This window comes from Nocardioides hankookensis, from assembly GCF_042658885.1.
GTDB lineage: Bacteria > Actinomycetota > Actinomycetes > Propionibacteriales > Nocardioidaceae > Nocardioides > Nocardioides hankookensis.
Map to the genome: position 1 here is coordinate 393,335 of NZ_JBHSRJ010000004.1, position 899,752 is coordinate 1,293,086.

The following is an 899,752-nucleotide window of genomic DNA, read 5'->3' on the forward strand; positions in this document are numbered from 1 at the left end:
ACGCGGGGTGGAGCAGCTCGGTAGCTCGCTGGGCTCATAACCCAGAGGTCGCAGGTTCAAATCCTGCCCCCGCTACAAATCCGAAAGGCCCTCACAGTCTGACTGTGAGGGCCTTTCGCTTGTCCGCGTCAGCTGCAGCAGGCCGTGGCGACCTCGGGCAGCGGCGCGTCGGCGAGGACCACGTAGTTCTCCCAGCGCTGGCCGTCGGGGCCGGTGACCCAGTGCTTGTCCTGGCGGGCGTGGCAGCACACCACGTCGCCCTCGACGTCGAGGGTCAGGCCGGCGTCCTCGAGGCGGTCCGCCTCGGCGTGGACCTCCTCGACCGACGTCCGCTCGACGCCGACGTGGTTGAGGGTGCCGGTGGCCGAGGGGTTCTCGAAGAGCACGAGCTTCACCGGCGGGTTCTCGACGGCGAAGTTGGCGTAGCCCGGTCGGCGCTTGGCCGGGGGAGTGTCGAAGAGGGTGGAGTAGAAGTCGACCGCCGCGTCGATGTCGTCGACGTTGAGGGCGAGCTGGATGCGGGACATGAGTACCTCCTGAGACATTGATGAACTTCGATGCGATGAGACTGGACCCAGACATCGGGATCTGTCAATATCGACGCATGTCGAAGTCTCTGCTCGAGCTGACGCCGGTCGAGGCCGTCGCCTGTTGCTCCCCGGTCACCCGCGAGCCGCTGTCGGCCGAGGCTGCCGAGCGGATCGTGCCGTTGGTCAAGGCGATCGCCGACCCGGTGCGGCTGCGGCTGCTGTCGCTGGTCGCGTCGCACGCGGACGGGGAGGCGTGCGTCTGCGACCTCAACGACGCCTTCGACCTCTCCCAGCCCACGATCAGCCACCACCTCAAGCTGCTCCACGAGGCCGGGCTGCTCGACCGTGAGAAGCGCGGGGTGTGGGTCTACTACCGCGTGAACGCGGGCCCGCTCGGCGACCTGGCCGCGCTGCTCGGCGGCGTCACCGCGTGACGGACCTCGCGCGTCGCGCCACGGCCGAGCTGGTCGGTACGGCGTTCCTGGTCGCGGCAGTCGTGGGCTCGGGCATCGCGGCCCAGCGGCTGTCGCCCGACGACACCGGGCTGCAGCTCCTCGAGAACAGCCTCGCGACCGGTGCCGTGCTCGTGGCGCTGATCCTCGCGCTCCAGCCGGTCTCCGCGTCGTTCAACCCCGTGGTCACGCTGGTCGAGCGGGCGTTGGGATCGGTCGACACCGTGGCGGCCGCGGTCCTCGTGGTCGCGCAGGTGGTCGGCGGTCTGGTCGGTGTCGTGGTCGCGAACCTGATGTTCGACCTCGACGTCGTCAGCGTCTCCACCCACGAGCGTGGCGGCTCCGGCCAGCTGGTCGGCGAGGTCGTCGCGACCCTCGGTCTGGTGCTCGTCGTGTTCGGGACGCTGCGCTCGCCGCGGATCGAGACGGTGGCGTTCGCGGTCGGCGGCTACATCGCCGCGGCGTACTGGTTCACCAGCTCGACCAGCTTCGCGAACCCGGCCGTCACCATCGCCCGGATGCTCTCCGACACCTTCGCCGGGATCGCGCCCGCGTCGGTGCTCCCGTTCGTCGGCATGCAGCTGCTCGGTGGCCTTCTGGGTGCCGGGCTCGTGCTCGTGCTGCACCCCCGGACCGGCGCCCCGATCGAGGAGATGCCGTGAGCACCCCCACCGTCCTGTTCGTCTGCGTCCACAACGCCGGCCGCTCGCAGATGGCCGCCGGCTACCTCCAGCACCTCGCCGGTGACCGGGTCGCCGTGCTCTCCGCCGGCTCCCAGCCGGCCGACCAGGTCAACGCGGTCGCCGTCGCCGCCATGGCGGAGGAGGGGATCGACATCGCCAGCGAGCAGCCCCAGCTGCTCAGCGACTCGGCTGTGCAGGAGGCCGACGTCGTCATCACCATGGGCTGCGGCGACGCGTGCCCCTTCTACCCCGGCAAGCGCTACGAGGACTGGGTCCTCGACGACCCGGCGGGGCAGGGCATCGAGGCGGTGCGCCCGATCCGCGACGAGATCCGGCGACGCGTCGAAGCCCTCCTGGCGGACCTCGCCGGGTGACGGTCAGGCCTCGCCGCGGTGCACGGTGAACCCGTGCTCGATGGCCCAGACGGCCGCCTGGCTGCGGGTGGTCACGCCGATCTTGCGGTAGGCCGTGCGGATGTAGGACTTGACCGAGTTGATGCTCAGGAAGAGGCGGTCCGCGATCTCGTCGTTGCCGAGTCCCTGGGCCACCAGGGCGAGGACCTGCGACTCGCGCTTGCTCAGGCCGAGGTCGGTGCCGAGATGCTGGGCGCGCTGCGCGGAGGTGCTCGATCCGACGACCGGGTCGGGACCGTCGTCACCGGGCAGCCAGCCGGTCATCGCGGAGTCGATGGCCGCGAGCAGCTCGTCCTCGGTGACGTCCTCGGAGAAGAAACCGTCGACGCCCTGCTCCAACGCCTGGCTGAGCAGCGCGGGGCGCAGGTCGCGCCCGACGGCGAAGACGGCGGAGCCGGTCTCCTTGACCAAGTAGTCGAGGTCCGATCCGTCCCCGTGGACGAGGCCCAGGACGTCGTACAGCACGACATCGGGCTCCTGCTCCTCATCGAGCTGGTCACGCCAGGTCGTGCTGGTGACCAGCTGGAACCGATCTGGGTGGCGGCTGAGGATGCCGGCGAAGCCCTCCGTCGTGAGCGGCTGCGGACTGATCACCGCAACCTTGGTGTGAACCGCGGACATGACCGTGGATTTTCCCAGGTTTCGGCGGGATCAGACACAGAGGACCTGTGATCTTGGCAGCAGCAGGCGTATTTTCACCCGAACGGGTGAAGAGGCGGCTCAGTCGGCGAGGACCTTCGAGACGTCTACGTTGCCGTGCTCGGCCTCGACGGCCTCGGCCAGCGCGGTGATCTCGCCGTCCCCGAGCTCGAGGCCGGCGTCGGCCAGCCCGCTGCGGAGCTCCTTCTCGACCGTGCCCTCCGGGGCGCCGTCCTGGTAGGACGAGACGCGGTCGACGACCGCCTGGATGGCTTCGGTCCGGTCACTGCTGGTGTTCGCGCTCATGGGAGATGCGTACCCACCACACGACCACGCCATCCGCCCGAAAGGGTGAGTGTCGGGCCGAGCGTTGTGGTTACCGAGGTGTCAGTATCAGCGCGATCTCGGGGCCCGTCCGCTCACGCAGCTCGATCGGCCCCGGGGTCGCGCCGGTGCTCGCACTCGGAGAGGGGACCGACGTGGCTCGACCGATCATGCTGGACCCTCGGGCCGTCGGGCCGGACGAGACGGAGCGTCTGCGCCGGCTGGGAGCGGACGCAGGTGACCTCTCCGGCCGGGGCGTCGAGGCGGCGCTCGACCTCGCCTCCGGGCTCGCGCTGCCCCATCCCGGGGCCGGCCGGACCCGGTTCCTCTGGGAGGCGCTGGCGACCCTCGGCGCCGCCGACCTCCAGGTCGCCCGGTCCGTCGAGCCGCACCTGGACGCGCTCGCGATCCTGCACGAGGCCGGCCTCGACGCGCCGGCCGGATCGACGTGGGGCGTCTTCGCGGCCGAGGGGCCGGGCGTGAGGCTCCGCGCCGAGGTCGCCGACGGCGGGTGGACCCTCCTCGGCACGAAGCCGTGGTGCTCGCTCGCCGACCGGCTGACGCATGCGCTGGTGACGGCCTGGGTCGATGACGAACGGCGTGGGCTGTTCGCGGTCGCCCTCGCCGACGCGACCGTGGACCGGGCGCCGGGACCGTGGGCGGCCCGCGGCCTCACGGACGTCGTGAGCACACCGGTGTCCTTCGACGGGACGCGCGCCTCACCCGTCGGTGGGCCGGGCTGGTACCTCGAGCGCGACGGGTTCGCCTGGGGCGGCATCGGCGTGGCGGCGATCTGGTACGGCGCGGCCGTCGCGGTGGCGGACCGGGTCCGGTCGGTCGCCTCCCACCGCCGTCCGGACGACGTGGCGCTGCTGCATCTCGGCACGATCGACGTCGCGCTGGCGGCCGCCAGGAACGCGCTGCGCGAGGCGGCCAGCCGGGTGGACGCCGGCCACGCCGCCGCCGACGCCGGCGTCGCGCTCGCGCTCCGCACCCGGCAGGCGGTCTTCGACGCGGCCGAGACGGTCCTGCGGGCGGCTGACCACGGCCTCGGCCCCGGCCCGCTGGTCGCCGAGCCCGACCACGCGGCACGGGTGGCGGACCTGCACCTCTACCTGCGACAGCACCACGCCGAGCGCGACCTCGTCGCGCTGGGTCGCGAGGTCGCCGACGGTGAGGAGCCGTGGTAGCCACCGAGTTCCGTCATGACGAAGCCGGTACGCCGCAGTCCGTGTGGGCCGCCGACCCGAGCTGGGCCACGGTGCCACCGGTCGAGCTCGACCCCCAGCTGCAGCGCATCGTCGTGGTTGCAGCCCATCCCGATGACGAGTCGCTCGGCACGGCCGGCCTGCTCGCCACTGCCTCTGACCTCGGCATCTCGGTGGAGCTGGTGCTCGCCACCGCCGGCGAGGCCAGCCATCCCCAGAGTCCGACGCTGCCGCCGGACCGCCTCGCGCGTGCCCGGCTCGCGGAGTCGAGAGCGGCGCTCGCCGAGGTCGCTGCCGGCAGCGCGACGACGTACCTGCGCGTCCCTGACGGACAGGTCGAGGCGTTCGAGGAGCACCTGGTCGACGCGCTGGTCCGCATCGTCGGTGACGGGCGGCACACCCTGATGCTCAGCCCGTGGCGGCACGACGGTCATCCGGACCACGAGGCCTGCGGTCGAGCAGCGGCGGTGGCCGCGCGCCGCTCGGGCGCCGAGCTCCTGCAGTACCCGGTCTGGTTCTGGCACTGGGGGACGTCGAAGCACATGCCGTGGTCGCGGGTGCGCCGGCTCGCGCTGTCGCCGAGCGCCATGGCGGCGAAGCGGGCGGCGATCGGCAGCCACCGCACCCAGGTGCGCCCGCTGTCGCCGGTGGCCGGGGACGAGCAGCTTCTGCGCGACGACTTCCTGGAGCACTTCCTCGTCCCGACGGAGACCTACCTCGACGAGCCGACCGACGACCCTGCCCTCGACGACCTGCACCGGCAGCAGGAGGACCCGTGGGGCGTCGACTCGCGGTGGTACGAGCTGCGGAAGCGCGCCCTCACCACGGCTGCCCTGCCGCGACCGGCGTACGGCCGCACCCTGGAGGTCGGCTGCTCCACCGGCGCGCTGGCGGCGGACCTGGCCGATCGCAGCCGGGACCTCCTCGCCGTCGACGCCAGCCCGGCCGCCGTGTCCGCGGCGACCGCGCGCCTCGGCACCCGACCCGGAGTAGCGGTCGAGCGACGCGACCTGCCCGGGGACTGGCCGCCGGGCGAGTTCGACCTCGTCGTGCTGTCCGAGGTCGGCTACTTTCTCAGCCCCCGGGACCTCGACCACCTGGTGGCGCGGATCGACGCGGCGCTCGCCCCGGACGGGGACCTCGTCCTGTGCCACTGGCGGCACCCGATCGTGGGCTGGCCGCTCGACGGACCGACCGTGCACGACCGGGTCCGGAGCCGGCTGTCCCGTCCCGAGGTCGGGACCTACCGCGAGCGGGACTTCGAGCTGGCCGTCTTCTCCCGAGCACCGCTGCCCGAGGCCGGCGCATGAGCGTGGCCCACGTCGCGGTCGTGGTCCCCGCGCGCGACGAGGGGGCCCGCCTCGGCGGGTGCCTCGCTTCGGTGGCCGCCGCCCGAGCGGTGCTCCAGGACCGGCGACCCACCCTCGTCGTGGACGTCGTGGTCGTGCTCGACCGCTGCACCGACCGGTCCGCCGAGATCGCGCGGTCGGCCGGCGCGACGTGCGTGGTCGTCGATGTCGGATCGGTCGGGGCGGCGAGGCGCGCCGGCGTGGCCCGAGCCGCCGCCCTGGGCGCGGACAGTTCGACCGAGCAGGTCTGGATCTCCACGACGGACGCCGACACGACCGTCCCGACCGGCTGGTTGGTCGACCACGTCCAGCTGGCTGACCTCGGCCACGACCTCGTCGTCGGAGCCGTGCACCCCGAGCCGGACGAGCTGTCCCCGGCCGGCCTGCACGCGTGGCGGTCCCGACACGCGGGGCCGGACGTCCACGTCCACGGCGCCAACCTGGGGGTCCGGCTCACGGCGTACCTGGAGGCAGGCGGCTTCCCCGAGGTGCGCGAGCACGAGGACGTGGCGTTGTTCGAGGCGGTCCTGCGCACGGGCCGTCCGTGGGTGACGGGAACCCGGGTGACGACGTCGGCCCGGCTGCGTGGGCGTACGCCGGGCGGGTTCGCCGGCTACCTGCGCGCGCTCACCCGGGAGTCGGACGGGCGGACCGCCGGCTCACCCGTGGTCGAGCTCGAACCACACTGACTTCCCGGTCGGGACCCGCCGTTCGGTGCCCCAGCGCGTGGACAGCGTGTCGACGAGCTGGAGGCCGCGCCCACCCGGTGCGAGCAGCGGGATGTCGCGCTGCACCCGAGGCATGTCGGGGCTGTCGTCGGTGACCGTGACCCGCAGGACGTCACGATCGATGTCGATGTCGAGGACCGGCCGGCCGTCGCCGTGGACCACCGCGTTGGTGACCACCTCGCTGACGAGCAGCAGGGCCGTCTCCACCATCGGCGGCGGCACCAGTGCCTCGGCGCAGACGCCGCGCAGCACGTCGCGGGCGGTGCGGGCGGACAGCGCCGCGGACTCGAACGTCTCGCTGTGGGAGGTCCGTCGCCAGTCGCTCACTGGGGCTCACTCCCGATGCCGTCGCCGTCCGCACAGTGCTCCGTCCACACCGGTCGTTGGTGGTGGAGTACCCCACGGGCGGCCGGGGAAACGAGATGACCACCCTCCGGGACGATCGGAGGCTCAGGCGATGCCGGGACTCCGCCACCGCGGCCGGATCCGTCGCAGGGCCTGCCTCGTGGTGGTCCGGCCGCCGATGCGCGGAGACTCGGGTCGGAGGGCGAACACGCCGGAGAGCCCGAGCAGCGCGCAGAGGCGGAGCACGCAGGTGCTCGCCGCCACGATCTCTAGGCGTCCGCCGTGCTGGGCGGCGGTGACGCGGAGCCGGACCAGGAGCCCGATGCCGGAGGCGTCGATGAAGGTCACCCCGCTGAGGTCGATCCTGAGGTCGGCGCACCCGTTCGCCACGGCGTCGTTCGCCTGACGGTGGACCTGGAAGGTCGTGAACGCGTCCAGCTCCCCGGTCACGACGAGGAGCGCGGCGGGCGGCTCGACGCGGACCACCGTGACGAAGTCGGAGACATCCATGCTCACGGTGCCCTACCTGCTCCACCAGCGTCGCGGGTACCCGTGTTGGCGACCTCGACGGCTGGTCCCTCCAACGTAGGTGGCGCGGCGCGCGCCCACACCCCCCCTGAGGGTGCACCACGGCACCGGTGTCGCGTCGGGGAAGTGGGTACCGAGCGCGCATGCGGACGCCGACCACCCGTCGGGTCGGCGTCGAGGAGGAGTTGCTGCTCACCGACGCCGCCACCGGCGAGCTCCGACCGCTGGCGCGTGAGGTACTGGCCGCCTGCGAACCCGTACGCGGCTCCGCGCCCGGAGCACACCTCAAGCCGGAGTTCTTCCTCGCCCAGGTCGAGGCGGCCAGCAGCCCGCAGGAGGCGCTGGATGTCGTCCGGGACGAGCTGGTCGACGCGCGGGCTCGTCTCGCGGACGCCGGCCGGCCGCTCGGCGTAGCCCCGGTCGCAGCCGCGGCGCCGGTGCGTGTCGACACGCCCGCCCCGGCCGACGAGCTGTCGCCGGGGGAGCGGTACGCCGAGATCGAGCACCACTACGGGGAGGTGGCGCGCCGGTCGCTGATGTGCGCCCTGCACGTCCACGTCGAGGTGACCGACGACGAGGAGGGCGTCGCCGTGATCGACCGGGTGCGCCCGTGGATCCCGGTCCTGGTCGCCCTCGGTGCCAACTCGCCGTACTGGCTCGGGCGGGAGACCGGCTACGCCAGCTGGCGCTCCCGGCTGTGGAACATGTGGCCGTCCAGCGGGCCGGCCGAGCTGTTCGGGGACGCCGCGACCTACCACGGCGTGGTGCGCGACATGGTCTCCCAGCGCACGGTGCTCGACGTCGGGCTCGTCAACCTCGACGTCCGGTTGTCCCATCGCTACCCGACGGTCGAGTTCCGGGCGACGGACGTGTGCACGGACCTCGACGACGCGATGCTGGTCGCGGCCCTGTCCCGCGCCCTGGTGACCCACTACGCCGACCGCTGGCGGGCGGGCAGGGCCGAGGAGCGGTGGCGGGTCGAGGAGCTGCGGGCGGCTGCCTGGCAGGCAGCGCGCTTCGGGCTCGACGACACCCTCGTCTCGCCGGTCTCGCGCGAGATGACAGCCGCCGCGGACGTGGCGGAGGAGCTCGTGGCCATGCTCGAGAAGCCGCTGGAGCAGACGGGTGACACCGCGCGGGTGAGCCGATCCCTCGCGGAGCTCCGTGCGCGGGGCACCGGAGCGACCCGTCAGCGGACGGCCTTCGCCGAGGCCGGCGGCTTCGACGGCCTGCTCGCTGCCCTCCGCGACCGGACCGCCGGACAATGACGGCGCTCTGAGCCACCCATCCGGGTGGGGTCCGGGACAGCGGCCGAGGGTACGGGCGACTCATCGAGCCCTACCGAGGAGGCAACATGCCTGAGAGCACGCCCACCAAGGCCGTCAAGAGGGCGGTCAAGGCCACGGTCGAGAACGCCGCTGCTCGAGTCGCTGAGAAGCTGGCCGAGGTGGAGAGGCCGGCGATCCCCGGCACTCCCGGGTCGGTCACGCCCAAGGTCGCTGAACCGACGAGGCCGGCCGACCCGGCGCCGCCGAAGCCGGACCAGGCCGGTCCCGAGACGCGGACGCCGACGAGCGTCCCCACCGACGCGAGCCAGACCGATGTCGGCCAGCAGGGCCGGTTCCTGACGACGTCGCAGGGAGCGCGGCTGCGCGACAGCGACCACTCCCTCAAGGCGGGTGAGCGTGGGCCGACGCTGCTGCAGGACCACCACCTGCGCGAGAAGATCACGCACTTCGACCACGAGCGGATCCCGGAGCGCGTCGTGCACGCCCGCGGGGCGGGTGCCCACGGCACCTTCATCGGCTACGGGAACGCCCGCTCCGTCACCCGCGCCGGGTTCCTCGCGAAGGACGCCGAGACCCCCGTCTTCGTCCGGTTCTCGACCGTGCTCGGCTCGCGGGGTTCCGCCGACACCGTGCGTGACACCCGTGGCTTCGCGACGAAGTTCTACACCGACGAGGGCACGTTCGACCTGGTCGGCAACAACATCCCCGTCTTCTTCATCCAGGACGGCATCAAGTTCCCCGACGTGATCCACGCCGGCAAGCCGCACCCGGACCGGGAGATCCCGCAGGCGCAGAGCGCGCACGACACCTTCTGGGACTTCGTCTCGCTGCACACCGAGGCTCAGCACCACACGATCTGGAACATGTCCGACCGGGGCATCCCGCGTTCGTACCGCACCATGGAGGGCTTCGGCGTGCACACCTTCCGGTGCGTCAACGCCGCAGGGGAGACGTCGCTCGTGAAGTTCCACTGGAAGCCGGTCCTGGGCGTCCACTCCCTGACCTGGGAGGAGGCGCAGCTGCTCGCCGGCACGGACCCGGACTTCCACCGGCGCGACCTCGCCGACGCCATCGAGTCCGGCGCCTACCCGCAGTGGGAGCTCGGCGTGCAGGTCTTCCCGGACACCGACGACGAGATGTTCGGGGACATCGACCTGCTCGATCCGACCAAGCTGGTCCCGGAGGAGCTCGCCCCGGTCCAGCCGATCGGCCTGCTCACCCTGACGCACAACCCGACCAACTACTTCGCCGAGACCGAGCAGGTCGCGTTCCACGTCGGCAACCTGGTACCCGGTATCGACGTCACCAACGACCCGCTCCTGCAGGCGCGGCTCTTCTCGTACGTCGACACGCAGCTGACCCGGCTGGGCGGACCCAACTTCAGCCAGATCCCGATCAACAGGCCACATGCTCCGGTCAACGACATGCTCCGCGACGGCTTCCACCAGCAGGCGGTGCACGGCGGAGTCGCGCCGTACAAGCCGAACTCGCTCGACGGCGGCTGCCCGTTCTTCGCCGGTGGCGCCCGCGCCGGGGCCTTCGTCGACGTGCCGGCGCGCGTCGCCGAGGCCGTCAAGGTCCGCGCCAACCCCGCGTCGTACGACGACCACTACAGCCAGGCACGTCAGTTCTGGCTGAGCATGAGCCCGGTCGAGCAGGAGCACATCGTCGCGGCCTACACGTTCGAGCTCGCCAAGTGCTTCGAGCAGGCGGTCAAGGAGCGCCAGCTCCTCGCCCTGGCCAACATCGACCCCGACCTGTGCGCGCAGGTGGCGACCGGCCTCGGTCTGCCGGCGCCGGACCCGAGTGAGCCGCTGCTCGACGTCGAGCCGAGCCCGGCGCTGTCGCAGCTCGGCGCCGTGTGGCCCACCGACGGCCGGGTGATCGGGATCGTGGTCGACCCGCAGGGCGACCTCGGCGGTATCGGCGAGGTCGCGGCCGCGATCTCCGACGCCGGCATGGTCCCGCTCGTCGTCGCACCGCACGGGGGGAAGCTGCCCGACGGAACGACGGTCCAGCGCACCTTCGCGGCCACCCGGTCGGTCGAGTTCGACGCGGTCGTCCTCGCCGGCAGCCCCGTCCCGGCGCCCGACGCCCTCGTCGTCCGCGACGGCAAAGCCGGTGAGGACGGCGTGGCGGCACTCGACCCGCGTGTGGTCCTGCTGCTCCAGGAGTGCTTCCGCCATGCCAAGGCGATCGGTGCGTGGGGCGACGGCGTCGCCGCGCTCGAGCTCGCGGGCGTGGCCGACGCGCCCGGCGTGCTGACCGGCGAGGACCCGACGACGGTCTTCGCCGAGCTGCACGCCGCGCTAGGCGCGCACCGCGTCTGGGAGCGTTTCGGCACGGTGCTGGCTTGAGCCTGCAGTCGGCGGCCGCCTCGGCCGGGGGTGCGATCCTCGCGGCCGCCACGCAGGGCGTCGTCGCGCTGCGGTCCGCGCGCAAGCCGCTGCACCCCCGCGGCGAGGTCCTCGACGGGCGTGTCTACCGGCACGGCTCCGACGAGACGACCGGGGTCGCGTGGTTGGACGACCCGGGCCAGGACGATGCCGTCGTCCGCCGGTCCCGCGCGCTCGGCCTGCCGCGCGGCCTGCCCGACATCCACGGGCTCGCGGTCCGGGTGCGCTTCGCCGGTGGTGACCGGGATCTCCTCTTCGCCACGACGGGGCTCGGCCGCGTCACCCGGTTCGTGCTGACGCTGGCCCGGTCGCCAGACAGCCGGCCCCTGACCACCCTGCTGCCGTACGACACCGACTCCGGCGCCTTGTTGCTCGCGGCGAACGGCGGACCCGAGCGCTACGAGCTCGCGTGGGCCCGGCCGTCGGGGGAGTGGCACTACTTCGGCGTGCTCCTGCTGTCGCGACGCACTGACGAGCCCGAGATCTCGTTCGACCCGCTGATGCACCAGATCGAGGGGCTGCGGCAGTACTCGTCCGTACGCCGACTCCGTGAACCCGCCTACCTCCGCGCTCGACGATCGCGCGCGGACACCGACATCACGACCCAGGAGAAGCAGCATGTCCACTGACGCCATCGTCATGCTCAAGGACGACCACAAGGTCATCCTCCGCGCGTTCCGCGACTTCGAGAACGCCAGCGACAACGCCCACCAGACCAAGGGGAAGCTGGTCGACAGGATCATCGAGCTGCTCACGGTGCACACCTACATCGAGAACGAGGTCATGTACCCGCGCGTCCGTCAGCTCGTCCCCGAGCTCGAGGACGACGTGCTGGAGTCCTACGAGGAGCACCACGTCGCAGACGTCTTGGTCATGGAGCTGGTGGGGATGAAGCCCGAGGACGAGCGGTTCACCGCCAAGACCACGGTCCTCATCGAGAACGTCCGGCACCACATCGAGGAGGAGGAGGCGGAGTGGTTCCCGCAGGTGCGCGACGCCCTCGGCCGCACGGTCCTCCAGGAGATCGGGACCGAGATGGCCGCGGCGCGGGCGAAGGCGCCGCGCAGCCCCGCCCAGCCGAGTGCGCTCAAGAAGGCGATCGACGCCGTCATCTCCTGATGACGTGGCGAGGCCCCGGGCCCGCTCTCCTGCGTAAGGGCGGTGGTCCCCGGGGCCTCGTCGTCGACGGGTCAGGCGTTGATCGCCGCGGGCTCCGAGGCGTTGGTCGACGAGTCGTGCGTGATCGTGATCTTGCGCGGCTTCGCCTTCTCGGCGACCGGCACCACCAGGCGCAGCACGCCGTCGGCGTACCCGGCCTCGATGCGGTCGAGGTCGAGGTTGTCGCCGAGCACCAGCTGGCGGCTGAATACGCCGCGCGGACGCTCGGAGGCCAGCGCCTCCCAGTCGCCGTTGCGCGCCACACGCTCCGCGCGGACGGTCAGGACGTTGCGTTCGACGTCGAGGTCGATGCTGTCCCGGGCCACCCCGGGGAGGTCGAACTCGATGACGAAGCGGTCGCCCTCACGCCAGGCGTCCATCGCCATGACGGCGGGGCGGTTGGTGGTGCCGAGGACCTGCTGAGCCAGGCGGTCGAGGTCACGGAACGGGTCGGTCGTACGGAGCAGCATCACATGTCCTCCTGGTTCATCACGTCCAGGGAAAATCCCCTGGATCTGTACTGACGGTTACAGGTTTTATATATTCAAACCGTGACTCGAAGTCAAGAGGACGATCGCAGCCGCAGTCGGGGTGTGTACGCGATCTCGATCGCGGCCGAGATGGTGTCGATGCAGATCCAGAACCTGCGCGTCTACGAGCGTCGAGGCCTGGTGGCGCCGGATCGCACCTCCGGCGGATCGCGGCTCTACAGCCCCGACGACATCGACCGTCTGCACCGGGTGCGCGAGCTCCTCGCCGAGGGGCTCAACCTGGCCGGCATCGCTCACGTGATCGCTCTGGAGGAGCGGGTGCGGCACCTCGAGGGTCGGCTCCGTCGGCGTGATGACCGCGACCCGTCGGAGCAGTGATCAGCCGGTCGTCTCGACGTCGTCCTGGTCCGGGTGATGGTCCTGCCGCTCGTCGTTGGTCACGGCGTTCGGACCGGTCGGGCCCTCGTCGACGTGACCGCTCTCGCCTTCGGGCGCCCCGGCCACCGAGTCCTCGGGCGAGATCTGCTCGTCGGGGTCCTTCAGGCCGGAGACCTCGGAGACCTGTCCGTCGTCGGCGTCGGGGTGCGACTGCGCATCTGATGTCGTCATGGCCCTCGCAGTACCCACGACGGCGTCCCGCATCCGATGGGCTCTGCGGTGTACCGCGCCGACACCGACGAGATCGACCCGCAGAACGGCGAGGTCGTCACAGGCCTGCTGCTCTGACAGGTGTGTCCGGAGGACCGATCGGCCTGATCTTCGTCATCGCACTGGTCTTCGCCGCGATCACCTGGCTCCGCTACGACACCTGACCGGCGCGCCGTCCGGCGACGTACGGCGTCCGCCCGGCGACCTGGGTGACGACGATGCTCGTCACCGTCATGGCGAGGGCGATGCCGGCGAGCACGACGAGCTGGAACTGGGCGGCCTCGGCCGGGCTCGCGCCGCCGAAGAGAGCGCCGACCAACGCGCCGGGGAGGGTCACCAGGCCGGTGGACTTGGTCTGGTCGAGCGTCGGGAGCAGCGACTCGCGGACCGCCTCGCGGCCGATCTCCTCGTGGGCCCGGGCCGGACTGGCGCCGAGCGAGAGCCAGGCCTCGATCTCGTCGCCGCGCGCGGTCGACCCGCGCAGGAAGTTGCGGCCCGACAACGTCGCGGCGCTCATCGCGTTGCCGATGACGATGCCGGCGACCGCGACCAGGTAGCGGACCTCCAGGTCGACGAGCCGCAACGCGAAGATCGCGACGAGGGTGATCAGCGAGCCGGCGAGCACGCCGACCACGGCCGCCCGGCGCCCGCGCCACAGCTCGTCGAGCCGGCGCACCGAGGTCCAGGAGGCGGTCGTCAGCATCAGCGCCAGGAACAGCACCACGGTCCACGGGACGGAGAGGATGCCGCGCAGCAGCAGGGCCACGACGGTGAGCTGGACCACGGCGCGCAGGATCGCCCAGAACGGGAACAGTCCGAGGCCGACGCCGGCCCATCTCCCGAGGCCCACGGTGAGCGCGGTCATCGCGAGCAGACCGAGGCCGAAGGCCAGGTAGTGCTCGACGTCGCCCACGCGGGCATTCTGCCCTGCGGGCTCCGACGTCAGCGCGTGTCAGGCACCCGGAAGTCGTCGCGGTCGATGGCGCGCTTCAGGATCTTGCCGGACGGTCCCTTCGGCAGGGCCGGCAGCACCTGCACGAGGTGCGGCACCTTGTAGGCGCTGAGCCGCTCCTTGGCCCAGCTGCGCAGCGTCTCGGCGTCGAGCTCGGCGCCCTCGCGCAGGACCACGGCGGCCGCGACCTCCTCGCCGTACGTCGGGTCCGGGACGCCGACCACGGCCGCCTCGACGATGTCGGGGTGCTGGTAGAGCACCTCCTCGACCTCGCTCGGGTAGACGTTGTAGCCGCCCCGGATGATCAGCTCCTTGAGCCGGTCGACGATCCGGAGGTAGCCGTCCTCGTCGAGGGTGCCGAGGTCGCCCGTGCGCAGCCAGCCGTCGCGGATCGTCTCGGCGGTGGCCTCGGGGCGGCGCCAGTAGCCCTTCATCACGATCGGTCCGTGCAGCCAGACCTCGCCGACCTCGCCGGTGGGCACCGGGTTGCCGTGCGGGTCGCGGATCTCGATCCGGTGGCCGTGGATGGCGCGCCCGACAGCACCGATGCGCGGCTCGACGTCGGGTGGTGTGGAGGTCGCCCACCCCGAGGACTCGCTCAGTCCGTAGCCCTCGCGGATGACGGTGCCGAACCGTTCCTCGAAGGCGCGCATGATCTCGGCGGGCAGGGACGCGCCGCCCGACGACGCGATCCGCAGCGAGGCGAAGTCGGCGGCGGTCGCGTCCGGGACCCCGTGCAGGACGGCGATCCACATCGCCGGGACGCCGGCGACGAAGGTCAGCCGGTCGTCGCGGATCATCGCCACCAGCTTGACCGGGTCGAAGGGGTGCAGCAGCGAGACCGGGGTGCCGAAGGACATCGAGATGTGCAGGACCATCAGCTGGCCGTAGACGTGGAAGAGCGGGAGTGCCGTGCCGGCCCGGTCGACGGCGGGGTCGAAGCTGAGCTGGTGGCGGGCCGAGTCGGCGAGCGCCGCGACCCCGCCGACCGAGAGCTCCGCGCCCTTGGGTCGGCCGGTGGTGCCCGACGTGTAGATGATGATCGCGGTGTCGTCGTCGGCCCGGTCGACGGGCGCGTCGACGCCATCACCGGTCGGCCACTCCGCGAGCGGGCCGGCGGTCCACAGCGGGATGCCGCGCTCCTCGGCGGCGGTCGTCGCGGAGCCGGCGCTCCCGTGCCAGGCGACGACCAGGGATGCCTCCGCGTCGTCGAGGACGTAGCCGATCTCGGGGGCGGTGGCCATCACGTTCATCGTGATCAGCACGGCCCCGGCCGCGTGCAGGCCGTAGTAGGCGGCGACGAACTCGACGCCGGTCGGCGCGATCAGCAGCACCCGGTCGCCCGGACGGATCCCGGCATCGGCCACGCGGGCGGCGTACGCCGCCACGAGGTCGCGCAGCTCGCCGTACGTGACGGTGGTGTCGCCGGCCTTGACGGCGACCCGCGTCGGGTCCTCGGCGGCGTGCTGGAAGACGGCGTCGGCCAGGTTCATGCGGATCCTCTCCCTGGAGCTTCAGCTGCGGCGGGCACGGAACGCACCGCCGGCGGCGCCGAGCAGCAGGCCGATGACGGTGGTGATGACGACCAGGAGGCCCGGGGCCGAACCCAGGTCTACCTCGTCGGACCAACCGGTCATCGCGCGCACGACCAGGATCGCCGCGCCGTAGACCGCGCCGGACACGAGCCCGCGGACCAGGCCGGGACGCCAGCCGGTGTGCTCGGCGCCGCCGAGGAAGCCGCCGGCGACAGCGACCACCTGCGCGATCCAGTAGCCGACGGCCGTCGAGCCGAGCAGCAGCCCGGAGACCACCCCCAGGACGACGGACCCGACCAGACCGATGACCACGTTCTTAGGAACCATGCGCGTACTTTTGCACTAGGATCGCTCCGTGTCCACGGTCCTGACGCTGATGCCCGCGCGGCTCGGGCTCCCTCGCGGTCGTGCGGCCCTCCCGGAGACGGAGGTCGCCGCGTCCCAGCGCGGCCGGATCCTCCAGGCCGTCACCGAGGAGGTGGCCGCGCGCGGCTACGCCGCCACCAGCGTGCAGCACGTGATCGGTCGGGCCCGGGTGTCGCGGACCGCGTTCTACACCCACTTCGACGACAAGCAGGACGCGTTCGCGCAGGCGCACCTGGAGGCGAGCCGCCAGCTGCTCGACCTGATCCACGACCGGGTGGCTGACCTCGGCCGGTCCGGGAACGAGGTCGGCTGGCGGACCCGGCTGCGGACCGGCGTCGAGGCCTACCTGGACGGCTTCGAGGGCGCCCCGGCGTACGCCGTGAGCTTCATGGTCGAGCTGCGGGCGGCCGGGCCGCTGCTGCTCGACCAGCGCGACCGGGTGCTGGAGCAGCACGCCCGCACCCTCGCGCGGCTGGCGGAGGAGGCGGCCACCGAGGACCCCGCTGTGAGCCAGCCGCCCGACCTCGAGGTGATCGGCGCGATCGGAGCCGCCGACGAGCTGGCGACGCGCGCGATCCGGGCGACCACGTCCGGCGACGTGCCGGCGGTGCGGGCGCTCGTGGAGCCGATCGTGGCGATCCACGAGGCGGTGCTGCTCCGGAGCCGGTGAGGGCGTAGGAGCTCCGTCAAGAACGCGACCAGGGGCGTCAAGGAACCGTCAAGGGACGGGGGATCGGGCATCCCACGGACCTAGGAATGTCCTCGTGTCCGATCTCCTCTACGTGCTCCTGACTCTCGTGGCCTTCGGGCTGCTCGCTGCCCTGGTGGGCGTCCTCGACCGACGGCTGTCGAGATGAGCAGCCTCGCCCCGGCCCTCGGCCAGGTCGCGGTGCTGGTCGTCGCGCTGGCCGTCACGGTCCCGTTCCTGGGCCGCTACCTCGCCCACGTCTACACCTCCCCGCGGCACCTGGCCGTCGAGCGCGCGTCGTACCGCGTGCTCCGCCTCGACCCGGACGCCGACCAGCACTGGAGGACCTACGCCCTGTCGGTGCTGGGCTTCTCGCTCGTCGGCATCCTCGGGCTCTACGCCTTCGGGCGGCTCCAGGACCTGCTGCCGCTCTCGCTCGGCTTCGCCGGCCTCCCGGCCGACGGCGCCTGGAACACGGCGGTCTCGTTCGTGACGAACACCAACTGGCAGTGGTACTCCGGCGAGGCGGCCACCGGCCACCTCTTCCAGATGTCCGGCCTGACGGTGCAGAACTTCGTCTCGGCGGGCGTCGGCATGGCCGTCGCGGCGGCCTTCGCCCGTGGCCTGGCCCGCAACCTGCGCGACGGCCGGGTCGGCAACTTCTGGTCCGACCTCGTGCGCACCGTCGTCCGTGTCCTGCTGCCGATCGCACTGGTGGCCGCGGTGCTGCTGGTGCTGCTCGGCGTGGTCCAGAACCTCCTCGAGCCCCAGACCGTGCACACGTTGACCGGCGGGACCCAGGACATCACCGGGGGACCGGTCGCGAGCCAGGAGGCGATCAAGGAGCTCGGCACCAACGGCGGCGGCTTCTACAACGCCAACTCCGCGCACCCCTTCGAGAACCCGACGCCGTTCACCAACCTCTTCGAGATCTTCCTGCTGCTCGTGCTGCCGTTCTCGATGGCGTGGGCGTTCGGCCGGATCGTCGGCGACCGGCGCCAGGGCGGCGCGGTGCTGGCCGTGATGGCGCTGCTGCTCGGGGTCTCCGTCGCGCTGCTCACCTGGGCGGAGATGGCCGGGCCGGGAACCGCTCCTGCTCTCGCCGGCGGCGCGATGGAGGGCAAGGAGGTCCGCTTCGGCACGGCCGCCTCGGCGCTCTTCGGGGCCGCCACGACCGGCACCTCGACCGGTGCGGTGAACGCGATGCACGACTCGTTCACGGCTCCCGGCGGTGGCGTCGCGATGTTCAACATGATGCTCGGCGAGGTCGCACCCGGCGGGGTCGGCTCCGGCCTCTACGGGATGCTGATGCTGGCCGTCGTCACGGTCTTCCTGGCCGGCCTGATGGTGGGCCGCACGCCGGAGTACCTCGGCAAGAAGATCGGCCAGCGCGAGATCGTGCTCGTCGCGCTCTACGTGCTCACCACCCCGGCGCTGGTGCTCGTCGGCATCGCCGTCGCGATCACCGCACCCGCCGGGCTGGCCGGCCTCCAGGAGATCGGGCCGCACGGCCTCTCCGAGGCGCTGTACGCCGTCACGTCGGCGTCCAACAACAACGGCAGCGCCTTCGGCGGACTGACCTCGGGCACGCCGTTCTGGAACACGCTGCTGGGGCTCTGCATGCTGCTCGGCCGGTTCGTGCCGATCGTGCTGGTCCTGGCCCTCGCCGGTCGCTTCTCGGCGCAGCGCCAGCTGCCGCCCGGCGCCGGCACCCTGCCCACCCACCGGCCGCTCTTCGTGGCCCTCCTCTCGGGCGTCGCCCTGGTCGTGGTCGGTCTGACCTACGTCCCGGTCCTCGTCCTCGGTCCGATCGTGGAGTCCCTGTCGTGAACGTCGACCTCATGGGTGCCCTGCCCGGCGCCTTCCGCAAGCTCGACCCGCGCGAGCTGCTCGCCACCCCGGTGATGCTGGTCGTGGAGATCGGTGCCGCCGCCACGACCGTGATGGCCGTGCTCGATCCCAGCACCATGGCCGTCGGCGTGACGATCTGGCTCTGGCTCACCGTGCTCTTCGGCAACCTCGCCGAGTCCGTGGCCGAGGGCCGCGGCAAGGCACAGGCGGCGAGCCTGCGTGCGCTCCAGCAGGAGACGACCGCACGGCGACGCCGTACCGATGGTGGGTACGACGTCGTCAGCTCGACCTCCTTGCGCGTCGGTGACGTCGTGGTCGTCGAGGCAGGGGAGCGGATCCCCGGCGACGGCGACGTGATCGAGGGCGTCGCGTCGGTCGACGAGTCGGCGGTGACGGGCGAGTCCGCACCGGTGATCCGCGAGTCGGGCGGCGACCGGTCGGCGGTCACCGGCGGCACCGTGGTGCTCTCCGACCGGATCGTCGTCCGGATCACCTCCGATCCCGGCCAGTCCTTCGTGGACCGGATGATCGCGCTCGTCGAGGGCTCGGAGCGGCAGCGCACGCCGAACGAGATCGCCCTCAACGTGCTGCTCGGGTCGCTGACCGCGATCTTCGTGGTGGTCGTCGGCTCGCTCTACTTCGTGGCCGACTACAGCGACGCCCACCAGCCCGTCGTCGTGCTGACCGCACTGCTGGTCTGCCTGATCCCGACCACGATCGGTGCGCTGCTGTCCGCGATCGGGATCGCCGGCATGGACCGGCTCGTGCGCCGCAACGTGCTGGCGATGTCGGGACGCGCGGTCGAGGCCGCCGGCGACGTCGACGTGCTGCTGCTCGACAAGACCGGCACCATCACCTACGGAAACCGGCAGGCAGCGGCGCTGCTGCCGCTGGACGGCGTACGCGACGAGGAGCTCGCCGAGGCGGCGCTGCTGTCCTCGCTCGCCGACGAGACGCCCGAGGGTCGCTCGATCGTTGCCCTGGTCTCCGGAGGTTTCGAGACAGGCGCAGAGCGCCTTCCTCAACCACCGGAGGCGGCGCTGGTGCCGTTCAGCGCCAACACCCGGATGAGCGGGATCGACCTGCCGGGACGCGAGATCCGCAAGGGCGCGGCCTCGGCCGTGACCGCGTGGGTCGGCGGCTCGAACGCCCAGCTGGACGGCCTGGTCGAGCAGGTCAGCTCGACGGGTGGCACGCCGCTGGTCGTGGCGGAACGCGGTCGTCTCCTGGGCGTCATCCACCTCAAGGACGTCGTCAAGGAGGGGATGCGCGAGCGCTTCGAGGAGATGCGCGCGATGGGCATCCGCACCGTGATGATCACCGGCGACAACGCCGTCACGGCCAAGGCGATCGCCGAGGAGGCCGGGGTCGACGACTTCCTGGCCGAGGCGACGCCGGAGGACAAGCTCGCCCTGATCCGCCAGGAGCAGGAGGGCGGCCGGATGGTCGCGATGTGCGGCGACGGCACCAACGACGCGCCCGCGCTCGCGCAGGCCGACGTCGGCGTCGCGATGAACACCGGCACGACCGCGGCCAAGGAGGCCGGCAACATGGTCGACCTCGACTCCGACCCGACGAAGCTCATCGACGTCGTCGAGATCGGCAAGCAGCTGCTCATCACCCGGGGTGCGCTCACGACGTTCTCGGTCGCCAACGACGTCGCGAAGTACTTCGCGATCCTGCCGGCGATGTTCGTCGTCGCCTTCCCGCAGCTCGACGTGCTCAACGTGATGCGGCTGTCGTCACCGGAGTCGGCGATCCTCTCGGCCGTCGTCTTCAACGCGCTCGTCATCGTGGCGCTGATCCCGCTGTCGCTGCGCGGCGTGCGCTACACGCCGTCCTCGGCTGCCGACCTGCTGCGCCGCAACCTGCTGATCTACGGCGTCGGCGGCCTGGTGGCGCCGTTCCTCGGCATCAAGCTGCTCGACCTCGTCATCTCGCTGATCCCCGGAGTGTGAGTTTCGAGGCTCGCTTCGCCCGCACCTCAACCACCGAGAAGGACATATGAAGGACCTCTACGCCCTCTTCCGCCACAGCCTCGCCGGCCTGCGCGTGCTCGTCGCCGCGACCCTGCTGCTCGGCGTCGCCTACCCCTTCGCCGTGTACGGCGTCGCGGCGGTCGCCGCACCCTGGCAGTCGCACGGGTCGTTGGTCACCGCGACCGGTGCTCACACCACCGACCCCGACGATGCCGTCGGCTCGACGCTCCTCGGCCAGACCGCCGATGACGACCGGCTCTTCTACAACCGGCCCTCTGCGGCCGGCGAGGGCTACGACCCGCTCAACAGCTATGGCTCCAACCTCGGACCCGAGAGCCCGGAGCTGGTCGCGGCCATCCAGGAGCGCCAGGCGGAGATCGCCGAGCGCGAGGGCGTCGACCCCGCCGACGTACCCCCCGACGCGGTCACCGCCTCCGGCTCCGGGCTCGACCCCGACATCTCTGAGGCGTACGCCGCCCTCCAGGTGCCGCGGGTGGCGGAGGCCACCGGCCTCACCGAGGACGCCGTCCGGCGCCTCGTCGCCGAGCACACCTCCGGGCGCACCTGGGGCGTGCTCGGCGAGCCGCGGGTCAACGTCCTCGAGCTCAACATCGCGGTGCTGGCAGGATCATGAGCATGGAGGCTGATCCGTCCCTGGGCAGCCGGGGGCGGCTCACGGTCTACCTCGGCGCCGCGCCCGGCGTCGGGAAGACCTACGCCATGCTCTCCGAGGCGCGCCGGCGGTGCGAGCGGGGCACCGACGTCGTGGTCGGGTACGTCGAGACGCACGGCCGCGAGCACACGGCAGGCATGCTCGACGAGCTCGAGGTGGTGCCCCGGGCGGAGGTGTCCTACCGCGGCACGACGTTCACCGAGATGGACACCGACGCGGTGCTCGCGCGCCGCCCGGCCGTCGTCTGCGTCGACGAGCTCGCGCACACCAACGTGCCCGGCAGCCGGACCGGCAAGCGCGCCGAGGACGTCGAGCGGCTCCGCGCCGCCGGCATCGACGTGATCACCACCGTCAACATCCAGCACCTCGAGTCGCTCAACGACGAGGTGGAGCGGATCACCGGCGTCCGTCAGCGCGAGACCGTGCCGGACGAGGTGGTGCGCACCGCCGACCAGATCCAGCTCGTCGACATGTCGCCCGACGCGCTGCGCCGCCGGATGGCGCACGGCAACATCTACCGGCCCGAGCAGGTCGACGCCTCGCTCACGTCGTACTTCCGGGTCGGCAACCTGACCGCGCTGCGCGAGCTCGCCCTGCTGTGGCTGGCCGACCGCGTCGACGACGCGCTCGGCGACTACCGCCGCGCCCACCGGATCGACGCACCGTGGCCGGCGAAGGAGCGCATCGTCGTCGCGGTCACCGGCGGCGCCGAGAGCGAGACGTTGCTGCGTCGCGGCGCCCGGCTCGCGCAGCGGGCGGCGGGCTCCGAGCTCCTCGCGGTCCACGTGATCGCGAACGACGGCCTGGCCAACCCCGACGAGTCGCGCATCGCGCGGGCCCAGCAGCTGGTCGCGTCGCTCGGCGGGACGTTCCACTCCGTCGTGGGCGAGGACGTGTCGGCCGCGGTCGTCGACTTCGCCGCCGGCGCCAACGCGACGATGGTCGTCGTCGGCGTCTCGCGCCACGGTCGGCTGCGCCGCCTCTTCACCGGTACGACGGGGGACCGGATCGCCTCCCTCGCCGGGGCCATCGACGTGCACCTCGTGACGCACGACCAGGTCGCGCGGACCACCCGGTCGCGGTGGTACCTCTCGCCGCTCAGTCGACGTCGCCAGGTCGTCGGGCTCGTGCTGTCGGTCGTCCTGCCGGTGCTGCTGACGCTGGTGCTGCGCGCGACCGACGACCCCGACCAGCTGCCGCTCGACGTGCTGCTCTTCCTGGCCGTCACGGTGCTGGTCGCCCTCGTGGGCGGGCTGGTGCCGGCACTGCTGGCAGCGCTGGTCGGGTTCCTGCTGATGAACTGGTTCTTCACCCCGCCCGTGCACGGCTTCACGATCTCCGAGCCGGCGAACCTCCTTGCCCTGCTGGTGTTCGTCGCCGTCGCCGTCGGTGTCGCGACCGTCGTCGACCGGGCGTCGCGGCGCGCGACGGACGCCGTGCGCGCGCGGACGGAGGCGGCCACCCTGGGGGCACTGTCGCGGTCGGTGCTCACCGGCCACGACACCGCCGAGGCGATCGTCGAGCGGCTCCGCGAGGTGTTCGGCCAGGAGTCGGCCTCCCTGCTCGAACGCGGCCCGGCGGGCTGGACGGTCATCGCGAGCAGCGGTGAGAGGCCGCCCTGCGAGCCGGAGGCCGCAGACACCCGCGTCCAGGTCGACGACGACCACGTGATCGTGCTCTGCGGCTCGCCGCTGCGCGCGACCGACCAGCGGGTGCTCGACGGGTTCGCGGTGCAGACGGGCCTGGTGCTCGAGTACCGCCGGCTCCGCGAGCGCGAGGAGCGGGCGGCCGCCCTCGAGCGGGCCGAGGCGACCAGCACGTCCGTCCTGCGCGCCGTCTCCCACGACCTGCGCACGCCGCTCGCGACGATACGGGCGTCGGTCGACGGGCTGGTCTCCTCGTCCGTGGACCCGGCGGACCGCGCCGAGCTGGTCGCCGCCGTCGCCTCCTCGACCGAGCAGCTGGAGCGGCTCATCGACAACCTGCTCGACCTGTCCCGGCTGGACTCCGGGCTGCTGCACCCGGTGCTGCGCGACCGCAGCCTCGAGGAGGTGCTGCCGTTGGCCGTGGCGGGCCAGCCGCCCGGCGCCGTCGTGCTGGAGCTCGACGAGTCCGCGCCGTTCGTGCACACCGACGCCGGCCTCCTCGAGCGGGTCGTCGCCAACCTCGTGGCCAACGCCGTCCGCGTCTCAGGAGGTACGCCGGTGAGGGTGCTCGTCCACGCGCTGCCCGACACCGTCGACGTGCTGGTCGTCGACCGCGGCCCCGGCGTACCCGAGGACCGGCGGAGCCGGATGTTCGAGCCCTTCCAGCGGCTCGACGACACCTCCGACGGCGGTCTCGGGCTCGGGCTCGCCGTCGCGCGCGGCCTCACCGAGGCGGTCGGCGGCACGCTCGACGCCGAGGACACCCCCGGCGGCGGGCTGACCATGGTGATCTCCGTGCCGAGGGCCGAGTCGTGAGCAAGGTGCTGGTCGTCGACGACGAGCCCGCACTGGCCCGGGCGCTGGCGATCAACCTGCGCGCGCACGGGTGGGAGGTCGTCACGGCCGCCGACGGACGGTCCGCGCTCGACGCCGCGGCGACCGAGCACCCGGACGTCGTGCTGCTCGACCTGGGGCTCCCGGACATCGACGGCACCGAGGTGCTCGCCGGGCTGCGCGGCTGGACGTCGGTGCCGATCGTCGTGCTCTCCGCGCGCCAGCACGGCGAGGACAAGGTCGAGGCGCTGGACCTGGGCGCGGACGACTACGTCACCAAGCCGTTCGCGATGAACGAGCTGCTCGCCCGGCTGCGCGCCGCCGTACGACGCGGCCAGGACACGACGCCCGAGACGACCGAGGTGGTGGTCGGCGACCTCGTCATCGACCTCGCCCGCAAGCGCGTCGCGCGGGCCGGGACCGACGTACGACTCACTCCCACGGAGTGGTCCTTCCTCGAGCTGCTCGCCCGCAACGTCGGCCGCCTCGTCACCCGCGAGCAGGTGCTGCGCGAGGTGTGGGGCCCGGCGTACGAGCACGAGACGCACTACCTCCGCGTGTACGCCGCGCAGCTGCGCCGCAAGCTCGAGGCCGACCCCGCCCACCCGGTGCACCTCGTGACCAGTGCGGGCCTCGGCTACACGTTGGAGCGTTGACACAACCTTCTGCCGACTCGCGGAGTCAGGATGGGCAGAAGGGGGTTGGTCTCGGATGATGATCCACACGAGCAGCGCGCAGGCGCCCACGTTCGAGGAGTACGCCGGCAGCGCCTGGCCGTCGCTCTACCGCTACGCCTACCTGCTCGCGGGCAACCACGCGGACGCGGAGGACCTGGCGCAGCAGACGCTGCTCAAGGCGTACGGCGCGTGGTCGCGCGTCGAGCTGGCCGACTCGCCGATGGCCTACCTGCGCAAGACGCTGACGAACACCTACCTCTCGCAGCGGCGGCCGCAGAAGCGCCGGCTCGAGGTGCTCACCGACGCGCCGCCGGCGGTCGGGCCGCCGCCGGGCGGCGGACCCGAGGACCTGGCCGAGAACAGGTTGGTGGTCTGGCCGCACGTGACGTCGTTGCCGCCACGGCAACGTGCGGTGGTCGTGCTCCGCTACTACGAACAGCTCTCCGAGCAGGAGATCGCCGACGTCCTCGGGTGCTCGCGCGGGACCGTGAAGTCCTCCGCCCACCACGCGTTGAAGGCGCTCCGCGCCGCGCTCGACTCCGCCACCGATGACCACGGAAGGGGGGTCTGACATGTCCGTCGACCTCGAGGAGATCCTGGGCCGCGAGCTGCACGACGTCGCGACCACGCTGCAGGTCCCGCCCATGCCCGCGCTCCCGCGGGAGCAGCCGCGCCCGTCGCACGGCTTCCGCAACGCGCTGCTGGTCGCCGCCGTCATCGTGCTGGTCGTGGCCGCGGCGGTCGCGATCGAGGCAGTCGGCGGCGGCAGCCGCGAGCCGTCGCCCGCGCCGCCGCGGCTGACGATCCCGACGACGCCCCCGACGACGCCGTACGTGCTGGACGGGAAGCTGTACGTCAGCGGCACCCAGGTGCCCGGCGAGTGGTGGTCGGTGCAGTCCGGCACCGCGGCCTGGTTGGCCCACCGCACCGACGACACCTGGTGGTGGGGCCGTGACGCGACGCCGTACGAGATCCAGGACCTGGACGGTGTGCCGGTCATCTCGCCGAACGGTCGGTACGTCGCAGCCGTCGACGACGCCACGAGCATGCTGACCGGCTTCAGCACCGATGCCGGTGGCGAGGGGTTCGGCGCCGCGCGAGTCGACCTCGGCGACCCGGCGGTGACCGGGGATCCTGTCCACGTCACTGCGGTGACCGACGACGGGCGGGTGATCGCGCAGGGTGCGGCAGCGAGTGTCCTCTGGCTGCCGCTCGTCGACAACAGCACCGTCGACCTGACGACGGGAGAGCCCGACCCGACGGTCCTGGGCAACACTCCCGCCGGGTTGGTCGTCAGCGACGGCGACGGCGGTCCGCAGTACCTCGCCGACGTGACGGACACCGGTGGCCTCGCAGGCAAGGACGTGCTGCCCGGTCTCGACTCGTTCGCGGTCAGCCCCGACGGGCGGTGGCTGGCCTGGACACCCGCGGGCAGCCTCGGTGGCGAGGTCACCGCCGTCTCGTCGCTGGACGTGCAGCAGCTCGACGGCAGCGGTCGCGCGGTGCTCCGGCCGCCGTCGACATGGGCTCTGAAGGTGGGGGCGTGGACCTGGGAGGACGACGACCACCTGGTGTCCGTCGTGGTCCACGACGACGGATCCGCCGGCGAGCGGCTCGTCCGGTGCAGTGCCGAGGCAGCCCGCTGCGTGCTCATCAGGTCGGCAACCTGATCCCAACGTGTGCGCGCGCATGATCGAGGAGTGACGCCCGTCACCACGATCTCCGGGAGGAACCATGCACACACGAGGCGCGATCATCAGGCAGGCACCGGGCACGTACGAGGTCGTCGACCTCGAGGTGGAGGACCCGCGGCAGGGTGAGATCCAGGTGCAGATGACCGCCTCCGGCCTGTGCCACTCCGACGACCACATCGCCACCGGCGACATCCCCGTCGGCATCTACCCCTTCTGCGGCGGGCACGAGGGCGCCGGCGTCGTCCGGGCCGTCGGTCCGCACACGCCGGGGTGGCAGGAGGGTGACCACGTGGTCTTCTCGTTCCTGCCGTCCTGCGGACAGTGCACGTGGTGCTCGCGTGGCATGCAGAACCTCTGCGACCTCGGCGCCACGCTGCTGATGGGCTCGCGGTGGGACGACCCGACGAGCTTCCGCCTGTCGTACGACGGGCAGCCGGTCGGCCAGATGTGCGGCATCTCGACCTTCGCCGAGGTCACCACGGTCGCGGTCGACTCCGCGGTGAAGGTGCCCGACGACGTACCCCTCGACAAGGCCTGCCTCGTCGGCTGCGGCGTCGGCACCGGGTGGGGGTCGGCGATCAACTCCGCCGACGTACGACCCGGCGACGTCGTCGTCGTGATGGGCGTCGGCGGCATCGGGATCAACGCCGTGCAGGGTGCGGCCCACGCTGGCGCCTCGATGGTGATCGGCGTCGACCCCGTCGAGCTCAAGCGCACGAAGGCGCTCGAGCTCGGCGCGACCCACGCCGTCGCCACGATGGAGGAGGCGACGGAGCTCGCCCAGTCGGTGACGAACGGGCAGGGCGCCGACTCGGCGATCGTCACCGTCGGCGTGACCACCGGCGACCACCTCGGTCAGGCGATGGGCGCGATCCGCAAGGCCGGCACCGTCGTCGTCACCGGGCTCGGCGACGTGCAGGCAATCGGGGCACCGATCTCGCTCGCCGACATCACGCTCTTCCAGAAGCGCATCCAGGGCTCGCTCTTCGGCGCCTCCAACCCGAAGACCGACATCCTCAAGCTGCTGCGGCTCTACCAGGAGGGCAGCCTCAAGCTCGACGAGCTGGTCACCCGCACCTACAAGCTCGACGAGGTCGCGCAGGGCTACGAGGACATGCACGCCGGCACCAACCTGCGCGGGGTGATCGTCTACTGACCGCGGGCCAGCTCGGGTCGGCCGCCAGCGGTGGTTGAGGTGCGAGCGGAGCGAGCCTCGAAACCACCTCGCCGTCACTATGAGCGCGGCTTGCTGGTCCGTCGTGGTTGCGCGCCGCCAGGCTTTCTACACAGGTACGGCGGGGCTCGGGTCATCGACGCTTCCCGGCTTCCGGCCCCGGCGACCGGTGGTTGAGGTGCGAGCGGAGCGAGCCTCGAAACCACCCCGTCATCACCATGACCGCGGATTGCGGGTCCGCTCGGGTCGGCCGCCGACATAGCAATTACGCGGGTCCGGCGGGCTCGGGTCATCGCCTCTTCCCGGCCTGCGGGCCGGCATCGGTGGTTGAGGTGCGAGCGAAGCGAGCCTCGAAACCACCCCGGAAGATAGATGATAAAAGTTCCCAGACCCCTGTGAATATGGGGGTTCTGAGCCTCTCACTGTCGGTGGTGCCTGGGAGAATTCTTCTCATGACAGCGATCGCGACCCCCAGGCACCGAGTGTCGGTGGCGGTCGCGCACACCCACGTCGAGCTCGACGCCGTGGCCGATGCATCGACGTGGTCGATGGACGTCGCAGAGACCGCGTCGACGTTGGTCGAGGTCACCAGGCTCGAGGCCCGGGTCGCGGAGCTGAAGGCCCGGGTCGCGATGCACGCCGACGAGATCGAGGTCGGCGACGCCGCCGGTGCGACCAGTACGGCGAACTGGCTGGCGCACGAGACCAAGCAGACCCGCCCGGCGGCGCACCGGGTGGTGAGGTTCGGGTACCAGCTCGACACCCACCCCCAGGTCCGCACCGCCCTCGCTGCGGGTGACGTGTTGGCCGACCAGGCGCACGTGATCATCGACGCGATCACCGCACTGCCCGAGGATCTCGACCCCGACGTCGTGACGCAGGCAGTGGCTCACCTGGTCGGCGAAGCCGCCCATCACGATGCCCGTGGGTTGAAGCGGCTCGGGGACCGGCTCCTCGACGTCATCGACCCCGCAGCCGCCGACGCCCACGAAGCCCGCATCCTCGAACGCGAGGAGCAGGAGGCGGCGCAAGCGTGTCGGCTCACCATGGTCGACGACGGCCACGGCAAGGTCCACGGTCGGTTCACCCTCCCCACCCTCCACGGCGCGCAGCTGAGGAAGATCCTCCTGGCCCTGGCGGCACCCAAGCACCGGGCCGCGACCGAGGGCGCGGGTGTGGAGCGCCGGCCTGGGCCGGAGCGGATGGGCCGTGCGTTCGCCGAGCTGATCGAGCGGGTCCGCGCGAAGGACCTCCCGCAGGTCGGCGGCACCGACGCCGCCATCGTCGTCACCATCTCCTACGAGTCGCTCATCGGACAGCTCGAACAAGCCGGCGTCCTCGACACCGGCGAACGGATCAGCCCTGGCACAGCCCGCCGGCTGGCCTGCACCGCCCGGATCCTGCCCGCCGTGCTCGGCGGCAGATCCGAGGTCCTCGACCTCGGTCGGAGCCGCAGGTTCCACACCAAAGCCCAACGCATCGCGCTCGCCCTGAGGGACAAGGGCTGCACCGCACCGGGGTGCGACTGGCCGCCGGGGCCTGTGTCACGCCCACCACGACCCGCCCTGGAGCCGAGGCGGGCGGACCGACATCGACCACTCTCGACTCCTCTGCCCCCGACACCACGCCCTCGAACACCGCGACACGTCGTAGAGATCACGACCCGCTCACCCACGTGTGGTCCGGGGCCATCCGAGCGACCGCATCTGCCAGCCACCGGCGGGCAGTGACGTCCTCGAGATCCTCGGTGTGCGCTCGGTTGCACCTGTTGGTCCATCTGCCGTCGGCCGCAGGCGTGAACGGGACGTCGAGCACCCACGGCGTCCATCGATCGCCGACGATCCACCACGGACGGTCGAAGCCCCCCATGAAGGCCGCATGGTGCTCGGGTCGAGTGGTTCCCACCCGCCGTACCAGCGGTCGAGCTCGGCGGGAGACAGGTGCGGTGTGGTCGGCGGCCCGACGCCCTCAGTCGGGTCGCTTGACCGCGACGACCGGGCAGGCGGCGTCGAGGATGACCTGCTGCGAGCTGCTGCCGAGGAAGAGCTTGCCGACGGGGGAGCGGCGGCGCAGCCCGATCACGATCAGGTCGGCGCCGACGTCGGTCGCGGCCTGGAGGATCTCCTCCGCGGGGGAGATCGCCTGGGCGGCCTGGCGGATCTCGTGCGCGACGCCGAGGTCCGTCAGCCGCGTGGCGAGCGCGTCCAGGTCGGCCGCGCTGGCGAACGCAGGGTCCGAGTCGTAGCCGCGGACGCCGGAGTTCACGACGACCAGGCGGGCGTCGTCGCGCTGCGCCTGGGTGACGGCGTACTCGACCGCGGCGAGGCCCTCGGGAGTGGGGACGTAGCCGACGACGATGGTGGCGGGGTCGCTCATGGCGACAGCCTGCCACCTGGGGGAGTGGTCAGGACAGGTCCTTGCGCACGTGCACGTCCTCGACGCCGTCGGTGGTGCGGAGGAACTGCTGCCGCGCCCACTCGTCGCGGCCGTAGACGCGGGCGTGGATGTCGGTGACGCCCAGGTGCTCGGCGTTGCGCACCAGGGCCCCGAGGAACGACTTGCTGAGGCCGCGGCCGCGGTGCTCCGCGTAGAGGAACATCGTGTGACCGAAGTAGTCCAACCCGTCGACGCGCGGGACCAGGGTCGCCCAGGCGCTTCCGACGGGCTCGTCGGCCACGGTCGCGGTGAGCAACAGCTCGCCCTCGGGGGCAGAGTCCTCGGCCAGTCGCGCCAACCGGGCGTCCAGCTCGTCGAGCCGGCGACTGGCGGGGTCGACCACCCCCGCGAGCTCCATGCCCGACACCATCACCTCACGTGCCTCGACCGCGAAGCGACGCCGCTCCTCGAGGTCCATGGGGCGCACCGCCACCGTCCGGTCGACCTGGAGATCGGGAGCGTTGTCGCGATCGAGCGGACCGGCCCCGGCGATCATGGTCGCCTGGAAGCCCGCGCGCCCGAAGGCCCCGGTCAGCGCCGGGGCGACCGCTGTGGTCAGCGAGGTGGCACCCCTCGCTCGGGCGTGCTCGCCGAGCGCGCCCGCCACCGCCGTCCAGACCTCGGTGTCGTCGCGCGGCAGCGTCGTCTGGAGCACGCGCACCGAGCAGCGGCGCCCGTCCGGCTCGTCGCCGAACGCGAGGACCGCACCGCCGACGTCGACGCCGTCGACCTCGACGGTGACCGCCTCGTGCTGGTCCTCGGCGTACGGCTCGGGCAGGGGTACGCCGTCCGCCGCCCGCGCCTCGGCCCAGGCGGCCAGCTCGGCGTCCGCCATCGGGCGGACCCGCGCCGAGGTCACTTCAGCTTGAGGATCTTCGAGGTGGTGCTCTTCACCCGGTCGCTGGTCACGATCGTCGCCTTGTAGAGGACGACCTTCGCGCCGTTGGGGTCCTTGAGCGCGAGCTTGAGCCCTGCGGCGCCGAGCCGCTTGGTGACGACGGCGGTCCACTTGCCCTTGCCGACCTTGCGGAGGACGGTGACCTGCTCGCCCTGCACCGACTTCGGGGTGACGACGGCCAGCTTGTCGGGGCCGCCGGCCTTGCTGGCGCCCTTGAGGGTGACCTTCACGCCACCCTTGCCGGACCCGAACTCGGCCGTCGAGGAGGTGCTCTCCTGCGCGTTGCCGGTGACGGTGCTCTCTCCCGAGGCGACGTTGTTGGCCGTCGCCGCGGACAGCTTGCCGCCGGTCTCCGTGGGGTTGCCGGCCTCGGCCGGGTCGTCGACGGTGACGGTGAACGTGCCCTTGGCTCCCGTCGTGACCGTCGCCGACAGCGCGCCGCCGACCCCGGTCATGCCGGCGTCCGCTCCGCTGCCCGGCACCAGCTCGACGCCACGCTTGTACGTGATCGCGACCGCCCGTCCCGGTAGCGGCGAGCCGTCGACGGCCAGGCTGCCCTTGAAGGTGATCTCCCCGCCGGACGCCGCCACACCGGAGCCCGGGCTCAGGCTGAGCGCCGCCTGACCGGCGACGAAGGTCTGCGAGTGCTCAGCGGGGAACGCCGTGCTGGCCGGCCCCGTGAACTCCAGCGTGTACTCGCCGTCGGGACCCGAGGGGGCGAACGGGACGACCAGCCGTCCGTTGGCGTCGGTGGACGCCGTCGTCGGCGCCGGCGGGGTGGTGCCGGTCGGGTAGAGCGTGTAGCTGACCTGGTCGACCCCGGTGAAGGGGTCGCCGTTCTGGTCGACGACCTGGAGCGCGACGTCGCCCGCGGCGTACTCGTCGTCGTCGAAGACGTCGCCGTCGGCCAGCCGCACCTCGGTGTCGGACGCGGTCGGGGTGAAGGCGCCCGTCGTGACCATGCTCGTCGCCTGGTCGGTGCCGCCCTCGTAGGCGTTGTTGTCGGTCGCGTTGACGTAGTAGGTCTCGCTCGAGCTGTTGGGCTGCTTGGCGATCGCGATGCCCTCGCCGTCCGTGTAGCCGACGAGACTGCCGTCCGACTGACGCCGCACCTCGGCGCCCGCGATCGGGTTCATGCTCTGGTCGGTCGCGCGGATCTCCACCGGCGTGCCGGTCGACGTCGGCGAGTCCATCGTCGCGGACGCGGCGGTCAGGGTCTGCGCGTAGAGCGTCACCGGGGGCGAGACGTCGTCCGTGTCGCGGCGGGCGCCGACCAGCAACAGGTCGCCCGGGTCCGCGCCGTACGCCGAGATGTCCAGGGCGCCGTTGAACTCGCCACCGGCGACGGACTCGGTCGACGGGAAGCCGGACGACTTGAGGTCGAGCGGCGAGACCGCGGCGTCGGTCTGGCCCTGGAAGGTGTCGTCGGAGGCGCGCCACCAGGACAGCTCCACCGATCCGCCCGTGGCGGAGGTGGTCCCGCTGACCGGCTTCAGCGTCTTCGTGCGCGACGAGTCGGCGTACGGCTGCACGAAGTAGCCGCCGGTGAGGGAGTCGAGGTGGACTGCGTTGACGGCGGAGGAGTCACCGGAGACCGCAACGTTGTTGCGGATCGCGTAGGAGATGCCGTCGACGGTCTCTGCGACCAGGCGCACCGAGATGCTCCTGCCGTTGAGGTTGCTCGGGCTCCACTCGGCCCGGGCGATCCCGTTGGCGTAGGTGGGAGAGACGCCGATCCCCGTCCAGCCGGCGGTGGCGGGTCCGGCCGCCGGGTCGGTGTTGTACTCGAAGGAGACGGTGGGTGAGTCGGAGTTGTCCGCGGCGGCGACCAGCGTGATCGAGTGGCTCGTGTCGGCGTCGAGGCGCGTGGACACGCGGTGCGTCGGGTTGTAGATGCTGATGAAGGCCACGTCGGGGCCGACGGCGTGGGCGGGCGCCATCGTGAGGCCGGTGACGGCGAGGGCGCTGACGGCGCTGACGGCCAGGCCGCGGCGGAGGATGGAGGGCTGCATCAGGCGGGCTCCCGGGGACTGGCCGCGCGGATCGCGGCCCCTCGACGGTAGGTGACCCAGGTCACGCCCGGAGGAGTTTTGGGTCAACTCACCCGATCGGGTGGTCGCGACCGGCGACCCGCTTGAATGGACCCGTGAACGAGCTCTGGACGGTCCGGCACGGCAAGACCGAGTGGAGCGCCGCGGGGCGGCACACCTCGACCACCGACCTCCCGCTCCTGCCGGAGGGCGAGGAGGTGGCCCGGGGGCTGCGCGAGCGGCTGGCCGGCACCGAGTTCGCCCAGGTGCTGACCAGTCCCCGCGTGCGCGCCCGGCGTACGGCGGAGCTCGCCGGCTTCCCGGATCCCGTGGTCGACGAGGACCTGGCCGAGTGGGCGTACGGCGACTACGAGGGCGTCACCACCGAGGAGATCCGCGAGCGCGACCCCGGCTGGACGATCTGGACGCACCCGACGCCGGGCGGAGAGACCGCCGAGCAGGTCTGCGAGCGTCTCGACCGGGTGGTGGCGCGGGTCCGCGCGACGGAGGGGCGGACGCTGGTGTTCGGGCACGGGCACGCCCTGCGCGCGCTCGCGGCCCGGTGGCTCGGCCGTCCGGTCGAGGCCGGGCAGTGGTTCAAGCTGGACACCGCGACCCTGTCGACGCTCGGGTACGAGCGCGAGCACCCGGTGCTCCAGACCTGGAACGCACCCTGACGATCCGTCCGGGAAGATTGAGAGTTCAACTTTCGTTGGGATGGCCATGAAGAAGATCGGGTTCCTGTCCTTCGGTCACTGGGCGGAGTCGCCGCAGTCCCAGGTGCGCTCCGCCTCCGACGCCCTGCTCCAGTCCATCGAGCTCGCGGTCGCCGCCGAGGAGGTCGGTGCCGACGGCGCCTACTTCCGGGTGCACCACTTCGCGCGCCAGCTCGCCTCGCCGTACCCGCTGCTCGCCGCGGTCGGTGCCCGCACCAGCCGGATCGAGATCGGCACCGGCGTCATCGACATGCGCTACGAGAACCCGCTCTACATGGCGGAGGACGCGGGTGCCGCCGACCTGATCTCGGGCGGCAGGCTCCAGCTCGGCATCAGCCGGGGGTCACCGGAGCAGGTCGTCGACGGCTTCCGCTACTTCGGCTACCAGCCGGGGGAGGGCTCCGACCACGCCGAGATGGCGCGCGACCACACGCGGGTCTTCCTCGACGTCATCGAGGGCAAGGGGTTCGCGCAGCCCAACCCGCGACCGATGTTCCCGAACCCGCCGGGCCTGCTCCGGCTCGAGCCGCACTCGCCCGGCCTGCGCGACCGGATCTGGTGGGGCGCCGGGTCGCGCGCCACCGCCGAGTGGACCGCCGAGCAGGGCATGAACCTGATGAGCAGCACCCTGCTCACCGAGGACACCGGCGTGCCCTTCCACCAGCTCCAGGCCGAGCAGATCCAGATGTTCCGCGACGCCTGGAAGGCCGCCGGGCACGAGCGCGAGCCGCGGGTCTCGGTGAGCCGCAGCATCTTCCCGATCGTGAGCGACCTCGACCGTGCCTACTTCGGCGGCGAGTCCCGCAGCCAGGACCAGGTCGGCCACATCGACGGTGGCATCGCCCGCTTCGGCAAGTCGTACGCCGGCGAGCCGGACCAGCTGGTGAAGGACCTTGCCGAGGACGAGGCGATCGCGGCCGCCGACACGCTGCTGCTCACGGTGCCCAACCAGCTGGGCGTGGACTACAACGCGCACGTCCTCGACAGCGTCATCCGCCACGTGGCGCCGGCTCTCGGCTGGCGCTAATGCTCCGCAGCGGGCCGGCATCGACCCCGCCCGGACCTCCCGAGACCCCCGAGGTCGGCGGGGTCGATGCCTCCCCGGTCCGTCCGTGCACCCCCGAGAACGGTGCCGACCGTGTGCCCAGCGGCGCCTTCCCTGCACGGACCTGGCGTCATCCTGTCACACGGATTGCCCCGATATGACAGAAGAAGGTCACAGCTTCGCGGATCGGCTCGAGGTCGCCGCGACCAGGCCGGCCGCGGCCGCCGACCGGCGGTAGGCGTCGAGGGCACCCGCGGGGTCGTCGACGCTCTCGAGGAGGCCGCCCAGCTCGTACCAGAGCTCGGCGGCCGCGCGGTCCGCCCCGATCCCGCTGAGCAGCAGGACCGCCTCCTGGAAGTGGTCGCGTGCCGCACCCGGCTCGCCCTGACCGATCGCGACCTGGCCGAGCAGGGTGAGCGCCTCGGCGGCCACCAGCGGCAGGCCGGTGCCGGCATCGGCGGCGGTCTGGGCGGCCTCCTGGCGAGCCACGTCGGGGTCGCCGAGCAGGAAGCGCGCCCGCGCCAGGCTCAACCGGTTGATGGCGTAGTCGGACGGACCGGCGCCGGTCGTCGTGAGCTCCTCGGCCGCCTGGGTGAGCACCTCGAGCGCCTCCTCGGCCCGGGGCGGGTCCATCCGCAGCAGGTGGACGCCGAGCTGGCAGCGCAACCGCGCCAGGTTCTTCGCGTCGTCGCCCGCCTCGAGGATGGCGAGAGCGCGCCTCGTCATCGGCAGGGCGACGTCGGTGTTGCCCCGCATCGCCTCGATCACTGAGGTGTTCCAGTAGGCCATCGCACGCGCCATCGGCGCCTCCAGCGCCTCGGCCCGGTCGACGCCGCGTCGGCACAGCCGTGCGGCGTAGTCGACGTCTCCCCGCTCGTAGTACGCCGCGGCCAGGGACAGGGTCAACCGGATCGACTCGTCCAGCCCGTCGAGCCCGAGCTCCTCGATCCGCCGGGACGCCTCGTTGCCCACGTCGATCGCCCGGCCGAGCTCGCCGGACTCGCGGTAGCAGCGGCACAGGCTCGTGACCCCGGCGATCCAGGCGAGGTCGTGTGGCCCCGCCTCGGCGAGGTCCTCGAGCAGCAGGATCGCCGCCTGCATGTCGCCCGTCGCGTCGAGGGAGCGGGCGCGCAGGTACGACGCGTCGCGCCGCAGGTCGTCGAGGTCGGCGAGCGCCGGATCGGCCAGCAGGTCGCTCACCGCGGCCAGCGCGTCGCCGGCCGCACCGGTCCGGAACGCCAGGTGGGCGTGGTCGAGCCGGACCCGCAGCGCGGTGACCCGGTCGGGGGAGACCCCGACCAGGATCTCCTCGACGTCGACACCGAGCCGCTCGACCATCCGCTGGAGCATGTCGGGGTCGGGGCGACGCTGGCCGGTCTCGATCCGGGAGACGTACCCGACCGACATCGTGTCCCCGGCGACCCGCGCCTGGGTGATCCCCGCGCGCTGGCGCGCCGCGCGGAGCCGGTCGCCCAGCACGGTCGGGTCGATGGTGCGGCTCAGCTGCACCAGGTCGTCACGCATGCCGACCATTGTGACCGAAGATGACACCAGGGTGTCAGGCAACGCCGCGGATGCCGAGGTGCAAGAGTTGAGCAAGGGACGAGGAGCAGAGGGAGCGGGCCCGTGGTGGAAGCGATCGACGAGCACTTCGTCGAGCGGGTGCGCGCCCTGCGTGCGGGTGTCGAGGAAGCGGGTGCGTCGGCCGACGCGGACCGGGTGCTGGCGCTCTTCGACGCGCAGCTCCAGAGCCGTCACCTCGACCTCGCCGCCCGCTGGCTCCAGGCGCAGGGCGAGGGCTTCTACACGATCGGCTCGGCGGGCCACGAGGCCAACGCGGCCCTCGGCCTGCTCACCCGCGTCGACGACCCGGCGCTCCTGCACTACCGGTCCGGCGGCTTCTACGCCGCCCGCGCCGCGCGCAACGCCGCCGAGCGTCCGGACGCGGCGACGACGCCGGTCCGCGACGTGCTGCTCGGCCTGAGCGCCGCGGTCGCCGACCCGATCTCCGGTGGCCGCCACAAGGTCTTCGGGCACCCGGCGCTGCACGTCCTCCCGCAGACCTCGACCATCGCCTCGCACCTGCCCCGGGCGGTGGGGCTGGCCTACGCGCTCGGCAACCTCGCCGACCTGGCGCCCGCGCGCCGGTGGCCGGCTGACGCACTCGTCGTGACGAGCCTCGGCGACGCCTCGGTCAACCACTCGACGGCCCAGGGCGCCCTCAACGCCGCGGCGTACCTGACGCATCGCGGGCTCGACCTGCCCCTGCTGGTCGTCGTCGAGGACAACGGCCTCGGCATCAGCACCCGCACCCCGGCCGGCTGGCTGGAGGAGTCGCTGCGGCGGCTGCCGGGGGTGCAGTACGTCGAGGCGCCCTCGCCGCGGCCGGACCGCCTGCTCGCGGACGTCGGCGCCGCGGTCGACCACGCCCGGCACACCCGCCGGCCGGTGCTGCTGCACCTGCGGACCGTGCGCTTCCTCGGGCACGCCGGGTCGGACGTCGAGCTCGGCTACCGCACGGGTGCCGAGATCGCCCGCGACCACGAGCGCGACCCGCTGCTCGCGACCGCGGCGTACCTCGTCGAGACCGGGACCTGCACCCCCGACGACGTCCTCGAGCGATACGAGCGCACGCGTGCCGCGGTGATGGGCGAGGCGAAGTCGGTCATCGGCGAGCGCCGGCTCGAGTCGCGCGGCGAGGTCGTGCGTCCTCTCCACCGGCCGGACACCCGACCGGCGCCGCCGCGGCAGCCGACGAGCCCGCCGACCGCGGACCGCCTGACCCTGGCGCAGGCGATCAACGCGACCCTCGCGGAGCTCCTCGAGGAGCGGCCGCACGCGGTCGTGCTCGGGGAGGACGTCGGCGTGAAGGGCGGCGTGTACGGCGTGACCCGCGGTCTGCGCAAGGCGTACGGCGGCCGCCGGGTCATCGACACCCTGCTCGACGAGCAGACCATCCTCGGCACCGCGCTCGGCGCCGCGCTGACCGGGCTGCTGCCGATCCCGGAGATCCAGTACCTCGCCTACCTCCACAACGCGGAGGACCAGCTGCGCGGCGAGGCGGCGTCGCTCGCGTTCTTCTCCGACGGGCAGTACCGCAACCCGATGGTCGTGCGGATCCCCGGCCTGAGCTACCAGAAGGGCTTCGGCGGCCACTTCCACAACGACAACTCGCTCGCCGTGCTGCGCGACATCCCCGGGCTCGTGCTCTGCGTGCCGAGCCACCCGGCCGACGCGCGCCTGCTGCTGCGCGAGTGCGCCGAGCTCGCCGAGCTCGAGGGCCGCGTGTGCGTGGTCGTCGAGCCGATCGCGCTCTACCACTCACGCGACCTCCACGAGCCGGGCGACGGCGCGTGGACCGCCGAGCACGTCGGCCCCGGGACGCCGCGCGGACCGCGCGCGCACGGCGACGGCACCGACCTGCTCGTCGTCACCTTCGGCAACGGCGTGCCGATGTCGCTGCGCGCCTGCCGCTCGCTCGAGGGCAACGGCGTCCGCGCGACGGTCCTCGACCTCCGCTGGCTCGCACCGCTCCCGGTGGACGAGCTCGCGGCGTACGCCTCCGGCTTCAGCCGGGTGCTCGTCGTCGACGAGACACGTCGCTCCGGCGGTGTCGGCGAGGGCATCGTCAGCGCGCTGGTCGAGCGCGGGTACGACGGCCGCATCGCCCGGGTCGCGAGCGCCGACTCCTACGTCCCGCTCGGGCCGGCGTCCGCCACGGTGCTGGTCTCCGTGGAGGAGATCGTCGAGGCGGCACGCGCCATGTTCGGCGGTGGCGGAGCCTGACCGTCCAGGTGCTCGCCCGTTGCGGGTGAGGACCGGGCTACAGGCACCGCACTACGGTCGAGACGTCCCTCCGTGATAGCGCTCGTCATCTGAAGGAGTCCACATGTCCGACAAGCCGAACATCCTCATCATCTGGGGTGACGACATCGGCATCAGCAACCTCAGCTGCTACTCGGACGGGCTGATGGGCTACCGCACCCCCAACATCGACCGGGTCGCGGCCGAGGGCGTGAAGTTCACCGACTACTACGGCGAGCAGAGCTGTACGGCGGGCCGGGCGGCGTTCATCACCGGCCAGAACCCCTACCGCACCGGGCTCACGAAGGTCGGCTTCCCGGGGGCGGACATCGGGCTGCGTGCCGAGGACCCGACGATCGCGACCGCGCTGAAAAACCTCGGCTACGCGACCGGGCAGTTCGGCAAGAACCACTTCGGCGACCGCGACGAGTTCCTGCCGACCATGCACGGCTTCGACGAGTTCTTCGGCAACCTCTACCACCTCAACGCGGAGGAGGAGCCCGAGCTCCCCGACTACCCGACCGAGGAGGAGTTCCCGAACTTCCGCAAGCGGTTCGGGCCGCGCGGCGTCATCCACTCCTGGGCCAACGGCGACGGCACCCAGCGGATCGAGGACACCGGACCGCTCACCAAGGAGCGGATGAAGACCATCGACGATGAGATCGTGCCGGAGGCGCTGCGATTCATGGGCGACGCCAAGGACAGCGACACGCCGTTCTTCGTGTGGCTCAACACCACCCACATGCACTTCCGCACGCACATCAAGGACGGGTCGCGCGGCCAGGCAGGGCGGTGGCAGTCGGAGTACCACGACGTGATGGTCGACCACGACGAGCTGGTCGGCTCGGTGCTCGACTACCTTGACGAGAACGGCCTGGCGGACAACACGATCGTCATGTACTCGACCGACAACGGCCCGCACATGAACAGCTGGCCCGACGCCGGCATGACGCCCTTCCGCAGCGAGAAGAACTCCAACTGGGAGGGCGCCTACCGCGTGCCCGCCATGGTGCGCTGGCCCGGCCACATCCCGGCCGGCGAGGTCCGCAACGGGATCGTCAGCCACAACGACTGGTTCGTCACGCTGCTCGCCGCCGCGGGTGACACGGACGTCGCCGAGCGACTGCTGGGTGGCACCGAGCTGGCGGGATCGACGTACAAGGTGCACCTCGACGGGCACAACCAGCTCGACTACGTCACCGGGGCTGCCGAGAAGAGCCCGCGGGTGCACTTCTTCTACGTCTCCGACGACGGTGACCTGACCGCGATGCGCTACGACAACTGGAAGTTCGTCTTCCTGGAGCAGCGCGCGACCGGCACCCTCCAGATCTGGCAGGAGCCCTTCACCGAGCTGCGCTTCCCGAAGCTGTTCAACCTCAAGACCGACCCGTACGAGCGCGCCGACATCACCTCCAACACCTACTACGACTGGGTCCTCGACCACATCTGGCTCTTCATCCCGGCGCAGCTGTACGTCGGCGAGATGATCCAGTCCTTCGTCGAGTTCCCGGTGCGCCAGACGCCGCCGAGCTTCAGCGTCGACCAGGTGCTGGCGAAGCTGCAGTCGGTCGCCGGGAGCAGCTGAGTGCGGGTCGACCTGCCCGGCGGCACCTTCCGGATGGGCTCGGACGACCACTACCCGGAGGAGGCGCCGACCCACCAGGTGCGGGTCGGCGCGTTCGCCATCGACGCGCACCAGGTGACGAACGCCGAGTTCGCCGAGTTCGTCGAGGCCACCGGCTACGTGACCGTCGCCGAGCGACCGCTGGACCCGGCCGACTACCCGGACGCGCCCGCGGACAACCTGGTGCCCGGCTCGATGGTGTTCGTCCCGACCCGCGGTCCGGTCGACCTGCGTCACCTCAGCCAGTGGTGGCGCTGGAAGCCGGGCGCGTGCTGGAAGCACCCCAACGGACCCAAGAGCGACATCGACAAGCGCCTCGACCACCCGGTTGTGCACGTGGCCCACGAGGACGCCGCGGCCTACGCCGCCTGGGCCGGCGCCGCGCTGCCCACCGAGGCCGAGTGGGAGTACGCCGCCCGCGGCGGGCTCGACGGCGCGCCGTACACGTGGGGCGACGAGGCGCGCCCCGGCGGCAGGATCATGGCGAACACCTGGGACGGCCCGGACTTCCCGTGGCGCAGCACCGGCGAGAGCGGCTTCCAGCGGACGGCGCCGGTCGGCAGCTTCCCCGCCAACGGCTTCGGCCTGCACGACATGGCCGGCAACGTCTGGGAGTGGACCGACGACTGGTGGACGAGCCGGCACCCCGACGATGCCGCCTCTCCGTGCTGCGCACCGGAGAACCCGCGCGGGGGCGACCTGGAAGCCAGCTACGACCCGGCGCAGCCGCAGTTCCGCGTCGGCCGCAAGGTCGTCAAGGGCGGATCGCACCTGTGCGCCGACTCCTACTGCCTGCGCTACCGGCCCGCCGCCCGGCGCCCGCAGATGATCGACACCGGGATGAGCCACGTCGGCTTCCGGTGCGTGCGACGACCTGAAGGGACCGACGATGACTGAGCTGCTGCCCTCCTGGCGCCCCGGCGCGACCCGCGACGCGATCGTCGCGTTCCTCGACGCGGCCGATGCCGTGCCGGTCGAGCAGCGGGTCGCCTGCTTCGACAACGACGGCACGCTCTGGTCCGAGAAGCCCGAGTACGTGCAGCTCCGGTTCTTCGTCGACGCGATGAAGAGCGCGATCCAGGCGGACCCCTCCGCCGCGGAGAAGCCGGAGTTCGCGGCCCTGATCAGCGGGGACCAGGCGGCGATCGGCGAGATCGGCCTCGAGCGGATCGCCTACGCCCTCACCGGGCTGTTCGAGGGTGAGGAGCCCGAGGAGTTCACCGCCCGGGTCCGCGACTTCATGTCGGGCACGGTGGCGCCGACGTACGCGCCGATGCTCGAGCTGCTCGACGAGCTGCGGCGGCGCGACTTCACCCTCTGCGTCGTGACCGGTGGCGGGACGGAGTTCGTGCGTGCCGTCAGCCAGGAGCTGTACGGCGTACCGGCGCAGAACGTCGTGGGCAGCCTGATCGCCTACGAGTTCGTGCCCACCGCCGACGACGGCACCGGACCGCGCCTGCGGCGTACGACAGAGCTCGTCAACGGCGCCAACGAGGGTGCCATCAAGGTCTCGAACATCCAGACCCAGCTGGGCCGGCGGCCGATCTTCGCGGCCGGCAACTCGGGTGGTGACCGGGAGATGCTCGAGTGGGTCGCGGCCGGTGCCGGGCCCACCCTCGCCGTGCTGGTCGACCACGACGACGCCGATCGCGAGACGGCCTACGTCAGCACCGCGGCGACGTTCGCCGACCCCGAGCCGATCACCGACGTCGGGCACCGGCTGGGATGGACGGTCGTCAGCATGGCGCGCGACTGGGAGACCGTGTTCGGCGCCGCCCGTGACTGACCTCCCTGGGCGGGCCTCGGTCGTCGTCATCGGCGGCGGCGTGATGGGGCTCAGCGCGGCGTACCACCTGGCCCGGTCGGGTGTCGCCGACGTGCTGGTCCTGGAGCGCGACACCCTCGGCTCCGGCTCGACCTGCAAGGCCGCGGGCGGGGTGCGCGCGCAGTTCTCCGACCCCGTCAACATCGAGCTCGGGCAGCGCAGCCTGCGTGCCTACGAGCGGTTCGGCGAGGAGCTCGGGCAGGAGATCGACCTGCACCGCTCGGGCTACCTCTTCCTGCTCGACGACCCCGACCACGTCGCGGCGTTCGAGGCCAACGTCGCGCTCCAGAACTCGCTCGGCGTGCCGAGCCGGATGATCTCGCCCGCGGAGGCGCAGGGGCTCTCGCCGATGGTCGCCCTCGACGGGATCCTCGCTGCGGCGTGGTCGCCCGAGGACGGGCACTGCACGCCGGAGTCCGTCGTGCTCGGGTACGCCGGCGGGGCGCGTCGTGCGGGTGCCCGCATCGCCACGCACTGCGCGGTGACCGGGATCGAGGTCGTCGACGGTCAGGTGCGAGCGGTGGTCACCGACGGTGGCCGGGTCGCGACCGACATGGTGGTCTGCACGGCCGGCGCCTGGTCGGCGGCGGTCGGGCAGATGGTCGGCGTCGACCTGCCCGTCGTACCCCTGCGTCGCCAGATCCTCGTCACCGAGCCGATGCCGGGGCTCGACCCGGCGACGCCCTTCACCATCGACTTCGCCACGTCGCTCTACTTCCACGCCGAGGGACCCGGGCTGCTGCTCGGCATGTCCGACCCCGACGAGCGGCCCGGCTTCGAGCTCGGCCGCACGGACGCCTGGCTGCCCCGGCTCGGCGACGCGATCGCCCGCCGGGCGCCGGCCCTGGCCGAGGTCGGCATCGCCTCCGGCTGGGCTGGCCTCTACGAGATGACGCCAGACCACAACGCGCTGGTGGGGGAGGCCGCCGGGGTCTCCCGCTTCCTCTACGCCACCGGCTTCTCCGGCCACGGCTTTCTGATGGGACCAGCCATCGGCGAGGTCCTCCGCGACCTGGTGCTCGGCCGCGATCCGGTCGTCGACGTCGCCGCGCTGTCGGTCGAGCGGTTCTCCGGGCTCGGCGCCCGCCCCGAGCTCAACATCGTGTAGGAACAGGGCATGACCTCGATCCCCACCCAGTCCGAGCTGTCCGCGCTGGCCCTCGACACCGCCCGCAGGTGCGGCGTCGACGTCGACGGGCTCACGGGGGACGTCGTCACCCGCTCGCCGATCAACGGCCAGCAGGTGACGACGCTCGGCTGGCGCGACGCGGCGTACGTCGACGAGGCGGTCGGCCGCGCCGAGGAGGCGTTCCGGGCGTGGCGTCGGGTGCCGGCGCCCGCACGCGGCGCGCTGGTCAAGCGGTTCGGTGAGCTGCTCGCCGAGCACAAGGACGACCTCGCGGTCCTGGTCAGCATCGAGGCCGGGAAGATCACCTCCGAGGCCCGCGGTGAGATCCAGGAGATGATCGACATCTGTGACTTCGCGGTCGGGCTGTCGCGCCAGCTCTACGGCCGCACGATGCCCTCGGAGCGCGCTGGCCACCGGCTGATGGAGACGTGGCACCCGCTCGGGGTCGTCGGCGTCGTCTCCGCCTTCAACTTCCCGGCCGCGGTGTGGTCGTGGAACACCGCGGTCGCGCTGGTCTGCGGCGACCCGGTCGTCTGGAAGCCCTCCGAGCTGACGCCGCTCACCTCGCTGGCCTGCCACGCGGTGCTGGCGCAGGCGATCGCCGAGCAGGGTGCGCCCGAGGCGCTCTCGCAGGTGCTGCTCGGCGGCCCCGAGGTCGGCCAGGCGCTCGTCGAACACCCGGGCGTCGCGCTGCTCAGCGCCACCGGCTCGACCCGGATGGGCCGCCTCGTCGGTCCGCGGGTCGCCGAGCGCTTCGGCCGCAGCCTCCTCGAGCTCGGCGGCAACAACGCGGCCGTCGTCTCCGGCAGCGCCGACCTCGACCTCGCCGTGCGCGGCATCGTCTTCTCCGCCGCCGGTACGGCGGGGCAGCGCTGCACCACGATGCGGCGGGTGATCGCCCACACCAGCGTCGTGGACGAGCTCACCGACCGGCTCGCCTCGGCGTACGGCCGGCTGCCGATCGGCAACCCGATGGCCGACGGCACCCTGGTCGGCCCGATGATCAACCAGCGCGCGTACGACGCGATGGAGTCCGCGATCTCGGCAGCGACCGGTGACGGCGGCAAGCTCGTCGCGGGCGGCGGCCGGGCGCTCGACGACGTCGCCCCCGACGCGTTCTACGCGCGCCCCGCGATCGTGCGGATGGACGCGCAGACCGAGGTGGTCGCCCGCGAGACCTTCGCGCCCCTGCTCTACGTGCTGCCCTACGACGACTTCGCCGGGGCCATCGAGCTCAACAACGCGGTGCCGCAGGGCCTGTCGTCGAGCGTCTTCACCTCCGACCAGGCCGAGGCCGAGCTGTTCCTCTCGCCGGAGGGGTCGGACTGCGGCATCGTCAACGTGAACATCGGCACCTCGGGCGCCGAGATCGGCGGCGCGTTCGGCGGGGAGAAGGAGACCGGCGGCGGGCGCGAGTCCGGCTCGGACGCGTGGCGCGCCTACATGCGCCGGGCGACGAACACCGTGAACTTCTCCGGTGAGCTCCCGCTCGCGCAGGGCGTCGACTTCACGGTCTGACTCACAGGTCGCCCGTCGTCCCGATGTCGACCTCGCGGCCGAACGTCGAGTCGACCACGATCGCGATCCCGTCCGGCAGCACGCGGTCCAGGTCGGCGAGCAGCTCGTCGTACGGTGGCAGGTCGCCCGTGTGCTGGACGTACACGTAGGCCGTGAGCGCGTGGAACTCCACGTCGGTCACCGCCGCGTCGGGGGTGTCGTCGAGCCACGCGGTCGAGGTGTCCTGCACCTCGGTCTGCCAGCGCTGCAGCCGGTAGTTCGCGTAGGTGTTGGCGGCGAGCGGGACCGTCACGAGCACGGCCACGACCGCGAGCACGACGTACGTGCGGCCGCGGAAGCGGTCGGCGCGGACGATCGCCTCGTTGGTGTAGCCGAGGACCGTGAACATGAGGATCCCGGCGAGCACCAGCGCCAGGGTGTTGGACAGGAACAGCACCAGCGCACCGAGGGCGAGCTCGAGGTCCCCGGCGCCGAGGCACACGCCGACCACCGCCAGGGGCGGGACCAGCGAGATCGCGATGGCGACGCCGGGCAGCACCGCGGCGACGTCACGGCGGGCCAGCGCGACGGCGCCGGCGAGACCGGTCGCGATCGCGGCGACCAGGTCGACCAGCCCGGGGGAGGTGCGCCCGGAGATCTGCGAGTTGTCGAGGAGCACGATGCCGGGCTGGAGCTGGACGGCGATCGCGCCGATCGCGACCACCTCGAGCGAGCCGAGCGTGACGTAGAGCAGCGACCAGTTGCGCTGCTGCTTCACCGCGGCCAGCGCCATGCCCATGATCGGCGTCGAGAGCGGCGCGATGATCATCGCGCCGATCACGGTGGCGGTGGAGTCGGCCAGCACGCCGGCCGACGCGATCACCGCCGAGAGCGTCAGCATCGTCCAGAACGCCGACCGCTTCGCCGACGCGTCGCCCGAGCGCAGGTCGAGGTCCTCGGTCAGCTCGTCGAGGGTGCGTCGCTGGCCCTCGGGCAGCAGCCACGCTCGCAGTCCACGCGCCATGGCTCAGTATCTGCCGACGACTGTCCGCATCGGTGTGCGGCACGCGGGGGCGGCGCGCTACCATGGCGGGGACGTCGGACCCGTCGGGTCCGCGTCTCCCTCGGTCGGCTGCCGCAAACGCCGACCGGTTCGCGTCGGGGAGCCGGCCTGCCGGCCGTCTCGTCCGACGTCTGTACGTCCCGGTCACGGGGCTGGGTGGGTGCGATCCGTCGCCTGCTGTGCCCGTGGCCGCCACTCCGAGGAGGGGTCCTTGGCTCGATCGGGCCAGCAGCAGACGGCCAGCCGCCGTACGTCGCAGCGTTCGTCCAACCAGCGCGGGTCCAACAACCAGCGCAACGGCCGCCGTCGACCGCTCGACAACGACGGGATCATCCCGGTCCTCGCCCGCGCCGTGCGCGAGGTCGAGAACGCCGTGGAGCGACGCTCCGCGATGCCGGGCGTCCGCACCAAGTTCCAGGTCGTCGCGCTCCTCGCGCGCGAGGAGCGGATCCGGGTCAAGGGCGACACCGAGCTGACCGATGCGCAGCGCAACGAGCAGCTCAAGCGGCTCGACGGCATCGCGACGATCCTCGCGAAGACCGCCGCCCGCGACTCGACGCTCTTCACGCTGCTCGCCGAGGACGCCGTCATCTCCGACGCCGCCAAGGAGCTGCGCAAGGAGATGATCGCGGCCGCCGGCCTCGAGGCCGAGGTCGAGGAGGTCCCGGAGGTCGACGAGACCGCCGTCGTGACCCACACCGAGCGCCGGGTGGTCCCGCAGTCCGTGATCTCGCGCCAGCTCGCCAACCCCTTCCTCGCCCCGGACTTCTCCGCGGTCGGCCGCAAGCCGCTCACCCACCGGCTGGCGACCTGGGAGCTGCTCGGCCCGCTCTTCCGGTCCTTCGAGTTCGCCGGTGCCGGTGCGACCTCCTGCATGGCGCTGCCCGAGCCGGCCTCGCTCCAGGCCGCCGGCTCCCACGAGCTCATGCACCACCAGGCGCAGCTGGTCGAGGCCGCGCGCCAGGGCCACCGCACCTTCCTGCTCGCCGACGAGCCGGGCCTCGGCAAGACCGCGCAGTCGCTGCTCGCCGCAGAAGCCGCCAAGGCCTACCCGCTGCTCGTCGTCGTCCCCAACGTCGTCAAGATGAACTGGGCACGCGAGGCCGGCATCTGGACGCCGCACCGTGAGGTCGCCGTGATCCACGGCGACGGCGAGGACATCGACGGCTTCGCCGACATCGTCGTCGTCAACTACGAGGTCCTCGACCGGCACGTCGGCTGGATGGGCGACCACGGCTTCCGCGGCATGGTCGTCGACGAGGCCCACTTCATCAAGAACAAGTCGTCCCAGCGCTCGCAGCACGTGCTGCACCTCTCCGAGCAGATCCGCCAGCGCACCGTCCGGCCGCTGCTGATGGCGCTGACCGGCACGCCGCTGATCAACGACATCGAGGACTTCCGCGCGATCTGGCAGTTCCTCGGCTGGATCGACGACAAGAAGCCGCTCGCCGAGCTGATGGGCCCGCTCGAGGAGACCGGTCTGACGCCCGCCGACCCGGCGTTCTACCCGGCCGCGCGCCGCTGCGTCGTCGACATGGGCATCGTGCGTCGCCGCAAGGTCGACGTCGCCGCCGACATCCCGGCCCGCCGCGTCGCCGACCTGCCGGTCGAGCTGGACGGCGAGGTCGGCCGCTCGATCCGGGACGCCGAGCGCGAGCTGGCCCGCCGGATGGTCGAGCGCTACGAGACGGCGCTGGCCACCCGGACGTCGGGCAGGACGGTCGAGGGCATCGACCACGCGCTGGTGCGCCAGGTCGCGACCTGGGAGCGCGAGGACACCGACAGCTCGTCGGGCGAGAACGTCTTCACGATGATGCGCCACATCGGCCAGGCGAAGTCGGCGCTGGCCGCCGACTACGCGGCCCAGCTGGCCCGCAGCGTCGGCAAGGTCGTCTTCTTCGCCAAGCACATCGACGTGATGGACACGGCCGAGGAGACGTTCGCCCGCCGCGGCATCCGCTACTCGTCGATCCGCGGCGACCAGAGCACGAAGGCGCGCGAGCAGAACATCCACGACTTCGTCAACGACCCGGAGGTCGAGGTCATCGTCTGCTCGCTCACCGCGGCCGGCGTCGGCATCAACCTCCAGGTCGCCTCCAACCTGGTGCTCGCCGAGCTCTCGTGGACCGACGCCGAGCAGACCCAGGCGATCGACCGGGTGCACCGGATCGGCCAGTCCGAGCCGGTCACCGCGTGGCGGATCATCGCGGCACAGACGATCGACACCCGGATCGCCGAGCTCATCGACAGCAAGGCCGGCCTCGCCGCCCGGGCTCTCGACGGCGCCGGCGAGACGGTCGCGACCTCGGTCGACGTCCAGCTCGAGGCCCTGGTCAGCCTGCTCACCGAGGCGCTCGAGGAGAAGCAGGGCTGAACCTTTGCGCCGTACCCTCCGTGTCAGGGGTGGAGGTGGCGATGGCGGAGAGCCCGGGGAGCCCGGTGGCGCTGATGCAGCAGCTGCACGACGAGCACGCTGCTGCGCTGTGGGGCTACTGCCTGCGCCTGACCGGGCACGACCGCGCCCGCGCGGAGGACGTCGTCCAGGAGACCCTGTTGCGCGCCTGGCGCCGGCTGCCGGCGCTCGACGACTCCCAGGGCTCGGTCCGGTCCTGGCTGTTCACCGTGGCGCGCAACATCGTGATCGACGAGTGGCGCACCAAGCGGTCGCAGAGCGAGGTGGCCGTCCCCGAGGTGCCCGACGGTGCCGGCGAGGCCGACCGCACCGACGAGGTGCTGCTCTCCTGGGTCGTCGCCGACGCGCTCGACCGGCTCTCGCCCGAGCACCGGGCGGTGCTCGTGGAGTGCTACTACCGCGGGCTGCCGGTCGCGGAGGCCGCCGAGCGTCTCGGCGTCCCCGCCGGGACGGTGAAGTCGCGCACCCACTACGCGCTGCGCGCGCTGCGGCTCGCTCTCGAGGAGATGGGGGTGGTCGCATGAGCGCCTGCGAGTTCGCCCACGACGACGCCGCCTACGTCCTCGGTGCCCTGCCGCCCCAGGAGCGCCTGGCCTTCGAGCGCCACCTCGCGACCTGCCCCGAGTGCGCCGCGTCGGTGCGCCGGATCGCCGGGCTGCCCGGCCTCCTGGGCCGGCTGTCGCTCGACGAGGTCGAGTCCGCACCCCCGCCCGAGCCGTTGCCCGAGACCCTGCTGCCCCGCCTCGTCGACGGCGTACGCCGTCAGCAGCGGCGCCGGCGCCGGCGCTGGGCGGTCGGCCTGGCCGCGGCTGCCGCTGTGGTCGCGGTGGCCGCCGCGGGTGCGACCGTCCTCGAGGTGACGTCCGAGGACGAGCCGCCCCCGACGGCCCAGGCACAGACGATGACGCCCCTCGACCAGGACCGCGTGGACGCCAGCGTGGCGCTCACGTCGGTCGCGTGGGGCACGCGCCTCGACCTGACGTGCAGCTATGACGAGCCGAGCGGCGGCTACCAGCACGAGGAGGCGGCCCCGGTCTACTCCCTCGTGGTGCGGACGTCGGGGGGCACGGTCGAGCAGGTCGCGACCTGGAAGGCGCTGCCGGGCCGGACCATGCACCTCACGGGCGCGACCGCGCTGGACGCCGCCGACATCAGCTCCGTCGAGGTGCTGACCGCCGACGGCCGGCCGGTGCTCCGCCTCGACGGCTGAGGCTCACGAGTTGAAGGCCTCCAGGAAGCGGTCGCGGACCGCGTCCATCCGCCAGACCGGTGCGTCCGGGTCGGGGTGCAGCCCGGGCTGCCAGCCCCAGCCGGCGATCCGGCGTACGACGGCGGGATCGTGGGCGATGACCGAGACCGGCACGTCGTGGCCGGGGTGGGCACCCGAGACGTAGGAGTGCGGCTGGTGGTCGCCGAGCACCAGCAGGACCAGGTCGGGGTCGGGCTGCTGCTCGAGCCACGAGACGAGCGTGTCCATCGTGTACTCGACGGACTGGCCGTAGAGCGTCTGCACGTCCGAGGAGCCCGGCTGTGTCGGTGCGTCCTCGAAGACGGACCCGTCACCCACCTGGTCCCACGGGACCAGCAACGGCGACGGGGCCCACGGGTGATGGCTGGAGACCAGGTCGATCTCGGCCATGACCGGTGGCCGGTCGGCGGCGTCGAGCTCGAGTCGCTGGAATGCACTCAGCGTGTACTGGTCCGGCATCGGCGCGTAGCCGAACTGCGGGCCGTGGTAGCCGACGTCGCGCGAGTCGTAGAGCTGGTCGAAGCCGTAGTAGTCCTCGCCCTCGGGCCAGTCCCTCGTGTTGGCGGGCACGTCGAAGACGGTGCGCCAGCCCGCCTTCCCGAACGCCGACGTGAGTGTCAGGCGGTCGGAGCCGAGGAGCTGGTCGTAGCGCCTCTGGCTGTCGGTCCACACCCCGGACTGGAGGGTGGAGTGCGCGAGCCAGCTCGCCGCGCCGAACGTCGGTGAGGTCAGGAAGGCGCTCCGGGTCGCGTAGCCGGCCCGGCGGAGACGTCGGGTGCCGTCGTCGAGGACGGCGCCCACGCCCGGTGAGTACGACGTGTCCTGCACCGCAACCCGGCCGTAGGACTCGACGAAGACGACCAGCACGTCCTTGCCCCGCAGGCCTCTCAGCAGCTGCGGGCCGGCGACGTCGGCGTAGGGGTCTGTCGCGATCTCGCGCCCGAACGTCTCCCGGTCGGCCAGGTCGGCGCGCACCTGCACGACCTCGTCGTAGGCCAGCGCGGCGGCGTTGGTCGATCCGACCTGGGTGAGCCCGGCGAGCACGACGACGCCGGCGAGGACGGCGGCCTGCCGCCGGTGGTGTGTGACGGCCCCGGTCACCCGGACGGTGGCGAGCGGCAGCACGACGAGGACGGCGAGCACCAGCACCCCGGCGAGGACCGCCACCGCGCGGGCGGCGGGCACGCCGATCGAGTCGGCGAGCACGCCGACGCCCGGCCCGAGGTAGACCCAGTCGGCCGTGGGGTCGAACGGCCGGTCCAGGATCCGCTCGAAGCCGAGGTCGAGCACACGGAGCACGACGACCACGCCGAGCACGAGGCCGAGCGCGACGGACGCCGTACGACGCGGGCGCCGCCAGGGGAGCAGCGCGAGCGCGAGCAGCAGCACGGCCTCGACCGGCAACCGCACCAGGTCACCGGGGTCCTGCGGGAGGGTCAGCGCCAGCCACACCGCGCCGACCGCGAGCAGCGTGGCGCCGCCGCCGCGGGGGTAGGCGACCTCCGCCGTCCGCGTGCGCCAGAGCCACCACACGTCGCGGCCGAACGACTCGGCCAGCAGCGCGAGCACGCCGAGCAGGGGCACCTGGTCGGCCGCTGCGGGCAGCAGCCCCGAGGTGACCACGGCCAGCACGATGCCGGTCACCGCCGCGACGACCTTGCGCCAGTAGCGTGGCGGCACCGGCCGGCGCAGCCACGGCAGCACGCGCTCGGCGACCCAGAGCAGGTAGCGGGCGGCGCCGATCAGCAGCACCCACCACCCGTGGTCGACCGCGGCGTACGCACTGAGCACGAGGATCAGGAACGCGTCCGTCTCCATGTCGAAGCGGGCGCCGAGCGCGCTGACGGTGCCGGTACGCCGCGCGACCTGGCCGTCGACCCCGTCCAGGCAGAGCGCCACGACGACGAGCGCGAGTCCCCAGCCGGTGGGCCCGACGACCGCGACCACGACGGCGAGGGCGGCCCGGACCATCGTGACCACGTTGGCCGGATGCTGAACCTGGGGCACCGTGCCTCCGTGTGTGGGGGTGTGACCAGCCATACGGCGACCGCGCCACCTCGGTTCACCGGCACCCGCACCGCCGCGGCGTACTGGCTCCGCGAGCCGGGGCGCGGCGAGCTGCGCACCGAGCCGCTGCCGCAGCCCGGTCCCGACGAGGTGCTGGTGCGGAGCCTCCATTCCGGCGTCAGCCGCGGGACCGAGCTGCTCGTCCACCGCGGCGGCGTCCCGGTCGACCAGCACGCAACGATGCGGGCGCCGTACCAGGCGGGCGACTTCCCGGGGCCGGTGAAGTACGGCTACCTCTCGGTCGGCGTGGTGGAGGAGGGGCCGGCCGTGCTGCGGGGGCGCACGGTCTTCTGCCTGCACCCGCACCAGACGGCGTACGTCGTGCCGGCCTCGGCCGTCACGGTCGTGCCCGACGACGTGCCCGCGCGCCGGGCGGTGCTGGCCGGGACGGTCGAGACGGCGGTCAACGCGCTGTGGGACCTCGGGCCCCTGGTGGGCGACCGGGTCGCGGTCGTCGGGGCCGGCATGGTCGGCTGCTCGGTCGCCCGGCTGCTGGCCCGGATGCCGGGCGTCGAGGTCACCCTGGTCGACGTCGACACCGCGCGGGCATCGGTCGCCGCGGCGCTCGGCGCCGACTTCGCGACCCCCGACGAGGCCCCGCGCGGACGTGACTCCGTCGTCCACACCAGCGGCACCGGCGCCGGGCTCCGGCTCGCGGTGGACCTGTTGGCGGCGGAGGGGGAGGTGCTCGAGCTGAGCTGGTACGGCGACGAGCGGGTCGAGCTGCCGCTCGGTGGCGCGTTCCACTCCGGGCGGCTCGCCGTGCGGGCCAGCCAGGTCGGGCGGGTCGCGCCGGCCCGCCGCGCGTCGCGGACCCACGCCGACCGGATGGCGCTCGCGCTGGAGCTGCTCGCCGACCCCGCGTTCGACGCGCTGCTGACGGGGGAGTCCGACTTCGCCGACCTGCCCGAGGTGCTGCCCGCGCTGGCGTCCGGGGAGCTCCCGGCGCTGTGCCACACGATCTGCTACCCGCAGGAGGCCTGAGGTGTTCCCGGCATGTTCTCGGTGACCGTCCGCGACCACATGATGATCGCCCACAGCCTGCGCGGCGAGGTGTTCGGACCGGCGCAGCGGCTGCACGGCGCGACGTACGTCGTGGACGCGACGTTCTCCGGCTCCGACCTCGGCCCCGACGGGATCCTGGTCGACATCGGTCGCGCAAGCGAGGTGCTGCACGAGGTGCTGGGCGCGCTGACGTATCGCAACCTCGACGACGAGCCCGACCTCGCCGACGCCAACACGACGACCGAGGTGCTCGCGCGGGTGGTCGCCGACCGGCTGGCCGACCGGGTCGGCGAGCTCGGCGCCCCCCAGCGGCTGCAGGTGACGCTGCACGAGTCCCACGTCGCGTGGGCGGGCTACGAGAGGTCGCTGTGAGGACCGTCCACGTCGTGGTGCCCGCCGGGATCGACGACCCGGCGCGGCCGAGCGGCGGCAACGTCTACGACCGGCGGGTGATCGCCGGGCTCGCCGACGCCGGGTGGACGGTGCGGGAGCACGCCTCGACGACCACGGTCCCGGACGGTGGCCTGGCCCTGGTCGACGGGCTGCTCGCCTCGCCGGAGCTGGTTGACGAGGCGGCCCGGCTCCGGGTGGTCGTGCTCGTGCACATGCCCCGCGGGGTCGTCGTCGCCTGGGAGCGCGAGGTGCTGCGTGCCGCGGCGGCCGTCGTCACGACGAGCCGGTGGACGCGCCGCCGGCTGATCGAGTGGTACGACCTGGCCCCGTCGCGCGTGCGCGTCGCGGAGCCGGGGGTGGACCTCGCCGCACCGGCGGCGGGCTCGGCCTCGGGAGGGACGTTGCTGTGCGTGGGGGCAGTGACGTTCCTCAAGGGGTACGACGTGCTGTCCGACGCCCTCGACGGGCTGGGCGACCTCGCCTGGACCTGCCGGGGTGTCGGATCCACCGAGATCGAGCCGGCCTTCGCCGCCCGGGTCGGTGACGCGGTGCGGTTGACCGGGCCGCAGACCCGCGCGGAGCTGGACGCGACCTACGCCGAGGCCGACCTGCTGGTGCTCGCGTCCCGTGCCGAGACCTACGGGATGGTCGTGACCGAGGCGCTCGCGCGCGGGGTCCCCGTGATCGCCAGCGACGTCGGCGGCGTGCACGAGGCGGTCGGTCACGCCGGGGTGCTGGTGCCGCCGGGCGATCCCGGTGCGCTGGCCGAGGCGTTGCGCCGCTGGTTGACCGACGACGCGCACCGGGCTGCGCTGCGCGAGGCTGCGCGGGCCCGGCGTACCTCCCTCGGCGACTGGTCGCGCACGGCCGCACTGGTCTCCGGAGCCCTCGCGGAGGTGGTCCCGTGAGCCGCCGCACCCAGGTCCTCGGCGGACTCGTCGTCCTCGCCGGCGTGCTCTGGTGGGTCGGGCCGGAGCCCTTCGTCGTCGCGGTCCGCTCGGCCGGTCCGGGCGCCCTCGTCGCCGCCCTCGTGCTCACCGCGGCCACCACCGTCTGCTGTGCCTGGCGCTGGCGGGTCCTCGCGCGCCGCCTCGGAGTCGACGTACCGCTGCGCGAGGCGGTCGCGGCCTACTACCGCTCGCAGTTCCTCAACGCCACGCTCCCGGGCGGCGTGCTCGGCGACGTCCACCGGGCCGTCCGGCACGGCACCCTGCCGGTGGTCGCCGACCGCGGCTCCGGCCAGGCCGTGCAGGTGCTCGCCGCGGGCGCCGTCCTCCTGGTCGGTCCGGCCCCGTGGGCGAGCGCGCTGCTCCTCGTCGCGATCGCTGCGGCCCTGCTGCGCTGGCCAGCGGTCGTCACGGCTTCGCTTCTCTCGTCGGCCGGCCACGTGCTCGTCTTCCTGGTCGCCGCCCGCGCCGCGGGCACCGACGCGTCCCTCGCCGCGCTGGTGCCGCTGGCCCTGCTCGTCATGCTCGCCGCCGCGATCCCCTTCAACGTCGCGGGCTGGGGTCCGCGCGAGGGCGTGGCGGCGTGGGCGTTCGCGGCCGCCGGGCTCGGCGCCGCGCAGGGCGCCACTGTCGCGGTGCTGTACGGCGTGCTCGCCCTGGTCGCGACCCTTCCGGGCGGCGTGCTCCTCGCGAGAGGAGCCGTGCGTGCCTGAGCGTCCTTACACCGTGCTCAGCTGCGGGATGTCGATCGACGGCTACCTCGACAGCGCCGGCGACGACCGGCTGATCCTCTCCAACGAGGCGGACCTCGACCGCGTCGACGAGGTGCGCGCCGGCTGCGACGCGATCCTGGTGGGCGCGACCACGGTCCGCAAGGACAACCCCCGCCTGCTGGTCCGGCACCCGGACCGCCAGCTCGAGCGGGTCGCCCGCGGTCTCAAGCCGACGCCGCTCAAGGTGACCGTCACCTGTCGCGCCGACCTCGACCCCACCGGGCGCTTCTTCACCACCGGCGACGCGGAGAAGCTCGTCTACAGCCCGTCGGCGCACGTCGCCGCCGCCCGGTCCCGGCTCGGCGCGGTCGCGACCGTCGTCGACGGCGGACCCCGGGTCTCGATGCGCCGGCTCGGCGAGGATCTGCACGAGCGCGGCGTACGCCGCCTCATGGTCGAGGGCGGCGGCACCATCCACACCCAGTTCCTCGCCGAGGACGTCGCCGACGAGCTCCAGCTGGTCGTGGCACCGTTCTTCGTCGGCGACTCCGCGGCCCGCCGGTTCGTCGACGACGGACCCTTCCCCTTCGGCCCCGAGACCCCGGCGACGCTCGCCGACGTACGCCGGATCGGTGAGGTCGTGCTGCTCCGCTACCGGCTCTCCGACCGCTTCGAGGAGTCCGCATGACCGTCCGGATCCGCGCCGAGCTGCCCCTCCCGCTGCGCTTCGCCGACGGCTGGTCGACGCCCGCGCGGGTGGTCACGTTCGACGGGCTCGCCGACGGCCGCGAGCACCTGGCCCTCCGGCTCGGCCCCGCCGTACGCCGCGATCCGCTGGTGCGGGTGCACAGCGAGTGCCTCACCGGCGACGTCCTCGGCAGCGCGCGCTGCGACTGCGGTCCGCAGCTGCGGGAGTCGGTCGAGCGGATCGCCGACGTCGGCGGCTACCTCCTCTACCTGCGGCAGGAGGGCCGCGGGATCGGGCTCTACGCCAAGCTCGACGCCTACGCCCTCCAGGACGACGGGCTGGACACCTACGAGGCCAACGTCGCGCTGGGCTACGGCGAGGACGAGCGCGACTACACCGTCGCGGCGCAGATGCTCGAGGCGCTGGGGGAGCGGCGGGTCGCGCTGCTCACCAACAACCCCGACAAGGCCGGCCAGCTCGCCGCGCTCGGCATCGACGTCGTACGCCGGGTGCCGACCGCCGTGCACCGCTCGGCGAGCAACGCCCGCTACCTGGAGGCCAAGGTGCGGCACGGGCACCTGGTCGGGGTCGCCCCGGAGTAGGACACGTTCTAGGCTGCGCGCGATGAACGAGAACGCGAGCCCGGTGGCGGCACCGGCACCCGAAGCCAGCGCCGGCGAGTACACCCACCGACAGATCCTGACGATCCTCTCGGGCCTGATGCTCGGGATGTTCCTCGGTGCCCTCGACCAGACGATCGTGAGCACGTCGATCCGCACCATCGCCGACGACCTCAACGGGCTGTCGGTGCAGGCGTGGGTGACGACGGCGTACCTCATCACCGCCACCATCACGACGCCGATCTACGGCAAGCTCGGCGACAACTACGGTCGCAAGAAGCTCTTCATGTTCGCGATCACGGTCTTCATCATCGGCTCGGCGCTCTGCTCGTTCGCGACCACGATGTACCAGCTCGCGGCGTTCCGTGCCTTCCAGGGCCTCGGCGCCGGCGGCCTCTTCACGCTGGTGCTGGCGATCATCGGCGACATCGTGTCGCCGCGCGAGCGAGCCCGCTACACCGGCTACTTCATGGCCATGTTCGGCACGTCGAGCGTGCTCGGCCCGCTCATCGGCGGCTTCTTCGCCGGGCAGGCGACCATCCTCGGCATCGACGGCTGGCGCTGGGTGTTCCTCGTCAACGTCCCGATCGGCATCGCCGCCCTGCTGGTCGTCTTCCGCACCCTCCACGTCCACCACACCCCGCGCCACGTCCGCATCGACTGGTGGGGCGCGCTCGCCCTGGTCGTCGGCCTGGTGCCGCTGCTGACCGTCGCCGAGCAGGGCCGCTACTGGGGCTGGGACTCGCCCCGCTCGCTCGCCTGCTACGCGATCGGGGTGGTCGGCGTCGTCGGGTTCGTGCTCGCCGAGCGGATGATGGCCGAGGCCGCGCTGATCCCGCTGCGGCTGTTCCGGATCCGGTCGGCCGCGGTGTGCATCGCGGCCAGCCTCACGGTCGGCGTCGCGATGTTCGGCGGCATCATGCTGCTCCCGCTCTACATGCAGATCGTGCACGGCGCGTCGCCGACCGAGGCGGGCCTGCTCACGTTGCCGATGGTGGCCGGCATGATGGCCGGCTCGATCGGCGCCGGCCAGGTCATCTCCCGCACCGGCCACATCCGGCTCTTCCCGATCGTCGGGTCCGCGCTCGTCGTCGTCGGCCTCGTGCTGCTCTCGCTCTGCGGCGCCGACACCTCGCTGGTGTGGGTCAGTCTGTCGATGCTGGTGCTCGGCCTCGGTCTCGGCAACTGCATGCAGCCGCTGCTGCTGATCATGCAGAGCTCGGTGCCGCCGACCGAGATCGGCGTCGCCACCAGCTCGGCGACCTTCTTCCGCCAGATCGGTGGCACGCTCGGCGTCGCGGTCTTCCTGTCGGTGCTCTTCAGCACCGTCGGCGGCAACATCGCCGACGCCATCAAGGTCGAGTCGCAGACGCCGGAGTGGCAGCAGGCCGTGGCCGCCGGGCACGGCCTCGACCCCTCGGTCGTGGAGAAGGTGCAGGACGACTCCTCGTTCATCGAGCAGCTCCCGGCCGTCATCGCGCACCCGTTCAAGGTCGGCTTCGCCGAGTCGATGGACCAGGTGTTCCTGCTCGCCGCCGGCGTCGGCGTCCTCGCGTTCCTGATCCTGCTGCTGCTCCCCGCCGTCGAGCTGAGGGCCACGTCCGCCAGTGCCGCGGCCCGAGCGGAGGCGGGTGGCGAACCGCCGCTCTGACCCTCCGGTCGTGTTGGATGGACCCATGACGGACCGTGACTACGAGCCCGAGATCGTCGACGCCGTGCAGCACGTCGCCAACAGGTACGGCGTCGCCGGGCTCGAGGACCTGATCACCCTGGCCCAGGAGGAGCTGCCGATCGCGCGGCAGGCGCTCGAGGAGCTCGCGCCCGACGCCGACTGACGGTTCGCTGCGCGGCACCTGCCCGTCGTACGCTGGGTGCTTCCGTCTTCCCAGCCCCGCGAGGTTCTCTGATGTCCGCGCCCGCCAGCGCCCCCGAGTCGGTCTTCGCCCGTCTCGAGCCCCGACTGCCCTCGGTCTCCAAGCCGATCCAGTACGTCGGCGGCGAGCTCAACTCGACCGTCAAGGACTGGGACTGCGCACTCGAGGGGCCGACGGTCCGCTGGGCCCTGATGTACCCCGACGCCTACGAGGTCGGGCTGCCCAACCAGGGCGTGCAGATCCTGTACGAAGTGCTCAACGAGCGCGACTGGATCGTCGCCGAGCGCACCTACTCCGTGTGGCCCGACATGGAGCAGGTGATGCGCACCGGTGACGAGCAGGGCCCGATCCCGCAGTTCACCGTCGACGCCCACCGCCCGGTCCGCGCGTTCGACGTCTTCGGCCTGAGCTTCTCCACCGAGCTCGGCTACACGAACATGCTCAACGCCCTCGACCTCGCGGGCATCCCGCTGCACAGCAAGGACCGCACCGACGACGACCCGATCGTGCTCGCCGGCGGTCACGCGGCCTTCAACCCCGAGCCGATCGCCGACTTCCTCGACGCTGCTGTGCTCGGCGACGGCGAGGAGGTCGTGCTCGCGATCTCCGAGGTGATCCGCGACTGGCGCTCGGAGGGCGAGCCCGGTGGCCGCGACGAGGTGCTGCGGCGCCTGGCCGTCAGCGGCAACATCTACGTGCCGCGCTTCTACGACGTCACGTACGCCGCCGACGGCACCATCGAGGCCGTCGTGCCCAACCGGCCGGGGATCCCGTTCCGGGTCCGCAAGCACACGCTGATGGACCTCGACGCCTGGCCCTACCCGGCCAAGCCGCTGGTCCCGCTCGCCGAGACCGTGCACGAGCGGTTCTCCGTCGAGATCTTCCGCGGCTGCACCCGTGGCTGCCGCTTCTGCCAGGCCGGGATGATCACCCGCCCGGTGCGCGAGCGCTCGATCGAGACCATCGGCAACATGGTCGAGAACGGCATCCGCAAGTCCGGCTTCGAGGAGGTCGGCCTGCTCTCGCTGAGCTCCGCCGACCACACCGAGATCGGCGAGGTCGCCAAGGGCCTGGCCGACCGCTACGAGGGCTCCAACGTCTCGCTGTCGCTGCCGTCGACCCGCGTGGACGCCTTCAACATCTCGCTGGCCAACGAGTTCTCCCGCAACGGCCGGCGCTCCGGCCTCACGTTCGCGCCCGAGGGTGGCAGCGAGCGGATGCGCAAGGTGATCAACAAGATGGTCACCGAGGAGGACCTGATCCAGACGGTCGCCGCGGCGTACTCCCACGGCTGGCGCCAGGTGAAGCTCTACTTCATGGTCGGCCTGCCGACCGAGACCGACGAGGACGTCCTGCAGGTCGCCGACCTCGCCCGCAAGGTGATCGCCAAGGGCCGCGAGGTCTCCGGCCGCAACGACATCCGCTGCACGGTCTCCATCGGCGGCTTCGTGCCCAAGCCGCACACGCCCTTCCAGTGGGCGGCGCAGCTCGACCACGAGACCACCGACGAGCGGCTCAAGAAGCTGCGCGACACGGTCCGTGACGACAAGAAGTACGGCCGCGCGATCGGCTTCCGCTACCACGACGGCAAGCCCGGCACCATCGAGGGCCTGCTCTCGCGGGGCGACCGGCGCGTCGGTGCCGTCATCGAGCAGGTCTGGCGAGACGGCGGCCGCTTCGACGGTTGGAGCGAGCACTTCTCCTACGACCGCTGGGCCGAGAGCGCCGAGACCGCGCTCGCGGGACACGGCCTCGACCTGGCCTGGTTCACCACCCGCGAGCGCGAGTACGACGAGGTGCTGCCCTGGGACCACCTCGACTCGGGCCTCGACAAGGACTGGCTGTGGGCCGACTGGGAGGACGCCCTCGCGGTGGCCGACGGCAGCTCCGACGTCGAGGTCGAGGACTGCCGCTGGACGCCCTGCTACGACTGCGGCGTCTGCCCGGAGATGAACACCGAGATCCAGATCGGACCCACCGGCCGTCAGCTGCTCCCGTTGTCCGTCGTCTGACCGCCGAGTCGTGACTTCTGGTCACCCGAGTCGTGACTTCTGGTCACGACCCTGACCGAGACTCCCGACTCGACTGACCAGAAGTCCCGATTCGGCGGTCCAGCTGGTCCTCGACGTACACCGGCCGCGTGACGTACGCCGCGAGCGCGAACAGCGGCAGCGCGAGCACCAGCAGCATGACCAGCGGGACGGTCCAGCCGCCGCTCGCCGTGTGCACCACCCCGACCGCGAACGGGCCGACGACCGCGATCAGGTAGCCGGTCGACTGGGTGAAGGCCGACAAGGCCGCGGTGCCCTCGGGCGTCCGGGCGCGCAGCCCGATCAGGGTCAGGATCAGGGGGAACGTCACGGTCCCGACGCCGATGACGACCGCCCACAGGATCGCCAGCGAGTGCGGCGCGAGCATCAGTCCGACGTACCCGACCGGGTAGGTCGCGATCACGATGAAGAGCACCCGACGCGGCTGCTTCGCCTTCACGAGCACGTTGGGCAGCCACAGCGAGAGCGGGATGGAGGTGCCGGCGACCAGGCCGGCGAGCACGCCCGCCGCGGTCGCGCCGTACCCGTTGTCGCGCCACAGCGAGGCGAACCAGCCGAAGATCGCGTAGGCCTGGAGCGACTGGAGGCCGAAGAAGAGCGCCATCGCGACGCCGAGCCGGGTGCGGGCGACGTCGCGGAAGGAGATCGTGCGCGGGGTCCGGTCCAGGTGCCGGTCGCGAGTGGACAGGCCGATCCACGGGATGGCCGCGACCGCGGCCACCAGCGCCCACGAGCCGAGGCCCCACCGCCACCCGCCGAGGGCGTCGGAGATCGGCACCGTCAGCACCAGGGCCGCCGTGAGACCGGTCGACAGCGCCGTCGTGTAGATCGCCGTGACGAACCCGATCCGGTCCGGGAAGTGCAGCTTCACCAGCGACGGGAGCAGCACGTTGGCCATCGCCATGCCGCCGAGCGCCACGAGGGACAGGAGCAGGAACAGCGCCTCGCTCCCGGTCAGCGCGCGGCCGGTGAGGCCGATGACGGCCGCGACCAGCGCGAGCAGCGTGACCCGGTGCAGCCCGATCCGGTGCGCCGCGGCCGGCGCCATCGCGCCGAAGACGGCGAAGCCGATGACCGGCAGCGAGGTCAGCAGCCCCGCGGCGGGGCCGCTCATCGAGAACGCGTCCCGGATCTCGTCGAGCACGGGCCCGACACTGACCGCCGCAGGGCGCAGGTTGAGGGAGAGCAGGACGATGCCGACCAGGATCAGCGTCGTCGTACGCCGCGCGGTAGTGCTCACTGGCCTGATGCTCTCACCCGCACCGTCGGCGGTCTTCGGCAGGATGGTCCACATGCGCAGCGTCCCTGACGTCGAAAGACGACGTCGACTCGCGAGACAGCACGCCCTCGCGCCGGCACACCGCGCCGCGGACCCGGTCGCCGCGACCGAGGCGATGACGGTCCTCCACGCCACGGAGGCGCCGTCGGTCTACCTGTCCCTGTGGGCGCGGGTCGACGGGCTGACCGTGGCCGATGTCGACCGGGCGTTGTACGACGACCGCTCGCTGGTCAAGCAGCTCGCGATGCGCCGCACGCTCTTCGTCTTCCCGCGCGACCTACTGCCCGCGGCATGGGGGAGCGCGTCCGCGCGCGTCGCCACCGCACTGCGCACCCGGCTGGCGAAGGAGGTCGTGACCGCCGGGATCGCCACCGACGGCGACGCCTGGATCGAGGCCGCCGCGAGCGCGACCCTCGCCCGGCTGCGCGACGGCTCCGAGCTGTCCGCCCAGCAGCTGCGCGACCAGGTGCCCGAGCTCGCCGGGCGCCTGGACATGTCGCCGGGCAAGTCCTACGGCGCCAACGTCCCGATCGCGCCGCGCGTCCTCACCCAGCTCGGCGTCGAGGGCCTGATCGTGCGCGGCCGCAACGGGGGGCACTGGCGCACCGCGCGGCCGCAGTGGACCGCGATGGAGACCTGGCTCGAGCATCGCGGGGGGAGCGTGCCCGAGCCGCTGAAGGAGCGGGAGGGGTACGCCGAGCTCGTGCGTCGCTGGCTGGCCACCTTCGGGCCCGGCACCGAGGCCGACATCGTCTGGTGGCTGGGCTCGACCAAGTCCGCCGTCCGGGCCGCGCTCGCCGACGTCGCCGCCGTCGAGGTCGCGCTCGAGGGGGGACAGGTCGGCTGGGTGCTGCCCGGCGATCTGGAGATCGAGCCCGACCTCGAGCCCTGGGCCGCGCTGCTTCCCGTGCTCGACCCGACGGTGATGGGCTGGAAGGAGCGCGACTTCTACCTGGGCGCACTCGGCCCGCAGCTCTTCGACACCAATGGCAACGCCGGCACCACCGCCTGGTGGGACGGCCGGATCGTGGGCTGCTGGGTGCAGGACCCCGACGGCGTCGTGGTGCTCAACCTGCTCGAGGACGTCGGCTCCGACGCCCGCGCCGCGCTGGCGGCCGAGGCCGACCGATTGACCACGTGGCTGGCGGGACACCGGGTCAGCACGGTCTACCCGTCGATTGCCATGAAGACCGCCCTCGCCCCGTAACCTTGGCCGGTGCGTGCGCAGCCCGAGCAACAAGCCCCACCCGTCCAGCGGCTCCGGATCCGCTACGCGAAGCGCGGGCGGCTCCGGTTCACCAGCCACCGCGACTTCAGCCGGGCCTTCGAGCGGGCCATCTTCCGCGCCCGCCTGCCCATGGCCTACTCGTCCGGCTTCAACCCGCACCCGCGGATCTCGTACGCCGGCGCCTCTCCGACCGGCGCGGCCAGCGAGGCCGAGTACGTCGAGATCGGGCTCGCCGAGGTCGTCGACCCGGCCGTCATCCACGCCCAGCTCGACGAGGCCCTGCCCGACGGGCTGGACGTGCTCGCCGTGGTGGAGTCGCCCGGCGGCTCCCTCGCCGACCTGCTGGAGGGCAGCCACTGGCTCGTCGACGTCGCCGCGGACCCCGAGGCGGCCGCGAGCGCGGTCGCGACCTTCCTCGCCACCGAGGCCGTGCTCGTCGAGCGGATGACCAAGAAGGGGCTGCGCGAGTTCGACTGCCGGGCCGCGGTCGTCTCGCTCTCGTCGGCCGAGCACGCCGACGGCGCCCGGCTCGACCTGGTGCTGCGACACGCCGTACCCGCCGTCCGTCCCGACGACGTGCTCGCCGGGCTGGCCTCCGTCGCGGGTCTCGCGCCGAGCGGCGCACCCCTGCTCACCCGGCTCGCGCAGGGGCCCCTCGACGCGGCGACGGGGGAGATCGGCGACCCGCTGTCCGCGCGACGGTGATGGTTCCCGGTGTGTCGTGTGCGATACTCGCCGTGGTCGCTCCGGACAGCCGTTCGGGATGACCCGACGACGTTCTCGGCCGGTCCCCCTGTGGCCCGGCACACCTTGAGGCACGATCGTCGCCAGACCGCGACGCGTCCGGCAGGTTGGTGACAGCGACCTGTCGAGTGGTCCTACCGGACCCGGACCAGCGACCGCGGCAGGCGCCGGACGTTGCTCCCGGGTGACGCACCTGCGGAGGGTGTCGCCGCCACACGAAGGCTTTGCGTCTCCCGCCCTGGGTACTCGGGTGGGCGACGTCGGACCGCCCGGCGCGAGCCGCGGGGCGCTAGGAGTGCACCAGATGGCCGACGACCTCCAGGCCGGAGAAGACACCACCACCGCTGCAGCGGCCGACACGCCGGCGGAGAAGCCGGCCAAGAAGGCTGCCGCCAAGAAGGCGAGCGCTGCGAAGACGGCCGCCAAGAAGGCGCCCGCGAAGAAGGCGGCCACCAAGAAGACGGCCACCAAGAAGACGGCCGCCGCGGCAGAGCCCGACGAGGCCCAGCTCGACCTCGGTGTCGAGGCGCCCGCCGCGAAGAAGGCGCCGGCGAAGAAGGCCGCTGCGAAGAAGACGACGGCGAAGAAGGTCACGGCGAAGAAGGCCGCCGCCGAGACGCCGGCAGTCGAGGCGCCGGCCGAGGAGCCGTCGGCGACCGCCCTCCTCTTCCAGGCCCCCGAGCCGACGAAGAAGGCCGCGGCCCGCCGCCCGCGCAAGGCCGCCGCCACGTCCGACGCACCTGCCGAGGCTGCCCCGGTCGAGGAGCAGGCCGACGAGCAGGCCGAGGCCAAGCAGGCCCCCAAGAAGAAGTCGTCCGGGGGTCGCTCCGGCGCCAAGCCCGCTGACGAGCCCGCGGCCGAGACCGACGTCGCCGACGAGTCCGACGACGACACCGCCGAGGGCGACGAGCAGTCCGGCGACGGCTCCGGTCCTGCGCGTCGCCGTCGTCGCCGCGGTGGCCGCCGCCGCCGCAAGCCCGGCGAGAACGCCGGCGACGGCTCCGACGACAGCAACGGTGACGACGACTCGAGCGACGACTCCAGCGACGACAGCTCCAGCGAGTCGGCCGAGGGTGCCGGGGACGGTTCGGGCGAGAGCTCGTCGTCGCGGCGCCGCCGCCGTCGTCGGCGCGCCGGTGACGACGGGGGAGAGGGCGGTGACGACCCGGAGAACACCGTGACCCGGGTCCGCCGTCAGCGCTCCGCCGAGGACGAGATCACCGCGATCCAGGGCTCGACCCGCCTGGAGGCCAAGAAGCAGCGCCGCCGCGAGGGCCGCGAGGCCGGCCGCCGCCGCGCCCCGATCGTCAGCGAGGCCGAGTTCCTGGCCCGTCGCGAGTCGGTCGACCGGGTGATGGTCGTGCGCCAGCGCGAGGACCTCACCCAGATCGGCGTCCTCGAGGACAAGGTCCTCGTCGAGCACTACGTCGCCCGCGCGTCCCAGACGTCGCTGATCGGCAACGTCTACCTCGGCCGCGTCCAGAACGTGCTGCCCTCCATGGAGGCCGCGTTCATCGACATCGGCAAGGGTCGCAACGCGGTCCTCTACGCCGGCGAGGTCAACTGGTCGGCGCTCGGCCACAAGGACGGCCAGCCCCGCAAGATCGAGTCGGTGCTGTCCTCCGGGCAGACGATCCTGGTGCAGGTCACCAAGGACCCGATCGGTCACAAGGGCGCCCGCCTCAGCAGCCAGGTCAGCCTGGCCGGCCGGTTCCTGGTCTACGTGCCCGACGGCACCACCAGCGGCATCTCCCGCAAGCTCCCCGACACCGAGCGCAACCGCCTCAAGACGCTGCTCAAGGAGATCGTCCCCGACTCCGCGGGCGTGATCGTGCGCACCGCCGCCGAGGGCGCCAGCGAGGAGGAGCTGACCCGCGACGTCGAGCGGCTCAAGGCCCGCTGGGAGGACATCGAGAGCAAGGTCAAGGGCAGCGCCCCGCAGCTCCTGTACGGCGAGCCGGACCTGACCCTCAAGGTCGTCCGCGACCTCTTCACCGAGGACTTCTCCAAGCTGGTCATCCAGGGCGACGACGCCTGGGAGACCGTCCAGGGCTACGTCCACCAGGTCGCGCCCGACCTCGAGGAGCGCCTCGAGCGCTACGAGCCCGGCCCGGACGGCCAGGGCGGCAAGGCCGACGTCTTCGCGGAGTACCGCATCGAGGAGCAGATCGCCAAGGGTCTCGACCGCAAGGTCTGGCTGCCCTCCGGCGGCTCCCTGGTCATCGACCGCACCGAGGCCATGACCGTGGTCGACGTCAACACCGGCAAGTTCACCGGCTCCGGCGGCAACCTCGAGGAGACGGTCACCAAGAACAACCTGGAGGCGGCCGAGGAGGTCGTGCGCCAGCTCCGGCTGCGCGACATCGGCGGCATCATCGTCGTCGACTTCATCGACATGGTCCTCGAGTCCAACCGCGACCTCGTGCTCCGCCGCCTGGTCGAGTGCCTGGGTCGCGACCGGACCCGCCACCAGGTCGCCGAGGTGACCTCGCTGGGCCTGGTGCAGATGACCCGCAAGCGGATCGGCACCGGCCTGCTCGAGGCGTTCGGCGAGAACTGCCCGCACTGCCAGGGCCGCGGCATGGTCATCCACGACGCCCCCGTCGAGTCGAAGCACGCCGAGGAGGAGCCCCGCCGTGGCGGCGGTCGCCGCGGACGTGGTCGAGGCCGGGGCCAGGACGACTCCGGCAACGACAACAACAACGGCGGCAACGGCAACCACGGCAACAACGGCGGCGGTGCGAAGCCGCCGTCGCCGAAGGACGTCGCCGCGATGGCCCGCCCGGAGAACGCCGACAAGCCGGCCGAGGACGAGACCCCGGCCGCCGACGCGCCCGTCGAGCCGGCGCCCGTGGTCGAGCAGACCCCCGAGGCCGAGCCCGTCGAGACCCCGGCTGCCGAGCCCGTGGTCGCCGAGGAGCCCGCCGCTCCCAAGGTGACGACCCGCAGCCGCCGGCGTACGGCGCCGCGGCCCGCCGCCGAGCCGGAGCCGATCACCGTCGCCGAGCCCACGCCCGAGGAGCCCGAGGAGGCCGTCGCCGAGGCGCCGGCCGTCGAGCCGACGGTCGTCGAACCGGTGGCACCGCCGGAGCCGCCGAAGGTCGTCACCCGGACCCGCGGTCGCTCCGCGACCCGGCCCGCCGGCCCGCCGGTGGCCGAGGACCTGCCGTCGGCGCCTCCCGGGGAGCTCGGCAGCGTCGGCGCGCCGCCGGAGCACGGTGCGGTGGAGCCCGGGACGGCCGTCGCCGAGCCCGGCGAGGAGCCCGTCGAGGACGAGCACCCGCACGTCGAGCACGTCCCGATCAAGAAGAAGGGCACGCGCAAGCGCTAGGCCCGCGGACCGGGCGGCCGCTGTTTTGCGGTGAGTCGCCCGGATCCGTACTATTGACCCTCGGTGCGCATTCTGTGCGCCTGTCTTCGTGCGGCGCGACCTGGCGTTGTGCCCCGGACAGACATGCCGGACCCAGACGTTCCATTCAGCAAGAGATCGACGAAGGAGACCGCGGTGTACGCGATCGTGCGCGCAGGCGCCAAGCAGCAGAAGGTTGCCGTGGGCGACGTCATCGAGATCGACAAGGTCACCACGGCGGCCAGCGACTCGGTCACGCTCCCGGTGGTCCTCGTCGTCGACGGTGAGACCGTCACCTCCGACGCCAAGGCGCTCGACAAGGCGTCCGTGACCGTCGAGGTCCTCGGCGCCACCAAGGGCCCGAAGATCATCATCCAGAAGTACAAGAACAAGACCGGCTACAAGAAGCGCCAGGGTCACCGCCAGAAGTACACCCAGGTCAAGGTCACCGACATCTCCCTCTGAGCCCAGCTCGAGGTCTCCCGGCACTCACTGAAGGACACATCAGATGGCACACAAGAAGGGCGCGGCGTCCACCAAGAACGGCCGCGACTCCAACTCCCAGCGCCTCGGCGTGAAGCGCTACGGCGGTCAGGTCGTCAACGCCGGCGAGATCATCGTGCGCCAGCGCGGCACCCACTTCCACCCGGGCAGCGGCGTCGGCCGCGGCGGCGACGACACCCTGTTCGCGCTGGTCGCGGGTGCGGTCGAGTTCGGTACGCGTCGCGGTCGTCGCGTCGTGAACATCGTCCCGGGCGAGTGACCTGACGCTCACCCAGCAGCTTTCGCACGAAGGGCGTCCCGGTCTCGGGGCGCCCTTCGTCGTTTCGTACCACTGAGAGTAGGAACCATGGCCGTCCCCACCTTCGTCGACCGGGTGTCGCTGCACGTCAGCGCCGGCCGCGGCGGGCACGGCGTGGCCTCGGTCCACCGTGAGAAGTTCAAGCCGCTCGGCGGCCCCGACGGCGGCAACGGCGGTCCCGGCGGGTCGGTCATCCTGCGGGTCGACCCCGACGTCACCACCCTGATCGACTACCACCACAGCCCCAAGCGCAGCGCCTCCTCCGGCGGCCACGGCGCCGGCGACCACAAGAACGGCGGCCACGGGGCCGACCTGGTCCTGCCGGTCCCCGACGGCACCCTGGTGACCGACCCGCGGGGCAACGTCCTCGCCGACCTCGTCGGTCCCGGCACCGAGCTTGTCGTCGCCCAGGGCGGCCGCGGCGGTCTCGGCAACGCCGCCCTCGCCTCGGCCAAGCGCAAGGCCCCTGGCTTCGCGCTGCTCGGCGAGCCCGGCGACGAGCTCGAGATCGTCCTCGAGCTGAAGGTCGTGGCCGACATCGGCCTGGTCGGCTTCCCGAGCGCCGGCAAGTCCAGCCTGATCGCGGCGATCTCGCGGGCGCGGCCCAAGATCGCCGACTACCCGTTCACCACGCTGGTGCCCAACCTGGGCGTGGTGTCGGCCGGCGACACGACGTTCACCGTCGCCGACGTGCCCGGCCTGATCGAGGGCGCCAGCGACGGCCGCGGCCTGGGCCACGACTTCCTGCGCCACATCGAGCGCTGCGCGGCGATCGTGCACGTCGTCGACACGGCCAGCATCGAGCCCGGCCGCAACCCGGTCGACGACCTCGACGTCATCGAGCTCGAGCTGAGCCGGTACGGCGGGCTCGAGGACCGGCCTCGCCTGGTGGCGCTCAACAAGATCGACGTCCCCGACGGGCGCGACATCGCGGGCTTCGTCGTCGACGAGCTGCGCGGCCGCGGCTTCGCGGTCTTCGAGGTGTCCGCGGCGTCGGGCGAGGGGATGCGCGAGCTGACCTTCGCGATGGCCGCGATCGTCGAGGCGGCGCGGGCCGCGAAGCCCGTCGTCGAGGCGACCCGCATCGTGCTGCGCCCGCCGTCGGCCGACGGCAAGGACGAGTTCACGATCACCTCGACCAGCGACGGCTGGCGGGTGCGCGGCGAGAAGCCCGAGCGCTGGATCCGGCAGACCGACTTCAGCAACGACGAGGCCGTCGGCTTCCTCGCCGACCGGCTCAACCGGCTCGGGGTCGAGTCCAAGCTGGTCGAGCTCGGGGCCGAGGAGGGCGACGCCGTCCTCATCGGCGACCCCGACAACGCGGTCGTCTTCGACTTCAAGCCGGGCATCGACGCCGGCGCCGAGATCCTCAGCCGTCGCGGTGAGGACCAGCGCTTCGACGACTCGCGTCCGGCCGCCCACCGGCGGCGCGCGATCCAGGAGGCGCTGCCCGACCGCGCCGAGGGGGAGACGCGCGCCGACGTGGCCCGGCGGCTCGACCAGCCCGAGGTCTACGGGCCCACGTCGTACGACATCGGCGGCGCCGAGGACCCCGACTGGGCAGAGAACGACCCCGGGAACGACCCCGAGGAATGAGCGCCCGCGCCCAGGTGACCGAGGCGAAGCGGATCGTCGTCAAGGTCGGGTCCTCCTCCCTCACGACCGCGGCCGGAGGCATCGACCCGGAGCGGGTGCGGACCCTGGTCGACGTGCTCGCGAAGCTGCGTGTCGACGGTTCCGAGGTCGTGCTGGTCTCCTCGGGTGCCATCGCCGCGGGCCTCGCGCCCCTCGGGCTGAAGAAGCGGCCGAAGGCGCTGCCGGCGCAGCAGGCCGCGGCATCGGTCGGGCAGGGCCTGCTGGTGCACCGCTACACCGAGGAGCTCGCCCGCCACGGCGTCATCGCCGGCCAGGTGCTGCTGACCGTCGACGACGTCACCCGGCGCTCGCACTACCGCAACGCCTACCAGACGTTCGCCAAGCTGCTCGAGCTCGGCGTGCTCCCGATCGTCAACGAGAACGACACGGTCGCCACCAGCGAGATCCGGTTCGGTGACAACGACCGCCTGGCCGCGCTGGTCGCCCACCTCGTGCACGCCGACCTTTTGGTGCTGCTCAGCGACGTCGACGGCCTGTACGACGCCGACCCGAGCAAGCCCGGCAGCACGCTGCTCTCGGAGGTCACCTCGGTCGACGACCTGGGCGCCGTACGGGTCGGGAAGACCGGCAGCGCGGGGCTCGGCACGGGCGGCATGCAGACGAAGGTCGACGCCGCGCGGATCGCGACCGGCGCCGGCATCCCCGTCGTGCTGACCTCGGCCGACAACGCCGGCGCGGCGCTGTCGGGTGAGCCTGTCGGCACGCTCTTCCACACCACCGGCCGGCGTCGTCCGACCCGGCTGCTGTGGCTGGCCCACGCGACCGAGCCGAAGGGCACCCTGGTCCTCGACGCCGGCGCCGTCCGGGCCGTGGTCGAGCGGCGCGCGTCGCTGCTGGCCGCCGGCATCACCGCGGTCGAGGGCACCTTCCACGCGGGGGAGCCGGTCGACATCGCTGCCCCCGACGGCACGCCGGTCGCCCGCGGGCTGGTGAACTTCGACGCCGAGGAGCTGCCGCAGCTGCTCGGCCGCACGTCCAGCGACCTGAAGCGCGAGCTCGGCGCGGGCTACGAGCGCGAGGTCGTGCACCGCGACGACCTCGTGCTGCTGTGACATCCGCCTGAAACCCGCGCCGCCTACGCTGGCCGGCATGTTCCAGGTGCCTGCCGTCGACATCGCGCCGTACGTCGAGGACGGCGGCCCCGCCGAGCGCGCCGCGGTCGCGGCCGCCATCGACGCCGCCTGCCGCGAGGTCGGCTTCATCCAGGTGCACGGACACGGCATCGCGGCCGATGTCGTCGCCGGTCTGGGCGCCGCCATGGACGCGTTCTTCGGCCTGGACCTCGACGACAAGCGGGCCTACGTGCGGCCGGCCCAGGAGAACCGCGGCTACACGCCTCCGAAGTCGGAGTCGCTCAGCCTGAGCCTCGGGATCGAGTCGGCGACCCGGATGAACGACTTCTTCGAGGCGTTCAACATCGGTCGCGCCGCGAGCGAGCACGCCGGCTCGGAGCTGCCGCTCGAGCACTTCGCGGAGAACACCTGGCCGGAGGTACCCGGCTTCGAGGCGCAGGTGTCGGCGTACTTCGCCGAGGCGGGCCGCGTCGCCCGGACCATGACCCGGATCTTCGCCGACGCGCTCGGGCTGCCCGCGGGCTTCTTCCCGGCCCTCACCTCGCCGTCGATCGACGTCCTCCGGATGAACAACTACGCGCTGCCCGACGGCACCGACGTCGCGCTGGACGGCGACCTCGTCGGGATGAGCGAGCACACCGACTTCGGCATCGTCACCATCCTGTGGGCCGACCGGGTGCGGGGGCTCCAGGTGCTCGGGTCGGACGACCGGTGGCACGACGTCGACCCGGAGGACGGGGCACTGCTCATCAACCTGGGCGACCTCACGGCGCGGCTGACCAACGAGCGCTGGATGTCCACGCTGCACCGGGTCAAGCCGCCGGTGGTCGGCGGCACGATCCAGCGCCGGCGCTCCGCGGCGTACTTCCACGACGGCAACCCGGAGGCCGTGGTGGCGCCGCTCGACACGTGCGTCGACGCCGACCACCCGCGCCTCTACGACCCCGTCACCGTCGACGAGCACATCCGAGCGAAGCTCGCCGGGTCGCGCGCGGGCCGGCGGAACTCCGCGGCAGCCCGGGAAGGTGCCCGGGTCCTCCAGTCCCTGCGGTAGGAGCGACCCCGATAGGTTTGCCCACCGTGCGCGTTCGAGTGGTCGTCTTCTGGGTCGTGGTCGGCCTCTTCCTGCTGCCGGCGCTCGCGCTCACGGTCGCGCGTCTCACCGAGCCCGGCAGCCGCACCGGCATCGGGCTCGTGGCGTTCACGCCGTGGGCGATCCCGTTGTACGGCGTGGGGCTGCTGCTCGTGCTCGTGCGCCTGGCCCTCCGGCGCCGGTGGCGCAGCGCGGCCCTCCCCGTGGCGCTGGTCGCGCTGGCGGGGCTGGTGCTGCACGGCTGGTGGTACGCGCCGCAGGTGACCGGCGCGAACCCGCCCGCGGCCGACGGGGCGACGCCCGTGGTCGTGATGACGGCCAACCTCCGGCTCGGCGAGGCCGACGGCATCGAGGTGGTGGGTGCGGCGACCGAGGCGCACGTGGACCTGCTGGTGGTCGAGGAGGTCACCCCGGCGGTCCTGGCCGACATGGACCGGGCCGGGCTGAAGGAGCTGCTGCCCTACCGGGTCGGCCTGCCCGGGACGATGGCCACCGGCACGATGGCGTTCGCGACCACCCCGCTGACCGACGGCACGCGGCTGTCCACCCCGCTCGGGAGCTGGAGCTTCACGATGGGCGACCTCCGGGTGCTGGCCGTGCACCCGACGTACCCCGTGGACGCCTCCGGCTGGGCCCACGACCAGCAGGTCGTCCGCGACGCGGTGGCCGACGACGAGCCCGACGTGGTGGTGGGTGACTTCAACGCCACGGTCGACCACCAGCCGCTGCGCGACCTCGCCGACCTGGGCTACCGCGACGTCGGTGAGCTCGCGAACGACGGGTGGCACCCGACCTGGCCCGCCTCCGGTGCGTTCGACCTGCTCGGCCTGCCGCTCGCGCAGATCGACCACGTGCTGCTGGGGGACCGGCTGGCGGCGCTCGGCATGCACACCGTGGGGATCCCCGGCAGCGACCACCGGGGCGTCGTCGCGACCGTCGCGCGGAAGTGACCGGCGGGTACAACTGCGGTTTACGGTTCTTTCGGGACGGGTACCGTCCGAGAACCCCGTGCCCCGGGAGGGGGCGCGACATCGGAGGGAGCAACACGTTGTCTGTTGTCATGCGAACCCGTCTGGCCGCCGTCGGCGGCACCGCGGCACTCGCCGCGAGCGCGGTGCTGGTCGCCGCCCCGGCCGCCGAGGCGAAGCCCGCGTCCGTCAAGAGCAGCTACAGCTGCCAGACCGACTTCGGTCCGCAGACCGTCGCGGTCACCACCACGATGGTGCTGCCGGCCAAGGTGAAGAGGAACAAGCCGGTGCCGGGCAAGCCGGTGAAGCTGCAGGTCGTCATCCCCGAGAGCCTGGCCGCCGCGATGCGGACCTTCGGCATCACGAGCCTGTCGGGCTCCGCGAGCGGCGTGAAGGCGTCCGTCGGCGCGACGAAGGTCCCCGTCACGGGCGTCACCTTCCCGACCACAGCCGTGCCGGCCAGCGGCGCGATGAAGATCAACGCCGCGGGCAAGGCCAAGGCGTTCAAGATCAAGAAGCCCGGCAAGTACGCCGTGTCCGTGCCGAAGAAGTTCGCGTTCACCGCGAAGGACCAGAACGGCAACGCGCTCCTCAACAACGCGCCGTGCTCGCTGGTCGCGGGCTCCAAGTCCACAATCACGACGCTCAAGGTCGTCAAGTAGCCACACCACGCGACGTCGTACGACGGCGGTCCGGTGCCTCGGCGCCGGGCCGCCGTCTGGCGTTCCGGCTTGAGTGCGCGCGGATAGCGAGCAACGGTGGAGGCATGTCCACCGACACGAGCATCTCCGTCCAGCGCACCATCGACGCCTCGTCGCAGGCCGTGTTCGACGTCCTGTCGAACCCCGAGCGGCACCCCGAGCTCGACGGCTCCGGGTTCGTCCTCAGCGACGAGAAGACAGACCGGATCACCGGCACCGGCCAGGTGTTCCGGATGAACATGTCCGGTCCGCACATGGGTGGCGACTACCAGACCGACAACACCGTCACCGGCTACGACAAGAACCACCTGCTCGCCTGGCAGACCGCGCCCGCCGACACCGAGCCGCCCGGCTGGGAGTGGGTCTGGGAGCTGACGGCCGAGGGCTCGGACGCCACCTCGGTCCGGCTGACCTACGACTGGAGCAAGGTCACCGACCAGGCGCTGCTCGAGAAGATCGGCTTCCCGCTGGTCCCGGAGTCCGCCCTCGAGGACTCGCTCGGCAACCTCGCTTCGGCAGTCTCGGGCTGACCGCCGTACGCTGGTCGGTGCGATGACCGACCGGACCGTCTACCTCGACCACGCTGCCACCACGCCGATGGTGCCGGCGGCGGTCGAGGCGATGACGGCGCACCTCCTCGAGGTCGGCAACCCCAGCTCGCTGCACGCCTCCGGGCGGCACGCGCGCCGGGTCGTCGAGGAGTCCCGCGAGACCATCGCCCAGGCACTCGACTGCCGTCCCGGCGAGGTGGTCTTCACCTCCGGCGGCACCGAGGCCGACAACATCGCGCTCAAGGGCGTCTACTGGTCGCGCCGCCTCGGCGACCCGCGCCGCACGCGCATCCTCACGACCGCCGTCGAGCACCACGCGGTGCTCGACCCGCTGCACTGGCTCGAGGACGCCGAGGGCGCCTCCGTCTGGCGCCTGCCCGTCGACTCCCGGGCCCGTCTCGACGTCGCCGCGCTCCGCGACGCCGTCGAGCGCGATCCGGCGTCCGTGGCCCTGATCTCGGTGATGTGGGCCAACAACGAGGTCGGCACGCTCCAGCCGATCGACGAGGTCGTGGCGATCGCCGCCGAGCACGGCATCCCCGTGCACACCGACGCGGTGCAGGCGGTCGGCGCGGTGCCGGTCGCCTTCGCCCGCTCCGGCGTCGACGCGCTGACGCTCACCGGTCACAAGGTCGGCGGCCCCTACGGCGTCGGTGCGCTCGTCGTACGACGCGAGCTCGACGTCACGCCGCTGATCCACGGCGGGGGGCAGGAGCGCGACATCCGCAGCGGCACCATCGACCCCCCGGCGATCGCCGGCTTCGCAGCCGCGGTCGAGCTGGCCGTCAAGCAGCAGGCCGAGCACGCCGCACGGGTCGCCGCGTTGCGCGACGACCTGGTCCGCCGGGTGATCGAGGTCGTCCCCGACGCCCACCTCCACGGCGCCGAGACCGGCGCGGAGCGGCTGCCCGGCAACGCCCACCTGGGCTTCCCGGGCTGCGAGGGCGACTCGCTGCTGATGCTGCTCGACGCGCGCGGGATCGAGTGCTCGACCGGCTCGGCGTGCTCCGCCGGGGTGCCGCAGCCCTCCCACGTGCTGCTCGCGATGGGCTGCGACGAGGAGTCGGCGCGGCACTCGCTGCGGTTCTCGCTCGGGCACACCACGACGCAGGCCGACGTCGACGCGGTCGTCGAGGCGATCGTGCCCGTCGTCGAGCGAGCCAGGGCAGCCAAGCGATGAGGGTCGTCGCTGCCATGTCCGGCGGCGTCGACTCCGCCGTCGCTGCCGCGCGCGCGGTCGAGGCCGGGCACGACGTCACCGGGATCCACCTGGCGCTGTCGCGCAACCCGGCGTCGTACCGCTCCGGCGCCCGTGGCTGCTGCACGATCGAGGACGCCAACGACGCGCGCCGGGCCGCCGACGTGATCGGCATCCCGTTCTACGTCTGGGACCTCTCCGACCGCTTCCACGAGGACGTGGTCGAGGACTTCATGGACGAGTACGCCGCCGGCCGCACGCCGAACCCGTGCCTGCGCTGCAACGAGAAGATCAAGTTCGCCGCGGTCCTGGACCGCGCGCTCGCGCTCGGCTTCGACGCGGTCGCGACCGGCCACTACGCGCAGCTGCGCACGGGCGCCGACGGTCTGATCGAGATGCACCGCGCGGTCGACCACGGCAAGGACCAGTCCTACGTGCTCGGCGTGCTCGACCAGGAGCAGCTGGCCCACTCGCTCTTCCCGCTCGGCGACTCGACGAAGCCCGACGTACGCCGTGAGGCCGCGGAGCGTGGCCTGCTGGTCGCGGACAAGCCGGACAGCCACGACATCTGCTTCGTGGCGGACGGCGACAACGCCGGCTGGCTGCGGGAGAAGCTCGGTGACCGCGCGCCCAACCACGGTGGCTCGATCGTCGACGAGGCCGGTGAGGTGCTGGGCGAGCACGAGGGCACCTACGGCTTCACGATCGGGCAGCGCAAGGGGCTGCGGATCGGCCGCCCGGCGCCCGACGGCAAGCCGCGCTTCGTCCTCGACATCGAGCCGGTCTCCGGCACGGTGACGGTCGGCCCGCGCGAGCACCTGGCGGTGCACCGGCTCAGCGGCATCAAGCCGCGCTGGTGCGGCACGGTCCCGCGGTCCCTGTCCGGGACGGTGCAGCTCCGGGCGCACGGCGAGGAGCTGCCGGCGCGGGTGAGCGTCGGTGAGACGGTCGAGATCGAGCTGCTGGAGCCGGCGTACGGCATCGCGCCTGGCCAGGCCGCGGTCCTCTACGACGGCAGCCGGGTCGTCGGGTCCGCGACGATCGCGGCGACTGCATGATCGCGACCGGGATCGGCTCCTACCCGGGTGAGGACCTCGAGGAGACGTTGAGCGTCGTCCTCGGCGAGCTCCCCGACCTGCCGCACCTGCCGGAGCTGCCCGACCGCGGGGTGACCGCGGGCATGGTCGGGCGGGGCCTGGCCGTGATGGCCGAGCTCGGCGCCGACCTCCAGCCCGCCGGGTGGCGGCTGACCGACGCGCCCGGCGTCGACCACCGGCGCGCGCGCAGCCTGCTGGCGCAGGACCTGGACACGGTCGAGGAGCTCACCCAGGACACCCTGTCGATGGAGGGCGGCGCCTTCAAGATCCAGGTCGCCGGGCCGTGGACGCTCGCGGCGTCGGTCGAGAAGCCGCGTGGCGACAAGGTGGTCAGCGACGTCGGCGCGCGCCGGGAGCTGGCCCAGGCGCTGGCGGAAGGGCTGCGCACGCACGTCGCCGACGTACGCCGCCGGCTGCCCGGCGTCGACCGCCTCGTCGTGCAGGTCGACGAGCCGGCGCTCTCGGCCGTGCTGGCCGGGAAGGTGCCGACCGCCTCCGGGTTCGGGCGGCACCGGACCGTGCACCCGCCGGAGGCGTCCGAGGCGCTGGCCTGGGTGCTCGACGCGGTGAGCGACGCCGGCGCCGAGCCGTGGGTGCACACCTGCGCGGCCGGGACGCCGCTGCCGCTGCTCGTCACGTCCGGCGCCCGGGGGATCTCGGTCGACCTAGGCCTGATGACAGCCGCCGACCACGACGCGCTGGCCCAGGCGCTCGAGGACGGGCAGAGCGTCGCGCTCGGCGTCGTACCGTCCCTCGACCCGGCCACGGCGCCGAACGACGTGGAGGTCACCGAGCGGGTGCTGCGCTGGCTCGACATGCTCGGTCTCGACCCCGCCGAGGTGGGGGAGCGGCTGGTGCTGACCCCGACCTGCGGGTTGGCCGGTGCCTCGCCGTCCTGGACGCGGCAGGCGCTCGCCCTGCTCCGGACGTCGGCCGCCAACCTGAGCGGCTGACCGCATCCCGGCGTGCCCGGTGGGTACCTCGTCGGCATGACCGACCTGACCGGGAAGACCGTGGCCATCATCGCGACCGACTTCTTCGAGGAGGCGGAGCTCGTCACGCCCCGCGACGCGCTCCGCGACTCGGGGGCCGAGGTGCGCGTCTACTCGACCGGCACCGACCCGATCCAGGCCGTCGAGGGGGACACCACGCCGACGCAGAAGGTCGACGTGGACGGCACCCTGGACGACCTCGACGTGTCGGCCGTCGACGCCGTCGTCGTGCCGGGAGGCACGGTGAACGCCGACCGGATCCGGGTCGAGGAGCGCGCCCGGGCGATCGCCCGTGAGGCGCTGGACGCGGGCAAGCCGCTCGCCGTGATCTGCCACGGGCCCTGGCTGCTGGTGTCGGCCGGGTTGGTCGAGGGCCGGCGGCTCACGAGCTACCACAGCCTCGCCGACGACGTGCGCAACGCCGGCGGCACCTGGGTCGACGAGGAGGTCGTCGTGGACGGCACCCTGATCACCAGCCGCGACCCCGACGACCTCCCGGCGTTCGTGAAGGCGCTCGAGGACGCACTCGCCTGAAATGCCGAGCCGGCGCCAGTTTGCAGGCAAACTGGCGCCGGCTCGGCGTGATGGGTGGGGTCAGCCGACGTGTACCGGGGCACCCTCCGGACCGTCGGTCGCGAGCTCCTGGTGCTTCACGGTGAGGAAGATCCAGGTGACCGCGGAGGCGACCAGCATCAGCACGGCGCCGAAGAGGAACGCGTCCGTCGCACCGGCCGTGAAGATCTGGTGCGAGGCGATCTCCTGCTGGTCCGGGGTGGCCTGGACGCCGAGCTTGGCGGCCGCCTTGCCGATGCTGGCGACCAGGTCGTCGATGGTCTGGGTGGCCACCGTCGCGAGCAGCGACAGACCGAGCGCGCCGCCGACCTGCTGCATGGTGTTCAGCACGCCGGAGCCGATGCCCGTGTCCTCGGTGCGCAGGTGGTGCACCGCGGTCAGGGTCAGCGGGACGAACGTCATGCCCATGCCGAAGGACATCAGCAGGATGTACGGCAGCAGGTCGGTCGCGTAGCTGCCCTGGAGGTTCTCGATCGGCAGCGTGGTGTCGCTGGGGAGGCGCGAGAAGCCGAAGAGGCCACCGGCCGCCATCAGGGTGCCGATGCCGGCGAGCACGCGGGGGTCGATCCGGTTGATCAGGTTCGACGAGATGCCGGCCGCGAGGACCAGACCCACGCAGAACGGCAGGAACGCGACGCCCGCCTTGATCGGGCTGTAGCCCATCACGGTCTGGATGTACTGGCTCAGGTAGAAGAACATCGCGAACATCGCGGCGGGTGCGAAGAACATCGCCACGAAGCTGGCCGCCCGGGTGCGGTTGGCGAAGACCCGGGTCGGGAGCAGCGGGTGCTCGACCCGGCTCTCGATGAAGAGGAACACCGCGAGCAGCGCGACACCGGCCGCGATGCTGACGATCGTCCAGGTGTCGCCCCAGCCGTCGGTGCCGGCGCGGCTGATGCCGTAGACGAGGCCGAGGAGGCCGAGCGTGCCGGTGACGGCGCCGGGCAGGTCGAGCTCACCGGGGTGCGACTCCGACTCGGCCAGGAAGCGCGGCGCGAGCAGCGCGGTGACGATGCCGATCGGGGTGTTGATCAGCAGGGTCAGCCGCCAGCCCTCGACGTCGAGGCCGAAGACGCTGTCGAGGCCGGTCAGCCAGCCGCCGAGCAGCAGGCCCACGGCCGCGCCGACGCCGGACATCGCGGCGTACACGGCGAAGGCGCGGTTGCGCGCGGGTCCGGCCGGGAACGTCGTGGTGATCAGCGCGAGAGCGGCGGGGGAGGCCAGCGCGGCGCCGAAGCCCTGGAAGGCCCGGGCGGCGAGCAGCAGCCCCTCGTTGGTCGCGAGACCGCCGAGCAGCGAGGCGACGCCGAAGACGATCAGGCCGACCATGAAGACCTTGCGGCGGCCGTAGAGGTCACCGAGGCGCCCGCCGAGGAGCAGCAGGCTGCCGAAGGCCAGCGCGTAGCCGGTGACGACCCAGCGCAGGTTGGCGGTCGAGATGTCCAGGTCGTGCTGGATGAAGGGCAGCGCGATGTTGACGATGGTGCCGTCGAGCACCACCATCAGCTGCGCCACCGAGATGAGCACGAGGGCCCACACCAGGTGTTGCTTCTTGTCCGAGGTGGTCGCCTCGGACGCCGTGACGTCGGTCATCAGTCTTCCTTCTGGGTCGTCTGGGTTCGGGCCGGGTCGCAGGTGGCGGCCGGCAGGATGATCTGGTCGATCACACGGGTGATCACGTCGGGGTCGGGGATCTCGCCCATCACGAAGACGCGGTGCAGGACGATCCCCGCCAGGGCGGGTTCGATGAGGTCGAGGTCGATGTCGGGCCGGAGCTCGCCGCGGTCGCGGGCCCGCTCCCACAGCTGGCGCGAGACCGCGATCTTGGGGCCGACGACGTCGCGTCGGAACGCCTCTGCGAAGGCCGCGTCGCGCGAGATCGCGGTCAGCACGCTGGCGAAGGTGGCGACGCTGGTCGAGTCGGAGAGCCCGCCGACGCCGCAGAACACCTGCTGCAGGTCGCCGCGCAGCGAGCCGGTGTCGGGGACGGGTACGTCGTTCGGGCCCTTGGTGTGCTGGAGCGCCTCGATCACCAGGCTGACCTTGTTGGTCCAGCGTCGGTAGAGCGTGGCCTTGGACGCCTTCGCCTTGGTGGCGACGGCGTCCATGGTGAGGCGGTCGTAGCCCACCTCGGCGAGCACCTCGAGGGTGGCGTCGAGGATCTCCTGCTCACGGTCGCCCTCGATGCGGGGGCGTTCGGTGCTGGGGGTCATCGGTGCCGTCCTCGGCTGGTCGTCTGTCGTTTACCTGGATGAAACGAAACGGTTTCGTTTCATCGACAACAGACTAGGAACGCGGGTTCATTCCGTCCAATCAGATATTTCTCGGACTTTTTCTCCGGCCCGGACTCATCGGTCGCGCCGTCGGTGCCGACGGGCAGAATGCGTCCCATGACCGACCCCCGCGAGGAGCACCGGCTGATCTCCGAGGAGATCGAGGACGCGCGCTGGCGCTACTACGTCCTGGACAGCCCGACCATCGACGACGCGGACTTCGACCGGCGGATGCGACGGCTCGAGGAGCTGGAGGCCGAGCACCCGGAGCTGCGCACGCCGGACTCGCCGACGCAGAAGGTCGGCGGTGCGGTCTCGACCGAGTTCACCGCGGTCGACCACCTGCGCCGGATGGAGAGCCTCGACAACGCGTTCTCCTACGACGAGCTCGAGGCGTGGTACGCCCGGCTGGCCCGCGACGGGGTCGAGAAGCCCGACCTGCTGTGCGAGCTCAAGGTCGACGGCCTGGCGATCAACCTGCTCTACGAGGGTGGTCGCCTGGTCCGGGCCCTGACCCGCGGCGACGGCACGACCGGCGAGGACGTCACCCCCAACGTGCGCACGATCGACGCCGTGCCCGACCGCCTCACCGGCACCGACGAGTTCCCCGTGCCCGAGCTGGTCGAGGTGCGCGGCGAGGTGTTCCTCCCGGTCGAGGCGTTCGAGCGGCTCAACGAGTCGCTCCTCGAGGCGGGCAAGGCGCCGTTCGCCAACCCGCGCAACTCGGCCGCGGGCTCGCTGCGGCAGAAGGATCCCCGGGTCACCGCGAGCCGTGCGCTCGGGATGGTCTGCCACGGCATCGGCGCCCGTCAGGGCTTCGAGCCGCAGGCGCAGTCGCACGCCTACGAGGCGCTGGCCGCCTGGGGGCTGCCGACCTCCGAGCAGGTGAAGGTGCTGGGCTCGCTCGACGACGTCCAGAAGTACATCGAGAACGCCGGCGAGCACCGGCACACGATCGTGCCCTACGAGATCGACGGGGTGGTCGTGAAGGTCGACGACGTGGCGCTCCAGCGCCGTCTCGGATCGACCAGCAGGGCGCCGCGCTGGGCGATCGCGTTCAAGTACCCGCCCGAGGAGGTCAACGCCAAGCTCCTCGAGATCCGGGTCAACGTGGGCCGGACCGGCCGCGTCACGCCGTACGCCGTGATGGAGCCGACGAAGGTCGCTGGCTCGACGGTCGAGAACGCGACGCTGCACAACTACCACGAGGTCGAGCGCAAGGACGTGCGTCCGGGCGACACGGTGATCCTGCGCAAGGCGGGCGACGTGATCCCCGAGGTCCTCGGTCCGGTGCTCGCGCTCCGGCCGGACGGTCTGCCCGCGTGGGTCGGTCCGGAGGAGTGCCCGGCGTGCGGCACGCCGCTGGTGGAGCAGAAGGAGGGTGACAAGGACCGGCGCTGCCCCAACTACGAGAAGTGCCCGGCGCAGGTGCGCGAGCGCGTCTTCCACGTCGCCGGGCGCGGCGCCTTCGACATCGAGGGGCTCGGCTACGAGGCCGCCGCCGCGCTGCTCGACGCCGAGGTGATCGCCAACGAAGGAGACGTCTTCGACCTCACCGCCGACAACGTCGTACGCGCCCCGCTCTTCACGCGAGCTGCGAAGAAGGGCGAGGAGGGTCCGCAGCTCTCCGCCAACGGTCAGCGCCTTCTCGACAACCTGCACAAGGCAAAGTCGGTGCGGCTGTGGCGGGTGCTGGTCGGGCTCTCGATCCGCCATGTCGGGCCGACCGCGGCGCGGGCGCTCGCGACCGAGTTCGGCTCGATGGAGGCGATCCGGGCCGCGACCGAGGAGCAGCTCGCGGCGGCCGAGGGCGTGGGGCCGACGATCGCGGAGGCCGTGATCGAGTGGTTCGGCGTCGACTGGCACGTCGAGATCGTCGAGAAGTGGACGGCCGCCGGAGTGACCATGGCCGACGAGCGCGACGAGTCGGTCGAGCGCACCCTCGCGGGCCTGACGGTCGTGGTGACCGGCTCGCTGGTCGACTTCAGCCGCGACTCCGCCAAGGAGGCGATCCTGTCGCGCGGCGGCAAGGCCGCGGGGTCGGTGTCGAAGAAGACCGACTACGTCGTGATCGGCGACAACGCCGGGTCGAAGGCCGACAAGGCGGAGCAGCTCGGCGTACCCATCCTCGACGAGGACGGCTTCAAGGCACTGCTGGACGGCGGGCCGGCCGCCCTCGGTTGAGCGTCGTTCAGAAGCCGTTCGACGCCACGGCCTCGCCGACGACGGTGAGCGGGCCGCCGACCGTCGTCCCGGTGCCCCGGCAGGTGCCGGTCGTGGGGGCGCACACCTCGACCTCCGAGCGCTGGGTCGGGTACTCCTTGCCGACGAGGTGTCCGTCCGGCGTCCAGCCGTAGTCGCCGACGTCGCGGTCGCCCCCGAGGTGCACGGACTCGCCGCTCGCGACGGCGTACACGTCGAAGCCGTCGTCGCCCTCGCTCGCTGCGGCCAGGTAGCGGCCGTCGGGGGAGAGTGACGCCTGGCCGTAGAACGTGTCGTGGATGGGCACGGTCAGCAGGGTGCTGTCATCGGCGCGAGACCCGACCACCCAGTTCTGCTGGTCGGCATCGGTGCCGAACGTGACCCCGTGTCCGAGCCCACCACGCACGAAGACGAACCCGTCGATCTCCGGGTAGGTCAGCGTCGTGCCGGTGCGCCAGTCGACCATCCGGCCCTCCTGCCCGCCGATGTAGTAGACCTGGTCGTCCCACAGCGAGTAGACGGTGCCGAAGTGGTCGCCCGCGTCGAACGGCTCGCCGACCGCGGTCTCGTCCCCGGTCGTCAGGTCACGCACGGTCAGCTGACCGGTCGTGTCCGCGGTCATCCGGACGTAGGCGAGGTAGGGCTCGGTCACATCGGTCGCGACGGTGGCGCCGGGACCTGGGAACTCGGTGTCGGAGGTCAGGTCGAGGTCGAGCGGCTGCACGTCACCGGCCGGGGTCACGAGCACGAAGGTGTGGTCGTCCGTCTCGACGACCACCCCGGCCGAGGAGTAGTGCAGTCCGGCCGTGCCCGGCACCACCGCGGTGTGGTTGCCGATGTGCACCTCGTCGCCCCGCGCCCACGCACCGAGCTCCAGGTAGGCGGTCTCGTCGGGGGTCCTGGCCGGCTCCGGGGTGTCATCGGCGCGGTCGAGGACGGCGAGGGTGCCGGCAGCCAGCACGATCGCGACCACCGCGCCGGCCACGGCGACCGCCGTACGCCGGCGCCGCTTGATGGCGCGTCCGCCGGCGAGCACCTCCGTGACCGGGGCGGCCGGGACCTCCTCGTCGACGAGGAGCTCGCGCAGCCGGCCGAGCGCGTCGGAGGTCTGGCTCTTCACGGTGCCCTCGCTGATGCCGAGCGCGTGCGCGACCTCGCGGACCGAGAGGTCGTCGTAGTAGCGGAGCACCACGACGGCGCGCTGGCGCGGGGCCAGCGTCGCGAGCGCGTCGACGACGGCCGTCCGGGTGCTGGGGTCGTGCTCGACGCCGACGTCGGGCAGCACCTCGGTCGGGTGCTCGTTGCGCCAGCCGCGGCGGCGGAACCAGGAGGCGGCGGTGTTGGCCAGCACCACCCGGGCGTACGCCGTCGCGGCAGCCGGCTCCTTCACCTTGCGCCACGAGGCGTAGGTCTTGGCGAGCGAGGTCTGCACGAGGTCCTCGGCGAGCTGGTGGTCGCCGAGCATCAGGTAGGCGGTGCGGTAGAGCCCCGGCCAGGCGGCGAGCACGAACTCGCCGAACTCCTCGTCCGTCATCGCTGTCATCGATCCTCCTCGAGCGGGTCACCCTGACAGATGCGCTGGCGGCCGGATCGGTTGGGTGAGCTCAGCTCCCGTCCTCCAGAGGATGCCGGTGCAGCCGGGTCAGCAGCAGTCGCCGCTCCGCGGCGTTGGTGGTCAGCTCGAGCGCCCGCCGGTGCGCGGCGTCGGCCTCCTCGCGCCGGCCCAGCCCGGCGAGCAGCTGGCCGCGGGTGGCGTGGAAGAGGTGGTACGACGTGAGCTCGGCCGCCAGCGCGTCCACCTCGACGAGCGCCGCGGCGGCCTGGTCCGGGCCGAGCTGGGCGCGGGCGACCGCCCGGTTGAGCCGCACGACCGGCGACGCGTCGTACGCGAGGAGCAGGTCGTAGAGCGTGACGATCTGGAGCCAGTCGGTCTCGGCCCACGTCGGGGCGGAGGTGTGGCAGGCCGCGAGCGCGGCCTGGAGCTGGTAGCGACCGGGCGAGCGCAGCGCCGCGGCCCGCTCGAGCAGGTCCTCACCGGCGGCCACGGCGGTCGGGTCCCACGCCGTCCGGTCCTGGTCGCGCAGCAGCACCAGGCCACCCTGGGCGTCGAAGCGGGCGCCGGCACGCGCGTGCTGGAGGGTCAGCAGGGCCGCCAGCCCCCACGCCTCGGCCTCCCGCGGCAGGCTGGTCGCGACCACGCCGGACAGCCAGACCGCGTCGGCGGCGAGGTCGCGGTCCTGGGTCGGGCCGGTGGACGAGACGAAGCCCTCGTTGAACATCACGTAGACGACACGGAGCACGTCGCCGAGCCGCTCGGTGAGCTGGTCCGGCGGCGGCACCGTCAGTGTGATGCCGGCCGTGACGATCTTGCGCTTGGCCCGCACGATCCGCTGGGCGAGGGCGGTCTCGTTGACGAGGAACGCCCGGGCGATCTGCGGGGTGGTCAGGCCGACGACCGCGCGGAGGGTCAGCGCGAGTCGGGCCTCCGGGGCGAGGGCCGGGTGGCAGCAGGCGAAGAGAAGCGGCAGCCGCTCGTCCGTCCCGTCGCCCGGGGCGGCCGGCGCCGGGGCCCGCTCGGCGAGGGCCTGCTGCCGCGAGCTGCGCCGTACGGCGTCCAGGGCGTTGCGCTCGGCGGCGACCTGGAGCCACGCGCCCGGCCGGTCGGGCGCGCCGGCGCGGCGCCAGGTGGTGAGCGCCTCGACGACGGCGGTCTGCACCGCCTCCTCGGCGAGGTCGAAGTCGCCGAAGCGCCGCGAGAGGCGGGCCACGAGCAGGCCGGACTCCTCGCGCAGGGTGCGCGCGAGGAGTCCGTCCGGGTCGACCGTCACTCGAACTGCGAGTAGTCCTCGACCATCGGCCGGATCTCGACCGCGATGCCCGGCAGCTCGAGCTGCGGCCAGGTCTTCGCGATCGCGATGGCGGCGTCCATGTCGGCGACGTCGAGCACCGAGAAGCCCCCGATGACCTCCTTGGCCTCGTTGAACGGGCCGTCGACGACCACCGGGCCGTCGTCGCCCGACTTCACCGTGGTGGCCGTGGCGACCGGGTGCAGCTCGGCCCCGCTGTCGGCCAGGTGGGCGGCGTTGTCGCCGAACCACTGGTAGACGCGGCCGTAGACCTCTTCGGCGCGGGCCGGGTCGACGGACTCCAGCAGGTCGGGACGGGCGGTGAACATCAGGACGTACTTCATGGCAGAACCTTTCGTCAGGAGCAGTGTCACCACCCCCGACGCCGCCCGAGACCGGAAATCGACAGGGTCACCCGGAATTTTCCCGTGGCGCCCTTCTCCTAGGATTGGTCCCATGCCTGAAATCACGCGAGACGAGGTCGCGCACCTGGCGAACCTCGCCCGGATCGACCTCGACGACGCCGAGCTCGACCACCTCGCACCCCAGCTGTCGGTGATCCTGGAGTCGGTGGCCTCGATCAGCGGTGTCGCCGGCGAGGACATCCCGCCCACGTCGCACGCGCTGCCGCTCACCAACGTCTTCCGCGAGGACGTCGTCCGCCCGAGCCTGACGCCCGAGCAAGCGCTCTCCGGCGCCCCGGCCGTCGACCAGCAGCGGTTCTCCGTGCCGCGGATCCTGGGGGAGGAGGCATGAGCGGGTGGATCACGAGGACCGCGGCCGAGATGGCCGAGGCCCTGGCCGCCGGTGAGGTCACCTCGGTCGAGCTGACCCAGGCGCACCTCGACCGGATCGCGGCCGTCGACGGCCCGGTGCACGCCTTCCTCCACGTCGACGCGGAGGGCGCGCTCGCCCAGGCCGCGGAGTCGGACGCGCGCCGCGCTGCGGGCACGCCGGCGTCGTACCTCGACGGCGTGCCGATCGCGGTCAAGGACGTGCTGGCGACCGAGGGCCTGCCCACGACCTGCGGCTCGAAGATCCTCGAGGGCTGGGTCCCGCCGTACGACGCGACCGTGGTCGCCCGACTGCGCGCGGCCGGCCTGCCGATCCTCGGCAAGACCAACATGGACGAGTTCGCGATGGGCTCCTCCACCGAGCACTCGGCGTACGGCGCCACGCACAACCCGTGGGACCTGGACCGGATCCCCGGCGGCTCCGGCGGTGGCTCGGCCGCCGCGGTGGCCGCGTTCGAGGCGCCGCTCGCGATCGGCACCGACACCGGCGGCTCGATCCGCCAGCCGGGCGCGGTCACCGGCACGGTCGGCGTGAAGCCGACGTACGGCGGGGTCTCGCGCTACGGCCTCGTCGCGCTCGCCAACTCCCTCGACCAGGCCGGGCCGGTGACCCGGACGGTGCTGGACTCGGCGCTGCTGCACGAGGTCATCGGCGGCCACGACCCGATGGACTCCACGAGCATCGACCAGCCGCTGCCCGACCTGGTCGCGGCGGCCCGCCAGGGCGCGGCCGGTGACCTCACCGGCGTGCGCGTGGGCGTCATCACGGAGCTGTCCGGCGACGGCTGGCAGCCGGGCGTGATGACCCGCTTCCAGGAGTCGGTCGACCTGCTGGTCAAGGCCGGTGCCGAGGTCGTCGAGGTCTCGTGCCCCCACTTCGTGCACGCGATGGCGGCCTACTACCTGATCCTCCCGGCCGAGGCGTCGAGCAACCTCGCGAAGTTCGACGCGATGCGCTACGGACTGCGGGTCTGGCCCGAGGGCAAGCCCGACGCGAGCGCGGAGGAGGTGATGCGCGCGACCCGCGACGCCGGCTTCGGCGACGAGGTGAAGCGCCGGATCATCCTCGGCACCTACGCGCTCTCCAGCGGCTACTACGACGCCTACTACGGCCAGGCGCAGAAGGTGCGCACGCTCATCTCGCGCGACTTCGAGGCGGCCTTCGAGCAGGCCGACGTGCTGCTGTCCCCGACGGCGCCGACCACGGCGTTCAAGCTGGGGGAGAAGCTCGACGACCCGATCGCGATGTACCTCAACGACCTCGCGACCATCCCCGCCAACCTCGCGGGCGTGCCCGGCATCTCGGTGCCGAGCGGCCTGGCCGAGGAGGACGGCCTCCCGGCCGGCGTCCAGATCCTGGCGCCGGCGCTGGCCGACGACCGCTGCTACCGCGTCGGAGCCGCCCTCGAGGCGGCGCTGCTCGCGCAGTGGGGCGCACCCCTGCTCGACAAGGCTCCTGCTCTGGAAGAGGCGACGGCATGACCGACACCCTGGTGGGCTTCGACGACGTGCTCGCGTCGTACGACCCGGCGCTGGGCCTGGAGGTCCACGTCGAGCTCAACACCAACACCAAGATGTTCTGCGGCTGCCCGGCCGTCTTCGGCGGCGAGCCCAACACCCACGTGTGCCCGACCTGCCTGGGGCTGCCCGGCGCGATGCCGGTCGTCAACGCGACGGCGATCGAGTCGGCGATCCGGATCGGCCTCGCGCTCAACTGCGAGATCGCCGAGTGGTGCCGCTTCGCCCGGAAGAACTACTTCTACCCGGACATGCCGAAGAACTTCCAGACCTCCCAGTACGACGAGCCGATCGCGTTCGAGGGCTACCTGGACGTCGACGTGGACGGCGAGATGTTCCGCGTCGAGATCGAGCGCGCGCACATGGAGGAGGACACCGGCAAGGCGACCCACGTGGGCGGCGCGACCGGTCGCATCCACGGTGCCGACCACTCGCTGATCGACTACAACCGCGCCGGCATCCCGCTCATCGAGATCGTCACCAAGCCGATCCAGGGCGCGGGGGAGAAGGCGCCGGCCGTGGCTCGCGCGTACGTCTCCCAGCTGCGCGACCTGATCCTGGCCCTCGGTGTCTCCGAGGCCCGGATGGACCAGGGCAACCTGCGTGCCGACGTCAACCTCTCGCTGGCGCCGAAGGGGTCGGGCACGCTCGGCACCCGCACCGAGACCAAGAACGTGAACTCGTTCCGCTCGGTCGAGCGCGCGGTGCGCTACGAGATGCAGCGGCACGCCGGCATCCTCGACGCGGGCGGCTCGATCCTCCAGGAGACCCGCCACTGGCACGAGGACACCGGGATCACCACGAGTGGCCGCGAGAAGTCCGACGCCGAGGACTACCGCTACTTCCCCGAGCCCGACCTGGTGCCGGTGGCGCCGTCGCGCGAGTGGGTCGAGGAGCTGCGCGGCACGCTGCCCGAGAACCCGCTGCTCAAGCGGGCCCGTCAGCAGGCGGACTGGGGCTACACCGACCTCGAGATGCGCGACGTGGTCGCCGCGGGCGTCGTCGGGCTGATCGAGGAGACCGTCGCCGCGGGTGCCTCGGCGCAGTCCGCGCGCAAGTGGTGGCTCTCCGAGCTCGGCCGGCGCGCCAACGACGCCGGCGTCGACATCGCCGACCTCGGCGTCTCGCCGACCCAGGTGGCCGCCGTACAGGCGCTGGTCGATGCCGGCACCGTCAACGACAAGCTCGCCCGCCAGGTCTTCGACGGGCTCATCGCCGGCGAGGGCACCCCCGAGGAGATCGTCGCCGCCCGCGGGCTGGCCGTGGTCTCCGACGACGGCGCCCTCGGTGCCGCCGTCGACGCCGCGATCGCCGCCAACCCGGACGTCGCGGACAAGATCCGCGACGGCAAGGTGGCCGCGGCCGGTGCGCTCATCGGCGCGGTGATGAAGGAGATGAAGGGCCAGGCCGACGCGGGCCGGGTCCGCGAGCTGATCCTCGAGAAGCTCCAGTAGGTCCGTGACCCGCGCGGCGATATGCTGCGCGGGCACTTCAACGCACGCCCGTGGTGGGGGAAGCCGGTGAGAGTCCGGCGCTGACCCGCAACCGTAGAGCCGGAGCACCCGCCACGACGCGTCCTGATCACATCGCTGTCGTGGAACACAGCGGGTGGCGACCCGGGGAACGACCTCGAGCACCTCCCGCTGAGCAGCGGGAAGGAAACCATGCGTCACTCCGTACGCCGTGCCGCCGCCCTGGTCGCGGCCCCGGCCCTCGCCACCCTCGCCCTGGTCGCCACGCCGACCTCGGCCTCGGCCGCCCCGGACCCGGCGCCGACCTCGGCCGCGGCCGGCTGGATCGCCGGCCAGGTCCCGGCCGCCGGCGTCTTCCCGGGCTCGTTCGGCCCCGACTACGGGCTCTCGATCGACGTGGCCCTCGCGCTGGACGCGGTCGACGCCGACGCCGCGACGGTGACCAAGGTCCGCGACGCCATCGCCGCCGACGTCAACGGCTACATCGCCTACTCCTACAACGACGGCTCGATGGACCACACGGGCGAGACCGGCGGCGCCACCGCGAAGGCGCTGCTGCTCGCCCAGCGCACCGGCGGCAACCCGGTCGACTTCGGCGGCGTCAACCTGGTCCAGCGGCTCGAGTCGCTGATCGACACGAACGGCCGGGTGATCTCGACCTTCGACGGTGCGCCCGACCCCAGCTACGACAACACCTACATCCAGACCCTGGCGCTCGACGGGCTCGACGGCACCGGCAGCAGCGCGCACGGCAAGCTGCTCGACTACCTGCTCGACCAGCAGTGCACCGGCGGCTTCTTCCGCGGCGACATCGACCAGGCCCAGCAGCAGTGCGGGGCCGACGAGCCCGACACGGACTCGACGGCGCAGGCCGTCGTGGCGCTCCTCGACGAGACCGACCCGGCAGCCGTCACGGCCCGGACCCAGGCCGTGCAGTGGCTGCTGTCGACGCAGCAGGCCGACGGCTCGTTCGGCGGCGGCCCCTCCACGGAGGCGCCCAACGCCAACAGCACCGGCCTCGCGGCCAACGCCCTGCGCCTGGCGGGCCAGCCCGCGGCAGCCGAGAAGGCCGCCGTCTGGCTGCGCGAGCACCAGGTCGTCGCCGGCTCCTGCTTCGCCTCCGCGGCTGCCGACAGCGGCGCCGTGACCTACGACGACGCGGCGTACGCCGAGGCCGCCACCGGCGCGATGGACGCCGATCTGGTCGCCCAGTCCGTCCGGGCGACCGCGCAGGCGCTGCCCGGGCTGCTCTCGGCGCCCGCCGGCACCGGCACCAACGTGCTGTTCACGTCCGAGTACGTTCGCGCCGGCACCAAGCCGCTGGTCGGCGTCACCGGTGCGGCACCCGGCGAGGCGCTGTGCGCCACGGCGGGCGCGCAGAAGGTCGTGACGCACGCCGACGGCAACGGTGAGGCGCAGCTGCGCGTCACCCTGCAGGCGAAGACGGCGATCACCACGGTCGCCGTCTCCGCCGCCTCGGGCGTCGTCGACACGGTCAAGATCAGGGCCCTCGGTGCCGCGAGGCTCAAGGTCGTCGCGCCCGCGAAGGTGCGCTCCGGCAAGGCCGTGCGCGTCGTGGTCCGCGGCCTGGCTCCGGCGGAGTCCGTCAAGGTCGCCGTCCGCGGCAAGTCCAAGGCCGGCCAGGCCACCAAGGGCGGCGTGTTCGTGGCAGTCCTGAAGGTCGCGGGCAAGCCGGGCAAGGCCAAGGTCGCCGTCCGGGGCGAGTTCGCCAACCGGGTCGGCGCGAAGACGGTCAAGGTCGTCCGCTGACCGTGTCCTTCGTCGGCGTACGCCTCGCCGCCGCGTGCCTCCTGGCCGCGGCGGCAGGCGTCGGCGTCCCCGCGTCCGCCGCGTCCGCCGCCACCTGCTCGAGCGCCGACGGTGTGAGTGTCGTCGTCGACTTCCACGAGCTCGGCGGCGGCGTGCAGAGCGCCTGCGTCGCCGACGGTGGCGGGGACTCTGCGACGTCGCTCTTCTCGGCGGCCGGCTTCCCGCTGACCTACGTGCAGCGCCAGGCGGGCTTCGTCTGCCGGGTCGCGGGGCAGCCGGCATCCGACCCGTGCATCAACACGCCACCGGCCGACGCCTACTGGGGCCTCTGGTGGTCGGACGGGACGTCCGGGCAGTGGACCTACGCCACCACCTCCGCAGGCGGGCTGAAGGTCCCCGAGGGCGGGTACGTCGCGTTCTCCTGGAACGGCAGCTCCGCGCGCTCGGCGCCCGGCGCCAGCCCCGCCGTACATCCCGCGGCGCCGACCAAGGCGCCCAGCTCGTCGGCGAGGCCCACGCCGACCAAGCCGACGAGCTTGAAGCCGACGACCACGAAGCCGACGTCGGTCGCCACCCCGAAGGCGACCTCCGCCGGTGGGGCCGCGAGCCAGTCGCCGACGTCCGGCGAGAGTGCGTCCTCGAGGCCGTCGCCGAGCGCGGTCGAGACGACGCCGAGCGGAGCCGCGGGCAAGCCGACCAAGTCGCCCGGCGGCGTGGACGGGGAGATGCTGCCCGCGGACCCGCCGTCCTCCAGCGACGCGACCACGACGGCGTCCGATCCGGTGGAGCCGGCGGACAGCGGCGGCCTGCCGACCTGGGTCGGCCCGGTCGTGGTGGTCCTGCTGTTCGCCGCCGGCGGCACCGTGGCCGTCGTACGTCGTCGGGGACACTCGACGTCGTGAACCACCCCCGCGACCTGCACCCGGTGGCCTGGTGGCTGTGGGCCATCGGGCTGGCGGTCGCGGCGTCGCTGACGACGAACCCGCTGATCCTGCTGATGCTCGTCGGGGTCGCCGCGCTGGTCGTCTCGCTGCGGCGCTCGGAGCAGCCGTGGGGCCAGTCGTTCCGCCTCTACGTGTGGCTCGGCGTGGCGATCGTGGTCATCCGGGTGGCGTTCCGGCTGGTGTTCGGTGGGTACTTCGGCGGCCGGGTGCTGCTCGACCTGCCGTCGGTCCCGCTGCCCGACTGGGTCGCCGGCATCACCCTGCTCGGCCCGATCTACGCCCAGGCCGTGCTCTTCGCGCTGTACGACGGCCTCCGGCTGGCGACCATCGTGATCTGCGTCGGTGCGGCCAACTCGCTGGCCAACCCGAAGCGGCTGCTGCGCTCGGTGCCTCCGGCCCTCTACGAGATCGGCACGGCGCTGGTGGTCGCGGTGAGCGTGCTGCCGCAGTTCGCCGACAGCATGCGCCGGGTGCGCGCCGCGCAGGCGCTGCGGGCGGGGGAGACCGGCCGGGTCGGCCGGCTGCGCCGGCTGCTCGTCCCGGTGCTCGAGGACGCGCTCGAGCGCTCGCTCGCCCTGGCCGCCGGGATGGACGCCCGCGGCTACGGCCGCGCCGGCGACGCCACGCGGACCCAGCGACGCACCACCGGGGCGCTGATGCTGGTCGGGCTGGTCGGCATCTGCGTCGGCACGTACGCGGTCCTCGACCACACCGCGCCACGCGTGCTCGCCCTGCCGATGCTGGTGCTCGGTGTCCTCGCCGCGGTCGCCGGGCTGCGCAGCGCCGGGCGCCGCGTCGAGCGCACCCGCTACCGGCCCGACCCGTGGGGGTGGCCGGAGCTGGCCGTCACGGCCTCGGGCGTGCTGACCGGCGCACTCGGCTGGTGGGTGAGCGGGCACCAGGTGGTGGTGGCCTACCCGCCGCTCGACGCCGTCCCGACGCTCACCATCGCCGCGCTCGTGATGGGTGGCGTCGCGCTGCTCGGTGCCCTCTGCTCGCCCCCGGCCGCCCGGACGGTCACCGCGCCCGCCGTACCCGTGCGCGAGGAGGTGGCCGCGTGATCGAGCTGCGTGGCATCACGTTCTCGTACGGCGGCGCGCCGGTGCTCGACGCCGTCGACCTGGTCGTCGACGAGGGCGAGCTGGTGCTGGTCTCCGGCCCGACCGGGGTCGGCAAGTCCACGCTGCTCGGCGTCGTCACCGGGCTGGTGCCGCGGTTCTCCGGCGGTGCGCTGGACGGCGACGTGCTGCTCGACGGCGCCAGCATCGTGCGGACGCCGCCGCGGGAGCGCGCACACGCGATCGGGTACGTCGGCCAGAACCCGGCCGCCGGCTTCGTCACCGACACGGTCGAGGAGGAGCTCGCCTACGGCATGGAGCAGCTCGGCCTGCCGCCCGAGACGATGCGTCGCCGGGTCGAGGAGACCCTCGACCTGCTCGGCATCGCCGACCTGCGCCACCGCGACCTGCGGACCCTGTCGGGCGGCCAGCAGCAGCGGGTGGCGATCGGATCGGTGCTGACCATGCACCCGCGGCTCCTGGTGCTCGACGAGCCCACCTCCGCGCTCGACCCGACCGCGGCCGAGGAGGTGCTGGCCACGCTTACCCGGCTGGTCCACGACCTCGGGGTCTCGGTGCTGCTCGCCGAGCACCGCCTCGAGCGGGTGATCCCGTTCGTCGACCGGATGTGCCTGCTGACCGGCGACGGCCGGGTGACCGTGGGGGAGCCGGGCGACCTGCTCGTCGACTCGCCCGTGGCACCGCCGATCGTCGAGCTCGGCCGGGCCGCGGGCTGGAGCCCGCTCCCGCTCAGCGTCCGCGACGCCCGTCGGCGGGCACGCGACCTCCGCCTCGCCCCGCCGGTGGTCGCCGACGAGACCGCGGCGGGCACGGCCGTCGCCGTCCGGGCGCTCGACGTCGTGCACGGCCAGACCGTCGCCGTACGCCGCCTCGACCTCGACCTCGGCGCCGGGCGGGTCACCGCCCTGATGGGCCGCAACGGCTCCGGCAAGTCCTCCCTGCTCTGGGCGGTCCAGGGCAGCGGCCGGCGTACGGCGGGCACGGTCGACGTCGGCGGCAGCGACCCGGCCGCGCTGGCCCCGGCGGGCCGGCGGGCGCTGGTCGGGCTGGTGCCGCAGAACGCCGCTGACCTGCTCTACCTCGAGACCGTCGACGAGGAGTGCGCGGCCGCCGACGGCGGCAGCGGCGACGCGCGGGCGCTGCTCGACCGGCTGGTGCCCGGCATCCCCGGCGACCAGCACCCGCGCGACCTCTCGGAGGGGCAGCGCCTCGCGCTCGCCCTGGCGCTGGTGCTCGCGTCGCGGCCGCGGGTGCTGCTGCTCGACGAGCCGACCCGCGGCCTCGACTACGCCGCCAAGCACGTGCTGGCCGGGATCCTGCGCGGCCTCGCGGCCGACGGCCACGCGGTGCTGGTGGCGACCCACGACGTGGAGTTCGTGGCCCAGGTCGCCGACGACGTCGTCGTGCTCGCGGACGGCGAGGTCGTCTCGTCCGGCCCGGTGCGCCGGGTGGTCGCCGAGTCGCCCGCCTTCGCGCCCCAGGTCACCAAGGTGCTCGGTGCCCCGTGGCTGCGCGTCGACGAGGTCGTGGCCGCGCTGTGAGCACTCCGTCGAACGGGCCTGCCGTCCGGATCTCGCCGCGCTCCGCGCTGGTCCTCACCGTCGCCTCGCTCGCCGGGCTGATGATGCTGTGCTGGCCGCTGCTCCTGCGCGCCGGCACCGGCGAGCGCGTCGACCCGCCGTTCGTCTTCCTCGCCCTGCTGCCCGTGGTCATCGCCGTCGTGCTCGCCGAGCTCAACGAGGGCGGCCTCGACCCGCGGGTGCTCGCCGTGCTCGGTGTGCTCAGCGCGGCCAACGCGATCCTGCGCGGCATCTCGCCCGGTGCGGCGGGCGTGGAGCTGACGTTCTTCCTGCTGATCCTCGGCGGGCGCGTCTTCGGGCCCGGCTTCGGGTTCGTGCTGGGCTGCACCTCGCTCTTCGCCTCCGCCCTGATGACCGCCGGGGTCGGCCCGTGGCTGCCCTACCAGATGCTCTGCTCCGCGTGGGTCGGCATGGGCGCCGGGCTGCTGCCGCGCCGGGTGACCGGCCGCGCCGAGATCGCCATGCTCGCGGCGTACGGCGTGGTCGCGTCGTACGCCTTCGGGATCTTCATGAACCTCTCGGGCTGGCCGTTCATCGCGGGCATCGCCGTCGCGGGCCACGAGGGGTCGCTGTCCTACGTGCCGGGCGCCGCGCTGGTCGACAACCTGCACCGGTTCCTCGTCTACACGGTGCTGACGTCGACGGGGAGCTGGGACACCATGCGCGCGATCACCACCGCGGTCGCGGTGGTGGTGCTGGGGCCGGCGATCCTGGCGACCCTGCGGCGGGCCGCCCGTCGTGCGACGGTGACCGGCCAGGTACGGCAGGGCGTCAGGGGCGGATGAGCAGGATCCGGTCGTCGCCGTCCTGCGGGTCGCCGCGACCGTCGGTGTTGCTGGTCGTCACCCAGAGGTTGCCGTCGGGCGCGACCGCGACGGTGCGCATCCGGCCGTACTCGCCGACGAAGAAGTCGGTCGGGTCGGCCGCCCGCTTGCCGGTGACGTCGACGCGCCAGAGCCGCTCGCCCTTGAGCGAGGCCATCCAGAGGTAGCCGTCGAGCCAGGCCAGCCCGGACGGCGACGCGTCGTCGGTGTTCCAGACCTCCTGCGGGTCGACGAGGCCCTGCCCGCCGCCCTTGCCCTCGACCATCGGCCAGCCGTAGTTGGCGCCCTTGGTGATCAGGTTGAGCTCGTCGTAGGTGTCCTGGCCGAACTCCGAGGCCCACAGCCGGTCCCGGTCGTCGAACGCGAGGCCCTGCACGTTGCGGTGGCCGTAGGTCCAGTACGGGTTGCCCGCCACCGGGTTGCCGGGCGCAGCCTTGCCGTCGGTGGTGATCCGCAGGATCTTGCCGGCCGGGGTGTCCTTGTCCTGGGCCAGCTCGCCGGTGCCGGTCTCGCCCGTCGAGGCGTAGAGGTAGTCGTCGGGTCCGAACGCCAGCCGCCCACCGTCGTGGATGAACCCGCGCGGGATGCCGTCGAGGATGGTCGTCGGCGTGCCGAGCTTGCCGCCCTCGAGGGTGGCCTTGACGATCCGGTTCTCGCTCTCGGTGCTGTAGTAGAAGAACAGCAGGTGGTCGCTGTCGAAGTCCGGCGAGACCGCGACGCCCAGCAGCCCCGCCTCGCCGCCCTGGTCGCCCAGCCCGACGGCGTCGTTGATGCTGCCGACCTCGCGGACGTCGTACGACGGGGCTGTCAGGAGCAGGACCTTGGTCGTGTCGCGCTCGGTGACGACCGCGTCGCCGTTCGGGAGGAAGCCGATGCCCCAGGGAGCCTCCAGGCCGGTCGCGACCATGCCGACGACCTTCGGGGGCGTCGTGTCCGTGGTCGGGTCGTCGCTGGGCGACGTGGTCGCTGACGTGGTCGCTGACGGTGTCGCGCTCTCCGACGGCGAGCCGACCACCTTCGCGTCCGGCCCGTCACTCCCGTCGCTGCTGCACGCGGTCAGTGCACCCGCCGTGAGGACGGCGGCACTGGCGAGGGCGACGAGGCGTCTCATGCCGGAACACTAGCGAGTGGGGCTGAACCCACCGGGCGGCCAGGGAGAGGCAGGTCCCGCCCGGCGGGCTCAGCCGTGTGCAGCGTGCGCTGCGACCTCCGGCGCCGGAACTCGGCCCAGTGCATGCTGGAGGTCCAGTGCAGCCAGGAAGTCCTCGACGTCATTGAGCTCCGCACGCCGTTGTGCGAGGGCGGTGGAGGCGATCATGGCGTTGCGCCGGGAGCGCTGCTGGGACTCGACCGGCCACTCTCGCACCGCCGCCACGGCTCGTCCGATCGGACGTGCGGCGCCAGCCGGTACCAGGTGCATCGCAGACTCCCATGTGTGTCCCGAGTGACAACGTGCGCTCCAACCTAGGAGCCGGCCGCTTCGCCCGGGTCAACGACGTGTGACGGTTGCGTGAACTCGTGCGTGGGCCGGGTGGTGGTGGTTTCGAGGCTCGCTTCGCTCGCACCTCAACCACCGAGTCGGTGGTTGAGGTGCGAAGGCCGCTAGGCCTGAGCCTCGAAACCACCGAGCGCCGCGGTGTCAGTCGGGGGCGGGGGCCAGGGTGCGGGTGGAGCGGGTGGCGCCGACGGAGGCGATGACGACGAGGGTCATGGCGAGCCACTGCTCCCAGGTGAGGAACTCGCCGAGCACGACCATCCCGGCGAGCGCGGCGGCGGCGGGCTCGAGGCTCATCAGGATCGAGAAGACGGACGGCCTGATCGAGCGCAGCGCGACCAGCTCGCAGCTGTAGGGGACCACCGAGCTGAGCACGCCGACGGCCGCGCCGAGGAGCAGGATCCGCGGGTCGAGGAGGTCGCCGCCGCCCTCGCCGATGGCCAACGGCGTGAGCAGGACGGTCGCGACGACGCTGGCCAGCGCGAGGCCGTCGAAGCCGGGCCAGCGGCGGCCGGTCTGCCCGGCGAGCAGGATGTACGACGCCCACATCGCGCCCGCCAGCAGCGCGAAGAGGACGCCCGCGACGTTCAGCTCGCCGCCACCCTGGAGGCCGAGCACGGCGACGCCGAGCCCGGCGAGCAGCACCCACAGCAGGTCGCGGAGCCGGCGCGAGCCGATGACGGCCAGGGTCAGCGGGCCGATGAACTCCAGGGTGACGGCGATGCCGAGCGGGATGCGGGCGAAGGCCTGGTAGATCGCCCAGTTCATCACGCCCAGGCAGACGCCGAACGCGACGACGACGAGCCAGTCGGTCCGGGACCGGCCGCGCAGCACCGGCCGCGCGACGGCGACCAGCACGACGGCGCTGGTGACCAGCCGCAGCCACACGATCGACGTCGGCGAGATCTCGTCGAAGAGGCTCTTGGCGATGCCGGCGCCGAACTGCACCGACAGGATGCCGGCCAGCACCAGCCAGACGGGAGAGATTCGCGGTCGCGATGAGTTCCCGTCGGTCACCGAGTCAGGGTAGAAGAGACTGAGGGCTACCCAGGAGGCAGGCATGGCCGACAAGACGCTGCTCATGGTCGGGACCCGCAAGGGTCTCTGGATCGGTACGTCGGACGCGGCGCGCGAGGAGTGGGAGTTCACCGGCCCGCACTTCGACATGGAGGAGGTCTACTCCTGCCTGGTCGACGCCCGCGGGGACGTCCCCCGGCTGCTCGCCGGCGCCTCGTCGAGCTGGCTCGGCCCGCAGGTCTGGCGCTCCGACGACCTCGGCGCGAGCTGGCAGGAGACGCCCAACGGCGCGGTCCGCTTCCCCGAGGACACCGGCGCCACGGTCGAGCGGGTCTGGCAGCTGGTGCCGGGCGCCGAGCCCGGCGTCGTGTACGCCGGCACCGAGCCCGCGGCCGTCTGGCGCTCCACCGACGGCGGCGAGACGTTCGCCCTCGAGCGGGCGCTCTGGGACCACCCGCACCGGGAGGAGTGGGGCGCCGGCTTCGGCGGCCAGGCCTTCCACACGCTGCTTCCACACCCGACCGACCCGCAGTCGGTCACGGCGGCGCTGAGCAGCGGCGGCGTCTACCAGACCGACGACGGCGGCGCCTCCTGGGAGGCGCGCAACCACGGCATCCGGGCCGAGTTCCTGCCGGAGGGCCAGCAGTACCCCGAGTTCGGGCAGTGCGTCCACAAGATCACCCGGCACCCGAGCCGGCCGGAGCGGCTCTACCTGCAGAACCACGGCGGGGTCTACCGCTCCGACGACGAGGGCCGGATCTGGAAGTCGATCGGCGACGGGCTGCCGGCGACGTTCGGGTTCCCGATCGTGGTGCACCCGCACGAGCCGGACACCATCTTCGTCTTCCCGATCAACGGCGGCGACAAGCGCTACCCGCCCGACGCGAAGGCCCGGGTGTGGCGCTCGCGGGACGCGGGGGAGACCTGGGAGGAGCTCGGCGACGGCCTGCCCGACGGGTTCTACGTCGCCGTCATGCGCGACGCGATGTGCGCCGACGACCACGACCGCACCGGCTTCTACTTCGGGGCTCGCAACGGCGCCGTGTGGGCCTCCGCCGACGAGGGCGAGAGCTGGCGCCAGGTGGTCGCGGACCTCCCGGACGTGATGGTCGTCCGGGCGGCCGCGATCTGACCTGCGAGCCGACCCCGACCTACGGCGCCTCGCCCAGGGTCGCCTCCTCGAGCTCGGACTCCTTGCGTGACTCCTCGACGTGCGCCTCGATCTCCGCGGTCGAGAGCGGGAACCGCAGCGCGAGGACGTAGATGATCACGGAGAAGACGAAGATCACCGGGATCGCGGTGCCGAAGGTCAGCACGTCCTGGTTGCCCTTCGCCGGCTCCGGGTAGTTGCCGAGCCAGGAGATCAGCAGCAGCCCGAGCAGCCACGGCACCACCCAGGTGGCGCCGGAGCGGAAGTCGAGCTTGGGGGTGTCCTGCCCGAGCACGTGGTAGATCGGCAGCAGCACGAAGCCGATCGCGACGGCGACGCCGAGCTTCCACACGATGTCCCAGCCGGACCAGTAGATGATCAGGTTCGACGCCCAGAAGGCCAGCAGCGGAATGAGGTGTCCGCCGGGGACCCTGAAGGGACGCTCCTGGTCGGGCAGCTGCTTGCGCAGCGCCGAGAGCACCAGTGGGCCGGACGCGAAGGACAGCACCGTCGCCGACGTGATGAACCCGACCAGCTGCTGCCAGCTCGGGAACGGCAGGAAGACGATCAGGCCGACCACGAACGTCACGATCAGGCTGATGAACGGCACGCCCCGGTCGGTCGTCCTCGCAAGCGCCTGCGGGGCGTTGCCGTTGCGGGCCATCGCGTAGGAGATGCGCGAGGTCACCGTCGTGTAGATCAGGCCGGTGTCGGCGGGGGAGATGATCGCGTCGGCGTACAGCAGCACCGAGAGCCAGCCGAGGCCGAGCAGGGTGGCGATCGCCGCCAGCGGGCCGAAGTCGCCCTCGAAGCTCAGCTGCGACCACGACCCCGAGTCGGCCAGCGTGGACTGCGGCAGCGCCGCGATGAACGCGACCTGGAGCAGGATGTAGATGAGCGCCGTGAGCAGCACCGAGCCGACGACCGCGATGGGGACGTTGCGCCTGGGGTTGTCGGTCTCGCCCGCCAGCTCGATGCCCTGGCGGAAGCCGAGGTAGGAGAAGACGATGCCGGAGGTCGCGATCGCGGTGAAGACGCCGTGCCAGCCCTCGGGCATGAAGCCGTAGTCGGTGAAGTTCTCGGTGTGGAACGCCGAGACCATGAACGCGGCGATCACCAGCAGGATGATCGCGATCTTCCACCAGACCAGCACGTTGTTGATCCGGGCGAACCACTTGATGCCGTAGTAGTTGATGACGACGAAGACCGCCATCAGCACGACCGCCGAGGCGTAGCCCAACCCGGTCAGCGTGTGGACGACCTCGCCGTCGACCATGTGCTCCCTGGTGAAGGGCGCGTACTTGGTCGCGTACTGGAGCGCGGCCTCGACCTCGATCGGCGCCGTCGTGGCGACCGCGACCCAGGTGATCCAGCCGGCGGCGTAGCTCGCGAACGAGCCGAACGCGAGGTGCGGGAAGCGCACCACGCCTCCGGAGAGCGGGAACATCGTGCCGAGCTCGGCGTACACGAGGGCGATCAGCAGGATCATGAAGCCGCCGAGGGCCCACGAGATGATCGCCGCCGGGCCGGCCTCGATGGAGGCGTTCAGCGCCCCGAAGAGCCATCCCGACCCGATGATCGAGCCGACGCTGGCGAACAGGAGCCCGACCACGCCCACGTGGCGCTTGAGTCCGGCTCCTGAGCCGCGTTCTTCGGTCGTCGCTGTCACGGTGCACCCTCCGATTTGGTTGTCGTGCTCAACCAAGATGCGGTGCCCGCGTCCGGCGGGTGCCAAACGTCGGCTCGGGAGCTCAGCTCTGCGGGATGTGCGGCCCCAGCGGCGGCACGTCCTGGTACGCCGGGAACTCGCCGGTGTGCTCGACGTCGTCGGGGTGCTGGATCGGGTCGGGCACGCCGGCGGTGATCGTGCTGCCGTCGGCACGCACGCCGCCGACGACCGGGTGGTCGCCGAGCAGCCCGTCGATGCGCTCGCCCTGGTCGGCGAGCGGCACCACCAGCGGGTGGTCCTGCCCGACGACGTACGAGCGGCCGCGCACCAGCAGCGGCACGTCCTTCTCGCCGTCGACGACGGTGAACCGCACCTCGTGCTCGGTCAGCTCGACCAGCACCCGGGAGCCCTGCCAGCACAGCCGGTAGCGCAGCGCGGCCCACGACTCGGGGAGGCGCGGGTCGAACGCGAGCGCGCCGCCGTGGTCGCGCATGCCACCGAAGCCGTGCACCAGCGCGCTCCAGACGCCGCCGGCCGACGCGATGTGGAGCCCGTCGACCGTGTTGCCGTGCAGGTTCATCAGGTCGACGTAGAGCGACTCGTGGAAGTAGTGCAGGGCCGCCTCGTGGTAGCCCACCTCGGCGGCGATCACCGACTGCACCACCGCCGACAGCGTCGAGTCCCCGGTGGTGATGGGGTCGTAGTACTCGAAGTCGGCGCGCTTCTCCTCGGCGGTGAAGCGGTCGCCCTGGAGGAACAGCGCCAGCACCACGTCGGCCTGCTTGAGCACCTGGAACCGGTAGATCACCAGCGGGTGGTAGTGCAGCAGCAGCGGCCGGGTCTCCGGCGGGGTCTTCGAGAGGTCCCACACCTCACGGTCGAGGAAGAAGTCGTCCTGGGGGTGGATGCCGAGGCCCTCGTCGTACGGGATGGCCATGCCCTCGGCGCAACGCCGCCACTCCTCGACCTCGGCGGGGTCCAGGTCGAGGCGGGTGGTGACCCGCATGTGCTCCTCGGGCCGCTCGTCACGGATCCACTCCATGGCGTCGGCGGCCAGCTCGAGGTTGTAGCGGGCCATCACGTTGGTGAACAGGTTGTTGTTGACGACCGTCGTGTACTCGTCCGGGCCGGTCACGCCATGGATGTGGAACGACGGCTCCCCGTTGCTGCGCCAGAAGCCCAGGTCGGCCCACATCCGCGCCGTCTCGACCAGGATGTCGATGCCCTCGCGGACCAGGAAGCCGCGGTCGCCGGTCGCGCGGACGTACTTCATCAGCGCGTAGGCGATGTCGGCGTCGATGTGCACCTGCGCCGAGCCGGCCGCGTAGTAGGCCGACGCCTCCTCGCCGTTGATCGTGCGCCACGGGAACATCGCGCCGCTCTGCGCCATCTCGCGGGCCCGGTCGCGCGCGGACGGGAGCATCACCGAGCGGAAGTGCAGCGCGTTGCGGGCCACCTCGGGCTGGGTGTAGCTGAGGAACGGGATCACGTAGACCTCGGTGTCCCAGAAGTAGTGGCCCTCGTAACCGGACCCCGTCACGCCCTTCGCGGGCACGCCGAGGCCGTCCGTGCGGCCGCTCGCCTGGGCGAGGCTGAAGAGGTTGAACCGGACCGCTTGCTGCACCGCACGCTGCTCGACGGACCTGCCCTCGACCTCGACGTCGGCCGCGGCCCAGAAGTCGGCGTACCAGCCCCGCTGGTCCTGGCGGTAGTGCTCGAGCCCGTGCTGCCGGGCCCGGTCGAGCGTGCGGTCGCAGCGGTCCGCGAGCTCGCGGACGGGGACGCCGCGCGACGTGTGGTAGCTGATGGTCTTGGTGATCCGCATCGGGCTGCCCTGGGTGGCGTCGACGCGGAAGACCATCTTGGCCTGGTCGTCGTCGTGGCGGGCCAGCACCTCGTGCTTGTCGGCGGTCTCGAGCACGTGGTCGGCCGCGACCGCGATGGTCATGCCCGAGTTGGCGCACTGGTAGCCGAGCAGCATCCGGTCCTCGGTGGCGTAGCTCATCCGCGGCACGAGCACGCGCCCGGCGAACGCCGCAGCCTTGCGCGGGTCGACGGTCTCGCCGGTGAGGTCCTGGGGAGCCTTGTACTCGTCGATGCCGTCCTGGCGGTTGAGGATCTGCGACGAGACGACCACCGGGGCGTCGCCGGTCAGCACCTCGATCTCGAGGGTCATGACGGCCAGGTGCCGCTGGGTCATGGACACCATGCGGGTGGAGTCGATGCGCACCCGCTTGCCGGACGGCGTCCGCCAGATCAGACGGCGGTGCAGCACGCCGTCGCGGAAGTCGAGGCGGCGCTCGTAGTGCTCCAGGTCGGACGTGCCGAAGGTGAGGGGCTCGTCGTCGACGTAGATCTTCAGCACCTTGGTGTCGGGCGCGTTGACGATGGTCTGGCCGGTGCGGGCGAACCCGAAGGCCGCCTCCGCGTGCCGGATCGGCCAGGTCTCGTGGAAGCCGTTGACGAACGTCCCGTGCGCGTACGACGGCCGTCCCTCCTCGGGGTTGCCGCGCATGCCGAGGTAGCCGTTGGCGACCGTGAAGAGCGTCTCGGCCACGCCGATGTCGTCGGCGCGGTAGCTCGTCTCGACCAGGGCCCACTCGTCGACCGGGAACCGGCCGCGGTCCATCGGGTCCGGGCCGACGGACCGCGCGTGCGCCTTCATGCCGGCGCTCCGTCGACCAGCTCGGCCAGGTCCGCGACGACCACCTGTGCCCCGGCGGCGGCCAGGACGTCGGCCCCGGCGCCGCGGTCGACGCCGACCACCAGGCCGAAGCTGCCGGCCGCGCCTGCCCGGACGCCGGACACCGCGTCCTCCAGGACCACGGAGCCGGCAGCGGTCGCGCCGAGCACCTGCGCCGCGTGCAGGAACGTGTCGGGGGCCGGCTTGCCCGGCAGCCCGAGCTCCTCGGCGACGGTGCCGCTCACCACGATCCGGAACCGGTCGGCCAGCCCGGCCGCCTCCAGCACCGCCGGGGCGTTGGCCGACGACGAGACGACGGCCAGCGGCATGTCGAGGTCGCGGAGGTGGTCGAGGAGCAGCACCGAGCCGGAGTAGGCGGTGACCCCGTCGCGCGCGAGCACCTCGTTGAACGCGTCGTTCTTGCGGTCGCCGAGCTCGACCACCAGGTCGCGCGGCGCCGGGATGCTCCGCGAGGCGAGGAAGTCGGCGACGCCCTCGTAGCGCGGCTTGCCGTCGACGTGCGCGAAGTAGTCGGCGTCGGTGTACGCCGCGCGCTCGCCCGGCCCGTCGTACGCCGTCAGGTAGGCGTTGAACATCTCCGACCACGCCCGCATGTGGACCTCGGCGGTCGGTGTCACCACCCCGTCGAGGTCGAAGAGCACGGCGTCGAAGTCTGCCCAGATCACGGTCACGGCAAAAGGCTAGGGCCTCGGGTCCTACCCTTGGGGACATGAGCGAGTCCCGTCACACTCCCGACATCAAGCCCCGTTCCCGCGACGTCACGGACGGTCTCGAGAAGACCGCCGCGCGAGGGATGCTCCGGGCGGTAGGCATGGGCGACGACGACTGGGAGAAGCCGCAGATCGGCGTGGCCTCGAGCTGGAACGAGATCACGCCCTGCAACCTGTCGCTGCAGCGGCTCGCGCAGGCGGTCAAGAACGGCGTGCACGCGGCCGGCGGCTACCCGCTCGAGTTCGGCACCATCTCCGTCTCCGACGGCATCGCCATGGGCCACGAGGGCATGCACTTCTCGCTCGTGTCGCGCGAGGTGATCGCCGACTCCGTCGAGACCGTGATGATGGCCGAGCGCCTCGACGGCTCCGTGCTGCTGGCCGGCTGCGACAAGTCGCTGCCCGGCATGATGATGGCCGCGGCGCGCCTCGACCTCTCCAGCGTCTTCCTGTACGCCGGCTCGATCATGCCCGGGCAGGTCGACGGCAACGACGTCACGATCATCGACGCCTTCGAGGCGGTCGGCGCCTGCCTGGCCGGCAAGATCTCCCGCGAGGAGGTCACCCGCATCGAGAAGGCGATCTGCCCCGGTGAGGGCGCCTGCGGCGGCATGTACACCGCCAACACGATGGCCGCCGTCGCCGAGGCGATCGGCATGTCGCTCCCCGGCTCGGCCGCGCCTCCGGCGGTCGACCGCCGCCGCGACGGCTTCGCGCACCGCTCGGGCGAGGCCGTGGTCAACCTGCTGCGCCAGGGCATCACCGCCCGCCAGATCATGACGAAGCCGGCGTTCGAGAACGCCATCGCCGTCGTGATGGCCCTCGGCGGCTCCACGAACGCCGTGCTGCACCTGCTGGCGATGGCCCGCGAGGCCGAGGTCGACCTGACCCTCGACGACTTCAACCGGGTCGGCGACAAGGTGCCGCACCTCGGCGACCTCAAGCCGTTCGGCCGCTACGTGATGAACGACGTCGACAAGATCGGCGGCATCCCGGTCGTGATGAAGGCGCTCCTCGACGCCGGCCTGATGGACGGCGACTGCCTCACCGTCACGGGCAAGACGATGGCCGAGAACCTCGCCGAGCTGGCCCCGCCGAGCCTCGACGACGACGTGCTGCGCAAGATCGACCGCCCCATCCACGCCACCGGCGGCCTGACCATCCTCAAGGGCTCGCTGGCCCCCGAGGGCGCGGTCGTGAAGTCGGCCGGCTTCGACGACTCGGTCTTCTCCGGCACCGCCCGGGTCTTCGACGGCGAGCGCGCCGCGATGGACGCCCTCGAGCGCGGCGAGATCAAGGCCCGCGACGTGGTCGTGATCCGCTACGAGGGCCCCAAGGGTGGCCCGGGCATGCGCGAGATGCTCGCGATCACCGGTGCCATCAAGGGCGCCGGCCTCGGCAAGGACGTCCTGCTGATCACCGACGGCCGTTTCTCCGGCGGTACGACGGGCCTCTGCGTCGGCCACATCGCGCCCGAGGCGGTCGACGGCGGACCCATCGCCTTCGTCCGCGACGGCGACCCGATCACCCTCGACGTCGCCAACCGGCTGCTCGAGGTGGAGATCACCGACGAGGACGAGTGGGAGAAGCGGAAGGTCGGCTGGGAGCCGCTGCCGCCGAAGTACACCCGCGGCGTGCTCGGCAAGTACGCCAAGGTCGTGCAGTCCGCCGCCCACGGCGCCATCACCAGCTGAGCGCCCGCGAGTTTCGTCGGCCGGCCGATGAAACTCACGCTGGGACGACAAAACTTCATCGTCCCAGCGTGAGTTTCGTCGTCCTGGTCGTCCTCAACCGGCCGGGTGCGCCGTGCTGTCGCCCACCTCGTCGGCTACACCGAGCAGAGCGTGCTGTCGCGCAGCTGTGCCCGATGGTTCGGGACCTCCCCGTCGCAGCACCGCCGGGAGCTCCTGCTAGGAAGGATCAATGACTGAGCGCCAGCCCGACCAGCGAGGACCGGTCCTCTTCCTGGTCCTGCTGGTCATGATCGGGCTGATCGTCATCGCGTGGGGCGTCAACCACCCGTCAGTCATCGAGGACCGGGTGGTGCCGGCGCCGAGCGTCGCCGAGCCGTCCCCCTCGGTGACCGCCCCGGTCGAGACCCCGGCCGTCGAACGCCCGCCGGCGAGCACCACGGCGACCCTGCCCGGCGGCGGCACGAAGGTCTTCGAGGGCAACCGCTTCCTGGTCGCCTACTACGGCACCGGCCAGACGCCGGCGCTCGGCGTGCTGGGGGAGACCGACCCGGACACCATGGACAAGCGGCTGCACCGCGCGGCGCGCCCGTTCCGGCAGCCCGGCCAGCCGCTGCGGCACGTCTACGAGCTGATCGTGACGATCGCCGACGGCTACCCGGGGCGCGACGGCGACTACAGCCACGACATCCCGCGCTCCGAGGTCGTCCGCTACATCCGCGCCGCGCACCGCAACAACGCGCTGCTGCTGCTCGACCTCCAGCCCGGTCGGTCGACGTTCCCCGAGGTGGCCCGGCGCTGGGAATGGGCGCTGCGCGACCCGTGGGTCGGCCTGGCGCTCGACCCCGAGTGGCGGATGCGGCCGCACCAGGTGCCGGCCCACACCGTCGGCCAGGTGCGCGCCGAGGAGGTCAACCGGACCTCCGCGTGGCTCACCCGGATCGTCCGGCAGGACGACCTGCCGCAGAAGCTCTTCGTGCTCCACCAGTTCCGCACCGACATGGTCGAGCGGATCGCGACGGTACGCCGCCACCCGGAGCTCGCGATGGTGCAGCACGTCGACGGCTTCGGCACCCCGCGTCAGAAGCTGGCGACCTACCACGCCGTGGCGAAGCCGCGTCAGTTCACGATGGGCTTCAAGCTCTTCTACGACGAGGACGTGCGCCGGATGCGGTCGCGCGCCGTGCACGCCGTCCGACCGAAGGTCCGGTTCGTCAGCTTCCAGTGACGCCGGCGATCGTGAACGACGCACGGTGGCTCTCGCCGGGCGCCAGGGTCACGAGGTCGACGCCGGTGCGGAACGAGTCGGGCGGGGCGGTCACCGGCTCGACGGCGAGCGCCTCCCGCTCGTGGCCGCGCACGGTGTCGCCGGTGAAGGCGTGCAGCCAGCGGACGCCCTCGTGGACGGTCAGGCTGACCGAGCGCCCGGTGTCGGCGTCGGCCAGGGTCGCGGTCGCCCCGTCGGCGACGCCGCCGAACGGGTGGTCGATGACGAGGTCGCCGATCGCCCGGCCGTCGCGGAAGTCCCACTGCGTGTCGTCGACGGGGACCGCCGGTGACGGGAGCCCGCGCTCGTCCATGGCGCACCACGACTCGGCGGGCAGCGTCAGCACGCACTCGTCGACCCGCCGTCCGACCGTCAGGTACGGATGCAGGCCCGCGCCGTACGGCGCTGCCGTGTCGCCGACGTTGGTCGCGCCCAGCGTGACCGTCAGCCCGTCGTCGTCGAGCCGGTAGGCCACCTCGAGGTCGAGCAGCCACGGGTAGCCGCTCTGCGGGGGCAGCTCGTAGCGCAGCGTCGCGTGGTCGGTGCCGTGCTCGGCGACCGTCCACGGCACCCAGTGCACGAGGCCGTGGATCGCGTTGCCCTTGGCCGGCTCGCTCAGCGCGAGCTGGTAGGTCCGGCCGCCGAGCTCGTAGCGGCCGTCGCCGACCCGGTTGACCCACGGCATCATCACGGCGCCCCGCGAGCTCGCGCACATCTCGCCCGCCGGCCAGCCGGCGACCAGGTCCACGCCGTCGCGGGTGAGGGTGCGCAGGCAGGCGCCGACGGTGACGACCTCGGCCTCGTAGGGACCGTGGGAGAGGGGGAGCGGGAGACCCGCGGCAGGACGCACGAGCACACCCTGGCAGAGACTGACTAGGGTCTGCACCGTGCCACTCGTTGCCGGGATCGACTCCTCCACCCAGTCCTGCAAGGTCGTCGTCTGCGACGCGGAGACCGGGGCGGTCGTCCGCACCGGCCACGCGTCCCACCCGGAGGGCACCGAGGTCGCTCCCGAGGCCTGGTGGGACGCCCTCCAGGCGGCGATCGAGGCCGCTGGCGGGCTGGACGACGTCGCGGCCGTCGCGGTCGGCGGGCAGCAGCATGGCATGGTCTGCCTGGACGCAGCCGGCGAGGTCGTGCGCCCGGCGCTGCTGTGGAACGACACCCGCTCCGCGCAGGCCGCGCTCGACCTGATCGACGAGCTCGGCGGACCCCAGGCGTGGGTCGACGCGGTGGGCCTGGTGCCGGTCGCGTCGTTCACGGTGACCAAGCTGCGCTGGCTGCGCGACCACGAGCCCGACAACGCACGGCGTACGGCGGCGGTGTGCCTGCCGCACGACTACCTGACCTGGCGGCTGGCCGGCAGCCCGGGGCTCCAGGCCCTCGTCACCGACCGCGGCGACGCGAGCGGCACCGGGTACTGGTCGCCCGCCACGGGTGAGTACCGCCGCGACCTGCTCGAGCTCGGCCTCGGGCACGACGTGATCGTGCCGCGGGTGCTCGGGCCGGCGGAGTCCGCGCTGTCCATGCCCTCGGGCGCCCTGCTGGGGCCCGGCACCGGCGACAACGCCGGCGCGGCCCTCGGGCTGGGCGCGGTGGCCGGCGACGTCGTCGTGTCGATCGGTACGTCGGGGGTCGCCTGCGCGGTCGCCGACGAGCCCGTGGGCGACGTGAGTGGCGCGGTGGCGGGGTTCGCCGACGCGACCGGGCGGTTCCTGCCCCTGGTCGCGACCCTCAACGCCGCGCGGGTGCTCGACGCCGCCGGCCGGATGCTCGACGTCGACCACGGCGCGCTCTCCGACCTCGCGCTGTCCGCCCCAGCGGGCGCGGGCGGGCTGGTCCTGGTGCCCTACCTCGAGGGTGAGCGCACCCCCAACAAGCCGGACGCGACCGGCGCCCTGCACGGGCTCCGCCTCGAGACCGCGAACCCGGCGTACCTCGCGCGGGCCGCCGTCGAGGGCATGATCTGCGGCCTCGCCGACGCCGTCGACGCGGTGCGCGCGCTCGGCACGCCGGTCGAGCGGATCATCCTGGTCGGCGGCGCGGCGCGCTCCGCCGCCGTGCGCGAGATCGCCTCGGCCGTCCTGGGGCTGCCGGTCTCGGTGCCCGAGCCGGGGGAGTACGTCGCGCGCGGCGCGGCCCGCCAGGCCGCGTGGGTGCTCGCCGGCGGCGCCGAGCCGCCGCAGTGGCCGCTGTCCGGCGTCGTGTCGACCGAGGCCGAGCCGACCCCCGGCGTCCGGGAGCGCTACGCGAGCGTCCGCGACCTGACGGCGCCCCGGCCGTGACCCGGCCCGAGCACGACCCGCTGGCCTCCTGCCGCGACCTCTTCGTCGGCGCCGACTCGTCGCTGGTCTACTTCGACGGCAACTCGTTGGGCAGGCCGCTGCGCGCCAGCGGCCCGCGGCTCGCGCGCTTCGTCGAGGAGGAGTGGGGCGGGCGGCTGATCCGCGGCTGGGACGAGCGCTGGATGGAGCTGCCCCAGGTCATCGGCGACGACCTCGGCCGGGTCGTGCTCGGCGCGGCCCCCGGCCAGACGACCATCGGCGACTCCACGACCGTGCTGCTCTACAAGCTGATGCGCGCGGCCGTCGCCGCCCGGCCGGCCCGCACCGAGATCGTGATCGACCGCGACAACTTCCCGACCGACCGCTACGTCGCCGCGGGGATCGCGGAGGAGTGCGGGCTGACCCTCCGCTGGATCGACGTGGACCCGGCCGCGGGTGTCACGCCCGAGCTCCTCTACGCAGCCGTCGGGCCGGCGACCGCGCTCGTCGTGCTCTCGCACGTCGCCTACCGGTCGGCCTGGCTGGCGGACGCGCCCGCGCTGACGCAGATCGCCCACGATGCCGGGGCCCTGGTGCTGTGGGACCTCTGCCACTCGGCCGGCTCGGTGCCGCTGGCGCTCGACGAGTGGGGGGTCGACCTGGCCGTCGGCTGCACCTACAAGTACCTCAACGGTGGTCCGGGATCGCCGGCGTTCTGCTACGTCGCGGCGGAGCACCTCGGGTCGCTGACCCAGCCGATCCAGGGCTGGCTCGGCTCCGTCGACCCGTTCCTGATGGGGCCGTCCTACGCGCCGGCGGCGGGCATCCGCCGCTTCATCTCCGGCACCCCGCCGGTCCTCGGGATGCTCCCGGTGCAGGACATGGTCGCGCTGATCGAGTCGGTGGGCATCGAGGCGGTGCGGGAGAAGTCGGTCGCGCTCACGTCGTACGCCGTCGAGGTCGGCGAGTCCGTGCTCGGGCCGCTCGGCGTCGTGCTGGCCTCGCCGCGCGACGCCGACCGGCGCGGCGGCCACGTCACGTTCAACCACCCGCTGATGCGCGAGGTCACCGCGGCGCTGTGGGAGCGCGACGTGATCCCCGACTACCGCGATCCCGGCGGCCTGCGTCTCGGGCTGTCGCCGCTGTCGACGTCGTACGACGAGGTCGAGCACGGCATCGGGCTCGTGCGCGAGGCGCTGGTCGGTCTCGGCTGACCGATCGGCGTACTGGTAGGGCACTTCATCAACTTCTGGGCCTTTGCAGTGCCCGAGAAGTTCAGGGACACCCGGTGTACCGGGTATCCCTGGGGACGCCTACTCGTGGATGTGGTCGCGCCAGTCGTCGGGGACGCGGCCGGCGGGGCCGGGTGCGGGCTGGTCGAGCGGGTGCTCGGTGGCCGGGCACATCGTCGGCCCGAGGAAGCCGGACTCGGTGGTGAAGTCCCAGAACCAGTCCTCGCCGGGCTCGAAGCTGGTGATGACCGGGTGCCCGGACTCGCGCCAGTGCGCGGTCGCGTGCTGCATCGGTGAGGTGTCGCAGCAGCCGACGTGGCCGCACTGCGTGCAGCGACGCAGGTGCACCCACCAGCCGCCGGAGGCCTCGCACTCGACGCAGCCGGTGCCGCTCGGCGGGACCGTGGGGTCGACTCCTGCGCGTTCCGTCATGGGTCGAGAGTAATGCCGCGAGATCCGCCAGCCGGTCCACGCGAACAGCCCGAGCGGGATCGGCAGCCAGAACGAGAAGAGCCGGTAGAGCAGGGTCGCGATCACCGCGGTCTCGGTCGGGACGCCGATCAGGACGAGCATGCCGGTGAGGCCGAGGTCGACGAAGCCGACGCCGCCCGGGGTGATCGGCACGATCGCGAGCGCCTGGGACACGACGAAGGCGAGCAGCACCTCCGACGGCCGGGCGTGCACGTCGAACGCCACGAGCGCGGCGACCAGGGAGGCGTAGTCGAACATCCGCGTCGCCGCGGTCGCGAAGACCGCGCGCAGCCAGCGGCCGTGGAAGCCCTCGGCGATCCGCTGGCGTTGCGTCAGCAGGCCGGTGGCCACCGACTCCGGGGTCGTGCGTCGGCGTACGACGTGCACGACGCGGCCGATGCCGTGCCCCGTCGTGCGCAGCACCGCCGGCCAGGTCAGGGCCGTGACTCCGATGGTGACGATGACCGTGGCCAGGACCACCGACACGACGAGCCCGAGCTGGAGCTGCTTCGCGGGCGGCGGCCCGATGAGCAGCGCGGGGATGGTGAGGATGGGGAGCAGGAAGAGGACGGCGTTCTGGAGCAGCGCGATCGCGCCGAGGCCGGAGGCGACCGTGCCGCTCGGCTGCCCGGCGCCGATCAGGATCCGGGCCTGCACGACGCCGCCGACCGCGCCCCCGCCGGGGACGACCTTGGCTGCGGCGCTCCCGGCCAGCTGGGCGGTCGCGGTCGTGCCCCAGCCCACGCGCGCCGGGGCGAGCGCGAGCTTGGTGAGCCACCAGAGCGACACCAGGCGGCCGGCCTGGAGCGCCAGCAGGACGAAGAACCACGGAACGTCGACGGTCGAGAGCTGCGGCCAGGCCTGGAACATCGTCAGCAGGCTCGGCAGCACGATGTAGAGGCCGACCGCGGTGATGGTCAGCCCGACGGCCCGGCCACCCCAGCGGCGGACGAGTGCGCCGCGTCGTCCGGTCATGGTTGGACACTAGGGTGCGGACGTGCCCCAGGAGAACGACCACGGCCAGCAGGTGGGCGACGAGGTGCCCGGCTGGGCGCCCCGGGCCGTCCCCGCACCCGTCACCCTGACCGGGCGGTACGTCGCCCTCGAGCCGCTCGGCACCGAGCACGCCGAGGCGTTGCACGACGCGCTCTGCAACCCGGGCGACGAGGAGCTCTGGACCTACCGGCCGACCGACCCGCCGCCCGACGTGCCGTCCATGGTGACGCTGGTCGAGCAGCACCTGGCCGCACCGGACATGCTCACCTTCGCGCTTGTGCCGTCGGGGAAGCGGGCGCAGGGGTTGGCGTCGTACATGCGGATCGACGCGAGCCACGGCCAGGTCGAGATCGCCGGTGTGCTCTACGCCAAGACGTTGCAGCGCACCCGTGCCGCGACCGAGGCGATCCACCTGAGCATGCGGCACGCGTTCGACGACCTCGGCTACCGGCGCTTCGAGTGGAAGTGCGACAGCCTCAACGAGCCGTCCCGGCGGGCGGCGGACCGGCTGGGCTTCACCTACGAGGGCCGCTTCCGGCACCACATGGTGACCAAGGGCCGCAACCGGGACACGGACTGGTTCTCGGTCACCGACACGGAGTGGCCGGCGGTGCGCGCCGAGCACGAGCGCTGGCTGGACCCCGCCAACTTCGACGCCGACGGGCGTCAGCTCAGTCGCCTCCGAGTCCCTCGTCCCGCGCCCTGATCATCGCCTGGGCGCGGTCGGGGACGCCGAGCTTGGTGAGCACGTTGGAGACGTGGTTGCGCACGGTCTTGGGGGAGAGCACCATCCGCCGCGCGATGGTGGCGTTGTCGTAGCCGCGGGCCAGCAGGTCGAGGACCTCCCGCTCGCGGTCGGAGAGCTCGGGGAAGGGCACCCGCACCGCCGTACGTCCCGACGTCAGGGTGGCCATCGCGCGGGAGGCGACCTGGGGCCCGAGGATCGCCTCGCCGTTGGCGACCGCGCGGATGCCGCGCTCGACCTCGGCGGGCGAGGCGCTCTTGAGCAGGTAGCCGCGGGCGCCGGCCCGCATCGCGGCGACCACCGACTCGTCGTCCTCGTCCATGGTGATGACCAGGACCGCGAGGCCGGGCAGCGCGCGCACCAGGTCGCGGGTGGTCTCGATGCCGGAGTCGTCGCCGAGGTGCAGGTCCATGAGCACGACGTCGACGGACTCGTCGACGCGCGCCCGGGCCTGGGTGGCGTCCTCGGCCTGGGCGACCACCTCGATGCCGTCGAGGGAACCGAGCAGGCCGGCCATGCCGAGCCGGAAGACCGGGTGGTCGTCGACCACCGCCACCCGGATCGTCTGCTCAGCCATGGCGCACCACGAGAGGGAGGGTAGCGGCGGGATCAGGCGTCCGTCGGCCGTCGACGGTCGCCGAGGGCGAAGCCGAGGCCGAGCACGAGGACCAGCACCGGGCCGCTGAAGCCCGCCATGTACTGCAGCGGCGAGAGTCCGACCAGCAGGGTGACGCCGCCGAGGACGACACCCACCCAGCCGAGCCACGTCGGCGCGGCGGCGTGCCGCAGCGCGGCGACCGCGACGGCGAGCCCGGTCAGGCCGGAGCCCACCCACAGCCACGGAACGGTGCCGACCCAGTGACCGACGACGGCGGCGAACTCCGGGTCGAGGGTGTCGGGGTCGGAGACGCCGAAGACGATCTCGGTGGTGAAGCCGGCGCCCATCAGGCCGGCGACCGCGGTGAGCAGCAGCCCGCCGGCGGCGACGTCGGGCAGCAGGCTGCCGGCCGGCGCCTGGGCGCCGAGCCGTCGGCGCAGGCCGGCCGCGAAGACGACGAGGAGCACGGCGGCGCCGGTCATCGCGAGGTGCAGGGTGATGAGCTGCGGCACGAAGTCGCCGAGGCGGTCCGCGATCAGGTCGGCGTCCCCGGCGTACGACGTGCTGTAGACGGCGTCGATCTGGAGGGAGGCCTGGATGCCGACGACGCCGGCGAGACCGGCCGCGGCGCCGACGAGGGCCCAGGTGCGGGAGGAGGAGTTCACGACGCCACCGTCGTGCGCCCGGCGTCCCGGCCGTCAGGGCGGGGCGTCCCGTCCTCCCGGGCAGCTGTCGGCGTCCTGTGCCAGGGTGGAGGACATGGACCAGCGACTGAGCTTCGTGACGCTCGCCGTCCGTGACCTCGAGCGGTCGAGGACCTTCTACGTCGACGGTCTCGGCTGGGAGGCCGCCGTCCACGTGGAGGGTGACGTCCTGATGATCCAGGTGGGGGAGCACGTGGTGCTCTCGCTCTGGGTCGCCGAGCACTTCGAGGGCGAGGTCGGCCCGATCGTGCGCGGCGAGGGCGTCGCGCCGATCACGCTCTCCCACAACGTGGCGACGGCCGCCGAGGTCGACGCCGTGCTCGAGACCGCGCGCGCCGCCGGCGCCGATCCCGTGCACCCGGGCGAGGAGCGCGAGTGGGGCGGCTACACCGGCTACTTCGGCGATCCCGATGGCTACCGCTGGGAGATCGCGACCAACCCAGGACCGATCGGACAGGTGGTGCTGCCATGACGAACGACCCGAAGGAACGGCTCCGCTACCCGGCCGTCGTGGCCGAGGGCCTCGACGACTGGCGGTTCTTCCTCAACCGTCTCCACGCCCGGTTCCGCACCGGCAGCTTCGTCCAGGGCCTGGCGCTGGTCACCCGGATCACCGAGGCGGCCGAGGAGGCCAACCACCACCCGGACGTGACGCTGACCTACCCGCAGGTCGACGTCGACCTGCACAGCCACGACGTCGACGGGGTCACCAGCCGCGACGTCGACCTGGCCCGGCGGATCTCGGCGATCGCCGCCGAGCTCGGCATCGAGTCCGCGCCGCGGGACGTCTCGACCCTCGAGCTCGCGCTCGACGTACCGGCTCCCGCCGAGGTGCAGCCCTTCTGGGCCGCTGTGCTCGGCTACGAGGACCACGGCGAGTGGCCGGAGATCATGGACCCCGGCGGGCGCAACAACACGCTGTGGTTCCAGACGGCGCCGGAGGCGACGGGTGAGGTGCAGCAGCGCTTCCACCTCGACATCGTGGTGCCGCGCGAGGTCGCCGAGGAGCGGGTGCAGGCGGCCGTGGCCGCGGGCGGCACCCTGGTCAGCGAGGACGCCGTCCCCGCGTTCTGGGTGCTGGCCGACGCGCACGGCAACAAGGTCTGCGTCTGCACCGCCGACGGTCGCCAGCCGCCCGCGGACCCCGCCGCCCCGTAGGACTACAGAGCGAGACGCGCGTCCCGCATGTTGGGACGCCTGTCACACTCGGATGCGGGCGGGAGGCCCGGGCGGCTACGGTGGCGTCATGCGCAAGCAGATTCTTGTACGCACCCGACGTGTGAGCTGACCGGACACCGACTCAGCGCGCACGTCACCCCTCGCCGCCCGCCGGGCCGAGGGGTTTTTTGTTGGGCACGGCCAGGCACGGGACGAGTAGGAAGCAGAACCGATGAGCGAGCAGATGACGGGCGCACAGAGCCTGGTCAGGTCGCTGGAGGCCGCAGGCACCACCGAGATCTTCGGCATCCCGGGCGGCGCCATCCTCCCGGCGTACGACCCCCTCATGGACTCCTCGATCCGGCACATCCTGGTCCGGCACGAGCAGGGCGCCGGCCACGCCGCGCAGGGGTACGCCGCCGCGAGCGGCCGGGTCGGCGTCTGCATGGCGACCTCCGGTCCGGGCGCGACCAACCTGGTCACCCCGCTGGCCGACGCGCACATGGACTCCGTGCCGATGGTCGCGATCACCGGCCAGGTCGGCGCCGCGCAGATCGGCACGGACGCCTTCCAGGAGGCCGACATCCGCGGCATCACGATGCCGATCACCAAGCACAACTTCCTCGTCACCGACCCGGCCGACATCCCGCGCACGGTCGCCGAGGCGTTCTACATCGCCTCCACCGGCCGCCCCGGCCCGGTCCTGGTCGACGTCGCGAAGTCGGCGCTCCAGGCGATGACGACGTACTCCTGGCCGAGCGAGCTCGCGCTGCCCGGCTACCGCCCCGTCACCCGGCCGCACTCGAAGCAGATCCGCGAGGCCGCCAAGCTCATCCTCGAGTCCCGTCGCCCCGTCCTCTACGTCGGCGGCGGCACCATCCGCGCCCGTGCCTCCCAGGAGCTGCGCGTCCTCGCCGAGCTGACGGGCATGCCGGTCGTCACGACGCTGATGGCGCGGGGCGCGTTCCCGGACAGCCACCCGCAGCACCTCGGCATGCCCGGCATGCACGGCACGGTGGCTGCGGTCGCCGGTCTGCAGAAGTCCGACCTGATCATCAGCCTCGGCGCCCGCTTCGACGACCGGGTCACCGGCAACCTCGACTCGTTCGCGCCCGGCGCGAAGGTCATCCACGCCGACATCGACCCGGCCGAGATCGGCAAGAACCGCGCGGTCGACGTGCCGATCGTCGGCGACTGCCGCGAGGTGATCAGCGACCTCGTCGTCGCGCTGAAGGCCGAGGCCGACGCCGGGCACACCGGCGACTACGAGGGCTGGGTGCAGTTCCTGGCCGGCATCAAGCGGACCTACCCGCTCGGCTACGACAAGCCCACCGACGGCGGCCTCGCGCCGCAGTACGTGCTGGAGCGTCTCGGCGCGATCGCCGGCCCCGACTCGATCTACTGCGCCGGCGTCGGCCAGCACCAGATGTGGGCCGCGCAGTTCGTCGGCTACGAGAACCCCAACACCTGGATCAACTCCGGCGGCCTCGGCACGATGGGGTACGCCGTGCCCGCGGCCATGGGCGCCAAGGTCGGCATGCCCGACACGACGGTGTGGGCGATCGACGGCGACGGCTGCTTCCAGATGACCAACCAGGAGCTGGCCACCTGCGCGATCAACGACATCCCGATCAAGGTCGCGATCATCAACAACGAGTCGCTCGGCATGGTCCGCCAGTGGCAGACGCTCTTCTACAACGAGCGCTACTCCAACACCGACCTGCACTCGAAGCGGATCCCCGACTTCGTGAAGCTCGCCGACGCCTACGGCTGCGTGGGCCTCGCCTGCGAGAGCCCCGACGACGTCGACGCCACGATCACCAAGGCGATGGAGATCAACGACGTGCCCGTGGTCGTCGACTTCCGGGTCCACCGCGACGCGATGGTCTGGCCGATGGTGGCCGCCGGCACCAGCAACGACGACATCAAGTACGCCCGCGACCTCGCCCCGAAGTTCGAGGACGACGCAGACCTGGAGCTCCGCCCGTGACGACGACCCAGAACACCAAGCACACGCTCTCGGTCCTGGTCGAGAACAAGCCCGGCGTGCTGGCCCGCATCGCGGGTCTCTTCAGTCGTCGCAGCTTCAACATCGACTCGCTGGCCGTGGGTCCGACCGAGCACCCCGAGGTCTCCCGGATGACCATCGTGGTCGACGTCGAGGACACCCCGCTCGAGCAGGTCACCAAGCAGCTCAACAAGCTGGTCGAGGTGATCAAGATCGTCGAGCTCGACGGCTCGACCTCGGTCAACCGCGAGCTCCTCCTGGTCAAGGTGAAGGCGGACGCCGAGTCCCGCGGCCAGGTGCTGGACGCCGTACAGCTCTTCCGGGCGAAGGTCGTCGACATCGCCCCCGACGCGGTGACGATCCAGGCCGTCGGCAATGCTGACAAGCTGGGCGACCTGCTGCGGGTGCTCGAGCCCTTCGGCATCCGCGAGCTCGTCCAGTCCGGCATGGTCGCGATCGGTCGCGGCTCCCGTTCCATCTCCGAGCGCAACCTGCGCCCGGTCACCATCCCGGCCCCGCCTGCCGCGGGCTGACAGCAAGTAACACAACAAGAAGGAGAAGCCCCAGTGGCTGAGATGTTCTACGACGACGACGCCGACCTCTCCCTGATCCAGGGCAAGAACGTCGCGGTCATCGGCTACGGCAGCCAGGGCCACGCCCACGCGCTGTCCCTGCGCGACTCGGGCGTCGACGTGCGGATCGGGCTCCAGCCCGGCTCGAAGAGCCGCGCGAAGGCCGAGGCCGAGGGCCTGCGCGTCCTCACGCCGGCCGAGGCCGCGGAGGAGGCCGACGTCATCGTCATCCTCGCCCCCGACCAGCACCAGCGGAAGCTGTACGCCGAGGAGATCGCGCCGCAGCTCGCCGCTGGCGACACCCTGGTCTTCGGCCACGGCTTCAACATCCGCTTCGGCTACATCACCCCGCCCGAGGGTGTCGACGTCTTCATGGTCGCACCGAAGGGTCCCGGCCACCTGGTCCGTCGCGAGTACGTCGACGGGCGCGGCGTGCCGGTGCTCGTCGCCGTCGAGAAGGACGCTTCCGGCAACGCCTGGCCGCTCGCCCTCTCCTACGCCAAGGCCATCGGCGGCCTGCGCGCCGGCGGCATCAAGACCACCTTCACCGAGGAGACCGAGACCGACCTGTTCGGCGAGCAGGCCGTCCTCTGCGGTGGCGCCTCGCAGCTGGTCATGTACGGCTTCGAGGTCCTCACCGAGGCCGGCTACCAGCCCGAGGTCGCCTACTTCGAGTGCCTCCACGAGCTCAAGCTGATCGTCGACCTCATGTACGAGGGCGGCATCGCCAAGCAGCGCTGGTCGGTCTCCGACACCGCCGAGTTCGGCGACTACGTCTCCGGCCCGCGGGTCATCACGCCCGACGTGAAGAAGAACATGGAGGACGTGCTCGCCGACATCAAGAACGGCTCGTTCGCCGAGCGCTTCATCACGGACATGGACAACGGCTCGCCCGAGTTCACCGAGTTCCGCAAGAAGGGCGAGCAGCACCCGATCGAGCAGACCGGTCGCGAGCTCCGCAAGCTGATGGCCTGGGTGAAGAGCCACGACTCGGACTACACCGAGGGCACCGCCACCCGCTGACCGCCGACCCGGCACTGGTTTTCAGTCGAGCCGGCGCTGGTTTTCACCTGGAGGTGAAAACCAGCGCCGGCTCGACTCATTGCGGGCTGTAACGCTGACGGCCGGTGGCGCGCTGTCGTGGACATGAGGACTCGGAGCGTGACCACACTGGCCGTGCTGGCGCTCGTCGGTGGGTTCGGCGTATCGGCGGCGTCGGCGCAGGCAGCCGTCGAGCTGTGCCAAGGGCACCCGGTGACGATCGCGGCGACGGCCACGGGCGTTCCGGTCACCGGGACGGAGGGATCCGACGTCATCGGCGTCGGCAGGTTCACCGACGTGCAGATCGACGCCAAGGGCGGCGACGACATCGTCTGCGGGGGCCGCTGGTCGACCATCTACGGCGGTCCGGGCGCCGACAGCTTCTCGGGGGTGCCGTCCACCACGCTCGCCTACAGCGACGCCGCGTCGGGTGTCGACATCGACCTCGCGTCGGGGAGCGTGCTCGACGGGGGAGAGGTCGACACGGTCGCCGGCATCCACCGCGTCCAGGGCAGCCCGTACGACGACACCTTCGTCGGGACGGCCGGTCGCGACGACTACAACAGCGGCGACTACTACACGCCCGAGCTCGAGGACGTGCTCGTCCACGGTGACACCGTCGACGCCGGCGCCGGCGACGACACCGTCCGGGTCAGGCTCGGCGACGTCGACCTCGGCGCGGGCGACGACCTCGCCACGGTTGCGGGCGGCACGGTGAACGGTGGTGCCGGCGACGACGAGCTGTACCTCGTGACAAGCGGGGTGGCGAACGGCGGCCCTGGTGCGGACATCATTCGTCCGAGCGTGAGCACCGAGGAGTTCGGGGAGCCGCAGGAAGACGCCCGACTGCTCGTGAACGGCGGCGCCGGCCGTGACGTGATCGTGCACCCGGTCGCCTACACCGTGGGCGAATTCTGTCCGGGCGTGTGCGCCGTCGGCGACCTCCGCGGTGGCCCCGGCCGCGACGTGCTGACCTTCCTGAGCCGGGGAGCGGTCGACCTCGCCGTCGGGAAGGCCCGCTCCGCCCACAGTCGGTCACAGGTCCGCTCCGTCGAGAGCGTCGTGGGCAGCGACGAGGACGACGTCCTCCGTGGCAACGCGGCCCGCAACCGCCTCGTGGGGAACGGCGGACGTGACGTCCTGGTCGGGCGTGGTGGCCGCGACGTTGCCGTCGGCGGAACGGGTCGCGACCGCTGCGTCGCCGAGGTGCGCCGCAGCTGCTAGCCGGGGAAGCCTCCGGCGCGGCCCAGCATCGCGGGCGCCTGCGGGTAGCCGACCAGCTCGCTGATCCACGTGCCGGTGGCCGCCATCGACGTCAGGTCGATGCCGGTCTCGACGCCCGAGCGCGAGAGCAGGTAGGTCAGGTCCTCGGTGGCGATGTTGCCGGTGGCGCCGGGGGCGAAGGGGCAGCCGCCGATGCCGCCGGCCGACGCGTCGAGGACGCTCACGCCGGACTCGATCGCGGCGAGCGCGTTGGCGTAGCCGGTGTTGCGGGTGTTGTGGAAGTGAGCCCGCAGCGGGATCTCGGCATCGAGCGTGCGCAGGCCGGAGACGATCGACCGCACCTGGGCTGGCACGCCGACGCCGATCGTGTCGGCGATGGCGAGCTCGTCGGGCGGTGACTCGAGGACACCGCGGGCGACCTCGAGCACGCGTGACGTCGGGACCTCCCCGTCGAAGGGACACCCGAACGCCGCCGCCAGGATCACAGTCGTCGCCAGGCCCGCCGATCGCGCGTCGGCCGCCATCGCCTGCCAGGCCGCGACCTGCGCGGCCGTGTCGACCCCCTGGTTCTTGAGGGCCAGCCCGTCGGAGACGACCACGACGACGGTCGCCTCGTGGCAACCCGCCGCGATCGCGCGGTCCAGGCCGCGCCGGTTGAGCACCAAGCCGATCGAGCGCAGCCGCGGGTCGTCGCGCACCTCGGCCATCACCGCCTCGGCGTCGGCCATCTGCGGCACCCGGTCGGGGTGCGCGAACGCGGTCACCTCGACCCGGCGCGCGCCGGCGTCGAGCGCACGGCGTACGAGGGCCGCCTTGTCGGCGGTCGACACGAGCCGCGACTCGTTCTGCAAGCCGTCGCGAGGGGACACCTCGACGATCTGGACGACGTTCACGAGCAAACCCTATCTGATATACGATCTGGCGCATGACGACAGGACCACTGGCCGGCGTCCGGGTGATCGAGGCGGGACAGCTGCTCGCCGGCCCCTTCGCGGGGACGCTGATGGCCGACCAGGGAGCCGACGTCGTCAAGGTCGAGGCACCGGGCGCGGGCGACCCGATGCGGCAGTGGGGGCGCACCGACGGTACGTCCCTGTGGTGGCCGGTCGTCGGCCGCAACAAGCGCTCGATCACCCTGAACCTGCGCGAGGAGGAGGGCCAGGAGCTCTTTCTCCAGCTGGTCGCGAGGTCGGACATCATCGTCGAGAACTTCCGCGCCGGCACCTTCGAGAAGTGGAACCTCTCCTACGAGCGCCTGCGCGAGGTCAACCCCGGCATCATCATGGTGCGCGTCACCGGCTTCGGCCAGACCGGTCCCTACGCCTCCCGCGCCGGCTACGGCTCGATCGGCGAGGCGATGGGCGGCCTGCGCTACATCCTGGGCGACCCCGACCGGCAGCCGTCGCGCGCCGGCATCTCGATCGGTGACTCCCTGGCCGCCATGCATGCCACCGTGGGCGCCCTCTCGGCCCTGCAGCACCGCAACCGCACCGGCGAGGGCCAGGTCGTGGACGCGTCGATCTACGAGTCGGTGCTGGCGATGATGGAGTCGCTGGTGACCGAGTGGGACCAAGCGGGCTACCAGCGCGAGCGCACCGGCGCGATCCTGCCCAACGTGGCGCCGTCCAACGTCTACCCGACCAAGGACGGCCAGCTGATCCTGATCGCGGCCAACCAGGACTCCGTGTCGTCGCGGCTGTTCGCGATGATGGGTCACCCGGAGTGGTCGGAGCCCGGCCACCCGTACTCGACCCACGTCGGCCGCGGCAGCGACCAGGCGCACCTCGACGAGCTGATCTCCGCGTGGACCGCCACCGTCGTCGCCGACGAGCTGCTCGACCTGATGGACACCTGCGGCGTGCCGGCGGGCCGTATCTACAAGGCCGCCGACATGCTCGAGGACCCGCAGTTCCAGGCCCGCGAGTCGATTGTCGAGGTCCCGGACCAGACCTTCGGCACGCTGAAGATGCAGAACGTCGTCCCGAAGCTCTCCGCCACCCCCGGCAGCATCCGGTGGACCGGTCCGGAGCTGGGTCAGCACAACGGCGAGGTGTACGGCGACCTGCTCGGCCTCGACGCCGCCCGCCTCGCCGGGCTCCAGGACGCGGGCATCATCTGATGCCGGTGCCGTCGGAGGGCTTCGGCGCCCGCATCGGGTGGGGCTCACGCCCCGCGGTCGTCGTGGTCGACGTCGTGACGGCGTATCTCGCGGGCGGCCCGCTGACCGACGCGGCCGGGCGCTTCGAGAGCGCCCGCGCGAGCGCGGCGCGCGTCGTCGACGCCGCCCGGTCGGCCGGCCACCCGGTCTTCTTCACCACCGTCAAGCTCGCACCCGGCGGCGCCGACGCCGGTTGGTTCGCGGTCAAGGTGCCCGGGCTCGCGGCGTTCGAGGAGGGCTCGCCGTACGCCGAGTTCCCCGACGAGCCCGCCCCGCTGCCCGGGGAGGTCGTGGTCACCAAGCAGTACGCCTCGTCCTTCTTCGGCACCAGCCTCGCGGCCACGCTGACGGCGGCCGGCGTCGACACCGTTGTGGTCACCGGCTTCTCGACCAGCGGGTGCGTGCGGGCGACCGCGCTCGACGCGCTCCAGCACGGCTTCCGCCCGATCGTGGTCGCCGACGCGTGCGGCGACCGCGAGGCCGCGACGCACGACCAGAACCTCTTCGACCTCGACGCCAAGTACGCCGACGTCCTCTCGGAGCAGGCCGTCATCGACCACCTCTCAGGAGCCGCAACGTGACCACCACCGACCTGAACTCGCCCGACCTGACCTGGCTCACGCACGGCATCGCGGGCTCCGACCTGCCGGCCCGGATGGTCATGCTGCACGCGGACCCCGAACGGCAGACCCGCTCGGTCGTGGTGGAGTTCCCGGACGGCTGGCGCCGCGATGCCGTCGGCCACCAGCCGGCGGGGGAGGACATGGTGCTGCTGTCGGGCGCCCTCACGATCAGCGGCGCGACCGCGACCGAGCGTGACCTGCTGTCGGTGGAGCCGCGGGCGACCCGGAGTGCGACCTCGGTGGCCGACGGCACCCGGGCGGTCGTGTGGTTCTCCGGACCCGGCGGCGGCTGGACCGACGGTCCGGCCGCGGACGCCGGGGCGCTCACGGTCACCCCGCTCTCGGCCGACCTGACCGGTCCCGTCACCGCCCACGACAGGCTGGACGGCACGTCGTACGACCACGACGTCGAGGTGGTCTGGCTCGACAGCCAGCGCTGGGCGCACGTGCCGGCCGGCGCCCCGGTGCCGTCGGTCGACGGACGCGCCGTCGTCCGGCACTGGGACTGACCGCCCCGGGCTTCGGACTCAGCCGGCGAGCGCTCGCCGGGCGTCGTCGTCGTACCACTGCGTGGTGCGGTGCAGCACGACGAGCGTGATGAACATCGGCGGCAGCAGCGCCAGCATCGCCAGCGTGAGCGACCCGACCGCATCGGACGTGAGGCCGATCAGCAGCGGACCGGCGGCGCCGCCGAGGGTCGTGACGAACTGGAGCACCGCGAAGCCGACGCCGCGGCGTCGGGCCGGTACGACGTCCGCCGACGCGGCGGTCAGGTTGGGGATCGCCCCGGCGAAACCGACGCAGGCGAGGGTGATCATCGTCATCCGCAGAGGGAGCCCGGGCAGCAGCACGACGCCGGTCAGCGAGACCGCGCCGAGCGCCAGGAACCCGAGGCCGGTGCGCAGCCGCCAGGCCGGCTTCACGCCGTGCCCGCGGTCGCCGATCCGGCTGCCGAGGATGATGCCGATGACGATGCCGGTGCCACCGACGCCGCCGGCCAGGCCCGCGGCCGCGTCGTACTCGAGCCCCTCGGTGCGCTCCAGCAGGGTCGGCAGCCAGTAGAAGAGCCCGCCGAGGCCGAGGTAGAGCAGCGAGAGGCTGGCGATGATGCCGCGCAGCGCGCGGATCTGCAGCACGTCGCGCGCCTCGGCCACCATCGACGTCGTCAGCGACACGGACTCGTGGGCGCCGTCCGGGTCGGTGGTGCCGCGGAGCTGGTCGATCCGGTCGCCGAGGCCGCGCACCGGCTCGCGCAGCGTGAGGACCAGCAGCGCGACCAGCACGCCCGGCACGGCGACGATGAAGAACACCGAGCGCCAGCCGACCGCGGTCGCGAGCGCACCGCCGAGAGCGACCCCGACCGGGAGGCCCATGTAGTAGCCGGCGCGCTCCAGGCCGTACGCCTTGCCGCGCGCCGATCCCGGGTAGTAGTCGGCCAGCAGGCTCGAGGCCGGCGGGTTGTAGAGCTGCCCGGCGGCGCCGAGCAGGATCCGGCTGGCGAAGAAGACGGCGAACGTCGTCGCGACACCGCTCACCACCGAGCAGGCCGCCCAGGCCAGCACCACCAGGGCGACGATCGTGCGCCGGTGGCCGCGGTCGGCGAGCCGGCCGGCGGGCAGCAGCAGGATCACGCCGGCGATCGCCGAGGCGGTCGGGATCGCGCCGGCCAGGGTGTCGCCGAAGCCGAAGTGGTCCTGGATGGCGGGCAGCGCGCCGGCGACCAGGTTGTACTCGACCCGGTCGATGAAGGCGACCAGCGCGATCACGACCGCGGCCCACCACCCGAACGGCGCGACCCTCGTCAGGTCGATCGGCACCGGCCCGCGGCCGGGGAAGGCCTCGATCTCGATTTTGTCTCGGGTCGCTTCCGACATCCGGCCTGCTCCTAGGGTTCGGGGGACTGGTGTGCGAGGCTTGGGGGAAGCGTAGATCATATACAGTCAGAGATTCAGGGGAGCGTGAATGTCGATCGTGCGTGTGGCAGCCGTCCAGTTCGCCGTGTCGGAGGATGTCGAGGAGAACCTCGCGACCTGCCTGCGGATGACCGACCGTGCGGCCGCCGAGGGCGCGCAGGTCGTCGTGCTGCCCGAGTTCTGCAACCACGTCTCCTGGTACGACGGGCGCGAGCACGCCCGGCGGATGGCGCAGACCCTCGACGGACCGTTCGTCACGGCGCTCGCCGCGAAGGCCCGCGAGCACCGCCTCCACCTGATGGCCAACTGCACCCTGGCCCGCGAGGACGGCCGCACGACCGGCAGCAACATCCTCTTCTCACCTGAGGGCGAGATCCTCGCGGTCACCGACAAGCAGGTGCTGATGGGCAGCGAGCGCGACCACCTCGACCCCGCCGTGGCGGCATCACCGGTCGTCGACGTCGAGTTCGGCCGGGTCGGGCTCTACTCCTGCATGGACGGGGTCATCAACGAGACGCCGCGGATGCTCGCGGTCGGCGGCGCCCAGGTGCTGCTCAACAGCCTCAACTCGTTCGCGCTCGACGAGGCGTCGCTGCACGTGCCGGTGCGCGCGGTCGAGAACCGGGTCTGGGTCGTGGCCGCCAACAAGGTCGGCCCGCTGGTGCCCGCCCGCAGCATCGAGATGGTCGCCGAGCGGGTGGGCGTCCCCGTCGAGATGCTGCACGGCGCGGGGGAGAGCCAGGTCGTGGCGCCCGACGGCACCATCGTCGCGATGGGGCCGCGCACCGGCGAGGCGGTCGTGGTCGCCGACATCGACATCGAGGCGTCCGACGACAAGCGCCGCCCCGACGGCACCGACGTGATGGGCTCGCGCCGCCCCGACCTCTACGGTCCGATCCTCGAGGCGCCCCGTGGCCGGCGGCGCGAGGCGGGCGCCGACGAGCTGCTGGCCGCGGTCGTGAGCCCCGCCGACGGTGACGACGTGCGCGCGCTGCTCGCCGACGCGCTGGGCACCGGCGCCGGCCTGGTCGTGCTGCCCGAGCTCGCCGGCGTCGAGCCGGCCGCGATCGTGTCCGCGCTGGCCGGCTCCTCGTCCTACGTCGCCACCAGCGTCGCCGAAGGCACCTCCCACGTCGGGCTGCTGCTCTCCACCGACGGGGTGGAGCTGCGGCAGCCCCAGCTGCACGCCAGCGCGCAGCACCCGTGGGCGAGCGAGCTCGGCGACGGTCTCGCCGTGGTGGACCTGCCGTGGGGGCGCCTCGCGCTGGTCGTCGGCGACGACGCCCTCTACCCCGAGACCTTCCGGCTCGCGTCCCTCCAGGACGTCGACGTCGTCGCCGTGCCCTTCACGACGCAGGCCGCCGCCGACCTCGACCCGCTGCTGCTGGAGCGGGCGGCCGAAAACCGTCTCAACGTGGCGGTCGCCAGCCGCCGGGGTGCGTACGGCGGGGGCGCGCTCTTCCCGCTGTCGACGGACTTCACGCTGTGGGCGCCGGACCGCGCGCCGTTCAGCGGCATCATCAGCCGCCCTGACCCGGTGCTCGCGTCCGGTGCGGTCGAGGTCGCGACGCTGCGTCCCGCGTGCGCGGTCAACCGCTTCGTGAGCAAGGGGACCGACCTGGTCGACGGCCGCCCGTGGGAGCTCGCCGCGGTCCTGGCGACCCCGCTCTCGGTGGTCGAGTAGCCCGCGAGGTACGAGCGGGCGTATCGAGAGTCAGGCGCGGGCGGCCTCGGTCGCCTCCGGCTGGCGCTCGAGGGCCAGCCGGAGCGCCTCCTCGCTGCTGTCGAGGTGGGCGATCCAGGCGTCGCGCAGCTCCTCGGCCTTGCCGTCCTTGGCGAGGTCGAGCAGGGCACGGTGCTCGCCGATGCGCGCCTCGGTCGTCTCGGGGGCCTGGTCCAGGTTGTCCATCAGCAGGTGCAGGTAGCGGTCGGCCGAGTGCCACAGGATCTCGAGCACCCTGCGGTCCACGGACCCGGTGACGTCGTCGAGGATCGCGGCGTGGAAGGCGTGGTGGGCCGCGGCCAGGGCCGAGGGCTCCCGCTCGATCTCGGCGTACTCGTCCAGCGCGACCTGCGCCTGCTCGAGCCGCTCGGCGGTCATCTGCTCCATCGCGCGCATCGTGAGGTCGCCCTCGATGACCCGGCGCAGCCGGTAGATGTCGGCGAGGTCCTCGGGGCTCAGTGACGCGACCAGGGCGGAGCGGCCGGGGCGGAGGCTGACCAGCCCCTCGCTCTCCAGGCGGCGCAGCGCCTCGCGCACCGGGATGTGGCTGACGTCGAACTGCTCGCAGAGCTCCACGATCGAGACGGCCGCCCCGGGCTTGATGTCGCCGTTGAGGATCGCGCGGTGCAGCTCGTCGGTGACGCGGTCGACGAGAGACAGGTGGGCGATCGGGCGGACCGGTGCTCCCGTGCGGGGGGTGCGGGCCATGCGGGCTCTCTCCTCGGGTTGGCGGCCCGACGATCTCGTCGGCCGGTGGCAATCGTGGCATGTCCGGGGGGCGATTGTCCCGAACGGCTTGCGTCATCACCTATCCGATATTGTATATTCTCTAGTCGAAGGGAGGTGCGAGATGGTCGACCCTGCAACGTTCCGGGACGTCATGGCCCAGTGGCCGAGCGGTGTCACGGTGGTGACGACGCTGGTGGACGGCGCGCACCACGGGATGACGGCGAGCTCGTTCTCGAGCGTGAGCCTGGACCCGCCGCTCGTCTCGGTGTGTCTCGACCGGCGCCTCTACTCCCACCAGCTGATCTCGGGCGCGGGCGTCTTCGGCATCAACGTGCTCGCCAAGGACCAGGCCGAGGTCGCCCGCCGGTTCGCCGGCATGGTGCCCGGCCTCGAGGACCGGTTCGCCGGCGAGGCGTGGACCACCGCGGAGACCGGCGTCCGCCTGCTCGACTCGGCGCTCGGCTGGCTGGACTGCCGGGTCCTGCACGAGTACCCGGGCGGCGACCACACGATCTTCGTCGGCGAGGTCGTCGCCGGCCACGCCGCGCGGCGTACGGCGCCGCTGCTCTTCCACTCCCGCGGCTGGGGACAGTTCGCGGACGTGCTGCCCGACGTCGCCACCCTCGCCGACGGCGGGGTCGTGGCCGCGCTGCGGCACCGCGAGCACCCGGAGGAGCTGGTGCTGCAGACCGCGCACGACATCGCCGCGAGTGGCGTGCGGGTGCGGGTGCTCGACCTGAGCCGCAACGACGGTCACCCGGTCGTCGTCCCCGAGCCGTTGGCCGCCGGCGCGAGCGCCCTGGTCGCCACCCGCGAGCAGCTCGAGCTCGCCCTGGAGCTCAACGTCGACGTCGTCGAGATCGCCGTCGACCCGCTTGTCCCGGGAGGCGTCGACCACGTGCGCCGCGTCATCGACGGGCACCAGGACCGCGCCTCGGTGATCGTCCGGGACGCCTTCTCCGACGACCGGGCCGACGCGGTGCTGGCCGCGGTCGCGGCCTTCTCGGCCGAGCGGGTGCTGGAGATCGGCATGTCCGACAGCCAGGGCGCGGCGACGCCGCTCCAGGTGCGGGCCGTGCTCCAGGAGGCCGTCGGGCTCGCCCGCCCGGTGCCGCTGCGCGCCCGCCTGGGCGACCGCGACCGGCTCGGACTGGTCAAGGCGCTGACCGCGCTGAAGAGCGGGGTCCACCACTTCAACACGACGCTGGCCGGGCTCGACGGCGCGGTCGCGACCGAGGACCTCGTCCGCCTGCTCGGCGAGCTCGACGTGGACACCCCCGCGGACGCCGCGCAGGTCGGCCTCATCGCCGACACCCTCCGGGTCTCCCTGACCCCGTCGATCGACCCACACCTCGAGGCCGCCCTGGCCCCGACGGTCCCCGCACCACACCACGTAGGAGCCGCAGGATGACGGCACAGACGACCGGGCGCATCACGGCGGAGCACCTCCTCCCCGACCTCACCGAGGCGGAGCGGGAGCGTGCCCTGCGGGTCGAGTCCGTGCTGCCGATGATCGCCGCCGCCGCCGAGGCGGCCGACGAGGCCGGCGCCCTGCCCGAGGGTCACCTCAAGCTGCTCGGCGACGCGGGTCTGCTCGGCCTCGTCGTCCCGGAGGAGTACGGCGGCCTGGGTGGCGGTCTGCGCGACCTCGCGGCCACGACGTACACGCTCGGCACGGTCTGCGGGTCCACCGCGCTGGCCTACTTCTTCCACTGCTCGTCGTCCTCGCGCGGCCTGCTGCCGCTGGCGGCGCTCGAGGCGGGGCTGTACGACGAGGAGGAGGCGCCCGTCGTGCGCGCCTTCGCCGAGAAGGTGCTGCACCTCATGGGCACCGACAAGAAGGCGATCGGCAACTTCGCGAGCGAGGCGGTCAAGGCCTCGAACGCCAACGTGCTCATTCGCACCACCGCGACCCGGACCGAGGGCGGTTGGCTGCTCAACGGCGAGAAGTCTTTCGGCTGCCTGTCCGGCTCGGCCGACTACTACCTCGTCACCGCGCGCCGCGACGACGTCGAGGGCCTCGACGCGCTCACGCTCTTCCTGGTGCCGCGGCTCTCCGAGGGCTCGCGACCGCGGGCGACCTGGACCGGCCTGGGCATGCGCGCCTCGGACAACAACGGGCTCGTCCTCGAGGACTGCTTCGTCCCCGACGACCTCTCGCTGGCCGTGCCCGGCGCCTTCACCCGCGCGACGTCGATGTCGCGCGGCTCCTGGGTCGGCAACCAGATCGCGATCGCGGCGATCTATGCCGGCGTCGCCCAGGGCGTGTGGGACTACGCGATGGGCCGGACCATGACCGCGACCTTCGCCGACACCGGCAAGCCGATCGCGTCCAGCCCGATGCACCAGGTGCTCATCGGTGACGGCGAGCAGCAGCTGGCCGAGGCACACCTGTGGCTGCGCCGCCAGATCGAGCTCGAGGCCAGCGACCCGCCGATCCTCCCCAAGGAGGAGGTCGTGCAGAGCTGGAAGCTCGCCAAGGGCGCCATCTGCGAGCACGCCCACGAGGTCGCCCTCGCCGCCCTCAAGATGTGCGGCACGTCCGGTGCGCTGATGGGCAACACGATCGGCCGCGCGATCCGGGACACTGCCATGGGACTGGTCCAGGCCTTCCCGGCCGAGCGCGGCAAGCTCGACCTGGCGAAGATGATCGTCGAGCACGAGGGCTGGGCCGGTCTGACGACCACCGACAGCTTTGCGAAGGGGAAGAGTTGAGCAACCGCATCGAGCTCCCGGAGCCCGGCCAGCTGATCGCGGGCGAGTGGTCGGCGCCCGTCGAGCAGCTCGACCTGGTGCTCGAGGACCCTTTCACCGGACGCGAGCTCGGCAAGGCCGCGGCCAGCAGTGCCGCGGACGTGGACCGGGCGATCGGGGCCGCTGCGGCGGCGTACGACGCGGGCGGGTGGCTCGAGCTCCCCGTCGAGCGCCGGGCCGAGGTCCTCGACGCCGTCGGCGCCGCCCTCGGCGAGGAGGTCGGCCGGATCGCCGCGCTCGAGGCGTTCGCGACCGGGGTGCCGGTCAAGCAGACCTCGATCGTCGGCATGATCGTGCCGGGCGCCTTCCACCTGGCCGCCCAGATGCTGCGCGACGGCGTGCTCCGCGAGGACCGCACCTCCGACGCCGGCAACACCGTCGAGGTGCACCGGCTCCCGCTGGGCCCGGCTGTCTGCCTGGTCCCGTGGAACGCCCCCGCCCCGATGGCCGCGCACAAGGTCGCCAGCGCGCTGGCCGCCGGTGCGCCGACCATCCTCAAGCCGAGCGAGTACGCGCCGTACGGCACCACCGAGCTGGGCCGCGTCATCAGCCGGGTGCTCGCCGAGGCGGGCGTCGACCCGGGCTTCTTCCAGGTCGTCCAGGGCGGCCCGGCCGTCGGCGGCCAGCTGGTGCGCGACCCCCGGGTGCGCGCCGTCTCCTTCACCGGCGGTGCGGTCGGCGGCCGTGCCGTCGCGGCCGCGTGCGCCGAGGACTTCACCGCGCTCCAGCTCGAGCTCGGCGGCAACAACCCGCTCGTCGTGATGCCAGACGCCGACCCGGCCGCTGCGGCGCAGGCCGCGGTCGACCTGCTGACGACGCTCAACGGCCAGTGGTGCCGGGCGCTCGGCCGCCTGGTGCTCCCTGCGTCGATGGCCGACGAGGTCGTCGGTCTCGCGCTCGACCGCCTCGCCAAGCTCAACGTCGGCGACCCGCTCGACCCCGCCACCGACCTCGGCCCGATGGTGCACTCGGTGCACGCCGCGCGGCTGCGCGAGGAGATCGCGCGGCGCGGCGGGACCGCCCACGCCAGCACCGAGGTCCCCGAGGGTCAGGGCAGCTTCCTCGCCCCCACGCTGCTGACCGGCGTCGCGTCCGAGGCGGCGACCGAGGAGATGTTCGGCCCGGTCGCGACCGTGCACACCTACGAGACCGAGGCCGAGGCGCTGGCGCTGGCCAACGGCACGCCGTACGGGCTCGAGGGCTACGTCGTCGGCACCGACACCGACCGTGCGCTGGCGTTGGCGCGCCGGGTGCGTGCCGGCGAGGTGAAGGTCAACGGCTCCACGATCATGAGCCTGCACCTGATGTCGCCGCGCCCGGCCTGGGGCCTCTCCGGTCTCGGCGAGGAGGGCACCGTCGAGACGATCCGGATCTTCACCGGTGCGCGGGTGGTCGGCGTCGAGGGCATGACGGCCCTGCACGAGCAATGAACCAGCTCCGCGCGATCCTCGGCGGACCCGACCTGGTCCACCTGCCCGGGGTGTACGACGCGGTGAGCGCCCGGCTCGCCGCCCGGGCGGGCGTGGCCGGCGCGCACCTGTCGGGTGCGGTCGCCTCGGCCGTCGCGCTCGGCCTGCCGGACCTGGGGTTCGTGCACGCCGCCGACATCGTGCGGGTCGCCCAGTCCGTCGTACCCGCCCTGGACGGACTGCCGCTGCTGGCCGACGCCGACACCGGCTACGGCAACGCACTCCAGGCACGGGCGACCGCGCGGTCGTACGCCGCCGCCGGCATCGCCGGGCTGCACCTGGAGGACCAGGTCGCCCCCAAGCGGTGCGGCCACCTGGGCGGCAAGCAGGTGGTCGACGTCGACGAGGCGGCCGCGCGGGTGCGCGCGGCTGTCGACGCCGAGGCGTTGGTGGTCGTCGCACGCACCGACGCCCTCGGCGTCGAGGGCGTCGCGTCGGCGACCGAGCGGTGCGTCGCCTTCGCCGAGGCCGGCGCGGACGCCGTCTTCGTCGAGGGCGCGGGCCTGCCGGACCTGGTGCGGGTGACCGAGGGGGTCACCCGCGCCACCGGCGGCTGCCCGCCTCTCGTCGTCAACCGGTCCGAGGCGGCCGGCGCCGAGCCGCCGTTGGACCAGGAAGCGCTGCGCGAGCTCGGGGTGCGCGTGGTGATCCACCCGGTGTCGGCGCTGCTCGCGGCGGCGCGCGCCCAGCAGTCGGTCTACGCAGCGATCGCGGCGCACGGTGACGCCGGCCCGGTCGAACGTCTCGGCTGGGACGACCTCACCGACCTGGTCGGGCTCACCGACCAGCTGACCCTCGAGCAGCGGTACGCCGCAGGAGCGACCTCATGAACAAGACGCACGTGATCGTCGCCGGCGCCGGTCCGGTCGGGATGACCGCCGCCCTGCTGCTCGCTCGCGGCGGCGTACGGGTGACCGTCCTGGAGGCGGGGGAGTCGCTGGCCGGGGAGTCCCGTGCCTCGACGTTCCACCCGCCGAGCCTCGAGATGCTCGACGACCTGGGCGTCCTCGAGCCGCTGATGGAGCGCGGTCTGGTGTCGACCGGCTTCCAGTACCGCGACCGGCGCTCCGGCCCGATCGCCGACCTCGATCTCGGCGTGCTCGCCGAGGACACCCGGTTCCCGTTCCGGGTCCAGCTCGAGCAGTCGAAGCTGACCCCGATCATCCTCGACGTGCTCGAGGGGATGGACGACGTGACGGTGCACTTCGGACAGCGCGTCGTGCAGGCGTCGACGGACGGCACGACCGCCACCGTCACGACCGAGGCCGGCGACACGTTCACCGCCGACTGGGTGCTCGGCGCCGACGGCGCCAACTCGCAGGTGCGCCAGACCGCCGGCTTCACCTTCGAGGGGATGACCTACCCCGAGCGGTTCCTGGTCGCCTCGACCACCGAGGACCTCGAGGCGATCCTGCCGGGTATCTCGGCGGTCAACTACGTCTTCGACCCGACCGAGTGGCTGGTGCTGCTGCGCACCCCCGAGCACTGGCGGATCCTCTTCCCGACCGACCCCAGCACGCCCGACGAGGTCGAGAACGACCCGGCCCGCGTGCAGGAGCGGTTGCGCGGCGTCGCCGACCTCGGGCGCGACTGGGACGTCCTGCACACCACGCTCTACCGCGTCCACCAGCGCGTCGCCGACACCTTCCGCCGGGGCCGCCTGCTGCTGATGGGCGACGCCGCCCACATCAACAACCCGCTCGGTGGGATGGGCATGAACAGCGGCCTGCACGACGCGTACGTCGAGACCAGGGCGCTCCTCGCGCTGGTGCGCGGCGACGGCAGCCTCGACCAGCTCGACGAGGCGTGCGAGGCGCGGCGCCAGGTCGCGCTGTCCTACGTCAAGACGATCACCCACGACAACTGGGAGAAGCTCCGCCAGGACGACCCGGAGGCCATCCGCGCCTACCACGACGAGCTGCGCGAGCTGGCCGCCGACCGGGAGCGGATGCGCAAGCACCTGCTCAACACGTCGATGATCAACTCGCTGCGCGGCGGCAAGGTCGTCGACATGGTCGGCGTACAGGCTCCATAGTGGGCGCCGTGATCGAGCGGGAGAACCCCGCGCGCACCGACGAGCTCGTCGGCACCGTCGACGTCACCGACCCGGCCGGCGTCGACGCGGCCGTGGGCGGGGCCCGTTCCGCGCAGCGGGCCTGGGCCGCGACGGACCTCGGGGAGCGCTGCGCCGCCGTCCGCGCGGGCGCCGACCGGATCGCCGCCGAGCTCGACGACCTGGCTGTGCTGATGGCGCGCGAGACCGGCAAGGTGCTTCCCGACTGCCGCGGCGAGCTCGGCTTCGCCGTCACCGTGCTGCGCTGGTCGGCCGACCGGGCCGAGGAGCTGCTCGTCGACGAGGTCGTCGACGACGAGGCCGGCCGCCTGCTCGTCCGCCGTCGCCCGTACGGCGTGGTCGCGGCCGTCACCCCCTGGAACGCGCCTGTCATCCTCGCGGTCCTCAAGCTCGGCCCGGCCCTGGTCTCCGGCAACGCCGTGGTGGTCAAGCCGTCGCCGCTGGCGCCGTTCGCGATCTCCCGGGTGGTCGAGCTGCTCGGTGTCGGCCTCCCCGACGGCGTGGTGCAGACCGTGCACGGCGACGCCGAGACCGCGACCGCCCTGGTCGGGCACCCGGGCGTCGACCGGGTGGCGTTCACCGGGGGCGAGCGAGCCGGCCGCGCCATCGCCGCGCTCGCCGGGCAAGCCCTCACCCCGACCCTGATGGAGCTCGGCGGCAACGACGCGGCGCTGCTGCTCGACGACGCCGACCTGGACCCGGAGGCGATGGACCGCCTGGTGATGGCGACGTTCGCGACGTCGGGCCAGGTCTGCATGGCCGTCAAGCGGCTGCTCGTCCCACGCCGACGTCACGACGAGGTGGTCGACGCCTACCGGGCCGCCGCCGAGCGTGTCCTGCGCCTCGGCGACCCGCTGCACGCCGGCGCGACGGTCGGCCCGGTCGTCACCTCCGCCTCCGCCGCCCGCGTGCGCGGGATGGTCGAGGCGGCCGTCAACCGCGGTGCCGAGGCGTTCGTGCTCGGGAGCATGGACCCGGACACCGACCCGAGCCGCGGCTACTACCTGCGCCCCACCCTGGTCCTCGGCGCGACCGACGCCGACGCGCTGGTCAACGAGGAGCAGTTCGGCCCCGCCGTCCCGCTGCTCGCCTACGACTCGCTCGACGAGGGGGTCGCGCGGGCGAACGCCGGCGAGCTCGGCCTGGCCGCCTCCGTCTGGTCGGCCGACGAGGAGCATGCCTTCGCCGTCGCCGCCCGCCTCGACGCGGGCTTCACGTTCGTCAACACCCACAACCGCACCGGGATGGCGCTGCGTGCGCCGTTCGGTGGGGTGAAGCGCTCCGGCTGGGGACGCGAGTACGGCGACGAGGGCGTCCTCGAGCACACCCAGCCCTGCGTGGTGCACGCCCCCGGGGCGTTCCGGGCCGGGGGAGCCGGGCTCGGCGCCTCGGCCTATCCCGGCTGACGAGACCCCGGGGTGCCGTGGCCGACTTGGTTGTCGACAACCAACCCGGCCACGGCACTCCGGAGGATGCCCGCCGCCGACTCCCAGCTGAGGTGCCGTTCATTAGGTGACGGATCGTCGACCAGCGCCAGGCGGAGCCCGGTCACCAGCGCGTGCACGTGGCATGTCTCCAGATCGGTGACGCGCCTCCCGCAGATCCGGTCCAGCTCAGCGCCGAGCCGGTCCCGCTCGTCATCCACCAGACCGGCGAGGATCGCTGACGGCGCAGGGCGGCCGCGCGCCGCCTCCCCCCGCGCCAGCTCGACGAGCGCGCGCAGGACCTGGACGGCGTGCCTCTCTGTCGCAGACCTGGGAAGGCGGGCGGGCAGGTCGTGCTGGCGGTCGGGCCCGGACCAGGACCGCCATCGCCGACCGAAGACGATGCAGACCAGCTCGATGACGCGGGCGCGCGGATACTCGTTCAGCAGGGCCTGCGGCGTGACGTTCATGGCCCGGGCGAGTGCACCCACGCTCCAGCCGTCCACACCCACCCCGCGCAGCAGGAGCACGGTCTCGTTCGTGAGTCGGTCCGAGACCTCGCCGGCGTACGGGCGAAGGAACGGCTCGTCGTCGGAGAACCAGTCGGCATGCACGGTGCAAGCGTGGTCGCTCCGCGACAGTGCTGCACGCGCCTTCCACAGGTACTGCCTTCCACCGGCGGGCGCCCGACTTTTCGCGGATGCTTGCCCTGATGCCGGACAACCCTTTCGCGATGTCGTAGATTATATATACTTTGACCACCCACCCCGAGCAGAGCCGGCCGAGGAGCACGATGAGCCAGAACCTGAAGTCCGTGCAGGAGTACTTCGACGAGGCGCCGCCCACCGACATCTCGGAGACGTTCGGCACCTGGCTCGCGCTCGTCGAGAAGCTCAAGGCGCGGCTGACGGAGCGGTTCGAGCTGACCCGCGACCCGTCCTCGGAGGTGCTCGAGGCGTTCGGCGGGGAGAACGGCGGGCCGACCGGCCGGGTCCGGACGTACGCCGGTCCGGAGATCGACTGGATGGTGCACTCCCACATGGAGAACGCCGCGATGGGCTTCTGCAACGTGCACCTCACCGTCTGGCTGGGCCCGCAGGTGCGGGTGCCGCACTTCGGGATGGCGCTCGGTGCGTTCCCGCAGGGCTGGGTCTACCTCGACTCGGTGCCGCGGTCCAACCTGCTGACCGACACCGACTCGTTCGACCGCTACTACGGCTCGGTCAACGAGCGGTGGGAGCAGGTCCGGCAGGAGAACACCTTCCTCGAGCCGTTCGTCAGCCGCAGCGCGTTCGTCCGCGCCGGCCTGTCGCCGACGGCCCACTGCTACATGGCGCCGGCCGACCAGCGCACCACCGACCTGGTCGCCGAGCTCGCCGAGGAGCACCTCGAGCGCTGGATCGGCTGGGTCGACGCGGCCGAGCGCGTCCCGGCCGAGGAGCAGGCAGCGCTCTCCGCCCACGACGAGCTGATCCGCCGCAACATCGCGGAGCGCGACCCGGCCAACGAGATGGGTGACCGGTTCTTCGGCCCCGAGATGACGAACACCCTGGTCCGCGCCCTGTGGGGCGGAGACCGCCAGCTCCCGCACGCGCACGAGTCGGCCTGATGCTGGTCCGCACCGTCCGCACCGCGGCGCGCATCCCCGGCGCGGAGCCGCCGTACGACACGGCACACGTCACCGTGCGCTACCCGGCGCTGCCGCCGAGCAACGACGCGGAGCGCATGAGCGGCGCGCTCCGGGCCGACCCGGCCGGCGCGCCGTACCCCGTCGTGGTCCTGCTGCCCGGCGTCAACGTCGCCGCCGACTCCTACCGCTGGCTCGCCTTCGAGCTGGTCGGCGCCGGGTTCGTCGTCGTCGGCTACGACTGGGTCGGCGAGCTGTTCCCGGGGCAGTACGGCCTGACGCCGGGGGTCGACATGCTCGGCGTCGGCCCGGACACCTACGGGTCGCGGCCGACCACCCAGGCGCTCGCGCCCGTGCTGGCGGCGGTCGCCGACCTGAACGAGTCGGGCGCACTGGCCGGGTTGCTCGACCTCGACAACGTGGGCCTGTTCGGCCACTCGGCAGGCGGGACGGTGGCGCTGCAGTCGGCCCGGCCCGAGTGGTTCCCGCAGGTGCGGGCGGTCGTCACGTTCGGCGCGCACACCATGGCGTCCCAGATGCTCGGCCACCCGCCCGCGACGGTGCTGCCGACCGGACTGGCCGCGCCGACCATGATCGTCGCCGGGACCCACGACGGCGTCGTCGCCGCCAGTGCGATCCGGTACGGCGAGGAGGCCGGCGCGCCGGCGCACGACCCCGTGCTGCGGACCTGGGCCGAGGCGATCCCCGCCGCCACGGAGGCGTGGCTGGTCAAGCTCGCCGACGCCGGCCACATGTTCGCCGCGCACCCCGACGACCCGTCCACGGGGCGCGGCTTCCTCGAGGAGCCGACCGCCGCCGACGACGACCGGCTGCGCGAGGTGCTCGCCGACCTCGTGGTCACGTTCCTCCTGACCCACCTGGCGGGGGAGCCCGCCGCCAAGGACCGGCTCGAGCGCCTGGCCGAGCAGCCCCCGACCGACATCGCCGACGTACGTCGACGCTAGGAGAGTCCGATGTTCAAGAACTTCTGGTACGCCGTCGAGTTCAGCTCGGACGTCGTGCCCGGCAAGCCGAAGAAGGTCAAGATCCTCGGCCAGCAGCTGGTGCTCTACCGCAAGACCAGCGACAACTCGGTCGTCGCCATGTCCGACCTGTGCGTGCACCGCGGTGCCGCGCTGTCCGGCGGCGAGATCAAGGGCGACTGCATCGTCTGTCCGTACCACGGCTGGGAGTACAAGCCGAACGGCGAGGTGCAGAAGATCCCCGCCCACCCCGACAAGGGGATCCCGCGCAAGGCCCGCATCGACTCCTACCCGGTGCAGGAGAAGTACATGTTCGTGTGGGTCTACCTCGGTGACCTGCCCGAGGAGGAGCGCCCGCCGATCCCGGACTGGTCCGACATCGACAACACCGAGGAGTACCGCGCCGTCACCGGCGAGTTCCTCTGGAAGTCGAACTACGAGCGGATCCTCGAGAACGGCGTCGACGTCTCGCACACGCCGTTCGTGCACGGCGGCGTCTTCGGCAACAAGGAGAAGCCGGAGGTCCCCGAGTTCGAGATCGAGAGCTCGCCCTGGCACTGCAAGGTGTCGGTGGTCCTCAACCCGCCGAACTCCAAGGGCATCTGGGGGATGCTCAACCCCAACAAGACCAAGGACCTGATGTCGCGCCCGCCGGTCCCGGTCTCGACGACGTGGTGGCTGCCCAACCTGCTGCTGCTCGACGTGAAGACGCCGATGGGCCAGCTGAAGATCTTCGACGTCAACATCCCGATCGACGAGGAGACCACCCTGGTCAAGTTCGTCGCGCTGCGGACGTTCTTCAAGGGCAAGTGGGCCGACGGCGACGCCCGTCGCCGCGTCTTCAAGGTGCTCTACGAGGACCAGGTCGTCGTCGACACCGTGCGTCCCGAGCTGCTGCCCTTCGACCTCTCCGACGAGCTGCACGTGAAGAGCGACTACAACGCCGTGCTCTACCGCCGTCGTCGTCAGGAGCTGATCGAGGCCGGCTGGAGCGTCGAGGGCAACACCATCGTCGGCGAGGGTCCGGCGCGGGTCGAGCAGCGGGTCATCCCGTCGCCGGTCCGCAAGGAGGTGCCCGAGCTCGCGAGCGCGTGGAACTTCAAGGAGGTCCGCAGCCGGGAGATCCTCTCCGGCAACGCCGACCGGGCCAAGCGCGGGGACGTGCCGCGCACCGACACCCTGGCCAACCCCGACTCGACGATCGAGGAGATCAAGGCATGAGCCTGCCCCGCAACCTCTGCCACGGCACGCTGGACGAGATCGTCGAGCGCGGTGGCCTGACCGAGGTCACCGGCGCCGACGGCGGCCCCTACCTCGAGCTCGTGTCCTCGGCGTTCCCGGGCGGCCAGGCGCCGGTCGGCGAGGCGCGCGTCTTCACCGGCGACTCGATCGCCAAGGTCGTGTACGTCGGGCTCGCGGTGCCGCAGATCGGCCTGGACAGCCACATGGTGTTCGCGTTCTGTCCCGCCGACGTGGCGGTCCCGCACTTCACCCTCGACTCGGTCCAGGGGCAGGGCACCTACGCCTTCCACCTCGACCTGATCCCGCGGGCCGACCTCGGCACCCACCTGCCCTACCTCGACTGGGCGCACACGCCGCTGGACGCGACGTACGAGGAGGTCGAGTCCCGGCCGGGCCTGATGAAGACCGCGATCGGCCCGCGCCAGTTCGCGATGATGTCGCCCTGGATGCTGGTGCACCGCGCCGAGGACGAGGCGTTCCGCGGCATCTCGGACGCCGTGAAGGCCTACCTCGACCACTGGTTCAGCCTGGTCGAGGCCGGGGTCCCGGCGGAGGTCGTCGCCGACGTCGCCGACACCGACCTCGCGGCCCGGGACGCCCGCAACCGCACCAACGTCTTCAGCCCGGACGTCGACAAGGTCTGGGCGCAGGTCGAGCGGCTGATCGGCCACGAGCAGACGGAGGCCGTGCGCGGCCTGCTGCTCGACAACTGTCCTCCGGAGGTGTCGGCGTGAGCAGCACCAGTGAGTGGCAGAAGCGGATCGAGGGCGAGTGGCACGGCCGCCCGGGTCTCTTCGACGCCGAGGGCAACCACGTCGGGTTCGAGCGCGTTGACCGGGCGAGCGTCGTCGAGGACGGTGTCTCCCGCTACTGGATGAACACCCAGCTCGAGGGCGCCGGCCCGCTGCGCAACCGGTTCGAGCTCGGCGCCCACTTCGACTTCGGCATCGTCGACTCCGACGAGAACCGCGTCTACTGCGGCCCCGACTTCTACGGCACCGGCCAGCCCTACGGGCTCTTCGTCGAGGCCAACTACTACTCGCCCGGCTGGCAGGCCGACCTGCGCACCTGGAACCAGGTGCTCGCCGACGGGGAGACCCAGGTCTACTCCTCGGTGCTGCACGACGGCTGGGCCGTCTGCGCGGTGTTCAACGGCATCTACAAGCGCACGTTCGACCACCACACCAACCCGGAGACCCAGCAGTTCGTCGACGACTGGATCGCCCTGGAGACCAGCCGGGGCTCGCGCCCGCAGGTGCTGCCCACCAAGGAGAAGGGCGCCTGGACAGGCGAGCTGTTCGTCAACCCGGTCGACCAGAGCGACGCCGGCAAGGTCAGCGTCACGATCGAGCACGACCCGCTCTCGCTGCGGCGCGCCCGCCAGCAGGTGACCTGGTCGGGCGACCTCGAGCGCAGCTACGGCTTCGAGCGGCTGCGTGACGGTGCCCGCACCCAGTACGAAGGCCCCGACGTGTGGGGCAACGCGATCTCGTACGGCCGTGCGCTCTTCACCGGCCAGCACCTGATGAACGCCGACGCCCGTGGCGTCGAGAAGATCCGCGGCCGCGAGGTCCTCATCGACCCCGGCACCCGCGAGCTCGCGGTCGTCTGGCAGCTGCTGCGCGGCGAGACCACCACCCACTTCGTGCACGGGCTCCTCACCTGGGAGTCCGCGTGAGTGCAGGAGGCGGTCGCGTCGTCGTCGTCACCGGCGGCACCCGCGGCATCGGCCTGGGCCTGGCCCGGGAGCTGATGGCGCGTGGCTGCAAGGTCGTCGTGTGCGGCCGCTCCGAGACGAGCGTGCGGACCGCCCTCGACACCCTCGGTGACGGTGCGACGGGGCAGGTCACCGGCGTGGCTGCCGACGTCACCTCGCGGGCGTCGGTGCAGGCGCTGTGGGACCACGCCGTCGCGACGTTCGGGCACGTCGACATCTGGATCAACAACGCCGGCATCTCCGCACCGCGCCGCCCGCTGCCGGAGGTCGCCGAGGACACCGTCGAGTCGGTGGTCGCCACCAACCTGTTCGGCGCCACCAACGGCTGTGTCGTCGCGATGGCCGGCCTGCAGGCCCAGCCGGCCGGCGGCTGGATCTGGAACATGGAGGGCTTCGGCTCGACCGGCCAGGTGCAGCCGGGCATGGCGACGTACGGCGCCTCCAAGCGCGCGGTCACGTACCTGACCGAGTCCCTGGTCAAGGAGACCAAGGGCACCAACGTCAAGGTCGGCTTCCTCTCTCCTGGCATCGTCGCCACCGACCTGCTGATGGACGACTACGCGGGTCAGCCCGAGGCGTTCGAGAAGGCGCAGAAGATCTTCAACATCCTCGGTGACCGGGTCGAGACCGTGACGCCGTGGCTGGCCGACCACCTGCTCGCGGCGAAGAAGTCCGGCACCCGCGTCGCCTGGTTGACCACGCCGAAGGCGATGGGCCGCTTCATGAAGGCGGGCTTCCGCAAGCGCGACATCTTCAGCACCGCCTCGGCACCAGGGGCCGCCTGATGGCGGTCGACCCCTGCACCGAGTACGGCCTCGCGCTCGCGCTCGAGGACTTCGTCCCGGTGCTGCTCGCCGGCGCCGGCACGGTGGTGCTCGGGCAGTACGCCGGGCGCGTGCTGCCCGCCGTACGCGTCCCGGCGCTGCTCGCCGGTGCCCTGGTGTTCGTGGGTGGCCTGGCCAAGGCGACCTGGAAGCTGCTGGTCGCCTCCGAGCCCTGCCGCAACTACCCGTTCCTCGAGAACATGCTCTTCCCGTGCCTGGCGTTCGGCTTCGCAGGCATCGCCTGCGCGCTCCTCGGGGTGTGGCGGCGCCAGCAGGTGCCGTGGTGGCCGTTCCTGGTGCTGCCGGTGCTCGGCGCCGCCGCCGCGGTCGCGGTGTGGGACACCTGGCCGCTGCTCATCGTCGCCGCCCTCGGTGCGGTCCTGGTCGGGGTGCTGGCGATCAGGCTCAGCCTGCGTGACGGTGACCGGCTGGGTGCCGCACTGTTCGTGGTCTACATCGTCGGCACGCTGGTGCTGCCGCCGTTGGCCGGGCGCCCGGACCAGTCCGAGTCGCTCCAGTGGGGGGAGCAGTCGACCAACACCCTGGTGCAGCTCTGCTTCCTGCTCGGCTCGCTGCGGCTGCTGCGTCGTACGCCGGGAGTGCGGCTGTGACCGACCGCCTCGGCTGGCGCCGCAAGTTCGGCGTGATCGCGCCGAGCACCAACACGATCGTGCAGCCCGAGTTCGACATGATGCGGGTCCCGGGCGTCACGTCGCACTACGGCCGGATCCTGATCCGCGACGGCCGGATCGGCGACGACGCGGGCATGGAGGCGCTGCTCGAGCAGATCCGTGCCTCGATGGCCGACTGCGTCGAGGGCATCATGACCATGGAGCCGGACTACATGGTGATGGGCATGAGCGCCGAGACGTTCTGGGACGGCGTCGAGGGCAACCGGCAGTTCGTCAAGCAGATCCAGGGCCTCTCCGGTGGCCTGGGCGTCGCCACCGGCGCCGAGGCGTGCGAGCGCGCCCTGCACCTCTTCGGTGCGAGGAAGATCGGCGTGGTCACGCCGTACACGCCGATCGGCGACGCGAACGTGCGGAAGTTCTTCACCGAGCTCGGCTTCGAGGTCGGCGAGATCAAGGGCCTGAGCTGCCCGAGCGCGGTCTCGATCGCGCACGTCAGCGAGCAGACCCTGCGCGAGTCGATGCTGGCCGTGAACGACTCCGACGTCGACGCGATCGTGCAGTGCGGCACCAACCTCTGCATGACCGAGCTCGCCGACGAGGCCGAGCGCTGGCTCGACAAGCCGGTGATCGCGATCAACGCCGCCACCTGGTGGATGGCGCTGCGCGAGAACGGCATCGAGGACCGGCTGCACGGCTACGGCACCCTCCTGCGCGAGCACTGACCCGGTCCGTACCCTCGACCCATGTACGCCGCCCTCTGGCGCCTGCTCCCCGGCCCGACCTGGCTCAAGGTCGCCGAAGCCGCCGTCCTCCTCGTCGCCGTGGTCTGGATCCTCCTCGCGTGGGTCTTCCCGACGGTCGAGCCGCACCTGCCCTTCGACCGGATCACCGTGGGGGAGTAGCCCCCCGCGACCGCCGGTGATGAGTTCTCGCGCGCGGGCCCGTCACATGTACGACGGGACGTGACGAGAGTGAGGATGCTGCGATGAGCGTGGACCTGCTGGAGGAGCCGGCGTTCGCCGAGGCGACGCAGCGACACCGCCGCGAGCTGCACGTGCACTGCTACCGAATGCTCGGGTCGTTCGAGGACGCCGAGGACACCGTGCAGGAGACGTTGCTGCGGGCCTGGCGCCGGAGGGAGACCTTCGAGGGGCGGTCGACGTTCCGGGCCTGGCTCTACCGGATCGCCACCAACGCCTGCCTCGATCTGCTCGCCAAGCGGCGCCCGCAGCCGGCGACCGGTGGCGAGGTGCCGTGGCTCCAGCCCTACCCGGACCGGCTGCTCGACGAGCTGCCCGCCGTCGGCGCCGACGAGCCCGAGGCGCTCGCGCTCGCCCGGGAGACGATCGAGCTGGCCTACCTGGTCGCGGTCCAGCACCTCGCGCCACGCCCGCGCGCCGTACTGATCCTGCGCGACGTGCTCGGCTGGCCGGCCAAGGACGTCGCCGACCTCCTCGGCGACTCCGTGAACTCCGTCAACAGCGCCCTCCAGCGCGCCCGCGCCGGCATGCGCGAGCACCTGCCCGCCGAGCGCCAGGACTGGACCGGCGGCGAGGAGGACGCCGGCACGCGCGAGCTGGTACGCCGCTTCACCGACGCCAGCGTGGCCACCGACATCGACGTGCTCGCCACGATGCTGCGCGACGACGTCCGCTGCTCGATGCCCCCGACCCCCGGCCTGCACGTCGGCCGCGACACCGTCGTCGGCGACTGGGTGGCCGACGGCTACCCGGAGCTGACCGGCCTGCGCGCCGTACCCACCTCGGTCAACCGCCAGCCCGCGGTCGGCTTCTACCTGTGGCAGGAGCGCGAGGCGGCGTACCTGCCCCTGACCATCGACGTGCTCCGCATCTCCGGCGGCGCCATCACCGAGATCGTCATCTTCCACGCCGACCAGTTCCCGCGGCTGGGCCTGCCGGACCGGCTCCCCGCCTGACCCGCCGGGATCTTCCCGAAACGGCACCTGGGGGAGCAACGGTGGGACCATGGTGCGATGGGAAAGCTCAGCGAGCTGCTCCGCGGATGGCAGCGTGGTCGTGCGGCGTACGGATCGGCGGCCGCGCCCCAGCCGTTCGAGCTCGACGTGCCGGACGACCTGCGCCGAGCCGTCGACGACGAGAACGAACGTCGCGCGGCGGACGAACCGGAGGACTGACACCAAGGCGACAGCCCGGCGCTGCCGCGATCGATCGCGGCTGGAGTCCAGCCGAACTGACTCCAGGACAGCCCACTCGCGGCGGAATGCTCCTACCGGTGGTGTCGATCGACCGGGCGGTGAGCAGGCAACCACATCCGCCCGGAATCGGACGGCATTCGGTTGCTGGCGCACCGGCGCCGTATCGCGCACACGGCCGCTTCGTCGTAGAACTGCGGACCTAAGCGCTCTGCCTCGAGTGCGGCCGCGCTCACTGCCCGGTCCCTGCGGGGCATCAGTCCACACTTCTACGAGAAGCCGCTGCATCCTGGGCGAGATGTCCGCCCAGTCAGCCCAGCTCGGCGGGCGGGCCGGCGTCGGCGCTGCGTCGTTCGACCAGCTGGGCGCCGACGACGAGGCGTTCGGTGGAGCTCCAGCGGGGGTTGCAGGTCACGAGGGTCACGGTGCGCTGCTCGGCCTTCGTGCCGGGGTGGCCGGCGACGGGGGCGAGGACCTCGGTGGCGCTGGGGCTGAGGATGCGGACCCAGGTCACGTCGTAGACGAGCCAGCCGTCGACGGTCTCGACGACGACGGGGTCGCCGACCTGGAGCTTGTCGAGCTCGGCGAAGGGTTCGCCGTGGGTGGCGCGGTGGCCGGCGACGGCGAAGTTGCCGACCTCACCGGGGAGGGCGGTGCCGGGGAAGTGGCCGGGGCCCTTCGCGAGGTCGTCCTCGCTGACGCCCTCGACGACGACCCAGCTCCACTTCTTCCCGAGGGCGGGGATGTGCAGGATGCCGAAGCCGTCACCGGACTTCGGTGCCTCGACCTTGCCGGCGCCGCGGTGGTGGCCGGCCTGCTGTTGGGCGTGGAAGTCGTCGCGCAGGTCGTCCTGGGCGGCGGCGGTGCGGTGGTTGGTCCACACCAGCAGGTAGAAGACGAACGCCGCGAGCACCAGGCCGACGGTGATCGCGAGCTCCGCGACCGCCCGGATGGTGAATCGAGTCACCGAACCCCCCACGCTCTGCACCAAATGAATATATCATCGCCGAAACGTCGGAACGGGTCTTCGCAGGAGGTCGTGGATGAGGTCAGGGGTGCGCGTCCTCGCCGCGCTGCTGGTCGTCGGCTCGGCCGCATCCTATGGACTCGTCGCCGCCGGCACCGCCCAGGCCGTGGCGTCACCGACCGGTGGCTGCTGGACCTACACCCCGAGCGCCGCTGCCCTCGACGCGCCGCCCGCGAGCGACGTCTCGACGTCGCTCGGGCCCTGGACCACCGTGGCCGACGGCGGGTACACGCTGACGACGGCCGGCGCGACCGCGGTCGGCGGCGAACGCACCGTCACCGCCACGATCGGCAGCGGTCCGGTTGTCTCGACGACCGCCGCCGTCACCGGTACGGCGTCCTTCCTGCTCTCCGTCGACGGGACCGCGCTCGCCGACCCGGTCGAGGTCCCGTTCACCGCCGACGCGGGGGACCCGGTGGAGGACCTGGTCGCCGAGGTCGACGTACCGATCGCCGCCGCGGGCGCGCACCAGGTGCGGCTCGACGCGGTCTACCTCGACGTCCCCGGCCAGTCGCTCCGGGTGGCCTGCAACGGCCAGGGCTCCGGGACCGCCGGCGGCCCCAACCCCGCGACGACCCCGCTGCCGACCGACCTCACCTCCAGCTACAACGCCGTGGCCTCGGCGACGGCCGTCGTCACCGCGGTGGCCGACCAGGCGGTCCTCGACGCCGGTCGTCCCAGCGACGTCGTGTCGGTGGACCTGACCGGTCTGGCGTCGTCCGCGGCGGCCTCGCTGCAGCTCTGCAGCACGGCCGATGTCTGCACGACCGTCGGCGACGTCGTGACCGAGCCCGATGGCTCGGCGACCACCACGTTCATGGTGCCGGCGGGGGCACCGGTCGGGACCGGAATCCTGCGTGTCGACGACGGCACGTCCCGCGTCGACACGGGCTTCACGGTCCTCGGCGCCCAGACGGTCGTCGCCGCCGAGGCGCTCGAGACCGACTCCACGGTCGTCACCCTGACCGGCACCGGCTGGGACCCGCAGCGACCCGTCATCATCCGGGGGTACGCCGGGACGGACAGCTCGGCGGAGGCCACCAGCGACCCGGACGTGGTCGTCGACGTCGACGCGACCGGCGGGTTCACCGCCGACTTCGAGGTGTCCGACGAGGACACCGAGTCCGTCATCGCCGACCAGGCCCGCTCGGCCAGCCACATCGGTGCGGTCTACCTGATCTCCGGGGTGATCGGCGGCGCGGTCACCGACGACCCCACCGACCCGGACGAGGACGACCCGACGACGGACGACCCGGCCGGCGACGCCGACACGCCCGGCTCGACGGTGACGACGCCGGGCTCGGTCACGACGCCGGACGTCGTGCCGCCCGACGACATCCCGCTGCCCGGCGACGTACCCGTCGAGGAGCCGGAGTCCGAGACGCCGGCTGCGACGACCGCCGAGGCGGACCTCTCGGTGAGCGAGGCCCACCTCGACGGCCACACGACCCTGGGCGAGCTCTTCGGCGGAGCGCCCGAGCGCGACCTCGTCTTCCTCGTGGAGAACGTCGGCGACACGACCGTCGACAACCCGATCGTCCGGGTGACGGTCGGGCGCACCGACGACGTCGAGCCCGAGGTCGTCCCGGTCGAGGTCAAGGCCCTGGACCCGGGCGAGCAGGCCGTGGTCACCGTCCCGCTCGAGCTGCCGATGGCCGCCTTCGGCACCTACCACGTGGTCGGCCAGGTGGGGGACACCGGACTCGGCGCCTTCCAGGTCGAGTGGACCACCTATCCCTGGGGACTCTTCGCGCTCAACGCGCTCGCCCTGGTCCTGCTCGCCGTCGGCATCCGGCACCGGGTCACGGAGCGGCGGCGGGTCGCGGCGGCCGCGCTACCCGCGGTCGGCGACGCCGACGCGGTGGTCGACACCGAGGCGGCGGAGGCCTGGTGGGCCTACCGGGCCGGCGTCGGCCCGAAGCCGTCGGACCCGGTCGTCGTACCTGTCGGGTTCACGACCGTGGCGCCGCCCCCGCCGCCCGAGGAGCCGATGTCCGGCGAGGCCGTCGTGGACCTGGACGCGGCCGAGACCTGGTGGCGGCGACGTGCCGAGAGGAGCGGTTCTCATGCGTCCTAATATCGTATATGGTGTACGGAATTGCGTTTCCCGAGGTGACCACCGGATGGGGGAGTGACGTCAGTCGTGCCTGGCACAAAGCGGAGCTGGACTCGGGATCGATCGGCGCTGGTGCGCGTCGGTGCCGTGGGAGCCGCCCTCGCGCTGGCGCTCGTCGGCTGCGGCACGATGATGCCGGGCGGCAACACCACGGGCGGCACCACCGGGGCTGACCTCGCCGGCGCCGCCGAGGGCCCCGACGGGCCCGGGGTGAGCGACGACTCCGTCAAGGTGGTCTTCGTCGCGGTCGACCTCGACGCGGTCAAGAAGATCACCGGCTTCAACACCGCCTCGGTCGGTGACCAGGAGGCGCAGGTCCAGGCCCTCGAGGACTGGGTCAACGACCACGGCGGCATCGGCGGCCGCAAGCTCGACGCCGTCTTCCGCCTGTACGACGGGGTGAAGGACACGCCGGCCGCCGAGGAGCAGCTCTGCAACCAGATCACCCAGGACGACAAGGCGTTCGCGGTCGTGATGACGGGGCAGTTCCAGACCAACGCGCGGCCCTGCTACGCCGATCGGCAGACGCTCGTGCTCGATGCCTCGCTCTACGCGATGAGTACCGACTACTTCGACCAGTACTCGCCGTACCTGTGGACCGCCAGCTTCCCGGAGTACGACGCGTTCGTGCGCGCCTACGTCAAGGTGCTCACCGAGCAGGCGTTCTTCGACGGCAAGGACAGCGTCGGGCTGGTCGCCGCGGACTCCCCGGTCAACCGCAAGACCATCGAGAACCTCGCCGTCCCGCTCCTCAAGGACGCCGGCGTCGAGCCCGAGGTCGCGTGGATCGACACGACGGACACCGCCACCCTCTTCGAGGGCCTGACCCAGGGCGCGATCACCTTCCGGAGCAAGAAGGTCGACCGGGTGATGTTCCTGGGCGGGTCGCGGCTCGCCGCCCTGTTCGCCACCGCCGCCGCCACCCAGGGCTACGAGGCGAAGTACGCGATCTCGAGCTACGACAACCCGACGTACTTCATCAACAACAAGAGCAAGGTCCCGCCGGGCTTCACGGACGGGATGGTCGGCATCGGGATCCACCCGCCGCAGGACGTCCCCGACGACGACCTGCCGTTCCCCAGCGGCAAGGCCGAGACCGCCTGCCTGAAGATCTACTCCGACGCCGGCATCACCTTCGAGTCCCGCGAGTCCGCCCGGGTGGCACTGCCCTACTGCGACGCCGCGCGGCTGCTGAAGCTGGGCGCCGACGGCATGGCCGACGGCGCGTCCTTCAACGCGGCGGCGTGGGCGCAGTCCGTGGACGCCCACGGCTCGTCGTTCCAGACCGCCTCGGGCTTCGGCAACGCGCTCGGCGACGGCGGCCGGGCGGCCTCCGGCGCCTACCGGGTGCTCAAGTACGACGAGGCGAAGGGTCACTTCGTCTACGAGGGACCCGAGGTGCCCTTCGATGACGAGTGACGTGACGAGCGCTCCGGCGCTGTCGTGCGCCGGCATCCGGGCGTCGTACGGCCCGGTGCAGGTGCTCTTCGACGCCGGCCTGACGGTGGAGCAGGGGGAGATGGTCGCCCTGCTCGGCCCGAACGGCGTCGGCAAGAGCACCCTGCTCAAGGTCATCGGTGGGCTCCTCAAGCCCGACGACGGCTCGGTGCACCTCGGCGGCGTCGACGTCACGGCACTCTCGACCCGCAAGCGGGTCGGTCACGGCCTGTGCCAGGTGGTCGGCCAGGCGACGTTCCCGTCGCTCAGCGTCACCGAGAACCTCGCCATGCACGGCTACACGTCCGGCAGCAGGAAGTGGACGAAGGAGGCGGTCGAGGCCGCGCTCGCCGTCTTCCCGCGGCTGCACGCCCGGCGCGACCAGCCCGCCGCCAACCTCTCCGGGGGTGAGCGGCAGATGCTCGCGCTCGCGAAGGCGATCGTCGTCGAGCCGAAGGTGCTCGTCATCGACGAGTTCTCGCTCGGGCTCGCGCCGGTGGTCGTCGGCGGCCTGATGGAGCTGGTGCGCCGGCTCAACGAACGGGGGAGCGCCGTGCTCCTCGTCGAGCAGTCGGTCAACGTCGCGCTCTCGCTCGTCCACCGCGTCTACATGATGGAGAAGGGCGAGATCATCGCCGAGGAGCAGGCCTCGACCCTGGCCGCCGACCCCGAGCGGGTGCGGGCGCTGATGCTGGGCGGCCACGCGGCGGGGGTGAGCGCGTGAGCGAGCGCAGCGAGCGAACCATCCAACACAGCGCGGCTAGTGCCTCGTGCGCGCACGGAGCGAAGCGAGTACGTGCATGAGCGAGTTCGACTTCGGGCTCGACCGGTTGGTGATCGGGCTCTTCACCGGCCTGACCTACGGCATGCTCGCCGTCGGCCTGGTGCTGGTCTACCGCTCCAGCCGGTTCGTGAACTTCGCGCACGGCGCGGTCGGCGTCTTCGGTGCCTCGATGCTGGCGCTCTTCGTCGCCGACTGGGGCGCGCCCTACTGGGTGGCCTTCGTCGTGGCGGTCATCGTGGCCGCGCTGCTGTCCGGCCTCATCGAGGTCGTCGTCGTACGACGGCTCGAGGGACGCCCCAGCCTGGTCGGCATGATCGCGACGCTGGGCCTCTCCCAGCTGATCCTCGTCAGCGCGCTGCTCATCAACACCGACGGCGTCAGCGGCTTCACGTTCCCGAAGCCGACGCACCTGCCGACCTTCCAGGTCCAGTCGCTCCCGATCGGCACGCCGTACGTCGCGATGCTGGTGCTCGCGCCCGTGGTGCTCGCCGGCCTCGGCTGGTTCCTGAAGCACCACCGGATGGGCATGGCGATCCGGGCGGCCGCGGACGATCCGGACACCGCCCGGCTCGAGGGCATCCCGGCCCGCTGGATGGCCACCCTGTCCTGGGCGATCGCCGGCGGCATCGCTGCGTTCTCCGCGATCCTGGTGACGCCGACGACCACCGGCGCCGGCATGGACGGGCTCGGACCCGACCTCCTGCTCAAGGGCCTCGCCGGCGCGGTGATCGCCCGGATGTCGTCGATCCCGATCGCGATCGCGGCCTCGCTCGGCATCGGCGTGATCGAGCAGCTGCTGCTCTCCAACCCCGACACCCGCGACCTCGTGACGGTCGTCATCGCGCTGATCATCGTGGTGGCGCTGCTGCGCCAGCCGCAGCTCGGCCGGTCCGGCCAGGACAAGGGCCGCTGGCGCCGGGTCGTGCTGCCGCCGCTGCCCGCGTCGTACCGCACCGTGCGCAGCATCGTCTGGCTCCCGCGGCTGTGCGTGGCCGTCGGCATCATGGTCGCGGTCGGACTGGCGTACGTCGTCAGCAACGACACCGCGTCGGTGCTGACCCTGGTGTCCGGCTACACGCTCGTGGGCCTCAGCGTCGGGCTGCTGACCGGCGTCTCCGGCCAGCTCTCGCTCGGCCAGTTCGCGTACGCCGGCATCGCCGCGGCGGCGTCGGTCCACGTGGCGGCGTCGACCCACAACTTCCTCTTCGGCGTCCTCTGCGGGGTCATCACCGCCGCGCTGGCCTCGGCGATCGTGGGCATCCCGGCCATGAGGCTCAAGGGCCTGGCGCTCGCGGTGTCCACGCTCGCGTTCGCCCTCGCGACGTCGTCGTGGCTCCTGCGCCAGGAGCTCTTCCTCGGCGACGGACTCTCGCCCGCCAAGCCGACCTGGTGGAACTACCCGCTCGAGTACGCCGTCGACTACTACCTCTTCGCGCTCGTCGTGCTGTGCCTCGGCGTGTGGATCGCCAACAACCTGCGCCACGGCGGCTTCGGCCGGATGGTCCAGGCGCTGCGCGACAACGAGCACGCGGCCCGCGCCTTCACGGTGCCCAACCGGCTGCGGATGCTCCAGCTGTACGCCGTCTCCGGCGCGCTCGCCGGGCTCGGCGGCATCGTGATCGGCCACGGGCAGTCGCAGCTGACGGTGAACTCGTTCCCGGCGGACGCCAGCATCGAGGTCGTCGCCGTGACCGTCGTCGGTGGCCTGACCGTCACGCTCGGCCCGCTGCTGGGCGCCCTGATCATCGTGGGTCTGCCCGCGCTGGTCGGGATGGGCATGGTCGGCCAGGCCGTCCTCGCCGTCGCGTGGCTGCTCGTGGTGATCTTCCTGCCCGACGGCCTCGGTGGCGTGCTGGTCCGCGGCCGGGACGAGCTCTACGACTGGCTCGCTCGCAGGCACGGCATCGACCCGCTGCGCGAGCGGCACGGCGTCTTCGACGTGAGCGGCCAGGCCTCCTCGCCGCTGCACGAGAAGCCGCGCCTCGAGGGGCTGGTGCCCCGGGTGGGTGCGAGCGCCCGCAGCGCCGGTCCGATCCTGACCGTCGACAGCGTGTCGCGCCGCTTCGGCGGTGTCGTCGCCGTCGACCACGTGGGCTTCCAGGTGGCGCCCGGAGAGATCCTCGGCGTCATCGGGCCGAACGGCGCCGGCAAGACGACCTGCTTCGAGATCGTCGCCGGCTTCACCGCGCCCGACCGAGGCCGGATCGTCTTCGACGGCATCGACGTCACCGGGGCCACGCCCGAGGAACGCGCCCGCGAGGGCCTGGTGCGCTCCTTCCAGGACGCCGCCCTCTTCCCGACGCTGACCGTGCACGAGACGCTGATGATCGCCCAGGAGCGGGCCGAGCCGACCCGGCTCTGGGCCTCCGCCCTCGGTGTGCGCACCGCGGAGCGGACCAAGACCGAGGCCGCCGACGAGGTGCTCGAGCGGATGCGGCTCACCCGCTTCGCCCGCCACTCGGTCGGCGAGCTGTCGACCGGCACCCGCCGCGTCGTCGAGATCGCGTGCCTGCTCAGCCTCCAGCCGCGGGTGCTCCTGCTCGACGAGCCGTCCGCCGGCATCGCCCAGAGCGAGAGCGACGCCCTCGGCGACCTGCTGCTCGGCATCCGCGACGAGCTCGGGACGACGATGGTCGTCATCGAGCACGACCTGCCGCTGCTCTCGCGGCTTTCGGACCGGATGCTCGCGATGAACCTCGGGCGCGTCATCGCCGCCGGCACCCCGGACGAGGTGCGCAACGACCCGGCGGTCGTCACGTCGTACCTCGGTGCCGACCAGGCCGCCATCCACCGCTCCGGGCTCCGCCTCGCGACCGGTGCCGACGACCCCGACCCCGACCCGCTGGTGACCCGCATCCAGTCGGTGCCCAGCCGATGAACAACCTCGAGGAGCTCCCCGTGAGACGACCGATGTCCCTGCTGGCCCGCGTGAGCGCGGGCGTCGCCGCCCTGGTGGTGGTCCTGGTGACCGCTCCGCCCGGCTTCGCGGCGCCGACGCTGTCGATCAGCCAGACCGACAACCTCACGGACGGCCAGGTCGTGACGATCTCGGCCTCCGGGTTCGAGCCCAACCTGAGCAACATCGCGATCGGGCAGTGCACCGAGGACTACGTGGGTCCCGCCGACTGCAACACCGTCACGGGTGCGGTGTTCAAGGTCGCGGACGCCAGCGGCAACGTCGCGCCCTTCACGATCAAGGTCGCCGAGGTCTTCGGTGGGCACGACTGCACGAAGGAGCAGTGCGTGATCGCCGGCGCACCTCTCCCGACGAACGCCGACGCGGCCACGATCAAGGCGAACACGTACGTCGCGAAGATCAGCTTCGGCGCCGCCGAGGCCGAGCCCACCGCTGCGGCGACGACGGCGGCCGCCGACGGCGGCACGCTGCCGAAGACCGGCGCCGGCGACTCCGTGCCGGTGCTGATGCTCGGCGCCAGCGCCCTGCTGGCCGCCGGCATCGGCGTGATGCTGCTGGTGCCGGGCCGCCGGCGTGGGGAGCACGGCTGATGAACCTCCGGCACCCGCTCGCAGCCGTCCTCGGCGTCGCCGGGATCGTGGTCGGCGCGATCGCGGCGATGGGTGCGCCCGCGACCGCGGCCGGCGACGAGCTGGTCGCCACGACGACCTTCAACTGCACCAGCACGTTCCCGGCGTACAGCTGGAACGGCGAGATCACGCTGTCGGCGGTCCGGCCGGCGAGCTCGACCACGGTGACGGTGACCGCGAGCCTCTCCCAGATGTCCGGCGTCTCGCCGGTGGCGATGACCGACCTGGACTTCACCAACAGCCTCGCCCTCACCCTCGGTGGCACGGCGGTCACGCTGACCGGCAGCGGCAAGGTCAACGCCGCGGCGTCGGCACCCTTCGACATGCCGGACCTCCAGGGGACGTTCACCTCCAGCGCCGACGACGTGGCGGCGGTGGTGACCGGCTACGACTTCGAGGTGGTGCTCTACTCGCTCGCCTTCCACTGCACGCCGACGGCAGGCGCCGCACTCGGCACCCTGACGCTGGCGGAGGGAACGCCGCCCGTCATCACCCCGAGCGTCACGCCGACGACGACCGCCAGCGCCACGGCCACGCCGTCGGCGAGCGCCAGCCCGACCGCGAGCTCGACGGCGACCACCGGCAAGGCCGCCTCGGGCAAGGTGCCGTTCGCGTGCACGCTGTCCATCGGGAGCGAGTTCGACTACGACGCCAAGGTGTCGGTCAGCGGCTACCGCGAGGACGAGGGCGACCCGGTCTCGCTGGTTGCGACGATGAGTGACCTGCCGGGCATCGCGCCGGTCCCGATCATCGGTGACATGGACTTCACCCTCGACGCCAAGGTCGGCGGGTCGAAGACGACGCTCACGAGCAGCGGCTCGATCAACGCCCAGCCGAACGACGACGTACCGGTGACGGACCTGACGGGCGAGGTCGACGAGTCCGACGACGAGCTCCCGGTCTCCATCAGCGCCTTCTCGTTCGACTTCCCGTCGGGAGGTGTCGGTGCGACCTGCACCGCCGACGCCGTGTCGCTGGGGACGATGACCGTCGGCAGCGAGCCGGTCGACGTGGACTCGCCGACCGCCGACGGCTCGACCTCGACGTCGGCGTCCGGCGGGGACCTCCCGAAGACCGGTGGCGGCGACTCGATGCCGGTCGTGGCGCTCTGGGCGCTGGCTCTCACGCTGCTCGGCGCCGCCGGGCTGCTGTGCGTGCCGAGGGCCCGCCGCCAGCACTGAGGCGGCTGCCGTACGTCGGGATAGCCAGCAACAGAACGGCCCTTGGGACACGCTCCCAAGGGCCGTTCTGTTGCTGGCTATCCCCGCGGGCCGCCAGCCAGGCGCCGCGTCAGAGCGCGTACGACCGCCCGGCGACGAACCCGGCGGCGGTGAGCCGGGCGACCGAGATCGGCTTCGTCGGCGACGCGATCTCGTCGCGGTAGACGAGCGCAGGGAGGCCCTGGTCGGCCGAGATCGCGTCGAAGAGCGTCTGGTTGGTCGGCGGCACCTCGGCGTGCGTCAGGTTGTGCACCCCGGTGATCCGCGACTCCAGGGCGTGCACGATCGCGTCGACGGCGTCCTCGACGGCGAGCCGGTAGAACAGCGCGTCGGCGCTGAACGGCACCGAGCCGCCGAGGTACTGGTGCGCCATCGCGATCTTCGCCTCGATCGGCGGGTCCTCGGCGCCGAAGATGTCGCCGCAGCGGAAGACGCAGGTGCGGTCGCCGGCACCGTCCAGGTAGGTCTTCTCCATCGCCAGGAACATGGTCGGGCTCGGGTCCGTCGAGTCGGTGACGGGGGAGTCCTCGGTGACCTCGGGCAGGTGGTCGGCGGCGTTGCCGTAGACGGAGAGCGACGACAGCGCGACGAGGTACGGCGTACCGCCCGCACCGATGACCGACTCGGCCGTGTCGACCAGGATCTCCCGGTACGACGCGGCGCGGTCCTCGGGGGTCATCGCCCGCTGCGCGGACGGTCCGGCGGCGACGACGACCGCGTCGCGGCCCACCATCGCGGCCTCGACCGCCTCGCGGTCGCTGCCGCGCAGCACCAGCACCTCGTCGAGCTGCTCGCGCAGCCCGTCGACCTTGGCCGGCGTCGTCGTCGTGCCGGCCACCTCGTGGCCGAGCTCGCGCAGCCTCGCGCCCACCTGGGTGCCGACGAGGCCGGCACCGATGACCAGGACCCTCATGCGTCCAGCTCCGCGATCTGGCCGAGACCGGCGCGGGTCGCGACCAGCTCCTCGACGCGGGCGGCGCCCAGGAACCGCTTCGACAGCTCGTTCATCGGGTCCATCGTGTAGCCGTAGGTGCGCACCAGGTGGTCGCGCTTGCGCAGCTCGGCGCGCTCCTCGACCGGCACCGGCTGTGCGTCGGCGACCCAGCCCAGCCAGGTGTCGACCCGGTCGCGGACGGCCTCGCCGAAGACCGCGACGGCCTCCTCGTCGCTGCAGGTCGCCATGTAGGAGTTGGCGATCGGCGAGTTGAAGGCCCGCATGTAGGTGCCGTGGCTGACCGACCAGATGAAGCGGTCGTCGCCGCGCAGCCGCAGCCACTTCTCGTTCTGCGGGTCGAAGTAGCGGTTGAGGTAGTCGATGTCGGTCATCGGGTCCCGGCGCGGGACGACGTCGCTGAAGTGGAAGACGTTGGGCACGGTGCCGAAGACCAGCACCAGGTGCGGCACGTCGATGTGCGGGCCGAGCCAGACCTGGAGGTTCATGTCCAGGATCGACGCCTTGCGGTTGCCGATCCAGGAGTGCACCAGCCACTCGACGCCCTCGTCCGGGTCGCCGACGTACGGGTTGAGCGAGCCCTCGTACCCGCCGTCCTCGGAGGCCCAGTACTCGAGGCCGGCGCCGGAGGCGTGCGGGTGCACCTCGAGCGCCGTCGTGATCTTGTCCTTCGCCTCGCTGAGGATGCCCCACAGCGCCGCCCACAGCTCCGAGCGGTCGACGTCGGGGGCCTCGGCCAGGAACTCGTGGATCGTCTTCGTCTGCGTGCTACTCGTCATGCTGGACAGAATATGGATATATGATCTACGAAGTCACGCAAATCGAAGGAGTGCGCATGATCGTGGTGGTCAGCCAGGCGTGGACGAAGCCCGGCGAGGAGCATGCTGCGGCGTACGTCGCGCTGTCCGAGGAGTTCGGCGTCTGCTTCCGCGACCACCCGGGCTACCGCGGCCGGCGCCTGGTGCGCGGGGTGGAGGACCGCACGCACTTCACGCACCTGCGCTACTTCGAGACGGTCGCGGACTACGAGGAGTGCACGCAGCACCCGGACTACCAGGACCACCTGGTCGCGATGTACGAGCACCTCCAGCCCTACGAGTCCTACCCGCGCGAGTTCCTCGAGGTCGTGCTGGACGAGCCCGGCCATTCTCTGCAGAACGCCGGCGCGTGACGACCTTCGTCCTCGTGCACGGCGCGTTCCGCGGTGGCTGGTCCTGGGACCGCGTCGCGCCGCTGCTGCGCGCCGCCGGCCACCAGGTGCACACGCCGACGCTGAGCGGTACGGCGAGCGGGCTGGACGTCTGGGTCGACGAGGTCGCCGCACTGGTGACCGGCACCGACACGGTGCTGGTCGGCCACAGCCAGGGCGGCGTCGTGGTCCGCGAGGTCGCCCTGCGCGCCGACGTGCGCCACCTCGTCTACCTCGACGCCGCGGTGCCCGACCCGGGGGAGCGGGCCGTCGACGTGGCGCCGGAGCCGGTCGACGACGCGCTGCTGCCCCCGCGCGACACCGTGGTCCCGCCGCGACCGCAGGCCGCGGGCGGCGACCTCGACGAGGCCACCGCAGCCTGGATGAACGAGCGCCTCGTGCCCACGCCGTTCGCCCCATCGCTGGACCCCGCGTCGCCGGGGGAGCCCGACGTGGCGACGACGTACGTCTTCTGCACCGGCACGCCCTCGGCGTACCCGTGCGGCACCACCCGCCGTCGGCTCGACGAGCGCGGCACCCCCTACGCCTGGATCGACGCGGGGCACGACGCCCCGCTCACCCGGCCCGACGTGGTGGCCGAGCACCTGCTCGCCGCCGCAGATGACAGGAGCAGAGCAACGTGAGCGTGCAGCCCGGCTGGCAGGGACGGTTCTTCGAGGACTTCGAGGTCGGCGACATCTACCAGCACCCGCTCGGTCGCACGGTGAGCGAGTCCGACAACACGTGGTTCTCGCTGCTGACCATGAACACCAACCAGATGCACTTCAACGCGGAGTACGCCGGTCGCTCGGAGTTCCAGAAGCCGTTGGTCGTCTCGACGCTGACCGTCGCGATCGCGGTCGGCCAGAGCGTCACCGACCTCACCCAGAACGCCTTCGCCAACCTGGGCTGGGACGACATCAGGATGACCCACCCGGTCTTCGCCGGCGACACGCTCTACAGCGAGTCGATCGTCAAGGAGAAGCGGGAGTCGTCCTCGCGCCCGCACGCCGGCATCGTCACGGTCCGCACCCGCACGCTCAACCAGGACGGCAAGGAGGTGTGCTCCTTCCTGCGCACCTTCTACGTCTACAAGCACGGCGCCGAGCAGCTCGAGGGGATCTTCCCCGAGGGCGAGCAGCCGCTGACCCTGGACGACTGATGCGGATCACCTTCGGCCCGTGGGGCGAGACCCTCGACGAGGTCGCCGCGGCGGCCCGCGCGGCGGAGGACGCCGGCGCCGAGGCGCTCTGGGTCCCCGAGCTGCACCGCAGCGCCACCATCTCCGCAGCGGCGGTCGCGGCGGCGACGACCCGCGCCCAGGTCGGCACGGCGATCGCGCTGGCCTTCACCCGCAGCCCGATGGTCACCGCGCTCGAGGCGCTCGACCTCGACGAGCTCTCCGGCGGCCGCTTCGTGCTCGGCCTCGGCACCGGCGTGCAGCGGCTCAACGAGGACTGGCACGGCGTCGACTGGTCGAAGCCGGTCACCCACCTGCGCGAGACCGTCCGCGACATCCGGGCGTTCTGGGCGTCCTGCACCACCGGGGAGCCGATCGACCTCCCCGGCGAGCGCGCGCCGATGCGGATCCGCGGCTACCAGCGGCCGTACCAGCCGACGCGGACCGACATCCCGGTCTACCTGGCCGCGATGGGCCCGGCCCTCACCCGGCTGGCCGGCGAGATCGGCGACGGGTGGATCTCCCACGAGCTCGTCTCGCCGGCGTTCCTGCGCGAGCGGATCCTGCCGGAGCTGGGGGCCTCGGGACGCCGGGTCGACGTGGTCACGTCCGCCTGCTGCTCGGTCGACCGCGACCCCGCCGTCGCCCGGCGCCGCAGCGCCGGCATGGTCGGCTTCTACGCGACCGTGCGGACCTACGCCGACTTCTTCGCCTTCCACGACCTGGCCGAGGAGCAGGGCGCGGTGATCGAGGCCTTCCGGTCCTCCGGCGCCGTCGCGGGCGGCCTGGCCGACGCTGTGCCCGACCGGATGGTCTCGGCGCTGACCCTCTCGGGCACGCGCGACGACGTGGCCGCCGGGCTCGCGGCGTACGAGGGCCTGGCCGACACCGTCAAGCTCACGCCGCCCACCCACGGGCTCACGCCGGAGGAGACCCGGCTCGCGCAGAAGGAGCTGATCGCAGTCATCGAGGAGCTGTGCCGATGAGACCACTGGAGGACGTCCGCATCGTCGCGGTCGAGCAGTACGGCGCCGGTCCGTTCGGCAGCGTCCACCTCGCCGACCTCGGCGCCGAGGTGATCAAGATCGAGGACCCGACGGTCGGCGGCGACGTCGGCCGCTACGTGCCGCCGTACGCCGAGGGCGAGGACTCGCTCTTCTTCGAGGCCTTCAACCGCAACAAGTCGAGCCTCTCGCTCGACCTGTCGACGCCGGCCGGCCGGGCCGTCTTCGAGGACCTGGTCAAGGTCAGCGACGCCGTCTACAGCAACCTGCGCGGCGACGTGCCGGCGAAGATCCGGATCACCTACGACGACCTCAAGCACCTCAACCCGGCGATCGTCTGCTGCTCGCTGACCGGCTTCGGGATGACCGGCCCACGGTCGTCCGAGCCGGGCTACGACTACGTGCTGCAGGCGCTCGGCGGCTGGATGGAGCTCACCGGTGACCCCGACGGACCGCCGTCGAAGTCCGGGCTGTCGATGGTCGACTACAGCGGCGGCTTCGTCGCCGCGATCTCGCTGCTCGCCGGCATCCACGCCGCGCGCCGCGACGGGATCGGCATGGACTGCGACGTCAGCCTCTACGACACCGCGATCGGGATGCTGACCTACCCGGCCACCTGGCACCTCAACGCGGGCTTCCAGCCGACCCGGATGCGGCACTCCGCGCACCCGTCACTGGTGCCCTTCCAGGCGTTCGAGGCCAAGGACGGCTGGCTGGTCATCGGCTGCGCCAAGGAGAAGTTCTGGCAGCGCCTGACCGTCGTCATCGAGCGGCCGGAGTGGGCGACCGACCCGCGCTTCCTGACCTTCGCCGACCGCGACCGCAACCGCGAGGTGCTGCTGCCGCTGCTCGAGGAGGTGATCGCGCAGCGCACCGTCGCCGAGTGGCTGGAGCCGCTGCGCGCCGCGTCGATCCCCAACGCGCCGATCAACGACGTCGGCGCCGCACTGACCGAGCCGCACACCATCGCCCGCGACCTGCTGGTCGAGACCGAGCACCCGCGCTACGGCACGGTCCGCCAGGTCGCGTCGCCGGTGCGGGTCGGCAGCCAGCCGCCGACGTACCGCCGTGCCCCGCTGCGCAACGAGGACGCCGACCGGATCCTCGGCGAGCTGCTCGGGTACGACGCCGCCGCCGTCGCCGACCTCGGCGACCGTGGCGCCTTCGGGGCCGCCACATGACCGTTGCCTCCGACCTCGCCGCGTGGGGCCTGGCCCTGCGTGGCGACGAGCTGCCCGACGAGGTGGTGGTGGCCGCGCGCCGGCACCTCCTCGACGGGCTCGGGACCGCGATCGCCGCGGCCCGACGAGGCGCCGCCGAGCCCGCGCTGTCCGTGGCGTGCGGGCTCGGCGGTCCTCCGGAGGCGACCCTGATCGGGCGCGGCACCAAGGTCTCCGCGCCGGCCGCCGCGCTGGCGACGGGGACGCTCGTGCACGCGCTGGACTTCGACGACACCCACGCCGGCGGCCTGGTGCACGCCACCGCCGTGGTGCTGCCGGCGGTGCTCGCGGTCGGCGAGGAGGTCGGCGCGACGCCGGAGGAGGCGCTGCTCGCGGCCGTCGTCGGCTTCGAGACCGTCTGCCGGATCGCCGGCGCAGCCCCGCACGCCTTCCACCAGCGCGGCCTGCACGCGACGATGGCCTGCGGTGTCTTCGCCTCGGCGCTCGTCGCCGCCCGGCTGATGCGGCTCGACCTCGCGACCACCGTCGACGCCCTGGGCATCGCCGGCAGCTCGGCCGGCGGGCTGCTGGAGTTCCTCGCGACCGGGTCGTCGACCAAGCAGCTGCACCCCGGCCTCGCCTCGCACGCCGGCATCCTCGCCGCGCGTCTGGCGGCGGCCGGTGCGGACGGCCCGGACTCGGTGCTCGAGGGCGGCCGCGGCCTCTACGCCGCCCTCGCCGACGGGCACGCCGACCCGGCCCTGGTGACCGCCGACCTCGGCGTCCGCTGGGAGACCACGCAGATCACGCTGAAGCCCTACCCGGCGTGCCAGCTCATGCACGCGGCGCTCGACGCCGCCCGCCAGGTGCTCCCGCTCGACCCGGCCGCGATCACCGACATCGCGGTCGAGGTGCACCCGGACAGCGCCGCGATCGTCTGCACGCCCGACAAGGTCGACCCGCGCACGGCGTACGACGCGAAGTTCTCGCTGCCGTGGAGCCTGGCGGCCCTGCTGACCGATGGCGAGGTCACCGTCGACACCTACGCGTCCGCGTCGCTCGGTCGACCCGACGTACGCGCCCTCGCCACCCGCGTCCGGGTGACCGAGGTGCCCGACGCCCGGGTCGCCGCCGACGCGCCGAGCCGCGTGACGGTCTCGCTCGCGGACGGCCGGACCGTCGAGGGCCACGTCGACCGCAGTGCGGGCGCCGCGCTCGACGCCAAGCTCGCCGCGAACGTCGGCGGTGCCGAGGCAGCAGCCGAGCTGACCGCCGCCGTCGAGGCCCTGGACCTGACCGCCCTGACCGCCCTCGCCGACCGCCTGGCCAAGGAGAACCGTTGAGCACCGAGTACATCACCGTCGCCGCCCTCGAGCGCTACGACGAGCTGCGCACCGCCGGCGCGACCACGACGATCGTGGTCGAGTCGCTGCCCGGCGACGCGCCGTACGTCGTCGAGGAGGGGGCGCCGCCCGTCGGTGCCGGTGACGTCGTGCTGCCGACGGTGCTCCCGGTCGACGATCGCGGGGACGTCGTGCACGAGGGCGACTTCGTCGGGCAGTACGCCTGGTGCCTCGACGAGGCCGACCGTCGCCTGCGTGGGCTCGGGCTGTCGCTGGACAACGCGGTGACGACGTACGACTACAGCACCCCGGAGACCCGCGACGTCTACCGCCGCACGCACCGCGAGCGGAAGGACCGCCTCGGCGGCGCCGGCGTCTTCCCGGGCGCGGGCGGCATCCTGATGTCGCGGCTGCACCGACCGGGCGTGCTGGTGGCGCTCGACGTGACCGCGTCGCGGCTGCCGCTGACGGCGGTCAACCCGGGGTGGACGCGCTACGAGACGTTGACCTACACGCCGGGCGTGCTCGCCGGCGACACCCTCTACATGAGTGGCTTCGGCGCGCTCGACATGGAGACGCAGGAGGCGCTCTACCCCGACGACTCGGTCGCCCAGGCGGAGTACACCTACGCCGCGGTGCAGCAGGTCGTCGAGGCCGCCGGCTTCTCGGCCGACCAGGTCGCGCACGCGCTGGAGCTGGTCTGTCCGGGCGGCGACGCGGCCGGGATCGCGGCCGTCCGGGAGCGGCTCTTCCCGAACGCGCGGGCCTCGGTCGCCGGGTGTGCCGGGCTGCTGCGTCCGGAGTTCCTCTTCGAGGTCTTCCCGCTGGCGGTGCGGGCGTGAGTGAGCGAAGCGAGCGAACCATTCAATACTGCCGTCCGGGTGCCTCATGCGCGCACGGAGCGAAGCGAGTACGCGCATGAGCCTCATCAATGAGGAGGTGCGGGCGCTGGTCGGGCGCTCACGCACCTACACGGCGCCCGAGCCGCTCGGCCGCGCGTCGATCCGCTACTTCGCGATGGCGACCGGCGACAACGACCCGGCACACCTGGCCGGCGACGTCGCGCCGCCGACGCTCGTGTGCGAGACGAACCAGTTCACCGGGCTGCCGCGCGACGCCAACGGCTACGCCGGCCACGGCTGGGACTTCCACCTCCCCGGCACCCGCGAGGTGCGTGGTGGCAACTCCTACCGCTTCCACCAGCCGGTGCGTCCCGAGGACGTCGTCACCGCCCGCTGGGAGGTCACCGACGTCACCGAGCGCACCACCGGCTCGGGCCAGTCGATGGTGATCGTGACGTCGCTCGCGACGTACACCAACCAGCACGGCGACCTGCTCGTCGAGAACGAGGAGACCCTGATCTACGTCGAGGTGGCCCGATGAGCGACCTCTCGCTGGAGCGCACCATCGAGCTCGCCGACATGGTCGCGTACGCCGGCGCCACGTGGGACTGGCACCGGCTCCACTACGACAGCGCCTGGCTCGCCGAGCGCGGCATCGACCGGCCGGTCGTCGACGGCCAGCTGTTCGGTGCGCTGCTCGCCGAGATGGTGCTCGACTGGGCGGGCCCGGGTGCGTCGCTCACCGCGCTCTCCTTCCGCTTCAAGGGCTTCGTGTACGCCGGCGAGACCGTGCGGTGCACCGGCCGGGTGGTCTCGGTCGAGGACGGCGTGACGTCGCTGGAGTGCTCCGTCGAGGTCGTCGGTGACGACGCCCGGGTGGCCGTGGCACCGGCCGCCGCGGAGGTGCGTCGGCCGTGACCGTTGCGATCGTGGGTGCCGCCGAGTGCGACCTCGGCTTGACCGGGCTGTCGGTCCTGGGTCTCCAGACCCAGGCGGTGACCCGCGCCCTGGCCGACGCCGGGCTGTCGCTGCGCGACGTCGACGGGATCGCCACCACCGGCGTCGCCCGCTTCTCCGCGACCTCCCTGGCCGAGCACCTCGGCCTCCAGCCGTCGTGGACCGACTCGACGTTCGCCGGCGGCAGTGCCTTCGAGATGTTCGTCGCCCGCGCCGCGCAGGCGATCGAGGCGGGCCAGTGCCACACGGTCGTCATCTCCTTCGCGTCCAACCAGCGCTCGGCGCGGTCCCGCTCGCTCGGCGGTGCCTACGAGGCGCACACGCCGGAGGCGCAGCTCGAGCAGCCCTACGGGCCGCTGTACCCGGCGTCCCACTACGCGATGGCTGCCGGGCAGTACCTCCACAAGTACGCCGCGACCCGTGAGGACCTCGCCGAGGTCGCGGTCGCCGCCCGGGAGTGGGCGCTGCTCAACCCTGCGGCGTACCGCCACGGGGCCGGGCCGCTCACGGTCGACGACGTCCTGTCGGCGCCGATGATCTCCACCCCGCTCACCGCTGCGGACTGCTGCCTGGTCACCGACGGCGGGGGAGCGGTCGTGCTCACCTCGCTGGAGCGGGCGCGGGACCTCCCGCGGCCGCCGATCACGGTGCTCGGCTACGGCGAGAGCACCACCAACTCCTCGATGTCGACCGTCGACGACCTGACCGTGACCGGTGCGGTCGCGTCGGGTGCGGCGGCCTTCGGTCGTGCCGGCCTCACGCCGGCCGACGTCGACGTGGCCCAGGTCTACGACTCCTTCACGATCACGGTGCTGCTCACCCTCGAGGCGCTCGGCTTCTGCGGCCCGGGCGAGGCGCCCGGTGTCGTCCGCGACCGCGTCCTGCCGCTCAACACGTCCGGCGGCGGCCTGTCCTACTGCCACCCCGGTCAGCTCGGGATCCTGCTGCTCGTCGAGGCGGTGCGCCAGCTGCGCGGTGAGTGCGGCGCCCGTCAGGTGCCGGGCGCCGAGGTCGCCCTGGCCCACGGCACCGGCGGCATCCTCTCCACCCACGCGACCGTGCTGCTGGGGGTGGACCGATGAACGTCCCCGACGCGGACGAGATGACCCAGGCCTACTGGGACGGCACCCGCGAGCGGCGGCTGCTGCTCCAGCACTGCGGCGCGTGCGGCCACACCCAGCACCCGCCCCGGACGCTGTGCACCTACTGCGGCGAGACCGACGCGCTCGGCCACCGCGAGGCTGACGGCACCGGCGTCGTCGACGCCTGCACGGTCGTGATGCGCAGCCCGGGCCCCGACCACGATCCGCCGTACGTCGTGGCGCGGGTGCGGCTGCCCGAGGGCGTGGTCCTGGTCAGCAACGTCGAGACCGCCGAGCCCCACTCGGTCGCGATCGGCGACGCCGTACGCCTGGCCTGGCGTCCGCTCGACGACGGCCGCGCCCTGCCCGTCTTCCACCCCGACCACCAGGAGAACTGATGGACTTCCAGCTCGACGACGACCAGCGCGAGTTCAAGGCGCTGCTCCGCAGCTTCGTCGACAAGGAGATCGTGCCGGTCGCCCGCGAGTGGGAGCAGTCCGGCCGCTACCCGACCGAGATCGTCGCCGGCATGGCCGAGATGGGGCTCTTCGGCATCACGGTGCCCGAGGAGTACGGCGGCCTCGACCTCGACCCGGTCTCCTTCGCGTTGGTCTTCGAGGAGATCGCGCGCGGCTGGATGGGTGTCGCCGGCATCCTCGGCAGCCACTCGCTCGCGTGCCGCCTGATCTCCATGCACGGCACCGAGGAGCAGAAGCAGGCCTACCTGCCCGGGCTCGCGACGGGGGAGCGGCGCAGCGGCATCGGCCTCACCGAGCCCGACGCCGGCACGGACCTCCAGGGCATCCGCACGACCGCCCGCCTCGAGGGCGACGAGTACGTCGTCAACGGCGCCAAGATGTGGATCACCAACGCCCGCTACGCGAACCCGCTGCCGGTCCTCGTCAAGACCGACCCCACCGCGTCGCCGGCCCACCGGGGCATGAGCGTGCTGCTCATCGAGGCGGGCACGCCCGGCTACGAGGTCACCAAGGACATCCCGAAGCTCGGCTACAAGGGCACCGAGTCCTGCGAGATCTCGCTGACCGACGTGCGCGTCCCGGCGAGCCAGCTCGTCGGCGGCGTCGAGGGCCGCGGCATGCAGCAGGTGCTCTCCGCCCTCGAGTGGGGCCGGGTCAACATCGCCGCCCGGTCGGTCGGCATCGCGCAGCGCGCGCACGAGGAGGCGCTCGCGTACGCCCAGCAGCGCAAGGCCTTCGGCCAGCCCATCGCCGACTTCCAGGCGATCCAGCTCAAGCTCGGCGAGCTCGGCACCCAGGTCCAGGCTGCGCGGCTGATGGCCTACTGGGCGGCCGACGCCGTACGACGCGGTCGTGCGGACGGCGCCACCGGCATGGCCAAGATCTTCTGCTCCGAGGTCGCACTGCAGGCCGCGATCGACGCGATGAAGGTGCACGGCGGCTACGGCTACTCCACCGAGTTCGAGGTCGAGCGGCTCTACCGCGACTCGATCCTGATGAGCATCGGCGAGGGCACCAACGACATCCTGCGCACCGTGGTCGCGAAGTCACTGATCAAGGGGGAGACCCGTGTCGGTTGATCTGAGCAGGTGGCTCGCGCGCTCGGCGCTCTACGTCCCGGGCGACGCGGAGGACAAGCTCGACCGGATCCTGGAGCGGGGCGCCGACGAGGTGATCATCGACCTCGAGGACGCGGTGGCGCCGAAGGCCAAGGACCGCGCCCGCGAGACGGTGCGGATCTGGCTGCACGACCTGCCGGTGCTCGACAACGTGGCGGTCTGGGTGCGCGTCAACCCGGGGGCGCTGCGCGAGGCCGACGTCCGCGCCGTCGCCGGTGCGCCCGCGTTGACGGGCTTCATGGTCGCGAAGACCGAGACCGTCGACGAGCTGGTCGACCTCGACAAGCTGCTGTCGTCGCTCGGCTCGACGGCGGGCGTCGTACCCCTGCTCGAGAGCGCGCGGGCCGTGCTGCGCGCCGGCGAGCTCGCGATGGCGCCACGGGTGCAGCGCCTCCAGATCGGCGAGGCCGACCTGCGTGCCGACGTCGGCATCACCGCCGGCCCCGACGAGCGCGAGCTGCTCTACGCGCGCTCGCACGTCGTGATGGCCTCGACGGCGGCCGGCATCAAGCCGCCGATCGCCCCGGTGTCGACGAACTTCCGCGACCTCGACGCCTTCCGCGCCTCGACCGTCGAGCTCGCCCGGCTGGGCTTCGTGGGCCGCGCGTGCATCCACCCGGGCCAGGTCGCGGTCGCCAACGAGGTCTTCACCCCGACCTCGGAGCAGGTCGACGCGGCCCGCCGGCTCGTCGGCCGGTGGGAGTTCGCCGGGGCCGGTGTGGCCGTCGACGACGACGGTCACTTCGTCGACGAGGCCGTGGTCCGTCAGGCCCGCCTGGTGCTCGCCCGCGCCCGTCACCAGGGCTGAGCAGCGGGCGAAACACGCGGTGACGCAGAGTTAACGCACGGGTTTCGCGAAATCTCTGGACGTCTGGGCGATATCGTATATTCTCGCCTGAGATGTGGGCCACACCGACAGGGGTGCGGTCGATCCGAGGAGGATTTGATGCGTTTTCGCAAGTTGGCCGGCCTCGTCGTCGGCGCCCTCACGGTGGGGGCCATGGCCGGTCCCGGGCTGGTCGCACCGGCCCAGGCGGCTGCCCAGACGACCGAGTCGTACCTGTCCAGCGTGTGCAAGTACTCGAACTACTACGCGGACTTCCGGAGCGACTACGACGTCGTCGTCGACGGGACGAGCGTGTCGGTCACCTTCGACAAGCCGTTCAACCCGGGCGCGACCGCCTCCAACTTCTCGACCATCCAGTTCAAGACGATCACCCCGACGATGGTGCTCAACGTGGACGGCCAGGCCGTCACCGTGCACTCGGACGTGGCCTTCGCCGACGTCGCCTACGGCGCCGAGGGTGCCGTCATGGGCAACTCGGACCTCGGGCTCGGGACCCTGACCGGCACGCTCGCCGAGGCCGACGACAGCGTCAGCTCCGTGTCCCTCACGTCGATGACGATCCCGATGAAGATCAGCGTGAACCCGGCGGTCCAGAACGTCACCGGCACCATGACGTGCACGCCCGACAAGGTCGCCACGCAGGACATGACGTGCAGCTTCGGCGCCTTCAAGATGTTCTACGCGGTCAAGGCCTACACGGGCATCATGAACAAGCCGACCGGTGGCTCCCAGGCCAACGGGCAGTACGTGCGGACCTACCTCGAGAACCCCCTCGTGCCCGGGATGCCGGCCTTCCTGTCGATCGACAGCCAGACCTCGACCCTCGGCCTCACGGTGGACGGCGAGGCGCTGAGCTTCACCGGTACCGAGACCTACTCGCCCGCCCTGCCCGGCACCGCGAGCATGCCGATCGCGAAGCTGACGAGCACCCGCACCGCGACGGCGGCCCTGACGGCCAGCTCCGTCGACAGCTTCGCCACCAACCTGTCCGTGAGCGGTGCCGGCAACGCCATCCCCTGCGTGGCCTACACGCCCACGGAGACGACGACGTCCAACACCGGCAGCAGCGCGCTGACCTGCATCTACGGCACCTTCCCGGGCATGTCCTACGACGCGACCACGTCGACGACGTACGACCACAAGGACGTCTCGGCGACCCTCTCCGACGTGACGTTCGGCCTGATCCCGTCGGACTTCGAGCTGCGCTCGGTCCAGGTGGTCGCGTCGGCGAAGGCCGGCAGCACGGTGGTCGACCTCGCGAGCTCGACGAAGAGCTACGAGTCGCCCTACCCGGCCGGCAACGCGGCGATCACCGACCTGCCTGAGCTGACCGGCACGTCCACCTCGGTGCTCTACCCGACGGCGACCACGATCGACCTGCTCACCTTCAACCTGATGCTCAAGACGCCGTACGGGCCCACCCCCTCGGCTGCGGTCATCAAGTGCGGCCTGGCCGCGGCGACCGCCACCACGGTGACGGCCACCTCGACCGCCGCCAACAAGGTGGACCTGTCCGCCGCGGTCGACAAGACCGCTGCGCCCGGCAAGATCGCCTTCTACGAGGGCGCGACCAAGATCGGCAGCGACGTCACCGTCGCCTCCGGCGTCGCCACGGCGACGGTCACGGGCGTGAAGGCCGGCGAGCACACCTACACCGCAAAGTTCACCCCGACCGAGCAGTTCCGCTACCAGGTCTCGACCTCGGCGGGCTCCACGGCCACCGTGTCGGGTGTCGCCACGGCCACCAGCCTGGTCGCCTCGCCGGCGGGCCCGGCGGCTGCGTCGCTGGCCGCGACCGTCACCCCGGCCACCGCCGGTACCGTCGAGTTCTACGAGGGTGCCACCAAGGTCGGCGAGGTTGCTGCGACCGACGGTGCGGCCACCCTCGCCCTGACGGAGCTCGCGTCCGGTGCGCACACCTACACGGCGAAGTTCGTCCCCACGGACCTCGACTTCTTCGTCGGGTCGACGTCGGCCGCCTCCACGGTGACCGTCGCCCCGTCGGTGGCGTGCACCAACGCGACCGCGTCCGAGAAGGCGGCGGCCGCCAAGGTCAAGACGGCCACGACGAAGTCCAAGGCGGCGGCGGCCAAGGTCAAGACGGCCACTGCCAAGGTCAGCAAGGCCAAGAAGATCAAGGGCGCCAAGGGCAAGAAGGCGCTCAAGGCGGCCCAGGCCCAGCTGAAGACCGCCAAGGCCCAGTCGGCCGCGGCGACCAAGGCGCTCACCGCCGCGAAGAAGGCGCTCGCCACCGCGACCGCCTCGGTCAAGGCGCAGTGCTGATCGTCTGAACCACCGAACACCGACGGTGCCCCGGTCCTCCTCGGAGGGCCGGGGCACCGCCATCTCACCCGTCGAGCAGGAGACCCACATGACCCACGTCGTCGTCACCGGGAGCACCAAGGGGATCGGCTTCGCGCTCTCCCGGGAGCTGCTCCGCCGCGGCCACTCCGTCGCCGTGTCCGGTCGCACCCAGGAGGCGGTCGACGAGGCCGTCGGCAAGCTCGCGCCCGAGGCCACCGGCGGCGCCGAGGTCGTTGGCCTGCCCACCGACGTGACCGATCCTGCGCAGGTGCAGGCGCTGTGGGACTTCGCGGTCGTCGCGTTCGGCTCCGTGGACCTGTGGGTCAACAACGCCGGCGTCGCCTACACGATGCGCACCATCGTCGAGACGACCCCGGACGAGGTCGCGACCATGGTCGGCACCAACATGCTCGGCACGATCACCGGTGCGCAGGTCGCCGTACGCGGCATGACAGCGGCCTCCGGGGGCCAGGTCTTCAACATCCTCGGCGGCGGCAGCGACGGGTCCGTGCGACCCGGCATGGGCGTCTACTCGGCGACCAAGCGCGGCCTCGACATGTTCACGAAGGCCCTCGTCAAGGAGGTGGACGGTACGTCGGTCCGCGTCGGCCAGGTGCGCCCGGGGATCCTGATCACCGACGGCTGGCTCCGCGAGGCGGCCGCGCACCCCGAGTCGGTCTCGAGCCAGCGCAAGATGGTCAACATCCTCAGCGACCACGTCGACGACGTCGCGCCGTACCTCGTCGAGCGGATGCTCGCCAGCACCAAGAACGGTGACGCGATCGCGTGGCTGACCAACGGCCGGATGATGAAGAAGTTCCTGCGCGGTGGCAAGGACGACAAGCTCGCGCGCTACGGCCTCTGACGGGTGACGTCCGGCGGCCGAGCAGGGAGGATGCCGCCATGCAGGTCCTGCGCGCCCTTGGTCTCGCCCTGCTCGTCGGGTCGACCGTCGTCTGGTCGCACACGATCCGGGTCGACGGCCAGGCCTGTGGCACCGTCTACGACCTGTGGCGCGGCCACTGGTCGCCGTCGTCGGTCCCGGGGCAGGACTCCACGCGCGTCTGTCTCGCCGAGGCGAACGTCCCGGTCGTGGCGGCGAACGCGTTGCTGCTCCTCGGGGTCGCGGCCCTGGTGGTCGCGACACTCGGCCTGACGCGCGGGGCGCTGGCCGAACGCCGTGGCTGGTGGGCGGAGGTCGCGATGGCCTCGAGCTGGGGCGTCCTGGTCGCCGCGCTGGTCGCGAGCGCTGCCCTCTACCTCGACCCGGGGCCGATCTGTCCGTCGATCCGAGCCGGTGGCTACGACGAGTACGTGCACCTGGCGCACGAGCTCGAGAAGCAGGGCATCGGCCTCGGGCAGTGCATGGTGGCCGGAGGCGGGTTCGACGGCATCGACTACCCGTTCTTCGCGATCGTGGGCTTCCTCGTCGGTCTGCTGGTGTGGGTCGCCATCACGGTGTCTGCGCGGCTGCTCCTCCGACGAGACGTCATACGGGCAGAGCAAGCGGATGCTCCAGCCGTATGACGTCCGGCGCCAGAGCCTTGAGAATCACGACACGTCGACGAGCACCTTGCCGGTGTTGCGCCCGCTCATCAGCCGGGCGAAGGCGGTAGGAGCGAGGTCCAGGCCGGGGTAGCGGTCCTCGACGGTCACCAGCTCGCCGGCGGCGAGCAGGTCACCGACCCGCTGGGCGTGCTCGGGCGCCAGGTCCTGGTGGTCGTGGACGACGAGCCCGTGCACCTGGGCGCGGGCCGCCATCACGGCGCCGGCGCGCAGCCGGGTGGGCGCGCTGCCGTTGGCCTGGTCGATCAGGCCGCCGAGAGACACCCGCGCGCCGACCGCGAGCCGCTCCATCACGGCGTCGAGCGTCGCCTGGTCGCCGAGGTGGAGGTAGGCGTCGATCCGCTCGGGGCAGGCACGGTCGAGGTCGGCGGCGAGCCCAGGCCCACGGCGTACGACGTCGGCGTAGCCGAGCCGCTCGGTCGCGAGCCGCGCCTTCTCGTCGGACCCCACGACGCCGACCACTCGCGCGCCCGCAATCCGGGCCAGCTGTCCCGCCACCGCGCCGACGCCTCCCGTGGCGGCGCCGACCACGACGGTCGTGCCGGAGCGGGGCCGCAGGTGCCGCACGTGCGCGGCGTACGCCGTGAGGCCGGGCAGGCCGAGCGCCCCGAGCGCCGCCGAGAGCGGCACACCTGGAGGCACCGCCACCGGCCTGACCGACGCACCGTCGACCACCGTCTCGGAGCGCCAGCCGGTCTCGGCGAGCACGCGCTGCCCGGCCTCGACCTCCGGGCAGCGTGACTCGAGGACCTCGCCGACGGAGCTCCCGGGCGGGACGGCGCCGAGCCGCAGTGCCGACCGCGCGTACGGGTCCAGTGACAGGGTCCGGACGGCGATCCGGACCTGTCCGTCCGCGAGCGCGCCGGTGGTGGACTCGACGACGTCGAAGTCGTCCGGCGTCGGGACGCCGTCGGGCAGGCGGTGGACGACGACCTCGGACACGTCGACCCTCAGGCGGTCGGGCGCCGGAGGTAGCGGCCGACCGGCTCGCCGCCGACGACGCCGTCGGTCATCACCCGGTGGCCGCGCACGAAGGAGTCGGTCACCTTGGCGGTGAGCTCGGCGCCCTCGAACGGCGTGTACTCCTGCGTCGACTCCGAGTCCTCGGCACGTACCGTCCAGGTGACGGTCGGGTCGACCAGCGCGATGTCGGCGTCCTTGCCGACCGCGATCGAGCCCTTCGTGGCACCGAGGCCGTAGCGGGTCGCCGGGTTGGTCGAGGTGAGCTCGGCGATCCGGCCCAGCGGCACGCCCCGCTTCGAGCCCTCCGAGACCATGCCGGCGAGCAGGTACTCCGCGCCGCCGAAGCCGGACTTGGCGAGGAACACGTCGTCGCGGTCGGCGCCGAACTTCTGCTCGTCCTTGCAGCACGCGTGGTCGGAGACGACCCAGTCGATCTTGCCGTCGATCAGGTAGGCCCACAGCGCCTCGACGTCCTCGCGCGGCCGCAGTGGCGGGTTCACCTTGCCGCCGATGCCGTGCGCGGTGTCGCAGTCGGCGAGCAGGTGCCCGACGGTGACCTCGCGGCGGAAGTCGATGTGCGGGAACGCGTCCGCCATCCGCAGCGCCGCCTCGACGGCCTTGCGGGAGGTCAGGTGCAGCAGGTTGATGGTCGGGAGCTCGGTCTCGTGCGCGAGGTACGACGCGATCGTGACGGCCAGGCCCTCGGAGTGCGGCGGCCGCGAGGCGTTGTAGGCCGGGAGGCCGGTGAGCGTGCCGTCCTCCTCGACGAGCTTCGTGTACGCCGTCATGATCTCGGCCGTCTCGCAGTGCAGCGACAGCGAGATCTGGTCGGCGATCTCGGGGAACTTCTCGCGCGCCGCCTGGATCCCGCGCATCACGAACTCGAAGTGCGCGTAGTCGTAGCGCTCGCCCTCCGGCGTCATCAGGAAGGAGCTCTGGTCGGCGCTGCGGCCGTGCAGCCCGTGGCCGCCGTAGAACATGAAGATCTTGAACGACGTGACGCCGTGCTCGCCCACCAGGTCGGGGATCTCCTCGATGTGCCGCTTGCTCATCGGGGCCAGGTGGTAGGCGTAGTCGACGTGCGCGCGGCCCTCGGTCAGGGCGAGCACCTCGGGGAAGAAGTCGCCGTAGTCGCCGCCCTTGTTGAGGTAGTACTGCCCCGTGCGCATGTAGGTGATCGCTGTCGTGACGCCGCCCTGCGCCGAGGCCCGGCTCTCGCTCGCCGCGTCCTCGGGGAGCGGGTTGTAGATGCCCCAGTGCTGGTGGGCGTCCACGACACCGGGGAAGGCGATCTTGCCGCCCCCGTCGACCACGGTGTCCGCACCGGTCAGACCCGGCTCGAGGCGGACGATGGTGCCGTCCTTGACGCCGATGTCGAGCGCCTGCGGCTCGGCCTCGCCCGGCACGACGACCGAGACGTTGGTGATGATCAGGTCGAGCTCGGTCATCGGAACTCCTTCTTCAACGGGGACAGCAGGTCGGTGACATCGGTGGCGGTGCGCAGGCCGGCGACGGCACGGCGTACGACGGACGCGGCGTCGGCGTCGAGTCGGCCCGCGACGTTGTCGGCGAACTTGGTGGCCAGCTCGTCGTCGCTCAGCGGCCGGGCCGGACCGCCGCGGTTGGTGAGCACCTCCTCGACGAGCACCTCGCCGGAGGTGGTCGTCAGCGTGACGACGGCCGGGAACTGGAAGGGGTAGATCGCGTCGCAGCGCGGGTCGGGCACCACGTCGACCAGCGCCATCACGGCGCGCCGGGCCGGGTCCTGGGCGAGCTCGTCGGTGAAGTCGTCGAGCCCGAGGCCGAGCCCGCCGCCGCCGAAGAGGCCGGCGGTCACGGCGTACGGGCCGGAGAACTGCGCCTGGTAGCCGGTCTCCGGCGCGCGCTTCACCTCGATCGGCTGCCCGATCGTGCGGATCACCGAGGCCGGGGCGCCGATGACGATCGACCCGACGTCCTCGGGCAGGATGCCGCGCTCGCGGAAGGCGCAGCCGGCATCGATCGACGTGTGGGTGAAGTGGTTGGCCGGGTAGGGCTTGAAGAAGATGCCCGGGACCGACCAGTGGCTGCCGAGGGCGTCGGTCACCGCGTCGGGGAAGAACTGGCCGTGCAGCCACGCCTCGAAGAAGCCGAACCGGCCCTCCAGCACGGTCGGCGGCCCGGTGAAGCCGCGGCGCACCAGCTGGGCCGCGGTCACACCGGCCTGGGCGGCGAGGCCGCAGTGCAGTCGCTTCACGGTGCCGCCGGTGCGGTTGGCCTCGATCACGCCGGCCGCCATCGACGCGGTCAGGCCGAGCGCGTCGACCGGGTCCGCGCCGTACAGCAGGCTCGCGGCCACCGCGGAACCCATGGCGCCGGTGATCGACGTCGCGTGCTGGCCGTGCTCGAAGAACACGGAGTTGCCGAGCTGCTCGTCGTACCCCGCCATGCCGAGGCGTACGGCGACCTCGAGGCCGACCGCGACCGCGCGCACGACCTGCTCGCCGCTCGCACCGGCGTGCTCGGCCGCCGCGAGGGCCGCCGGGACGACGCTGGCGCTGGGGTGCAGCACCGACGGCAGGTGTGTGTCGTCGTAGTCGAGCGAGTGCGCGAGGATGCCGTTGGCGAAGGCGGCCTGGGCCGCGGTCACCCGGGTCGGTACGCCGACCGCCGTCGCCTGCGGGTGACCGCCCTGGTCGAGGACGTGCCCGATCGCGGCCGCGCTGGTGGGCAGGCGGTGGGCCGCGACGCACAGGCCGAGCACGTCGAGGACCCGCTGCTGGACCGAGGCCGCGACGTCGTCGGGCACGCCCCCGGCGTACGACTGCTCGGCGAAGGCGCCGAGCTGCTGGGCGAGCGTGGTCATGCCCCCACCACGGCCAGCGGCCGGACGGGGGAGCCGGTGGCGCCGAAGAGCGGCAGCGGCGAGAGCACGAAGAGGAACTCGTGGATCGCGGCCTGCGCCAGCTCCTCCAGCGCCATCGTCTCGACGATGTAGATGCCGTGCTCGACGAGCAGCACCCGGTGCGCGGGCAGCAGCCCGTGGCCGGCGCCCGGCGAGAGCATCTCGAACGCGATCGTGTCCGCGCCGACCGCGTGCACGCCGTGGTCGGCGAGCCAGGTCGCGCCGGCGGTGGAGACGCCGGGGACGCCGGTGGTCAGGCCCCGGAAGGTGTCGCCGTCGCCGGCGTCGAAGTGCTGGCCCCAGCCGGAGCGGACGAGCACGACGTCGCCGGCGCCGATCGCGACGCCCTGCCGCGCGACGGTCGCCTCGAGGTCCGCGACGGTGATCTCCTGACCGGCCTCGAGCCGGTCGACGCCGAGCGTCGCGGGCACGTCGAGCAGCACGCCGCGCCGGACCATCGGCGTGATCGTGTGCACGCCGAGCTCGACCATCGACCGGTCCTGGTGGAGACGCCCGTCCTGCGACACGTGCGAGAGCGCGTCGACATGGGTGCCCACGTGGGTGCCCATCGAGATCATGTCGTTGGCGGCCGAGCCCCCGTCGGCCCGCACCATGTCGCCGTGCCGCCGCGGGTGGGCGTGCCAGTACGCCGGGTGGTTGGGCGACTGCGGCATGCCGACGGTGAGCATCCGACCGAGGTCGACGACGCGGAGGCCGCCGGCGACAGCGTCGAGCAGGGCTTGGGTCGTCATCGGATCACTTCCTGGTCACGAAGGGCGGAGATCTCGTCGGCGGCGACGCCGAGCTCGTCGAGGACGTCGTCGGTGTCGGCGCCGATCGGGCGTCCGGGGAAGCGGATCCGCCCGGGCGTCCCCGACATCCGCCACATCACGCCGTGCTGGAGGACCTCGCCGAGCGCCGGGTCCTGGACGGGCGTCAGCATCCCGGTCGCTCGCACGTGCTCGTCCTCGACCAGGTCGCGCGCGCTGTAGACCGGCGCGACCGCCGCGCCGGCCTCGGTGAACGCCGCGACCACCTCGTCGCGGGTGCGGGCGCCGATCCAGCCGCCGACGTACCCGTCGAGCAGGTCGGCGTGCTGCGCCCGCGTGTGGCCGGAGGCGAACCACGGTTCCTCGACGACCTCGGGGTGGCCGACGAGGACGAGCACGCGCTCGGCGATCGCCTGGGCGCTGGTCGAGATCGCGACCCAGTGCCCGTCGCTCGTCTCGTAGGCGTTGCGCGGGCTGTTGTTGGTGGACCGGTTGCCGTGCCGGGTGCCGATCTCGCCGGTCAGGCCGTAGACCGAGGGACCGGGGCCGACCGCGGTCATGATCGGCTCGAGCAGGCTGAGGTCGATCACCTGGCCGACGCCGCCGTTGGTCGCCCGGGCGTAGAGCGCCATCGAGATCGCCGAGGACGCCGCGATGCCCGCGATCGAGTCGGCGAGGCCGAACGCCGGCAGCGTCGGCGGCCCGTCGGCCTGCCCGGTCAGGTGGGCGAAGCCGCTCATCGCCTCGGCCAGCGTGCCGAAGCCGGCGCGGGCGGCGTACGGCCCGGTCTGGCCGAAGCCGGTGACCCGGGCGACGACCAGACCGGGGTTGAGCTCCCGGAGCTCGTCGGGGGAGAGGCCCCAGCGCTCCAGGGTCCCGGGGCGGAAGTTCTCCACCAGGACGTCGGCGGTCGCCACCAGGCGCCGGAACACGTCGGCCCCCGCGGGCCGCGAGAGGCTGAGCGCGACGGTGCGCTTGTTGCGGGAGATCTCGGACCACCAGATCGGCGTGCCGTCGAGCGACGGTCCGTGGCCGCGCATGCCGTCGCCGGCGGTCGGGTGCTCGATCTTGATCACCTCGGCGCCGAAGTCGCCCAGGATCTGGCAGGCCAGCGGACCGGCCAGGATCGTCGAGGCGTCGACGACGCGGAGGCCGGTGAGCGGTCCGTCGGAGGTAGTCATCGGCGCGATAATATATGATCTAGGACGTGCCGGAACACCGATACGACGTACTGGTCGTCGGCGCCGGGCCGGCGGGCCTGGGCTGCGCCACCCTGGCCGCGCGCGGCGGTGCCCGGGTGCTGCTGGTCGAGAAGGACCGCCGCCTCGGCGGCACCCTGCACCTCAGCGGCGGCCATCTCTCCGCGGGCGGCACCAGCCTCCAGCGGGCGCGCGGCATCGACGACGACCCCGAGCGCCACCTCGCCGACATCGACCGGATCAGCCACGGCACCGGCCGCCGCGACCTCATCGACCTCGCCGTCCGGCACGCGCCCGGGGTCGTCGAGTGGCTGGTGGCCCGCGGCATGGCGTTCGACCCCGAGACGCCGCGGATCGTCCACGGGCACGAGCCCTACGAGATCCCGCGCACGGTGTACGGCGTGGAGGGTGGCCTCTCGGTGCTCCAGGTCCTCGAGACGGAGCTCGCCGAGGCGCGCGCGGCGTACGACCTGACCGTCTGGACCGACGCGCCGGTCACCGGGCTGCTCCGCGACCACGACGGGGTGACCGGCGCCGAGGTCTACCGCGACGGGGTGGAGGTCCCGGTCGAGGCGGCGTCGGTCGTGCTCGCGACGGGCGGGTACGGCGCGGACGCGGACCTCTTCGCCGAGCGGCACGGGGTCGCGCTGGTCACCGTCGCGGCACGCACGTCGACCGGCGACGGCGTGCACCTCGGTCGCAGCGTCGGCGCCGGGCTCCAGGGCGCCGGTACCTACCTGCCGACCTTCGGCGGCATGCCCGACCCGCAGACGCCGCACCGCGCCAACTGGGCTGAGCGGCTGCTCCTCACCACCGAGCGGCCGCCGCGCGAGATCTACGTCGACCGGGCCGGGCGTCGCTGGATCGCCGAGGACGAGCCGTCGATCGACGCCAAGGAACGCGCCCTCACGGCGCTGCCCGACCAGGTGTTCTGGACCGTGTTCGACGCGGACGCCGTGGCCCGCGCCGGGGTCGACGAGCCCCCGATCGTGCTCGGCTGGGGACCCGACGACCTGCGCCGCCACGCCAACGTCCGGCCGGGCGTGCACGCGGCCGACACGCTTCCGGAGCTGGCCGCGCTGGCCGGCATCGACGCGGAGGGACTGGTCGGCTCGGTGGCGTCGTACAACGTGGCGGTCGCGGCGGGAGTCGACCTGGACTTCGGTCGCACCCACCTGCCCGCGCCGATCGCGGCGCCGCCGTACTACGCGCTGCACAACCAGGGCATCGCGGTCGTCACCTTCGACGGCCTCGACATCGACGACTCGTTCGCGGTCCGCGACGAGGCGGGCGCGACGATCCCGGGGCTCTTCGCGATCGGAGAGGTGATCGGCGCCGGCGCGACCTGCGGCAACAGCTTCTGCTCCGGGATGCTGCTGACACCCGCGCTCGTCTTCGGCCAGTTGTTGGGAAAGAGCCTCGGGGAGCGGCTCGGCGGGCGATAGGTTCGACGGGTGGTGTTCGACGCGTGGTCCGACTCGTCGGCCCGCGCCGTGCTCCAGCTCATGGTGGAGTCGGTGGCCGAGATGGTCGGGTTCGAGGTCGCCGTGCTCTCGGTGGTGATCGGCGATGACCTCGTGACGGTCGCCTACGCCGGTCCCGAGGAGCATCGCGCGCACGTCGAGGCCACCGACCCGGTCTCGGTCATCGAGCCGGTGCTCGCGCGGTCCGAGCCGTGGGGCGAGCGGCTGCGCTTCATCGAGGGAGCCTCCCTCGACGAGCTCGAGGGGCACTGGGTGGAGGTCGACCAGGTCCCGTCCGCCGAGCCCGACGCGTGGCGCGCCGACAGTGGGCTGCTCGCCGTCCTCTCCGACGACGGCGGGACCGTCGTCGGGATCCTCTCCGTCGACCGGCCGTCCTCGGGACGGCGTCCGGGGGAGCGGGAGCGCGCGCTGCTGGAGCGGTACGCCGCGCAGGCCGAGCGCGCCGTGCTGACCGCGTTCGAGCGCGAGGCGATGATCCAGCGGATCAACCACGCCGAGTCCGCGCGCCGGCTGATCCGTACCGCGTCGATGCCCGCCCACCCGTCGCTCGAGGCCGTGCTCCGCGACGCGCACGAGCCGCTGGTCGCCGGCTTCGACGCGCGCGGCACCTGGCTCCACGTGTTCGCCGCGGACGGTCCCGGCACCGGGATGATCCGCAACCACGAGGGCGAGGAGCTGTCGCTCCCCGAGGACATCGTCGAGCTCGCGAAGGCGTTCGCCCCGCAGCTGTGGGCCGAGCAGCGGGTCTTCCTGATCGAGGCGGACGAGCCGGCTCCCGGCGTACCCGACTCGGTCCTGCAGCACCTCGGCGACCGCGGCCTCGCGTCGATGATCGGCGTGCCGCTCGGGGTGGGCGCCGAGTGCGTGGGGTTCCTGGCGCTGTCGCGCCGCCCGTACCAGCCGGCGTGGTCGCAGGCCGAGATGGACTTCTCCCTGCAGGTCGGGCACGACCTGGGTGCGGCGCTGATGACCGCTCGAGCGCTGGAGCGCGAGCGGGCGCTGGTGCGTGAGCTGAAGGAGCTGGACGACTACCGCACCCAGCTCTTCGCGACGCTGTCCCACGAGCTGCGGACTCCGCTGACCGTGATCGCCGGCAACCTCGAGCTGCTCGGTGGGCTCGAGCTCGACGAGGCGGTCGCGCGTCTGCACGGGGCGATGAGCCGGGGCGCCGACCGGATGCAGCGCACCGTGGACGACCTGATGCTGCTCGCCCGGATGAGCCATCCCCGGCATCCCCTGGTCCGGTTGCCGATCGACCTGCGGGCGGTCACCGACGACGTGGTCAGCATGCTCGACTCGACCGCGCGAGCGAAGGGGATCGCCCTCGACACCCGGCTCGCGGACGCGTCTCTCGTCGTGCCCGGCGACGCCACCGAGATCGACCAGCTCGTCGGCAACCTGGTCAGCAACGCGGTCAAGTACACACCTCCCGGCGGCACCGTCGTCCTGTCCGCTGACCGCGTCGACGAGCACGTCGTGGTCCGCGTCGCCGACACCGGCCTCGGCATCGCCGAGGAGGACCAGGCCAGGATCTTCCGCGCCTTCTACCGGACCGAGAACCCCGCGGCCCTCAGCGAGCCGGGCACCGGCCTCGGCCTGGCGATCGTCGCCACCGTCGTCGAACGCCACGGCGGTCGCCTCGACGTCGCCTCCCGCCTCGGCGAGGGCACCACGTTCACGGTCGCCCTGCCGGCCGCTCGGGCCGGTTGAAGAAGGGGCGACGAGCGCTCCCTGCGGGCCGGCATCGGTGGTTGAGGTGCGAGCGGAGCGAGCCTCGAAACCACCCCGCCGCGGCTTGCGGGTCCATCGTGGTTGCGCGCCGACATTGCAATGACGCGGGTACGGCGGTCTCGGGTCGACGCCGCTTCCCGGCCTGCGGGCCGGCATCGGTGGTTGAGGTGCGAGCGAAGCGAGCCTCGAAACCACCCCGGAAGATAGATGACAAAAGTTCCCAGACCCCTGTGGATATGGGGGTTCTGAGCCTCTCACTGTCGGTGGTGCCTGGGAGAATTCTTCTCATGACAGCGATCGCGACTCCCAGGCACCGAGTGTCGGTGGCGGTCGCGCACGCCCACACCGAGCTCGACGCCGTGGCCGATGCATCGACCTGGTCGATGGACGTCGCAGAGACCGCGTCGACGCTCGTCGAGGTCACTCGTCTCGAGGCGCGGGTGGCTGAGCTGAAGGCCCGGGTCGCGATGCACGCCGACGAGATCGAGGTCGGCGAACAGGCCGGTGCCACGTCGACGGCGAACTGGCTGGCGCACGAGACGAAGCAGACCCGGCCCTCGGCGCACCGGACCGTTCGGTTCGGCTACCAGCTCGACACCCACCCCCAGGTCCGCACCGCACTTGCTGCCGGTGACCTGCTGGCCGACCAGGCCGGCGTGATCATCGACGCGATCACCAAGCTCCCCGACGACCTCGACCCCGACCTCGTGACGCAGGCCGAGGCCCACCTCGTCGCCGAAGCCGCCCACCACGACGCCCGCGGGCTCAAGCGGTTGGGTGACCGGCTCCTCAACGTCATCGACCCCGCAGCCGCCGACGAGCATGAGGCGAAGCTGTTGGAACGCGAGGAGCAGGAGGCGGCGATGGCGTGCCGGCTCACCATGGTCGACGACGGTCACGGCAAGGTCCACGGTCGGTTCACCCTCCCGACCCTCCAGGGCGCCCAGCTGAGGAAGATCCTCCTCGCTCTGGCGGCACCCAAGCACCAGGCCGCCACCCACGGCCCCGGTGTGGAGCGCCGGCCTGGGCCGGAGCGGATGGGCCGCGCCTTCTGCGAGCTGATCGAACGGGTCCGCGCGAAGGACCTCCCGCAGGTCGGCGGCACCGACGCCACCATCGTCGTCACGATCTCCTACGAGTCACTCATCGGTGACCTGGAGCAAGCAGGGGTCCTCGACACCGGCGAGAGGATCAGCCCCGGAGCCGCACGACGCCTCGCCTGCACCGCCCGGATCCTCCCCGCCGTCCTCGGCGGCAGATCCGAGGTCCTTGACCTCGGCAGGGCCCGCAGGTTCCACACCAAAGCCCAACGCATCGCGCTCGCCCTGAGGGACAAGGGCTGCACTGCTCCGGGGTGCGACTGGCCGCCGGGCCTGTGCCACGCCCACCACGACCCGCCCTGGACCCGAGGCGGCCGGACCGACATCGACCACGCTCGACTTCTCTGCCCGAGACACCACGCCCTCGAACACCGCGAGACCGACGTCCACCGTCGGGAGCAGGGCCGCGCTCGAGGCCGACCGGGAGCGCCTCCTCGTCAGAACGCCGTCGAGCCCGGCTTGACGACACCGAGGAACGCCGCGACCAGCACCAGCGTCCAGATGGAGTAGACCCACGGCTCGCAGCGTCGGATCGAGCCGAGGATCGCCTGCTCGACCTCGGGCGTCGAGCCCGAGGTGAGGAGCTTGCCGAACGCCGGGCCGAAGGGCACCAGCTGGCGCCGGATCATCACGCCGCAGAAGATGCACAGGGCGTACGCCGTGACCTTGGCGCCGAGCCACTTCGGGTTCGTGTCGACGCCGAAGGGGTCGGTGGCGGCGATCGTGTAGAGGCCAACCGCGACCAGGCCGGCGCTGAGGGCGTAGCGGACCAGCAGGTCCGCCTTCTGCGAGAGCCGGGCGATCGGGGTGTCACCGCCCCGGTAGTCGATCACCGACACGGTGAGCCACGCCAGGCTGGCGGCCCAGACGAGCACCAGCCACCAGCCGTGGACGAAGAACTCGTCGCCGAGCGGTCCCTCCGCCATCAGGGTGATCCCGCTGGGAAGGATCAGCACCAGCGAGACGCGGGGCGCGATGTCGGTGGCGTGCATGATCTTGGTCGCCACCGCCCGGGCCTCGGGACCGACCTCGCTCTTGATGATGTAGCGGCTCGCGTAGTAGACCCCCACGTCGCCCCCCAGCCAGTAGGCGAAGAGGGCGACGTGGAGGAAGACCGCGAGGCTGTGCCCGTTGAACCCGTGGACGCCGGTCGCGACGAGGGCGTCCATCACATCCCGTCGCCGTCCCAGCGGCCGCGGGAGCGGCTGCGGACGGGCAGGCTGGAGATGATCGGGGCCGGGATCGGGTCCCCGTCCTTCCAGGGCACGTTGGTGCCCCAGTTGTGGGCGTGCGCGTTGGTGCGCTCGTCGGCGTGCTCGACCTCGCGGCCCGATGCGCCCCAGTCGAGGGTCGGTCCGTCGTGCGAGTGGTCGTGGTCGTGGTCGTGAGAGTGGTCGTGCGCGTGACCGTCGCCGTGCCCGCCCTGGAGGTTGGCAGCGTCCATCGCCTTCATGAACGCCAGGATCGACGGGTCCGCGCCGGTGCCCTGGTGCTTGATCGGGGAGTTGTCCTGACCCTGGTCGATCTGGAACTGCCAGGACGCCGTCATCTGGCGGAAGTCCTCCTCGCTGCGCCACGGCGTCGCGAGGTCGTGCGTCGACGACGACCAGCGCACCGGCGGGTGCGGCTCCTCCTGCAGACCGGCCGGACCGTAGTTGACGCCGTCGCCGCCCCAGCGGACCCACTCGTTCTGGGTGTACCAGTTCTTCAGCTCGCCGTCCGAGCGCAGGAGCCAGGTCGCGCCGCCCTCCATCGTGGTGAAGTGGCCGTGCTTCACCCGGGCGGGGCGGAAGAAGTAGGTGCCGAGGTCCAGGGTGCCGAAGTTGTACTCCATGTGGCCCTGGGTCGTGTACGCCTCTTCGTAGCAGGGGTGGTGGGCCAGTCGGTGGTCCGACCAGCCCTCCTGTGCGTGCACGAGTCGCGTGTAGAAGCCGGTGACCGGGTCGACGTGGAGGTACTTGATGAAGAGGCCGGGCATCGGGCCGGGGTTGGGGACGGCGTCCCACTGCATCGCCTCGGAGTCGATGACGATGACGTCCTCGCGGGCGTCGTCCCAGCGCTGGGCGCCGCCCAGCTGGTCGACCGGGTCGAAGCCGGCGTCGCCGTACTCGCGGTAGTGCAGGATCTTCGTGCCCTCGGCGATCTTGAGGTAGTCGACCGGCACGCCCTTCGGTGCGTAGACGTAGCCGCCCTTGCCGATCTTCCGGCCGCCGTAGTCGATCTCGCCCTCGACGACGTAGTACTCCGTGTTGGCGTGGTGGATGCCGGGACCGCGACCCCAGTCGGTGTGGAAGTCGACCCGGAGGGACGACGAGCCGTCCTCCTCGTCGACCGACAGCCGGCGCTCGCTCGCGCGGCCCTCGCCGCCGGGCAGCTCGGCGCCGTGCCAGACGTAGTCGTCTTCCTGGATCAGCTCAACATGGGGGCGCACTCAGACTCCTTCATTGACGGGGATGGTGTCGCGCAGCTCGCGCTTGAGGACCTTGCCGCTGGCGTTGCGGGGGAGGGCGGCGACGGCCGTCCACCGCCGCGGGATCTTGTAGCCGGCGAGCCGTGCGCGGCAGTGCGCCTCGAGCTCGGCGGTCAGGGCGTCGTCCAGCTCGACGTCGCGGAGCACGGCGTACGCCGCGACCTCCTCGCCCCAGGTGCTGTGGGGGACGCCGACGACGGCGGACTCGACGACGGCCGGGTGCAGGGCCAGGACGTCCTCGATCTCGCGGGGGTAGACGTTCACGCCGCCGGAGATGATGAGGTCCTTCTTGCGGTCGACGATGTGGACGTAGCCCTCGTCGTCGCGGATGACGACGTCGCCGCAGGTGATGAAGCCGTCGGCGGTCGTGCAGGCGGCCGTGGCCTCGGGGTCGTCGTGGTAACCGTTCATCAGGAAGGGTGAGCGGCTGAAGAGCTCGCCGGGCTCGCCGGCGGGCACCGGGTTGCCCTCGTCGTCGACGACGCGGAGCTCGGTGAGGAACCAGCCGTGCCCGACGGAGCCGGGCTTGCGGTCCTGGTCGACGGGGCGCAGGTTGGTGATGATCCCGGCCTCGGTGGAGCCGTAGAGCTCGTGGATGCCGCACTGCGGGAACTCCGCCATCACCCACTGCTTGAGCGGCCAGGGCAGCGCGGCCGCGTTGAAGTAGAGGGTGTCGAGCGCCGACAGGTCTCGCCGCGCCACCGCGCCCTCCCCGAGGCCGCGCAGCATCTGAGCGTGCGTCGGGACCAGGAACGTGGACTGCACCCGGTCGCGCTCGAGCAGTGCCAGGAACGCCTCGGGGTCCCAGGTCCGCAGCATCGTCACGGTGCCGCCGCAGAAGACCGGTGCGTAGCCGAAGGCGAACCCGGCGCCGTGGTACATCGGCGCGACGGCGGCCGACGTGCGTCCCGGGCCCAGGCCCCACTCGAGCGCGCTGAGGTAGAAGGTCAGCGCCCGGCTGCGGTGCGAGATCAGCACGCCCTTGGGGCGTCCGGTCGTGCCCGAGGTGTAGGCGATGCAGAACGGGTCGAGCTCGTCGACGGGTACGTCGGGGTCGCGAGGATCGGCCTTCTCGAGGGCGGCCTCGTAGTCGCCGTCGATGGTGGTCGCGAGCAGGCCGTGGTCGCCGGCGACCGCCGCGAGCGCCCCGTCGAGCACGATCGCCCGGGCGCCGGAGTGCTCGAGGATGTAGGCGCTCTCGGCCGGGGTGAGGCGCGGGTTGAGCGGCACCATGACCAGGCCGGCCTTGGCGATGCCGGCCGCGACCTCGGGGTACTCGAGCCGGTTGCCCAGCAGCACCGCGACCCGTTCTCCGGGCGCGAGCCCGCTGGCGAGCAGGTGGTTGCCGAGCCGGCTGGCGCGCTCGTCGAGGTCCGCGAAGGTGAGCGTCCGGTCGCCGTCGATGACGGCCGTCGCACGGGGCGTGGCCCGGGCGAACTCCCGGATGCCGCTGGCGATGTTGAGCGGCGCGCCGCCGTACGCGATCCCCATGCCTCCACCTCCACAGAGCCCTATTTCGTATGACTATATACGATATCGGGGAAGTGCTGGAGCGGATCAGGTGCAGGATCCAGACGAACTGGGTACGAACCTCCGCGGCGCGCAGCCCTCCTCCACTCGGGAGGGGGTCGCGGCGCCGCAGAAGGTGCACCGACGCATGAGCGCGACGCAGGACAGCCCCACGGCGGGGCCGCCCACCAAGCAGCGCAACACCAAGCTGCTCCGCGAGGTGGGGCTGATCGGCCTGATGTGGGCCTCGATGGGCTCGATCATCGGGTCCGGGTGGTTGTTCGGGCCCCAGGAGGCCCTCATCGTGGCCGGCCCGGCGGCGATCATCTCGTGGCTGATCGGTGGTGTCGCGATCGTCGTCCTGGCGCTCGTGCACGCCGAGCTGGGCGGCATGTACCCCGTCTCCGGTGGCACGGCCCGCTTCCCGCACTACGCGTTCGGTGGCGTGGCGGGCGCGTCGTTCGGCTGGTTCGCCTGGCTCAACGCCGCGACCGTGGCCCCGATCGAGGTCTCGGCGATGCTGACGTACGCCGGCCACTACGGCTTCGCGGACGGCTGGATCAACCCGGAGACCCAGGTCCTCAGCGCGACCGGCATCGTCGTGGCGATCATCCTGATGGCGATCCTGACGGCCATCAACTTCCTCGGCGTCAAGCGCCTCGCGACGACCAACAGCGCCGCGACGTGGTGGAAGATCGCGATCCCGCTGCTCACCATCCTGGTGCTGGCGATCGCGAACTTCGACACCGGCAACCTGACGGCAGCCAACGGCTTCGCGCCCGAGGGGCTCAAGGGCATCTTCGCCGCGGTCTCGACCGGCGGCATCATCTTCAGCTACCTCGGTTTCGAGCAGGCCGACCAGCTCGCCGGCGAGTCGAGCAACCCCAAGCGGGACGTGCCGTTCGCGATCATCGGCTCGGTCATCTTCGGCACGATCCTCTACATCCTGCTGCAGGTCGTGTTCCTGTTCGCGCTGCCGGCCAGCGCGATCGGCGACACGTGGGACCAGACCGGGGACGGCCTCTACACGACGTTCACCGGTCCCTTCGCCGAGATCGCGACGCTGCTGTCAATCGGCTGGCTGGCCGCGATCATCTACGTCGACGCGATCATCAGCCCGGCCGGCACCGGCCTGATCTACACGACCGGCTCCTCGCGACTGGCGTACGGGCTGGCCCGCAACGGCTACGTGCCCGGCGTCTTCGAGTGGACCAACAAGCGCAACGTCCCGTGGGCCGGCCTGATCGCCGCGTTCGTCACCGGCTGCATCTGCTTCCTGCCGTTCCCGAGCTGGCAGTCGCTCGTCGGGCTCATCACCAGTGCCTCGGTGCTGATGTACGGCGGTGCGCCGCTCTCGCTCGGCGCCTTCCGTCGACGGCTCCCCGACGCGGACCGGCCCTACCGACTGCCGCTGGCGGCCGTGCTGTGCCCGCTGGCCTTCGTGATCGCCAACCTGATCATCCTGTGGACCGGCTGGGACACCATCTGGAAGCTCGGTGTCTCGATCCTGATCGGCTACGCGATCCTGGTCGGCAACCGGGTGCTGAAGCTCAACGAGCACAAGCCGACGCTCGACTGGAAGGCCGCGTCCTGGCTGATCCCCTACCTGGTCGGCATGGGCATCATCGTCTTCATCAGCGACTTCGGACCCGAGGGTGACGACGCGTTGATCCCGTTCGGCTGGGACGCCCTGGTCGTCGCCGCGTGGAGCCTGCTCATCTACTACTGGGCGATGGCCGTCGCGCTCCCGACCGAGCAGATCGAGGAGATGATCGGCGAGGTCGAGCTCCCCGAGGACGACATGGAGCCCGTCACACACTGACCGTCGGGAAATATCCACCGGGCGGGCGGCGTTGCCCCAGCGTGAAGATAGAGATCTGGAGCGACGTCGTCTGCCCGTGGTGCTTCGTCGGCAAGCGCCGTCTGGAGACCGCCCTGTCCACCTTCGAGCACGCGGACGAGGTCGAGGTCGTCTACCGCTCCTTCGAGCTGGACCCGACCGCGCCGCACCACGGCCACGAGCTCTCCACCGGCGTGATCGCCCGCAAGTACGGGCGCAGCGAGGACGAGATGCGCGACATGCAGCAGCAGCTCATCGACCTCGCGGCCGTCGAGGGCTTGAAGTTCCGGCTCTTCGAGACGGTCCACACCAACACGATCGACGCCCACCGGCTGCTCCACCTGGCGCTCGAGGCCGACGGCCCCGCCCTCCAGGTCGAGCTGAAGGAGGCGCTGCTCTCGGCGTACTTCGAGGGTGCGGCCGACATCGGCGACCACGACGTGCTCGCCGCGACCGCCCAGCGCGTCGGTCTCGACGCGGCCCGGGTCGCCGAGGTCCTGGCGGGTGACGAGTACGCCGACGCGGTCGCCGCGGACATCGCCCAGGCCCGCGCGTACGGCGCCACCGGCGTGCCGTTCTTCGTCGTCGACCGGAAGTACGGCGTCTCCGGCGCGCGGCCGGCCGAGGTCTTCAGCCAGCTCCTCGACCAGGCCTGGACCGAGTCCCACCCGGTGCTGCAGATGGCCGGCGGGGACGCCGAGGCCTGTGGCCCGGACGGCTGCGCGATCTGAACCTGCCGACAACCTGACCGCTGTGTGAGAAACCTGATGTTGGTTAGGCAAACCTAAACAGCAGGCGTACGATCGCCGCTTGTGCTCGCGAACTACCTGATCGGCCTGCGTGAGGGCCTCGAGGCGGCCCTGGTGGTCAGCATCCTGGTCGCCTACCTCGTCAAGATCGAGCGCCGCGACCTCCTGCCACGCATCTGGGCGGGCGTCGCCATCGCCGTGCTCGTCTCGCTGGGCTTCGGGTTCGCCCTCTTCTACGGACCCCGAGGCCTGACCTTCGAGGCGCAGGAAGCGATCGGCGGCACCCTGTCGATCGTCGCGGTCTGCTTCGTCACCTGGATGATCTTCTGGATGGCGCGCGCCGCCCGCACGCTCAGCGGTGAGCTGCGCGGCCAGATCGACGAGGCGGTCGAGGGTCCGTGGTGGGGACTGGTGCTGGTCGCGATCCTCGCGGTCGGTCGCGAGGGCCTCGAGACCGCGCTCTTCCTCTGGTCGGCCACCGAGGCGGTCTCGCGTGACACCAACTCGACCTGGCAGCCGCTCGTCGGTGCCGCGCTCGGCATCATGACCGCGGTCATCCTGGCCTACCTGCTCTACCGCGGCGCGGTCTCGATCAACCTCAGCACCTTCTTCACCTGGACCGGCGGCTTCCTGATCCTGGTCGCCGGCGGCGTCCTGTCGTACGGCGTCCACGACCTCCAGGAGGCCGGCGTGCTGCCGGGGCTCAACAACCTCGCGTGGGACGTGTCCGACACGATCGACCCGACCACCTGGTACGCCACCCTTCTCAAGGGCATCTTCAACTTCTCGCCGGCGACGACGGTGCTCGAGGCGACCGTCTGGGTCCTCTACGTCGTGCCGGTGATGTTCCTCTTCATCCGCGGCGCCCGACGCCGTACCTCTCCGCCTGCCCCCGCCACCGTCAGCAACTGACCCGTACGAAGGAACCGAGACACCGATGCGCAAGCCCCTGGTCGTGGCCGCACTGCTGGTCACTGCGCCGTTCTTCGCCGCCTGCACCGAGAACGCCAAGGACTCGGGCGGCGACTCCGGCGACGCCCGCACCGTCTCGGTCACCTCGACCGAGGACGGCTGCGAGGTGTCCTCGACCGAGGTCCCCTCCGGCACCCTCACCTTCGACGTCACCAACGACGGGTCGCAGGTCACCGAGTTCTACCTGCTCGGCGAGGACGGCCTGCGGATCGTCGGCGAGGTCGAGAACGTCGGGCCGCAGCTCTCCCGCCAGCTCGTCGTCAACGCCCCGGCCGGCACCTACACGACCGCCTGCAAGCCCGGCATGAAGGGCGACGGCATCCGCGCCGACTTCACCGTGACCAAGTCCGGTGACGAGCCGAGCGTCTCGGCCGACGACCAGCAGCTGGTCGACACCGCGCTGACCAACTACTCGGCGTACGTCCAGGACCAGTCCGACCAGCTGGTCGCGAAGACGCAGGAGTTCATCGACGACTACAAGGCCGGCGACGACGACGCGGCGCGGACGCTCTACCCCGAGGCCCGCACCCACTGGGAGCGCATCGAGACCGTCGCCGAGTCGTTCGGTGACCTCGACCCGAAGACCGACGCCCGCGAGGCCGACCTCGAGCCCGGCCAGAAGTGGACCGGCTGGCACCTGATCGAGAAGGACCTGTGGCCGCAGCTCGCCGAGGCCGGCTACCAGCCGCTGACCGACAAGCAGCGTGCGTTCTACGCTGACGACCTGATGAAGAACATCACCACCCTCGACAAGCGGGTCCAGAACCTCGACTACACCGTCGACCAGATCGCCAACGGCTCGCGCGGTCTGCTCGAGGAGGTCGCCGCGGGCAAGGTCACCGGCGAGGAGGAGTACTGGTCGCACACCGACCTGTGGGACTTCCAGGCCAACGTCGACGGCGCGCGCGTGGGCTTCGAGGGCCTCGAGCCGATCGTCGAGCAGAAGGACCCCGAGCTCGCGAAGACCCTCACCACCCGCTTCGCCGAGCTCCAGAAGCTGCTCGACGCGCAGAAGACCGACACCGGCTTCACGTTCTACGACGACCTGACGCAGGACCAGGTGAAGGACCTGTCGAACGCCGTCAACGCGCTCTCCGAGCCGTTGTCGCAGCTCACCGCGGCGGTGCTGTCCTGACCGACGACGCGACCGAGGAGCAGCAGGCTCGCGGACTCTCCCGGCGAGGCCTGGTCGGCGGCGGTGTCGCCGCCGCCGGCCTCGCCGCGGGTGCGTTCGCGGCCGGTCGGGCGACCGCGGCCGACGGCAGCCCGCCCGCCGACTCCCGCGACGCGTTCGCGTTCCGCGGCGAGCACCAGGCCGGGATCACCACCCCCGCCCAGGACCGCCTGCACTTCGCGGCGTTCGACGTCACGACCGGCTCGCGCGCCCAGCTGGTCGCGCTGCTCAAGGCGTGGACGGAGGCGGCGGACCGGATGACCCGCGGCCTGTCGGCCGGCGAGATCGGGCCGACGGAGGGCTCGACCAACCTGCCGCCCGACGACACCGGCGAGGCGATCGGCCTCGACGCCAGCGGGCTGACGATCACCTTCGGGTTCGGCCCGACGCTCTTCCGCGACGACGACGGCAAGGACCGCTTCGGCCTCGCCGCGCGGCAGCCGAAGGCGCTGCGCACGCTGCCGCACTTCCCGGCCGACGTGCTCGACCCCGAGAAGTCGTACGGCGACCTCTGCGTGCAGGCCTGTGCGGACGACCCGCAGGTCGCCGTGCACGCGATCCGCAACCTGGCCCGGATCGGCTTCGGCACGGTCGCCGTGCGCTGGTCGCAGCTCGGGTTCGGCCGCACCTCCACGACCTCGACCTCGCAGTCGACGCCGCGCAACCTCTTCGGCTTCAAGGACGGCACCGCCAACATCAAGGCCGAGGAGACCAAGGACGTCGAGGAGCACGTCTGGGTCGCCTCCGGCGCCGACGCCGGCGCCGACTGGCTCGCGGGCGGCTCCTACCTGGTCGCGCGCCGGTTCAACATGAACATCGAGATCTGGGACCGGCAGACCCTGGGCGACCAGGAGGACTTCGTCGGCCGCACCAAGGACACCGGCGCACCGCTGTCCGGTGGCACGGAGTTCACGGAGCCGGACTTCACGATGCCCGGCAGCACCGGCCCCGTGATCGCGAAGGACGCGCACATCCGCCTCGTGCACCCGGACTTCAACAACGGGGCGCGGATGCTGCGTCGCGGCTACAACTTCGTCGACGGCTCGAACCCGCTCGGCGGCCTCGACGCCGGTCTGTTCTTCATCGCCTACGTCACCGACCCCGACACGCACTTCATCCCGATCCAGAACACGATGGCGAAGTCGGACGCGCTCATGGAGTACCTCAAGGTCACCGGCTCCGCGATGTTCGCGGTGCCGCCGGGCATCGGCCCGGGGGAGTACGTCGGTCAGCCGCTGTTCGACGGCTGACCGTCCGCCTCCTGGTCGAGGACGCAGTCCGCGAACGCCTGGTAGCCGGCGTCGTTGGGGTGCAGCGGGTCGCCGGCGTCGTGGTAGCCGTCGCGCAGGCCCGGGAGCTCCTCACCGTCACCCAGGCACGGGTCCAGGTCGATGACGTCGGGCTGGATGCGCAGCCACGAGTTGATCTCTGCGGCCACCTCCAGGGCCGAGCCGCCCGACTCCGTGACGTCCTCGGGCCGGGGCGGGATGGTGGTGAAGACGAGCCGCACCCCGACGGCGGTCGCGATCTCTCGCAGGATCTCGTAGGAGGCGATCAGGTCGTCACGTGCGATCCAGTGCAGGTCGTTCGTCCCGATCTCGACGATGACCGTGCGTACCCCCTGGTCCATGAGCGTCTGGAGGTCTGCTCCGAAGGTGAGGAGGAGCGGTGGGTGCCAGCCCCACATCCGGAGGGCGCCGCCGGGCCGCCCCACCGACGGGATGCCGAGGAGGGCCGGCCACGACTTGGTCGCCGGGTCGGACGAGCCGGTGCCGAAGGTGATGGAGTCGCCGATCGCTCCGTAGCCCGGCAACAGCGAGGGCACCGGGGTCGCCGTCTCGGTGGGCGTCTCGGTCGGGGTCTCGGACGGGGTCTCGGTGGGCGTCGCGGTGGGCGTCGCGGTGGGCGTCTCGGTGGGCGTCGCGGTGGGCGTCGCGGTGGGCGTCGCGGTGGGCGTCGCGGTGGGCGTCGCGGTGGGCGTCGCGGTGGGCGTCGCGGTGGGCGTATCGGTGGGCGTATCGGTGGGCGTATCGGTGGGCGTATCGGTCGGCGTCGCAGTCGGCGTCGCAGTCGGCGTATCGGTCGGCGTCGCGGTCGGCGTCATGGTGGGTGTCGCGGTGGGTGTCGCCGACGCACTGGCGGACACGGTGGGCGTGGGTCGCACGGTCGGGGTGCGCGTGGGTCGCTGCTTGCCGTACGCGAGCCGGTGCGCCCTCGCGTGCGAGATGTAGCGCACCTTCCCGCGCGCGTTGACCAGGAAGGACCGACCCTTGCCGTCGCCCATGTGACGCGCGTCGTAGACGCACGAGCGAGCCCGCGGCGGCTCGCAGTGCCGTTGGTGAGTTCGGCCCTGGGCGGTGCCGACGAGCGCGAGGAGCGAGATGGTCACTGCCATGACCACCGCGATGGCCAGCGCGCTCACACCGCGTCTCATCAGTCTTCCCCCGAAGCCCCCTGGAGCGCCCGCCACGCTTCCGCGGTCAGGATAAAGCAGCGCGACGGCTCGGCGTACCACTTCTCGACGACGCCGCGGTCCTCCATGCCGATCCGCCGCATCACCGCGACCGAGGCGTCGTTGTCGGTGTGCGCCACCGCGATGATCTCGGGCAGCCCACCGGCGAACCCGTGCGCCAGCACGGCGCGCGCCGCCTCCGACGCGTAGCCGTGGCCCCAGGCGTTCGGGTGCAGGTGCCAGCCGATCTCTACCTCGCCGTGGTCGTCATTCGGGAGGGTGAGCAGCAGGACGGTGCCCAGCACGACGCCGTCCGAGCGACGCTCGACCGCCCACATGCCCAGCGGCGGGTCGTCGCGCTCGGCGTACCGATTGACCCGGGTGTGTGCCTCGTCGAGCGTCTTCATCAGCACCGGCTCGCCGTCGCCGAGCCACTTCACGACCTCGAGGCGGCCGAGGAGGTCGAGCAGGCGCGGGGCGTCCGCGTGCCGCCACGGGCGGATCAGCAGGCGTTCGGTCACGAGGTGCACAGGCCCCACCCTGGCAGCACCGATGAGTTCCGGCACCTCGACGGGTCGGCACCTGCATGCTCATTCCAGCGGATGCGTTCCACGGGTTCTCGGTCGACGACACCGAGGCCGCTCGCGCCTTCTATGCCGACGTGCTCGGCGTCGAGGTCACCGACGCCGAGATGGGCGGGATCATCCGCCTGCACCTCGGTGGCGGCGCGCCCACGATCGTCTACCCGAAGGCCGACCACGTTCCGGCCTCGTTCACGATCCTGAACTTCCCGGTCGCGGACGTGGAGGCGACGGTCGACGAGCTGACCGCCCGCGGCGTCGCGTTCGAGCGCTAAGAGGGCACGCCGGTCGAGACCGACGCGAAGGGTGTGTTCCGCGGCGGTGGACCGTTGATCGCGTGGTTCAAGGACCCGGCCGGCAACGTCCTCTCAGTCATCGCCGCCGACTGACCCGAGGTCGATGACCCGCTCGACGCCGACGTCCTCCAGGAACGCCGGGTCGTGGCTGGCGACCACGAGGGCGCCACGGTAGGACTCCAGCGCCGAGACCAGGGCGTCGTACGACGCGAAGTCGAGGTTGTTGGTCGGCTCGTCGAGCAGCAGCAGCTGGGGTGCCGGGTCGGCGAGCAGGAGCGTGGCCAGCGTCGCGCGGAACCGTTCGCCGCCGGAGAGGTCGCCGGCGCGTCGGTCGGCGGCCGCGCCGCGGAAGAGGAAGCGCGCGAGCTGCGCCCGGACGGTGTTGGGCTCGGCGCCGGGTGCCCGCGCGGCGACGTTGGCGTAGACGCTGAGGTCGTCGTCGAGGACGTCGAGACGCTGGGGGAGCAGCGCGACCGGCACCAGGGCCACGCCGGCCAGGCGCCGGAGCAGGGTCGTCTTGCCCGAACCGTTGGGCCCGACCAGCGCGATCCGGTCCGGCCCGGAGACGCGCAGGTCGTCGTCCTCCAGGACGACCCGACCGCGAGGCACCTCGGTGCCCGGGAGGTCGATGCGGATCTCACGGTCCTCGCGCAGCCGCGACTCGGCGGCGTCGAGGCGTTCGCGCGCCTGCTCGAGTCGGTCGTCGTGGACGTTGCGGTACTTCGCGGCCGACTTCTCCGCCTGGTTGCGCTTCGCGTGGATGGCCGCCTTGCCGAGACCTGTCGTGGCCTCCGCCTTCTTCGCCTGGCGCCGACGCCCGGCCAGCAGGCGCTCGGCGTCGGCGCGCTCGTTGCGCTGCCGTCGTACGTCGGAGCGGGCGGTGCTCACCGCCTGCTCGGCGGCCTCCTGCTCGGCCGTCACCTGGGCGGCGTACGCCGAGTAGCCGCCGCCGTACCAGCGCACGGAGCCGCCGCGCAGGTCGCCGATCCGGTCCATCCGCTCCAGCAGCTCGCGGTCGTGGCTGACCACGAGCAGCGAGCGGCTCCAGCCGTCGACCAGGTCGTAGAGGCGCTGCCGGGCGTTGCTGTCGAGGTTGTTGGTCGGCTCGTCCAGGAGCAGGACGTCGGGGCGCCGCAGCAGCAGCCGGGACAGCCCGAGCTGTGTCACCTCACCTCCCGAGAGCTCGCCGAGGCGGCGGTCCAGGACGTCCGCGGGCAGGCCGAGGCGCCCGAGCTCGGCGACGGCCCGGTCCTCGGCGTCCCAGTCGTCGCCGATCACGTCGTACAGCTCCTGGTCGGTGCCGCCGGACTCGACCGCGCGCACCGCCCGGCGGACCGCGCCGATGCGCAGGAAGTCGTCGACGCGCTGCTCGACGTCGAGGGTGAGGTCCTGGGGCAGGTAGGCGACCTCGCCCGCGGTCGACAGGTGGCCGGCGGTGGGCGTGAGCTCGCCCGCGACGAGGCGGAGCAGCGTGGACTTGCCGGCGCCGTTGACGCCGACCAGGCCGGAGCGCCCGGGGGAGACGAGCAGGTCGAGGTCGCGCAGGACGGTGGTGCCGTCGGGCCACGCGAAGGCGAGGCCGGACGCGGCGATGACAGAGGTGGAGGCAGGCATGACGGAGCTCCCTACGAGGGGTGAGGTGGGTGGGGACCGGACCTCAGAGCTCCAACGGGACCTGCCTACGTGAGGGAGTGCGACCCGTCGAGGGTAGGTAAGGGTCGCCGGTGGACGCCACCGGATTTCCGGACGGTCGGGGGGTAGAGTCGCCGGACAGCACAGCGTCGTGCCCGGCCGGTCCCCGGCCACTCAACCCGCACCACCTGCGAGGACTGACTGCTGTGAGCATGCCCGTCGTACTCATCGCCGAAGAGCTGAGCCCTGCGACCGTCGAGGCGCTGGGCCCGGACTTCGAGATCCGGCACTGCAACGGCGCCGACCGTGGCGAGCTGCTGTCGGCGATCTCCGACGTGGACGCACTGCTGGTCCGTTCGGCCACCAAGGTCGACGGCGAGGCGCTGGCCGCGGCGACCCGCCTCAAGGTCGTCGCCCGGGCGGGCGTGGGGCTCGACAACGTCGACGTGCGCGCCGCGACCCAGGCGGGCGTCATGGTCGTGAACGCACCGACCTCCAACATCGTCTCCGCCGCCGAGCTCGCCGTCGCGCTGATGCTCGCCGCGGCCCGGCACGTCTCGCCCGCGCACGCGGCGCTGAAGAACGGCGAGTGGAAGCGGTCGCGCTACACCGGCATCGAGCTCTACGAGAAGACCGTCGGCATCGTCGGTCTCGGCCGGATCGGCGTGCTCGTCGCGCAGCGGCTCTCGGCGTTCGGCATGAAGGTGATCGCCTACGACCCGTACGTCCAGGCCGGCCGCGCGGCCCAGATGGGGGTGCGCCTCGTCGACCTCGACACGCTGCTCGCCGAGGCCGACTTCATGTCCGTCCACCTGCCCAAGACGCCCGAGACGGTCGGTCTGATCGGGGTGGAGCAGCTCGCGAAGGTCAAGCCGTCGCTCGTCCTGGTGAACGCCGCGCGCGGCGGCATCGTCGACGAGCCGGCGCTCTACGCGGCGCTCAAGGAGGGGCGGGTGGCCGCCGCCGGCCTCGACGTCTTCGCCGCCGAGCCGTGCACGGACAGCCCGCTCTTCGAGCTCGAGAACGTCGTCGCCACGCCCCACCTCGGCGCCTCGACCGATGAGGCGCAGGAGAAGGCCGGCCTGGCCGTCGCCCGCTCGGTGCGGCTGGCTCTCTCCGGCGAGCTGGTCCCCGACGCGGTCAACGTCCAGGGCGGCGTGATCGCCGAGGACGTGCGGCCCGGCATCCCGCTCACCGAGAAGCTCGGCCGCGTGTTCACCGGCCTCGCGGGCGAGGTGGCGCAGCAGGTCGACGTCGAGGTCCGCGGCGAGATCACCGACTACGACGTCAAGGTGCTCGAGCTCGCCGCGCTCAAGGGGATCTTCGCCGACATCGTCGAGGAGCAGGTCTCCTACGTGAACGCCCCTTTGCTCGCCGCCGAGCGCGGGATGGCGGTGCGGCTGGTCGTCGACCCGGACAGCCCCGACCACCGCAACCTGATCACGGTGCGCGGCACCCTGGCCGACGGCTCGCAGGTCTCGGTGAGCGGCACCCTGGTCGGGCTCGGCCAGCGCGAGCGGCTCGTCGAGCTCAACGGGTACGACGTCGACCTCGAGCCGACCCAGCACCTCGCCTTCCTGACGTACGGCGACCGTCCGGGCATGGTCGGCACGGTCGGCGTGATCCTCGGCGACGCCGGCATCAACATCGCCGGCATGCAGGTCTCCCGCGACAGCGTCGGCGGTCAGGCCCTGGTCGCGCTCTCCGTCGACACGGCCATCCCGGCCGACGTGCTCGCGGACATCCAGCACGCCATCGACGCTGGCTCCGCCCGCGCCGTCAACCTCGTCTGACCCGGTCTCGCTCAGCTGGCGACCATCTGCGGGATCCGGGACCGGATCGCGTCCAGCTCGCGCTCGTCGGAGATGCCCTGCCAGTCATGGCGTGGGGTGTACGGCGACTCGAGCGCGATCAGCTCGTCCTCGGTGAGCGTGAGATCGAGCGACGCGACCGCGTCGTCGATCTGCTGCGTGGTCGAGGCGCCGACGAGCGGCGCGGTCACGACGGGCTTGCTGTGCAGCCAGGCGAGGGCGACCTGAGCGCGCGAGACGCCGCGCTCGGCCGCGATCCTCCCCACGGCCTCGAGGATGGCGCGGTCGCTGCCCTCGGTCGCAGGCGTGTACAGCAGGTCGGCGTAGGCGCCGTCGGTCGTGGCCCGCGCGGTCGCCCGCGCGTCGTCGTACGCCCGCGCCAGTCGGCCCCGGGCGAGCGGGCTCCAGACGACCGTGCCGACGCCCTCGTCGAGGCAGAGCGGGATCATCTCGCGCTCCTCCTCGCGCGCGAGGAGGTTGTAGTGGTCCTGCATCGAGACGAAGCGCGCCCAGCCGTGCTCGCGCTGCAGGTGCAGCGCCTTCGCGAACTCGTAGGCCCGCATCGACGACGCACCGAGGTAGCGGACCTTGCCGCTCCTGACGACGTCGTGGAGCGCCTCGAGCGTCTCCTCCAGCGGGGTCGCCGGGTCGTTGCGATGGACCTGGTAGAGGTCGATGTAGTCGGTCCCGAGGCGACGCAGGCTGTGCTCGACCTCGGTCATGATCGCCTTGCGAGACAGCCCGCGACCGTTCGGGCCGGGCCGCATCGGGTGGCGCAGCTTGGTCGCGACCACGACGGCGTCGCGGTCGGCGTACTCGCGCAGCGCCTGGCCGAGGATCTCCTCGCTCGATCCCAGCGAGTAGAGATTGGCGGTGTCGAAGAAGTTGATCCCGGCCTCCAGCGCGTGCCGTACGAGCGGGAGGGCCCGGTCCGCGCCGAGGGACCAGGCGGGGTGGCCCCGATCGGGCTCACCGTAGGTCATCGCGCCGATCGCGACCGGGGAGACGTCCAGTCCGGTGGTGCCTAGCTTGGTGTAGTGCACGGGTGCCCCTATCGTTTGTGGAGAATTCTCCACTTCAACGTAGCGGAGAGGTCTCCACTTATCCAGGAGGTTCGGTGCGCGCTGACGCCCGCGACAACCGCGACCGCATCCTCGAGGCCGCCCGCCAGGCTTTCGCGGAGGACGGCGCCATGTCGATGAACCAGGTCGCGCAGCGTGCCGGCGTCGGCGCCGGCACGCTCTACCGCCACTACCCGACGCGCGAGTCGCTGGTGCTGGCGGTCTACCGGCACGAGGTCGAGCGGCTGGTCGAGACGGTGCCTGACCTCCTGGCGTCGCTGTCACCGGTCGAGGCGCTGCGCGTCTGGACCCTCGACCTCGTCGACGCCATGCGGCGCAAGCACGGACTGGGCGACGCGATCAGCGCAGGTGCCCACCAGTCCGTCGCCGAGCAGTCCTACGGTCCGGTCATCGGTGCCATCACCCAGCTCGTGGAGGCAGGCCAGCGCGAGGGCGCCGTCCGCGTCGACGCCGACCCGCGCGACTTCCTCGCCTTCACGGCGGCGCTCTGGCGGGCCGAGTCCGAGCCCGAGGACCGGGCGCCGGTGATGCTGGAGCTCGTCCTCGACGGTCTCAGGACCGGTCGAGCCCAGGCTGAAACCGCTCCGGGCAGCGTGAAACCCGGGTGAAGGTGGGCTGAAGGCGGCCGCTCCTAACGTCAGTGGTGCGTCGCCCGGCACCCCGGGCGCGCCGTACGACAAGGAGGTCGCCATGAGCACCGTCACCACCACTCCCACCCCGTCCCGCACGTACACGTCGCTGGGCGCCGCGTGGATCCCGCTGTCCGCGCTCTGCCTGGCGTTCTTCGTCGAGATGGTCGACAACACCCTGCTGTCGATCGCGCTGCCGACCATCGGCCGCGACCTGGGCAGCGGCACGACCGCGCTCCAGTGGGTCACCGGCGCGTACTCGCTCACCTTCGGTGGCCTCCTGCTCACCGCCGGCTCGATCGCCGATCGGTTCGGCCGCCGCCGCGTGCTCCAGATCGGACTCGCGGTCTTCGGTCTCCTGAGCCTGCTGGTCGTCTTCGTCAGCACCGCCGGCGAGCTGATCGGGCTGCGTGCCGGCCTCGGCATCGCCGCGGCCATGATGGCGCCGATCACGAACTCGCTGGTCTTCCGGCTCTTCGACGACCAGGCGCTGCGGATGCGCGCCATGACCGTGATGATCGTTGTCGGCATGTCCGGCTTCATCCTCGGACCGCTGCTCGGCGGCACCGCCCTCGCCCACGTCGACTGGCAGTGGTTGCTGCTGATCAACGCCCCGATCGCGCTGATCGCCTTTGTCGGCGTACGCCTCGGCGTCGCGGCCGACCACCCCGACGACCTGACCAAGGACCGCCTCGACCTGCCCGGCGCCGTGCTCAGCATCGCCACCATCGGCCTCGCCTGCTGGTCGCTCACCAGTGGCGTCGAGCACGGCTGGACCGCCGCCGTCACGCTCGCCTCGATGGTCGGCGCGGTGGTCGCCGGGATCGGGTTCGTGTGGCACGAGCGCCGCACCTCCGAGCCGATGCTCGACCTGCGCCTGTTCGCGAACGGCACCGTCCGCGGCGCGACCATCGCCCAGGTCGGCACGTCGATCGCGATGGCCAGCGTGATGTTCGGCCTGATCCTGCACTTCCAGTACGCCTGGGGCTGGAGCCCGGTGAAGGCCGGCCTCGCCAACCTCCCGATGATCGCGACCATGCTGCTCGCGACGCCGCTCTCCGAGGGCCTCGCGAAGCGCTTCGGCCACCGCATCGCCACGTTCATCGGCGCGCTCTGCCTGGCCGGCTCGCTGGCGGGCCTCGCCTGGGCCGTGCACCACAGCTACCTCGCGATCGCCGTCTGCATGGTCGTCATGACGATCGGCCTGCGCACCGTGATGACCATCTGCGCCGTCGCCCTCGTCGACGCGATGCCGGCCAACCGCACCTCGATCGGCACCGCGCTCAACGACACCGCCCAGGAGGTCGGCACCAGCGTCGGCACCGCCGTGGTCGGCACCCTGATCGCGGCCCTCGTCACCACCCACCTGCCCGCCGGGGTCTGGAGCAGCGACCTCGTCCAGTCGTTCTTCCACGGCGAGTCGATCACCTACGGCGTGCTGGCCGTCGTGGTCGGCCTGGTCGCCGGGTTCGGCGCCCTCACCCTCACCGACTCGCGTTCGGTGGAGGAGGCGCACTGAGCGACTACCCCGATTGTGCGCGCAGGGTCAGAGGCGGGCAGCGGTGCGCACCAGGCCGGCGACACCGGTCGAGGTGCTGTGGGGCGGCCAGGCGATGACGGTGGTGACCTGCGGCGCGTCGGAGAGAGGTACGACGGCCAGCCCGTCGCGCAGGGTGGCGCGGACCGACTCGGGCAGCACGATCGCCGTACGCCCGAGCCGGACCAGCTGGAGGATCTGGGTCAGGTCGCGCAGCTCCGGCCCGGGGCCGTCGGGGTAGGAGCCGTCGAGGTTCGGCCACCGCGGGACCGGGAGGTCGGGGAGGGAGGTCGCCTCGGCCACGGTCATCGAGGTCCGGGTGCTCGACGGGTGGCCGGCGGGCAGGATCAGCACCTGATCCTCGACCAGCAGGGGGTCCACGTCGAAGCCACTCGTGTCGTCGAACGGCCGGTGCAGGATCGCGACGTCGGCCCGGCCGTCGCGCAGCATCGCGGCCTGGTGGCCCGGCGGGCTCAGCACGACCTCGACGTCGACGGCGTCCGGCTCGGCGGCGTAGGCGTCGAGCAGCTTGACCATCACCTCGCTGGAGGCTCCGGCCTTGGCGGTGAGCACGACCGAGGGCCGTCCGGCGGCCTCGACGGTACGGCGGGTCCGCCGTTCCGCCGCCTCGACCGCGGCCAGCGCCACCCGTCCCTCGTGCAGCAGCGTCTCGCCCGCGCTGGTGAGCGTCACGCCCCGCGGCGTACGCACGAAGAGGTCGGCGCCGAGCCGTCGCTCGAGCTGGGCGATCGCCCGGGACAGGGGAGGCTGGGCGATGCCGAGCCGCTCGGCCGCGCGACCGACGTGCGACTCCTCGGCGACGGCGACGAAGTAGCGCAGCTCGCGGGTCTCCACCTGGTCGAGAGTACGCCGCTCACCTGGGGCGATACCCGTGCGGTATCGGACCCGACCCGATCGGTCTTGGAAAGGTGCGGGCGCGCCTGCCCACCATCGAGGCATGACAGAGAACAAGAGAACTGCACTGGTCACCGGCGCCAACAAGGGCATCGGCTACGAGATCGCCGCGGGGCTGGCCCGCCTCGGCTTCCGCGTCGGGGTCGGCGCCCGCGACGCGGGCCGCCGTGACGAGGCGGTGGCCAAGCTCCAGGCCGAGGGGCTCGACGTGTTCGGCGTACCGCTCGACGTGACCGACGACGCCAGCGTGGCCGCGGCGGCGACCCTGGTCGAGGCGGAGGGCGGGCTCGACGTGCTCGTCAACAACGCCGCCATCACCGGTGGGATGCCGCAGGAGCCGACCCAGGTCAGTGCCGCGCAGGTCCTGGAGGTCGTCGACACCAACGTCGTCGGCGTCATCCGGGTCACCAACGCGATGCTGCCGATGCTGCGCCGCGCGGCGTCGCCCCGGGTCGTCAACGTGTCGAGCACGGTCGGGTCGCTGACGCTGCAGACCGCCCAGGCCGACGCCGTCGGGCCGATCTCCGCGGCGTACTCGCCGAGCAAGACCTACCTCAACGCCGTCACCATCCAGTACGCCAAGGAGCTCGCCGGCACCGGCGTCCTGGTCAACGCCGGCTGCCCGGGCTACGTCGCGACCGACCTCAACAACTTCCAGGGGTTCCGTACGCCGGAGCAGGGTGCCGCGATCTTCCTCGAGCTGGCGACGCTGCCCGACGGCGGCCCGTCCGGCACCTTCCGCGACGACTCCGGGATCCAGCCCTGGTGAGCGTCAGAGCCTGAAGAGGGCCGCCACGATCAGCAGGGCGCGCGACACGGACTCCGGGTCGTGCAGGTCGCCGGGCTCCTCGAGGACCTGCCGCGACCGGCTCCGGATCGCGTCCCCCTGGTCGGGGGCGACCAGGTCGACGCACCTCGCCGAGACGACGGCGTCGGTGTCGTGCTCGTCGAGCCCGTCGAGCGCGAGCCCGTTGTGGAGCAGGGTGGCGGCCTCGAGGAACACCTCACGCGCGAGCTCGAGGTCGACCTCCGGCCGCTCCCGGGCGACCTCCTCGGCCACCCGCAGGAGCTTGTCGTACGGCGGCGCGACGATCGCGGGATCCATGGCGACAGTCTCGTGACCGGTGCCCGTCGTACCAACGGGTTTTTGTGCAGCGCCCCACCGGCCCGGTCGTATCGTGGCCGCATGCCAGACGTGCCCGAGCACCCCATCGCCTACACGGCTCTCGAGCCGGGCACACCCGTGCAGACGGTGGACGGGGTGGAGTTCGCGACGGTCCAGGCCGTGCTCGTCGACGAGCAGGTGTCGGTCTTCGACGGCATCGTCGTCCGGACCGAGGCGGGCACCCGGTTCGTCGACGCCGACCAGGTCGGCACGATCTACACCACCCGCGTCGCCACGACGCTCACGGCTGAGCAGGCGGCGGGCCTGCCGGAGCCGGACGGGTCGAACCTGATCCACATCCGGCCACCGAGGTCGCTGGGCGACCGCATCGGCCGGATGTTCGGACGCGGCAGGCGTTAGGCGACCACGCGCGGCTGCCACCGGTGGTTGAGGAGGGCCGCCAACGATGACCGCACCCTGTGGGTTCGCTCGGCTTGGCCGTCGACAGGCTGGCCACGCGGGTAGGCGGTCTCGGGTCGACGTCTCCTCCCGGCCCGCGGGCGGCCGTCAGTGGATAGCGGGGAAGATTCGGTGCATGGGGTGGATCAGATCTTCCCGGCTATCCACGATCGGTGGTTGAGGTGCGAGCGGAGCGTGCCTCGAAGCCACCTCTTGTCCGTTGGCAGCGTGAACGTGTCTGACCGACGCGAGCAGGACAGGGGTCCGTCGCACCAGGATCGAGGAGTCCACGAAGCACGACCGACTCCCAGGAGATCCCATGTTCATCGCCGTACTCGACCTGCACACCACCCCCGCCGACCGGTCCGCCGCCCTGGCCCAGCTCGACGGCGAGCGTGACGAGATCCGCGCCATGCCGGGCAACGTCGCCTTCCGGGTGTACGCCGCCCGCGACGACGAGAGCGCCGTCACCGTCGTGCACGAGTGGGCCGACGAGCCGTCGTTCGCCGGCTACCTCTCCTCGGAGGCGTTCGCCCGCTCGGGAGCGGTGCTCCGCCCGCTGATGACCGAGCCGCCGGTCAGCCGCCGGTTCCGCGCCGATCTCGTCGAGACGGTCTGACCCCGGCACTGTCTAGGGTGAGCCCCGTGCGAGGCAGAGCGTGACCCGCGAGGCGTACGCCTTCGCCCGCGAGTTCGCCGCCGCGCCGCCGTCCGAGCTGTGCGTCGACCGGCACTACCTGCTGTGCGCTGCGCAGGGCGCGCTGCGTCTCGAGGCGCACGACAGGTCGTGGGTGCTGCCACCCGCGCGGGCCGCGCTGATCGCCGCCGGTGAGCCGATCCAGGTCGCGATCCCGCAGCCGGTGACGACCTCGTCCGTGCTTTTCGACACCGGCTTCGCCCCGGCCCCGCCCGCGCCGCTGACGGTCTTCGACCTCAGCCCGCTGGCGCGGGCACTGGTCTCGGAGTGCGTCGCCTGGCCGGACGCGGCGGAACCGCTCCCGCCGTACGCCCGCAGCATCTTCGGCGCCCTCGCCGCCGTGGCGTGGCAGCTCGCCCTGGAGCCCAGCCCGGTCACGGTGCCTGCCGGCCGGTCGCCCGAGCTGCGTCGGGCGCTCGCCCTCACCGAGGAACGCCTGGGCGAGGACGTCCGCTTCGACGACGTCGCCCGTGACGTCGGTCTGGCGCCCCGGTCGCTGGCCCGCCGGTTCGAGGACGAGTGCGACATGACCTGGCGTGCCGTGCTCCGCCGGATGCGGGTGCGCCGCGCCGTCGAGGAGCTCGCCGCCGGCGACGCCTCCGTCACGACCATCGCGCACACGGTCGGCTACACCTCGTTGTCGGCGTTCAACGCCGGATTCCGCGACCTCACCGGTCGGACGCCGACCGAGTACCGCGCGACGTTCCGGCCGTGACAGGTTGCCGTCAGGCCACCATCACCCGACCGGTGGGGCCGGGGCGACCCGACGGCTGCGACCGGACGACGGCCCACGCCTCGACGATGCGTCGTACGGCGTCGGTGAGCTCGTCCGCTGGGCGGGTCCAGGGGATCCGGACGAAACGGTCGAGGCCGCCCTCGGCCGCGAAGACCGGGCCGGGGGCGATGATGACGCCGCGACGCTCGGCCTCCGTGACCAGCGCCGTGCCGAAGGCACCGGGGAGCTGGCACCAGAGAGCGAGTCCGCCGGTCGGCCGGTGGAAGGTCCACTCCGGCAGGAGCGAGCCGACGGCGCCGACGAGCGCGTCGCGCTGGTCGCGGAGCCGCGCGCGGTTGGCGTCGAGGATCGCCGGGGCGTCGGCGAGCAGCCGCGCGAGCACGAGCTGCTCGAGCACCGGGGCGCCGAGGTCGAGGGAGACCCGAGCCTGGGTGAGCCGCTCCATCTGACCGCGCGGGGCCCGGATCCAGCCGAGCCGCAGGCCGCCCCAGAAGGACTTGCTGGCGCTGCCGATCGTGATCGTCTCGGGCGCGAAGGACGCGAACGGTCGCGGCATGTCCTGGCCCTCCAGCGCGAGCGCCTGGTGGGCCTCGTCGACGATCGCGACGGTGTGAGCGCGGCGCAGGTGCGCGGCGTACTCCTCGCGCTGTGCGTCGGTCATCAGGTGCCCGGTCGGGTTCTGGAAGTCCGGGATCAGGTAGGCCAGCTTCGGCGCCGTCTGCCGCACCACGGCGCCGACGGCGTCGAGGTCCCAGCCCTCCGGGTCGACCGGCGTCGGGGTGAGCCGGGCGCCGCCGTGACGGAGCGCGTCGGTCGCGTTGGGGTAGGTCGGGGACTCGACGAGCACCCGGTCGCCGGGGCTGGTGAACGCCTGCGCCACGATCGAGCCGGCCGAGAGTGCGCCCGTCGTCACCATCACCTGCTCCGGCGCGGTCGGCAGCCCGCGCGCGTCGTACGTCGCGGCGATCGCCCGCTGGAGCTCGGGGAGGCCGGCCGGGAAGTAGCCGTGTCCGCCGAGGTACGCCGGGAGGTCGGCAGCGGCGTCGGCGTACGCCTGGGCGATGCCGGGCGGGGCCGACGGCGCCGCGCAGTTGAGGTCGATCGCGTCGCCGTCGCCGGGCCGGGGGAGCAGGGCGCGGTCGTGGGCGCGGCTGCGTCCGCCCGGCACCCGGGTGAACGTGCCGGCGCCGCGCCGCGCGTCGGCGTAGCCCGCGTCGCGCAGCTCGGCGTACGCGCGGGTCACCGTGGTCCGGGAGACGCCCAGCGCGTCGGTCAGCTCGCGCTCGCTCGGCAGCCGGGTGTCGAGGGCGATCCGGCCGTCGCCGATGAGCAGGGTGAGCGCGTCGCGCAGGCCGGCGTACGCCGGGGAGCGGTCGAAGTCGCCGACGAGGGTGGCCACCCGGCCGGCGCTGATCGTGGTCGACATGCAGGCCACTCTTCCACGATTGGCTATTTCTGAGAAGGCCAATCACCCTCATGCTGGTCCCGTGACCACGATCGCCACCGCCCCGCCCGGACTGAGCGACCTCGGCCCGCTCCAGCAGCTGCGCACCGGGCGGCTGGGCCGCCGGCTCCCGCAGCTGTACGTCGGCCTGGTGGCGTACGGCGTCTCGCTGGCCCTGATGGTGCGCGGCGACCTCGGCCTGGCGCCGTGGGACGTGCTGCACTCCGGACTGATCCGCTACCTGCCGATCACGCTCGGCCAGGCGGTCGTGCTGATGAGCTTCGTGGTGCTGCTGCTCTGGATCCCGCTGCGCGAGAAGCCGGGTCTCGGCACCATCTCCAACGCCCTCGTCGTCGGCTTCTCCGCCGACGCCACGCTCGCGCTGCTGGCCGCGCCGGACCCGATGGCGGCGCGGGTCGCGCTGATGGTCGGGGGGATCGTGCTGTGCGGCTTCGCGAGCGCGCTCTACATCGGCGCCCAGCTGGGCCGCGGCCCGCGCGACGGGCTGATGACCGGGATCGCGCGACGCAGCGGCCGCTCGATCCGCCTGGTGCGCACCGGCCTCGAGGTCACGGTCGTGCTGATCGGCCTGCTGCTCGGCGGCACCCTCGGCGTGGGGACCGTGCTCTACGCGCTCGCGATCGGCCCGCTGACGCAGCTCTGGCTGCCGGCCTGGACCATCCAGCCCACCAGCGCCGAGTGATCTGTATATGATCTATTCATGGCCTACAGCACGATCACGAACCTCGACGCCACCGCCGCCCAGCGGCACAGCCACGAGCTGCTCCAGCGGGTCCTGAGCGCCGAGTCGACGACGTACGTCACCGGTCCGACCGGGCGGGGCAACGGCGAGCGCGTGCTCGTCCTCGGCGGCACCGGCTACATCGGTCGGGCGCTCGTCCCCGAGCTCGCCCGCCGCGGCTACCGCCCGGCGGTGCTCTCGCGGACCGCGGAGGTGAAGAACGAGGAGGCGTACGCCGACGCCGAGGTGATCGTCGGCGACGCGACCAAGGCGGCCGACGTCGCCGCCGCCGTCGCCGCCGCGCCGACCGCCGTCGTCATCTCGCTGCTCAGCGGCCGCAAGCCCAACGACGCCGAGGACTGCCGGCAGGTCGACCACGAGGCGGTCGTGCACGGCATCCGGGCGGCCGTGGCCAACGACGTCCGGCAGTTCATCCACATCAGCGACTACGGCGTCTACCGTCCCGAGCTGATCCCGCAGGTCTACAAGATCCAGGTCGAGGGCGAGCTGATCGGCCAGCACCACGGCTACGTCCCGTGGACGATCATCCGCCCCACGGCGTACTTCCCCTACCTGTCCGTCGCGTTCGGCGACGTGAAGAACGGGCTGAAGTACCGCATCTACGACCACGGCGAGTGGAACGTCGTCAACCCGATCGCGCGCGAGGACCTGGCCGAGTTCATCGTCAACCAGGTGCTGAACGACGACGCGATCGGCCGGATCCTGCCCGTCGGCGGCCCGTGGACGGCCGACAACACGGTCACGCTCAAGGGCGCCGGTGAGCTGATGTTCGAGCTCAACGGCCGCACGCCCGACTGGGAGGTCATCACGATGGCCTCGTGGGACAAGAAGATCGGGCGGCTGACCCGGCTCAGCAGGCTGAGCAAGCAGCTCAAGCCCGTCGTGTTCTACCTCGAGGCCGCGAAGTACTGGTCGGTCGTCGACCACGTCGCGCCGGCGTACGGCACCCGGACGCTGAAGGGCTTCATGGAGAAGCTGGTCGACCGCGACTTCCCGACCGGCAGCTACCGCGAGCGGATGCGCTCCGGCACGAACGTGATGCCGACCGACATTTAGGAACCCGCACCCTGGGCGGATCTGACAGACTTCCGAGCACACCGATCGGGAGGGGACGGGCATGACGGACAACCAGGGCGAGGCCGCGGTCGCACCACTCGCGCCACCGGACGCATCCTTGACCCTGGTCGCGCCCGAGGCGCCCCCCGCGGTCACGACGACGCAGGCACCCCGGATGGCGCCCCAGGTCTCCGCGGAGGCGCTGCCCGAGCTCGACGCCAAGGTAGAGGGCTTCATGACCGCGCTGAGCGCGACGGCCGTGAACAGCCCCGAGTTCGCCAAGCAGGCCGAGAGCGTGCGCACGATGGGCGACGCCGACATCCGCAAGGCGGCCGAGACCTCCAACCGGATGCTCCAGCAGCCGGTGCGCGCGCTCAAGGAGGGCGGCATCGCCGAGGGCTCGGCCGTCGGCAAGACGCTGCTCGAGCTGCGGCGCACCGTCGAGGACCTCGACCCCAGCCAGGCGACCGGCGCGCGCAAGTGGCTCGACCTGCTGCCCTTCGGCGACAAGGTCACCGACTACTTCCGCAAGTACCAGTCCGCGCAGAGCCAGCTCAACGGCATCCTGCACAGCCTGCGCAACGGCCAGGACGAGCTGACCAAGGACAACGTCGCCCTCAACCTCGAGAAGACGAACCTCTGGGCGTCGATGGGCCGCCTCAACCAGTACGTGTACGTCGCGGAGCGGCTGGACACGAAGCTGTCGGCCAAGATCGCCGAGCTCGAGCTCTCCGACCCCGAGGCCGCGAAGACGCTGTCGCAGGACGTGCTCTTCTACGTCCGCCAGAAGCACCAGGACCTGCTCACCCAGCTGGCCGTGTCGATCCAGTCCTACCTGGCGATCGACATCATCATCAAGAACAACATCGAGCTCATCAAGGGCGTCGACCGGGCGTCGACGACGACCATCTCGGCGCTGCGTACGGCGGTCATCGTGGCGCAGGCGCTGGGCAACCAGAAGCTGGTGCTCGACCAGATCACGGCGCTCAACACGACCACCTCCGGAATGATCGAGCGCACGTCGGTGATGCTCCGCGACAACTCCGCGCAGATCCAGGACCAGGCCGCGTCGTCGAGCATCGGGATCGAGCAGCTGCAGGCGGCGTTCGCCAACATCTACGCGACCATGGACTCGATCGACGAGTTCAAGCTCAAGGCGCTGGACTCCATGTCGGCGACCATCGGCGTGCTCGAGACAGAGGTCGACAAGTCGAAGGCCTACCTCGACCGGGTGCAGGCCCACGACGCCCGCAACGCGGCCGGCACCCTGGACCTCTCCACGCTGCCGACCACCTGAGCCCGCCGACCAGATGAGCCTGAAGACGTGGCTGGGTCGCCTTCGTGGTGAGGAGGAGGCGACCGGGTCGACCGTCCCGTCCCCGCCCACCGAGCAGGACATCCTGGCCGCGCTCAACCGGGTCAACGCGATGCTCGTCGAGGGCAACGCGCCGCCGATCGTCACCTCCCGCGTGCAGCGGATCGCGCGCACCATCCGCGACACCCTGCCCCAGCTGCGGCACCTCGGGGTCGGGACCATCGAGAGCTACTCCGTGATGGCCACCGCGACCGACTACCTGCCCGAGGCCGTCGGCGGCTACCTGCGCCTGCCTCGCGAGTGGGCCGACACCCGCCCGATCGATGGCTACAAGACCTCGCTCATGGTGCTGGTCGACCAGCTCGAGCTGCTCGCCTCGACGATGGACAAGATCCTCGACGCGGCCAACCGCGCCGACGCGCAGGCCCTGATCGCGCACGGGATGTTCCTGCAGGCCAAGTTCGGTACGCCGTCCGGCCCGGACCTGACGTTGGGACCGCCCGCATGAACCTCACGGAGGCCCTCAGCGCACTCGAGACCGCGGCCGTCACGGCGGGTGTCGACCCCGCCGAGGCGCGAGTCGAGGGGGAGCGGCTCGCCGCGACCGTCGCCGAGCCGTCGCGCGGCGCCTACGTCGACTGGGTCGAGCAGACCGGCGGCGGACAGGGCGGGCGCGGTGCCGAGGACTTCATGGAGGCGGCGTCGAAGGGCCGCCGCTACCGCGCGGCGCCGACCCCCACGATGAGCGCCCTCGCGCTGGCGGGTTCGCCGTACGCCGCGGCGTACGCCCGCGCGCTCGCCGATGTCGCGATCGCGGGGAGCGGCCTGGGCGAGGTGAACTCCCGGGCGGTCGGCAACGCGGCCACGGCGGCGTCGGCCCAGCTGGTCGAGGCGCCGGCTCCTCCCGCGGCCCCGACCCTGCCCCCGGCCGCGGCGCAGCCGCCTCCGCCGGACCCGGAGCAGGAGCCGGTGCCCGAGAAGGAGCCCGAGCCGGAGCCGAAGACGGTCGAGGAGCTGCTCGCGGAGCTCGACGCGCTGGTCGGGCTGACCGAGGTGAAGGCCGAGATCCACCGCCAGGCGGCCGTGCTGCGCGTCGAGGGACTGCGCGCCGAGGCCGGGCTCAAGGCGCCGACGATCACGCGGCACATGATCTTCAACGGCAACCCGGGCACCGGCAAGACGACGGTGGCGCGCCTGGTGGCCGGCATCTACCGCGCGCTCGGCCTGCTCTCGAAGGGCCAGCTCGTCGAGGTGGACCGCTCGGAGCTGGTCGCCGGGTTCCTCGGCCAGACCGCCATGAAGACCGCCGAGGTCGTGAAGTCGGCCGAGGGCGGTGTCCTCTTCATCGACGAGGCCTACTCGCTCTCCGGCGACCAGTACGGCACCGAGGCGATCGACACGCTCGTCAAGGAGATGGAGGACAAGCGCGACGACCTGGTCGTCATCGTCGCGGGCTACCCGCTCCCGATGGCGGTCTTCATCGCGCAGAACCCCGGCCTCGAGAGCCGCTTCCGCACCACCATCGACTTCGCCGACTACACCGACGACGAGCTCGCCGCGATCTTCCGGGTGATGGCCACCTCGGCGGAGTACGACGTCGACGACGCCGTCGTCGCCCGGCTCGGCGAGATCCTCGCAGGGGTGCCGCGCGGCTCCTCCTTCGGCAATGCTCGCTACGTGCGCAACGTGCTCGAGGCCGCGATCGGCCGTCACGCCTGGCGGTTGCGCGACATCGAGGCGCCGACGGTCGAGCAGCTGCGCACGATCGTGGCCGAGGACCTCGAGGTCTCCGTGGAACCACCTGCCGAACCACCTGCCGAACCACCTGCTGAGGAGACGGCATGACCCAGACACAGCTGGCACCGGCACCGGCCGCGGGGTCACCACCGGCCGTCCGGACCGAGGACACGCCACGCCTCCTCAACCGGTGGCAGCTGGTCGCGGTGCTCGCGTGCCTCCTCTTCGCAGCCCTGACCGCCGGCCTCCAGGTGCTGTCCTGGCAGGCCAACCGCGCGGCCGCCGACAACACCGAGCAGCTGGTCCGGGTGCAGAACATCCAGTCCACGCTCTTCCGCGCCGACGCCCTCGCCACCACCGCCTTCCTCACCGGTGGGCTCGAGCCCGCCGAGCAGCGGGCGGCGTACGACGACGCGATCGAGACGGTCACCCGTCAGATCACCGAGGCGGCCGAGGCCCAGCCCGCCGACCGCGAGGCGCTGGCCGAGCTGAGCACCGCGGTCACCGACTACAACGCGACGATCGCGCAGGCCCGCGCCAACAACCGTCAGGGCTTCCCGGTGGGTGCGGAGTACCTCCGGACCGCGTCCACCGGCCTGCGCGACACGAGCGTCGAGGGCTCCGCGATCCCGATCGCCCAGGCGCTCGTCGCCGCGAACGCCGAGCGCGCCGAGGACGAGCTCGGCGCGCAGCACCCGTTCCTGATCCTGCTGCCCGGCCTGGTCGCGCTGGCGCTCCTCTTCTGGGTCAACCGCCAGCTGGCGCAGCGTTTCCGGCGCCGGATCAACCTCGGCATCGCGGCCGCCGCCATCACGGTGGCCGCCCTGACGCTGGTCGGGTTCGTCGTCGCGGCCGTCCAGGCGAGCGGCAACGCGGACCTGCGCGACGGCGACTACAGCACGTCCTTCCACGAGTCGACGGCGCGCACCGCGGCCAACGACGCCAAGGCCAACGAGAGCCTCCGGCTGATCTCCCGTGGCTCCGGCCAGGTCTACGAGGACCGCTGGGACACCGCGGCCGGGGTGGTCGAGGACAACGCCTCCCGGCAGACCCGCCCGCTGTGGGACGACTACGCGACGGTCCATCAGCAGATCGTCGACCTCGACCAGAAGGGCCAGTACGACGCCGCGGTGCAGCTGTCGACGACCACCGACGAGGACGGGTCGACCGCCAAGCTCGACGCCTTCGACGCCCGGTCCCAGGAGATCATCAGCACCTCCGGCGCCGCGACGGCCGACGCCCTGCGCAGCGGCAACACCGGCATCCTCGTGCTCGGCATGGTGACGCTGCTGCTGGGCATCTCTGCGGCGGGGCTCGCGGTCTGGGGCATCGGGCTGCGACGGAGGGAGTACCTGTGAAGCGCCGTCTGCTGGTGGCGGTCGCCGCCGTGGCCGTGCTGGCCGGGTGCGGCTACTCGGACACGCCGATCCCGAAGGCCGTCGTGCCGGAGCCCGCTGCGCCGGCGTCGTCGACCCCGTGCACCGACACCGGCAACCCGACCCGGTCCTACGCGCCTCCGCCCGGAGGGGTGCCGGCCTCGTCGCTGACCGACATCCAGAAGCGCGGCTTCCTGCGCGCCGGTGTCTCGGCGGACAGCTACCTGCTCGGCTCGCGCAACCCGTTCACGGGAGTGATCGAGGGCTTCGACATCGACATGGTGAACCAGATCGCCGCCGCGATCTTCGGCACGGCGCAGGGCCACGTCCAGCTCCGGGTGATCTCCGCGGCCGACCGGATCCCGCTCCTCCAGTCGGGGGACCTCGACGTCGTCGCCCGCAACATGACGATCAACTGCGCGCGCTGGGACCAGATCGCGTTCTCGGCGGAGTACTTCCACTCCGGCCAGAAGGTCCTGGTCGCGAAGGGCTCCGGCATCCGCAGCGTCGCCGACCTGTCCGGCAAGCGTGTGTGCGCGCCCGCCGGCACGACCAGCCTCGACAACATCCAGGAGATCGCTCCCGACGCGATCCCGGTGTCGGCCGGCAACCACACCGGGTGCCTGCTGAAGTTCCAGAACGGCGAGACCGACGCGATCACCGGCGACGACACGGTGCTCGCGGGCCTGGCCGCCCAGGACCCGTACGCCGAGGTGCTCACCGGTGAGGCCCTGACCGACGAGCCCTACGGCATCGGGGTCAACGCCGACAACGTCCAGCTCGTGCGGTTCATCAACGGCGTGCTCGAGGACATGAACGCCGACGGGTCGTGGCAGGCGTCGTACAAGAAGTGGCTGCAGCCCTCGCTCAAGGCGCCCGCCACCCAGCCGAGCCCGGTCTACGGCCGATGAGCGCTGCCCCCACCCCTCCCGGCGCGCTCGGCACGGCGCCGGAGCCGATCGTCCTCCAGGGCTACCTGGACGACCTGGACGCGTGGGTGCGCGCGCGCAGGCTCGAGCTGGACGAGCTCGACGCCGCCGCGCTCGCGGCCAACCGTGGCGGGGAGGTCGCGTCCGACATGGCGTTGGCGCTCTCGCTCTGGAAGGCCGTGTCCGACCGCTGGCAGCTGATGTGGGCCACGTGGGACGGCGGCCGGGTGGGGGAGGCCGAGCGGGCGCGGATCACCACGCTGGCCTGGGGTCGCCTGGACGGTACGACGGGCGCCGTCTCGGTCCCTGAGGCGTGCCGGCTGTCCGACGCACTGGCCGCGCAGCTGCGCGCGACGCTGTCCCTGGTGCCGGGCGCCGACGCCGCCGCGGCCCAGATCAAGGAGCTCCGCGCCCAGCTCGAGCGGGTCCGCGACCAGGTCGGGCTGGAGCCGGCGATCGCGCGGGACCAGCCCGTCGACCGGCTCGCCGGACTGCTCCAGCGGCTGGGAGACGTCACCGAGCGGGCCCAGCGAGGTGCCGACGTGGGCGGGCTGCTGGGACCGCTGGAGGCGGACGCCTCGACGTTCGAGCGCGACCTGATCGTCGGCAACGCGCGGCGCCGCGACGCCCGCGACCAGCTAGCCTCGGCGCGCGAGCTGCGCGCCGACCTGCTGGCCCGCGCCGAGGCGCTGAGCGCGCTGGCGGCGACCTGCGTCCGCACCGTCGATCCGTCGCCGCGCTACGCCGTTCCCGACGTCGAGGCGCTCGGCCCGATCCCCAACACGCCGGAGGCGCTGGCGCCGTACCTCACCCGTCTCGACCGGGTCTCGCAGGCGCTGACGCTCGCGCAGCAGAAGTACGCCGACGCGCTCGCCGAGCGCACCCAGCTCCTCGACCTGCTCGAGGCGTACGTCGCGAAGGCCGGTGCCCTGGGCGTCGCCGACCGGCCCGACCTGGCCGACAGCGAACGCCGCGCACGCGAGGTGCTGGCCCGCGAGCCGGCGCCGATGGCCGTGTGCCGTCAGCTCGTCAGCACCTACCAGACGTGGGTCGACCACACGGCCAGCTCACAGGAGGAGTCCGCATGAAGTGCACCCAGCCCGGTTGCAGCGGCACCATCGCCGACGGCTACTGCGACGTCTGCGGCATGGCGGCGGAGCCGGGGGCGGCGGCGTCCGCCGCAGCGGCAGCGGCAGCGGCGCCGGCGACCTCGGCCGACGGCACGACGTGCGGGCAGCCGGGCTGCACCGGCTCGATCCTCGACGGCTACTGCGACGTGTGCGGCTCGCCCGCGGTCAGCGTCGCCCACCAGGCGCAGCCGCTGTCGGGCGGCGACGCCTCGGTGGCGACCTCGGCGAGCCGGGTGCAGTCCGCCGCCATCGGCTCGCGGCTCGCGCAGTCGACCGGCACGTCGTCCACCCGGCGTACCCGCACCGGATCCCAACGGGTGCGCGCGGCCCGGCTCGGCGCCGGGCTGACCGTGGTGCCGCCGGCGCCGACCGTCGACGCGAGCAAGGCGATCAACCCGCACCCGGAGGTGCCCGAGAGCAAGCGGAGCTGCTCGAAGTGCGGCAACGCGATCGGGCGCAGCATCGACGGCCGGCCGGGACGCACCGAGGGCTTCTGCCCCCAGTGCGGGCAGGAGTTCTCGTTCACGCCCAAGCTCCAGGCCGGGGACCTGGTGGGCGGGCAGTACGAGGTGGCCGGCGCCATCGCGCACGGCGGCCTGGGCTGGATCTACCTCGCCAAGGACCGCAACGTCTCCAACCGTTGGGTGGTGCTCAAGGGCCTGCTCAACTCCGGCGACCCCGACGCGCTCGCTGCCGCGATCGCCGAGCAGCAGTTCCTGGCCCAGGTCGAGCACCCGCTGATCGTCGAGATCTACAACTTCGTGACCCACGAGGGCGCCGGCTACATCGTCATGGAGTACGTCGGCGGCAAGTCGCTCAAGCAGATCCTCAAGCAGCGGATGAGCGACAACAACGGCGACTACAACGCGCTGCCGGTCGACCAGGCGCTGGCCTTCATCCTCGAGGTGCTGCCGGCGTTCCAGTACCTCCACGACCTCGGCCTCGTCTACTGCGACTTCAAGCCCGACAACCTGATCCAGGTCGGCGACGCGGTGAAGCTGATCGACCTCGGCGGCGTACGCCGCATCGACGACGAGGACTCCGCGATCTACGGCACGGTCGGCTACCAGGCCCCCGAGGTCGCCGAGGTCGGGCCGAGCGTGGCCAGCGACATCTACACGATCGGCCGGACGCTGGTGGTGCTCTGCATGGAGTTCCGCGGCTACCAGGGCACCTACCTGCACACGCTGCCGCCGCCCGAGTCGACGCCGCTCTTCGCCCAGCACGACTCGCTCTACCACCTGATCGCCAAGTGCTGCGCCGCCGACCCGGCCGACCGCTTCGCCTCCGCCGACGAGCTGCGCGGCCAGCTCCTGGGCGTGCTGCGCGAGGTCGTGGCGGCGCGCACCGCGGGCACGGCGCTCACCTCTGCGGCCTCGGTGCTCTTCCAGGCACCGGCGGCGTCCGCGTCGGTGCTCGGCTGGGCCGAGCTGCCCGCCCTGCGTCCGGACACCACCGACGCCCAGCACGCGTGGCTCGCCAGCGTCGGCAGCGACGACCCGGCGCAGCGGCTGAAGGACCTCGAGGCCGCCCCGGAAGCCTCGGCCGAGGTGCTGCTCGCCCGGGCGCACGCCGCGCTCGAGCTCCAGGACCCGGCCCACGCCCACGCGTTCGCCGACGAGCTGCTCGCCCAGGACCCCTGGGACTGGCGGGCGGTCTGGATCGACGGGCTCGCCGCGATGCAGGAGCAGGACTGGGCCTCGGCGCAGTCGTCGTTCAACGCGGTCTACCAGCAGGTGCCGGGCGAGCTGGCCCCCAAGCTCGCCCTGGCCATCGCCTGTGAACGCGGCGGGTTGCCCGACGTCGCCGAGGGGCTCTACCTGACCTGCGTCGCGACGGACGCGACGTACGTCGCTCCCGCGGCGTTCGGCCTCTCCCGGGTGCGCGGGGCCCGCAACGACACCCAGGGCGCGGTCGCCGCGCTCGACATGGTGCCGTCGACCAGCCGCGGCTACCCGGAGAGCCGCCAGCTGCGTGCCGAGCTGCTGCTCGCCGGCAGTGGCCACGACCTCGCCGTGCTCGACCAGGCGATGCGCAGCATCGAGTCCGTGTCGATGGACGGCGCCGCCCGGCAGCGCTACACGGTGCGGATCCTGACCCAGGCGCTCGAGGTGGTGACCGACGGGAAGGCGGCCGGCGGGCCCGCGCCGACGCTGGGGAGCTACACCGCGACCGAGGACGGGCTGCGCGACGGTCTCGAGAAGGCCTTCCGCTCGTTGGCCCGCGATGCCACGGTCGTCGAGGACCGGGTCGCACTCGTCAACCAGGCCAACGCCGTACGGAGCTGGACGCTGACATGACCGACACCACCTGCCCGTCCTGCGGCGCGGTCGCCGCCGCGGGCGCGAGGTTCTGCGAGAGCTGCGGGAGCCCGCTCGACAACGCCGCCCCGGCGGCGCCCGTCGCCGCGGACGCGCTCGACGAGCTCAGCCCGATCAGCGCGCCGACGCGGCGCAAGCCGACCGACGCCCTGGTCGACACCGGCCCGCGGCCGTGCCTGGTCTGCCAGGGCACGGTCGGTCCCGACGGCTACTGCGAGACCTGCGGGGCGAAGGCGCCGACCGAGCGGGACCACTTCCGTGAGACGCCGGCGTCCTGGGTCGCCGGCGTCTGCGACCGCGGCATCGTCCACAGTCGCAACGAGGACGCGATGGCGCTGCTCGCCTCGGAGGCTCCGGGGGAGCGGGCCGTGCTCGTCGTCCTCGACGGCGTCTCCAACTCCATCGACTCCGACGTCGCGTCGCTGGCCGGCGCCAAGGCCGCGCGCGAGGCGCTGCGGACGCCGTTCCCGCAGGGGATGGGTACGCCGGCGAGCCGGACCGGCGCGATCACGCAGGTCTTCGGGGCGGCTGCCGCGGCGGCCAACGCCGCGGTCGTCCAGGTGACCGACCCGGCCTCGCCCAACCCGGCGTCGGCGACCTTCGCGGTCGCGGTCGTCGAGCGGAGCCTGCTCGCCTACGCCAACATCGGCGACTCCCGGGTCTACTGGGTGCCCGACGGCGGTCCGGCCGTCCAGCTGACGGTCGACGACTCGGCCGCCCAGCAGCAGATGGAGGCCGGCGTACCCCGCGAGGTCGCCGAGAACTCGCCCCAGGCGCACGCCATCACCAAGTGGCTCGGCCGCGACGCCCCCGACGTCACGCCGCGGACCGGGCAGCTCGAGATCACCGCACCCGGGTGGGTCGTCGCCTGCTCCGACGGGCTCTGGAACTACGCGTCCGAGCCCGACGCCCTCGCCGCCCAGGTCACCGCCGCCGGGACGAGCGAGCCGCTCGACCTCGCCCTCGCCCTGGTCGCGTTCGCCAACGCCCAGGGCGGGCGCGACAACATCACCGCCGCCGTCGCCAGGGTTTCAGGGCAGAATGCCAGCGCACCCGCGCTCGACCACCAGGAGGAGTCCGATGGCTGAGTTCACCGCCAGCGTCTACCAGAACGAGTTCCTCCCGGACGGAGGCACCGACGTCAACGCGATCGTGACCGTGACCTGCTCCGGGGCCGGCACCGCCGGCCAGACGGGCGGGGGAGCGGCCGGCGAGATCATCATCGTCGACACCTCCGGCTCGATGGGCCCCGAGACGATGGCGGCCGCCAAGCAGGCCGCCCAGGCGGCACTCGCCGAGATCGTGGACGGCACCTGGTTCGCGATCATCTCGGGCTCCGACCACGCCGAGCTGGTCTTCCCACCGGTGGCGTCCGGGCCCGGCATGGTGCCGATGGACTCCAACGCCCGTGAGGCGGCGAGCGAGGCGATCGGCCGCTTCAGCGGTGCGGGCGGTACGGCGATGAGCACCTGGCTCGACCTCGCCGGCACCATCTTCACCTCGGTGCCCGAGGTGACCCAGCGGCACGCGATCCTGCTGACCGACGGTGAGAACCGGGAGCGTCCGGGAGCCCTCGACAGCGCGATCGGCCGGGCCACCGGATTCTTCCAGTGCGACTGTCGCGGCGCCGGCACCGACTGGGTGGTCCCCGAGCTCCGCCGGATCTCCCAGGCACTGCTCGGGACGGTCGACATCATCCCGGAGCCCAGCCAGATGCAGGCCCAGTTCCAGGAGATGATGCGCGCCTCGATGGCGCGCGGCGTCGCCGACGCGCAGCTGCGGGTGTGGGCGCCGCAGGGCGCCCAGGTCCTCTTCGTCCGCCAGGTCTCGCCGTCGGTCGAGGACCTCACCGACCGCCGGGTCGAGGTCAACCCCCTCACCGGCGGCTACCCCACCGGTGCCTGGGCCGACGAGTCGCGCGACTACCACGTCGCCGTACGCGTCGCGGCGAAGGCGATCGGCCAGGAGCAGCTCGCGGCCCGGGTACAGCTCGCGATCGGCGCCGACGTCGTGGCCCAGGGCCTGGTCAAGGCCACCTGGTCGAGCAACTCCGAGCTGACCGCGCGCATCGACCAGCAGGTCGCCCACTACACGGGCCAGACCGAGCTCGCCTCGATGATCCAGGAGGGGCTGGCCGCCAAGGCCGTCGGCGACGAGCGGACCGCCACGACCAAGCTCGGCCGGGCCGTCCAGCTCGCCGCCGAGACCGGCAACGACGAGGCGACCTCCAAGCTGCGCAAGGTGGTCGACATCGACGACGAGAAGGAAGGCACGGTCCGGCTCAAGGCGGCGGTCGCCAAGGCCGACGAGATGGCGCTCGACACCGCGTCGACCAAGACCACCCGGATCAAGAAGTGAGCACCTGTCCCGCCGGGCACGAGACGACGGCCACCGACTACTGCGACACCTGCGGCATCGCCATGGACGCCGCCGCGGCTCCTGCGCCGACCGAGCCGGCGACGACCGTCGAGGCGGCCGCCAGCGGCACCTGTCCCAACTGCTCGGCGGTCAACCCGGCCAACGCGCTCTTCTGCGAGGCCTGCGGCTACGACTTCACCACCGGGTCGATGCCGCGCCCGGCCGCCGCGCCCACGACGCCCACGCCGGCGGCTCCCGAGGCGTCGGCGAACCCGTCGCCCCCGCTGACCGAGAAGTGGGTCGCGGAGATCTGGATCGACCCCGACTGGTACGTCGACCAGAAGTCCACCGACCCGCTCCCGTCGCCGGGCCTGCCCCTCGTCGTACCCCTCAAGAACACCTCGATCCTGATCGGCCGCCTGTCGCGCAGCCGCAACATCACGCCCGACATCGACCTGTCCTCCGACAACGGCATCAGCCGCCGGCACGCCCAGCTCACCACCGACGGCACCCGCTGGTTCGTCGAGGACTTGGGCTCCTCCAACGGCACCTACGTCGGCGGCAACGTCGGTGGCCTGCCCACCACCCCGCTCACGCCGGGCCAGAAGCAGGAGATCTCCGACGACGACCGCATCTACGTCGGCGCCTGGACCCGGATCGTCGTACGCCGCGCCGCCGACGGGGAGTAGCTGCTCTACCGCCGCGTCGCGATGACGACGGACGCGTCGGGGGCGACCATCACCTCGACGGCGGTGAAGCGGTCGTCGGTGAGCCACTGCTCGCGCAGGGTGTCGACGCGGCCGTAGGTGACCGGGGGCCACATCTCGCAGGGGTTGAAGTCGTCGAGCACGACCAGCCCGCCCGGCTCCATCAGGTCCGCGATCGAGTCGACGCTGACCTCGGTCGGCTCGCCCGAGTCGAGGAAGAGCAGCGAGAACGGTCCCTGGTCGAGCAGCGTCGACCAGTCGGCCGAGCGCACCTCCACCTGCGGGTCGTCCTCGAAGATGACGGCGGCAGCGTCGGCGAGCTTGGCGTCCAGCTCGGCGCTGAGGATCGTGGCGTCGCCGCGTACACCGGAGCGCAGCCACGCCGTGCCGACGCCGCAGCCGGTGCCGAACTCGGCCATTGTCCCGGTGCGGGTCGCGGCCAGGGTGGCCAGCAGGCGGCCGGTCTCGTTGCGACAGAACGAGGCGTAGCCGGCCTTGCGGGAGACGTCGAACGCGCGCTGCACGATCTCGGGAAGGTCCGGGGGAGCACTCATGCCTGCGAGTCTTTCATCGCGGGACGACTGTCTCGCATGCCGAACACTCTGTGAAATCGGCTGACCGATCGCGGGAGGGCGCCGTACGGTGGTTCCACCATGCGGAGCGTCTTCGTACTTATCGAATACCGCGGCGAGGCCTGAGAGAGGCCACCTCGCCGCGGTGATTCGGCGTTGACGGCCTCTCGATACATCTGGATCGAAGATGCCTCCGCCGCGATGGAGCGCCCAGCAGTACGGCGCAACCCGCTTCTGATGGTTTCCCTCTCAACTCGTGTGATCCACGAGCCGATTGCTCTCTTGCAACGGGTCATCTTCGTTCCAGGTGTACCGAGACCGTGCGGCACCACCTGACGAACACACACGAGAGAGAGCAGACCGATGTACGACATGTACCCCGAGTGGGGACCGGCCCAGCACCACCCCGACAACCCGCGCAGCCACGAGAACATCAGCCAGGCCGTCCAGGCTTCGCTCGACCTGCGGGACAACGGCGGCCAGCGCCCCGACGACAACTAGTCTCCGGCCCATGACTTCCTCGAACGACACCGGCACTGGCACTGGCACCGGCACGATCAGGCTCGCCGTCATCCCCGGCGACGGCATCGGGCAGGAGGTGACCTCCGAGGCCCTCAAGGTGCTCGAGGTCGCGTCGCCCGCCGGCGTGAAGTTCGAGCAGACCCGCTACGACCTCGGCGCCGAGCGCTACCTCGCCACCGGCGAGGTGCTGCCCGACTCCGTGCTCGGCGAGATCCGCGAGCACGACGCCATCCTCCTCGGCGCGGTCGGTGGCAAGCCCAACGACCCGAACCTCCCCCCGGGCATCCTCGAGCGCGGGCTGCTGCTCAGGCTTCGCTTCGAGCTCGACCACTACGTCAACCTGCGGCCGTCCCGGATCTTCCCGGGGTCGACGTCGCCGCTCGCCGACCCCGGCGAGGTCGACTTCGTGGTGGTCCGCGAGGGCACCGAGGGCCCGTACACCGGCAACGGCGGCGCCCTGCGCGTCGGTACGCCGGCCGAGGTCGCCACCGAGGTGTCGGTCAACACCGCGTTCGGTGTGGAGCGCGTCGTCCGCGACGCCTTCGCCCGGGCGCAGCGGCGACCGCGCAAGAAGCTCACCCTGGTCCACAAGACCAACGTCCTCGTGAACGCCGGCTCCGTGTGGTGGCGGCTGTTCCAGGAGGTCGCGGCGGAGTACCCCGACGTCACGACCGACTACATGCACATCGACGCGGCGATGATCTTCATGACCACCGACCCGGCGCGCTTCGACGTGATCGTCACCGACAACCTCTTCGGCGACATCATCACCGACCTCGCCGCCGCGATCACCGGCGGCATCGGCCTGGCAGCCTCCGGCAACGTCAACCCCGACCGGACGGCCCCCTCCATGTTCGAGCCGGTCCACGGCTCCGCGCCCGACATCGCGGGCCAGCAGAAGGCCGACCCCACCGCCGCCGTCCTCTCCGCGTCCCTGCTGCTCGACCACCTCGGGCACGCCGACGCCGCCGCGGCCATCGAGACCGCGGTGATCGAGGACCTGGCCGCCCGCGAGCCGGGCACGGCACGTCGTACCTCCGAGGTCGGCGACGCCATCGCCGCCCGAGTAGCCGGCTGACGCCCCTCGTCCGATCCTCCAGACGGCCGGGCACCTCTTGGTGTGCCCGGCCATCTGCATTTCGTAGGAAGGCCTACTAAGTTGTCACCCATGGAGATCAGCACGACCCCGTCGACCACGACCGTCGACGACGCCCGGCTCGCGGAGATCCTCGAGAACCCCGGCTTCGGCAACCACTTCACCGACCACATGCTCACGATCGAGTGGACGCCGGACGCCGGCTGGCACGGCGGCCGGATCGAGCCCTACGGCCCGCTCAGCCTGGACCCGGCGACCGCGGTCCTGCACTACGCGCAGGAGACGTTCGAGGGCATGAAGGCCTACCGCCACGAGGACGGCTCGATCTGGTCCTTCCGGCCGGAGGAGAACGCCGCGCGGATGGTGCGCTCCAGCCACCGGCTCGCGCTGCCCGTGCTGCCGGTCGACGACTTCGTGCAGGCCGTCGACGCGCTGGTCGCCGTCGACCAGCGCTGGGTCCCGGACGCGGCGGGGGAGAAGAGCCTCTACCTGCGACCGTTCATGTTCGCGTCCGAGGCGTTCCTCGGCGTGCGGCCGGCGCAGCACGTCACCTTCATGGTGATCGCCAGCCCCGCCGGCGCGTACTTCAAGGGCGGCGTGAAGCCGGTCAGCCTCTGGCTCACCGAGGAGTACACGCGCGCCGGCCGCGGCGGCATGGGTGCCGCCAAGACCGGTGGGAACTACGCCAGCTCGCTCGTCGCGCAGCAGGAGGCGAGCCTGCACGGCTGCGACCAGGTCGTCTTCCTCGACGGCCAGGAGGGCAAGTACGTCGAGGAGCTCGGCGGCATGAACATGTACTTCGTGCACGCCGACGGCCACATCGTCACCCCCGAGACCGGCACCATCCTCGAGGGCATCACCCGCGCCAGCATCATCGAGCTCGCGGGCAAGATGGGCCACCAGGTCGAGGAGCGGAAGTTCTCCATCGACGAGTGGCGCGAGGGCGTCGCGAGCGGCGAGATCACCGAGATCTTCGCCTGCGGCACGGCCGCGGTGATCACGCCGGTCGGTGAGCTCAAGTGGGACGGCGGCTCGGTGCCGACGCCCGACGGTGGGGGCGACCTCTGGCGCCGGATCCGCCAGCAGCTCGTGGACGTCCAGTTCGGCCGCGCCGAGGACACCTTCGGCTGGATGCACCGCATCGTCTGATCGCTGGGTGGTTTCGAGGCTCGCTCCGCTCGCACCTCAACCATCGTGCGGTGGTCGCTGCGCTCGCACCTCAACCATCGTGCGGTGGTCTGGTCGGTGGTTGAGGTGCGAGGGCCGCTAGGCCCGAGCCTCGAAACCACCCTTCGGCGTACCAGGGCTCGGACCCCGGTGGCGCGCCCGGATCGAGTAACGCTAAGGTAAGGCTCACCTAACAAGGAGAGCCTCCGATGCGCCTGCGTTCCCTGGTCGTCACCGCCGTGCTGGCACTGCCGTTGCTGGTCACGGCGTGTGGTTCGTCGGAGTCCGACGGCGGCCTCGGCGCGGACGACGACGTGGCCGCCGGATCGGTCTTCCCCGTCACCGTCGAGCACAAGTACGGCGAGACGGTGGTGCGCGCCGAGCCGAAGCGGGTCGTCAGCGTGGGGGTCACCGAGCAGGACGTGCTGCTCCAGCTCGGGGTCGTCCCGGTCGGCGTGACCGAGTGGTACGGCGAGCAGCCGGACGCCACCTGGCCGTGGGCCCACGACCTGCTCGACGGCGCGCACCCGGAGGTGCTGCACACCGACAACGGCCTCGAGTTCGAGAAGATCGCGGCCCTCGACCCGGACCTGATCGTCGGCACCAACGCGGGCCTGACGAAGAAGGACTACCAGCTGCTGTCGGCGATCGCGCCGACGATCACCAGCGACGAGGGCGCCACCGACTACTTCTCGCCGTGGCAGGACCAGGTCCTCCAGATCGCGCGCGGCCTGGGCCGCGAGGCAGATGGTCAGCAGGTCGTCGACGACCTCGAGGCCGACTACGCCGCGGTCGCCGCCGAGCACCCGGAGTGGGCGGACCTGACCGCGACGTTCTCCCAGGGCGCGCCGTACGACGGCATCCTCTACGTCTACCCGCCCGGGCTGAGCACCGACTTCCTCACCCAGCTCGGCTTCACGATGACGACCGGCTTCGAGGACTACGCGCCGGCGGGCTCCCAGGCCGAGATCTCGGCCGAGAACGTCGGCCTGATCGACGCCGACGTGGTCGTCTTCGCCACCGAGGACGAGAAGGGCTTCGACGCCCTCCAGGACTTCGGCACCATCTCGTCCCTCCCGGCGGTCGACGACAACCGCGCCGTCTACACCGACGGCACCCTCGCGGGCGCCGTCTACTTCGACACCCCGCTGAGCCGCGCCTACGTCCTCGAGAAGCTCACGCCGATGCTCGAGCAGGCGGCCGCCGGCGAGGCACCCCGAGCCTTCCCGTCCTGACCCGTCTCGGACCACCCCCCACCAAGGAGCACGATGAACCCCACCCGCCGCCGTTTCCTCGCCGGCCTCTCCGTCCTTGCCGTCGCGCCCGTCCTCGCGGCCTGCGGCAGCGACAGCGAGGGCGGCACGGCCGGCTCCGGCAGCTCGAGCCCGGCCGCCTCCGGCGGTCCCGAGGAGGGCGCCTTCCCGGTCACGATCAAGCACAAGTACGGCGAGACGACGATCGAGAAGGCCCCCGAGCGGGTGGTCTGCCTCGGGCTGACCGACCAGGACACCCTGATGGCGCTCGGCGTGGTCCCGGTCGGCATCACCTACTGGTTCGGCGACGAGAAGCTCCAGGGCGTCTACCCGTGGGCGCAGGACTACCTCGGCGACGCCGAGCTGCCCACCGTGCTCAAGGACACCAACGGCGTCGAGCTGGAGAAGGTCGCCTCGCTGGCGCCCGACCTGATCATCGGTGCCTACTCCGGCCTGACCGAGCAGGACTACAAGAAGCTGTCCGGCCTCGGCGTGCCGGTCGTCGCGCAGAACGGCGACTACGCCGACTACGGCACCCCGTGGGAGGAGGCCGCGCTCATGCTCGGCACCGCGATCGGCCAGCCGAAGGCCGCGCAGGAGCTGATCGACGGCGCGAAGCAGCTGATCGCCGACGGGGCCGCCACGCACCCGGAGTTCAAGGGACAGACCGCCGCCGTCGCCACGCCGTACGAGGGCCTCTTCCTCTACGGGCCCGAGGACCCGCGCTCGCGGCTGCTGACGGACCTCGGCTTCGACCTGCACTCGCTGATCACCGACGCCGACGACAGCGAGTTCGGTGTCTCGGTGAGCGCGGAGCGGGCCTCGGACCTCGGCGACGTCGGCGTCGCGGTCTGGTTCGACCTGGCGTCGGTCAAGCAGGTCGACACCCTCTTCCAGGGCACGACGGCCGGCAAGGAGGGGCGCTGGATGGACATCTCGGAGGCCGACGGGTCCTTCTACGTCGCCCACAGCTTCGTGACCCCGCTGAGCATCCCCTACACCCTCGAGCGCTACCTGCCGATGCTCGCGGCCGCGGCCGACGGCGACCCGAAGACCGAGGTGCCCAGCCCGGCGGCATAGCCCAGAAACTTGTCCGCCGTCGTCGCCACAACCTCAGCGGACAACAGGCAGGAGCCCGGCGCTCGTCACGGAGAGCCGGGCTCCTGTCATGCTCGCCCCATGCGTCTCAAGCTCGGTCGTCCCGACATCGGCAGGTACGCCGCCCGTTTCGACGTCCCGCCCGCGGACGGGCCGCTCGGCGTGACCTTCCTCGGCGTCGCGAGCCTGCTGCTCGACGACGGCGAGACCCGGCTGATGACCGACGGGTTCTTCTCGCGCCCCGGCCTGGCGAAGGTCGCGCTCGGCAAGGTCGCGCCGGACGTCGAGCGCATCGGCGCCGTGCTGGCGCGGGTCGGCGTGGACCGGCTCGCGGCGGTGGTCCCGGTGCACTCGCACTTCGACCACGCGATGGACTCCGCGGTGGTCGCCGACCGCACCGGCGCCGACCTGGTCGGCGGCGAGTCCACGGCGTACGTCGGGCGCGGCCACGGCCTGCCCGCGGACCGGATCCGGGTGGCGACGCCCGGCGAGCCGATGTCGTACGGCGCGTTCACGCTCACCCTGGTCGAGTCGCACCACTGCCCGCCGGACCGGTTCCCGGGCGAGATCACCGAGCCGGTCGTGCCGCCGGTGAAGGCAGGTGCCTACAAGTGCGGCGAGGCCTGGTCGATCCTGGTCGAGCACGCGAGCGGTGCGACCGCGCTGCTCCAGGGGAGCGCGGGGTACGTCGAGGGCTCGCTGGCAGGTCGACGCGCCGACGTCGCCTACCTCGGCATCGGCCAGCTCGGCGTCCAGAGCGAGGACTACATCCGCACCTACTGGACCGAGACGGTCGAGGCCGTGGGTGCGCGACGCGTGGTGCTGACGCACTGGGACGACTTCTTCCGACCGCTGGACCGCGACCTGCGGGCGCTGCCCTACCTCGGCGACGACCTCGACGTCACGATGCGGGTCCTCGACGAGCTCGCCACCCGGTCGGGAGTGACGGTGCACTTCCCGACCGTGTGGCGGCGCGAGGACCCGTGGGCCTGACGGACCGTCAGGAGGCGACGTCCTGGTCGGAGCCGAGCCAGCCGGCCAGCTCCTCCATGTACTTCGTCTGCGACGGGTAGTCCATCGACGAGGTGTCCCAGTCGTGGACCTGGCCGGCCTTGAACGCAGCGAGCCGGGCGAACGTCGGCTGCTCGCCGAGCTGCTCGATGGAGTAGGAGTTGCGTGTGGCGTTGAGGAGCACGTCGGCCTCGTAGCGGTCGGCGTTCTCCCAGCTGAGGATCTCCCAGTAGTAGTCCTTGCCGCCGATCTTCGTGAAGTTCACGCCCAGGTCCTGGTAGTACTTCAGCGCCGGGTCGTCGGGTGCCTTGGCGAGGTAGAGGCCGTCCCCGTCCGCGTACATCGGGATCACCGAGAGCCCGCTCTTCGCGGCCTCGGCCAGGTCGTCCGACGCCGCCTCGAAGGCGGCCTTGTCCTCGGCGACCTGGCTGCCCTCGCCGGTGTCGACCCCGAGGGAGGTGACCAGCTCCTCGTTGGTCTCGATGACGTCCTTCATCGAGCCGACCTGGGCGACGGCGACGACGGGCGCGATCTCCTTGATCTTGGCCAGCTGGGCCTTGTCCTTGAACCCGTACATCTCGTCGGGGGTGTCGCCGTCGTACGACGTCGCGACGATGAGGTCGGGCTTCGCCGCGGCGAGCTTCTCGAGGCTGATCTCGCCGTACGTCTCGCCGACGACCTCGGTCTGGGACAGGTCGAAGTCGTCGAACATCGAGTCGTCCTGCGGGGCCATCCAGGTGAAGATCGCGACCGGCGTGATCCCGAAGTGCCACAGGGCCGCAGCCGCGTCGCCGTACGCCGCGATCCGCACCGGCGTCTTGTCGAGCTCGACGGTCTGGCCGAGGTCGTCGGTGTAGGACCACGGGCCGGAGCTCGGGGTGGCGCTGCTGCCAGCGGCGGGGGCGTCGCCGCCGTCACTTCCGCAGGCGGCCAGGACGAGGGCGGTCGCCAGGGCGACGCCGCCGGCCAGCAGGCGGCGCCTGCCCAGGGAGTGGGAGCGGTCAGGAGTTCGGCGCATCGGCGAGCTCTTTCTGATCGGTGGTGGGGGACACCTCGACCGTGGCGGCCGAGGAGGTGGGGACGACGATCGGGAGGCCGGTGCGTGGATCGGGCAGCACGTCGGCATCGAGCCCGAAGGTCTCGAGCAGCAGGGCGGGCGTGAACACCTCGTGCGGCGTGCCCTCGGTGACGATGACGCCGTCCTTCATCACCACGATCACGTCGCTGTAGCGGGCGGCGAGGTTGAGGTCGTGGAGGACCATCACCACCGTGCGGCTGCGCTCGCGGTTGAGTCGGGTGACCAGGTCGAGGACCTCCACCTGGTGGGCGAGGTCGAGGTACGTCGTGGGCTCGTCGAGCAGGAGCAGGTCGGTGTCCTGGGCGAGCGTCATCGCGATCCACGCGCGCTGGCGCTGGCCGCCGGAGAGCTGGTCGAGCGGGCGGTCGCGCAGGTCGGCGGTGTCCGTCATCTCCAGCGCCGCGTCGACGATCCGCTCGTCCTCGGGCGACCACTGGCTGAACCAGCGCTGGTGCGGGTGCCGGCCGCGACCCACCAGGTCGCGCACCAGCAGGCCGTCGGGGGCGATCGGGCTCTGCGGCAGCAGCGCCATCGTGCGGGCGACGTCGCGGGTGTGCAGCTCGGTCAGGGGGGTGCCGTCGAGGTGGACCGATCCGCTCGTCGGCTTCAGCAGCCGCGCCATGGTCCGCAGCAGGGTGGACTTGCCGCACCCGTTGGGGCCGACGATGGTCGTCACCTTGCCGTCGGCGAGCGAGATCGAGAGGTCGCGGACGACCGGGTCGGCGCCGTACCCGACGGTGACGGAGTCGGTGCGCAGTCGGGTGCTGGTGGCGGGAGTCATGCGGAGACCTTCCGGTTTCGGCGGAGCAGCAGCCAGATCAGGTACGGCGCGCCGATGGCCGCCGTGACCAGTCCGGCCGGGAGCGGGAACGGGATGACCACGCGGGTCACGAAGTCCGCGCCGACCACCAGGCACGCGCCGAGCACCATCGAGGCGAGCATCGGCGGGCGGGAGCCAGCGGTCAGCCGCAGCGCGATCTGCGGCACGACGAAGGCGACGAACTCGAGCGGTCCGACGGCGGAGACCGAGACCGCGACCAGGCCGACGGCCGCGACCAACGTCATCAGCTGGGTGAGCTGGAGGCGTACGCCGAGGCCGCGTGCCGAGTCGTCGCCGAGCTGGAGCGCGTTGAGCGAGCGGGCGAGCAGGATCGCGACCGGCACGAGCACGGCGAGGGTCCACAGCAGCGGCGTCGCCTGCTCCCAGCCGCGTCCGTTGAGGGAGCCGTTGAGCCAGACCTGGGCGCTCGCCGCGTCCTGGATCCGTGCCTTCACCAGGAGCCACGACGTGCCCGCCGACAGGGCGAAGCTGAGGCCGATGCCGATCAGCACCAGCCGCTGGCCGTCGATCCCGCGCCGCCACGAGAGGCCGTAGAGGAGCACGGCGGTGAGGAGCGCGCCGGCGAACGCCGCGACCGGCAGCCCGACGGTCTGGAGGGTGCCGGCGACCAGGCCGCCGCCGTACCCCGAGGCTCCCGAGAGGACGATGACGCCGACCGCGCCGAGGGCCGCGCCCTCGGTGACGCCGAGGATGTCGGGGCTGGCGAGCGGGTTGCGGGCGAACGTCTGGGTCAGGGCGCCGGCGAGGCCGAGGGCGGCGCCGACCAGGATCGCCACCAGGGTCTGCGGGAGCCGCAGCTCCGTCACGATGAACCGCTGGCCCGGGTCGCCGCCGCCGAGCAGGGTGCGGACGACGTCGGCCACTGGGATCTGGAAGTCGCCCATCGACAGGTCGAGGGCGACCAGCGCGGCCAGCACCAGCAGGGCGCCGACGACCACGAGCCCGGCCCGCATCGGGACCAGCCAGGAGAACGGGCCGACCCGCAGCGGGGTGCTGAGCGTGGGGGAGTAGCGCGGCTTCTCGCGCGTCAGCGTGCTCATATCCGCACCATCCGGGTCCGGCGGACGAGGTAGATGAAGATCGGGCCGCCGATCAGCGCCATCACGATGCCGACCTGGAGCTCGCCGGGGCGGACCACGACCCGGCCGATGATGTCGGCGCCGATGACCAGCAGACCGCCGATCAGGCCGGAGTAGGGGATCACCCAGCGGTAGTCGACGCCGCCGAAGTGCCGCGCGACGTGGGGCACGACCAGCCCGACGAACCCGATCGGGCCACAGGCCGCGGTCGCGGCACCGGTCAGCATCATCACGCCGAGCACGCCGATGATCTTGTGCCGCATCGGGTGCAGCCCCAGCGACGCGGCGACGTCGTCGCCGAGCTGGAGCAGGTTGAGGGTGGAGCCGCTCATCGCGGCCAGCACCAGGCCGGTGACCATGAAGGGCAGCACCTGCCAGAAGACGTCCATGCCGCGCCCGGACACCGACCCGACCGCCCAGAACCGGTAGGCGTCCAGGGTGTCGATGTCGCGCAGGATCACCGCCTGGGTGAGTGAGATCAGCAGCGCGCTGACGGCCGTGCCGGCCAGCACCAGCGAGACCGGGTCGGGTCCGCCCTTGGTCGAGCCGATCGCGAACACGGCGGCGGCCGCGAGACCCGCGCCGGCGAGCGAGAACCAGGCGTAGCCCGTCAGGTCATGGACGCCGAAGACGTAGATGCCGATCACCACGGCGAACGCCGCGCCGGCCTCGACGCCGAGCAGCCCCGGGTCGGCCAACGGGTTGCGCGTGTGGCCCTGCATCAGTGCCCCGGCGATGCCCAGCGAGATGCCCACGGCGAGCGCCAGGACCGTGCGGGGGATGCGCAGGTCGTGCACGATGGTCGAGGCGTCCGACCCGTCGGGGTGGAAGAGCACGTCGATCACCGTGCCGAGCGAGATCGGCCGGCTCCCGATCGCCAGGCTGGCCAGCCCGGCGACCACCAGGAGCAGGACCAGCACGACGAGGCCGCGGACGGAGCCGCGGCGCAACGCCGGCGGAGCTGCGGTCGGCGCGGCCGGACGCGGGGTGGTGGTGGACATGGGTTCCTTCAGGGAGTGGCAGGTAAGCCTTACCTTACTTGCAGTCCGGCTCGCAGAGGCAGCGGGTGCTCACCTCCCGGGCAACCGGCCTGCCCGCAGGTAACCTCGGGCCGTGACGACGTCCCCCTCGCCCGACGGCTCGACCGGGCGGTCGACCGTCGGCGGGTACACCCTGCTGACCAAGCTCGGCGAGGGCGGGATGGGCGTCGTGCACCTGGCTCGGCGGGGCGACGGGGACCGGGTGGCGCTCAAGGTGCTCCGGCCGCACATCGTCGGCGACGACGAGGCCCGCCACCGGCTGGCGCGCGAGGTCTCCTCGCTCAAGCGGGTCACCAGCCCGTGGGTCGCGGGGATCGTCGACGCCGACCCGTGGGCCCCGGTGCCGTACGTCGCGACCCGCTACGTGCCCGGGCTCTCGCTGCACGACCTGATCGTCGAGGAGGGCCCGATCGAGGGCCCGGACCTCTACTGGTTCGCCGCCGGGCTCGCCGAGGGCATCACCTCCGTGCACGCCGTCGGGGTGCTCCACCGCGACGTCAAGCCGTCCAACGTGCTGATGGAGGGCCGCACCCCGATCCTCATCGACTTCGGGCTGGCCCGGGTCGCCGACGACCCCAAGCTCACCCACACTGGCTGGCTGCTCGGCACGCCGGGCTACCTGGCCCCCGAGATCCTGTACGGCGAGGACGCCACGGCCGCCTCCGACGTGCACTCGTGGGCGGCGACCGTCGCGTACGCCGGCATCGGGCACCCGCCGTTCGGCCGAGGCCCCTCGATGGCGATCATGGACCGGGTCCGGCGCGGCCAGTTCGACCTGACCGGCCTGCCCGACGACCTGCGCCAGGTGGTCGCGTCCGCGCTCGACCCGGAGCCGCACCACCGGCCCACGCTCCCGCAGATCCTCGCCTGGCTGCGGCCGCTGACCACCCGCCGCGACGCGCCCCCGGTCGCTCCGCCGGCCGCGGTCGAGCACGACCCCTACACGGTCCCGCTCGCCCTCGCGTCGCAGGCCGGCGCCGACGACGAGACCGACGTCTGGCCCGGCCACAACTCCCCCGAGCCGTTCACGCTCGCGCTCCCGCCCGAGGGGGCGACCGAGCTCGCGCCGGGCGAGTGGTCGACGAGCGAGTGGCAGGAGCCGCCCGTGCCGACGGCCGACCGCCTCCGGCGCGGCAGCCTGCTCGGGGCGCTCGGGCTGGCAGCCGGGGCCGGCGCCGCGGCGTACCCCTGGCTGACGGTGACGCTCCTGCTGGTCGTGACGTGGCTGACCCGCAGCATCTCGCTGGCGGCCTCGGCGCACGGCCAGCGGCGGCAGTTCCGCGGCCGCAAGTGGTACGACGGCGTGCAGCTGCTCGTCGCCGCTCCGTGGCACCTGGTGCAGTCGATCCCGGGCGCGGTGCTGCTCGGCCTCTGGGCGCTCGGGCTCGCGTCGGCGGCGGCACTGATCTGCTACGCGATCGCGACCGGCGTCGAGCTGGCGCTCTTCGTCTGCGGACTGGTGCTCGCCGGCTCGCTGTGGTGGGGACCGGGCGGGTCCCGGCTGCGTGGGCCGGTCGGCTGGGTCGTCAACCCGCTCGCGGCGAAGCCGCGTCGGTGGGTGGTCGCCCTCGTCGTGGTGCTGCTCGGGGCCGGCGTCCTGGGCTTCCGTGCGGACCTCTCCGGCGCGAGCTGGGACCCCGCCGGCGGTGAGCCACATGTCGAGATGCCTGGTCGATGACGCGATCGCCGTGGCACGATGGCGACGTGCATCACAGCGTCATCATTATTTCGTAGCGCGTCGCCGCTCCCGACCGGGAACCCGACGCGCCGACCTCTCGTACTCCGAGAGGTTTTTTTGTGCCCGCAGATGAGTCAGTGAGAGAGAACCGATGGACCTGCACGGCGACTTCCACGTCTACGACACCACCCTGCGTGACGGCGCGCAGCAGGAGGGGCTGAGCCTCTCCGTCGCCGACAAGCTGTCGATCGCGCGCCAGCTCGACGACCTGGGGGTCGGGTACATCGAGGGCGGGTGGCCCGGCGCCAACCCCAAGGACACCGAGTTCTTCCGTCGTGCGGCCGCCGAGCTCGACCTGCGCAACGCCCGGCTGGCCGCCTTCGGAGCCACCCGGCGGGCCGGGGTGCGGGCGGCCGACGACCCGTTGGTCGCGGCGCTCCGGGACAGCAGCGCGGGCGTCGTGACGCTGGTGGCGAAGTCGCACGACCGGCACGTCGAGCTGGCGCTGCGGACCACGCTCGAGGAGAACCTCGCGATGATCCGCGACACCGTCACCCACCTGCGCGAGGAGGGGCAGACGGTCTTCCTCGACGCCGAGCACTTCTTCGACGGCTACCGCGCCAACCGCGACTACGCGCTCGAGGTGCTGCGCACGGCGTACGACGCGGGCGCCGAGGTGATCGCGCTCTGCGACACCAACGGCGGGATGCTGCCCGGCTGGGTCGCCGACGTCGTCCACGACGTCCGGGAGAACGCCCAGGTCCGGGTCGGCATCCACTGCCACAACGACACCGGCTGCGCGGTCGCCAACACGCTGGCCGCCGTCGACGCCGGCGCGACGCACGTGCAGGGCACCATCAACGGGTACGGCGAGCGCACCGGCAACGCCGACCTCGTCTCCGTGGTCGCGAACCTCGAGCTCAAGCTGGACAAGCGGGTGCTGCCGCAGGGCCTGCTCGGCGAGGCGACCCGGATCGCGCACGCGGTCGCGGAGGTCACCAACTTCCCGCCCGCGTCGCGGCAGCCGTACGTCGGCAGCTCGGCCTTCACCCACAAGGCCGGCCTGCACGCGAGCGCGATCAAGGTCGACCCGGACCTCTACCAGCACATGGACCCGTCGGGCGTCGGCAACGACATGAGGCTGCTGGTCTCCGACATGGCCGGTCGCGCCTCGATCGAGCTCAAGGGCCGCGAGCTCGGCTTCGACCTGTCCGGAGACCGGGAGCTGGTCACCCGGATCACCGAGCGGGTCAAGGTGCTCGAGAACAGGGGCTTCACCTTCGAGGCGGCCGACGCGTCGTTCGAGCTGCTCCTCGTCGAGGAGGTCGAGGGCACCCGGCCGTCGTACTTCGAGGTCGAGTCGTGGCGGGTCATCACCGAGACGCGCCCCGGTGACGACGCCGTCTCGGAGGCGACCGTGAAGCTGAAGGCCGACGGCGTCCGCTACGTGCAGACCGGCGAGGGCAACGGTCCGGTCAACGCCCTCGACCAGGCGCTGCGCGAGGCGATCGGCCTGGCCTACCCGGGTGTCGCGAAGTTCGAGCTGATCGACTACAAGGTGCGGATCCTCGACCAGGGCCACGGCACCGACGCCATCACGCGGGTGCTGATCGAGACCACCGACGGCGAGGCGTCGTGGGTGACGGTCGGGGTCGGCGCCAACGTCATCGAGGCGTCCTGGGGTGCGCTCGTCGACGGCGTCACGTTCGGGCTGCGGCGCCAGGAGGCGTGACGATGCGGCCGACCAGGTCGACCCAGCCGTCGTAGAAGCGGTCGACCGGGAAGCCGTCGAGCGAGACCTGCTCGAGGATCGGGAGCTCCAGCGGCGCCAGGATCGCGACCGCGAGCAGGGGTACGTCGCCGGTGACCCCGAGCTGCGAGAGCAGGTAGCGCACGTGGGTCGCCGCGAACGAGTAGGCGCCCGACGCGCGCGCCCCCGAGCGGCCCGCCTCGCGGATCAGGTCGGCGTGCAGCAGGGTGGTCTCGAGCCGGGTCCGGCCGAACGCGAGCAGCCGGTCCCACGCCTCCGCGCCCGGACCGAGCGGAGCCGGTCCGCTCATCACCAGCGCCTGCCACTCGGTCTCGGAGTGGTCGAGCACCGCCGCCATCAGCCCCTCCCGGGACTCGAACCGGCGGAAGAGCGTGCCCTTGCCGACGCCGGCCGCGGTCGCGACCGCCTCCATCGTCACCGCGTGCGCCCCGTCGCGCTCGACGAGCTCCTTGGCCGCGTCGAGCAGGCGCTCGCGGTTGCGCGCGGCGTCGCGGCGCTCCAGCGGGGGAGCGCCGAGGAGCGGGAGCAGGTGTGGCTCGGACATCGTCGGCCGAGCCTAGTGAGCCAGCCCACGGCGCGCCTCGGAATAGAAAACGGACCGTGGTCCGTTTTGCAGGTCATGACTCACACCACGATCGCCGTCCTCGTCGGCAGCCTCCGCAGCGACTCCGTCAACCGCCAGCTCGCCGAGGTGCTGCGTGGCCAGGCACCCGAGGACGTCAGCATCGAGATCATCGACGGTCTCGGCGAGGTCCCGTTCTACAACCAGGACCTCGACACCCCCGACGACATCCCGGCCTCGGCCGCCCGCCTGCGCGACCAGGTCTCGCGCGCCGACCGGGTGCTCGCCGTGACGCCCGAGTACAACGGCCGGATGCCCGCCGTCCTCAGCAACGCGATCGACTGGCTCTCGCGGCCGTACGGCGCGGGCGCGCTGGTCGGCAAGCCGTTCGGCGTCGTCGGCGTGACCCCCACGCCGTACGGCGGCCAGTGGGCGCACGCGGACGCCGTCCGCTCCGCCGGGATCGCCGGCGCGAAGGTCGTCGAGGACGTCACCGTCTCGCAGTCGGCCCTCGAGGTCGACGTGCTGACCGACCCCGACGTGCTGGCCCGGCTCACCAACGCCGTGCGCGTGCTCGTCGACTACGACGCGGAGCAGGCCGCCGCCTGACCGGCTGTCCCCGCAGGAGCTAGCGTCGGGTCGTGGCCGAACTCCATGACCTGACCGCGCTCGAGCAGGGCGACCTGGTGCGCCGACGCCAGGTCTCGCCGCTCGAGCTCACCGAGCACTACCTCGAACGCGCCGACCGGCTCGACTCGGTCGGCGCGTTCGTCACGCTCACCCCCGAGCTGGCGCGGGAGCGCGCCGCCGGTCTCGAGCCCGGTGCCGACGACGGGCCGCTCTTCGGCGTGCCCACCGCGATCAAGGACCTCAACCTGACGGCCGGGGTCCGCACGACCTTCGGCTCCGCCGCGTTCGCCGACCACGTGCCCGAGGTCTCCGACGGTGTGACCCTGTCTCTCGAGGCCGCGGGGCTGGTGAGCCTGGGGAAGACGAACGCCCCGGAGTTCGGCTCGCCCTGCTACACCGAGCCCGACGTGGCCCCGCCCGCGGTGACGCCGTGGGACCGCACCCGCACGGCGGGAGGCTCGTCCGGCGGAGCGGCGGCGGCGGTCGCCGCCGGGCTGGTCCCGCTCGCCCAGGGCTCGGACGGCGGTGGCTCGATCCGGATCCCGGCCTCCTGCTGCGGCCTGGTCGGCCTCAAGCCGACGCGCGGTCGGATCAGCGGTCACCCCATGTACGGCGACCCGGTGGGTTTGGCCACGGCCGGACCGATCACGCGGACCGTGGCCGACGCGGCGGCGATGCTCGACGTGCTCGCCGGTCGTCGGGTGGGAGATCCGTCCTGGGCGCCACCTCCTTCCGAGAGCTTCCTGGCGGCCAGCCGCCGCGATCCGGGGCGGCTGCGGATCGGTCGGTTCATCACACCAGTCATCACCGACACTCCCGTCGACGCCGAGTGCCAGCGGGCCTGGGAGGACGCCTCGCGGCTCCTGGAGTCGCTCGGCCACGAGGTCGAGGACGTGCCGGTCCCGCTGCCGCGCGAGGCGGTGCCGGTCTTCGAGACCTGCTGGGCGGTGCTGACCGCGCTCTCCGCCGTACCTCCCGAGAAGGAGCACCTGCTCCGCCCGCTCACCCGCTGGCTCTCTGCTCGCGGCCGGGCGGTGAGCGGACCGGAGTTCGGGCTCGCGATCGGCGCGATGCGGCGCTTCGCCGCCGACGCCCTGACCGCACTCGCGCCGTACGACGCGGTGCTGACGCCGACCCTGGCGTCGCCGCCGGTGCTGGTCGGCGCGATGCGCGACGACGAGGACCCGCAGGCCGACTTCGACGCGCAGAAGGCCTTCACCCCGTGGACGTCGGCCTGGAACGTCACCGGCATGCCGGCGGTCTCGCTGCCGCTGCACTTCACGCCCGACGGGCTCCCGGTCGGCGTGATGATCGCGGCCCGGCCGGCCGAGGAGGAGCTGCTGCTCGCGCTTGCCAGCCAGGTCGAGGCCGCCGCGCCCTGGGCGGACCGGAGGCCACCCCAGTGGTAGACGCAGTGGTGACGCTGCGTCACACCGCCCAGGTGGACCGGACCGAGCTCGCGGCGGCACGCGAGCTCTGCTTCGCGTCGTTCGACCCGTTCGGCGACGAGGACTGGTCGCACGCCCTCGGCGGCGAGCACGCGCTGGTGCACGACGGCGGATCGGTCGTCGCCCACGGTGCCGTCGTGCTCCGCCGCCTCCTCGTCGACGGACGCTGGCTGCGCTGCGGGTACGTCGAGGCCGTCGCCGTCGACGAGACGCACCGGGGACGCGGCCACGGGCACACGGTGATGGCCGCCCTCGAGGCGCTGGCACCCGGCTACGACCTGCTCGGCCTCTGCGCCTCGCAGGCCGGCCGTCCCCTCTACGAGTCGCGCGGCTGGCTGCGCTGGCGCGGACCGACCTCGGCCCTCACGCCCGACGGCGTGGTGGCCACGCCCGACGAGGACTCCATCTACGTCCTCGGCGGAGCGTTCGACCTCGATGCACCGATCACCTGTGACTGGAGAGAAGGAGACCTGTGGTGAGTGAGCTGACGCCGTACCTCTGCGTGGCGGACGCGCGGGCCGCGATCGACTGGTACGTCGACGTCCTCGGCGCCGAGGTCACCTTCGAGCCGATCGTCATGGACGACGGGCGCGTCGGACACGTCGAGCTGGCCGTCGACGGGGCGAGCTGGATGATGTCGGACGAGTTCGAGTCCGCCGGCGTCGCGCGACCCGACCCGACCCGCGGCAACGCGGTCTCGCTGCACCTCACGGTCGCGGACGTCGACGCCGCGTGCGCCCGGGTCGTGGCCTCCGGGACCGCCCTGGACCGCGGCCCGGAGGACAGCCCGCCCGCCGGTCGGGTGGCGGTCTTCCGGGATCCGTTCGGTCATCGCTGGTTCCTCAACCAACGCCTCTGAGAGGGTGAGGACATGAGTCGTCCTGTCGTCGTCGTCGTGGGTGCGGGCCCGGGGGTGAGCGGTTCCGTGGCGCGCCGCTTCGCGCGCGAGGGGTACGACGTCGGCCTGCTCGGCATCGATCAGGAGCAGCTCGTCCAGCTGGCCGGCGAGCTCGAGGCGCTCGGCTCCGCCGTCGGTCACACCGTCGTCGACGTCACCGACGTGGGCGAGACGACGGCCGCGATCCAGCGGTTCGGTGGGTTCGCCGACCGGATCGACGTCCTGCACTTCAACCCCAGCGCCTTCCGCGAGAAGCACCCGCTGGACCTCACGGTCGCCGAGCTCCTCGACGACGTCGCGCTCGGCGTCGGGGCCCTGCTGACCAGCGTGCAGGCGGCGCGTCCGTTCATGTCGGCGGGCGGCCGGGTGACGGTGACGGGCAGCATGGCCGCCGACAAGCCCTGGAACCAGGCCGCCTCGCTCGGCGTCCAGAAGGCCGGCGTACGCAACCTCGTGCACAGCCTCGACACGACCCTCCAGCCCGACGGCATCCGGGCCGTGTCGGTGACGGTGCGCGGCACGCTGTCGCGCGAGGGCGCGTTCACCCCCGACCGGGTCGCCGAGGCGATCTGGGCCGCGGCCCACCAGGACGAGGCCGACTGGCGCACCGAGGTGCCCTACTCCGGATGAGCAGGCGAGCCCGGGTCCAGGACGTGCACGACGTCGCGCTCGCGATGCCGCACGCTGTCGTCTACGACCCGGACGCCGAGCGCCCCGTCTACCAGGTCGGCGGCAAGTCGTTCGTGTTCTTCCGCTCGCGCCGCCCGGACGCCTTCGACCCCGAGACGGGGGAGCGCTACGACGACGTGATCGTCTTCTGGGTCGCGGACGAGGTCGAGAAGCAGGCGATGGTGCTCGACGAGACCACGCCGTACTTCACGACCCCGCACTTCGACGGGCACCCGTCCGTGCTGCTGCGCGCCAGCCGGATCGGTGAGCTCACCCGTGACGAGGTCGCCGAGGTGGTCCAGGACGCATGGCTCTCGCGGGCGTCCAAGCGGCGTGCTGCCGACTGGCTCGCCGAGCATCCGCCACACTGACCGGCGTGTACTCCCGCTGGCTGGCCCTCGCGGCGGTGACGTACGCCGTGGTCCACCACCTCGGGCTGCTGCCCGACGGGCTCGGCGCCGGCCCCGACGACACCCGCTGGGCCGACTGGCTCGACCTGCTCGTCCCGTGGCTCGTGCTGGTGCCGGCGGCGCTCACGCTGCGCGCGGCACCGGCGTCCGAGCGCACCTGGTGGCTCTTCGGCGCCGGCGCCCTCGCCTACGCGTCCGGTCACGGCATCCACCTCGCCGGCAACTCCGTCGGCAACGCCCACCCCAGCGACACCGCCCACCTCTGGGACGAGGTCGTCGGGCACGCGCTCTGGTACGCCGGGGTCGCGCTGGTCTTCTGCGCCCTCGCCCGCACGATGGTCGACCGGCCGCGACCGGGCTGGGTCGGCTACCTGCTGGCGCTCGCCGTCGGCCTCACCTGGGCCAGCAACGCCCTCGGCGGCGGGCCGCTGGTGCTCGCCGTCGTGGTGGCACTGCTCGCTTGCGGCTTCGGCTGGCGGCACCGCAGCGGACTGCCGGTGGTGCTGCTGGTCGGGTTCGCACCGGTCGTACCCGTGCTGCTGGCGGCTTGGCTCGTCTGAGTCATCCGTCGCCGAGCCCGCGGGCGTGCAGGGCGTCGCCGGTCTCGTGCGCCCGCGCCACGACGCGGATCACGAACGGGGTGAGGAACGCCCGCGGGTGCCGGACTCCCCGGGCTCGGGCGGCGTCGCGGGTCTCGAGCGCCAGCGCCACGGTGCCGGGCAGCGCCTGGATGGCGAGGCCGAAGGCCAGGGCCACCCGCTCCGGGTCCACGCCGACGTGACGCAGGGGAGTGATCCACCGGATGAACGCGTCCAGCATCGCGTTGACCGGCGAGGTCGTGCTGACGACGATCGCGGCCAGGGCCAGCGCCACCAGGTCGACGAGCGTCTCGGTCGCCTTCACGGGTCCGTAGAGCAGCCACTGGAGCGCGGCGAAGATCAGGGCGCCGATCAGGACCGGCCGCAGCGACCGCAGCAGCAGCCGCAGGTCGACCCGGGCGACGAGCGCGGCGACCACCGCGATCGCGAGGAAGCCGAACGCCGCCGGCATGCTCCGCACCAGCACCACGCTCAGGCTGAAGACCGCGAGACCGCCGACCTTCGCCCCGACCCAGGCGCGGTGCAGGGGAGAGGTGCCGGGCTGGTAGACCCCGAAGAGGTACGACGGGTTCACGTGCTCACCCCGGCACCGTCGACAGGTAGTCCGCGACCGCCTCGTCGGCGGGTCCGTCGAAGCGCACCCGAGCGTCCTCGACGACCAGCACCCGGTCGCACCGGCGGGCGAGGTCGAGGTCGTGGGTGACGAGCAGCAGCTGTTGGGGGAGGCCGAAGAGCACGTCGGCCACGCGGCGCGTGTTCGCGAGGTCGAGCAGGGTCGTCGGCTCGTCGGCGACCAGGATCGCGGGCTCGGTCGCGAGCACACCGGCGAGGGCCAGCAGCTGGCGCTGGCCGCCGGAGAGGCTGTGCACGCTGAGGGTCGCCCGCTCGCCGAGGCCGAACCGCTCCAGCACCGCCAGCGCCTGACGGCGCCGCTCGCCGGCGTTGCGGACCGACCGGCGCAGTGACAGCTCGACGTCCTCGACGCAGGTCGGCATCACCAGCTGCGCGGACGGGTCGGTGAAGCAGAAGCCGACCCGGCGGCGTACGGCGGCACCCTCGCGCGCCACGTCGAGCCCGTCGACCAGCACCCGGCCCGACGTCGGCGTCACCAGGCCGTTGACGAGCCGGACCAGCGTGGACTTGCCCGAGCCGTTGGCGCCGATCAGTCCGACGCGCTGCTCGGTGAGGCGGAGCGTGGTCGGCTCGAGGATGACGACGTCGCCGTCGGGTCCCGGAGCGGTGACTCCCGCCGCCTCGAGCTCGATCAGCGGCATCGAGGGGTCAGCGCCGCCCGAGCAGGCGCGGGAAGGCGCGGTGCACCTCGGCGGCCACGAGGGCGACGAAGAGCGACTTGACGATGTCGCCGACCCAGAAGGGGGCGTCGAACGTGATCGCGTCGCTCCAGGTCACGTCGAGGTAGAGCTTCATGCCGACGATGCCGCAGACGTGGTTGAGCACGGTGCCGGCCATCGCGGCGACGAAGACGAAGACCGCGCGGGTGCGGTAGGCGCCGAAGACGTACTGCACGAGGAATCCGGCCAGCGCCGCCGCGACCGGGAACGACCACAGGTAGCCGGCCGAGACACCGGTGAACGCGGCGAGCCCGCCGGTGTGCCCCGCGAAGACCGGCAGCCCGATCGCGCCCAGCACCAGGTAGAGGCTGACCGAGAGGAAGCCGCGCACCGCGCCCAGCACGCAGCCCGCGAGCAGCACGCCGAAGGTCTGGAGCGTGATGTCCACGCCCGCACCACCGACGGGGATGCCGCCGATGACCGCGCACGCGGCGATGAGTGCCGCGAAGGCGGCGATCAGCGCCAGGTCGGTCGCGGTGGACCGCTGGCGCGGTGCCGCGGTCGTGGTCTCGGCGGAAGTGGTGGGAGTCTCGGCCATCGTCATGCTCGGTTCCTTCGGACGGACCTGAACGGTGTTCAGGTGAACGCCGTTCAGGTTAGGGTTCGGACCGTCCCCGGTCAATCGTGACCGAGGAGGAGGTCGACGGGAAGGGTGTGACGTGCGCTACCACCGCGAGGACGTCGTCGACCGCGCCCTGGTCGTGCTCGACACCTACGGTCTCGCCGACCTGACGATGCGGCGGCTCGGCACCGAGCTCGGCGTGCAGCCCAGCGCGCTCTACCACCACTTCCCGAACAAGCAGCGGCTGCTCGCGGCCGTCGCCGACGAGGTCCTGGCCCGCGGCCGCCGCGCGCCGCGCCCCTCCGCCTGGGACGACCGGGTCACGGCCGTCTGTGCCGAGCTGCGCGACGCGATGCTCGCCTACCGCGACGGCGCCGAGCTGGTCGCGACCGTGCGCTCCTTCGGGCTCGGCGCCGCCACGCCGTACGACGAGCTGGCGGCCGCGCTCGAGGACGGCGGCCTCGGAGCGGACCTGGTCCCCACCGCTGCGCGCACGCTGCTGCACTTCGTCTTCGGTCACGCCGTCGACGAGCAGACCCACCTCCAGGCCGGGTCGGTCGGCGCGATCGACGACGCGCCCCGTGACGACTCCGACTTCGCGCTCGGTCTCACCATCGTGGTCGACGGGATCAGGGTCCTGGCCGGTCGACCTACAGTGGCAGGGTGACCACGCGAACCCTCGGCAACGACCTCACCGTCTCGCCGCTCGGCCTCGGCTGCATGGGCATCAGCCAGAGCTTCGGGCCCTCACCGGACAAGCCGCTGATGATCGACTTCCTCCGTGATGCCGTCGAGCACGGTGTCACGTTCTTCGACACCGCCGAGGTCTACGGCCCGTTCGTGAACGAGGAGGTCGTGGGCGAGGCGCTTGAGCCGGTCCGCGACCGGGTCGTGATCGCGACGAAGTTCGGCTTCGCCATCCACGAGGGTGACCACGGTGGCGGCGTGAACAGCCGACCGGACCACATCCGCGCCGCGGTCGACGGCTCGCTCCGGCGGCTGCGCACCGACGTGATCGACCTGCTCTACCAGCACCGGGTCGACCCCGACGTGCCGATCGAGGACGTCGCCGGCACGGTCAAGGAGCTCATCGAGGCCGGCAAGGTGCGCCACTTCGGCCTGTCCGAAGCAGGCCCCAGCACGATCCGACGGGCGCACGCCGTCCAGCCCGTGACCGCGCTGCAGAGCGAGTACTCGCTGTTCTGGCGCGAGCCCGAGGACTCGGTGCTCGCCACGGTCGAGGAGCTCGGGATCGGGTTCGTGCCGTTCAGCCCCTTGGGTCGTGGCCTGCTGACCGGCCAGGTCACCGCCGACGCCACCTTCGGGGAGGGCGACATCCGCTCGACGCTGCCGCGCTTCGCCCCGGAGGCGCTCGCCACCAACATCGAGCTGGTCGACAAGGTGAAGGCGATCGCTGCTCGCCTCGGCGCCACCCCGGGCCAGGTCGCCCTGGCCTGGCTGCTGGCGCAGAAGCCGTGGATCGTGCCGATCCCCGGGACCCGGCGCCTCGAGCGGCTCGACGAGAACCTCGGCGCCGCCGACCTCGACCTCACGGCCGAGGACCTCGCCGACCTGACCGCGGCGTCCGACAGCGTCAAGGTGGTGGGGGACCGCTACCCCGAGGCGATGCAGGCGATGATCGACCGGAGCTAGCCCGACACACAGAGCTCGTTGCCGTCCGGGTCGGCGTACGTCGTGTCGTCGAGACGGGTCGCTCCGAGTGCTGTCAAGGCGTCGGGATCCGGTACGTCGAGGCGCAGTCGCAAGCGGTTGCGGCCCACCTTCGGTCGGTCCGCGGGTCCGCCCCAGCTGATCTTCGTGCCACCCCGGGGCGACTGGATCGCCGTCTCCTCACCCTCGTCCCAGACCAGCGGCCAGCCCAGCAGCCGGTGCCAGAAGAGGCCGACAGCACGGCTGCCGTCGCAGGAGAGGCAGCCGATGACCCCCGTGTCGCGCAGGAAGTCGTTGCCGGGCGGGACGACGCAGAACTCGTTGCCCTCCGGGTCCGCGAGCACGACGTGCTCCTCCTCCGGGAGCTGGCCGACATCGAGGTGCTGGCCGCCGAACGCGAGCGCCCGCTCGACGGTGGCCTGTTGGTCAGCCAGGGACGAGCTCGTCAGGTCGAAGTGCATCTGGTTCAGGCCGATCTTCGGCTCCGGGTTGGGCACGAAGCGGATCGCGAAGCCCGGGTCGCCGACCGGCGGCAGCATCGTCCCGTCGACCTCCCGGCGGAGGACACCGGCCCAGAACTGCGCCAGCCCCCGCGGGTCGGCGGCGTCGAGCTCCAGGGCCACGAACGCTGCGGTCATCGCTCGACGCTAGCGAAGCGGTCAGGAATCGAGAAGCGGTTTGTCCGGCGCCGGTCCTAGCGTCGAGCCATGACCACTCAGACGAAGACCACGACGAAGCACACCGGGTTCACCGAGGCCGAGAAGGCGGCCATGAAGGAGCGCGCCGCCGAGCTCAAGGCGGACGGCAAGAAGGGCGCGAAGAAGGCCGACGACCTCCAGACCCAGCTCGACAAGATCGCCGAGATGGAGGACGCCGACCGCGTCCTCGCCGAGCGCATCCACACGATCGTCACCACCGTGGCGCCGGACCTGGACGCCAAGACCTGGTACGGCATGCCGGCGTACGGCCGCAACGGCAAGGCGATCCTCTTCTTCAAGCCGGCCGCCAAGTTCGGCGCGCGCTACGCCACGCTCGGCTTCAACGACGGCGTCCGGCTCGACGACGGCACCATGTGGCCGACGGAGTACGCGATCACCACGCTGACCGACGCCGACGTGGCGACGGTCGAGGCGCTGGTCAGGCGGGCTGCGGGCTGACCACGGCGTACGTCAGGAACGCCAGCCCGTCGCCGATCATCCGCGCGTCGGTGAGCCGGACGGGCACCGGGGCCGCCGTCTCGCCGAACAGCCGCGACCCCGCACCCAGCACCGTCGGGAGCACGATCAGCCGCAGCTCGTCGACGAGGTCGTGGTCGAGGAGCGTCTGCACCAGCTGGCGGCTGGCGTAGACGACCACGTCGCCCTCGACCTCGTCGCGCAGCCGCTTCACGGCCTCGACCGGATCGCCGTCCAGGACGGTTGTGTTGTCCCAGCCGAGTCCGTCGGTGCGCGACGTCACGACGTACTTCGGTACGGCGCGGAGCCGGTCGGCCCAGGTTCCCGGCCGCTCCTGCCACCTGCTGGCGAACCAGTCGTAGCTGCGGCGGCCCATCAGGATCGCGGCGGTGGCCTCGGCCTCGGCGGCCTCGACCTCGGCCCACGCGGAGCGGTCCGGACCGACGGTGCTGTCGAACCAGCCGCCCCGGCTGAACTCCTCGTCCCCGGTGGGGTCCTGGACGACGCCGTCGAGCGTCAGGTTGGTGTTGACCACGATCGTGCCCATGTCAGCCTCTTTCGTCAGGAGTTGGCTTGCACGGGTTGTGATCCCGGGGCCTCCTGGGACTGATCGGTCCGCAGGGACCACCACGCGAGCGCGAGCGCAGCGACGCCCACGACGACGAGCACCAGGGCGGCGAGGAACGTCGGCGTCACGAGGTGCGGTTCGAACGGGTTCGAGCCCCACGGCTCGTCACGGAACATCACGACGAGCCCGACGACGGCGACGGTGACGCTCGCGCAGGCGGCGGCCAGCTGTCGCCCCGCGCGTGGGTGCCGATCTCCGGCGAAGCGATGGACGACCGCGGCCGTCAGCCAGGCCACCGTCACCACGACCCACGCGAGCTCCACCAGCACGAAGAGCGTCGGAGTCGCGACGACGGAGGAGCCGAGGACGACGGTCCCGCTCCGACCGTCCATGAAGTCGTGCAGGACCCGGTAGTTGTGCCACTCGTTGTAGAGCCGGTCGGCACCGATGGCGATCGCGAGCACGCCCCACATGACGGCACCGACGGCGTACGCCGTGAGCGACGCCGGTCGGAAGCCACTCATGTCAGACCTCGAACTTCCCGCCGCTGCGCCAGTAGATGCCGGCCTCCCGGGTCAGGAAGTCGTTCTCGACCAGGTAGCGCCGCAGCGCAGCGTAGTCGTCGTGGAAGCCCCGCAGGACCAGGTTGACCTCGGCCTCCTCGTAACGCTGCCCGGGCTCGAAGGACTGCGCGAGGTGGTCGAGCACGACGAGGAGCTTGGCGTGCTTCGACGGGATCGTGTGCAGGCGGCCGTCGGCGCCCACGAAGTGGGAGAGGACCCGCTCGTCGGTCACGACTTCTGGTGCGGGGTCAGTGCGAGCAGCTTCCGCGGCCAGGTCGCCGTGGAGAGCCCACCGCCGACGGCCCGCTGCTCGAAGTGCAGGTGGCAGCCGTCGGGCGCGCCGCTGTCGTTGGCCCGGGCGAACATGGTGCCGCGCTTCACGACCTGCCCCTCGCGCACGTAGACCTTGCGGGTGTGGCCGATCACCAGGTCCCAGCCCAGCTTGCGGTTGCGCAGCAGCAGCGGGTTGGTGCCGTACGCCGGGCCGAGCGAGTCGTTCGAGAGGACGCGGAACCGGTGGGCGGCGTACAACGGCGTCCCGCACGGCATCGCGACGTCGAGCCCGTGGTGGAAGCCGCGGTTGCCGCTGCACCGGGAGTCGGGGGAGTAGTACGGCGCGCTGGTGCAGCCGAACGGCACCATGATCCGGTGGGCGCCCTTGAACCACGGCGACTCGTAGCGGGTCTTGTCGTTCGAGTAGAAGACCCACCGCGGGTCGGCGTGGACCGCGGTCGTCAGGGATCCGACGAGGACCAGCCCGAGCAGGGCCGAGAGCAGCAGGCGTCCGAGGCGCATGCCCTCACGCTAACGCGAACTCGCCCGGCGCCAGGCTGCGCAGCACGCAGAACTCGTTGCCCTCCGGATCCGCCAGCACCACCCACGACTCCTCGCCCGTCTGGCCGACCTCCGCATGCGTCGCGCCGAGGGCCTCGATCCGGGCGACCTCCTCGGCCTGGGTGCAGTCGACGGGGGAGACGTCGAAGTGCAGGCGGTTCTTGACCGTCTTCGCCTCCGGCACGCGGCACAGGAAGATCGTCGGCGCCACCGGTCCGCGTCGTACGGCGTCGAGCAGCTCGGCGTCGGGCCGAGCAGGCGGTCCGATCTCGACCAGGCCGTCCTCGGAGTCGATCACGTCGTACCCGAGCACGGCACACCAGAAGGCGGCCAGCCGGTCCGGGTCGGCGCAGTCGATGCTGATCTCGGTCATCCGGGATGTCATGCGATCGGATTATCCAGCGTCCCGGCGTAGATCAGCGACTGACTCTGGTCGGCGATGTCCACCATCTCCAGCGTGTTGCGCAGCTGGAGCCGGTTCAGGCAGCTGTGCCGGAACGTCGGGCGGAAGAAGTCGTACGCCGCCGCCGCGTCCGCGAGCCCCGGGTGCTCGTCGGCGTGCCGGCGCAGGCAGCCGGCGACCTCGGCCCAGAAGTCACCCTCGTCGAGCACGCCGTCGACGTGCAGGATCGCCGCCAGGTGGCGGAGCACGCCGTCGAACACGTCGGTGTGCAGCGCGAGCGCCTTGATGTCGGGGTCGACCTCGACGCGGATCCGCTCGACGTCCTCGGGCATCGGCTGGTCGCCCATGACCGCGACCTCCTCACCGACGTCCTTCATGATCGCCCGCACCGGCACCTGGTCGCGCAGCACCAGCACGAGGTTCTCGCCGTGCGGCATGAAGGCCAGGTTGTGCGCCAGCAGGCAGTGCGCGACCGGCAGCAGGTAGGCGTCGAGACAGCTGCGCACCCAGGCCCGCGCGTCCAGGGGCGAATCCTCGATCATGGCCGCGGCCAGCGACCGGCCGTCGGCGTCGCGGTGCAGCAGGGCGGCCATCGACGCGAGCCGTTCGCCGTCCGCGAGCGCCGGGATCGGGCTCTCGCGCCAGAGCGCCGCGATCATCTTCTGGTGCGCCGAGCGCCCGGCCAGCCGGTGGTAGGCGTCGCCCGTGTAGCCGATCGCAGCACGCTCGCGGAGCACGGTGAACCCGCACCCCTGCAGCGTCGGGTCGCCGGTCACCAGGTCGTGCACCCAGTCGTTGATCGCGGGGGTGGCCGCCATGTAGCGCGGCGACAGGCCACGCATGAAACCCATGTTCTGGATCGACAGCGCCGTCTTCACGTACGGCGCGGTCGGGTCGGTGGTGTTGAAGAAGGTCCGGATCGACTGCTGGGCGCGGTAGTCGTCCGAGCCTTCGCCCAGGTGCACCAGGTCGCGCCGGCCCAGGTCGGGGGCGAACGTGATCGCGATCTTGTTGTCCCACTGCCACGGGTGCACCGGGACCAGCGCGTACTCCTCCGGGTCCAGCCCGTGGTCGACCAGCAGCTGCACGTCGTACGGCGCCGTCATGCCCTCGCCCAGCGACAGCCGCGTGTGCTCGCGGCGGGCGGCCAGCCAGTGCAGGCGCACGGTGCTGCCGGTCTCGGGGGCGTACGCCGCGTAGTCGTCGGCGCCGAAGCCGACCCGGCCGTTGTTGGCGACGAACCCTGGGTGTCCCTCGGTCATCGCTGCCTCGATCGCCTGGTAGTCGGCGCTCAGCAGGTCCTCGACGGTCGCCGTGGAGTGCTGGAGCTTCCAGCACGCGGAGGCCAGGGTGGCGGCGAGCTCCTCGAGGTAGGTCGGCAGCAGCGCGTCGGGGATGCCGAGCACCTCGGCGAGCTCGGCGACGAGCTCCTGCACGTCCAGGTCCGCCGGCTCGTCCTTCACGGTCCGGACCACGGACGCGGCGTCGATGGCCCAGTGGTCGAGGGCGAGCCGCTCGGCGGCGAAGGTGTACGTCGTGTCCCCGGCCGGCGTGGTGACGGCCCACAGCTCGCCGTCGGCGGCCGGTGTGAGCAGCCGCTCGTGGGCGTACTCGCTGATCGCCTTGATCACCAGGTGCCGCTGGGCGATCGCCAGGTTCTCCGGGGTCAGGTGGCTCCCCTTGATCTTGGGGTTGGTGAGGACGGACAAGGCTGCCTCCTTGGTCGGCAGGGTGATCGTGCGCAGCTCGCGGAAGCCGAACTCCCTGTTGAGCGCGCGGATCCGGTCGTTGCGGGCGTCGGGCTCGACGACCACACGGCGTACGGCGGGATCGGCGAAGCAGTGCTCGACGACTGCCGCGAACACGCGACGGGTGAAGCCGTGGACGGGGGTGTCGGTCGGGGCGACCAGCACGTGCATCCCGGTGTCGCCCGGTCGCAGCTCGGGCAGGCCCGCCAGCTCGGAGTGCGCGGGGTCGTAGGTCTCGGCGAGGAACGCCGGCGCCCCGTCGACGCGGCCCAGCCACGCGTGGTGGTGGGGGTTCTCCTCGATCAGGCGGTACTCGGACGCGACCTCGGCGACGGTCGCGTCCTGCATCTCCCAGTAGACGCTGCGCGGGTGCGTCACCCACTGGTGCAGCAGCGCGGCGTCGCGGTCGGCGTCGAGCGGTTCGAGGGTCAGTCTCATCGCGGCACCCCGAAGCTCTGCACGGCGATCCGCTTCTCGATCGGGTAGACCTCGCGGCCGGTCATCGCGGCGATGATCACCGAGTTGCGGTAGGCGCCCATGCCCAGGTCGGGCGCGGCCAGCCCGTGCGTGTGCTCCTCGGCGTTCTGCACGAAGATCTCACGGCCGGCGTGGTCGATCGTGTAGTCGCGGGCCACGTCGTACCGGCCGCGCTCGTCCCACCGGATCCGGTCGCGCACCGGGTCGAGGAAGTCCGGCACCTGCGCGGCGTACCCGGTCGCGAGCACGAGCCCCTCGGTGCGCAGCGTGAAGTCCTCGCCGGTCTCGTCGTGGTGGCAGGCGAGCTCGTACGCACCGTCGTACGTCGCCGAGGTGACCGTCGTGTTGGTGACGAGCGTGGTGTGCGGGCCGTCGCCCTGGACGCGGAGCTGGTAGTGCAGGTCGAAGATCTCGTCGACGAGGTCGCGGCTGATGCCCTTGTAGAGCCCGCGCTGCTCGCGGGAGAGGCGCTCGCGGGTCGCGCCGGGGAGGTCGTGGAAGTACGACGTGTACTCCGGCGACGTCATCTCCAGCGTGAGCTTCGTGTACTCCATCGGGAAGAAGCGCGGGCTGCGGGTCAGCCAGGTCAGGCGGTAGTCGTGGTCGGGGCTCTCGAGGAGCAGGTCGCGGTAGATCTCCGCGGCGCTCTGGCCGCTGCCGACGATCGTGATCGACCCGAGCCGCTGCAGCTCACGCTTGTGCGAGAGGTAGTCGGCGGAGTGGATCCCCATGCCCTGCAGGGGTTCCGGCACCTGCGGTGCCGTGCCGACACCGAGCACGAGGCGGCGGCCACGGTGCCGCTCGCCGGTGGCGGTGGTGACGACGTACGACGCCCCATCGTGCTCGACGCTGGTCACGGCCTGGCCGAAGCGCACGCTGTCGAGGCGCTCGGCGGCCCAGCGGCAGTAGTCGTCGTACTCGCGGCGCAGCGGGTAGAACGACTCCCGGATGTAGAACGGGTAGAGGTTGCCGGTCTCCTTGAGATAGCTGAGGAACGACCAGCGCGAGCTCGGGTCGGCCATCGTCACCAGGTCGGCGAGGAACGGCACCTGGAGGGTCGCGTCGTCGAGCATCATCCCCGGGTGCCAGGCCAGGTCGTCGCGCGCCTCGAGGAAGACGCCGTCGAGCTCGTCGAGCGGGTCGGTGAGGCAGGCGAGGCCGAGGTTGAAGGGGCCGAGGCCGATGCCGATGAAGTCTTTCATCGGGCCACCTCCGCACCACGCAGCTCGGCGACGATCGCCAGGACGTCGTCGACGGTGGCCAGCGGGTTGAGGAGCGTGAGCTTCAACCAGCGGCGCCCGTCGACCCGGGTGGCGGCCACCATCGCTCGGCCGCTCTCGTAGAGACGGGCGCGCAGCACGGGCAGGAGCACGTCGGCCTGCTGCTCGGTGAGGCGGGCGGGACGCAGCACGACGGTGCTCAGCTGCGGACGCGCAGCGAGCTCGATGCCCGGGTCGGCCTCGAGCCGGTCACCCACCTCGGCGGCGAGGTCGACCACCCGGTCGACGTACGACCCGATCGTGTCGGGCCCCATCACCCGCAGCGTCATCCAGAGCTTGAGCGCGTCGAAGCGCCGGGTGGTCTGGAGGCTCTTGTCGACCTGGTTGGGGTGGCCGGTGCCGTGGGGGTCGTGCGGGTTGAGGTAGTCGGCGTGCCAGGTGACGTGGCCGAGGTGGCGCGCGTCGCGGACGACCAGCGCGCTCGCCGAGACCGGCTGGAACCAGGTCTTGTGGAAGTCCACGGTCACCGAGTCGGCGCGCTCGATGCCGGCCAGCCAGGACCGGCGGCTGGGGGACACCAGCAGGCCGCCGCCGTACGCCGCGTCGACGTGCAGCCAGGTTCCGTAGCCCTCGCAGAGCGCCGCGATCTCCGGCAGCGGGTCGATGGCGCCGAAGTCGGTCGTGCCGGCGGTGGCGACCACCGCCATCGGCGTCATCCCGGCGTCGGTGGTCTCGGCGAGCGCCCGGCTGAGGGCGCCGAGCTCCATCCGTCGGTCGCCGTCCGTCGCGACCGTGACGACGGCGGCGTCGCCGAGACCCAGCATGCGGGCGGCCTTCTGCACGCTGAAGTGCCCGTCGCGGCTGGTGAGGATGCGGAGGTCGCCGGCGCTGGCGCCGAGCGAGAGGGCGTGGTCGCGGGCGAGCAGCAGGGCCTGGAGGTTGGACTGGGTGCCGCCGCTGGTGAAGATCCCGTCGGCGCCGGGCCCGAAGCCGATCCGGCCCGCGGCCCAGTCGATCAGGTGCCGCTCGACGAACGTGCCGCCGACGCTCTGGTCGTAGGTGTCCAGGCTCGGGTTCACCGCGCTCACGAACAGCTCCGCCAGCAGGGCCGGGATGACGACCGGGCAGTTGAGGTGGGCGGCGTACGACGGCTCGTGGAACCAGATCGTGTCGTCGAGCCAGAGCCGGCCCATCTCCTCGAGCGCGGCCCGTTGGTCGCCGAGCGGCCGGTCGAGGTCGACATCCGTGACCGCCTTCGCGGCGACCTCCGGGAGCACCCCGGTGGCGGGGCCGTCGACGCGGCGCAGGGCATCGGCGAGGAAGTCCACGCCGAGCCGCATCGACGCGACGTACTCCTCGACCTGGTCGGGGTGGAAGACGTGCTGGGTCGACACCGTGGATCCTTCCGAGAATGGGATTTAGGTAAGCCTTACCTAATCCATCCTCGACGACGATCCGCAACCCGTGACCCGCCATCTGGGACGCTTGTCACAGCCCTCGGGTCGGTGGTTGAGGTGCGAAGGCCGCCAGGCCTGAGCCTCGAAACCACCACCCTCAGACCGCCAGCAGTCGCTCGCACTCCTCGATCAGTCGCGCCCGCAGCGGTTCACCCCGGGCAGCGAAGACCCGCTGGGCCTCGGCGTACTCCGCCTTGCCGGCGGCGGTCTCGACCCGGACGGGGGAGAAGCCCAGGTCCTGCAGGTCGTACGGCGCGGCGCGCATGTCGAGCTCGCGGATATCGCGGGCCAGCTCGAAGCAGTCCGCGACCAGGTCGGAGCTGATCATCGGGGTGAGCCGGAAGGCGTGCTTGTAGAGGTCCATCCCGGCGTGCAGGCAGGCGGGCTGCTCGAACTCGGGCCGGTCCGATGCGGTCGGCGACAGGGTGTTGAGCGGCGCCGCCGCCGGGGTGAAGAACCGGTAGGCGTCGAAGTGCGAGCAGGCGATCCGGTGCGACTCGACGACCTCGTCGGTGCCGGCCGGGCCGAGGCGGAGCGGCCAGTCGGCGTGCCGGGTCTCGTCCTCGGAGAGCCGGTAGACCATCGCCCACTCGTGCATCCCGAAGCAGCCGAAGTTCGCGGGCCGGCCGGCGGTCGCGCGGAGCAGGCGGGACAGGGCGATGAGCAGCGGCTGCTGGGATGCGACGTGCTCGGGCGTCACGGCGCCGTCGGCGTACCCCTTCAGCCCGTCGTACGACGGTGCGTCGAGCAGCCGTACGCCGTAGCCCGGGTGCCAGCGGCGCAGCTGGGCGGGCCGCTGGGCGTAGTAGGTGAAGAGGAAGTCGTGGACGGGGTGCTTCACGCTCTCGGAGCGTCGCGCCAGGTGGGGCGCGACAAAGGCGTCGACCCGCGCGGCGTGCGCGTCGGCAGACGCCTGCCACGACTCACGCTCCAAGACCCGCACAGCCGTCAAGGCTAGGCGAGGGTGATCGCCTCAGCCCAACCCGTGACGAGCACCCGGGCCGACGTGCACGCTGCCGAGGAAGTCGACCATGGACGCCTCGTCCCAGCCGGCGCCCTTCGGGTACTGGATGCGCACGACGCCGGCCGGCTCGCCGGGCGCCGATCGGGTGGCCAGGGTCGTGTAGCCGGAGTCGCCGGACACCCAGAAGCGCCGGCCGTCCTGGTCGACCGCGCGGCCCGACGGCGGGTTGGCGTCGAAGAGGATCACGAGCTTGCCCACGAAGACGTTCGGGTCGTCCGACGTGGAGCCGTCGTCGGGCACGATCGTCACCGCGGTGGGCTGCTGGGCCTGCACCGACCACCCCTTCGGCGTCAGGTCGAAGGTGTACGGCGTCGCGTCGAACGTCTTCGCCACCAGCTCGACGCCGGACGAGGCGGTCACGGCGGGCGCGCCCGGCTCGTCGTCGCCGACGACGACACCCACGCCGACGGCCAGCACGGCGACCGAGGCCACGCCCGCCAGGCCGGCGCGGAAGCGCCGACGGCTCCGGCGGCGCGCGGCGGTGCGCGCGCGGGCGAGGTCGGCGGCGGGGTCGGTCGCGGGACGCTCGCTCCCGGCCACGGACTCGAGCGCCTGCTTCAGGTCGTCGGACGTCACCAGACCTCCAGGGGGAGCAGGTCGAGCGAGCCGAGCTGCGCGCGCAGGTGGGCGAGCGCCCGGGCGTTCTGCGACTTCACGGTGCCGGTCGAGCAGCCGAGGATCCGAGCGGTCTCGGCGACGTCGAGGTCGTGCCAGTGCCGGAGAACGACGACGGCGCGCTGCCGCGGACCGAGCGACGCGAGCGCCGCGCGCACGAGCTCACGTGTCGCGGGGTCAGGGGCTGCGACGGCCGGCTCGGTCGCGAGTGAGAGCGCGGGGTCGGCGACGACCGACTCCCGGCGCCGGTGCGCCCGACGGGCCTCGTCGATGAAGACGTGGGTGAGGCTGCGGCGCGCGTAGGCCAGCGCACTGTCGGCGCGGCGTACGCGTCCCCACGCCAGGTAGAGACGGGTCAGGGTGGTCTGCACGACGTCCTCCGCGAAGGCCTCGTCCCCGGCGCACAGCAGGGCAGCCGTCCGCATCAGGTCGGTCCGGTGGGCGCGCGTGAAGGCCACGAACTCGCTCGATCGCTCGTCGTCGCGCACGCCGCTCCTCTCACCTGGTTGACGGGTCCCGCCGACTGAAGGGTTGCATGCAACCTGTCGTCGCGGCGCACCCGTCAACCGGGCGTGAGGACGAGTACGCCGTGGGCCGTCGCCGCTGTCCTGCTCGCGACGGCCTGCTCCACGCCGTCACCGCCGCAGGGGAGCGCGCCGGTGACACCGCCGGTCGTCGAGACGACCCCGAGCCCGGCGTCGGCCCCAGCGGTCTTCGACCGCACCCAGCACTCGACCACCGACCCGGCCAGCACCTGGGTGGTGGTGAACAAGAAGCACCCGCTCCCGCCCGACTACCGCCCGGAGATCTCCCTGGTCCGCGGCTACCAGGTCGCCACGCCGGCCGCGGAGCCGCTGACCCGCCTGCTCGACGCGAGTGATGGCGTCGGACTGGGCTTCAAGATCGCCAGCGCCTTCCGGTCCTACGGCTACCAGGAGGGCGTCTACGCGAACGTCGTCGCCGCGAGCGGCCCGGCGGCCGCCGACCAGGTGTCGGCCCGCCCCGGCCACAGCGAGCACCAGACCGGGCTCGCCGTCGACCTCGTCACGCCGGCCAGCCCGGGCTGCGACTTCGAGGCCTGCTTCGCGCAGACGCCCGGCGGCCGATGGCTCGCGCAGCACGCCTGGCGCTACGGCTTCGTCGTCCGCTACCAGCCCGGCTCGACGGCCGTCACGGGCTACTCGCCGGAGCCCTGGCACCTCCGCTACGTCGGCCGGGACCTCGCGGCCGAGCTCCGCCGTACGCACGTCGAGACGCTCGAGGAGTTCTTCCACGTCACCGGCGGCGACTACCCGTAGTCCGGGGGTCGATAGGCTCGGTGGGTGCGCATCGCGAGATTCACCACGGGCGAGGACCCGATGTACGGCGTCGTCACCGGCGAGCTGGACGAGTTCGGCCAGCCCGACCCGGAGAGCATGGTCGTGGCCCTGGCCGGCGACCCCCTGTACGTCGGCGTCAAGCTGCTCGACCAGGAGTACAAGCTGGAGGACGTGCGCCTGCTGGCGCCGGTGCTCCCGCGCAGCAAGGTCGTGGCGATCGGCAAGAACTACGCCGCCCACGCCGCCGAGATGGGCGGGGAGCCGCCGACCGAGCCGCTGATGTTCCTCAAGCCGAACACCAGTGTGGTCGGGCCCGGCGACCCGATCTTCTACCCGCGGCAGACCAACAACCTGCACTTCGAGGGCGAGCTCGCCGTCGTGATCGGCCGGATCTGCCGCGACGTGCCGCCCGAGCAGGCGACCGACGTCATCCACGGCTACACGATCGCCAACGACGTGACCGCGCGCGACCTCCAGAAGAGCGACGGCCAGTGGACCCGGGCCAAGGGCTTCGACTCGTTCTGCCCGCTCGGTCCCTGGGTCGAGACCGACCTGGACCCGCACGACTTCGCCGAGGGGCGCAGCATCCAGACGCACCTCAACGGCGACCTCCAGCAGGACGGGTCCACCCAGGACCTGATCTTCGACATCCCGACGCTGATCTCCCACATCACCAGCGTCATGACGTTGCTGCCCGGCGACGTCATCCTCACCGGCACCCCCGAGGGTGTCGGGCCCATGGAGGTCGGTGACGAGGTCGAGATCTCGATCGCCGGTCTCGGCACTCTGACCAACAAGGTGGCCCAGCGATGACCAGCCCCGTCCGCGTCCGGATGGCTCCGAGCCCGACCGGCTCCCCGCACGTCGGCCTGGTCCGCACGGCGCTCTTCAACTGGGCGTTCGCACGTCACCACGGTGGCACCTTCGTCTTCCGCATCGAGGACACCGACAAGGAGCGCAGCACCCAGGAGTCGTACGACGCGATCCTCGACCTGATGCGCTGGCTCGGCCTCGACTGGGACGAGGGCCCCGAGGTCGGCGGTCCCTACGCGCCGTACCGCCAGAGCGAGCGCAGCGACCTCTACACCGACGCGCTGGCCAAGCTCGCCGCGTCGTCGTACACCTACGACTGCTTCTGCACGACCGAGGAGGTCGACGCGCGCCGCAAGGCGACCGGCTCCAAGGTGATGGGGTACGACGGCTTCTGCCGCGACCTCGACCCGGCCCAGCGTGCGGCGTGGGAGGCCGAGGGCCGCTCGTCGGTCGTCCGCTTCCGGATGCCCGAGGGCTCGATCACCTGGCAGGACCTGGTGCGCGGTGAGGTGACCTTCGAGACGCAGTACGTGCCGGACTTCGCGCTCTGCCGCGCCAACGGGGACCCGCTCTACACCCTGGTCAACCCGGTCGACGACGCGCTGATGCGGATCACCCACGTGCTGCGCGGCGAGGACCTGCTGTCGAGCACGCCGCGGCAGATCCCGCTGCACGCGGCGCTGATCGAGCTCGGCATCGGCACCGTGATGCCGGAGTTCGGCCACCTGCCGTTCGTGATGGGGGAGGGCAACAAGAAGCTCTCGAAGCGCGACCCCGAGGCGCACGCCCTGGCTTACCGCGACCAGGGATTCCTGCCCGAGGGGCTGCTCAACTACCTGGCCCTGCTGGGCTGGGCGATCGCCGCGGACCGCGACGTCTTCTCGATGGAGGAGATGGTCGCCGCGTTCGAGATCGGCGACGTGAACCCCAACCCGGCACGCTTCGACCTCAAGAAGGCCGACGCCATCAACTCGGCGCAGATGCGGCTGCTGTCCGTCGACGAGATCACCGACCGGGCGCTGCCGTTCCTCAAGGCGGCCGGCGTGGTGTCCGACCCGGTCAGCGACGCCGACGCGCAGCTGCTCGAGCAGGCGATGCCGCTGGTCGCCGAGCGGATCAACAAGCTCGCCGAGGCCGTCGACATGCTGGCCTTCCTCTTCGTCGACGAGGCGGCGTTCGCCGTCGACCCGGCCGACGCGGAGAAGCTGCTCAACGACGACGGCCGCGCGGTCGTGGCCCGCGCGATGAACCGGCTCGAGACCCTCGAGAGCTGGTCGACCGCCGCGATCCAGGACGCGCTCCAGGCCGAGCTCGTGGACGGCATGGGCCTCAAGCCGCGCAACGCGTTCGGACCGGTGCGGGTGGCCGTCACCGGGCGCCGGATCTCCCCGCCGCTCTTCGAGTCGATGGAGCTGCTCGGCCGCGAGCGCTCGCTGCGTCGGCTCCAGAGCGCGCTCGGCTGACATGTCGGAGGGGTCGGGGCTGCCGTACCACCTGGTCCAGCGAGGTGGCCGGCGCGGCGTGTGGCGCCCGTTCGCGGGCATCTTCCTGCTCGTCGCGTCCTTCCTGGTCCTCGTGCCGTTCCTCGTCCAGCTGCCGTTCGCGGTCGGCTTCGCGGTGTCCGGCAGGGACGTCGGCGACGAGCTCACCCGGATCACCGACTTCGACCACCCCACCCCGCTGGGCCTCGCCTACCTCAACCTGGCGCTGGCCGGCGCGATCCCGGTCGCCTGGCTGCTGACCTGGCTGCTGCACGGGCTCCGTCCCGGCTGGCTCGCGTCGATCGCGCCGCGGATCCGGTGGCGCTGGCTGCTGGTCTGCTTCGGGCTCGCGTTCATCGCCCTCTTCGCGACGCTGGTCGTCTCGGCGATGGTGCCGTCGTCGGCCGACGACCCGCAGATGAGCGGCCAGCTCAACGACTTCACCAGCACGACGCGTGACTACCTGCTGGTCATCCTGCTGCTCACGCCGTTGCAGGCGGCGGGGGAGGAGTACGCGTTCCGCGGCTACCTGACCCAGGCCTTCGGCAACATCTTCGGTGGCGCCTGGGCGGCCGTGCTCTTCCCCGCGCTGCTCTTCGCCCTCGCCCACGGCAGCCAGAGCACCCCGGTCTTCTTCGACCGCTTCGCCTTCGGCATCGTGGCCGGCCTGGCCGTGGTGCTCACCGGTGGGCTCGAGGCGGGCATCGCCATGCACGTCCTCAACAACTGGCTCGCCTTCGGCCTGGCGCTCGCGTTCAGCGACATGGCCTCGACGCTCAACCCGACCGGCGACAGCTGGTGGACCATCCCGGTGACGCTCACCCAGTCGCTCGTCTACCTGGGCCTGGTGCTGGTCGTGGCCCGCCGCCGCGGGGTCCGGACGGCCACCGACACGGCGGCCGAGCCGGGCGTTTTGGAAGGCTCCAGACCTCGCGTGTAAGGTTTCTTCTCGGTTCGGAGACGAGCCGAGCGGCCCTCTGCTGGGGGCCATTGGGATATGGTGTAATTGGCAACACGACTGGTTCTGGTCCAGTTATTCTAGGTTCGAGTCCTAGTATCCCAGCGAAGATCGCGGCCCCCGAGGTTGCTCGGAGAGCCGCGATTTTGTGCGTCACGAAGGCTAACGCTAGAGTTTCGCAGGTTGCTCGGGAGGACATCCCAGAGCGAAGCCCCCGTTGTGTAGCGGCCTAGCACGCCGCCCTCTCAAGGCGGTAGCGCCGGTTCGAATCCGGTCGGGGGTACAGGTGACGGACGAGGGGCCCTGTCCAGCAGAGATGCTGGGCAGGGCCCCTTTGTCGTGGAGCGAGGCTCGACCACGTCATCGATGCGGGGTCTCCCAGAAGGGTCGGACCCCGAACGCCGCGTAGGCGGCGGCGAACGGGACGTTCGCGTGCCCGCTCGCTCGGCCGGGAGCTCGGGCGGCCGGCGAGGTCAGGTGGCGGAGCGGGTGGCCGTGCGCACAGGCATGGGACCACGTGAGACGGACCCGGTCGCCGGTGCGGGCCACCGCCTCCACCGGCACCAGTGACTCGCCCTCCGCCAAGCCGAGGAGACCGCCCGAGGCGACCGAGAGCAGACGCGGTCGGCGCTCGGCGACATCGATCACGAGGTCGGCGATCTCGCCGATTCGGAGACCGTCGCGACCGAGCAGGACGAGACCCCGGAGGTCGTCCTCCGACGAGCTCAGCCGGAGGTCGCTGGCCGACAGGTAGACCAGCTCTGCCGCCGGCGTCGTGGCCCTCCCGTCGGTGTCCGTGCCGCGGAGCGAGTCAGCAGGCACGTCGGACCCGTCGGATGGGCCCGAGCCGCCGCTCCGCGCGCAGCGAAGCCGCCCGTGCCCGTGCGAGGACCTGCTCACGACGCAGCGCTTGTCGGAGCTCGAGTGTCGTGGTGGTCATGCCGCGGTCCTGGAGACGAACTGGACCCGTCCATCGCGATCGGTCACGGCGTCCAGCTCTCGACCCTCGACGCGCTCGAACGCCTCGGGTGCGAGGTAGAGCCGCCCGCCCTCCTGCTCGACGATGCGATCGTTCGTCTGAGGACCCGGCACGATCCGCACGTCCAGGGTCGCGTCTGAACGCGCCGGTCCGTGCACGTCGTCGCGCGGAGCGATGCGTACTCCGGATGTCGGGGCCAGCTTCGGATGAGTGGTGACGCGTCGGATGACGGTCATGGCACGCGGGGTGATCGTGAGCATCGTGTGCTCGCCTCCCTTTGGTGGACGTCTCGGTCTCTCCATCCATGCATGACCCCGTGACCCCGACAAGGCGTTCGCTCGCTTTGACGGAACCTCGCCCACCCACCGTCATGAGATCGCAACATGACCGGTGGGGGAGCTGTCATCTGCGGTGTGGCGATGCCGCCGCGGGGTCAGGGAGCCGGGCAGCCCAGCGACTCGGCCGGCCGCAGCGCGGTCGGGAGGAACTCCTCGTAGTCCCCGGGTCGCACCGGGCCCTCCGTCAGCACGCCTCCGGGCATGGGCGCGCGCACCTGCTCACCATCGTCGACGAACGTCACCGCTTCGACGGCCGGTGCCGTGGTCACGGTGAGGACGACCTGGGCGACCGCCAGGGGCAGCTGCTCGGCGCTCAGCGACGCTCCCGGGTCGATGTCGACCTCCGCGGTCCCCCCGCGGACGGCCACGAGGTGGAGGACGAAGTCCGTCGGGAGGGCCGAGGACCGCCCGGCGGCTCGAGCCTCCTCGGAGGGACCTGTGGTGAGACTCGTCAGGAGGTGCTCGACGAGAAGGCTGGGCGACGAGGTGCAGGAGTCCGCGGTGGCTTCGGGTAGCAACCGGTCCCCGTCGACCCAGAAGACGGCAGGAGCCGTCGCCCGAGTGATCGCTCCCGTGGTGGGTGCTGGCGAGGGCTGGTCGGACTCGAGGAGGCGGTACGGGACGGCGTCGCGATCGACGGTGCGCACGTCGCCGCCGTCGGGCACGCCGCAGGCCGCGAGGATCAGCATGCCTGTGGACACCAGACCGATCGCGCGTGCTGCCGTCCGTGCTGTGGAGTTTGTCGGGCCCCTCATCGCTCGGGCCCGTCGACGATCGGCAGCCTGACGACGAACACCGCCCCGCCGGCCAGGCCGTCGGCGCACCAGACGTCGCCTCCATGGGCTCGTACGGTCTGCTCCACGATGCTGAGCCCGAGACCGCTCCCGGTGCCGTCCTTGTGCCCTCCGGCGCGCGCGAACCGTTCGAAGATCCGGATGCGGTCTGCCACAGGAACGCCGGGGCCTTGGTCCTCGACCCGGACGTCGACGACGTCACCGCCGACGCCGGCGCCGACGTGGACGGTGACACCGGTCAGGCCGCCACCGTGGAGGTCGGCGTTCCGGAAGAGGTTGGTCATGGCACGGAGCATCTGCAGTCGGTCCACATGCACCCAGACCCCGTCGTCCCCGGCCGGTTGCCTGGTGGCCAGGTCCGGGGCGTGGCCGGCAGTCTTGAGTGCCTGGGCGACGAGCTCCGTGACGGCGACGTGCGCGCGGTGGGTCTCGTCGCGACCAGCGTCGAGCTTGCCGAGGGCCAGGAGGTCCTCCAGGGCGCGACGAAAGCGATCGAGCTCGTCGGCCATCAGCTGCACAGCGCGCTCGGTCCGCGGTGACAGATCGGGGCTGTGCTCGAGCAGGCTCAGGCTGGTGGTCAGGGTGGTGACCGGCGTCCGCAGCTCGTGGCTGACGTCTGCGGCGAACCGGGCATCCCGCTGGATGCGGCGATGCAAGGCGTCGACCATGTGGTTGAAGGAGCCTACGAGGGCGGCGAGGTCCGGGTCCTCGGTGGTGTCGAGGCGGGTGGACATGTCGCCCGCCGAGACCCGTACCGCCGCGGACGTGACGTCCTGCAAGGGCGCGAGCACTCGGCGGCTGACGAGCCGACCGACGCCCGCTCCAGCGAGTGTCGTGACGGCGGCGCAGGCAGCCAGGGCCGCGCCCAGGGTCCACAGCGTGCGGTCGAGCTCCTCGGCGGCTGAGACCTCGTAGTACTCGGCATCCACGGCCGGCAGCGGAATCCCGACCACGATCGACGGTGGGTCGGTGTCCCCGGTCCACCCCACGCCGACCGTCCCCTCCGCGACCGCCGGCTGGGCGACGGTGGTCAACGCCGGGCCGGCGCCGTCCAGCGTCGAGGAGTACCACTCTCCGCGGCGACGCACGTAGATGATCGCGCCGGACGGGGGGCTCAGGGCGCCGAGCACCTCGTCGACCTGGGCACCCGACGTCTGCAGGCTGTCTCGCACCCTCGCGCCGTCGGTGAAGGCCTGGCGCAGGGCAGTCCGCTCGCGTTGCTCGACCAGGAAGTGCCGCGACGAGAAGTAGGTACCGATGGCGAGCGAGGCAGACAGCAGCAGCGCGCCGAGGGCGAAGGCGATCGTCACCGACGTCCTCAGTCCTCGGCGGGGGACGATCGTCATTGCACGTCCAGCCGGTACCCGAGCCCGCGGACCGTGACCAGCAGGTCGGGCGAGCTCGGCTCGACCTCCACCTTCTTGCGGAGCCGCCGGACGTGCACGTCGACGATGCGCTCGTCACCGAAGAACCCGCGCTCCCACACGTGCTCCAGCAGCGAAGCCCGGCTCAGCACGCGACCGGCATTGTCGACCAGCACGCTGAGCAGCCGGAACTCGGTGTTGGTCAGGTGGATCTCGTCCTCGCCACGCGTCAGGCTCGCTGCGTCCCGGTCGAACACGAGGCGTCCTCCGCGCGAGTCGAGCACGATTGACTCGGTGCCGGCACGTGCGCCGCTGGCCAGGGAGGGACGCCGTAGCCAGGCCCGGAGCCGGGCCTTGACCTCCTCGACCAAGAAGGGCTTCGTCACGTAGTCGTCGGCACCGGCCTCCAGAGCGGCCACGATGTCCTCGACACCGTCGCGCGCGCTCATCACGAGGATCGGTGCCTGTGTCTGGGGTCGTGCGCGTTGGATGAAGGAGAACCCGTCCATCCCGCCGAGCATCAGGTCCACCAGCATGAGGTCGAAGCCGACGGGGTCGGCCACGAGGACCAGAGCCTGCTCCGCCTCGGCCGCCTCGACCACCTGATAGCCCTCGTCCTCGAGCACCATCCTCAGGGACGCACGCAGGCCAGCGTCGTCCTCCAGCATCAGGAGCCGAGTCATTGCTTCATGCTCTCATTGGCCCGGACGTGGTCGGACGCGGCGGATGGTCCGGGCCGGGAATGTCATGAGACTGCAAAGAACCGGAAGTCCCGATCGTGCCGACCACGGCCCCTGGCGCACGTCAGGGGAGCCCGAGGTCCACCCGGTCGCCGATGGTGACCGTGCCGTCGGTCGCGACCGTGATCGGCACCAGGCCGGTCTGCATCCCGGAGGAGGCATCGACGTACTGCAGCTGGACGCTGAGCGCCTTGAGAGGAGTGGAGACCGGTGTGGAGAAACGGTTGAACGTCGGGTTCTCCTCGACGCCCCCGGCCGTCCCGAGCTGGGTGATCACGGTCCAGGTGACGTCGTCGGTGTCGGTGTTCCAGACGACCCACGGCCCGGCCGGGTCGTGCAGGTGGCCGTAGGTGACGATGCCCGGTGGCAGGTCCGCGATGCCGTCGTCCACGGGAGTGGTCAGGGACGTCGCGGACGCCTTCACGTCCCCGAGGTCGACCCCCAGGTATCCGGCCACCGCCCGGGGCTGGTGCAGCACGACGTCGTACGCCGCGGTCGGATCCTCGCCGTCGACCGACGACCGCAGGGCGGCACCGATGTCGGCCTCCGTCGTCCCGGTGTCGTTGACCACGAGCCCGCCGAAGAGGGCCTTGAACGCCGGATCGCGAGCGCTGGCGACACGGAGTCCTCCGGCCTCGACGATCTCGGTGTCGGGAACGGCGACGCCCGCCTCTTGCAGCTGGTCGACGGTCACGTCGGTGTCGTGATCGCCCTTGGCCGCGACCACGGGGATGCCGGGGCTGGCCGAAGCCTCGCCCGAGACGAAGCCGGCCTCGGCGACGGTGCCGTTCGAGGAGACGTCGCCGGCGATGGTGCGCAGGACCAGTGACCCCTCAGGCAGATGGTCCTGCAGGGCGGCGTACAGGTCGCGACGCACGGCGGTGGCCACCGAGCTGCCCTGGGGGTCGGCTTCGGCGAGGACCACGACCTCGCCGTCGCGGGGCGCGATGCTGTCGGCGCCTGCATCGAGCTCGTCGTCGAGCGACGTGGCGGCCGTCTGCTCGTAGCGCGTCGCGCGCTCCCTGATCCGCGCCGTGTTCTTCACGATGAACGGCTGGATCTGCTCGGCGATCTCGCGGGTCTGCGGGCTGCTGAAGGAGATGTCGTCGTGGTGGGGCAGTGCGTAGCTTCGGCCGATCGGCTGGGTGCCCTCCCAGGAGCGGAACTGCGACATCGCGAGCGAGACGGAGGCGCCCGCTCCCAGCACGACCACGGCACCGACGACGACCCACCTGGCACGGCGGGAGCGGCGCGAGGTCCGGTGCCAGAGGACCACCAGCAGCGCGCCGCCGACCGCACCCGTGGCGAGGGTGAGTCGGACGGTCGTGCTCAGGACCTGGTGGCGCAGCTCCGCGCCGTACGCCGCAGCGACACCGTCGGGGTCGTCGACGAACCTGGTGTTGGCGCGGACGAACGCCGGCGACACGTACGACGCGAGCGTCCCGTCTGCGATCGGAGGCCCGGTCGAGCGCAGCTCGGCACCGAGCCCGCCGCTTGACGTGCGACTCAGGTACACCTTTCCGAGCAGACCTGTGTCGAGCGTCGTGTGGCCGTTGTGCGCCAGCCGCACCTCGACGGGCAAGGTGCCGAGCCGATCCTCGAAGGAGGCCTGCTCCACTGCGCGCTCCAGCGCAAGAGGCGCCGAGATGAGCGCCACCGCGGCCGCGCAGACCAGCCAGCGGAGCAACCACGGCAGGGCGCCGCGCACACGCGCCGCCACCGGTCGGACCGAGGGCCTGCTCGTCCCGGCGCTCATGGACGCACCGTGACCGCGAGTCGTGGCCGGTACCTGGTGCGGGGCATCCCTCCCATGCTAGGCCGGCGCCAGGTCTTCGAAGGTCATGGTCTGCCTCGCCTTCGGTCAGTCGATGCTCAGGATCATCCATTGCCCCCAACCCGTCCCCGTGGTGGAGACATCCCATTCCCGCGCGAGGCCGTCGAAGATCGGGGCTGCCTCCCCGACGTCGTGAGGGTCCGTGCCCGCGAGCGCAGGTGTCGCGGACTCGTTCCAGGTGACGTCGAGCCGAACCAGGTCGACGTCCAGCCACCTGAGGAGGATGGTGAGTCGCGTCGGTCCGAAGCGCAGACCGTGCTGGACCGCCGCGAGCGTGAGGCAGACGAGTCGTTCGCGCCCCCGGGCGCCGAGCGCGCGGTCGTCGGCCCATCGCCGCGTCACTGCCAACGCGTCGTGGTCCAGTCGAGGATGGCACTCCAGGTCGAACCTGGTGACGCCCGGCATCCCTGCGATGCTCGTCTGGACAAGGCTTTTTGTGCTACATCCGGCCATCGCCGTCCTCCTGCCTGTCTCGGCTTCTCCAGCGACCCATGCGTCTCCGGTCAGGCACGCGGCGCCTGAGGACGCCGCAGCAGATCGATGCGCTCGAGAACCTCGCGGCACTGTCGCGTCGGATTCAGCAGCAGGACCTCGATGCCGACGAGCGAACAGCGCCGTCGCGCCCACAACAGCTGGGCGATCGTCGTGGATGACATCCGAGCGATCGCCGACATGTCGAGCACCAGCGCTCGCGGTGCGAGACCGAGAGCGGCGTCCAGCTGCCGGTCCAGAGCAGCCAGCGAGCTCTCCAGGCTGCCCGGCGGCACCAGGACGACCACGTCTGCGTCGCCGACGTCCTCGACCAGCCCGAGAACCGCGCTTCCAGGTCCGGACCGCATGCGTTTCGTTGCGGCTGCGCGAACGCGCTTGTCCCGAGGTGGCATGCCTCTCACGGTGTCGCGGGAACATGACAGTCCCCCGGACTGCAGCATTGCAGTCTGATGACAAGCCGCAGGTGCTGTCGCTCTCAGCGCATCTCGCCGCGTACGGCGCGCCCCGGGTAGGCGTCGAGGTCGAGCCCACCGTCGCGGATCACGAAGCTGCCGCCGACGAGCAGGTGCCGGACGCCGGCGGACGGCCGGATTGGGTCCGTGACGGTCGCCTGGTCCGTGACCGCCGCCGGGTCGAGGACGACGAGGTCGGCGTCGGCACCGGGTGCGAGCCGGCCCTTGGCGCGCATCGCCGGCGCGACGTCGTCGAGCACGCGGGCCGGCAGGTAGGAGCAGCGCCGGAAGGCCTCGGGCCAGTCCCACAGCCCGTGCTCGAGGACCATCAGCCGCAGGCTGCGGGCAAAGGTGCCCGAGGTGCGCGGGTGCGTCGAGGCCCCCGGCGGCAGCGGCCACTCGCGGGTGTCGGCACGGTGGTCCGGCCACTCCAGCGGCATCGCGTCGCTGGCGACGATCGCGTCCGGGAAGGCGAGCGCCCGGCGGAGCAGCTCGCGGTCCCGCTCGTCGCGCTCGTCGAAGAACTCCACGATGCAGGTCGCGCCCGGGTCGAGCGTCCGGACCTCCTCGAGGCGGCGTACGTCGGCGATCCGCTCGCCGGTCCCGACGAGCACGATGCTCGACGGCGTCAGCCCCCAGGCGGGGAGTCGCTCCGGCGCCAGGAAGAACGCGCCGACGCTGGTGCTGCCCATGCCGTAGGGATAGGCCTCGACGGTGACCCGGGAGCCGGCGGCCCGGGCGTCCCCGAGCGTGCCGAGCACCCGGTCGACGTGGCGGCGCGAGGTGCTGTTGACGTGGCAGTGGTGCATGGCCGCCCCGGTCTCCGCGGCCGCGTTCGCGACCTCGCGGGAGCCGTCGACCGGCGTGGTGGGGTCGGCCTCGACGAGCTCGCGCACGTGCGTGAAGGTGGGCGCCCCGGCGGCAGCCGCGAGCCGCGCCACCGCGAGGTACTCCGCCGGGTCGGAGCGGGGTGCGTAGCCCATCAGCACCCCGATGCCGAGCGCTCCGGCGGCGAGCTCGCGCTCCAGCAGCCCGAGCCACGCCGCCAGCTCGGCGGGTGACGACGTGCGCTGCCAGTCCAGGTTGCCCAGCAGGTCGGTCGAGCTGTCGAACCGGGCGTTCGGGACCACGCCGGCCAGCACCTGGCCGCGGGCGTCGGACCAGGACGCCGAGAAGCCGTAGTTGAGGACCCGCCCGGCCGCAGCGGCCTCGTCGTACGCCCGCTCGATCGGCATCAGCCCGGCCTCGAGGTCCAGGTTGGTCGTCACGCCGTCGAAGGCCTGGAGCCGCTGGCCGGCGATGGAGTGCACGTGGCTGTGCAGGTCCACGAAACCGGGCCCGACGACGAGCCCGGTGACGTCGACGACGGTCGCGTCCGCTTCCAGCACCGGCGTCGCCGAGATCTCGGCGACCTTCGCGTCGCGGACGACGACGTCGGCGATCGTCTCCGTCCCGGCCTCGGGGTCGATGACGCGGCCGCCGCGCAGGATCGTCGTGGTCATGCCGTGATTGTCACGGGTGCGGTGCGCCGGCGCTTCGGTCGGGGCTACGAGATGGTGGTCGGCGCCTCGTCGATCTTCACGAGCGAGACGACCGGCGGCTCGGGTACGGCGTCGGCGAGGAACCAGCGGAAGGCCAGGTTGCCGGCCTGCTGGTCCAGCGTGCTGATCGCGTTCGGGTGCGCGAGCTGGGAGCGGGCGATCACCGTGGTGACGGTGCCGTCGGCGTTCGGGACGGCGGTGCCGTGGTTGATCGAGATGCGGCCGTCGGTGACGTTGTGGCCGGCCATGAACTGGTTCCACACGATGACGTTCCAGAACCGGCAGGTCGGCGGCCGGTGCGTGACGACCAGCGCCTCGTCGGGCTCGAGGTCGTAGCTGCCGAAGGAGTAGCAGGCGTCGGTGGCCGACCAGCCGAAGTTGAAGTCGGGCACCTGGTACGGCGTCCCGAACGTGTTCGCGACCTGGGCGATCTCGTGGCCGAGGTCGTGCCGCTCGTCGTCGTTGCGGACCCCGACCGCCAGCGGCACGATCGAGAACATCGTGCGCATCCAGCTCAGGGTCGAGCGCAGCGCCTGCGCGGTGTCGGCATCGGTACGACGCACCGGGTCGGGCTCGTCGAGGGCCTCGACATCCCACTGCACGCGTGCGCCGGTCAGCGGGTCGATCTGGTAGTCGCGGGTGAGCGCGACGGCGGCGTCGGGGGCGAGCTCGACGAAGACACCGTCGTACCCCTCGGGCCGGGCCGGGCCGAAGACCATCTCGAAGCGGCCGTCGGCGTCGAAGGTCAGGTCGCTGTCGTTGACGACGCCGATCACCCGGTCCGACCAGGCGCCGGGGGAGGGCTCGTTGTAGATCGTGATCGAGAAGTAGGCGCTGTCGCCACGGTGGCCGTGGACGCGGTAGGTGCGCGTCGGGTCGAGCACGACGTACGCGTAGTAGGAGTCGGTGTTGTCCCCGCCCCAGCGTCGGTCGCGGCGGAACGGCGTGACGGTGTCGACGAAGACCGGGCGGCCCGGGTCGGCATAGAGGTAGGTGTCGAGGCCGACGCCGAGGATCGTCGTCAGCATCCGGTAACCGTCGACGACCGCGCGCTCGCCCGACACGGCGCGGTCTCCGGCGAGGAAGGTCTGGTCGAGCTCCTTGAGCCCGTCGAGCAGCTCGTGCCAGGCCTGCGTGGACTCCCACGTCTCTGCACTCATGGGGCGATGCCTTTCAGGAGGAGGGTGGTGGTGGTGTCGATCCAGTCGTCGTCGAGCTCGCCGTCGCCGCGGAACAGCAGGGCGAGCAGGGTGGTGCCGGCCATCGCCTCGATGACCGAGCCGGGGTCGACGGGGGCACCGGCGAGCCGTTCGCGCGCTGTGCCCAGCGGCCCGTCCGCGAGCCGCTCGACGAGCGCCGCGTGCAGCGTCGGGTCCGCGGCGAACTCCGCGATCAGCCCGGGCACCGCGGCCCGCGCGACCGGGTGGGCGAACACGTCGACACAGGCGCGCACCATGGCGCGCAGGTCGGTGTCCAGCGCGCCGGTCGACGGCACCTGCACCCGCTCCGCGTCGGTCGGGAACGCCGCCTCGTGCACCAGGTGTGCCTTCGAGCGCCAGCGACGGTAGATCGCCGGCTTCGTCGTGCGCGCCCGTTCCGCGACCGCGGCGATCGTCAGGTCGGCGTACCCGACCTCGACGAGGAGCTCGGCGGTCGCGGCCAGGACGGCGCGGTCGATGCGCCGGTCGCGTGGTCTACCGGGGGCTGTCGTCATTACGAAACCGACAGTAACGTAACCGGCGTCACACCGGCAGAAGGGTGCACCTCATGTCCGTTCGGCTCGTCGACCTCGACCACCCGTCGTTCTCCCCGGAGATCACCGAGATCCGTGGGTTCATGGACCAGATGGCCGAGGCGTGCCCGCTCGACTCGGCGGCGTTGCACGAGCAGGCACGGGCGGAGACGGGGTTCAGCGACTTCGGCGCCCGGGACTACGAGGAGCGGCTCGACCTCCTGCTCGCCGCGATGCGCGACATCGACGGTCTCGACGGCCCCGGCCGGCTGAACCTCTACTCCCAGCTCCTCCAGATGCTGCGCAACCGGCTGCTCCTCACCGAGCGGCTGGCCCGGCACCCGGAGATCCACGAGATCGAGCTGGTCCCGCCGGTGGTCATCGCCGGCCTCCCGCGCACCGGTACGACGCACCTGCACAACCTGCTCGCGGCCGGACCGACGTTCCGCACGCTGCCCTACTGGGAGAGCATGGAGCCGCTGCCGATGCCCGCCGAGGTGGGCGTGGAGCCCGACCCGCGGCGGGCGCGCTCCGACCTGGCCGTCGACTTCATGAACGCCGCGATGCCGCACTTCGCGCTGATGCACGAGATGACGACCGACCACGTGCACGAGGAGATCCAGCTCCTGGCCAACGACTTCTCGACGATGTTCTTCGAGACCGTCGCGGAGGTCCCGGCCTGGCGCGACTACTACCTCGACCACGACCAGACCCCGCACTACCGCTACCTGCGCACCCAGCTCCAGGTGCTCCAGCACGAGCGCGGTGGGCGCCGGTGGTTGCTCAAGTCACCCCAGCACCTCGAACAGCTGCCGGTGCTCGAGGCGGTCTTCCCTGGCCTCACGGTCGTCGTCACGCACCGCGACCCGGTGCCGGTGACCGTCTCCATGGCGACGATGGTCGTCTACTCCGCGCGGATGCACCGGGCGCCGGTGCCGGTCGCCAAGATGGGTCGCTACTGGCGCGACCGGATCGACCTGATGCTCACCTCGCTGGTGCGGGACCGGGACGTGGTCCCGGCGGAACGCTCGACCGACGTGCGCTTCGACGAGTTCATGGCCGACGACCTCGCCACGGCCGAGCGGGTCTACGAGCTCGCCGGCGAGCCGGTGACTCCGGAGGCCGCGGCGGCGATGGGCGCCTACCTGGCCGGTCACGAGCGCGGCCGGCTGGGCACGATCGACTACCGGGCCGAGGACATCGGTCTCGACGTCGACGAGCTGCGCGAGCGGTTCGCGCCGTACGTCGCGAGGTTCCTCGCGTAGCCGTCAGGAGCAGAGCCCGTTCGCGGCGGCCTCCGCCTTGTCGCCGCTCTGGTTCTTGCCGCTGATCGCGCCCTTGCCGAACGTGCCCAAGGGCTCGTCCTTCTTGACCTTCGCCCAGAGGGCGTCGGCCTCGTCGGTGAGCTGGAGCCGCCCCCAGTTGGGGTCGTCGACCGGGAAGTCGGTCGTCGGAGCGGTCACGAACTTGATGTGCGCCAGGTTGGCCCCGCGCAGCGAGGTGGCGAGCTTGACCAGCTTGCCGACGCTCGCGATCTCGGGGTTCGTCTCGATGGATCCGCCGAGGGCCTTCGCGAAGTCGTAGACCTTCTGGGGGTTCGTCAGCGTCCCGGCCGACATCACCGTGTTGAGCATCGAGGAGATGAAGGCCTGCTGGCGCTTCATCCGGCCCAGGTCGGAGTTCGCGGTCGAGTGCCGCTCCCGCACGTACTTCAGCGACTCGTCGCCGTCGAGCTTCTGGGTGCCCGCGTCGAAGTGGATGTGGGCCACCTCGTCGTCGACGTCCTCCGGGATGCAGACCTCGACGCCACCCACCGCGTCGACCATGTCCTTGAAGCCGCCGAAGTCGATGGTGATGTAGTCGTTGACGTAGATCCCGGTCAGCGCCTCGAGCTGGGCGACCGTGCACGCCGGGCCACCGAGCGCGAACGCCTCGTTCCAGGTGGCATCCTCCTGGCCCGGGATCGTGTTCCCGTCGAGGGTGCAGTCGGGCCGGTCGACGAGGGTGTCGCGCGGGATCGAGATCCCGTACGCCGACTTCCGGCCCTTCGCCACGTGGATCAGGATCGTGGTGTCCGAGCCGCCCTCGCCGGTCTCGCTGTCGATGCCGCAGCCGTCGCAGTTGCGGGCGTCGGAGCCCATCACCAGGATGTTGATCGCGGACGTCGGCAGTGGCTTCTCCTCCGGCGGGGCCACCTGGTGGGGGATCTTGTCGCCCTCGGTGATCCCGTTGTTCACCTGGTTGTAGGCGAAGACCACGGTCGCACCGGTGACCATTGCGATGACCAGCTCGGTCGCGATCATGACCCGCAGCGCGGTACGTCGTTGGTGGCGGGTCGCCTTGGCCAAGACCGGTCCTCCTAGGGATGGTGTCCCCGAGACACTTCCGCCCAGCCTACGGGGACGCAGGAAAAGAGCAGGAATGGCGGTGTCCGATTCCCGCCAGATCGTGTCGGTGGCGTGGGGGAGGATGGGGTCATGCCCTCGACCCTCGAGACCCGGATGGCCACCCAGATGGATGGCGAGTCCTGCTACCGCGCCGTGAAGTCGCGGGACCGCCGGTTCGACGGCGTCTTCTACACCGCGGTGCGCACGACCGGCATCTACTGCCGCCCGTCGTGCCCGGCGCGCACCCCGGCCTTCCACAACGTCACGTTCCACCCGAGCGCGGCCTCGGCCCAGGCCGCCGGCTACCGCGCCTGCAAGCGCTGCCTGCCGGACGCGACGCCGGGCAGCCCCGACTGGGACGTCGCCGCGACCGCCGCGGGCCGCGCGATGCGGCTGATCGCCGATGGCGTGGTCGACCGGGAGGGCGTGGAGGGGCTGGCCGACCGGGTCGGCTACACGTCGCGCCACCTCGGCCGGATCCTGACCGCCGAGCTCGGCGCCGGGCCGCTCGCCCTGGCCCGGGCCCGTCGCGCGCAGACCGCGCGGATCCTCATCGAGACCACGGACCTCACGTACGCCGACGTCGCGTTCGCGGCCGGCTTCTCCAGCGTGCGGCAGTTCAACGACACGGTGCGCGAGGTCTACGCCTCGTCGCCGACCCAGCTCCGCGGGCACCGCGGCGGACAGCCGGCCACCGGCACGGTCGTGATGCGGCTCGCCGTACGCACGCCGTACGCCGGGCGCCAGCTGCTCGACTTCCTCGCGCTGCGTGCGGTGCCGGGCGTCGAGGCCGCGGGGGAGGGTTGGTATGCCCGGACCCTGGCGCTGCCGCACGGCACCGGCACGGTCCGGCTGGAGATCCCGGACGAGCCGGCGCCCCAGCAGACCGCGTTCGTGACCGCGTCCTTCGCCCTCGAGGACCTGCGCGACATCGGTGCGGCCACCGAGCGCGTGCGTCGGCTCCTCGATGCCGACTGCGACCCGGTGGCGGTCGGCGACGCGTTCGCCGGCGACCCGCTGATCGGTCCGCTGGTGCGCCGCTGGCCGGGGCTGCGGATGCCCGGGCACGTCGACGGCCACGAGGTCGCGGTGCGTGCGGTGCTCGGCCAGCAGGTCAGCGTCGCCGGCGCGCGCACGGTCGCCGCCCGGCTCGCAGCTCTGCACGGCCGGCCGATCGCACGACCGGTCGACGGCCTGACCCACCTCTTCCCCGACGCCGCGACGCTCGCCGCCCTCGACCCCGAGGACCTGCCGATGCCGCGCGCCCGGGGCCGCGCCCTGATCGCGCTCTGCGCGGCCCTGGCCTCGGGGGAGATCGCGCTCGACCGCGGCCCCGACCGCGACGACGTACGACGCGCACTGCTGGCGCTGCCCGGCATCGGACCGTGGACGGCCGACTACATCGCGCTGCGCGCGCTCGGCCACCCGGACGTCTTCCTGCCGACGGACATCGGCATCCGCGACGCGCTCGTCGGCCTGGGCCGGGACCCGGCCGACGCGGCGCAGCTCGCCGAGGCGTGGAGCCCGTGGCGCTCCTACGCCCAGCTCTACCTCTGGAACAGCTCTACTCTTCAGCCGAACCCGAAGGAGCACTGACATGTGGACCGTGATGGATTCGCCCATCGGCCCGTTGCGCATCGTCGAGCAGAACGGCGCGATCACCCAGATCGAGTTCACGCCCTTTCACGACGCCGATGGTCGGGTGCGCGGCGCCCAGGCGGACTCCGAGCCGGTCCTGGTCGAGGCCGTCCGCCAGCTGACGGCGTACTTCGACCGCGACCTCAAGGAGTTCGACCTCCCCCTGTCGCCCGAGGGCACCACGTTCCAGCGCAAGGTCTGGGAGCAGCTGCTCGGCGTCACCTGGGGTGAGACCGCGTCGTACGGCGAGATCGCGCACCGGCTCGGCATGACCAACGCGGCCTCCCGCGCGGTCGGCCTCGCCAACGGCCGCAACCCGATCCCGATCGTGATCCCGTGCCACCGCGTCATCGGGGCCAACGGCACCCTCACCGGCTACGCCGGCGGCCTCGAGCGCAAGCAGCTCCTCCTCGAGCTGGAGCAGGATGCCTTGTTCTAGTCGGACTGCGAAGCAGTCCGACTGGAGGAACAAAGCAGGTCGACTGCGCCCGCGACCGACGAAGGAGGTCGCGACGGCGTGTATCGAGACCCGGTGAGACGGCAGTCGGCCTGTGGTCTCTCGTCTCACCGGGTCTCGATACGCCGGTCGCGAGCTCGTTCCTCACTCGCGCGGCTACTCGACCGTGATGCCGAGCCTCAGCCTTCGCGAGCTCAGGCTGAGGGCATCTAATCCGCAGCCGCCCGCCGCAGCGACTCCGACAGCCGCTCGGCGGCGGCCAGCACGGCGGGGGCGTGCATCCGGCCGGGCTGGCGCGAGAGTCTCTCGAGCGGTCCGGAGACCGACACGGCCGCGATGATCTTGCCGCCGGGGGAGCGGACCGGTGCGGAGACCGACGCGACGCCCTGCTCGCGCTCGCCGACCGACTGGGCCCAGCCGCGACGGCGGATGCCGGACAGCGCGGCGGCGGAGAACGCGGAGTTCTGGAGGCCACGGTGCATGCGCTCCGGGTCCTCCCAGGCGAGCAGCACCTGTGCGGCGGAGCCCGCGCGCATCGTCAGCTGCGAGCCGACCGGGATGGTGTCGCGCAGGCCGCTGGGCCGCTCGGCGGCCGCGACGCACACGCGGTGGTCGCCCTGGCGGCGCCAGAGCTGCGCGGACTCACCGGTGATGTCGCGCAACCGCGCGAGCACCGGCCCGGCTGTCGCGAGCAGCCGGTCCTCGCCGGCCGCCGCGGAGAGCTCTGCGAGCCGCGGGCCCAGCACGAAGCGGCCCTGCATGTCGCGCGCGACCAGGCGGTGGTGCTCGAGGGCGACGGCCAGACGGTGTGCGGTCGGCCGGGCCAGGCCGGTGCCGGAGACCAGACCCGCGAGGGTGGCCGGTCCGGACTCGAGGGCGGTGAGCACGAGGGCGGCCTTGTCGAGCACGCCCACTCCGCTGGTGTTGTCCATATGGCAATACTGGCGTCTCAGATCATGGGATGCAAGCGGTACGCTCTGTGACGTATCCACCACTGATCAACACCGAGCCGATATCTGAGGGAGTCAGTCATGGGCAAGACCCTGGCCGAGAAGGTCTGGGACGAGCACGTCGTCCGGTCCGTCGACGGAGAGCCGGACCTGCTCTTCATCGATCTCCACCTCATCCACGAGGTGACCTCGCCCCAGGCGTTCGACGGGCTCCGCCTCGCCGGCCGGCAGGTACGCCGTCCCGACCTGACCCTCGCGACCGAGGACCACAACGTCCCGACGCTCGACTGGGACAAGCCGATCGCCGACCCGGTCTCGCGCACGCAGGTCGAGACCATGCGCCGCAACGCGGAGGAGTTCGGCGTCCGCCTGCACCCGCTCGGCGACGTCGAGCAGGGCATCGTCCACGTCGTCGGCCCGCAGCTCGGCCTGACCCAGCCGGGCATGACCATCGTGTGCGGCGACAGCCACACCAGCACGCACGGCGCGTTCGGCGCGATCGCGTTCGGCATCGGCACCTCCGAGGTCGAGCACGTGCTCGCCACCCAGACGCTGCCGCAGGCCAAGCCCAAGACCATGTCGGTCACCATCAACGGCAGCCTCCCCGAGGGCGTCACCGGCAAGGACATGGTCCTCGCGCTGATCACCCACGCCGGCACCGGCGGCGGCCAGGGCTACATCGTCGAGTACCGCGGCCAGGCCATCGAGGAGCTCTCGATGGAAGGCCGGATGACGGTCTGCAACATGTCGATCGAGTGGGGCGCCAAGGCCGGCATGATCGCCCCCGACCAGACGACCTTCGACTACATCGAGGGCCGCCCCGAGGCGCCGAAGGGTGCCGACTGGGACGCCGCCGTCGCGCACTGGAAGACGCTGCGCACCGACGACGACGCGGTCTTCGACAAGGAGATCGTGCTCGAGGCGAGCACCATGACGCCGTTCGTCACCTGGGGCACCAACCCCGGCCAGGGCGTGCCGCTCGGCGCGAACGTCCCCGGTCCCGAGGACTTCGAGGACACCCAGGACCAGATCGCCGCCGAGAACGCGCTGCGCTACATGGGCCTCGAGGCCGGTACGCCGATGCGCGACATCAAGGTCGACACCGTCTTCGTCGGCTCCTGCACCAACGGCCGGATCGAGGACCTGCGGCTCGCCGCCCAGATCATCGAGGGCCACCAGGTCGCCGCCGACACCCGCATGCTCGTCGTCCCGGGCTCCGCGCGCGTGCGGCTCCAGGCCGAGGAGGAGGGCCTCGACATCATCTTCAAGCAGGCGGGCGCCGAGTGGCGTGGCGCCGGCTGCTCGATGTGCCTGGGCATGAACCCCGACACGCTGTCGGTCGGCGAGCGTTCCGCCTCGACCTCCAACCGCAACTTCGAGGGCCGGCAGGGCAAGGGCGGTCGCACCCACCTGGTGTCCGTGCCGGTCGCCGCGGCCACCGCGATCCGCGGCACCCTCTCGTCCCCGGCCGACCTCGAGCCCGCCACCGTTGGGAGCAACTGATGGACAAGTTCACGACCCACACCGGCGTCGGCGTGCCGCTGCGGCGCAGCAACGTCGACACCGACCAGATCATCCCGGCCGAGTACCTCAAGCGCGTCACGCGCACGGGCTTCGAGGACGGCCTGTTCGCCGCGTGGCGCAACGACGCGACGTTCGTGCTCAACAACCCGGCGTACGCCGGCGGCTCGGTCCTCGTGGTCGGCCCCGACTTCGGCACCGGGTCGTCACGCGAGCACGCGGTCTGGGCGCTCCAGAACTACGGGTTCAAGGCCGTCATCTCGCCGCGCTTCGGCGACATCTTCCGAGGCAACTCCGGCAAGGCCGGGCTGGTGGCCGCGCAGGTCGACGAGAAGGTCGTGCAGCGCATCTGGGACCTGCTCGACGAGCAGCCGGGCGCGACGGTGACCGTCGACCTCGAGAGCCGCACCGTGCGTGCGGGTGAGGGCATCGACGCCATCGAGGACTCCTTCGACATCGACGACTACACGCGCTGGCGTCTGCTCGAGGGGCTCGACGACATCGGGATCACGCTGAGCCACGACGCCGACATCGCAGCGTTCGAGGCGACCCGCCCGAGCTGGAAGCCGGTGACGCAGCACGCAAGCTGACGGCGACGCCGACGTCGCGTCGATGCCGAGAATCCCCAACCCTGGTTGGGGATTCTCGGCATCACTGCATTTACGACAGTTGCGTCTCACCGCCCCGCGGATATCGGAATGCCCGTCGCTGAGCGGATCTGGGCGCCGAATGTGCAATTCGAGAACGACGAAAAACACACCGCAAAACGCCGTGTGGTGATTGTGAGTGCCGCCACGTTTACCTAGCGTGCATTGAAGAAAGTCGAGCATGGGCTCGACCACAGCGTTCATTGGAAGGGAAGACAGTGAACAAGTCAGAGTTCATCGAGGCACTCTCGTCTCGTTTCGACGGCAACAAGAAGGCGGCATCGCACGCCCTCGAGTCCGTGCTGGACACGATCACGCGGGAGGTGGCGAAGGGCGAGAAGGTCGCCATCACCGGCTTCGGGTCCTTCGAGAAGCGCGTGCGCGAGGCCCGCTGGGTGCGCAACCCGCAGACCGGCGCACGGATCAAGGCGAAGAAGACCGCGGTGCCGAAGTTCACCGCCGGCGCCGACCTCAAGAACGTCGTCTCGGGCGCCAAGAAGCTGCCCAAGCTGACCGTGACGGCCTCCGCCGCCACGGCGAAGAAGGCTGCGGCCCCCGCGAAGAAGGCTGCCGCCGCTGCCAAGAAGGCGGCCGCTCCGGCCAAGAAGGCGGCTCCGGCGAAGAAGGCGGCTCCCGCCAAGAAGGCGGCTCCGGCGAAGAAGGCGGCTCCCGCCAAGAAGGCGCCGGCGAAGAAGGCTCCTGCCAAGAAGGCGCCGGCGAAGAAGGCTCCTGCCAAGAAGGCGCCGGCGAAGAAGGCGGCTCCGGCGAAGAAGGCGGCTCCCGCCAAGAAGACCGCGCCGGTCAAGAAGGCGGCGGCCAAGAAGGCGCCGGCGAAGAAGGCGGCTCCCGCCAAGAAGGCCCCCGCGAAGAAGGCTCCGGCGAAGAAGACCGCCAAGAAGGCCTGACCCGCACAGCATCATCGCAACGGGCCGTCATCCTCAGGGATGGCGGCCCGTTGCCGTGTCAGGACGCGTCGTCCGCGACGAGCAGGGCCACGGCCGTCGCCGCACCGACACCGAGCGCGACGGCGTCGGTCAGGTCCGCGGGCTCGTCCACGTCGCGTCGTACCGAGGCCGGGGCGTCGACCAGCTCGCGCGCCCCTGCCTCGAGGTGAGCGGCCCGAGACCCCGGCCCGAAGTGCGGGTCGAAGCCGTCGTGGTCGGCGACGTAGACCGTGGTGCCGATGCCGGCGGCGTCGGGGACGAAGCTGGGCCGCTCGGTGGTCAGCGCGGCGAGGACCTCGTCGAGGTCCTCGGGCCGGAGGGCGGGCAGGTCGGCGCACAGGGCGACCGGCACCAGGTCCGGCCACCGGCGCCGGGCCTCGGCCGCGGCCTGGCGCAGCGTCGCGTTGAGGTCGCCCGAGACGCCGTCCGGGATGGCCGAGCAGCCCAACGCGGACAACACGTAGGAGAACTGCGCGTCGTCGGTGACCACGAGCACCTGCTCGACCGTCTCGGCCCGCAGGCACGCGAGCACCGTGTCCTGGGCGAACGACTCCGCGAGCCGGCGGCGCGACGTGCCGTCGCCGAGCCCGGCCAGGCGCGACTTGCCGACGGCGGGTGGCTTGACCGGCACGAGGGCGGCGTAGCGGGGGCGGGGCTGGGCGGACATCGCCCCGATCCTGTCAGGCGGGTGGACTAACCTGCGCACGTGGTTGTTCGGAAGCAGACGCAGAAGCGCGGCTGGGCGTGGTGGATCGCGGAGCCGATCGTCCGCTCGGCGCTGGTGGCGACGACCACCCACGAGTGGATCGACGGAGAGCGCATCCCGGAGTCCGGTGGCTTCATCCTCGTGCTCAACCACGTCTCGCACGTCGACCCGCTGACGGCCGCGCACATCGTCTACGACCACGGCCGGCTGCCCCGCTACCTGGCGAAGTCCGGTCTCTTCAAGAACAAGGCGCTCGGCTACTTCCTGCGCGCGGCCGGCCAGATCCCGGTCGAGCGGATGAGCAAGAACGCCGCGGGCGCCTTCGACGCCGCCGTGGCCGCGGTCCGGGACGGCGAGTGCGTGGTCGTCTACCCGGAAGGCACCATCACGCGCGACCCCGACGGCTGGCCGATGACCGGCAAGTCGGGTGCGGCGCGGATCGCGCTGGAGACCGGTTGCCCGGTCATCCCGGTCGGCCAGTGGGGTGCCCAGGAGATCCTCGCGCCGTACGCGAAGAAGCCGGACCTCTTCCCGCGCAAGCTCATCACCATGAAGGTGGGCACCCCGGTCGACCTCTCCGACCTCGTCGACCAGGAGCGGACGCCGGCCGTCATCCAGCAGGCGACGGACCGGATCATGGCGGCGATCACGGCGCTCGTCGAGGAGGTCCGCGGCGAGCAGGCGCCCGCGGAGCGCTTCGACATGAAGAAGCAGGGCGTACGGCAGATCGGCAACCCCAACAAGTCGGCACCGGAGGATGGCACATGAGCGGCAAGGTCGCGGTCTTCGGCGCCGGTTCCTGGGGGACCGCCTTCTCGATCGTGCTGGCCGACGCCGGCAACGACGTCACCCTCTGGGCGCGCCGCGAGGAGGTCGCTGCGGCGGTCAACGAGCAGCGCGAGAACGCCGACTACCTCCCCGGCGTCGAGCTGCCGCCGGCGATCCAGGCCACCCACGACGTCGAGAAGGCGCTGCACGGTGCCGACGTCGTCGTGCTCGCGACCCCGTCGCAGTCGCTGCGCGAGAACCTCAGCCAGTGGGCGCCGTACGTCGAGCCGGGCGCGACGTTCGTCTCGCTGATGAAGGGCGTGGAGCTGGGCACCCTGGAGCGGATGAGCCAGGTGATCGCCGAGATCACCGAGGCCGGCCCCGAGCGGATCGCCGTCATCAGCGGCCCCAACCTGGCGAAGGAGATCGCCCGTCGCGAGCCGGCCGCCTCGGTGGTGGCCTGCGAGGACGAGGACGTCGCCAAGATGCTCCAGGCGCGCTGCCACTCGCCGGCGTTCCGTCCCTACACCAGCATCGACGTGCTCGGCTGCGAGCTCGGCGGTGCCTACAAGAACGTCGTGGCCCTGTCGGTGGGCATGGCCGTCGGCCTCGGCTTCGGCGACAACACCACCGCCTCCCTCATCACCCGCGGCCTCGCCGAGACCGCGCGGCTCGCGATGGCGCTCGGCGCCAACCCCCTGACGCTGATGGGCCTCGCCGGGCTCGGCGACCTCGTCGCCACGTGCTCGTCGCCGCTGTCGCGCAACCGGACCTTCGGCGAGAAGCTCGGGCAGGGCATGACGACCGAGGAGATCTACGCCTCGACCCGCCAGGTCGCCGAGGGCGCGAAGTCCTGCTCCTCGCTGCTCGCCCTGGCCGAGCGCACCGGCGTGGACGCCCCGATCGCGCACCACGTCGACGCGCTCGTCGACGGCCGGATGACCGCGGCCGAGATGATGGACGCCTTCATCGCCCGCGACACGAAGGCCGAGACGGACTGACCTACTCGACCAGGTTGTCGAGCGCCCGCTCGAGGTCGGCCCACAGGTCCTCGACGTCCTCGATGCCGACGGAGAGCCGCACCAGGCCGTCGGGGATCGTGGCGGGCTCCGCCTTCCAGCGCCGCCGCCGCTCCAGGGTCGACTCCACGCCGCCCAGGGAGGTCGCATGCACCCACAGGCGGGTCTGGTGCGTGAACAGGTCGGCGGCCATCGCGCCGGAGGCCAGCACGACCGAGACGATCCCGCCGAAGCCGGGGTAGCGGACCTCGCTGACCGCAGGGTGGCCCGTGAGCCGGCGGACCAGCTCGGCGGCGTTCTGTTGCGCCCGTTCGACGCGCAGGTGCAGGGTGCGGATGCCGCGCGCGGCCAGCCACGCCTCGAGGGTGCCGGGTACGGCGCCGAGCAGGTCGCGACGGCCCTTGAGGACGTCGTAGAGCTCGTCGTTCGCGGTCACGGCCGCGCCGAGCAGGGCGTCGCTGTGGCCGGCGAGGTACTTCGTCGCCGAGTGCACGACGATGTCGGCGCCCAGGGTCAGGGGCCGCTGGTTGATCGGGGTCGCGAAGGTGTTGTCGACCACGACGTACGCACCCGCCTCGTGCGCGGCCGCGCTGATGGCCTCGACGTCGGCGATCTCGAGGGCCGGGTTGGTGGGCGACTCGAACCACACCAGCGCCGCGTCCTCGACCGCCCCCACGACGGCCTCGGTGTCGGTGATGTCGACCAGCTTGGTGCGCAGCCGTCCGCGGCTCTCCAGGTCGGCGAGCTCCAGCAGCGTGCCGGTGTAGGAGTGCGCCGGCGCGATGACCAGTGCATCGTGCCCGACCAGGTCCAGCACCGTCGTGGTGGCGGCCATCCCGCTCGAGAACGCGAGGGCCCGGCCACCCTCGAGGGCGCCCAGCGTGTCCTCGAACGCCGTCCAGGTCGGGTTGCCGTAGCGGCCGTACTCGAGGTCGCCACCCGCGACGTACGTCGAGGCCATCACGATCGGCTGGTTCAGCGGCTGGTCCGGCTCGTGGGCCGGGCGTCCGGTCGTGACGGCGATGGTGGCGGGCCGCAGGTCGTCGGTCATGGCACGACGCTAGCCGGATAGGGTCGTGCCGATGAACTCTCCCTCCCGCAAGCCCCGCGTCGCCGTCGTGTTCGGAGGTCGGTCCAGCGAGCACGCGATCTCCTGCGTCACCGCAGGCAGCGTCCTCGCGGCCATCGACCCCGAGCTGTACGACGTGGTGCCGATCGGCATCGCCACCGACGGCCGGTGGGTGCTGGAGTCCGGGGACCCGGAGCGGCTGCGGATCGAGGGACCGGACCGGCTCCCCGCCGTCGACGGCGACCGCGCCACCATCGCGCTGGCGCCGGAGGCCTCGTCGACCGGACTGGTCGTCACCGAGCCGTCGCAGCCGCCGCGCATGCTCGGCGACGTCGACGTGGTCTTCCCGCTGCTGCACGGGCCGTGGGGCGAGGACGGCACCATCCAGGGGATGCTCGAGATGGCCGGCGTCCGCTACGTCGGCGCCGGGGTGCTGGCCTCCGCGGTCAGCATGGACAAGGCGTACATGAAGGTCGTGCTCGCGGCCGCCGGGCTGCCCGTCCTCCCGTCGGTCACCGTGACGGCGCGCGAGTGGGAGCGGGACCCGGCCGGGTGCCGCGAGCGGGCGTCGACGCTCGGCTACCCCCAGTTCGTGAAGCCCGCCCGCGGCGGCTCGAGCTTCGGGATCTCCAAGGTGCACGACGCCGGCGAGCTCGACGCCGCGATCGCCGAGGCGGTCCGGTTCGACCCCAAGGTGCTCGTCGAGGTGGCCGCGGTCGATGCCCGCGAGATCGAGTGTGGTGTCCTCCAGGCGCTCGACGGCACGCCCGAGACCAGCCTGCCCGCCGAGCTGCGCGTCGGCGGTGACCACGAGTTCTACGACTTCGCCGCCAAGTACCTGCCCGGCGAGAGCACCGAGATCGACATCCCGGCCGACCTGCCCGACGACATCGCCGCCGAGATCCGTGGGCTGGCCGTGCGGGCCTTCGAGGCCGTCGGCTGCGAGGGCCTGGCCCGCGTGGACTTCTTCGTGCTCGCCGACGGCCGGGTCGTGGTCAACGAGATCAACACGATGCCGGGCTTCACGCCGACCTCGATGTACCCGCAGATGTGGGCCGCGTCCGGGGTCGACTACCCGGCGCTCGTGGACCGGCTGATCCGGCTCGCGCTGGCCCGCGACACCGGCCTGCGCTAGAGGGCGCTAGACGCAGGGCACCATCTTCGTGGTGTGGGCCTTGATCGGCGCCGCGAGCTCGGCGAGCGCGCTCGCGCCCTGCTCGGGGAGGTAGTCCCGCGGCACCTCGAGCTGCACGCGCGGGCTGTAGCCGTCGGCGGTGAAGGTCGCGTCCCGGTCGCCGTCCACCTCGTCGGGTGGCACCAGCCAGCCGACGCCGTCGGCCACCACGCACTTCGGCACGTCGTCGAGGTCGACGGCGCCGACCCCGCAGGTCAGCACGATCGCCGGGTCGCCCCAGGCCGCGCCGTACGCCGTGGCGCCGGTGACCTCCACCGACGCCTCACCGGCGAGGGTGGCGGGCAGGTCGGCGACCAGCGCCCGGCACGCGGCGTCCTCCTCCTTCGGGAGGTCCGGCCGCGGGATGTCCGGCGGCCCGCTGCGGCAGGCCGTCGCCAGCAGCAGGGTCGCGCACGCGACGACGCCCCGGGTCCGGAGGGACACGGGGCGTCGCGAACGCGGTCGGGTCTGCACTCAGATGTGCACGACCGGGCAGGTCAGCGTGCGGGTGATGCCGTCGAGGTTCTGGACCTTGGAGACGACCAGCTTGCCCAGCTCGTCGACGTTGCGGGCCTCGGCGCGCACGATGACGTCGTACGGGCCGGTGACGTCCTCGGCGAGGGTCACGCCCTTGACCTGCGCGATGGCGGAGGCCACCTCTGCGGCCTTGCCGACGTCGGTCTGGATCAGGATGTACGCCTGGACGACCATCGAGCTCTCCCTGGGTTCGGCTACTTCTGCAACTGCCGTCGGCCAACCTACCGTGCGGTACCCGCTGTCGCATCTGGTGGGATGGCCCCATGTCGTTCCCACCAGACGCCACCCTCGCCGACGCCGGCGAGTTCGGACTGATCTCGGCGATCGTCGACCTCTTCCCGCAGGGCGAGCAGGTGCTGGTCGGACCCGGCGACGACGCCGCCGTGCTGCGGGTGCGCACCGGCCACGTGGTCGTCTCGACGGACCTCATGGTCGAGGGTCGCCACTTCCGCCGCGACTGGGCCGAGGCCGCCGACGTCGGCCACCGGGCCGCGGCGCAGAACCTCTCCGACATCAACGCGATGGGCGGTCGCGCCACGTCGCTGACGGTCGGCCTCGCGGCGCCGGCTGACCTGCCGGTGCAGTGGGCGCTCGACTTCGCGCGCGGCTTCGCCGACGAGTGCGCCCTGGTCGGCGCCAGCGTCGTCGGGGGAGACCTCACCCGGGCCGACCAGGTCGTGATCGCGGTGACCGTGCTCGGCGCCTGCACGGAGTCGCCGGTGCTCCGCTCGGGCGCCCGTCCCGGTGACGTGCTGGCCCTCTGCGGACGCCAGGGCTGGGCGGCCGGCGGGCTCGCGGTGCTCGGTCGCGGCTTCCGCTCCCCGCGGGTCCTGGTCGAGGCCTACCGGCGCCCGGAGCCGCCGTACGACGCGGGCCGGGCGGCCGCCGCGGCCGGCGCGACCTCGCTGATCGACGTGTCCGACGGCCTGCTCGCCGAGGCGGGGCACCTCGCCGACGACTCCGGCGTCGCGATCGACGTGCACGCCTCCGCCTTCGACGTCCCGGAGCCGCTGCACGCGGTGGGCGCGGCGCTCGGTGCCGACCCGATGCAGTTCATCCTGGGCGGGGGAGACGACCACGCGCTGCTCGGCACCTTCCCGTCCGTCGAGGCGGTGCCGGACGGCTGGGCGGTCATCGGCGCGGTCTCCGCCGGCTCGGGCGTCACGGTCGACGGCGCGGCGTACGACGGACCGACCGGCTGGACGCACTTTTAGGCGCCCAGGCCTGAGCCTGCGAAGGCCTGGATCCAGCGCCAAGGTCGAGGAGCCGCGCGAGCGACGAAGGAGCTCGCGACCGGCGTCTCGAGACCCGGTGAGCCGAGAAGCAGCCTCAGCCCCGACAGCCACCTGAAATGACGAAGACCGCCACCCTGATGGGTGACGGTCTGCTCTCGCCCTGCTGGATCTCGACCCGGCGGTTCGCCCCGCTTCGCGGTGCGACGCCTTGCTCGATCTCCCGCGCTGACGCGGTGGCGGCTGCGCCGCAACCGCTAGCGCGTGACCTTCCCGGCCTTGAGGCAGCCGGTGCACACGTTGAGACGCTTCGGGGTGCCGTTGACGGTGGCCCGCACGCGCTGGATGTTGGGGTCGAAGCGGCGCTTCGTGATCTTGCGCGACCACGGCCGGTTGTTGCCGAAGCCCGGCTTCTTGGCGCAGATGTCACAGACGGCAGCCACGAGGTACTCCTGAACGAATCGATGGTCTGAGAAAGGGGGCCCGCGAACGGGCAACCGAACAAATGTATCCGACGGGCCGCCGAGGCGGAAATCGTGCACCAGCCACTAGCCTGTGGCACTCATCTCCTCCGAGGACGACTCCCGAGGACGACCGAGCCCGCCCGCACCATTCTCCACGATCGAGGTCGCGATGATGGAAGTACCGATCGAGGGTCGCATCACCCTCGCGGTGGTGCTGCGCTTCGTCGACGTCGCCACCGACGCGCTGGCCGAGGCCCGCGAGGAGATCGATGCGCTCAACGTCTACCCGGTGCCGGACGGCGACACCGGCACGAACATGTACCTCACGGTCTCGGCCGCGCGCGACGCCGTACGCGCCGTGGTGGCGCAGGACCCCGAGGTCGGGCTCGGCCCGGCGCTCGACGCCTTCGGCCGAGGTGCGCTGCTCGGGGCACGCGGCAACTCGGGCGTCATCCTCAGCGAGATGCTGCGGGCGATCGCCCGCCGCATCGTGCAGGCGGAGGCCGACGAGCGCAGCGCTGCCGTGATGGCGGCGGCCCTGGTCGGCGCGGCCGACGCGAGCTACGCCGCGGTCGGTACGCCGGTCGAGGGCACGATCCTCACGGTCAGCCGGGCCGCCGGCGAGGCGGCCGCCAAGGCCGCCGGGGAGCCGGGGGCGCGCTCGCGGGACGTCTTCGTCGCGGCGGCCGCCGCGGCGCGCGAGGCCCTCGCCCGCACGCCCGACCTGCTGCCAGTGCTGCGTGATGCCGGCGTCGTCGACGCCGGCGGTCGCGGGCTCAGCGTGATCCTCGACGCCGCCGAGACCGTCCTGACCGGCCGAAGGCCGGTGCCGGTGACCGCCCCGCTGGGCGCGCGGCACATCCCGGTGCCGATCCAGCCCACGGCCGGAGACCTGACGCCCGACGGACCGTCCTACGAGGTGATGTACCTCCTCGACGCCGACGACTCCGGCATCGCCGACCTGCGGGAGACGCTTGCCGGCCTCGGCGACTCGCTCGTGGTCGTGGGCGGCGACGGGCTCTGGAACGTCCACGTCCACGTCGACGACGTCGGCGCTGCCATCGAGGCCGGCATCGAGGCCGGACGGCCGCACCGGGTCCGGGTCACGCACTTCGCCGAGCAGGTCGAGGCCGCCGGCGCCGCCCGGGTGTCCGCGCGCTCCGGTCGCCGGGTGATCGCGGTCGCCGCCGGACCCGGGCTCGCCGCGCTCTTCGAGGAGGCCGGCGCGGTGGTCGTCTCCGCCGGCCCCGGGCTCCGTCCGTCGACCGGCGAGCTGCTGGAGGCGATCACCGGCTGCGGCGCCGCCGAGGTGGTCGTGCTGCCCAACGACGCCGACTCCGTCCGGGTCGCGGAGATCGCGGCCCGCACCGCCGAGGCCGACCACGGCGGCGCGGTCCGGGTGGCCGTCATCCCCACCCAGGCCCAGGTCACCGGCCTGGCCGCGATCGCGGTCCACGAACCCGGTCGGGCCTTCGACCAGGACGTGCTCGAGATGACCGCGACCGCGCGGCACGCACGCCAGGGGGCCGTCACGATCGCCGCCAAGCAGGCGATGACGATGGCCGGCCCGTGCGAGCCCGGCGACGTCCTGGGCGTCGTGGCGGGCGACTTCGCGGTCGTCGGGGAGGACCTGTTCGCCGTCGCGACCGACGTTCTCGAGCGGCTCCTCGGCGGCGGTGGTGAGCTGGTCACGATCGTCGGCGGCGCCGGCGACGGCGACGGGGCGCTCGCGACCCGGTGCGCGGCGTACGTCGAGGAGCACCACCCCGCTGTCGACGTCGTGGTGTACGACGGAGGTCAGCCGCGCTACCCGCTGCTGATGTCCGCCGAGTGAGCCCCCTGGAAGACGACGCATGATCACCCTCGACTCGCCGGTCGCCACCGTCCTCGGCGACCAGAAGAAGAAGCGCGACGCCATCGTCGAGCGACTCGGCCTGCGCACGGTCGACGACCTGTTGCACCACTTCCCGCGCCGCTACATCAAGACGGGCGAGCTGAGTCGCGTGGAGCAGCTGCACGAGGGGGAGATGCTGACCTTCTCCGGGAGGCTCGGCAGGCCTGAGATCAAGACCTACACGGACCGACGCACGAACCGCCCGGCATACCGCGTCGAGACCGCGGTGCACGCCGACGGCGCCACGCTGCAGATGTCGTTCTTCGCGAAGTCGAAGGGCACCGCGGAGTGGAACAAGCGTCGCCTCGTCGAGGGGCGGGAGGGGATCTTCCTCGGCAAGGTCGGCCGCTTTCGGGACACCTGGCAGCTCACCAACCCGCAGATGGTGCTCTTCGGCGACGGCGGCGAGGACCTCGCGGAGCTGTCGCTGGAGAGCATCCGCGCGTTCTACCCGATCTACCCGCTCACCAAGAGCGTCGACTCGTGGGACATCCAGAAGGCCGTCGCCTTCGCTCTCACGGTCGTCGACGAGGTGCCCGACCTGCTGCCGGACGCCGTGCGCGAGCGCTACGACCTGCTGGCCGCCCGCGACGCCCTCGACCGCGTCCACGCGCCCGACACGTACGCCGACATCACCGAGGCCCAGCGGCGGTTCCGCTTCGACGAGGCGCTGGTCACCCAGCTCGTGCTGGCCCGGCGCCGGCGCGCGGTCCAGGAGCTCGGCGCCCGCGCCCGCACGGGCGACCAGGGCGGTCTGCTCGCGGCCTTCGACGAGCGGCTGCCCTTCGAGCTGACCGCCGGGCAGCGGGAGATCGGAGCGCAGGTCGAGGCGGACCTGGCCCAGGCGCACCCGATGAACCGCCTGCTCCAGGGTGAGGTCGGCTCCGGCAAGACGCTGGTCGCGCTCCGCGCCATGCTGCGCGTCGTCGACTCGGGCGGCCAGGCCGCGCTGCTGGCCCCGACCGAGGTGCTCGCCCAGCAGCACCACCGCTCGATCACCGCGATGCTCGGCGACCTCGCCGCCGGCGGCATGCTCGGCGGCGCAGCCGATGCGACCAACGTCGAGCTGCTGACCGGGTCGATGACCAAGGCCCAGCGGACCGCGCCCATGTCGCGGATCGCGACGGGGGAGGCCGGGATCGTGATCGGCACCCACGCGCTGCTCGAGGAGAACGTCATCTTCGACGACCTCGGCCTCGTCGTCGTCGACGAGCAGCACCGCTTCGGCGTCGAGCAGCGCGCGGCGCTCACCGACAAGGCCGGCACCCCGCCGCACGTGCTCGTGATGACGGCGACGCCGATCCCGCGCACCGTCGCGATGACCGTCTTCGGCGACCTCGAGGTCTCGACCCTCACCGAGCTGCCGGCCGGTCGGGCGCCGATCCAGACCAACGTCGTCCCGCTCGCCGAGCACCCGACCTGGTTCGGCCGGGTGTGGGAGCGGGTGCGCGAGGAGGTCGAGAAGGGCCACCAGGCGTACGTCGTCTGCCCACGCATCACGGGCGACGAGCAGGAGCAGGGCGAGTCCGACCAGCTCGAGCTCGACGAGGACGGCAACACGGTCACCCCGGAGAAGCCCGCGGGAGGCCTCGCCGCCGTCGAGGAGGTCGCCGCCCAGCTCGTCGCGGGTCCGCTCGCCGGGCTCAGGGTGGAGAAGCTGCACGGCAGGATGCAGCCCGAGGACAAGGACCGGGTGATGCGGGCCTTCGCGGCCGGCGACGTCGACGTGTTGGTGGCCACGACGGTCATCGAGGTCGGTGTCGACGTCGCCAACGCGACCGCGATGGTGCTGGTCGACGCCGAGCGGTTCGGCGTCTCCCAGCTGCACCAGCTGCGCGGCCGGGTCGGGCGGGGCGGCCTGCCGGGCCTGTGCCTGCTGGTCTCACGTGCCGAGGCGGGCACCCCGGCGCGGGACCGGCTGGAGGCCGTCGCGTCCACCACCGACGGCTTCGAGCTGAGCCGGGTCGACCTCGAGCAGCGCCGCGAGGGAGACGTTCTCGGCAAATCGCAGTCGGGATACCGCTCGGGGCTGCAGAATCTGCGCGTGCTTCGGGACGAGAAGACGATCGTGCAGGCCCGCGAGGCCGCCGTCGCGCTCCTGGACGCCGATCCCGACCTCGCCCAGGCGAGCGACCTCGCCACGGCCGTCACCCGGCTCGAGGAGTCGGTGCAGTCGGACTTCATGGAGAAGTCGTGATCTCCGCATGACGCGCATCATCGGCGGCCAGGCCGGCGGGCGCCGCCTCGAGACGCCCCGGGGTTCGGCGACCCGGCCGACCAGCGACCGGGTCCGCGAGGCGCTGTTCTCGGCCGTCGAGTCGTGGTGCGGCTCGCTGCACGGGCTCCGCTTCCTGGACCTGTACGCCGGCTCGGGGGCGGTCGGCCTCGAGGGCTGGTCGCGCGGGGCCGGCGTCGTCACCCTCGTCGAGCAGGACCGCCGGACGGCCGCGCTGATCGGCGACAACGCCCGGACCATCGGCTTCGCCAAGGCGGGCGTCGTTGCCGCCTCGGTCGCCGCCACGCTGCGCAAGCCGCCCAGCGCGCCGTACGACGTGGTCTTCAGCGACCCGCCGTACCCGCTCACCGAGGACGAGGTCGCCGCCGACCTCGACTCCCTGGTCGAGCACGGCTGGTTGGTGCCGGGCGCCCTGGTCGTGGTCGAGCGCGCGTCGCGCAGCCCCGAGCCGCGCTGGCCGGAGGGGTTCACCGACACCCGCGCGAAGCGGTACGGCGAGACCACGCTCTGGTACGCCGAGTTCTCCGCGGGGAACCGGTAACCTCCACGCCATGACACGCGCCGTGTGCCCCGGTTCGTTCGACCCGGTGACCAACGGTCACGTCGACATCTTCCGGCGTGCCGCGGCGATCTTCGACGAGCTGGTCGTCGCGACCGGCACGAACCCGTCGAAGTCGCGGCTCTTCGAGCCCGACGACCGGTTGGAGATGCTGCGCGAGGTCTGCGCCGACCTCCCCAACGTCACGGTGATGGGGTTCACGGGCCTGATCGTCGACTTCTGCCGCGAGATCGGTGCCCAGGCGATCGTCAAGGGCCTCCGCGGCGGCAACGACTACGAGTACGAGCTGCCGATGGCGCAGATGAACTCCCACCTCACGGGGGTGGAGACCGTCTTCGTGCCGACCAACGCGGCGCTGGGCTACGTCTCCTCCAGCCTGGTCAAGGAGGTCGCCTCGCTCGGCGGGGACGTCTCGGCGCTGGTGCCGGCGTCCGTGCACGAGCGGCTGGTGGCCCGGATCGCACAGAAGCACGAGTGAGCGGACCACGAGCGAATTGGTCGCGCCCGCGACCGACCGGTACGCTTCTCGCTGATCTGTTTGTGCCTGAACCGGAAGTAGAAACCTGAGCAGCCTGGACCCGAGAGCGCCGCTCGTGCTCGACACCCGCGAGCTCGGCCGCCGCCCGGGGTCCCAGCGACAGGTGGAACGGACGGTCCCGGCACCGGCAGATCTGGGCATCGAAGTCCTTCGTGTCCCCGAAGGTTCGCCGGTCGAGCTCGACCTACGGCTGGAGGCGGTCATGGAGGGTGTGCTGGTCACGGGCACCGCCACGGCGGAGCTCGAGGGTGAGTGCGCACGGTGCCTGGAGCCGATCTCCGATCCCACGGAGGTCACGTTCCAGGAGCTGTTCGTCTACGAGGACCGGGACTACTCCTCCGAGGAGGACGACGGCGTCAGCAAGCTCGAGGGCGACCTGGTCGACCTGGAGCCCCTGCTGCGGGACGCGGTGGTGCTCGCACTACCGTTCCAGCCGCTGTGCATGGAGGACTGCCCTGGGTTGTGCGTCGAGTGCGGCGCCCGGCTCGCGGACGACCCGGACCACGCGCACGAGGCAGCGATCGACCCGCGCTGGGCGGGACTGTCCGCCCTGAGGCAAGATGAGCAAGACCAAGACTGACCGGCACCGCCGGTCCTGGTAGAGGAGATAACTGTGGCTGTCCCGAAGCGGAAGATGTCGCGCAGCAACACGCGCCACCGTCGCTCGGCCTGGAAGGCCGTTGCGCCCAACCTGGTGACGTGCGCGAACCCCGCCTGCGGTGCCAAGCACCTCCCGCACCGTGCGTGCGGCGAGTGCGGCCAGTACGGCGCGCGCGCCGAGCGTCGTCAGGTCCTCTGACCGGTCCCGGTCCGCTGACCAACTACGCCGCGCTGCGAGCAGCACTCGGGGATCCTGAGCTGGACCCCGAGCTGCTCGAGCGCGCGCTCACGCACCGCTCGTACGCCTACGAGAACGGTGGGCTGCCGACCAACGAGCGGCTGGAGTTCCTCGGTGACTCCGTCCTCGGCGTGGTCGTCACCGAGACGCTCTACCGCACCCACCCCGACCTCTCCGAGGGCCGGCTGGCCAAGCTGCGCGCGGCCGTGGTCAACGCCCGCGCGCTGGCCGAGGTCGGGCGCACCATCGGCGTCGGCGAGCACGTGATGCTCGGCCGCGGCGAGGAGGCCACCGGCGGTCGCGAGAAGGCGTCGATCCTCTCCGACACCGTCGAGGCCGTCATCGGCGCCGTGCACCTCAGCGGCGGCGGCTTCGAGACCTCCGCGGTCGTCGTGCACCGCCTGTTCGACCCGCTCATCGAGGCCGCGTCCGCGATGGGCGCCGGCCTGGACTGGAAGACCTCCCTCCAAGAGCTCTCCGCCGAGCACGGGCTCGGCGTCCCCGAGTACGTCATCGCGGACGAGGGCCCCGACCACATGAAGACGTTCACCGCGCAGGTCCGCGTCGGCGCCAACCTCTACGGCAACGGCCTCGGCCGCTCGAAGAAGGAAGCCGAGCAGGCCGCCGCCGAGACGGCGTACGGCGAGATCGTCGCCTCCCTCACCCCGCAGGGCTGACCTCCTCCGGTGCCCGAGCTGCCCGAGGTCGAGGTCGTCCGCGCCGGCCTGGAGCGCCACGTCGTCGGCGCCACCATCACCCGCGTCGAGGTCCTGCACCCGCGCCCGGTGCGCCGCGACCCCGGCGGGCCGGCCGGCTTCGCCGCCGCTCTCGCCGGCCGCCGCATCGAGGCGGCCAGACGCCGCGGCAAGTACCTCTGGCTCCCCCTCGACAACGGCGACGCGCTCCTCGGCCACCTCGGGATGAGCGGCCAGATCCTGGTGCAGCCGGCGGACGCCCCCGCCGAGCGGCACCTCCGGGTCCGCTTCGTCCTGGAAGGCTCCGACGAGGGCCGCCCCTTCGATACGGCTCGTCCCTCGCCTACTCAGGACAAGGAGATGCGCTTCGTCGACCAGCGCATGTTCGGGGGCCTGTCGATCTCCACCGGCGGCGCGGACCTGCCCCCGGAGATCGCGCACATCGCCCGCGACCCGCTCGACCCGGAGTTCGACGACGACCTCTTCGTCCGCAAGGTCCGCAAGCGGACCTCCGGCGTGAAGCGCCAGCTCCTCGACCAGAACCTGATCTCGGGCGTCGGCAACATCTACGCCGACGAGGCGCTCTGGCGCGCCCGGATCCACGGCGAGCGCCCGGGGGACCGGCTCACCGCCGCCCAGGTGCGCGAGCTGCTCGGCCACGCCCGCGACGTGATGGTCTCGGCGCTCGGCCAGGGCGGCACGTCGTTCGACGCGCTCTACGTCAACGTCAACGGTGAGTCCGGCTACTTCGACCGCTCGCTGCACGCCTACGGCCGCGAGGGCGAGCCCTGCGAGCGGTGCGGTACGCCGATCCGCCGGGTCGCGTTCATGAACCGGTCGTCGTACTTCTGCCCGGTGTGCCAGCCCGTGCCGCGGAAGCGGCGGACGCCCGCCCGTCCGGTGCCGATGCCGGACTGACGCGTCCAATTGACCGGAGGCCCGCCTGGTGGGACTCTTGAAGACGGCCCGCCACCGCGAGCCGACCCCCTCTTAGCCCCCGGAAGGCTCATTCATGGCCAAGGCGCTGATCGGATACATGAACAGCGACCTGCGAAGCCCCGCCCTCGCCGCCGAGAACGCTCGGCTGCGGGCCCGCGTGGGTGAGCTCGAGGCGCTCGCCGGGCGCCTGTCCGAGGAGAACGACCGGCTGGCTGAGGCCCACGCCGCCGCGCTCCTCGAGATCGAGACCTCGCACCTCCAGGAGATGCAGCCGGCCTGAGCCGCTGCACGTAAACCGGTCGCGGCGACCCGCCTCGGCCCGTAGCGTCGCGCCCTTGTGAGCACCCTTCTCAACGCCGGCGTCGAGATCGTCGCACCCCGCCGGTTCGGGATCGGCTTCCGCTGGCTGATCGCCTCGTCGTGGGTCTCCAACCTCGGTGACGGGATCGCCCTGGCGGCCGGCCCGCTGCTGGTCGCCTCGCTGACCCACGACCCCATCCTGGTGGCGCTCGCCGCGCTCCTCCAGTGGCTGCCGCCGCTCGTCTTCGGCCTGTACGCCGGCGCGCTCGCCGACCGCCTCGACCGGCGGCTCATCATCGTCACGGTCGACCTGGCGCGGGCGGTCGTGCTCGTGCTGCTGACGCTCACGGTCGCCACCGACGTGGTGTCGATCTGGCTGGTGCTCGTCGCGATGTTCCTGCTCGGCACGGCGGAGGTCTTCGCCGACAACACGGCCGCGACCCTGATGCCGATGCTGGTGCAGCGCGACGACCTCGCGATCGCCAACGCGCGGCTGACCACGGGCTTCATCACGGTCAACCAGCTGGCGGGGCCGCCGATCGGCGCCGCGCTCTTCGCGCTCGGCCACGCCGTGCCCTTCGCGACGCAGGCGGTCGTGGTCGCCCTCGGTGCGGTGCTGATCTCGCGGGTCGTGCTGCCGGAGCACCGGCGCGAGCCCGCCCCGGACACGCACCTCCGCCACGACATCGCGGAAGCGTTCCGCTGGGTGCGCCACCACGCCGCGGTGCGCACGCTGGTGCTGACGATCTTCGTCTTCAACATCACCTTCGGTGCGGCCTGGTCGATCCTGGTGCTCTACGCCACCCAGCGGCTCGGCCTCGGCCCGATCGGCTTCGGGCTGCTCACCACGATCTCCGCGGTGGGCGGGCTGGTCGGCACCCTGTCCTACGGCTGGATCACCCGCCGGGTCAGCCTGGGCAACCTGATGCGGATCGGGCTGGTCTTCGAGACGTTCACGATGCTGTCCCTGGCCCTCACCACGACCGCCTGGGTCGCCATGTGCATCTTCTTCGTCTTCGGCGCACACGCGTTCATCTGGGGAACCACGTCGCTGACGATCCGGCAGCGCGCGGTGCCGACGGAGCTGCAGGGCCGGGTCGGGTCGGTCAACCTCGTCGGCGTGTACGGCGGCCTGGTCATCGGCTCCGGCATCGGCGGCGTGATCGCCCAGCACTGGGGCGTCACCGCGCCGTTCTGGTTCGCGTTCGTCGGCTCGGCGGTCTTCGTGCTGCTGATCTGGGGCCAGCTCACGCACATCGCGCACGCGGACGAGGCCGCTACGCCCAGCGTCGGGTGATCTCGACCGCCTCGTCGAAGCGCTCCGCCTCGGCCTCGGTCTGGTGCGGGTTGGCCCTACGGATCGCGGTCGCCTCCGGCAGCTCCGCGGCGTACGGCGTCGCGACGCGGGCCGCGAACTCCTCGGAGTAGGACAGCAGCACGTCGCGCAGCGTCTCGTCGCCGAGGCCGACCTGGACCATGACCAGGACGGTGACGGCGACGTCGAGCCCCGGCCGTCCGACCCGGGCGTTGGTCCAGTCGATGAGGACCGGGCCGCGGTCGGCCATGATCACGTTGAGCGGGTGCAGGTCGAGGTGCACGAGGCAGTCCCCGGCGGCTGCTCCGGGCCACGTCACCGCGTGCAGGTCGCGGTGCAGTCCGGCCAGCACCTCGGCGCCGTCGCCCGTGTCGACCGCGCCGGTCAGCAGCGCCTCGCCCAGCGTCGGGCCGTCGACCCGGTCCATGACGATCTCGGCCCCCGAGGCCTCGTGCACGCGGGGGAGCGGGTAGCCGAGGTCGGCGAGCTGCCGCATCGTCGCGGCCTCGTGGGCCGTGCTGCGGCCGTCGCGGCTGCGGCGCAGCACCCGGTCGGCGTCGAGGGCGAAGACGTCCGCGTCGCGGCCGGTGCCGAGGAGATCCACGACGCAGACCCTACGGCTACTCGCCGACGCCCTCGCGGGCGAACCGCGGGAGCAGGAAGACGGCCGCGAACGCGAGTGCGTAGCAGCCGATCGTCACCCAGAGGATCGTCCGGGTCGCCTCGAACCAGCCGTCCTCGGGGACCCACTGGAGGAAGAGCGTGCCGAGCAGGGCGACACCGAGCGCTCCGGCGAACTGCTGCACGGCGTTGAGCACGCCCGAGCCGGTGCCGACCTCCCGATCGTCGAGGTCGGACAGGATGATGTCGAAGAGCGGCGCGAAGATCAGGCCGGAGCCGAAGCCGGCGAGCAGCGTCATCGGGGCCAGGTCCCAGCCACCGAGCGAGGCGTCCGCCCCGCCGATCGTCCAGGCGAGCCAGGCGATGCCGGCCGCGGAGATGAGCAGACCGGCGTGCAGGACCCGGCGCCCGAACCGCGGGCCGAGGGCCGCACCCGAGGCGGCGGCGCCGATCGCCATGCCGAGCGCCCAGGGCGTCATCGTGATGCCGGTCTTCAGCGGCTCGAAGCCGAGGCCCAGCTGGAGGAAGAGGTTGAAGATCAGCATCGTGCCGGACATCGCGACGAAGAAGACGCCGATGAAGGTGACGCCGGCGACGTACCCGCGGTGCGTGAACAGCGAGGGCTCGATGACGGGGTTCCGGCTGCGTCGCTCGCTGAGCACGAACAGCCCGAACACCACGGCCGACGCGGCCATCATCGCGAAGCACCACCACGGCCAGTCGTGCTCGCGCCCCTGCACGAGCGGGTAGATGAGCAGGGCCGACGCGACGGTGAGCAGGACCGCGCCGACCGGGTCGAGGCGGGCCTCCGGGTTGCGGGGCACGTCGGGCAGGTAGCGCCAGGCGAGGACCGCGCCGACGACGCCGACCGGCACGTTGATCAGGAAGATCATCCGCCAGCCGGTGCCGAAGAGGTCGGCGTCGAGCAGCACCCCGGCCAGGATCGGGCCCAGCACCGCGGCGAGACCCATGATCGGGCCGAACGGGATGAACGCCTTCTGGAGGTCCTCCGGCGCGAACGACTGCTTCACCATCGCGAGGCCCTGGGGGATCATCACCGCGCCGAAGAGGCCCTGGAGCACGCGGAACGCGATCAGCAGGCCCGCCGTGGGTGCGAGGCCGCACAGCAGCGAGGCCAGCGTGAAGCCGACCATGCCGATCACGAACATCCGCTTGCGCCCGACCTGGTCACCGACCCGGGCGGAGACGACCAGGCCGATCGCGAAGGACATCGTGTACGCCGCGAGCACCCACTGCAGCGTGCTCGCGCTGCCGCCGAGGTCCTCGCGGATCGACGGCCCGGCCAGGTTGGCGATGGTCGCGTCGAGCAGGTCCATGACGTCGGCGATGATCACCACCGCCATCACCATCCAGCGGAAGCGATAGCCCCGCTCGTCGTACAGGTCCGGGTCGCGAACAGTGTTCGTAGTCACGAACAGTGTTCTAAACCCGAACGGTGTTCGTGTCAAGTACAGTGTTCGTCATGGCGGAGCGGAAGCGCGAGAAGTCCTGGCAGGCCGGCCCGGTACGGATCCGGGTGACGCTGCCCGGGGAGCCGGCCGCGGCCCCCAAGGAGCGGCTGACGGTCGACCGGATCGTCGACGCCGCGATGGGCCTGATGGCCGAGCAGGGGTACGACGCCGTCTCGATGCGCTCACTGGCCAAGGCGCTCGACACCGGCCCAGCCTCGCTCTACGCCCACGTGGCGAACAAGGAGGAGGTCGACCAGCTCGTCCTCGACCGGATCAGCGCCGAGCTGGTCGTCCCCGCACCCGACCCCGAGCACTGGGACGAGCAGCTCCGGCAGGTGCTGCGCGACATGCTGGCGCTCTACCGTCGGCACCCCGGCTCCGCCCGCGCCGCCATCGGGATGATCCCGTCCGGGATGGGCGCGCTGCGCACCATGGAGGGCCTGCTCGCCATCTGCGACGCGGGCGGGATCTCGCCCCAGGCGTCCGCGTGGTTCTGCGACCTCGCGGCGGCGTACGTCAGCGCGATCGCCGTCGAGGAGGCGATCTGGATGCAGCGGGCCAACAGCACCCCGCCGGGTGCCGAGCCGGACCACACCGCGATCGACGAGCAGCTGCGCGCGATGATGGAGGCGCTCCCGGCGGCGGAGTTCCCGCTGGTCACGAGCATGGCGGGGGTGATGACGGCGGGCGACGGCGACGACCGGTTCGAGTTCGGCATCGCCGTGCTGGTCGCCGGGCTGCGCGCCGTGTCGGACACCTACCGGTGATGCTCCCCTAATGCCAGGGATCGGGGGTGGCTGCGGGTAGGGTGAGCCTCGCTGAGCTTCCCCCCTTGGCCGGCTGCGATGATGCTGCCTTCGTCCTCAGTCCGACGAGCCGCCTGACGCTGGGAGCCAGACGTTGTACCTGAAGAGCCTGACCCTCAAGGGGTTCAAGTCCTTCGCCTCGGCGACCACCCTCCAGCTCGAGCCGGGGATCACCTGCATCGTCGGGCCCAACGGCTCCGGCAAGTCGAACGTCGTCGACGCCCTCGCCTGGGTGATGGGTGAGCAGGGCGCCAAGTCGCTGCGCGGCGGCAAGATGGAGGACGTCATCTTCGCCGGTACGTCGGGGCGCCCGCCCCTCGGCCGTGCCGAGGTCGTGCTGACCATCGACAACTCCGACGGCGCGCTGCCGATCGAGTACACCGAGGTCACGATCAGCCGCACCATGTTCCGCAGCGGCGGGTCCGAGTACGCCATCAACGGCAACCCGTGCCGGCTGCTCGACGTCCAGGAGCTGCTCTCCGACTCCGGCATCGGCCGCGAGATGCACGTGATCGTCGGCCAGGGCCAGCTCGACACGATCCTGCACGCGACCCCCGAGGACCGCCGCGGCTTCATCGAGGAGGCCGCGGGCGTCCTCAAGCACCGCAAGCGCAAGGAGAAGGCGCTCCGCAAGCTCGACTCGACCGAGGGCAACCTGACCCGGCTCAACGACCTGCTGGTCGAGATCCGGCGCCAGCTCAAGCCGCTCGGCCGACAGGCCGAGGTCGCCCGTCGCGCCGCGACGGTCCAGGCCGACGTCCGCGACGCCCGCGCCCGCCTGCTCGCCGACGACCTGATGACCGCGCGGTCCTCCCTCCAGCAGGAGATGGCCGACGAGTCGATCCTGGTCGCGCGCCGCGAGCAGGTGGAGGCCGAGGTCGCCCGCAGCCGCGAGCAGGAGTCGGCGCTCGAGGCCGCGCTCCGCGAGGACCTGCCGGCCCTGGCCCAGGCCCAGGAGAACTGGTTCGCCCTCTCCGGCCTGCGCGAGCGGCTGCGCGGCACCCAGTCGCTGGCCGCCGAGCGGGTGCGCAACGCCGCCGGCACCGCCGACGTCGAGGAGGCGCGCTCCGGGCGTGACCCCGAGCAGCTCGAGGCGGAGGCCGCCCAGGTCCGCGAGCAGGAGCAGCGGATCACCGCCGAGGTCGACGCCCACCGCGTGGCCCTCGAGGAGGCCGTGACGGCACGTCGTACCGCCGAGGACGCGGCCGCCGAGGAGGACCGCAAGATCGCGGCTCTCCAACGCGCCGCCGCCGACCGCCGCGAGGGCCTGGCCCGGCTGCACGGCCAGGTCAACACGCTCCGCTCCCGCGCGACCGCCGCCGACGAGGAGGTCGGCCGCCTCGGCCTCGCCCGCGAGGAGGCTGTCGCCCGCGCCGACCGCGCGCAGCGCGACTTCACCTCGCTCGAGACCCGCGTCGCCGGACTCGATGCCGGCGAAGAGGGCCTCGACGCCGAGCACGAGGCCGCGACGACCGCCCTCGACGACATCGAGGACCGGCTCGCCAAGGCCCGCGACGAGGCGCTGCAGGCCGACCGCGACCGCACCGGACTGGCCGCCCGCAAGGACGCCCTCGAGCTCGGCCTCAACCGCAAGGACGGCGCGGGCGCGCTGCTCGCGGCGAGCGACGAGGTCTCCGGGCTGCTCGGCTCGGTGGCCGCGCTGGTCTCGGTGCGCAACGGCTACGAGACGGCCATCGCGCAGGCGCTCGGCTCGGCCGCGGACGCCGTCGCGGTCGCCGACGCCGACGCCGCCGTGCGCGCCATCGGGCACCTCAAGGGTGCCGACCTCGGCCGCGCCGGGATGCTCCTCGGCGGGGGTCCCGCCCAGACCCGCGACTGGCCGTCGTTGCCCGCCAGCGCGACGTACGCCGCCGACGTCGTCGACTGCCCCGACACCGTCCGGCCGGCACTGACTCGCCTGCTCTTCAAGGTCGCCGTCGTCGACGACCTCGACGCCGCCAGGGCCCTGGTCGCCGCGCAGCCCGACCTCACCGCGGTGACCCGCGAGGGCGACCTGATCGGCGCCCACTTCGCCTCCGGCGGCTCCAGCAGCCAGCCGAGCCTGATCGAGATCCAGGCCGCGGTCGACGAGGCCGCCGAGCAGCTCGCGGAGGCGGTGGCCGCCTCCGAGCGGCTCGGCTTCGACATGTCCCGCCTCGAGAGCGAGCGGCTCGACGCGCGCAAGCGGGTCGACGTCGCGCTGGCCAAGCTGCACGAGTCGGACGCGACCCTGGCCGCGGTCGCCGAGGAGCTGGGCCAGTACGGCTCCCAGGCCCGCGCCGCCCGCGGTGAGGCCGAGCGGCTCACCCAGGCGATCGAGAAGGCCGAGGAGGCCCGGGTCCAGGCCGTCGCCGGCCTCACCGACCTGGAGACGCGTCTCGCCGCTGCCGAGGAGGCGCCGGAGGCCGAGCCCGACACGACGGCGCGCGAGGAGCTCACCGAGGCCGCCCGCGCCGCCCGGCAGGGCGAGATGGACGCCCGTCTCGCGCTGCGCACGTCGGAGGAGCGGTCCCGGGCCCTGCACGGCCGCGCGGACTCGCTGCTCCGGGCGGCCGAGAAGGAGCGCGACGCCCGCGCCCGGGCCGCCGAGCGCCGCGAGCGGATGATCCGCGAGGGTCGGGCCGCCGAGGCGGTCGGGCTCGCGGTCGGCTACGTGCTCAGCCGTCTCGAGGTCTCCATCCACCGGGCCGCCGAGGCGCGCTCCGCGGTGGAGCAGTCCCGCAGCGGGCGCGAGCAGCAGCTGCGCGACGTCCGCACCTCCCTGCGCGACCTCGGCAAGGAGCACGACGAGCTGGTCAACTCCGTGCACCGCGACGAGATGGCTCGCACCCAGCAGCGGATGCGCATCGACCAGCTCGAGGAGCGCGCGCTGGAGGAGCTCGGCCTCGACGGCGACGGCCTGGTCGCCGACTACGGCCCCGACCAGCTGGTGCCCTTCAGCGGCGAGGTCCCCGAGGGCGAGGAGACGCCCGAGCCCACGCCGTACGTCCGCGACGAGCAGGCCAAGCGCCTGCGCACCGCCGAGCGCTCGCTGCGCGAGCTCGGTCGGGTCAACCCGCTGGCGCTCGAGGAGTTCTCGGCGATGGAGGAGCGGCACAAGTTCCTCACCGAGCAGCTCGAGGACCTCAAGCGCACCCGCAAGGACCTGCTCGACATCGTCCACGAGGTCGACCAGCGGGTCGAGCAGGTCTTCACGGAGGCCTACGCCGACGTGAGCCGCGCCTTCGACGACACGTTCTCGCGGCTCTTCCCGGGCGGCGAGGGCCGCCTGGTGCTGACGACGCCCGACGACATGCTCAACACCGGCATCGAGGTCGAGGCGCGACCCGCCGGCAAGAAGGTCAAGCGGCTCTCGCTGCTGTCCGGTGGTGAGCGCTCGCTGGTGGCCGTGTGCTTCCTGGTCGCGCTGTTCAAGGCCCGCCCGTCGCCGTTCTACATCCTCGACGAGGTCGAGGCCGCGCTCGACGACACCAACCTCGGCCGCCTGCTGGAGATCTACGAGGAGCTGCGCGAGAACTCCCAGCTGCTCGTCATCACCCACCAGAAGCGGACCATGGAGGTCGGCGACGCGCTCTACGGCGTGACCATGCGCGGCGACGGCGTCTCCGCGGTGATCAGCCAGCGCCTGCGCGAGGCCGAGTCGGCCTAGTGGGGGACCGGCCGACCCGCGCCGACTACGTCGCGTGGCGCACCGTCACGACCCGGTGGCGCGACGACGACGCCTACGGCCACCTCAACAACGCCACCTACTACGAGCTCTTCGACACGGCCGTCAACGCGCACCTCTACGAGGCGACCGGTGTCGACGTCCGCAAGCTGCCCCAGATCGGCGTGGTCGCGGAGACGTCGTGCCGCTACTTCCGCGAGATCGGCTTCCCGGCGCCGATCGAGACCGGTTTGGTCGTCGACAAGGTCGGCAGCTCCAGCATCATCTACCGGATCGGCCTCTTCCAGGGGCCGTCGGACGAGGCGGCCGCGGAGGGTCGCTTCGTGCACGTGTACGTCGACAACACCGACCCGGCGCGGCCGTCGACGCCGATGCCCGACGTGATCCGTGCCGCAGTCGAGCCGCTCCTGCGCGGCGATGCCGGGCCGGCCTGACCCGTGTGACACGGTGGAGGAACGGGTAGTCGTGTGACTGTCTGTTTCTCTCGGGAGGTTCGCGCGTGCTCGCAATCGTGGTCGTGATGGTCCTGATCCTCGTGGTCGCCGGTCTGGTGGCGGCGTACGTCGCCTTCCCGCACCGCGGTGAGCGGATGCCCGCGACGCCGTGGCTGGGCGATGCGATGGCCAAGGCGGCCGACGCGGCGCCGGTCCTCGAGGAGGAGGACCAGTCGATCTTCGGCTTCGACGCCGAGTACGAGGACTCCGAGCGCCGCCGTTGACGTAGGCGGGGGAGGCCTCTGGTTGGATTGAGGCATGGCTTCCTGGCTGTACCTGGTCATCGCGATCGCGGTCCTTGCGGTCGTCCTCGTCGTCGCGCTGCTCGTCGGCCGCTCCCGGCAGGCGCCGCCCGCGGCTCCGCAGGCGCCCGCGCCGGACGTCGTCGTCCCGCCGCCGACCGACGCGGACGTGGCGGAGCCGGCGGTCGAGGTGCCCGCCGAGGTCCCGGTCGACGCTGCTCCGACGCTGGAGAAGCCCGAGGGCACTGCCTCCCGCCTGGTCCGCCTCCGTCAGCGGCTGGCCGGCTCGCAGAGCGGCCTGGGCCGCGGCCTGCTCGCCCTGCTGTCGCGCGACCGGCTCGACGAGGACACCTGGGAGTCGATCGAGGACACCCTGATCACCGCCGACGTCGGGGTCGCCCCGACCCAGGAGCTGGTCGAGAAGCTGCGCACCCGGTTGCGGGTCGAGGGCAGCGCCGAGGACCCGCGCACCGTGCTCCGCGAGGAGCTGCTCGCGCTCGTGGATGCCGGGATGGACCGGCGGCTCCAGGTGAGCGGGGCGGACGGCAAGCCCGGCGTCGTGCTGGTCGTGGGCGTCAACGGCTCCGGCAAGACCACCACGGTCGGCAAGCTCTCCCGGATCCTGGTGGCCGAGGACCGGTCGGTGGTCCTGGGTGCGGCGGACACGTTCCGCGCCGCTGCCGTCGAGCAGCTGGCCACCTGGGGCGAGCGGGTGGGCGTCGACGTCGTCCGCGGCCCGGAGGGCACCGACCCCGCCAGCGTCGCCTTCGAGGCGGTCAAGGAGGGCGTGGACACCGGTGCCGACACCGTCATCGTCGACACGGCCGGCCGGCTCCAGAACAAGGCCGGCCTGATGGACGAGCTCGGCAAGGTCAAGCGGGTGATCGAGAAGCAGGCCCCGGTCACCGAGGTGCTGCTCGTGCTCGACGCCACGACCGGTCAGAACGGCCTGATCCAGGCCCGGGTCTTCGGCGAGGTCGCCGACGTGACCGGCATCGTGCTGACCAAGCTCGACGGCTCCGCGAAGGGCGGCATCGTCGTCCAGGTGCAGCGCGAGCTGGGCGTCCCGGTGAAGCTGGTCGGCCTCGGCGAGGGCGCCGACGACCTGGCGCCGTTCGAGCCCAGCGCGTTCGTCGACGCCCTGCTCGGGTGACGGCGGGGGTTCAAACGCCGTTGGGGGAGTCGTAACACCGAAGTAACAAACGGGCCCATCTCGTTTCCTGATCGCAACACGCGGCAACGCGGGTCGAAACCTCGGCCTTCGAAGGTGTCTGGCAATGGGGCGGGTTCCCCGAGCCGACAGTGCGGTCGTCGTCGTACCCGCCCTCCCGAGATGTGATCCCTGGAGGTTCTGTGGACGGCTATTACGCCTTCATGCTGGTGGCGACAGCCCTCGTCCTGATGATGACCGTGCCCGCCCTGGCGCTGTTCTACGGCGGCATGACGCGGTCCAAGTCCGTGCTCAACATGATGATGATGTCGTACGTCGCGTTCGCGGTGGCCGCCATCGTCTTCGTGCTGTGGGGCTGGTCGATGGGCTGGGGCGGTGACGGCGCCGGCAACGGCAACGGCAAGCTGATCGCCAACCCGTTCACGATGTTCGGCCTCGACGGCGTGTCCAACGTCAACCTGATCTACGTCGTCTTCCAGCTGACGTTCGCCGCCATCACGGTCGCGCTCATCTCGGGAGCCATCGCGGATCGCGTCAAGCTGGTCTCGTGGGTCGTCTTCGTCCCGCTCTGGCTGACCGCCTGCTACTTCCCGATCGCCCACAACGTGTGGGGCGGCGGCTGGGTCGCCCAGCAGCTCGCCAAGGGCTCGACGTTCGCGCAGGACTACGCGGGCGGCACGGTCGTCCACATCAACGCCGGTGTGGCGGGCCTGGTGCTCGCCCTGGTCATCGGCAAGCGCGTCGGCTTCATGAAGGAGCCGATGAAGCCGCACAACCTGACGCTCACCATGATCGGCGCCGGCCTCCTGTGGTTCGGCTGGTACGGCTTCAACGTCGGCTCGATCGTCTTCACCTCCGACTCGCTCGCGAGCCCCGAGGCGTTCTCGGCCCAGTTCCAGGGTGAGACCGGCGTGACGTTCATGAACACCACGATCGCCACCTGCGCCGCCATGCTCGCCTGGCTGCTGATGGAGCGGATCCTGCACGGCAAGGCCACCTCGCTCGGTGCCGCGTCGGGCATCGTCGCAGGTCTGGTCGCCATCACGCCCGCGTGTGGTGCGGTCAGCCTGGTCGGCGCGATCGTGGTCGGCGCGGTCGCCGGTGGCGCCTGCGCCGCCGCGGTCGGCCTCAAGTTCATGTTCGGCATGGACGACTCGCTCGACGTCGTCGGCGTCCACCTGGTCGGCGGCCTCGTCGGCACCCTGCTGATCGGCCTCGTCTCGACCTCGAGCGCGCCGGGCGGCATCGACGGCCTGTTCTACGGCGGCGGCTTCGCCTCGCTCGGTGACCAGGCGCTCGCGGCCCTCTTCACCATCGTGTGGACCGGCGTCCTGACGACGATCATCGCGTTCGCGATCAAGTTCACGATCGGCTGGCGGGTCACCGAGGAGGCCGAGGTCGAGGGCATCGACGGCGACCAGCACGGTGAGTCGGCGTACGACCTGCACACCGGTCTCGGTGGCGGCGGCACCTCCGCCTCGTCGGTCCTGGCCAAGAGCACCGTCACGGAAGGGGTCAACGCATGAAGCTCGTGACCGCGGTGATCAAGCCGCACAAGTGGGAGGACGTGCGCGAGGCGCTCGAGACCTTCGGTGTCACCGGCATGACCGTCAGCGAGGTCAGCGGCTACGGCCGGCAGAAGGGCCACACCGAGGTCTACCGCGGTGCCGAGTACGACATCGCGCTGGTCCCGAAGATCCGCATCGAGATCGTCGTCGACGACGGCGACGCCGAGGACGTGGTCGGCATCGTGGTGAAGACCGCGCAGACCGGACGCATCGGCGACGGCAAGGTCTGGGTCAGCCCGGTCGACACGGTGGTGCGGGTCCGCACCGGCGACCGTGACTCGGCCGCCATCTGATCCCTGATGTGTGTCCGGCCCGGCTCCTCGTCGAGGAGCCGGGCCGGTCCCGTCCTCGGGCACCGTCCGTCCGGCATGATCGGACCACGACCCGAGCCCTCTCCCCATCGTGCGCCCAGCCCCAGGAGGCCCCGTGAAGCTCATCACCGCCGTCATCAAGCCCCACAAGTGGGAGGACGCGCGGGCCGCCATCGAGGCGACCGGCGTCACCGGGATGACCGTCAGCGAGGTCAGCGGCTACGGCCGGCAGAAGGGCCACACCGAGGTCTACCGCGGGGCCGAGTACGACATCGCGCTCGTGCCCAAGATCCGCATCGAGATCCTCATCGCCGACGAGGACGCCGCCGCGGTGGTGGAGGCGATCTCCTCGTCCGCGCGCACCGGCAAGATCGGCGACGGCAAGGTCTGGGTCACCACGGTCGAGTCGGTGCTGCGCGTGCGCACGGGCGACCAGGACGAGGCAGCGCTCTGACAGCCTCCGACCGGACCCGGCGGGCCGCCGAGGCCGACGCGCTCTGCGCCGACGCCTACCGCGACAGCGGCGGCCCGGACGTCGGCGCCGCGCTCGTGGCCGTCGGCGGCTACGGCCGCAGCGAGCTCGCGCCGTACTCCGACCTCGACGTCGTGCTCGTCTCCGACGAGGGGGTCGACGTCCGGGCCGTGGCCGAGAAGGTCTGGTACCCGCTCTGGGACTCGGGATCCCGGCTCGACCACTCCGTGCGCACGATGACGGAGATGGTCGCCGCCGCCGACGCCGACCTCAAGGTCGCACTCGGCCTGCTCGACGCGCGCCACCTCGCCGGCGACCCGAACCTCACCCTCCGTCTGCGGACCACGATGCTCGCCAACTGGCGGCGTACGGCGAAGGAGCGGCTGCCCGCGCTGCGCGAGATGGTCCGCGCGCGACACGAGTCGGTCGGCGAGGTCGCCCACCTGTCGGTGCCCGACATCAAGGAGGCGGAGGGCGGCCTGCGTGACGCCACCGTGCTCAAGGCGCTGGTCGCGACCTGGATGGTCGACGTGCCGCACGGCGAGCTGGAGCGGGCCCGGCTGTCGATGCTCGACGTCCGCGACGCGCTCCACGACACGGCCGGTCGCCCCACCGACCGCATCAACCCGGAGCAGTGGAGCGACCTCGGGCACGCGCTCGGGCTGGCCGATGCCCGGGACGCGCAGGTGCACGTCCGCGAGCTCGGCCGCCGGATCGCGCACCTCTCCCACCTGACCTGGCGCCGCGTCGACGCCGCGCTCGCCCGGCCGGCGCCCAACCATCGCGCCCGGCGGCCCGACCTGACTCCGCTGGCCGCGGGGGTCGCGCTCGCCAACGGCGAGGTGGTGCTCGACCGCTCGGCCAAGCCGGCCGAGGACCCGGTGCTGCTGCTGCGGGCCGCGACGGCCGCCGCGGAGAACGACGTGGTCCTGGCCCCGGCCACCGCGGCGCGGCTCGCGCGTGAGGGCGTGCCGCTGCCGACCCCGTGGCCGGCCGAGGCACGACAGCTGCTGGTCCGCCTCCTCGCGTCCGGGCGTGGCCTGCTGGCGGTCTGGGAGACCCTGGAGGAGACCGGGGCCCTCGCCCGGGCGCTGCCCGAGTGGGACCGGATCCGCCTGCTCCCGCACGCGTCCGCGATCCACCGGTTCACCGTCGACCGGCACGTCGTCGAGACCTGTATCGAGGCCTCGCACCTGATCCGGCACGTCGCGCGTCCGGACGTCCTGATGGTCGCCGCGCTGCTGCACGACATCGGCAAGGGGAGCCTGACCGAGCACAGCGTCGCAGGGGAGCCGATCGCCCGCGAGATCGCGACCCGGATGGGCTTCGCCCCCGACGCGGTGGACCTGGTCGCGCGCCTGGTCCGGTGGCACCTGGTGCTCGCCGAGACGGCCACGACCCGCGACCCCGACGACCCCGCCACCGTCGAGATGATCACCCAGCGCGTCGAGACCGCAGAGGCGCTCGACCTGCTGCTCGCGCTCTCCGAGGCGGACGCGAAGGCGGCCTCGCCGAAGGCCTGGTCGGCCTGGCGCTCCGGCCTGATCAACGACCTGGCCAGGCGCGCCCGTGCCGCTCTCGACTCAGGCGTCGCGCTGCCCCCGATCGTCACCGACGACGTCGCGATCCCGAAGGAGGTACGCCGGGGCTCGGCCGCGATCACCGTCGAGCACGACGACGACGGCACCCGCGTCACCGTCATCGCACCGGACCGGGTGGGCCTGCTGGCGGACTTCGCGGCGATGTTCGCCCTCCAGCGGATCCCGGTCCGCGCTGCCCGCGCCTGGGCGCAGGAGCAGTACGGCGTCTCCGTGTGGGAGGTGGGCGTGCCCGACCTCGACGCCGCGGTGCTCCGCACCCGCTACGAGGCGGTCGTGGCCGGACGGGTCGAGGCGGCCGAACGCCTCCGCCGCGCCGCGGCGACCGACTCGCTCGAGCCGACCGTCGCCGTCCGGCCGGAGGCCTCGGACCAGGCCACGGTCCTGGAGGTGCGCACCGGCGACCGGCCGGGCGTCGTCTACCTGGCCTGCGCGGCGCTGGCGGACCTCGACATCGCGGTGCGCTCGGCGCACGTCGACACGCTCGGCCCGCAGGCGGTGGACGTCTTCTACCTGCAGGAGGCGCACGCCGGCGTGCTCAGCGACCAGCGCGCGGCCGAGGCGGCGCACGCCGTACGCGCGGCCCTCACTGCGGTGGCCGGGGGATCTTGACGGTCCCGCGGTGCAGGTCGACCTTCCACCGCGGGTGCTCGTCGTCGTCGTCCGGCGTCGGCAGGATCTCCGCCTGGTTCTTCTTGTCGTCGACCTCCTCGCGCGCCCGCGCGGCGCCGGGGTCGAGCATGCCGAGACCGGCGCCGACGCCGCCGCCGATGGCACCGGCGTTGGGGTCGGGGTGGGAGACCATGTGGGTGCCCATCCAGACGATGACGCCGAGCAGCACCACGGTGCCGAGGCAGATGGCCAGGATGAGCATGCCGCCAGCGTACGGCGTACCAGGGCGTCCCGGTTAGGCTTGGGGCTCAGTCTCTGACCGTCCAGACACTCAGCAGATCACGGGTAGGACCACCACTTGTTCGCCACACTCTCCGACCGGCTCGCCGACACCTTCAAGAACCTGCGTGGGAAGGGCCGCCTCTCCGAGGCCGACATCGACGCCACGGCGCGCGAGATCCGCATCGCGCTGCTGGAGGCGGACGTCGCCCTCCCGGTGGTCAAGGAGTTCGTCGGGGCCGTCAAGGAGCGGGCCCGCGGCGAGGAGGTCAGTGGTGCGCTGAACCCGGCCCAGCAGGTCGTCAAGATCGTCAACGAGGAGCTCGTCAACATCCTCGGTGGCGAGACCCGCCGGCTGCGCTACGCCAAGACCGGCCCGACCGTCATCATGCTCGCCGGCCTCCAGGGTGCGGGCAAGACGACGCTGGCGGCCAAGCTCGCGCTGTGGCTCAAGGAGCAGGGCCGCTCGCCGATGCTCGTCGCGGCCGACCTCCAGCGGCCCAACGCCGTCAACCAGCTCCAGGTCAACGGTGAGCGGGTCGGTGTCACCGTCTTCGCCCCCGAGCCCGGCAACGGCGTGGGCAACCCGGTCCAGGTCGCCCGTGACGCCGTCGCGGAGGCCAAGCGCACGCTCCACGACACGGTCATCGTCGACACGGCCGGTCGCCTCGGCGTCGACGCCGAGCTGATGAAGCAGGCCGCGGACATCCGCGACGCCGTCCAGCCCGACGAGGTGCTCTTCGTCGTGGACGCGATGATCGGCCAGGACGCCGTGTCGACCGCCCAGGCGTTCCTCGACGGGGTCGGGTACGACGGCGTCGTGCTCACCAAGCTCGACGGTGACGCCCGCGGTGGTGCCGCCCTCTCGATCGCGTCGATCACGGGCAAGCCGGTCATGTTCGCCTCCAACGGCGAGAAGATGACCGACTTCGACCTCTTCCACCCCGACCGCATGGCCTCGCGCATCCTCGACATGGGTGACGTGATGACCCTGATCGAGCAGGCCGAGAAGGCGTTCGACAGCGAGCAGGCCGCGAAGGCCGCCGCCAAGCTGACCGGCCAGGGCGGCGAGTTCACGCTCGACGACTTCCTCGAGCAGATGCAGCAGGTCCGCAAGCTCGGCTCGATGTCCAAGATCATGGGGATGCTGCCCGGGATGGGGCAGTTCCGCGACCAGCTCGAGAACTTCGACGAGCGCGAGATCGACCGCATCCAGGCTGTCATCCAGTCGATGACCCCGGCCGAGCGCGCCAACCCGAAGATGATCGACGGCTCGCGCCGGGCGCGCATCGCCAAGGGCTCCGGCCGGCAGGTCTCCGACGTCAACCAGCTCGTCGACCGCTTCTTCGAGGCCCGCAAGATGATGCAGTCGATGGCCAAGGGCGGTGGCATGCCCGGGATGCCCGGCATGCCGGGCATGGGCGGTCCGAAGCGCTCGAAGACCAAGCCGCAGCAGAAGAAGGGCAAGGGCGCGAAGCGGTCCGGCAACCCGGCGAAGGCCGCCCAGCAGGCCGCCGCCGCGAAGGAGAAGGCCGCCAACCCGGGCAACCCGTTCGGCACGCCCGCCTCCGACGAGCCGGTCGACTACGAGAAGGCCGCCGCAGCGCTCAACCTGCCCAAGGACTTCTCCAAGTACCTCAAGTAGACCGTCGCGAGAGTTTCATCGGCCGGCCGATGAAACTCCTCCTTGGACGACGAAGCTTCATCGTCCGAGCGTGAGAAACGTCGGCCGGCCGATGAAACTCTTCCGGAGGCCGGATGCAGACCCTCGTCGTCGACGCCGCCAACGTCGTCGGCAGCCGCCCGGACGGCTGGTGGAAGGACCGCGCCGGCGCCGCTCGTCGGCTGCACGAGGCGCTGCTGGTCGCGGACACGCCGTACGACGAGGTGGTGCTGGTGCTCGAGGGTCAGGCCAAGGGCGGGGTCAAGGTGGGCCGGGACGGGCACGTCCGGACCGTGCACGCGAAGGGCGCCGGCGACGACACGATCGTCGCCGAGGCGCAACGGGCGGCCGAGCGCGGCGACCGGGTCGTGGTCGTGACGGCCGACCGGTTCCTGCAGGCCCGGGTCGGGGGAGTCGGCGCCCAGGCGCTCAGCCCGTCCTGGCTGCTCGACCAGCTCTAGGCCGATCTCAGGCCGCCACCCGCGCGATCGCCAGCGACACGGCGCCGACCACCTCGGACCGGTCGCCGAGCTGGCCGGCGACCACCCGCACGGCGGCGGCGGTGTCGGGCTGGGCGTAGCGGTCCACGGCGGCGCGCACGCCCAGGGCCAGCGACGGCGAGGTCCCGAGGGAGCCGCCGAGCAGGATCGCCTCGGGGTTGAGGCTGTTGCACAGGTCGGCGAGCGCGCGGCCCACGGAGAGCCCCGCGTCGCTCAGCACCCGGCGTACGCCGGCGTCGTCGTGCGCGTCGAGGTCGAGGATGCTCTCGATCGACAGCTCCTCGTCGTACGCCGGCTGCAGCAGCGCCAGCAGGCGGGGCGCCGAGACCACGGTCTCGAGGCAGCCGCGGTTGCCGCAGCGGCAGACCTGCCCGTCCTCGCCGACCTGGACGTGGCCGATCTCGCCGGCGATCCCGGTCGCGCCGCGGTGCAGTCGCCCGCCGAGCACGATGCCCGCGCCGAGGCCGCTGGCGACCTTGACGTACAGGACGTCGGTCATCCCGCGGGCGGCGCCGTGGCCGAGCTCGGCGAGCGCGCCGAGGTTGGCGTCGTTGTCGGCGAAGACGGGGACGTCGAGGCGTCGGTGCAGCTCGTCGCCGGGGGAGAGGTGCCGCCAGCCCGGCATGATCCCGGTACGGATCCGCGCCGATCGTCGGTCGAGCGGTGCCGGGACGCACATCCCGACGCCGTGCAGGTCATCGCGGCCGACCCCGGCGGCGACGAGCCCGTCGCGGACCATCCGCGCGGCCCGGTCGAGCGCGTCGACGCCGTGCTCGTCGACGTCGAGCAGGTCGGTCTCCTCGGTGAGCACCACGCCGCCGCGGTCCGCGACGGCGACCCGCACGTGCCCGTGCCCGATGTCGACGCCGGCGACCACGCCGCGCGGCGTGCTGAGCGCGACGAGGAGCGGCGGGCGGCCACTGCCACCCTTGTGCGGCCGGCCGCGGTCGGCCGTCTCGACGACCTCACCACCGGCGATCAGGTCGCTGACCAGGCTCGAGATGGTGGTCCGCGAGAGACCGGTGCCGCGGGCCAGGTCGGCCCGGCTCATCGGTCCGTCGCCGGCCAGGAGTCCGGTGATCGCGCGCCGGTTGGCCTCGCGCAGCCGTTCCAGCGCTCCGGTGGTGGCCATGGAGGGCAGCCTAGGACCATTCATCCGGAAGATGGACAAACAAGACGACGGAACCCGATCTTTACGCATTGACCCGGACGTATCCGGTTCCTAGCGTGACGGACGTCACCCCACCCTTGATCTCGGCAAGGAGAAGGCATTGTCCACCCACCCCTCTTCACGGCGGCGCGCATCGGTGCTCGCCGTTCTCGCGGGCGGCGCCCTCGCCGTCGCGCTCCTGCAACCCTCGTCACCAGCAGCCGGCGACGACCCGCTGCCCTACCAGGACCCGACCCTCCCGACCGCCCAGCGCGTCAGCGACCTGCTCGGCCGGATGACGCTGGCGGAGAAGATCGGCCAGATGACCCAGGCGGAGCGCATCGACGTCGACGCCGACCCGTCGCTCATCACGACGAACGCGCTCGGCAGCGTGCTCTCGGGCGGCGGATCCGTCCCCGCGTCGAACACGCCCGAGGCCTGGGCCGACATGGTCGACCGCTACCAGCGGGCAGCGCTCGACACCCGGCTCGGCATCCCGCTCATCTACGGCGTCGACTCCGTGCACGGCCACGGCAACCTCCTCGGCGCCACCGTCTTCCCGCACAACATCGGCCTGGGCGCGACCCGCGACCCGAAGCTGGTGGAGAAGATCGGCCACATCACCGCCGAGGAGACCCGCGCGTCCGGCCCGCAGTGGGCCTTCGCGCCCTGCGTCTGCGTGGCCCGCGACGACCGCTGGGGCCGCACCTACGAGAGCTACGGCGAGACCCCGCGGCTCGTGAAGTCGATGGAGACCTCGATCGACGGCCTCCAGGGCAAGCCCGGCCAGCTCGACCACGCCGACCGGGTCCTCGCGACCGCCAAGCACTTCGCCGGCGACGGCCTCACGTCGTACGACGAGTCCGCTGCCGGCACCGGCGCCTACCCGATCGACCAGGGCATCGACCGCGTCACCCGCAAGGAGTTCGACAAGCTCGCGCTGTCGCCGTACGTCCCCGCGATCAAGAAGCACCACGTCGGCTCGGTGATGCCGTCCTTCTCGAGCACGGACTTCAACGGCGGGTCCACCGCCGACGCGGTCAAGATGCACGGCAACAAGCAGCTCATCACCGGCTGGCTGAAGAACCAGCAGAAGTTCAAGGGCTTCGTCATCACCGACTGGCGGGGCATCCGGCAGCTGCCGGGCGACTACCGCGCCCAGGTGAAGGCGGCGGTGCTGGCCGGCATCGACATGTACATGGAGCCGATCCAGGCGCCCAACAACCCGACCGGCTGGGACGAGTTCATCCCGACGCTCACCGACCTGGTCGGCGACGGCGAGGTCCCGATGGCCCGCATCGACGACGCGGTCTCGCGGATCCTGAAGGCCAAGTTCGACCTCGGCCTCTTCGAGCACCCGCTCACCGACCGCACCCACATCGGCGACATCGGCAGCAAGGCGCACCGTGCGGTCGCCCGGCGTGCCGTCGCCGAGAGCCAGGTGCTGCTGCGCAACAAGCAGCGCACCCTCCCGCTCAAGGCCAAGGACACGGTGTACGTCGCCGGCAGCAACGCCGACAACATCGGCAACCAGGCCGGCGGCTGGACGCTCACCTGGCAGGGCGGCTCGACCAACGTCGTCCCGGGCCAGACCATCCTCGACGGGATCGAGAAGGCCGCCAAGGGCGACGTCGTCTACAGCGTCGACGCCAGCAAGCGGGTCCCCCGCAAGGCGGTCGGGGTCGTGGTCGTCGGCGAGACGCCGTACGCCGAGGGCTTCGGCGACGTCGGCGGCCCGCAGTGGGCCTACGACCCGGGCGACGCCGGCCAGCCCCGTCAGAAGCAGACGATGGAGCTGAGCAAGGCCGACAAGCAGGCGGTCCGCACCGTCTGCGCCCGGACCGTGTCGTGCACGGTGCTGGTCGTCTCGGGCCGGCCGATGATCATCCCGCCGGCGCTGCTCACCCAGACCGACGCGCTGGTCGCGTCGTGGCTGCCGGGCAGCGAGGGCGGCGGCGTCGCCGATGTGCTCTACGGGCGCAGCCCCTTCATCGGCAAGCTGCCGGTGACCTGGCCGCGCACGGTCGCCCAGGAGCCGATCAACGTCGGCGACAAGCAGTACAACCCGCTCTACCGCTACGGGTTCGGCCTGAGCACGCGCTAGCGCGGTAGCGTCCGGGAGCATGGCTGCTCCCGTGCTGAAGTTCTCCGGTCCGGTGCTCCCCGACGGCGAACGGCGTGAGCTGTTCGTCGTCGGGGACACCGTCACCTACGAGCCGGTCGCCGGCGCCGAGCGCGCCGTCGACGGCTGGATCGTGCCCGGGCTGGTCGACGCGCACTGCCACCTCGGGCTCGGTGAGCACGGCGCGATCAGCGACGAGGAGACCGAGCAGCAGGCGATCGAGGACCGCGACGGCGGCACCCTGCTGATCCGCGACTGCGGCTCGCCCGTCGACACCCGCTGGGTGCAGGAACGTGAGGACCTGCCGCGGCTGATCCGGGCCGGGCGCCACATCGCGCGCACCAAGCGCTACCTGCGCAACTACGCCGACGAGGTGGAGCCCGCCGACCTGTCGGCGGCGGTCGCCCGCGAGGCCCAGCGCGGCGACGGCTGGGTCAAGCTCGTCGGCGACTGGATCTCGCGTGACGACGGCGACCTGACGCCGTCCTTCCCGGCGGCGGACTTCGCGGCCGCGATCGCGACGGCGCACGAGCACGGAGCGAAGGTCACGGCGCACTGCTTCGGCCGCGACGTCCTGACCGGGCTCCTCGACGCGGGCATCGACTGCATCGAGCACGGCACCGGGCTCGCCGAGGAGCACCTCGAGCTGATGGCCGAGCGTCAGGTGGCGCTGGTGCCGACGGTGATGCAGACGGAGAAGTTCCCGGAGTACGCATGGTCCGGCCGCGAGCGGTTCCCGGCGTACTCGCGCACGATGACCGACCTCTTCGTGCACCGACGCGCCACGCTGATGGCGGCGTACGACGCAGGCGTGCCGCTCTACGCGGGCTCCGACAACGGCGGGGTGAGCCGGCACGGCAACCTCGCCGGCGAGGTGATCGGGCTGGCGGCGATGGGCCTGCCGCGGGAGTACGCACTCGGCGCCGCCTCGTGGCGCGCGCGGGAGTGGCTCGGGTGGAACGCCGACCTCGCCGAGGGCGCGCCGGCCGACTTCGTCGTCTACGACGCCGATCCGCTGGCCGACCTGTCAGTCCTGCTGCGCCCCGCCTGCGTCGTGCTCCGCGGGCGCGTCGTCTGACGTCGGCTTCACCAAGCGGTACTTGGCCCGAGGGAGCACCTCGAACCACCGCGGAGTCGGGCCGTCGTCCTTGACCTGGAAGCGCAGGCCCGTCATCAGTGCGTCGATCCAGCGCTCGTCCTGGCGGTGCGTGGTGGTCGCGGTCTCCTCGGTCTGGTGGCGCACCCGCAGCGCGAGCTGGCGGGCGCTGAGCGTCCGGCTGCCGGCGTACATGAGCACCTCGAGCAGCTCGACCTGCTCGGGCGGCAGGTCGACGAGGCGGTCGTCGACGACGACGATGCCGCGCGCGGGGTTGATCCGCAGGCCGCGGAACTCGATCCAGCCGCCGACGAAGCGCATGCCGATCTCGAGCATGCCCTCGCGGCCGTCCTTGCCCGAGTCCTCCTCCTCGCCCTCCTCGTCGCCGCCGAGCTCCTCGAGCGGCTGACCGGCGACGACCTGTCGCAGGAACTCCGAGCGGGCGGCGTCCTCGTCGGCCGCCTGCCAGCCGGCGGGCACGGCGGCGGGGCCGTCCACGATCTCGCCCGTGGGCCGGCGCGCCACCGCGGCGAGGCGGGCGCGCAGCTCGACCGGCCGGATCGGCTTGGGCACGTAGTCGTCGGCGCCGGCGTCGAAGCCGGCGAGGATGTCGGACTCCTGGGAGCGGCTGCTGATGATGACGATGTACGTCGAGCTGAACTCGCGGATCCGGCGGGTGGCCTCGAGGCCGTCCATCTCCGGCATCGTCACGTCGATGGTCGCCAGCGCCGGCCGGTGCTCGCGCGCCAGCGCGATGCCGTCGGCGCCGTTGTCGGCGGTGAGGACCGAGAAGCCGGCCTGGGTCAGCACCACCTCGAGCAGCGCGGTCGTGTCCTCGTCGTCCTCGACGACGAGCGCGATCGGACCGACGGAGCCCCCGGGTGCTTCAGACACTCGACGGAGTATCACAGCCCGAGCGCGTTCTGTCAGGCTCGCGACACGCCCACCGGGTACTTCACGACCGCCCGGTTGCGGCGTACCAGCTCGGTGCCGACGACCTCTCCGGTACGCCGGTCCGTGGTGGTCCGCCAGATCTCGTTGCTCCGGCGCACCAGCCCGTCGTCACCTCGGTCGAACCGCTCGTCACGAGCCTCGATCGAGTACGACACGGGGAGCTCCCGGTCGGCGCGGAGCTCGCCGCGCAGGTGTCGCTCGCCGACCCAGGTCCGCAGCTGGAACGTCGTCGCGGTGTCGTTGCGGACCACGAGGTCGACGTAGTTGTAGGCGATCGAGCAGCCGACGCCCCAGGGCAGCACCCGGCCGTTGTCCGGGAACGGGTCGAAGCTGTGCTCGGAGCGCTCGAGCACGGTCAGCGGGGAGTGCAGCACCATCCAGTGCAGCAGGTTCGCGAGCTGGCAGACGCCGCCACCGACGCCCGGCACCGGGGCGCCGTCCGAGAGCCGCATGCCCTCGATGTAGCCCTTGCGGCGCGTGCAGTTGCCGACCACCTTGTTGAAGGAGAACGTCTCGCCCGGCCGGAGCACCAGTCGGTCGACGCGCGCGGAGGCGAGCCGGAGGTTCACGACCTTGTTGTGCTGGAGCACCATGTCGGCACCTGTCAGCTCACGCAGCAGAAGCGAGCCGTGCCGCTGGAGCCGCACCGGGAGGTCGTCGGGGGAGCGGTACGACGCCCAGGCGGTGCCGTGGACGGGACCGCTCAGCAGCCAGCTGGCCCGCCGGCGGGTCCGGTGCGCCAGGACCGCCGCGGGTCGCAGCCACGGCAGCCGTTGGGAGGGGGTCATGCCCGTGGGACGCCGCGGGCAGGTCGTTGGTTGTGGGGTCAGCCCTTCGGCCGGGCGGGCCGCCCCGCCCACATGATCCCGGTGACGATCAGCGTCGCGAGGCCGAAGAGCCCGAGCAGGGTGGGGACGGCGATCGTGGCGATGATGCCGCCGACGAACCCCGCGATGCTCGGCGCCGGCCCGATCTGGACCTCGCCACCGGTCGTGCAGGTGATGTCGAGCCGCCCGGAGCCCGGGTCGAAGCGGTACGCCGCGGTCCACTCGCCGTCGCCGGTGTCCTTGGTGAGCTGGCTGGTGACCGGGTGCAGCTCGACCTCGGTGCCCGTCGCGGCGTCCGCGACCGTGCAGCCGGGGTCGAAGACGTCGCTGTGACGCCACAGCATCCGCTCGCCGCCGGTGTCGACCGTGACTTGGTGGGCGGAACCGTTCGCCGGGACCGTCGCGTCGGTCTGGAAGAACGCCGCGAGCGTCCAGATGAAGAGCCCGACGCCGGCGGCGATCGCCACGACGATCAGGCCGCCCCCGAGCACGAACCACCACGCGCTCGGGCGATACTTCTGGGGGATCGGGGGGTGCCCGGGCGGGTAGCCCGACGGCACCGGGTACGACGGCGGCGGCTGGCTCATGGCCACGACTCTGCCCGATTTTCTCCTCGGCCGCGGCGTCTGGCAGACTTGGCGGCTGAGTCCTGCGCGACCGGACCCTCTCACCCGGACGTCGCAGAGCCCATCGAGGTCCCGGCCTGGTGCTTTCCCCACCCGGCTCCCGGACACCTCACCCACACACGAAACTCTGAGGAGACACCACAACCGTGGCCGTCAAGATCCGTTTGAAGCGCCTGGGCAAGGTCCGGGTGCCGCAGTACCGCATCGTCGTCGTCGACTCCCGCAAGAAGCGCGACGGCAAGGTCATCGAGGAGATCGGCAAGTACCACCCCAAGGAGGATCCGTCGTACATCGACGTCGTCTCCGAGCGGGCGCAGTACTGGCTCGGCGTCGGCGCGCAGCCGTCGGACGCCGTCGCGAAGATCCTGACGATCACCGGTGACTGGCAGAAGTTCAAGGGCATGTCCGGCACCGAGGGCACCCTCAAGGTCGCCGAGGCCAAGCCCAGCAAGCTGGACCTCTTCAACGAGGCCCTCAAGGATGCCGCCAGCGCGCCCAAGGGCGACGCGGTGACCAAGAAGGCCCCGAAGAAGAAGGCCGAGGAGAAGCCGGCCGAGGAGACCCCCGCCGCCGAGGAGACCCCGGCCGAGGAGACCCCGGCTGCCGAGGCTCCTGCTGCTGAGGCCACCGAGGCCGACGCCGAGAAGACCGAGTCCTGACCGCCATGCTCGCCGAGGCGCTCGAGCACCTGGTGCGTGGTGTCGTCGAACACCCCGACGACGTGGTCGTGCGCGACAAGCAGCTGCGTCGCGGCTCGATCCTCGAGGTGCGCGTGCACCCCGACGACCTGGGCAAGGTCATCGGGCGTGGCGGGCGCACCGCGTCGGCGTTCCGCACCGTCATCTCCGCCCTGGCGGGACGGGGCGGGGCCCGGATCGACTTCGTCGACGTGGACCGTCGTCGGTAGGTCGTCGTACGAACCGCTTGAATGGGTGTCGCCCTCCGGGGCGACACCCGTTCGGCATTTCAACCTGGGAAGGGAACGCGTGGAGAGCATCGACGTCGTCGTGGGCCGGATCGGCAAGGCCCACGGCCTGCGCGGCGACGTGACCATCAACGTCCGCACCGACGAGCCCGAGCGGCGCTTCGCGCCCGGCTCCGTGCTCGACGTCGAGGCCCCGACGGGATCGGCCAACACGCTGCGGACCGTCACGGTAGCCGGGTCGCGCTGGCACTCCTCGACGCTGCTGGTCCGGTTCGAGGAGATCCCGGACCGCACCGCCGCCGAGGCGGCGCGCGGGATCCTGCTGCACGCCTCCATCCCGGCCGACGAGTCGCCCGAGGACCCCGACGAGTTCTACGACCACCAGCTGGTCGGCCTCACGGCGTACGACCTCGAGGGCACCCTCCTCGGTGAGGTCACCGGCCTGGTCCACGGCGGGGCCCAGGACCTGCTGGCGATCCGGACTCCGGACCGCCGCGACACCCTGGTGCCGTTCGTGAAGGCGCTCGTGCCCGAGGTCGACGTCGCCGGGGGCCGCGTCGTCGTTGCCGACCGCCCCGGCCTGGTCGCGCCGCTTCCCGAGGACGACTGAGCCGTGCGGATCGACGTCGTCACGATCTTCCCCGACTACCTCGCCCCGCTCGAGCTCTCGCTGGCGGGCAAGGCGCGCGACAAGGGGCTGATCGACGTCCGCGTGCACGACCTGCGCGACTGGACGACCGACCGGCACCGGACCGTCGACGACACGCCGTACGGCGGCGGCGCCGGCATGGTGATGAAGCCGGAGCCGTGGGGGGAGGCGTTCGATGCGCTGCTCGCAGACGGCCCGGCGACCGTCGTGTTCACGACGCCGTCCGGGCAGCCCTTCACCCAGGCCGTCGCGCGCGAGCTGGCGTCCGCGGAACGGATCGTCTTCGCGTGCGGCCGCTACGAGGGCATCGACCAGCGGGTGCTCGACGAGGTCGCGACGAGGGCCGAGGTCCGCGAGATCTCGCTCGGCGACTACGTGCTCAACGGGGGAGAGGTGGCCGCGCTGGCGATCACCGAGGCCGTCGTCCGGCTGGTGCCGGGCTTCATGGGCAACGCCGAGTCGCTCGTGGAGGAGTCCCACGCCCTGTCCGGATCTGGGGCGGGGCTCCTGGAGTACCCCGTCTTCACCAAGCCCGCGACCTGGCGCGAGCGCGAGGTGCCGCCGGTGCTGCTCTCGGGTGACCACGGCGCGATCGCGGCCTGGCGGCGCGACCAGGCGCTCCGGCGTACGGCGGAGCGGCGACCCGACCTCGCCCACGGCTCCGTGCTCCTCGAGGACGTAGCGATCCGCGCGGCCGAGCCCGCCGACGCGGGAGAGCTCTACGTGCTCCAGCTCGCGTGCTGGGTCGCCGAGCAGCACGACAACCCGGGGGTGCGCATCCCCGCGCTGCACGAGACCTACGACGACCTGCGCGCCTGGCTCGCCCGCGACACCGTGCTGGTCGCGCGCACGGCCGGCCGGCTCGTCGGCGCGGTGCGGGCCTCGCTCGACGGCGACGAGTGGGAGATCGGGCGCCTGATGGTCGCTCCCGATCTCGCCGGCCGCGGCCTCGGCCGCACCCTGCTGGAGCGGATCGAGGCGCTGGTGCCCAGCACGGCCACGACGTACGCGCTCTTCACCGGTGCGGGCAGCCTCCGCAACCAGCGCATCTACAAGAAGGCGGGCTACCGCCTGCAGCCCGGCGAGCCGTTCCCGGGCGCCGTACGCATGACCAAGCGGATTGGTCCGCGCTGACACCCCTGTGGCAGACTTGCTCCTCGGTCCACCCGGTCAAACAGGGATCGCCCCGAGGACGTCTCCGAGGGGGTTCCGCTCCGGCTCCTGTCACAGGGGGAGTTCGGCGCCGCCGGCCAGCGTGGCTGGACCTACAACTGCACCAGATCACCATGATCCCCGTACCGCGGCTGACCTGTGACATCTGCGAGGAGAGACACCACCATGACGAACGTCATCGCCGAACTCGGCAACTCGATCAAGCGCTCCGACCTCCCCGAATTCCGGGCCGGTGACACCGTCAAGGTGCACGTGAAGGTCGTCGAGGGCAACCGCTCCCGCATCCAGGTCTTCCAGGGCGTCGTGATCCGCATCCACGGCTCGGGCGTCGGCCGCACCTTCACCGTCCGCAAGGTCTCCTTCGGCGTCGGTGTCGAGCGCACCTTCCCGCTGAACTCCCCGATCTTCGAGCAGATCGAGGTCGTGACCCGCGGTGACGTGCGCCGCGCCAAGCTCTACTACCTGCGCAACCTGCGCGGCAAGAAGGCGAAGATCAAGGAGCGCCGCGAGGCCTGAGCCCCGCCGTACCTCTGCGAAGACCGCGATCCCGACACCGGGGTCGCGGTCTTCGTGTGTCTGGGCCGTGCGTCTACTCTGGGGCGTGGCTTCCGACGGACCAGTTCACAGGGACGCTGATCACGATGATGGCGAGGGCATGAGCACCACCGACGAACCCACGGCCGACGCACCGGCGTCCGAGCCCGCGAAGCCGGGCAAGAAGGACAAGAAGCACCTCCCGGTCTGGCAGGAGACGATCCTGCTGCTCGGCATCGCGCTGGTGCTGGCGATCGTGATCAAGGCGCTGTTCGTGCAGGCCTTCTACATCCCGTCGGAGTCGATGGAGCCGGGCCTGGTCAAGAACGACCGGATCCTGGTCGAGAAGCCGTCGTACTGGTTCGACGGTCCCGAGCGCGGCGACATCGTCGTGTTCAAGGACCCGGGCGACTGGCTCAGCGGCGAGGAGGCCGCCGGCCCGACCGGCGTCGTGGCCAAGACCCTGTCGAAGGTCGGTCTCTACCCCTCCGGCGGTCACCTGGTGAAGCGCGTGATCGGCGTCGAGGGCGACGTCATCAAGTGCTGCGACGACCAGGGCCGGATCTCGGTCAACGGCCAGCCGTTGAACGAGAAGGAGTACGCCCGCCTCGGCGGCGCGACCTGCTACGGCCCGATGGTCACCAACTGCAACGGCAACTGGGAGGCCGGTCCGGTCCCGAAGGGCCAGATCTTCGTGATGGGCGACAACCGCAACAACTCCGCGGACTCGTCGTTCCACATGTGCCAGCCCAAGGCGACCGACTGCACCAAGAACCCGTACGTCGACGTGGACGACGTCGTCGGCAAGGTCTTCGTGCTCCTCTGGCCGAGCGACCGGTTCAAGGTCATCCACCGTCCCGACACCTTCGCGGACGTCCCCGACGCTGGCTGAGGTCCACCGTTGAGCGCCCTGCCACGCGGTTCCACGGTCCGGAGGGATGCCGGCCTGTACGGCTACGAGCGTGCCCTGCGGCGGCACGGCATCGAGCCGATCGCCGGCGTGGACGAGGCCGGCCGCGGCGCGTGCGCCGGTCCGCTGGTCGCGGGCGCGGCGATCCTGCCGCCGGGCAAGGCGGGCATCATCCCGGGGCTGGCCGACTCCAAGCTGCTCACCGAGAAGGCCCGGGAGCGCTGCTACGCGCAGATCGTCAAGCGCGCGGTCGCGTGGTCCGTCGTGTCGATCTCGCACGAGGAGTGCGACCGGCTCGGCATGCACGTGGCCAACATCGAGGCGCTGCGGCGGGCGGTGGCGCTGCTGGACCTGCCGCCGGCGTACGTGCTGACCGACGGGTTCCCCGTCGACGGCCTCGGCGTGCCCGGGCTCGCGGTCTGGAAGGGCGACCGCGTCGCGGCCTGCATCTCCGCTGCGTCGGTGCTCGCGAAGGTCACCCGCGACCGGATCATGACCGACCTGGACGCCGACTGGCCGGCGTACGACTTCAAGACGCACAAGGGCTACATCACCGACGTCCACAGCGCCGCGCTCGCCGAGCACGGTCCGTCACCGGTGCACCGGATGCGGTTCGTGAACGTCCGGCGTGCCGCCGGCCTGGAGCCAGGTCCGCTCGCGGAGACGGCGATAGAGTCGCTGTCGTGAGCGCCGAGGACCTCGAGAAGTACGAGACCGAGATGGAGCTGACGCTCTATCGCGAGTACCGGGACGTCGTCGGCATCTTCAAGTACGTCGTCGAGACCGACCGCCGCTTCTACCTGTGCAACCAGGTGGACGTGAAGGCGCGCACCGAGGCCGGCGACGTGTTCTTCGAGGTGTCGATGAGCGACGCGTGGGTGTGGGACATGTACCGTCCCGCCCGCTTCGCCAAGAACGTCAAGGTGCTGACCTTCAAGGACGTCAACGTCGAGGAGCTCAGCCCGACGGAGATCGACCTCCCCAAGAGCTGAGCCACTTCCCGTCCACAGGAGCCCGTCCGACCGGGTGATCCACAGGCGCCGTACCGCGCCCTCCCGAACGTCCCCGCCGACCGCGACGCTGGCGGTCAGGAGGTCTCGGGATGACGAGTTCGGCGACGGTGAAGCAGGCGCTCGGCGCGTACGGCGAGTCGGTGGCGGCGCGCCACCTGGTGGAGCAGGGGCTGGTGCTGCTCGACCGCAACTGGCGGTGCGAGGCGGGTGAGATCGACCTCGTGCTGCGCGACGGCCCGGTGCTGGTCGTCTGCGAGGTGAAGACCCGCACGAGCGTCGACTACGGCACGCCGCACGAGGCGATCACCGACGCCAAGCTCGACCGGCTGCGACGCCTGGCCATGGCCTGGCAGGCCGAGCACGGCCTGGCAGTGCCCGACGTCCGGGTCGACCTGGTGGCGGTGCTGCGACCTCGGCGCGGCCGGTCGGTGGTGGATCACGTGCAAGGGATCGGCTGATGCCGGTCGCGACGACCCGGGCGGTCTCGCTGCACGGGGCGGTCGGGCATCTCATCGACGTGCAGACCGACGTGTCGCCCGGTCAGCCGGGACTGACCCTCGTCGGTCGCCCCGACGCCACCCTCAACGAGGCGCGCGACCGCTGCCGGATGGCGATCATCAACAGCCGGATGCCCTGGCCCACCACCAAGCGGACCACGATCCTGCTGTCGCCGGCCGACCTGCTGAAGCGGGGTACCGTCTTCGACCTCGCGCTGGCGGTCTCCGTGCTGGCTGCCGACGGCTACGTGGCGGCCGACGGGCTCCCGCACACCGCCTTCCTGGGCGAGCTCACGCTCGACGGCAACCTCCGCTCGGTCGCCGGTGTGCTGCCGATGGTGCTCGCGGCGGCCGAGCGCGGCATCCGGCGCGTCTTCGTGCCGGAGCCACAGGCCCGCGAGGCGGCGATGGTGCCCGGCATGGAGGTCTTCGGGATGCGCTCCCTGGCGCAGGTGGTCGCCGAGCTGCGGGGGGAGGAGGTCCCCGAGGCGCCTCCGGTCGCGCCGATGTCGGGGGCCCGGCTGTTGAGCTGGCGTGGTGAGGATCGCCTGGAGGAGACCGACATGTCCGACCTGCTCGGCTTGGCCGACGTGCGGTACGCCGTGGAGGTCGCCGCCGCCGGCGGCCACCACCTCCTGCTCTCGGGCCCGAAGGGCACGGGCAAGACGAGCATCGCCGAGCGCATCCCGGGCATCCTGCCCGCGCTCACCCGCGAGGAGTCGCTCGAGCTCACCGCGATCCACTCGCTGGCCGGGATCCTGGACCCGAGCGGCGGGATGATCGCGGAGCCGCCCTACGCCGCGCCGCACCACGACGCCAGCAAGGCCAGCCTGATCGGGGGCGGTTCGGGTCAGGTGCGGCCCGGCGAGGTGAGCAGGGCCCACGCAGGTGTGCTCTTCCTCGACGAGTTCCCGCTCTTCCGCTCAGACGTCATCGAGGCACTGCGCCAGCCCCTGGAGAGCGGCGACGTCACGATCGCCCGCCAGGAGGAGTCGGTCACGCTTCCCGCGCGGGGAATGGTCGTGCTGGCGTGCAATCCCTGTCCGTGTGGCGACTACGTCAACGATCCGGGCGGCAACCGCTGCCGGTGCAAGCCCCAGCAGCGGCGCGACTACCAGCTCAAGGTGACCGGTCCCGTGGCCGACCGCGTCGACATCGTCCGACACCTGCGCGCGCTGACCAAGGCCGACCGGGGTGACCAGTTCACCCGCCCGGAGTCGTCCGCGGTGATCCGGGAGCGGGTCACGCGAGCCCGGGAGCGGCAGGCGGAGAGGTTCGCCGGGGAGAGCTGGCGGCTGAACGCGCATGCGCCCGGGCCGGTGCTGCGCGACCGCTGGCCGCTGCCGGCGGAGGGACAGCTGCTGGTCGACGACCAGGTCTACGAGGGACATCTGAGTCGGCGAGGCGGCACCCGGGTGCATCGCGTCGCCTGGACGATCGCCGATCTCCGCGGTCTGGATCGCCCCGGGATCGAGGAGGTCCACGTCGCCCTGCTGCTCCGTGGCGGTGGGCCGTTGTTGCTCGAGATGCTCGGACGCGCATCGTGAGCGCCCCGGACGCCGACCGACTCGCCCGCGTGGCGCTGGCCAGGGTGACGGAGCCGGGCAAGCCCACGATGCTCGACCTGGTGGCCGACCTGGGCGCCGAGACGGTGCTGGCGTCGCTCCGAGAGGATCCGCGGACGCGGCACCGGTTCGACGACGTCGACCCCGAGCGCGAGCTCGAGCTCGCCACCCGTCGGAGTCTGCGCTTCGTCGTCCCCGGCGACGAGGAGTGGCCGGTGGGGCTCGACGACCTGGCCGCCGCCGGGACCGTCGCGCCACACGGTGGCGTGCCGCTGGGACTCTGGGTGCGCGGGCCGGCACGGCTCGACGGGCTCGGCGGTTCCTTGGCGATCGTGGGGTCGCGGAGTGCGACCACCTACGGCGACGACGTGGCGCGCGAGGTCGCCGCGACGGTCGGCCAGGCCGGCAGACCCATCGTCTCCGGCGCGGCCTACGGGATCGACCAGGCCGCTCATCGCGGCGCGATCGCCGTGGACGCACCGACGATCGCAGTGCTGGCCTGTGGCGCTGACCGGGTCTACCCGCTCGCGCACCGGGAGCTGATCGAGCACATCGCCGTCGCCGGGGGTGCGGTCGTCTCGGAGACGTTCCCGGACGGTGCACCGATGCGGATACGGTTCCTGGCGCGCAATCGCCTGATCTCGGCACTCACCGCCGGCACCCTGGTGGTCGAGGCGGCGCTGCGCAGCGGCGCCCTCAACACCGCCAACTGGGCCGCCCGCCTCAATCGGACGCTGATGGGAGTGCCGGGACCGGTGACCAGCGCGTCCTCCGCCGGCGTCCACCAGCTCGTCCGATCCGGCGCCGCGACCTTGGTGACCCACGGTGACGAGGTGTTGGAGGTGCTGGGTGCTGCCGGTGAGCACCTGCTCGAGCGTCCGCGCGGCCGCGACCGCCCGCGCGACGCCCTCACTGATCGCCAGCGCCTGGTGCTCGACGGGGTTCCTCTCGCGCGCGGCGCCACCTCTGCCTCCGTCGCCCGGGTCGTGGGGCTCGGCACCGACGCCGTCCACGCGACACTGCTCGAGCTGGAGTTGCGCGGCATGGTCGAGGTGGCCGACGACGGCTGGCGGCTCGCCGCGCTCGCTCACGACTGAGGACGGCGCGCGTTCCTAGAGTGGGGGGATGACGGAGCAGGTCGACGCGGTCGAGGCCGACGACGCGCTGCCGGAGGCGATGGCCGGCGTGCTGGCGGCGTACGAGCGCCACCTCGCCATCGAGCGCGACCTGACGCCGCACACGGTGCGCGCCTACCTCGCCGACGTCGCGAGCCTGCTCGACCACGCCGCGCGGCTCGGTGACACCGACGTGACCCAGCTCGACCTGCGCACGCTGCGCAGCTGGCTGGCGAAGCAGCAGACGATGGGGCGGTCGCGCACCACGATCGCCCGGCGGGCGACGGCGGCGCGGGTGTTCACCGCGTGGCTGGCTCGCACCGGTCGGATCCCGACGGACGTGGGGGCCAGCCTCGGCTCACCCAAGGCTCACAAGTCGCTGCCGCCCGTGCTGCGCGCCGACGAGGCGGCCGAGCTGATCCGCTCGGCCACGGAGCACGCGGACGACGGCAGCCCCACCGGGCTGCGCGACATCGCGATCCTGGAGCTGCTCTACGCGACGGGGATCCGGGTGGGGGAGCTGGTCGGGCTCGACGTCGACGACGTGGACCGCGAGCGCAACGTGATCCGGGTCTTCGGCAAGGGCCGCAAGGAGAGGACGGTCCCCTTCGGGAGGCCGGCCGCCCGGGCCGTGGACTTCTGGGTCCGGCACGGCCGCCCGCAGCTCGCCGTCCAGGGGTCGGGCGCCGCGCTCTTCCTGGGCGCCCGAGGCAAGCGGATCGACCAGCGCGCGGTGCGGACCATGGTCCACCGGCGCATCGCGGACGTCCCCGGGGCGCCGGACATCGGCCCGCACGGGCTGCGCCACACCGCCGCCACCCACCTGCTCGAGGGCGGGGCCGACCTGCGCTCGGTGCAGGAGCTGCTCGGCCACGCCTCCCTGGCCACGACCCAGCTCTACACGCACGTCACCACGGACCGACTGCGACGGGCTTATCAGCAGGCGCACCCCCGAGCATGACGGGCCAGAGGCTGAGGGGAGAGCGCCACCGCTCGTACGGCAGCCGGACAGTGGTCCCGATCGGGAGGTCGCGCCACAGCGGGAGCAGCCGCACCGGCCCGGCGCCCACCAGCCGGAGCGGGTCGAGGTAGGTCTCGCCCTCGATCCAGCCCCAGTGCAGGCAGGCGAGCGGGAGGCAGTGCGAGCCGACGGGGTCGAGGGTGCCGATCGGCTGACCGGCCCGCACGCTCAGGCCGAGGGTTACCGTCGCGTCGACCGGCTCGTACGTCGTCCGCGTGCCGCCGTGGTCCACCACGACCACGCCGCGGCCCGCGAGCACCCCGACCCACGACACCCGGCCCGGGAGCGCCGAGCGGACCGGCTGGCCGGGGCGTCCGAGCAGGTCGACGCCGCGGTGGCCGGCACCCCACGGGTCGTCCGGGGGGTCGAAGCCCCGCTCGACCGACGGCGCGGGCGCGAGCGGCCAGACCCCCACCGGGTCGGTGTCGGCGGCGGCCGCGCGGGGCGGCCAGCAGCAACCGACGAGGAGCAGCAGGAGGGTGGCGAGACGCAGGCGCATGGGTCGAGGCTGCCTGCGGCCCGCGACCGTGGCGAACGCCCCACCCGGGGCTGGGGAACGAGGTGCCCGGAGGGCCTCCTGTGGACGGTTTCGGGCCCGCACGCAGCAATTAGCCCGTCCGGCGGGCGTGGACTACTCTTGTCCGTGCAACCCGCAAGGGTTGACTTCGCACGTCCGCAGACCGCGACGGGACCTGGAGCTCCGAGGACCCGATCACCCGCGGGCGCGTCCCACAGTCCTCCCGAGCGATCGGGGGGTCGGGCCGCGCGCAGGCGTCAGGGCCACCGGCACCCGTCGGCGGCACGAACTGCAAACAACGACAGAGCACGCCCCGGTCGGCCCTGGTTCAAGGACCGACACCAACGGTGCGGGCTCGCACAACAGGAGATCCACATGGCAGTCGTCACCATGCGCCAGCTTCTCGAGAGCGGCGTCCACTTCGGGCACCAGACCCGTCGCTGGAACCCCAAGATGAAGCGCTTCATCATGACCGAGCGCAACGGCATCTACATCATCGACCTGCAGCAGTCGCTGGCCTACATCGACCGCTCCTACGCCTTCATCAAGGACGTCGTCGCCAAGGGCGGCACCGTGATGTTCGTCGGCACGAAGAAGCAGGCCCAGGAGGCGATCGCCGAGCAGGCGACCCGCGTCGGCATGCCCTACGTCAACCAGCGCTGGCTCGGTGGCATGCTCACCAACTTCCAGACCGTGCACCAGCGGATCAACCGCCTCAAGGAGCTCGACGAGATCGACTTCGACGACGTGGCCGGCAGCAGCCGCACGAAGAAGGAGCTGCTCCAGATGCGCCGCGAGCGGGACAAGCTGAACAAGTCCCTCGGCGGCATTCGCGAGATGAGCCGTACGCCGTCCGCCGTCTGGATCGTCGACACCAACAAGGAGCACCTCGCCGTCGAGGAGGCGCGCAAGCTGCGCATCCCGATCATCGGCATCCTGGACTCCAACTGCGACCCCGACCTGGTCGACTACCCGATCCCGGGCAACGACGACGCCATCCGCGCCGTCGGCCTGCTGACCCGCGTGGTCGCCGACGCCGTCGCCGAGGGCCTCATCGCTCGCTCCGGCGCCAAGGCGTCCGAGGGCACCGAGGCCGTGGGTGCCGAGGAGCCGCTGGCCGAGTGGGAGCGGGAGCTCCTGGGTGGCGAGGCCGAGGCTGCCGCCGTCGAGGCCACCGGTGGCGACGCCGCCACGGAGGAGACCCCGGCCGCCGAGGCGACCGGTGCCGCGTCCGAGGCCGCCGAGGCGACCGAGGCCGTCGAGGCTGTCGAGGAGGCGCCCGCCGAGGCCGCCGCCGAGACGACCGACGCCCAGGCCTGAGCACCACCCACCACACTTCGGATACTTCGAGGAAGAAGGATCATGGCTAACTTCTCCGCTGCCGACGTCAAGAAGCTCCGCGAGCTCACCGGCGCCGGCATGATGGACTGCAAGAAGGCGCTCGACGAGTCGGACGGCGACTTCGACCAGGCCGTCGAGATCCTGCGCGTCAAGGGCGCCGCCAAGGCGGCCAACCGCGCTGCCGAGCGCGAGGCCTCCGCCGGTCTCGTCGCGCACGCCCCCGGCGTGCTCGTCGAGCTCAAGTGCGAGACCGACTTCGTGGCCAAGGGCGAGGACTTCGTCGCGGCCGCGCAGCGGATCGCGGACGCCGCGTCCGAGGCCAAGCCGGCCGACGTCGAGGCGCTCCGGGCGGTCTCGCTCGGCGACCAGACCGTCGGCGAGGTCGTCGACGGCCTCGCGGTCTCGATCGGCGAGAAGATCGAGCTCGGCCAGTACGTCTACTTCGACGGTGCGGTCGTGGCCTACATGCACAAGCGTGCGGCCGACCTCCCGCCGGCGGTCGGCGTGCTCGTCGCGTACGACGGCGACGCCGACGCTGCCCGTGCCGCCGCGATGCAGATCGCCGCGATGCGTCCGCAGTACCTCACCCGCGACGAGGTCCCCGCTGACATCGTCGCGCACGAGCGCGACATCGCCGAGAAGACCTCCCGTGAGGAGGGCAAGCCCGAGCAGGCGATCGCGAAGATCACCGAGGGCCGCCTCAACGGGTTCTTCAAGGACGTCGTCCTGCTCGAGCAGCCGTCGGTCACCGAGAACAAGAAGACCGTCAAGGCCGTCATGGACGAGTCCGGCACCACCCTGAAGAAGTTCGTCCGCTTCGAGGTTGGCTCGTAAGCGGATAGGTTTCTGCCAGACGTACGCCGAGGAGGCCGGTTCGATGACAGCAGCACTGATCATCGGACCGGCCTTCTCGCACTCCCAGCACGTTCGCACCGACCTCAGAAGGAGCCGCCCGTGACCGGTTACAAGCGAGTCCTGCTCAAGCTGTCCGGTGAGGTCTTCGGCGGCGGCAAGGTGGGCGTGGACCCCGACGTCGTGCAGAAGGTCGCGCAGGAGATCGCGGCCGTGGCCGAGGCCGGCGTCCAGATCGCGGTCGTGACCGGTGGCGGCAACTTCTTCCGCGGCGCCGAGCTCCAGCAGCGCGGCATGGACCGGGTCCGTGCCGACTACATGGGCATGCTCGGCATCGTGATGAACTGCCTGGCGCTCCAGGACTTCCTGGAGAAGATGGGCGTCGAGACCCGCGTGCAGACCGCCATCACGATGGGCCAGGTCGCCGAGCCCTACATCCCGCGCCGCGCGATCCGGCACATGGAGAAGGGCCGGGTCGTCATCTTCGGCGCCGGCATGGGCATGCCGTTCTTCTCCACCGACACCGTCGCCGTCCAGCGCGCGCTGGAGAGCAAGTGCGACGTCGTGCTCGTCGCCAAGAGCGGCGTCGACGGCGTCTACACCGCCGACCCCCACCTCGACCCGACGGCCACCAAGTTCGACGAGCTGACGTACGCCGAGGCGATGGCCCGCGGCCTGCGGATCATGGACCAGACCGCGTTCGCCCTCTGCGGCGAGAACAAGCTGCCGATGGTCGTCTTCGGCATGGAGCCCGAGGGCAACATCCTGCGCGTGGTCCAGGGTGAGAAGATCGGCACGCTCGTCAGCGCAGGCTGAGGGCACAGGACAACGAAGGAGCAGCGGTGACGATCAACAACATCCTCAACGAGGCCGACGGCAAGATGGACAAGTCGGTCGACGCGACCCGTGAGGAGTTCTCGGCGATCCGGGCGGGCCGGGCCCAGCCGAGCATGTTCAGCAAGATCGTCGTCGACTACTACGGCTCGCCGACCCCGCTCCAGCAGCTCGCGTCGTTCACCGCCCCCGAGGCCCGGATCATCCTGATCCAGCCCTACGACGTGGGCGCGATGGGCAACATCGAGCGGGCCATCCGCGACTCCGACCTCGGCGTGAACCCCTCCAACGACGGCAAGGTGCTGCGCTGCAACTTCCCGGAGCTCACCGAGGAGCGCCGCAAGGAGTACATCAAGGTCGCCCGGGCCAAGGCCGAGGACGGCCGTGTCGCCGTGCGCAACCTGCGGCGTACGGCCAAGCAGGGCCTGGAGAAGATCGAGAAGGACGGCGAGGTCGGCAAGGACGACGTCACCGGCGCCGAGAAGCGGCTCGACGGCATCACCAAGAAGCACACCGACGCCATCGACGAGATGCTCAAGAACAAGGAGGCCGAGCTGCTCGAGGTCTGAGCAGGTCGACATCCTCCATGAGCGAGACCACCACCCCGGCGAAGACCGACCACGGCCGGGCAGGCCGCGACCTGCCCGCCGCGATCACCTCTGCCCTCGTCCTGGTCGGGGCGATCCTGCTGTCGCTGCTCTTCTGGAAGACGGCGTTCATGGTGATCGTCGCGATCGCCGTGGTGGTCGCGGTCTGGGAGCTGCACCGAGGCTTCGGCGCGAAGGGGATCGACCTCCCCGAGCAGCCGCTGATGCTCGGCGGCGTGGTGATGGTCGTCGTCGCGTACTTCTGGGGCGCGCCCGCCCTGGTCACGGCGACCGCGGTCGCCGCGCTGATGACGATGCTGTGGCTGCTGCGCCGCGGCGTGGACGGCTACGTCCAGAACGCCACGGCGTCGGTCTTCAGCCTGATCTACGTGCCGTTCCTCGGCTCGTTCGTCGCCCTGCTGCTCGCCGAGGGCGGGGGAGTGAACGCGCACGGGATCGACGACCCGGGCGTGCAGGGCATCATCACGTTCATCGCGATCACCGTCGCCTCCGACACCGGCGGCTACGTCGCGGGCGTGCTCTTCGGCAAGCACCCGATGGCCCCGGTCATCTCGCCGAAGAAGTCCTGGGAGGGCTTCGCCGGCTCGGTGGTCTTCTGCCTGGTCGCCGGCTGGGCGCTGGTCGTCTACCTGCTCGACGGCGACTGGTGGGTCGGGATCGCGCTCGGCCTGATCGCCGTCGTGATGGCGACCCTCGGTGACCTGTGCGAGTCGGTCATCAAGCGCGACCTCGGCATCAAGGACATGAGCCAGGTGATCCCGGGCCACGGTGGCCTGATGGACCGGCTCGACTCGCTGCTCGCCACGGTCGCCCCGATCTGGCTGCTGCTCCACTACGCGGTCTTCACGTAGTGCTTCACCTGGTCCGGCACGGTCGCCCGCTGGTCGAGCCCGGGCTTCTCCCGAGTGCCTGGGAACTGGACCCGGCTGGCTTCGACGCGATCTGGGCGCTCCGTGAGTCCGGGCGCCTGCCGGCCGTGGCACGGTGGTTCTGCTCTCCTGAGCCCATGGCTCTGGCCACGGCCCAGTTGTTGACGGACGCGGAGGTCGGCGTGGTGGACGGGCTGCGCGAGCAGAAGCGGGACACGCCCGATTGGATCGAGGACTTCGCAGCGACGGTACGCCGCGCCTTCGCGGACCCCGACCGATCGGCTCACGACGGCTGGGAGCCTCTCCGCGTGACTCGTGAGCGAGTGGTGACGACCGTCCGTCACCTCATCGACGAGCACCCGGGCGAGGACCTCGTGCTCGTCGGGCACGGCACGGCGTGGACGGTCCTGGCGGCAGCCCTGAGCGGCACCGAGCCCGACCTGGAGAGGTGGGCGGCGCTGGCGATGCCCGATGTCCTCGAGGTCGTCAGCACGTAGGCCTGCGTAGGATCACCACCCTGTTTCGCCACGAAACTCACGCCTGGACGACGAAGCTTCATCGTCCAGGCGTGAGTTTCATCGGTCGGCCGATGAAACTCCGGGGCCGGCCGCTCGCCGCCGTCTCCGAGGGCGGCGCGCCGCCCCCACTGGCGCGGGTGCGGCTCGGCACGACCTAGCATCATCAGTGATGAGCACGGACCAGGACACCTCACCGACGGAGCCCACGGGGCCCCACGACCCAGCCGGCGAGCCGACCACCGAGCGGCAGCCGGACTGGTGGCACCGTGACCACCCCACGTTCGCGTCCCTGACCGGCTTCTTCACCGGCCTGGCGTTCGTCGTGCTCGTGCCCGGTCTGTTCATCGCCCTGCTGCACGTGCTCGTCGACGACGAGACCGCCGAGGACCTCTTCCCGTTCGTGATCGTCACGCTGGCCGTGCCGATCGGGCTCGTCATCGCTCCGCGCACGCGTCGCTTCGGCATCTACATGCTGATCGGGGTCGTGGCGACCGCGCTGGTCGTCGGCGGCGTCGCGGCGCTGGTCCTCTGGTTCATGATCTCCCGGGACGCCTGAGCCGCCCCGGGTCACGAATCGCCCCGGACCCTCGACGGGTGGGAGAATCGGCACGATGTCTGAGCGCACCCCCCTTCCCCTGGTCTTCGACGAGCCGCGCGGGCGCAAGAAGCCGCCGCCGCACCTCGCCGACCTCACCCCCGACGAGCGGAAGGCGCGCCTCGAGGAGCTCGGGCTGCCGGGCTTCCGGGCCAAGCAGCTCTCGACGCACTACTTCGCCCGGCTGGTCGACGACCCGGCCGAGATGACCGACCTCCCGGCGACCCAGCGCGACGAGCTGGTCGCGGGCCTGCTGCCCGACCTGATGACCCCGCTGCGCACCATGGAGGCCGACCGGGGCACCACCCGCAAGACCCTCTGGAAGCTGTTCGACGGCGCCCTGGTCGAGTCGGTCCTGATGCGCTACCCCGACCGCGCCACCATGTGCGTCTCCAGCCAGGCCGGCTGTGGCATGGCGTGCCCGTTCTGCGCCACCGGCCAGGGTGGGCTCCAGCGCAACATGTCGACCGCCGAGATCGTGGAGCAGGTCGTCGCCGGCGCCCGGGCACTCGCCCGCGGTGAGGTGCCCGGCGGTCCGGGGCGCGTGTCCAACGTCGTCTTCATGGGCATGGGCGAGCCGCTGGCCAACTACAAGGCCGTGATGGGGACCGTACGCCGCCTCACCGACCCGACCCCCGACGGTCTCGGCATGAGCGCGCGCGGCATCACCGTGTCGACCGTCGGTCTGGTGCCGCGGATGCTCCAGCTCGCCGAGGAGGGCATCCCGGTCACGCTGGCGCTCAGCCTGCACGCGCCCGACGACGAGCTGCGCAACGAGCTGGTCCCGATCAACACCCGCTTCTCGGTCGACGAGACCGTCGACGCCGCCTGGAACTACGCCAAGGTCACCAAGCGCCGGGTCTCGATCGAGTACGCCATGATGCGCGGCATCAACGACCAGGCCTGGCGCGCCGACCTGCTCGGCGACGTGCTCCAGGCGCGCGGCGACTGGGGCTGGGTGCACGTGAACCTGATCCCGCTCAACCCGACCCCGGGCTCGAAGTGGACGGCGTCCGACCCGGCCGACGAGCGCGAGTTCGTGCGTCGGCTCGAGGCGAAGGGCATCCCGACCACGGTCCGTGACACCCGCGGCCGCGAGATCGACGGCGCCTGCGGGCAGCTGGCCGCGACCGAGTCCTGAGGACCCGGCCGCGCCAGCGGCCGGCTACTTCTTCTTGGGCTTCTTCTTGGGACGCAGGAACTTCGGCGCGGGCAGCAGCAGCTCCACGTTGCGGGCGTTGCGGGCGCCGCGTCGGTTCTCGTCGTGCTCCTGCCAGTCGTTGGCGGCCAGCAGGCGCGAGAGCCCGGCGAGCTGGACCGGGTCGGTCGACCCCAGGTCGGGCTCGACCGCACCGCCGTGGTCGAGCATCGTGGCGAAGATCGACAGCGAGCCGTCGCGGTTGTTGACGATCTCGAGCAGCCGGGCCTGCTGCGGCCAGTCGATGTGCGAGGCGGTGTTGATCTCCCAGAACCCGCCGACGACCTTGCCCTTCTTCTTGCGGGGGTGCGCCCAGATCTGGTTGGTGTGCGTGTGACCGTTGACCCACGCCACCACCTGCGGGCGGGCGAGCAGCTCCCGGGTGATCAGCGCCGAGAGGTTCTCGTCGGTGAACGAGGAGAGCGGGTGGTGGCTGAACAGCACGACCAGCTTGTCCTTGCTCCGGTCCAGGAGGCGGAGCAGCCAGCTGAGCTGCTTGTTGTCGAGCGCACCCTGGTCCCCGGACGGGGCGACGGTGTCGAGCACCACGGACCGCACCAGGCCGCGGGGGCCCTGGTCGAAGTAGTAGTACGCCGTCTTCTTGGCCTTGTTCTCCTTGGTGAAGCCGTGACCGTCCGGCGTGCCGGTGGTCGTGAAGTGCTCGTCGACCCAGGCGGCCTTGTCGAGGATCCGGCGGTCGGGGTCCGCCGTCACGGTCCGGTTGAGGCCGCCCTTCACCTTCTTGGACGTGCCGATCGCCGTGGCGTTCTGGGCGGGCGAGTGCGGGAAGTTCCCCTGGATGAGGCCGTCGTGGTTGCCCATCACGGCGTACCACGGCATCGTCAGGCCGACGGCGTCGAACGGCTGGCGGGCAGCGTCCAGGAGGCCGGGGATCACCGGGAAGCCGTACGTCGCACGCGGGGCGTCGTCGGCCTTGCCCAGCGGCGTGCCCTCGGGGTGCCAGAACTCCGGGTCGTAGAAGTCGGGGTCCTGGTCCATGACGCCCTCGTAGCGGGTGAGGTCGCCGGAGTCGACCCGGAGCGTCCCGCCGTCGAGCACGTCGATGTTCCAGCGCAGCTCGTTGTACTGCCCGGTGTCGGAGTTGTCACCGGTCTGGATCGTGAAGGCCAGCTTGCGGCCGGTCACCGGGCCCCGGCGGACCGCGTTGATCTGACGCACCATCGCGTCGGCGACGTGCGCGCTCAGCAGCTCCTGGGGGCGGTAGGCGCTGGAGCTGAAGCTCTCGCCGTACTCCGCGCGGATGGGCGACTGGCAGTCCATGATGTGCACGTCGCTGATCTGGGCGAACGCCAGCAGCGAGCCGCGCCGCTTGGCCCGGCCGGCCCGCGCCTTGGCGCCGAGGCCGCCGCGGACGACGTACGACTCACCGGGCTGGGTGACGACGGGGGCGAAGCCGCCGACGCCCGCGGGCCCCTTCCCGAGCACGGTGGTGCGGGTCGTCGACCGGGCGAGGGGGCCGGTGCCGGCGACGGCGGCATCGGCGAGACCGACGCCTCCGGCGGCGATGACGGCGCCGGCTGCGGCGGAGGTACGGATGAGGTCACGGCGTGAGATCTGCACCGCGTCAATCTAGGCTTCGCCGCCGGTTCACGTCCCCGAAACAATCAGGTTCACGGCCTCGGCGAGCGAGTCCACGAGGTGCACGTGCTCCTCCATGGCGCGGCCGCGCGCGATGGTGCGCAGGAGCGGCCAGGCGGGCAGCTCCTCGGTCCAGTACGCCGCGCCGACGAGCACCATCGGCGCCACCGCGTCCTCGGTCGCGTAGTAGTTCTCGCACGCGTCCTGGAAGATCTCCTGGACGGTGCCGCCGAGGCCGGGGAGGAAGACGATCCCGGCGTCGCACACCTCGAGCAGGGTCGCCTCGCGCGTGGAGTTGCGGAAGTACTTCGCGATGGCGGTCGCGAACACGTTCGGCGGCTCGTGGCCGTAGTGCCAGGTCGGGATGCCCAGCGTGTCGGTGTCGGCCGGGAACCGCTCGAGCACCTCGAAGGCCCGCCGCACCCAGGCGTCGACGCTCGGCTGGTAGGACGGGACACCGGCGAGCTGGGCGAGCGCCGCGTCGAGGTCGTCGGGTCGCCCGGCGAACCGGGCACCGAGGTTGGCGGCCTCCATCGCGCCGGGCCCACCGCCGGTGGCGACCACGTGGCCGGCCCCGAGCGCTGCCCCGAGCCGCGCCGCGTCGGCGTACGTCGGCTCGCCGCGCTCGAGGCGGTGCCCGCCCATCACGCCGACCAGTCGCCGGCCGGAGGTCCAGGAGTCGAGGGCGAGGTCGATGGCATGGTCGTGGAGCGCGCGGGCCAAGGTCGCGGCCCGGGTGCGGGGTCGGCGCGACCATGCGTACGCCGACCCGTCGAGCGAGTCGGCGTACGCGCCGTGCCCGTAGAGCTCGGCGGCGGTGTAGAGCGAGGTGCGGGCCGTGTCGACCGGGACGTCCGGCTCGTCGGCCATCCACAGCTCCAGCTGGGTGACGGCCTCGACGGGCTCACCCCGGACGACTCCCGGTCTCTGCACGGCCCGACTCTAGAACGCGTACGCCAGCAGCTCCGCGAACAGCTCGTCGCCGTCGACCTCGAGACCCCGGGAGCGGAACCACGTGCACACGTTCGTGCAGTCGCGGAGCAGGAACTCGTGGCCGGCGAGGTTGCCGGCCAGGTCGACGACCTGGGGCAGGTCGATGATCACCAGGCGGTCGCCCGCGGCCAGGATGTTGTAGGCCGAGAGGTCGCCGTGGACCATGCCGTTGCCGACCAGCGTGACGAGCGCGTCGCGCAGCTGGTCGAAGTACGACGCGAGCAGCGCCGGGTCCGGCCGGGTCTGGGCGAGCCGCGGCGCGCTCTCGCCCTCGTCGTCGGTGATCCACTCCATCAGCAGCTCGACGCCGTCGATCTGCACGGGGTAGGGGACCGGCAGGCCGAGCGCCCAGCAGCGCTTGAGCGCGTCCCACTCGGAGATCGCCCACTCGCTGCTGGCGACGATCTTGCCCCAGGTGCTCTTGCGCTTGAGGGCGCGCTCGTCGCGGGAGCGCTTGACGCTGCGGCCCTCGGTGTAGGACGCGGCACGGTGAAACGTGCGGTGCTCGTTGCTGCGGTAGCGCTTGGCGACCATGATCACCGACTCGCCGGGTGCCGAGCTGCCGGGGACAGCGCGCTCCACCAGGAACGCGTCGGCCTCCTTGCCGGTCTTGAGGATGCCGAGCTCGGTGTCGACCGCGGCCTGCGAGGTCACCACCCAGTCGGGGCGGGGCTGCGGGCCGCGGCACAGGGGCTCGACGTCGAGCCAGGTGGACCAGCGCTGGCCGTCGGCGAGGTCGTCGTACGTCTCGAAGTCGAAGACGAAGGAGGGGTCGAGGTCAGAGATCTCGGAAGGGGTGTCGTGCGTCATCGGTGTGGGTGCTCCAGGAAAGAGAGGAAGAGTGGTCTGCGGACAGGCCAAGGACAGTCATGGACATGTCACGCTCCTCTCGGTCGGGCACCGGTCGCTCCGGACGCTCGGGGCCAACTGTGCAGGCTGCCGCCGGGGGCGGCAACCGAATTAACCGTGGCGCTCTAGAAGTCGCCGCTCTCCTCGACGAAGCAGCGGTGGGGGTCGGCGGTGGCGGGGACGTCGACGACGAACGTGTAGTCGGCCGTCTGGTGGCCCCTGACGTCGACGGTCCTCCCCGCCGTGACGGCGGGCAGCCCCGTGCCGGCGTCGCGGACTCCGGCGGTCAGCGCGACCGCGGTCCGGTTGCGGATGGTGGCGTCGAGGTGGGTGCGGATCGTCGTCTGCCGGGTGCTGGCGTCATAGCTGCACGACGACGCTGCCGGGGTGGCGAGGTCGAAGTCGACCACGTCGACGGTGTCCTCGCGCGGCAGGTGGGTGACCGCCGTGGCCGTGACTGCTGCGACGGCGAGGATGACGACCGTGAGGACCCCGTAGGTCCGGGCCGTGATCCCAGGAAGCCTGGCGTCCCTGACGCCGGGGATGCGCTGCTTGTTCATGGCTGCCTGCCGATGCCGAGAGGTGTGCTCACACCGTGGTGCATCGAGTATGCGCGCGCGCCACCCGACTTGTCAGCAACCCACTCGGAAGCAGGACGCCCCGCCCGGGGGTGCGCCGGGCGGGGCGTCGTTCAGGGAGCGACAGCTCTAGCAGATGCTGTCGCTGGGCTTCGGGTTGGTCAGCCCGAGGAGCGGCCGGAACGCGAGCCCGACGTAGGTGCCGACGAGTGCCATCACGCCCCACAGCCAGCCGTGCAGGCTGAAGGAGGCGATGCCGCCGAAGTAGGCGCCGATGTTGCAGCCGAAGGCGATCCGGGCGCCGTAGCCCATCAGCAGGCCGCCGATGACCGCGCCGACCGCGAGCCGGAGGGGGACCCGGCGGTGCAGCACGAACGCGCCGGCCGCCGCGGAGGCGATCAGTGCGCCGACGATGATGCCGAAGTCCATGACCGAGGTCTTCTCGGCGAAGATGCCGGCGTCGTACTTCGCGAGGTTGGCGGGGTCCTGCCAGAAGCCCCACGACAGCACGTCGACGCCGACGAGGTCGAGGATCTTCGAGCCCCACAACGCGAACGCGAACGTCACGCCCCACGCACCGCCGGAGACCCAGAGGGTCGCGGCGTTCAGGCCGGCGAGGAGCAGCGCCCCGACCCACAGCGGCCAGGAGCCGCGCACGATCCGGGCGGCGCCCTCGGCGACCGGGGCCGGCTCGACGTCCGGCACGGAGCGGTTGCGGGCGAGCAGGTACGTCGCGCCGACGACCAGGCCCATCAGGACCAGCGAAGCCGCCCACGCCCCGGCGTACCCGCCGAACCAGTCGGTCAGCGAGATCGGCGCGTGGCTGGGCAGCTCGTTGGTCCACCACGGGAACTGGTAGGCGCCGAGGGTCGCGCCGCCGATGAAGCCGCCGAGGGTCAGCAGGATCGCGGTGTGGCCGCTGCCGATGGCGAACAGCGTGCCCGACGCGCAGGAGCCGCCGAGCTGCATGCCCACGCCGAACATGAACGAGCCGACGAAGAGCCCGAAGCCGATCGGGGCGAGCGTCGGCAGCGCCGGCACGTCCTTGAAGCCGATGCCGTTGGCGAGGATCGGGGCGAAGAGCGTGCACGCCACCGCGAGCATCAGCATGTGCGCCCGCAGCGCCTTGCCCTGCCGGACCGCGACCAGCTGCCGCCAGGCGGAGGTGAAGCCGAAGCGGCTGTGGAACAGCACGAACCCGAGCGAGAGGCCGAGCGCGAAGAGGATCGCCGGCACCTGGCCGGAGCTGCTGTAGACGAGGCCGCCGAGGACGAGCGCGGCGACCAGGCCGATGACGACGACCCGGGCTTGCGGGGGAGGTTCGGTGGCCGCGACCGGGGCGAGCCCCCGGGAGTGCTGGGTGGACCTGTGGGTGGTGGACATGGTGGAGCCTTTCCGAGAGGTGCGTCAGCTCGCGCCGAGCGAGCCGACGGGGGTGACCGTGCCGCCGGGGAACCAGGCGACGACGGTCTCGTGGGAGGCATGGCCGCTGCTCGCGGGCATGTAGGCCGCGCGGGACGCGGCGTAGAGGCCCAGCGGGCGAGGAGCGTCGCCGCGGACAGAACGCCAGGCGAGGTACGCCGGGCCCGTGGGGAGCTGCCCGGGGAAGTACGTCCCGAGCGTCTGGCTGAACTCCTGCGCGCCCTGGTCGCGGATGTCGAAGTCGAGCGCGAGCATCGCGCCCGCCGTCGAGTCCACGACGCCCGGGCTGAGCAGCCACGGCGCGAGCCAGGTGCCGTCGGAGCGGATCGGCTGCTGCCGCAGCGGACGCGACGACACGTCGGCGAGGTCGCTCGCCGCCGTCGTCCACCCGCCGAGGACCACCAGCGCGTTCCGGTCCCCCGGGGCGTCGTCCGGCCGGACGATACGGACCCCGGCCTCGCCAGCCAGCCCGCGCACCAGGTCGTACGCCGCGACGCTGCGGGCCGACTCGTCGTGCTCGACGGCGATCTCCTCGACGCCGCGGTCGACGAGGGTGTCGACCACGCCGCGCAGGGAGTCCGCGTCGTGAGCGGTGAGCGCCGATGCGGGGCAGTCCGTCGGGGCCTGACCTGCGGCGAGCACCGCCGCCGTGGCGACCGCGACGCACTCGGGCCCGTCGTCCCCGACCCAGTCCGCCGTGTCGACGGGGTCCGTCCCCGTCTCGACGATGAACGGGAGCCGGTGCGTCGGACCGTGGGTGACGAGCACCGTGCCGCTGCCCTCGGGCAGGTCCACGACCGCCCAGAGCCCGTCGGTCCCCGGCCGGGGCCGGGCGCGGACGAGGTCGTCCTCGCTCGTCCCGACCAGGACCGGCGGGGAGCTGCGCCCGTGGTCGTGCGTGCTGTCGACCCGCACCAGGTTGGGCCCGGGTCGCGCCGGGGCGACCGTGATCGTGAAGGTCACGTCGTCGTGACGAAGGCGCTGCACGCTGGGGACGCCGGGTGTGCGGCTGCCGCCGAGCACCTGTTGACCGTCGGTGCGGGCCGACCAGTCCCGGACCAGCTGGTTGCCGGTCCGGTGCTGGTCGTCCGCGCCGAGCCCTGCTGCGTAAGCAGAGACCCCCACGAGGAGGCCGCCGACCAGGACGGCGGCCCCCACGCGCAGAGCGTTCGTACGTGCGTTACTTGATGTCGTCATCGGCCGTGACGAAGAGCATCGAGTGCGGCTTGGCCGGACCCCAGTCGCCGTGCGGCCAGGTCTCCCGGTCGAAGTCGATGCAGGTGTCGCCGGTCGTCTCGTCCTTGAACGACGCGTCGGTCGTGAGCTGCTGGTCGCTCCCGACGTCGACGAGGCAGACCCGGTGGTCACCGTTGAGACCGGTGCGCGCCACGAAGTAGTTCGAGTACGCGATCCGCTTCACGTCCTTGGTCTCGTGGAAGTACCCGTCGTCCCCGACCGCCAGGTTGTCCAGCGCGCCCCAGTGCGGGCCGCCCGGTGCCGGCAGGATGTCGGTGACCGCCGGGCAGTCGCTCTCCGCGCCCCCGTTGACGGTCTCCTCGATCGTGTCGATGGTGCAGGTGGTGTCGGTGCCGGCGGCGAGCAGGTCCTGGATGTCCAGCTTGAGGATGTACGACGGGGACCCCTCGTCGGTGCCGCTGGGCTGGCGCCCGGCGACCGCGTGGTAGAGGTACTTGTCGTCCAGGCTGGTCTGCAGCCACCCACCGTTGGAGCCGCCGCCGTACGGGTTGCGGTCCGGGTCGGCCTGCTTGTTGGACGTCGTGAGGTCGAAGACCTCGCGCCACTCGGGCTTGGCGGCCGTGATGTCGGGGGCGTAGTAGATCGCGCCACCCTGCATCGTCTCGGCGAAGGCGCCCTGGTGGCCGGGCAGGTTGGTGACCGTGGTCTCCATCGCCGCCCGCGGCTCCTCCTGGTGCGGCACCTTGCCGACGCGGGGGCCGTCCGGGAGGAACGACACCGCCTTCAGCTTCGGGTGGTCCTGGTCGGAGATGTCCCAGGTGCGCACCGTCGGCCGGCGCAGGTACGACGAGGGCGCCTGCACCGGGTTGAGGATGATGTTGCGCGGCTCGTTGTAGTCGCTGGTCACCAGCGTGTCGAGGTCCTCGCGGGCCTGGATGCCGTGCGGGTTCGCGCAGGTGGCCGCGGCCAGCTGCGGGATGTTGTCGCAGCGCTGCTCGGTCTCCGCGGTCTCCGGGGTCGCCGGAGCCTCGTAGACGGTCTTGCCGTTCTCGTCGAGGCGGACGACCTCACCGGGGGAGCCGGCGAAGCCGTTGCCGATCCGGGTGGTGCCGTCGGAGTAGGTGCACGGCCCGGGGACGTCGGGCCCACCCATGTAGGTGCCGTACGCCGAGCCGTCCTTGGTGACCCAGTAGGCGTCGGGCACCGAGCCGCAGAGCGTGTCCGTGGGGAGGTTGACGTGCTTGAGCTCCAGGGCGGGGAGCTTGCTGGTGTCCAGGACGTAGGTGACGTCGGTGAAGAGGCCGCCGGCGAAGATGTTGTTGCCCTTGTGCCAGATGTACTGCATGTGGTGCGGCTCGTTCTCGACGAGCGGGCCGACGGTCACGGTGTTGACGACCTTGCCGTACGACGCCGACCCCTTGGTCGCGTCGACGACGGCGAAGAAGTCGGGACCGATCTGGTCGCCCTTGCCGAGCAGGTCCGGCGTGACGACGTCGGGCAGGTTGGTCAGCTGCTTGCCGGACCGGTCGAGCACGTTGTTGTCTCCGGCCCAGACCACGAGGTACTCGTGTCGCTTGCCGTCGTCGGGCACCCCGCCTCCGGCGCTGCCGCCGCCGAGACCGAGGTCCGGGATGGCGTCACCGAGGCCCAGGTCCTGGAGTGCCGTCGTCGGCACCAGGTCGGAGCGCAGGTGGTTGGTGAGCCAGTAGGTCTCGCCGTCGCCGCCCAGGACCTTGGAGGTCTGGCCGACGATGTCGCTGTTGAAGAGGCCCTGGACGAGTGCGTTCAGGGCCTGGATGGCAGGTCCGGCGATGTCGACCGGCTGGCCGGGGTCGTCCTCGGCCTGGACGGGTGCGGCCTGGAGGGAGCAGAGACCGAGCGCGACCAGCGCGGCGCCCAGGGCGGACCGGCGGAGCCGGCGGCCGCGGCTGGGCGCGGTGGATGGAGTGGACACAGAGGTGAACCTTCCCGAGAAGCGGGTCCCCATGAACCCGCATGTTGTCTAAGACAATCAAGTAACTAGATAAAAGTTACGTCCACATCACCACCTTCCTGCATCGTGGACTCGGAGTCGTGGTGTGGTCAGGCGGCGACGGTCGTCGCGATCGCCAGCTCGTCGACCCGGTCCCACGAGTCGTCGACGTGCACGACGCTGCGTCCGCTGCGGTGCAGCAGGCTCGCGGCGATGCCCGCGCGGTAGCCGGAGCGGCAGTGCACCCACAGCTCGCCCGGGGGGAGGTCGTCCCCGTGCCGGTCGACCTCGTGGACGGGCAGGTGCACGGCGCCGGGCAGGTGGCCGGCGTCGTACTCGTCGCGCTCGCGCACGTCGACGACGACCTGGGGCCCGGTGTGCTCGCGGAAGCCGGTCCAGTCGGTGCGTCGGAAGGTCGCGGTCAGGTCCGAGGGCGGGTCGAGGTCGTGGATGCCGGGCCCGTCGATGCCGATCGCCGCGAGGTCGTGCAGGGCGGAGCCGACGTCCGCGGGGGAGTCGTAGAGGAGCACGAAGTCCTCCTCCCACGGGACCAGCCAGCCGACGTACGTCGCGAACTGGTGGGAGTACTCCACGCTGACCGAGCCGGGCAGGTGGCCCCGGGCGAACGCCGCCCGCTGGCGCAGGTCGATGACCCACTGCCCGGCGAGGATCGCGTCGGTCACCTCGTCGCGGGTGACCGGGCGTCCCGGCCGGGGAAGCGCGCGGCCGGCGCCGGCGCGGTTGAGTGGCGCCATGTGGTCGTAGTGGGCCGGGACCGGGCCGAAGCCGGCGACCAGCTCCTCGACGAAACGGTCGCGGTCGAGGAGCAGGGCCGGGTTCACCAGCAGCTCGGCGCCCAGGGTGCCGTCGGTCTCGGTCGCGGCGCCCCCCGCGCAGAAGCTGCCGAAGCCGTGCGTGGGGTGCAGGTGGGTGCCGGGCTCGAGCCGGGCCAGCGTGCGCACGCTCGACCACTGCGCCCGGGCGAGCTCGTGGCTCAGCCGCGGGTCGACGAGGTCGGTGCGACCGACGGTGCCGTGCAGGAGGCTGCCGCCGCTGAACAGTGCGGCGGGGCCGTCCGCCGCGTCGCGGACGACGAAGGACTGGTGGTGGCGGGTGTGCCCGGGCGTGGCGACCACCGTCACCTCGAGCCTCCCGACCGGGACGACGTCGCCGTCCCGGACGCCGAGCCGCTCGAACTGCACCGGCTCGTCGGCCGAGAGCAGGTAGTCGGCGCCGTGCCGACGGGCCAGCGCCAGGGCGCCGGACACGTAGTCGTTGTGGACGTGGGTGTCGGCGACGGCGGTGATCTCGACCCCGGCCTCCTCGGCGGCCGCCTCGATCGGCGCGATGTCGCGCGGCGGGTCGACGACCAGGGCATGCCGGCCGTCGTGGACGAGGTGGGTGCGGTTGCCCAGCTCCGGGATCTCCGTCGTGCGGACCTGCATGCGCGCCTCCGTCTCAAAGTGCAGTGAGTCAGTAGAGTTATAACACAAACGACGGTGCAGGGGACGGGGGCGCGGTCGGGTACCTTGCCCGGGTGCTCCGCTCCCGCCGCTCCCTCGCCTCCGTCGTCGTCGGTGTCGCCCTGACGCTGACCCTCGGCGCCGCAGGCCCGACCGCGGGTGTCGACGGGCCGCCTCCGGGGGCCGCCGGGATCGGCGACTCCTACTTCCCGCTCGACGGCAACGGCGGCATCGACGTGCTGTCGTACGACGTCCACGACCGCTACGGCTTCCGGCACGGCCGCCTGTCCGGCTGGACGGACGTCCGGCTGCGCGGCACGGCCGCGATCTCCCGCTTCGACCTGGACTTCCTGCTGCCCGTGAGCTCGGTGCGCGTCGACGGCCGGCCGGTCCGCTACTCGCAGACCCGGCACGAGCTGGTCGTGCGGCACGCCCTGGAGGCCGGCGAGACCGTCGACGTACGGGTCCGCTACGACGGCCGGCCGGGGCAGTACGCGTACGCCGGGGAGAGCAACTGGCTCGCCGGTCGCGACGAGGTCGTCGCGATGAACCAGCCACACATGGCGCCGTGGTGGTTCCCCGCCAACGACCACCCGCTCGACAAGGCCCGGATGCGCGTCAGCATCACGGTGCCGAAGCAGCACACCGTCATCTCCAACGGCCGGCAGGTGCACCGACGCGCGCAGGGTGCCCTCGCGACCACCACGTGGCGTGCGGACGAGCCGATGGTGCCCTACCTCGCGTTCTTCGCCGCCGGGCCGTTCCGGGTCGCCAGCGGGGTCGACCACGGCCTGCCGTGGCTGGTCGCGGTGTCCAAGGCGCTGCCGACAGTGGCCCAGCCGGGCGCGATGCGGCTGATGCGGCAGACGCCCGCCGTCACCCACTGGCTCTCGACCCAGCTGGGCGCCTACCCGTTCTCGACGGTCGGCGGCCTGGCCACCAGCCTCGAGCCCGGCTTCGCGCTGGAGAACCAGACGCGCCCGACGTACTCACCCGCGAGCCTCGACCAGGTCACCGTGGTCCACGAGCTGGCGCACCAGTGGTTCGGCGACTCGGTCGCGGTGCACCACTGGAGCGACATCTGGCTCAACGAAGGGGCGGCCACCTTCATGGAGTGGCGCTGGTCCGAGGTCAACGGACAGTCGTCGGCCGACCAGCGGATGCGCCGGACGTACGCCACGACCGACGCCGACGACGCGTTCTGGCAGGGCGAGGTCGCCGACCCGTGCCCGACCGGGGTCAGCTGCGTGGACCGGATCTTCGCGCCGTTCGTCTACGAGCGCGGGGGGATGACGTTCCAGGCGCTGCGCAACCGGATCGGCGAGGACGCCTTCTGGCAGCTGCTGCGGCGCTGGGTCGCCGACCACCGCGGCGGCAACGGCTCGACCGCGGAGTTCCAGGCGCTCGCCGAGGAGGTCAGCGGCCAGGACCTCGACGGCTTCTTCGACGCCTGGCTGCACACCGAGAGCAAGCCGGCCGACACGGCCGACAACGGGCTCGGCTGATCCGCCTCGGGGCTACCCCCTGAGCCGGACCGACAGGCAGGTCACGCAGCCCTCGAGCTTCTCGAACTCGGAGATGTCGACGGCCACCACGCGCAGGCCGCGCTCCTCGAAGAGCGCGCGGGTGAGCGGCGCGCTGGTCGCCATCAGCACGCTGGACCCGTCGAGCACGACGACGTGCGAGCCGCCCTCCTCGGGCACGGGGAGGAAGGCGTCCCACGCCTCCGGGTCGTCGACGAGCGGCGCGAACCCGACGACCGTGCCGTCGGGCAGGGCCGTGACGGCCGACTTGAGGTGCAGCACCTTCGCCACCGGTACGCCGATCACGTCGGCGCCGAGCGGGGCCAGGTGCGCCGCGAGCTGCTCCACGCCCTCGGCGTTGGTGCGCCCGCCGAGACCCGCCCAGACCGTGCGCCCGTGCTTGAGCACGTCGCCGCCGTCGAGCGTCCCGGGCGCCTCGATGTGGGCGATCCGGTAGCCCAGCGACCGCAGGGCGACCTCGGTGGCCGCCGTCTCCGGCTTGCGCTCGTCGGCACCCGGGCGGCTGATCACGGCGAGGTCGTCGAGCACCACGACGGTGTCCTCGACGAAGACCGCGTCGGGGCAGTCGTCGGCCGCGGGCACCTCGACGGTCTCCCAGCCCTCGGCCCGCAGCGCTGCGACGTACGACTCCCACTGGCGGAGCGCGAGGTCGAGGTCGACCGTCTGCCGCTCGAGGTGGGTGAGGAGCCCGTCGGCCAGACGGGGTCCGGGACGGCGGACGAGGGCGCGGGTGGTCATGCTCCCCATTCCAACAGGCCTAGCCCAGCAGGGGCGCGACGGCGCGCGCCACCAGGCTCGGCATCCGGGTGAGCGACTCCTCGGCGTCGGCGAGGGTCATCGCGTGCAGGCCGGCGTTGATGCCGAGCCAGCGCAGCGGCTCGCGCTCCCAGCCGGGGGAGCGGTGGCCGACCCACGGGAGCCGGGTGAGCTCGGTGTCGCGGCCGAGGACGAGGTCGCGCAGGGTGCGACCGGCCAGGTTGGTCGTGCTGACCCCGTCGCCGACGTACCCGCCCGCCCAGCCCAGGCCGGTCTCCCGGTCCAGCCCGACCGACGCGCACCAGTCGCGCGGGATGCCCAGGGCGCCGCCCCACGCATGGGTGACGCGGGTGCCGACCAGGACCGGGAAGAGGTCGACGAGGGTGGCGTACAGCCGCGCGAAGACCTTCTCGTCGCGGTCGTACTCCGGCTTGATCCGCGAGCCGAGGTGGTACGGCGCACCGCGGCCGCCGAAGACCAGGCGATCGTCGGCGGTGCGCTGCCCGTAGATGATCAGGTGGCGGTGGTCGGTGAACGTCTCGCGTCGGGCGAGGCCGATCTCGTCCCACACCTCCGGCGGCAGCGGCTCGGTCGCGATGATCAGCGAGTAGACGGGCACCATGGTGCGCCGCTCACCGGCCAGGGTCGCCGTGTAGCCCTCGGTCGCACGCAGCACGGTGCGCGCCCGGACCAGCCCCTGCTCGGTGCGGGCCAGGTGCGGCTCGATCGCCGTGACCCGGGTCTGCTCGTGGATGGCGACGCCGCGGCGCTCGACCGCGCTCGCGAGCCCGCGGACCAGGCGGGCGGGGTGCACGACCGCGCAGTCGGGCGTGTACGTCGCGCCGCGGGTGTGGCTGCCACGGAGGATCGAGGTCGCCTCGGTGGCGCTGAGCAGCCGGACGTCGTCCTCGTCGCGGTCCCAGGCCCGCGCCTCCTTGACCTCGGCCTTCGCCCGGGACCACTGCGCGCGGCTGCGGGCGAGAGAGATGGTGCCGCCCTGCGCGATGTCGGCCTCGATGCCCTCCGCGGCGGCCGCCCGCACCACCTCGTCGACGGTCTCCCGCATCGCGCGGTGCTGGTCGAGGGCGGCCGCGCGGTCGGCGTACCCGGCGAGCGTCGGCAGCGAGGCGGGGAAGAGCGCCGAGCACCAACCACCGTTGCGCCCCGAGGCGCCGAAGCCGGCGGTCTCCGCCTCGAGCACGACGACGCGCAGCTCGGGGTCGGCCTCGGCGAGGTAGTGGGCGGTCCAGAGCCCGGTGAAGCCCGCGCCGACGATGGCGACGTCGGCCTCGACGTCACCCTCGAGCGGGGCCCGCGGCGTCCAGTCGGTCTCGACGGTGTCGTGCCAGAGCGAGAGCCGCTCGTAGTGCGGATCCCTGCGGTCGACGGGGGTCAGCGCACACCCCACGAGTAGGTCTGCTTGCGCAGGCTCAGGTACATGAACGTCTCGGTGGCGACCACGCCCTCGACGGTGCGGATGCTGCCCGAGATGAGCTCGAGCAGGTGCTCGTCGGTCTCGCACACGACCTCGACGAGCAGGTCGAAGGACCCGGCGGTGATGACGACGTAGTCGACCTCGTCGAGCTCGGCGAGCCGGTCCGCCACCGGCTCCAGCGGGCCGGAGACCCGGATCCCGACCATCGCCTGGCGGGCGAAGCCGAGCTCGAGCGGGTCGGTCACGGCGACCACCTGCATCACGCCCGACTCGATCAACCGCTGCACGCGCTGGCGCACGGCCGCCTCCGACAGGCCGACGACCTTGCCGATCGCGGCGTACGAGCGCCGCCCGTCCTGCTGGAGCTGCTCGATGATCGCCTTGGAGACGTCGTCCAACGGAAGTGCTGCCCGGCCGGAGTTCCTGCTCATGGGGGGATGGTAGCGGCGTACCACCGGTGGTCTGGGCAACCTGGGACGAAGGATTTCGTTGCGAGGATGTTTCGTATCGACGGGATCGCTTGTCGAGAGCCCCTCAGCGTGGCACGATCCGAGGCGTCGAGCAGGTTCGAAGGGAGTCCGCATGGTGCAGGGACCCACCGGGGGTGGACGAGGCGGGCTGTCTCGTCGCGGGTTGCTCAAGGCCGGCGGTGGGTTCGCGTTCGCGGGCGTCAGCCTCGCGGCGCTGCAGCTGCCGTTCTTCGGGGTCGACCCCCGCAAGGTCAACCCCGCCGACTGTCGGGCGACCGACCTGTCGGCCAGCCAGAAGAAGCTCATCGTCTCCAACTGGCCGGCGTACATCGACCCGATCAAGAAGCCCACGTCGACCCTGCGGGTCTTCGAGGACCAGACCGGGGTCAGCGTCGACTACACCGACGACGTCAACGACAACAACGAGTTCTACGCCAAGGTGAAGAACCAGCTCGGGTCGTGCCAGACGATCAACCGCGACATGATCGTGCTGACCGACTGGATGGCCGCGCGGATGATCTCGCTCGGCTGGATCCAGCCGCTCGACAAGGGCAGCGTCCCCAACCTGCACGCCAACCTGATCAAGCCCCTCCAGGGCCGGCAGTGGGACCCCGACCTCACCTACCACGCGCCGTGGCAGAGCGGCCTGACCGGGATCGCCTACAACGCGGCGAAGACCGGCGAGGTGAAGAGCTTCGAGGAGCTGCTCACCCGCCCCGAGCTCAACGGCAAGATCAGCCTGCTCAGCGAGATGCGCGACACGATGGGCTTCATGCTCAAGGTGGTCGGCGCCGACCCGAGCGACTTCACCGACGACGACTGGGCCAACGCCATCGACCGGCTGCGGGAGGTCGTCGCGTCGGGCCAGGTGCGCGCGTTCACCGGCAACGAGTACATCCAGGACCTCGCGGCCGGCAACATCGTCGCGTGCGAGGCGTGGTCCGGCGACGTGATCCAGGCGCAGTTCGACAACCCGGACATCAAGTTCATCGCGCCGGAGGAGGGCCTGTCGCTCTGGAGCGACAACATGCTCGTGCCCAACCTGGCCGAGCACCAGGCCAACGCCGAGAAGTGGATCGACTACTACTACGACCCCGAGAACGCGGCCAAGCTCGCGGCCTGGGTCAACTACATCTGCCCCGTGGACGGGGCGAAGGAAGCGATGGAGAAGGTCGACCCGAGCCTGGTCGACAACGTCCTGATCTTCCCGGACGACGAGACCCTCGCCGTCACGTTCGACTTCATGCCGCTCGACGAGAAGCAGATCACCGCCTACCAAGGAGAGTTCGACGATGTCACAGGTGGCTGAGCAGGAGCCGACGGCGACGGACTCCGAGGCGTACGACGGGTTGCGGCTGCGGCAGGTGACCAAGTCGTTCGGCTCGTTCCACGCGGTCTCGAGCCTCGACCTCGACGTACCCCGCGGCTCGTTCATCGCGCTGCTGGGGCCGTCCGGCTGTGGCAAGACGACGACGCTGCGGATGGTGGCGGGTCTCGAGACGCCGACCTCGGGGTCGATCACCCTCGCGGGGCAGGACATCACCTACGCGAAGCCCTACCAGCGGCCGGTCAACACGGTCTTTCAGAGCTATGCGCTCTTCCCGCACCTCGACATCTTCGAGAACGTCGCGTTCGGGCTGCGTCGCCGCAAGCGCAAGGACGTCGAGCAGGCGGTGCGCGAGATGCTCGAGCTGGTCGAGCTCGAGTCGCAGGCCCGCAAGAAGCCGGCCCAACTGTCCGGTGGTCAGCAGCAGCGGGTCGCGCTGGCGCGGGCGCTGATCAACAAGCCCGAGGTGCTGCTGCTCGACGAGCCGCTCGGCGCCCTGGACCTCAAGCTGCGACGCTCGATGCAGCTGGAGATCAAGCGGATCCAGACCGAGGTCGGGCTCACCTTCGTCCACGTCACGCACGACCAGGAGGAGGCCATGACGATGGCCGACACGGTCGCGGTGATGAACGCCGGGGTCATCGAGCAGATGGGCGCACCGGCGGACCTCTACGAGAACCCGCAGTCGACGTTCGTCGCCAACTTCCTCGGCCAGTCGAACCTGATCGAGGGCACCATCCAGAACCGCGCCGCCGACGTCGTCACCGTCGACATGCACGGCATCGGCGTCTCGATCCCGACCGACCGGTGCCACGCCGACGGCGACAAGGGCTGGGTCGGGATCCGGCCGGAGAAGGTGCTCATCGGCGAGCCCGGCGAGGCGCTCGACGCGCCCGGCAACACCATCCCCGGCGGCGTCGTCACCGACGTCAGCTTCGTGGGCGTGAGCACGCAGTACCTCGTGCGGATGCCGTGGGGCCAGGAGCTCGGTGTCTTCGAGCAGAACACCGGACGACGGCGGATGTTCCGCCCGGGTGAGTCGGTCGAGCTGTCGTGGCGCCCGGAGTACGCGTTCCTCCTCGACTTCAGCCAGGACGCCTCGGCCGGCGCGCAGAAGGTCGACGCCGAATGAGCGAGACGGTCCGCAAGCGCGGCTCCACCGGGTACTTCCTGCTGATCCCCGGCGTGCTGTGGCTCGCCCTGTTCTTCGTCGTACCGCTCTACTCCCTGGTCGCGACCAGCCTGTTCGACCCCAGCGGGTCGGACCTCAACGGCTACGAGATGACCTACCACTGGGCCAACTACACGGACGCGATCCAGTCCTACTGGCAGCCCCTGGTCCGCTCGCTCGCGTACGGCGCGCTCGCGACGCTCCTCTGCCTGCTGCTCGGCTACGTGCTGGCCTACGCGATCGCGTTCAAGGCCGGGCGCTGGAAGAACCTGATGCTGGTCCTGGTGATCGCGCCGTTCTTCACCAGCTTCCTGGTGCGGACGCTGTCGTGGAAGCTGCTGCTCGCCGACGACGGCTTCATCGTCAACACGCTGCAGGCGGTGCACGTCCTGGGCGCCGACGGCCGGCTGCTCGCGACGCCGGTCGCGGTGATCGCCGGTCTGACCTACAACTTCCTGCCGTTCATGGTGCTGCCGCTCTACGCGAGCATCGACAAGATCGACCACCGCCTGATCGAGGCGTCCAGCGACCTCTACGCGAACCCCTTCGTCGGGTTCTTCAAGGTCACCTGGCCGCTCTCCCTGCCGGGCGTCGTGTCGGGCACGCTGCTGACCTTCATCCCGGCGGTCGGCGACTACATCAACGCCCAGCTCCTCGGCAGCCCGAACCAGCGGATGATCGGCAGCGTGATCCAGAGCCTCTTCACCGACGCCAACGACTACCCGGCGGCGGCCGCGCTCTCGGTGATCCTGATGGTGCTGATCGTGGGCATGGTCTTGTTCTACGTGCGCCGCGCGGGGACGGAGGACCTGCTGTGAGCACCGCCGTGACCTACAAGCAGGGCAGTGCCGCCGGCCGCTGGTTCCGCGAGCACCTGGTCCTCATCCTCGGGATCGCCGTCCTGATCTACACGTTCGTGCCGATCTTCGTCGTGATCCTGATGAGCTTCAACGACCCGAGCAGCCGGCTGATCTACCGCTTCGACGGCTTCACGCTGCACAACTGGCTGAACCCCTGCGAGCCCGAGGGCATGTGCGGCTCGCTCTGGACCAGCATCCGGATCGGCTTCCTGGCGACGTTGGGCTCGACGATCCTGGGCACGCTGATGGCGTTCGCGCTGGTGCGCCACCAGTTCGCCGGCCGCTCCGGGATGAACCTCCTGATCTTCCTGCCGATGGCCTCGCCCGAGATCGTGATGGGCTCCTCGCTGCTCGCGCTCTTCGTCGCCGCCGGCGTCGGTGGTCAGCTCGGCTTCTGGACGATCCTGATCGCGCACATCATGTTCTGCCTGTCCTTCGTGGTCGTCACCGTCCGGGCCCGACTAGCGGGTCTCGACGACAACCTCGAGCAGGCGGCGATGGACCTCTACGCCACGCCGAGACAGACGTTCTGGCGGGTCACCTTCCCGCTGGTCTTCCCGGGCATCCTCGGCGCCGCGCTGCTCAGCTTCTCGCTGTCGTTCGACGACTTCATCGTCACCAACCTCAACGCGGGCAACACCACGACGTTCCCGATGTACGTCTGGGGCGTCTCCCAGCGCGGCGTCCCGATGCAGGTCAACGTCGTCGGCACCGTGATGTTCCTGATCTCCGTCGCCATCGTCGTCGGCGGCGAGGTCACCAGCCGCCGCCGCGCGGCCAAGCTCACCTGACGCCGACCCGGCGCTCGTTTGCAGCCGACCCGGCACTGGTTTGTAGCCGACCCGGCGCTGGTTTGGGTTCAGACGAAGAAGCGCCGGGGGAGTCCGAGGCGTGCACGCAGGGCCTCGTACGACGTCCGCAGCCGTACCTCTGCGTCCTGCTGCTGGCCGAACACGTGGCGACGGCGGAAGTGCTCGAGCGTCCAGTTCCGCTCGTCCTCGAGCCAGCGGTGGCGTTCGCCGTCGTACGCCGCGCGTTCGGGTCCGTGCCACTGCTCGCCGTCGTACTCGGCGCCGAAGCGGAAGTCCTCGAGTCCCATGTCGATGCGGTAGATCTCGCGACCGTCGTCCCGGACCGAGATCTGGGTGGTGGGTCGCGGCAAGCCCGCGCCGATCCAACGCAGTCGAAGGGCGCTCTCTCCGAACGACTCGGAGCCGCCATCGGCCAGCGGCGCCAGGACGCGCAGCGCAACGACCCCGCGGCGGCGGTTGAAGCGCGGCACCTGTGCGAGAAGCTGTTCGTGGGAGAACTGGCCGAGTCGCAGCATGGCGTCCATGCCGTTGAGCTTCAGGTCAGCGTTCGACTCGAGCCGTCCGAGGTCGAGCGCGGTCCGCAGCGGCGTCGTGACGCAGAGCCCGTCGACTTCCATCAGGTCGCGCGGGAGAATCTCGCGCTCGCCACTCACGACGAGCTTGTTGCGCAGGCGGTGCCCCTCGCTCGGGACGAAGCAGGAGAGCGGCGGCACCTCCAGGTGCTCGTTGGGCGCGAGCGCGCGGTCGCCCGCGTGGAGCCAGGCGGCGGAACGATCACAGACGAACGCGTCTGGAGGCAGGATGAGCCGCAAGGCCCGGCAGCGCAGCTCCAGGCCGTCGGGGAGCGAGGCTGGGATGTAGACACCCGGCACTGGGTGTCGCAGAACGCCGCGGCGTACCAGCTGGAAGAGCGTGCTCGCGTCGAGCCCGAAGTGCCGGGCGTCGACCATGCCGAACGGATGATCAGGCAGGACAGGTGTCTCCATGCCGAAGACACCTGCCCCGATGAGGTCCATCCCAGCGGCGTCGGGCGTGATCTGTGGACAACGTCCACGACCCTGCCAAACCAGCGCCGGGTCGGCTGAAAACTGGCGCCGGGTCGGCTTACAGGAGGGTGGCCGCCTTGTCGAGGACGGTGCGCAGGATCTGCTCCATCTCGTCGAAGTGCGTCTGGTCGCAGATCAGCGGGGGAGAGAGCTGGATGACCGGGTCTCCGCGGTCGTCGGCGCGGCAGTAGAGGCCCTCGTCGTAGAGCGCCTTGGAGAGGAAGCCGCGGAGCAGCTTCTCGGACTCCTCCTCGTTGAAGGTCTCCCGGGTGTCCTTGTCCTTGACCAGCTCGATCCCGTAGAAGTACCCGTCGCCGCGGACGTCGCCGACGATCGGCAGGTCCAGGAGCCGCTCGAGGGTGGAGCGGAAGGCGCCCTCGTTGTCGCGGACGTGCTCGAGGATGTGCTCGTTCTCGAAGACGTCGAAGTTCGCCATCGCGACCGCGGTCGAGACCGGGTGGCCGCCGAAGGTGAAGCCGTGGGCGAACATCTCGGCGCCCTGGAGGAACGGCTCCATCAGCCGGTCCGAGGTGATCATCGCGCCGAGCGGGGCGTAGCCCGAGGTGATGCCCTTCGCCGAGGTGATGATGTCGGGCTGGTAGCCGTAGCGCTCCGCGCCGAACATGTAGCCCAGCCGGCCGTAGGCGCAGATGACCTCGTCGGAGACCAGCAGCACGTCGTACTCGTCGCAGATCTCACGCACCCGCTGGAAGTAGCCGGGCGGGGGCGGGAAGCAGCCGCCGGCGTTCTGTACTGGCTCGAGGAAGACGGCCGCGACGGTCTCGGGCCCCTCGTTCTCGATCTGTACGGCGATCTGGTCGGCCGCCCAGCGGCCGAAGGCCTCGGGGTCGCTGCCGTCGAGCAGTCCGCCGGTGGTCTCGGAGGCCCGGTAGATGTTGGTGTTCGGGACCCGGAAGGTCGACGGCACCAGCGGCTCGAACTGCGCCTTGAGCGGCGGTAGGCCGGTGATCGACAGGGCGCCCTGGGTGGTGCCGTGGTAGGCGATCGTCCGGCTGAGCACCTTGTGCTTCATCGGCTTGCCGGTGAGCTTGAAGTAGTTCTTGGCGAGCTTCCACGCGGACTCGACGGCCTCGCCGCCGCCGGTGGTGAAGAAGACCCGGTTGAGGTCGCCCGGCGCGTACGCCGCGATCCGCTCGGCGAGCATGATCGCGTTCGGGTGCGCGTAGGACCACAGCGGGTGGAACGCCAGCTCCTTGGCCTGCGCGGCCGCCGCGTCGGCGAGCTCGGTGCGCCCGTGGCCGAGCTGGGAGACGAAGAGCCCGCCGAGACCGTCGAGGTAGCGCTTGCCCTGCGCGTCGTAGATGTAGGCGCCCTCACCGCGCACGATGATCGGCACGTCGGAGGTGTCGTACGTCGAGTGGCGCGTGAAGTGCATCCACAGGTGGTCCTTGGCGGCCCGCTGGAGGTGGTCGTAGTCCTGCTGCATACCTCCATGGTGCGCGGTCCGCATGGCGAGAAGCAAGCGAATCCGTCGCTCAAGCGTGTGATTTCTCCGGAATCCGTTGTTGAATTGGGCCCATGACCCGGTACGGACCGCAATTCGGACCCGACATCACCTTCCTCGGCGTCGACCCGGTCGACCTCGACGACGCGACGAGCCTCGCCGCGGCCGACGTCGTGGTCGTCGGCGCCCCGTTCGACGGCGGCACGTCGCACCGACCGGGCACCCGCTTCGGCCCGCAGGCGATCCGGCAGACCGACTACCTCCCGCACGACGGCTCGCGCCCGCACCTCGCGCTGCGCGTCGACGCACTCCAGGACATCCGGGTCGTCGACGCGGGCGACGTCGAGATGCCGCCGGGGGAGATCGAGCGCTCGCTGGGCGCCCTGGAGCAGGCCGTCTACGCCGTCGCCAGCGCCGGCGCGATCCCGCTGATCCTCGGCGGCGACCACTCCATCGCCCTGCCCGACGCGACTGGGGTCGCGCGCCACCACGGCTTCGGCAAGGTCTCGATGATCCACTTCGACGCGCACGCCGACACCGGCGACATCGAGTTCGGCTCGCTCTACGGGCACGGCCAGCCGATGCGCCGGCTGATCGAGTCCGGCGCGCTGCGCGGTGACCGGTTCCTCCAGATGGGGCTGCGCGGCTACTGGCCCGGCCCCGAGACGCTCGGCTGGATGGCCGAGCAGAACATGCGCTCCTACGAGATGACCGAGATCGGCAAGCGCGGTCTCGAGGCCTGCCTCGACGAGGCGTTCGAGATCGCCCTCGACGAGTGCGACGCCGTCTTCCTCTCCGTCGACATCGACGTCTGCGACCCCGGCCACGCGCCCGGCACGGGCACGCCGGAGCCCGGTGGGCTCTCCTCGAGGCAGCTGCTCGACGCCGTACGCCGGATCTGCCGCGAGCTGCCCGTCGCGGGCATCGACGTCGTCGAGGTCTCGCCGCCGTACGACCATGCCGAGATCACCGCGTTCCTCGCCAACCGGGTCTGCCTCGAGGCGCTCTCCGGCCTGGCCGCCCGCAAGCACGGCATCTCGCACGACCCGGCCGGACCGCTGCTGGAAGGTCGCTGATGGCGACGCTCTTCACCAACGGCGCCCTCTTCGACGGGCACCGGTACGTCGGGGCGGGGTCGGTGTTCGTCGACGGCGGTCGCATCGTGTCGGTCGACGGTGGTTTCGAGGCTCGCTCCGCTCGCACCTCAACCACCGAGGTGGTCGATCTGGATGGCGGGCTGGTGGCTCCCGGGTTCGTCGACGCCCACGTCCACGCGGTGCAGGGCGGCCTCGAGCGCACCCGCTGCGACCTGACCGACGGCCACACCCGCGACGACTACCTGCGGATCGTCAAGGCGTACGCCGACGCGCACCCGGAACGGCCCTGGATCCTCGGCGGCGGCTGGGCGATGTCGGCCTTCCCGGGCGGCACGCCGACCGCCGCCGACCTGGACGCGGTCGTGCCCGACCGGCCGGTCTTCCTGCCCAACCGGGACCACCACGGCGCCTGGGTCAACACCCGCGCCCTGGAGCTCGCCGGCGTCGACCGGCACACGCCCGACCCCGCCGACGGCCGCTTCGAGCGCGACGCCGAGGGCCGCCCGACCGGCACGCTGCACGAGGGCGCCATGAACGCGGTCGCGCGGCTGACCCCGCAGACCACCGACGACGAGTACTACGCCGCGCTGCTCGAGGGGCAGCGCTACCTCCACTCGTACGGCGTGACCGGGTGGCAGGACGCCATCGTCGGTGCGTACGCCGGCATGGACGACCCCGGCCCGACGTACCTCCGCGCGGCGCAGGAGGGCGACCTCTCCGCGCACGTCGTCGGCGCGCTCTGGTGGGACCGCACCCGCGGTGCTGAGCAGATCCCGGACCTGGTGGCGCGCCGCGAGCAGTACACGCACGGGCAGTTCCGGGCGACCAGCGTGAAGGTGATGCAGGACGGCGTCGCCGAGAACTTCACGGCCGCCCTGGGTGCGCCGTACCTCGACCGCTGCGGCCACGCGACCACCAATGCCGGCCACTCGTTCGTCGAGCCCGAGGCGCTGCGGGAGTACGTGAGGCTGCTCGACGCCACCGGCTTCCAGGTGCACGTGCACGCGATCGGCGACCGCGGCGCCCGCGAGGCCCTCGACGCCTTCGAGGGCACCGATCCCGAGCGGCGCCACCACGTCGCGCACCTCCAGCTCGTCCACCCCGACGACGTGGGCCGCTTCGCCGGGCTCGGAGTCGCCGCCAACCTGCAGATGCTCTGGGCGTGCCTCGACGAGCAGATGGTCGACCTGACGCTGCCGTTCCTCGGCGAGGAGCGCGCGGCCTGGCAGTACCCCTTCGGCGACCTCGAGCGCGCCGGCGCCCGCCTGGTCGCGGGCAGCGACTGGCCGGTGAGCACGCCGAACCCGCTGGAGGCGATCCACGTCGCCGTCAACCGGACGGCGTACGGCGAGGCGGGCCGCGCCGGGCACGAGCGGTTCCTGCCCGAGCAGGCGATCGCGCTCGAGAGCGCGTTCGCGGCGTACACCTCCGGCTCGGCGTGGATCAACCACCGTGGGCCAGAAGATGTACGGAGCGCCGGGGTGCTGCGCCCGGGCGCGACGGCGGACCTCGTGGTGCTCGACCGGGACCCGTTCGCGGGCTCGGCCGACGACATCGGCGGCACCCGGGTGGTGTCCACCTGGATCGACGGGACGGCCGTCTACCGGGCCTGAAACAACGAAATCAGTGTTCCAGGGTGGCTTACCCCTACAGATTCCGTTGTCGGACCTCTAGGCTCGCGGCATGGCTGACCAGTCTTTCAAGAACGTCGTCAACGGAGAGCTCGTCGAGAGCGTGTCGGGGGAGACCTACGACGTCATCGACCCGACCACGGGGGAGGTGTACGCGCAGGCGCCGAGGTCCGGCGACGAGGACATCGACCGGGCCTACGCCGCGGCCGACGCCGCCTTCGAGGGCTGGGGCTACGCGACGCCCCAGGACCGCTCCAACGCGCTGCTGAAGATCGCGCAGGCGATCGAGGACCGCGTCGACGAGATCAACGCCGTCGAGTGCAAGGACACCGGCAAGCCGGTCCAGCTGACGATGGACGAGGAGATGCCCTACGCCTCGGACCACTTCAAGTTCTTCGCCGGTGCGGCGCGGATGCTCGAGGGCAAGGCGGCCGGTGAGTACATGGCCGACCACACCTCGTGGGTACGCCGCGAGCCGGTCGGCGTCGTCGGCCAGGTGACGCCGTGGAACTACCCGCTGCTGATGATGATCTGGAAGATCGCGCCCGCGCTCGCGGCCGGCAACACCGTCGTCCTCAAGCCCAGCGACACCACTCCCGCGAGCTCGACGCTGCTGGCCGAGATCGCGCAGGAGTTTCTCCCGCCGGGCGTGCTCAACGTGGTCTGCGGCGACCGCGACACCGGCCGCGCGCTGGTCTCCCACAAGACGCCGCAGATGGTGGCGATCACCGGCTCGGTGCGCGCCGGCATGCAGGTTGCGGAGGCGGCCTCGCACGACCTCAAGCGCGTCCACCTCGAGCTCGGCGGCAAGGCGCCCTGCGTGGTCTTCGACGACGCCGACATCGCGAAGGCGGCCGAGGGCATCGCCGGCGCCGGCCTCTTCAACGCCGGCCAGGACTGCACCGCCGCCACCCGCGTGCTGGTGCAGGCCGGCATCCACGACGAGTTCGTCGCCGCGCTGGCCGAGGCCGCGAAGGGGATGCCGACCGGCATGCCCGACGACGAGGCGACCTACTACGGCCCCCTCAACAACGCCAACCAGCTCGCCCACGTCACCGGCATGGTCGACCGGCTGCCCGACCACGCCAGCATCCAGACCGGCGGCACCCGCAAGGGCGAGAAGGGCTACTTCTACGAGCCCACCGTGCTCTCCGGCCTCCAGCAGACCGACGAGCAGATCCAGACCGAGATCTTCGGGCCGGTGATGACCGTGCAGAAGTTCAGCGACGAGGCGCAGGCGCTCACCTGGGCCAACGACGTCCAGTACGCACTCTCCTCCAGCGTGTGGACCCGCGACCACGCCCGCGCGCTGCGGATGTCGCGCCGCCTCGACTTCGGCGCCGTGTGGATCAACACGCACATCCCGTTCGTGTCCGAGATGCCGCACGGCGGCTTCAAGCACTCCGGCTACGGCAAGGACCTCTCCGGCTACGGCTTCGAGGACTACACCCGGATCAAGCACGTGATGAGCTACCACGGTGAGTGATCCGATGAGGATCCTGCTGGTCGGCGCCGGGGGCGTGGGGTCGGCGTTCGCCGCCATCGCGGCGCGGCGCGACTTCTTCGAGACGATCGTGGTCGCCGACTACGACGCGGCCAGGGCCGAGAAGGCGGCTGCCGCCGACGAGAGGTACGTCGGCGCGCAGATCGACGCGTCGTCGGCCGAGTCGGTCGCGGCGCTGTGCCGCGAGCACGGCATCACCCACGTGATGAACGCCGTCGACCCGGTCTTCAACATGCCGATCTTCAACGGAGCGGCCGAGGCCGGCGCCGACTACCTCGACATGGCGATGTCGCTGTCGAAGCCGCACCCGGAGGCGCCGTACGAGCAGACGGGCGTGAAGCTCGGCGACGAGCAGTTCGCCGTGGCGGAGGAGTGGGAGCAGAGCGGCCGCCTCGCGCTGGTGGGCATCGGCGTCGAGCCCGGGCTCTCCGACGTCTTCGCGCGGTACGCCGCCGACCACCTCTTCAGCGAGATCGACGAGCTGGGCACCCGCGACGGCGCCAACCTGGTGGTCACCGACGACGACGGCAACGAGATCTTCGCGCCGTCGTTCTCGATGTGGACCACGATCGAGGAGTGCCTCAACCCGCCGGTCATCTGGGAGAAGGACCGCGGTTGGTTCACGACCCCGCCGTTCTCGGAGCCGGAGGTCTTCGACTTCCCCGAGGGCATCGGCCCGGTCGAGTGCGTCAACGTCGAGCACGAGGAGGTGCTCCTGATGCCGCGCTGGGTCGACTGCAAGCGGGCGACCTTCAAGTACGGCCTCGGCGACGAGTTCATCAACATCCTCAAGGTGCTCAACACCCTGGGCCTCGACAAGACCGACACGGTGCGGGTCAAGGGCGTCGAGGTCAGCCCGCGCGACGTGGTCGCCGCCGTCCTCCCGGACCCGGCGACCGTCGGCGCGCGGATGACGGGCAAGACCTGCGCCGGCCTGTGGGTGACCGGCACGGGGAAGGACGGCGCCGAGCGGTCGACGTACCTCTACCACGTGGTCGACAACGAGTGGACGATGCGCGAGTACGGCCACCAGTGCGTCGTCTGGCAGACCGCGATCAACCCGGTCGTCGCCCTCGAGCTGCTCGCCCGCGGCACCTGGAGCGGCGCCGGCGTGCTCGGGCCCGAGGCGTTCGACGCGGTGCCGTTCCTCGACCTGCTCACGGAGTACGGCAGCCCCTGGGGGATGAAGGAGCTCTGAGCCCCGTGTAACGCATTCGGGGTCTTCGACGCTGTCAGTGGTGAGAGGTACCTCCCCCGCCCAGGAGAGCAGGCTATGAAGCGCATGTCCCGGACCACGACGCTCGTCCGCGCCGTGGTGGCCGCGCTGGTCACGACGGCACTGGTCACGACCGCACTCGGAACGGTCGGCGCCCCGGCGGTCGCCGCCACTGCGGCACCGGCAGCCACGTCGATCTCCATCAGGCCCCTCCAGCCGTCCGTGACGCCGGGCGAGTCCGGCGTCATCGCCGGGAACCTGCAGGTGGAAGGCGCTTCCCCTGCCGACCGGCCGGTCGACCTCGAAGCACAGGCGGCCGGCGAGCAGGTCTTCACGCCGATCGGGACGGCCACCACGGGGGACAAGGGAGGCGTGCGCCTGACCGTGGCGCCAGAGGTCACCACCCGGTACCGCTGGCACTACGCAGGCGCTGACGACGCCAAGCCGCGCTACAGCGGCGTCGCCGTGATCCGGGTGCACGCACCGAGTCACCCGGCTCACCGCCTCCCCACCACCCTCTCGATCCGCGCGATGCGCCCCGTCGTCGGCGCCGACGGCACCGGCGTCGTGCGTGGCAACCTCCGCGTGAACCGCTTCCACCTGCGCGGCAAGTACGTCGTCCTGCTCGCCCGCACCACCCCGGGCGGGAACTGGCAGTACCGCAACGGCCAGCGGACCGACCGGGACGGGCTCGTGAGCTTCCGGGTGCGCCCGGCGAGCCCCACGGCGTACCGTCTCGCCTTCGCCGGCACGTCGAGGTTCCGCCCGGTCCGCAGCGGGACCGTGCAGATCGGAGTCCGGCAGGTCGTCTCGATCTTGGCCGAGCCGCGGCGGGTCGACCCGGGCGGGAGCAGCGTCGTCTCCGGGACCGTGACCTACTCGGCCAGCCCGGTCGCCGGCGTGAGCGTCGACCTGGTCAGCAAGACGGTCCGTCCGAAGACGGCGTGGGCCATCGCCGAGACGGCGACCACCGCCGCCGACGGGTCGGTCAGCTTCACGGTGACCCCGGCCACCGCCTCCCGCTACCGGCTCCGCGCGCACGCCGCCGCGGGGCTGCCCGGCGGGGTCAGCCGGGTGGTCGAGATCGGTGTCCGCGCGCCGAGCTCGCTGTCGATCCGCGGTCGCGACGTCCCGCGGGGCCTGGCCGTCACCGGTCAGCTCCGGGCGCAGAGACACCCCGTCAAGGGCGCACTGGTGACGCTCCAGACGTACGATGCCGGCACGGCCACCTGGACGGTCGTCGACCACGCACGCACGGCACGCAACGGCACGGTCCGTTTTGTGCGGCCGAGCGCGCCGGGGACCGACTACCGTCTGGGGTACGCCGCTAGACGATTCGCCGCGAGCACCAGCGCGACGCTCACGGACTGATGAATCGGAGACCGATCTCGAGGAGCTGCGCTGGACGCCACGAACGACAGACCGCTGCCGCGCGGCGTCCGTGCGGTGACGGCTCTCGACACGGGGGACGTGGACGAGCTGGAGCAGGCGCTGGTCGCCGCTCGCTCGGGGGACGAGCGCGGCTTCGCGACGGTGTGGCGGGAGCTGCACCCGCGTCTGCTGCGCTACCTGCGCGGACGTGGCGAGGAGAGCCCGGAGGACCTGGCCGCCGAGACCTGGATGCACGTCGTCCACGGGTTGTCGTCGTTCGAGGGCGGGGTGCCGGAGTTCCGGGCCTGGCTGTTCACGATCGCCAGGCACCGGGCCGTCGACCGTGGCCGGGCGCGCACGCGCACGCCGGCGCTGGTCTCGGTCCCCGACCCGATCGAGGTCGTGCGCCAGGTGCCCACGACGCCGAGTGCGGAGGACGAGGCCGTCGGGAACGACGCGACGTCCCGCGCGCTCGCGCTGGTCGCCACGCTGCCGCCTGCGCAGGCGGAGATGGTGCTGCTGCGGGTCGTGGCCGGGCTGGACGTCGCGGAGGTGGCGAGGCTGCTCGACAAGCAGCCGGGCACGGTCCGCGTGGGCGTGCACCGCGCGCTCAGGTCGCTGTCACAGACTCTCGGGCACAGAGCGGGAGGCGGTGAGTGATGCCGTACGACGAGATGGACGAGCAGGAGATCGAGCGTGCGCTGAGCGCGCCGGGCACCGTCGCCGAGCTGGCCGACGAGGAGACCTACCTCGCGATGTTCCGGGCCGCCCAGGCCGGTGCGGCCCCGGGCGTGGTGGTGCCGATGACCGGTCGTACCGCCCGGCGGGTCGGCACGACCGCGATCCTCGCCGCCTCGGTCGCCCTGGCGACCACCGGCGTGGCCGCGGCGTACTCCAGCAACCTGCCGGAGCCGGTCCAGCGGGCCGTGCACTCCGTGCTGGCGCCGCTGGGCGTGCCGAAGCCGAAGCCCGACGTGCCGCCGGCCGAGCCGGAGGTCCAGCCGACCCCGGTGGCGCCGTCGCCGACCCCGGTCCCGCCGCCGCACCCGCGGCCGTCGCACAGCCAGGCTCCGCGGCCGTCGGAGAAGCCGTCGCCGACCGCGATCGAGCCCTCCGCCAGCCCGACCGACGAGGCCACCACGGAGTCGCCCTCGGCCGATCCCTCCGCCACGGAGTCGGGATCGCCGTCGGCGAGCCCGAGCACCTCCCCGACGGCTGAGCCCACCCCGACGACGCCGCCGGCGCCGGTGCCCGCCTCGGTCGCGATCTCGTCCGCGGGAGCCGGTCAGCAGGTCGCGCCGGGCGGGACCGCCATCGTCACCGGCACGGTGTCCGCCGCCGACGGCACGCCGGTCCCGGGTGCCCGGGTGGCGCTCGAGGCACGCTCGGGCTCGCAGGGCTGGACCCAGGTCGCGACCGCCCGCAGCGGCTCCGACGGCTCGGTCGCGATGTCGACCGGCCCGGTCCAGCGCAGCACCGAGCTCCGGCTGGCGGCGCAGGGCGTGCGCAGCCCGAGCCTGACCCTGGTCGTGCAGCCGAGCGTCAGTGCGTCGGCCGCGACCAGCGCCGACACGGCGACGGTCACGGTGAGCACCACCGGCGGCCAGAGCGGTGACCAGGTCGTGCTGCTGACCCGGCGCGGCGGCCAGCTGGTGCAGGAAGGCACCGCGCGGCTCGACGGCAGCGGCCGGGCCCGGATCTCGGTGGCGGCCCCGCTGGCGGACCGGACCTACGTCGTCCGCCTGGTCGGCACGCAGGACCACGCCGAGGCGTCCACCCAGGTGCGGGTCATGGCCGCGACGAGTGCCGGCTGACCGGCTGTCACAGCCCCGCGACGGTCATCGGCCACCGGACCCGCGCGAACACCTCCTGCACGACCTCGGTGCGCGTCCGCGTCGGCGGTCGTACGACGAGCGTCCCCGCGTTGCCGCCGTCGACCTCGACCGCGACCTCCCGGACCGCGTCCTGCGGGGTGCCGACGGGCACCGTGAGCTCCAGGTCCGCGGTCAGGGCGCCGGCCGGCACGATCGTGGACGCCGAGCCGAGCTCGCTGTGGGCCTCGACCACGACGTCGCGGTCGCTGGTCCGGTCGAGCCGCACGGGCACCGTCGCGCCCAGCGCGAGCAGCGGTGACGCCTCGGTCTCGGCGGTGCCGACGCTGACGACCGGAGGCGGGTCGTCGTCGATCACCGGCACGGACACCGGGGTGCCCGGCGCGACCCCGCGGAGGCCGTCGAGGGTGAGGTCGAGCCGCCTGTCGTGGTCGTCGGCAGCGTCCTGGGGGGCGCGGACGGCGGTCCGCGCCGACCGCTCGCCGACCCCGAACCGCACGGTCCGGCCCAGCACCCGCACCGCCGTCGGCCGCGACGTCGGCCGGCTCAGGCGGACGGTGACGGCCAGTCGTCCACCCTCGGCGACGCGGCGCCGGTCGGGGGTGACCTCGACGAGCGGCACCGGCGGGGTGGGGGCACCGGCGGCGTCCAGCGCCGCGAAGCAGAACCCGCGCCGACGCAGGTCGGCGACCTCGGTGGGCAGGGCGCGCAGCGTTGCGGGGGAGTTGGTCACGCCGTCGTGCTGGAGCACGAGGTTGGTGCGGTGCGGGCGCACCGCGGAGCCGATGCCGGCCCGGATCTGTCGCGGGGACAGGCCCGTCCAGTCGCGCGAGTCGATGGTCCAGAGCACCGACGTGTAGCCCATGCCCGTGAGCAGCCGCTCGACGTGCGGGTTCGTCGCGCCGTACGGCGGCCGCGCCAGCTCGGTCGGGTGCAGGCCGGCGGCGTGCATGGCCCGGCGCGTCGCACGCAGCGCGTGCCGGACCTCCGCGTCGCTCTGGGTCGTGAGGTCGGTGTGCGCCCAGGTGTGGTTGCCGATGGTGAAGCCGTTGTGCTCGACCAGCCGGGCCACCTCGGGGTACGCCGCGACCCGGGTGCCGACCATGAAGAACGTCGCCGGCACGTCGAGGCGGCGCAGCACGTGCACGAGGCGCGGCGTCACCGTCGGCGACGGGCCGTCGTCGAAGGTCAGCGCGACCAGCCCGCGCGAGCACGGGACGACGCGATCACGGTGCCCCGGCGCGCCCGTCGACGTCGGGACCGGCGTGACGAGGGCGAGCAGCAGCGCCACCACGAGCACCCGACGCATCCACCCACCTCCCGAGACTGTGACGCGCGGTCGGTGGCTCAGGTTGTCACGTGGCTCGCCCGATGACTCGGCCGCCCCGACCGAGTCATACCTGGCATGGACGCCACCAACCTCGCCGAGCTCTACGACCTGCCACCTCTCGAGTGGGCGCCGATCGTCGCGCGCCTCGACGCCGGATTCAGCCAGGCGCCGGGGACCGGGGGGCCCGACCGGCACACCTGCTGGCTGACCACCCTGAACCCCGACGGCAGCCCGCACGTCACGGGTATCGGTGCGATCTGGGCCGAGGGCTCCTTCTGGTTCGAGACCGGGCGTACGACGCGCAAGGGCCGCAACGTCGCCCGTGACCCCCGCTGCGCGATCAGCGTCGCGACCCACGAGTTCGACCTCGTGGTCGAGGGGGACGCCGAGCTGGTCACCGACCCCGCCGTCGTGGCGGCACGCGCGGCCGAATGGGCGGTCGACTGGCCGTGCCGGGTCGACGAGTCGGGCACCGCCCTGACCGCCGAGTTCAGCGCACCCTCGGCGGGCCCGCCGCCGTGGCACGTCTACCGGATCGCGGCCCGCTCGATGACCGCGCTGGCGACCGTCGAGCCCGGCGGCGCGACCCGCTGGACCGCCCCTGCGCGGGGTTCGGCGGTCAGCCGGTGAAACCCGCCGACACGCCGCCACCCCACCCCCACACCCTCGTAAACCGGGCGACGACTGTCGGTGCAGCGACATAGCCTCGACCTCGATGTCCACCACTCTCGGCCCCGACCGGACGGTCACGTCTCCGCGCCTCGATCCCCCCGAGCCGGGACGGACCGTCGACTGGCGTCGCCTGCGTACGCCGGTCGCCGTGTGCGCCCTGGTCGCGTGCGCGGTGGCCGCCCTCGGCACCTCCCTGGGCTCGCTCGTGGCGGGCCGGCTGGCCGAGGACGCGACCGGCCGGCTGGTCGCGCTGCTCGCGCTCTGCGTCGTGGGCGCCGCGGTGCTCGACACCCTCGCGCGCACCCTGTGGGCCGGCACCGTCGACCGGGCGGAGGGGCAGCTGCGCGCCGACCTCCTCGACGCCGCGATGCACCAGCCGCTCTCGGCGCTGACCGAGCAGGCCGTCGGCGAGGTGCTCGACCGGATCGACGACGACACCCACGAGGTCGGCACCCTGCTGCGGCAGAGCGGCTGGATGGCGATCCGCACGGTCTTCGCCTCCGGCCCGCTCTGGATCGTCGCGGGCGTCACCTGGTGGCCGGCGTTCTTCCTCTTCCCGGTGACCGGGCTGGCAGCACTCGCCGTCGTACGCCCCCTGCTGCCGGAGATCTCCACCCGCAAGGTCGTGGAGGAGGCCGCGTGGACCGACCACGCCGCCGCCCTCGAGGAGGGTGTCGCGGGCCGCGACGACCTGCGTGCCAGCCTGGGCCAGTCCCACGTGCTGCGCCGGTGCACCGAGCTCGCCGCCCGCGTCCACGCGCTCTTCGACGCGGTCCTCCAGGTCGAGGCCCGGGTGACGCGACGGGCCGGGTCGATGCTGCACGCGGTGCTGGCCGGCACGGCGCTCGTCGGGGTGACGCTCGTGGTCAACGACCACCTCGACACCTCGTCGCTGGTCACGCTCTTCCTGGTCACGACGATGTTCGTTGGACAGGTCGACCAGCTCGCCCGGCACCTCCCCGACCTCCAGGAGGGGTTCGGCGCCGTCATCCGGCTGCGCGGCGTGCTGGGCGCCGAGCGCGAGCCCAGCGGCGGCCGCCCGGTCCCGGAGGGGCCGCTCGACCTCCGCTTCTCCGACCTGCACTTCTCCTACGTCGAGGGCCGGTTCGCCCTCCAGCACGTCGACCTGCACGTCCCGGCCGGCACCACCTGCGCGCTCGTGGGCCGCACCGGCTCGGGCAAGTCGACGCTCGCGTCCCTGCTCTCCCGCGCCGTCGAGCCCGAGCCCGGCTCCGTGCTGCTCGGCGGGGTCGACGTGCTCGACCTCGAGCTCGGGTCGCTGCGCTCCTCGGTCGGCGTGGTCACCCAACGCACCGAGATCCTCGCCGGCACCCTCGCCGACAACGTCGCGCTCTTCGAGGACGTCCCGCGTGAGCGCGTCGAGGCCGCCGTGACCGAGCTCGGCCTCGACGGTTGGGTCGCCGGCCTCTCCGCCGGGCTCGACACCCTCCTCGGCCCCGGCGGCACCACGCTGTCGGCAGGGGAGGAGCAGCTGGTCGCCTTCGCCCGGCTGCTCGTCCGCGACGTGAGCGTCGTCGTGCTCGACGAGGCGACCGCACGCATGGACCCGGTGACGGAGGCCAACGTGGTCCGCGCCGCCGACCGGCTGCTGTCGGGGCGCACCGGCCTGCTCGTCGCGCACCGGCTCTCGACCACCGAGCGCGCGGAGCAGGTCGCGGTCCTCGACGACGGACGCGTCGTGCAGCGCGGTCCCCGGACCCGGCTGGCCGCCGAGGACGGGCCGTTCCGCACCCTGCTCACCGCCTCGGCCGAGGACGACCGCGGCATCGCGGACGAGGTCGGCTCGACCCAGGTCGGCACCGCCCGCCGGGTCGGAGCACCGCCGCCGGAGCCGGAGCTCGAGCCCGTGCCGAGCCTCGGGCGCGCCACCACGTCGGCGCTCCTGGTCGAGCCCCAGTGGGGCGCGCTCAGCATCGTGATCTTCCTGGCCTCCGCGCTCTGCGGTGCGTTCGGTGCGGTCACCGGTTTCCTCTGGGGCCACGTCGTCGTCGCGCTCCAGCGCGGCGAGACCCCCACCATGCTGACGGCCGCAGTGGTGCTGTCGCTGCTGGCCTCGCCGCTGCTGCTCGCCGAGGCGATCCGCCTCTACCCGCGCTGGTGGATCGCGGTGATGCTGCGGGTGCGCACCGCTGTCCTCGCCGGCCAGACCGAGCAGCACCGGCTCCAGCGCACCCCGCCGGGCGAGGTCGTCGCGCGCACCATGGACGCCGACCGCCTCGCGCGGTACGCCGACCGCTGGGTCGACTTCATCAACGGTCTCGTGATCGCGGCGCTGACGGCAGTGCTGGCCCAGAGCTTCCTGGCGGGCGGCGTGCTGCTCGCCGTCATGGTCGCCTCGTCGCTGGCCTCGACCCTGGGTCGCCGCGTGGCCGGCCGGTCCGCCGCGGCCTCGGCTGCGGCGCGCGCCCGGTTCGGCCGGTCACTGGTCTCGGCCCTCGACTCGATCCGCACGGTCAAGCTCGCCGCCTCGACGCCCAGCGTGCACGCCCACCTGCGCGAGGTGGACGGCGGCCGTGTCGACGCCGCGGTGCGCGAGCACCGGGTGCAGGCGCTGCTCGACGGCGTCCCGATCGTGATGGTGCAGTGCGGCGTGGTCGCCGCCTGGGGCATCCTCGCCGCCGGTGGCTGGGGCCTGGCCACCGCGCTGCTGGTGGCGGGCGCCGTCAACGGCTTCGACTGGTTCGGCCGGGTGGCCGGTGCCGTCATCACCGAGGCGCCCGGCACCCGGGCGTGGATGCAGACCACCAGCCGGCTCGCCGGTGGCGGCGACCTCATGCACCTGCCGGCGGGAGTCGACCTGGTCAGCGGCGCGGCTCCCGCGCCGGTCCCCGGTCCGCGCGACCCGCTGCGCATCCTCGAGCTGCGCGGCGTCTCGGCCGTCCACGACGACGGCACGATCGGTGTGAGCGACGTCGACCTGACGGTCGGCTCCCGCGAGCTGGTGCTGCTGCTCGGGCAGGTCGGTTCGGGCAAGTCCAGCCTGCTCTCGGCCCTGGCCGGGCTGGTCTCCTCGACGGGCGAGATCCGGTGGAACGACGAGCCGGCCGTCGACACCGAGACGTTCCTGCGCCCGGGCCGGGTCGCCCACGTCGCCCAGGTGCCGCGGGTGCTGTCCGGCACGTTCACCGACAACGTCCGGCTCGACCACGCCGACCGGGTCGTCCTGCCGGCCCTCGAGAGCGCCCGGCTGCTGCCCGACGTCGAGAGCGCGGGTGGGCCCGACGCCCTGGTCGGGCACCGGGGCGTCCGCCTGTCCGGCGGCCAGGTCCAGCGCCTCGCCCTGGCTCGCGGTCTGGCGTGCGACGCCGAGCTCCTGCTCGCCGACGACGTCTCCTCGGCCCTCGACGCCGCCACCGAGATCGAGCTCTGGTCCGCGCTGCGCGACCGGGGCGCGACCGTCATCGGGGCGACCAGCAAGCGGGCCGCCCTCGCCCAGGCCGACCGGGTGGTGGTCCTGGTCGAGGGTCGCGTCGCAGCCACCGGTCCGTGGTCCGAGCTGGCCCCGGCCTGGGGCCACCTCGCAGGCTAGGTCGGCTCCATCTTGATCCATCCGGTCCAGCCCCGCTCGGCCATCAGCTCCTGGAGCCGCTCGACCATGGGGTGCGCGTCCGTGGCGAACGCGTCGAGCAGGGCGACGTAGGCGTCGTCGCCCAGCGCCTCCTCCTGTCGGTCGAGGCCACCGTGCGCCGCCGACTCCTCGTTCATCTCGACCATCAGGTCGGCCACCTCACCGAGGCGCTCGTCGTCCATGCCGGACTGGCTGAGCTCGTCGATCAGCAGGTAGAGGCGGACCGTGCGCGGGTCGTCGAGCTGGGTGTTCTTCTCGGCCATGAACCCGGAGATCCGCTCCGGCCACCGCGCCGCCATCAGGATCCAGGCGTCGCGCTCGCCGTCGACCATCGCCGCCGAGACGCCGGTGCCGCGGAGCCGGTCGAGGTAGGTGACCACCTCGGCCGGCACGGCGAGCGTGTCGCCGGCCGCCAGGTGGGCGATCCGGCGCCGGTGCTCCTGGAGCCCGCGGACCTTCGCCCGCAGCTCCGCGTCGATCTGCTCGACGGCCTCGCCGAACTCCGCCGGCGAGGCGTCGAGCAGCTCCTGCACCCGGGCGAGCGGGACCCCGGCCTCGGCCAGCGTCCGGACCCGGATCAGCCGGACCACGTCGGCGGCGCCGTACGTCCGGTAGCCGGAGTGGTCCCGCGCCGGCTCCGGCAGCAGTCCGACCTGGTGGTAGTGGCGCACGGCGCGCACCGTCACGCCGGCGTACGCAGCCAGCTGGCTGATCGTGAGCATGGGGATCAGACTGCCCGAGGCTTCCCGAAGAGCCGCACCGCCCACGCGCAGCACACCACCGAGATCAGCGCACACCACCCGATCGCCCACCAGGCGTCGGAGCCCGGGGAGGTGCCGTCGAGGCAGGCGCGCAGGGTCTCGATGATCGGCGTGAACGGCTGGTGCTCCGCGACCCAGGCGAGCCCGGCCGGCATCGAGTCGGTCGGCACGAACGCGCTGGAGAGGAACGGCAGCAGGATCAACGGCATCGGCGCGTTGCTGGCCGCCTCGACGCTGCCGCTGGCGAGACCGAGGCCGACGCACAGCCAGGTCACCGCGAACCCCATCAGCAGCAGGATGCCGATGGCGCCGGCCCAGCCGACGACCGACGTGTCGCTGCGGTAGCCCAGGCCGAGGGCGACCGCGAGCACGACCACCAGGGCGAAGACGGTCTGCGCCATCGCGGCGAGCACGTGCCCGTTCAGCGGTGCGGACCGGGCGATCGGCAGCGTCTTGAAGCGGTCGATGATCCCCTCGGTCGCGTCCTTGGCCACCAGGATCGCGGTGCTCTGCGCGACCGCTACGACGGTCATCACCAGGATCGCCGGCGTCAGGTAGTGCAGGTAGTCGGCCCGCGGGTCGGCGCTTGCGGCCCCGCCGGGCAGGCCGGCGCCGAGGGTGCCGCCGAAGACGTAGGTGAAGAGCAGCAGGAAGACGACCGGCATCGCGATGATCGTGATCGTCAGCGACGGGTAGCGGAGCAGGTGCTTGAGGTTGCGGCGGAAGAGGGTCGCCGAGTCCTGCACGGCGTAGGTCATCGTGGACATCAGAAGGACTCCTTGGTCTCGGTCAGGGAGAGGAACACGTCGTCGAGGGTCGAGTGACCCGCCTGCGCCTTGAGCTCGGCGGGCGTGCCCTCGGCGACCAGGCGGCCGTCGACGAGCACCCCGACGGCGTCGGCGAGCTGGTCGGCCTCCTCGAGGTACTGCGTGGTGAGGAAGACCGTCACCCCGTCCGCGAGCAGCTCCCGCACGATCTGCCACAGGTCGCGGCGGCTGCGCGGGTCGAGCCCGGTGGTCGGCTCGTCGAGGAAGATCAGCCGTGGGCGGGCGACCAGCGTCATCGCGAGGTCGAGCCGCCGCTTCATGCCGCCGGAGTACGTCGCGGCCCGGCGGTCGGCGGCGTCGGTCAGGTCGAAGGTCGCCAGCAGCTCGTCGACCCTCGCCGCCGCCTCGGGCCGCGGCAGATGGGCGAGGTCGGCCATCAGCCGCAGGTTCTCCCGGCTGGTCAGCAGGTCGTCGATCGCGGAGAACTGGCCGGTCACGCCGATGCTGCGGCGTACGGCGTCGGACTGCTGCGCGACGTCGTGCCCACCGACCCGGGCGGTGCCCGCGTCGGCGGCCAGCAGCGTCGAGAGGATGCGCACGAGGGTGGTCTTTCCGGCGCCGTTCGGCCCGAGCAGGGCGTAGACGGTGCCGGTCGGGACGGTGAGGTCGAGGCCCTGGAGGACGGGCTGGTCGCCGTACGACTTGGCGATCCCGATGACCTCGATGGCGGTCCCGAGGGATGTGGTGGGGGTTGTCATGCGAGCAGCGTGCAGGGTTGACGCTGCGTCAGGGTCAAGCCCTAGATTTCACCGCTCGCGTCGTAGACCCAGGACGTGTCTGCGGTGGCGAGTCCCTCGACCCAGGACGCGGGCGCGTTGTTCATGATCGCGCCGTAGTCCCAGTAGTCCTTCCAGAGGCAGACCCGGCCGTCGCGGACCCTGTGCACGGTCGCGAAGTCGAGGGTGAAGACCTCGCCGCTCGCGAACGTCCAGGTCTCCGAGTGCTCGTACATCACGTCGTCGCCCTCGGCGACCAGCAGGCCGTCGTGGTTCTCGTACGCCGCCAGGCCACCCCAGCCGACCCGCAGGCGCTTCGCGATGTCCTCCGGCCCGCGGGCCGCGAGCGTCGGGCCGACCGGCACGTCGAGGTAGATGCAGTCGTCGGTGACCCAGTCGGCGATGCCGGCGTAGTCGCGCTCGGACAGGGTCCGCCAGAGGCCGAGCACGGCCTCCTTCGGCGTCCGCGTCACGCGATGGCCTCCGACGACCGCTCGGCCGCCGCGGCGGCGACGGGCAGCCCGGCCCGGTCGGCCCGCAGGAACTGCCCGGTCCGCTCGGTGCCCAGCAGGGGAGTGGGCACGCCGTCGGTGACCACCCGGCGGCCGCTCACGAAGACGGCCGGCACGGCCGCGTCGTTGCGGTTGACCATCCGGGACAGGTTGCCGAACTGCTCGACCGGGCTCTCGTGGTAGCTCTCGAGCTCATCGTCGAGACGGGCCGGGTCGATCACCACGATGTCGGCGCGGTCCCCCTTGCGCAGGGTGCCGGCGTCGATCCGGTACCAGGACGCGAGCTCGCCGGTCAGCCGGTGCACGGCCTGCTCGGTCGTCATGAACGGCTTGCCCGCCACCTCGGCGTCGCGGACGTGCTTGAGCAGCCGCAGCCCGAAGTTGTAGAAGGACATGTTGCGCAGGTGCGCGCCGGCGTCGGAGAAGCCGACCTGGATGCCGGGATCGGCGGCGAGCTTCTTCAGCACCGCCGGGCGGTGGTTGCTGATCGTGGTGCGCCACCGGATGTCGGTGCCGTGCTCGAGCACCAGGTCGAGGAACGCGTCGACGGGGTGCTGGCCGCCGCGCTCGACGCCGACCTGCCCGAAGGACTTGCCGACGACGGAGGCGTCGGGGCAGGCGACGATCTCGGCGTCGAAGAAGTCGCGGTGCCAGACCCGCGGGCCGTACTTGCTCTCGTAGTCCTTGCGGAAGCGTTCGCGGTACGCCGGGTCGCGCATCAGCTCGTCGCGCGCCAGCTTCTCCTGCAGGTGCAGGGCCATCGCGCCCGAGCCGAACTCCTCGAAGATCACCAGGTCGATGCCGTCGGCGTACACCTCGAAGGGCACCGGCAGGTGCTGCCAGCGGAAGTCGGCGCCGAGCCGGTTGACCACCCAGGCGACCGGGCGCATCAGGTGGATGACGAACGGGATCGCCTTGATGTCGGCCGCCGAGAGCAGGCTGGTGCGCAGGGCGGGCCGGCCGAAGAGGCCGATCGAGCCCAGCGCCTGGGTCAGGATCGTGTGCGGGTGGCTGGCGTCCGGGCCTGCCTGGAGTGCCCGGCGACGGCGGCGCAGGATCGAGCGCAGGCCGCGCATCTCGCTGCTCTTGGCGTACGTCGAGGGCAGCGTGCGCGATCGGCACAGCTCGCCGTCGATCTTGTCGAAGAGCAGCTGCTGCGCCGACATGCCGACGAAGCCCGCGTCGAGCGCCTCGTCGAGCATCGACTCCATCCGGGCCTGCTCGCGCCGGGTCGGCCGCACCTGCTTGCGGGTCGCGCGGTCGAGGCCCATCGTCGCGGTGCGCATGTCGGAGTGACCGATGAACGCCGCGAGGTTGGGGCCGAGCGGCAGCGACTCGAGCGCGCCGACGTACTCCTCCGCGCTCTTCCAGGTCTTGTGCTGGTCGACGGCACGGATGACGTGCTTGCGCGGGATCGCCTCGACGCGGCCGAAGAGGTCGCCCGCGTCGACGCCCCCGACGTGCACCGTCGACAGGGAGCACGAGCCGAGCAGCAGGGTGGTGACGCCGTGCCGCACCGACTCGGGCAGGCCGGGCCCGTCGAGCACCTCGATGTCGTAGTGCGTGTGGATGTCGACGAAGCCCGGCAGCACCCACTGGCCCCGCGCGTCGACCACCTCCGGGCAGCCGGTCTCGTCGAGGTCGTCGATGGTGACGGCGACGACCCGGCCGTCGCGTACGCCGAGGTTGCGGATCGCGGACTCGGCGCCCGTGCCGTCGAACCAGCGGCCGCCCTTGATGATCGCGTCGAAGGTCATGTGACGCATGCAACAGGTTCTAGTTGACGCGCGTCAAGAGTCAGTCAACGTAGTGCGCCGCCATGTCCTCGAGCAGCCCGATGCCCGTCGGCTCCCACCCGAGCAGCTGCTGGGTGGCGGCGCTCGAGGCCGGCATGTCGGTGGACAGGAGCGCGCCGAGGAAGCCGAAGTGCTCGGGCGCCTGCTCGGCCGCGATGGACCGCACCGGCAGGTCGAGGTGCTCGCCGATGAGCTCGGCGACCTCCCTGATCGTCACACCCTCCTCACCGACCGCGTGCAGCACCGAGCCGGCCGGTGCGTCCTCGATCGCGAGCCGGAAGAGCCGGGCGGCGTCCGTGCGGTGCACGGCCGGCCAGCGCTGGCTGCCGTCGCCGACGTACGCCGAGACGCCCGTGGTCCGCGCGGTGGCGACCACGGCGGGCATGAACCCGCCGTCACCCGCGTCGTGCACGGTCGGCGTCAGGCGGACGACCGAGGAGCGGACGCCGCGGTCGGCGAGCGCGACGGTGAGGGCGGCGTTGGCAGCCCGGGCCGAGATGTGACCGGCGGACACGGCCTGGTCCTCCTCGGTGGCCACGCGCCCGGGCGCGAGCATGGCGGTGCCCGACGCGATCGACAGCGCCTTGCCGGTGCCGGCCAGCGTCTCGCCGAACGCCTCGATGGCCGCCCGGTCGGATGTCGCTGCGCCCTCGAAGTCGCCGGCGAACGCGATGTCGTGGCGGAAGGCGAGGTGGACGACGGCGTCGGCGTCGGTCGCACCCGCGCGCAGCACGTCGAGGTCGTCGACCGAGCCGCGGACGACCTCGGCGCCGAGCCCGGCGACGGTCGCGGCCGCCTCGTCGGAGCGGGCCAGGCCGACGACCTGGTGGCCGTGGGAGAGGAGCTCGGGGACGACCGCCGAGCCGATGAAGCCGGACGCGCCGGTGACGAAGACACGCATGGGAGTACCTCCAGGAGAGTGATGTCAGGATCTGTCATCACGCTAGCACGGTGATGTCAGAGACTGTCATCACGTAGGATCGCGGCATGGGTCGCTGGGAGCCGAACGCGCGTGGCCGCCTGGAGGTCGCGGCGCTCGAGCTGTACGCCGAGCGCGGCTACGACCAGACGACGGTCGCCGCCATCGCCGAGCGCGCCGGTCTGAGCGAGCGGACCTTCTTCCGGCACTTCACCGACAAGCGGGAGGTGCTCTTCGGCAGCGGCATGGTGCTCGAGGAGATGCTGACCGACTCGGTCGCCGGTGGGGCGGCCGAGGCGTCGCCGTACGACCTGGTGGCCGCGGCCCTCGAGCAGGCCGCCGAGCTGCTCGACGGGCGCCGCCCGATCGTGACGCGTCGGCAGGCCGTCATCGACGCGCACCCGGAGCTCCGCGAGCGGGAGCTCGGCAAGATGACCTCCTGGGCGGACGCGCTGATGACCGCGCTCATGGCGCGAGGCGTCGAGGAGCGGCTGGCCTGCCTGGTGGCTCAGACCGGGATCGCCGTCTTCCGGGTGTCCTTCGAGGGGTGGGCACGCGGCGGCGCGACCGAGGAGCTTCCCGCGATCGTGCACACGTCGTTCGCCGACCTCAGGAGCGCGACGGTCACGCCGTCGCGGTGAATGCCTCCGCGACGACGTCGAACGCCTCCTCGAGCAGCGCGTCGCTGATCGAGAGCGGCGGCAGGAAGCGGAAGACGTTGCCCCAGGTGCCGCAGGTCAGCACGACGACGCCCTGCTGGTGGCAGTAGGCCGCCACAGAGGCGGTACGGGCGGCGTCGGGCTCGGTGGTGCCCGGCTTGCAGAGCTCGATCGCCATCATCGCGCCGCGGCCGCGGATGTCGGCGATGACGTCGTGGACCGCGGCGAGCTCGCCGAGACGGGTCGCCATGATCGAGCCGATCTCGCGGGCCCGGGTGTCGAGCGACCCGTCGCGCATCTCCTCGATCGCGCCGAGGGCGGCGGCGCAGGCGACCGGGTTGCCGCCGTACGTGCCGCCGAGGCCGCCGACGTGGACGCTGTCCATCAGGTCGGCCCGGCCGGTGACGCCGGCGAGGGGGAGGCCGCCGGCGATGCCCTTGGCGGTGGTCACCAGGTCGGGCACGACGCCCTCGTCGTCGCTGGCGAACCAGTCGCCGGTGCGGCAGAAGCCGGTCTGGATCTCGTCGGCGATGAAGACGACGCCGTTGGCCTGGGCCCACTCGGCGAGGGCCGGCAGGAAGCCCGGTGCCGGCACGATGAAGCCGCCCTCGCCCTGGATCGGCTCGATGACGATGCACGCGAGGTTGGCGGCGCCGACCTGCTTCTCGATCACGTCGATCGCGCGGGCGGCGGCCTGCTCGCCGGTCAGCCCGTCGCGCAGCGGGTAGGACATCGGCGCGCGGTAGACCTCGCCGGCGAACGGGCCGAAGCCGTTCTTGTACGGCATGTTCTTCGCGGTCATCGCCATCGTCAGGTTGGTCCGGCCGTGGTAGGCGTGGTCGAAGACCGCTACCGCGTCCTTCCCGGTCGCGACGCGCGCGATCTTCACCGCGTTCTCGACGGCCTCGGCGCCGGAGTTGAAGAGCGCCGACTTCTTGGCGTGGTCGCCCGGGGTGAGCTCGGCCAGGGCGGCGCAGACGTCGACGTAGCCGTCGTACGGCGTGACCATGAAACAGGTGTGGGTGAAGGCCGCGACCTGCTCCTGGACGTTGCGCACGACCGCGGGCGCCGCGTTGCCGACGGAGACGACGGCGATGCCGGAGCCGAGGTCGATGAGGTGGTTGCCGTCGACGTCGACGAGCACGCCGCCGCCCGCCTCCACGATGAACACGGGAAGCGTCGTGCCGACGCCGTCGGCGACGTGGGCCTTCTTGCGATCCAGGCGCTCCTGCGAGCCGGGCCCGGGGATGGCGGTGACCAGACGGCGTTCCTGCGCGATGCTCATGAGACGAGAGTAGTGCGCCAGGATGGGGTCGTGAGTGGCCCCCGCAGAGACATCGTCATCCTCGGCAGCACCGGCTCCATCGGCACCCAGGCGCTCGAGATCGTCCGGGCCAACCCGGACCGCTTCCGGGTGGTCGGGCTGACGGCCGGCGGCGGCAACCCGGAGCTGTTCGAGCAGCAGGTCGCGGAGTTCTCCCCGGCGTACTCCGGCCTGGGCCAGGACGCCTCCGTCGAGGCGGCCGGTCAGGACTGCGACGTCGTGCTCAACGGCATCACCGGCGCCGTCGGGCTGCGGCCCACGCTCGCCGCGCTCGACGCCGGCAGCACGCTCGCGCTCGCCAACAAGGAGTCCCTGATCATGGGCGGCCCGCTGGTGCTCGACCGCGCCGAGCCGGGGCAGATCGTGCCGGTCGACTCCGAGCACAGCGCGCTCGCGCAGTGCCTGCGGGGCGGCAGCCCCGAGGAGGTACGACGGCTGGTGCTGACCGCGAGCGGCGGGCCGTTCCGGGGTCGGACCCGCGAGCAGCTCGCCGAGGTCACGCCGGCGCAGGCGATGAACCACCCGACCTGGGACATGGGCCCGGTGATCACGATCAACTCGGCGACCCTGGTCAACAAGGGGCTCGAGGTGATCGAGGCCCACCTGCTCTTCGGCATCCCCTTCGACCGGATCGAGGTCGTGGTGCACCCGACCAGCGTCGTGCACTCGATGGTCGAGTTCGTCGACGGCTCGACGCTGGTGCAGGCGAGCCCGCCGACCATGCTGATCCCGATCGCCCTCGGCCTCGCCTGGCCTGAGCGGGTGCCCGACACCGCACCGCCGGTCGACTGGACGCGACCCGAGACCTGGGAGTTCTTCCCGCTCGACGACGAGGCCTTCCCGGCCGTCGCGCTCGCGCGGACGGCGGGGGAGCGCGGCGGCACCGCCCCTGCGGTCTACAACGCCGCCAACGAGGTGTGCGTCGAGGCCTTCCGCGACGGCCGACTCGCGTTCACGGAGATCGTGCCCACGGTTCAGGCTGTTCTCAGCACGCACGACGTACCCTTTGAGGGGGAGTCGATGACCGTCGAGGACGTCCTCGCTGCCGACGCCTGGGCGCGCCGCACGGCACGCCACCTGATTGACGGAGTGATCGAAGGGAACCGATGACCGGCCTGTTCTACCTGTTGGGCGTGGTGATCTTCGTGGTCGCCATCCTGACGTCGATCGGTCTCCACGAGCTCGGCCACATGATCCCCGCCAAGAAGTTCGGCGGGAAGGTCACGCAGTACTTCATCGGCTTCGGCCCCACCGTGTGGAGCAAGCAGGTCGGCGAGACGGAGTACGGCGTCAAGGCGGTGCCGCTCGGCGGCTACGTCAAGATCGTCGGGATGCTCCCGCCGGGCGCCGAGGACCTGGCTGACGAGGTCACGGTCGACGCCGAGGGTCAGCAGGTCGTGCGGGTGCGCAAGTCCAACACCGGCATGTTCACCCAGCTCATCTCGGACGCCCGCGCGGCCGAGTGGGAGACCATCAAGCCCGAGGACTCCGACCGGCTCTTCTACAAGATGACCTGGTGGAAGAAGGTCATCGTGATGGCCGGCGGCCCCACGGTGAACATCCTGATCGCCTTCTTCATCTTCGCCGGCGTCTTCGCGACGTACGGCAACCCCGGCGAGGCCAAGCCCTACAGTGCCGAGATCAGCGAGGTCGTCGACTGCGTGCTGCCGGCCGCCGAGGTCGACCGCGCCTGCAAGCCCACCGACCCGGTCGCGCCGGCGAAGGCCGCCGGCATCGAGAAGGGCGACACGATCGTCTCCTTCAACGGCGTGCCGTTCACGTCGTGGGAGGCGATGCAGGACGTCATCCGCGCCAACGACGACGGCACCGCCACGATCGTCGTGGAGCGCGACGGCAAGCAGCTGACGCTCACCACGAACACGACCGTGACCGCCCGACCGACCTCGCTCACCGACGACAAGCTGACCCAGGTCGGCTTCCTCGGCGTCAGCCCGACCTTCACCGGCTTCGTCACCGGTGGCCCGCTCTACACGCTCGAGCAGATGGGCGGGATGACCAAGGACACCGTGGTCGCCCTCGGCACGCTGCCGCAGAAGGTCTGGGGCGTCGCCGAGGCGATCGTCGGCGTGCACCCGCGCGACCCCGACGGCCCGGTCAGCATCGTCGGCGGCGGCCGGATCGCCGGCGAGACCGTCTCCCACGAGGAGTTCCCCGTGAAGGAGAAGGCGGTCTTCCTGCTGATGCTGGTCGCCGGCTTCAACTTCTTCATCGGGATGTTCAACTTCATCCCGCTGCTGCCCCTCGACGGCGGTCACATCGCCGGCGCCCTCTGGGAGGCGCTGCGCCGGGCCTGGGCCCGCCTGCGCGGCCGTCCCGACCCGGGCTACGTCGACGTGGCGAAGCTGCTCCCGATCGCGTACGTCGTGGCCGGCTGCCTGCTGGTCATGGGCAGCGTGCTGATCGTCGGCGACCTCGTCGTCCCCGTGAAGCTCCCTTCGTAGCCACGACCTAGGATCGATGCCATGACCGCGATCAGCCTGGGCATGCCCGAAGCACCTCCGCCGGTGCTCGCGCCCCGCCGTACGACCCGTCAGATCAAGGTCGGCAAGGTCGGCGTCGGCAGCGAGTCGCCGGTCTCCGTGCAGTCGATGACGACGACGCTGACGTCCGACGTCAACACCACGCTCCAGCAGATCGCCGAGCTGACCGCCACCGGCTGCGACATCGTGCGCGTGGCCTGCCCCAGCCAGGACGACGCGGACGCGCTGCCGGAGATCGCGAAGCACTCGCAGATCCCGGTGATCGCCGACATCCACTTCCAGCCGAAGTACGTCTTCGCCGCGATCGACGCCGGCTGCGCCGCCGTCCGCGTGAACCCCGGCAACATCCGCAAGTTCGACGACCAGGTCAAGGAGATCGCGCGCGCCGCGAAGGACCGCGGCACGTCGATCCGGATCGGCGTGAACGCCGGCAGCCTCGACCCGCGGCTGCTCGAGAAGTACGGCAAGGCCACCCCGGAGGCCCTCGTCGAGTCGGCGGTGTGGGAGGCGAGCCTCTTCGAGGAGCACGACTTCCACGACTTCAAGATCTCGGTCAAGCACAACGACCCGGTCGTGATGGTGCGTGCCTACGAGCTGCTCGCCGAGGCCGGCGACTGGCCGCTGCACCTCGGCGTGACCGAGGCGGGCCCGGCGTTCCAGGGCACCATCAAGTCGGCCACCGCGTTCGGCGCGCTGCTCTCGCAGGGCATCGGCGACACCATCCGCGTCTCCCTCTCGGCCCCGCCGGTCGAGGAGGTCAAGGTCGGCATCCAGATCCTGCAGTCGCTGAACCTGCGCCCGCGCAAGCTCGAGATCGTGTCCTGCCCGTCCTGCGGCCGCGCCCAGGTCGACGTCTACACGCTGGCCGAGCAGGTGACCGCCGGCCTCGAGGGCATGGAGGTCCCGCTGCGGGTCGCCGTCATGGGCTGCGTCGTCAACGGCCCGGGGGAGGCCCGCGAGGCCGACCTCGGTGTCGCGTCCGGCAACGGCAAGGGCCAGATCTTCGTCAAGGGCGAGGTCATCAAGACCGTCCCCGAGTCGCAGATCGTCGAGACGCTGATCGAGGAGGCCATGCGGATCGCCGAGGGCATGGAGTCGGTCGACGGCGCCGGCGCGCAGGTCACCGTTTCCTGATCCTGGGCCCGCCGTACGGCGTACGCTCCGGGCATGCTCGGGCTCCTGATCGCACTCGAGGACCCCTGGGGTCCTGCCTTCGACGACGGCTCGGCCGACCCGGGGATCCCTGGTTGGTTCGTCGTTCTGTTCGTCCTCGTGCTCGTCGCCGGGGTCGCCACCACGATCTGGCGCGTCAGCACGGCCCAGCGGATGGCGCGCGACTCGGGCATGGACGAGGGCGACGCGGCCACGATGGCCCTGCTCAGTGACGACGGGCTCGAGGCGACGTACCTCGCCTCCAACCTGCGGACGCCGCCCGCGGAGCCCGCGACGCCGTCGGCGCCCGCGACCGGCACGGCCGCCGCGCGGCTCCAGGAGCTCCGGCACCTCCGGGAGCAGGAGCTGATCACCGCGGAGGAGTACGAGGCGCGACGCACGGCGATCATCGACTCGGTCTGATCTCCGTGATCTAGGCTCCAGACGTGCTCACGACCCGCCACGGAGTCCGCCCCCTCGGGGCCGCGGACCTGGACGCCTTCCTGGCGCTCGCGCGCCGGGACCCGGTCGTGAACGTCTTCGCCGACTACCGGGCGACGACGACCAACCTGGAGCCCCGCTGGCTCGGTGGCGAGATGTGGGGCCGGTTCGAGGCCGGCGAGCTCGCCGCTGCCTGCCACGTCGGCGCCAACCTGGTCCCGATCGGCGCGAGCGTCGACGACGCGGCCGCGTTCGCCGAGCGGGCCCTGGCCCGTGGTCGGACCGTCTCGACGATCGTCGGCCCGCAGGACGCCGTACGCACCTTCTGGAACGGCGTCGCCTCCGCCTGGGGCCAGCCCCGCGAGGCCCGTTGGGACCAGCCGCACCTCGAGCTCGCCGCGGGGCCGCTGGTCGCACCCGACCCGCTCGTCCGCCGCACGACCCGCGAGGACATGCACGAGCTCTACCCGGCCTGCGTGGCGATGTACACGGAGGAGGTCGGGGTCTCGCCGGAGTACGGCGGCGGCGCTGATCTCTACCGCGCCCGCGTCACCCAGCTGGTCAACCGTGGGTGGTCGTTCGCCCGCTTCGACGACACGGGCCGGCTGGTCTTCAAGGCGGAGGTCGCCTGCGCGACGCCGTACGCCGCCCAGATCCAGGGTGTCTTCGTGCCCGCCGACCGGCGCGGCCTCGGCCTCGCCACCGCAGGCATGGCCGCCGTGGTGCAGCTGGTGCGCCGCGAGATCGCCCCGGTCGTGTCGCTCTACGTCAACGACTGGAACACCTCGGCCCGGCGCGTCTACGAGCGGGTGGGCTTCTACGAGACGGCGCGCTTTGCGACTGTGATGTTCTAGGGGCATGCCCCTTCCTCGCAGCGTCAAGCTCCTGGCCCTCGGCTTCGCGGCCAGCGGCACCATCCACCTGGTGAAGCCGGAGTTCTACGAGCCGATCATGCCCGGCTGGGTCCCGGCCCACCGCGAGGTGATCCTCGGCAGCGGCGTCGCCGAGCTCGTCCTCGCCGCGGGGCTCGCGGCGCCGGCGACGCGTCGCGCGGCCGGGTGGGGGAGCGTCGCGCTGCTCCTCGGCGTCTGGCCGGCCAACATCAAGATGGCGCTCGACGCGACGAACACCAAGAACACCGGCCTCAAGGTCGGCTCCTGGGCGCGGGTCCCGATGCAGCTCCCCATGATCCGAGCCGCCCTCCGCGCCGCCCGCGGCTGACCGGGCGGGTTCTCCACAGGCGCCCGCCTGACAGTTTCGCCCCGCCGCCGGTCGGGGAATGATCGGCGTCGTGAGCCGTACTCGGGCGGTCCTCACCGCCGCCGTCCTCCTGTCGGCACTCGCCGTCGGCGGGTGCACCGACGACGACCCCGAGCCCAAGTTCGGGCCGACCGAGTCGACGTCACCTGCTTCGCCGACGTCCACGGCTGCGTCAGGCCCAATTGCGCCTTCTTTGCCGGCCGCTGCGCTGGGCTCCGACGCCTCTGCGGCCGAGACCTTCGTTGAGTTCTACTGGGACACCGTCAACTTTGCGCAGCGGACCGGGGACGTCACCAGCCTGCGAAGCCTCGGCGTCAAGTGCACGGCATGCGACAAGGGGGTTGAGTTCATTGAGAACGCCTACGCCGGCGGCGGTCAGATCCGAGGCGGGCATGGACAGGTTTCTGACCTCGAAACCGTATTCATCGATCGCGACGGCGAGAACTGGGCGGTAGTCAGTTGTCGGGTTGAGAGCACCAAGCAGGTGGTCGACATGCCAGGGAGCGACAGGGACGAGCAGTACCAAGGAGGTGCGGCGAACCTTCGTCTGTACCTCCAGCCCACCGATGACGGGTGGGTCGTTCGATCGTTGGCGACGAAATGAAGAAAGCACCCGCTACTTGGATCGTGGCGATTCTTCTCGTGTTAGCGCTGCCCTATGCGGAAGCCCGTAGTGACGATCACGTCTCGCCCGGGCCGACCGGATTCATCGTTTCGCTCTCAGATGACCGTCCCGCTGGGATGACAACTCCTGTGTCGAGCGGCAGCACGTCAATCGTCGAGACGCTTCAGGATCCGGCGTGCGCACTCGGAGGCGCACAGACCTGTACTGAGCCCGCTCTGTGCGATGACGGTCAACCCATGGTCGTGACTACCTACCTCACAAGCACGGGGACGATTCTGGACGGTGGGAACAACTGCCCTATCGATGCTCAGTCTGCAAGCAACCCAGTCGTGACTCCGGGGCTGGTCGCTCGAGCCTTCCGCCGCCTGCCCCTCCCCGCGGCCGACCTGGTGATCCAGCCCCCGAACGGCCGGACCCTGGTCAACTTCGACACGAACTTCTACACCGAGCAGGGAGAGTTCACCCGCACGGTGACACTGCTCGGTCGACAGGTGGAGCTGCGGATCTGGCCGGCGTCGTTCGGGTGGCGGTTCGGCGACGGTGAGAGCAAGGAGTCGACGTCGCCCGGCTCGGCCTATCCCGACCTGGACATCACCCACAACTACACCCGCAAGGGACGGGTCAGCCCGAGCGTGGACACGACGTACGCCGCGCAGTTCCGCGTCGACGGCGGGCCGTGGCGCGACGTCGCCGGCACCGTGACCATCCCGGGCAGCCCCCAGCAGCTGCGGGTCGTGGAGGCGCGCCCGGTGCTGGTCGGCGGTTGATCCGCGTCGGATGACACAGGAGACACCTGAATGGGGTCGGAAACGGTGCGTGGTGTGTCATCGGATGCGAGCAGGGGCGAGAGGGGCGTTACTGGTTCGCAGCAGCCCGGACCCCACAAGTAACCTCTCCGCATGATCATGCGGATGTCGAGCCTGTTCGTACGGACCCTGCGAGAGGACCCCGCGGACGCCGAGGTGCCGAGCCACCGGCTGCTCGTGCGCGGGGGCTACATCCGCCGCGCGGCGCCCGGCATCTACACCTGGCTGCCGCTCGGTCTGAAGGTGCTGCGCAAGATCGAGGGCATCATCCGCGAGGAGATGGACGGCATCGGCGCGCAGGAGCTCAGCTTCCCGGCACTGCTGCCCCGCGAGCCCTACGAGGCCACCAACCGGTGGACGGAGTACGGCGACAACATCTTCCGGCTCCAGGACCGCAAGGGCGGCGACTACCTGCTCGGCCCCACGCACGAGGAGATGTTCACCCTCACGGTCAAGGACCTCTACTCGTCGTACAAGGACCTGCCGCTCTCGATCTACCAGATCCAGACGAAGTACCGCGACGAGGCGCGCCCCCGTGCCGGCCTCCTGCGCGGGCGCGAGTTCATCATGAAGGACTCCTACTCCTTCGACGTCGACGACGCCGGGCTCGAGGCCAGCTACCAGAAGCACCGCGACGCCTACATCCGGATCTTCGACCGGCTCGGCTTCGAGTACGTCATCGTCTCGGCGATGTCGGGCGCCATGGGTGGCTCGATGTCCGAGGAGTTCCTCGCCCGCGCCGACAACGGCGAGGACACCTACGTCCGCTGCTCGACCTGCGACTACGCCGCCAACGTGGAGGCGGTCGAGGTGCCGACGCCCAGCCCCGTTCCGTACGACGACGCGCCCGCCGCCCACGCGGAGCAGACCCCCGACACCCCGACCATCGACACCCTCGTCGACCACCTCAACGAGGCGTTCGCCCGCGCCGACCGGCCGTGGGAGGCGGCGGACACGCTCAAGAACGTCATCGTCGTGCTCCACCACCCCGACGGCACCCGCGAGCCCCTCGCGATCGGCGTCCCCGGTGACCGCGAGGTCGACCTCAAGCGCCTCGACGCGCAGGTCTACCCCGCCGAGATCGAGGCGTTCGACGAGGCCGAGTTCAAGAAGCACCCGAGCCTCGCCAAGGGCTACATCGGTCCCGGTGTGCTGGGGGAGAAGAACGAGTCCGGCATCCGCTACCTCGTCGACCCCCGCATCGTCGAGGGCACCCGTTGGGTCACCGGCGCCGACACCCCCGGCAGCCACGTCCTCGACCTGGTGGCCGGCCGCGACTTCACGCCCGACGGCACCATCGAGGCGGCCGAGGTGCGCGAGGGCGACCCCTGCCCCAACGGCGACGGCACCCTGCACACCGCCCGCGGCATCGAGATGGGCCACATCTTCGCGCTGGGTCGCAAGTTCGCCGACGCCCTGGGCCTCCAGGTGCTGGACGAGAACGGCAAGCTCGTCACGGTCACCATGGGCTCCTACGGCATCGGGGCCTCGCGCGCGGTCGCCGCGATCGCGGAGGGCACCCTCGACGAGGTCGGGCTGTGCTGGCCGCGCGAGGTCGCGCCCGCCGACGTACACCTGGTCGCCGCGGGCAAGGACGAGCACGTCCTCGCCGCCGCCGAGCGGATCGCCCACGAGCTCGGCAGCCAGGGCGTCGACGTCCTCTTCGACGACCGCCTCGGCAAGATCAGCCCCGGCGTGAAGTTCAAGGACGCCGAGCTGATCGGCGTCCCGACCATCGTGGTGGTCGGCAAGGGTCTGGCCGCCGACGGCACGATCGAGGTCAAGGACCGCGCCAGCGGTGCCAGCGAGCAGGTCGCGGCCGAGCACGTCGTCGACCACGTGGTGAGGCTCGTCCGCCGGTGAGCGGGGGCATCGACGCCGTCATCTTCGACTGGGGCGGCACGCTCACCCGCTGGCACGACATCGACTTCCACGCCGAGTCGCTCGCCCTCGCGCAGGCGGCCGTCGGCGCGGACGCCGCCCTTCGAGACGGCTCGTTCCTCGCCTCCTCAGGAACCGAGTTCTCACGCCGCCTCCACGAGGCCAACCAGACGGTCTGGGGGCGCTCCCGCGATCACCAGCAGAGCGCCAGCGTGGCCGACCTCTTCACCGAGGCCGGGCTCGAGCACGACCCGGAGCTGCTGACGGCCTACTACGAGTTCTGGGAGCCGCACACCCTCACCGACCCGGAGGTCTGCCCGCTCTTCGAGGCGCTGCGCGCCCGCGGCATCAAGGTCGGGGTGCTCTCCAACACGATCTGGCCGCGGGAGTGGCACGAGGGCTTCTTCCGCCGCGACGGCGTGCTCGACCTCATCGACGGAGACGTCTACACCAGTGAGGTCCCGTGGACGAAGCCGTCGCCGCACGCGTTCCGCGCCGCCATGGACGCGGTCGGCGCCACCGACCCGAGCCGGTGCGTGTACGTCGGGGACCGGTTGTTCGACGACGTCTGGGGCGCCCAGAACGCCGGTCTGCGCGCGATCCACGTCCCGCACAGCGTGATCCCGACCGAGCAGGTCGGCCACAGCGAGGGCACGCCGGACGCCGTCGTGCACTCGCTGGCCGAGATCCCGGGCCTCGTCGACGGGTGGTCCTGACGCCGCGGATCGCTGCACTTTTGTGCAATGCAGAAACGTGAGGTTGGCGCTCTCTCGCCCTCAGACCCCGCTGTGTTGCATGCTTTTGCAAGAGGGAGAACCGCCAGTCCCCCCACATCCCGGCGGATCTCGCTCGCGGGCCTCAAGTCCAGGCCTCAGCGGTCCGCGTACTCACCCGCTCCGGGGAACATCTCGGGAGTTCCCCGGAGGGTGAGTACGCGGACCGCTGTTTCATTGAGGGCCCTGATCGCCCACTGGCGCATCTCGGTGGTCGTCATCGCCACCAGCCAGGCGTACGTCGTCGCGCACGACTCCTCGGTCTCCCGGGCCACCCGCGCGACCCGCGCCGACCGGTCCAGACCTCCTGGCACGTCGTACGCCGCCTCCGCGGCCACCGGGTCGGCACCCAGGTCGGTGATCGCGGTGCTCAGCTGGTCGCGCCGCAGACGGTGCTCGGCGTACGCCTCGCCGATCGCCGCGCGCAGGTCCTCGTCCTGCGACGCGCGGCCGCCGAGCGTTGCGAGGACGTAGAGGGCGGCGTGCTCCGCGGCGAGGGTCGTCTGGAGCGGCTCGACGTCGTTCGAGGAGGCGTTCACAGGACCGCCACCTGCTGCGAGACGGCCGCCGACATGGAGGCGAGCAGACGTGCGAGGGGGCCGCTCTCGGCGCGGCCCGCGGCGTCGACGAGGAAGTGCTGGAGCTGGCGTTCCGATCGGAGCAGCCGGCCTCGCGGGGCCTTCCCGGCGACCGGCGGCGCGGCGTCGAGGGCGTCCAGGTGGGCGGTGTGCATCGCGACCAGGTCGGGGACCCGCGCGGCGAGCGCGGCCGTCGCCGTGATCCTCGACACCACCTCGTCGACCAGCGCCGTGTCCGGGTCGTCGGCGCTCCGCGGGGCGGGTGAGCGTGCCTCCCCGCAGGCCGAGACGAGCGCCGTACCTGCCAGGCCGGCCGCCAGCAGGACGCGACGGGAGAGCTGTGGATCGGCGGACACGGCATTGACCCTATCGAGCCGCTATCGTGGACGATCGACAACAGCACAAGGAGGTCGCCCCACCGTGAGCAGTGCCAACCAGGACGCCACCCGGGCCCGGATCGAGGCAGAGCTCGGCGACCCCTTGCGCGCCCTGGACCTCGACATCGAGGCCGTCGACATCACGCCGGCCGGCAAGCGCCGGATCCTGCGGATCGCCGTCGACAAGGACGGCGGGGTGACCCTCGACGAGGTCGCCGACGCGACGCGCGAGGTCAACCGGGTGCTCGACGACTCCGACGTGATGGGCGAGCAGCCCTACACGCTCGAGGTGACCTCCCGCGGCGTGGACCGCCCGCTGACCCTCGAGAGGCACTGGCGCCGCAACGCGGACCGCCTGGTGAAGGTCACCTTCACCGACGGCGAGTCCGTGACCGGACGGATCCTGGAGGCGTCCGCCGAGTCCGTGGCGCTGGACGTCAGCGGCCAGCGCCGCGACGTCGCGTACGCCGACGTGAAGAAGGCCCTGGTGCAGGTGGAGTTCAACCGGCGCACGCTGGACGAGGACAACGAAGAAGAGGAGGGGGCCTGATGGACATCGACATGAGCATCCTGCGCATGCTCGAGCGGGAGAAGGAGATCTCGTTCGACGTGCTGGTGGAAGCGATCGAGCAGGCGCTTCTCACGGCGTACCACAAGACCCCGGGCGCCCAGGAGAACGCGCGCGTCGAGCTCGACCGCAAGAGCGGTCACGTCACCGTGATGGCCTCCGAGGTCGACGAGGACGGCACCGTGGTCGGCGAGTACGAGGACACGCCCGACGGGTTCGGCCGGATCGCCGCGACGACCGCGAAGCAGATCATGCTCCAGCGACTGCGCGACGCCGAGGACGACATCCGGTTCGGTGAGTTCGCCGGCAAGGAGGGCGACATCATCTCGGGGATCATCCAGCAGGGTCGCAACCCCGACGACGTGATGGTCGACCTCGGCAAGATCGAGGCGCTGCTGCCCGTCGGCGAGCGGGTTCCGGGGGAGCGCTACGACCACGGCATGCGCATCAAGTGCCTCGTCGTGTCGGTCCGCAAGGGCATGCGCGGGCCCCAGGTGACGCTGTCGCGCTCGCACCCCAACCTGGTCAAGAAGCTCTTCGCCCTCGAGGTGCCCGAGATCGCCGACGGCACCGTCGAGATCACGGCGATCGCCCGCGAGGCCGGTCACCGCACGAAGATCGCCGTGAAGTCCGCGGCATCGGGTGTCAACGCGAAGGGCGCCTGCATCGGCCCGATGGGCTCGCGGGTGCGCAACGTGATGTCGGAGCTGCACGGCGAGAAGATCGACATCGTCGACTGGTCCGAGGACCCGGCCGACATGGTCGCCCACGCGCTCTCCCCGGCCCGGGTCACCTCGGTCGAGGTGATCGACGCCGACGCGAAGTCGGCGCGTGTCGTGGTGCCCGACTTCCAGCTGTCCCTGGCGATCGGCAAGGAGGGCCAGAACGCCCGCCTCGCCGCGCGACTCACCGGCTGGCGGATCGACATCCGCTCGGACGAGGCTGAGACGAGCAGCGACGCCTGAGGGACGAGGGCGGCGCGTGGGCTCGGCCAGATTGAGCAAGCGACGCGACTGAGGGACGAAGTCGCGCGAGCGCGTCGAAATCCATCAGGTGGCTCGAGCATCAGGGCTGTAGGAAGTCCTCGATCGCCTTCCAGTACGCCGGGTCCTCGGACAGGTCCGAGTGGCCGGCGTCCGGGAAGTCGACGACGTGGGTGTCCGGTCGCAACACCCGGAGCAGGGCGTCGGTGCGCGCCGGGCGGACCAGCGCGTCTCGGCCCGCGCGCAGCACCAGCACGTCGGCGGTGACCTCGGGCGCGATCGCGGCCGAGTCCCACCGGTCCTTGACGAGGTGCCGCACGGGCAGCCGCGGGAAGAGGTCGCCGGCGGTCGCCGCGAGGCTGTCGAACGGCGTCACCAGCACCAGCCGCTCGATCGGCCGGTGGGCGGCGACCTGCACCGCGACGCCGCTGCCCAGGCTGCGGCCGAGGACGTCGACGGGAGCCTCGGGGTGCCGGTGCGCGGCGTGGTCGACGAGCGCGAACGCGTCAGCCGTCAGCGCCCGCTGGCTCGGCTTCCCGCTGCTCGCGCCGTACCCGCGGTAGGCGACGAGATAGCTGGTGTGGTCGGGGAAGCGTCGCTCGAGCTCGGGACGCAGCCAGCCCAGGGCCTCCCCGTTCCCGCCGAAGTAGACGAGCGCGTGCTCCCGGCCGGGGTTGAGCACCCAGCCCCGCAGCTGCGCCCCGCGCACGGTCACGTCGTACGTCGTGTCCTCGACCGGGATCCGCGTCTCGCCGCGCGGGTAGACCAGCCGGCGGCTGATCGGGGCGAGCACGGTGGCGAGCACCGCCGCAACCTACTCCCGAATCCACTCCACCGTCAGTGCCGGCACGAGGTGGTCGTCATCGCCGGTCGACCACTCGGGGAAGTCGAAGACGGCGACCATCACCTGCATCGGGTACGTCGGGGGTCCGGGACATCGGCGGACCACCTCGCCGTCCACCGTGAGCACCGCCTCGGCGGCGTCCCAGTCGACGGCGTACGTGTGGGGGTCGGCGACGTCGATCGGCACCCGAGGCGCGTCGAAGTCCTGCCGGAGGGCGGGGTCGCGGAACGCCTTGATGCCGACGCCGACCTCCGCCGACGGCTCCGGACCGAGGTCCTTGCCGAACACCTCGACGACGCAGAGCTCGCCGCACTCGAGCTGCTCCGGGTCGTCCTCGAAGCGAGGCTGCGCCTCGCGCACCACAGACCGTGCTCCGGGGGAATGGACAGCGTCAGCACACCGTTGTCCACGGCGTACGACGCGGCGCTGGCCGCTCACCCCACGACGGCAGGGCGGCGCGCCCCGGTTCGAAATAGGTGGGGTCAGCGCGGTAGGGTTGTCGTCAGTGGCGAGTGAACACATCTCCTCTGCATGCCCGGGCCCCGTCCGGACGTGCATCGGGTGTCGGGCACGAGCCGCGAAGAGCGAGTTGTTGCGGGTGACCGCCGGCTCGGATGCAGACGGTCACCCGGCCGCCGTACCCGATCCGACAGCCACCCGACCCGGCCGGGGAGCGCACCTGCACCCCACCGCCGAGTGTTTCGAGCTCGCGGTACGCCGGAAGGCTTTCGGCCGTGCCCTTCGGGTCACGGCGGGGCTCTCCAGCGCACCGGTGGGTGACTACCTCGCCTCGCACGCACACCAACCCTGATCGACCGACAGAAACTGGAGCAGCAGCTCATGAGCACTCGATGAGTTCTTTCCGATGAGCATGCACAACCACTAACGGTCTGAATCACCCCCCAGCACAGAACTGGACCCGGGTCTCAGGCCAGAAGGAGAAGCGTGGCTAAGACCCGAGTTCACGAACTCGCCAAGGAGTTCGGCGTCGAGAGCAAGTTCGTTCTCGAGAAGTTCAAGGAGATGGGGGAGTTCGTCAAGTCGGCGAGCTCCACCGTCGAGCTGCCTGCGGAGATGCGTTTCCGCAAGGAGTACGGCGACAAGCTGAAGGCCGAGGCCCCGGCGGCTGCCGCTCCGGCGCCCGCCAAGCCGGCCCCCAAGGCACCCGCCAAGAAGGCCGCTGCGGCCCCCGCCCCCGTCGAGGCAGCCGAGCCCGAGGCTCCGGCCGCCGAGCCGGCCGCGCCCGTCGCCGAGCCGGCCGCCTCGACCGCTGCCCCCGAGGCACCGGCCGCCCCGCGCCCCGGCCCGAAGAAGGCCGCCGCCGCCGAGGCGCCCGCTGCCGAGGCACCCGCCGCGACCGAGCCCCCGGCCGATCCCGAGGCGCCCGCCGCCTCGGCGAGCCCGAAGGCTCCCGCCCCCCGCCCGGTGGGCAAGCCCGCCGGCACCCCGCGTCCCGGCAACAACCCGTTCGCGTCCAGCCAGGGCATGGGCCGCAAGCCCGCCCCCGCCCCGGGTGGGGCTCCGGCCGCTCCGGGTGCCCCCGGTGGCGAGAACCGTCCGCCGCGCCCCCCGGGTGCTCGCGACGGTGGCGCTCCCGGTCGCCCGGGCATGCCGCGTCCCAACCCGGCGATGATGCCCAAGTCCCCGGCCGCCTTCGGTGGTGGCCCCGGCGGTCGTGGCCCCGGTGGCCCCGGCGGCGGTCGTGGTCCCGGTGGTCCGGGCGCCCGCGGTGGCGCTCCGGGTCGTGGTGGCGCGCCCGGTCGCGGTGCCCCGGCCGGTGCCGGTGCCGGCGCTCCGGGTCGTCCCGGCGGCTTCGGCCCCAGCGGCGGCGGCCGTCCCGGCGGTGGCCGTCCCGGCCAGCGCGGCCAGACCCAGGGTGCCTTCGGTCGCCCGGGTGGCCCGTCGCGTCGTGGTCGCAAGTCCAAGCGGGCCCGTCGCCAGGAGTTCGAGGCCATGCAGGCCCCGACGATCGGTGGCGTGCGCGTCCGCAAGGGCGACGGCGAGACCGTCAAGCTGCCGCGTGGAGCGTCCCTGACCGACTTCGCCGAGCGCATCGGCGTCGACGTGTCCTCGCTCGTGCAGATGCTGTTCTCGCTCGGCGAGATGGTGACGGCGACCGAGTCGGTCAACGACGAGACGTTCGAGCTGCTCGGTGAGGAGCTCAACTACGTCGTCCAGGTCGTGTCCCCGGAGGACGAGGACCGCGAGCTGCTCGAGTCCTTCGACCTCGAGTTCGGTGAGGACGAGGGCGACGAGGGCGACCTGGCCATCCGGCCGCCGGTCGTCACCGTCATGGGTCACGTCGACCACGGCAAGACCAAGCTCCTCGACGCGCTCCGCAACGCGAACGTCGTCGACAAGGAGGCCGGTGGCATCACCCAGCACATCGGTGCCTACCAGGTCACGGCCGAGGTGGACGGCGACGAGCGTCGCATCACCTTCATCGACACCCCCGGTCACGAGGCGTTCACCGCCATGCGTGCCCGTGGTGCGCAGGCGACCGACATCGCGATCCTCGTGGTCGCGGCCGACGACGGTGTCATGCCGCAGACGGTGGAGGCGCTCAACCACGCCAAGGCCGCCGGTGTCCCGATCGTGGTCGCGGTCAACAAGATCGACAAGCCGGAGGCGGACCCGACCAAGGTCCGTGGCCAGCTGACCGAGTACGGCCTGGTCCCCGAGGAGTACGGCGGCGACAGCATGTTCGTCGACGTCTCCGCGAAGTCCGAGCTCAACCTCGACAAGCTGCTCGAGGCCGTCATCCTGACCGCCGACGCGTCGCTCGACCTGCGGGCCAACCCCCACCAGGACGCCCAGGGTCTCGTCGTCGAGGCGCACCTGGACCGCGGTCGCGGTCCGGTCGCCACGGTGCTGGTCCAGCGCGGCACGCTGCGCGTGGGTGACTCGATCGTCGCCGGTGCCGGCTACGGCCGCGTGCGCGCGATGCTCGACGAGCACGGTGACAACATCACCGAGGCCGACCCGTCGCGTCCCGCGATGGTCCTCGGTCTCACCGCGGTCCCGGGTGCGGGTCAGACGTTCATCGTGGTCGAGGACGACCGGATGGCGCGTCAGATCGCCGAGAAGCGCGAGTCGCGCGAGCGGGCGGCCATGCAGGCCAAGCGTCGCGTGCGCCGGACGCTCGAGGACTTCATGGCCTCCATGGAGAAGGGTGCGAGCCAGGAGCTCAACCTCATCCTCAAGGGCGACGTGTCCGGTTCGGTCGAGGCGCTCGAGGACGCCCTGTCGCAGATCGACGTCGGCGACGAGGTCAGCATCCGCGTCATCGACCGCGGTGTCGGTGCGATCACCGAGACCAACGTCGACCTGGCCGCGGCCTCCGACGCCATCATCATCGGCTTCAACGTCCGGCCCCAGGGCAAGGCGACCGAGATGGCGGAGAAGGAAGGCGTGGAGATCCGGTACTACTCGGTCATCTACCAGGCCATCGAGGAGATCGAGGCGGCCCTCAAGGGCATGCTCAAGCCCGAGTTCGAGGAGTCGACCCTCGGCCAGGCGGAGATCCGCGCGATCTTCCGCTCGTCGAAGATCGGCAACATCGCGGGCTGCATGGTCACCAGCGGTGTCATCCGTCGCAACGCCAAGGTGCGGGTCCTCCGGGACAGCGCCGTGGTCGCCGACAACCTCGACCTCGCGTCGCTCAAGCGCGAGAAGGACGACGCGTCCGAGGTCCGCGAGGGCTTCGAGTGTGGTCTGGTGCTCCGCAACTTCCAGGACATCCGCGAGGGCGACATCATCGAAGCCTTCGAGATGAAGGAAATCCCGCGCAGCTGATCCACCCTTCAGGCGGCGCAGTCCCTTCGGGGACTGCGCCGTCTGGCGTCTAGGAGTAAGAAAGAGACATGAGCAACCCACGCGTGCGCAAGATCGCCGACCGGATCCAGGTCATCGTCGCGGAGATGCTGGAACGTCGGATCAAGGACCCGCGGCTCGGCTTCGTCACCGTGACCGACGTCCGCGTCACCGGCGACTCGCAGCAGGCCACGATCTTCTACACCGTCCTCGACGCCACCGGCGACGACGAGGCGGCCCTGGCCAACACCGCAGCGGCCCTCGAGTCGGCCAAGGGTCTGATCCGTGCCGAGGTCGCCAAGCAGCTCGGCACCCGCACGGCACCGACGCTCACCTTCATCGCCGACGCGCTGCCCGAGTCGGCACGCCAGCTCGACGAGGTGCTCGCCCGGGCCAAGGCCCAGGACGACGCCGTCGCCGCCCAGCGCGGTGCGTCGTACGCCGGCGACGAGGACCCGTACAAGAAGCCACGCGAGATCGTCGAGGACGACGAGCTCGACGAGGATGACTGAGTCCGGTCTCGTCGTCGTCGACAAGTCCGCGGGCATGACGTCGCACGACGTCGTCTCCCGGGTCCGTCGGCTGGCGGGCACCCGCAAGGTCGGCCACGCCGGCACGCTCGACCCGATGGCGACCGGCGTGCTGGTGCTCGGCGTCAACCGGGCGACCCGGCTCCTGGGGCACCTGATGCTCACGGAGAAGGGGTACGACGCCACGATCCGCCTGGGCGTCTCGACGACGACCGACGACGCCGAGGGCGAGGTCACCGCGACCGTCTCGGCCGCCGGCCTCGACGAGGCGACGATCCGCTCGGCGGCCGCCGACTTCGTCGGTGACCTGCTCCAGGTGCCCACCGCCGTCTCGGCGATCAAGGTCGACGGCAAGCGCGCCTACCAGCGCGTCCGCGACGGCGAGGAGGTCGAGCTGAAGGCGCGGCCCGTCACCGTGCACGAGCTGACCGTCCACGAGGTCCGCGTCGAGGGCGAGACCGTCGACCTCGACGTCTCGGTCCGCTGCTCCAGCGGCACCTACATCCGCGCGATCGCGCGCGACCTGGGCGCCCGTCTCGAGGTGGGCGGCCACCTCACGGCGCTGCGGCGTACGGCGGTCGGCCCCTACGACCTGGCGAGCGCCCGGACCCTCGACGAGCTCGGCGACTCCTTTGCGCTGATGCCGATCGCGGACGCCGCCCGCGCCGCGTTCTCGAGCCGGGACCTGGACGACGACCAGACCGCCGACGTACGGGTGGGCCGGGCCCTCGACATCGACCTCGACGGGCTCACCGCGGTGTTCGCGCCGGACGGTGAGTTCCTCGCGCTCTACGAGCCTCGCGGTGAGACGGCCAAGGCTGTCGCGGTCTTCGTCCAGCCCGCTCGATAGGGTGTCGCGCGTGCAGATCTGGCGCTCCCTCGACGAGGTCCCGGGTGACCTCGGCCCGACCACCGTCGTGATCGGGAACTTCGACGGGGTCCACCTCGGGCACCGCCACGTGCTGGCCCGGGCCCGTGAGCTCGCCGACCAGGGGTCGGTGCCGGTCGTGGCGGTCACCTTCGACCCGCACCCGATGGCCGTGCTGCGACCCGAGCACGCCCCGACCACGCTCACCTCGCTGGAGGTGCGTGCCGAGCTGCTCGGCGGTGCCGGCGCGGACGCGGTGCTCGCGGTGCCCTTCGACCGCGACGTGGCGGGCTGGTCGCCGGAGGAGTTCATTGAGCGCGTGCTGGTCGACTGCCTGCACGCCACCGCCGTGGTCGTCGGCGCCAACTTCCGCTTCGGCAGCCGCGCCGCCGGTGACGTCGCGACGCTGCGCGAGGCCGGCGCGCGGCTCGGCTTCGTCGCCGAGGGCATCCCGCTCGACGGGGGCCCGCAGGTGTGGTCCTCGACGTACGTGCGGATGAGCCTGGCCGCCGGTGACGTCGCCGGCGCCGCCGAGGCGCTCGGCCGGCCGTACGCCGTGCGCGGCGTCGTCGTGCAGGGCGACCAGCGCGGCCGCGGTCTCGGCTTCCCGACCGCCAACGTGCCGACCGACGCCATGACCGCGGCACCGCCGGACGGCGTCTACGCGGGCTGGCTGCGTCGCCTCGACACGGGGGAGACCTACCCGGCCGCCATCAGCGTCGGCACCAACCCGACCTTCGACGGTGTGCGCGACCGACGCGTCGAGAGCTACGTGCTCGACCGCACCGACCTCGAGCTGTACGGCGTGGAGGTCGAGGTCAGCTTCGTCGAGCGGCTGCGCGGCATGGTCGCGTTCGAGTCGGTCGAGGCGCTCGTCGAGCAGATGACGGCGGACGTCGACCGCGCCCGCGAGCTGCTGGTCCGATGAACCCGGAGCCCGCCGACCCGCTGGCCGCGGCCGAGGTGTGGTTCCAGCGGCACGGCCTGCCCTACTTCGTGCCGACCGAGCGGGCCGCCGTGCGCGCGGCGCTGCGGCCGGGACGAACGCTCCCGCTGCTGGTCGGGGTCGGCCTGGTCGCGGTCGCCGCCGGCGTGGGGCTCGCGTGGTTCTCCGACGAGATCAGCGCCGGCCCGGGCGTGCTGCTGGCGATCGTGCTCCTTGCGGCGCTCTGGTACGCCCTCACCGCACTGCGTGCCCGCCCGATCGTGGGCTGGGCGCTCAGCCGCACCTCGGGCAGCGTGCGGCTGCTGCTCCCGATGACGACCCGGGCGCTGCCGCTGCTGCTGCTCGCGATCACGTTCCTCTTCATCAACACCGAGATGTGGCAGGTCGGCGGCAACCTCACCGTCGGCTCGCTCTGGCTCGTGGTGCTGCTGTTCGCGGCGCTCGCCGTGGGTTTCCTCTTCGTCCGGCTGCCGGAGGAGGTGGACCGAGCCGACGACGACGTCGACGACGCGTTCCTCCTCCGCACCTGCGCGAAGACCCCGCTCGCCGACGCCTGCCAGGAGCTGGTCGACGACCCGGACGCCGACCCGGCGTCGTACGCCGAGGTCAGCGGCTACGAGCGCTGGAACCTGATCCTCGTCCTGATGATCGTCCAGGTCGTGCAGGTGCTGCTGCTCTCGCTGTCGGTCTTCGCGTTCCTGATGCTCTTCGGGACGCTGATCATGACCGGCAACGTGATGGAGGCGTGGCAGACGGACCCGAAGTTCACCACCTCACGGGCCCTGGTGCAGGTCTCGACGTTCCTGGCCGCGTTCTCCGGGCTCTACCTGACGGTGTCGACGGTGACCGACGACGCGTACCGCGAGCAGTTCTTCGGCAGCGTCGTGCGTGAGCTCGAGCGCGCCGTCGGCGTCCGGGCCGTCTACCTGGCGTTGCGGAACCGCTGACTACTCGGCGTCGAGGTCCTTCTCGACCAGCGCCACGATCGCGTCGAGGGCGGCCTGGTCGTCGCTGCTGACCTCGACCAGGTCGCCGGGGCCGGCGCCCAGGGTCATGATCAGGAGGGACGAGCTGGCGTCGACCGGCTCGTCGCCGGGGATCCCGAGCAGCACCTCGACGTCGAGCTCCTCGACAGCCTCGGAGATGAGCTGGGCGGGGCGGGCGTGCAGGCCGACGGACGAGCCGACGGCGACGGTCTTGCTGGGCATGTGGTTCTCCTTCTCAGACGGCCGCGAGCTCGCGGTCGGCGGACTGGGTGGCCGGCTCCCGGCCGAGGGACTTGAGCACGATGACGCCGATCGCACCGACGACGACGCCGGCAGCGAGGGCGATGAAATAGCCGATGACGTGGTCGACGGCGAAGATGACGAAGATCCCGCCGTGCGGGGCTCGTACGGCGACGTGCATGGCCATCGACAGGCCGCCGGTGACCGCAGAGCCGACCATGATGGCCGGGATCACCCGCAGCGGGTCGGCGGCCGCGAACGGGATCGCGCCCTCGGTGATGAACGAGGCGCCGAGGAGCCAGCCGGCCTTCCCGTTCTCCCGCTCTGCGACGGTGAACAGGCCCGGACGTACGACCGTCGCCAGCGCGAGCGCAATCGGCGGCACCATGCCGGCCAGCATCACGGCCGCCATGATCTGCAGCTCGGGCGCGTCGGAGGCGAGCGCGGCGCCTCCGACGCCCGCGACGGCGAAGCTGTAGGCGACCTTGTTGAGCGGGCCTCCCATGTCGAAGGCCATCATCAGGCCCAGGATCACGCCCAGGACGACGGCGTAGCTTCCGCTCAGCGAGTTCAGGCCGTCGTTCAGCTGGTCCATCAACCAACCGATCGGCTTGCCGAACACGATGATCATGAGAAGGCCGGCGAAGATCGACGTGAGCAGCGGGATGACGAGGACCGGCATCAGTCCGCGCATCCACGTCGGGACCTGCCACCCCGAGATCCAGTGCGCGATCAGGCCGGCGAGGACGCCACCGACGATCGCACCCAGGAAACCGGTGGCGGGGAGGTCGGTGCCGTTGCCGTCGTTGACGAGGAAGACGTTGGCGGCCAGGCCGCCCACGATGAAGCCCGGCGCGATGCCGGGTCGGTCGGCGATGGCGTAGGCGATGTACCCGGCGAGCGCAGGGATGAAGAACAAGAACGCCGTCTTGCCGATGATGAAGAACAGCGCACCGATGTACGCCGCGAGCCCGGAGCCGAAGAGCGCGTGGTCGAGACCCAGCGCCTGGGGGTCGGGCAGGTCGAACAACGTGTTGTTGACGGCGATGTCGCCGTACGGACCGACGATCTCGTAGCCGCCCAGGAGGAAGCTCAGCGCGATCAGCAGGCCACCGGCGGCGACGAACGGGATCATGTAGGAGACACCGGTCATCAGGACCCGGCGAGTGCGGCCGCCCCAGCTCTCGCCGGTCGAGCCGTCGGCGGACTCCTCGGAGCCACCCCCGTCGCCCTCGACGCGCGGGGCGTTCGGGTCGTCGGCGTGGCGCAGCGCCTCGGCGATCATCTGGTCGGCCTGGTCGAAGGGGCGCTTGACGCCCGACGAGACGAGCGGCTTGCCGGCGAACCGGCCGCGGTCGCGCACACCCACGTCGACCGCGAAGATCACGGCCTCGGCGTTCGCGATGGTCGTCGCTGCCAGCGGCTTGGCGCCGGCCGAGCCCTGGGTCTCGACCTGGAGGTCGACCCCGGCGCGCTCGGCGGCGGCCTCGAGCGCCTCGGCGGCCATGTAGGTGTGCGCGATCCCGGTCGGGCACGCGGTGACGGCGACCAGATGACGGCGGCCGGCCGGGGCGGCGGCTGGTGCTTCGGGGGCAGCCGCCGCGGGAGCCTCGCCGACGACCTCGTTGACCAGGTCGGCGACCTCCTGCGGGGTCTGTGCGGCCCGCAGGGCGTCGGTGAACGACGCCTTGACCAGCGACCGGGCGAGCTTGGTGAGCAGCTGCAGGTGGGTGTTGCCGCCGCCCTCGGGGGCGAGGATCAGGAACGCCAGGTCGGCCGGGCCGTCCTTGGCGCCGAAGTCGACCTTCGGGGCGAGCCGGGCGAAGGCGAGGGTGGGCTCCTCGACGCCGGCCGTGCGGCAGTGCGGGATCGCGATGCCGCCCGGCAGCCCGGTCGGGTTCTTGGCCTCGCGCTCGAAGGCATCGGTGACCACCTGGTCGACGTCGGTCGCCCGACCCGCTTCGTCGGCGACCCGGGCGAGCGCCCTGATCGCATCGTGCTTGTCGGTGCCCAGATCGGCGTCGAGGCGCACGAGGTCGGCGGTGATGAGGTCGGACATGCTCACTCTCCCGAGATGATGTCGAGGCTGCGTACGGAGACGAGCTCGGGTCGTACCTGGTGGGGTTGCGGGATGGTCGTCCCGGGCAGTCCGGCGGCGGCGCTGCCGTACGCGACTGCGAGTGCGAGGCGCTGGTCGGGCTCGCGGGCCTGGAGCTCGCCGAGCAGGTAGCCGAAGAGGCTGGAGTCGCCGGCGCCGACCGTGCTGACCACGGTCGTCTCCGGGGGAGTGGCGCACCAGGCGCCGTCGGCGGTGACCAGGACGGCGCCGTGCGGGCCGAGCGTCGCGAGCACGGTCGCGACCCCGGCATCCACGAGCGTGCGGGCGGCCGCGACCGCGGCGACCGGGTCGGACTCCAGCACGTCGGCCTGGCCGCCGGTGAAGGAGGCGAGCTCCTCGCCGTTGGGCTTCATCAGATGAGGGGCGGCGGCGGGAAGGTGGTCGACCAGCGCGCGCAGCGGGGCGTCGCTCGTGTCGACGGCGATCCGGGCGCCGGTGTCGCGCAGCGCGACGACGAGCTCGGCGTACCACTCGGGTGGCGTGCCCGGAGGCAGCGAGCCCGCGAGCACCACCCAGTCGGCCGTCGCGGCGCGGCGGCACAGGGCGTCGCCGAGCTCGAGGCGTACGCCGGGGGTCAGCTCGGGGCCGGGACTGTTGAGCTTGGTGGTGGTGCCGTCGGGCTCGGTGATGGTGAGGTTCACGCGCAGGGTGCCGTCGTGGTGGACCGGCCGGCAGTCGATGCCCGCGGCCAGCAGCTCGTGGACGAACGGGTCGTCCTTGGCGGCCGGGATGACGGCGAGCGTGGGGACGCCCGCGGCCACCGAGGCCCGCGAGATGTTGACGCCCTTGCCGCCGGCCTGGGAGGTCACCGAGTCCGCCCGGATCACGGCGCCGCGCTCGAGGGGACCGCCGAGGTGCACGGTCCGGTCGTGGCTGGGGTTCGCCGTGAAGGTGACGATCACGCGATCACGACCTGTGGCCCGGCGGCCTCGAACTTCTCGCGCTCATCGTCACCGATCCCGTCGTCGGTGACGAGGACGTCGACCTGCTCGAGCGTCGCGAACCGGATCGCCGCCTCCGCGCCGACCTTGCTGGAGTCGGTGAGGCAGACGACCAGTCGCGCGGCGCCGACCATGGCGCGCTTGGCGGCGGCCTCGTCGTGGTCGGGCGTCGAGAGCCCGTGGTCGGCGGTGATGCCGTTGGTGCCGAGGAAGGCGACGTCGACGCGCAGCCGCTCCAGCGCGGTGATGGTGTCGGCGCCGACCGCGGCCTGGGTGGTGCTGCGCACCCGGCCCGGCAGCAGGTGGAGGTCGATGTGCGGCAGGCCGGCCAGCCGGGCCGCGATCGGGACGGCGTGGGTCACGATCGTGAGCCGGTGGTCGCGGGGGAGGAGCTGGGCGAAGCGACCGGTCGTCGATCCCGCGTCGAGCAGCACCGTCCCTCCGGCGGGCGGCAGCTGCTCGAGGGCGGCCTTGGCGACCCGCTCCTTCTCGGCGGTGTTGGCCTGGTCGCGCTCGCCGAGCCCGGACTCGATCACGGCCAGGGAGCTCGCGGGGACGGCGCCGCCGTGGACCCGGCGCACCAGGCCGATCCGCTCGAGGACGGACAGGTCGCGGCGCACCGTCTCGGTGGTGACGTCGAAGCGCTCGGAGATCTCGTTGACCGACAGCCGGCCGCGCTCGGTGACGAGCTGGGCCATAGCCTGCTGGCGCTCTTCGGCGTACATTGCGGTCAGCCCCCTTCGATCTTTGTATCTGTTGTTTTACGCCCGAATGTGTTGACTGTCAAGCGCGCCGAGCGTTTACTTGTGAGCATGGTCACCAGCACCCCCTCCCTGCTCCGCGGCACGCCGGTCGTCCCCGGGATCGCCCATGGGGCGGCCGTCGTGGTCCGCACCGAGATCTCCCCGGACGCCGTCGCCGCCTTCGACGGGTCGGCGTACGCCGACGTCGACGCCGCGCTGGCGGCCTACGACGCCGCGGCCGGTGCCGTCGCCGAGGGGTTCGTACGCCGCGCGTCCGGCGTCACCGGTGACGCGGCCAAGGTGCTGACCGCCAGCGCTGGCCTGGCGCGCGACTCGGGCCTGCGCGGCGCGGTGCGCAAGCACCTCCGCGGCGGCGACGACCTGCTGGCGTCGGTGCACGCGGGGGTCGAGCAGTTCGTCACCGTGTTCACCGGCATGGGCGGACTGATGGCCGAGCGGGTCACCGACCTGCGCGACATCGAGCGCCGGATCACCGCCCACCTGGTGGGCGAGCCGGAGCCGGGGGTCGGCGTCCCGACGACGCCGTGCGTGCTGGTCGCCGAGGACCTCGCGCCCTCCGACACCGCCGGCCTCGACCCGGCGCTCGTGCTCGCGCTGGTGACCGAGCGCGGCGGCCCGACCAGCCACACCGCGATCATCGCCCGCCAGCTGGGCATCCCGTGCGTGGTCGGGGTCGCCGGCGCGATGACGATCGCCGAGGGCACCCGGCTGCTGGTCGACGGCGCCTCCGGAGCGGTCGAGATCGACCCCGAGGACGCCGAGGCGCGGGCCGCGGCCGACGCCGAGAGCAGGGCCGCCCTGGCCACCTGGAACGGACCCGGCCGGACCGCCGACGGCGTGCCGGTCAAGATCCTCGCCAACGTCGCCGACGGCGCGTCAGCGCGCACCGCGGCCGAGGCGCCGGTCCAGGGGGTCGGCCTCTTCCGCACCGAGCTGAGCTTCCTCAACCGCAAGGAGGAGCCGAGCGTCGACGAGCAGGCCGCGATCTACCGCGAGGTGCTCGACGCCTTCGGCGCGGACCGCTACGTCGTGGTGCGGACGCTCGACGCCGGGTCGGACAAGCCGGTCGCCTACGCGACCCTCGACGGCGAGGAGAACCCCGCCCTCGGCGTGCGCGGGCTGCGGCTCTCGTTCGACAACCCCGGGCTGATGGACCGACAGCTCGACGCCGTTGCGCAGGCGGCGAAGGAGGCCGGCACGGAGGCGTGGGTGATGGCTCCGATGGTCGCCACCGTCGCCGAGGCCACCGACTTCGCGGCCAAGGTGCACGAGCGCGGGCTGACGGCCGGCGTGATGGTCGAGGTGCCGAGCGCCGCGCTGCTCGCGCACCGGATGCTCGAGGTCGTCGACTTCCTCTCGATCGGCACCAACGACCTGACGCAGTACACGATGGCCGCCGACCGGATGGCCACCGACCTCGCCCACCTCACCGACCCGTGGCAGCCGGCCGTGCTCCAGCTGATCGCGATCACCGCCGAGGCCGGCCGGCAGGCCGGCAAGCCCGTCGGCGTCTGCGGCGAGGCCGCCGCCGACCCGCTCCTGGCCTGCGTGCTCGTCGGCATGGGCATCACGTCGCTGTCGATGGCGGCGGCCGCCGTACGACCTGTGGGTGCGCGGCTCGCGACGGCGACCATGGACGTCTGCGAGGAGGCCGCGGAGGCGGCGCTCTCCGCGGCCGACCCGACGGCAGCCCGCGACGCGGTCCGGGCGCTCCTGCTCTAGTGGTCCGGCGCGACCAGCGGCGAGTAGTCGTGGTCGGCGAGCAGCCGGGCGACCATCTCGGCGCGGCTCGACACGGCGAGCTTGGCGAAGATGCGGCGCAGGTGCGTCGACACCGTCCACACGCTGATCTCGAGCGACGTCGCGATCGCCTGGTTGGTGCGCCCGTGCGCGACCATCATCGCGATCTGCCGCTCGCGCGGTGAGAGCGTGACGCGGAGCGCGGGCTCCTGCTGCACGAGCAGGCAGCGGACGCGCCCGACGGTCACGTCGAGCAGCACGCCCTCGCGCTCGTCGGTCTCGTAGCCGCCTTCGCGCACCAGCGTGCCGACCTCGCGCAGCAGCAGTGCGAGCCGCTCGCGGTCGACGTCCGCCGACCGCGGTGCGGGGACCGGCAGCGCGTCGGCAACCAGGTCGCCGAGACGAGGTCGGACCGTCATGTCACTCCCGAGAGTCGCTGTGCTTTCCGTTCCCCCGACGCCGCAAGTCTTTGGACGGTAGCAGAGGAGAACGGTCGCCTTCCGTGGCCTGATCGGGGGGTTCCGACGGCAGAAACCCGGTCCAGGAGGACCACGTGCGTGTCGACCTGGGCGGGCCACTCGCGCAGGTCCAGGTACTCGTCCGGACCGTGCGCACCGTCGTCGGCCGGCGCCAGCCCGAGCAGCACCGGATCCTGACCGAGCACCTGCCGCAGCACGCCGACCGCGCCGATCGAGCCGCCGGACGCCGACGACGTCGCCGGCACGCCGTACGCCGCGCGACAGGCGGCGTCGACCGCGGCGCGCACGGGTTGCGACGGCGAGATCACGAGCCCGGCCTCGCCGCGTCCGGGCTCGAACCGGAGCCGTACGCCGGGGGGCAGCTCGCGTCGCAGCGCGCGCTCGAGGCGCTCGAGGACGGCGGCAGGTGCGACGCCCGGTGGCAGCCGGACGTCGACGAGCGCCTCCGCGAGGGTGGGTACGGCGCCGGCCGCCGCGCCGGCGCGGAGCCGGGTCACCGACAGCAGCCCGCGCCGCGTCGCGCGACCGACCGGGTCATCGGCATGGACCGCACGACCCATGGCGGCGGCGCGGATCGCCGCCGTAGTCGGTTCGGGTGGTCGGGCACCACCCGGTTGGGGCACGGTGGCGAGCACGCGACCGGCGCGCGAGAGCAGGTGCGCCAGCACCAGCGACGGATCGACGACCGCACCACCGAGCCGGCCGGCGTGCACCGGACGACCGCCGACGTCGACGACGAGACGCAGCCCGACCGCACCCCGTTGGCTGACGGTGACGGTGGGGCGACCCGGTCCCGCGGCGCGGGTGTCCACGACGACGGCGCCCGAGACGGGACCGGCGAGCAGGCCCCGTCGTTCACGCGCGAGCACCGCGGCCAGGCCGGGGCTGCCGACCTCCTCGGCGCCGTCGACGACCGTGACGACGTCGCCCGGCGGTCCGCCGGCCCGGGTCCACGCGGCCAGGGCGACGAGGTGGGACATCAGCTGGCCCTTGTCGTCGCTCGCGCCGCGCGCCTGCAGCCGGTGTCCGCGCCGCGTCGGGTGGAAGGGTGAGGTGGTCCATCCGGGCCCTGGCGGCTTCACGTCGAGGTGGCCGTAGACGACCGTCGTACCCGCACCGTGACCGGGTGTGCGGGCCACGACGACGGGACCGGCCGCCGCGTGCAGGCGGCGTACGGTCGCGCCGCCTGCACCGAGCCGGCGCGCGACCCACAGGGCCGCCCGGTCGACGTCGTCGGTGTGCGCGGGGTCGCCGCTGACCGACGGGATGCGGAGCCAGGCCTCGAGCTCGACCAGGGCGGTCGGGGCGCTGCGTGCCGCCGCGGCGCGCACCGCCCCGAGCCGCCCGTCCATCGCAGGTCGGTGTCAGCGCCGGCGGCGCGGCACGCCACCGCGACTGCCGCGGTAGGTCCCCCGACCACCACGACGCGGATAGACCGGCGGCGCCATCCGGCGCGGCTGGGCGAACGACGGCGGGACGGTGAGCGGGCTCCGCTCGTTGACCGGCACCGCGATGCCGGACTGGCCGAGCGTCTCCCAGGGGAGCACCCGGTCGGAGCCGGTACGCCGGGCCAGGGTCATCGCCTGCGCCGACGTCAGCCACTCCTCCGCGGGCTCCGCGATGTCCATCAGCATGGTCTCGAACTCGCCGCGGCCGGTCTCCAGGATGTGCGGGCCGGAGAGCCAGCGCAGCACCTCGCGACCGGTGACCGCCATCCGCTGCCGGGGCGAGCTCTGGAGCCGCTCGTCGAAGTAGCGGATCAGGACCTCGTCCACGACGTCCCACGCGTTGTCGGCACCGAAGAGGTCCTTGACGTCCTCCGAGCCCAGGATCCGGAAGCACTCCTCGAGCACCTGCATGACCTCGATGCGCAGCACGTTCAGGTGACCGAACGAGGTGAACTTCAGGTTGTTGCGCAGGTCGAGCCCGGCCCGCCGGACGACGGCGATCGAGCCGAAGCTCGGGTCGAGCGCGCGCTCCCGGATCACGTCCGAGATCCGCTTGTCGCGCCAGAAGAGCGTGACCTGGTTGACGAAGTGTCCGAACAGCATGTGGAAGTCGGTGTTCGGGCGGCTCTGCGCCGACCCGAGCCCCCGTCCGTAGCCGAGCACCCGGCGGTAGGCGTCGTGCCGGTCCTTGCGGGTGTAGCGGAGCACGTCGCGCCGGTCGAACTGGTAGAGCCGGTAGGCGCCGGGCCCCGACGAGAGCCGCACGGCGCCGCTCTCGAAGAGCTCCTTGAGCTTCTGCACGACCTTGAAGACCCCGATGGCCTCGTGCTGGTAGAGGTAGTAGAGGTCGCCGACCGCGACGATCCGCTCGGAGTTGACGTTGTCGTCGTACGGCGTGACGCCCTGGGTGGTCAGCGTCTCGCCGAACTCCTGGGCCGCGTCCGGGCCGATGCCGACCAGCGCCGCGAGCCCGCGGTCCGGCGGCGCGCCGGCGTCGTGGTCGGCGCGGGTGGCGGCGTCGACGAGGTCGTCGATCTGGCCGTTCAGCTCCTCGGCGAGCGCCGGGTTGGAGACGAGGCTCCCGGAGAGCCGGTCGGCGACCTGCTCGCGGAGGGCGTGGATCCGGTCGATCCGCTCCTGGTAGTCCTTCTCGGTCAGCATCTCAGTGCTCCTTCACTGTGCGGTCGACGATGTCGTGGGCTCCGCTGGTGCGCTCGAGGATCGAGGCCAGTGCGTCGACCTGCGTGCCCACGGCGTACATCTCGGCCTGCGTGTGGTCGGCCGACTTCGTGAGGTCGGCGAGGTCCTTGTCCGCCTGCCGTGCCTTGCGCTGCAGCCGCTGGACCGCGGCCCGGTGCTCGGACTGCTTGCTCTTCGAGAGGCCGGGCTTGGCGAGCGCCACCTTGTGCCCGTCGATCTCGTCGTCGAGGACCTGCTTGGTGACCTGGGCCTTCGCCTGCATCTCCTGCTCCTGCTGCACCGTCGCCTGGAGCCGGGCGTAGTGGATCCTCGCCTCGGCGACCAGGCCGCTCGCCACCTCGCGGGCGTCCTTGAGGTAGTCGCTCGCGACGCGGAACGCGCCGGGCTCGCCGAGCCCGTCGTCGTCCACGTCGTCCAGGTCGTCGTCCAGGTCGTCGTCGAGGTCGTCGGGGAAGGGCACCGACCTGCTGCGGAACTCGTAGTCCGCGACCTTCCAGGACTCCTCCTTCTCGGGCCCGCGGTCCTCGAAGCGCCGCGGCCGGTCGGCCCGCGTCAGGCGGGGCCACGTCGCGGGCCACGGGGCGTGCACGACCCGGCCGCTCTCGAGGTCGAGGATCGCGATGGGGACGTCGGACGCCGGCAGCACCGCGCCCTGGAGGCTGACCTCGACGCCGGCCTCCCCGACGACCTGGCTGACGGCCTCGTAGCGGAACGTCGCCGAGATGCTCTCGCCGTCGGCCGTGGCGGACAGGTCCATCGGCAGCACCAGGTCGTCGAGAGTGAGCTCCTCGGCCGTGCAGCAGCTGCGGCCGCGGGCGCGGGCGTCCTGCCGCACGAACGCCGGGATGTACGACGGCCGCATGTTCAGGCCGCGGAACTCCACGTTCGCCGCGCGGGACTGCACGCCGTCGTCGACCGAGTTGTACATCTCGGACACGGTGACGTCGATGACGACGACCCCGGCGTACCGGCCGACCCGCTGCGCGCGCCGCGCCAGCTCCATGAGCAGCCGGCACAGGCTGGAGACGGCGATCGCGACGCGGGCCGCGAACATGCCGGCCGGCCAGCGCTGGCAGCAGCCGGCGGGCAGGTAGCGGATCGGGACCCGGCCGTCACGCGGCTCGCAGGGCACGATCGGGTCGGCGAGGAAGCGCTGGAAGGTCTGGGCGAGCGCCACCGCGGTCGGCGCCAGCGCCGAGACGATGCCGTCGCGCCCGGCGTCCTGGGCGAGCCGCCGGCCCTCGTCGGTGAGGAACGTGTGCAGCCACGTCAGCAGCCCGTCGAGGGTGAGGTTGGTGGCGTCGTGGAGGCGGATGGTCTGCCGCTCCGAGTGCGGGATCAGCACCGAGTCGAGGATGTGCTCGAGCTCGTCGACCTGGTCGGACGCGGCCTCCATCAGTCGCGAGAGCAGGATCAGCTCGGTGCCGAGGAAGCCGGTGCCGTCGCCGCCGGCGAAGTGGTCGCTCTGCGCGTCCCACGCGTCGTTGAGGTCGGTGACCATGTCGACGAGCGTCCAGAAGGCCGTCCGCAGCCCCTCCTCCTCGATCGTGTTGACGTTGTCGTCGATCAGGCCGAAGCGGTCGCGCAGGGCACCGAGCTGGCCGCCGATGGTGTCCGGGGTGTCGCCGTGCTCGGCGCCGGTGAGGCCGGTGAAGTAGGCGTCGACCATGCCGATCCGCGGACCGCCCGGCGCCCCCATCTCGTCGACGAGGCTCTGGACCGCGTTGCGGACGATGGTCCGGTACGCGTCCATGTCGTCGAGGTCGCCGTCGACGCGCAACGGCGTGAGGCCGTCGAGGATCCGCAGGATCTCCGTGCGGGCGATCGACGCCCGGCGGTAGAGCGACGCCTGGCCGCCGGTGACCGCACCGAGGTCGGCCTGGATGGCGTAGCCCCGCGGCACGAACTGCGACTCGACGTGGCCCTCGACCCGGACCAGCCGGAACGCCGCGGTGAGGGCGTCGGTGAACGCCTTCGGGTCCTGCTCACGGCTCCGCACGCCGAGCACGTCCCGGATCGCCGCGCGAACCGTCGGGCCCTGGTCGTACGGCGCCACGGCGGTGGTCCCGATCGAGGTGCCCACCAGTGCCGGGAAGGCCTGGTCGACATCGACGACGGGGATGGTGGCTGACTTCGAGCTCATGTGCTCCTCCTAGTGTTCTGCGATGCCGTGTTCTGCGATGCCGTGTTCTCCGAAGCCGGGACACCGGCGTCGATCGTGGGTGGGTGGGACAGCCACAGCGAGACCAGCTCGGCCAGCTCGAGCCAGACCGTCCGGGCGCTGGCGGCCGCCTCGTCGAGCGGTTGCTCGCACCGCTGCTGGGACTGCTCGATGCTGACCTGCCAGGCCCGCCAGTCGGCGGCACCTCGACGCGCGACCTGGCGCATGGCCGAGGTGGCGGCGTACGAGCGCAGGTCCCGCCAGTAGCAGAGCGAGGCGGCCGCCAGCGCCGCGTCGACCAGGGGCATCCGGGCCGCGACCGCGGCCGGGCCCTCGATGCCTGCGAGCCCGCGACCGGCCGTGACGACGGCCGACTGGAGCTCGGAGACCTGCTCGGCCAGGTGGTCGACGGCCGCGACCTCGCTGTCGTCGGGCCGGTCCTCGTGCGCGATCATCACCAGCTCGGTGACGGCCTCGGACAGGCGTCCGGTCGAGTCGCGGAGCTGCTGGAGCGCGATGCTGATGGTCATGGCGTCAGCTCCCCGACAGTCCCGAGTAGAAGTTGCGCATCGCGGTCTCCGGCGGGCAGAGCCCGCGGTCGACGGCGATCCTGACGGCGCCGATGAGGAAGCGCTCGGGGACCACGCCGGGGTCGATGCCCTTCGCGAGCCGCCCGGCGGCCTCCTCGATCATCGCCTGCTGGCGAGGCTCGAAGGTGATCACCTGACGCAGCGTGCGGTCGCCCACGGACGGGAACTTCGTGTAGCAGATCGCGTCCACGACGAGCTGCGCCGCGTCCTTCTGGGTGGCGAGCATCTGTCGCGGGATCGTGGTGCCCGCCGTCGACGGGTAGAGCTTGCGCCACAGCCGGTCGTAGTCGCCGGCGATCTGGTCGAAGCCCATCCGGCGCAGCAGGTGGGTGGACAGGCCCGTGCGCAGGTACGGCGTGGGGTGCACGCCGTGCGGTGAGAAGGCCAGCACCTGCTCGGGACTGCGGCCGATGACGTCCATCAGCGACGCGACGAACGCCTCGCCGCCGAGCATGCAGCCCATCAGGTCGGCGAAGATCTCACGGTTCCACCGGGCGTAGGTGCTCGCGACCGACTTCGGCAGCCCGGCGCCCCGCAGCGTGCGGTAGACCGAGCGCGGGATCTCGTCCTCGAGCGCCAGCTCGTTCTGGAGGTTGTGGCAGACCTCGTGCAGGACCGCGCCCATCGTCCAGGGGTTGACCATCCGGTGGTAGGGCAGCTGCACGAGCGGGAACGGGTTCAGCTGGCGGCCGAGCTTGCGCAGCGGGATGTTGCGTCGGTACGTCGCCGGCGAGAAGCCGGTCCGCATGTACGCGAACGGCGCGGGGCTCGGGATCGAGCGGGCCTTGCCGAGGTGCATGTGCACGTGCTGGTAGCAGTCGAGCGCGATCTTGTCGCACGCGTAGAGCCACTCGCCGAAGGTGCCCTGGCGTTGGCCGAAGAGCTCGAAGTAGAAGTCCCACACGCGTTCGGTCGCGCGGACCCAGTCGTGGGCCTTCGCCTTGCGACGCAGCAGCTCCGACAGGTCGGCCGAGCCGGGGTTGCGGGCGGCCTGCCGGCCGGCCCGCTCGACGTCGACCACGGCCCGCTCCAGCGGGCGGCGCAGCCGCTCGAGCAGCTCGTTGACCGCCTGGATGTGGCCCTCCGAGGGCCGAGCGATCGACGTACCGAACTCGGTGCGGCGGAAGTCGCGCAGCGCCTCCAGGTGCCTGCGGACGTTGACGCCCTGGCCGGTCGTGAACGAGGCGATCGGGGTGCGCCCGGGTGCGGGGTCGGTCCTCCGCACCCGGGCGACGGGCACGGGACGGACCGCCCGCACGCTAACGGCGGACACGGCGGTTGCTCCGCCGAGCCATGGACCGGTTCACCGGGCGGCGCACGGGAGCGCGGTAGCCCGGGCGGCGGACGCCGCGACCGTGGATGCGGTACGGCCGGCGGCCGCGACCGCGGCCCCGCTGCCACTGCGCGCGCCGCTGCCAGCGGCGGTCGAACGTGTTCACGGCGCGGATCGCGCGCCGGCGACGACGCGGGCCGAGGACCCGGCCGGTCATCGTGCCCAGCGTGCGCACGACGGTGCTCGCGTCGATGTCGCGACCGTTGGCGGCCTGGTCGGCCAGGCTCTGCGCCGTGCGCTGGAGCACCACCGGCAGGCCGCGCACGAGCTTGCGGCCCTGGGGCGAGCGACGCAGCTGCCGCACGATCCGGCTCGCGCCCTTGACCAGGGTCGGGGCGTTGCGCGAGATCAGCTTGGCGGCGCGGGGGATGAGCTTGGCGGCCATGGGCACCAGGGCGCCGATGAACGCCTCGGCCTCGGCCTCGCTCTGCGCGCGTTCGGCGCGTACGGCGAGGTGCGCCATCGACTCGGCGTCGCGGTAGATGCGCCGCACCGGGTTGACGAAGCCCTCGGCCTCCTCCTCGGCCTCGTCCTCGAACTCGTCCTCGAGCTCGAGCTCCGACTCCATCTCGGCCTCGGCCTCCGCCTCGAACTCGAACTCGTACTCGCCCTCCTCCTCGAACTCACCCTCGAGCTCGTACTCACCCTCACCGAGCAGGGAGCCGGCGATCTTGGCGAGCCCGCCGAAGAAGGCCTCCTCCTCGTACTCGTCCTCGAACTCGCCCTCGAGCTCGTCCTCGTACTCCTCCTCGCCGAGCAGGGAGCCGGCGATCTTGGCGAGTCCGCCGAGGAAGGCCTCGTCCTCGTACTCCTCCTCGAGCTCGTACTCGTCCTCGAGCTCGTACTCGTCCTCGAACTCGCCCTGGATGGCGGGATAGCGGTGGTTCAACGTGGTCATGTCGACTCCTGGTTCCGATCGGGATCTCTCTCGTCGTGCGGGTGGGTGGTCAGCGGCGCTTCTTGGCGGTCAGCCCGACCGGACGGCCGGTCGGCACGGCGCCGCGCGGCACCTTGACGTCGCTGACGACCTTGATCGTGCGAGCGGGCTTCCCGTTGCGGGCGGGCACGCGGACCGGGGTGACCACCCGGACGACACCGGGACGGGGTCGCTGGACCCGGGTGCCGGCGCGCTGGGTGTGCACGTGGCTGGGCCGGCGCGTCACGGTGGCCGGACGACGTCCGGTGCGGACCGGACCGCGGGTGACCCGGCGCGGGCCGCCGGTCCGGTAGCCGGTGCGGTAGCCACCGCGGCCGACGCGGCGGACCCCGCCACGGACCCCGGCCCTGCGGTGCCGGCGGTGGTGCACGTGGGCCAGGCCGCGGGCGTGCCTGCGGGCGACGGCCCGCTGCCAGCGCGGGTCGGACAGCACCCGCTGGGCGCTCCCGGCCATGACGGCGCCGACGTCCTCGGGGCGGATCCGCCGTCCGGACGCCTGCATCTGGGCGAGCGTGCTCGCCGTCGACCCGACGATGCCGGGCACCAGGCGGACACCGGGCCGGCTGGCCGGGCTGCGGTGCAGCATCTTGGTCAGCGCGGACGCCCCGCGGAGCAGGTTGGGCAGCAGCAGCTCGAGCTCGCGCCGGTCGCGCGGCGTGATCGTCATGGTGACGGCCGAGCTCACGAAGCTCTCGGCCTCCGACTCGGACTCGGTCGCGGCGGCGCGGGCGGCGAGGTACTCGGCCTCGGCCTGGGAGGCGCTCACGGGTGCGGTGGCCATCTCCTCCAGCTCCGACTCGAGCTCGTCCTCGAACTCGCCCTCGAGCTGCGAGGTGACGGCCCGGGCCAGCATGCCGGCGGCCGGACCACCGACGGCGGTCGCGACCAGCGGGCCGGCGATCTTGGCGATCTTCTTGAAGATCGGGAGGCCACGCTTGAAGGCCCGGCCGATCTTCTTGAAGAAGAACTCCTCCTCGGCCTCGAGCTCCGCCTCGTCCTCGTACTCACCCTCGTACTCGTCCTCCGACTCGTACTCGTCCTCGAGCTCGTACTCGCCTTCGTACTCGTCCTCGAACTCGGCCTCGTACTCCGACTCGAGCTCGTACTCGCCTTCGTACTCGTCCTCGAACTCCGACTCGAGCTCGTACTCGAACTCGTCCTCGAACTCGCCCTCCAGCTCGTCCTCGAACTCGAGCTCCTCCTCGCCCAGCAGGGAGCCGGCGATCTTGGCGAGCCCGCCGAAGAAGGCCTCGTCCTCGTACTCGTCCTCCATCTCGAGCTCGTCCTCGAACTCCGTTGACGCCTGCGTCATCGCACTAGTCCTCTCTGCGCAGCGAGCCGAGGCCCGGATGCCGTCTGATGGCGACCAGTGAACGGTGGGCCGGTGGGTCGGCAGTAGTCCCACGAGCGGGGTCACCGACGCAGGGTCGACCGGATCAGGTCGCTCCACCGGGGTGGCGCGGAGATGTCTCGCCCGGCTCTGCTCGCTCGGCTCGGCTCACCCGGACGTGCGACCCCGCCGGGGCTATGGCGCGGCGGCGCTGACTCAGACCCGCAGCCACGCGAGGACGGCCCGCACGCGGCGGTGGTCGTCCTCGTCGATGGGCAGGTCGAGCTTCGTGAAGATGCTGTTGATGTGCTTGGCGACGGCCTTCTCGGTGACGTGCAGGTGGGCGGCGATCGCCGCGTTGGAGCGGCCCTCGGCCATCAGCCCGAGCACCTCCTGCTCGCGGGGGGTGAGCCGCTCGAGGGGCTCCTCGCGCTGCCGCGCCATCACGGTCGCGACGACCTCCGGGTCCAGCACCGTGCCGCCCGCAGCGACGCGTCGTACGCCGTCGACGAACTCGGCGACGTCGGACACCCGGTCCTTGAGCAGGTAGCCGACCGCTCCCACGCCGCTGGCGAGGAGCTCGCGGGCGTAGAGCTGCTCGACGTACTGGCTGAGCACCATGACGGGGAACCCCGGCCGCGCCGCGCGTACGGCGATCGCGGCACGCAGGCCCTCGTCGGTCTGCGTCGGCGGCAGTCGTACGTCGAGCACGGCGGCCTCGGCAGCCGGGTCGAGCAGCGCCTGCTCGAGGGCGGGCGCGTTGTCGACCGCGTGGAGGATCGTGAAGCCGTTGCCCTCGAGGAGCTGGATCAGGCCGGCCCGGAGGAGGGCGTGGTCTTCGGCGAGGACAAGTCGCACGGAACCTCCAGGGTGATGATCGTCGGGCCGCCGGCCGGGCTCGAGACGCTGAGCGTGCCGTCGAAGGCGGCCAGTCGCCGCATGACCCCCAGCATGCCGGTTCCGGCGCCCGGATCGGCACCGCCACGTCCGTCGTCGCCCACGACGGCGCGCAGGACACCGTCCTCGTGCCGCAGCGTGATCCAGCCGTTGCGGGCGCCGGAGTGCTTGCCGATGTTGGCGAGGCACTCAGCGACCCCGAAGTAGACCGCCGACTCCACGGGCGCGAGCGGGCGTCCCGGCAGCCGCGCGTCGACCGTCACCGGGACGGCCATGTCGAGCGCGAGCGCCTCGACGGCGCCGGACAGCCCGCGGTCGGCGAGCACGGGCGGGTGGATGCCGCGGACCACGGAGCGCAGGTCGCCGATCGCGGCCGTGGTGGTCGCCCGGGCGTCGCGGACCAGCTGGCGCGCCTGCTCCGGGTCCTCGGTGTCGAACGCCGCCTCGGCCATGCCCAGGCTCATCGACAGCGCGACCAGCCGGGCCTGGGCGCCGTCGTGCAGGTCGCGCTCCAGGCGCCGCAGCTCGGCCGCGGAGTGGTCGACCGCGTCGGCCCGGGTCTCGGTCAGCAGCTGCACCCGCTGCTCGAGCCGCTCGGTCCTGCTGTACGCCAGGAACCACCGGTCGACCGAGGCCCGCGCCCGCATCAGCCAGGGCGTCGCGAACCACCAGATGAACCAGGTGACGACGCCCAGCGCCAGGATCACGACGACCAGGTTGATCGTGAACGACGCGACGAACGCGACCGGCATCCACACGAGGTCGCGCCAGGTCATCGGGTCGACCGCATAGGCGCGCAGCCGGGTGAAGAAACCTCCGGGCGCCGGCCGGTACGGGTCGGGCACCGGGCTGCCGAGCGTCCGCGCGGCCATCCTCCGGTGCACGTTCGCGATCGCGCGGGTGGCCGGGATCGCCGCGACCAGGATCACCAGGCCCACCCAGAGCACGGCGAGCACCCCGCCGACCACCCAGACGATGAACAGCGCCAGCAGGGCGATGGACATGCCCAGCTGGGCGACGGCGTACCAGGTCAGCAGGAAGGGACCCGGTCGCCTCGGGGTCTCGGAGGTGACGCTCACCGCTCCATCCTCTCGGGTCGACCCGACGTCGCACAGTGGTGCAGGCACCACTGTCGAACGGGTCCCAGCGCCCCTGACGTGCGCCGTCCGCGATCCGAGGCTGGAGGCATCCCCTTCACACCAACGGAATCCCAGGAGAGACGGCCATGGGCAACCCACTGACAGCAGTACCGATGAACGCTGCGCGCTGGAGCGCGCTGCACCCCTGGCGCGCGATCCTCGGCTGGATCGCGTTCGTCGCGTTCGCGGTCGGCCTCGCGGTCGCCATCCCCACGCACGAGGCCACCGACGCCGACTACCGGATCGGTGAGTCCGGCCGGGCGGACGCGATGGTCGCGCAGGCGCACCTCGAGCAGCCCGACACCGAGAACGTCCTGATCACCGCCACCTCGGGCCGCCTCGACGTACCGCAGGCGGAGGAGGCGGCCGCGGCCGTCGTCGCTGGCGCCAAGACCGCGGACGGCGTCGCCGACGTCGCGGAGCCGCAGTGGAACGAGGGTCGTACGGCGCTCCTCGTCCCGGTCGAGCTCGCCAGCGGCGCCGACGACGAGGCCGACGCGGACGCCGTGCAGGCGGTGACCGACGGCGTCCAGGAGGACTTCCCGGACCTCCAGGTGCGCCAGGCCGGTGACGTCAGCGTCGACGCGGCCATCAACGACCGGGTGGCCGAGGACCTCGGCTCGGCCGAGACGATCAGTCTGCCCGTGACCCTGATCCTGATGGCGCTCGCCTTCGGCGCGCTGATCGCGGCCGGCATCCCGGTCCTGCTCGCGGGCACCAGCGTCGCGGCGACGATCGGGCTGCTGGCACCGCTGTCGCACCTGGTGCCGTCGGAGCCGACGGTCTCCAGCATGATCGTGCTGATCGGCATGGCCGTCGGCGTCGACTACTCGCTCTTCTACCTCAAGCGCGAGCGCGAGGAGCGCGCCAAGGGACACTCGACCCTGGACGCCGTGGAGATCGCGGCCCGGACGTCGGGCCACTCGATCCTGGTGTCGGGCGGCGCGGTGATCGCGTCCATGGCCGGCCTGTTCGTCGTCGGCAACGCGACCTTCAACTCGCTGGCGGTCGGCTCGATCCTGGTCGTCGCCGTCGCGGTGCTCGGCTCCATCACGGTGCTCCCGGCGCTCCTGGTCAAGCTCGGCCGCTGGGTCGACCGGCCTCGCGTGCCGCTGCTGTGGCGGCTCAACCGGCGGATCGGCCGTGGCGGGATCAGCAGCCGCCTCCTGGCACCGGTGGTCCGGCACCCCGTGGTCGCGCTCGCCCTGTCCGGCGTCGTGGTCCTCGGCCTCGCCATCCCAGCGCTGGGCATGAAGACGCACTCCGGCACGCTCGACACGCTGCCCACGTCGATCCCGCAGGTGCAGACGATCAAGGACATCAGCAAGAGCTTCCCGGCCGACGAGGGTGCCTCGGCACGCGTCGTCGTGCGCTCCGACGGCGCCTCGACGCAGGAGGTCGAGGCGGCTCTCGAGGAGCTGACCACGCGAGCGGTCGCCACCGGCGACTTCGTCTCGTCGGGCCGCGGCGTCGAGACCTCGAAGGACGGCACGACGTCGCTCGTCGTGCTGGGCATGCCCTTCGACGAGACCGACCCCCGCGTCGACGACGCACTTCGTGAGCTGCGCGGCGACCTGGTGCCGGCGACCCTCGACGGACTGGGCGAGCACGCGGTCGGCGGCGGCGCCGCGGAGAGCCTCGACTTCGCCGAGCAGCAGGACGGCCGGCTTGTGCTGGTCATCGGGTTCGTGCTGCTGCTGACCATGACGATCATGGCGGTGACCTTCCGCAGCGGTCCGCTCGCGATCATCTCGACCGTCCTGAACCTCGCGTCGATCGGCGCGGCGTTCGGCGTGATGACGCTGGTCTTCCAGCACGGCTGGGGGAGCGGGTTCCTCGACTTCACCAGCCCCGGTTTCGTCATCGACTGGCTGCCGCTCTTCGTGCTGGTCGTCCTGGTCGGGCTCTCGATGGACTACCACGTCTTCGTGCTGAGCCGGATCCGCGAGCACATGGACACCGGACTGCCGACCCGGCTGGCGGTCGAGCGGGGCATCGCCGACACCGCCGGCGTCGTCACCAGCGCGGCGGCGGTGATGGTCTCGGTGTTCGCGATCTTCGCGACGCTGAGCATGCTCGAGATGAAGATGATGGGCGTCGGCCTGTCGGCCGCGATCCTGCTCGACGCCACGCTGGTCCGCCTGGTGATGCTGCCCGCGATCCTGGTGCTGCTCGGCGACAAGGTCTGGTGGCCCTGGAAGCCGCGCCGCCCGCAGGCCGTCGTGGTCCAGGAGCCGGAGCCGGCGTACGCCGTGACCCGCTGACCGGGTTTCGGGGCCGCTCCTTCCGGACACTCTCCGGGGGGAGCGGCCCGCTGCGGGCCGCGGACAGAGGGAGTGCAGACGCAATGGGTTACGGACTCGGCATCTTCTTGCTGGCGGTGGGGCTGATCCTCGCGCTCGCCGTCACCGACCAGCTCGCCAACGTCGACCTCACCATGGTCGGCTGGATCCTGTGCGCCGCCGGCGCGCTCGTCATCGTCCTCACGGCCGCCACGACCGCGTCGCGGCGCCGGTCGACGTCCGTCACGCAGTACTCCGATGGCAGTCGGGTCGTGCAGGAGCGCAACGACCCGCCGCCGTCCGTCTGAGGCGGCCGCTCTAGAGGTCCTGGACGACCCGAGGCCGTGCCTCGGGTCGCAGCCAGGTCAGCAGCCAGCGCATCTGGCGCGGGTTGCCGACCTGCGTGCAGCCGGCCGTGGGCGCCCACCGGTGCCCGGGCTTCGAGGTGTGGAAGAAGATCCCGCTGCCGCGCCCGGGCACCGGCCGCGGCCCGACGCCCGGCTGGAGCCGGACCCGGTTGAAGTCGACCACCCAGCCCGAGCGCATCGACGGCCGGTCGCCCGACGTGACGCCGGGGACCTCCAGCCAGGTGTTGTAGTTCGGCCCGGCGCTGGCCGAGACGATCGATGTCGGCCGACGCCGGCGCCACGGCATCTCGCCCGGGTTGCTCGAGGTGGTCGTGAAGGTGACCTTGATCCGGAAGACCCCTCCGGGGGAGCGGCCGTCGCCTTCCCGGCGCTTGCCCCACCCGTGGACGCCGATCGTGGAACGGAACTCGCGCACCTTCAGCCAGGTCCCGTCCTCCGAGCGCTCCCACGCCTGGGTGACCGTGCACCACACCTGGCGGCAGTACGTCCGGCTCGAGACCGTGCGCACGACCTGGCTGGTCCCGGCCGGCAGCCGGGACGCCCACGGGGGCTCCGCGGACCGTCCGGCGGGGGCGCTCGCCTGGGCGGGGAGCACCGCGCAGGTCGTGCCGACCAGGGCCAGGGTGACGAGGAGCTTTCCGAGACGTTGCAGCACGCTCCGATGGTCGCACGCCCGATTGGGCGCCCGCGCCGCCTGCGCGGTAAGGTTCTTCGGTTGCCTACCCAGGCAGCACTGCCGTCCAACGGCCGCGGAATGAGAGTGCCCCGGTGAACAGGCCCGGGCGCGCCGCGCAACGACTGGGCCCGTGAGGGCCGGAGAAGGAGCCCGCATGTCGATCGGTACCGACGCGGAGACCAAGAAGAAGATCGCCGCCGAGTACGCCACGTCCGAGGGTGACACCGGTTCGCCGGAGGTCCAGATCGCTCTGCTGAGCCACCGCATCAGCCACCTCACGGAGCACCTCAAGACCCACAAGCACGACCACCACAGCCGTCGTGGTCTGCTGCTGCTCGTCGGCCGTCGCCGTCGTCTGCTCAACTACCTGCAGAAGACCGAGATCGCGCGTTACCGCTCGATCGTCGAGCGCCTCGGCCTCCGTCGCTGATTTTCCCGGTCTCCGGGGCGGAGCGGCTGCCCCTCACGGGCAGCCGCTCCGTCGCATTTCGGCCCGACGCCGATAGGCTCGGGACGCAGCACAACTGAATCCGAGTATTACCCCCAGGAGCCGACCGCCTCGGCTGTCCCGGTCCTCGGTAGTGGCTTCCGCTGTAGCAGCGTGGGCCTCGATCGAAGACCGGCAGCAACGGCGGCTCCGTGAACAGAACAGGGAACGACCCTTGACTGAATCCACGTCCAACGAGCCCGTGATCTCTGCCGTCGAGACTGTCCTCGACAACGGCAAGTTCGGGCAGCGCACGGTGAAGTTCGAGACCGGGCTGCTCGCCCGGCAGGCCGCCGGTGCGGTGACCGCCTACCTCGACGACGACACCATGCTGCTGTCGGCCACCACGGCCGGCAAGCACCCCAAGGACCACTTCGACTTCTTCCCCCTGACGATCGACGTCGAGGAGCGGATGTACGCCGCGGGCAAGATCCCCGGCTCGTTCTTCCGCTCCGAGGGCCGGCCGGGCGAGGACGCGATCCTCACCTGCCGCCTGATCGACCGCCCGCTGCGCCCGACCTTCAAGAAGGGCCTGCGCAACGAGGTCCAGGTCGTCATCACCGTCATGGCGCTCGACCCCGACGTGCCCTACGACGTCCTCGCGATCAACGCCGCGTCGATCTCGACCCAGCTCTCCGGCCTGCCGTTCTCCGGCCCGGTCGGCGGCGTCCGCGTCGCCCTCATCGAGGGCCAGTGGGTCGCGTTCCCCACCCACAGCCAGCTCGAGGACGCCGTCTTCGACATGGTGGTCGCGGGTCGGGTCACCGAGACCGGCGACGTCGCGATCATGATGGTGGAGGCCGAGGCCACCGAGCAGACCTGGACCCTGGTCCAGGGCGGCGTGCAGGCTCCGACCGAGGCCGTCGTGGCCGGTGGTCTGGACGCCGCGAAGCCGTTCATCAAGCAGCTGTGCGAGGCCCAGCAGGAGCTCGCCAACGTCGCCGCGAAGCCCGTCCAGGACTTCCCGGTCTTCCTCGACTACGAGGACGACGTCTTCAACGCCGTCGAGGCCGCCGTCAAGGCCGACCTCAGCGCCGCGATGACGATCGGCGACAAGCAGGAGCGCGAGGCCAAGACCGACGAGCTGAAGGCGGCGCTGCTCGAGCAGCTGGCCGGCCAGTTCGAGGGTCGCGAGAAGGAGATCGGCGCGGCATTCCGCTCGGTCAACAAGCAGGTCGTGCGCGAGCGCGTGCTGCGCGACAAGGTGCGCATCGACGGTCGCGGCCTGGCCGACATCCGTCCGCTGCACGCCGAGGTCGGCGTCATCCCGCGGGTCCACGGCTCCGCGCTGTTCGAGCGTGGCGAGACCCAGATCCTGGGCGTCACCACCCTCGACATGCTCAAGATGGAGCAGCAGCTCGACACGCTGTCGCCGGAGAAGCACCGGCGCTACATGCACAAGTACATCTTCCCGCCGTTCTCCACCGGCGAGACCGGCCGCGTCGGCTCCCCGAAGCGTCGCGAGGTCGGCCACGGTGCGCTCGCGCGTCGCGCCCTCCTGCCCGTGCTGCCCGACCGCGAGGAGTTCCCCTACGCGATCCGTCAGCTCTCCGAGGCCATGGGCTCCAACGGCTCGACCTCGATGGGCTCGGTCTGCGCGTCCACCCTCGCGCTGCTCCAGGCGGGTGTGCCGCTCAAGGCGTCCGTCGCGGGCATCGCGATGGGCCTCATCTCCGGTGAGCTCGACGGCGAGACGCAGTACGTCGCGCTGACCGACATCCTCGGTGCCGAGGACGCGTTCGGCGACATGGACTTCAAGGTCGCCGGCACCCGTGAGTTCGTCACGGCGCTGCAGCTCGACACCAAGCTCGACGGCATTCCGGCCGAGGTCCTCGCTGCGGCGCTGAACCAGGCCAAGGACGCCCGGATGACGATCCTCGACGTGATGGCCGAGGCCATCGACGAGCCCGAGGAGATGTCGGTCCACGCCCCGCGGATCATCACGATCAAGGTCCCCGTGGACAAGATCGGCGAGGTCATCGGGCCGAAGGGCAAGGTCATCAACCAGATCCAGGACGACACCGGTGCGTCGATCTCGATCGAGGACGACGGCACGATCTACATCGGTGCCACCAACGGTGAGGCCGCCGACGCCGCCCGGTCCGCGATCAACGCCATCGCCAACCCGACGATGCCGGAGGTCGGCGAGCGCTACCTGGGCACGGTCGTGAAGACGACCAACTTCGGTGCGTTCGTCTCGCTGATGCCGGGCAAGGACGGGCTGCTGCACATCAGCAAGCTGCGCGACCTGGCCGGGGGCAAGCGGGTCGACGCCGTCGAGGACGTCGTCTCCGTGGGTCAGAAGATCCAGGTCCAGATCGCCGAGATCGACGACCGCGGCAAGCTGTCGCTGGTCCCGTTCATCGAGAAGGACGAGGCTGCCTCGGACAGCGCCGACGAAGGTGCGGAAGCCGCCGAGTGACCAAGGCTTCATCGTCGACCCGCTCGAAGTCCGCTTCGGGCGGGTCGACGCCTTCTCAGACTCGGGCCCAGACCACGACCACCCTCGTCACCGAGCGTGACGCGGCGGGTCAGGTGACGTCGCGCGTGCGTCGTACGACGCTGCGCAGCGGTCTGCGGATCATCACCGAGAAGCAGGCCGGCGTCCGCTCCGCCGCGATCGGCGTGTGGGTGGGGGTCGGCTCGCGCGACGAGTCGCCGGCACTGCACGGCTGCTCGCACTTCCTCGAGCACCTGCTCTTCAAGGGCACCCCGGAGCGGTCCGCGCTGGACATCTCCGTGGCCCTGGACGCGGTCGGCGGCGAGTTCAACGCCTTCACCGCGAAGGAGTACACCTGCTTCCACGCGCGCGTCCTCGACGAGGACCTGCCGCTCGCCGTCGACGTCCTCGGCGACATGATCACCAGCTCGACCCTGGCGTCCGAGGACGTCGAGGCCGAGCGGGACGTGATCCTCGACGAGATCGCGATGCACGACGACGACCCCGACGACGTCGTCCACAACCTCTTCGCGACCCAGGCCTGGGGCGACACCCCGCTCGGCCGCTCGATCGCCGGCACCGAGGCGTCGATCACCGCGCTGACGCGGGCCCAGGTCGACCGCTTCTACCGCCGCCACTACCGACCGGCGAACATCGTCGTCGCCGCGGCCGGCAACGTCGACCACGACGCCCTGGTGCGCCAGGTCCGCAAGGCGTTCGGGCGCAACGGCTGGCTGGACGTCGAGGAGACCCCGGTGCCCCCGCGCCACGGTGGCCGCAAGCGGGTCCGGTCCGGCCAGATCGAGGCGACGCGCCCCTTCGAGCAGGTCAACCTGGTGCTCGGCATGGAGGGCCTGGCGCGCGACGACGATCGCCGGTTCGCGCTGGGGGTCCTCAACACCGCCCTGGGTGGGGGTACGTCGAGCCGGCTCTTCCAGGAGGTGCGCGAGCACCGCGGTCTGGCCTACTCCGTCTTCTCGTTCTCGTCCCACCACGCCGACTCCGGTCTCGTGGGAGTCTCCGTCGGCTGTCTGCCCAACCGCCTCGACGACGTGCTCGGCGTGGTGCGCGAGGAGCTGGCCAAGGTCGTGCAGGACGGCATCACCGACGAGGAGCTGGCCCGCGGCAAGGGCCAGCTGCGCGGCGGACTGGTGCTCGGGCTCGAGGACTCGGCGTCGCGGATGTCGCGCATCGGCAAGGCCGAGCTCGTCCACGACGAGCTGCTCGGCATCGACGAGGTGATGCGCCGCATCGACGCCGTCACCGTCGAGCAGGTGCGCGATGTGGCTCGCGAGGTGTTCGGCCGACCCGAGATCCTGGCGGTCGTGGGGCCGGCCTAGTGTCCTGAGCTGCTCGCCGGTCCCTCGGCCTCGGCCGTGATCGCGCGCGCCTGTCGGAGCGCGACGTCGAGGTCGGCGCGCATCTTCTCGAACTGCAGCGGCGTGATGTCGGCACCGCGGACCGGCCCGGTCGGCACCTCGGTCTCCGGCCCCTTGCGGGCGACCGCCGCTCGCACCTTGGCGCCGAGGGTGATCGCGTTCGTGCGCAGCTCGCCGAGTCGGCCTTCGTTCATCACACCGAAGTAGGCGTGGTTCTTCAAGGTGATCGGGTCCTTGCCACCGCCCTTGCCCTTCTGGTCGAGGTGGTGCTCCGCCAGCGTCTGGAGCGCGACCACGTCGGCACTGGCCAGCAGCTCGGTCAGGTCGGCGGTCGCCATCAGGTCGTCGGCGGCACCCGTGGCCAGGTGCGGAAGCGCGTCGACCATGCGGTGCGCGTACTTGCCCATCTTGAACGCGGCGTACCAGTGGTCGGGCGTGCCGTGGTCGGCCTTGCCGTAGTGCTCGAAGTCCTTGAGCACGTCGCCGAGGTTGTCGTTGAATGCGGCGTACCACTGGGGCTTGGGGATGTCGGCCTGGACCTTCTTGCCCCGCTTCTCGGTGAGCGCCTTCGGGACCTGCATGCCGAGGACCGCGTGGACGGTCGCGCCGCCGGAGCCGTAGACCTCGTTCGCGTACAGCTGAGCCATCGACAGCTCACCGTCCAGCCGGGAGATCAGCGTCTGCAGCCGCTGGGCGGCGCCCTCGGGTGGCTTCGGACCCTTGAGGGAGTCCCGCGCGGTCTCGATCTGGAGCCGGATCTCCTTCACCTGCAGGAGCTTGTCCTCGTAGAGTCGGTTGGCCGCCCGCATCCGCAACGCGCCCTCCTCGAAGTGCTCCTCCTCGTGCTTGCCCCACGACGACTTGCCGCCGAGGCGTACGTCGAGCTTCTTGCACAGGTGCTCCATCATCGACAGGAGCCGGTACTCGAAACCCTTGGCCCGGCGTCGTGCGGTCGCCAGCCGATCGCGCTGGTCGGCCTCCTTCTTGCCGCTCAGTCCCTTCACCGACTCCAGGACGTAGGCGTCCCAGTCGGCGTCGGCGGGCATGTAGCGCGCCACGTGGACCAGTGCCCAGATGTCCTGCTCCCGGTCGCGGCCGGCGGCCTTGTCGTCGTCCAGCTTCTCGGCGTTCTCGGCCTTGGGGATGATGGTCGCGCCCTCGTTGGCGTCGTCGAAGCCGTGGATGAAGTCCATCGCGTAGACGTTGAGGTCGAAGACCGTGCCGGGGTCGTAGGTCACGCCGACGAGCTTGCGGAAGGTCTCGTTGTAGGCGCGCACAGCGAGCTCGGAGTTCTTGCCGCCCGTCGACACGTCGACGTCGGATGTGACGGTGTCGGCACCGACGGAACCCTTGTAGACGACCTGCTCGGCGGGCTTGATGCCCTTCTGGTCGGTCAGGCCCTCTGCCAGCTTCTGGTTGCCCTTCAGCTTGGCGGCGCGGGTGGCCATCTCCGCGCGGACGGCGTTCTGCGCCTCCGGGATCACTCGCTTGTGGACCTCGCCGCGGAGCACGGTCAGGGCAGTCATCAGCTGCAGCGACATCTCATGGCTGAACCGGGGCTTGAGCCCCTGCGGCCACTTGTCGAACACCAGGCACGACTTGGCCTTGAACCAGTCCGCCTCGAAAGCCGTCTTGAGGACGGTCATCAGCTTGCCGTCGGGGGACGTGTGGCCACACAAGAAGCGTATGTTCCAGTCGCTGCACGCCAGCAGCTCCTCGATGGACTGCGGATTGACCTGCATCTGCTGCACCGAGAGCAGCGGCGGCTCGCCGTCGGGCAGGCCAGTGGTCGCCGGGTCGCGGGCCACCACCGGGAGGGGGACAGGGGCCCGCGGTGCATCGCTCGGGCCGGCGCTCGAGGTCGGCGTGGACGCGGGCGTGGCCTGCTCGGCGACGGGACCGACCTTCTCCGGTGCGGCGCTCGTCATGACCGGTAGAGCTCCGCCATCGCGAGGCCGTAGCCGGAGACCAGCTCCTCCATCGGGGCACCCGCGCACGCCTGGGCGATGAGCGGGCTGAAGCGGGTGACGGCGTGGAAGATCATCGACAGCGGCCAGAGGACCACCTCGGTCACCAGCGGCTGGACCGAGACGGCCTGGAGGTAGCGGAACACCACGGCAGACACCGACTCGCCGAGCTCGAAACCCGTCAGCGGGAGGCCCGAGTTGACCATGTGGAGGAAGCGGGCCGTGGTCTCGACGGCGCCGGGCTGCACGTCGTACTCGAGCGCGACGATGTACTGCAGGACTGCGGGCAGGTCGTGCTCCGGGAGGAAGCACAGGTTGATGACGGCGATCTCGCCGCTGTCGGCGACCAGGGGGATCACCAGCTGTGCGGGGGCGAGTCCCTCGGCGGCCACGAGCCGGTTGTCGATCTCGCCCGAGGCGAGCTCCTCGCCGAGGAGGCCGAGGAGCTCGTACGCCGGGTCCTCCGAGGGATCGAGCGGTGCGGGTCCCACCGGCTACATCGACTCCATCTTGGAGAGCTTCTTCTCGATCAGCTCCTGGCCCATCGGGGAGACGGCCTCCTCGCGGCTGACGTTGATCGAGCTGAGCAGCATGTAGGCGTCGAAGAGCTCCTTCTCGGACTCGTGCTCCCAGTTCGCCGGTGCGTCGGTGCCCTTCTGGGTGGCGGTCTCGAGGAAGTTCCACACGCGCTGGTTGCCGTGGTCGTCGGCCCACAGCATCCGGTCGCGCATCTCGGAGGCGATCACTGCCGTGGAGGAGGCGAGACGCGCGACCTCGTTGGCGGTCTCGATCGCCTGGTTGCGGTTGTGGTGCTCGTCCTCGCTCTTGTCCCCGGTGCGCTTCTTGTCGGAGCGCTTGTTGGACTGAGCCGTCTTCTCGGCGATCTTGGCCCGGGATGCTCCGGCCGTCGTCGTGCCTCCCTCGCCGACGACCGCGGTCGCGTCCTCGCCGGCCTGGATCTTCTCGGCGATCCGGGTGCGGTTCTTGGCGTCCGAGATCTTGGCCGCGATCTTGCCGACGGCGTAGACGCCGCCCGCGATCGCCGCGGCGATGCCGATGCCCCAGCCGATCGGGTTGCTGACGATGAGCAGGGCGCCGGCGGCGATGCCGAGCACGCCGAGCGCCGTCTTGAGGACGCCGACGCCCAGCTTGAACTTCTCCGCGCTGAGCACCGCGGGCTTCCAGGAGCTCTTGCCGCGCTCGCTGTACATCTCCTTGGAGCGGCCCCAGGTCAGGCGGCAGAGCTTCTGGATCGCCTTGCCGCTGCGCCACAGCCCCTGCGCCGTCTGGAGGGAGCCGACCGCGACACCGAGCCCGCCCGCGGCGACGCCGAGGCCGACGTTGCCGGCGCCGGCCGCCATCGACTTCGCGACGTTGGCGCTGCCCGCGCTCGCCAGGTAGCCCATCTCGACGCCGCCCTTGGCGATGCTGGCGGCGCCGGTCACGGCCTGCATGCCCTGGTTCTTGCCCTTGCGGCCGGCGAGGTTCCACATGCCCTCGTCGTGGTAGTCGACCGCCTCTGCCGCCATGTTGTCCGCGTTGTTGAGGCCCATCATCGCGTCTGCGGTGGTGAGGACGCCCGCAGCGCCGCCGGTCAGCCCACCCAGCATCGGGGTGGCGGCCGAGCCGAACTGGCCGGCCGCTCCGGCGCCGGTCATGACGCCGGCGACCACGCCACCCTTGCCGCCCTCCACCTTCGTCGAGGGCAGCGCGCCGCCCTTGCCCTTGAAACCGGGGGGCGGTGGGGGCGGCGGGGCGAGCGGCTTCGGCTTCGGCGGCGCGGCCGCCTCGGGCGCGGCGCCCTGCTCGGGCTTCTTCTTGCTCGAGCCGAAGAGACGGGAGAAGAACCCGTCGCGCCGGATCGTCTGTGCGGTGTTCACGCTGCGGACGATCGCTGCGTGCGCCCTCGGCGAGACGCCGGGCGCGACCGTGCGGTTCGCAGCGCTCTCCGGCTGGAGGGTGTGCGCGAGCTCGTGGGCCAGCACCCGGTCGCCGCCGGGCGTGCCAGGGGCGTACTGCTTGCTGCCGAAGAAGATGTCCTTGCCGGTCGTGAACGCGCTCGCGGAGACCGCGCTGTTGAGCTTCGCGGAGTGGGCGTCGTCGTGGATGCGCACGGACGAGAAGCTGGTGTTGAACGCCGTCTCCATGCGCCGGCGTACGTCGGCGTCGAGGGCGCGACCGGAGCCACGGCGGGACTCGATCGCGTCCGAGGTCCCGGCGTCCAGGGCGCCGCCCTCGTAGCCCACGACGGGTGCGCCGCTCGGCGGCGCCGGGCTGCGACGTACGTCGCCCCGCGAAACGGTGGAGTGGTCGCAGCCGGGACCGTGCGTGTGGGTGTCGTTGCCCTCGAGCCGGCGCAGCCGGGCCAGCGCGGTGTCGGCCATGGCGTCGGCGTCGGACTCGGCGCGGTCCTCGGCGTGGCCCACCATGAGCGGGATCGGCGCGATCGCGGCACCCATGGGCTCGACCGGTGCCGGCTGTGGAGCAGCCTGCTCCGCCTCCGGGGTCGCGTGCGTGGGACCGGTCACCGTCGCATTCTCCTCCTGCGGGTGCCCGCCGTCTGCCGAACGCGGCCGAGCAGGGCTATTTGCCCACTGGTCAAGACCGGTTCGGCAACCCCGCCGGAGGTCGTCGGCCGAGCTTCAGGTGCTCCCGGTGCACGGCGTCGGTGACGTGGCGCATGCCGAGCGGCACGCCCTCGGCGACCGCGGCGTACACGGAGGTGAGGACCATGTTGCGGATGTCGCCGCCGGCGAGCTCGACCGCGCCGGCGAGCCGTTCGACGTCGACCGGGTCGGCGGGGTCGGTCTCGAGCCCCTCCAGGTGGTGGCGCCACAGGCGCTGCCGGGTCGGCTCGTCCGGCTCGGGGAAGGCGACCATGAAGTGCAGCCGGCGGGCGAACGCTGGGTCGATGTTGCCGCGCAGGTTGCTGGCCAGCACGGTGATGCCGTCGAACTGCTCCATCCGCTGGAGCAGGTAGGCGATCTCCTGGTTGGCGTAGCGGTCCTTGGCGTCCTTGACCTCGGAGCGGGAGCCGAAGAGGGCGTCCGCCTCGTCGAAGAACAGCACGGCGTTGGTCGCCTCGGCCTCGACGAAGACGCGCTCCAGGTTCTTCTCGGTCTCCCCGATGTACTTGTCCACGATCGAGGAGAGGTCGACCTGGTAGAGGTCCATGCCGAGGGAGTCGGCGACGACGTGCGCGGCCAGCGTCTTGCCGGTGCCCGGGGGACCGGAGAAGAGGGCGCAGATGCCGATCCCCTTGCCGCCCTTGCCGTGCAGCGGGCCCATCGCGGTGACCTCGTCGCGGTAGCGCGCCCAGTCCAGCAGCCGCTGGACCTCGCTGAGCGCCGCGGCCGGCAGCACCAGGTCGTCGAGGGTGACCGAGGAGCCGGCGTTCGCGCGCACGCTGCGGCCCCGGCTCAGCTCGCGGGCGGAGTGGCGCACCCGCTCGGCGGAGACGCCGTCCTCGCCGTGCAGCGCGGCCGTGGTGGTCGCGTGCCGGCTCACGATCGAGATCTGCTCGGGCGACAGCGGCATGCCACTGACCTCGCGGCTGGCCGCCGCGTCGCCCAGCACGGGCTCCCACAGCGACTGGCGCTCCGCGACCGAGAGCCGGGGTGCGTGCACGGTCAGCGGCAGGTCGGCCGGCCACAACGGGTCCCACGGCTCGGCACTGACGGCGATGACCGGGACGGCCGAGCGTGTGTAGATGTCGGCGCGGGCGCGCTCGGCGCCGACGAGCACGACGACGCTGCCGGCGAGCCCGCCCTCGAGCAGGATCTCCAGCACCGCCTGGTCGACGGGTGTGGCCGGGTCGAGGCGGGCCAGGTCGGCCACCAGGTGCGCCACCCCGAGCCGCCGGCACGCCGCGGTCGCCAGGGCCGCGCCGGCGCCGGCCCCGGGTGCGTGCACCCAGACCAGCCGCTGCCCCGAGCCGAGGGCGGTCGCGACCAGGTCGGTGCCCTCGACGTCGACGGGTACGGCGTCGAGCAGGAGCGTCAGCAGCCGTCGTGGCGGCAGCTCGTCGCCGGAGAGCTGGGCGGCGACCCGGTCGGCCAGCACCACCCGGCGGCTGAGCAGGACGTCGGTGCCCGAGGTGTCGACCAGCCCGTAGTGCACCAGCGGCGAGCGCGGTCCGAGGTGGGCGCGGGCGGCGCGGGCGTCGGCGGGCAGCCCGGCGACCTCCAGGGCGATCGCCACGCTCGGTCGGGCCGGGCCGGCGTCACCGGACAGCAGGCCCAGCAGCAGGTGGCCGCTGACGCTCTGGTCGGCCAGGGCCGCGACCTCGAGGATCGCCGTGTCGGTCGGGGAGAGCCCGAACTGGTGGGCGATGGTGCCGAGGGTCGCCTCGAGGTCGACGTCGGGCGTCTCCGGCGCGACCGCGGCCAGCGCCGCCTCCGCGGTGGCCGCCGACGTCCAGCCCGCGTCGGCGCGCCGTGCCACGGCGTTGGCCAGCCGGACCGAGAGCGTCTCCACGTCCGTCAGGATTCCACGCTCCCCGGGTCAGCGCAGCAGAAGTACGACGCCGGCGCACCCGCACGCCCAGAGCACGCTCGTGAACGTGCCGATGATGAAGCGCTCGGCCGCGCCGGTGGGGGCGCCGCCGGTCTCGGCTGCCCGGAGCTCCGGATAGCGGCCCAGGCCCTTGAGGGCGAGCACCAGCGCCAGCCCCTCGGGCCAGCCGGCGACCAGCGTCGCGAAGATCGTCACCCGCTCGAGCGCCCCGATCCAGGTGCCGCCGCGGAGCACCTGCCCGGCCCGCCGCAGCGAGTCCGCCGGCGGCTCGCGCCGGTCGACCAGGTCGAAGACGAGGGCCGTCAGCGGCCCGCCTCCGGCGACCGCGAGCGCCCCGGCCAGTGCCACGAGCGCCGTCGTCGCACCGCTGCCCTCGACGGCGACCGGGTCGGGCACGGCCGCCACCAGGGCCGCGGCGACCAGCAGCACCAGCGTCGCCGGTGCCCAGATCCGGCGGCCGGACGCCGTCCAGGCCGGCAGGCTCGTGAGCACCCCGAAGCCCAGCAGCACGAGCGTCAGGGCGCCCCAGTTCTCAGGCGTCATGGCTCTCAGGAGTCATCGGCGACCCCTCCTTTCCCGATCAGGTGGTGCGTGAGCCCGGCGACCAGCTCGTGGGCGCGGCGGCCCTCGACGATGCCGGCAGCCTGGGCCCGTTGGCTCACGGCCGACTGGCTGATCCCGAGCCGCTCGCCCACCTCGGCGTACGACAGGCCCTCGGCGACCAGGTCGGCCACCTCCCAGCCGCGGCTGCTGCGGCGGGCGAGCACGGCCGCCCAGAGCCAGATCGTGGTCTCGAGCGCGCGGGCGGCGGGGTCGTCCCCGACCACCCGGGTGTGCCAGGGGCTGGTCTTGGCGGCGGTCACCGCGCTCCGCGCGTGGAGGTACGCCGGGCCGCGCCCTGCGCGGGTGTGGTCGGGGAGCGGCTCCTCGACCACTCCGACCCCGACGCCGATGTTCCAGCCGTCGGCGCGCAGCAGCCGCTCGACCGTGTCGGCGACCGCGGTGCCGTCGTCCAGGACGCCCTGGAGCTCGTCGCCCACGGTGCGCTCGAAGCCGAGCCGGGCGGGCACGGCGGCGAGCCCGGCGAGCATCTCGGGGATCCGGTCCGGGCTGGTCCGGCTCCCGCGCTGGTCCACGGTCAGGACCACGACGGGGGTGGTCATGCCTCGAGGTTAGTTCAGGGGAAAACCTTATGCAAGATAGATGAAGGCTATTTCCTTATCGACGGCCGATGATGCCGACGACCGGCGGCGCCTTCTGGTCCACGACCGAGACCCGGAAGCCGCCCTCCTGGAGCGCGGAGGACGCCTTGCGCACGATGTTGGGCACCAGCTCGGGCCGGTTGGCGTCGAAGAAGAGGTAGACGGCACCGCCCGGCAGCACCCGCTCGTGCAGCAGCGCGACCTCGTCGGCGCAGGAGCGGATCCAGAAGAGGTTGACGTTGAACGCGAAGACCTTGTGCAGCCGCTTCACGGGGACCCGGAGTGTCGCGAGGTCGATCTGGCGCACGGTCAGCCGGCCGGTCTCGACGAAGCGGGCACCGCGGCGCTTGGTGCGGTCGACGCCGGACTCCGAGCGGTCGATCGCGAAGACCTTGCCGGTCTCGAGCTTCTCGCAGATCGCCTCCGCGCCGAACCCGGGGCCACAGCCGATCTCCAGGACGTGGTCCGCCGGCTGGACGTCCATCAGGTCCACCGCCCACCGGATCCGTGGGGGGATCGTCTGTACCGCCATGCCCACAGACTGCCAGACCGTCGGCGCCGAGTCAGGCACCGCCGAGCCGGAAGGCAGCTGCCGGTAGGTTGGCGCGCGTGATCAAGGTGGGAGTGCTCGGCGCACGCGGACGGGTCGGCACCGAGGTGTGCCGCGGGGTCGAGGAGGCCGACGGCCTCGAGCTGGTCGCCGCGATCGACGCGGGCGACGACATCGACGGGCTGGTGAGTGCGGGCGCCGAGGCGGTCGTCGACTTCACGCACCCCGACGTGGTGATGGACAACCTCGAGTTCTGCATCGACCACGGCATCCACGCCGTGGTGGGGACGACCGGGTTCGACGACGCCCGTCTCGACACGCTGCGCGGCTGGTTGGCCGATGCCCCGTCGACCGGCGTCCTGATCGCCCCCAACTTCTCGATCGGCGCGATCCTGATGATGCGCTTCGCGGTGGCGGCCGCGCCCTACTACGAGTCCGTCGAGGTCGTCGAGCTGCACCACCCGACCAAGGCCGACGCGCCCTCCGGCACGGCACGTCGTACGGCGGAGCTGATCGCCGCCGCGCGCCGCGAGGCCGGCCTCGGCCCGGTCCCGGACGCCACCAGCACGGGCCTCGACGGCGCCCGCGGCGCCGACGTCGACGGCATCCGGGTCCACGGCCTGCGGATCCGCGGCCTGGTCGCCCACCAGGAGGTGCTGCTCGGCGGTCCGGGGGAGACCCTGACCATCCGGCACGACTCGCTGGACCGGGCCTCCTTCGTCCCGGGCGTGCTCACCGGCCTGCGCGCCATCGCCGACCACCCGGGCCTGACGGTCGGGCTCGAGCACTTCTTGGAAATCGACTGAGCTTGGACATCGACTGAGGTTCAGGTTCCTGCATTGCAGGAACCTGCGCGTACCCCCGCGTTCCACCTCTCGTTGAGAGCGACGAGGCTGCGGTCCACGCAGCCCTCCTCAACGACGAGAAGGACCTCTCATGCGCACGATCTCGGGACTGGCCGCCACCGCGGCCCTGGCCGTCGTGGCCGTCGGCACCCAGGCCGTCGGAGCCGCTGCCGGCGCCGCACCTGCCTCGCTGGAGACCGAGTCGACGACCTATCGGGTCGTCGACGTGATCACCGATGCCGACGGCACCACCCACACGCGCATGGTGCGCAGCTACGAGGGGCTGCCGGTCATCGGCGGTGACCGCGTCGTGCACCGCGGCCCCGCCGGCGCCGCCCGGGGCGTGAGCCAGACCCTCGAGACCCCGCTGAGCCTCGCCACCACCCCGCTCGTCGCCGCCACGTCCGCCGCGACCAATGCCCTTGCCAAGGCGCCCGCCACCCGCGACATCACGGGCGCGAAGGAGGAGTCCTCGCGGCTCGTCGTCGACGCCACCTCCGGCACCGGCCGACTCGCCTGGGAGGTCGTCTCCGGCGGCACCCAGGACGACGGGACGCCCAGCCGGCTCGCCACGTACGTCGACGCCCGCACCGGCAAGGTGCTGTGGCGCGAGCAGCAGATCGAGACCGTCGACGGCTCCGGCCAGTCGCTCTACTCCGGGACCGTGCCGCTCCAGCTGACGCAGTCGGGCTCGACGTACCAGCTCAAGGACCCGACCCGCGGCAACACCTACACGACCGACCTGAACAACAAGGAGGACTCGCTCGTCTGCCAGATCTTCGGATCGGGCTGCAAGGCGGGCACGCTCTTCACGAGCCCCGACACGTCCTTCGGCAACGGCGCGACCAGCAGCCGTGAGTCGGCCGCCGTCGACGCGCAGTACGGCACGAACATGACCTGGGACTTCTACAAGACCACCTACGGTCGCAACGGGATCTTCGGCGACGGCAGCGGCTCCTACAACCGGGTCCACTACGGCAACGGCTACGTCAACGCCTTCTGGGACGGCACCAAGATGACGTACGGCGACGGCGACGGCACCAGCTACGGCCCGCTCGTCTCGCTCGACGTCGCCGGTCACGAGATGTCGCACGGCGTCACCGAGCACTCCGCCAACCTGACGTACGACGGGGAGTCCGGCGGCCTCAACGAGGCGACCTCCGACATCTTCGGCACCATGGTCGAGTTCTTCGCGGCCAACCCGAACGACGTCGGCGACTACCTGATCGGCGAGGAGTTCGACCTGGCCAACCACGCCGGCTTCCGCCGGATGGACAACCCGGCCGCCGACGGCGACTCGCTCAACTGCTGGTCCTCGAACGCCGGCAACGTCGACGTCCACTACTCCTCGGGCATCGGCAACCACTTCTTCTACCTGCTGGCCGAGGGGTCGGGCGCGAAGACCATCAACGGGGTCTCCTACAACAGCCCGACCTGCAACGGCTCCACCGTCAGCGGCATCGGTCGCGACGACGCGGCCAAGATCTGGTACCGCGCCCTGACGGTCTACATGACCTCCAGCACCGACTACCACGGTGCTCGGACGGCGAGCCTGAACGCTGCTCGTGACCTGTTCACCCAGGGCAGCGTTCAGTACAACGCGGTCGCCACGGCCTGGAGCGCTGTCGGCGTGAGCTGACCCTCTGGGAGACCGCGAGCGGGCCCGCACCGACCACGTCGGTGCGGGCCCTGCTGTACCTAGGGCTCGACCTGGATTTCGACGCGCCCGTCGCGGCTTCGCGAGCTCAGCCGCGGGGCTTGCTCAATCTCCCCGTCGCCACGCCGTGCCCGACTTCGTCGGTCAGGGCTCGACCTGGATTTCGACGCGCCCGTCGCGGCTTCGCGGGCTCAGCCGCGGGGCTTGCTCAATCTCCCCGTCGCCACGCCGTGCCCGACTTCGTCGGTCACGGCTCGACGGTGACCTTGATCGCCTCGCCCTTCTTGACGATGTCGAAGGCCGACAGCACGTCGTCGAGCGGCACGTGGCGGGTGATCAGGTCCTTGACCGGGACCTGGCCGGTGGAGATGTACTCCAGCGCCCGCTTGTTGTGCTCCGGGGCCGAGCCGTTGGCGCCATGGATGTGCAGCTGGCGGTAGTGCACCAGGTTGGAGTCGCACTTGATGAAGGGGTCGTTCTTCGGCAGCCCGCCGAAGAACGAGATCCGGCCGTTGCGCGCGGCCATCGAGATCGCCTGCTCCTGGGTGACGTTCGCGGCGGTCGCCGTGATCACGACGTCCGCACCCCGGCCGCCCGTCAGCTCCATGACCCGCTCGACGACGTCGACCTCGGCGCCGTTGATGGTCTCGTCCGGCTTCACGGCGTCGGCCGACATCGCGAGGCGCTCGGCGTTGACGTCGACGAGGTAGATGGCGCCTGCCTGGTGGACACCGCGGGCGATCCGGATGTGCATGCACCCGATCGGGCCGGCGCCGAAGACGACGACGGTGTCGCCGGCCTCGATGCCGAGCAGCTCCTGGGCGTTGATCGCGCACGCGAAGGGCTCGGCGGCCGACGCCTCGTCGTACCCGACGTTGTCGGGGATCCGGTTGAGGCCGTCGACCTTGAGCACCTGCTTCGGGACGATCATGTACTCGGCGAAGCCGCCGTCGTACTGGTAGCCGACCGAGGTCTGGTTCTGGCAGACCGCCATCCAGCCCTTGCGGCACTCGTGGCACTCACCGCAGGGGACCGCGGCGATGACCTGCGCACGGTCGCCGACCGCCCACTCGACACCGAACTGGGCGCCGTACGTCGCGTTGACGTCGGCGCCGACCTCGACGACCTCGCCGGCGATCTCGTGACCGATGGTGCGCGGCGGGGTGAGGTTCTGGTGGCCGTTGTGGAAGATCTTCACGTCGGTGCCGCAGGTCGAGCAGTTGCGCACCCGCAGCTTGACCTCGTCGGGCCCGCACACGGGCTCGGGCACCTCCTCGAGGCGGACGTCCTCGGGTGCGTAGAAGCGCAGGGCCTTCATCGGTCTCTCCTCCAGGGGGCTCGGTTCGACGCTCGACTGTAGCGTATTTGTGTGGAGATAGGCCCGGTCGTGTTGGTTTGAACCCTTGACTCGGGCAATTCCGGCGGCATATAAACACATTCAAAGATTCCGGTGATCGGCGTCACAGCGCGTCGGTCCGGTCGAGAGAAGGTGCGATGACCACCACGGCAGCTCCGGAGACCCCCGCCCGCCAGCGGGTGAGCGCGCGGGTCCACGTCCAACGCGTGGGGACGTTCCTGTCGAACATGATCATGCCCAACATCGGCGCGATCATCGCGTGGGGCCTGATCACGGCGTTCTTCATCCCCGACGGGTGGATCCCCAACGAGAAGATCGCGACGATGGTCGGGCCGACCATCTACTACCTGTTGCCGATCCTGATCGCCTACACCGGCGGCAAGCTCGTCTACGAGACCCGCGGCGGCGTCGTCGGCGCGATGTCCGTGATGGGCGTGATCATGGCGACCAGCGACCCGATCTTCCTCGGGGACGGGGGCACCGGCTCGCCGATGTTCCTCGGCGCGATGATCATGGGCCCGCTCACTGCCTGGGGGATGAAGCGCCTCGACGCGCTGTGGAGCCACCGGATCAAGCCGGGCTTCGAGATGCTCGTCAACAACTTCTCCGCCGGCATCTTCGCCGGCCTGATGGCGATCGCGAGCATGTTCCTGCTGGCCCCGGTGCTCCGCAAGGTCATCGAGTGGCTCGGTGACGCGGTCAACTTCCTGGTCGACCACGACCTGCTGCCCTTCACCTCGGTCTTCATCGAGCCGGCGAAGGTGCTCTTCCTCAACAACGCCATCAACCACGGCGTGCTGACGCCGCTCGGCATCCAGGAGGCCGCGGACAAGGGCCAGTCGGTGCTCTTCCTCCTCGAGGCGAACCCCGGCCCGGGCCTCGGCCTGCTGATGGCCTACACCGTCTTCGGCCGCGGCATCGCCAAGGCGTCGGCCCCCGGTGCGGCCGTCATCCAGTTCTTCGGCGGCATCCACGAGGTCTACTTCCCGTACGTCCTCATGAAGCCGAAGATGATCCTCGCGACGATCGCGGGCGGCATGACCGGTGTCTTCCTGCTGACGCTCTTCGACGTCGGCCTGCGCGCCCCGGCCGCCCCCGGGTCGATCATCGCGGTCTACGCCCAGACCCCGGGCGGCGACTTCGCCGGGATCACGGTCGGCGTCTTCGGCGCCGCGCTGGTGTCGTTCCTCGTCGGCGCGCTGCTGCTCAAGACCGACAAGTCCACCGACGACGGTGACCTGGTCGGGGCGACCGGCGCGATGGAGTCGATGAAGGGCAAGAGCTCGGTCGCCTCCGCGATCCTCACCTCCAACGCCGTCGGCGCCGGTCGGGTCCGCTCGATCGTCTTCGCCTGCGACGCCGGCATGGGCTCCTCCGCGATGGGCGCCTCGGTGCTGCGCAAGAAGGTCCACGACGCCGGCTTCACCGACGTCACGGTGGTCAACCAGGCGATCTCGAACCTGCGCGACGACCACGACATCGTCGTGACCCACGAGGACCTCACCGAAAGGGCCCGGCAGCAGACGCCGTCGGCGGTGCACGTGTCGGTGGAGAACTTCATGGCCAGCCCGCGCTACGACGAGGTCGTCGAGCTGGTCCGGGCCCGCAACGCGATCGCCGGTACGGCGCCCGCGGCCGCGGACGAGCCGGAGCCGGACTCGGCTGGCGGCCTGCTGGCCGAGGAGTCGATCGTCCTCGACGGCGGCACGGCCACCCGCGACGACGCGATCACCCGGGCCGGCGAGCTGCTGGTCGCCGCCGGGGCCGTCGACGCGGCGTACGTCGCGGCGATGCACGAGCGGGAGGGGTCGGTGTCCACGGCGATGGGCAACCTGCTCGCCATCCCGCACGGCACGAACGAGGCCAAGGCCGGCGTGCAGCGCACGGCGCTGTCCTTCGTCCGCTACCCGGACGGCATCGACTGGAACGGTCGGGAGGTCAAGTACGTCGTGGCGGTCGCCGCCCTCGGCAACGAGCACCTCAAGCTGATGGCCCGCCTGGCGCAGGTCTTCACCGACCCCGACCAGGTGCGCCGCCTCGACACGGCCAACTCGCCCCTCGACGTGCTCGAGGTGCTCGGGGAGGTCCAGCCCGTCTGAGCTAGAGCAGACGGACCAGCGCCGCGGCCAGCGCGGCGCCGAACACCACCACGAGGAAGGGCGCGCGCAGCAGGAGCAGCACGACGGCGACTCCGAGGCCGAGGGCACGAGCATCGATCACGAGCTCGTGCCCTCGGCTGAACACCTGCACGGCGATCAGCGCCGCGAGCAGGGCGACGGGGATGTAGTCGGCGACGCGCTCGACCAGCGGCCGCTCCAGCACCCGCGGCGGGACGGACAGCCCGGCCAGCTTGAGCAGGTAGCACCCGACGCCCGTGATCGCCACGGCCACCCAGATCATCTGAGGACCCCCGCGAGCAGGGCCACGGCGGCCGCCGCGAGGACGGGTACGCCGGCGGGCACGACCGGCACGGTCCCGAGCGCGACCGCGGCGGCGACGACGGCGACCAGCTGGTTGCGCCGGTTGCGGAGCCGCGGCCAGAGCAGGGCCAGGAACGCGGCGCCGACGGCGGCGTCCAGGCCGTAGGTGCGCGGGTCTCCGATCGCGTTGCCGGCGACCGCGCCGGCGAGGGTCGCGAGGTTCCAGAGCACGAAGACCGAGACGCCGGTGGTGAGGAAGCCGAGGCGCGCAGCCGGGGTCGTCTCGCGGGTCACCGACATCGCGGTCGACTCGTCGATGAGCACCTGGGCCGCCGCCGCCCGCCGCCAGCCGCGCCAGTCGAGCAGGGGAGCGAGGCGCAGGCCGTAGAGGGTGTTGCGGGTGCCGAGCAGCATGGCGGTCAGGGCGCCGGAGATCGGGGCGCCGCCGGCCGCGACCACGCCGACCAGGGCGAACTGGCTGGCCCCGGTGAAGACCAGGAACGACAGCGCGCAGGTCTGCGCGACCGAGAGGCCGGCCGCGACGGAGACGGCGCCGAAGCCCACGCCGTACGCCCCGGTGGCGATGCCGACGCCGAGGCTGTCGCGGATGATCGCGGAGCGCTCGCGCGGGTCGAGCGGGGCGTCGGTCACCCCGGAGAGGCTAGTGGGTCAGTGTCGCCGGACCCGGACCGGCCGCGGCCGGTGCTGGAAGTCGTGGAGCAGCACGTAGTTCAGGAGCAGGCCAGCCAGCAGGCCCCAGCCCAGGCCCGCGCCGACCAGCGTCGGCGTGCCGGTCGCGTGGACCAGCCAGATGCCGGACAGGACCCCGACGACGAGGGCGGTGACGACGACGAGCGTGCGGTGCAGCCGTGGCAACGGACCGAACATGACCTGTCCCCGATCTGGAATGGATATCCATCCTGACCCTTGGTGCCCAGAAATCAAGAGGTTCAGCCTGTGAGTGCGGTGTGCAACCGGACCTGCTTGAGCAGGGTGCTTCCCGAGCCGTCGAGGTCGAGCTCGCGGTGGGCCCCGTCGGCCGCCCACCCGGCCTCGGTGAGGAACGCGCGCAGGCCGTCGTCGCCGGCCGTCGACCAGAGCACGGCGCGCTCGAAGCGGTCGGCGACGAGGGTGTCGGCAGCCGCTTGGAGCAGCCGGGAGCCGTGACCCTTGCCGCGCTCTGCCGGGTCGATCGTGACCTCGGACAGCTCGGCGTCGACGATGGGGTCGCAGTCGGGGTCGCTGGCCGGCGAGGTGATGGCGAAGCCGACGACGCGGTTGCGCTCGAGCGCCACGAGCACGCGGTTGCGGGCGTCGCCGGGCCGGGAGAGCGATGCGTGCCAGGCGCCGGCCGCGGCCTCGACGTCGGTGGGGAGCGCGTCGGCCGGCACGACGCCGGCGTACATCTCGCGCCAGCTGCGCAGCTGGAGCTCCGCGATCGCGGGGGCGTCGTCGGACCAGGCGATGCGGACCGACACGTCACTCATGCCCGCCATCCTGTCAGCACCTCGCGCTGTTACACGGCATCGCTCGACATGCGCGGATCTGTAACAGATGCTGGTAGCGTCCGAGCATGGCGACCAGCACGGCCTTCGACGACCTCCTTGCCGACGACGGGCGGGTCGAGCCGCGCGACGAGATGCCGGACGCCTACCGCCGCACGCTGGTCCGCCAGGTCGCCCAGCACGCGCACTCCGAGATCATCGGGATGCAGCCGGAGGGCAACTGGATCAGCCGGGCGCCGAGCCTGCGCCGCAAGGCGATCCTGATGGCGAAGGTGCAGGACGAGGCCGGCCACGGGCTCTACCTGTACGCCGCCGCCGAGACGCTCGGCGTCGAGCGAGCCGACCTGCTCGACCAGCTGCACACCGGCCGGCAGAAGTACTCCTCGATCTTCAACTACCCGACGCTGAGCTGGGCGGACGTGGGCGCGATCGGCTGGCTGGTCGACGGCGCCGCGATCGTCAACCAGGTGCCGCTGTGCCGGTGCTCCTACGGGCCCTACGCGCGCGCCATGGTGCGGGTCTGCAAGGAGGAGTCCTTCCACCAGCGGCAGGGCTTCGAGATCCTGCACACCCTCGCGCACGGCACCCCCGAGCAGCGGGCGATGGCGCAGGACGCCGTCGACCGCTACTGGTGGCCGTCGCTGATGATGTTCGGCCCGCCCGACGACAGCTCGCCGAACTCGGCGCAGTCGATGGCCTGGGGCATCAAGCGGTTCTCGAACGATGACCTGCGGCAGCGCTTCGTCGACATGACGGTGCCGCAGTCGGAGGTCCTCGGGCTGACGCTGCCCGATCCCGACATCCGCTGGAACGAGGAGCGCGGCCACTACGACTTCGGGCCGATCGACTTCACCGAGCTCGGCGAGGTGATCGCCGGCAACGGACCCTGCAACCGCGACCGGATGGCGCACCGCGTGGGTGCCCACGAGGACGGCGCCTGGGTGCGCGACGCGGCCACCGCCTACGAGGCGAAGCGGGCTGCGCGCACCGCGGGTGCGGCATGACCACCGGCTGGCCGCTCTGGGAGGTCTTCGTCCGCTCGCGGCGCGGGCTCTCGCACACGCACGTCGGGTCGCTGCACGCCCCCGACGCCGAGCTGGCGCTGCGCAACGCGCGCGACGTCTACACCCGCCGCCAGGAGGGTGTCTCGCTCTGGGTGGTGCCGTCGTCGGAGATCGTCGCCTCGGACCCGGGGGAGCGCGACTCGTTCTTCGACCCCGCCGACGACAAGGTCTACCGGCACCCGACCTTCTACGACGTCCCGGACGGGGTCGAGCACCTGTGAGCGATCTCTTCCCGTACGTCCTGGGGCTGGCCGACGACGCGCTCGTCTCCGCGCAGCGGATGGGCTGGTGGATCAGCCGTGCGCCCGAGCTCGAGGAGGACCTCGCGCTCGCCAACATCGGGCTCGACCAGCTGGGCCAGGCCCGGTCGCTGCTCTCGTACGCCGGCACCGTCGAGGATGCCGGCCGCTCCGAGGACGACCTGGCCTACCTGCGCGACGACCGCGAGTTCCGCAACGTCTGGCTCGTCGAGCGACCGCAGACCGACTTCGGGGTCGCGATGGCGCGCCTGCTGGTCTTCTCGGCCTACCAGGGCGAGCTCTACGCCGCACTCGCCCGCAGCGACGACCCGACGCTGGCCGCGATCGCGGCGAAGGCCGTGAAGGAGGTCGCCTACCACCGCGACCACGCGCGGCTGTGGACCCTGCGGCTGGGCGACGGCACCGAGGAGTCGCACGACCGCGTGCAGGCGGCGCTCGAGGGGGAGTGGCCGCACGTCGAGGAGCTCTTCGCGCCCGTCGAGGGCGCGGTCGTGGACCCGTCGACCCTGCGGGACGCGACGCTCACGCGCATCGAGGCCGTCATCGGCGAGGCGACCCTCACCGTCCCGCAGGTCGCGCCGGCCATCGGTGGCGGACGTCGGGGCCTGCACACCGAGCACCTCGGCCACCTGCTCGCCGAGATGCAGCACCTGCACCGCTCGCACCCGGGGGCGACGTGGTGACGGCGGAACGCTCGGCCGCGTGGAAGATCGCCGCCGACCTGCCCGACCCCGAGCTGCCGGTGGTGACCATCGCCGACCTCGGGATCCTGCGTGACGTGACCGAGGACGACCAGGGTCGCGTGCACGTGCAGATCACGCCGACGTACTCCGGTTGTCCCGCGATGGAGACGATCAGCACGGACCTGGTCGACGCGCTGACCTCCGCCGGCTACCAGCACGTCGACGTCGAGTTCGTGCTCGCCCCGGCCTGGACGACGGACTGGATGACCGAGGAGGCGAAGGGCAAGCTGGCGGCGTACGGCGTCGCCCCGCCCGGCCCGGTGGGTGGCCCGATCGCTCTGGAGCTGTCCGTGCGCTGCCCGCAGTGCGGTTCGCTGGACACCCGCGAGTCGAGCCGCTTCGGGTCGACGGCGTGCAAGTCGCTCTGGGTGTGCCGCGCGTGCCGGGAGCCGTTCGACCACTTCAAGGCTCACTAGTGGCAGCGACCTTCCACGCGCTGCGGGTCGCGGCGATCGACGAGCTGACCGACGACGCGGTCGCGCTCACGTTCGAGGTGCCGCCCGACCTCGCCGACGAGTTCGTCTACACGCCGGGCCAGCACCTGAACATCCGCGGCGGCGACGACGTACGCCGCTCCTACTCGATCTGCACCGCGCCCTCCTCGGGCCGGCTCCGGATCGGGGTCAAGCGGCTGCCGGGCGGTGCCTTCAGCGAGGGCGTGCTGTCGACCCTGTCCGTCGGCGACACGCTCGACGTGATGACGCCGGCCGGCCGGTTCACCACCGCGCTCGACCCGGCGGCGTCGCGACACTGCGTGGTGGTCGCCGCCGGCTCCGGGATCACGCCCGTGCTCTCGATCGTGACCGCCGTCCTGGAGGCCGAGCCGTCCTCGTCGGTCACGCTCGTCTACGCCAACCGCACGCACCGCACCGTGATGTTCCTCGACGAGGTGCACGACCTGAAGGACCGCTACCCGGACCGGCTCCAGATCGTGCACGTGCTCTCGCGGGAGGCCTCCGACGTCGAGCTCCTGTCGGGGCGTCTGGACGGCGAGCGGCTGCGTGCGATCGCCGCGGCGCTGCTGCCCGACGCCGCGTCGGCGCAGTGGTTCCTGTGCGGGCCGCAGCAGATGCTCGTCGAGCTGCGCGCGACGGTCGCCGACCTCGGGGTCCCGGACGCGCAGGTGCACAGCGAGCTCTTCCACGCCGACCCGGTCCCGCGGGCGCCGGTCGCCGACCTCGCCGGTGCGGTCGACGGTGCCGCGCAGGTCACGGTCCGACTCGGCGGCCGGTCCTCGTCGTTCGACCTCCGGCCCGACGGCGAGCCGGTGCTGGACGCGGCGGTCGCCGTACGCTCCGACCTGCCGTTCGCCTGCAAGGGCGGCGTCTGCGGCACCTGCCGGGCGCGGCTGGTCGCCGGCACCGTCGCGATGGACGCCAACTACGCCCTCGAGCCGGACGAGATCGAGCGCGGCTACGTGCTCACCTGCCAGGCGCACCCGACGTCTGCCGAGGTCGTGCTCGACTACGACGGCTGAGTGCCCTGCTCGCGCCGCTCGTGCAGGCGCTGCTGGGCGGCCCCCAGGTAGGCGAGGCACGGCGCCTCGGCGCCCGCGTGCTTCTCGGTCAGGTGGAAGATCCACCGGTCCATCGCCGCCAGGTAGCCGTTGTCCTCGCCCGACCGGTGCGTCGACCACTTGCGGTGGCCCTTCGCCGTGCAGGTCGTGCAGGTGATCTTGTAGAGGAACTGCTTGTCCGCGCCGAGGTCGATCTTCACCGTGGCCAGCGGCCCGACCTCGACCGCCGCCTTACGCTCCCGAGCGGACTTGCTCGCCACCATGTCCCACCCCTGTCGTCGTCGGCAGGCGAGCCTACGCCTGGAGCGCGTGCCTCTGGCCCCACCGGCCGTGGCCGGCGGGGTGTGGTCAGCGGAGATGTCGTCCGGAGGGACTGGTCCACAGGAAGTCGGTGGTGCCGGTGCGGACGTAGCTCCAGCCGCCGTGGGTCTTGAGGCGGTGGTGGCCCCGGCAGAGCGGGGCGAGGTTGGCGGACGTCGTCGGGCCGAGCGGCCAAGGCACGATGTGGTCGAGGTCGCAGCCGCGGGACGGGCGCGAGCAGTGCGGGAAGACGCAGGTCGGGTTGAGCAGGATCGCCTGCTCGTGCTGGCGGGGAGTCGGTGCGTAGCGATCGGTGGTCAGCTCGGCGGCGAGGTCGATCACGGGCCTCAGCGTCACCCGGGCGCCGGCGAGGCTGCACCACTCGACGAGCTCGTCGGTGGTCACGATCGAGCGGGTGTTGACGACGTCGACCAGCTCGTGCCCGTCCGGGCGGGTGTGGGCGTAGATGACGATCTCGGTCGCGTGGTCGGCGGAGCCCAGCATGCCGGCGGCCATTGCGCGGCGGTGGTCGATCGGGAGGGTGGGGTCGGTGTCGAGCAGGTCGTGGGCGCGTTCGGAGATCGCCGACTCGAGGGCCAGCGCGGCCGGGAGGTCGAGCAGCCCGTCCACGTGCACGAGCCCGTCGGTCGTCAGCTCGTCCGTGCGGATCCGGAAGTAGCGCTCGTCCGAGCGGGCCAGGCGCTCCGCCTCGACGGCGGCCGGGTCGAGCGCGGCCCGTGCCTTGTCGACCGCCTTCTCGATCTGCGCGTACGAGCAGGAGTGCGCGACGCGGGCGAGGTGGCGGTCGACGTACGCCGCTCCCTCCGGCGGGAGGCACCGCGTCGCCTGGGAGACCTTGCGCGCCTTCCAGACCCGGACCTCCCCGGCGACCACGCGGTCCCAGAGCCGAGGGAGGCGGTGCCGGATCTCGACCGCGTCGCCGAGCAGGGTGCGGCCGGCGTCGGTCGAGAGCCCCAGCGAGAGCGCGAAGTCGGCGATGGCGAACTCCGCCACCGTGGGGGCGCCGTCGCCGGCGATCTGCAGGTCGCGCTCGCCGTACGGGATCGAGAGGTCGACGTCGTCGCCCGGGTGGAGGTCAACCCAGCGGGCCGCCAGCTCGAGCTGGCGCGCCTCGGCGTAGACGACCAGGTCGAGGGTGTCGATGACCTCGCGCAGCACCTCGTCGGCCGGGTCGGCGAAGCCGGCCGGCATCGAGGTGTCGGGTGCTGCGGTCATGGTTCAACCCAAGCACTCGCCACCGACAATCAGATGCTCAGAACCCTTGTTCTGCCCGGGATGTGGACACTTTCGAGAAGTTCTTCGGGTCTATTTTTTTCGCGGTACGTCGCGGGAGGTGGTTTCGAGGCTCGGCGCTAGCGCGCCTCGCACCTCAACCACCGGCTGCAACCCCAGGACGGCGGGTCGATCGGGTGCCACACTGAGCCCGTGACCGACGTCGTCGACCCACCGGCACCGGCGGGCAGCCGGCCCCGAGTCACGCGCCGACGGGTGGCCCTGGGGGTCGTCGGGTTGATCGCGGTCGCCGGCCTCGCCGCAGCCGGCTGGTGGTGGACGCACCCGAGCCTGTTCGATGCACCGGGCAACGTGGTCAGCTACGACAGTGCGACTGTCGGCACGCCCGTGAGCGTCGGCATCACGGTTCCGGGCGCACCCGACGGCGTGGGTGACGTGACCATCACGGACGTCGAGGCCAACCTCGCTCAGAATACGTCGGCGTCGACGATCGCGTTCTCCGTCTGCACGCCCGGTGGTCGGGACGTCATCGGTCTCCTCGAAGGAATCCCCGAGGAGCTGTGCCTCGCCGTACGCCCGGTCACCCACGTGCGGCTCGGATCCGACGACTACCTCCTGATGACCGTCACGCCGACCGAGCCAGGCGTCGTGGACGTGACGAGCTTCGACGTCACCTACCGGTACGGGTCGCACCGGCTCTGGCGGCACGGCACGGACACCACCGGCACGCGCGTCACCATCACCACTCTCTAGTTGCCACCTCGACACCCTGCCTCGGCTTCCGGGGTTTCGAGACGGGCCTGGCGGCCCTCCTCAACCGCCGGAAGGCCGGCTGGCGGTGCCGACCCGAGCGCGCCTCGCGCGGTGACCACCGGGGTCCTAAGGTCGGACGCATGAAGACTCGGAACCTCGGCAGCAGCGGCCTCAAGATCTCGGAGATCGCGTACGGCAACTGGTTGACCCACGGGTCCCAGGTGGAGGAGGACGCGGCGACGGCGTGCGTACGACGCGCGCTGGACGAGGGGATCACCACCTTCGACACCGCGGACACCTACGCGAACACCAAGGCCGAGACGGTTCTGGGCGAGGCGCTGAAGGGCGAGCGGCGCGAGGGGCTGGAGATCTTCACCAAGGTCTACTGGCCGACCGGGCCGGGCGCGCACAACGACCACGGCCTGTCGCGCAAGCACATCCACGAGTCCATCAACGGCAGCCTGGAGCGGCTGCAGACGGACTACGTCGACCTCTACCAGGCGCACCGCTACGACCACGAGACGCCGCTCGAGGAGACGATGGAGGCGTTCGCGGACGTCGTACGCCAGGGCAAGGCGCTCTACATCGGGGTGAGCGAGTGGCGCGCGGACGAGATCCGAGCGGCGCACGCACTGGCCCGCGAGCTGCACGTCCCGCTGGTCTCCAACCAGCCGCAGTACTCGATGCTCTGGCGGGTCATCGAGGCCGAGGTGGTGCCGACGAGCGAGGAGCTCGGGATCGGCCAGGTCGTGTGGTCGCCGATCGCGCAGGGCGTGCTGACCGGCAAGTACCTGCCCGGGCAGGCCGCGCCGGAAGGCAGCCGCGCCACCGACGACAAGGGCGGCGCGAACATGATCAAGCGATGGCTCCAGGACGTCGTCCTCGAGCGGGTGCAGCAGCTGAAGCCGGTCGCCGACGAGGCCGGCCTGTCGCTGGCCCAGCTCGCCGTCGCCTGGGTCCTCCAGAACGACAACGTCTCCGCCGCGATCATCGGCGCCAGTCGGCCCGAGCAGGTCAGCGACAACGTGAAGGCGTCGGGCGTGACGCTGGACGACGCGACGCTGAAGGCGATCGACGAGATCGTCGACCCGATCGTGGAGCGGGACCCGGCGAAGACCCAGTCCCCGGCGAGCCGGGACTTCTAGGACGAGCTAGCGGTCGTAGTCCTCGGGCAGGTGCTGCCCGATGCGGACCCGCGCCTTGGGCAGCCGCATGAACTTCATCTGCATCGACCGGGTCACGGCGTAGTAGGTCAGCCCCTTGGCCGACTGACCGGGGAAGCGCGAGTCGAAGGCCCGACGCAGCCGGAAGCGCAGCAGGACGAGGTCCAGGGCGACCATCACGACGGTGCCCAGCAGCAGTGTGTTGCCGATCCGGGCCAGCGAGGTGTTGCCCGAGTAGCCGAGGATCATCGTCACCAGCAGCAGCGGGATGACCAGCTCGACGAGCGAGAAGCGCGCGTCGACGAAGTCGCGGACGAACCGGCGCTGGGGACCCTTGTCGCGGGCCGGGTAGTAGCGCTCGTCGCCGTCCCGCATCGCCTGGCGGATCGACTTGCTGGACTCCGACCGGGTGGACCGCTGCGCGGCCGCCAGCTCCTTGCGCGTGCGCGGGGCCTTGGCCCGCGCCTTCGCGGCGGCCTCGGCCTCCTTGCGGGTCGGGGTGGGGCGACCCTTGCCACCGACCTTGGTCGGCTGCGGCTCGGGGGCGGACTCGGTCTTGCTGCGACGGAACAACGCGGGGCCTTCACTGGGAGGGACGATTACCGGTCAGACTACCGGCGTCGTCGCCGTCCCTTGCTTTTGCACCTAGGGTTGGCCGCATGGGACTTTGGCAGCGCTTCACGCTCATCTTCCGCTCGAAGGCCAACAAGGCGCTCGACCGTGCGGAGGACCCGAGGGAGACGCTCGACTACAGCTACCAGCGGCAGGTCGACCTGCTCGCGAAGGTACGCCGCGGCGTCGCGGACGTCGCGACCAGCCGCAAGCGCGTCGAGCTCCAGATCAACCAGCTCGAGCAGCAGTCCGCCAAGCTCCAGGACCAGGCCCAGAAGGCCATCACGATGGACCGCGAGGACCTCGCCCGTGAGGCCCTGACCCGCAAGTCCGGCCTCTCCGCGCAGATCGCCGACCTCAAGACGCAGCTCACCCAGCTCCAGGGCGAGGAGGAGAAGCTCGTCCTGGCCCAGCAGCGGCTCCAGGCCAAGGTCGAGGCGTTCCGGACCCGCAAGGAGACGATCAAGGCGACGTACACCGCCGCCGAGGCGCAGACCCGGATCAACGAGGCGATGTCGGGCATCGGCGACGAGCTCGGCGACGTCGGCGCGGCGATCCAGCGGGCCGAGGACAAGACCGCGCAGATGCAGGCGCGCGCAGGCGCCATCGACGAGCTGATCGCCTCCGGTGCGCTCGACGACGTCTCTGCCGTCGGCGGCGGCGACGACATCTCCCGCGAGCTCGACGCGATGAGCTCGCAGGCCGACGTCGAGGCCGAGCTGGCCGCGCTCAAGGGCGGCAGCACGCCGGCGATCGAGTCGACGGGGGCCGCCGACGCCCAGGAGCAGGTCCAGGAGAAGACAGAGGGCGACCCCGCCTGACGCCTTGAGCGACCCCGGAGAATAGGGGCATGGCACACACTCGGTTCGTCGGCGACGCGGGGCTCACCGCCCGGATGACGCTGGTGATGTTCCTGCTCGGCGGTCTCTTCGTCGGGCTGGTCGTCGTCCTGATGTCGGTCTTCTGGAGCTACGGCGGCGTCGGCATCGGGATCCTGATCGGTCTCGGCGGCCTCGGGCTGGTGTGGTTCCAGTGGTACAAGTCCGACACCGTCGCCATGAAGGCGATGGGCGCCCGCGAGGTCAGCCCGCAGCAGGCGCCCGAGCTGCACGACATGGTCGAGCGGCTCTGCGCCCTCGCCGACATGCCGAAGCCCCGGGTCGGCATCGCCGACACCGACCTGCCCAACGCGTTCGCGACCGGACGCTCGCCCGACCGCTCGGTCGTGGTCGTCACGACCGGCATCCTCAAGATGCTCACGGCCGAGGAGCTCGAGGGCGTCCTGGCGCACGAGCTCTCCCACGTCGCGCACCGTGACGTCCTGGTGATGACCTTCGCCTCGTCGGCGGGCATCCTCGCCGGCATGCTGACGCGCGGCGCGCAGTACGGCGCGTTCTTCGGCGGTGGGCGTCGCGACAACAACAACGGCGGACTGCCGGTCTGGCTGGTCGTGCTCGTCGTCAGCCTGGTCACGTACGCCGTCAGCTTCCTGCTCCTCAAGCTGCTCTCGCGCTACCGCGAGCTGTCCGCCGACCGGTCGGGTGCCTACCTCACGATGAAGCCCGAGGCGCTCGCCTCGGCCCTCCAGAAGATCACCGGGGAGATCAACACGATCCCGGACCGCGACCTGCGCGCCTCTCAGCCGATGAACGCGTTCTTCATCGCGCCGGCCGTCAAGGGCGTCTCGCTGCGCACCCTGACCTCCACCCACCCGACCCTCGAGCAGCGGCTCGAGCAGCTCGCGAGCATCCGCGCCGAGCTCAACCGCTCGGCCTGACCGGCCGCCGTCGTGGGTTTCTGGGACGTCGTCACCGGCCGCAGCCGGCCCAAGGCACCGCAGCTCGACTCGCTCTTCCTGGTCCCGAGCGCGGCGGTCACGCTCGAGACGACCCTGGGCCTGCGACCCACCGGCGCCGGCTCGGTCTGCTACCGCGCGGCGAGCGGCAACGCCTTCGCGCAGGTGCAGGCCGAGGTCGTCGAGCTCCTCAACGCCGACCCGGACGAGCCCGACGTCGAGCTCAGCCAGGACGAGTTCGGGTTCACCTGGCTGGTGGTCCACGAAGACCCGGACGACCCCGACGGCATGGCCGACCTCTGCACCGACCTGCACGCCGTCAACACCTCGCTCGAGGACCACGGCTTCGGTCCGGGACTGCTCTGCTCGCTGGTGCCGTTCGTCGGTCCCGACGGCCGTCGGGTCGGCCTGGTCTACCTCTACAAGCAGGGCACGTTCTACGCCTTCGCCCCCGAGCCGGGCGCGGAGCGGCGGCGCGACAACCTGCTCGAGATCCAGCTGCGCGACGCCCTCGCCGGCGAGCTCCCGATGGAGCAGGACCTCGGCCGCTGGCTCGCCGTCTGGGGAGCTCCCGGGCTGTAGGCCACAGCCGCCGCACAGGTTGACCCGAGGACCCCCACAGTCCCGGCCGACATCGTCTGCGTCGCGGGACCGCCGGTCCTGCATCGATTCGACGTCGAGAGGATGACCGTGCGACTGCCTACCCGTCGCCGTTCGCGGATCCTGCTGGTCGGTGCCCTCGTGGCGCTGGTCGCGGTCGCGAGCACCGGTGCCTGGATGCTCACCCGTGACAGCTCCCAGGCCGCCACCAGCACCACCGCCACCGTGTCCACCCAGACCATGCGGGAGACCGTCTCGGCTGACGGCACCCTGGCCGCCAGCCGGACCAGCGACGAGTCGTTCGCGGTCTCCGGGACCGTCACCCGGGTCGCGGTCTCCGAGGGCGACAAGGTGCGCAAGGGAGACGTGCTGGCCACGGTCGGCAGGGCCGGGCTGGTGGCGACGCGCACGGCCGCGGCCTCCTCGCTCGACGCCGCCCAGACCCAGCTGGACGAGGACGAGGACGCGGGCGCCAGCGACGTCCAGGTCGCGGCGGACGAGGCCGCGGTCGCCTCGGCCCGCGCCACCCTCGCCGACGCCCGGCAGGCCGTCACCGACGCCACGCTGCGCGCCACGATCGGTGGCACCGTCACCTCCGTCGACCTCAGCAAGGGCGACACCGTCGGCTCGGGCTCGACGGGCGGCGCGAGCACCGGCGCCGACAGCAGCAGCACGGACACCTCCACGGGGACGATCTCGATCGTCGCCACCGGCTCGTACGTCGTGGACGCGACCGTCGCGGCCGCGGACGTCGACCAGCTCAAGAAGGGCCTCCAGGTCGAGATCGCGGTCACCGGCGTCACCGACACCGTCTACGGCACCGTCTCCGAGGTCGGCCTGGTCGCCCAGACCAACGACAGCGGCGCGGCCGTCTTCCCCGTCACCATCGCCGTCACCGGCAAGCAGAAGGACCTGTACGCCGGCGTCTCGGCCACCGCCACGATCATCGTCAAGCAGCGTGATGACGTGCTCACCGTGGTCAGCCGGGCGCTGACGACCAAGGACGGCGCGACGTACGCCACCAAGGTCGACGGCGGCAAGGAGACCGAGGTCGAGGTCACGACCGGCGAGACCTTTGGCATGACCACCGAGATCCTCTCGGGCCTCGAGGAGGGCGACACGATCGTCGTCCCCGGCTTCACCCGGCCGACGGGCGGCGGCAACGGCACCGGCGAGGGCGGCCAGCAAGGCTTCCCCGGTGGCGGAGAGATGCCCGACTTCAGCCAGATGGGCGGCAACGGCCAGCCGCAGATGACGGGTCCCGGCCAGTGAGCGAGCCGATCATCGCGCTGGACGGCATCCGCAAGACCTACCGCTCCGGCAGCCTCGAGTTCGAGGCGCTCTGCGGCATCGACACCGCGATCAGCGAGGGCGAGTACGTCGCCGTCGTCGGTCCCTCGGGCTCCGGCAAGTCGACCCTGATGAACATCCTGGGCTGCCTCGACAACCCCACCGCAGGCAGGTACCTGCTCGCCGGCGAGGACGTCTCGACGATGAGCGAGGCGCAGCTCGCCGAGGTCCGCAACCGACGCATCGGCTTCGTCTTCCAGCAGTTCAACCTGCTGGCCAGCCTGCCCGCCTGGCGCAACGTGGAGCTGCCGCTCGTGTACGCCGGGGTGTCCCGCCACGAGCGGCGCGAGCGTGCCGTCGCGGCGCTGACCCGGGTCGGTCTCGCCGACCGGACCGAGAACCGCCCCGGCGAGCTCTCCGGCGGCCAGCAGCAGCGCGTCGCCGTGGCCCGCGCCCTGGTGACCGAGCCGGCGATGATCCTGGCCGACGAGCCGACCGGCAACCTCGACTCGCGCTCCACCGCGGACGTGCTCGACCTGCTGGACGAGCTGCACGGCGCGGGCCGCACGATCGTGCTGATCACCCACGAGAAGGACGTCGCCGAGCGCGCCGGCCGCAACCTCGTGATCAGCGACGGCCAGATCACCTCGGACCGGCCGACCGCGCGGGCGGGGGTGTCGGCATGAACTGGGCCGAGACCCTGCGCGCCGGCGCCGAGGCCGTCCGCGCGCACCGGATGCGGTCGCTGCTGACGATGCTCGGCATCGTCATCGGCATCGCCTCGGTGATCCTCACCGTCGGCTTCGGCCAGGGCGCCCAGGACAAGGTGCGCGACCAGATCGACGCGCTCGGCAGCAACCTGCTGATCGTCTCGCCCGGCAGCAGCACCGACTCGGGCGGCATGCGCGGCGGCTTCGGGTCCGCGACCACGCTCACCCTCGACGACGCCACCGCGATCGCCGACCGCACCGCGGTGCCCGACGTCAGCCGGGTCGCGCCGACGACCTCGACCTCGACGGCGGTGACCGCGGGGGAGACCAACTGGACGACGTCCGTCGTCGGCACGACGACCGACTGGCTCGACGTACGCGCCCGCACCCTGACCTCCGGCCGCTTCTTCACCGCCGACGAGGTCGCCTCCGGGGCGAAGGTCGTCGTGCTCGGGCCGGACACGGCGAGCGAGCTCTTCTCGATCGGCAGCCCGGTCGGACAGACCGTCACCGTCGGCGGGCAGCAGCTGACCGTGATCGGGGTCCTGGACTCCAGCGGCTCCTCCGACTCCGGCAGCACCGAGGACGACCAGGCGGTGGTGCCGATCAGCACGGCCAAGGCGCTGACCGGCTCGACCTCGGGCTCGGTGTCGACGATCTACGTCGAGGCCGCCTCGTCCGGCACGTTGAGCGCGGCCTACCAGGAGGTCCAGAGCCTGCTGGCCACCCGCCACGGCGTCACGACCGCCGAGGCCGACTTCAGCATCTCCACCCAGGAGTCGCTGGTGGAGACGGCCAACTCGACCAACAAGACGCTGACGGTGCTGCTCACCGGCATCGCCGCGATCTCGCTGCTCGTCGGCGGGGTCGGCGTCATGAACATCATGCTCGTCTCGGTCACCGAGCGGATCCGCGAGATCGGGCTGCGCAAGGCGCTCGGCGCCACCCCGAGCGTGATCGGGCGGCAGTTCCTGGTCGAGGCCTCGATGCTCGGTCTCGCCGGCGGGGTGGTCGGGGTGCTGGTCGGGGTCGTCGGCTCCTGGGTGCTGCCACCGCTCATCGACCAGCCGGTGACGCTCTCCCTGCTCGCCACCGCCGCGGCCCTGCTGACCGCGCTCGCCCTGGGCGTCGGCTTCGGCGTCTACCCCGCGAGCCGCGCCGCCCGCCTCACCCCCATCGACGCCCTGCGCAGCGAATGACGCTGCCGACCCTCGAAAGGCCCACCATGAACCTCACCCGCGTCACCCTCGCCACCGCCTCGTCGGTGCTGCTCGTCGCCACCCTCGCCGCGTGCGGTGGCGGCAGCGACGACGCCGCCACGGACACCTCCGGCGCCGCCGCCCAGGCCGGGGGTGCTCCGAACGCCGGCCAGGGCGGCCGCACGCCCGGCGCCTCCGGCACGGTGGCCGCCGTCAGCGGCAGCACCGCCCAGGTGCAGAACGACCAGAGCGGCCAGGTCGCCGTCAGCTGGACGAAGGGCACGACCTTCACCCAGCAGGTCGACGCCACGCTCGCGGACGTCACTGTCGGAAGCTGCGTGATGGTGACCGACGGCGACGACGACACCGCCGCGACCGTGCGGATCACCGCTGCGAACGACGACGACGGCTGCGGCTTCGGCGGTGGCCAGCGTCCCGACGGTGCCCCGTCGGGGATGCCGTCCGACATGCCCACGGACCGGCCGTCCGACATGCCCTCGGGTGGCCCCGGAGGCATGGGCGGCGGGTTCGGCACCGTCGGCGAGGTCACCTCCGTGTCGGCGACCGGCTTCACCGTCAGCGCCACGCAGCCGGGCAGTGAGGACGCGTCCGACGTCTCGGTGACGGTCGGCGACGACACGACGTACACGACCCAAGCGAAGGCGCAGGCCTCCGCGGTCACCGTCGGCCGGTGCGTGACCGCGCGCGGCGACAGCGACGACACCGGTGCGGTGGTGGCGACCACGATCAGCGTCTCCGACCCCGTCGACGGCCAGTGCACCGGCGGCTTCGGTGGCGGTGGCATGCGCGGCCCGGAGGGCGGTGCCGCGTGAGGATCCCACGCCGCCTGGTCGCGGGCGTCGCCGTGCTGGCCGTGGCCGGAGTCGGGTACGCCGGGTACGCCGCGGCCGCCGACGACCCGTCGTACCGCACCGCACGCGCGAGCATCGGCGACCTCGAGGAGACCGTCGACCTGACCGGCACGGTGGAGCCGGCCGGGCGCGCCGACCTCGCCTTCGCGACGTCCGGCACGGTCGCCGAGGTGACCGTCGAGCCGGGGGAGAAGGTGAGCGCCGGCCAGGTGCTCGGCCGCCTCGACGACGGGAGCCTGCGCGAGGCCGTGCAGCACGCCCGCTCGACGCTCGCCTCGGCCCGCGCCCAGCTCGAGTCCGACATCGCCGCCCAGACCGAGGCGGTCTCGGACGCGAGCACCGGGCAGACGCAGACGCCCCAGTCAGGTGGCCAGTCACCGCAGGGCCAGTCACCGCAGGGCCAGACTCCGCAGGGCCAGACTCCGCAGGGCCAGTCGCCCTCGGCGAGCCCGTCGACCCAGCCCGACGACGGGGACGACGAGAGTGATGACGACGGCGTCGACCTGGCGGCGCTCGCCGCCCAGCAGCAGGCGGTGCTGACCGCGCAGTCCGCGGTGTCGACCTCGCTGGCGGCGGCGCAGGACGCGCTCGCCGCCCAGCAGGCCGCCTGCACCGCGACCCCCGAGGCCGCGGTCAGCCAGGAGTGCACCGACGCGCTCACCGCGGTCCAGGCCGCCCAGCAGCAGGTCGCGACCGACCAGCAGGCGCTCCAGGACGCGCTCGAGGCGCTGGGCGACACCCTGACCGCCGCGCTGGGCGACGACACGAGCACCGCCGCGGACGCGGCCGTCGCGTCGACGGACCAGGAGCCCGCCATCGTGCTCGTCGCCGCCACGACGGGCAGCAGCGGGATGAGCGGCGGCACCGTGACCGCGGCGACGCTCGCGAAGGACCAGGCCTCGATCGACCAGGCGAAGGCCGACCTCGTCTCCGCGCAGCAGGAGCTCGCCATGGCCACCGTGACCGCGCCGTTCGCGGGGAAGGTGGTGGCGGTCGACGCCGCCGTCGGCGACTCGGTGGCCGCCGGGACCGAGGTCTTCGTCCTGGTCTCGCAGGGCACCACGACGGTGCAGGTCTCCGTGTCCAGCACCCAGGTGCAGGAGCTCGAGGTCGGGCAGGTCGCCCGGGCCACGCCGGCCGGTGCCGACGCCGCGCTGCGCGGCACCGTCACCCAGGTCAGCTCGGTGCCCGCCAGCGACTCGACGTACGCCGTGACGATCACGCTGCGCCGCAAGCACCTCGACATCGCGACGGGGCTGACGGCGTCCGTCGCCGTCGTGACCGGTACGGCGTCCGACGTCGTGACCGTGCCCGCCTCCGCGGTGTCCGACGGGCGGGTCACCCTGCTCCAGGACGGCGTGGCGACGCCGACGCCGGTCACCACCGGGGTCACCGGAGCCACCCGGGTCGAGATCACCGACGGCCTCGCGCAGGGCGACGAGGTCGTGCTTGCCGACCTCGACGCGGCGCTGCCGACGGGCGACACCGAGACCAACAACCGGATGCAGTTCGGTGGCCCCGGAGGCACCGGCGGGTTCGGCGGCACGGGGGGTCCGCCCACCGGTTTCCAGCGTCAGGGGCAGTGAGGCTCTGGCAGCGTGAGGCGGCGGCGTACTAACCTGCCGCCCGACGACCGGATGAGCCAGTGGGGGGCGACGACCGTGACGAGCTCGGTGCAGGACCCGACGTACGACGGGGCGCAGGACGTCGTGCGCGTCGCGGAGATCGGCAAGTACCAGGTCCTGGTCCAGCCGCCGCGCGCCGACCTGCTCGCGATCGTCGAGATCGCCGCCCAGGTCGCCCAGACGCCGATGGCGACGATCAACCTGATCACCGACACCGAGCAGCACCAGATCGCGACGCACGGGTTCGACGCCTCGGTGTGCACCCGCGAGGACTCGATGTGCAACGTCGTGCTGCACGCGGGTCGCCCGGTCGTGGTGCCCGACGCCAGCCTCGACCCACGGTTCCGCGACAACCCGTTCGTGACCGGCGTGATCGGCAACGTCCGCTTCTACGCCACCCACCAGCTGCGCACGCCCGAGGACGTCGTGATCGGCACCCTGTGCGTCTTCGACGAGGTGCCGCGGTCGCTGAGCGACGAGCAGGAGCACGCGCTGGTCGGCCTCGCCGACCGGGTCGTCGACCTGCTCGAGCTCGAGCTGCGCACCCGCGAGCTCGAGCGGTCCAACGAGCAGCTCGCCGCCTTCGCCGGCCAGGTCAGCCACGACCTGCGCAACCCGCTCACGGCCGTGACGCTGTCGCTGAAGATGATGGACGAGGAGGTCGACGAGGACGCGGACCTCGCGTTCCTCGTGCACCGCGCCATCGGCGGCGCCGACCGGATGCAGTCGCTCATCAACGACCTGCTGGCCTTCGCCCGGGTCGGGGGTGAGCTCCAGCGCGTGCCGGTCGACCTGGCGGCCGTGTTCGCCGACGTCCGCGAGGACCTGAGGACCGCGCTCGACGGCGCGACCGTCGAGGTCGGCGACCTGCCGACCGTCACGGGCGACCCGGTGCAGCTGCGCGCCGTCCTGCAGAACCTGGTGGCGAACGCCGCCAAGTTCGTCCGTCCGGGGGAGGCCGCCCACATCGAGGTCGGCGGTCAGCAGGTGGGCGACCGGTGGCGGATCGAGGTCTGCGACCGGGGTCCCGGCATCCCCGCGGACCAGCAGGAGCGCGTCTTCCAGCCGCTCGCCCGGATCGACGAGGACGTCGAGGGCTCGGGCATCGGCCTGACCACCTGCCGACGGATCGTCGAGGCGCACGGGGGCCGGATCGGCCTCACGGACTCGCCGTACGGCGGCACCTGCGCCTGGTTCGAGCTGCCCGCCTGAGCGAGCGGTCAGTCCTTGTGCGTCTTGCCCGGCAGGGCGAGCATCCGCTCCAGGGCGACCAGCGCGTGCCTCTCGGTCTCCGGGTCGACCTCGATCCGGTTGACGACCTGGCCCGCGACGAGCGACTCCATCGCCCACACGAAGTGGGGGAGGTCGATCCGGTTCATCGTCGAGCAGTAGCAGACGGTCTTGTCGAGGAACGTGATCCGCTTGTCCGGGTGGGCGGCAGCGAGTCGCTTCACCAGGTTGAGCTCGGTGCCGATCGCCCAGCTGGAGCCGGCCGGGGCGGCCTCGATGGTGTTGATGATGAACTCGGTCGAGCCGACCAGGTCGGCCTTGAGCACCACCTCGTGCTTGCACTCGGGGTGCACCAGGATCTGGATGTCCGGGATGGTCGCCCGCAGCTCGTCGACGACCTCCTCGGAGAAGCGGCCGTGCACGGAGCAGTGGCCCTTCCAGAGGATCATCTTCGCGTCGCGCAGCTGCTCGGTCGTCAGGCCGCCGTTCGGGCGGTGCGGGTCCCACACGACGCAGTCATCGAGGGTGAGACCCATCTTCAGCACGGCGGTGTTGCGGCCCAGGTGCTGGTCGGGGAGGAAGAGGACCTTCGCGTCCGGCTTCTGGTCGAAGGCCCACTCGAGGGCGACCTCGGCGTTGCTCGACGTGCAGACGACGCCGCCGTTGCGGCCGCAGAACGCCTTGATGTCGGCGGAGGAGTTCATGTAGGTGACGGGTACGACGGAGTCGGCGACGCCCGCCTCGACCATCGCGTCCCACGCCATCTCCACCTGGGTCAGCCGCGCCATGTCGGCCATCGAGCACCCGGCGGCGAGGTCGGGGAGGATCACCTGCTGCTGCGGGCTCGTGAGGATGTCGGCCGACTCGGCCATGAAGTGCACGCCGCAGAAGACGATGAACTCGGCGTCCGGGCGGGCCGCCGCGTCGCGCGCGAGCTTGAACGAGTCGCCCGTGACGTCGGCGAACTGGATGACCTCGTCGCGCTGGTAGTGGTGACCCAGCACGAAGACCTTGTCGCCGAGCGCCGCCTTGGCGGCCAGGGCACGCGCGACCAGGTCGGGGTCGGAGGCCGCAGGCAGGTCGCCGGGGCACTCGACGCCGCGTTCGCTGTTGAGGTCGACGCCACGGCCGAGGGGGAGCAGCGGCAGGTCCACGGTGGTCATGGCGCCCATCCTATTTGTCGGGTGCTCCGGTCAGAGCAGTGCACCACTGTGAACGTACGGCGCGGGCGGCTTCATCCCGCGCAGCGCGAGATATCCGTCCTGGCTCAGCCGCAGCCGCGCCGCGAGGCCGACGTCGAGCGCCCACTGGTTCGCGCCGGTCACGTGTCGGAGGTCGACGGAGTCGGCACCTTCGGCGAGCGCGGCCCAGAGCAGGCGCGTCGCCGTACGGCGGTTGGACGCGGCGAGCAGGGCGGGTGAGCCGCGCTCGCTGAGGTAGACGTAGCCGGAGCCGGTCGACGTGTCGGTGACCAGCAGCCGCCAGAGCCCGATGAGCACGGGATGGTCAGGGCCGTGCCCGGCGCCGCGCGTCGCGCGGTCGACCGAGTCCATCAGGTCGACGTCCGAGAGTGAGCCCTCGCGGACCTTCTCGACGTCCGGGATCGCCGACCGGTCGAGCGGTCCCGTCAGTGACATCTGGGGGTGCAGGGCGAAGCCCGCCTGGTGGTAGACGCGCGCCGCCGCGCTGTCGGACGACGCCGCGATCATCCCGCGCGTGCAGGCCGCGCCGTGGCTCGCGGCCGCGGCGAGGAGGCCCTTCCCGATGCCCTGGCCCTGTCGGCCCGGCACGACCGCGAAGGTCGCCAGGCACCAGAGGACCTCCCTGCGGAACGACGTCGCCATGCCGATCATCCCGGTCTCGTCCTCGGCGACCCAGCAGCCGCCCGGATCGGTGCTCACGAGGTGCCGGGTGCGTTCGGTCCAGACGCGCCGGTGGGCGTCGGACCGATGCTGCGGCTCGGGTTCGTCGGGACGCCGCTGTCGCGAGTCGAGCTCGAAGAAGGCTCCGTCGCTGAGTCGCTCTGCGGCCGGGACGTCATCCAGGGTCATCGGGCGGATCAGCACTCCGACACACTAGGGCGCATGCGTGTCCTGGTCGCACCGGATAAGTTCGCCGGCACCCTCACCGCGGTCGAGGCCGCCGAGGCCATCGCCACCGGCTGGCGGCGCCGGGCACCGGGTGACGAGCTCGACCTCGCACCCATGGCCGACGGCGGCCCGGGCTTCGTCGACGTGCTGCACGCGGCCCTCGGCGGCGACCTGCTGGCGGTGACCGTGCGCGGTCCGCACGGCGAGCCGACCCCGGCCACGGTCCTGCGCGTCGACGACACGGCGTACGTCGAGACCGCGCAGGCGTGCGGCCTGCACCTGACCGGGGGCGAGGACGCCGAGACGGCCTCGACGTACGGCGTCGGCGAGCTGGTCGCGGCCGCCGTGGACGCGGGCGCCACCCGGGTCGTGCTCGGGCTCGGCGGCAGCGGCACCAACGACGGGGGAGCGGGGCTGCTCGCCGCGCTCGGCGCGACCGCGGACCGTCCCCTCGACGAGGGCGTTGTGGGGCTGGCGGGCATCACGACCGTCGAGCTGCCCGCCTTCGACGTCGAGCTGGTCGCCGCCAGCGACGTCGACAACCCGCTGACCGGGCTGTTCGGGGCGACCAAGGTGTTCGGGCCGCAGAAGGGCATCCCGGAGGAGCGGCTGCCCGCCGTCGACGGCTGGCTCCAGGAGCTCGCGGCCGCCACCGACCGCAAGGTCGCCCTCGCCGAGGGTGCCGGTGCGGCCGGCGGGCTGGGCTTCGCCGTGCTGCTCCTCGGCGGCACCCGTGAGCCCGGCATCGGGCTCGTCGCCCGTGCCCTCGGCCTCGCCGAGCGGGCCCGCGCCGCCGACCTGGTCATCACCGGCGAGGGCGCCTTCGACTACTCCAGCCGTGGCGGCAAGGTGCCGTACGGCGTCGCCGAGGTAGCCGCCGAGGCGCTGCGACCGTGCGTGGTGCTCGCCGGGCAGGTGCACGTCGGGTCGCGGGAGATGCGGGCGCTCGGGATCGAGTCGGCGTACTCGCTCGTCGACGCGGCCAGCGAGGAGCGCGCCTTCGCCGACCCGGCCGGCGCGCTGGCCGACCTGGCCGAGCGGATCGCCCGCACCTGGTCGCGCTGATGTCGGGGGAATAACCGTCCGTGTGCGACCATTGGAGCCAGTAACAGACTTCCTCCGACCTTGGGAGAACGCACATGACCGAGCAGGTCGAGACCACCACCGAGCGCCGCACCGACCAGATCAACCTGAGCGATGTCGCGGCCGGCAAGGTGAAGAGCCTCCTCGAGCAGGAGGGCCGCGACGACCTGTCGCTGCGCATCTCGGTGCAGCCCGGTGGCTGTTCCGGCCTCCGCTACCAGCTCTTCTTCGACGAGCGCAGCCTCGACGGCGACGTCGTCACCGACTTCGACGGCGTGTCCGTGGTCGTCGACCGGATGAGCGTCCCCTACCTCAACGGCGCGATGATCGACTTCGTCGACTCGATCGAGAAGCAGGGCTTCACGATCGACAACCCGAACGCGACCGGCTCGTGCGCCTGTGGAGACAGCTTCCACTGAGCGACCCGACCGACAACAACAGCCCCGGACCTCGCGGTCCGGGGCTGTTGTCTTGTGGGGGGTCTGTCAGGCGTCGCCGTAGATCGCGGCGGCCAGGCGGGCGGCGGCCGCGGGGACCTCGATCTCCGCGCGCTTGGTCTGCTCCTGCGACAGCCGGCTCGCGGCGGCGGTGAGCGGGCCGGTCAGGGCCGCCTGGGCGGCGAGGCAGTCGGCATTCATCTCGGCGGGCGAGGCGAGGTCGTCGTAGGCCAGTCGGGGTGCGGTCATGCTTCGACGCTAGGCGCTACCGATTAGTACGAGTAGGAGTACCGCTCGGTAGTGTTCCGTGTCATGTCGCTGCTGATCGCCGGCTCCATCGCCACCGACCACCTGATGAGCTTCCAGGGCAAGTTCGCCGACTCCCTGGTCGTCGAGCAGCTGGACAAGATCTCGTTGTCGTTCCTCGTCGACGACCTTGAGATCCGCCGCGGCGGCGTCGCCGCCAACATGTGCTTCGGCCTGGGCCAGCTCGGCCTCAGCCCGGTCCTTGTCGGGGCGGCCGGCGAGGACTTCGCCGACTACCGCTCCTGGCTGGAGCGGCACGGCGTCAACTGCTCCCACGTGCGGATCTCGGACACCCGGCACACGGCCCGGTTCGTCTGCACCACCGACCCCACCGGCGCCCAGATCGCGTCGTTCTACCCCGGCGCGATGAGCGAGGCCCGGCTGATCGAGCTCGGCCCGGTCGTCGAGCGCGTCGGCACCCCCGACTACGTGCTGATCGGCGCCGACGACCCCGACGGCATGCTCCGGCACACCGACGAGTGCCGTCAGCGCGGCTACCCGTTCATCGCCGACCCGAGCCAGCAGCTGGCCTTCAGCGACGGCGACCTGATCCGCAAGCTCATCGACGGCGCCGCGATCCTCTTCTCCAACGAGTACGAGTCGCACATGATCGAGCAGAAGACCGGCTGGAGCGCCGACGAGGTGCTCGACCGCGTCGGCGTGCAGGTCACCACGCTCGGCAAGGACGGCGTCCGGGTCCAGGGCCGCGGCCTGCCGACCCTCGTGCTCTCCGCCGCCGCCAACGTGACCGCCGTGGAGCCGACCGGCGTCGGCGACGCCTTCCGCTCCGGCTTCCTCGCCGCGCTGGCGTGGGGCCTCGGCCACGAGCGGGCCGCCCAGGTGGGCTGCGTCCTCGCGGCGTACGTCGTGGAGACGGTCGGCACGCAGGAGTACTCCTTCACGGCCGGGCAGTTCCTGGCGCGCGTCGAGGAGTCCTACGGCGCGGACGCCGCCGCCGAGGTGCAGCCGCACCTCAAGTCGCTCTCCTGACCACGTAGCGGCCGGGTTCGAGCTCCCCGACGAACTCCTGCCCGCGCATCCGGCACCACGCCGGGATGTCCGTGCGTGCGGCGACGTCGTCGGCGAGCACGGCGACCAGGCCGCCGACCGGCACCTCGGCGTACCTCTTGCCGAGCTCGATGACCGGCAGCGGGCAGAGCATCCCGCGGCAGTCGAGCTCGAGGTCGGTCACAGGCCGACCCGCGCGCGCAGGTCACGGACGACCCCGGGCAGCTCGGCGAGGAAGCCGTCGACGTCGGCCTCGGTGGTGTCGCGGGTCAGCGAGACCCGGACGTTGCCATGGGTGAGCACGCCCATCGCCTCCAGCACCCGGCTCGGGGTGAGCGTCGAGGCGGTGCAGGCGGATCCGCTCGCCACGCCGTACCCGCGGCGGTCGAGTTCGGTGACCAGCGCCTCGCCGTCGACGTAGAGGCAGGAGAAGGTCACCAGGTGGGGGAGCCGGTCGACCGGGTCGCCGACCACCTCGACGTCCGGGACCTCGCCTGCCGCGGCGCGGATCCTGTCGACGAGGGCGCGCTGACGCGCGTTCACCTCGTCGCGCTCCTCGACCACCGCGCGCAGGGCCGCCGCTGCCGCGAGCGCCGCGGGCACGTTCTCGAACCCGCTGGCCCGCTCGTCGATGCGGTCGTCGCCCGGGAAGGGGTTGAGCCAGCGCACGCCCTTGCGGACCACCAGCACCCCGACGCCCGCCGGGCCGCCCCACTTGTGGGCGGAGCCCGCCAGAGCGGCCCAGCCGCGGGGGAGCGGGAGCCGACCCATGGAGGCGCAGGCGTCGACGAAGAGGGACGCGCCGAGGTCGAGGTCCGCGACGGGTTGGAGGGTGCCGACCTCGTGGTTGGCGCTCTGCACCGCGACGACGCCCGCGTCCACCGGCACGGCCGAGGCGTCGACACGCCCGAGCCGGTCGACCGGGATCTCCACGGCCTGGCCGGCCCAGGTCGCCGCGTGGACGACCGAGGAGTGCTCGACCGCTGCGTAGGCCGTCGTTCCGGACCCGCGGCCCTTCACCAGTCCGAGCAGCCCACGGTGCACGGCGTCGGAGCCCGAGGAGGTGAACGTGACCTCGTCGGGTCGCACCTCCAGACACTCCGCCACCACGGCTCTCGCGTTGTCGAGGAGCAGCCGGGCATCCCGGCCGGGACCGTGCAGCCGGCGCGGATCGGCGTACCCGCGCTCGTACGCCGCCAGCAGGGTCTCCCGCGCCGCGGGGTGCAACGGCTCCGAGGACGCCGAGTCCAGGTAGGCCGCGGCTTTTGTCACACGCGCAATCTACCGACACCCCCAGCGGCTCAACCGGGGTGCGATTCAGATAGTGTTCGACCTGTCCGTGATCGTTGAGAGAGGGGCTCGTTCGTGGGTCTGCAACTCCCCAGGCGTACGGCGGGGAAGCCGGCGACCATCCGTCGCGTGGCAGCCCTGGCCGCTGTGGGTATCAGTGTCCTGGTGCTCGGTGGCTGCTCGTCGGAGACGAAGGGCGAGTGGGAGCGCTTCGCGATGCCCGACCCGGCCTCCGAGCAGGGCGAGCGCATCCTCAGCCTCTGGCAGGGCGCCTGGATCGCCGCACTCATCACTGGCGTCATCGTCTGGGGCCTGATCTTCTACGCGATCATCCGCTTCCGTCGCCGCAGCGACGACGAGATCCCGGTGCAGACGCGCTACAACCTGCCGCTCGAGATCTTCTACACGATCGCCCCGGTGCTGATGGTGGTCGTGTTCTTCGCGCACACGGTCAAGACCCAGAACTACGTCCTCGACGACGACCGGCCCGACGACAGCTGCATGGAGATCGTCGGGCAGCAGTGGTCGTGGACCTTCAACTACGGCATCGGCGAGAAGGGCGACTGCGAGGTCACCCCGAGCTCCACCGAGTTCCCGTACACGTCGTACGTCCACGACTCCGGCACGGGCTCGCAGATCCCGCAGCTCTACCTGCCGGTCGGCAAGACCACCCGCTTCAACCTGCACTCGCCCGACGTCATCCACGACTTCGGCATCCCGGGCTTCCTGATGAAGATGGACGTCGTCCCGGGCCGGGTGAACCACTACGCGATCACCCCGACCCGCACCGGTGACTTCAAGGGCAAGTGCTACGAGCTCTGCGGCGTCTACCACTCGCGGATGCTCTTCGACGTCCACGTCGTGACCGAGGAGGAGTACGAGGCGCACCTCCAGCAGCTCCAGGACGAGGGCGCCACCTCCGACAAGCCGCTGCTCGGCGGCGACTTTGCCAGCACCCAGGCCGGACTCGAGTCCGGTGACGAGTCCGAGGAGGGGGCGGAGTGACCGCCACGTCCGCACAGCCGACCAGCACGGTCGTCCAGACGCGCCGGCCCCTGGGCCAGCAGCTCGCGACGATCCTGACGACGACCGACCACAAGCTGATCGGCAAGCTCTACCTCGGCACGTCGTTCGCGTGGTTCATGGTCGGCGGCCTGATGGCGATGCTGATCCGCTCGGAGCTCGCCTACCCGGGCATGCAGGTCGTCAACGACGAGCTCTACAACCAGCTCTTCACGATGCACGGCACGATCATGCTGCTGCTCTTCGCGACGCCGCTCTTCTTCGGCTTCGGCAACGTGATCATGCCGCTCCAGATCGGCTCGCCCGACGTGGCGTTCCCGCGCCTGAACATGTTCAGCTACTGGCTGTTCCTGTTCGGCGGACTGATCGCCGCCTCCGGCTTCCTGACCCCGCAGGGCGCGGCCGACTTCGGCTGGTTCGCCTACACGCCGCTCTCCGACGCCGTGCGCTCGCCCGGCGTCGGCGGTGACCTGTGGATCATGGGCCTCTGGATGGCCGGTCTCGGCACCATCCTCGGTGCCGTCAACTTCATCACCACGATCATCTGCATGCGCGCGCCCGGCATGACCATGTTCCGGATGCCGATCTTCGTGTGGAACACGCTGGTCACCAGCCTGCTCGTGCTGATCGCGTTCCCGGTGCTCGCCGGCGCGCTGCTCTCGCTCGAGGCCGACCGACAGCTGGGCGCCCATGTCTTCGACACCGCCCACGGCGGCGCGATCCTGTGGCAGCACCTGTTCTGGTTCTTCGGGCACCCCGAGGTCTACATCATCGCGTTGCCGTTCTTCGGCATCATCACCGAGATCCTGCCGGTCTTCAGCCGCAAGCCGATCTTCGGCTACGTCGGCCTGGTCGGCGCGACCCTCGGCATCGCGATCCTGTCCGTTGCCGTGTGGGCACACCACATGTTCGTCACCGGTGCCGTCGACCTGCCGTTCTTCTCCGGCATGACGTTCCTGATCGCCATCCCGACAGGTGTGAAGTTCTTCAACTGGATCGGCACCATGTGGGGCGGGTCCATATCGTTCGACACGCCCATGCTGTGGTCGATCGGCTTCCTCACGACCTTCCTCTTCGGTGGCCTGACCGGCATCATCCTGGCCAGCCCGCCGCTGGACTTCCACGTGTCCGACTCCTACTTCGTGGTCGCGCACTTCCACTACGTCGTCTTCGGCACCGTGGTGTTCGCCATGTTCGCGGGCTTCTACTTCTGGTGGCCCAAGATGACCGGCCGGATGCTCGACGAGCGCCTCGGCAAGCTGCACTTCTGGCTGCTGTTCATCGGCTTCCACCTCACCTTCCTGGTGCAGCACTGGCTCGGCGTCGAGGGCATGCCGCGCCGCTACGCCGACTACCTGCCCGGCGACGGCTTCCAGACGCTGAACCAGGTGTCCACGATCGGCGCCTTCCTGCTGGGCGCGTCGACGCTGCCGTTCCTCTACAACGTCTACGTGTCGCGCCGCGCTCCGCTGGTCAACACCGACGACCCGTGGGGCTGGGGCCGCTCGCTCGAGTGGGCCACCAGCTGCCCGCCGCCGCGCCACAACTTCGTCACCATCCCGCGGATCCGCTCGGAGTCCCCGGCGTTCGACCTGCACCACCCGGAGGTGGCCGCGATCGAGCTCGAGGACAACGAGGCCGCGCGTGACGGCGACGTCGCCGACGCGCCGGACATGGAAGGTCGCGAGGAGCTGCTGCGCGACCGCAACGACGAGCCGAGGGGCGACGCCTGATGAAGTCCGAGGCATGGGTCTTCGCGATCTGCACGATCTTCCTGGTGCTGGTGAGCCCGGCGTACTGGTTCATCACCAGCGACTGGACCGGCACCTCGGCGCTGACCATGACGACGCTGCTGACGCTGATGGTGACGCTCTACCTCGGCTTCCACGCGAAGAACATGGACCCGCGTCCGGAGGACCGCAAGGACGGCGAGATCGCCGACGGCGCGGGTGAGCTGGGCTTCTTCCCGCCGTACTCCTGGTGGCCGCTGTGGTGCTCGCTGACGCTCGGTGTGTGCGTCTTCGGCGTCGCCGCCGGCGCGTGGTGGCTCTTCATCATCGGCGTGCTGCTCGGCGCGATGGCGCTGATCGGATGGATCTTCGAGTACTACCGCGGCATCCACGCGCACTGAGCCGTCCGCCGGCGGCTCGCCGCTGCGCCGAATGGGCGCGGCTGGGGTCGGCGGTTACCCTGGATGAGTCCACGCGCAGTCGTCCATGGGGGAGTTCCAGCATGTCCGACCGAGGCCTCCGCCCGCTGGCGGCGACCGCGGCCCTGATCCTCGCCGGGCTCGTCCTGACCGCCTGCGACAGCAAGGACGTCCCCGGCGCCTCGGCGCTCGCGGGTGACTCCAGCGAGTCGGCGAGCCCCACGGTGACGCCGCTGCACGTGGCCCTCAACGTCAAGCGCGGGGCGGCCGACGTCCCCGTCGACACCGAGCTGGCCGTGGCCGCCGACGGCGGCACCATCACGTCCGTCGACGCCTCGTCCAGCGCGGGCAAGCTGCCGGGCGAGGTCTCGGCCGACGGCGCGGCCTGGCAGGCCACCGGCCGGCTCGAGCCGGGCACGTCGTACGTCGTGCGCACGACCGCGGAGCGCGAGGACGGCAAGCAGGTCACCAGGACCGCCCGCTTCAAGACCGAGGACCTCACCCTCGACCAGCAGACCTACCCGTCGGTGGCGCCGCTGGCTGACGAGACCGTCGGCGTCGGCATGCCGGTGATCGTCACGTTCGACGTGCCCGTGACGGACCGCGCGTCCTTCCAGAAGCACATGACCGTCACCTCGAAGCCGGCCCAGCCCGGCGCCTGGCACTGGCTCAGCGACACCGAGGCGCACTGGCGCCCGAAGACCTACTGGAAGGCCGGCACCGACGTCCACGTGGACGTCGACGTCAACAGCGTGAAGGCCGGCAACGGCATCTACGGCCAGGAGAGTCGCGAGCTCGACTTCCACGTCGGCGACGCGCACGTCTACAAGGTCAACGCGCAGACCCACCAGATGAAGGTCTTCTCCGACGGCAAGCTGCTGCGCACGCTGCCGATCACCACCGGCAAGCCCGGCTTCACGACCCGCTCCGGCACCAAGGTGATCATCGAGAAGTTCCCGGTCAAGCGGATGAACTCCGAGACCGTCGGCATCCCCGCCGGCAGCGCCGACGCCTACGACATCGACGACGTCCAGTGGGCGATGCGGCTGACCTACTCCGGCGAGTTCATCCACGCCGCCCCGTGGTCGGTCGGGTCCCAGGGCTACGCCAACGTCTCCCACGGCTGCACGGGCATGAGCACCGACAACGCCAAGTGGCTCTACGACATGAGCCGCCGAGGCGACGTCGTCGAGTACACCGGCACCGACCGCCCGATGACCTTCGACAACGGCTACGGCGACTGGAACGAGTCGTTCAAGGAGTTCAAGAAGGGCTCCGCGCTCTGAGCTGCCTCTGACCGAGCTTGCTCGGGCAGAGACCAGCAGCCAGGTCGAGTAGCCGCGCGAGCGAGGCACGAGCTCGCGACCGGCGTACCGAGACCCGGTGAGATACGAAGCAGCCCCAGCCTGGTCATGACGACCGTGGCTGGGGCTGCTTCTCGTCTTGCTGGGTCTCGACACGCTCCGTCGGGTCCGCTGGCGCGTCCCCGGTCGCTGCTCGACCACCGACGATGGAGTCGGCTACGCCGCCGCCATCAGTGCCTGCCGAGCGTCTCGTCCTCGACCAGGTGGTGGCCGTCGAACTGGTGGCCGTCGGCGGCATGGCCCTCGACGCCCTCCTGGAGCTCGTGCTCGTGCTCGGCGTGGTGGTGGCCCTCCTCGAGCTCCGCCGGAGTCGGCTTCTGCACGTTGTCGGCGTACCACAGGGTGCGCACGCGGTGCCGGAAGCCGGCCAGGCGTCCCGTGCCGGGGGCGGGGACGCCGTTGGCGTCGGCGGGCTCGGGACCGCCGTTGAGGTGCGGGTCGCGCTCGCGCGCGGTGAGCGTGTAGGCCCGCGACTCCGGGAGCGGCAGGTGCCGCTCCGTGTAGCCGCCCTCGGGGGAGCGCATGATGATGCCGGTCTCGTAGCCGTGCAGCAGCGTCTCGTTGTCCTTGCGCTGCAGCGCGATGCACCAGCGTCTCGTGATGATGAACGCGATCACCGGGCCGACGAAGACGGCCATCCGGAGGAAGTAGGTGATCTGGTTGATCGACGAGTGCAGCTTGATCGCGATGATGTCGTTGCCGCCGGCGATCCAGAAGAGGCCGTACATCGTCATCAGGGCGACCATCAGGGCCGTCCGGGTCGGCGCGTTGCGCGGGCGCTCCAGCAGGTGGTGCTCGCGCTTGTCACCAGTGATCCAGGCGTCGAGGAACGGCAGCATCATCACGATCAGGAACATCACGATCGGCAGCACGAGGATCGGGAGCATGACGTTCCAGCTGATCGTGTAGCCCCAGATGTGGGTCTCGAGGCCGGGCATGATGCGCAGCGCGCCGTCCGGCCAGCCCATGTACCAGTCGGGCTGGGAGCCCGCGGTCACCTTGGACGGGTCGTACGGGCCGTACTTCCACACGGGGTTGATCGACAGCAGGCCGCCGAGCAGCGCGGTCACGCCGAACACGATGAAGAAGAACCCACCGGCCTTGGCGGCGTACACCGGGAGCATCGGGAAGCCCACGACGTTCTTCTCGGTGCGGCCGGGCCCGGGCCACTGGGTGTGCTTGTGGAAGACCAGCAGCAGCATGTGGGCAGCGATCAGGGCGAGCAGCAGGCCCGGGATCAGCAGCACGTGGATCGTGTAGAGCCGCGGGATGATCGACTCGCCCGGGAACTCGCCGCCGAAGAGGAAGAAGGACATGTACGAGCCGACGACCGGGCTGGCCTTGATGAAGCCGTCGGCGGCGCGGATGCCGGTGCCGGAGAGCAGGTCGTCGGGCAGCGAGTAGCCGGTGAAGCCCTCGAGCGTGCCGAGGAGCAGCAGCAGCGAGCCGATGACCCAGTTGAGCTCACGCGGCTTGCGGTAGGCGCCGGTGAAGAAGACGCGCAGCAGGTGCACCATCATCGAGGCGACGAAGAGCATCGCCGCCCAGTGGTGCATCTGGCGCATCAGCAGGCCACCGCGTACGTCGAAGGAGATCCGCAGCGTCGAGGCGAACGCCTCGGACATGTGGACGCCGCGCAGCTGCTCGTAGGTGCCGTTGTACTGGACCTCGCCCATGCTGGGGGTGAACCACAGCGTCAGGAACACACCGGTCAGGAGCAGGACGACGAAGCTCCACAGCGCGATCTCGCCGAGCATGAAGGACCAGTGGTCCGGGAAGACCTTGCGCAGGTTCTTCTTGGCCATCGTCGCCAGACCGAGCCGCTCGTCGGCCCAGGTGGCAGCAGCCGCGGCCCGGCTCGGCTTCTTGGCCGTCGCCGCCGTCGTGGTGTTGCTGTTGGCGACCTTGCTGGTGTCCATGATCAGCCACGCTCCCAGTAGCTAGGTCCTACGGGTTCGGAGAAGTCGCTCTGCGCGACGAGATAACCCTCGTCGTCGACCGCGAGCGCGAGCTGGGGCAGGGGACGTGCGGCCGGGCCGAACACGACCCGGGCGGAGTCCGAGAGGTCGAACGTGGACTGGTGGCACGGGCACAGCAGGTGGTGCGTCGTGCGCTCGTACAGCGAGATCGGGCAGCCGACGTGGGTGCAGATCTTCGAGTAGCACAGGATGCCGTCGACCGACCAGTTCTCCCGGCCCTTGCCGGGGATGATCTCGTCGGGCTCGACGCGCACCACCACCACCGCGCCCTTGGACTTGCCGACCTGGAGAGCGACGCCCTCCAGCGGCTCGCCGTCCTCGCCGCCGTTGAACAGCGCCTCGGGCTCGGCGTTGACGAGGTCGCCGATCTCCAGGTCCGAGGGTCGGATCGGGGTGCCGACGACGTCGCGGACGACGCGCATCCCCTTCTCCCAGAGCGTGTGCTCGAGACCCGATCCCGGGAACGGCGGGTTGGCGACGACCTGGGCATTGGTCGGGCCGAGGTCGCGCAGGAAGACGATCGCGGGCAGGCCGAGCAGGCCGACCGCGCCGAGCAGCGAGTTGCGCACCAGCGGACGGCGGCCGATGCCGGACTCCTCGAGGCCCTGGTTCAGCGCCTCGACGGTGGCCGCGCGGTCCTCGTCGGAGGAGGACGCCGGGTGGCGGTACTCGACGATCTCGACGTCCGCCATCAGCTTGCGGGCCCACTGGATGATGCCCACGCCGATGCCGAGGAGCGCTCCGGCCAGCAGCAGGCCGAACGCGAGGTTCTGCGCTCCCAGGTTGCCGACCGTGTCATCCTCGTCGACCGTGAAGTAGGCGACCAGCAGTCCGACCGTGCACAGGGCCGAGAGCGTGAACAGCGCGGCGACCTGACGCTCCGCGCGCTTCTCCGCCTTGGGATCGACGTCGGTCGGCCGCCACTGGTGCTCGTGCAGACCAGGGTTGGCGTAGAGATCGTCCCGGGCCGGCAGGTTCTCGTCGACCGGCTCGTCGTGGCCGTCGGTGACGGGCGGGGTGCTCACGCGTCCACCTTCTTCTTGGTCGTACGGGTGGTGTGGGCCGCGATCCAGACCGCGGCACCGACCAGGAGGCCGATCCCGAGCAGCCAGGCCGCGAGGCCCTCGGTCACGGGTCCGAGGCCGCCGAGCCCGAACCCGCCGTAGCTGGGCATCTCGCGCAGCGAGTAGAGGTAGGCGATCACGTCGCGCTTCTCGTCGGGCGAGAGGTTGCCGTTGGCGAAGTTCGGCATGTTCGACGGGCCGGTCAGCATCGCCTCGTAGATGTGGCGGGCGCTGGTCTCGTGCAGGTTGGGGGCGTACCCGCCGTGCGGCATGGCGCCGCCCGAGCCCTCGAAGTTGTGGCACGCTGTGCAGTTGGTCAGGAAGATCTGACCGCCCCGCGTGATCGCCGCCTGCCGCTCCTCGTCGGAGAGCCCCGCGATGCTGTAGTCGCTCTCGTCGGGGATCGCCGGGCCGGGGCCCAGCGAGGCGACGTACGCCGCCAGCGCGGCGATCTCGTCGTCGTCGAAGGTCTCCGGCTTCGTCGGCGCCTGGGCGCCGGGCTGCACCAGCGGCATCCGGCCGGTGCCGACCTGGAAGTCGACCGCGGCGGCGCCGACGCCGACCAGCGGCGGGCCGATCTGGTTGCCGTTCTCGGTGCGGATGCCCTCGCCGTTCTGGCCGTGGCAGAAGGCGCAGCTGACCAGGAACAGGTCACGGCCCTGGGACACCAGCTCCGAGTTGGAGGAGGTCTCGTCGGCCGAGGCGGTGGTGTTGACGACGGCGGTGAAGATGCCGCCGGTGAGCAGCAGGCCCGCGATGATCACGAGCACGCTCGCCAGCGGGCCACGGCGGTGCCGCGAGAGTCGACCTGCGGATCGATTCAGGAGACGCACATTGAGTCCTTGCTTGGTCGGTCGGCTCGGGAGCTACTGGACGAGGTAGATCGTGGCGAAGAGCCCGATCCACACCACGTCGACGAAGTGCCAGTAGTACGACACGACGATGGCGCTCACCGCCTGCTCGTGGGTGAACTTGCGGGCGACGAAGGTGCGGCCCAGGACGAAGAGGAAGGCGATCAGACCGCCGGTCACGTGCAGGCCGTGGAAACCGGTGGTCAGGTAGAACATCGTCCCGTAGGCCGAGTCCTGGATCGTGACGCCCTCCTTGACGAGCGAGGCGTACTCGGTGGCCTGGCCGGCGATGAAGATCGCGCCCATCACGTAGGTGAGCACGAACCACTCGCGCAGGCCCCAGCCCTTGACGTTGAAGACCGAGCCGGCACGGCCCACCTGACCACGCTCGGCGGCGAACACGCCGAGCTGGCAGGTCAGCGACGACAGCACCAGGATCGTGGTGTTCACCGAGGCGAACGGCACGTTCAGGATCGCCGTGTTGTCGGCCCACAGCTCGGGGCTGACCGCTCGGATCGTGAAGTACGACGCGAACAGGGCCGCGAAGAACATCAGCTCGCTGGAGAGCCAGATGATCGTGCCGACCGAGACCATGCTCGGCCGGTCGTGGTGCCCGTGCAGACGGGAGGCTGGGATCGCTGTTGCTGTCGCCACGACGTCATTATGTCGTGACCTGAGGGGGAGGGCACCCCGACCCCCTGCGTTTCGCCGTCATAAAGTTCACAACGTGCTGTTTCCCGCGGTCGTGACCGCCCTCGACGCCGCCGAGAACCTCCCTCGGTTCACCCTCGGGACCGTCTTCACCGGCTGGTCGCTCCAGCCGGTGGCGTTCGTCCTGACCATCTGGGTGGCCGGCCTCTACATCTGGGGAGTCGTCACCCTGCACCGCCGCGGGGACCGCTGGCCGGTGGGCCGCACGATCGCCTTCGTGCCGGCCGGGATGGGCTTCTTCTACTTCGCGACCGCCTCCGGCCTCGGCACGTACGACGACACGCTGATCAGCGTGCACATGGTCCAGCACATGATCCTGTCGATGCTGGTGCCCATGGCGCTCGCGCTGGGCGCCCCGGTGACGCTCGCGCTGCGCACGCTGCCCGCCGCACCCCGGCGCTGGCTGCTGGTGGTGCTGCACTCGCGGGTCGCGAAGGTGCTCACCTTCCCGCCGCTGACGTTCCTGCTCTACGTCGTCTCGCCGTGGGCGCTCTACTTCTCCGGCTGGTACCCGGCCACGCTCGACTCGACGTACCTCCACGAGATGATGCACCTCCACCTCGTGCTGGTCGGCTGCCTCTTCTTCTGGCCGATCGTCGGCGTCGACCCGATCCCCGGCAAGGTCGGCTACCCCTTCCGGATGCTGCTCGTGGTCCTGACGCTGCCGTTCCACGCGTTCCTCGGCGTCACGATCATGTCGGAGGAGGACGTGATCGGCGGCGACCACTACAACGCCCTCCACGACGGCCCGATGGGCTCGTGGCTGCCGGCGCCGCTCGACGACCAGCACCTCGCCGGCGGCATCCTCTGGGGCTCGGGCGACCTGGTCGCGCTGATCCTCTTCGGGGTGCTCTTCACCCAGTGGGTGCGCCAGTCGATGCAGGAGGCCAAGCGCGAGGACCGGCGCCTCGACCTGCTCGAGGCGCGAGAACGGGCGGCATCGGCCCGCGCGGGCGACGCCGAGCGGTAAGGTCGCGGACGTGAGCGACTCGACCTCCCGGACCGAGCCCCTGCGGGTGCTCGTCTACAGCGACGACGTCAACACCCGCCAGCAGGTCATCCTGGCGCTCGGCCGCCGGCCGCACCCCGACCTGCCCGAGCTCGAGTACGTCGAGGTGGCCACCGAGCCGGTCGTCATCCAGAACATGGATGCCGGCACCATCGACCTCGCGATCCTCGACGGCGAGGCCGTGCCCGCCGGCGGCATGGGCATCGCGAAGCAGCTCAAGGACGAGATCTACCAGTGCCCGCCGGTCGTCGTGCTGACCGGTCGCCCGCAGGACGCCTGGCTCGCCACGTGGTCGCGGGCCGAGGGCGCCGTACCGCACCCGCTGGACCCGATCCAGCTGGCCGAGACGGTCGTGTCGCTGCTGCGCTCGCGCGTGCCCGCCAGCACGTGAGCGAACCTCGGACGAGCTGGGCGGAGGTCCTCGGCTCGCTCGTCGCCGGCTCTGACCTGAGCGCGGAGCAGGCCGCCTGGGCGATGGGCGAGCTGCTGTCCGGTGAGGCGACGCCCGCCCAGATCGCCGGCTTCGCCGTCGCGCTGCGCGCCAAGGGCGAGACGATCGACGAGGTCCTCGGCCTCGTCGACGCGATGTACGCCGTCGCGACGCCGCTCGCGATCTCCGGCCGCCTGCTCGACATCGTCGGCACGGGCGGCGACCGCTCGATGTCGGTCAACATCTCCACGATGGCCGCGATCGTGGCCGCCGGCGCCGGCGCGCGGGTCGTCAAGCACGGCAACCGCTCCGCGTCGTCGAAGTCCGGCTCGGCCGACGTGCTCGAGCAGCTCGGCATCCGGCTCGACCTGCCGCCCGCCCGGGTGGCCGAGGTCGCCGAGGTCGCCGGCATCACGTTCTGCTTCGCCGCGACCTTCCACCCGGCCATGCGGCACGCTGCCGTGCCCCGCCGCGAGCTCGGCATCGGCACCACCTTCAACCTGCTCGGCCCGCTGACCAACCCGGCCAAGGCCGGCGCCCAGGCGATCGGCTGCGCCAACCTCGGCCAGGCGCCCGTGATGGCGGGCGTGTTCGCCGGCCGCGGCGTCGACGCCTGGGTCTTCCGCGGTGACGACGGCCTCGACGAGCTGACGACGACCACGACCTCGCGGGTCTGGCGGGTGCACGAGGGTCGGGTCACCGAGTCGACCGTCGACCCGGCCGAGCTGGGAATCGCGCGGGGCACCACCGACGCGCTGCGCGGCGGCGACGCGGCCCACAACGCCGACGTCGTACGCCGCCTCCTCGACGGCGAGACCGGCGCGGTGCGCGACGCCGTGCTGCTCAACGCCGCCGCCGCGCTCGCCGTCCACGACACCCCCGGCGAGGACCCGCAGACGGCTCTGGCAGCCGGACTCGTCCGGGCGACCGAGGCGGTCGACTCGGGTGCCGCCCGGGCGTCGCTCGAGCGCTGGGTCGCCGCCTCCGCCGGCTGACCGGTCAGATCACCCGCAGCGCCCGGACGGTCGACCTGCTCCGCGCGGCGGCCGTGGTGCCGTCGTACGTCGCGACCAGCCGGTGGTTGCCCCTCCGCAGACCCTTGAGGACGACCTTCACGGTGCCGTTGCTGCGCAGCTTCCCCTTCGCGATCACCCGCTTGCCGTCGAGCACGCGCACCTGACCGGTGGGAGCGGACCAGCCGACGACCGTGACGCTCACGGTCGCGCGGACCGTGGCCTTCTTCCCGGCCCGCGCGGTGACGGTGGAGGCGGGCAGGGAGATCCTGGTCGACGACGTCATCCGGGCGACCGTCACCGCTCCCGTGGTCACGGTGCCGCTCTGGTAACCGGTCCGGGCGCCGGTGACCGCGACGCTCAGGGAGCGGGTGGCGTCGGCTGCGACGGGTGTGTAGGAGTTGTCGGTCGCGTTGGAGATCGGGCTGCCGTTGCGCAGCCACTGGTAGCTGAAGCGGATGCCCGAGCCCCAGGTGCCGCTGTGCACCGTCAATCGCTGCCCGACCTTCGCCGGTCCGGTCAGGGTCGGTGCGAGCGTCGGGGCCACGGCCGCTCCCGGGGTCACGACGACCGCGGCGGTCGTCACGACCGCGTCCAGGTAGCCCGTCTTGCGACCCGTCACCTCGAGCACGATCGTCTTGCCGAGGTCGGAGTCACGCACGGCGTAGGACAGCGAGCTCGAGCCGGCGGCCGCGCCGTCGCGCAGCCAGCGGTACGACGTGGTGACCAGCGGCTGGTCCCAGGTCGGCAGGGTGCCGACCAGCGTCGTACCGACCTGGCCGGTGCCGTCCAGCACCGGGGGAGTCACGGCCGAGGCCGTCGGGCCGAGCACGCCGGTGATCGCGTTGCTGGTCGCGGTGGTCGGGTCGTAACCGGCGCGCGACCCGGTCGCGCGGACCGAGACGCTCTTGCCGACGTCGGCCGCGATCACCTCGTAGTCGACGCTGGTCGCCCCGGAGATGGCGGCGCCGTTGCGGAGCCACTGGTAGGACGTCACGACGTCCGGGACGTCCCAGGTCGGCTCGGTCGCGTGCAGCAGCTCGCCGACCGTGCCCGAGCCGGTGATCACCGGGGCCTGGAGCGCCGCGGGGCCGCCCTGCACGGTGACGTCGCGCCAGGCCGACGACGCGATCGGCGCGCCGACCGCGTCCAGCGAGGTGACCCGCCACTGCCAGGCACCGGACGGCAGCTTGCCGGTCGGGGCCCAGGCGAGGGCCGCGGTCGCGAAGCTCTCCCGGACCGTGGCCGTCGCGGTGTCGCGTCGTTCGAAGCGGTACGTCGTGGCGCCGGCGACCGGCTGCCAGGTGAAGAGCGCCTCGGCGGTGGGCACCGTCGCCCCGGCGGCCGGGAGCTCGAGGACCGGCGCCGTGCCGTCGACCCGGTAGGACGCCCAGTCGCTCCAGGCGCCCTTGTTGCCGCTCGTGTCGACCCGGCGGGTCCGCCACACGTAGTCCACGCCCGGGGTCAGCGGCGTGGTCGGGGCGTACGCCGCCTCCTTCACCTGCGTCTTGGTCAGGACCAGGTTTGTCGGGGAGGCAGCCGTGTCGGCGTTCTTGTAGACCTCGAGGTCGTAGCTGGCGGCGAACGGCGTCGCCGTCCACCGGAACGCCTCGCTCGACGTGACCGTCCCGGTCGGGCTCGTGGCGGCCGGGCGCGGGGAGCTCTTGAGCAGCGTCTGCGGCGTGCTCCACGGCAGCGCCTGGACGTCGCCGTCGATCGCCCGCACCCGCCAGTAGAGGTTGCCCTCCGGGTACATCTTCGACGAGGCCGTGTAGGTCGACTGGTCGACGTCGACGTCGTCGATGAGGTGGTCGAAGCCGATCGAGTCCGACACCTGGAGCTGGTAGGTGCGCGCCTCCTGGTCGGAGCGCTCCCCGGTCAGCGCGTACGGCGCGGCCGCCTGGTTGGTGGCCAGGTAGGGCTGCCAGCTGAAGGTGATGTCGTTCGCAGTGCTGGTGACCGCCTGGAGGGTGACCGGGCTCGAGCGCTTCTCGAACGCGTGGTTGGCCAGGGTGGGGTCAGGGGCGCACACGGTGGTCGCCTTGCACGGCCGGATGTACCAGTTGTAGGGGAAGCCGGCCTGGCTCTCCGCGAGGGTCTCGACGTCGATCCACCGGGAGTCGAAGGTCCGCGGGATCGTGTTCGGCTTGGAGTAGACGCCGTAGACCATGTTCTGGAAGTTCCGGTCCCGCGCGACGTAGACCATGTAGAACGCGGTGTTCGCGTCCGGCTCCCAGTCGAGCACCGGGGTGCCCGGGACGGCCGGGCAGGTGCGTGCGGCCGGCTGGTCGAGCAGGCTGTAGGTGCACGTGCTCTCGGAGTCCAGGCTGGTGCCCTTGAGGGCGATCTGCTGGCCGGTGACCGGAGCGGCGTCGGTGACTGTGAAGTTGCCCAGCGCGCCGGTGGCGAGCACGCTCTCGCCGCTGCCGATCGCCTGGACCCGCCAGACGTAGTCGCCGCCCGCGATCGAGCCCGTGCTGGTGTCGGTGGCGGCGGGGTAGTGGAACTCGCCGTCGACCTGGGTGAGGGTGCCGGTGCCGGCCGGACCGATGAAGAGGTGGTAGTGGTCGGCGCCCGGGTAGGGCTCCCAGCGCAGCGCGGGCGACCGTCCGGTGGCCGGCGCGCCCTGGTCGAGGGGTGCGAGCGGGGCCGCGGCGGAGGTCGGCGGGGTTCCTGAGATGCTGAACGTCGGCTCGCTGCCGGTCAGCGGCAGGGGTGTCACGACGTCCTTGTAGTCGACGGCCGCGACGGTCCAGCGGTAGGGGCTCTCCGCCGCGGTGAGCGCCGCCGGCGGCGTCCAGGAGGTCGAGTACGTCGTGGTGCTCGTCGTACCGCCGTTCTTCGAGGTGATCGTGACCCGGTAGCTCTCGGCGCCGGCCACGGACTCCCACCGCAGCGTGGGCACCTTCACCACGTCGCCGTTGGAGGGGCTGATCAGCGGCACGTCGTCGCGGGAGTAGCGGAACCCCCGGATCGCCGAGAAGTGGCCCTGGACGCCGGCGGGCGCGTCGAGCGCCTTCACCCGCCAGTAGGTCGGCCCGTTGAGCGTGGGCAGGCACGCCGTGTCCTTGACCATGATCGGCGTGAACGTCGTGTGGCTGGTCGTGCACGAGCGGAACGTGTTGGGCGAGAAGTTGATGTCGGTCCCGACGTCGAGCTGGTACTTCGTGGCGTGCCGCACCGGCGTCCACTGGAAGTAGATGTCGCCGGTGACGGCGGTGGCCAGGTCGTTGGCGGGGAAGACCAGGCGCGGGGCGCCGTCGAGGTCGGGCACCGGGTTGGGGTCGGTGCCGTGGCCGGCCCCCGTGGGCAGCTCGTCCCAGCTGCGGGTGAACGCGTGCTTCTGCACCGCCCCCCAGAGCTTGGCGGCGCCGAGCGCGTCGACGGCACGGACCTGCCACCAGTACGCCGCCACGTCGTACGTCTCCGCGGGGGAGTAGCGGGTCCCGGTGACCGTGCGGTCGTCGATGATGCTGTTGGCCGGGAACTGCTCGTCGGTGCTGACCCGCAGGTCGTAGCGCACCGCCCCGGGCACGGGGTCCCAGTCCAGGACCACGTCCTCGAGGTCCTGGCCCTCGGCCGGCAGCGTCACGGTCACGTCGGCGAGCTCGCCGACGGTGAACGACCGCACCTGCGACGGGTAGGTCAGCTGGCCGTCGCCGAGCGTCGCGGTCACCCGCCACGACCAGCTGCCGCCGGCCAGCGGGCCCGGGGTGTACGACGTGGTCTTCGTCGAGCCCGAGACGGTCCCGACCCAGTCGGGGTCCGGGCCGCGGTCGATCTCGACGGTGTACGCCGTGGCTCCCGAGACCGGGTTCCAGCGCAGCACGGCCGGCTCGTCGGGCGGGTCGAGCTGCTCGCCGTCGGCGGGCGCGGCCAGCATCGGGCCCGCGATCCGGCTGCGCGAGAAGTGCGCGGTCGACCACTCGCTGTTGCCACTGGCACCCTTCGCCCGCACCCGCCAGTAGAGGTCGGTCATCGGCAGCTGCACCGTCGGCGTGGCACGGCGGTTGACGGTGGAGATCGTCCCCACGAGCTTCGTCGCGAAGTCGTCACGGGCCGAGATGTCGACCTCGTATCCGGTGGCGTCGGGGACCCGGTCCCAGCTGAACACCGGGGTGCCGTCGACGACGTCGCCGGTGGCCGGGGCCAGGCCGGTCGGCGCCGGCGGGGCGGCCGCCGCAGGGGCGGGACCGCCCAGGGCGGTCAGCAACAACAGCGTCGCCACCACAGCGGCGACCCGGGCGTGCACTCCTCGAGCGAGCACGACGTTCCTCCAGCTTCCACCGGTCGAAGTCGTGCGAGCGTAGGTGGGGAGGAGGCCTCCCGGCTGCCCCCGGAGGCCGAAGATGACCCGCGCCGACCACGGGGTCTGACCGTTTGGCCGACCCCGCGCCGCCGGAGGTGCGGAGGATCAGTCGAGGCCGAGCGAGAACGCCGACTCGAGGTCGTGCTTGGAGTAGGCACGGAAGGCGATGTGCGTCTCGGTCGCCTGCACGCCGGGCACCTTGTTGAGCTTGTCGGCCACCACCGAGGCGACGTCGTCGTGGTCGCGGACCCGGACCAGCGCGATCAGGTCGATCTGGCCCGTCACCGAGTAGACCTCGCTGATCCCGTCGAGGGCGGCGATGGCCTCGGCCACCTCCGGGATGCGGGCGACGTCGGCCTTGACGAAGACGATGGCGGTGATCACGCCTCGGACCCTATCTCGTGGGCTGGTGCACGGTCGTGAGCTCGCGCCGCTCGGAGAACGGCACCAGCGACAGCCGCGACTGGTTGACCGCGTCGTGCACGGCGAGGTGCCGGGTCGCCCCGGCGACCGGGCAGGTCCACTCGCCGTCGACGTCGACCAGACGGATGCCGGGGGACTCCAGCCAGCGCAGCACCTTCTCGGTCTCCTCCGCGGTCGCCGCGGGCACCGGGCCGGGGCCGGTGCGGACGGTCTCGGCCGAGAGCCGCAGGGAAGCGACGTAGTCGACGGCGTCGGCGCCGGACGGGATCACGCCGGCCGCCGCCAGCCGCCCGAAGCGGACGACGTGGACCTCCCACCGCCCGGCGTCGTTGCGGCGGGTGGCGACGACCTCGGGGCAGCGGGTCAGCGCGGAGAGCCGCTGGGTGCGGGCCGCCGCGCGCACGAACGCGGCCAGCCGGTCGCGGTGGTGGCCGGCCTCCTCGAAGCGCTCGTCGTCGGCCAGCGTGGCCATCCGGGCGTTGATCGCGTCGACCACCTCGTCGGGGTCGCGGAGCAGCGTGTCGCGCAGCTGGCGCACCACGGCGGCGTACGTCGTCTCGTCGACGCTGCCGTCGCACGGGGACAGGCAGCGACCCATCTCCGCGAGCACGCAGGGGCTGCGGCCGGCACCGGGCTTGCGCGAGATCCGGTCGGAGCACTGGCGGATCGGGAAGGTGTCGTGGAGGGCGGCCAGGCACTTCTCGGCCGTCTTCTTCGACGAGAACGGGCCGAGGTAGTCGGCGTCGTCGTCGAGGACGCGGCGCACCAGCGAGAGCCGCGGCCAGGGCTCGCGGGTCAGCTTGACGAAGTGGACCCGTTCGGGAAACCGCGAGCGCCGGTTGTAGCGCGGCTTGTGCTCGGCGATCAGCCGCAGCTCGCGAACCTCCGCCTCGAGCGCGGTGGCGCACTCGATGCCGTCGACGACGGTGGCGATCCCGACCATCTCGCCCATCCGCGAGCGGGTCTCGGACGCGGTGAAGTAGGAGCGCACCCGGCTGCGCAGGTCGCGGGACGTGCCGACGTAGAGCACCCGGGCCCGGTCGTCGCGGAAGAGGTAGACGCCCGGGGCGTGCGGGAGCCCCTCGGCGAGGTGCCGCTTGCGGCGCTGCGCGGTCGTGACCCGCGACGAGAACGTCTGGAGCTCCTCCAGGGTGTGCACGCCGACGCCGCCGAGGCGCTCCATCAGCCCGTGCAGCACGTCGACGGTCGCGCGGGCGTCCTCGAGGGCGCGGTGGTTGGGCGTCGTCGGCGAGTTGAAGGCCTTGGCGAGCGAGGAGAGCTTGCAGTTGGGCGCGTCGTCGCGGGTGATCACCCGGCGCGCCAGCTTGGCGGTGTCGAGCACCTCGAACGCCGGCCACGCCCGCCCCTGCTGGTCGGCGAAGTAGCGCAGGAAGCCGACGTCGAAGGGTGCGTTGTGGGCGACCAGCACCGACCCTGCGGCGAACTCCAGGAAGGCGGGCAGCGCCGACTCGATCGGCGGCGCGTCGGAGACCATGCCGTTGGTGATGCCGGTGAGCACCGCGATGAACGCCGGGATGTCGGTGCGCGGGTTGACCAGGGTCTGGAACTCCCCGAGCACCTCGCCGCCGCGGACCTTCACCGCGCCGATCTCGGTGATCATCGAGCCGCCCTCGGCGGACCCGCCGGTCGTCTCGAGGTCGACGACGCAGAAGGTGATGTCCCGCAGCGGGCGGCCCAGCTCGTCGAAGCTGCGCTGCACCTCCCAACTGCTCATGTCCGCGACGCTAGAGGCGGCCACCGACAATCCTGCGGCGCCGCGCGGGGACCCGGCCGTAGGGTGGCCCCATGGCCACGACGGTTCCGGACGCCGGGAGCCGCTGGCGTTGCGGCGGCTGCGGCAACCTGACCCGCTTCGACGTGACCCGGACCCGCCGTACGACGGAGTTCTGGCACTTCGACCTCGCCGGCGAGCACCGGGTGGAGGAGACCGAGGTGCGCGCCGAGTCGATCGAGCAGGTGACCTGCCGGTGGTGCGGCCGCTCCGACGCGATCGAGCTGGTCGCCCGCCACGAGACCGCGGACCTCGAGACGAGCTGACTCGTGGTCACGACCTTCGCCGAGCTCCCCGAGCCGGTCCGCACCCGCGTCGTCGCGCAGGCGGCCGACGTGCTGCCCGACGTGCCCACGCTGCCCCCCGCCGTACGACGGGTGGCGGCGTTCGCGCCCGCCCGCCGGGCCCGGCTGGGGGCGAGCGCCATCGCCGAGGCGCTGGCCGACGACGAGGTCCGCGAGCGGGTGGCCGTCCAGGTCGCGGCGCGTCCCGATCCCGACGACGGCGACGACGTCGGCGTGGTCGCCCGCGCCTGGCTCACCCGGCCGGACGGCTGGGTGGAGCTCGTCGCGGGGCGGCTCGCCCGGATCGAGGAGGCGACCGCGGCCGGCGACGCCCGTGACCGCGAGCTGGACCGGCTGCGGCGACGGCTGACCGACGCGGAGCACACGGCGCGCGAGCTCCGCTCCGCGCAGCAGGAGCGCGAGGACGAGCTCCGCGCCGAGCACCAGGCAGAGCACGCGTCGCTGCGGCGCCGGCTGGGTGAGGCCCGTGCCGCCGAGCGTGAGTCGACGGCGCGTGCCGAGCGGGCGGAGGCGGAGCTCGACCGGGTGCGCGCCGACGGCGAGTCCCGCGTCGCCGCGCTCGAGAAGGAGAACCGTCAGCTGCGCGGGCAGGTCGAGCGCCGCGAGGCCGACACGGCCCAGACCCGGCGGGACGCGAAGGCCGAGCGGGACGAGGTGACGATGCGCGCCCGGCTGCTCCTGGAGTCGGTGATCGACGCCGCCACCGGGCTGCGCCGCGAGCTCGGGCTGCCCACCGTCGAGGGCTCGCCGGCCGATCGTGTCGAGGCGGAGGTCGCGGCCGCCGGCGTACGCACCCCGAGCTCGGCAGGCGCCCTCGGTGCGGCCGACCCCGGCCTGCTGGAGCAGTACCTCGCGATGCCGCGGGCCCGGCTGATCGTCGACGGCTACAACGTCAGCAAGCGGGCCTGGCCGAGCTCGTCGCTCGAGGCCCAGCGCAACCGGCTGGCCGGTGGGCTGGCCGCCGTCGTGGCCCGCACCGGCGTCGAGACGACGGTCGTCTTCGACGCCGCCGAGACCGACCACCGCCCGCCCGTCGTCGCACCCCGCGGTGTGCGCGTGCTCTACAGCCCGCGCGGCGTGATCGCCGACGACGTCATCCGCGACCTGGTCTCCGTCGAGCCGACCGGCCGGGTGGTGCTGGTCGTCACCGCCGACCGCGAGGTGGCCACCGACGTCGGCCGCGACGGCGCCCGGGTGGTCGACCCGGACGCGTTGCTGGCGTTGCTTGCTCGGTAGCGCAGGGTCCGATGCTCAGGCGTCCGTCGCGGTACGTCGTGGGCGATTGGGGACCGTGGCATTCCGCCCACTAAGACGCAGGCCTTGGCCAGCAAGGAGCCGAGGGTTTAGCCACCCCGCCTCAAACACGCTCTGGTCCCAACGCACGATCTCGACGACATCGGCGGACAACTCCGCCTGGAGGTGGCGCGCCATCTCACGGCCCTCCGACGACGAGCCCAGGACCAGGCGCGGGTTGGCTCCGGTCACGCGCAAACCCTGGGCCAGTCGACGGTTTCACCGCCGGACGTCGCCGCGCTATGCCAGCATCGGGGCGCGCTCGCTCGGGGCGCTCGCGGGGAAGGCGGACGAGTGTTTGAGCAGATCATCGAACTCCTGTCGGAGAACGAACTGGCGCGCCTCGCGGCCGACAATATGGGAGACCTGAGCCTGCGTGACGCGGTGGACGCCCTGCGGATCGCGCGGCGCGTCCTGGAGCGCGCGGAGGGGGTGCAGCACGACCTCATCCCTGGGGTAATCCTGGGTGAGATCGTCGGCGGGTCTTTCGGGGACCAGTTGAGCAACCTGCTTGACCTTATGCGCGCCTACGGTCCGCGACAGGACAATCTCGTCCAGGCGCGCGGGCAGATCGAGCGGCAGGCGCGCGAGCTGAAGGACCGGGTGCTGACGCTGGTGCCGTACATCCGAACCGACGAGCAGACGCTGCAACAGGCCCTCGACGAGGCCGCGAGCGCGACCTCCACCGCCTCCGACGCGGCCGACGCCCTGGTAACCCTCCGCGATCAGGTTGAGAAGCAGCAGACCGCGCTCGCGTCGGCGAGTGCGAGCACGGCAGCGACTGACCTCTCGCGTTTCTACAAGGACCAGGCAGCGAGCCACGCCGAATCGGCGAAGACGTTCCTCGCGGTCGCGGTTGTAGCCGCGGTCGTCCTCACATTGCTGACGGTGGCATTCCTCTTCGTCTGGCCGCCCGACTACGACTCCGCCGATACGTCGACCCAGTGGCTAGAGGTCGCCCGCCACACGGTGTCTCGGCTCGTCGTGCTGTCGATCGCGGGCTTCGCGGTCGCGTTCTGCGTCCGCAACTACCGGGTGAACATGCACCTGGAGGTCCTGAACAAGCGGCGCGAGAACGCGCTCAACACCTTCGGGCTCCTGCAGGCGGCGGTGACAACCGACGACGCCCGCAACATCGTCGTCGGCGAACTAGTGCAGTCGGTGTTCTTGAGCGAGGAGACCGGCTACTTGTCGGGCAATTCGGACCGTACGATCATCGAGTCGCCCGGGGGAGCGGGACTGATCTCGGCGATGACGAGCAAAGGCGACTGAGCAGACCATCGTCGATTTCCTTCACCGCCTGCATCCTTGGCCGCACTCAAACGTTGCCCTGCGGACAGACGAAGGGATACCAGTTGGTCTGTCGGTCAGGGCGACCCTGTCACCCAGGTCCACCATTCACTCGAGACATCCAACGGCTGGACCCGTGGTACTCCCGCGGGACCATGAACTCACCTGCGAAAGCACGCGCGATCCGGTCTGCGAGTTCCGGGACACCGGTCATTACAGACTGCTGCGTCTGTCCTTCCAGGCCATCGATGAACAACCGAACTGGACGATCAGGCTGCACCCATACGCGCTGGAGACCGTGCACCTCGGTTGCCCTGGCACGGCGCCACGGAGACAGACTGTACGGAGCATTTCGCAGCGCGAACCTGATGGCAGGAACCGCCTCCTCGTCTTCCGGGCGCTGAAGAGTCCGCGAGGGCGGGGTGGCCGTCCGGGTCTGATAGAGCGCCAACTCCTGTCCGTTGTCGTCAGTCACGATCGCCATCAGGACCGCCGGAGAGCCGGCATCACGGGCGGCATCGCGGCGCAACTGGTTGAAAACCTCGCGCGTTACCTCGTCGATCGGGTGAAGCGTGAGGTTACTGAGGGCGAGCTCGGTCCCTAAACGCTCCAAGAAGTCTCGAACGCAAGAGCGGTACCATTCGAAGTAGCTGTCGCCGCGGCGCTGCACAATCTCGTTGAACATCTTCTGGAACACACGAGGCTTGCGGAGCTCGCCGATGTAGCGCTCAACTGTGTCGAGGAACAGGCCAGTCAGCGGAAGGATGTCGCCGCCCTCGTCAGAGTGCGACAACGCCGCGAGGTATTGCCCACGCTGCGACCTAGCTTTCACGATCGCAGGGGGCAGGCCGTCCTGACCCAGCATCACGTTGGTGGTAAGGCGCGCGACTCTACCGTTGCCGTCTTGAAACGGATGCACGTGCGTAAACCAGGCATGTCCGATCGCTGCTCGGAGGATTGCGAGGTCCTGACTGAATACCTTCTGTGACCACGCGGCGTAATCACCCATCGCTTGAGGGATAGCGTAGGTCGGGAAAGGCTTGTGCAGGCTGTCGGCGATCGCGGCGTCGAAGGATCGGTACTGGCCTGCGTACCAGGACCCTTTAACGACGATGGAGTGAAGTGACCGTAGGTCCGACTGCGACATGCCTCTGTTGCCGGCTCGGACATACCGGTTGGCCACGACACGCGCCATCTCTAACCCAATCGCGGCGAATGCTTCCGGATCGCGCCTCAGCACTTCGGGCAGCAGGTTTGCGTTCAGGCTTCGTATGACAGCCTGCCCTTCGGTCGACTCGATAGCGTCTAGGGTTCCCGCGAGGTCAGGCCCTTCGAACTCGAGACTGTTGGACTCGAACACGGTGAACACGGCGTGCGCCCGATCGAGTTCTGCAATCAGACCCATGCGGCGAGCCTGCTCAATGGCTCTGTCGAGTCCCCGACGAACATTCCGAAGCCGCTTGGTCATCTCGACCAGGGCCGGCGCTGCTTCGGAGGGCAACGAGTATGGCGTGCCATTGAGTACCTCAAGGAACGGCACGTCGTTTGAGTCAGATGTCGGAGCCGTCACCCAGACCAAGATAGGGCGAATGGATGTTTGAAATGCGCCCATTTCCACTGCCGTGGCGCCGGTGCGTCCCGGCTAGGGCCCGTCGGACGATGCTGGTCTCGTAGAGGGCCAATCTTTGCCTACAGATCGCAACTCCAGATCTGGCGCGACGCCACCGCGGCATGCCTCTCTTCACCGCAAGAGCTCCGTACGATGGTGTTTCCGAGAACCGGCGGTCATTGCAGTAGTTAAGGAACCGAATCCGTCAACTCTTGGCGGCGTGGAGCAATATGGCCAGACTCGCCAGAGTCAGGAAGACGAGGCCAGCGCCCTGCGCGCGTCCTCCCCAGATGACCCACTTCATCTTCGCGTTGTTCGCCTGGCGGAGGGAATCCAAAGCGGTGATCTTGGCGGCCGTGATGGCAGTTCGCGCCCCGACTGAGGTCGCCTTCCACATGGTCGGAGGCTCGGTGTCCCACCTACGAAGAAGCGCGATCGAGGCTCGCTGGATGGTCGTGACCCTGCTCCCGCGCAGGCCCAGCCCAGCGCCGGCAAGCAGGAAGAGCGTTGCAGGGACCATGGCCCACAGTGACATGCGTGGGGGCTCGAATCCTGACCGGCTAGTCACGAGCGCTGACCCTGCGAAGGCAAGAGTGACCAGGGTTGACGATGCGGTCAGCAAGCGTTGCCCCTGTGCCTCGGCCCGGTCGGCCCGTCGCATCTCGAAGTCGAGCTCGTCGCTGACGAACAGCGCGAACTCGTTCCCCTCGTCGGACTGCGGAGGCTTCGAGTTCGCCGACCCGGCTGCTGAATCCTTATCGCTCACGCGTGTGGTCAGTCGTCGGTCTCGATTGCGCTGAAATTGATGCCCTTCTCGTCGTTGGAAAACGGCACTGAGTCGTAGTCCGCAATCGTGGGTCGCGGTGGCTCGTTCTCCGAGGTGTTGTCCGGTCGGTCGGTCGGCTCGTCCTTCTTGCTCATAGCTTCTCCCTCGGTGAAGGCTTGGGCTGGGGGCGGGGCTGCTCCGCTGCGAACACAGTAGGCCGGTTGGCCGACAATGCGGTGTTGATGGACGAGCGCGTTGCCCGCGCGCGCTCGCAAGTGCGTGCCGATCTGGTTGGGTGAGGTCACCGCTCATTGGCAGCGCCAGTCTGCTCATGCGGCTCCGGACGGGTTGTCGGCGATCAACACGTGGTGACGAGAATCGGTCGCGTCACGACCCCGCCCAGGGGCTCCAGCGACGATGACCCGCTAGATGACCTTCGCTGAGTCCATGGTTCTAGCCTTTCTGCCTACCAGCCGCTCCGAGAGCGCTCATCTGCCCCTTTCGCTCAGCCCCGACGCTGCGCGTCACTCCGCCGCGTTTGAGCGCGGCATCTCCGACGGACCTCATACCGCCCAGGCCGCTGACCTGCACAAACGCGTCCCACGGGACTGTCGGTGGGCTCTGGTTGAGTTGCTTCCATGACCACCACGACGCACTCACGAGGACGGCAGCGCGACGACGTCGCTGCCGTCGACGTGGCTGCGCGCGAGCTGGTCGACCGGATTCGGGCGCTCGAGGACCAGGTGGCGGCCGCGCAGGCGGAGCAGGCGCGACTGACCGCCTGGCTTGCGGCCCGGCGGCCCGACGACGCGGCAGGACTAGTGGCGTACGCGCGGCGGGTGTCGCCCGCTCGGGCGACCCGCCTGGTCGGGCTGGCGAAGGCGCTGACGGCCGAGCTGCCCTGGACGTTGGCGGCGATGCGGGCGGGTGTGCTCTCGGAGTGGCGGGCGACGTTGATCGCGCGCGAGAGTGCCTGCCTGCAGCCGGCCGACCGCGCGACGCTCGACGAGCGGCTGTGCGCCCCGGACGAGTCAGGCCGCTACCCGTTCGACGGTTGGGGCGACCGCAGGGTGAGCGAGGAGGCCCGCCGTCTGGTGGCAGAGCTCGACGCGCGGGCCGTCGTCGAGCGTCGCTCGCTTGCTGCGGCCGACCGACGGGTCACGCTGCGCCCAGCGCCCGACGTCATGGCCCGGTTGTCCGCCCTGCTCCCGGCCACGCAGGGGATCGCCGTCTGGGCCACCCTGAGGCGCGCTGCCGACCGAGCCAGAGTCGCCGGCGATCCCCGCAGTCGCGGCCAGATCATGGCCGACGTGCTGGTCGAGCGCGTCACCGGCCAGGCCACCGCCGAGGCGGTGCCGGTCCAGGTCGCCTTGGTCGTCTCCGACCAGACGCTGCTGGGTGGGGGAGTCGAGCCCGGTTGGCTGCAGGACTACGGGCCGGTGACCGCCGAGACGGCCAGGGACCTCACGAAGACGGCGCTCGCCGAGGCGACGGTGGCGCTGCGTCGGGTCTACGCACGGCCGGAGACAGGCGCGCTCGTCGCCATGGACTCTCGTTCGCGGACGTTCCCGAGGGCGCTCGGGCAGTTCCTGGAGGTACGTGACCGGACCTGCCGCAGCCCGTGGTGCGACGCCCCGATCCGACATCACGACCACGTCCGCGACCACGCAAGGGGCGGAGCCACGACCGCCGGCAACGGCCAGGGACTCTGCGAGCAGTGCAACCACCTCAAGCAGAGCGCGGGCTGGCGTGCGCGAGACGTCACCGGTCCGGGCGAGCTGCACACCATCGAGACCTGCCTGCCGACGGGACACCGGCAGACCAGCGGGGCACCCCGGGCACCGACGCCTGCGGTCATCCGGATCGCGTACGCCGCGGCCTGAGGAACACGCCCCGGAGCGGCCACCGACACGCCACACGTCGCTCACGGTTCGTTCATCCCTGGTCGCGAGCATGCGAGCGTGCTTTGGGTCGTACTTCCGGCGCTGGACGAGGCCGACAACCTGCGGGTCCTGCTGCCACGGCTCCTCGACGAGGTGACGGCGTTCGACCCGCAGGGGCGGGTGCTCGTCGTCGACGACGGGTCGCGCGACGACACGAGCAAGGTCGTCATCGAGCTGATGACCGAGCACGCGGGCCTCGAGCTCGAGACGCTGCGCCACAACCTCGGCAAGGCACCGGCGCTCCAGCGCGGCTTCCGCCGCGCCCTCGACGGGGGCGCCGACGTCGTCGCGATGATGGACGCCGACGGCCAGGACGACCCCGCCGAGCTGGGCCGCCTCCTCGCGGAGATCGACGCGGGCGCCGACCTCGTGACCGGGGCCCGGCTCGTGCGCCGCGATCGCTTCGTCAAGCGCACGACCTCGCGCCTCTACAACCGCACGACCGCGCTGCTCTCGGGCGCGCCGGGTCGCGACTTCAACTCCGGCTACAAGGTGATGCGCGCCGCCGTGGCGGAGGACGTCTCGCCGATGCTGTACGGCGAGATGCACCGCTACCTCACCGTCATCGCGCACGGGATGGGCTACCGGGTCGCCGAGGTGCCGGTGGAGCACCACGCCCGGATGTCGGGGTCCAGCAAGTACGGCCTGGCCCGCTTCTGGCGCGGCTTCGCCGACCTGATCACGGTGCGCTTCCTGCTCAGCTACGAGAACCGGCCCTCGCACCTCTTCGGCGCGGTCGGCATGGCCAGCCTCCTGCTCGGCATGCTCACCCTGGGCTACCTGACCGTCGTCAAGGTGCTCGGCGAGCCGATCGGCGACCGGCCGCTGCTGATCGCGGGCGTCCTGATGGTGATGGTCGGCCTCCAGCTCACGCTCTTCGGCCTGCTCGCCGAGATGGTGGTGCACGCCCGCAACCGCGGACTGGGCCAACGCGCGTGACGTCGGGGGTGCCGCGCCCACTGCTCGCGGTGGGCGTCGCGGTGCTGGCCGTGACGACGGTGATGGTCTTCGTGGGCGGGTGGCGGACCGGGGTCTCGTGGGACGAGACCTACCACGTGCTGCGGATGCGCAACTACCTCGGACCGGGCTGGTACCTCCTCAACGGTGACCTCCTCGACGGCAAGCCCGGGCCGTGGGAGGACCAGCAGTTCGTCTACGCACCGGTGACGATGAGCCTGCTGCACCTGTGGTCCCTGGCTGCGGGCACCGACGGCTCCGGGGAGGTCTCGGCCACCGCGACGGCGTACGCCGCGCGCCACCTCGGCCTCGGCCTCCTCTCGCTCGGGTGCCTGGCCGCGGCCGCCACGCTGGCCCGGCTGGTGCTGCACCGGTGGTCGTGGGGCCTGCTCGCGGCCGCGGCGCTCGCGGCGATGCCGGCGTGGACCGGGCACGCGATGTTCAACGTCAAGGACGTGCCGGTCGCGACCGGCTACACGCTGACCACGCTCGGGCTGGCCGTGGTCGTGGTCGCCCCCCGACGGCGTACGGCGCTCGCCGGCGCGGCGACCGTCGTGGCGGGCATCGTGCTGGCCGCCGGCACCCGCCCGGGCATCTGGCCAGGCCTGGCCCTGGCCGCCGTGGTCGCCGCCGTGTTCCTCCCGCGCGGACGTCGGCTCTCGGGGGCGCTCACGATCGGGGCCGCGCTCGTCGTGGCCGTCGGGGTCGTCGCGGTCGTCTACCCCGCGCCGTTCGCGACCCCGGCCGACGCCCTGCTCGGCTCGGTCCTCGAGTCCTCCCGGTTCGGTGACCGCAGCGTGAGCCGGTGGTACATCCCGGTCTTCCTGCTCGCCGAGGTACCGACGCTCCTGCTGCTGCTCGGTGGCCTCGGCTCCGCGGTCGCCGTCCGCCGGCTCTGGGTCGGACGGCAGGGCACCGACACCCGCCGGGTCGTGCTCGCCCTGGTGCTGCTCCAGGCGTTCACCCTGCCGGTGCTCTCGATCGTGCGGGGCTCGAACCTCTACAACGGCCTGCGCCAGCTGCTCTTCGCCTACCCCGCCCTGGCGGTGCTCGCGACCGTCGGCGCAGCCGTGCTGCTCGGTGCGGTGGCGGGGGAGCGACGTACCTGGCTGCGCGTCTCCGTCCCGCTGCTGGTCGGTGCGGCCCTGGTCGTGCCGGTGGTGGTGCAGGCCCAGGTGTTCCCCTACAACTACACGGTCCGCACGGTGCCCGCGATGCTGCTCGCGCCGACGGTCGCCGATCACTGGGCCGACTTCGAGCTGCCGACCGACTACTGGCGCACGAGCGTCCGCGAGCTCGCGCCCGAGGTGCCGCAGGGCGGTTGGGTGACCTGTCAGCCCAACGGGTCTGGCGCCGACTTCATGCGCTGGTCCAACGACGGCCACGAGGACTGCACGACGGACCCGATCGGCCCGCTCGCGCCGTACGACGGCCTGCGCAGCGGCACCTGGCCCGCGCCCGAGACGGAGTTCCTCGCCGTGATGAGCGGCGTCGACCGGATCGGCGCCAACTGCACCCGCGTCGCCGACGTCACCCGGCGGATGTGGTGGCGCACCATGACGATGTCGTACGTCGCGACCTGCGACCTGGTCACGACCGACTACCCGGCCGGCGGGCTGCGGTTCACCAGCGACGGCAACGGCGGCTCGGCCCTGCTGGGCGGCTGGAGCGGCGGCCACGTGGAGCCGGGCGTCGGGCTGTCGCGGGAGTCGGGGCAGATCGGCTTCACGCTGCCGGAGTGGGCGCGCGGCGGGGACCTGGTCGTCGTGCTCGACGTCGAGGGTGGCCACGGCGTCAGCCTCGAGGTCAACGGCGAGGCTGTGCCCGTCGCGGGCGACGGCTCGACGCTGCGCGCCGCCGTCCCGGCCGCGCTCGCGGCGCAGGACGGCGAGGGGCGGCTGCTGGTCCGGGTGCGCGACGCCGACCACGACGTCCGGGTGCTCGGCCTGCAGCTCGAGGAGGGGACCGTCCGGTGAAGCGTCTCTACGTCTGGTCCGTGCACACGCTGCGCTCGGTGCTCGCGGCGACCGGCGTTCTCGCCGTCCTCGACCGCGCGGCCGGCCGGTCCCGCAGCGGCCTGTGGGTGCGGTCGCTGCTCGCGGTCTACGACGCCGACGACATGTTCCGCCTCGGCGTGCCCTGGTGGACCTTCGACGCGATCGACGTCGTCGACGACTTCCTCCGCACCCGCCCGCGGGCCCGGGTGCTGGAGTGGGGGTCCGGCGCCTCGACGCTGTGGCTCGCGACCCGGGCGGCGGCGGTCGCCAGCATCGAGCACGACGCCGCCTGGGGCGGCCGGATGGCCCGCGAGCTGAGCGCGCGCGACCTCGACAACGTGCACCTCCTCGTCGTCGAGCCGCGCCGCGGCCCCGGCGGGGTCACCTCCGCCAAGCCGGGCTTCGCGGGCCTCGACTTCACGGCGTACGCCGACGCGATCGACCGGGTCGACGGCGAGTTCGACCTGATCGTGATCGACGGCCGGGCCCGCGAGGCGTGCCTGGTGCGCGCCCTGGACCGGCTCGCGGACGGCGGCCTGATCCTCTTCGACAACGTCGACCGGGCCCGCTACCGCGACGCCATCGAGGCGCTCGGGACGCGGCTGCACGTGACCTGGACCCGCGGCGTCACGCCGTCGCTGCCCTACCCCACCCGGACCGCCGTGATCGCCGTACCCCGCCGCGAGGTGTCCGCATGACCCGCGGGCGGCTCATGGACGTGCTCCGCTGGGTCTTCCTGGCGGCCGTCCTGGGGTTCGCGTTCTGGGGCCTGCACGACCGCGGCGGCGAGCTGCTCGACACGGTGCACCGCACGTCGGTCGTCGGGCTCGTGGTCGCCGCGGCACTCGTGCTGGCCGGGCTGCTGGTCACCAGCGTCGCCTGGCTGCGCCTGCTCGCCGGCTACGGCCACCGGATGCCGCCGGGGGAGGGCCAGCGGGTCTTCTTCGTGGGCCAGCTCGGCAAGTACATCCCCGGCTCCGTCTGGTCGATGGGCGCGCACGCCGACCTGGCCCGCGGCTTCGACGTGCCGATGCGGGTCACGGTCGGCACCTCCCTGATGTTCCTCTGGCTCAACCTCGCCACCTCCGGCCTGGTCGCCGGCATGCTCGCCGTCTCCGGCTGGTGGACGCCCGGGCTGCCGACGTGGCTGGTCGTCCTCGGGCTCGTCGGCTGCGTCGTCGGCCTCACGCCCCCGGTCGTCGAGCGGGTCGGCTCCCGGCTGGCGGGCGGCTCCGGCCACCTGCGCCTCTCGCCCGGCGCCGTCGGCGTCCTCGTCGGGCTGATGGCGGTCACCTGGACCTGCTACGCCGCCGCGATGATCGCGCTCGCCCCGAGCCCGTCGGTGGACCTCTTCCCGGTCGCCGCCGGGGCGTTCACGACGGCGTACGCCGTGGGCGTGCTGGTCGTGCTCGCCCCCGCGGGCATCGGTGCCCGCGAGGTCACCCTGGTCGCGCTGCTCGCGCCGGTCACCGGCGTCACCACGGCCACGGCGCTGGCGCTGCTGACCCGCGCGCTGCTCACCGGCGGCGACCTGCTCCTGGCCTTCCTCGCGTGGGCAGTCGTGCGCGCGACACGCCGGAGGGCCGTCGTGCCGGACCCCACTGTCGGTGGCGGCTGGGAGCGTTCCTGACATGAGCACGAGAATCGACTGCGACACCTGCGAGGTGCGCGGGCTGCACTGCCACGACTGCGTGGTCACGGTGCTGCTGGGCCCACCCCCCGAGCTGACCTTCGACGACGACGAGCAGCGCGCGCTCGACGTCCTGGCCGAGAGCGGGCTGGTCCCGCCGCTGCGACTGGTGCGGCCGGTGGACCCGCCGCACATGGAGTCCGCCTGAGTGACTGGTGGGGCGGATGTGACCTGTGTGACAGGTGGCCACCCGATTCGGCAGGGCCGCGCACAAACTCCTTGCAAATTTACGGCGCGTTGCCGATGGAGAGTTTGGCGACAGTGGGGGCGCAGACTAACCTCAGTCGCTCAGGTGGCCGAGGACGTGCATCACTCAGGTGCGCGCGGCCACCGCGCTGAGTCCGGGCCCGTCGACCTGTCGGAGGCCCGGAGCCGGGGAACCATCGGTAGCGGGCCCGCCCGCTGCCAGGGGTGAATCCCTGTGACGGCGGTGGCACTCGGGCCACCTCGGAGCGGGGTAGGGCAAATGTCGTGCCCGAATCCGTCAGCTCACCCGGTAGGCGTACGACGTCACAAGGAGAACGCCCGCCCGTGCAGAAGAGCCGCAAGCGACTCATCACGATGCTGTCGGGTGGCGCCATGATCGCCGCTGTCGGCTTCATGCCGACCACGCCCGCCCAGGCCGAGCCCAGCATCGACGACGTCCAGAAGCGCGTCGACAAGCTCTACCACGAGGCGGAGCAGGCGCAGGAGCGCTACAACGACGCCAAGCTCGAGCTCAAGGACCTCCAGGGTGACCTGGACTCCCTGAAGGCCGACCAGGACCGCCAGGACGACGCCTTCGAGGAGGTCCGCGGCCAGGTCCAGGACTCGGTCGTGCGGCAGTACGAGGGGCAGAGCCTCTCCACCGTCGGCCAGGTCGCCCTGTCCGACGACCCCCAGTCCTTCCTCGCGCAGCTCTCGACGATGTCGGCGTTCAACGACCTCCAGTCGCAGCTGTTCGACAAGTACGCCACCGAGGCGCAGGCGCTGAGCATCCGCCAGAGCGCCACCGAGAAGCGCGCCGCCGACGTCGCTGAGACCGAGAAGGTCCTGGCGAAGGAGAAGTCGGTCGTCGACGACAAGCTCGCCGAGGCGCAGGCCGTGCTCGGCGACCTCAAGGAGAAGGAGCGCGAGGAGATGCTCTCGCGCGGCGTCGTGCGGCTCCCGTCCGACGTCCCGGTCTCCGGTCGTGCCGCCGCCGCGGTCCAGTACGCGCTCGCCCAGGTCGGCAAGAGCTACGTGTACGGCGCCGCCGGCCCGAGCGCCTTCGACTGCTCCGGCCTGACGATGATGGCCTGGGCCCAGGCGGGCGTCGGCCTGCCGCACTCCTCGAGCGCGCAGTACAGCACCGGCCCGCACATCGCGGAGTCCGACCTGCAGCCCGGCGACCTGGTCTTCTACTACAGCCCGATCAGCCACGTCGGCATGTACATCGGCAACGGCATGATCGTGAACGCCGAGAACCCGAGCTCGGGTGTTCGCGTCACGAGCCTGCACGCCATGCCGTACGTCGGTGCGGTGCGCCCCGGCTAGGAGCCACCCGGCAGAATGCCGGGGTGAGCGTCACGCCAGATCAGCCTCGAGAGGCCGGTCGCCCGCGTTGGTGGGTGGCCGGCCTCTCGCTGTGCCTGCTGGTCGCCTCCGCCCTGCTCGCCTGGTCGCTCACCCACGACGACACGTACGTCGCGCCGGCGCCGCGCGCCGCCCGCCCCAGCGTCGAGCCGACGCTCGCGACCACGACGCTCGCGGCGTTCGAGACGGCAGTGCGTGAGCGCGACCAGGACGCCGCCCGCGCGCTGGCGCCGGCGGGCGACCCGGCCGCGGGCGACACGTTGGCGGCACTGGTCGCCAACGCGGACGCGCTGGACGTCGGCGACTTCACGTTGCGCTACGTCGACGACGACGGTGCGCCCACCTCCGACGGTGCCTGGGACGCCGCGGTCGACGCGACCTGGCGGTTCCGGGGCTTCGACACGGTCTCCGGCCGCGCCGAGGTGGACGTGCACCTGGTCGACGACGGCAACCGGGTCGCGCTGGCCGGGTTCGGCGGTGGCGGGCGGGTCTCGCCGGTCTGGCTGTCCGGGCCGGTGCAGGTACGGCGCACGCCCTCGACACTCGTGGTCGTCGCAGGCTCCTCCGACGTCGCCGACGACTACGCCGCGCGCGCCGAGGCGGCCGTGCCGGTCGTGCGCCGGGTGCTGCCGAGCTGGCGCCGCGGCCTGGTGGTCGAGGTGCCCGCGTCCGTGGACGCGCTCGAGGCCGCGCTGGGCGCGAAGGAGGGCGACTACGACCAGATCGCGGCGGTCACGACCTCGGCCGACGGCTCGAGCGCGCCGAGCTCGCCGGTGCACGTGTTCGTGAACCCCGACGTCTTCGGCAGCCTGCGACCGACCGGCGCCCAGGTGGTGATGAGCCACGAGACCACCCACGTCGCGACCGGCGCCTGGGACAGCCGCACGCCGTTGTGGCTGCTCGAGGGGTTCGCCGACTACGTGGCGCTGCGCGACGTGGACCTGCCGGTGGACCGGTCGGCCGCCCAGATCATCGCCGCCGTACGACGAAGCGGCGCGCCACGCCGGCTGCCCGACGAGGGGGCGTTCGGCACCCGGACGCCGCACCTCGGCGCGACGTACGAAAGCGCCTGGCTGGCGTGCCGCGAGATCGCGCAGGAGACCAGCGAGGCGGACCTGGTGGCGTTCTACCGGGCCGTCGACCGCGGGCAGCCCCTCCCGGCCGCGCTCGTCGCCGAGACCGGCCTGACCGTCGCGGAGCTGACCGCCGACTGGCGCAGCGAGCTGCAGGAGCTGGCCTCGTGACCGCGACGCCGGACCGCCGCGTCGCCCTGGTCGTCACCGCCGTCGGGGGCAGCGCGTTCGTGGTGCTCGCGATCCTGCTGGTGCCCTGGCACCCGGTGCCCGGCGGCACACCGGGCCCGGTGCCGGCCGCGTCGGTCTTCACCGCCGAGCAGATCGCCCGCGCCGAGGACTACTCGCGCTGGGCACGGGTCTGGAGCTGGAGCTCGCTCGCGGTCTCGCTCGTCGTGTCCTGCGTCCTCGGCTTCAGCCGGTGGGGTCCACGGCTGGTCGGGCGGCTGCCCGGCTGGTGGTGGGTGCGGGTCGTGCTCGCGGTCGCGGCCGTGGTGGTCGTCGGCCGGGTCATCACGCTGCCCTTCGCGGTGCTGATGCGCCGCCACGTCCTCGACTACGGGCTGAGCGAGCAGGGCTGGGGCGGCTTCGCCGCCGACCTGGTGCGCACCGAGGCGGTGCAGGTCTTCGCGACCTCGGTCCTGCTGGTCGTGCTGATCGGCTGCGCACGCCGGTGGGAGCGGGCCTGGCCTGCCGTCGCCGCGGCCCTGGCCGGCGCGCTCGTCGTGCTCGGCTCGTTCGTCTACCCGGTGCTGGTCGAGCCGATCTTCAACGACTTCACGTCGCTGCCGGACGGGCCGCTGCGCACCCAGGTGCTGGCCCTGGCCGACCAGGAGGGCGTCCCGGTCGACGACGTCCTGGTGGCCGACGCCTCGCGGCGTACGACGACCCTGAACGCCTACGTGTCGGGCTTCGGCAGCACCCGCCGGGTCGTGCTCTACGACAACCTGGTCAACGACGTGCCGCGCGACGAGACGCTCTCGGTGGTCGCGCACGAGCTCGCCCACGCGAAGCACGACGACCCGCGCACCGGCACCCTGATCGGCGCCGCGGGAGCGGTCTTCGGGGTCGGCCTGCTCGCGCTCCTCGTGGGCGCGCTCGCCGGACGCGGGCGCCCGCCGATGCGCGACCCCGCCGTCGTACCCCTGGTGCTCGCCCTGGTCGCGATCGGGACGCTGCTCTCCTCGCCGATCCAGAACGCGATCAGCCGGCAGATCGAGACCCGGGCCGACGTCGACGCGCTCCTGGTCACCCGGGACGCCCGCGCGTTCGAGGCCGTGCAGCGCGAGCTCGCGCTGCGCTCGCTCGCGGACCCGACCCCGCCGGCCGTGTCCCAGTTCTGGTTCGGCTCGCACCCGATCGGGCTGACCCGGATCGCGATCGCCCGCCAGCTCGACGATCGCGGGTACTGAGCCGATCCGACAGCAGGACGTTCGGCGGACCCGTATGGCCCGAACGGACTACTCCGGTCGAGACCATCACCCGATCCCGCTCAACCACGGGGCGGACGAGGATTCCTGTCATCGGGGCAAGCCCCGGACCGGCAGAACCGGTACCCCCACCGGCCCGGTGCGAACTTGAAGGGATTCACCATGGAGCACCTGCGCAACCTCCTCCACACCTCCCGCGCCGAGCGCGACGAGGCCGGCGCCTCCGCCGTCGAGTACGGCCTGCTCGTGGCCGGCATCGCGGCCCTCATCGTGGCCGTCGTCTTCATCTTCGGCGGCATGATCAGCGACACGTTCCAGGACACCTGTGACTCGATCTCGGGTGAGCAGGCCGCTGCGACGAACAGCGCCAGCACCGCCGACTGCTCGTGATCGCCTGACCTACCCAAGCTTTCGGTCGTGGTCCGCGACCCCCGCAACGCGGACCACGGCCGAAACACATTTCTGGACGTTGGACACTCAATCGGCAGCGAGGAGCAGCTGATGCGAGCCCATGACGAGACTGGTTCCTCGGCCGTCGAGTACGGCCTGCTCGTGGCCGGCATCGCCGCCCTGGTCGTGACGGTCGTCTTCACGCTCGGCGGCATGGTCCGCGACACCCTGTTAGACCCCGGCTGCGACAAGCTGGCCGGACAGATCGCCTCCGCCAACGGCGGGGACGCGGACTGCGAGAACTGACCGCGGTCGGCTAGACGCCGATCGTGTCGACGCTCGAGAGCAACCCGGTGCGCATCGCGATGACGATGGCCTGGGCGCGGTTGGCGGCTCCGAGCTTCTGGTAGATCCGGGCGACGTGCGTCTTCGCCGTCGACCGGCTGATGTAGAGCTCACCGGCGATCTCACCGATGCCCAGCCCGTCTGCGAGCAACCGCAGGATCTCGGTCTCCCGGTCCGAGAGGCGTCCCGACTCGCGGGCGGCCCGACGACCGAGGGCCTGGAGCAGACCGGCCGCTGCGAACGACCGCGGTGATACCACGGAACGGCGGGCGGCGTTGACCACGTCGGAGGAGGGGGCATCCTTGCCGACCAGCGCCGACGCGCCCGCATCCATCGCAGCCAGCAGCGGCCGGTCACCGGTGTGCATGGTCAGCACGACCAGGCCGGTCTTGTCGTTGCCCCGGCGTACGGCGCGCACGATGTCGATGCCGGTGCCGTCGGGGAGCTGGAGGTCGGTCACCACGACGTCGGGCCGCAGGTCGGCGTAGGCCGTCATCGCCTCCGCCACGGTGGACGCTGCCCCCACGACGGCGAGGTCGGACTCGCGGTCGAAGACGCCACGCAGGCCCGCGCGGACCAGGTCGTGGTCGTCGACGAGCAGCACCGTGGTCGGGGTGGTCTGGCCAGCAGTAGGCGTTGTCATGCGGGGACCCTTCCGGTCTGCGACTCGGTGCCCGAGTCGAGGTCGTTGATGCCGAGCGCACCGGGCGCTCGGACCCTCAGCACCACACCGCCACCGGGGCGGGAGGTGAGCAGGAGCTCGGCGCCGATCAGGCGGGCGCGCTCGCGCATGATCTGGAGGCCGTGGGAGTCGGCGCGGGCGGCGCCGAGCCCGGTGCCGTCGTCGCTGACGGTCACCTCGGCGTACGGCGCAGCAACCCGGCAGGTGACCCAGACGTTGCTGCCGCCCGAGTGCCGGACGGCGTTGGTGATCGCCTCCTGGCCGATGCGGAGCAGCTCCGACTCGACCTCGGGGCGCAGCCGGGCGCCCTGCTCGTCGACCCGCACGTGGAACGCGATGCCGGTGAGCGTCTGGACGTGGCGGGCCATGTCCTCCAGGGCGGCACCGAGGCTCTGGCCGGGGCCGGTGTCGGTGCGCAGCTCGACCAGCGCGCGGCGCAGGTCGGAGAGCACAGCACCGAGGAAGCCGCGCAGCTGGTCGAGCAGCTGTGCCTGCTCGAGCGGGTCCGGGTGGCCGTTGATGGCGTCGAGCAGGTAGCCGACCGAGGCCAGGTCCTGGGCCACGCCGTCGTGGATCTCGCGGGCCAGCCGGCGGCGCTCGGCGACGGTGGCCGTGTTGCGGAAGCGGGTGAAGAGCAGGGCGGTCTCGAGCACGACGGCCTGGTCCTCCAGACCGGTACCGAGGCGCTGGAGACGCTCGCCGAGGGCGATCCGGTCGACCGTGGGGGACAGGTGGCCCGACGCGACAGCGATGACCCGGCCGTCGCTGAGCAGCGGCACGGCGAAGGAGTGCCCGGTGACGGCGGGCCGGGCCCGGGCCACCGCCCGCAGCGCCAGGTCTGCGCTCGAGCCGGCGGACGCGCCCGCGACCCAGACCAGCTCGCCGTCGTTCGGCGCCTGGAGCATCAGCCCGCGCGCCGGCAGGTCGGCGTCGCTGAGCGAGGCGCTGAGCCGGTTGAGCAGGTCGGTGCCGAGCACCTCGGGCTCCAGGGGCGAGCCCAGTCGGTCGGAGACCGACGCGAGCTGGTGGATGAGGGACTGGGCGGTCCGGTGCGCGGCGAGCTGGTCGGAGCCGAGCAGGGTGCTGTGCAGGGCCGCGCCGATCAGGCCGAAGCCGATGCCGGTCAGCAGCCAGGTGAAGGTCGTGCTCGCCAGCTGGATCGTCATGGCGTCGGCGAGGCAGGCGACGGTCACGAAGACCGCGAACGCCGCGCCCAGCACGAACATCCCGGCCTGCGCGCCGCGCAGGATCGCGGCGGTGACGGGCGGGATGGCGAGGACCCCGAGGATACCGGGGCCCGACACCTCTGCGAGGTTGCAGGTGACGGCGCACACGAGCCCGACGGCTGCGGCGCTGACCACCTCGACGGCGAAGACGCCGCGGACCATCCGGTGCTCGGCCACCTGGGTGACCGCCCAGATCAGGCCGACCGTGCCGACCCCGAGCAGGACCACGCCCTCCTGGGAGGAGACCGCCGGCGCGAGCACGGCCACGAGGCCGAAGACCCGGGCGATCCCGGCCAGGCCACGCCGCCTGCGCTGGGCCGCGGTGAGCTCCGAGCCCGCCCGGCTGACCCGCCTGCTCCGTCTGTTCACTGGCCGATCCCGCTGCCCATGATCGAGATCGCGGCCGGGCCCATCACCGCGATGAAGAGGCAGGGCAGGATGCAGAAGATCAGCGGGACCGTGATCTTGACCGGCACCTGCTGCGCGCGCTGCTCGGCGCGCTGCCGGCGGCGTACCCGCATCTCGTGCGACTGGGTGCGCAGCACCTGCGCGACCGGGATGCCGAAGGAGTCGGCCTGCGCCATGGCGCCGACGAAGGAGCGGACGTCGGCGACGTTGCTGCGCTCGCTCAGCGCCCGCAGCGCGTCGCCGCGGCCCTTGCCGATCTGCATCTCGTGGAGCATCCGGTTGAACTCGTCGGCCAGCGGACCCTCGGTGCTGCGGGCGACCTGCTGGATCGCGGCGTCGAAGCCGAGGCCGGACTCGACGCAGATGGTGAGCAGGTCGATGGCGTCGGGCAGCTCGCGCTGCATCAGCTCGGTGCGCTCGTAGGTGCGCTGGTAGAGGTAGAGGTTGGGGCCGAACCAGCCGACCGCGGCGCCGAGGGCGAGGAACGCGATCCGCATCATCGGGGAGACCCCGAGGACGAGCGAGAGCGCCAGCGCGATCGCGAACCCGACGAGGGTGCAGAGCACCTTGCCGGACACCACCCTGTCGACGGTCCAGCCGGGCGGGTTGCCGGCGAGGTCGAGCTTGTGCCGCAGCCGCTCGGAGGAGTCGGCGCCGGTGAGCCGGCGCCCGATCCGCAGCGCCCGACGGCGCATCGGCTCGAGGATCCGCTCGGCGAAGGGCGGGTCGATCTCGCGGGTGAGCGAGGTCGGGGCGGGGGAGGTGATGGACTCCAGCACGGCGATCGAGCGGGCGACGCCGCCGGGCTGGACGCCCGGCCGCAGGGCCGCCGCCGTCAGGGCCAGGGCGACGGCGACGAAGCCGACTCCGAGGACGAAGAGCAGGACCATCTCAGACCTCCACCTTCACCATCTTGCTCATCCAGAACACGCCGACCGCGAGCAGCGTGCCCGCGCCGGCCAACATCGCCAGCCCCATCGGGGTGGTGAAGAGCGGCATCACGTAGTCACGGTTCGTGACCAGGAGGTAGAGCAGGAACGCCGGGGGCAGGCCGCCGAGCACCCACGCGGAGAGCTTGCCCTCGGCTGCGAGCGCGGCGACCTGGCGGCGCATGTACTCGCGCTCGCGCATCGTCGCCGCGACCGTGCCGAGGAGCTCGGCCAGGTTGCCGCCGATCGGGCGCTGGATCCGGATCGCCATGACGACCCAGCCGAGATCCTCGCTCTCGAGGCGCTCGGCGACGCCCTCCAAGGCGTCCTCGAGGTCGACACCGAGCCGGGTCTCGACGAGGGCCCGCCGGAACTCCGACGAGATCGGCTCGATGCCCTCCTTGACGATCGTGTCGGCGGCCTGGGGGAGCGAGAGCCCCGCCTCGAGGGCGCCCGACATCAGCTGGAGCGCGTCGGGGAGTGCGGCGTTGAACGCCTTGCGACGCTTGGCGCGCCGGCGGCCGAGGTAGATCCACGGCCCGAGCACGCCGACGGCCAGACCGATCACGCCGACCAGCACGCTGCCGCCGGTGAGGAGCAGGCCGAGCAGGGTGGACGCCGCGGCGATGCCGGCGTGCACCAGCAGCCACTCCGGCGGGCGCAGCTCGCTGCCGGCCCCCTCGAGCCGCAGGCCGATCCGCTCCTCGAGCCCGCGGTTGCGCGACAGCATCTTGGTCGCGGCCTCGCGGACCGGGGCCAGCGCCTCGGTCTGTCGGGTCGGCGCTGACGAGTGCTGGCCGCCGATGTAGGCGTCCACCCGTGCGGCCGCACCGAGCGGCTTCGGCTTCGCGGGCACCAGGACCAGCAGGAGCAGCAGCACGCCCACGCCGACGGCCGCGATCCCGGCGTACACCGCCCAGGTGGGCAGCTGGCGCGGGCCGGGCGCCACGGCGTCGGACGTGACGGCGGGGAGCTGCCGGACGACGCGGACCGTGACGTACGCCGTGGCGGTGAGGGTGTCGGTGGCCGTCGGCAGGCTGACGGTCACGTTGGCCTCCTTGGCGGTGATCGTCTCCGGCACCGTCGCCGTGACGAGCACCTGGCGCCCGAGCGCGTCGGCCTCCGAGGAGAAGGCCGCGTCGAGCGCCGCGGGCTCGGCGCTGATCATCTGGCCGTGCGCGGCGGCGGCGAGCGTCGCGAGCGACGGGTCCTGCGCCTGGAGCGACACGGCGTCGAGCAGCACGCCGCTGTCCCGGACCGCGTCGGTCACGGTCCTGAGCGGAGTCTTCGTGGTGTCGGCACCGTCCGACAGGACGAGCAGCGACCGCTGGCCCTCCTGTCCGGCGACGGTGATCGCCGCCTGGATGCCCTCGAGGAGCCGGGTGCCGTGACCGAAGCCGAGCCCGTCGACGACCGACCGGGCCTGGTCGCGGTCGAGGCTGGGCTCGAGCGGGGTGGCCACCTCGCCGTCGAAGGTGACGATGCCGACGTAGACGTCGTCGGGCACGGCGTCGAGGAAGGCCATGGCGGCGTCGTGGGCGGCCTCCGCGCGCTCGCCGCGCATCGAGTCGCTGGTGTCGATGGCCAGCACGGCGGTCCGGCGTACCGTCCCGGAGGCGCTGGCCAGCTGCGCCTCGGCGGTGGCCGCGGTGCCGGCGAGGTCGACCGTGACGCCGTCGAGGTCGACGTCCGCACCCGGGGGCACGGAGACCAGCACCCGCAGCTGGTGGCCGACCAGCTCGACGTGGTTGACCCCGGCCCCGGAGTCGTCGGCTGCTGCTGCCGCCGGCCCCGCAACAAGCGGCCCTGCGACGCACAGCGCGGCGAGCGCGCACGCGAGTGCCGCGCGCGTGAAGCGCCGCGCGCTCCGGAGCCGGGGTGTCTGGGTGGTCACGGGCGTCACCCGACCGTCGCGAAGATCATCGGGTCGACGTGGACGTTGGACTCGCGGAGCTTGTCGAGCAGCTTCGGCCGCAGCCCGGTCGCCACCAGGCGGCCGAGCACGCGACCGTCGCTGTCGTAGCCCTGCGAGTGGTCGAAGACGAAGATGTCCTGGAGGGTGATGACCTCGCCCTCCATCCGCTCCACCTCGGTGATGTGGGTGATCCGGCGGCTGCCGTCGCGGAAGCGGGACTGGTGCACGATCAGGTCGACCGCGGAGGCGACCTGCTCGCGGATCGCGCGGATCGGCAGGTCCATGCCGGCCATCAGCACCATCGTCTCGACGCGGGAGAGCGTGTCGCGGGGGCCGTTGGAGTGCACCGTGCAGATCGAGCCGTCGTGACCGGTGTTCATCGCCTGGAGCATGTCGAGCGCGGAGGCGTCGCGGACCTCGCCGACGATGATCCGGTCGGGCCGCATCCGGAGGCTGTTCTTGACCAGGTCGCGGATGCTGACGGCCCCGCGGCCCTCGATGTTGGACGGCCGCGACTCCAGGCGTACGACGTGGTCCTGGTGCAGCTGGAGCTCGGCGGCGTCCTCGATGGTGACGATCCGCTCGTCGCCGGGGATGAACGACGAGAGCACGTTGAGCGTCGTCGTCTTGCCGGCGCCGGTGCTGCCCGACACGACCACGTTGAGCCGGCCGCGCACGCACGCGTCGAGGAAGTCGCGCGCTGTCCGGGTGAAGCTGCCGAAGCGGATCAGGTCCTCGGAGGTGTACGGGTCGGCCGCGAACTTGCGGATGGTGAGGATCGAGCCGTCGACCGCGAGCGGCGGGACGACGGCGTTGACGCGCGAGCCGTCGGGAAGGCGCGCGTCGACCATCGGGCTGGACTCGTCGACGCGGCGGCCGACCCGGGACACGATCTTGTCGATCGTGCGACGCAGGTGGGCCTCGTCCGCGAACCGCGCCTGGACGGCGGTCAGGCGTCCCTTGCGCTCCACGAAGATGCTGTCCGGGCCGTTGACCATGACCTCGGAGACGTCCACGTCGTTCAGGAACGGCTCGATCGGGCCGTAGCCGATGATGTCGTCGCGGATCTCCTGGGTGACCCGCAGCCGGTCGCTCGCGCTGAGCGGGCGCTCCTGGGCGCCGAGGACGTCCGCCAGGATCGTGCGCAGCTCCTGGTCGAGCTCGTCCTGGTCGAGGTCCGCCTCGTAGAGCCGGGGGCCGAGGGTGTTGAGCAGCTCGGCGTGCACGGCCCCGCGGACCTCGTTGAGCCGGTCCTCGTCGGCCCCGCCGGCACGACCGCCGCGGCCGCGGGCCTCGGGCTCCGCTGGCGCGGGGGTGGCCCGTCGCTTGCCGGCGACCGGGGCTTCGTTCGGGGTCGGCTCGGCCACGTCGTGACGCGGGCTGGGGACGGTGCCGGGCTGCTGGGCCTGGCGCATGGCGGCGAGCCGCTCGGCGAGAGTGCTCACGTCATCACCTCCGGAGCTTCATGCGCCGGCTGCTCCGGCGGCGGGGGGCGTCCTCGTCGGCGACGGCGAACGGCTCGCTCGCACCGCCGGACAGCTGGGCGGCCAGCCCGCGGATGGCACTGCTGACCGCGTGCTCCGGCTGGCTGGACATGATCGGGACGCCCTGGTTGGTGGACCGGGCGACGTCGATCGAGCTCTGCATCCGGACCTTGATCCGGCGCGCCAGGATCTCCTCCGCCTGCTGGACGGTCAGCCCGGTGTCCTCGTCGGCGTGGTTGAGCACCACGTGGTGGTGGCCGGCCGCGATCCCGAGCGAGTCGAGCGTGGCCAGCCCGATCTTGACGTTCTTGAGCGTCGGCAGGTCGAGGGTGGCGACCATGACGCACTCGTCGCTCTCGTCGAGCGCGGTGAGGGTGTGCTCGTCGAAGTCCGGCGCGGTGTCCACGACGATGTAGTCGAAGCCGGTGCGCAGCGTGGCCAGGATCCGCGAGACGAGGAGCGCCGTGATGCGCTCGCGTACGTCGGGGTGGTTCGGCGGGGCGAGCACCATGACCGACGCCTCGTGCCGGGTCAGCAGGCCTTCCACGAGGGGCAGGTCGACGGCCGACTCCGAGCCGATCGCGTGCTCGATCGAGTGGGTGGGCAGCAGCTGGAGGGTGATCGCCACGTCGCCGAACGCGAGGTCGAGGTCGACCAGGCAGACCCGCTTGGCGCCACCCTTGCTCAGGGCGACCGCGAGGTTGACCGCGAGGGTCGTCTTGCCGACCCCGCCCTTGGGGGAGAAGACCGTCACGATCCGGCCCGTCGCCGCGGCGCTCCCGGGTCCGCGCAGGGCGAGGTGCAGCTCCTCGGCGCGGGCGACGGAGCCGAGCAGTCCCGCGGTGTCGCCGAGGGCGACGACCTCGCGGACCCCGGAGGCCATCGCCCGGGTGAGCATCGCCGCTTCCAGGCGCTCGCGGACCAGCACCAGGCTCAGCGTGGGCTTGCCGACCCGCAGGCCCTCGCAGAGCAGCAGCGCCTCCTCGAGCGGGATGCTCGGGCCGATCACGACGACGTACTCCGTCGGGTGCTCGTCGAGCCACCGCAGCAGGCGGTCGCCGTTGGGCACCCCGTGTGCGGACTGGTGGGCGGTGCTGGGCAGTGCGGCGAGCAGCGCTGCGACAGCGCCGCTGTCCGGGTCGACGACGATAGGCATTTTCGAGCTTCCCTCCGAGAATGGTGCTCTGGACTGCGGTGGACCTTGGTGCGGGTGGGTCAGAAGAGGTTGTCGGCGGTGACGGCCGGACCGGGGGCGATGGTGCTGCCGTCGGTGAGCAGGGCGAACGCCAGCTCGCCGTTGGTCACGGCGTACAGCAGCCGCTGGGCGTCCTCCTGGTCGACGGCGACCGTGAGGAGCGTGCGGGGCAGGGCCTCCGTCGTCGCCTGGCCGGCGTCGTCGGTGGTGGTCGTCGAGACCGGGGTCGTCGAGCCGACGCCGATGACGGTGACCCGGTCGAGGAGCAGCCGGGTGTACGCGTCGCCCTCCTTCTCGGTGCCGTTGACGAAGATGGCGACCTGCGAGCCGGGGTTGACGAAGCCGGCGACGCGCGCCGGGTCGGTGAGGTTCACCGACATCGCCATCTGGCCCTTGGGGATCTGGAGGGCGCTCGGGGGAGCGGCGTCGCTGCCGAACTTGGCCGTGACGATCTGCTCGCCCGGGTAGATCGGCACCAGCGCGACCTGCTTGGCGAGCCCCTCGATGCTGGTGACCGCGTCCGGGAGGACCTGGTCGCGCGGCACGTTGGCGAGGGCGAGCTTCCCGCCCTGCGAGGCGGCGGTGATGCTCTCGCCCACGGCGATCGGCGCGTTGGCGCGCAGCACCTGGACGGTGTCGAACCGGCTCTCCGCGCGGGCGTCGGCCCCGCGGACGTAGAGGAACACGAGTGCCGTGCCGGCAACGGCCGCGATGACCGCCCCGATCAGCAAGAACTTCCGATGAACCACGGTCGCCAAAACCTTCCCGAGAGGACCGTGCTCGGTCACCCGGGCGCGGTCGAAGAACATGGGCGACGGCCTAGGCCGTCAACCCCCGCCCCCGCCGGGGTTGAAGCAGGAGCAGATTAGGGCCAGGCGACCCGATCTGTCCGAAACGAGTTCTACTGGTCTGGACCGGACCGGAGCGGCATGTCCAGACCAGTCGGTCAGCCCAGGTAGAGGGCGGCGACCTCGTCCTTGCACTCGCGCATCACGACGTTGCGCTTGAGCTTGAGGCTCGGGGTGAGCTGGCCACCCTCCTCGGTCCACTCGTCGGCGAGGATCGTGAACTTGCGGATCGACTCGGCCTTGGAGACCGCCTTGTTGGCGTCCTCGACGGCGGCCGCGACCTCGGCGCGCAGGTCCGGGTCGTCCACCAGGGCGGCGATGTCGGTGCTCTTGCCGTGCTGCTCGGCCCACACGGGCACCGAGTCGCGGTCCAGCGTGACGAGCGCGGCGATGAACGGCTGACCGTCGCCCACGACGATGCACTGGTCGACCAGCAGGTGGCCGCGCAGGCGGTCCTCGAGGACGGCCGGGGCGACGTTCTTGCCGCCGGCGGTCACCAGGATCTCCTTCTTGCGCCCGGTGATCCGGACGAAGCCCTCGTCGTCGACCTCGCCGAGGTCGCCGGTGTGGAACCAGCCGTCGCCCTCCATGACCTCGGCGGTCGCGGCCTCGTTGCGCCAGTAGCCGGCCATCACCTGGCCGCCGCGGAAGAGCAGCTCGCCGTCGTCGGCCACGCGTACGGCGGTGCCGGGAAGCGGACGCCCGACGGTCCCGATCTTCGTCGCCTCCGGGAGGTTGGCGCTCAGTGCTGCCGTCGTCTCGGTGAGGCCGTAGCCCTCGAGGACGACCAGGCCGATGCCGCGGTAGAAGTGACCGAGCCGCTCACCCAGCGGAGCGCCGCCGGAGACGGCGTACAGGCACTCGCCGCCGAGGGCGGCGCGCAGCTTGCCGTAGACGAGGCGGTCGAAGACGGCGTGCTTCGCGCGGACCCGCACCGGGATCTTGCCGCGCTCGATGCCGCGCGAGTAGGCGATCGCCGTCTCGGCGGCGGCGTCGAAGATCTTGCCGCGGCCGTCGGCCGTCGCCCGCTGCGAGGCGGTGTTGAAGACCTTCTCGAAGACCCGGGGGACCGCGAGGATGAAGGTGGGCTTGAACTCCGCGAGGTCCGGCAGCAGCTGCTTGATGTCGGCGGAGTGGCCGAGTCGGGTGCGCGACTTGATGCAGCCGACCTGGATGATCCGGGCGAAGACGTGCGCCAGCGGCAGGAAGAGCAGGGTCGCGGCCTTCTGCTCCAGGAAGAGCTTCTCCAGCTCGTCGACCGCGACGCCCAGCTCGAACATGAAGTTGCCGTGGGTGAGCATGCAGCCCTTGGGCCGCCCGGTCGTGCCGGAGGTGTAGATCAGGGTGGCGACGTCGAGAGGGGTCGCCGTCGTACGCCGCTTCTCGAGCTCCTCGTCGGAGATGTCGCCGCCGAGGCGGCTCAGCGTGTCGACGGCGTTGTCGGTGATCGACCAGACGTGGTTGAGGTCGTCGAGATCGCCGCGGATCTCACGGACCCGCGCGAGGTGGTCGGAGGTCTCCGTGACGACCGCGCGGGCGCCGGAGTCCCCGAGGATCCACTGCACCTGCTCGGCAGAGGAGGTCTCGTAGATCGGGACCGTGACGGCGCCGGCGAACCAGATCGCGTAGTCGAAGAGCGTCCACTCGTAGCGGGTCTTCGAGATCAGGGCGATCCGGTCGCCGACCTCGATGCCGGCCGCGACGAGGCCCTTCGCCACGGCGGTCACCTCGGCGAGGAACTCGGCAGCGGTGACGTCCTGCCAGGCCTGGTCCGGTCCGTCGCCGCGGCGGCTGAACTGCACGGTCGAGCCCGCCTCACGGGCGTTGACCACCACGTCGTCGGTGAGGTTGCCGGTGGTAGCGATCTCGGTCGTCAGGGGGGTCGAGAACTCACGCACCGGCTGAGGTTACCGCGCGCGCCCGACCGGCGACCGATCCGGTACGCTCGCAGCCCGAAGCGCCCGACGAGCAGGGATGGACACGATGGCCGAGCAGACGACCTCGTCGATCGTGATCGACGCCGCCCCAGCGGACATCATGGCGGTGATCGGCGACTTCGCCGCCTACCCCGAGTGGGCCAAGGGCGTGACCAAGGCCGAGGTCACCCAGGATGGTGACGACGGCTGGGCCGAGCAGGTCTTCTTCGCACTCGACGTGAGCCCGATCAAGGACGAGTACACGCTCGCCTACGAGTGGGACGGGTACGACGAGGTCACCTGGACCCTGGTCGAGGGCAAGATGCTGCGCGCGCTCGACGGCGCCTACGTGCTCGAGGACCGCGGCGACGGCAGCACCTCGGTGACCTACCGCCTCGCGCTCGACGTCTCGATCCCGCTGATCGGCATGCTGAAGCGCAAGGGCGAGAAGATCCTCATCGACACCGCGCTCAAGGGCCTCAAGAAGCGCGTGGAGTCGCTCGGCTAGTGCGCGTCCTCCTGTTCACCGGCAAGGGAGGGGTCGGGAAGTCCACCGTCGCGGCCGGCACCGCGGCTCTCGCTGCCGCTGAGGGCCGACGCACCCTCGTGCTCTCGACCGACGCCGCCCACTCCCTGGCCGACGCCTTCGGCTGCCCGCCCGGCTCGATCGGGGCGGAGCCGACCGAGGTCGCTGATGGTCTCTTCGTCCAGCAGGTCGACGCCCAGCTCCGCTTCGAGCAGTCCTGGGCCGACATCCAGCGCTACCTGCTCTCGATCCTCGACGTCGCCGGGCTGGACCCGGTCGCGGCCGAGGAGCTCACGGTCATCCCCGGTGCCGAGGAGGTGCTCGCCCTCCTCGAGCTCCGGCTCCAGGCGCTGTCCGGTGCCTGGGACGTGATCGTCGTCGACTGCGCGCCGACCGCCGAGACGCTGCGCCTGCTGGCGCTTCCCGAGGCGCTGGGCTGGTACATGCACCGGGTGCTGCCGGTCGAGCGCCGCGTCATCAAGGCGCTGCGCCCGGTGCTGAGCCGGGCCGCCGGCGTACCGATGCCGGGGGACACGGTCTTCGACGCGCTCGAGCGCCTTCACGCCGAGCTGGAGGAGGTCCGCGACCTGCTCAGCGGTGCCGACGCGAGCGTGCGGATCGTGCTCACGCCGGAGAACGTCGTGCTCGCCGAGGCGCGCCGGGCCTACACGACGCTCTCGCTCTTCGGCTACCGCGTCGACGGGGTCGTGGCCAACCGGGTCTTCCCGGCCGAGGGTGCCGACGACTGGCGTGCCGGTTGGGTCGTCGCCCAGGACGAGGTGCTCGAGCGGGTGGCGGAGTCCTTCGCCGGGCTGCCGATCTGGCGCTCGTCGTACCGTCCGGGGGAGCCCGTCGGCGTCGAGGAGCTGACGGCGCTCGCGCGGGAGCTGTACGACGACGCGGACCCGCTCGCGACCACGAAGTCGCGCGGCCCGTTCCGGATCAGCAGCGGCGAGCACGGTGCCGTGCTGCGGCTCTCGCTGCCCCTCGTCTCACGCGCCGAGGTCGATCTGGCGCGCAATGGCGACGATCTGGTCGTGACCGTGGGATCGTATCGTCGGCTCATCACGCTCCCGTCCGCTCTGGCGCGCCATCGCATCGCCGGAGCACGGGTGGAGCAGGGGGAACTGCAGGTGCGGTTCGTCGAGGACCCCGTGGACGAGGCAGGAAAGGTGACATGACGCAGGACGACGGACCCTCGACGAACGACGGTGCCGGTTCGGACCCCGTGGGCACGGTGGCCGAGGAGGCCGTCAAGCTGCTCGGAGCGCTCTCGGACTGGGCCAAGGACGCGACCCCCGACCTCGAGGGCCACCTGGCCACCGGGGCGGCGGAGTGCACCTACTGCCCGATCTGCCGCACCGTGCACCTCGTGCGCGAGCTGCGCCCGGAGGTCAAGGAGCAGCTGGCGACGGCGGCGACCGCAGCGCTCCAGGCCTTCACCGGACTGCTGGCGGCCGCGACGCCCGACGGGCGCGGCACGCCGAGCGGGGTCGAGCACATCGACCTCGACGACACCGACGACACCGGCCCGTGGCCGGACGAGCCCGAAGGGGAAGACCGATGAGCCTGGCCTGTGGGATCGACGTCGGCGGCACCAAGATCGCCGGTGGTGTGGTCGACGAGGACGGCACCATCGTCGAGGAGCTGCGCGTCGAGTCGCCCGCGACCGACGCCAACGCGATCGAGGAGGCCATCGCCGGCCTCGTCACCGAGCTGCGCTCGCGCCACGAGATCGTCTCGGTCGGCGTCGGTGCTGCCGGGTACGTCGACAAGGCGCGCGCCGTGGTGCTCTTCGCGCCCAACGTCGCCTGGCGCAACGAGGACCTCAAGGGCGAGCTCGAGAAGCGCTGCGAGCTCCCCGTCGTGATCGAGAACGACGCCAACGCCGCCGCCTGGGGCGAGTTCGCCTTCGGCGCCGGCCACGACGCGGAGGACCTCCTGCTGGTCACCGTCGGCACCGGCGTCGGCGGCGGCCTGGTCCTCGACGGCGAGGTCTACCGCGGCGCCAACGGCGTCGGCGCCGAGATCGGCCACATGCGCGTCGTGCCCAACGGCATCCTCTGCGGCTGCGGGAAGCACGGCTGCTTCGAGCAGTACGCCTCCGGCTCCGCCCTGGTCCGCGAGGCCCGCTCGCTCGCGATGAGCGGCGCGATGATCGCGCAGGGGATGCTCGAGCGCGCCGGCGGCGACCTCAGCAAGATCACCGGCCCGCTCATCACCGACGCCGCCCAGCACGGCGACGAGGGCGCCCGCCAGCAGCTCGCCGAGCTCGGCCGCTGGCTCGGCGAGGGCATCGCGTCCCTCACCGAGATCCTGGACCCCGGAGTCGTCGTCATCGGGGGTGGCGTCAGCGAGGCCGAGGACCTGCTCCTCGAGCCGACCCGCACCGCCTTCGCCGGCCAGCTCGTCGGCCGTGGCTTCCGTCCCATCCCGGAGATCCGCAAGGCGCGCCTCGGCAACAAGGCTGGTCTCATCGGCGCGGCCGACCTCTCGCGGCGGTGAGCGCGCGTGTGCTCGAGCACGCGCGCTTCGTCGCCGTACCGCTGACGCCTGACGTCGCTGCCCTGGACTACGACGCGTACGTCGCCAGCCCGGACGTGATCCGGGTCCACAGCGACGGCCGCTGGCCGGTCGACGGCTTCACCCTCGAGGACGAGCTACGTGAGGTGCGGCAGCACCAGGTCGACCACGAGGCCGACCGGTCGTTCGCCTTCGCGCTCCTCACGCCGTCGGGTGACCGGTCGCTCGGCTGCGTGTACGTGAACCGGCTGCACGACTACCTCTCGCGCGTCGACGCACCACCGGGCCTGCTCGCCGCGTTCCGCGCGCCGTCGGCGATGGTCACCTTCTGGCTCCGGCAGGACGAGCAGACCACCGGCCTCGCCGACGTCGTGGTGGCAGCCGTCGATGCATGGCTCAGCGACGAGTGGCCGCTCGAACGCGCGCTCTTCCGGGTGCTCCCGGCGGAGCACTCGTCGCGCTCCGCGCTCGAACGGCACGGTCTCGACAGGGTCGAGCTGGCGCTCCCGGGAGAGACCAGGCCTTACCTGTGGTTCGAGGCGCGTCTCTGACGCGTCGTCGCAACGCTCTGGGCTCTGACTGAGCTCAGCGCGGCGGTTCGCCCGCGCCGCTGTCGGGTTGCCGGCGCGTCCGGGGCGACCATCGTGGCCCGGGTCGTAGAGACAGTGCATTCGGTGGACCGAGGAGCGGCACCGTCCTGGGGATCCTCGTCCCTACTCCCTCTTTCGGATCTCGGTCCCGCGGTGTTCGAGGGCGTGGTGTCTGGGGCAGAGGAGTCGGGAGTGGTCGATGTCGGTCCGGCCGCCTCGGGTCCAGGGTGGGTCGTGGTGGGCGTGACACAGGCCGGGTGGCCAGTCGCATCCTTCGGCGGTGCAACCGCGGTCCCTCAGTGCGAGGGCGGTGCGTTGGGATCTGGTGTGGAACCTGCGAGCCCTGCCGAGGTCGAGGACCTCGGATCTGCCGCCGAGGACGGCGGGGAGGATCCGTGCAGTGCAGGCGAGGCGGCGGGCGGCTCCGGGGCTGATCCGCTCGCCGGTGTCGAGGACACCTGCTTGTTCGAGGTCGCCGATGAGGGAGTCGTAGCTAATGGTGACGACGATGGTGGCGTCGGTGCCGCCGACCTGCGGCAGGTCTTTGGCTGGGATGCGGTCGATCAGCTCGGCGAACGCGTGACCCATCCGTTCCGGTCCGGGACGGCGTTCCACACCGGGTCCGTTGGTGGCGGCCTGGTGCTTGGGTGCGGCTAGGGCGAGGAGGATCTTCCTGAGCTGGGCGCCTTGGAGGGTGGGGAGGGTGAACCGGCCGTGGACCTTGCCGTGGCCGTCGTCGACCATGGTGAGCCGGCACGCCATCGCGGCCTCGGCCTCTTCGCGTTCCAACAGCTTCGCCTCATGCTCGTCGGCGGCTGCGGGGTCGATGACGTCGAGGAGCCGGTCCCCGGGCCGCTTCAATCCCCGGGCGTCGTTATGGGCGGCTTCGCAGACGAGGTGGGCCACTGCCTGGGTGACGACATCGGGGTCGAGCCCGTCGGGGAGCTTGGTGACGGCGTCGATGATCACGCCGGCCTGGTCGGCCAGCAGGTCGCCGGCGGCGAGGGCGGTGCGGACCTGGGGGTGGGTGTCGAGCTGGTAGCCGAACCTCACGGTCCGGTGCGCCGAGGGGCGGGTCTGCTTGGTCTCGTGCGCCAGCCAGTTCGCCGTAGTGGTCGCACCAGCGGTGTCGCCGACCTCGATCTCGTCGGCGTGCATCGCGACCCGGGCCTTCAGCTCGGCCACCCGCGCCTCGAGACGAGTGACCTCGACGAGCGTCGACGCGGTCTCTGCGACGTCCATCGACCAGGTCGATGCATCGGCCACGGCGTCGAGCTCGGTGTGGGCGTGCGCGACCGCCACCGACACTCGGTGTCTGGGGGTCGAGATCGCTGTCATGAGAAGAATTCTCCCAGGCACCACCGACAGTGAGGGCTCAGAACCCCCATATCCACAGGGGTCTGGGAACTTTTATCATCTATCTTCCGGGGTGGTTTCGAGGCTCGCTGCGCTCGCACCTCAACCACCGATGCCGGCCCGCAGGCCGGGAAGCGGCGCCGACCCGAGACCGCCGTACCCCGTGTAGAAAGCCATGTCGGCGCGCAGCCACGACGGACCCGCCAGCCGCGCACGTCGCCCTGCCTTCGCTGCGGGGGTTTCGAGACAGGCGCTAGCGCGCCTTCCTCAACCACCGGCCCGGGCGCGGACCGCAACCACCTGCCCGCCGTACCCCGTGTAGAAGGCCCCGTCGGCGGCCGACCCGAGCGGCCCCGCAAGCTGCGCTCATCGCCCTGGCTTCGCTGCGGGGGTTTCGAGACGGGCGCTAGCGCGCCTTCCTCAACCACCGGTGGGTCATCCGTGTCGGCCGTTTGGACAGACCTGGTGGTCCGCACGGACCGTTTCGGCTCGCGGGGGATGTGCGGACGCCTCAGGTGTCACTAGCGTCCGGTCACCCGTGGAAGGAGACCGGTGTCCGGGAGACCGCGTTGCCTGCACCGACGGAGGTCCCGTGACGAGCGGGGCGCCGTCGCCGTCGAGGCTGCCCTCGTGCTGCCGATCCTGTTCACCGTGCTCTTCGGCATCGTGGACCTGTCGATGCTCGTGCGCGACGAGGTCTCGACCACGTCGGCGACGCGCATCGCGGCGCGGATCGCGGCGACCGGAGCGGGTGCGGGGCCTGGCACCTGCGTGACCCGGCCGAGCGCGCCGCCCTGCACGTCGCAGTTCTCGCCGGCCCTCGCGCAGGCGGCCGCGGACGCCATCCAGCGCTCCGGCATGTCGATGCCCAAGGACTCGATCGACTACATCCTGGTCTACAAGGCCAACGACCAGGGTTTCCCGGGGACCGGCACCAGCATGCCGTCGGACTGCTCGGCCACGACGGACTGCGTGATGTTCACGTGGTACGACGCGGACGACAAGTTCCGCTGGGCGGGCGGGTCCTGGGACTCCAAGACGATCAACGGCTGCCTCAACCAGAGCGACATGGTCGGGGTCTACCTGCACGCCACCCACGACTGGGCGTCCGGCATCTTCGGGAGCTCGATCGGCGTCGACGACCGCGCGGTGAGCCGGTTCGAGCCGCTCGACCCGCAGACCTGCGCGCCCGGGACGCACGGATGAGCCGGCGTACGACGCAGCGCGACGAGCGGGGTGTCGCCGCCGTCATCGTGGCCGTCTTCATCTCGGCGCTGCTCTTCGCGCTCTGCGCCATCACCGTCGACATCGCCCGGATCCAGCTCGAGGGGCAGCGGGTGCAGAAGGCCGCGGACGCCGCGGCGACCGCCGGCGTCACCTGGATGCCGCAGAACCTCGCGCTCGCGACGACGACGGCCCGCAAGGTGTCGGGCATCAACGGCTACGCGAACGCCGGCGACACGAGCGTGGTCGTCGAGCCGGCGGGCCGGCCCAGCCAGCTGAAGGTGACCGTCACGACCAAGGTCCCCAACCTCTTCGGGCGGCTGCTCGGGATCGACGACGCGACGGTCACCCGGCACGCGATCGCCGACTACACCGGTCCGCAGCCGATGGGCAGCCCGTGCAACACGATGGCCAACGAGCCCGACGACGACTCGATCTCCGGTGGCAGCAAGCTTGCCGGCACCGGGTGCGAGCGGTTCCCGCAGTTCTGGGCCAACGTCAACGGGCCGGACATCAAGAAGGAGAGCGGCGACCAGTACAACGTGCGCACCTGCTCCGGTGTCGAGGACCAGTGCTCGGCCAGCAAGGCCAACAACGACTACACCGGCGCGGTGAACGGGCAGACCGGCTACTTCTTCCTGGTCCGCATCGGCAACGGCGCGGTGAACCAGCCTGTCACGCTCCAGATCTACGACCCGGCGTTCGTCAACACCGCCGACACCTGCAGCGCGGCGCCCACCGGCACGTTCCCGACGACGACGACCGACAACGACCCGAACTGGTGGAACCCCTACACGACGGTCCGGGGCCTCGAGCGCTACGCCAAGACCCCTGGGGCGTTCTGCCCGGGCGACAACCTGATCGGCGGTACGACGCCGACGGTGACGTCGTTCGGCCTGCGCAACCCGGCAAGCAACGCGAACCCGCTCAACGGTGCGCCGAACACGACCCCGGGCTGCACCCGCCAGTACCCCGGGTACGCCGCGCCGGACGCCAACAAGCTGCTCAAGTACAAGATCGCGAAGGCGCCGGCCAGCACCACGCAGGCGAACTCGAACTACGTCGACGACCTGGCCCGGGTCTTCCACCAGTGGGTCACGCTCTGCACCTTCACGCCCAACCAGGCGGGCGACTACTACCTGCAGGTGCGCACGAACGTCGCGATGCAGGGCGCCATCAACAACGAGGGCAGCTACCGACCGTCGAACAACACGACCGCGAAGATCTTCACCCAGGCCGGCGACGACACGTCGGTCGCGGGCTACGGCAGCAACCGGTTCTCGCTGCGTGCCTTCGGCTCGTCGGCCACCGTCTCGTCGGCGATCTCGGTGTCGTCGTGGGGCCGGATGCCGATCTACGCGAACGCCGACACCGCGGCCTCGACGTTCCACCTGATCCGGGTGCTGCCGGGCGCCGCCGGCAAGACCCTGCTCTTCCAGTTCTTCGACGTCGGCGACGCGGCGACCAACGGCACGATGACGGTGCTGCGACCGCCCGAGGCGACCGGCGACCCGATCGCCAACTGCACCGGCCAGGGCTACAAGAACGTCGCGCTGCCCAGCTGCTCGATCTCGGGCATCCAGTCGAGCGCGGGGTGGAACGGCCGGCTCCAGGGCATCCTGGTGCCGATCCCGAACAACTACAGCTGCGACTACACGACACCGAGCGGCTGCTGGTTCCGGGTGCGGGTGAGCTTCGGCAGCGGCTCGGTGAGCGACACGACGACATGGTCGGCCGAGATCATCGGAAACCCGGTCCGTCTGATCGAATAGCCCGGTGAGCCTCTTCATCGGCGTCGACATCGGTGGCACCAAGGTCCTCGCGACGGCGGTGTCGCGCTCCGGACGCGTGGTGCGTACGGCGCTGCGCGAGACCCCGGGACGACGGGTCGAGGCGCGGCTCGTCGAGGACGCACTCACCGAGGCGGTCCAGGAGATCGCCGGGGTACGCCGCGTCGGCGCCATCGGCATCGCGGCCGCCGGGTTCGTGGACGCCCAGGGGGAGCGGGTCCGCTTCGCGCCGCACCTGCCCTGGCAGGACGAGGGCGTGCGGGCCAAGCTCGCCGAGCGCTGGAGCGCGCCGGTCGTGCTCGACAACGACGCCAACTGCGCCGCGCGCGCCGAGCTCGCGTACGGCGCGGTCGGTGAGGCCGACAGCGCCGTCGTGGTCACCCTCGGCACCGGCATCGGTGGCGCGCTGATCCTCGACGGTGAGGTGATCCGCGGCTACAACGGCATGGCGGGGGAGTTCGGGCACACCCAGGTCGTCCCCGGTGGCCGCTCGTGCGAGTGCGGCGGCACGGGCTGCTGGGAGCAGTACTGCAGCGGCAACGCGCTGACCCGCTTCATGCGCGACAAGGGCGTCGAGGACCTGGCCGGGGCCGCGATCACCGCTGCCGCGGAGCAGGGCGACCCGGTCGCGCTCGCGGCCTTCGCCGAGGTCGGGGAGTGGCTCGGCGTCGGGCTCGCCAACCTGGTCGCGTCCTTCGACCCGCAGGTCGTGGTGATCGGCGGCGGCGTGTCCGCGGCCGGCGACCTGCTGCTCGAGCCGGCCCGGGCGGCGCTGCGGGAGTCGCTGGTCGGTGCTGCGCACCGCACGGTGCCGCCCGTCGTACGCGCGGCCCTCGGCCCCGAGGCGGGCGCGATCGGCGCCGCCGACCTGGCGCGTCAGACGTTCAGGAGCGCCGGTACTCGGGCACGAGCTCGACGGCGAGCTGCTCGAGGAACAGACCGACGTCGGTGACGATGCCGCGGGCCTGCGACGAACCGCGGTCCGCGAGCTTGGTGACCGTCGCCGGGTTGATGTCGACGCACACCAGCGGGATCGACGCCGGCAGGATGTTGCCGGTCGCCACCGAGTGCAGCATGGTCGCGACCATCAGGCAGAAGCCCACGTCGGTGAGCTCGGCGCGCATCGCGCGCTGGCCCTCGATCACGTCCGTGTAGACGTCGGGCAGCGGGCCGTCGTCGCGGACCGAGCCGACCAGCACGTACCGCTTCCCCTCCGTCACGAGCGCGTGCATGATGCCGCCGGTCAGCACCCCGGCGTCGACCGCGTCGCGGATCGACCCGGCCTTGCGGATCGTGTTGATCGCCCGGATGTGGTGCTCGTGGCCGTGCTCGACGCCGCGGCCCATCGCCAGGTCGACCCCGAGGCTGGTGCCGTAGAGCGACGACTCGATGTCGTGGGTCGCCAGGGCGTTGCCGGCGAAGAGCACGTCGACGTACCCCGCGTCGACCATCGCGACCATCGCCGGCGCGGCGCCGGTGTGGACGACGCCGGGGCCGCCCACCCAGAGCACCTTCTTGCCGGCGGCCTTCGCCTCGCGCATGCCGTCGGCGACCTGGCGCACCAGCACGGCCTGCGGCTTCTCGGAGGAGACCTCGGACTCCATGAACCCGAACGCCTCGGCGCTCGCGTCCGGCGCGGGCACGCTCACGCGCACGCCGGCGGCGCCGGTGAGCACGAGCATGCCGGTGCGTACGTCGGACATCGGCAGCGTGTAGACGCGCACCGGCTTGCCGTCGGCGTCGCGCTCGAGGACCAGGCCGCAGTCCATCTCGGGGTTCTCCACGTCGAGCCAGGCGCCGTCGATGCGAACCCGGGTCTCGAGGTTGGTGGTCGAGTAGAAGTGGTCGGGGAAGACCCCGTCGCGATCGGCCTCGGCGACGGTCGCCTCGCCCGGGTCGACCTGGTTGACGCCGCGGGTCTGGAGCCGCATCAGCAGCCGCTGCAGCCCCTCCGCGTCGTCGGCGATCACGGTGATCACCGCGTGCGACGGGTCATCGGTCTCCCGGCCCACGTCGAAGCGGTCGATCGTGTAGTCGCCGGCGTACTCCCGGATGTCGTCCAGGACCCGCGACAGGATGCCGTGGTCCATCAGGTGGCCGGTGATCTCGACGGTCTCGCTGGCAGTCACGAGTGCACCCTAACGGGGGCAGTCGTTGGTCGAGTAGCGAGCGCCAGCGAGCGTATCGAGACCGTCGCCGGGGTCTGTCGTCTCGCCGTGATCTCGATACGCCGGTCGCGGACTCGCGGGCTCGGTCGCGCGGCTACTCGATCCAGCGCGTGCTTCTCGACCCTCGCGAGCTCGGGTCGAGCGCCCTAGACCTGGGCGCCGTCGTCCCAGGGCTCTCGGGGCTCGCGGGGCATCTGGAAGACCAGGTAGACGAAGCCCCCGACGAAGCCCACGACGAGCAGGTAGCCCAGCCACGTCGGGATCGTGATCTGCAGGATCAGGCAGACGAGCAGCACCACGGGTGAGCCGAAGACGCCGGCCCAGGCGAGGCCGCGGTCCGGCGCGACGGTCGGCAGCGGCGGCGGCTCCGGAGGGTCGTAGCCCTCCTCCTCGTCCTCGTCGTCGAGGTCGATGTCCTGGACCTCGTCGTCCGGCGTCCCGAAGGCGCGGGGGTCGCCGAAGCGCCCACCGAACGGCGCGTCGGGGACGGGTCCCGCGGCCGGGGTCGAGGGTGGCTCGTCGAGCTCGGCGCGGTCGCCGTAGTTGTCGACGATGGCCCGCCAGGCGAGCTCGTCGGCCGTGGGGACGGCGTCGGCGTCGGTTCCGGCGTCGAAGTCGTCGTCGTGGGGGTGTTCCGGCACACGACGAGCGTATGCCCCCGCCGTGAATGCAGGCCAGACAACGGTCAGACGACGGTCAGGTCGCGGTGACCCGGGCGATGAACTCCGCGGAACCGGCGAAGATCTGATCGGCGTCGTTGTCGAGCGTCGCGACGTGGAAGCTGTTCTCGAGCGGTACGACGGTGACGTCCCGCGAGGACACCCCGGCGGTGATCAGCGGCTGGGAGGCCTCGTCGACGACGTGGTCCTCGGTGGAGCGGAAGTAGAGCAGCGGAGCGGTCACCTTCGGCAGGTCCGCGATGATCGTCGGCCAGGCCTGCATGAAGGAGTGGATCGCCTTGAGCGGCGTCTTCGTGTAGCCGTGCTCCTCGACGCCCTCCTTCTTGATGTCGTTGGCGATCCCCGGGAACGACCCCACCAGGTGCTTCAGGACCGGCAGCAGCTTGACGTCGAGCCGCTTGCTCGCGACCGCGGGGTTGACCACGACCACGCCCGCGATCTCGGGACGGTCCTCGGCCAGACGCAGCACCAGGGCGCCGCCCATCGAGAGGCCGCCGACGACGACCGCGTCGTTCTCGGCGACGAGCTTGTCGAGCGCGCTGGTGACCTCGGCGTACCAGTCCTCCCAGCGCAGCGTGTTCAGCTCCTGCCAGGTCGTGCCGTGGCCGGGCAGCCGCGGCAGCTCCACGGCGTACCCGCGCTCGGCGAGGTACTCGCCCCAGGGACGCATCGACGCCGGCTGGCCCGTGAAGCCGTGGCTGAGGAGCACGCCGACGCGCCGGCCGCCGGTGAGGTCCGGCCGGGCCGGGGCGGAGTACGGCGTCGCGAGCGGGTGGACTGTCGTCATGGCGGAAGTGTGCACCACCCGAGCAGTGCGCGACACGGCTTCGACCGTGCCCTAGGCTTCGCCGGGACGGAACTCGGGCTGGGGCGGAGGTTTGCGGTGTTCTACTGGTTCCTGAAGTGGATCGCACTCGGGCCGTGGCTGCGGATCATCTTCCGGCCGCGGGTCTCCGGGGCCGACAACGTGCCCCTCGAGGGGCCGGCGATCCTCGCCAGCAACCACCTGTCGTACGCCGACTGGCTGTTCATGCCGCTGACGCTGCCGCGCCGGGTCACCTTCGTCGCCAAGGCCGAGTACTTCACCTCGCCGGGCATCAAGGGCTGGCTGCAGAAGACCTTCTTCGCTGGCTCCGGCCAGGTGCCGATCGACCGCTCCGGCGGCAACGCCTCCGAGGGCGCGATCATCTCGGCCAAGCGGCTGCTCGCCGACGGCGAGCTCTTCGGGATCTACCCCGAGGGCACCCGCTCGCACGACGGCAAGCTCTACCGCGGCAAGGTCGGCGTCGCCCGCCTGGCGCTCGAGTCGAAGGTGCCGGTCATCCCGGTCGCGGTCGTCGGCACCGACGTGGTCGCCCCTCCGGGCAAGACCTTCGGCCGGTTCACCCGGCCGGTCGTGCGCTTCGGCACGCCGCTGGACTTCTCGCGCTACGAGGGCATGGAGAACGACCGCTACATCCTGCGCTCGATCACCGACGAGATCATGTACGAGATCATGCGCCTCTCCGGTCAGGAGTACGTCGACATGTACGCCACCCGCGCCAAGGAGCTGTCGAAGTCCGACAAGGACGGCGACGACAAGTCCGGCGAGTCGAAGCTCGCGTCGTGACCATCCACGACACGCATCCGTTCACGGACCCCGACCCCGACCCGGTACGCCGGCTGCGCGGCCGCCTGGGCGGCGCCGTCACGCTGGTGACCGCCGGCGACGCCGAGGGGCGCGCCGGCCTGACGGTCTCCTCGCTGATGGTCGCCAACGGCGACCCCGCCCACGTGCTGATGCTCGTCGACCCCGACAGCGACCTGGCCGACGTCGTGGCCCGCACCGGGCGGGCCGTGGTGCAGATGCTGTCCTGGTCGCACCGTGACCTCGCCGAGGCGTTCGCGGGCAGCGCTCCCGCGCCGGGTGGCCCCTGGCGGATGGGCTCCTTCGAGGACACGCCGTGGGGCCCGCGCCTGGCCGACACGACGACCTGGGTCGGACTCTCCCTGGAGTCCGTGGGCGACGTGGGCTGGTCGAGCCTGCTCACCTGCGTCGTGCAGGACGTCGCCGTGGGAGAGGACGACGCGCCGCTCGTGCACCGCCGAGGGCGCTACGTGCGCCCCGACCAGTGACCGGCGCCGACCCTCTTGACGGCACCTGGCACATCGTCTCGACGAGCCTGCCGTTCTGGCGATCGCGGGTCGCGCCGTCCGTCACCTACTCGCCGCTGCCCGACGGGCGGGTGCTCGACGTCGTGCAGTACACCGCCCGCGGGCGGGTGCGACTCGTGGTCGGCGCCGACTCGCGCGTCGCCGACGGCTACCACTGGCGCGGCCTCACCCCGCTGACCCGGCTGACGAGCAGCCGGTGGCGGGTGGTGGCCGCAGACGAGTCCGCTCCGGAGCCGACCGCGCAGTGGGCCGTGACGGCCTTCGAGAAGACGCTCTTCACGCCCGCGGGCGTCGACGTCTACTGCCGCGCGACCACCATCGACCCGCCCGCCCACGATGCTGCGCTCGCGGCCCTGGGGGCCGACCCGGCGCTGGCGGGGTTCGTCGCGAGGCTCTTCACGCCCGCCCTAGGGTGATCCCGTGGCCGACCTGCTGAGCATCGCCGACGAGCTCTACGGCCTGCCGCTGCCCGAGTTCACGCCGGCGCGCGACGCCCGCGCGAAGGAGCTCAAGGGCACGCCGCTCGCCGCGCAGGTGAAGGCGCTGCGCAAGCCGTCGACCGCCGCGTGGGTTGTCAACCTGCTGGTCCGGCGTGACACCGAGCAGGTCGAGCAGGTGCTGACCGTCGGCGCCGCGCTGCGCGAGGCCCAGGCGTCGATGTCGGCGGAGGAGCTGCGGGCGCTGAGCCGGCAGCGGCGCCAGCTGACCGCCGCGGTCACGACCGGCGCGCGGCGGATCGCGCGCGAGGAGGGCACCAAGGTCACCCAGGCGGTCGCCGACCAGGTGGAGGCCACGCTGACCGCCGCGATGGTCGACGAGCGCTGCGGGTTGGCGCTGCGCAGCGGCATGCTCACCGCCGCCCTGGCCAGCACCGGCGTCGACGCGGCCGACGTCGAGGCGGCCGTCGCCGTGCCCGAGGCCCTGGGCTTCAGCGCGCCCGCGCGGGAGGCGGAGCCCCCCGCCCGGCCCGAGCTGCACGTCGTACCCGATCCCGAGGCGGACGCCAAGGCCGTCGCCGCGGCCGAGGAGGCCCTGGAGGCGGCCGAGGAGGCGTTGGCGGAGGCCACCGCCGCCCACGGCGAGACCAGCACGGCCGTCGAGGAGCTCGAGGCCCGCGGCCTCCAGCTCCAGGCCGAGATCGCCGAGCTCCGCAGCAGGATCGACGAGCTCGAGGCCTCCGCCGAGGAGACCGACGACGAGCTCTCCGACGCCGAGGACGCCCGTGCCGAGACCGGGTCCGAGCTCACCGAGGCCACCCGGGCCCGCGACTCCGCCGCCGCTGCCCTGGCGAAGCTGAAGCGGTAGCCCTACTCCGCCCAGCCCTGGGCGAGCTCGACGGCACGCGACCAGCGGGCGTGGGCGGCGTCGGCCGCGGCCCGGTCGGAGGAGGGCTCGAAGCTGCGGTCCAGGGTCCAGGTGTGGCGCAGGTCGTCGGTGGAGTCCCACACGCCGACGCCGAGGCCGGCGAAGAACGCGGCGCCGAGGCCGGTGGTCTCGACGACCTTCGGTCGCTCGACGGGTACGCCGACGGTGTCGGCCTGGAGCTGGCAGAGCAGGTTGTTGGCGGCGGCCCCACCGTCGACGCGCAGCGACGAGAGCTGCGGCATCACGTCGAGCACGTCGCGCACCTCGAAGGCGATCGCCTCGAGCGTCGCCCGCACGATGTGCGCCCGGGTGGTGCCCCGGGTGAGCCCGACGATGAGGCCGCGCGCCTGCGGGTCCCAGTGCGGCGCCCCGAGTCCGGTCAGCGCCGGCACGAAGACCACGCCGCCGCTGTCGGAGACGGTCGACGCGACCGCCTGGCTCTCGGCGGCCGAGCCGACGATCTGGATGCCGTCGCGCAGCCACTGCACGGCCGCGCCGGTGACGAAGATCGAGCCCTCGGAGGCGTAGGTGATGTCGCCGTCGGGGGAGCGCCAGGCCGCCGAGGCCAGCAGCGCGTCCGACCGCTGGATCGTCGAGCCCGTGTTGGTGAGCACGAAGGAGCCGGTGCCGTAGGTGCACTTCGAGTCGCCCTCGTCGAAGCAGGTCTGCCCGAAGAGCGCGGACTGCTGGTCGCCCGCCAGCCCCGCGATCGGCACCGAGAGCCCGAGGAACGTCTTGGGGTCGCTGGCGGCGATCTCGCCCCAGTTGGGCACCAGCTCCGGCAGCGCGTCGCGCGGCACTCCGAAGAGCCCGCACAGCTCGTCGGACCAGTCGCCCGACTCGAGGTCCATCAGCAACGTCCGGCAGGCGTTGGAGACGTCGGTGACGTGGTAGGTCCCGCGGGTCATCCGGGCGATCAGGTAGGAGTCGACGGTGCCGATGGCGTAGCGGCCCGACTCGACCAGGGCCCAGGTGTGCGGCTCGTTCTCGGCCAGCCACATCAGCTTGGTGCCGGAGAAGTAGGGGTCCAGCCGCAGGCCCGTCAGCTCGCGCACCCGCTCCTCGTGGCCCTCGTCGCGCAGGCGGTTGCACAGGTCCGCCGTACGCCGGTCCTGCCAGACGATCGCGCGGCGGGGCGAGCCGAGGGTCTCGCGGTCCCAGAGCATCACGGTCTCGCGCTGGTTGGTGATGCCGATCGCCCGGATGGCGTCGGCGTCGGTCGCCTTCAGTGCCTCGCGGGTGGCCTCCAGCGTCGCCTGCCAGATCTCCTCGGGCGCGTGCTCGACCCAGCCGGGCTTCGGGAAGTGCTGCGCGAACTCCTGGTAGCCGCGCGCCGAGATCCGCCCGTCGTGCTCGACGACGAGGGCCGTGACGCCCGTGGTGCCGGCGTCGATCGCGAGGACGCTCATCGGTCGGCCTCCGTGTCACGGATGAACTCCAGGATGCGGACGTCGATCCAGGACCCGTCCTCTGCGACCCGCATCTCGTAGTTCTCGCTGCCGACCCAGCTCGCGAAGTCGCGGTGCCCGAGAGCGGTCGCGAGCCCCTCCAGCTCGGCCTCCAGGTCGGGCGTGATCGGCACCTTCTCCTCCTCGGTCGATGCGGTCAGGTAGAGGTCGCTCAGGCCGAGCAGCCGGGACAGCTCGACGATCGGCTCCGCGTGGTCGTCGACGCGGAGGTCGACCGCGATGTCGTCGAGCCCGCCGTACCCCGCCTCGTCCTGGACGACGAGCAGCGCGGCGGACTGGCGGCCGCGGGAGTCGCCCCCGGCGGCGTCACCGGCGGCCAGCGCCTCGAGCAGGCGGTGGGCGAGCGGCGCCTCGGGGGAGGAGTCGAGCCAGGCGGCCTCCATCGCCTCGACGACCTCGGAGCCGGTGAGGATGTTGCCCTGGATGGCGTAGCCGTCGCCGATGACGCTGCCGGCCCAGTCGAGGCACGCCTCTCCGGTGTGGCTGGCCGCGTTGCCGTCGACGTCGACGATGCCGACCTGGCGGTGGTCGCGGCCCTCGTCCTCCTCCAGGAGGACCTGCAGCGCGACCGACGCGGTCGCGCCGTCGTCGAGGTGGGCGAGGGCGAGGCCCTTGTAGGCCACGTTGGCGCTGGCCTGGGTGGCGATGGCGCCGACGCCGGCGACGGCGGCCGGCACGGCCGACCCGACCGCGAGGAACTTGGAGGCCACCGCCACGCCCCACGACTCACCGTCGGCGGAGCGGGCCACGATCGAGAACGTCATGGCGCGACAGTAGCGACATCGGAGGGCCGACCCTTTAGTCTGGAAAGGACTAAAGAACTGCTCGCCCGAGAAAGAAGCCATCGTCCATGACCGTCCGTCGCGTCGCCCTCCTCACCGCCGGTGGCCTGGCCCCCTGCCTGTCCTCGGCCGTCGGTGCCCTCATCGAGCGTTACACCGCGCTCGACCCGGAGATCGAGATCATCGCCTACCGCGACGGGTACGCCGGTCTCCTCGGCGACGACCACATCACCGTGACGACCGAGGACCGCGAGCGGGCGCACCTGCTGCACGACTTCGGCGGCAGCCCGATCGGCAACAGCCGGGTCAAGCTCACCAACGTCAAGGACTGCGTCAAGCGCGGGCTGGTCGCCGAGGGGCAGGACCCCCTCCACGTCGCCGCCGAGCAGCTGACCAAGGACGGCGTCGACGTCCTGCACACCATCGGCGGCGACGACACGAACACGACGGCGGCCGACCTCGCGGCGTACCTCCACGAGAACGGCTACGAGCTGACCGTCGTCGGCCTGCCGAAGACGATCGACAACGACGTCGTGCCGATCCGGCAGTCGCTGGGTGCCTGGACGGCGGCCGAGCAGGGCGCGATCTTCGCCCGCAACATCATCGCCGAGCACTCCTCCAACCCGCGGATGCTCATCGTCCACGAGGTGATGGGCCGGCACTGCGGCTGGCTGACGGCCGCGACCGCGCTGAAGTACCAGGAATGGCTCGACACCCAGGAGTTCTCCGGCTTCGGCGACAACACCCGGCACAGCTGGGAGATCCACGGTGTCTACGTCCCCGAGGTCGACTTCGACATCGCCGCCGAGGCCGAGCGCCTGAAGGCGGTCATGGACGAGACCGGCTGCGTCAACGTGTTCCTCTCCGAGGGCGCGGGCGTCTCCACGATCGTGGAGGAGATGCTGGCCCGCGGCGAGGAGCCGAAGCGGGACGCCTTCGGCCACGTCAAGCTCGACACCATCAACCCCGGCTCGTGGTTCGCCAAGCAGTTCGCCGGCATGGTGGGCGCCGAGAAGACGATGGTGCAGAAGAGCGGCTACTTCTCGCGCTCCGCGCCTGCCAACGCCGAGGACCTGGCCCTGATCCGAGCCTGCGCCGACCTCGCGGCCGAGGCCGCGCTGCGCGGCGAGAGCGGCGTCGTCGGCCACGACGAGGACGCCGGTGACGTGCTGCGGGTCTGCGAGTTCCCGCGCATCAAGGGCGGCAAGGCGTTCGACCCGTCCACGCCGTGGTTCCGGGACCTGCTGGACGAGATCGGCCAGCCCAACCACTAGAAGTCCGCGGCGCCGTATGACCAGACTGGACGTCATGCGCGTCGGAGTACTGACCGGAGGCGGGGACTGCCCCGGCCTCAACGCCGTGATCCGGGCCGTGGTCCGCAAGGGCGTGAAGGAGCACGGGTTCGAGTTCGTCGGCTACCGCGACGGCTGGCGCGGCCCGCTCGAGGGCGTGACGATGGAGCTCGGGATCGAGCAGTGCCGCGGCATCCTGCCCCGCGGCGGCACCATCCTCGGCTCCTCGCGGACCAACCCCTTCAAGCTGGACAACGGCGTGGAGCGGATCAAGGAGAACCTCGCCAAGGACGGCGTCGGCGCGCTGGTCGCGATCGGTGGCGAGGACACCCTGGGCGTCGCCACCAAGCTCTCCGAGCTCGGGGTCAACGTCGTCGGCGTGCCCAAGACGATCGACAACGACCTGTCCGGCACCGACTTCACGTTCGGCTTCGACACGGCCGTCAACATCGCGACCGAGGCCATCGACCGCCTGCACACGACCGCCGAGTCGCACCACCGCGTGCTGGTCGTCGAGGTGATGGGCCGCCACGCCGGCTGGATCGCGCTGCACTCCGGCATCGCCGGCGGCGCCAACATCGTGCTGATCCCCGAGAAGCCGTTCGACATCGCCGAGGTCTGCGAGCTCATCGAGAGCCGCTTCGAGTCGCGCTACGCGCCGATCCTGGTCGTCTCCGAGGGCGCGGTCCCACGTGAGGGTGGCGACATGACGCTCGTGTCCGGCGAGCTCGACGACTTCGGCCACGTCCGCCTCGGCGGCATCGGGGACCGGATCGCCGCCGAGATCGAGAAGCGCACCGGCAAGGAGGCGCGCGCGGTCGTGCTCGGCCACATCCAACGCGGCGGCACGCCCACGGCGTTCGACCGCTGGCTGGCCACCCGCTTCGGCCTCCAGGCGATCGACGCGGTGGCCGAGGGCGACTTCGGCACCATGATGGCGCTGCGCGGCACCGACATCGCGCGGGTCCCGCTCATCGAGGGCACCGGCGAGCTCAAGCTGGTCAGCACCGAGGAGTACGCCGAGGCGCAGGTCTTCTTCGGCTGATCCGTCCGGCGACGGAACCGATCCCGGAGACACTGCGTAAGGGTGGGTGTGACACCGGAGCAGGAGTTCGATGACTTCGCCGTGGCGGCCTGGCCCCGGCTGCGGCGCTCGGCGTACCTCCTGACGGGGGACCACCACCTCGCCGAGGACCTCGCCCAGACGGCGCTCGCCCGCACCTACGCGAGCTGGCGCCGGGTACGGCGGGCCGACGCCCTCGCCTACGCCCGGAAGGTGCTGGTCAACGCCAACATCGACCGGCTCCGGCGCCGCCGGCTCACGGAGGTCGGCGGACCGGGGGCGGACGGCCTGATCGAGGCCCGCGCCACCGGCGGACCGGGGCCGGCGGTCGCCGACGAGCGCGACGAGATCGTGCGCCTGCTCGCCGACCTCACCGAGCGCGAACGGCGCGTCGTCGTGCTCCGGCACTACTTCGACATGTCCGAGTCCGAGGTGGCGCGCGAGCTGCGCGTGGCGCCCGGCACCGTCAAGAGCGCCCTCTCGCGCGCCCTGCACAAGCTGCGAGTGACCGCGTCCGAGCAGGACGCGCTCTTCCTGAAGGAGACGCACCGATGAGCCCACGCACGATCGACGAGCTCGAGCACGAGCTGCACCGCGACGACCACGCCCGGCCGGATGGTCCCGACCTGGCCGCGATCCGGGCCGCCGGCATGCAGCGGCGCCACCTCACGGCACTCGGCGCCGGTGTCGGGGTGCTCGCGTCCATGGTGGCCGTCGGGCTCGTGGTCAGCGGCACCTTCGGCGCCGGTGGGCGCGCCGTCGACGAGCCGGCTCCTGCCGCCCACCCGCACGAGCCGTCGGCGCTCGCGCAGCGGGCGCTGACCCAGGTCGCCGGGGCCACGCAGGTCTCCGACTGGCAGGTCGTGGTGCCGCAGCCCGCCTCCGCCGCGCAGACCATGCCCGACGTGGACGTCGAGGTCGTCGGCGCGCCGATCGACACCGGCGCGCACTACTACACGGGTGTGACCGCCTACCGGCCCGCGGACTTCCCGAGCTGGCTCTACTCGGGCGTCGCCCACATCGAGCAGACCGACCTGGCCGAGGACGGCGGCTACCCCGTGGGATCGACGGAGATGGGCATCCTCGTCGACGCCGGGCCGGCGTACCTCGGCTGCGCAGGCCACGGCGACGCCTGCGCGCCGGCCCTGCTGATCCACGGTCCGGCGGGCTGGGAGTACCAGTGGGGGATGGGCACCGACGACTTCCTCCAGGACGGCTCCGACATGGAGGTCTTCCTCAACGACGACTACTCGACCGGCGCTCCGGGCGAGCTGGTGCTCGCCGGCCTGCCCGGCACCGACGTCGCCCGGGTCGACCTGGTGACGACCGACGGCACGACCGTCCCCGGCCACGTCGAGAGCGGCACGCTGGTCGATGGCGCCTCGATGATGTGGGGCACCGTCGTGGGCCAGGTCGCCGCGGTCGTCGCGTACGACGCCGACGGCGACGTCATCGAGGACCACGAGCTGAAACCGTGCTCGGGCGGGGTCGACTGCGAGGTCCGCTGAGCCGCACCCCTGGTTAGACGCCGTGGGTCGGGGGCAGGGTGGACCCATGACGACCCAGACCGCCGATGCCGACGTCAACGGACCGACTCCCGACCTGAAGAGAGTCCTCGGCCCGAAGCTTCTCCTGCTCTTCATCGTCGGGGACATCCTCGGCGCCGGCATCTACGCCGTCACCGGCGAGATGGCGCTCGAGGTCGGCGGCATCGTGTGGCTGCCCTTCCTGGTGGCCTTCGCGGTCGCCACGCTGACGGCCTTCTCCTACCTCGAGCTGGTCACGAAGTACCCGCAGGCCGCAGGCGCCGCGCTCTACACGCACAAGGCGTTCGGCATCCACTTCGTCACGTTCCTCGTCGCCTTCGCCGTGATCTGCTCCGGCATCACCAGCGCGTCGACGTCGTCCAACCTGCTGGCCACCAACCTGCTCGCGGGCCTCGACGGCCTCGGCTGGCACGTCTCGCAGGGCAACACCGCGATCACCGTCGTCGCGATGGCGTTCATGGTGCTGCTCGCGGCGATCAACCTGCGTGGCGTCGGCGAGAGCGTGAAGTTCAACGTCGTCCTCACCCTGATCGAGATGGCCGCCCTGGTCATCGTGATCGTCATCGGCTTCTGGGTGATGGCCAAGGGTGACGCCGACATGGGCCGCATCGTCGTCTTCGACTCCGGGTCCGACCGCGGGCTGTTCCTCGCCGTCACCGTTGCGACCGCGATCGCGTTCTTCGCGATGGTCGGCTTCGAGGACTCGGTCAACATGGTCGAGGAGACCCAGGACCCGGTGAAGATCTTCCCGAAGGTGATGCTCACCGGCCTCGGCATCGCGGTGATCTTCTACGTGCTGGTGGCGATCTCGGTCATCGCGGTGATCCCCGAGGGCCAGATCGAGTCGGTGGTCGCCGACGAGGGCAAGGTGCTGCTCTCGGTCGTCGAGATCGGCGCCCCCGGCCTCCCGATCGACAAGATCTTCCCGTTCCTCACCGTCATCGCGGTCGCGAACACCGCGCTGCTCAACATGCTGATGGCCAGCCGGCTCCTCTACGGCCTGGCCCACCAGGACGTGCTGCCGCGCACGCTCGGCAAGGTGCTGCCCGGCCGGCGGACGCCGTACGCCGGCATCGCGTTCTCGACCGTTCTCGCGCTCGGCCTCATCGTCGTGGTGACCTTCCTCGCCGACACGTCGGTGATCTCGGCGCTGTCCGGGACCACCGCGCTCCTGTTGCTCTGCGTCTTCTCGGTCGTCAACGTCGCGTGCGTCCTGCTGCGGCGCGACACCAGTGTCGAGAAGGGCTTCACGGCGCCGTCCTGGGTGCCGTTCGTCGGTGCCGCAGCCTGCCTCTTCCTGGCCGGCCCGTGGGCGCGGGACCGGGAGGACTGGATCCAGTACAAGGTCGCCGGCGGCCTGCTGCTGCTCGGCATCGTGCTGTGGGTCTTCACCTGGATGACCAACCGCGGAGTCCGGGCGCAGAAGACCGGCTTCCGCGACATCGAGCACCTGGAGGACTGAGGCGGACGCCCCGTCTCGTGGCGCAGCGACGAATCGGGGGGACACCGCGCGCCGCCGTACCCTGGAGGGGTGAGCAGCACCCTCCCCGACCTCGCCGCCCTGCACGCCCTCGGCGCGGCACAGCAGCCGACGTACCCCGACCCGGAGGCGGTCGCGACCAACGTCGCGCGTCTGCGCCGGATGCCCCCGCTCGTCTTCGCCGGTGAGTGCGACGACCTCAAGGCCAAGATGGCCGCCGTCTCGCGCGGTGAGGCGTTCCTGCTCCAGGGCGGCGACTGCGCGGAGACCTTCGAGGAGGTCACCGCCGACAACGTGCGCAACAAGCTGCGCGTGCTGCTCCAGATGGCCGTGATCCTGACGTACGCGGGCTCCGTGCCCGTCGTGAAGCTCGGCCGCCTCGCCGGCCAGTACGCCAAGCCGCGCTCCTCCGACATGGAGACCCGGGGCGGCGTCACGCTGCCCGCCTACCGCGGTGACGTGATCAACGGCTTCGACTTCACCCCCGAGGCGCGCATCCCCGACCCGCACCGGCTGCTCGACGCCTACAACGCGTCGGCGGCGACCCTCAACCTGGTGCGCGCGTTCGTCACCGGTGGCTATGCCGACCTGCGCCAGGTGCACACCTGGAACACCGACTTCGTGAAGTCCTCGGCGGCCGGCCAGCGCTACGAGGCGATGGCGGCGGAGATCGACAAGGCCCTCGCCTTCATGAGTGCGATCGGCGCCGACGCCGAGGAGCTGAAGCGGGTCGACTTCCACTCCAGCCACGAGGCGCTGCTGCTCGAGTACGAGCACGCGATGACCCGCATCGACTCGCGCACCGAGAAGCCCTACAACGTCTCCGGCCACTTCGTGTGGATCGGGGAGCGCACCCGGCAGCTCGACGGCGCGCACGTGGAGTACTTCCGCCACATCCAGAACCCGATCGGCTGCAAGCTCGGCCCAACGGCGACCGCGGACGATGCGATCGCCCTCGCCGGGCGGCTGAACCCGGACAACGAGGCCGGCCGGCTCACCTTCATCACCCGCTTCGGCGCCGGCAAGATCCGCGACGGCCTGCCCGAGCTGGTCGAGAAGGTCACCGCGGCCGGCGTCCAGGTCGCGTGGGTCTGCGACCCGATGCACGGCAACACCTTCGAGTCGAGCACGGGCTACAAGACCCGCCGCTTCGACGACGTCATCGACGAGGTCCAGGGCTTCTTCGACGTGCACCGCGCCCTCGGCACCTGGCCCGGTGGCGTCCTGGTCGAGATGACCGGCGACGACGTCACCGAGTGCATCGGCGGCGGCGAGGAGATCGACGAGGCGGGGCTCGCGCACCGCTACGAGTCGGTCGTCGACCCGCGCCTCAACCGGGTGCAGTCGCTGGAGCTCGCGTTCCTCGTCGCGGAGATGCTCCGAGCAACGTCGGCCTGAGCGTTGCCTCGCGGGAGCGTTTCATCGGCTGGCCGATGAAACTCACGCCTGGACGATGAAACTTCGTCGTTCAAGGATGAGTTTCATCGGTCGACCGACAAAACTCTCGCGCCGGCCGGCTGGCAGGATGGCGCGGTGATCGACCTGCGCAGCGACACCCTGACCAGGCCCACCGAGGAGATGCGGGCCGCGATGGCGCGCGCCGAGGTCGGCGACGACGTGTACGGCGAGGACCCGACCGTCGCCCGGCTCGAGGAGCGGGTGGCGGAGCTCTTCGGCCACGAGGCGGCGATGTTCACGCCGACCGGGTCGATGGCCAACGTGCTGGCGGTCCGCTCGCTCGTCGCACCCGGCCAGGAGGTGCTCTGCGAGGCCAGCGCCCACATCGCCCGCGCCGAGCTCGGCGCGCACGCGGCGTACTCCGGCATCACGATGCGCACCTGGATCCACCCGCGCGGCCAGGTCGACCTGCCGACGATCCGGTCGATGTTCGCCCCCGAGATGGGCATGTACTTCGTGCGCACCACCGCGATCGCGGTCGAGAACACCCACAACTTCGCGGGCGGTGCGGTGCTGCCGATCGAGGACCTGCGCGACCTGCGCGAGTACGCCACCGGTGTCGGCGTCGGGGTGCACATGGACGGCGCCCGGATCTGGAACGCGCACGTCGCCACCGGCACGCCGCTCGTCGAGTACGGCGCGGTCGCCGACGTGATGGCGGTCTGCCTGTCCAAGGGACTCGGCGCCCCGGTCGGCTCGCTGATGGTCGGCAGCGCCGACGCGATCGCCGAGGGTCGGGTCTGGCGCAAGCGGATGGGTGGCGGCATGCGTCAGGTCGGGATCCTCGCCGCGGCCGGGCTGCACGCCCTCGACCACCACGTCGAGCGGCTCGCCGACGACCACGCCCACGCGCGGCTGATCGCCGAGGCCTGCGGGGTCGACCCGGCGAGCGTCGACACCAACATCGTGGTGGTGCCGCGCACCGACGCGTCGGAGTTCGTGGCGGCCGCTCGCGAGGGCGGTGTGGCCGTGTCGCTGGTCGGGCCGACCGCCGTACGCCTCGTCACGCACCTCGACGTCACGCGCGGCGACGCCGAAAAGGCCGCCGCCGTGCTGGGGGCGCTCTAGGGTCCTGCCATGGACGCCAGAGACTCGGTGGACGGCCCCGAGGACTTCATCGGGTCGGCGGAGCCGGCCAAGCCCCCGAAGGCGCGTACGCCGCGCGACCCGGAGCGCACCAGGCTGCTCCTCCTGCAGGTGATCGCCGTCGGAGTCGTCGTGACGGCGGTGGGGGCCGGGATCACGGCCTGGGAGAGCCACCAGAAGCGGGTCCAGGACAAGGAGTTCTACTGCGCGGCCTACCCGGAGCCCAGCGACGACGAGTCGGACGGCGACGTGCAGTTCTTCGACGAGTCCTACCGTCAGGTGCGCGACGTCCTCGGCTGCTAGAAGATGAGAGTCTCCTGACGTTGCGACCCGGGTCAGGCATCGCGACGTAGCGTGCTGAGGTATGACCAGATTCAACCGGTGGTGCGTGGCCGCACTCGTCACCCTGCTGGTCATCGCGGTCCCGGCCGCCCTGCACGCGCTGCCGGCGCGGACGTCCGACGTGACCGCGACCGAGCTGCTCGACCAGGTGCGGGCGGCCGAGCAGCACCCGTGGTCGGGCTACGTCCAGACCGAGGGCACCCTCGCGCTGCCGGTCGCGGACGACTTCTCGGACGTGGGTGCGCTCTTCAGCGACAGCACCCGGATGCGGGCCTGGTGGCGGGGGAGCGACGACTGGCGGGTCGACCGGCTGCTCGTCTCCGGCGAGACGGACCTGGTCCACCAGCACGGCGTGACGATCGAGTGGAGCTACGAGCGGGACCGGGCCCGGATCAGCCGCGACCCCGACATCCGGCTCCCGCGCACCGCCGACCTGGTGCCCCCGGTGCTCGCCGAGCGGCTGCTGCGCGACGTCACCGCCGACGACGTACGGCGCATCGCTGCTCGGCGGGTCGCGGGCGTCTCGGCGCCGGGGCTGCGGGTCGAGCCCGCGGCGCCGCAGTCGAGCGTCGACCACGTCGACCTGTGGGCGGACCCGGACAGCGGCGTGCCGTTGCGCATCGACGTGTACGCCGCCGGGGACGCGTCGCCGGCGTTCGTCACCCAGCTGCGGGACTTCTCCGCGACCCGGCCGGCCCTGTCGACGACGACCTTCGACGGCGCCCCGGGCATCGAGGTCGACCACGACGACGTGCTCGACATCGCCGACGCCGCCAACCAGTACGCGCCGTTCCGACCGCCGGCGACCGTCGGCGGGCTCGCGATGTCGTCGGGCTCCGACGGAGCGGTCGGGGTGTACGGCGTCGGGATCACCCAGCTGATCGCGATCCCGATGCGCGGTCGGGAGGCGGGCCCGCTGCGCGAGCAGCTGCGGCAGACGCCGGACGTCGCGACCTCGGCCAGCGGCACGCTGGTGACCGCCGGCCCGCTCGGGGTGCTGCTCACCGGCGCCGACGACGACGGTGGCTGGCTGATCACGGGCACCGTCACGACGGACACGCTGCGTCGGGCGGCCGTCGACCTGGACCGCGGCACGACGTACGTCGGAGGAGTCGGATGATCCGGACCGAGGGGCTCACCAAGCACTACGGGCGGATCACCGCCGTCGAGGACGTCGGCCTCGACGTGCGCGAGGGCGACGTCTACGGGTTCCTGGGCGCCAACGGCTCGGGCAAGACCACGACCGTGCGGATGCTGCTCGGACTGGTGCTGGCGACCTCCGGGACCATCGAGGTGCTCGGCCGGCCGATGCCCTCCTCGGGCCGCGCGGTCCTGCCCCTGGTCGGCTCGATGGTGGAGGGGCCCGCGTCGTACCCCGGCCTGTCCGGCCGGACCAACCTCGCCCTCATCGACGCCAGCGGCCCCGGCGGCGACCGCGCCACCCGGGCGGGTCGCATCGACGACGCGCTGGCGCAGGTCGGCCTGGAGGGGGTCGACAAGCGGCCGGTCCGCGCCTACTCGCTCGGGATGCGCCAACGGCTCGGCCTCGCCGCGGCGCTGCTGCGACGACCGCGGCTGCTGGTCCTCGACGAGCCGACCAACGGGCTCGACCCGCAGGGCATCCGCGAGATCCGGCAGCTGCTGGTGGACCTGAACGCCGCCGGCACGACGGTCTTCCTCTCCAGCCACCTGCTCGCCGAGATCGAGCAGATGTGCACCCGGGTGGGGGTCCTGGACCGGGGCCGGCTGGTGCTCCAGGACGAGCTCGCGCACCTCCAGCGCCCGACGGGACGCACGGTCGTCCGCACCCCCGACACCGACGCCGCCCGGGCGCTGCTCGACGGGCACGTCGAGCACCAGGAGGGCGACACGATCTGGGTGCGCGCCGACGACCCGCTCGCCCTCAACGCCGCCCTCGTGGGGGTCGGCGTGCGGGTCCTCGAGCTCGCCCCGGAGCGCCGCACCCTCGAGGACGTCGTGCTCGAGGCCGCCGAGCGGAGCGGGGACCGCCGATGATCGCCGTCGAGCTCCGCAAGCTGGTCCTCAGCCGGCGCACCTGGGTCACCATCCTGCTCATCGACGCGCTGCCGACCCTGGTCGGCGTGCTGCTCGCGGTCACCGACCTCGGGCCGCGCCCGGGCACCGGGCCGGCCTTCCTCTCCGCGGTGCTGACCGACGGGACGCTCTTCCCGCTGGCCGCGCTCGGCATCGTGCTGCCGCTCTTCCTGCCGATCGCGGTCGCCGTGACGGCCGGAGAGGCGATCGCGGGGGAGGCACAGCAGGGCACGCTGCGCTACCTCCTGGTCCGTCCGATCGGGCGGACCAGGCTGCTGGTCGCCAAGCTCGTCAGCGTCATGGTCTTCGTGGTGCTGACCGTGCTGGTGGTCGCCGCGACGGCGTACGTCGTGGGGGCGCTCTTCCTGGGCAGCGAGAGCGTCAGCACGGGCGCCACCAGCGTCTCCGGCACCGGCCTGTCGACGCAGGAGATGGTGCTCCGCACGCTCCTCGCGCTCGCCTACGCGATGCTGTGCATGCTCGGCGTGGCCGCGATCGCGCTCTTCCTCTCGACCGTGGTGCGCCAGCCGCTGTCCGCGGCGCTCGGCACGATGGGCGTCCTCGTCGCGTCGACCCTGCTGCTGACGCTCGACGCCGCGCACGTCCTGCAGCCCTACCTGCCGACGCGCTACTGGCTGGCCTTCGTCGACCTCTTCCGCGACCCCATCCTGTGGCGCGACGTCGAGCGGGGCGTGCTCCTCCAGGTCGCGTACGTCGTGGTGTTCCTGGCCGCTGCGTGGGCCAACTTCATGACCAAGGACGTGACCGACTAGCAGATGGACCCGTCGGGCACGCTCGGCTCGTCGGTGCCGAGCTCGGCCTCGACGATGGCGATCACCGCCGGGGTCCGTGGCACGTCGGCGTGGCCCACGACCAGGTCCGGGCACGGGGTCTGGACGGCGAACGCCGTCGCCCCGTCCAGCGCGCCCGAGTCGGGCGGGACGACCGTCTTGTCGTCCTCGGTCCAGAGCGCCACCCACACGGGTCCGGCCGGCGTCTCGTCGCCGGCGTTGAGCCCGGCCAGCAGGTCGCTGTCGGTCGCGAGCTGCTCGCAGGCCTCCGGGCAGGCGGTGGCGCCCAGGCCGGTGGCGAGCGAGGCCAGGTCGGTGCCGTGGTTGGGCGAGGCCAGCGTGAGCACGCGGCGGGCGACCGACGCCCCGCCGAGCTCGGCGACCCAGAGCCGCGCCACGATCCCGCCGGCGGAGTAGCCGACCACGTCGACCGAGTCGGCACCGGTGCGCTCCAGCTCCGCCGTCGCGGCGTCGTCGAGGACGGCCGCCTGGTCACGGAGGTCGCCGGTGCCGTCGCCGGCGAGCCGGACGACGGTGGCGTCGCGGCCGTCGGCGCGCAGGGCGTCGGCGAGGACGTCGAGGGCGGCGGTGGACCCGCCGTACCCCGGCACGAGCAGCACGGGTCCGGGGGAGTCCTGGGCAACCGGATCGACGTCGTCGGGACGGGTCGCGACGACGGCGACGACGATGACGACGGCGGCGACCAGGACCAGCGTCGCGATCGCCAGCACGAAGCGGCGGCGAGCGGGCGAGAGCCGGTCGAGCACGCTGCTACCGGGCGACGAAGAGCAGGTCGCTGATCGCGGTGAAGTCGCGCCGCGACGACCCCTTGCCGGGGGCGGAGACCTTGACGAGCCGCAGCGTGATCGTCGTGGTGGTGACGTCGACGTCCACCGACTGCACCGAGGCGGTGTCGCCGAGGGTCTGTGGGACGGTCGTGCCGTCGTCGAACACCCACTCGACCTGCTCGATGCGCCGGTTGCCGTGGTACCAGTCGATGTCGCCGCCCTGCTTGGCGTAGCCGTTGATCATGCCGACCGAGCGCAGCCGGGTCTCACCCGGCAGTGTCACCACCAGCTCCTCGCCGGTGCCGTCGCCGGGCATCCGCCAGCAGGTCTCCGGCACGCCGTCGAGCATGTTCGCGGCCTCGTAGTCGACCGGGTTGCCCTCGGTGTCCTGCCCCGGGCCGGCGGTCTCCGGCACCGTCACCTGGCTCTCGGCGGTCAGGCCGACGGGTGCCGCCGAGGACGACTCGTCGTCCGGCGACGGCGTGGTCTTCGCCGTGCTCGCCGGCGGAGTAGGGGTCGGCTCGGGCGTGCTCGTCGGCTCGTCGTCGCCCCGGGTGAGCAGCCAGGTGCCGAGGACGAGCACGAGCACCACGACGACACCCACGGCCAGCCAGGCGCCCCACGGACGCGAGCGGTGCCGGTGGGTCTGCGGCGGCGGGAGTACGGCGTGGGGGTCGGCCGCGGCCTCGTCGACCTCGTCCGCGAAGAGGGGGAAGCGGGCTGCCGGCGGCGGCGTCCAGGCGGGCGGTGGCGCGTCGTCCGGCACCGGGGGGACCCGCGGCCGCTCGGCCGTGTCGGTGCGCCAGTCGAGGTCGTCGGCGGGCGCCGACGGCACGGGTGCCGCGGCAGCGTCGTCCACGGGGTGGCCGCAGTTGGTGCAGTAGCGACCGATGCCCAGCCGGTGGCCGCAGTTGGCGCAGTCCGTCATCGGTCTCCTTCCCGGGGCGGGTCCGGGCGCAAGATTAGACGACCGGCCGACTCACACCGCGATGTGCGGGACCTCGCCCTCGATCTTGCGACGTGGTCCAACCTCCACGATCAGCATCGCGGCCAGCACCATCAGGCCGCCCGTGATCATCCGCACGGTGGTCGACTCACCGCCGAACCAGACGGCGAAGAGCGCGGCGAAGACCGGCTCCATGCTCATCACGATCGCGGCCCGGGTGGCGCTCAGGTGTGCCTGCGCCCAGGTCTGCGCCAGCAGCGCGATCGCGGCCGGGAAGACGGCCATGTAGACGACCGAGAGCCAGTCGCGCCCGTTGTCGGGCAGCACGATGCCGTGCGGCGCGCTCGCGACCAGGCAGATGACCGCGACCACGATGATCTGGAGGATCGACATCCCGATCGCGTCGGCGGCGTTCGACCAGGCGCCGAGCCCGACGATGTGCAGCGCGTAGAGCAGCGCGGCGAGGAACGTGATCGCCTCGCCGTACCCGATCGACAGCCCGTCGAGGGTGAGCACCGCCAGGCCGCAGAACGCGAGCAGCACGGCGATCCAGGTCATCCGGGTGATCGTGTTGCGGAGCAGCAGAGCGGCGAAGAGCGGCGTCGCGACGACGTACATGCCGGTGATGAAGCCGGACACGCTCGCGGGCGTATGGGCGAGACCGACGGTCTGCATGATCTGCGCGACGCCGTACAACGCACCGAGGACGACGGCCTGGCGGCGTGCCTCCGCGGACAGTCGGAGCAGTGCCTTCGGCGCGACCAGGAGCAGCAGCACCGCGGCGATCCCGAAGCGCAACGCGAGGAAGTCGACGGGCGGGACCCGCTCGACCAGGTCGTGGATGAGGAAGAAGGTGCTGCCCCAGCACGCGGTGACGCCGAGCAGCGCCCCCGTCGCGAGCAGCGTCGTGCGACGGGTCTCGGTCATCGGGCGGCCCGCAGGCGCTTGAGCAGCGGGATGTCGGGGTCGTCCGCGCCGCGCGAGCCGGGCGTCTCGAGGATGAACGGGACGCCGTCGGTGGCCGGGTGGGCGAAGAGCTCCGCGAAGGCCGCCGTGCCGATGTGGCCGTCACCGATCTTCTCGTGGCGGTCCTTGAAGGCACCGCGGACGTCCATCGAGTCGTTGGCGTGGACCAGCCGCAACCGGCCCGGCCCGCCGATCTCGACGATCCGGTCCACGGTGGCCGTCGCGCCGCCCGGCTCGTCGAGCGGCGCACCCGCCGCGAAGACGTGGCAGGTGTCCAGGCAGATGCCGGCCTTGGGGTGGTGGTCCAGCGCGTCGAGGTAGGGCGCCAGGTCCTCGACCCCCGCGCACAGCGACCGGCCCTGCCCGGCGGTCGGCTCGAGCAGCAGCCAGGGCGCGTCCTCGCCCTCGATCGCCTCCAGCAGGGGGAGCAGACCCTCGCGGACCTGCTTCATCGCCCGGGTGTCGTCCACGTCCCCGACGTACGAGCCGGTGTGCACGACGACGCCCTCGGCCCCGATCTCGGCGGCCCGCTTGAGGTTGTGGGCGACGGAGGCGACCGAGTTCTCGTACGTCGACGGGGTCGGGCTGCCGAGGTTCACCAGGTACGGCGCGTGGATGAAGGTCCGCGTGCCGCGCTCGGCCATCAGGTCGCGGAAGCGTGCGTCCTCGGCCGGCTTGCCGGCGCTCAGCGCCCACCCGCGCGGGTTGCCGACGAAGACCTGGAACGTCTCGCAGCCCGCCGCGTCGGCGTTGGCGACGGCGCCGTCGACGAGTCCCTTCCCGACCAGGACATGGGTTCCGATCGGGTTGCGCACCGGCACAACCTATCCGGCGTGCTGGGGTCAGATGAGGCCGAGGTCGATGGTCGTGCCGGGCGCGACCATCTCGCCCCCACCGGGGCTCTGGGAGAAGACGAAGCCCAGGCCGAGCGAGCCGGGGGACTGGTGGGTCACGACGTTGAAGCCGAGGTCCTCGAGCTTGTCGCGGGCGGCGTCGATCCCGGACCCGCGCACCGACGGGACCTCGACGAGCTCGGGTCCCTTGGAGACGATGAGCGACACCTCGTCGCCGCGGTGGACGGTCGTGCCGCCGGGCGGGTCCATCGAGATGATGTCGCCGTCGGCGACGTCGTCGGAGTACTCCGTGCTGGCGACCTTGCTGGTCAGGCCGTGCGCCGTGAACCAGTCGGCGGCCGCATCGGCGTCCTTGCCGACCCAGTCCTTCAGCTTCACCGGCTGCGGGCCCTTGCTGACGACCAGGTCGACGGGGGCGTCGGGGCGCAGCGTGGTCCCGGCCTTGGGGGAGCTCGAGATGACGATGCCGGCGGCCACGGTGTCGGACCACTTCTCGGTGGTCGTGCCGAAGGAGAGGTGGCCCGCGGACAGGGCGTCCTGGGCGTCGTCCTCGGTCATGCCCTTGAGCTTGGGCACGTCGTACCGCTCCTTGCCGAGCGACAGGCTGATCGTGACGGTGCCGCCGTCGAGCACCCGCGAGCCCGGATCGGGATCGGTGCCGACGACGCGACCGACCGGCACCGTCTCGGAGTACGCCGGGTCGCCGACCTCGGCCGTGAGACCGGCGTCCTCGAGCGCCGCCTCGGCCGCCTTCTGGGTCATGCCCAGGACGCCCGGGGTGGTCGTGTAGCGGCCGTCGAGGAACCACCACGCGCCGACGCCGCCGCCGATCACCAGCAGCAGCGCGACGAGCAGGAGGACCAGGCCCTTGCGGGAGCGCCGCGGCGGCTGGTCCACGGGCGTCGGCGGCCTCGGGCGCGGCGGCAGTGGGGTCTCCAGCACGCGGATCGGCGCCGTCATGTCACCGACGTCGCGGCCCTCGAACGGGTCCGGCGCGGTGTCGTCGGGCGACGGGGCCTCCGCGGACTCGAGGCGCATCCGGATCGGGGTCAGGTCGGCGGTGAGGTCGGCGTCGTCGAGGACGCCCTCGGCGAGCGCGTGGCCGACCCGGTGGACCTGGTGGAGGAGCACCGCCGCGTCCGCAGGGCGCAGCTCGCGGTCGCGGGCCGTGGCGCGGGCGACCAGTGCGTCGACGTACGCCGGGAGGCCGGGCTCGAGCGTCGACGGGGCCGGGACGTCCTCGTGGACGTGCTTGTAGGCGACCTGGATCGGGGTCTCGCCCTCGTGCGGCTTGGTGCCGGTGAGGAGCTCGAAGAGGACGACGCCCGCGGCGTACACGTCGGCGCGCGCGTCGGCGCGACCGCTCACCACGAGTTCGGGGGCCAGGTAGGAGACGGTGCCGATGAGGACGCCGCCGGTCGCGGTGTGCTGGGTGTCGGTGCTGACGGCCTTGGCGAGCCCGAAGTCGGCGACCTTCACGCGGCCGTCGTCGGCGATGAGGACGTTCTCGGGCTTCACGTCGCGGTGGACGAGCCCGGCCCGGTGCGCGGCGGCCAGCGCGGAGAGCACGGGCTCCATCACGGCGAGCGCCCGCGCGGGCGACATCGGCGCCTCCTTGCGGATCACGTCGCGCAGGGTGTGCCCGGGGATCAGCTCCATCGCGAGGAACACGGTGCCGTCGTCGTCGCCCTGGTCGTAGACCGCGACCACGTTGGGGTGCGACAGCCGGGCGGCCGCCCGCGCCTCGCGGACGAACCGCTCCGCGAACTCGTTGTCGTCGCCCAGCCCGGGGTGCATCACCTTGACCGCGACGGTGCGGTCGAGGCGGAGGTCGGTGGCCTCGTAGACACTGGCCATGCCGCCGCGCGCGATCCGCGAGCCGATCCGGTAGCGCCGGTCCAGCAGCCGGCCGGTCATGGGGTCGGGTGCGGCCTCGGCGCCGCCCGTGCGGGCGTGCCGATCTCCGTGCTCGTCTCGCTGCACAGCGACCCTCCTGTGACCGGACGGGGAAGGGTCCGGGGCCTCAATCGTACGGACGGGACCCGCCGGTGGCCCGCTGGGCGGCGGTGCGGCGTGGCGCAGGCCGGAATGGAAGACTGGCGGCATGGAACCGAGCTCCGACCTCGCCGCCCTCGTCCCGGACTGGCTGGACTGGTCCGCCACCGCCACCGCGCTCGGTGTGACGGTCGGCAAGGTGCGCACCATGATCCGCGACCACGAGCTCGCCGCCGCCGTACCGTCGCCCGGCGCGGGCCAGCAGGTCCCGGCCGACTTCATCCAGGACGGCCAGGTCGTCAAGGGCCTCCCCGGCCTGCTGACGATCCTCCACGACGGTCGCTACGACGACCGTGAGTGCATCGCGTGGCTCTTCACCGACGACGACTACCCCGGGCGTCCGATCGACGCGCTGCGCGAGAACCGAGGGTCCGAGGTGAAGCGCCGCGCCCAGGCGATGTCGCTGTGAGGGGACGCGAGGGCTGGCTGCGGCTCTGCGGTTGGTGACCAAACGTCGGGCAGAGGCGGCGGTCAGACGGCCCGCTGCGTCGCCGACGCGGCCAGCCCGCGCAGCACCTCGGTGGCGTGGTCGTCGAGACCCGCCCGGTCGAGGGAACGTACGGCGCGGGTCGCCAGCTCGTCGATGACCGCCTCGACCTGGGCGTGCGCGCCGCTGGCGTCGATGACCCGGCGCAGCTCGGCGACCTCGTCGACCGACAGGGCGGTGCCGAGGGAGCGGTCGAGGAGCGCCGCGTCGGCGGGGGAGGCGGCGTCGAGGGCCAGGGCGACCAGCACGGTGCGCTTGCCCTCGATCAGGTCGTCGCCGGCGGGCTTGCCGGTCGTCGCCGGGTCGCCGAAGACACCGAGCAGGTCGTCGCGCAGCTGGAACGCCTCGCCCAGCGGCAGCCCGAACTCGCTCAGCGCCTGCATGGTCGACGCGGAGGCGCCGGCGAGGGCGGCGCCGATGTGCAGCGGGCGCTCGATGGAGTACTTCGCCGACTTGTAGCGCAGCACGGTCATCGCGGCGTCGACGTCGGCACGGCCCCGGGCCTGCACGGAGACGTCGAGGAACTGGCCGGCGATCACCTCGGACCGACAACGGTCGAAGACCTCGAGGGCGGGCGCCACCTGGGTGATCGGCAGGCCGCAGCGCCGGAGCAGCTCGTCGGCCCAGCTCAGCAGCAGGTCGCCGAGCAGGATCGCCGCGGCGGCGCCGTACTGCTCCTGGTCGCCGCGCCAGCCGGCCGCACGGTGCTCGGCCTCGAAGGTCCGGTGCGTCGCTGGCCGGCCGCGTCGGGTGTCGGAGGCGTCCATCAGGTCGTCGTGGACCAGCGCGCTGGCGTGCAGCAGCTCGAGCGAGGCACAGGCGCGGACGAGTGCCTCCTCGTCGGCGGGGCTCGCGACGGCGCGGTGGCCCCAGTAGCAGAACGACGCCCGGAAGCGCTTGCCGCCGCGGACCGACGTACGCGCCTCGGCGACCAACCGGTCGGCGTCGCTGCCGAGCGGCGCGAGGAGCGCGGCCTGCTCGTCGATGAACGCGTCGAGAGCTGCCTGGACCCGGTCGCGGAACGCGGCGCTGTCCCACCCGTTCGCCGTCACCCGCACGAGACTAGCCAGTGGACACCGGCGTCCTGCGGGCGGTCCCCGTCCTTAGACTGTTGCGTATGGCGAACACGCAGGCACCCCGGATCGGCGACCTGGTCCGAGCGGGCGAGCGGTCGTTCTCCTTCGAGTTCTTCCCGCCCAAGGACGAGGCCGGCGAGGAGCAGCTCTGGCAGGCGATCCGCGAGCTCGAGCCCTACCGGCCGACCTTCGTCTCGGTGACGTACGGCGCCGGCGGGTCGACGCGCGATTCCACCGTGCGGATCACCGGCCGGATCGCGGCCGAGACCACGATGACGCCGATGGCCCACCTCACCTGCGTCGCGCACACGGAGGCGGAGCTCACCGGTGTCCTCGACTCGTACGCCGAGGTCGGCATCGGCAACGTGATGCTGTTGCGGGGCGACCCCCAGGAGGGTCCGCGCGCGCCGTGGGCCCCGACCAAGGGCGGCTTCACCTACGCGCAGGAGCTGGTCGAGCTGGTGCACGCCCGGGGCGACTTCAGCATCGGCGTGGCGGCGTTCCCCGAGGGGCACCCGTCCGCGGAGTCGCTCGACCGCGACGCCGACGTGCTCGTCGCGAAGGCCCGTGCGGGTGCGGAGTTCGCGGTCACCCAGATGTTCTTCCGCGCCGAGGACTACTTCGCGCTGGTCGAGCGGGTCCGCGCCCGCGGCGTCGACCTGCCGATCCTGCCGGGCATCATGCCGATCCTGAACCTCGGCAACATCCGCCGTCAGGGTGAGCTGATCGGCACCGAGGTGCCGGCGTCGGTGGTCGAGCGGATCTCCGCCCACGACGGCGACCCCGCCGCCATGCGGGCCGCCGGCATCGCGCTGGCCGCCGAGCTCTGCGAGGAGCTGCTCGACGGCGGTGCACCGGGCCTGCACTTCTACACGCTGAACCGCTCCAAGGCGACGCGCGAGATCTTCTCCGCGCTCAACATGTCGGTCTAGGCCGAGCCGACCTCCGCCGCCACCAGCGCGGCCGACAACCCCACGAACGGCAGCCCGGCGCCCGGGGTGGCGTGCGCGCCCGCGGCGTACACGCCCTCGATCGGCGTGCGCGGGCCGAGCCGCCGGCGCACGGTCGCGCGGCCCTGCCAGAGCACGCCCATCGGGGAGCCGCCCCACCGCTCGACCTGGTCGCGCGGGCTGAGGTCGACCCGCTCGACCACCTGGGCGCGGACGTCGATGCGGTGCCGCGCCAGCGCGCGCAGGATGTCCTCCGAGAGCCGGCCGCGCCCGTGGACCGTCAGCGTCGACGCGCCGGACGGCGCCCGCCCGCCCGTGCGTACGACGAGCATCGGGTCGCCGTGCAGCACCAGCTCGTGCGGCAGGTCCGGTGCCTCGCCGGACAGGCCGAGGTGGGCGACGACCGGCGGGATCGCGGGCATGGTCCGGACGACGTGCTCGGCGAGCGCCGGCAGCCGTCGCGGGTCGATAGCGCAGACCACGACGTCGGCGTCGAGCTCGCCGGCCGTGGTGGAGACGGCGGCGACGCGGCCGTCGCGCACCACCAGGTCCCGCACCTCGGTGCCTGTCAGCGTCGCCACCTTGCGGGTCGCCAGGCGGTCGGCCAGCGCGGTGCCGAGGCGGGCCATGCCGCCCTCGACCGTCCAGGCCCCGAACCGCTGCTCGACGTACGCCGTCGAGCCCGCCCAGGCCGGCACGTTGCGCAGCTCGTGACCCTCGGCGACGAACGGGTGGCCGGCCACCAGCCGCAGCCTCTCGTCCTTGAAGGTCCGCTTCAGCCGCTTGTGGAGCGTCTCGCGGCTGTCCAGCCTGGCGGCCACGTCGCGCGGCAGGTCGTCGGGGTTCCACGGGTTCTCGAGGTAGCCGTGCCGCAGCACCTCCCAGTCGTCGGTGTACGACGCGACGTGGTCGACCCACCGCTGGCCGAGCCCGCGCCCGAGCTCGTCGAACGCCGCGATCTGGGCGGCGCGACCGCTCGGCACCCGCACCGACGAACCGTCCTCGAACCGGTGCTCGCGCACGACGTCCAGCGCCACCAGGTCCAGCTCCCGCTCGAGCGGGCGGCCGGACTTGCGGAAGAGGTCGCGCACGACCGCCGGCAGCAGCGTGTACGTCGGGCCCGCGTCCCAGGCGAACTCGCCCGCCGTCACCTCGGAGAGCGGGCCGCCGAGGGTGGGGGAGCGCTCGACCAGGGTGACCGCGTGCCCGAGCTTGGCGAGGCGGACCGCGGAGGCCAGACCTCCGAAGCCGCCGCCGACGACCACCACGCGCGGCACGGTCAGTCGACCTCGATCTCGGTGGCGCCGGTCATCGCGGCCAGCTCGTCGTACGTCGTGGAGAAGACGGCGGCCGGGTGGCCCGCGGCGGCCCAGACCACGTCGTAGCGGCGCAGCCAGGGATCGAGGTAGGTCGGCACCGCCGACGGGTGGCCGATGGGCGAGACACCGCCGATGACCTGCCCGGTGTGCTCGCGCACGAACTCCGGCGTCGCCCGCTTGAGTTTGCTCACACCGAGCGACGACGCGACCTTGGTGGTGTCGACGCGGTGGGCGCCTGAGGTCAGAATGAGCACCGGCGTCGTGTCGGCGTCGAAGAGCAGACTGTTCGCGATCGCACCGACCTCGCACCCCAGCGCCTCGGCCGCGAGCGCCGCGGTGTGCACCGAGTCGGGCAGGATGACGACCTCACCGGTGCCGCCACGTCGCGCGTGGTCGTCGCGGAACCGGGTGATCGACGGGTGTTCGGTGTCCATGGTCGAGACCCTAGGGCAGCGTGCCTGCCCCGGGATCCCGGCCCGTGACGAGGAGGAGACGCATGACCCAGGACCGGCCGACCTCGGTGGTGGCGGCGGTGTGGCTCACCTGGGCCCTCGTCGCTCTGTCGGGGATCACCGCGGTGCTGTCCGTCCTGTTCAAGGACGAGCTGATGGACGCATGGGAGTCCGGGCGGGAGGACGCCGGCTCCGTGCAGGCCCCGTCGATCGTGCCGGTCGCCGTGGTCATGCTGATCGTCTTCGCCCTGGTCGCGGTGGTGCTGCTGCAGTTCTTCCGGTCCGGGCACGGGTGGGCACGGGTCGCGCTGACCGCGACCGTCGTGCTGATGGCGATCAGCACCGCGGCCACGCTCCGCATCGGCCCGCCGGCGCTCTTCGTCGTGCTGTCCGTCGTCGGCCTGCTGCTCCAGCTCGGCGTCGTGGTCGCGCTGTGGAGCCGCGACACCGCGACGTACCTGCGCGCCCACGACGCCACCCAGGACCTGCACTCCGGCTCTTGACGCGCTGTCGGCGCTCGGGTGTACCGTGAGCCGTGTTCGAACGTCTGTTCGAACACGGCTCGGTGGACGCGACCTCGACCCCCGCCTCCGCCGGGCCGGCGACACCCGGAGGTGCTCGATGAACCCGTACGCCCTGCCCGCGACCACCCACTCCTACCTCGCCCGCGCGGCCGAGTCGCTGAGCGAGGCCGTGGCGGCCACCGAGGCGTCCACGCGCTACGCCTGCGCCCACGTGGCGGCCCTGCGGGCCGCCGCCGCGCTGCTGTCGGCGCGCGCCCGACCGGCCGCCGGACGCGGCCGGCGCCCGCAGAAGAACGCGTGGGTGCTGCTCACCGAGGTGGCACCCGAGCTCGGCGAGTGGGCCACCTTCTTCGCCGGCGGCGCCGCGAAGCGGGCCGCGGCCGAGGCGGGCTCGAGCCGCGCCGTCGCCGAGCGCGAGGCCGACGACCTGGTGCGCGACGCCGACCGGTTCCTCGCGGTGGTCGAGCGCTCGCTCGGCCTGGTGCCGCACCTCCCGCTGGAGATCCACGCCCCGGCGGTGCGTGCCGGCTGACACCGGGGCGCCGACCTCTAGGGTTGGTCGCATGACGGAACGCCCCAGCGACCGACCCAGCGACAGACGCAGCGCCGCCCGCACCTCCGTGGTCTGGGACGCCGTCCGGCCGCACGTCGCGACCGGGGCCGACGTGCTCGACATCGGCGGCGGCACGGGAGGTTTCGCGGTCCGGGTGGCCGAGCTCGGCGCCCAGGTGACGGTCGTCGACCCGAGCCCCGACGCGCTGGCCTCGCTCGCCCGTCGCGCCCGCGAGCTCTCCGTCGAGGTCTCGGGTGTGCAGGGCGACCTGTCCACGCTGCTCGAGGTCGCCGGACCGGCGAGCGCCGACCTGGTCCTGTGCCACGGCGTGCTCGAGGTCGTCGACGACCCGGCGGCCGCGCTGGCCACGATCCGCGAGGTGCTGCGTCCCGGCGGCGTGCTCAGCCTGCTCGTGTCCCAGCGGCACGCGGCCGTGGTCGCCCGGGCGATGGCCGGGCACTTCACCCAGGCGCTGACACTGCTCGACGCCGGACCGGGGGAGCGCGACGGCCGGGCCGGCCACCGCTTCACCGCCGCCGAGGCCAGCGACCTGGTCGGCGGTGCCGGCTTCACGGTCGAGTCCGTCCACGGCGTCCGGGTCTTCGCCGACCTGGTGCCGGGCTCGCTGCTCGACCTCGAGCCGGGCGCGACGGCGGCGCTCGTGGAGCTCGAGCGAGCGGTCTCGGCACGCGCGGAGTACCTGCCGCTGGCCGCTCAGCTGCACCTGCTCGCGCGCTGAGATTTTGCTTCCGCGGACTGGTCCGGCGGGGTTCACCGGATTGTTAGGTGGGTAATTTCCCGATCCCGGCTACCGAGATGCCCGGGCGCTGCCTAGACTTGCCGGTGCCGGAGAAGATCTGTCCGGCGGACGACCATGGGGAGGTGCGGTGCCACTCTCGGAAGAGGAGCTCCGACTGCTCGAGCAGATGGAGCGTGCCCTCGTCGAAGAGGACCCCAAGTTCGCTTCGACGCTGCGCGGCACGGCGTTCCGCCGATCCGCCCGTCGCCGGGCCATCGTCGCCGGGGTCTGCTTCGCCGTCGGGGTCGCGGTCCTGATGACCGGTGCCGTCGCCCGCATCACCGTGCTCGGCATCGCCGGGTTCGTGGTGATGCTCGGCTCGGCCACCGTGGCCCTCGCGTCGCTGCGCGGCCAGCACGGCCCCGCCGCCGCTGACCCCCGCGCCAGCCACCCCAGCCGTGGCGGCTTCACCGTCATCGACGGCGGTCGCCGCAACAAGCGTTCGCGCTCCGCCTCCCGCGGCTCCTTCATGGACCGCATGAACGACCGGTGGAACCGTCGCCGCGAGAGCGGCGGCTTCTAGGCGGACACCACTCCGCGCAGACCCCCCTGCGACCCGGCCGAGCGACGTTCGGCCGGGTCGTTCTCGTGTACGGCGTTCCCGCCGCCACGAGACCCGCTACGAGACTTGGTCGACCACGCCGCCGTAGCGGGCCTCGAAGGTGCCGGGAGCGGTGCGCCGGCGCCGCGACGAGAGCGCGGTGCGCGGCCACCAGGTGGCCCGGCGCCGGGCCGAGCGCGCCGCCCCGCCGAAGAGCGCGGCCACGCACGTCTCCCCGTCGGCGCGCAGGCGCACCGGGTCGAGGCTCGCCCCCGAGCGCGAGTAGCGGTCCAGCTCGACCGTGTGCACGAGTCGGTCGAGCGCGCCGACCGCCTCGGGCGCGATCGCGGGGCCGTGCGCCGGGCGTTCGACGGTGTCCGGTCCGACGGGGGCGCCGAAGTACTCGACGAGCACGGCCCGGGTCGCACGCGGCGACCGGTCGCGCGGCCAGGGCAGGCCGAGGTCGACGGCCGTGTCGCGCAGCTCCGCCCAGACCGGCTCGGCGAGCCCGGAGGCGAGCCTGCGCTCGCGGCGCCGCGCACGCAGCGTCCGGGGCAGCAGCACGCCACCGGCGACGAGCAGCAGCACCGCGAGGCCACCCAGCGTGGGGATCCACGGCACCGACGAGCCGCCGCTGCTCTGGTCGTCCGCGGCGGCCGCCGCGGACTCGGTGTCGCGCGGGCGGTTCGGCTGGGTCGGGGCGGAGGAGCTCTGCGAGGCGGACGGCTCGTCGGTGGGTTCGTCCTGCGGGTCCGAGCCCGGCTCGGTGTAGCTCGGCACCTCGTCGGCGCGACCGGCCGGGGTCGGCTCGAACCGCACCCAGCCGGCGCCGTCGAAGTAGAGCTCGGGCCAGGCGTGCATGTCCTTGCTGGAGTAGACCCACTGGTTGGGACCGTCGGGGTCGGGGTGCAGGAAGCCGATCGCGACCCGTGCCGGGATCCCGAGCTGCCGGGCCATGACCGCCATCGCCGACGCGAACTGCTCGCAGTAGCCCACCCGGCCGCCGGGGCCGTCGGAGAGGAACTCGACGAGCGCGTCGCTGCCGTTGCCGTCCGGGCCCTGGGCCAGCGAGTAGGTGAAGCCGCCGTCCTCGCGGAACCAGTTCTGCAGCGCCACGGCCTTCTCGTACGGCGTCTCCGCGCCGTCGGTGACCTGCACGGCGAGGTCGTGCACGATCGGCGGCAGGTCGTCGGGGAGGTCGGTGAAGATGTCGCTGACCTTGCCGGTCGGCGGGCCGGCGTCGGCGAGCCGCTCCGAGCTGATGTCGAGGTGCACGGCGGTCATCGAGTAGTCGAGGGCCGCGGTGCTCAGGTCGTCGTCACCGGCGATGAAGTCCATCGTCTTGTCGTCGTAGCGCCAGTTGCCGTCCGCGACGACCCTGCTGACCGGCGGCTGGGTCGGCAGCCACCGCGAGTCGAAGGCCGGGAGCACGGAGACGTCCCACGGGTACTCCTTGCGGCCCACGTCCGCGGACACGCCCGCCGGCGGCGGCATCAGCCCGTCGGCGAGGTGCTCGGCCGGCACGTCGCGGTTGCCGGGGCTCCACTCCGCGTCGCTGAAGCGGGTCAGCGTCAGGATCCGGAGGTACGACGGGTCCGGGTCGTTCGTGGTCACCTGGACCAGCGGGATGTCATCGCCCTGCTTGAGGTCGCGGACCAGGTCGGCGGTCGGGTTCTCGACGCGGATGTCGTCGCCCCCGCCCTGGCCGGGCCCGAAGTCGAAGAGGTGCAGGCCGGTCGCCGGGATGAGCACGGGCACCAGGACGGCGAGCGCCGTCGCGGCGCCGCCGACCAGGCCGGCGGTGCCGCGCACGGTGTTGGCGCCGGCCGACCAGGCGATCGGGTCACCGGTCTCCTGGTCGAGCCCGAGCGGGCGGCCCCAGCGCGACACCTGGTCGCCCTCCTGGAGGAAGAGGAGCGCGAGGTAGCCGGCCGCCGTACCTGCGAAGACCCACCAGCTGACGCTGTCGCCGACCATGCCGACCGGGACGGTGAAGACCGCGAGCAGCGGCAGCCCGGCCAGCGACGCGCGGTGCAGCGTGCAGGCGAGCAGGTCGACCAGCAACAGGCACGCCAGGCCGCCGACGATCAGGAGCGGGTCGACGGGCGGTGCCTCGGTCGGCACCGGCGCCGCGAAGTCCTGCGAGCTCGCGACGGCGTCGCGGAACGCATCGGTGAGCTCGGTGAAGGCGCCGCCGACCGGGACGGGGGAGCCGGTGAGCAGCAGGCTGGTGAGGATCCCGGTGACCGCGAGCTGGAAGAGCAGCACGACGGGAGCGGGCCACCGCCACCACCGGGCCGCGGTCCCGGTGCCGGCCACGACGACCGCGAGCAGCAGCAGCGGGTTGAGGAAGCTGCCGGGCGTGACGGTCAGGTCGCGCCAGGCCGACATGGCGAGCCAGGTCGTGCCGGCCGCCACGGCGGCGAAGAGGAGGTTGGCGCCGAGGTGGCCGCGGGAGCGGTTCATGCGTGGACCTCCGGCTGGGTGCCCCGCGAGCTCCCCGACCTCGAGCTCTGGGCGCTGGTGTGCGCAAGCTCCTGCCAGACCGCCTCGAGCCGGTCGCGCGGGCGCAGGGCGGCGGCGCGCCAGCCCTGCTGGCCCAGGAGCCGGGTGGTGTCAGCGGACGGCGCCGCGCCGATCCAGGCGCCGACGTCGACGGCGACGGCGACGGCCGAGCCGGCGTGGTGCTGCATCCGGCGCAGCACCGGCAGGTCGGTGGCCTCGACGGCGCCGAAGACGGCGACCGTGAGGCCGCCGTGGGCGCCCTCGCCGAGCCAGCTGGTGTCCAGCCGGGGCTGGCCGACCGGCTGGACGACCGCCAGCGACTCGAGCAGGGGACCGGTGTTGAGGTCGGCGCCGCGCACGTGCCAGGCGCTGCCGGCCTCCTCGCCCGTGGCGGTGACCAGGCGGACGGCGAAGCCGCGGTGGGTCAGGTGGACCGCGATCGACGCGGCGGCGGAGACGGCTGCCTCCAGGGAGGAGGCGATGCCCTGGCCGCGGTGGGCGATCGTGCGGTTGTCGAGGAAGAGCGTCGCCCGCGACTGCCAGGGCTGCTCCTCACGACGCACCATCAGCTCGCCGAGCTTCGCCGAGCTGCGCCAGTGCACGCGGCGCAGGTCGTCGCCCTGGCGGTACTCGCGGACGGTCACGTCCTCGGCGCTGCCGGTCGCGAAGGCCCGCGGCCGGTTGTCGCCGGACCCGGTCCAGGCGCCGCCGAGCGGGATGTGCGCGAGGGGCACGGTCCGGGGCGTGACCGTGAGCGGGACGGTGGTGCGGAAGGTGCGGCCCAGCTCGACCAGCCCGAAGGGGTCGCTGACCCGGACCGACATCGGCCCGATCTCGAAGCGGCCCCGGACGTCGGAGCGGACCTGGTAGCTGACGGAGTGGCGCCAGCCCTGGCTGATGCCCTCCAGCACGAACCGCGGACGGGTGCCCAGGACGTACGGCACCTGGTCCTCGAGCAGCAGGACGCCGTTCGGAGCCAGGCCGTCGTTGGCGAGGGTGAGGGTCACCCGGGCCGGCTGGCCGGCGGCGACGAGCTGCGGGGTCACCGTGCGGACCAGCGTGAGCCGGTAGCGGTTGCGCGCGAGCAGCGCGACGGTGATCAGGGTGAGCGCCAGCAGCAGCACGCCGACCCGGGCCAGCGTCGACTGGTCGAGGATGATCGAGCAGACGATCGCGGTGATGCCGGCGGTCAGGAACGCCCGTCCGCGGACGGTGAGCCCGGCCAGGGCTTCCCTCATCGCGCGTCGGGGACCGGCACGGAGGCGACGATCGCGTCGAGGATCGTCGTCGTGGAGCGACCGCTCATCGCGGCCTCGACGCTCGGCAGCAGGCGGTGGGCGAGCACCGGCCGGGTCAGCCGGTGCACGTCGTCGGGCAGCACGTAGTCGCGCCCGTCCATCGCCGCCACCGCCTTGGCGGCCCGGACCAGGTGCAGGGTCGCGCGCGGCGAGGCGCCGAGCGAGAGCTCCTCGGAGCGTCGGGTTGCGGCGTTGATCGCCACGGCGTACCGCTGCACCGCGGAGGAGACGTGGACCTGGTTGACGATCCCGATCAGCTTGCGGACCTCGGCGGCGTCGGTCACGGCCTCGAGGTCGTCGAGCGGGTTGGCGCCGGTGTGCGAGTCGAGCATCGCGATCTCGGCCGCCTCGACCGGGTAGCCGACCGACACCCGGGCCATGAAGCGGTCGCGCTGCGCCTCGGGGAGTGCGTAGGTGCCCTCCATCTCGATCGGGTTCTGCGTCGCGATCACCATGAAGGGCTGCTCGAGGTGGTACGTCGTGTTGTCGACGGTGACCTGGCGCTCCTCCATGCACTCGAGCAGGGCGGACTGCGTCTTGGGCGAGGCGCGGTTGATCTCGTCGCCGACGACGATGTTGGCGAAGACGCCGCCGGGGCGGAACTCGAACTCGCGGGTGTTCTGGTTGAAGACCGAGACGCCGGTGACGTCGGACGGCAGCAGGTCGGGCGTGAACTGGATCCGGCGCACCGAGGAGTCGATGCTGCGCGCGAGCGCCTTGCTGAGCATCGTCTTGCCGACGCCGGGGACGTCCTCGATCAGCAGGTGGCCCTCGGCGAGCAGCACGGTCAGTGCGGATGAGACCACGTCGGGCTTGCCCTCGATGACCCGCTCGATGTTGGTCCGGACCCGGCCGACGACCCGCGCCAGCGTCTCGAGATCGGCCCCGCCTGTTGCTACCCCGCCCACAGAACTGTCCACGTCGTCCCTTCCCCGTCGCCCGGTCGACCCCGTTGCCCGACCGCTGCTCGTTCCCACCGTAAGTCGTGGAGGGAAACCTACGTGGCCCGATGGGCCACATGCATCTGACTCCTGCCGATCCTGTCTGGTTGCACGATCTGGTTGCGGTCCCGGTTCACCTGGGGCCTTCGTGGTTTCTCCCGGCCGCCCCACGATCCGCTCCACCACGCCCCACCGGAGCGCCGTTCCGCCCCACCCGCGCTCCACCGAGCCCGCAACCGCACCGTCGTACGGCGTCTGACCTGCGCAAACGCGTCACGGGCGGGATCCGTACGCCGGGGAGCGATGCGCCGGTCCGCGGGCCGAACTCGCGCAATCGCCCGCTGCAACACGCGTGAAGTGGTTGACGGTGGTGGATTGTGGAGTAATGTGGGGCGCAGTGGAGGAAGGGTCCGTGGGGCCAGGGGAGTGAGGTGCTCGATGTTCTTCATGGGCACCTACACCCCGAAGCTCGACGACAAGGGCCGGCTGTTCCTCCCCGCCAAGTTCAGGGACCGACTGTCGGAGGGGCTCGTGGTCACACAGGGACAGGAGAACTGCCTCGTCGTGTGGCCCACGGACGTCTTCATGGAGGAGGCCCGGCGAGCCCAGGCCACGCCGATGACGGTGCGCGGCGCGCGTGACTACGCCCGCATCCTCTTCGCCGGGGCCGACGAGGGGTCGCTGGACAAGCAGGGCCGGATCGGCATCCCGGCCACGCTGCGGGAGTACGCCGCGCTGGAGCGCGACGTCGTGGTCATCGGCGTGATGGACCGGATCGAGATCTGGGACCCCGCCCGCTGGCGCGAGTACTCCACCGGAGCGCAGGAGAAGTTCGCCGAGCTCGACGAGCAGCCCGCATCACCGAACTAGCCCCACCACGCACCACCAAGTCACCACCGAACTCAACAGCGATCCGCAGGACGAGGTCTCGAGCCCGCTCCCGCTGCCATCTGGGGCACCTTCCCCGGTTCCAGATGGTCCCCTCCCTTCCCAGCACCACGGAGGGCCACCGGGAGCGGGCAGGGACCTGGTCCGGCGGATCGCACGTATCCAGATGTCTTCCCCAGGCACCACCACATCGAGGGTCGAGAAGCAATGAGCATCGCGCCAGCGGCACCGCACTACCCGGACACGGTCGAGCCGGCCGCACCCCGGGTGCGCCACCAGGCCCGCGACGCCGCCACGCTGATGGCGTTCTCGGCGGCCACCTCGGTCGGGGTCGCGGTGGTCTTCCTGCTCCTCGCAGTCGCGGCGCGACAGGCCTGACATGGTCAGCCCCTCCCACGTCCCGGTCCTCTTGGACCGGGTCGTCTCGCTCCTCGCGCCCGCGCTGGACCGCCCCGGCTCCGTCCTGGTCGACGCGACGCTCGGCCTCGGCGGCCACAGCGAGGCGGTCCTCTCACGCATCGACGCGACCCGGGTGATCGGGATCGACCGCGACCCGCAGGCACTCGAGCTCGCGAGCCAGCGGCTGGCGCCGTACGGCGACCGCTTCACCGGCGTCCACGCCGTCTACGACGAGATCGAGGACGTGCTCGACGACCTCGGGCTCCCGTCGGTCGACGGCGTGCTGTTCGACCTCGGCGTCTCCTCGATGCAGCTCGACGTCCGCGAGCGCGGGTTCGCGTACGCCGAGGACGCGCCGCTGGACATGCGGATGGACGGTACGACCGGGATCACCGCCGCCGAGGTGCTCAACAGCTACGACGCCGCCGACCTCACCCGGATCCTGCGGGAGTACGGCGAGGAGAAGTTCGCCCGCAAGATCGCCGCCGCGATCGTGCGCGAGCGTGCCACCGAGCCGTTCTCGAGGTCGGGCCGCCTGGTCGAGCTGCTGTACGCCGAGATCCCGGCGCCCGCGCGGCGCACCGGCGGCCACCCCGCCAAGCGCACCTTCCAGGCGCTGCGGATGGAGGTCAACGACGAGCTCGCCGTGCTCCGCCGCGCGATGCCCGCGTCGATCGACGCGATCAACGTCGGCGGCCGCGTGGTCGTCGAGTCCTACCACTCCCTCGAGGACCGGCTGGTCAAGCAGGCGTTCGTCGCCGCGACCCGCAGCGACGTCCCGGTGGACATGCCGTTCGTGCCGGAGGGGCACGAGCCCGCGCTGCGCCTGGTCACCCGGGGCAGCGAGAAGGCAAGTGCGGAGGAGATCTCCGAGAACGCCCGGGCCGCGTCGGTGCGGCTGCGGGCGATCGAGCGAGTGCGCGACAACAGGGGAGAAGCAGCATGAGCGAGCGCAGCGAGCGAATCATCCAGGACAGCGCCATCTGTGCCTCAGGCGCGCACGGAGCGAAGCGAGTACGCGCATGAGCAGTCCGGCGTACCAGATCAGGTCGAGGATCCCGCGGTTCGCCGAGGACGCGATCGAGCGGGCGCGGCTGACCGTCGTCCCGAACCGGCGTACGACGACCTCGCGCGCGCCGTTCCTGGCGCTGGTCTCGATGGTGCTGCTCGGCGGCGTCGTCGGCCTGCTCCTCTTCAACACCTCCATGCAGCAGGCGTCCTTCGCCACCACCGCCCTGGAGCAGCAGTCGACCCGGCTCGCGGCCCGCGAGCAGGGGCTCGCGATGGACCTGGACCGCCTGCGCGACCCGCAGCGGATCGCCGCCGCCGCCCAGCGGCTCGGCATGGTGCAGGCGTGCAGCCCGGCGTTCCTCCAGCTCGGCACCGGCAAGGTCACCGGCGCGCCCTGCGCCGACTCGACGCCGCTGCGCATCTACGAGCGGGCACCGGCCAAGCCGGCCTCGCTGAACCCCAAGCCGATCATCAAGCACGTGGTGGCGCCACCCGCCTCGACGACCAGCACGAACTCGTCCGGCGACACGGGCGCGGCCAACGCGGGCCGGGCCGCCGGAGACGGTAAGAAGAAGAACCAGTAGTTCACACCAGCCCCACCAGCCACCCAGCCCGACCGATCCGACCGAGGAGCGAGCCGTTGCCCGCCACCCCCTCGCCCCGCGGCACCCGACGCGGCTCACCGCAGCTGCGCCTGCGCGTCGGGTTCGTCGTCATCGCGATGCTGCTCTCGGTCTTCGGCGCCCGGCTGGTGCAGCTCCAGGGCCTGGACCCCAACTCGTACGCCCAGATGGCTGCCGCCGAGGGGCTGCGCAGCATCGTGCTGCCCGCGGCCCGCGGTGACATCCTCGACCGCAACGGGGAGCCGCTCGCTGACTCCGTCGACGGGTTGATGATCATCGCCGACCCGAGGCTGACCGCGCCGCACGCGGCCGACCTGGCGGCGTTCCTCTACAAGAAGCTCGACATCGACTACGCCGACACGCTGGCCAAGCTGCGCGAGCACGAGGTCGACGGCCGGGAGGTCCGCTTCGAGTACATCGCCCGCCGGGTGCCCTCCACCATCGCGAACGAGGTGCTGGCCGAGGCTGCCAAGCGGAAGTACGAGGGCCTGACCACCGAGCGCGACCCCGTGCGCGACTACCCGGCAGGCGACGTCGGCTCCAACCTGGTCGGCTTCATGGGCACGGACGAGCCCCTCGCAGGCTTCGAGCGCACGTTCAACAAGCAGCTCTCCGGCACGGACGGGTCGGCCCAGTACGAGGTCGGCGGCGGCAACCGCATCCCGCTCGGCGAGAGCGCCCAGACCGCGCCCGTCGACGGGCAGGACCTGAAGACCACCATCGACCTCGACCTCCAGTGGTACACGCAGCGGGTGCTGCGCCAGACCGTCGAGGACTCCGGGGCCGAGTCCGGCTTCGCGATCGTGATGGACACCCGCAGCGGCGGGCTCCTCGCGGTCGCCGACGACCCGACGTACGACTCCAACGACCCGACCGCCTCCCCGAAGGCCGACCTCGGCTCGCGCGCCCTCCAGGACGTCTACGAGCCCGGCTCGGTGGAGAAGGTGCTGACGGTCAGCTCGCTGATCGACCTCGGCCTGGTCTCGCCGCGCACCAAGATCGTGGTGCCGCCGGAGCTGAACCGCGAGGACCGCACCATCCACGACTGGTTCCCGCACGGCACGATCCCGCTGACCCTCGCCGGCGTCATCGCGAAGTCCTCCAACATCGGCACCGTCCTGGCCGCCGACAAGTTCAAGCAGGGCCAGCTCGACGCCTACCTGCGCCAGTTCGGCCTCGGCCAGCGCACCGACATCGGGGTGCGCGGCGAGACGTCCGGCCTGCTGCCGCCCGGCAACACCTGGACCCACCAGACGCAGGACCGCATCGCCTTCGGCCAGTCGCTCTCGGTCAACGGGGTGCAGATGGCCGCGGCGGTCAACACGATCGCGAACGGCGGCGTACGGATCTCGCCGAACGTCATCGACGGCTCCGCCACCACCGACGACGGCCAGGTCGTCGGCACCGACCACGCGACCCGCAAGCGGGTCATCAGCGCCAAGTCGGCGCGCGAGACGATGCTGATGATGGAGCGGGTCATCGACCCCGACGTCGGCGTCGCGCCCGGTGCGGCCGTGCCCGGCTACCGGGTCGCGGGCAAGACCGGCACCGCGCAGCGCGTGGGCGCCGAGTGCGGCTGCTACAACGGCACCGACACCGTCTCGTTCGCCGGGTTCGCGCCCGCCGACGACCCCCGGTTCACGATCTACGTCGTCGTCCAGAACCCCGCCTCCGGCGGCGGTGGCTCGGTCGCCGGCCCGGCGTTCGCGAAGATCATGAGCTACGCGCTGCGCCGCTACGGCGTCCCGCCGACCGGCACGCAGCCCTCGCGGCTCCCGGTCGAGTGGTGAGCACCGACCAGCGATAGGTTCACGTGGTGCACGACTCCACCCGCCCCCAGCACCCGCTGCGGACGTCGCTCCAGACCCTCGCGCAGTGGCTCCCCGCGGAGGTCGTCGGCGCCGCCGAGGGCGACGTCACGGGTGTCTCGCTGTCCTCCCAGCGGATCCGGCCGGGCGACCTGTACGCCGCGCTGCCGGGTGCCCGGGCGCACGGCATGGACTTCGTCGGGGCGGCCCTCGAGGCCGGCGCCGTGGCCGTGCTGACCGACCCCGCCGGGGCGGCGACCGCCGTCGACGTACCGGTCCTCGTCGTCGAGCGGCCCCGCGCGGTGCTCGGCCGCCTCGCCGCCCGGGTGTACGGCGAGCCCGCGGCCGCGATGCGGATGATCGGCGTGACCGGCACCCAGGGCAAGACCACCACGACCCGGCTGGCCGAGAGCGGCCTGGAGCAGGCCGGCGTGCGCGCCGCCGTGATCGGGACCGTCGGCACCCGCGTCGCCGGCGAGGACGTGAAGACGGCCCTGACGACCCCCGAGGCGCCCGACCTGCACGGGCTGTTCGCGATGATGCGCGAGCGGGACGTGGCGGTCTGCGCGATGGAGGTCTCCAGCCACGCGCTGGTGATGGGCCGCGTCGACGGCGTCGTCTTCGACGTCGCCGTCTTCCTCAACCTGGGCCGCGACCACCTCGACTTCCACCGCGACGTGGACGACTACTTCGACGCCAAGGCCTCGCTCTTCACCCCCGAGCGCGCCCGGGTCGGTCTCACGAACGTCGACGACGAGCACGGCCGGCTGCTGCTGGACCGCGCGACGGTCCCGATGCGCACCTTCTCCATCACCGGCACCGACGCCGACTGGCGGGCCTCCGAGGTCGAGCTGACGGCGGAGGGCTCGACGTTCGTGATCACCACCCCCGCCGGCGACCGGATCACCGCCGGCTGCCCGCTGCCCGGGGACTTCAACGTCTCCAACACGCTCGCCGCGGTGGCCGCCGCCGGCGAGGCCGGCCTGGACGCCGCCGCCGTGGCCGCCGGGATCGCTGCGGGCGGGGGAGTCCCCGGTCGGCTCGAGCGCGTGGACGCCGGCCAGGAGTTCGTCGTCGTCGTCGACTATGCCCACAAGCCGGACGCGGTCGCCGCGGCGATCCGGACGCTCCGGCCGCTGACGCAGGGGCGCGTGATCGTGGTGCTCGGCGCCGGCGGCGACCGGGACCCGGGCAAGCGCCCGATCATGGCCGAGATCGCCGCGCGGCTCGCCGACGTCCTCGTCGTCACCGACGACAACCCGCGGACCGAGGACCCGGCCGCCATCCGCGCCGCGATGCTCGACGGGATCTCCGAGCCCGCGGCAGAGGTCGTCGAGGTCGGCGACCGGCGCGCCGCGATCCAGGAGGCGCTGCGTCGCGCGGCGCCCGGTGACATCGTGCTGGTCGCGGGCAAGGGACACGAGACAGGTCAGGAGATCAACGGCGTGGTGCACCCCTTCGACGACCGCGAGGTCGTGCGCGAGGCCCTTCGCGAGGTGGCGACGTGATCCCGATGACGCTGGGCGAGATCGCCGAGGCGGTGGGTGGCACCGTCGCAGGCGACGCCGACGTCGTCGTCACCGGTGAGGCGTACGTCGACAACCGCGCGCCCGTGGACGGCGGCCTGTTCGTGGCGATCGTCGGTGAGCGCGTCGACGGCCACGACTACGCCGACGGGGCGCACGCCGTGCTCGGCAGCCGCCCGACCGGCGCCCCCACGGTGGTGGTGGCGGACCCCGTGGTCGCTCTCGGCCGCCTCGCGCGGCACGTCGTCGACCGGCTCGACGTCACGGTCCTCGCGCTCACCGGCTCGCAGGGCAAGACCGGCACCAAGGACTACCTCGCCCAGGTACTGGCGACGGCCGGCCCGACCGTGGCGACGGTGGGCAACCACAACAACGAGATCGGCGTCCCCCTGACCGTGCTGGCCGCCGACGCCTCGACCCGCTACCTCGTGGTCGAGATGGGGGCCCGCGGTGTCGGGCACATCGCCTACCTGTGCGAGATCGCGCCGCCGCAGGTGACTGCCGTGATCAACGTCGGCACCGCGCACATCGGCGAGTTCGGCTCGCGCGAGGCGATCGCGCAGGCCAAGGGCGAGATCGTCGAGGCGCTGCCCGCCGAGGGCACGGCCGTCCTCAACGCCGCCGACCCGCTGGTGGCCGCGATGGCCCCGCGCACGAACGCACACGTGCTGACCTTCGGCGACCAGGGCGCCGTCGTCGCGCGCGGCGTCGAGGTCGACGACCTCGACCGACCGTCGTTCGCGCTCGGGCACGCCGACGCGTGGCACCCCGTCGCCCTGCGCCACTCCGGTGCCCACCAGGTCGAGAACGCCCTGGCCGCGGCCGCGATGGCGACCGCGGTCGGGATGCCGCTGGTCGAGGTGGCGACCGCGCTGAGTGCCGCCGGCGGCTCGTCGCCGAGGCGGATGGCGCTGCACGAGCGCGCCGACGGCCTGGTCGTGATCGACGACTCCTACAACGCCAACCCCGCCTCGACGACCGCAGCCCTGGAGGCCCTCGCGGTGATCGGGCGTCGCCGCGACCGTCGTACCGTCGCCGTCCTCGGCGAGATGCGCGAGCTCGGCGACAGCGCGCACGCCGGGCACGCCGAGGTCGGGGCGGCCGCCGCCCGCCTCGGCATCGACGTGGTCGTCGTGGTCGGCGAGCCCGCCTCGGGGATCGCCGACGGGCTCCGTGCAGCGGCCGTCGACGGTCAGGGTGAGGCGATCCTCACGGCGGGGCGTGACGAGGCACTGGCCTGGGTACGCGAGAATGTCGCGGCGGGCGACGTCGTCCTCGTCAAGGCGTCGAACGGCGTCGCGTTGTGGGTGATCGCGGAGCAGCTGCTCGCCCCAGGACCGGAGGGAGGGACCAGCACGCCATGAGAGCGATTCTCTTCGGGGGCGGCCTGGCCCTGCTCATCTCGCTGCTCGGCACCCGGGTGGCGATCAACCTCTTCACGAAGTGGGGCTACGGCCAGGAGATCCGCGACGACGGGCCGACCAGCCACCACACCAAGCGGGGCACCCCCACGATGGGCGGGGTCGTCATCATCCTGGCGACCGTCGTCGGCTACTTCGGGGCGCTGCTGATCACCGGAACCCCGCCGTCGGCGTCGGCGCTGCTGCTGCTCTTCCTCTTCGTGGGGATGGGCCTGGTCGGCTTCCTCGACGACTACATCAAGATCTCCAAGCAGCGCAGCCTCGGCCTGCGCAGCAAGGCGAAGATGATCGGGCAGACGCTGGTCGCCGTCGTCTTCGGCGTGCTCGCCCTGTCACCGTGGCTCGAGGACGAGAACGGCACCCCGCCCGCCTCGCAGAACATCTCCTTCCTGCGCGACATCAGCTGGCTCGCACTGCCGATGGTGATCGCGGTCCTGCTCTTCTGGCTGATCATCGTCGGCACCAGCAACGGCGTGAACCTCGCCGACGGCCTCGACGGGCTCGCCGCGGGCGCGTCGACGATGGTGTTCGCGGCGTACATGCTGGTCAACATCTGGCAGAGCAACCAGTTCTGCGGCAGCAACCCCACGACGCCGCTCTGCTACGACGTCCGAGATCCGCTCGACCTCGCCATCGTCTCGGCCGCGCTGACCGGGGCGTGCTTCGGCTTCCTGTGGTGGAACGCCTCGCCGGCCGCGATCTTCATGGGCGACACCGGCTCGCTCTCGCTGGGCGCCGCGCTCGCCGGGCTGGCGATCCTGACCCGGACCGAGCTGCTCCTGATCATCCTGGGCGGGCTGTTCGTGCTCGAGACGGTCTCGGTGATGCTGCAGGTCTCCACGTTCAAGATCACGAGGCGCCTCACCGGCACCGGGCGCCGGGTCTTCCGGATGACACCGATCCACCACCACTTCGAGATGCTCGGGTGGGAGCAGATCACGATCGTGATCCGGTTCTGGATCATCACCGGGCTCTGCGTGGCCGGCGGCCTCGGCATCTTCTACGCCGAGTGGGTGGCCCGCCTGTGAGGGAGCGGTAGTGGATCCCACGACCCTCGGTCGCCACGACTCCTGGGAGGGGGTCCGCGCGGTCGTCGCGGGCTTCGGCGTGTCCGGGTTCGCGGCCGCCGACAACCTCAACCACCTCGGTGCGAGCGTGGTCGCGCTCGACGAGTCCGACGCCGGCGACCGGGCCGAGAAGGCCGAGCTGCTCGAGGTCCTCGGCGCCGACGTACGCCTGGGGGAGGGCGCGACCGCGACCCTGCCCGACGACGTCGACGTCCTGGTCACCTCGCCCGGCTGGAAGCCGAGCGCGCCGCTGCTCGCCCAGGCCACCGCCCGCGGGATCCCGGTCTGGGGCGAGGTCGAGCTGGCCTGGCGGCTGCGCGACCCGAACGTCGACACCCCGTGGCTCTGCGTCACCGGCACCAACGGCAAGACGACCACGGTGCAGATGCTCGACTCGATCCTGCGGGCCGCGGGGCTGCGCAGCATCGCGGTCGGCAACGTCGGGCTGCCGATCGTCGAGGCCGTCATGGACCCCGAGCCGTACGACGTGTTCGCGGTCGAGCTGTCGAGCTTCCAGCTGCACTACACCGACTCGATGAGCGCCCAGTCCGCCGCCGTGCTCAACGTCGCCGAGGACCACCTCGACTGGTACTCCTCGATGTCCGACTACGCGGCCGACAAGGGCCGGATCTACGAACGCGTGCAGCGCGCCTGCGTCTACAACGTCGCCGACCCCGAGACCGAGCGCCTGGTGCGCGAGGCCGACGTCGTCGAGGGCGCCCGGGCGGTGGGCTTCACGCTCGGCATGCCGTCGGTCGGGATGGTGGGCCTGGTCGAGGACATCCTGGCCGACCGGGCGTTCATCGAGCAGCGCGACAGCAGCGCCGCCGAGCTCTGCACCATCGGGGACCTCGCGTCGCAGGCACCGCACTTCGTCGCCAACGCCCTGGCCGCGGCCGCGCTGGCGCGCTCGCACGGCGTCTCGCAGGCCGCCGTGCGCGACGGGCTGCGGGCGTTCCGCCCCGGCGGGCACCGCATCGCGGTCGTCGGGGAGCGCGACGGCGTCACCTGGGTCGACGACTCCAAGGCCACCAACCCGCACGCCGCGCAGTCCTCGCTGCTCGCCTACGACTCGGTCGTGTGGGTGGCCGGCGGCCTCGCCAAGGGCGCCCGCTTCGACGACCTGGTGCAGGCGGCCGGGAAGCGGCTGCGGGCCGCGATCCTGATCGGTCGCGACCGCGACGTCATCGCCGACGCGCTTTCGCGACACGCCCCCGATGTGCCCGTGATCGTCGTGGCCGACGACGAGACTGGACCCGTAGATGGTGGGCATGCCATGGAGCGTGTCGTGGGGGCCGCGGTCGAGTTGGCCCGACCCGGCGACACGGTCCTGCTGGCTCCCGGATGCGCGTCCATGGACATGTTCACCAACTACGCCGAGCGCGGCGACGCGTTCGCGGACGCCGTACGACGAAGGCTCTGACGCCGAGAGACCGCCCGGGCAGGAGGGGAGCGCGATGACCACCGCGAGCCCCGACGACCTCACCACCCGCCGCCCTGCGGTCCTGGGGTGGTACCGCTCCGCGCGCGAGGCGCTGGACCGCCCGCTCACGGCCTACTACCTGCTGCTCGGTGCCTCCGCGCTGCTGCTGACCATCGGTCTGATCATGGTGCTCAGCGCCTCGAGCGTGTACTCCTACCAGCACAACGACGGCAACTCCTACGCCGTCGTCACCCGCCAGCTGATCTGGGTCGCGATCGGTATCCCGTGCGCGTGGGTCGCCTCGCGGCTGCCGCTGGGCGCCGTGCGCCGGTTCGCCTGGCCGGCGCTGCTCGTCTCCATCGTGCTGCTCGCGCTGGTGCGGGTGCCCGGCCTCGGCGTCGAGGTCAACGGCAACAAGAACTGGCTCGGGCTCGGCCCGTTCCTGATCCAGCCGGCCGAGATCGCGAAGCTCGCGATCGTGCTCTGGGCGGCACACATCTACGCCCGCAAGGAGAAGCGGCTCGACAGCCTGCACGAGCTGATCTTCCCGGTGGTGCTCGGGATCGGCGTGGTGATCGTGCTGGTCATGCTCGGCAAGGACCTCGGCACCGCCCTGGTCCTCTTCGCGATCCTGCTCGCGATGCTCTGGGTGGTCGGCGCGCCGGCCCGGTTGTTCACGATCTCGATCCTGGTGACCGGCGTGATCGCGCTCTACCTCGCCACGACCAGCCAGCACCGGCTCGACCGCCTCACCACCTTCACCGACCCCTTCAAGGACTTCCATCACACCGGCTGGCAGCCGGCCCACGGCCTCTACGCGCTGGCCTCCGGCGGCTGGTTCGGCGAGGGGATCGGCGCCAGCCGCGAGAAGTGGGGCACCCTGCCCGAGGCCCACACCGACTTCATCTTCGCCGTCCTGGGCGAGGAGCTCGGGCTGGTCGGCACCCTGCTGGTGATCGGGCTCTTCCTGGTGATCGCGTTCGCCGCCGTACGCGTCGCGTCGCAGGCCACCGAGCCCTTCGTGCGCTACGTGTCGTTCGGCATCGTGGTCTGGCTGCTCGGCCAGATGATCATCAACGTCGGCATGGTGCTCGCGCTGCTCCCGGTCATCGGCATCCCGCTCCCGCTCGTCTCGTACGGCGGCTCCGCACTGGTGCCGTCCCTGGTCGCCCTCGGGCTGCTGATCGGGTTCGCGCGCCGTGAGCCGGAGGCGGCCCGGGCGCTGGCCCAACGCAAGAAGGCCCGGTCGGCCGGTCTCTCGGCCGGTCGCGCCTCTCACTAGGGCTCTACATAAACTTGGCCGTGATGCGCGTTCTCCTCGCCGGCGGTGGCACCGCCGGCCACACCTCGCCCCTGCTCGCCACGGCCGACGCGATCCGCCGGCTCGCCCCCGACCTCGGGATCGAGGTCGAGATCACCTGTCTCGGCACGCCTCGCGGCCTCGAGAACAGGGTGGTCCCGGAGGCGGGCTACCCCCTCGAGCTGATCCCGCCGGTGCCGCTGCCCCGCAAGCCCAACGCCGACTTCTTCAAGGTCCCGCTGCGGCTGCGGGCGGCCGTCAGGGAGACGCTCGCGGTCTTCGACCGGGTCCGCCCCGACGTCGTCGTCGGCTACGGCGGCTACGTCTCGATGCCGGCCTACCTCGCCGCGCGCCGCCGCAGGCTGCCGCTGCTCGTCCACGAGCAGAACGCCGTGCCGGGCCTCGCCAACAAGGCGGGCGCCCGGGTGGCGCAGCGGGTCGCGGTGAGCTTCCCGGACACCCCGCTGCCGAAGGCGGAGTACGTCGGCCTGCCGATCCGCACCATGATCTCCGGCCTCGACCGCGCCGCCCTGCGCGCGGAGGCCCGCGAGTTCTTCGGCCTCGACCGGGACCGCCCGACCCTGCTGGTCACCGGCGGCTCCCAGGGCGCCCGCAAGCTCAACCAGTCGGTCTCCGGCGCCGCGGCAGCGCTCGCGGCGGCCGGCGTGCAGGTGCTGCACGTGGTCGGCCCGCAGGGGGACGCGTCGCCCGAGACCGCCAGGGACGGGCAGAGCGTTCCCTACGTCGTCGTGAACTTCGTCGACCGGATGGACCTCGCCTACGCCGCGGCCGACCTGGTCGTGTGCCGCGCGGGCGCCTCGAGCGTCACCGAGGCCGCCGCCGTCGGGCTCCCGGCCGTCTTCGTGCCGCTCCCGATCGGCAACGGCGAGCAGGTGCGCAACGCCGCCCCCGTCGTCGACGCGGGCGGCGGGCTGCTGGTCGCCGACGCGGACGTCAGCCCCGAGTGGATCGCGGCGACCGTCCCGGCGCTGGCCACCGACCCCGAGCGGCTCGCCGCGATGAGCGCCGCAGCGTCGGCCCTGGTGCCACGCGACGCCGACGAGAAGCTGGCCCGGATGGTGTTCGAGGCCTCTGCCCGGGAGACGGCACAGTGAAGGTGCCCGTCCCCGACGAGATCCTGCCGATCGAGCGCCTCGGCCGCGTCCACCTCGTCGGCATCGGGGGAGCCGGGCTGTCCGGCATCGCGCGGATCATGCTCGCGCGCGGCGTCACCGTCAGCGGCAGCGACGGCACCGACTCCCCGACGCTGGCCGGGCTGCGCGACCTCGGCGCGACCGTGCACCTCGGCCATGCCGCCGAGCAGGTGCGTGACGTCGACACCGTGGTCGTGTCCACCGCCGTGCGCGAGGACAACCCCGAGTACGTCGAGGCCGTGGGCCAGGGCCTGCGGATCCTGCCCCGCTCGGCCGCCCTGGCCGCGCTGATGGCCGACCGCCGGGTGGTCGCCGTCGCCGGCACCCACGGCAAGACGACGACGACGTCCCTGCTCACGATCGCGCTCCAGGCCGCGGGTGCGGACCCGACGTACGCCATCGGTGGCGACCTGGCCGCGACCGGCGTCAACGCGGCGGCCGGGTCCGGCGACCTCTTCGTCGCCGAGGCCGACGAGAGCGACGGCGCCTTCCTGCACTACGCGCCGTACGCCGCGATCGTGACGAACGTCGAGGCCGACCACCTCGACAACTGGGGGACCGAGGAGGCATACGTCGCGGCGTTCGACGAGTTCGCCGACACCCTCGACCCCGACGGCTTCCTGGTCTGCGTCGCCGACGACCCCGGCGCGGCCGCGCTCGCCGACCGGCACCGCGCGGCCGGGCGACGCGTCGTGACGGTCTCCGCGCGCGAGCCCGGCGCCCTCGCCGGCGTGACGCTGTGGTCGCCGGGGGAGCACTACCTGGCCGACGCGCTGGCCGCGCTCGCCGCCGGCCGCGAGCTGGGCTTCGACGAGGCCGACCTGGTGCGCGGGCTGGCGTCGTACACCGGCACCAAGCGGCGGATGGAGCGCAAGGGCGAGGCCGGCGGCGTCCGTGTCTACGACAGCTACGCCCACCACCCGACCGAGATCGCCGGTGACCTCGCGGCCGCCCGCGCGGTCGCGGGGGAGGGCCGCGTGGTCGTGGCCTTCCAGCCGCACCTCGTGTCGCGGACCCGGATCTTCGGCGAGGCGATGGGGGTGGCGCTGGCAGCGGCCGACGAGGTCGTCGTGCTCGACGTCTACCTGGCCCGGGAGGACGCCGACCCGGCCGTCACCGGTGCTCTGGTCGCGGGCGCGGTGCCGCTCCCGGCCGACCGGGTGACATTCGTGCCGGGCTTCGACGACGTCGCCGCCGAGCTGGTCGCGCGGGCGCGTCCGGGCGACCTGGTCCTGACCCTGGGGGCCGGCACCGTCACCGAGGTCGCGCCCCGGGTGCTGGAGCTGCTCGATGGCTAGGCGGACCCCTCGGCCGACCAAGGAGCCGCGCGACCCCGACGAGACCCAGGGCTTCGACGCGCTCGCCGCCGATGACGACGTCCTCGAGGCGGACCCGGCCCTGCTGCGCAGCCGACGTCGCTTCGCCCGGCGGCAGTGGACCCGCCGGTGGCTGGCCTGGAAGCCGGTCCTCGCCGTCGTGCTCCTCATCGCGCTGGTGGTCGGCGTGCTCTGGCTCGTCTTCTTCTCGTCCTACCTCGCGGTGCAAGGCGTGCGGGTCACCGGCACCGACCAGCTCAGCACGGCCGAGGTCGAGCGCGCTGCCGCCGTACCGGAGGGCGGCCCGCTGGCCCGCGCCGACCTGGAGCGCATCCGCACCCGGGTCGAGTCGCTGGCGACGGTGAAGTCCGCCGACGTGACCCGCGAGTGGCCCGACACGGTCCTGATCACCGTCGTCGAGCGGGACCCGGTGGCCGTCGTCGAGATCGGCGGCCAGCTGCGTGGGCTCGACGAGGACGGGGTGGTCTTCCGCGACTACACCCGGGCACCGGCCGACCTGCCGCGGGTGCAGACCTCCGCCGACACCGGCGCCGAGGCACTGCGCGAGGGAGCCCTCGTGGTCGCCTCGCTGCCGCACGACCTCGCCGCCAAGGTCGACCACGTCGACGTCCAGACCGTCGACGAGATCACGCTGGAGCTCCGCGACGGCCGCGAGGTCGAGTGGGGGAGCTCCGAGGAGTCGGAGCAGAAGGCCGAGGTCCTCACCGACCTCCTGGCCGCGGTGCAGGCCCAGCACTACGACGTGTCCGTGCCGGGCCAGCCGACGACCAAGGAGTAGGTCGTGCGGCGTGTCGCCGCGGATCGTCGTACGTCGGTGCCTACTGTCGTGACCACGGCGAGGTTGACATAACTATAACCCTCAGGCTGAGGGTCAGAGTTGAGGGACACGCCGGACGACTTCCCTGCACCCGCAGAGCACACCCGGACCAACCAGCGAGAGGCGAGATCGCCGTGGCAGCAGCACAGAACTACCTGGCCATCATCAAGGTCGTCGGTATCGGTGGTGGTGGTGTCAACGCCGTCAACCGGATGATCGAGGTCGGCCTCAAGGGCGTCGAGTTCATCGCGATCAACACCGACGCGCAGGCGCTGCTGATGAGCGACGCCGACGTCAAGCTCGACATCGGTCGCGAGCTCACCCGTGGCCTCGGCGCCGGCGCCAACCCCGACGTGGGCGCGAAGGCCGCCGAGGACCACTCGGACGAGATCGAGGAGGTCATCAAGGGCGCCGACATGGTGTTCGTGACCGCTGGTGAGGGCGGCGGCACCGGCACCGGCGGCGCGCCGATCGTGGCCCGCATCGCCCGCTCGCTGGGTGCGCTGACCATCGGCGTCGTGACCCGCCCGTTCGCGTTCGAGGGTCGCCGCCGCGCCAACTCCGCCGAGGAGGGCATCGCGCAGCTGCGCGAGGAGGTCGACACCCTCATCGTGATCCCCAACGACCGGCTGCTGTCGATCAGCGACCGCAACGTGTCGGTGCTCGACGCGTTCAAGCAGGCCGACCAGGTGCTCCTCCAGGGCGTCTCCGGCATCACCGACCTGATCACCACGCCCGGCCTGATCAACCTCGACTTCGCCGACGTGAAGTCGGTCATGTCCAACGCCGGCTCGGCGCTGATGGGCATCGGCTCGGCCCGCGGCGACGACCGCTCGGTCGCGGCCGCGGAGATGGCGGTCTCGAGCCCGCTGCTCGAGGCGAGCATCGACGGCGCGCACGGCGTGCTGCTCTCCATCGCCGGCGGCTCGGACCTCGGCCTCTTCGAGATCAACGAGGCCGCGGCGCTGGTCGCCGATGCGGTGCACCCCGAAGCCAACATCATCTTCGGCGCGACCATCGACGACGCGCTCGGCGACGAGGTGCGGGTCACCGTGATCGCCGCGGGCTTCGACGGCGGCATGCCCAAGCGCACCGGCGAGGGCAACGTGCTCCGCAAGGAGCCGAAGGCACAGCCCGCCCCGGCCCAGGCCGCCGCCCCGGCGCCCGCCGTCGAGGAGAAGGAGAAGGTCGCCGCCACCCGGACCCAGACCGTGGCACCGTCGGCGCCCTCGACGCCGGCCAAGCCCGCGACGCCGCCCCAGGTCCAGTTCGACGACGACGACCTGGACATCCCCGACTTCCTGAAGTGACCTTCCTCTTCCACGACACCGTGCCGGTGGCCACCGGCACGGTGTCGGTCGCGTTCACGGACAGACGCCTCGACCTGGGCGACAACGCCGACCCCGCCGTGCGCGGGGCGGCGCTGGCCGAGATCGCGGCCGAGACCGGCGCGACGCCGTACCTCATGCACCAGGTGCACGGGACCGCCGTGCACGTCCCCGACGGTGCGGACGGGGCCTTCCCCGACGCCGACGCCCTGGTCACCGGCGCGGCCGGGCTGGCCCTGCTGGCCCGGGCCGCCGACTGCGTGCCGGTGCTGCTCGTCGCCGACTCCGGCGAGGTCGGCGCGGTCCACGCCGGGCGTGAGGGCGTACGCCGCGGCGTCGTGCCGGCCGCCCTGCGCCGCCTCGACGAGCTGGGCGCGACAGGCCTCCGCGCATGGGTCGGCCCGCACATCTGCGGGGCCTGCTACGAGGTTCCCGAGGAGATGCGGGCCGAGGTCGCGGCCGAGGTCCCCGCCACCGCGGCGACCACCAGCTGGGGCACCCCGGCGCTCGACCTGGGCGCCGGAGTCCGCGCCCAGCTCGAAGCGGCCGGCGTCGCGGTCGCGGAGGTCGGCGGCTGCACCCGGGAGGACGAGGCGCTGCACTCCCACCGCCGCGACGGCGCGGCCGCCGGCCGGCTCGCGGGCGTCGTCTGGAGGACCCCGTGACCGACGACAGCTCCCGCCGCGACGAGCTCGCCACCAACCTGGAGACGGTCCGTGGTCGGATCGCGGCCGCCTGCGCCGACGCCGGCCGCTCGCCGGACGACGTACGCCTCGTGGTGGTCACGAAGTTCTTCCCCGCCTCCGACGTCCGCCTGCTCGCCGACCTCGGCGTCAGCGACGTGGGGGAGAACCGGCACCAGGAGGCCGAGGTCAAGGCCGCCGAGTGCGCCGACCTCGGGCTCGCCTGGCACTTCATCGGCGGTCTCCAGAGCAACAAGGCGGCGGCCGTCGCGGCGTACGCCGACGTCGTCGAGTCCGTGGACCGCGCCAAGCTGGTGGCCGGCCTGAGCCGGGGCGCGCACGCGCGCTCGCACCAGGTCGACGTGCTGCTCCAGGTCAGCCTGGACCCGCCGGGGCGTGAGGGCCGTGCCGGCGCCGAGCCCAGCGACCTGCCCGCGCTCGCCCGCGCGGTCGAGGAGGCCGGGATGCTGCGGCTGCGTGGCCTGATGGCGGTCGCGCCGCTGGGAGAGGACCCCCGGCCGGCCTTCGATCGGCTCGCGGAGATCCACCGTGACCTGCTCGCCGAGCACCCCACGGCCACCTGGGTCTCGGCCGGGATGAGCGGTGACCTGGAGCACGCGATCCACGCCGGCGCGACACACGTGCGTGTCGGCTCCGCGGTCCTCGGTTCGAGGCCGCAGTTCAAGTAGGGTCCCAAACACCAAGAGTGCGTCCCCACACGGGGCGCGGAGTACCGGAGGACAACAGTCATGAGCGGCGGAATGCGCAGGATCGGCGAGTACCTCGGCCTGCTCGAGGACACCGGCCGGTACGACGAGGAGTACGGCGCCTACGAGGGCGAGTACGACACGCAGGAGACGATGCCGGTCTCGGCGCGCCAGGGACAGCGTGAGAGCCGTCCCGCACCGGTCTCGGACCTCTCCGAGCGGCGGCGCACGACGCCCGGCCCGACCTCCGTGGTCGCCGAGCTGTCCCGCATCATCACGCTGCACCCGCGCACGTACAACGAGGCGCGCACCGTCGGCGAGAACTTCCGCGACGGGACCCCGGTGATCATGAACCTGTCCGAGATGGACGACACTGATGCCAAGCGTCTGGTGGACTTCGCGGCAGGGCTCGTCTTTGCGACACGTGGCACCATCGAGCGCATCACCAACAAGGTCTTCCTGCTCTCACCGCCGAACGTCTCGGTTGCCGCCGAGGACAAGCAGCGCATCGTCGAGGGCGGGTTCTTCAACCAGAGCTAGGACGCGTCGTACGTGAGTGTTGCCGGAGGCCTCATCGAGGGGCTGCTGTGGTTCTTCATCGCGCTCCTGTGGATCCGCTTCGTCGTCGACTGGGTGCAGATCTTCGCCCGGTCGTGGACGCCGCGCGGCGTCCTGCTGGTGGCGCTGGAGGTCGTCTACTCGATCACGGACCCGCCGATCAAGGCGCTGCGACGGGTCATCCCGCCGCTCCGGATCGGGAGCGTGTCGCTCGACCTCAGTTTCCTGATCGTGATGATCGCTGCTTATGTACTACTCCAGGTGAACCGACAGATCTTCTTCGGCTGACCTGGGATGCGTGGTGCTGGATGACCTCGGGGCCAGCACAGGCGCTATTGTTCGATGGACATTAACTCTGACGAGAATGAATGGGTGAGGTCATGCCGCTGACGCCTGAGGACGTGAGCAACAAGCGCTTTACTCCCGTCCGGCTCCGCGAGGGCTACGACATGGGTGAGGTCGATCAGTTCCTCGACGAGGTGGAGGCTGAGCTCGCGCGGCTCACGAAGGAGAACGACGACCTCAGGTCGAAGCTTTCCGCCGCGCAGTCGGGCGCTCCCGTGCCCGCAGCGCCGGCCCCCGAGCCGGTCGTCGAGAAGACCCCGGAGCCCGAGCCGGCCCCCGTGCCGACGCCGGCCCCGGTCGTCGCCGCGGCCGCCAGCCCGGTCGAGACGATCCGGGTCGAGACGGTCCCTGAGGCGTCCAACGCCGCGGCCCGCCTCCTGGAGATCGCGACCCGCAACGCCGACGAGCTGGTCGAGGACGCGAAGAACGAGGCCGACAAGATCATCGCCGAGGCCCGGACCAAGTCCGAGCGTCTCGACGTGGAGTCCCGGACCAAGGCCGACCGGCTCGAGGCCGACGCTCGCACCCGTGCGCAGATGCTCGACTCCGAGACCGCCGAGCGCCGCCGGCAGATGTTCGGCGACCTCGAGAAGGAGCGCGACAAGCTCAACGGCGAGGTCGAGAACCTCCGCTCGTTCGAGCGCGAGTACCGCTCCCGGCTCAAGAGCTACTTCAGCCAGCAGCTGGAGTCGCTCAACACCGGATCGGAGTCCCAGGGCCCCGGCGGCGACGAGTCGCCGGCGCCCAAGCGGCTGCGCTCGATCCTCGGCGAGGACGACGCCTGATCTGGCTCTGAACCGAGCACGACGACACCGGTCGACCCCCGCGGGGGCCGACCGGTGTCGCGATTTACGGTGCGGCGGATTGGAGGGGCTACCACCGAGCGGCTACCCTCCCTGCACCCACTGTGGTCGGACCACAGGAGCCCGCACGGCCGAGGAGGCCCGCTCATGGCACGCTCGACGAGGAAGTCGATCACCGGACAGGCGAAGGCAGCAGCCCGCACCGTGATGTCGCGGCGGGCGCCGGCGAAGAAGGCCGCGGCCTCGGGCACCTCGGCCCCCGCGAAGAAGGCCGCTCCGGCGAAGGAGGCGGCTCCAGCGAAGAAGGCCGCTCCGGCGAAGAAGGCGGCTCCGGCGAAGAAGGCGGCCCCGGTCAAGAAGGCGGCCCCGGTCAAGAAGGCGGCCCCGGCGAAGAAGGCGGCCCCGGCGAAGAAGGCGGCTCCGGCGAAGAAGGCGGCTCCCGCGAAGGAGGCGGCCCCCGTGAAGGAGGCGGCTCCCGCGAAGGAGGCGGCCCCCGTGAAGAAGGCGGCCCCGGCGAAGAAGGCGGCTCCGGCGAAGAAGGCGGCCCCGGCGAAGAAGGCGGCCCCGGCGAAGAAGGCGGCCCCGGCGAAGAAGGCGGCCCCGGCGAAGAAGGCGGCTCCGGCGAAGAAGGCGGCCCCGGCGAAGAAGGCGGCCCCGGCGAAGAAGGCGGCTCCCGCGAAGAAGGCGGCCCCGGTCAAGAAGGCGGCTCCCGCGAAGAAGGCAGCCCCGGCCAAGAAGGCCCCGGTTCCGGCCCCGGCCAAGAAGGCGGCTCCCGCCAAGAAGGCGACCGCCCCGAGGAAGGCGACAGCCAGCAAGCTCGTCGTCCAGGCGGGCGAGTCGGCCTGGACCAAGGCCGAGCTCAAGGAGGTGCTCGACGAGCTGCACGAGCAGCGCACGCACAGCCTCGAGATCGTCGAGGGCCTCGACAGCGAGCTCAACGGCCTGATGCGTGACTCGGGCGACGGTGCCGGCCAGGACCAGGCCGACGTCGGTGCGAGCAGCTTCGAGCGCGACCACGAGCTGACCGTGCTCAACAGCGAGCGCGACAAGCTCGCCCAGATCGAGCGGGCGCTGGCCCGCATCGACGACGGCACGTACGGCGTCTGCGAGTCGTGCGGCAACCCCATCGGCAAGATGCGGCTGATGGCCTTCCCGCGTGCCACACTGTGCATGACATGCAAGCAGCGCGAGGAGCGTCGCTGACCGGCGACCACGAGGTAGAGCCACCGGTCCGACCCCGCGGCTCGCGTGGCCGTCTCCTGCTGGTCTTCGGGCTGGTCGCGGCGACGATGTACGCCGTCGACGTGGTCTCCAAGGTCGTCGCGGTCGACCGGCTGACCGACAGGCCCGACGTCAAGATCATCGGCGACCTCCTGGTCCTCCACCTGGTGCGCAACCCGGGCGCGGCGTTCAGCACCGGTACGGCGTACACGGAGGTCTTCACCTGCCTGGCGATCGCCGCCGTCGTGGTGATCTGCTACCTCGCCCGCCGCATCGGCAGCCTCGGGTGGGCCTTCGCCCTCGGCTTCCTGCTCGCCGGCGTCGCGGGCAACCTGACGGACCGGCTGGTCCGTGAGCCGGCGCCGCTGCGCGGGCACGTCATCGACTTCTTCATGCTGCCGCACTGGCCGGTCTTCAACGTGGCCGACATCTGCATCGACATCGCAGCGGGACTCATCCTCATCCAGGTCTTCCGCGGGGTCCGGCTCGACGGCACCCGCGCCACCAAGGACGAGCCGGAGGACGCCGAGGCGCCCGAGGAGGAGGTCGCGTGAGCGACCACGCCGACCACCGGGTGCTGACCGTCCCCGAGGGGCTCGCGGGCGAGCGCGTCGACGCCGCGATGGCCCGGCTCTTCGGGCTGTCACGGACCCGCGCCGCCGACCTGATCGCGGCCGGCAACGTCGAGGTCGACGGTGCCGCCGTCGCGAAGAGCGACCGGGTACTCCCGGGTGCCGTGCTCGACGTACGCATCCCCGTGGAGGTCGACCCGCTCGAGGTCGTGCCCGAGGTCGTCGAGGGCATCAGGATCATCCACGACGACGACGCGATCGTGGTGATCGACAAGCCGGTCGGCGTCGCGGTGCACCCCTCGCCCGGTTGGTCCGGCCCGACCGTGGTCGGGCACCTGGCCGGCGCCGGCTTCCGGATCTCCACCAGCGGTGCGTCCGAGCGGCAGGGCATCGTGCAGCGGCTCGACGTGGGCACCTCCGGCGTGATGGTGATCTGCAAGTCGGAGCACGCCTACTCGGTGCTCAAGAACGCCTTCCGGCACCGCACGGTCGACAAGGTCTACCACGCGCTCGTGCAGGGCCACCCGGACCCGCTGGAGGGCACGATCGACGCCCCGATCGGGCGGCACCCCAAGTCCGACTGGAAGTTCGCGGTGATGGCCGACGGCCGGCACAGCGTCACGCACTACGAGACCCTCGAGGCGCACCGGTTCGCCAGCCTGCTGGAGGTCCACCTCGAGACCGGCCGCACCCACCAGATCCGGGTGCACATGGCCGCGCTCAAGCACCCCTGCGTCGGCGACCTCACGTACGGCGCGGATCCCTCGCTGGCCAAGCGGGTCGGGCTCGAGCGTCAGTGGCTGCACGCCATGCGCCTGGGCTTCGAGCACCCCGACACGGGGGAGTACGTCGAGTACGAGTCCGAGTACCCGGAGGACCTCGCGCACGCGCTCGAGGTGGTCCGGGATGCCCACTGACCTCTCGCTGAGGCGCGCGACCGAGGCCGACGCCGACGTCGTCGCCGCTGTGCACCTGGGCTCCCGTGGGGCGGCGGCGATGCCGCCCGGCGTGCACCCCGAGCACGAGGTACGCGCCTGGCTGGGTGCCCGGCTCGCCGAGGACGAGGTCTGGGTCGCGGAGGTCGACGGTCGCGTCGTCGGCTACGCGCGGTTCACCCCGACCTGGCTCGACGACCTCTACGTGCTGCCGGCGTACGCCGGTCGAGGCGTCGGCTCCGCGCTGCTCGACCTGGTCAAGGCCCAGCGGCCGGACGGCTTCTGCCTGTGGGTCTTCGAGATGAACGCCCCGGCCCGGGACTTCTACGCCGGCCACGGCCTGGTCGAGCTCGAGCGCACCGACGGCTCCGCCAACGAGGAGCGCGAGCCCGACGTACGGATGGCGTGGCCCGGGGAGCGGCCGCTGGCGTTCCTGCGCGGCCTGATCGACGAGGTCGACGAGCAGCTCGGCGACCTGCTCGCGCGCCGGGTCGCGCTGACCGTGGCCGTCCAGGACATCAAGCACGACGCCACCCGCGACGCCGTGCGCGAGCGGGAGATCGCCGAGGCGATGGCGGTCCGGGTCCCTGCGCTCGGGGTCGAGCGGCTCGAGCGGATCGTCCACGCGATCATCACCGAGAGCCTGGATATCGCCAGTTCCTAGTCGCGGCGGCCCGAGCGTGCTTATCGTGGCGTCACCTGCTCGGGAGAGGGACGTGGATGAGTGCTCAGGACACCGGTCGACGTCGGAGGTGGCTGGTGCCCGCGGCGGTGCTCTCCGCGTTGGCGCTCGTGCTCGGTCTGGTGCCGCCGGCGTTCGCCGGCCAGGTCTTCATCACACCGACGATCTCGGGCTCCGGCTCGATCTCGTTCAGCAGCAACCCCACGTGGTGCACGTCGGGGACGTCGGTCGCGAACGGGACGTCGACGTCGTGCGGGCCGGCCGTCGGTGACCCGTCCGTCACACTCATCGCGTCGCCGATCGGGAATGCCACGTTCGTGACCTGGCAAGGCTGCCCGATGCCGTCCGGCACCGTCTGCCAAGGGTTCAACCCCGGGGCCGGGCAGCTGAGCTTCACGCCGATGGCGTTGTTCGTCGACAGCACTGGACCGACCTTCACGCCGACGGGCGGCCAGGTCTCCATCGCCAACGCCACGGCCACGTTCAGCTGGTCGACGGACGAGACACTGAGCGGGACGCCGGAGTGTCGTCTCGATAGCGGAGCATGGGCAGCGTGTACGTCGTCGACCAGCCACACGTTGGTCACCACAGAAGGCCCGCACACGTTCTGGGTCCGCGGAACCGACCTCTCGGGCAACCCCGGCTCCGGGTCCATCGGCTTCCGCATCGTCGAGACCACGCTGGTCAGCGGACCAGCCGACGTTTCCAACGAGACCTCGCCTACCTTCGTCTTCGCATCAGGGTCGGGGGCAGGTACCACCTTCGACTGCTCGATGGACAATGTGGTCCTTGGGGACTGCGGGGGCCTGGACGGTGCCGGGCACGGCACCAAGACGTTCACAGGCCTCGCCGACGGCAACCACACCTTCCGGGTCCGGGCCAAGAACGGCAGCGATGTCGACCGGTCCACGCTGGTCCGCACCTGGAAGGTCGACACCGCCGCGCCCACCGTCACGCTCGACCCCACCAGCGGGCCCGGCGAGGGCGCCCTCCAGGCCGTGACGACGGAGACGTTCGCCTTCACGTCCGAGGCGGGAGCCACCTTCGAGTGCCGGCTCGACAGCGCGGCGTACGCCGCCTGCACGTCGCCGAAGACGGTCTCCGGACTGAGACCCGGTGCCCACCACTTCGACGTCCGCGCCATCGACGCCGCCGGTAACACCGGCCCGGCCGCCGTACGCAGCTGGACGGTCTCCACCGTCGTGGTGCCGGCCCCCGCCACCCTCAAGCTGACCGCCCGGGCGGGGAGGAGCGCGACGAAGATCACCACCCTCTCCGTCGCCGGGCTCGGGACCGCGAGCGCGACGGTCATCCTGCGCTGCCAGGGCCGCGGGTGCCCCGCGAAGCTGAAGGGCCGCGGGCTCACCATCACCACCCGCTCCAGCACCCTCGCGCTGAAGAAGCAGGTCAGAAAGGCACTGCGGGCGGGCACGAAGCTCGTGATCACGGCCCGCGTCCCGGGCCGCACGACCACGTTCACGGTGAAGATCCGGGCGGGGAGGAAGCCCCTCGTGACGCGGCGCTGAGGGTTGTCGGTGCGTCCTCCTACAGTCGGTTCCGCGGTCGCGTAGTCTGGCGTCCTTCCCCCAAGGCGCCGTCGCGACGTGATCGTGGCACCGTTCTTGCACGCCCGCACAAGACCAGCCGAGGAGTGGCCCGCGCCGATGGCTTCAGGCTCCCAGGACTCGTTCGTCCACCTCCACGTCCACACCGAGTACTCCATGCTCGACGGAGCCGCCCGGCTCGGTGCGCTGGCGGAGCGCACGGCGGAGCTGGGGATGCCCGCCATCGCGATGACCGACCACGGCAACGTGTTCGGTGCCTACGAGTTCTACAAGAAGGCCAAGGGCGCCGGGGTCAAGCCGATCATCGGCATCGAGGCCTACTTCGCGCCCAACATCTCGCGCTTCGAGCGCAAGGGCGTGAACTTCTACGGCGGCGGCCCCGACGACGTCTCCAACCGTGGTGCCTACACCCACATGACGCTGCTCTCGGAGTCCACCGAGGGCATGCACAACCTCTTCCGGCTCTCGACGGGCGCCTGGCGCGACGGCTTCTTCAAGCACCCGCGCATGGACCGCGAGCTGCTGTCGCAGCACGGCAAGGGGATCATCGGCACCACCGGCTGCCCCTCGGGCGAGGTGCAGGTCCACCTGCGCCACGGCGCCTACGAGGCCGCGCGCCAGACGGCGGCCGACTTCCAGGACATCCTCGGCAAGGACAACTACTTCCTCGAGCTGATGGACCACGGGCTCGACATCGAGACCCGGGTGCGCGACGGGCTGCTGCGCCTGGCCAAGGACCTCCAGATCCCGCTGCTGGCGACCAACGACTCCCACTACGTCAACCGGGAGGACGCGAAGAGCCAGGAGCACCTGCTCTGCATCAACTCGGGCTCGACGATGGACATCCCGGCCGGCGACGGCCCGGGGCAGCGGTTCGCGTTCAACGGCGACGGCTACTACATCAAGTCCGCCCAGGAGATGCGGGCCCTGTGGGCCGACAAGTACGACCTGCGCGAGGCGTGCGACAACACTCTGCTGGTCGCCGAGCGGTGCGACGTCTCCTTCACCGAGGGCAACGGCACCTTCATGCCGCGCTTCCCTTGCCCGCCGGGGGAGAACGAGGACTCCTGGCTGGTCAAGGAGGTCGAGAAGGGCCTGCAGTTCCGCTACCCGAACGGCGTCCCCGACGACGTGCGCAAGCAGGCCGACTTCGAGGTCGGCGTCATCACCTCGATGGGCTTCCCGGGCTACTTCCTCGTCGTCGCCGACTTCATCAACTGGGCCAAGGACAACGGCATCCGGGTCGGCCCGGGCCGTGGCTCCGGTGCGGGCTCGATGGTCGCCTACGCGATGCGGATCACCGACCTCGACCCGCTCCAGCACGGCCTGATCTTCGAGCGCTTCCTCAATCCCGACCGCGTCTCGATGCCCGACTTCGACATCGACTTCGACGAGCGTCGGCGTGGCGAGGTCATCCGCTACGTCACCGAGAAGTACGGCGACGACCGCGTCTCGATGATCGTCACCTACGGCACCATCAAGGCCAAGCAGGCGGTCAAGGACTCCTCGCGGATCCTCGGCTACCCGTTCGCGATGGGCGACCGCATCACCAAGGCGATGCCGGCCGCGGTGATGGGCAAGGACGTCCCGCTCCAGGAGATCTTCAACCCCGAGCACAAGCGCTTCGGCGAGGGCGGCGAGTTCCGCTCGCTCTACGACGCCGACAACGACGTCAAGCGGGTCGTCGACACCGCCATCGGCATCGAGGGCCTGAAGCGCCAGTGGGGCGTGCACGCCGCCGGCGTGATCATGTCCAGCGAGCCGCTCCTCGACATCATCCCGATGCTGAAGCGCCCCGCCGACGGCGCGATGATCACGCAGTTCGACTACCCCACCTGTGAGGGCCTCGGCCTGATCAAGATGGACTTCCTCGGGCTGCGCAACCTGACGGTCCTCGACGACGCGGTCAAGAACATCAAGGCCAACCGCGACGAGGACGTCGTGCTCGAGGACCTCGAGCTGACCGACCCCGCGACGTACGCCCTGCTCCAGCGCGGTGACACCCTCGGCGTCTTCCAGCTCGACGGCGGGCCGATGCGGGCACTGCTGCGCAGCATGCGCCCCGACGAGTTCGAGGACATCTCCGCCGTCGGCGCGCTCTACCGGCCGGGTCCGATGGGTGCCGACTCGCACAACAAGTACGCGCGCCGCAAGACTGGTCGCGAGCCGGTCGAGGCCATCCACCCCGAGCTGGCCGAGCCGCTCGAGGACATCCTGGGCGAGACCTACGGCCTGATCGTCTACCAGGAGCAGGTCATGGCGATCGCCCAGAAGCTCGCGGGCTACAGCCTGGGCCAGGCGGACATCCTGCGGCGCGCGATGGGCAAGAAGAAGAAGGAGGAGCTGGACAAGCAGTTCGCCGGCTTCTCCGCGGGCATGCAGGAGCGCGGCTACTCGATGTCCGCGGTCAAGACGCTCTGGGACATCCTGCTGCCGTTCTCCGACTACGCCTTCAACAAGGCGCACTCCGCGGCGTACGGACTGGTGTCCTACTGGACCGCCTACCTCAAGGCCAACTACCCGGCCGAGTACATGGCAGCGCTGCTGACGTCGGTCAAGGACGACAAGGACAAGTCCGCGATCTACCTCAACGAGTGCCGCCGGATGAAGATCCAGGTGCTGCCGCCCGACGTCAACGAGTCGTCGCACAACTTCACCCCGGTCGGTCCCGACATCCGCTTCGGCCTCACCGCGATCCGCAACGTCGGCGCCAACGTCGTCGACGGCGTCGTCAGCGGACGCGAGGAGAAGGGCCGCTACGAGGACTTCAACGACTTCCTCGACAAGGTGCCCGCGCAGGTCTGCAACAAGCGGGTCATCGAGTCGCTGATCAAGTCGGGCGCGTTCGACGACATGAAGCACCGGCGCCGCGCGCTGGTCGCGATCCACGAGACCGCGGTCGACCAGTACGTCGACATCAAGCGCAACGAGGCGATCGGCCAGGACTCGCTCTTCGGCGGGATCGACGACGACAGCGGCTTCGGCGTCTCGGTCGCGATCCCCGACCTCGACGAGTGGGACAAGATGACGCTGCTCGGGCACGAGCGCGAGATGCTCGGCCTCTACGTGTCCGACCACCCGCTGCTCGGCCTCGAGCACCTCCTCGCCAACAGCTCGGACTGCACGGTCGGTCAGCTGATGCTCGACGAGGACCGTGCCGACGGCAGCCCGATCCAGATCACCGGCCTCGTCACCGGCGTGCAGCGCAAGATCACGAAGCGCGGCGACGCCTGGGGGATGGTCACCGTCGAGGACCTCGACGGCGCCATCGAGGTGCTGCTCTTCCCGAGCGCCTGGCAGCTGTCGGGCCACATGATCTCCGAGGACGCGATCATCACGGTCAAGGGCCGGCTCTCGCGGAGCAAGGACCAGCCGGAGATCATGGGCCAGGAGGTCAGCCTGCCGGACCTCTCCGACGGGCCGTCCGGGCCGGTCGTGATCAAGCTGCCCCAGACCCGGGTCAACTCCGACACCGTGGACCACCTCAAGGAGGTGCTCCGCACCCACCCCGGGGTGACCGAGGTCCACCTGAAGGTCCTGATGCGCGAGAAGACCCTGGTGATGCGGATCGGCGACCACCACCGGGTGACGCCGAGCCCCGCGCTCTTCGCCGACCTCAAGCAGCTCCTCGGCCCGGGGTGCCTCACCGGATGACGGCCGCCATCGACCGCCGGGCGCTCGTGCAGCTCGGGCTCGTCGTCGCGGGCTTCGCCGCCGTCGGGGCGCTCGCCGGCGTGGTGTGGCAGCGCGTCTGGACGCCGACCATGGGCGTCGCCTACGACCACCAGTGGACCGCCGCCGACGCGCTCGGCCTGCAGCACGAGTTCTCGGGCACCGGGTGGTTCGTGGCGATCGGCCTCGTCGCCGGCCTGGTCGCCGGCATCGCCGCCGCACTGCTCGCCACCCGGATGCCGCTGCTGACGCTCGCCGCCGTGGTCGTGGGCTCGGCGCTCGCGACGTGGCTGATGCTGGTCGTCGGCACCGCGCTGGGGCCGGCGGACCAGGACGTCGTCGCGGCCACGGCGGCCGACGGGACGAAGATCCCGATGGCGCTCGCCGTCACCGGGCGGAGCCCCTGGATCGCGCTGCCGAGCGGTGCGCTGATCGGGGTCGTGCTCGTCTTCGTCGGCCTCCCGACCCGGTTCCGCGAGCCTGAGCCGGAGCACACGCCCGCCGAGACCGGCGCGGCTGGATAGGCTGCGCGGGTGCCGATCGACACCCCCGCAGGTCCGCCGCCGTCCGAGCCCCCGCACGAGGGGGCCGTCGAGTACCTCGACAGCAGGGGCGGCGACGGGCTGCCGCCCGCACCGCGCTCCGGCAGCGGACGTCGTACCGCCGTGGTCGCCGTGGCCGCGACCGTCGGCGTCGCCGTCCTGGGTGGCGCCGCGTGGGCGGCCTGGTCGTTCTTCTCGACCGGTGCCCAGCCCTCCGAGGGGCTGCCGGCCTCGACGCTGGCTTACGCCAGCATCGACCTGGACCCGAGCGGCGGGCAGAAGATCGAGGCGCTGCGCACGCTGAAGAAGTTCCCGGCCTTCGACGACCACGTGGGTCTCGACACCGGCGACGACGTCCGCGAGTGGATCTTCGACCAGATCCAGGGTGAGTCCGGGTGCGCGGACCTCGACTACGGCGACGACATCGAGCCGTGGCTCGGCGACCGGTTCGCGGTCGCCGCGATCGACACCGGAGCCGACGAGCCGGCACCCGTCTTCGTGGTCCAGGTGAGCGACGAGAACGCCGCCGACGCCGGCCTCGCCAAGCTGCGCGAGTGCGGCGGCGGCAGCTCGGACGACGGCGCCTGGGCGATTGCCGACGGCTGGGCCCTGATCGGCGAGGACCAGAAGACGGTCGACGAGGTCGCCGCCGACGCGGCGGACTCGCCGCTGGCCGACGACGACGACTTCCAGCAGTGGACCGACGCCGCCGGTGACGACGGGATCATCTCGATGTACGCCTCGGCCGACGTCGGTGGTCTGCTCGCCGACTTCGCGGACGACGCCTCTCGGCTGTCCGACAGCGGCGACGAGGTCGTGCCGTCGGAGGCGATCGACGCGCTCGAGGACTTCAAGGGAGCGGCGGCCACCGTCCGGTTCGACGACGGTGGCCTCGAGCTGGAGCTGGCGGCGGATCCGGCGGCCACCGGGAAGTCGGTGACGGAGGGTGACGAGGCGGGCGAGGCGATCGCGACGCTGCCCGACGACACGGCGGCCGCGATCGGCGTGAGCTTCGAAGAGGGGTGGCTGACCGAGCTCGTCGACCAGTTCGCCCGGGCGTCGGGGGAGTCGGGCGACGACCTGCTCGCCGAGATCGGGGAGCAGCTCGGACTCGACCTGCCCCAGGACGCGGAGACCCTGGTCGGCGAGTCGCTGACGCTCGCGGTCGACGGCGACTTCGACCCGGAGTCGCTCTTCTCCGGCACGGACACCGGCAGCGCCACCGGGGTCGGCGTCAAGGTGCTGGGCGACGCCGACGACATCGAGGCCGTCCTCGACAAGCTGCGCGGTGCGGCGGACGGCGCGGACGGCGGCCTGCTCGACAGCGACACCGACGACGGGGTCGTCGCGATCGGTCCGGACGCCGACTACCGCAAGGTCCTGCTCCAGGACGGCGGCCTCGGCGACAGCGACCCGTTCACGAAGGTCGTCGAGCACGCCGACGATGCCGCCGCGGTCGTCTACGTCAACTTCGACTCGGGCGACGACTGGCTCGCGGCGCTGGCCGGCGACGACGCGGAGGTCCGCGACAACCTCGCGCCGCTGCAGGCCCTGGGCATGAGTGCCTGGGTCGACGACGACGTCGCGCACGCCGTCCTCAAGGTCACGACCGGCTAGCGTCCGATCGCGGCGACGGTCGCGCCGGTGACCGAGACCAGGTCGGCCGGCGCGATCTCCAGGTCCAGGCCCCGGCGCCCGGCGGAGACGAAGACCGTGTCGTACGCCGACGCGGTCTCGTCGAGCACGGTCGGGTGCCGCCGCTTCTGGCCGATCGGGGAGATCCCGCCCGCGACGTACCCCGTCGCGCGCTCGGCCGCGGCCAGGTCGCCCATCGCGGCCTTGCTGCCGCCGACCGCCCGGGCGAGCGCCTTGAGGTCCAGCTGGCCCGAGACCGGCACGATGCCGACCGTCAGGGCACCGTCGACGCTCGCCATCAGCGTCTTGAAGACGCGGGCGGGGTCGACGCCCAGGGCCTCGGCGGCCTCCAGGCCGTAGGACTCCGCGCGCGGGTCGTGGTGGTACTCGTGCAGGGTGAAGGCGACGCCCGCCGCCGTCAGCGCGACGGTCGCGGGCGTGCCACCTGCCGACTTCTTCTTGGCCATTGATCCTCTAGTTGGGCGACCACCGCGTGCGAGCCACCTCGGTGGCCGGCAGCGACGGGATGACGTTCATCGCGCGCAGCTCGGAGCGGAGCAGGTCGGTGAGCAGGACCAACCGCTCCGTGGCGTCCTCGGCCTCGAGCAGCGACTGGCGCTCCGACATCGGCAGCGGGGCGACCGCGGCCAGCGTCCAGGAGAGGTACGTCGGGTCGCGGGGCAGCGCGCCGTCGTACGGGTCGCTGCGCAGGTCGGCGAGGGCCACCCGGTAGGCCGTGAACGCGGCGCGGGCGCCCTCCATCACCTCCTCGGGCACCGGGGCCGAGACGTCCGGCCGGTCGATGACGTGACCGACCGGGAAGGTGCCGCTGGTGTCGAGGCGCTGGAGCTCGATCCGCTCCATGCCGACCGCGACCACGTCGAAGGTGCCGTCGGGGTGGCTCTCGATCTCGGTGAGCTGCATCCGGCATCCGATCCGGTAGAGCGACTGCGCGCCGTGGTCGCCCACCTCGTAGCCCTCGCGGATGCCGACGGAGCCGAACGACCGCTCGACCGGGTCCTCGACCCGGAGCAGGTGGTGGACCAGCGCCCGGTAGCGGTCCTCGAAGACCTTGAGCGGCACGCTCAGCCCGGGGAACAGCACCGCGTTCAACGGGAACATCGGCAGCGAGTCCGGCACACCTCCAACGTAGTCGCTCCTCGTGCTGGTGGTTTCGAGGCTCGCTGGCGCTCGCACCTCAACCACCGTGTCCCACTCGCTGTCACCGATCCGGCACGACAGGCTCACGCTCGTAGAATCGACCCATGATCCAGCGCATCGACCTGCGAGGAGCCGACCGCACGACGGTCGACTACCGCGCAGCCGTGCCCCGTGCCGACTTCGACGTCGAGGCAGCGGTGCCGGCGGTGCATGCGATCTGCGAGGCGGTCCGGACCCGCGGACTGGACGCCATCCGGGAGTACGGCGAGCGGTTCGACGGGGTCACCGTCGACGACATCCGGGTCGCCCCGGCGGCGCTGGAGACCGCCCTGGCGGAGCTCGACCCGGCCATCCGCGCCGGCCTGGAGGAGTCCATCCGCCGCCTGCGCGCGACCTGCGCCAACGAGCTGGAGACCGACGCCGTCACCGACCTCGGGCCAGGCGCTCGCGTGACCCACCGCAAGGTGCCGGTCGACCGGGTCGGTCTCTACGTGCCCGGCGGGCTGGCGCCGCTGGTGTCGAGCGTGCTGATGAACGTGGTGCCAGCGCAGACCGCCGGCGTGCGGTCGATCGCGCTCTCGAGCCCGCCGCAGAAGGAGTTCGGCGGCGCCGTGCACCCGACGATCCTGGCCGCCTGCGCGCTGCTCGGCGTCGAGGAGGTGTACGCCGTCGGCGGCGCCCAGGCCATCGCGATGCTGGCGTACGGCGTCGGTCCGTGCGCCAAGGTCGACCTGGTGACCGGCCCCGGCAACATCTACACGGTCACCGCCAAGCGGCTCCTCAAGGGTCAGGTGGGCATCGACTCCGAGGCCGGGCCGACCGAGATCGCGATCCTCGCCGACGACACCGCGGACGCGGCGTACGTCGCCGCCGACCTGATCAGCCAGGCCGAGCACGACCCGCTCGCGGCCGCGGTGCTCGTGACCCCGTCCGAGCGGCTCGCCGCCGACGTCGAGGCCGAGCTCGACAAGCAGGTCTCCGTCACCCGGCACGTCGACCGGATCCGCACCAGCCTCTCCGGCAGCCAGTCCGGCATCGTCCTGGTCGACGACCTCGAGCAGGGCCTGGACGTCGTCGACGCCTACGCCGCCGAGCACCTGGAGATCCACACGGCCGACGCGTCGTCGTACGCCGCCCGGGTGCGCAACGCCGGCGCGATCTTCATCGGGCAGTACGCCCCGGTCAGCCTCGGCGACTACTGCGCGGGCTCCAACCACGTGCTGCCGACGGCGGGCTGCGCCTGCCACAGCAGCGGGCTGTCGGTGCGCGCGTTCACCAAGTCGGTGCACGTCGTCGACTACTCGCGCGACGCGCTGGCCGAGGTCGCCGACCACGTCGTCACGCTCGCGAACGCCGAGGACCTGCCCGGTCACGGCGCCGCGGTCTCGGTGCGGTTCTCCCCAGAGTCGACGCGATGACCTGGCCGCCGCTCCGCGAGGAGCTGCGGGGCATCGAGCCGTACGGCGCCCCGCAGCTGGACGTGCCCGTCCAGCTCAACGTCAACGAGAACCCCTACGGACCGTCGCTCGCCTGCGCCGCAGACATCGCCACGGCGGTCGCCGGCGCGGCCACGACCCTGAACCGCTACCCCGACCGCGAGTTCGTCGAGCTGCGCACCGCGCTCGCGGCGTACCTCTCGACCGACACGCCGCACGGCGTCACCGCCGAGCAGGTGTGGGCCGCCAACGGGTCCAACGAGGTGATGCTCCAGCTGCTCCAGGCCTTCGGGGGACCGGGCCGGGTCGCGCTGAGCTTCGCCCCGACGTACTCGATGTACCCCGAGTACGCCCGCGACACCGTCACCGAGTGGGTCTTGGGCAGGCGTGAGAGCGACTTCTCGCTCGACCTCGCCCGCGCCCGCGACCTGGTCAAGGAGCGCCAGCCGAGCGTGGTGCTGCTGCCGAGCCCCAACAACCCGACCGGCACCGCGCTGCCACCGGAGGCGGTCGCCACGCTCTGCGAGGCCGCCCAGGACGGGATCGTGGTCGTCGACGAGGCGTACGGCGAGTTCCGCCGCACCGGCGTGCCGAGTGCGGTCGAGCTGCTGCCCGAGCACCGCAACCTCGTCGTCAGCCGCACGATGAGCAAGGCGTTCGCGGCGGCCGGCCTGCGGCTCGGCTACCTGGCCGCCGACCCAGCGATCTGCGACGCCATCCGGGTCGTGCGCCTGCCCTACCACCTGTCCGCGGTCACCCAGGCGGCCGCGCTGGCGGCGCTGCGGCACGCGCCCGAGCTGCTCGGCAAGGTCGACGAGCTGCGCGCCGAGCGGGACGCGTCCGTGGACTGGCTGCGGACCCGCGGGCTCCAGGTCGCCGACTCCGACGCCAATTTCGCGTTGTTCGGGACCTTCGCGGACCGTCATGCTGTCTGGCAGGGACTGCTCGACCGGGGCGTGCTGATCCGGGAGACCGGCCCAGACGGGTGGCTGCGGGTGTCGATCGGCACCGCGGACGAGATGATGGCGTTCAAGCAAGCACTGACCGAGGTTCTGGAAGAGGAAGCACCATGAGCAGGACGGCGCGGATCGAGCGGCAGACCAAGGAGTCGAAGGTGCTCGTCGAGGTCGACCTCGACGGCAGCGGCCGCACCGACGTCTCGACGGGCGTCGGCTTCTTCGACCACATGCTCGACGCCTTCGGCCGCCACGCCCTGCTCGACCTGACCGTCCAGACCGAGGGCGACACCCACATCGACGCGCACCACACCGTCGAGGACACCGCGATCGTCCTCGGCCAGGCGCTGCGCGAGGCGCTCGGCGACAAGACCGGCATCCGCCGCTTCGGTGACGCCACGGTCCCGCTCGACGAGGCGCTCGTCCAGGCCGTCGTCGACGTCTCGGGCCGCCCCTACTGCGTGCACACCGGCGAGCCGGAGGGCCAGCAGTACGTCGTCCTCGGTGGCGACTACCTCGGCTCGCTCACCCAGCACGTCTTCGAGTCGGTCGCGTTCCACGGCCACTTCGCGCTGCACGTGCGGGTGCTGGCCGGCCGGGAGCCGCACCACATCGTGGAGACCCAGTTCAAGGCGTTCGCCCGCGCCTTCCGCGACGCGGTCGCGATCGACCCGCGGGAGACGGGCGTGCCCTCGACCAAGGGTGCGCTCTGATCACCCAGCCCCGCGTCGTCGTCCTCGACTACGGGTCGGGGAACCTCCGCTCCGCCGTGCGCGCGGTCGAGCGCGCCGGCGCAGAGGTCACGCTGACGGGCGACTTCCAGACCGCGCTGGACGCGGACGGGCTGCTGGTCCCCGGCGTCGGTGCGTACGCCGCCTGCATGGCCGGCCTGCGCGCCATCAAGGGCGAGCGGATCATCGGGCGCCGGCTCGCGGGCGGCCGTCCGGTGCTGGGCATCTGCGTCGGCATGCAGGTGCTGTTCGAGCGCGGGGTGGAGCACGGCGTCGAGACCGAGGGCTGCGACGAGTGGCCCGGCGTGGTCGAGCGGATCCAGGCGCCCGTCGTACCCCACATGGGCTGGAACACCGTCGACGTCCCGGCCGGCACCACGCTCTTCGACGGCATCGAGGACGAGCGCTTCTACTTCGTGCACTCCTACGCCGTGCGCGACTGGACCCTCGAGACCAACGACCGCACCCGGGCGCCCCTGGTCACCTGGTCGGAGCACGGCGGCGACCGCTTCGTCGCGGCCGTCGAGAACGGCCCGCTCACGGCGACCCAGTTCCACCCCGAGAAGTCCGGCGACGCGGGGGCCGCGCTGCTCCGCAGCTGGGTGCGGTCCCTCCGATGAGCAAGGAGCGCGCGCAGCGCCGGGCCGAGCGTGAGCGGCTGGCCGCGATCGAGGCGACGGCACGGGCGGCCGAGCAGGAGCGCAAGGCGCGTCGCGACGCCCGGGTCGCCACGCTCACCCGCTGGGTCCCGAAGGGCCGGGGCCGGCCCACCGGCGTCATCGCGGCCCGCAACCGGACCCGCACCCGGATGGTCGTCGTCTCCGTGATCGCGCTCAACGTGCTGGTCTGGGTCGCCTCCGGCGACTGGGCCGTGCGCCTGCTCGCGCTCGCGCTGAGCGTGCTGATCGCCCCCATCCTCCTGATCCTGATGACCAGCTGACGAGAGTGAACGATGCCTGACTACCTCGAGCTCCTGCCCGCCGTCGACATCACCGAGGGCCGGGCCGTCCAGCTCGCTCAGGGCGTCGCCGGCTCCGAGCGCGTGTACGGCGACCCGGTGGCCGCCGCGATGCGCTGGCAGGACGCCGGTGCCGAGTGGCTGCACCTGGTCGACCTCGACGCGGCGTTCGGCCGCGGCACCAACCGTGAGCTCCAGGCCGAGATCGTCGGCGCCCTCGACATCCAGGTCGAGATGAGCGGCGGCATCCGCGACGACGAGTCGCTCGAGGCCGCGCTGGCCACCGGCTGCCGCCGCGTGAACATCGGCACCGCCGCCCTCGAGCAGCCCGACTGGTGCGCCCGGATCATCGCCGAGCACGGCGACCGGATCGCGATCGGCCTCGACGTGCGCGGCACGACGCTCGCCGCCCGCGGCTGGACCAAGGAGGGCGGCGACCTCTACGAGACGTTGGCCCGGCTCGACGCCGAGGGTTGCGCGCGCTACGTCGTCACCGACGTCAACAAGGACGGCATGCTCGCCGGCCCCAACCTCCAGCTGCTGCGCGACGTCTGTGCGGTGACCGCGGCGCCCGTCGTGGCGTCCGGGGGAGTGACGACGCTCGACGACATCCGGGCGCTGATGGGCCTGGTGCCCGAGGGCGTCGAGGGCGCCATCGCCGGCACCGCGCTCTACGAGGGGAAGTTCACCCTCGAGGACGCGCTCGCCCTCACCAAGGGTGCGTCGTGAGCCTCGCCGTACGCGTCATCCCCTGCCTGGACGTCGACGCCGGACGCGTGGTCAAGGGCATCAACTTCCAGGACCTCCGCGACGCGGGCGACCCGGTCGAGCTCGCGAAGTTGTACGACGCCGAGGGCGCCGACGAGCTGACCTTCCTCGACATCTCCGCCTCCCACGAAGGTCGAGCGACCACGATGGAGATCGTCTCCGCGACCGCCGAGCAGGTCTTCATCCCGCTGACCGTCGGCGGGGGAGTGGGCAGCGTCGAGGACGTCGACCGGCTGCTCCGGGCCGGCGCCGACAAGGTCGCCGTCAACACCGCCGCGATCCACCGGCCGGAGCTGGTGGCGGAGATCGCCGACCGGTTCGGCAACCAGGTGCTGGTCCTCTCCGTGGACGCGCGCCGGGCCTCGGGGACCGAGTCGGGCTTCGAGGTCACGACTCACGGCGGCCGGAAGTCCGCCGGGCTCGACGCCATCGAGTGGGCCGTGCGCGCCGCCGAGCTGGGCGCGGGTGAGATCCTGCTCAACGCGATGGACGCCGACGGCACCCAGGACGGCTTCGACCTCGAGCTGATCCGCGCCGTACGCCGCGAGGTCAGCATCCCCGTGATCGCCTCGGGCGGCGCGGGTGCGACCGAGCACTTCGCGCCGGCCGTCGAGGCCGGGGCTGACGCGGTGCTGGCCGCGACGGTCTTCCACTTCGGCACGCTGCGGATCGCCGACGTCAAGGAGTCGCTGGCGACCGCCGGTCATCCGGTCCGCTGAGGCTCAGAGCCCTCCACCGCCGCCGCTGCCGCCGCCACCGTCGTTGTCGTAGTTACCCGCCTTGCCGTGGGCGATGGTCGACGCCCGGTTGACCCGGGAGCCCAGCCCGTCCGCCCGCGGCCAGAACGCGTAGACGACCATGACGGCGACGAAGATCCCGATGACGATCAAGACGATCATGGGGAGACGCTACGCCCTCAGGGCAGCGGCAGCGTGTAGATCTTCTGCTCGTCCGGGTGCGTGACGACCAGGTCGTCCCCGACGACGGCCGCGCCGACGTTCTCGCTGGTGGCATGGGCCTCGTCGAGCGCGATGGTGTCGGTGAGCGTGCCGCTCGCCGCGTCGATGACGAAGACGGTCGGCCCGGACTGGCCCACGGCGTACACCGTGTCGTCGGTGGCGACCACGGCGTCGGCGTCGGGGACGTCGTCGATCTCGGCGACCTGCTTCAGCGTGCGTACGTCGAGGGCCACGACCTTGCCGCTGAGCGTGCACGCGACCCAGACCCGGCCGGCCGCCTCGGCCACGCCCTGCGGCCCGACGCAGCCGGTGAGCCGGGCGGTCACGCCCAGGTCGCCGTGGACCCGCGTCAGCGCGCTGCCCGCGAAGCTGGTCACCCAGACGCCGCTCGTCCCCGTCGACACGAGCCGCGGCCCCTCGTCGACGTCGACCGCGGCCAGCTGCTTGCCGTCGAGCGTCATCGGCACCACCCGGTCGTGGGCCTGGTCGACGACCCAGAGCAGCCGACCGTCCCACGCGATGCCCTCCGGCTCGCTGCCCGCAGGGCGCATCCGGACCGTCTGGTCGACCGTCCCGGTGGTCGGGTTGACCCGCACGACCGTGCCGTCGCGGATGACGGTGACCCACACGCCGCTGGGGGTCGAGACCAGCCGGAGCGGTGCGTCGCCCACCGGGATGTGCTCGTCGGAAGAGGTCCGGAGCGTGCCCTCGTCGACGAGCACGGTCCATGCCTGCCCGTCGACGTCGGCGACGCCCACCGGACCGGCGTCGAGCTCGGTCGTCTGCGCCTGGGGTCCGCTGGGCGTGGCTGCTGGACGGGAGTCGGGCTCATCGGACCCCGTGCAGGCGGCCAGTGCCGCCACCGAGGTGGCCACCGTGGCCGCGAGCGCGAGTCTCATGGCCCGACGGTACGGGCCCCAAGGCACGGCTCCTTGTCCGGGAGCGCCTGCTGCGCAGGCTTTCGCATCCGATCTGGCCGCGTTGTCGGCGACTCGACGGGCCTCCGGCCCGCCTTCGCACCTCCGCCTTGCCAGGTACGGCGCGAAATCCTGCTCGCGACGGCGCCGGATAAGGAGTCGCACCCTAGGCGCCGAGGTCCGCCGATCGGATCGCGGCGACGGCCTCGTCGGGTCCCTCGAAGACCAGGCCCTGCGTCGACTCCCGCCCGAAGAGGAAGAGGATCAGCTCGACGACGTCGCCCGTGATCGTGACGGCGTCGTCGCCCTTCTTCGCGACCGCGGTGTCGCCGGTGTCGGCCCGCCGGACCACGGTCGGACGCGGCAGCTTGCGGCCGAAGAACGTCAGGCCCTTGCTGAGCTGGGCCCAGAGCGCGTCGACGTCGGCCGGGTCGAGCTCGCGCGGCGTCCAGTCGGGCTGGGCGCGCCGCAGGTCCTCGTGGTGGACGACGTACTCGAAGGTGTTGGCGGCCTTCTCGACCGGGCCGAGGACGAAGAGACCGCCCGGCGAGCGGAGCTTCTCGACCAGGGCGGCGTACTCCCGCTTCTCGTACGCCGCGCTCGCCCGCGCCGTGAAGCCGGAGAACGGCGACAGCACGATGCCGGCCGCACCGAGCAGGCGGCGCTCGCGCACCAGCAGGTGGATGACCAGGTCCTTCGCCGTCCAGCCGGTGCACTCGGTGGGGGAGCCCGCCCCGACCTCGACGGCGAGGTCGCAGAGCGCGGCGCGTTCCCGGCGGGCGAGGGAGTCGGTCACGCGGGCAATATAGGGGACGCCCCGTGTCGGAGGGTGGGAATAGCCTGGCGGGACGGCGGGGTTCACGCCGGCAGCACGGAAGACGCGGCACCACGACGACGGGCGGGTAGTGAGCGAGCAACGCAGCACGGAGGCACGGAGCAGGAGAGGCACCTCGGTCGAGGGGTTCCGCGTCCTCGGGGTCGCGATCCGGCGTGAGCCGTGGATCTTCACCCTCTCCACCATCGGCAGCGTCCTCTTCGGGGCGCTCACCGTGGCGGATGCGTGGGTGCTCGGCTGGTCGACCGATCACGTCGTGCTGCCGGCCTTCGACGACGGCGAGATCGGTGCCGACCTGATGGTCGCGGTCTTCGCGCTCTTCCTCGGCGTCGCCCTGCTGCGCGCGGTCGGCATCGTGGCCCGCCGGCTCGGCGCGGGTGTCATGCAGTACCGCATGCAGGCACACACCCGTCGCGCGGTGACCCGGCAGTACCTCGCCCTGCCGATGGAGTGGCACCACCGGCACCCCACCGGACAGCTTCTCTCCAACGCCAACTCGGACGTCGAGGCCGCCTGGGGTCCGATCGCCCCGCTGCCGATGGCGGTCGGGGTGCTGGCGATGATGGTGATCGCGGTGGCGCAGATGTTCTTCGCCGACGTCGTGATGGCCCTCGTCGGGCTGCTGGTCTTCCCGGCCGTCGTCCTCGCCAACCTCGCCTACCAGCGGCTGGCCTCGCCGCTGATGACCCGGGCACAGCAGCTGCGCGCCGAGCTGAGCGAGGTCGCGCACGAGTCCTTCGACGGCGCCATGGTGGTCAAGACACTGGGCCGCGAGGCCGAGGAGACCACCCGGTTCGCCGACAAGGCCCACCAGCTGCGCGACGTCAACATCCGCGCAGGCCGGATCCGCGCGGCCTTCGACCCGACGCTCGCCGCGCTGCCCAACCTCGGCGTCCTGATCGTCCTGGTCGTCGGCGTCGAGCGGGTGCTGCACGGCGCCACCGCCCCCGGCGACGTGGTGACCGTGGCCTACCTGCTCACCATCGTCTCCTTCCCGATCCGCGCGATCGGCTGGCTGCTCGGCGAGTTCCCGCGCAGCGTGGTCGGCTACCACCGGGTGCGCACGGTGCTGCGCGCCACCGGCGAGATGCCGTACGGCGACCGCGCGGCCGACCGCACGCTGGTCGCGGGCGCGCGGCTCGAGGTCGAGGGCCTCGGCTACCGCTACGACGCCGACCAGCCGCTGATCGAGGACGTGTCGTTCACGGTCGAGCCGGGCCGCACCGTGGCGCTCGTCGGTGCCACCGCGTCCGGCAAGAGCACCCTGACGACGCTGATGTCCCGCCTCGTGGACCCCGACGAGGGCCGGCTGGTCCTCGACGGCACCGACCTGCGCGACTTCGCCCGCGGCGAGCTCGCCGAGGTGGTGGCGCTGGTGCCGCAGTCGGCGTTCCTCTTCGACGACACCGTGCGCGGCAACGTCGCGCTGGGTGCCGCCGTCACCGACGAGGAGGTGTGGGCCGCGCTGCGTGCGGCCCAGGCCGACGGGTTCGTCGCCGCCCTGCCCGACGGGCTCGACAGCCGCCTGGGCGAGCGCGGCACGTCGCTCTCCGGTGGCCAGCGGCAGCGGATCTCGCTGGCCCGCGCCCTGGTCCGCCGGCCGCGCCTGCTGGTCCTCGACGACGCCACGTCCGCGGTCGACCCCGAGGTCGAGGCGCGCATCCTCGAGGCGCTGCGCTCGCCGGGTGACGGGGACCGTGGCACCAGCCTGGTCGTCGTCGCCTACCGCAAGGCCACCATCGGGCTCGCCGACGAGGTCGTGCACCTCGAGGACGGTCGGATCGCCGACCGCGGCACGCACGCCGAGCTGCTGGACCGCAGCCCGGCGTACGCCCGCCTGGTCAACGCGTACGAGACCGACGTCGAGCTGGTGGAGGACCGGGCATGAGCACGACCACCGACACGAGGACGACCGGCATGGACACCGGCGAGGACATCGGCGCGATGGACACGATCCGTCGCGGCGTGGCGGTCTCGCCGGAGCTGACCGACGGCCTGGGCTGGACGATCGCCCTGGCGTTCCTGGCCGCGACCGGGCAGGTCGTGGTGCCGATCGCGGTCCAGCAGACCCTCGACCGCGGCATCAACGGATCAGGAGGCCCGGACGTCTCCTTCACCGTCGTGATGGCGCTGGTCGCCGCCCTCGCGATCATCGTCGCGAGCTGGGCGTCGTACCTGATGACGTCCCGGTTGTTCACCACCTCCGAGCGCGGCCTCGCGACCTTGCGGGTCAAGGCGTTCCGGCACGTGCACGACCTGCCGGTGCTGACTCAGAACACCGAGCGCCGCGGCGCCCTCGTCTCGCGGGTCACCAGCGACGTCGACCAGGTCAGCCAGTTCCTGGTCTTCGGCGGCCTGCTGCTGATCGTGAGCGTCGGTCAGGTCGTGATCGCGACCGTCGTCATGCTGATCTACAGCTGGCAGCTCGCGGTGATCGTGTGGCTCTGCTTCGCGCCGCTCTTCCTCTCGATCCGCTACTTCCAGCGCAAGCTCTCCGAGGCGTACGGCGTCGTGCGCCGCCAGGTGGGCGTGATGCTCTCCGCGATCTCCGAGCCGGTCGTCGGCGCCGCGGTCGTGAAGTCCTACGCGATCGAGGACCGCACCCAGGAGCGCATCGACGAGGCGATCGACGAGTACAAGTCGGCCAGCACGCGCGCCCAGCAGTTCACGGTCGTCTCGTTCTCGCTCGGCGGCATCTCCGCCGGGCTCGCGAACGCCGCGGTGCTGGTCTTCGGCATCCAGATCGGCCTGCACGGGGGCGGCTTCGGCCAGGACCTGACGGCGGGCAAGGTGCTGGCGTTCGCGTTCCTGGTCACGCTGTTCGTCGGGCCCGTGCAGATGGGCACCCAGATCTTCACCGACGCCCAGAACGCCCTGGTCAGCTGGCGCCGGGTGATCGGCATCCTCGAGACCCCGGCCGACCTGGTCGACCCGGGGGAGGACGGCCAGGTGCTCCCGCGCGGGCCGATCGACGTGTCCCTGCGTGACGTCGGCTTCGCCTACCCGGGCGGACCTCCGGTGCTCCGCGAGATCGACCTCGACATCCCGGCCGGCACCCGCGTGGCCGTCGTCGGGGAGACCGGCTCCGGCAAGTCCACGATCGCGAAGCTGCTGACCCGGCTGATGGACCCGTCGTCCGGGTCCGTGCAGCTCGACGGCATCGACGTCCGCGACATCGCGCAGGCGTCGCTGCGGCGCAGCGTCGTGCTGGTGCCCCAGGAGGGCTTCCTCTTCGACGACACCCTCGCCAGCAACGTGCAGTACGGCCGCCTCGACGCCACCGCCGACGAGATCCGCGCGAGCGCCGACGAGCTCGGGCTGGGCGACTGGCTCGCGGGGCTCCCCGCCGGCCTGGACACGCGGGTCGGCCAGCGCGGCGAGTCGCTCTCCGCGGGCGAGCGCCAGCTGGTCGCGCTCCTGCGCGCCCAGCTCGCCGACCCCGACCTGCTCGTGCTCGACGAGGCCACCAGCTCCGTCGACCCCGCCCTCGAGATGCGGATCGGCCGGGCGCTGGAGCGCCTGATGAGCGGGCGCACCAGCGTCACCATCGCGCACCGGCTCTCGACCGCCGAGAGCGCCGACGAGGTCGTCGTCGTCGACCACGGCCGGATCGTCCAGCGCGGACCGCACGCCGTGCTCGTCCAGCAGGAGGGCTCCGTCTACGCGGGGCTGCACGCGAGCTGGGTAAGCCAGCAGTCGAGCTGACGACCAGGTGGTTTCGAGGCTCGCTGCGCTCGCACCTCAACCACCGTGTCGGTGGTTGAGGTGCGAAGGCGCCCTGGCGCCTGAGCCTCGAAACCACCGCCACGCGATACTGGAACCGTGACCACCCCGTTGGACCCCGAGATCGCCGCCCGGCTCAAGCGCACCGCGGAGGGCCTGGTGCCCGCCGTCGTGCAGCAGCACGACACCGGCGAGGTGCTGATGCTCGGCTGGATGGACGACGAGGCGCTGGCTCGCACGCTCAGCACCGGACGCGCGACGTACTGGAGCCGCTCGCGCCGGGAGTACTGGGTCAAGGGCGAGACCTCGGGCCACCTCCAGTGGGTCCAGGAGGTCCGCCTGGACTGCGACGGCGACACCCTCCTGGTCAAGGTCGACCAGGTCGGCGTCGCCTGCCACACCGGCGACCGCACCTGCTTCGACGCCGACGTCCTGCTCGCCGGGGACGCCCGTGACTGATCGGCGCCGCACCTTCGGCCCGGTCGTACTCCTCGGGCTGGCGGCCGGCACCCTGACCGCCGTCGCCGGCGAGAAGCCGGCCGTCGAGGCGTCCGGCTCGGGAGCGACCGCGGTGAGCAGCCGGCTGGTGACCTTCGACGCGCACCTCCCGCTGGTCACCGCGCTCGGCCTGGTCGTGCTCGCGTGCTGGGGCGTCGTGCTGGTGACCCGGGGGCGGGTACGCCGTGCGGTGGCCGCGCTCGGCACGATCGCGGCGCTCGGCGCCCTGGTGGCCGCGCTCGCGGCCTACTCCCAGGTCCCGGCGCAATTCCGCGACGAGCTCGCGCTCGTCGGGGTGCGCGACGCGGACCTGAGCCACACGGCCTGGTACTGGGTCGCCGTCATCGGCGCGCTGGTCTCCGTGGCGGCCGGGGCGCTCGCGGTGGCTTGGGCGCCGTCCTGGCCCGAGATGGGCACCCGCTACGACGCGCCCGGCAGCGCGCCCGCGGCGCCCGTCGTACCGCCCGAGGAGCAGAGCAGCCTGGACCTCTGGAAGGCGATGGACGAAGGTCGCGACCCGACTGCCTAGAATGCTGTTCGCACCACCAACACCAGGACCTGCCCCGCGCACGAGGAGCCCCATGTCTGACAACCACGGCAACACCCCTGCGGCCTGGACGTTCGTGACCGTCGCGATGCTGGGCTTCGTGGTCGGTGCCGCCGGGATGCTTTTCGAGCCGATCAACTGGACCATCTTCTGGATCGGCGTGGGCCTCGCGGTCGCCTCGCTGGTGATCTTCGCGGTGATGGCCAAGCTCGGCTACCACGAGTCCGGCCACTGACGAGCCTGCGGTGACCACCACGGCAGCACCGGTCGCCGCGGAGGTCGTGCCGCGCCGCCGCCGGATGCGCGCGCCGGTGCTGGTCATCGGCGGGCTCGCGGTCGCGAGCCTGGCGCTGCGGTTGCGCGACCCGCACGACCACGGCTCCTGGGGCCTGTGCCCCAGTGCGGCGATGGGCATCTACTGCCCGGGGTGCGGCGGCCTGCGGGCGGTCAACGACCTCACCCACGGCGACCTGGCCGGCGCTGCGTCGAGCAACCTGGCCTTCGTCGTCGCCCTGCCCTTCATCCTGGTCGGCCTGGTCCTGTGGACGGCCGGCCGCTGGCGCGGCCGGCCGTACCAGGTGCCGATGAGCGTCGTGCGGCCCGTCGCCTACACGGGTCTCGCGCTGCTCCTGCTGTTCACGGTGGTGCGCAACCTGCCGTTCGGGTCCTGGCTCGCCCCCTGAGTCGGGGGCGCAGGGTCAGGGCGAGGTGCTGTAGCTGATGTCGATGGCCCCGGTGGCGACCAGGATCCAGTAGACGACGCCGAACGCGATCCCCACGATGCCGAGGATGAGGCCCCACCGGGCGAGGCCCTCGCCGGTCTTGCCGCCCTGCGACTCGCGGATGTCCTTCTTGCCCAGGACGCCGAAGACGACGCCGAGGATGCCGAAGATGAAGCAGCCCCAGAAGCACGGGAGCACCGCGAGGATGCCGAGCACCAGGCTGGCCACGGCCATGCCGGACCGCTTCGGCGGCACGCCGCCGTACGCCGGCTGAGGTGCGCCGTACTGCGGCGGCGGGGGAGGTGGTTCGGAGTAGCTCACGAGGGTTCCTTCGGTCGGCGGCCGGACCGTCTCTCCGGCCGTGTTCAGCGGACACTACCCAGCGACCGCGCCTCCATGCCGCGTGAAACACTGGGGGCATGTCCGTGCTCGACGAGATCGTGTCCGGCGTGCGACTCGACCTCGCCGAGCGGGAGGCGACGACGGCGCTCGCCGACCTGCGCGCCGCCCTGGCCGACGTGGACCCGCCGCGCGACCCGATGCCGCACTTCCGGACGCCGGGCTCCAGCGTGATCGCCGAGGTCAAGCGGCGCAGCCCCAGCAAGGGCGACCTCGCCGACATCCCGGACCCCGCCGACCTCGCCGGCCAGTACGCCGCCGGCGGCGCGGCCGCGATCAGCGTGCTCACCGAGCGGCGGCGCTTCGGCGGCAGCCTCGACGACCTCCGTGCGGTGCGCGCCGCCGTCGACACCCCGCTGCTCCGCAAGGACTTCATCGTCACCAGCTACCAGCTGGTCGAGGCCCGGGCAGCGGGCGCCGACCTGGCCCTGCTCATCGTCGCGGCCCTCGACGACGACTCCCTGCGACGGCTCTACGACGAGGCGCGCGAGCTCGGCCTCACCGTGCTGGTCGAGGTGCACGACGAGCCGGAGACCGAGCGCGCCGTCGCGCTGGGTGCCGAGCTGGTCGGCGTCAACGCCCGCAACCTGAAGACGCTCGAGATCCACGACGACACCTTCGGCCGGCTCGCACCGCTCATCCCGGACGACCGCGTCAAGGTCGCCGAGAGCGGCATCTTCGGCCCCGCAGACGTCCAGCGCTTCGTCACCGAGGGAGCCCGCGCGGTCCTCGTCGGCGAGGCCCTGGTGAAGGACGGCGACCCGCAGGCAGCGGTCGCCGCGATGACAGGAGTGACGCCATGACCACCCATCCGGAACGGACCACGACGTTCGACGCGGATGAGCGGGGCTGGTTCGGCGGTCCCGCCGGCTTCGGCGGTCGCTTCATGCCGGAGGCCCTGGTCGCGGCGCTCGACGAGCTGACCGTCGCCTGGCAGGACGCGATGGCCGACCCGACGTTCGTCGCCGAGTTCGAGGCGATCCTGCGCGACTACGCGGGGATCCCGAGCCCGCTCTACCTCGCCGAGCGGCTCAGCGACAAGGTCGGCGCCCGGATCCTGCTCAAGCGCGAGGACCTCAACCACACCGGCGCCCACAAGATCCGCAACGTGCTCGGCCAGGCGCTGCTCACCAAGCGGATGGGCAAGACCCGGGTCATCGCCGAGACCGGGGCCGGCCAGCACGGCGTCGCGAGCGCGACGGCCGCGGCGTACTTCGGGCTCGACTGCACCGTCTACATGGGCTCGGTCGACACCAAGCGGCAGGCCCTCAACGTCGCCCGGATGAACCTGCTCGGAGCCAAGGTCGTCGCCGTCGACTCCGGCAGCGCGACGCTCAAGGACGCCATCAACGAGGCGCTGCGCGACTGGGTCGCGAGCGTCGACCACACGGCGTACCTCTTCGGCACCGCGGCCGGCCCGCACCCGTTCCCCACCATGGTCCGCGAGTTCTGCCGGGGCATCGGCGACGAGGCGCGCGCGCAGAGCATCGAGCAGTACGGCGGCCTGCCGGACGTGATCGCCGCCTGCGTCGGCGGCGGCTCCAACGCGATCGGGCTCTTCACCGCGTTCCTCGACGACCCCGGCGTGGAGATCTACGGCTTCGAGGCCGGAGGCGACGGCTACGAGACCGGCCGCCACGCGGCCACGATCTACGCCGGCGAGCGCGGCGTGCTGCACGGCGCCCGCACCTTCGTGCTCCAGGACGAGGACGGCCAGACCATCGAGTCGCACTCGATCTCGGCCGGGCTCGACTACCCCGGCGTCGGCCCCCAGCACTCCCACCTGGCCGACGTCGGGCGCGCGACGTACGAGCCGGTCACCGACGCGGAGGCGATGGACGCGATGGCGCTGCTGGCCCGCACCGAGGGGATCATCCCGGCGATCGAGTCGGCGCACGCCCTCGCCGGCGCGCTGCGGATCGCCCCGGACCGCCAGGGCCAGACGATCCTGGTGAACCTGTCGGGGCGCGGCGACAAGGACATGGGCACGGCGCTCGAGTACTTCAAGCTCGGCGAGCCCGACGAGGAGACCGGCCAGTGAGCTGCAGCATCGCGTTCGAGAAGGCGAAGGCCGAGGGCCGCGCGGCGCTGGTCGGCTACCTGCCGGCCGGCTTCCCCGACGTCGCGGGCGGCATCGAGGCGCTGCGCACGATGGTCGACGCGGGCTGTGACGTGATCGAGATCGGGCTGCCCTACAGCGACCCGGTGATGGACGGTCCCACGATCCAGGCCGCGGCGCAGCAGGCGCTCGAGGGCGGCGTGCGGACCCGCGACGTGCTGCGCACGGTCGAGGCCGTGGCCGCGACCGGCACCCCGGCGCTCGTGATGACCTACTGGAACCCCGTCGAGCGGTACGGCGTGAGCCGGTTCGCCGCCGACCTCGCCAGTGCCGGGGGAGCGGGCCTGATCACGCCCGACCTCACCCCGGACGCCAACACGACCTGGGCGGAGGCCGCCGACGAGCACGACCTCGACAAGGTCTTCCTGGTCTCCCCGTCGTCCACCGACGAGCGGGTCGCGATGACCACGGCCGCCTGCCGCGGCTTCGTCTACGCCACCGCGGTCATGGGCGTCACCGGCACGCGCACCTCGACCTCCGACCTGGCCGGCCCGCTCGTCGCCCGCACCCGGGCCACGACCGACCTCCCGGTCGGCGTCGGGCTCGGCGTCAGCAACGGCGACCAGGCCGCCGAGGTGGCGTCGTACGCCGACGGCGTGATCGTCGGCTCGGCGTTCGTCCGGGCACTGCTCGACCACCCCGACGACACCGGCGCCGGGCTGCGCGCCCTGGCGCGGCTGACCGAGGACCTCGCAGCCGGGGTACGGCGTGCGTAGTCGCGCCGTCGCCGCCGTCCTCACCGCCCTGCTGCTCCCGCTCGCCGCGTGCGGCAGCGACCAGCCCACCGGGGCGGGTGGCCTGCACGGCACCGAGCTGGACCCGCCGTTCGAGGTCTCGTCGACGCCGCTGACCGACACCGACGGGCAGCCGTACTCCCTGACGAAGGACACCGACAAGCCGCTGACGATGGTGTTCTACGGCTACACGCACTGCCCGGACATCTGCCAGACGGTGATGTCCAACCTCGCCTCCGCGATGACCCGGCTCGACGACCAGGACCGGGACAGGGTCGACGTGGTCTTCGTGACCACCGACCCGGCCCGCGACACCCAGGAGGTGCTGAAGAAGTACCTCAGCCACTTCGATCCCGGCTTCATCGGGCTGACCGGTGACCTCGGCACCATCATCGCGGTCGCCAAGCCGATGGGGGTCGGGGTCAGCAAGGGCCAGAAGCTGCCCTCCGGCGGCTACGACGTCACGCACGGCACGACCATCACCGGCATCGACGCGGACGACGAGGGCACGGTCTACTGGAGCGAGGAGACCTCCTCCGCCGACTTCGCCGCCGACATCCACACGCTGCTCGCCAAGGACTGAACGGAACTGATGAGCCCCCTGCTGACCACGCTCTCGATCCCGAGCCCCTCGTCGGGGGTCTGGTACCTCGGGCCGTTCCCGCTGCGCGGCTACGCGCTCGCGATCATCCTCGGCATCGTCGCCGCGATCTGGATCGGCGAGCGGCGCTGGGTCGCCCGCGGCGGCCAGCCCGGCGACATCCAGGACATCGCGATCTGGGCCGTCCCGTTCGGCCTCATCGGCGGCCGGCTCTACCACGTGATGACCGACCACGACCTCTACTTCGGCGCGGGGATGCACCCGATCGAGGCGCTCTACGTGTGGCGCGGCGGCCTCGGGGTCTGGGGCGCGATCGGCCTCGGCGCCGTCGGCGCCGTGATCGGCGCCAAGCGCAAGGGCATCAAGCTGCTGCCGGTCCTCGACGCGATGGCCCCCGGCGTGCTCGTCGCGCAGGCGCTGGGCCGCTGGGGCAACTGGTTCAACCAGGAGCTCTTCGGCAAGCCGACCGACCTGCCCTGGGGGCTCTCGGTCAGCGACAGCACCGCGGTCGACGCCGGCTACCCGCCCGGCACGCTCTTCCACCCGACGTTCCTCTACGAGAGCCTCTGGTGCCTCGGCGCCTTCGCGATCATCGTGTGGGCCGACCGCCGGTTCCGCCTCGGCCACGGCCGGGTCGTGGCGCTCTACATCATGATCTACACGCTCGGCCGGGGCTGGATCGAGATGCTGCGCATCGACAACGTCGAGCTCAAGGACGTCGGCGGCTTCCGGTTCAACGTGTGGACCTCGATCGTGCTCTTCGTCGCCGCGCTGATCTGGTTCGTGATCAGCGCCCGTCGCCGGCCCGGTCGCGAGGAGCAGGTGTACGTCGAGGGCCGCGGACCCCGGTCGGAGGAGGCCGAGACCGAGCCGTCCGCCTCCCGAGGCTCCCTGGACCCGCGCGCGGCGGACGACCCCGCCGCGGACAGGGGTCCGGAGCACCCCTAGACCGGTGTTAATCTTTCCTTTCTGCCAGGGCCAATGTCGTCCCCTGCCCGCAGAATCTGCTTCGCTGATCCGCTGGTGCCGGCCCGACAACGTCGTGGGGCTGGCGCGGCGCTGAGACGACGGGAGAATGCCCGGTGCACTCCTCGCACGCATTCCCGCCGCCCCAAGGGCTGTACGACCCCCGCCACGAGCACGACGCCTGCGGCGTCGCGTTCGTCGCGACGCTGACCGGCGTCGCCAGCCACGACATCGTGGCCAAGGCGCTGACCGCTCTCCGCAACCTCGACCACCGCGGCGCGGCCGGCGCCGAGGTCAACTCCGGCGACGGCGCAGGCATCCTGCTCCAGGTCCCGGACGCGTTCCTGCGCGCGGTCACGCAGGAGGCCGGCTTCGAGCTCCCCGCCCAGCACTCGTACGCCGTCGGCACGGCGTTCCTGCCGGGCGACGAGGAGGAGGTGGCCAAGACCCGCCGCCGGATCGAGGAGATCGCCGATGAGGAGGGCCTGACCGTCCTCGGCTGGCGCGACGTCCCGGTCCAGCCCGACGGGCTCGGCCAGATGGCGCTGGGCGTGATGCCGACCTTCGCCCAGCTCTTCGTCGCCGGCAACGGCACGCGGGTCACCGGAATGGCGCTGGAGCGGCTCGCGTTCTGCCTGCGCAAGCGCGCCGAGCGCGAGACGGACGTCTACTTCCCGTCCCTGTCGTCGCGCACGCTCGCCTACAAGGGCATGCTCACGACCGACCAGCTCGACAAGTTCTTCCCCGACCTGGTCGACGAGCGGATCGCCTCGGCCCTCGCCGTCGTGCACTCGCGGTTCTCGACGAACACGTTCCCGAGCTGGCCGCTGGCCCACCCGTTCCGGTTCATCGCCCACAACGGCGAGATCAACACCGTGATGGGCAACCGCAACTGGATGCGGGCCCGCGAGGCGCTGCTGAGCTCCGACGTGATCCCGGGCGACCTGGACCGCCTCTTCCCGATCTGCACGCCCGGTGCGTCCGACTCCGCGTCGTTCGACGAGGTGCTCGAGCTGCTGCACATGGGCGGCCGCTCGCTGCCGCACTCGGTGCTGATGATGATCCCGGAGGCGTGGGAGAACCACGCCGAGATGGACGCCAAGCGGCGTGCTTTCTACGAGTTCCACTCCGCCGTGATGGAGCCCTGGGACGGCCCGGCCTGCGTCGTCTTCACCGACGGCTCGCAGATCGGCGCGGTCCTCGACCGCAACGGCCTGCGCCCGTCGCGCTACTGGGTCACCGACGACGGCCTCGTCGTGCTGGCCTCTGAGGTCGGCGTCCTCGACCTCGACCCCGCGTCGATCGTCCGCAAGGGCCGGCTCCAGCCGGGCCGGATGTTCCTCGTCGACACCGACGAGCACCGGATCATCGAGGACGAGGAGATCAAGACCCAGCTCGCCTCGGAGCACCCGTACGACGAGTGGCTGCACGCCGGCCTGATCCACCTCAAGGACGTCACCGAGCGTGAGCACATCATCCACACGCACGCGTCGGTCACCCGCCGCCAGCAGGTCTTCGGCTACACCGAGGAGGAGCTGCGCGTCATCCTGACGCCGATGGCCAACGGTGGCGGCGAGCCGCTGGGCTCGATGGGCACCGACACGCCCCTGGCCTCGCTGAGCGAGAAGCCCCGGCTGCTGTTCGACTACTTCAGCCAGCTCTTCGCCCAGGTCACCAACCCGCCGCTCGACGCCATCCGCGAGGAGCTGGTCACCTCCCTGGCCGGCACCATCGGGCCCGAGTACAACCTGCTCGAGCCGGCGCCGGCGTCCTGTCGCATGGTGGTCCTGCCGTTCCCGGTCATCTCCAACGACGACCTGGCCAAGATCCGCCACATCAACCGTGACGGCGACATGCCGGGCTTCATCACCCACGTCTCTCGCGGGCTCTACCCCGTCGAGGGCGGGGGAGCGGCGATGGCCGAGCGGATCGACGAGATCTGTGCGGAGGTGTCGGCCGCGATCGCCGACGGCGCCCGCGTCATCGTGCTGTCCGACCGGCACTCCACCGCCGAGCACGCACCGATCCCGTCGCTGCTGCTCACGGGTGCCGTCCACCACCACCTGGTGCGCGAGAAGACCCGCACCCAGGTCGGGCTGCTGGTCGAGGCCGGCGACGTCCGCGAGGTGCACCACGTCGCCCTGCTCGTCGGGTACGGCGCGGCCGCGGTCAACCCCTACCTGGCGATGGAGTCGGTCGAGGACCTGGCCCGCGAGGGCTACTACGTCTCCGCCGAGCCGGAGCAGGCCGTCAAGAACCTGATCAAGGCGCTCGGCAAGGGCGTGCTCAAGGTGATGTCCAAGATGGGCGTCTCCACGGTCGCGTCCTACACCGGTGCGCAGATCTTCGAGGCGGTCGGGCTGTCGCAGGCGGTCGTCGACCGCTACTTCACCGGCACCACCTCCAAGCTCGGCGGCATCGAGCTCGACACGATCGCCGAGGAGGTCGCGCGCCGGCACGCCACGGCGTACCCGCGCGGCGGCATCCTGCCGGCGCACCGCGAGCTCGAGATCGGCGGCGAGTACCAGTGGCGCCGCGAGGGGGAGCCGCACCTGTTCGACCCGGAGACGGTCTTCCGGCTCCAGCACTCGACCCGCAGCGGCCGCTACGACATCTTCAAGCAGTACACCGCGCGCGTCGACGAGCAGTCCGAGCGGCTGATGACTTTGCGCGGCCTCTTCCGGTTCAAGGACGCCGACGGCTCCGGCCGTCAGCCGATCCCGATCGAGCAGGTCGAGCCGGCCTCCGAGATCGTCAAGCGGTTCTCGACCGGTGCGATGTCCTACGGCTCGATCAGCAAGGAGGCGCACGAGACCCTCGCGATCGCCATGAACCGGCTGGGCGCCAAGTCCAACACCGGTGAGGGCGGCGAGGACCCGGAGCGCCTCTACGACCCCGAGCGCCGCAGCTCGATCAAGCAGGTCGCGTCGGGCCGCTTCGGCGTCACGTCGGAGTACCTCACCAACGCCGACGACATCCAGATCAAGATGGCGCAGGGCGCGAAGCCCGGCGAGGGCGGCCAGCTGCCCGGCAACAAGGTCTACCCCTGGGTGGCCAAGACCCGGCACTCCACTCCGGGTGTGGGCCTGATCAGCCCGCCGCCGCACCACGACATCTACTCGATCGAGGACCTGGCGCAGCTGATCCACGACCTGAAGAACGCCAACCCCGCTGCCCGCGTGCACGTCAAGCTGGTCTCCGAGGTCGGTGTCGGCACGGTCGCCGCGGGCGTCTCGAAGGCGCACGCCGACGTCGTCCTGATCTCCGGGCACGACGGCGGCACCGGTGCGGCGCCGCTGACCTCGCTCAAGCACGCGGGTGGTCCCTGGGAGCTCGGCCTCGCCGAGACCCAGCAGACCCTGCTGCTCAACGGGCTGCGCGACCGGATCGTCGTGCAGACCGACGGCCAGCTCAAGACCGGCCGTGACGTCGTCATCGCCGCGCTGCTCGGCGCAGAAGAGTTCGGCTTCGCCTCGGCCCCCCTGGTCGTCTCGGGCTGCATCATGATGCGGGTCTGCCACCTCGACACCTGCCCCGTCGGTGTCGCGACGCAGAACCCGGTGCTGCGCGAGCGCTACTCCGGCAAGGCCGAGTACGTCGTGAACTTCTTCGAGTTCATCGCCGAGGAGGTGCGCGAGATCCTGGCCGAGCTGGGCTTCCGCACCATCGAGGAGGCGATCGGCCAGGTCGCGACGCTCGACGTCCGCGACGCGGTCGACCACTGGAAGGCGTCCGGGCTCGACCTGACCCCGGTGCTGCACCAGCCGGACCGCTCGGCGTTCCCGGACCAGGACCTGTTCCGCACCAAGTCGCAGGACCACGGGCTGGAGAAGTCGCTCGACGTCACGGAGCTGGTGCCCCTGGCCCAGGCCGCGATCGAGAACGGCGAGCCGGTCCGCGCGCAGGTCGCGATCCGCAACGTCAACCGCACCGTCGGCACGATCCTCGGCCACGAGGTCACCAAGAAGTACGGCGGTGACGGCCTGCCCGACGGCACGATCGACATCACCTTCACGGGCTCCGCCGGGCAGTCGTTCGGCGCGTTCGTGCCGAAGGGCATCACCCTGCGGCTCGAGGGCGACGCCAACGACTACGTCGGCAAGGGCCTCTCGGGTGGGCGGATCGTCGTACGCCCGGACCGCGCGGCGACGTTCAACAGCAACGAGCAGATCATCGCCGGCAACACGATCGCGTACGGCGCGACGTCGGGCCAGATCTTCCTGCGCGGCGGGGTCGGCGAGCGGTTCGCCGTCCGCAACTCCGGCGCCTGGCTGGTCAACGAGGGCGTGGGCGACCACGGCTGCGAGTACATGACCGGTGGCCGGGTGGTCGTGCTGGGCAAGACCGGGCGCAACTTCGCCGCGGGCATGTCCGGCGGTGTCGCCTGGGTGCTCGACCTCAAGCCGCAGCGCGTCAACACCGAGCTCGTCGAGCTGGGCCCGGTCACCAAGGACGCCGCGACCGAGCTCGAGCAGCTGGTCCGCAGCCACCTGGAGGAGACCGGCTCGGTCGTCGCCGAGGAGCTGCTGGCCGACTGGGAGACGTCGCTGACCCGCTTCACCGAGGTGATGCCGGGTGACTACCGCAAGTCGTTGGAGGCGAAGGCCAAGGCGGAAGCCGACGGCCTCGACGAGAACGAGACCGCCCACGCGATGATGGAGGCGCTCCATGGCTGACCCCCGCGGCTTCCTGAAGAGCGGCCGTCAGGTCGCCGACCGACGCCCCGTGGACGAGCGGGTGCAGGACTGGAACGAGGTCTACCCCGGCAGCGCCGGTCGGGCCCTGCTCCCGATCATCACCGAGCAGGCCGGGCGCTGCATGGACTGCGGCATCCCGTTCTGCCACCAGGGCTGCCCGCTCGGGAACATCATCCCGGAGTGGAACGACCTGGTCTGGCGCGACGACTGGGAGGGCGCGATCGAGCGCCTCCACGCGACCAACAACTTCCCGGAGTTCACCGGTCGCCTGTGCCCGGCCCCGTGCGAGACCGCCTGCGTCCTGGGCATCAACCAGGACCCGGTGACGATCAAGAACGTCGAGGTCTCGATCATCGACAAGGCGTGGGAGTCCGGCCTGGTCCGGCCCCAGCCGCCGGAGTGGCTCTCGGGCCGCACCGTTGCCGTGATCGGCTCGGGCCCCGCCGGTCTCGCGGCCGCCCAGCAGCTCACCCGCGCGGGTCACACCGTCGCGGTCTACGAGCGGGCGGACAAGATCGGCGGCCTGCTGCGCTACGGCATCCCCGAGTTCAAGATGGAGAAGAAGCACCTCGACAAGCGTCTCGAGCAGATGCGCCGCGAGGGCACCGTCTTCCGGGCCGGCGTCGACGTCGGCTCCGCGCTCGGCGCCGACAAGCTCAAGGAGCGGTACGACGCCGTCGTGCTGGCCATGGGCGCCACCGACCCGCGCGACCTGGGCATCACCGGGCGCGAGCTCGGTGGCATCCACCAGGCGATGGAGTTCCTCCCGCAGGCCAACCGGGTCGCCCTGGGTGAAGAGGTCGAGGACCAGATCCTGGCCACCGGCAAGCACGTCGTCATCATCGGCGGCGGCGACACCGGTGCCGACTGCCTCGGGACCTCGACCCGTCAGGGCGCGGCGTCGATCACGCAGCTGGAGATCATGCCGGAGCCGCCCGAGTCGCGCCCGGCGGGCCAGCCCTGGCCGACGTACCCGATGACCTTCCGCGTCTCCTCGGCGCACGAGGAGGCGGGGGAGCGGGTCTACGCCGTCTCCACGAAGGAGTTCCTCGGTGACGAGGACGGCAACGTCCGGGCCCTGCGCCTGGTCGAGGTCGTCTTCGAGGGCGGCAAGCTCACCGAGATCGAGGGCACCGAGCGCGAGATCCCGGCCCAGCTGGTGCTCTTCGCGATGGGCTTCCTCGGCCCCGAGAAGCCGGGCCTGGTCGAGCAGCTCGGCGTGGACCTCGACGAGCGGGGCAACGTCAAGCGCGACCTCGGCTACCAGTCCTCGGTGCCGAGCGTGTTCGTCGCCGGCGACGCGGGCCGCGGCCAGTCGTTGATCGTCTGGGCGATCGCGGAGGGGCGCGCCGCGGCCGCCGCGGTCGACACCTACCTGACCGGGTCGACGACGCTGCCGTCGCCGATCAAGCCGACCGAGCGCCCGCTGGTCGTCTGAGCTCCACCGTCAGCACGGCCGAGTCGGCGCAGACTTACCCTGGACGAGGGAAGACTGCGCCGACTCGGCGATTTCACGATCAGTCCGACGGAGGTTTGGTCTTTGGAAGATCAAAGTCGCGATAGGGTGAGGCACGTGCGTAGAGCAAAGATCGTCTGCACCCTCGGCCCGGCGACCTCGTCGCCCCGTCGGATCCGCGAGCTCGTGTACGCCGGGATGGACGTCGCCCGGCTGAACATGAGCCACGGGTCCCACGAGGACCACGCGGAGGCGTACCGCCTCGTGCGCGAGGCGTCCGACGCGAGCGGTCACGGCGTCGGCATCTTCGCCGACCTGCAGGGCCCCAAGATCCGGCTCGAGACGTTCAAGGACGGCCCGGTCCAGCTGCGCCGCGGCCAGGAGTGGGTGATCACCACCCGCGACGTCGACGGCGACGACACGATCTGTGGCACGACGTACAAGGGCCTTCCCGGCGACGTGAACGTCGGCGACCCGCTCCTGATCGACGACGGCAAGATCCGGCTCCGGGTGACCGGCGTCGTCGACGGCACCGACGTCCACACCGAGGTGCTGGTCGGCGGCAAGGTCTCCAACAACAAGGGCATCAACCTGCCCGGCGTCGCCGTGTCGGTCCCGGCGCTCTCCGAGAAGGACATCGAGGACCTGCGCTTCGCGCTGCACCTCACGGTCGACTTCATCGCGCTGAGCTTCGTGCGCGACGCCAAGGACGCCGACGACGTCCGCAAGATCATGGACGAGGAGGGTGTCCACGTCCCGGTCATCGCGAAGATCGAGAAGCCGCAGGCCATCGAGAACCTCGACGAGGTCATCGACGCCTTCGACGGCTTCATGGTCGCCCGCGGCGACCTCGCGGTGGAGTGCCCGCTCGAGGACGTGCCGTTCCTGCAGAAGCAGATCGTGCGCAAGGCCCGCCTGCACGCGAAGCCGGTGATCGTCGCGACCCAGATGCTCGAGTCGATGATCTCCAGCCCGTCGCCGACCCGCGCCGAGGCCTCCGACGTCGCCAACGCGGTGCTCGACGGCGCCGACGCCGTGATGCTCTCCGGCGAGACCAGCGTGGGGGAGTTCCCCGTGCACACCGTCGAGACGATGGCGCGGATCATCACCTCGACCGAGGAGCACGCGATCCGCAACAGCGAGGGTGCCGGCGTCTTCGCGAAGATCGACTGGGACCCGCACACGCGCTCCGGCGTGATCGCCAAGGCCGCCGAGGAGGTCGCCGAGCGGGTCGACGCCAAGTACGTCGTCGCGTTCACCACCAGCGGTGACTCCGCACGCCGGATGTCGCGGCTGCGCGGTCCGGTCCCGGTCCTGGCGTTCACGCCCGTGCCCGCCGTCCGCTCCCAGCTGGCGCTGAGCTGGGGCGTCGAGACGTTCCTGACCCAGATGGTCGAGCACACCGACGAGATGGTCCGTCAGGTCGACGACCAGCTGCTCCAGATCGGCCGGGTCACCGAGGGCGACCTGGTCGTCATCATCGCCGGCGCCCCTCCCGGCATCCCCGGCTCGACCAACGCGCTGCGTATCCACCGCATGGGGGACGCCATCAACGAGGTAGCCCCGGCGTACAAGCGCCAGCACTGAGCGCGGACGTCGTACGGACGGAGCAGATGGATGCTTCGTCCGTACGACGGCACGCGATGACCAGCGTCAGACGACGGACTTCTGGCCGCCGAACTCCTTGCGGCCCCACACCGCCCAGACCACGGCGGTGATGATCGAGAAGAAGATGGCGCAGACGATCCAGACGATCTTCGCGCCGGTGCTCGCGCTGGAGCGCGCGACCTCGATGATGACCCAGATCGCGGCGATCAGAGCGATGATGCCGATGATGGTGCCCATGAGCGTCTCCTTTGGTGGGTGCTGACGCGCGACGATACTGCGCTCCTGCCCGGTTCAGCGGCTACGCCGCGGGGTGCTCCAGACCGTCGACCGTCACGACTTCAGCCCGATCAGCTCGTCGAGGCGCGCCACACCGGCCCGGGTCGAGACGCTGATCGTCTGGTGGTTGGACTGCCGCCAGGCCACGTCGACCAGGTCGAGCGCCCAGCAGCAGATCTCGCGGATGTCCGCCGAGACGTTCGTGAACTGCCAGCGCGGGTAGTCGTAGCGCTTCTTCTCGCCCGCGACGACCCGGGTCGTCCAGTTGCGCGCGCGACAGCCGTCCGAGTGGAAGAGTCCGCGGAGGAACGCCGCCGGCTGGGCCTCGACGATCGTCCGCTGCCAGTCCTCGAGGACGATGGGCCGCTCGTGCTTGCGGCCTGGACCGTGCTGGGGGAAGAGGCAGGGCCAGTGCTTCCAGTGCGCCTGGACGACGACGACCCCCGGCGCACGGACGCGGAAGACGCGGGCGCCGGGCCGAACCTCTCGGATCGCGGTCTCGACCTCGTCGATGATCGATGGGTAGGCCGCGTCGCACGACACGCGAAGCGCGAAGTACCGCGGGGCCCGTGAGATGTGGCCGTCCCCGAGGTAGAAGCCGAGGAGCTCGGCGTAGGAGGCACCGAGGGTTGCCCCCGAGCACCTCGGGCAGGCGGCTGGCGAGCGTGACGGACCTCCGGCGCGCCAGTCTCGGAGGGCGGCACGACTGACGCCCGTCCTCCTACTGACCTCGGACAGCGTGTGCTGCGCCAGCAGCGCGAGCGCGCGGTCGCGGGTCGGTTCGTCGTACACGGTCCGACCATCTCCGACGGCGCCGACATCGAGTGTGGCGCGGTGCCCCGAGTGGGATTCGAACCCACACTGAATGGTGTTTGAGACCATCGCCTCTGCCGTTGGGCTATCGGGGCTCACGGCGCGAGAAACCTTAACGGAACGCACGTCGGACGCCGGCCTTGGCTAAAGTCGATCGAACTACTACAGTTTCGGGCACGCGGGTGCTCGGGCAGTGGAGGTCGACATGTGGAAGCCGTGGCAGCAGGCCAGCGGATGGGGCCGCGCCAGCAACGAACGAGCGATCGCGAACGCCCGGACGGCCTCGACCGCGCTGAGCCACCGGCGCGTCGAGCGTGCGGAGGTCGAGCTGTTCCTGCGCGAGCGGGCGGCGCGACGGCTGCCCGTGGCGGGGGTCGCGCCGCGTCCAGCCTGACGGGTGCGCGACGTACGGCGGCGCTCGGGCGGATAACCTGCTGCCGTGACGCAGTCGACCGACCAGCCGACCCCGGGTGCTGCCGCCCGCCGGGTCGTCATCGCCGAGGACGAGGTCCTCATCCGGATGGACCTCGCCGAGATGCTCTCGGAGGAGGGCTACGACGTCGTCGGCCAGGCCGGTGACGGGGCGAAGGCGGTCGAGCTCGCCGAGGAGCTCCGCCCGGACCTGGTGATCCTGGACGTGAAGATGCCGGTCCTCGACGGCATCGCGGCGGCCGAGCGGATCGCCGGGCAGCGGATCGCACCCGTCGTCATCCTCACCGCGTTCTCGCAGCGCGACCTCGTCGAGCGGGCCCGCGACGCCGGCGCGATGGCCTACCTGGTCAAGCCGTTCAGCCAGACCGACCTGGTGCCTGCCATCGAGATGGCGGTGAGCCGCTTCGCCGAGCTCTCGATGCTCGAGTCCGAGGTCGCCGACCTGACCGAGCGCCTCGAGACCCGCAAGGCCGTCGACCGCGCCAAGAACGTGCTCCAGGACCAGCTCAAGCTCTCCGAGCCGGAGGCGTTCCGGTGGATCCAGAAGACCGCGATGGATCTACGTCTGTCGATGCGGCAGGTCGCCGAAGGGGTCATCGCGCACGGTCCGGGCATCGCCGGCTGAGCCGAGACGTTTCCGCTAGATCACGCTTCGGTAAAGCCTGCGCGCGTGCCGCGCCGGGAAGTCGGGGGACTGGCGCTTCACTCACCGTTCACCCCTAGACTGCCGTCCGAACCCAGCCGGGTTCTGGAATGGGAGGACCGAGTTGAAGTCTCGACACGTCGTCCGCGAGCGGACCGTGCGCAGGGGGGTAGCGGGACTTGTTCTCGCGCTGCTGCTCGCGCCGGTGCTCGCGCTGATTTCCTCGGGTCCGGCCAGCGCCGTCGACACGCTGTGCCTACCGGGTCCCGACAAGGCCTGCATCGCCGGCACCATCCGCACGGACGAAGGTCCGCTCGCCGACGTGACGCTGACAGTCACCGACGAGTCCGGCGCGTCCCAGGAGGTGACCACCAGCGAGAGCGGCAAGTGGAACGTCCAGGTGGACACCGAAGGGAAGTACGTCGTCAAGGTCGACGCCGAGTCCCTCCCGGACGACCTGGACGTCAAGACCGGTGAGGTCACCGTCGTGACCAAGTTCGGCGTCACCAAGCCCGCGCTGCTCACCATCCGCACCGCCGACTACAGCGCCACGACCAGCAAGTTCGACGAGCTCGTCCAGAGCACCGTCAACGGACTGCGGCTGGGCCTGCTGCTCGCGCTCGCCTCGGTCGGCCTGTCGCTCATCTACGGCACGACGGGCCTCTCGAACTTCGCGCACGCCGAGCAGGTGACGCTGGGCGGCATGCTCGGCTACCTGCTCATCAACCAGAACGGGCTCGGTCTGTGGATCGGTGGCCTGCTGGTGGTGGTCCTGTGCGCGTTCACGGGGTGGTTCCAGGACCGGGTGCTGTGGCAGCCACTACGACGCCGCGGCCTGGGCCTGACCCAGATGATGATCGTGACGATCGGCCTCTCCCTGGCGCTCCAGTACGTCTACCAGTACACCGTCGGCGCCCGCACGGTCCGCGTCCTCCAGGACAACCCGTCGGTGCGCGAGTTCGGGCCGGTCACGATCACCAACCAGTCGATCGTCGCGATGGTGATCTCGGTGATCGTGCTGGCGGGCGTCGGCTACGCACTGCTCCGCACCCGGATCGGTCGTGCCACCCGCGCCGTGTCCGACAACCCGGCGCTCGCCTCGGCGTCGGGCATCGACACCGACCGGGTGATCCGCCTCGTGTGGACGGTCGCGATGGGGCTCGCCGGCCTCTCCGGGCTGCTCTACGCGCTGGTCACCAACGGCATCAAGTGGGACTCCGGTCTCCAGATCCTGCTGCTGCTCTTCGCGGCGGTCACCCTCGGTGGCCTCGGCACCGCGTTCGGCGCCCTCATCGGTGCCATCATCATCGGCCTGGTCGTGGAGCTGTCGCCGGTCCTGGGCATGCCCGGTGACTTCAAGTACGCGACCGCGCTGCTGATCTTGATCCTGCTCCTGCTCGTGCGACCGCAAGGTCTGCTCGGCAAGCCGCAGCGGGTCGGGTAAGGGGAGGACTGAAGACCATGGACACCATCCAGTTCATCCTCAACGGCATGATGCGCGAGGCGCTGTCGCCGCAGACGGCGGCGGTCGCGATCGCGGTCATCGGCCTCAACATCCACTTCGGCTTCACCGGCCTGCTCAACATGGGCCAGTCGGGCTTCATGCTGCTCGGCGCCTACGGCTTCGCGATCTCGATCTCCAACGGCCTGCCGATGATCCTCGGCATCCTGTTCGGGTTCGGGGCGGCGTTCATCTTCGCGCTGGTGCTCGGTGCGCCCACCCTCAAGCTGCGTGGTGACTACCTGGCGATCGTGACGATCTCGGCCGCGGAGATCATCAGGTACGTCGGCAGATCGGCGCTGCTCGTCGACTTCACCGGCTCGGCCCAGGGCATCCCGGGCAGCCAGTACACGACCGGCTTCCGCAACCTGTCGTTCTTCGGGACCGGCTCCTTCACGCTGATCCCGTTCAACTACACCGACGTCGCTGACGGCGCCGCCTGGGTGCGGATCATCGGCTGGATCGTCGCGATCGCGGTCATCGTGCTGATCGTGATGCGCTTCCGCAGCGGCAACGCCTTCAAGGGCATCGCGCAGTCGGCCGGCATGGCCGGTCTCCTGGTGTTCGGCGTGCTGCTGCTCTTCTTCCTCTTCCCGGTGCCCTACCAGAGCACCGGCGTCAGCGGCTGGTGGGTGCGGTTCGTCGCGTGGGGCCTGGCCCTGCTGTGCACGTTGGTCGTCTTCCTGCTGGTCCGCAGCCCGTGGGGCCGGCTGCTCCGCGGCATCCGCGAGGACGAGGACGCGATCCGCTCGCTGGGCAAGAACGTCTTCTCCATCAAGATGCAGGCCCTGATCATCGGCGGTCTCTTCGGAGCGCTCGGCGGCATGGTCTACGTGCTGTCGTCGAGCGTGCAGCCCGACTCGATGGGCCGCTCGCTGACGTTCTTCTGCTACACCGCGCTGCTGCTCGGTGGCGCCGCCACGATCTTCGGACCGGTGCTCGGCTCGGTGCTCTTCTTCGCCGGCCGGATCGGGATCAAGTACACGGCCGCGGCGTACGTGCCGGACAGCATCATGAGCAACCAGCAGACCGAGCAGTTCTCGTACATCGTCGTCGGTGTGGCGCTGATGCTGATCGTGATCTTCCGACCACAAGGCATCCTGGGCAACAAGAGGGAGCTGCGTTTCAATGTCTGAGCAGATGGCCGACCCCAAGGTCGACACCGGACTCGCGGACCCGGCTGCCCGCCGGGCGCTGACCTCCGGCTTCGACGCCGTCCCCGGTGCCGGCAAGCCGGACCCGATCCTGGTCGTCGACAACATCGTGCGGCAGTTCGGCGGCATGACCGCCGTCGACGTGCAGCACCTCGAGGTGCAGCGCGGCCTGATCACGGCGCTGATCGGCCCCAACGGTGCCGGCAAGACGACGTTCTTCAACCTGATCACCGGGTTCGACAAGCCGACCACGGCCGGCAAGGGCGCGCACTGGGCCTTCGACGGACGCACGCTCGACAAGACGTCGGCCTCCAGCGTCGCCCAGGCCGGCATGGTCCGGACCTTCCAGCTCACCAAGGCGCTCAGCGCGATGACGGTGATCGACAACATGATGCTGGGCGCGCAGAACCAGGCGGGGGAGAACCTCCTCAAGTCGATGTTCCGCGGCACCTGGGCCAAGCAGGAGAAGGAGATCGAGGCCAAGGCCGACGAGCTCCTCGCGCGTTTCAAGCTCTTCGAGAAGAAGCACGACTACGCCGGCAGCCTCTCGGGAGGCCAGCGCAAGCTCCTCGAGATGGCCCGCGCGCTGATGAGCGACCCGAAGATGATCATGCTCGACGAGCCGATGGCCGGCGTGAACCCCGCGCTCACCCAGTCGCTGCTCGGCCACATCCAGAACCTGCGCGACGAGGGCATGACCGTGCTCTTCGTCGAGCACGACATGCACGTCGTGCGCCACATCTCCGACTGGGTCGCGGTGATGGCCGAGGGCCGGCTGGTCGCCGAGGGCGCCGCCGACACGGTGATGTCGGACCCGGCCGTGATCGACGCCTACCTCGGGGCGCACCACGACACCGACCTCGGTGACGACGCGCTGCTCACCGACGCGGCGCTGGAGGGGATGGCCGATGAGGTGGCCGCCGAGGACGCCGAACGCGAGGCCGAGGAAGAGGCGGAGGGACTGCGATGACCGAGCAGCAGCAGGGCGGGACCGCCACCGAGACCCGGAAGGCGGTCGTCGAGGCCAAGGACGTCGTCGCCGGCTACATCCCCGGGGTCAACATCCTCAACGGGTGCAGCCTGGTCGCCTACCCGGGCGAGATGATCGGCATCATCGGCCCGAACGGCGCCGGCAAGTCGACGCTCCTCAAGGCGATGTTCGGCCTGGTCAAGGTGCACTCGGGGTCGGTGACGCTGGGCGACCGCGACATCACCAACCTGCGCACCAACCAGCTGGTGGAGATGGGTGTCGGGTTCGTCCCGCAGACCAACAACGTCTTCCCGTCGCTGAGCATCGAGGAGAACCTTCGGATGGGCCTCTTCCTGCGGCCCAAGAAGATCCGCGAGCGCCTCGACGCCATGTGGGACCTCTTCCCGGTGCTGCACGACCGGCGCAACCAGAGCGCGGGCGCGTTGTCCGGTGGCGAGCGGCAGTCGCTCGCCATGGCCCGGGCGCTGATGATGGAGCCGTCGGTGCTGCTGCTCGACGAGCCGTCCGCCGGCCTGTCGCCGGTGCGCCAGGACGAGACCTTCCTGCGCACCCGCCGGATCAACAAGACCGGTGTCTGCGTCGTGATGGTCGAGCAGAACGCCCGCCGCTGCCTGCAGATCTGCGACCGCGGCTACGTGCTCGACCAGGGCCGCGACGCCTACAGCGGCACCGGCCGCGAGCTCGCCAACGACCCCAAGGTCATCGAGCTCTACCTCGGCACCCTGGCCAAGGACGTCGACGAGGAGCGCGACGGGCACTGAGCCGCCGCTGGATGTGGCGTCGAGACACCGAGAACGGCCCCTGGGACCTGGTCCTGGGGGCCGTTCTCGGTGTCTCGACGATCTCGGCGCAGCCGAGCCCATGACGAAGGGCCCCGGACCGTGAGGTCCGGGGCCCTTCGCGTGCTACGGGGTGATCAGAGGATCACCCGTGGATCACTTGGAGCCCTCCACCGTGGTGGTGAGCTCGTTCTTGTTGTCGGCGTTGTACTTGAAGATGCCGACGAAGGCCGACGACGGGTCGTTCTCGTCGTCGATCGGGCCGATGCCCGACGGGCCGGAGTACTTGATCTCCGAGCCGTCCTCGAGCAGCGCGACACAGTCGGCGTAGGTGGTGCACTCCTCGCCGTCGGTGGCACCCGACACGGCGGCCAGGTTCTTCTGGACCGTCGCGGAGTCGGTCGCCCCACCCTTGACCGCGGCCAGCGCGGCGAGGATGGTCGCGTCGTAGGACTCAGCGCCGTACGAGTAGTCCTTCAGAGCAGAGCCCTCGCCCACCTCGGCCCAGCCGCTGAGCCGGTCCTTGAAGGAGGAGTCCGGGTCGGCGCCGGGGACGGTGCCCTGGGCGCCCTCGAGGGTGCCCTTCGCGAAGTCCTTGCTGTAGTCGGACACGTTGCCGTCGGTCAGGTAGACCTTCGACATGTCCCAGCCCTGCGACTTGAGCTCGGGGACGATCGACTTCGTCTCGTCGAACGCGAGCACCACGATGGCGTCCGGCTTCGAGGCGAGCACACCGCTGACCTCGGCCGAGAACGTCGTCTGGCCGGCCGGGAACTCGTCGCCGTCGCCCTTGCAGCCGTAGGTGCAGGAGCCGCCTGCGGCCTTGACCGTCTCCTCGATGACGTTGCGCAGGCCGGTGCCGTAGGTGTCGTTGAACACCAGGAAGCCGACCTTCGTGTAGCCGTCGGTGGTGATCAGGGTGCCCAGCGCGTTGCCCTGGACGCCGTCCGGCGGGGCGGTACGGAAGTACCACGGCGAGTAGCCGCTGAGGTCGACCGCGGTGTTGGCCGGCGAGATCTCGGTGATCTTGTTGTCGGCGAAGGTGTCGACGACGTTCAGCGAGACGCTGGACGACGCGGCGCCGATGACGACGGAAGGCTTGCTGGCGACCAGCGTGCCCGCCGAGGCGGTGGAGACCGACATGTCGGTCGAGTCACCGGAGTCCTGGACGTCGTGGCAGGCCTTGGCGCCGTTGACGCCGCCGGCCGCGTTGATGTCCGAGACAGCAAGGCCGACGCCCGCGATCTCCGGCGGACCGAGGAAGGCGAGGTTACCGGTCAGCGGCAGGATGCCACCGACGCGGAGCGTGTCGGCGCTGGTCGCGCCGGCGTCGCACTTGTCGTTGGTGAACGAGTCCGCTGCCGGAGCCGACTCGGACGCCGAGGGGGTGTCGCTCGCCTCCGGAGTGCTCTCGCCCTCCGAGTCGGAGCCGCAAGCGGTCAGGGCGAGGCCGAGGACGGCTGTGCCCGCCATCAGCCGTACCCAGTTGGTCGTGGTTCGATTCACGGGGTGAACCTTTCTGTCGCGTTGATGCACTACACCGCGCCCGCCCTCCCGAAAAGGTTGGGCATAGCCATGCCACCGTAGGTCTGGCCGCATGGCGCGGTGTCGTACGGCACCCTGTCGTTAGCGAACCGTTACGTCAATGCTGCCGAGCGGCGCAAACGTCAGCGGAGCGCGCCCACGAGCGCGACCAGGAGGGGCGCGACGAGGAGCGCCGGCAGCAGGTCGGCGACCGGGATCTCGCGGACCCGGAGCAGCCGCAGCGCGACGCCGACGAGCAGCAACCCTCCGGTGGCCGTGATCGCGGCGAGGTGGGCGTCGGGCAGCACGTCCCCGAGGGCCAGGCCGAGCAGGGTCAGGCTGCCCTGGACGGCGATGATCGTGATCGCGCTGGCGGCGACGCCCCAGCCGAACGACGCGGCGAACGCGATGGCCGCGAAGCCGTCGAGCGCCGCCTTGAGGAAGAGCTGCTCGGCACCGTTGCCCAGCCCGTCGTTGATCGAGCCGAGGATGGTGAGCGGCCCGGTGCAGAAGATGAGGGACGAGACCACGAAGCCCTCGATGAAGCGGTGCCGCTCGGCCGAGCTGGCGCCACCGGAGAGGCGGCTCTGGAGCCACCCGCCGAACGACTCGACGCGCGACTCCAGGCTCAGCAGCGACCCGGCGATCCCGCCGACCAGCAGCGATCCCAGCACGATCAGCATCGGTGCGCTGTCGCCGACGTAGTCCGACAGGTCGTCGTCCAGGACGGCCATCGCCGACGTACCGGCGATCAGCAGCGTCACCAGGCCGAGGGAGTCGGTCACGACGTCGCGGGTGCGCACCGGCAGCCGGTTGCCGAGCAGGACGCCGATCACGCTGCCGATCAGGACGGTGGCGACGTTGACGACGGTGCCGATGCCGGGGATCACGGGACTCCTCTGCCATTGCCGGGCGCCTGAGCGTAGTCTCTCCCGGTGGAGTCGCGTTCGGGGGATCGGGATGCGCGACGGACCGTGAGAGGCCGAAGAGGCATGGCTCGATGAATCGCTCCTTGGTGTCGCTCCGCTCGGTGACCCTCGAAGACGCCCCCCATCTCGCAGAGGTGTGGACCGACGTGATCCGTCGGGTCGGACCGGAGGACCAGGCGGCAGACATGGAGGCCGTGATCCTCGAGGTGCTGGCGTCCGACGCCCAGCGCATCGTGGTGGCCGAGTACGACGGCAAGTTCGCCGGCGCGGTCCATCTCGAGCACACGACGATGTCGGCGCTCAACCGCGAGCCGGTCGTGCGGGCGCTCTCGCCGCACGTCCTCGCGCCGTACCGTCGCCACGGCGTCGGCACCGCCCTGATGGAGGCCGCGGTCAGCTGGGCCGAGGAGCTCGGGATCGGGCACGTCGCCACGGCCGCCGTCGCCGGGTCGCGCGACGCCAACCGGTTCATGGCGCGCATCGCGCTGGGGCCGTACGCCGTGCTCCGCGTCGCCACCACGCACGCCGTGCGGAGCCGGCTGAGCGTGCACCGGCGCCCGGCGACGGCCACCAACGGTCGTCAGCTCACCCAGGTGCTGGCCGCCCGCCGCTCGCTGCGACGCAGCCGGGCCGGCGCCGAAGGTTAGGAGTCGAACCGCTCCCGCGGGAGCAGGGCGCAGGTGATCCGCGAGGTGCAGACCCGCTTGCCGCGCTCGTCGGTGATGACGACCTCGTAGGTCGCGGTCGTGCGGCCGAGGTGGATCGCGGTCGCCGTACCGGTGACCGTGCCCGAGGTGGCCGAGCGGTGGTGGGTCGCGTTGATCTCGATGCCGACCGACAGCTTGTCGGGGTGCGCGTGCACTGCGGAGCCGACCGAGCCGAGCGTCTCGGCGAGCACGACCGATGCGCCGCCGTGCAGGAGGCCGTACGGCTGGGTGTTGCCCTCGACCGGCATCGTCCCGACGACCTTCTCGGCGGAGATCTCGACGAGCTCGATGCCCATCTTCTCGTTCAGCCCGCCCATGCCCTCGGGCATCGCGGCGATGTAGTCGTCCACGGACAGCTCGTTGCGCTCGCTCATGGCGCCATCCTGCCTGTCGGTGGTCCTGGATAGAGTCGGCGGGTGCCTCGCCTCCTGCTCCTCGACGGTCACTCGCTCGCCTACCGCGCCTTCTTCGCGCTGCCGGTCGAGAACTTCTCGACCACCACCGGGCAGCACACCAACGCGGTCTACGGCTTCACCTCGATGCTCATCAACGTGCTGCGCGACGAGCAGCCCACCCACGTCGGTGTCGCCTTCGACGTCTCCCGCCAGACGTTCCGCCTCGCGGAGTACTCCGAGTACAAGGCGAAGCGCAACAAGACGCCCGGTGAGTTCAGCAGCCAGCTGCCGCTGATCGAGGAGGTCCTGGGCGCGCTGCGGATCCCGTTCCTGAAGAAGGACGGCTACGAGGCCGACGACATCATCGCGACGCTCGTGACCCAGGCGCTCGAGGACGAGGAGATGGAGGTCCTGATCCTCACCGGCGACCGCGACTCGCTCCAGCTCGTCACCGACCGCTCGACCGTCCTCTACCCGATGCGCGGCGTCTCCGACCTCGCGCGGATGACGCCGACCGCCGTCGAGGAGAAGTACGGCGTCCCGCCGTACCGCTACCCCGAGATCGCGGCGATCGTGGGGGAGACCTCCGACAACCTGCCCGGGGTCCCCGGCGTCGGCCAGGGCTTCGCCGCCAAGTGGATCAACCAGTACGACGGCCTCGACAACGTGATCGCCCACGCCGACGAGATCACCGGCAAGAAGGGCGAGGCGCTGCGCGAGCACCTCGGCGACGTGATCCGCAACCGCCACCTCAACGCGCTGGTGCGCGACCTCGACCTCGAGCTGGGACCCGCCGAGCTGGTCCTCCAGCCGTGGGACCGCCAGGAGGTGCACACGCTCTTCGACGGCCTCGAGTTCCGGGTGCTCCGAGACCGGCTGTTCGAGACGCTGACCTCCGAGGAGGAGATCGACGACTCCGGCTTCGAGCTGGCGGCGACGGTGCTCGGCTCGGGCGAGCTGGCCGGGTGGCTGGCCGAGCACGCCGCGACCGAGGACCGGGTCGGCGTGCACGTCGCCGGCCGCTGGGGCGCCGGCACCGGCGACGTCACCTCGCTCGCGCTCGCGACCACCGAGGGGACCGCGGCCTGGATCCCGGCCGACGCGTTCGGGCCCGACGACCAGGCCGCCCTCGCGTCCTGGCTGGCCGACCCCGCCCGGCCCAAGGTGCTGCACGACGCCAAGGGCCCGATGCTCGCGCTCGCCGCCTGGGGGATGCCGCTGGCCGGGCTGGCGCGCGACACGGCCCTGTCGGCGTACCTCGCGCGTCCCGACCAGCGCTCCTACGACCTGGCCGACCTGACCGTCCGCTACCTCAAGCGCGAGCTCAAGCAGGGTGCTGTCGACGACGGGCAGCTCAGCCTCGGCCTGGAGGACGAGCCCTCCGGCGAGGTCGAGATGCTGCACGCCCGGGCGGTGCTCGACCTGGCGGCCGCGCTCGACGACGAGCTCGAGGAGCGCGGTGGCACCCGTCTCCTCAACGACGTCGAGCTCCCGCTGGTCGACCTGCTCGCCACGATGGAGCAGACCGGCATCGCCGTCGACACCGAGCACCTCGAGGCGCTCGAGAGCCACTTCGCCGCGGAGGTCCGCACGGCGGCCGAGGACGCCTACTCGGTGATCGGCAAGGAGATCAACCTCGGCTCGCCCAAGCAGCTGCAGGTGGTGCTCTTCGACGAGCTCGACATGCCGAAGACCAAGCGCACCAAGACCGGCTACACGACCGACGCCGACGCGCTGCAGGCGCTCTACGTGAAGACCGAGCACCCGTTCCTGCTGCACCTGCTGCGGCACCGCGACGTCTCCCGGCTGCGGCAGACGATCGAGGGGCTGCTCAAGACCGTGTCGGGCGACGGTCGGATCCACACGACGTTCAACCAGACCATCGCCGCGACCGGTCGGCTCTCGAGCACCGACCCCAACCTCCAGAACATCCCGATCCGCACCGAGGAGGGTCGCCGGATCCGCGAGGGGTTCGTGGTCGGCGACGGCTTCGAGTCGCTGATGACCGCCGACTACAGCCAGATCGAGATGCGGATCATGGCGCACCTGTCCGAGGACGCGCTGCTCATCGAGGCCTTCCGGTCGGGCCGCGACTTCCACTCGATCACCGCGGCGCGGGTCTTCGACGTCCCGGCAGACGACGTCACGGTCGAGATGCGCGCCAAGATCAAGGCGATGAACTACGGCCTCGCCTACGGCCTCTCCGCCTTCGGCCTCGGGCAGCAGCTGGGCATCGAGCCCGGCGAGGCGCGCGGGCTGATGGACGAGTACTTCCAGACCTTCGGCGGGATCCGCGACTACCTCGCCGGGGTCGTCGACGAGGCCCGGCGCACCGGCTTCACCGAGACGATCATGGGCCGGCGCCGCTACCTGCCCGACCTGACCAGCGACAACCGGCAGCGCCGCGAGATGGCGGAGCGGATGGCGCTCAACGCGCCGATCCAGGGCTCGGCCGCCGACCTGATCAAGGTGGCGATGCTCGACGTGCAGCGCGAGCTGAGCGCCGCCGGCTTGACGTCACGGATGCTGCTCCAGGTGCACGACGAGCTCGTCTTCGACGTCGCGCCGGGGGAGCGGGAGGCGCTCGAGACGCTGGTGCGCCAGCAGATGGGCGGGGCAGCCGACCTCACCGTGCCGCTCGACGTCTCGGTCGGCTTCGGTCGCAGCTGGCACGAGGCCGCGCACTGATCTCAGTGCGGTGACGGCGGCGCGGTCTCGACCTGCGCCGCCGGGGCCCGGACGTCCTCGCGCAGCCGCCAGAGGCTGACGCCCAGCAGCACCACGAAGAGGGCGGCGTCCACACAGATGACGGTCGTGACGAGCCGTTCGAGCGTCGTCGCGGTCATCGCGGTCGCGAGCAGCACCACGAACCCGACCCAGACGAGGTACGCCGAGCGGGTGCCGCGCCGCGCGAGCACCGAGTAGACGAGCAGCTGGAGCATCGAGAGCAGGGTGCCGAGGATGGCGAACATCCAGAGCTGGTCCTGCACGTCGGCGTACTCCGAGCCGCCGACGAAGACCAGCGCCAGCCCGGAGAAGAGCCACGCGCCCAGCGTGCACACGCTGCCGAGCGTCAGCACGAGGACCAGGCTGCGCACCAGCGCGCTGCGGCGCGCGTCGACCGTCGACATCGACGGGAACGCGATCACGACCACGAACTGCGGCAGGAAGAGCACCGCCTTCGTCAGGATCAGGCCGCCGGCGTACAGGCCAGCCTCGTGCTCGTCGAGGACGTTGCGGGCCACGATGACGTCGGCGTTCGAGAGCACCAGGAAGCCGAGCAGTGCGAACGACGCCAGGACCGCCTCGCGCGCCATCGGCCGGGCGCGGTGCTCGTCGCTGGACGCACCGGGAGCGCGCCCCATCCGCAGCGCCCACCACCCGGTCGCGACCGGGACCCACAGGCCGAGCATCACGCCGAGCATCGCGCTGGTCTCCGACGGGACGACCAGGATGCAGATCGTGCCGAGGACGACCCGCGGCACGCCCACGCCCAGGTAGACCAGCGCGAGCGGGAGCCACCGGCGCTCGCCCTGGAGGATGCCGGCCTGGCCGCCCATGATCGTCAGCGGCACCGCGGCGACCGCGAGCAGCAGCGCGGGGGCGATGCCGTCAAGCCGCAGCAGCTTCCAGATCGCGGGGGAGAGGACCACCATCACGATGCCGAGCGCGACAGCGGCGCGGTAGGTCACCCGGAGGGCGCCGAGCTCGATCTGCGCGACGTGGTCGGGCTGGCCGGCGATCCGGCGGGCGGCGGTCGCCTGGAGGCCGAGCTGGAGCACCGCCATGACCATCAGCACGGCCATCAGGCTCGCGATCGCGCCGTACTCGCTCGGACCGAGGATGCGCGCCGCGATGATCTGGAAGCCGTACGTGGCGATGTTCATGACCGCCATCGCGATGGCGATGCCCGCGCTGCCCTTGAAGAGCGAGCGCGCGGAGCCCGGTGACAGAACCACGCGGCGAGCGTAGAGGGTGGCGCCACGCCTCCGAGCAGCAGCCACACCCTAGACTCGCCCGGTGCAGTGGTGGGCGGCGTGCTGGCGGACCATGCGGCCGCGGCAGTGGGCGAAGAACCTGCTGGTCCTCGCCGCCCCTCTGGCGGCCGGCCAGCTGCTCGAGCCCGACGTCGCGGCGGCCACCGGCGCGGCCCTGGTCGCCTTCTGCCTCGCCTCGTCCGCGGTGTACGCCGTCAACGACGTCGCCGACGTCGAGGCGGACCGGATCCACCCGCGCAAGAGGTTCCGTCCGGTCGCGGCCGGCGAGCTGTCGCGGCGCGGCGCCCTGTTCCTCGGGGCCGTCCTCGCCGTCCTCGCGCTGGGCATCGCCTGGCTGACCGACGACGCCCTGGTCCTGCTGATCGCCGCCTACCTGGTGATCCAGCTCGCCTACGCGTTCTGGCTCAAGCACGAGGCCGTGCTCGACATCGCGGTGGTCACCGTCGGGTTCCTGATGCGGGCGGTCGCCGGCGGCATCGCGGCCGACCTCCCGATCTCGCAGTGGTTCCTGCTGGTCACCGGCTTCGGCTCGCTGTTCGTGGTGGCAGGCAAGCGCTACTCCGAGCTGCACACGCTCGGTGTCGATGCCGGCACCCGACGCTCCCTGGTCAGCTACACCGACACCTACCTGCGCTTCGTCTGGAGCATCTCGGCCGCCGCGGCGGTGATCTCCTACAGCCTGTGGGCCTTCGAGCAGGACGCCGGCTCCGACCAGCCGTGGCACGCGCTGTCGATCGCGGCGTTCGTGCTCGGTGTGCTCCGCTACGCCGTCGACATCGACGCCGGCAAGGCCGCCGAGCCCGAGGACATCGTCTGGGGCGACCGGGTCCTCCAGAGCATCGGCCTGGCCTGGCTGGTCCTGGTCTGCCTCGGGGTCTCCGGTGGGTGAGCCCCCGCACGGCACCCCCACCTCGCTGACCGGGTGGGGGCGGACGGCGCCGTCGGTGGCCCGTCTCGTGGACGCCGGGGTGGCCGAGCTCCCCGAGGTGGTTGCCGCGGCCGGACCGCGCGGGATCGTGGCCCGCGGCCTCGGGCGCTCGTACGGCGATGCCGCGCAGAACGCCGGAGGTGTGGTCGTCGCGCCTCTCGAGTCCTGGATCGAGCCGGACCTCGAGCGCCCCGGTGGACCCGTGGTCGAGGTCTCCGCCGGCGCGAGCCTGCACGACCTCATGGGTCGGCTGCTCCCGACCGGTCACTTCGTCCCGGTCACGCCCGGCACCCGCTACGTGACGGTCGGCGGGGCGATCGCCGCCGACGTCCACGGCAAGAGCCACCACCGCGACGGGAGCTTCGGCGACCACGTCGTCTCGCTCGACCTGCTGACCGCCGACGGCTCGACCCGCACGCTCGGCCCCGACAGCCAGGAGTTCTGGGCCACCGTCGGCGGCATGGGCCTGACCGGGGTCGTCACGCGGGCGACGGTCCGGGTGCGGCCCGTCGACTCGGCGTACCTCAAGGTCGACACCGAGCGGCTCCCCGACCTGCCCAGCCTGATGCGCCGGATGCGCGAGGCCGACCGCGCCAGCACCTACTCCGTCGCGTGGATCGACACCGTCTCCGGTGGCCGGTCGCTCGGCCGCTCCATCCTCACCGTCGGTGAGCACGCCACCCTCGACGACCTCGGCCCCCGTCTGCGGGAGCGCCGCTGGCAGCCGCCCCACCCACCCCGGGCGACGGTCCCCGGCAGCCCGGTCAACCTCGTGACCCGGCTCTCCAGCCGCGCCTTCAGCGAGCTCTGGTACCGCAAGGCGCCCGCCCACCGCGAGGGCGAGATCCAGTCGATCGCCGCGTTCTTCCACCCGCTCGACGGGGTCGGCTCCTGGAACCGCGTGTACGGCGGCGCCGGGTTCGTGCAGTACCAGCTCGTCGTCCCGGACGCGGCCGAGGACGCCCTGCCCGCGCTGTTCGAGCGCCTGGTCCGGGGCGGCCTGTCGTCCTTCCTCTCGGTGCTCAAGCGGTTCGGTCCGGCCAACCGGGGTCTGCTGTCCTTCCCGATGACCGGATGGACGCTCGCGATCGACGTGCCGACGTCGGCCGCGGTCGCCGCCGGCCCGCTGCTCGCCGAGCTCGACCGCGAGGTCGCCGACCTTGGCGGCCGCGTCTACCTGGCCAAGGACTCGCGGCTGGACCCCGAGGTCTTCGCCCTGATGTACCCGCGCCTCGAGGAGTTCCGCGAGGTCAAGGCCGCCCTGGACCCGGACGGGGTGTTCCAGTCGGACCTCGCCCGCCGGCTCCGGATCGTCGTCGAAGGAGAACAGTGATCAACTCAGTCGGTCAGCCGCAGACGGTGCTCTCGCTGGGCGGGACCAGCGACATCGCGCTCGCCACGGTCCGCGCCTGGGCGTCGCGGGGGAGCCTCAGGGTCGTGCTCGCGGCACGTCCGGGCCCGCGTCGTACGGCGGTCGCGGCGGCCCTGGTCGCCGAGGGGGTCGAGGTGGTGGAACTGGACTTCGACGCCGAGGACGTCGCCACCCACGCCGAGACCATCCGGCAGGCAGCGACGTACGGCGACATCGACGTCGCGCTGGTCGCGTTCGGCGTCCTGGGCGACGAGGAGCAGTCGTGGCAGGACCACACCACCGCGATGCACGTCGCGCGGGTCAACTACCTCGGCGCCGTGAGCGTCGGCGTCCTGCTCGCGCCGGTGCTGCGGAAGCAGGGGCACGGCGTCCTGGTCGCGCTGTCGTCGGTCGCGGGTGAGCGGGTCCGGCGCAGCAACTTCGTCTACGGCTCGACCAAGGCCGGCATGGACGGCTTCTACGTCGGGCTCGGCGAGGCGCTGCGCGGGTCGGGTGCCCGCGTGCTGGTCGTGCGTCCCGGGTTCGTGCACAGCAAGATGACCGAGGGTCGCGACCCGGCGCCGCTGTCGGTGACGTCCGAGCAGGTCGCCGCCGCGATCGTCACGGGTGTCTCCGACGGGTCCGACCTGATCTGGGTGCCCCGGCCGATGCGCGCGGTGATGTCGGGACTGCGGCACGTGCCGCGCCCGATCTTCCGCAGGCTGCCGCTCTAGAACAGGCCCTAGTAGGGCTCGGCCGCGTCGCGGTGGCCGAGGAACCGGGCGACCGGCCGCAGCCGCAGCCGCATCAAGGTCTTGACCACCACGTTGCGCAGGAACCAGGGGAGCTCACGCAGCATCCGGGCGGCGCTGCCGAGGCCCGGCCGGCCGACGGTGAAGACCGCGAGGCTGCCGACGCGGCGGTCGTAGACCAGCGGCTCGCGACGTGCGACGGCCCAGGCGAGCGCCAGGGTCACGCCGACCGAGGAGAAGGAGTCGTGCACCAGCACGCGGCTCCCCGGCGCCATCGTGCGTGCCCAACGGATGTCCTGGTAGGCGTGCACCGGGTCGTGGGCGCCGTCGACGTAGAGCAGGTCGACCGGTCGGTCGCCCCACGCGCGGCGGGCGGTCTCGCTCGGCTGCGGGATCGACTCGACGCGGTCGGCGACCCCGGCGTCGTCCACGTGGCGGGCGAAGGCGCGCGCGGCCAGGTCGCCGCCGTACTTCCCCCCGACGAAGGGATCGATGCTCACGACCGTGACGTCGGGGCGAGCGCCGGCCAGGACCACGGTCGAGCGGCCCTGGTGCGAGCCGATCTCGACGACGGTCGAGCCGGGCCGGAGCTGCGTGGCGGCGTCGAAGAGCGCGTGCGCCTGGTCGCGCGTCAGCCATCCGGGGATGGCGTCGGCGACGCCGAAGACGGCGGGAAAGGCGTCGGCGCCCACGATTGGTCCTAGGGTTCGGATCGCTGGTCCGCGACAGCATAGGGGAGTGAGGAGGCGGTGATGGCGGCACGTCGGCTGCACCCGCTGCTCCTCGACCTGTGGGTCGCGGCGCTCGCCCTGCTGCTGGTCCTGCCGGCGTACGCGCACGCCGGTCTCGGCCTCGCCGGCGACCTGGTCTTCTCCCCGCGCCAGCCGCTGACCCTGGACTCGCTGGGACTCGGCGACCGGCTGCCCCGCGCCGTACCGCTCGACGCCCTGCTCGGCCTGGCCGGCAGCGTCGTGCCGGGCGCCGTCCTCTTCCGGCTCGCCGTCGTCGCGGGCATCGCGCTGGCCGGGTCGGCCGTGCACCGTATCGTCGCCGGCGGCAGCACCGTCGCCCGGCTGGCCGCCGCGACCCTCGCGGTGTGGAACCCGTACGTCGTCGAGCGGCTCGCCCTGGGGCAGTGGGCACTCCTGCTCGGGTACGGCGCGACCTGCTGGGTCGTCCTCACCGTGGTCCGGTGGCGAGCCGCTCCGCCCAGCACGCCGTGGGCGCCGTGGGCGTGGGTCGGCCTGGCGTCCTTCACCCCGACCGGCGGCGCCATCGGCACCGTCGTCGCGGTCGTGCTCGGCGCCGGCCGGAGCACGCGGACCCGCCTGCTGCTCGTCGGCTGCCTGGCGCTCCAGCTGCCCTGGGTGCTGCCCTCGCTCCTGGGAGCCGGTGGGGGGACCGGTGACCCGACCGGCGTGGTCGCCTTCCGGGCCGGCCCGGACACGCCGGGCGGCACGCTCGTCAGCCTGCTCGGGCTGGGCGGGATCTGGGACCTCGAGAGCGTGCCGACCTCGCGCTCCTCGATGCTCGGCGTCCTGGCGGCGGTGCTCGCCGTGACCGCGGTCGTGCTGGCCTGGCGCCGGCTCCCGCCCGGCGTCGGCCGGTTGCTGCCGATCGCCCTCGGCGGCCTGCTGCTCGCCTGGGCGGCCCGGCTGCCCGGGCTCGACGAGGTCGTCCGGTGGGTCGTGACCGACGTGCCGGGCGGCGGCTTGGTCCGGGACTCGCAGAAGTGGGTGCTCCCGTGGGTGGTCCTGGTCGCCGTGTCTTTCGGCGTCCTGGTCGACCGGGTGCGTGAGCTGGTCGCCCGGCGCGACGCAGGTCTCGCAGCCGTCGCTGGGATCGTCGGCGTCGTGCTGCCGTTGGTGCTGCTGCCCGACGCCGCGTCGACGACCTGGCCGACGACGACCCCGGTCACCTATCCGCGCGACTTCGACACCGTCCGCAGCGAGCTCGCCGACGACCCCGACCACGGTGCGATGCTGCTCCTGCCCTGGCGCGCCTACCGGGCGTTCGAGTGGGGTGGCGATCGGACGGCGAACGACCCGGCGTACGCCTGGTTCGACGTGCCCCTCATCGGCTCGACGGCGCTGCCCGTGGGGGACCAGGTCGTGGGCGAGGACGATCCCGATCTCGCCGCCGACGTCGCGGCCGCGCTGGACGGGGCGGACCGGGCGGCGGCGCTGGCCGACCTCGGCGTCGGCTGGGTGCTGGTCTACCCCGACGACCCGGATGCGCCCGACGTCGACCTCGATGGTCTGGACCTGGTCGTCGACGGTGGCGACCTCCAGCTGTGGCGGGTGCCGGGCGCGGTGGCGGACCGCGACGGCGTGAGCGCGTGGGTCGTCATCCTGGTCGTCGGTGTGGACGTGGCCGTCCTGTTGTTCTGGATCTTTGCGTGCGTGTCCGCACTATGGCGTCGATCACCTGATAGCCTTCCCGCGTTCCGGACTGATCGGGACGAGTGGGCCTAGGGAGGGCAGTGTCGATGGTGGGTTTCTTCGGTAGCGGTTGGCTGGTCACGTTCGTGGGCCCGGTCGTGGCCGGTGGCCTCCTCGCGTTCCTCGCCTCGTTCGGCGTGGTCTACAGTCAGACCTCGGCGCCGTCGACCAACCCGGCCGACAAGGCGATCCTCACCTACGGCACGAACTGAGCCGTCCGGTCCTCGACCTCAGGGTCGGACCACGCGCCCGAGCACGTCGCTGAACGCGGCGGCCGAGTCGTCCCAGCTGTAGGCCGCTGCGTGCCGCCGCGCGTCGCGTGACATCGCCGCGAGGCGCTCCGGGTCCGCCAGCAGGTCGCGCACCGCAGCGGTCATCGCCGGCCGGTCCGCCACCAGCAGCCCCGTGCGGCCGTCGACGATGGCCTCGGTGACCCCGCCGGCCGACCGGTAGGCGATCGTCGGCGTCCCCTGGACGCCGGCCTCGACGATGCTCAGGCCCCACCCCTCGCGGGTCGAGGGCAGCAGCGCGATCCAGGCCCGCCCGAGCAGGGCGTCGCGCTCGGCGTCGGGCACGTGCCCGTGCCAGGTGACGAGGTCGGCGACGCCGACCTGCGCGGCGTACGCCGTGAGCTGGTCGGCCCACCAGCCGTCCCCGATGACGTCCAGGCGCAGGTCGGGGTGGTCGGCGCGCAGGTCGGCCAGCGTCTCGAAGGCGTGCTCGATCTGCTTGTGCGGGACCAGGCGGGCCAGCACGCACAGCAGGGGCGTCGGCGACGTCTCGCTCGCGACGGGGAACGAGCCGGTGCCGTTGTGCACCACGGTCACGTCCTCGATCCCGAGGGCGAGGAGGTCGTGGCGCGAGGGCTCCGAGACGGTCACCATCGGGACGTGGCGGTAGAGCGCCGGTGTCACCGCGGACTCCACCCACCAGCCGACCCGGCCCTTGAGGCCGGGGTAGATGAGCGACCACTGGCTCTGGTGGAGGTGGTGGACGACGGCCAGCAGGCCACGCCGACGCACCAGGCGGGCGCCGAACGGCAGGCCGTTGATGACCTCGACGACCGCCTCCGAGCGGCGGCCCTCGCGGGAGAGCAGGTAGGCCAGGCCGTGCAGGTAGACCGTCAGCCGGCCGCCGCGGCGCCGGATCAGCACGCCGTCCCTGGTCGACCGGGCGGTGGAGCCCGCGGGACGGGAGGTCACCAGGGTCACCCGGTGCCCCGCCGCCACGAGCCGGCGGCTGATCTCGTGGACGAACACCTCCGAGCCGCCGGCGTCGGGGTGCTCCGCGTCGCGCCAGGAGAGGACGGTGACCTGCACGTGCGCGTCAGTCGGAGGGCAGGTCGACGCCCGCGGCCCGGGCGACCCGCTGGCACAGGGGGAGCGGCAGCGTCGTGGCCGGCGTGACGACGATGCCGCGCTCGGCCTGCTCCGCGTCCGATGACTGCGGCGTGAGCTCCAGGAAGCTGTGCTGCATCACCCAGTCGTCGCTCCAGGACGTGGTCGCCAGGTAGCCGGCGAACCCACCGGGCTCCGAGCTGATCTCGCTGTACCCGATCTCGGACAGGTTGCGGGCGCCGACCCGGACGGTCGTGCCGGGCACGAGGTCGAACGGCTGCGCGGCGTACGACCCGCCGGAGTTCGTGATGTCGATGCGACCCTGGGTCCCGCCGAGGTAGTCCTCGATGACCTCGAAGCTCACGGTCGTGCCGTCGTCGGCCGACGACTGCATGATCGGGTAGCGACCGGGCTCGGGCTTCGACCCGATCCGGATGTCGACGGCGGTGTCGCGCTCCTGCACGAGCACCCACGGCTCGCTGGTCTCGCCCGTGTTGAGGTAGAGCGCGTCGCAGTCGCCACGGATCCAGAGGTCGTCGGCGCTGCCTCCGCTCGGCAGCCCGGGGTCGGCGTGCACGAGCCGGGCGAAGCCTGACGTGCCCCCGCTGAGGTCGACCTGGTGGCCGACGTAGTGCTCCAGGGGCGCACCGCGGTAGGTGATCGCCGTCGTGTAGTTGGCGGTCGCCGCGTTGCTCGCGGCGCCGAAGAGCGTGAGGGCGAGGGCGAGGCCGACGACCCCGACCTTGCCGCCGCGAGGCCACCGCGCCGCCCAGCCGCCGACCGCCTGGGCGCCCACGCAGCCGCCGACGACCAGGATCGGGATGAACTCGCTGGTGTAGCGGTAGGCGACGTACCCGTAGAGCATCACGCCGGCGGTGACGAGGAGGGCGCCGACCCAGATCAGCCGGACGGCGCGGGCCTCCTGGCTGGGCAGGCGGCGGAACAGCATCGGGATGCTGACCAGCGTGAGCAGCAGCGGGAACAGCATGAACGCCGTGACGCTGCCGGTCCGGTAGCTCTGGTCGAGCACCGCGCCGTACCCCTGGGCCGGCTCGGCCGGGAACGAGATCCACGGGAAGTAGTCCGTGAACCGGATGCCGGCCGGGTTGAAGTAGTTGGCCAGCGACGACGGGAAGAACTGGAAGCCGACCAGCGAGCCGCCGTTGGCCTCCAGCGCCTCGCGGCGGTGCGAGTTGAGCTGGGTCCACTCCTGGGACTCGAGCGGGAAGAGGAACGGGTGCCGGAAGCGGATGTAGTTGACCGTGACGGCCGCGAGGAAGGGGACCAGGGCCGCGGCGAGCACGGCCAGAGCGGCCCGGCGGCGCCCGGGGTGCAGCCGGCCGCTCAGCATCCACACCGCCAGCCCGACAGCCGCGATCGTGGTCGCCCACCCGCCCGTGGTGCGGGTCAGGGCGGAGATCGCCAGGAAGAGGAAGAGCCACGCGATCGCCGACCGGCTCGGCTCCCGTGCGACGCGCAGGATCCAGTAGAGGCTGCCGACCACCGCGGCCATCGACCACAGGTAGACCTCGTGGTAGACCCACGGCAGCGACGCGTCGAAGGCGACGACGCTGCCGCCGGTGATCGAGGCGAGGAAGAGCCCCGCGACGACCGCCTCCGTGCGGGACAGCTCCTGGGGGCGGCCCATCGACCGGCGTACCAGCCAGAACAGCTTGGCCAGCATGACGGCGAAGATGATCCAGGCGATCCCCATCGAGATCAGCGAGAGCTTGCCGTCGAAGTCCGTGGTGACGACCTGGACGGGCATGCGGAGCAGCGCGGGGAAGATGCCGTAGTACATGTAGGAGTGACCGCGGACGTTGAACGCCTCGATGCCGAGCTGGTCGGCGGGGACCCACAGGTGACCGTGCCGCAGTGCCTCGGCCTGGATGTCGAAGAAGTTCGACGCGAACCCGAGCCCGTTCGCCTGGCGCTGGAGGTTCGTCGAGAAGTCGAGCAGCAGGACGTAGAAGACGATGGCTCCCGACCCGAGACCGAGGCCGGTCGCCCAGGCGGCGCGACGCCGGCTGCGCGGGTCCAGACCCGGTGCGGAGGTCGCCTGGGTCGGGCGACCCGGCGCGGGGCGCGCGGTGTTCAGCGTCGTCACGAAGTGTCTCTCGTCAGGGTGCGGCCGGCTCTGGCGAACGCCGCTGCCGGGGTGGGGATCCGGCACATGATAGGCACCTCAGAGGCAGAAAAACCGAAGCTGCGCGTTGTCCCTACGCGCCAGTCACATTGGTGTACTCTCCGTCACACTTGTTGGTGGGGAGCCTGGGAGGGGCGCTGCGTGCGTAAGACGCTTACTGCTGTTCTGATTCTATTGGGAGCCTTCTTCCTGATCATGGCAGCCATGCTCAAGTTCTACGTGGGACCGGGCCTGCTGAAGACGCCGCTGAACGTCGACACGACGACTCTTCTGGACGGTACAGCCACGCTGGGTGCCGACCCGTCGTTCCCGGTGAAGGCGACCAGCATCACCCGCGCTGACTCGGACAAGTCCGACAGCAAGGTGATCGTGTGGGCGAACTCGTCGTGTGTCGTCAAGGACGTCGACGACCCGCCGAACTGCGTGGACGCGGACGACCCGCAGCAGCGACTGCTGACGGCGTCGACGGACACGTTCGCGACGGACCGGGTCACGGCGCTCGCCGTCAACGACCGCAAGTACATCGGCGCCGACGCCACGCCGAAGGAGGGACTGGTCAACAAGTTCCCCTTCGAGACGAAGAAGCAGACCTACCCCTACTGGGACGACACCTCGGGCAAGGCGGAGAACGCCGTCTACCAGGGTGAGACCACGATCGACGGCGTGAAGACCTACCACTTCCAGGTGGTCATCACCGACGTGCCGGCCGAGCTCACCGATGGTGTCGAGGGCACCTACTCGAACACGATCGACATCTACGTGGAGCCGCTCACCGGCGACATCCTCAACCAGACGCAGGAGATGAACCAGGTCACCGACGACGGTGCCAACTTCCTGACGCTGAGCCTGGGCTTCACCGACGCCCAGATCAAGGACAGCGCGAGCGGCTCGCAGGACAACCTGGACAAGCTCAAGCTGATCCGCACCACGCTGCCGATCGTCTCGCTGATCGTCGGCCTGCTCGCCCTGATCGGCGGCATCATCCTGCTCCGCACGGGCCTCAACCGGCCCGAGGACACGGAGGCGGCGCCGGCCAGGGAGTCGGAGACCGTCTGACGCTCCACACCGCACGAGCTGCGTTCGGCCCCGGGACATCGTCCCGGGGCCGAGCTCATTTCCCCGGACGTCAGGTCAAGGACCCCGACCGTCGAGCCGGCGCCAGTTGTCCACGGCGCAGAAACTGGCGCCGGGTCGACTGAAAACTGGCGCCGGGTGGGCTGAAAACTGGCGCCGGGTCGCGTCTAGTCGTCGCGGCCGAGGCCGGCGACCCGCTCGCAGACCGCCGGGGCGGGCCCCCAGCCGGCCAGCAGGGTGAGCCCCAGCTCGTCGGCATCCAAGGGCGCCGAGAGCACCGGCACGAGTCGGACCGGTCGGTAGTACCAGTCGGCGTCGTGGTCGACCGAGAGCAGCGCGCCCACCTGGGTCCCCGGGTCCGTGTAGACCCGGAAGTACTCGAGAGCGGTGTCGTTCTCGATCCGGATCGACAGCCGGCCCTGCGACCGGTCGTGCCAGGGCCCGTCGATGTCGGGTTCGTCGGGACGGGACAGGATGACGCGGATCTGGCCGCGCGAGCTCGACTCGAGCGAGATCCAGGCGCCGTTGGTCAGGTCGACGAGGCGGATCCTGCCCGAGGCCGGCGCACCCGTGGGGTCGATCACGAAGTTGAGGTCGCGGGCGGCGACGGTCGCCCACGGGCGGTACGCGTCGCCGGTGTTCAGGTAGAGGGACGCGCAGTCGTCGAGAACGAGGAGCTCGTCGGTCGGCCCGTCGGCCGGGATGTCGGTGTCGTGGTGGACCATCTCGCCGAGGGATCCGCCGCTCAGGGTCGCCTGGAGGTCGACGTAGCGGACCAGGTCGTCGCCGGCCGCCGCTACGGCGGCGGTCGCGTAGCCGACCGCGAGGTGTGCGGCGATCGCGAACGCGGTCGCCGCGGTACCGGCGGCCAAGAGCACCTTTGCCGCCGTCGTTCGCCCGGTCGCCCAGCGGCAGACGACCGCCGTTCCGATCGCGCCGCCGATCACCAGGGCCGGCACGAAGTCGGTGACGTAGCGGAACGAGTAGTAGCCATAGGCCATCACACCGCCGCTGAGCAGCACGCCCGCGGCGAGCGGGAAGAGCAGCACGCGCTCCTCGGCGCGGGTACGCCGCCGCAGCAGCGCGACCGTCGCGAGGACGGTGAGCAGCAGGAGGAGGGACATGAACATCGTGACGCTGCCGGTGCGGTAGGACTGGTCGATCACGACGTCGCCGTACGCGCGGGCCGGGTCGGCCGGCAGCGTGATCCACGGGAACCACGGGACGAACCGGATGCCGAGGCCGAAGTAGGCCACCAGGCTGGTCGGGAAGAACTGGACGCCGGTCAGACTGCCGCCGTTGGCGGCGAGCGCTTCGCGTCGGTGCTCGTTGACCGTCGTCCAGACCTGGTCGGTCAGGGGGTGCATGTAGACGCTGTCGAACTTGAGCTCGCTGATCGCGACCCCGACGAGGAGCGGGAGCACTCCGGCCAGCGCGAGCTGCCACCAGATCCTGCGGTCGATGGCCCGGGCCCGCCCCGAGGCCACGTACACCGCGATCGCGATCGCCGTGAGGCCGGCGGCGATGCCCTCGGTGGGTCGGGTGAGGACGCAGAGCAGGACGAGGGCGCCGAGCCACCGGACCGACAGGTGCTCGCCGTCGTGGAGGACGCGCACCATCCAGTACATCGCCCCCACGGCGGCCGCTGCCGCCCAGACGTACGCCTCGTGGTAGACCCAGGGGAGTGAGGCGTCGTAGGTGAGCGTCGTGCCGCCGGTGGCCGCGGCGAGGAACACGGCGGCGAACGCCGCGTCCTTCCGTCCGGGTGTCTCGCGCTGGGTGACGATCCGCATGACCAGCCACAGCAGGCGGGTCGTCATCGTCGCGAAGAGGATCCAGGCGAGCGCCATCGACACCAGGCTGAGTCGGCCGTCGAAGTCGTGGGTGACCATCTGCACCGGCATCCTCAGCAGCGCCGGGAACATCGGGAAGTACATGTAGGTGTGACCGTCGTGGACGATCCCCTCGATGCTCAGGCTGCCCGTGGGCACGCTCAGGTGGCCGTTCAGCAGGGCCGTGGCCTGGATGTCGTAGAGGTTCGACCAGTAGCCGGGGTCGCTGGCGGTCCGGCCGAGGTCACGGGAGTAGTTGAGCAGGCTGAGGAAGAACGCGAGGCCCCCGATACCGAGGCCGACGACGGTCCCGAGGGTGGTGGTGCTGACGCGCCGGAAACCGGCTGCGGTCACGCGCGCTCCAGCCGGTAGAGCCACTGGTAGGTGAACAGCTGCGGCCAGAGCCGCATCATGTTGTGGTCCACGGACGTCGCGGTCGCCGCGGCCCGCTCGTGGCTCGCGCCGAGCGCGTGGAACGGCGTGCCGACGGCGGCCCGGTCGATGATCCGCATGCCGCAGGCGTCGAACATCCGCTCGACGCTCTTGCGGGTGAAGAACCGGACGTGGCCACGGTCGAGCGGCCCACGCTGGTCGTAGTCGAACCGGCCCAGGGTGATCCGGCCGCGCGGGTACCAGTGGTTGAAGTTCGGCACCGACACCAGGATCTCGCCGTCCTCGGTCATGTGGTCGCGCAGGTCGGTGAGCAGCTCGTGCGGCTCGAGGACGTGCTCGAGGATGTCACCGGCGACGACGTAGTCGAAGTCGCGCGGGACCGAGCTCGGCAGCGGCTGGTTGAGGTCCGCCTCGAGGAACTCGTGCACGCGGCCCGCGAGCCCGTCGTGCTTGGTCTTGTCGATGCCGACGACGTGGTGGCCCATCGCGACCACGTGGGCGGCGAAGCGGCCGTCGAAGCAGCCGGCGTCGAGGACCCGGCCGCGCGGCTTGGCGTCGAGCCAGTTGAGAAGCACGCCGTGGGAGCCGTGCACGGTCTTGAGGGCGTAGTGGTCGGGCTCCGCCTCGGTGACGCCGCCGCCGAAGCCGCGCTGGTGCGCCCAGTGGCGTACGACGTCCGTCGTGACGTCCTTGGCGTACTTGACCCCGTCGACGTAGCAGATCTCGTCACCGTAGTACGTCGGGATCGGGCACTCCGCGATGCGCTTCTTGGCGCTCGCGAGGCCGAGGATGATCTCGGTGTCGAAGTCGAACCCGTCGGAGTAGGTGTCGAGGGGCAGCTCGGCGAGGGCGTCCACGCGGTAGGCCCGGTAGCCGCTGTGCCACTCGCTCAGCTCGAGCCCGGTCAGCTGGTTCTGGAACTGGGTGAGGATCTTGTTGCCGACGTACTTGTAGAGCGGCATGCCGCCCTTGAGCGCCTGGCGCGGCTCCATCATGCGCGAGCCGAAGGACGCGTCCGCGTCGCCGGAGACCAGCGGGGCGACGATGTCCTCGATCACCTCGGGGGCGTACTGGCCGTCGCCGTGGAGGAGCACCACGATGTCCAGCCCGTGCTCGATCGCCCAGCGGTAGCCGGCCTTCTGGTTGCCGCCGTAGCCGAGGTTGGTCTCGTGGCGCACGACGGTCAGCGGCCACTGCGTCCGGCTGCGGAAGTCGACCGCCACCTCGTAGGTGTCGTCGTTGCTCGCGTCGTCACACACCAGGATGTGGTCGAGCGTCTCGACGAAGGAGTCAGGGAGCCGCCCGAGCGTCTTCGCGACGGTGGCCGAGGCGTTGTACGCCACGACCAGGATGCCGATCCGCGGGTGGACCGCGGCCTCGGCGGACGTGCTCGGTTGGCTGCTCAACAGGTGGCTCCCTCTCCTGTCGCCGGTCTGGGACCACCGGCGAACTCCCCAAAGTCCCGCTGAGTGTAAGGCACACCACATCGCGATGTTGGCACTTAGGATGTGCGCCATGACCGACCCGGCTGTGCTGAATCTCGACGCCCTCCGCGCGCGCCTTCCCGAGCTGAAGGAGCAGTATGCGACGGGCCACCCGTTCCCCCACATCGTGATCGACGACGTGCTCACCGACGAGGCGTTCGCGGTGGCCGTCAAGGAGTTCCCGGGGATCGACGACGAGTTCTGGCGCGGCTACCTGCACGTCAACGAGGCGAAGTACTGCAACATCTACCCGGACACCTGGAGCCCGGCGCTCCAGGACATCGCCCGGGCGCTGACGTCCCCGGAGCTGGTCGGCTTCCTCGACGAGCTCACCGGCATCGACAACCTGATCCCGGACTGGACCATGGACGGCGGCGGTCTGCACCAGACCCTGCGCGGCGGGCACCTCAACATCCACACCGACTTCTCCACCCACCACACCCACGAGAACTGGGCGCGGCGGGTCAACATCCTGCTCTACCTCAACGACGAGTGGGACGAGTCGTGGGGCGGCAAGCTGGAGCTCTGGGACGAGGACATGACGGCCTGCCAGGCCACGGTGACCCCCAAGGGCAACCGGATGCTGGTCTTCACCACGGACGAGCGCAGCTTCCACGGCCACCCGGACGGCCTCGAGTGCCCGGACGACGTGGCCCGGCGCAGCATGGCGCTCTACTACTTCACCGAGGAGGAGAGCACCGTCCGGCGCTCGACGTACTACCGGGCCCGCCCGGAGGACGGCGCGCGCAAGTACATCATCGCCGCGGACCGCAAGGCGGTCGACCTCTACGACCGCGCCAAGCGCCGCCTCGGGCTCTCGGACGAGACCACGCAGCGCTTCCTCGAGCGCCTGCACCGCCTGCGCGGCAAGTCGCCCAAGTCGGACTAGCCGACCCGCGTCTTCTCGCGCTTCGGCGCGGGCGCCCAGATCACCCGAGCCCACGCACCGGGCCGGGCGGCTCCACGCTCGCGCGCGTAGGTCACCAGCCCGCGCGACCTCGCCTCCTGCCACCACGAGGCGGCGAGCACGCCCGAGATGGGCTGCTCGATCAGCCGCTCGCACACCCGCGAGATCGCCCAGGTGGCGGCCAGGGCGACCAGGACGCTCCAACCCCACCAGGACCAGTGCTCGGTGTGACGGTGGACGAAGTGGAAGATCGGCAGGTGCCACACGTAGAGCACCAGCGACATAGCGCCGAGGCGCACCAGCACGGGGTGGCTCATCAGGCGGAAGCGGGACGGGGCGGGGTCGTGCTGCGTCATCGCGACCGAGACGACGTACACGGCGACCAGAATCTCGAGGAACGTCCCACCCCAGCCCATGTAGCCGTCGTCGGTGTCGCACCACATGAGGGTCGGGAGCATCAGGACCAGGCTCACGGGCCCGATCCAGCGGTAGGCGGGCTGGTTGCGCGGCAGATAGGTGACGACCGCGGCAGCGAGCGCGCCGATGATGAACGCGTCCATCCGTACGCTCGTGCGGTTGAGCACCGTCCAGATGACCTCCGTGTTGTAGGCGTGGAAGCGCCACCACACGAGGAGGAGGAAGAGGCCGGCCAGGCTGAGCGCGAGACCGAGCGGGCGTCGTCGGAGCAGGTAGGCCAGGAGGGCGAAGCAGACGAACGCCTGCATGTCCACTGACAGGTACCAGAGGTGGCCGAGGTCCGCCCGGGTCTGCAGGAAGGAGTCCTGGACGTACCAGTTGTACGTGTAGGTGATCGAGTGCAGGAGCGTCGAGCGGTTGGTGTCCTTCGAGGCCGTGTCGGTGTCGTCGATGGCGGCGACGACCATGAGGGCGACGAGCATCGCGATCAGGGCGGGGGCCACCCGGATGACGCGGCGCGCCAGGGAGATGACGGGCTGCATCCGGGGCAGGCCGCTGGGATGCGCGAGCCCGCGGTAGGAGACGAACCCGGAGACGACCAGGAAGACCGTCACCGCCGAGTTGCCGCTGCGGAAGAGTGGGCGGACCCACTCGTGGGTGTCGATGAAATCCATCGGCCACAGCACCCAGCCGTGGGACAGGACCACGAGCACGATGGCGATGCCGCGCAGCCCGTCGAGCTCGCGGAGGCGACGACGGCTCTCCACCGCTGATTCGGACATGCGGTGAAGTGTAAGCAGCAGCTTCGCCGTCGGCGGCGATAACTCCGGCTAGGGTGTCGGCGCTGCTGTCGACAGGGTGGGACGCAATGACTGAGACCAGGGACTCGGCGCCCTCCAGGCGCGCCGAGCGCGTGCCGTCGCGACTGGACGGTCGGCTCCCGGAGATCGTCCTCGTGATCGGGCTGGTGCTCCAGCTCGGTCTTGCCCTCTGGTTCGTGCGTGGCATGTGGTTCGACCTCGACGCCTGGGGCTACCTGGTCGAGCAGCCGGCGATCCCGGGAGTCGTCGACCGGCTGCTGGACGCCCATGCGGGTCACTGGTCGACGATCACCTATCTCTGGTACCAGCTGCTGTTCGCCGTGGTCGGCATGCACAGCTACTGGCCCTACGTGCTCGCCACCGTCTTCCTCCACCTCGCGATCTGCGTGGTCATGTGGTGGCTGCTGGTCCGGCTGGGCTGCTCCCGGTGGCTCGCCACCGGCACGGTGTGGCTCATCATCTTCCTCGGTGCGGGCGCCCAGGGGTTCCTGTGGGACGCCGCCATGCCGCCGGCGCTGTCGACGCTCCTGGGTCTTCTCGCGCTCGCCGTCGTCCTGACACGCGGCGACCGCAGGTCGAGCCGCGTCGTGGGGGCAGTGCTGATCCTGCTGTCGGTGATGACCTCGGGCGTCGGCGTGGCGGCAGGCTGCCTCGTCGGCGTCTACCTCGCGCTCGAGGGCCGGATCAGGACCGCCGTGTGGGTCGTCGGGCCCTCCGCGGTCGCCTTCGTGGTCTGGTACGCCGTCTACGGCCGTGGCGACGCCGTCCCCACCGCGCACTGGAACTACGCCCGGTTGCCGGAGTTCGTCTGGACCGGTCTGACCTCCGCCTTCGGGCAGGCCACCGCCATCCCGAACGCGGGCGCGCTGCTGCTGCTCGGGGTTGTCGGGACCACCGTGTTCGCGCCGCGGATCCCGTTACAGCTGCGGAACTTCGCGATCGCGGGCATCGTGGCGGCAGTCCTCCATATGACCCTGACCGGCGTGGCGCGGATCGGGTTCGGGATCGAGACCGCGAGCTCCAGCCGCTACCTCTACCTCGTGCTGGTCCTCGCCGCTCCGGCGATCGCGGGCTGTCTGATCGCCGTGGCGGGGCTCCCTCTCCAAGTGCCGCCGCTCGTCGCCGTCCTCGCGGTCGGCGCCCTGCTCGTCGCCTACACGGTGACGGCTATCTTCCAGCAGCAGGACTTCACCGGCCGTCAGGGGGGTTACGGCGGGGTGTGGAAGCACTGGGTGGCCGGGACGCTCGCGGCGACCGCCGAGGGCGAGAAGATCCTGACGCCTGGACCGGCCGACCCGCTGGCGGGCGGCAGCGACTTCCGTCTGCTGCAGTCGCCGCGGTTCGAGGACGCCGTGCCGATGAGCGCGCGCACCGCCCAGGCGCGACTGGACGCCGAGAGCGAGTTCTTCGTGGGAGTCGGTCCGGACACCTACGACCTCTTCCAGCCGGCCGACATCACCTTCACCGGCGGGTTCGTCGGAGACTTCAAGCCCGGCGCCACCTGCAACACCTACCCGGCCGTCGCGTTCGCCCCGAGCCTGGAGCTCGCGCTGGGGGAGAAGGGCAACGAGATCGGCGTGCGGAGCGACAGCACCGAGGTCACGACCCAGGTCCGGCGCGACGGCGTGCTCGGCCGGAAGCGGATCTGGGAGGTCGAGCCGGGGGACATCCACATCGCCAGCACGGCGAAGGACGCGGACCTCCTCGTCACCTTCAACCATGGTGGCGACTTCACGCTCTGCACCAACTGACACCGCGCCGCCCTACGATAACCGACATGCTCAGCGACGAGCGGACCGCGTGGTTCGCCGAGACCTTCGACGCCCTGACCGCCAACATCGAGCTGGCCGTCCTGGGCAAGCAACGGGTCATCCGCCTGGTGCTCACCAGCCTGGTCTCCGAGGGCCACCTGCTGCTCGAGGACTACCCGGGGACGGGCAAGACGATGCTGGCGCGGGCGCTCGCCGCCACGCTCGAGGGGTCGCACGCACGGATCCAGTTCACCCCGGACCTGCTGCCCAGCGACGTCACCGGCGTGACCGTGTACGAGCAGAAGCAGGGCACCTTCGAGTTCCACCCGGGCCCGATCTTCCACGCGATCGTCCTGGCCGACGAGATCAACCGGGCCTCGCCGAAGACCCAGTCGGCGCTCCTCGAGGTGATGGAGGAGGGGCACGTCACCGTCGACGGCGTCACCCACGACGTGCCGAAGCCGTTCATGGTGATCGCGACGCAGAACCCCGTGGAGCAGGCCGGCACCTACCGGCTGCCCGAGGCGCAGCTGGACCGGTTCCTGATGAAGACCTCGCTCGGCTACCCCGACGCCGCCGCGACCGAGGAGCTGCTCGCGGGCTCGCGGATCCGCGACCGCGTCGACCTGGTGAAGCCGGTCATGGCCATCGAGAGGATCGACGAGATGAGCCGGATCGCCGACGACGTGTACGTCGACGGGGCGATCATCACCTACGTCCGGCAGCTCGCCGAGAAGTCCCGCGAGCTCCCGCACGTCCGGCTCGGGCTCTCGCCGCGCGGCTGCCTGGCGCTGATCCGGGTCACCAAGACCTGGGCCGCGTCGCAGGGCCGAGCGCACGTCGTACCGCACGACGTCTTCGAGCTCGCCCACCCCGTGCTGAGCCACCGCATCATCCTCGACGGCGAGGCGCAGTTCCGGGGGATCGGCATCGACCAGGTCGTCAACGAGCTGATGGTGAGCGTCCCGGCGCCGACCCTGCGGGCCTGACGTCGGCCCGGTCATGCGTCGCCTCCTCTCCTGGCTCACCCCCACCGGCCGCTGGTTCCTGACCCTCGGCTTCGGCTGCTACCTGCTGGACTCGCTCGGTCAGTGGCCGGTCTTCCAGATGATGTGGGTGTCACTGCTGGTCGCGGCCGTCGTCTCGATCGGGGCCGCGCTGGTCCCGGTCCGCCCCGAGTGCGACCTGGTCGTCTCGCCGGCGCGCACCGTCGTCGGCGACTCCGCCGAGGTGACCCTCCGGGCCAGGAGGCGCCGCCGACGCCTGCTGCCGTCCACCGGGTCGATCCTCGAGCTGACGGCGGGCACTGAGCGGCACCTGCTGCGGCTGCCCCGGTTGCGGCGCGACGCCGAGGTCGGGGCCAGCGTCACGGTCGTCGCCCGACGGCGCGGCGTGATCCCGGTCGGCCCGCTGCTCGGCCGGCGCCAGGACCCGCTGGCCCTGGTGCGCTGGAACGAGACCTGGTCGGACGCCTCGGAGCTGCTCGTGCTCCCGCGGATGGTGGCGGTGGACTCGTTGGTCGGTGGCGCCGTCCGCGACCAGGAGGGCATCCCGAGCGACGAGATCTCGATGAGCGACCTGGCCTTCCACGCGCTGCGTGAGTACGTGCCAGGCGACGAGCTCCGCCATGTCCACTGGCGCTCGTCGGCCAAGGCTGCGCGGCTCCAGATCCGGCAGTACCACGACACCCGGCGCAGCCACCTGACGCTGGTCCTCGACACCGCATCGTCGTCGTACGCCGACCCCGAGGACTTCGAGACGGCCGTCTCGGCGGCCGCGTCCATCGCCGCGCGCGCGGACCGCGACGGCGTCGACCTGTCGCTGCTCTGCGGTGAGCACACCGTGATCGACCGTGGCCTGGACGCGGTCCTGGACGTCTGCTGCCGGATCGAGCTCGGCGACACGGCATCGGTCGCCCGGGCCGGGCAGGACGTGCTGCGGCACGTGCCGGAGACCAGCTGGCTGGTGCTGCTGACGGGCAGCGCGACCTCGCCGGAGGTGCTGGGCGGCGTACGCCGCGACGTGCCTGCGGAGGTGTCGGTGCTCGTGATCGCAACCGACGGTGCACTGCCGACGGGGGTGGCCGACCTGGCACCGGGTCTGCGGCTCCTCCAGCTGCGCTCGCTCGGTGAGCTGGCCGGGGCGATGACCGCAGCCTCGCCGCGGGTGTTCACGTGAGCGCGCCGACCCGGCCGGTCTCGCCGCTGCTCGACCTGGTCGCCATCGTGGTGCTGGTCGCGATCGCGACCCTGGGGCTCGCGTCGACGTTCCTGGGCTGGGGCTACTTCGGCCTCGCCGTGCTCGGTGCGGTGCTGGGCATCGTCGTGGTGGCGTCGACCCTGCGCCTGCCCGGCGTGATCCTGGTCGCCGCGCTGCCGATCGTCGCCGTGCTCATCGGCGGACCGATCGCGATGCGCGAGCCCGGCGTGGAGGGCACGCTCCCGAACCTCGGCAACCCGGCGGAGGTGATGACCGGGTCGATCACCGGCTGGTACGAGCTGCTGACCACGCTTCCGTTCCTCGACCTCGAGGGCCCGCCCGCGCTGGTGCCCTTCCTCCTCGGCTATCTCGGCGCCGCCGTCGCCGCGGCGTTCGCCATCCGCGGCCGCAGCGTCGGCCTGCCGCTCGTGCCGCTGGTCGCGACCCTCGTCGTGGTCCTGCTGCTGCGCCGTCCGTACGACGAGGAGATCGGCTGGTACCCGGTCGCCTTCGCCGTCCTCATGATCTGCTGGCTGGTCGTGCGCGGCATGCGCCAGCAGGCCGGCGCGATCCCGGTCCGCGGGGGCAACACCGGTCGTCTGGTGCGGGTGGTGACCGCGGCCGCCGTCCTGCTGACCGGACTGGGCATCGGCACCTGGGTGACCTCGGGTCGACCGCCGTCGGCCGGGACGGCGCTGCGCGGCCAGATCGAGACCGTCCCCGACCTCTCCCAGCTCGACTCGCCGCTGCGGCGCTTCCGGACCTTCACCAAGCAGTCCGAGACCGGCAGCGACAACGTCCACGACAAGGTGCTGCTCACGGTGACCGGCGCCCCGGCTGGGGCGCTGCTCCGGTTCGTGACGCTCGACAGCTACGACGGCGACCAGTGGGTGCCGGCGAACGACACGATCGCCGACACCTCCGACGACTCCTTCCTGCGGATGGACTCGGAGGTCGACAACCCGACCGTCGGCACGCCCGCGCAGGTGCAGGTCGCCATCTCGAAGAACTACCGCAGCGTCTGGATCCCGACGTACGGCTCGCTGACGTCGTTGCACTTCCTGCTGGGCGAGTCCCAGGCCCGTCGCGACCAGGTCCGCTACGACCTGCCGACCTCGACGGCGCTCCTGGCGGGCGAGGTCGGGGACGACGACGACTACGAGTTCACCTCGATCGTGCCCGACGACCGGCTCACCAAGCGGATGCGTCCGTGGCGCGACGGCATCATGCACGTCGCCGGCATCCGCCGCGTCGACCCGCTGGTGCGCCCCGTGCTCGCGAGCCCGGCGTCGCGGATGGAGAAGCTCTTCGTCATGGCGCACTACCTGCGCGACGTGGGCCGGTTCAGCAGCGGCGGCGAGCCGGGGGAGTCGATGTACACCTCCGGCCACGACCTCAAGCGGCTGACCAAGGGGTTCCTGCTGGCGCCGCGCCCGGTCGGCGACGACGAGCAGTACGCCGCCGCGATGGCCATCATCGCCAACCGGCTGGGCATCCCCGCACGGGTCGTCGTCGGTGCGGTCGTGCCCCCGGGCGGGAAGGTGCGCGGCCGCAACGTGCACACGTGGGTGGAGGTCCGGATCAGCGACGGCTCGTGGCGCACGCTCTACACCGACGAGTTCATGGGCGACAAGCCGCCGCAGCCGCAGATGGAGCCGGCCGATCCTCCGACCACCGGCACCGTGAAGAACCCGCCCCGGCAGGAGGAGGTCACGCCGACCGAGGTGAAGGTGCGCGACCAGCTCGAGGAGCAGGACGAGGCCGCGCGCCGTGGCTCCGCGGTGCGGTGGGCTCCCTGGCTGCTCCTCCTACTGCTGGTCCTCGTGGTCCCGCTCGTCAAGCTCCTCGTCCGCGGTCGTCGACGGCTGCTGGGCCGGCCCTCGCAACGGCTCGCCGGGGCCTGGGAGGACCTGGTCAGCCAGGCCCGCGACCTGGGCGTGCCCGTGCGCAGCGGGGCCAGCCGCCCCGATCAGGCGCGCGTCATCGAGGCCGGCGAGGAGCTCGCCGCCCGGATCGACGACGGGGTCTTCGGCGCCACCGAGGCCGGCGCGGACGACGTGCGGGCCTGCTGGCAGGAGGCCCGGGAGTGGCGGCGCGGCCTGCGTCGCATCGCGCCGTGGCGGCGGCGGCTGTGGGCGCCGTTCAACCCCGCCTCGCTCGTGCACGGCCGAGGCGCCGAGGCCCGCTCGGCCCGCGAGGAGCCTCGGGTGAGCGCGACGGAGGACGAGCGCGATAGGGAGCCGGAGCTCGTATCGTGAGGCTCAGCGGGTGACGCGGAGGTCGGCGCCGAAGATCGCGGTGCCGGGCGTCAGCCGGCCACGGACGCCGGACCAGCCGCCCCAGACCCGCTCGTGGCCGTCCGGCCACTCGGGCTCGAGCAGCTCGGTGATCACGAAGCCGCTGCGAGCGAGCAGGGACACCCAGTCGCCGAGGGTGCGGTGGTGCTCGACGTACGCCACCACGCCGGTCGCGTCGTCGACCTCGACGTACGGCGTGCGGTCCCAGTAGGACTGGCTCGCGGTCAGGCCCTCCTCGCCCGGGTCGTCCGGGAACATCCAGCGGGTCGGGTGCGTGATGGAGAAGGCGTAGCGCCCACCCGGTCGCAGCACCCGGGCCGTCTCCGCGACGGCGCTCTCGAGGTCGCTCACGAACTGGAGCGCGCCGAACGACGAGAAGACGACGTCGAAGGAGTCGTCGGCGAAGGGGAGCGCGGTCGCGGTGCCGAGCACCGAGGGCACGCTCAGCCCGGTCTCTCCGTCGATGCGTCGCGAGTGCTGGAGCTGGCGGAAGGAGAGGTCGAGGCCGTAGGCACGCCCGCCCCGGCCGCGCACCCAGCGCGAGCACTGCCCAGCGCCGGAGCCGACCTCGAGGACGTCGCGGTCCGCGACGTCCCCGAGGATCCCGGCCTCGGCCTCGGTGAAGCCCTCGGGGCCCCAGACGAAGCCCGCGTCGCCGAGGAACTCGCCGTGCGTCGACTGGTACTCGTCGGCGTAGCGATCCCAGTCCGGGCCGTTGGCCCTCCGGGACTCCTCCTCCGAGACCGGTCGACGTTCCACCCGGACGGGGGGATGGTTCTCCACGCTGCGGAGCGTAGTCCCCCCGTCCGAGAGTGCTAGGAACGCACGCTCATCGACCGGTTCCGGCGTACGTCGCCGGGGCCGCTCTGCGGGTCGAGCGGGTCGCTCCCGACCTGCACCTCGCGTCCGTCGCTGATGCCGCCGTCGTCGGTGTCGCGGTCGCACGGGTTCGTGCGGTAGCGGGTCACCTCGGTGCCGTCCTTGAGGCCGTCCTTGTCGGTATCGGCCTTCCTCGGGTTGGTGTGGCACCGGGGGAACGACGGCGCCGACCGCAGCACCTCGCGGCCGTCGGTCAGACGATCGCGGTCGGTGTCCTTCTTCCGCGGGTTGGTGTGCGTCTTGCGGACCTCGCGCCCGTCGGTCAGCCGGTCACCGTCCGTGTCCTTCTTCCTCGGGTTGGTGTGCGTCTTGCGCACCTCACGCCCGTCCTTCAGGCCGTCCTTGTCGGTGTCGGCCTTCCGCGGGTTGGTGTGCGTCCCCCGGACCTCGCGGCCGTCGGTCAGCCCGTCGGAGTCCGTGTCCGCCTTGGTCGGGCGGGTGAGGGTGCCGTTGACCTCGCGGCCGTCGGTCAGCCCGTCGCCGTCGGTGTCGGGGTTCGTCGGATCGGTGCCCTGGTCGACCTCGTCGCCGTTGCCGAGGCCGTCGCCGTCGAGGTCGCCGGGGCTCGGCTGACCGCCACCGCCACCGCCACCGCCGGTGCCACCGCCGCTCGGCGAGTTCGGGTCGGTGCCGGCAGCGACCTCGTCGCCGTCGTTCACGCCGTCACCGTCGGTGTCGGCCTTGTCGGGGTCGGTCGGCTCGTTCCCGTGAGCGTCGTTGGCCGAGCCCGAGGTCTCCTCGTCGTCCGTCAGCCCGTCGCCGTCGCTGTCCAGCGAGCCGGCGCCACAGGCGACGCCACCCGCGGGCGCGGTGGCCGCGGCCTGGAGCGGGAAGACGTCGGTGTCGAGCACGGTCGCGCCGGCGTCGGCGCTCCCGAGGCTCGCGACGACGTGCAGGACGCTCGCGGAGGCCGATGCCCGGGTCCCGTCCACACTCTCGACGACGTCGGTCGGCTGGCCGACGCTCAGCTCGACGTGCAGGAGCGGGTTGTCCGGGGAGGTGAAGTCGACGGGACTGCCGTCAGCCGGGAGCGTCTGCTCCTGACCGGCGAGGCTGACCGTCACGGCGGGAGCGTTCCAGTCGACCTTCGCCCCGCCGTCGCGGCCACTGGCGGTCGCCGTCAGGGTGGGGGCGTCGGCCACGGCCACCCGCAGCTGCCCGTCGAGCAGTCGCAGGTCGGCGGCGCTGCCGCGGGCGGTGGAGACGACCGAGCGCGCGGCCTGACCTGTCAGGGCCGTGCTCTGGCTGGTCGACGCCGTGCCGTCGAGCGCGAGCAGGCTGCCCGCCTGGGGGAGCGGTTCGGTCGCGACGTCGGCCGTCGACACGGTCGACGTGGTGAGCGGTGCGCCGGGCGCCGGGCAGCTGGCGGCGCCGGTCCACCGGGCGTTGGCCGAGACGGACGACACCCCCAGGCCGAGCACGCCGGGCACGGACCCGTCGACCGACCGGTCGGTGGTCGGCTGCGAGTTGTCCGGCGGGGCGGCCTGCGAGACCGACGCGAGGATCGCGCCGAGGTCCTGGTCGGCGAGCGCGAGGCCGAGGTTGGTGGCCGCGGCCGACGTGCGCGGGCTGCCGCCCGTGACCGAGCCGCTGGACGCGCCGACCGAGCTCTCCGCCAGCGTCGCGACCCCGGGGACGTCGAGGGCGGACAGGTGCAGGATCTCTGCCGACGTGGTCGCGCGGACCTCGGTCGGGGGAGCGGGACTGGCTGCGGCGGCCGGCGTACCGGTCGCCGAGATGGAGTACAACGCGATCGTGCTGAGCCCGACGCCGATGGCGAGGGGTGGGTGGATTCTCATCGGACCTCCGAGGGGCCGAGAGGGGACCGGAACGCCCATGTCTCGGGTCTCGCCTCGAGCGCACCCGGAGCACAGGTGCTCGACGATGTCCGAGTTGCTCCGGCGCGGGCCGCTGTCCTGGAAGGACGACCCGCTCACCCCGACCGTACCCACGGACCCCCTTCTCATGTCACCCCACGGGGAATGGCGGGAGCCCGCCAGTTGGACGTACGTCGCGGCCCGCGCGTAGTCTTGAGGGTGCGCTGAAGGTCTGCCGATGCCCCATACGGAGCGGACATTCGCTCGCTGACTCTCCTCGAGCTGGTGAAACGGACTTTCGACGTGCCCGTACGACTCCATCCATCCAAGGACACACCTTCCTTATGACGAGCACCCTTCCCGATCTCGACTTCCCCCAGGTCGCGGTCAACGACATCGGTTCCGAAGAGGACTTCCTCGCCGCGATCGACGCGACCATCAAGTACTTCAACGACGGCGACATCGTCGAGGGCACCATCGTCAAGGTGGACCGCGACGAGGTCCTCCTCGACATCGGCTACAAGACCGAGGGCGTCATCCCCTCGCGCGAACTGTCGATCAAGCACGACGTCGACCCCAACGAGGTCGTTTCCGTGGGCGACAAGGTCGAGGCCCTGGTCCTCCAGAAGGAGGACAAGGAAGGCCGCCTGATCCTGTCCAAGAAGCGCGCGCAGTACGAGCGTGCCTGGGGCACCATCGAGCAGGTCAAGGAAGAGGACGGCGTCGTCGAAGGCACCGTCATCGAGGTCGTCAAGGGTGGTCTCATCCTCGACATCGGTCTGCGTGGCTTCCTACCCGCCTCGCTCGTCGAGATGCGTCGCGTCCGCGACCTGCAGCCGTACGTCGGCCAGACCCTCGAGGCCAAGATCATCGAGCTCGACAAGAACCGCAACAACGTGGTCCTGTCGCGTCGCGCCTGGCTCGAGCAGACCCAGTCCGAGGTCCGCCACGGCTTCCTGACCCAGCTCCAGAAGGGCCAGATCCGCAAGGGTGTCGTCTCCTCGATCGTCAACTTCGGTGCGTTCGTGGACCTCGGCGGCGTCGACGGTCTCGTCCACGTCTCGGAGCTGTCCTGGAAGCACATCGACCACCCGTCCGAGGTCGTCGCCGTCGGTGACGAGGTCACCGTCGAGGTCCTCGACGTGGACATGGACCGCGAGCGTGTCTCCCTGTCGCTGAAGGCGACGCAGGAGGACCCGTGGCAGCACTTCGCGCGGACCCACCAGATCGGCCAGATCGTCCCGGGCAAGGTCACCAAGCTCGTCCCGTTCGGCGCGTTCGTCCGCGTCGAGGAGGGCATCGAGGGCCTGGTGCACATCTCCGAGCTCGCCGAGCGTCACGTCGAGATCCCGGAGCAGGTCGTCCAGGTCAACGACGACGTCATGGTCAAGATCATCGACATCGACCTCGAGCGTCGCCGGATCTCGCTGTCGCTCAAGCAGGCCAACGAGACCGCCGCCGCCTCGGACGTCGAGGAGTTCGACCCGACGCTCTACGGCATGGCCGCGACGTACGACGAGCAGGGCAACTACGTCTACCCCGAGGGCTTCGACCCCGAGACGGGCGAGTGGCTCGAGGGCTTCGACGAGCAGCGTGCGGTCTGGGAGGACCAGTACGCCAAGGCGCACGCCCGCTGGGAGGCGCACGTCAAGCAGCAGGCCGAGGCCAAGGTCGCCGAGGCCGAGGCCGGCGAGGCCACCTCGTACTCCTCCTCCGCCCCGGCGGACGAGGACGTCGACGCCGGCGGCTCGCTCGCCAGCGACGAGGCGCTCCAGGCGCTCCGCGAGAAGCTCACCGGCGGTCAGTGACCGCTCAGCACCGCTGACGCACGAAGGCCCGTCCCGAGACATCGGGGCGGGCCTTCGCCGTCTCTGCTGCTAGCGGACCGCGCGCACCAGGGCGGAGACACCGTCCCGCTTCGAGCGGTGCTCGCGCGAGGAGGCCACCAGGCTCACCCGGCGCTGGGCGCTGGCCCGGGCCCGGTCGGTGCGGGTGACGACGAGCCGGACCCGGTAGGTCTGGCCGGGCCGGAGCAGCGGGGTCACGAAGCGCCCGCTCGTGACGCCCCGGGTGATGTCGCGCCCGCCGCCGACGTAGCGGACCGTGAAGGCGGGCGAGGCCGGACCGCCCCGGAGGGTGAAGCGGTCGGCCGCCGTGCCGGCGTTGCGCACCTGGACGTCCAGGGCGCCGGTGCGTCCCGGCCTGCTGGTGTCGAGCCGGACCGTCGCGGACTGCTTCCACGCGCCACCGGCGACGCGGATCCGGGCGTCCGGCTGCCAGACCGTCGGCGTCGACGGCGGCGGGTCGATCGGCGGGTCGACCGGGGGGACAGGCGTCGGGGTGACGGTGTAGCGGATCGAGCGGACGGTCTCGTTGCCGGCGCCGTCGGTGGCGGTCACGGAGACCGTGTGCGGGCCGGGGGCGGACGGGGCGGCCGCGCCGTACGCCACGGTGCTCGCGCAGGCGTCGAGGTTGGCGCCGCCGCGGTCGGTGCACCCGAAGGTGACCGGAGGCAGGACGTCGCCCTCGGCGTACGTCGCGCCGTCGGTCGGTCCCTCCAGCGTCACCTCCGGATCGATCCGGTCCGGTGCCTCGAACTTGAACGCGCGGTAGGTGATCCACGCGGGCGAGCGCATCGCCCACACCTCGGTCCCATCGGCGCTCACCTCGGAGGCCGTCACCTCGGGGTCGGCGGGCGGGCACAGCTGAGCGGCGGCCACACCGGTGCAGTCGCCGGCCTGTGACCAGCCGACCATCGTGTTGCCGTCGTCGAGGCGTTGGGCGTCACCGGCGAAGGGGGCGTAGCGGGGGTCGGCATCGAAGCTGGAGACGACCGCGGCGGTCATGGCGTCCTGGTCGAGGTCGTACTCGACCACCCGGGTCACCGGGCGGGCGACCCGGGGGCCGTCCGGGTCGCCCGGTGTCGGGCACATGTCGGCGCTCTGACCACCGAGGTAGGTCGGACCCTCGTCGCGCGAGCCGTTGTCGAAGAACAGCAGGTGCCCGTTCGGCAGCAGACGCGGCATGTGCTGGGCGCACGGCCCTCCGAGGGGGTCGCCGAACAGGTCGAAGTCGTTGTGCGGTCCGCCGAGGCGCCAGACGACGTCGCCGGGCTCGAAGCCGTCGTGGTACGTCGTCGAGATGCGCATGATCGTCGACTGGTTGCGGAACGACGCGAGGATGTCACCGTTGTCGAGCATCTGCAGCGCGTTGATGTGGGCGTAGTCGCCGTTCGGCGCGATGTACGCCTCGGCCGGGTCGAGGTGGTTCTTGGAGCTCCAGGTGAAGTCCGCCTTGCCGTCCGGGCCGACGATCTGGATCACCGCGTCGATCAGTCCCGCGCGCGCGTGGTAGCCCATCAGCAGTGCGCGACCGTCGGGCAGCAGCTCGGCGTCGTGGCTGTCCGTGTCCAGCGGGATGCCGTCGAGCCGGTAGGTGTCGACCACGCGGAGCTGGTCGTCGAGCACCTGGATCGCGTAGCCGCCACCGGGGACGCGCAGTGCGGCGGTGAACTGGTGCGGGTCCTGGGCCGAGACCTTGAAGTCCGAGCTGGGTCCGTCGGTCTCCCTCACGATGCGCGGCACCCCGCGGTGGTCCAGGACCGCGAGCGAGCCGTGCTGTGCATCGAGGAAGCTCTGGAAGCCCACGAACACGTAGCCGGGGGCCTGGCCGGGCTGGTCGGTGACGACGTCGACCTCCGGGAAGTGGGCCGGCAGGTAGACCCACGACTGGTTGCTGGTGCCGGCGCTGTCGGTGATCTGGACGTTGACCTCGTCGCCGACCTCCAGGCCGGTGACGTCCGTGCTGGTGGCGGTGAGCGGCACCCCGTCCACGCGGATCCGGGCGGCCGGGTCGGTGCTGGTGGCGGTGACGTGCACGGTGCCGTCACGAGGATCGGGAGTCGTGGGGGACATCGCCGTCGCGCCGATCGCGAACCTGCCCTGGTCCGCGTCGTACGCCGGCCAGGTGCTGACGCGGGTGCCGGTGATGGTCACCTGGTGCACCGGCGGGTCGGCCGCCACCCCGTCCGGTGACGAGGTGATGGCCACCCCGCCGATCGCCAGGCTGACGCAGAGGACGACCGACGGGGAGCGACGCATGCGCGCACTGTAGTTGCGCGCCCGCGCCTGGGTGGGAGAAGCAGGTCAGCGCGCCAGAGGAGCCACGAACCGGGCGTCCTCGAAGTGCGAGACCGGCGGGCGCTGGGGCCCCCGGCCGTCACGGACGATGAGGGCGACGCTCGCCACGCTGAGCGCCACCACGACGAAGAGGAGGATCATCAGGAAGGTCATGGCAGTAATCATGCGCCGATCGAGATCCCGCCACGAGTGGCAGAAAAGTCATGGTTCGTTGATTTTCTGCCATCCGTGGGGCAGGGTGTCTCCATGAAGTCCGTGGCCGTGATCGTGCAGGAGGGAGCCGAGCCGTTCGGGCTCGGTTCGCTGGTGGAGGTGTGGGGCGAGCCCTACCACCCCGAGGACGACAACCCGGTCTTCGACTTCCGGGTCTGCACCCCCCGACCCGGTCGGCTCCGGGGGCGCTCCGACTACGACCTGGTCGTCGAGCGCGGCCTGGAGGCGACGCTGGACGCCGACCTGGTCTGCCTGTCCCCGAAGTACGACTTCCTCGACCACGACCCGGCGGTCCTGGACGCTCTCCGCGCCGCGGATGCGCGCGGCGCGACGATCTACGCCCACTGCTCGGGCGTCTTCGAGATCGGGGCCGCCGGCCTGCTCGCCGACCGCGAGGTCACGACCCACTGGCGCTACACCGACCGCCTGGCCGAGCTCTATCCGGAGGCCCGGGTGCGCCCCGACGTCCTCTACTGCCACGACGGCAACATCCTGACCGGGGCCGGCGCAGCCGCCGGCATCGACGCCTCGCTGCACCTGATGCGCGACCACTTCGGCGCGAAGGTGGCGGCGACGACGGCGCGCCGCATCGTGGTGCCGCCGCACCGCGACGGCGGCCAGGCGCAGTTCATCGCGAACGCCGTGCCCGACTGCGACGCCGAGACCCTCGGCCCCCTGCTCCAGTGGATCGTCGAGAACCTCGCCGAGGACCTGAGCGTCGAGACGCTGGCCCGCCGCAACCACATGTCGGCGCGCACGTTCGCCCGCCGGTTCCGGGCCGAGACCGGCACCACGCCGCACTCCTGGGTGACCCGTCAGCGGGTGCAGGCGGCCGAGGAGCTCCTGGAGCGCACCGACCACTCGATCGACTGGATCGCGGACGAGGTCGGGTTCGGCAACGCGGCCACCCTGCGCCACCACTTCGCGCGGGTGCGCGGGCTGAGCCCGCAGCAGTACCGGCGCCGCTTCGCCGGCTAGCGGATGAGCCCCAGGTCGGCGGCGAGCTGACCGGTCACCTGCCGGAAGTGCGCCTCGTAGTCGAGGACGCCGCGGTGCATGTGGCCGAAGAGCTCGAGGCTGAGGTGGCCGAAGACCGTCGACCAGGCCATCAGCCAGCGCAGCATGCGGTCGTCGTCGACGGGGGTGCCGACGGCCTCGCGGACCGGGCCCAGGGCGGCGTGCTCCGCGCGGCTGAGCCTGCCCGTCGGGGCGGCGAGCGTGTCACCGGCGAGCTGGGACTCCGCGACCATCGCGAGCAGCGCGCCGGTGATGCGGCCGGCGGCGGGGACGGTGTCGTCGGGGGCCACGTAGCCGGGGACGGGGGAGCCGTAGAGGAGGGCGTACTCGTGCGGGTGGGCCAGCGCCCAGGCGCGGATGGCGTCGGCCCAGGCCAGGAAGCCGGGATCGGCGGCCTCGACGACGGTGCCGAGCTCGTCGTACGCCTCGATGATCAGCGCGGTCAGCAGGTGGTCGCGGCTGGGGAAGTAGCGGTAGACCGCCGACGAGACGAGCCCGACGTCGCGGGCGATCTGTCGGACCGACAGGGCCGCCGGACCGACCTCGGCGAGCTGGGCGCGGGCGCGGTCCAGGATGGCGCGGGTCTGGTCGGCGCGGTTCTCGGCGCGGGACTTCGGGGCCATGCGGACATGCTCGCACATTTCGAGAGCAGTGCTCTTGTTTTCGTCGATCAGGTGTGTCACTCTGGAGAAACAGAGAGCGGTGCTCTCGTTTCTACCTCAGGAGGAACCATGTCCGAGCTCCACGTCGTCGTCGGCGCCGGCCCCGTCGGCCGCGCCACCGCCCTCGAGCTGGTCGCGGCCGGCCACGAGGTGCTCCTCGTCAGCCGGTCGGGGAGCGGTCCCGAGCTCGCCGGCGTACGCCGGGAGGCCGCCGACGCGGCGGACGCCGAGCGCCTGAGCGAGCTCGCCGCCGGTGCCGTCGCGATCTACAACTGCGTGAACCCGACCGACTACACCGTGTGGCCGACGTTCTGGCCGCCGGTGGCGGAGGCGTTCCTCGTCGCCGCCGAGCGCACCGGCGCGCTGCTGGTGACCGCGTCGTGCCTCTACGGCTACGGCCCGGTCGACGGTCCGATGGTCGAGAGCCTGCCGGACGCTGCCACCACGAAGAAGGCGCGGATCCGGGCCGGCATGTGGGCCGAGGCGAAGGCCCGCCACGAGGCCGGACGGATCCGGGCGGTCGAGGTGCGCGGGTCGGACTACATGGGCCCCGGCGTCACCGTCGAGGCGGGGCACGTCGCCCGGGTCGCGCCGGCGGCCCTGGCCGGGAGGACCGTGCGGGTGATGGGCCGTCCCGACGTGCTGCACTCGTTCACCGACGTCCGCGACATGGGCCGGGCCCTGGTCGCCGTGGTCGGCGCGCCGCAGACCTGGGGTCGCGTCTGGCACGCGCCGACCAACGCGCCCGTCACCCAGGCGCAGGCGATCGCCGACGTCTGCCGAGCAGCCGGCCGCGAGCCGGTGAGGGTCAAGGCGTTCCCGAGGGGCACGCTGTCCGTCAGCGGGGTGTTCGTGCCGGTGATGCGCGAGCTGAAGGAGACGGAGTACCAGTTCAAGCAGCCCTACGTGCTCGACTCGAGCGCGATCGAGCGCGAGCTCGGGCTGGCCCCGACCCCGTGGGACGAGGTGTGCCGGGCCACCGCGGTCAACGCCGACCCCGAGCTCGCCTCGGCCTAGGGCACGTCTCCCAAGTCGGAGCGCCTGCTGCGCGAGCTTTCGCATCCGATCTGGCGGCGTTGTCGGCGACTCGACGGGCCTCCGGCCCGCCTTCGCACCTCCGCCTTGCCAGATACGGCGCGAAACCCCGCTCGCGACGGCGCCGACTTGGGAGACGCACCCTAGGCGGCGACGGTCTCGAGCCCGCTGCGCACCAGGTCGGCGTACCGGCCGCCGCGCAGCAGCAGCTCCTCGTGGGTGCCGAGCTCGACCACGCGGCCGTGCGCGAGCACCGCGATCTGGTCGGCGTTGCGCACCGTCGAGAGACGGTGGGCGATCGTGATCGTCGTGCGGCCCTCGGCCAGCTCGTCGAGCGCCGCCTGCACGTCCCGCTCGGTCCCGTTGTCGAGCGCGCTGGTCGCCTCGTCGAGCACCAGGATCCGCGGGTTGCGGAGCAGGGTGCGGGCGATCGCCAGCCGCTGCTTCTCGCCGCCGGAGAACCGGTGGCCGCGCGAGCCGACCATCGTGTCGTAGCCCTGCGGGAGTGCGGCGATGACGTCGTGGATGCGGGCGGCGCGAGCGGCGGCCTCGATCTCGGCATCGGTGGCATCCGGCTTGGCGTGCAGCAGGTTGTCCTTGACGGTGGCGTGCAGCAGGTAGGTCTCCTGCGTGACCACGCCGACGGCGGCCGCGAGGTCGTCGAGCGTGAGGTCGCGTACGTCGACCCCGTCGACCCGGACCGCTCCGGCGGTCGGGTCGTGCAGGCGGGCGACCAGCGACGCGAGCGTCGTCTTGCCGCTGCCGGTCTCGCCGACCAGGGCGAGCGAGCCGCCGGCCGGCACGGTCAGGTCGATGTCGTGCAGGACGGTCGCGTCGCCGTACCCGAAGTCGACGTGGTCGAAGCGGACCTCGCCCCGGACGGCGCCGAGGCGGACCGGGTCGGCCGGGTCGTCGATCTCGACGGGCAGGTCCTGGTACTCGAAGATCCGGCTGAAGAGCGCGAGCGATGCAGTGACGTCGGCCTGGACGCCGAGCAGGCCCATCAGCGGCCGGAAGAGCGCGCTCTGCAGGGCGACGAAGGCGACCAGGGTGCCGATCGTCATGCCGCCCGAGGTCGCGGGCAGGCCGGCGGCGAGGTAGAGCGCGGCGGGGACGGCGGCGAAGACGATGTTCATGGTCGCCATCAGCCAGCGGCCGGCCAGCTGGGAACGGACCTCCAGGTCGACGAGGTCGGCCGAGGTCTGCTCGAAGCGGCGCGCGAGCGTGGGGGCGGCGCCCAAGGTCTTGGTGAGCTGGACGCCGCTGATCGACAGGCCCTCCTCGACCTGCACGTGCAGGTCGGCGAGCTTGGCCTGGCGGGCCGCGGTCACGGCGTACCGCAGGCGCGCGACCTTGCGGGTCAGCAGGACGGCCGGCGGGAGCACGACGAGCGTGATGAGCGCGAGCTGCCAGCTCAGTGCGACCATCGCGATGACGGTGCCGACGACCGTGGTCAGGTTGGAGGCGATCGAGGTGGCCGTAGAGGTGACGACCGACTGCATGCTGCCGATGTCGTTGACCACGCGCGACTGGATCTCGCCGCCGCGGGTGCGGGTGAAGAAGCCGACCGACTGGCGCTGGAGGTGGCCGAAGAGATCGGAGCGCAGCCGGTGCATGACCCGCTGGCCGATCATCGTGGACTGCCAGGACTGCACGACGCCGAGCGCAGAGGTCGCGACGGCGATGCCGACCATCAGGGCGACGCAGGTGAGCAGGAGGCCGACGTCCTGCTGGGGGATCGCGACGTCGATGACGTGCTTGACCAGGAACGGCTGGGCGAGCGCGATCGTCGAGCTGGCGACGATGAGCGCGACGACGAGCAGGAGACGGGCGCGGTGCGGCGCGAAGAGCCGGCCGATCCGGCGCAGGGAGACAGGGGCTTCGGCGAGCTGCGCCTTGTCGGCGGCGCGCTTCTCGGCGTTGGGGGTTGTGGGCCTCGCCATCGGACCACCCTCTTTCTGAGCATCGGGACTGGCGTATTAGTGAGGTTACCTCACGATGAGGGAACAACAACAATTGCTAGCATGTTCCCGTGCACTCCCACTCCGAGCCCGGCGGCGAGTCGACCAGCGACCTGCTGATGATGGCGGCGCGCTCGTTGCGTCGCTCGTTCGGCGAGTCGATGGCGGCGTACGACGTGACGCCCAGCCAGGCCCGGGCGCTGCGGGTGGTCGCCGAGCACGGGTCGGTGCGGCTGTCTGCGCTCGCCGAGGCGCTGCGGATCGCGCCCCGCTCGGCGACCGAGGTCGTGGACGCGCTCGAGCAGCGCTCGCTCGTCGCGCGCGAGCCGGACCCTGCCGACCGGCGCGCCACCAGCGTGGTGCCGACCGAGGCCGGTCTGCGGCTCGGCGCGGTCCTCGACGAGGCGCGGCGCACGGCGACCGCGGAACGGCTGGCGGTGCTCAGCGACGCGGACCGGGCCGAGCTGTCCCGGATCCTGCGGCTCGTCGTCGATCAGGAGTAGCGGTGGCTCTTCGCCGCGTGCCCGGCCTCGCGGGTGCAGGTGCGCCCGTTCATCGAGCGGTGGCCGCAGAGGCCGTCGGTCTCCGGCGCTGCGGCCTCGGTCGGGTCGGCCTTCGCGGCCCTCTTCGGGGCCTCCGGGGCGACCGGGACCGGCCGGGGCCGGGCCTGCGGCTGACCGCCGCGGGCGGCGGCCGCTCGTGCGTACTTGGCCTCGCGCATCGCGCGCAGCTCGTCGGTCTTGCTCATGCTTCGCTCACGGGAACAACCTAGGGCACGGCACCGACACCGCCTCACAGCGTGGTGATCAGACCTCCGTCGATCACGTGGTCGCTGCCGGTGATGTTCGCGGCCCGGTCGCTCGCCAGGAAGACCGCCAGGTCGGCGATCTCCTCGGGGCGGGTGAACCGGCCCGTCGCTGCGGCCGCAGCCTGACGTCGTACGACGTCCGCCGCGTCGGTGCCGCTGGCCCCGCCGACGGTTGCGGCGACCCCGCCCTTGCCCAGCCACAGGTCGGTCTCGACCGGCCCCGGGCTGATCGTGTTGACCCGGATCGCCGGGCCGAGCTCCTTCGAGAGCGACTTGCACAGGTTGGTCAGCGCGCCCTTGGCCGCGCTGTAGTCGATGACGCCCGGGTCGGGCAGGAAGGCGTTGACCGAGCTGATCGTCACGATGGTGGCGCCGGGGCGGCCCGTCAGGTGCGGCACCGCGGCACGCATGGTGCGGACCGCCGCCAGGAAGTTGATCGTCAGTCCCCAGTCCCAGTCCTCGTCGGTCAGGGCGAGGAAGCCCTCGAGGCGAGGACGGACGGCGCCGACGTTGTTGACGAGGATGTCGAGGCCGCCCAGCGTCTCGACCGCTGTCTCCACGAGCGAGGCCGGGCCAGCCGGCGTGGTGAGGTCGACCGAGATCGGGTGGACGTCGCCGGTCGCGGCCAGCTCGTCCAGCTCGGGGCTGCCCTTGAGCGCGCCCGCGACGACCCGGACACCCTCCGCGGAGAGTGCCCGGGTGATCGCGAGACCGATGCCCCGGCTGGCGCCGGTGACGACCGCGGTCCGACCCGTCAGACCCAGGTCCATCGTCAGAGACCCTGGTCCTTCAGCCACGCCAGGCACTTGTCGGCGACGTCGCGCCAGCCGTGGTCGATCGTGAGGGAGTGCGCGCGGTCCTGGAACTCGAAGATCTCGGTGACCGCCTCGCTGTGCCGGTACTGCTTCAGCGTCGACTTGGTGACGGCCTCGGGGACGGTGTTGTCCTTGCCGCCCATGATGAGCAGCAGGGGACCGCGGCCCGAGTTGTCGGTGGCGACCTTGGCGGGGGAGTGCGGGTTGAAGTTGGCGGCGGCCGCCTCGAAGAGCGGCTTGCCCGGCGCCGGGATCGCCCACTGCTCGAACAGGCTGTCGGACTCCTCGGGCGGGATCGCGTTGCCGAACGCGAAGCGGAACTGCTCCGCGGTCAGCGACACGGCCTTGTGCTTGTTGGTGGGGTTCTTGAAGACCGGGAGCGTGGCCTTGAGCGCCGACAGCGGCAGCGGCAGCACGCCCTTGATCTGGGCGGCGTCGATAGCGATCGCGGCGGCCGCCAGGTCCTCGCCGAGGAGCCGCTGGGCGATCATGCCGCCGAAGGAGTGACCGACCAGGATCGGCTTCTCCGGCAGGCCGGCGATCACCTCGGCGAAGTGGGCGACCACGTCGTCGATGCCGTGGTCGGCGATCTCGTCGGGATTGGCCCGGGCGGCCTCGACCGTCTCCGGGTCGCCGGGCCAGCCGGGCGCGGACGCGGCGTACCCCTCCTCGGTGAAGAGGTCGATCCAGGTGTCCCAGGACCGCGCGTGCAGCCACAGGCCGTGGATGAAGAGGACGGGTGCGCTCATCGGATTTTCCTCCCGTGACGGTGGTAGACCGACCGGTCTACCTACTCGGGGCTAACGTAGGGCCGATCAGCAGGGACTGACAAGGGGGTCAGGCGATGGGCGAGACGCAGCCGTCCGCTGCTCGCCAGCGCATCCTCGAGACGGCGGACCGGCTGTTCTACGACGAGGGGATCCATGCCGTCGGGATCCAGCGGGTGATCGCCGAGGCCTCGGTCACCCGGGTCACCCTCTACCGGCACTTCCGGTCCAAGGACGACCTGATCACGGCGTACCTCGAGCGGCGCTCGCAGTGGGACCACGACCAGGTCGACGGCGTCATCGCGGAGTACGCCGACGACCCGCGCGGCGCTCTCACCGAGCTCGCGGCCGTGCTGACCCGCGACGACTTCGGCGGGGTGAGCCGCGGCTGTCCGTTCATCAACGCCTCGGCGGAGTTCACCGGGACCCATCCCTCGCGCGTCTACGCCCGGGAGATCCGGACCTGGGTCACGGGCCGGTTCGAGGAGCTGCTCCGGCGCCTCGACCACCGGAGCCCGCGAGCCACCGCCCAGCAGCTGATGATGGTGCGCACCGGTGCAGTCGTCTCGGGCGCACTCGACGGCAACGACCACCTCAGCGCGGACTTCCTGTCCTGCTGGGAGGACCTGATCGACGCGGGGCTCAGCGGCTGACCGGGTAGCGCAGGTGCAGCACCCGGTCGCCCTGGATGACGACGCTCGGGTCCTGGAGCAGGTGCTGGGAGTCGACCGGCCCGAAGTAGCGCTTGCCGGAGCCGAAGACGACGGGGACGACGTCCATGGCGACCTCGTCGACGAGCCCGAGCGCGAGCGCCTGGCCACCGACCTCGCCCGCGCAGACCGCGACGATGCGGTCCCCGGCCCGACGCTTGGCCTCCTGGATCGCCTCCGCGACGTCGTCGAAGAACGGGACGTCGGCCTCGGGGTGCCAGCCGTCCGGCTTCGGCCGGTGCGACACCACGACCAGGTGGTCGCCTGCGGGCGGCCGGGCGTCCCACCCGTTGGTCAGGTCGAAGAGGTGCCGGCCCTGCACGGTCGCGCCGATGCCGTCCCACAACGAGCGGACGTAGTCGACGGAGCGCCGGCCGATCCGGAACGGCCCGTGCTGCTCCTCGCCCTCGGCCTCGACGATCGGGGTGTCCCCGTTGAAGTACCAGTCGAAGAGCGGTCCGACCTCGTCGTTGTCGTCGGCGATGAAGCCGTCCACCGACACCACTGCGTGCATGATCACCGTTGCCATGCCTCCTCCGACCACCCTTACGGGCGGGATTCATCGCAACGGGAGTACGCCGGGGGCGGGACGTGGCACGATCCCACCTCATGGGAAGCATGAGACGGACGTCACTCGTCGCGATCGCGGCGGCAGCCCTCGCCGCGGGCGCACTCACCGCCACCTCGACCGGCGTCGCGACCGCCGACCCGGCGCCGTTCGTGCTGCGGGGGAGCGTCAACCAGCTGTACGTGCTGGACGCGACGCCCGGCACCGCGCTCGAGCTCGTCGACAGCGGCAACGCCGTCGTCGGCACCGGCACCGTCGACACGGCCGGCAGCCTGGCCTGGCGCGAGCTCGACAAGGGCACCTACACGGTGCGCACGACGAGCGGCCCGGTCGAGTCCGACACCGCGACGGTCAGCGACTACGCCGACCCGGCCCCGGCGCAGTCGTTCTACGACGGCCAGACCCTGCCCGAGGGCTTCAGCTACCTCCAGACCCGCGACGGCACCACGCTGTCGGTCAACGTCGTCTTCCCCTCCGGGTCGGGCCCCTACCCGACGGTCGTCGAGTACTCCGGCTACGACCCCAGCAACCCGGCGAACACCCGGATGGCGCAGATCTACACCGCCCTGGGCTACGCCTACGTCGGCGTCAACATCCGCGGCACCGGCTGCTCGGGCGGTTCCTTCCGCGCCTTCGAGGCGATCCAGAGCCTCGACGGCTACGACGTGATCGAGACGGTCGCGGCCCAGTCGTGGGCGAAGTTCCACGAGGCCGGCATGGTCGGCATCTCCTACCCGGGCATCGAGCAGCTGTACGTCGCGCAGACCCAGCCGCCGCACCTCTCGGCGATCTCGCCGCTGTCGGTCATCGACGACACCTACCAGGGCACGCTCTACCCGGGCGGCATCCTCAACACCGGCTTCGCAGTCCCGTGGGCCACCGATCGCGACAAGCAGGCCGAGCCCTACGGCCAGGGCTGGGAGCAGGGCATGGTCGACGGGGGCGACACCGTCTGCGCGGCCAACCAGGACGTGCGCCTGCAGAACCCGGACCTGCTCGCCCTGATCAACGACAACCCCTTCTACACGAAGGCGGTCGGCGACCCGATCTCGCCGATGCTCTTCGTGCACAAGATCAACGTGCCGGTCTTCCTTGCCGGCGCCTGGCAGGACGAGCAGACCGGCGGCCACTTCCCGTCCATGCTCGACGACTTCACGGGCACGCCGCACCTCTACGCGACGATGGTCAACGGCTCGCACACGGAGTCGCTGAGCCTCGGCGTCCTCGACCGCTACGCCGACTTCCTCGACCTGTACGTCGCGCGCCGCACCCCGACCGCCACGAAGGCGTTCGTCGGACCGGTGGTGGCGAGCTCGATCACCGGCGTGAGCGGGCTCCAGATGCCGAAGGGGCTCGACTACTCCGGTCTGAGCTACGAGCAGGCGCTGGCGAAGTTCGAGGCGCAGAAGCCGATCCGGGTCCTCTTCGAGGAGGGCGCCGCCGACGGCCAGCCGTCCGGCTCGCCGCTGCCACGCTTCGAGAAGTCGTTCGGCTCCTGGCCGATCAAGGGTGCCAAGCCGACCGCCTGGTTCCTTACCTCGGGCGGCGAGCTCGCCGCGAAGCCGTCGACGACCTCGCCGCGCAAGGCCCGCGTCCGCAGCTACCGCGCCGACGCGTCGGCACTCCCGGCGACGACGTACACCGGCTCCAGCGGTGGCATCTGGGCCGCGCACCCGGCGTACCACTGGAAGCAGATCCCCGCCGGCAAGGGCCTCGGCTGGATCACGCCGCCGCTGAAGAAGACGGTGGTCGCGGTCGGCACGGGCTCGGTCGACCTGTGGATCCGGACGCCACGCGCGCGCGACACCGACCTCGAGGTGACGCTGAGCGAGGTGCGGCCCAACGGCAAGGAGGTCTACGTGCAGTCGGGCTGGCTGCGCGCCAGCCACCGCAAGCTCGCGGCTGCGAGGTCGACCGTGATCTCGCCGGTGCACACCAACCGCAAGGCTGACGCCCAGCGGCTGTCGAACAAGCGGTTCACGAAGGTGCGGGTCGAGCTGTTCCCGTTCGCCCAGCCCTTCCGCAAGGGCTCGCGGATCCGGATCACCCTCGACGCGCCGGGCAACTCGCGGCCGCTGTGGGCCTTCGACACGATCTCGCACGGTGAGCGGGTGCAGGTCGCGACGGACCGGGCGCACCGGTCGCGGATCGTGCTGCCGCTCGTCGCCGGCGTCGACGTGCCGAAGCAGGCGCCGCCGGCCTGCGGCTCGCTGCGCAGCCAGCCGTGCCGGACGTACCAGGGGTAGCGGGCCTCGGGCAGGATGAGTCCCATGCGAGTGGGACTGACCGGAGGCATCGCCTCGGGCAAGAGCACGGTGTCCGCGATCCTGGCCGAGCTGGGCGCCGTCGTCATCGACGGCGACAAGCTCGCGCGTGAGGTGGTGGAGAAGGGGACGCCGGGCCTGGACCAGGTCGTCGCCGCCTTCGGCCCTGAGATCCTGACCCCCGACGGCGACATGGACCGCGCCGCCGTCGGCCGGATCGTCTTCAACGACGAGGCGAAGCGCAAGGTGCTCGAGGGCATCGTGCACCCGCTGGTCTTCGAGCGGTACGCCGCGCTCGAGGCCTCCGCCCCGCAGGACGGCCTGGTCGTCCACGACATCCCGCTGCTCGCCGAGTCCGGCCGGGCCGACACCTTCGACGCCGTGATCGTCGTCGAGACCCCGGCCGAGGTGCAGATCGAGCGGATGCTGCGCGACCGCGGCTGGACCCGCGAGGACGCCGAGTCGCGGATCGCCGCCCAGGCCACCCCCGAGCAGCGCCGCGCCATCGCCACCCACCTGATCGTCAACACCGGCACCCGCGAGGAGCTGCGCGCCCGGGTCGAGCAGGTCTACGCCGAGCTGACCCGGGCATAAATGGTCTCGACCCCGCCCGAGCGAGTCGGACGGGGTCGAGCGGCTGGTTGCCGGTCAGGCAGCCAGGTCGGGGTCGCCGAGGCGGCGCAGCTTCTGGAGCGCCTCGCGCTCCAGCTGCCGGACCCGCTCGGCGGAGATGCCGTGCTTCAGACCGATGTCGGCGAGCTTGTGCTGCCGACCGTCGACCAGGCCGTAGCGCGAGCGGATGATGTCCGCGGCGCGGTCGTCGAGCTGCCCGACCAGCGAGTTGAGCCGCTCGCGCGACTCCACGTCGAGGACGGTCAGGTCCGGACCCGGCGAGGTCTCCTGGGCCATCAGGTCACCCAGCGACGTGTCGCCGTCCTCGTCGATCGGCGAGTCGAGGCTGACGTGCTCGCGGCCCCACGCCATCAGGTCGAGGACCCGGTCGATGCTCATCCCGAGCTCGGCGGCGATCTCCTGCGGGTCGGGGTCGCGGCCCAGCTGCCGCTCGAGCGTGCGGCGGGCGCCGCCGACCTGGTTGAGCTCCTCGACGACGTGCACGGGGAGGCGTACGACGCGAGCCTGCTGCGCGATGCCGCGGGTGATCGCCTGCCGCACCCACCAGGTGGCGTACGTCGAGAACTTGTAGCCCTTGGTGTAGTCGAACTTCTCGACCGCACGGATCAGGCCGGTGTTGCCCTCCTGGATCAGGTCGAGCATCGGCATCTGGGCCCGGCCGTACTTGCGGGCGATCGAGACGACCAGCCGCAGGTTGGCGGTGATGAACGTCTGGACGGCCTTCTGGCCCTCCTCGGCGAGCCACTCGAGCTCCTCCTGGGTGGCCGACATCGGCGCGCCACCCTTCTTGCGACCGACGCGGCCCTCGGCGAGCAGGTGCTCGGCCATCAGGCCGACCTCGATCGCCTTGGAGAGCTCGACCTCGGACTCGGCGTCCAGCAAGGGGTTCCGGGCGATCTCGTCGAGGTACAGGCCGACGCTGTCGCGGCCCTCGATCTCTCGCGTTCGACCCGGCGCGGTACGTGTAGCCATGGGACGCCCTCCTTCCGTCGGTGGTGACGCCACTGCGTCCCCACACGTCTTCATCAACGTCCACGGTGTCCGCTGGATTCCCGCTGCAAACGTGGACCCTTCACCCGTGACGACGTGCGAGAGGCCCCAGGAGTTGCGTCGGCGACGTACTCTCAGGGACTTCTCAGGGGCGGGCTGAGGGTTCAGCCCCGGCCAGGCCCATCCGATCGAGGATCCAGGCCAGCGTGAAGGCCCGGTCGTGCCACGACTTGTAGCGTCCGGAGACGCCGCCGTGACCGGCCGACATCTCGGTCCGGAGCAGGAACTCCTGCCGCCCGACCGCCGTCGCCCGCAGCCGCGCCACCCACTTCGCCGGCTCCACGTAGAGCACCCGGGTGTCGTTGAGCGAGGTCTCGGCCAGGATCGGTGGATAGTCCACCGCCGCCACGTTGTCGTACGGCGCGTACGACGCCATGTAGTCGAAGACCGCCGGGTCGTCCTCGGGGTTGCCCCACTCGTCGTACTCCGTGACGGTCAGCGGCAGCGTCGCGTCGAGCATGGTCGTCAGCGCGTCGACGAACGGCACCTGGGCGACGATCCCGGCGAAGAGATCCGGGGCCTGGTTGGCCACCGCGCCCATCAGCAGGCCCCCGGCGCTGCCGCCCTCGGCCACGAGGGTGTCGGCGGTGGTCCAGCCGGCGTCGACCAGGTGGCGACCGCAGGCGATGAAGTCGGAGAACGTGTGCTGCTTGGCGAAGAGCTTGCCCTCGTCGTACCACCGCCGCCCCATCTCGCCGCCGCCGCGCACGTGCGCGATCGCGAACGCCGCGCCCCGGTCGAGCATCGCGAGCCGGGCGATCGAGAAGTAGGGGTCCATCGACGCCTCGTAGGCGCCGTACCCGTAGAGCAGGGTCGGCACCGGGCCGGTGCGCCCCTTGCGCGCCACGATCGAGATCGGGACCTGCTCGCCGTCCTCGGCCGTCGCCCAGAGCCGGTGCTCCTCGTAGTCGGCGGCGTCGTACCCGCCGAGCACCGGCGTACGACGCAGGAGGGTGAGCTCGCGGCTGCGGACGTCGTAGTCGTAGACCGACGGCGGCACCGCCATCGTCGTGTAGCCGAGCCGCACCGTGGGCTGGTGGAAGCCCGGGTTGCCGGCCGAGCCGATCGTGTAGACCTCGTGCTCGAACTCCACTAGGTAGTCGTCGGCCACGCCGGCGCTCCCTTGTCCGGGAGGGGCGAGCTCGAGGATCCGCAGCTGGGTCAGGCCCTCGCTGCGCTGGTGCACGACCAGGTGCCCGGCGAAGGCGTCCACGTCCTCGAGGCGTACGGCGGGGTCGTGCGCGATCAGCGGCTGCCAGTCGTCGGCGGCGGTCGGCGCGACGGGCGCCGTGGACAGCTCGAAGTCGGCGCCAGTGTGGTTGTGCATCACCAGGAAGACGTCCTCGCCGGCGATGACGGCGTGGTCGAGCGAGTACTCGAGACCCTCGACCCGCTCGGCGAAGACCTGCCAGCCGGCGTCGGGGGAGTCGGCGTCGAGGAAGCGGTACTCGCTCGTGGTCTTCGAGCCCGACGCGATCACCAGGAAGCGGTCGGTGCGGGTGCGGCCGACGCCCACCCAGAAGCGGCCGTCGGTCTCGTGGTGGACCAGCTCGTCCTCCTCCTGGGTGGTGCCGAGACGGTGCCGCCAGATCTTGTCGGCTCGCCAGGAGTCGTCGAGCGTCGTGTAGTAGAAGTTCTCGCTCGCGCGGTCCCAGGTGGCGCCACCGATCACTCCGGTGATCTCGTCCGCGCGCAGCTCGCCGGTCGCCAGGTCCTTGACCCGGATCGTGTACCGCTCGTCGCCGACCACGTCGGTCGAGTAGGCCAGGAGCGTCGTGTCCGGGCTGACGGCCGACCCGCCGAGCGAGAAGAACTCGTGGCCCTGGGCGAGCGCGTCGAGGTCGAGCAGCACCTGCTCGCCGGGCAGCGCGGGCTGGTCGGGCGCGGTGTCCTCGGCCGGCTTCGGCGGCGTCCAGTCGGCCTCGTCGGTGACCGGGACGCGGCAGCTCGCGCCGTACTCCTTGCCCTCGAAGGAGCGCCCGTAGTACCAGAAGCCGCGGTTGCGCGTGGGCACCGAGAGGTCGGTCTCGCGGGTGCGCGCCTTGATGCCGTCGAAGATCGCCTGGCGCAGGTCGGCGAGGTGGGCGGTCTGCTCCTGGGTGTACTCGTTCTCGGCCTCGAGGTAGGCCGTGACCTCGGGCGACTCCTTGTCGCGCAACCACTCGTAGTCGTCGGTGCGGGTGTGGCCGTGGATCTCGGTGCTGGTGGGTCGCCTGTCGGCGACGGGCGGGACGGGGGAGCGCTGCATGCCGCGACGATAGCGTCGGGTCGTGCACGCCCCACCGAGCAGGCAGACGATCGACCTGAACGCCGACCTCGGCGAGGAGGTCACCGACGACCCGGCCCTGCTCGCCGTGGTCACCAGCGCCAACGTGGCCTGCGGCTACCACGCCGGCAGCGCGGCGATCATGCGCGCGGTCTGCGAGGAGGCCGCCCGCCTCGGTGTCTCGGTCGGCGCGCAGGTCTCGTACGACGACCGGGCCGGCTTCGGGAGGGTCGCCCGCGACGTGGCGTACGACGTGCTCCGCGACCAGGTCGCCGACCAGGTCGGCACCCTGACCGAGATCGCGGCAGCTGCGGGCACGACCGTGCGGTACCTGAAGCCGCACGGCGCGCTCTACCACCGCGTCCTCGACGACGAGGAGCAGGCGCGGGCGGTCCTCGACGGGTCCGGCCACCTGCCGGTGCTCGGGATGCCGGGGCGGCTGCTCACCCTGGCGGCGGACGCCGGCCGGACCGTCCTCCACGAGGGCTTCCCCGACCGCGGCTACACCGCCGACGGTCGGCTGGTCCCGCGCTCGGAGCCGGGCGCGCTGCTCACCGAGGAGCACGAGATCGTGGCGCAGGCGCTCGCGCTGGTCGGCAGCGTCGACTCGGTGTGCCTGCACGGCGACAGCCCGGGCGCCGTAGCACACGCGAGCGCCGTGCGCCGTGCCCTCGAGGCCAGTGGTCTGGTACTCCAGGGGCTGTAGGGACGAAACCGCTCATCGCCGCGCCGGGACGCCCGATCATGGGTCGGTGACCATGACGCTCCGCCGCGCACTGACCGCGGCCGCCATCGCCCCTGTCCTCCTCGCTCTCGGCGCATGCAGCGGATCCGTCTCGGTCGGAGGCGGGGGCTACGACCCCGCCGACGTCGCGGACCAGGTGCAGAAGGCCCAGCAGGACGTGACCCCGGACCTCGACGTCGCCGACGCGAGCTGCCCGGACGAGTCCGACCCCGAGGAGGGTGCCTCGATCGAGTGCACCGTGACGATCGAGGGCGTCGAGGCGCCGTACACGGTCACCTTCACGAGCGTGAGCGACGACAACGTGAAGTTCGACATCGCGCCAGCGCAGGCGATCATCTCGACCGACAAGGTCGTCGACTACCTGCTCCAGGAGGCCTCCGACCAGGGCCTGGGCGACGCCGAGGCCGACTGCGGCGAGGACGCCGTCATCGTGCAGGACCCCGACACGACCTTCGGCTGCACGCTCTACTTCGGCGAGGAGAGCCAGGACGTCACGCTCCGGGTCAAGGACCTGGACGGCACCGTCGCGCTCGAGTCCTGACCCGTCCACAGGCGGAGTCACAGGTCTGGACCGGTTGCTGTGGACAGTCCACTCCAGTTGTGGATGACCGGCCCCGACCTGTGGACGAGCCTGTGGGACCGCCGGAATCTCGCCCGCACCCCTTGCGGGCTGTGACGCGGACCACGTAGAACTCTCCTCACCAGATCACCGGCAACGGGGGTCTGGGGATCGGACAGGAACCAAGATCCACCCCGCGGGGCAACTCGCGGCGTCGGCCCGGTGACGGGGACGGCGGGGTCGCGGGGAGCGCCCGGTCGACCGGACGTCACCGAGCCGGTCGAAGCGAAGGGCCCCTGGTGCTCATACCACCGGGGGCCCTTCATCCATTTCCATGGTCGTACGCCGCTGCTGCCCTGGCAACGGCGCCCGTGTGACGTCTGTGTGAACTGCACCCGGACGCTCCATCACACTGGGGTCCATGGACCTCCACGCCGTCGGCCGCTCGGCCGTGCTCGCCGAGGTCGGCGACGCCGTCGAGGCGCTCGACCTCGCGACCTGGGCGCGGGCGACCGGGGTCGACGCGGTCGAGGTGGTCCCGGCGGCGCGCACGGTGCTCTTCGACGGCGTCGGCGACCCGTCCGCGCTCCGCGACCGGCTGGCCGGCTGGAGCCCGTCCGGCGGGCCGCCCGAGGGGGAGCGGGTCGAGGTCCCCGTCGTGTACAACGGGCCCGACCTGGCATTCGTGGCCGAGGCCTGGGGGACCGACGAGGCCGGCGTCGTCGCCCGCCACTCCGAGATCGAGTACGTCGCCGCGTTCTGCGGCTTCGCGCCCGGCTTCTCCTACCTGTCCGGGCTGCCCGCGGAGCTCGCCGTACCCCGGCTGGAGTCGCCGCGCCCACGTGTCGAGCCCGGCTCGGTCGGCCTGGCCGGCACCTGGTGCGGCGTCTACCCGACCGCGTCGCCGGGCGGCTGGCGGCTGCTCGGCCGGACCGACGTGCGGCTGTGGGACCCGACCCGCGACCGCCCGGCGCTGCTCGCGCCCGGCACCGCGGTGGTGTTCGTCCCGAGATGACCTCCCTGCACGTGCTCGCCACCGGACCGCTGGTGACGGTCCAGGACCGCGGTCGCCGCGGCTTGGCCCACCTCGGGGTCGCGCGCGCCGGCGCCCTGGACGCGCCCGCCGCCGCGCTCGCCAACCGGCTCCTCGGCAACGACGCGGACGCCGCCGTCCTCGAGGTCGTGCTCGGCGGGCTGGAGCTGCGTGCCGACGGCGGCTGCTGGGTCGCGGTCACCGGCGCCGGGCACGACCACGCCCGCGCCGAGTGGCTCTCCGACGGCGCCACGCTCCGGGTGGGGACGCCTCCGTCCGGGGTGTGCACGTACGTCGCGGTCGCCGGCGGGATCGCCGTCCCGCCCGTGCTCGGCTCGCGGTCGACCGACACCCTCGCCTGGGTCGGCCCGCCGCGCGTTGAGGCGGGCACCGTGCTGCCGGTCGGGGAACCGCAGGGGGAGCCGCGGCCGCTGGACGCGCCTCGCCCGGCCCGGCGCGGGCCGCTGCGGGTGCGGGTCGGGCCGCGCGCCGACTGGTTCGCCGACGACGCGATCGAGCGGCTGTGCGCCGCGCCGTACGCCGTCGCCGCCGACTCCAACCGGATCGGCCTGCGCCTCGACGGCCCGCCGATCGCGCGCGTGCGCACGCAGGAGCTCGCGAGCGAGGGGATGGTGCTCGGCGCCGTGCAGGTGCCGCCCGACGGGGTGCCGATCGTGTTCCTGGCCGACCACCCGCCGACCGGCGGCTACCCGGTGCTGGCGGTCGTCGAGGAGGACGACCTGTGGCAGTGCGCTCAGCTGCGGCCGGGCGAGCAGGTCCGGTTCACTCCGGCTCGTCGGTGACCGGCGGGATCCAGGGGCTGAGCTCGGGGTCGTCCTCGGCATAGCTGCGCACCGGCCCGGCCGGCGTCGCCGCCGTCTCGAACCGCACGGTCACCACGCCTCGTCCCGACCCCCACACCCAGCCGCGGCCCATCTCGGTGTGCTCGACGTCCATGCCCGGCGCCCAGGCCCGGCGGGAGTGATGCGGGACCTCGACCTCGGGCAGCTCCTCGTCCTCCTCGGCCGTCTCGCCGAAGAGGTCCTCCTGGACCCAGTCGGCGAGCCCGGAGACGCCGACGCCGAGCAGGCGTACGCCGCCGGAGGTGTCCAGGTCGGCGAGCAGGCCGCGCGCGAGTCGGCCGATCGTGGCGGCGGTGTCGGTGGGGGAGGCGAGCGTGGACGAGCGGCTCAGCGTCGTGAAGTCGTGCATCCGCACCTTGATCGTGACCGTGCGCCCCGACAGGCCGCTCTTGCGCAGCCGGCGCGCGACGTCGCCGGCCTGCCGGGTCAGCAGGTGCTCCATCAGGCTGCGGTCCGTGAGGTCGTGGTCGTAGGTGCCCTCGACGCTCACCGACTTCGCCTCGCGCTCGGCCACCACGGGCCGGTCGTCCTGGGCCCGGGCGAGGTTGAAGAGCCAGTGCCCGCTGGCCTTGCCGAGCAGCCGGACCAGCTCGTCCTCGCTGAGCAGCTCGAGCTCCGCGACGGTGTGCACGCCGGCGCGGCGCAGCCGCTCGGCGGTGGCGGGGCCGACGCCGGGGATCACGGTGACGCTCATCGGCCGGAGCAGGTCCTGCTCGGTGCCCGGCGCGACGACGACGAGGCCGTCGGGCTTGTCGAGGTCGCTGGCGACCTTCGCGATGAACTTCGACGTCCCGATCCCGACCGAGGCGGTCAGCCCGCCGGTCACCTCGGTGATCCGGGTGCGCAGCTCCTCGGCGAACGCGGTGACGGAGGGCAGCGACAGGTCCGCGAGCCCCGGGTGCTCGGCCAGGTCCGCGGCTGCGAGGTCCACGAACGCCTCGTCGAGCGACAGCGGCTCGACCAGCGGCGAGATCGAGCGCAGCACGCCCATCACCTGGTCGCTGGTCGAGCGGTAGGCGTGGAACCGGCCCGAGAGGAAGGCCGCGTGCGGGCACCGGGCCCGCGCCTCGCGGGTCGACATCGCCGAGCGCACGCCGTACCTGCGCGCCTCGTACGACGCCGTCGACACCACGCCGCGGCCGCCGACCCCGCCCACGACGACCGGCTTGCCGCGCAGCGACGGCTTGTCGCGCTGCTCGACCGCCGCGAAGAACGCGTCGAGGTCGAGGTGCAGCACCGACGCCACCGCTCGCACAGCCGCAACCTATCGCGGGCCGCCGACGGCTCCGGCAGCCCACCTACCGTCCACAGCCGGGCTCCCGACACGGGTCTCCACAACCCGGCCCGGGAACCCCGCCCGGCGTCGGCGCGTCCGGGGACCGTCGAGGCATGACCGCAGACCAGACCAGCCCCACGACCACCCTGACCGCCCGCACCCCCGAGGACGTCCTCGCCGTGGTGCCCGTCGTGCTCGGCTTCGAGCCGACCGAGTCGATGGTGATGCTCACCTTCGGCAGCGACCCGCCGTTCCACGCCCGCGTGGACCTGCCCGACGACGAGGGCGACGTCGCCGAGATGACCGCGATGCTGGTCGCCCCCGCGCGTGAGCACCGGGTGCCGCGGGCGTTCCTCCTCGTCTACAGCGAGCGCGACCGGCTCGCCGACCGGGCCCTGGGGGCGACCGCACGGGCGCTGCAGCGCGCGGGCATCGAGGTGATCGACGGGCTGCGCACCGACGGGAGCCGCTGGTGGCCGGTGCCGAGCCGGCCCAGCCTGCCCGCCGACGGGGTGCCCTACGACCTGTCCGCGCACCCGTTCGCGGCGCAGGCGGTCTACGACGGGCGGGTGGTGCACGCCTCCCGCGAGCGTCTTGCGCAGAGCATCGCCGCCGACCCGGTGCTGGTCGGGCGCGTGGTGCCGGCGCTGGCGGCGCTGACCGGCGACCCGCCGCCGGCCCTCGACGAGGGCAGGTGGGTGCGCGAGCTCGTGGTGCGCCACGTCGCCTCCCGGACGGTGCCCGACGACGCCGACCTCGCCCGGCTGCTGCGCGGGATGCTCGACGTCCGGGTGCGTGACGCCGCGTGGTCGCCGCTGCGTCGGGACCGGTCGAGGGAGCACGTCGAGCTCTGGAGCGACGTCGTCCGCCGCGCGCCCGACCCCCTGGTGCCGGCGCCGGCCGCGCTGCTGGCGTTCGCCGCGTGGCAGGCCGGGCAGGGTGCGCTGGCGTGGTGCGCGGTGGACCGGTGCGTCGACGTCGACCCGGGCTACTCGCTGGCGGGCCTGGTCGCCGAGCTGCTGACCCGGGCCGTCCCGCCCGACACCTGGGAGGGGGAGTTCGACTGGACGGTGGGCCTGGGGCGTTGACGGCGCGCTTAGGGTGCGGTCATGGGCGAAGAGGTGGATGCTCAGGAGTTCTCCCGCGCTGACCGCACGCGCCACCGGGAGAAGGTGCGCCGCAACCTCGACGTGTTCGCCCGGATGCTGCGCGAGGCGCGCTTCGACACCGACGACCCGATGACCGGGCTGGAGGTCGAGCTCAACCTCATCGACGAGGTGGGGGACCCGGCGCTCAAGAACGCCGAGGCGCTGGAGGCGATCGCCTCCCCGGACTTCCAGACCGAGCTCGGCCAGTTCAACATCGAGATCAACAGCGCCCCGGCCAAGCTCCGCGAGGGTGGGCTGACGACGTTCGAGGAGAGCCTGCGCCGCAGCCTCAACGACGCCGAGGAGAAGTCCGCGGCGATCGGTGCCCACATGGTGATGATCGGCATCCTGCCGACCCTCGCCGAGGGCCACATGGGCCTGGACAGCCTGAGCGCCAACCCGCGCTACAAGCTGCTCAGCGAGCAGATCCTCAACGCCCGGGGCGAGGACATCACGATCGCGATCGACGGGGTCGAGGAGCGGCTGCGCACCACGTCCGACTCGATCGTGCCGGAGGCGGCCTGCACCAGCACCCAGTTCCACGTGCAGACCTCGCCCGACCAGTTCGCGGCGTACTGGAACGCCTCGCAGGCGATCGCCGCCGTCCAGGTGGCGGTGGGCGCCAACGCGCCGTACCTCCTCGGCAAGGAGCTGTGGCGCGAGACCCGGATCCCGCTCTTCGAGCAGGCGACCGACACCCGCAGCGAGGAGCTGAAGGCGCAGGGCGTGCGTCCGCGGGTGTGGTTCGGCGAGCGCTGGATCACCTCGGTCTTCGACCTCTTCGAGGAGAACGTCCGGTTCTTCCCCGCGCTGCTCCCGGTGACCGACGACGAGGACCCGCTGGCGGTGCTCGAGGACGGCGGCACGCCGCGGCTGCCCGAGCTGCGCCTCCACAACGGCACCATCTACCGCTGGAACCGGCCGGTCTACGACGTCGCCGGGGGAGTGCCGCACCTGCGCGTCGAGAACCGGCTGCTGGCCGCCGGGCCGACCGTCGCCGACACGATCGCCAACGCGGCGTTCTACTTCGGCCTGGTCCGGGCGCTCGCCGAGAGCGAGCGGCCGCTCTGGTCGCAGATGTCCTTCAGCGCCGCCGAGGAGAACTTCCACGTCGCCGCCCGGCAGGGCGTCGACGCCCAGATCTACTGGCCGGGCGTCGGCCAGGTCCGGGCCACCGAGCTCGTGCTGCGCCGCCTGCTGCCGATGGCCCGCGAGGGCCTCGCCTCCTGGGGCGCGTCGCAGGAGGAGTCGGACCGGCTGCTCGGCATCATCGAGCAGCGCTGCCTGCTCGGCACCAACGGCGCCGAGTGGTTCGTGCAGCGGGTCCGGGCCGAGGGCAACCGCGACCGGTACGACGCGCTGCGGGCCGCGCTGCTCGACTACCGCGAGCGGATGCACACCAACGAGCCCGCGCACACCTGGGACTAGCGCGACCAGACGGGTCAGCGGGTCCGCAGCCGCTTCCATTCCCGCCGTACGCCGGTCCGCGGGTCGAACCAGCCCTTGCGGGTGACGACCACGAGCGTGAGGTCCACAGCTGCCTCGGCGGTGGCGGCCCGGGCGGCCGCGAGCCACTCCAGGTCGACGTCACCGACGTCGAGCGGCCCGGAGCGGGTCAGCCACAGCATCGGAACGGCTCCGGCCACCGGGGCGCGTCGGCGGGCGGTGTGCACCATCGCGGCGACGACGTCGGCGCGCAGCGCGTGGTCGAGCTGCTCGTCCGGCGCGACCGCGAACACGTCCTCGCGGCCGCCCGGCCAGCCGACGTGCAGCAGTGGCGGGTGCAGCCGCCGTCGTTCCCGCGCGGCGTGGTCGGCGACCGCCCGCCGCAGCACCAGGTGCAGCGGACGGGCCACCGGTTCCTGGATCCCCTCGACCGTCCTCACCTCGTCCCTTCCATGGGGACAGCCTCGCCCGATCGTGCGGTTCGTGCAGATGTCCTCCACAGGTCGCCGCGGCCTGGATCGGTTACGGTGCATCCAACCGCTCAGATCTGGGAGGACCGATGGGAACCGTCGTCGTGGGGTACGTCCCCAAGCCGGAGGGCGAGGCCGCGCTCCGCACCGCGATCGCCGAGGCGAAGCTGCGGTCCGCGAGCCTGGTGGTCGTGAACTCCCAGCGCGGCGGGTCCGAGTTCGACCAGGACGCCTCCACCCAGGCCGACCGCGAGATGGCGTCGGTCCGCAAGATCCTCGAGGGCACCGAGGTGCCCTACGAGATCCGCCAGCTGGTCCGCGGCTTCGAGCCCGCCGAGGACCTGATCAGCATCGCCGAGGCCAACGACGCCGAGCTCATCGTGATCGGCCTGCGCCGCCGTTCCCCGGTCGGCAAGCTCATCCTCGGCAGCAACGCGCAGCGCATCCTCCTCGACGCCCACTGCCCGGTCCTCGCCGTCAAGGCCGACTGACCCGACCGTGCACGTCGCGCTGCGTGCCGCCCTCGAGCCCGTCCTGGCGGACATCGCGGCGACCACGGACCTGCTCGTTCGTGTCGAGGACGGCGACTGGGGATCGATCCCCGAGCAGTTGACCGCGATGCTGTGGACCGGGCGATCCGGACGTGGCGTCTCCGTCCTGGTCACCGACTCGCTGGTCGAGCGGGTCGTCTCGGTCGCCGACCAGACGGAGGACTGGGTCCCGGAGGAGATCGGTGGCACGGCCACCAACTGGCCGGTGTGCCCCGAGCATCCCCGTTCCCACCCGATGGCGGCGCGGGCTGTGGACGGCGAGGCATGGTGGATCTGCCCGGTCTCCTCAACGACCGTCGCTCGGGTCGGATCGCTCGCATCAGGGTGACGTCGTACGGACGGAGCACCCGCTTGCTCCAGCCGTATGACGTCCGGGACGCCGCCGCCCGGCCTGCGGCAAGATGGACGCATGGCCACGATCCACATCACCGGCGACGAGCACGCCGACCAGGTGCTCTCCGACGACCCGTTCGCCCTGCTGGTCGGGATGATGCTCGACCAGCAGTACCCGATGGAGCACGCGTTCCGCGGACCGGCGAAGGTGCTGGACCGGTTCGGCACCCTCGACCCGGCGCGGATCGCGGCGGCGGATCCCGAGTCGTTCACGGCGCTCTGCTCGACGCCGCCGGCGATCCACCGGTTCCCGGGCTCGATGACCGCGCGGCTCCAGGAGCTCGCGCGGATCGTGGAGGACGAGTACGACGGGCACGCCGAGCGGATCTGGACCGAGGCCGTCGACGGTCGCGACCTGCTCAAGCGGATGCAGGCGCTGCCGGGGTTCGGCAAGCAGAAGGCGCAGATCTTCGTGGCCCTGCTGGCCAAGCAGCTCGACGTACGACCGGACGGGTGGGAGGCGGCCGTGGGTGCGTACGCCGAGGACGGCTACCGCTCGGTCGCGGACGTCGTCGACGGCGCGAGCCTGCAGAAGGTGCGCGACTACAAGAAGGAGAAGAAGGCCGCGGCCAAGGCCATGTCGTCGTCAGTGTCGGGGTGATTGCCGAAATCGTTGGGGGTGCGTGGCAGAATGATCCGCGCGGCTCTTGACGTCTCCGGGACGGGCCGCGCCCAAGATCTGTTTCGACGTCGTTGACGAGAGGTGTTCGTGTCCTCGAACGCGCGCAAGTTGCTCCCCGCCGAAGTGCTGACCCACCCGGCCGTCGTAGCCCTCATCGAGCGGGGGACGCCCAGCGGCTCGCTCACCCCGGAGGAGGTCCGACAGGCCAGTGAGGACGCGGCCGTCGAGCCCCGGCACCTCAAGGCGCTGCTCGGCCACCTGAGCTCGCTCGGCATCTCCGTGCACCTGCCGGTGGCGACCACGCGTGCGGTCGCGGCGACGTCGACGCGCAAGACGACGACCGCCAAGGCGACCAAGGCCGCGCCGGCCAAGAAGGCCGCCGCCGCGCCTGCCGCCAAGAAGGCGGCCCCGGCCAAGAAGGCCGCGGCGAAGAAGGCGGCGTCCAGCGACGGCGAGGCCGTCGTCGAGGTCGTCACCGCGCCGGTCGTCGGCCCCGACGGCAAGAAGATCCTCCCCGACGTCCCCGACGAGCAGTTCGAGAAGGACGTCGCGAGCGACCCGTCGATCAAGGAGGACGAGGAGGAGGCCACGGCCACCTCGTCGTTCGTGGTCTCCGCGGCCGACGAGACCGACGAGCCGGCGCAGCAGGTCATGGTCGCCGGCGCGACCGCCGACCCGGTCAAGGACTACCTCAAGCAGATCGGCAAGGTCCCGCTCCTCAACGCGGAGATGGAGGTCGAGCTCGCCAAGCGGATCGAGGCCGGCCTCTTCGCGGAGGAGAAGCTCGCCAAGGGCACCAAGATGTCCGGCAAGCTCGAGGAGGAGTTCGAGTGGATCGCCGAGGACGGCAAACGGGCGAAGAACCACCTGCTCGAGGCCAACCTCCGCCTCGTCGTCTCCCTGGCCAAGCGCTACACCGGCCGCGGCATGCTCTTCCTGGACCTGATCCAGGAGGGCAACCTCGGCCTGATCCGCGCGGTCGAGAAGTTCGACTACACCAAGGGCTACAAGTTCTCGACGTACGCCACCTGGTGGATCCGGCAGGCGATCACCCGCGCGATGGCCGACCAGGCCCGCACCATCCGCATCCCGGTGCACATGGTCGAGGTCATCAACAAGCTCGCCCGCGTGCAGCGCCAGATGCTCCAGGACCTGGGCCGCGAGCCCACCCCGGAGGAGCTCGCCAAGGAGCTCGACATGACCCCCGAGAAGGTCATCGAGGTCCAGAAGTACGGCCGCGAGCCGATCTCGCTGCACACCCCGCTCGGCGAGGACGGCGACTCCGAGTTCGGTGACCTGATCGAGGACTCCGAGGCCATCGTGCCCGCGGACGCCGTGAGCTTCACGCTGCTCCAGGAGCAGCTGCACGCCGTCCTCGACACGCTCTCCGAGCGCGAGGCGGGCGTCGTCAGCATGCGCTTCGGCCTGACCGACGGCCAGCCGAAGACCCTCGACGAGATCGGCAAGGTCTACGGCGTGACCCGCGAGCGGATCCGCCAGATCGAGTCGAAGACGATGTCGAAGCTCCGGCACCCGTCGCGCTCCCAGGTGCTGCGCGACTACCTCGACTGAGCCACCGAGACTCGGTACGACGATGACGGGCCGTGCTGCGCAGCTGCGCAGTGCGGCCCGTTTCGCGTCCCGGCTGTACGGCGAGCAGGGCCGGGCCGCCTACCACGCCTACGTGCGGCGGGTGCCCTTCAGCCGGCTCCGGTTCGCGCCGGGCCGCGACGACCCGTACCCGATCTACGAGCAGATCCGCGCCGAGGGGCCGTTCATCGTGACGCCGCTCGGCAACCTCGCGACGGTCGACCACGCGCTCTGCAAGGAGATCCTGCGCAGCCGACGGTTCGGCGTCGAGCCGGAGGACTCGACCGGTCCGGACGAGGACTTCGACCTGTCCTTCCTCAACCGCAACCCGCCCGACCACACCCGGCTCCGTCGGCTGGTGGCGCCCGCCTTCAGCCCGCGGCGGATGGCCGACTTCCGCGACGGCGTGGAGAGGACCGTGGCCGGGCTGCTCGACGACGCCGCAGGCTCGGGCGAGCTCGACCTCGTGCCGGCCCTCGCGTCGCCGCTGCCGATCGCGGTGATCACCGACCTCCTCGGCGTCCCGGACGCGGACGGCGAGGCCTTCACGCGGTACGGCGTCGCCCTCGGCGGCGCGCTCGCCGGGCTGCGCTCGCTGCGTCATGCCCAGGAGGTGATGACCGCGGGCCGCGACCTGGAGCTGATGTTCGCCGGGCTCTTCGACCTGCGTCGGCGCGAGCCCCACGACGACCTGATCAGCGCGCTGGTCGCGGCGGAGGGCGACCAGGTGCAGCCGCAGGAGATGGTCCCGCTCTGCATCCTGCTGCTGATCGCCGGCTTCGAGACGACGGTCAACCTGATCGGCAACGCCGTCAACGCGCTGCTCGACCACCCGGACCAGTGGGCGGCGCTGGTCGCCGACCCGGGACTCGCCGGCGCGGTCGTCCAGGAGACGCTGCGGTTCGACCCGCCCGTCCAGCGCACCGCGCGGATCTCCTTCGACGACACCGAGCTGGCCGGTCAGCGGGTCGAGAGCGGGCGGTTCGTCAACGTGCTGCTCGGCGGCGCCAACCGCGACCCGGCGGTCTTCTGTGACGCCGACGTCTTCGACATCACCCGCACCGACGGAGCCGACCACCTCGCGTTCTCGAGCGGCATCCACCACTGCGTGGGCCGCCCGCTCGCCGAGCTCGAGGCCACGGTGGCGCTGCGGATGCTGGCCGAACGGATGCCGGGGCTGCGCCGTGCGGGCGCCGTTCGCCGTCGCAACTCGACCCTGATCCGCGGGCCGCTGAGCCTGCCGGTGACCCGGGGGACCGCTTCAGTTTTCAATCGCTAGGATCACGGCACATGGAGGGTCGGGCGGTCCAGCTGCGCAGTGCTGCCCGCTTCACCACGAAGCTGTACGCCGGTCGAGCCCGCGCGATCGTCGACGCGCACGTGCGGCGCAACGAGTTCGCCCGCCTCAGCGCGGTCGGTGACGGTGACCCGTACCCGATCTACGACCGGATCCGCGCGGCCGGCCCGTTCGTGACCACGCCGACCGGCCACCTGGCGACGGCCGACCACGCGATCTGCAAGGAGGTCCTCCGGGACCGGCGCTTCGGCGTCGAGCCGGAGGGCGCGCCGCGGCCCGAGCCGGCCTTCGACCGGTCGCTGCTGACCCGGAACCCGCCCGACCACACGCGGCTGCGCCGGCTCGTCGCGCCCGCGCTCAGCGCGCGACGGCTCGCCGACTTCACCGTCATGCTCGAGGAGACCGTCGGCCGGCTGCTCGACGACGCCGGGCGGACCGGGTCGTTCGACGTGATGCCGGCGCTCGCGGAGCCGCTGCCGGTCGCCGTGATCAACCGGCTGCTGGGCATCCCGGACGAGGACGGCGCCGTCCTCGCGGCGTACGGCGAGACGCTGGGTGGCGCGGCCGCCGGCTTCCGCTCGCCGCGGCACGCCCGCGACGTGATGGTGGCCGCCCGGGCGATGGTGCGGCTCTTCGAGGAGGTCATCGAACGGCGTCGCGCCGACCCCGGTGACGACCTGATCAGCTCGCTCCTCGCGGCGGAGGGGGAGGGCGACACGGAGCTGCGCGCCGTCGAGCTGGTGCCGATGTGCCGGATGCTGCTGATCGCCGGATTCGAGACGACCGTCAACCTGCTCGGCAACGCCGTCAACGCCTTGCTCGACCACCCGGACCAGTGGGCCGCGCTGGTGGCGAACCCCGCGCTCGCCGGCGCCGTCGTCCAGGAGTCGCTGCGCTTCGACTCGCCGGTGCAGCGCACCGGCCGAATCTCCTTCGACGACACCGAGATCGCCGGGCAGCCGATCCGCCGCGGCCAGTGGGTCAACGTGCTGATCGGTGGCGCCAACCGCGACCCGCAGGTCTTCGACGAGCCCAACACGTTCGACCTCGCCCGCACCGACCTCTTCGACCACCTGGCGTTCTCGAGCGGCATCCACCGCTGCGTCGGCCGGCCGATCGCCGAGCTCGAGGGCTCGGTCGCGCTGCGGATGCTCGCCGAGCGGATGCCCGGCCTGCACCGCGCCGGGCCGGCGCGGATGCGTGCCATGCCCCTGGTCCGCGGCCCGTTGAGCGTGCCGGTCGCGGTCGGTTGATTGCAACCTTCGGGGCCGTCGGGGAGTCTGAAGGGCATGAAGCTCGGGACTGCAGCCCTCGCACTCCTCACCGCCACCGTCGGCGCGACCCTCGTCGCGGCGCCGGCGTACGCCGACCAGGCGCGCTACCCCGACCCCGCCGACGCGTCGGCCTCGTTGACCGACATGCGCGCCGTCGCGGTCGCCCACGGGCCCAACCGGCTGGTGGTGAAGGTCCGCTTCACCGACCTGCGCGCGCGGTCGACCGGCGGCCCGTCGGGGCTGGCCATCGGCATCGACACCGACGCCGCCCTGAAGGGACCCGAGTTCCGGCTCACCAGCGGGCTCCAGTCGGGCACCGACTACCAGCTCGTCGCCGTGAGCAACGGCGACGTCGTGGGCGAGCCGCTGACGTGCCCCCACAAGGTGGCTCTCGACTTCGCTGGCGACCGGCTCACCTTCGCGGCCGCGCGCAGCTGCCTGGGCTCGCCCGACAGCGTGCGGGTCGCCCTGCTGATGCGCGACGAGTTCGACTCCTCGCACCCGGTCACCGACTGGCTCGGCGCGCCGCGGTCCTACACCGACTGGATCGTCAGCGACTGAGGTCGTCGAGCGCCCGCAGCGCGGCGCGGTGCCCACACATGCCGTGCACGCCCGGGCCCGGTGGTGTTGACGCCGAGCAGAGGTAGGCGCCAGGGACGGCGGTGGCGTACGGGTCCGTGAGCCGCGGCCGGGCGACCAGCTGGCGCACCGTCGTGGCACCGGCGGCGATGTCGCCGCCGACGTAGTTCGCGTTGTACGCCGCGAAGCCGGCGGGGTCGGTCACGTGGGTGGCGACGATCCGCTCGCGGACGCCGGGGGCGAACCGCTCGAGCTGCGCCAGCACCGCGTCCGTCGCGTCGCCGGCGTACCCGTGCGGCACGTGCGCGTAGGCCCAGACCGGGTGCACGTCGCCGGCCGAGCGGGTCGGGTCGGCGAGGTACTGCTGGCCCACCAGCACGTAGGGCCGCTCCGGCATCCGGCCCCGGGCGACCTCGGCCTCGGCGCGCGCGATCTCCGCGAAGGTCCCGCCGAGGTGGACGGTCCCGGCCCTCCGGGCGGCCTCGGCGGTCCACGGCACGCCGCCCTCGACGGCCAGGTCGAGCTTGTACGCCGAGCACCCGTACCGCCACCGGGGCGGCTCGAGCCCCGCGATCTCGGCGAAGGCGGTCGGGGTCGTGTCGAACAACCGCACCCGGCTCGGCGGCAGCTCGGCCATCGCCGTGACCTCGACGCCGGTCTCGATCGTCCCGCCGAGCGAGCGCAGCAGGCTCGCGAGGGCGTCGGTGATCGCGCGGGAGCCGCCCTCGGCGACCGGCCAGCCGTGCCGGTGCCCGGCGACGATCAGCATCGCCCCGACCGCGGAGGTGAGCGGACGGTCGAGCGGGCGGCTGACGTGCGCGGCGCAGCCGCCGAAGAGGGCGCGGGCGGGCTCGGTACGGAAGCGGCGGGCGAGAACGGCGGCAGGCAGTCCGGCCCGCAGCCCGAACCGCGCCAGCATCACCGGGTGCGACGGCACGTGCACGATCGGGCCGAGCGCCTCGTCGGCGAGCGCGTCGTACCTTTCGACGAGCGGGCCGAAGACACCGCGCCACCGGTCGGCGTCGGCACCGAGGCCGGCGGCGGTCTCCTCGACCGAGCCGCGGAGCACCCCCGCCGTACCGTCGTCGAGCGGGTGGGCGACGTCGACCTCCGGCCAGCGCCAGACCAGGCCGTGCTCGGTCAGCGGCAGCGAGGAGAGGAACGGCGAGCCGACGCCGAAGGGGTGGATCGCCGAGCAGACGTCGTGGAGCACGCCCGGGACCGTGAGCTCCTCGGTGCGGGTGCCGCCGCCGATCGTGTCGCGCGCCTCGAGCACCGTGACCGAGAGCCCGCGCTGGGCGAGCGTGACGGCGGCCGCGAGCCCGTTGGGGCCCGAGCCGACGACGACGGCATCGGGCGCGCTCATGCCCCCGACTCTGCCCTACGCCTGGTGGAGGTGACGTGCACGGGCAGGTCCGTGTCGCACGGCTGCCGTTCGCACATGTCGGCGACCAGGACGTAGCCGCGCTCGAGCTCACCGGTAGCCGCGTCGACGAGGCGGTACTCCTGGCGCTGCCGCTGGATCGGCTGCGCCTCCAGCAGGATGACCCGCACGTCGCCGTCCTCGAAGTGGCAGCGCTCCTGCAGGGCGCCGATCAACCGCTCGTCGTGGAGGTGGCCGTCGCCGAAGTTCCAGCCGAGCACGGTCCCGGCGACGAGCTCGCCCTCGATCGCCAGGTAGTCGGTGTCGTGCCCGGGGCCGCAGGCGCGGGGGATGAGTGAGAAGAGCGCCCGGCCGTGGCTGTGCATCGCGCGGAAGGCGTAGCCGATGTAGAGCGGGATCTCCGCCTCCTCCTTGCCGTAGATCTTCTCGAGCTGCTGGTGGGGGAGCAGCGACGCCTTGGTGGTGCCGGCATCGAGCTTGGCGAGTCCCGCCTCGGTGAAGCACCAGTACGACGTGTCCCAGTTGCCCGCGTAGTAGCGCATGCCGGGCAGGAACGAGACCCGACGCGGCGCGACGTTGCCGAGCACCACGGTCGCCACCACGACGGCCAGCAGGGCCACGAGCGGCCACGGGTGCGTCACGTCGCCGAGGCCGTACGCCGCGTCGTGGACGAAGAGCGTGAGGATCCCGTAGATCATGAAGACGTTCCACTCCAGCGGCACGCCCATCGGGATGCTGGTCAGGATCTGGAGGTGGAAGCAGATCATCACCACCGCAGCCGCGGTCGTCACCCAGCCGCCGTGGGAGAGGAACAGCACGAGCGGGACGGCGTACTCCACGGCGGTGCCGACGTGGGCCAGCGTGGAGGCGAGCCCGGACGGCCGCAGGTCGTCGGGGAAGTCGCGGTGGAAGCGGCGCTTGATCGTCCGCGAGCGCAGCACCGGGCTGTTGCTCATCATCGCCTGCACGACGTACGGGAAGTGCCGGTTGAGCTTGGACGTCGCCGCGCCCCACCAGATGGCGAGCATGACCAGCTGGGCGGCGACGACCAGGTCGGCGCCGGTGAGCAGGAACGTCACCGTGAGCGTGCCGTACACCTCCGCCCGGGCCGCGAGGAAGATCGTCTTGTCCCGCAGCCCGATCAGCGCCAGCGCGACCAGGACGGCCACGACCCGCTCGCGCCCGAGCACCGGGTCGGGGGACAGCAGCGCCCACAGGGTCGCGAGCAGCAGCGCGGCGTACAACGCGACGTCGACGGCGGTACGCCGGGTGCCGCGCGTCAGGGGCACCCGACCCGGCCACGGGGGCAGCCGGATGGTGCCGGGCCGCAGCCAGTAGAGGAACGAGCCGAGCGGTGGCACCATCCGCAGGTTGAGCGGGCCGAAGCCGCACCCGAGGCCGAGCACCTCGAAGAGCAGCGTCCAGAGCACGACCTTCTGGAAGGCGCCGGTCGCGGTGAGCTCGTCGATGCCGGGCGTGAGGAGCGCGAAGGCGGCGCCGCCGGCGACGTACAGGCCGATCTTGACGACGTAGAGGACGAACACGACGTCGGGCGTGCCGAACCCGACCTCCGCCACGTGCCGGGCCATCGGCCGCATCCGCTCCGCGCGGGTGCCCGCACGCCAGGCCGCGTCGACCTCGGGGAGGTTCGGTTGCAGGAATCCCATGCCGGGACGGTAGGTGTGGCGGCCGTCACCCGGCATCCGGCCGGCAGCACGACGTTGCGGATCGCCGTTGTGCCGTCAGCACAAGACCCGGCGGCCGAGCAGGTGGCACGCGAGCAGCGCGACCTCGACGTCCAGCCGGCCCTCGTCGAGCGGCCGGCCGCGCGCCTCCTCGGCCCGACGCAGCCGGTAGAGCACCGTGTTGCGGTGCAGCGACAGCTCGGCCGCCGCGGCCGTGTGGCTGCCCTGGTGCGCGAGCAGCACCCGCACGGTCTCGCGGAGCCGGGCGTGCGGCTCGTCGTCGATGGCGAGGTCGCCGAGGACGCCCTGGACCCACGCGGCCAGGTCGGCGAGGTCGGTGCGGAGCAGCGCGACCAGACCGGCGTCGGCGTACGTCGTCACGGCGGTCCGGGCGACCTCGTCGGCGGCCAGGGCCACGGCGCGCGCGGCGAGCGCCTGCCGGTGCGTGCTGCGGAAGCCGGCCAGGCCCGCGCCCGGGTTGCCGACCGCGAGCCGGACGCCGGCGGCGGACATCGTGACGGAGCGCGGGTCGGCGCCCCCGCGGGGCAGCGGCAGCCAGGCCCAGACCCCGCCCGCGTCCGACGGGACGACCAGCGGCTCGCGCAGGCAGCCGAGGTCGGTCGCGACCCGGCGTACGTCCCGCTCGAGGAGGTCGGTGTCGCCCCATCCGACCAGGCCCAGGTGGGTGCGCCCGAGCTCGTAGCCGAGCATCCGCTCGGCCTGGCCGACCTCGAGCGCGTCGCCCGCGAGCACCGTCGCGACCTCGGCCGACCGCGCCGCTGCCCGGCTCTGCAGCCAACGCCGTCGCTCGGCCGCGTGTGCCTGGACGACCTGCTCCGAGAGACCGTCGATGTAGGCGAACGTCGCGGCCGAGAACTCCACCGTCGCCGCCACGATCGCCGCCGGGTCGTCGGTGTCACGGGCGAACGCCTCGATCATCAGCTGCTGGCACTCGGCCTGCCCGAGCCGGTAGGCGCGCAGCAGGGCGCTGACCGGGACGCCGGCCTGGGCGAGCCCGCGCGCGTAGGCGAGCGCCGTCTCGGGTGGTTCGGCGCGCCGCTCGCCGGAGGAGAAGCGGGTCATGGCGACCCGGATGTTGTCGGCGACGCTGGTCCTCAGCAGGTCCACGAGCGCCGGGTCGCCGTCCAGCTCGGGGATCTCGTGCAGCATCCGCGCGACCAGGTGGTCGGCGAGTCCCTCCATCTCGCCGGCCAGGGCCGCGGCGGTACGCGAGACGAGGTCGTCCACGGCCGGGGGCACCCGCGGACAGTAGCCCCAGTCAGCCTGCGGCCACCAGCACCACGGAGCCGACGCACAGTGCGAGCCCGAGGGCCTGGGCGCGGTGGACGTGCTCGCGCAGGAAGAGCACGGCGAGCAGGACCGTGAAGCCGGGGTAGAGCGAGGTGATGACGGCCGCCACCGTGAGGTAGCCGTGGTGGGTGGCGACCAGGAAGAGCCAGGTCGCGAGGGTGCCGAGGAGTCCGCTGATGACCCCGCCGAGGGCGTTCGGGTCGCGGGGCACCCAGGGTTGGCGGACAGCGACCGCCACGGCGACGATGGCGACGCCGGCGACGAGCTGGTTGAGCGCGAGCGGCAGCAGGCCGGCGTCCTCCGGGATCTGGGCGAGGGCGGCGAAGAGCGTGCCGAAGCCGAGCCCGGCGAGGATGCCGTCGGACAGGCCCGGGCCGACCAGCGAGCCGCCCTCCGGCTCCCGGGAGACGAACCAGATGGCCGGGAAGGCGAGCGCGACGCCCAGGAGCACCACCGCGCTCGGCCGCTCGCCGGTCGCGAGGCCGACGGCGACCGGGACCACGACGGCGCCGACGCCCGACACGGGGGAGACGACACCCATCCGCCCCGCCGCGAGGCCGCGGTAGAGGAATGCCGTACCGAAGCCGTTGCCGACGCCCGCGAGCAGGGCCCAGGCGAGGTCGGTCGAGGTCGGCTCGCCGCTCACGAGCAGGCCGGCCGCGAGGACGACCAGGCCGCCGCCGAGCTGGGCCATCAGGGCGACCGACCAGGCGCTCGCCCGCTTGGAGAAGACGCCGCCGGAGAAGTCGGCGAGGCCGTACGACGCAGCCGCGAAGAGCGACAGCAGGATGCTCATGTGGCGACCACGCCACCGATCCAGACCAGCGTGGCGGCCAGGGCAGCGAGCAGCTCGACCAGGATGCTGAGGCCGACGGCCTTGAGGGAGTGGACGGTCGAGGGCCAGGCCTCCGCGCTGCCGACCCGGACCAGCTCGGCCAGGTAGACGCCGAGCACGAAGCCGAGGAAGAGCCCGACCACCGGCACCACGAAGAAGCCGACCACGCCCAGGGCGACGCCCACCCACTGGGTGGAGGCCGGGATCCCGGCGACCTGGAGCCGGCGACCGGGGACGACGTACTTGACGACGGCACCGACGACGACGAGCGCGGTGGCGACGACGAAGACCGTCCAGGCGGTCGCGCCGCCCTCCGCCCAGGCCCAGACCAGGACGCCCGCGACGACGAGCATCGACCCCGGCAGGATCGGAACCAGGATGCCGACCAGGCCCACCGCCACGAGGAGGGCGGCGATCAGGGTGGTCGCGGTCACGGCAGCACCCTACAAATGCGTCGCGGCACAAATGCGTCGCGGCCCCGGACACAGGGTCCGGGGCCGCGAAAGACGGTGGAAGTCGGTCAGCGCTCGTCGTCGGTGGCGCTGGAAGGAGTGGTGGACAGCTTGTGCGTCTCGTCGACGACGTTGGCGGCGATCTCCTTGAGCTTGTCTCCGTGCTCACGAGCGTGGTGGGCGCAGAAGAGCAGCTCACCACCCGACTGGAGCTCCACACGGAGGTAGGCCTGGGCGCCGCAGCGGTCGCAACGGTCCACCGCGCTCAGCGCGGCGGTGTTGGGGGCAAGTGCAGTAGTCACATCGGCCTCATTTCTCGTCCTGCCTCGGTGTCTTGCTCAACGTAGCGACCGGGTCCAAGATTCCCGACCTGGTCTGGTTGCCACGTGTCGCCTGACACGTCATCCAATCATGCTGTGTCTTCCCTCATCGGCAGAATTCCATGCCTCGAAAGGCTGTCGACGAGGAGATTTCGCTGTGTGAGTGTGACGTTCGGAGCCGGCCTCGCGTTGCGGATCCGACCTCCCGAGTGCCGATCGTGTCCACATCGTGACGTCGACACCAGGTGGTGCCGGGTGCTGCGGGGTGTGACGGTGCTGCTCGGGGAAGTGCTGACCACGCTAGACCCGCTCCCCGCAGGCGTGCCTTCATCGTTGCCCGGCGTGTCGCAGGTAGATTCGGTACGGACGTAACAATCAGATTTCCACCTTCACACTCCCAGCGCAGGAGCCCCACGATCGACAACACGTACAACGCGGCGCACCTCCTCGTCCTCGAGGGACTGGAGGCGGTGCGCAAGCGGCCCGGGATGTACATCGGCTCCACGGACACGCGCGGTCTCATGCACTGCCTCTGGGAGATCATCGACAACGGCGTGGACGAGGCCCTCGCGGGCGCCGCGCAGCGCGTCGAGGTCACCCTCCACCCCGACGGGTCGGCAGAGGTCCACGACGACGGTCGCGGCATCCCCACCGACAAGGAGCCCAAGACCGGGCTCCCGGGCGTCGAGGTGGTCGCCACCAAGCTGCACGCCGGCGGCAAGTTCGGCGGCGGCTCGTACGTCGCCACCGGTGGCCTGCACGGCGTGGGCCTGTCCGTCGTCAACGCGCTGTCGGCGCGGATGGACATCGACGTGCAGCGCTCGCCGTCCGAGCAAGGCCTGTCCTTCCGTCACGGCGCTCCGGGCGTCTTCACCGGCGAGGGACCGGACGCTCCGTTCGAGCCGAGGTCGGGGCTGACCCGCAAGGGCGGCCGGGTCGCGAAGGGGAAGTCGGGCACCCGGATCACGTTCTGGCCGGACCGCCGGATCTTCACCAAGGACGCCGAGTTCGTCTTCGAGGACCTGATCGGGAGGGCCCGGCAGACGTCGTTCATCGTTCCCGGCCTCGAGATCGTGATCCGCGACCTGCGCGGCGAGACCCCGCGCGAGGAGAAGTTCCGCCACGACGGCGGCATCGCGGAGTTCGCCGACTTCCTGGCCCCCGACGAGCCGGTCACCGACATCGTGCGGCTCCAGGGCTCGGACACCTTCACCGAGACGGTGCCGATGCTCGACGCCCAGGGCCACATGACGCCCCAGGACATCGACCGCGAGCTGCACGTGGACGTCGCCGTGCGCTGGGGCACCGGCTACGAGACCGTGCTGCGCTCCTTCGTCAACGTGATCGCCACGCCCAAGGGCGGCACCCACGTCAGCGGTTTCGAGGGCGCGATCACCCGCACCTTCAACGACGCCATGAAGGCGACCAAGGTGCTCAAGGTCAACGACGACGACGTCATCAAGGACGACGTCATGGAGGGCATGACCTCGGTCGTCACCGTCCGCCTGGCCGAGCCGCAGTTCGAGGGCCAGACCAAGGAGATCCTCGGCACCCCGGCCGCGCGGACCGTCGTACGCAAGGTCGTGGCGGCGGAGCTGAAGAAGTTCCTGACGTCGACGAAGCGCGCCGAGAAGGCCCAGGCCAAGCTGGTCATGGAGAAGGTCGCCGGCGCGGCCAAGACCCGGATCGCGGCGCGGCAGCACAAGGAGACCCAGCGCCGGAAGAACGCACTGGAGTCCTCGGCGCTGCCGTCCAAGCTGGCCGACTGCCGGGCGGCCGACAACGACAAGACCGAGCTCTTCATCGTCGAGGGTGACTCGGCGCTCGGCACGGCCAAGCTGGCGCGCAACTCGGAGTTCCAGGCACTGCTGCCGATCCGCGGCAAGATCCTGAACGTCCAGAAGGCGTCCGTCGGCGACATGCTGAAGAACACCGAGTGCGCCTCGATCATCCAGGTGGTCGGTGCCGGCTCCGGGCGCACCTTCGAGCTCGAGGCGCGCCGCTACGGCCGGATCATCTTCATGGCCGACGCCGACTCCGACGGCGCGCACATCCGCTGCCTGCTGGCGACGCTCTTCTTCAAGTACATGCCCGACCTGATCGCCGACGGGCGCGTCTACACCGCCGTGCCCCCGCTGCACCGGATCGAGATCTCCAACCCCAAGAAGGGCATGGAGAAGTACGTCTACACCTACTCCGACGACGAGCTGCAGCGGAAGCTGGCGGACCTCAAGAAGAAGAACGTGCGCTGGAAGGACCCGGTGCAGCGCTACAAGGGCCTCGGCGAGATGGACGCCGACCAGCTGGCCGAGACCACGATGGACCCGCGCCACCGCACCCTGCGCCGGCTCACCGTCGACGACGCCGAGAGCGCGTCGGGCATCTTCGAGCTGCTGATGGGCTCCGACGTCGCCCCGCGCAAGGAGTTCATCGTCCAGGGCGCCTACGAGGTCGATGCCGAGGCGCTCGACGCCTGACGGGGCTACGGTAGGCGCATGTTCGCGATCGGGGCCGTCGAGATCCTCATCATGCTCGTCGTCGGCGCGGCGACCGCGGCGCTGGTGCTGTACGCCGTGATCCGGCTGGCGGTGCGCGACGGCATGTCGGACGCCGAGCGCAGGGCGGCCGACAAGCAGGCCGCCGACGCGATGCGGCAGTCGCTCCAGCAGAGCCGCGCCAGCGACGTCTGAGGGTGGCTCAGCTGGCGGCGAGCCGGTGCTTCTCCTCCTGGTCGCGGAGCACCAGGCTGGACGTGAAGATGTAGAGCGGCTCGCGGTCGCCCCAGGCGGGGACCACGCCGACGAAGTCGTAGCTCTGGTTGGTCGTGAGCTCGATCATCATGGCCTCGACGTAGTGGTGCTCGGGAGCGCGACCGGGGGAGCCCCGGTAGTGGGCGCGACCCGCCGAGACCATGTCCGAGTGCGTGAGGACGTTGTAGTCAGCCACGGAGAGCACATCGGCCATTGCTGAACCAGCCTGAGTGGCCGGTGGGCCGCGCGTCGTACCTGACGAAAGTGTCGCGTCTGTGCCCGATCCACAGCACTGACGTCAGGTACGACGGTGGGCGGCGGGTCGGCGACGCTCAGTACTTCTGCTCGAGCAGGCCCGTGTCGACGTCGTAGAGGAAGCCGCCCACCTCGGTGCTGTCGGGGACCAGGGGGTGGGAGCGGACCTTGTGGACGTCCTCACCCAGGGCGGCGACCTGGTCGGCGATGACCGGGAACGGCTGCCAGGACGCATCGATGCCGGCGGAGGCGCCGACCTTCTCCCGCAGCTCGGCCTCGGTGTTGCTGGCGACCGCGCAGCGGGTGTGGGGGACGATCAGCACCCGCTCGACCTTGAGCAGGTGGACCCCGAGGACCAGGGCCTCCATGGCCTGGGGCGTCACGCGTCCGCCCGGGTTGCGGAAGATCTTGGCGTCACCGGCCTTGAGCCCGAGCATCCGCAGCGGGTCGATGCGCGAGTCCATGCAGGTGACGATGGCGACGCCGGCGTGCGCGACGCCGTCGAAGCCGGCCAGGTCGAAGGAGGCCGCGAACTCGCGGTTGGCGGCCAGCAGGTCGTCGAAGCTCACGTCCGGCACGATAGCCAACGGCTCAACCGGCGGAGCGGAGCAGGTCGCCGGTCGAGACGGCCCGCGTGGGCGCCTGGCGGAAGAGCACGAGGGCGAGCACGGCCGCGACCAGCGCGCAGACCGCGGCGCCGGTGAAGACCGTCTGCTCCTGGGCGATGCCGGCGATCTTGAGGAGCCGGGAGAACTCCGAGCAGCGGCTGGCGCCGTCGCAGACGTCGCGCACGGACGGTACGTCGGCCTGCTCGGCGTAGTAGCGCCGTAGCCCGATCGTGGTGAGTGCCGAGATGCCGACCAGCATCCCGACCATCCGGGACACCACGACGAACGCGCTCGCCAGGCCGTGGACGTCGTCATCGGTGCTGGCCAGCACGGCGGCGTTCACCGGGGCGAGAGCGATCCCGAAGCCGAAGCCGCCGATCACCAGCGGCAGCGTCGCCACCGCGCTGTGCAGCGACTCCAGGCCCCAGGTCGCCATCCACAGGAAGCCGACCGCGGCCAGCACCATGCCGACGGCCGTGACGACGCCGGCCGGGAGGCGGTGCGTGAGGTAGCCGCCGAGCACGGCGCCGACAGGCAGCGCGACCAGGAAGCGCACCAGCACCAGCGCCGCCATCAGCTGGGAGCCCGGGTAGACCGTCGTGCGCGCGAAGAGCGGGATGTCGATGAGCGCCGCGATCAGGGCCGCGCCGATGAAGAAGCTGACGAGCATCGCGCCCCAGGCCGGCGTACGACGCAGTGCTCCGGTCGGCACGAGAGGGCGGTCGGTGCGGCGCAGGTGCAGCACGAAGGCGACGGCGGCGAGCGCGGCGCCCAGGAGGTACCAGAGGCCCTGGTCGGAGAAGACCTGCACCTTGGGGTCGGCGGTGGCGAAGGCGAGGATCACCCCGGCGAGCGCCAGGGCGAGCAGCACGGCGCCGAGCACGTCGGCCTCCCGCACGGTGCGGACCCAGCCGGGGATGTCGAGCAGCGGGCGCCGGGCCGTGCAGCACCGCACGACCAGCAGCACGAACGCGCCGATGGCTACCAGCCCGATCGGAGTCAGCCAGCGGCTGTCGTCGGTGTAGGGGATGAAGAGCTGGCCGTAGGTCAGGTCGCGCATCAGCTGGCTGGGCTGCACGAAGACCAGCACGCCGGCGACCAGGGTGACCAGGGCGAGCAGCAGGCCGATCCAGTCGATGCCGCGGCGGCGAGGGGTCTCGATACGCTCGCTGGCGCTCGCTACTCGACCGACGAGAAGGGCCAGGACGAGGCCCACGACCAGGTTGACGAGGAAGATCGCCCGCCAGTCGGCCACGGCGAGCACGAGCGCGCCGAAGAGCGGCCCGAGCACGCTGCCGATCTCCTGGACGGCGGAGACCAGGCCGAGGGGTACGCCGCGCCGCTCGGCGGGGTAGAGGTCGGCGACCAGCGCGAGGGTCGCGGGCACCAGGCCGCCGCCACCGACGCCCTGGAGGAAGCGCCCGGTGACGATGGTCGGCATGTCGTAGGCCAGCGCGGTGACCAGGGAGCCGAGCGCGAAGACGAGCAGCGCGGCGACCAGCACCGGGACCCGGCCGCGGAGGTCCGCGATCCTGCCGATGAGCGGCAGCATCGCGACGTACCCGAGCAGGAAGCCCGAGACGATCGGCGCGGCACGCTGGAGCTGGTCGACGGGGATGCCGGCGCCGGCCATCATGTCCGGCAGCGCCAGCACGACGACGTACGTGTCCGCCGCCGCGAAAGCGACGGCGACCGCGGCCAGGGCGAGCAGCAGCCGCGGCGAGTGCCTCACGGCGCCGTGATGTCCTTGTCGGTCCCGTAGTCCTCGAAGGTCACGGTGTAGGTCATCGAGGTGGAGTCCTGGTAGAAGACCCCGGTGAGCTTCGCGCTGCGCAGCTCCTCGTCGTCGTTGATCGTGTAGGTGACGTCGAAGTCGCCCGAGGCGGTCGGGATGATGTTCTTCATCGTGTCGGCGCCGACCGTGCCGGTGTACTCGGTCAGCACCTCCTTGTTGTCGGTGCCGCCGCGCACGCTGTCGCCCTGCTCGACGTCGGTCGTGGCGGGGAGCAGCGAGGAGAAGCCCTTGTCGGGGCTCATCAGCTGGGCCGGGTCCGGGGCGCCGTAGTCGGCCGGGTCGATGTCCTGCCAGCCCGTCGTCAGCGGGATCTGGGCGTAGACCTTGTCGTCGACGGCGATCACCGGCACCTGGAAGGCCTGGCCGGAGAGCACGACGGTGATCGTGCCGTCGAACGCCGGGGCGTGGGTGCCGATGCCCTCGGCGGTCTCGACGCCGGTGACGCCGTCGGGCAGGTCCTTGGTGTCGAGCGTGAGCTTGACGCCGCTGGTCTCGTCGAGGTTGGACTTGGCGGCGGCGAACACCTCGTCGGGGGTCGCGTCGGACCCATTGCCTGCGTCGCTGCCGCTGCACGCGGTGAGCGAGAGCAGGCCGACGACGCCGGTGAGGACGGAGGACGCGAGCCGGTGCCGAGAGATCACGGGGTCACCCTTCCACACGGACCCGGGCCGCGACCGGGCCGGCGCAGGCGAGGATCGGCTGGCTGGCCGGGGTGCCAGAGCCGTCGCGCTTGCCGGTCGCCTCGGGCAGGTCGATGGGGGCTCCGCTGGCCGCGGCCGCACGGGCGGGCGCCGTACCGACCCAGGCGAAGACGAGCGTGTCCTCGCCCTTGAGGAACCGGTGGCAGCGGACGCCGCCGGTGGCCCGGCCCTTGGCGGGGTACTCCGAGAACGGCGCGACCTTGAGCGCGCCGGCGTCGGTGCCCTCCAGGGCGGTCGAGGAGCCGGACGCCGTGACGACGACCGAGCCCTCGGGGGCGTCCGGGTCGACGGCGCCGAACCAGGTCACCCGCTCGCCGCCGGTGACGCGGATGCCGGCGATGCCGCCGCCGGTGCGGCCCTGGGGGCGTACGGCGTCCGCCCCGAAGTGCAGCAGCTGGGCGTCGGAGGTGATGAAGCAGAGGATCTCGCGGCCGGTGGTCAGCTCGACCGCGCCGACGACCTCGTCGCCGTCGGCGAGCCGGATGACCTCCCAGTCGTCGCGGCCGAGCACCTCGGGATTGACCCGCTTGACCGTGCCCTGGCGGGTGCCGAGCGCGAGGCCGGGGCCCTCGGTGCTGAGCGAGCACAGCGCGAGCAGCCGCTCGCCGGGCTCCAGCGAGAGGATCTCGCTCACCGGGAGACCGCCCGCGAGGTGCGGGTCGTTGGCGGTGTCGGGCAGCTGCGGCAGCTCGAGCACGCCGATCTTGACCAGCCGTCCGGTGCTGGTGAGGCCGCCGATCTCGCCCCGCGCCGTCGCGCGCACCAGCGAGACGACGACGTCGTGGTTGGAGCGGCCGCCGCCCTGGCCCGGCTGCTCGGCGTTCGCGCTGCGCGCGAGCAGGCCGGTGGCGGACAGGTAGACGAAGCACGGGTCGTCGGCGACCTCGAGGGCGACCGCGGTCGCCGTGACGGCGGTGCCGGCCGACTCGAGCAGCACCGTGCGCCGCGGGGTGCCGTAGGTCTTGGCGACCTCGGCGAGCTCGTCGGAGACGACCTTGCGGAGCAGCTTGTCGTCGCTGAGGATCGCGTCGAGCTCCTCGATGGTGCGCTGGAGCTCGTCGCGCTCCTTGTCGAGCTCGAGCTTGGAGAACTTCGTGAGCCGGCGCAGCGGCATGTCGAGGATGTAGTCGGCCTGGATCTCGCTCAGGTCGAAGACCGACATCAGCCGCTCCTTGGCGGCGGGGGCGTTGTCGCTGGTGCGGATCAGCTGGATGACCTCGTCGATGTCGAGGATCGCGAGCAGCAGGCCCTCGACCAGGTGCAGCCGGTCGGCGGCCTTGGTACGCCGGAAGAGCGAGCGCCGGCGTACGACGTCGAAGCGGTGCTCCAGGAAGACCTCGAGCATCTCCTTGAGCGCCAGCGTGCGCGGCTGGCCGTCGACCAGGGCGACGGCGTTGATGCCGAAGGAGTCCTCCATCGGCGTCTGCTTGTAGAGCTGCTCGAGGAGCGCCTCGGGCACGAAGCCGTTCTTGACCTCGATCACCAGCCGCAGCCCGTTGGTGCGGTCGGTGAGGTCCTTGATGTCGGAGATGCCCTGGAGCTTCTTGCTCTGGACCAGCAGCTTGATGCGCTCGATGACCTTCTCGGTGCCGACGCCGTAGGGCAGCTCGGTGACGACGATGCCCTTGCGTCGGTTGGTGATCGCCTCGACCCGGGCGGTCGCGCGCATCCGGAAGGAGCCGCGGCCGGTCTCGTAGGCGTCGCGGATGCCCTCGAGGCCGACGATCTTGCCGCCGGTGGGCAGGTCGGGACCCGGGATGAAGCGCATCAGGTCGTCGACGGTGGCCTTCGGGTGGGTGATCAGGTGCCGCAGCGCCTGGACGACCTCGACCAGGTTGTGCGGGGCGCAGTTGGTCGCCATGCCGACCGCGATGCCCGTCGTACCGTTGACGACCAGGTTGGGGATCGCCGCCGGCAGCACGGCCGGCTCGAACTCGCGGCTGTCGTAGTTGGGCTTGAAGTCGACGGTGTCCTCGTCGATCGAGGCCGTCATCGCGACCGCGGCCGGCGCCATCCGGGCCTCGGTGTAACGCATGGCGGCGGGGGAGTCGTCGGGCGAGCCGAAGTTGCCGTGGCCGTCGATGAACGGCACCCGCATCGACCAGGGCTGCGCCATCCGGACCATGGCGTCGTAGATCGCGCCGTCGCCGTGCGGGTGCAGCCGACCCATGACCTCACCGACGACGCGGGCGCTCTTCACGTGACCGCGGTCGGGCCGCAGCCCCATGTCGTTCATCGTGTAGAGGATCCGGCGCTGCACCGGCTTCAGCCCGTCGCGGGCGTCCGGGAGCGCCCGGGAGTAGATGACGGAGTAGGCGTACTCGAGGAACGACGTCTCCATCTCCTGCTTGATGTCGGTGTCGAGGATGTGCTCCTCGAAGTCGTCCGGGAGGTCCTGCTTCGTCTTGCCGCGTGCCATGGGGGGATTCTTTCAACTGCCACCCACGGATTCGGCAGGGGCACGCCGCGTTGGCGTGGCCACGCTAGATTTCACGCGTGACCGTCACCCCCGCCCCGACGCACTGGGAGGCGGACGTCCTCCTCCGGGACGGGCGCACCGCACACATCCGCCCGATCCGGGTCGAGGACCGCGAGGTCTTCGTCGAGTTCTACGCGCGGGTGTCCGACCAGTCGAAGTACTACCGCTTCTTCTCGCCGATGCCGCGGCTCTCCGAGCGCGACGTCGACCGGTTCACCCACGTCGACAACGTCGACCGGGTCGCGCTGGTGCTCACCCTCCAGGGCCAGATCATCGCCGTGGGTCGCTACGACGTGATCAAGCCGGGCGAGGCCGAGGTGGCGTTCCTGGTCGAGGACAGCCACCAGGGCCGCGGGATCGGGCAGCTGCTGCTCGAGCACCTCTCCCAGGCGGGCCGCGAGCGCGGGGTGGAGCGGTTCGTCGCCGAGGTGCTGCCCGACAACACCCGGATGATCCAGACCTTCCGCGACGCCGGCTACCGCGTCGCGAGCGAGTACGACGAGGGCGTGCTCCAGCTGGAGTTCTCCATCGACCCCACCGACACCGCCATCGGGCTGATGTCGGCGCGCGAGCACAAGGCCGAGTCCGCCTCGATCGAGAAGTTCTTCAACCCGCGCTCGGTCGCCGTCATCGGCGCCAGCCGCCGCCAGGAGACGATCGGCCAGGCGCTGGTGCGCAACCTGATCACCGGCGACTTCAGCGGCCGCGTGTACGCCGTCAACCCGACGTCGCACGCCGTGTCGGGGCTACCGACGTACAAGTCGGTCACCGAGATCCCCGACGACGTCGACGTCGCCGTCGTGGCCGTCCCGGCCGAGCACGTCCAGGACGTGGTGCTCGACTGCGCCGCCAAGGGCGTGCACGGGCTGATCGTCGTGTCGTCGGGCTTCGCCGAGACGGGCGAGGAGGGGCGGGTCCGGCAGCGCAAGCTGGTCGGGCTGTCGCGCTCCTACGGGCTGCGCCTGATCGGACCCAACTGCCTCGGCATCATCAACACCGACGCGAAGGTCTCGCTCAACGCGTCCCTGTCGCCGCTGATGCCGCCGCGCGGCCGCGCCGGCTTCTTCTGCCAGTCCGGTGCGCTCGGCACCGCGATCCTCGAGAAGGTCTACAACCGCGGCCTCGGCCTCTCCACCTTCGTCAGCGCGGGCAACCGCGCCGACGTCTCGGGCAACGACCTGCTCCAGTACTGGGAGGAGGACGACTCCACCGAGGTCGTGCTGCTCTACCTCGAGTCGATCGGCAACCCGCGCAAGTTCTCCCGCATCGCCCGCCGGGTCTCGCTGCGCAAGCCGATCATCGCGGTGCGCTCCGGGCGTACGACGCAGGGTGTCCCGATGGGCCACGCCGTACGGAAGATCGCCGCGCCGGCAGCCGCCGTCGACGCGATGTTCCGCCAGGCCGGCGTGATCCAGGTCGACACGCTCGACGAGATGTTCGACGTCGCCCAGCTGCTCGCCCACCAGCCGCTCCCGCGCGGGCGCCGGGTCGCGATCGTCGGCAACTCCGACGCGCTCGGCCTGCTCGCCGCCGACGCCGCGGCCGCGGTCGGGCTGGTCGTCAACAAGTCGATAGCGCTCGGCGTCGACGCCGGCGCGGAGGACTTCGAGGACGCGCTCGACGCCGCCATCGACGACCCCGAGGTCGACTCGGTCGTCGCCGTCTACGTGCCGCCGATCAACGTCTCCGGCGAGGGCGTCGCCAACGTGCTCGCCGCCGTGGGGGAGCAGTCCGACAAGCCGCTGGTCTCCTCGTTCCTCGGTGCCGAGGGCGTGCCGGAGCTGCTCCGGGTCCCCGACGTCGCCGGCTCGACCGCCGGACGTGGCTCGGTACCGTCGTACCCCGGCGTGGAGTCGGCGGTCCGCGCGCTCGCGCACGTGGTCGACTACGCGGTCTGGCTGCGCACCCCTGACGGGGAGCCGGTCGACCCGAGCGCCGTGGACGCCGCCGCGGCCAAGCGGCTGGTGAGCCGGATCCTCGCCGAGCACCCCGAGGGCACCGACCTCGACCTCGACGCGCTGACCGAGCTGCTGGCGACGTACGACGTGGAGCTGTGGCAGACCCGCGACGTCGCGAGCCGCGATGAGGCGATCGCCGCGGGGGAGGCGCTCGGTTGGGACGTGGTGCTCAAGGCGACCGCCGAGCACCTGCGCGAGCGGCCCGACCAGGCGCACGTGTGGCGCAACATCGACGACGCCGACGAGATGGCCGACGCGTGGGACACGCTCGGCAACCTGATCGGTGAGCCGGAGCGGGCCGGCTTCGTGGTGCAGAAGAACGCGCCGCCGGGCGTCCCGGTCGCCGTCCGCACCATCGAGGACCCGCTCTTCGGGCCGGTCGTGTCGTTCGGCATCGCCGGCCCGCTCACCGAGCTGCTGGCCGACCGCTCCTACCGGATCCCGCCGCTGGGTGGCCGCGACGCCGCGTCGATGGTGCGCGAGATCAAGTCGTCGCCGATGCTCTTCGGCTACCGCGGCAGCGAGGCGGTCGACGTGGCCGAGGTGGAGCGGCTGATCCAGCGCGTCGCCCAGCTCCAGAACGACGTGCCCCAGGTCAGCGCGCTCGAGCTCTCGCTGGTCCTCGCCGGCGCGGACCGCGCCACGGTGCTGACCGCCGCCGCCCGCGTGGATCCGGTCGTGGACCCGCGCTCGGACTGGTTCGTACGTCGCCTCTCCCAGCCGGCTGGGGACACGCTGCCGTCATGATCTGCCCCGCGTGACAGACTGAAGGCATGCGCAGCACCAGGACCACCGAGGGTCACGATCGCGCCGTCGAGCTCCGTGACGCGATCGACCGCACCGGCTACTACCCCGAGGTCGTCGCCGAGGGCGTCGAGAGCGCGGTGGCCGGCGAGGAGGTCGTCTCCTTCTTCGTCCACCACGAGCCGACCTTCGACCGCGACGAGGTGCGCCGGCACCTGTCCGTGGCGGTGCTGACACCGAGCCGGCTGATCCTGGCGCACACCGACGAGCACGAGGGCGACGACCTGCTGCCGGAGCCCTACACGTCCACCTCCACCGAGGCGATCCGGCTCAGCTCGGTCCGCTCGGTCGTGGTGACCCGGATGGTGGCCAACCCGACCGCCGGTCCGCGGCCGCCGGCCGAGGCCGTGATGACGATCGGGTGGGGCGGCGTCAGTCGCGTCGACCTCGAGCCCGCCGGCTGCAACGACCCCCAGTGCGACGCCGACCACGGCTACACCGGGGTGCTGGCCTCCGACGACTTCTCGCTGCGGGTGTCGGCCGCGGCCGACGGCACCGACGCCGTCGCCGGGCTGCTGACCTTCGCCGAGTCGCTCTCGGCCCGCACGCACACCCACTGATCGTCGCCGGCGTGGAGGGGTTCCTCGAGCCTGCCTACGGCTCGCACTCGCTCGGCGACGTGGTGCCCGCGGTCGCGACCGCGCTCGGACTCCCGGTCGGTGACCCGCCGACCGGCCTGACGCTGCCCGAGGCCCCGGCGTACGTCGTCTTCCTGGTCGACGGCTTGGGGGCACGCCTGCTGGAGCGCTACGCCCACGCCGCGCCGTACCTCGCCTCGCTGCTCGAGCACAGCCAGCCCGGCACCGCCGGCGTACCGTCGACGACGGCGACCAGCCTGACGTCGTTCGGAACGGGCCTGCCGCCGGGCTCGCACGGGCTCGTGGGCTACACGTCGCGGGTGCCCGGCACCGACAAGCTGCTCAACGCCCTGATGTGGGACAAGGACGTCGACCCCCTCGAGTGGCAGCCGCACGACACGTCGTTCGCGCTGCTGCGTCGCCTCGGGGCCACGGTCACCGTCGTCAACAAGCGCGAGTTCCGCGGCAGCGGCCTCACCGTCGCCGCACACCGAGGGGCGGAGTACGTCGGCGCCGACCGGGTCGGCGAGCGGATCGCCGCCGCCGTCGCCGCGTCGGCCGAGCGCGCCTCGCTCACCTACCTCTACGACGGCGACCTCGACTGGACCGGCCACCGCTACGGCGTCGCCTCCAGCCCCTGGCTCCAGCAGCTGTCGATGGTCGACGCCGAGGCCGAGCAGCTCCGCGAAGCCCTGCCCACCAGCGTGCGCCTCCTCGTCGTCGCCGACCACGGCATGATCGACTCGTCCCCCGAGCACCGCGTCGACGTCGACGACCGCACCGAGCTCCGCGACGGCGTCGCCCTCCTCGGCGGCGAGGCCCGCTTCCGCCACCTCTACTGCCAGCGGGGAGCCGTCGACGACGTCGTCGCCACCTGGACCTCTGTCCTCGGCGACCGCGCCACCGTGCTCGCGCGCCACGACGCCATCGCCCGTGGCTGGTTCGGCCCGGTCCTGCCCGGCGTACTCCCGCGCCTCGGCGACGTCGTCGTCGCCTGCCACGACGACACCGCTGTGTTGTCGACGCGGGACTTCCCCTACGAGGCCACCCTCGTCGGCCTGCATGGCTCGCTCACGCCCGACGAGATGCTGATCCCGCTGCTGGTCGACTGACGGCTCGTGCTGCCCAGCGAGCGTCCCGGCGCACGCTCAGCAGCACGACTCAACCTTGCGTCGATCTCGGCGCAGCGCGGGTCTCAGCCGAGCGACATCGCCGGCTCGCCGTTGACGAGGCCGGCGCCGGCGATGCGGCAGGTGCCGCCGCGAGGGGTGCCGGCGTTCCAGGCCTGGCGGACGCAGCTGCGGGTGGCGAGCTGGCCCCAGTAGTTCGGGTGGATCGACTCCTGGATGTAGTACGGGCTGTCCTCGCAGCAGGTGCTGACGGTGCGGATCTGGTTGACCCACTCGGTCTGGTCGACGGCGCCGGGGGTGAGCCAGCTGGCGATGCCCTTCTCCTCGTAGAGGCCGACGGTGTTCTCGCAGAGGCGGCGGCCGTTGAAGGCGGAGGCGAGGTCGAGGGTGCGGATGTTGCCGAGCCCGGAGTCGGCGGCCGCCCCCGTGACGGCGCCGTTGATCGTGGGCAGGGCGGTGTCGTTGGCCCAGTCGGCGTCGCCGTTCCAGAAGCCGCAGCCGCCGGTGAACTGGCGGGAGTAGCCGCTCTCGGCGTAGCGGATGCCGTCGCCGCGGGGGATCGGGCTGGGGTAGGTCTGGGCGAGGAGGGTCCACTGGTTGTCGGCGTACCCGGCGTTGCGCATCGCGGTGGCGACGTTCTGGAAGGCGGCGGCGATGCGGGCGCGAACGGCGGCGACGTTGGCGGGCGTGAAGTTGGCGGTGACCGAACCGTCGTCGCGGCAGTAGTCCTTGGCCCAGGTGGGCGAGGTCAGGAAGTCGACCACGCACGACTGCACGACGTCGGCGAACTGGAAGTCGTTGCCGCCGATGCTGACCACGACCATGCCGACGTTGTGGCCGGCGGCGAACTGCTGGAGCATCGCGGCCTGGCCCTGGTGGCCGGCGCCGTCGTCGTAGAAGTCGAGGCCGGGCTTGAAGTTGTCGCCGTTCGTGGTGGCCGTCTCGGCGCCCGAGCAGGCCAGGTTGAGGCCGTTGACCCCGCCGCCGATGTAGGCCTCGGCCGACTGGCTGCGGTGGCAGCGCTCGATGGTCTCGTGGTCGCCGGCGTCGTGGTACGCCGAGGGGCCGAGCGCGTCGGCGCGTGAGCTGTCGTCGTTGCTGCTGCCGGCCCAGCGGCCGGCTTCGCCGCTGATGTAGGAGTCGCCGAGGGTCACCACCCACGGCGCGCCGGCGCCGGGTCCGTCGGCCTGGGCCGGCGGCGGCAGCGCCACCAGCAGTCCGGCCACGGCGGTGGCGACGACGGTCAGGGCACCCGAGAGACGTGTTCGCAGCACCCTGCCGACGCTAGGTGCGGCCCCGACGCCCGGGTAGCGGGGAAACCCTCGTCGGCAGGCTCAGTGCGCCGGCAGGGCGCAGAACTCGTTGCCGGACGGGTCCAGGTAGGAGCGCCACGGCAGGTCACCCCAGTTCGTGTGCAGCCGGGAGCCGCCGTGCTCGACGATGGCGGCCTCGACCTCGTCGGGGTCCTCGCCGGACTCCAGTCGTACGTCGAGGTGCAGCCGGTTCTTGGTCGCGCCCTTGGGCGCCGGCTCGGGGCAGAGCTCGAGGAGCGGGCCGCGCAGCGACGGGTGCCGCAGCGAGCGGGGAGCCGGGCCCACGACCTCGGTCCAGCCGGTCAGCCACGACCAGAACGCGGCGTCCCAATCGGGGTCGGCGGAGTCGAGGGGGAGGGCGGCGATCGGTCCGGTGTCGGAGTAGGCCGCCCGCTCCTCCATGACGCAGCAGGCGTTGCCCTCCACGTCGGCGAGCACCACCCAGGGCACGTCGCCCTGGCCGATGTCGAGCCGCTCGGCTCCGAGTCCGAGGAGCCGGTCGACCTCCGCGGCCTGGCGGGCGCCGCCCCGCAGGTCGAGGTGGATCCGCGGGGGAGCTGACGCCGGCTCGGTGACCTGCTGGAAGCACAGGTCGAGCACCGGGCCGCCCTCGATCGCCAGGCGCGTCTCGTAGATGCCCGGCTCGTCGGTCAGGGTCTCGCCGCCGACGACCGCCTCCCAGAAGCCGCCCAGCCGCTGGGGGTCGAGTGCGTCGAAGACCAGGTTCTCGAGGTACACCCCTCCCACCTTAGAGGGGAGCCCCGACGGTCAGTGGAAGGTCAGGATCCGCACCGAGACGTTGGAGACGGCCGGCATCGCGCCGCCGGTGAAGTTGCAGGCCAGGGCGGTCATCGAGTTGGTGGCGGTGACGCGGACGCCGTACATCAGCACGCCCTCGGGGAGGGCGTCCTGGACGGAGAAGACGACCGCGTCGCCGACCGTTGCGCCGCCGATGCCGATCGCGACGTTCTCGCACTCGCCGTCTGGGACGCTGCCGGCCGGGAGGCTGATGGAGCCCGTGGCGCCGCCGCCGTCGATGTCGCTGAACGTCAGCGAGTCGTTGATGACGTTGGCGGCGTCGACGGAGTTGTTGGCCAGCTCGCTCGCCGTGACCGAGTCGGCACCCAGGTCGGCGGCGAAGATCGAGTTGTCGACCAGCTCGCCGCCGTCGATCGAGTTGTCGGAGATCTCGGTCGCGCCGACGCTGTCGGTCTGGAGCTTGCCGGCGTTGATCGAGTTCTCCTGGAGCTTGGCGGTGGAGACGGATCCGTCCGCGAGCTGGAGCTCGGTGATCGAGCCGTCGCCGATCGTGGTGGGCGGTGGGATGGTGCCGGCGGCGAGGTCGGCCAGGGTGATCGTGCCGTCGGCCACGGTCGTGCCCGTCACGGCCCCTGCGGCGAGGTCGGCGAGCCGGACCTGACCGTTCCTGATCTTGGCGGAGGTCACGGCGTTCTTGCCGAGATCAGGCGTCTTCACCTGACCGTTGACGATGTCCTTGGACTTGATCGTGCTGGCGGCGTACGCCGTGCCGCCGCCGAGGGCGATCGTGAGCGCGAGCGCGGAGCAGACGTTGGCGAAGGTGAGGTGTCGGAGCATCTCCCCACGATGCGCCGGTCATCCGGGCACCGACATGGCCCGGACGGGTCACCCGAAGGGCAGCGGCTCCGGCGCGAGGCTGACGGCCTTGGCCCGCGCGGCGGTGAGCCGGCGGCGGTGGTGCTGGCGGCAGAGCACCTCGTAGGCGACCTCGGCCGGCGGACCGCCACGGTCGTCGACGTCGCCGACGACGATCACCTCGCCCTCGGTGACCATGATCCCGTCCTCGGTGCGCGCATTGTGGGTGGCGCGCTTGCCGCACCAGCACAGCGCCTCGACCTGGAGGACGTTGACCCGGTCCGCGAGCTCGATCAGCCGCAGGCTGCCCTCGAAGAGCTGGGTGCGGAAGTCGGTGAGGATGCCGAAGGCGAAGACGTCGATCTGGAGCTCGTCCACGATCTTGGCCAGCTGGTCGATCTGGTCGCGGGTGTAGAACTGCGCCTCGTCACAGATGAGGTAGTCGACCCGACCGCCCTGGGTCAGCGTCGTGACGACGTAGCGCCAGAAGTCGAACTCCGGGTTGACCTCGAGGGCCTCGTGGGTCAGCCCGAGCCGGCTCGACAGCTGCGCCTCGCCCGCCCGGTCGTGGGTGGTGAAGATCCGGCCGACCCGCCCGCGCGCGGCGTGGTTGTGGTTCGTCTGGAGCGCCAGCGTGCTCTTGCCGGAGTCCATGGTGCCGGTGAAGAAATGCAGTTCAGCCACGGGTCGGGATCCTTTCATGGACACGTCATCATGGGCCCATGGACTCCCCGTTGATCTCCGCCCGCGAGCTGCACGACCTGCTGAACGACCGGTCGCGCGAGGTGACCGTGCTCGACGTCCGCTACCGGACGGCCGGACCCGGAGGTCGTGAGGAGTACGAGCGGGGCCACATCCCGCGGGCGGCGTACGTCGACCTGGACGCCGCCCTGGCCGCGCCCCCGGGCGACGGCGGCCGGCACCCGCTGCCGGACGTGGAGGTCTTCGAGACGGCGATGCGGAAGGCCGGCGTGAGCGACGGCCGCACCGTCGTCGTCTACGACGACTGGTCGGGGCTGGCAGCCGGGCGTGCGTGGTGGCTGCTGCGGCACCACGGGCACGGCGACGTCCGCGTCCTCGACGGTGCGTACGCCGGGTGGCTGGCCGCCGGGGGAGCCGTGCACACCGGCACGACGCTGCCGGGCCGCGGCGACTTCACGGCCAGGCCAGGCTCGATGCCGGTGGTGGAGGCCGACGACGTCCTCGGCGTACCGGTGCTGGTCGACGCGCGCGCCCCAGAGAGGTACCGCGGCGAGACCGAGCCGATCGACGCGGTGGCGGGGCACATCCCCGGCGCGGTCAACGTGCCGACCTCGACCAACCTCGCGGCCGACGGCCGGTTCCGATCGGCGACCGAGCTGCGCGCGTTGTACGCCGCAGCCGGGGTCGACGGCAGCGAGGACGTCGCCGTCTACTGCGGGTCCGGCGTGACCGCCGCCCACGACGTGCTGGCGCTGGAGATCGCGGGGATCAGTGCCGCGCTCTACCCGGGCAGCTGGTCGGGGTGGATCACTGACCCGGAGCGGCCGACCGCCTAGATCGTCGGTTGACACAGGAGACATCGGCTAGTTGCTCGCGCCGATGCGTGGTGTGTCAACCGATGCTCGCGGTCGGCGGTAAATTCACTAGGCGCCAGGGCCGGACCCAGATTGACTGCCTCCATGCCCGCCTTCGAGGATCCCGCCCGCGACGCGAGGCGCGGGCTGCCCCTCGAAGGTTGGTCACCGTTCGAGGAGGACCTGCTGCTGCGTGCTGTACGTGTGGACCTTGTGCGTCGCACTGTCGGCTTCACGGTGACCTACGACGACGCCGTCTTCGAGGGTGCGCCGACGGGGGACTGGCTGGTCGAGCTCGATGACGCGTCCCCTGTCACCCTGACGCGCCTGGCCGTGGAAGCGGTCACCGGAGTTCCCGGTCGCATCTACTGGACCCATCAGCCCACGCGCGTCGGTCGCGGCCTCCTCCAGCTCGACAGCCACGAGGTCCTGGTCAACACCATCGGTACAGAACTACCGGCAACGCGCGCCGAGCGGCTCTCCGTGAGAGAGATGGTGCCGGTCCGGTCATCTGCGAACCACACCACCTGGACCCTGCTCGACTGGGACGATGACGACGGCGCTGAACGGATCGAACAGGCCCACGTCGATGGGTGCAGGCACTACCTGCACCATCCCGTCGTCACCCTCGCGGCCACGGTCGCCGCACAGCGCGCCTAGACCTTGTCGCCGCCGCCGAACATGATCTCGTCCCAGCTCGGGACCGAGGCGCGGCCGCGCTTCTTCGCGGGCTTGCGGACCTCGGGCTCCGGCTCGGGCTCCGCGGCCGCCGCGTCGGCGGCCTCCTCGCGGAGCTCGGCCTCCTCGGCCACGACCGTCTCGTCGGTCGGCTCCTCGGCGTCGAGGAACGCCTCGACCGGCTGGTCGGTCACCAGGTCGATCGCGTCGTCGCCCAGCGGCAGCTCGAGATCGGGGGGTACGCCGAGCCGGCGCTCACGGGCGGCCTGGAGGTCGTCGGGCCGGGCCGGCGCGGCCTCGGCGGCGGGGACCGCGGCGCCGACGAGCCAGCGGGCGTCCTCGTTGTCGAGCGTGACGTAGTTGCCCGGGGCGTCGAAGGTGAGCTCGGCGGTGCCGCTGCGGGCGGAGCTGTCGTAGCCGGCGGTCAGCGACCAGCGGCCGTCCTCGCGACGCCAGGCGTCCCACGCGACGGTGTCGGGGTCGACGTTCTGCGAGCGCAGGTGGGCGGCGACGGCGTCGCCGAGGGTGCGGGCGCCGGCCGCCTGCCCGGCGTCGCTGCGGCGTACCGACGAGCGCTGGGCGCGCTCCGCGACGTGCTGGCGCTCGGCGAGCACGGGGGCGGCGAACGCCATGATCTTGTCGACGGACGTCTGCGCCGCCTGCGCCACGGCCTCCGGGGTCTCGCCGGAGCGGATCCGGGCCTGGATGTCTCGAGGGCGGAGTGCGCTCTCCATCGTCTTCTCCGTTCCTCGGCTGGGCGGTGGAGCTGTCGGTGCTGTCGGTGCTGTCGGGACCACGGTCGCGCGCAGTCGGTCGTCGATGGCGAGCACGTGCTCGGCACCCTCCTCGTCCACCAGGCGCAGCTGCGTGCCGTCCTCGCTCAGGCCGACGAGCCGGAGGTACGCCAGGGCAGGTGCTGGCCCCGTCCCTGGGTCGGACCGGTGCGTCTGGTGCTGGATGGGTGCGGTCATCGGTGGGCCGAGCCTACGTCAGCGGAGCGCGCCGACGCGGGAGCAGCACGGCGCGCCTCCAGGTCACTCCCGTCACATCCGCACCACGACGCGGCGGGTCGACGTACTAACGTCCGGCTGTGGCCACCACCGACCCCTCCACGACCCAGGTCGTCCTCGACCTGGCGGGCATCTTCGTGTTCGCGATCTCCGGCGCCCTGGTCGCCGTGCGCAAGGGACTGGACGTCTTCGGCGTCCTCGTCCTGGCCGGTACGACGGGACTGGGCGGCGGCTTCCTGCGCGACGTGCTGATCGACGCGACGCCACCGGCGGCGCTGCAGGACTGGCGCTACCTCCTGGTCCCGCTGGTGGCCGGGCTGCTGGCCTTCGTCTACCACCCGGCGCTGGGGCGGATGGAGCGCTCGGTCAACGTGCTCGACGCCTTCGGGCTCGGGCTCTTCTGCGTCACCGGGTCGCTCAAGGCGCTCGACTACGGGCTCGGGGTCGCGCCGGCCGCGCTGATGGGGATGGTCACCGGCATCGGCGGCGGCATGCTGCGCGACCTGCTGGCCGGCCGGGTGCCGGCAGTGTTCCGCGGCGAGCTCTACGCGACGCCCGCGCTCGCGGGGTCGATCGTGGTGGTCGCGCTGGCGCACACCGACCTCAGCTACTGGACCGTCGCGCTTCTCGGCGGTGGGCTGTGCACCGTCTGGCGGCTGGTCGCCATCTGGCGGCACTGGCAGGCGCCGGTGCCGACGGGTCCGGCGAGCGTCTAGCGAGGGGTGGTTTCGAGGCTCGGCCCTAGCGGGCCTCGCACCTCAACCACCGACACACGAGCGTCTGGCCCGGGGTGGTTTCGAGGCTCGGCCCTAGCGGGCCTCGCACCTCAACCACCGACACACGAGCGTCTGGCCCGGGGTGGTTTCGATTCTCGCTCGCTCGCACCTCAACCACCGTGATGGATCAGTCGCCGAGGACGCGGCGCAGGTAGGGGTTGGCGAAGACCCGGTCGGGGTCGAGGCGGTCGCGCAGGGCGAGGAACTCCTCGAAGCGCGCGTACGTCGGGGCCAGGTCGGCCGCCGTGCGCGTGTGCACCTTGCCCCAGTGCGGCCGGCCGTCGTGGGCGCGCAGGATCGGCTCGAGCAGTGCGAAGTACTCGAGGTGGTCGGCGTCGCGGTGGGTGTGGAACGCCAGGTACATCGAGCGGCGGTCGCCGGAGGTCGACATCGGGATGCCGTCGGCCGGGGTCACCCGGATCTCCACCGGGAAGGTGATCTTGATGTCGGAGGCCTCGAGCGCGGCGCGGGCCTCGGCGAGGGCGGTGAGGCCGGACTCCAGCGGGACGGCGTACTCCATCTCGCGGAAGACGACGGTGCGCGGCGAGACGAAGACCTTGTGGGCGACGTCGCTGTAGGTGCGGGCCGACAGAAGTCGGCTCGAGACCTGGTTGAAGCGGGGGATGATCGCCGGCACCCGGTTGGTGACGTGGTTGAGGGCGCCGAAGAGCTGGTTGGAGAGGAACTCGTCGTCCCACCAGGAGCGCCAGCGCGACAGCGGCTCGACCTCGTCGACGCCGACGGTGAGGCGGTCGTTGGTCTTCACCAGCATCCGGTCGGTGTGCGGGAACCAGTAGGTGTCGACGTGGTGGTGGCCGTGGATGTGCTCGTCGAAGCCGGCGACGTACTCGTCCCAGCCCATCGGCGTCTCGTTGGCCTCCAGCACGAAGAGCGGCTCGACGCGGAACGTGATCGTGGTCAGCACGCCGAGGGCGCCGAGGCCGAGGCGGGCGAACTCCAGCAGCTCGGGGTTCTCGGTCTCGGTGGCGGTGACGACCTCGCCGGTGCCGGTGACCAGGGTCAGCCCGCAGATCTGGGCGGACAGCGACGACGCGACACCGCCGGTGCCGTGCGTGCCCGTCGATGTCGCGCCGGCGAGCGTCTGCTCGGCGATGTCGCCCATGTTGTGCAGGCTCAGGCCGAGCGTCTCGAGGCCCTCGTTGAGGTCCTGGAGGCGGGTGCCGGCGAGGGCGGTGACCGTCATGGCGTCGCGGTCGACGGAGAGGATCCCGCCGAGCTTCGTCGGCCGCAGCAGCGTGTGCTCGGGCGCGGAGATCGCGGTGAAGGAGTGGCCGGTGCCGACCATCTTCACGGTCGTGCCCTCGGTGCGCGCGCGCTCGACGGCGGCCACGATCGCGGCGGTGTCGGCCGGCTCCTCCACACGCTGCGGCTGGGCCGACTCGATGCCCGACCAGTTCGTCCAGGTAGTCACGCGGGGATCGTAGTCAGGGGTCCGGTCAGGTCGTGAGGAGGGCCGTACGTCTGTGCCGGGCGAACTCGTCGCGCAGCTCGCGGTCCCGCTCGGCGGTGATCGGCAGGTAGCGCCCGTCCACCCGCTCGAACACCGGGTCGGCGCCGCTCCACTGGAGCCGCTTGAGCGCCGGCTTGTCGACCTTGCGGGTCGCGGTGACCGGCAGGTCCGCGGTGATCCGCACCAGCGACGGCGCCCACTTCGTGCCGAGGTCGGGCTGGGCATTCAGGAACTCGGCGAAGGCCACCAGGTCGAAGTTCTCGGCGCGGCCGGTGACCTCGAGGGTCGCCATCACCCGGTCCCCGGTGCGCGCGTCGGGTACGGCGTACACCGCGGCGACGGCGACGTCGGGGTGCCGCGACAGGATCCGCTCGACCGGTGCCGCCGCGAAGTTCTCCGAGTCGACCCGCAGCCAGTCGGCGGAGCGGCCGGCGAACCAGAACCAGCCGTCCTCGTCGCGGTAGGCCAGGTCGCCGCTCCAGTAGTCGTCGCCACGGATCTTCTCCGCGCCGGCCGCCGGGTTGTTGTAGTAGCCCTCGAACCGCGGCGCCGCACCGACCGCCACGATCTCGCCGATCGCCTCCTCGGGGTTGAGCATCCGCCCGTCCGCGTCGAAGCGGGCCGGCGGGCAGGTCGCGCCGTCGGGGGAGCGCACCTCGACCGGCGTCGCCTCGGCCGGCAGACCGAGCGCGCCCTCCGGGGTGCCCGGCACGCGCCGGATCGAGCAGGTGCCCTCCGAAGATCCGTAGGACTCGACGAGCTCGCAGCCGTAGCGGCGCTGGAACTCCGCGCGGTCGCGGGCCGACGCCTCGGTACCGAAGCCCATCCGCAGCCGGTTGTCGCCCTCCTCGGGCCGCTCGGGCTGCGCGAGCACGTAGGAGAGCGAGCGCCCCACGTAGTTGAAGTACGTCGCCCCGAAGCGCCGCACGTCGTCGAGGAAGCCCGACGCCGAGAAGCGCCGCCGCAGGGCGAACGTCGCGCCGTGCACGAGGCACGGACCCCACGACGCCATCAGCGCGTTGCCGTGGAACATCGGCATCGCGTTGTAGGCGACGTCGTCGCGACCGAGCTGCAGCGGCGTGACCTGGCAGAGCAGCGCGAAGCGACCGGTCGAGCAGACGACGGCCTTGGGCGTGCCGGTCGAGCCCGAGGTGAAGAGCAGGAGCAGGGTCGTCGCCGGGTCCTGCGCCAGCTCCGTCGCCTCGACGACCGCGTCGGCGTGGCGGCCGAGCAGCGCGTCGTACGGCGGCCCTCCGGCGACCAGCACCTGCCGGGCGCCGTGGTCGATGCCGTCGAGCAGCGGCAGGTACGCCGGGTCGACGAGGAGAGCGGCGCAGTCGGTGGCGCGGATGTCGGCGGCCAGCTCGGCGCCGCGTCGCGTCGGGTTGATGCCGACGAGCGTGGCGCCGGAGAGGCCGGCGGCGGCGACCAGGAAGAGGTACTCGGGGGTGTTGTCCATCAGCACGCCGACGTGCCAGGGGCGCCCGTCGTCGGGCCGCAGCTCCTCGAGCGCGGCGGCACGCACCGCGGCCTCGCGCACCAGCTCCCGCCACGACCAGTGGTCGTCCTCGAAGAACAGGGCGGGACCGTCGTCCTCGGCCCGTGCGAGCAGCAGGCCGGCCAGGGTGGGGATCACCCGGCGGACGGTACCTCTGCGGTGGAACCAGTTCTAGATCTGGCCGGGCCCAGATCTGGGCAGGGTCTGGGCGGCGAGGGCGGCGACGAGGCCGGCGCCGACGGAGACGAGGTACGCCGCGGACGCGCCCTGGTGGTCGACGACCAGGCCGCTGAGCGTGGCCCCCGGCGCGACGCCGGCGACCAGTCCGGTCTGCATGATCGCCATGCCCTCGGTCAGGCGGCCCGACGGCACCACCGACTCGGTCAGCGACATCGCGCCGATCAGGGTCGGGGCGATCGCGAAGCCGGCGACGAGCAGCACGACCGCCATCACCGGGATGGCGTCGATGAAGTAGAGGGGCACCATCGCGCACGCCATGCCGAGCGCGCCCCAGCGCACCCGCACCGACGGGCCGCGACGCCAGTGGATCGCGCCGGTGATGGCGCCGGCCGTGAGGCTGCCCAGCGCCCACAGCGCGAGCAGCAGGCCGGACACCGCCTTGTGGCCGCGCTCCTCAGCGAAGGCGACGGTGGTGACCTCGGCAGCGCCGAAGAGCACCCCGAGCGCCGCGCAGACGATCGCGAGCGGGACCACCGAGCGCCACGGCATCGGCGGTCGCGGCCCCGTCGTGCTGTCCCGCGGGTGTGCCGGCGGCGCCGTGCCGCGCTGTGCGCTGAAGGCGAGGGTGCCGCCGACGCAGGCCACCACCGCGACGAGGATGCCGGCTGCGGGGTGCCAGGTCGTCGCGAGCACCGCGACCAGGATCGGGCCGATCATGAAGACGGCCTCGTCGAGCACCGCCTCGAGCGCGAACGCCGTCTGCACCTCGGCCGGCTGGTCGAGGACGAAGGACCACCGGGCGCGCACGGACGAGCCGACCTGGGGGAGGAAGGCGCCGCCGACGGCCGCGAAGACGTAGGTCCAGCCGACCGGCCAGTCGGCCTGCACCGAGACGACCAGGGCCGCGATCGAGACGCCGAAGCCGATGCTCGCGACGGCCAGCACCCGGCCCTGGCCGAGCCGGTCGAGCAGCCGCCCCTGGAGGATCGCGAAGCCCGCGTTGGCCAGCATGTACGCCGCGGAGATCGCCCCGGCCACGCCGTACGAACCGGTGGCGGCGGAGACGAGCAGCACGATGCCCAGGCCGATCATCGAGATCGGCAACCGGGCGACGAGGCCGGTCATCGAGAAGCGCAGCGCGCCGGGCTTCGACAGGATCCGGCGGTAGGACGTGAACATCAGAGCCCGACGCTATCGGTGGTCACCGACCACCGACGAATCATTGCGAGTGCCTTCCTAGGATGGAGGCCATGAGCCCCGACCCCAGCCCGTACGACGCCGTCCTGCTGGTGTCGTTCGGCGGCCCGGAGAAGCCCGAGGACGTCGTCCCCTTCCTGGAGAACGTCACCCGCGGTCGCGGCATCCCGCGCGAGCGCCTCGAGGAGGTCGGGCAGCACTACTTCGGGTTCGGCGGGCGGTCGCCGATCAACGACCAGAACCGCGCCTTCCTCGCCGCCCTGCGCGACGACCTCGCCGGCGCGGGGGTCGACCTGCCCGTCTACTGGGGCAACCGCAACTGGGACCCCTACCTCACCGACACGGTCCGGCAGATGGCGGCGGACGGTGTCACCCGGGTCGCCTGCTTCGTGACGAGCGCCTACTCGTCGTACTCGTCGTGCCGGCAGTACCGGGAGGACCTCTTCGACGCGACGGATGCGGTGGACGGTGCGCCGGTGCTCGACAAGCTGCGCCTCTACTTCAACCACCCGGGCTTCGTGGAGCCGGCCGTCGACGCGACGCTGGCGGCGCTGGCCGACCTGCCCGAGGACGTGCGCGACACCGCCCACCTCGCGTTCGTGACCCACTCGATCCCGAACACGATGAACGACGGGAGCGGACCCGAGGGCGGCGCGTACGCCGAGCAGCACCGCAGCGTGATGGCCGAGGTCGTCGAGCGGGTCCGCGAGGAGACCGGCCGGCGGCACCCGCACGAGCTGGTCTTCTGCTCCCGGTCGGGCTCGCCGCAGACCCCGTGGCTGGAGCCGGACGTCAACGACCACCTCGAGCAGCTGCACGAGCAGGGGGCGTCCGGGGTGGTGATGGTGCCGATCGGCTTCGTGTCCGACCACATGGAGGTCGTCTACGACCTCGACACCGAGGCGATGGCGACGGCCGAGAAGCTCGGCCTCCCGGCCAGCCGGGCCGCCACCGCCGGCATCGACCCGCGGTTCGTCTCGGCCGTGCGCGACCTGCTGCTCGAGCGGGCCGCCGTCGAGCGCGGCGAGGCCGTCGACCGGGCGGCGGTCGGCTCGCTGCCGGCCTGCTGGGACCGGTGCGCCGTCGGCTGCTGCCCCAACCCGCGTGCCGAGCGGCCCGCCCTGGCCGGCGCCTGATGACCGACCACCATCCCGACCACCAGGAGCTCGTCGACCTCGCCCTCTCCGCCGCCCGTGCCGCCGCGGAGCTGGTGCGCGAGCGGGCCCGCGGCCACGTCACGGTCGCGGCGACGAAGTCGAGCGACGTCGACGTCGTCACCGAGGCCGACCGGGCCAGCGAGGCCCTGATCCGCGAGCACATCCGGGCCGCCCGCCCGGACGACGGCTTCCTCGGTGAGGAGGGCGACGACGTCGCCAGCAGCAGCGGCGTCCGCTGGATCGTCGACCCCATCGACGGGACCGTGAACTTCCTCTACGGCATCCCGCAGTACGCCGTCTCGATCGCCGCCGAGCTCGACGGCGAGGTCGTCGCGGGTGTGGTCCTCGACGTCCAGGGCCGCACCGAGTACGTCGGTCGCCTCGCCGACGCGTCGGGGCCGGAGTCGGCCACCCGCGACGGCGTACCCGTCGAGGTGCGTGGGCCGGCGCCGATGGCGCAGCGGTTGGTCGCGACCGGCTTCTCCTACGACCGCCGGGTGCGGGTGCTCCAGGCCGAGGCCGTCACCCGGCTGCTGCCGCTGGTGCGCGACGTACGACGCCTCGGGTCGTGCGCGCTGGACCTGTGCCTGGTGGCCGACGGGCGCCTCGACGCGTACGTCGAGGAGGGGGTCAACCTCTGGGACCACGCGGCCGCCGGCCTGATCGCGCGGATCGCCGGCGCTCGCACGCATGTGATGCGGGGCATCGGGGGACTTGACCTCATGGTGTGCGGGCCTGCCCACGGGTTCGACGAGCTGCTGAGCGTCGTCACGGAGGTCGGCTTCTCACCCGAATCGGGGGAATAGCGGCCCGTCACCCGATGTTCACGCTCGGCGACGCTGTTCCGGTGTGCCTTTTTGAACGTTCATGGTGCACAATCTCGGCGCCGAGAGACGACGAATGACGATGAGACGAAGACGTACGAGGCGTACCGCCCAGACGCCTCGCAGAGTGGAGTGACGAATGGCGACCGACTACGACGCACCGCGCAAGACCGAAGAGGACCAGTCCGAGGAGAGCATCGAGGAGCTCAAGGCTCGTCGTCACGACAAGAACTCGGGCAAGGTCGACGAGGACGAGACCGAGGCAGCAGAGTCCTTCGAGCTCCCCGGCGCCGACCTCTCCCACGAGGAGCTGGCCGTCGAGGTGAAGCCCAAGCAGGAGGACGAGTTCACCTGCATGAGCTGCTTCCTGGTGCACCACCGCAGCCAGCTGGCTGACGCGAAGAAGATGATCTGCCGAGACTGCGTGTAACGCAGTCCCCAGACGAGGAGAAGGCCGTAACCCACGCTGGGTTACGGCCTTCTGTGTCTGGGTGGCCGGCGCTACTTGCCGTCCTCGGCGAGCTGGCCGGGCAGGTGCCCGGTGGAGCGCACGTAGTACGACGTCGCCCGGCGCTGGGCCAGCATCCGGGCCAGGCCGACGGCCATGCCGCTGACGAGGGCCCAGGAGACGGCCTCCCAGACGTCGACGTCGGGGTCGGCGGGGTTCTCCGGCGGGTTCTTGCCGGTCGCGACCGTCCACGTCTTGTCGATCGCCTTCTTCGCGACCGCGGCCGCCATCAGAGCGGACGCCACGGAGAACGCGCTCCACACCTTCGATCCACCATCAGCCATGGTCGAACACTACCCAGGCGGGTCGGTCCCGCAGCGATCGGATCAGCGCGAGTGCGTCATCGCGGCGAGAGCGCCGGCGAGCTCCTCGGGGCGGCGCGTGGCGACCAGCCAGTACGGCGCCGGGTCGGCCGGGTCGGTGATCTCCACCCGGACCGCGCGCTTGAGGTAGGGGCGCAGCAGCAGGTAGGCCCGGGCGTCGGCGCCCGGACCTGCCAGGTGGCGGGCCGCGCCGGCGTCCAGCGCCGTGGCCTCGCCGATGTGCGTCGCCGCGATGTGCGCACGACCGGCCCGGAACGTCTCGCCGTCCACCTCGACCCGCGCGGCGCCGTACGCCCAGAGCCCGGCGCAGAGCAGCGCCATCGCGATCGCGGTGATCACCCAGGCGCCGGCGGCGGGCAGCGCGACGACGACGGCCAGCCACAGGGTCGCGACCAGCATCGTGCCCTGGACCCACCAGCGCAGGGGTACGCCGAGGCGTTCGCGGTAGGCGGTGCTCCCTGGCTTCACAGGCGGAATCCTGTCATTGGGGACCACGCCGCCGGCCGGTAGGGTCCGCCCACGTGGAGGACAGCGTGGATGACAGCCAGCTCGAGGTGCTCGTGCAGCGCCTCGACCCCGACCTGCCGCTCCCGTCGTACGCCCACCCCGGCGACGCGGGCGCCGACCTGGTGACGACGGTCGACGTGACGCTGGCGCCGGGGGAGCGGGCGATGGTGCCGACCGGGATCGCGATCGCGCTGCCCGCCGGGTTCGTCGCGCTGGTGCACCCACGCTCCGGTCTCGCCGCGCGGCACGGGCTGTCGATCGTGAACACCCCGGGCACCGTCGACGCGGGCTACCGCGGCGAGATCAAGGTGATGCTGATCAACCACGACCCGCGCGAGCCGATCGAGCTGCGCCGCGGTGACCGGATCGCCCAGCTGGTGATCCAGCGCTTCGAGAGGGCGGCGTTCGTCGACGTGGCGGGCCTCCCCGAGTCGGTGCGTGGAGACGGGGGTTACGGTTCTACCGGAGGGTTTTCGTCAACAGTGAGCACCAGTGAGTAGGTCCGCGTGAAGTTCCGCCGCAAGTCCAGCGAGCCGACCGAGCAGTCGGTCGACCAGGACCTCGACCAGGTCGCGCCGGCGGAGCCGGACGGCTCCGCCGCCACCGGCCCGTGGGACATCGACGACCTCCCCGACGACGGCATCGAGCGGGTCGACCTCGGGTCCCTGCTGCTCGCCAACGTCGAGGGCCTCGAGATCCGCCTGCAGGTCGACGAGGCGACCGACGAGGTCCAGTCCGTGGTGCTCGCGGGCACCGAGGGCGCGGTCGAGCTGCGCGCCTTCGCAGCCCCGCGCAACGGCGACCTGTGGTCGGAGATCCGGCCCAAGATCGCCGCGGAGTACGCCCAGCGCGGCGGCACCGCCTCCGAGCGCGAGGGCTTCTACGGCACCGAGCTGGTCTGCCAGCTCACGGTCCGCGGGGAGGACGGTCGCACCGCGACCCAGCCCTCCCGCGTGGTCGGCATCAACGGCGGCCGGTGGATGCTGCGCGCGACGCTGCTCGGCCGGGCCGCGCTCGAGCCCGACCAGGTCGGCCCGTGGGACGACGCGATCGCGACGGCCGTCGTGCGCCGCGGCTCGGTGGCGATGCCGTCGGGCGCCGACCTGCCCCTGATGCTCCCGCCGGCCGACCAGCTCACCCGCCCGGGGGCGTAGTCGGATGGGCGAGAAGACCAGGCTGCGGCGCACCATTAGCCGGTGGGCGAACTCGACCGACCAGGACGAGCGCGACCTGCGGCGTACGCACCGCGGCGACGACTGCATCCAGATCGGCACCGCCCCGGACCGCGAGCGCGTCAAGCTGCGCGGCACCCTGCGGACCGTGACGCTGCGGCCCCGTGGCGGCGTCCCCGCCCTCGAGGCGGAGCTCTCCGACGGCACCGGCGCGATCACCGTCGTCTGGCTCGGCCGGCGCCGGATCACCGGCATCGCGCCCGGTCGCTCGATGTCGGTCGTGGGCCGGATCGGCCAGCAGGACGGCGAGCGGATCCTCTACAACCCGCGCTACGAGCTCATCCCGTGACCGACCAGCCGGTCGACGAGCCGGCCCCGTCGGTCGAGCACGATGGCGTCGAGACCGTCGAGGCGGTGGTCCGGGCGCAGATGTCGAAGGCGCTCGGCGGCCGCCGCGGCATGCTCGAGGCCGCCGTGCCGACGATCGTCTTCACCGTGCTCTGGCTGACGACGAAGGACCTCCGGACGGCGCTCACCGTCAGCATCGGCTCGGCCCTGGTGCTGCTTGCCGTCCGGCTCGTGCAGCGCTCCAGCGTGCAGTTCGTGCTCAACGCGCTGTTCGGGATCGGCATCGGTGCGCTCTTCGTCCGGATCTCGGCGAGCCGGGGCGGCAGCGCCGACGACCAGGCGCTCGCCTACTTCCTGCCCGGCATCATCTACAACGCCGGCTACTCGGTGCTGCTCGCCTTCACCTGCCTGATCGGCTGGCCGCTGGTCGGCTTCATGGTCGGCAGCGTCACCGGCGACGCGACCGCGTGGCACCGCGACAAGCAGGTCGTGCGGCTGTGCTCGCTGCTGACCTGGCTGCTCGCCGTACCCTGCGCGCTGCGGGTCGTCGTGCAGGCGCCGATCTGGTTCGCCGGCAAGTCCGGCGCGATCCACGCCGACTCGGCCGTCGCCGCCCTCGGCATCCTGAAGATCGCGATGGGCTGGCCGCTCCAGCTGGCCGCGCTCGCCGCGATGGTGTGGGTCCTGTCGCGCAACCACACGCCTGTGGAGACGACGCAGCCCACTGCGTGAGCGGGTGGTGGTTTCGAGGCTCGGGCCTGGCGGCCCTCACACCTCAACCACCGACCGGGGGACTACCCCCCGTGGGCCGAGGGGGCCAGGAGGCGCTCGAGGTTCTCCTCGACGTCGGCGGGGACGACGAACAGCAGCTCGTCGCCTGCCTCCACCGGCTGCTCGTCGTTGGGCACGTAGACCTGGCCGTCGCGCAGGATCGTCACCAGCGCGCAGTTCTCGGGGAACGGGATCAGGCCCGCAGGCTTCCCGACGTACGGCGAGTCCGCGGGCAGCGTCATCTCGACGAGGTTGGCGTTGCCCTGGCGGAACGTGAAGAGCCGCACCAGGTCGCCGACCGTCACGGCCTCCTCGACGAGCGCCGACATGATGCGCGGGGTCGAGACGTTGACGTCGACGCCCCAGGCCTCGGTGAAGAGCCACTCGTTGTTGGGGTGGTTGACCCGGCCCACCGTGCGCGGCACGCCGAACTCGGTCTTGGCGAGCAGTGACGTCACGAGGTTGACCTTGTCGTCGCCGGTCGCGGCGATCACGACGTCGCAGCGGTCCAGGCGCGCCTCCTCGAGCGAGGAGAGCTCGCAGGAGTCCGCGAGGAGCCACTCGGCGTCGGGGACGCGCTCGGGCTTGATGGAGTCGGGGTTCTTGTCGATCAGCAGCACCTGGTGACCGTTGTGGATCAGCTCGCGGGCGATGGAGCGGCCGACGGCCCCGGCTCCGGCGATGGCGACTCGCATGGCGTCCTCAGCTCTCGTCCGGGCCGGCGTCGATGACCTGGTACGCCGAGCCGGCGTGCTCCTCGCGCATCGCGACGTGGAGGATGTCGCCCTCCTGGATGACGCTCTCACGGGTCGGCAGCATGCCCTCACCGAGCCGGTCGATCCAGGCGATCCGGCTCTTCGACTGCATCTGGAAGTCGACGGTGCGGTGGCCGATCCACGACTCGGGCGCCGGGATCTGGTCGACCCGGATCGTGCCCGACGGGTCGCGGAAGTCGGGTTCGGCACCGGCCGGCAGCAGCCGGCGCAGCACCTGGTCGGCCGTCCACTTGACCGTCGCGACCGTCGTGATGCCGAGGCGCTGGTAGACCTCGGCACGGCCGGGGTCGTAGATGCGGGCGACGACCTGCTGGATCCCGAACGTCTCGCGCGCGACCCGCGCGGCGATGATGTTGGAGTTGTCACCGCTGGACACGGCGGCGAACGCGTCGGCGCGCCGGATCCCGGCCTTCTCGAGGACCTCCTGGTCGAAGCCCTGGCCGGTCACCTTGTCGCCGTTGAACCCCGGTCCGACGCGTCGGAACGCGTCCGGGTCGGAGTCGATGATCGACACGGTGTGGTTGCGGTCCTCGAGGCTGCGGGCCAGCGTGGAGCCGACCCGCCCGCAACCCATGATCACGACATGCACGACGCAGACGCTACAACGTCTTGGCGTCAGTACGGCGCGGATGCACCCCGCGTCACATCGTGGGTCTAGCCTTTCCGCTCGTGAGTATCGGCGACGTGTCGAAGCGGGTGCTGCTCGGCCGCAAGCTGCGCAGCTCGCAGCTGGGGGAGACCCTGCTGCCCAAGCGCATCGCCCTGCCCGTCTTCGCGAGCGACGCGCTCTCCTCGGTCGCGTACGCCCCCGACGAAATCTTCATCATGCTGTCGCTGGCGGGCGCGTCGGCGTACGTCTGGTCCTGGAAGATCGGCATCGCCGTCGCCGTCGTGATGACCGCGGTGGTGGCCTCCTACCGGCAGACCGTGCACGCCTACCCGAGCGGCGGCGGCGACTACGAGGTCGCCACGGTCAACCTCGGGTCCAAGGCCGGCACGACCGTCGCGAGCGCGCTGCTCGTCGACTACGTGCTCACCGTGGCGGTGTCGATCTCCTCGGGCGCGCAGTACGCCGCGTCCGCGGTCGGGCCGCTCAACGGGCACGAGGCCAACTTCGCGACGGCGCTCGTGATCGTCCTCGCGGCGCTCAACCTGCGTGGCATCCGCGAGTCCGGCACGTTCTTCGCGATCCCGACGTACCTCTTCATGGTCGCGATCCTCGGCATGTGCGGCTACGGCCTGGTCGAGCTCGCGCAGGGCACGCTGCCGCAGGTGGAGAGCGCCCGGCTCGACATGGAGGCGGCGCCGGGCTATGGCGACTCGATGACGACGTTCGCCCTGATCTTCCTGCTCGCCCGGGCCTTCTCGTCGGGCTGTGCCGCCCTGACCGGCGTGGAGGCGATCTCGAACGGCGTCCCGGCGTTCCGGCGGCCCAAGAGCAAGAACGCCGCGACCACGTTGCTGCTGCTCGGCATGATCGCGATCTCGATGATGCTGAGCGTCATCGTGCTCGCGAAGCAGATGGGGCTCCAGTTCGTGGACCCGTCCGACTTCGACCGGCTGACCCTCAACGGGGAGCCGCTGCCGGCGAACTACGACCAGCACACCGCGATCTCGCAGATCGCCGACGCGATCTTCGCCGACTTCCGCCCCGGCTTCTACCTGGTCGTGACGGTCACCGGGGTGATCCTGGTGCTCGCCGCCAACACGGCCTTCAACGGCTTCCCGGTGCTCGGCTCGATCCTGGCGAAGGACGGCTACGCGCCACGCGCGCTCGGCTCGCGTGGCGACCGGCTCGCCTACAGCAACGGCATTCTCTTCCTCGCGATCATGGCGATCATCCTGATCCAGGTGTTCAACGCCGAGCCCACCCGGCTGATCCAGCTCTACATCGTCGGCGTCTTCGTGTCGTTCAACCTCAGTCAGCTCGGCATGATCCGGCACTGGACCCGACACCTGAAGACCGAACGGGACGCAGGCGAACGGCGCAGGATGTACCGCTCCCGCACGATCAACGCGGTGGGCCTCAGCTTCACCGCCGTCGTGCTGGTCATCGTGTTGATCACGAAGTTCTTCGCCGGCGCCTGGATCACGATCCTCGCGATGGTCGTCTTCTACCTGATCATGCGCGGCATCCACGGCCACTACGAGAGCGTCAACGAGGAGCTCGAGGCCGACGACGAGGACAAGATGATGCCCTCGCGCGTGCACGCGATCGTCCTGGTCTCCAAGCTCCACAAGCCGACCCTGCGGGCGCTCGCCTTCGCGAAGGCGACCCGTCCCAACGTGCTCGAGGGCGTCTACGTCTCGGTGGACGCGGAGGCGACCAACCGGCTGCTCGAGGAGTGGGACGAGCGCAACATCGACGTGCCGCTCAAGGTGCTCCACTCGCCGTACCGCGAGCTGGTCCGGCCGATCGTCGACTACGCGCTGGAGATCCGGAAGGCCAACCCGCGTGGCGTCGTCGCCGTCTACATCCCCGAGTACGTCGTCGGCCGGTGGTGGGAGCAGCTGCTGCACAACCAGACCGCGCTCCGCCTCAAGGGCCGGCTGCTCTTCGCGCCCGGCGTCATGGTCACCTCGGTGCCCTACCAGCTGCGGTCCTCCGAGCTGGTCCGCGAGCGCGAGGAGCGCGAGGGCGCCTGGGTGCGGCCGACCGAGCTCCGGATGGGCAACGTGCCGACCCGCTCCAAGAACGACCGCCAGATCCCCCAATGAGCCAGCAACGCCGGCGCCAGGGCCGCCGACCGCGGCCGAAGCAGGCGCGCGGGGCGTCCCGGGCCGGTGAGCGGTTCGAGGCCGTCGTCGGACCCGTCGCGCACGGCGGGCACTGCGTCGTACGCCTCGATGCGCCGGAGTCGAGGGTCGTCTTCGTGCGGCACGCGATCCCCGGCGAGCGGGTGGTCCTCGAGATCACGGAGGGCACCGACGGCGACCGGTTCTGGCGCGGCGACGCCGTCGAGGTGGTGGAGGCCTCGCCCGACCGGGTGACGCCCCCGTGCCCGTACGCCGGTCCCGGCCTCTGCGGGGGTTGCGACTTCCAGCACGTCGCGCTGCCCGCCCAGCGGGCGCTGAAGACCGCCGTCGTGCGCGAGCAGCTCTCCCGACTGGCCGGCCTGACCTGGGACGGCGAGGTCGAGGCGGTCCCCGGCGACGACGAAGGCCTGCACTGGCGCACGCGCCAGCGCTACGTGTCGCTGCCCGACGGCGGCCGGGCGATGCGCAAGCACCGCTCGCACGAGCTGGTCCCGGTCGACACCTGCCTGCTGGAGGCGCCGGAGCCGTCCGACCACACGGCGCTCGGTCGCCACTTCGAGGTCGCCGACGAGGGCTTCTGGCAGGTGCACCCCGGCGCGCCCGACGTGCTGGTGTCCACGGTGCTGGAGATGCTGCGGCCGCAGCCGGGGGAGCGCTGCCTCGACCTGTACGCCGGCGTCGGGCTCTTCAGCGCGTTCCTGCTCGAGGCCGTGGGGGAGACCGGTCGGGTCGTCGCGGTCGAGGGTGACCGGACGGCGTCGGCGTTGTCGGCGCGCAACTGTCCCGGTCTCGTGGTGACCGCCGGCTCCGTCGCGGACGTCCTCGCGGCGTCGTACGACGAGCCGTTCGACCTCGTCGTGCTCGACCCGCCCCGCGAGGGTGCGCGCCGAGCCGTCGTCGAGCAGGTGGTGGACCGGGCGCCGCGCGCGATCGCCTACGTCGCCTGCGACCCGGCCGCCCTGGCCCGCGACCTGGCGACCTTCGCCGAGCACGGCTACGGGCTGCGGGAGCTCCGCGCCTTCGACCTCTTCCCGATGACGCACCACGTGGAGTGCGTGGCGCTGCTCAGGCCCAGCTGAACCGGTCGACCACCGGCTCCGCGACCGGCACCCGCACCAGGGCGGCCAGCAGAGCGGTCCCGACTGCGGCGCCGACGACGTTGAAGAGGAGGTCGTTGACGTCCGCCACGTGGCCGCCCCCCAGGAGGCCCGCGGTCAGCCACTGGGTGAGCTCGATGCCGAGGCTGATCAGCGCTGCCACCCCGAGCACGCGCCACCACGGCCAGCGGGGGAGCGCCAGCGCCAGGAGCACGCCGAGCGGGACGAAGACGCAGACGTTCATCACGGCGTCGCCGGCCTCGTAGCCCGCGATCGGCGTGAGGTTGAGGAACGCGTCCCACTCGGCGTCGTTCGCGGGCTTGTCCAGGTAGATGGGGAACACGGTGTTCGCGACGACGCCGGCGACGTACACGCAGAGCGCGAGCGCCACGGCGGCTCGGGGCACGGAGAGCAGGCCACGCCGCAGCAGGTGCCACACGAGGACCGCCAGGACGAGCGCAGCGAGTGGGACCACCACCGGAAGGACCGGGACCTCAGCGAACAACGGGTGCTACGTCCTCTCTCGAGACGGGGCCGGATGCTCCCGCTGAGAGCCGATCCTGTCTCACGAGTGGACCCCCGAACCTCGTCCGCAGGTACCAGACCGCGACCCGCAGGTACCGGGTGTCGCGGTCACCGACCGGCGATCGCGGTGATCATCTCGGCCAGCTCGGCATGGGTCGGCAGGTCGGTGGCGCCGTACGCGATGAGCACGGTGACCCGCGCCCCGTCGCGCCAGGCGACGTAGTCGCGCTGCTGGGTGACGCCGTCGCGTTCCACCTCGGCGTGCACCGCGCCGAAGTCCTCGCCGACGCTGGGGAGGTCGGCGATCGTGGAGACGGTGAGCTCGGTGCCCTCGGTCGTCCAGGTGGTGCAGGTCGCCGCAGCCTTCGCCCACGCGGCCATCCGCTCCGCGGTCGCGGCCTCGTCGGAGGAGACGAACGAGTGCTGGATGACGAACGGGCCGGCGACGTCCGCGGTGAAGCGCTGGGTGGCGAAGCTGCTCAGCGCGGGAGGTTCGAGGACCACGCCGCACATCTCGGGGACGCCGAGGGTCTGCTCGCCGGTCGCGTACCGCCACCCTGCCGGCAGCAGGCGTTCGTCGAGGATGGCGTCGGCCGCTTCGCCTCCGCTCACTGCGTCCTCCGTCGGCTCCGTCGTGGGGGTCGGGGGTGTTGCCGTCGGGCCCGCCGCCGGCGTCGGATCCGTGGCCGAGGTGCTGCCGGCGTCGCCGCAGGCGGCGGTCGTGAGCAGCACGGCCAGCAGCACGGCGGCCCGCTTCGTCATGGTCTTGCTCCTGCTGCTCATGGTCCCTCATCGATCTGCTGGTTCACAGCGTCGCGGATCGCGCCCTGCCCGGCCTGCGTGGGGTGGAAGCTGGACGGGTTGGGTCCGGTGTTCCCCCAGTCCCAGTGCAGCGACAGGTCGTGGATCCACGGGGCGTCACTACCGATCTCGTGGCCCGCATACGCGTTGCGGATGTCCACGAACTCGATCCCGGAATCTGCCGTGGCGATCGAGTCGCGGATCGCCTGGTTGGCCATGTCGCTCATGTTGTTGAGGAAGCGCCTCTCAGCCGCGGTGATGGGCGACGACAGGGAGAGGCCGTGGTTGCCGTTGACGTCGAACAGGTGCGGATAGCCGACCACGATGACCCGAGCGTCCGGGCCGGCCCGCTCGCGCATGTCGCGATACATGTCGACCAGCTGGCCGGCCTCGACGGCGATCCGCTGCCTCAGCTCGGCGAGATACTTGTCATTCGCGCAGCCGTGGAACATGCAGTGGCTCAGCACGTCGGCGAACCCGAAGTCGTTGCCGCCCATGCTGATGGTGATCAGCGAGGTGTCCTTGGTGATCAGGTCGCGTTGTGGCCGCTCGCCCGCGTTCGTCTGGTTCGGGCCGAAGTAGTCCTCGACGACGCCGCCGGAGCAGGCACCGAAGCTGAAGCCTCCGGCGAAGTTCCCGCCGTTGTAGACCTGCTGGCCGTAGGCGTTGGCGCTGCGGTGGCACCGGTTGGTGTCCACGTCGGTGCCGGGTTGGTAGTCGTCGGCGCCCTCGCCGGACGAGTAGGAGTCGCCGAGCGCGACGTAGTCACCCGACTCGGCGATCCCGCGTGGCGTCAGGGGGTCCGGCGCGTACGTGGAGGTCGTCGCGCTCGGTGCGGCGTCGGGGCTGGTGGGGGAGCCGCCGGTCGGATCGTCGCTGGAGGCGGGCGTCTTTGCCGAGGCCTGGTCGCCACAGTGAGCGCCCGTGGCGAGCGAGCAGTACACCGCGTCGACAGCGCCGTGGGCGCGGTCCATCACTCCGGGACCTATCGCGAGCAGCGTGCCGATGAGGGCAGTGACGACGACGCCGAGGCCGACGTACTCGACCGTGCCCTGCCCGTCGTCGCCACGACCCGCTCGCTGCCGCATGTGCATGCTGGGCAGCCTCGCCGAGTCCCCGCCGGAGGGACAGGGCCGCTGGGCCCAGACGCCGGGCCCAGATTGGGCCCAGGTCCTTGAGTTGGAGCGCGCTCCAGGTCGTACGTTCGAAGCATGACTTCGAAGACCTGGTTCATCACCGGCGCGTCCCGCGGCTTCGGCCGGGAGTGGACGATCGCCGCCCTCGAGCGCGGGGACCGCGTCGCCGCCACCGCCCGCGACACCAGCACCCTCGACGACCTCGTCGAGAAGTACGGCGACAGCCTGCTCGCCCTCCAGCTCGACGTGACCGACCGGGACGCCGACTTCGCCGCCGTACGGCGGGCCCACGAGCACTTCGGCCGGCTGGACGTCGTGGTCAACAACGCCGGCTACGGGCACTTCGGCTTCGTCGAGGAGCTGACCGAGCAGGAGTTCCGCGACCAGATGGAGACCAACGTCTTCGGCGCCATGTGGGTGACGCAGGCGGCGCTGCCGTTCCTGCGCGAGCAGGGGTCGGGCCACATCCTCCAGGTGTCGTCGATCGGCGGCATCTCGGCATTCCCGCTGGTCGGCGCCTACCACGCGTCGAAGTGGGCCCTCGAGGGCTTCTCGCAGGCGCTCTCGCAGGAGGTCGCCGGCTTCGGCATCCACGTCACCCTGATCGAGCCCGGCGGCTTCGCGACCGACTGGGGCGGGTCGTCCTCGAAGCGCTCGGCCGAGCTCCCGGCGTACGCCGAGCTGCACGAGCAGACCATCGAGGCCCGCAAGAAGCGGGTCGGCACCCCCGGCGACCCCACCGCCTCCGCCGCCGCGGTCCTCGCGATCGTCGATGCGGAGGAGCCGCCGCTGCGTGCGTTCCTGGGCTCCGCCCCGCTGGGCATCGCCAAGGCCGACTACGAGTCGCGCCTCGCGAGCTGGGAGCAGTGGCAGCACAACGCGGAGCTCGCCCAGGGCTGAGTCGCGCTCGTCGTTCGTCTCGGCATCGTGTATCTTGATATCAAGAGATATCGCATCGACCGTCCTGCCTCGAGTTAGGGCAGCCTTCCTTTTGCGCCGCTCGCACACGGCGGCAGGATGGTCGGAGCAGCCGAGACGACGACGAGACATCAGGAGATGACTGCTGTGGCCAGTCAGGACAGCTTCGGTGCGAAGAGCACCTTGGACGTGGACGGCAAGTCCTACGAGATCTTCCGCCTCGACGCGGTCGAGGGCGAGGGCCTGGACGTCCAGAGCCTCCCGTTCTCGCTGAAGGTGCTGCTGGAGAACCTGCTCCGCACCGAGGACGGCGCGGACATCACCGCCGACGACATCAAGGCGATCGCTGGCTGGGACGCGGACGCGGACCCGAGCAAGGAGATCCAGTTCACGCCGGCGCGCGTGATCATGCAGGACTTCACCGGCGTCCCGTGCGTCGTCGACCTCGCCACCATGCGCGAGGCGATGGCCGACCTCGGCGGCGACCCGTCCAAGATCAACCCGCTCGCGCCCGCCGAGATGGTCATCGACCACTCCGTGATCGCCGACGTCTTCGGTACGCCGGAGGCCTTCGAGCGCAACGTCGAGATCGAGTACGAGCGCAACCGCGAGCGCTACCAGTTCCTGCGGTGGGGCCAGGGCGCCTTCGACGACTTCAAGGTCGTCCCGCCGGGCACCGGCATCGTCCACCAGGTCAACATCGAGCACCTCGCCCGCACGATCTTCACCCGCGAGGTGGACGGGGAGCTCCAGGCCTACCCCGACACCTGCGTCGGCACCGACTCCCACACCACGATGGTCAACGGCATCGGCGTGGTCGGCTGGGGCGTCGGCGGCATCGAGGCCGAGGCCGCGATGCTCGGCCAGCCCGTGTCGATGCTGATCCCGCGCGTCGTCGGCTTCAAGCTCAACGGCGACCTGCCCGAGGGCTCGACCGCCACCGACCTCGTGCTCACGATCACCGAGATGCTGCGCAAGCACGGCGTCGTCGGCAAGTTCGTCGAGTTCTACGGCCCCGGCGTCTCCGCGCTGCCGCTGGCCAACCGCGCCACGATCGGCAACATGAGCCCGGAGTTCGGCTCGACCATCGCGGTCTTCCCGATCGACGAGGAGACCACCAAGTACCTCGAGCTCACCGGCCGCTCGGCCGAGCAGCTCGCCCTGGTCGAGGCCTACGCCAAGGAGCAGGGCCTGTGGCACGACCCCGACCACGAGCCGCGCTTCTCCGAGAAGCTCGAGCTGGACCTCGCGACCGTCGTACCGTCCATCGCCGGCCCGAAGCGCCCGCAGGACCGGGTCGAGCTCGCCGGTGCCAAGGCCGGCTTCCGCGAGGCCCTCAAGGACTACGTCGACACCAGTGGCGACGAGAACGGGTACGACGAGGAGGTCGCCGAGTCCTTCCCGGCCTCCGACCCGCCGTCCCACAACGGTCACGGCGAGAAGGCCCCGGTGCACTTCAGCGCCGCTGCCTCCGCCGACGGCAAGCGCCCGAGCGACCCGGTCGAGGTCACTCTCGAGGACGGCACGACGTTCACCCTCGACCACGGCGCCGTCACGATCGCCGCGATCACCTCGTGCACCAACACGTCCAACCCGTCGGTGATGATCGGCGCGGCCCTGCTCGCCAAGAAGGCCGTCGAGAAGGGCCTGACCCGCAAGCCGTGGGTCAAGACGACGCTGGCCCCTGGCTCCAAGGTGGTCTCCGACTACTACGAGAAGTCCGGCCTCACGCCGTACCTCGACAAGCTCGGCTTCAACCTGGTCGGCTACGGCTGCACCACCTGCATCGGCAACTCCGGCCCGCTGATCCCCGAGGTCTCGGCCGCCGTCAACGAGAAGGACCTCGCGGTCGTCTCGGTGCTGTCGGGCAACCGCAACTTCGAGGGCCGGATCAACCCGGACGTGAAGATGAACTACCTGGCGTCCCCGCCGCTGGTCGTCGCCTACGCGCTGGCCGGCTCGATGGACCTGGACCTCTTCAACGACGCGCTGGGCCAGGACCAGGACGGCAACGACGTCTTCATGAAGGACATCTGGCCGACGCCGGCCGAGGTCGAGGAGACCATCCGGCAGGCGATCACGTCCGACATGTTCGGCGAGAGCTACCAGGACGTCTTCGCCGGCGACGAGGCGTGGCAGTCGCTGCCCACCCCGGAGGGCAAGACCTTCGAGTGGGACCAGGAGTCGACGTACGTCCGCAAGCCCCCGTACTTCGACGGCATGCCCGACACCCCCGAGCCGGTCACGGACATCGAGGGCGCGCGGGTGCTGCTCAAGCTGGGCGACTCGGTCACGACCGACCACATCAGCCCGGCCGGCGCGATCAAGAAGGACTCGCCCGCGGGCAAGTACCTCGCCGAGCACGGTGTCGAGAACCGCGACTTCAACTCGTACGGCTCGCGGCGCGGCAACCACGAGGTGATGATCCGCGGCACGTTCGCGAACATCCGCCTGCGCAACCAGATCGCCCCCGGCACCGAGGGCGGCTTCACGCGCGACTTCACCCAGGACGACGCCCCGGTCACCACGGTCTTCGAGGCCTCGGAGAACTACATCGCCCAGGGCATCCCGCTGGTCGTGCTGTGCGGCAAGGAGTACGGCTCCGGCTCGTCGCGCGACTGGGCGGCCAAGGGCACCTCGCTCCTGGGCGTCAAGGCGGTCATCGCCGAGTCGTACGAGCGGATCCACCGCTCGAACCTGATCGGCATGGGCGTCATCCCGCTCCAGTTCCCCGAGGGCGAGAACGCCGAGTCGCTCGGCCTGACCGGCGAGGAGACCTTCTCGATCTCCGGCATCACCGAGCTCAACGAGGGCCGGACGCCGAAGACCGTCAAGGTGACCGCAGGCGACGTCAGCTTCGACGCGACGGTCCGCATCGACACCCCCGGTGAGGCGAACTACTACCGCAACGGCGGCATCATGCAGTACGTCCTGCGCAACCTCCGCAAGGGCTGACCCGGCGCCCGTTTGCAGTCGAGCCGGCGCTGGTTTTCACCCCCAGGGTGAAACCAGCGCCGGCTCGGCATTTCTGATGGGGAGCGGACCCCTCCTTTTCCCGGGCTGGTGGCGTGGGTAGTGGTGTGATCACCTCTCGGAGGACCCCATGACGACGCTGCACGACCGGCTGGCCGACCTGGCCGACGACGCCCCGCCGGGCGGTCCTGCGCCCGGCCTGTGGGACCGCGGTCGGCGGCTGCAGCGGCGGCGCCGTGCGGGGACGGCGGTCGTCGTCGCCGCGGTCGTCCTGGCCCTCGGGGCCCTCGGCTTCGTGGACTGGACGACCTCGCGGGAGCCGGCGCCCGCCGACACCGACGGGATCTCCGGCGCGATGCGGCTGCCCGACCACTTCTACGAGCCGACCCACCACCTAGCGGGCACTGACGGACACCCGATCGGCCCGGTCGTGGGGATGCTGGGCGGCGACCGGGCCGGCCAGGAGCGCAACGGCCTGGCCGTGGTCTCGGGGACGACGGGGGAGTACCGCTACCTCGACCTCCCCGACAAGGTCGGCGACGGCTACCTCTCGCCCGACGGCACTCGCCTCGCGTACTGGTACGGCGCCTTCGACACCAGCGGCGCGTACGAGAACCGGATCGACGGCATGGCCGTCTACGACACGGTCACCGGCGACGTCACTCGGCACCCGGTCGAGTCGCCGCACGGGATCCGACCGGTCGGCGCGGCCTGGGTCGGTCGTGGGATCTGGTTCGGCTACGGCGCCTACTCGAGCGACGAGCGCCGCTCCGCCGAGGGTCGCGAACAGGCGGTGTGGGACCCGCAGGCTCAGGAGGCCACGGCGAGGAGCGACGCGCCGATGCCGGCGTTCACCGTCTCGTACGGCGCCAACGGAGCGCTGGCCGAGGCCGCCGGCCACCGGCTCCGGCTCTGGTCGGCACGGGACCTGACCGTCACAGCCCGGTTCCAGATCGACCGTTCCGTCGACGGACCCGCCTGGACCAGCCCCGACGCCACCCGGTCCGTGGTGATGGAGGACCCGGACGGCCAGGGCACCAGCGACTCCGGCCGCGCGGCGGCCGTGCTGCTGATGGAGGCCGTCAGTCCGACGCAGGCGGTGACGACGCCGATCCCCGGGGTCAGGGCACTCGCCGTCGTCGGCTGGCGGGACGACGACCACGTCGTGGTGGTCGACCGCGACGGGAGGTACGCGTCGGTGGACGTCGACACGGGCGCGTCCCAGCCGCTCGTCACGGTCGACTCCGGAGCCGTCTGGGACCCGCGCCTGCAGGTGGCCGCCGATGCGTGGAGCGCGCCCACGTTCGCGGCCCCGGCGCCTCCGGACCCGATGAGCCGGTTGCTGGTCGCCGAGATCGCGGTCTTCGTCGTCGTCCTGGGTGCGGGAGCGATCCTCCTGTGGAGGCGACGTGTCCGGCCCTGACGCGTTCGAGGAGTACGTCGCCGCCCGCCGCGGCGCGCTGCTGCGGACGGCGTACCTCCTGACGGGCACCCACGAGGACGCCGAGGACCTGGTGCAGGTGGCGCTGGTCAAGGCGGTGCCGCACTGGAAGCGGATCGCCGACCACCCGGAGCCCTACGTGCGCAAGATCCTGGCGCGCGAGAGCGTGAGCCGCTGGCGACGGCGCCGGTGGCGCGAGGTGCACACCGACCGGGTGCCCGACACCGCGGTCGCCGAGCCGGTGTCCGACCGGCTCGAGCTCCAGGAGGCGCTGGCCCGGCTGGCGCCGCGACAGCGGGCGGTGATCGTGCTGCGCTACTACGAGGACCTCACCGAGGCCGAGACCGCGCGGGTGCTGGGCATCTCCGTCGGGACCGTGAAGTCCCAGGCGCGGGACGCCCTGGCGCGCCTGCGCGTGGAGGCGCTGGATACCGTCTCCCCATGATCGTCGCCATGAGCATCTCGCCCGGCACCGCCGATGAGACCGGCAGCGTCTCCGAGGCCGTCGCCGCCGCGGTGCGGGTGGTCAAGGAGTCCGGGCTGCCCTACGAGCTGAACTCGATGTTCACCAACATCGAGGGGGAGTGGGACGAGGTGATGGCGGTCGTGAAGCAGGCCGTCGACGTCGTCGCCGCGGTCTCGCCGCGGGTCGGGCTGGTGCTCAAGGCGGACATCCGGCCCGGCTGGGACGGCCAGCTGACCGCCAAGGTCGAGCGCGTGGAGAGGCTGCTTGACCAGAAGCAGGCGCCGTGATGTCGGACATCCCGCCGCCGCCGTCGTACCCGCCGCCCGGCTACACGCCACCTCCCACCGAGCCCGTCCTGGTCTCGTCGTCCGGCCCGGAGCCGCAGCGGTCCCGCCGCGGGCCGGTCATCGCGCTCGCGGCGGTCGCCGTGGCGATCGTGGTCGCCCTGGCGGTCGCGGTCCCGTTGCTGGTCACCGAGGACGAGCCGGTGCCCAGCGACCTCGCCGCCGTGAAGTCCTACGACGGCCTGTCGAACGACCACACCCAGGACGACGTCGACTACCCGCAGAGCCCGCCGGTCGGCGGCGAGCACGACCCCGAGTGGCTCGACTGCGGGACGTACGACGAGCCGGTGCGGGAGGAGAACGCGGTCCACGACCTCGAGCACGGCACCGTGTGGATCAGCTACGACCCCGACCTCGGTGACGACGACGTCGCCACGCTTGCCGACGAGCTGCCGCAGAACGGCATCATGGCGCCGTACCCGGGACTGACCTCGCCGGTCGTCGTCACGGTGTGGGGCGAGCAGCTGGCGCTGGACGGCGCCGACGACCCGCGGCTCGAGCTCTTCATCCGGACGTACGGCGGCGGCGAGACCGCGCCCGAGCCGATGGCGTCCTGCGCGGGCGGGGTACAGGACGGCGACCCGTCGGGGACCGAGGTCTGACCTCAGGCCCGGCGCTCCGCCGTGAGCTGGACCTCGGTGTCGCTGAAGCCCACCGAGCGGTAGATCCGGATCGCGTGGTAATCCGGGTCCGCCACCGTCACCAGCGTGGTCGCCCCGAGCCTCTGGAAGGCGTCGGTGCCGGCGGCGTGCACGAGCGTCCCGGCCACCCCGCGACCGCGCGCCTCGGGATGGGTCTGCACCTCCTGGAAGCGCGCGACCCGGTCGCCGGCGCGCACGATGCCCATCGAGGCGACCAGCCGGCCGTCGTCGAACGCGCCGTACCAGGCACTGGCTCCGGTCTCCGTGAGCCGGCGCTCCGCCGCCGCCTTGATCCGGGTGAAGTCGCCGAAGCCGTCCGCGCCGCCGTCGTGGGAGGCCAGGTCGAGCGAGACCCGTTGCGCCCAGTCCGCGTCGCCGGCCAAGGGGCGGACCTGGGTGCTCGTGTTGGGCCGCGGCGGTGGTCGCACCGTCGTGGCGGTCAGCACCACCGCGGACTCGACGCTGTAGCCGGCGTCGGCGAACGGCGCCAGCTCGCCCGGCTGTCCGTCGGGGGCGTCGATGCCGAAGGCCCGGTGGCCGATCCCGGGCAGCTCGTGCTCGAAGAGCTCCTCGACCAGGCCGAGGTCGCGGCGCAGCGGTGGCCTCCTCAGGAGCAGGAAGTTGCCCCAGCGGTAGCCGGGGTTCTCGGCGGTGCGGACGACGACGTACGTCGGATGGTGCTCGACCGTGCTGCCGGACAACGTGAGGATCGTCAGGTCGGTCCGCCAGCCTCGGGACAGGACTTCCATGCGCGGACGCTAGCGCCCGGTGCCACGATGGACCCATGGATTCGGTGACGGTGGAGTTTCGAACCGGACACGACGAGGTCGTCCTGGACATCACCGGCGACTGCCACGAGTTCGTGTCGGGGCGCGGTGACGGGCTGCTCAGCGTCTTCGTCCCGCACGCGACCGCGGGCATCGCGATCATCGAGACCGGTGCCGGCAGCGACGACGACCTGCTGGCCGCGCTCGGCGACCTGCTGCCCGCCGACGACCGGTGGCGGCACCGGCACGGCAGCCGTGGCCACGGTCGCTCGCACGTGATGCCCGCCGTCGTACCGCCGCACGCGACGGTCCCGGTGCTCGGCGGGCGGATGGCCCTCGGCACCTGGCAGAGCGTCTGCCTGGTCGACCTCAACGTCGACAACGACGTGCGCGAGGTGCGCCTGTCGTTCCTCGCCGGCTGATGGACGACGCCGAGCTCGCCGTCGCGGCCGCAGAGGCCGGCGCGGCGGTGGTCCGGGCCCACTACGGCGCCGAGGTCGAGCACTTCGCCAAGTCGGCCACCGACTTCGCGACGACCGCCGACGTCGAGGCGGAGCGAGCCATCGTCGCCGTCCTCCGTGAGGCACGACCCGACGACGCGGTCCTCGGCGAGGAGAGCGGCCTGACCGGCGTGGCCGCGCCGCGGACCTGGCTGGTCGACCCGCTGTGCGGGACGCTGAACTTCGCCGTCACGACTCCGCTCCTCGCCACCAACGTCGCGCTCCGGGTCGGCGACCGCGTCGAGGCCGCGGCATCGGCGGACCCGATCGCCCGCGAGGTGTTCTGGACCGATGGCACCGGTGCCTGGTGCCGCACCGTCGCCGGCGATGCTCGGCTGCGCCCGTCGGCCGACTCGGCCCTCGTCGACGTCAACCTCGACGTCGTCCACCCGGACCCCGGCCGGTTCCGGCCGGCCGCCCTGCTCGGGCACCCCGACTTCCGCGCCCGCTACGGCGGCCGGGTGTTCTCGACGACGCTGGCGCTGGCGTGGGTTGCCGCGGGCCGGCGGGCGGCGTACGTCACCGACGGCCGCTTCACCGACAACGTGCACTTCGCCGCCGGCATCGCGATCTGCCGCGCCGCGGGTTGCGTGGTCACGGACCTGCGCGGCGAGGCCGTGGACTCGCCCGGAGGGAGCGGGCTCGTAGTCACCGCGGACCACGCGACGCACGACCACCTGCTCGCGCTGTGCGCGAACCCGTCCGACGGGATCGGGAAACAACAGGTGTGAGCACACCGACCCCGCCGCCCCGTCCCGAGCCATCCGCGTTCGCCGAGGTCTACGACCGGTACGCCGACGACGTCCACCGCTACCTGCGGCGGCGCCTGGGCGGCGACGTCGCCGACGACCTGACCGCCGACACCTTCGTGGCCGCCTTCCGGGCGTGGTCGAGGTTCGACCACGCAGCGGGAAGCCCGCGACCGTGGTTGTTCGGCATCGCGAGCAACCTGGCCGCCAAGCACCGGCGCAGCGAGGTCCGCGGCCTGCGCGCCTATGCGCGGACGGGGGTGGACCCGGTCGCGAGCTCGTGGTCGGACGCTGCCGACGACCGGGTCGCCGCGCAGGCGCTGAACCGCGAGCTCGCAACCGCGCTCTCCGAGCTGTCCGCGGGGGAGCGCGACGTGCTGCTGCTGGTCGCCTGGGCGGAGCTCAGCTACGCCGAGGTCGCCGACGCGCTGCACCTCCCGGTCGGCACCGTCCGGTCCCGGCTCAACCGCGCGCGCCGCAAGGTGCGCACCACCCTGTCGCCCGGCACCGAGCGTGTCGCCGTACGCCCCCTGACCGCCCTCGAGGCACGCGGAGGAAACCATGGATGACCTGACCCTCGTACGTGAGTTCCGCGCCGATGCCCCCGTCGGTGCCCCCGACGCCGTCCGCGACGCGGTGCTGGACGCGATCACTCCCCGCACCCGCCGCGTCGGGCCGCTCCCGGCCGCTGCCGCGGCCGCGGCCGCGATCGCGCTCGGTGCCGCCGGGGTGCTGGCCCTCCAGGTCGGACCGGCCGCCTCGCCGAGCGCCGCCGAGGTCCTCAGCCGGGCCGCGACGGCCGCCGCCGGCGACCCGGTGCCCCGCCCGCGCGACGACCAGTGGGTCTTCGAGACGGTGTACGGCGGCGCCACCGACGGCCGTCCGTTCGCGATGGTCCCGGGGGAGGGCTGGACGCGCTTCGACGGCACGCAGTACGCCGACGCACCATCCGACCACCCGCAGGCGCTGCACGTGCAGGACCTCCAGGACGACCCGTCGGTCCCGTCGCCGGCCGAGTGGTACGACGCGGCGGCCCGCCTGCCGCACGACCCCGCCGCACTGCTCGCGGCGCTGCGCGACGGCGGGCTGGCCGATGCCGAGGGCGGTACCGAGGCGGTGCGCGACTTCGACGCGGTCGTCGACGCGCTCGGTCAGCCGGTGCTGCCGGCCACGGCCCGGGCCGACCTCTTCGGCGCACTGGCGACCGTGCCGGGCGTCGCGATCGACGACGACCCGGAGCCCGACCTCCTCGGCGACCCGGTGCTGGCCGTGACGCTCGACCGGGCGCCGGACCCGAGCGGGCTCCTCAGTCGTCGCGAGCTGCTGCTCGACCCCGACACCTATGCCTACCGGGGCGTGCGCGTCACGGCACTCGAGGACGGCCGGATCGGTGGGGCGAAGGGGTTCGACGTCTCGTCCGGCCAGACCTGGTACGAGGACACGGTCACCGACGCGGTCGTCGTCGACCGGCCCGGGCTACGGCAGTAGCAGCATCGCGTCGCCGAACTCGTGCCAGAGGTACGCCGGTGCGTCGGGCGCGTCCAGGTCCGCGTAGCCCCGGTCCACCAGCTCGCGGCCTGCCACGGCGGCGAGCAGGTGCAGGTGGCTCGCCTCGGGCTCGTGCAGCCCGGTGAGCAGCCCGTCGACCACGCGGGCCGGGCGTGACGGGTCCAGCACCAGCGAGGTCCAGCCGGCGGTGGGCACGACGCGTCCGCTGGGCGCGGCCGACTCCAGCGCCCGCACCACCGTCGTCCCGACGGCCACCACCCGACGACCGGCGGCCCGCGTCGAGTCGACGAGCCGGGCGGTGGCCGCGGGCACGGCGTACTCCTCCGGCTGGGGCGGCTCGTGCTTCTCCTGGCTGGCGACGCCGGTGTGCAGCGCGATCGGCGCCACGACCACGCCCGCTGCCATCAGCGAGACGAGCAGCCGCTCGGTGAGTGGCCGGCCGGCGCTGGGCATCTCGGCGCTGCCGGGATGGCGGGCGTAGACGTTCTGGAGCGCGTCGAGCGGCCACTCGCCGTGCACGTAGCGGTAGCGGATCGGCCGGCCCCAGCGGGAGAGGTAGGCGACCCGGTCGACGGCCGGCGACGGTGTCGCGCGCCAGAGCCGGGCCTGCCCGGCCGGGTGCGGCGCGACGACGCGGAGGGAGACCCCGCCCGGCAGCGCGAGCCGCTCGCCTGCGACGGGCGTGGCTGGGCCGCTGTTGTCGGGCTGGCGCAGCTCGACCACCCAGCTGCCGTCGTCGAGGCCGGTCGAGACGTGGAGGACGAACCCGTCACCGGCGACCGCGGACGGCAGCGTGCCGCTGGTGTTGACCACCAGGAGGTCGCCGGGCCGCAGGTGGTCGCCGAGGTGGCGCGCGGTCGTGTGCGTCGTCGTCTCCGGCGTCACGACCGCGAGCCGGACGTCGTCGCGGGCCAGGCCACGGGCCTCGGGCGGGACCGTCGCCTCCCGTACGACGGCCGTCACGTGCGCACCGCCGGCTCCAGGTCGGCCGCGCGCAGCCGGCCGCTCGCGTGGTCGCCGACGACCAGCGCCATCAGGTGGGGCACCGCCGACTCCGGCTCCGGCCGGTCGCTGATGTCCTCGCCCGGGAACGCCGCCTGGTGCATCGCCGTCCGCAGGTCGCCCGGGTCGACGGCGTACACCCGCACGGCGGGCTCCTCTGCGGCCAGCACGCGGCTCGCGTGGTCCAGGGCGGCCTTGGACGAGCCGTAGCCGCCCCAGGTCTCGTACGCCTCGACGGACGCGTCCGAGGTGATGTTGAGGATCCGGCCGCCGCGGGGGCGCAGCTGGGGCAGCAGCAGGCCGGCGAGCGCGATCGGTGCGACGACGTTGACGTCGAAGGTGCGCAGGTAGGTCTCCGGCTCGACGTCGGCCAGGAGCGGCAGCGGGCTGGCGCCCCCTGCGTTCAGACCGAGCGTGCTGGCGTTGTTGACGAGCAGGTCGGCCCCGCCGAGGTCGGCGGCCGAGGCGGCGAGAGCGCCCCGGTGCCACGAGTCCGTGACGTCTCCGGGCACGGCGAGGTGCGGCCCGCCGGGCAGGTCACCGACGGCGTCGTCCAGCCGTACGGCGTCGCGGGCGTCGGCCACGACGGACCAGCCGGACCGCGCGAGGGCATGGGCGAGGGCCAGGCCGAGGCCCTGCGAGGCTCCGGTAATGACGGCGACAGGCATGAGGGATGTCTCCTAGGGTCGGGTGACGTTTGGTTGACCGTGCTTCTCCACGAGGGTGCAAGTTGAAGTGAACTTCAAGTCAAGGGCGGCGACCGCCGAGGACTCGGCCGAGGTGCTGCGCGTGGTGGAGGCGGCATTCGGGCCGGAGGAGGGGCCGACCGTCGCGCGACTCGTGACGGCGCTCGACGACGCCGGCAGCACTCGCGCCAGCATCGTCGCCGAGTCGGGCGGCCGGGTGGTCGGCCACGTGCAGCTCAGCCGGTGCTGGGTCGACGCGCGGCAGGCGCTGGTCGACGTGCTGGTGCTGAGCCCGCTGTCGGTCGACCCCGCCCACCAGGGGCGGGGTGTCGGGACCGCGCTGCTGGAGGCGGCGCTGGCCGAGGCCGAGCGGCTCGGCGCACCTGCGGTGTTCCTCGAGGGGTCCCCGGACTTCTACGGCAGCCGGGGCTGGTCGGCGGCCGGTCCGCTGGGCTTCACCGCGCCGTCCGCGCGCATCCCGGGACCGGCGTTCCAGGTCGTCCTGCTGCCGTCGTACGAGCCCTGGATGACCGGCGCGCTCGTCTACTGCGAGCCGTTCTGGAGCCACGACTGCGTGGGTCTGCGCGACCCGCTCCTCGCCGAGCTCGGCGGGTGAGGGTCCCGGCGGAACGGGACGTCGTGCCCTACCGGCCGGGCGCCGGATCGTGTGAGATCGTGTCCCGGTTGTGACGACACCGTCGCAGCGACTACGGGGGAGTGATCAGTGAGGCGTTGGCGGTACCGGCCGCTCCAGGCGGCCGCGGTCGCGGCTCTCGCTGCCCTGATGACGGCGTGCGCCGCGTTCGCGCCGCTCTACTACCGCGCGATGCAGCAGGCGCTGACCGACATCACGATCTCCGGCGCGACCGTGACCGACACCAGCGTCCAGCTGTCCATGACGCCCGGTGACGAGTTCTACGACACCGGCCCGCTGCTCCAGCCCGAGGAGATCGCGAGGCAGCTCCCGGCGGCGTACCGGTCGAACTTCCACGAGCCGGTCCTCGGCTACTCGGCCGACGCCGGCGTGCTGCCCGGCGGTCTGACCGACCCGTACGGCGACCTGATCTGGCGCAGCGGCCAGTGCGACCACCTGACGTTCACCGACGGCGGCTGCCCGGCCGCCGCCGGCGAGATCGCCGTCAGCGCTGCCGACGTCGAGCACTTCGGCCTCAAGGTCGGCTCGACGGTCCGCATCGCCGGTGCCACGGCCCAGAACGGCTCCTCGAGCGTGGCCCGCCTGAAGGTCGTCGGCGTCTACGAGCAGCAGGTCAGCGACTACTGGTTCGGGCAGCCGCTGACCGGCCGCTCCGGCGTCGTCATCTCCACCGGTGCCCCGGCGCCTCCACAGCACGACGTCTGGATCACGTCGCGCGACAGCTTCGACACCGAGCTGGTCGACGCCCGGTCGTCGAGCGCCGGCTACCTGATCGACGACGACGCCGTCGGGGTCGACGAGCTCCTGGCGCTCGGTCCGGCGGTCGACGACCTCGCGCACCGTCGACCCGACGTCGGGGTGACCCCGGTGAAGGTGGTCTCCGGGCTGCCGGACCTCGCGAGCGGCGTGCAGGAGCAGATCGACCAGTCCCGGGTGACGGTGCCGCTCCTGATGGCCCAGCTGTGCCTGCTCGCGATCGTGGTGCTGTGGCTGGTGCTGCTCGCGATCACCGAGCAGCGCCGCCCGGAGGTCGCCCTCGCGCGGCTCCGGGGCCGGGGCCGCCGTGGTGCTCGGCGGCTGCTGCTCGACGAGCTGCTCCCGATCACGCTGCTCGCCCTCGTGCCGGGTGCCCTGCTGGCGATGCTCGCCGCCTGGGTCGTGCCGAAGGTGCTGCTGCCGGGGTCGGTGCGCTTCGAGCTCGGCTGGCCGTTCCTGGGCGCGCTCCTCGCCTCGGGTGTGGTGCTCGCCGCGGTGACCCTGGTCGCCGTCACCCGGGTGGCCCGCGAGCCGGTCGACCAGCTGTTGCGGCGGGTGCCACCGCGGAGCACCGGCTGGGCGCTCGGCGCCGCCGACGCCATCGTCATCGCCGGCACCGGCGGCGTCGTCGTCGTCTTCGCGACCGGCGGGCTGGACGGCCCGATCGCGCTCGCCGCGCCCGGGTTGCTGGCCATCGTCGTCGGGCTCGTGCTCGCCCACCTGACCACCCCGACGGCCGCGCTCCTGGGGCGCCGCCAGCTGCGGCGTGGGCGGGTCCGGGCCGGGGTCAGCCTGCTCGACGCCGCGCGGAGCCCCGCCACCCGGCGGATCATCGCCATCGTCACCCTCGCCTCGGCCCTGGCGGTGTTCTCCGCCGATGCCCTGATCGTCGGCCAGCGCAACCGGACCACCGCCGCCGCCCAGGAGGCCGGTGCGCCGCGGGTGCTCGACGTGGACAGCAACGACCTCGCCGGCGTGCGCGCAGCCCTCGACGAGGTCGACCCGGAGGGTGACGACGTCACCCCCGTCGTACGCGTGCACCCGCCCGGCGACGACGCCCCGGACACGCTCGCGGTCATCGCGTCGTCCTTCCGCGACATCGCGCTCTTCCCCGGCGGTGGCCCCTCCGACTCCCTCTGGGACAAGCTCGCCCCGCCGGACGCGCCGCCGATCGACCTCGTCGGGACCGAGCTCGACATCGACGCCGACGACTCCACGCTCACCTCGAAGCGGGTCGACGGCAAGTCGCACCCGGTCACGCTCGGGATCGACCTGGTCAACCAGGCGGGCGAGACCCTGCACACGACGTTGGGCACGTTCCCGCGCGAGAGCGCGCACCGTCACTTCCACCACCTGGTCAGCTGCTCGGAGGGCTGTCACGTCACCGGCGTCTGGACCAGCACCCTGCCCGGCGCGACCATCGTGGGCGCGGTGACCCTGCGCAACCTGACCGCCCGGCCCTCCGGCGAGGTGGTGCCGCTCGGGCCGGCCGAGCAGTGGACCAAGTTCTTCAGCACCGACTCGGGGGTGGTGGAGCCCAGCTCCACCACGCCGGACGAGCTCACGGCGAAGTTCCAGGGCAAGGGGGTGTCGCCGATGACGATGTACCAGCGCTGGCTGCCGACCATCGTCCCGGCCCTCGTCTCCGGCCCGCTGCCCGCCGGCGGCTCCGGCAACCAGTTCACGCTCGCCGGCCTGGACGGTGAGGGCCAGCCGGCCGTCAAGGTCGGCTCGCTCGAGAGGGTCCCCGCCTCCGAGCCCAACACCTACGTCACCGACCTCGAGTCGCTCCAGCGGGGACGGTCGGTGCTCGCGACCGACCGGCTCCAGGTCTGGTTCGGCGACGACGACCCGGCGCTCCTCGACCGGGTCACCGACGCCCTCGCCGAGCGGGACATCGCGGTCGCCGGGACCACCACGCTGCGTGACATCAAGCGCTCGTACGACGAGTCCTCGGCCGCCTGGAGCCTGCAGCTGGCCGCCCTGGTCGGCGCCGTCGCGCTGCTGATCGCCCTGCTCGTGCTGGTGGTGAGCGCCGTCAGCGGCTGGCGGTTCCGCACCCGCGACTTCGCGGCCCTGCGGATGAGCGGCGTACCCCGGCGCTCGATCCGCTCGGTCGCGGTGGCCGCCCAGTTCCCGGCGGTGCTCGTCGGCGTGGCGGCGGGTGCCTTGTCCGGGCTCTTCGGCGCCCAGCTGGCCATGCCGATCGTGCCCCTCTTCGCGACCGCCCCCGAGGTCTCGACCCTCGACCTGAGCGCTGCCTGGTGGGCCGTGGTCGTGGCGGTCGTGCTGTCGCTCGTGGTCCTGGGGGCGGGCAGCGTCATCATCGGTCGCGCGCTGGCCTCGCGCGCCGAGCTCCGACGGCTCCGGGAGACCCTGTGACTCCGATGGATCCTGTGACCACGGCAGCGACTCCGAGCGTGGCAACCGGCCTGCGGGTCAGCACCCAGCGGCTGGTGCACATCTACCGGTCTGAGGGGCACGAGGTGGCTGCGCTCTCGGGCGTCGACCTCGAGGTCGGGGCCGGCGAGATGGTCGGCCTGCTCGGCCCGTCCGGCGCCGGCAAGTCGACGCTGCTCAGCCTGCTGGCCGGTGTCTTCCGGCCGAGCGCGGGCAAGGTCTTCGTCGGCCAGGTCGAGCTCTCCGCGGCCGGCCCGGCCCAGCTCGACGAGCTGCGCGCGCTCGAGGTGTCGCTGATGCTCCAGGGCGCCGGGCGCAACCTGCTGCCCTACTTCACCCCGCTGGAGAACGTCCTCTTCGCCCAGGGCGCGGCCCGCAAGGCGGGCAAGGACCTGCCGGACCCGGCCGAGGTGCTCGCGGCGGTCGGTCTCGGCGCCGAGGCCGAGCGGCCGCTGGGCGAGCTCAGCCCCGGGCACCTCCAGCTCGCCGCGCTCGCGGTCGCGATGGCGCCGCGACCCGGACTGCTGCTCGCCGACGAGCCCACGAGCCAGCTCGAGCACTCCGCGCGCGACCTGGTGCTGGAGCGGATGCGGTCCCTCAACCGCGAGCTCGGCACCACCGTCATCCTGGTCACCCACGACCCCGACGTCGCCGCCTTCCTGCCGCGCACGATCACGATCCGCGACGGCCGGGTCGGCGGCGAGGGACGCAGCGGCGAGGAGTACGCCGTGGTCACGCCCGACGGCTTCCTGCCGCTGCCGCTGCACGTGCGGGAGAACCTGCTGCCCGGCACGCTGGTCCGCTTCCACCTCGGCGAGGACGGCACCTACACGCTGGTCCAGGAAGCGAGGGACGCCGATGGATGAGCTGATCCTGCGCGGTGTCGAGGTCCGCTACGGCGACCTCGTGGCCGTCCACCCCGTCGACCTGATGCTCCAGCCCGGCCAGCTGCTCGCGGTCACCGGGCCGTCGGGCGCCGGCAAGTCCTCCCTGCTGTGGGCGCTGGGCGCCGCGCTGCGCCCGAGCGCCGGGAGCATCGTGCTCGCCGGGGCCGAGCTGACCGACCGTGAGCAGGCCGCCCGCGCGGGTGTCGTGGTCGTGCCGCAGGGCAACGGACTGGCGTCCTCGCTGACCGCCGCGGAGAACGTCCTGGTGCCGCTGCTCGCCGCCGGCGTACCCGCCGACGAAGCCGGCCGCCGGACCGCCGACGCCCTGACCCTGGTCGGCCTCGAGGAGAGCGGCAACCACCTCATCGAGGAGCTCTCCGGCGGCCAGCAGCAGCGGGTGGCGCTGGCGCGCGCGTTCGGCGCGCAGGCAGTGCTGCTGCTCGCGGACGAGCCCACCAGCGACCTCGACGCCGCCAACCGGGAACGGATGGTCGCCGCGCTGCGCGGCGAGGCCCTGCGCGGGGCGATCGTCGTGATGGCGACCCACGACCCGGAGGCCGCCGAGCAGGCCGACGGCGAGCTTCACCTCGACGAGGGTGTCGCGACCTGGGTCAGGCCCCTCGGCTAGGCCTTCCAAGTCAGCTCCCAGTCGGCCTCAAGAGGCCGCCGTCAGAGTCGTCCCACCAGACCACCTCTGACAGCCCTCCTGATAGCCCTCATGAATGGGAGCACCACCGTGTCACGCATCCTCCACCGCCTCGGCCACAGCACCGCGGCGCACCCCTGGCGGACGATCTCCGCCTGGCTCGTGGTCGTCGTCGCTGCCTTCGGGTTCTCGGGTGCCTTCGGCGGCACCTTCCACGACGACTACGACATCCCGGCCGCCCAGGCCCAGACCGGCATCGAGCAGCTGCGGGCCCACGTCCCGCACGGCGGCGGCGCGACCGCGCAGGTCGTCGTCCACGACCCGTCGGGCGCCGCCCTCCGGGCCACCGACCTCGACGCCCTCGTGCAGCGGCTGGCCGCCATGGACCACGCCACCTCCGTGAGCGAGCCGCGCCTGTCCGGTGACACCGACACCGCGCTCGTCACCGTGGCGTACGACGTGCCGGTCACCGACCCCGACCTGGTCGGCGCCAAGGGCTACGACCCGCTCGTGGACGCGATCGAGCCGCTCCGCGACGCCGGCCTCCAGGCCGAGCTGGGCGGGGAGCTGCCCGGCGGGGCCGAGTCGCAGATGAAGGGCACCGGCGAGCTGGCCGGCGTGATCGCGGCGCTCGTGCTGCTGATCGTCGCCTTCGGCTCCGTCGTCGCCGCCGGTCTGCCGCTCGCGGTCGCCCTGATGGGCCTCGCCGTCGGCTCGGCGGGCGTCACCCTGCTCGCCGGCGTGATGGACGTCAGCACCGCGGCTCCCACCGTCGCGACCATGGTCGGCCTCGGCGTCGGCATCGACTACGCCCTGCTGCTGGTGACCCGGCACGTGGAGTTCCTCGGCCAGGGCCTCGACAAGCGCGAGGCGGCCGGCCGCGCGATGGCCACGGCCGGACGCTCGGTCGTCTTCGCCTCCGCCACCGTCCTCATCTCGCTGATGGGCCTGCGCTTCGGCGGGCTGCCCGTCTACTCGACCTTCGGCTACGCCACCGCGATCGCCGTGATCTCGGTGCTCGCGGCGGCGCTCACCCTGGTGCCCGCCCTGTGCGGTCTGGCGGGCCAGCGGCTGATGCCGCGCAAGGTCCGCAAGAACCGTGCGCCCCGGGCCAAGAAGCCCCTCACCGCCCGCTGGGCCGCCGGCGTCTCGAAGCGCCCGGTCGCCGCGGCGCTCGCCGCCCTCACCTTCCTGCTGCTGCTCGCCGCGCCCACCCTGGGCATGCGCACCTGGCCGCAGGACGGCAGCAGCAACAGCACGGAGACCTCGCAGCGCCGGGCCTACGACCTGATTGCCGACGAGTACGGCGCCGGTGCCAACGGGCCGTTCACACTCGTCGTCGACACGACGCAGGCGGACCCGCAGGCCGTCGCCGACCAGGTGGCCGCCGAGCCGGGCGTCGTCGGGGTCACCACCCCGGTCACCACCCCCGACGGCGCGATCAGCGTCTTCGAGGCGCAGCCGGCGTACGGCCCCGCGGACGAGCGCACCTCCGACCTCGTCGCCACCCTCCGGGACGACCTCCCGGCCGGCGTCGAGGTGACTGGCCTGACCCCCCTCTTCGCCGACCTCTCCGGGATGCTCTCCGGCAAGATCTGGACGGTCGTCGGCTTCGTGGTCGCGGTCTCGGTGCTGCTGCTGGCGATGATGTTCCGCTCGGTCGTCGTGCCGCTGAAGGCGGCCGTGATGAACCTGCTGTCCATCGGCGCGGCGTACGGCGTTCTCACGCTCGCCTTCCAGCACGGCTGGGGCGGCAGCCTGCTCGGCATCGACCACCCGGTCGCCGTGTCGAGCTGGATCCCGATCCTGATGTTCGCGATCCTCTTCGGCCTCTCGATGGACTACGAGGTGTTCCTGCTCTCGCGGATCCGTGAGGACTGGCTGCACACCGGCGACGCCCGTGGCAGCGTGGAGCGCGGCCTGGCCTCGACCGGCCGGGTGATCAGCTCGGCCGCCGCGATCATGGTCGTCGTCTTCCTCGGGTTCTCCACCGAGGCCGACACCGTCGTCAAGCAGCTCGGCTTCGGCATGGCCGTCGCCATCGTGCTGGACGCCACCGTCGTCCGGATGGTCCTGGTCCCCGCGACCATGACCCTCCTCGGCAGGTGGAACTGGTGGCTGCCGACCTGGCTCGACCGGATCCTCCCGACGATCGACGCCGAGAAGGACGACGCCGACCTGTGGGCCGAGCTCGACCAGGTCGACAGTCTCGACCAGGTCGACGGTCTCGACGAGAAGGTCGGTGCCTGACATGTCCACGACGCACCACACCTGGCCGCGGCAGCTGCGGCTGCCCGGCCAGGTGGCGGCCCCGGAGGGCCCGATCGACATGCAGATGATGTACGTGATGCACCACGCCTTCCGGCGCGACCTGGACCTCTTCTCGGCGGCGGTGCGCAACACGCCCGCCTCCGAGTGGGCCACCTGGGTCCTGCTCGAGGAGCGGTGGGAGCTGTTCGCCGAGGCGCTGCACGAGCACCACACCATCGAGGACGACGGCGTCTGGCCCGCGCTCGAGGCGCTCGGCACCGAGGACGAGGTCGCCACCCTGACCGCGATGGAGGCCGAGCACGGCGAGATCGACCCGCTGCTCGAGGGCTGCGCGGCCGGCTTCCGACGGCTGGCCCAGCCGGTTCGTCAGCATGCCGACGAGGACGCCCGCGCCGCGCTCGCGGTCCGGGTGTCCGCGGCCCGCGAGTCGCTGCGCCGTCACCTCGCCCACGAGGAGACCGAGGCGATCGCGATCATCCAGCGGCTGCTCACCCAGGAGGACTGGGACCGCATCGAGGAGGCGCACGTCGGCAAGCCGAAGCTCGGCAAGGTCGTGCGGCTGGTGCCCTGGGCGGCGTACGGCGTCCCGCGGGAGGCTCTCGAGCGGGTGTTCAGCCAGCCCGGTGGCGGCGGCTTCCGGCTGGTCTGGCGGCTGACCCGGCGGGGCTTCGCACGCAAGCACGCGCGGACGTTCCGCTTCGCCTGATCCGACTGGCCGGCAGACCCGCGTTATTTCTTGCACGCACGTGCGTGCAAGAAATGACGCGGGTGCGGGCGGTGCGGGCCTGTGGAGGAACGACGAGGCACCGGCGCAGACTGTGATCGGGTTGCGGCATGCCCTTCACCGTGAACCCCGCCGACCGGGTCGACGACCTCGCCCGTGCTGCCGTCGGGCTCCTCGACGCCGACGACATCAGGTCGCTGACCGTTCGCAGGCTCGCCGAGGCCGCCCGGGTGAGCCCCTCGGCGCTCATCGCGCACTTCGAGAACAAGGAGCGCATCCTCGTCCTGGTCACCCGGCGCATCGGGGACTGGTTGGTCGAGGCCATCGCGCTCGACGTGCGCGACCACGGATCGGGAGGAGTCCTTCCGCACGACTCCACCCGCCCGCTGGTCCGAGCCTGGCTGGGGCTCACCGAGCTGGCCCGGTCGTACGAGGTCCTCGGACTTCACATCGCCGAGGCAGAGCTCGAGATCGCCTACCAGCTCCGCGCCTCCTTCGGTCTCGTCGACAAGGACGACGTGATCGGGCCGACCCTCGTTGCCCTGGTCAACGGGTTGTGGATGCGGATGTGTGCGCCCGCCGACCCGATGTCGCACGAGCACGCGCTGACGATCCTGCGGGACCTCTGCGGCCGGATCGGCGTCCCCTTGCGCGCGGGGACCTACGGGAGGACGGCCTGACACTCAGCCTGCGCCGTCGAGCAGCTCGCGCTGCTCGGCGGTCAGGTCGAGGTCGAGGGCGGCGAGCGTGTCGTCGAGCTGGGCCACCGAGGACGCGCCGACCAGCGGCACCACCGGCAGCTCGCCGCCGATCAGCCACGACAGCACCACCTGGTTGGGTGTGGCGCCCGTCTGCCGGGCGACGTCGTGGAGAGCGGCCAGGCGGGGCGGGGTGCCGCTGTGGTCGAAGCGGGAGCTCATCGGCTTGTCCTCGCGGACGTACGCGCCGCCCAGCAGCGGCGAGTAGGCCACCAGGTGGAGACCCGCGTCGCGCACCAGGCTGGCGATCTCGGCGCTCGCCACGCCGGCGTCGCCCTCGGGAGCCCGCAGCGCGGGCTGGTCGGTGCGCGGCTTCAGGTAGGAGTGCGAGTACTGGAGCACGTCGTACGCCGGGAGGCCGGCGGCGGCCGCCAGGGCGCGTGCCCGCTCGACCCGCCACGCCCAGTGGTTGCTGGCGCCCAGCAGCCCGACCGTGCCGTCGGCCGCGAGCTGCCCGAACGCCTCCACCTGCTCCTCGAGGGGCACGTCGAGGTCCTGCACGTGCGCGTAGTAGAGGTCCAGGCGCTCCAGGCCCATCCGCTCGAGGCTCCGCTCGGCGGACTCCTTGATGGTGCTCGCCGTCAGGGCTTCCATGCCCCGCGAGAAGTCGTGGCCCGGCGCCAGCGGCCGGCCGCCGACCTTGGTCGCGATCTTGATCTCGTCGCCGATGCCGCGGTCCCGGCGCCACCGGCCGAGCAGCTCCTCGCTCTGGCCGCCCATGTTGTCGCCGGCGACCCAGAACGCGTAGTTGTTGGCCGTGTCGATGAACGTCCCGCCGGCCTCGACGAAGCGGTCGAGGATCGCGAACGACGTCTCCTCGTCGGTGCGGCTCCCCATCAGCATCGCCCCCAGGGCGATCACGCTGACGTTCAGCTTGCGGTCGTCGGTCCCGATCTCGCGATAGCGCATGTCCCTCATCCTGGGGCTTCGAGCGCACTCCAGGTCAAGGGGTCAGAAGCCGAAGCGCTCCCGCTCGCGGCGCGTCCAGTCGCCCGCCAGCGGGATGCCCCACAGCCCGCACAGCTCGAGCGCCCGGTCGGCGTGGCGGCTGGCCAGGTCGTCGTCGCCCACGGTGTGCGCCGCCATCGCCAGGAACATGTCGACCGGGCCGACGTTGCTGCCGGAGCCGGCACAGGCGGACTGTCCCTCCAGCCCGATGAGCCGGTCGTACGCCGCGGCGGCCAGTGTCGGGTCGCCGAGGTGGCAGGCGCTCTCGGCGATCATGCTCCAGGCCATCGGGGAGTACCAGGTGTCGGTCGCGACCACGGTGTCGACGTGCTCGCGGTGGGTGTCCAGGTAGGCGCGGGCCTCGTCGAGCCGACCGGTGCGGCACAGCATCGTCAGCAGGGGCGCGGCCGCCGCCACGAACCCGCCCGGCGGCATCTCCCGCAGGACCTCGAGGATCAGCTCCTCGCCACCGCGCCAGAGCACCTGCATCATCAGCGCGCCGTTGACCGACTCCTGGGCGCCCGGGATGGTGATGACCTGACCGAGCTCGATCATCTCGGCGACGACCTTGTCGACCACCTCCTGGTCGCCGCGCATCGCGGACCACGTCACCTGGAGCGACTCGAGCACCAGCTGCCCGTAGACGTGCCGGAGCCGGTCGGCCTCCGCCTGGCCCTCGGCCAGGCAGTCGTCGAGGACGGCGACCTCCCCGAGGTCTCCGGCGGCCTGCGCGCGCATGGCGAGCGCGGCCACCAGGCCGACCCGGTCGCCGAGCTCGCGTGCTATCTCGGTCGCCTCCGTGGTCATCGTCAGGCGCTGACGTGCGGTGACGCCACGCACGATCGCGATCGCGCCCTTCACCAGGGCCTGCTGCACGAGCACCGGGTCCGCCAGCCGGCGGGCCATCGCGACGGCCTCCTCGACGAGCGCCTCCCGCTCCTGCGGCGTGGTGCCGTAGTAGATCTCACCGGCCAGCGACAGCATCACCCGGCAGCGCCGGGCGTCGTCGCCCTGCGGGAGCTGGTCGAGGGCCTCGCGCAGGGCAGCGACGACCATCTCGTCGACGTCGCCCCCCGAGGCCGTCCACAGCGCGCCGGTGCTGGTCATCACCCCGGCGCGGATCAGGAGGTCGAGGTCCTCGGCGTCCTCGGCGACCTCGATCGCCTCGTGGGCGACCTCGCGGAGCTCGACCCACCGGCCCGCTCGGCGCAGCACGTCGGCCAGGTCGGTGAGGAGCTCGAACCGGTCGGCGAGCGTGGAGGTGGGGTCCTCGTCCTGGGCGCCGAGGGCGTACTCCAGCATCTCCAGGGCCTCGACGTACGCGAAGACGCCGGTGGCCACGCGCGCTGCGGCCTGGGCGGCCGGCCACGCCTTGGCCAGGTGCCGCGGCCCGGCAGCGAGCCAGTGCCGTGCGATCTCGGTCTCGCGGCCCGCGAGGCCGCTGAGCGCGTCCGCCGCTCGTGCGTGGACCCGGGCCTGGCGCGACTGCGGCAGCCCGTTGCGGACGGTGTCGCGCACCAGGGCGTGGTTGAAGCGGAACCGGTCGACGCCGTCCTCCGCGACCAGGCCGGCCTCGATCGCCGGGTCAAGCCGGTCCAGCGCGCTGTCCTCGTCGGTGCCGGCGACCGTCGCCAGGGTCGAGAGGTCGAAGATCCGGCCGACGACGCTGGCCGTCTGGAGCAGGTCCTGCGTCGCGGTGCTCAGGTGGGCGAGGCGGCGGGAGAGGACCTCGTGCACCGCCGCCGGCGGTCGGCCCTCCGCGACCAGCGTCGCCAGGTCGCCGTCCCGGGCCAGGCGCGCGTACTCGACGAGGAAGAACGGGTTGCCCTCCGTGCGCTGGGACAGGGTGTCCGCGTCTGCGTCGGAGGGCTCGGCCTCGGCGACCTGCGCGAAGACCTGGGCCGCCGCCTCCGCCGGGATCCCGCGCAGCTGGAAGCGGAGCGCGTGCTTGCGGGCCAGCGCCTCGGCGACCTCGGCCAGCGCACCGGTCGGCGTCGGGTACTCGCGCCACGTCGCGAGCACCAGCAGCCGGGCCGGGCTCTCGGCGGCCACGACCTCGGTGAGCAGCCTGAGCACCCGCAGGCTCGACGTGTCCGCCCAGTGCAGGTCGTCCAGCACCAGGAGCAACGGTCCGCGCTCGGCGGCCGAGACCACGGTCTGCACCACGGTCTCCCAGGCGCGGAACGCGGCCGACCCGTCGTCGCCGGCGGCGCTCGACGGCAGGCTCGAGCCGAGCCGCTCCAGCACGGTCGCCCAGGGCCAGAGCGCCGGGGCGCCGTCGTCCTGCGAGCAGCGGCCCCACGCGATCGTGACGCCGTGCTGGTCGGCGTACGTCGCGAGCTCGATCGCGAGCCGGCTCTTGCCGATGCCGGGCTCGCCGGTCAACGCGACGAAGGCGAGCGACCCGGTGCCGGCGACCACCTGGTCGACGAGGCCGGTGAGGGCGGTGAGCTCCTCGTCGCGGCCGGCGAGCGACCACGGCCACAGCGTCGGGAAGGGGAGCGGGGCGTGGGTCTCGGGACCGGTGGTCGAGCCTGTCGCGGTGGTCGAGCCTGTCGCGGTGGTCGAGCCTGTCGAGACCCCGGCAGCGGGGGCGGCCGCCGGCTCGGCCGCGGCGATCGAGTCCTGGCGGAGCACCGCGGTCTGCACGGCGCGCAGCTCGGGACCGGGCTCGAGACCGAGCTCCTCGTCGAGGACGTCGCGGACCTCGCGCAGCACGGCGAGGGCGTCGGCCTGGCGACCCGACCCGGCCAGCGCAAGCGCGCGCAGCGCCCAGGCCCGCTCGCGCAGCGGGTGTGCCCGGGTCAGCGCGTCCAGCTCCGCCGCGACGGTGGCATGCAGGCCCAGCAGGATGCCGAGGGCCGCGCGGTCCTCGGTCGCCAGCACCCGGAGCTCCTCGAGCCGCGCGCGCTCCGCGGCAGCGGCCGGCACGTCGCCGAGCTCGGCGAAGGGCACGCCGCGCCACAGGCCCAGCGCCTCCCCGAGCGAGTCGTGCAGCGAGCCGAGTCCACCCGCGTCGGGGGAGCCCGGAGGGAGTCCGCGGCCGCGGCACAGGGCGTCGGCGAGCGGGGCGACCAGCGTGTGGGCCGAGGCGACGACGTTCTCGAACGCGACCGTGTCGAGGTCCTCGTCCGGCAGCCGCAGCGCGTAGCCCGGCTGCTCGGTGACCAGCAGCGTGCCGCCACCACGCGTCGTACGGTCCGGCTCGAGCGCCCGGCGCAGGCCGGCGACGTAGCCCTGCATGGTGCCGGCGACGCCGGGTGGCGGGGTGCCGTCCCAGACCAGGTCCGCGAGCGTGTCGACGGCGACGGCGCGACCGCGGTGCAGGGCGAGGGCCGCGAGCAGGGCGCGCTGCTTGGGCCCGCCGAGGCCGACCGGACCGTCGGGCGTGGCCGCCACCGTCGTGCCCAGGACGCCGATCCGCATGAGCGCAGGATAGGGGCCCTCAGCGCAGGGTGTCCGCCGATCCCAGCCGCCACACCGCAAGTCCGTGGACCCCGTGCCGCCGGGCCAGGGTGACCCGCGCGGCGTACGAGCGCCGGTCGGACCACCAGAGCCGGGTGCCGTCGTCGAGACGGGCCGTCCACTCGCCCTGCTGGGCGACCCACCGGGCCCGGACGCCGTCGCGCGCGACCAGGCGTCGCGCCTGCGCGACGGTGACCGTGCGCCCGGTGCCGCGACGCGGCCAGGTGTAGCCGTAGCCGGCGACCCCGAGGTCGACCTGTTCGGGAGGTACGACGCGCAGGATCGTCGCCAGCGACCGCCGCTGCCAGGGCAGCCCGCCGACCGGACCGGGACCCGACCAGGTCGGCCCGTGCTGGTCGTAGGTCATCAGCTTGACGACGTCGGCGGCGTCCGCGAGCCCGTCGAGGTCGTAGCCGCCGGCGCGGTAGCCGGCCGCCGAGGTCGACGCGCTGACGTCGATCGTCACCGTCCGCTCGGCGGGCATCGCGTCCTGGAGCGCCCGCACGAAGGCGACCAGTCCGTCGGCGTCCCCGGCGCGCACCCGCTCGAGGTCGACGTTGACGCCGTCCCAGCCGCCGGCCGCGACGTGCGACGCCAGCCGGCTCGCGACGGCACCGATCCGACCCGGCCGGGAGAGCAGCCGGTGCGCCGCCCGCGGGTCGAAGTCGTCGAGCCGGTTGCTGTAGTTGCCGACCAGCAGCTCGGCGGTCAGGCCGTGGTGGTGCGCGGCAGCGGCCAGGCGGAGGCCGCCGTCGGTGGGCCGGGTGACCCCGGCGCCGTCGGCGGTGAGCGACACACCCGCCACGCTGAGCGTGCTCATCCCCTCGGCGTTGCGCGCCACCAGCGCAGGCCGACTGCTGTCGAGCGCCCAGCCCGTGACCGCGAGGCCGCCGGGCTCCCCCGATGCGGGCATCGCGGGCACGAGCACGGCCAGCCCGAGCAGGGCGGTCACGACCGCGGCGGGCCGCCTCACGACGCCACCATCCGCGGCAGCTGCTCGCCGGCCTCGACCGCGAAGGGGAGCGTGTTCGACGGCGGAGGCAGCGGACAGGTGGCGAAGTCGGTGTAGGCGCAGGGCATGTTGACCGCCCGGTTGAGGTCGAGGTCGACGGTGCCGTCCGCGCGCGGCGGCGCGGTCAGCAGCTGGCGGTTCGCAGCGTACGTCGTGACGCCCGACGTCGCGTCGCGGAAGAGGATCCACAGCACGCCGCCGTCCTCCGGCCAGGCGACCAGGCGGTGCTCGGCCCCGCCGTACGTGAAGACCACCTCGTCGCCCTCGGTCCTGGCCGGCAGTACCCAGGCGGGGTCGGGCGGGTAGCAGGGCGTGCGGTCGTAGGCGCGCAGGGTGGGGGAGTCCGGGTGCCGGGGCCGCACGATCGGACGGCCATCTCGGTCGGCGACCTGCGCGACGCCACCGTCGAAGGTCACGGTCACGCCGGCCTCGTCGAGCGGACCGAGCCGGTGGCTCCCGGCGCCGAGGACGTCGTCGCCCAGCCCGAGCGACTCGCCGGCGTCCAGCCGCACCGTGGCTCCGCGCGCGTCACCGGACCACGCGCCGGGGACGTCGTCGAACCGCTCGGACACGTCGCCGAGCCAGTGGATCGCGGTGATCGCCAGCCAGCCACGCGGGTCCCGCAGCCGGGTCTCGCGCTCGTCGTGCCACGACTGCCACTCGACCTCGAACCGGCTCATCCCTGCATCGTCGCACCGGGCGCCCGTAACGTGGTGGGGTGCACCGGTTCGCCAGCGTCCTCCTCGTCGACCCGCGGGGCTGGCTGCTCCTCCAGGAGCGCGACGAGCACCCGGTGATCGACCCCGAGAAGTGGGGACTCCCCGGCGGCCACGTCGAGGACGGCGAGGACCACGAGGCGGCGGCGTACCGCGAGCTCCAGGAGGAGACGGGGATCCGGCTGCCGCCGGGCTCGCTCCGGCTCTGGCGCGAGACGCAGGTCTTCCACGAGGCCTACGGCACCCTCGACACCGCGTTCGTGTACGTCGCGGGGGTCGACCTCACCGACGACGACGTCGTGCTCGGGGAGGGCCGCCAGATCGTCTTCGTCGACCCGGCCACGGCGCGCACCCTCGACCACACCGCCAGCGCCTCCGAGGTCGTCCCGGCCTTCCTGGACTCTGCGGAGTATCGCGAGATACTCGCCCGATGAGCGCCAGCCAACTCAGCGTCATCGCGGTCCCCGGCCCCGGAGCGGAGGACGTCGTCGTCGGCGGTCCCGGCCCCGACGAGGGCGCGGTCTTCACCGGCACCGAGGACGGCAGCATCTTCAGGATCAGCCACGACGGCGAGAGCATCGAGCGGATCGCGCACACCGGCGGCCGCCCGCTCGGCATCGAGATCGACCTCGACGGCCGGCTGCTGGTCTGCGACGCCCACCTCGGGGTGCTCCGCGTCGACACGCGGTCCGGCGCGGTCGAGTCGGTCGTGCACGACATCGAGAACACGCCGATGGCCTTCTGCAACAACGCCGCGATCGCCGCCGACGGCACCGTGTGGTTCAGCGACTCGTCCACGAAGTACGGCATCGAGAGGTGGAAGGACGACTTCGTCCAGGACACCCGCACCGGCCGTCTCGCGCGGCTGGGCACCGACGGGACCGTCGAGGTGGTGCTCGACGGGCTGGCCTTCGCCAACGGGGTCGCGCTGAGCGCCGACGAGTCGTACGTCGCCGTCGCGGAGACCGGCGCCCGCACCGTCGTCCGGTGGTGGCTCACCGGCCCGAAGGCCGGCACCCGGGACCTGCTGGCCTCCGACCTGCCGGGCTACCCCGACAACATCGCCCGGGGGAGCGACGGGCTGATCTGGGTCTCCATCGCCAGCCCGACCGACCCGGTCGTCGAGCGGCTCCAGCGGGCTCCGATGGCGGTCCGCAAGCTGGTCACCAAGATCCCCGAGCGGCTCCAGCCGGCGCCCAAGCACACCGTCCGCGCCCAGGCGTACGACGATGCCGGCACGCTCGTGCACGACGTGGACGTGCAGGCTGATCGAGGGGGTGCGGCCTACCACATGGTGACCGGCGTCCGGGAGCACGACGGCCGCCTCTGGCTCGGCGGCCTGCACGAGCCCGCGGTCGCCTACCTCGACCTCTGACCTCGGCGGGTTTCGAGGCTGCTCAACCACCGGCGTCGGTGGTTGAGGTGCGAGCCGCGCCAGCGGCGAGCCTCGAAACCACCTCGCCCCTGGTCGGCACGTACACTCGCCGGTTATGGGCATCCTCGAGTCGATCACCTCACCACGCGACCTCGGTGACCTCTCCGACGCCCAGCTCGACCAGCTCGCGAGCGAGATCCGCGACTTCCTGATCGCGACCTGCGCGCGGACCGGCGGCCACATCGGCCCCAACCTCGGTGTCGTCGAGCTGACCATGGCGATCCACCGCACCTTCGACTCCCCGCGCGACCGCGTCGTCTTCGACACCGGGCACCAGGCCTACGTGCACAAGCTCCTCACGGGTCGCAAGGCCGGCTTCGAGAAGCTCCGCCAGGAGGGCGGCGTCAGCGGCTACCCGAGCCAGGAGGAGTCCGACCACGACATCGTCGAGAACTCCCACGCGTCGACCGCGCTCAGCTATGCCGACGGCCTCGCCAAGGCGTTCACGATCCGCGGCGAGGACCGCCACGTGGTGGCCGTGATCGGCGACGGCGCGCTCACCGGCGGCATGGCCTGGGAGGCGCTCAACAACATCGCGATCGCCAAGGACAGCAAGCTCGTCATGGTGGTCAACGACAACGGCCGGTCCTACACGCCGACCATCGGCGGCCTCGCGACCGCGCTCACCGGCCTGCGCACCAACCCGCGCTACGAGCACGTGCTCGACCTGGTCAAGCGCCGCCTCAACGCCGTGCCCGGCGTCGGCCCCGCGACGTACGACGCCCTGCACGCCATGAAGAAGGGCGTCAAGGACGCCCTGGCACCCCAGGGGCTCTTCGAGGACCTCGGCCTCAAGTACGTCGGTCCGGTCGACGGCCACGACCGCGCGGCGGTCGAGCACGCGCTGGCCCAGGCCAAGCGGTTCAACGGCCCGGTCATCGTGCACGCACTCACCCGCAAGGGCTACGGCTACGACCCGGCCGAGCGGCACGAGGCCGACCAGTTCCACGGCCCGGGCCCCTTCGACGTGCAGACCGGCGCCGAGAAGCCCAAGGGCCGGATCTGGACCGACTACTTCTCCGACGCGATCGTCGACATCGGCCAGCGTCGTCCCGACGTCGTCGCGATCACGGCCGCGATGATGCACCCGGTCGGGCTGGACACCTTCCAGGCCCGCTTCCCCGAACGCACCTTCGACGTCGGCATCGCCGAGCAGCACGCCGCGACGTCGGCGGCCGGCCTCGCGATGGGTGGCCTGCACCCGGTCTTCGCGGTCTACGCGACCTTCCTCAACCGTGCCTTCGACCAGGTGCTGATGGACGTCGCGCTGCACAAGTGCGGCGTCACTTTCGTGCTGGACCGCTCCGGCGTCACGGGTGACGACGGCGCCAGCCACAACGGCATGTGGGACATGTCGATCCTCCAGGTCGTGCCCGGCCTGCGCCTGGCCGCCCCGCGCGACGCGAGCCGGCTCCGTGAGCTGCTCGACGAGGCGGTCGAGGTCGAGGACGCCCCGACCGTCGTCCGCTATCCGAAGGGTCCGCCGCCCGCCGACATCGAGGCGGTCGGCAAGGCCGGCGGCTGCGACGTGCTGGTCCGCAACGGCACCAAGGACGTCCTGGTGGTCGCGGTCGGCGCGATGGCGACCACCGCGGTCGGCGTCGCCGAGCGCCTGGTCGCGCAGGGCATCGGCGTCACCGTGGTCGACCCGCGGTGGGTCAAGCCGGTCGACCCGGCGATCATCGACCTGGCCCGCGAGCACCGGCTCGTGGTGAGCATCGAGGACAACGGTGAGACCGGCGGCTGCGGCGCGGTGCTGCTGCAGACCCTGAACGCCGCCGGGGTGCACACGCCGTTCCGGCTGCACGGCATCCCGCAGGAGTTCCTCGGACACGCGAAGCGCGACGCGATCCTGGAGCGGATCGGCCTCACCCCGCAGGCGATCGCGCTCGCGGTCGTCGAAGAGATGGGCATCGTCGGAGACATGACCTCGCTCCCCGAGGGTCGTTCATCCCTCGATGTCGAGCACACCCCGTAGCCTTCGGACCCTCGCGGTCCTGCTGGCGCTCTGCCTGACGGGACCCGCCCTGGTCGCCTGCTCGGGCGACGACGAGCCGGGGGAGACCACGGCCTCGGCGCCGACCGACGTCGCCGGCGAGATCGGCGACGCGCTCGACGCCCGCGCCACCGCCGTACGCCGCGGCGACCCGCGGCGGTTCACACGCACCCTCGGGGGCGGGCGGTCGTTCCGGGAGCAGCAGCAGACCTGGTACGCCAACCTCACCCAGCTCCCGCTGGAGCGGTTCCGCTACCGCTTCGACCCCGCCAGCCTGGTGCGCGACGGTGACGGCTACTGGGTCACCGTCGACGAGGTCATGCAGCTCGACGGGTACGACGCCGCGCCGGTCGTCGCGCCGGACCGGTTCCGCTTCGAGGCGGGGAGCTCCGGGCGGATGCGGCTCACCTCGGTGACCGACCAGGACTGGGAGACCGCGCACCGGATCCAGCCGCAGCCGTGGGACCTCGGCCCCGTCGACGTGCGCGCCGGTGCCGGCGTGCTCGGCGTCTTCGACGCGGGCACGGTCGACGCCGCCGGGCCGCTGCTCACCTCGATCGAGGCCGGGATCGGCGACGTCTCCGCCTGGGTGCCCTACGACTGGTCGCGCACCGTGGTCGTCTACGCGCTCTCGGAGCCCACCTTCCTGGACGGTCTGGAGGACGTGCCCGGCGACGACCCGGGCGACCTCGACGCGGTGTCGTTCCCGGTCGGCGACGGCACGCGCTTCGTCCTCAACCCGCGCGTGATCGGCGATCCCGGCCCGGACCGGGACCGGCTGGTCCGCCACGAGCTCACCCACGTCGCCGTCGGCACCCACGACGACACCGCGCCCGTCTGGCTCTCGGAGGGGCTCGCCGAGTGGGTCTCGGTGCGCCCGCTGGCGCCGGAGGACCGGCGGCTGCCCGACGCCGCCCTGACGGCGGCCGAGAACGGCGCCTCCGACCTCCCGGACGACGACACGTTCAACGACGACGACTCCCAGGCCCACTACGGCCTCTCCTGGTGGGCGGTGGAGTACGTCGCCGACTCGTACGGCGACCAGGCGCCGTGGCTGCTGCTCGACGCCCTGACGGCTCCGGGCGCCGACGTCGACGAGGTGCTGCGCGACCAGTTCGCCACCAGCACCCACGACCTGGCCGAGCAGGCCGACAAGATGATCCTCGCGACGTACGTCGGAGGCCCGCAGCAGGACCCGGACCTGGTTTCGTCACCGTCCGCGGAGGACAGTGTGGGTCCATGAACGTCCTTCGCACCAAGTCCATCGAGCAGTCCCTCGAGGACACCGACGACCCGGAGTACCAGCTCAAGAAGAAGCTGACCGCCCTCGACCTGACGGTCTTCGGCATCGGCGTGGTGATCGGCGCCGGCATCTTCACGCTGACGGGCAAGGTGGCGAACCAGTACGCCGGCCCCGGCGTGGTCTTCTCGTTCCTGCTCGCCGCGATCTGCTGCGCGCTGGCGGCGCTCTGCTACGCCGAGTTCGCCTCGACGGTGCCGGTCGCCGGGTCGGCATACACGTTCTCCTACGCGACGCTCGGCGAGATGATCGCCTGGATCATCGGGTGGGACCTGATCCTCGAGCTGATGCTCGGTGCGTCGGTGGTCGCGCAGGGCTGGAGCACCTACCTCGTGCTCTTCCTCGACGAGATCGGCATCACCTGGCCGGCGTCGATCGGGCCCGCCGACTCGGCGCACTTCGACTGGGGCCACGTGAACCTGGCCGCGGTGCTGCTGGTGGCGGTGCTGACGACGCTGATCGCCGTCGGCATCAAGGAGTCGCTGCGGGTCAACCTGGTCCTGGTCGGCATCAAGCTCTTCATCGTGCTCTTCGTGATCGTCGCGGGGCTCTTCTACGTCTCGGGCGCCAACTACCACCCCTTCATCCCGCCGGCGTCCGACCCGATCGAGACGAGCGGGCTGACCCAGCCGCTGATCCAGTGGGTGTTCGGGATCGAGCCGCAGACCTTCGGCATCCTCGGCATCATCTCGGCGGCGTCGGTGGTGTTCTTCGCCTACATCGGCTTCGACGTGGTCGCCACGACCGCGGAGGAGGCGCGCAACCCACAGAAGGACCTGCCCAAGGGCATCCTCGGCTCGCTCGCGATCTGCACCGTGCTCTACATGGCGGTCGCGCTCGTGGTGACCGGGATGGTGCCCTACGACAAGATCGACCCCGAGGCGGCGCTCGCCAGCGCCTTCACCTCCGTCGGCAAGGACGGGTTCGCGACCCTCGTCGCCGCCGGCGCGGTCGCCGGTCTGACGACCGTCGTGATGACCCTGATGATCGGCGCCGTCCGGGTGCTCTTCGCGATGAGCCGCGACGGCCTGCTGCCGCACGGCTTCGCGCGGACCAACCCGAAGACCGGTACGCCGGTCCGGATCACGCTGACGATCGGGGCGGCGGTCGCGCTGATCGCGGGCTTCACCCCGATCGACAAGCTCGAGGAGATGGTCAACATCGGCACGTTGACCGCCTTCGCGCTGGTCTCGATCGCGGTGCCGGTGCTCCGACGGACCCGGCCCGACCTGGACCGCCCGTTCCGGGTGCCGTTCAGCCCGTGGCTGCCGATCCTGGCCGCGCTGATCTGCGTCTACCTGATGGTCAACCTCAGCGTCGAGACGTGGCTGCGGTTCCTGGTCTGGATGGTGCTCGGATTCGTCATCTACTTCGCCTACGGCCACGGCCACAGCCGGGTCCGGACGGAGGAGAAGACCGCCGCCTGACCGGCGGCGGTCTCCGTGGTCAGATGACCTCAGCCCTCCTTGCGGGCGACGATCTGGCCGAGCACGCCGTACCCGACGCACAGGTGCACGAAGGAGACGACGCCGGCGACGCTGCTGCCGAAGATGCCGAACGTCGGGACCACGATCGGGCCCCAGCTCTCGGCGATCAGCGGCCAGAAGCGGGCCTTGCCGTGCCAGCGACCGGCGACGGCGATGCGGATGCCGATGAAGAACATGCCGAGCATCGACAGCGGCCAGAACATGTCGAGCAGCACCCAGCCCGTCTTGTCGAGGTCGCTGACGCCGATCCCGTCGACGACCGTCGAGCCGATCGCGAGGAAGAGCAGCACGGCCTCGAAGCGGATGAAGAACCGCGCCAGGCGGCCGTCGCCGAGTGCGTTGGTCGCGAAGAGGACGGTCAGCAGCCCCAGCAGGCCGAGCTGGAAGGTGCCGGAGGTCAGCGACGACAGCGCCTCCTCGAAGCTGCCCGACGGGTCGGACCCGAGGACCAGGCTGTCGATGCCCCAGGCGACGGCGCCGATCGTGATCAGCATGCCGCGCTTGTAGAAGGGACGGGTCGGGGTGTGGTGGGCCGCAGCCGGACGTCGTACGTCGGTGCGGGCGGGAGCGGGGGTGTGCTCGATGGTCATCGCGTTCTCCTGGGTGGGGGACGGCCTCGTCGCCGTCGATGACCGGAACTCTCCGGGGACCGGCGCCCCGGGCGGCAGGGAGCGTGGTCCCGCGTCGGGTCCTCGCCGGGTGTCCCGGGTGCGCGGGACACCGAACCCGGGACGGCGGGACGCGGCGCGCTCGATACTGCGGGGGTGACGCCTCCTTCGGACCGGGCCCCCGGTCGCGTGCCCGCCGCCGTCGTGGCGACGCTGGCGCTGCTGATGGTGGTCACCAGCCTGTGGCTCGACCTCGCCAACGACGCGGTCGACCGGGACCGGGCGACCGTGGGCTGGGGCAGCCTGTCGGCGCTGGTCGGTGCGATCGCGGTCGGTACGGCGGTCCCGGTTCTCTGGCGCTACCCGCGGCACCCGGTGGCCTGGGTGATCACGGTGACCGGGCTGTTCTGGAGCTTCGACGGTCTGTGCGAGTCCTACGCGGCGTACGGCCTGGCCCACACCGCCCAGGACGGGCAGAGCCTGCCCCTCACCGGCTTCGCGGTCTGGATCGTCGCGCAGGTCGGGGCGTTCCTGCTGGTCGGGCTGCCGCTCGTGCTCCTGCTCTACCCGACCGGCCGGCTGATGACCGGTCGCTGGCGGGTCGTCAGCATCGTGGTGGTCGCGATGGCCTGCACCCTGCCGGTGCTGCTGCTCTTCGCGCCGACCTCGGCGCTGAACGCGGAGGAGTTCCAGCTGCCGGTCGACACCGGGATGCCGCAGGTGCCGATCCCCGGCGACCTCTTCGTCCAGCTGCTGACCGTCGGGCGCTTCGTGACGCTCCTGTCGCTGCCGCTCGCGGTCGTCGTGCTCTTCGCCCGGCAGCGGCACGCCTCCGGCCGGGAGCGGATGCAGCTGCGCTGGCTGCTGTGGGCGGCGGTGATGTGCCTCGTCGTCTCCGGGATCGCGATCGTGCTGCACAACGGCTGGATCGTCACCGTCGCGCTGATGCTGGCGCTCGGCCTGACCGGCGCGTCCATCGCCATCGGCATCCTCGACCCCGAGGTCCGCGACGTCGACGCGCTGATGGGCGGCACCGTCGTGTGGGCGTCGGTCGCCGGGACGGTGATCGCACTCGACCTGGTGCTCGTCGCCACCCTCGACCGGCTCCTCGGCGACCGCCTCGACGAGCGGGACGCCACCCTGCTGCTCCTGCTCATCGCGGTCACGATCTACGCGCCGGTGCGCTCGCGCCTGACGACGGTGGTGCACCGGCTGCTCGTCGGTCGCCGCGGGGACCGCTACTCGGTCGTCACCGACCTCGCCGCCCGGCTCGAGGAGTCGGGCGACGTGCGCACCCAGCTGCCGGCGCTGGCGACCGCCGTCGCGACGGCGTTCAAGCTCACCTACGTCCGCGTCGAGGTGTTCGGCCACGGCGGCGGCACCATCGCCGCGACGTACGGCGAGCGCCCGCGCGACGTGCGTGAGGTGCCGATCCGGTACGGCGAGGAGGAGGTCGGGCTGCTGGAGCTGCCCGCCCGCGGGGTGCGGTCGATGCTGTCGAAGCGCGACCAGACGCTCCTCGTCGACATCGTGCGCCAGGCCGCGATGGCGGTCCGCAGCGCAAGGCTGGCCGACGACCTCCAGCAGTCCCGCGAGCAGCTGGTGCTCGCCCGGGAGGACGACCGGCGCCGGATCCGCCGCGACCTGCACGACGGGCTCGGCCCGGTGCTCGGTGGCGTCGCCATGCGCCTGGACGCGGCGGGCAACGCGCTCGACCGCGACCCCGAGACGACCCGGCGCCTGGTCGCGCAGTCGCGCCAGGACATCACCGACGCCCTGGCCGACGTACGCCGCCTGGTGCACGGCCTGCGGCCGCCGGCCCTCGACGACCTCGGCCTGCTCGCGGCGCTCGACCAGCAGGCCGAGCGGATGAGCAGCGCCGACCTGGCCGTCACCGTGGCCGCCGACGACCTGCCGCCGCTGTCGGCCGCGGTCGAGGTGGCGGCCTACCGGATCGCCTCGGAGGCGCTCACCAACACGGCCCGCCACGCGGGCGCCCGGCACGCCGCCGTACGCCTCACCGGCAGCCCCGGCTCGCTGCTCGTGGAGGTCGGCGACGACGGTGCCGGGATCGATCCGGACGTGGTGGCCGGCGTCGGGCTACGGTCGATCCGCGAACGCGCCGAGGAGCTGGGCGGCCGCACCGAGATCGACTGCCCACCCGACGGCGGCACCCGGGTGCGGGCCTGGCTGCCCGTCACCGTCGACCACGAGGAGATCCGATGAGCGAGCCGGTCCGCGTGCTGATCGCCGACGACCACCCGGTCTTCCGCGACGGCCTGGCCTCGCTGCTGGGCACGCAGGCCGACGTCACGGTCGTCGCCACGGCCGCCGACGGCGCCGAGGCGGTGGCGCTGGCGGCCGAGCACCGGCCCGACGTGGTCGTGATGGACCTCCAGATGCCCGAGATGAACGGCATCGACGCCACCCGGAGGCTGGCCGAGACCCAGCCCGACGTACGGGTCCTGGTCTTCACGATGGGGGAGGAGGACGGCACCGTGCTGGCCGCGATGCGGGCCGGTGCCCGCGGCTACCTGGTCAAGGGAGCCAGCCAGGAGGAGGTGGCTCGCGCGATCTCGACGGTGCACGCAGGTGGCCTGGTCTTCGGCGCCTCGCTGGCGCTGCGGATCGCGGACCTGCTGTCGGGGTCGGCCACGCCGGACCGGACGGCCTTCCCGCAGCTCACGGAGCGCGAGGTCGAGATCCTGGACCTGATCGCGGCCGGTCGGAACAACAGCCAGATCGCCTCGGCGCTCTACCTGGCGCCGAAGACGGTGCGCAACAACGTCTCCAACATCCTGGCCAAGCTCCAGGCGACCGACCGGGCCGAGGCGATCATCCGGGCCCGCGACGCCGGGCTGGGCGGCGCGTAGTCAGTCCACCCGGTGCCACCCGGCCGGCACCGGGAGGTCGTCGTTGAGGCAGTCGAGGTCCTCGCTGCCGTCGCGCTGGATCTGGGTCCAGCCGTCCTTGTCGCAGTTGTAGGGCATCGGGCGGTTGCCGAGCGGGTCCCACTGCACGCCCGGGGGCAGGGGCTCGTCGAGCCGGTAGCAGGCGTTGCCGGCGGGGGCCTCGCCGTCGGAGCACTGCCACTCGTCGCCCATCGGGTCCACGGCGTACAGGAAGCCGAGCCCGATGAGAGGGATGAGTGCGACGCCCCCGATCACCAGGAGCGGAAGGAGGAGCCGACGGCTCCACAGGCGCCAGCCCGTGGGCTCCGGCACGCCCTCGGGTCCGGGGCGGGGGTACGACGTCGTCATGCGACCTCCTTCCACGGGTCGTGGTCGGCGAGGATCCGGTCGACGCGGGCCTGGTCGATCCGGGAGACGACGTACTGGCTCTCCTGGGCGTCGCGGACGCACTTGGCGAGCGAGAAGGCGGAGGTGGTGAGAAAGAGGGTGCCGAGGGCCAGGAAGGCCTTGGGCCACGGGTCGGCGGGGAGGTAGAAGATCGCGACCAGCATGGTCAGCAGCGCGAGCCCGAAGGCCGCGGCCGACTGGGCGAAGAAGGCGGTGGTGTTCTTGGGGGCGGGTGTCTGTGAGGTCATGCGCCGAGTTTGGTCGGGGCGCTCACGACGTGGCATCGGTACCCGTACTCAGTTCCTGGGAGACTGCCAGGCGTGAGCTCGTGGACGTCTCCCGCCTCGATCGCGATCAAGGACCGGATGTTCCGCGCCCTCGCGGTGCTGCGTGTCGTCCTGCTGCTCAACACCGTCGCGCTCAACATCTACCGCGCCGACAACTTCCAACGACCGGTCGCGGGAGCGGCCTGCGTCGTTGCCATGGCCCTGTGGACCGGCTTCGCGATCTGGGCGTACTCCGACAAGCGCCGCCGCACGTTCCGCCTGCTCGCGGCCGACCTGGCGATCGCCGTGGCGATGCTGCTGGCGACACCGCTCGTGAAGGGCGACGGGTTCAACGCGAGCCTGCCCGGCTTCTGGGTGATGGGCGCGCTGTTCGCGTGGGCCGTCCACTACCGGGCGCTCGGCGGCCTGGCCGCCGGCACCGCCCTCGCGGCCGCGGACCTCTCGCAGCGCGAGGAGATCCGTCAGTCCGACTACGGCAACGCCTTCCTGCTGATCGTCGGCGGCCTGATCGTCGGCTTCATGTGCGACTCGCTGCAGCAGATGGCGACCGAGCGCGACGTCGCCGAGCGCGAGAGTGCGATGGCGGCCGAGCGTGCCCGGCTCGCCAGGGTCGTGCACGACGGGGTGCTCCAGGTGCTCGCCCTGGTGCAGCGCCGCGGCCGCGAGCTGGGTGGTGAGGCCGCGGAGCTCGGCCGGCTGGCGGGGGAGCAGGAGCGGGTGCTGCGCGAGCTGATCCGCGCCCAGGAGGCGGTGACCACCGTCCACGACGGCGGGACCGTCGACCTCGCCTCCGAGCTGGCCCAGCTCCAGCGCGGCGAGACCGTCACTGTGGCGACGCCGGGTCCAGCGGTGGAGCTGCCGGCGGCCACGGCGTACGAGATCGTGGCGGTCGCCCGCGCCTGCCTGGACAACGTCCGGCACCACGTGGGCGAGGACGCGCCGGCCTGGGTGCTGCTCCAGGCGTTCCCCGACCGCGTCGAGCTGTCGGTGCGCGACGAGGGACCTGGCATCGCGCCCGGGCGGCTCGAGGAGGCCGCCGCCCAGGGCCGGCTCGGCGTGAGCGAGTCGATCCGTGGCCGGGTCGCGGACCTGGGTGGCAGCGTCGAGCTGGTGACCGGGTCGTTCGGCACCGAGTGGGAGGTCGTGGTCCCGAGACCTGACCTAGGGTCGTCGGCATGAGCGAGGAGCAGGCGCCGATCCGGGTGATGGTGGTCGACGACCACCCGATGTGGCGCGACGCCGTCGAGCGTGACCTGGCGGCCGCCGGGCTCGACGTCGTCGCCGTGGCCGCGGACGGACGGTCGGCGCTGGCCCGCTTCCCCGCGGCGCGCCCGCAGGTGGTCGTGCTCGACCTCCAGATCCCGGCCCCCGACGGGGTCGAGGTCACCGCGGAGATGGTCCGCCAGGATCCCGACGTCCGGGTGCTGATCCTCTCCGCGTCCGGCGAGCACACCGACGTCCTCGCCGCGGTGAAGGCGGGCGCGACGGGCTACCTGGTGAAGTCGGCCTCCCGCGAGGAGCTCCTCACCGCCGTACGACGCGTCGCTGCGGGCGACCCCGTCTTCACCCCTGGCCTCGCCGGCCTGGTGCTGGGGGAGTTCCAGCGGATCTCCGACGACCCGTCGCCCGACCCCGCCGACCCGCGGCTCACCGACCGCGAGACCGAGGTGCTCAAGATGGTCGCCAAGGGGATGTCCTACCGCCAGATCGCCGATCGGCTCGTGCTGTCGCACCGCACCGTGCAGAACCACGTGCAGAACACCCTCGGCAAGCTCCAGATGCACAACCGGGTCGAGCTGACCCGTTACGCCATCGAGCGCGGTCTCGACGTCGAGTAGCCGCAGCGCCTACCCCGCCGGTCATGGAGCGGCATACGTCGTGGTCGTTCTGGCCGCCAGATCGTATGACGTTGTCGGAAGGCGTTCGCGGACTCACCTGAGCAGTGCGAGGTCGCGTCGGATGTAGCGCAGGTGCGCCCACTCCTCCTCCAGGATGACGCGGACGCAGTCACCGACGGTGGGGGTCCAGCGACCGCCCCAGGGGTCCTCGCGCTCCTCGGCGAGCAGCCCCGGTGTCGCCGTGGACAGGAAGTCGGTCACCTGCTGCTGTCGCTCGGCGCGCACCGCGAGCACCTCGTCGTACGACGGGGGCTCGGGGCGGAAGATCGACATGTCGAACCCCATCTCCTCGGCGCTGGAGAAGATCTGACCGATCTCGTGGAAGGGCTGCGGCATCCGCTGGATCGCGCCGCGGAGCCAGGCGTCGGTGGCGAGCACGAGGTGGCGGAGGGTCTGGGCGAGCGACCACTCGTCCTCGACGTGCGCGTCCACCAGCTCCGGCGGAGTGTCCGCCACCGTCGCCTCCCAGGCGGCCTGCACCGCGACCCAGGCCTCGCGCAGCCCCGCGGGCGTCTGCGCCTTCTGCAGCTCGCGTCCCGGGAACTGCCGGTTGAGCTCGGCCTCCACCAGAGGGACCACGTCGACGCCGTTGACGTAGAGGCTGCCGAAGGCCAGGTCGTGGCTGTCGATGTCGAGCCCGCCGACGCCGACGCTGCGCATCGTCACGCCGCTGAGGTCCGAGAAGCGCATGGTGGCGTCCTTGAAGCTCGCCCGCACGAACGACGCGCCCTCGAACTCCTGGGTGTCCGTATAGGTCGTCATCGCCCCATCATCACCCCGGGCACGGGGTGGGACGAGCATGTCGCGTACCCCGATGGCATCCTGGCCGCATGCAGCCCGTCCATCTGTGGATCCGCTCCGAGAGCCGCGAGACCGAGCGACGTGCGCCGGTGGTGCCGGTCGACGTGCCTCTCCTGCTGGACGCCGGGTTCGAGGTGACCGTCGAGGAGTCGCGCCAGCGGGTCTTCCCCATCGAGGAGTACGCCGCGGCCGGAGCGCTGGTCGCGGACGAGGGCTCCTGGACCTCAGCGCCCCACGACGCCTACGTGCTGGGCATCAAGGAGCTGCCCGACGCGCCGGACTCGCTGCACCACCAGCACATCTACTTCGCGCACGCGTTCAAGGGCCAGGACGACGCCCGCGAGACCCTGGAGCGGTTCCGGCGCGGCGGCGGCCGGCTCCTCGACATCGAGTACCTCGTCGACGAGAACGACCGCCGCGTGGTCGCGTTCGGCCACTGGGCCGGGTACGTCGGCGCCGCCCTCGGCGTGCTGCACCTGGCGGGCACGCTGACCGCGCCGCTCGCCCCGATGGCCAAGCACGAGCTCGACGAGGAGCTGAAGCGGGCCGGGAAGGCCGGGGTCGACCAGCTGCTGGCGCTGGTCACGGGTGCTCGCGGCCGGTCCGGCCGCGGTGCGCAGCAGGCCCTGATGACGGCCGGCCTGCCGACCACCCGGTGGGACCGCCAGGAGACGCAGGACCTGCACAAGCTCGTGCTGCTCGGCCACGACCTGCTGGTCAACTGCGTGGTCACGCGCACCCCGACGACCCCGTTCGTGGAGCGGGCGGACCTCGACCACGAACGCCGCCTCAAGGTGCTCGCGGACGTGACCTGCGACGTCACCGGCCCCACCAACATGCTCCCGGTCAACACGGAGATCACCACCTGGGAGGAGCCGGTCCGGAGGCTCCACGACGGCACGCCGGTGCCCGGGAACCCACCCCTCGAGGTCATCGCCATCGACAACCTGCCCTCGCTCCTGCCGCGCGAGGCGAGCGAGGGCTTCAGCGCCGACCTGACCCCGCACCTCCTCGGGCTGGCCGACGAGGGTGGGCCCTCGGCGCCGTGGCGCGCGGCCGGACGCGCCTTCGACGAGGCGATCGACGCGCTGGAGGAGCCGGCCTCCTGAGCCTCGCGCCGCTCAGCGGCCGTCGATCACCGCGACCGTGCAGCGCGAGATGCACACGAGCTTCTGGCCGTCGTCGACCACTCGGACCTCCCACACCTGGCTCCGCCGACCCAGCGAGATCGGCCGGGCGGTGCCGATGACCCAGCCCGAGGTCGCCGGCCGCAGGTGGTTGGCGTTGATCTCCATGCCGACGCACGCCTTGCCCGGCTCGGCGACGAAGGTGGCCGCCCAGCTGACCAGGGTCTCGGCCAGCAACACCGAGGCGCCGCCGTGCAGCAGCCCGAGCGGTTGCCGGGTCCTGCTGTCCACCGGCATCCGGGCGGTCAGGTGGTCGTCGCCGAGCTCGGTGAGCTCGATGCCGAGGCGGCCGATCACGCAGGCGGCGCTCAGCTCGTTGGCCTGGGCGAGGTCAGGAGAGGAGTGCCAGATCGTCGTCATCAGCGCACCACCTTCGAGCGCACCACGAGGCCGGGCACGAGGGCCGGCACGCGGGCGGCGTACTCGTCGTACGCCGAGCCGAACGTGCGGCGCAGGTCGCGCTCCTCGAAGTGGACGCCGAGCAGGATGTAGCCGGTCGCCGCTGCCGCGAAGAGCAGGTGCGGCGCGCTCATGTGCGGCGTCGCCCAGAACGCCACCAGCAGGCCGGTCATCAGCGGGTGCCGCACCACGGCGTAGAGGCCGCCGACCTCGAGACCGTCGCGCCCGGGTTCGCGCGGCGCCACCCAACCGGCCTGCCGGAGCCCGGTGAGCTCGAGCTGGTCGATCGCGCTCGTCGAGACGACGGCGAGCAGCCAGCCGGCGGCGTACAGCGTCCAGAGGAGGACGGCGGCCACGCCGTGCACGTCCCAGACGGTCCCGTGCCACGGCTGCCACAGGGCCAGCAGCAGCACCAGGCAGACGTCGGTCGCGAGGACGAACGTCGTGCGCTCGAGCCGCTCGGGGACCCAGCGTCGCAGCCGCGCCTTGACCGGCCGGCGTGCCATCACCGAGTGCTGGACGGCGAAGAGCAGCAGCAGTCCCAGGTCGACGGCGACGGCCGGTCCGGTCGCGATCCGCACGGGACCGTCGACGGTCCGGGGCACGACGACCCCGGCGAGGAACAGCACCGTCCACAGCATCACGGCGTTGAAGCCCAGCCAGCCGAGGGCGGAGAGGACCAGGTCTGAGGTACGTCGTCGCATGCCTGCCATCGTCACGACCGTCGAGCCGCGGCACAGCCGGGGAACTACCTCACTTGTCGGCTCATGTGTCGGCTCATGTGTCGGCCTCGGTCGCGACGAACCAGGCGGCGACCTGGGCGCGCGACCGGAAGCCGAGCTGCATCCGGATCCGCTCCAGGTGGGACTCCACGGTGCGGTCGCTGACGACCAGGCGTTCGGCGATCTCCCGGTTGGTGAGGCCGTCGGCGACCAGGGCCGCGACCTCGCGCTGACGGGTGGTGAGCCCGGTGGGTACGTCGCGGCGCACGGCCGGCAACCCGAGGAAGCGGCGTACCTCCGCCACGACCGCGCCGGCGTCGCCGATCGCGGGCAGGTGCGAGCGGCCCTCGAGCTCGACGAACCGCGCGCCGGGGATCTCCGCGGCCAGCACGCGACCCTGGGCGATCGGGGCCGCCCGGTCACCCCGCCGGTGCAGCACCAGCGTGGGTGCCTGCACCCGCGGCAGCGCCGGTCGTACGTCGAGCCCGTAGGCCAGCCGCAGCAGGTCGACCGCCGTCTCGGGCGAGGACGAGGCGCGCTGGTAGCCGGCCACCGCCTGCCGGGTGCCGGCGTCGGCCTCGGGGGCGAAGAGGTTGGTGAGCAGGTCCGACCCCAGCCCCCAGCTGGCGCCGAGCAGGCCGAGGACGTGGTGCCTGCTCTCCTCGTCGCCGATCTCCGTCCCGGTGGCCCAGCCGCCGTACAGGACCAGCCGCGAGACGGTCTCGGGGTGGTCGGCGGCCCACTGGGCGGCGACGACGGCGCCCATCGAGAAGCCGAAGAGGTCGACGTGGTCGGCGCCGACCGCGTCCAGGACGGTCGCGATCGTGTCCAGCTCGAGCTCGAGCGTGCGTGGGCCGTCGTACGGGTCGGAGAGGCCGCACCCCGGCCGGTCGTAGCGCACCAGGGTCCGCCCCTGCGCGAGCGACTCGTAGAACAGCCGGTCGGCAGGGACCGCCCACCCCAGCTCGAGGTGGCTGAGCCAGCCCGGCACCACCAGCAGGCAGGGACCGCTCCCGGTGGTCGCGTAGGCGACCCGGGTCCCGTCCGCCAGCCGCGCGGTCCCCGGCTCCTGGTGCTGTGCGCTCACCCGGCGATGCTGGCACGGCGCGCGGCATTTGTGCTGCCATGGACCATGTCGCACCACGACCTGTCCTGGTTGGCCGAGCGCAGCTACGTCAGCGACGGCGGCCTCGAGACCGACCTGATCTTCCACCACGGCGTCGACCTGCCGGAGTTCGCGTCGTTCCCGCTGGTCGAGGACGACCGCGGCCGGGCGCTGCTGCGCGACTACTACGACGGGTACGCCGCGGTCGCCCGACGAGCCGGCGCCGGCCTCACCCTGGAGTCGCCGACCTGGCGCGCGAACCCCGACCGCGGTGCCGACGTCGGCTACGACCGGGCGGCGCTCGACCGGGTCAACCGGGCCAGCGTCGCGTTCCTGCACGAGCTCCGGGACTCGTACGGCGACCTCGACGACGTCCGGGTGATCGGCGCGATCGGGCCACGCGGCGACGGGTACGTCGCGGGGGAGCGGGCCGACCCCGACGAGGCGGCCGACTACCACCGCGGCCAGGTCGAGGCGTTCGCGGACGCCGGTGCCGACGTCGTGGCGGCGTACACGCTGACCGGCCCGGAGGAGGGCATCGGCATCGCCCGGGTGGCGCGCACCGCTGGCGTGCCGGTCTGGGTCGGGTTCACCGTCGAGACAGACGGCCGGCTGCCCGACGGCACGACCCTCGCCGACGCCGTGGCCCTGGTCGAGGAGCACGAGGCGGCCGACGGCTACATCGTCAACTGCGCCCACCCGACCCACATCGTCCTGGGACTCGACGCCGGCGACTGGCTGGGCCGGATCGTCCAGGTCAACCCCAACGCCTCGACCCAGAGCCACGCCGAGCTGGACGCCGCCGAGGAGCTCGACGAGGGCGACCTGGCGCTGCTCGCCGCGTCGTACGACGCGCTGCGCCCGCTGCTGCCGGGGCTCCGCGTCGTGGGCGGCTGCTGCGGCACCGACGCGCGGCACGTCGCCGCGCTCTGGGGAGTCTGAGCTCGCTAGACGACGCGCACCGGCGTACGACGGGTCGTGAACGCCCAGACCCGGTCGGCCAGCTCGCGGCTGAGCCGCAGGCAGCCGTGCGACTGCGACAGGTCGGTGCCGAGGATCCAGTAGGGGTGGATCTGGCGGCCGGTCGACTTGTAGAGCGGGATCCGGTGGAAGCCGATGCCGCACGGCGCGAAGCGCACGAAGTCGTCGAGCCACAGCCGGCCGCTGTAGTCCTGGTTGCGGCGGATCCGGCCCGCGCGGCCGCAGTAGGAGCCGGTGGCGTGCGAGCCGCGGTGGAGCACCCGGGTGTTGTCGACCATGCCGCCCTGGGCGACGACGGCACCCTGCGGGCCGACGAGCCACACCCAGTTCTGCTGCTGCGAGACCACGATCCGGCGCCCGGACCCGGAGCCCTTCGGCACCGGTCGCTCGTCGCAGCGCGGTGCGTCCTCGTCGTTCAGGCGGATCCGGGTACGCCGGTCGAGCCTGCCGCTCTGCCGGATCCCGACCCTGGACTGGAACCTGATGGTCGCCGCGCGGGTGTGCTGGTCCACGGTGCCGTCGGCCCGGCCTGCGTCGCAGCCGAGCACGTTGAGCCGGTGCTGGGCCTTCGTGACCGACGTCGGCTCGGTCCCGTGGGCGGACGACGTCGGCGCGAGGGCGGCAGCGGCCACCACGCCGATGATGACGGTCCTCAGTGCGTGCACCGATCCATCCTCCCCTACGGTGTCCCCAACCAGGGTTTCGGGCTGAGGGAGGTGCCGGAGATGCAGGGTGCGTCCGAGAGCCCCGATCCGTGGCTCCTCACGTTGCAGCACTCGCCGATCGGGATGGCGATGGTCGGCCTCGACGGCCGGCTGCTGATGGTCAACCCGGCGATGTCGGAGATGCTCGGCTACGACGTCGAGCAGCTGACCCAGCGCGGCTTCCAGGAGCTCACGCACCCGGACGACCTGGACGCCGACCTGGCGCTCTTCGAGCAGACCCTCGCAGGCGACATCGACTCCTACCGGCTGCGCAAGCGCTACCTCCACGCCGACGGCCACGTCGTGTGGGGGGACCTGTCCGTCGCGCTGGTCCGCGGACCCGAGGGCGACCCGCTGCACTTCATCTCCCAGGTCCTCGACATCACGGCCGCCGAGCGCGAGCGCCAGTCGCTCGAGGCCATCTTCGAGACCGTGACCGTCGGCCTGCTGCTCATCGGCCCGGACGGCCGCTACGAGCGGATGAACTGCCGGCACCAGGAGACGATGCAGCTGCCGTTCCCCGACGGCCACGAGGGCGAGGCCGGCCAGCTCGGCCACGTCTTCCACCTCGACGGCCACCGCCGCATGGAGCGGGAGGACATGCCGTCGTACCGCGCCACCGCGGGCGAGGAGTTCGACGACTACACCTACTGGGTGGGTGACGACCCGGCGACCCGGCGGGCGTTCTCGACCTCGGCGCGCCAGGTGCGCGGGCCCTCCGGCGAGCCGCTCGGCGCGGCGCTCGCCTACCAGGACATCACCGACCTGATGCGCGCGATGAAGGTCAAGGACGAGTTCGTGTCGTCGGTGTCGCACGAGCTGCGGACGCCCCTCACGTCGGTCCTCGGCTACCTCGAGCTGCTCCACGACAACGGCACCCTCGCCGACGACGCGCGCGCCCAGGTCCAGGTCGTGCGCCGCAACGCCCTGCGGCTCCAGGCGCTCGTCTCCGACCTGCTCCAGGTCGGCCAGGTGCAGGAGGGCAGACTCCGGCTCCAGTACGCCGAGGCCGACCTGACCGCCGTCGTGCAGGACGCCGCCGAGGCCTCGCGGTCCCTCGCGTCCCGGCACGGCGTCGAGATCGGCGTCGAGGCACCGGACCGGGTGGTCGCCCGGGTCGACGAGCAGCGCGTGCGTCAGGTGCTCGACAACCTGCTGTCCAACGCGGTCAAGTACACCGGCACCGAGGGCGAGGTCTCGGTCGTGCTCCGCGAGGAGCCGGACTCGGTCGTGATCGAGGTGAGCGACACGGGCATCGGGATCCCCGCCGACGAGGTCGACCAGGTCTTCGGGCGGTTCTTCCGCGGCAGCGGCGCGCTCGAGCAGCACATCCCCGGCACCGGCCTCGGGCTCGACATCGTCAGCTCGATCGTGGCCGCCCACGGCGGTGAGCTCTCGCTGGAGAGCGAGGTCGGGCGCGGGAGCACGTTCCGGGTCTGCCTCCCGCGGGGTCCGGCCTGACCACTCGGCGTTCTTCCATGCGTGCGACAGCCGGTGAGCCTTCTCACCCAGCGGCGCGGAATCGTGACGCGGCTCTGGCGGCTGGGACGGAGGACACCGTTCCCGACCCGCGAGGAGCTCTCCGCATGGCCGACCTGTCCGACACCCTGACCGCCGGAGCCTGGACGCTGCCCAACCGCATCGTCATGGCTCCGCTCACCCGCAACCGGTCGCGCGGCACCGTGCCCGGAGACCTCGCGGTCGAGTACTACGCCCAGCGCGCCTCCGCCGGCCTGATCATCACCGAGGGCAGCCAGCCGAGCGCACGCGGCCAGGGCTACCTGGACACGCCCGGATTCCACTCGCCCGAGCAGCTCGCCGGGTGGCGCCGGGTGGCCGACGCGGTGCACGCCAACGGCGGTCGCATCGTCGCCCAGCTCATGCACGCCGGACGGATCTCCCACCCCGACAACACCGGTGGCCAGGAGATCATCGCGCCGAGCGCGCTCGCCGCCCCCGGCAAGATGGTGACGCCCAGCGGCCAGCAGGACTTCCCGACGCCCCGGGCGATCGAGACCGACGAGATCGCCGCCGTGGTCGAGGAGTACGTCGTGGCCGCCCGCAACGCCGTCGAGGCCGGCCTGGACGGCGTCGAGGTGCACGGGGCCAACGGCTACCTGATCCACCAGTTCCTCGCGCCGGGCTCCAACCAGCGCACCGACCAGTACGGCGGATCTCCCGAGAACCGCGCCCGCTTCGCGGTCGAGGTGACCCGCGCGGTCGCCGAGGCCGTCGGCGCCGACCGGGTCGGACTGCGGATCTCGCCGGCCCACAACATCCAGGGTGCGACCGAGGACGACCCGGCCGACGTGGAGGCGACGTACGCCGCCTTCATCGAGGGGATCGCGGACCTGGGTCTCGCCTACCTCAGCGTCCTCGCCCAGCCGCGTCTCGACCTGGTGCAGCGGCTCCGCAAGGACTTCGGGGGCGTGCTGATCGCCAACGACGGCTTCGGGGTCGTGACCACCCGCGCGATGGCGCAGGCGCTGCTCGACGAGGACGTCGCGGACGCCGTCGCCATCGGCAGGCTCTTCCTCGCCAACCCGGACCTGCCGAAGCGCTGGGAGACCGGCGCCGAGCTCAACGAGCCGAACCCCGACACCTTCTACGGCGGCGGCGCCGAGGGCTACACGGACTACCCCTTCATGGACGACTGATCCTGGACGACTGAGCCGGAGACGACAAAGCGGGCACCGGGAGTGGTCCCGGTGCCCGCCTCGTGTCGGCCGTCAGTGGAACTGGCCGAGGCCCTCGCGCTCGAGGAGCATCGTCAGGCCGCCGTTCCAGAACGAGAAGCCGGCGCCGGTGATCATCGCCAGGTCCAGGTCCTCGGCCGCGACGACGACGCCCTCGTCGAGCATCCGGCGGGCCTCGTCGGCCAGACCGGTGAGCACGCGGGTGCGCACCTCGGCGGGCTCGAGCACCACGGGGTCGGACGGCGTCTCCAGGAGCGCCTCGACCTCGGGGTCGATGCTGCCGTCGGCGCCGTAGTACGACGTCTTCCGCGCCGCCACCACGCGCTCCAGCGCGGGGGAGACGTAGAAGCGGTCGGGGAACGCCCCGTGCAGCGTCTCGTTGTTGTGCAACGCGATCGCCGGACCCACGAGCGAGAGCAGCATGAACGGCGGCATCGGGGCCACGCCCGCGAACGCCGAGTCGGCCACCGGCACCGGGGTGCCCTCGTCGACGATCCGGCCGACCTCGCCCATGAAGCGGCCGAGCAGCCGGTTGACGATGAAGGACGGGCTGTCGTTGACCAGGATGGTGGTCTTCTTCAGCGCCTTGCCGGTGCCGAACGCCGTCGCCAGCGTCGCGTCGTCGGTCCGCTCGCCCTTGACGATCTCGAGCAGCGGCATCACCGCGACCGGGTTGAAGAAGTGGAAGCCCACGACCCGCTCCGGGTGCTCGAGGTCGGCCGCCATCTCGGTGATCGACAGCGACGACGTGTTCGTCGCGAGGACGCACTCGGCGGAGACGACCTTCTCGACGTCGGCGAAGACCGACTTCTTGACCGACATCTCCTCGAAGACGGCCTCGATCACGAAGTCCGCGTCGCCGAAGACCTCGGCCTTGTCGATCGCCCCGCTGACCAGCGCCTTGTGGCGGTTGGCCTTGTCGTGGTTGATGCGGCCCTTCGCGAGCAGCTTGTCGATCTCGGCGTGCACGTAGCCCACGCCCTTGTCGACCCGCTCCTGGTCGAGGTCGGTCAGCACGACCGGCACCTCGAGGCGGCGTACGAAGAGCAGCGCCAGCTGCGAGGCCATCAGACCGGCGCCGACGATGCCGACCTTCGTGACGGGCCGCGCCAGCGACCGGTCCGGCGCGCCGGCGGGACGCTTGGCCCGCTTCTGCACCAGGTCGAAGGCGTAGAGCGACGCGATCAGCTCCGGGGTGTGCGACATCGCCTCGAGGGCGTCGTCCTCACGTGCGAAGCCGGCGTCGCGGTCGCCGTCGCGGGCGGCGTCGATCAGCTCGACGGCCTTCAGGGCGGCCGGGCTGGCGCCACCGGTCCGGGCCGCCACGACGCCGCGGGCGCGCTCGACCGCCGCGTCCCACGCCGCACCCCGGTCGACCTCCGCGCGCTCGACGACGATCTCGCCGCGCAGCACCGCGTCGGCCCAGAGCAACGACTGCTCCAGGTAGTCAGCACCGGAGAAGACCGCGTCGGCCAGGCCGAGCTCGTACGCCGCGGCGCCGCCGAGCGTCTTGCCGTTGTTGAGCGGGTTCTCGAGCAAGACCGTCACCGCCGCATCGGCGCCGAGCAGGTTGGGCACCAGGAACGCGCCGCCCCAGCCGGGCACCAGGCCGAGCATGACCTCGGGGAGGCCGAGCGCCGGGGCGCTGTCCATCACGGTGCGGTAGGTGCAGTGCAGCGCGACCTCGAGGCCACCGCCGAGGGCGAGGCCGTTGATGAAGCCGAAGGACGGCTTGCCGCCCTCGCCGAGCTTGCGGAAGACCGCGTGCCCGAGCTCGGCCACCACGCGTACGGCGTCGGGCCCGCCGCCCTGGATGGAGGTGAGGTCGGCGCCGGCGGCCAGGATGAACGGCTTGCCGGTGACGCCGACGGCGGTGATCGCGTCGTCCGCCAGCGCGGCATCGATCGCCTCGTTGAGGGCGAGCAGCGAGCGCGGGCCGAACGTGTTCGGCTTGGTGTGGTCCTCGCCGTTGTCGAGGGTGATCAGGCCGAGGACGGCGCCGCTGGGCAGGGTCACCTTCCGCAGGTGGGCGGCGGTGACGCGCTCGGCGTCGGAGGAGATCTCCTGGGCGCGGGTCAGCAGGTTCTCGATCGCCATCTCAGGCCACCTCTCCAGTCCAGTGCGGGTTCTCCCAGATGACCGTGCCGCCCATGCCGATGCCGATGCACATGGTCGTCAGGCCGTAGCGGACCTCCGGCCGCTCCTCGAACTGCCGCGCCAGCTGGGTCATCAGGCGTACGCCGGAGGACGCGAGGGGGTGACCCATCGCGATCGCGCCGCCGTAGGGGTTCACGCGTGCGTCGTCGTCGGCGATGCCGAAGTGCTCGAGGAACGCGAGCACCTGGACGGCGAACGCCTCGTTGACCTCGAACGCCTCGATGTCGTCGATGGTGAGACCGGCCTGCTTGAGGGCCTTCTCGGTCGACGGGATCGGGCCGGCGCCCATCACCTCGGGCTCGACGCCCACGAAGGAGTAGGCGACCAGGCGCATCCGGACCGGCAGGCCCAGCTCGCGGGCGGTCTCCTCGTCGGCGAGCAGAGCCGCGGTGGCACCGTCGTTGATGCCGGCGGCGTTGCCGGCGGTCACCTTGCCGTGGGCGCGGAACGGCGTCTTCAGGCCGGCCAGCGTCTCCATGGTCGTGCCCGGGCGCATCGGCTCGTCGGTCGAGGCCAGGCCCCAGCCGAGCTCTGCCGACTTCGTCGCGACCGGCACCAGGTCGGGCTGGATCTTGCCGGCGTCGTACGCCGCGGCCGTCTTCTCCTGCGAGCGCACGGCGTAGGCGTCGACGCGCTCCTTGGTGATCGAGGGGTAGCGGTCGTGCAGGTTCTCGGCCGTCTTGCCCATCACGAGCGCGTCCGGGTTGACGATCCGCTCGGAGAGGATCCGCGGGTTGGGGTCGACGCCCTCACCCATGGGGTGGCGGCCCATGTGCTCGACGCCGCCGGCGATGGCGACGTCGTACGCACCGAAGGCGATGCCGGAGGCGGTGGTGGTCACGGCGGTCATCGCGCCGGCGCACATCCGGTCGATCGCGAAGCCGGGCACGCTCTGCGGCAGGCCCGCGAGCAGCGCGGCGGTGCGGCCGATGGTCAGGCCCTGGTCGCCGATCTGCGTCGTGGCGGCCACGGCCACCTCGTCGACGCGCTCGGGCGGCAGCGACGGGTTGCGGCGCAGGAGCTCGCGGATGCACTTGATGACGAGGTCGTCGGCGCGGGTCTCGGCGTACTGGCCGTTGGCCTTGCCGACGCCGAACGGGGTGCGCACGCCGTCGACGAAGACGACCTCTCGCAGCTGTCGGGACACAGTTCTCCTCGGGGTGAGAGTCTCGGTGCGGCAACGTTACCCCACGGTAACAACCGCGCATCCGCGGCCTTGAAGATGATCCATCTGTGCTATCTCCTGCGCTCGGATGCGCGCCTAGATTCGAGGAGCCCGACGCAGGATCGGGCGCGGCCGAGATCTTGGGGGAGCGTCCGATGAACCTTCGAACCCTGCTCGTCACCGTGGTGGCCGTCGGTATCGCCGCGGCGACCACCGCCGTTGGCGTCAGCCCGGCTCAGGCCACGTCGACCTGGACCAGCGTGGCCGGCACCGGGGTCGGGTCGATCCCGGACGGCGACGTCCTGTGCACGACGTTCGCGGGCCCGCTGGTGGTCTCCTTCTCGGTGACGGGGATGCCGGTCGCGCCTCTCTCCGGCGTCCGCATCTCTGGCCTGCAGATGACGCACCCCTGGGTCGGCGACCTCGACGTCGAGCTCTTCGCGCCCAATGCCAGCGGAGCCACCGTCTTCTCCCGGGTCGGTTCGACCGCAGCCGCGCCGGCCGGCGACAGCAGCAACCTCGGGGGCACCTACTCGTTCTCGGATGAATCGACGCCCAACAACCTGTGGTCGGAGGCTGCCGGTCTGGGAACGGCCGATGTGATCCCGTCCGGCCGCTATGCCGCCACGACCCCGGGCGCTCCTGACCTCACCAACGGCGGCCAGCAAACGTCGCTCACGCAAGCGTTCTCGTCGGTGGCGGACCCCAACGGCACCTGGACCCTCGAGTTCGCTGATCACTGCGGTGGTGACACCGGATCGGTCACTGCGGTGACGCTCCAGCTCCAGTCATCGGCCGGGCTCGGACCCTGCACGGGCTTCGCGATGGAGCTGAACTCGGCCCAGATCGCGGCTGACTCCGCCGCGAGCGCGTTGACGACCAGCCGAGACGCAGCCGCCACGGCGGCAGAGACCCTGGGCGCTGCGAAGGCGACCGCGTCGGCCACCGCCGAAGCGGGGACCCGCGCGCAGGCGGCGTCGACCGCGGCACAGGGTGCAGTCGCCTCGGCGACCGGCGCCGTGACGAAAGCGGCCACGGCCCTGAAGAAGGCCAAGAAGTCGCATCGCAAGGCCGCGATCGCCCGGGCCGCCAAGGCGCTGAAGGCCGCCACCATCAGGCTCTCGACGGCGAAGAAGACGGCCGCTGCCACGTCAACGACGCTCTCGACCGCCCAGGCCACCGCGGCCACGGCGGCGCAGGACCAGGTGACGGCCCAGGGGGCGCGTGATGCCGCGGTGACGGTGGTCACGAGTCGGCAAGCGACCCTCGCCGCCGCGCAGGACACCCTGGCAGAGAAGAAGAAGGCCTACGCCTTCTGCCTCGACGCGTGACCTCCCTCGCACGCCACTGAGCCGCGGAATGGGCGACGGGACCACTACGGTTGTGCCCACGGACCGACGGGAGGTCGGGCCGCCGCAACGAGGAGGTTCCGTGGGCAAGCGTGAGCGCTTGGTGCACATCGTCGACGAGGTGCAGGAGCTGGAGGCCGTCCGTGACGCGGGCGGTGACCTCACGATGGTCCTCGTGCTCGACGGCTTCCTGGACGCCGGCAGCGCCGCGGCCCGCGCGGCCCAGCACCTCACCGACCTGTCGGACGGCCCCGTGGTCGCGACGTTCGACGTCGACCAGTTCCACGACTACCGCGCGCGCCGCCCCTCGATGACCTTCGTCCGCGACCACTATGCGGCGTACGACGCGCCCCGGCTGCTGGTCCGGCTGCTCCACGACGCCGGCGGCACGCCGTACCTGATGCTCCAGGGGCCGGAGCCCGACAACCGGTGGGAGGCGTTCTGCGGCGCGGTGCGCGAGGTCGTGGAGACCCTGGGCGTCACCCGGGTCATCGGCATCGGCTCGGTCCCGATGGCGGTGCCGCACACGCGGCCGATCGCGCTCACCCCGCACGCCAACGACCCGGCGCTGCTGACGGGCACCAGCCCGTGGCGCGGCGAGCTGCGCATCCCGAGCAGCGCCCAGGCCCTGCTGGAGATCCGGCTGGGGGAGTGGGGCCACGAGGCGATGGGCTTCGTCGCGCACGTCCCGCACTACCTCGCGCAGATGGACTACCCGCTGGCCGCCGCCGTGCTCCTCGAGCAGGTGGAGATCGCCGGCCGGCTCACGATCGACCTGTCCGGCCTGCGCGCCGAGGCCGAGGACACGGAGGCCGAGATCGCGACCTACCTGACCGCCAACCAGGAGGTCGCCGACGTGGTGGCCGCCCTCGAGCGCCAGTACGACGCGTTCGAGCGCGCCGAGGAGGACGGGGCCAGCCTGCTGGCGCCCGACCAGCCGCTGCCGACCGGCGAGGAGATCGGCCGTCAGTTCGAGCAGTTCCTGGCGGGGCTCGACGGACCCGAGGAGCCCGGACCCTCCGACCAGGAGCGTGGCTGAGGTGCCCCGCGACGCCGACGAGCTGCTGACGCTGCTCGACCTCGAGCGCATCGACGACGACCTCTTCCGCGGCGCCCAGATGCCGACGAGCCGGCCGATGGTCTTCGGCGGCCAGGTCGCCGCGCAGTCGCTGGTGGCCGCCTCGCGCACCGTCCCGGACGAGTACGTCGCCCACTCCCTGCACTCCTACTTCCTCCAGCCGGGCGACCCGAGCACGCCGACGATCTACGACGTCGAGAACCTCCGCGACGGCCGCTCCTTCGTCACCCGCCGGGTGATCGCCCAGCAGCACGGCCGGCCGATCTACGCGCAGACCGTGAACTTCCAGAAGGACGAGGCGGGCTACGAGCACGAGGAGTCGATGCCCGACGTACCCGGGCCCGACGACCCGTCGGTGCGGCCCGTGAGCCGCAAGGCGCAGGAGGAGCTGCACGCCGACCAGTGGAACGTCGCCGACATCCGGTTCGTCGGGTCGTCGGCCTCCGGGCTGGACGACGACCCGCTCCACCCCGGACGGCAGCGGGTCTGGCTGCGGGTCTCGTCCCCGCTGCCCGACGACCAGTTCTTCCACCGGGCCGCCTTCACCTACCTCTCCGACATGACGCTGATCGGTGCCGCGATGGCCCCGCACGGCATCAGCTTCGGCCGCGGCGACGCCTTCGTGGCCTCCCTCGACCACGCGGTCTGGTTCCACCGGCCGTTCCGGGCCGACGAGTGGTGGCTCTACGACCAGGTCTCGCCGTCGGCCTCCGGCGGCCGCGGCCTGGTGCTCGCGCGGGTCTTCACCCAGAGCGGGGAGCTGGTGGCGTCGGTGGCCCAGGAGGCCGTGCTGCGACCCCGGAAGGCGGCTCGATGAACCCGACCGAGGAGCTCGTCGACCTGCTCGACCTGGAGCGGCTCGACGGTGACCTGTTCCGCGGCAAGCAGCCCGAGTCCGCCCGCGCCCGCGTGTACGGCGGGCAGGTCGCCGCGCAGGCGCTGATGGCCGGCATCCGCACCGTGCCGACCGACTTCGCCGTGCACTCGCTGCACTCCTACTTCCTGCTCGGCGGCGACTACTCGGTGCCGATCGTCTACGACGTGGAGCGGATCCGCGACGGCCGGTCGTTCATGACCCGTCGCGTCGTGGCCCGCCAGCACGGCCGGCCGATCTACTACCAGACGCTGAACTTCCAGCTGCCCGAGGAGGGCTACGAGCACCAGGACGCGATGCCCGAGGTCGGCGCGCCCGAGACGGGCTTCGACCTGGTCGACGTGATGCGTCGCGGCGGCAACGCCGAGGCCGACGCGCTGGGCAAGGAGTGGGGTGCCCTCGACGTCCGCTGGCTCGGCAACACCCGCTTCGGCCTCGAGCCCGACGACGGGCACGTGTCCCAGGCTCGGATGTGGATCCGGCTGCGCGAGGGGCTGCCGGACGACCCGGCCATCCACGCCGCCGCGTTCACCTACGCCAGCGACGTGAGCCTGCTCGGCTCCACGCTGTCGGTGCACGACGTGAACCCGTCCAAGACCCAGATGGCCTCCCTCGACCACACCCTGTGGTTCCACCGGCCGTTCCGGGCCGACGAGTGGTGGCTCTACGACCAGTGGTCGCCCTCGGCCCAGGGCGCCCGCGGCCTGGCCTTCGGACGGATCTTCACCGCCGACGGCACGCTCGTCGTCACCGCCGCCCAGGAGGGCCTGATCCGGCCGCGCCGCCCCGGCTCGGAAGGCCCCGGCGCCAAGGAGTGAACCAGCCGCACCAGCTGACTCGGGACGACGCGCGCCGGATCGCGGTGCGCGCCCAGCTGCTGGCGGCGGCGCGACCCACGGACCTCTTCGACGTGGTGCGCCACCTCACCGTGCTGCAGGCCGAGCCGACCAGCGCCATCGCGCCGAGCGCCGACCTGGTGCTGTGGAGTCGCCTCGGCCCGTCGTACGACCCTGCCTCGCTGCGCGACGCGCTCGACGAGCAGCGGCTGATCGAGCACCAGGGCTTCATCCGGCCGGCGGAGGACATGGCGCTCTTCCGTGCCGAGATGGCGCAGTGGCCGGGCAGCGGTGAGCTCACGGACTGGCAGGTCGCGCGGGCGGAGTGGGTCGAGGCCAACGACGGCTGCCGGCGCGACCTGCTCGAGCGGCTCCGCGGCGACGGGCCGCTGCCCGCGAGCGAGCTGCCCGACAGCTGCGAGGTGCCGTGGCAGTCGTCGGGGTGGAACAACGACCGCAACGTCCGGATGCTGCTCCAGCTGATGGTCGCCCGGGGCGAGGTCGCCAGCGCCGGGCGCCGCGGGCGCGAGCAGCTGTGGGACCTCGCCGAGCGGATCTACCCCGACGACCCGGTGCCGGACGCCGAGGACGCGCGCCGGATCCGCGACGCGCGCCGGCTGACGGCGCTCGGGATCGCCCGCGCCAAGGCCGCCTCGTCGCCGGGGGAGCAGCACGACGTGGGCGAGGCCGGCGAGGCCGCCGTGATCGACGGGGTGCGCGGCAGCTGGCGCGTGGACCCGGCGTACCTCGACGACGCCCCGGGGCCGGGCCGGGCGGCGCTGCTCTCGCCGTTCGACCGCCTCGTGCAGGACCGCAAGCGGCTGACCGAGGTCTTCGAGTTCGACTACCTGCTCGAGATGTACAAGCCGGCGGCGCAGCGCCGCTGGGGCTACTACGCGCTCCCCGTCCTGTACGGCGACCGCCTGGTCGGCAAGCTCGACGCGACCGCCGACCGGGCCGAGGGGGCGCTGGTCGTCACCGCCGTCCACCAGGACGAGCCCTTCGCGCCGGAGGTCGCCGAGGCGGTCGACGCCGAGATCGCGTCGCTCGCCGAGTGGCTCGGTCTGGAACTGGTCTAGTCAAAAGGTGGACTACCGGCGATTCCTGCCGATGGTGATCACATGAGCCGGGAGATGGAGCAGGACGCGACGGGGCACCTGAGTGCCCAGGAGCTGGCGCTGGAGTCGGTGCCGATGGTCGAGTGGATCGTCGGCCAGGTCGTGGCGCGGGTGCCGCGCTCGGTCCAGCGCGACGACCTCCAGTCCGCCGGCCTGGTCGCGCTGACCGAGGCCGCCGAGGCCTACGAGCCCGAGGTCGACGGCGCGTTCGAGGTGTACGCCGCCGCCCGGATCCGCAGTGCCCTGCTCGACGTCGTCATCGCGTCGCAGACCGAGGCCCCGGTCGACCGGATGCCGGTCGACCCGACGGTGCCGGCCGAGCCGGCCGACGTCGAGGACCGGATGGTCACCCTGCGCGAGGCCGTCGGCGAGCTCTCCGAGCGGCACCGTCAGGTGGTCGGCCGCTACTTCCTCGACGAGGCGCCCGTCTCCGGCATCGCCGACGAGCTCGGGATGGCGGAGGCGCAGGTCGTGCAGCTGCGCACCGAGGCCCTGATGCTGCTCCGCGACGCCCTGGCCGCGTGCACCGACGAGGCCGCCGAGCCCGTGCAGCGCGACGCCGCCCGCCGGGCGATGTACGCCGCCCTCGCGAGCCGGCGCAACCTCGTGCAGGCCAGCTCGATGCCGGACACCCGGCAGCTGCGCCTCGAGGCCTGAGCCTCCCTACAGGTCGAAGACCAGCAGCGTGCTGCTCGCGGTCGCGACCAGCGCGCCCGAGCCGTCGGTGACCGTGGCCTCGGTGAAGCCCACGCGCGACCCGGCCTTGACGACCGTGCCGGTGGCGGTGAGCAGGCCGCTCCCGGCGCGCACCGCCTTGAGGTAGCTCACCTTGATCTCGACCGACGTGTAGCCCTTGCCCTGCGGCAGCGTCGTGTGCAGCGCGCACCCGGCCGCAGAGTCCAGCAGCGTGCAGACGAGACCGCCGTGCACGGCGCCGATCGGGTTGTAGACCGACTCGTCCGGCGTACAGGTGAAGACGGCCCGGCCGAGCTCGGCCTCCACCAGCTCGAACTGCATCGTCGCCGCGATCGGCGGCGCCGGCAGCTCGCCCTTCATCACGGCCTGCATGTAGTCGAGGCCGGGCATCGAGAGCCCCTGGAGGGTGCCCGGACCCGGGTCCTCCCAGGTCACGGTGCGGGTGCGGATCATGCGATGAACCTCCGGTAGCGCTTCAGTCGGCGGGGATCGTCGGCGGCGACGACGTGCTTGTCGCCCCAGGCAAGGAGAGCATCGAGCACCGACAGCAGGTCCTGGCCGGACTCCGTGAGGTGGTAGTCGAACCGCTCGGGCCGCTGCTGGTACGCCGTACGCCCGATCACGCCGGCGGCCTCCAGCGCCTTGAGCCGGGCCGCGATCCGGTCGCGCGGGGCGCCGGTGCCACGGACGATGTCGCCGAACCGGGTGCTGCCCATCGCGATCTCGCGGACGACCAGGAGGGCCCACCGCTCGCCGACCAGCTCGAGCGACGCGGCGATCGGGCAGGGCCGGCCGGGGAGCTCGGCTAGTGCGACGGTGCTCATGGGTGTAGCGTCCCGCGAGTGAGTTTGGAAGTCAAACCAACTGTCGCTGTCCGCTCGCTGGCCCCGATCGCGCTGGGCACCGCGCTGGTGCTGGTCACCTACGTGACCCCGATGGCGACGATCCCGCGCACCGCGGCCGACCTCGGCGCCGGCCCGGTCGCGCGGGCCTGGATCCTCAGCTCGATGTCGGTCGGCCTGGCGGCGGCGCTGCTCGCTGCGGGCGTGCTCGGCGACGCCTACGGCCGCCGCCGGGTGTACGCCGCCGGGCTCGGCGCCATCGGTCTGGGCGCGCTGGTGTGCGCCGTCGCCCAGGAGCCGGTGCTCTTCGTGGCCGCCCGGGTGGTCGAGGGCGTCGGGGGAGCGGCGGTGCTGGCCTGCGGCCTGGCCGTGCTCGCCCACGACTTCGCGCCCGGCCCCGCCCGCGTGCACGCCACCTCGATCTGGGGCGCCAGCGTCGGGCTGGGCATCACCGCCGGTGCTGTCCTCTCCGCAGCCCTCGACGTCGGGTCCGGCTGGCGGGAGACGTACGCCGTGGTCGGGCTGGTCGCCCTGGTCCTGCTCTGGCCGAGCCTGGCCCGGATCGGGGAGTCGTCGGCGGCGCAGCCGCGCCGGATCGACGTACCCGGCCTGGTGCTGCTGGTCGCGGCGATGACGCTGCTCGTCTCGGCCCTGACCCAGGGACGCAACGGCGTCGACGGGCCGACGGTCGTGCTGGCCGTCCTGGCCCTGCTCGCGGCCGTCGGCTTCGGCGTCGTCGAGCGCCGGGTGGCGCAACCGCTGGTCGAGCCCGACCTGCTGCGCGCGCCTCGGTTCCGCGCCGCCACGCTGGGCTCGCTCACCCTCGGGCTGGGGATCATCGGCATGTCGTCGTTCGTCCCGACCGTCGCCCAGCTCGGGCTCGGTGCCAGCCTGTGGACCGCGAGCCTGCTGGTCGCGGCGTGGTCGGGCACGAGCGTGGTCACGTCGTACCTCATCCGCCACCTGCGCCGCCCCCTCGAGGGGCCGCGCCCGATCGCGGCGCTGCTGGTCGTGGTCGCGATCGGCCAGCTGACGGGTTACGGCCTCGACGCCGGGTCGAACGTGTGGCGGCTCGCCGTCCCGATGTTCGTCGCGGGCCTCGCGACCGGTGTCCTCAATGCGCTCCTCGGCCGGGAGGCGGTGGCGAGCGTGCCGCCGGACCGGGCGGCGATGGGCAGCGGAGCCAACAACACCGCCCGCTACCTCGGCGCCGCGTGCGGCATCACGCTCTTCGTCGTGGTCGCGACCCACGCGGGCGCCGACCTGCTCGCCGGCTGGAACGTCGCCGTCCTCGTGGCGGCCGCACTGAGCCTGCTGGGCGCGGCGGTCATCGCTGCCACCGGACGGGCCGAGGCATAGTGGAGGCGTGAGCGACTACAACGCAGCCATCATCGAGGAGTTCCGCGCCAACCACGGCAAGGTCGGGGGCAACTTCGAGGGTGCACCGCTCCTCCTGCTCCACTCGACCGGCGCCAAGAGTGGCCAGGAGCGGGTCAGCCCGATGATGTACCTGCGCGACGGCGACCGCTATCTGGTCTTCGCCTCCAAGGCCGGCGCACCGGACAACCCGGACTGGTACCACAACCTCAAGGCCAACCCCGACGCCATGATCGAGGTCGGCGACGACACCGTCGCCGTACGCGCCGAGGAGCTGCCCCGCGCCGAGCGCGACGAGAAGTACGCCGAGCAGGCCGCGCTCTTCCCCGGCTTCGCCGACTACGAGAAGAAGACCGACCGGGTCATCCCGGTCCTCGCCCTCACGCCTCGCTGAGGTCGCCGGATGAGGGCACTCTCATCCGGGGCTCATCACCACCACATGACGCGAGGTGAGGCTCGGGGCATGAAGACCATCGCAGCCACCACCGCCCTGATCGCCGCCGTCCCGCTCGCCCTCCTGGGCGCGGGCCCTGCCCACGCCGGCCACGACCGCGAGGTGATCCGTCACGGGTCGTGCTCCGCGAGCACCGACTGGAAGATCAAGGCCAAGGCGGACGACGGCCGCCTCGAGGTCGAGTCCGAGATCGACAGCAACCGCGCCGGCCAGACCTGGCACTGGGTCCTGCGGCACGACGGCGACCTCGTCGACCGAGGCCGCTCCACGACCGTCGGCCGCAGTGGGTCGTTCGAGGTGGAGCGCAAGGCCCGCAACTCCGCCGGCGCCGACGCGTTCGTCTTCCGTGCGGTCAACCGCGTCTCCGGCGAGACCTGCGTGGCGCGCGTCAGGTACTGACGGTCCGGCCCGCCAGGTGCGGCGCGCCGCTCTTCGGGTTGCTCAGCGAGAACGCGTAGCCATCGTCCGTCGGTCGCGACCCGAAGGCGACCGACCCCGGCAGCAGGATCGGCTTCTTGAAGGCGACGTCGACGCGTACCCGGTCGGGCAGGCGGTTCTCGAGGGCGCCGACGCAGCGGGCCATCGACCACATGCCGTGCGCGATCTGGCGGGGGAAGCCGAACGCCTTGGCGGTCAGGCCGTAGAGGTGGATCGGGTTGCGGTCGCCGGAGATGCCGGCGTACGACCGCCCCAGGTCGCCGGGGAGCTTCCAGACCGTGCCGGTCGGCGGTGCCTCGGGGTACGCCGCGCCGCGGGGCGCGTCGTCGGAACCGGCGCCGCGGCGCAGGAACGTCGACGTCTCCTCCCACACCAGCTCACCGGCCGAGTGGACGGTGGTGAGCATGTCGAAGACCTGGCCCTTGGCGTGCGGGCGCAGGTCGGCGGGCCGGGCGGTGACCTGGAGCTGCTCGGTCAGCGCGATCGGGCGGTGCTGGGTGATCGAGTTCTCGAGGTGCACGGTGCCGATCGCGGGGAACGGGAACGACCCGTCGGCCATGATCTCGAGGTGCAGCCCGCAGGCCAGCAGGTGCGGGTAGGGCAGCGGCAGCACGTCCTTGCGCGGGAAGCCGCACAGTGCGGCGTACGACGCGACGTGCTTCGCGTCGAGCGGGACGTCGTGCCGCACCAGCGACAGGTCGGGCAGCTCGCTGGACGGCCGGATCTTCGGCAGCGCCGCCTTGACCAGGACGGGGATCATCAGGCGCCCAGCATCATCTGGCCGCAGACGCGGACCACGTTGCCGTTGACCGCGGTGGAGCCGGGACTGGCGTACCAGGCGATCGTCTCGGCGACGTCGACCGGCAGTCCGCCCTGCGCGAGCGCGTTGAGCCGCTGGCCGACCTCGCGGGTCGCGAACGGCACCGCCGCGGTCATCTGCGTGATGATGAAGCCGGGAGCGACGGCGTTGATGGTGATGCCGTCCTTCAGCTCGTCGGCGAGCGAGTCGACGAGCCCGATGACGCCGGCCTTGGAGGCCGTGTAGTTGGTCTGGCCGACGTTGCCGGCGATGCCCGCGATCGAGGCGACGCCGATGATCGAGCCACCCTTGTTGACGACGCCCTGGTCGAGGAGCTCGCGCGTGATGCGTTCGGGCGCGGTGAGGTTGACGGCGACGACCTGCTCGAACCGGTCGCCCTTCTCGTTGGGGGCCATGTTGGCGAGCTTGCGGTCGCGGGTGATGCCGGCGTTGTGCACGACGACGTCCACGCCGCCGTGCTTGGTCTGCAGGTGATGAGCGATCCGCTGCGGGGCGTCCTTGGCGGTGATGTCGAGGACCAGGTGGTCGCCGTCCAGCTCGCGCATCACGCCCTGGAGCTCGCTGGCCGCCTGGGGCACGTCGATGCCGATGACGGTCGCGCCGTCGCGGTGCAGCACCCGGGCGATCTGCTCGCCGATGCCTCGGCTCGCGCCGGTGACCACGGCGACCTTGCCCTCGAGTGGGCGGGTCCAGTCGGCGACCTCGCACGGCTTCGCGGCTCCGTGGGCGCCGATCCGGACGACCTGGCCGGAGACGTACGCCGACTTGGGGGAGAGCAGGAACGCCAGCGTGCTGGCGACCGAGCCCTCGGCGCCGTCCGCGACGTACACGAGCTGCACGGTGCCGCCGCGGCCGATCTCCTTGCCGAGGCTGCGGGTGAAGCCCTCGAGCGCGCGCTGGGCGACCCGCTCGGCGCCGTCGACCAGCTCGGGCGGCGTACCGATGACGACGACCCGCGGGCACCGGTCCAGGCTGCGCAGCAGCGGGGTGAAGAAGTCGCGGAGCGCGACCAGCTGGTCCGAGGACGTCAGGCCGGTCGCGTCGAAGACCAGCCCCTTGTACGTCGTGGCGTCGCCGGGGGTCTCGCCCGCCGGGGTCTCGACGCCGGCGATGCCGAGCGTGTCGAGGATGCCGACCAGCGACTCGGCCAGACGGCCGCGGCCGCCGACGGCGACCGTGCCGTCGACGAGGGGGGCGCCCTCGGCGTACCGCTCGAGCCTCGTGGGCTGCGGGAGGCCGAGCAGCTTGGTGATCTGCTTGCCGATCGTGGACGCGGTGAAGTCCTGGTAGCGGTCGCTCATGGTGCTAGGTAACTCCTCGTGTAACTCGGTGTCCACATTTCGTGATCTGCCCCTCATAGCCTTCTCTCCGGGCGGGCTCCGATCAAGGATGGAGGCATGCAGACCTCTTCCCGCCGCGTCGCCGTGATCGGCGGCAACCGGATCCCGTTCGCGCGCTCCAACACCGTCTACGCCGACGCGTCCAACCAGGACATGCTCACCGCCGCGATCGACGGGCTCGTCGCCCGCTTCGGCCTGGAGGGGGAGCGCGTGGGCGAGGTGGTCGCCGGCGCCGTGCTCAAGCACGCCCGCGACTTCAACCTGGCCCGCGAGGCCGTGCTCGGCTCGCGGCTCGCGCCCGAGACGCCGGCGACCGACATCCAGCAGGCCTGCGGCACCGGCCTGCAGGCCGCGATCCAGGTCGCCAACAAGATCGCGCTCGGCCAGATCGACGTCGGCATCGCCGGCGGCACCGACACCACGTCCGATGCTCCGGTGGCGATCAGCGACCGGCTGCGCAAGAAGCTGATGAAGGTCAACGCCGCCCGCGACACGGTCGGCAAGGTGAAGGCGCTCGGCGCCATCCGCCCCGGCGACATCGGGCTGGAGATCCCGCAGAACGGCGAGCCGCGCACCGGGCTCTCGATGGGCGAGCACGCCGCGCTGACGGCGCTGGAGTGGCAGGTCACCCGCGAGGAGCAGGACGAGCTGGCCGCGCTGTCGCACCAGCACCTGGCGGCGGCGTACGACGCGGGCTTCCTCGACGACCAGATCACCCCCTTCCGCGGGGTCGAGCGCGACCAGAACCTGCGCGCCGACTCGACGGTCGAGAAGCTGGCCAAGCTCAAGCCGGTCTTCGGCCGTGGCGAGGCCGCGACCATGACCGCCGGCAACTCGACGCCGCTCACCGACGGCGCGTCCGTGGTGCTGCTGGCCAGCGACGAGTGGGCCGAGGAGCACGGGCACCCGGCCCTGGCCTACCTCGCCGACTCCGAGACCGCGGCGGTCGACTACGTCCACGGCGGCGAGGGGCTGCTGATGGCGCCGGCGTACGCCGTCCCGCGGATGCTCGCCCGCAACGGTCTGACGCTCCAGGAATTCGACTTCTACGAGATCCACGAGGCGTTCGCCTCGCAGGTGCTCTCGACGCTCAAGGCATGGGAGGACCCGGTCTTCTGCAAGGAGCGCCTCGGCCTCGACGCGCCGCTGGGGGCGATCGACCGCTCGCGGCTCAACGTCAACGGGTCCTCGCTCGCCGCAGGCCACCCGTTCGCCGCCACCGGTGGCCGGATCATCAACGTCGCCGCGAAGCTGCTCGCCGAGAAGGGCTCCGGCCGGGCACTGATCTCCGTCTGCGCCGCCGGCGGTCAGGGCGTGGTGGCGATCCTCGAGCGCTGAACGACTGACGAGAGTTCAGCGCGTGGCGAGCGCCAGCGCGGTGTGCACCATGAAGTCGCACACCTGCTCGGGGGAGATGGTGCCGACCGTGGGGATGCCGGGAGCGGCCTCCTTGACCAGGATGCCGACCCGCGCGAGCTGGAGCGCGCCGAGGCCGCTCGCGTAGAGCGTGTTGGCGAGCAGCACCGGGTCCTCGACCCTGAACACCCCGGACTCGACGCCGGTCTCGAGGACCTGGGTGAGCACTGCCAGGCACCCGGAGATCCCGCGGCCGAGCCGGAAGAGCGCGCTCTCCGACATCTCGTCGAGCAGGTCGGGTCCGGTACGCCGCATGATCGTCTGCGCACAGTCGACGAACGCCGGGTGCGCGACGCCGTACTCGACGAACGCCGTGACCAGCGCGCTCAGCTGCTGCTCCGCGTCGTCGCTCGTGGCGGTCGCGGCGGCGAGGTCGTCGCGGAGCTCGTCGAGGTAGCCGACCAGGGTGAGCGCGAAGAGCTCCTCCTTGCCGGTGAAGTGCCGGTAGACGATCGCCCGGTTGATCCCGACCGCCTTGGCGATGTCCTCGATCTGCGCGTCCCGCACCCCGCGCTTGTCGAAGAGTCCACGGGTCGCCGCGATGATGTCCTTCTCGCGGGCCCGGCGCCGGGCTGCCGCCGCCGTACGCCGGCCGTCGGTCTCGGGAGCACTGGTCATGGGATCAATTTACAACTGTGCAACTGGGAGTTGCACGGGTGTGACGGATTCGCTCGGAGTGGGAGTTTCATCGGTCGGCCGATGAAACTCACGCTGGGACGATGAAACTTCGTCGTCCAGGCATGAGAATCGTCGGCCGGCCGATGAAACTTCAGCGCCGGCCGCGCCAGAGGTACGCCAGCGGACCGAACGGCTGCACGACGAACGACAGCACCCACACCGACTTGCGGCCGCGGACCTCGCTGGCGGGCCGGCGGGCCAGGTCGCGGAGGGCGACCGCGGTCAGCACCACCTCGACCGCGCCGCCGGCGATGATCGCCTTCTGCTGGGCGGGTGTCAGGTCGCTCCACTTCTTCTTCTCGCGGCTCACCTGGCGAGCGTAGCTCCGCCATACTCGACCGGTGACCAACGGCCGCACGCCCGCCCCGTGGCAGCCCAGCGAGGGCTCGCGACTGTTGGGCTACCTGGTGCCGATGGTGATCGCGCTGCCGGTCGTGCTGGTCTGGTTCCCGCTCCTGGCCGGGCTGTCGTGGGAGTCAGGTCTCCTCTTCGACGGCGTGGTTGCCTTCGCGGTCACGGCGATCGCGTGGTGGCTCTACCTCCGGTCGGAGTCTCAGCCCAGGTAGGACCTCACGGTCTCGATCGTGTCGATCTCGCTGACCGGCTTGTCGTCGCGGTAGCGGACGACCCGCGCGAACCGCAGCGCGACGCCGCCGGCGTACCGCGTCGAGCGCTGGACGCCGTCGAAGGCGATCTCGACGACCTGCTCGGGACGGACCTCGACGACGTAGTGCGCGCGGATCTCCGACGGCGACAGCGCGAGGTCGGTGAACCGCTCCGTCTGCCAGGCGAGCATCTCGTCGGTCATGCCCTTGAACGTCTTGCCCAGCATCACCAGCTCGCCGGTCGCCGCGTCGCGCGCGCCGAGGTGGATGTTGGAGAGCCAGCCCTCGCGCCGGCCGGAGCCCCACTCGACGGCGAGGACGACGAGGTCGAGGGTGTGGACGGGCTTCACCTTGACCCAGGACGCACCCCGGCGGCCGGCGTCGTACGGCGCGGTCAGCGACTTCACGACGACGCCCTCGTGGCCGGAGCCGATCGTGTCGGCGAGGAACGCCTCGGCGTCGGGCGCCGAGGCGGTCACCAGCCGCGGCACCCGGTGCTCGGGAGGCACGAGCCGGTCGAGCGCCTCCGCACGCGAGGAGGCCGGCGCGTCGATCAGGTCGACGCCGTCGAGGTGCAGCACGTCGAAGAAGTACGGGGTGACTCTCACCCCCTCGGCCATCGCCGTGCGCGACGCGGTCTCCTGGAAGGGCCGCGGGCGGCCGTCGTCGTCGAGCGCCAGCGCCTCGCCGTCGAGCACGAACGAGGTCGCGGGCAGGGCGAGCGCCACCTCGACCACCTCGGGCAGCCGGCCGGTGATGTCCTCCAGCGAACGGGTGGCCACGAGGACCGAGTCGCCGGAGCGGTGCACCTGGATCCGGATGCCGTCGAGCTTCACGTCGACCGCGACCTCTGCCCCGCCGCCCGCCTTCGCCAGCGCCTCGGCGACGGACGGCGCGCTCGAGGCGAGCATCGGCACCACCGGACGGCCGACCTCCAGACCCACCGCCGCCAGCGCGTCGACGCCGGAGAAGGCGGATGACGCCACCGCCACCGTCGACCCGCCGAGCATCGCGGCACGACGTACGGCGGCCAGCGGCACCTCGGCGGCGACGGCCAGCGCCTCCTGGACGAGCGAGTCCAGCGCGCCCTGGCGTACGGCGCCGGTGACGACGCCACGCAGCCACGCCTGCTCCTCGGCGGTCGCCCGCCCGAAGAGCTCGTCGACCGCCGACGACCGCGCCGCCTGCGAGCCCGACCCCGACATGCCCGCGATCGTCTCGAAGGCCTCGTGCACCTCGACGACCGTCAGCGACGGCGACGAGGCAGGAGCGGGCAGCGACGACAGCCCGCGCCAGCCCAGGCCGGTGCGCCGCTGGCGCAGCGACCCGCCGACGTACGCCGTCACGGTCTCGACCTCATCAGGGGACGCCACCCGCAGCAGAGCGGCGATCGCCTCCACCTTCGCCTTGCGCGACCGGGTGGCGGCGACCGTCGCGGAGGTGGCGACCACGTCGGCGAGCAGCATGCGCCCATCTAACCGGCACCCACCGACAACTAGGGTTCGACCGTGGGACGCAAGCAGTGGCTGCTCGTCGAGGCGGAGCGCCGGTGGGACGCCGCCCGGCTGCGTCGTACGGACGGGCAGACGCCCGAGAACTTCCGCATCGACGTCTACCTCGGTCACGGCGGCCCCGACGGCGTCGTCGTCCGCGGCCGGGTCCTCGACAACGCGCCGCCGACCCCGGCCCTGGAGGGCGAGGGCGTCGGCGCGACGCTGCGCCGCAGCCTCAGCCAGTTCGTGACCGACGAGCTCCCCGGCGTACCCCTCCGGGTCACCGTCGGCGACGCGAGCGTCGAGGTCAGCACCGACGACGAGGGCTACTTCCGCGTCGAGCTGCGACCGAGCGTCCTCACCGATCCCTGGCAGGACGGGGTCGTGGAGCTGGCGGGGGAGTACCGCGGCCTCACCGAGCACCGCGAGTCCGTCCGCATCCGGGTCCCGGGTCCGGACGCGCGCTTCGGGGTGGTCTCCGACGTCGACGACACCATCCTCGAGACGGGCGTGCAGCGGGTCGGGCAGATGCTGCGGCAGACGTTCACCGGCTCGGCGCTGACGCGCACGCCGTTCCCCGGCGCCGCCGAGCTCTACCGCGACCTGGCTGCCCCCGCGAACCCGGTCTTCTACGTCTCCTCGAGCCCGTGGAACCTTTACTCGTTCCTGATCGGCTTCCTCCGACACCGCGACTTCCCGCTCGGCCCGCTGCTGCTGCGCGACCTGATCGGCAACCGCACCGGCCGGGCCCGCAAGCACGAGCGGATCGCGGAGATCCTCGACCTGCACCCGCACCTGCCGTTCGTGCTGATCGGCGACTCCGGCGAGAAGGACCCGCAGGTGTACGCCGACATCGTGCGCGACCACCCCGGCCGGGTCCTGGCCGTCTACATCCGCGAGGTCCGCCTCGACCCTGGTGACGGGCGCGTGGAGGCGGTCACCGACACGTGGGACCACGACGTCCCGTTCGTGCTGGCGGCCGACAGCGACGCCGTACGCCGCCATGCCGAGGGGCTGGGTCTGCTGTGAGCGACCGTCGCCTGCTGCTCGCCGTGGACGCGCCGTCGCTGCTGCACCGCAACCACCACGCCCGGGTCGAGTCCCAGCTGCACGACCGCGGTGGCCGGCCCGCGTGGGCGTTGCACGGGATGCTGCGCCAGATCCTGGAGGCGATCGACCAGTTCGCCCCCGACGCCGTGCTCTTCGGGCTCGACGACCGCACCTCGTCGGTCCGCGAGCAGGCCTACCCGGCGTACAAGGCCGGACGCGCCGAGAAGGACCCCCAGCTCGTCGACCAGCTCGATCGCGCCGGCGCACTGCTCGACGCGCTCGGGATGCTCACGGTGACCCCGCCCGGCCTGGAGGCCGACGACGTCAACGCCTCCGCGGCGGCGTGGGCGGAGCGCTCCGGGTGGAGCTGCGTGCTGATCACCTCCGACCGCGACGTCTTCGCCCACATCAGCGAGCACACCCAGGTGCTGCGGCTGATCAGCGGCGGGATCGGCGGCTCCCCGCTGCTCACGCCCGCCCGGCTGAAGGCGATGTACGGCGTCGCGGCCGAGCACTACCTCGAGTACGCCGCGCTCCGGGGCGACGCCAGCGACAACCTCCCGGGCGTGCACGGCATCGGGGAGAAGAACGCCGCCGTGCTGCTGTCCCAGATGGGCTCGATGCGTGCCGTGTGGGCCGACATCGACCACTGCGACGGCGCCAACCTGGTGGCCACGCTCGACTCCTGGTGCGAGGAGGAGGGGCGCCGCCGCATCGGCGCGACCATGCTGAAGCGGCTGGCGGGACCGGAGGCCCGCCAGCGCTTCGAGTTCAACCTGTCGATGATGTCGGGCCGCACCGACCTCGACCTCGGCCTGACCCCCGACGTGCCGGGCAGCCCGGGCCTGCTCCCGCTCGAGCCCGACCGGGTCGCGCGGGTGGTCGGCCACCTCGGCGTACCGTCGACGACCGACCTCGCGCTGCGCGTCCTGACGGAGCCGCCCGCCTCGTCAGGGTGGTGACGCCGCCGCGGTGAGCCGCTCGGCCAGCACCGCGAGCGCTGCTCGCACCTCGTCGCCCTCCTCGATCCGGAACGCCGCGGGCAGCATCGCCAGCTGCTCGGCGTACATGACCACGTTGCGGGTCGAGCCGACGATCCGGGTCGTGCGGGCGTCGACCGCCTCGAGCCGACCCATGGTCCGGGGGATCGAGGCTGCGACGCGAGCGATCGGCGCGTCGACGATGACCCGCACCGGGTGCTGCCAGCCGCTGCTGAGGTTCTCCTCAAGGGAGGCGACGGGATCGAGGTCCGCGGGCGGCTCGAAAGTCTCCGCCAGGGCCGCGACCGCCCCCACCCGGTCGATGCGGTAGGTGCGGACGGCGTCGGCGCTGACCGACCGGCAGAGCAGGTACCAGCGCCCGTAACGGACGACGACGGCCCACGGGTCGGCCTCCAGGTCGCGCTCGTTGCCGGCCTCCGTCCGGTAGGCGAGCCGGACGCGCTGACGCGCGGCGCACGCCTCGACGAGCGCGACGGTGGTGGCGGGGTCGGGCCGCGACGGGTCGCGGTGGGGGACCGGCGCCGCCGTACGGCGGACCGCGTCCGCCTGGGCGGCCACCGACCGCGGGAGCGCGGCGAGCAGCTTGCCGAGCGCCCGGCCGACGGGACCCTCCGGGTCGGCCGCGTCGTGCTGACCGTCGAGCGCGGCCATCACCAGCCCGAGCGCCTCGTCGGACCCGAAGCGCAGCGGCGGTGGGCGTACGCCGCGGCCGAGCCGGTAGCCGCCGTCCGGGCCGCGGACCGACTCGACCGGGATGTCCGCCTCACGCAGGATCTCGACGTACCGACGGGCCGCTCGCGCGGTCACGCCGAGCCGGCGGCCGAGGCGTTCCGCCGTGATGCCGGGCGAGTCCTGCAGGGCCTCCAGCGCGAGCAGCGCCCGGGAGGTCGGGCTGAGATCGGGCACGGGTCGCTCCTGATGAGGAAGTGGAACGTCCACATTGACACCTACGGTCGCCGCATGACCACTCTCACCGACCGTCCGCAGACCGCCCTCCTCGTCATCGACGTGCAGAACGACGTCGTGGCCGAGGCCCACGACCGCGACCGCGTCGTCGCGAACGTCGCCTCCCTCGTCGACCGCGCGCGCGAGCAGGCGGTGCCGGTCGTGTGGGTCCAGCACTCGCACCCCGAGGGCATGCCCAGGGGCAGCGACGGCTGGCAGTACGTGCCGGAGCTGACCATCGGGCCGGAGGAGCCGGTGGTGCACAAGCTCTACGGCGACTCCTTCGAGGACACCGACCTCGAGGACGTCCTGGCCGGGCTCGGCGTCGGCAGCCTCATGGTGGCGGGCGCCCAGACCGACATGTGCATCCGCTCCACGCTGCACGGCGCGCTCGCGCGCGGCTACGACGCGACGCTGGTCGCGGACGCGCACACGACCGAGGACCTGAGCGAGTACGGCGCGCCGACGCCCGACCTGGTCATCGCGCACACCAACCTCTACTGGGCCGACCAGCGAGCACCCGGGCGCGCGGCCGGCACCGTCACCGCTGCCGAGGCGTTCGCCCCGGCAGCGGGGTGAGGGTCAGGAGCTGACGCCGGCGACGGCGGCCTCGATCAGCGCGACGACCTCGTCGGGCCGGGAGACCATCGGCACGTGGCTGGAGGCGACCTCGACGGTCGTGGCGCCCATCCGCGCCGCGAACTGGCGCTCGGCGTCCGGCGGGATCGCCTCGTCGTTGGTCGCCACCATGTACCAGCTGGGCAGGGCCTTCCACGCCGGCACGCCCATCACGTCGCCGAACGCCGACAGCGAGATCGGCTGCTGCACGGCGTGCATCACCTTGGCCTGCGCCGGGTCGACGTCGGCGGCGAAGTGCCCCACGAAGTCGTCCTCGGGCAGCCAGGCGAAGCCGAGAGCGTCGACGTCGAGGTGGGCGAGGGCCGGCGACGGCGGGCCGCTCGCGACCAGCGCGCCGATCGTCTCGCCCTCGTCGAGGCCGAACGCCGCGATGTAGACGAGCGCGACGACGTTGGGGGCGTCCTCGTTGAGCGCGGTGATGATCTGACCACCGTACGAGTGGCCGACGACGATCGTCGGACCGCTCTGCCGGGTGAGCACCTGCCGCAGCCGCGCCACGTCGGCGGCCAGGGAGGACTCGGGGAACTGCGGGGCGGTCACGCCGTACCCGCGCTCGTGGAGCTTGCTGATGACGGCGCTCCAGCAGGAGCCGTCGGCCCAGGCGCCGTGCACCAGGACGATGTGGGGGAGGTCGCTCATGCTGGGACGCTAGCGGTCGTGGGCACGCTCCCACCAGCGCCCGATCGGGTTGTTCTCGCATCGTTCACGAGGCGGGTGGTGCCGGGTCGTCCCACCCTCGGGGCGAGGACGCCCGTCGGGCTGCGTGGGGGAGAATCGCTGCGTGGCAGTGGATCTCGTGGGCCGGAGCGCGCTGCTCGACGAGATCTGGCACCTCCTGCGCGAGGGGCCCCGGGTCGTCTGCGTCACCGGCGAGCCCGGCGTCGGCAAGTCATCGGTGCTGGGCGAGGTCGCTGCTCGTGCACGCACGGACGGCTGGTCGGTCCTCGCCGTCCGTGGTCGGCCGAGCGAGCAGTCGCTCTCGTACGCCGGGGTCGTCGACCTGCTCCGGGCCGCGGAGCTGGAGCTCGACCCCGTGCTGCGCTCGCGAGCCGAGGGACTGGTCGATGCGCTGGTCGGTCACGGAGCCGATCGGGCGGCCGACGCGCTCTCGTTGCGCCTCGACGTCGGCGCTTGGCTGCGAGACCTGGCCGGCCGGGCGCCGGTGCTCGTGCTCGTCGACGACCAGCAGTGGCTCGACGACAGCTCGTGGTCGGTGCTGTCGTTCGTCGCCAACCGACTGGCGGGCACCCGGGTGTCGTTCCTGGTCGCCACGCGGGCCGCGGCAGGCGCCGAGGGGCTCGAGGACCTGCCGGCGCTGGCGATCGCGCCGCTCGACCTCGACGGCTCGATGACCCTGCTCGAGGGCCTGGGCATCCGGCTCGACCCGGTCGTGCGCACCGTGATCGTCGAGCGGGCACGGGGCAACCCGCTCGCGCTGCGCGAGTTCGCGCGCACCACCGGCTCGTCGCTGACGCCGTCCGGGTCGTCCGACTCGCTCGACGTACCGCCCCGGGTGGAGGCCGCGTTCGCCGCCGAGCTGCCCGGGCTGCCCGCACCGACGCGTGACGCGTTGCTCCTGGCGGCGGCCGGAGCGACCGACATCGGCGTGCTCGGACGGGTCCTGGGAGTCGACGGGGTCGGCGACCTCGAGCCTGCCGAGGCCGTCGGGCTCGTGAGCGTCGTCGACGGCCACGTGCGCTTCCGCCACCCGCTCGTCCGGTCGACGATCTACACCCGGGCGTCGGCGCGCGAGCGGGTCAGGGCACACCGGGACCTCGCCGACGCGTACGTCGACGACCCGGCCCGACGCGTGTGGCACCGGGCCGGCGCCAGCCTGCGCGCGGACGAGGGGATCGCGGGTGAGCTGATGGCGACGGCCGCCGACGCGCGGGACCGCGGCGCGCACTCCGAGGCCGCGCGCGCGATGCTGCGCGCCGCCGAGCTGAGCCCCAGCAGGGTCGATCGGGAGTCGCGGATGCTCGAGGCCCTGATGATGCTCGGTCACACCGGTCACGTCGCCCGGCTCCAGGCGATCTCCGAGCGGATCCGGGAGGAGAGCGACGACCCGACGGTGCGCGCCCGCGCCGCCCACCAGGCGGCGTACGCGATGGCGCAGACCATGCGGCAAAGCGCCGCGCTGGACGCGCTCGAGGGCTCGCTGGAGGAGATGCTCTCGGCCGATGCCGACGCGGGCTGGGCGGCGCTGACCACCTTGGCGTCGCTGTCCTACCAGACCGGGAAGGGGTCCGAGCGCGTCCGCGGGTGGTACGACCGCTTCGTCCGGGAGGCGCCCGCCACCCCGGGGCCGATGGTCGAGATGACGCGCGCGGCGAGGACCTGGATCGAGGTCGCGCTCGCCCCGTTGTCGCGGCCACCCGAGCTCGTCGCCCGGGTGCGGGACACCCCGCCGCTCGACCTGGAGATCCCGGTGGATCTCCTGGCCGCGCAGGAGGTGATGCTCGGCGCTGCCGCCTGGTTGTTGGACGAGACCGAGGTCGCGAGCCGACGGCTGGAGAAGGGTGCCGCCCTGATGCGGCGCTCGATCGGGCCCGTCAACCTGGCGCAGACGCTGATGGCACTGGGGCAGGTGCAGTTCGACCGGGGGGCCTTCGCCGAGGCGGCCGACACCGCTCGGGAGCTGATCGACCTGGCGGAGGCGAGAAGCCTGGTGTTCTACCGCCTGGTCGGACGTGAGCTGCTCGCGCGCGTGACGGCGGTGGTGGGCAGTCCGGAGGCCGCCCGGGTCGAGGCGGAGGCGATCCTGCGGGCCCTCGACGTCGACGAGTGTGCCGCCCTCGAGGCCAACCTGATCGTGACGCTCGCCCGTGCGGCCTTCGCCGCGGGCGACCTCGCGGGCAGCGCCCGGCACGCGCGGGCGCTCTTCCGCGCCGACGGTCGACCGCTGCACCCGCACGTCTGCCTGCGGGCGCTGGGCGAGGTGGCGCAGGTGGCGGTCCGTGCGGGCGAGCGGGACGCCGTCGCCGTGATCGTCGAGCGCGCACGCGCCCGGCTCGAGGGCACGGCCGACGCGCGCTTCGAGCTGATCCTCCAGCGCGCGCTCGCGGCACTCGCCGAGGGTGACGAGGCCGAGGCGTTCCACGCGATGGCCACCAGTCACCCGCACGCGACCACGTGGCCGTTCGAGCTCGCCCATGCCGAGCTCGGCTACGGCACCTGGTTGCGCCGGCAGCGCCGGTCGACACAGGCCCGCGACCACCTGGCGACCGCCCGCGACGCCTACGCCCGACTCGGCGCCCATGCCTGGGCCGCCGTCGCCGAGGCCGAGCTGCGCGCCGCCGGTGTGGCCCAGGCGGCGATGGCCCCGGCGGACCTGGACGACCTCACCCCGCAGGAACGCCAGATCGTCCTGATGGCCGGGCGGGGCCTGACCAACCGCGAGATCGGCAAGCAGCTGTTCCTCTCGCCCCGCACCGTCTCGACGCACCTCTACCACGCCTTCCCCAAGCTCGGCGTGACCTCGCGGGCCCAGCTGCGCGACCTGCTGGACCGTCCCGCCGGCTGAGCGATCGCCGACCTACGTCATCTGACGGATGCGTCGTACGACGGGACGCTTCAGGCTCGTCGCATGACCGACATCAAGCCCGTTCTCGAGCCGGCCGCGCAGGAGTTCGTCGAGGCGACCGCGGACCCGCCGTACCTCTTCGACCTCTCCGTCGAGGAGGGCCGCAAGACCGTCGACTCCGTCCAGGACGGCGACGTCCCGGCGCCGGCCGTGGACACCGAGGAGCTCACGATCCCGGGCGGTCCCACCGGCCAGGTCTCGATCACGATCTACCGCCCCGCGGGGTCCGTCGGACCGCTGCCGGTGATCCTCTTCACCCACGGCGCCGGGTGGGTCTTCGGCGATGCGCACACCCACGACCGTCTGGTGCGCGAGCTGACCACCCGGGCCGAGGCCGCGACCGTGTTCACGAACTACGACCGCTCGCCCGAGGCCAAGTACCCCGTCGCCATCGAGCAGGTCTACAACGCGCTCGAGTGGATCGGAGAGCACGGTGCCGAGCACGACCTCGACCCGGGCCGGATCGCGGTCGCGGGCGACTCCGTGGGCGGCAACATGTCCGCCGCCGTCACGATCATGGCCAAGCAGCGCGGCGGCCCACGGCTGGCCGCGCAGCTGCTCTACTACCCCGTCACCGACGCCTCGTTCGACACCGGCTCCTACCACCAGTTCCAGACCGGCTACTGGCTGCGGCGCGACGCCATGCAGTGGTTCTGGGACCAGTACACGAGCGACGCCCAGGACCGTGCACAGATCACCGCCTCGCCCCTGCGCGCGAGCACCGAGGAGCTCTCCGGACTGCCGCAGGCCCTGGTGATCGTCGCCGAGGCCGACGTGCTGCGCGACGAGGGCGAGGCGTACGCCGCCAAGCTGCGTGAGGCCGGCGTACCGGTCACCGCCGTGCGTTACCAGGGGATCATCCACGACTTCGTGATGGTCAACGCCCTGCGCGACACCCACGCGGCCAAGGCCGCCACCGCTCAGGGAGCCGACTTCCTGCGCGCTGCTCTCTACGACCAGTGACCACTCTCAAGGAGCTCTCCATGTCCCAGCCCACCGTCGTCCTCGTCCACGGGGCGTTCGCCGACGCCTCCAGCTTCGCCGCACTCGTGCCCGAGCTGCTCGCCGACGGACTCGCCGTCCGCGTGCCCGCCGTACCGAACCGCAGCCTCGCGGGCGATGCCGAGTACATCGCGTCCGTAGTCTCCCACATCGAGGGCCCGGTCCTGCTCGTCGGCCACTCGTACGGCGGCGCCGTGATCACCGTCGCCGGCACGGCCGACAACGTGGTCGGTCTCGTCTACCTCGCCGGCTACGCCCTCGACGAGGGGGAGAGCCTGGGTGAGCTGCAGGGCGGCTTCCCCGACTCCCCGCTGGCCGAGGCGCTCGTCTACACGCCGTTCCCGCAGCCCGGTGGTGAGGACGGCACCGACGTGTCGGTCGACATCGAGCGGTTCCCCGAGATCTTCGCCGCCGACGTCGACCCCGACCTGGCGAAGGTCCTCGCGGTCTCGCAGCGTCCGCTGGCAGGCGCCGCGTTCGGTGAGCCTGCGTCGGCCGCCGCGTGGAAGACCAAGCCGGCGTGGGGGATCGTGTCCTCCTCCGACCACACCATCAACCCCGACGTCGAGCGCTTCGGCTACCAGCGCGCCAACATGACGACGGTCGAGATCGACTCCTCGCACCTCGTCATGCTGGCCCATCCGAAGGAGGTGGCGGACGTGATCCGCACCGCCATCGAGACGATCGGGTCGTAGTCGACCCGTGAACGGGCACGACGGCCGCTGGCCGCGGTTGCTGGTCGACGACTGGACCGAGACCCGGGAGACGCTGCACCGCTGGGTGCAGGTCGTGGGCAGGATCCGGCTGTCGCTCGCGCCGTTCGAGAACCACTGGTGGCACGTCCCGCTCTACGTCAACGCGATCGGGCTGACGACCTCGCTGATGCCGGCGGGTGGTCGCGGGCTGGAGGTCCAGTTCGACTTCGTCGACCACCGGCTGCTGCTGGACTGCACCGATGGCCGCCGTCGCACCGTCGAGCTCACGCGCCGGTCGGTCGCGGACTTCTACGAGGAGGTCCGCGCCCGGCTGGGTGAGCTCGACGTGCACGCGCCGATCGGCGCGACCCCGGTCGAGGTCGAGGACGCGACCCCCTTCGCGGAGGACGAGCACCACGCGTCGTACGACCCCGACGCGGCGCACCTCTTCTGGCTGTCGCTGGTCAAGGCCCACGGCGTGCTGTCCGAGTTCCGCGGCGAGTTCCGCGGGAAGGCCAGCCCGGTCCACTTCTTCTGGGGCGCCTTCGACCTGGCCGTGACCCGCTTCTCCGGCCGGCCCGCGGCGCGGCACCCCGGCGGGGTGCCCAACTGTCCCGACCGGGTGATGTGGGAGGCCTACTGCGCCGAGGTCTCCAGCGCCGGCTTCTGGCCCGGCGGCAGCCCGGAGGGCAGCTTCTACTCCTACGCCTACCCGGAGCCGCCTGGCTTCCGGTCCGCCGCGGCCGGACCCGCGGGAGCGGCGTACGACGAGGGCCTCGGCGAGTTCCTGCTGCCCTACCACGTGGTCCGGGAGTCGACCGAGCCCGATCGCCTCGTCCTGGAGTTCCTGCGCTCGACGTACCAGGCCGCCGCACGGCTGGGGGAGTGGCCCGACCAGGTCACCAGCCCGGCGGCAGGCTGGTGAAGTCGGGCTCCCGTCCTTCCGCAAACGCCGTCAGCGCCTCCAGGTTGGCCGGGCCGCCCATCAGCTCGGCGAAGGCGGCGTTCTCGCGGTCGCGGGCTGCGCGGATCTCGGCGCGCACGGGCTCGGTCATGGTGCGCTTCACGGCGATGAGCGAGGAGATCGGGCGGGCAGCGAGCACCTCGGCGTGCCGTCGGGCCTCGGGCAGCAGGTCGTCGGGCTCGCAGACCCGCCAGACCAGGCCCATCTCCTTGGCCTCGGCGGCGGAGACCCACTCCGCCGAGAGCAGCATCCAGGCGGCGTCCTGGCGGCCGAGCAGCTGCGGGAAGAGGTACGACGAGGCCGCCTCGGGCGCGACGCCGAGGCTGGTGAACGGGCACTTCAGGCGCGCGGTCGTCGACATGAATGCGAGGTCGGCGTACCCCAGGATCGTCGCGCCGATCCCGAGCCCGACGCCGTTGACCGCGCAGACGAGCGGCTTCGGGAAGGCGACCAGCGCGTCGAGCAGGCCCAGGAACCCGTGCTTGCCGGGCACGAAGTCCGGGTCGGTCGCCCGGGCGTGCATCTCGAGCAGGTCGGTGCCCGCGCTGAACGCCCGGCCGTTGCCGGTCAGCAGCACCACCGCGACGCCCGGGTCCTCCGCCGCGGCCAGCAGCGCCTCGGCGGTCGCGTCGTACAACGCCTCGTTGAAGGCGTTGAGCGCGTCCGGACGATCGAGCGTGATGGTGCGGACCCGGTTACTGTCGGAGACCTGGAGAGTCATGGTCGGAGGATAGGGCTACGGTCGGGGCGTGGACGGACGGGTGCGGGAGTGGCGACCCGACTGGCCGTGCCCGGTCGGCGCGGCCCTCGGCGGCCTGCGGCGCGGCGGCGGCGACCCGACGTACCGCGTGGTCGGCGACCAGCACTGGCGTGGCATCCGTACGCCGGCCGGACCGGCCACGCTGGCCATCGAGCCGCGCTCGGGCGAGGGCGTCGTCCGCGCCGAGGCCTGGGGTCCGGGCGCGGGCTGGGCGCTCGAGTCGGTCCCGGCGCTGCTCGGCGCCGACGACGACGTGACCGGCTTCGAGCCGCGCACGCCCGAGGTCGAGCAGGCGTGGCGCCGCTACGGCCAGTGGCGGATCGGCCGCACCGGCCTGGTGATGGAGGCGCTGACGCCGGCGATCATCGAGCAGAAGGTGACCGGGCAGGAGGCGTTCGCGGGGTTCCGGATGCTCGTGCACCGGTACGGCGAGCGCGCCCCCGGCCCCGGCGTCGAGCAGAAGCTCTGGGTGCAGCCGTCGGCCGACACGATCCGCCACGTCCCGTCGTGGGAGTGGCTGCGCATGCACGTCGACCCCGCCCGCTCGCGCACCCTGGTCAACGCCGCCCGGGTGGCCGACGCGCTCGAGCGCACGGTCGGCCTGCCGGGGGACGAGGTCGAGCGCCGGCTGACGTCGCTGCCCGGCATCGGCGTCTGGACGGCGGCCGAGGTGCGGCAGCGCGCCCACGGCGACGCCGATGCCGTCTCATTCGGCGACTACCACGTCGCCCACCACGTCGGCTGGGCCGTCGAAGGTCGTGACTTCGACGACGACGAGATGGCCGCCTACCTCGAACCCTGGCGCCCGCACAGGAACCGGGTCGTCACGCTGCTGCTGCTCGCCGGCCGCAAGCGTCCGCGGCATGGGGCTCGGATGGCTCCTCGGACGCATCTGCCAGCCAGCGTCACCAGACGTTGATCCGGCGGCCTTCCGCCCAGGATGCAGCGGCTTCTCGTAGAAGTGTGGACTGATGCCCCGCAGGGACCGGGCAGTGAGCGCGGCCGCACTCGAGGCAGAGCGCTTAGGTCCGCAGTTCTACGACGAAACGGCCGTGTGCGCGATCCGGCACCGGTGCGCCAGCAACCGAATGCCGTCCGATTCCGGGCGGATGTGGTTGCCTGCTCACCGCCCGGTCGATCGACACCACCGGTAGGAGCATTCCACCGCTTTTGATGCAGGCCCTCCCGCCTCGAGAGCGTCACACGGGAGCGGTCCGCAGAGCCTCAGAAGTAGTTGTCAGGCAGCGTCGCAAGCCACGCAAGACAAGCCATGACGAGGACAAGAAGCCCCACCAGGACAGCGACAGCGACGTGAGCGATGCGAGAACGCCGACGGTCGTGCACCGCTGCAGCCTAGGGGAGTTGCGTCCGCAGCGTCGGCGTGACGACCAGCGCCACCGGATAGCGTGCACCGCATGCCCATCAAGCTCGAGAACGTCGGCATCGCAGTCAGAGACCTGGAGGAGGCGATCGCCTTCTTCACCGACCTCGGGCTCAGCGTGCTCGGCACCGACACGGTGAGCGGGGAGTGGACGGACACCGCGGTCGGGCTGGACGGCAACCACGCGAAGATCGCGATGCTGCAGACGCCGGACGGCAACGGGCGGCTGGAGCTGTTCGAGTACATCCACCCCGACGCGATCGAGACCGAGCCGACGCTCCCCAACGAGATCGGGATGCACCGGGTGGCGTTCTCGGTCGACGACCTCGACGCGGCGCTGGAGGTCGCGGCGCGGCACGGCTGTCACCCGCTGCGCGGGGTGGCGACGTACGAGGACGTCTACAAGCTGACCTACCTGCGCGGGCCGAGCGGCATCCTGGTGATGCTCGCCGAGGACATCACAGGTCGATGACGGAGACCCGGACGCGGCGCTCCTTCGGGTCCTCGACGTTGTCGCGTGTCTTCGCCCGGGCCTCGCCGTACGGGTAGAGCGTGTAGCGCGCGCCGGGACCGATGACCCCCATGAGCGCGTTGCGCACCTGGACCACGCGGCGTTGCGAGAGGCGCTTGTTGGCCGCCGAGGGCTGGGTCGTGCTGGTGAACCCTTCGAGGGAGATGATCAGCCGGCCCTGCTTGATCTTGGTGCGTACGGCGGGCGGCAGGGCGGTGTACCAGCTGTAGAGCCGCTGCTGCTCGCGCGCGCCGACGGCGGACGAGCCGGGTGGTGAGAAGAGCACGGTGACGCCGTACGCGCGGGACCGCTTCCGTCGGGGGATCGGCTGGGGGCAGGGGAGCGGCGCGACCACGCGACGACCGGACCGCATCAGCCGGTCGACGATGTCCGGGCTCCCGACCTGCTTGAGCAGGATCTTGCCGGTGACGGCGGGTGCGTACTCGATCGGGAAGCCGAGGACGATCGCGTAGGTCCGGTCGACGCCGTTGACGCGCGCCCGCACGTGTCGCGCCTTGCAGAAGCGGGAGCGGAAGAACTTCGTCTCGACCTTCCGCTTGAGCAGCAGCGACCACCAGCCGCGGCGGAAGACCGGCTCGGTGTCGAACCCCTGGCTCCCGAGCCCCGTCAGGATCATCAGGTCGCCGTTGATCGGGACCTTCGGTGGGTCCTCGGCCTCGAGCAGTGGGTACGACGTCATCGTTCGACGGTAGGGCTGCGGCGCCTCGCCCGGGAGTCGCGTATCCGGGCTAGCGCGAACCGGGTCAGTCGCCCAGCTCCGGGACCCCCCACGTCGACAGGCAGAACGGGTGGCCGGCAGGGTCGGCGTACACGAAGCAGTGGTCGTCGTTGGGCTGGTGCTCGAGCAGGGTGGCGCCGGCCGCCAGCACCCGCGCCCCGGTCGCCTCGAGGTCGTCGACGAAGAATTCGAGGTGAAGCTGCATCGGCACCTCGCCGCCCGGCCAGGTCGGTGGCTGGTGGTCGGCGACCTGCTGGAAGCCGAGGTCTCCGTTCGGTCCCTGGACCAGCGCCCAGTGCTCGGTGCCCTTCGCGACCCCGCCGGTGATCTCGGCGTAGAACCGTGCGAGCGCGATCGCGTCGGGCGCGTTGACCGTCGTCCCGCTGAGGCGGATCAGGTCTGACATCAGCCGATCTCCATCTGCTGGTAGGCGGGCGTGAGCTCCTCCCAGCGCCGCTTCCAGCTCGGCGCCCCGGCGTCGGAGCTCCAGCCCTCCGGGTGGACGGGACCGCCGGCCTCCAGCGACCGCCCGAGGTCCTCGAGGTGGACCCGCCAGCCGGAGGCGTGGAAGGGGAGGTGGGTGATCGGCAGGCCGCGTTCCTCGACCACCAGCCGGGTCCGGTCGCCCTCCTCGGTCAGCCATGCCTCGATCTGGCCCTCGTCGTCGGTGCCCGGCTCGGTGGTCAGCAGCAGGTGGTGGGGCGCCTCGCACGCCTCGACGACCATCGGACCCGTCCAGGTGCTGGTGAAGACGACCTGGACAGTGCCGCCGACCCGCAGGTCGCCCTCGACCCGGGCGAGCCAGCGGGCTAGGCGCTCGGGCGTCGTGCACGCCTGCCAGAGGTCGTCGATGTCCGTTTCGTAGAGGTCCTCGACCCGGACCGCTCCGCTGGTCTCGTCGAGTGCTCGCATCGTCGCGGTCGTCGTCATCGTCGTGCCTTCTTCCCTCGTGCGATCTCGGTGTGGAGTGCGTCGAGCCGGCTCTCCCAGAGCCGGCGGTAGGGCCCGAGCCACTCGTCGACCTCGACGAGCGCCTCCGGACGGAGTGCGTAGATGCGGCGCTGCGCGTCCTGGCGTACGTCGACCAGCCCGGCCTCGCGCAGCACGCGGAGGTGTCGGGACACCCCCGGGCGGGCGATCGGAAGGGCGGCGGCCAGCTCTCCCGCCGTCGCGGGGTGGTCGCGGAGCATCTCGAGAACGGTCCGCCGGCTCTCGTCGGCCAGCGCGTGCAACACGGCGTCCATGACGCCCAATGTACCTATATGGTTACGTAACCACAAGGGTACATTCGGGATCGCGTCTACTGCGCGCCCGGGAACCCCTGCTGGCGCCAGGCCTCGTACGTCGCGACCGCGGCCGAGTTCGACAGGTTCAGCGACCGGCGCCCGGGCACCATCGGGATCCGGACCCGCTCGGTGACCCGCGGGTGCGCGAGCACCTCGTCGGACAGGCCGGTCGGCTCGGGCCCGAAGAGCAGCACGTCGCCGGGCCGGAAGGCGACGTCGGTGAACCACCGGGTGGCGTGGGCGGTGAACGCGAACACCCGCGACGAGGCCAGCGCCGTACTGCCGAGCGCGCTGTCGAGGTCGGCGTGCACGACCACCGACGCCAGGTCGTGGTAGTCGAGCCCGGCACGCTTCAGCCGGGGCTCGTCGAGCTCGAAGCCGAGCGGCTCGACCAGGTGCAGCGTCGCCCCGGTGCCGGCAACCATCCGGATCGCGTTGCCGGTGTTGGGCGGGATCCGGGGCTCGAGGAACATCACGTGGAACACGCGAGTACACCTAGAGCAGCGGCCGCAGCGGCGCGAGGATCATCTCGGTGAACTTGCGGTGCAGGTCGCGGGCAGCCCACTCACTCGCGGTCAGCTCGAGGCAGTTGGACTCGTCGGCGGCGTAGATCTTCTCCATCGTCGCCGCGAAGTCCGCGTCGATGACCTCGACGTTGATCTCGTAGTTGCCCTGGAGGCTGAGCCGGTCGACGTTGGCGGTGCCGATGGTCGACCAGGTGCTGTCGATCGTGGAGGTCTTCGCGTGCACCATCGCGTCGCGGAAGCGGAAGATCCGCACGCCCGCGTCGAGGAGCTGGGAGAAGTAGCCGCGCGAGATCCAGTCGGCCACGATGTGGTTGGACTTGAGCGGCAGCAGCAGTCGTACGTCGACGCCGCGCTGCGCGGCCGCCTTCATCGCGTCGACGAAGTCCTGGTCGGGGCAGAAGTAGGCGTGCGTCATCCAGACCCGTTGTGACGCCCGGTTGATCGCCTCGATGTACATCGACCGGATGGGGAACATCCAGAGCCGCGGCACGTTGCGGTGGAAGCGGATCCGGGTCTCCCAGGTCGACGCCGTCTCCAGCAGCAGCGGCCGCTCGGACGTGCCGATCCGACGCCGGCGGTTGAGGTTCCAGAAGTCCGCGAACGCCCGCTTCAGGTCCCAGACCCCCGGCCCGGTGATGCGCACGTGCGTGTCGCGCCACTCGGTCGCGTACGCCGTGCCGATGTTGTAGCCGCCGACGAACCCGACCGCGTCGTCGACGACCAGGATCTTGCGGTGGTCACGGCCGTAGCGGGCGAAGTCGTAGAACTTCCAGCCCGCCGGGTAGATGGGGTAGCGCAGCACCTTCATGGTCGGCGGGAAGCGCTTGAAGCGCGGCGACACGACGAGGTTCGCGAAGCCGTCGTAGATGCAGTAGACCTCGACCCCGCGGTCGGCCGCCGCGGCGAGAGCCGTCTTGAACCGCTCGCCGACCTCGTCGCCCTTCCAGATGTAGGTCTCGAAGAGGATCTGCTTCTGCGCGCCGTCGATGGCGGCGAGCATCGCGTCGTACAGGTCCTGCCCGAAGGTGTACGGCGTGAGCGCACCGTCGCCGACGGGCACCTCGACCGGCGGCGTGACCGGGAACGGCTTGGGCTTCTTGCCGCGGCGCCGGTAGGAGTCGACCAGCGACATCCCGATGGCGAGCGCCATCTGGATGCCGAAGAGCGTGAGCAGGGTGCGACGGAGCACCCGGAGCAGCCGCTCGAAGGACCGGGTCGTGTCGCTCACCCGGTCAATCTAGCGATCGCCGGTCTACGCCCCGACCGCCGCACCCATCTGCTCGAGCGAGAACTCCGTCACCCTCACCAGCGCCTGCTTCACCGACTCGCGCCGGCGGGCGTCGATGCGGATCACCGGCGTGCCGGGGGAGAGGGCGAGTGCCGCGGCGACGTCCTCGAGCGGGTACTGCGCGGCGTCCTCGAACTGGTTGACGGCGACGATGAACGGCAGGCCCCGCTGCTCGAAGTAGTCGAGCGGCGAGAACGCCTCGTCGAGGCGCTCGGTGTCGACGAGCACGATCGCGCCGATCGCGCCCAGGCACAGGTCGTCCCACATGAACCAGAAGCGGCGTTGGCCCGGCGTACCGAAGAGGTAGAGGACGAGGTCCTCGCCGAGCGTGATGCGACCGAAGTCCATCGCCACGGTCGTGGTGCCCTTGCGGGGCACGGCCGCGAGGTCGTCGATGCCCTCGGACTGGTTGGTCACGAGCGCCTCGGTGCGCAGCGGCATGATCTCGGAGACCGTGCCCACCAGGGTGGTCTTGCCGACGCCGAAGCCGCCGGCGACGACGATCTTCGTCGAGGCCGCGGTGCGCGGGTCGCTAGAGCGTGCGGAGTCCACGGAGCGTCCTTTCGATCAGGTCCCGACGTTCGGCGTACGTCGAGTCCTCTTGGATGGTCGTCTGCACTCGGACCTGGCCGAGCTCCACGAGGTCGGCGAGCAGCACCCGCACGACGCCGATGGGCATCGCCACGAGCGCGGCGACCTCGGCCACCGAGCGGCGGTCGCAGACCTCGAGGATGCGGGTGAGGTGGGCCTCGACCGGGCCGGCGCTGGCCGACCCGAGGCGGCGCAGGGTCGCCTCGACGGGCAGCTCGACCCGCGGCTTGGTGCGACCCGCCGTGAGGGTGAAGGGACGCACCCGCACGGCGGCCGACGCGTCGTCGGCTGGTGGGGTCTCGGTGGCCATCGCGTCACCCCGGAGTGTCACTCAGGACGCGCGCCCGGGCCTGGACCATCTGGCCGACGCGGTCGACCAGGAGTGCCATCTCGTAGCCGACCTGCCCGATGTCGGCGGAGTCCTGGGTCAGCACGGCGAGGTGCGACCCGTCGCCGACGCTCATCAGCAGCAGGTAGCCCTGCTCCATCTCGACCACCGTCTGGAGCACCGCGCCGCCGTCGAAGAGGCGGGAGGCGCCCACTGCCAGGCTGGCCAGCCCGGAGGAGACAGCGGCCACCTGCTCGGCCCGGTCCTCCGGGATGCCGGAGCTGGCGGCCATCAGCAGCCCGTCGGCGGAGACCAGGATCGCGTGGGCGGCGGCCGGCACCTCCTCGACGAACCGGCTCACGACCCAGTCGAGCTCGCGGGTCGCGCTCGGGGAGGCCACGGAGGGGGAGTACATGTTCATGCGGGGTCGCCTTCTTTCACGGACAGGTCGGCCTTCTCGGACTGGTCGGCGCTCTGCTGGAGGCTCTGGTCGGCGCGGCCGCGGGAGACACCGGCGGCGTGCGCCGCCAGCCGGGCGCGGATCGCCTCGGGGTCGCGGACGACGGGCGGGGCCGCGGCCGTCACCCCACCGGGGACCAGGCGCTGGCCCGGTCGGCGGACGGGGAGGCCGGACGCGCCGACGGCGTCGCTCGGGGGCTCGGCGACCCGGTGCGCCGCCTCCCAGCCGGCCTCGACCTCGGTCGAGGCCCAGCCCTGGGAGTGGCTGCCGGAGCTGCTGAACCAGTTCGACTGCAGGGTCGCGAAGATCGGGGACTCCTCGGTGCCGATGGGTTCTCCTGCGGGGAGTGAGTCCTGGAGGGGCTCACGCTGGGTCTGGGGTTGCGGCTCGCGCCGGGGCACGAGCGTCGGGACGACGGCGACGGGCGCGACGACGACCGGCTCCGGCTCCACGGCGGGCTCGGGGACGACCACGACCGCCTCCGGCTCGGGCTCGGGCGCGGGCTCGGGTTCCGGTACGACGGCCACAGGCTCGGGCTCGGGCACGACGGGCGCCGGCTCGCTGACGGGCTCGCTCACCCGGCCGGGCTGGCGCTGGGGCAGACGGGTCAGGGCGTCGATGGCCGCCATGTAACGCGTCGTCGAGTCCTGCTCGGCCGTCTGGGTGCTCACCTGCTCGGGCCGGGGCACCGGCGCGAGGGTGGCGGCCGCGGCGACGGCCGGCGCCTCGTCGTACGTCGCCGCGGCGGTCGGTGCGGGCGTCTCGGCCGGCGCCGAGGACTGCGGCGTCGGCGCCGCCGTCCCGAGGGCGACCTGGTTGCCCGGGAGGAGGGTGTCCGGGAGGACGACGCGGGCGGTCACGCCACCACGCTCGTTGAGCTCGAGCCGCACCTGGATGCCCCGGCGACGGGCCAGGCGGCTGACCACCAGGAGGCCCATCCGGCGGGCCGTCTCGGCGTTCACCTGGCCGCCGGACGCGAGCTCGGCGTTCAGCCGGGTCAGGTCGCCGGTCGCCACACCGAGGCCGGCGTCGGCGATCTCGACCTCGACGCCGGCGGTGGTGCGGATCGCCTCGACCATCACCGCGGCGGTCGGCGGTGAGTAGTTGAGCGCGTTGTCGACGAGCTCGGTGAGCAGGTGGACCACGTCGGGCGCGGCCGCGCCGGCCAGCCGGATGTTGGGCGTCGAGAGGATCTGCACCCGCTGGTAGTCGCGCACACCCGCGATCGCCGCCTGCAGCAGGTCGGCGATGGTGAGGTCCGCGCCGTCCGCGCCCGCGGTCGGGGCGTCGGCGAGGACCATCAGGCTCTCCGCCGTACGACGCATGCGGGACGCGAGGTGGTCGAGCCGGAAGAGGCTCTCGAGCCGGCGCGGGTCCTCCTCGTCGCGCTCGAGGTCCTCGATCAGGCCTAGCTGCTGGTTGATGAGGGTGGTGTTGCGCCGCGACAGGGTCGCGAACATCTCGCCCACCTGCGTGCGCAGCTCGGCCTCGCCGGAGGCCAGGGTGATCGCCTGGCGGTGCATCTCGTCGAAGGCCCGGGCCAGCTGGCCCATCTCCTCCTCCGTCGTGACGTCGATCGGTGTGATGTCGTCGACCTGGGCGCCGGAGCGGATCCGCTCGACGGTCTTGGGCAGCTCCACCTGCGCCACCTGCAGCGCGCCGTCGCGCACCCGGCGGATCGGGCGGACCAGGGTGCGGGCCACCATCAGGGCGAGGAGCACGGCGACCAGGAGGGCTGTGCCGGTGACCACGGCGCTCGCGATCGCGAGGTTGCGCGCACTCCTGGCCGCCGCGTTGAGGTCGCCGTCGATCTCGGCGAACAGGTCGGTGGTCAGCTGGTCGTAGGGCTTGTACGCCGTCTTGTCGCCCATGTTGTTGCCGCCGGAGCGGACGGAGGCGAAGCGCTGCGAGTTGAGGCTGGTCAGCGCCGACACCTCCGGCTGGGTCGCACCCAGCGCGGAACCGAGACGGTCGATCGCGGACGCCTCCGTGCCGACCTCGGCGGCGAGGTCGGTCTGGCTGACGAGCGAGCTGCCGTCGTACGCGACCTGGAACTGCTGCATCGAGAGCGAGAGCCGACCGTCGATCGCGTTCAGGACGACCGGGAGCAGCGGCTCGGGCTGCGCCTGCTCGTTGACGATCTGCGTGAGGAGCTGGGTGATCCCACGGTGCAGCTGGCGCACCTGGGAGACCGACTGGCCGACGCTCACGTAGGCCTCGCCGTTGCGCAGCTGCTGGCTCAGGTCCATGATCGTCCGGACCTGCACCTGCTGGGCGTCGGTGAGGTCCGCGTCGCCTGCGGCCTGCTCGAACTCCTCGGCCGCAGCATCGACCTGCTTCACCGCGGCGTCCCGCTTGGGGTCGACGGCGCTGGTCTTGTGGCGTGCGACGATCGCGGCGTTCTCGGCGGCGTTCAGGTAGTCGACCGCCGGTGGCAGCACCGTCACCTGGCTCGCCGCGGCGGCGTGGTCGGCGCTGCTCTCGAGCTCCTTGTTCACGCGCAGGGTGCCGAAGGTCGCTGCGAAGAGCAGCGGCACGGCGATGACGAGCACGATCTTGCGGCGCAGGGGCCACCCGGACACGTGCAGGATTTTTCGTGACATCGACATCCCCTTGGTCACGAGGCGATGATCTGAGCGCCTACCTTCGGACATCGACAGGGCCTTCCGGCATCGGCCAGACGGTCAGGAGATGGCCCAGACGGGCTATGCCGCTGCGCTCCCTGGGGACTGTCGGTGGCGCCGTCTAGGCTCGTCGGCATGCGACCAGTGACCGATCTCGAGCGCCGGGTGGCGCCCTTCAAGGTCGTCTCCGACTACCAGCCGTCGGGCGACCAGCCGGCCGCGATCGAGGAGATCACGCGTCGGGTCAACGGTGGTGTCCAGGACGTCGTGCTGCTCGGCGCGACCGGCACTGGCAAGACCGCGACCGTCGCGTGGGTGGCCGAGCAGGTGCAGCGGCCGATGCTCGTGCTCCAGCCCAACAAGACGCTCGCCGCGCAGTTCGCCAACGAGCTGCGCCAGCTCTTCCCCGACAACGCGGTCGAGTACTTCGTCTCCTACTACGACTACTACCAGCCCGAGGCCTACGTCCCGCAGACGGACACCTACATCGAGAAGGACTCCTCGATCAACGAGGAGGTCGAGCGGCTGCGACACTCGGCCACCAACAGCCTGCTCACCCGGCGCGACGTGATCGTGGTCAGCACCGTCTCCTGCATCTACGGCCTCGGCACGCCGCAGGAGTACGTCGACCGGATGCTCCGGCTGCGGGTCGGCGAGGAGCGCGACCGCGACTCGATCCTGCGCCAGCTCGTCGAGATCCAGTACACCCGCAACGACATGTCCTTCACCCGCGGCACCTTCCGGGTCCGCGGCGACACCCTCGAGATCTTCCCGGTCTACGAGGAGCACGCGGTCCGCATCGAGTTCTTCGGTGACGAGATCGAGCGGCTGATGACGCTGCACGCGGTCACCGGCGAGGTGCTGACGGAGGACAAGGAGCTCTACGTCTTCCCGGCCACCCACTACGTCGCCGGCCCCGAGCGCATGGAGCGGGCCATCAACGGCATCGAGCTCGAGCTCGAGGACCAGCTGGCCGCCTTCGAGCGGCAGGGCAAGCTGCTGGAGGCGCAGCGGCTGCGGATGCGCACGACGTACGACGTCGAGATGATGCGCCAGGTCGGCTCGTGCTCGGGCATCGAGAACTACTCGATGCACATGGACGGCCGCACCCGTGGCTCGGCGCCCAACTGCCTGCTCGACTACTTCCCCGAGGACTACCTCGTCGTCATCGACGAGTCCCACGTCGCCGTGCCGCAGATCGGCGGCATGTACGAGGGCGACATGTCCCGCAAGCGCAACCTGGTCGACCACGGCTTCCGGCTGCCGAGCGCGATGGACAACCGGCCGCTGCGCTGGGAGGAGTTCCTCGACCGGGTCGGCCAGACGATCTACCTGTCGGCGACCCCCGGCAACTACGAGCTCGACAAGGTCACCGTCAACGGCGGCCAGCCCGACGTCGTGGAGCAGATCATCCGGCCGACCGGCCTGATCGACCCCGAGGTCGTCATCAAGCCGACCAAGGGCCAGATCGACGACCTCATCCACGAGATCCGCAGCCGCGCCGAGAAGGACGAACGGGTCCTGGTCACCACGCTGACCAAGAAGATGTCCGAGGACCTCACCGACTACCTCCTCGACGCCGGCATCCGCACCCGCTACCTGCACTCCGAGGTCGACACCCTGCGTCGCATCGAGCTGCTCCGCGAGCTGCGGATGGGGGAGTACGACGTGCTCGTCGGCATCAACCTGCTCCGCGAGGGCCTCGACCTGCCGGAGGTGTCCCTGGTTTCCATCCTGGACGCCGACAAGGAGGGCTTCCTGCGCTCGGACAAGTCGCTGATCCAGACGATCGGCCGCGCGGCCCGCAACGTCTCGGGCCAGGTGCACATGTACGCCGACAAGATCACCCCCTCCATGGAGCTGGCGATCGAGGAGACCAACCGGCGCCGCGAGAAGCAGGTCGCCTACAACAAGGCGGCCGGCGTCGACCCGCAGCCGTTGCGCAAGAAGATCGCGGACATCACCGAGATGCTCGCCCGCGAGGACGAGAACACCCAGGAGCTGCTGCAGACCTGGGCCGGCACGGCCGCGAAGGGCCGGGCGGGCGGCGTGAAGGCGCGTCAGCCGGTCCCGGGCCTGTCCAAGGCGGCCGCCGGGCAGCACGCCCCGGACATCTCCGGCATGCCGAGCTCCGACCTCGCCCAGCTCATCCAGGAGCTCACCGACCAGATGAAGAACGCCGCGGCCGAGCTGCAGTTCGAGGTCGCCGCCCGGATGCGCGACGAGATCTCCGACCTCAAGAAGGAGCTCCGCCAAATGATGGAGGCGACGAAGTGAGGGTCTCGATACACGCCGCTCGTTCCTCGCGGCGCACTCGACCACCGAGACGTCGCTGGTCGAGTAGCGAGCGCCAGCGAGCGTATCGAGACCCTCGGGAGGATGAGAGATGACAAGTGCCAAGAACGTGCAGGTCACCTTCGACTGCGCCGACCCCCGCGCCCTCTCGCTGTTCTGGAACGCGACCCTCGGCTACGAGCTCCCGGCCCCACCGCCGGGGTTCGACTCCTGGGACGCCTTCTCGGAGACACTCCCCGAGGAGAAGCGCAACATGGCCTCCGCGTCCCAGGATCCCGCCGGGGTGGGGCCGCGGCTGTTCTTCCAGCAGGTGCCCGAGGACAAGGTGGTCAAGAACCGGGTGCACCTCGACGTCCGGGCCGCGCCCGGCCTCGAGGGGGACGACCGGATGGCAGCCCTGGAGGCCGAGTGCGAGCGGCTCGTCGCGCTCGGCGCCACCCGCCTGGAGCGCTCCGAGCCCGCGCCGCCGATGAGCGGCGGCTTCATCGTGATGCAGGACCCCGAGGGCAACGAGTTCTGCCTGGACTGACCCGCTGTAACGCGCACGGCCTCGCGGACGCTTCCCCTCACGAGGTACCGGTGCACTCACGGGGGTGCACCGGCCTCCACAGTCGAGGGAGACAACGATGCGTGCACCCATGGTCCGGGCGGCTGGCGCCGCCGTCGCCGTCCTGGTGACGGCGGCAGCGCTGATGACGCCGAGCAGCAACGCGGCCGCCCCTCAGCGCGCAGCCCACGCCCGCGCCGCCGCGGTGACGCTGAAGGCGCCGGCGCGCGTCGATGAGGGTGACCGCGTGGTGCTGACCGGTCTCGTCCGGGTCCGCCCGGCGGGCGGGACAGTCACCGTCCAGCGCATGTTCAAGTACACCGGTGAGTGGCGCAACGTGGGGCGGGCGAAGGTGGGCGGGCGAGGGGGCGTCCGGTTCGTCGACGTCGCCCACCGCGGTGGCGTCCGCTACTACCGCCTGGTGGTCCCGACGCGGCACTCCCGCGTGGTGAGCAAGGGGGTTGCGGTGACCGTGTGGACCTGGCACGACCTGAGCGACGAGCCCTACAGCAGCCGACTCGGCACGTTCCAGCGGCAGTACGTCAATGTGCTCGACGGCATCTTCTACGACGACGGCATCGTCGCCGACGATGCGATCGACAGCGGCTTCATGGAGTGGGACCTCGAGGACACCCGCGGCGTGTGCACGAAGCTGCGCGCCCACGTCGCCTCGCAGGGCATCGACTACGCCCACGGCAGCGTCCTCGTTGACGGCGTCGAGGTCGGCTCGGGCGACTTCGTCGACGGCTACGGGCCGTTCGGGGTGTCGAAGGACATCTCCGGCGCACGGTCCGTCCGCTTCGAGTGGAGCAAGCCGGCCGACAGCTCCGAGTCGCTGATCATGTACGACTCCGCGGTCTACTGCTCGTACTGACCGGTGCAGCCCGCATCCCGATGATCCCGGCCGCAGGCCTAGCATTGACGGAGTGAACCAGCCGACCACGATCACGCCACGTGCGTGGTCGGTCTGGCTGGTCGGTCTGCTCATCTACTTCGTCGCGGTCTTCCACCGCTCGTCGCTCGCGGTCGCCGGGCTGGCGGCCACCGAGCGCTTCGACATCTCGGCCGCCCAGCTGGCGACGTTCACGATGCTCCAGCTGCTCGTGTACGCCGGCATGCAGATCCCGGTCGGCCTGCTGGTGGACCGGTTCGGGTCGCGCAGCGTGCTGCTGTGCGGCCTGACCCTGATGACGCTCGCGCAGGGCGGCTTCGCGCTCGCGGACAGCTATCCCGCCGCGCTCGTCGCCCGGGTCTTCGTCGGCATGGGCGACGCGATGACCTTCATCTGCGTGCTGCGGCTGGTGGCGACCTGGTTCCCGACCCGCCGGATCCCGTTCTTCACCCAGCTGACCGGCACGCTCGGCCAGCTCGGGGCGGTGCTGGCCGCCGTACCGATGACGTGGGCGCTCGGCCACCTCGGGTGGACGAAGGCCTACCTCGTTGCTGCCTCGCTCGGGCTCGCGCTCGCGGTCGTCGTGCTGCTGGTCCTGCACGACACCCCGTCGCAGCGCCACCTGCGGGGCCCGGCCATGTCCTTCCCCGCCGTACGCCACAGCCTGGCGTCCTCGTGGGCCCACCCCGGCACCCGGCTGGGCTTCTGGATGCACTTCTCCACCCAGTTCAGCGCGACGGCGCTCAGCCTGCTGTGGGGCTACCCGTTCTTCGTCAAGGGCGAGCACCAGTCGTCGGCGACGGCCGGAGCGCTGCTCACCGTGATGGTGCTGGCGGTGATGGCCGCCGGGCCCACGCTCGGGTGGCTGGTCGGGGCGCACCCGTGGCACCGATCGACGATGGTGCTCACCATCGTGGCGGCGATCGTCACCGCGTGGACGGTGGTGCTCGCGTGGCCCGGTCACGCGCCGACCTGGATGCTCTTCGTGCTCGTCGTCGTGGTCGGCATCGGCGGCCCCGCCTCGATGATCGGCTTCGACGTCGGCCGGACGTCCAACCCGAACGAGCGCCTGGCCAGCGCGAGCGGGATCATCAACCAGGGCGGCTTCGCCGCCAGCCTGGTGCTCGTCATCGTGATCGGCCTGGTCCTGGACTGGCGTACGCCGGGCAGCAGCACCGACTACACGCCGTCGGCGTTCCGGTGGGCGATGAGCACCCAGTACGTCATCTGGGCCATCGGCCTGGTCCAGGTCGTCCGCTACCGGGTCAAGACCCGTCGCGTCGTCGACCGCGACGAGCTCGAGGGGATCGCGGTCCGGTCTAGTCCAGCCGTGTAACGTCGACGGCTCCCGCGGCGCTGTGGTTGTTGCCAGGCGTCGATCGCCGGCGTACGACGACGAAACGGAGACTCGGAACATGAAGCCCACGTCCAAGATCGCGGTCCTCGCACTCGGAGCGGCCCTCACGGCAGGACTGGTCGCCCCCGCCACCTCGGACGCTGCCCCGGCGCAGCGCAAGGCGGCCTTCAAGGTGACCCTCAAGGCGAGCAGCACGAAGGCCGTCGTCGGCAAGCCGCTCATCGTCGCCGGCAAGGTCAAGCCCGCCGTGAAGGGCACCCCGGTGGTCCTGCAGCGCAAGCTCGCGGGTGGCAAGTGGGCCGTCGAGGCGCGCCTCAAGACCAGCAAGAAGGGCGCCTACACCTACACCGACAAGCCTCACATCGCGGGTGTGCGGCAGTACCGCGCCGTCGTGCCCAAGGCCGGCAAGGTGCGCCCCGGTGTGAGCCGGGCGGTGAAGGTGACCGTCTACGCCTGGCACTCGCTGACCGACACCCCGACCCGCACCGCGACCGGGACCGGGACGCTCTACGGCACCAAGATCGCCGGGAAGACCTACTCGCCCTCGTACGGACCGACCGACGGCGCCTTCGTGGGCAACGCGGACTGGAACCTCGACCCGACCTGCACCACGCTGCGGGTGCGGTTCGGCAACGGTGACGACAGCGACGAGGGCGCGACCGCGCACCTCACCCTGACCGGTGACGGCGAGACGCTCTTCACCGGCTCCTACGGGCTCACCCAGTCCGCGGTCAAGACCTTCGACATCCGCAAGGTCTTCCGCCTGGCCTACTCCTGGACGTCGACCGCCGCGGGCAGCGACGTCCCGGCGCCCGGCGCGCAGCCGCTGCTCGCCCAGCCCGAGCTGCTCTGCGCCTCCTGAGCGCACGCTCCACCACCATCGGGGGCCGGGTTTCGCCCGGCCCCCGACGGGCTACGTTGCGGGCATGACGACCATCGACCTGGGCCGGCCCGTGCAGGGTGACGTCGTGGAGCTGATCCTCGACGATCACCGCCGCTTCGAGACGCTGCTGCGCGACCTGCGCGACAGCAGCTCGGACCGCGACGCCGTACGCCGCGCCTTCGCCGCGCTCCACGTCGCGCACGCGGAGGCGGAGGAGAAGTACGTCTATCCCAAGTTGCGGCGCAAGCACGCGGTCGGCGAGCACGAGGCCGAGCACGGGGTGGAGGAGCACGCCGAGGGCAACGAGGCCCTGCTCGCCGTGCTCGAGCTCAAGGGCACCGACACCCAGGCCTTCGACGACGCGGTCGAGGAGCTCGCGAAGGTGGTCAACCACCACCTGACCGAGGAGGAGCTGACCATCCTCAACCCGGCTCGCGAGGAGGTCGGGCCGCAGGTGCGCGCCGACCTGGGGGAGCAGTTCGCCACCGAGCGGAACGCCCAGATCGACGCCGACTGCGGCACCCTCACCAACGTGCGCCGGATCGTCGCGGCCGCCCGCAGGGAGGGTCTGCTCGACGACGACGAGGACGACGACGAAGAATGAGCCCGTGGACGTCGAGGAGCTGCAGGCCTACTGCCTCGCGAAGCCGGGTGCCTGGCCCGACTTCCCCTGGGAGCACGAGCACCCGGTGATGAAGGTCGGCGAGGGGGAGCGCGGCAAGATCTTCGCCTTCCTCGGCGCCGAGGGGGTCGGCCTGAAGGGCGGCCCGAGCCGGGAGGTCGCCGACGAGTGGCTCGACCGCTTCCCCGGGGACGCGACCGTGATGCGCTACATCGGCCGCTCCGGCTGGAACGACCTCGCCTTCCGTGGCGCGATCCCCGACGACGAGATCCTCGAGGCCGTCGACGAGTCCTACCGCTTGGTCGTGGCGAAGCTCCCCAAGAAGTACCGCCCGGCTACTCCGGACGCTGACGGACCACCGCGAGGCTGACGAGCCGGGCGACCACCAGGGCGACGTAGAAGACGCCCGCGACCATCTCGACCATCGCCAGCGACCGCGCGTGGGCCAGTACCGGCACCACGTCGGAGAGCCCGACGCTGGTCAGCGTCGTGAACGACAGGAACAGCAGCTCGAACCAGCTGCGGTCGCCGGAGCCGACCGCGCCGACGAACGACCCCGGCCAGATGACTTGCGCTGCCGCGTAGAGGTAGGCGAAGCCCCAGGCCACGACCGTGAAGGCCGCGCCGGTCGCGAAGAGCTCGTCGCGGGTGACCCGGTCGTCGTGGAAGAGGTAGCGCAGCATCGCGTACGAGACGTAGAAGTAGAACGGCGCGTGGAAGAGCGCGGACGCGAGGACGACGCCGTCGACGTCGGGCTGCACGGCCTCGACGACGGTGAGGACCATCGCGGGGCCGCCGAGCAGCACGGCGACCCAGGTCAGCGCGGGCGTGCGGCGTACGGCGGCCAGGGCGGCCAGCACGACGACCAGCTGGACGACCCCGATGACCGAGCGGCCCAACGCGGTCTCGTCGAAGAACGGGTAGGCGAGCACCGCGACCAGCTGGGCGCTCAGCAGGATCGCCGAGGGATGCGCGAGGACGGTGTCGGCCCGACTGCGGAGCGTCACTCCGACGCCTTGTCGTTGGGGGTCCAGGGCTGGCCGAGCTCCTTGGCGCGCTTCTTCTCGAGCCGGCGCTCGTGGCTGCGGACGATGTCCTGCTTGCGGGAGACGGTCTTCGCGACATTGATGCCGGTGCCGAGCGCGACGAAGGCCGGCCACGGGAAGTGGCCCGGCCCGGTGGTCAGGAACCAGATCACGGTCGTCACCAGGGTGGCGAAGAGGAACCCGAAGACCGCCTCGCGCCGGTCCGAGCGGTACTTCTCGACCGCCTTCTCGTGGATCTCGCCCGAGGTCGCGTAGGCGAGACCGCGACCGGTGGAGGCACTCGTGCTGGGTACCAGGTCGGCCACGACCGGCACCAGCTCGCCCAGGGTCCGGGACCGCGTCACCTGCTCGGTGCGCTCGTCGAGCTCCTCACGGTCGAGCCGCCCGTCGGCGTACGCCTCGGTCAGCGCCTGCTCGACGGTGGCCCGGTCCTGGTCCGAGGCCCGCATGGACCGGAACTGCTCGTCGCGCGGGTCGTGGCTGAACGACGACCAGAACTCCTTGTCCACGTCGTCATCGTAGGTGGGCGCCTGGTGGTTTCGAGGCTCGCTCCGCTCGCACCTCAACCACCGTGTCGTCTCGCTCCGCTCGCACCTCAACCACCGTCACGGTGGTTGAGGTGCGAAGGCCGCTAGGCCTGAGCCTCGAAACCACCCTCCTCCGCGCGTCGTCGCTGCACGGCACTGCGCCGCGACAGGTCGGGGAGTGCGTCGAACTCACCGCGGATCAGGGCCTCGCGCTTGCGCCGGTTCCAGCCCTGGACGCGTTTCTCGTAGGCGAAGGCCTGCTCGATCGAGTCGAACCAGCAGCACCAGGCGAGCACCACCGGCTGCCGGTGTCGGGTGTAGGCGGCGCCGAGATCGGGACTGTTGTGCTGCCACACCCGAGCATCGACGTCCCAGGTGCTGCCGACGTAGTAGGAGTCGTCGGCGCACCGCACGATGTAGGTGTAGGGCATCGACCCAGCGTCGGTCCGAGCGACGTCGGACGCAACGGCGTACGCCGGGCCTGTGGATGGTGGTTTCGAGGCTCGGCGCTAGCGCGCCTCGCACCTCAACCACCGACACGGTGGTTGAGGTGCGAAGGCCGCTAGGCCTGAGCCTCGAAACCACCAGCGCCCCGGCGTACGACCCCCAGCACCGGTCCAGCCCACGTTTCGCGGGCGTTACCTCCGGGGATGTACGTCGTTGACGCGTGGGAGGAACAAGTTCTAGCAGGGAGAGCTGGGACTTGGGTTTGCCCGGAATGAGAACACGTTCTATTCTGCGGTGGCTGTCTAGACCAGTTGGGGAGGTGCACGGTGGCGTTCTCTGCTGCGTCGATCGTGCGGGGCCCCGGCGAGCTGGCCGCGATGATCATCGACGTCGCGAAGCGCACCTTCACCACTCCCTTCCAGGTCCGCGAGTTCATCGAGCAGGCCTGGTTCATCACCAGCGTCACGCTGATGCCGACGATCCTGGTCTCCATCCCGTTCGGCGCGGTGATCTCGCTCCAGGTCGGCAACCTCACCGGCCAGCTGGGCGCCCAGTCGTTCGCCGGCGCGACCGCGGTCCTCGCGGTGGTGCGGGAGGCGGCCCCGATCGCCGCCGCGCTGATCATCGCCGGCGCCGCGGGCTCGGCGATCTGCTCCGACCTGGGGGCGCGCAAGATCCGTGAGGAGATCGACGCGATGGAGGTCCTCGGGGTCGACCCGATCGCCCGCCTGGTGGTGCCGCGTGTGCTCGCGACCATGTTCGTCGCGTTCATGATCATCGGCATCGTGATCGGCGCCGGCATCGGCGGCGGCTACTTCTTCACCGTGATCGTCCAGGGCGGCTCAGCCGGTGCGTTCCTCGCCTCGTTCACCGCCCTGGCGAGCATCAACGACCTCTACATCGCGATCGTGAAGGCCGTCGTCTTCGGCGGCATGGCCGCCATCGTCGGCGCCTACAAGGGCCTGAACGCCGGTGGCGGGCCCAGCGGCGTGGGCCGGGCCGTCAACGAGTCGGTGATCGTCGCGTTCATGCTGCTCTTCTTCATCAACGCGGTGATCACCGCGATCTACTTCCAGGTCGTCCCCCCGGCAGGTCTGTGATGGCGACGATCGGACAGCTGGGCGGCGCCTTCGTCAAGGGACGGCGCGACTGGCTCGAGCACTACGGCGACCAGCTCCTCTTCTACGTCAAGGCGCTGCTCTGGGTGCCGCGGGCGATCAAGCGCTACCCCCGCGAGATCACCAGCACCCTCGCCGAGGTCACGTTCGGCGCCGGCGGCCTCACCCTGATCGCCGGCTCGGCCGGCGTCATCGCGTTCCTGGCGTTCTTCGCCGGCACCGAGGTCGGCATCCAGGGCTACGCCTCGCTGAGCCAGATCGGCGTCGCGAAGTTCAGCGCGTTCATCTCGGCGTACTTCAACACCCGCGAGGTCGCCCCGCTCATCTCCTCGATCGCGCTGGCGGCGACCGTGGGCTGCGGCTACACCGCCCGCCTCGGCGCGATGCGGATCTCGGAGGAGATCGACGCGCTCGAGGTGATGGGCATCCCGTCGCTCCCGTTCCTGGTGACCACGCGGATGATCGCGGCGTTCATCGCCGTCATCCCCCTGTACGTCGTCGCGCTGAGCGCGTCCTACCTCTCGCCGCGGCTGATCACGACCTACATCTACGGCCAGTCACCGGGCACCTACGACCACTACTTCCTGCAGTTCCTGCCACCCATCGACATGCTCTGGTCGTTCTTCAAGCTGCTCTTCCTCGCGACTGCCGTGATCCTGATCCACTGCTACTACGGCTACACCGCGTCCGGCGGTCCCGCCGGCGTCGGTACGGCGGTGGGCCGCGCGATCCGCACCAGCATCGTCACCATCGTGGTCGCCGACTTCTTCCTGAGCTTCGCGATCTGGGGCTCCACCACCACGGTGAGGATCACCGGCTAGATGTTGGTGAACGTCTACCACGACAGCCCGGCGGAGCACCGTCGGCTGCTGCTGGCGGGCGTCGTCTTCATGACGGTCGTCGCGCTGCTGATCGGGCTGTCGATCGCGATCTACCAGAAGGCCTTCGAGCGCGACACGACCATCACGATCAAGGCCGACCGCGCGGGTCTCCAGCTCGCGCGGTTCGGCGACGTCCGGCTCAACGGCGCGCTCGTCGGCCAGGTCCGCAAGATCGACCAGGACGGCAAGGAGGCGGTCATCACCGTCGCCCTGAAGCCCGACGACGCCAAGCAGATCCCGGACAACGTCACCGTCCAGATCGTGCCGACGACGCTCTTCGGCCAGAAGTTCATCTCGCTCGTCCGGCCCGACGACCCGTCCACGACGCCGCTGTCCGACGGCGACGTCATCCCGGCGAGCCGGGTCGAGACCAACGTCGAGCTGAGCCGGATCCTGGCCAACCTCTTCCCGCTGCTGCGCGCCGTCCGGCCGGCCGACCTCAACGCCACCCTCAACGCGCTCGCCACGGCGCTGGGTGGCCGCGGCGAGCAGCTGGGTCAGACCATGGACGAGCTGGACACCTACCTCGGCAAGATCGGCGCCCACCTGCCCACGCTGCGCGAGGACCTGGTCAAGCTCGCCGACGTCGCGAACACCTACGACCTCGCCGCACCCGACCTGCTCGCGGTGCTGCGCAACGTGACGACCACCGGGCAGACGATCGTCGACAACAAGGCCCAGCTGGGCACCTTCTTCTCCGACCTCCAGGGAGTCGCCGACACCTCGACCCGGGTGCTCAGTGACAACGAGAGCAACCTGATCCGCGTCGGCCAGGTCACCGAGCCGGTGCTCAAGCTGCTCGCCGTCTACTCGCCCGAGTTCCCCTGCCTGATCGAGGGCGCCGCGAAGTACGCGCCGCGGCTGGCCAAGACGTTCGAGGGCAACCAGGTCAAGCAGTACATCGAGTTCGGCACGCCGCAGTACCGCGCCTACGACCAGCGCGACCGCCCGACGTACGGCGAGGTCGGCCACGGCCCCTGGTGCCTCGGCCTGCCGAACCCGAAGGTCCCGGCGCCGCCGATCGCGCTCGACCAGGGCAGCGACATGGACGAGCACCCGCCGACGTCGCCGCTGCCCGGCCTCAACCGGGTCGGCGCCGACTACTCGGGCAGCACCGGCGAGCAGCAGATCATCAACGCCATGCTCGCGCAGCGGACCGGCTCCGACGCGCAGCAGTACGGCGCGCTCGGCTCGCTGATGTACGGCCCACTCGTCCGCGAGCCAGCCGGCACCCAGTCGGGAGGTGCGCGATGACCTCCCGCAACGCCACCACGATCTCGGCCGGCATCAAGCTCGGCATCTTCACGGTCATCTCGCTGCTGGTCACCGGGTTGCTCGCGGCGATCATGGGCAACGTCGGCTTCGGCTCCGGCACGACGTTCAAGGCGGTCTTCTCCAGTGCCTCGATGCTCCAGAAGGGCGACGACGTCCGGGTCGCCGGTGTCAGCGTCGGCGAGGTCAAGAAGGTCGAGCACTACCACCGCGACCAGGCCCTGGTGACCTTCCGGGTGCAGTCCGGCGTCCCGCTGACGACGGCCTCGCACGCCGAGATCCGCTTCCTCAACCTCGTCGGCGACCGCTACCTGGCCCTCGAGGAGGGTGCCGACGCGGGTGCGAAGCCGCTCGCCGACGACGGGACGATCCCGATCGAGCAGACCAAGCCGGCCCTCGACCTGACCGTGCTCTTCAACGGGTTCCAGCCGCTCTTCCAGGCCCTGAACCCCCAACAGGTCAACGACCTCAGCATGAACCTGGTGCAGGTCCTCCAGGGCGAGGGCGGCACCGTGCAGGGCCTGCTCGCGAAGACCGCGTCGCTCACCAACACCCTCGCGGACCGGGACGAGCTGATCGGCCGGGTCGTCGACAACCTCAGCGAGACGCTGACGACGGTCGACAGCCGGCACCAGCAGCTCAACGACCTGGTGATCGGCCTGAAGAACTGGATGACCGACCTCGCCCGCGACCGCTCCACCATCGGGTCGTCGCTCCAGAACATCTCCGACCTGACCGTGGTGGTCGCCGACCTGATCCGGCAGGGCCGTCCGCTGATCAAGTCCGACGTCGCGAAGCTGCGCAAGCTGGCCGCGCTGCTCAACGAGAAGGAGTCGCGCAAACAGGTGATCGAGCTGCTCGACCGGCTGCCCGAGTCGATGACCGACCAGACCCGCACCGGTACGTACGGCAGCTGGTACAGCTACTACGTCTGCGGCTTCAGCGGCCGGATCACGCTGCCGGCCGGCCTCGGCGACCTGCCCGGCGTCAAGCAGCTGATGAACGAGCTCAACCACCTCGACTTCCGGTCGACGGCGCCGCGCTGCAACGGGGCGGAGGCGCAATGACGACCGCGAGGCGCTACAGCGAGGCGCGGGTCCTGCGACTCGGCGCGATCACCCTGGTGGTGATGGCGGTGATCATGGCCGCCGCCTTCAACCTCGGGAAGTTCCCGGGCTTCCGCGGTACGACGTATTACGCGGAGTTCAAGGACGCGAGCGGCCTGCACGTGGGCAACATGGTCCAGGTCGGCGGCATCCGGGTCGGCCGGGTCCAGGACGTCGAGCTCAAGGACAGCCACACCGTCGTCGTCACGTTCGACGTCGACAACGGGGTCGAGTTCGGCACCGACACCCGGGCCTCGGTCGAGGTGCTGAGCCTGCTCGGTGAGAAGTACCTCGAGCTCCAGCCCGCCGGCCCCGGCCAGCTCTCCTCCGACGACGTGATCCCGCTCGACCGCACCGAGTCGGCATACGACATCGTGGGCGTGTTCAGCGACCTGACGACCACGACCGAGCGGATCGACACCGACCAGCTCTCGAAGGCTCTCAACGTCGTCGCCGACACCACCGACAAGGCGGCGCCGGAGATCGAGCAGAGCTTCCGCGGCATCGCCCGCCTCTCCCAGTCGGTCGCCGAGCGCGACGACCAGATCCAGGCGCTGCTCAAGGGCTCGCAGAGCGTGAGCAAGGTGCTTGCTGCCCGCAGCGAGGACCTGGTGTCGCTGATGAAGAACAGCGACCTCGTGTTCCAGGAGGTGCAGCGACGCAAGCAGGCCGTCCACCTGCTGCTGGTCAACGCCCGCGACCTCGCGACCCAGCTGCGTGGGGTCGCCGCCGACAACAAGGCCGAGATGGGGCCGGCGCTGAAGGAGGTCGACGACCTGCTGTCGCTGCTCAACTCCAAGGACAAGCAGCTGAAGGCGACGCTCGGCGCCCTCGGCCCCTACGTCGACATCCTGAGCAACATCATCGGCACCGGCCCGTGGTTCGACGCCTACGCCTCCAACCTGCTCGGCATCCCGACCGGCGAGTTCGTCCCGACGCGGGGGGAGGGCTGACATGGTGCCCAACACGCTCATCGGCCGGGTCCTCGGCGTGGTCCTCGCGCTCTGCCTGGCGTTCGCGGCGTACTTCTTCGCGATCCGCGACACGACCGAGATGAAGACCGTGACCGCCCACTTCCCGCGCGCGGTCAGCATCTACGAGGGCAGCGACGTGCGGATCCTGGGCGTCAACGTCGGCCGCGTCACCGCCGTGACGCCGGAGGGCAACTCGGTCCGCGTCGACATGGAGTACGACGCCAACTACTCCGTGCCCGCCGACGCCAAGGCCGTCATCGTGACCCCGACCCTCGTCGCCGACCGGTTCGTGCAGCTCACCCCGGCGTACGACAAGGGCGACCAGCTGATGGCCGACGGCGCCGACATCGCGCTGCCCGAGACGGCGGTCCCGGTCGAGCTGGACCGGATCTACGCCAGCCTCCGCGACCTCTCCGAGGCGCTCGGCCCCAACGGCGTCAACAAGGACGGCACCCTCGACCACGTGCTCGCCGCGGGCGCCCACGCCCTGGACGGCAAGGGCGAGCTCGGCAACCAGATGCTCACCCAGCTGGCCGCGGCGGCGCAGACCTTCGGCGAGGGCAGCGGCCCGCTCTTCGACACCGTGACGCAGCTGGCCCAGCTCACCACGACGCTCGCCCAGAACGACAAGTTCGTGCGTGCGTTCGTCCAGGACCTCGCGGGCGTCTCCTCCCAGCTCGCCGACGAGCGCACGGAGATCCGGCAGTCGCTCGCCGCGGTCGCGGACGCGGTCGGCACCGTGAAGGGCTTCGTCCACGACAACCGCGAGGCTCTGGTCACCGACGTCGAGAAGCTGACCAAGGTGATGCAGACGATCAACTCGGAGAAGGACAGCCTCGACACCGCGCTGCGCGTCGCCCCGACCGCGATCGGCAACCTCAGCCTCGCCTACAACTCGCAGACCGGGACGATCGGCTCGCGGATCGGCGTGAGCGGCAACCTGTGGGACGCCGACGGCTTCCTGTGCTCGGTCGTCCAGCAGGCGAGCCTGCCGGGCAAGAGCGCCGACCTCGCGTGCGCGCTCTTCAAGCAGCTGCTCGAGCCGGTGGAGGACCAGCTCCCGACGATCCCGCCCTCCCAGCGCGGCGCCGCGGCCAACCGCCCGGCCACCGGCGACGAGGCCAACCGGGTGCAGCAGCAGTACGGCGTGTCCGGCGGCTCGCTCTCGCACCTCATGGGAGGCGGCTCATGACCCGGTCGACGAGGCTGCTGCGCGGGTGCGTGCTGGTGGTCGCGCTCGCCGTGACGGCGACCGGCTGCAAGTTCGACGGCGCCTACGACCTGCCGCTGCCCGGCTCCCCGGTCTCCGACGACAACTCGTTCGAGATCACGGCCGACTTCGCCGACATCCTCAACGTCGTCCCGAAGTCGCCGGTGATGGTCGACGACGTGACCGTCGGCGAGGTCACCGACGTGGAGCGCGTCGGCTGGCACGCCCGGGTCACCATGCGGGTCAAGGACAACGTCGACCTGCCCGACAACGCGGTCGCCGACATCCGGCAGGTCAGCCTGCTGGGGGAGAAGTACGTGTCCCTCGAGGCGCCGACCCACGTCGCGCCGACCGGTCGGCTCTCCGACGGCGACACGATCGACCTCGCCGACACCGGCCGCAACCCCGAGGTCGAGGAGGTGCTCGGCGCGCTGTCCTTCCTGCTGAGCGGTGGCGGTGTCGCCCAGCTCGGCACCATCACCAACGAGCTCAACCAGGTCATGGACGGCCGCACCGACCGGCTGCGCCACCTGCTGGGCTCGCTCGAGGACGTCGTCGGGACCATCGACGACCAGAAGGCCGACATCATCAACGCGATGGAGTCGATCGCCCACCTGACCGAGACGCTCAACGACGAGAAGAAGTCGATCACCGGTGCGCTCGACGTGGCCGGACCCGCGGTCGACGTGCTCGCCGACCAGCACGACGAGCTGATCGCGATGCTCGGCTCGCTCGACAAGCTGGGCAAGGTCGGGACCCGGGTGATCGGGGCCAGCAAGGACGACATCCTGGCCTCGCTCGACCACCTCCAGCCGATCCTGGCGAAGCTGCACGCGGCCGGCGACTCGCTCGCCCCCGGCCTCAACCTGCTGGTCAGCTTCCCGTTCCCCAAGGAGGCCGGCGACATCGTCAAGGGCGACTACGCCAACACCTCCATCCGCGCCGACATCAACCTCGAGAACATCCTCCCCAACGGCCAGGACGGCGGCGGGATCCCCGGCCTGCCGAACCCGGGCGAGGTGCTCACCCAGGTCGAGAAGTGCCTGCGCAGCGGCGACCTCACCAGCGCCGCGTGCCTCAAGGTGCTCGACTCCGTCAACCTGCTCAAGCAGCTGCGCGCGGACTGCAAGAAGCCCGCCTACCAGGACAACCCGGTCTGCAAGCTCGTCAACGTCGTCCCCGGTGGCGACGGCGACACGCCAGGTCTCCCCGGGCTGCCCGGCCTGCCGGGCCTGCCGGGCCTCGGCGACCTGCTCGGACGCAGCCTCCCAGACGCCCTCACCAGTGGCGACCCGTCGCCGACACCGGGCCCGACGGCCCTCTACGGAGGCGTCTCATGAGTCGTGGCGTACGGATCAGGATCGGCGCGTTCCTCGTGCTCAGCGCCGTCGGCATCGTCTACATCGCCGGCACCTACCTCGGGCTGGTCGACCGGGTCCTCGGCCGAGGCATCACCGTGCACGCCACGCTGCCCTCCTCGGGCGGGCTGTTCGAGGGCAGCGAGGTCACCTACCGCGGCGTCAAGGTCGGCAAGGTCTCGAAGATGCGGGCCACGGCCGACGGCATCACCCTCGACCTGGCGCTCGAGGACGGCACCAAGCTGCCCGCCGACTCGCCCATGTTCGTCCACAACCTGTCGGCCGTCGGCGAGCAGTACCTCGACTTCGAGCCGCCCGACGACAAGGGCCCGTACGTCGAGGCCGGGGGCACCCTGCACGGCACCGCGGACTCCCTGCCCGTCGACGAGGGCGACCTCCTCGTCGAGCTCAACCAGTTCGTCAGCTCGGTCGACAAGGACAACCTGACGACCGTGGTCCGCGAGCTCGGCACGATGTTCGACGACACCGGCGTGCCGCTCCAGCGGCTCCTCGACAACGGCAGCACGTTCGTCCGCGAAGCCTCCGCCCACACCGACGAGACGATCGCGCTGCTCGACCAGGGCAAGAAGGTGCTGACCACGCAGCAGGGGGAGAAGGAGAACATCCAGTCCCTCTCGAGCGACCTGCACTCGCTGACCGACGCGCTCGCCGCGAGCGACGACGACCTCGAGACGGTGCTCGACGGCACGCCCGGCACCGCCCGGGAGCTGGACAAGATGCTCAAGGACCTCGAGCCCACGCTGCCGGTCCTGCTGGGCAGTGCGGTGAGCGTCAACCAGGTGGTGGTCTCCCACCTCGACGGGGTCGAGCAGCTGCTGGTGACCTACCCGCGCACCATCTCCGCCGGCTTCACCGGCACGCCCGGTGACGGCTACGGACACGTCAACCTCCAGTTCGCCCAGCAGCCGCCCTGCACCCAGGGCTACAAGCCCCGCAGCCAGTGGCGGCCGCCCAGCGACCTGAGCGACGGGCCGATCTACCCGGCGCACTGCTCCGCCGGCCCGCCGTACGCGATGCGCGGCTCCAACTACTCGCCGGGAACGCCGGCGAACCCGTCGCCGGGGCGGCTCTACCGCTCGTCGTACGACCCGCAGACCGGCTTCGTGCAGGGTGCGGTGGACCGGCAGGGCAACCCGGTACGGTTCCTCGATCAGGGCAACCTGTCGATCCTGGGAGATGACGCGTGGAAATGGCTGCTGGTGGGTCCGGTGACGCAGTGAGGCGCCGCAACGTGGTGCTCTACGTGTTCGCCCTGCTGCTCGCCTGCGGTGTCATCATCGGCGGTTTCTACGTCGCTCGCGCCCACCAGGACCGGCAGCGCGCGGCCGCCGAGCAGGAGCGGTACGGCGACGTGCTCGCCGCGGCGCGCAAGGAGACCGAGGCGTTCGTCAACATCGACTACCAGGACGCGCAGGCCAGCATCGACGCCGTCGCGGCGGGTGCGACCGGCGACTTCGCCAAGCAGTACGACACCAGCACGAAGGACGTCGTGAAGATCCTGACCCAGGCGAAGTCGGTGATGGAGGGCAAGGTGCTCTGGGCCGGCGTCGTCGACACCGACAAGGACAGCGCCACCGTCATCGTGGCCACGACCGGCACGGTCGCCAACACCTCGACCGGCAACAAGCCGGTCGCCCGCCAGTTCCGGATCAAGCTCGACCTGGTCCGCGAGGACGACGCCTGGAAGACCAGCAACGTGGAGTTCGTCGGATGAGCGCCCCGCGCAAGGGCCAGTCCCGCCCCGCCACCGGCCGCCCGCGCAAGATCGCGGGCCGGACGACCGAGCCCGTCGAGCCCGCCAGCACCGACGGGGAAGGTGGTTTCGAGGCTCAGGCGCCAGAGCGCCTTCGCACCTCAACCACCGACGCCCCGGTGGTTGAGGACGCTCGCGCCTCCGACGCCCCGGTGGTTGAGGTGCGAGCGGAGCGAGCCTCGAAACCACCCCGACGCAGACTCACCTGGATCCTGGTGGCGGTCATCGCCGTCCTCGCGCTGGTCGGCATCGGCGAGATCGTCTACCTCGCTCGCGACCCCGACCCGACGGTCTCGGCGTCGCGCCCCGTGGTCACCGGGGACCTCAGCCACCGCGCGGCGGTCGAGGCGGCGGCCCGCTCGACCGAGCAGATCTTGTCGACGTCGTACCAGGACTACGACGGCCAGGTCGACAAGGCGACCGAGAAGATGACCGACACGTTCGCGAAGGAGTACCGCGCGACCGCCGACGGCATCAAGGACGACTTCATCGCCCAGCAGACCAAGCTCCAGGTCAAGGCGGTCGCCCAGGGCGTCGTGCAGGCCTCGCCCGTGCAGGTCCAGGCGCTGCTCTTCCTCAACCAGTACGTCGAGAAGCAGCAGGACGGCCAGCCGAAGACGTCGTACGCGCAGTACCGCGCGCTGGTGACCGTGGTGCACACCGACCAGGGGTGGCTGGTCTCGAACATCGAGACCCAATGATCGGGTAGGGTCCGCGAAACTAGAACAAGTTATAGTTGAGCCGGCCGCCCGAGAGGAGAAGGATCCCCGTCGTGCCTCCTTCCGAGAACGTGGACACCGACCTGCTCATCATCGGCGCCGGCCCGACCGGCCTGTTCTCGGCGTACTACGCCGGGTTCCGCGGGATGCGCGTCGCCGTCGTCGACTCGCTGCCCGAGCTGGGCGGCCAGATCACGGCGATGTACCCCGAGAAGCAGATCCTCGACGTCGCGGGGTTCCCGTCGGTCAAGGGGCGCGAGCTCGTCGAGGGCCTGGTCGAGCAGGCCGCGCTCTCCGAGCCGACCTACCTGCTCGAGCGCACCGCCTCGACCCTGGTCGAGGACGAGGGCGGCGTGACCGTCGGGCTCGAGGACGGCACCACGGTGCGCGCGAAGGTCGTGCTGATCACCGCCGGCATCGGCAAGTTCAGCCCCCGCCCGCTGCCGGCCGGAGAGGGCTGGCTGGGCCGCGGTCTCGAGTTCTTCGTGCCGAGCTTCCAGCCGTACGTCGGCAAGGACGTCGTCATCGTCGGTGGCGGTGACAGCGCGTTCGACTGGGCGCTGCACCTGGAGCCGGTCGCGAAGTCGATCACCCTCGTGCACCGGCGCGACGCGTTCCGGGCGCACGAGCGCACGGTCGAGGCGGTGAAGGCCTCGCCCAAGGTCGACATCGTCACGAAGGCGGAGGTCTCGGCGATCCACGGCAACGGCACCGTGGAGTCGATCGACATCACCGTCGACGGCGAGCTCACGACGCGGCCGACGCAGGCGGTCGTCGCGGCCCTCGGCTTCATCGCCGACCTCGGGCCCATCCAGCAGTGGGGCGTCGAGGTTCAGAAGCGGCACGTCGTCGTCGACTCCTCGATGCGCACGAACCTCGCGCGGGTCTTCGCCGCGGGCGACATCACCGAGTACCCCGGCAAGGTCCGGCTCATCGCCGTCGGTTTCGGTGAGGCCGCGACCGCCGTCAACAACGCGGCCGTCGTGATCGACCCGACCGCACACGTGTTCCCCGGTCACTCCAGTGAAGGAAGCTGAGGCAGCCCATGAAGATCAAGATCGACTTCGACCTCTGTGAGTCCAACGCGCTCTGCGAGGCGATGGCCCCCGAGGTGTTCGAGCTCGACGACGACGACTTCCTCCAGCTGAAGACGGAGGAGACGACGCCCGAGAACATCGACGCCGTGAAGCGCGCCGTGGCCGCCTGCCCGCGCGCCGCGATCTCCCTGTCTGAATGAGCCTGGAGGACTGACGCAGTGACCACCTCTCTCGACGGCAAGGTCGCGATCGTGACCGGGGCCGGCGCCGGTCTCGGCCGCGCCGAGGCCCTGGCGCTGGCGGACGCCGGCGCGCGCATCGTGCTCAACGACCTGCCCGGTGGTGCCGAGGGCACCGCCGAGGAGATCCGCTCCCGCGGCGGCGAGGCCAGCATCGTGGCCGGCGACGTGGGGGAGCGGGCCACCGCCGACGCCATGATGGCCGCGGCCGTCGAGGGCTTCGGCCGGCTCGACGTCGTCGTCAACAACGCCGGCATCACCCGCGACCGGATGCTCTTCAACATGTCCGACGAGGAGTGGGACCAGGTCATCCACATCCACCTGCGCGGCCACTTCCTGCTCTCCCGCAACGCCGCGTCGTACTGGCGCGCGCAGGCCAAGGAGTCCGGCCCCGTCGGCGCCAGCGTCGTCAACACCGCGTCCGAGGCGTTCCTGTCCGGCCCGCCGGGACAGGCCAACTACGGCGCGGCCAAGGCCGGCATCGCCGCGCTGACCGTCTCGACCGCCCGGTCGATGGCGAGCAGCGGCGTCCGCGCCAACGCGATCTGCCCCCGGGCCCGCACCGCGATGACCGCCCAGGTCTTCGGCGAGGACCAGTCCGGCATGGAGGTCGACCCCTACTCGCCCGAGCACGTCGCGCCGGTTGTCGCCTACCTCGCGTCCGACGCCGCCGCCAACATCACCGGCCAGGTCTTCGTCGTGTACGGCGGGATGGTCGCCCTCGTCGCGGCACCGGTCGTCGAGGAGCGCTTCGACAAGGCCGGCGACCTCTGGACGGCCGACGACCTCGACAAGCAGCTCGGCGGCTACTTCACCGACCGGGACCCCGCCGTCGGCTTCGCCGCCGACTCGATCATGCGATTGAAGGCCTGACATGGGACGACTCGACGGCAAGGTCGCCATCGTCACCGGCGGCGCGATGGGTCAGGGCGCGGCGATCGTGCGCCACTTCGTCGCCGAGGGCGCGAAGGTCGTCATCGCCGACATCGCGAAGGAGCCCGGCCAGGCGCTGGCGGACGAGCTGGGTGGCAGCACCCACTTCGCCGACCACGACGTCAGCGACCAGGCCTCGTGGGAGCGCGTCGTCGAGGAGACGAACGAGCGCTTCGGCCCGGTCAACGTGCTCGCCAACAACGCCGGCCTGCTCCGCTTCGGCGACATCGAGCGGATGCCCGTCGACGAGGTCGAGCTGCTCTGGCGGGTCAACCAGCTCGGCTGCTTCCTGGGCATGCAGGCCGTCACCCGGACGATGCGCAAGAACGGCGGCGGCTCGATCATCAACGCGTCCTCGGTCGAGGGGCTCGCGGGGATGGCGAGCTGCACGGCGTACGCCGCGACGAAGTGGGCGATCCGTGGCATGACCAAGTGCGCCGCGATGGAGCTCGGCCCCAAGGGCATCCGGGTGAACTCGATCCACCCCGGCATGATCAACACCCCGATGACCCGCGTCCACGGCGGTGACGCCGCGATGGAGTTCGGCGCCTCGCGGGTGCCGCTGCGCCGGGTCGGCTACCCCGAGGACATCGCCCCGCTCTACGTCTTCCTCGCCAGCGACGAGTCGTCCTACATCAACGGCGCCGAGATCTCGATCGACGGCGGCGTCACCTCCACCCACGCCTTCGGCGGCTGAGGCATGGCCAACCAGCGCGGCCAGGTCGTCATGGCGGACGACGAGATCGCCGAGTTCCTCGCCCAGCAGCGCTCGTCCACGCTCGCGACGTACGGCCCGCAGGGCCAGGTCCACCTCGTCGGCATGTGGTACGCCGTGATGGACGGCGCGATCTGGTTCGAGACCAAGAAGAAGGCGCAGAAGACGGTCAACCTGCGCCGCGACCCGCGCTGCTCGTTCCTCGTCGAGGCGGGCCACACCTACGACCAGCTCCGCGGCGTCGCGATCGAGGGCCACGGTGTCGTGGTCGAGGACGAGGACGTCGTCTGGGACGTCTGCGTCAACATCTTCGAGCGCTACAACGCGCCGTACACCGACGAGATGAAGCCGTTCGTCGAGTTCATGGCCAAGAACCGCGCCGCCATCCGCCTCGACGCCGACCGCACCCGTTCCTGGGACCACCGCAAGCTCGGCCTCCCCGAGATGGAGCTGGGTGGCTCGACCGCGCCGTACGTCGGGTAGCGGAGCGGCGCCGTCGCTCAGGTCGGCGGCCGGCCCGCCGATGGGTCGCGCGTGAGCCCCGCAGAGATCGTCCTGACCACCCTCGGTGTGATGGTCCTGCTGGCGGTGCTCGCCCCGTTCACGAGATCGCCCGAGCGCGACGACGCGACCTCATCGTCCAGCGGGTCGGTCGTCGTCCTCTACGCGCTGATCGGCGTCAACCTCGCCGGGCTCACGACCGGGGTCGCCGTCGCGGCGTACGCCGTGTTCGGCTGAGGTACGCGGTCGGGGCCCCTGATCTCGCTAGGATCTGAGCGAGGAGGCGGGATGCCGAGCACGGGCATGGACTGGTTCGTCCAGCTGTTGATCTTCGTCCTGATCGCCTACCCGATCGTCGGCGGGCTGGCGTTCCTGGTCTCGAGCTTCTACTACCACGTGTTCTCGGAGCGGCACGACCGTCCGCGCTACCTGGAGCACGGCGAGCCCTTCGTCACGATCCTGGTCCCGGCGCACAACGAGGAAGCGTCCATCGAGAGCACCGTCCGCTACCTCGAGACGATGCTCAACTACCCGGCCGACAGGTACGAGATCATCGTCGTCGACGACGCCTCCACCGACCGGACCCCCGAGATCCTCACCGCGCTGCAGGCCGAGTACCCGGACCTGCGCGTCGTCACGATCGTCAAGAACCGTGGGAAGGCGCACGGCTTCAACGTGGCGCTCGCCTTCGCGCGCGGCGACTTCCTGCTCTCCAACGACGCCGACACCCGTCCCAACCCCGACGCCCTGTGGCAGTACCTGAGCTACTTCGAGCGTGAGGGCGGGCAGAACGTCGGAGCGGTCACCGGCAACATGCTCGCCGCGAACCGCACGACGCTGACCGCGGAGGCGCAGCAGAACGAGCTGAACTCGATCATCGGGCTGATCAAGCGCTCCCAGATGTCGTACGGCGGGCTCTTCGCGTTCTCGGGCGCCAACACGATGTACCGCAGGCAGGCCGTGCTCGACGTCGGCGGCTGGCACGCGGAGCAGCCGACCGAGGACATCGCGATCGCATGGGACATGCAGGCGATGGGGTGGCGGGCGCTGTTCGCCCCACACATCCGATTCTTCCTCGACGTCCCGGAGCAGACCCGGTCGCTGGTCAAGCAGCGCCGTCGCTGGTCGTCGGGCGGCATCTACGTCCTGGTGACCAAGGGCCCGGCGTTGCTGCGGCACGCGGTCGAGCGCTGGCGGATGATGCCGATCGTGCTGGACTACAGCTTCAGCGTCTTCTGGAGCTTCCTCTACTGGATCAGCATGGCGCTCTTCCTGCTGACCCAGCTCCTCATGGCCGTGACGCAGGACTGGGAGCGGTTCTGGCACAACTGGTACATGGTGGGCATCTTCGTCTCCCTCCAGATGGTCATCGGCCTGGTCCAGCTGAGCGCCGCGTCGTACTACAACGACCGGGGCCGGACGTTGAAGTACCTCCTGTTCGCGCCGGCGTACATGCTCGTCTACTGGATGGTGAACACCTGGACGGTCGTCCTCGAGTTCGTCCCGACGGTCCGCAAGGTCTGGGAGCGGCGCGACGGCGGCTCCTGGAAGTCGCCCGAGCGGTCCGACAGCCTGCAGGGCACCCGCGACGCGCACCAGGGGAAGGAGTCGTCATGACGAGCAAGCCGTCCTACGTCGTCCACGAGGTCGCGGAGAAGGACGTCACGGTCGAGTGGTTCTTCGGCTCAGGTCACGTCCGCACCAAGGTGTTCCAGGTGGCTTGGATCCTGGTGAGCTGGTTCTTCGTCGTGCTCCCGGTCTTCATCACGGCCTCGTCGCTGCTGCACCGCGACGACGAGGGCGGGTGGTGGAGCTACCAGGAGGGCTTCGACATGTGGGACCGCACGGTGTTCCTGCTGGAGGTCCTCTTCTTCGCCTTCGTCCTCATCTTCCTGGGCCTGCACCTCCTCGACCGCACCTCCAGAGCCACGCGCAACGGCCGGCGGGAGTACGACGCGCAGCGGCTCGCGCTGCGCCTGGAGATCGCCGAGACCTGGTACGCCGACAAGTACGGACCGCGGGACGAGCGGGTGCATCAGCGGCACGTCGAGATCCAGCCCTACAGCGACATCGAGACCTACGAGCTGCGCAACCTCTACCGCGCGCACCGGGCCGGCTGATGCCGCTCTCGGCCGAGGACGCGGCGCTGGTCGCTGACATGCGGCAGCGCGAGCTGCACCTGAAGGAGAGGCAGCGTGCCGCTGACGCGATCCAGTTCATCGAACGGCGCTTCCGCGTCGTGTTCGCGGTCCTGGCCGGTGTCGTGTGTGCCGCTGCCGGCACGGGCCTCGCCCTGGTCGCGGACGAGATCAAGCCGAATGCGCGGAACCTGTCGCGCCCGGTGACCGTCCAGATCGTCGCCTGCTTCATCATCGGCGTCTTCCTGGGCCTGCACGTCCTCCGCTCCGCCTGGGGCCGCCGGGTGCGCGCCCGGCGCGTCGGCAGAGAGCTGAAGAAGTACACCAGCGAGCTCCACGCGGGTCGACGGTGGCAGCCCTTCTACTACGGGGACGAGGACATCGCGGCGTACGTCCCGCAGATCCTGTACTTCATCGAGGGCGAGCAGCGCTTCGAGTCCGTGGCGGCGGCGCTGGCCTTCGCGAAGGAGCATCGCCACGACACAGCGGTGTTCGCAGGGCGGGCGATGGAGCTGTTCACCGAGGTGGTGGAGGTGTCGAACGTGGTCGTCGTGTCGAACGCCGAAGAGTCCGGGAGGCCGGCGAGCCGGATCATGCACTTCGTCCGGTCCGACCGACCCCACGTCTGGTACGTCGCGACGGCGCCCGAGGGCAACAAGGTCCACGCACTCGACCGCGGGATGATCTCGGTGCTGACGGGGTCGATGGAGCTGGGCTGGACGATCAGCAGCAACCGGGTGCAGATCAGGCGGGCCGAGCTCGGCTTCCCGGAGGTCGCGGACCTCTACCGAGCGCAGGTGCCCGGCTACGTCGACCAGCTCACCGACGAGGAGCAGCAACGTGAGGTCGTCTACGAGCTGACCCTGCTCTCGGCCAAGGTGGACACCTGGCTCGAGCACGAGGTCGTCGTGTTCGATGCCGGCGCACGTTCCGAGTTCGACTGACAGTGCTCCTTGGCGGGTCCATACTGCGAGGAACACCCCGCCTTGAGGGAGTTCTCGTGGACAAGGCACTCGGATCTGCAGCGACCCATGACGACGTGGCGCCGGAGGCACCGGTCGTCGAGGCCTTCACGCCCCGCGCCCCGGTGCCGCTGCCGGTGGAGCGGATGACGGTCGGGCACGCGGAGGACCCGGCCGAGGCCGACGCCGACCGGCGCGCGGACTCCGCGCTCACCCGCCTGGCCGCGCTCGACTCGTCCGCCGGTGGCGTCGAGATCGACCTGCACCAGCACGGGCCCGGCTGCGACCACCTGCGGAGGAGCCCCACCCCGTCGACCGGTGCCGTGGTCGGGCACGAGGGCGGCGAGCTCGACGACGGCACCTCGGCCCAGATCGAGTCGCGCCGCGGCCGCGGCCGTCCCCTCGACGCGCCGGTGCTCCAGCGGATGCAGTCCGCCTTCTCGGCGAACCTGTCCGACGTCCGCATCCACGACGACCCGGACGCGGCCCGCCTCAACCGCCTGGTGAGTGCCCGCGCGTTCACCACCGGCAAGGACGTCTTCTTCGGTGCGGGGGAGTACGCCCCGAGCTCACCCGAGGGCGACCGGGTCCTGGCGCACGAGCTCGCCCACACCCTCCAGCCGTCGACCGGACCGGTGACGCGGCTGCACCGCCTCTTCACGGACGAGCAGAAGGGGGACCTGCTGCAGGGGCAGTACAAGAAGGTCGCGGAGGAGTACGAGTTCAAGCTCGGCTACGCGCTCTCGAAGGACCCGCAGGCGCTGGCCGGCGCCAAGGCGCTCACCGACAAGTTCAAGGCGCTCCTCATCGAGCGTCATGGCGCCGGCAAGGAAGGCGCCGCCTACAACCCCGCGAAGACCGCGGCCGGCAAGGTGTCGAAGGCCCGGGCGGCCGAGGTCTTCGACTCCGGCAACCTCCGTGAGCGGATGGGCGCCGTCTACGCGGCGATCACCAACTACGAGGACGACGACTTCGGCCTCGGCAACATGCTCGAGGCGACCAAGGACGCCCCCGAGAAGTACGGCGCCATCGCCGACACCGCGCTGATCGGCACCGAGATGGAGGCGCCGGACGCGATGATGTTCGGCCGCAAGGGCCGGACGGCGGACCGCAAGGAGAACGACCGGGTCGGCAAGACCGAGGTCGAGCAGAACAAGCACCTCGAGGGGTTCTTCGCGGGCAAGGACGCGCCGACGCCCAACAAGGTCGTCGAGCGCGGCGAGGCACCGCTGTCCAGCCGGGAGTACGAAGGGGCGTTCCCCGAGGAGACCGCGGCCGTCCAGAAGAAGAACAAGGGCTGGGCCGGCCTCGACGAGGCCGGCAAGGTCGCGGCGTACAACGCGGTGCTCGGGGACAAGGTCATCAGGACCTGGCAGGGCGGCGAGGCCTGGAACAACCTCGGTCCCAAGCTCAAGGAGGAGGGCACGAACAAGAACATGAGGATGCTCGCCGGCTTCTCGGGGACGTCCGACATGTACTTCCACGCGGGCCAGTACTTCAAGCTGGGCAAGAAGGACCTGGAGAAGATCCGCCTGGCGGCGCTCGGCACGATGATCCCGGCGCGCGACCACTCGTTCCACGAGATCATGTCCGCCAGCAGGGACTACGGCCTGGACTACGCCGACGGTCCCGTCGGGTACTCGAAGTTCGAGCCCTACACGAGCAAGCAGCTGCTCGAGATCACCGGCGCCACGGTCTTCCCGCACGAGCTGATCGGCGCGACCGGCAAGGCGATGTTCGACGCCAAGACCGCTGACGGGGTGGAGCAGACACCGGCGGTGCCGACGAAGGCGGAGCTGCCCGCGGTCGGGTGGAAGGCGAAGTACGGCCTGAGCACCTCGACGTACGAGTCCGTGCTCAAGGCCGTGGACGCCTACCACGCGGCGCTCAAGGCCAAGAAGGACACGGTCCGCACCCTGGCGGACAAGATCGTCGAGTGGGTCGACGCCTGGATGGCCAAGAACGCGGTGCGTGGCGACTCCGGCGACGAAGGCAAGACCGAGGCGCTCGAGTTCCTCCGCGGACGGGCCCTGCGCGCCGGCACGAGCTGGGCGGCGCACGCGACCGAGCAGGGGCTGGTCGCCAAGGCGACCAAGGCCAAGCTCCTGCACGAGTCCGACAACGACGACGACCCCAGCGGCGACTTCTACGGGAGCCCCGAGCTCGTGAACGGCCTCGGTGAGGAAGCCGTGATCGCCCTCGCGGCCCTCTTCGGCCAGTGCAAGAAGCTGGGCGCGATGCCCGTCGTCGCCGATGCGACGAAGCTTCCCGACGTCGCCGCGGCGCCGGCGTACAAGAAGCTGATCGGCTCCGCGAACGGGCTGCGGCTGCGTGCCGCGATCGGGGAGAACGCGGGCCTGATGCTGCGTGCCTTCGTGGCGCAGTTCGGTGGGGGCAAGGTGTGCAAGGTGCTCGGCCCCAAGGACCCGGACACCGTTGCCGCCCAGCAGCTGATGACCGCGCTCAACCTGGTGCAGTCGAACTTCGCGGGCGTCCAGATCCGCGTCGACGGTGGCAAGAGCCCGCGCGAGGGCGACACCCACAAGGTCGAGGGCGGCTCGCCCGCCAAGCGCAACGAGGCCCTCGCGGCGGCGTACAAGCTGACCCCGCTCGAGCTCGACTGCATCAACGGCTACACGATCGGCGAGTACAAGCCCTTCAACGACGGCACCGCGGCGCCCGAGCGGCTCGCCGCACTCGACTCCGGCCTCAAGAAGCTGCCCCGCTACGCCGGACCGCTCTACCGGGGCGACTACAGCTACGAGCACGCGGAGGCGGACGGGACCGCGGACGTGGAGTATGCGGTCGGCGCGAAGCAGACGCTCGACAAGTACACGTCGACCGCCAAGTCGCTCGCCGACTCCTTCGTGCCCAAGCGTCCGACGGCGCACGTCATCGTCTCGAACAAGTCGGGCGGCGACGTGGAGGCGCTGAGCAAGAAGAGCTGGGAGCAGGAGGTGCTCTTCCCACGGAAGGTCCCCTTCCAGGTCGTCGCGGTCGTCGACAAGCGGAACAAGGGCGTCGGCGCCACCGATGCGACCCTGAACAAGGTCACCGGCGCGTTGACCGGCGCGCACGGGCTCCCGACCGCGCTCGAGCAGCAGACTGGTGGTGTCGCCCCGGCGCACGCGGCGGACATGACGATCAACGACCCGCACGTGGCCGAGGACAAGTGGACCGAGGAGTACACCAAGACCTTCTCCAACAAGGTCTGGATCTTCTGGAAGGAGGTGTAGGAGCCGGTGACCAAGCTCTTCGACCAGATCATCGAGCTGCTCGGCCAGTCCGAGTACGACTACCAGGTCGCCGACGAGGAGGAGGTGCTCCGGCTCGCTCTCGAGGCACCCGAGGGCTCGTGGACGGCGTACGTGCGCGTGATGGCGAACGGGATCTGCGTCGTCTACTCGAAGCCGGAGTTCGACGCGGCGCCCGAGCACCGCGCGGCGACCTCGGAGTTCATGACCCGGGTCAACTTCGGCATCCTCATCGGCAACTTCGAGATGGACTGGAGCGACGGCGAGGTGCGGTTCAAGACCGCCTTCGACGCCGATGCCGGTCTGGTGCCGGCGGCCCTGGTCGTCAACACGATCGACGGCAACATCGCGAACATGCACCAGTACCTGCCGGCGCTCCAGGGCGTCGCGACCGGCGAGATGACCGTCGATGAGGCCCTCGAGGCGTGCGGACGCAGCGAGCCGCCCGCGGACGACTGAGGGGTCAGTCGCGGAGCAGGAGCTTGACCGCGACCTCGATCTGCTGACCAGTCTCGGCGGCGGTGTTGCGACCGGTGACCCAGCCGACCAGGGCGGAGAGCCAGACGTCGCCGATGACGCGGGCGATCTGGACGTCGTCCTCGGTGAGGGTGTCGTGGCCCTCGGGGTACATCGCCCGGGTGAGCATCGTGGTCAGCAGCATCCCGACCTGGTGGATCTCGGCGGCGACGGAGGCATCGGCGAACATGAAGGCGCGGGTGAGGGCCTCGGTCAGCTTCGGGTCGCTCTGCATGCCGCGGGTCGTGCGCTTGAGGGTGTTGATGACGCGATCGGCCGCGGTGTCACCCTCGACGGTGCGGTCGCGCAGCGCGGTCTCCGAGCGCTCGAACTCGCGCTGGAGCGCCGAGACCAGCAGGTGGATCTTCGACGGGAAGTAGCGGTAGAGCGTGCCGAGGGCGACGTCGGCCTGCTCGGCGACACCGCGCATCTGGACGGCGTCGAAGCCACCCTCGGACGCCAGGGCGATCGTGGCGTCGAGGATCCGCTTGCGGCGGTCGCGCTGCGCGGCCGAGCCGAGATCTTCGACTGCCAGCGAGTTGGCGCTGCTCACACGGACCCCCATGCACGTTGACGTTCGGAACGACGTTGGTCCGCAGAGTCTAGAGAACCCCCGAGAGTCCCGTTGATTACGACCACTAGGCTAACTGTTCGTGGTCTAAAATAGGAACACGTTCCAGTTGGTGAGGGCATCGTGTCCGAGTTGTTGAGAGATTGAGGTGCGGATGCGAGTCGCATTGCTGTCCTACCGAAGCAAGCCGCACTGCGGGGGACAGGGCATCTACATCCGTCACCTCAGCCGTGAGCTGGTCAACCTCGGCCACTCCGTCGAGGTGTTCTCCGGCCAGCCCTACCCCGAGCTCGACCCGGGCGTGGAGCTGACCAAGCTGCCCAGCCTCGACCTCTACCGCGAGCCCGACCCGTTCCGGCTGCCGACGCTCAAGGAGTTCCGCGACCGCATCGACGTCGAGGAGTTCGCCACCATGTGCGCGGCCGGCTTCCCCGAGCCCAAGACGTTCAGCCTGCGCGCCGTACGCGCCCTCAAGGACCGGGTCGACGACTTCGACGTCGTCCACGACAACCAGGTCCTCGGCTACGGGATGCTCGAGATCGAGAAGCTCGGGCTGCCGCTGCTGACCACGCTGCACCACCCGATCAGCTACGACCGCCGCATCGACATCGCGGCGACCAGGAACCCGTGGCGCAAGCTCACCCTGCGCCGCTGGTACGGCTTCGTGAAGATGCAGGCCGCTGTCGCCCGGCAGGCCCGCAAGATCCTCACCCCGTCGGAGACCTCCAAGCGCGACATCGCCAAGGACTTCGGCGTCGACCCCGCCCGGATGCAGGTCATCCTGCTCGGCGTCGACGACGCGTTCGTGCCGCCGACCAAGCCGCGGGTCAAGGGCCGGATCATGGCGATGGCCAGCGCCGACGCCCCGATGAAGGGCATCGCGACGCTGCTCGAGGCGTTCGCCAAGCTGCGCACCGAGCGCGACGTCGAGCTCTTCCTGGTCACCAAGCCCAAGCCGGGCGGCCGCACCGAGAAGCTCATCGACAAGCTGTCGATCGGCGACCACGTGCACTTCGTGCACGGTGTCAGCGACGCCGAGCTGGTCGAGCTGATGGGCACCGCCGAGGTCGCCTGCGTGCCGTCGCTCTACGAGGGCTTCTCGCTGCCGACCGCCGAGCTGATGGCGTGCGCGACGCCGCTGATCGCGTCCGACGCCGGCGCCATCCCGGAGGTCGTCGGCCCCGACGGCCTCTGCGCCGACCTGGTCACGCCCGGAGACGTCGGCGAGCTCGAGTCCGCGATCGCGGCGCTGCTCGACGACCCCGAGCGCCAGGCGCGGTACGGCGCCGCCGGGCGCCAGCGCGTCGAGGAGCTGTTCAGCTGGCGGGCGGTGGCCGCGAAGGTCGCCGTCGCCTACGAAGAAGTGATCGCCGACTACGAGAAGGAGCGCGCCAGTGCTGACCGTTGACTTCGACCGGCTGGGCCTGCAGCCCGGCGAGCGGGTGCTCGACATGGGTGCCGGCGGTGGCCGCCACGCGTTCGAGATGTACCGGCGCGGTGCCGACGTCGTCGCGTTCGACATGGACGCGGACGAGCTGGCCAACGTGCTCGAGGTCTTCGGCGCCATGAAGGAGCAGGGCGAGGTCCCGGCCGGCGCCGCCGCCGACATCAAGCAGGGTGACGCGCTCCAGCTCCCGTTCGCGGACGGCGAGTTCGACCGCATCGTCGCCGCCGAGGTGCTCGAGCACATCCACGCCGACGTCGACGCGATCACCGAGCTCGTGCGCGTGCTGCGCCCCGGTGGCACCCTGGCGATCTCGGTGCCGCGTTGGCTGCCCGAGGTCATCAACTGGAAGCTCTCGGACGACTACCACAACGCCCCGGGCGGCCACATCCGGATCTACACCGACCACGAGCTGATCGACAAGGTCACCAAGGCCGGCAAGTTCAACGACGGCACACCGGGCGACGCGATGGTCTTCGAGGGCAAGGACTACGCCCACGGCCTGCACGCGCCGTACTGGTGGATCAAGTGCGCCGTCGGCGTGACCAACGACGACAACTTCTTCGCCCGGACGTATCACAAGCTCCTGGTCTGGGAGATCATGAAGCAGCCCAAGACGCTCGAGTACGCCGGCAAGGTCCTCGACCCGCTGATCGGCAAGAGCATGGTGCTCTACTTCCGCAAGCCGGACGTCGCATGACGGATCCCCTCGCGCAGCTCCCGTACGTCGAGGGCATCCTCACCGCCGAGCAGGTCGCAGCCACGGCGGCGTCGATCGTCGCGATGCAGGAGCCGTGCGGCGCCGTGCCGTGGAGCGTCGGCGAGCACGTCGACATGTGGAACCACGTCGAGGCGGCGATGGCGATGCTCGTCGGCGGCGAGGTGGAGGCCGCGGAGCGCGCCTACGCCTGGATGCCGACGATGCAGCGTGCCGACGGCTCCTTCCCGATGAAGATCGTGAACGGCGAGCCCGAGGACGAGCGCGGCGACGTGAACATGACGGCGTACCTCGCCGTCGGCGTCTGGCACCACTGGCTGGTGCGCCGCGACATCGGCTTCGTGCAGCGCTTCTGGCCGACCGTGCGCGCCGCCCTCGACTGGGTGGTCTCGCTGCAGACGTCGTGGGGCGGCATCCACTGGACGCCGGTCGACGACTTCTGCCTGCTGACCGGCTCGTCCAGCATCTACCAGTCGCTGCGGGCCGGCGTCGCGCTCGCCGACCTGCTCGACGACCCGCAGCCCGAGTGGGAGCTCGTCGGCGGCCGGCTCGGCCACGCCGTGCGCGAGCACCGCGACCTCTTCGAGGACAAGTCGGCGCACTCGATGGACTGGTACTACCCGGTCCTCGGTGGCGCGGTCCGCGGGCGCGACGCCTTCGAGCTGCTCGAGAGTCGGTGGGACGACTTCGTCCGGCCGGGCCTCGGCATCCTCTGCGTCGACACCAACCCGTGGGTGACCGGCGCCGAGACCTGCGAGCTCGCGATGGCGCTCGACACGCTCGGCGACCACCGTCGGGCGCTGACGCTGATCCAGGACATGCAGCACCTGCGCGAGGACGACGGCCGCTACTGGACCGGCTGGGTCTACGGCGACGAGGACGAGGCCGACGGCGAGCCGCGCAACGTGTACTGGCCGGTGGAGTACACGTCGTACACCGCCGCCGCGGTGATCCTGGCCGTCGACGCGCTCGGCGAGGTCGCGGGGCACAGCACGGCCGGCTCCGGCATCATGCGCGGCACCTCGCTGGCGCCGCACTTCGCCGAGCTCGGCCTCGAGTGCGGCTGCCCGTCAGCCGACAGCCTGCCCATCAGTTAGCTGGCCAGCCGCCCCTGAGGTCCTGCGGAGCACGCGCATCGAGCCCAGCGCCTCCACCTCGGTGAAGGCGCCGCTCTCGAGCGCGCGCAGGAAGACGTGGTACGGCGGCTGCCCGCCGTCGGCCGGGTCCGGGAAGACGTCGTGGATGACGAGCAGCCCGCCCGCCATCAGCCAGTGCGCCCAGCCGGAGTAGTCGTTCTGCGCGTGCACCTCGGCGTGCCCTCCGTCGATGAAGAGCAGCGACAGGGGAGTGCGCCAGTGCGCCGCGACCGTGGTGCTCCGCCCGACCACCGCGACGACCTGGTCCTCCAGGCCGGCGAGCGCGATGTTGCGGCGGAACACCGGCATCGTGTCCATCACGCCCAGCTCCGGGTCCACGAGCGTCGCGTCGTGGTGCTCCCAGCCCGCCTGGTTCTCCTCGGAGCCGCGGTGGTGGTCCACCGTGAAGAGCGTGCCGCCGACCTCGCGCGCGGCGGCACCGATGTAGATCGCCGACTTGCCGCAGTAGGTGCCGACCTCGAGGGCCGGGCCGTGGGGGAGCCGCTCGCGGGCGTAGCGGTGCAGCAGCTGGCCCTCGTCCTCGGGCATGAAGCCCTTGGCGGCCAGTGCGTGGTCGATCCAGTCGGTGGTCACGGCCGCACTCTAGTAGGATTGGAACACGTTCTAGTTCCGGACCCAGAGGATGCGGATGTCGATCGGGATCTCCGACGAGCACGTCGAGCTGGCTGCGAGCCTGCGCAAGTGGGCCGCCGACCTCCAGGGCCGCGAGCTCACGCGGGCGGCCGAGACCGAGGCCGACGCCGGCTTCGGCGACGTCTGGGCGGCGGCCCAGGAGATGGGGATCGCCACGATCGCCGTCCCCGAGGCCGCGGGCGGCGGTGGCGGCACGGTGGTCGACCTGGCGGTCGCCCTCGAGGCGTGCGCCCACGAGCTGGTGCCGGGACCGCTGCTGGGCCCGGCGGTCGCCTCGCTCGTCGTCCCGGACCTCCCGGAGGACGCGGTCGTCGCCGTCGGCCTGACCGACGTCGTGTGGGACGTCCCGTCCGCCACGCACTTCCTCCTCACCGACCCGTCCGGCGGCTGGTCGCTCTACCCACGGGACGCGGTCGAGGCGTCCTCGTCGGTCGGGCTCGACCTGAGCCGCCGGTACGGGTCGGTGAGGGTGGTCGAGCGGTCGGCCGGGGTCGCCGTGCCGGACCTGACCGACGCCCTGCTCCGCCGTACGACGGTCACGCTGGCGGCCGCGGAGGCTGCCGGCGTCGCCCGGTGGTGCCTGGCGACGGCGGTGGAGTACGCGAAGGTGCGCGAGCAGTTCGGGCAGAAGATCGGCGCCTTCCAGGCCGTCAAGCACCTGTGCGCGGAGATGCTGGAGACCGCCGAGGCGGTGACGGCGGCGGCGTGGGACGTCGCGTGCGTGTGCCCCCGGGTCGGTGCCGGCGACGACGAGCAGTGGGAGTTCGCGGCCGACGTCGCCGTGGCGATCGTCTTCGACGGGGCCGTCGAGGTCGCGAAGTCCTGCATCCAGGTGCTCGGCGGCATCGGCTTCACCTTCGAGCACGACGCGCACCTCTACCTGCGCCGGGCGCTGGGCCTGCGCGCTCTCGTCGGTGGCAGCGACGCCGCCGCCGAGCGGCTCACCACCGCCGCCGTCTCGGGCACCCGGCGCCGCGTGCAGCTCGACCTCGACGGTCGCGACGAGCCGATCCGCGACGAGATCCGCGCGACGGTCGAGCGGATCGCCGCGCTGCCCGTCGAGGAGCGTCGGGCCGCCTTCGTCGAGACCGGCTACCTCACGCCGCACTGGCCGACGCCGTACGGGCTCGGGGCGGACGCCGTCACCCAGGTCGTGATGGACCAGGAGCTCGCGCGCGCGGAGCTGACGCGCCCTGACATCGTGATCGCCGGCTGGGCGGTGCCGACGATCCTCGAGCACGGCACCGACGAGCAGCGGGAGCGGTTCGTGCGACCGTCGCTCCTCGCCGACATCACCTGGTGCCAGCTCTTCTCCGAGCCCGGCGCGGGCTCGGACCTCGCCTCGCTGCGCACGAAGGCCACCCAGGTCGACGGCGGCTGGAGGCTGTCGGGCCAGAAGGTCTGGAACTCCGTCGCCGAGCGCGCCGACTGGGGCATCTGCCTGGCCCGCACCAATCCCGATGCGCCCAAGCACAAGGGCATCAGCTACTTCCTCGTCGACATGAAGAACAGCCCGGGCATCGACGTCCGACCGCTGCGCGAGATCACCGGCAAGGCGCTCTTCAACGAGGTCTTCCTCGACGACGTCTTCGTGCCGGACGACATGCTGGTCGGCGAGGTGGACGACGGCTGGAAGCTGGCCCGCACCACGCTCGCCAACGAACGGGTCGCGATGGCGACCGCCCGCCTGTCGAAGAGCACCGAGCGGGCCATCGAGCTCGCGGCCGACGCCACGGTGGCGCAGCGGGTGGCCATCGGACACTCGATCGCGCTCGCGACGGTCTGTGCGCTGCTGGGCGTGCGCGGCACGATGCGCTCGCTCGCCGGCCAGGGGCCCGGTGCGGAGTCGAGCGTGGCCAAGCTCCTCGGCGTACGCAACCGTCAGGACGGCGCCGAGCTGGTCGTCTCGCTGCACGGCGACGCGGTGCTGGTCGACGCCTCCGACGACGTCCGTGCCGACGTGTGGGAGATGCTCAACACCCGCTGCCTGTCGATCGCTGGCGGTACGACGCAGATCCTGCGCAACGTCGCGGGGGAGCGGATCCTCGGCCTGCCGCGCTGACTCCGGGACACCAGCCACGCACCTGGTCAGATTTCTTGCACGCACGTGCGTTCAAGATGAACACACGTGCGTGCATACGGCGAGTCGATGCCAGGAGCAGCTAGACGTCGAGGGTCAGCCGGATCGCGACGGTGTCGCCGACGTCGACCTCTTCGGCCCGTCGTACGGCGAGCTTGAGCGGCACGATGTAGCCGCCGTCCTTCGGCCACAGGGAGGTGGTCCACGTCGAGCCGCCGAGGTGCACGGTGACCGGGATCATCCCCCAGCCGTAGGTCACCGCCGCGGCGACGTCCTCGATCTGCGCGGCGTCGTCCTCGGGCACCCACACGAAGTGGTGGGGTGCCGGTCCGCGCCAGTGCCAGACGTCTCCGGAGAACTCCAGGTCCACGCGTCTACTCCTGCTGGTCGTCCTCGGTCGGGGCGCCGCCGAAGCCGATCTCGTTGCCGTCGGGGTCGCGGAAGATCGCCTTGCGGACGCCGTTGTCGTAGAGCTCGCGGTGATCGGGCTCGAGCCCGCGCTCGGCCGCGCCGGCGAGGAACCCGTCCAGGTCGCCGAGGAACGCCGTCACGAGCGCGTGGCCGGCGTGCTCAGGCTCGAGGACGACGTAGACGTAGCGGTGCTCGGCCAGCTCCCAGACGCTCTCGGTCTCGTGGGCTCGGAACGCCGCCGGGTGCCCGAGCAGTCGCTCCAGCCACGCGACGCCCCGGTCGTAGTCCGTCACCGGGATGCCTGCGAACAGGTCGAGGTCCATGGCCGCTGCCTTCCTATGCCGGGACGCCCACCAGGGCCGCCGACCGCTCCCACAGGCCCTGGATCAGCGCTGGGTCGTGGGCCTGCTTGTTCTCGCGGCCGTCGATGTCGAAGCGGCTGAAGTAGCGCCCGTCGATCTCGGGGTCGGCGCCGCGCTCGGCGAGCGCGACGAGCGGTGCGGCGCCGTCCGGGACGCTGATCGTGGCGAACCGCTTGAGCGGGGTGCGGTAGGCCAGGCCGACCAGCCAGGAGTCGCGGCCGAAGGAGCTGCCCACCGGGCCGGGGTGCACGGCGACCGACACGATGCCGTCGCCGGGCCACCGCTGGGAGAGCCCACGGGTGAAGAGGATGTTCATCAGCTTGCCGGTACCGTAGGCCCGGAACTCGATCGCCCGACGGTGCTCGTAGTCGAGGTCGTCGAGCACGACCTTGCCGCCGAGGTTGGCGATGCTGGAGGTGTTGACGACCAGCGCCGACCCGGCGGCCTGGAGCCGGGGGCGCAGCAGGTGGGTGAGCAGGAACGGCGCCAGGTGGTTGATCTGGAAGTTCGGCTCGTGGCCGTCGTGGGTCCGCTTCGAGGGGGCGAACGTGCCGCCGGCGTTGTTCAGCAGCACGTCGAGCGACCCGACGCGCTCGCCGACCTGGTCGGCCAGCCGGCGTACGTCGTCGAGCCGCGAGAAGTCGGCCACCAGCGGCTCGGTGCCCACCGCCTCGGCGACCGGACGGAGCTTGTCGGCGGAACGCCCCGTCACGTGGACCGTGGCGCCCCGGGCCGCGAGCACCCGCGCGGCCTCCGCCCCGATGCCGTCGGAGGCGCCGGTCACCAGCACCGTGCGCCCTGCCATCGTCTGGTCGTTCATCCCCCGAGCCTAGGCCGCTCTCACAGCCAGCGGCGGACCCGTCGGGTGTAGTCGTCGTACGCCGCCCCGAACCGCTCGTGCAGGAACCGCTCCTCGGGCCGGATCGCGCCCCAGCGCACGAGCAGGACGGCGGCCGGGAGGAGGACGAGGCCCCAGAACGTCGGGACGAGCAGCGCGACGCCGAGGTAGAGCGCCAGCAGGCCGACGTACAGCGGGTTGCGGGAGAGGCGGTAGGGGCCTTCCTCGATCATCGACTGCGTCGCCTGACCCGGCAGCAGGCCGGTCTCGTGCCGGGCGAAGAGCCACAGCGACCAGCCGTTCCAGACGACGAACGCGAGGCTCAGCGCCCAGCCGACCGGCACCCGCCACCCGCCGAGGTCGACCGGGTCGCCCCACTGCGCCGTGACCAGCCAGCCGGCGAGCAGCGGCGCGCCGATGCCCACGGGCGGCCAGAGCCGGAACGAGACCGTGTCCATGACGCCATTGTGGTGTCAGCGGCTGGCGCCGTCCGGCAGCAGCGCGGGGCACTCGCCGCCGGGCGACGTGGCCAGCTCGAAGTGCCAGATCTCGTTGGCGAAGACCTGGCAGAGCCCGTAGTCGGCCCCGTGCCGGTCCAACCAGTAGGCGCCGTCGGTCGGACCGACGTCGACGGCGTCCCCGGTGACGTGCGCGGACGTCCTCGGGGTGGCGACGTAGCGGCGCGCCTCGGCCTCGCTGCCGTACCTGGTCACGGCCTGGGCGAGGAGACGTCGCTGGTGTGCCTTGCTGCGCCACCCGCTGGTGACGACCAGCTCGATGCCGTCCTCCTGCGCGTCGCGTGCGGCGTCCTGGAGGGCCGCGAGGAGGTCGTGGTCGAGCTTGCTGACCGTCCGTCGGCCGGTGTCGATCGGACCGGTGGGGACGTCGTCGTCGTCGGACCCGCCGGTGGCGGGGATGCCGCAGCCGGAGGTCGCGAGGGCGAGGACGAGCAGGGCGGCCACGAGCGGGCCGGAGGGATGGTGATGCACGTCAGCGACCGTAGGCAGCCGGGCCGGGTGCGGACCTCCGTCGCAGGTGCCGAGTCGCTGTCCGCTGGGTCAGCCGACGTCAGCCGTCAGGCGGTGACGCCGTCGCGCTCGCGGCGCCAGCCGTTCCAGTGCCAGTGCAGGTAGCGGTCGATGGCGCGGACCACGTGGGCGGAGCGGATGGACGGGAACACGTCGAAGGCGTGCTGGGTGCCGGGGAGCTCGGCGTAGGTGACGGTGGCGCCGGAGACCTCGCGCAGCCGGCTGACGAACAAGCGGGCCTGGTCGACGGCGACGAGGGAGTCGTGGGCACCGTGGATGACGAAGAAGTCCGGGGCGTCCTTGCCGACGTGCAGCAGGGGAGTTCCGGCCTCGAAGACGTCGGGAGCCTCGGCCCAGCGACGGCGTACGACGCGCGGCGCGAGGAACTGGTCGCGCATCAGCTCGGCGCTGTGCAGCCCGGTCGAGCCGGCGAAGTCGTAGACGCCGTAGTGCGGCACGGCGACGGCGACGCTGGTGTCGGCGTCCTCGAAGCCGGGCTGGAGGTCGGGGTCGTTGGCGGTGACGGCGGCCAGCGCGGTCAGGTGGCCGCCGGCCGAGCCACCGGTGATGGCGATGTAGTCGGGGTCGCCGCCGTACTCCGCGACGTGGTCGCGGATCCAGGCGATCGCGCGCTTCACGTCGACGATCTGGGCCGGGAACGGGTCGCGCGGTGCGAGCCGGTAGTTGATCGCCACGCAGATCCAGCCCTTGGCGGCGAGGTGCTGCATCAGCGGGATGCCCTGCTGGTCCTTGTTGCCGATCGTCCAGGCACCGCCGTGCACCTGGAGCAGCACCGGTGCGCGGCCGTCCGTGCCGGCCGCCGGGCGGTAGACGTCGAGCAGCCCGCGCTTGCCGTGCTCGGGGGCGTACGGGATGTTCTTCTCGACCACGACGTCGACGTTGCGCATCCGGAACGGGTTGACCAGCCGCCGCCACGGAGTCGCGAGCTCGGCGGGGGTCGGCTTGGCGTCGAGCTGCTCGACGTAGTCGACGCCGAGCCCCTCGACGAGCGCGTCCTCCACCTTCGAGCCGGCCCGGCGGGCCTGGTCGACGAGGAACGCCTGGCCGGCCAGGTTGAGCCCGGCGAGCACCAGTCCGAGACGACGCCGCGGTCGACGGCGCTCTGCCGTTCTTCTGGAAACGTGCGCGGCGGTGTCGGCGGCGGTGACGGCCATCAGGTGCGGTGCGAGCTCGGTGGTCAACCAGCCGGCGAAGAACGACGGGATGCTCGCCCGGTAGCCCGGGACCGGGCGGATCGCGTTCGCGGTCAGAGCGGCGGTGACGAGCTGGCGGCGGAGGAAACCCATGCCTACCAATGTAGAACGTCGGTGAGGGGCGTCACGCGTGCCGTTCGGGGGTAGACCTCGTTGGAAGTAGAACGGGTTCCACCAGGGAGAGGGAGATCATGGATCGGTTGTCGGGGCTCGACGCGAGCTTCCTCTACCTGGAGACGCCCGCGCAGCTGATGCACGTGTGCGGCGTGATCGTGCTGGACCCGAGCACGATGCCGGGCGGCTACGGCTTCGCGGCGTTCCGCGACGAGGTGGACCGCCGGGTCCGCGACCTCCCGGAGTTCACCCGCCGGCTGCGCAAGGTGCCGCTGGGCCTCGACCACCCGATCTGGGTCCACGACCGGCACTTCGACATCGACCGGCACGTGCACCGGCTCGCCCTGCCCTCGCCGGGCGGCCGCGCCGAGCTGGCCGAGCTCACCAGCCACCTCGCCGGCCTCCCGCTGGACCGCTCGCGACCGCTGTGGGAGATGTGGGTGATCGAGGGGTACGACGACGGCAAGGTCGTCGTCTTCATGAAGATGCACCACGCGACCGTCGACGGCGTCTCCGGCTCCAACCTGCTCTTCCACCTCTGCAGCCTCGAGGCCGACCAGCCGCCGATCGCCGAGCCCGAGTCCCACGAGCGCGGCCACGAGCCGAGCCAGAGCGAGCTCCTCGGCCGCGCCCTGGTCACCACCTTCACGCGACCGCTCAACGCCGTACGCCTGGTGACACCGTCGGCGCAGCTCGTCACGAAGACGGTCGGCCGCGCCCGGGCGGGTACGGCGATGGCCGCGCCGTTCTCGGCCCCGCGCACATCCTTCAACGGCACCATCACCGGCCACCGCGTCATCGCGCTCGCCGACCTGGACCTGGAGGAGATCCGCCACGTCAAGAACGCCACCGGGACCACGGTCAACGACGTGGTGCTGGCCATCGCGGGCGGCGCGTTGCGGGCCTACCTCCTCGACCGCGACGAGCTCCCGTCGAGCTCGCTGCTGGCGACCGTGCCGGTCTCGGTGCGCGAGGAGTCGCGACGTTCCGGCGGCGCCAACAAGGTCTCGGCGCTCTTCGCCAAGCTGGGCACCGACACCGAGGACCCGCTCGAGCGGCTCCAGGACATGGCCGAGCGCAACAAGAACGCCAAGGAGCACCACCAGGCGATCAGCGCCGACTCGCTCCAGGACTGGGCGGAGTTCGCCGCGCCGCGCACCTTCGGCCTCGCCGTGCGCACGTACGCCGGCCTGAAGCTGCCCGAGAAGCACCCGGTCGTGCACAACCTGGTCATCTCCAACGTCCCCGGCCCGCCGGTGCCGCTCTACTTCATGGGCGCCCGGATCGACGGCCTCTACCCGTTGGGGCCGGTCTTCCACGGAGCCGGCCTGAACATCACCGTGGCCTCCAACAACGGCCAGGTGCACGTCGGGATCATCGCGTGCCGCGAGTCGCTCCCGGACGTCGACGACCTGGTCGACCGGTTCCCCGTCGAGCTCGCCACCCTGACCGCGGCGGTCGGTCGGAAGAAGTCGCCCGCGTCGATCAAGCAGGCACGGAAGAAGAAGGCGGCTTCCGGCGGCTGAAGTCGCGACGCCGCGCGTTGACCGTGGTGACCGCCTCGAGGAACGCCGGCACGAACCGCTCCGACTGGAGCACGCACGCGGCATGACCGGCCACGATGTCGTGGATCGTCGCCCCGGGGATCCGTCGGGCCAGCGCGAGCTGGTGGCGCGGCGGGAGCACGTGGTCCTGGGTGGTGACGACGACTGCGGTCGGCACGTCGATGCGGGACAACCACGGTCGCGAGTGGTGCCGGCCCAGCGCGGCCACGGCCTGGCCGACGGCCCAGGGGCTGGTGCTGCGGAACTCCGCGAACGCCCAGTCGTGCACGTCGTCGGGCTGGAGGTCGAGCGCGCGGGCCGTCGTCCGGGCGGCGCGGACGGCGATCCGCGAGCGGGAGAGGCCGCGGGTGCCGAACATCGCGACCTCCATGCCGGCGTGGAAGGCCCGCTCCGGGACCGAGGCGCGGAACCGGTCGGTGGTGGCGCACAGGACGAGCCCCGCCACCCGCTCGGGGTGCTGTCGCCAGACCCGCTGCGCGATGATCGAGCCCATCGAGTAGCCGGCGACGATGACCTCCTCGAGCCCCAGCACGTCGACCAGCGCGGCGACGTCGTCGGCGCAGTCGGCCAGCGAGAAGTCGTCGGACTGGATGCCGCGGCCGTGCCAGCGCTGGTCGAGCGTGACCACCCGGAAGCGTCGCGACAGCGGCCCGATCGCCGGGAACCAGGTCAGCAGCCCGGTGCAGCCCACCGCGTGCAGCAGCACCACGGTGGGGGAGTCCGGGCTCGGGCCGGGGGTGTCCGTCACGTACGTCGACCCGCGGCCCGGCAGCTCGACCATCCGGCCCTCGGGGATCCGCACGTACGGCACGTAGACGCGGTGCGTGAGGGTGGCCTTGAGGATCGTCCGGGGAGTCGGTGGTCGCACGGGGCCTCACTCTCGACGTTCGGGTCCGGCTAGAGTAGAACAGGTTACAGTTTTCGCAGTCTGTTCGTACCCGAGACGGTGTCAGGAGATGTACGTGACGCAGGATCTGGAGGCCGTCGAGGCCGTGGGCTCCGTCGTCCGCGAGGCGCTGGACCGCGCCGGCGACGCCGAGTCGGACGCCTGGGCCGAGGCGACCTGGGCGGCACTGGCCGCCGCGGGGCTGCTCGCGCTGCCGGTGCCGGAGGCGCACGGCGGCGATGGCCTGGGGCTGACCGAGGTGGCGGTGTTGCTGCGCGAGACCGGCCGGCGCGCGGTCCAGCTGCCGGTCTGGGAGACCCTCTGCTGCGGCGTCCTGACGCTCGCGGCCGCCGGCTCGGCCGAGCAGCAGGCGGCGCTGCTGCCGGGCGTCGCGGCCGGTGAGACGCTGCTGAGCCCGGCGGTGCGCGACTTCGGACCCGCCACGACGTACGCCGACGGCGCGGTCAGCGGCCGCAAGGTCGGCGTCACGTACGCCGACCGATCGGCCCGGCTGCTGGTCACGGCGCACGACGGCGAGCGTGACGTGGTCGCGCTGGTCGACCCCTCGGGTGCGGGCGTGGAGCTGCTCGAGACGATGTCGAGCTTCGGCAGCACCCAGCACACCGTGGTCCTCGACGGCGCACCCGCCGAGCTGCTGGCGGGCGACGACGCCGCACGGGTGCTGCGCGAGCTCGCCGTCGCCGGGCAGTGCCTCACCGCCGCCGGCCTGGTCGCCGGCGCGCGGGACCTGACGGCGACGTACATCAAGGGACGTACGCAGTTCGGGCGCACCCTGGCGGAGTTCCAGGCGGTCGCGATGCAGATCGCCGACGTCTACATCGCCTCGCGCACCGTCGACCTCGCCGCCGACAACGCGGCCTGGCGGATCGTGAACGGCATCGACGTCGCTGACGACCTCGCGGTCGCGGCGTACTGGGTCTGCCATGAGGGCCCCGCCGCCATGCGCACCTGCCACCACCTCCACGGCGGCATGGGCGTCGACATCACCTACCCGATGTCGCGCTACTTCTCCTGGGTCACCGACATCGTGCACGCGCTCGAGGTGCAGGCCGAGGACGTGCACGTCGAGGACCCCGCCACCAAGAACCTCGAGCTCACCGAGGCGCAGCGGGCGCTCAAGGCGGAGCTCCGCGCGTACTTCACGGGCCTCGCCGACGGCAATGACCACCGCGACATGGCCCTCGACCGGCACGGCGAGACCTACCAGCGCGTGGTGCGGCAGATGGGCGACGACGGCTGGATGGGCGTCGGCTGGCCGAAGGAGTACGGCGGCCACGGACTCGGCGAGATCGAGCAGACGATCTTCGCCAACGAGGCCCAGCGCGCCGACGTGCACCTGCCGGCGGTGACGCTGCAGACCGTCGGGCCGACGCTGATCAGGTACGGCACCGAGAAGCAGAAGGACATGTTCCTCAAGCGGATCCTCGCGGGTGACGTGCACTTCGCGATCGGCTACAGCGAGCCCGACGCCGGCACCGACCTGGCGTCGCTGCGCACCACGGCCAAGCGGGACGGTGACCACTACGTGGTCAACGGCCAGAAGCTCTGGACCACGGGTGGCCACCAGGCCGACTACCTCTGGCTGGCCGTGCGCACCGACCCGGACGCCCCGAAGCACAAGGGCATCTCGATCCTGATCGTCGACACGACCGACCCCGGCTACTCCCACACGCCGATCATCACGGCCGACCGGTCCCACCACGTCAACGCGACGTACTTCAACGACGTGCGGGTCCCGGTCGACATGCTGGTCGGCGAGGAGAACCAGGGCTGGAAGCTGATCACGACCCAGCTCAACCACGAGCGCGTGATGCTCGGCCCGGCGGGCCGTCTCGAGGGGCTGCGCGACCGGGTCGCCGAGTGGGCCACGAAGGCCGGCGTGATCGACCGCCCCGACGTACGCCGGGTGATGGGCGAGGTGACCGCGGTCTTCCGGGTCAATGAGCTGCTCAACTGGGAGGTCGCCCGCGCCGCCGCGGTGGGCGAGATCTCCGTCGGCGACGCCTCGTCGAGCAAGGTCTTCGCGGCCGACCAGGTGCAGCACCTCGGCGCCGACCTGGTCGACATCGTGCACCGCTACGGCGACCCCTCGGACAAGGAGACCGGCGACCTGATGACCTACCTGGACGGACAGGCCAAGCGCAACCTCGTGCTCACCTTCGGTGGTGGTGTGCAGGAGGTGCAGCGCGAGCTGATCGCGATGTTCGGGCTCGGGCTGCCGCGGGTGCCTCGATGAGCGCCCACGATCGGATCATGGCCGAGGCCGAGCGGATCAAGGCCCTGGGTGAGGCGTCGGAGTCGATGGCGCCGTACGAGGTCAACCAGCCGACGATCGGCACCTGGCTCGACGCCATGGGCTACGACAACGAGCGCTTCCGCACGGGGGAGGCGCCGCCGTCGATGGCGCAGGTGTGGACGATGCCCGGGCTCGGCCGGCGACGCGCCGACGACGACCCGCTGAGCCGGATGATGGAGATCCTGACGGCCGAGGGCTACACGGCCGTCCTGGGCACCAACTGCGAGCAGAGCTACGAGCGCTACCTGAAGGTCGGCGACGAGCTCCGGGTGACGACGGCGCTCGATTCGGTCGCCGGCCCCAAGAACACCGCGATGGGCGAGGGCTACTTCGTGACCTCGCGCAACACCTGGTACGTGGGCGACGAGGTGGTCGCGACGATGCTCTTCCGGGTGCTCAAGTTCATCCCGAAGGAGCGCTGATGAGCACGGGTGTCATCCGGCCGATGATGGGCCGGGACTCGCAGTTCTTCTGGGACGGCACCGCCGTTGGCGAGCTGCGGATCCAGAAGTGCAACGCCTGCGGCGCCTTGCGCTTCCCGCCCGGGCCGACGTGCGTCGAGTGCGGGAAGTTCGACCGCGGTCACGTCGTCGCGGCGGGCACCGGCACGGTCTTCTCGTACGTGGTGCACCGCTACCCGCCCGTCCCCGGCAAGGAGCTGCCGATCGTGATCGCGCTGGTCGACCTCGACGAGGGCGTCCGGATGGTCGGCGAGGTCGTCGACGTGGCTGACGACGAGATCGAGATCGGGATGGCGCTGCGCGTGGACTACCGGAAGATCGACGACGAGCTGACCCTGCCCGTGTGGAAGAAGGCCTGATGAGGACGTTGACCGCCGGGGAGCAGATCCCGGAGTGGAGCCTGCCGATGACCCCGACCACGATCGTGAGCACCGCGATCGCGACCCGCGACTGGCAGGACGTCCACCACGACCGCGACGTCGCCCAGGCGGCCGGGTCGAAGGACATCTTCATGAACATCCTGACCAGCAACGGCCTGGTCGAGAAGTACGTCGTGGACTGGCTCGGTCAGGACGCCGAGCTCAAGGGCATCGCGATCCGCCTCGGCGCGCCCGCGCACCCCTACGACACGCTCACCTTCCGCGGCTCCGTGGAGTCGGTCGAGGACGGCATCGCGACGATCAAGGTCGTCGGCTCGGTCTCGCTCGGCGACCACGTCACCGGCACGGTGCGGGTGGTCGCATGAGCCTGTACCGCAAGGCGGCGATCGCCGGCATCGGCGCCACCGAGTTCTCCAAGGCCTCGGGCCGCTCGGAGCTCCAGCTCTCCGTGGAGGCGGTGCAGCACGCGCTCGCCGACTGCGGGCTGAGCGTCGACGACGTCGACGGCCTGACGACGTTCACCATGGACACCTCCTCCGAGATCGCCGTCGCCCGCGAGCTCGGCATGAAGGAGATGCGGTTCTTCAGCCGGATCAACTACGGCGGCGGAGCCGCGTGCGCGACCGTCCAGCAGGCCGCGATGGCCGTCGCGACCGGTGTGGCCGATGTCGTCGTCTGCTACCGCGGCTTCAACGAGCGCTCGGAGTCACGCTTCGGGCAGTTCTCCGTCGCCGCGGCGACCCAGGTCAACACCAACGGCCTCGACAACGCGTGGTCCTACCCGATGGGCCTCGGCACGCCGGCCGCGACGGTCGCGATGCAGGCGACCCGCTACATGCACGAGTACGGCGCCACCTCCCGCGACTTCGGGGCCGTGGCCGTGGCCGACCGGCGGCACGCCGCCACGAACCCGAACGCGTTCTTCTACGGCAAGCCGATCACGATCGAGGACCACCAGGCCTCGCGGATGATCGTCGACCCGCTGCACCTGCTGGACTGCTGCCAGGAGTCCGACGGCGCGCAGGCACTCGTCGTCGTCTCCGCCGAGCGGGCGCGCGACCTGAAGCAGACGCCGGCGTACATCTCGGCGGCGGCGCAGGGCAGCGGCGCGGACCAGTTCGTGATGACGTCGTACTACCGCGACGACATCGGCATCCCCGAGATGGGCGTGGTCGGGCGCGAGCTGTGGCGGCAGTCCGGCCTCGGCCCCGACGACATGCGGATGGGCATCCTCTACGACCACTTCACGCCGTACGTGCTGATGCAGCTGGAGGAGCTCGGGTTCTGCGGTCGCGGCGAGGCGCCCGGGTTCGTGGCGGACGGTCGGATCGAGGTGGACGGCGCGTTCCCGCTGAACACCCACGGCGGCCAGCTCGGCGAGGCCTACATCCACGGCATGAACGGCATCGCGGAGGGCGTCCGCCAGGTCCGCGGCACCTCGGTCAACCCGGTCGACGGCGTCGAGCACCTGGTCGTCACCGCCGGCACCGGCGTGCCCACCTCCGGCCTCATCCTCTCCGCCTGAGCCCACCCCATCCCCGCCGAGTCGTGACTTCTGGTCACCCGAGTCGGGACTCTTGGTCACCCGAGTCGGGAGTCGCGGCGAACATGTAGCAGCCGTACGCGAGGTTGCGGCTGTGCACGAGGACGACGCCGGGCTCGGCGAGCACCGCGGCCAGCGACGCGGCCGGGTCGGCACCGTCGTGGACCCGGGTCGCGGGGTGGATCCAGCCGCGCTCGTCGTACGCACGCAGCACCTGCGGCTTGTGCGCCCAGTCGGCGGGGTAGGCGTCACCGGCCGGTCCGGCGCACGGCTCGGCGTGGACGAAGACCGCACCCTTCTCGGCGTACGGCGACCCGGCAGCGCCGGCTCGTAGCCTGCGAGGAGACAGGCCTCCCCGGCGGCGGCGTCGCGGAGGCAGCAGCGGAGCGGCTCGCCGCCGGCAGCGGTGATCGGCTCGACGGGCAGGGCCGGCTGCGTGCTGCGCATGCGGTCGAGGACGTCGGCGGACAGGGCGTGGATGGTCGGTGACATGCTGTCATCGTCCGCCTCGGCGGCCCGACGTTCTAGCGGGAATCGGACGCGGCAGGAGCTGACCAGAAGTCACGACTCGGGTGACCAGAAGTCACGACTCGCGGTCAGTGGAGCTTGTCGGCGAAGAAGGCGAGGACGCGGTCGACGCCCTCCTGCTGGCGGTGCTCGGTGAGGGTGGAGTGGCCCTTGCCGTCGAACTCGACGCGGATGAAGGCGTCGCCGATCTCTGCGGTCAGCGTGTCGAAGCGGGTGCCGACGGCGACGTCGTCGCGGTAGCGCAGGCCGAGGACCTGGCAGCCGCCGGCCGCGCGGGCCCGGACGTCGGCGAGGTCGGCGGGGGAGAGGTTGAGGTCGGCGGCGCGCTTCTTGCCGACCGGGAACGGCAGCGACGGCTGCGCGAGCACCGGGGCGACGACGGACGTGTCGACCATCATCGCGAGCGCGAACCCGCCGGTGAAGCACATGCCGAGCGCGCCGACCCCGGGACCGCCGAGCTCCTCGTGCAGGTCGCGCGCGAGCGCGCGCAGCCAGCCGACGACCGGCGAGGTCTGCCCGGTCGCCATCGTCGTGAACTCCTTGCTCACGCAGACCTTCGGGAAGACCTGGCCGACGTACGCGAGCGTCATCGGCCGCTCGGGCGTGCCGAAGAGGTGCGGCAGCACGACGGTGAAGCCGGCCGCCACGACCTCCTCGGCGAACGCGACCACGTCCGGGGTGATGCCCGGGATCTCGTGGATGAGGATGACGCCCGGGCCGGTGCCCTTGCGGTACGTCGGGTGGGTGACCCCGTCGGCGGCGTACGAGGACTGCGTCCAGCTGTCGAGGAGCGTCATGGCGGTGAATCTACTGGTCGGCGGTCACCGGCTTGGCCGGGACGAGCAGGGAGAGCCCCGCTGCCACGAGGGTGAAGGCGATCGACCACCAGAACGCCTCGTCGAAGCCGACGTTGGCGACCACGACCGCCAGCACGGCGACGCCGAACGAGCCGCCGACCTGCTGGGCGGTGCGGGTGAAGATGCTCGCGTCCGGCATCTCGTGGCGCTCGAGTCCCTGGTAGGCGAGCGTCATCAGCGGGATGAAGGCGGCACCCATGCCGAAGCCCCGCACCAGCAGGGCGACGAGCAGCCACCACTGCGGCGTCGTCGCGTCGGCGAACGCGAACGGGATCGTCGCCGCCGCCATGACGAGGAAGGCGGCGACCGCCACCCAGCGGCCGCCGATCGTGTCGGTCAGCCGCCCGGCGATCGTGCGCGACGCGAGCGCCCCGACGCCCTGGGGGATCAGCAGCAGCCCGGCACCGAGCGCGTCGTGCCCGCGCACGACCTGCCAGTAGAGGGGGAGCAGCAGCATCGCGCCGTACAGCGCCGCACCGGCGAGGAACATCAGCGACGTCGAGACGGTGAGCGGTCGGTGCCGCAGGATCCGGACGTCGATGAGCGCCCGCGCACCGCGTCGCAGCGACCAGCCCGCGAAGCCGGCGATCAGCAGCAGGCCGCCGACCAGCGGGACGAGGACTTCGCTGCTGCCGAAGCCACCCTGACCGCCGACCTGGGAGAGGCCGTAGATGACGCCGACGACCCCGGGGACGACGAGCGCCAGGCCGACGCCGTCGAGGGGGACCCGGCCGGTGGGCGGCGGGTCTGCGGGCAGCATCCGGACCGCGAGCGCGAAGCCGACGATGCAGAAGGGCACGTTGACCAGGAAGAGCCAGTGCCACGAGAGGCCACCGAGGATGAGGCCGCCGACGACCGGCCCGAGGATGGGGCCGAGCGCGGCCGGGAGGCTGACGGCGGCCATCAGGCGCCCGAGGTTCCGACCGTGGGCCGCCTGCATCAGGATCGTGGTCATCAGCGGCATCATCACGCCGCCGCCGAGGCCCTGGACGACGCGGAAGGCGATCAGGCTCTCGGCGTTCCACGCGAGCGCGCACAGCACCGATCCGGCGAAGAAGACCACCAGCGCGATCAGCCACAGCCGCTTCGCGCCGAGCCGGCCCTGCGCCCAGCCGGAGATGGGGATGCTGACGAACATCGCGAGCAGGTACGCCGTGCTCACCCACTGGATCGTCTCGACGGAGGCGTCGAGGGCGCCGCTGAGGTCGTGCAGGGCGACGCTGACGATCGTGGTGTCCAGGATGACCGCGATGGCGCCGGTGATCACCGCGATCGCGATCCGCTTGAGCTCGGGATCGAGCTCGGAGTCCGTCGGCGCGACGGACGTCTGCTGAGTCATGGTGCTCCAGAAATTAGATACGCCGATGTTTCTTGTAGCGCCAGCCTAGAAGTCGGCGATAAGATACGCAAGTGGATCTTGAAGCGGAGGCGCCCGCACGGCGGCGCCGGGGTGCCGAGCTCGAGGAGGCGCTGCTCGAAGCGGCGTGGGACGAGCTCAACCAGCACGGCTACGGCGCGCTCACCATCGACGGCGTCGCGCAGCGCGCGGGCACCAGCCGGACGGTCGTCTACCGGCGCTGGGCGACCAAGCGCGAGCTGGTCGAGGCGGCGATCGTCTTCATCAGCCAGCGCAGCCGGCCCGAGGTGCCGGACACCGGCAGCCTGCGCGGCGACCTGCTCGAGATGATGACCCACACCAACAAGAAGCGGATCGGCCTGATGGCACTGATGGTCGCGTTCATGGGTGGCTACTTCCAGGAGACCGGCACCTCGCCGTACGACCTGCGTCGCCTGGTGATGGACGAGGGGCCGAACTCGCTGGACGTGATCATCGACCGCGCGGTCGAGCGCGGCGAGGTGGACCCTGCTCGGCTCACGCCGCGGGTGCGGAGCGTGGCCGCAGACCTGTTCCGCCACGAGGCGCTGATGCGTCTCGGGCAGGTGCCGGACGACGTCGTGGTCGAGATCGTCGACGAGATCTTCCTGCCCCTGGTGGCGCGCGAGGTGCCACGCTGAGCGCGTGCGCTCCCTCTACGCCACCTGGCCACGGGTTGGGATGGTCCTCGCGGCGGTCCTCACCGTCGCGCTCGTGGTCGCGCTGGCGGACGACCCCGACCGCGCCACCGACGTGCGGTTCGTGCTCGCCGTCAGCCTGCTGACCCTCTTCCTGCACCAGAACGAGGAGTACGTCCGCCCGGGCGGCTTCCCGCGGATGGTCAACCTGGTGATGTTCCACAGCGACCTCCCGGACCGCTACCCGCTCGACCAGCGCACGTCCTGGATCGTCAACGTCGGCCTCGGCTGGACGTCGTACGCCGCCGCGGCGATCGTCGGTGCGCACGCGATCTGGCTCGGCATCGCGACGCTGGTGGTGTCGGCGGGCAACGTCTTCGCCCACACGCTGCTCTTCAACATCCGCGGCCGGACGCTCTACAACCCGGGCCTCGCGACCTGCTGGCTGCTGTTCGTGCCGGTGATCACGTGGTTCGTCGTGGTCGTGGCCCGCGACGACCTGGTCGGGGTCGGCGCGGTCGTCGTCGGCATCGCGCTCGGCCTGGCGCTCAACTACCTCGGCGTGGTCCGGCTGATCGTCGCCCTCGGTGACCGGGACTCGCCGTACGCCTTCCCGGCGCGTCGATGAGTCCGGCGCAACCCGCGGATCACACAGGAGAAGGCAGCTGAGGACGCTGCCACTCTCCTGGAGGACACATGCTCGACGCTGCACATCGTCGGTGGGTCATCGTGCTCACCTCCCTGGGCTCCTTCATGGCCGCCATCGACACCTTGGTGGTCTCCACGGCGATCCCGACGATCCGGGGTGACCTCCACGCGTCGCTGACCGAGCTCGAGTGGACGGTCAACGCCTACAACCTCAGCCTCGCGGTGCTCCTGGTGCCGGCCGCCGTCATCGGCGACCGGTTCGGCCGGGCCCGCTGCTACGCCCTCGGGCTCGCCCTCTTCGCGCTCGCCTCGATCGGGTGCGCGCTCTCGACCGGACCGGACCTGCTCATCGCCATGCGCGCCCTCCAGGGCGCCGGCGGTGCGCTGGTGCTGACGCTCGGCCTCGCCCTGCTGACCGGTGCGTTCCCGCCGGAGCGCCGCGGCGAGGCGGTCGGGCTCTACAGTGCCGTCACCGGCATCGCGGTGGCCTGCGGGCCGCTGCTCGGCGGGCTCGTGCTCGGCGGTCTCGACTGGCAGTGGATCTTCTGGGTCAACGTGCCGATCGGGCTGCTCGCCGCGCCGCTCGCCCTGCGCTACGTGCCCGAGGTCCGGGTCCCGGACAGCACCCTCGACGTCCGCGGTGTCGTCCTGCTGGGCGCGGGCTGCTTCGCGCTCGTGTGGGCCATGGTCCGCAGCGCCAGCGAGGGCTGGGGGGCTCCGGAGGTCGTCGCGATGATCGCGGTCGGCGTGGCCCTGCTCGGTTCGTTCGTGCTCTGGGAGCGCCGGGCACCCCGGCCGCTCATCCCGGCCGCGCTGCTCGCCCGCCGCGGCTTCGTGGCCGGCAACGTCGCGGCGTTCCTGACGCTGGCCTCGCTCTTCTCGGCGGTCTTCTTCTACGGCCAGCTGCTCCAGTTCGGCTTCGGCGACAGCGCCCTCGAGGCGGGTGTGCGGCTGATGGCGTGGACCGGCACCTTCATCGTCGTCGCGCCCGCCGCGGGTGCGCTCGCCGACCGGATCGGCGAGCGCCCGCTGCTCGTCACCGGGCTGAGCATCCAGGCGATCGCGATGCTGTGGTTCGCCGGCACGGTGTCGGCGGGCGGCGACTACCTCGACGCGCTCGGGCCGTTCGTCGTCGGCGGGATCGGCGTCTCGCTGGCCGTCCCCTGCGGCCAGAGCGCCGTCGTCGCCGCGGTCGAGGACCGCGACGTCGGGACGGCGTCCGGCATCAACAGCACGATGCGCGAGCTCGGCGGTGTCTTCGGCGTCTCGCTCACGGTCGCCGTCTTCGGTGCGTACGGCGGCTACGCGTCGCCCCAGCAGTTCGTCGACGGGTTCGTGCCGGCCCTCGTCACCGCGGCCGGGCTGTCGGCGGCGGGAGCGCTGGTCGGCCTCGCGCTGCCCGCGCGCCGTCGCATCGTCGTACCGGCCGTGGCGGTGGCGTCGTGACGCGGCTCGTCGTGCGCTACCGGGTGCGCCCCGAGTGCGCCGAGGAGAACCGGCGCCTGGTGCGCGCGGTCTTCGCCGAGCTGGCCGAGCTGCGCCCCGCTGGTGTCGCGTACCAGTCGGCGGTCCTCGAGGACGGCGTCACCTTCGTCCACCAGGTCGACGGCGACAGCGCCGTGCTGCGCGAGCTCCCGGCGTTCCAGCGCTTCGCCTGGACTGTCGGCGAGCGGTGCGAGGATCCTCCTGTGCAGAGCAGCGCGCAGGTCGTGGGCGCGTACGACGGGAGGCGGCCATGACGGCCACGGGGGACGCGGACCTGCTCGTCGCCGCGCGCGGCGGCGACTCGGCGGCGTTCGACGCGCTGGCCGCGCCGCTGCGACCGGGGCTGCTGCTGCACTGCTACCGGATGCTCGCCTCGTCCCACGACGCCGAGGACGCCGTCCAGGAGACGCTGCTGCGGGCCTGGCGGAGCCTGGACCGGTTCGAGGGACGCAGCGCCCTGCGCACCTGGCTCTACACGGTCGCCACCAACGTGTGCCTGCGCGAGATCGAGCGACGGGGACGCCGGTACTGGCCGGTCGACCTGTCACCGGCGGGCGACCCGGCACTCGGCGTCGGGGCTCCGCTCACCGAGACGGTGTGGCTGGGGCCGCTGCCCGGGGCGGGCCTCACCTGGGAGTCCTCGCCGACCGACGCGGTCTACGAGCAGAAGGAGTCGGTGGAGCTGGCCTTCGTGGCCGCGCTCCAGCAGCTCCCGCCGCTCCAGCGCGCCGTGCTGGTGATGCGCGACGTGCTCGCGATGCCGGCCGCCGAGGTCGCCGGCGCGCTCGAGACCTCGACGGCCGCGGTCAACAGCGCGCTCCAGCGGGCCCGGGCGACGATGGCCGACCGGCTGCCCAACCGCAGCCAGCAGCGGGTGCTCCGCGACCTCGGCGACGACCGGGTCCAGGCGAGCGTGGCCGCGTTCGTGGCGGCCTGGGAGCGGGCCGACGTCGACGCGGTGGTCGCCCTGCTCACCGACGACGTCGTGATGGCGATGCCGCCCTTCGGCGAGTGGTTCGCCGGGCGGGAGGCCGTCGCGCAGTTCATCGCGGCGTACCCGCTGCGTGCCGGACGGCGCTGGACGTGCCGCACCACGACGGCCAACGGTCAGCCCGCGGTCGAGAAGTACGTCTGGGACGAGGAGGTCGGGGCGTTCCTGGCGCACAGCGTCTCGGTGCTGTCCTTCGCCGACGACGGCCGGATCCGCAGCTTCGACGCGTTCCTGGACCCGTCCCTGATGTCGTGACGGTCAGGAGCGCCGTACGCCGCGGGTCGGCGGCGCGGTGGTCGGGTCGTCCGGCCAGGCGTGCTTCGGGTAGCGGCCCCGGAGCTCGGCGCGCACCTGCGGATACCCGTTGGTCCAGAACGACGCCAGGTCGGCGGTGACCGCCGCGGGTCGGCGGGCGGGGGAGAGCAGGTGCAGCAGGAGCGGCACCCGGCCATCGGCGAGCCGCGGAGCGGCGGCCCAGCCGAAGACCTCCTGGAGCCGCACGGCCAGCACCGGTTGGTCGCCCGCGTAGTCGATCCGGACGTGGGAGCCGCTCGGCACCTGCACCCGCTCGGGCGCCAGCTCGTCGAGCCGACCCGCCTCGGGCCAGGGCAGCAGGCGGCGCAGCGCCACGAGCACGTCGACGCGCCGCAGGTCGCGGGTGCCCCGGACCCGCGCGAGCTCGGGGCCGAGCCAGGTCTCGACGCCGGCGAGCAGGGCGTTGTCGGAGACGTCCGGCCACGGCTCGCCGAGGGCACGGTGCAGGAAGGCCAGCCGCTCACGGAGGGCGGTCGCGGCCTCCGACCACGGGAGGGCTGCCAGCCCCTCCTGCCGCAGGCCCTCCCGGACCGCGGTCGCCACCAGGGCGGGCGCCGGGTCGGGGATCGTCGTCGACGAGAGCTCGATCGCGCCCAGCGAGACGGTACGCCGCGCGACCACCCGACCGTCGGACCACTCGACCTGGTCGGCCTCCTGCCACCACGCGGACGCCGCCTCCAGCGCCAGGTCCTCCGACAGCGGCGCCGCCGAGCGGACCGTGGCGTCGCGCGCGCCGGGGCGGCGGTCCGCGTCCGCGACGGCCAGCCAGGGCAGACCCGCGAGGCCCGAGCCGGCGGGGACGACGGCGCCGGTGCCCGAGGTCATCAGGTAGGCGGTCCCGCCGGGGCGGAGCCGGGCGATCCGTCCGGGGTGGGCCAGCGCGACCACGAGGCCGACCGCCACGTCGTCGGACAGCCCCGTCCCGGCGCCGGAGCCACGGAGCGTGGCCTCGAACCGCTGGGTGGCCGCGGCCCACGCGGCGCTGTCGGGCCCGCCGCGCCGGACCGCTCGGAGTGCGGCGACGAGGTCCGCGCCCGGCGCGCGGACGTCCTCGGAGAGCAGCGCGACGACCTCGGCGGCACGTCGTACGCCGACCGCCTCGGCGCCGTCGAGCAGCGCGCGAGCCAGGCGCGGGTCGGCACCGATCCGGGCGATCTCACGCCCGCGCTCGGTGACGGACCCGTTGTCGTCGACGGCGCCGAGCCCGGAGAGCGTGGTCCGCGCTGCGGCCATCGCGGCTGCTGGCGGCTGGTCCATCAGCGCGAGGCCGCTGGGGTCGGGGCTGCCCCAGGTCGCGATCTCGAGGGCGAAGGAGGTGAGGTCGGCCGTCGCGATCTCGGGTTCGGGATGCGCGGGCAGGTGGGCGTGCTCGGCCTCGGACCAGCACCGGTAGACGGCGCCGGGTCCCTCACGGCCGGCTCGACCGGCGCGCTGCTCCGCGGCGGCCCTGCTGACGCCGACCGTGACGAGGCCGGCGAGCCCGCGTCGGTGGTCCGTGCGCGGCGCCCGCGACAGCCCGGCATCGACGACGGCGCGCACGCCCGGGACGGTCAGGGACGACTCGGCGACCGCGGTGGACACGACGACCCGACGCCGGTCACCGGGGGTGAGTGCCAGGTCCTGGTCGCGGTGCGCCAGGCGGCCGTGCAGGGGACGCACGTCGGCGTCGACCCCGGACAGCCGAGCCGCGACGCCGCCCACCTCGGCCACGCCCGGCAGGAACGCCAGCACGTCCCCGGGCTGCTCGGCCAGCGCCCGCCGTACGCACGCGGCGACGTGGTCGAGGAACTGCGGCGTGAGGCCGCGGTCGTCGGCGCGGCGTACGCCGGAGGGGAGCGGGCACCAGACCTCGGCGACGGGATGGAGCGACCCGGGGACGTCCACGACCGGAGCACCTCCCAGCAGCGAGGCCGTGCGCTCGGCCTCGACCGTCGCCGACATGGCGACCACGATCAGGTCGGGCCGGAGGGTCGCCCGCACCTCCACGAGCAGCGCCAGGGTCAGGTCGGAGTCCAGCTGCCGCTCGTGGACCTCGTCGAGCACCACGGCGGAGACGCCGGGCAGGTCCGCGTCCCCCTGGAGGCGCCGGAGCAGCACGCCGGTGGTGACGAACTCGATCCGGGTGCGTGCGCCGGCCCGCCGCTCGCCGCGCACCGAGTAGCCGACGGTCTCGCCCACGGGCTCGCCCAGCAGCTGGGCGAGGCGTCGAGCGGCGGCACGCACCGCGATCCGGCGCGGCTGGGTGACGACGACGGTCCCGTCGACCAGGGCCGCGACCGCGGGCGGCACGAGCGTCGTCTTGCCGGTGCCCGGAGGAGCCTGCACGACCGCCGTACCGGCGGCGCGGAGCCCCGCCACGATGTCGCCGAGGCCGTCGCGGACCGGCAGGGACGGCGGCTCCGCGAGCAGTCGCTGGATCGGGTCGCCGGGCACGGAGACAGTGTGGGGGACGGGCTGGCGGGTCAGTAGGGTCGGTCCCATGGCCGACCTGCCCGTCCTGGACGCGGAGGAGCAGCGCGTGCTCGGGAGCCTGCTGGAGAAGCAGGTGACCGTGCCGGCGTCGTACCCGCTGTCGCTCAACGCGCTGCGCACCGCCTGCAACCAGAGCAACAGCCGCGACCCCGTCACCGAGTACGACGAGCAGACGGTCGAGCGGACCGCCAAGCGACTCAAGGAGTCGGGGCTGGCGCGGATCGTGTGGTCCGACACGGGAAGGCGCACGCTGAAGTACCACCAGACGCTCGGCGAGCGGGTCGAGCTCGCCGACGACGAGCGGGCTCTGGTCACGGTGCTGCTGCTGCGTGGGCCGCAGGCACCCGGTGAGCTCAGGAGCCGCACCGAGCGGCTGCACGCCTTCGGCGACCGGGCCGACGTCGAGCAGGCGCTGCGACGGATGGCTGAGCGTGGCCTGGTCACGGAGCTGCCCCGGCGCGGCGGCGACCGCGACAACCGCTGGATGCACCTCCTGGGCGACCCGCCGACGGCCGTCTCGACCGCGCCGACCCCGACGGTCGACCGCGACAGCGTGCTCGCCGACGGCGCCGCGGCCCGCGACGACCGGGTGCGTGCGTCGTACGACGCGGTGGCGGCGACGTACGCCGACCGGCTCGTCAACGAGGTCTCCGGCCTGCCCTTCGAGCGTTGGCTGCTCGACCGGGTCGCCGCGCACGCCGACGGGGGACCGGTGGTGGAGGTCGGCTGCGGGCCGGGCCACATCACGGCCTACCTCGCCGACGCGGGCGCCGACGCGACCGGGATCGACCTGTCGCCCGCGATGGTCGAGCAGGCCCGTGAGCACTACCCCGACGGCTCCTACGAGGTCGGCGACCTGCGCCGGCTGATGCGACCGACCAGCGCGCCCGGCTGGTCGGCCGTCCTGGCGTGGTACTCGCTCATCCACCTCGCTGGCTCCGAGCTCCCCGACGCCGTCGCGGCCCTGTCACGCCCGCTCGCGCCCGGGGGCTGGCTGGTGCTTGCCCTGCACGCGGGGGCGGAGGTGCGCCACCACGACGAGTGGTTCGACGTCCCCGTCGAGCTCGACTTCGTCTACCACGAGCCGGACGAGGTCGTCGGCCTCGTGCGCGCCGCCGGCCTCGAGGAGATCGAGTGGTACCGCCGCGGCCCCGTCGAGTCGCGGGGCGAGACCTCGCAGCGCCTGTACGTCGTGGCCCGGAAGCCGTCGTGACGGCGGTCGTCGTCCTGGTCGTCGCGGCTCTCGTGGTCGTCGTGACGCTCACGCCGTACGCGTTCCCGCGCACGATGACCGACCAGGAGGCTCGCGCCGACGGACGGCCGATCATCTACTGGCGACCCGGGTGCTCCTACTGCCTGCGGATGCGCGTCGCCCTGGGTCCGCTGGGGCGACGTGCGGTGTGGGTGAACATCCACCGCGACCCGGACGCTGCGTCGCGGGTCCGTGCGGCCAACGGCGGCGACGAGACCGTGCCGACCGTCTTCGTCGACGGACACCACCGCACCAACCCGCCCCCGTCGTGGGTGCGGGAGCAGCTCAACCCGTGACGCCGATCTTGCCCCGCACCCGGAACGCGGCGACCAGGGCGAAGACCATCATCACCGTGGTCAAGAGCCCGGCGATCGCCACCGGCGCGTTCGTGGTGTTGCCGTCGACGGACTGGTCGACGCCGCCGGAGGCGAGGATCCCGGTCGGGTCGGTGATCGCGTGCAGCACGATCGCGGTCACGAACGAGCCGGTGACGCGCATGGAGAGATACATGCACATGCCGAAGCAGAACGTGTAGGCGACGGTCGCGAGGACCGTGTTGAGCTCCATCCCCGAGATCAGGTTGGTCATGTGCATCGCGGCGAAGAGCAGCGATGACACGACGGCGACGAATCGCTCGGCGTGGCCGGCGTCGCGGAGCATCTTCACCACCAGGCCGCGGGTCGCGAGCTCTTCCGTGAAGCCGACGCACGCACCGAGCACGGCCAGCATGAGCACCTCGTTCGCGGACCACGTGTCCCAGTCGGTGCCGATCGCGCGCAGCAGGGCGATCGCGACGACCAGCGCCGGGGCGACCCACATCCACCGGCGCCCCCGGATCGGTTGCGGCCCGAAGATGTCGCGCAGCCAGCCGAGCCGGGCGGCGAACGCGAGGAGCGCGAGACCGCCGATGCCGATCGGCAGGACCAGGGCGAAGAACATGCTCTCCGCGCTCCCGACGACGTCGTCGCCGTCGATCCGGTCGTCGAAGACCCGCGCGACCACCTGGCTGACGACGACGAAGAAGACCAGGTAGCCGACGACCACGACGATCGCCTTCCAGGTCGCCGGGCGGTTCCAGAAGCCGGTGGGCGGCGGCGTGCCGAGGTCGCTCATGCACCAAGCCTCAGGGGCCCGGGGACTGGTGGTTCCCCCGAGACGGGTGAGGTCAGGCGTCGGCGACGTACGTCGGGTAGTCCGGGAGGTAGGGGAGCAGGACCGGCTCCTGCCGCTCCGGCGCCGTCACCCCGAGGGCTGCCTGCACCAGGTTGTGGCGGACGGCGTCGACCGGGTGGGCCGCCAGGTCGTCGAGCAGCTCGAGCTCGTCACGGTGGATCAACGGCCCCAGCTCGGCCGACGCGCGGATCCCGGCGGGGCCGGCGTCGGAGGCGACCACGTCGAGCAGGGCGTCCAGCAGATCGCGGCGCACGTCGTCCGGCAGCGAGCCGGCGTCGACCTGACCGACGCCGACGGTCGCAGCCAGCCGGAGGTAACCGGTCCCGCGCAGCGCGCGCAGGAGGGCGTTCGTGCGGACGTCGACGGGCAGCACCGGAGCGCAGATCAGCAGGTTGGCGAGCGCCTGGACGTCCGACCACGCTGCGACGACCGCTGTCGCTTCCCCGCTGTCATCGGGGACCGTCGGGAGCGCCGCGCATGCGTCGGGCAGGGCGTCGAGGTCTGCACAGGCGAGGAAGTCGGCGAGCGGGCCGCCGGTCACGAGTTGGTCTCGCTGCGCGGTCGCTTGTCCGGATAGGCGGCCTTGAGGGCTCGTCGTACCTCCGTGTTGGGCACCGCTTCGCCGTTCGCGTCGGTGACGACGAGCTCCTGGTCCGCGGTCTTCATCGTCCAGCCGTTGTCGGCGAGGACTCGCTTGACCTCGGGCTTGGTGATCTCCTTGATCCAGGCCTGCAGCATCGTCTGGGTCTTGACGTGGTCGTGGCCCTGCTTGGGGTCCGGCTTCCCGGTGCTGTCCACGCCGTCGAGGAACTGCTGTGCGGTCGTCCCGGGCGGGAACGCACCCTCGGTCACCATGCTGCGGACCGGGAAGTCCAGGGGCACCTCGTCCTGGGAGAGGTGGTAGAGGAACTGGAGGAACTGCGGCAGCGTCGGCCAGTAGTGGCCGCTCTTGTTGGACATCCAGTCGATCTTGCCGTCGGTCACCGCCATCTCACCGGCCATCGCGACCGGCTTGCCCCCGAGGAGGCTCGAGTGGTGGAACTTCCCGATCTTGTGCGAGGCCATGTGGATCTCGTTGTTCATGCCCACGACGAAGATCTCGGCGCCGAGCCCCGTCTGGTGCGTGACGCTCGCCGCCGTGTCCACGGTCGTCTTCTTGTCGTGACGCCACAGCTTCTTCCCGCCGACGAGCACGGTCGAGTACTCCTGAGCGGCGTCGCCCTCGTCGTACTCGACGACGCGCTGGCTGACGTCGTGCATGGTGCCGTCCGCGTCGATCGGGAGCTCTTCGCGTCGGGCCTTCTCCAGGAGGGTCTCGTGCCGCTGCTGGAGCGCCGCCACCGACTTCTCGTACGTCGGGGCGAGGCGGGCCGGGTGCTCCTTCCCGAAGACCGACAGCAGGCGTGCGCGCGCCTCCTCGTCGCCCGGGTCGAGCGCCTTCAGCTCGACCAGGAGGCGGTAGGCGAGCGCGATGCTGTCGGCCAGCTTCTGGGCGTGCTCGAGGAGGCTGGGGCGGTTGGTGCCCTTCTCGCCCTCGTAGGACCTGGGCAGGTTCGCGATCAACCACGCGCGGTGCTTGCGCACCGCGGGCACGTCCGGGTCCGGCTTCGGTGGCTTCTCCGCCTTCTTCGTCGGGGCCGCCGACTCCCGCACCTCGGCGAGCGCCTGCTTCTTGACCTCCCGGGCCTCCGGAGCCGTCCGGTCCTTGGTCTCCTCGGACTCGTAGGCGTCGTCCTCGGACTCGTCGGTCTGGCTCTCGGTGACGCGGGCCTTGATCTCGTCGTCGGTGGCGTAGCCCTCGGAGACGATGGCCTGGTTGTCGGTGACGCGGGCCTTGATCTCGTCGTCGGTGGCGTAGCCCTCGGAGACGATGGCCTGGTTGTCGGTGACGCGGGCCTTGATCTCGTCGTCTGTGGCGTAGCCCTCGGAGACGATGGCCCGGTTGTCGGTGACGCGGGCCTTGATCTCGTCGTCGGTCGCGTAGCCCTCGGAGACGATGGCGCTGGTGGGGTGGGGCTCGTCGGCCTTCGTCTCCTCGGACTCGTAGGCGTACCCCTCGGACTCGATGTCCTGGTGGCGGGCGGTGCGGGCGTTGATGTCCTCCTCGGTGAGGTAGCCGTCGCTGGGGGTGCTGGCGTACCCGGATCCGGTGGCTCGGTCGTCCTTGGTCTCCTCGGACTCGTAGGCGTAGCCCTCGGACTCGATGTCCTGGTGGCGGGCGGTGCGGGCGTTGGTGTCCTCGTCGGTGAGGTAGCCGTCGCTGGGAGTGCTGGCGTAGCCCTCGGAGAGGAGGGGGCCGCCGGTGGTGGGGTGGGCGGACTTGGCCTCGTCGGGCTCGGGCGCCTGCGGTCCGGGTGCCGTGGCGGGCGCGCTCCGCACGTGCCCGAGCAGGCCCCCGCGGGCGCCGGGTTCGCCGGTCGGGCGCGCCGACGTCCAGGTGCGCAGTCCAGAGATCGGTGCCGGCCCGCTCGAGCTCGCCGACCCGCCTGGGTGCGCCGCGGCGCGGTGCCCACCGATCGGAAGCGGCACCGGCCGCGACGGCGGTGTCGTGTCGTCCTTGCGCTCCTCGGACGACGGCCGGCTCTGCGGCTTCTTGGCGCGCGTGAAGTTCTTCGTCATGCGATCCTCACCCCGATGTGAGGAGCCAATGTCGCACACGCGGACGGGCGATTCAGGAGATTGCGACAGCTCCCTACTTCTGGGTGAGTCCCTCCGGTCAGGCTCCGGCGACGTACGCCGCGTAGTCCGGGAGGTAGGGGAGCAGCACCGGCTCCCGCTCGTCCGGCGCGGTGAGCCCGAGCGCGGCCTGGGTCAGGTTGTGGCGGACGGCCTCGACCGGGTGGGCCGCCAGGTCGTCCAGCAGCTCGAGCTCCTCGCTGCGGATCAGCGGACCGACCTCGGCCGACGCGCGGATCCCGGCGGGGCCGGCGTCGGAGGCGACCACGTCGAGCAGGGCGTCGAGCAGCTCACGGCGTACGTCGTCGACCAGCTCGGTCGGGCTCAGGTCGCCCACGCCGACGGCGGCGGCGAGCCGCAGGTAGCCGTCCTCGCGCAGACCGCGGAGAAGTGCGTCCGTGCGCACCGCGTCGGGGAGCACGGTCGGGTACATCAGCAGGTTCGCGACGGCCTGGACGTCGGCCCAGGCGTCGATCACCGTCGCAGCGCGACCGCTGTCGTCGGGACCGGGCGGCAGTGCCGCGTGGGCTTCGCTGAGCTGCTCGAGGTCGGTGGCGGCCAGGACGGGATCGAGGCGATCGCTGCTCATCAGGACTTGTTGCCGACGGGCTTGATGTTGGGGTAGGCCTTCTTGAGTGCGTCACGCACGAGCTTGGGGGCCACCTTGTCGTCGTTCTCGTCCTCGATCTCCCACTCGTCGTCGTAGTAGGTCATGCTCCAGTCCATGTCGTGCATGACCTTCTTGACGGCCGGCTTCCCGATGGCGGCGATCCAGGCGTAGATCATCTCCTGGGTCTTGTTGTGGTCGCGCCCGAACGCCTCCTTCTTCTGACCCAGCGTGTCCACCCCCTCGACCACCTGGCGTGCGGTCGTCCCGGCAGGGACGTTCATGCCCTGGATGGGGAAGTCCAGCGGGATGTCCGTGCTGAGGTGGTGCAGGAACTGCTGGAGCTGGGTGAGCGAGGGCTTGTAGTGCCCGCTCTTGTTGGAGATCCAGTCGATCTTGCCGTTCGTGGCCTTGATCTCGCCGGCCATGGCGACGGGCTTCCCGCCGAGCAGGCTCGAGTGGTGGAACTTGCCGATCTTGTGCGAGGCCATGTGGATGTCGTTGTTCAGGCCGACGACGAAGATCTCCGCGCCGACCCCGGTGAAGTGGGTGACGCCCGCCTTGGTGTCCACGGGCGACTTCTTCTCGTCGTTGCGGTAGAGCTTCTGGTTGCCGACGAGCACGAGGCTCCGCTCCTGGGCGGCCTCGTCGTCGTACTCGACCATCCGCGTGCTGAGGTCGCCGACCGTGCCGTCCTCGGCGATCGGCAGCTCCTCACGCCGCGCCTTCTCCAGGAGCTGCCCGTACCACCACTCGACGTACTTGCGCGCCTCGTCGACCGTGCCGAACCGGTCGGCGATCGTCTCCGCACCCAGGCTCGTGAGGAGCCGCCGCATGCCTTGGATGTCGTCGGAGGCGAGATTCTGGAACTCGCGCACGCCGGCGTAGTACTTCGCGATGTCGGCGCCGACGTCGTGGACGGCGCCGACGAGGTCCTTGCGCTGGGTGGTGCGCTCCTGCGCGTACTCCTTGCCGAGCTGGGCGATCAGCCACACCCGGTGCTTGCGCACCTCGGGGATCTCCTCCTTCGGCGGCTCGACGGCCTTGGCCCCGGTCGAGGGCGTGTCGGACTTCTGGGCGTCGACGTGCTCCTTGACGTCGTCCCTGATCCGCTTGCCGGCGTCGCTGTCGATCTCGCTGTAGTCGACGTTGTTGTAGTCGCCGGAGTCCACGTCGTCGTCGAGCGGGATGCTGCCGTAGGCGCCGTAGTTGTTGTAGGGGCCGGGGTCCTTGTCGTCCTCGAGGTCGGGGAAGCTGTCGCCGGGGCGTCGGTAGGTGACGCCACCGGTGGTGGCGCCGCCGTAGTTGTTGTAGGGGCCGGGGTCCTTGTCGTCCTCGAGGTCGGGGAAGCTGTCGCCGGGTTGGCGGTAGGTGACGCCACCGGTGGTGGCGCCGCCGTAGTTGTTGTAGGGGCCGGGGTCCTTGTCGTCCTCGAGGTCGGGGAAGCTGTCGCCGGGTTGGCGGTAGGTGGTGGCGCCGCCGTAGTTGTTGTAGGGGCCGGGGTCCTTGTCGTCCTCGAGGTCGGGGAAGCTGTCGCCGGGTTGGCGGTAGGTGACGCCACCGGTGGTGGCACCGCCGTAGTTGTTGTACGGGCCGGGGTCCTTGTCCTCGTCGTGGTCGAGGGGGATGGGGATGGAGCCGTAGGCGCCGTAGTTGTTGTTGTAGGGGCCGGGGTCCTTGTCCTCGTCGTGGTCGAGGGGGATGGGGATGGAGCCGTAGGCGCCGTAGCTGTTGTTGTACGGGCCGGAGTCCTTCTCATCCTCGGTCGGCACGGGCTTGCTCGCTCGACCGCGCCCGATCAGCGACGGACGCTCGCCCGAGCCGTCGCTGGTCTTCTTGGCCGACTGCCACGTCTGCATCTCCGCGATGGACGCGGTCCCGGTGGGCGTCGGCGCCTTCGCCCGGTGCGACCCGATCACGGGAAGTGGCACCGGGTTGCTGCCCTGCGGGGTCGGTGCCGTCCGGTGGGCGCCGATCGTCGGGGCCGAGGACGTCGACCCGTCCTTGCGCTCGGTCGAGGACCCGCTCTTCCTCCTGTGGCCCCCGATCACGGGCAGTGGCACGGGATTGGTCGGGCCGGGCGGGGGCGGCGGCGTCGCACGGTGGCCGCCGATGGTCGGCTTCGACGAGTCCTTCTGCTCGGACGTCGACTTCTTCTTCTTCGACTTGAAGGCCTTCAGGAGTCCCCTGGCCATGTGCACCCTCCCCGCACGTCTGTCGGGGGCGAGGATTCCACACCGGAGGCGTCCCGACGTGCAGATCCGCTCAACCGCACGCGCTGGACCGATCCACCCGCACGGACGCTGCTCAGACGGTCGTGAGCACCACGTCGCCCAGCACGGCCGCGCCGTCGCGCTCGCCGCCCGCGACCGTCGCGGCGCCGACGATGCGGCCGCCCTCGACCCAGCCGCGCACCCGGATCGTCTCGCCGGGGAAGACCACGCCGGCGAACTTCACCGCGAAGCCCGCGACCCGCGACGCGTCGCCGTCGAGGAGCTGGTCGGTGAGCGTGCGCAGCACGATGCCGTAGGAGCACAGCCCGTGCAGGATCGGGGCCGGGAAACCGGCGGCCCGCGCGAACTCCGGGTCGGCGTGCAGCGGGTTGCGGTCACCGCACAGGCGGTAGAGCAGCGCCTGTGTCGGGGTCACGTCGTACGTCGTGTCGGTGTCCGGTGCGCGCTCCGGGAGCTCGACAGGGGCGGACGACCCGCGGTCGCCGCCCCAGCCGCCCTCGCCCTTGACGAAGATCGACGAACGGGTGGTCCACAGCCGTTCGCCCGACGGTGCGGTGGCGATGCCCTCCTGCCAGATCACCGCGGCCTTGCCCTTGTCCCAGATCTCGCTGATCCGGGTCGTCACGGTCGCCGAGCCCGAGGTCGGGACCGGACCGGCGAGGTCGATCGACTGCGAGCCGTGCACGACCTGCGCGAGGTTGATGTCGCACCCCGGCAGGTCGAGCGGCGGCGGGTCGGAGGCGTGGAACGTCGGAGCGACGACGCCGAACGACGGCAGCACCTGCAGGCCGGCGGACTCCAGGGTGTACGACAGGTCGCTCGCACCCAGCGCGAGGTGGTAGAGCAGCACGTCGCTCTCGGACCAGGTGAAGTCGAGCGAGCCGAGCTCGGCGCCGATCGCGACGTCGGGGTCGATGGGCACTCAGGGTCTCCTGTCGGCTGCGGGGGTTTCGAGACGGCGCTGGCGCGCCTCCTCAACCACCGGTGGTGGCGATGTCTTCGGCGGCGAGGTAGCCGAAGGTCAGGGCGGGACCGATCGTCGCGCCGGGTCCGGCGTACGTGTGCCCCATGACGGCCGACGAGACGTTGCCGGCGGCGTAGAGACCGGGGATGGGGGAGCCGTCGGGCCGCAGCACCCGCGCCCTCTCGTCGGTGACGAGCCCGCCCTTGGTGCCGAGGTCGCCGGGCACGATCTTCACGGCGTAGAAGGGGCCCTGGTCGATGGTGTGCAGCGACGGGTTCGGCTTCACGGTCGGGTCGGAGTAGTACTTGTCGTACGCCGACTCTCCGCGGTGGAAGTCCTCGTCGACGCCGGCCTTCGCGAAGCCGTTGAACCGCTCGACCGTGGCCGTGAGCGCCTCGGCCGGCACCTCGATCTCCGCGGCGAGCGCGGCCAGCGAGTCGGCCTTCTTGACGGTGCCGTTCTTGTACCAGCGCCCGGGGAACGGCTGGCGCGGCGAGAGTCCCGCGAAGAGGTAGCGGTTGCGGTAGCGCTGGTCGATGACCATCCACGCCGGCACGTGGCCGACGCCGGTCGCCTCGCCCCGGTAGATCTCGTGCACGGCCTCGACGTACGGCAGCGCCTCGTTCATGAACCGCTCGCCGGCCTGGTTGACGATGATCGAGCCGGGCAGGTTGCGCTCGGCGAGGCAGAACCACGGGCCGGACGGCAGCGGGATGGTCGGGCCCCACCACGAGTCGTCCATCAGGTCGGTCTCCGCGCCGGCCGCGATGCCCGCGAGGACGCCGCCGCCGGTGTTGAACTGCGAGCCGGTCGTCCAGTCGACGGAGGTCGGCTGCGGCTGGTACTTCTCGCGCATCTCGAGGTTCTTCTCGAAGCCGCCGCTGCCGAGGATCACGCCGCGGCGGGCGCGGATGACCGATTCGGCGCCGTCGCGCAGCACGCGGACGCCGACCACCCGGCCGTCCTCGATGACGAGGTCGCTCAGCTCGGTCTCGTAGGCGACCGGCACGCCCGCGTCGACCAGGCCCTTGCGCAGCCCGATCGCGATCGCGTTGCCCATCGCGTACATCTTGCGGCCGAGCATCAGGCTGACGATCCGCTTCAGCAGCACCTTGGCCATCGTCAGCGGGCCCCGGATCGTGCGCAGGCCGAGGCTGATCTTGCGGTAGTCGGCCTGGGTGACGATCAGGTTGGCCGGTGCCTTCGTGTACGCCGGGTGCAGCCGGGCCAGCTCGTCGCCGAGGAAGCGCGCGTCCATCGGGATCGGCTCGGCCGAGCGGCCCGCGGACCGGCCGCCGGGCGCCTCGGGGTGGTAGTCGGAGTACTGCGGCACCCAGGTGAAGCGGACCGGGGTCTGCTCCTTGATGAACTCCATGACCTCGGGGCCGCGGGCCAGGTAGGTGTCGCGGCGCGTCTTCGGCACGACGTCGCCGACGATCGAGTCGAGGTAGAGCTTCGAGAGCTCCGGGTCGTCGCCCTGGCCGGCCGCCTTCAGCGCGTAGTTGTTGGGGATCCAGACCCCGCCGCCGCTGCGCGCCGTCGAGCCGCCGAAGTAGGCGCTCTTCTCGATCAGCACGGTGTCGAGACCGCGCGCCTTCGCGGCCAGGGCAGCGGTCATCCCGGCGCCACCGGCGCCCACGACCACGACGTCCACCTCGGTGGGCAGGGGGGTCTCCATGGCCAGAAACTGTAACAGGTTCTACTATCGTCACGTGACCTCCCAGGACCAGATCTCGGCTGCTGTGACGCGCCTCTCCGAGGCGCAGGCCACCCGCGTCCCGTGCGCGCCGGTGCGCGACCTCATCGGGACCGACGACCTCGCCGCGGCGTACGCCGTGCAGCAGGGGCTGGTGCAGGCCCGGATCGCGGGCGGCGCGCGGGTGGTGGGCCGCAAGATCGGTGCCACCTCGGAGGCCGTGCAGAACCAGCTGGGCGTCGACCAGCCCGACTTCGGCTACCTGCTCGACGACATGGACGTGAGCGTCGGTGCGGTTGCCGGGGCCGACTCGGTCTCGATGGCGACGCTGCTCCAGCCGCGCGTCGAGGGCGAGGTCGCCTTCGTGCTCGCGAAGGACATCGACCCCGCCGACGGCGCCGAGATCACGATCGACCTCGTGCGCGACGCCGTCGAGGTCGCGCTGCCGGCGCTGGAGATCGTGGACTCGCGGATCGCCGACTGGGCGATCGGCTTCACCGACACGGTCGCCGACAACGCCTCGAGCGGGCTCTTCGTCGTCGGCACGGACGGCTGCAGCCTCGACGACCTCGAGCCGCGCGACGTGACGATGTCGCTCACCATCAACGGCGAGGAGCGCTCGTCCGGCACCGGTGCGGCCTGCCTGGGCGACCCGCTCGAGGCGCTGCGCTGGCTCGCCGTGCAGGCGCACCGCTTCGGCGACCCGCTGCGCGCCGGCCACCTGATCCTGTCCGGGGCCCTGGGCCCGTTCGTGCCGTTCGCCCCGGGGGACCGGGTCGTCGCGACCATCAGCGGCTTCGCGCCGCTGAGCGTCACCTTCAAGGAGTAGGGACATGCCCAAACTGACCGCTGCCATCGTGGGGCCGGGCAACATCGGCACCGACCTGATGTACAAGCTGCTGCGTTCTGACGTGATCGAACCGCGTTGGATGATCGGCGTCGACCCGTCCTCGGAGGGCCTGAAGCTGGCCGCGGCGCAGGGGCTCGAGTCGACGCACGAGGGTGTCGACTGGCTGCTGAAGCAGGACGAGCTGCCCGACCTGATCTTCGAGGCGACCTCGGCGTACGTGCACCGCGAGTACGCGCCGCGCTACGAGGAGGCCGGGATCCGGGCGATCGACCTGACGCCGGCCGCGGTCGGGCCGGCGGTGATCCCGCCGGTCAACGGCGAGGAGCACGTCGCCGCGATGAACGTCAACATGATCACCTGCGGGGGCCAGGCGACGATCCCGATGGTCGCTGCGGTGTCTCGCGCGGCTGCGGTGTCGTACGCCGAGATCGTCGCCTCGGTGTCCTCGATGTCGGCCGGGCCCGGGACGCGGGCCAACATCGACGAGTTCACCCGGACCACGTCGTCGGGCGTGGAGACGATCGGGGGAGCGGAGCGGGGCAAGGCGATCATCATCCTCAACCCGGCCGAGCCGCCGATGATCATGCGCGACACGATCTACTGCGCGGTCGCGCCGGACGCCGACCGTGACGCGATCGTCGCGAGCATCTTCGCGATGGAGAAGGCGGTGCAGGAGTACGTGCCGGGCTACCGGCTGCTCCAGGAGCCGCAGATCGACGAGCCGTCGGCCGCGACCCAGGGCCAGACCAAGGTCTCCGTCTTCGTGGAGGTCGAGGGCGCGGGCGACTTCCTGCCGCCGTACGCCGGCAACCTCGACATCATGACCGCCGCCGCCACGCAGGTCGGCCAGAACATCGCCCGTTCGATCCTCGCGGAGGCCTGAGATGACCGACATCAACACCCTGAACCGGACCTGGTCCGACACCGATCCCGAGAGTGGGCTGGACCTGCGCCTGACGGACACCTGCCTGCGCGACGGCTCGCACCACAAGCGGCACCAGTTCACCGCGCAGGAGGTGCACGACATCGTCGAGGCGCTGGACGCCTCCGGCGTACCCGTCATCGAGGTCACCCACGGCGACGGGCTGGGCGGCTCGTCGTTCAACTACGGGTTCTCGAGGACGCCGGAGCAGGAGCTGATCAGGATCGCGGCCGAGACCGCGAAGCGCGCGAAGATCGCGTTCCTGATGCTCCCCGGTGTCGGCACCAAGGACGACATCCGGGCGGCGCAGGACAACGGCGGCCAGATCTGCCGGATCGCGACGCACTGCACCGAGGCAGACACCTCGATCCAGCACTTCGGGCTGGCCCGCGAGCTGGGCCTGGAGACCGTCGGGTTCCTGATGATGAGCCACACCCAGCCGCCCGAGGTGCTCGCCAAGCAGGCGCGGATCATGGTCGATGCCGGCAACCAGTGCGTGTACGTCGTGGACTCCGCCGGCGCGCTCGTGATGGAGCAGACGGCCGACCGGGTCGCCGCCGTCGTCGCCGAGATCGGCCACGAGGCGACGGTCGGCTTCCACGGCCACGAGAACCTCGGCCTCGGCGTCTCCAACACCGTGATCGCGGCCCGCGCGGGCGCGACCCAGATCGACGGCTCGGTGCGCCGCTTCGGCGCGGGGGCCGGCAACACGCCCCTGGAGGCGTTCGTCGGGGTGTGCGACAAGCTCGGCTGGAAGACCGGCATCGACTTCCTGACGATCGTCGACGCGTCCGAGGACGTCATCAAGCCGGCGATGCCCGAGGAGTGCCAGCTCGACCGGATGACGCTGATGATGGGCTACGCCGGGGTCTACTCGTCGTTCCTTAAGCACGCGGGCAACGCGGCCGACCGCTACGGCGTCTCGGGGGCGAAGATCCTGCTCGAGGCCGGTCGCCGCAAGCTGATCGGCGGCCAGGAGGACCAGCTCATCGACATCGCACTGATGCTCAAGGCCGAGCAGGACAAGGCCGCCGCGAACTCCTGATCCGACCTACCGTGCTGTCGTGGAGCTGATCGACGACGAGCCGGTGCTGGACCGCCCGTCGGTGGCGGAGGTCGAGGCGTTCTTCGAGTCCGCCGGCGCCGACAAGCGTGCGGTCTGGCTGCGGCTGAGCCGCTCGGGCGTCGAGCCGGCGTCGCTGACCTCCGACGAGCTCGTCGACGCCGGGCTCTGCTTCGGGTGGGTCTCGGCCGTACGACGTGCCGGTGACGGTGCGACGTACCTCCAGCGCTACACGCGCCGGCGGCCGCGCTCGAAGTGGTCACGCCTCAACATCTCCAAGGTCGAGCGGCTCATCGCCGAGGGACGGATGCGTCCCGGCGGTCTCGCCGAGGTCGAGGCGGCGCAGGCCGACGGACGGTGGGAGAACCCGTGGACGTGAGCGTGGGTCGTGTCGTGCCGGCGTCTCGCCGTTCGTAGCACTGGTGAGAGGCTGCCTGCCGGCGCCGTACGACCGAGGAGATGACCAGATGACGCACGCAGCACCCGTCGCCCGCCAGATGTTCGACCTCACCGAGCCGATCGCGCTGGTCAACTTCTTCTCCGACGAGCCCAACGAGGCGATGGCGGCGCTCGGCTTCACGAACTACTGGGACGGCTACTTCGCCGGGCGCTCCGCGCCGCTCGGCCGGGTCCCGGCCGAGGTGGTCGACGCGGCCTTCTACAACTTCGGCGAGGGCGAGGTGGCCCGGCACCTCCCGAAGGTCTGGGGCACGACCACGCCCGAGGCCGCACACGCGGCCCGTCAGCAGGGGTGCGTGGCCGCACTGCGGCGGATCCTCGGTGGGCTCGTCGAGACGCCCGGCCTCGCGCGCGCCGCCGAGCTGCTCGCGCAGGCCGCCGTCAGCGCGCCGGTCCACGGCCGGGTCATGTACGCCGGTCTCCGCTCGCTGCCCGTGCCCGAGGAGCCGGTGTGCCGGCTCTGGCACGCGGCCAACATGCTGCGCGAGCACCGCGGCGACGGCCACATCGTGGCGCTCGTGTCCGAGCAGGTCGGCGGTCTGGAGGCGCACGTGCTCGCCGCGCTCGACATGGAGATCTACCCGGCCGAGTCGTTCGGCCGCATCCACCACCTCCCCGCCGCCCGGCTCGCCACCCTGATGGCCGGCCTGCGCGACCGCGGGCTGGTCGACGCTGCCGGTCGCCTCACCGAGGCCGGCCGGGCGACGAAGGACCGCGTCGAGGCACTCACCGATGTGCTCGCCGAGGCGCCGTACGACGGGCTGACCGCGGCCGAGCTCGATGAGCTGGTCGCGTGCCTGGAGCCGATCGCCCGGCCGGCTGCGGGAGACGGGCTCGCAGTAGCTTGGAGCGTGCTGGTCGCGGCATTTGAGGACGTTTCCTGTGCGACACTCCTGCCCGTGGTCGACGGGATGACGCCCAAGGAGCGCGAGGGGTTTGACCGCTTTCTGGGCTGGAGGACCCGGCCCAAGAAGCACGCAAGCGACCGGAGCGAGCCTTCCCCACAGGAGGTCTACGCCGAGTGGATGAAGACAGCGTTCGGCCCCACGCTCCGTGCCGAAGGGATGCGCGGTTCTGGTGGTCGGTTCGAATTCCCTTCTGACGTTGTCTGGGCGCAGCTGGGGTTTCAGAAGTCCACGTACAGCGACGCTCAAGAGGTGCGCTTCACGGTGAACCTCTCGGTGATTCAGCGAGAGATGTGGGAAGAGCAGCACACAGCGAAGCCGCATCTCGGGAAGAGCCCGAGCCCGTCCTTCCACTACGGCGCGTGGGCGGACCAGGTGCGCATCGGCCTCCTCGCTCCTGATGGCGAAGACAAGTGGTGGCGAATCGTTCGCGGCGTCCAGTCGTCCGAGGTGCGCGACGACGTGTTGCACGACCTCCTCACCTACGCCGTGCCGTGGTTGCGAACGCGCGTCAGGTAACCACCGCTCATCGGCAGATCCGTGCGTCAGGCACATCCTTCGGCCAGGATGCCGTGGTTCCACGGTGAACGCTCCGCGCGCAGGCCGTCGGCGCTGTCGAGTGCGTCGATCGCTGCTCGAACAGTGGCGAGCGCGGGGTCTGTTGCGGTCACGGGATCCAACGTAGTGGGCCAGGGGGTTGCTACCGCATCGAAGATGTGTTCTAATAGTTGCAGGTGCAGTAGTCCTTCGGCTTCGGCCGTCGCTCCGTTCGTGCGGCGCTGGCATCGACGTTGAGTGAAGTCCCGTGTGGTGGCAGTCCCCGGGCGTCCGTCGAGTCAGGTGTGCCCATGTCCCAGTCCGAGCTCCAGGTTCATCCGGTGCTGGCCGCGATGGCGGCCGTCGACGCCGCGGTGGCAGCGGTGTCGGAGGTGGAGCCGACCTTCATGACCACCGAGGAGAAGCGGCAGGCACTGCTCGGGCTGAGCGAGACGATCGACCGGCTCGAGGAGCTGCGGATGCGGGTGCTCGCGGCCGCCGGTGACGTCGCTGACGAGGACGGCGCACGCGACGCTGCCGCGTGGCTTGCGCACCACGGCCGTCGTGACCCCGCCGAGTGTCGTCGCCGGCTCCGGCTGGCTCGTTCACTGGGCGACCGTGACGCGACGGCGGCGGCGCTGCGCCGGGGCGAGATCAACGTCGACCAAGCGACGGTGGTGGTCGGCGCGACCGAGTCGCTGCCCGAGGAGGTCAGCTCCGAGGTGCGGCGGGCAGCCGAGGCGCGGCTGGTGGGCGAGGCGTCGACCTTCGGGCCGCGCCAGCTGCGGATCCTGGGTCGCCGGGTGCTCGACGTCGTCGCTCCGGAGGTGGGGGAACGGCTCGAGGAGCGCCTGCTCGACCGGGAGGCCGAGCGGGCTGCGCGGCGGACCTTCCTGCACACCCGGCGCAACGGAGACGGCACCACCGACATCCGCGCCCGGGTCGCCGACTCGGTCTGCGACCGGCTGCTGACCTACCTCGACGCGTTCGCGTCCCCGCGGCGGACGGCTGTCGACGACCGCCGTCCTCACGACCAGCGGCTCGGCGCCGCCTTCGGGACGTTCCTGGAGTCCGTCGACCCGGACCGGCTGCCGCTGCACGGGGGCGATGCGACCACGGTGCTCGTCACCGTCGACCTCGAGACGCTCCGCGGCGCGACCGGTGTCGCGTACGTCGGCGACGAGCCGATCTCCGCCTCCGAGGCCCGACGCCTGGCGTGCGGCGCCGGGATCGTTCCGGTGGTGCTGGCCGGATCGAGCCAGGTCCTCGACGTCGGCCGCAAGCGCCGCTTCTTCGTCCCAGCGCAGCGTAAGGCGCTCGCCGTCCGACACCCGTCCTGCGTCGCCGAGGGCTGTGACATCCCGGCCGCGTGGTGCGAGGCCCACCACGCCGGGAGTCCCTGGTCACGCGGAGGTCGCACCGACCTCGCGGACGGCGTGCTGCTGTGCTCGTTCCACCACCACCGCGCGCACGATGCCCGCTATGACGTGGAGTGGTCGGCCGGCGGCGCGCGGTTCCACCGACGGCCCTAACGCTCGGGCGCTGGTAGGAACGGGGCATGACCTCTCGGGACACCGACTACGACGACTTCGCCAGCGCCTACTCGGCGGCGAACGAGTCCAACCTCTTCAACGCGTACTACGAGCGCCCGGCGATGCTCGACCTCGCCGGCGACGTGTCAGGACGACGGATCCTCGACGCGGGGTGCGGTTCGGGACCGTTGAGCGCAGCGCTGCGCGCCGGCGGCGCCGTCGTGACCGGGTTCGACGCCAGTGCGGCGATGATCGAGCTGGCCCGCGAACGGCTCGGCGCAGACGCCGACCTCCACGTCGCCGACCTCGCCGAACCGCTGCCGTTCGCTGATGCGGAGTTCGACGACGTCGTCGCCTCGCTCGTGCTCCACTACCTGGAGGACTGGTCGAGCGCGCTGGCCGAGCTGCGTCGGGTGCTGAGGCCCGGTGGTCGCCTCCTCGTGTCGGTCAACCACCCGAGCGCCTACGCGATCGTCTACCCCGAGGCCGACTACTTCGCCGTCACCAGGTACTCCGAGGACCACGTCTTCGACGGGCGCGAGACGTGGCTGACGTACTGGCACCGGCCGCTCCACGCCATGACCGACGCCTTCGGCGCAGCAGGGTTCCGCGTCGTCACGATCAGCGAGCCGCCGCCGGCGCCCGACACTCCCGATGCGGTGCTGCCACCGGGTCTGGCACCGGGCCGGTCGTTCCTGTGCTTCCTGTTCTTCGTCCTCGAGGCCGGGTGAGCGCGGGCGACTAGTACTCGCCCTTGATCACGAAGAACGACCCGCGGATCGTGCCGGCGAGCTTGGACTTCTGGCGCGCGAACTTGAAGCGGTCGGCGAGCTCGTCGGGGACGTCCATGCCGTCGGAGAGCTTGAAGCCGACGGCCCGCTTGCCGCCGTCCTCGATCGTGTAGAGCACGTTGATCGACAGGCCGGACTCGTAGAACACGTACGACCAGCGGACCCCGTCGACCTCGAAGTCCGTCGCCTCGAGCGGCGTCGAGGCGATGTGGAGGTCGCGCTCGTCGGCGAGGATGCGGGCCACGTGCTCGACGACCTCGCCCGCCTCGGCGGCGGGCTCGGTCGTGAAGACGTGGTCGTACTTGTTCTTGAAGTAGCGCGCCTCGTTGGCCCGCAGCCCGGCGAGGGCGTCCGCGACCGGAGACGACTCCAGCCCGGTGGTGGACACGTCCACGAAGTCGACGACGTAGCTCATGTGACCACCGTAGTGCGGCTAGCGCGCGGCGCGCCGGTACGGCGCGGGCCAGAGGTCGGCGGCGTCCACGCCGAGCTCGTACGCCGCGCGCAGCGGCCAGTGCGGGTCGCGGAGCAGCTCGCGGCCGAGCAGCACGACGTCGGCCGAGCCCTCGGCGATGATCTCCTCGGCCTGCTTCGGCTCGGTGATCAGCCCGACGGCGCCCGCCGAGATGCCGGCCTCCTCGCGGACCCGACGAGCGAACGGCACCTGGTAGCCGGGGCCGACCTCGATCCGGACAGGCGCGTTGCCACCGCTCGACGTGTCGACCAGGTCGACGCCCTCGTCCCGCAGCAGCCCGGCGAGCCGGACGGTGTCGTCGTCGCTCCAGCCGCCGTCGACCCAGTCCGTGGCGGAGAGACGCACCACGAGCGGCACGCCGGCATCGATGCGCGACCGGACCTCGCGGACGACCTCGAGCACCAGCCGGACCCGGTGGTCGAAGGAGCCGCCGTACCCGTCGGTGCGGTGGTTCGACAGCGGCGAGAGGAACTCGTGCAGCAGGTAGCCGTGCGCGGCGTGCACCTCCAGCACGTCGAAGCCGGCGGCGACCGCGCGCTCGGCGGCGTCGCCGAAGGCCGTCACCACGCGGGCGATGCCGGCGGCGTCGAGCGGCTCCGGGTCCTCGTGGAGGCCGGGGTACGGCGCCGGCGAGGGGCCGACCGGGCGCCAGCCGCCGTCGGCCTCGTCGACCGCGCCGCGCTCGGCCGTGAAGCCGGAGTACGTCGACCCCTTGCGGCCCGCGTGCGCGAGCTGGATGCCGGCCGTCGCACCCTGGCCGTGGACGAACTCGACGATCCGCGACCACGCGTCCTGCTGCTGGTCGTTCCACAGGCCGGTGTCCTCGGGCGAGATCCGGCCCTCCGGCACGACCGCCGTCGCCTCGGTGAAGACCAGCCCGGCGCCGCCGCGGGCGAAGGAGCCCAGGTGCACGAGGTGCCAGTCGTTCGGCACGCCGTCGACGGCGGAGTACTGGCACATCGGCGCGACCCAGGCGCGGTTGCGGATGGTCACGTCACGGAGGGTGATGGGGGAGAAGAGAGCAGTCACGAGGGTGGCAACCCGGATCGGGCTTCCGTGATTCCGTACGGTGGATCGAGTGACGACCTGGACGCGCCGCGCGGTGCTCGGAGCCGGCGCGCTGGGTGCCCTGTCGGCGTGCTCGTCCGACGGCAGCCCGACCCCCGCGCCCGGCCCGACCGGGTCGGCGTCGTCCGCCTCGTCCGCGTCGCCGACGCCGACCGGGACGGTCCCGTGGGCCCAGCTCCGTCGCTCCGTTCAGGGCGCCCTCGCCCGGCCGCAGGACGCGGCGTACGACCAGGTGCGCCTGCTCCAGAACCCGCGGTACGACGGGCAGCGACCGCTGGCCGTGCTGTCGGTCGCCTCCGCGCAGGACGTCGCGACCGGGCTCCGGTTCGCCCAGGACCACGACCTCCCGGTGGCGGTCCGGTCGGGCGGGCACAGCTACCCGGGGTGGTCCGGCGGTGGCTCGCCCCGCGCCCTGGTGATCGACTGCCGACCGCTGCACGACGTGCGGCTGGACGGGCAGACGGCGACGATCGGGGCCGGGGCGACCCTGGCCCCGGTCTACGACACGATCGGCGGCGCCGGTCGCGCGATCGCCGGCGGCTCCTGCGCGACGGTCGGCATCGGCGGGCTGACGCTCGGGGGCGGGGTCGGCGTGCTCACCCGGGCGATGGGACTCACCTGCGACGCCGTGACGGCCATGACCGTCGTGACGGCCGACGGCACGGTCCGCACGGCGAGCGCCGACGAGGAACCCGACCTCTACTGGGCGCTGCGCGGTGGCGGCGGCGGACACCTGGGCGTGGTGACGTCCTTCGACCTCGTCACGGTCGCGGCGCCGACGGTCAGCACCGTCTACCTCGAGTGGCCGTTCTCCGCCGCCGCCGACGTGATCGCTGCGTGGATGGACTGGGCGCCCGGCGCGGACGACCGGCTCTGGTCCACGCTCAAGGCGCTCGGCGGCGGGACCCACCCGGGCGGGCCGACGCTGCTGCTCTCCGGCACCTGGACCGGACCGACCTCGGCGTTCGACGGCCAGCTCGCCGGGCTCCTCGACCACGTCCCGGCGCCGAGCGTGCGGTCGACGAACACCCGCAGCTACCAGGCGCAGATGGCGGCGTTCGCAGGCTCGGGTGCGCGCGAGTCGTTCGGCGCCACCTCGCACGTGGCCTACGACGCGCTCGACGCCGCAGGCATCCACGACCTGCTCGACCAGGTGCAGGCCGCGCAGTCGTCCGGGCTCAAGGAGGCGGGGATCTCCATCGACGCCCTGGGCGGCAAGGTCCGCGACCTGGCGCCCGGGGACACCGCCTTCGTGCACCGCGAGGCGCTCGCGACGGTGCAGTACACGGCGACCTTCCCACCCGGCACCGGCACGAGTGCGGACGCCTACGTCCGGGGCTTCCGGGCCGCGATGGTCCCGCACTGGGGCGAGCACGCCTACGTCAACTACGCCGACCCGACGATCAGCGACTACCAGGCGGCGTACTTCGGCGCGAACGCCGACCGGCTCGCGCAGGCGCGCGCGACGTACGACCCGGACGGCTTCTTCACCCAGCCCCAGGACTTCTGAGAGGGTCGGGCTGTGCGCGACCCCCAGGCAACCCTCGTGGAGTACCTCCAGTCCGCCCGCGACGCCCTGGTCTGGAAGGTCGAGGGCCTCAGCGAGTACGACGCACGCCGGCCGCTCACGCCGACCGGCACCAACCTGCTGGGGCTGGTCAAGCACCTGGCGAGCGTCGAGCTCGGCTACTTCGGAGACACCTTCGGTCGCCCGAGCGGGATCGCGCTGCCGTGGCACGCGGACGGTGCCGACCCGAACGCCGACCTCTACCTGGCTGCCGACGAGAGCCGGGAGTGGGTGCTCGACCTCTACCGCACCGCCCAGGAGCACGCGGCCGTCACGTTCGCCGAGCTGGACCTCGATGCCGAGGGACGGGTCCCGTGGTGGCCGGTCGACGACAACACGGTCACGCTCCACGAGGTGCTGGTGCACATGGTCGCCGAGACGCAGCGACACGCGGGGCACGCCGACATCGTGCGGGAGTCGATCGACGGCGCCGCAGGTCGGCGACCGGAGGACGCGAACATGGACGCCGGCTACGACTGGCCGGCGCACGTCGCCCGGGTCGAGGAGGCCGCACGGGCGGCCGCCCGCACCTGGGACCCGGCGTAATCCAACGTTCACGTGCCGACGGTGGTTCCGTCTCGACCAAAACGAGAACGTGTTCTAGTATCGAGATGTCCCACCACGACAGGAGATCTCGATGTCCCAGGCTGTTCTCGACGGCGTCCGTGACCTGCTCCCCGGCATCCGGGAGCGAGCGGACGAGGCCGAGCGTCTCCGCGTCGTCCCCGAGGCGTCGATCAAGGAGCTGGAGGAGGTCGGGTTCTTCCGCCTGCTGCAGCCGAAGCGCTTCGACGGCCACGAGGCGGACCCGGTCGACTTCTACACCGCCGTCCGCGAGATCGCCGGTGCGTGCGGGTCGACCGGCTGGGTCTCCAGCGTGGTCGGCGTGCACCCCTGGCAGGTGGCGCTCTTCTCCGACGAGGCCCAGCAGGCCGTGTGGGGCGACGACTCGACGACCCGCCTGAGCTCGTCGTACGCCCCGACCGGCAAGGCGCAGCTCACCGACGGCGGCTACACCCTGTCCGGCAAGTGGAGCTTCTCCTCCGGCTGCGACCACTGCTCGTGGGTGCTGCTCGGCGGGCTCGTCTTCAACGACGAGAACCAGGTCGTCGACTTCAAGACGTTCCTGGTGCCGCGCGAGAACTACACGATCAACGACGTCTGGCACATGGTCGGCCTGTCCGGCACCGGCTCCAACGACATCGTGGTCGAGGACGTCTTCGTGCCCGACGCGTTCACGCTGTCGATGGGCGACACCGGCCGCTGCTTCGGCCCGGGCCAGGAGCAGAACACCTCCGACCTCTACAAGCTGCCGTTCCACTCGATCTTCACCGGCACGATCACCACGCCGATCATCGGCATGGCGGCCGGTGCGTACGCCGAGCACGTCGACATGCAGCAGAAGCGCGTCCGCGCGGCGTACCTCGGCGAGAAGGCGTCGCTGGACCCGTTCGCCGCGGTCCGGATCGCGAAGGCCTCCTCGGAGATCGACGCCGCCTGGGCGCTGCTGGTCAACAACATCCGCGAGGAGCAGGCGCACGTCGCCAAGGGCGAGAAGATCCCGCTCGGGCTGCGCCTGCGGGTCCGCCGCGACCAGGTGCTCGGCACCCAGCGCGCGATCGACGCGATCGACTCGCTCTTCGAGGCCTCCGGCGGCCGGGCGCTCGCCCAGGGCACCTACCTCCAGCGGGCCTGGCGTGACGCCCACGCCGGCCGGGTGCACGCGGCCAACGACCCCGAGCGCGCCCTCCAGATGTACGGCGCGCACGAGTTCGGCCACAAGGTCGACCCGGGGATGTACTGAGCGATGACCATCACCAAGGAGTCGGTCCAGCACTCGGCCAAGGCCGGTGACATCACCCTCAACTACTACGAGGCGGGTCCCGACACGCAGCCGAGCGGCATCGGCGGCGGACTGCCGCTGGTGATGCTGCACGGCGGCGGACCGGGCGCCTCGGCGTGGTCGAACTTCGGCCGCGCGCTGCCGCACTTCGCGGGCACGTTCCGCACCCTGCTCGTGGACCAGCCCGGCTTCGGTGGGTCCGACAAGCCGCCGGTCGTGGGCAACTACTACCGCCACGCGGCCGACTACGTCGTCAAGCTCCTCGACGAGCTGGGCATCGAGCGGATCCACCTGCTCGGCAACAGCCTCGGTGGCGGTACGGCGATGCGCCTGGCGCTCACCTACCCCGACCGCGTCGGCCGGCTGATCCTGATGGGCCCGGGCGGGCTCTCGCTCAACCTCTTCCATGCCGACCCGACCGAGGGCGTGCAGCGGCTGATGGACTTCGGGGCCGACCCGACGCCCGAGCGGCTGCGGGCCTTCATCTCGACGATGGTGGTCAACCAGGCGCTGGTGACCGACGAGCTGGTCGCCGAGCGGTTCGCGGACGCGACCGCGCCGGGCGCCCAGGACGCGATGCGCTCGATGGGGATGTCCTTCTGGAACCCCGAGACCGCCGAGGACGGCATGCTGTGGCGTGAGGCCCACCAGCTGCGCAAGCACACGCTGCTGACCTGGGGACGCGAGGACCGGGTGAACCCGCTCGACGGCGCGATGGTCGCCCTCAAGCTGATCCCGAAGGCGTCCCTGCATGTCTTCCCCAACTGCGGGCACTGGGCACAGATCGAGGCCGCGGAGGAGTTCGCCGAGATCTCCACGGCGTTCCTGGCCCGCCACGTCGAGCGCCCGAAGGAGTCCTGATGACGATCGACATCAAGTCCATGGGCTACGTCCGCGTGGCCAGCACCGACCTCGACCAGTGGACGACGTTCGCCGGCAAGGTGCTCGGCCTGGCTGCCGGCCGCGGGCCCGACCCGGCCAACCAGTACTGGCGCATCGACGAGGTCTCCGCACGCCTCGTCGTCTACCCCTCCGACGTCGACCAGCTGGGCTGCGTGGGCTGGGAGCTCGCCGACCACCGGGCGCTGCAGGAGGCGCGTGAGCACCTCCAGAAGGCCGGCGTCGAGTTCGAGGAGGGCACCAAGGAGGAGCTCGCCGAGCGCCGCGTCCAGGAGCTGGTGCGCTTCTCCGACCCGTTCGACAACGTCTTCGAGCTCTTCCACGGCATCACCTACGAGTCGCGGCCCGTCGTCACGCCGTACGCCGCGAAGTTCGTGACCGGCGACCAGGGGATGGGCCACATCGTGCTGCCCGTGACCGACGACGTGGAGGCGCTGCGGTTCTACGCCGACGTGCTGGGCTTCCGGCTGCGCGACTCGATGAGCATGCCGGGGGAGTTCGTCGGCAAGGAGCCCGGCTCGAAGGTTTGGCTGCGCTTCCTGGGCGTCAACCCGCGGCACCACTCGCTGGCGTTCCTGCCGATGCCCAACCCGTCCAAGTGCGTGCACATCATGCTCGAGGTCGACGAGCTCGACCACGTAGGGCGCGCGCTGGAGCGGGTGCGCAAGCACCGGGCGCCGCTGTCGGCCACGCTCGGGCGGCACATGAACGACGAGATGATCTCGTTCTACGTGAAGTCGCCCGGCGGCTTCGACGTGGAGTTCGGCACCGAGGGGCTCACGGTCGACGACGCACGCTGGGTGGCGCGCGAGTCGACCGCGGTCTCCTACTGGGGCCACGACTTCGGCGCCGGAGCGCAGTGACCGCGGACGCAGTGGAAGACTTAGCCCCATGAGCTCGGACCGCGAGATCCCCGAGGGGATGAGCCCGGACGCCCGGGAGACCTGGCCGAGCCCCGAGCTGATCATCTCGTGGCTCGGCGACCAGGAGGTCGACTTCGAGTTCCGCCCCGGCGAGGACCTCCCGGTCCACGACGACCCGGAGGCGGTGTACGCCGCGCGGCGCTTCCGTGACGTGCTGGGCCGGTTCGGGTCCGGGGTCACCGTGGTCACGGCGGTCAGCAACGACGAGCCGGTCGGGCTGACCTGCCAGTCCTTCTCGAGTGTCTCGCTGGACCCGCCGCTCGTGCTCTTCGTCCCCGCGAAGACGTCGCGTGCGTGGCCGCTGATCCAGCGGTCCGGCCGCTTCTGCGTCAACCTGCTCGCCGCCGACCAGGCCGACCTCTCGAACACGATGGCGAGCCGGGGCACCGACAAGTTCGCCGACGTGAAGTGGACGCCGGCGCCGCAGACGGGCTCGCCGATGCTCGAGGGCGCGCTCGCGCACATCGACTGCTCGATCCACGCCGTGCACGAGGCCGGCGACCACTACGTCGTCATCGGCCGGGTCCTCGACCTGATCACCGACGACGACGGTGACGACGACCTCGAACCGCTGCTGTTCTACCGGGGGAAGTACCGCACCACCGACCAGCCCTGAGCATGACGAAGCATCCGCTCTGGCGGCCGTTCCACCTCCCGTCCGACGAGGAGAACGCGGCGGCACGCCCTCGGCGTACCGCCGCGTTGACGGGTCCGTCTGCGGCCGCACCCTGGACGACAAATCTCACGCTTGGACGACAAACCTTAATCGTCCAAGCGTGAGATTCGTCGGCTGGCCGATGAAACTCTCCCCGGCTAGCGGCCCGACGGCGTCCACTCCCGCCCGAACCAGCGGCTGACCCGCTCGGCGCCGAACGCGGTCTTGTCCGCCACCAGGTCGGTCGACGGTCCGACCAGGTCGCCGGCCGGCGCCTGCCCGCTGACGAACGTGACGTCCACCTTGGCCACCCGGTCGTCGCCGACCTCGAGGTAGCAGATGCCACGTCCGTCGTACGTCGTGGCGCTCGCCTCGCCGCGGGCCCGGGCGACCAGCTGGGCGGCGACGACGGCGGCCTGGCCCTCGGCGAAGACACCGGCCTTGGGGGTGCCGACGCTGGTGACGTCGCCGACGGCGTACACGTCCGCGAAGCGGGTGCGCAGGGTGAGCGGGTCGACGGGGATCCAGCCGTCCACCGCGAGGCCGGACTCCACGACGACGTCCGGGGCGCGGTGGGTCGGGACCGCCAGGAGCAGGTCGAACGGGACCTCGGAGCCGTCGCCGAGGACCGCCCGCCCGGGCTCGACGGAGCGGACCAGCTGGCCCGGGTGCCAGGCGATGCCGCGGCGCTCGAACTCGGCGAGCAGCACCGCCGAGGCCTCCGGGGACGGTGGGATCGGGACGCCCAGCGGCATCACCAGGGAGACGGTGGAGCGGTCGAGCAGTCCGCGCGCCCGCAGGTGGTCGTGCAGCAGGAGCGCGGTCTCGCTCGGCGCAGGCGGGCACTTGAACGGGGTGGAGGTCACCGCGACGACGACGTCGCCGCCCGGGAAGGTGTCGAGCACGTCGCGCAGTCCGAACGCGCCGGCGACGGTGTAGAACTCGTGGCCGTGCTCGACCAGGCCCGGGGTGGCGTCGGGGTGCAGGTCGGCGCCGAGGGCGACGACGAGGATGTCGCAGTCCAGGGGACCGGCGTCGGTCTCGACGCGGCGGGCCGCCGGGTCGATGGCGCGGACGGTGGTGGCGACGAAGCGGACGCCGTCCGGCGCGAGGTCGGTGTAGCGGTGCAGCACGTGGTCGGCGGTGGTCCGGCCGAACATCACGTCGAGCTTGGAGAAGCCGAAGACGAAGCCTTCGGCCCGGTCGACCAGGGTGACCTCGACGGCGTCACCCGCGTCGTTCGCGAGGGTGGTGGCCAGCTCGAGCCCGCCGAAGCCGGCTCCGAGGATCAGGACGCGCATGGCCGCAACCTATCGGGCGGCCGGGGGTCCCGGCGGTCTGGTCCGGACGGCTCAGATCTGGGTGCGACGCGGGTTGGCGACGGCGCCGTCGAAGGAGCGCTTGTCGGAGCTGGTGGGCTGGGCGGCGGTGGGCTTCGTCATGACAGGAACGCTATGGAGTCGTCGCCTACACCCGATCGACGTCCGATCAACACGTCGCCAACACTCCTTCAACAGGGTGCCAACACCGAGTCCCAGGAGTGCTCACGCGTCACAGGAGTCACAGCGCGTCGTCCTACGCCGCGGCGCTGATCCGCCACCCCGCGTCCGTGCGCACCAGCGGCAGCGACTTCTGCCCGTGACCGGTCACGGCGGCGCCCGCCTCGACCCACTCCTTGGCGTAGGAGCACCAGCGGTGCGCGACGTCGCCCCACACCTGGGTGGTCCCTTCGACCTCCCACTCGCGGAAGTCCGTCAGCCGGCCGCCCGTCAGCAGCGCGCGTCGGGGCTCGATGAAGGCGTCGACGTCGTACGCCGCCGGCCCGCCGCGTGCGGACACCACCACCGCCTCGGGCAGCAGCACGGCGCGCAGCGCGTCGAGCCGGGCGTCGACCTCGGCCTCGGTCCCCGAGGCGAACGCGGCGAAGAAGGTGGCGACCACCTCGTCGATCTCCTGCTGGTCCCCGCTCATGGCGTCAGAGTGCCACGGCCGCCCGGTGCTCGGTGGCGCTGCCGAAGAGCCGGCCGAGGGCGTGCGCGCGCTTGAAGACCAGGTGGGCGTCGTGCTCCCAGGTGATCGCGATGCCGCCGTGCAGCTGGACGGTCTCGCCGGCCAGGCGGGAGACCGCGTCGGAGCAGTAGGCCTTCGCGACGTGGGCGAGCTGGTCGGCGTCGTCGGCGCGGCTCGCGACGGCGTACGACGCAGCCCAGGAGGCCGAGCGGGTCATCTCGGTCAGCACGAGCATGTCGGCCATCCGGTGCTTGAGTGCCTGGAAGGAGCCGATCGGGCGCCCGAACTGCACGCGCTCCTTGCTGTAGGACACGGTCATGTCGAGCGCCCGGGCCGCGAGCCCGGAGGCGAGCGCCGCGCAGCCGACCGCCCCGACGAGGCGGGCACGGTCGCGGGCGGCCCGGCCGTCGCCGATGGGGGTCCGGGTGCCGCCCTCGACAGTCGCGAGCCGGATCGTCTGGTCCATGGTCGGCGTCCACGTGGTCTCGGCGCCCTCGACCTCGAAGAGCCCGTCGTCGGTCGCCGCGACGACGATCGTCGCCAGGTCGCCGTCCAGGACGGGGGCGTCGCCGTCGACGAACGCGGCGACCTCGCCGGCCGCGATGCGCGGCAGCAGCCGGGCCTGCGCGTCGTCGTCCGCTCCGGCGAGCAGCGCCTCGGAGGTGATCAGCGAGCTCAGCAGGGGAGACGGGACCAACGAGCGGCCGACCTCCTCGAGGGCGACCAGCGACTCGAAGAGCGTGAAGCCGGCACCGTCGTGCTCCTCGGGGATGCCCAGCGCGGCCACGCCGATCTGCTCGCAGAGCGTCGCCCAGAGCGCCTCGTCGTACGTCTCGACGCGGGCGTCGCCGCGCTTGTCCAGCAGCGAGCGGACGGTCGCGGCCAGCTCCTGCTGCTCGTCGGTGAGCGCGAACTCCATCAGTCGACCAGGGCTTCCAGCAGCCGCGCACGGTGGTGGGCCGGGGTGCCCCAGGCGGTGACCAGCGCGCGGATCTTGGTCAGCCAGAGGCTGAGGTCGAACTCCTGGGTGTAGCCGATCGCGCCGTGCACCTGGAGCCCCGTGCGCGAGGCGAGGTACGCCGAGTCCGCGCAGGCGACCTTGGCGGCCGAGACGCTGACATCACCGAGCGCGGCCCCGAGGACGAGCGGGCGCGCGAAGTCGAGGGCGATGCGCACGTCGGCGAGCGCGTGCTTGATCGCCTGGTAGGAGCCGATCTCGCGACCGAACTGCTTGCGCTGCTTCACGTAGGTCACCGAGTCGGCCAGCACCCGCTCGCCCGCGCCCAGGAGCTGGGCGGACACCGCCAGCACCGCCCGGTCGAAGGCGGCCTCGTCGACCGCGTCCGTCGTCTCGACCTCGAACAGTCGCCGGGTCCGGTCCACCGACACCCGCATCGCCCCGACGTGCGGGACGCCGGCGACGTCGGCGTCGAGCGCGTAGGGCACGTGCGGCGGCAGCGCCACCGTGGCGATGCCGTCGGCCTGTCCGAGGTAGGCGACCGACTCGACCCACGGTCCGGGGACAGCGTGGTAGCCGAGCCGCTCGAACGCGATCGCCAGGAAGACCGGCTCGTCGGCCAGGGAGGTCACGCCCATCTCGGCCAGCCGGCCCCAGAGCTTCAGCCCCGGCTCGTGGTCGCCGTCGGCCCAGGCACGGGCGACCGCGACGGTGTCGGCGTTGGCGAGCAGGGAGTCCAAGGCGCCCGCGAAGTCCTGCTGGTCGCTGTCGAGCTCGAACCTCACTTCGTCGCCCCCTTCGGCTCGCGCGGGAGTCCGAGGATCCGCTCGGCCACGATGTTGCGCTGGATCTCGTTGGTGCCGGCGTAGATGGGGCCGGAGAGCGAGAACGTGTAGCCGTCGAGCCAGCGCGACTCCACCTCGGCCTCCGGGCCGAGCAGGTCGAGCGCCGTCTCGTGGAGCGCGATGTCGAGCTCGGACCAGAAGACCTTGTTGACCGAGCCGGCCGCGCCCATGTCGCCACCGGCTGCGAGCCGGGTGACGGTGCCCCATGTGTAGAGCCGGTAGGCCTGCGCCTTGATCCAGGCGTCGACCACGCCGTCGGCGGACGCGGGGTCGGGCCGATCGCCGTACAGGGAGACGAGCCGGTCGGCGGCCGCGCAGAACCGGCCGGGGGAGCGCAGCGACAGGCCGCGCTCGTTGCCGGCGGTGCTCATCGCGACCCGCCAGCCGTCGCCGGGGGCGCCGAGCACGTCGCTGTCGGGGACGAAGACGTCCTCGAAGAACACCTCGGCGAAGCCCGCCTCGCCGTCGAGCTGGGCGATCGGGCGCACGGTGATGCCGTCTGCGTCGAGGGGGAAGAGGAAGTAGGTCAGGCCGTGGTGGCGCGCCGCCTCCGGGTCGGACCGGAAGAGCCCGAAGCCCCAGTGCGCGAAGGCCGCCCGCGAGGACCAGGTCTTCTGACCGTTGAGCACCCAGCCGCCGCGCTCGTCGTCGCGCGCCGCCACCGAGCGCAGCGAGGCCAGGTCGGAGCCGGCCTCCGGCTCGGACCAGCACTGCGCCCAGATCCGCTCACCGGTCGCCATCGTCGGCAGGAAGCGGTCCTGCTGCTCCGGGGTGCCGTGGTCGAAGATGATCGGCGCGAGCAGGAAGATCCCGTTCTGGGAGACCCGGCCGGGCGCGCCGGCGCGGTAGTACTCCTCCTCGAAGACCACCCACTCGACCAGCGACGCCTCGCGGCCGGAGTACGCCGTCGGCCAGGACACGACCGACCAGCGCGCGTCGGAGAGCAGCCGCTCCCACTCCTGGTGGGCGACGAAGCCCTCGGCGGTGTCCATCGACGGCAGCGGCTCGGCCGGCACGTTCGCCGCGAGCCACTCCCGCGCCTCGGCCTGGAAGGCCAGCTCGGACTCGGAGAGGTCAAGATCCATCGCGAAGCTCCGTCTTCAGCACCTTGCCGGACAGGTTGCGGGGAAGGCCGTCGACCACCTCGACGTGCCGCGGCACCTTGAAGTTGGCCAGCCGCTCCTTGGCGAAGGCGATGACGTCGTCGGGCGCGGCGGTGCCGACGACGTACGCCTTGCCGACCTCGCCCATCCGCTCGTCGGGCACCCCGACGACGGCGACGTCGGCGACACCGTCCATCCGGGCGAGCGCCTGCTCGACCTCGGCGGGATAGACGTTGAAGCCGCCGGAGATGTACATGTCCTTGAGCCGGTCGGTGATCGACAGGTTGCCCTGGTCGTCGAGCACCCCGATGTCGCCGGTGTGCAGCCAGCCGTCGGCGTCGATCGCCTCGGCCGTGGCGGCCTCGTCGTCGAGGTAGCCGAGCATCACGTACTCGCCGCGGACCAGGAGCTCGCCGTCGGGGCCGATCCGCGTCTCCATCCCCGGGATCGCGCGGCCGCACGTCGTGGCGACCGTCTCGGCCGAGTCGCCCTCGCGGCACATCGTGACGACGACGGCCTCGGTCATCCCGAACGCGGTGACGACCTGGTCGATCGCCAGGTCACGGCGCATCCGCTCGATCAGCACCACCGGTACGACCGCGGCGCCGGTGACCGCGAGGCGGAGCGACGAGAGGTCGCGGTCGGTGCGGCCGGGTGCGTTCAGCAGCGAGGTGAAGATCGTCGGCGCGCCCGGCAGCACGCTGATCCGCTCCGACTCGATGATCTCCATCGTCGCGTCGAGGTCGAAGGTGGCGACCGGGTAGAGCGTGGCGCCGGTGAGCAGGCCCGTGACGATGCCGACCTTGTAGCCGAACGAGTGGAAGAACGGGTTGACCACCAGGTAGCGGTCCTGCCCGTTCACCCCGCCGAGCTCGCCCCACGCCCGCGCTACCCCGATCGTCTGGCGGTGCGCCGACATCGCGCCCTTGGGCTTGCCGGTCGTGCCGGAGGTGAAGAGGATGTCGGCGACGTCGTCGGGGGAGACCGACTCGGCGAGCCGGTCGACGTCCGCGGTGGTCACCGACCCCATGTCGATGTCGGCCAGGTGCGCGAGCTCGACCACGAGCGAGACCGAGGCCAGCTCGCTGGCGGCGCGGAGGTCGGCGATCTGGGTGCGTCCGAGGAAGCCGTCCTCGACGACCACGATCCGCGCCGACGTGCGATCGACGATCTCGGCGACCTCGTGACCGGTGTAGCGGGAGTTGGCGGGTACCAGCGTGCCGCCGGCGTACGACGTGGCCAGCGCGGCGACCACCCACGCGATGCTGTTGGGCGCCCAGACGACCACCCGGTCCCCGGGCTCGAGTCCGGCGGCGACGTACCCGCGTGCGGCGCGGCGGACCCGGCGCAGCAGCTCCAGGAAGGTGACGACCTCGCCGTCCTGGACGTAGGCGGGATGATCGCCGAAACGGTCGGCAGCGTCTCCGAGAGCCGCCGGGATCGTCTGTGCCACATCGCCTCCATCACCAACCAAGCAATTGCTTGGTAGGCTACCACCTGTGGACCTGACCTACTCCGAGGAGGACCAGGCGTTCCGTGCCGAGGTGCGGGCCTGGCTCGAGGAGCACCTGACCGGCGAGTGGGCCGCGCTGCGCGGCCTGGGCGGCGCGGGTCGCGACCACGAGGCGCACGACGAGCGGGTCGCCTGGAACCGGCTGCTCGCCGAGCACGGCTGGACCTGCGTCGGCTGGCCGACCGAGCACGGCGGCCGCGGGCTGAGCCTGACCCAGCAGGTGATCTTCCACGAGGAGTACGCCAAGGCCGACGCGCCGGTGCGCGTCAACCACCTCGGCGAGGAGCTGCTCGGCCCGACGCTGATGGCGTTCGGCACCGAGGAGCAGAAGGCGCGCTTCCTTCCGAGGATCGTGGCCGTCGAGGAGCTGTGGGCGCAGGGCTACTCCGAGCCGAACGCCGGCTCCGACCTGGCCAACGTGCAGACCAAGGCTCGGCTGGACGGCCTGCCTGGAGATCAGCAGAGCTGGGTCGTCGACGGGCAGAAGGTGTGGACGTCCAACGCCCACTTCAGCCAGTGGGCCTTCGTCCTGTGCCGAACCGAGCCGGGCTCGGAGCGGCACCGCGGGCTGTCCTTCCTGCTGGTGCCGCTCGACCAGGAGGGCGTCGACGTGCGCCCGATCGAGCAGCTGACCGGGGGCTCGGAGTTCAACGAGGTCTTCTTCACCGGAGCCCGGACCGACGCCGACCTGGTGGTCGGCGAGCCGGGCGAGGGCTGGAAGGTCGCCATGGCGCTGCTCGGCTTCGAGCGCGGTGTCTCGGTGCTGGCCCAGGTCGTCGGCTTCGCCCGCGAGCTCGAGGGGGTCGTCGACCTCGCGAAGGCCAACGGCGCGACCGACGACCCGGTGCTGCGCGACCGGCTGGCCGGCCTCAAGGTCGAGCTCGAGGTGATGCGTCGCCAGGCGATGCGCGGCCTCTCGTCGGACGACGCTGCTGGCCCGTCGGTCTTCAAGCTCGTCTGGGCCAGCTGGCACAAGCGGCTCGGCGAGGTCGCGATGGACGTCCTCGGCCCGGCCGGCCTCACGACCGCGACCGACAGCGGCTACGAGCTGTCCCGGTGGCAGCGGCTCTTCCTCTTCTCGCTCGCCGACACGATCTACGGCGGCAGCGACGAGGTGCAGCGCAACATCCTCGCCGAGCGCGTGCTCGGCCTACCCCGAGAGGCCCGCGGATGACCGCCACGAGACCCGAGCAGCCCACCCCCGACTACGTCCCCGGGCACGACCTGCTGGCCGGCCGGGTCGTCGTGGTGACGGCCGCTGCAGGTGCGGGCATCGGCGCCGCCGTCGTACGACGCGCGCTGGAGGAGGGCGCCAAGGCGGTGGTCTTCAGCGACACCCACGAGCGTCGGCTCGCGGAGGCCGAGGAGGTGCTGGCCGCCGAGTTCGGCGCCGACCGGGTGCGCCAGCTGGTCTGCGACGTCACCGACGAGGCGCAGGTGGCCGCCCTGCTCGACGCGGCCGAGGAGTTCGGCGGTGTCGACGTGATGATCAACAACGCCGGCCTCGGCGGCACCGCGAGCATCCTCGAGATGACCGACGAGCAGTGGCTCAAGGTCCTCGACATCACCCTCAACGGCACCTTCCGGTGCGTCCGGGCGGCCGGTCAGCGCTTCGTCGCCTCCGGGACGAAGGGTGTGATCGTCAACAACGCCTCGGTGATCGGCTGGCGGGCCCAGGAGGGCCAGGCCCACTACGCCGCCGCCAAGGCCGGCGTGATGGCGCTGACCCGCTGCGCCGCCCTCGACCTGGCGCCGCACGGCATCCGGGTCAACGCCGTGTCGCCGAGCCTGGCGATGCACCCGTTCCTCGCCAAGGTCACCTCCGACGAGCTGCTGCACGAGCTCAAGCAGCGCGAGGCGTTCGGCCGGGCGGCCGAGCCGTGGGAGGTCGCCAACGTGATGGTCTTCCTCGCGAGCGGCTACTCGTCGTACCTGACCGGCGAGGTGGTCTCGGTGAGCAGCCAGCATGCCTGAGACCGCCAGCGCGACCCGACGCGACGAGCTGCTGGCCATTGCGGCCGGCCTCTTCGCCGAGAAGGGCTTCAAGAACACCACGGTGCGCGACATCGCCGACTCCGCCGGGATCCTGTCGGGCAGCCTCTACCACCACTTCGACTCCAAGGAGTCGATGGTCGACGAGATCCTGCGGACGTTCCAGGAGGAGCTCTTCGGCCAGTACGACGAGATCCTCGCGAGCGACGCCGACCCGAAGGCGCAGCTCGAGCAGGCGGTGCTGGTGTCGTTCGACGCGATCGACAAGCACCGGGCGGAGGTGGCGATCTTCCAGAACGAGGCGGCGTACCTGCTGACCTTCGACCGCTTCTCCTACCTCGCCGACCGCAACCAGCAGTCCCGCGAGGTCTGGCTGACGCTCCTCCAGAACGGCATCGACGCCGGCGTCCTGCGCGCGGACCTCGACCTCGAGCTCACCTACCGCTTCATCCGCGACACCGTCTGGGTCGCCGTGTCCTGGTACCGCCCCGGCGGCCGCCGCACGCACACCGAGATCGCACGGCAATATCTCTCGATCCTCCTGGAGGGCATCAATGTCTGAGGCATTCATCGTGGACGCGGTCCGGACTCCCGTGGGCAAGCGCGGGGGAGCGCTGGCCGAGGTCCACTCGGCCGACCTCGCCGCCCACACGCTCGCCGCGCTGGTGCGGCGTACCGGCGTCGACCCGGGTGCCGTGGACGACGTCATCCTCGGCTGCTGCGACACCATCGGCTCGCAGGCCGGCGACGTGGCGCGTACGGCGTGGCTGGTGGCCGGGCTGCCGGACCACGTGCCCGGCGTGACGATCGACCGCCAGTGCGGCTCCTCGCAGCAGGCCGTGCACTTCGCGGCGCAGGGCGTCATGTCCGGCACCCAGGACCTGGTCGTGGCCGGCGGCGTGCAGAACATGAGCGCGATCCCGATCTCGGCCGCGATGCTGGTCGGTCAGCAGTACGGCTTCTCGACGCCGTTCGCCGAGTCGCCCGGTTGGCAGGCGCGGTACGGCGACCAGGAGGTCAGCCAGTTCCGCTCGGCCGAGATGATCGCCGAGAAGTGGGGCATCTCCCGGGAGGACATGGAGGCCTTCGCCCTCGCCTCGCACGACCGGGCGCGGACGGCCATCGCGGAGGGCCGGTTCAAGGACGAGATCGAGTCGCTCACGCTGCCCGACGGCACCGTGTTCGACACGGACCAGTGCCCCCGCGAGACCTCGTTGGAGAAGATGGCCGGCCTGCAGCCGCTGGCTCCTGGCGGCCGGATCACCGCCGCCGTCTCCTCGCAGATCTGTGACGCGTCGGCCGCGATGCTGATCGCGTCCGAGCAGGCCGTCGCCGACCACGGCCTGACCCCGCGGGCGCGCATCCACCACCTCTCGGTGCGCGGCGACGACCCCGTCTGGATGCTGACGGGCCCGATCGGCGCGACCAAGCACGCCCTCGCGAGGACCGGCCTGTCGATCGACGACATCGACCTCTTCGAGTGCAACGAGGCGTTCGCGTCCGTCGTGCTCGCGTGGATGAAGGAGACCGGCGCGCCGCACGAGAAGGTGAACGTCAACGGCGGCGGCATCGCCCTCGGTCACCCGATCGGCGCCACCGGCGTCCGCCTGATGACGACCCTGCTCGCCGAGCTCGAGCGCACCGGCGGCCGCTACGCCCTCCAGACGATGTGCGAGGGCGGCGGCCAGGCCAACGTGACCGTGATCGAGCGCGTCTGAGGGTCAGTTCAGGATGCGCATCGTCGACGGCACGCCGCCGCCGCGGTGCACGTCCTCGACGAGCTCCTGGAGTGCGGTGAGCGCGACGTTCTGCGACATCGGGCCGTAGGAGACGCGGGCGACGCCGAGCTCCTGGAGCCGGGCGAGCGACGGTACGCCGGGGATGCCGATCATCGTCAGCCGCTGCGGCCCGAAGGCCTCGACCAACGTGGACACCTGCGCCTCGTCGAGCCGGGCCGGCACGAAGACGACCGGGGCACCGGCCTCCAGGAACGCCTTGCCGCGCTCGACCGCGTCCGCGAGCACCTCGCCCTGGTCGCGGTCGCGGCCCTTCACGAAGGCGTCCGTCCGGGCGTTGAGCACGAAGTCGACGCCCTCCTGCTCGGCGGCCTTCATGATCTTCTCCACGTTGCCGGCCGCCTCGGCGAGCGGGCGCATCTGGTCCTCGATGTTGGCGCCGACGATGCCGAGCCCGATCGCCCGCCGCACCGTCTCGGCCGGGTCGCCGTACCCGCCCTCGAGGTCGGCGGTCACCGGCAGGTCGGTGGAGGCCGCGATCCGGCCGGCCATCTCGAGCATCAGGTCGACGGGGATGTTCTCGCCGTCGTCGTAGCCGTACGTCGCGGCTATCGAGTGGCTCGCCGTCGCGAGCGCGGTGGTCCCGTCGACAGCGGCGACCGTGCGCGCGCTGATCACGTCCCACACGTTCACGACGGTGAGGAGCTCGGGAGCCTGGTGCAGGCGGAGGAGGGTGGATGCCTTGTCGCGGGTCTTGTCGTCGGCCATGACCCCACCCTAGGCCGTGCTCCAGTCAGCGGAAGGTGAGCCAGAGCCCGCCGACGAGCGGGATGAGGCCGAGCAGCAGCCAGGGGGAGAGGAGCTTCTTCTGGTGGATCGCCCGGAAGGCCATCACCGCGAGCACCCCGAAGGCTGCCGCGACGACGTTGAGGCCGATCCGGGCGTCGACCCGGTCGTCGTCGACGTACATCGCCGCGATCACCAGGCCGCCTGCGAGGTGGGCGATCGTGGTGGCCGCCAGCACGGACAGCACCCACTTCTGCACCGGCTCGAGGCTGAGTGTGCCCGGCCCGGTGTTGCGGACCACCTCGCGTCGCGGGTTGTCCGGGTCCATCAGGTGCCGGGGGCGCTTCTTCGGCTTGGCGGCGGGCTCGGTCACTCCGTGATTGTCCCAGAGTCGCGCCGGGCGAAGACCAGGGCCACGAGGAGGACGACGTACGCCGCGACGGCGAGCAGCCCGAACGCGATCGTGATGGTGACGCTGAGGTCGATGAGCGAGTCGCTCTGCCCGAAGACCTGGGTCAGCAGCGAGATCTGGCTGTCGTCGGTGTCGCCGAAGTCGGGGCAGAACGCGCCGAAGCCGAGGAGGCCGATCCAGGTCACCAGCTGCGCCCAGGCCTGCACCCGGGTGAGCGCCCGGGGTCGACCGTCCTGTGTGTAGGCCAGCGCGGTCGTGAGGGTCAGCGCGATGAGCACGACCGGCACCACGGAGACCAGGAAGATCACGAAGAACCAGCCGCCGACACCGAACACGATCCGGCCGATCCACACCCAGACGAGCAGGAGCAGGTTGACCGGGATCATCCACAGCAGCGTCGCGCGCCCCAGTTTCGTCACAGCCGAACCGTAGGGGATCAGGCCGCCCGGGGCTCGAACCACCACGGGCTGGTGTAGGCCACCGCCAGGTCGTTGCAGGGGTGGCCCTCGGGTCCGGGGGTGGCGTTCGGCTCGGACGGGTCCGCGATCCGCAGCAGCATCCAGTCGCCGTCCTCCACGTCGACAAGCACCCGGAAGTCGACGACGGGACCGACCCGGAACTCCTCGACGTGCGCCGACGGTGGGGGCGTCGGTGCCCGGCCGCAGGACCTGCACGGTGAGCGGTCGACCGATCCAGGACGCGTCGCGGGCGAGATCGACCCGGATGCGTACGGCGCCGCGGTCGTGGCTCAGCACGGACCCCATCCGGTGCGGCGTCCCGCGTCGCGGCGTGGCCGTGGCGTCGACGCGCAGGCCCGACGTGCGCGTGGCGAAGAAACGCCTGGCCCTCATCGCCGCCTTCACGCCGGCCCGGCTGTGGTCGGTCACCCACATCCCGGTCCGGCCCTTGCCCTCCGGGAAGCCCCAGTCGGTGCCGTGCTCGTCGGTGCAGCCGGCGATGCCGGTGCGCCAGCCCGCGTTGAGGCAGGCGACCAGCGGCGAGGACCTCCCGTCGGCGTACCCTTCGAAGACGAAGTCGTCGCGACGGTTGAACATCTCGAGGGAGACCACCCGGTCGCGGACGCGTTCGTCGTAGTGGAACCCCTGGAACCGACCCGGCTCGCGGCCCGGGTGGTTGAAGCCGGCGAGCCCGTCGGCGCCGCCGTCGAGCACCAGGCCCGGCTCGCGGCGCAGCCACGACAGCAGTGGCTGCATCAGGCCGGCCTCGAGCACGTCGGTGTAGTGCTCGCTGAACCAGACGTTGACGTGGCCGAGCAGCGGCTCGGACCACTCGAAGCCCCGGATCGCGGTGAACGCGCCGTCGACGTTCGCCGCGTCGGCGTACGCCCGGGTCTGGTGCCAGTCGGTGCGGGTGATGCCGCCGAGCTGGGAGTACTCCGGCGGCAGCAGGCCGGCGAGCACGTCGCCGAGCAGGTTGTCGGACAGGGTCGCGTGGTCGGTGAGCGCGGCGACGTCGAGCCCGGCGCTGCGCATGGAGTCGAAGGCGAGGGCCGGGTCGCCATCGCCGTCCGAGAGCAGGGTGTGGTTGTGCAGGTCGGCGTGGAGCAGCCGGGTGCCGCGGGTGAGCCGCGAGCGGCGGGCGGCGCCGACGCGAGGTGAGCGGCCGGTGTCGGCGATCGCCCCGGTGCTGGCGCCGAGGGTGCCGGCCATCAGCAGGCCTGCGCCCGCGGCGATCGTCGCCCGGCGGGTGAGTGCCGTCCTGTCCGGGGGAGCGGTGGGCAGGGTGCCGTGGTGGTAGCCGTCGCACATGCCCTGGAAAACGGGAGAGCGGCCGAACGGTGACGGTGCCATGCTCGCCGGATGGAGGTCCGACCGGTCTCGCCCGACGACGCCGAGGCCGTACGCCGTCTCGTGGTGGTGACGAACGCGGCGAGGGAGGTCGACTCTCCGTGGCTGCACCTGCTCACGGAGCACGAGTGCGTCGGCGAGCTCCGGCACGGCTGGGACGGCGACCCGGCGCTGGGTTTCCTGGCGTCGGTCGACGGCGTCGACGTGGGGGCCGCGCGCTACGAGGTGTCGTCGTACGACAACGAGCACCTCGCCTGGCTCGAGGTCGAGATCGTGCCGGCGCTGCGGCGGCGCGGCCACGGGAGCGCCCTGCTGGAGGCGATGGTCGTCCGCGCCCGGTCCGAGGGGCGTACGTCGGTGGGCATCGCCGGGTGGGACGCGCCGGGGCCGGTCGGCTTCGCGGAGCGTCACGGCTTCTCGCAGCGCTCGGTCGAGGTGCACCGGCGCCAGTACGTCGACGGCCTGCCCGCCGTGGCCGTGCCGGAGACACCGGGCTACGAGCTGGTGCGGTGGCCGGCCCGCACGCCCGCGGCCGACCTGCCCGCGCTGGCGGAGCTGACCGCAGCCATCAACGATGCCCCGACCGACGACCTGGACATCGACGACGAGGAGTTCCCGCCGGAGCGGATCGCGGCGTACGAGCAGGCGTGGGCCGAGCGCGGGCACCGGATGTACCGCCTGGTCGCGCGGCACCGGGCGACCGGTGCACTCGCTGGGCAGACGGTGGTGGCCGTCGACGGCGAGCGGCCCGACCTCGCCGAGCAGCACGACACCTCGGTGGTCGCCGCACACCGCGGTCACCGGCTGGGGCTGGCGC

Annotated in this window: 875 protein-coding genes, 4 tRNA genes, 2 pseudogenes and 2 riboswitches (1 of these 883 only partly in view); of the genes and pseudogenes, 555 read left to right on the forward strand and 326 right to left on the reverse strand. The window is 71.9% G+C overall.

All coding sequences use genetic code 11. The features are described from left to right. Nucleotide 1: 1 nt before the first annotated feature. Nucleotides 2–75: transfer RNA gene (locus tag ACFPYL_RS08295), tRNA-Met, on the forward strand. Between the two features lie 53 nt (nt 76–128). Here ACFPYL_RS08295 and ACFPYL_RS08300 read toward each other — a convergent pair. Continuing rightward, nucleotides 129–527, reverse strand: a complete 399-nt coding sequence (locus ACFPYL_RS08300; protein WP_379152830.1) for an ArsI/CadI family heavy metal resistance metalloenzyme — start codon at nt 525–527, stop codon at nt 129–131. A 77-nt stretch (nt 528–604) separates the two neighbouring features. Between ACFPYL_RS08300 and ACFPYL_RS08305 the strand changes: the two genes are divergently transcribed. The 3 genes from ACFPYL_RS08305 to ACFPYL_RS08315 are packed head-to-tail and all read left to right on the forward strand — an operon-like array spanning nt 605 to nt 2,039. Then, a complete protein-coding gene (locus ACFPYL_RS08305) occupies nt 605–964 on the forward strand; it encodes a metalloregulator ArsR/SmtB family transcription factor (RefSeq protein ID WP_379152832.1) in 360 nt (119 codons plus the stop codon). Then, entirely contained in the window at nt 961–1,644 is a 684-nt protein-coding gene (locus ACFPYL_RS08310; RefSeq protein ID WP_379152834.1) for an aquaporin, read from the forward strand. The genes ACFPYL_RS08305 and ACFPYL_RS08310 overlap by 4 nt, the downstream gene beginning before the upstream one ends. Beyond that, the gene (locus ACFPYL_RS08315; RefSeq protein ID WP_379152836.1) at nt 1,641–2,039 is read left to right on the forward strand and encodes an arsenate reductase ArsC; all 399 of its coding nucleotides are present in this window, start codon (nt 1,641–1,643) and stop codon (nt 2,037–2,039) included. The genes ACFPYL_RS08310 and ACFPYL_RS08315 overlap by 4 nt, the downstream gene beginning before the upstream one ends. Nucleotides 2,040–2,042: 3 nt before the next feature. Here ACFPYL_RS08315 and ACFPYL_RS08320 read toward each other — a convergent pair whose 3' ends face one another. Together ACFPYL_RS08320 and ACFPYL_RS08325 are read right to left on the reverse strand one after the other, a co-directional pair. Beyond that, the gene (locus tag ACFPYL_RS08320) at nt 2,043–2,672 is read right to left on the reverse strand and encodes a response regulator transcription factor (protein WP_379152837.1); all 630 of its coding nucleotides are present in this window, start codon (nt 2,670–2,672) and stop codon (nt 2,043–2,045) included. Between the two features lie 126 nt (nt 2,673–2,798). Next, on the reverse strand, nt 2,799–3,023 hold the full coding sequence (locus ACFPYL_RS08325) for a hypothetical protein (protein ID WP_379152839.1): 225 nt from the start codon (nt 3,021–3,023) through the stop codon (nt 2,799–2,801). A 173-nt stretch (nt 3,024–3,196) separates the two neighbouring features. On the opposite strand from ACFPYL_RS08325, the gene ACFPYL_RS08330 reads away from it, so the two are divergent. Genes ACFPYL_RS08330 through ACFPYL_RS08340 form a run of 3 tightly spaced genes read left to right on the forward strand, consistent with a single transcriptional unit; the run spans nt 3,197 to nt 6,287 of the window. Continuing rightward, complete coding sequence (locus ACFPYL_RS08330; RefSeq protein ID WP_379152841.1) at nt 3,197–4,231, forward strand: acyl-CoA dehydrogenase family protein; 1,035 nt, start codon at nt 3,197–3,199, stop codon at nt 4,229–4,231. Then, a complete protein-coding gene (locus ACFPYL_RS08335) occupies nt 4,225–5,559 on the forward strand; it encodes a PIG-L family deacetylase (protein WP_379152843.1) in 1,335 nt (444 codons plus the stop codon). Before ACFPYL_RS08330 ends, ACFPYL_RS08335 begins: the two co-directional genes overlap by 7 nt. Next, nucleotides 5,556–6,287: a glycosyltransferase gene (locus ACFPYL_RS08340; protein WP_379152845.1), complete on the forward strand. Its 732-nt coding sequence runs from the start codon at nt 5,556–5,558 to the stop codon at nt 6,285–6,287. The genes ACFPYL_RS08335 and ACFPYL_RS08340 overlap by 4 nt, the downstream gene beginning before the upstream one ends. Here ACFPYL_RS08340 and ACFPYL_RS08345 read toward each other — a convergent pair. After that, nucleotides 6,258–6,653 carry an ATP-binding protein gene (locus ACFPYL_RS08345; protein ID WP_379152847.1) on the reverse strand — a complete coding sequence of 132 codons (396 nt, stop codon included), beginning with the start codon at nt 6,651–6,653 and terminating at the stop codon, nt 6,258–6,260. The genes ACFPYL_RS08340 and ACFPYL_RS08345 overlap by 30 nt on opposite strands. Nucleotides 6,654–6,776: 123 nt before the next feature. Further along, entirely contained in the window at nt 6,777–7,181 is a 405-nt protein-coding gene (locus ACFPYL_RS08350) for an STAS domain-containing protein (protein WP_379155406.1), read from the reverse strand. Between the two features lie 161 nt (nt 7,182–7,342). On the opposite strand from ACFPYL_RS08350, the gene ACFPYL_RS08355 reads away from it, so the two are divergent. The 4 genes from ACFPYL_RS08355 (at nt 7,343) to ACFPYL_RS08370 (ending at nt 12,003) form a co-directional block, all read left to right on the forward strand. After that, nucleotides 7,343–8,467 carry a carboxylate-amine ligase gene (locus tag ACFPYL_RS08355; protein ID WP_379152849.1) on the forward strand — a complete coding sequence of 375 codons (1,125 nt, stop codon included), beginning with the start codon at nt 7,343–7,345 and terminating at the stop codon, nt 8,465–8,467. An 86-nt stretch (nt 8,468–8,553) separates the two neighbouring features. Next, nucleotides 8,554–10,845, forward strand: a complete 2,292-nt coding sequence (locus tag ACFPYL_RS08360) for a catalase (protein WP_379152851.1) — start codon at nt 8,554–8,556, stop codon at nt 10,843–10,845. Next, nucleotides 10,842–11,513 (forward strand): hypothetical protein, encoded by a 672-nt coding sequence (locus ACFPYL_RS08365; RefSeq protein WP_379152852.1) that lies wholly within the window; start codon nt 10,842–10,844, stop codon nt 11,511–11,513. Before ACFPYL_RS08360 ends, ACFPYL_RS08365 begins: the two co-directional genes overlap by 4 nt. Next, nucleotides 11,503–12,003: a hemerythrin domain-containing protein gene (locus ACFPYL_RS08370; RefSeq protein WP_379152854.1), complete on the forward strand. Its 501-nt coding sequence runs from the start codon at nt 11,503–11,505 to the stop codon at nt 12,001–12,003. Before ACFPYL_RS08365 ends, ACFPYL_RS08370 begins: the two co-directional genes overlap by 11 nt. 71 nt (nt 12,004–12,074) lie before the next feature. On the opposite strand, the gene ACFPYL_RS08375 is transcribed toward ACFPYL_RS08370, so the two are convergent. Next, on the reverse strand, nt 12,075–12,512 hold the full coding sequence (locus ACFPYL_RS08375; protein WP_379152856.1) for an Hsp20/alpha crystallin family protein: 438 nt from the start codon (nt 12,510–12,512) through the stop codon (nt 12,075–12,077). 81 nt (nt 12,513–12,593) lie between these two features. On the opposite strand from ACFPYL_RS08375, the gene ACFPYL_RS08380 reads away from it, so the two are divergent. Then, nucleotides 12,594–12,911: a MerR family transcriptional regulator gene (locus ACFPYL_RS08380; protein ID WP_379152858.1), complete on the forward strand. Its 318-nt coding sequence runs from the start codon at nt 12,594–12,596 to the stop codon at nt 12,909–12,911. Here ACFPYL_RS08380 and ACFPYL_RS08385 read toward each other — a convergent pair whose 3' ends face one another. The 4 genes from ACFPYL_RS08385 to ACFPYL_RS08400 form a co-directional block, all read right to left on the reverse strand. Next, nucleotides 12,912–13,142, reverse strand: a complete 231-nt coding sequence (locus ACFPYL_RS08385) for a hypothetical protein (protein WP_379152859.1) — start codon at nt 13,140–13,142, stop codon at nt 12,912–12,914. It abuts the gene before it with no gap. Between the two features lie 190 nt (nt 13,143–13,332). Continuing rightward, a complete protein-coding gene (locus tag ACFPYL_RS08390; protein ID WP_379152861.1) occupies nt 13,333–14,094 on the reverse strand; it encodes an ABC transporter permease in 762 nt (253 codons plus the stop codon). A gap of 29 nt (nt 14,095–14,123) precedes the next feature. Then, nucleotides 14,124–15,626, reverse strand: coding sequence for a class I adenylate-forming enzyme family protein (locus ACFPYL_RS08395; RefSeq protein ID WP_379152863.1), 1,503 nt, complete (start codon nt 15,624–15,626; stop codon nt 14,124–14,126). A gap of 21 nt (nt 15,627–15,647) precedes the next feature. Further along, the gene (locus ACFPYL_RS08400; protein WP_379152865.1) at nt 15,648–15,995 is read right to left on the reverse strand and encodes a hypothetical protein; all 348 of its coding nucleotides are present in this window, start codon (nt 15,993–15,995) and stop codon (nt 15,648–15,650) included. Nucleotides 15,996–16,023: 28 nt separating this feature from the next. On the opposite strand from ACFPYL_RS08400, the gene ACFPYL_RS08405 reads away from it, so the two are divergent. The 10 genes from ACFPYL_RS08405 (at nt 16,024) to ACFPYL_RS08450 (ending at nt 28,980) form a co-directional block, all read left to right on the forward strand. After that, nucleotides 16,024–16,704, forward strand: a complete 681-nt coding sequence (locus tag ACFPYL_RS08405; RefSeq protein WP_379152867.1) for a TetR/AcrR family transcriptional regulator — start codon at nt 16,024–16,026, stop codon at nt 16,702–16,704. Nucleotides 16,705–16,887: 183 nt separating this feature from the next. Continuing rightward, entirely contained in the window at nt 16,888–18,552 is a 1,665-nt protein-coding gene (gene kdpA, locus ACFPYL_RS08410; RefSeq protein WP_379152869.1) for a potassium-transporting ATPase subunit KdpA, read from the forward strand. A gap of 11 nt (nt 18,553–18,563) precedes the next feature. Beyond that, nucleotides 18,564–20,531, forward strand: coding sequence for a potassium-transporting ATPase subunit KdpB (gene kdpB / locus ACFPYL_RS08415; protein WP_379155408.1), 1,968 nt, complete (start codon nt 18,564–18,566; stop codon nt 20,529–20,531). A 46-nt stretch (nt 20,532–20,577) separates the two neighbouring features. Beyond that, complete coding sequence (gene kdpC, locus ACFPYL_RS08420) at nt 20,578–21,186, forward strand: K(+)-transporting ATPase subunit C (protein ID WP_379152871.1); 609 nt, start codon at nt 20,578–20,580, stop codon at nt 21,184–21,186. Nucleotides 21,187–21,188: 2 nt separating this feature from the next. Continuing rightward, nucleotides 21,189–23,687 carry a sensor histidine kinase gene (locus ACFPYL_RS08425; RefSeq protein ID WP_379152873.1) on the forward strand — a complete coding sequence of 833 codons (2,499 nt, stop codon included), beginning with the start codon at nt 21,189–21,191 and terminating at the stop codon, nt 23,685–23,687. Further along, on the forward strand, nt 23,684–24,361 hold the full coding sequence (locus tag ACFPYL_RS08430; protein WP_379152875.1) for a response regulator: 678 nt from the start codon (nt 23,684–23,686) through the stop codon (nt 24,359–24,361). Before ACFPYL_RS08425 ends, ACFPYL_RS08430 begins: the two co-directional genes overlap by 4 nt. Before the next feature lie 55 nt (nt 24,362–24,416). Further along, nucleotides 24,417–24,953 carry a SigE family RNA polymerase sigma factor gene (locus ACFPYL_RS08435; protein ID WP_379152877.1) on the forward strand — a complete coding sequence of 179 codons (537 nt, stop codon included), beginning with the start codon at nt 24,417–24,419 and terminating at the stop codon, nt 24,951–24,953. A gap of 1 nt (nt 24,954) precedes the next feature. Then, nucleotides 24,955–26,052: a hypothetical protein gene (locus tag ACFPYL_RS08440; RefSeq protein WP_379152879.1), complete on the forward strand. Its 1,098-nt coding sequence runs from the start codon at nt 24,955–24,957 to the stop codon at nt 26,050–26,052. Nucleotides 26,053–26,116: 64 nt separating this feature from the next. Continuing rightward, nucleotides 26,117–27,232, forward strand: a complete 1,116-nt coding sequence (locus ACFPYL_RS08445) for an NDMA-dependent alcohol dehydrogenase (RefSeq protein WP_379152881.1) — start codon at nt 26,117–26,119, stop codon at nt 27,230–27,232. Nucleotides 27,233–27,702: 470 nt separating this feature from the next. Beyond that, nucleotides 27,703–28,980, forward strand: coding sequence for a DUF222 domain-containing protein (locus tag ACFPYL_RS08450; RefSeq protein ID WP_449289705.1), 1,278 nt, complete (start codon nt 27,703–27,705; stop codon nt 28,978–28,980). A gap of 238 nt (nt 28,981–29,218) precedes the next feature. Here the strand turns inward: ACFPYL_RS08450 and ACFPYL_RS08460 are convergent, their stop codons facing one another. The 3 genes from ACFPYL_RS08460 to ACFPYL_RS08470 are packed head-to-tail and all read right to left on the reverse strand — an operon-like array spanning nt 29,219 to nt 32,596. Next, on the reverse strand, nt 29,219–29,626 hold the full coding sequence (locus tag ACFPYL_RS08460) for a universal stress protein (RefSeq protein WP_379152883.1): 408 nt from the start codon (nt 29,624–29,626) through the stop codon (nt 29,219–29,221). Nucleotides 29,627–29,654: 28 nt separating this feature from the next. After that, complete coding sequence (locus tag ACFPYL_RS08465) at nt 29,655–30,521, reverse strand: GNAT family N-acetyltransferase (RefSeq protein WP_379152885.1); 867 nt, start codon at nt 30,519–30,521, stop codon at nt 29,655–29,657. A 20-nt stretch (nt 30,522–30,541) separates the two neighbouring features. Continuing rightward, nucleotides 30,542–32,596: a hypothetical protein gene (locus ACFPYL_RS08470; protein WP_379152887.1), complete on the reverse strand. Its 2,055-nt coding sequence runs from the start codon at nt 32,594–32,596 to the stop codon at nt 30,542–30,544. A gap of 134 nt (nt 32,597–32,730) precedes the next feature. Between ACFPYL_RS08470 and ACFPYL_RS08475 the strand changes: the two genes are divergently transcribed. Then, entirely contained in the window at nt 32,731–33,291 is a 561-nt protein-coding gene (locus tag ACFPYL_RS08475; protein WP_379152889.1) for a histidine phosphatase family protein, read from the forward strand. Between the two features lie 46 nt (nt 33,292–33,337). Then, on the forward strand, nt 33,338–34,357 hold the full coding sequence (locus ACFPYL_RS08480; protein WP_379152891.1) for an LLM class flavin-dependent oxidoreductase: 1,020 nt from the start codon (nt 33,338–33,340) through the stop codon (nt 34,355–34,357). A gap of 189 nt (nt 34,358–34,546) precedes the next feature. On the opposite strand, the gene ACFPYL_RS08485 is transcribed toward ACFPYL_RS08480, so the two are convergent. Beyond that, nucleotides 34,547–35,899, reverse strand: coding sequence for a helix-turn-helix domain-containing protein (locus ACFPYL_RS08485; RefSeq protein ID WP_379152893.1), 1,353 nt, complete (start codon nt 35,897–35,899; stop codon nt 34,547–34,549). A gap of 102 nt (nt 35,900–36,001) precedes the next feature. Between ACFPYL_RS08485 and ACFPYL_RS08490 the strand changes: the two genes are divergently transcribed. The 6 genes from ACFPYL_RS08490 to amaB all read left to right on the forward strand — a co-directional run bounded on the left by ACFPYL_RS08490 (nt 36,002) and on the right by amaB (nt 44,275). Then, on the forward strand, nt 36,002–38,161 hold the full coding sequence (locus tag ACFPYL_RS08490) for a transketolase C-terminal domain-containing protein (RefSeq protein ID WP_379152895.1): 2,160 nt from the start codon (nt 36,002–36,004) through the stop codon (nt 38,159–38,161). Between the two features lie 103 nt (nt 38,162–38,264). Then, entirely contained in the window at nt 38,265–39,764 is a 1,500-nt protein-coding gene (locus tag ACFPYL_RS08495; protein ID WP_379152897.1) for an arylsulfatase, read from the forward strand. Continuing rightward, the gene (locus ACFPYL_RS08500) at nt 39,765–40,700 is read left to right on the forward strand and encodes a formylglycine-generating enzyme family protein (RefSeq protein WP_379152899.1); all 936 of its coding nucleotides are present in this window, start codon (nt 39,765–39,767) and stop codon (nt 40,698–40,700) included. It begins immediately after the preceding gene. Further along, nucleotides 40,693–41,589: an HAD family hydrolase gene (locus ACFPYL_RS08505; protein WP_379152901.1), complete on the forward strand. Its 897-nt coding sequence runs from the start codon at nt 40,693–40,695 to the stop codon at nt 41,587–41,589. Before ACFPYL_RS08500 ends, ACFPYL_RS08505 begins: the two co-directional genes overlap by 8 nt. Next, nucleotides 41,582–42,736 (forward strand): NAD(P)/FAD-dependent oxidoreductase, encoded by a 1,155-nt coding sequence (locus ACFPYL_RS08510; RefSeq protein ID WP_379152903.1) that lies wholly within the window; start codon nt 41,582–41,584, stop codon nt 42,734–42,736. The genes ACFPYL_RS08505 and ACFPYL_RS08510 overlap by 8 nt, the downstream gene beginning before the upstream one ends. 9 nt (nt 42,737–42,745) lie before the next feature. Continuing rightward, nucleotides 42,746–44,275 (forward strand): L-piperidine-6-carboxylate dehydrogenase, encoded by a 1,530-nt coding sequence (amaB, locus tag ACFPYL_RS08515; RefSeq protein WP_379152905.1) that lies wholly within the window; start codon nt 42,746–42,748, stop codon nt 44,273–44,275. A 1-nt stretch (nt 44,276) separates the two neighbouring features. On the opposite strand, the gene ACFPYL_RS08520 is transcribed toward amaB, so the two are convergent. Then, nucleotides 44,277–45,278, reverse strand: a complete 1,002-nt coding sequence (locus tag ACFPYL_RS08520; RefSeq protein WP_379152907.1) for a DUF389 domain-containing protein — start codon at nt 45,276–45,278, stop codon at nt 44,277–44,279. A gap of 250 nt (nt 45,279–45,528) precedes the next feature. Here ACFPYL_RS08520 and ACFPYL_RS08525 point away from each other — a divergent pair, with 250 nt between their 5' ends. From ACFPYL_RS08525 to ACFPYL_RS08535, 3 genes are read left to right on the forward strand one after another with little or no spacing between them, the layout of a single operon-like run. Continuing rightward, nucleotides 45,529–47,691, forward strand: a complete 2,163-nt coding sequence (locus ACFPYL_RS08525; protein ID WP_379152909.1) for a DEAD/DEAH box helicase — start codon at nt 45,529–45,531, stop codon at nt 47,689–47,691. 41 nt (nt 47,692–47,732) lie between these two features. After that, nucleotides 47,733–48,254 (forward strand): sigma-70 family RNA polymerase sigma factor, encoded by a 522-nt coding sequence (locus tag ACFPYL_RS08530; protein ID WP_379152911.1) that lies wholly within the window; start codon nt 47,733–47,735, stop codon nt 48,252–48,254. Continuing rightward, on the forward strand, nt 48,251–48,940 hold the full coding sequence (locus ACFPYL_RS08535; protein WP_379152913.1) for an anti-sigma factor family protein: 690 nt from the start codon (nt 48,251–48,253) through the stop codon (nt 48,938–48,940). The genes ACFPYL_RS08530 and ACFPYL_RS08535 overlap by 4 nt, the downstream gene beginning before the upstream one ends. Before the next feature lie 3 nt (nt 48,941–48,943). Here ACFPYL_RS08535 and ACFPYL_RS08540 read toward each other — a convergent pair whose 3' ends face one another. Beyond that, complete coding sequence (locus ACFPYL_RS08540) at nt 48,944–50,950, reverse strand: CDP-alcohol phosphatidyltransferase family protein (RefSeq protein ID WP_379155413.1); 2,007 nt, start codon at nt 50,948–50,950, stop codon at nt 48,944–48,946. A 57-nt stretch (nt 50,951–51,007) separates the two neighbouring features. Here ACFPYL_RS08540 and ACFPYL_RS08545 point away from each other — a divergent pair, with 57 nt between their 5' ends. The 9 genes from ACFPYL_RS08545 (at nt 51,008) to ACFPYL_RS08585 (ending at nt 59,298) form a co-directional block, all read left to right on the forward strand. Beyond that, nucleotides 51,008–52,030, forward strand: coding sequence for a zinc-dependent alcohol dehydrogenase (locus ACFPYL_RS08545; protein ID WP_379152915.1), 1,023 nt, complete (start codon nt 51,008–51,010; stop codon nt 52,028–52,030). 12 nt (nt 52,031–52,042) lie between these two features. Beyond that, on the forward strand, nt 52,043–52,423 hold the full coding sequence (locus ACFPYL_RS08550) for a 6-pyruvoyl trahydropterin synthase family protein (RefSeq protein WP_379152917.1): 381 nt from the start codon (nt 52,043–52,045) through the stop codon (nt 52,421–52,423). Further along, nucleotides 52,420–53,352, forward strand: a complete 933-nt coding sequence (locus tag ACFPYL_RS08555; RefSeq protein WP_379152919.1) for a glycosyltransferase family 4 protein — start codon at nt 52,420–52,422, stop codon at nt 53,350–53,352. The genes ACFPYL_RS08550 and ACFPYL_RS08555 overlap by 4 nt, the downstream gene beginning before the upstream one ends. Beyond that, nucleotides 53,349–54,104, forward strand: coding sequence for a lysylphosphatidylglycerol synthase domain-containing protein (locus ACFPYL_RS08560; RefSeq protein WP_379152921.1), 756 nt, complete (start codon nt 53,349–53,351; stop codon nt 54,102–54,104). The genes ACFPYL_RS08555 and ACFPYL_RS08560 overlap by 4 nt, the downstream gene beginning before the upstream one ends. Beyond that, entirely contained in the window at nt 54,097–54,792 is a 696-nt protein-coding gene (locus ACFPYL_RS08565; RefSeq protein ID WP_379152923.1) for a RibD family protein, read from the forward strand. Before ACFPYL_RS08560 ends, ACFPYL_RS08565 begins: the two co-directional genes overlap by 8 nt. Next, a complete protein-coding gene (locus tag ACFPYL_RS08570; protein WP_379152925.1) occupies nt 54,789–55,394 on the forward strand; it encodes a GTP cyclohydrolase II in 606 nt (201 codons plus the stop codon). The genes ACFPYL_RS08565 and ACFPYL_RS08570 overlap by 4 nt, the downstream gene beginning before the upstream one ends. A 22-nt stretch (nt 55,395–55,416) precedes the next feature. Beyond that, entirely contained in the window at nt 55,417–57,063 is a 1,647-nt protein-coding gene (locus ACFPYL_RS08575; protein ID WP_379152927.1) for an MDR family MFS transporter, read from the forward strand. Between the two features lie 25 nt (nt 57,064–57,088). After that, nucleotides 57,089–57,247: a hypothetical protein gene (locus ACFPYL_RS08580; protein WP_379152929.1), complete on the forward strand. Its 159-nt coding sequence runs from the start codon at nt 57,089–57,091 to the stop codon at nt 57,245–57,247. Nucleotides 57,248–57,318: 71 nt separating this feature from the next. Further along, the gene (locus tag ACFPYL_RS08585) at nt 57,319–59,298 is read left to right on the forward strand and encodes a TIGR03960 family B12-binding radical SAM protein (RefSeq protein WP_379152931.1); all 1,980 of its coding nucleotides are present in this window, start codon (nt 57,319–57,321) and stop codon (nt 59,296–59,298) included. A gap of 43 nt (nt 59,299–59,341) precedes the next feature. Here ACFPYL_RS08585 and ACFPYL_RS08590 read toward each other — a convergent pair whose 3' ends face one another. Further along, nucleotides 59,342–60,577 carry an MFS transporter gene (locus tag ACFPYL_RS08590; protein ID WP_379152933.1) on the reverse strand — a complete coding sequence of 412 codons (1,236 nt, stop codon included), beginning with the start codon at nt 60,575–60,577 and terminating at the stop codon, nt 59,342–59,344. A gap of 52 nt (nt 60,578–60,629) precedes the next feature. On the opposite strand from ACFPYL_RS08590, the gene ACFPYL_RS08595 reads away from it, so the two are divergent. The 15 genes from ACFPYL_RS08595 (at nt 60,630) to ACFPYL_RS08665 (ending at nt 76,602) form a co-directional block, all read left to right on the forward strand. Beyond that, entirely contained in the window at nt 60,630–61,823 is a 1,194-nt protein-coding gene (locus tag ACFPYL_RS08595) for a winged helix DNA-binding domain-containing protein (RefSeq protein WP_379152935.1), read from the forward strand. A gap of 9 nt (nt 61,824–61,832) precedes the next feature. Beyond that, a complete protein-coding gene (locus tag ACFPYL_RS08600; RefSeq protein ID WP_379152936.1) occupies nt 61,833–62,549 on the forward strand; it encodes a TIGR03936 family radical SAM-associated protein in 717 nt (238 codons plus the stop codon). 343 nt (nt 62,550–62,892) lie between these two features. Beyond that, nucleotides 62,893–65,919: an Rne/Rng family ribonuclease gene (locus ACFPYL_RS08605; RefSeq protein WP_379152938.1), complete on the forward strand. Its 3,027-nt coding sequence runs from the start codon at nt 62,893–62,895 to the stop codon at nt 65,917–65,919. Nucleotides 65,920–66,093: 174 nt separating this feature from the next. Further along, a complete protein-coding gene (gene rplU, locus ACFPYL_RS08610) occupies nt 66,094–66,402 on the forward strand; it encodes a 50S ribosomal protein L21 (RefSeq protein ID WP_379152940.1) in 309 nt (102 codons plus the stop codon). Nucleotides 66,403–66,445: 43 nt separating this feature from the next. Continuing rightward, nucleotides 66,446–66,700: a 50S ribosomal protein L27 gene (gene rpmA / locus ACFPYL_RS08615; protein WP_028636261.1), complete on the forward strand. Its 255-nt coding sequence runs from the start codon at nt 66,446–66,448 to the stop codon at nt 66,698–66,700. A gap of 87 nt (nt 66,701–66,787) precedes the next feature. Further along, entirely contained in the window at nt 66,788–68,335 is a 1,548-nt protein-coding gene (gene obgE, locus ACFPYL_RS08620) for a GTPase ObgE (protein ID WP_379152942.1), read from the forward strand. Then, nucleotides 68,332–69,447, forward strand: a complete 1,116-nt coding sequence (gene proB / locus ACFPYL_RS08625; protein ID WP_379152944.1) for a glutamate 5-kinase — start codon at nt 68,332–68,334, stop codon at nt 69,445–69,447. Before obgE ends, proB begins: the two co-directional genes overlap by 4 nt. A 37-nt stretch (nt 69,448–69,484) precedes the next feature. Continuing rightward, nucleotides 69,485–70,522 carry an isopenicillin N synthase family dioxygenase gene (locus ACFPYL_RS08630; protein WP_379152946.1) on the forward strand — a complete coding sequence of 346 codons (1,038 nt, stop codon included), beginning with the start codon at nt 69,485–69,487 and terminating at the stop codon, nt 70,520–70,522. Between the two features lie 26 nt (nt 70,523–70,548). Beyond that, nucleotides 70,549–71,511 (forward strand): endonuclease/exonuclease/phosphatase family protein, encoded by a 963-nt coding sequence (locus ACFPYL_RS08635; RefSeq protein ID WP_379152948.1) that lies wholly within the window; start codon nt 70,549–70,551, stop codon nt 71,509–71,511. 110 nt (nt 71,512–71,621) lie between these two features. Then, on the forward strand, nt 71,622–72,191 hold the full coding sequence (locus ACFPYL_RS08640; RefSeq protein ID WP_379152950.1) for a DUF6801 domain-containing protein: 570 nt from the start codon (nt 71,622–71,624) through the stop codon (nt 72,189–72,191). Nucleotides 72,192–72,295: 104 nt separating this feature from the next. Further along, complete coding sequence (locus ACFPYL_RS08645) at nt 72,296–72,760, forward strand: SRPBCC family protein (protein WP_379152952.1); 465 nt, start codon at nt 72,296–72,298, stop codon at nt 72,758–72,760. 22 nt (nt 72,761–72,782) lie between these two features. Continuing rightward, the gene (locus ACFPYL_RS08650; RefSeq protein ID WP_379152954.1) at nt 72,783–73,961 is read left to right on the forward strand and encodes a cysteine desulfurase family protein; all 1,179 of its coding nucleotides are present in this window, start codon (nt 72,783–72,785) and stop codon (nt 73,959–73,961) included. After that, nucleotides 73,958–75,037 carry a tRNA 2-thiouridine(34) synthase MnmA gene (mnmA, locus tag ACFPYL_RS08655; protein WP_379152956.1) on the forward strand — a complete coding sequence of 360 codons (1,080 nt, stop codon included), beginning with the start codon at nt 73,958–73,960 and terminating at the stop codon, nt 75,035–75,037. The genes ACFPYL_RS08650 and mnmA overlap by 4 nt, the downstream gene beginning before the upstream one ends. Beyond that, nucleotides 75,034–76,029 (forward strand): methionine synthase, encoded by a 996-nt coding sequence (locus ACFPYL_RS08660; protein WP_379152958.1) that lies wholly within the window; start codon nt 75,034–75,036, stop codon nt 76,027–76,029. The genes mnmA and ACFPYL_RS08660 overlap by 4 nt, the downstream gene beginning before the upstream one ends. A gap of 36 nt (nt 76,030–76,065) precedes the next feature. Then, complete coding sequence (locus tag ACFPYL_RS08665; protein ID WP_379152960.1) at nt 76,066–76,602, forward strand: type 1 glutamine amidotransferase domain-containing protein; 537 nt, start codon at nt 76,066–76,068, stop codon at nt 76,600–76,602. A 60-nt stretch (nt 76,603–76,662) separates the two neighbouring features. Here the strand turns inward: ACFPYL_RS08665 and ACFPYL_RS08670 are convergent, their stop codons facing one another. Together ACFPYL_RS08670 and ACFPYL_RS08675 are read right to left on the reverse strand one after the other, a co-directional pair. Further along, nucleotides 76,663–78,234 carry an MFS transporter gene (locus tag ACFPYL_RS08670; protein ID WP_379152962.1) on the reverse strand — a complete coding sequence of 524 codons (1,572 nt, stop codon included), beginning with the start codon at nt 78,232–78,234 and terminating at the stop codon, nt 76,663–76,665. Next, entirely contained in the window at nt 78,234–78,854 is a 621-nt protein-coding gene (locus ACFPYL_RS08675; RefSeq protein WP_379152964.1) for a TetR/AcrR family transcriptional regulator, read from the reverse strand. The genes ACFPYL_RS08670 and ACFPYL_RS08675 overlap by 1 nt, the downstream gene beginning before the upstream one ends. 177 nt (nt 78,855–79,031) lie before the next feature. On the opposite strand from ACFPYL_RS08675, the gene ligA reads away from it, so the two are divergent. Continuing rightward, on the forward strand, nt 79,032–81,098 hold the full coding sequence (gene ligA, locus ACFPYL_RS08680; RefSeq protein WP_379152966.1) for an NAD-dependent DNA ligase LigA: 2,067 nt from the start codon (nt 79,032–79,034) through the stop codon (nt 81,096–81,098). A 7-nt stretch (nt 81,099–81,105) separates the two neighbouring features. On the opposite strand, the gene ACFPYL_RS08685 is transcribed toward ligA, so the two are convergent. The 3 genes from ACFPYL_RS08685 to ACFPYL_RS08695 form a co-directional block, all read right to left on the reverse strand. Beyond that, complete coding sequence (locus ACFPYL_RS08685) at nt 81,106–82,659, reverse strand: SigE family RNA polymerase sigma factor (RefSeq protein ID WP_379152968.1); 1,554 nt, start codon at nt 82,657–82,659, stop codon at nt 81,106–81,108. 61 nt (nt 82,660–82,720) lie between these two features. Further along, nucleotides 82,721–83,944 (reverse strand): RNA polymerase sigma factor, encoded by a 1,224-nt coding sequence (locus tag ACFPYL_RS08690; RefSeq protein WP_379152970.1) that lies wholly within the window; start codon nt 83,942–83,944, stop codon nt 82,721–82,723. After that, complete coding sequence (locus ACFPYL_RS08695) at nt 83,941–84,306, reverse strand: YciI family protein (RefSeq protein WP_379152972.1); 366 nt, start codon at nt 84,304–84,306, stop codon at nt 83,941–83,943. The genes ACFPYL_RS08690 and ACFPYL_RS08695 overlap by 4 nt, the downstream gene beginning before the upstream one ends. A 112-nt stretch (nt 84,307–84,418) precedes the next feature. On the opposite strand from ACFPYL_RS08695, the gene gatC reads away from it, so the two are divergent. The 8 genes from gatC (at nt 84,419) to ACFPYL_RS08735 (ending at nt 93,904) form a co-directional block, all read left to right on the forward strand. Beyond that, nucleotides 84,419–84,718, forward strand: coding sequence for an Asp-tRNA(Asn)/Glu-tRNA(Gln) amidotransferase subunit GatC (gene gatC, locus ACFPYL_RS08700; RefSeq protein ID WP_056149580.1), 300 nt, complete (start codon nt 84,419–84,421; stop codon nt 84,716–84,718). Further along, complete coding sequence (gene gatA / locus ACFPYL_RS08705; protein WP_379152974.1) at nt 84,715–86,238, forward strand: Asp-tRNA(Asn)/Glu-tRNA(Gln) amidotransferase subunit GatA; 1,524 nt, start codon at nt 84,715–84,717, stop codon at nt 86,236–86,238. Before gatC ends, gatA begins: the two co-directional genes overlap by 4 nt. After that, a complete protein-coding gene (gene gatB, locus ACFPYL_RS08710) occupies nt 86,235–87,728 on the forward strand; it encodes an Asp-tRNA(Asn)/Glu-tRNA(Gln) amidotransferase subunit GatB (RefSeq protein WP_379152976.1) in 1,494 nt (497 codons plus the stop codon). The genes gatA and gatB overlap by 4 nt, the downstream gene beginning before the upstream one ends. Before the next feature lie 34 nt (nt 87,729–87,762). Continuing rightward, nucleotides 87,763–87,859: riboswitch (cobalamin riboswitch) on the forward strand. A gap of 79 nt (nt 87,860–87,938) precedes the next feature. Beyond that, entirely contained in the window at nt 87,939–89,516 is a 1,578-nt protein-coding gene (locus ACFPYL_RS08715) for a prenyltransferase/squalene oxidase repeat-containing protein (protein WP_379152978.1), read from the forward strand. Nucleotides 89,517–89,518: 2 nt separating this feature from the next. Next, nucleotides 89,519–90,418, forward strand: coding sequence for a hypothetical protein (locus ACFPYL_RS08720; RefSeq protein WP_379152980.1), 900 nt, complete (start codon nt 89,519–89,521; stop codon nt 90,416–90,418). Further along, nucleotides 90,415–91,521, forward strand: coding sequence for an energy-coupling factor transporter transmembrane component T (locus tag ACFPYL_RS08725; RefSeq protein ID WP_379152982.1), 1,107 nt, complete (start codon nt 90,415–90,417; stop codon nt 91,519–91,521). Before ACFPYL_RS08720 ends, ACFPYL_RS08725 begins: the two co-directional genes overlap by 4 nt. After that, a complete protein-coding gene (locus tag ACFPYL_RS08730; protein WP_379152984.1) occupies nt 91,518–93,080 on the forward strand; it encodes an ABC transporter ATP-binding protein in 1,563 nt (520 codons plus the stop codon). The genes ACFPYL_RS08725 and ACFPYL_RS08730 overlap by 4 nt, the downstream gene beginning before the upstream one ends. Further along, nucleotides 93,077–93,904, forward strand: coding sequence for an ECF transporter S component (locus ACFPYL_RS08735; RefSeq protein WP_379152986.1), 828 nt, complete (start codon nt 93,077–93,079; stop codon nt 93,902–93,904). The genes ACFPYL_RS08730 and ACFPYL_RS08735 overlap by 4 nt, the downstream gene beginning before the upstream one ends. Here the strand turns inward: ACFPYL_RS08735 and ACFPYL_RS08740 are convergent. Together ACFPYL_RS08740 and ACFPYL_RS08745 are read right to left on the reverse strand one after the other, a co-directional pair. Next, nucleotides 93,891–95,054, reverse strand: a complete 1,164-nt coding sequence (locus ACFPYL_RS08740; RefSeq protein ID WP_379152988.1) for a PQQ-dependent sugar dehydrogenase — start codon at nt 95,052–95,054, stop codon at nt 93,891–93,893. The two genes, ACFPYL_RS08735 and ACFPYL_RS08740, sit on opposite strands and share 14 nt — an antisense overlap. A gap of 528 nt (nt 95,055–95,582) precedes the next feature. After that, nucleotides 95,583–96,455, reverse strand: a complete 873-nt coding sequence (locus ACFPYL_RS08745) for an EamA family transporter (RefSeq protein WP_379152990.1) — start codon at nt 96,453–96,455, stop codon at nt 95,583–95,585. A gap of 43 nt (nt 96,456–96,498) precedes the next feature. Between ACFPYL_RS08745 and ACFPYL_RS08750 the strand changes: the two genes are divergently transcribed. Next, nucleotides 96,499–97,587: a WD40/YVTN/BNR-like repeat-containing protein gene (locus ACFPYL_RS08750; protein WP_379152992.1), complete on the forward strand. Its 1,089-nt coding sequence runs from the start codon at nt 96,499–96,501 to the stop codon at nt 97,585–97,587. Between the two features lie 19 nt (nt 97,588–97,606). On the opposite strand, the gene ACFPYL_RS08755 is transcribed toward ACFPYL_RS08750, so the two are convergent. From ACFPYL_RS08755 to ACFPYL_RS08765, 3 genes are all read right to left on the reverse strand, one after another. Further along, nucleotides 97,607–99,274, reverse strand: coding sequence for an APC family permease (locus ACFPYL_RS08755; protein WP_379152994.1), 1,668 nt, complete (start codon nt 99,272–99,274; stop codon nt 97,607–97,609). Nucleotides 99,275–99,356: 82 nt separating this feature from the next. Then, entirely contained in the window at nt 99,357–101,939 is a 2,583-nt protein-coding gene (locus ACFPYL_RS08760) for a glycoside hydrolase family 65 protein (protein WP_379152996.1), read from the reverse strand. Next, nucleotides 101,936–102,643 (reverse strand): beta-phosphoglucomutase family hydrolase, encoded by a 708-nt coding sequence (locus ACFPYL_RS08765; protein WP_379155416.1) that lies wholly within the window; start codon nt 102,641–102,643, stop codon nt 101,936–101,938. The genes ACFPYL_RS08760 and ACFPYL_RS08765 overlap by 4 nt, the downstream gene beginning before the upstream one ends. A gap of 44 nt (nt 102,644–102,687) precedes the next feature. Here ACFPYL_RS08765 and ilvD point away from each other — a divergent pair, with 44 nt between their 5' ends. Together ilvD and ACFPYL_RS08775 are read left to right on the forward strand one after the other, a co-directional pair. Next, nucleotides 102,688–104,382: a dihydroxy-acid dehydratase gene (gene ilvD / locus ACFPYL_RS08770; protein WP_379152998.1), complete on the forward strand. Its 1,695-nt coding sequence runs from the start codon at nt 102,688–102,690 to the stop codon at nt 104,380–104,382. 229 nt (nt 104,383–104,611) lie between these two features. Further along, nucleotides 104,612–105,607 (forward strand): hypothetical protein, encoded by a 996-nt coding sequence (locus ACFPYL_RS08775; RefSeq protein WP_379153000.1) that lies wholly within the window; start codon nt 104,612–104,614, stop codon nt 105,605–105,607. On the opposite strand, the gene ACFPYL_RS08780 is transcribed toward ACFPYL_RS08775, so the two are convergent. Further along, nucleotides 105,594–106,496: an aldose 1-epimerase family protein gene (locus ACFPYL_RS08780; RefSeq protein WP_379153002.1), complete on the reverse strand. Its 903-nt coding sequence runs from the start codon at nt 106,494–106,496 to the stop codon at nt 105,594–105,596. The genes ACFPYL_RS08775 and ACFPYL_RS08780 overlap by 14 nt on opposite strands. A 37-nt stretch (nt 106,497–106,533) precedes the next feature. Here ACFPYL_RS08780 and xylB point away from each other — a divergent pair, with 37 nt between their 5' ends. Then, on the forward strand, nt 106,534–107,931 hold the full coding sequence (xylB, locus tag ACFPYL_RS08785) for a xylulokinase (protein ID WP_379153004.1): 1,398 nt from the start codon (nt 106,534–106,536) through the stop codon (nt 107,929–107,931). Next, nucleotides 107,928–109,124, forward strand: coding sequence for a kynureninase (locus ACFPYL_RS08790; protein ID WP_379153006.1), 1,197 nt, complete (start codon nt 107,928–107,930; stop codon nt 109,122–109,124). Before xylB ends, ACFPYL_RS08790 begins: the two co-directional genes overlap by 4 nt. Before the next feature lie 99 nt (nt 109,125–109,223). Here ACFPYL_RS08790 and ACFPYL_RS08795 read toward each other — a convergent pair whose 3' ends face one another. Further along, nucleotides 109,224–110,588, reverse strand: coding sequence for a flippase-like domain-containing protein (locus ACFPYL_RS08795; RefSeq protein ID WP_379153008.1), 1,365 nt, complete (start codon nt 110,586–110,588; stop codon nt 109,224–109,226). Nucleotides 110,589–110,610: 22 nt separating this feature from the next. Between ACFPYL_RS08795 and ACFPYL_RS08800 the strand changes: the two genes are divergently transcribed. Further along, complete coding sequence (locus ACFPYL_RS08800; protein WP_379153010.1) at nt 110,611–111,315, forward strand: GNAT family N-acetyltransferase; 705 nt, start codon at nt 110,611–110,613, stop codon at nt 111,313–111,315. Here ACFPYL_RS08800 and ACFPYL_RS08805 read toward each other — a convergent pair. Continuing rightward, nucleotides 111,281–111,931, reverse strand: a complete 651-nt coding sequence (locus ACFPYL_RS08805) for a response regulator (protein WP_379153012.1) — start codon at nt 111,929–111,931, stop codon at nt 111,281–111,283. The two genes, ACFPYL_RS08800 and ACFPYL_RS08805, sit on opposite strands and share 35 nt — an antisense overlap. A gap of 32 nt (nt 111,932–111,963) precedes the next feature. After that, on the reverse strand, nt 111,964–112,617 hold the full coding sequence (locus ACFPYL_RS08810) for a hypothetical protein (RefSeq protein WP_379153014.1): 654 nt from the start codon (nt 112,615–112,617) through the stop codon (nt 111,964–111,966). 94 nt (nt 112,618–112,711) lie between these two features. On the opposite strand from ACFPYL_RS08810, the gene ACFPYL_RS08815 reads away from it, so the two are divergent. From ACFPYL_RS08815 to ACFPYL_RS08840, 6 genes are all read left to right on the forward strand, one after another. After that, on the forward strand, nt 112,712–113,128 hold the full coding sequence (locus ACFPYL_RS08815; RefSeq protein ID WP_379153016.1) for a VOC family protein: 417 nt from the start codon (nt 112,712–112,714) through the stop codon (nt 113,126–113,128). After that, nucleotides 113,125–113,814 carry a 4a-hydroxytetrahydrobiopterin dehydratase gene (locus ACFPYL_RS08820; protein WP_379153018.1) on the forward strand — a complete coding sequence of 230 codons (690 nt, stop codon included), beginning with the start codon at nt 113,125–113,127 and terminating at the stop codon, nt 113,812–113,814. The genes ACFPYL_RS08815 and ACFPYL_RS08820 overlap by 4 nt, the downstream gene beginning before the upstream one ends. Before the next feature lie 232 nt (nt 113,815–114,046). After that, on the forward strand, nt 114,047–115,804 hold the full coding sequence (locus ACFPYL_RS08825; RefSeq protein ID WP_379153020.1) for an acetolactate synthase large subunit: 1,758 nt from the start codon (nt 114,047–114,049) through the stop codon (nt 115,802–115,804). Next, on the forward strand, nt 115,801–116,355 hold the full coding sequence (gene ilvN, locus ACFPYL_RS08830) for an acetolactate synthase small subunit (RefSeq protein ID WP_379153022.1): 555 nt from the start codon (nt 115,801–115,803) through the stop codon (nt 116,353–116,355). The genes ACFPYL_RS08825 and ilvN overlap by 4 nt, the downstream gene beginning before the upstream one ends. 33 nt (nt 116,356–116,388) lie before the next feature. Next, nucleotides 116,389–117,417 carry a ketol-acid reductoisomerase gene (gene ilvC, locus ACFPYL_RS08835; protein WP_379153024.1) on the forward strand — a complete coding sequence of 343 codons (1,029 nt, stop codon included), beginning with the start codon at nt 116,389–116,391 and terminating at the stop codon, nt 117,415–117,417. Nucleotides 117,418–117,555: 138 nt separating this feature from the next. Beyond that, the gene (locus tag ACFPYL_RS08840; RefSeq protein ID WP_379153026.1) at nt 117,556–118,659 is read left to right on the forward strand and encodes a hypothetical protein; all 1,104 of its coding nucleotides are present in this window, start codon (nt 117,556–117,558) and stop codon (nt 118,657–118,659) included. Here the strand turns inward: ACFPYL_RS08840 and ACFPYL_RS08845 are convergent. Next, on the reverse strand, nt 118,656–119,552 hold the full coding sequence (locus ACFPYL_RS08845; RefSeq protein ID WP_379153028.1) for a hydroxymethylglutaryl-CoA lyase: 897 nt from the start codon (nt 119,550–119,552) through the stop codon (nt 118,656–118,658). The genes ACFPYL_RS08840 and ACFPYL_RS08845 overlap by 4 nt on opposite strands. 32 nt (nt 119,553–119,584) lie before the next feature. On the opposite strand from ACFPYL_RS08845, the gene ACFPYL_RS08850 reads away from it, so the two are divergent. Genes ACFPYL_RS08850 through ACFPYL_RS08860 form a run of 3 tightly spaced genes read left to right on the forward strand, consistent with a single transcriptional unit; the run spans nt 119,585 to nt 121,949 of the window. After that, nucleotides 119,585–120,778 (forward strand): CaiB/BaiF CoA transferase family protein, encoded by a 1,194-nt coding sequence (locus tag ACFPYL_RS08850; protein ID WP_379153029.1) that lies wholly within the window; start codon nt 119,585–119,587, stop codon nt 120,776–120,778. After that, complete coding sequence (locus ACFPYL_RS08855; protein ID WP_379153031.1) at nt 120,778–121,398, forward strand: isochorismatase family protein; 621 nt, start codon at nt 120,778–120,780, stop codon at nt 121,396–121,398. Before ACFPYL_RS08850 ends, ACFPYL_RS08855 begins: the two co-directional genes overlap by 1 nt. Continuing rightward, a complete protein-coding gene (locus ACFPYL_RS08860) occupies nt 121,395–121,949 on the forward strand; it encodes a hypothetical protein (RefSeq protein WP_379153033.1) in 555 nt (184 codons plus the stop codon). The genes ACFPYL_RS08855 and ACFPYL_RS08860 overlap by 4 nt, the downstream gene beginning before the upstream one ends. A gap of 18 nt (nt 121,950–121,967) precedes the next feature. Here ACFPYL_RS08860 and ACFPYL_RS08865 read toward each other — a convergent pair whose 3' ends face one another. Further along, nucleotides 121,968–123,314: an MFS transporter gene (locus ACFPYL_RS08865; protein WP_379153035.1), complete on the reverse strand. Its 1,347-nt coding sequence runs from the start codon at nt 123,312–123,314 to the stop codon at nt 121,968–121,970. Between the two features lie 88 nt (nt 123,315–123,402). Here ACFPYL_RS08865 and ACFPYL_RS08870 point away from each other — a divergent pair, with 88 nt between their 5' ends. Beyond that, on the forward strand, nt 123,403–125,037 hold the full coding sequence (locus ACFPYL_RS08870; protein WP_379153037.1) for a nitrilase-related carbon-nitrogen hydrolase: 1,635 nt from the start codon (nt 123,403–123,405) through the stop codon (nt 125,035–125,037). A 30-nt stretch (nt 125,038–125,067) separates the two neighbouring features. Here the strand turns inward: ACFPYL_RS08870 and ACFPYL_RS08875 are convergent, their stop codons facing one another. Further along, nucleotides 125,068–125,784 carry a GntR family transcriptional regulator gene (locus ACFPYL_RS08875; protein WP_379153039.1) on the reverse strand — a complete coding sequence of 239 codons (717 nt, stop codon included), beginning with the start codon at nt 125,782–125,784 and terminating at the stop codon, nt 125,068–125,070. A gap of 142 nt (nt 125,785–125,926) precedes the next feature. On the opposite strand from ACFPYL_RS08875, the gene ACFPYL_RS08880 reads away from it, so the two are divergent. The 6 genes from ACFPYL_RS08880 to ACFPYL_RS08905 are packed head-to-tail and all read left to right on the forward strand — an operon-like array spanning nt 125,927 to nt 133,508. Then, nucleotides 125,927–127,216 (forward strand): flavin reductase, encoded by a 1,290-nt coding sequence (locus ACFPYL_RS08880; RefSeq protein WP_379153041.1) that lies wholly within the window; start codon nt 125,927–125,929, stop codon nt 127,214–127,216. Continuing rightward, nucleotides 127,213–128,520, forward strand: a complete 1,308-nt coding sequence (locus ACFPYL_RS08885) for an acyl-CoA dehydrogenase family protein (RefSeq protein WP_379153043.1) — start codon at nt 127,213–127,215, stop codon at nt 128,518–128,520. The genes ACFPYL_RS08880 and ACFPYL_RS08885 overlap by 4 nt, the downstream gene beginning before the upstream one ends. Continuing rightward, the gene (locus ACFPYL_RS08890) at nt 128,517–129,989 is read left to right on the forward strand and encodes an aldehyde dehydrogenase family protein (protein ID WP_379153044.1); all 1,473 of its coding nucleotides are present in this window, start codon (nt 128,517–128,519) and stop codon (nt 129,987–129,989) included. The genes ACFPYL_RS08885 and ACFPYL_RS08890 overlap by 4 nt, the downstream gene beginning before the upstream one ends. Next, nucleotides 129,986–130,858 (forward strand): isocitrate lyase/PEP mutase family protein, encoded by an 873-nt coding sequence (locus ACFPYL_RS08895; RefSeq protein WP_379153046.1) that lies wholly within the window; start codon nt 129,986–129,988, stop codon nt 130,856–130,858. Before ACFPYL_RS08890 ends, ACFPYL_RS08895 begins: the two co-directional genes overlap by 4 nt. Next, nucleotides 130,855–132,063 carry an FAD-dependent oxidoreductase gene (locus ACFPYL_RS08900; RefSeq protein ID WP_379153048.1) on the forward strand — a complete coding sequence of 403 codons (1,209 nt, stop codon included), beginning with the start codon at nt 130,855–130,857 and terminating at the stop codon, nt 132,061–132,063. Before ACFPYL_RS08895 ends, ACFPYL_RS08900 begins: the two co-directional genes overlap by 4 nt. A gap of 8 nt (nt 132,064–132,071) precedes the next feature. Continuing rightward, nucleotides 132,072–133,508: an aldehyde dehydrogenase family protein gene (locus ACFPYL_RS08905; protein WP_379153050.1), complete on the forward strand. Its 1,437-nt coding sequence runs from the start codon at nt 132,072–132,074 to the stop codon at nt 133,506–133,508. Here the strand turns inward: ACFPYL_RS08905 and ACFPYL_RS08910 are convergent. Continuing rightward, the gene (locus tag ACFPYL_RS08910; RefSeq protein ID WP_379153052.1) at nt 133,496–134,140 is read right to left on the reverse strand and encodes a hypothetical protein; all 645 of its coding nucleotides are present in this window, start codon (nt 134,138–134,140) and stop codon (nt 133,496–133,498) included. The two genes, ACFPYL_RS08905 and ACFPYL_RS08910, sit on opposite strands and share 13 nt — an antisense overlap. Nucleotides 134,141–134,319: 179 nt before the next feature. Between ACFPYL_RS08910 and ACFPYL_RS08915 the strand changes: the two genes are divergently transcribed. From ACFPYL_RS08915 to ACFPYL_RS08965, 11 genes and pseudogenes are all read left to right on the forward strand, one after another. After that, nucleotides 134,320–135,135, forward strand: a complete 816-nt coding sequence (locus ACFPYL_RS08915; RefSeq protein ID WP_379153054.1) for a hypothetical protein — start codon at nt 134,320–134,322, stop codon at nt 135,133–135,135. After that, nucleotides 135,135–136,118, forward strand: coding sequence for an alpha/beta hydrolase family protein (locus ACFPYL_RS08920; protein WP_379153056.1), 984 nt, complete (start codon nt 135,135–135,137; stop codon nt 136,116–136,118). Before ACFPYL_RS08915 ends, ACFPYL_RS08920 begins: the two co-directional genes overlap by 1 nt. A gap of 9 nt (nt 136,119–136,127) precedes the next feature. Next, the gene (locus ACFPYL_RS08925) at nt 136,128–137,357 is read left to right on the forward strand and encodes an aromatic ring-hydroxylating dioxygenase subunit alpha (protein WP_379153058.1); all 1,230 of its coding nucleotides are present in this window, start codon (nt 136,128–136,130) and stop codon (nt 137,355–137,357) included. Continuing rightward, complete coding sequence (locus ACFPYL_RS08930; RefSeq protein ID WP_379153060.1) at nt 137,354–138,112, forward strand: hypothetical protein; 759 nt, start codon at nt 137,354–137,356, stop codon at nt 138,110–138,112. Before ACFPYL_RS08925 ends, ACFPYL_RS08930 begins: the two co-directional genes overlap by 4 nt. Beyond that, nucleotides 138,109–139,056, forward strand: coding sequence for a hypothetical protein (locus tag ACFPYL_RS08935; RefSeq protein ID WP_379153062.1), 948 nt, complete (start codon nt 138,109–138,111; stop codon nt 139,054–139,056). The genes ACFPYL_RS08930 and ACFPYL_RS08935 overlap by 4 nt, the downstream gene beginning before the upstream one ends. Then, on the forward strand, nt 139,053–139,880 hold the full coding sequence (locus ACFPYL_RS08940) for an SDR family oxidoreductase (RefSeq protein ID WP_379153064.1): 828 nt from the start codon (nt 139,053–139,055) through the stop codon (nt 139,878–139,880). Before ACFPYL_RS08935 ends, ACFPYL_RS08940 begins: the two co-directional genes overlap by 4 nt. Further along, entirely contained in the window at nt 139,880–140,530 is a 651-nt protein-coding gene (locus ACFPYL_RS08945) for a hypothetical protein (RefSeq protein WP_379153066.1), read from the forward strand. The genes ACFPYL_RS08940 and ACFPYL_RS08945 overlap by 1 nt, the downstream gene beginning before the upstream one ends. Next, nucleotides 140,527–141,273 carry a maleate cis-trans isomerase family protein gene (locus ACFPYL_RS08950; protein WP_379153068.1) on the forward strand — a complete coding sequence of 249 codons (747 nt, stop codon included), beginning with the start codon at nt 140,527–140,529 and terminating at the stop codon, nt 141,271–141,273. Before ACFPYL_RS08945 ends, ACFPYL_RS08950 begins: the two co-directional genes overlap by 4 nt. Nucleotides 141,274–141,294: 21 nt before the next feature. Next, nucleotides 141,295–141,453, forward strand: coding sequence for a hypothetical protein (locus ACFPYL_RS08955; protein WP_379153069.1), 159 nt, complete (start codon nt 141,295–141,297; stop codon nt 141,451–141,453). Nucleotides 141,454–141,533: 80 nt separating this feature from the next. Then, nucleotides 141,534–142,487: pseudogene (locus tag ACFPYL_RS08960) on the forward strand (RNA polymerase subunit sigma-70); the annotation flags it as partial. Between the two features lie 57 nt (nt 142,488–142,544). Beyond that, nucleotides 142,545–142,706: a hypothetical protein gene (locus ACFPYL_RS08965; RefSeq protein WP_379153071.1), complete on the forward strand. Its 162-nt coding sequence runs from the start codon at nt 142,545–142,547 to the stop codon at nt 142,704–142,706. Nucleotides 142,707–143,034: 328 nt separating this feature from the next. On the opposite strand, the gene ACFPYL_RS08970 is transcribed toward ACFPYL_RS08965, so the two are convergent. Next, on the reverse strand, nt 143,035–143,691 hold the full coding sequence (locus ACFPYL_RS08970) for a class E sortase (protein WP_379153073.1): 657 nt from the start codon (nt 143,689–143,691) through the stop codon (nt 143,035–143,037). A 76-nt stretch (nt 143,692–143,767) separates the two neighbouring features. Here ACFPYL_RS08970 and ACFPYL_RS08975 point away from each other — a divergent pair, with 76 nt between their 5' ends. The 6 genes from ACFPYL_RS08975 to ACFPYL_RS09000 all read left to right on the forward strand — a co-directional run bounded on the left by ACFPYL_RS08975 (nt 143,768) and on the right by ACFPYL_RS09000 (nt 152,815). Continuing rightward, the gene (locus tag ACFPYL_RS08975; protein WP_379153075.1) at nt 143,768–145,828 is read left to right on the forward strand and encodes a hypothetical protein; all 2,061 of its coding nucleotides are present in this window, start codon (nt 143,768–143,770) and stop codon (nt 145,826–145,828) included. Between the two features lie 126 nt (nt 145,829–145,954). After that, nucleotides 145,955–147,286 carry an ABC transporter substrate-binding protein gene (locus ACFPYL_RS08980; protein ID WP_379153077.1) on the forward strand — a complete coding sequence of 444 codons (1,332 nt, stop codon included), beginning with the start codon at nt 145,955–145,957 and terminating at the stop codon, nt 147,284–147,286. Continuing rightward, nucleotides 147,276–148,028: an ABC transporter ATP-binding protein gene (locus ACFPYL_RS08985; RefSeq protein WP_379153079.1), complete on the forward strand. Its 753-nt coding sequence runs from the start codon at nt 147,276–147,278 to the stop codon at nt 148,026–148,028. Before ACFPYL_RS08980 ends, ACFPYL_RS08985 begins: the two co-directional genes overlap by 11 nt. Nucleotides 148,029–148,104: 76 nt before the next feature. Further along, complete coding sequence (locus tag ACFPYL_RS08990; protein ID WP_379153081.1) at nt 148,105–150,966, forward strand: ABC transporter permease subunit; 2,862 nt, start codon at nt 148,105–148,107, stop codon at nt 150,964–150,966. 20 nt (nt 150,967–150,986) lie between these two features. Next, nucleotides 150,987–151,595: a neocarzinostatin apoprotein domain-containing protein gene (locus ACFPYL_RS08995; RefSeq protein WP_379153082.1), complete on the forward strand. Its 609-nt coding sequence runs from the start codon at nt 150,987–150,989 to the stop codon at nt 151,593–151,595. Continuing rightward, nucleotides 151,595–152,815 (forward strand): hypothetical protein, encoded by a 1,221-nt coding sequence (locus ACFPYL_RS09000; protein WP_379153084.1) that lies wholly within the window; start codon nt 151,595–151,597, stop codon nt 152,813–152,815. Before ACFPYL_RS08995 ends, ACFPYL_RS09000 begins: the two co-directional genes overlap by 1 nt. 109 nt (nt 152,816–152,924) lie before the next feature. On the opposite strand, the gene ACFPYL_RS09005 is transcribed toward ACFPYL_RS09000, so the two are convergent. Further along, a complete protein-coding gene (locus ACFPYL_RS09005; RefSeq protein WP_379153085.1) occupies nt 152,925–153,767 on the reverse strand; it encodes an NAD-dependent epimerase/dehydratase family protein in 843 nt (280 codons plus the stop codon). Further along, nucleotides 153,764–154,585, reverse strand: a complete 822-nt coding sequence (locus tag ACFPYL_RS09010) for a hypothetical protein (protein ID WP_379153087.1) — start codon at nt 154,583–154,585, stop codon at nt 153,764–153,766. Before ACFPYL_RS09010 ends, ACFPYL_RS09005 begins: the two co-directional genes overlap by 4 nt. 56 nt (nt 154,586–154,641) lie before the next feature. Between ACFPYL_RS09010 and ACFPYL_RS09015 the strand changes: the two genes are divergently transcribed. The 16 genes from ACFPYL_RS09015 (at nt 154,642) to ACFPYL_RS09090 (ending at nt 168,838) form a co-directional block, all read left to right on the forward strand. Continuing rightward, a complete protein-coding gene (locus ACFPYL_RS09015) occupies nt 154,642–154,977 on the forward strand; it encodes an antibiotic biosynthesis monooxygenase (protein ID WP_379153088.1) in 336 nt (111 codons plus the stop codon). Then, entirely contained in the window at nt 154,974–155,639 is a 666-nt protein-coding gene (locus ACFPYL_RS09020; RefSeq protein ID WP_379153090.1) for an alpha/beta fold hydrolase, read from the forward strand. The genes ACFPYL_RS09015 and ACFPYL_RS09020 overlap by 4 nt, the downstream gene beginning before the upstream one ends. Beyond that, on the forward strand, nt 155,636–156,157 hold the full coding sequence (locus ACFPYL_RS09025) for a MaoC family dehydratase (RefSeq protein WP_379153092.1): 522 nt from the start codon (nt 155,636–155,638) through the stop codon (nt 156,155–156,157). The genes ACFPYL_RS09020 and ACFPYL_RS09025 overlap by 4 nt, the downstream gene beginning before the upstream one ends. Further along, on the forward strand, nt 156,157–157,161 hold the full coding sequence (locus ACFPYL_RS09030; RefSeq protein WP_379153094.1) for an LLM class flavin-dependent oxidoreductase: 1,005 nt from the start codon (nt 156,157–156,159) through the stop codon (nt 157,159–157,161). The genes ACFPYL_RS09025 and ACFPYL_RS09030 overlap by 1 nt, the downstream gene beginning before the upstream one ends. After that, nucleotides 157,158–158,360: a CaiB/BaiF CoA transferase family protein gene (locus tag ACFPYL_RS09035; RefSeq protein ID WP_379153096.1), complete on the forward strand. Its 1,203-nt coding sequence runs from the start codon at nt 157,158–157,160 to the stop codon at nt 158,358–158,360. The genes ACFPYL_RS09030 and ACFPYL_RS09035 overlap by 4 nt, the downstream gene beginning before the upstream one ends. Then, a complete protein-coding gene (locus ACFPYL_RS09040) occupies nt 158,357–159,682 on the forward strand; it encodes an MmgE/PrpD family protein (protein WP_379153098.1) in 1,326 nt (441 codons plus the stop codon). Before ACFPYL_RS09035 ends, ACFPYL_RS09040 begins: the two co-directional genes overlap by 4 nt. Then, nucleotides 159,679–160,524, forward strand: coding sequence for a RidA family protein (locus tag ACFPYL_RS09045; protein ID WP_379153100.1), 846 nt, complete (start codon nt 159,679–159,681; stop codon nt 160,522–160,524). Before ACFPYL_RS09040 ends, ACFPYL_RS09045 begins: the two co-directional genes overlap by 4 nt. 76 nt (nt 160,525–160,600) lie before the next feature. Continuing rightward, nucleotides 160,601–161,065: an FAS1-like dehydratase domain-containing protein gene (locus ACFPYL_RS09050; RefSeq protein WP_379153102.1), complete on the forward strand. Its 465-nt coding sequence runs from the start codon at nt 160,601–160,603 to the stop codon at nt 161,063–161,065. Then, nucleotides 161,062–161,442, forward strand: coding sequence for a MaoC/PaaZ C-terminal domain-containing protein (locus tag ACFPYL_RS09055; RefSeq protein WP_379153104.1), 381 nt, complete (start codon nt 161,062–161,064; stop codon nt 161,440–161,442). The genes ACFPYL_RS09050 and ACFPYL_RS09055 overlap by 4 nt, the downstream gene beginning before the upstream one ends. Continuing rightward, nucleotides 161,439–162,563, forward strand: a complete 1,125-nt coding sequence (locus tag ACFPYL_RS09060) for an acetyl-CoA acetyltransferase (protein ID WP_379153106.1) — start codon at nt 161,439–161,441, stop codon at nt 162,561–162,563. Before ACFPYL_RS09055 ends, ACFPYL_RS09060 begins: the two co-directional genes overlap by 4 nt. Then, nucleotides 162,560–162,961: a Zn-ribbon domain-containing OB-fold protein gene (locus tag ACFPYL_RS09065; protein ID WP_379153108.1), complete on the forward strand. Its 402-nt coding sequence runs from the start codon at nt 162,560–162,562 to the stop codon at nt 162,959–162,961. The genes ACFPYL_RS09060 and ACFPYL_RS09065 overlap by 4 nt, the downstream gene beginning before the upstream one ends. Beyond that, a complete protein-coding gene (locus ACFPYL_RS09070) occupies nt 162,961–164,121 on the forward strand; it encodes an acyl-CoA dehydrogenase family protein (RefSeq protein WP_379153110.1) in 1,161 nt (386 codons plus the stop codon). Before ACFPYL_RS09065 ends, ACFPYL_RS09070 begins: the two co-directional genes overlap by 1 nt. Beyond that, entirely contained in the window at nt 164,111–164,968 is an 858-nt protein-coding gene (locus ACFPYL_RS09075) for an HpcH/HpaI aldolase/citrate lyase family protein (protein WP_379153112.1), read from the forward strand. The genes ACFPYL_RS09070 and ACFPYL_RS09075 overlap by 11 nt, the downstream gene beginning before the upstream one ends. A 138-nt stretch (nt 164,969–165,106) precedes the next feature. Further along, complete coding sequence (locus tag ACFPYL_RS09080; protein ID WP_379153114.1) at nt 165,107–167,290, forward strand: Ig-like domain-containing protein; 2,184 nt, start codon at nt 165,107–165,109, stop codon at nt 167,288–167,290. Nucleotides 167,291–167,378: 88 nt separating this feature from the next. Then, the gene (locus ACFPYL_RS09085) at nt 167,379–168,176 is read left to right on the forward strand and encodes an SDR family oxidoreductase (RefSeq protein WP_379153116.1); all 798 of its coding nucleotides are present in this window, start codon (nt 167,379–167,381) and stop codon (nt 168,174–168,176) included. A gap of 38 nt (nt 168,177–168,214) precedes the next feature. After that, nucleotides 168,215–168,838, forward strand: a complete 624-nt coding sequence (locus tag ACFPYL_RS09090; RefSeq protein WP_379153118.1) for a hypothetical protein — start codon at nt 168,215–168,217, stop codon at nt 168,836–168,838. A gap of 24 nt (nt 168,839–168,862) precedes the next feature. Here ACFPYL_RS09090 and ACFPYL_RS09095 read toward each other — a convergent pair whose 3' ends face one another. Genes ACFPYL_RS09095 through ACFPYL_RS09115 form a run of 5 tightly spaced genes read right to left on the reverse strand, consistent with a single transcriptional unit; the run spans nt 168,863 to nt 174,675 of the window. Further along, entirely contained in the window at nt 168,863–169,819 is a 957-nt protein-coding gene (locus ACFPYL_RS09095; protein WP_379153120.1) for a zinc-binding dehydrogenase, read from the reverse strand. Nucleotides 169,820–169,827: 8 nt separating this feature from the next. Beyond that, a complete protein-coding gene (locus ACFPYL_RS09100; RefSeq protein ID WP_379153122.1) occupies nt 169,828–171,288 on the reverse strand; it encodes a dihydroorotase in 1,461 nt (486 codons plus the stop codon). Then, complete coding sequence (locus ACFPYL_RS09105; RefSeq protein WP_379153124.1) at nt 171,285–172,685, reverse strand: MmgE/PrpD family protein; 1,401 nt, start codon at nt 172,683–172,685, stop codon at nt 171,285–171,287. Before ACFPYL_RS09105 ends, ACFPYL_RS09100 begins: the two co-directional genes overlap by 4 nt. Further along, on the reverse strand, nt 172,682–173,476 hold the full coding sequence (locus ACFPYL_RS09110; RefSeq protein ID WP_379153126.1) for a cyclase family protein: 795 nt from the start codon (nt 173,474–173,476) through the stop codon (nt 172,682–172,684). Before ACFPYL_RS09110 ends, ACFPYL_RS09105 begins: the two co-directional genes overlap by 4 nt. Then, complete coding sequence (locus ACFPYL_RS09115; protein ID WP_379153128.1) at nt 173,473–174,675, reverse strand: CaiB/BaiF CoA transferase family protein; 1,203 nt, start codon at nt 174,673–174,675, stop codon at nt 173,473–173,475. The genes ACFPYL_RS09110 and ACFPYL_RS09115 overlap by 4 nt, the downstream gene beginning before the upstream one ends. A gap of 26 nt (nt 174,676–174,701) precedes the next feature. On the opposite strand from ACFPYL_RS09115, the gene ACFPYL_RS09120 reads away from it, so the two are divergent. From ACFPYL_RS09120 to ACFPYL_RS09130, 3 genes are all read left to right on the forward strand, one after another. Next, nucleotides 174,702–176,138, forward strand: coding sequence for an FAD-dependent oxidoreductase (locus tag ACFPYL_RS09120; RefSeq protein ID WP_379153130.1), 1,437 nt, complete (start codon nt 174,702–174,704; stop codon nt 176,136–176,138). Between the two features lie 9 nt (nt 176,139–176,147). Continuing rightward, nucleotides 176,148–177,887 carry a sensor histidine kinase gene (locus ACFPYL_RS09125; protein WP_379153132.1) on the forward strand — a complete coding sequence of 580 codons (1,740 nt, stop codon included), beginning with the start codon at nt 176,148–176,150 and terminating at the stop codon, nt 177,885–177,887. Nucleotides 177,888–178,195: 308 nt separating this feature from the next. Then, nucleotides 178,196–179,518: an HNH endonuclease signature motif containing protein gene (locus ACFPYL_RS09130; protein ID WP_379153134.1), complete on the forward strand. Its 1,323-nt coding sequence runs from the start codon at nt 178,196–178,198 to the stop codon at nt 179,516–179,518. Here ACFPYL_RS09130 and ACFPYL_RS09135 read toward each other — a convergent pair. The 3 genes from ACFPYL_RS09135 to ACFPYL_RS09145 are packed head-to-tail and all read right to left on the reverse strand — an operon-like array spanning nt 179,446 to nt 182,969. Continuing rightward, nucleotides 179,446–180,177, reverse strand: coding sequence for a hypothetical protein (locus tag ACFPYL_RS09135; protein WP_379153136.1), 732 nt, complete (start codon nt 180,175–180,177; stop codon nt 179,446–179,448). The genes ACFPYL_RS09130 and ACFPYL_RS09135 overlap by 73 nt on opposite strands. After that, on the reverse strand, nt 180,177–181,439 hold the full coding sequence (locus tag ACFPYL_RS09140; protein ID WP_379153138.1) for a DUF4437 domain-containing protein: 1,263 nt from the start codon (nt 181,437–181,439) through the stop codon (nt 180,177–180,179). Before ACFPYL_RS09140 ends, ACFPYL_RS09135 begins: the two co-directional genes overlap by 1 nt. After that, nucleotides 181,440–182,969, reverse strand: coding sequence for a class I adenylate-forming enzyme family protein (locus ACFPYL_RS09145; RefSeq protein ID WP_379153140.1), 1,530 nt, complete (start codon nt 182,967–182,969; stop codon nt 181,440–181,442). A 166-nt stretch (nt 182,970–183,135) separates the two neighbouring features. Here ACFPYL_RS09145 and ACFPYL_RS09150 point away from each other — a divergent pair, with 166 nt between their 5' ends. The 5 genes from ACFPYL_RS09150 to efeB all read left to right on the forward strand — a co-directional run bounded on the left by ACFPYL_RS09150 (nt 183,136) and on the right by efeB (nt 188,972). Further along, nucleotides 183,136–184,809, forward strand: coding sequence for an APC family permease (locus ACFPYL_RS09150; protein WP_379153142.1), 1,674 nt, complete (start codon nt 183,136–183,138; stop codon nt 184,807–184,809). A gap of 41 nt (nt 184,810–184,850) precedes the next feature. Continuing rightward, nucleotides 184,851–185,558, forward strand: a complete 708-nt coding sequence (locus tag ACFPYL_RS09155; RefSeq protein WP_379153144.1) for a DsbA family oxidoreductase — start codon at nt 184,851–184,853, stop codon at nt 185,556–185,558. An 81-nt stretch (nt 185,559–185,639) separates the two neighbouring features. Beyond that, nucleotides 185,640–186,488, forward strand: a complete 849-nt coding sequence (gene efeU / locus ACFPYL_RS09160) for an iron uptake transporter permease EfeU (RefSeq protein WP_379153146.1) — start codon at nt 185,640–185,642, stop codon at nt 186,486–186,488. A gap of 25 nt (nt 186,489–186,513) precedes the next feature. Beyond that, on the forward strand, nt 186,514–187,683 hold the full coding sequence (efeO, locus tag ACFPYL_RS09165; RefSeq protein WP_379153148.1) for an iron uptake system protein EfeO: 1,170 nt from the start codon (nt 186,514–186,516) through the stop codon (nt 187,681–187,683). Nucleotides 187,684–187,733: 50 nt separating this feature from the next. Next, a complete protein-coding gene (efeB, locus tag ACFPYL_RS09170) occupies nt 187,734–188,972 on the forward strand; it encodes an iron uptake transporter deferrochelatase/peroxidase subunit (RefSeq protein WP_379155419.1) in 1,239 nt (412 codons plus the stop codon). On the opposite strand, the gene ACFPYL_RS09175 is transcribed toward efeB, so the two are convergent. Both ACFPYL_RS09175 and ACFPYL_RS09180 read right to left on the reverse strand, forming a co-directional pair. Beyond that, the gene (locus ACFPYL_RS09175) at nt 188,951–190,144 is read right to left on the reverse strand and encodes a GDSL-type esterase/lipase family protein (protein ID WP_379153150.1); all 1,194 of its coding nucleotides are present in this window, start codon (nt 190,142–190,144) and stop codon (nt 188,951–188,953) included. The two genes, efeB and ACFPYL_RS09175, sit on opposite strands and share 22 nt — an antisense overlap. Nucleotides 190,145–190,155: 11 nt before the next feature. Beyond that, nucleotides 190,156–190,704 carry a GNAT family N-acetyltransferase gene (locus ACFPYL_RS09180; protein WP_379153152.1) on the reverse strand — a complete coding sequence of 183 codons (549 nt, stop codon included), beginning with the start codon at nt 190,702–190,704 and terminating at the stop codon, nt 190,156–190,158. A gap of 56 nt (nt 190,705–190,760) precedes the next feature. Between ACFPYL_RS09180 and ACFPYL_RS09185 the strand changes: the two genes are divergently transcribed. Further along, the gene (locus tag ACFPYL_RS09185; RefSeq protein WP_379153154.1) at nt 190,761–191,030 is read left to right on the forward strand and encodes a VOC family protein; all 270 of its coding nucleotides are present in this window, start codon (nt 190,761–190,763) and stop codon (nt 191,028–191,030) included. A 93-nt stretch (nt 191,031–191,123) separates the two neighbouring features. Here ACFPYL_RS09185 and ACFPYL_RS09190 read toward each other — a convergent pair whose 3' ends face one another. Beyond that, nucleotides 191,124–192,665, reverse strand: a complete 1,542-nt coding sequence (locus ACFPYL_RS09190; protein ID WP_379153156.1) for an ABC-F family ATP-binding cassette domain-containing protein — start codon at nt 192,663–192,665, stop codon at nt 191,124–191,126. A gap of 230 nt (nt 192,666–192,895) precedes the next feature. Here ACFPYL_RS09190 and serA point away from each other — a divergent pair, with 230 nt between their 5' ends. Further along, nucleotides 192,896–194,476, forward strand: coding sequence for a phosphoglycerate dehydrogenase (gene serA / locus ACFPYL_RS09195; RefSeq protein ID WP_379153158.1), 1,581 nt, complete (start codon nt 192,896–192,898; stop codon nt 194,474–194,476). An 11-nt stretch (nt 194,477–194,487) separates the two neighbouring features. Here serA and ACFPYL_RS09200 read toward each other — a convergent pair whose 3' ends face one another. Beyond that, entirely contained in the window at nt 194,488–195,537 is a 1,050-nt protein-coding gene (locus ACFPYL_RS09200) for an aldo/keto reductase (protein WP_379153160.1), read from the reverse strand. 74 nt (nt 195,538–195,611) lie between these two features. On the opposite strand from ACFPYL_RS09200, the gene ACFPYL_RS09205 reads away from it, so the two are divergent. Together ACFPYL_RS09205 and ACFPYL_RS09210 are read left to right on the forward strand one after the other, a co-directional pair. After that, nucleotides 195,612–196,184 (forward strand): TetR/AcrR family transcriptional regulator, encoded by a 573-nt coding sequence (locus tag ACFPYL_RS09205; protein WP_379153162.1) that lies wholly within the window; start codon nt 195,612–195,614, stop codon nt 196,182–196,184. A gap of 82 nt (nt 196,185–196,266) precedes the next feature. Beyond that, a complete protein-coding gene (locus ACFPYL_RS09210) occupies nt 196,267–197,724 on the forward strand; it encodes an MFS transporter (protein ID WP_379153164.1) in 1,458 nt (485 codons plus the stop codon). Nucleotides 197,725–197,751: 27 nt separating this feature from the next. On the opposite strand, the gene ACFPYL_RS09215 is transcribed toward ACFPYL_RS09210, so the two are convergent. Continuing rightward, nucleotides 197,752–198,597: a LysR family transcriptional regulator gene (locus ACFPYL_RS09215; RefSeq protein WP_379153166.1), complete on the reverse strand. Its 846-nt coding sequence runs from the start codon at nt 198,595–198,597 to the stop codon at nt 197,752–197,754. 103 nt (nt 198,598–198,700) lie between these two features. Between ACFPYL_RS09215 and ACFPYL_RS09220 the strand changes: the two genes are divergently transcribed. Next, nucleotides 198,701–199,426 (forward strand): SDR family oxidoreductase, encoded by a 726-nt coding sequence (locus ACFPYL_RS09220; protein ID WP_379153168.1) that lies wholly within the window; start codon nt 198,701–198,703, stop codon nt 199,424–199,426. A 3-nt stretch (nt 199,427–199,429) separates the two neighbouring features. Here the strand turns inward: ACFPYL_RS09220 and ACFPYL_RS09225 are convergent, their stop codons facing one another. Then, complete coding sequence (locus tag ACFPYL_RS09225) at nt 199,430–199,762, reverse strand: hypothetical protein (RefSeq protein ID WP_379153170.1); 333 nt, start codon at nt 199,760–199,762, stop codon at nt 199,430–199,432. 81 nt (nt 199,763–199,843) lie between these two features. On the opposite strand from ACFPYL_RS09225, the gene ACFPYL_RS09230 reads away from it, so the two are divergent. The 3 genes from ACFPYL_RS09230 (at nt 199,844) to ACFPYL_RS09240 (ending at nt 201,633) form a co-directional block, all read left to right on the forward strand. Next, complete coding sequence (locus ACFPYL_RS09230; protein ID WP_379153172.1) at nt 199,844–200,182, forward strand: hypothetical protein; 339 nt, start codon at nt 199,844–199,846, stop codon at nt 200,180–200,182. Between the two features lie 358 nt (nt 200,183–200,540). Continuing rightward, on the forward strand, nt 200,541–200,840 hold the full coding sequence (locus ACFPYL_RS09235; RefSeq protein WP_379153174.1) for a putative quinol monooxygenase: 300 nt from the start codon (nt 200,541–200,543) through the stop codon (nt 200,838–200,840). A 40-nt stretch (nt 200,841–200,880) separates the two neighbouring features. Then, nucleotides 200,881–201,633 (forward strand): helix-turn-helix domain-containing protein, encoded by a 753-nt coding sequence (locus ACFPYL_RS09240; RefSeq protein ID WP_379153176.1) that lies wholly within the window; start codon nt 200,881–200,883, stop codon nt 201,631–201,633. A 10-nt stretch (nt 201,634–201,643) separates the two neighbouring features. Here ACFPYL_RS09240 and yczR read toward each other — a convergent pair whose 3' ends face one another. Continuing rightward, nucleotides 201,644–203,080, reverse strand: coding sequence for a MocR-like transcription factor YczR (gene yczR / locus ACFPYL_RS09245; RefSeq protein ID WP_379153178.1), 1,437 nt, complete (start codon nt 203,078–203,080; stop codon nt 201,644–201,646). Nucleotides 203,081–203,141: 61 nt separating this feature from the next. Between yczR and yczE the strand changes: the two genes are divergently transcribed. The 12 genes from yczE to ACFPYL_RS09305 all read left to right on the forward strand — a co-directional run bounded on the left by yczE (nt 203,142) and on the right by ACFPYL_RS09305 (nt 216,772). Then, nucleotides 203,142–203,801 carry a membrane protein YczE gene (gene yczE, locus ACFPYL_RS09250; protein ID WP_379153179.1) on the forward strand — a complete coding sequence of 220 codons (660 nt, stop codon included), beginning with the start codon at nt 203,142–203,144 and terminating at the stop codon, nt 203,799–203,801. Nucleotides 203,802–203,819: 18 nt separating this feature from the next. Then, a complete protein-coding gene (locus tag ACFPYL_RS09255) occupies nt 203,820–204,917 on the forward strand; it encodes an NAD(P)H-binding protein (RefSeq protein ID WP_379153181.1) in 1,098 nt (365 codons plus the stop codon). A 61-nt stretch (nt 204,918–204,978) separates the two neighbouring features. Continuing rightward, the gene (locus tag ACFPYL_RS09260) at nt 204,979–206,214 is read left to right on the forward strand and encodes a toxic anion resistance protein (RefSeq protein ID WP_379153183.1); all 1,236 of its coding nucleotides are present in this window, start codon (nt 204,979–204,981) and stop codon (nt 206,212–206,214) included. A 13-nt stretch (nt 206,215–206,227) separates the two neighbouring features. Beyond that, nucleotides 206,228–206,740, forward strand: coding sequence for a hypothetical protein (locus ACFPYL_RS09265; RefSeq protein WP_379153185.1), 513 nt, complete (start codon nt 206,228–206,230; stop codon nt 206,738–206,740). Next, complete coding sequence (locus ACFPYL_RS09270) at nt 206,737–208,077, forward strand: AAA family ATPase (protein WP_379153187.1); 1,341 nt, start codon at nt 206,737–206,739, stop codon at nt 208,075–208,077. Before ACFPYL_RS09265 ends, ACFPYL_RS09270 begins: the two co-directional genes overlap by 4 nt. Next, on the forward strand, nt 208,074–209,327 hold the full coding sequence (locus ACFPYL_RS09275; protein ID WP_379153189.1) for a hypothetical protein: 1,254 nt from the start codon (nt 208,074–208,076) through the stop codon (nt 209,325–209,327). The genes ACFPYL_RS09270 and ACFPYL_RS09275 overlap by 4 nt, the downstream gene beginning before the upstream one ends. Continuing rightward, nucleotides 209,324–210,256: a glutamate ABC transporter substrate-binding protein gene (locus ACFPYL_RS09280; protein ID WP_379153191.1), complete on the forward strand. Its 933-nt coding sequence runs from the start codon at nt 209,324–209,326 to the stop codon at nt 210,254–210,256. The genes ACFPYL_RS09275 and ACFPYL_RS09280 overlap by 4 nt, the downstream gene beginning before the upstream one ends. Next, nucleotides 210,253–211,362: a hypothetical protein gene (locus ACFPYL_RS09285; protein WP_379153193.1), complete on the forward strand. Its 1,110-nt coding sequence runs from the start codon at nt 210,253–210,255 to the stop codon at nt 211,360–211,362. The genes ACFPYL_RS09280 and ACFPYL_RS09285 overlap by 4 nt, the downstream gene beginning before the upstream one ends. Continuing rightward, nucleotides 211,359–213,704 (forward strand): tetratricopeptide repeat protein, encoded by a 2,346-nt coding sequence (locus ACFPYL_RS09290; RefSeq protein WP_379153195.1) that lies wholly within the window; start codon nt 211,359–211,361, stop codon nt 213,702–213,704. The genes ACFPYL_RS09285 and ACFPYL_RS09290 overlap by 4 nt, the downstream gene beginning before the upstream one ends. Beyond that, nucleotides 213,701–214,813, forward strand: a complete 1,113-nt coding sequence (locus ACFPYL_RS09295) for a protein phosphatase 2C domain-containing protein (protein ID WP_379153197.1) — start codon at nt 213,701–213,703, stop codon at nt 214,811–214,813. The genes ACFPYL_RS09290 and ACFPYL_RS09295 overlap by 4 nt, the downstream gene beginning before the upstream one ends. Further along, nucleotides 214,806–216,083, forward strand: coding sequence for a vWA domain-containing protein (locus tag ACFPYL_RS09300; protein WP_379153199.1), 1,278 nt, complete (start codon nt 214,806–214,808; stop codon nt 216,081–216,083). The genes ACFPYL_RS09295 and ACFPYL_RS09300 overlap by 8 nt, the downstream gene beginning before the upstream one ends. Next, nucleotides 216,080–216,772: an FHA domain-containing protein gene (locus ACFPYL_RS09305; RefSeq protein ID WP_379153201.1), complete on the forward strand. Its 693-nt coding sequence runs from the start codon at nt 216,080–216,082 to the stop codon at nt 216,770–216,772. The genes ACFPYL_RS09300 and ACFPYL_RS09305 overlap by 4 nt, the downstream gene beginning before the upstream one ends. A gap of 5 nt (nt 216,773–216,777) precedes the next feature. Here the strand turns inward: ACFPYL_RS09305 and ACFPYL_RS09310 are convergent, their stop codons facing one another. Then, a complete protein-coding gene (locus tag ACFPYL_RS09310) occupies nt 216,778–217,344 on the reverse strand; it encodes an O-methyltransferase (protein WP_379153203.1) in 567 nt (188 codons plus the stop codon). Nucleotides 217,345–217,725: 381 nt separating this feature from the next. Here ACFPYL_RS09310 and ACFPYL_RS09315 point away from each other — a divergent pair, with 381 nt between their 5' ends. From ACFPYL_RS09315 to ACFPYL_RS09340, 6 genes are all read left to right on the forward strand, one after another. Beyond that, nucleotides 217,726–217,863 carry a hypothetical protein gene (locus tag ACFPYL_RS09315; RefSeq protein WP_156390915.1) on the forward strand — a complete coding sequence of 46 codons (138 nt, stop codon included), beginning with the start codon at nt 217,726–217,728 and terminating at the stop codon, nt 217,861–217,863. A gap of 10 nt (nt 217,864–217,873) precedes the next feature. Continuing rightward, nucleotides 217,874–218,962 carry a 3-isopropylmalate dehydrogenase gene (locus tag ACFPYL_RS09320; RefSeq protein ID WP_379153205.1) on the forward strand — a complete coding sequence of 363 codons (1,089 nt, stop codon included), beginning with the start codon at nt 217,874–217,876 and terminating at the stop codon, nt 218,960–218,962. A 90-nt stretch (nt 218,963–219,052) separates the two neighbouring features. Next, nucleotides 219,053–220,129, forward strand: coding sequence for a branched-chain amino acid aminotransferase (locus ACFPYL_RS09325; RefSeq protein WP_379153207.1), 1,077 nt, complete (start codon nt 219,053–219,055; stop codon nt 220,127–220,129). A gap of 227 nt (nt 220,130–220,356) precedes the next feature. Next, on the forward strand, nt 220,357–221,382 hold the full coding sequence (locus tag ACFPYL_RS09330; protein WP_379153209.1) for an iron-siderophore ABC transporter substrate-binding protein: 1,026 nt from the start codon (nt 220,357–220,359) through the stop codon (nt 221,380–221,382). Nucleotides 221,383–221,415: 33 nt separating this feature from the next. Next, nucleotides 221,416–222,480 (forward strand): ABC transporter substrate-binding protein, encoded by a 1,065-nt coding sequence (locus ACFPYL_RS09335; RefSeq protein ID WP_379153211.1) that lies wholly within the window; start codon nt 221,416–221,418, stop codon nt 222,478–222,480. Nucleotides 222,481–222,579: 99 nt separating this feature from the next. After that, nucleotides 222,580–223,491, forward strand: a complete 912-nt coding sequence (locus tag ACFPYL_RS09340) for an MBL fold metallo-hydrolase (protein WP_379153213.1) — start codon at nt 222,580–222,582, stop codon at nt 223,489–223,491. A 7-nt stretch (nt 223,492–223,498) separates the two neighbouring features. Here ACFPYL_RS09340 and ACFPYL_RS09345 read toward each other — a convergent pair whose 3' ends face one another. Genes ACFPYL_RS09345 through ACFPYL_RS09360 form a run of 4 tightly spaced genes read right to left on the reverse strand, consistent with a single transcriptional unit; the run spans nt 223,499 to nt 227,508 of the window. Further along, nucleotides 223,499–224,527, reverse strand: coding sequence for an ABC transporter substrate-binding protein (locus ACFPYL_RS09345; RefSeq protein WP_379153215.1), 1,029 nt, complete (start codon nt 224,525–224,527; stop codon nt 223,499–223,501). Continuing rightward, entirely contained in the window at nt 224,511–225,368 is an 858-nt protein-coding gene (locus ACFPYL_RS09350; RefSeq protein WP_379153217.1) for an ABC transporter ATP-binding protein, read from the reverse strand. The genes ACFPYL_RS09345 and ACFPYL_RS09350 overlap by 17 nt, the downstream gene beginning before the upstream one ends. Further along, nucleotides 225,365–226,468, reverse strand: a complete 1,104-nt coding sequence (locus ACFPYL_RS09355) for a FecCD family ABC transporter permease (protein ID WP_379153219.1) — start codon at nt 226,466–226,468, stop codon at nt 225,365–225,367. Before ACFPYL_RS09355 ends, ACFPYL_RS09350 begins: the two co-directional genes overlap by 4 nt. Next, nucleotides 226,465–227,508 carry a FecCD family ABC transporter permease gene (locus ACFPYL_RS09360; RefSeq protein ID WP_379153221.1) on the reverse strand — a complete coding sequence of 348 codons (1,044 nt, stop codon included), beginning with the start codon at nt 227,506–227,508 and terminating at the stop codon, nt 226,465–226,467. Before ACFPYL_RS09360 ends, ACFPYL_RS09355 begins: the two co-directional genes overlap by 4 nt. A gap of 112 nt (nt 227,509–227,620) precedes the next feature. On the opposite strand from ACFPYL_RS09360, the gene ACFPYL_RS09365 reads away from it, so the two are divergent. Together ACFPYL_RS09365 and cimA are read left to right on the forward strand one after the other, a co-directional pair. After that, nucleotides 227,621–229,225 carry a serine/threonine-protein kinase gene (locus ACFPYL_RS09365; protein WP_379153223.1) on the forward strand — a complete coding sequence of 535 codons (1,605 nt, stop codon included), beginning with the start codon at nt 227,621–227,623 and terminating at the stop codon, nt 229,223–229,225. A 151-nt stretch (nt 229,226–229,376) separates the two neighbouring features. Then, nucleotides 229,377–230,957: a citramalate synthase gene (gene cimA, locus ACFPYL_RS09370; RefSeq protein WP_379153225.1), complete on the forward strand. Its 1,581-nt coding sequence runs from the start codon at nt 229,377–229,379 to the stop codon at nt 230,955–230,957. On the opposite strand, the gene ACFPYL_RS09375 is transcribed toward cimA, so the two are convergent. Further along, complete coding sequence (locus tag ACFPYL_RS09375) at nt 230,926–231,540, reverse strand: TetR/AcrR family transcriptional regulator (RefSeq protein WP_379153227.1); 615 nt, start codon at nt 231,538–231,540, stop codon at nt 230,926–230,928. The genes cimA and ACFPYL_RS09375 overlap by 32 nt on opposite strands. 75 nt (nt 231,541–231,615) lie before the next feature. Here ACFPYL_RS09375 and ACFPYL_RS09380 point away from each other — a divergent pair, with 75 nt between their 5' ends. From ACFPYL_RS09380 to ACFPYL_RS09410, 7 genes are read left to right on the forward strand one after another with little or no spacing between them, the layout of a single operon-like run. Then, complete coding sequence (locus ACFPYL_RS09380; protein WP_379153229.1) at nt 231,616–232,167, forward strand: NAD(P)H-dependent oxidoreductase; 552 nt, start codon at nt 231,616–231,618, stop codon at nt 232,165–232,167. A gap of 32 nt (nt 232,168–232,199) precedes the next feature. After that, entirely contained in the window at nt 232,200–233,597 is a 1,398-nt protein-coding gene (locus ACFPYL_RS09385; protein ID WP_379153231.1) for an amidase, read from the forward strand. An 8-nt stretch (nt 233,598–233,605) separates the two neighbouring features. Further along, the gene (locus ACFPYL_RS09390; protein WP_379153232.1) at nt 233,606–234,115 is read left to right on the forward strand and encodes a GNAT family N-acetyltransferase; all 510 of its coding nucleotides are present in this window, start codon (nt 233,606–233,608) and stop codon (nt 234,113–234,115) included. After that, on the forward strand, nt 234,112–234,495 hold the full coding sequence (locus tag ACFPYL_RS09395) for a VOC family protein (protein WP_379153234.1): 384 nt from the start codon (nt 234,112–234,114) through the stop codon (nt 234,493–234,495). Before ACFPYL_RS09390 ends, ACFPYL_RS09395 begins: the two co-directional genes overlap by 4 nt. 12 nt (nt 234,496–234,507) lie before the next feature. Beyond that, the gene (locus tag ACFPYL_RS09400; RefSeq protein WP_379153236.1) at nt 234,508–235,164 is read left to right on the forward strand and encodes an SDR family oxidoreductase; all 657 of its coding nucleotides are present in this window, start codon (nt 234,508–234,510) and stop codon (nt 235,162–235,164) included. Continuing rightward, nucleotides 235,161–235,574, forward strand: a complete 414-nt coding sequence (locus tag ACFPYL_RS09405) for an MmcQ/YjbR family DNA-binding protein (protein ID WP_379153238.1) — start codon at nt 235,161–235,163, stop codon at nt 235,572–235,574. The genes ACFPYL_RS09400 and ACFPYL_RS09405 overlap by 4 nt, the downstream gene beginning before the upstream one ends. Nucleotides 235,575–235,579: 5 nt before the next feature. Beyond that, nucleotides 235,580–236,173 (forward strand): hypothetical protein, encoded by a 594-nt coding sequence (locus ACFPYL_RS09410; RefSeq protein WP_379153240.1) that lies wholly within the window; start codon nt 235,580–235,582, stop codon nt 236,171–236,173. A gap of 1 nt (nt 236,174) precedes the next feature. Here the strand turns inward: ACFPYL_RS09410 and ACFPYL_RS09415 are convergent, their stop codons facing one another. Genes ACFPYL_RS09415 through ACFPYL_RS09425 form a run of 3 tightly spaced genes read right to left on the reverse strand, consistent with a single transcriptional unit; the run spans nt 236,175 to nt 238,108 of the window. After that, nucleotides 236,175–236,786 (reverse strand): energy-coupling factor transporter transmembrane protein EcfT, encoded by a 612-nt coding sequence (locus ACFPYL_RS09415; RefSeq protein WP_379153242.1) that lies wholly within the window; start codon nt 236,784–236,786, stop codon nt 236,175–236,177. Nucleotides 236,787–236,790: 4 nt separating this feature from the next. Beyond that, entirely contained in the window at nt 236,791–237,486 is a 696-nt protein-coding gene (locus ACFPYL_RS09420) for an energy-coupling factor ABC transporter ATP-binding protein (protein WP_379153244.1), read from the reverse strand. Nucleotides 237,487–237,493: 7 nt separating this feature from the next. Continuing rightward, nucleotides 237,494–238,108, reverse strand: a complete 615-nt coding sequence (locus tag ACFPYL_RS09425) for a biotin transporter BioY (RefSeq protein WP_379153246.1) — start codon at nt 238,106–238,108, stop codon at nt 237,494–237,496. 115 nt (nt 238,109–238,223) lie between these two features. Here ACFPYL_RS09425 and ACFPYL_RS09430 point away from each other — a divergent pair, with 115 nt between their 5' ends. Further along, complete coding sequence (locus tag ACFPYL_RS09430; RefSeq protein ID WP_379153248.1) at nt 238,224–238,793, forward strand: TetR/AcrR family transcriptional regulator C-terminal domain-containing protein; 570 nt, start codon at nt 238,224–238,226, stop codon at nt 238,791–238,793. Further along, on the forward strand, nt 238,790–239,779 hold the full coding sequence (locus tag ACFPYL_RS09435; RefSeq protein ID WP_379153250.1) for an aldo/keto reductase: 990 nt from the start codon (nt 238,790–238,792) through the stop codon (nt 239,777–239,779). The genes ACFPYL_RS09430 and ACFPYL_RS09435 overlap by 4 nt, the downstream gene beginning before the upstream one ends. Here the strand turns inward: ACFPYL_RS09435 and ACFPYL_RS09440 are convergent. Next, nucleotides 239,776–240,435: a VOC family protein gene (locus tag ACFPYL_RS09440; RefSeq protein WP_379153252.1), complete on the reverse strand. Its 660-nt coding sequence runs from the start codon at nt 240,433–240,435 to the stop codon at nt 239,776–239,778. The two genes, ACFPYL_RS09435 and ACFPYL_RS09440, sit on opposite strands and share 4 nt — an antisense overlap. Before the next feature lie 69 nt (nt 240,436–240,504). Between ACFPYL_RS09440 and ACFPYL_RS09445 the strand changes: the two genes are divergently transcribed. Continuing rightward, nucleotides 240,505–240,954, forward strand: a complete 450-nt coding sequence (locus tag ACFPYL_RS09445) for an iron chaperone (RefSeq protein WP_379153254.1) — start codon at nt 240,505–240,507, stop codon at nt 240,952–240,954. Here ACFPYL_RS09445 and ACFPYL_RS09450 read toward each other — a convergent pair. The 11 genes from ACFPYL_RS09450 to ACFPYL_RS09500 all read right to left on the reverse strand — a co-directional run bounded on the left by ACFPYL_RS09450 (nt 240,935) and on the right by ACFPYL_RS09500 (nt 250,369). Then, the gene (locus ACFPYL_RS09450; protein ID WP_379153256.1) at nt 240,935–241,519 is read right to left on the reverse strand and encodes a dihydrofolate reductase family protein; all 585 of its coding nucleotides are present in this window, start codon (nt 241,517–241,519) and stop codon (nt 240,935–240,937) included. The genes ACFPYL_RS09445 and ACFPYL_RS09450 overlap by 20 nt on opposite strands. A gap of 14 nt (nt 241,520–241,533) precedes the next feature. Continuing rightward, a complete protein-coding gene (locus tag ACFPYL_RS09455) occupies nt 241,534–242,064 on the reverse strand; it encodes a hypothetical protein (RefSeq protein WP_379153258.1) in 531 nt (176 codons plus the stop codon). Between the two features lies 1 nt (nt 242,065). After that, complete coding sequence (locus ACFPYL_RS09460) at nt 242,066–242,335, reverse strand: DUF2087 domain-containing protein (protein ID WP_379153260.1); 270 nt, start codon at nt 242,333–242,335, stop codon at nt 242,066–242,068. Then, the gene (locus ACFPYL_RS09465) at nt 242,332–242,898 is read right to left on the reverse strand and encodes a M23 family metallopeptidase (RefSeq protein WP_379153261.1); all 567 of its coding nucleotides are present in this window, start codon (nt 242,896–242,898) and stop codon (nt 242,332–242,334) included. The genes ACFPYL_RS09460 and ACFPYL_RS09465 overlap by 4 nt, the downstream gene beginning before the upstream one ends. Before the next feature lie 4 nt (nt 242,899–242,902). After that, nucleotides 242,903–243,322, reverse strand: a complete 420-nt coding sequence (locus ACFPYL_RS09470) for a VOC family protein (protein ID WP_379153263.1) — start codon at nt 243,320–243,322, stop codon at nt 242,903–242,905. Further along, nucleotides 243,319–245,526 carry a GNAT family N-acetyltransferase gene (locus tag ACFPYL_RS09475; RefSeq protein ID WP_379153265.1) on the reverse strand — a complete coding sequence of 736 codons (2,208 nt, stop codon included), beginning with the start codon at nt 245,524–245,526 and terminating at the stop codon, nt 243,319–243,321. The genes ACFPYL_RS09470 and ACFPYL_RS09475 overlap by 4 nt, the downstream gene beginning before the upstream one ends. Beyond that, a complete protein-coding gene (locus tag ACFPYL_RS09480) occupies nt 245,523–246,767 on the reverse strand; it encodes a lysine N(6)-hydroxylase/L-ornithine N(5)-oxygenase family protein (RefSeq protein ID WP_379153267.1) in 1,245 nt (414 codons plus the stop codon). The genes ACFPYL_RS09475 and ACFPYL_RS09480 overlap by 4 nt, the downstream gene beginning before the upstream one ends. After that, nucleotides 246,764–248,179 carry a pyridoxal phosphate-dependent decarboxylase family protein gene (locus ACFPYL_RS09485; protein ID WP_379153269.1) on the reverse strand — a complete coding sequence of 472 codons (1,416 nt, stop codon included), beginning with the start codon at nt 248,177–248,179 and terminating at the stop codon, nt 246,764–246,766. The genes ACFPYL_RS09480 and ACFPYL_RS09485 overlap by 4 nt, the downstream gene beginning before the upstream one ends. A gap of 160 nt (nt 248,180–248,339) precedes the next feature. Then, a complete protein-coding gene (locus tag ACFPYL_RS09490; RefSeq protein WP_379153271.1) occupies nt 248,340–249,083 on the reverse strand; it encodes a 3-methyladenine DNA glycosylase in 744 nt (247 codons plus the stop codon). Nucleotides 249,084–249,215: 132 nt separating this feature from the next. Then, complete coding sequence (locus ACFPYL_RS09495; protein WP_379153272.1) at nt 249,216–249,842, reverse strand: hypothetical protein; 627 nt, start codon at nt 249,840–249,842, stop codon at nt 249,216–249,218. Then, on the reverse strand, nt 249,839–250,369 hold the full coding sequence (locus ACFPYL_RS09500) for a SigE family RNA polymerase sigma factor (protein WP_379153274.1): 531 nt from the start codon (nt 250,367–250,369) through the stop codon (nt 249,839–249,841). Before ACFPYL_RS09500 ends, ACFPYL_RS09495 begins: the two co-directional genes overlap by 4 nt. An 84-nt stretch (nt 250,370–250,453) precedes the next feature. On the opposite strand from ACFPYL_RS09500, the gene ACFPYL_RS09505 reads away from it, so the two are divergent. From ACFPYL_RS09505 to ACFPYL_RS09530, 6 genes are all read left to right on the forward strand, one after another. Then, complete coding sequence (locus ACFPYL_RS09505; protein WP_379153276.1) at nt 250,454–251,179, forward strand: M15 family metallopeptidase; 726 nt, start codon at nt 250,454–250,456, stop codon at nt 251,177–251,179. Nucleotides 251,180–251,203: 24 nt separating this feature from the next. Further along, entirely contained in the window at nt 251,204–252,013 is an 810-nt protein-coding gene (locus ACFPYL_RS09510) for a fumarylacetoacetate hydrolase family protein (protein ID WP_379153278.1), read from the forward strand. After that, the gene (gltX, locus tag ACFPYL_RS09515) at nt 252,010–253,476 is read left to right on the forward strand and encodes a glutamate--tRNA ligase (RefSeq protein ID WP_379153280.1); all 1,467 of its coding nucleotides are present in this window, start codon (nt 252,010–252,012) and stop codon (nt 253,474–253,476) included. Before ACFPYL_RS09510 ends, gltX begins: the two co-directional genes overlap by 4 nt. Before the next feature lies 1 nt (nt 253,477). Beyond that, a complete protein-coding gene (locus ACFPYL_RS09520) occupies nt 253,478–254,434 on the forward strand; it encodes a CPBP family intramembrane glutamic endopeptidase (RefSeq protein ID WP_379153282.1) in 957 nt (318 codons plus the stop codon). A gap of 51 nt (nt 254,435–254,485) precedes the next feature. Next, a tRNA-Gln gene (locus ACFPYL_RS09525) sits at nt 254,486–254,557 on the forward strand. A 105-nt stretch (nt 254,558–254,662) separates the two neighbouring features. Next, nucleotides 254,663–254,735, forward strand: a tRNA-Glu gene (locus ACFPYL_RS09530). A gap of 77 nt (nt 254,736–254,812) precedes the next feature. Here ACFPYL_RS09530 and ACFPYL_RS09535 read toward each other — a convergent pair. The 11 genes from ACFPYL_RS09535 to ACFPYL_RS09585 all read right to left on the reverse strand — a co-directional run bounded on the left by ACFPYL_RS09535 (nt 254,813) and on the right by ACFPYL_RS09585 (nt 264,700). Next, nucleotides 254,813–255,274, reverse strand: a complete 462-nt coding sequence (locus ACFPYL_RS09535; protein WP_379153284.1) for a PRC-barrel domain-containing protein — start codon at nt 255,272–255,274, stop codon at nt 254,813–254,815. Nucleotides 255,275–255,388: 114 nt separating this feature from the next. Beyond that, complete coding sequence (locus ACFPYL_RS09540; RefSeq protein ID WP_379153286.1) at nt 255,389–255,691, reverse strand: hypothetical protein; 303 nt, start codon at nt 255,689–255,691, stop codon at nt 255,389–255,391. Between the two features lie 173 nt (nt 255,692–255,864). Then, the gene (locus ACFPYL_RS09545; RefSeq protein ID WP_379153288.1) at nt 255,865–256,470 is read right to left on the reverse strand and encodes a GerMN domain-containing protein; all 606 of its coding nucleotides are present in this window, start codon (nt 256,468–256,470) and stop codon (nt 255,865–255,867) included. A gap of 50 nt (nt 256,471–256,520) precedes the next feature. Next, nucleotides 256,521–257,873 (reverse strand): sensor histidine kinase, encoded by a 1,353-nt coding sequence (locus ACFPYL_RS09550; RefSeq protein WP_379153290.1) that lies wholly within the window; start codon nt 257,871–257,873, stop codon nt 256,521–256,523. A gap of 32 nt (nt 257,874–257,905) precedes the next feature. Then, nucleotides 257,906–258,610 (reverse strand): response regulator transcription factor, encoded by a 705-nt coding sequence (locus tag ACFPYL_RS09555; protein WP_379153292.1) that lies wholly within the window; start codon nt 258,608–258,610, stop codon nt 257,906–257,908. A gap of 121 nt (nt 258,611–258,731) precedes the next feature. Next, a complete protein-coding gene (locus ACFPYL_RS09560; RefSeq protein WP_379153294.1) occupies nt 258,732–260,423 on the reverse strand; it encodes a hypothetical protein in 1,692 nt (563 codons plus the stop codon). Between the two features lie 105 nt (nt 260,424–260,528). Next, entirely contained in the window at nt 260,529–260,906 is a 378-nt protein-coding gene (locus tag ACFPYL_RS09565) for a hypothetical protein (protein ID WP_379153296.1), read from the reverse strand. A 98-nt stretch (nt 260,907–261,004) separates the two neighbouring features. Beyond that, the gene (locus ACFPYL_RS09570) at nt 261,005–261,280 is read right to left on the reverse strand and encodes an STAS domain-containing protein (protein WP_379153298.1); all 276 of its coding nucleotides are present in this window, start codon (nt 261,278–261,280) and stop codon (nt 261,005–261,007) included. Between the two features lie 188 nt (nt 261,281–261,468). Further along, nucleotides 261,469–262,947 carry an amidohydrolase family protein gene (locus ACFPYL_RS09575; protein ID WP_379153300.1) on the reverse strand — a complete coding sequence of 493 codons (1,479 nt, stop codon included), beginning with the start codon at nt 262,945–262,947 and terminating at the stop codon, nt 261,469–261,471. A 44-nt stretch (nt 262,948–262,991) separates the two neighbouring features. Further along, on the reverse strand, nt 262,992–264,146 hold the full coding sequence (locus ACFPYL_RS09580) for a DUF1214 domain-containing protein (protein ID WP_379153302.1): 1,155 nt from the start codon (nt 264,144–264,146) through the stop codon (nt 262,992–262,994). Next, nucleotides 264,143–264,700 (reverse strand): TetR/AcrR family transcriptional regulator, encoded by a 558-nt coding sequence (locus ACFPYL_RS09585; protein WP_379153304.1) that lies wholly within the window; start codon nt 264,698–264,700, stop codon nt 264,143–264,145. Before ACFPYL_RS09585 ends, ACFPYL_RS09580 begins: the two co-directional genes overlap by 4 nt. A gap of 53 nt (nt 264,701–264,753) precedes the next feature. On the opposite strand from ACFPYL_RS09585, the gene ACFPYL_RS09590 reads away from it, so the two are divergent. Further along, nucleotides 264,754–265,983 (forward strand): sulfotransferase family protein, encoded by a 1,230-nt coding sequence (locus tag ACFPYL_RS09590; protein ID WP_379153306.1) that lies wholly within the window; start codon nt 264,754–264,756, stop codon nt 265,981–265,983. A 3-nt stretch (nt 265,984–265,986) separates the two neighbouring features. Here ACFPYL_RS09590 and ACFPYL_RS09595 read toward each other — a convergent pair whose 3' ends face one another. Then, nucleotides 265,987–267,066 (reverse strand): LCP family protein, encoded by a 1,080-nt coding sequence (locus ACFPYL_RS09595; protein ID WP_379153308.1) that lies wholly within the window; start codon nt 267,064–267,066, stop codon nt 265,987–265,989. Between the two features lie 129 nt (nt 267,067–267,195). Here ACFPYL_RS09595 and ACFPYL_RS09600 point away from each other — a divergent pair, with 129 nt between their 5' ends. Next, on the forward strand, nt 267,196–268,701 hold the full coding sequence (locus ACFPYL_RS09600; RefSeq protein ID WP_379153310.1) for an AlkA N-terminal domain-containing protein: 1,506 nt from the start codon (nt 267,196–267,198) through the stop codon (nt 268,699–268,701). Nucleotides 268,702–268,714: 13 nt separating this feature from the next. Then, nucleotides 268,715–269,182 carry a methylated-DNA--[protein]-cysteine S-methyltransferase gene (locus tag ACFPYL_RS09605; protein ID WP_379153312.1) on the forward strand — a complete coding sequence of 156 codons (468 nt, stop codon included), beginning with the start codon at nt 268,715–268,717 and terminating at the stop codon, nt 269,180–269,182. A gap of 227 nt (nt 269,183–269,409) precedes the next feature. Here the strand turns inward: ACFPYL_RS09605 and ACFPYL_RS09610 are convergent, their stop codons facing one another. Next, complete coding sequence (locus ACFPYL_RS09610; RefSeq protein WP_379153314.1) at nt 269,410–270,132, reverse strand: IclR family transcriptional regulator; 723 nt, start codon at nt 270,130–270,132, stop codon at nt 269,410–269,412. A gap of 99 nt (nt 270,133–270,231) precedes the next feature. Here ACFPYL_RS09610 and leuC point away from each other — a divergent pair, with 99 nt between their 5' ends. The 3 genes from leuC to ACFPYL_RS09625 all read left to right on the forward strand — a co-directional run bounded on the left by leuC (nt 270,232) and on the right by ACFPYL_RS09625 (nt 273,223). Beyond that, nucleotides 270,232–271,653, forward strand: a complete 1,422-nt coding sequence (leuC, locus tag ACFPYL_RS09615) for a 3-isopropylmalate dehydratase large subunit (protein WP_379153316.1) — start codon at nt 270,232–270,234, stop codon at nt 271,651–271,653. After that, nucleotides 271,653–272,261 carry a 3-isopropylmalate dehydratase small subunit gene (gene leuD, locus ACFPYL_RS09620; protein WP_379153317.1) on the forward strand — a complete coding sequence of 203 codons (609 nt, stop codon included), beginning with the start codon at nt 271,653–271,655 and terminating at the stop codon, nt 272,259–272,261. Before leuC ends, leuD begins: the two co-directional genes overlap by 1 nt. 275 nt (nt 272,262–272,536) lie before the next feature. After that, on the forward strand, nt 272,537–273,223 hold the full coding sequence (locus ACFPYL_RS09625) for an HU family DNA-binding protein (RefSeq protein ID WP_379153319.1): 687 nt from the start codon (nt 272,537–272,539) through the stop codon (nt 273,221–273,223). Nucleotides 273,224–273,281: 58 nt separating this feature from the next. Here the strand turns inward: ACFPYL_RS09625 and cofC are convergent, their stop codons facing one another. Beyond that, nucleotides 273,282–273,929 carry a 2-phospho-L-lactate guanylyltransferase gene (cofC, locus tag ACFPYL_RS09630; protein ID WP_379153321.1) on the reverse strand — a complete coding sequence of 216 codons (648 nt, stop codon included), beginning with the start codon at nt 273,927–273,929 and terminating at the stop codon, nt 273,282–273,284. A gap of 39 nt (nt 273,930–273,968) precedes the next feature. Between cofC and ACFPYL_RS09635 the strand changes: the two genes are divergently transcribed. Next, complete coding sequence (locus tag ACFPYL_RS09635) at nt 273,969–274,736, forward strand: lysophospholipid acyltransferase family protein (protein ID WP_379153323.1); 768 nt, start codon at nt 273,969–273,971, stop codon at nt 274,734–274,736. Further along, the gene (locus ACFPYL_RS09640; protein ID WP_379153325.1) at nt 274,733–275,737 is read left to right on the forward strand and encodes an NAD(P)H-dependent glycerol-3-phosphate dehydrogenase; all 1,005 of its coding nucleotides are present in this window, start codon (nt 274,733–274,735) and stop codon (nt 275,735–275,737) included. The genes ACFPYL_RS09635 and ACFPYL_RS09640 overlap by 4 nt, the downstream gene beginning before the upstream one ends. A 1-nt stretch (nt 275,738) precedes the next feature. Here the strand turns inward: ACFPYL_RS09640 and ACFPYL_RS09645 are convergent, their stop codons facing one another. Beyond that, the gene (locus ACFPYL_RS09645; protein ID WP_379153327.1) at nt 275,739–276,806 is read right to left on the reverse strand and encodes a trans-sulfuration enzyme family protein; all 1,068 of its coding nucleotides are present in this window, start codon (nt 276,804–276,806) and stop codon (nt 275,739–275,741) included. A 31-nt stretch (nt 276,807–276,837) separates the two neighbouring features. Between ACFPYL_RS09645 and ACFPYL_RS09650 the strand changes: the two genes are divergently transcribed. Then, on the forward strand, nt 276,838–277,959 hold the full coding sequence (locus ACFPYL_RS09650; RefSeq protein WP_379153329.1) for a D-alanine--D-alanine ligase family protein: 1,122 nt from the start codon (nt 276,838–276,840) through the stop codon (nt 277,957–277,959). 6 nt (nt 277,960–277,965) lie between these two features. On the opposite strand, the gene ACFPYL_RS09655 is transcribed toward ACFPYL_RS09650, so the two are convergent. Together ACFPYL_RS09655 and ACFPYL_RS09660 are read right to left on the reverse strand one after the other, a co-directional pair. Beyond that, nucleotides 277,966–278,442, reverse strand: coding sequence for a DUF3515 domain-containing protein (locus ACFPYL_RS09655; RefSeq protein WP_379153331.1), 477 nt, complete (start codon nt 278,440–278,442; stop codon nt 277,966–277,968). 30 nt (nt 278,443–278,472) lie between these two features. Further along, on the reverse strand, nt 278,473–278,709 hold the full coding sequence (locus ACFPYL_RS09660; protein ID WP_056149245.1) for an Lrp/AsnC family transcriptional regulator: 237 nt from the start codon (nt 278,707–278,709) through the stop codon (nt 278,473–278,475). Between the two features lie 89 nt (nt 278,710–278,798). Here ACFPYL_RS09660 and ACFPYL_RS09665 point away from each other — a divergent pair, with 89 nt between their 5' ends. Further along, nucleotides 278,799–279,749, forward strand: coding sequence for a thiamine-phosphate kinase (locus ACFPYL_RS09665; RefSeq protein ID WP_379153333.1), 951 nt, complete (start codon nt 278,799–278,801; stop codon nt 279,747–279,749). Between the two features lie 275 nt (nt 279,750–280,024). On the opposite strand, the gene rpmB is transcribed toward ACFPYL_RS09665, so the two are convergent. Continuing rightward, on the reverse strand, nt 280,025–280,210 hold the full coding sequence (gene rpmB / locus ACFPYL_RS09670) for a 50S ribosomal protein L28 (protein WP_011756723.1): 186 nt from the start codon (nt 280,208–280,210) through the stop codon (nt 280,025–280,027). Between the two features lie 193 nt (nt 280,211–280,403). Here rpmB and ACFPYL_RS09675 point away from each other — a divergent pair, with 193 nt between their 5' ends. The 10 genes from ACFPYL_RS09675 (at nt 280,404) to ACFPYL_RS09720 (ending at nt 289,527) form a co-directional block, all read left to right on the forward strand. Continuing rightward, nucleotides 280,404–282,065 (forward strand): DAK2 domain-containing protein, encoded by a 1,662-nt coding sequence (locus ACFPYL_RS09675; protein ID WP_379153335.1) that lies wholly within the window; start codon nt 280,404–280,406, stop codon nt 282,063–282,065. 19 nt (nt 282,066–282,084) lie between these two features. Continuing rightward, nucleotides 282,085–284,322, forward strand: coding sequence for an ATP-dependent DNA helicase RecG (locus tag ACFPYL_RS09680; protein WP_379153337.1), 2,238 nt, complete (start codon nt 282,085–282,087; stop codon nt 284,320–284,322). Nucleotides 284,323–284,329: 7 nt separating this feature from the next. Then, nucleotides 284,330–284,902 carry a 16S rRNA (guanine(966)-N(2))-methyltransferase RsmD gene (gene rsmD / locus ACFPYL_RS09685; RefSeq protein ID WP_379153339.1) on the forward strand — a complete coding sequence of 191 codons (573 nt, stop codon included), beginning with the start codon at nt 284,330–284,332 and terminating at the stop codon, nt 284,900–284,902. A 10-nt stretch (nt 284,903–284,912) separates the two neighbouring features. Continuing rightward, nucleotides 284,913–285,398 carry a pantetheine-phosphate adenylyltransferase gene (gene coaD / locus ACFPYL_RS09690; RefSeq protein ID WP_379153341.1) on the forward strand — a complete coding sequence of 162 codons (486 nt, stop codon included), beginning with the start codon at nt 284,913–284,915 and terminating at the stop codon, nt 285,396–285,398. A gap of 262 nt (nt 285,399–285,660) precedes the next feature. After that, the gene (locus ACFPYL_RS09695; RefSeq protein ID WP_379153343.1) at nt 285,661–286,038 is read left to right on the forward strand and encodes a YceD family protein; all 378 of its coding nucleotides are present in this window, start codon (nt 285,661–285,663) and stop codon (nt 286,036–286,038) included. Nucleotides 286,039–286,071: 33 nt separating this feature from the next. After that, nucleotides 286,072–286,257 (forward strand): 50S ribosomal protein L32, encoded by a 186-nt coding sequence (gene rpmF / locus ACFPYL_RS09700; RefSeq protein WP_056149233.1) that lies wholly within the window; start codon nt 286,072–286,074, stop codon nt 286,255–286,257. Continuing rightward, a complete protein-coding gene (rnc, locus tag ACFPYL_RS09705; protein ID WP_449289706.1) occupies nt 286,212–286,973 on the forward strand; it encodes a ribonuclease III in 762 nt (253 codons plus the stop codon). The genes rpmF and rnc overlap by 46 nt, the downstream gene beginning before the upstream one ends. 9 nt (nt 286,974–286,982) lie before the next feature. Beyond that, a complete protein-coding gene (mutM, locus tag ACFPYL_RS09710) occupies nt 286,983–287,909 on the forward strand; it encodes a bifunctional DNA-formamidopyrimidine glycosylase/DNA-(apurinic or apyrimidinic site) lyase (protein WP_379153345.1) in 927 nt (308 codons plus the stop codon). A gap of 94 nt (nt 287,910–288,003) precedes the next feature. Beyond that, nucleotides 288,004–288,210: a hypothetical protein gene (locus ACFPYL_RS09715; protein WP_379153347.1), complete on the forward strand. Its 207-nt coding sequence runs from the start codon at nt 288,004–288,006 to the stop codon at nt 288,208–288,210. A gap of 57 nt (nt 288,211–288,267) precedes the next feature. After that, complete coding sequence (locus tag ACFPYL_RS09720; RefSeq protein WP_379153349.1) at nt 288,268–289,527, forward strand: MFS transporter; 1,260 nt, start codon at nt 288,268–288,270, stop codon at nt 289,525–289,527. Here the strand turns inward: ACFPYL_RS09720 and ACFPYL_RS09725 are convergent. Continuing rightward, on the reverse strand, nt 289,508–290,149 hold the full coding sequence (locus ACFPYL_RS09725; protein WP_379153351.1) for a phosphotransferase: 642 nt from the start codon (nt 290,147–290,149) through the stop codon (nt 289,508–289,510). The two genes, ACFPYL_RS09720 and ACFPYL_RS09725, sit on opposite strands and share 20 nt — an antisense overlap. 16 nt (nt 290,150–290,165) lie before the next feature. Beyond that, nucleotides 290,166–291,599 (reverse strand): DHA2 family efflux MFS transporter permease subunit, encoded by a 1,434-nt coding sequence (locus ACFPYL_RS09730; protein WP_379153353.1) that lies wholly within the window; start codon nt 291,597–291,599, stop codon nt 290,166–290,168. Between the two features lie 50 nt (nt 291,600–291,649). On the opposite strand from ACFPYL_RS09730, the gene ACFPYL_RS09735 reads away from it, so the two are divergent. The 9 genes from ACFPYL_RS09735 to ACFPYL_RS09775 all read left to right on the forward strand — a co-directional run bounded on the left by ACFPYL_RS09735 (nt 291,650) and on the right by ACFPYL_RS09775 (nt 302,579). Next, nucleotides 291,650–292,405: a TetR/AcrR family transcriptional regulator gene (locus ACFPYL_RS09735; protein WP_379153355.1), complete on the forward strand. Its 756-nt coding sequence runs from the start codon at nt 291,650–291,652 to the stop codon at nt 292,403–292,405. 133 nt (nt 292,406–292,538) lie between these two features. Continuing rightward, entirely contained in the window at nt 292,539–296,093 is a 3,555-nt protein-coding gene (gene smc, locus ACFPYL_RS09740) for a chromosome segregation protein SMC (RefSeq protein ID WP_379153357.1), read from the forward strand. Continuing rightward, nucleotides 296,093–296,545: an acyl-CoA thioesterase gene (locus tag ACFPYL_RS09745; RefSeq protein WP_379153359.1), complete on the forward strand. Its 453-nt coding sequence runs from the start codon at nt 296,093–296,095 to the stop codon at nt 296,543–296,545. Before smc ends, ACFPYL_RS09745 begins: the two co-directional genes overlap by 1 nt. Nucleotides 296,546–296,610: 65 nt before the next feature. After that, complete coding sequence (locus ACFPYL_RS09750) at nt 296,611–296,829, forward strand: hypothetical protein (protein ID WP_379153361.1); 219 nt, start codon at nt 296,611–296,613, stop codon at nt 296,827–296,829. 34 nt (nt 296,830–296,863) lie between these two features. Beyond that, on the forward strand, nt 296,864–298,000 hold the full coding sequence (gene ftsY / locus ACFPYL_RS09755) for a signal recognition particle-docking protein FtsY (protein ID WP_379153363.1): 1,137 nt from the start codon (nt 296,864–296,866) through the stop codon (nt 297,998–298,000). 200 nt (nt 298,001–298,200) lie between these two features. Beyond that, entirely contained in the window at nt 298,201–299,544 is a 1,344-nt protein-coding gene (locus ACFPYL_RS09760; protein WP_379153365.1) for an ammonium transporter, read from the forward strand. Beyond that, nucleotides 299,541–299,879 carry a P-II family nitrogen regulator gene (locus tag ACFPYL_RS09765; RefSeq protein WP_056149210.1) on the forward strand — a complete coding sequence of 113 codons (339 nt, stop codon included), beginning with the start codon at nt 299,541–299,543 and terminating at the stop codon, nt 299,877–299,879. Before ACFPYL_RS09760 ends, ACFPYL_RS09765 begins: the two co-directional genes overlap by 4 nt. Nucleotides 299,880–300,012: 133 nt before the next feature. Further along, nucleotides 300,013–300,351, forward strand: a complete 339-nt coding sequence (locus ACFPYL_RS09770; protein ID WP_379153367.1) for a P-II family nitrogen regulator — start codon at nt 300,013–300,015, stop codon at nt 300,349–300,351. Then, a complete protein-coding gene (locus ACFPYL_RS09775; RefSeq protein ID WP_379155423.1) occupies nt 300,348–302,579 on the forward strand; it encodes a [protein-PII] uridylyltransferase in 2,232 nt (743 codons plus the stop codon). The genes ACFPYL_RS09770 and ACFPYL_RS09775 overlap by 4 nt, the downstream gene beginning before the upstream one ends. Here ACFPYL_RS09775 and ACFPYL_RS09780 read toward each other — a convergent pair. Continuing rightward, nucleotides 302,554–302,841, reverse strand: coding sequence for a hypothetical protein (locus tag ACFPYL_RS09780; protein ID WP_379153369.1), 288 nt, complete (start codon nt 302,839–302,841; stop codon nt 302,554–302,556). The two genes, ACFPYL_RS09775 and ACFPYL_RS09780, sit on opposite strands and share 26 nt — an antisense overlap. A gap of 96 nt (nt 302,842–302,937) precedes the next feature. Here ACFPYL_RS09780 and ffh point away from each other — a divergent pair, with 96 nt between their 5' ends. Next, complete coding sequence (gene ffh / locus ACFPYL_RS09785; RefSeq protein ID WP_379153371.1) at nt 302,938–304,503, forward strand: signal recognition particle protein; 1,566 nt, start codon at nt 302,938–302,940, stop codon at nt 304,501–304,503. A 113-nt stretch (nt 304,504–304,616) separates the two neighbouring features. Next, nucleotides 304,617–304,982, forward strand: a complete 366-nt coding sequence (locus ACFPYL_RS09790) for an NYN domain-containing protein (protein WP_379153373.1) — start codon at nt 304,617–304,619, stop codon at nt 304,980–304,982. A gap of 7 nt (nt 304,983–304,989) precedes the next feature. Here ACFPYL_RS09790 and ACFPYL_RS09795 read toward each other — a convergent pair whose 3' ends face one another. Next, nucleotides 304,990–306,153, reverse strand: a complete 1,164-nt coding sequence (locus ACFPYL_RS09795; RefSeq protein ID WP_379153375.1) for an ROK family transcriptional regulator — start codon at nt 306,151–306,153, stop codon at nt 304,990–304,992. A 175-nt stretch (nt 306,154–306,328) separates the two neighbouring features. Here ACFPYL_RS09795 and ACFPYL_RS09800 point away from each other — a divergent pair, with 175 nt between their 5' ends. Together ACFPYL_RS09800 and ACFPYL_RS09805 are read left to right on the forward strand one after the other, a co-directional pair. After that, nucleotides 306,329–308,275 (forward strand): glycoside hydrolase family 3 protein, encoded by a 1,947-nt coding sequence (locus tag ACFPYL_RS09800; RefSeq protein WP_379153377.1) that lies wholly within the window; start codon nt 306,329–306,331, stop codon nt 308,273–308,275. 19 nt (nt 308,276–308,294) lie between these two features. Continuing rightward, nucleotides 308,295–309,371 (forward strand): amidohydrolase family protein, encoded by a 1,077-nt coding sequence (locus tag ACFPYL_RS09805; RefSeq protein ID WP_379153379.1) that lies wholly within the window; start codon nt 308,295–308,297, stop codon nt 309,369–309,371. Here the strand turns inward: ACFPYL_RS09805 and ACFPYL_RS09810 are convergent. The 3 genes from ACFPYL_RS09810 to ACFPYL_RS09820 are packed head-to-tail and all read right to left on the reverse strand — an operon-like array spanning nt 309,321 to nt 311,757. Beyond that, nucleotides 309,321–310,283, reverse strand: a complete 963-nt coding sequence (locus tag ACFPYL_RS09810; protein WP_379153381.1) for a response regulator transcription factor — start codon at nt 310,281–310,283, stop codon at nt 309,321–309,323. The genes ACFPYL_RS09805 and ACFPYL_RS09810 overlap by 51 nt on opposite strands. A gap of 32 nt (nt 310,284–310,315) precedes the next feature. Beyond that, complete coding sequence (locus ACFPYL_RS09815; RefSeq protein ID WP_379153383.1) at nt 310,316–311,131, reverse strand: VanW family protein; 816 nt, start codon at nt 311,129–311,131, stop codon at nt 310,316–310,318. 38 nt (nt 311,132–311,169) lie between these two features. Further along, nucleotides 311,170–311,757: a hypothetical protein gene (locus tag ACFPYL_RS09820; protein ID WP_379153385.1), complete on the reverse strand. Its 588-nt coding sequence runs from the start codon at nt 311,755–311,757 to the stop codon at nt 311,170–311,172. Nucleotides 311,758–311,942: 185 nt separating this feature from the next. Between ACFPYL_RS09820 and rpsP the strand changes: the two genes are divergently transcribed. The 13 genes and pseudogenes from rpsP to ACFPYL_RS09885 all read left to right on the forward strand — a co-directional run bounded on the left by rpsP (nt 311,943) and on the right by ACFPYL_RS09885 (nt 321,138). Beyond that, nucleotides 311,943–312,455 (forward strand): 30S ribosomal protein S16, encoded by a 513-nt coding sequence (gene rpsP / locus ACFPYL_RS09825; RefSeq protein WP_379153387.1) that lies wholly within the window; start codon nt 311,943–311,945, stop codon nt 312,453–312,455. Between the two features lie 5 nt (nt 312,456–312,460). Continuing rightward, entirely contained in the window at nt 312,461–312,703 is a 243-nt protein-coding gene (locus tag ACFPYL_RS09830) for an RNA-binding protein (RefSeq protein ID WP_056149185.1), read from the forward strand. 79 nt (nt 312,704–312,782) lie between these two features. Then, nucleotides 312,783–313,331 (forward strand): ribosome maturation factor RimM, encoded by a 549-nt coding sequence (gene rimM / locus ACFPYL_RS09835; protein ID WP_379153389.1) that lies wholly within the window; start codon nt 312,783–312,785, stop codon nt 313,329–313,331. 3 nt (nt 313,332–313,334) lie between these two features. Beyond that, nucleotides 313,335–314,021 (forward strand): annotated as a pseudogene (gene trmD / locus ACFPYL_RS09840) (tRNA (guanosine(37)-N1)-methyltransferase TrmD); the annotation flags it as partial. A gap of 120 nt (nt 314,022–314,141) precedes the next feature. Next, nucleotides 314,142–314,504, forward strand: coding sequence for a GNAT family N-acetyltransferase (locus ACFPYL_RS09845; RefSeq protein ID WP_379155426.1), 363 nt, complete (start codon nt 314,142–314,144; stop codon nt 314,502–314,504). Nucleotides 314,505–314,708: 204 nt separating this feature from the next. Continuing rightward, nucleotides 314,709–315,059 (forward strand): 50S ribosomal protein L19, encoded by a 351-nt coding sequence (gene rplS, locus ACFPYL_RS09850; RefSeq protein ID WP_379153391.1) that lies wholly within the window; start codon nt 314,709–314,711, stop codon nt 315,057–315,059. Nucleotides 315,060–315,198: 139 nt separating this feature from the next. Continuing rightward, a complete protein-coding gene (lepB, locus tag ACFPYL_RS09855; RefSeq protein WP_379153393.1) occupies nt 315,199–315,969 on the forward strand; it encodes a signal peptidase I in 771 nt (256 codons plus the stop codon). 9 nt (nt 315,970–315,978) lie between these two features. Beyond that, nucleotides 315,979–316,674 carry a ribonuclease HII gene (locus tag ACFPYL_RS09860; RefSeq protein ID WP_379153395.1) on the forward strand — a complete coding sequence of 232 codons (696 nt, stop codon included), beginning with the start codon at nt 315,979–315,981 and terminating at the stop codon, nt 316,672–316,674. Continuing rightward, complete coding sequence (locus tag ACFPYL_RS09865) at nt 316,671–316,979, forward strand: DUF2469 domain-containing protein (RefSeq protein ID WP_056149176.1); 309 nt, start codon at nt 316,671–316,673, stop codon at nt 316,977–316,979. Before ACFPYL_RS09860 ends, ACFPYL_RS09865 begins: the two co-directional genes overlap by 4 nt. Before the next feature lie 110 nt (nt 316,980–317,089). Continuing rightward, a complete protein-coding gene (locus ACFPYL_RS09870) occupies nt 317,090–317,458 on the forward strand; it encodes a YraN family protein (RefSeq protein WP_379153397.1) in 369 nt (122 codons plus the stop codon). Then, on the forward strand, nt 317,458–319,044 hold the full coding sequence (locus tag ACFPYL_RS09875; protein ID WP_379153399.1) for a YifB family Mg chelatase-like AAA ATPase: 1,587 nt from the start codon (nt 317,458–317,460) through the stop codon (nt 319,042–319,044). The genes ACFPYL_RS09870 and ACFPYL_RS09875 overlap by 1 nt, the downstream gene beginning before the upstream one ends. Next, entirely contained in the window at nt 319,041–320,159 is a 1,119-nt protein-coding gene (gene dprA / locus ACFPYL_RS09880) for a DNA-processing protein DprA (RefSeq protein WP_379153401.1), read from the forward strand. The genes ACFPYL_RS09875 and dprA overlap by 4 nt, the downstream gene beginning before the upstream one ends. Nucleotides 320,160–320,187: 28 nt before the next feature. Further along, nucleotides 320,188–321,138 (forward strand): tyrosine recombinase XerC, encoded by a 951-nt coding sequence (locus tag ACFPYL_RS09885; RefSeq protein WP_379153403.1) that lies wholly within the window; start codon nt 320,188–320,190, stop codon nt 321,136–321,138. Here the strand turns inward: ACFPYL_RS09885 and ACFPYL_RS09890 are convergent. Continuing rightward, nucleotides 321,086–321,697, reverse strand: coding sequence for a M23 family metallopeptidase (locus ACFPYL_RS09890; protein WP_379153405.1), 612 nt, complete (start codon nt 321,695–321,697; stop codon nt 321,086–321,088). The genes ACFPYL_RS09885 and ACFPYL_RS09890 overlap by 53 nt on opposite strands. Before the next feature lie 393 nt (nt 321,698–322,090). On the opposite strand from ACFPYL_RS09890, the gene rpsB reads away from it, so the two are divergent. From rpsB to rlmN, 8 genes are all read left to right on the forward strand, one after another. Then, nucleotides 322,091–323,035 carry a 30S ribosomal protein S2 gene (gene rpsB, locus ACFPYL_RS09895; RefSeq protein WP_379153407.1) on the forward strand — a complete coding sequence of 315 codons (945 nt, stop codon included), beginning with the start codon at nt 322,091–322,093 and terminating at the stop codon, nt 323,033–323,035. 42 nt (nt 323,036–323,077) lie between these two features. Then, a complete protein-coding gene (tsf, locus tag ACFPYL_RS09900) occupies nt 323,078–323,890 on the forward strand; it encodes a translation elongation factor Ts (protein WP_379153409.1) in 813 nt (270 codons plus the stop codon). Between the two features lie 120 nt (nt 323,891–324,010). Further along, nucleotides 324,011–324,724: a UMP kinase gene (gene pyrH, locus ACFPYL_RS09905; RefSeq protein ID WP_379153411.1), complete on the forward strand. Its 714-nt coding sequence runs from the start codon at nt 324,011–324,013 to the stop codon at nt 324,722–324,724. A 32-nt stretch (nt 324,725–324,756) separates the two neighbouring features. Continuing rightward, a complete protein-coding gene (gene frr / locus ACFPYL_RS09910) occupies nt 324,757–325,311 on the forward strand; it encodes a ribosome recycling factor (protein WP_379155430.1) in 555 nt (184 codons plus the stop codon). Nucleotides 325,312–325,328: 17 nt separating this feature from the next. After that, a complete protein-coding gene (locus tag ACFPYL_RS09915; protein ID WP_379153413.1) occupies nt 325,329–326,201 on the forward strand; it encodes a phosphatidate cytidylyltransferase in 873 nt (290 codons plus the stop codon). Beyond that, a complete protein-coding gene (locus ACFPYL_RS09920; protein ID WP_379153415.1) occupies nt 326,201–326,716 on the forward strand; it encodes a histidine phosphatase family protein in 516 nt (171 codons plus the stop codon). Before ACFPYL_RS09915 ends, ACFPYL_RS09920 begins: the two co-directional genes overlap by 1 nt. Nucleotides 326,717–326,906: 190 nt before the next feature. Beyond that, entirely contained in the window at nt 326,907–327,293 is a 387-nt protein-coding gene (locus ACFPYL_RS09925; RefSeq protein ID WP_379153416.1) for a hypothetical protein, read from the forward strand. Nucleotides 327,294–327,348: 55 nt separating this feature from the next. Continuing rightward, nucleotides 327,349–328,473: a 23S rRNA (adenine(2503)-C(2))-methyltransferase RlmN gene (rlmN, locus tag ACFPYL_RS09930; RefSeq protein WP_379153417.1), complete on the forward strand. Its 1,125-nt coding sequence runs from the start codon at nt 327,349–327,351 to the stop codon at nt 328,471–328,473. Between the two features lie 24 nt (nt 328,474–328,497). Here rlmN and ACFPYL_RS09935 read toward each other — a convergent pair whose 3' ends face one another. From ACFPYL_RS09935 to ACFPYL_RS09970, 8 genes are all read right to left on the reverse strand, one after another. Next, nucleotides 328,498–330,111 carry a TIGR03767 family metallophosphoesterase gene (locus ACFPYL_RS09935; protein ID WP_379153419.1) on the reverse strand — a complete coding sequence of 538 codons (1,614 nt, stop codon included), beginning with the start codon at nt 330,109–330,111 and terminating at the stop codon, nt 328,498–328,500. 27 nt (nt 330,112–330,138) lie between these two features. Beyond that, complete coding sequence (locus tag ACFPYL_RS09940) at nt 330,139–331,062, reverse strand: LOG family protein (RefSeq protein ID WP_379153421.1); 924 nt, start codon at nt 331,060–331,062, stop codon at nt 330,139–330,141. Nucleotides 331,063–331,071: 9 nt separating this feature from the next. Beyond that, entirely contained in the window at nt 331,072–331,932 is an 861-nt protein-coding gene (locus tag ACFPYL_RS09945; RefSeq protein WP_379153423.1) for a serine protein kinase RIO, read from the reverse strand. 164 nt (nt 331,933–332,096) lie between these two features. Next, on the reverse strand, nt 332,097–332,531 hold the full coding sequence (locus ACFPYL_RS09950; RefSeq protein ID WP_379153425.1) for a hypothetical protein: 435 nt from the start codon (nt 332,529–332,531) through the stop codon (nt 332,097–332,099). A 147-nt stretch (nt 332,532–332,678) separates the two neighbouring features. Then, entirely contained in the window at nt 332,679–333,932 is a 1,254-nt protein-coding gene (locus ACFPYL_RS09955; protein ID WP_379153427.1) for a YeeE/YedE family protein, read from the reverse strand. 24 nt (nt 333,933–333,956) lie between these two features. Beyond that, nucleotides 333,957–335,129 carry a hypothetical protein gene (locus ACFPYL_RS09960; RefSeq protein ID WP_379153429.1) on the reverse strand — a complete coding sequence of 391 codons (1,173 nt, stop codon included), beginning with the start codon at nt 335,127–335,129 and terminating at the stop codon, nt 333,957–333,959. 22 nt (nt 335,130–335,151) lie between these two features. Then, nucleotides 335,152–337,122 (reverse strand): hypothetical protein, encoded by a 1,971-nt coding sequence (locus ACFPYL_RS09965; protein ID WP_379153431.1) that lies wholly within the window; start codon nt 337,120–337,122, stop codon nt 335,152–335,154. Between the two features lie 128 nt (nt 337,123–337,250). After that, nucleotides 337,251–338,585, reverse strand: a complete 1,335-nt coding sequence (locus ACFPYL_RS09970) for a rhodanese-like domain-containing protein (protein WP_379153433.1) — start codon at nt 338,583–338,585, stop codon at nt 337,251–337,253. Nucleotides 338,586–338,677: 92 nt separating this feature from the next. Here ACFPYL_RS09970 and ACFPYL_RS09975 point away from each other — a divergent pair, with 92 nt between their 5' ends. After that, nucleotides 338,678–340,108 (forward strand): M1 family metallopeptidase, encoded by a 1,431-nt coding sequence (locus ACFPYL_RS09975; RefSeq protein WP_379153435.1) that lies wholly within the window; start codon nt 338,678–338,680, stop codon nt 340,106–340,108. Between the two features lie 12 nt (nt 340,109–340,120). On the opposite strand, the gene ddaH is transcribed toward ACFPYL_RS09975, so the two are convergent. Genes ddaH through ACFPYL_RS09990 form a run of 3 tightly spaced genes read right to left on the reverse strand, consistent with a single transcriptional unit; the run spans nt 340,121 to nt 342,769 of the window. Beyond that, nucleotides 340,121–340,885 carry a dimethylargininase gene (gene ddaH / locus ACFPYL_RS09980; protein WP_379153437.1) on the reverse strand — a complete coding sequence of 255 codons (765 nt, stop codon included), beginning with the start codon at nt 340,883–340,885 and terminating at the stop codon, nt 340,121–340,123. Nucleotides 340,886–340,904: 19 nt separating this feature from the next. Beyond that, complete coding sequence (locus ACFPYL_RS09985) at nt 340,905–342,311, reverse strand: NAD(P)/FAD-dependent oxidoreductase (protein ID WP_379153439.1); 1,407 nt, start codon at nt 342,309–342,311, stop codon at nt 340,905–340,907. Next, nucleotides 342,296–342,769, reverse strand: coding sequence for an Lrp/AsnC family transcriptional regulator (locus ACFPYL_RS09990; RefSeq protein WP_449289707.1), 474 nt, complete (start codon nt 342,767–342,769; stop codon nt 342,296–342,298). The genes ACFPYL_RS09985 and ACFPYL_RS09990 overlap by 16 nt, the downstream gene beginning before the upstream one ends. Before the next feature lie 151 nt (nt 342,770–342,920). On the opposite strand from ACFPYL_RS09990, the gene ACFPYL_RS09995 reads away from it, so the two are divergent. From ACFPYL_RS09995 to ACFPYL_RS10010, 4 genes are read left to right on the forward strand one after another with little or no spacing between them, the layout of a single operon-like run. After that, complete coding sequence (locus tag ACFPYL_RS09995) at nt 342,921–344,117, forward strand: polyamine ABC transporter substrate-binding protein (protein WP_379153441.1); 1,197 nt, start codon at nt 342,921–342,923, stop codon at nt 344,115–344,117. After that, a complete protein-coding gene (locus ACFPYL_RS10000) occupies nt 344,110–345,267 on the forward strand; it encodes an ABC transporter ATP-binding protein (RefSeq protein WP_449289708.1) in 1,158 nt (385 codons plus the stop codon). The genes ACFPYL_RS09995 and ACFPYL_RS10000 overlap by 8 nt, the downstream gene beginning before the upstream one ends. Continuing rightward, nucleotides 345,264–346,124: an ABC transporter permease gene (locus tag ACFPYL_RS10005; RefSeq protein ID WP_379153444.1), complete on the forward strand. Its 861-nt coding sequence runs from the start codon at nt 345,264–345,266 to the stop codon at nt 346,122–346,124. The genes ACFPYL_RS10000 and ACFPYL_RS10005 overlap by 4 nt, the downstream gene beginning before the upstream one ends. Beyond that, nucleotides 346,121–346,957, forward strand: coding sequence for an ABC transporter permease (locus ACFPYL_RS10010; RefSeq protein WP_379153445.1), 837 nt, complete (start codon nt 346,121–346,123; stop codon nt 346,955–346,957). Before ACFPYL_RS10005 ends, ACFPYL_RS10010 begins: the two co-directional genes overlap by 4 nt. 68 nt (nt 346,958–347,025) lie before the next feature. Here ACFPYL_RS10010 and ACFPYL_RS10015 read toward each other — a convergent pair whose 3' ends face one another. Next, a complete protein-coding gene (locus ACFPYL_RS10015; RefSeq protein WP_379153446.1) occupies nt 347,026–347,964 on the reverse strand; it encodes a hypothetical protein in 939 nt (312 codons plus the stop codon). A gap of 118 nt (nt 347,965–348,082) precedes the next feature. Continuing rightward, entirely contained in the window at nt 348,083–349,471 is a 1,389-nt protein-coding gene (locus tag ACFPYL_RS10020) for an aspartate aminotransferase family protein (RefSeq protein ID WP_379153448.1), read from the reverse strand. A gap of 92 nt (nt 349,472–349,563) precedes the next feature. On the opposite strand from ACFPYL_RS10020, the gene speB reads away from it, so the two are divergent. From speB to ACFPYL_RS10055, 7 genes are all read left to right on the forward strand, one after another. Continuing rightward, nucleotides 349,564–350,565 carry an agmatinase gene (gene speB, locus ACFPYL_RS10025; protein WP_379153449.1) on the forward strand — a complete coding sequence of 334 codons (1,002 nt, stop codon included), beginning with the start codon at nt 349,564–349,566 and terminating at the stop codon, nt 350,563–350,565. After that, entirely contained in the window at nt 350,565–352,199 is a 1,635-nt protein-coding gene (locus tag ACFPYL_RS10030) for an amidohydrolase (protein ID WP_379153450.1), read from the forward strand. Before speB ends, ACFPYL_RS10030 begins: the two co-directional genes overlap by 1 nt. Before the next feature lie 70 nt (nt 352,200–352,269). Next, nucleotides 352,270–353,703, forward strand: coding sequence for a gamma-aminobutyraldehyde dehydrogenase (locus ACFPYL_RS10035; RefSeq protein WP_379153451.1), 1,434 nt, complete (start codon nt 352,270–352,272; stop codon nt 353,701–353,703). Between the two features lie 4 nt (nt 353,704–353,707). Beyond that, nucleotides 353,708–354,919, forward strand: coding sequence for a saccharopine dehydrogenase family protein (locus tag ACFPYL_RS10040; RefSeq protein WP_379153453.1), 1,212 nt, complete (start codon nt 353,708–353,710; stop codon nt 354,917–354,919). A gap of 75 nt (nt 354,920–354,994) precedes the next feature. After that, nucleotides 354,995–356,308 carry a hypothetical protein gene (locus tag ACFPYL_RS10045; protein WP_379153454.1) on the forward strand — a complete coding sequence of 438 codons (1,314 nt, stop codon included), beginning with the start codon at nt 354,995–354,997 and terminating at the stop codon, nt 356,306–356,308. A 75-nt stretch (nt 356,309–356,383) separates the two neighbouring features. Beyond that, nucleotides 356,384–356,968, forward strand: a complete 585-nt coding sequence (locus ACFPYL_RS10050; RefSeq protein WP_379153455.1) for an RNA polymerase sigma factor — start codon at nt 356,384–356,386, stop codon at nt 356,966–356,968. Beyond that, nucleotides 356,968–358,122 carry a hypothetical protein gene (locus tag ACFPYL_RS10055; protein ID WP_379153456.1) on the forward strand — a complete coding sequence of 385 codons (1,155 nt, stop codon included), beginning with the start codon at nt 356,968–356,970 and terminating at the stop codon, nt 358,120–358,122. Before ACFPYL_RS10050 ends, ACFPYL_RS10055 begins: the two co-directional genes overlap by 1 nt. A 7-nt stretch (nt 358,123–358,129) precedes the next feature. Here ACFPYL_RS10055 and ACFPYL_RS10060 read toward each other — a convergent pair whose 3' ends face one another. Beyond that, the gene (locus tag ACFPYL_RS10060) at nt 358,130–359,449 is read right to left on the reverse strand and encodes a polysaccharide deacetylase family protein (protein WP_379153457.1); all 1,320 of its coding nucleotides are present in this window, start codon (nt 359,447–359,449) and stop codon (nt 358,130–358,132) included. Between the two features lie 96 nt (nt 359,450–359,545). Here ACFPYL_RS10060 and ACFPYL_RS10065 point away from each other — a divergent pair, with 96 nt between their 5' ends. After that, complete coding sequence (locus ACFPYL_RS10065; protein WP_379153458.1) at nt 359,546–360,100, forward strand: pyridoxamine 5'-phosphate oxidase family protein; 555 nt, start codon at nt 359,546–359,548, stop codon at nt 360,098–360,100. 85 nt (nt 360,101–360,185) lie between these two features. After that, nucleotides 360,186–363,692 (forward strand): ATP-binding cassette domain-containing protein, encoded by a 3,507-nt coding sequence (locus tag ACFPYL_RS10070; RefSeq protein ID WP_379153459.1) that lies wholly within the window; start codon nt 360,186–360,188, stop codon nt 363,690–363,692. On the opposite strand, the gene ACFPYL_RS10075 is transcribed toward ACFPYL_RS10070, so the two are convergent. From ACFPYL_RS10075 to ACFPYL_RS10100, 6 genes are read right to left on the reverse strand one after another with little or no spacing between them, the layout of a single operon-like run. Then, on the reverse strand, nt 363,689–364,453 hold the full coding sequence (locus ACFPYL_RS10075) for a MerR family transcriptional regulator (RefSeq protein ID WP_379153460.1): 765 nt from the start codon (nt 364,451–364,453) through the stop codon (nt 363,689–363,691). The genes ACFPYL_RS10070 and ACFPYL_RS10075 overlap by 4 nt on opposite strands. Before the next feature lie 5 nt (nt 364,454–364,458). Beyond that, nucleotides 364,459–365,259, reverse strand: a complete 801-nt coding sequence (locus tag ACFPYL_RS10080; RefSeq protein ID WP_379153461.1) for an ABC transporter permease — start codon at nt 365,257–365,259, stop codon at nt 364,459–364,461. Further along, nucleotides 365,259–366,017: an ABC transporter ATP-binding protein gene (locus ACFPYL_RS10085; RefSeq protein ID WP_379153462.1), complete on the reverse strand. Its 759-nt coding sequence runs from the start codon at nt 366,015–366,017 to the stop codon at nt 365,259–365,261. The genes ACFPYL_RS10080 and ACFPYL_RS10085 overlap by 1 nt, the downstream gene beginning before the upstream one ends. 41 nt (nt 366,018–366,058) lie before the next feature. Beyond that, complete coding sequence (locus ACFPYL_RS10090; protein WP_379153463.1) at nt 366,059–366,508, reverse strand: nuclear transport factor 2 family protein; 450 nt, start codon at nt 366,506–366,508, stop codon at nt 366,059–366,061. Continuing rightward, a complete protein-coding gene (locus ACFPYL_RS10095; protein ID WP_379153464.1) occupies nt 366,505–368,304 on the reverse strand; it encodes an N-acyl-D-amino-acid deacylase family protein in 1,800 nt (599 codons plus the stop codon). The genes ACFPYL_RS10090 and ACFPYL_RS10095 overlap by 4 nt, the downstream gene beginning before the upstream one ends. Before the next feature lie 40 nt (nt 368,305–368,344). Next, nucleotides 368,345–369,244, reverse strand: a complete 900-nt coding sequence (locus ACFPYL_RS10100; protein WP_379153465.1) for an SDR family oxidoreductase — start codon at nt 369,242–369,244, stop codon at nt 368,345–368,347. A gap of 86 nt (nt 369,245–369,330) precedes the next feature. Here ACFPYL_RS10100 and ACFPYL_RS10105 point away from each other — a divergent pair, with 86 nt between their 5' ends. Then, complete coding sequence (locus ACFPYL_RS10105) at nt 369,331–369,903, forward strand: TetR/AcrR family transcriptional regulator (RefSeq protein WP_379153467.1); 573 nt, start codon at nt 369,331–369,333, stop codon at nt 369,901–369,903. Here the strand turns inward: ACFPYL_RS10105 and gabT are convergent. Beyond that, nucleotides 369,887–371,206 (reverse strand): 4-aminobutyrate--2-oxoglutarate transaminase, encoded by a 1,320-nt coding sequence (gene gabT / locus ACFPYL_RS10110; protein WP_379153469.1) that lies wholly within the window; start codon nt 371,204–371,206, stop codon nt 369,887–369,889. The two genes, ACFPYL_RS10105 and gabT, sit on opposite strands and share 17 nt — an antisense overlap. A 30-nt stretch (nt 371,207–371,236) precedes the next feature. On the opposite strand from gabT, the gene dxr reads away from it, so the two are divergent. The 10 genes from dxr to ACFPYL_RS10160 all read left to right on the forward strand — a co-directional run bounded on the left by dxr (nt 371,237) and on the right by ACFPYL_RS10160 (nt 380,627). Next, nucleotides 371,237–372,355, forward strand: coding sequence for a 1-deoxy-D-xylulose-5-phosphate reductoisomerase (gene dxr / locus ACFPYL_RS10115; RefSeq protein WP_379153471.1), 1,119 nt, complete (start codon nt 371,237–371,239; stop codon nt 372,353–372,355). Further along, complete coding sequence (locus ACFPYL_RS10120; protein WP_379153473.1) at nt 372,352–373,707, forward strand: M50 family metallopeptidase; 1,356 nt, start codon at nt 372,352–372,354, stop codon at nt 373,705–373,707. Before dxr ends, ACFPYL_RS10120 begins: the two co-directional genes overlap by 4 nt. A gap of 21 nt (nt 373,708–373,728) precedes the next feature. Then, complete coding sequence (gene ispG, locus ACFPYL_RS10125; RefSeq protein WP_379153475.1) at nt 373,729–374,880, forward strand: flavodoxin-dependent (E)-4-hydroxy-3-methylbut-2-enyl-diphosphate synthase; 1,152 nt, start codon at nt 373,729–373,731, stop codon at nt 374,878–374,880. 33 nt (nt 374,881–374,913) lie between these two features. Beyond that, complete coding sequence (locus tag ACFPYL_RS10130; RefSeq protein ID WP_379153477.1) at nt 374,914–375,321, forward strand: SHOCT domain-containing protein; 408 nt, start codon at nt 374,914–374,916, stop codon at nt 375,319–375,321. Between the two features lie 23 nt (nt 375,322–375,344). Next, complete coding sequence (locus ACFPYL_RS10135) at nt 375,345–376,193, forward strand: GNAT family N-acetyltransferase (protein ID WP_379153479.1); 849 nt, start codon at nt 375,345–375,347, stop codon at nt 376,191–376,193. 4 nt (nt 376,194–376,197) lie between these two features. Further along, the gene (locus tag ACFPYL_RS10140) at nt 376,198–376,560 is read left to right on the forward strand and encodes a DoxX family protein (RefSeq protein WP_379153481.1); all 363 of its coding nucleotides are present in this window, start codon (nt 376,198–376,200) and stop codon (nt 376,558–376,560) included. Between the two features lie 70 nt (nt 376,561–376,630). Beyond that, a complete protein-coding gene (locus ACFPYL_RS10145; protein ID WP_379153483.1) occupies nt 376,631–377,203 on the forward strand; it encodes a DUF6318 family protein in 573 nt (190 codons plus the stop codon). A 350-nt stretch (nt 377,204–377,553) separates the two neighbouring features. Next, nucleotides 377,554–377,991, forward strand: coding sequence for a hypothetical protein (locus ACFPYL_RS10150; protein WP_379153485.1), 438 nt, complete (start codon nt 377,554–377,556; stop codon nt 377,989–377,991). A 132-nt stretch (nt 377,992–378,123) separates the two neighbouring features. Then, entirely contained in the window at nt 378,124–379,893 is a 1,770-nt protein-coding gene (locus ACFPYL_RS10155) for a proline--tRNA ligase (protein ID WP_379153487.1), read from the forward strand. Beyond that, a complete protein-coding gene (locus ACFPYL_RS10160) occupies nt 379,890–380,627 on the forward strand; it encodes an HAD family hydrolase (RefSeq protein ID WP_379153489.1) in 738 nt (245 codons plus the stop codon). The genes ACFPYL_RS10155 and ACFPYL_RS10160 overlap by 4 nt, the downstream gene beginning before the upstream one ends. 155 nt (nt 380,628–380,782) lie before the next feature. Here the strand turns inward: ACFPYL_RS10160 and ACFPYL_RS10165 are convergent, their stop codons facing one another. Both ACFPYL_RS10165 and ACFPYL_RS10170 read right to left on the reverse strand, forming a co-directional pair. Continuing rightward, entirely contained in the window at nt 380,783–381,223 is a 441-nt protein-coding gene (locus tag ACFPYL_RS10165) for a ferritin-like domain-containing protein (RefSeq protein ID WP_379153491.1), read from the reverse strand. Next, on the reverse strand, nt 381,220–381,618 hold the full coding sequence (locus ACFPYL_RS10170) for a hypothetical protein (RefSeq protein ID WP_379153493.1): 399 nt from the start codon (nt 381,616–381,618) through the stop codon (nt 381,220–381,222). The genes ACFPYL_RS10165 and ACFPYL_RS10170 overlap by 4 nt, the downstream gene beginning before the upstream one ends. Nucleotides 381,619–381,682: 64 nt before the next feature. Here ACFPYL_RS10170 and rimP point away from each other — a divergent pair, with 64 nt between their 5' ends. Both rimP and nusA read left to right on the forward strand, forming a co-directional pair. Next, the gene (gene rimP / locus ACFPYL_RS10175) at nt 381,683–382,189 is read left to right on the forward strand and encodes a ribosome maturation factor RimP (RefSeq protein WP_379153495.1); all 507 of its coding nucleotides are present in this window, start codon (nt 381,683–381,685) and stop codon (nt 382,187–382,189) included. After that, entirely contained in the window at nt 382,189–383,172 is a 984-nt protein-coding gene (gene nusA / locus ACFPYL_RS10180; protein WP_379153497.1) for a transcription termination factor NusA, read from the forward strand. The genes rimP and nusA overlap by 1 nt, the downstream gene beginning before the upstream one ends. Nucleotides 383,173–383,272: 100 nt before the next feature. On the opposite strand, the gene ACFPYL_RS10185 is transcribed toward nusA, so the two are convergent. Beyond that, nucleotides 383,273–383,995 carry an alpha/beta hydrolase gene (locus tag ACFPYL_RS10185; protein ID WP_379153499.1) on the reverse strand — a complete coding sequence of 241 codons (723 nt, stop codon included), beginning with the start codon at nt 383,993–383,995 and terminating at the stop codon, nt 383,273–383,275. A gap of 9 nt (nt 383,996–384,004) precedes the next feature. Further along, nucleotides 384,005–384,394, reverse strand: a complete 390-nt coding sequence (locus ACFPYL_RS10190) for a glycoside hydrolase family 16 protein (protein WP_379153501.1) — start codon at nt 384,392–384,394, stop codon at nt 384,005–384,007. Nucleotides 384,395–384,539: 145 nt separating this feature from the next. Here ACFPYL_RS10190 and ACFPYL_RS10195 point away from each other — a divergent pair, with 145 nt between their 5' ends. The 6 genes from ACFPYL_RS10195 (at nt 384,540) to ACFPYL_RS10220 (ending at nt 391,138) form a co-directional block, all read left to right on the forward strand. Then, the gene (locus ACFPYL_RS10195) at nt 384,540–384,845 is read left to right on the forward strand and encodes a YlxR family protein (protein WP_379153503.1); all 306 of its coding nucleotides are present in this window, start codon (nt 384,540–384,542) and stop codon (nt 384,843–384,845) included. A 134-nt stretch (nt 384,846–384,979) separates the two neighbouring features. Then, a complete protein-coding gene (gene infB, locus ACFPYL_RS10200) occupies nt 384,980–387,829 on the forward strand; it encodes a translation initiation factor IF-2 (RefSeq protein ID WP_379153505.1) in 2,850 nt (949 codons plus the stop codon). A gap of 68 nt (nt 387,830–387,897) precedes the next feature. Beyond that, nucleotides 387,898–388,359 carry a 30S ribosome-binding factor RbfA gene (gene rbfA / locus ACFPYL_RS10205; protein WP_379153507.1) on the forward strand — a complete coding sequence of 154 codons (462 nt, stop codon included), beginning with the start codon at nt 387,898–387,900 and terminating at the stop codon, nt 388,357–388,359. Further along, nucleotides 388,352–389,227, forward strand: a complete 876-nt coding sequence (gene truB / locus ACFPYL_RS10210; protein ID WP_379153509.1) for a tRNA pseudouridine(55) synthase TruB — start codon at nt 388,352–388,354, stop codon at nt 389,225–389,227. Before rbfA ends, truB begins: the two co-directional genes overlap by 8 nt. A gap of 10 nt (nt 389,228–389,237) precedes the next feature. Then, entirely contained in the window at nt 389,238–390,173 is a 936-nt protein-coding gene (locus tag ACFPYL_RS10215) for a bifunctional riboflavin kinase/FAD synthetase (RefSeq protein ID WP_379153511.1), read from the forward strand. Continuing rightward, nucleotides 390,170–391,138, forward strand: a complete 969-nt coding sequence (locus ACFPYL_RS10220) for a hypothetical protein (RefSeq protein WP_379153513.1) — start codon at nt 390,170–390,172, stop codon at nt 391,136–391,138. Before ACFPYL_RS10215 ends, ACFPYL_RS10220 begins: the two co-directional genes overlap by 4 nt. Here the strand turns inward: ACFPYL_RS10220 and ACFPYL_RS10225 are convergent, their stop codons facing one another. From ACFPYL_RS10225 to ACFPYL_RS10240, 4 genes are read right to left on the reverse strand one after another with little or no spacing between them, the layout of a single operon-like run. Continuing rightward, nucleotides 391,139–391,399, reverse strand: a complete 261-nt coding sequence (locus tag ACFPYL_RS10225; RefSeq protein WP_379153515.1) for an HPr family phosphocarrier protein — start codon at nt 391,397–391,399, stop codon at nt 391,139–391,141. Nucleotides 391,400–391,412: 13 nt separating this feature from the next. Beyond that, nucleotides 391,413–393,476 carry a PTS fructose transporter subunit IIABC gene (locus tag ACFPYL_RS10230; RefSeq protein WP_379153517.1) on the reverse strand — a complete coding sequence of 688 codons (2,064 nt, stop codon included), beginning with the start codon at nt 393,474–393,476 and terminating at the stop codon, nt 391,413–391,415. A gap of 2 nt (nt 393,477–393,478) precedes the next feature. Beyond that, nucleotides 393,479–394,438 carry a 1-phosphofructokinase family hexose kinase gene (locus tag ACFPYL_RS10235; protein ID WP_379153519.1) on the reverse strand — a complete coding sequence of 320 codons (960 nt, stop codon included), beginning with the start codon at nt 394,436–394,438 and terminating at the stop codon, nt 393,479–393,481. Then, the gene (locus ACFPYL_RS10240) at nt 394,435–395,202 is read right to left on the reverse strand and encodes a DeoR/GlpR family DNA-binding transcription regulator (RefSeq protein ID WP_379153521.1); all 768 of its coding nucleotides are present in this window, start codon (nt 395,200–395,202) and stop codon (nt 394,435–394,437) included. Before ACFPYL_RS10240 ends, ACFPYL_RS10235 begins: the two co-directional genes overlap by 4 nt. Nucleotides 395,203–395,289: 87 nt before the next feature. On the opposite strand from ACFPYL_RS10240, the gene ptsP reads away from it, so the two are divergent. Further along, the gene (gene ptsP, locus ACFPYL_RS10245; RefSeq protein ID WP_379153523.1) at nt 395,290–396,963 is read left to right on the forward strand and encodes a phosphoenolpyruvate--protein phosphotransferase; all 1,674 of its coding nucleotides are present in this window, start codon (nt 395,290–395,292) and stop codon (nt 396,961–396,963) included. Here ptsP and ACFPYL_RS10250 read toward each other — a convergent pair. From ACFPYL_RS10250 to ACFPYL_RS10295, 10 genes are all read right to left on the reverse strand, one after another. Next, nucleotides 396,960–397,400: a helix-turn-helix transcriptional regulator gene (locus tag ACFPYL_RS10250; protein ID WP_379153525.1), complete on the reverse strand. Its 441-nt coding sequence runs from the start codon at nt 397,398–397,400 to the stop codon at nt 396,960–396,962. The two genes, ptsP and ACFPYL_RS10250, sit on opposite strands and share 4 nt — an antisense overlap. Then, nucleotides 397,397–398,812 (reverse strand): M20/M25/M40 family metallo-hydrolase, encoded by a 1,416-nt coding sequence (locus ACFPYL_RS10255; RefSeq protein ID WP_379153527.1) that lies wholly within the window; start codon nt 398,810–398,812, stop codon nt 397,397–397,399. Before ACFPYL_RS10255 ends, ACFPYL_RS10250 begins: the two co-directional genes overlap by 4 nt. 12 nt (nt 398,813–398,824) lie before the next feature. Next, complete coding sequence (locus ACFPYL_RS10260) at nt 398,825–400,069, reverse strand: hypothetical protein (protein WP_379153529.1); 1,245 nt, start codon at nt 400,067–400,069, stop codon at nt 398,825–398,827. A gap of 1 nt (nt 400,070) precedes the next feature. Continuing rightward, nucleotides 400,071–402,251: a hypothetical protein gene (locus ACFPYL_RS10265; protein WP_379153531.1), complete on the reverse strand. Its 2,181-nt coding sequence runs from the start codon at nt 402,249–402,251 to the stop codon at nt 400,071–400,073. After that, nucleotides 402,248–402,799 carry a hypothetical protein gene (locus ACFPYL_RS10270; RefSeq protein ID WP_379153533.1) on the reverse strand — a complete coding sequence of 184 codons (552 nt, stop codon included), beginning with the start codon at nt 402,797–402,799 and terminating at the stop codon, nt 402,248–402,250. Before ACFPYL_RS10270 ends, ACFPYL_RS10265 begins: the two co-directional genes overlap by 4 nt. 4 nt (nt 402,800–402,803) lie before the next feature. Then, the gene (locus ACFPYL_RS10275) at nt 402,804–404,132 is read right to left on the reverse strand and encodes a hypothetical protein (protein WP_379153534.1); all 1,329 of its coding nucleotides are present in this window, start codon (nt 404,130–404,132) and stop codon (nt 402,804–402,806) included. Further along, nucleotides 404,119–405,090 (reverse strand): hypothetical protein, encoded by a 972-nt coding sequence (locus ACFPYL_RS10280; protein ID WP_379153536.1) that lies wholly within the window; start codon nt 405,088–405,090, stop codon nt 404,119–404,121. The genes ACFPYL_RS10275 and ACFPYL_RS10280 overlap by 14 nt, the downstream gene beginning before the upstream one ends. A 49-nt stretch (nt 405,091–405,139) precedes the next feature. Then, entirely contained in the window at nt 405,140–406,441 is a 1,302-nt protein-coding gene (locus tag ACFPYL_RS10285) for a hypothetical protein (RefSeq protein ID WP_379153538.1), read from the reverse strand. A gap of 234 nt (nt 406,442–406,675) precedes the next feature. Continuing rightward, nucleotides 406,676–407,317 carry a LuxR C-terminal-related transcriptional regulator gene (locus tag ACFPYL_RS10290; protein ID WP_379153540.1) on the reverse strand — a complete coding sequence of 214 codons (642 nt, stop codon included), beginning with the start codon at nt 407,315–407,317 and terminating at the stop codon, nt 406,676–406,678. Continuing rightward, nucleotides 407,269–408,435: a sensor histidine kinase gene (locus ACFPYL_RS10295; protein ID WP_379153542.1), complete on the reverse strand. Its 1,167-nt coding sequence runs from the start codon at nt 408,433–408,435 to the stop codon at nt 407,269–407,271. The genes ACFPYL_RS10290 and ACFPYL_RS10295 overlap by 49 nt, the downstream gene beginning before the upstream one ends. Before the next feature lie 173 nt (nt 408,436–408,608). Between ACFPYL_RS10295 and ACFPYL_RS10300 the strand changes: the two genes are divergently transcribed. After that, nucleotides 408,609–410,759 carry an MMPL family transporter gene (locus ACFPYL_RS10300; protein ID WP_379153544.1) on the forward strand — a complete coding sequence of 717 codons (2,151 nt, stop codon included), beginning with the start codon at nt 408,609–408,611 and terminating at the stop codon, nt 410,757–410,759. Nucleotides 410,760–410,842: 83 nt separating this feature from the next. After that, the gene (locus ACFPYL_RS10305; protein ID WP_379153546.1) at nt 410,843–411,085 is read left to right on the forward strand and encodes a DUF6458 family protein; all 243 of its coding nucleotides are present in this window, start codon (nt 410,843–410,845) and stop codon (nt 411,083–411,085) included. 10 nt (nt 411,086–411,095) lie between these two features. Here the strand turns inward: ACFPYL_RS10305 and ACFPYL_RS10310 are convergent, their stop codons facing one another. Then, a complete protein-coding gene (locus ACFPYL_RS10310; RefSeq protein WP_379153548.1) occupies nt 411,096–411,800 on the reverse strand; it encodes a L,D-transpeptidase family protein in 705 nt (234 codons plus the stop codon). Between the two features lie 175 nt (nt 411,801–411,975). Between ACFPYL_RS10310 and rpsO the strand changes: the two genes are divergently transcribed. The 3 genes from rpsO to ACFPYL_RS10325 all read left to right on the forward strand — a co-directional run bounded on the left by rpsO (nt 411,976) and on the right by ACFPYL_RS10325 (nt 416,088). Further along, nucleotides 411,976–412,251, forward strand: a complete 276-nt coding sequence (gene rpsO, locus ACFPYL_RS10315; protein WP_056149027.1) for a 30S ribosomal protein S15 — start codon at nt 411,976–411,978, stop codon at nt 412,249–412,251. A 232-nt stretch (nt 412,252–412,483) separates the two neighbouring features. After that, nucleotides 412,484–414,730: a polyribonucleotide nucleotidyltransferase gene (locus tag ACFPYL_RS10320; RefSeq protein WP_379153550.1), complete on the forward strand. Its 2,247-nt coding sequence runs from the start codon at nt 412,484–412,486 to the stop codon at nt 414,728–414,730. Nucleotides 414,731–414,843: 113 nt separating this feature from the next. Then, entirely contained in the window at nt 414,844–416,088 is a 1,245-nt protein-coding gene (locus tag ACFPYL_RS10325; RefSeq protein WP_379153552.1) for a M16 family metallopeptidase, read from the forward strand. Here ACFPYL_RS10325 and ACFPYL_RS10330 read toward each other — a convergent pair. The 7 genes from ACFPYL_RS10330 to ACFPYL_RS10360 all read right to left on the reverse strand — a co-directional run bounded on the left by ACFPYL_RS10330 (nt 416,085) and on the right by ACFPYL_RS10360 (nt 424,343). Then, the gene (locus ACFPYL_RS10330; RefSeq protein ID WP_379153554.1) at nt 416,085–418,055 is read right to left on the reverse strand and encodes a hypothetical protein; all 1,971 of its coding nucleotides are present in this window, start codon (nt 418,053–418,055) and stop codon (nt 416,085–416,087) included. The genes ACFPYL_RS10325 and ACFPYL_RS10330 overlap by 4 nt on opposite strands. Next, a complete protein-coding gene (locus ACFPYL_RS10335) occupies nt 418,052–418,585 on the reverse strand; it encodes a hypothetical protein (RefSeq protein WP_379153556.1) in 534 nt (177 codons plus the stop codon). Before ACFPYL_RS10335 ends, ACFPYL_RS10330 begins: the two co-directional genes overlap by 4 nt. A gap of 3 nt (nt 418,586–418,588) precedes the next feature. Next, entirely contained in the window at nt 418,589–420,622 is a 2,034-nt protein-coding gene (locus ACFPYL_RS10340; protein WP_379153558.1) for an eCIS core domain-containing protein, read from the reverse strand. 70 nt (nt 420,623–420,692) lie between these two features. Continuing rightward, nucleotides 420,693–422,570, reverse strand: a complete 1,878-nt coding sequence (locus ACFPYL_RS10345; protein WP_379153560.1) for an ATP-binding protein — start codon at nt 422,568–422,570, stop codon at nt 420,693–420,695. A 27-nt stretch (nt 422,571–422,597) separates the two neighbouring features. Continuing rightward, the gene (locus ACFPYL_RS10350; RefSeq protein ID WP_379153562.1) at nt 422,598–423,152 is read right to left on the reverse strand and encodes a hypothetical protein; all 555 of its coding nucleotides are present in this window, start codon (nt 423,150–423,152) and stop codon (nt 422,598–422,600) included. A gap of 5 nt (nt 423,153–423,157) precedes the next feature. Next, nucleotides 423,158–423,772, reverse strand: coding sequence for a sigma factor-like helix-turn-helix DNA-binding protein (locus tag ACFPYL_RS10355; protein WP_379153564.1), 615 nt, complete (start codon nt 423,770–423,772; stop codon nt 423,158–423,160). A 55-nt stretch (nt 423,773–423,827) separates the two neighbouring features. Next, complete coding sequence (locus ACFPYL_RS10360) at nt 423,828–424,343, reverse strand: class I SAM-dependent methyltransferase (protein ID WP_379153566.1); 516 nt, start codon at nt 424,341–424,343, stop codon at nt 423,828–423,830. Between the two features lie 77 nt (nt 424,344–424,420). On the opposite strand from ACFPYL_RS10360, the gene dapB reads away from it, so the two are divergent. Continuing rightward, entirely contained in the window at nt 424,421–425,167 is a 747-nt protein-coding gene (gene dapB / locus ACFPYL_RS10365) for a 4-hydroxy-tetrahydrodipicolinate reductase (protein ID WP_379153568.1), read from the forward strand. A gap of 130 nt (nt 425,168–425,297) precedes the next feature. Beyond that, nucleotides 425,298–426,845 carry a M4 family metallopeptidase gene (locus tag ACFPYL_RS10370; protein WP_379153570.1) on the forward strand — a complete coding sequence of 516 codons (1,548 nt, stop codon included), beginning with the start codon at nt 425,298–425,300 and terminating at the stop codon, nt 426,843–426,845. Nucleotides 426,846–427,110: 265 nt separating this feature from the next. On the opposite strand, the gene ACFPYL_RS10375 is transcribed toward ACFPYL_RS10370, so the two are convergent. Next, nucleotides 427,111–428,181: a zinc-dependent dehydrogenase gene (locus ACFPYL_RS10375; protein ID WP_379153572.1), complete on the reverse strand. Its 1,071-nt coding sequence runs from the start codon at nt 428,179–428,181 to the stop codon at nt 427,111–427,113. A 176-nt stretch (nt 428,182–428,357) separates the two neighbouring features. On the opposite strand from ACFPYL_RS10375, the gene ACFPYL_RS10380 reads away from it, so the two are divergent. After that, the gene (locus ACFPYL_RS10380; protein WP_379153574.1) at nt 428,358–430,319 is read left to right on the forward strand and encodes a PTS mannitol transporter subunit IICBA; all 1,962 of its coding nucleotides are present in this window, start codon (nt 428,358–428,360) and stop codon (nt 430,317–430,319) included. Between the two features lies 1 nt (nt 430,320). Here the strand turns inward: ACFPYL_RS10380 and ACFPYL_RS10385 are convergent, their stop codons facing one another. The 4 genes from ACFPYL_RS10385 to ACFPYL_RS10400 form a co-directional block, all read right to left on the reverse strand. Continuing rightward, on the reverse strand, nt 430,321–430,620 hold the full coding sequence (locus tag ACFPYL_RS10385; protein ID WP_379153575.1) for an AzlD domain-containing protein: 300 nt from the start codon (nt 430,618–430,620) through the stop codon (nt 430,321–430,323). Then, nucleotides 430,617–431,291, reverse strand: coding sequence for an AzlC family ABC transporter permease (locus tag ACFPYL_RS10390; protein WP_379153577.1), 675 nt, complete (start codon nt 431,289–431,291; stop codon nt 430,617–430,619). The genes ACFPYL_RS10385 and ACFPYL_RS10390 overlap by 4 nt, the downstream gene beginning before the upstream one ends. 18 nt (nt 431,292–431,309) lie before the next feature. Continuing rightward, nucleotides 431,310–431,528 (reverse strand): hypothetical protein, encoded by a 219-nt coding sequence (locus ACFPYL_RS10395; protein ID WP_379153579.1) that lies wholly within the window; start codon nt 431,526–431,528, stop codon nt 431,310–431,312. A 62-nt stretch (nt 431,529–431,590) separates the two neighbouring features. Continuing rightward, entirely contained in the window at nt 431,591–432,127 is a 537-nt protein-coding gene (locus ACFPYL_RS10400) for a GNAT family N-acetyltransferase (protein WP_379153581.1), read from the reverse strand. Nucleotides 432,128–432,213: 86 nt separating this feature from the next. On the opposite strand from ACFPYL_RS10400, the gene paaA reads away from it, so the two are divergent. The 5 genes from paaA to paaE are packed head-to-tail and all read left to right on the forward strand — an operon-like array spanning nt 432,214 to nt 435,689. Continuing rightward, nucleotides 432,214–433,149 carry a 1,2-phenylacetyl-CoA epoxidase subunit PaaA gene (paaA, locus tag ACFPYL_RS10405; RefSeq protein ID WP_379153583.1) on the forward strand — a complete coding sequence of 312 codons (936 nt, stop codon included), beginning with the start codon at nt 432,214–432,216 and terminating at the stop codon, nt 433,147–433,149. Beyond that, nucleotides 433,146–433,430 (forward strand): 1,2-phenylacetyl-CoA epoxidase subunit PaaB, encoded by a 285-nt coding sequence (paaB, locus tag ACFPYL_RS10410; protein ID WP_379153585.1) that lies wholly within the window; start codon nt 433,146–433,148, stop codon nt 433,428–433,430. Before paaA ends, paaB begins: the two co-directional genes overlap by 4 nt. Then, complete coding sequence (gene paaC / locus ACFPYL_RS10415; protein WP_379153587.1) at nt 433,427–434,152, forward strand: 1,2-phenylacetyl-CoA epoxidase subunit PaaC; 726 nt, start codon at nt 433,427–433,429, stop codon at nt 434,150–434,152. The genes paaB and paaC overlap by 4 nt, the downstream gene beginning before the upstream one ends. Then, a complete protein-coding gene (gene paaD, locus ACFPYL_RS10420; RefSeq protein ID WP_379153589.1) occupies nt 434,149–434,628 on the forward strand; it encodes a 1,2-phenylacetyl-CoA epoxidase subunit PaaD in 480 nt (159 codons plus the stop codon). The genes paaC and paaD overlap by 4 nt, the downstream gene beginning before the upstream one ends. Further along, nucleotides 434,628–435,689, forward strand: a complete 1,062-nt coding sequence (gene paaE, locus ACFPYL_RS10425; RefSeq protein WP_379153591.1) for a 1,2-phenylacetyl-CoA epoxidase subunit PaaE — start codon at nt 434,628–434,630, stop codon at nt 435,687–435,689. The genes paaD and paaE overlap by 1 nt, the downstream gene beginning before the upstream one ends. On the opposite strand, the gene ACFPYL_RS10430 is transcribed toward paaE, so the two are convergent. Together ACFPYL_RS10430 and ACFPYL_RS10435 are read right to left on the reverse strand one after the other, a co-directional pair. Continuing rightward, nucleotides 435,677–435,991 (reverse strand): hypothetical protein, encoded by a 315-nt coding sequence (locus ACFPYL_RS10430; protein WP_379153593.1) that lies wholly within the window; start codon nt 435,989–435,991, stop codon nt 435,677–435,679. The genes paaE and ACFPYL_RS10430 overlap by 13 nt on opposite strands. Nucleotides 435,992–436,076: 85 nt before the next feature. After that, a complete protein-coding gene (locus tag ACFPYL_RS10435) occupies nt 436,077–437,264 on the reverse strand; it encodes an HNH endonuclease signature motif containing protein (RefSeq protein ID WP_379153595.1) in 1,188 nt (395 codons plus the stop codon). A gap of 210 nt (nt 437,265–437,474) precedes the next feature. On the opposite strand from ACFPYL_RS10435, the gene ACFPYL_RS10440 reads away from it, so the two are divergent. After that, nucleotides 437,475–438,035, forward strand: a complete 561-nt coding sequence (locus tag ACFPYL_RS10440) for a hypothetical protein (protein ID WP_379153596.1) — start codon at nt 437,475–437,477, stop codon at nt 438,033–438,035. Between the two features lie 140 nt (nt 438,036–438,175). Then, nucleotides 438,176–439,180 (forward strand): aldo/keto reductase family protein, encoded by a 1,005-nt coding sequence (locus tag ACFPYL_RS10445; protein WP_379153598.1) that lies wholly within the window; start codon nt 438,176–438,178, stop codon nt 439,178–439,180. Between the two features lie 6 nt (nt 439,181–439,186). Here the strand turns inward: ACFPYL_RS10445 and ACFPYL_RS10450 are convergent, their stop codons facing one another. Then, complete coding sequence (locus ACFPYL_RS10450) at nt 439,187–439,771, reverse strand: DUF3043 domain-containing protein (protein WP_379153600.1); 585 nt, start codon at nt 439,769–439,771, stop codon at nt 439,187–439,189. Between the two features lie 86 nt (nt 439,772–439,857). On the opposite strand from ACFPYL_RS10450, the gene ACFPYL_RS10455 reads away from it, so the two are divergent. The 9 genes from ACFPYL_RS10455 to ACFPYL_RS10495 all read left to right on the forward strand — a co-directional run bounded on the left by ACFPYL_RS10455 (nt 439,858) and on the right by ACFPYL_RS10495 (nt 449,113). Beyond that, nucleotides 439,858–440,631: a PspA/IM30 family protein gene (locus ACFPYL_RS10455; RefSeq protein ID WP_379153602.1), complete on the forward strand. Its 774-nt coding sequence runs from the start codon at nt 439,858–439,860 to the stop codon at nt 440,629–440,631. A 29-nt stretch (nt 440,632–440,660) separates the two neighbouring features. Beyond that, nucleotides 440,661–441,587 (forward strand): zinc metalloprotease HtpX, encoded by a 927-nt coding sequence (htpX, locus tag ACFPYL_RS10460; protein ID WP_379153604.1) that lies wholly within the window; start codon nt 440,661–440,663, stop codon nt 441,585–441,587. A gap of 12 nt (nt 441,588–441,599) precedes the next feature. Then, nucleotides 441,600–442,187, forward strand: a complete 588-nt coding sequence (gene pspAB / locus ACFPYL_RS10465; RefSeq protein ID WP_379153606.1) for a PspA-associated protein PspAB — start codon at nt 441,600–441,602, stop codon at nt 442,185–442,187. Between the two features lie 102 nt (nt 442,188–442,289). Next, on the forward strand, nt 442,290–443,477 hold the full coding sequence (locus tag ACFPYL_RS10470; protein WP_379153608.1) for an efflux RND transporter periplasmic adaptor subunit: 1,188 nt from the start codon (nt 442,290–442,292) through the stop codon (nt 443,475–443,477). Continuing rightward, nucleotides 443,474–444,181 carry an ABC transporter ATP-binding protein gene (locus ACFPYL_RS10475; RefSeq protein WP_379153609.1) on the forward strand — a complete coding sequence of 236 codons (708 nt, stop codon included), beginning with the start codon at nt 443,474–443,476 and terminating at the stop codon, nt 444,179–444,181. Before ACFPYL_RS10470 ends, ACFPYL_RS10475 begins: the two co-directional genes overlap by 4 nt. Beyond that, complete coding sequence (locus tag ACFPYL_RS10480; protein WP_379153611.1) at nt 444,178–445,404, forward strand: ABC transporter permease; 1,227 nt, start codon at nt 444,178–444,180, stop codon at nt 445,402–445,404. Before ACFPYL_RS10475 ends, ACFPYL_RS10480 begins: the two co-directional genes overlap by 4 nt. A 26-nt stretch (nt 445,405–445,430) precedes the next feature. Then, entirely contained in the window at nt 445,431–446,237 is an 807-nt protein-coding gene (locus ACFPYL_RS10485; protein WP_379153613.1) for a hypothetical protein, read from the forward strand. Further along, on the forward strand, nt 446,234–447,862 hold the full coding sequence (locus ACFPYL_RS10490) for an efflux RND transporter periplasmic adaptor subunit (RefSeq protein ID WP_379153615.1): 1,629 nt from the start codon (nt 446,234–446,236) through the stop codon (nt 447,860–447,862). Before ACFPYL_RS10485 ends, ACFPYL_RS10490 begins: the two co-directional genes overlap by 4 nt. A gap of 12 nt (nt 447,863–447,874) precedes the next feature. Next, complete coding sequence (locus ACFPYL_RS10495; RefSeq protein WP_379153617.1) at nt 447,875–449,113, forward strand: sensor histidine kinase; 1,239 nt, start codon at nt 447,875–447,877, stop codon at nt 449,111–449,113. A gap of 8 nt (nt 449,114–449,121) precedes the next feature. Here the strand turns inward: ACFPYL_RS10495 and nadA are convergent, their stop codons facing one another. Together nadA and ACFPYL_RS10505 are read right to left on the reverse strand one after the other, a co-directional pair. Continuing rightward, on the reverse strand, nt 449,122–450,294 hold the full coding sequence (gene nadA / locus ACFPYL_RS10500; protein ID WP_379153619.1) for a quinolinate synthase NadA: 1,173 nt from the start codon (nt 450,292–450,294) through the stop codon (nt 449,122–449,124). A gap of 30 nt (nt 450,295–450,324) precedes the next feature. After that, nucleotides 450,325–451,197, reverse strand: a complete 873-nt coding sequence (locus ACFPYL_RS10505; RefSeq protein WP_379153621.1) for a GNAT family N-acetyltransferase — start codon at nt 451,195–451,197, stop codon at nt 450,325–450,327. 18 nt (nt 451,198–451,215) lie between these two features. Between ACFPYL_RS10505 and ACFPYL_RS10510 the strand changes: the two genes are divergently transcribed. Further along, the gene (locus ACFPYL_RS10510; RefSeq protein WP_379153623.1) at nt 451,216–452,286 is read left to right on the forward strand and encodes a glycerate kinase family protein; all 1,071 of its coding nucleotides are present in this window, start codon (nt 451,216–451,218) and stop codon (nt 452,284–452,286) included. Between the two features lie 74 nt (nt 452,287–452,360). After that, nucleotides 452,361–452,723 (forward strand): iron-sulfur cluster insertion protein ErpA, encoded by a 363-nt coding sequence (erpA, locus tag ACFPYL_RS10515; protein ID WP_056148953.1) that lies wholly within the window; start codon nt 452,361–452,363, stop codon nt 452,721–452,723. Nucleotides 452,724–452,789: 66 nt separating this feature from the next. Here the strand turns inward: erpA and ACFPYL_RS10520 are convergent, their stop codons facing one another. Next, nucleotides 452,790–452,990, reverse strand: a complete 201-nt coding sequence (locus ACFPYL_RS10520; protein ID WP_379153625.1) for a hypothetical protein — start codon at nt 452,988–452,990, stop codon at nt 452,790–452,792. Between the two features lie 63 nt (nt 452,991–453,053). Here ACFPYL_RS10520 and ACFPYL_RS10525 point away from each other — a divergent pair, with 63 nt between their 5' ends. After that, nucleotides 453,054–454,037: a carbohydrate kinase family protein gene (locus tag ACFPYL_RS10525; RefSeq protein ID WP_379153627.1), complete on the forward strand. Its 984-nt coding sequence runs from the start codon at nt 453,054–453,056 to the stop codon at nt 454,035–454,037. On the opposite strand, the gene ACFPYL_RS10530 is transcribed toward ACFPYL_RS10525, so the two are convergent. Further along, nucleotides 454,021–454,239 (reverse strand): sulfurtransferase TusA family protein, encoded by a 219-nt coding sequence (locus ACFPYL_RS10530; RefSeq protein WP_379153629.1) that lies wholly within the window; start codon nt 454,237–454,239, stop codon nt 454,021–454,023. The two genes, ACFPYL_RS10525 and ACFPYL_RS10530, sit on opposite strands and share 17 nt — an antisense overlap. Then, the gene (locus ACFPYL_RS10535) at nt 454,236–455,327 is read right to left on the reverse strand and encodes a cysteine desulfurase family protein (RefSeq protein WP_379153631.1); all 1,092 of its coding nucleotides are present in this window, start codon (nt 455,325–455,327) and stop codon (nt 454,236–454,238) included. The genes ACFPYL_RS10530 and ACFPYL_RS10535 overlap by 4 nt, the downstream gene beginning before the upstream one ends. A gap of 93 nt (nt 455,328–455,420) precedes the next feature. Between ACFPYL_RS10535 and ctaC the strand changes: the two genes are divergently transcribed. The 4 genes from ctaC (at nt 455,421) to ACFPYL_RS10555 (ending at nt 459,803) form a co-directional block, all read left to right on the forward strand. Next, nucleotides 455,421–456,350, forward strand: coding sequence for an aa3-type cytochrome oxidase subunit II (gene ctaC / locus ACFPYL_RS10540; protein WP_379153633.1), 930 nt, complete (start codon nt 455,421–455,423; stop codon nt 456,348–456,350). Next, nucleotides 456,347–458,101 (forward strand): aa3-type cytochrome oxidase subunit I, encoded by a 1,755-nt coding sequence (ctaD, locus tag ACFPYL_RS10545; protein ID WP_379153635.1) that lies wholly within the window; start codon nt 456,347–456,349, stop codon nt 458,099–458,101. Before ctaC ends, ctaD begins: the two co-directional genes overlap by 4 nt. Beyond that, nucleotides 458,101–458,499 carry a cytochrome c oxidase subunit 4 gene (locus tag ACFPYL_RS10550; RefSeq protein ID WP_379153637.1) on the forward strand — a complete coding sequence of 133 codons (399 nt, stop codon included), beginning with the start codon at nt 458,101–458,103 and terminating at the stop codon, nt 458,497–458,499. The genes ctaD and ACFPYL_RS10550 overlap by 1 nt, the downstream gene beginning before the upstream one ends. 101 nt (nt 458,500–458,600) lie before the next feature. Further along, nucleotides 458,601–459,803 (forward strand): L,D-transpeptidase, encoded by a 1,203-nt coding sequence (locus ACFPYL_RS10555; RefSeq protein ID WP_379153639.1) that lies wholly within the window; start codon nt 458,601–458,603, stop codon nt 459,801–459,803. A 248-nt stretch (nt 459,804–460,051) separates the two neighbouring features. Here the strand turns inward: ACFPYL_RS10555 and qcrB are convergent, their stop codons facing one another. The 4 genes from qcrB to ctaE are packed head-to-tail and all read right to left on the reverse strand — an operon-like array spanning nt 460,052 to nt 464,429. After that, entirely contained in the window at nt 460,052–461,800 is a 1,749-nt protein-coding gene (gene qcrB, locus ACFPYL_RS10560) for a cytochrome bc1 complex cytochrome b subunit (RefSeq protein ID WP_379153641.1), read from the reverse strand. 2 nt (nt 461,801–461,802) lie between these two features. Next, nucleotides 461,803–462,885 (reverse strand): cytochrome bc1 complex Rieske iron-sulfur subunit, encoded by a 1,083-nt coding sequence (qcrA, locus tag ACFPYL_RS10565; protein ID WP_379153643.1) that lies wholly within the window; start codon nt 462,883–462,885, stop codon nt 461,803–461,805. Next, nucleotides 462,882–463,757, reverse strand: coding sequence for a cytochrome bc1 complex diheme cytochrome c subunit (qcrC, locus tag ACFPYL_RS10570; protein ID WP_379153645.1), 876 nt, complete (start codon nt 463,755–463,757; stop codon nt 462,882–462,884). Before qcrC ends, qcrA begins: the two co-directional genes overlap by 4 nt. Before the next feature lie 33 nt (nt 463,758–463,790). Next, a complete protein-coding gene (gene ctaE, locus ACFPYL_RS10575; protein ID WP_449289709.1) occupies nt 463,791–464,429 on the reverse strand; it encodes an aa3-type cytochrome oxidase subunit III in 639 nt (212 codons plus the stop codon). A gap of 73 nt (nt 464,430–464,502) precedes the next feature. Between ctaE and ACFPYL_RS10580 the strand changes: the two genes are divergently transcribed. The 3 genes from ACFPYL_RS10580 to trpD are packed head-to-tail and all read left to right on the forward strand — an operon-like array spanning nt 464,503 to nt 466,920. After that, nucleotides 464,503–465,456, forward strand: coding sequence for a cytochrome c oxidase assembly protein (locus tag ACFPYL_RS10580; RefSeq protein WP_379153647.1), 954 nt, complete (start codon nt 464,503–464,505; stop codon nt 465,454–465,456). 10 nt (nt 465,457–465,466) lie between these two features. Continuing rightward, nucleotides 465,467–465,886, forward strand: a complete 420-nt coding sequence (locus ACFPYL_RS10585; protein ID WP_379153649.1) for an Rv3143 family two-component system response regulator — start codon at nt 465,467–465,469, stop codon at nt 465,884–465,886. Beyond that, the gene (gene trpD / locus ACFPYL_RS10590) at nt 465,883–466,920 is read left to right on the forward strand and encodes an anthranilate phosphoribosyltransferase (RefSeq protein ID WP_379153651.1); all 1,038 of its coding nucleotides are present in this window, start codon (nt 465,883–465,885) and stop codon (nt 466,918–466,920) included. Before ACFPYL_RS10585 ends, trpD begins: the two co-directional genes overlap by 4 nt. A 4-nt stretch (nt 466,921–466,924) precedes the next feature. On the opposite strand, the gene ACFPYL_RS10595 is transcribed toward trpD, so the two are convergent. The 3 genes from ACFPYL_RS10595 to ACFPYL_RS10605 all read right to left on the reverse strand — a co-directional run bounded on the left by ACFPYL_RS10595 (nt 466,925) and on the right by ACFPYL_RS10605 (nt 473,405). Further along, nucleotides 466,925–471,205, reverse strand: a complete 4,281-nt coding sequence (locus tag ACFPYL_RS10595; protein WP_379153653.1) for an Ig-like domain repeat protein — start codon at nt 471,203–471,205, stop codon at nt 466,925–466,927. A 147-nt stretch (nt 471,206–471,352) separates the two neighbouring features. Beyond that, nucleotides 471,353–471,631 (reverse strand): Lrp/AsnC family transcriptional regulator, encoded by a 279-nt coding sequence (locus tag ACFPYL_RS10600; RefSeq protein WP_056148919.1) that lies wholly within the window; start codon nt 471,629–471,631, stop codon nt 471,353–471,355. 10 nt (nt 471,632–471,641) lie between these two features. Then, nucleotides 471,642–473,405, reverse strand: a complete 1,764-nt coding sequence (locus tag ACFPYL_RS10605; protein WP_379153655.1) for a DEDD exonuclease domain-containing protein — start codon at nt 473,403–473,405, stop codon at nt 471,642–471,644. Nucleotides 473,406–473,476: 71 nt separating this feature from the next. Between ACFPYL_RS10605 and ACFPYL_RS10610 the strand changes: the two genes are divergently transcribed. From ACFPYL_RS10610 to ACFPYL_RS10620, 3 genes are all read left to right on the forward strand, one after another. Further along, nucleotides 473,477–473,728, forward strand: a complete 252-nt coding sequence (locus ACFPYL_RS10610) for a hypothetical protein (protein WP_379153657.1) — start codon at nt 473,477–473,479, stop codon at nt 473,726–473,728. 3 nt (nt 473,729–473,731) lie between these two features. Then, nucleotides 473,732–475,003, forward strand: coding sequence for an NYN domain-containing protein (locus ACFPYL_RS10615; RefSeq protein ID WP_379153659.1), 1,272 nt, complete (start codon nt 473,732–473,734; stop codon nt 475,001–475,003). Nucleotides 475,004–475,354: 351 nt separating this feature from the next. Next, entirely contained in the window at nt 475,355–476,332 is a 978-nt protein-coding gene (locus ACFPYL_RS10620) for a hypothetical protein (RefSeq protein WP_379153661.1), read from the forward strand. Between the two features lie 109 nt (nt 476,333–476,441). Here the strand turns inward: ACFPYL_RS10620 and ACFPYL_RS10625 are convergent, their stop codons facing one another. The 3 genes from ACFPYL_RS10625 to ACFPYL_RS10635 form a co-directional block, all read right to left on the reverse strand. Further along, the gene (locus ACFPYL_RS10625; RefSeq protein ID WP_379153662.1) at nt 476,442–477,920 is read right to left on the reverse strand and encodes a Fic family protein; all 1,479 of its coding nucleotides are present in this window, start codon (nt 477,918–477,920) and stop codon (nt 476,442–476,444) included. A gap of 244 nt (nt 477,921–478,164) precedes the next feature. Then, a complete protein-coding gene (locus ACFPYL_RS10630; RefSeq protein WP_379153664.1) occupies nt 478,165–478,725 on the reverse strand; it encodes a hypothetical protein in 561 nt (186 codons plus the stop codon). An 8-nt stretch (nt 478,726–478,733) separates the two neighbouring features. After that, complete coding sequence (locus tag ACFPYL_RS10635; protein WP_379153666.1) at nt 478,734–478,880, reverse strand: hypothetical protein; 147 nt, start codon at nt 478,878–478,880, stop codon at nt 478,734–478,736. A 483-nt stretch (nt 478,881–479,363) separates the two neighbouring features. On the opposite strand from ACFPYL_RS10635, the gene ACFPYL_RS10640 reads away from it, so the two are divergent. The 11 genes from ACFPYL_RS10640 (at nt 479,364) to ACFPYL_RS10690 (ending at nt 490,065) form a co-directional block, all read left to right on the forward strand. Then, nucleotides 479,364–480,608 (forward strand): HNH endonuclease, encoded by a 1,245-nt coding sequence (locus ACFPYL_RS10640; protein ID WP_379153668.1) that lies wholly within the window; start codon nt 479,364–479,366, stop codon nt 480,606–480,608. 78 nt (nt 480,609–480,686) lie between these two features. Continuing rightward, nucleotides 480,687–481,607, forward strand: a complete 921-nt coding sequence (locus tag ACFPYL_RS10645) for a glycosyltransferase family 2 protein (RefSeq protein WP_379153670.1) — start codon at nt 480,687–480,689, stop codon at nt 481,605–481,607. Between the two features lie 8 nt (nt 481,608–481,615). Beyond that, complete coding sequence (locus ACFPYL_RS10650) at nt 481,616–483,601, forward strand: hypothetical protein (RefSeq protein ID WP_379153672.1); 1,986 nt, start codon at nt 481,616–481,618, stop codon at nt 483,599–483,601. Then, the gene (locus ACFPYL_RS10655) at nt 483,598–484,320 is read left to right on the forward strand and encodes a class I SAM-dependent methyltransferase (RefSeq protein ID WP_379153674.1); all 723 of its coding nucleotides are present in this window, start codon (nt 483,598–483,600) and stop codon (nt 484,318–484,320) included. Before ACFPYL_RS10650 ends, ACFPYL_RS10655 begins: the two co-directional genes overlap by 4 nt. Next, complete coding sequence (locus ACFPYL_RS10660; RefSeq protein ID WP_379153676.1) at nt 484,317–485,252, forward strand: lysylphosphatidylglycerol synthase domain-containing protein; 936 nt, start codon at nt 484,317–484,319, stop codon at nt 485,250–485,252. The genes ACFPYL_RS10655 and ACFPYL_RS10660 overlap by 4 nt, the downstream gene beginning before the upstream one ends. Before the next feature lies 1 nt (nt 485,253). Continuing rightward, nucleotides 485,254–485,460, forward strand: a complete 207-nt coding sequence (locus tag ACFPYL_RS10665; protein WP_056148899.1) for a hypothetical protein — start codon at nt 485,254–485,256, stop codon at nt 485,458–485,460. A 185-nt stretch (nt 485,461–485,645) separates the two neighbouring features. Continuing rightward, a riboswitch (cyclic di-AMP (ydaO/yuaA leader) is annotated at nt 485,646–485,817 on the forward strand. Nucleotides 485,818–485,843: 26 nt separating this feature from the next. Then, nucleotides 485,844–486,827, forward strand: coding sequence for a C40 family peptidase (locus ACFPYL_RS10670; protein ID WP_379153678.1), 984 nt, complete (start codon nt 485,844–485,846; stop codon nt 486,825–486,827). A 23-nt stretch (nt 486,828–486,850) separates the two neighbouring features. Further along, on the forward strand, nt 486,851–488,110 hold the full coding sequence (locus ACFPYL_RS10675; RefSeq protein ID WP_379153679.1) for a hypothetical protein: 1,260 nt from the start codon (nt 486,851–486,853) through the stop codon (nt 488,108–488,110). Then, on the forward strand, nt 488,107–489,351 hold the full coding sequence (locus ACFPYL_RS10680; protein WP_379153681.1) for a M48 family metalloprotease: 1,245 nt from the start codon (nt 488,107–488,109) through the stop codon (nt 489,349–489,351). Before ACFPYL_RS10675 ends, ACFPYL_RS10680 begins: the two co-directional genes overlap by 4 nt. A 180-nt stretch (nt 489,352–489,531) precedes the next feature. Then, entirely contained in the window at nt 489,532–489,759 is a 228-nt protein-coding gene (locus tag ACFPYL_RS10685) for a Flp family type IVb pilin (RefSeq protein ID WP_379153683.1), read from the forward strand. A 111-nt stretch (nt 489,760–489,870) separates the two neighbouring features. After that, nucleotides 489,871–490,065, forward strand: a complete 195-nt coding sequence (locus tag ACFPYL_RS10690) for a Flp family type IVb pilin (protein ID WP_379153685.1) — start codon at nt 489,871–489,873, stop codon at nt 490,063–490,065. 10 nt (nt 490,066–490,075) lie between these two features. On the opposite strand, the gene ACFPYL_RS10695 is transcribed toward ACFPYL_RS10690, so the two are convergent. The 8 genes from ACFPYL_RS10695 to ACFPYL_RS10730 form a co-directional block, all read right to left on the reverse strand. After that, nucleotides 490,076–490,747 (reverse strand): response regulator transcription factor, encoded by a 672-nt coding sequence (locus ACFPYL_RS10695; protein WP_379153687.1) that lies wholly within the window; start codon nt 490,745–490,747, stop codon nt 490,076–490,078. Beyond that, entirely contained in the window at nt 490,744–492,381 is a 1,638-nt protein-coding gene (locus tag ACFPYL_RS10700; RefSeq protein WP_379153689.1) for a sensor histidine kinase, read from the reverse strand. The genes ACFPYL_RS10695 and ACFPYL_RS10700 overlap by 4 nt, the downstream gene beginning before the upstream one ends. After that, nucleotides 492,378–493,310, reverse strand: coding sequence for a type II secretion system F family protein (locus ACFPYL_RS10705; protein ID WP_379153691.1), 933 nt, complete (start codon nt 493,308–493,310; stop codon nt 492,378–492,380). The genes ACFPYL_RS10700 and ACFPYL_RS10705 overlap by 4 nt, the downstream gene beginning before the upstream one ends. Nucleotide 493,311: 1 nt before the next feature. Next, entirely contained in the window at nt 493,312–495,243 is a 1,932-nt protein-coding gene (locus tag ACFPYL_RS10710) for a type II secretion system F family protein (RefSeq protein WP_379153693.1), read from the reverse strand. Nucleotides 495,244–495,248: 5 nt separating this feature from the next. After that, a complete protein-coding gene (locus ACFPYL_RS10715) occupies nt 495,249–496,709 on the reverse strand; it encodes a CpaF family protein (RefSeq protein WP_379153695.1) in 1,461 nt (486 codons plus the stop codon). A 4-nt stretch (nt 496,710–496,713) separates the two neighbouring features. After that, nucleotides 496,714–497,904 (reverse strand): AAA family ATPase, encoded by a 1,191-nt coding sequence (locus ACFPYL_RS10720; protein WP_379153697.1) that lies wholly within the window; start codon nt 497,902–497,904, stop codon nt 496,714–496,716. Nucleotides 497,905–497,963: 59 nt separating this feature from the next. Then, on the reverse strand, nt 497,964–498,752 hold the full coding sequence (cpaB, locus tag ACFPYL_RS10725; protein WP_379153699.1) for a Flp pilus assembly protein CpaB: 789 nt from the start codon (nt 498,750–498,752) through the stop codon (nt 497,964–497,966). A 137-nt stretch (nt 498,753–498,889) separates the two neighbouring features. Next, nucleotides 498,890–500,689, reverse strand: coding sequence for an AMP-dependent synthetase/ligase (locus ACFPYL_RS10730; RefSeq protein WP_379153701.1), 1,800 nt, complete (start codon nt 500,687–500,689; stop codon nt 498,890–498,892). Between the two features lie 85 nt (nt 500,690–500,774). On the opposite strand from ACFPYL_RS10730, the gene ACFPYL_RS10735 reads away from it, so the two are divergent. From ACFPYL_RS10735 to ACFPYL_RS10755, 5 genes are read left to right on the forward strand one after another with little or no spacing between them, the layout of a single operon-like run. Next, on the forward strand, nt 500,775–501,215 hold the full coding sequence (locus ACFPYL_RS10735; protein ID WP_379153703.1) for an SRPBCC family protein: 441 nt from the start codon (nt 500,775–500,777) through the stop codon (nt 501,213–501,215). After that, on the forward strand, nt 501,215–502,414 hold the full coding sequence (locus tag ACFPYL_RS10740) for an ArsA family ATPase (protein WP_379153705.1): 1,200 nt from the start codon (nt 501,215–501,217) through the stop codon (nt 502,412–502,414). Before ACFPYL_RS10735 ends, ACFPYL_RS10740 begins: the two co-directional genes overlap by 1 nt. After that, on the forward strand, nt 502,411–502,800 hold the full coding sequence (locus ACFPYL_RS10745) for a hypothetical protein (protein ID WP_379153707.1): 390 nt from the start codon (nt 502,411–502,413) through the stop codon (nt 502,798–502,800). The genes ACFPYL_RS10740 and ACFPYL_RS10745 overlap by 4 nt, the downstream gene beginning before the upstream one ends. Continuing rightward, entirely contained in the window at nt 502,797–503,738 is a 942-nt protein-coding gene (locus tag ACFPYL_RS10750; protein ID WP_379153708.1) for an ROK family glucokinase, read from the forward strand. Before ACFPYL_RS10745 ends, ACFPYL_RS10750 begins: the two co-directional genes overlap by 4 nt. Further along, nucleotides 503,735–504,307: a GNAT family N-acetyltransferase gene (locus tag ACFPYL_RS10755; RefSeq protein ID WP_379153710.1), complete on the forward strand. Its 573-nt coding sequence runs from the start codon at nt 503,735–503,737 to the stop codon at nt 504,305–504,307. The genes ACFPYL_RS10750 and ACFPYL_RS10755 overlap by 4 nt, the downstream gene beginning before the upstream one ends. Nucleotides 504,308–504,469: 162 nt before the next feature. Here ACFPYL_RS10755 and ACFPYL_RS10760 read toward each other — a convergent pair whose 3' ends face one another. Next, complete coding sequence (locus ACFPYL_RS10760) at nt 504,470–505,684, reverse strand: HNH endonuclease signature motif containing protein (protein WP_379153712.1); 1,215 nt, start codon at nt 505,682–505,684, stop codon at nt 504,470–504,472. A 570-nt stretch (nt 505,685–506,254) separates the two neighbouring features. Here ACFPYL_RS10760 and ACFPYL_RS10765 point away from each other — a divergent pair. The 3 genes from ACFPYL_RS10765 to ACFPYL_RS10775 are packed head-to-tail and all read left to right on the forward strand — an operon-like array spanning nt 506,255 to nt 509,668. Then, nucleotides 506,255–506,908 (forward strand): TadE/TadG family type IV pilus assembly protein, encoded by a 654-nt coding sequence (locus ACFPYL_RS10765; protein WP_379153714.1) that lies wholly within the window; start codon nt 506,255–506,257, stop codon nt 506,906–506,908. Continuing rightward, complete coding sequence (locus ACFPYL_RS10770; RefSeq protein WP_379153715.1) at nt 506,905–508,698, forward strand: hypothetical protein; 1,794 nt, start codon at nt 506,905–506,907, stop codon at nt 508,696–508,698. Before ACFPYL_RS10765 ends, ACFPYL_RS10770 begins: the two co-directional genes overlap by 4 nt. A gap of 4 nt (nt 508,699–508,702) precedes the next feature. Then, entirely contained in the window at nt 508,703–509,668 is a 966-nt protein-coding gene (locus ACFPYL_RS10775) for an ROK family protein (protein WP_379153717.1), read from the forward strand. Here ACFPYL_RS10775 and ACFPYL_RS10780 read toward each other — a convergent pair. The 3 genes from ACFPYL_RS10780 to ACFPYL_RS10790 all read right to left on the reverse strand — a co-directional run bounded on the left by ACFPYL_RS10780 (nt 509,601) and on the right by ACFPYL_RS10790 (nt 512,351). Further along, nucleotides 509,601–510,845 carry an ornithine cyclodeaminase gene (locus ACFPYL_RS10780; RefSeq protein WP_379153719.1) on the reverse strand — a complete coding sequence of 415 codons (1,245 nt, stop codon included), beginning with the start codon at nt 510,843–510,845 and terminating at the stop codon, nt 509,601–509,603. The genes ACFPYL_RS10775 and ACFPYL_RS10780 overlap by 68 nt on opposite strands. 185 nt (nt 510,846–511,030) lie before the next feature. Continuing rightward, nucleotides 511,031–511,525 (reverse strand): hypothetical protein, encoded by a 495-nt coding sequence (locus ACFPYL_RS10785; RefSeq protein ID WP_379153720.1) that lies wholly within the window; start codon nt 511,523–511,525, stop codon nt 511,031–511,033. Nucleotides 511,526–511,580: 55 nt separating this feature from the next. Continuing rightward, nucleotides 511,581–512,351, reverse strand: a complete 771-nt coding sequence (locus tag ACFPYL_RS10790; protein ID WP_379153722.1) for an alpha/beta hydrolase — start codon at nt 512,349–512,351, stop codon at nt 511,581–511,583. Nucleotides 512,352–512,447: 96 nt separating this feature from the next. Between ACFPYL_RS10790 and ACFPYL_RS10795 the strand changes: the two genes are divergently transcribed. The 4 genes from ACFPYL_RS10795 to ACFPYL_RS10810 are packed head-to-tail and all read left to right on the forward strand — an operon-like array spanning nt 512,448 to nt 515,023. Beyond that, nucleotides 512,448–513,173 carry a lysophospholipid acyltransferase family protein gene (locus ACFPYL_RS10795; RefSeq protein WP_379153724.1) on the forward strand — a complete coding sequence of 242 codons (726 nt, stop codon included), beginning with the start codon at nt 512,448–512,450 and terminating at the stop codon, nt 513,171–513,173. After that, nucleotides 513,170–513,679, forward strand: coding sequence for a flavin reductase family protein (locus ACFPYL_RS10800; RefSeq protein WP_379153726.1), 510 nt, complete (start codon nt 513,170–513,172; stop codon nt 513,677–513,679). The genes ACFPYL_RS10795 and ACFPYL_RS10800 overlap by 4 nt, the downstream gene beginning before the upstream one ends. Continuing rightward, entirely contained in the window at nt 513,676–514,134 is a 459-nt protein-coding gene (locus ACFPYL_RS10805) for a hypothetical protein (RefSeq protein WP_379153728.1), read from the forward strand. Before ACFPYL_RS10800 ends, ACFPYL_RS10805 begins: the two co-directional genes overlap by 4 nt. Nucleotides 514,135–514,138: 4 nt before the next feature. Continuing rightward, entirely contained in the window at nt 514,139–515,023 is an 885-nt protein-coding gene (locus ACFPYL_RS10810; RefSeq protein WP_379153730.1) for a hypothetical protein, read from the forward strand. A gap of 2 nt (nt 515,024–515,025) precedes the next feature. On the opposite strand, the gene glpK is transcribed toward ACFPYL_RS10810, so the two are convergent. After that, complete coding sequence (gene glpK, locus ACFPYL_RS10815) at nt 515,026–516,492, reverse strand: glycerol kinase GlpK (protein WP_379153732.1); 1,467 nt, start codon at nt 516,490–516,492, stop codon at nt 515,026–515,028. Further along, nucleotides 516,489–517,316 carry a DUF1028 domain-containing protein gene (locus tag ACFPYL_RS10820; RefSeq protein ID WP_379153734.1) on the reverse strand — a complete coding sequence of 276 codons (828 nt, stop codon included), beginning with the start codon at nt 517,314–517,316 and terminating at the stop codon, nt 516,489–516,491. The genes glpK and ACFPYL_RS10820 overlap by 4 nt, the downstream gene beginning before the upstream one ends. 86 nt (nt 517,317–517,402) lie before the next feature. On the opposite strand from ACFPYL_RS10820, the gene ACFPYL_RS10825 reads away from it, so the two are divergent. The 11 genes from ACFPYL_RS10825 to ACFPYL_RS10875 all read left to right on the forward strand — a co-directional run bounded on the left by ACFPYL_RS10825 (nt 517,403) and on the right by ACFPYL_RS10875 (nt 528,430). Further along, nucleotides 517,403–518,608, forward strand: a complete 1,206-nt coding sequence (locus tag ACFPYL_RS10825) for a pyrophosphate--fructose-6-phosphate 1-phosphotransferase (protein WP_379153736.1) — start codon at nt 517,403–517,405, stop codon at nt 518,606–518,608. Nucleotides 518,609–518,642: 34 nt separating this feature from the next. Next, entirely contained in the window at nt 518,643–519,671 is a 1,029-nt protein-coding gene (locus tag ACFPYL_RS10830) for a 6-phosphofructokinase (protein WP_379153738.1), read from the forward strand. Nucleotides 519,672–519,719: 48 nt separating this feature from the next. Next, nucleotides 519,720–520,244: a SigE family RNA polymerase sigma factor gene (locus ACFPYL_RS10835; protein ID WP_379153740.1), complete on the forward strand. Its 525-nt coding sequence runs from the start codon at nt 519,720–519,722 to the stop codon at nt 520,242–520,244. Then, nucleotides 520,241–521,197, forward strand: a complete 957-nt coding sequence (locus ACFPYL_RS10840) for a hypothetical protein (protein WP_379153741.1) — start codon at nt 520,241–520,243, stop codon at nt 521,195–521,197. Before ACFPYL_RS10835 ends, ACFPYL_RS10840 begins: the two co-directional genes overlap by 4 nt. A gap of 46 nt (nt 521,198–521,243) precedes the next feature. Continuing rightward, entirely contained in the window at nt 521,244–522,698 is a 1,455-nt protein-coding gene (locus ACFPYL_RS10845) for an APC family permease (protein ID WP_379153743.1), read from the forward strand. A gap of 69 nt (nt 522,699–522,767) precedes the next feature. Beyond that, nucleotides 522,768–524,114: a class II 3-deoxy-7-phosphoheptulonate synthase gene (locus tag ACFPYL_RS10850; protein ID WP_379153745.1), complete on the forward strand. Its 1,347-nt coding sequence runs from the start codon at nt 522,768–522,770 to the stop codon at nt 524,112–524,114. Between the two features lie 135 nt (nt 524,115–524,249). After that, nucleotides 524,250–525,242, forward strand: a complete 993-nt coding sequence (locus tag ACFPYL_RS10855; RefSeq protein WP_379153747.1) for a threonine aldolase family protein — start codon at nt 524,250–524,252, stop codon at nt 525,240–525,242. A gap of 9 nt (nt 525,243–525,251) precedes the next feature. Beyond that, entirely contained in the window at nt 525,252–525,563 is a 312-nt protein-coding gene (locus tag ACFPYL_RS10860; RefSeq protein WP_379153749.1) for a hypothetical protein, read from the forward strand. A gap of 61 nt (nt 525,564–525,624) precedes the next feature. After that, a complete protein-coding gene (locus ACFPYL_RS10865) occupies nt 525,625–526,722 on the forward strand; it encodes a hypothetical protein (protein WP_379153751.1) in 1,098 nt (365 codons plus the stop codon). Continuing rightward, nucleotides 526,719–527,618 (forward strand): ABC transporter ATP-binding protein, encoded by a 900-nt coding sequence (locus ACFPYL_RS10870; RefSeq protein WP_379153753.1) that lies wholly within the window; start codon nt 526,719–526,721, stop codon nt 527,616–527,618. The genes ACFPYL_RS10865 and ACFPYL_RS10870 overlap by 4 nt, the downstream gene beginning before the upstream one ends. After that, the gene (locus ACFPYL_RS10875) at nt 527,615–528,430 is read left to right on the forward strand and encodes an ABC transporter permease (protein WP_379153755.1); all 816 of its coding nucleotides are present in this window, start codon (nt 527,615–527,617) and stop codon (nt 528,428–528,430) included. The genes ACFPYL_RS10870 and ACFPYL_RS10875 overlap by 4 nt, the downstream gene beginning before the upstream one ends. Here ACFPYL_RS10875 and ACFPYL_RS10880 read toward each other — a convergent pair. Genes ACFPYL_RS10880 through pknB form a run of 5 tightly spaced genes read right to left on the reverse strand, consistent with a single transcriptional unit; the run spans nt 528,427 to nt 533,985 of the window. Next, a complete protein-coding gene (locus ACFPYL_RS10880; RefSeq protein WP_379153757.1) occupies nt 528,427–529,215 on the reverse strand; it encodes a lipase family alpha/beta hydrolase in 789 nt (262 codons plus the stop codon). The two genes, ACFPYL_RS10875 and ACFPYL_RS10880, sit on opposite strands and share 4 nt — an antisense overlap. Nucleotides 529,216–529,219: 4 nt before the next feature. Further along, entirely contained in the window at nt 529,220–530,164 is a 945-nt protein-coding gene (locus ACFPYL_RS10885) for an NADase-type glycan-binding domain-containing protein (protein ID WP_379153759.1), read from the reverse strand. Between the two features lie 51 nt (nt 530,165–530,215). Beyond that, nucleotides 530,216–531,109 carry a DMT family transporter gene (locus ACFPYL_RS10890; RefSeq protein WP_379153761.1) on the reverse strand — a complete coding sequence of 298 codons (894 nt, stop codon included), beginning with the start codon at nt 531,107–531,109 and terminating at the stop codon, nt 530,216–530,218. Then, nucleotides 531,106–531,963, reverse strand: coding sequence for a deoxyribonuclease IV (locus tag ACFPYL_RS10895; RefSeq protein ID WP_379153763.1), 858 nt, complete (start codon nt 531,961–531,963; stop codon nt 531,106–531,108). The genes ACFPYL_RS10890 and ACFPYL_RS10895 overlap by 4 nt, the downstream gene beginning before the upstream one ends. A 27-nt stretch (nt 531,964–531,990) precedes the next feature. Beyond that, nucleotides 531,991–533,985 (reverse strand): Stk1 family PASTA domain-containing Ser/Thr kinase, encoded by a 1,995-nt coding sequence (gene pknB, locus ACFPYL_RS10900; RefSeq protein ID WP_379153765.1) that lies wholly within the window; start codon nt 533,983–533,985, stop codon nt 531,991–531,993. A gap of 121 nt (nt 533,986–534,106) precedes the next feature. Between pknB and ACFPYL_RS10905 the strand changes: the two genes are divergently transcribed. Then, on the forward strand, nt 534,107–534,466 hold the full coding sequence (locus tag ACFPYL_RS10905) for an Rv2175c family DNA-binding protein (protein ID WP_379153767.1): 360 nt from the start codon (nt 534,107–534,109) through the stop codon (nt 534,464–534,466). A gap of 62 nt (nt 534,467–534,528) precedes the next feature. Here the strand turns inward: ACFPYL_RS10905 and ACFPYL_RS10910 are convergent, their stop codons facing one another. Beyond that, the gene (locus ACFPYL_RS10910) at nt 534,529–535,596 is read right to left on the reverse strand and encodes a polyprenyl synthetase family protein (RefSeq protein ID WP_379153769.1); all 1,068 of its coding nucleotides are present in this window, start codon (nt 535,594–535,596) and stop codon (nt 534,529–534,531) included. 65 nt (nt 535,597–535,661) lie between these two features. On the opposite strand from ACFPYL_RS10910, the gene metF reads away from it, so the two are divergent. Further along, a complete protein-coding gene (metF, locus tag ACFPYL_RS10915) occupies nt 535,662–536,552 on the forward strand; it encodes a methylenetetrahydrofolate reductase [NAD(P)H] (protein ID WP_379153771.1) in 891 nt (296 codons plus the stop codon). On the opposite strand, the gene ACFPYL_RS10920 is transcribed toward metF, so the two are convergent. Then, nucleotides 536,549–537,847 (reverse strand): phytoene desaturase family protein, encoded by a 1,299-nt coding sequence (locus tag ACFPYL_RS10920; protein WP_379153772.1) that lies wholly within the window; start codon nt 537,845–537,847, stop codon nt 536,549–536,551. The genes metF and ACFPYL_RS10920 overlap by 4 nt on opposite strands. A gap of 2 nt (nt 537,848–537,849) precedes the next feature. Further along, nucleotides 537,850–538,323 carry a YbaK/EbsC family protein gene (locus ACFPYL_RS10925; RefSeq protein ID WP_379153774.1) on the reverse strand — a complete coding sequence of 158 codons (474 nt, stop codon included), beginning with the start codon at nt 538,321–538,323 and terminating at the stop codon, nt 537,850–537,852. Between the two features lie 62 nt (nt 538,324–538,385). On the opposite strand from ACFPYL_RS10925, the gene ACFPYL_RS10930 reads away from it, so the two are divergent. From ACFPYL_RS10930 to ACFPYL_RS10945, 4 genes are all read left to right on the forward strand, one after another. Further along, on the forward strand, nt 538,386–538,844 hold the full coding sequence (locus ACFPYL_RS10930) for a hypothetical protein (RefSeq protein ID WP_379153776.1): 459 nt from the start codon (nt 538,386–538,388) through the stop codon (nt 538,842–538,844). Nucleotides 538,845–538,962: 118 nt separating this feature from the next. Next, nucleotides 538,963–539,397 carry an SAV_6107 family HEPN domain-containing protein gene (locus tag ACFPYL_RS10935; RefSeq protein WP_379153778.1) on the forward strand — a complete coding sequence of 145 codons (435 nt, stop codon included), beginning with the start codon at nt 538,963–538,965 and terminating at the stop codon, nt 539,395–539,397. Between the two features lie 31 nt (nt 539,398–539,428). Beyond that, nucleotides 539,429–540,157, forward strand: coding sequence for a class I SAM-dependent methyltransferase (locus ACFPYL_RS10940; protein ID WP_379153780.1), 729 nt, complete (start codon nt 539,429–539,431; stop codon nt 540,155–540,157). Nucleotides 540,158–540,305: 148 nt separating this feature from the next. After that, nucleotides 540,306–540,740, forward strand: a complete 435-nt coding sequence (locus ACFPYL_RS10945; protein ID WP_379153782.1) for a DUF3040 domain-containing protein — start codon at nt 540,306–540,308, stop codon at nt 540,738–540,740. A gap of 96 nt (nt 540,741–540,836) precedes the next feature. Here ACFPYL_RS10945 and ACFPYL_RS10950 read toward each other — a convergent pair whose 3' ends face one another. The 3 genes from ACFPYL_RS10950 to ACFPYL_RS10960 are packed head-to-tail and all read right to left on the reverse strand — an operon-like array spanning nt 540,837 to nt 545,481. After that, nucleotides 540,837–543,224 (reverse strand): transglutaminase family protein, encoded by a 2,388-nt coding sequence (locus tag ACFPYL_RS10950; RefSeq protein ID WP_379153784.1) that lies wholly within the window; start codon nt 543,222–543,224, stop codon nt 540,837–540,839. Continuing rightward, a complete protein-coding gene (locus ACFPYL_RS10955; RefSeq protein ID WP_379153786.1) occupies nt 543,221–544,501 on the reverse strand; it encodes a DUF58 domain-containing protein in 1,281 nt (426 codons plus the stop codon). The genes ACFPYL_RS10950 and ACFPYL_RS10955 overlap by 4 nt, the downstream gene beginning before the upstream one ends. Beyond that, complete coding sequence (locus tag ACFPYL_RS10960) at nt 544,498–545,481, reverse strand: AAA family ATPase (protein ID WP_379153788.1); 984 nt, start codon at nt 545,479–545,481, stop codon at nt 544,498–544,500. Before ACFPYL_RS10960 ends, ACFPYL_RS10955 begins: the two co-directional genes overlap by 4 nt. A 459-nt stretch (nt 545,482–545,940) precedes the next feature. On the opposite strand from ACFPYL_RS10960, the gene mraZ reads away from it, so the two are divergent. The 23 genes from mraZ (at nt 545,941) to ACFPYL_RS11075 (ending at nt 568,092) form a co-directional block, all read left to right on the forward strand. Beyond that, nucleotides 545,941–546,372, forward strand: coding sequence for a division/cell wall cluster transcriptional repressor MraZ (gene mraZ / locus ACFPYL_RS10965; RefSeq protein ID WP_345530054.1), 432 nt, complete (start codon nt 545,941–545,943; stop codon nt 546,370–546,372). A gap of 225 nt (nt 546,373–546,597) precedes the next feature. Next, the gene (locus ACFPYL_RS10970) at nt 546,598–546,768 is read left to right on the forward strand and encodes a hypothetical protein (protein ID WP_379153790.1); all 171 of its coding nucleotides are present in this window, start codon (nt 546,598–546,600) and stop codon (nt 546,766–546,768) included. Between the two features lies 1 nt (nt 546,769). Then, nucleotides 546,770–547,735, forward strand: coding sequence for a 16S rRNA (cytosine(1402)-N(4))-methyltransferase RsmH (gene rsmH / locus ACFPYL_RS10975; RefSeq protein WP_379153792.1), 966 nt, complete (start codon nt 546,770–546,772; stop codon nt 547,733–547,735). 76 nt (nt 547,736–547,811) lie between these two features. Then, the gene (locus ACFPYL_RS10980; RefSeq protein ID WP_379153794.1) at nt 547,812–548,384 is read left to right on the forward strand and encodes a hypothetical protein; all 573 of its coding nucleotides are present in this window, start codon (nt 547,812–547,814) and stop codon (nt 548,382–548,384) included. A gap of 56 nt (nt 548,385–548,440) precedes the next feature. Beyond that, a complete protein-coding gene (locus ACFPYL_RS10985) occupies nt 548,441–550,213 on the forward strand; it encodes a peptidoglycan D,D-transpeptidase FtsI family protein (protein WP_379153796.1) in 1,773 nt (590 codons plus the stop codon). Nucleotides 550,214–550,239: 26 nt separating this feature from the next. Beyond that, the gene (locus tag ACFPYL_RS10990; RefSeq protein ID WP_449289710.1) at nt 550,240–551,739 is read left to right on the forward strand and encodes a UDP-N-acetylmuramoyl-L-alanyl-D-glutamate--2,6-diaminopimelate ligase; all 1,500 of its coding nucleotides are present in this window, start codon (nt 550,240–550,242) and stop codon (nt 551,737–551,739) included. Between the two features lie 5 nt (nt 551,740–551,744). Further along, nucleotides 551,745–553,121 (forward strand): UDP-N-acetylmuramoyl-tripeptide--D-alanyl-D-alanine ligase, encoded by a 1,377-nt coding sequence (locus ACFPYL_RS10995; RefSeq protein WP_379155439.1) that lies wholly within the window; start codon nt 551,745–551,747, stop codon nt 553,119–553,121. Beyond that, complete coding sequence (gene mraY / locus ACFPYL_RS11000; RefSeq protein ID WP_379153800.1) at nt 553,118–554,206, forward strand: phospho-N-acetylmuramoyl-pentapeptide-transferase; 1,089 nt, start codon at nt 553,118–553,120, stop codon at nt 554,204–554,206. The genes ACFPYL_RS10995 and mraY overlap by 4 nt, the downstream gene beginning before the upstream one ends. A 10-nt stretch (nt 554,207–554,216) precedes the next feature. Then, nucleotides 554,217–555,668 carry a UDP-N-acetylmuramoyl-L-alanine--D-glutamate ligase gene (gene murD / locus ACFPYL_RS11005; RefSeq protein WP_379153802.1) on the forward strand — a complete coding sequence of 484 codons (1,452 nt, stop codon included), beginning with the start codon at nt 554,217–554,219 and terminating at the stop codon, nt 555,666–555,668. 34 nt (nt 555,669–555,702) lie between these two features. After that, on the forward strand, nt 555,703–556,950 hold the full coding sequence (gene ftsW, locus ACFPYL_RS11010; protein ID WP_379153804.1) for a putative lipid II flippase FtsW: 1,248 nt from the start codon (nt 555,703–555,705) through the stop codon (nt 556,948–556,950). Between the two features lie 23 nt (nt 556,951–556,973). Beyond that, on the forward strand, nt 556,974–558,083 hold the full coding sequence (murG, locus tag ACFPYL_RS11015; protein ID WP_379153806.1) for an undecaprenyldiphospho-muramoylpentapeptide beta-N-acetylglucosaminyltransferase: 1,110 nt from the start codon (nt 556,974–556,976) through the stop codon (nt 558,081–558,083). Then, nucleotides 558,080–559,420 carry a UDP-N-acetylmuramate--L-alanine ligase gene (gene murC / locus ACFPYL_RS11020; protein WP_379153808.1) on the forward strand — a complete coding sequence of 447 codons (1,341 nt, stop codon included), beginning with the start codon at nt 558,080–558,082 and terminating at the stop codon, nt 559,418–559,420. The genes murG and murC overlap by 4 nt, the downstream gene beginning before the upstream one ends. Beyond that, the gene (locus ACFPYL_RS11025) at nt 559,413–560,237 is read left to right on the forward strand and encodes a cell division protein FtsQ/DivIB (protein ID WP_379153810.1); all 825 of its coding nucleotides are present in this window, start codon (nt 559,413–559,415) and stop codon (nt 560,235–560,237) included. The genes murC and ACFPYL_RS11025 overlap by 8 nt, the downstream gene beginning before the upstream one ends. A gap of 173 nt (nt 560,238–560,410) precedes the next feature. Further along, nucleotides 560,411–561,586 carry a cell division protein FtsZ gene (gene ftsZ / locus ACFPYL_RS11030; RefSeq protein ID WP_379153812.1) on the forward strand — a complete coding sequence of 392 codons (1,176 nt, stop codon included), beginning with the start codon at nt 560,411–560,413 and terminating at the stop codon, nt 561,584–561,586. Further along, nucleotides 561,583–562,269, forward strand: coding sequence for a polyphenol oxidase family protein (locus ACFPYL_RS11035; RefSeq protein WP_379153814.1), 687 nt, complete (start codon nt 561,583–561,585; stop codon nt 562,267–562,269). Before ftsZ ends, ACFPYL_RS11035 begins: the two co-directional genes overlap by 4 nt. After that, on the forward strand, nt 562,266–562,976 hold the full coding sequence (locus ACFPYL_RS11040; protein WP_379153816.1) for a YggS family pyridoxal phosphate-dependent enzyme: 711 nt from the start codon (nt 562,266–562,268) through the stop codon (nt 562,974–562,976). Before ACFPYL_RS11035 ends, ACFPYL_RS11040 begins: the two co-directional genes overlap by 4 nt. 60 nt (nt 562,977–563,036) lie before the next feature. Continuing rightward, the gene (locus ACFPYL_RS11045; protein WP_379153818.1) at nt 563,037–563,534 is read left to right on the forward strand and encodes a cell division protein SepF; all 498 of its coding nucleotides are present in this window, start codon (nt 563,037–563,039) and stop codon (nt 563,532–563,534) included. Nucleotides 563,535–563,546: 12 nt separating this feature from the next. Beyond that, nucleotides 563,547–563,840, forward strand: coding sequence for a YggT family protein (locus ACFPYL_RS11050; protein ID WP_379153819.1), 294 nt, complete (start codon nt 563,547–563,549; stop codon nt 563,838–563,840). A gap of 92 nt (nt 563,841–563,932) precedes the next feature. Continuing rightward, nucleotides 563,933–564,682: a DivIVA domain-containing protein gene (locus ACFPYL_RS11055; RefSeq protein WP_379153821.1), complete on the forward strand. Its 750-nt coding sequence runs from the start codon at nt 563,933–563,935 to the stop codon at nt 564,680–564,682. Between the two features lie 165 nt (nt 564,683–564,847). After that, complete coding sequence (locus ACFPYL_RS11060) at nt 564,848–565,903, forward strand: TraR/DksA family transcriptional regulator (RefSeq protein WP_379153823.1); 1,056 nt, start codon at nt 564,848–564,850, stop codon at nt 565,901–565,903. Further along, on the forward strand, nt 565,876–566,475 hold the full coding sequence (gene lspA / locus ACFPYL_RS11065; protein ID WP_379153825.1) for a signal peptidase II: 600 nt from the start codon (nt 565,876–565,878) through the stop codon (nt 566,473–566,475). Before ACFPYL_RS11060 ends, lspA begins: the two co-directional genes overlap by 28 nt. Beyond that, nucleotides 566,472–567,410 carry an RluA family pseudouridine synthase gene (locus ACFPYL_RS11070; RefSeq protein ID WP_379153827.1) on the forward strand — a complete coding sequence of 313 codons (939 nt, stop codon included), beginning with the start codon at nt 566,472–566,474 and terminating at the stop codon, nt 567,408–567,410. Before lspA ends, ACFPYL_RS11070 begins: the two co-directional genes overlap by 4 nt. Continuing rightward, a complete protein-coding gene (locus ACFPYL_RS11075; protein WP_379153829.1) occupies nt 567,400–568,092 on the forward strand; it encodes a GNAT family N-acetyltransferase in 693 nt (230 codons plus the stop codon). Before ACFPYL_RS11070 ends, ACFPYL_RS11075 begins: the two co-directional genes overlap by 11 nt. Before the next feature lie 64 nt (nt 568,093–568,156). On the opposite strand, the gene ACFPYL_RS11080 is transcribed toward ACFPYL_RS11075, so the two are convergent. Next, the gene (locus ACFPYL_RS11080; RefSeq protein WP_379153831.1) at nt 568,157–568,591 is read right to left on the reverse strand and encodes a hypothetical protein; all 435 of its coding nucleotides are present in this window, start codon (nt 568,589–568,591) and stop codon (nt 568,157–568,159) included. Between the two features lie 301 nt (nt 568,592–568,892). On the opposite strand from ACFPYL_RS11080, the gene ACFPYL_RS11085 reads away from it, so the two are divergent. The 4 genes from ACFPYL_RS11085 to ACFPYL_RS11100 all read left to right on the forward strand — a co-directional run bounded on the left by ACFPYL_RS11085 (nt 568,893) and on the right by ACFPYL_RS11100 (nt 575,506). Continuing rightward, entirely contained in the window at nt 568,893–569,636 is a 744-nt protein-coding gene (locus ACFPYL_RS11085; protein WP_379153833.1) for a hypothetical protein, read from the forward strand. Between the two features lie 138 nt (nt 569,637–569,774). Next, on the forward strand, nt 569,775–573,329 hold the full coding sequence (gene dnaE, locus ACFPYL_RS11090) for a DNA polymerase III subunit alpha (RefSeq protein WP_379153835.1): 3,555 nt from the start codon (nt 569,775–569,777) through the stop codon (nt 573,327–573,329). Next, a complete protein-coding gene (locus ACFPYL_RS11095) occupies nt 573,326–573,871 on the forward strand; it encodes a hypothetical protein (protein ID WP_379153837.1) in 546 nt (181 codons plus the stop codon). Before dnaE ends, ACFPYL_RS11095 begins: the two co-directional genes overlap by 4 nt. A 9-nt stretch (nt 573,872–573,880) precedes the next feature. Beyond that, the gene (locus ACFPYL_RS11100) at nt 573,881–575,506 is read left to right on the forward strand and encodes a DUF3352 domain-containing protein (RefSeq protein ID WP_379153839.1); all 1,626 of its coding nucleotides are present in this window, start codon (nt 573,881–573,883) and stop codon (nt 575,504–575,506) included. Here ACFPYL_RS11100 and ybaK read toward each other — a convergent pair. Further along, a complete protein-coding gene (gene ybaK / locus ACFPYL_RS11105; RefSeq protein WP_379153841.1) occupies nt 575,503–575,991 on the reverse strand; it encodes a Cys-tRNA(Pro) deacylase in 489 nt (162 codons plus the stop codon). The two genes, ACFPYL_RS11100 and ybaK, sit on opposite strands and share 4 nt — an antisense overlap. A gap of 7 nt (nt 575,992–575,998) precedes the next feature. Further along, the gene (locus ACFPYL_RS11110; protein WP_379153843.1) at nt 575,999–576,664 is read right to left on the reverse strand and encodes an LON peptidase substrate-binding domain-containing protein; all 666 of its coding nucleotides are present in this window, start codon (nt 576,662–576,664) and stop codon (nt 575,999–576,001) included. Between the two features lie 125 nt (nt 576,665–576,789). On the opposite strand from ACFPYL_RS11110, the gene hisD reads away from it, so the two are divergent. From hisD to hisF, 7 genes are read left to right on the forward strand one after another with little or no spacing between them, the layout of a single operon-like run. Next, entirely contained in the window at nt 576,790–578,103 is a 1,314-nt protein-coding gene (gene hisD, locus ACFPYL_RS11115) for a histidinol dehydrogenase (protein ID WP_379153845.1), read from the forward strand. After that, nucleotides 578,100–579,194 carry a histidinol-phosphate transaminase gene (locus tag ACFPYL_RS11120; protein ID WP_379153847.1) on the forward strand — a complete coding sequence of 365 codons (1,095 nt, stop codon included), beginning with the start codon at nt 578,100–578,102 and terminating at the stop codon, nt 579,192–579,194. The genes hisD and ACFPYL_RS11120 overlap by 4 nt, the downstream gene beginning before the upstream one ends. After that, on the forward strand, nt 579,191–579,790 hold the full coding sequence (gene hisB / locus ACFPYL_RS11125; protein ID WP_379153849.1) for an imidazoleglycerol-phosphate dehydratase HisB: 600 nt from the start codon (nt 579,191–579,193) through the stop codon (nt 579,788–579,790). Before ACFPYL_RS11120 ends, hisB begins: the two co-directional genes overlap by 4 nt. Beyond that, nucleotides 579,790–580,428 (forward strand): imidazole glycerol phosphate synthase subunit HisH, encoded by a 639-nt coding sequence (hisH, locus tag ACFPYL_RS11130; protein WP_379155442.1) that lies wholly within the window; start codon nt 579,790–579,792, stop codon nt 580,426–580,428. The genes hisB and hisH overlap by 1 nt, the downstream gene beginning before the upstream one ends. Continuing rightward, nucleotides 580,425–580,748 (forward strand): hypothetical protein, encoded by a 324-nt coding sequence (locus tag ACFPYL_RS11135; RefSeq protein ID WP_379153851.1) that lies wholly within the window; start codon nt 580,425–580,427, stop codon nt 580,746–580,748. The genes hisH and ACFPYL_RS11135 overlap by 4 nt, the downstream gene beginning before the upstream one ends. Nucleotides 580,749–580,760: 12 nt before the next feature. Continuing rightward, complete coding sequence (priA, locus tag ACFPYL_RS11140; protein WP_379153853.1) at nt 580,761–581,495, forward strand: bifunctional 1-(5-phosphoribosyl)-5-((5-phosphoribosylamino)methylideneamino)imidazole-4-carboxamide isomerase/phosphoribosylanthranilate isomerase PriA; 735 nt, start codon at nt 580,761–580,763, stop codon at nt 581,493–581,495. Beyond that, nucleotides 581,492–582,253 (forward strand): imidazole glycerol phosphate synthase subunit HisF, encoded by a 762-nt coding sequence (hisF, locus tag ACFPYL_RS11145; protein WP_379153855.1) that lies wholly within the window; start codon nt 581,492–581,494, stop codon nt 582,251–582,253. The genes priA and hisF overlap by 4 nt, the downstream gene beginning before the upstream one ends. Nucleotides 582,254–582,256: 3 nt before the next feature. Here the strand turns inward: hisF and ACFPYL_RS11150 are convergent, their stop codons facing one another. From ACFPYL_RS11150 to ACFPYL_RS11160, 3 genes are all read right to left on the reverse strand, one after another. Continuing rightward, a complete protein-coding gene (locus tag ACFPYL_RS11150; protein ID WP_379153857.1) occupies nt 582,257–582,433 on the reverse strand; it encodes a hypothetical protein in 177 nt (58 codons plus the stop codon). A gap of 17 nt (nt 582,434–582,450) precedes the next feature. Then, nucleotides 582,451–583,392, reverse strand: a complete 942-nt coding sequence (locus ACFPYL_RS11155) for a Vgb family protein (RefSeq protein ID WP_379153859.1) — start codon at nt 583,390–583,392, stop codon at nt 582,451–582,453. A 184-nt stretch (nt 583,393–583,576) separates the two neighbouring features. Continuing rightward, nucleotides 583,577–584,206 (reverse strand): TIGR03085 family metal-binding protein, encoded by a 630-nt coding sequence (locus ACFPYL_RS11160; protein WP_379153861.1) that lies wholly within the window; start codon nt 584,204–584,206, stop codon nt 583,577–583,579. A 109-nt stretch (nt 584,207–584,315) separates the two neighbouring features. Here ACFPYL_RS11160 and ACFPYL_RS11165 point away from each other — a divergent pair, with 109 nt between their 5' ends. The 6 genes from ACFPYL_RS11165 (at nt 584,316) to ACFPYL_RS11190 (ending at nt 589,696) form a co-directional block, all read left to right on the forward strand. After that, nucleotides 584,316–586,133 (forward strand): ABC transporter ATP-binding protein, encoded by a 1,818-nt coding sequence (locus ACFPYL_RS11165; RefSeq protein WP_379153863.1) that lies wholly within the window; start codon nt 584,316–584,318, stop codon nt 586,131–586,133. Beyond that, entirely contained in the window at nt 586,130–587,950 is a 1,821-nt protein-coding gene (locus ACFPYL_RS11170) for an ABC transporter ATP-binding protein (RefSeq protein ID WP_379153865.1), read from the forward strand. The genes ACFPYL_RS11165 and ACFPYL_RS11170 overlap by 4 nt, the downstream gene beginning before the upstream one ends. Nucleotides 587,951–588,067: 117 nt before the next feature. Continuing rightward, complete coding sequence (hisI, locus tag ACFPYL_RS11175) at nt 588,068–588,427, forward strand: phosphoribosyl-AMP cyclohydrolase (RefSeq protein ID WP_379153867.1); 360 nt, start codon at nt 588,068–588,070, stop codon at nt 588,425–588,427. Further along, a complete protein-coding gene (locus ACFPYL_RS11180) occupies nt 588,420–588,995 on the forward strand; it encodes a Trp biosynthesis-associated membrane protein (protein ID WP_379153869.1) in 576 nt (191 codons plus the stop codon). The genes hisI and ACFPYL_RS11180 overlap by 8 nt, the downstream gene beginning before the upstream one ends. A 52-nt stretch (nt 588,996–589,047) precedes the next feature. Then, nucleotides 589,048–589,248, forward strand: coding sequence for an HGxxPAAW family protein (locus tag ACFPYL_RS11185; protein WP_379153871.1), 201 nt, complete (start codon nt 589,048–589,050; stop codon nt 589,246–589,248). 10 nt (nt 589,249–589,258) lie between these two features. Beyond that, nucleotides 589,259–589,696 (forward strand): DUF2752 domain-containing protein, encoded by a 438-nt coding sequence (locus tag ACFPYL_RS11190; protein ID WP_379153873.1) that lies wholly within the window; start codon nt 589,259–589,261, stop codon nt 589,694–589,696. 15 nt (nt 589,697–589,711) lie between these two features. Here the strand turns inward: ACFPYL_RS11190 and ACFPYL_RS11195 are convergent, their stop codons facing one another. Beyond that, nucleotides 589,712–590,056, reverse strand: a complete 345-nt coding sequence (locus ACFPYL_RS11195; RefSeq protein ID WP_379153875.1) for a DUF4190 domain-containing protein — start codon at nt 590,054–590,056, stop codon at nt 589,712–589,714. 98 nt (nt 590,057–590,154) lie between these two features. On the opposite strand from ACFPYL_RS11195, the gene trpC reads away from it, so the two are divergent. The 8 genes from trpC to pyk all read left to right on the forward strand — a co-directional run bounded on the left by trpC (nt 590,155) and on the right by pyk (nt 602,294). After that, entirely contained in the window at nt 590,155–590,937 is a 783-nt protein-coding gene (gene trpC, locus ACFPYL_RS11200; protein WP_379153877.1) for an indole-3-glycerol phosphate synthase TrpC, read from the forward strand. Beyond that, the gene (gene trpB, locus ACFPYL_RS11205; RefSeq protein ID WP_379153879.1) at nt 590,934–592,175 is read left to right on the forward strand and encodes a tryptophan synthase subunit beta; all 1,242 of its coding nucleotides are present in this window, start codon (nt 590,934–590,936) and stop codon (nt 592,173–592,175) included. The genes trpC and trpB overlap by 4 nt, the downstream gene beginning before the upstream one ends. Beyond that, nucleotides 592,172–592,969 carry a tryptophan synthase subunit alpha gene (gene trpA / locus ACFPYL_RS11210; protein WP_379153881.1) on the forward strand — a complete coding sequence of 266 codons (798 nt, stop codon included), beginning with the start codon at nt 592,172–592,174 and terminating at the stop codon, nt 592,967–592,969. Before trpB ends, trpA begins: the two co-directional genes overlap by 4 nt. Further along, complete coding sequence (locus tag ACFPYL_RS11215; protein ID WP_379153883.1) at nt 592,962–593,570, forward strand: SCO family protein; 609 nt, start codon at nt 592,962–592,964, stop codon at nt 593,568–593,570. The genes trpA and ACFPYL_RS11215 overlap by 8 nt, the downstream gene beginning before the upstream one ends. A gap of 9 nt (nt 593,571–593,579) precedes the next feature. Continuing rightward, the gene (gene lgt / locus ACFPYL_RS11220) at nt 593,580–594,536 is read left to right on the forward strand and encodes a prolipoprotein diacylglyceryl transferase (RefSeq protein ID WP_379153885.1); all 957 of its coding nucleotides are present in this window, start codon (nt 593,580–593,582) and stop codon (nt 594,534–594,536) included. Nucleotides 594,537–594,670: 134 nt separating this feature from the next. Further along, nucleotides 594,671–599,230, forward strand: a complete 4,560-nt coding sequence (gene gltB / locus ACFPYL_RS11225) for a glutamate synthase large subunit (protein ID WP_379153887.1) — start codon at nt 594,671–594,673, stop codon at nt 599,228–599,230. Continuing rightward, the gene (locus tag ACFPYL_RS11230) at nt 599,223–600,689 is read left to right on the forward strand and encodes a glutamate synthase subunit beta (RefSeq protein ID WP_379153889.1); all 1,467 of its coding nucleotides are present in this window, start codon (nt 599,223–599,225) and stop codon (nt 600,687–600,689) included. Before gltB ends, ACFPYL_RS11230 begins: the two co-directional genes overlap by 8 nt. Nucleotides 600,690–600,824: 135 nt before the next feature. Beyond that, nucleotides 600,825–602,294 carry a pyruvate kinase gene (gene pyk, locus ACFPYL_RS11235; protein WP_379153891.1) on the forward strand — a complete coding sequence of 490 codons (1,470 nt, stop codon included), beginning with the start codon at nt 600,825–600,827 and terminating at the stop codon, nt 602,292–602,294. 66 nt (nt 602,295–602,360) lie between these two features. On the opposite strand, the gene ACFPYL_RS11240 is transcribed toward pyk, so the two are convergent. From ACFPYL_RS11240 to ACFPYL_RS11250, 3 genes are all read right to left on the reverse strand, one after another. Further along, entirely contained in the window at nt 602,361–602,552 is a 192-nt protein-coding gene (locus ACFPYL_RS11240; RefSeq protein WP_379153893.1) for a PLDc N-terminal domain-containing protein, read from the reverse strand. A gap of 93 nt (nt 602,553–602,645) precedes the next feature. After that, the gene (locus ACFPYL_RS11245; protein ID WP_379153895.1) at nt 602,646–603,383 is read right to left on the reverse strand and encodes a transcriptional regulator; all 738 of its coding nucleotides are present in this window, start codon (nt 603,381–603,383) and stop codon (nt 602,646–602,648) included. Nucleotides 603,384–603,426: 43 nt separating this feature from the next. Beyond that, nucleotides 603,427–603,499, reverse strand: a tRNA-Leu gene (locus tag ACFPYL_RS11250). A gap of 110 nt (nt 603,500–603,609) precedes the next feature. On the opposite strand from ACFPYL_RS11250, the gene ACFPYL_RS11255 reads away from it, so the two are divergent. The 6 genes from ACFPYL_RS11255 (at nt 603,610) to ACFPYL_RS11280 (ending at nt 608,886) form a co-directional block, all read left to right on the forward strand. Further along, nucleotides 603,610–603,798, forward strand: a complete 189-nt coding sequence (locus ACFPYL_RS11255; RefSeq protein WP_379153897.1) for a hypothetical protein — start codon at nt 603,610–603,612, stop codon at nt 603,796–603,798. 45 nt (nt 603,799–603,843) lie between these two features. After that, on the forward strand, nt 603,844–604,461 hold the full coding sequence (locus ACFPYL_RS11260) for an ANTAR domain-containing response regulator (protein WP_379153899.1): 618 nt from the start codon (nt 603,844–603,846) through the stop codon (nt 604,459–604,461). A gap of 175 nt (nt 604,462–604,636) precedes the next feature. Further along, nucleotides 604,637–605,923 (forward strand): branched-chain amino acid ABC transporter permease, encoded by a 1,287-nt coding sequence (locus ACFPYL_RS11265; protein WP_379153901.1) that lies wholly within the window; start codon nt 604,637–604,639, stop codon nt 605,921–605,923. Nucleotides 605,924–605,940: 17 nt separating this feature from the next. Then, the gene (locus tag ACFPYL_RS11270) at nt 605,941–607,116 is read left to right on the forward strand and encodes a branched-chain amino acid ABC transporter permease (protein WP_379153903.1); all 1,176 of its coding nucleotides are present in this window, start codon (nt 605,941–605,943) and stop codon (nt 607,114–607,116) included. Beyond that, entirely contained in the window at nt 607,109–608,104 is a 996-nt protein-coding gene (locus ACFPYL_RS11275) for an ABC transporter ATP-binding protein (protein WP_379153905.1), read from the forward strand. The genes ACFPYL_RS11270 and ACFPYL_RS11275 overlap by 8 nt, the downstream gene beginning before the upstream one ends. Further along, nucleotides 608,101–608,886, forward strand: a complete 786-nt coding sequence (locus ACFPYL_RS11280) for an ABC transporter ATP-binding protein (RefSeq protein ID WP_379153907.1) — start codon at nt 608,101–608,103, stop codon at nt 608,884–608,886. The genes ACFPYL_RS11275 and ACFPYL_RS11280 overlap by 4 nt, the downstream gene beginning before the upstream one ends. Nucleotides 608,887–609,060: 174 nt before the next feature. Here the strand turns inward: ACFPYL_RS11280 and ACFPYL_RS11285 are convergent, their stop codons facing one another. Continuing rightward, nucleotides 609,061–610,410 (reverse strand): ABC transporter substrate-binding protein, encoded by a 1,350-nt coding sequence (locus ACFPYL_RS11285; RefSeq protein WP_379153909.1) that lies wholly within the window; start codon nt 610,408–610,410, stop codon nt 609,061–609,063. Between the two features lie 161 nt (nt 610,411–610,571). After that, nucleotides 610,572–611,318, reverse strand: coding sequence for a DUF554 domain-containing protein (locus ACFPYL_RS11290; protein ID WP_379153911.1), 747 nt, complete (start codon nt 611,316–611,318; stop codon nt 610,572–610,574). Between the two features lie 224 nt (nt 611,319–611,542). Here ACFPYL_RS11290 and ACFPYL_RS11295 point away from each other — a divergent pair, with 224 nt between their 5' ends. Continuing rightward, nucleotides 611,543–612,004, forward strand: a complete 462-nt coding sequence (locus tag ACFPYL_RS11295; RefSeq protein WP_379153913.1) for a GNAT family N-acetyltransferase — start codon at nt 611,543–611,545, stop codon at nt 612,002–612,004. Here ACFPYL_RS11295 and ACFPYL_RS11300 read toward each other — a convergent pair. Next, a complete protein-coding gene (locus ACFPYL_RS11300) occupies nt 612,001–612,438 on the reverse strand; it encodes a PaaI family thioesterase (protein WP_379153915.1) in 438 nt (145 codons plus the stop codon). The two genes, ACFPYL_RS11295 and ACFPYL_RS11300, sit on opposite strands and share 4 nt — an antisense overlap. Before the next feature lie 42 nt (nt 612,439–612,480). On the opposite strand from ACFPYL_RS11300, the gene polA reads away from it, so the two are divergent. Next, the gene (gene polA / locus ACFPYL_RS11305; RefSeq protein WP_379153917.1) at nt 612,481–615,147 is read left to right on the forward strand and encodes a DNA polymerase I; all 2,667 of its coding nucleotides are present in this window, start codon (nt 612,481–612,483) and stop codon (nt 615,145–615,147) included. Between the two features lie 2 nt (nt 615,148–615,149). Here the strand turns inward: polA and ACFPYL_RS11310 are convergent, their stop codons facing one another. Further along, the gene (locus tag ACFPYL_RS11310; protein WP_379153919.1) at nt 615,150–616,418 is read right to left on the reverse strand and encodes a lipopolysaccharide biosynthesis protein; all 1,269 of its coding nucleotides are present in this window, start codon (nt 616,416–616,418) and stop codon (nt 615,150–615,152) included. A gap of 61 nt (nt 616,419–616,479) precedes the next feature. Here ACFPYL_RS11310 and ACFPYL_RS11315 point away from each other — a divergent pair, with 61 nt between their 5' ends. From ACFPYL_RS11315 to ACFPYL_RS11325, 3 genes are read left to right on the forward strand one after another with little or no spacing between them, the layout of a single operon-like run. Continuing rightward, a complete protein-coding gene (locus ACFPYL_RS11315) occupies nt 616,480–617,346 on the forward strand; it encodes a decaprenyl-phosphate phosphoribosyltransferase (protein ID WP_379153920.1) in 867 nt (288 codons plus the stop codon). After that, a complete protein-coding gene (locus tag ACFPYL_RS11320) occupies nt 617,339–618,718 on the forward strand; it encodes an FAD-binding oxidoreductase (protein WP_379153922.1) in 1,380 nt (459 codons plus the stop codon). Before ACFPYL_RS11315 ends, ACFPYL_RS11320 begins: the two co-directional genes overlap by 8 nt. After that, the gene (locus ACFPYL_RS11325) at nt 618,715–619,470 is read left to right on the forward strand and encodes a decaprenylphospho-beta-D-erythro-pentofuranosid-2-ulose 2-reductase (RefSeq protein WP_379153924.1); all 756 of its coding nucleotides are present in this window, start codon (nt 618,715–618,717) and stop codon (nt 619,468–619,470) included. Before ACFPYL_RS11320 ends, ACFPYL_RS11325 begins: the two co-directional genes overlap by 4 nt. A gap of 8 nt (nt 619,471–619,478) precedes the next feature. On the opposite strand, the gene ACFPYL_RS11330 is transcribed toward ACFPYL_RS11325, so the two are convergent. Next, nucleotides 619,479–620,180, reverse strand: coding sequence for a class I SAM-dependent methyltransferase (locus ACFPYL_RS11330; protein ID WP_379153926.1), 702 nt, complete (start codon nt 620,178–620,180; stop codon nt 619,479–619,481). 60 nt (nt 620,181–620,240) lie between these two features. On the opposite strand from ACFPYL_RS11330, the gene ACFPYL_RS11335 reads away from it, so the two are divergent. Continuing rightward, a complete protein-coding gene (locus tag ACFPYL_RS11335) occupies nt 620,241–621,962 on the forward strand; it encodes a hypothetical protein (protein ID WP_379153928.1) in 1,722 nt (573 codons plus the stop codon). A gap of 8 nt (nt 621,963–621,970) precedes the next feature. Beyond that, entirely contained in the window at nt 621,971–622,141 is a 171-nt protein-coding gene (locus ACFPYL_RS11340; RefSeq protein WP_379153930.1) for a hypothetical protein, read from the forward strand. A gap of 18 nt (nt 622,142–622,159) precedes the next feature. On the opposite strand, the gene ACFPYL_RS11345 is transcribed toward ACFPYL_RS11340, so the two are convergent. Together ACFPYL_RS11345 and ACFPYL_RS11350 are read right to left on the reverse strand one after the other, a co-directional pair. Beyond that, nucleotides 622,160–623,248, reverse strand: coding sequence for a glycosyltransferase family 4 protein (locus ACFPYL_RS11345; protein WP_379153932.1), 1,089 nt, complete (start codon nt 623,246–623,248; stop codon nt 622,160–622,162). Between the two features lie 7 nt (nt 623,249–623,255). Next, nucleotides 623,256–625,373, reverse strand: a complete 2,118-nt coding sequence (locus tag ACFPYL_RS11350; protein WP_379153934.1) for a hypothetical protein — start codon at nt 625,371–625,373, stop codon at nt 623,256–623,258. Nucleotides 625,374–625,439: 66 nt separating this feature from the next. Between ACFPYL_RS11350 and ACFPYL_RS11355 the strand changes: the two genes are divergently transcribed. Beyond that, nucleotides 625,440–626,468: a DUF3068 domain-containing protein gene (locus ACFPYL_RS11355; protein WP_379153936.1), complete on the forward strand. Its 1,029-nt coding sequence runs from the start codon at nt 625,440–625,442 to the stop codon at nt 626,466–626,468. A 185-nt stretch (nt 626,469–626,653) separates the two neighbouring features. On the opposite strand, the gene ACFPYL_RS11360 is transcribed toward ACFPYL_RS11355, so the two are convergent. Both ACFPYL_RS11360 and ACFPYL_RS11365 read right to left on the reverse strand, forming a co-directional pair. Beyond that, nucleotides 626,654–628,672 carry a hypothetical protein gene (locus ACFPYL_RS11360; RefSeq protein WP_379153938.1) on the reverse strand — a complete coding sequence of 673 codons (2,019 nt, stop codon included), beginning with the start codon at nt 628,670–628,672 and terminating at the stop codon, nt 626,654–626,656. After that, nucleotides 628,669–630,117 carry a glycosyltransferase gene (locus ACFPYL_RS11365; protein WP_379153940.1) on the reverse strand — a complete coding sequence of 483 codons (1,449 nt, stop codon included), beginning with the start codon at nt 630,115–630,117 and terminating at the stop codon, nt 628,669–628,671. The genes ACFPYL_RS11360 and ACFPYL_RS11365 overlap by 4 nt, the downstream gene beginning before the upstream one ends. Before the next feature lie 109 nt (nt 630,118–630,226). Here ACFPYL_RS11365 and ACFPYL_RS11370 point away from each other — a divergent pair, with 109 nt between their 5' ends. After that, nucleotides 630,227–631,084: a 2OG-Fe(II) oxygenase gene (locus ACFPYL_RS11370; protein WP_379153942.1), complete on the forward strand. Its 858-nt coding sequence runs from the start codon at nt 630,227–630,229 to the stop codon at nt 631,082–631,084. Here ACFPYL_RS11370 and ACFPYL_RS11375 read toward each other — a convergent pair. After that, nucleotides 631,081–632,301, reverse strand: coding sequence for an acyltransferase family protein (locus tag ACFPYL_RS11375; RefSeq protein WP_379153944.1), 1,221 nt, complete (start codon nt 632,299–632,301; stop codon nt 631,081–631,083). The genes ACFPYL_RS11370 and ACFPYL_RS11375 overlap by 4 nt on opposite strands. An 86-nt stretch (nt 632,302–632,387) precedes the next feature. On the opposite strand from ACFPYL_RS11375, the gene ACFPYL_RS11380 reads away from it, so the two are divergent. Genes ACFPYL_RS11380 through ACFPYL_RS11395 form a run of 4 tightly spaced genes read left to right on the forward strand, consistent with a single transcriptional unit; the run spans nt 632,388 to nt 638,548 of the window. Then, nucleotides 632,388–634,091, forward strand: a complete 1,704-nt coding sequence (locus ACFPYL_RS11380; RefSeq protein WP_379153946.1) for a hypothetical protein — start codon at nt 632,388–632,390, stop codon at nt 634,089–634,091. Between the two features lie 26 nt (nt 634,092–634,117). Further along, nucleotides 634,118–635,080 (forward strand): AAA family ATPase, encoded by a 963-nt coding sequence (locus ACFPYL_RS11385; RefSeq protein ID WP_379153948.1) that lies wholly within the window; start codon nt 634,118–634,120, stop codon nt 635,078–635,080. Between the two features lie 13 nt (nt 635,081–635,093). After that, nucleotides 635,094–636,269: a DUF58 domain-containing protein gene (locus tag ACFPYL_RS11390; RefSeq protein WP_379153950.1), complete on the forward strand. Its 1,176-nt coding sequence runs from the start codon at nt 635,094–635,096 to the stop codon at nt 636,267–636,269. Next, entirely contained in the window at nt 636,266–638,548 is a 2,283-nt protein-coding gene (locus ACFPYL_RS11395; RefSeq protein WP_379153952.1) for a transglutaminaseTgpA domain-containing protein, read from the forward strand. Before ACFPYL_RS11390 ends, ACFPYL_RS11395 begins: the two co-directional genes overlap by 4 nt. Nucleotides 638,549–638,551: 3 nt before the next feature. Here ACFPYL_RS11395 and ACFPYL_RS11400 read toward each other — a convergent pair whose 3' ends face one another. Both ACFPYL_RS11400 and ACFPYL_RS11405 read right to left on the reverse strand, forming a co-directional pair. Then, a complete protein-coding gene (locus ACFPYL_RS11400) occupies nt 638,552–639,370 on the reverse strand; it encodes a class I SAM-dependent methyltransferase (RefSeq protein ID WP_379153954.1) in 819 nt (272 codons plus the stop codon). Between the two features lie 32 nt (nt 639,371–639,402). After that, the gene (locus tag ACFPYL_RS11405; protein ID WP_379153956.1) at nt 639,403–641,265 is read right to left on the reverse strand and encodes a hypothetical protein; all 1,863 of its coding nucleotides are present in this window, start codon (nt 641,263–641,265) and stop codon (nt 639,403–639,405) included. 362 nt (nt 641,266–641,627) lie between these two features. Here ACFPYL_RS11405 and rpsA point away from each other — a divergent pair, with 362 nt between their 5' ends. Continuing rightward, nucleotides 641,628–643,091, forward strand: coding sequence for a 30S ribosomal protein S1 (rpsA, locus tag ACFPYL_RS11410; RefSeq protein ID WP_379153957.1), 1,464 nt, complete (start codon nt 641,628–641,630; stop codon nt 643,089–643,091). Nucleotides 643,092–643,160: 69 nt separating this feature from the next. Here the strand turns inward: rpsA and ACFPYL_RS11415 are convergent, their stop codons facing one another. Further along, nucleotides 643,161–645,383, reverse strand: a complete 2,223-nt coding sequence (locus ACFPYL_RS11415) for an aryl-sulfate sulfotransferase (RefSeq protein ID WP_379153959.1) — start codon at nt 645,381–645,383, stop codon at nt 643,161–643,163. 45 nt (nt 645,384–645,428) lie between these two features. Then, nucleotides 645,429–645,575, reverse strand: coding sequence for a hypothetical protein (locus tag ACFPYL_RS11420; protein ID WP_379153960.1), 147 nt, complete (start codon nt 645,573–645,575; stop codon nt 645,429–645,431). 93 nt (nt 645,576–645,668) lie between these two features. Here ACFPYL_RS11420 and ACFPYL_RS11425 point away from each other — a divergent pair, with 93 nt between their 5' ends. Further along, nucleotides 645,669–646,613 (forward strand): GlxA family transcriptional regulator, encoded by a 945-nt coding sequence (locus ACFPYL_RS11425; protein ID WP_379153962.1) that lies wholly within the window; start codon nt 645,669–645,671, stop codon nt 646,611–646,613. On the opposite strand, the gene ACFPYL_RS11430 is transcribed toward ACFPYL_RS11425, so the two are convergent. Beyond that, nucleotides 646,610–647,275 (reverse strand): TetR/AcrR family transcriptional regulator, encoded by a 666-nt coding sequence (locus ACFPYL_RS11430; RefSeq protein ID WP_379153964.1) that lies wholly within the window; start codon nt 647,273–647,275, stop codon nt 646,610–646,612. The two genes, ACFPYL_RS11425 and ACFPYL_RS11430, sit on opposite strands and share 4 nt — an antisense overlap. 108 nt (nt 647,276–647,383) lie before the next feature. Here ACFPYL_RS11430 and ACFPYL_RS11435 point away from each other — a divergent pair, with 108 nt between their 5' ends. After that, entirely contained in the window at nt 647,384–648,331 is a 948-nt protein-coding gene (locus ACFPYL_RS11435) for an NAD-dependent epimerase/dehydratase family protein (protein WP_379153966.1), read from the forward strand. A 161-nt stretch (nt 648,332–648,492) separates the two neighbouring features. On the opposite strand, the gene ACFPYL_RS11440 is transcribed toward ACFPYL_RS11435, so the two are convergent. Then, complete coding sequence (locus tag ACFPYL_RS11440; protein ID WP_379153968.1) at nt 648,493–650,292, reverse strand: ABC transporter ATP-binding protein; 1,800 nt, start codon at nt 650,290–650,292, stop codon at nt 648,493–648,495. Nucleotides 650,293–650,381: 89 nt separating this feature from the next. Here ACFPYL_RS11440 and ACFPYL_RS11445 point away from each other — a divergent pair, with 89 nt between their 5' ends. Beyond that, entirely contained in the window at nt 650,382–650,813 is a 432-nt protein-coding gene (locus tag ACFPYL_RS11445) for a MarR family winged helix-turn-helix transcriptional regulator (RefSeq protein WP_379153970.1), read from the forward strand. On the opposite strand, the gene ACFPYL_RS11450 is transcribed toward ACFPYL_RS11445, so the two are convergent. The 3 genes from ACFPYL_RS11450 to ACFPYL_RS11460 are packed head-to-tail and all read right to left on the reverse strand — an operon-like array spanning nt 650,804 to nt 652,682. Next, nucleotides 650,804–651,058 (reverse strand): hypothetical protein, encoded by a 255-nt coding sequence (locus tag ACFPYL_RS11450; RefSeq protein ID WP_379153972.1) that lies wholly within the window; start codon nt 651,056–651,058, stop codon nt 650,804–650,806. The two genes, ACFPYL_RS11445 and ACFPYL_RS11450, sit on opposite strands and share 10 nt — an antisense overlap. Before the next feature lie 44 nt (nt 651,059–651,102). Continuing rightward, on the reverse strand, nt 651,103–651,888 hold the full coding sequence (locus tag ACFPYL_RS11455; protein ID WP_379153974.1) for an SDR family NAD(P)-dependent oxidoreductase: 786 nt from the start codon (nt 651,886–651,888) through the stop codon (nt 651,103–651,105). 2 nt (nt 651,889–651,890) lie between these two features. Beyond that, nucleotides 651,891–652,682, reverse strand: coding sequence for an alpha/beta hydrolase (locus ACFPYL_RS11460; RefSeq protein WP_379153976.1), 792 nt, complete (start codon nt 652,680–652,682; stop codon nt 651,891–651,893). A gap of 95 nt (nt 652,683–652,777) precedes the next feature. Between ACFPYL_RS11460 and ACFPYL_RS11465 the strand changes: the two genes are divergently transcribed. Beyond that, the gene (locus ACFPYL_RS11465) at nt 652,778–653,353 is read left to right on the forward strand and encodes a TetR/AcrR family transcriptional regulator (protein ID WP_379153978.1); all 576 of its coding nucleotides are present in this window, start codon (nt 652,778–652,780) and stop codon (nt 653,351–653,353) included. Here ACFPYL_RS11465 and ACFPYL_RS11470 read toward each other — a convergent pair. Continuing rightward, a complete protein-coding gene (locus ACFPYL_RS11470; RefSeq protein ID WP_379153980.1) occupies nt 653,343–653,939 on the reverse strand; it encodes a dihydrofolate reductase family protein in 597 nt (198 codons plus the stop codon). The two genes, ACFPYL_RS11465 and ACFPYL_RS11470, sit on opposite strands and share 11 nt — an antisense overlap. An 89-nt stretch (nt 653,940–654,028) precedes the next feature. Here ACFPYL_RS11470 and ACFPYL_RS11475 point away from each other — a divergent pair, with 89 nt between their 5' ends. Then, nucleotides 654,029–656,224, forward strand: coding sequence for a CocE/NonD family hydrolase (locus ACFPYL_RS11475; RefSeq protein ID WP_379153982.1), 2,196 nt, complete (start codon nt 654,029–654,031; stop codon nt 656,222–656,224). 24 nt (nt 656,225–656,248) lie between these two features. Continuing rightward, the gene (gene coaE, locus ACFPYL_RS11480; RefSeq protein ID WP_379153984.1) at nt 656,249–656,836 is read left to right on the forward strand and encodes a dephospho-CoA kinase; all 588 of its coding nucleotides are present in this window, start codon (nt 656,249–656,251) and stop codon (nt 656,834–656,836) included. Between the two features lie 54 nt (nt 656,837–656,890). On the opposite strand, the gene ACFPYL_RS11485 is transcribed toward coaE, so the two are convergent. Further along, nucleotides 656,891–657,847, reverse strand: a complete 957-nt coding sequence (locus tag ACFPYL_RS11485) for a sigma-70 family RNA polymerase sigma factor (RefSeq protein ID WP_379153986.1) — start codon at nt 657,845–657,847, stop codon at nt 656,891–656,893. A gap of 163 nt (nt 657,848–658,010) precedes the next feature. Then, nucleotides 658,011–660,173: a S9 family peptidase gene (locus tag ACFPYL_RS11490; protein ID WP_379153988.1), complete on the reverse strand. Its 2,163-nt coding sequence runs from the start codon at nt 660,171–660,173 to the stop codon at nt 658,011–658,013. Nucleotides 660,174–660,195: 22 nt separating this feature from the next. On the opposite strand from ACFPYL_RS11490, the gene ACFPYL_RS11495 reads away from it, so the two are divergent. From ACFPYL_RS11495 to ACFPYL_RS11510, 4 genes are all read left to right on the forward strand, one after another. Continuing rightward, the gene (locus ACFPYL_RS11495) at nt 660,196–660,897 is read left to right on the forward strand and encodes a 5-oxoprolinase subunit PxpA (RefSeq protein ID WP_379153990.1); all 702 of its coding nucleotides are present in this window, start codon (nt 660,196–660,198) and stop codon (nt 660,895–660,897) included. A gap of 52 nt (nt 660,898–660,949) precedes the next feature. Further along, nucleotides 660,950–661,477 carry a DUF4333 domain-containing protein gene (locus ACFPYL_RS11500; protein ID WP_379155444.1) on the forward strand — a complete coding sequence of 176 codons (528 nt, stop codon included), beginning with the start codon at nt 660,950–660,952 and terminating at the stop codon, nt 661,475–661,477. 439 nt (nt 661,478–661,916) lie between these two features. Continuing rightward, nucleotides 661,917–662,510: a 5-oxoprolinase subunit B family protein gene (locus ACFPYL_RS11505; protein ID WP_379153992.1), complete on the forward strand. Its 594-nt coding sequence runs from the start codon at nt 661,917–661,919 to the stop codon at nt 662,508–662,510. Beyond that, nucleotides 662,507–663,331: a 5-oxoprolinase subunit C family protein gene (locus ACFPYL_RS11510; RefSeq protein WP_379153993.1), complete on the forward strand. Its 825-nt coding sequence runs from the start codon at nt 662,507–662,509 to the stop codon at nt 663,329–663,331. The genes ACFPYL_RS11505 and ACFPYL_RS11510 overlap by 4 nt, the downstream gene beginning before the upstream one ends. On the opposite strand, the gene ACFPYL_RS11515 is transcribed toward ACFPYL_RS11510, so the two are convergent. After that, nucleotides 663,312–664,646, reverse strand: a complete 1,335-nt coding sequence (locus ACFPYL_RS11515) for a DNA polymerase IV (RefSeq protein ID WP_379153995.1) — start codon at nt 664,644–664,646, stop codon at nt 663,312–663,314. The two genes, ACFPYL_RS11510 and ACFPYL_RS11515, sit on opposite strands and share 20 nt — an antisense overlap. Before the next feature lie 134 nt (nt 664,647–664,780). Here ACFPYL_RS11515 and ACFPYL_RS11520 point away from each other — a divergent pair, with 134 nt between their 5' ends. Together ACFPYL_RS11520 and ACFPYL_RS11525 are read left to right on the forward strand one after the other, a co-directional pair. After that, on the forward strand, nt 664,781–665,755 hold the full coding sequence (locus tag ACFPYL_RS11520) for a DUF4192 domain-containing protein (protein WP_379153997.1): 975 nt from the start codon (nt 664,781–664,783) through the stop codon (nt 665,753–665,755). A 21-nt stretch (nt 665,756–665,776) separates the two neighbouring features. After that, the gene (locus ACFPYL_RS11525) at nt 665,777–667,243 is read left to right on the forward strand and encodes a glutamate--cysteine ligase (RefSeq protein WP_379153999.1); all 1,467 of its coding nucleotides are present in this window, start codon (nt 665,777–665,779) and stop codon (nt 667,241–667,243) included. 14 nt (nt 667,244–667,257) lie between these two features. Here the strand turns inward: ACFPYL_RS11525 and ACFPYL_RS11530 are convergent, their stop codons facing one another. Beyond that, the gene (locus tag ACFPYL_RS11530) at nt 667,258–667,701 is read right to left on the reverse strand and encodes a hypothetical protein (protein ID WP_379154001.1); all 444 of its coding nucleotides are present in this window, start codon (nt 667,699–667,701) and stop codon (nt 667,258–667,260) included. A gap of 119 nt (nt 667,702–667,820) precedes the next feature. Between ACFPYL_RS11530 and ACFPYL_RS11535 the strand changes: the two genes are divergently transcribed. The 7 genes from ACFPYL_RS11535 to ACFPYL_RS11565 all read left to right on the forward strand — a co-directional run bounded on the left by ACFPYL_RS11535 (nt 667,821) and on the right by ACFPYL_RS11565 (nt 674,019). After that, nucleotides 667,821–668,222 carry a universal stress protein gene (locus ACFPYL_RS11535; protein ID WP_379154003.1) on the forward strand — a complete coding sequence of 134 codons (402 nt, stop codon included), beginning with the start codon at nt 667,821–667,823 and terminating at the stop codon, nt 668,220–668,222. 7 nt (nt 668,223–668,229) lie between these two features. Continuing rightward, on the forward strand, nt 668,230–668,610 hold the full coding sequence (locus tag ACFPYL_RS11540; protein ID WP_379154005.1) for a hypothetical protein: 381 nt from the start codon (nt 668,230–668,232) through the stop codon (nt 668,608–668,610). An 81-nt stretch (nt 668,611–668,691) separates the two neighbouring features. Beyond that, nucleotides 668,692–669,276, forward strand: a complete 585-nt coding sequence (locus ACFPYL_RS11545) for an HhH-GPD-type base excision DNA repair protein (protein WP_379154006.1) — start codon at nt 668,692–668,694, stop codon at nt 669,274–669,276. A gap of 102 nt (nt 669,277–669,378) precedes the next feature. Further along, nucleotides 669,379–670,869, forward strand: a complete 1,491-nt coding sequence (locus ACFPYL_RS11550) for an RNA polymerase sigma factor (protein WP_379154008.1) — start codon at nt 669,379–669,381, stop codon at nt 670,867–670,869. 22 nt (nt 670,870–670,891) lie between these two features. Next, a complete protein-coding gene (locus ACFPYL_RS11555) occupies nt 670,892–672,166 on the forward strand; it encodes a cytochrome P450 (protein ID WP_379154010.1) in 1,275 nt (424 codons plus the stop codon). An 11-nt stretch (nt 672,167–672,177) separates the two neighbouring features. Then, the gene (locus ACFPYL_RS11560) at nt 672,178–673,437 is read left to right on the forward strand and encodes a cytochrome P450 (protein WP_379154012.1); all 1,260 of its coding nucleotides are present in this window, start codon (nt 672,178–672,180) and stop codon (nt 673,435–673,437) included. A 36-nt stretch (nt 673,438–673,473) separates the two neighbouring features. Then, nucleotides 673,474–674,019: a hypothetical protein gene (locus ACFPYL_RS11565; RefSeq protein WP_379154014.1), complete on the forward strand. Its 546-nt coding sequence runs from the start codon at nt 673,474–673,476 to the stop codon at nt 674,017–674,019. Here the strand turns inward: ACFPYL_RS11565 and ACFPYL_RS11570 are convergent. The 6 genes from ACFPYL_RS11570 to ACFPYL_RS11595 form a co-directional block, all read right to left on the reverse strand. Further along, nucleotides 674,009–675,403, reverse strand: coding sequence for a phytoene desaturase family protein (locus ACFPYL_RS11570; RefSeq protein ID WP_379154016.1), 1,395 nt, complete (start codon nt 675,401–675,403; stop codon nt 674,009–674,011). The two genes, ACFPYL_RS11565 and ACFPYL_RS11570, sit on opposite strands and share 11 nt — an antisense overlap. Further along, entirely contained in the window at nt 675,400–677,088 is a 1,689-nt protein-coding gene (locus ACFPYL_RS11575; protein WP_379154018.1) for a DUF3556 domain-containing protein, read from the reverse strand. The genes ACFPYL_RS11570 and ACFPYL_RS11575 overlap by 4 nt, the downstream gene beginning before the upstream one ends. Nucleotides 677,089–677,163: 75 nt before the next feature. Further along, nucleotides 677,164–678,366, reverse strand: coding sequence for a PucR family transcriptional regulator (locus ACFPYL_RS11580; protein ID WP_379154020.1), 1,203 nt, complete (start codon nt 678,364–678,366; stop codon nt 677,164–677,166). A gap of 19 nt (nt 678,367–678,385) precedes the next feature. Then, nucleotides 678,386–679,213, reverse strand: a complete 828-nt coding sequence (locus ACFPYL_RS11585) for an EamA family transporter (RefSeq protein ID WP_379154022.1) — start codon at nt 679,211–679,213, stop codon at nt 678,386–678,388. Then, nucleotides 679,210–679,686, reverse strand: coding sequence for a DUF456 domain-containing protein (locus ACFPYL_RS11590; protein WP_379154024.1), 477 nt, complete (start codon nt 679,684–679,686; stop codon nt 679,210–679,212). The genes ACFPYL_RS11585 and ACFPYL_RS11590 overlap by 4 nt, the downstream gene beginning before the upstream one ends. 86 nt (nt 679,687–679,772) lie before the next feature. Next, on the reverse strand, nt 679,773–680,006 hold the full coding sequence (locus ACFPYL_RS11595; RefSeq protein WP_379154026.1) for a DUF7455 domain-containing protein: 234 nt from the start codon (nt 680,004–680,006) through the stop codon (nt 679,773–679,775). Between the two features lie 506 nt (nt 680,007–680,512). Between ACFPYL_RS11595 and ACFPYL_RS11600 the strand changes: the two genes are divergently transcribed. Both ACFPYL_RS11600 and ACFPYL_RS11605 read left to right on the forward strand, forming a co-directional pair. Continuing rightward, nucleotides 680,513–682,501, forward strand: a complete 1,989-nt coding sequence (locus ACFPYL_RS11600; RefSeq protein ID WP_379155447.1) for a DNA gyrase/topoisomerase IV subunit B — start codon at nt 680,513–680,515, stop codon at nt 682,499–682,501. Nucleotides 682,502–682,519: 18 nt separating this feature from the next. Then, the gene (locus tag ACFPYL_RS11605) at nt 682,520–682,714 is read left to right on the forward strand and encodes a hypothetical protein (RefSeq protein WP_379154028.1); all 195 of its coding nucleotides are present in this window, start codon (nt 682,520–682,522) and stop codon (nt 682,712–682,714) included. Between the two features lie 7 nt (nt 682,715–682,721). Here ACFPYL_RS11605 and ACFPYL_RS11610 read toward each other — a convergent pair whose 3' ends face one another. The 5 genes from ACFPYL_RS11610 to ACFPYL_RS11630 all read right to left on the reverse strand — a co-directional run bounded on the left by ACFPYL_RS11610 (nt 682,722) and on the right by ACFPYL_RS11630 (nt 688,552). Next, nucleotides 682,722–682,970, reverse strand: a complete 249-nt coding sequence (locus ACFPYL_RS11610) for a hypothetical protein (RefSeq protein ID WP_379154029.1) — start codon at nt 682,968–682,970, stop codon at nt 682,722–682,724. 136 nt (nt 682,971–683,106) lie between these two features. Further along, nucleotides 683,107–683,598 carry a beta-class carbonic anhydrase gene (locus tag ACFPYL_RS11615; protein WP_379154031.1) on the reverse strand — a complete coding sequence of 164 codons (492 nt, stop codon included), beginning with the start codon at nt 683,596–683,598 and terminating at the stop codon, nt 683,107–683,109. A gap of 22 nt (nt 683,599–683,620) precedes the next feature. Next, nucleotides 683,621–685,369: an MFS transporter gene (locus ACFPYL_RS11620; RefSeq protein WP_379154033.1), complete on the reverse strand. Its 1,749-nt coding sequence runs from the start codon at nt 685,367–685,369 to the stop codon at nt 683,621–683,623. After that, nucleotides 685,366–686,073: an LppX_LprAFG lipoprotein gene (locus ACFPYL_RS11625; protein WP_379154034.1), complete on the reverse strand. Its 708-nt coding sequence runs from the start codon at nt 686,071–686,073 to the stop codon at nt 685,366–685,368. Before ACFPYL_RS11625 ends, ACFPYL_RS11620 begins: the two co-directional genes overlap by 4 nt. A gap of 4 nt (nt 686,074–686,077) precedes the next feature. After that, on the reverse strand, nt 686,078–688,552 hold the full coding sequence (locus tag ACFPYL_RS11630; protein ID WP_379154036.1) for a DNA gyrase/topoisomerase IV subunit A: 2,475 nt from the start codon (nt 688,550–688,552) through the stop codon (nt 686,078–686,080). 77 nt (nt 688,553–688,629) lie between these two features. Here ACFPYL_RS11630 and ACFPYL_RS11635 point away from each other — a divergent pair, with 77 nt between their 5' ends. The 3 genes from ACFPYL_RS11635 to ACFPYL_RS11645 are packed head-to-tail and all read left to right on the forward strand — an operon-like array spanning nt 688,630 to nt 693,064. Beyond that, entirely contained in the window at nt 688,630–691,317 is a 2,688-nt protein-coding gene (locus ACFPYL_RS11635) for a bifunctional acetate--CoA ligase family protein/GNAT family N-acetyltransferase (RefSeq protein WP_379154038.1), read from the forward strand. A 26-nt stretch (nt 691,318–691,343) separates the two neighbouring features. Further along, nucleotides 691,344–691,934 (forward strand): DUF5998 family protein, encoded by a 591-nt coding sequence (locus ACFPYL_RS11640; protein ID WP_379154040.1) that lies wholly within the window; start codon nt 691,344–691,346, stop codon nt 691,932–691,934. Between the two features lie 11 nt (nt 691,935–691,945). After that, nucleotides 691,946–693,064 (forward strand): alkaline phosphatase family protein, encoded by a 1,119-nt coding sequence (locus ACFPYL_RS11645; RefSeq protein WP_379154042.1) that lies wholly within the window; start codon nt 691,946–691,948, stop codon nt 693,062–693,064. A gap of 83 nt (nt 693,065–693,147) precedes the next feature. Here ACFPYL_RS11645 and ACFPYL_RS11650 read toward each other — a convergent pair whose 3' ends face one another. From ACFPYL_RS11650 to ACFPYL_RS11665, 4 genes are read right to left on the reverse strand one after another with little or no spacing between them, the layout of a single operon-like run. After that, nucleotides 693,148–694,356: a hypothetical protein gene (locus ACFPYL_RS11650; RefSeq protein ID WP_379154044.1), complete on the reverse strand. Its 1,209-nt coding sequence runs from the start codon at nt 694,354–694,356 to the stop codon at nt 693,148–693,150. A gap of 60 nt (nt 694,357–694,416) precedes the next feature. After that, on the reverse strand, nt 694,417–695,133 hold the full coding sequence (locus ACFPYL_RS11655) for a VOC family protein (RefSeq protein WP_379154045.1): 717 nt from the start codon (nt 695,131–695,133) through the stop codon (nt 694,417–694,419). Nucleotides 695,134–695,163: 30 nt separating this feature from the next. After that, nucleotides 695,164–695,991: a hypothetical protein gene (locus ACFPYL_RS11660; RefSeq protein WP_379154047.1), complete on the reverse strand. Its 828-nt coding sequence runs from the start codon at nt 695,989–695,991 to the stop codon at nt 695,164–695,166. A 48-nt stretch (nt 695,992–696,039) separates the two neighbouring features. Continuing rightward, entirely contained in the window at nt 696,040–696,693 is a 654-nt protein-coding gene (locus tag ACFPYL_RS11665; RefSeq protein WP_379154049.1) for a thymidine kinase, read from the reverse strand. 38 nt (nt 696,694–696,731) lie between these two features. Here ACFPYL_RS11665 and ACFPYL_RS11670 point away from each other — a divergent pair, with 38 nt between their 5' ends. Together ACFPYL_RS11670 and ACFPYL_RS11675 are read left to right on the forward strand one after the other, a co-directional pair. Next, complete coding sequence (locus ACFPYL_RS11670) at nt 696,732–697,547, forward strand: sulfurtransferase (protein WP_379154050.1); 816 nt, start codon at nt 696,732–696,734, stop codon at nt 697,545–697,547. Nucleotides 697,548–697,670: 123 nt separating this feature from the next. Next, nucleotides 697,671–698,225: a hypothetical protein gene (locus ACFPYL_RS11675; RefSeq protein WP_379154052.1), complete on the forward strand. Its 555-nt coding sequence runs from the start codon at nt 697,671–697,673 to the stop codon at nt 698,223–698,225. Here the strand turns inward: ACFPYL_RS11675 and sepH are convergent. Then, nucleotides 698,222–699,214, reverse strand: coding sequence for a septation protein SepH (gene sepH / locus ACFPYL_RS11680; protein WP_379154054.1), 993 nt, complete (start codon nt 699,212–699,214; stop codon nt 698,222–698,224). The genes ACFPYL_RS11675 and sepH overlap by 4 nt on opposite strands. 119 nt (nt 699,215–699,333) lie before the next feature. Here sepH and ACFPYL_RS11685 point away from each other — a divergent pair, with 119 nt between their 5' ends. Beyond that, entirely contained in the window at nt 699,334–699,969 is a 636-nt protein-coding gene (locus tag ACFPYL_RS11685) for a trimeric intracellular cation channel family protein (RefSeq protein ID WP_379154056.1), read from the forward strand. Between the two features lie 187 nt (nt 699,970–700,156). Here the strand turns inward: ACFPYL_RS11685 and ACFPYL_RS11690 are convergent, their stop codons facing one another. From ACFPYL_RS11690 to ACFPYL_RS11700, 3 genes are read right to left on the reverse strand one after another with little or no spacing between them, the layout of a single operon-like run. Then, the gene (locus ACFPYL_RS11690; protein ID WP_379154058.1) at nt 700,157–701,461 is read right to left on the reverse strand and encodes a D-arabinono-1,4-lactone oxidase; all 1,305 of its coding nucleotides are present in this window, start codon (nt 701,459–701,461) and stop codon (nt 700,157–700,159) included. A 25-nt stretch (nt 701,462–701,486) separates the two neighbouring features. Then, nucleotides 701,487–703,136 (reverse strand): AMP-binding protein, encoded by a 1,650-nt coding sequence (locus ACFPYL_RS11695; protein WP_379154060.1) that lies wholly within the window; start codon nt 703,134–703,136, stop codon nt 701,487–701,489. Between the two features lie 33 nt (nt 703,137–703,169). Next, the gene (locus tag ACFPYL_RS11700; RefSeq protein WP_379154062.1) at nt 703,170–704,357 is read right to left on the reverse strand and encodes an MFS transporter; all 1,188 of its coding nucleotides are present in this window, start codon (nt 704,355–704,357) and stop codon (nt 703,170–703,172) included. Nucleotides 704,358–704,428: 71 nt separating this feature from the next. Between ACFPYL_RS11700 and ACFPYL_RS11705 the strand changes: the two genes are divergently transcribed. The 3 genes from ACFPYL_RS11705 (at nt 704,429) to ACFPYL_RS11715 (ending at nt 706,786) form a co-directional block, all read left to right on the forward strand. Next, entirely contained in the window at nt 704,429–705,511 is a 1,083-nt protein-coding gene (locus ACFPYL_RS11705) for a ferrochelatase (protein ID WP_379154064.1), read from the forward strand. Further along, nucleotides 705,511–706,338, forward strand: coding sequence for an inositol monophosphatase family protein (locus ACFPYL_RS11710; protein WP_379154066.1), 828 nt, complete (start codon nt 705,511–705,513; stop codon nt 706,336–706,338). Before ACFPYL_RS11705 ends, ACFPYL_RS11710 begins: the two co-directional genes overlap by 1 nt. Before the next feature lie 157 nt (nt 706,339–706,495). After that, nucleotides 706,496–706,786 (forward strand): DUF4193 domain-containing protein, encoded by a 291-nt coding sequence (locus ACFPYL_RS11715; protein WP_379154067.1) that lies wholly within the window; start codon nt 706,496–706,498, stop codon nt 706,784–706,786. A gap of 71 nt (nt 706,787–706,857) precedes the next feature. On the opposite strand, the gene ACFPYL_RS11720 is transcribed toward ACFPYL_RS11715, so the two are convergent. Both ACFPYL_RS11720 and ACFPYL_RS11725 read right to left on the reverse strand, forming a co-directional pair. Then, nucleotides 706,858–707,148 (reverse strand): DUF4235 domain-containing protein, encoded by a 291-nt coding sequence (locus tag ACFPYL_RS11720; protein WP_379154069.1) that lies wholly within the window; start codon nt 707,146–707,148, stop codon nt 706,858–706,860. A 42-nt stretch (nt 707,149–707,190) separates the two neighbouring features. Then, nucleotides 707,191–707,655: a DUF3093 domain-containing protein gene (locus ACFPYL_RS11725; RefSeq protein ID WP_379154071.1), complete on the reverse strand. Its 465-nt coding sequence runs from the start codon at nt 707,653–707,655 to the stop codon at nt 707,191–707,193. A 65-nt stretch (nt 707,656–707,720) separates the two neighbouring features. On the opposite strand from ACFPYL_RS11725, the gene dut reads away from it, so the two are divergent. From dut to ACFPYL_RS11745, 4 genes are read left to right on the forward strand one after another with little or no spacing between them, the layout of a single operon-like run. Continuing rightward, entirely contained in the window at nt 707,721–708,194 is a 474-nt protein-coding gene (gene dut, locus ACFPYL_RS11730; protein ID WP_379154073.1) for a dUTP diphosphatase, read from the forward strand. A 6-nt stretch (nt 708,195–708,200) separates the two neighbouring features. Beyond that, a complete protein-coding gene (locus tag ACFPYL_RS11735; RefSeq protein ID WP_379154075.1) occupies nt 708,201–708,848 on the forward strand; it encodes a DUF3710 domain-containing protein in 648 nt (215 codons plus the stop codon). A gap of 4 nt (nt 708,849–708,852) precedes the next feature. Next, nucleotides 708,853–709,215 (forward strand): OB-fold nucleic acid binding domain-containing protein, encoded by a 363-nt coding sequence (locus ACFPYL_RS11740; protein WP_379154077.1) that lies wholly within the window; start codon nt 708,853–708,855, stop codon nt 709,213–709,215. After that, nucleotides 709,212–709,946 (forward strand): DUF3159 domain-containing protein, encoded by a 735-nt coding sequence (locus ACFPYL_RS11745; RefSeq protein WP_379154079.1) that lies wholly within the window; start codon nt 709,212–709,214, stop codon nt 709,944–709,946. Before ACFPYL_RS11740 ends, ACFPYL_RS11745 begins: the two co-directional genes overlap by 4 nt. Nucleotides 709,947–710,008: 62 nt before the next feature. Here the strand turns inward: ACFPYL_RS11745 and ACFPYL_RS11750 are convergent, their stop codons facing one another. Together ACFPYL_RS11750 and ACFPYL_RS11755 are read right to left on the reverse strand one after the other, a co-directional pair. Next, complete coding sequence (locus ACFPYL_RS11750) at nt 710,009–710,680, reverse strand: potassium channel family protein (RefSeq protein WP_379154080.1); 672 nt, start codon at nt 710,678–710,680, stop codon at nt 710,009–710,011. A gap of 7 nt (nt 710,681–710,687) precedes the next feature. Continuing rightward, nucleotides 710,688–711,350 (reverse strand): potassium channel family protein, encoded by a 663-nt coding sequence (locus tag ACFPYL_RS11755; protein ID WP_379154082.1) that lies wholly within the window; start codon nt 711,348–711,350, stop codon nt 710,688–710,690. 80 nt (nt 711,351–711,430) lie between these two features. On the opposite strand from ACFPYL_RS11755, the gene ACFPYL_RS11760 reads away from it, so the two are divergent. Next, on the forward strand, nt 711,431–713,479 hold the full coding sequence (locus ACFPYL_RS11760) for an APC family permease (RefSeq protein WP_379154084.1): 2,049 nt from the start codon (nt 711,431–711,433) through the stop codon (nt 713,477–713,479). Next, the gene (locus tag ACFPYL_RS11765) at nt 713,476–714,597 is read left to right on the forward strand and encodes a class I SAM-dependent RNA methyltransferase (protein ID WP_379154086.1); all 1,122 of its coding nucleotides are present in this window, start codon (nt 713,476–713,478) and stop codon (nt 714,595–714,597) included. The genes ACFPYL_RS11760 and ACFPYL_RS11765 overlap by 4 nt, the downstream gene beginning before the upstream one ends. Here ACFPYL_RS11765 and ACFPYL_RS11770 read toward each other — a convergent pair. From ACFPYL_RS11770 to ACFPYL_RS11780, 3 genes are all read right to left on the reverse strand, one after another. Continuing rightward, nucleotides 714,584–715,090 carry a VanZ family protein gene (locus tag ACFPYL_RS11770; protein WP_379154088.1) on the reverse strand — a complete coding sequence of 169 codons (507 nt, stop codon included), beginning with the start codon at nt 715,088–715,090 and terminating at the stop codon, nt 714,584–714,586. The two genes, ACFPYL_RS11765 and ACFPYL_RS11770, sit on opposite strands and share 14 nt — an antisense overlap. Before the next feature lie 158 nt (nt 715,091–715,248). Then, nucleotides 715,249–715,923, reverse strand: coding sequence for a hypothetical protein (locus ACFPYL_RS11775; protein ID WP_379154089.1), 675 nt, complete (start codon nt 715,921–715,923; stop codon nt 715,249–715,251). Next, complete coding sequence (locus ACFPYL_RS11780) at nt 715,920–717,035, reverse strand: SGNH/GDSL hydrolase family protein (protein WP_379154091.1); 1,116 nt, start codon at nt 717,033–717,035, stop codon at nt 715,920–715,922. Before ACFPYL_RS11780 ends, ACFPYL_RS11775 begins: the two co-directional genes overlap by 4 nt. Nucleotides 717,036–717,152: 117 nt before the next feature. On the opposite strand from ACFPYL_RS11780, the gene ACFPYL_RS11785 reads away from it, so the two are divergent. The 6 genes from ACFPYL_RS11785 (at nt 717,153) to ACFPYL_RS11810 (ending at nt 723,821) form a co-directional block, all read left to right on the forward strand. Further along, on the forward strand, nt 717,153–717,977 hold the full coding sequence (locus ACFPYL_RS11785) for an SDR family oxidoreductase (protein WP_379154093.1): 825 nt from the start codon (nt 717,153–717,155) through the stop codon (nt 717,975–717,977). 156 nt (nt 717,978–718,133) lie between these two features. Beyond that, on the forward strand, nt 718,134–720,950 hold the full coding sequence (locus ACFPYL_RS11790; protein ID WP_379154095.1) for an aconitate hydratase: 2,817 nt from the start codon (nt 718,134–718,136) through the stop codon (nt 720,948–720,950). A 148-nt stretch (nt 720,951–721,098) separates the two neighbouring features. Next, on the forward strand, nt 721,099–722,391 hold the full coding sequence (locus tag ACFPYL_RS11795) for a hypothetical protein (protein WP_379154097.1): 1,293 nt from the start codon (nt 721,099–721,101) through the stop codon (nt 722,389–722,391). Further along, nucleotides 722,378–722,854 carry a SigE family RNA polymerase sigma factor gene (locus tag ACFPYL_RS11800; protein WP_379154099.1) on the forward strand — a complete coding sequence of 159 codons (477 nt, stop codon included), beginning with the start codon at nt 722,378–722,380 and terminating at the stop codon, nt 722,852–722,854. The genes ACFPYL_RS11795 and ACFPYL_RS11800 overlap by 14 nt, the downstream gene beginning before the upstream one ends. Then, the gene (locus ACFPYL_RS11805; RefSeq protein WP_379154101.1) at nt 722,851–723,162 is read left to right on the forward strand and encodes an MTH1187 family thiamine-binding protein; all 312 of its coding nucleotides are present in this window, start codon (nt 722,851–722,853) and stop codon (nt 723,160–723,162) included. Before ACFPYL_RS11800 ends, ACFPYL_RS11805 begins: the two co-directional genes overlap by 4 nt. Then, nucleotides 723,162–723,821 (forward strand): DUF3105 domain-containing protein, encoded by a 660-nt coding sequence (locus ACFPYL_RS11810; protein WP_379154103.1) that lies wholly within the window; start codon nt 723,162–723,164, stop codon nt 723,819–723,821. The genes ACFPYL_RS11805 and ACFPYL_RS11810 overlap by 1 nt, the downstream gene beginning before the upstream one ends. A gap of 2 nt (nt 723,822–723,823) precedes the next feature. Here the strand turns inward: ACFPYL_RS11810 and ACFPYL_RS11815 are convergent, their stop codons facing one another. Then, a complete protein-coding gene (locus ACFPYL_RS11815; protein WP_379154104.1) occupies nt 723,824–724,609 on the reverse strand; it encodes a GNAT family N-acetyltransferase in 786 nt (261 codons plus the stop codon). A gap of 35 nt (nt 724,610–724,644) precedes the next feature. Here ACFPYL_RS11815 and ACFPYL_RS11820 point away from each other — a divergent pair, with 35 nt between their 5' ends. From ACFPYL_RS11820 to ACFPYL_RS11835, 4 genes are read left to right on the forward strand one after another with little or no spacing between them, the layout of a single operon-like run. After that, a complete protein-coding gene (locus tag ACFPYL_RS11820; RefSeq protein WP_379154106.1) occupies nt 724,645–725,049 on the forward strand; it encodes a YjbQ family protein in 405 nt (134 codons plus the stop codon). After that, nucleotides 725,049–725,858 (forward strand): inositol monophosphatase family protein, encoded by an 810-nt coding sequence (locus ACFPYL_RS11825; protein WP_379154108.1) that lies wholly within the window; start codon nt 725,049–725,051, stop codon nt 725,856–725,858. Before ACFPYL_RS11820 ends, ACFPYL_RS11825 begins: the two co-directional genes overlap by 1 nt. Beyond that, on the forward strand, nt 725,855–726,445 hold the full coding sequence (locus tag ACFPYL_RS11830) for an RNA polymerase sigma factor (protein ID WP_379154110.1): 591 nt from the start codon (nt 725,855–725,857) through the stop codon (nt 726,443–726,445). Before ACFPYL_RS11825 ends, ACFPYL_RS11830 begins: the two co-directional genes overlap by 4 nt. After that, nucleotides 726,438–727,364 carry a CU044_5270 family protein gene (locus tag ACFPYL_RS11835; protein WP_379154112.1) on the forward strand — a complete coding sequence of 309 codons (927 nt, stop codon included), beginning with the start codon at nt 726,438–726,440 and terminating at the stop codon, nt 727,362–727,364. The genes ACFPYL_RS11830 and ACFPYL_RS11835 overlap by 8 nt, the downstream gene beginning before the upstream one ends. Here the strand turns inward: ACFPYL_RS11835 and ACFPYL_RS11840 are convergent. Beyond that, nucleotides 727,353–728,348, reverse strand: a complete 996-nt coding sequence (locus ACFPYL_RS11840; protein WP_379154114.1) for an S-adenosylmethionine:tRNA ribosyltransferase-isomerase — start codon at nt 728,346–728,348, stop codon at nt 727,353–727,355. The genes ACFPYL_RS11835 and ACFPYL_RS11840 overlap by 12 nt on opposite strands. Beyond that, complete coding sequence (locus ACFPYL_RS11845; protein WP_379154116.1) at nt 728,345–729,055, reverse strand: SDR family NAD(P)-dependent oxidoreductase; 711 nt, start codon at nt 729,053–729,055, stop codon at nt 728,345–728,347. The genes ACFPYL_RS11840 and ACFPYL_RS11845 overlap by 4 nt, the downstream gene beginning before the upstream one ends. Before the next feature lie 67 nt (nt 729,056–729,122). On the opposite strand from ACFPYL_RS11845, the gene ACFPYL_RS11850 reads away from it, so the two are divergent. The 7 genes from ACFPYL_RS11850 (at nt 729,123) to ACFPYL_RS11880 (ending at nt 738,092) form a co-directional block, all read left to right on the forward strand. Next, a complete protein-coding gene (locus tag ACFPYL_RS11850; protein WP_379154118.1) occupies nt 729,123–729,689 on the forward strand; it encodes a GNAT family N-acetyltransferase in 567 nt (188 codons plus the stop codon). A 108-nt stretch (nt 729,690–729,797) separates the two neighbouring features. After that, nucleotides 729,798–732,866: an FtsX-like permease family protein gene (locus tag ACFPYL_RS11855; RefSeq protein ID WP_379154120.1), complete on the forward strand. Its 3,069-nt coding sequence runs from the start codon at nt 729,798–729,800 to the stop codon at nt 732,864–732,866. Nucleotides 732,867–732,904: 38 nt separating this feature from the next. Next, on the forward strand, nt 732,905–733,750 hold the full coding sequence (locus ACFPYL_RS11860) for an ABC transporter ATP-binding protein (RefSeq protein ID WP_379154122.1): 846 nt from the start codon (nt 732,905–732,907) through the stop codon (nt 733,748–733,750). After that, nucleotides 733,743–734,399 carry an ABC transporter ATP-binding protein gene (locus ACFPYL_RS11865; RefSeq protein WP_379154124.1) on the forward strand — a complete coding sequence of 219 codons (657 nt, stop codon included), beginning with the start codon at nt 733,743–733,745 and terminating at the stop codon, nt 734,397–734,399. The genes ACFPYL_RS11860 and ACFPYL_RS11865 overlap by 8 nt, the downstream gene beginning before the upstream one ends. A 108-nt stretch (nt 734,400–734,507) precedes the next feature. Further along, nucleotides 734,508–736,667, forward strand: a complete 2,160-nt coding sequence (locus ACFPYL_RS11870) for an MMPL family transporter (RefSeq protein WP_379154126.1) — start codon at nt 734,508–734,510, stop codon at nt 736,665–736,667. 1 nt (nt 736,668) lies between these two features. Then, nucleotides 736,669–737,394, forward strand: coding sequence for a hemerythrin domain-containing protein (locus ACFPYL_RS11875; protein WP_379154128.1), 726 nt, complete (start codon nt 736,669–736,671; stop codon nt 737,392–737,394). Nucleotides 737,395–737,522: 128 nt separating this feature from the next. After that, a complete protein-coding gene (locus tag ACFPYL_RS11880; RefSeq protein ID WP_379154130.1) occupies nt 737,523–738,092 on the forward strand; it encodes a TetR family transcriptional regulator in 570 nt (189 codons plus the stop codon). 3 nt (nt 738,093–738,095) lie between these two features. Here ACFPYL_RS11880 and ACFPYL_RS11885 read toward each other — a convergent pair whose 3' ends face one another. From ACFPYL_RS11885 to ACFPYL_RS11900, 4 genes are read right to left on the reverse strand one after another with little or no spacing between them, the layout of a single operon-like run. After that, nucleotides 738,096–739,079, reverse strand: a complete 984-nt coding sequence (locus tag ACFPYL_RS11885; RefSeq protein ID WP_379154132.1) for an aldo/keto reductase — start codon at nt 739,077–739,079, stop codon at nt 738,096–738,098. Between the two features lie 42 nt (nt 739,080–739,121). Next, complete coding sequence (locus tag ACFPYL_RS11890; protein WP_379154134.1) at nt 739,122–742,544, reverse strand: BTAD domain-containing putative transcriptional regulator; 3,423 nt, start codon at nt 742,542–742,544, stop codon at nt 739,122–739,124. A 19-nt stretch (nt 742,545–742,563) separates the two neighbouring features. Next, a complete protein-coding gene (locus tag ACFPYL_RS11895; RefSeq protein WP_379154136.1) occupies nt 742,564–743,556 on the reverse strand; it encodes a glycosyl hydrolase family 18 protein in 993 nt (330 codons plus the stop codon). After that, a complete protein-coding gene (locus ACFPYL_RS11900; RefSeq protein ID WP_379154138.1) occupies nt 743,553–744,275 on the reverse strand; it encodes a DUF1684 domain-containing protein in 723 nt (240 codons plus the stop codon). Before ACFPYL_RS11900 ends, ACFPYL_RS11895 begins: the two co-directional genes overlap by 4 nt. 38 nt (nt 744,276–744,313) lie before the next feature. Between ACFPYL_RS11900 and ACFPYL_RS11905 the strand changes: the two genes are divergently transcribed. The 5 genes from ACFPYL_RS11905 (at nt 744,314) to ACFPYL_RS11925 (ending at nt 750,469) form a co-directional block, all read left to right on the forward strand. Next, on the forward strand, nt 744,314–744,745 hold the full coding sequence (locus tag ACFPYL_RS11905) for an NUDIX domain-containing protein (protein ID WP_379154140.1): 432 nt from the start codon (nt 744,314–744,316) through the stop codon (nt 744,743–744,745). After that, nucleotides 744,742–745,686 (forward strand): SMP-30/gluconolactonase/LRE family protein, encoded by a 945-nt coding sequence (locus tag ACFPYL_RS11910; protein WP_379154142.1) that lies wholly within the window; start codon nt 744,742–744,744, stop codon nt 745,684–745,686. Before ACFPYL_RS11905 ends, ACFPYL_RS11910 begins: the two co-directional genes overlap by 4 nt. 115 nt (nt 745,687–745,801) lie before the next feature. Beyond that, nucleotides 745,802–747,724 carry a 1-deoxy-D-xylulose-5-phosphate synthase gene (gene dxs, locus ACFPYL_RS11915; protein ID WP_379154144.1) on the forward strand — a complete coding sequence of 641 codons (1,923 nt, stop codon included), beginning with the start codon at nt 745,802–745,804 and terminating at the stop codon, nt 747,722–747,724. After that, complete coding sequence (locus ACFPYL_RS11920) at nt 747,705–748,985, forward strand: hypothetical protein (RefSeq protein WP_379154146.1); 1,281 nt, start codon at nt 747,705–747,707, stop codon at nt 748,983–748,985. The genes dxs and ACFPYL_RS11920 overlap by 20 nt, the downstream gene beginning before the upstream one ends. Next, nucleotides 748,982–750,469, forward strand: coding sequence for an amino acid permease (locus ACFPYL_RS11925; RefSeq protein WP_379154148.1), 1,488 nt, complete (start codon nt 748,982–748,984; stop codon nt 750,467–750,469). The genes ACFPYL_RS11920 and ACFPYL_RS11925 overlap by 4 nt, the downstream gene beginning before the upstream one ends. Before the next feature lie 29 nt (nt 750,470–750,498). Here the strand turns inward: ACFPYL_RS11925 and ACFPYL_RS11930 are convergent, their stop codons facing one another. Beyond that, complete coding sequence (locus tag ACFPYL_RS11930) at nt 750,499–751,119, reverse strand: hypothetical protein (protein WP_379154150.1); 621 nt, start codon at nt 751,117–751,119, stop codon at nt 750,499–750,501. Between the two features lie 174 nt (nt 751,120–751,293). Between ACFPYL_RS11930 and ACFPYL_RS11935 the strand changes: the two genes are divergently transcribed. Further along, nucleotides 751,294–753,363, forward strand: a complete 2,070-nt coding sequence (locus ACFPYL_RS11935; protein ID WP_379154152.1) for a sensor histidine kinase — start codon at nt 751,294–751,296, stop codon at nt 753,361–753,363. Next, a complete protein-coding gene (locus ACFPYL_RS11940; protein ID WP_379154154.1) occupies nt 753,360–754,010 on the forward strand; it encodes a response regulator in 651 nt (216 codons plus the stop codon). Before ACFPYL_RS11935 ends, ACFPYL_RS11940 begins: the two co-directional genes overlap by 4 nt. Here ACFPYL_RS11940 and ACFPYL_RS11945 read toward each other — a convergent pair whose 3' ends face one another. Next, the gene (locus ACFPYL_RS11945; protein ID WP_379154156.1) at nt 754,011–754,397 is read right to left on the reverse strand and encodes a hypothetical protein; all 387 of its coding nucleotides are present in this window, start codon (nt 754,395–754,397) and stop codon (nt 754,011–754,013) included. Beyond that, on the reverse strand, nt 754,394–754,684 hold the full coding sequence (locus tag ACFPYL_RS11950) for a YiaA/YiaB family inner membrane protein (RefSeq protein WP_379154158.1): 291 nt from the start codon (nt 754,682–754,684) through the stop codon (nt 754,394–754,396). The genes ACFPYL_RS11945 and ACFPYL_RS11950 overlap by 4 nt, the downstream gene beginning before the upstream one ends. Nucleotides 754,685–754,756: 72 nt before the next feature. Between ACFPYL_RS11950 and macS the strand changes: the two genes are divergently transcribed. Next, the gene (gene macS, locus ACFPYL_RS11955) at nt 754,757–755,902 is read left to right on the forward strand and encodes a MacS family sensor histidine kinase (RefSeq protein WP_379154160.1); all 1,146 of its coding nucleotides are present in this window, start codon (nt 754,757–754,759) and stop codon (nt 755,900–755,902) included. Further along, nucleotides 755,899–756,561 (forward strand): response regulator transcription factor, encoded by a 663-nt coding sequence (locus ACFPYL_RS11960; protein ID WP_379154162.1) that lies wholly within the window; start codon nt 755,899–755,901, stop codon nt 756,559–756,561. Before macS ends, ACFPYL_RS11960 begins: the two co-directional genes overlap by 4 nt. Before the next feature lie 93 nt (nt 756,562–756,654). Here the strand turns inward: ACFPYL_RS11960 and ACFPYL_RS11965 are convergent, their stop codons facing one another. Beyond that, nucleotides 756,655–757,383: a DinB family protein gene (locus tag ACFPYL_RS11965; RefSeq protein ID WP_379154164.1), complete on the reverse strand. Its 729-nt coding sequence runs from the start codon at nt 757,381–757,383 to the stop codon at nt 756,655–756,657. Nucleotides 757,384–757,451: 68 nt separating this feature from the next. On the opposite strand from ACFPYL_RS11965, the gene ACFPYL_RS11970 reads away from it, so the two are divergent. Then, nucleotides 757,452–758,531, forward strand: coding sequence for a saccharopine dehydrogenase (locus tag ACFPYL_RS11970; protein WP_379154166.1), 1,080 nt, complete (start codon nt 757,452–757,454; stop codon nt 758,529–758,531). Between the two features lie 12 nt (nt 758,532–758,543). On the opposite strand, the gene ACFPYL_RS11975 is transcribed toward ACFPYL_RS11970, so the two are convergent. The 3 genes from ACFPYL_RS11975 to ACFPYL_RS11985 all read right to left on the reverse strand — a co-directional run bounded on the left by ACFPYL_RS11975 (nt 758,544) and on the right by ACFPYL_RS11985 (nt 760,817). Beyond that, on the reverse strand, nt 758,544–758,969 hold the full coding sequence (locus ACFPYL_RS11975) for a hotdog fold thioesterase (protein ID WP_379154168.1): 426 nt from the start codon (nt 758,967–758,969) through the stop codon (nt 758,544–758,546). Then, nucleotides 758,969–759,712: a methyltransferase family protein gene (locus ACFPYL_RS11980; RefSeq protein WP_379154170.1), complete on the reverse strand. Its 744-nt coding sequence runs from the start codon at nt 759,710–759,712 to the stop codon at nt 758,969–758,971. Before ACFPYL_RS11980 ends, ACFPYL_RS11975 begins: the two co-directional genes overlap by 1 nt. A 73-nt stretch (nt 759,713–759,785) precedes the next feature. Continuing rightward, entirely contained in the window at nt 759,786–760,817 is a 1,032-nt protein-coding gene (locus ACFPYL_RS11985) for an alpha/beta fold hydrolase (protein WP_379154172.1), read from the reverse strand. Nucleotides 760,818–760,862: 45 nt separating this feature from the next. On the opposite strand from ACFPYL_RS11985, the gene ACFPYL_RS11990 reads away from it, so the two are divergent. Then, nucleotides 760,863–761,777 (forward strand): homocysteine S-methyltransferase family protein, encoded by a 915-nt coding sequence (locus ACFPYL_RS11990; protein WP_379154174.1) that lies wholly within the window; start codon nt 760,863–760,865, stop codon nt 761,775–761,777. A gap of 5 nt (nt 761,778–761,782) precedes the next feature. Here the strand turns inward: ACFPYL_RS11990 and ACFPYL_RS11995 are convergent, their stop codons facing one another. Then, nucleotides 761,783–762,481: a L,D-transpeptidase family protein gene (locus ACFPYL_RS11995; RefSeq protein WP_379154176.1), complete on the reverse strand. Its 699-nt coding sequence runs from the start codon at nt 762,479–762,481 to the stop codon at nt 761,783–761,785. 60 nt (nt 762,482–762,541) lie between these two features. Between ACFPYL_RS11995 and ACFPYL_RS12000 the strand changes: the two genes are divergently transcribed. Both ACFPYL_RS12000 and ACFPYL_RS12005 read left to right on the forward strand, forming a co-directional pair. Then, nucleotides 762,542–763,981 (forward strand): ATP-binding protein, encoded by a 1,440-nt coding sequence (locus ACFPYL_RS12000; RefSeq protein ID WP_379154178.1) that lies wholly within the window; start codon nt 762,542–762,544, stop codon nt 763,979–763,981. Nucleotides 763,982–764,106: 125 nt separating this feature from the next. Continuing rightward, a complete protein-coding gene (locus tag ACFPYL_RS12005; protein WP_379154180.1) occupies nt 764,107–765,177 on the forward strand; it encodes an alkene reductase in 1,071 nt (356 codons plus the stop codon). A 72-nt stretch (nt 765,178–765,249) separates the two neighbouring features. Here ACFPYL_RS12005 and ACFPYL_RS12010 read toward each other — a convergent pair whose 3' ends face one another. Continuing rightward, nucleotides 765,250–767,313, reverse strand: a complete 2,064-nt coding sequence (locus tag ACFPYL_RS12010; RefSeq protein ID WP_379154182.1) for a 3-hydroxyacyl-CoA dehydrogenase NAD-binding domain-containing protein — start codon at nt 767,311–767,313, stop codon at nt 765,250–765,252. 1 nt (nt 767,314) lies between these two features. Beyond that, a complete protein-coding gene (locus ACFPYL_RS12015) occupies nt 767,315–768,520 on the reverse strand; it encodes a thiolase family protein (protein ID WP_379154184.1) in 1,206 nt (401 codons plus the stop codon). Between the two features lie 86 nt (nt 768,521–768,606). Between ACFPYL_RS12015 and ACFPYL_RS12020 the strand changes: the two genes are divergently transcribed. The 6 genes from ACFPYL_RS12020 (at nt 768,607) to ACFPYL_RS12045 (ending at nt 774,450) form a co-directional block, all read left to right on the forward strand. Then, nucleotides 768,607–769,869: a hypothetical protein gene (locus tag ACFPYL_RS12020; protein ID WP_379154185.1), complete on the forward strand. Its 1,263-nt coding sequence runs from the start codon at nt 768,607–768,609 to the stop codon at nt 769,867–769,869. A gap of 100 nt (nt 769,870–769,969) precedes the next feature. Continuing rightward, entirely contained in the window at nt 769,970–770,926 is a 957-nt protein-coding gene (locus tag ACFPYL_RS12025; RefSeq protein ID WP_379154187.1) for a PAC2 family protein, read from the forward strand. Next, entirely contained in the window at nt 770,919–771,782 is an 864-nt protein-coding gene (locus ACFPYL_RS12030) for an acyl-CoA thioesterase (protein WP_379154189.1), read from the forward strand. Before ACFPYL_RS12025 ends, ACFPYL_RS12030 begins: the two co-directional genes overlap by 8 nt. Next, nucleotides 771,779–772,657 (forward strand): acyl-CoA thioesterase, encoded by an 879-nt coding sequence (locus ACFPYL_RS12035; RefSeq protein ID WP_379154191.1) that lies wholly within the window; start codon nt 771,779–771,781, stop codon nt 772,655–772,657. The genes ACFPYL_RS12030 and ACFPYL_RS12035 overlap by 4 nt, the downstream gene beginning before the upstream one ends. Next, on the forward strand, nt 772,654–773,754 hold the full coding sequence (locus ACFPYL_RS12040; protein WP_379154192.1) for a DNA glycosylase AlkZ-like family protein: 1,101 nt from the start codon (nt 772,654–772,656) through the stop codon (nt 773,752–773,754). The genes ACFPYL_RS12035 and ACFPYL_RS12040 overlap by 4 nt, the downstream gene beginning before the upstream one ends. Nucleotides 773,755–773,796: 42 nt before the next feature. Next, a complete protein-coding gene (locus tag ACFPYL_RS12045) occupies nt 773,797–774,450 on the forward strand; it encodes a sigma-70 family RNA polymerase sigma factor (protein ID WP_379154194.1) in 654 nt (217 codons plus the stop codon). A 6-nt stretch (nt 774,451–774,456) separates the two neighbouring features. Here ACFPYL_RS12045 and ACFPYL_RS12050 read toward each other — a convergent pair whose 3' ends face one another. Further along, nucleotides 774,457–774,942 carry a PaaI family thioesterase gene (locus tag ACFPYL_RS12050; protein ID WP_379154195.1) on the reverse strand — a complete coding sequence of 162 codons (486 nt, stop codon included), beginning with the start codon at nt 774,940–774,942 and terminating at the stop codon, nt 774,457–774,459. Then, nucleotides 774,939–775,313, reverse strand: a complete 375-nt coding sequence (locus tag ACFPYL_RS12055) for a winged helix-turn-helix transcriptional regulator (protein ID WP_379154197.1) — start codon at nt 775,311–775,313, stop codon at nt 774,939–774,941. Before ACFPYL_RS12055 ends, ACFPYL_RS12050 begins: the two co-directional genes overlap by 4 nt. Nucleotides 775,314–775,331: 18 nt before the next feature. Between ACFPYL_RS12055 and ACFPYL_RS12060 the strand changes: the two genes are divergently transcribed. The 3 genes from ACFPYL_RS12060 to ACFPYL_RS12070 all read left to right on the forward strand — a co-directional run bounded on the left by ACFPYL_RS12060 (nt 775,332) and on the right by ACFPYL_RS12070 (nt 777,561). Beyond that, nucleotides 775,332–776,690: an MFS transporter gene (locus tag ACFPYL_RS12060; protein WP_379154198.1), complete on the forward strand. Its 1,359-nt coding sequence runs from the start codon at nt 775,332–775,334 to the stop codon at nt 776,688–776,690. Nucleotides 776,691–776,697: 7 nt separating this feature from the next. After that, nucleotides 776,698–777,102, forward strand: a complete 405-nt coding sequence (locus ACFPYL_RS12065) for a nitroreductase family deazaflavin-dependent oxidoreductase (RefSeq protein ID WP_379154200.1) — start codon at nt 776,698–776,700, stop codon at nt 777,100–777,102. A gap of 69 nt (nt 777,103–777,171) precedes the next feature. Beyond that, complete coding sequence (locus ACFPYL_RS12070) at nt 777,172–777,561, forward strand: hypothetical protein (RefSeq protein WP_379154202.1); 390 nt, start codon at nt 777,172–777,174, stop codon at nt 777,559–777,561. Here the strand turns inward: ACFPYL_RS12070 and ACFPYL_RS12075 are convergent. Both ACFPYL_RS12075 and ACFPYL_RS12080 read right to left on the reverse strand, forming a co-directional pair. Further along, nucleotides 777,551–778,360, reverse strand: coding sequence for a MaoC/PaaZ C-terminal domain-containing protein (locus ACFPYL_RS12075; RefSeq protein ID WP_379154204.1), 810 nt, complete (start codon nt 778,358–778,360; stop codon nt 777,551–777,553). The genes ACFPYL_RS12070 and ACFPYL_RS12075 overlap by 11 nt on opposite strands. After that, the gene (locus ACFPYL_RS12080) at nt 778,360–779,721 is read right to left on the reverse strand and encodes a 3-oxoacyl-ACP reductase (protein WP_379154206.1); all 1,362 of its coding nucleotides are present in this window, start codon (nt 779,719–779,721) and stop codon (nt 778,360–778,362) included. Before ACFPYL_RS12080 ends, ACFPYL_RS12075 begins: the two co-directional genes overlap by 1 nt. A gap of 96 nt (nt 779,722–779,817) precedes the next feature. On the opposite strand from ACFPYL_RS12080, the gene ACFPYL_RS12085 reads away from it, so the two are divergent. After that, nucleotides 779,818–781,098, forward strand: coding sequence for an acetyl-CoA C-acetyltransferase (locus ACFPYL_RS12085; RefSeq protein WP_379154208.1), 1,281 nt, complete (start codon nt 779,818–779,820; stop codon nt 781,096–781,098). A 15-nt stretch (nt 781,099–781,113) separates the two neighbouring features. Here the strand turns inward: ACFPYL_RS12085 and ACFPYL_RS12090 are convergent, their stop codons facing one another. Together ACFPYL_RS12090 and ACFPYL_RS12095 are read right to left on the reverse strand one after the other, a co-directional pair. Beyond that, nucleotides 781,114–781,794 carry a TetR/AcrR family transcriptional regulator gene (locus ACFPYL_RS12090; RefSeq protein ID WP_379154210.1) on the reverse strand — a complete coding sequence of 227 codons (681 nt, stop codon included), beginning with the start codon at nt 781,792–781,794 and terminating at the stop codon, nt 781,114–781,116. 151 nt (nt 781,795–781,945) lie between these two features. Beyond that, nucleotides 781,946–782,164 carry a PLDc N-terminal domain-containing protein gene (locus ACFPYL_RS12095; protein WP_379154212.1) on the reverse strand — a complete coding sequence of 73 codons (219 nt, stop codon included), beginning with the start codon at nt 782,162–782,164 and terminating at the stop codon, nt 781,946–781,948. Nucleotides 782,165–782,195: 31 nt separating this feature from the next. On the opposite strand from ACFPYL_RS12095, the gene ACFPYL_RS12100 reads away from it, so the two are divergent. Further along, nucleotides 782,196–782,420: a hypothetical protein gene (locus ACFPYL_RS12100; RefSeq protein ID WP_379154214.1), complete on the forward strand. Its 225-nt coding sequence runs from the start codon at nt 782,196–782,198 to the stop codon at nt 782,418–782,420. On the opposite strand, the gene ACFPYL_RS12105 is transcribed toward ACFPYL_RS12100, so the two are convergent. Beyond that, the gene (locus ACFPYL_RS12105; RefSeq protein WP_379154216.1) at nt 782,408–783,925 is read right to left on the reverse strand and encodes an ATP-dependent DNA ligase; all 1,518 of its coding nucleotides are present in this window, start codon (nt 783,923–783,925) and stop codon (nt 782,408–782,410) included. The genes ACFPYL_RS12100 and ACFPYL_RS12105 overlap by 13 nt on opposite strands. 42 nt (nt 783,926–783,967) lie before the next feature. Between ACFPYL_RS12105 and ACFPYL_RS12110 the strand changes: the two genes are divergently transcribed. Further along, nucleotides 783,968–784,981, forward strand: a complete 1,014-nt coding sequence (locus ACFPYL_RS12110; protein ID WP_379154218.1) for an App1 family protein — start codon at nt 783,968–783,970, stop codon at nt 784,979–784,981. Beyond that, complete coding sequence (locus ACFPYL_RS12115) at nt 784,978–785,964, forward strand: 5'-3' exonuclease (protein ID WP_379154220.1); 987 nt, start codon at nt 784,978–784,980, stop codon at nt 785,962–785,964. The genes ACFPYL_RS12110 and ACFPYL_RS12115 overlap by 4 nt, the downstream gene beginning before the upstream one ends. Here the strand turns inward: ACFPYL_RS12115 and ACFPYL_RS12120 are convergent. Next, nucleotides 785,953–786,909: a helix-turn-helix transcriptional regulator gene (locus ACFPYL_RS12120; RefSeq protein WP_379154222.1), complete on the reverse strand. Its 957-nt coding sequence runs from the start codon at nt 786,907–786,909 to the stop codon at nt 785,953–785,955. The genes ACFPYL_RS12115 and ACFPYL_RS12120 overlap by 12 nt on opposite strands. A gap of 54 nt (nt 786,910–786,963) precedes the next feature. Here ACFPYL_RS12120 and ACFPYL_RS12125 point away from each other — a divergent pair, with 54 nt between their 5' ends. Continuing rightward, complete coding sequence (locus ACFPYL_RS12125) at nt 786,964–787,527, forward strand: cysteine hydrolase family protein (protein ID WP_379154224.1); 564 nt, start codon at nt 786,964–786,966, stop codon at nt 787,525–787,527. Between the two features lie 3 nt (nt 787,528–787,530). Here the strand turns inward: ACFPYL_RS12125 and ACFPYL_RS12130 are convergent, their stop codons facing one another. Continuing rightward, on the reverse strand, nt 787,531–788,226 hold the full coding sequence (locus ACFPYL_RS12130; RefSeq protein WP_379154226.1) for an alpha/beta fold hydrolase: 696 nt from the start codon (nt 788,224–788,226) through the stop codon (nt 787,531–787,533). A 142-nt stretch (nt 788,227–788,368) separates the two neighbouring features. On the opposite strand from ACFPYL_RS12130, the gene ACFPYL_RS12135 reads away from it, so the two are divergent. The 4 genes from ACFPYL_RS12135 to ACFPYL_RS12150 all read left to right on the forward strand — a co-directional run bounded on the left by ACFPYL_RS12135 (nt 788,369) and on the right by ACFPYL_RS12150 (nt 793,792). Continuing rightward, complete coding sequence (locus ACFPYL_RS12135) at nt 788,369–791,110, forward strand: helix-turn-helix transcriptional regulator (RefSeq protein WP_379154228.1); 2,742 nt, start codon at nt 788,369–788,371, stop codon at nt 791,108–791,110. Between the two features lie 63 nt (nt 791,111–791,173). Then, on the forward strand, nt 791,174–792,133 hold the full coding sequence (locus tag ACFPYL_RS12140) for an alpha/beta hydrolase (RefSeq protein ID WP_379154229.1): 960 nt from the start codon (nt 791,174–791,176) through the stop codon (nt 792,131–792,133). 20 nt (nt 792,134–792,153) lie between these two features. After that, nucleotides 792,154–792,867, forward strand: coding sequence for an alpha/beta hydrolase (locus tag ACFPYL_RS12145; protein ID WP_379154231.1), 714 nt, complete (start codon nt 792,154–792,156; stop codon nt 792,865–792,867). 7 nt (nt 792,868–792,874) lie between these two features. Continuing rightward, nucleotides 792,875–793,792, forward strand: coding sequence for a DUF5996 family protein (locus ACFPYL_RS12150; protein WP_379154232.1), 918 nt, complete (start codon nt 792,875–792,877; stop codon nt 793,790–793,792). Here the strand turns inward: ACFPYL_RS12150 and ACFPYL_RS12155 are convergent. Continuing rightward, complete coding sequence (locus tag ACFPYL_RS12155; RefSeq protein WP_379154233.1) at nt 793,767–794,552, reverse strand: enoyl-CoA hydratase/isomerase family protein; 786 nt, start codon at nt 794,550–794,552, stop codon at nt 793,767–793,769. The genes ACFPYL_RS12150 and ACFPYL_RS12155 overlap by 26 nt on opposite strands. 28 nt (nt 794,553–794,580) lie before the next feature. Between ACFPYL_RS12155 and ACFPYL_RS12160 the strand changes: the two genes are divergently transcribed. Next, the gene (locus tag ACFPYL_RS12160) at nt 794,581–795,510 is read left to right on the forward strand and encodes a DNA-3-methyladenine glycosylase family protein (RefSeq protein ID WP_379154234.1); all 930 of its coding nucleotides are present in this window, start codon (nt 794,581–794,583) and stop codon (nt 795,508–795,510) included. A 496-nt stretch (nt 795,511–796,006) separates the two neighbouring features. Beyond that, entirely contained in the window at nt 796,007–796,444 is a 438-nt protein-coding gene (locus ACFPYL_RS12165) for a VOC family protein (RefSeq protein WP_379154235.1), read from the forward strand. Here ACFPYL_RS12165 and ACFPYL_RS12170 read toward each other — a convergent pair. From ACFPYL_RS12170 to ACFPYL_RS12215, 10 genes are all read right to left on the reverse strand, one after another. Continuing rightward, nucleotides 796,431–797,183: a hypothetical protein gene (locus tag ACFPYL_RS12170; RefSeq protein WP_379154236.1), complete on the reverse strand. Its 753-nt coding sequence runs from the start codon at nt 797,181–797,183 to the stop codon at nt 796,431–796,433. The genes ACFPYL_RS12165 and ACFPYL_RS12170 overlap by 14 nt on opposite strands. Nucleotides 797,184–797,247: 64 nt before the next feature. Then, nucleotides 797,248–797,628 (reverse strand): VOC family protein, encoded by a 381-nt coding sequence (locus ACFPYL_RS12175; RefSeq protein WP_379154237.1) that lies wholly within the window; start codon nt 797,626–797,628, stop codon nt 797,248–797,250. Further along, on the reverse strand, nt 797,628–798,152 hold the full coding sequence (locus ACFPYL_RS12180; RefSeq protein ID WP_379154238.1) for an SRPBCC family protein: 525 nt from the start codon (nt 798,150–798,152) through the stop codon (nt 797,628–797,630). The genes ACFPYL_RS12175 and ACFPYL_RS12180 overlap by 1 nt, the downstream gene beginning before the upstream one ends. Beyond that, on the reverse strand, nt 798,149–798,466 hold the full coding sequence (locus ACFPYL_RS12185; RefSeq protein ID WP_379154239.1) for an ArsR/SmtB family transcription factor: 318 nt from the start codon (nt 798,464–798,466) through the stop codon (nt 798,149–798,151). The genes ACFPYL_RS12180 and ACFPYL_RS12185 overlap by 4 nt, the downstream gene beginning before the upstream one ends. A gap of 56 nt (nt 798,467–798,522) precedes the next feature. Then, on the reverse strand, nt 798,523–798,993 hold the full coding sequence (locus ACFPYL_RS12190; RefSeq protein ID WP_379154240.1) for a tRNA (cytidine(34)-2'-O)-methyltransferase: 471 nt from the start codon (nt 798,991–798,993) through the stop codon (nt 798,523–798,525). Between the two features lie 10 nt (nt 798,994–799,003). Further along, complete coding sequence (locus ACFPYL_RS12195) at nt 799,004–800,263, reverse strand: phospholipase D-like domain-containing protein (protein WP_379154241.1); 1,260 nt, start codon at nt 800,261–800,263, stop codon at nt 799,004–799,006. A gap of 24 nt (nt 800,264–800,287) precedes the next feature. Then, nucleotides 800,288–800,875 carry a GTP-binding protein gene (locus tag ACFPYL_RS12200; RefSeq protein WP_379154242.1) on the reverse strand — a complete coding sequence of 196 codons (588 nt, stop codon included), beginning with the start codon at nt 800,873–800,875 and terminating at the stop codon, nt 800,288–800,290. Further along, on the reverse strand, nt 800,856–801,224 hold the full coding sequence (locus ACFPYL_RS12205; RefSeq protein WP_379154243.1) for a DUF742 domain-containing protein: 369 nt from the start codon (nt 801,222–801,224) through the stop codon (nt 800,856–800,858). Before ACFPYL_RS12205 ends, ACFPYL_RS12200 begins: the two co-directional genes overlap by 20 nt. A gap of 4 nt (nt 801,225–801,228) precedes the next feature. Continuing rightward, nucleotides 801,229–801,663 (reverse strand): roadblock/LC7 domain-containing protein, encoded by a 435-nt coding sequence (locus ACFPYL_RS12210; RefSeq protein WP_449289711.1) that lies wholly within the window; start codon nt 801,661–801,663, stop codon nt 801,229–801,231. Further along, the gene (locus ACFPYL_RS12215) at nt 801,660–804,284 is read right to left on the reverse strand and encodes a HAMP domain-containing sensor histidine kinase (RefSeq protein WP_379154244.1); all 2,625 of its coding nucleotides are present in this window, start codon (nt 804,282–804,284) and stop codon (nt 801,660–801,662) included. The genes ACFPYL_RS12210 and ACFPYL_RS12215 overlap by 4 nt, the downstream gene beginning before the upstream one ends. A gap of 177 nt (nt 804,285–804,461) precedes the next feature. Between ACFPYL_RS12215 and uvrB the strand changes: the two genes are divergently transcribed. The 7 genes from uvrB to ACFPYL_RS12250 all read left to right on the forward strand — a co-directional run bounded on the left by uvrB (nt 804,462) and on the right by ACFPYL_RS12250 (nt 811,292). Further along, nucleotides 804,462–806,603 carry an excinuclease ABC subunit UvrB gene (uvrB, locus tag ACFPYL_RS12220; protein WP_379154245.1) on the forward strand — a complete coding sequence of 714 codons (2,142 nt, stop codon included), beginning with the start codon at nt 804,462–804,464 and terminating at the stop codon, nt 806,601–806,603. Between the two features lie 109 nt (nt 806,604–806,712). Beyond that, nucleotides 806,713–807,150: a VOC family protein gene (locus ACFPYL_RS12225; protein WP_379154246.1), complete on the forward strand. Its 438-nt coding sequence runs from the start codon at nt 806,713–806,715 to the stop codon at nt 807,148–807,150. Between the two features lie 97 nt (nt 807,151–807,247). Next, nucleotides 807,248–808,042: a hypothetical protein gene (locus ACFPYL_RS12230; protein ID WP_379154247.1), complete on the forward strand. Its 795-nt coding sequence runs from the start codon at nt 807,248–807,250 to the stop codon at nt 808,040–808,042. Nucleotides 808,043–808,094: 52 nt separating this feature from the next. Next, on the forward strand, nt 808,095–809,396 hold the full coding sequence (locus ACFPYL_RS12235) for an MFS transporter (protein ID WP_379154248.1): 1,302 nt from the start codon (nt 808,095–808,097) through the stop codon (nt 809,394–809,396). 79 nt (nt 809,397–809,475) lie between these two features. After that, complete coding sequence (locus tag ACFPYL_RS12240; protein ID WP_379154249.1) at nt 809,476–810,279, forward strand: hypothetical protein; 804 nt, start codon at nt 809,476–809,478, stop codon at nt 810,277–810,279. Nucleotides 810,280–810,343: 64 nt separating this feature from the next. Then, on the forward strand, nt 810,344–810,904 hold the full coding sequence (locus ACFPYL_RS12245; RefSeq protein ID WP_379154250.1) for a hemerythrin domain-containing protein: 561 nt from the start codon (nt 810,344–810,346) through the stop codon (nt 810,902–810,904). 4 nt (nt 810,905–810,908) lie between these two features. After that, nucleotides 810,909–811,292 carry an MmcQ/YjbR family DNA-binding protein gene (locus ACFPYL_RS12250; protein WP_379154251.1) on the forward strand — a complete coding sequence of 128 codons (384 nt, stop codon included), beginning with the start codon at nt 810,909–810,911 and terminating at the stop codon, nt 811,290–811,292. On the opposite strand, the gene ACFPYL_RS12255 is transcribed toward ACFPYL_RS12250, so the two are convergent. The 3 genes from ACFPYL_RS12255 to ACFPYL_RS12265 form a co-directional block, all read right to left on the reverse strand. Next, on the reverse strand, nt 811,258–811,929 hold the full coding sequence (locus ACFPYL_RS12255; RefSeq protein WP_379154253.1) for an ion channel: 672 nt from the start codon (nt 811,927–811,929) through the stop codon (nt 811,258–811,260). The two genes, ACFPYL_RS12250 and ACFPYL_RS12255, sit on opposite strands and share 35 nt — an antisense overlap. Next, nucleotides 811,926–812,477, reverse strand: coding sequence for a DUF1707 SHOCT-like domain-containing protein (locus ACFPYL_RS12260; protein WP_379154255.1), 552 nt, complete (start codon nt 812,475–812,477; stop codon nt 811,926–811,928). The genes ACFPYL_RS12255 and ACFPYL_RS12260 overlap by 4 nt, the downstream gene beginning before the upstream one ends. A 122-nt stretch (nt 812,478–812,599) precedes the next feature. Then, nucleotides 812,600–812,926 carry a GIY-YIG nuclease family protein gene (locus ACFPYL_RS12265; protein ID WP_379154256.1) on the reverse strand — a complete coding sequence of 109 codons (327 nt, stop codon included), beginning with the start codon at nt 812,924–812,926 and terminating at the stop codon, nt 812,600–812,602. A gap of 342 nt (nt 812,927–813,268) precedes the next feature. Between ACFPYL_RS12265 and ACFPYL_RS12270 the strand changes: the two genes are divergently transcribed. From ACFPYL_RS12270 to ACFPYL_RS12370, 21 genes are all read left to right on the forward strand, one after another. After that, nucleotides 813,269–814,042 (forward strand): MlaE family ABC transporter permease, encoded by a 774-nt coding sequence (locus ACFPYL_RS12270; RefSeq protein ID WP_449289712.1) that lies wholly within the window; start codon nt 813,269–813,271, stop codon nt 814,040–814,042. Continuing rightward, complete coding sequence (locus ACFPYL_RS12275) at nt 814,042–814,881, forward strand: MlaE family ABC transporter permease (RefSeq protein WP_379154258.1); 840 nt, start codon at nt 814,042–814,044, stop codon at nt 814,879–814,881. Before ACFPYL_RS12270 ends, ACFPYL_RS12275 begins: the two co-directional genes overlap by 1 nt. Beyond that, entirely contained in the window at nt 814,882–816,195 is a 1,314-nt protein-coding gene (locus tag ACFPYL_RS12280) for an MCE family protein (protein ID WP_379154260.1), read from the forward strand. Continuing rightward, nucleotides 816,192–817,280, forward strand: a complete 1,089-nt coding sequence (locus ACFPYL_RS12285) for an MCE family protein (protein WP_379154263.1) — start codon at nt 816,192–816,194, stop codon at nt 817,278–817,280. The genes ACFPYL_RS12280 and ACFPYL_RS12285 overlap by 4 nt, the downstream gene beginning before the upstream one ends. Next, nucleotides 817,277–818,272, forward strand: a complete 996-nt coding sequence (locus ACFPYL_RS12290; RefSeq protein WP_379154265.1) for an MCE family protein — start codon at nt 817,277–817,279, stop codon at nt 818,270–818,272. The genes ACFPYL_RS12285 and ACFPYL_RS12290 overlap by 4 nt, the downstream gene beginning before the upstream one ends. A 1-nt stretch (nt 818,273) precedes the next feature. Beyond that, nucleotides 818,274–819,485, forward strand: coding sequence for an MCE family protein (locus tag ACFPYL_RS12295; RefSeq protein WP_379154267.1), 1,212 nt, complete (start codon nt 818,274–818,276; stop codon nt 819,483–819,485). Continuing rightward, the gene (locus ACFPYL_RS12300) at nt 819,482–820,843 is read left to right on the forward strand and encodes an MCE family protein (protein ID WP_379154269.1); all 1,362 of its coding nucleotides are present in this window, start codon (nt 819,482–819,484) and stop codon (nt 820,841–820,843) included. The genes ACFPYL_RS12295 and ACFPYL_RS12300 overlap by 4 nt, the downstream gene beginning before the upstream one ends. Continuing rightward, entirely contained in the window at nt 820,840–822,102 is a 1,263-nt protein-coding gene (locus ACFPYL_RS12305; RefSeq protein WP_379154271.1) for an MlaD family protein, read from the forward strand. The genes ACFPYL_RS12300 and ACFPYL_RS12305 overlap by 4 nt, the downstream gene beginning before the upstream one ends. After that, nucleotides 822,099–822,596, forward strand: coding sequence for a hypothetical protein (locus ACFPYL_RS12310; RefSeq protein ID WP_379154273.1), 498 nt, complete (start codon nt 822,099–822,101; stop codon nt 822,594–822,596). Before ACFPYL_RS12305 ends, ACFPYL_RS12310 begins: the two co-directional genes overlap by 4 nt. Continuing rightward, the gene (locus tag ACFPYL_RS12315) at nt 822,593–823,336 is read left to right on the forward strand and encodes a hypothetical protein (protein ID WP_379154275.1); all 744 of its coding nucleotides are present in this window, start codon (nt 822,593–822,595) and stop codon (nt 823,334–823,336) included. Before ACFPYL_RS12310 ends, ACFPYL_RS12315 begins: the two co-directional genes overlap by 4 nt. Nucleotides 823,337–823,407: 71 nt before the next feature. Continuing rightward, nucleotides 823,408–824,391 (forward strand): NAD(P)/FAD-dependent oxidoreductase, encoded by a 984-nt coding sequence (locus ACFPYL_RS12320; protein WP_379154276.1) that lies wholly within the window; start codon nt 823,408–823,410, stop codon nt 824,389–824,391. Nucleotides 824,392–824,399: 8 nt separating this feature from the next. Beyond that, complete coding sequence (locus tag ACFPYL_RS12325) at nt 824,400–824,591, forward strand: ferredoxin (RefSeq protein ID WP_379154278.1); 192 nt, start codon at nt 824,400–824,402, stop codon at nt 824,589–824,591. 18 nt (nt 824,592–824,609) lie between these two features. Then, nucleotides 824,610–825,503, forward strand: a complete 894-nt coding sequence (locus tag ACFPYL_RS12330; RefSeq protein ID WP_379154280.1) for a 3-oxoacyl-ACP reductase — start codon at nt 824,610–824,612, stop codon at nt 825,501–825,503. A 1-nt stretch (nt 825,504) separates the two neighbouring features. Next, nucleotides 825,505–826,260, forward strand: coding sequence for an SDR family NAD(P)-dependent oxidoreductase (locus ACFPYL_RS12335; protein ID WP_379154282.1), 756 nt, complete (start codon nt 825,505–825,507; stop codon nt 826,258–826,260). 3 nt (nt 826,261–826,263) lie between these two features. Further along, nucleotides 826,264–826,761 (forward strand): pyridoxamine 5'-phosphate oxidase family protein, encoded by a 498-nt coding sequence (locus ACFPYL_RS12340; RefSeq protein WP_379154284.1) that lies wholly within the window; start codon nt 826,264–826,266, stop codon nt 826,759–826,761. 51 nt (nt 826,762–826,812) lie between these two features. After that, the gene (locus tag ACFPYL_RS12345; RefSeq protein WP_379154286.1) at nt 826,813–827,016 is read left to right on the forward strand and encodes a hypothetical protein; all 204 of its coding nucleotides are present in this window, start codon (nt 826,813–826,815) and stop codon (nt 827,014–827,016) included. A gap of 51 nt (nt 827,017–827,067) precedes the next feature. Further along, nucleotides 827,068–828,396: a glycosyltransferase gene (locus tag ACFPYL_RS12350; protein WP_379154288.1), complete on the forward strand. Its 1,329-nt coding sequence runs from the start codon at nt 827,068–827,070 to the stop codon at nt 828,394–828,396. Continuing rightward, nucleotides 828,393–828,899, forward strand: a complete 507-nt coding sequence (locus tag ACFPYL_RS12355) for a hypothetical protein (RefSeq protein ID WP_379154290.1) — start codon at nt 828,393–828,395, stop codon at nt 828,897–828,899. The genes ACFPYL_RS12350 and ACFPYL_RS12355 overlap by 4 nt, the downstream gene beginning before the upstream one ends. Next, nucleotides 828,899–829,861 carry a hypothetical protein gene (locus tag ACFPYL_RS12360; RefSeq protein WP_379154292.1) on the forward strand — a complete coding sequence of 321 codons (963 nt, stop codon included), beginning with the start codon at nt 828,899–828,901 and terminating at the stop codon, nt 829,859–829,861. Before ACFPYL_RS12355 ends, ACFPYL_RS12360 begins: the two co-directional genes overlap by 1 nt. A gap of 56 nt (nt 829,862–829,917) precedes the next feature. Next, nucleotides 829,918–833,115, forward strand: a complete 3,198-nt coding sequence (locus ACFPYL_RS12365; RefSeq protein WP_379154294.1) for an eCIS core domain-containing protein — start codon at nt 829,918–829,920, stop codon at nt 833,113–833,115. A 6-nt stretch (nt 833,116–833,121) separates the two neighbouring features. Then, complete coding sequence (locus ACFPYL_RS12370; RefSeq protein WP_379154296.1) at nt 833,122–833,592, forward strand: YbjN domain-containing protein; 471 nt, start codon at nt 833,122–833,124, stop codon at nt 833,590–833,592. A gap of 4 nt (nt 833,593–833,596) precedes the next feature. Here ACFPYL_RS12370 and ACFPYL_RS12375 read toward each other — a convergent pair whose 3' ends face one another. Next, nucleotides 833,597–834,202 carry a TetR family transcriptional regulator gene (locus ACFPYL_RS12375; RefSeq protein WP_379154298.1) on the reverse strand — a complete coding sequence of 202 codons (606 nt, stop codon included), beginning with the start codon at nt 834,200–834,202 and terminating at the stop codon, nt 833,597–833,599. Between the two features lie 172 nt (nt 834,203–834,374). Here ACFPYL_RS12375 and ACFPYL_RS12380 point away from each other — a divergent pair, with 172 nt between their 5' ends. The 3 genes from ACFPYL_RS12380 to ACFPYL_RS12390 are packed head-to-tail and all read left to right on the forward strand — an operon-like array spanning nt 834,375 to nt 837,479. Further along, on the forward strand, nt 834,375–835,628 hold the full coding sequence (locus ACFPYL_RS12380; RefSeq protein WP_379154300.1) for a glycosyltransferase family 4 protein: 1,254 nt from the start codon (nt 834,375–834,377) through the stop codon (nt 835,626–835,628). Next, nucleotides 835,615–836,364, forward strand: a complete 750-nt coding sequence (locus tag ACFPYL_RS12385; protein ID WP_379154302.1) for a class I SAM-dependent methyltransferase — start codon at nt 835,615–835,617, stop codon at nt 836,362–836,364. Before ACFPYL_RS12380 ends, ACFPYL_RS12385 begins: the two co-directional genes overlap by 14 nt. Beyond that, a complete protein-coding gene (locus tag ACFPYL_RS12390; protein WP_379154304.1) occupies nt 836,361–837,479 on the forward strand; it encodes a prenyltransferase in 1,119 nt (372 codons plus the stop codon). Before ACFPYL_RS12385 ends, ACFPYL_RS12390 begins: the two co-directional genes overlap by 4 nt. Here ACFPYL_RS12390 and ACFPYL_RS12395 read toward each other — a convergent pair. After that, the gene (locus ACFPYL_RS12395) at nt 837,453–838,112 is read right to left on the reverse strand and encodes a class I SAM-dependent methyltransferase (RefSeq protein ID WP_379154306.1); all 660 of its coding nucleotides are present in this window, start codon (nt 838,110–838,112) and stop codon (nt 837,453–837,455) included. The genes ACFPYL_RS12390 and ACFPYL_RS12395 overlap by 27 nt on opposite strands. A gap of 55 nt (nt 838,113–838,167) precedes the next feature. Here ACFPYL_RS12395 and ACFPYL_RS12400 point away from each other — a divergent pair, with 55 nt between their 5' ends. Beyond that, entirely contained in the window at nt 838,168–840,234 is a 2,067-nt protein-coding gene (locus tag ACFPYL_RS12400) for an acyl-CoA dehydrogenase family protein (protein ID WP_379154308.1), read from the forward strand. A gap of 100 nt (nt 840,235–840,334) precedes the next feature. Here the strand turns inward: ACFPYL_RS12400 and ACFPYL_RS12405 are convergent, their stop codons facing one another. The 6 genes from ACFPYL_RS12405 to ACFPYL_RS12430 all read right to left on the reverse strand — a co-directional run bounded on the left by ACFPYL_RS12405 (nt 840,335) and on the right by ACFPYL_RS12430 (nt 844,198). After that, complete coding sequence (locus ACFPYL_RS12405; protein ID WP_379154309.1) at nt 840,335–840,622, reverse strand: DUF1905 domain-containing protein; 288 nt, start codon at nt 840,620–840,622, stop codon at nt 840,335–840,337. A gap of 4 nt (nt 840,623–840,626) precedes the next feature. Beyond that, a complete protein-coding gene (locus tag ACFPYL_RS12410; protein WP_379154311.1) occupies nt 840,627–840,986 on the reverse strand; it encodes a VOC family protein in 360 nt (119 codons plus the stop codon). A gap of 13 nt (nt 840,987–840,999) precedes the next feature. Continuing rightward, nucleotides 841,000–841,845, reverse strand: coding sequence for an SDR family NAD(P)-dependent oxidoreductase (locus ACFPYL_RS12415; protein ID WP_379154313.1), 846 nt, complete (start codon nt 841,843–841,845; stop codon nt 841,000–841,002). A gap of 20 nt (nt 841,846–841,865) precedes the next feature. Next, nucleotides 841,866–842,321 carry a methyltransferase family protein gene (locus ACFPYL_RS12420; protein ID WP_379154315.1) on the reverse strand — a complete coding sequence of 152 codons (456 nt, stop codon included), beginning with the start codon at nt 842,319–842,321 and terminating at the stop codon, nt 841,866–841,868. 15 nt (nt 842,322–842,336) lie between these two features. Then, nucleotides 842,337–842,852, reverse strand: a complete 516-nt coding sequence (locus ACFPYL_RS12425; RefSeq protein WP_379154317.1) for a M15 family metallopeptidase — start codon at nt 842,850–842,852, stop codon at nt 842,337–842,339. A gap of 86 nt (nt 842,853–842,938) precedes the next feature. Continuing rightward, entirely contained in the window at nt 842,939–844,198 is a 1,260-nt protein-coding gene (locus ACFPYL_RS12430; RefSeq protein ID WP_379154319.1) for an alpha/beta hydrolase fold domain-containing protein, read from the reverse strand. Nucleotides 844,199–844,296: 98 nt separating this feature from the next. Here ACFPYL_RS12430 and ACFPYL_RS12435 point away from each other — a divergent pair, with 98 nt between their 5' ends. After that, nucleotides 844,297–845,745: a WS/DGAT/MGAT family O-acyltransferase gene (locus tag ACFPYL_RS12435; RefSeq protein WP_379154321.1), complete on the forward strand. Its 1,449-nt coding sequence runs from the start codon at nt 844,297–844,299 to the stop codon at nt 845,743–845,745. On the opposite strand, the gene ACFPYL_RS12440 is transcribed toward ACFPYL_RS12435, so the two are convergent. Beyond that, nucleotides 845,705–846,652: an alpha/beta fold hydrolase gene (locus ACFPYL_RS12440; protein ID WP_379154323.1), complete on the reverse strand. Its 948-nt coding sequence runs from the start codon at nt 846,650–846,652 to the stop codon at nt 845,705–845,707. The two genes, ACFPYL_RS12435 and ACFPYL_RS12440, sit on opposite strands and share 41 nt — an antisense overlap. A gap of 94 nt (nt 846,653–846,746) precedes the next feature. Here ACFPYL_RS12440 and ACFPYL_RS12445 point away from each other — a divergent pair, with 94 nt between their 5' ends. The 5 genes from ACFPYL_RS12445 to ACFPYL_RS12465 are packed head-to-tail and all read left to right on the forward strand — an operon-like array spanning nt 846,747 to nt 851,353. After that, complete coding sequence (locus tag ACFPYL_RS12445; protein WP_379154325.1) at nt 846,747–848,927, forward strand: acyl-CoA dehydrogenase; 2,181 nt, start codon at nt 846,747–846,749, stop codon at nt 848,925–848,927. Continuing rightward, the gene (locus tag ACFPYL_RS12450) at nt 848,924–849,409 is read left to right on the forward strand and encodes an FAS1-like dehydratase domain-containing protein (protein WP_379154327.1); all 486 of its coding nucleotides are present in this window, start codon (nt 848,924–848,926) and stop codon (nt 849,407–849,409) included. Before ACFPYL_RS12445 ends, ACFPYL_RS12450 begins: the two co-directional genes overlap by 4 nt. Then, a complete protein-coding gene (locus ACFPYL_RS12455) occupies nt 849,409–849,807 on the forward strand; it encodes a Zn-ribbon domain-containing OB-fold protein (protein WP_379154329.1) in 399 nt (132 codons plus the stop codon). The genes ACFPYL_RS12450 and ACFPYL_RS12455 overlap by 1 nt, the downstream gene beginning before the upstream one ends. Then, on the forward strand, nt 849,807–850,193 hold the full coding sequence (locus ACFPYL_RS12460; protein WP_379154331.1) for a MaoC family dehydratase: 387 nt from the start codon (nt 849,807–849,809) through the stop codon (nt 850,191–850,193). The genes ACFPYL_RS12455 and ACFPYL_RS12460 overlap by 1 nt, the downstream gene beginning before the upstream one ends. Beyond that, nucleotides 850,190–851,353 carry a lipid-transfer protein gene (locus ACFPYL_RS12465; RefSeq protein ID WP_379154333.1) on the forward strand — a complete coding sequence of 388 codons (1,164 nt, stop codon included), beginning with the start codon at nt 850,190–850,192 and terminating at the stop codon, nt 851,351–851,353. Before ACFPYL_RS12460 ends, ACFPYL_RS12465 begins: the two co-directional genes overlap by 4 nt. 34 nt (nt 851,354–851,387) lie before the next feature. Here ACFPYL_RS12465 and ACFPYL_RS12470 read toward each other — a convergent pair whose 3' ends face one another. The 3 genes from ACFPYL_RS12470 to ACFPYL_RS12480 form a co-directional block, all read right to left on the reverse strand. Further along, nucleotides 851,388–851,753 (reverse strand): DUF1203 domain-containing protein, encoded by a 366-nt coding sequence (locus tag ACFPYL_RS12470; RefSeq protein WP_379155455.1) that lies wholly within the window; start codon nt 851,751–851,753, stop codon nt 851,388–851,390. A gap of 214 nt (nt 851,754–851,967) precedes the next feature. Next, a complete protein-coding gene (locus ACFPYL_RS12475) occupies nt 851,968–852,696 on the reverse strand; it encodes a dienelactone hydrolase family protein (RefSeq protein WP_379154335.1) in 729 nt (242 codons plus the stop codon). 10 nt (nt 852,697–852,706) lie between these two features. Next, on the reverse strand, nt 852,707–854,095 hold the full coding sequence (locus tag ACFPYL_RS12480) for an MDR family MFS transporter (RefSeq protein WP_379154337.1): 1,389 nt from the start codon (nt 854,093–854,095) through the stop codon (nt 852,707–852,709). Between the two features lie 71 nt (nt 854,096–854,166). On the opposite strand from ACFPYL_RS12480, the gene ACFPYL_RS12485 reads away from it, so the two are divergent. The 5 genes from ACFPYL_RS12485 (at nt 854,167) to ACFPYL_RS12505 (ending at nt 858,148) form a co-directional block, all read left to right on the forward strand. Beyond that, nucleotides 854,167–854,772, forward strand: a complete 606-nt coding sequence (locus ACFPYL_RS12485) for a TetR/AcrR family transcriptional regulator (protein WP_379154339.1) — start codon at nt 854,167–854,169, stop codon at nt 854,770–854,772. 4 nt (nt 854,773–854,776) lie between these two features. Further along, nucleotides 854,777–855,397, forward strand: coding sequence for an HXXEE domain-containing protein (locus tag ACFPYL_RS12490; protein ID WP_379154341.1), 621 nt, complete (start codon nt 854,777–854,779; stop codon nt 855,395–855,397). A 68-nt stretch (nt 855,398–855,465) separates the two neighbouring features. Then, nucleotides 855,466–856,863 carry a DHA2 family efflux MFS transporter permease subunit gene (locus ACFPYL_RS12495; protein WP_379154343.1) on the forward strand — a complete coding sequence of 466 codons (1,398 nt, stop codon included), beginning with the start codon at nt 855,466–855,468 and terminating at the stop codon, nt 856,861–856,863. Then, nucleotides 856,860–857,156: a hypothetical protein gene (locus tag ACFPYL_RS12500; RefSeq protein WP_379154345.1), complete on the forward strand. Its 297-nt coding sequence runs from the start codon at nt 856,860–856,862 to the stop codon at nt 857,154–857,156. The genes ACFPYL_RS12495 and ACFPYL_RS12500 overlap by 4 nt, the downstream gene beginning before the upstream one ends. Continuing rightward, the gene (locus tag ACFPYL_RS12505) at nt 857,153–858,148 is read left to right on the forward strand and encodes a sigma-70 family RNA polymerase sigma factor (protein ID WP_379154347.1); all 996 of its coding nucleotides are present in this window, start codon (nt 857,153–857,155) and stop codon (nt 858,146–858,148) included. Before ACFPYL_RS12500 ends, ACFPYL_RS12505 begins: the two co-directional genes overlap by 4 nt. Before the next feature lie 3 nt (nt 858,149–858,151). On the opposite strand, the gene hrpB is transcribed toward ACFPYL_RS12505, so the two are convergent. Continuing rightward, nucleotides 858,152–860,641, reverse strand: a complete 2,490-nt coding sequence (hrpB, locus tag ACFPYL_RS12510) for an ATP-dependent helicase HrpB (RefSeq protein WP_379154349.1) — start codon at nt 860,639–860,641, stop codon at nt 858,152–858,154. A gap of 46 nt (nt 860,642–860,687) precedes the next feature. Between hrpB and ACFPYL_RS12515 the strand changes: the two genes are divergently transcribed. Together ACFPYL_RS12515 and ACFPYL_RS12520 are read left to right on the forward strand one after the other, a co-directional pair. Next, the gene (locus tag ACFPYL_RS12515) at nt 860,688–861,893 is read left to right on the forward strand and encodes a DUF480 domain-containing protein (RefSeq protein ID WP_379154351.1); all 1,206 of its coding nucleotides are present in this window, start codon (nt 860,688–860,690) and stop codon (nt 861,891–861,893) included. Then, nucleotides 861,890–862,228, forward strand: a complete 339-nt coding sequence (locus ACFPYL_RS12520) for a glutaredoxin domain-containing protein (RefSeq protein WP_379154353.1) — start codon at nt 861,890–861,892, stop codon at nt 862,226–862,228. The genes ACFPYL_RS12515 and ACFPYL_RS12520 overlap by 4 nt, the downstream gene beginning before the upstream one ends. On the opposite strand, the gene ACFPYL_RS12525 is transcribed toward ACFPYL_RS12520, so the two are convergent. The 7 genes from ACFPYL_RS12525 to kstD all read right to left on the reverse strand — a co-directional run bounded on the left by ACFPYL_RS12525 (nt 862,218) and on the right by kstD (nt 871,264). Further along, the gene (locus ACFPYL_RS12525; RefSeq protein WP_379154355.1) at nt 862,218–863,045 is read right to left on the reverse strand and encodes a CPBP family intramembrane glutamic endopeptidase; all 828 of its coding nucleotides are present in this window, start codon (nt 863,043–863,045) and stop codon (nt 862,218–862,220) included. The genes ACFPYL_RS12520 and ACFPYL_RS12525 overlap by 11 nt on opposite strands. 52 nt (nt 863,046–863,097) lie before the next feature. Then, a complete protein-coding gene (locus tag ACFPYL_RS12530) occupies nt 863,098–863,646 on the reverse strand; it encodes a hypothetical protein (protein ID WP_379154357.1) in 549 nt (182 codons plus the stop codon). Further along, on the reverse strand, nt 863,643–865,724 hold the full coding sequence (locus ACFPYL_RS12535; RefSeq protein ID WP_379154359.1) for a hypothetical protein: 2,082 nt from the start codon (nt 865,722–865,724) through the stop codon (nt 863,643–863,645). The genes ACFPYL_RS12530 and ACFPYL_RS12535 overlap by 4 nt, the downstream gene beginning before the upstream one ends. 97 nt (nt 865,725–865,821) lie before the next feature. Beyond that, a complete protein-coding gene (locus tag ACFPYL_RS12540) occupies nt 865,822–866,370 on the reverse strand; it encodes a hypothetical protein (RefSeq protein WP_379154361.1) in 549 nt (182 codons plus the stop codon). Continuing rightward, entirely contained in the window at nt 866,370–868,583 is a 2,214-nt protein-coding gene (locus ACFPYL_RS12545) for a hypothetical protein (RefSeq protein ID WP_379154363.1), read from the reverse strand. Before ACFPYL_RS12545 ends, ACFPYL_RS12540 begins: the two co-directional genes overlap by 1 nt. Nucleotides 868,584–868,695: 112 nt before the next feature. Further along, entirely contained in the window at nt 868,696–869,544 is an 849-nt protein-coding gene (locus ACFPYL_RS12550) for a MaoC/PaaZ C-terminal domain-containing protein (protein WP_379154365.1), read from the reverse strand. Nucleotides 869,545–869,596: 52 nt separating this feature from the next. Further along, the gene (gene kstD, locus ACFPYL_RS12555; protein ID WP_379154367.1) at nt 869,597–871,264 is read right to left on the reverse strand and encodes a 3-oxosteroid 1-dehydrogenase; all 1,668 of its coding nucleotides are present in this window, start codon (nt 871,262–871,264) and stop codon (nt 869,597–869,599) included. A gap of 34 nt (nt 871,265–871,298) precedes the next feature. On the opposite strand from kstD, the gene ACFPYL_RS12560 reads away from it, so the two are divergent. The 7 genes from ACFPYL_RS12560 to ACFPYL_RS12590 all read left to right on the forward strand — a co-directional run bounded on the left by ACFPYL_RS12560 (nt 871,299) and on the right by ACFPYL_RS12590 (nt 878,281). Continuing rightward, nucleotides 871,299–872,111 (forward strand): 2-keto-4-pentenoate hydratase, encoded by an 813-nt coding sequence (locus ACFPYL_RS12560; protein ID WP_379154369.1) that lies wholly within the window; start codon nt 871,299–871,301, stop codon nt 872,109–872,111. A 4-nt stretch (nt 872,112–872,115) separates the two neighbouring features. After that, nucleotides 872,116–873,015, forward strand: coding sequence for an acetaldehyde dehydrogenase (acetylating) (locus tag ACFPYL_RS12565; RefSeq protein ID WP_379154371.1), 900 nt, complete (start codon nt 872,116–872,118; stop codon nt 873,013–873,015). 1 nt (nt 873,016) lies between these two features. Further along, nucleotides 873,017–874,099 carry a 4-hydroxy-2-oxovalerate aldolase gene (gene dmpG / locus ACFPYL_RS12570; RefSeq protein WP_379154373.1) on the forward strand — a complete coding sequence of 361 codons (1,083 nt, stop codon included), beginning with the start codon at nt 873,017–873,019 and terminating at the stop codon, nt 874,097–874,099. Between the two features lie 19 nt (nt 874,100–874,118). After that, complete coding sequence (locus tag ACFPYL_RS12575) at nt 874,119–874,496, forward strand: YdeI/OmpD-associated family protein (RefSeq protein WP_379154375.1); 378 nt, start codon at nt 874,119–874,121, stop codon at nt 874,494–874,496. Nucleotides 874,497–874,584: 88 nt separating this feature from the next. Beyond that, entirely contained in the window at nt 874,585–876,000 is a 1,416-nt protein-coding gene (locus tag ACFPYL_RS12580) for an SCO6745 family protein (protein ID WP_379154377.1), read from the forward strand. Nucleotides 876,001–876,329: 329 nt separating this feature from the next. Further along, nucleotides 876,330–877,550 carry an HNH endonuclease signature motif containing protein gene (locus ACFPYL_RS12585; protein ID WP_379154379.1) on the forward strand — a complete coding sequence of 407 codons (1,221 nt, stop codon included), beginning with the start codon at nt 876,330–876,332 and terminating at the stop codon, nt 877,548–877,550. A gap of 26 nt (nt 877,551–877,576) precedes the next feature. Continuing rightward, entirely contained in the window at nt 877,577–878,281 is a 705-nt protein-coding gene (locus ACFPYL_RS12590; RefSeq protein WP_379154381.1) for a class I SAM-dependent methyltransferase, read from the forward strand. A gap of 10 nt (nt 878,282–878,291) precedes the next feature. Here the strand turns inward: ACFPYL_RS12590 and ACFPYL_RS12595 are convergent, their stop codons facing one another. Together ACFPYL_RS12595 and ACFPYL_RS12600 are read right to left on the reverse strand one after the other, a co-directional pair. Continuing rightward, a complete protein-coding gene (locus ACFPYL_RS12595) occupies nt 878,292–878,756 on the reverse strand; it encodes a phage tail protein (RefSeq protein ID WP_379154383.1) in 465 nt (154 codons plus the stop codon). Between the two features lie 18 nt (nt 878,757–878,774). After that, complete coding sequence (locus ACFPYL_RS12600) at nt 878,775–879,845, reverse strand: NADH:flavin oxidoreductase/NADH oxidase (RefSeq protein ID WP_379154385.1); 1,071 nt, start codon at nt 879,843–879,845, stop codon at nt 878,775–878,777. Nucleotides 879,846–879,894: 49 nt separating this feature from the next. Here ACFPYL_RS12600 and ACFPYL_RS12605 point away from each other — a divergent pair, with 49 nt between their 5' ends. The 6 genes from ACFPYL_RS12605 to ACFPYL_RS12630 all read left to right on the forward strand — a co-directional run bounded on the left by ACFPYL_RS12605 (nt 879,895) and on the right by ACFPYL_RS12630 (nt 885,733). Next, nucleotides 879,895–881,394, forward strand: coding sequence for an FAD-binding oxidoreductase (locus ACFPYL_RS12605; protein ID WP_379154386.1), 1,500 nt, complete (start codon nt 879,895–879,897; stop codon nt 881,392–881,394). Nucleotides 881,395–881,406: 12 nt separating this feature from the next. Continuing rightward, on the forward strand, nt 881,407–881,997 hold the full coding sequence (locus ACFPYL_RS12610; RefSeq protein ID WP_379154388.1) for a DinB family protein: 591 nt from the start codon (nt 881,407–881,409) through the stop codon (nt 881,995–881,997). A gap of 91 nt (nt 881,998–882,088) precedes the next feature. After that, a complete protein-coding gene (gene hsaA, locus ACFPYL_RS12615) occupies nt 882,089–883,255 on the forward strand; it encodes a 3-hydroxy-9,10-secoandrosta-1,3,5(10)-triene-9,17-dione monooxygenase oxygenase subunit (RefSeq protein ID WP_379154390.1) in 1,167 nt (388 codons plus the stop codon). 3 nt (nt 883,256–883,258) lie between these two features. Beyond that, the gene (gene hsaD / locus ACFPYL_RS12620; protein ID WP_379154392.1) at nt 883,259–884,155 is read left to right on the forward strand and encodes a 4,5:9,10-diseco-3-hydroxy-5,9,17-trioxoandrosta-1(10),2-diene-4-oate hydrolase; all 897 of its coding nucleotides are present in this window, start codon (nt 883,259–883,261) and stop codon (nt 884,153–884,155) included. After that, nucleotides 884,155–885,057, forward strand: a complete 903-nt coding sequence (hsaC, locus tag ACFPYL_RS12625) for an iron-dependent extradiol dioxygenase HsaC (protein ID WP_379154394.1) — start codon at nt 884,155–884,157, stop codon at nt 885,055–885,057. Before hsaD ends, hsaC begins: the two co-directional genes overlap by 1 nt. 28 nt (nt 885,058–885,085) lie before the next feature. Continuing rightward, entirely contained in the window at nt 885,086–885,733 is a 648-nt protein-coding gene (locus tag ACFPYL_RS12630; RefSeq protein ID WP_379154396.1) for a flavin reductase family protein, read from the forward strand. Nucleotides 885,734–885,930: 197 nt separating this feature from the next. Here ACFPYL_RS12630 and ACFPYL_RS12635 read toward each other — a convergent pair whose 3' ends face one another. The 6 genes from ACFPYL_RS12635 to ACFPYL_RS12660 all read right to left on the reverse strand — a co-directional run bounded on the left by ACFPYL_RS12635 (nt 885,931) and on the right by ACFPYL_RS12660 (nt 892,141). Next, nucleotides 885,931–887,073, reverse strand: coding sequence for an NAD(P)/FAD-dependent oxidoreductase (locus ACFPYL_RS12635; protein WP_379154398.1), 1,143 nt, complete (start codon nt 887,071–887,073; stop codon nt 885,931–885,933). Nucleotides 887,074–887,347: 274 nt separating this feature from the next. Next, nucleotides 887,348–887,743, reverse strand: coding sequence for a DUF4440 domain-containing protein (locus tag ACFPYL_RS12640; RefSeq protein WP_379154400.1), 396 nt, complete (start codon nt 887,741–887,743; stop codon nt 887,348–887,350). A 4-nt stretch (nt 887,744–887,747) separates the two neighbouring features. Then, on the reverse strand, nt 887,748–888,701 hold the full coding sequence (locus tag ACFPYL_RS12645; protein ID WP_379154402.1) for an acyl-CoA dehydrogenase family protein: 954 nt from the start codon (nt 888,699–888,701) through the stop codon (nt 887,748–887,750). Next, nucleotides 888,701–889,525: an acyl-CoA dehydrogenase family protein gene (locus ACFPYL_RS12650; RefSeq protein WP_379154404.1), complete on the reverse strand. Its 825-nt coding sequence runs from the start codon at nt 889,523–889,525 to the stop codon at nt 888,701–888,703. The genes ACFPYL_RS12645 and ACFPYL_RS12650 overlap by 1 nt, the downstream gene beginning before the upstream one ends. Then, a complete protein-coding gene (locus ACFPYL_RS12655) occupies nt 889,522–890,670 on the reverse strand; it encodes an acyl-CoA dehydrogenase family protein (protein WP_379154406.1) in 1,149 nt (382 codons plus the stop codon). The genes ACFPYL_RS12650 and ACFPYL_RS12655 overlap by 4 nt, the downstream gene beginning before the upstream one ends. Continuing rightward, the gene (locus ACFPYL_RS12660) at nt 890,660–892,141 is read right to left on the reverse strand and encodes a FadD3 family acyl-CoA ligase (RefSeq protein ID WP_379154408.1); all 1,482 of its coding nucleotides are present in this window, start codon (nt 892,139–892,141) and stop codon (nt 890,660–890,662) included. Before ACFPYL_RS12660 ends, ACFPYL_RS12655 begins: the two co-directional genes overlap by 11 nt. 46 nt (nt 892,142–892,187) lie before the next feature. Between ACFPYL_RS12660 and ACFPYL_RS12665 the strand changes: the two genes are divergently transcribed. The 4 genes from ACFPYL_RS12665 to ACFPYL_RS12680 are packed head-to-tail and all read left to right on the forward strand — an operon-like array spanning nt 892,188 to nt 895,911. Beyond that, a complete protein-coding gene (locus tag ACFPYL_RS12665; protein WP_379154411.1) occupies nt 892,188–893,375 on the forward strand; it encodes an acyl-CoA dehydrogenase family protein in 1,188 nt (395 codons plus the stop codon). After that, on the forward strand, nt 893,372–894,175 hold the full coding sequence (locus ACFPYL_RS12670; RefSeq protein WP_379154414.1) for an SDR family oxidoreductase: 804 nt from the start codon (nt 893,372–893,374) through the stop codon (nt 894,173–894,175). Before ACFPYL_RS12665 ends, ACFPYL_RS12670 begins: the two co-directional genes overlap by 4 nt. After that, nucleotides 894,168–894,755 (forward strand): TetR/AcrR family transcriptional regulator, encoded by a 588-nt coding sequence (locus tag ACFPYL_RS12675; protein ID WP_379154417.1) that lies wholly within the window; start codon nt 894,168–894,170, stop codon nt 894,753–894,755. The genes ACFPYL_RS12670 and ACFPYL_RS12675 overlap by 8 nt, the downstream gene beginning before the upstream one ends. Next, nucleotides 894,748–895,911, forward strand: a complete 1,164-nt coding sequence (locus tag ACFPYL_RS12680; RefSeq protein WP_379154420.1) for an acetyl-CoA C-acetyltransferase — start codon at nt 894,748–894,750, stop codon at nt 895,909–895,911. The genes ACFPYL_RS12675 and ACFPYL_RS12680 overlap by 8 nt, the downstream gene beginning before the upstream one ends. A gap of 3 nt (nt 895,912–895,914) precedes the next feature. On the opposite strand, the gene ACFPYL_RS12685 is transcribed toward ACFPYL_RS12680, so the two are convergent. From ACFPYL_RS12685 to ACFPYL_RS12695, 3 genes are read right to left on the reverse strand one after another with little or no spacing between them, the layout of a single operon-like run. Next, nucleotides 895,915–896,697: an isocitrate lyase/PEP mutase family protein gene (locus ACFPYL_RS12685; protein ID WP_379154423.1), complete on the reverse strand. Its 783-nt coding sequence runs from the start codon at nt 896,695–896,697 to the stop codon at nt 895,915–895,917. Nucleotides 896,698–896,722: 25 nt separating this feature from the next. After that, nucleotides 896,723–897,088: a hypothetical protein gene (locus ACFPYL_RS12690; RefSeq protein WP_379154426.1), complete on the reverse strand. Its 366-nt coding sequence runs from the start codon at nt 897,086–897,088 to the stop codon at nt 896,723–896,725. Further along, nucleotides 897,085–898,938, reverse strand: coding sequence for a hypothetical protein (locus ACFPYL_RS12695; RefSeq protein ID WP_379154428.1), 1,854 nt, complete (start codon nt 898,936–898,938; stop codon nt 897,085–897,087). Before ACFPYL_RS12695 ends, ACFPYL_RS12690 begins: the two co-directional genes overlap by 4 nt. 9 nt (nt 898,939–898,947) lie before the next feature. Here ACFPYL_RS12695 and ACFPYL_RS12700 point away from each other — a divergent pair, with 9 nt between their 5' ends. Beyond that, on the forward strand, nt 898,948–899,752 hold the 5' portion of the coding sequence (locus tag ACFPYL_RS12700) for a GNAT family N-acetyltransferase (protein WP_379154431.1). 158 nt of this gene lie beyond the right edge of the window; only the first 805 of its 963 coding nucleotides appear in the window; the start codon lies at nt 898,948–898,950; the stop codon falls past the right edge of the window.

Bases quoted from the DNA above. Each gene is read 5' to 3' on its own strand.
- ACFPYL_RS08645 (WP_379152952.1), top strand. From the start codon at position 72,296: ATGTCCACCGACACGAGCATCTCCGTCCAGCGCACCATCGACGCCTCG.
- ACFPYL_RS11720 (WP_379154069.1), bottom strand. From the start codon at position 707,148: ATGGCTGATGGTGGATCGAAGGTGTGGAGCGCGTTCTCCGTGGCGTCC.
- ACFPYL_RS12595 (WP_379154383.1), bottom strand. From the start codon at position 878,756: ATGAGCTACGTCGTCGACTTCGTGGACGTGTCCACCACCGGGCTGGAG.
- ACFPYL_RS12340 (WP_379154284.1), top strand. From the start codon at position 826,264: ATGGCCAACCAGCGCGGCCAGGTCGTCATGGCGGACGACGAGATCGCC.
- ACFPYL_RS11750 (WP_379154080.1), bottom strand. From the start codon at position 710,680: ATGCGAGTCGCCATCGCCGGAGCCGGGGCCGTCGGCCGCTCCATCGCC.
- ACFPYL_RS11240 (WP_379153893.1), bottom strand. From the start codon at position 602,552: ATGGGCACCATCATCGGCATCATCGCTCTGATCGCCGCGATCTGGGTC.
- ACFPYL_RS08750 (WP_379152992.1), top strand. From the start codon at position 96,499: ATGGCCGACAAGACGCTGCTCATGGTCGGGACCCGCAAGGGTCTCTGG.
- ACFPYL_RS11270 (WP_379153903.1), top strand. From the start codon at position 605,941: ATGGACACCATCCAGTTCATCCTCAACGGCATGATGCGCGAGGCGCTG.
- rplS (WP_379153391.1), top strand. From the start codon at position 314,709: ATGACGAACGTCATCGCCGAACTCGGCAACTCGATCAAGCGCTCCGAC.
- ACFPYL_RS11335 (WP_379153928.1), top strand. From the start codon at position 620,241: ATGGCGGCACGTCGGCTGCACCCGCTGCTCCTCGACCTGTGGGTCGCG.
- ACFPYL_RS12055 (WP_379154197.1), bottom strand. From the start codon at position 775,313: ATGAGCACCGTCGCACTAGCCGAGCTCCCCGGCCGGCCCTGCCCGATC.
- ACFPYL_RS11075 (WP_379153829.1), top strand. From the start codon at position 567,400: ATGCCCACTGACCTCTCGCTGAGGCGCGCGACCGAGGCCGACGCCGAC.
- ACFPYL_RS12165 (WP_379154235.1), top strand. From the start codon at position 796,007: ATGCCCATCAAGCTCGAGAACGTCGGCATCGCAGTCAGAGACCTGGAG.
- ACFPYL_RS11740 (WP_379154077.1), top strand. From the start codon at position 708,853: ATGGGCGAGAAGACCAGGCTGCGGCGCACCATTAGCCGGTGGGCGAAC.
- ACFPYL_RS12580 (WP_379154377.1), top strand. From the start codon at position 874,585: ATGACGCACGCAGCACCCGTCGCCCGCCAGATGTTCGACCTCACCGAG.
- ACFPYL_RS09990 (WP_449289707.1), bottom strand. From the start codon at position 342,769: ATGAGCAGGAACTCCGGCCGGGCAGCACTTCCGTTGGACGACGTCTCC.
- ACFPYL_RS12590 (WP_379154381.1), top strand. From the start codon at position 877,577: ATGACCTCTCGGGACACCGACTACGACGACTTCGCCAGCGCCTACTCG.
- rsmH (WP_379153792.1), top strand. From the start codon at position 546,770: ATGGTCAGCCCCTCCCACGTCCCGGTCCTCTTGGACCGGGTCGTCTCG.
- ACFPYL_RS10130 (WP_379153477.1), top strand. From the start codon at position 374,914: ATGCTCGGGCTCCTGATCGCACTCGAGGACCCCTGGGGTCCTGCCTTC.
- ACFPYL_RS11490 (WP_379153988.1), bottom strand. From the start codon at position 660,173: ATGCAGCGCTCCCCCGTCCCGCCCGTCGCCGACAGGCGACCCACCAGC.
- ACFPYL_RS10640 (WP_379153668.1), top strand. From the start codon at position 479,364: ATGACCACCACGACGCACTCACGAGGACGGCAGCGCGACGACGTCGCT.
- ACFPYL_RS09420 (WP_379153244.1), bottom strand. From the start codon at position 237,486: ATGCCGCTGATCGAGCTCGAGGCGGCGGGAGTCACCGCTCCGGGACCC.
- ACFPYL_RS08985 (WP_379153079.1), top strand. From the start codon at position 147,276: ATGACGAGTGACGTGACGAGCGCTCCGGCGCTGTCGTGCGCCGGCATC.
- ACFPYL_RS09575 (WP_379153300.1), bottom strand. From the start codon at position 262,947: ATGACCACGACGATCCTGCGCGGCGGCCGCGTCATCGACCCCGAGGCC.
- ACFPYL_RS10890 (WP_379153761.1), bottom strand. From the start codon at position 531,109: ATGACCGAGACCCGTCGCACGACGCTGCTCGCGACGGGGGCGCTGCTC.
- truB (WP_379153509.1), top strand. From the start codon at position 388,352: ATGACTGAGTCCGGTCTCGTCGTCGTCGACAAGTCCGCGGGCATGACG.
- gatC (WP_056149580.1), top strand. From the start codon at position 84,419: ATGCCTGAAATCACGCGAGACGAGGTCGCGCACCTGGCGAACCTCGCC.
- ACFPYL_RS08675 (WP_379152964.1), bottom strand. From the start codon at position 78,854: ATGACCCCCAGCACCGAACGCCCCCGCATCGAGGGCGACCGTGAGCAG.
- ACFPYL_RS11950 (WP_379154158.1), bottom strand. From the start codon at position 754,684: ATGACCTCACAGACACCCGCCCCCAAGAACACCACCGCCTTCTTCGCC.
- ACFPYL_RS11485 (WP_379153986.1), bottom strand. From the start codon at position 657,847: ATGGCTACACGTACCGCGCCGGGTCGAACGCGAGAGATCGAGGGCCGC.
- ligA (WP_379152966.1), top strand. From the start codon at position 79,032: ATGACCGACCCCCGCGAGGAGCACCGGCTGATCTCCGAGGAGATCGAG.
- ACFPYL_RS11535 (WP_379154003.1), top strand. From the start codon at position 667,821: ATGGGAACCGTCGTCGTGGGGTACGTCCCCAAGCCGGAGGGCGAGGCC.
- ACFPYL_RS11920 (WP_379154146.1), top strand. From the start codon at position 747,705: ATGTCGAGCACACCCCGTAGCCTTCGGACCCTCGCGGTCCTGCTGGCG.
- ACFPYL_RS12325 (WP_379154278.1), top strand. From the start codon at position 824,400: ATGAAGATCAAGATCGACTTCGACCTCTGTGAGTCCAACGCGCTCTGC.
- ACFPYL_RS09870 (WP_379153397.1), top strand. From the start codon at position 317,090: ATGACGAGTTCGGCGACGGTGAAGCAGGCGCTCGGCGCGTACGGCGAG.
- dmpG (WP_379154373.1), top strand. From the start codon at position 873,017: ATGACCGACATCAACACCCTGAACCGGACCTGGTCCGACACCGATCCC.
- ACFPYL_RS12390 (WP_379154304.1), top strand. From the start codon at position 836,361: ATGACGGATCCCCTCGCGCAGCTCCCGTACGTCGAGGGCATCCTCACC.
- ACFPYL_RS10030 (WP_379153450.1), top strand. From the start codon at position 350,565: ATGGCGACGCTCTTCACCAACGGCGCCCTCTTCGACGGGCACCGGTAC.
- leuC (WP_379153316.1), top strand. From the start codon at position 270,232: ATGGGCAAGACCCTGGCCGAGAAGGTCTGGGACGAGCACGTCGTCCGG.
- ACFPYL_RS11420 (WP_379153960.1), bottom strand. From the start codon at position 645,575: ATGACCTTCCTGATGATCCTCCTCTTCGTCGTGGTGGCGCTCAGCGTG.
- ACFPYL_RS09400 (WP_379153236.1), top strand. From the start codon at position 234,508: ATGAGTCGTCCTGTCGTCGTCGTCGTGGGTGCGGGCCCGGGGGTGAGC.
- ACFPYL_RS09605 (WP_379153312.1), top strand. From the start codon at position 268,715: ATGGATTCGCCCATCGGCCCGTTGCGCATCGTCGAGCAGAACGGCGCG.
- ACFPYL_RS09885 (WP_379153403.1), top strand. From the start codon at position 320,188: ATGACGGAGCAGGTCGACGCGGTCGAGGCCGACGACGCGCTGCCGGAG.
- ACFPYL_RS10760 (WP_379153712.1), bottom strand. From the start codon at position 505,684: ATGACAGCGATCTCGACCCCCAGACACCGAGTGTCGGTGGCGGTCGCG.
- ACFPYL_RS09260 (WP_379153183.1), top strand. From the start codon at position 204,979: ATGACGGACAACCAGGGCGAGGCCGCGGTCGCACCACTCGCGCCACCG.
- ACFPYL_RS08395 (WP_379152863.1), bottom strand. From the start codon at position 15,626: ATGAACCTGGCCGACGCCGTCTTCCAGCACGCCGCCGAGGACCCGACG.
- ACFPYL_RS08875 (WP_379153039.1), bottom strand. From the start codon at position 125,784: ATGGCCCGCACCCCCCGCACGGGAGCACCGGTCCGCCCGATCGCCCAC.
- amaB (WP_379152905.1), top strand. From the start codon at position 42,746: ATGACCTCGATCCCCACCCAGTCCGAGCTGTCCGCGCTGGCCCTCGAC.
- dnaE (WP_379153835.1), top strand. From the start codon at position 569,775: ATGGCTTCAGGCTCCCAGGACTCGTTCGTCCACCTCCACGTCCACACC.
- ACFPYL_RS09005 (WP_379153085.1), bottom strand. From the start codon at position 153,767: ATGAGGGTCCTGGTCATCGGTGCCGGCCTCGTCGGCACCCAGGTGGGC.
- ACFPYL_RS10095 (WP_379153464.1), bottom strand. From the start codon at position 368,304: ATGACCTTCGACGCGATCATCAAGGGCGGCCGCTGGTTCGACGGCACG.
- ACFPYL_RS09015 (WP_379153088.1), top strand. From the start codon at position 154,642: ATGATCGTGGTGGTCAGCCAGGCGTGGACGAAGCCCGGCGAGGAGCAT.
- ACFPYL_RS09450 (WP_379153256.1), bottom strand. From the start codon at position 241,519: ATGGGCACGATCGTGGTCAACACCAACCTGACGCTCGACGGCGTCGTC.
- ACFPYL_RS08400 (WP_379152865.1), bottom strand. From the start codon at position 15,995: ATGGTTCCTAAGAACGTGGTCATCGGTCTGGTCGGGTCCGTCGTCCTG.
- ACFPYL_RS09050 (WP_379153102.1), top strand. From the start codon at position 160,601: ATGAGCCTCATCAATGAGGAGGTGCGGGCGCTGGTCGGGCGCTCACGC.
- ACFPYL_RS12245 (WP_379154250.1), top strand. From the start codon at position 810,344: ATGACGACCATCGACCTGGGCCGGCCCGTGCAGGGTGACGTCGTGGAG.
- ACFPYL_RS10305 (WP_379153546.1), top strand. From the start codon at position 410,843: ATGGGTTACGGACTCGGCATCTTCTTGCTGGCGGTGGGGCTGATCCTC.
- ACFPYL_RS12525 (WP_379154355.1), bottom strand. From the start codon at position 863,045: ATGAGCGACCTCGGCACGCCGCCGCCCACCGGCTTCTGGAACCGCCCG.
- rlmN (WP_379153417.1), top strand. From the start codon at position 327,349: ATGTCTGAGCGCACCCCCCTTCCCCTGGTCTTCGACGAGCCGCGCGGG.
- ACFPYL_RS11455 (WP_379153974.1), bottom strand. From the start codon at position 651,888: ATGGACCTGGGTCTGACGGGTCGGACCGCGGTCGTCACCGGCGCCAGC.
- ACFPYL_RS10610 (WP_379153657.1), top strand. From the start codon at position 473,477: ATGGCCACGACGGTTCCGGACGCCGGGAGCCGCTGGCGTTGCGGCGGC.
- kdpB (WP_379155408.1), top strand. From the start codon at position 18,564: ATGGGTGCCCTGCCCGGCGCCTTCCGCAAGCTCGACCCGCGCGAGCTG.
- ACFPYL_RS08530 (WP_379152911.1), top strand. From the start codon at position 47,733: ATGGCGGAGAGCCCGGGGAGCCCGGTGGCGCTGATGCAGCAGCTGCAC.
- uvrB (WP_379154245.1), top strand. From the start codon at position 804,462: ATGCGACCAGTGACCGATCTCGAGCGCCGGGTGGCGCCCTTCAAGGTC.
- ACFPYL_RS12565 (WP_379154371.1), top strand. From the start codon at position 872,116: ATGCCCAAACTGACCGCTGCCATCGTGGGGCCGGGCAACATCGGCACC.
- ACFPYL_RS11045 (WP_379153818.1), top strand. From the start codon at position 563,037: ATGAGCGGCGGAATGCGCAGGATCGGCGAGTACCTCGGCCTGCTCGAG.
- ACFPYL_RS11295 (WP_379153913.1), top strand. From the start codon at position 611,543: ATGGAGGCCGTGATCCTCGAGGTGCTGGCGTCCGACGCCCAGCGCATC.
- ACFPYL_RS09445 (WP_379153254.1), top strand. From the start codon at position 240,505: ATGACCACTCAGACGAAGACCACGACGAAGCACACCGGGTTCACCGAG.
- kdpC (WP_379152871.1), top strand. From the start codon at position 20,578: ATGAAGGACCTCTACGCCCTCTTCCGCCACAGCCTCGCCGGCCTGCGC.
- ACFPYL_RS12230 (WP_379154247.1), top strand. From the start codon at position 807,248: ATGCGTGCACCCATGGTCCGGGCGGCTGGCGCCGCCGTCGCCGTCCTG.
- ACFPYL_RS08355 (WP_379152849.1), top strand. From the start codon at position 7,343: ATGCGGACGCCGACCACCCGTCGGGTCGGCGTCGAGGAGGAGTTGCTG.
- ACFPYL_RS12360 (WP_379154292.1), top strand. From the start codon at position 828,899: ATGCCGCTCTCGGCCGAGGACGCGGCGCTGGTCGCTGACATGCGGCAG.
- ACFPYL_RS11845 (WP_379154116.1), bottom strand. From the start codon at position 729,055: ATGCCTGTCGCCGTCATTACCGGAGCCTCGCAGGGCCTCGGCCTGGCC.
- ACFPYL_RS09265 (WP_379153185.1), top strand. From the start codon at position 206,228: ATGAGCCTGAAGACGTGGCTGGGTCGCCTTCGTGGTGAGGAGGAGGCG.
- ACFPYL_RS11785 (WP_379154093.1), top strand. From the start codon at position 717,153: ATGACTTCGAAGACCTGGTTCATCACCGGCGCGTCCCGCGGCTTCGGC.
- ACFPYL_RS09080 (WP_379153114.1), top strand. From the start codon at position 165,107: ATGCGTTTTCGCAAGTTGGCCGGCCTCGTCGTCGGCGCCCTCACGGTG.
- ACFPYL_RS10735 (WP_379153703.1), top strand. From the start codon at position 500,775: ATGGCCGAGCAGACGACCTCGTCGATCGTGATCGACGCCGCCCCAGCG.
- ACFPYL_RS08920 (WP_379153056.1), top strand. From the start codon at position 135,135: ATGCTGGTCCGCACCGTCCGCACCGCGGCGCGCATCCCCGGCGCGGAG.
- ACFPYL_RS12655 (WP_379154406.1), bottom strand. From the start codon at position 890,670: ATGGATCTTGACCTCTCCGAGTCCGAGCTGGCCTTCCAGGCCGAGGCG.
- ACFPYL_RS12540 (WP_379154361.1), bottom strand. From the start codon at position 866,370: ATGAGCAGCGATCGCCTCGATCCCGTCCTGGCCGCCACCGACCTCGAG.
- trpB (WP_379153879.1), top strand. From the start codon at position 590,934: ATGACCACCCATCCGGAACGGACCACGACGTTCGACGCGGATGAGCGG.
- ACFPYL_RS12465 (WP_379154333.1), top strand. From the start codon at position 850,190: ATGAGCCTGTACCGCAAGGCGGCGATCGCCGGCATCGGCGCCACCGAG.
- ACFPYL_RS09790 (WP_379153373.1), top strand. From the start codon at position 304,617: ATGCAGACCCTCGTCGTCGACGCCGCCAACGTCGTCGGCAGCCGCCCG.
- ACFPYL_RS09110 (WP_379153126.1), bottom strand. From the start codon at position 173,476: ATGACGACCCAAGCCCTGCTCGACGCTGTCGCCGGCGGCCTCCGCGTC.
- ftsY (WP_379153363.1), top strand. From the start codon at position 296,864: ATGGCTTCCTGGCTGTACCTGGTCATCGCGATCGCGGTCCTTGCGGTC.
- ACFPYL_RS09715 (WP_379153347.1), top strand. From the start codon at position 288,004: ATGGCCAAGGCGCTGATCGGATACATGAACAGCGACCTGCGAAGCCCC.
- ACFPYL_RS11060 (WP_379153823.1), top strand. From the start codon at position 564,848: ATGGCACGCTCGACGAGGAAGTCGATCACCGGACAGGCGAAGGCAGCA.
- ACFPYL_RS10265 (WP_379153531.1), bottom strand. From the start codon at position 402,251: ATGAGCTCGAAGTCAGCCACCATCCCCGTCGTCGATGTCGACCAGGCC.
- ACFPYL_RS10015 (WP_379153446.1), bottom strand. From the start codon at position 347,964: ATGGAGACACCTGTCCTGCCTGATCATCCGTTCGGCATGGTCGACGCC.
- ACFPYL_RS09875 (WP_379153399.1), top strand. From the start codon at position 317,458: ATGCCGGTCGCGACGACCCGGGCGGTCTCGCTGCACGGGGCGGTCGGG.
- ACFPYL_RS08340 (WP_379152845.1), top strand. From the start codon at position 5,556: ATGAGCGTGGCCCACGTCGCGGTCGTGGTCCCCGCGCGCGACGAGGGG.
- ACFPYL_RS08350 (WP_379155406.1), bottom strand. From the start codon at position 7,181: ATGGATGTCTCCGACTTCGTCACGGTGGTCCGCGTCGAGCCGCCCGCC.
- ACFPYL_RS11775 (WP_379154089.1), bottom strand. From the start codon at position 715,923: ATGAGCAGCAGGAGCAAGACCATGACGAAGCGGGCCGCCGTGCTGCTG.
- ACFPYL_RS11605 (WP_379154028.1), top strand. From the start codon at position 682,520: ATGTTCGCGATCGGGGCCGTCGAGATCCTCATCATGCTCGTCGTCGGC.
- ACFPYL_RS12505 (WP_379154347.1), top strand. From the start codon at position 857,153: ATGACGGCCACGGGGGACGCGGACCTGCTCGTCGCCGCGCGCGGCGGC.
- ACFPYL_RS10100 (WP_379153465.1), bottom strand. From the start codon at position 369,244: ATGCGTGTCTTCGTCACCGGCGCGTCCGGCTTCATCGGCTCGGCGGTC.
- ACFPYL_RS09405 (WP_379153238.1), top strand. From the start codon at position 235,161: ATGAGCAGGCGAGCCCGGGTCCAGGACGTGCACGACGTCGCGCTCGCG.
- ACFPYL_RS10865 (WP_379153751.1), top strand. From the start codon at position 525,625: ATGACCAGATTCAACCGGTGGTGCGTGGCCGCACTCGTCACCCTGCTG.
- ACFPYL_RS12285 (WP_379154263.1), top strand. From the start codon at position 816,192: ATGACCTCCCGCAACGCCACCACGATCTCGGCCGGCATCAAGCTCGGC.
- ACFPYL_RS11630 (WP_379154036.1), bottom strand. From the start codon at position 688,552: ATGGCACGCGGCAAGACGAAGCAGGACCTCCCGGACGACTTCGAGGAG.
- ACFPYL_RS11975 (WP_379154168.1), bottom strand. From the start codon at position 758,969: ATGACGACGATCTGGCACTCCTCTCCTGACCTCGCCCAGGCCAACGAG.
- ACFPYL_RS09590 (WP_379153306.1), top strand. From the start codon at position 264,754: ATGTCCGTTCGGCTCGTCGACCTCGACCACCCGTCGTTCTCCCCGGAG.
- ACFPYL_RS09735 (WP_379153355.1), top strand. From the start codon at position 291,650: ATGGCGGAGCGGAAGCGCGAGAAGTCCTGGCAGGCCGGCCCGGTACGG.
- ACFPYL_RS12585 (WP_379154379.1), top strand. From the start codon at position 876,330: ATGTCCCAGTCCGAGCTCCAGGTTCATCCGGTGCTGGCCGCGATGGCG.
- ACFPYL_RS12430 (WP_379154319.1), bottom strand. From the start codon at position 844,198: ATGGGTTTCCTCCGCCGCCAGCTCGTCACCGCCGCTCTGACCGCGAAC.
- ACFPYL_RS12380 (WP_379154300.1), top strand. From the start codon at position 834,375: ATGCGAGTCGCATTGCTGTCCTACCGAAGCAAGCCGCACTGCGGGGGA.
- ACFPYL_RS10075 (WP_379153460.1), bottom strand. From the start codon at position 364,453: ATGCTCACGATCAGCCAGCTGGCTGCGTACGCCGGCGTGACGGTGCGC.
- ACFPYL_RS08605 (WP_379152938.1), top strand. From the start codon at position 62,893: ATGGCCGACGACCTCCAGGCCGGAGAAGACACCACCACCGCTGCAGCG.
- obgE (WP_379152942.1), top strand. From the start codon at position 66,788: ATGGCCGTCCCCACCTTCGTCGACCGGGTGTCGCTGCACGTCAGCGCC.
- ACFPYL_RS11155 (WP_379153859.1), bottom strand. From the start codon at position 583,392: ATGAGACTCGCGCTCGCGGCCACGGTGGCCACCTCGGTGGCGGCACTG.
- ACFPYL_RS12460 (WP_379154331.1), top strand. From the start codon at position 849,807: ATGAGGACGTTGACCGCCGGGGAGCAGATCCCGGAGTGGAGCCTGCCG.
- ACFPYL_RS10935 (WP_379153778.1), top strand. From the start codon at position 538,963: ATGAACCCGTACGCCCTGCCCGCGACCACCCACTCCTACCTCGCCCGC.
- rbfA (WP_379153507.1), top strand. From the start codon at position 387,898: ATGAGCAACCCACGCGTGCGCAAGATCGCCGACCGGATCCAGGTCATC.
- ACFPYL_RS09820 (WP_379153385.1), bottom strand. From the start codon at position 311,757: ATGAGCCAGCCGCCGCCGTCGTACCCGGTGCCGTCGGGCTACCCGCCC.
- ACFPYL_RS10840 (WP_379153741.1), top strand. From the start codon at position 520,241: ATGAGCCCACGCACGATCGACGAGCTCGAGCACGAGCTGCACCGCGAC.
- ACFPYL_RS12415 (WP_379154313.1), bottom strand. From the start codon at position 841,845: ATGAACGACCAGACGATGGCAGGGCGCACGGTGCTGGTGACCGGCGCC.
- ACFPYL_RS11980 (WP_379154170.1), bottom strand. From the start codon at position 759,712: ATGCGACGACGTACCTCAGACCTGGTCCTCTCCGCCCTCGGCTGGCTG.
- ACFPYL_RS12300 (WP_379154269.1), top strand. From the start codon at position 819,482: ATGACCCGGTCGACGAGGCTGCTGCGCGGGTGCGTGCTGGTGGTCGCG.
- ACFPYL_RS08695 (WP_379152972.1), bottom strand. From the start codon at position 84,306: ATGAAGTACGTCCTGATGTTCACCGCCCGTCCCGACCTGCTGGAGTCC.
- ACFPYL_RS09765 (WP_056149210.1), top strand. From the start codon at position 299,541: ATGAAGCTCGTGACCGCGGTGATCAAGCCGCACAAGTGGGAGGACGTG.
- ACFPYL_RS09455 (WP_379153258.1), bottom strand. From the start codon at position 242,064: ATGAGTGGCTTCCGACCGGCGTCGCTCACGGCGTACGCCGTCGGTGCC.
- ACFPYL_RS08825 (WP_379153020.1), top strand. From the start codon at position 114,047: ATGAGCGAGCAGATGACGGGCGCACAGAGCCTGGTCAGGTCGCTGGAG.
- hisD (WP_379153845.1), top strand. From the start codon at position 576,790: ATGATCCAGCGCATCGACCTGCGAGGAGCCGACCGCACGACGGTCGAC.
- ACFPYL_RS12035 (WP_379154191.1), top strand. From the start codon at position 771,779: ATGAACCCGACCGAGGAGCTCGTCGACCTGCTCGACCTGGAGCGGCTC.
- ACFPYL_RS08795 (WP_379153008.1), bottom strand. From the start codon at position 110,588: ATGACCGGACGACGCGGCGCACTCGTCCGCCGCTGGGGTGGCCGGGCC.
- ACFPYL_RS08820 (WP_379153018.1), top strand. From the start codon at position 113,125: ATGACGAACGACCCGAAGGAACGGCTCCGCTACCCGGCCGTCGTGGCC.
- ACFPYL_RS11880 (WP_379154130.1), top strand. From the start codon at position 737,523: ATGCCCTTCACCGTGAACCCCGCCGACCGGGTCGACGACCTCGCCCGT.
- ACFPYL_RS10370 (WP_379153570.1), top strand. From the start codon at position 425,298: ATGCGCACGATCTCGGGACTGGCCGCCACCGCGGCCCTGGCCGTCGTG.
- ACFPYL_RS09890 (WP_379153405.1), bottom strand. From the start codon at position 321,697: ATGCGCCTGCGTCTCGCCACCCTCCTGCTGCTCCTCGTCGGTTGCTGC.
- ACFPYL_RS12170 (WP_379154236.1), bottom strand. From the start codon at position 797,183: ATGACGTCGTACCCACTGCTCGAGGCCGAGGACCCACCGAAGGTCCCG.
- ACFPYL_RS11715 (WP_379154067.1), top strand. From the start codon at position 706,496: ATGGCGACCGACTACGACGCACCGCGCAAGACCGAAGAGGACCAGTCC.
- ACFPYL_RS10485 (WP_379153613.1), top strand. From the start codon at position 445,431: ATGAACCTCACCCGCGTCACCCTCGCCACCGCCTCGTCGGTGCTGCTC.
- ACFPYL_RS10635 (WP_379153666.1), bottom strand. From the start codon at position 478,880: ATGAGCAAGAAGGACGAGCCGACCGACCGACCGGACAACACCTCGGAG.
- ACFPYL_RS12350 (WP_379154288.1), top strand. From the start codon at position 827,068: ATGCCGAGCACGGGCATGGACTGGTTCGTCCAGCTGTTGATCTTCGTC.
- ACFPYL_RS08460 (WP_379152883.1), bottom strand. From the start codon at position 29,626: ATGAGCGACCCCGCCACCATCGTCGTCGGCTACGTCCCCACTCCCGAG.
- ACFPYL_RS09330 (WP_379153209.1), top strand. From the start codon at position 220,357: ATGCGCCTGCGTTCCCTGGTCGTCACCGCCGTGCTGGCACTGCCGTTG.
- ACFPYL_RS10105 (WP_379153467.1), top strand. From the start codon at position 369,331: ATGGGTCGCTGGGAGCCGAACGCGCGTGGCCGCCTGGAGGTCGCGGCG.
- ACFPYL_RS10085 (WP_379153462.1), bottom strand. From the start codon at position 366,017: ATGACAACCCCCACCACATCCCTCGGGACCGCCATCGAGGTCATCGGG.
- ACFPYL_RS08370 (WP_379152854.1), top strand. From the start codon at position 11,503: ATGTCCACTGACGCCATCGTCATGCTCAAGGACGACCACAAGGTCATC.
- ACFPYL_RS08870 (WP_379153037.1), top strand. From the start codon at position 123,403: ATGTCGATCGTGCGTGTGGCAGCCGTCCAGTTCGCCGTGTCGGAGGAT.
- rpsO (WP_056149027.1), top strand. From the start codon at position 411,976: ATGTCGATCGGTACCGACGCGGAGACCAAGAAGAAGATCGCCGCCGAG.
- ACFPYL_RS12640 (WP_379154400.1), bottom strand. From the start codon at position 887,743: ATGAGCGGGGACCAGCAGGAGATCGACGAGGTGGTCGCCACCTTCTTC.
- ACFPYL_RS10905 (WP_379153767.1), top strand. From the start codon at position 534,107: ATGGAACCGAGCTCCGACCTCGCCGCCCTCGTCCCGGACTGGCTGGAC.
- ACFPYL_RS10510 (WP_379153623.1), top strand. From the start codon at position 451,216: ATGCGTGTCCTGGTCGCACCGGATAAGTTCGCCGGCACCCTCACCGCG.
- ACFPYL_RS11555 (WP_379154010.1), top strand. From the start codon at position 670,892: ATGACGGGCCGTGCTGCGCAGCTGCGCAGTGCGGCCCGTTTCGCGTCC.
- ACFPYL_RS11885 (WP_379154132.1), bottom strand. From the start codon at position 739,079: ATGCGCTATCGCGAGATCGGGACCGACGACCGCAAGCTGAACGTCAGC.
- ACFPYL_RS10480 (WP_379153611.1), top strand. From the start codon at position 444,178: ATGAACTGGGCCGAGACCCTGCGCGCCGGCGCCGAGGCCGTCCGCGCG.
- ACFPYL_RS09255 (WP_379153181.1), top strand. From the start codon at position 203,820: ATGGCCTACAGCACGATCACGAACCTCGACGCCACCGCCGCCCAGCGG.
- gltX (WP_379153280.1), top strand. From the start codon at position 252,010: ATGACCAGCCCCGTCCGCGTCCGGATGGCTCCGAGCCCGACCGGCTCC.
- ACFPYL_RS12670 (WP_379154414.1), top strand. From the start codon at position 893,372: ATGACCGCCACGAGACCCGAGCAGCCCACCCCCGACTACGTCCCCGGG.
- ACFPYL_RS10225 (WP_379153515.1), bottom strand. From the start codon at position 391,399: ATGCCCAGCAAGACCGTCGCCGTCGGCTCGTCCGTCGGCCTGCACGCC.
- ACFPYL_RS09470 (WP_379153263.1), bottom strand. From the start codon at position 243,322: ATGACATCCCGGATGACCGAGATCAGCATCGACTGCGCCGACCCGGAC.
- ACFPYL_RS10820 (WP_379153734.1), bottom strand. From the start codon at position 517,316: ATGACGTTCTCGATCGTGGCCCGCTCCGCCGACGGTGAGTCGTGGGGC.
- ACFPYL_RS10005 (WP_379153444.1), top strand. From the start codon at position 345,264: ATGAGCGAGACGGTCCGCAAGCGCGGCTCCACCGGGTACTTCCTGCTG.
- ACFPYL_RS08570 (WP_379152925.1), top strand. From the start codon at position 54,789: ATGACCGTCCGGATCCGCGCCGAGCTGCCCCTCCCGCTGCGCTTCGCC.
- ACFPYL_RS11585 (WP_379154022.1), bottom strand. From the start codon at position 679,213: ATGAGCATCCTGCTGTCGCTCTTCGCGGCTGCGTCGTACGGCCTCGCC.
- ACFPYL_RS12635 (WP_379154398.1), bottom strand. From the start codon at position 887,073: ATGCGCGTCCTGATCCTCGGAGCCGGCTTCGGCGGGCTCGAGCTGGCC.
- ACFPYL_RS12455 (WP_379154329.1), top strand. From the start codon at position 849,409: ATGAGCACGGGTGTCATCCGGCCGATGATGGGCCGGGACTCGCAGTTC.
- ACFPYL_RS09830 (WP_056149185.1), top strand. From the start codon at position 312,461: ATGCTCGCCGAGGCGCTCGAGCACCTGGTGCGTGGTGTCGTCGAACAC.
- ACFPYL_RS09695 (WP_379153343.1), top strand. From the start codon at position 285,661: ATGGAGGGTGTGCTGGTCACGGGCACCGCCACGGCGGAGCTCGAGGGT.
- ACFPYL_RS10270 (WP_379153533.1), bottom strand. From the start codon at position 402,799: ATGACCATCAGCATCGCGCTCCAGCAGCTCCGCGACTCGACCGGACGC.
- ACFPYL_RS09105 (WP_379153124.1), bottom strand. From the start codon at position 172,685: ATGACCACGCTCGCCCAGCAGCTCGGCGCCTTCGCCGAGCAGTCGTAC.
- ACFPYL_RS11940 (WP_379154154.1), top strand. From the start codon at position 753,360: ATGAGCGAGCCGGTCCGCGTGCTGATCGCCGACGACCACCCGGTCTTC.
- rsmD (WP_379153339.1), top strand. From the start codon at position 284,330: ATGACGCGCATCATCGGCGGCCAGGCCGGCGGGCGCCGCCTCGAGACG.
- ACFPYL_RS08715 (WP_379152978.1), top strand. From the start codon at position 87,939: ATGCGTCACTCCGTACGCCGTGCCGCCGCCCTGGTCGCGGCCCCGGCC.
- ACFPYL_RS08660 (WP_379152958.1), top strand. From the start codon at position 75,034: ATGATCGCGACCGGGATCGGCTCCTACCCGGGTGAGGACCTCGAGGAG.
- ACFPYL_RS08480 (WP_379152891.1), top strand. From the start codon at position 33,338: ATGAAGAAGATCGGGTTCCTGTCCTTCGGTCACTGGGCGGAGTCGCCG.
- ACFPYL_RS09795 (WP_379153375.1), bottom strand. From the start codon at position 306,153: ATGGCCACCACCGGAGCGCTGGAACGGCTGCGCGAGGCCAACCGGCGC.
- ACFPYL_RS11055 (WP_379153821.1), top strand. From the start codon at position 563,933: ATGCCGCTGACGCCTGAGGACGTGAGCAACAAGCGCTTTACTCCCGTC.
- gabT (WP_379153469.1), bottom strand. From the start codon at position 371,206: ATGAGCATCGCGCAGGAACGCCGTCTGGTCACCGCCATCCCCGGGCCC.
- ACFPYL_RS12475 (WP_379154335.1), bottom strand. From the start codon at position 852,696: ATGACGCTCCTCGACAGCTGGACGCAGTCCTCGTACGCCGCCGACGGG.
- ACFPYL_RS11900 (WP_379154138.1), bottom strand. From the start codon at position 744,275: ATGAGCCGGTTCGAGGTCGAGTGGCAGTCGTGGCACGACGAGCGCGAG.
- ACFPYL_RS09230 (WP_379153172.1), top strand. From the start codon at position 199,844: ATGCCAGACGTGCCCGAGCACCCCATCGCCTACACGGCTCTCGAGCCG.
- ACFPYL_RS10845 (WP_379153743.1), top strand. From the start codon at position 521,244: ATGACGACCCAGACCGCCGATGCCGACGTCAACGGACCGACTCCCGAC.
- ACFPYL_RS08740 (WP_379152988.1), bottom strand. From the start codon at position 95,054: ATGAGACGCCTCGTCGCCCTCGCCAGTGCCGCCGTCCTCACGGCGGGT.
- ACFPYL_RS10020 (WP_379153448.1), bottom strand. From the start codon at position 349,471: ATGCAGCAGGACTACGACCACCTCCAGCGGGCCGCCAAGGACCACCTG.
- efeO (WP_379153148.1), top strand. From the start codon at position 186,514: ATGCGCAAGCCCCTGGTCGTGGCCGCACTGCTGGTCACTGCGCCGTTC.
- ACFPYL_RS09915 (WP_379153413.1), top strand. From the start codon at position 325,329: ATGAGCGAGACCACCACCCCGGCGAAGACCGACCACGGCCGGGCAGGC.
- ACFPYL_RS11435 (WP_379153966.1), top strand. From the start codon at position 647,384: ATGTCCGAGCTCCACGTCGTCGTCGGCGCCGGCCCCGTCGGCCGCGCC.
- ACFPYL_RS09325 (WP_379153207.1), top strand. From the start codon at position 219,053: ATGGAGATCAGCACGACCCCGTCGACCACGACCGTCGACGACGCCCGG.
- ACFPYL_RS08965 (WP_379153071.1), top strand. From the start codon at position 142,545: ATGGGAAAGCTCAGCGAGCTGCTCCGCGGATGGCAGCGTGGTCGTGCG.
- ACFPYL_RS10375 (WP_379153572.1), bottom strand. From the start codon at position 428,181: ATGAAGGCCCTGCGCTTCTACGCACCCGAGGACGTCCGCCTCGAGGAG.
- ACFPYL_RS12075 (WP_379154204.1), bottom strand. From the start codon at position 778,360: ATGATCCCCGTCCTGGTCAAGGCGGCGCTGCCGAAGATCCGGCCGTCC.
- ACFPYL_RS10685 (WP_379153683.1), top strand. From the start codon at position 489,532: ATGGAGCACCTGCGCAACCTCCTCCACACCTCCCGCGCCGAGCGCGAC.
- ACFPYL_RS11280 (WP_379153907.1), top strand. From the start codon at position 608,101: ATGACCGAGCAGCAGCAGGGCGGGACCGCCACCGAGACCCGGAAGGCG.
- hsaC (WP_379154394.1), top strand. From the start codon at position 884,155: ATGACGATCGACATCAAGTCCATGGGCTACGTCCGCGTGGCCAGCACC.
- ACFPYL_RS09315 (WP_156390915.1), top strand. From the start codon at position 217,726: ATGTACGACATGTACCCCGAGTGGGGACCGGCCCAGCACCACCCCGAC.
- priA (WP_379153853.1), top strand. From the start codon at position 580,761: ATGCCTGACTACCTCGAGCTCCTGCCCGCCGTCGACATCACCGAGGGC.
- ACFPYL_RS10080 (WP_379153461.1), bottom strand. From the start codon at position 365,259: ATGTCCACGATGACCTACGCCGTGCAGGACTCGGCGACCCTCTTCCGC.
- ACFPYL_RS10330 (WP_379153554.1), bottom strand. From the start codon at position 418,055: ATGACGAGCGCCGCACCGGAGAAGGTCGGTCCCGTCGCCGAGCAGGCC.
- ACFPYL_RS08595 (WP_379152935.1), top strand. From the start codon at position 60,630: ATGCGCAGCGTCCCTGACGTCGAAAGACGACGTCGACTCGCGAGACAG.
- ACFPYL_RS08585 (WP_379152931.1), top strand. From the start codon at position 57,319: ATGTCCGCGCCCGCCAGCGCCCCCGAGTCGGTCTTCGCCCGTCTCGAG.
- ACFPYL_RS10430 (WP_379153593.1), bottom strand. From the start codon at position 435,991: ATGGTGGCGAGCAAGTCCGCTCGGGAGCGTAAGGCGGCGGTCGAGGTC.
- ACFPYL_RS10695 (WP_379153687.1), bottom strand. From the start codon at position 490,747: ATGACAACGCCTACTGCTGGCCAGACCACCCCGACCACGGTGCTGCTC.
- ACFPYL_RS08325 (WP_379152839.1), bottom strand. From the start codon at position 3,023: ATGAGCGCGAACACCAGCAGTGACCGGACCGAAGCCATCCAGGCGGTC.
- ACFPYL_RS12335 (WP_379154282.1), top strand. From the start codon at position 825,505: ATGGGACGACTCGACGGCAAGGTCGCCATCGTCACCGGCGGCGCGATG.
- ACFPYL_RS09560 (WP_379153294.1), bottom strand. From the start codon at position 260,423: ATGAGCGCCGGGACGAGCAGGCCCTCGGTCCGACCGGTGGCGGCGCGT.
- ACFPYL_RS09600 (WP_379153310.1), top strand. From the start codon at position 267,196: ATGCCCTCGACCCTCGAGACCCGGATGGCCACCCAGATGGATGGCGAG.
- ACFPYL_RS10395 (WP_379153579.1), bottom strand. From the start codon at position 431,528: ATGTTCGGTCCGTTGCCACGGCTGCACCGCACGCTCGTCGTCGTCACC.
- ACFPYL_RS10230 (WP_379153517.1), bottom strand. From the start codon at position 393,476: ATGTCCGACCTCATCACCGCCGACCTCGTGCGCCTCGACGCCGATCTG.
- proB (WP_379152944.1), top strand. From the start codon at position 68,332: ATGAGCGCCCGCGCCCAGGTGACCGAGGCGAAGCGGATCGTCGTCAAG.
- ACFPYL_RS12295 (WP_379154267.1), top strand. From the start codon at position 818,274: ATGGTGCCCAACACGCTCATCGGCCGGGTCCTCGGCGTGGTCCTCGCG.
- ACFPYL_RS09300 (WP_379153199.1), top strand. From the start codon at position 214,806: ATGGCTGAGTTCACCGCCAGCGTCTACCAGAACGAGTTCCTCCCGGAC.
- ACFPYL_RS12355 (WP_379154290.1), top strand. From the start codon at position 828,393: ATGACGAGCAAGCCGTCCTACGTCGTCCACGAGGTCGCGGAGAAGGAC.
- gatB (WP_379152976.1), top strand. From the start codon at position 86,235: ATGACCGACACCCTGGTGGGCTTCGACGACGTGCTCGCGTCGTACGAC.
- ACFPYL_RS08470 (WP_379152887.1), bottom strand. From the start codon at position 32,596: ATGCAGCCCTCCATCCTCCGCCGCGGCCTGGCCGTCAGCGCCGTCAGC.
- ACFPYL_RS08445 (WP_379152881.1), top strand. From the start codon at position 26,117: ATGCACACACGAGGCGCGATCATCAGGCAGGCACCGGGCACGTACGAG.
- ACFPYL_RS10870 (WP_379153753.1), top strand. From the start codon at position 526,719: ATGATCCGGACCGAGGGGCTCACCAAGCACTACGGGCGGATCACCGCC.
- ACFPYL_RS08440 (WP_379152879.1), top strand. From the start codon at position 24,955: ATGTCCGTCGACCTCGAGGAGATCCTGGGCCGCGAGCTGCACGACGTC.
- ACFPYL_RS09645 (WP_379153327.1), bottom strand. From the start codon at position 276,806: ATGACCGACGACCTGCGGCCCGCCACCATCGCCGTCACGACCGGACGC.
- ACFPYL_RS11525 (WP_379153999.1), top strand. From the start codon at position 665,777: ATGGGCGAAGAGGTGGATGCTCAGGAGTTCTCCCGCGCTGACCGCACG.
- ACFPYL_RS11095 (WP_379153837.1), top strand. From the start codon at position 573,326: ATGACGGCCGCCATCGACCGCCGGGCGCTCGTGCAGCTCGGGCTCGTC.
- ACFPYL_RS11865 (WP_379154124.1), top strand. From the start codon at position 733,743: ATGGATGAGCTGATCCTGCGCGGTGTCGAGGTCCGCTACGGCGACCTC.
- ACFPYL_RS12410 (WP_379154311.1), bottom strand. From the start codon at position 840,986: ATGGACCTCGACCTGTTCGCAGGCATCCCGGTGACGGACTACGACCGG.
- paaB (WP_379153585.1), top strand. From the start codon at position 433,146: ATGACCACCGGCTGGCCGCTCTGGGAGGTCTTCGTCCGCTCGCGGCGC.
- ACFPYL_RS08465 (WP_379152885.1), bottom strand. From the start codon at position 30,521: ATGGCGGACGCCGAGCTGGCCGCCTGGGCCGAGGCGCGGGCGGCGGAC.
- rpmA (WP_028636261.1), top strand. From the start codon at position 66,446: ATGGCACACAAGAAGGGCGCGGCGTCCACCAAGAACGGCCGCGACTCC.
- mraZ (WP_345530054.1), top strand. From the start codon at position 545,941: ATGTTCTTCATGGGCACCTACACCCCGAAGCTCGACGACAAGGGCCGG.
- ACFPYL_RS12645 (WP_379154402.1), bottom strand. From the start codon at position 888,701: ATGGAGTTCGCGCTCACCGACGAGCAGCAGGAGCTGGCCGCGACCGTC.
- trpC (WP_379153877.1), top strand. From the start codon at position 590,155: ATGTCCGTGCTCGACGAGATCGTGTCCGGCGTGCGACTCGACCTCGCC.
- ACFPYL_RS08360 (WP_379152851.1), top strand. From the start codon at position 8,554: ATGCCTGAGAGCACGCCCACCAAGGCCGTCAAGAGGGCGGTCAAGGCC.
- ACFPYL_RS12240 (WP_379154249.1), top strand. From the start codon at position 809,476: ATGAAGCCCACGTCCAAGATCGCGGTCCTCGCACTCGGAGCGGCCCTC.
- ACFPYL_RS09235 (WP_379153174.1), top strand. From the start codon at position 200,541: ATGTTCATCGCCGTACTCGACCTGCACACCACCCCCGCCGACCGGTCC.
- ACFPYL_RS09425 (WP_379153246.1), bottom strand. From the start codon at position 238,108: ATGACGATGGCCGAGACTCCCACCACTTCCGCCGAGACCACGACCGCG.
- ACFPYL_RS10260 (WP_379153529.1), bottom strand. From the start codon at position 400,069: ATGCTGACCGAGAAGGACTACCAGGAGCGGATCGACCGGATCCACGCC.
- ACFPYL_RS09030 (WP_379153094.1), top strand. From the start codon at position 156,157: ATGCGGATCACCTTCGGCCCGTGGGGCGAGACCCTCGACGAGGTCGCC.
- ACFPYL_RS12070 (WP_379154202.1), top strand. From the start codon at position 777,172: ATGAAGACCATCGCAGCCACCACCGCCCTGATCGCCGCCGTCCCGCTC.
- ACFPYL_RS11875 (WP_379154128.1), top strand. From the start codon at position 736,669: ATGTCCACGACGCACCACACCTGGCCGCGGCAGCTGCGGCTGCCCGGC.
- metF (WP_379153771.1), top strand. From the start codon at position 535,662: ATGGCGAACACGCAGGCACCCCGGATCGGCGACCTGGTCCGAGCGGGC.
- serA (WP_379153158.1), top strand. From the start codon at position 192,896: ATGCCCGTCGTACTCATCGCCGAAGAGCTGAGCCCTGCGACCGTCGAG.
- ACFPYL_RS09145 (WP_379153140.1), bottom strand. From the start codon at position 182,969: ATGGGGATCGCGTACGGCGGCGCGCCGCTCAACATCGCCAGCGGCATC.
- ACFPYL_RS12480 (WP_379154337.1), bottom strand. From the start codon at position 854,095: ATGACTCAGCAGACGTCCGTCGCGCCGACGGACTCCGAGCTCGATCCC.
- ACFPYL_RS11965 (WP_379154164.1), bottom strand. From the start codon at position 757,383: ATGACGACCTATACGGACACCCAGGAGTTCGAGGGCGCGTCGTTCGTG.
- ACFPYL_RS10435 (WP_379153595.1), bottom strand. From the start codon at position 437,264: ATGACCGCAGCACCCGACACCTCGATGCCGGCCGGCTTCGCCGACCCG.
- ACFPYL_RS12155 (WP_379154233.1), bottom strand. From the start codon at position 794,552: ATGACTCTCCAGGTCTCCGACAGTAACCGGGTCCGCACCATCACGCTC.
- ACFPYL_RS10220 (WP_379153513.1), top strand. From the start codon at position 390,170: ATGAACCCGGAGCCCGCCGACCCGCTGGCCGCGGCCGAGGTGTGGTTC.
- ACFPYL_RS10055 (WP_379153456.1), top strand. From the start codon at position 356,968: ATGCCGTACGACGAGATGGACGAGCAGGAGATCGAGCGTGCGCTGAGC.
- ACFPYL_RS11795 (WP_379154097.1), top strand. From the start codon at position 721,099: ATGACGACGCTGCACGACCGGCTGGCCGACCTGGCCGACGACGCCCCG.
- gatA (WP_379152974.1), top strand. From the start codon at position 84,715: ATGAGCGGGTGGATCACGAGGACCGCGGCCGAGATGGCCGAGGCCCTG.
- ACFPYL_RS11500 (WP_379155444.1), top strand. From the start codon at position 660,950: ATGACGCTCCGCCGCGCACTGACCGCGGCCGCCATCGCCCCTGTCCTC.
- ACFPYL_RS10445 (WP_379153598.1), top strand. From the start codon at position 438,176: ATGAAGACTCGGAACCTCGGCAGCAGCGGCCTCAAGATCTCGGAGATC.
- ACFPYL_RS10705 (WP_379153691.1), bottom strand. From the start codon at position 493,310: ATGGTCCTGCTCTTCGTCCTCGGAGTCGGCTTCGTCGCCGTCGCCCTG.
- ACFPYL_RS11815 (WP_379154104.1), bottom strand. From the start codon at position 724,609: ATGGAAGTCCTGTCCCGAGGCTGGCGGACCGACCTGACGATCCTCACG.
- ACFPYL_RS10605 (WP_379153655.1), bottom strand. From the start codon at position 473,405: ATGAGCAGTTGGGAGGTGCAGCGCAGCTTCGACGAGCTGGGCCGCCCG.
- ACFPYL_RS11705 (WP_379154064.1), top strand. From the start codon at position 704,429: ATGAGCCCCGACCCCAGCCCGTACGACGCCGTCCTGCTGGTGTCGTTC.
- ACFPYL_RS10250 (WP_379153525.1), bottom strand. From the start codon at position 397,400: ATGACGGTCCGACCTCGTCTCGGCGACCTGGTTGCCGACGCGCTGCCG.
- ACFPYL_RS08495 (WP_379152897.1), top strand. From the start codon at position 38,265: ATGTCCGACAAGCCGAACATCCTCATCATCTGGGGTGACGACATCGGC.
- ACFPYL_RS11990 (WP_379154174.1), top strand. From the start codon at position 760,863: ATGTCGCACCACGACCTGTCCTGGTTGGCCGAGCGCAGCTACGTCAGC.
- ACFPYL_RS11600 (WP_379155447.1), top strand. From the start codon at position 680,513: ATGTACATCGGCTCCACGGACACGCGCGGTCTCATGCACTGCCTCTGG.
- ACFPYL_RS09190 (WP_379153156.1), bottom strand. From the start codon at position 192,665: ATGCCTGCCTCCACCTCTGTCATCGCCGCGTCCGGCCTCGCCTTCGCG.
- ptsP (WP_379153523.1), top strand. From the start codon at position 395,290: ATGGTCACCAGCACCCCCTCCCTGCTCCGCGGCACGCCGGTCGTCCCC.
- sepH (WP_379154054.1), bottom strand. From the start codon at position 699,214: ATGACCGCACCCATCCAGCACCAGACGCACCGGTCCGACCCAGGGACG.
- ACFPYL_RS08805 (WP_379153012.1), bottom strand. From the start codon at position 111,931: ATGGCTGAGCAGACGATCCGGGTGGCGGTGGTCGACGACCACCCGGTC.
- ACFPYL_RS11505 (WP_379153992.1), top strand. From the start codon at position 661,917: ATGGACCTCCACGCCGTCGGCCGCTCGGCCGTGCTCGCCGAGGTCGGC.
- ACFPYL_RS11520 (WP_379153997.1), top strand. From the start codon at position 664,781: ATGACCGCAGACCAGACCAGCCCCACGACCACCCTGACCGCCCGCACC.
- ACFPYL_RS12130 (WP_379154226.1), bottom strand. From the start codon at position 788,226: ATGAGCGACCTCCCCCACATCGTCCTGGTGCACGGCGCCTGGGCCGAC.
- ispG (WP_379153475.1), top strand. From the start codon at position 373,729: ATGACCGCGATCAGCCTGGGCATGCCCGAAGCACCTCCGCCGGTGCTC.
- ACFPYL_RS08685 (WP_379152968.1), bottom strand. From the start codon at position 82,659: ATGACAGCGATGACGGACGAGGAGTTCGGCGAGTTCGTGCTCGCCGCC.
- ACFPYL_RS09375 (WP_379153227.1), bottom strand. From the start codon at position 231,540: ATGTCCGAGCCACACCTGCTCCCGCTCCTCGGCGCTCCCCCGCTGGAG.
- ACFPYL_RS09955 (WP_379153427.1), bottom strand. From the start codon at position 333,932: ATGTCCACCACCCACAGGTCCACCCAGCACTCCCGGGGGCTCGCCCCG.
- ACFPYL_RS08760 (WP_379152996.1), bottom strand. From the start codon at position 101,939: ATGAAGGCGCACGCGCGGTCCGTCGGCCCGGACCCGATGGACCGCGGC.
- ACFPYL_RS12420 (WP_379154315.1), bottom strand. From the start codon at position 842,321: ATGGACACGGTCTCGTTCCGGCTCTGGCCGCCCGTGGGCATCGGCGCG.
- ACFPYL_RS10830 (WP_379153738.1), top strand. From the start codon at position 518,643: ATGCGCGTCGGAGTACTGACCGGAGGCGGGGACTGCCCCGGCCTCAAC.
- ACFPYL_RS12080 (WP_379154206.1), bottom strand. From the start codon at position 779,721: ATGAGCGACCGCTACCAGGACTTCACCGCGTCCACGATCGGCAAGCAG.
- ACFPYL_RS08915 (WP_379153054.1), top strand. From the start codon at position 134,320: ATGAGCCAGAACCTGAAGTCCGTGCAGGAGTACTTCGACGAGGCGCCG.
- ACFPYL_RS11670 (WP_379154050.1), top strand. From the start codon at position 696,732: ATGGACTCCCCGTTGATCTCCGCCCGCGAGCTGCACGACCTGCTGAAC.
- ACFPYL_RS11300 (WP_379153915.1), bottom strand. From the start codon at position 612,438: ATGAGCGAGCGCAACGAGCTGTCCGTGGACGACTACATCGCCGCGATG.
- ACFPYL_RS12145 (WP_379154231.1), top strand. From the start codon at position 792,154: ATGTCCCAGCCCACCGTCGTCCTCGTCCACGGGGCGTTCGCCGACGCC.
- ACFPYL_RS10930 (WP_379153776.1), top strand. From the start codon at position 538,386: ATGACCCAGGACCGGCCGACCTCGGTGGTGGCGGCGGTGTGGCTCACC.
- hisB (WP_379153849.1), top strand. From the start codon at position 579,191: ATGAGCAGGACGGCGCGGATCGAGCGGCAGACCAAGGAGTCGAAGGTG.
- ACFPYL_RS11355 (WP_379153936.1), top strand. From the start codon at position 625,440: ATGATAGGCACCTCAGAGGCAGAAAAACCGAAGCTGCGCGTTGTCCCT.
- ACFPYL_RS11805 (WP_379154101.1), top strand. From the start codon at position 722,851: ATGATCGTCGCCATGAGCATCTCGCCCGGCACCGCCGATGAGACCGGC.
- ACFPYL_RS10255 (WP_379153527.1), bottom strand. From the start codon at position 398,812: ATGGACGGGCGGCTCGGGGCGGTGCGCGCCGCGGCGGCACGCAGCGCC.
- nadA (WP_379153619.1), bottom strand. From the start codon at position 450,294: ATGACCACCGTGGACCTGCCGCTGCTCCCCCTCGGCCGTGGCGTCGAC.
- ACFPYL_RS11470 (WP_379153980.1), bottom strand. From the start codon at position 653,939: ATGGCAACGGTGATCATGCACGCAGTGGTGTCGGTGGACGGCTTCATC.
- ACFPYL_RS09440 (WP_379153252.1), bottom strand. From the start codon at position 240,435: ATGACCGCAGCGTTCGTGGCCCTGGAGCTCGACGCCGCCGACCCGCGG.
- ACFPYL_RS10045 (WP_379153454.1), top strand. From the start codon at position 354,995: ATGAAGCGCATGTCCCGGACCACGACGCTCGTCCGCGCCGTGGTGGCC.
- ACFPYL_RS11415 (WP_379153959.1), bottom strand. From the start codon at position 645,383: ATGCGTCGCTCCCCGTCGGTCGTCCTCTGCGTCAGCCTGGCGATCGGC.
- ACFPYL_RS09040 (WP_379153098.1), top strand. From the start codon at position 158,357: ATGACCGTTGCCTCCGACCTCGCCGCGTGGGGCCTGGCCCTGCGTGGC.
- ACFPYL_RS10350 (WP_379153562.1), bottom strand. From the start codon at position 423,152: ATGACGCCTGAGAACTGGGGCGCCCTGACGCTCGTGCTGCTGGGCTTC.
- ACFPYL_RS09950 (WP_379153425.1), bottom strand. From the start codon at position 332,531: ATGAACAAGCAGCGCATCCCCGGCGTCAGGGACGCCAGGCTTCCTGGG.
- ACFPYL_RS10555 (WP_379153639.1), top strand. From the start codon at position 458,601: ATGTCCGACCGAGGCCTCCGCCCGCTGGCGGCGACCGCGGCCCTGATC.
- ACFPYL_RS08630 (WP_379152946.1), top strand. From the start codon at position 69,485: ATGTTCCAGGTGCCTGCCGTCGACATCGCGCCGTACGTCGAGGACGGC.
- hsaA (WP_379154390.1), top strand. From the start codon at position 882,089: ATGTCCCAGGCTGTTCTCGACGGCGTCCGTGACCTGCTCCCCGGCATC.
- ACFPYL_RS09665 (WP_379153333.1), top strand. From the start codon at position 278,799: ATGTCGTTCCCACCAGACGCCACCCTCGCCGACGCCGGCGAGTTCGGA.
- ACFPYL_RS09360 (WP_379153221.1), bottom strand. From the start codon at position 227,508: ATGTCCACCACCACCCCGCGTCCGGCCGCGCCGACCGCAGCTCCGCCG.
- ACFPYL_RS09815 (WP_379153383.1), bottom strand. From the start codon at position 311,131: ATGACCCCCTCCCAACGGCTGCCGTGGCTGCGACCCGCGGCGGTCCTG.
- ddaH (WP_379153437.1), bottom strand. From the start codon at position 340,885: ATGACCACCCGCGCCCTCGTCCGCCGTCCCGGACCCCGTCTGGCCGAC.
- ACFPYL_RS08930 (WP_379153060.1), top strand. From the start codon at position 137,354: ATGAGCCTGCCCCGCAACCTCTGCCACGGCACGCTGGACGAGATCGTC.
- erpA (WP_056148953.1), top strand. From the start codon at position 452,361: ATGACCGAGCAGGTCGAGACCACCACCGAGCGCCGCACCGACCAGATC.
- ACFPYL_RS08990 (WP_379153081.1), top strand. From the start codon at position 148,105: ATGAGCGAGTTCGACTTCGGGCTCGACCGGTTGGTGATCGGGCTCTTC.
- ACFPYL_RS10525 (WP_379153627.1), top strand. From the start codon at position 453,054: ATGTCGCTGCTGATCGCCGGCTCCATCGCCACCGACCACCTGATGAGC.
- hsaD (WP_379154392.1), top strand. From the start codon at position 883,259: ATGACCATCACCAAGGAGTCGGTCCAGCACTCGGCCAAGGCCGGTGAC.
- ACFPYL_RS09130 (WP_379153134.1), top strand. From the start codon at position 178,196: ATGACAGCGATCGCGACTCCCAGGCACCGAGTGTCGGTGGCGGTCGCG.
- ACFPYL_RS08665 (WP_379152960.1), top strand. From the start codon at position 76,066: ATGACCGACCTGACCGGGAAGACCGTGGCCATCATCGCGACCGACTTC.
- ACFPYL_RS09320 (WP_379153205.1), top strand. From the start codon at position 217,874: ATGACTTCCTCGAACGACACCGGCACTGGCACTGGCACCGGCACGATC.
- ACFPYL_RS09350 (WP_379153217.1), bottom strand. From the start codon at position 225,368: ATGACTCCCGCCACCAGCACCCGACTGCGCACCGACTCCGTCACCGTC.
- ACFPYL_RS12280 (WP_379154260.1), top strand. From the start codon at position 814,882: ATGTTGGTGAACGTCTACCACGACAGCCCGGCGGAGCACCGTCGGCTG.
- ACFPYL_RS10060 (WP_379153457.1), bottom strand. From the start codon at position 359,449: ATGCGTCGGGTGCTCGTGGTGGCGCTGCTGCTCGCCCTCGTCACGCCG.
- ACFPYL_RS10660 (WP_379153676.1), top strand. From the start codon at position 484,317: ATGACCCGCGGGCGGCTCATGGACGTGCTCCGCTGGGTCTTCCTGGCG.
- ACFPYL_RS10285 (WP_379153538.1), bottom strand. From the start codon at position 406,441: ATGACGCAGGCGTCAACGGAGTTCGAGGACGAGCTCGAGATGGAGGAC.
- ACFPYL_RS11780 (WP_379154091.1), bottom strand. From the start codon at position 717,035: ATGCACATGCGGCAGCGAGCGGGTCGTGGCGACGACGGGCAGGGCACG.
- ACFPYL_RS12315 (WP_379154275.1), top strand. From the start codon at position 822,593: ATGAGCGCCCCGCGCAAGGGCCAGTCCCGCCCCGCCACCGGCCGCCCG.
- ACFPYL_RS09295 (WP_379153197.1), top strand. From the start codon at position 213,701: ATGACCGACACCACCTGCCCGTCCTGCGGCGCGGTCGCCGCCGCGGGC.
- ACFPYL_RS09065 (WP_379153108.1), top strand. From the start codon at position 162,560: ATGAACGTCCCCGACGCGGACGAGATGACCCAGGCCTACTGGGACGGC.
- dxs (WP_379154144.1), top strand. From the start codon at position 745,802: ATGGGCATCCTCGAGTCGATCACCTCACCACGCGACCTCGGTGACCTC.
- ACFPYL_RS12495 (WP_379154343.1), top strand. From the start codon at position 855,466: ATGCTCGACGCTGCACATCGTCGGTGGGTCATCGTGCTCACCTCCCTG.
- ACFPYL_RS11710 (WP_379154066.1), top strand. From the start codon at position 705,511: ATGACCGACCACCATCCCGACCACCAGGAGCTCGTCGACCTCGCCCTC.
- ACFPYL_RS10385 (WP_379153575.1), bottom strand. From the start codon at position 430,620: ATGATCTGGGTGGCCGTGGCGATCACGGGCGTCGGGTGCTACCTGCTC.
- ACFPYL_RS08575 (WP_379152927.1), top strand. From the start codon at position 55,417: ATGAACGAGAACGCGAGCCCGGTGGCGGCACCGGCACCCGAAGCCAGC.
- ACFPYL_RS12005 (WP_379154180.1), top strand. From the start codon at position 764,107: ATGGCCGACCTGTCCGACACCCTGACCGCCGGAGCCTGGACGCTGCCC.
- ACFPYL_RS09135 (WP_379153136.1), bottom strand. From the start codon at position 180,177: ATGGACGCCCTCGTCGCGACCGGCGTCCACGGGTTCAACGGGCACAGC.
- ACFPYL_RS12090 (WP_379154210.1), bottom strand. From the start codon at position 781,794: ATGACCAGTGCTCCCGAGACCGACGGCCGGCGTACGGCGGCGGCAGCC.
- ACFPYL_RS12105 (WP_379154216.1), bottom strand. From the start codon at position 783,925: ATGCTGCTCGCCGACGTGGTCGCCACCTCCGCGACGGTCGCCGCCACC.
- ACFPYL_RS09345 (WP_379153215.1), bottom strand. From the start codon at position 224,527: ATGCGCCGAACTCCTGACCGCTCCCACTCCCTGGGCAGGCGCCGCCTG.
- ACFPYL_RS11185 (WP_379153871.1), top strand. From the start codon at position 589,048: ATGTCTGACAACCACGGCAACACCCCTGCGGCCTGGACGTTCGTGACC.
- ACFPYL_RS11475 (WP_379153982.1), top strand. From the start codon at position 654,029: ATGAGACGGACGTCACTCGTCGCGATCGCGGCGGCAGCCCTCGCCGCG.
- ACFPYL_RS09185 (WP_379153154.1), top strand. From the start codon at position 190,761: ATGCTCATTCCAGCGGATGCGTTCCACGGGTTCTCGGTCGACGACACC.
- ACFPYL_RS09580 (WP_379153302.1), bottom strand. From the start codon at position 264,146: ATGAGTGCAGAGACGTGGGAGTCCACGCAGGCCTGGCACGAGCTGCTC.
- ACFPYL_RS09650 (WP_379153329.1), top strand. From the start codon at position 276,838: ATGAACTCTCCCTCCCGCAAGCCCCGCGTCGCCGTCGTGTTCGGAGGT.
- leuD (WP_379153317.1), top strand. From the start codon at position 271,653: ATGGACAAGTTCACGACCCACACCGGCGTCGGCGTGCCGCTGCGGCGC.
- ACFPYL_RS08640 (WP_379152950.1), top strand. From the start codon at position 71,622: ATGCGAACCCGTCTGGCCGCCGTCGGCGGCACCGCGGCACTCGCCGCG.
- ACFPYL_RS11575 (WP_379154018.1), bottom strand. From the start codon at position 677,088: ATGGGATTCCTGCAACCGAACCTCCCCGAGGTCGACGCGGCCTGGCGT.
- ACFPYL_RS08850 (WP_379153029.1), top strand. From the start codon at position 119,585: ATGACGACAGGACCACTGGCCGGCGTCCGGGTGATCGAGGCGGGACAG.
- ACFPYL_RS08425 (WP_379152873.1), top strand. From the start codon at position 21,189: ATGGAGGCTGATCCGTCCCTGGGCAGCCGGGGGCGGCTCACGGTCTAC.
- ACFPYL_RS11380 (WP_379153946.1), top strand. From the start codon at position 632,388: ATGACTGAGACCAGGGACTCGGCGCCCTCCAGGCGCGCCGAGCGCGTG.
- ACFPYL_RS12180 (WP_379154238.1), bottom strand. From the start codon at position 798,152: ATGACGACGACCGCGACGATGCGAGCACTCGACGAGACCAGCGGAGCG.
- ACFPYL_RS11640 (WP_379154040.1), top strand. From the start codon at position 691,344: ATGCGCAGCACCAGGACCACCGAGGGTCACGATCGCGCCGTCGAGCTC.
- ACFPYL_RS11890 (WP_379154134.1), bottom strand. From the start codon at position 742,544: ATGCGGATCGGCGTCCTGGGCACGACGGTGGCGGCCACGCCCGACGGT.
- ACFPYL_RS09355 (WP_379153219.1), bottom strand. From the start codon at position 226,468: ATGAGCACGCTGACGCGCGAGAAGCCGCGCTACTCCCCCACGCTCAGC.
- ACFPYL_RS11275 (WP_379153905.1), top strand. From the start codon at position 607,109: ATGTCTGAGCAGATGGCCGACCCCAAGGTCGACACCGGACTCGCGGAC.
- ACFPYL_RS11660 (WP_379154047.1), bottom strand. From the start codon at position 695,991: ATGCTCCGACACCTCACCTTCGCCAACGTCTGCTCCGCGCTCGCGCTC.
- ACFPYL_RS08485 (WP_379152893.1), bottom strand. From the start codon at position 35,899: ATGCGTGACGACCTGGTGCAGCTGAGCCGCACCATCGACCCGACCGTG.
- ACFPYL_RS11430 (WP_379153964.1), bottom strand. From the start codon at position 647,275: ATGGCCCCGAAGTCCCGCGCCGAGAACCGCGCCGACCAGACCCGCGCC.
- ACFPYL_RS12515 (WP_379154351.1), top strand. From the start codon at position 860,688: ATGGCCGACCTGCCCGTCCTGGACGCGGAGGAGCAGCGCGTGCTCGGG.
- ACFPYL_RS12680 (WP_379154420.1), top strand. From the start codon at position 894,748: ATGTCTGAGGCATTCATCGTGGACGCGGTCCGGACTCCCGTGGGCAAG.
- ACFPYL_RS10925 (WP_379153774.1), bottom strand. From the start codon at position 538,323: ATGGACACCGAACACCCGTCGATCACCCGGTTCCGCGACGACCACGCG.
- ACFPYL_RS10040 (WP_379153453.1), top strand. From the start codon at position 353,708: ATGAGGATCCTGCTGGTCGGCGCCGGGGGCGTGGGGTCGGCGTTCGCC.
- ACFPYL_RS08895 (WP_379153046.1), top strand. From the start codon at position 129,986: ATGAACCAGCTCCGCGCGATCCTCGGCGGACCCGACCTGGTCCACCTG.
- ACFPYL_RS11450 (WP_379153972.1), bottom strand. From the start codon at position 651,058: ATGAGCAAGACCGACGAGCTGCGCGCGATGCGCGAGGCCAAGTACGCA.
- ACFPYL_RS11545 (WP_379154006.1), top strand. From the start codon at position 668,692: ATGGCCACGATCCACATCACCGGCGACGAGCACGCCGACCAGGTGCTC.
- ACFPYL_RS11385 (WP_379153948.1), top strand. From the start codon at position 634,118: ATGCTCAGCGACGAGCGGACCGCGTGGTTCGCCGAGACCTTCGACGCC.
- ybaK (WP_379153841.1), bottom strand. From the start codon at position 575,991: ATGGCCAAGAAGAAGTCGGCAGGTGGCACGCCCGCGACCGTCGCGCTG.
- ACFPYL_RS09780 (WP_379153369.1), bottom strand. From the start codon at position 302,841: ATGCTCATCCTGGCCATCTGCCTCGGCACCGTGGTGCTGCTCGGCGTC.
- ACFPYL_RS08300 (WP_379152830.1), bottom strand. From the start codon at position 527: ATGTCCCGCATCCAGCTCGCCCTCAACGTCGACGACATCGACGCGGCG.
- ACFPYL_RS09970 (WP_379153433.1), bottom strand. From the start codon at position 338,585: ATGCAGGTCCGCACGACGGAGATCCCGGAGCTGGGCAACCGCACCCAC.
- ACFPYL_RS10980 (WP_379153794.1), top strand. From the start codon at position 547,812: ATGAGCAGTCCGGCGTACCAGATCAGGTCGAGGATCCCGCGGTTCGCC.
- ACFPYL_RS12125 (WP_379154224.1), top strand. From the start codon at position 786,964: ATGACCACTCTCACCGACCGTCCGCAGACCGCCCTCCTCGTCATCGAC.
- ACFPYL_RS12435 (WP_379154321.1), top strand. From the start codon at position 844,297: ATGGATCGGTTGTCGGGGCTCGACGCGAGCTTCCTCTACCTGGAGACG.
- ACFPYL_RS09465 (WP_379153261.1), bottom strand. From the start codon at position 242,898: ATGCGCCTCGGACGCCTGCTGCTCTCGGCCCTGCTCGGGCTGGTCCTC.
- nusA (WP_379153497.1), top strand. From the start codon at position 382,189: ATGGACATCGACATGAGCATCCTGCGCATGCTCGAGCGGGAGAAGGAG.
- ACFPYL_RS09585 (WP_379153304.1), bottom strand. From the start codon at position 264,700: ATGACGACAGCCCCCGGTAGACCACGCGACCGGCGCATCGACCGCGCC.
- ACFPYL_RS12000 (WP_379154178.1), top strand. From the start codon at position 762,542: ATGCAGGGTGCGTCCGAGAGCCCCGATCCGTGGCTCCTCACGTTGCAG.
- ACFPYL_RS11405 (WP_379153956.1), bottom strand. From the start codon at position 641,265: ATGAGAATCCACCCACCCCTCGCCATCGGCGTCGGGCTCAGCACGATC.
- ACFPYL_RS12225 (WP_379154246.1), top strand. From the start codon at position 806,713: ATGACAAGTGCCAAGAACGTGCAGGTCACCTTCGACTGCGCCGACCCC.
- ACFPYL_RS10940 (WP_379153780.1), top strand. From the start codon at position 539,429: ATGACGGAACGCCCCAGCGACCGACCCAGCGACAGACGCAGCGCCGCC.
- ACFPYL_RS09085 (WP_379153116.1), top strand. From the start codon at position 167,379: ATGACCCACGTCGTCGTCACCGGGAGCACCAAGGGGATCGGCTTCGCG.
- ACFPYL_RS12175 (WP_379154237.1), bottom strand. From the start codon at position 797,628: ATGTCAGACCTGATCCGCCTCAGCGGGACGACGGTCAACGCGCCCGAC.
- ACFPYL_RS09640 (WP_379153325.1), top strand. From the start codon at position 274,733: ATGAGCGGCAAGGTCGCGGTCTTCGGCGCCGGTTCCTGGGGGACCGCC.
- ACFPYL_RS08775 (WP_379153000.1), top strand. From the start codon at position 104,612: ATGACTGAGCGCCAGCCCGACCAGCGAGGACCGGTCCTCTTCCTGGTC.
- ACFPYL_RS11790 (WP_379154095.1), top strand. From the start codon at position 718,134: ATGACTGCTGTGGCCAGTCAGGACAGCTTCGGTGCGAAGAGCACCTTG.
- ACFPYL_RS11465 (WP_379153978.1), top strand. From the start codon at position 652,778: ATGGGCGAGACGCAGCCGTCCGCTGCTCGCCAGCGCATCCTCGAGACG.
- ACFPYL_RS08900 (WP_379153048.1), top strand. From the start codon at position 130,855: ATGAACAAGACGCACGTGATCGTCGCCGGCGCCGGTCCGGTCGGGATG.
- ACFPYL_RS10140 (WP_379153481.1), top strand. From the start codon at position 376,198: ATGCCCCTTCCTCGCAGCGTCAAGCTCCTGGCCCTCGGCTTCGCGGCC.
- ACFPYL_RS10950 (WP_379153784.1), bottom strand. From the start codon at position 543,224: ATGAACCGCTCCCGCGGCCACCTCGGCGCCAACCTCCTCTTCGCCGCC.
- ACFPYL_RS09115 (WP_379153128.1), bottom strand. From the start codon at position 174,675: ATGACTACCTCCGACGGACCGCTCACCGGCCTCCGCGTCGTCGACGCC.
- ACFPYL_RS11960 (WP_379154162.1), top strand. From the start codon at position 755,899: ATGAGCGAGGAGCAGGCGCCGATCCGGGTGATGGTGGTCGACGACCAC.
- ACFPYL_RS08885 (WP_379153043.1), top strand. From the start codon at position 127,213: ATGACGGCACAGACGACCGGGCGCATCACGGCGGAGCACCTCCTCCCC.
- ACFPYL_RS09565 (WP_379153296.1), bottom strand. From the start codon at position 260,906: ATGCCGGGCGTCACCAGGTTCGACCTGGAGTGCCATCCTCGACTGGAC.
- ACFPYL_RS12140 (WP_379154229.1), top strand. From the start codon at position 791,174: ATGACCGACATCAAGCCCGTTCTCGAGCCGGCCGCGCAGGAGTTCGTC.
- kstD (WP_379154367.1), bottom strand. From the start codon at position 871,264: ATGGAGACCCCCCTGCCCACCGAGGTGGACGTCGTGGTCGTGGGCGCC.
- ACFPYL_RS10790 (WP_379153722.1), bottom strand. From the start codon at position 512,351: ATGACGACAGTCCACCCGCTCGCGACGCCGTACTCCGCCCCGGCCCGG.
- ACFPYL_RS12210 (WP_449289711.1), bottom strand. From the start codon at position 801,663: ATGAACATGTACTCCCCCTCCGTGGCCTCCCCGAGCGCGACCCGCGAG.
- cpaB (WP_379153699.1), bottom strand. From the start codon at position 498,752: ATGTTCTTCGACCGCGCCCGGGTGACCGAGCACGGTCCTCTCGGGAAG.
- qcrB (WP_379153641.1), bottom strand. From the start codon at position 461,800: ATGGACACCAGCAAGGTCGCCAACAGCAACACCACGACGGCGGCGACG.
- ACFPYL_RS10750 (WP_379153708.1), top strand. From the start codon at position 502,797: ATGAGCCTGGCCTGTGGGATCGACGTCGGCGGCACCAAGATCGCCGGT.
- ACFPYL_RS09945 (WP_379153423.1), bottom strand. From the start codon at position 331,932: ATGACGCACGACACCCCTTCCGAGATCTCTGACCTCGACCCCTCCTTC.
- ACFPYL_RS12450 (WP_379154327.1), top strand. From the start codon at position 848,924: ATGAGCGCCCACGATCGGATCATGGCCGAGGCCGAGCGGATCAAGGCC.
- ACFPYL_RS10720 (WP_379153697.1), bottom strand. From the start codon at position 497,904: ATGCCTATCGTCGTCGACCCGGACAGCGGCGCTGTCGCAGCGCTGCTC.
- ACFPYL_RS09610 (WP_379153314.1), bottom strand. From the start codon at position 270,132: ATGGACAACACCAGCGGAGTGGGCGTGCTCGACAAGGCCGCCCTCGTG.
- tsf (WP_379153409.1), top strand. From the start codon at position 323,078: ATGGCTAACTTCTCCGCTGCCGACGTCAAGAAGCTCCGCGAGCTCACC.
- ACFPYL_RS12045 (WP_379154194.1), top strand. From the start codon at position 773,797: ATGAGCCGGGAGATGGAGCAGGACGCGACGGGGCACCTGAGTGCCCAG.
- ACFPYL_RS08535 (WP_379152913.1), top strand. From the start codon at position 48,251: ATGAGCGCCTGCGAGTTCGCCCACGACGACGCCGCCTACGTCCTCGGT.
- yczR (WP_379153178.1), bottom strand. From the start codon at position 203,080: ATGTCGACCACGATCAGCGCCGGCCGGGTGGCCACCCTCGTCGGCGAC.
- ACFPYL_RS08880 (WP_379153041.1), top strand. From the start codon at position 125,927: ATGGTCGACCCTGCAACGTTCCGGGACGTCATGGCCCAGTGGCCGAGC.
- ACFPYL_RS09335 (WP_379153211.1), top strand. From the start codon at position 221,416: ATGAACCCCACCCGCCGCCGTTTCCTCGCCGGCCTCTCCGTCCTTGCC.
- ACFPYL_RS11825 (WP_379154108.1), top strand. From the start codon at position 725,049: ATGGACGACGCCGAGCTCGCCGTCGCGGCCGCAGAGGCCGGCGCGGCG.
- ACFPYL_RS11150 (WP_379153857.1), bottom strand. From the start codon at position 582,433: ATGATCGTCTTGATCGTCATCGGGATCTTCGTCGCCGTCATGGTCGTC.
- lgt (WP_379153885.1), top strand. From the start codon at position 593,580: ATGAGCCCCCTGCTGACCACGCTCTCGATCCCGAGCCCCTCGTCGGGG.
- ACFPYL_RS11930 (WP_379154150.1), bottom strand. From the start codon at position 751,119: ATGACCATCGAGCACACCCCCGCTCCCGCCCGCACCGACGTACGACGT.
- ACFPYL_RS11170 (WP_379153865.1), top strand. From the start codon at position 586,130: ATGAGCACGACCACCGACACGAGGACGACCGGCATGGACACCGGCGAG.
- murG (WP_379153806.1), top strand. From the start codon at position 556,974: ATGCGCGTTCTCCTCGCCGGCGGTGGCACCGCCGGCCACACCTCGCCC.
- ACFPYL_RS10995 (WP_379155439.1), top strand. From the start codon at position 551,745: ATGACGCTGGGCGAGATCGCCGAGGCGGTGGGTGGCACCGTCGCAGGC.
- ACFPYL_RS11570 (WP_379154016.1), bottom strand. From the start codon at position 675,403: ATGAGCGCGCCCGATGCCGTCGTCGTCGGCTCGGGCCCCAACGGGCTC.
- ACFPYL_RS09055 (WP_379153104.1), top strand. From the start codon at position 161,062: ATGAGCGACCTCTCGCTGGAGCGCACCATCGAGCTCGCCGACATGGTC.
- ACFPYL_RS08955 (WP_379153069.1), top strand. From the start codon at position 141,295: ATGTACGCCGCCCTCTGGCGCCTGCTCCCCGGCCCGACCTGGCTCAAG.
- ACFPYL_RS09035 (WP_379153096.1), top strand. From the start codon at position 157,158: ATGAGACCACTGGAGGACGTCCGCATCGTCGCGGTCGAGCAGTACGGC.
- speB (WP_379153449.1), top strand. From the start codon at position 349,564: ATGACCCGGTACGGACCGCAATTCGGACCCGACATCACCTTCCTCGGC.
- ACFPYL_RS10070 (WP_379153459.1), top strand. From the start codon at position 360,186: ATGTCCACCACTCTCGGCCCCGACCGGACGGTCACGTCTCCGCGCCTC.
- ACFPYL_RS09555 (WP_379153292.1), bottom strand. From the start codon at position 258,610: ATGACTCGGCTCCTGATGCTGGAGGACGACGCTGGCCTGCGTGCGTCC.
- ACFPYL_RS09100 (WP_379153122.1), bottom strand. From the start codon at position 171,288: ATGACCGAGCTCGACCTGATCATCACCAACGTCTCGGTCGTCGTGCCG.
- ACFPYL_RS08670 (WP_379152962.1), bottom strand. From the start codon at position 78,234: ATGACCGACGTCACGGCGTCCGAGGCGACCACCTCGGACAAGAAGCAA.
- ACFPYL_RS12265 (WP_379154256.1), bottom strand. From the start codon at position 812,926: ATGCCCTACACCTACATCGTGCGGTGCGCCGACGACTCCTACTACGTC.
- ACFPYL_RS08945 (WP_379153066.1), top strand. From the start codon at position 139,880: ATGGCGGTCGACCCCTGCACCGAGTACGGCCTCGCGCTCGCGCTCGAG.
- ACFPYL_RS09925 (WP_379153416.1), top strand. From the start codon at position 326,907: ATGAGCACGGACCAGGACACCTCACCGACGGAGCCCACGGGGCCCCAC.
- ACFPYL_RS09010 (WP_379153087.1), bottom strand. From the start codon at position 154,585: ATGACGAGTAGCACGCAGACGAAGACGATCCACGAGTTCCTGGCCGAG.
- coaE (WP_379153984.1), top strand. From the start codon at position 656,249: ATGCGAGTGGGACTGACCGGAGGCATCGCCTCGGGCAAGAGCACGGTG.
- lspA (WP_379153825.1), top strand. From the start codon at position 565,876: ATGCAAGCAGCGCGAGGAGCGTCGCTGACCGGCGACCACGAGGTAGAG.
- ACFPYL_RS10280 (WP_379153536.1), bottom strand. From the start codon at position 405,090: ATGACCACGTTGAACCACCGCTATCCCGCCATCCAGGGCGAGTTCGAG.
- ACFPYL_RS11255 (WP_379153897.1), top strand. From the start codon at position 603,610: ATGTGGAAGCCGTGGCAGCAGGCCAGCGGATGGGGCCGCGCCAGCAAC.
- ACFPYL_RS11970 (WP_379154166.1), top strand. From the start codon at position 757,452: ATGCAGCCCGTCCATCTGTGGATCCGCTCCGAGAGCCGCGAGACCGAG.
- ACFPYL_RS11025 (WP_379153810.1), top strand. From the start codon at position 559,413: ATGGCTAGGCGGACCCCTCGGCCGACCAAGGAGCCGCGCGACCCCGAC.
- ACFPYL_RS11370 (WP_379153942.1), top strand. From the start codon at position 630,227: ATGACCGACCCGGCTGTGCTGAATCTCGACGCCCTCCGCGCGCGCCTT.
- ACFPYL_RS12400 (WP_379154308.1), top strand. From the start codon at position 838,168: ATGTCGATCGGGATCTCCGACGAGCACGTCGAGCTGGCTGCGAGCCTG.
- ACFPYL_RS09275 (WP_379153189.1), top strand. From the start codon at position 208,074: ATGACCCAGACACAGCTGGCACCGGCACCGGCCGCGGGGTCACCACCG.
- paaA (WP_379153583.1), top strand. From the start codon at position 432,214: ATGGCGACCAGCACGGCCTTCGACGACCTCCTTGCCGACGACGGGCGG.
- ACFPYL_RS09225 (WP_379153170.1), bottom strand. From the start codon at position 199,762: ATGGATCCCGCGATCGTCGCGCCGCCGTACGACAAGCTCCTGCGGGTG.
- ACFPYL_RS12545 (WP_379154363.1), bottom strand. From the start codon at position 868,583: ATGGCCAGGGGACTCCTGAAGGCCTTCAAGTCGAAGAAGAAGAAGTCG.
- ACFPYL_RS09070 (WP_379153110.1), top strand. From the start codon at position 162,961: ATGGACTTCCAGCTCGACGACGACCAGCGCGAGTTCAAGGCGCTGCTC.
- ACFPYL_RS11910 (WP_379154142.1), top strand. From the start codon at position 744,742: ATGAGCGCCAGCCAACTCAGCGTCATCGCGGTCCCCGGCCCCGGAGCG.
- ACFPYL_RS08505 (WP_379152901.1), top strand. From the start codon at position 40,693: ATGACTGAGCTGCTGCCCTCCTGGCGCCCCGGCGCGACCCGCGACGCG.
- ACFPYL_RS11700 (WP_379154062.1), bottom strand. From the start codon at position 704,357: ATGTTCACGTCCTACCGCCGGATCCTGTCGAAGCCCGGCGCGCTGCGC.
- ACFPYL_RS12535 (WP_379154359.1), bottom strand. From the start codon at position 865,724: ATGACGAAGAACTTCACGCGCGCCAAGAAGCCGCAGAGCCGGCCGTCG.
- ACFPYL_RS11510 (WP_379153993.1), top strand. From the start codon at position 662,507: ATGACCTCCCTGCACGTGCTCGCCACCGGACCGCTGGTGACGGTCCAG.
- ACFPYL_RS09285 (WP_379153193.1), top strand. From the start codon at position 210,253: ATGAGCGCTGCCCCCACCCCTCCCGGCGCGCTCGGCACGGCGCCGGAG.
- ACFPYL_RS10355 (WP_379153564.1), bottom strand. From the start codon at position 423,772: ATGACCACCCCCGTCGTGGTCCTGACCGTGGACCAGCGCGGGAGCCGG.
- ACFPYL_RS11460 (WP_379153976.1), bottom strand. From the start codon at position 652,682: ATGAGCGCACCCGTCCTCTTCATCCACGGCCTGTGGCTGCACGCGCGG.
- ACFPYL_RS11810 (WP_379154103.1), top strand. From the start codon at position 723,162: ATGTCGGACATCCCGCCGCCGCCGTCGTACCCGCCGCCCGGCTACACG.
- ACFPYL_RS10240 (WP_379153521.1), bottom strand. From the start codon at position 395,202: ATGTACGCCGAAGAGCGCCAGCAGGCTATGGCCCAGCTCGTCACCGAG.
- kdpA (WP_379152869.1), top strand. From the start codon at position 16,888: ATGAGCAGCCTCGCCCCGGCCCTCGGCCAGGTCGCGGTGCTGGTCGTC.
- ACFPYL_RS09340 (WP_379153213.1), top strand. From the start codon at position 222,580: ATGCGTCTCAAGCTCGGTCGTCCCGACATCGGCAGGTACGCCGCCCGT.
- ACFPYL_RS12290 (WP_379154265.1), top strand. From the start codon at position 817,277: ATGACGACCGCGAGGCGCTACAGCGAGGCGCGGGTCCTGCGACTCGGC.
- ACFPYL_RS11425 (WP_379153962.1), top strand. From the start codon at position 645,669: ATGAAGTCCGTGGCCGTGATCGTGCAGGAGGGAGCCGAGCCGTTCGGG.
- ACFPYL_RS11390 (WP_379153950.1), top strand. From the start codon at position 635,094: ATGCGTCGCCTCCTCTCCTGGCTCACCCCCACCGGCCGCTGGTTCCTG.
- ACFPYL_RS11925 (WP_379154148.1), top strand. From the start codon at position 748,982: ATGAACGTCCTTCGCACCAAGTCCATCGAGCAGTCCCTCGAGGACACC.
- ACFPYL_RS11835 (WP_379154112.1), top strand. From the start codon at position 726,438: ATGGATGACCTGACCCTCGTACGTGAGTTCCGCGCCGATGCCCCCGTC.
- ACFPYL_RS09675 (WP_379153335.1), top strand. From the start codon at position 280,404: ATGGAAGTACCGATCGAGGGTCGCATCACCCTCGCGGTGGTGCTGCGC.
- coaD (WP_379153341.1), top strand. From the start codon at position 284,913: ATGACACGCGCCGTGTGCCCCGGTTCGTTCGACCCGGTGACCAACGGT.
- ACFPYL_RS10690 (WP_379153685.1), top strand. From the start codon at position 489,871: ATGCGAGCCCATGACGAGACTGGTTCCTCGGCCGTCGAGTACGGCCTG.
- ACFPYL_RS11820 (WP_379154106.1), top strand. From the start codon at position 724,645: ATGGATTCGGTGACGGTGGAGTTTCGAACCGGACACGACGAGGTCGTC.
- ACFPYL_RS08975 (WP_379153075.1), top strand. From the start codon at position 143,768: ATGAGGTCAGGGGTGCGCGTCCTCGCCGCGCTGCTGGTCGTCGGCTCG.
- mraY (WP_379153800.1), top strand. From the start codon at position 553,118: ATGAGAGCGATTCTCTTCGGGGGCGGCCTGGCCCTGCTCATCTCGCTG.
- ACFPYL_RS11135 (WP_379153851.1), top strand. From the start codon at position 580,425: ATGAGCAAGGAGCGCGCGCAGCGCCGGGCCGAGCGTGAGCGGCTGGCC.
- ACFPYL_RS08520 (WP_379152907.1), bottom strand. From the start codon at position 45,278: ATGGCGCGTGGACTGCGAGCGTGGCTGCTGCCCGAGGGCCAGCGACGC.
- ACFPYL_RS09210 (WP_379153164.1), top strand. From the start codon at position 196,267: ATGAGCACCGTCACCACCACTCCCACCCCGTCCCGCACGTACACGTCG.
- ftsW (WP_379153804.1), top strand. From the start codon at position 555,703: ATGACCACCGCGAGCCCCGACGACCTCACCACCCGCCGCCCTGCGGTC.
- ACFPYL_RS08580 (WP_379152929.1), top strand. From the start codon at position 57,089: ATGACGGACCGTGACTACGAGCCCGAGATCGTCGACGCCGTGCAGCAC.
- ACFPYL_RS08550 (WP_379152917.1), top strand. From the start codon at position 52,043: ATGTTCTCGGTGACCGTCCGCGACCACATGATGATCGCCCACAGCCTG.
- ACFPYL_RS10520 (WP_379153625.1), bottom strand. From the start codon at position 452,990: ATGACCGCACCCCGACTGGCCTACGACGACCTCGCCTCGCCCGCCGAG.
- ACFPYL_RS10120 (WP_379153473.1), top strand. From the start codon at position 372,352: ATGACCGGCCTGTTCTACCTGTTGGGCGTGGTGATCTTCGTGGTCGCC.
- ACFPYL_RS12630 (WP_379154396.1), top strand. From the start codon at position 885,086: ATGAGCTCGGACCGCGAGATCCCCGAGGGGATGAGCCCGGACGCCCGG.
- ACFPYL_RS12275 (WP_379154258.1), top strand. From the start codon at position 814,042: ATGGCGACGATCGGACAGCTGGGCGGCGCCTTCGTCAAGGGACGGCGC.
- ACFPYL_RS10550 (WP_379153637.1), top strand. From the start codon at position 458,101: ATGAAGTCCGAGGCATGGGTCTTCGCGATCTGCACGATCTTCCTGGTG.
- ACFPYL_RS12685 (WP_379154423.1), bottom strand. From the start codon at position 896,697: ATGGCCGACGACAAGACCCGCGACAAGGCATCCACCCTCCTCCGCCTG.
- ACFPYL_RS08855 (WP_379153031.1), top strand. From the start codon at position 120,778: ATGCCGGTGCCGTCGGAGGGCTTCGGCGCCCGCATCGGGTGGGGCTCA.
- ACFPYL_RS10455 (WP_379153602.1), top strand. From the start codon at position 439,858: ATGGGACTTTGGCAGCGCTTCACGCTCATCTTCCGCTCGAAGGCCAAC.
- ACFPYL_RS08385 (WP_379152859.1), bottom strand. From the start codon at position 13,142: ATGACGACATCAGATGCGCAGTCGCACCCCGACGCCGACGACGGACAG.
- ACFPYL_RS08450 (WP_449289705.1), top strand. From the start codon at position 27,703: ATGACAGCGATCGCGACCCCCAGGCACCGAGTGTCGGTGGCGGTCGCG.
- ACFPYL_RS08540 (WP_379155413.1), bottom strand. From the start codon at position 50,950: ATGGTCCGGGCCGCCCTCGCCGTCGTGGTCGCGGTCGTCGGGCCCACC.
- ACFPYL_RS11440 (WP_379153968.1), bottom strand. From the start codon at position 650,292: ATGGCGAGGCCCACAACCCCCAACGCCGAGAAGCGCGCCGCCGACAAG.
- ACFPYL_RS10825 (WP_379153736.1), top strand. From the start codon at position 517,403: ATGACCGTCCGTCGCGTCGCCCTCCTCACCGCCGGTGGCCTGGCCCCC.
- ACFPYL_RS09290 (WP_379153195.1), top strand. From the start codon at position 211,359: ATGAAGTGCACCCAGCCCGGTTGCAGCGGCACCATCGCCGACGGCTAC.
- rpsA (WP_379153957.1), top strand. From the start codon at position 641,628: ATGACGAGCACCCTTCCCGATCTCGACTTCCCCCAGGTCGCGGTCAAC.
- ACFPYL_RS09660 (WP_056149245.1), bottom strand. From the start codon at position 278,709: ATGGTCGTCCAGGCGTACATCCTGATCCAGACCGACGTCGGCAAGGCC.
- ACFPYL_RS10970 (WP_379153790.1), top strand. From the start codon at position 546,598: ATGAGCATCGCGCCAGCGGCACCGCACTACCCGGACACGGTCGAGCCG.
- ACFPYL_RS08435 (WP_379152877.1), top strand. From the start codon at position 24,417: ATGATGATCCACACGAGCAGCGCGCAGGCGCCCACGTTCGAGGAGTAC.
- ACFPYL_RS10360 (WP_379153566.1), bottom strand. From the start codon at position 424,343: ATGGCGGTACAGACGATCCCCCCACGGATCCGGTGGGCGGTGGACCTG.
- ACFPYL_RS12675 (WP_379154417.1), top strand. From the start codon at position 894,168: ATGCCTGAGACCGCCAGCGCGACCCGACGCGACGAGCTGCTGGCCATT.
- ACFPYL_RS10665 (WP_056148899.1), top strand. From the start codon at position 485,254: ATGAGCACGAGAATCGACTGCGACACCTGCGAGGTGCGCGGGCTGCAC.
- ACFPYL_RS11560 (WP_379154012.1), top strand. From the start codon at position 672,178: ATGGAGGGTCGGGCGGTCCAGCTGCGCAGTGCTGCCCGCTTCACCACG.
- ACFPYL_RS12695 (WP_379154428.1), bottom strand. From the start codon at position 898,938: ATGGCACCGTCACCGTTCGGCCGCTCTCCCGTTTTCCAGGGCATGTGC.
- ACFPYL_RS08650 (WP_379152954.1), top strand. From the start codon at position 72,783: ATGACCGACCGGACCGTCTACCTCGACCACGCTGCCACCACGCCGATG.
- ACFPYL_RS08305 (WP_379152832.1), top strand. From the start codon at position 605: ATGTCGAAGTCTCTGCTCGAGCTGACGCCGGTCGAGGCCGTCGCCTGT.
- ACFPYL_RS09475 (WP_379153265.1), bottom strand. From the start codon at position 245,526: ATGAGACTGACCCTCGAACCGCTCGACGCCGACCGCGACGCCGCGCTG.
- ACFPYL_RS10470 (WP_379153608.1), top strand. From the start codon at position 442,290: ATGACCGTGCGACTGCCTACCCGTCGCCGTTCGCGGATCCTGCTGGTC.
- ACFPYL_RS11120 (WP_379153847.1), top strand. From the start codon at position 578,100: ATGACCTGGCCGCCGCTCCGCGAGGAGCTGCGGGGCATCGAGCCGTAC.
- ACFPYL_RS12085 (WP_379154208.1), top strand. From the start codon at position 779,818: ATGCAGACCTCTTCCCGCCGCGTCGCCGTGATCGGCGGCAACCGGATC.
- ACFPYL_RS10300 (WP_379153544.1), top strand. From the start codon at position 408,609: ATGAACGCTGCGCGCTGGAGCGCGCTGCACCCCTGGCGCGCGATCCTC.
- ACFPYL_RS09480 (WP_379153267.1), bottom strand. From the start codon at position 246,767: ATGAAAGACTTCATCGGCATCGGCCTCGGCCCCTTCAACCTCGGCCTC.
- rpsB (WP_379153407.1), top strand. From the start codon at position 322,091: ATGGCAGTCGTCACCATGCGCCAGCTTCTCGAGAGCGGCGTCCACTTC.
- ACFPYL_RS09090 (WP_379153118.1), top strand. From the start codon at position 168,215: ATGCAGGTCCTGCGCGCCCTTGGTCTCGCCCTGCTCGTCGGGTCGACC.
- ACFPYL_RS10035 (WP_379153451.1), top strand. From the start codon at position 352,270: ATGGCTGACCAGTCTTTCAAGAACGTCGTCAACGGAGAGCTCGTCGAG.
- htpX (WP_379153604.1), top strand. From the start codon at position 440,661: ATGGCACACACTCGGTTCGTCGGCGACGCGGGGCTCACCGCCCGGATG.
- cimA (WP_379153225.1), top strand. From the start codon at position 229,377: ATGGACCTGCACGGCGACTTCCACGTCTACGACACCACCCTGCGTGAC.
- ACFPYL_RS11565 (WP_379154014.1), top strand. From the start codon at position 673,474: ATGAAGCTCGGGACTGCAGCCCTCGCACTCCTCACCGCCACCGTCGGC.
- ACFPYL_RS10770 (WP_379153715.1), top strand. From the start codon at position 506,905: ATGAGCCGGCGTACGACGCAGCGCGACGAGCGGGGTGTCGCCGCCGTC.
- ACFPYL_RS09310 (WP_379153203.1), bottom strand. From the start codon at position 217,344: ATGAGTGCTCCCCCGGACCTTCCCGAGATCGTGCAGCGCGCGTTCGAC.
- ACFPYL_RS08375 (WP_379152856.1), bottom strand. From the start codon at position 12,512: ATGCTGCTCCGTACGACCGACCCGTTCCGTGACCTCGACCGCCTGGCT.
- ACFPYL_RS09220 (WP_379153168.1), top strand. From the start codon at position 198,701: ATGACAGAGAACAAGAGAACTGCACTGGTCACCGGCGCCAACAAGGGC.
- ACFPYL_RS12010 (WP_379154182.1), bottom strand. From the start codon at position 767,313: ATGGCGATCGAGAACCTGCTGACCCGCGCCCAGGAGATCTCCTCCGAC.
- ACFPYL_RS11230 (WP_379153889.1), top strand. From the start codon at position 599,223: ATGGCTGACCCCCGCGGCTTCCTGAAGAGCGGCCGTCAGGTCGCCGAC.
- ACFPYL_RS09380 (WP_379153229.1), top strand. From the start codon at position 231,616: ATGACTCACACCACGATCGCCGTCCTCGTCGGCAGCCTCCGCAGCGAC.
- ACFPYL_RS08865 (WP_379153035.1), bottom strand. From the start codon at position 123,314: ATGTCGGAAGCGACCCGAGACAAAATCGAGATCGAGGCCTTCCCCGGC.
- ACFPYL_RS09805 (WP_379153379.1), top strand. From the start codon at position 308,295: ATGGCTGCTCCCGTGCTGAAGTTCTCCGGTCCGGTGCTCCCCGACGGC.
- ACFPYL_RS10155 (WP_379153487.1), top strand. From the start codon at position 378,124: ATGATCATGCGGATGTCGAGCCTGTTCGTACGGACCCTGCGAGAGGAC.
- cofC (WP_379153321.1), bottom strand. From the start codon at position 273,929: ATGTCCGCCCAGCCCCGCCCCCGCTACGCCGCCCTCGTGCCGGTCAAG.
- ACFPYL_RS10955 (WP_379153786.1), bottom strand. From the start codon at position 544,501: ATGAGGGAAGCCCTGGCCGGGCTCACCGTCCGCGGACGGGCGTTCCTG.
- mnmA (WP_379152956.1), top strand. From the start codon at position 73,958: ATGAGGGTCGTCGCTGCCATGTCCGGCGGCGTCGACTCCGCCGTCGCT.
- ACFPYL_RS09680 (WP_379153337.1), top strand. From the start codon at position 282,085: ATGATCACCCTCGACTCGCCGGTCGCCACCGTCCTCGGCGACCAGAAG.
- ACFPYL_RS10745 (WP_379153707.1), top strand. From the start codon at position 502,411: ATGACGCAGGACGACGGACCCTCGACGAACGACGGTGCCGGTTCGGAC.
- ACFPYL_RS08815 (WP_379153016.1), top strand. From the start codon at position 112,712: ATGGACCAGCGACTGAGCTTCGTGACGCTCGCCGTCCGTGACCTCGAG.
- ACFPYL_RS10860 (WP_379153749.1), top strand. From the start codon at position 525,252: ATGGACGCCAGAGACTCGGTGGACGGCCCCGAGGACTTCATCGGGTCG.
- ACFPYL_RS08925 (WP_379153058.1), top strand. From the start codon at position 136,128: ATGTTCAAGAACTTCTGGTACGCCGTCGAGTTCAGCTCGGACGTCGTG.
- ilvD (WP_379152998.1), top strand. From the start codon at position 102,688: ATGAGCGAGTCCCGTCACACTCCCGACATCAAGCCCCGTTCCCGCGAC.
- ACFPYL_RS10875 (WP_379153755.1), top strand. From the start codon at position 527,615: ATGATCGCCGTCGAGCTCCGCAAGCTGGTCCTCAGCCGGCGCACCTGG.
- ACFPYL_RS11765 (WP_379154086.1), top strand. From the start codon at position 713,476: ATGAGCCAGCAACGCCGGCGCCAGGGCCGCCGACCGCGGCCGAAGCAG.
- ACFPYL_RS10400 (WP_379153581.1), bottom strand. From the start codon at position 432,127: ATGAGTGACGTGTCGGTCCGCATCGCCTGGTCCGACGACGCCCCCGCG.
- ACFPYL_RS09520 (WP_379153282.1), top strand. From the start codon at position 253,478: ATGTCGGAGGGGTCGGGGCTGCCGTACCACCTGGTCCAGCGAGGTGGC.
- ACFPYL_RS09150 (WP_379153142.1), top strand. From the start codon at position 183,136: ATGAGCGCGACGCAGGACAGCCCCACGGCGGGGCCGCCCACCAAGCAG.
- ACFPYL_RS12185 (WP_379154239.1), bottom strand. From the start codon at position 798,466: ATGGACGCCGTGTTGCACGCGCTGGCCGACGAGAGCCGGCGGACCGTT.
- ACFPYL_RS11945 (WP_379154156.1), bottom strand. From the start codon at position 754,397: ATGACGACGTCGTACCCCCGCCCCGGACCCGAGGGCGTGCCGGAGCCC.
- ACFPYL_RS09270 (WP_379153187.1), top strand. From the start codon at position 206,737: ATGAACCTCACGGAGGCCCTCAGCGCACTCGAGACCGCGGCCGTCACG.
- ACFPYL_RS10380 (WP_379153574.1), top strand. From the start codon at position 428,358: ATGACCACCACGGCAGCTCCGGAGACCCCCGCCCGCCAGCGGGTGAGC.
- glpK (WP_379153732.1), bottom strand. From the start codon at position 516,492: ATGAGCGTCCTCGCGATCGACGCCGGCACCACGGGCGTCACGGCCCTC.
- ACFPYL_RS09000 (WP_379153084.1), top strand. From the start codon at position 151,595: ATGAACCTCCGGCACCCGCTCGCAGCCGTCCTCGGCGTCGCCGGGATC.
- ACFPYL_RS11675 (WP_379154052.1), top strand. From the start codon at position 697,671: ATGCCCGCCTTCGAGGATCCCGCCCGCGACGCGAGGCGCGGGCTGCCC.
- ACFPYL_RS11375 (WP_379153944.1), bottom strand. From the start codon at position 632,301: ATGTCCGAATCAGCGGTGGAGAGCCGTCGTCGCCTCCGCGAGCTCGAC.
- ACFPYL_RS09995 (WP_379153441.1), top strand. From the start codon at position 342,921: ATGGTGCAGGGACCCACCGGGGGTGGACGAGGCGGGCTGTCTCGTCGC.
- ACFPYL_RS10065 (WP_379153458.1), top strand. From the start codon at position 359,546: ATGGACGCCACCAACCTCGCCGAGCTCTACGACCTGCCACCTCTCGAG.
- ACFPYL_RS09540 (WP_379153286.1), bottom strand. From the start codon at position 255,691: ATGCTCACGATCACCCCGCGTGCCATGACCGTCATCCGACGCGTCACC.
- ACFPYL_RS12305 (WP_379154271.1), top strand. From the start codon at position 820,840: ATGAGTCGTGGCGTACGGATCAGGATCGGCGCGTTCCTCGTGCTCAGC.
- lepB (WP_379153393.1), top strand. From the start codon at position 315,199: ATGAGCACCACCGACGAACCCACGGCCGACGCACCGGCGTCCGAGCCC.
- ACFPYL_RS12050 (WP_379154195.1), bottom strand. From the start codon at position 774,942: ATGATCCGCACCCGCACCGTGACCTGGGAGGACCCGGGTCCGGGCACC.
- ACFPYL_RS12205 (WP_379154243.1), bottom strand. From the start codon at position 801,224: ATGGCCACCGAGACCCCACCAGCCGACGACGCGTCGGCCGCCGTGCGG.
- ACFPYL_RS10885 (WP_379153759.1), bottom strand. From the start codon at position 530,164: ATGACGGACTGCGCCAACTGCGGCCACCGGCTGGGCATCGGTCGCTAC.